Annotated in this window: 759 protein-coding genes, 2 tRNA genes, 3 rRNA genes, 10 pseudogenes and 1 riboswitch (2 of these 775 only partly in view); of the genes and pseudogenes, 321 read left to right on the top strand and 453 right to left on the bottom strand. The window is 71.0% G+C overall.

From position 1 onward, the window contains the following. Positions 1 to 791 carry the 5' portion of a LysR family transcriptional regulator gene (locus ACSHXN_RS08850; RefSeq protein ID WP_438302888.1) on the bottom strand. It extends 61 nt beyond the left edge of the window, so 791 of the gene's 852 nt are visible here — the first part of the coding sequence; the start codon lies at positions 789 to 791; its stop codon lies beyond the left edge, outside the window. A gap of 124 nt (positions 792 to 915) precedes the next feature. On the opposite strand from ACSHXN_RS08850, the gene ACSHXN_RS08855 reads away from it, so the two are divergent. Together ACSHXN_RS08855 and ACSHXN_RS08860 are read left to right on the top strand one after the other, a co-directional pair. Then, positions 916 to 1,947, top strand: coding sequence for a nitronate monooxygenase (locus ACSHXN_RS08855; RefSeq protein ID WP_355134070.1), 1,032 nt, complete (start codon positions 916 to 918; stop codon positions 1,945 to 1,947). Between the two features lie 161 nt (positions 1,948 to 2,108). Next, positions 2,109 to 3,524 (top strand): purine-cytosine permease family protein, encoded by a 1,416-nt coding sequence (locus tag ACSHXN_RS08860; protein WP_438302889.1) that lies wholly within the window; start codon positions 2,109 to 2,111, stop codon positions 3,522 to 3,524. A gap of 15 nt (positions 3,525 to 3,539) precedes the next feature. Here ACSHXN_RS08860 and ACSHXN_RS08865 read toward each other — a convergent pair whose 3' ends face one another. From ACSHXN_RS08865 to ACSHXN_RS08915, 11 genes are all read right to left on the bottom strand, one after another. Next, a complete protein-coding gene (locus ACSHXN_RS08865; protein ID WP_355134074.1) occupies positions 3,540 to 4,703 on the bottom strand; it encodes an LLM class flavin-dependent oxidoreductase in 1,164 nt (387 codons plus the stop codon). A gap of 87 nt (positions 4,704 to 4,790) precedes the next feature. After that, positions 4,791 to 5,348 (bottom strand): NADPH-dependent FMN reductase, encoded by a 558-nt coding sequence (gene ssuE, locus ACSHXN_RS08870; RefSeq protein WP_355134076.1) that lies wholly within the window; start codon positions 5,346 to 5,348, stop codon positions 4,791 to 4,793. Between the two features lie 11 nt (positions 5,349 to 5,359). Then, complete coding sequence (locus ACSHXN_RS08875) at positions 5,360 to 5,515, bottom strand: hypothetical protein (RefSeq protein ID WP_355134078.1); 156 nt, start codon at positions 5,513 to 5,515, stop codon at positions 5,360 to 5,362. After that, complete coding sequence (locus ACSHXN_RS08880) at positions 5,512 to 6,888, bottom strand: NtaA/DmoA family FMN-dependent monooxygenase (protein ID WP_355134080.1); 1,377 nt, start codon at positions 6,886 to 6,888, stop codon at positions 5,512 to 5,514. The genes ACSHXN_RS08875 and ACSHXN_RS08880 overlap by 4 nt, the downstream gene beginning before the upstream one ends. 20 nt (positions 6,889 to 6,908) lie before the next feature. Further along, entirely contained in the window at positions 6,909 to 8,126 is a 1,218-nt protein-coding gene (locus tag ACSHXN_RS08885) for an LLM class flavin-dependent oxidoreductase (protein WP_356112124.1), read from the bottom strand. Positions 8,127 to 8,203: 77 nt separating this feature from the next. Continuing rightward, complete coding sequence (locus ACSHXN_RS08890; RefSeq protein ID WP_355134084.1) at positions 8,204 to 9,187, bottom strand: ABC transporter substrate-binding protein; 984 nt, start codon at positions 9,185 to 9,187, stop codon at positions 8,204 to 8,206. A 40-nt stretch (positions 9,188 to 9,227) separates the two neighbouring features. Beyond that, positions 9,228 to 9,992, bottom strand: coding sequence for an amino acid ABC transporter ATP-binding protein (locus tag ACSHXN_RS08895; protein ID WP_438302890.1), 765 nt, complete (start codon positions 9,990 to 9,992; stop codon positions 9,228 to 9,230). Continuing rightward, a complete protein-coding gene (locus tag ACSHXN_RS08900; RefSeq protein ID WP_438302891.1) occupies positions 9,989 to 10,996 on the bottom strand; it encodes an amino acid ABC transporter permease in 1,008 nt (335 codons plus the stop codon). Before ACSHXN_RS08900 ends, ACSHXN_RS08895 begins: the two co-directional genes overlap by 4 nt. Positions 10,997 to 11,012: 16 nt before the next feature. Continuing rightward, on the bottom strand, positions 11,013 to 11,960 hold the full coding sequence (locus ACSHXN_RS08905; protein ID WP_356112118.1) for an ABC transporter substrate-binding protein: 948 nt from the start codon (positions 11,958 to 11,960) through the stop codon (positions 11,013 to 11,015). Beyond that, a complete protein-coding gene (locus ACSHXN_RS08910; protein WP_355134092.1) occupies positions 11,957 to 12,478 on the bottom strand; it encodes a GNAT family N-acetyltransferase in 522 nt (173 codons plus the stop codon). Before ACSHXN_RS08910 ends, ACSHXN_RS08905 begins: the two co-directional genes overlap by 4 nt. After that, on the bottom strand, positions 12,475 to 13,602 hold the full coding sequence (locus tag ACSHXN_RS08915) for an LLM class flavin-dependent oxidoreductase (protein ID WP_383355449.1): 1,128 nt from the start codon (positions 13,600 to 13,602) through the stop codon (positions 12,475 to 12,477). Before ACSHXN_RS08915 ends, ACSHXN_RS08910 begins: the two co-directional genes overlap by 4 nt. A gap of 582 nt (positions 13,603 to 14,184) precedes the next feature. Here ACSHXN_RS08915 and ACSHXN_RS08920 point away from each other — a divergent pair. The 7 genes and pseudogenes from ACSHXN_RS08920 to ACSHXN_RS08950 all read left to right on the top strand — a co-directional run. Beyond that, positions 14,185 to 15,186 (top strand): amino acid ABC transporter permease, encoded by a 1,002-nt coding sequence (locus tag ACSHXN_RS08920; RefSeq protein ID WP_438302892.1) that lies wholly within the window; start codon positions 14,185 to 14,187, stop codon positions 15,184 to 15,186. Beyond that, positions 15,183 to 17,237, top strand: coding sequence for an FAD/NAD(P)-binding protein (locus ACSHXN_RS08925; protein ID WP_438302893.1), 2,055 nt, complete (start codon positions 15,183 to 15,185; stop codon positions 17,235 to 17,237). The genes ACSHXN_RS08920 and ACSHXN_RS08925 overlap by 4 nt, the downstream gene beginning before the upstream one ends. A gap of 130 nt (positions 17,238 to 17,367) precedes the next feature. Further along, positions 17,368 to 18,597, top strand: a complete 1,230-nt coding sequence (locus ACSHXN_RS08930; protein ID WP_356292485.1) for an acyl-CoA dehydrogenase family protein — start codon at positions 17,368 to 17,370, stop codon at positions 18,595 to 18,597. Between the two features lie 111 nt (positions 18,598 to 18,708). Beyond that, positions 18,709 to 19,167 (top strand): RrF2 family transcriptional regulator, encoded by a 459-nt coding sequence (locus ACSHXN_RS08935; RefSeq protein ID WP_059130296.1) that lies wholly within the window; start codon positions 18,709 to 18,711, stop codon positions 19,165 to 19,167. A gap of 146 nt (positions 19,168 to 19,313) precedes the next feature. Beyond that, positions 19,314 to 19,415: a putative leader peptide gene (locus tag ACSHXN_RS08940; RefSeq protein ID WP_355134102.1), complete on the top strand. Its 102-nt coding sequence runs from the start codon at positions 19,314 to 19,316 to the stop codon at positions 19,413 to 19,415. Positions 19,416 to 19,725: 310 nt separating this feature from the next. Then, positions 19,726 to 20,832 (top strand): aliphatic sulfonate ABC transporter substrate-binding protein, encoded by a 1,107-nt coding sequence (locus tag ACSHXN_RS08945; RefSeq protein ID WP_356114778.1) that lies wholly within the window; start codon positions 19,726 to 19,728, stop codon positions 20,830 to 20,832. A gap of 145 nt (positions 20,833 to 20,977) precedes the next feature. After that, positions 20,978 to 21,241: pseudogene (locus ACSHXN_RS08950) on the top strand (TetR/AcrR family transcriptional regulator); the annotation flags it as partial. Positions 21,242 to 21,377: 136 nt separating this feature from the next. Here ACSHXN_RS08950 and ACSHXN_RS08955 read toward each other — a convergent pair. After that, entirely contained in the window at positions 21,378 to 21,953 is a 576-nt protein-coding gene (locus ACSHXN_RS08955; protein ID WP_355134146.1) for a CGNR zinc finger domain-containing protein, read from the bottom strand. Positions 21,954 to 22,248: 295 nt separating this feature from the next. On the opposite strand from ACSHXN_RS08955, the gene ACSHXN_RS08960 reads away from it, so the two are divergent. The 3 genes from ACSHXN_RS08960 (at position 22,249) to ACSHXN_RS08970 (ending at position 24,339) form a co-directional block, all read left to right on the top strand. Continuing rightward, positions 22,249 to 22,668, top strand: coding sequence for an Ohr family peroxiredoxin (locus ACSHXN_RS08960; protein WP_355134106.1), 420 nt, complete (start codon positions 22,249 to 22,251; stop codon positions 22,666 to 22,668). A gap of 347 nt (positions 22,669 to 23,015) precedes the next feature. Next, positions 23,016 to 23,690, top strand: coding sequence for a molybdopterin-dependent oxidoreductase (locus ACSHXN_RS08965; protein ID WP_438306442.1), 675 nt, complete (start codon positions 23,016 to 23,018; stop codon positions 23,688 to 23,690). Continuing rightward, positions 23,632 to 24,339 (top strand): cytochrome b/b6 domain-containing protein, encoded by a 708-nt coding sequence (locus ACSHXN_RS08970; RefSeq protein ID WP_356292482.1) that lies wholly within the window; start codon positions 23,632 to 23,634, stop codon positions 24,337 to 24,339. Before ACSHXN_RS08965 ends, ACSHXN_RS08970 begins: the two co-directional genes overlap by 59 nt. A 121-nt stretch (positions 24,340 to 24,460) precedes the next feature. Here ACSHXN_RS08970 and ACSHXN_RS08975 read toward each other — a convergent pair whose 3' ends face one another. From ACSHXN_RS08975 to ACSHXN_RS08990, 4 genes are all read right to left on the bottom strand, one after another. Then, the gene (locus ACSHXN_RS08975; protein WP_355134110.1) at positions 24,461 to 24,859 is read right to left on the bottom strand and encodes a 6-pyruvoyl trahydropterin synthase family protein; all 399 of its coding nucleotides are present in this window, start codon (positions 24,857 to 24,859) and stop codon (positions 24,461 to 24,463) included. A gap of 178 nt (positions 24,860 to 25,037) precedes the next feature. Next, positions 25,038 to 26,027: a cytochrome d ubiquinol oxidase subunit II gene (locus tag ACSHXN_RS08980; protein ID WP_355134112.1), complete on the bottom strand. Its 990-nt coding sequence runs from the start codon at positions 26,025 to 26,027 to the stop codon at positions 25,038 to 25,040. After that, positions 26,024 to 27,439 (bottom strand): cytochrome ubiquinol oxidase subunit I, encoded by a 1,416-nt coding sequence (locus ACSHXN_RS08985; RefSeq protein WP_438302894.1) that lies wholly within the window; start codon positions 27,437 to 27,439, stop codon positions 26,024 to 26,026. The genes ACSHXN_RS08980 and ACSHXN_RS08985 overlap by 4 nt, the downstream gene beginning before the upstream one ends. A gap of 371 nt (positions 27,440 to 27,810) precedes the next feature. Then, positions 27,811 to 28,725, bottom strand: coding sequence for an isocitrate lyase/PEP mutase family protein (locus tag ACSHXN_RS08990; protein WP_356292478.1), 915 nt, complete (start codon positions 28,723 to 28,725; stop codon positions 27,811 to 27,813). A 221-nt stretch (positions 28,726 to 28,946) separates the two neighbouring features. Between ACSHXN_RS08990 and ACSHXN_RS08995 the strand changes: the two genes are divergently transcribed. The 4 genes and pseudogenes from ACSHXN_RS08995 to ACSHXN_RS09010 all read left to right on the top strand — a co-directional run bounded on the left by ACSHXN_RS08995 (position 28,947) and on the right by ACSHXN_RS09010 (position 34,856). Next, a complete protein-coding gene (locus tag ACSHXN_RS08995) occupies positions 28,947 to 29,831 on the top strand; it encodes an endonuclease/exonuclease/phosphatase family protein (RefSeq protein ID WP_355134118.1) in 885 nt (294 codons plus the stop codon). Between the two features lie 103 nt (positions 29,832 to 29,934). Continuing rightward, positions 29,935 to 30,351 (top strand): annotated as a pseudogene (locus tag ACSHXN_RS09000) (TetR/AcrR family transcriptional regulator); the annotation flags it as partial. 590 nt (positions 30,352 to 30,941) lie between these two features. After that, a complete protein-coding gene (locus ACSHXN_RS09005; protein ID WP_383355426.1) occupies positions 30,942 to 32,726 on the top strand; it encodes an L-lactate permease in 1,785 nt (594 codons plus the stop codon). Positions 32,727 to 33,314: 588 nt separating this feature from the next. Then, entirely contained in the window at positions 33,315 to 34,856 is a 1,542-nt protein-coding gene (locus tag ACSHXN_RS09010) for an MFS transporter (RefSeq protein WP_438302895.1), read from the top strand. A 116-nt stretch (positions 34,857 to 34,972) separates the two neighbouring features. Here the strand turns inward: ACSHXN_RS09010 and ACSHXN_RS09015 are convergent, their stop codons facing one another. The 4 genes from ACSHXN_RS09015 to ACSHXN_RS09030 all read right to left on the bottom strand — a co-directional run bounded on the left by ACSHXN_RS09015 (position 34,973) and on the right by ACSHXN_RS09030 (position 39,673). Then, positions 34,973 to 35,671, bottom strand: coding sequence for a TNT domain-containing protein (locus ACSHXN_RS09015; RefSeq protein WP_355134126.1), 699 nt, complete (start codon positions 35,669 to 35,671; stop codon positions 34,973 to 34,975). A 558-nt stretch (positions 35,672 to 36,229) separates the two neighbouring features. Next, positions 36,230 to 37,348 (bottom strand): NADH:flavin oxidoreductase, encoded by a 1,119-nt coding sequence (locus tag ACSHXN_RS09020; RefSeq protein ID WP_355134128.1) that lies wholly within the window; start codon positions 37,346 to 37,348, stop codon positions 36,230 to 36,232. A 105-nt stretch (positions 37,349 to 37,453) separates the two neighbouring features. After that, positions 37,454 to 39,034 carry an MDR family MFS transporter gene (locus tag ACSHXN_RS09025; RefSeq protein WP_438302896.1) on the bottom strand — a complete coding sequence of 527 codons (1,581 nt, stop codon included), beginning with the start codon at positions 39,032 to 39,034 and terminating at the stop codon, positions 37,454 to 37,456. 30 nt (positions 39,035 to 39,064) lie between these two features. Then, on the bottom strand, positions 39,065 to 39,673 hold the full coding sequence (locus ACSHXN_RS09030) for an NADPH-dependent FMN reductase (protein WP_438302897.1): 609 nt from the start codon (positions 39,671 to 39,673) through the stop codon (positions 39,065 to 39,067). A 109-nt stretch (positions 39,674 to 39,782) separates the two neighbouring features. On the opposite strand from ACSHXN_RS09030, the gene ACSHXN_RS09035 reads away from it, so the two are divergent. The 3 genes and pseudogenes from ACSHXN_RS09035 (at position 39,783) to ACSHXN_RS09045 (ending at position 42,509) form a co-directional block, all read left to right on the top strand. Continuing rightward, a complete protein-coding gene (locus tag ACSHXN_RS09035; protein WP_355134134.1) occupies positions 39,783 to 40,520 on the top strand; it encodes a TetR/AcrR family transcriptional regulator in 738 nt (245 codons plus the stop codon). Positions 40,521 to 40,629: 109 nt separating this feature from the next. Continuing rightward, positions 40,630 to 41,510: pseudogene (locus ACSHXN_RS09040) on the top strand (winged helix-turn-helix domain-containing protein). 102 nt (positions 41,511 to 41,612) lie between these two features. Then, on the top strand, positions 41,613 to 42,509 hold the full coding sequence (locus ACSHXN_RS09045; protein ID WP_438302898.1) for a transposase: 897 nt from the start codon (positions 41,613 to 41,615) through the stop codon (positions 42,507 to 42,509). Here the strand turns inward: ACSHXN_RS09045 and ACSHXN_RS09050 are convergent. The 8 genes from ACSHXN_RS09050 to ACSHXN_RS09085 all read right to left on the bottom strand — a co-directional run bounded on the left by ACSHXN_RS09050 (position 42,458) and on the right by ACSHXN_RS09085 (position 52,435). Continuing rightward, complete coding sequence (locus ACSHXN_RS09050; protein ID WP_355138581.1) at positions 42,458 to 44,464, bottom strand: NACHT domain-containing protein; 2,007 nt, start codon at positions 44,462 to 44,464, stop codon at positions 42,458 to 42,460. The two genes, ACSHXN_RS09045 and ACSHXN_RS09050, sit on opposite strands and share 52 nt — an antisense overlap. Before the next feature lie 83 nt (positions 44,465 to 44,547). Then, a complete protein-coding gene (locus ACSHXN_RS09055) occupies positions 44,548 to 44,979 on the bottom strand; it encodes a hypothetical protein (RefSeq protein WP_355138579.1) in 432 nt (143 codons plus the stop codon). A 449-nt stretch (positions 44,980 to 45,428) separates the two neighbouring features. Continuing rightward, positions 45,429 to 46,994, bottom strand: coding sequence for a DUF7405 family protein (locus ACSHXN_RS09060; protein WP_438302899.1), 1,566 nt, complete (start codon positions 46,992 to 46,994; stop codon positions 45,429 to 45,431). Between the two features lie 446 nt (positions 46,995 to 47,440). Then, positions 47,441 to 47,581, bottom strand: coding sequence for a hypothetical protein (locus ACSHXN_RS09065; protein WP_355138575.1), 141 nt, complete (start codon positions 47,579 to 47,581; stop codon positions 47,441 to 47,443). A 176-nt stretch (positions 47,582 to 47,757) separates the two neighbouring features. Continuing rightward, entirely contained in the window at positions 47,758 to 48,810 is a 1,053-nt protein-coding gene (locus ACSHXN_RS09070; protein WP_438302900.1) for an NAD-dependent epimerase/dehydratase family protein, read from the bottom strand. A gap of 340 nt (positions 48,811 to 49,150) precedes the next feature. Further along, positions 49,151 to 50,737 carry a Na+/H+ antiporter gene (locus ACSHXN_RS09075; protein WP_355138571.1) on the bottom strand — a complete coding sequence of 529 codons (1,587 nt, stop codon included), beginning with the start codon at positions 50,735 to 50,737 and terminating at the stop codon, positions 49,151 to 49,153. Between the two features lie 289 nt (positions 50,738 to 51,026). Then, a complete protein-coding gene (locus ACSHXN_RS09080; RefSeq protein ID WP_383355391.1) occupies positions 51,027 to 52,214 on the bottom strand; it encodes a cysteine desulfurase family protein in 1,188 nt (395 codons plus the stop codon). After that, complete coding sequence (locus tag ACSHXN_RS09085; RefSeq protein ID WP_356109521.1) at positions 52,211 to 52,435, bottom strand: hypothetical protein; 225 nt, start codon at positions 52,433 to 52,435, stop codon at positions 52,211 to 52,213. Before ACSHXN_RS09085 ends, ACSHXN_RS09080 begins: the two co-directional genes overlap by 4 nt. Positions 52,436 to 52,731: 296 nt before the next feature. Here ACSHXN_RS09085 and ACSHXN_RS09090 point away from each other — a divergent pair, with 296 nt between their 5' ends. After that, a complete protein-coding gene (locus tag ACSHXN_RS09090) occupies positions 52,732 to 54,507 on the top strand; it encodes a SpoIIE family protein phosphatase (RefSeq protein ID WP_355138565.1) in 1,776 nt (591 codons plus the stop codon). A 523-nt stretch (positions 54,508 to 55,030) separates the two neighbouring features. On the opposite strand, the gene ACSHXN_RS09095 is transcribed toward ACSHXN_RS09090, so the two are convergent. From ACSHXN_RS09095 to ACSHXN_RS09120, 6 genes are all read right to left on the bottom strand, one after another. Beyond that, a complete protein-coding gene (locus ACSHXN_RS09095; protein ID WP_355138563.1) occupies positions 55,031 to 55,381 on the bottom strand; it encodes a helix-turn-helix domain-containing protein in 351 nt (116 codons plus the stop codon). A gap of 894 nt (positions 55,382 to 56,275) precedes the next feature. Continuing rightward, entirely contained in the window at positions 56,276 to 56,416 is a 141-nt protein-coding gene (locus tag ACSHXN_RS09100; protein WP_438302901.1) for an SCO5918 family protein, read from the bottom strand. 23 nt (positions 56,417 to 56,439) lie between these two features. Next, complete coding sequence (locus tag ACSHXN_RS09105) at positions 56,440 to 56,847, bottom strand: CBS domain-containing protein (protein ID WP_438302902.1); 408 nt, start codon at positions 56,845 to 56,847, stop codon at positions 56,440 to 56,442. Between the two features lie 45 nt (positions 56,848 to 56,892). Then, positions 56,893 to 58,377: a DEAD/DEAH box helicase gene (locus tag ACSHXN_RS09110; protein ID WP_438302903.1), complete on the bottom strand. Its 1,485-nt coding sequence runs from the start codon at positions 58,375 to 58,377 to the stop codon at positions 56,893 to 56,895. Positions 58,378 to 58,610: 233 nt separating this feature from the next. Then, on the bottom strand, positions 58,611 to 58,814 hold the full coding sequence (locus tag ACSHXN_RS09115) for a cold-shock protein (RefSeq protein WP_030939356.1): 204 nt from the start codon (positions 58,812 to 58,814) through the stop codon (positions 58,611 to 58,613). A gap of 1,053 nt (positions 58,815 to 59,867) precedes the next feature. Continuing rightward, complete coding sequence (locus ACSHXN_RS09120) at positions 59,868 to 60,737, bottom strand: UbiA family prenyltransferase (RefSeq protein WP_438302904.1); 870 nt, start codon at positions 60,735 to 60,737, stop codon at positions 59,868 to 59,870. Between the two features lie 149 nt (positions 60,738 to 60,886). On the opposite strand from ACSHXN_RS09120, the gene ACSHXN_RS09125 reads away from it, so the two are divergent. From ACSHXN_RS09125 to ACSHXN_RS09140, 4 genes are all read left to right on the top strand, one after another. Beyond that, positions 60,887 to 61,945 (top strand): type III polyketide synthase, encoded by a 1,059-nt coding sequence (locus ACSHXN_RS09125; protein ID WP_355138553.1) that lies wholly within the window; start codon positions 60,887 to 60,889, stop codon positions 61,943 to 61,945. 28 nt (positions 61,946 to 61,973) lie between these two features. Then, positions 61,974 to 62,504, top strand: a complete 531-nt coding sequence (locus ACSHXN_RS09130; RefSeq protein ID WP_355138551.1) for an isoprenylcysteine carboxyl methyltransferase family protein — start codon at positions 61,974 to 61,976, stop codon at positions 62,502 to 62,504. Further along, a complete protein-coding gene (locus ACSHXN_RS09135) occupies positions 62,501 to 63,514 on the top strand; it encodes an NAD(P)/FAD-dependent oxidoreductase (RefSeq protein WP_438302905.1) in 1,014 nt (337 codons plus the stop codon). The genes ACSHXN_RS09130 and ACSHXN_RS09135 overlap by 4 nt, the downstream gene beginning before the upstream one ends. 272 nt (positions 63,515 to 63,786) lie before the next feature. After that, positions 63,787 to 64,029, top strand: coding sequence for a DUF5302 domain-containing protein (locus tag ACSHXN_RS09140; RefSeq protein WP_355138547.1), 243 nt, complete (start codon positions 63,787 to 63,789; stop codon positions 64,027 to 64,029). Between the two features lie 190 nt (positions 64,030 to 64,219). On the opposite strand, the gene ACSHXN_RS09145 is transcribed toward ACSHXN_RS09140, so the two are convergent. Together ACSHXN_RS09145 and ACSHXN_RS09150 are read right to left on the bottom strand one after the other, a co-directional pair. Further along, complete coding sequence (locus ACSHXN_RS09145; RefSeq protein WP_438302906.1) at positions 64,220 to 65,260, bottom strand: serine hydrolase domain-containing protein; 1,041 nt, start codon at positions 65,258 to 65,260, stop codon at positions 64,220 to 64,222. Beyond that, positions 65,257 to 66,093, bottom strand: coding sequence for an IclR family transcriptional regulator (locus ACSHXN_RS09150; RefSeq protein WP_355138543.1), 837 nt, complete (start codon positions 66,091 to 66,093; stop codon positions 65,257 to 65,259). The genes ACSHXN_RS09145 and ACSHXN_RS09150 overlap by 4 nt, the downstream gene beginning before the upstream one ends. A 54-nt stretch (positions 66,094 to 66,147) precedes the next feature. On the opposite strand from ACSHXN_RS09150, the gene ACSHXN_RS09155 reads away from it, so the two are divergent. From ACSHXN_RS09155 to ACSHXN_RS09175, 5 genes are read left to right on the top strand one after another with little or no spacing between them, the layout of a single operon-like run. After that, entirely contained in the window at positions 66,148 to 67,722 is a 1,575-nt protein-coding gene (locus ACSHXN_RS09155; protein ID WP_356109495.1) for an ABC transporter substrate-binding protein, read from the top strand. Continuing rightward, entirely contained in the window at positions 67,719 to 68,711 is a 993-nt protein-coding gene (locus ACSHXN_RS09160) for an ABC transporter permease (protein ID WP_438302907.1), read from the top strand. Before ACSHXN_RS09155 ends, ACSHXN_RS09160 begins: the two co-directional genes overlap by 4 nt. Beyond that, a complete protein-coding gene (locus ACSHXN_RS09165) occupies positions 68,708 to 69,622 on the top strand; it encodes an ABC transporter permease (RefSeq protein WP_355138537.1) in 915 nt (304 codons plus the stop codon). Before ACSHXN_RS09160 ends, ACSHXN_RS09165 begins: the two co-directional genes overlap by 4 nt. Further along, on the top strand, positions 69,619 to 70,464 hold the full coding sequence (locus ACSHXN_RS09170; RefSeq protein WP_438302908.1) for an ATP-binding cassette domain-containing protein: 846 nt from the start codon (positions 69,619 to 69,621) through the stop codon (positions 70,462 to 70,464). Before ACSHXN_RS09165 ends, ACSHXN_RS09170 begins: the two co-directional genes overlap by 4 nt. Next, on the top strand, positions 70,461 to 71,330 hold the full coding sequence (locus ACSHXN_RS09175; protein ID WP_438302909.1) for an ATP-binding cassette domain-containing protein: 870 nt from the start codon (positions 70,461 to 70,463) through the stop codon (positions 71,328 to 71,330). Before ACSHXN_RS09170 ends, ACSHXN_RS09175 begins: the two co-directional genes overlap by 4 nt. Positions 71,331 to 71,341: 11 nt before the next feature. Here ACSHXN_RS09175 and ACSHXN_RS09180 read toward each other — a convergent pair whose 3' ends face one another. After that, positions 71,342 to 72,301 (bottom strand): ROK family protein, encoded by a 960-nt coding sequence (locus tag ACSHXN_RS09180; protein WP_403843023.1) that lies wholly within the window; start codon positions 72,299 to 72,301, stop codon positions 71,342 to 71,344. A gap of 41 nt (positions 72,302 to 72,342) precedes the next feature. On the opposite strand from ACSHXN_RS09180, the gene ACSHXN_RS09185 reads away from it, so the two are divergent. The 8 genes from ACSHXN_RS09185 (at position 72,343) to ACSHXN_RS09220 (ending at position 78,991) form a co-directional block, all read left to right on the top strand. Continuing rightward, positions 72,343 to 73,107 (top strand): creatininase family protein, encoded by a 765-nt coding sequence (locus tag ACSHXN_RS09185; protein WP_355138531.1) that lies wholly within the window; start codon positions 72,343 to 72,345, stop codon positions 73,105 to 73,107. A gap of 71 nt (positions 73,108 to 73,178) precedes the next feature. Continuing rightward, entirely contained in the window at positions 73,179 to 74,306 is a 1,128-nt protein-coding gene (locus ACSHXN_RS09190; protein WP_355138529.1) for a mandelate racemase/muconate lactonizing enzyme family protein, read from the top strand. Beyond that, positions 74,303 to 74,725, top strand: a complete 423-nt coding sequence (locus ACSHXN_RS09195; protein WP_438302910.1) for a RidA family protein — start codon at positions 74,303 to 74,305, stop codon at positions 74,723 to 74,725. The genes ACSHXN_RS09190 and ACSHXN_RS09195 overlap by 4 nt, the downstream gene beginning before the upstream one ends. Before the next feature lie 489 nt (positions 74,726 to 75,214). Continuing rightward, the gene (locus tag ACSHXN_RS09200; protein ID WP_438302911.1) at positions 75,215 to 75,487 is read left to right on the top strand and encodes a hypothetical protein; all 273 of its coding nucleotides are present in this window, start codon (positions 75,215 to 75,217) and stop codon (positions 75,485 to 75,487) included. A 144-nt stretch (positions 75,488 to 75,631) separates the two neighbouring features. After that, positions 75,632 to 75,904 carry a MarR family transcriptional regulator gene (locus ACSHXN_RS09205; RefSeq protein WP_438302912.1) on the top strand — a complete coding sequence of 91 codons (273 nt, stop codon included), beginning with the start codon at positions 75,632 to 75,634 and terminating at the stop codon, positions 75,902 to 75,904. 290 nt (positions 75,905 to 76,194) lie between these two features. Further along, entirely contained in the window at positions 76,195 to 76,761 is a 567-nt protein-coding gene (locus tag ACSHXN_RS09210; RefSeq protein ID WP_438302913.1) for an RNA polymerase sigma factor, read from the top strand. After that, positions 76,758 to 77,978: a CU044_5270 family protein gene (locus tag ACSHXN_RS09215; RefSeq protein ID WP_438302914.1), complete on the top strand. Its 1,221-nt coding sequence runs from the start codon at positions 76,758 to 76,760 to the stop codon at positions 77,976 to 77,978. The genes ACSHXN_RS09210 and ACSHXN_RS09215 overlap by 4 nt, the downstream gene beginning before the upstream one ends. 212 nt (positions 77,979 to 78,190) lie before the next feature. Further along, entirely contained in the window at positions 78,191 to 78,991 is an 801-nt protein-coding gene (locus ACSHXN_RS09220; RefSeq protein WP_355138517.1) for a L,D-transpeptidase family protein, read from the top strand. 305 nt (positions 78,992 to 79,296) lie between these two features. Here ACSHXN_RS09220 and ACSHXN_RS09225 read toward each other — a convergent pair whose 3' ends face one another. Genes ACSHXN_RS09225 through ACSHXN_RS09250 form a run of 6 tightly spaced genes read right to left on the bottom strand, consistent with a single transcriptional unit; the run spans position 79,297 to position 85,001 of the window. Then, positions 79,297 to 80,049 (bottom strand): ABC transporter ATP-binding protein, encoded by a 753-nt coding sequence (locus ACSHXN_RS09225; RefSeq protein ID WP_383355611.1) that lies wholly within the window; start codon positions 80,047 to 80,049, stop codon positions 79,297 to 79,299. A gap of 8 nt (positions 80,050 to 80,057) precedes the next feature. After that, positions 80,058 to 80,858, bottom strand: coding sequence for an ABC transporter ATP-binding protein (locus ACSHXN_RS09230; protein WP_355138513.1), 801 nt, complete (start codon positions 80,856 to 80,858; stop codon positions 80,058 to 80,060). Further along, positions 80,855 to 81,733: an ABC transporter permease gene (locus ACSHXN_RS09235; RefSeq protein WP_355138511.1), complete on the bottom strand. Its 879-nt coding sequence runs from the start codon at positions 81,731 to 81,733 to the stop codon at positions 80,855 to 80,857. The genes ACSHXN_RS09230 and ACSHXN_RS09235 overlap by 4 nt, the downstream gene beginning before the upstream one ends. Next, positions 81,730 to 82,695 carry an ABC transporter permease gene (locus tag ACSHXN_RS09240; protein WP_356109477.1) on the bottom strand — a complete coding sequence of 322 codons (966 nt, stop codon included), beginning with the start codon at positions 82,693 to 82,695 and terminating at the stop codon, positions 81,730 to 81,732. Before ACSHXN_RS09240 ends, ACSHXN_RS09235 begins: the two co-directional genes overlap by 4 nt. Then, positions 82,695 to 84,215 carry an ABC transporter substrate-binding protein gene (locus tag ACSHXN_RS09245; RefSeq protein WP_438302915.1) on the bottom strand — a complete coding sequence of 507 codons (1,521 nt, stop codon included), beginning with the start codon at positions 84,213 to 84,215 and terminating at the stop codon, positions 82,695 to 82,697. Before ACSHXN_RS09245 ends, ACSHXN_RS09240 begins: the two co-directional genes overlap by 1 nt. 45 nt (positions 84,216 to 84,260) lie before the next feature. Further along, on the bottom strand, positions 84,261 to 85,001 hold the full coding sequence (locus ACSHXN_RS09250; RefSeq protein WP_355796186.1) for a DUF1684 domain-containing protein: 741 nt from the start codon (positions 84,999 to 85,001) through the stop codon (positions 84,261 to 84,263). Positions 85,002 to 85,643: 642 nt separating this feature from the next. Between ACSHXN_RS09250 and ACSHXN_RS09255 the strand changes: the two genes are divergently transcribed. The 3 genes from ACSHXN_RS09255 to ACSHXN_RS09265 all read left to right on the top strand — a co-directional run bounded on the left by ACSHXN_RS09255 (position 85,644) and on the right by ACSHXN_RS09265 (position 89,076). Beyond that, on the top strand, positions 85,644 to 86,597 hold the full coding sequence (locus tag ACSHXN_RS09255) for a hypothetical protein (RefSeq protein ID WP_438302916.1): 954 nt from the start codon (positions 85,644 to 85,646) through the stop codon (positions 86,595 to 86,597). A 334-nt stretch (positions 86,598 to 86,931) separates the two neighbouring features. After that, positions 86,932 to 87,654, top strand: coding sequence for an FAD binding domain-containing protein (locus ACSHXN_RS09260; RefSeq protein ID WP_438306443.1), 723 nt, complete (start codon positions 86,932 to 86,934; stop codon positions 87,652 to 87,654). 381 nt (positions 87,655 to 88,035) lie between these two features. Further along, on the top strand, positions 88,036 to 89,076 hold the full coding sequence (locus ACSHXN_RS09265) for a helix-turn-helix domain-containing protein (protein WP_355138501.1): 1,041 nt from the start codon (positions 88,036 to 88,038) through the stop codon (positions 89,074 to 89,076). A gap of 103 nt (positions 89,077 to 89,179) precedes the next feature. Here the strand turns inward: ACSHXN_RS09265 and ACSHXN_RS09270 are convergent, their stop codons facing one another. Further along, positions 89,180 to 93,472, bottom strand: a complete 4,293-nt coding sequence (locus ACSHXN_RS09270) for a carboxypeptidase regulatory-like domain-containing protein (RefSeq protein ID WP_438302917.1) — start codon at positions 93,470 to 93,472, stop codon at positions 89,180 to 89,182. A gap of 491 nt (positions 93,473 to 93,963) precedes the next feature. Here ACSHXN_RS09270 and ACSHXN_RS09275 point away from each other — a divergent pair, with 491 nt between their 5' ends. Next, the gene (locus ACSHXN_RS09275; RefSeq protein WP_438302918.1) at positions 93,964 to 98,034 is read left to right on the top strand and encodes a carboxypeptidase regulatory-like domain-containing protein; all 4,071 of its coding nucleotides are present in this window, start codon (positions 93,964 to 93,966) and stop codon (positions 98,032 to 98,034) included. 124 nt (positions 98,035 to 98,158) lie between these two features. Here ACSHXN_RS09275 and ACSHXN_RS09280 read toward each other — a convergent pair whose 3' ends face one another. Continuing rightward, positions 98,159 to 101,758, bottom strand: a complete 3,600-nt coding sequence (locus tag ACSHXN_RS09280; RefSeq protein WP_438302919.1) for a S8 family serine peptidase — start codon at positions 101,756 to 101,758, stop codon at positions 98,159 to 98,161. Positions 101,759 to 102,486: 728 nt separating this feature from the next. Next, positions 102,487 to 106,281 (bottom strand): S8 family peptidase, encoded by a 3,795-nt coding sequence (locus tag ACSHXN_RS09285; RefSeq protein ID WP_438302920.1) that lies wholly within the window; start codon positions 106,279 to 106,281, stop codon positions 102,487 to 102,489. A gap of 615 nt (positions 106,282 to 106,896) precedes the next feature. Between ACSHXN_RS09285 and ACSHXN_RS09290 the strand changes: the two genes are divergently transcribed. Beyond that, positions 106,897 to 110,175, top strand: coding sequence for a GH92 family glycosyl hydrolase (locus ACSHXN_RS09290; protein WP_438302921.1), 3,279 nt, complete (start codon positions 106,897 to 106,899; stop codon positions 110,173 to 110,175). A 263-nt stretch (positions 110,176 to 110,438) separates the two neighbouring features. Here ACSHXN_RS09290 and ACSHXN_RS09295 read toward each other — a convergent pair whose 3' ends face one another. Continuing rightward, positions 110,439 to 111,944 (bottom strand): alkaline phosphatase family protein, encoded by a 1,506-nt coding sequence (locus tag ACSHXN_RS09295; protein ID WP_438302922.1) that lies wholly within the window; start codon positions 111,942 to 111,944, stop codon positions 110,439 to 110,441. A 426-nt stretch (positions 111,945 to 112,370) separates the two neighbouring features. On the opposite strand from ACSHXN_RS09295, the gene ACSHXN_RS09300 reads away from it, so the two are divergent. The 4 genes from ACSHXN_RS09300 to ACSHXN_RS09315 all read left to right on the top strand — a co-directional run bounded on the left by ACSHXN_RS09300 (position 112,371) and on the right by ACSHXN_RS09315 (position 121,913). Beyond that, entirely contained in the window at positions 112,371 to 113,339 is a 969-nt protein-coding gene (locus ACSHXN_RS09300) for a winged helix-turn-helix transcriptional regulator (RefSeq protein WP_438302923.1), read from the top strand. Between the two features lie 582 nt (positions 113,340 to 113,921). Further along, positions 113,922 to 117,626, top strand: a complete 3,705-nt coding sequence (locus ACSHXN_RS09305) for a S8 family serine peptidase (protein ID WP_438302924.1) — start codon at positions 113,922 to 113,924, stop codon at positions 117,624 to 117,626. A 203-nt stretch (positions 117,627 to 117,829) separates the two neighbouring features. Then, positions 117,830 to 118,969 carry a winged helix DNA-binding domain-containing protein gene (locus ACSHXN_RS09310; protein ID WP_438302925.1) on the top strand — a complete coding sequence of 380 codons (1,140 nt, stop codon included), beginning with the start codon at positions 117,830 to 117,832 and terminating at the stop codon, positions 118,967 to 118,969. Between the two features lie 520 nt (positions 118,970 to 119,489). Continuing rightward, entirely contained in the window at positions 119,490 to 121,913 is a 2,424-nt protein-coding gene (locus ACSHXN_RS09315; protein ID WP_383355310.1) for an endonuclease/exonuclease/phosphatase family protein, read from the top strand. Positions 121,914 to 122,182: 269 nt separating this feature from the next. On the opposite strand, the gene ACSHXN_RS09320 is transcribed toward ACSHXN_RS09315, so the two are convergent. From ACSHXN_RS09320 to ACSHXN_RS09335, 4 genes are all read right to left on the bottom strand, one after another. Then, positions 122,183 to 127,720, bottom strand: a complete 5,538-nt coding sequence (locus ACSHXN_RS09320) for a GH92 family glycosyl hydrolase (RefSeq protein ID WP_438302926.1) — start codon at positions 127,718 to 127,720, stop codon at positions 122,183 to 122,185. A gap of 815 nt (positions 127,721 to 128,535) precedes the next feature. Continuing rightward, a complete protein-coding gene (locus ACSHXN_RS09325) occupies positions 128,536 to 128,910 on the bottom strand; it encodes a peptidoglycan-binding domain-containing protein (protein ID WP_356109442.1) in 375 nt (124 codons plus the stop codon). A gap of 179 nt (positions 128,911 to 129,089) precedes the next feature. Next, complete coding sequence (locus ACSHXN_RS09330; protein ID WP_355128423.1) at positions 129,090 to 129,521, bottom strand: peptidoglycan-binding domain-containing protein; 432 nt, start codon at positions 129,519 to 129,521, stop codon at positions 129,090 to 129,092. Between the two features lie 485 nt (positions 129,522 to 130,006). Then, the gene (locus ACSHXN_RS09335) at positions 130,007 to 130,369 is read right to left on the bottom strand and encodes a peptidoglycan-binding domain-containing protein (protein WP_438302927.1); all 363 of its coding nucleotides are present in this window, start codon (positions 130,367 to 130,369) and stop codon (positions 130,007 to 130,009) included. 341 nt (positions 130,370 to 130,710) lie between these two features. On the opposite strand from ACSHXN_RS09335, the gene ACSHXN_RS09340 reads away from it, so the two are divergent. Together ACSHXN_RS09340 and ACSHXN_RS09345 are read left to right on the top strand one after the other, a co-directional pair. Continuing rightward, positions 130,711 to 131,424: a peptidoglycan-binding protein gene (locus ACSHXN_RS09340; RefSeq protein WP_355128419.1), complete on the top strand. Its 714-nt coding sequence runs from the start codon at positions 130,711 to 130,713 to the stop codon at positions 131,422 to 131,424. Then, entirely contained in the window at positions 131,421 to 132,281 is an 861-nt protein-coding gene (locus ACSHXN_RS09345) for a helix-turn-helix domain-containing protein (RefSeq protein ID WP_355128417.1), read from the top strand. The genes ACSHXN_RS09340 and ACSHXN_RS09345 overlap by 4 nt, the downstream gene beginning before the upstream one ends. A 345-nt stretch (positions 132,282 to 132,626) precedes the next feature. On the opposite strand, the gene ACSHXN_RS09350 is transcribed toward ACSHXN_RS09345, so the two are convergent. The 5 genes and pseudogenes from ACSHXN_RS09350 to ACSHXN_RS09370 form a co-directional block, all read right to left on the bottom strand. After that, positions 132,627 to 133,436, bottom strand: a complete 810-nt coding sequence (locus tag ACSHXN_RS09350; protein ID WP_438302928.1) for a DUF427 domain-containing protein — start codon at positions 133,434 to 133,436, stop codon at positions 132,627 to 132,629. A gap of 544 nt (positions 133,437 to 133,980) precedes the next feature. Then, positions 133,981 to 136,062, bottom strand: a complete 2,082-nt coding sequence (locus tag ACSHXN_RS09355; RefSeq protein WP_355128401.1) for an NPCBM/NEW2 domain-containing protein — start codon at positions 136,060 to 136,062, stop codon at positions 133,981 to 133,983. Between the two features lie 699 nt (positions 136,063 to 136,761). After that, positions 136,762 to 137,490: a flavodoxin family protein gene (locus ACSHXN_RS09360; protein ID WP_355128399.1), complete on the bottom strand. Its 729-nt coding sequence runs from the start codon at positions 137,488 to 137,490 to the stop codon at positions 136,762 to 136,764. 120 nt (positions 137,491 to 137,610) lie between these two features. Beyond that, the gene (locus ACSHXN_RS09365; RefSeq protein WP_438302929.1) at positions 137,611 to 138,270 is read right to left on the bottom strand and encodes an RraA family protein; all 660 of its coding nucleotides are present in this window, start codon (positions 138,268 to 138,270) and stop codon (positions 137,611 to 137,613) included. Between the two features lie 204 nt (positions 138,271 to 138,474). Continuing rightward, positions 138,475 to 138,676, bottom strand: a pseudogene (locus ACSHXN_RS09370) (ISAzo13 family transposase); the annotation flags it as partial. Positions 138,677 to 138,805: 129 nt separating this feature from the next. On the opposite strand from ACSHXN_RS09370, the gene ACSHXN_RS09375 reads away from it, so the two are divergent. The 6 genes from ACSHXN_RS09375 to ACSHXN_RS09400 all read left to right on the top strand — a co-directional run bounded on the left by ACSHXN_RS09375 (position 138,806) and on the right by ACSHXN_RS09400 (position 148,002). Further along, positions 138,806 to 140,212, top strand: a complete 1,407-nt coding sequence (locus tag ACSHXN_RS09375; RefSeq protein WP_383352865.1) for an amidase — start codon at positions 138,806 to 138,808, stop codon at positions 140,210 to 140,212. A 366-nt stretch (positions 140,213 to 140,578) separates the two neighbouring features. After that, positions 140,579 to 141,271, top strand: a complete 693-nt coding sequence (locus ACSHXN_RS09380) for a TMEM175 family protein (RefSeq protein ID WP_438302930.1) — start codon at positions 140,579 to 140,581, stop codon at positions 141,269 to 141,271. Positions 141,272 to 143,204: 1,933 nt separating this feature from the next. Then, positions 143,205 to 145,082, top strand: a complete 1,878-nt coding sequence (locus ACSHXN_RS09385; protein WP_438302931.1) for a CocE/NonD family hydrolase — start codon at positions 143,205 to 143,207, stop codon at positions 145,080 to 145,082. 507 nt (positions 145,083 to 145,589) lie between these two features. Further along, entirely contained in the window at positions 145,590 to 145,931 is a 342-nt protein-coding gene (locus tag ACSHXN_RS09390; RefSeq protein WP_355128390.1) for a hypothetical protein, read from the top strand. Positions 145,932 to 146,304: 373 nt separating this feature from the next. Next, positions 146,305 to 147,555 (top strand): MFS transporter, encoded by a 1,251-nt coding sequence (locus ACSHXN_RS09395; protein ID WP_438302932.1) that lies wholly within the window; start codon positions 146,305 to 146,307, stop codon positions 147,553 to 147,555. A gap of 213 nt (positions 147,556 to 147,768) precedes the next feature. After that, complete coding sequence (locus tag ACSHXN_RS09400) at positions 147,769 to 148,002, top strand: integrase (RefSeq protein ID WP_355128386.1); 234 nt, start codon at positions 147,769 to 147,771, stop codon at positions 148,000 to 148,002. A 392-nt stretch (positions 148,003 to 148,394) separates the two neighbouring features. On the opposite strand, the gene ACSHXN_RS09405 is transcribed toward ACSHXN_RS09400, so the two are convergent. Together ACSHXN_RS09405 and ACSHXN_RS09410 are read right to left on the bottom strand one after the other, a co-directional pair. Then, positions 148,395 to 148,479 (bottom strand) — tRNA-Leu (locus ACSHXN_RS09405). A 100-nt stretch (positions 148,480 to 148,579) separates the two neighbouring features. Next, positions 148,580 to 149,026: a MarR family winged helix-turn-helix transcriptional regulator gene (locus ACSHXN_RS09410; protein WP_438302933.1), complete on the bottom strand. Its 447-nt coding sequence runs from the start codon at positions 149,024 to 149,026 to the stop codon at positions 148,580 to 148,582. A 61-nt stretch (positions 149,027 to 149,087) separates the two neighbouring features. Here ACSHXN_RS09410 and ACSHXN_RS09415 point away from each other — a divergent pair, with 61 nt between their 5' ends. Beyond that, on the top strand, positions 149,088 to 150,026 hold the full coding sequence (locus ACSHXN_RS09415) for an LLM class flavin-dependent oxidoreductase (protein WP_438302935.1): 939 nt from the start codon (positions 149,088 to 149,090) through the stop codon (positions 150,024 to 150,026). Here ACSHXN_RS09415 and ACSHXN_RS09420 read toward each other — a convergent pair. From ACSHXN_RS09420 to sucC, 3 genes are all read right to left on the bottom strand, one after another. Beyond that, positions 150,016 to 151,557, bottom strand: coding sequence for an aldehyde dehydrogenase family protein (locus ACSHXN_RS09420; RefSeq protein WP_355128380.1), 1,542 nt, complete (start codon positions 151,555 to 151,557; stop codon positions 150,016 to 150,018). The genes ACSHXN_RS09415 and ACSHXN_RS09420 overlap by 11 nt on opposite strands. 146 nt (positions 151,558 to 151,703) lie before the next feature. Next, the gene (sucD, locus tag ACSHXN_RS09425; protein WP_220291526.1) at positions 151,704 to 152,636 is read right to left on the bottom strand and encodes a succinate--CoA ligase subunit alpha; all 933 of its coding nucleotides are present in this window, start codon (positions 152,634 to 152,636) and stop codon (positions 151,704 to 151,706) included. A gap of 11 nt (positions 152,637 to 152,647) precedes the next feature. Next, positions 152,648 to 153,778 (bottom strand): ADP-forming succinate--CoA ligase subunit beta, encoded by a 1,131-nt coding sequence (gene sucC, locus ACSHXN_RS09430; protein WP_355796279.1) that lies wholly within the window; start codon positions 153,776 to 153,778, stop codon positions 152,648 to 152,650. A 188-nt stretch (positions 153,779 to 153,966) separates the two neighbouring features. Between sucC and ACSHXN_RS09435 the strand changes: the two genes are divergently transcribed. The 5 genes from ACSHXN_RS09435 to ACSHXN_RS09455 all read left to right on the top strand — a co-directional run bounded on the left by ACSHXN_RS09435 (position 153,967) and on the right by ACSHXN_RS09455 (position 162,005). Further along, entirely contained in the window at positions 153,967 to 155,652 is a 1,686-nt protein-coding gene (locus ACSHXN_RS09435; RefSeq protein WP_438302937.1) for a thiamine pyrophosphate-binding protein, read from the top strand. Between the two features lie 12 nt (positions 155,653 to 155,664). Then, on the top strand, positions 155,665 to 156,894 hold the full coding sequence (gene frc / locus ACSHXN_RS09440; protein WP_355128374.1) for a formyl-CoA transferase: 1,230 nt from the start codon (positions 155,665 to 155,667) through the stop codon (positions 156,892 to 156,894). Between the two features lie 4 nt (positions 156,895 to 156,898). Next, positions 156,899 to 159,088: an acetate--CoA ligase family protein gene (locus ACSHXN_RS09445; RefSeq protein WP_438306444.1), complete on the top strand. Its 2,190-nt coding sequence runs from the start codon at positions 156,899 to 156,901 to the stop codon at positions 159,086 to 159,088. Between the two features lie 120 nt (positions 159,089 to 159,208). Next, the gene (locus tag ACSHXN_RS09450) at positions 159,209 to 160,597 is read left to right on the top strand and encodes an OFA family MFS transporter (RefSeq protein ID WP_438302938.1); all 1,389 of its coding nucleotides are present in this window, start codon (positions 159,209 to 159,211) and stop codon (positions 160,595 to 160,597) included. Position 160,598: 1 nt separating this feature from the next. After that, positions 160,599 to 162,005, top strand: coding sequence for an OFA family MFS transporter (locus ACSHXN_RS09455; protein WP_355128368.1), 1,407 nt, complete (start codon positions 160,599 to 160,601; stop codon positions 162,003 to 162,005). 81 nt (positions 162,006 to 162,086) lie between these two features. Here the strand turns inward: ACSHXN_RS09455 and ACSHXN_RS09460 are convergent, their stop codons facing one another. The 20 genes from ACSHXN_RS09460 to ACSHXN_RS09555 all read right to left on the bottom strand — a co-directional run bounded on the left by ACSHXN_RS09460 (position 162,087) and on the right by ACSHXN_RS09555 (position 185,701). Continuing rightward, positions 162,087 to 163,247 carry a sugar phosphate isomerase/epimerase family protein gene (locus ACSHXN_RS09460; protein ID WP_355796288.1) on the bottom strand — a complete coding sequence of 387 codons (1,161 nt, stop codon included), beginning with the start codon at positions 163,245 to 163,247 and terminating at the stop codon, positions 162,087 to 162,089. An 11-nt stretch (positions 163,248 to 163,258) separates the two neighbouring features. Further along, a complete protein-coding gene (locus ACSHXN_RS09465) occupies positions 163,259 to 164,713 on the bottom strand; it encodes a nucleotide pyrophosphatase/phosphodiesterase family protein (RefSeq protein ID WP_355128364.1) in 1,455 nt (484 codons plus the stop codon). Further along, positions 164,710 to 165,879 carry a metabolite traffic protein EboE gene (gene eboE, locus ACSHXN_RS09470; RefSeq protein WP_355128362.1) on the bottom strand — a complete coding sequence of 390 codons (1,170 nt, stop codon included), beginning with the start codon at positions 165,877 to 165,879 and terminating at the stop codon, positions 164,710 to 164,712. The genes ACSHXN_RS09465 and eboE overlap by 4 nt, the downstream gene beginning before the upstream one ends. Before the next feature lie 3 nt (positions 165,880 to 165,882). Further along, positions 165,883 to 166,731 carry a TatD family hydrolase gene (locus ACSHXN_RS09475; protein ID WP_438302939.1) on the bottom strand — a complete coding sequence of 283 codons (849 nt, stop codon included), beginning with the start codon at positions 166,729 to 166,731 and terminating at the stop codon, positions 165,883 to 165,885. Next, on the bottom strand, positions 166,731 to 167,429 hold the full coding sequence (locus tag ACSHXN_RS09480) for an EboA domain-containing protein (RefSeq protein WP_355128359.1): 699 nt from the start codon (positions 167,427 to 167,429) through the stop codon (positions 166,731 to 166,733). Before ACSHXN_RS09480 ends, ACSHXN_RS09475 begins: the two co-directional genes overlap by 1 nt. Then, positions 167,426 to 168,355, bottom strand: a complete 930-nt coding sequence (locus tag ACSHXN_RS09485) for a sugar phosphate isomerase/epimerase family protein (protein WP_355128357.1) — start codon at positions 168,353 to 168,355, stop codon at positions 167,426 to 167,428. The genes ACSHXN_RS09480 and ACSHXN_RS09485 overlap by 4 nt, the downstream gene beginning before the upstream one ends. Then, the gene (locus ACSHXN_RS09490) at positions 168,352 to 169,305 is read right to left on the bottom strand and encodes an SCO3242 family prenyltransferase (RefSeq protein ID WP_355128355.1); all 954 of its coding nucleotides are present in this window, start codon (positions 169,303 to 169,305) and stop codon (positions 168,352 to 168,354) included. The genes ACSHXN_RS09485 and ACSHXN_RS09490 overlap by 4 nt, the downstream gene beginning before the upstream one ends. Continuing rightward, positions 169,302 to 170,450, bottom strand: coding sequence for an inositol-3-phosphate synthase (locus ACSHXN_RS09495; protein ID WP_355128353.1), 1,149 nt, complete (start codon positions 170,448 to 170,450; stop codon positions 169,302 to 169,304). Before ACSHXN_RS09495 ends, ACSHXN_RS09490 begins: the two co-directional genes overlap by 4 nt. A gap of 83 nt (positions 170,451 to 170,533) precedes the next feature. Next, a complete protein-coding gene (locus ACSHXN_RS09500; protein WP_355128351.1) occupies positions 170,534 to 171,868 on the bottom strand; it encodes a ThuA domain-containing protein in 1,335 nt (444 codons plus the stop codon). An 11-nt stretch (positions 171,869 to 171,879) separates the two neighbouring features. Further along, positions 171,880 to 174,387, bottom strand: coding sequence for a PQQ-dependent sugar dehydrogenase (locus ACSHXN_RS09505; protein ID WP_438302940.1), 2,508 nt, complete (start codon positions 174,385 to 174,387; stop codon positions 171,880 to 171,882). Between the two features lie 91 nt (positions 174,388 to 174,478). Beyond that, positions 174,479 to 175,477, bottom strand: a complete 999-nt coding sequence (locus tag ACSHXN_RS09510) for a sugar phosphate isomerase/epimerase family protein (RefSeq protein ID WP_355128347.1) — start codon at positions 175,475 to 175,477, stop codon at positions 174,479 to 174,481. A gap of 13 nt (positions 175,478 to 175,490) precedes the next feature. Beyond that, on the bottom strand, positions 175,491 to 176,699 hold the full coding sequence (locus ACSHXN_RS09515) for a Gfo/Idh/MocA family protein (protein ID WP_355128345.1): 1,209 nt from the start codon (positions 176,697 to 176,699) through the stop codon (positions 175,491 to 175,493). Positions 176,700 to 176,757: 58 nt separating this feature from the next. Next, complete coding sequence (locus tag ACSHXN_RS09520; protein ID WP_355128343.1) at positions 176,758 to 177,798, bottom strand: substrate-binding domain-containing protein; 1,041 nt, start codon at positions 177,796 to 177,798, stop codon at positions 176,758 to 176,760. A 17-nt stretch (positions 177,799 to 177,815) separates the two neighbouring features. After that, positions 177,816 to 178,835, bottom strand: a complete 1,020-nt coding sequence (locus ACSHXN_RS09525; RefSeq protein ID WP_355128341.1) for an ABC transporter permease — start codon at positions 178,833 to 178,835, stop codon at positions 177,816 to 177,818. After that, positions 178,832 to 180,349 (bottom strand): sugar ABC transporter ATP-binding protein, encoded by a 1,518-nt coding sequence (locus tag ACSHXN_RS09530; RefSeq protein ID WP_355128339.1) that lies wholly within the window; start codon positions 180,347 to 180,349, stop codon positions 178,832 to 178,834. The genes ACSHXN_RS09525 and ACSHXN_RS09530 overlap by 4 nt, the downstream gene beginning before the upstream one ends. A gap of 120 nt (positions 180,350 to 180,469) precedes the next feature. Next, a complete protein-coding gene (locus ACSHXN_RS09535) occupies positions 180,470 to 181,651 on the bottom strand; it encodes an ROK family transcriptional regulator (protein ID WP_355128337.1) in 1,182 nt (393 codons plus the stop codon). Between the two features lie 705 nt (positions 181,652 to 182,356). Beyond that, positions 182,357 to 183,031, bottom strand: coding sequence for a GntR family transcriptional regulator (locus ACSHXN_RS09540; RefSeq protein WP_355128335.1), 675 nt, complete (start codon positions 183,029 to 183,031; stop codon positions 182,357 to 182,359). Positions 183,032 to 183,159: 128 nt separating this feature from the next. Continuing rightward, positions 183,160 to 184,107 (bottom strand): beta-ketoacyl-ACP synthase III, encoded by a 948-nt coding sequence (locus ACSHXN_RS09545; RefSeq protein ID WP_355796307.1) that lies wholly within the window; start codon positions 184,105 to 184,107, stop codon positions 183,160 to 183,162. 165 nt (positions 184,108 to 184,272) lie between these two features. After that, positions 184,273 to 184,401, bottom strand: coding sequence for an MFS transporter small subunit (locus ACSHXN_RS09550; RefSeq protein WP_345545421.1), 129 nt, complete (start codon positions 184,399 to 184,401; stop codon positions 184,273 to 184,275). Continuing rightward, complete coding sequence (locus ACSHXN_RS09555; protein ID WP_355128331.1) at positions 184,376 to 185,701, bottom strand: OFA family MFS transporter; 1,326 nt, start codon at positions 185,699 to 185,701, stop codon at positions 184,376 to 184,378. Before ACSHXN_RS09555 ends, ACSHXN_RS09550 begins: the two co-directional genes overlap by 26 nt. A gap of 222 nt (positions 185,702 to 185,923) precedes the next feature. Here ACSHXN_RS09555 and ACSHXN_RS09560 point away from each other — a divergent pair, with 222 nt between their 5' ends. From ACSHXN_RS09560 to fdhD, 3 genes and pseudogenes are all read left to right on the top strand, one after another. Beyond that, a complete protein-coding gene (locus ACSHXN_RS09560; RefSeq protein WP_355128329.1) occupies positions 185,924 to 186,895 on the top strand; it encodes a 2-dehydropantoate 2-reductase in 972 nt (323 codons plus the stop codon). 118 nt (positions 186,896 to 187,013) lie between these two features. Continuing rightward, positions 187,014 to 187,187 (top strand): annotated as a pseudogene (locus ACSHXN_RS09565) (2Fe-2S iron-sulfur cluster-binding protein); the annotation flags it as partial. A gap of 7 nt (positions 187,188 to 187,194) precedes the next feature. Next, positions 187,195 to 188,043, top strand: coding sequence for a formate dehydrogenase accessory sulfurtransferase FdhD (fdhD, locus tag ACSHXN_RS09570; RefSeq protein WP_355128325.1), 849 nt, complete (start codon positions 187,195 to 187,197; stop codon positions 188,041 to 188,043). Positions 188,044 to 188,058: 15 nt separating this feature from the next. On the opposite strand, the gene ACSHXN_RS09575 is transcribed toward fdhD, so the two are convergent. Further along, entirely contained in the window at positions 188,059 to 188,874 is an 816-nt protein-coding gene (locus tag ACSHXN_RS09575) for a LysR family transcriptional regulator (RefSeq protein ID WP_438302941.1), read from the bottom strand. A gap of 141 nt (positions 188,875 to 189,015) precedes the next feature. On the opposite strand from ACSHXN_RS09575, the gene ACSHXN_RS09580 reads away from it, so the two are divergent. Further along, the gene (locus ACSHXN_RS09580) at positions 189,016 to 189,735 is read left to right on the top strand and encodes an SDR family oxidoreductase (RefSeq protein WP_355128323.1); all 720 of its coding nucleotides are present in this window, start codon (positions 189,016 to 189,018) and stop codon (positions 189,733 to 189,735) included. Between the two features lie 3 nt (positions 189,736 to 189,738). Here the strand turns inward: ACSHXN_RS09580 and ACSHXN_RS09585 are convergent, their stop codons facing one another. After that, positions 189,739 to 190,266 carry an isochorismatase family protein gene (locus ACSHXN_RS09585; protein ID WP_356109371.1) on the bottom strand — a complete coding sequence of 176 codons (528 nt, stop codon included), beginning with the start codon at positions 190,264 to 190,266 and terminating at the stop codon, positions 189,739 to 189,741. A gap of 1,246 nt (positions 190,267 to 191,512) precedes the next feature. Beyond that, positions 191,513 to 192,526 carry a bile acid:sodium symporter family protein gene (locus ACSHXN_RS09590; RefSeq protein WP_355128465.1) on the bottom strand — a complete coding sequence of 338 codons (1,014 nt, stop codon included), beginning with the start codon at positions 192,524 to 192,526 and terminating at the stop codon, positions 191,513 to 191,515. Between the two features lie 159 nt (positions 192,527 to 192,685). Between ACSHXN_RS09590 and ACSHXN_RS09595 the strand changes: the two genes are divergently transcribed. Then, positions 192,686 to 193,549 (top strand): LysR substrate-binding domain-containing protein, encoded by an 864-nt coding sequence (locus ACSHXN_RS09595; RefSeq protein WP_355128321.1) that lies wholly within the window; start codon positions 192,686 to 192,688, stop codon positions 193,547 to 193,549. Positions 193,550 to 193,645: 96 nt separating this feature from the next. Then, positions 193,646 to 194,254: a flavin reductase family protein gene (locus ACSHXN_RS09600; protein WP_356292605.1), complete on the top strand. Its 609-nt coding sequence runs from the start codon at positions 193,646 to 193,648 to the stop codon at positions 194,252 to 194,254. A gap of 21 nt (positions 194,255 to 194,275) precedes the next feature. On the opposite strand, the gene ACSHXN_RS09605 is transcribed toward ACSHXN_RS09600, so the two are convergent. Continuing rightward, on the bottom strand, positions 194,276 to 195,412 hold the full coding sequence (locus tag ACSHXN_RS09605) for an ABC transporter permease (RefSeq protein ID WP_355128319.1): 1,137 nt from the start codon (positions 195,410 to 195,412) through the stop codon (positions 194,276 to 194,278). A 297-nt stretch (positions 195,413 to 195,709) separates the two neighbouring features. On the opposite strand from ACSHXN_RS09605, the gene ACSHXN_RS09610 reads away from it, so the two are divergent. Beyond that, entirely contained in the window at positions 195,710 to 196,264 is a 555-nt protein-coding gene (locus tag ACSHXN_RS09610) for a TetR/AcrR family transcriptional regulator (RefSeq protein ID WP_355128317.1), read from the top strand. Positions 196,265 to 196,330: 66 nt separating this feature from the next. On the opposite strand, the gene ACSHXN_RS09615 is transcribed toward ACSHXN_RS09610, so the two are convergent. Then, on the bottom strand, positions 196,331 to 197,311 hold the full coding sequence (locus ACSHXN_RS09615) for an Lrp/AsnC family transcriptional regulator (RefSeq protein WP_355128315.1): 981 nt from the start codon (positions 197,309 to 197,311) through the stop codon (positions 196,331 to 196,333). Positions 197,312 to 197,421: 110 nt separating this feature from the next. Between ACSHXN_RS09615 and ACSHXN_RS09620 the strand changes: the two genes are divergently transcribed. The 4 genes from ACSHXN_RS09620 (at position 197,422) to ACSHXN_RS09635 (ending at position 203,560) form a co-directional block, all read left to right on the top strand. Beyond that, positions 197,422 to 198,906 (top strand): MFS transporter, encoded by a 1,485-nt coding sequence (locus ACSHXN_RS09620; RefSeq protein WP_356109366.1) that lies wholly within the window; start codon positions 197,422 to 197,424, stop codon positions 198,904 to 198,906. 278 nt (positions 198,907 to 199,184) lie between these two features. After that, the gene (locus tag ACSHXN_RS09625) at positions 199,185 to 201,011 is read left to right on the top strand and encodes an AMP-dependent synthetase/ligase (protein WP_356109363.1); all 1,827 of its coding nucleotides are present in this window, start codon (positions 199,185 to 199,187) and stop codon (positions 201,009 to 201,011) included. 742 nt (positions 201,012 to 201,753) lie between these two features. Further along, complete coding sequence (locus tag ACSHXN_RS09630; protein ID WP_355128309.1) at positions 201,754 to 202,590, top strand: aldo/keto reductase; 837 nt, start codon at positions 201,754 to 201,756, stop codon at positions 202,588 to 202,590. 274 nt (positions 202,591 to 202,864) lie between these two features. Then, positions 202,865 to 203,560 (top strand): glycoside hydrolase family 75 protein, encoded by a 696-nt coding sequence (locus tag ACSHXN_RS09635; protein WP_355128307.1) that lies wholly within the window; start codon positions 202,865 to 202,867, stop codon positions 203,558 to 203,560. 425 nt (positions 203,561 to 203,985) lie between these two features. Here the strand turns inward: ACSHXN_RS09635 and ACSHXN_RS09640 are convergent, their stop codons facing one another. Beyond that, complete coding sequence (locus ACSHXN_RS09640) at positions 203,986 to 204,861, bottom strand: class I SAM-dependent methyltransferase (protein WP_355128305.1); 876 nt, start codon at positions 204,859 to 204,861, stop codon at positions 203,986 to 203,988. A gap of 205 nt (positions 204,862 to 205,066) precedes the next feature. Here ACSHXN_RS09640 and ACSHXN_RS09645 point away from each other — a divergent pair, with 205 nt between their 5' ends. The 3 genes from ACSHXN_RS09645 (at position 205,067) to ACSHXN_RS09655 (ending at position 210,710) form a co-directional block, all read left to right on the top strand. After that, complete coding sequence (locus ACSHXN_RS09645; protein WP_355128303.1) at positions 205,067 to 205,861, top strand: phytanoyl-CoA dioxygenase family protein; 795 nt, start codon at positions 205,067 to 205,069, stop codon at positions 205,859 to 205,861. Between the two features lie 597 nt (positions 205,862 to 206,458). After that, entirely contained in the window at positions 206,459 to 209,125 is a 2,667-nt protein-coding gene (locus tag ACSHXN_RS09650) for a SpoIIE family protein phosphatase (RefSeq protein ID WP_438302942.1), read from the top strand. Positions 209,126 to 209,576: 451 nt separating this feature from the next. Next, positions 209,577 to 210,710: an ABC transporter substrate-binding protein gene (locus ACSHXN_RS09655; RefSeq protein ID WP_438302943.1), complete on the top strand. Its 1,134-nt coding sequence runs from the start codon at positions 209,577 to 209,579 to the stop codon at positions 210,708 to 210,710. Positions 210,711 to 210,743: 33 nt separating this feature from the next. Here the strand turns inward: ACSHXN_RS09655 and ACSHXN_RS09660 are convergent, their stop codons facing one another. The 3 genes from ACSHXN_RS09660 to ACSHXN_RS09670 all read right to left on the bottom strand — a co-directional run bounded on the left by ACSHXN_RS09660 (position 210,744) and on the right by ACSHXN_RS09670 (position 212,966). Further along, positions 210,744 to 211,484 carry a class I SAM-dependent methyltransferase gene (locus ACSHXN_RS09660; protein WP_383352905.1) on the bottom strand — a complete coding sequence of 247 codons (741 nt, stop codon included), beginning with the start codon at positions 211,482 to 211,484 and terminating at the stop codon, positions 210,744 to 210,746. A 12-nt stretch (positions 211,485 to 211,496) separates the two neighbouring features. Further along, positions 211,497 to 211,802 (bottom strand): 4a-hydroxytetrahydrobiopterin dehydratase, encoded by a 306-nt coding sequence (locus ACSHXN_RS09665; protein ID WP_355128297.1) that lies wholly within the window; start codon positions 211,800 to 211,802, stop codon positions 211,497 to 211,499. Positions 211,803 to 211,901: 99 nt separating this feature from the next. Beyond that, positions 211,902 to 212,966, bottom strand: coding sequence for an ADP-ribosylglycohydrolase family protein (locus ACSHXN_RS09670; RefSeq protein WP_355128295.1), 1,065 nt, complete (start codon positions 212,964 to 212,966; stop codon positions 211,902 to 211,904). Positions 212,967 to 212,993: 27 nt separating this feature from the next. Here ACSHXN_RS09670 and ACSHXN_RS09675 point away from each other — a divergent pair, with 27 nt between their 5' ends. The 3 genes from ACSHXN_RS09675 to ACSHXN_RS09685 all read left to right on the top strand — a co-directional run bounded on the left by ACSHXN_RS09675 (position 212,994) and on the right by ACSHXN_RS09685 (position 215,622). After that, on the top strand, positions 212,994 to 213,821 hold the full coding sequence (locus tag ACSHXN_RS09675) for a helix-turn-helix domain-containing protein (protein WP_355128293.1): 828 nt from the start codon (positions 212,994 to 212,996) through the stop codon (positions 213,819 to 213,821). Positions 213,822 to 213,913: 92 nt separating this feature from the next. Continuing rightward, the gene (locus ACSHXN_RS09680; protein ID WP_355128291.1) at positions 213,914 to 214,777 is read left to right on the top strand and encodes a helix-turn-helix domain-containing protein; all 864 of its coding nucleotides are present in this window, start codon (positions 213,914 to 213,916) and stop codon (positions 214,775 to 214,777) included. 41 nt (positions 214,778 to 214,818) lie between these two features. Continuing rightward, positions 214,819 to 215,622: an SAM-dependent methyltransferase gene (locus tag ACSHXN_RS09685; protein ID WP_356109347.1), complete on the top strand. Its 804-nt coding sequence runs from the start codon at positions 214,819 to 214,821 to the stop codon at positions 215,620 to 215,622. A gap of 38 nt (positions 215,623 to 215,660) precedes the next feature. Here ACSHXN_RS09685 and dnaK read toward each other — a convergent pair whose 3' ends face one another. The 6 genes from dnaK to ACSHXN_RS09715 all read right to left on the bottom strand — a co-directional run bounded on the left by dnaK (position 215,661) and on the right by ACSHXN_RS09715 (position 223,877). Then, positions 215,661 to 217,529, bottom strand: coding sequence for a molecular chaperone DnaK (gene dnaK / locus ACSHXN_RS09690; RefSeq protein ID WP_438302944.1), 1,869 nt, complete (start codon positions 217,527 to 217,529; stop codon positions 215,661 to 215,663). A 170-nt stretch (positions 217,530 to 217,699) separates the two neighbouring features. Then, entirely contained in the window at positions 217,700 to 218,125 is a 426-nt protein-coding gene (locus ACSHXN_RS09695; RefSeq protein WP_355128285.1) for an OsmC family protein, read from the bottom strand. Positions 218,126 to 218,239: 114 nt separating this feature from the next. Then, positions 218,240 to 220,033, bottom strand: a complete 1,794-nt coding sequence (locus ACSHXN_RS09700; protein ID WP_356292580.1) for a vWA domain-containing protein — start codon at positions 220,031 to 220,033, stop codon at positions 218,240 to 218,242. Then, positions 220,030 to 221,091, bottom strand: a complete 1,062-nt coding sequence (locus ACSHXN_RS09705) for an ATP-binding protein (RefSeq protein ID WP_356109340.1) — start codon at positions 221,089 to 221,091, stop codon at positions 220,030 to 220,032. The genes ACSHXN_RS09700 and ACSHXN_RS09705 overlap by 4 nt, the downstream gene beginning before the upstream one ends. A 134-nt stretch (positions 221,092 to 221,225) precedes the next feature. Further along, entirely contained in the window at positions 221,226 to 223,307 is a 2,082-nt protein-coding gene (locus ACSHXN_RS09710; protein WP_356109338.1) for an alkaline phosphatase family protein, read from the bottom strand. Positions 223,308 to 223,424: 117 nt separating this feature from the next. Beyond that, on the bottom strand, positions 223,425 to 223,877 hold the full coding sequence (locus ACSHXN_RS09715) for a hypothetical protein (RefSeq protein ID WP_355128278.1): 453 nt from the start codon (positions 223,875 to 223,877) through the stop codon (positions 223,425 to 223,427). An 84-nt stretch (positions 223,878 to 223,961) separates the two neighbouring features. On the opposite strand from ACSHXN_RS09715, the gene ACSHXN_RS09720 reads away from it, so the two are divergent. Next, positions 223,962 to 224,735 carry an MBL fold metallo-hydrolase gene (locus tag ACSHXN_RS09720; protein ID WP_355796351.1) on the top strand — a complete coding sequence of 258 codons (774 nt, stop codon included), beginning with the start codon at positions 223,962 to 223,964 and terminating at the stop codon, positions 224,733 to 224,735. After that, on the top strand, positions 224,735 to 225,358 hold the full coding sequence (locus tag ACSHXN_RS09725) for a DedA family protein (protein ID WP_355128274.1): 624 nt from the start codon (positions 224,735 to 224,737) through the stop codon (positions 225,356 to 225,358). Before ACSHXN_RS09720 ends, ACSHXN_RS09725 begins: the two co-directional genes overlap by 1 nt. Positions 225,359 to 225,371: 13 nt before the next feature. Here ACSHXN_RS09725 and ACSHXN_RS09730 read toward each other — a convergent pair whose 3' ends face one another. The 6 genes from ACSHXN_RS09730 to ACSHXN_RS09755 all read right to left on the bottom strand — a co-directional run bounded on the left by ACSHXN_RS09730 (position 225,372) and on the right by ACSHXN_RS09755 (position 233,278). Further along, on the bottom strand, positions 225,372 to 226,451 hold the full coding sequence (locus ACSHXN_RS09730) for an MBL fold metallo-hydrolase (RefSeq protein ID WP_438302945.1): 1,080 nt from the start codon (positions 226,449 to 226,451) through the stop codon (positions 225,372 to 225,374). Then, complete coding sequence (locus tag ACSHXN_RS09735) at positions 226,448 to 227,695, bottom strand: aminotransferase class I/II-fold pyridoxal phosphate-dependent enzyme (RefSeq protein ID WP_355128460.1); 1,248 nt, start codon at positions 227,693 to 227,695, stop codon at positions 226,448 to 226,450. The genes ACSHXN_RS09730 and ACSHXN_RS09735 overlap by 4 nt, the downstream gene beginning before the upstream one ends. A 190-nt stretch (positions 227,696 to 227,885) precedes the next feature. Beyond that, a complete protein-coding gene (locus ACSHXN_RS09740; protein ID WP_438302946.1) occupies positions 227,886 to 228,575 on the bottom strand; it encodes a hypothetical protein in 690 nt (229 codons plus the stop codon). A gap of 292 nt (positions 228,576 to 228,867) precedes the next feature. Continuing rightward, complete coding sequence (locus tag ACSHXN_RS09745; RefSeq protein ID WP_355128269.1) at positions 228,868 to 229,662, bottom strand: RNA polymerase sigma factor SigF; 795 nt, start codon at positions 229,660 to 229,662, stop codon at positions 228,868 to 228,870. A gap of 271 nt (positions 229,663 to 229,933) precedes the next feature. Beyond that, positions 229,934 to 232,183: a SpoIIE family protein phosphatase gene (locus ACSHXN_RS09750; protein ID WP_438302947.1), complete on the bottom strand. Its 2,250-nt coding sequence runs from the start codon at positions 232,181 to 232,183 to the stop codon at positions 229,934 to 229,936. A 255-nt stretch (positions 232,184 to 232,438) separates the two neighbouring features. Then, on the bottom strand, positions 232,439 to 233,278 hold the full coding sequence (locus ACSHXN_RS09755) for an oxidoreductase (protein ID WP_355128265.1): 840 nt from the start codon (positions 233,276 to 233,278) through the stop codon (positions 232,439 to 232,441). Positions 233,279 to 233,456: 178 nt separating this feature from the next. On the opposite strand from ACSHXN_RS09755, the gene ACSHXN_RS09760 reads away from it, so the two are divergent. From ACSHXN_RS09760 to ACSHXN_RS09770, 3 genes are all read left to right on the top strand, one after another. After that, positions 233,457 to 234,404 (top strand): helix-turn-helix transcriptional regulator, encoded by a 948-nt coding sequence (locus ACSHXN_RS09760; RefSeq protein ID WP_355128263.1) that lies wholly within the window; start codon positions 233,457 to 233,459, stop codon positions 234,402 to 234,404. 130 nt (positions 234,405 to 234,534) lie between these two features. After that, on the top strand, positions 234,535 to 234,909 hold the full coding sequence (locus tag ACSHXN_RS09765) for a DUF2795 domain-containing protein (RefSeq protein ID WP_355128261.1): 375 nt from the start codon (positions 234,535 to 234,537) through the stop codon (positions 234,907 to 234,909). Between the two features lie 142 nt (positions 234,910 to 235,051). Further along, positions 235,052 to 235,582 carry a type 1 glutamine amidotransferase domain-containing protein gene (locus tag ACSHXN_RS09770; RefSeq protein WP_438302948.1) on the top strand — a complete coding sequence of 177 codons (531 nt, stop codon included), beginning with the start codon at positions 235,052 to 235,054 and terminating at the stop codon, positions 235,580 to 235,582. Between the two features lie 182 nt (positions 235,583 to 235,764). Here ACSHXN_RS09770 and ACSHXN_RS09775 read toward each other — a convergent pair whose 3' ends face one another. Beyond that, on the bottom strand, positions 235,765 to 236,121 hold the full coding sequence (locus tag ACSHXN_RS09775; protein ID WP_355128458.1) for a DUF6158 family protein: 357 nt from the start codon (positions 236,119 to 236,121) through the stop codon (positions 235,765 to 235,767). Positions 236,122 to 236,134: 13 nt separating this feature from the next. On the opposite strand from ACSHXN_RS09775, the gene ACSHXN_RS09780 reads away from it, so the two are divergent. Further along, positions 236,135 to 237,241: a baeRF2 domain-containing protein gene (locus ACSHXN_RS09780; RefSeq protein ID WP_355128257.1), complete on the top strand. Its 1,107-nt coding sequence runs from the start codon at positions 236,135 to 236,137 to the stop codon at positions 237,239 to 237,241. Between the two features lie 22 nt (positions 237,242 to 237,263). Here the strand turns inward: ACSHXN_RS09780 and ACSHXN_RS09785 are convergent, their stop codons facing one another. Next, positions 237,264 to 238,883, bottom strand: a complete 1,620-nt coding sequence (locus ACSHXN_RS09785) for an ABC-F family ATP-binding cassette domain-containing protein (protein ID WP_355128255.1) — start codon at positions 238,881 to 238,883, stop codon at positions 237,264 to 237,266. 98 nt (positions 238,884 to 238,981) lie between these two features. Here ACSHXN_RS09785 and ACSHXN_RS09790 point away from each other — a divergent pair, with 98 nt between their 5' ends. The 3 genes from ACSHXN_RS09790 (at position 238,982) to ACSHXN_RS09800 (ending at position 241,628) form a co-directional block, all read left to right on the top strand. After that, the gene (locus ACSHXN_RS09790; protein WP_356109329.1) at positions 238,982 to 240,505 is read left to right on the top strand and encodes a bifunctional phosphatase PAP2/diacylglycerol kinase family protein; all 1,524 of its coding nucleotides are present in this window, start codon (positions 238,982 to 238,984) and stop codon (positions 240,503 to 240,505) included. Between the two features lie 96 nt (positions 240,506 to 240,601). Continuing rightward, positions 240,602 to 241,417: a class I SAM-dependent methyltransferase gene (locus tag ACSHXN_RS09795; RefSeq protein WP_355796366.1), complete on the top strand. Its 816-nt coding sequence runs from the start codon at positions 240,602 to 240,604 to the stop codon at positions 241,415 to 241,417. A 40-nt stretch (positions 241,418 to 241,457) separates the two neighbouring features. Next, positions 241,458 to 241,628, top strand: coding sequence for a hypothetical protein (locus ACSHXN_RS09800; RefSeq protein ID WP_059129383.1), 171 nt, complete (start codon positions 241,458 to 241,460; stop codon positions 241,626 to 241,628). A gap of 151 nt (positions 241,629 to 241,779) precedes the next feature. Here ACSHXN_RS09800 and ACSHXN_RS09805 read toward each other — a convergent pair whose 3' ends face one another. Continuing rightward, positions 241,780 to 242,688: a helix-turn-helix domain-containing protein gene (locus ACSHXN_RS09805; RefSeq protein ID WP_438302949.1), complete on the bottom strand. Its 909-nt coding sequence runs from the start codon at positions 242,686 to 242,688 to the stop codon at positions 241,780 to 241,782. A 7-nt stretch (positions 242,689 to 242,695) separates the two neighbouring features. Between ACSHXN_RS09805 and ACSHXN_RS09810 the strand changes: the two genes are divergently transcribed. Then, complete coding sequence (locus ACSHXN_RS09810) at positions 242,696 to 243,166, top strand: DUF2000 domain-containing protein (RefSeq protein ID WP_355128457.1); 471 nt, start codon at positions 242,696 to 242,698, stop codon at positions 243,164 to 243,166. On the opposite strand, the gene ACSHXN_RS09815 is transcribed toward ACSHXN_RS09810, so the two are convergent. The 14 genes from ACSHXN_RS09815 to ACSHXN_RS09880 form a co-directional block, all read right to left on the bottom strand. Next, entirely contained in the window at positions 243,163 to 243,462 is a 300-nt protein-coding gene (locus ACSHXN_RS09815) for a gas vesicle protein K (protein WP_355128247.1), read from the bottom strand. The two genes, ACSHXN_RS09810 and ACSHXN_RS09815, sit on opposite strands and share 4 nt — an antisense overlap. Then, the gene (locus ACSHXN_RS09820; protein ID WP_059129387.1) at positions 243,459 to 243,653 is read right to left on the bottom strand and encodes a gas vesicle protein; all 195 of its coding nucleotides are present in this window, start codon (positions 243,651 to 243,653) and stop codon (positions 243,459 to 243,461) included. Before ACSHXN_RS09820 ends, ACSHXN_RS09815 begins: the two co-directional genes overlap by 4 nt. After that, a complete protein-coding gene (locus tag ACSHXN_RS09825; RefSeq protein WP_355128245.1) occupies positions 243,650 to 244,423 on the bottom strand; it encodes a GvpL/GvpF family gas vesicle protein in 774 nt (257 codons plus the stop codon). The genes ACSHXN_RS09820 and ACSHXN_RS09825 overlap by 4 nt, the downstream gene beginning before the upstream one ends. Then, complete coding sequence (locus ACSHXN_RS09830) at positions 244,420 to 244,794, bottom strand: gas vesicle protein (protein ID WP_355128243.1); 375 nt, start codon at positions 244,792 to 244,794, stop codon at positions 244,420 to 244,422. The genes ACSHXN_RS09825 and ACSHXN_RS09830 overlap by 4 nt, the downstream gene beginning before the upstream one ends. Continuing rightward, positions 244,791 to 245,912, bottom strand: a complete 1,122-nt coding sequence (locus tag ACSHXN_RS09835) for an SRPBCC family protein (protein ID WP_355128241.1) — start codon at positions 245,910 to 245,912, stop codon at positions 244,791 to 244,793. Before ACSHXN_RS09835 ends, ACSHXN_RS09830 begins: the two co-directional genes overlap by 4 nt. Positions 245,913 to 245,914: 2 nt before the next feature. Continuing rightward, positions 245,915 to 246,532 carry a DNA primase gene (locus ACSHXN_RS09840; protein ID WP_355128455.1) on the bottom strand — a complete coding sequence of 206 codons (618 nt, stop codon included), beginning with the start codon at positions 246,530 to 246,532 and terminating at the stop codon, positions 245,915 to 245,917. Further along, entirely contained in the window at positions 246,532 to 246,792 is a 261-nt protein-coding gene (locus ACSHXN_RS09845) for a gas vesicle protein GvpG (protein ID WP_331264482.1), read from the bottom strand. The genes ACSHXN_RS09840 and ACSHXN_RS09845 overlap by 1 nt, the downstream gene beginning before the upstream one ends. 3 nt (positions 246,793 to 246,795) lie before the next feature. Continuing rightward, positions 246,796 to 247,566, bottom strand: a complete 771-nt coding sequence (locus ACSHXN_RS09850; protein WP_383352935.1) for a GvpL/GvpF family gas vesicle protein — start codon at positions 247,564 to 247,566, stop codon at positions 246,796 to 246,798. Then, positions 247,563 to 247,985: a gas vesicle structural protein GvpA gene (locus ACSHXN_RS09855; protein WP_355128237.1), complete on the bottom strand. Its 423-nt coding sequence runs from the start codon at positions 247,983 to 247,985 to the stop codon at positions 247,563 to 247,565. The genes ACSHXN_RS09850 and ACSHXN_RS09855 overlap by 4 nt, the downstream gene beginning before the upstream one ends. Before the next feature lie 55 nt (positions 247,986 to 248,040). After that, positions 248,041 to 248,388 carry a gas vesicle protein gene (locus tag ACSHXN_RS09860; RefSeq protein ID WP_356109319.1) on the bottom strand — a complete coding sequence of 116 codons (348 nt, stop codon included), beginning with the start codon at positions 248,386 to 248,388 and terminating at the stop codon, positions 248,041 to 248,043. A 156-nt stretch (positions 248,389 to 248,544) separates the two neighbouring features. Next, complete coding sequence (gene ligD, locus ACSHXN_RS09865) at positions 248,545 to 249,456, bottom strand: non-homologous end-joining DNA ligase (RefSeq protein ID WP_438302950.1); 912 nt, start codon at positions 249,454 to 249,456, stop codon at positions 248,545 to 248,547. A gap of 15 nt (positions 249,457 to 249,471) precedes the next feature. Beyond that, complete coding sequence (locus ACSHXN_RS09870; RefSeq protein WP_355128231.1) at positions 249,472 to 251,319, bottom strand: transketolase; 1,848 nt, start codon at positions 251,317 to 251,319, stop codon at positions 249,472 to 249,474. Beyond that, positions 251,316 to 252,656: an NAD(P)/FAD-dependent oxidoreductase gene (locus ACSHXN_RS09875; RefSeq protein WP_355128229.1), complete on the bottom strand. Its 1,341-nt coding sequence runs from the start codon at positions 252,654 to 252,656 to the stop codon at positions 251,316 to 251,318. Before ACSHXN_RS09875 ends, ACSHXN_RS09870 begins: the two co-directional genes overlap by 4 nt. Before the next feature lie 491 nt (positions 252,657 to 253,147). After that, positions 253,148 to 253,639, bottom strand: a complete 492-nt coding sequence (locus tag ACSHXN_RS09880) for a phage holin family protein (RefSeq protein WP_355128227.1) — start codon at positions 253,637 to 253,639, stop codon at positions 253,148 to 253,150. A gap of 136 nt (positions 253,640 to 253,775) precedes the next feature. On the opposite strand from ACSHXN_RS09880, the gene ACSHXN_RS09885 reads away from it, so the two are divergent. Beyond that, entirely contained in the window at positions 253,776 to 254,129 is a 354-nt protein-coding gene (locus ACSHXN_RS09885; protein WP_355128225.1) for a VOC family protein, read from the top strand. Between the two features lie 19 nt (positions 254,130 to 254,148). Here ACSHXN_RS09885 and ACSHXN_RS09890 read toward each other — a convergent pair whose 3' ends face one another. From ACSHXN_RS09890 to ACSHXN_RS09940, 11 genes are all read right to left on the bottom strand, one after another. Continuing rightward, positions 254,149 to 256,128: a DUF5107 domain-containing protein gene (locus ACSHXN_RS09890; protein WP_355128223.1), complete on the bottom strand. Its 1,980-nt coding sequence runs from the start codon at positions 256,126 to 256,128 to the stop codon at positions 254,149 to 254,151. 90 nt (positions 256,129 to 256,218) lie between these two features. Then, complete coding sequence (locus tag ACSHXN_RS09895) at positions 256,219 to 256,788, bottom strand: GNAT family N-acetyltransferase (RefSeq protein WP_355796382.1); 570 nt, start codon at positions 256,786 to 256,788, stop codon at positions 256,219 to 256,221. Positions 256,789 to 256,964: 176 nt separating this feature from the next. Next, on the bottom strand, positions 256,965 to 257,888 hold the full coding sequence (locus tag ACSHXN_RS09900) for a S66 peptidase family protein (RefSeq protein ID WP_438302951.1): 924 nt from the start codon (positions 257,886 to 257,888) through the stop codon (positions 256,965 to 256,967). Continuing rightward, a complete protein-coding gene (locus ACSHXN_RS09905; protein WP_438306445.1) occupies positions 257,885 to 259,882 on the bottom strand; it encodes a prolyl oligopeptidase family serine peptidase in 1,998 nt (665 codons plus the stop codon). Before ACSHXN_RS09905 ends, ACSHXN_RS09900 begins: the two co-directional genes overlap by 4 nt. A gap of 44 nt (positions 259,883 to 259,926) precedes the next feature. Then, entirely contained in the window at positions 259,927 to 261,231 is a 1,305-nt protein-coding gene (locus tag ACSHXN_RS09910) for a M20/M25/M40 family metallo-hydrolase (protein WP_355796384.1), read from the bottom strand. Next, positions 261,224 to 262,057 carry a M55 family metallopeptidase gene (locus ACSHXN_RS09915; protein WP_356109304.1) on the bottom strand — a complete coding sequence of 278 codons (834 nt, stop codon included), beginning with the start codon at positions 262,055 to 262,057 and terminating at the stop codon, positions 261,224 to 261,226. Before ACSHXN_RS09915 ends, ACSHXN_RS09910 begins: the two co-directional genes overlap by 8 nt. Positions 262,058 to 262,192: 135 nt before the next feature. Next, positions 262,193 to 263,212 (bottom strand): Gfo/Idh/MocA family protein, encoded by a 1,020-nt coding sequence (locus ACSHXN_RS09920; RefSeq protein ID WP_438302952.1) that lies wholly within the window; start codon positions 263,210 to 263,212, stop codon positions 262,193 to 262,195. Positions 263,213 to 263,239: 27 nt separating this feature from the next. After that, positions 263,240 to 264,142, bottom strand: coding sequence for a sugar phosphate isomerase/epimerase family protein (locus tag ACSHXN_RS09925; RefSeq protein WP_355128211.1), 903 nt, complete (start codon positions 264,140 to 264,142; stop codon positions 263,240 to 263,242). A 1-nt stretch (position 264,143) separates the two neighbouring features. Beyond that, entirely contained in the window at positions 264,144 to 265,046 is a 903-nt protein-coding gene (locus ACSHXN_RS09930) for an ATP-binding cassette domain-containing protein (RefSeq protein WP_355128209.1), read from the bottom strand. A gap of 5 nt (positions 265,047 to 265,051) precedes the next feature. Continuing rightward, positions 265,052 to 266,128 carry an ABC transporter permease gene (locus ACSHXN_RS09935; protein WP_355128207.1) on the bottom strand — a complete coding sequence of 359 codons (1,077 nt, stop codon included), beginning with the start codon at positions 266,126 to 266,128 and terminating at the stop codon, positions 265,052 to 265,054. Further along, on the bottom strand, positions 266,128 to 267,150 hold the full coding sequence (locus ACSHXN_RS09940) for a sugar ABC transporter substrate-binding protein (RefSeq protein ID WP_355128205.1): 1,023 nt from the start codon (positions 267,148 to 267,150) through the stop codon (positions 266,128 to 266,130). Before ACSHXN_RS09940 ends, ACSHXN_RS09935 begins: the two co-directional genes overlap by 1 nt. Before the next feature lie 319 nt (positions 267,151 to 267,469). On the opposite strand from ACSHXN_RS09940, the gene iolC reads away from it, so the two are divergent. The 6 genes from iolC (at position 267,470) to ACSHXN_RS09970 (ending at position 274,592) form a co-directional block, all read left to right on the top strand. Further along, the gene (gene iolC / locus ACSHXN_RS09945) at positions 267,470 to 268,426 is read left to right on the top strand and encodes a 5-dehydro-2-deoxygluconokinase (RefSeq protein WP_355128204.1); all 957 of its coding nucleotides are present in this window, start codon (positions 267,470 to 267,472) and stop codon (positions 268,424 to 268,426) included. A gap of 61 nt (positions 268,427 to 268,487) precedes the next feature. Continuing rightward, positions 268,488 to 269,366 carry a Cgl0159 family (beta/alpha)8-fold protein gene (locus ACSHXN_RS09950; protein WP_355128202.1) on the top strand — a complete coding sequence of 293 codons (879 nt, stop codon included), beginning with the start codon at positions 268,488 to 268,490 and terminating at the stop codon, positions 269,364 to 269,366. Between the two features lie 22 nt (positions 269,367 to 269,388). Next, positions 269,389 to 270,270: a 5-deoxy-glucuronate isomerase gene (gene iolB / locus ACSHXN_RS09955; protein ID WP_355128200.1), complete on the top strand. Its 882-nt coding sequence runs from the start codon at positions 269,389 to 269,391 to the stop codon at positions 270,268 to 270,270. 37 nt (positions 270,271 to 270,307) lie between these two features. Continuing rightward, on the top strand, positions 270,308 to 272,191 hold the full coding sequence (iolD, locus tag ACSHXN_RS09960; RefSeq protein ID WP_355128198.1) for a 3D-(3,5/4)-trihydroxycyclohexane-1,2-dione acylhydrolase (decyclizing): 1,884 nt from the start codon (positions 270,308 to 270,310) through the stop codon (positions 272,189 to 272,191). Positions 272,192 to 272,218: 27 nt separating this feature from the next. Further along, on the top strand, positions 272,219 to 273,712 hold the full coding sequence (locus tag ACSHXN_RS09965) for a CoA-acylating methylmalonate-semialdehyde dehydrogenase (protein ID WP_355128196.1): 1,494 nt from the start codon (positions 272,219 to 272,221) through the stop codon (positions 273,710 to 273,712). Positions 273,713 to 273,791: 79 nt separating this feature from the next. Further along, positions 273,792 to 274,592: a GntR family transcriptional regulator gene (locus ACSHXN_RS09970; protein WP_355128194.1), complete on the top strand. Its 801-nt coding sequence runs from the start codon at positions 273,792 to 273,794 to the stop codon at positions 274,590 to 274,592. Between the two features lie 102 nt (positions 274,593 to 274,694). Here the strand turns inward: ACSHXN_RS09970 and ACSHXN_RS09975 are convergent, their stop codons facing one another. Continuing rightward, positions 274,695 to 275,852, bottom strand: a complete 1,158-nt coding sequence (locus ACSHXN_RS09975) for a Gfo/Idh/MocA family protein (RefSeq protein ID WP_355128192.1) — start codon at positions 275,850 to 275,852, stop codon at positions 274,695 to 274,697. 110 nt (positions 275,853 to 275,962) lie between these two features. On the opposite strand from ACSHXN_RS09975, the gene ACSHXN_RS09980 reads away from it, so the two are divergent. Beyond that, a complete protein-coding gene (locus tag ACSHXN_RS09980) occupies positions 275,963 to 276,970 on the top strand; it encodes a LacI family DNA-binding transcriptional regulator (RefSeq protein ID WP_355796397.1) in 1,008 nt (335 codons plus the stop codon). Between the two features lie 69 nt (positions 276,971 to 277,039). On the opposite strand, the gene ACSHXN_RS09985 is transcribed toward ACSHXN_RS09980, so the two are convergent. The 4 genes from ACSHXN_RS09985 to ACSHXN_RS10000 all read right to left on the bottom strand — a co-directional run bounded on the left by ACSHXN_RS09985 (position 277,040) and on the right by ACSHXN_RS10000 (position 281,684). Then, positions 277,040 to 277,276, bottom strand: coding sequence for a hypothetical protein (locus ACSHXN_RS09985; RefSeq protein ID WP_383352950.1), 237 nt, complete (start codon positions 277,274 to 277,276; stop codon positions 277,040 to 277,042). 242 nt (positions 277,277 to 277,518) lie between these two features. Further along, a complete protein-coding gene (locus ACSHXN_RS09990; RefSeq protein WP_438302953.1) occupies positions 277,519 to 279,921 on the bottom strand; it encodes an MFS transporter in 2,403 nt (800 codons plus the stop codon). A 301-nt stretch (positions 279,922 to 280,222) separates the two neighbouring features. Continuing rightward, positions 280,223 to 280,666, bottom strand: coding sequence for an SRPBCC family protein (locus tag ACSHXN_RS09995; RefSeq protein WP_059129417.1), 444 nt, complete (start codon positions 280,664 to 280,666; stop codon positions 280,223 to 280,225). A gap of 112 nt (positions 280,667 to 280,778) precedes the next feature. Continuing rightward, positions 280,779 to 281,684: an alpha/beta hydrolase gene (locus tag ACSHXN_RS10000; protein WP_355128188.1), complete on the bottom strand. Its 906-nt coding sequence runs from the start codon at positions 281,682 to 281,684 to the stop codon at positions 280,779 to 280,781. Positions 281,685 to 281,894: 210 nt separating this feature from the next. Between ACSHXN_RS10000 and ACSHXN_RS10005 the strand changes: the two genes are divergently transcribed. From ACSHXN_RS10005 to ACSHXN_RS10020, 4 genes are all read left to right on the top strand, one after another. After that, the gene (locus ACSHXN_RS10005; RefSeq protein WP_355128186.1) at positions 281,895 to 282,944 is read left to right on the top strand and encodes an Rv2578c family radical SAM protein; all 1,050 of its coding nucleotides are present in this window, start codon (positions 281,895 to 281,897) and stop codon (positions 282,942 to 282,944) included. Positions 282,945 to 283,160: 216 nt separating this feature from the next. Continuing rightward, complete coding sequence (locus ACSHXN_RS10010; protein ID WP_355128184.1) at positions 283,161 to 284,729, top strand: alpha/beta hydrolase; 1,569 nt, start codon at positions 283,161 to 283,163, stop codon at positions 284,727 to 284,729. Between the two features lie 56 nt (positions 284,730 to 284,785). Further along, entirely contained in the window at positions 284,786 to 285,181 is a 396-nt protein-coding gene (locus ACSHXN_RS10015; RefSeq protein ID WP_383352959.1) for a RidA family protein, read from the top strand. A gap of 43 nt (positions 285,182 to 285,224) precedes the next feature. Then, positions 285,225 to 285,752: an N-acetyltransferase family protein gene (locus ACSHXN_RS10020; RefSeq protein ID WP_438302954.1), complete on the top strand. Its 528-nt coding sequence runs from the start codon at positions 285,225 to 285,227 to the stop codon at positions 285,750 to 285,752. Between the two features lie 4 nt (positions 285,753 to 285,756). Here ACSHXN_RS10020 and ACSHXN_RS10025 read toward each other — a convergent pair whose 3' ends face one another. Next, positions 285,757 to 286,332, bottom strand: a complete 576-nt coding sequence (locus ACSHXN_RS10025; RefSeq protein WP_355128179.1) for an adenylosuccinate lyase — start codon at positions 286,330 to 286,332, stop codon at positions 285,757 to 285,759. Positions 286,333 to 286,722: 390 nt separating this feature from the next. Between ACSHXN_RS10025 and ACSHXN_RS10030 the strand changes: the two genes are divergently transcribed. From ACSHXN_RS10030 to pssA, 9 genes are all read left to right on the top strand, one after another. Continuing rightward, positions 286,723 to 288,528, top strand: a complete 1,806-nt coding sequence (locus ACSHXN_RS10030) for a 3-hydroxyacyl-CoA dehydrogenase family protein (RefSeq protein ID WP_438302955.1) — start codon at positions 286,723 to 286,725, stop codon at positions 288,526 to 288,528. Between the two features lie 118 nt (positions 288,529 to 288,646). Beyond that, positions 288,647 to 289,477: a TetR family transcriptional regulator gene (locus ACSHXN_RS10035; protein ID WP_355128175.1), complete on the top strand. Its 831-nt coding sequence runs from the start codon at positions 288,647 to 288,649 to the stop codon at positions 289,475 to 289,477. Between the two features lie 417 nt (positions 289,478 to 289,894). After that, on the top strand, positions 289,895 to 291,232 hold the full coding sequence (gene ccrA, locus ACSHXN_RS10040) for a crotonyl-CoA carboxylase/reductase (RefSeq protein WP_355128173.1): 1,338 nt from the start codon (positions 289,895 to 289,897) through the stop codon (positions 291,230 to 291,232). A gap of 18 nt (positions 291,233 to 291,250) precedes the next feature. Beyond that, on the top strand, positions 291,251 to 293,299 hold the full coding sequence (locus ACSHXN_RS10045; RefSeq protein ID WP_355128171.1) for a protein meaA: 2,049 nt from the start codon (positions 291,251 to 291,253) through the stop codon (positions 293,297 to 293,299). Continuing rightward, the gene (locus ACSHXN_RS10050; RefSeq protein WP_059129427.1) at positions 293,296 to 294,315 is read left to right on the top strand and encodes an HpcH/HpaI aldolase/citrate lyase family protein; all 1,020 of its coding nucleotides are present in this window, start codon (positions 293,296 to 293,298) and stop codon (positions 294,313 to 294,315) included. Before ACSHXN_RS10045 ends, ACSHXN_RS10050 begins: the two co-directional genes overlap by 4 nt. A gap of 5 nt (positions 294,316 to 294,320) precedes the next feature. Then, entirely contained in the window at positions 294,321 to 294,833 is a 513-nt protein-coding gene (locus ACSHXN_RS10055; protein ID WP_355128169.1) for a MaoC family dehydratase, read from the top strand. Continuing rightward, complete coding sequence (locus ACSHXN_RS10060; RefSeq protein ID WP_355128167.1) at positions 294,833 to 296,038, top strand: acyl-CoA dehydrogenase family protein; 1,206 nt, start codon at positions 294,833 to 294,835, stop codon at positions 296,036 to 296,038. The genes ACSHXN_RS10055 and ACSHXN_RS10060 overlap by 1 nt, the downstream gene beginning before the upstream one ends. A gap of 170 nt (positions 296,039 to 296,208) precedes the next feature. Further along, positions 296,209 to 296,856: a phosphatidylserine decarboxylase gene (locus ACSHXN_RS10065; protein ID WP_355128449.1), complete on the top strand. Its 648-nt coding sequence runs from the start codon at positions 296,209 to 296,211 to the stop codon at positions 296,854 to 296,856. 22 nt (positions 296,857 to 296,878) lie between these two features. Then, positions 296,879 to 297,697, top strand: coding sequence for a CDP-diacylglycerol--serine O-phosphatidyltransferase (gene pssA / locus ACSHXN_RS10070; protein WP_355128447.1), 819 nt, complete (start codon positions 296,879 to 296,881; stop codon positions 297,695 to 297,697). 1,026 nt (positions 297,698 to 298,723) lie between these two features. Here pssA and ACSHXN_RS10075 read toward each other — a convergent pair. The 6 genes from ACSHXN_RS10075 to ACSHXN_RS10100 form a co-directional block, all read right to left on the bottom strand. Next, positions 298,724 to 299,884 (bottom strand): glycerate kinase, encoded by a 1,161-nt coding sequence (locus tag ACSHXN_RS10075; protein ID WP_438302956.1) that lies wholly within the window; start codon positions 299,882 to 299,884, stop codon positions 298,724 to 298,726. A gap of 531 nt (positions 299,885 to 300,415) precedes the next feature. Further along, complete coding sequence (locus ACSHXN_RS10080; protein ID WP_355128163.1) at positions 300,416 to 301,681, bottom strand: ABC transporter substrate-binding protein; 1,266 nt, start codon at positions 301,679 to 301,681, stop codon at positions 300,416 to 300,418. Beyond that, positions 301,681 to 302,895: a branched-chain amino acid ABC transporter permease gene (locus ACSHXN_RS10085; protein WP_355128161.1), complete on the bottom strand. Its 1,215-nt coding sequence runs from the start codon at positions 302,893 to 302,895 to the stop codon at positions 301,681 to 301,683. The genes ACSHXN_RS10080 and ACSHXN_RS10085 overlap by 1 nt, the downstream gene beginning before the upstream one ends. Beyond that, positions 302,888 to 303,778 carry a branched-chain amino acid ABC transporter permease gene (locus tag ACSHXN_RS10090; RefSeq protein WP_355128159.1) on the bottom strand — a complete coding sequence of 297 codons (891 nt, stop codon included), beginning with the start codon at positions 303,776 to 303,778 and terminating at the stop codon, positions 302,888 to 302,890. Before ACSHXN_RS10090 ends, ACSHXN_RS10085 begins: the two co-directional genes overlap by 8 nt. Further along, positions 303,775 to 304,560: an ABC transporter ATP-binding protein gene (locus tag ACSHXN_RS10095; protein ID WP_355128157.1), complete on the bottom strand. Its 786-nt coding sequence runs from the start codon at positions 304,558 to 304,560 to the stop codon at positions 303,775 to 303,777. Before ACSHXN_RS10095 ends, ACSHXN_RS10090 begins: the two co-directional genes overlap by 4 nt. After that, positions 304,557 to 305,366, bottom strand: coding sequence for an ABC transporter ATP-binding protein (locus ACSHXN_RS10100; protein WP_438302957.1), 810 nt, complete (start codon positions 305,364 to 305,366; stop codon positions 304,557 to 304,559). Before ACSHXN_RS10100 ends, ACSHXN_RS10095 begins: the two co-directional genes overlap by 4 nt. A 180-nt stretch (positions 305,367 to 305,546) precedes the next feature. Here ACSHXN_RS10100 and ACSHXN_RS10105 point away from each other — a divergent pair, with 180 nt between their 5' ends. From ACSHXN_RS10105 to ACSHXN_RS10115, 3 genes are all read left to right on the top strand, one after another. Then, complete coding sequence (locus ACSHXN_RS10105) at positions 305,547 to 306,743, top strand: PucR family transcriptional regulator (RefSeq protein WP_355128153.1); 1,197 nt, start codon at positions 305,547 to 305,549, stop codon at positions 306,741 to 306,743. Between the two features lie 484 nt (positions 306,744 to 307,227). Beyond that, on the top strand, positions 307,228 to 308,304 hold the full coding sequence (locus ACSHXN_RS10110) for an ADP-ribosylglycohydrolase family protein (RefSeq protein ID WP_438302958.1): 1,077 nt from the start codon (positions 307,228 to 307,230) through the stop codon (positions 308,302 to 308,304). Between the two features lie 57 nt (positions 308,305 to 308,361). After that, positions 308,362 to 308,853, top strand: coding sequence for an NUDIX hydrolase (locus ACSHXN_RS10115; RefSeq protein ID WP_356296880.1), 492 nt, complete (start codon positions 308,362 to 308,364; stop codon positions 308,851 to 308,853). Between the two features lie 250 nt (positions 308,854 to 309,103). On the opposite strand, the gene ACSHXN_RS10120 is transcribed toward ACSHXN_RS10115, so the two are convergent. Beyond that, positions 309,104 to 310,585: a multicopper oxidase family protein gene (locus ACSHXN_RS10120; RefSeq protein WP_355128147.1), complete on the bottom strand. Its 1,482-nt coding sequence runs from the start codon at positions 310,583 to 310,585 to the stop codon at positions 309,104 to 309,106. A gap of 278 nt (positions 310,586 to 310,863) precedes the next feature. On the opposite strand from ACSHXN_RS10120, the gene ACSHXN_RS10125 reads away from it, so the two are divergent. Then, a complete protein-coding gene (locus ACSHXN_RS10125; protein ID WP_355128145.1) occupies positions 310,864 to 311,181 on the top strand; it encodes a PadR family transcriptional regulator in 318 nt (105 codons plus the stop codon). A gap of 104 nt (positions 311,182 to 311,285) precedes the next feature. Here ACSHXN_RS10125 and ACSHXN_RS10130 read toward each other — a convergent pair whose 3' ends face one another. Both ACSHXN_RS10130 and ACSHXN_RS10135 read right to left on the bottom strand, forming a co-directional pair. Then, positions 311,286 to 312,563 (bottom strand): APC family permease, encoded by a 1,278-nt coding sequence (locus ACSHXN_RS10130; RefSeq protein WP_355128143.1) that lies wholly within the window; start codon positions 312,561 to 312,563, stop codon positions 311,286 to 311,288. A gap of 267 nt (positions 312,564 to 312,830) precedes the next feature. Next, a complete protein-coding gene (locus ACSHXN_RS10135) occupies positions 312,831 to 314,114 on the bottom strand; it encodes an FAD-dependent oxidoreductase (protein ID WP_355128141.1) in 1,284 nt (427 codons plus the stop codon). Positions 314,115 to 314,655: 541 nt separating this feature from the next. Between ACSHXN_RS10135 and ACSHXN_RS10140 the strand changes: the two genes are divergently transcribed. Further along, the gene (locus ACSHXN_RS10140) at positions 314,656 to 315,396 is read left to right on the top strand and encodes an SIR2 family NAD-dependent protein deacylase (protein ID WP_355128139.1); all 741 of its coding nucleotides are present in this window, start codon (positions 314,656 to 314,658) and stop codon (positions 315,394 to 315,396) included. Positions 315,397 to 315,499: 103 nt separating this feature from the next. On the opposite strand, the gene ACSHXN_RS10145 is transcribed toward ACSHXN_RS10140, so the two are convergent. Then, positions 315,500 to 316,456 (bottom strand): AraC family transcriptional regulator, encoded by a 957-nt coding sequence (locus ACSHXN_RS10145; protein ID WP_355128137.1) that lies wholly within the window; start codon positions 316,454 to 316,456, stop codon positions 315,500 to 315,502. Positions 316,457 to 316,572: 116 nt separating this feature from the next. On the opposite strand from ACSHXN_RS10145, the gene ACSHXN_RS10150 reads away from it, so the two are divergent. Continuing rightward, positions 316,573 to 317,535, top strand: coding sequence for an SDR family NAD(P)-dependent oxidoreductase (locus ACSHXN_RS10150; RefSeq protein WP_438302959.1), 963 nt, complete (start codon positions 316,573 to 316,575; stop codon positions 317,533 to 317,535). A gap of 68 nt (positions 317,536 to 317,603) precedes the next feature. Here the strand turns inward: ACSHXN_RS10150 and ACSHXN_RS10155 are convergent, their stop codons facing one another. The 6 genes from ACSHXN_RS10155 to ACSHXN_RS10180 form a co-directional block, all read right to left on the bottom strand. Continuing rightward, the gene (locus ACSHXN_RS10155; protein ID WP_355128133.1) at positions 317,604 to 318,086 is read right to left on the bottom strand and encodes a methylated-DNA--[protein]-cysteine S-methyltransferase; all 483 of its coding nucleotides are present in this window, start codon (positions 318,084 to 318,086) and stop codon (positions 317,604 to 317,606) included. 9 nt (positions 318,087 to 318,095) lie between these two features. Further along, on the bottom strand, positions 318,096 to 319,574 hold the full coding sequence (locus ACSHXN_RS10160) for an AlkA N-terminal domain-containing protein (protein WP_438302960.1): 1,479 nt from the start codon (positions 319,572 to 319,574) through the stop codon (positions 318,096 to 318,098). Positions 319,575 to 319,740: 166 nt separating this feature from the next. Further along, a complete protein-coding gene (locus ACSHXN_RS10165) occupies positions 319,741 to 320,250 on the bottom strand; it encodes an O-acetyl-ADP-ribose deacetylase (protein ID WP_355128129.1) in 510 nt (169 codons plus the stop codon). Continuing rightward, a complete protein-coding gene (locus ACSHXN_RS10170) occupies positions 320,247 to 321,656 on the bottom strand; it encodes a phytoene desaturase family protein (protein ID WP_355128127.1) in 1,410 nt (469 codons plus the stop codon). The genes ACSHXN_RS10165 and ACSHXN_RS10170 overlap by 4 nt, the downstream gene beginning before the upstream one ends. 136 nt (positions 321,657 to 321,792) lie before the next feature. Next, on the bottom strand, positions 321,793 to 322,638 hold the full coding sequence (locus tag ACSHXN_RS10175) for an inositol monophosphatase family protein (protein ID WP_355798073.1): 846 nt from the start codon (positions 322,636 to 322,638) through the stop codon (positions 321,793 to 321,795). Positions 322,639 to 322,755: 117 nt separating this feature from the next. Next, complete coding sequence (locus ACSHXN_RS10180) at positions 322,756 to 324,585, bottom strand: gamma-glutamyltransferase family protein (protein WP_356112037.1); 1,830 nt, start codon at positions 324,583 to 324,585, stop codon at positions 322,756 to 322,758. A 239-nt stretch (positions 324,586 to 324,824) separates the two neighbouring features. On the opposite strand from ACSHXN_RS10180, the gene ACSHXN_RS10185 reads away from it, so the two are divergent. Then, entirely contained in the window at positions 324,825 to 325,100 is a 276-nt protein-coding gene (locus ACSHXN_RS10185; RefSeq protein ID WP_383352991.1) for a DUF6480 family protein, read from the top strand. Positions 325,101 to 325,143: 43 nt separating this feature from the next. Here the strand turns inward: ACSHXN_RS10185 and ACSHXN_RS10190 are convergent, their stop codons facing one another. Next, positions 325,144 to 325,806: a response regulator transcription factor gene (locus ACSHXN_RS10190; protein ID WP_355128121.1), complete on the bottom strand. Its 663-nt coding sequence runs from the start codon at positions 325,804 to 325,806 to the stop codon at positions 325,144 to 325,146. Continuing rightward, positions 325,803 to 326,906 carry a sensor histidine kinase gene (locus ACSHXN_RS10195; protein ID WP_355128119.1) on the bottom strand — a complete coding sequence of 368 codons (1,104 nt, stop codon included), beginning with the start codon at positions 326,904 to 326,906 and terminating at the stop codon, positions 325,803 to 325,805. The genes ACSHXN_RS10190 and ACSHXN_RS10195 overlap by 4 nt, the downstream gene beginning before the upstream one ends. Positions 326,907 to 327,072: 166 nt before the next feature. On the opposite strand from ACSHXN_RS10195, the gene ACSHXN_RS10200 reads away from it, so the two are divergent. Both ACSHXN_RS10200 and ACSHXN_RS10205 read left to right on the top strand, forming a co-directional pair. Beyond that, positions 327,073 to 328,101, top strand: a complete 1,029-nt coding sequence (locus ACSHXN_RS10200; RefSeq protein WP_355128117.1) for a carboxymuconolactone decarboxylase family protein — start codon at positions 327,073 to 327,075, stop codon at positions 328,099 to 328,101. Between the two features lie 169 nt (positions 328,102 to 328,270). After that, positions 328,271 to 328,969 carry a hypothetical protein gene (locus tag ACSHXN_RS10205; protein ID WP_355128115.1) on the top strand — a complete coding sequence of 233 codons (699 nt, stop codon included), beginning with the start codon at positions 328,271 to 328,273 and terminating at the stop codon, positions 328,967 to 328,969. A gap of 24 nt (positions 328,970 to 328,993) precedes the next feature. Here ACSHXN_RS10205 and ACSHXN_RS10210 read toward each other — a convergent pair whose 3' ends face one another. The 9 genes from ACSHXN_RS10210 to ACSHXN_RS10250 form a co-directional block, all read right to left on the bottom strand. Next, positions 328,994 to 330,520, bottom strand: a complete 1,527-nt coding sequence (locus ACSHXN_RS10210; protein ID WP_356112041.1) for an NCS1 family nucleobase:cation symporter-1 — start codon at positions 330,518 to 330,520, stop codon at positions 328,994 to 328,996. Positions 330,521 to 330,682: 162 nt separating this feature from the next. Further along, positions 330,683 to 331,702, bottom strand: coding sequence for a TIGR03842 family LLM class F420-dependent oxidoreductase (locus tag ACSHXN_RS10215; protein ID WP_356112043.1), 1,020 nt, complete (start codon positions 331,700 to 331,702; stop codon positions 330,683 to 330,685). A gap of 11 nt (positions 331,703 to 331,713) precedes the next feature. Continuing rightward, positions 331,714 to 333,117, bottom strand: coding sequence for a dihydropyrimidinase (gene hydA, locus ACSHXN_RS10220; protein ID WP_355128109.1), 1,404 nt, complete (start codon positions 333,115 to 333,117; stop codon positions 331,714 to 331,716). A gap of 143 nt (positions 333,118 to 333,260) precedes the next feature. Beyond that, positions 333,261 to 334,103 carry a nitrilase-related carbon-nitrogen hydrolase gene (locus tag ACSHXN_RS10225; RefSeq protein WP_355798083.1) on the bottom strand — a complete coding sequence of 281 codons (843 nt, stop codon included), beginning with the start codon at positions 334,101 to 334,103 and terminating at the stop codon, positions 333,261 to 333,263. A gap of 148 nt (positions 334,104 to 334,251) precedes the next feature. Beyond that, the gene (locus tag ACSHXN_RS10230; protein ID WP_355128105.1) at positions 334,252 to 335,811 is read right to left on the bottom strand and encodes a PucR family transcriptional regulator; all 1,560 of its coding nucleotides are present in this window, start codon (positions 335,809 to 335,811) and stop codon (positions 334,252 to 334,254) included. A 67-nt stretch (positions 335,812 to 335,878) separates the two neighbouring features. Then, positions 335,879 to 337,162 carry an aspartate aminotransferase family protein gene (locus ACSHXN_RS10235; RefSeq protein ID WP_355128103.1) on the bottom strand — a complete coding sequence of 428 codons (1,284 nt, stop codon included), beginning with the start codon at positions 337,160 to 337,162 and terminating at the stop codon, positions 335,879 to 335,881. Continuing rightward, positions 337,159 to 338,001: a nitrilase-related carbon-nitrogen hydrolase gene (locus ACSHXN_RS10240; RefSeq protein WP_355128101.1), complete on the bottom strand. Its 843-nt coding sequence runs from the start codon at positions 337,999 to 338,001 to the stop codon at positions 337,159 to 337,161. The genes ACSHXN_RS10235 and ACSHXN_RS10240 overlap by 4 nt, the downstream gene beginning before the upstream one ends. 184 nt (positions 338,002 to 338,185) lie before the next feature. Further along, positions 338,186 to 339,724, bottom strand: a complete 1,539-nt coding sequence (locus ACSHXN_RS10245; RefSeq protein ID WP_438302961.1) for a hypothetical protein — start codon at positions 339,722 to 339,724, stop codon at positions 338,186 to 338,188. A 204-nt stretch (positions 339,725 to 339,928) separates the two neighbouring features. Continuing rightward, complete coding sequence (locus ACSHXN_RS10250) at positions 339,929 to 340,183, bottom strand: helix-turn-helix domain-containing protein (RefSeq protein ID WP_355128097.1); 255 nt, start codon at positions 340,181 to 340,183, stop codon at positions 339,929 to 339,931. A gap of 73 nt (positions 340,184 to 340,256) precedes the next feature. On the opposite strand from ACSHXN_RS10250, the gene map reads away from it, so the two are divergent. Both map and ACSHXN_RS10260 read left to right on the top strand, forming a co-directional pair. Then, on the top strand, positions 340,257 to 341,045 hold the full coding sequence (gene map / locus ACSHXN_RS10255) for a type I methionyl aminopeptidase (protein WP_438302962.1): 789 nt from the start codon (positions 340,257 to 340,259) through the stop codon (positions 341,043 to 341,045). A 261-nt stretch (positions 341,046 to 341,306) separates the two neighbouring features. Then, positions 341,307 to 343,985 (top strand): ATP-dependent Clp protease ATP-binding subunit, encoded by a 2,679-nt coding sequence (locus ACSHXN_RS10260; protein ID WP_438302963.1) that lies wholly within the window; start codon positions 341,307 to 341,309, stop codon positions 343,983 to 343,985. An 18-nt stretch (positions 343,986 to 344,003) separates the two neighbouring features. Here ACSHXN_RS10260 and ggt read toward each other — a convergent pair whose 3' ends face one another. Continuing rightward, a complete protein-coding gene (gene ggt, locus ACSHXN_RS10265; protein WP_361244415.1) occupies positions 344,004 to 345,803 on the bottom strand; it encodes a gamma-glutamyltransferase in 1,800 nt (599 codons plus the stop codon). A 401-nt stretch (positions 345,804 to 346,204) separates the two neighbouring features. Here ggt and ACSHXN_RS10270 point away from each other — a divergent pair, with 401 nt between their 5' ends. Further along, on the top strand, positions 346,205 to 346,444 hold the full coding sequence (locus tag ACSHXN_RS10270) for a hypothetical protein (RefSeq protein WP_355128089.1): 240 nt from the start codon (positions 346,205 to 346,207) through the stop codon (positions 346,442 to 346,444). Positions 346,445 to 346,622: 178 nt separating this feature from the next. Here the strand turns inward: ACSHXN_RS10270 and ACSHXN_RS10275 are convergent, their stop codons facing one another. From ACSHXN_RS10275 to ACSHXN_RS10290, 4 genes are all read right to left on the bottom strand, one after another. After that, positions 346,623 to 347,513 carry a hypothetical protein gene (locus tag ACSHXN_RS10275; RefSeq protein ID WP_438302964.1) on the bottom strand — a complete coding sequence of 297 codons (891 nt, stop codon included), beginning with the start codon at positions 347,511 to 347,513 and terminating at the stop codon, positions 346,623 to 346,625. 192 nt (positions 347,514 to 347,705) lie between these two features. Then, complete coding sequence (locus ACSHXN_RS10280) at positions 347,706 to 348,509, bottom strand: HEAT repeat domain-containing protein (protein ID WP_355128086.1); 804 nt, start codon at positions 348,507 to 348,509, stop codon at positions 347,706 to 347,708. Between the two features lie 643 nt (positions 348,510 to 349,152). Beyond that, positions 349,153 to 350,103, bottom strand: coding sequence for a hypothetical protein (locus ACSHXN_RS10285; protein WP_355128084.1), 951 nt, complete (start codon positions 350,101 to 350,103; stop codon positions 349,153 to 349,155). A gap of 1,527 nt (positions 350,104 to 351,630) precedes the next feature. Further along, positions 351,631 to 352,692: an AraC family transcriptional regulator gene (locus tag ACSHXN_RS10290; protein WP_438302965.1), complete on the bottom strand. Its 1,062-nt coding sequence runs from the start codon at positions 352,690 to 352,692 to the stop codon at positions 351,631 to 351,633. 840 nt (positions 352,693 to 353,532) lie between these two features. Here ACSHXN_RS10290 and ACSHXN_RS10295 point away from each other — a divergent pair. Then, entirely contained in the window at positions 353,533 to 354,051 is a 519-nt protein-coding gene (locus ACSHXN_RS10295; RefSeq protein ID WP_438302966.1) for a helix-turn-helix domain-containing protein, read from the top strand. A gap of 470 nt (positions 354,052 to 354,521) precedes the next feature. Next, positions 354,522 to 355,310 carry a GNAT family N-acetyltransferase gene (locus ACSHXN_RS10300; protein ID WP_438302967.1) on the top strand — a complete coding sequence of 263 codons (789 nt, stop codon included), beginning with the start codon at positions 354,522 to 354,524 and terminating at the stop codon, positions 355,308 to 355,310. A 107-nt stretch (positions 355,311 to 355,417) separates the two neighbouring features. On the opposite strand, the gene ACSHXN_RS10305 is transcribed toward ACSHXN_RS10300, so the two are convergent. The 3 genes and pseudogenes from ACSHXN_RS10305 to ACSHXN_RS10315 all read right to left on the bottom strand — a co-directional run bounded on the left by ACSHXN_RS10305 (position 355,418) and on the right by ACSHXN_RS10315 (position 358,385). After that, the gene (locus ACSHXN_RS10305; RefSeq protein WP_438302968.1) at positions 355,418 to 355,957 is read right to left on the bottom strand and encodes a hypothetical protein; all 540 of its coding nucleotides are present in this window, start codon (positions 355,955 to 355,957) and stop codon (positions 355,418 to 355,420) included. Between the two features lie 273 nt (positions 355,958 to 356,230). Continuing rightward, positions 356,231 to 357,676, bottom strand: coding sequence for a ketol-acid reductoisomerase (locus tag ACSHXN_RS10310; protein ID WP_356112107.1), 1,446 nt, complete (start codon positions 357,674 to 357,676; stop codon positions 356,231 to 356,233). Then, positions 357,565 to 358,385 (bottom strand): annotated as a pseudogene (locus ACSHXN_RS10315) (MEKHLA domain-containing protein). The gene ACSHXN_RS10310 and the pseudogene ACSHXN_RS10315 overlap by 112 nt, the downstream one beginning before the upstream one ends. Positions 358,386 to 358,857: 472 nt before the next feature. On the opposite strand from ACSHXN_RS10315, the gene ACSHXN_RS10320 reads away from it, so the two are divergent. The 4 genes from ACSHXN_RS10320 to ACSHXN_RS10335 all read left to right on the top strand — a co-directional run bounded on the left by ACSHXN_RS10320 (position 358,858) and on the right by ACSHXN_RS10335 (position 363,323). Further along, the gene (locus ACSHXN_RS10320; protein WP_356112064.1) at positions 358,858 to 359,373 is read left to right on the top strand and encodes a cupin domain-containing protein; all 516 of its coding nucleotides are present in this window, start codon (positions 358,858 to 358,860) and stop codon (positions 359,371 to 359,373) included. 253 nt (positions 359,374 to 359,626) lie between these two features. Further along, on the top strand, positions 359,627 to 360,460 hold the full coding sequence (locus tag ACSHXN_RS10325) for a GNAT family N-acetyltransferase (protein ID WP_438302969.1): 834 nt from the start codon (positions 359,627 to 359,629) through the stop codon (positions 360,458 to 360,460). Positions 360,461 to 360,837: 377 nt separating this feature from the next. Further along, positions 360,838 to 361,593, top strand: coding sequence for a hypothetical protein (locus ACSHXN_RS10330; protein WP_355128070.1), 756 nt, complete (start codon positions 360,838 to 360,840; stop codon positions 361,591 to 361,593). Between the two features lie 116 nt (positions 361,594 to 361,709). Further along, entirely contained in the window at positions 361,710 to 363,323 is a 1,614-nt protein-coding gene (locus ACSHXN_RS10335; protein WP_438302970.1) for an alpha/beta fold hydrolase, read from the top strand. A gap of 51 nt (positions 363,324 to 363,374) precedes the next feature. Here the strand turns inward: ACSHXN_RS10335 and ACSHXN_RS10340 are convergent, their stop codons facing one another. From ACSHXN_RS10340 to pcaDC, 8 genes are all read right to left on the bottom strand, one after another. Further along, a complete protein-coding gene (locus ACSHXN_RS10340; protein WP_355128066.1) occupies positions 363,375 to 364,265 on the bottom strand; it encodes an amino acid ABC transporter permease in 891 nt (296 codons plus the stop codon). Further along, a complete protein-coding gene (locus ACSHXN_RS10345) occupies positions 364,262 to 364,906 on the bottom strand; it encodes an amino acid ABC transporter permease (protein WP_355128064.1) in 645 nt (214 codons plus the stop codon). Before ACSHXN_RS10345 ends, ACSHXN_RS10340 begins: the two co-directional genes overlap by 4 nt. Before the next feature lie 11 nt (positions 364,907 to 364,917). After that, positions 364,918 to 365,787 (bottom strand): glutamate ABC transporter substrate-binding protein, encoded by an 870-nt coding sequence (locus tag ACSHXN_RS10350; RefSeq protein ID WP_383353243.1) that lies wholly within the window; start codon positions 365,785 to 365,787, stop codon positions 364,918 to 364,920. A gap of 58 nt (positions 365,788 to 365,845) precedes the next feature. Further along, complete coding sequence (locus ACSHXN_RS10355; RefSeq protein ID WP_355128062.1) at positions 365,846 to 366,589, bottom strand: amino acid ABC transporter ATP-binding protein; 744 nt, start codon at positions 366,587 to 366,589, stop codon at positions 365,846 to 365,848. Between the two features lie 128 nt (positions 366,590 to 366,717). Beyond that, positions 366,718 to 367,158, bottom strand: a complete 441-nt coding sequence (locus tag ACSHXN_RS10360; RefSeq protein ID WP_438302971.1) for a DUF6278 family protein — start codon at positions 367,156 to 367,158, stop codon at positions 366,718 to 366,720. A 57-nt stretch (positions 367,159 to 367,215) separates the two neighbouring features. Beyond that, positions 367,216 to 367,995: an exodeoxyribonuclease III gene (locus ACSHXN_RS10365; protein ID WP_355128058.1), complete on the bottom strand. Its 780-nt coding sequence runs from the start codon at positions 367,993 to 367,995 to the stop codon at positions 367,216 to 367,218. Between the two features lie 83 nt (positions 367,996 to 368,078). Further along, a complete protein-coding gene (locus ACSHXN_RS10370) occupies positions 368,079 to 368,714 on the bottom strand; it encodes an MBL fold metallo-hydrolase (RefSeq protein ID WP_355128056.1) in 636 nt (211 codons plus the stop codon). A 69-nt stretch (positions 368,715 to 368,783) separates the two neighbouring features. Further along, entirely contained in the window at positions 368,784 to 370,082 is a 1,299-nt protein-coding gene (pcaDC, locus tag ACSHXN_RS10375; protein ID WP_355128054.1) for a bifunctional 3-oxoadipate enol-lactonase/4-carboxymuconolactone decarboxylase PcaDC, read from the bottom strand. Between the two features lie 364 nt (positions 370,083 to 370,446). On the opposite strand from pcaDC, the gene ACSHXN_RS10380 reads away from it, so the two are divergent. Together ACSHXN_RS10380 and ACSHXN_RS10385 are read left to right on the top strand one after the other, a co-directional pair. Beyond that, positions 370,447 to 370,584, top strand: coding sequence for a hypothetical protein (locus ACSHXN_RS10380; RefSeq protein WP_438302972.1), 138 nt, complete (start codon positions 370,447 to 370,449; stop codon positions 370,582 to 370,584). A 200-nt stretch (positions 370,585 to 370,784) separates the two neighbouring features. Beyond that, positions 370,785 to 370,997: a DUF4287 domain-containing protein gene (locus tag ACSHXN_RS10385; RefSeq protein ID WP_438302973.1), complete on the top strand. Its 213-nt coding sequence runs from the start codon at positions 370,785 to 370,787 to the stop codon at positions 370,995 to 370,997. A gap of 78 nt (positions 370,998 to 371,075) precedes the next feature. Here the strand turns inward: ACSHXN_RS10385 and ACSHXN_RS10390 are convergent, their stop codons facing one another. Continuing rightward, positions 371,076 to 371,573 carry a hypothetical protein gene (locus tag ACSHXN_RS10390; RefSeq protein WP_438302974.1) on the bottom strand — a complete coding sequence of 166 codons (498 nt, stop codon included), beginning with the start codon at positions 371,571 to 371,573 and terminating at the stop codon, positions 371,076 to 371,078. A gap of 147 nt (positions 371,574 to 371,720) precedes the next feature. Between ACSHXN_RS10390 and ACSHXN_RS10395 the strand changes: the two genes are divergently transcribed. Together ACSHXN_RS10395 and ACSHXN_RS10400 are read left to right on the top strand one after the other, a co-directional pair. Then, positions 371,721 to 372,407, top strand: a complete 687-nt coding sequence (locus ACSHXN_RS10395) for a response regulator transcription factor (RefSeq protein ID WP_355128049.1) — start codon at positions 371,721 to 371,723, stop codon at positions 372,405 to 372,407. 625 nt (positions 372,408 to 373,032) lie between these two features. Continuing rightward, a pseudogene (locus ACSHXN_RS10400) lies at positions 373,033 to 374,169 on the top strand (sensor histidine kinase); the annotation flags it as partial. Positions 374,170 to 374,272: 103 nt separating this feature from the next. Here ACSHXN_RS10400 and ACSHXN_RS10405 read toward each other — a convergent pair. The 9 genes from ACSHXN_RS10405 to ACSHXN_RS10445 form a co-directional block, all read right to left on the bottom strand. Further along, on the bottom strand, positions 374,273 to 375,259 hold the full coding sequence (locus ACSHXN_RS10405; protein ID WP_438302975.1) for an LLM class flavin-dependent oxidoreductase: 987 nt from the start codon (positions 375,257 to 375,259) through the stop codon (positions 374,273 to 374,275). Positions 375,260 to 375,341: 82 nt separating this feature from the next. Then, a complete protein-coding gene (locus ACSHXN_RS10410; protein WP_438306446.1) occupies positions 375,342 to 377,105 on the bottom strand; it encodes an SWIM zinc finger family protein in 1,764 nt (587 codons plus the stop codon). A gap of 299 nt (positions 377,106 to 377,404) precedes the next feature. After that, the gene (locus tag ACSHXN_RS10415; RefSeq protein ID WP_438302976.1) at positions 377,405 to 380,209 is read right to left on the bottom strand and encodes a DEAD/DEAH box helicase; all 2,805 of its coding nucleotides are present in this window, start codon (positions 380,207 to 380,209) and stop codon (positions 377,405 to 377,407) included. Positions 380,210 to 380,312: 103 nt separating this feature from the next. Continuing rightward, entirely contained in the window at positions 380,313 to 380,900 is a 588-nt protein-coding gene (locus ACSHXN_RS10420) for a sugar kinase (protein WP_355128041.1), read from the bottom strand. Then, positions 380,897 to 382,042, bottom strand: coding sequence for an ROK family glucokinase (locus tag ACSHXN_RS10425; RefSeq protein WP_355128039.1), 1,146 nt, complete (start codon positions 382,040 to 382,042; stop codon positions 380,897 to 380,899). The genes ACSHXN_RS10420 and ACSHXN_RS10425 overlap by 4 nt, the downstream gene beginning before the upstream one ends. A gap of 142 nt (positions 382,043 to 382,184) precedes the next feature. Continuing rightward, positions 382,185 to 383,009: an ATP-binding cassette domain-containing protein gene (locus tag ACSHXN_RS10430; RefSeq protein ID WP_355128037.1), complete on the bottom strand. Its 825-nt coding sequence runs from the start codon at positions 383,007 to 383,009 to the stop codon at positions 382,185 to 382,187. Further along, positions 383,006 to 384,073 (bottom strand): ABC transporter permease, encoded by a 1,068-nt coding sequence (locus tag ACSHXN_RS10435; RefSeq protein ID WP_355128035.1) that lies wholly within the window; start codon positions 384,071 to 384,073, stop codon positions 383,006 to 383,008. The genes ACSHXN_RS10430 and ACSHXN_RS10435 overlap by 4 nt, the downstream gene beginning before the upstream one ends. Next, on the bottom strand, positions 384,070 to 385,074 hold the full coding sequence (locus tag ACSHXN_RS10440) for a sugar ABC transporter substrate-binding protein (protein ID WP_438302977.1): 1,005 nt from the start codon (positions 385,072 to 385,074) through the stop codon (positions 384,070 to 384,072). The genes ACSHXN_RS10435 and ACSHXN_RS10440 overlap by 4 nt, the downstream gene beginning before the upstream one ends. A 123-nt stretch (positions 385,075 to 385,197) precedes the next feature. Then, positions 385,198 to 385,947, bottom strand: coding sequence for a GntR family transcriptional regulator (locus ACSHXN_RS10445; protein ID WP_355128437.1), 750 nt, complete (start codon positions 385,945 to 385,947; stop codon positions 385,198 to 385,200). Positions 385,948 to 386,063: 116 nt separating this feature from the next. On the opposite strand from ACSHXN_RS10445, the gene ACSHXN_RS10450 reads away from it, so the two are divergent. Then, a complete protein-coding gene (locus ACSHXN_RS10450; RefSeq protein WP_355128031.1) occupies positions 386,064 to 387,074 on the top strand; it encodes a Gfo/Idh/MocA family protein in 1,011 nt (336 codons plus the stop codon). An 80-nt stretch (positions 387,075 to 387,154) separates the two neighbouring features. Here the strand turns inward: ACSHXN_RS10450 and ACSHXN_RS10455 are convergent, their stop codons facing one another. Both ACSHXN_RS10455 and ACSHXN_RS10460 read right to left on the bottom strand, forming a co-directional pair. Next, on the bottom strand, positions 387,155 to 388,333 hold the full coding sequence (locus tag ACSHXN_RS10455) for a cytochrome P450 family protein (protein ID WP_438302978.1): 1,179 nt from the start codon (positions 388,331 to 388,333) through the stop codon (positions 387,155 to 387,157). Between the two features lie 74 nt (positions 388,334 to 388,407). Next, entirely contained in the window at positions 388,408 to 389,079 is a 672-nt protein-coding gene (locus ACSHXN_RS10460) for a response regulator transcription factor (RefSeq protein WP_355128027.1), read from the bottom strand. Between the two features lie 168 nt (positions 389,080 to 389,247). Between ACSHXN_RS10460 and ACSHXN_RS10465 the strand changes: the two genes are divergently transcribed. Further along, positions 389,248 to 389,679 (top strand): N-acetyltransferase family protein, encoded by a 432-nt coding sequence (locus tag ACSHXN_RS10465; protein WP_438302979.1) that lies wholly within the window; start codon positions 389,248 to 389,250, stop codon positions 389,677 to 389,679. A 28-nt stretch (positions 389,680 to 389,707) separates the two neighbouring features. Here the strand turns inward: ACSHXN_RS10465 and ACSHXN_RS10470 are convergent, their stop codons facing one another. The 6 genes from ACSHXN_RS10470 to allB form a co-directional block, all read right to left on the bottom strand. Then, a complete protein-coding gene (locus ACSHXN_RS10470) occupies positions 389,708 to 390,961 on the bottom strand; it encodes a sensor histidine kinase (protein WP_355128435.1) in 1,254 nt (417 codons plus the stop codon). Positions 390,962 to 391,743: 782 nt separating this feature from the next. Further along, positions 391,744 to 392,139 (bottom strand): ribonuclease domain-containing protein, encoded by a 396-nt coding sequence (locus ACSHXN_RS10475; RefSeq protein ID WP_355128023.1) that lies wholly within the window; start codon positions 392,137 to 392,139, stop codon positions 391,744 to 391,746. A gap of 86 nt (positions 392,140 to 392,225) precedes the next feature. Beyond that, positions 392,226 to 393,119, bottom strand: coding sequence for a dihydrofolate reductase family protein (locus tag ACSHXN_RS10480; protein ID WP_438302980.1), 894 nt, complete (start codon positions 393,117 to 393,119; stop codon positions 392,226 to 392,228). A 79-nt stretch (positions 393,120 to 393,198) separates the two neighbouring features. Beyond that, positions 393,199 to 394,011 carry an AIM24 family protein gene (locus ACSHXN_RS10485; RefSeq protein WP_355128021.1) on the bottom strand — a complete coding sequence of 271 codons (813 nt, stop codon included), beginning with the start codon at positions 394,009 to 394,011 and terminating at the stop codon, positions 393,199 to 393,201. Positions 394,012 to 394,379: 368 nt separating this feature from the next. Continuing rightward, positions 394,380 to 395,519, bottom strand: coding sequence for an allantoicase (gene alc / locus ACSHXN_RS10490; protein WP_383353250.1), 1,140 nt, complete (start codon positions 395,517 to 395,519; stop codon positions 394,380 to 394,382). 40 nt (positions 395,520 to 395,559) lie between these two features. After that, the gene (gene allB, locus ACSHXN_RS10495; RefSeq protein ID WP_438302981.1) at positions 395,560 to 396,900 is read right to left on the bottom strand and encodes an allantoinase AllB; all 1,341 of its coding nucleotides are present in this window, start codon (positions 396,898 to 396,900) and stop codon (positions 395,560 to 395,562) included. A 268-nt stretch (positions 396,901 to 397,168) separates the two neighbouring features. Here allB and ACSHXN_RS10500 point away from each other — a divergent pair, with 268 nt between their 5' ends. After that, the gene (locus ACSHXN_RS10500) at positions 397,169 to 397,966 is read left to right on the top strand and encodes an IclR family transcriptional regulator (protein ID WP_355128016.1); all 798 of its coding nucleotides are present in this window, start codon (positions 397,169 to 397,171) and stop codon (positions 397,964 to 397,966) included. Positions 397,967 to 398,042: 76 nt separating this feature from the next. Here the strand turns inward: ACSHXN_RS10500 and ACSHXN_RS10505 are convergent, their stop codons facing one another. Next, a complete protein-coding gene (locus ACSHXN_RS10505) occupies positions 398,043 to 398,357 on the bottom strand; it encodes a DUF5955 family protein (RefSeq protein WP_356292698.1) in 315 nt (104 codons plus the stop codon). Between the two features lie 184 nt (positions 398,358 to 398,541). Between ACSHXN_RS10505 and ACSHXN_RS10510 the strand changes: the two genes are divergently transcribed. Both ACSHXN_RS10510 and aceB read left to right on the top strand, forming a co-directional pair. Continuing rightward, positions 398,542 to 399,141, top strand: coding sequence for a nucleotidyltransferase family protein (locus ACSHXN_RS10510; protein WP_355798139.1), 600 nt, complete (start codon positions 398,542 to 398,544; stop codon positions 399,139 to 399,141). 202 nt (positions 399,142 to 399,343) lie between these two features. Beyond that, positions 399,344 to 400,963, top strand: coding sequence for a malate synthase A (gene aceB / locus ACSHXN_RS10515; protein ID WP_355798140.1), 1,620 nt, complete (start codon positions 399,344 to 399,346; stop codon positions 400,961 to 400,963). A 1-nt stretch (position 400,964) separates the two neighbouring features. Here aceB and ACSHXN_RS10520 read toward each other — a convergent pair whose 3' ends face one another. The 3 genes from ACSHXN_RS10520 to ACSHXN_RS10530 all read right to left on the bottom strand — a co-directional run bounded on the left by ACSHXN_RS10520 (position 400,965) and on the right by ACSHXN_RS10530 (position 404,076). Further along, positions 400,965 to 401,282, bottom strand: a complete 318-nt coding sequence (locus tag ACSHXN_RS10520) for a SelT/SelW/SelH family protein (protein WP_383353040.1) — start codon at positions 401,280 to 401,282, stop codon at positions 400,965 to 400,967. After that, a complete protein-coding gene (locus ACSHXN_RS10525; RefSeq protein ID WP_355128006.1) occupies positions 401,279 to 402,193 on the bottom strand; it encodes a HipA family kinase in 915 nt (304 codons plus the stop codon). Before ACSHXN_RS10525 ends, ACSHXN_RS10520 begins: the two co-directional genes overlap by 4 nt. Before the next feature lie 383 nt (positions 402,194 to 402,576). Continuing rightward, the gene (locus ACSHXN_RS10530) at positions 402,577 to 404,076 is read right to left on the bottom strand and encodes an IucA/IucC family protein (RefSeq protein ID WP_438302982.1); all 1,500 of its coding nucleotides are present in this window, start codon (positions 404,074 to 404,076) and stop codon (positions 402,577 to 402,579) included. Positions 404,077 to 404,163: 87 nt separating this feature from the next. Here ACSHXN_RS10530 and ACSHXN_RS10535 point away from each other — a divergent pair, with 87 nt between their 5' ends. From ACSHXN_RS10535 to ACSHXN_RS10545, 3 genes are all read left to right on the top strand, one after another. Then, the gene (locus tag ACSHXN_RS10535) at positions 404,164 to 405,672 is read left to right on the top strand and encodes an IucA/IucC family protein (RefSeq protein WP_355128002.1); all 1,509 of its coding nucleotides are present in this window, start codon (positions 404,164 to 404,166) and stop codon (positions 405,670 to 405,672) included. Between the two features lie 185 nt (positions 405,673 to 405,857). After that, a complete protein-coding gene (locus tag ACSHXN_RS10540) occupies positions 405,858 to 407,123 on the top strand; it encodes a VWA domain-containing protein (RefSeq protein WP_355128000.1) in 1,266 nt (421 codons plus the stop codon). Continuing rightward, complete coding sequence (locus tag ACSHXN_RS10545; RefSeq protein ID WP_438302983.1) at positions 407,123 to 407,935, top strand: hypothetical protein; 813 nt, start codon at positions 407,123 to 407,125, stop codon at positions 407,933 to 407,935. The genes ACSHXN_RS10540 and ACSHXN_RS10545 overlap by 1 nt, the downstream gene beginning before the upstream one ends. A 96-nt stretch (positions 407,936 to 408,031) precedes the next feature. Here ACSHXN_RS10545 and ACSHXN_RS10550 read toward each other — a convergent pair whose 3' ends face one another. Next, on the bottom strand, positions 408,032 to 408,661 hold the full coding sequence (locus tag ACSHXN_RS10550) for a winged helix-turn-helix transcriptional regulator (protein ID WP_356112089.1): 630 nt from the start codon (positions 408,659 to 408,661) through the stop codon (positions 408,032 to 408,034). 87 nt (positions 408,662 to 408,748) lie between these two features. On the opposite strand from ACSHXN_RS10550, the gene ACSHXN_RS10555 reads away from it, so the two are divergent. From ACSHXN_RS10555 to ACSHXN_RS10570, 4 genes are all read left to right on the top strand, one after another. Next, a complete protein-coding gene (locus tag ACSHXN_RS10555) occupies positions 408,749 to 409,957 on the top strand; it encodes a pyridoxal phosphate-dependent aminotransferase (RefSeq protein WP_355127994.1) in 1,209 nt (402 codons plus the stop codon). Between the two features lie 85 nt (positions 409,958 to 410,042). Further along, positions 410,043 to 410,693, top strand: coding sequence for a histidine phosphatase family protein (locus ACSHXN_RS10560; RefSeq protein ID WP_355127992.1), 651 nt, complete (start codon positions 410,043 to 410,045; stop codon positions 410,691 to 410,693). Positions 410,694 to 410,750: 57 nt separating this feature from the next. After that, the gene (locus tag ACSHXN_RS10565; protein WP_355127990.1) at positions 410,751 to 411,380 is read left to right on the top strand and encodes a hypothetical protein; all 630 of its coding nucleotides are present in this window, start codon (positions 410,751 to 410,753) and stop codon (positions 411,378 to 411,380) included. 118 nt (positions 411,381 to 411,498) lie between these two features. Then, complete coding sequence (locus tag ACSHXN_RS10570) at positions 411,499 to 411,933, top strand: acyl-CoA thioesterase (RefSeq protein WP_355127988.1); 435 nt, start codon at positions 411,499 to 411,501, stop codon at positions 411,931 to 411,933. Positions 411,934 to 411,943: 10 nt separating this feature from the next. Here the strand turns inward: ACSHXN_RS10570 and ACSHXN_RS10575 are convergent, their stop codons facing one another. Next, positions 411,944 to 412,345, bottom strand: a complete 402-nt coding sequence (locus tag ACSHXN_RS10575; protein ID WP_383351852.1) for a winged helix-turn-helix transcriptional regulator — start codon at positions 412,343 to 412,345, stop codon at positions 411,944 to 411,946. A gap of 101 nt (positions 412,346 to 412,446) precedes the next feature. Here ACSHXN_RS10575 and ACSHXN_RS10580 point away from each other — a divergent pair, with 101 nt between their 5' ends. Further along, positions 412,447 to 413,877, top strand: a complete 1,431-nt coding sequence (locus ACSHXN_RS10580) for an MFS transporter (RefSeq protein WP_356292709.1) — start codon at positions 412,447 to 412,449, stop codon at positions 413,875 to 413,877. 133 nt (positions 413,878 to 414,010) lie between these two features. Further along, a complete protein-coding gene (locus tag ACSHXN_RS10585) occupies positions 414,011 to 414,604 on the top strand; it encodes a 3'-5' exonuclease (RefSeq protein ID WP_438302984.1) in 594 nt (197 codons plus the stop codon). 74 nt (positions 414,605 to 414,678) lie between these two features. Here the strand turns inward: ACSHXN_RS10585 and ACSHXN_RS10590 are convergent. From ACSHXN_RS10590 to ACSHXN_RS10620, 7 genes and pseudogenes are all read right to left on the bottom strand, one after another. Further along, positions 414,679 to 414,957 (bottom strand): annotated as a pseudogene (locus ACSHXN_RS10590) (hypothetical protein); the annotation flags it as partial. A 99-nt stretch (positions 414,958 to 415,056) separates the two neighbouring features. After that, a complete protein-coding gene (locus tag ACSHXN_RS10595; protein WP_438302985.1) occupies positions 415,057 to 416,436 on the bottom strand; it encodes an 8-oxoguanine deaminase in 1,380 nt (459 codons plus the stop codon). A gap of 124 nt (positions 416,437 to 416,560) precedes the next feature. Further along, complete coding sequence (pucL, locus tag ACSHXN_RS10600) at positions 416,561 to 417,481, bottom strand: factor-independent urate hydroxylase (protein ID WP_438302986.1); 921 nt, start codon at positions 417,479 to 417,481, stop codon at positions 416,561 to 416,563. Between the two features lie 8 nt (positions 417,482 to 417,489). Further along, on the bottom strand, positions 417,490 to 417,888 hold the full coding sequence (gene uraH, locus ACSHXN_RS10605; protein ID WP_438302987.1) for a hydroxyisourate hydrolase: 399 nt from the start codon (positions 417,886 to 417,888) through the stop codon (positions 417,490 to 417,492). Positions 417,889 to 417,900: 12 nt separating this feature from the next. Then, entirely contained in the window at positions 417,901 to 418,410 is a 510-nt protein-coding gene (gene uraD, locus ACSHXN_RS10610) for a 2-oxo-4-hydroxy-4-carboxy-5-ureidoimidazoline decarboxylase (RefSeq protein ID WP_355127974.1), read from the bottom strand. Between the two features lie 174 nt (positions 418,411 to 418,584). Then, the gene (locus ACSHXN_RS10615; RefSeq protein WP_355798158.1) at positions 418,585 to 418,953 is read right to left on the bottom strand and encodes a helix-turn-helix domain-containing protein; all 369 of its coding nucleotides are present in this window, start codon (positions 418,951 to 418,953) and stop codon (positions 418,585 to 418,587) included. Then, positions 418,950 to 419,198, bottom strand: coding sequence for a hypothetical protein (locus ACSHXN_RS10620; protein WP_355798306.1), 249 nt, complete (start codon positions 419,196 to 419,198; stop codon positions 418,950 to 418,952). Before ACSHXN_RS10620 ends, ACSHXN_RS10615 begins: the two co-directional genes overlap by 4 nt. Before the next feature lie 264 nt (positions 419,199 to 419,462). Here ACSHXN_RS10620 and ACSHXN_RS10625 point away from each other — a divergent pair, with 264 nt between their 5' ends. From ACSHXN_RS10625 to ACSHXN_RS10640, 4 genes are all read left to right on the top strand, one after another. Then, a complete protein-coding gene (locus ACSHXN_RS10625) occupies positions 419,463 to 420,302 on the top strand; it encodes a TIM barrel protein (protein ID WP_356112099.1) in 840 nt (279 codons plus the stop codon). A gap of 43 nt (positions 420,303 to 420,345) precedes the next feature. Then, positions 420,346 to 421,239 carry a 2-hydroxy-3-oxopropionate reductase gene (locus tag ACSHXN_RS10630; protein ID WP_355798160.1) on the top strand — a complete coding sequence of 298 codons (894 nt, stop codon included), beginning with the start codon at positions 420,346 to 420,348 and terminating at the stop codon, positions 421,237 to 421,239. Between the two features lie 405 nt (positions 421,240 to 421,644). Further along, positions 421,645 to 421,881, top strand: coding sequence for a hypothetical protein (locus ACSHXN_RS10635; RefSeq protein WP_345545625.1), 237 nt, complete (start codon positions 421,645 to 421,647; stop codon positions 421,879 to 421,881). A gap of 97 nt (positions 421,882 to 421,978) precedes the next feature. Further along, the gene (locus tag ACSHXN_RS10640; RefSeq protein ID WP_356112110.1) at positions 421,979 to 422,617 is read left to right on the top strand and encodes a TIGR04222 domain-containing membrane protein; all 639 of its coding nucleotides are present in this window, start codon (positions 421,979 to 421,981) and stop codon (positions 422,615 to 422,617) included. A 123-nt stretch (positions 422,618 to 422,740) separates the two neighbouring features. Here the strand turns inward: ACSHXN_RS10640 and gcl are convergent, their stop codons facing one another. Then, positions 422,741 to 424,525 (bottom strand): glyoxylate carboligase, encoded by a 1,785-nt coding sequence (gcl, locus tag ACSHXN_RS10645; RefSeq protein WP_355127966.1) that lies wholly within the window; start codon positions 424,523 to 424,525, stop codon positions 422,741 to 422,743. 229 nt (positions 424,526 to 424,754) lie between these two features. Here gcl and ACSHXN_RS10650 point away from each other — a divergent pair, with 229 nt between their 5' ends. Beyond that, a complete protein-coding gene (locus ACSHXN_RS10650; protein WP_438302988.1) occupies positions 424,755 to 425,513 on the top strand; it encodes a hypothetical protein in 759 nt (252 codons plus the stop codon). 10 nt (positions 425,514 to 425,523) lie between these two features. Here the strand turns inward: ACSHXN_RS10650 and ACSHXN_RS10655 are convergent, their stop codons facing one another. Together ACSHXN_RS10655 and ACSHXN_RS10660 are read right to left on the bottom strand one after the other, a co-directional pair. After that, positions 425,524 to 427,134 (bottom strand): AMP-binding protein, encoded by a 1,611-nt coding sequence (locus ACSHXN_RS10655; protein ID WP_438302989.1) that lies wholly within the window; start codon positions 427,132 to 427,134, stop codon positions 425,524 to 425,526. Beyond that, positions 427,131 to 428,810, bottom strand: coding sequence for an AMP-binding protein (locus ACSHXN_RS10660; RefSeq protein ID WP_356292713.1), 1,680 nt, complete (start codon positions 428,808 to 428,810; stop codon positions 427,131 to 427,133). The genes ACSHXN_RS10655 and ACSHXN_RS10660 overlap by 4 nt, the downstream gene beginning before the upstream one ends. A gap of 101 nt (positions 428,811 to 428,911) precedes the next feature. Here ACSHXN_RS10660 and ACSHXN_RS10665 point away from each other — a divergent pair, with 101 nt between their 5' ends. From ACSHXN_RS10665 to ACSHXN_RS10675, 3 genes are all read left to right on the top strand, one after another. After that, positions 428,912 to 429,748 (top strand): helix-turn-helix transcriptional regulator, encoded by an 837-nt coding sequence (locus ACSHXN_RS10665; protein WP_355127958.1) that lies wholly within the window; start codon positions 428,912 to 428,914, stop codon positions 429,746 to 429,748. A 229-nt stretch (positions 429,749 to 429,977) separates the two neighbouring features. Beyond that, positions 429,978 to 432,788 (top strand): ATP-binding protein, encoded by a 2,811-nt coding sequence (locus ACSHXN_RS10670; RefSeq protein WP_438302990.1) that lies wholly within the window; start codon positions 429,978 to 429,980, stop codon positions 432,786 to 432,788. Positions 432,789 to 432,972: 184 nt separating this feature from the next. Beyond that, on the top strand, positions 432,973 to 433,302 hold the full coding sequence (locus ACSHXN_RS10675; RefSeq protein WP_438302991.1) for a hypothetical protein: 330 nt from the start codon (positions 432,973 to 432,975) through the stop codon (positions 433,300 to 433,302). A gap of 101 nt (positions 433,303 to 433,403) precedes the next feature. Here ACSHXN_RS10675 and ACSHXN_RS10680 read toward each other — a convergent pair whose 3' ends face one another. Together ACSHXN_RS10680 and ACSHXN_RS10685 are read right to left on the bottom strand one after the other, a co-directional pair. Beyond that, complete coding sequence (locus tag ACSHXN_RS10680) at positions 433,404 to 434,537, bottom strand: winged helix DNA-binding domain-containing protein (RefSeq protein WP_355136002.1); 1,134 nt, start codon at positions 434,535 to 434,537, stop codon at positions 433,404 to 433,406. Between the two features lie 72 nt (positions 434,538 to 434,609). Continuing rightward, positions 434,610 to 435,166 (bottom strand): annotated as a pseudogene (locus tag ACSHXN_RS10685) (hypothetical protein). 83 nt (positions 435,167 to 435,249) lie between these two features. Between ACSHXN_RS10685 and ACSHXN_RS10690 the strand changes: the two are divergent. The 6 genes from ACSHXN_RS10690 (at position 435,250) to ACSHXN_RS10715 (ending at position 443,181) form a co-directional block, all read left to right on the top strand. Further along, the gene (locus ACSHXN_RS10690; RefSeq protein WP_356110585.1) at positions 435,250 to 435,771 is read left to right on the top strand and encodes a hypothetical protein; all 522 of its coding nucleotides are present in this window, start codon (positions 435,250 to 435,252) and stop codon (positions 435,769 to 435,771) included. A 197-nt stretch (positions 435,772 to 435,968) separates the two neighbouring features. Then, complete coding sequence (locus ACSHXN_RS10695) at positions 435,969 to 437,129, top strand: magnesium and cobalt transport protein CorA (RefSeq protein ID WP_356110584.1); 1,161 nt, start codon at positions 435,969 to 435,971, stop codon at positions 437,127 to 437,129. Between the two features lie 235 nt (positions 437,130 to 437,364). Next, positions 437,365 to 439,230 (top strand): M1 family aminopeptidase, encoded by a 1,866-nt coding sequence (locus ACSHXN_RS10700; protein WP_438302992.1) that lies wholly within the window; start codon positions 437,365 to 437,367, stop codon positions 439,228 to 439,230. A gap of 271 nt (positions 439,231 to 439,501) precedes the next feature. Further along, entirely contained in the window at positions 439,502 to 439,939 is a 438-nt protein-coding gene (locus ACSHXN_RS10705) for a Fur family transcriptional regulator (RefSeq protein WP_355135992.1), read from the top strand. Between the two features lie 33 nt (positions 439,940 to 439,972). Then, positions 439,973 to 442,195 (top strand): catalase/peroxidase HPI, encoded by a 2,223-nt coding sequence (gene katG, locus ACSHXN_RS10710; protein WP_355135990.1) that lies wholly within the window; start codon positions 439,973 to 439,975, stop codon positions 442,193 to 442,195. A gap of 209 nt (positions 442,196 to 442,404) precedes the next feature. After that, positions 442,405 to 443,181 carry a polysaccharide deacetylase family protein gene (locus tag ACSHXN_RS10715; RefSeq protein ID WP_438302993.1) on the top strand — a complete coding sequence of 259 codons (777 nt, stop codon included), beginning with the start codon at positions 442,405 to 442,407 and terminating at the stop codon, positions 443,179 to 443,181. 25 nt (positions 443,182 to 443,206) lie between these two features. Here ACSHXN_RS10715 and ACSHXN_RS10720 read toward each other — a convergent pair whose 3' ends face one another. After that, complete coding sequence (locus ACSHXN_RS10720; protein WP_438302994.1) at positions 443,207 to 444,214, bottom strand: DUF2278 family protein; 1,008 nt, start codon at positions 444,212 to 444,214, stop codon at positions 443,207 to 443,209. Between the two features lie 158 nt (positions 444,215 to 444,372). On the opposite strand from ACSHXN_RS10720, the gene ACSHXN_RS10725 reads away from it, so the two are divergent. Together ACSHXN_RS10725 and ACSHXN_RS10730 are read left to right on the top strand one after the other, a co-directional pair. Continuing rightward, positions 444,373 to 444,840, top strand: a complete 468-nt coding sequence (locus tag ACSHXN_RS10725) for an SRPBCC family protein (protein WP_438302995.1) — start codon at positions 444,373 to 444,375, stop codon at positions 444,838 to 444,840. Further along, positions 444,837 to 445,487: a class I SAM-dependent methyltransferase gene (locus tag ACSHXN_RS10730; RefSeq protein ID WP_355135984.1), complete on the top strand. Its 651-nt coding sequence runs from the start codon at positions 444,837 to 444,839 to the stop codon at positions 445,485 to 445,487. Before ACSHXN_RS10725 ends, ACSHXN_RS10730 begins: the two co-directional genes overlap by 4 nt. 7 nt (positions 445,488 to 445,494) lie before the next feature. Here ACSHXN_RS10730 and ACSHXN_RS10735 read toward each other — a convergent pair whose 3' ends face one another. The 5 genes from ACSHXN_RS10735 to ACSHXN_RS10755 all read right to left on the bottom strand — a co-directional run bounded on the left by ACSHXN_RS10735 (position 445,495) and on the right by ACSHXN_RS10755 (position 452,160). Further along, complete coding sequence (locus ACSHXN_RS10735; RefSeq protein ID WP_356110577.1) at positions 445,495 to 446,646, bottom strand: XdhC family protein; 1,152 nt, start codon at positions 446,644 to 446,646, stop codon at positions 445,495 to 445,497. 46 nt (positions 446,647 to 446,692) lie between these two features. Further along, positions 446,693 to 448,150, bottom strand: a complete 1,458-nt coding sequence (locus tag ACSHXN_RS10740) for an NCS2 family permease (protein WP_355135980.1) — start codon at positions 448,148 to 448,150, stop codon at positions 446,693 to 446,695. A 157-nt stretch (positions 448,151 to 448,307) separates the two neighbouring features. Beyond that, positions 448,308 to 450,686 carry a xanthine dehydrogenase family protein molybdopterin-binding subunit gene (locus ACSHXN_RS10745; protein ID WP_355135978.1) on the bottom strand — a complete coding sequence of 793 codons (2,379 nt, stop codon included), beginning with the start codon at positions 450,684 to 450,686 and terminating at the stop codon, positions 448,308 to 448,310. 2 nt (positions 450,687 to 450,688) lie between these two features. Then, positions 450,689 to 451,261: a (2Fe-2S)-binding protein gene (locus tag ACSHXN_RS10750; protein WP_438302996.1), complete on the bottom strand. Its 573-nt coding sequence runs from the start codon at positions 451,259 to 451,261 to the stop codon at positions 450,689 to 450,691. Further along, a complete protein-coding gene (locus ACSHXN_RS10755) occupies positions 451,261 to 452,160 on the bottom strand; it encodes an FAD binding domain-containing protein (RefSeq protein WP_355135974.1) in 900 nt (299 codons plus the stop codon). The genes ACSHXN_RS10750 and ACSHXN_RS10755 overlap by 1 nt, the downstream gene beginning before the upstream one ends. Before the next feature lie 331 nt (positions 452,161 to 452,491). Between ACSHXN_RS10755 and ACSHXN_RS10760 the strand changes: the two genes are divergently transcribed. Next, the gene (locus ACSHXN_RS10760; RefSeq protein ID WP_438302997.1) at positions 452,492 to 454,213 is read left to right on the top strand and encodes a PucR family transcriptional regulator; all 1,722 of its coding nucleotides are present in this window, start codon (positions 452,492 to 452,494) and stop codon (positions 454,211 to 454,213) included. Between the two features lie 152 nt (positions 454,214 to 454,365). Further along, positions 454,366 to 455,160: a hypothetical protein gene (locus ACSHXN_RS10765; RefSeq protein WP_355135970.1), complete on the top strand. Its 795-nt coding sequence runs from the start codon at positions 454,366 to 454,368 to the stop codon at positions 455,158 to 455,160. A 25-nt stretch (positions 455,161 to 455,185) separates the two neighbouring features. On the opposite strand, the gene ACSHXN_RS10770 is transcribed toward ACSHXN_RS10765, so the two are convergent. Continuing rightward, entirely contained in the window at positions 455,186 to 456,079 is an 894-nt protein-coding gene (locus tag ACSHXN_RS10770; RefSeq protein WP_438302998.1) for a GntR family transcriptional regulator, read from the bottom strand. A 164-nt stretch (positions 456,080 to 456,243) separates the two neighbouring features. On the opposite strand from ACSHXN_RS10770, the gene ACSHXN_RS10775 reads away from it, so the two are divergent. Together ACSHXN_RS10775 and ACSHXN_RS10780 are read left to right on the top strand one after the other, a co-directional pair. After that, entirely contained in the window at positions 456,244 to 457,086 is an 843-nt protein-coding gene (locus ACSHXN_RS10775) for a (2Fe-2S)-binding protein (RefSeq protein WP_355135968.1), read from the top strand. A 312-nt stretch (positions 457,087 to 457,398) separates the two neighbouring features. Then, a complete protein-coding gene (locus ACSHXN_RS10780) occupies positions 457,399 to 458,436 on the top strand; it encodes a DUF2637 domain-containing protein (protein ID WP_355135966.1) in 1,038 nt (345 codons plus the stop codon). Between the two features lie 58 nt (positions 458,437 to 458,494). On the opposite strand, the gene ACSHXN_RS10785 is transcribed toward ACSHXN_RS10780, so the two are convergent. Continuing rightward, positions 458,495 to 458,881 carry an ATP-binding protein gene (locus tag ACSHXN_RS10785; RefSeq protein ID WP_359450459.1) on the bottom strand — a complete coding sequence of 129 codons (387 nt, stop codon included), beginning with the start codon at positions 458,879 to 458,881 and terminating at the stop codon, positions 458,495 to 458,497. A 613-nt stretch (positions 458,882 to 459,494) separates the two neighbouring features. Here ACSHXN_RS10785 and ACSHXN_RS10790 point away from each other — a divergent pair. Next, positions 459,495 to 460,277: a hypothetical protein gene (locus ACSHXN_RS10790; RefSeq protein ID WP_355135962.1), complete on the top strand. Its 783-nt coding sequence runs from the start codon at positions 459,495 to 459,497 to the stop codon at positions 460,275 to 460,277. 100 nt (positions 460,278 to 460,377) lie between these two features. Here the strand turns inward: ACSHXN_RS10790 and ACSHXN_RS10795 are convergent, their stop codons facing one another. Both ACSHXN_RS10795 and ACSHXN_RS10800 read right to left on the bottom strand, forming a co-directional pair. Beyond that, positions 460,378 to 462,120 (bottom strand): pyruvate dehydrogenase, encoded by a 1,743-nt coding sequence (locus ACSHXN_RS10795; RefSeq protein WP_355135960.1) that lies wholly within the window; start codon positions 462,118 to 462,120, stop codon positions 460,378 to 460,380. Positions 462,121 to 462,174: 54 nt separating this feature from the next. Continuing rightward, positions 462,175 to 463,752 (bottom strand): protein phosphatase 2C domain-containing protein, encoded by a 1,578-nt coding sequence (locus ACSHXN_RS10800; protein ID WP_438302999.1) that lies wholly within the window; start codon positions 463,750 to 463,752, stop codon positions 462,175 to 462,177. A gap of 417 nt (positions 463,753 to 464,169) precedes the next feature. Between ACSHXN_RS10800 and ACSHXN_RS10805 the strand changes: the two genes are divergently transcribed. Then, the gene (locus ACSHXN_RS10805; RefSeq protein WP_355135956.1) at positions 464,170 to 465,150 is read left to right on the top strand and encodes a helix-turn-helix domain-containing protein; all 981 of its coding nucleotides are present in this window, start codon (positions 464,170 to 464,172) and stop codon (positions 465,148 to 465,150) included. A gap of 476 nt (positions 465,151 to 465,626) precedes the next feature. Here the strand turns inward: ACSHXN_RS10805 and ACSHXN_RS10810 are convergent, their stop codons facing one another. The 6 genes from ACSHXN_RS10810 to ACSHXN_RS10835 form a co-directional block, all read right to left on the bottom strand. After that, on the bottom strand, positions 465,627 to 466,859 hold the full coding sequence (locus tag ACSHXN_RS10810; protein ID WP_355135954.1) for an SGNH/GDSL hydrolase family protein: 1,233 nt from the start codon (positions 466,857 to 466,859) through the stop codon (positions 465,627 to 465,629). A gap of 281 nt (positions 466,860 to 467,140) precedes the next feature. Continuing rightward, entirely contained in the window at positions 467,141 to 467,644 is a 504-nt protein-coding gene (locus ACSHXN_RS10815) for a methylated-DNA--[protein]-cysteine S-methyltransferase (RefSeq protein WP_438303000.1), read from the bottom strand. Beyond that, positions 467,641 to 469,071, bottom strand: a complete 1,431-nt coding sequence (locus ACSHXN_RS10820) for a DNA-3-methyladenine glycosylase 2 family protein (RefSeq protein WP_438306447.1) — start codon at positions 469,069 to 469,071, stop codon at positions 467,641 to 467,643. Before ACSHXN_RS10820 ends, ACSHXN_RS10815 begins: the two co-directional genes overlap by 4 nt. Before the next feature lie 96 nt (positions 469,072 to 469,167). Further along, positions 469,168 to 470,277: a ribosome small subunit-dependent GTPase A gene (gene rsgA / locus ACSHXN_RS10825; RefSeq protein WP_355135948.1), complete on the bottom strand. Its 1,110-nt coding sequence runs from the start codon at positions 470,275 to 470,277 to the stop codon at positions 469,168 to 469,170. Positions 470,278 to 470,601: 324 nt separating this feature from the next. Further along, the gene (locus tag ACSHXN_RS10830; RefSeq protein ID WP_438303001.1) at positions 470,602 to 472,095 is read right to left on the bottom strand and encodes a cellulose binding domain-containing protein; all 1,494 of its coding nucleotides are present in this window, start codon (positions 472,093 to 472,095) and stop codon (positions 470,602 to 470,604) included. A 216-nt stretch (positions 472,096 to 472,311) separates the two neighbouring features. Further along, positions 472,312 to 473,643, bottom strand: coding sequence for a radical SAM protein (locus ACSHXN_RS10835; protein WP_355135946.1), 1,332 nt, complete (start codon positions 473,641 to 473,643; stop codon positions 472,312 to 472,314). Between the two features lie 365 nt (positions 473,644 to 474,008). Here ACSHXN_RS10835 and ACSHXN_RS10840 point away from each other — a divergent pair, with 365 nt between their 5' ends. From ACSHXN_RS10840 to ACSHXN_RS10865, 6 genes are all read left to right on the top strand, one after another. Continuing rightward, positions 474,009 to 475,256, top strand: a complete 1,248-nt coding sequence (locus ACSHXN_RS10840; RefSeq protein ID WP_438303002.1) for an FAD-binding protein — start codon at positions 474,009 to 474,011, stop codon at positions 475,254 to 475,256. 159 nt (positions 475,257 to 475,415) lie between these two features. Further along, positions 475,416 to 476,675, top strand: a complete 1,260-nt coding sequence (locus tag ACSHXN_RS10845; RefSeq protein ID WP_355135944.1) for an ROK family transcriptional regulator — start codon at positions 475,416 to 475,418, stop codon at positions 476,673 to 476,675. 214 nt (positions 476,676 to 476,889) lie between these two features. After that, complete coding sequence (locus ACSHXN_RS10850; protein ID WP_355135943.1) at positions 476,890 to 479,751, top strand: glycoside hydrolase family 2 TIM barrel-domain containing protein; 2,862 nt, start codon at positions 476,890 to 476,892, stop codon at positions 479,749 to 479,751. A 170-nt stretch (positions 479,752 to 479,921) separates the two neighbouring features. Beyond that, positions 479,922 to 480,953 (top strand): ABC transporter ATP-binding protein, encoded by a 1,032-nt coding sequence (locus tag ACSHXN_RS10855; RefSeq protein WP_355135942.1) that lies wholly within the window; start codon positions 479,922 to 479,924, stop codon positions 480,951 to 480,953. Position 480,954: 1 nt separating this feature from the next. Continuing rightward, the gene (locus tag ACSHXN_RS10860) at positions 480,955 to 481,758 is read left to right on the top strand and encodes an ABC transporter permease (protein WP_355135940.1); all 804 of its coding nucleotides are present in this window, start codon (positions 480,955 to 480,957) and stop codon (positions 481,756 to 481,758) included. A 7-nt stretch (positions 481,759 to 481,765) separates the two neighbouring features. Continuing rightward, positions 481,766 to 482,566, top strand: a complete 801-nt coding sequence (locus ACSHXN_RS10865) for an ABC transporter permease (RefSeq protein WP_355136010.1) — start codon at positions 481,766 to 481,768, stop codon at positions 482,564 to 482,566. Between the two features lie 18 nt (positions 482,567 to 482,584). On the opposite strand, the gene ACSHXN_RS10870 is transcribed toward ACSHXN_RS10865, so the two are convergent. Then, complete coding sequence (locus tag ACSHXN_RS10870; RefSeq protein WP_438303003.1) at positions 482,585 to 483,817, bottom strand: MFS transporter; 1,233 nt, start codon at positions 483,815 to 483,817, stop codon at positions 482,585 to 482,587. Between the two features lie 62 nt (positions 483,818 to 483,879). Beyond that, on the bottom strand, positions 483,880 to 484,425 hold the full coding sequence (locus tag ACSHXN_RS10875) for an ATP-binding protein (protein ID WP_438303004.1): 546 nt from the start codon (positions 484,423 to 484,425) through the stop codon (positions 483,880 to 483,882). 153 nt (positions 484,426 to 484,578) lie between these two features. Between ACSHXN_RS10875 and ACSHXN_RS10880 the strand changes: the two genes are divergently transcribed. From ACSHXN_RS10880 to ACSHXN_RS10890, 3 genes are read left to right on the top strand one after another with little or no spacing between them, the layout of a single operon-like run. Further along, positions 484,579 to 485,415 (top strand): helix-turn-helix domain-containing protein, encoded by an 837-nt coding sequence (locus ACSHXN_RS10880; protein ID WP_356110550.1) that lies wholly within the window; start codon positions 484,579 to 484,581, stop codon positions 485,413 to 485,415. Further along, positions 485,412 to 485,627 (top strand): DUF397 domain-containing protein, encoded by a 216-nt coding sequence (locus ACSHXN_RS10885; RefSeq protein ID WP_359450417.1) that lies wholly within the window; start codon positions 485,412 to 485,414, stop codon positions 485,625 to 485,627. The genes ACSHXN_RS10880 and ACSHXN_RS10885 overlap by 4 nt, the downstream gene beginning before the upstream one ends. A 41-nt stretch (positions 485,628 to 485,668) precedes the next feature. Further along, complete coding sequence (locus ACSHXN_RS10890) at positions 485,669 to 486,256, top strand: TetR/AcrR family transcriptional regulator (protein ID WP_355798223.1); 588 nt, start codon at positions 485,669 to 485,671, stop codon at positions 486,254 to 486,256. A 33-nt stretch (positions 486,257 to 486,289) separates the two neighbouring features. Here ACSHXN_RS10890 and ACSHXN_RS10895 read toward each other — a convergent pair whose 3' ends face one another. Next, on the bottom strand, positions 486,290 to 487,099 hold the full coding sequence (locus tag ACSHXN_RS10895; protein WP_438303005.1) for an isocitrate lyase/PEP mutase family protein: 810 nt from the start codon (positions 487,097 to 487,099) through the stop codon (positions 486,290 to 486,292). A gap of 375 nt (positions 487,100 to 487,474) precedes the next feature. Between ACSHXN_RS10895 and mmuM the strand changes: the two genes are divergently transcribed. Then, complete coding sequence (gene mmuM, locus ACSHXN_RS10900) at positions 487,475 to 488,413, top strand: homocysteine S-methyltransferase (RefSeq protein WP_438303006.1); 939 nt, start codon at positions 487,475 to 487,477, stop codon at positions 488,411 to 488,413. 30 nt (positions 488,414 to 488,443) lie between these two features. Here the strand turns inward: mmuM and ACSHXN_RS10905 are convergent, their stop codons facing one another. From ACSHXN_RS10905 to ACSHXN_RS10915, 3 genes are all read right to left on the bottom strand, one after another. Further along, positions 488,444 to 490,069: a carboxylesterase/lipase family protein gene (locus tag ACSHXN_RS10905; RefSeq protein WP_438303007.1), complete on the bottom strand. Its 1,626-nt coding sequence runs from the start codon at positions 490,067 to 490,069 to the stop codon at positions 488,444 to 488,446. 195 nt (positions 490,070 to 490,264) lie between these two features. After that, on the bottom strand, positions 490,265 to 490,921 hold the full coding sequence (locus ACSHXN_RS10910) for a ThuA domain-containing protein (RefSeq protein WP_355135922.1): 657 nt from the start codon (positions 490,919 to 490,921) through the stop codon (positions 490,265 to 490,267). Positions 490,922 to 490,987: 66 nt separating this feature from the next. After that, positions 490,988 to 491,947 carry an amidohydrolase family protein gene (locus ACSHXN_RS10915; RefSeq protein WP_438303008.1) on the bottom strand — a complete coding sequence of 320 codons (960 nt, stop codon included), beginning with the start codon at positions 491,945 to 491,947 and terminating at the stop codon, positions 490,988 to 490,990. Between the two features lie 195 nt (positions 491,948 to 492,142). Here ACSHXN_RS10915 and ACSHXN_RS10920 point away from each other — a divergent pair, with 195 nt between their 5' ends. Beyond that, positions 492,143 to 492,322 carry a hypothetical protein gene (locus ACSHXN_RS10920; protein WP_355135918.1) on the top strand — a complete coding sequence of 60 codons (180 nt, stop codon included), beginning with the start codon at positions 492,143 to 492,145 and terminating at the stop codon, positions 492,320 to 492,322. 172 nt (positions 492,323 to 492,494) lie between these two features. On the opposite strand, the gene ACSHXN_RS10925 is transcribed toward ACSHXN_RS10920, so the two are convergent. Then, positions 492,495 to 493,664 (bottom strand): YihY/virulence factor BrkB family protein, encoded by a 1,170-nt coding sequence (locus ACSHXN_RS10925; protein ID WP_355135916.1) that lies wholly within the window; start codon positions 493,662 to 493,664, stop codon positions 492,495 to 492,497. Positions 493,665 to 493,786: 122 nt separating this feature from the next. Here ACSHXN_RS10925 and ACSHXN_RS10930 point away from each other — a divergent pair, with 122 nt between their 5' ends. The 15 genes from ACSHXN_RS10930 (at position 493,787) to ACSHXN_RS11000 (ending at position 508,925) form a co-directional block, all read left to right on the top strand. Further along, a complete protein-coding gene (locus ACSHXN_RS10930; protein ID WP_438303009.1) occupies positions 493,787 to 495,421 on the top strand; it encodes an acyl-CoA dehydrogenase family protein in 1,635 nt (544 codons plus the stop codon). Positions 495,422 to 495,815: 394 nt separating this feature from the next. Further along, on the top strand, positions 495,816 to 497,177 hold the full coding sequence (locus ACSHXN_RS10935) for a GAF domain-containing protein (RefSeq protein WP_438303010.1): 1,362 nt from the start codon (positions 495,816 to 495,818) through the stop codon (positions 497,175 to 497,177). Positions 497,178 to 497,327: 150 nt separating this feature from the next. Then, complete coding sequence (locus ACSHXN_RS10940) at positions 497,328 to 498,716, top strand: hypothetical protein (RefSeq protein ID WP_355135910.1); 1,389 nt, start codon at positions 497,328 to 497,330, stop codon at positions 498,714 to 498,716. A 69-nt stretch (positions 498,717 to 498,785) separates the two neighbouring features. Then, positions 498,786 to 499,358, top strand: coding sequence for a GNAT family N-acetyltransferase (locus tag ACSHXN_RS10945; protein WP_355135908.1), 573 nt, complete (start codon positions 498,786 to 498,788; stop codon positions 499,356 to 499,358). A 126-nt stretch (positions 499,359 to 499,484) separates the two neighbouring features. Continuing rightward, entirely contained in the window at positions 499,485 to 499,568 is an 84-nt protein-coding gene (locus tag ACSHXN_RS10950; protein WP_309486338.1) for a putative leader peptide, read from the top strand. 125 nt (positions 499,569 to 499,693) lie between these two features. Continuing rightward, on the top strand, positions 499,694 to 501,385 hold the full coding sequence (locus ACSHXN_RS10955) for a nitrite/sulfite reductase (protein ID WP_355135906.1): 1,692 nt from the start codon (positions 499,694 to 499,696) through the stop codon (positions 501,383 to 501,385). After that, positions 501,382 to 501,561, top strand: coding sequence for a hypothetical protein (locus ACSHXN_RS10960; protein WP_059129589.1), 180 nt, complete (start codon positions 501,382 to 501,384; stop codon positions 501,559 to 501,561). The genes ACSHXN_RS10955 and ACSHXN_RS10960 overlap by 4 nt, the downstream gene beginning before the upstream one ends. Further along, positions 501,558 to 502,268, top strand: coding sequence for a phosphoadenylyl-sulfate reductase (locus tag ACSHXN_RS10965; RefSeq protein ID WP_355798244.1), 711 nt, complete (start codon positions 501,558 to 501,560; stop codon positions 502,266 to 502,268). The genes ACSHXN_RS10960 and ACSHXN_RS10965 overlap by 4 nt, the downstream gene beginning before the upstream one ends. Before the next feature lie 2 nt (positions 502,269 to 502,270). Continuing rightward, on the top strand, positions 502,271 to 502,831 hold the full coding sequence (cysC, locus tag ACSHXN_RS10970; RefSeq protein WP_355135901.1) for an adenylyl-sulfate kinase: 561 nt from the start codon (positions 502,271 to 502,273) through the stop codon (positions 502,829 to 502,831). Further along, positions 502,828 to 503,763, top strand: a complete 936-nt coding sequence (cysD, locus tag ACSHXN_RS10975; protein WP_355135899.1) for a sulfate adenylyltransferase subunit CysD — start codon at positions 502,828 to 502,830, stop codon at positions 503,761 to 503,763. The genes cysC and cysD overlap by 4 nt, the downstream gene beginning before the upstream one ends. 1 nt (position 503,764) lies before the next feature. Beyond that, positions 503,765 to 505,093 (top strand): sulfate adenylyltransferase subunit 1, encoded by a 1,329-nt coding sequence (locus ACSHXN_RS10980; RefSeq protein WP_355135897.1) that lies wholly within the window; start codon positions 503,765 to 503,767, stop codon positions 505,091 to 505,093. 217 nt (positions 505,094 to 505,310) lie between these two features. Further along, positions 505,311 to 506,459: an aliphatic sulfonate ABC transporter substrate-binding protein gene (locus ACSHXN_RS10985; protein ID WP_438303011.1), complete on the top strand. Its 1,149-nt coding sequence runs from the start codon at positions 505,311 to 505,313 to the stop codon at positions 506,457 to 506,459. 36 nt (positions 506,460 to 506,495) lie between these two features. After that, positions 506,496 to 507,284: an ABC transporter ATP-binding protein gene (locus ACSHXN_RS10990; protein WP_355135895.1), complete on the top strand. Its 789-nt coding sequence runs from the start codon at positions 506,496 to 506,498 to the stop codon at positions 507,282 to 507,284. Then, complete coding sequence (locus tag ACSHXN_RS10995; RefSeq protein ID WP_355135893.1) at positions 507,271 to 508,182, top strand: ABC transporter permease; 912 nt, start codon at positions 507,271 to 507,273, stop codon at positions 508,180 to 508,182. The genes ACSHXN_RS10990 and ACSHXN_RS10995 overlap by 14 nt, the downstream gene beginning before the upstream one ends. A gap of 5 nt (positions 508,183 to 508,187) precedes the next feature. After that, entirely contained in the window at positions 508,188 to 508,925 is a 738-nt protein-coding gene (locus ACSHXN_RS11000; protein ID WP_355135891.1) for a sirohydrochlorin chelatase, read from the top strand. Positions 508,926 to 508,982: 57 nt separating this feature from the next. On the opposite strand, the gene ACSHXN_RS11005 is transcribed toward ACSHXN_RS11000, so the two are convergent. The 4 genes from ACSHXN_RS11005 to ACSHXN_RS11020 all read right to left on the bottom strand — a co-directional run bounded on the left by ACSHXN_RS11005 (position 508,983) and on the right by ACSHXN_RS11020 (position 512,004). After that, entirely contained in the window at positions 508,983 to 509,600 is a 618-nt protein-coding gene (locus tag ACSHXN_RS11005) for a mycothiol-dependent nitroreductase Rv2466c family protein (protein ID WP_355135889.1), read from the bottom strand. Between the two features lie 55 nt (positions 509,601 to 509,655). Continuing rightward, positions 509,656 to 510,264, bottom strand: a complete 609-nt coding sequence (locus tag ACSHXN_RS11010) for a TIGR03086 family metal-binding protein (protein WP_438303012.1) — start codon at positions 510,262 to 510,264, stop codon at positions 509,656 to 509,658. Between the two features lie 9 nt (positions 510,265 to 510,273). Next, a complete protein-coding gene (locus tag ACSHXN_RS11015; protein WP_355135885.1) occupies positions 510,274 to 511,335 on the bottom strand; it encodes a ketopantoate reductase family protein in 1,062 nt (353 codons plus the stop codon). A 114-nt stretch (positions 511,336 to 511,449) separates the two neighbouring features. Next, positions 511,450 to 512,004, bottom strand: coding sequence for a DUF1697 domain-containing protein (locus ACSHXN_RS11020; protein ID WP_356110528.1), 555 nt, complete (start codon positions 512,002 to 512,004; stop codon positions 511,450 to 511,452). 253 nt (positions 512,005 to 512,257) lie between these two features. Here ACSHXN_RS11020 and ACSHXN_RS11025 point away from each other — a divergent pair, with 253 nt between their 5' ends. Together ACSHXN_RS11025 and ACSHXN_RS11030 are read left to right on the top strand one after the other, a co-directional pair. Further along, positions 512,258 to 514,534, top strand: coding sequence for an MMPL family transporter (locus tag ACSHXN_RS11025; protein WP_438303013.1), 2,277 nt, complete (start codon positions 512,258 to 512,260; stop codon positions 514,532 to 514,534). A 223-nt stretch (positions 514,535 to 514,757) separates the two neighbouring features. Then, positions 514,758 to 515,621, top strand: a complete 864-nt coding sequence (locus ACSHXN_RS11030; RefSeq protein WP_355135879.1) for a phosphotransferase enzyme family protein — start codon at positions 514,758 to 514,760, stop codon at positions 515,619 to 515,621. Between the two features lie 14 nt (positions 515,622 to 515,635). Here ACSHXN_RS11030 and ACSHXN_RS11035 read toward each other — a convergent pair whose 3' ends face one another. The 4 genes from ACSHXN_RS11035 to ACSHXN_RS11050 all read right to left on the bottom strand — a co-directional run bounded on the left by ACSHXN_RS11035 (position 515,636) and on the right by ACSHXN_RS11050 (position 520,033). Then, positions 515,636 to 516,358: a 3'-5' exonuclease gene (locus ACSHXN_RS11035; RefSeq protein ID WP_355135877.1), complete on the bottom strand. Its 723-nt coding sequence runs from the start codon at positions 516,356 to 516,358 to the stop codon at positions 515,636 to 515,638. 94 nt (positions 516,359 to 516,452) lie between these two features. Then, positions 516,453 to 517,691 carry an SAV2148 family HEPN domain-containing protein gene (locus ACSHXN_RS11040; protein WP_355135875.1) on the bottom strand — a complete coding sequence of 413 codons (1,239 nt, stop codon included), beginning with the start codon at positions 517,689 to 517,691 and terminating at the stop codon, positions 516,453 to 516,455. A gap of 115 nt (positions 517,692 to 517,806) precedes the next feature. After that, positions 517,807 to 519,123, bottom strand: a complete 1,317-nt coding sequence (locus ACSHXN_RS11045; protein ID WP_356292750.1) for a copper amine oxidase — start codon at positions 519,121 to 519,123, stop codon at positions 517,807 to 517,809. A gap of 106 nt (positions 519,124 to 519,229) precedes the next feature. After that, complete coding sequence (locus ACSHXN_RS11050; protein ID WP_355135871.1) at positions 519,230 to 520,033, bottom strand: Tat pathway signal sequence domain protein; 804 nt, start codon at positions 520,031 to 520,033, stop codon at positions 519,230 to 519,232. Between the two features lie 206 nt (positions 520,034 to 520,239). Between ACSHXN_RS11050 and glgX the strand changes: the two genes are divergently transcribed. Both glgX and treY read left to right on the top strand, forming a co-directional pair. Continuing rightward, positions 520,240 to 522,348 carry a glycogen debranching protein GlgX gene (gene glgX / locus ACSHXN_RS11055; protein ID WP_356110518.1) on the top strand — a complete coding sequence of 703 codons (2,109 nt, stop codon included), beginning with the start codon at positions 520,240 to 520,242 and terminating at the stop codon, positions 522,346 to 522,348. A gap of 341 nt (positions 522,349 to 522,689) precedes the next feature. After that, positions 522,690 to 525,041, top strand: a complete 2,352-nt coding sequence (gene treY / locus ACSHXN_RS11060) for a malto-oligosyltrehalose synthase (RefSeq protein ID WP_438303014.1) — start codon at positions 522,690 to 522,692, stop codon at positions 525,039 to 525,041. A 148-nt stretch (positions 525,042 to 525,189) separates the two neighbouring features. Here the strand turns inward: treY and ACSHXN_RS11065 are convergent, their stop codons facing one another. The 3 genes from ACSHXN_RS11065 to ACSHXN_RS11075 form a co-directional block, all read right to left on the bottom strand. After that, positions 525,190 to 525,627, bottom strand: coding sequence for an SSI family serine proteinase inhibitor (locus ACSHXN_RS11065; RefSeq protein WP_355135865.1), 438 nt, complete (start codon positions 525,625 to 525,627; stop codon positions 525,190 to 525,192). Continuing rightward, positions 525,624 to 526,949, bottom strand: a complete 1,326-nt coding sequence (locus tag ACSHXN_RS11070) for a M14 family zinc carboxypeptidase (RefSeq protein ID WP_356110514.1) — start codon at positions 526,947 to 526,949, stop codon at positions 525,624 to 525,626. Before ACSHXN_RS11070 ends, ACSHXN_RS11065 begins: the two co-directional genes overlap by 4 nt. A 307-nt stretch (positions 526,950 to 527,256) precedes the next feature. Next, the gene (locus tag ACSHXN_RS11075; protein WP_355135861.1) at positions 527,257 to 527,808 is read right to left on the bottom strand and encodes a DUF1707 and FHA domain-containing protein; all 552 of its coding nucleotides are present in this window, start codon (positions 527,806 to 527,808) and stop codon (positions 527,257 to 527,259) included. Positions 527,809 to 527,978: 170 nt separating this feature from the next. Here ACSHXN_RS11075 and treZ point away from each other — a divergent pair, with 170 nt between their 5' ends. Continuing rightward, the gene (gene treZ / locus ACSHXN_RS11080) at positions 527,979 to 529,724 is read left to right on the top strand and encodes a malto-oligosyltrehalose trehalohydrolase (RefSeq protein WP_438303015.1); all 1,746 of its coding nucleotides are present in this window, start codon (positions 527,979 to 527,981) and stop codon (positions 529,722 to 529,724) included. Positions 529,725 to 529,769: 45 nt separating this feature from the next. On the opposite strand, the gene ACSHXN_RS11085 is transcribed toward treZ, so the two are convergent. From ACSHXN_RS11085 to ACSHXN_RS11100, 4 genes are all read right to left on the bottom strand, one after another. Then, positions 529,770 to 530,687 carry an aminoglycoside phosphotransferase family protein gene (locus ACSHXN_RS11085; RefSeq protein WP_438303016.1) on the bottom strand — a complete coding sequence of 306 codons (918 nt, stop codon included), beginning with the start codon at positions 530,685 to 530,687 and terminating at the stop codon, positions 529,770 to 529,772. A gap of 102 nt (positions 530,688 to 530,789) precedes the next feature. Beyond that, positions 530,790 to 531,935: a M24 family metallopeptidase gene (locus ACSHXN_RS11090; RefSeq protein ID WP_438303017.1), complete on the bottom strand. Its 1,146-nt coding sequence runs from the start codon at positions 531,933 to 531,935 to the stop codon at positions 530,790 to 530,792. A gap of 33 nt (positions 531,936 to 531,968) precedes the next feature. Continuing rightward, positions 531,969 to 532,814, bottom strand: a complete 846-nt coding sequence (locus ACSHXN_RS11095; protein WP_438303018.1) for a GMC family oxidoreductase N-terminal domain-containing protein — start codon at positions 532,812 to 532,814, stop codon at positions 531,969 to 531,971. Between the two features lie 171 nt (positions 532,815 to 532,985). Continuing rightward, positions 532,986 to 533,366 (bottom strand): winged helix-turn-helix transcriptional regulator, encoded by a 381-nt coding sequence (locus tag ACSHXN_RS11100; protein ID WP_355135853.1) that lies wholly within the window; start codon positions 533,364 to 533,366, stop codon positions 532,986 to 532,988. Between the two features lie 92 nt (positions 533,367 to 533,458). Between ACSHXN_RS11100 and ACSHXN_RS11105 the strand changes: the two genes are divergently transcribed. Further along, positions 533,459 to 533,860 carry a RidA family protein gene (locus ACSHXN_RS11105; protein ID WP_355135851.1) on the top strand — a complete coding sequence of 134 codons (402 nt, stop codon included), beginning with the start codon at positions 533,459 to 533,461 and terminating at the stop codon, positions 533,858 to 533,860. A 311-nt stretch (positions 533,861 to 534,171) separates the two neighbouring features. Here ACSHXN_RS11105 and ACSHXN_RS11110 read toward each other — a convergent pair whose 3' ends face one another. Next, a complete protein-coding gene (locus ACSHXN_RS11110) occupies positions 534,172 to 534,336 on the bottom strand; it encodes a hypothetical protein (protein ID WP_355135849.1) in 165 nt (54 codons plus the stop codon). Between the two features lie 583 nt (positions 534,337 to 534,919). On the opposite strand from ACSHXN_RS11110, the gene ACSHXN_RS11115 reads away from it, so the two are divergent. The 5 genes from ACSHXN_RS11115 (at position 534,920) to ACSHXN_RS11135 (ending at position 540,014) form a co-directional block, all read left to right on the top strand. After that, positions 534,920 to 535,297 carry a hypothetical protein gene (locus tag ACSHXN_RS11115; protein WP_356110508.1) on the top strand — a complete coding sequence of 126 codons (378 nt, stop codon included), beginning with the start codon at positions 534,920 to 534,922 and terminating at the stop codon, positions 535,295 to 535,297. 71 nt (positions 535,298 to 535,368) lie between these two features. Then, positions 535,369 to 535,998: a SigE family RNA polymerase sigma factor gene (locus tag ACSHXN_RS11120; RefSeq protein WP_355135845.1), complete on the top strand. Its 630-nt coding sequence runs from the start codon at positions 535,369 to 535,371 to the stop codon at positions 535,996 to 535,998. Then, the gene (locus tag ACSHXN_RS11125; RefSeq protein ID WP_355135843.1) at positions 535,995 to 536,309 is read left to right on the top strand and encodes a hypothetical protein; all 315 of its coding nucleotides are present in this window, start codon (positions 535,995 to 535,997) and stop codon (positions 536,307 to 536,309) included. Before ACSHXN_RS11120 ends, ACSHXN_RS11125 begins: the two co-directional genes overlap by 4 nt. A 190-nt stretch (positions 536,310 to 536,499) precedes the next feature. Beyond that, complete coding sequence (locus ACSHXN_RS11130; protein WP_356292756.1) at positions 536,500 to 539,097, top strand: LuxR C-terminal-related transcriptional regulator; 2,598 nt, start codon at positions 536,500 to 536,502, stop codon at positions 539,095 to 539,097. A 182-nt stretch (positions 539,098 to 539,279) separates the two neighbouring features. After that, entirely contained in the window at positions 539,280 to 540,014 is a 735-nt protein-coding gene (locus tag ACSHXN_RS11135) for an alpha/beta fold hydrolase (RefSeq protein ID WP_383352007.1), read from the top strand. A gap of 1,492 nt (positions 540,015 to 541,506) precedes the next feature. Here ACSHXN_RS11135 and ACSHXN_RS11140 read toward each other — a convergent pair. Continuing rightward, positions 541,507 to 542,463 carry an SDR family NAD(P)-dependent oxidoreductase gene (locus ACSHXN_RS11140; RefSeq protein ID WP_356292760.1) on the bottom strand — a complete coding sequence of 319 codons (957 nt, stop codon included), beginning with the start codon at positions 542,461 to 542,463 and terminating at the stop codon, positions 541,507 to 541,509. 138 nt (positions 542,464 to 542,601) lie between these two features. Here ACSHXN_RS11140 and ACSHXN_RS11145 point away from each other — a divergent pair, with 138 nt between their 5' ends. Continuing rightward, a complete protein-coding gene (locus ACSHXN_RS11145; protein ID WP_356292762.1) occupies positions 542,602 to 543,366 on the top strand; it encodes a helix-turn-helix domain-containing protein in 765 nt (254 codons plus the stop codon). A gap of 567 nt (positions 543,367 to 543,933) precedes the next feature. On the opposite strand, the gene ACSHXN_RS11150 is transcribed toward ACSHXN_RS11145, so the two are convergent. Beyond that, positions 543,934 to 545,013 (bottom strand): hypothetical protein, encoded by a 1,080-nt coding sequence (locus tag ACSHXN_RS11150; protein ID WP_356110495.1) that lies wholly within the window; start codon positions 545,011 to 545,013, stop codon positions 543,934 to 543,936. Between the two features lie 410 nt (positions 545,014 to 545,423). Beyond that, positions 545,424 to 547,622, bottom strand: coding sequence for a germacradienol/geosmin synthase Cyc2 (cyc2, locus tag ACSHXN_RS11155; RefSeq protein ID WP_355135821.1), 2,199 nt, complete (start codon positions 547,620 to 547,622; stop codon positions 545,424 to 545,426). A gap of 195 nt (positions 547,623 to 547,817) precedes the next feature. Between cyc2 and ACSHXN_RS11160 the strand changes: the two genes are divergently transcribed. Together ACSHXN_RS11160 and ACSHXN_RS11165 are read left to right on the top strand one after the other, a co-directional pair. Next, the gene (locus ACSHXN_RS11160; protein WP_356292766.1) at positions 547,818 to 548,639 is read left to right on the top strand and encodes an alpha/beta fold hydrolase; all 822 of its coding nucleotides are present in this window, start codon (positions 547,818 to 547,820) and stop codon (positions 548,637 to 548,639) included. Further along, positions 548,636 to 549,904 (top strand): cytochrome P450, encoded by a 1,269-nt coding sequence (locus tag ACSHXN_RS11165; RefSeq protein ID WP_356292768.1) that lies wholly within the window; start codon positions 548,636 to 548,638, stop codon positions 549,902 to 549,904. Before ACSHXN_RS11160 ends, ACSHXN_RS11165 begins: the two co-directional genes overlap by 4 nt. A 3-nt stretch (positions 549,905 to 549,907) precedes the next feature. On the opposite strand, the gene ACSHXN_RS11170 is transcribed toward ACSHXN_RS11165, so the two are convergent. Beyond that, positions 549,908 to 551,056, bottom strand: a complete 1,149-nt coding sequence (locus ACSHXN_RS11170; RefSeq protein WP_356110483.1) for a damage-control phosphatase ARMT1 family protein — start codon at positions 551,054 to 551,056, stop codon at positions 549,908 to 549,910. Next, complete coding sequence (locus ACSHXN_RS11175) at positions 551,049 to 551,624, bottom strand: hypothetical protein (RefSeq protein WP_438303019.1); 576 nt, start codon at positions 551,622 to 551,624, stop codon at positions 551,049 to 551,051. The genes ACSHXN_RS11170 and ACSHXN_RS11175 overlap by 8 nt, the downstream gene beginning before the upstream one ends. Positions 551,625 to 551,744: 120 nt before the next feature. On the opposite strand from ACSHXN_RS11175, the gene ACSHXN_RS11180 reads away from it, so the two are divergent. Continuing rightward, positions 551,745 to 552,668 carry a lytic polysaccharide monooxygenase gene (locus ACSHXN_RS11180; protein ID WP_356110479.1) on the top strand — a complete coding sequence of 308 codons (924 nt, stop codon included), beginning with the start codon at positions 551,745 to 551,747 and terminating at the stop codon, positions 552,666 to 552,668. 55 nt (positions 552,669 to 552,723) lie between these two features. Here ACSHXN_RS11180 and ACSHXN_RS11185 read toward each other — a convergent pair whose 3' ends face one another. Beyond that, positions 552,724 to 553,389, bottom strand: coding sequence for a Tat pathway signal sequence domain protein (locus ACSHXN_RS11185; protein ID WP_438303020.1), 666 nt, complete (start codon positions 553,387 to 553,389; stop codon positions 552,724 to 552,726). A gap of 627 nt (positions 553,390 to 554,016) precedes the next feature. On the opposite strand from ACSHXN_RS11185, the gene ACSHXN_RS11190 reads away from it, so the two are divergent. Both ACSHXN_RS11190 and ACSHXN_RS11195 read left to right on the top strand, forming a co-directional pair. Further along, complete coding sequence (locus ACSHXN_RS11190) at positions 554,017 to 554,694, top strand: DUF6230 family protein (RefSeq protein WP_356110475.1); 678 nt, start codon at positions 554,017 to 554,019, stop codon at positions 554,692 to 554,694. Beyond that, positions 554,694 to 555,113, top strand: coding sequence for a DUF6114 domain-containing protein (locus ACSHXN_RS11195; protein ID WP_356110473.1), 420 nt, complete (start codon positions 554,694 to 554,696; stop codon positions 555,111 to 555,113). Before ACSHXN_RS11190 ends, ACSHXN_RS11195 begins: the two co-directional genes overlap by 1 nt. 453 nt (positions 555,114 to 555,566) lie before the next feature. Here ACSHXN_RS11195 and ACSHXN_RS11200 read toward each other — a convergent pair whose 3' ends face one another. The 3 genes from ACSHXN_RS11200 to ACSHXN_RS11210 all read right to left on the bottom strand — a co-directional run bounded on the left by ACSHXN_RS11200 (position 555,567) and on the right by ACSHXN_RS11210 (position 557,494). Continuing rightward, a complete protein-coding gene (locus tag ACSHXN_RS11200; RefSeq protein ID WP_356110591.1) occupies positions 555,567 to 556,367 on the bottom strand; it encodes a VOC family protein in 801 nt (266 codons plus the stop codon). A 160-nt stretch (positions 556,368 to 556,527) separates the two neighbouring features. Next, on the bottom strand, positions 556,528 to 556,995 hold the full coding sequence (locus ACSHXN_RS11205) for a hypothetical protein (protein WP_438303021.1): 468 nt from the start codon (positions 556,993 to 556,995) through the stop codon (positions 556,528 to 556,530). After that, positions 556,973 to 557,494, bottom strand: coding sequence for an ATP-binding protein (locus tag ACSHXN_RS11210; RefSeq protein ID WP_438306448.1), 522 nt, complete (start codon positions 557,492 to 557,494; stop codon positions 556,973 to 556,975). The genes ACSHXN_RS11205 and ACSHXN_RS11210 overlap by 23 nt, the downstream gene beginning before the upstream one ends. A 319-nt stretch (positions 557,495 to 557,813) precedes the next feature. Between ACSHXN_RS11210 and ACSHXN_RS11215 the strand changes: the two genes are divergently transcribed. The 3 genes from ACSHXN_RS11215 (at position 557,814) to ACSHXN_RS11225 (ending at position 559,846) form a co-directional block, all read left to right on the top strand. Then, entirely contained in the window at positions 557,814 to 558,689 is an 876-nt protein-coding gene (locus tag ACSHXN_RS11215) for a helix-turn-helix domain-containing protein (RefSeq protein ID WP_355135799.1), read from the top strand. Between the two features lie 2 nt (positions 558,690 to 558,691). After that, positions 558,692 to 558,928: a DUF397 domain-containing protein gene (locus tag ACSHXN_RS11220; protein ID WP_331264711.1), complete on the top strand. Its 237-nt coding sequence runs from the start codon at positions 558,692 to 558,694 to the stop codon at positions 558,926 to 558,928. Between the two features lie 102 nt (positions 558,929 to 559,030). Next, the gene (locus tag ACSHXN_RS11225) at positions 559,031 to 559,846 is read left to right on the top strand and encodes an SAM-dependent methyltransferase (RefSeq protein ID WP_438303022.1); all 816 of its coding nucleotides are present in this window, start codon (positions 559,031 to 559,033) and stop codon (positions 559,844 to 559,846) included. Positions 559,847 to 560,001: 155 nt separating this feature from the next. Here the strand turns inward: ACSHXN_RS11225 and ACSHXN_RS11230 are convergent, their stop codons facing one another. Next, a complete protein-coding gene (locus ACSHXN_RS11230; protein WP_355140773.1) occupies positions 560,002 to 560,964 on the bottom strand; it encodes an ABC transporter substrate-binding protein in 963 nt (320 codons plus the stop codon). A 422-nt stretch (positions 560,965 to 561,386) separates the two neighbouring features. On the opposite strand from ACSHXN_RS11230, the gene ACSHXN_RS11235 reads away from it, so the two are divergent. From ACSHXN_RS11235 to ACSHXN_RS11250, 4 genes are read left to right on the top strand one after another with little or no spacing between them, the layout of a single operon-like run. After that, complete coding sequence (locus tag ACSHXN_RS11235; protein WP_438303023.1) at positions 561,387 to 563,945, top strand: ATP-binding protein; 2,559 nt, start codon at positions 561,387 to 561,389, stop codon at positions 563,943 to 563,945. Next, positions 563,942 to 564,418 (top strand): roadblock/LC7 domain-containing protein, encoded by a 477-nt coding sequence (locus tag ACSHXN_RS11240; protein ID WP_355140771.1) that lies wholly within the window; start codon positions 563,942 to 563,944, stop codon positions 564,416 to 564,418. The genes ACSHXN_RS11235 and ACSHXN_RS11240 overlap by 4 nt, the downstream gene beginning before the upstream one ends. A gap of 36 nt (positions 564,419 to 564,454) precedes the next feature. Next, entirely contained in the window at positions 564,455 to 564,892 is a 438-nt protein-coding gene (locus ACSHXN_RS11245; RefSeq protein WP_355140770.1) for a DUF742 domain-containing protein, read from the top strand. After that, the gene (locus ACSHXN_RS11250; RefSeq protein ID WP_383352029.1) at positions 564,879 to 565,514 is read left to right on the top strand and encodes a GTP-binding protein; all 636 of its coding nucleotides are present in this window, start codon (positions 564,879 to 564,881) and stop codon (positions 565,512 to 565,514) included. Before ACSHXN_RS11245 ends, ACSHXN_RS11250 begins: the two co-directional genes overlap by 14 nt. 57 nt (positions 565,515 to 565,571) lie before the next feature. On the opposite strand, the gene ACSHXN_RS11255 is transcribed toward ACSHXN_RS11250, so the two are convergent. From ACSHXN_RS11255 to ACSHXN_RS11310, 12 genes are all read right to left on the bottom strand, one after another. Further along, positions 565,572 to 566,240, bottom strand: a complete 669-nt coding sequence (locus ACSHXN_RS11255; RefSeq protein WP_355140768.1) for an ABC transporter permease — start codon at positions 566,238 to 566,240, stop codon at positions 565,572 to 565,574. Beyond that, positions 566,237 to 566,950, bottom strand: coding sequence for an ABC transporter permease (locus ACSHXN_RS11260; RefSeq protein ID WP_355140767.1), 714 nt, complete (start codon positions 566,948 to 566,950; stop codon positions 566,237 to 566,239). Before ACSHXN_RS11260 ends, ACSHXN_RS11255 begins: the two co-directional genes overlap by 4 nt. After that, the gene (locus ACSHXN_RS11265) at positions 566,947 to 568,077 is read right to left on the bottom strand and encodes an ABC transporter ATP-binding protein (RefSeq protein WP_355140766.1); all 1,131 of its coding nucleotides are present in this window, start codon (positions 568,075 to 568,077) and stop codon (positions 566,947 to 566,949) included. The genes ACSHXN_RS11260 and ACSHXN_RS11265 overlap by 4 nt, the downstream gene beginning before the upstream one ends. Positions 568,078 to 568,438: 361 nt before the next feature. Then, positions 568,439 to 569,077 (bottom strand): GTP-binding protein, encoded by a 639-nt coding sequence (locus ACSHXN_RS11270; protein WP_355140765.1) that lies wholly within the window; start codon positions 569,075 to 569,077, stop codon positions 568,439 to 568,441. Continuing rightward, positions 569,064 to 569,420: a DUF742 domain-containing protein gene (locus ACSHXN_RS11275; RefSeq protein WP_355140764.1), complete on the bottom strand. Its 357-nt coding sequence runs from the start codon at positions 569,418 to 569,420 to the stop codon at positions 569,064 to 569,066. Before ACSHXN_RS11275 ends, ACSHXN_RS11270 begins: the two co-directional genes overlap by 14 nt. Further along, positions 569,417 to 569,848, bottom strand: coding sequence for a roadblock/LC7 domain-containing protein (locus ACSHXN_RS11280; RefSeq protein WP_220291890.1), 432 nt, complete (start codon positions 569,846 to 569,848; stop codon positions 569,417 to 569,419). Before ACSHXN_RS11280 ends, ACSHXN_RS11275 begins: the two co-directional genes overlap by 4 nt. Before the next feature lie 11 nt (positions 569,849 to 569,859). Then, entirely contained in the window at positions 569,860 to 572,193 is a 2,334-nt protein-coding gene (locus tag ACSHXN_RS11285; RefSeq protein ID WP_438303024.1) for a nitrate- and nitrite sensing domain-containing protein, read from the bottom strand. A 163-nt stretch (positions 572,194 to 572,356) separates the two neighbouring features. Next, positions 572,357 to 573,367, bottom strand: a complete 1,011-nt coding sequence (locus ACSHXN_RS11290; RefSeq protein WP_356110466.1) for a substrate-binding domain-containing protein — start codon at positions 573,365 to 573,367, stop codon at positions 572,357 to 572,359. Positions 573,368 to 573,593: 226 nt separating this feature from the next. Then, entirely contained in the window at positions 573,594 to 574,001 is a 408-nt protein-coding gene (gene msrB, locus ACSHXN_RS11295; protein ID WP_355140761.1) for a peptide-methionine (R)-S-oxide reductase MsrB, read from the bottom strand. Between the two features lie 24 nt (positions 574,002 to 574,025). Continuing rightward, on the bottom strand, positions 574,026 to 575,417 hold the full coding sequence (gene murC, locus ACSHXN_RS11300) for a UDP-N-acetylmuramate--L-alanine ligase (RefSeq protein WP_355140760.1): 1,392 nt from the start codon (positions 575,415 to 575,417) through the stop codon (positions 574,026 to 574,028). An 82-nt stretch (positions 575,418 to 575,499) separates the two neighbouring features. Further along, the gene (locus ACSHXN_RS11305) at positions 575,500 to 575,976 is read right to left on the bottom strand and encodes an indole-3-glycerol phosphate synthase (protein ID WP_355800601.1); all 477 of its coding nucleotides are present in this window, start codon (positions 575,974 to 575,976) and stop codon (positions 575,500 to 575,502) included. Positions 575,977 to 576,208: 232 nt separating this feature from the next. Further along, positions 576,209 to 577,027 carry a pyrimidine reductase family protein gene (locus ACSHXN_RS11310; RefSeq protein ID WP_355140758.1) on the bottom strand — a complete coding sequence of 273 codons (819 nt, stop codon included), beginning with the start codon at positions 577,025 to 577,027 and terminating at the stop codon, positions 576,209 to 576,211. 36 nt (positions 577,028 to 577,063) lie between these two features. Here ACSHXN_RS11310 and zapE point away from each other — a divergent pair, with 36 nt between their 5' ends. From zapE to ACSHXN_RS11355, 9 genes are all read left to right on the top strand, one after another. Then, the gene (gene zapE, locus ACSHXN_RS11315; RefSeq protein ID WP_355140757.1) at positions 577,064 to 578,161 is read left to right on the top strand and encodes a cell division protein ZapE; all 1,098 of its coding nucleotides are present in this window, start codon (positions 577,064 to 577,066) and stop codon (positions 578,159 to 578,161) included. 165 nt (positions 578,162 to 578,326) lie between these two features. Continuing rightward, positions 578,327 to 578,716, top strand: coding sequence for a hypothetical protein (locus ACSHXN_RS11320; protein ID WP_355140756.1), 390 nt, complete (start codon positions 578,327 to 578,329; stop codon positions 578,714 to 578,716). A gap of 148 nt (positions 578,717 to 578,864) precedes the next feature. Further along, positions 578,865 to 579,446, top strand: coding sequence for a carbonic anhydrase (locus tag ACSHXN_RS11325; protein WP_355140755.1), 582 nt, complete (start codon positions 578,865 to 578,867; stop codon positions 579,444 to 579,446). An 8-nt stretch (positions 579,447 to 579,454) separates the two neighbouring features. After that, a complete protein-coding gene (locus tag ACSHXN_RS11330) occupies positions 579,455 to 580,921 on the top strand; it encodes a SulP family inorganic anion transporter (protein ID WP_355140754.1) in 1,467 nt (488 codons plus the stop codon). A 132-nt stretch (positions 580,922 to 581,053) separates the two neighbouring features. Further along, positions 581,054 to 582,064 (top strand): slipin family protein, encoded by a 1,011-nt coding sequence (locus tag ACSHXN_RS11335; protein WP_355140753.1) that lies wholly within the window; start codon positions 581,054 to 581,056, stop codon positions 582,062 to 582,064. 97 nt (positions 582,065 to 582,161) lie between these two features. After that, a complete protein-coding gene (gene thrS, locus ACSHXN_RS11340; protein WP_438303025.1) occupies positions 582,162 to 583,508 on the top strand; it encodes a threonine--tRNA ligase in 1,347 nt (448 codons plus the stop codon). Positions 583,509 to 584,259: 751 nt separating this feature from the next. Then, complete coding sequence (locus ACSHXN_RS11345) at positions 584,260 to 585,111, top strand: polysaccharide deacetylase family protein (protein ID WP_438303026.1); 852 nt, start codon at positions 584,260 to 584,262, stop codon at positions 585,109 to 585,111. 46 nt (positions 585,112 to 585,157) lie between these two features. Further along, positions 585,158 to 585,334, top strand: coding sequence for a hypothetical protein (locus ACSHXN_RS11350; protein WP_355140750.1), 177 nt, complete (start codon positions 585,158 to 585,160; stop codon positions 585,332 to 585,334). A 73-nt stretch (positions 585,335 to 585,407) separates the two neighbouring features. After that, positions 585,408 to 586,175, top strand: coding sequence for an aminoacyl-tRNA hydrolase (locus tag ACSHXN_RS11355; RefSeq protein WP_355140749.1), 768 nt, complete (start codon positions 585,408 to 585,410; stop codon positions 586,173 to 586,175). Positions 586,176 to 586,319: 144 nt separating this feature from the next. On the opposite strand, the gene ACSHXN_RS11360 is transcribed toward ACSHXN_RS11355, so the two are convergent. Continuing rightward, complete coding sequence (locus tag ACSHXN_RS11360) at positions 586,320 to 587,252, bottom strand: glycoside hydrolase family 16 protein (protein ID WP_438303027.1); 933 nt, start codon at positions 587,250 to 587,252, stop codon at positions 586,320 to 586,322. 430 nt (positions 587,253 to 587,682) lie between these two features. Here ACSHXN_RS11360 and ACSHXN_RS11365 point away from each other — a divergent pair, with 430 nt between their 5' ends. After that, the gene (locus tag ACSHXN_RS11365) at positions 587,683 to 589,059 is read left to right on the top strand and encodes a DUF692 domain-containing protein (protein WP_438303028.1); all 1,377 of its coding nucleotides are present in this window, start codon (positions 587,683 to 587,685) and stop codon (positions 589,057 to 589,059) included. 272 nt (positions 589,060 to 589,331) lie between these two features. Continuing rightward, positions 589,332 to 590,087, top strand: a complete 756-nt coding sequence (locus ACSHXN_RS11370) for a DUF4142 domain-containing protein (RefSeq protein ID WP_438303029.1) — start codon at positions 589,332 to 589,334, stop codon at positions 590,085 to 590,087. Between the two features lie 31 nt (positions 590,088 to 590,118). Here ACSHXN_RS11370 and hemQ read toward each other — a convergent pair whose 3' ends face one another. Together hemQ and hemG are read right to left on the bottom strand one after the other, a co-directional pair. Next, on the bottom strand, positions 590,119 to 590,850 hold the full coding sequence (gene hemQ / locus ACSHXN_RS11375; protein WP_355140745.1) for a hydrogen peroxide-dependent heme synthase: 732 nt from the start codon (positions 590,848 to 590,850) through the stop codon (positions 590,119 to 590,121). 4 nt (positions 590,851 to 590,854) lie between these two features. After that, positions 590,855 to 592,312 carry a protoporphyrinogen oxidase gene (gene hemG, locus ACSHXN_RS11380; protein ID WP_355140744.1) on the bottom strand — a complete coding sequence of 486 codons (1,458 nt, stop codon included), beginning with the start codon at positions 592,310 to 592,312 and terminating at the stop codon, positions 590,855 to 590,857. Positions 592,313 to 592,497: 185 nt separating this feature from the next. Here hemG and ACSHXN_RS11385 point away from each other — a divergent pair, with 185 nt between their 5' ends. Then, the gene (locus ACSHXN_RS11385) at positions 592,498 to 593,517 is read left to right on the top strand and encodes a DUF4349 domain-containing protein (RefSeq protein ID WP_438303030.1); all 1,020 of its coding nucleotides are present in this window, start codon (positions 592,498 to 592,500) and stop codon (positions 593,515 to 593,517) included. A 27-nt stretch (positions 593,518 to 593,544) separates the two neighbouring features. Beyond that, positions 593,545 to 594,945 carry an FAD-dependent oxidoreductase gene (locus tag ACSHXN_RS11390; RefSeq protein WP_355140742.1) on the top strand — a complete coding sequence of 467 codons (1,401 nt, stop codon included), beginning with the start codon at positions 593,545 to 593,547 and terminating at the stop codon, positions 594,943 to 594,945. A gap of 86 nt (positions 594,946 to 595,031) precedes the next feature. Here ACSHXN_RS11390 and ACSHXN_RS11395 read toward each other — a convergent pair whose 3' ends face one another. Continuing rightward, positions 595,032 to 595,367 (bottom strand): hypothetical protein, encoded by a 336-nt coding sequence (locus tag ACSHXN_RS11395; RefSeq protein ID WP_355140741.1) that lies wholly within the window; start codon positions 595,365 to 595,367, stop codon positions 595,032 to 595,034. A 125-nt stretch (positions 595,368 to 595,492) separates the two neighbouring features. Between ACSHXN_RS11395 and ACSHXN_RS11400 the strand changes: the two genes are divergently transcribed. Continuing rightward, positions 595,493 to 596,311 (top strand): rhomboid family intramembrane serine protease, encoded by an 819-nt coding sequence (locus ACSHXN_RS11400; RefSeq protein ID WP_355140740.1) that lies wholly within the window; start codon positions 595,493 to 595,495, stop codon positions 596,309 to 596,311. Between the two features lie 225 nt (positions 596,312 to 596,536). Here the strand turns inward: ACSHXN_RS11400 and hemE are convergent, their stop codons facing one another. After that, complete coding sequence (hemE, locus tag ACSHXN_RS11405) at positions 596,537 to 597,604, bottom strand: uroporphyrinogen decarboxylase (RefSeq protein ID WP_355140739.1); 1,068 nt, start codon at positions 597,602 to 597,604, stop codon at positions 596,537 to 596,539. A 178-nt stretch (positions 597,605 to 597,782) separates the two neighbouring features. Between hemE and ACSHXN_RS11410 the strand changes: the two genes are divergently transcribed. From ACSHXN_RS11410 to ACSHXN_RS11440, 7 genes are all read left to right on the top strand, one after another. Further along, a complete protein-coding gene (locus tag ACSHXN_RS11410; RefSeq protein WP_355140738.1) occupies positions 597,783 to 598,451 on the top strand; it encodes a DUF3000 domain-containing protein in 669 nt (222 codons plus the stop codon). A gap of 347 nt (positions 598,452 to 598,798) precedes the next feature. Further along, complete coding sequence (locus ACSHXN_RS11415) at positions 598,799 to 599,461, top strand: response regulator transcription factor (RefSeq protein WP_003993737.1); 663 nt, start codon at positions 598,799 to 598,801, stop codon at positions 599,459 to 599,461. 206 nt (positions 599,462 to 599,667) lie between these two features. After that, entirely contained in the window at positions 599,668 to 600,942 is a 1,275-nt protein-coding gene (locus tag ACSHXN_RS11420) for a ribonuclease D (RefSeq protein WP_355129390.1), read from the top strand. Between the two features lie 347 nt (positions 600,943 to 601,289). Further along, positions 601,290 to 602,507, top strand: coding sequence for a thiolase family protein (locus ACSHXN_RS11425; protein ID WP_355129391.1), 1,218 nt, complete (start codon positions 601,290 to 601,292; stop codon positions 602,505 to 602,507). Further along, positions 602,504 to 604,633, top strand: coding sequence for a 3-hydroxyacyl-CoA dehydrogenase NAD-binding domain-containing protein (locus tag ACSHXN_RS11430; protein WP_355129392.1), 2,130 nt, complete (start codon positions 602,504 to 602,506; stop codon positions 604,631 to 604,633). The genes ACSHXN_RS11425 and ACSHXN_RS11430 overlap by 4 nt, the downstream gene beginning before the upstream one ends. Positions 604,634 to 604,944: 311 nt before the next feature. After that, positions 604,945 to 605,328 carry an NTP pyrophosphohydrolase gene (locus ACSHXN_RS11435; protein ID WP_355129394.1) on the top strand — a complete coding sequence of 128 codons (384 nt, stop codon included), beginning with the start codon at positions 604,945 to 604,947 and terminating at the stop codon, positions 605,326 to 605,328. 277 nt (positions 605,329 to 605,605) lie between these two features. Beyond that, positions 605,606 to 607,111 (top strand): cryptochrome/photolyase family protein, encoded by a 1,506-nt coding sequence (locus tag ACSHXN_RS11440; RefSeq protein WP_438303031.1) that lies wholly within the window; start codon positions 605,606 to 605,608, stop codon positions 607,109 to 607,111. A gap of 60 nt (positions 607,112 to 607,171) precedes the next feature. Here the strand turns inward: ACSHXN_RS11440 and ACSHXN_RS11445 are convergent, their stop codons facing one another. The 10 genes from ACSHXN_RS11445 to ACSHXN_RS11490 all read right to left on the bottom strand — a co-directional run bounded on the left by ACSHXN_RS11445 (position 607,172) and on the right by ACSHXN_RS11490 (position 619,566). Then, on the bottom strand, positions 607,172 to 608,680 hold the full coding sequence (locus ACSHXN_RS11445; RefSeq protein ID WP_355129398.1) for an amino acid permease: 1,509 nt from the start codon (positions 608,678 to 608,680) through the stop codon (positions 607,172 to 607,174). Positions 608,681 to 608,825: 145 nt separating this feature from the next. Further along, on the bottom strand, positions 608,826 to 610,763 hold the full coding sequence (gene dxs / locus ACSHXN_RS11450; protein WP_355129400.1) for a 1-deoxy-D-xylulose-5-phosphate synthase: 1,938 nt from the start codon (positions 610,761 to 610,763) through the stop codon (positions 608,826 to 608,828). Between the two features lie 178 nt (positions 610,764 to 610,941). Further along, positions 610,942 to 612,234, bottom strand: a complete 1,293-nt coding sequence (locus ACSHXN_RS11455) for a sugar ABC transporter permease (RefSeq protein WP_355129402.1) — start codon at positions 612,232 to 612,234, stop codon at positions 610,942 to 610,944. Beyond that, positions 612,231 to 613,022, bottom strand: a complete 792-nt coding sequence (locus tag ACSHXN_RS11460) for an ATP-binding cassette domain-containing protein (RefSeq protein ID WP_355129404.1) — start codon at positions 613,020 to 613,022, stop codon at positions 612,231 to 612,233. The genes ACSHXN_RS11455 and ACSHXN_RS11460 overlap by 4 nt, the downstream gene beginning before the upstream one ends. A 181-nt stretch (positions 613,023 to 613,203) precedes the next feature. After that, positions 613,204 to 614,304 (bottom strand): sugar ABC transporter substrate-binding protein, encoded by a 1,101-nt coding sequence (locus ACSHXN_RS11465; protein ID WP_355129746.1) that lies wholly within the window; start codon positions 614,302 to 614,304, stop codon positions 613,204 to 613,206. Between the two features lie 133 nt (positions 614,305 to 614,437). Continuing rightward, complete coding sequence (locus tag ACSHXN_RS11470; RefSeq protein WP_355129406.1) at positions 614,438 to 615,637, bottom strand: ROK family transcriptional regulator; 1,200 nt, start codon at positions 615,635 to 615,637, stop codon at positions 614,438 to 614,440. A gap of 223 nt (positions 615,638 to 615,860) precedes the next feature. Continuing rightward, positions 615,861 to 616,784, bottom strand: coding sequence for a carbohydrate ABC transporter permease (locus ACSHXN_RS11475; protein WP_355129408.1), 924 nt, complete (start codon positions 616,782 to 616,784; stop codon positions 615,861 to 615,863). A gap of 4 nt (positions 616,785 to 616,788) precedes the next feature. Then, a complete protein-coding gene (locus tag ACSHXN_RS11480) occupies positions 616,789 to 617,715 on the bottom strand; it encodes a carbohydrate ABC transporter permease (protein WP_355129410.1) in 927 nt (308 codons plus the stop codon). 49 nt (positions 617,716 to 617,764) lie between these two features. Beyond that, positions 617,765 to 619,216, bottom strand: coding sequence for an N-acetylglucosamine/diacetylchitobiose ABC transporter substrate-binding protein (gene ngcE, locus ACSHXN_RS11485; RefSeq protein ID WP_355129412.1), 1,452 nt, complete (start codon positions 619,214 to 619,216; stop codon positions 617,765 to 617,767). A 26-nt stretch (positions 619,217 to 619,242) separates the two neighbouring features. Then, the gene (locus ACSHXN_RS11490; protein ID WP_147318040.1) at positions 619,243 to 619,566 is read right to left on the bottom strand and encodes a hypothetical protein; all 324 of its coding nucleotides are present in this window, start codon (positions 619,564 to 619,566) and stop codon (positions 619,243 to 619,245) included. Positions 619,567 to 619,670: 104 nt separating this feature from the next. Between ACSHXN_RS11490 and ACSHXN_RS11495 the strand changes: the two genes are divergently transcribed. After that, positions 619,671 to 623,474: a GH92 family glycosyl hydrolase gene (locus tag ACSHXN_RS11495; protein WP_438303032.1), complete on the top strand. Its 3,804-nt coding sequence runs from the start codon at positions 619,671 to 619,673 to the stop codon at positions 623,472 to 623,474. A gap of 702 nt (positions 623,475 to 624,176) precedes the next feature. Next, complete coding sequence (locus ACSHXN_RS11500; RefSeq protein WP_355129417.1) at positions 624,177 to 624,527, top strand: hypothetical protein; 351 nt, start codon at positions 624,177 to 624,179, stop codon at positions 624,525 to 624,527. 129 nt (positions 624,528 to 624,656) lie between these two features. Here the strand turns inward: ACSHXN_RS11500 and acnA are convergent, their stop codons facing one another. After that, positions 624,657 to 627,371, bottom strand: coding sequence for an aconitate hydratase AcnA (gene acnA, locus ACSHXN_RS11505; RefSeq protein WP_355800641.1), 2,715 nt, complete (start codon positions 627,369 to 627,371; stop codon positions 624,657 to 624,659). 419 nt (positions 627,372 to 627,790) lie between these two features. Here acnA and ACSHXN_RS11510 point away from each other — a divergent pair, with 419 nt between their 5' ends. Next, positions 627,791 to 627,988 (top strand): DUF4236 domain-containing protein, encoded by a 198-nt coding sequence (locus ACSHXN_RS11510; RefSeq protein ID WP_355129421.1) that lies wholly within the window; start codon positions 627,791 to 627,793, stop codon positions 627,986 to 627,988. Positions 627,989 to 628,052: 64 nt separating this feature from the next. Continuing rightward, on the top strand, positions 628,053 to 629,582 hold the full coding sequence (locus ACSHXN_RS11515; RefSeq protein WP_355800644.1) for a helix-turn-helix domain-containing protein: 1,530 nt from the start codon (positions 628,053 to 628,055) through the stop codon (positions 629,580 to 629,582). A gap of 8 nt (positions 629,583 to 629,590) precedes the next feature. Here ACSHXN_RS11515 and ACSHXN_RS11520 read toward each other — a convergent pair whose 3' ends face one another. Then, the gene (locus ACSHXN_RS11520; RefSeq protein ID WP_356110441.1) at positions 629,591 to 630,013 is read right to left on the bottom strand and encodes a DUF6299 family protein; all 423 of its coding nucleotides are present in this window, start codon (positions 630,011 to 630,013) and stop codon (positions 629,591 to 629,593) included. A 228-nt stretch (positions 630,014 to 630,241) separates the two neighbouring features. Between ACSHXN_RS11520 and ACSHXN_RS11525 the strand changes: the two genes are divergently transcribed. Then, positions 630,242 to 630,436 (top strand): DUF5999 family protein, encoded by a 195-nt coding sequence (locus ACSHXN_RS11525; protein ID WP_220291928.1) that lies wholly within the window; start codon positions 630,242 to 630,244, stop codon positions 630,434 to 630,436. A gap of 45 nt (positions 630,437 to 630,481) precedes the next feature. Here the strand turns inward: ACSHXN_RS11525 and ACSHXN_RS11530 are convergent, their stop codons facing one another. Beyond that, the gene (locus tag ACSHXN_RS11530; RefSeq protein ID WP_356292128.1) at positions 630,482 to 630,904 is read right to left on the bottom strand and encodes a RidA family protein; all 423 of its coding nucleotides are present in this window, start codon (positions 630,902 to 630,904) and stop codon (positions 630,482 to 630,484) included. Next, positions 630,901 to 632,028: an acyl-CoA dehydrogenase family protein gene (locus ACSHXN_RS11535; protein WP_356113610.1), complete on the bottom strand. Its 1,128-nt coding sequence runs from the start codon at positions 632,026 to 632,028 to the stop codon at positions 630,901 to 630,903. The genes ACSHXN_RS11530 and ACSHXN_RS11535 overlap by 4 nt, the downstream gene beginning before the upstream one ends. Positions 632,029 to 632,226: 198 nt before the next feature. On the opposite strand from ACSHXN_RS11535, the gene ACSHXN_RS11540 reads away from it, so the two are divergent. Next, positions 632,227 to 633,885 carry an AMP-binding protein gene (locus ACSHXN_RS11540; RefSeq protein WP_438306449.1) on the top strand — a complete coding sequence of 553 codons (1,659 nt, stop codon included), beginning with the start codon at positions 632,227 to 632,229 and terminating at the stop codon, positions 633,883 to 633,885. Between the two features lie 15 nt (positions 633,886 to 633,900). Beyond that, on the top strand, positions 633,901 to 634,713 hold the full coding sequence (locus tag ACSHXN_RS11545) for a PaaX family transcriptional regulator (protein ID WP_355129434.1): 813 nt from the start codon (positions 633,901 to 633,903) through the stop codon (positions 634,711 to 634,713). Positions 634,714 to 634,777: 64 nt separating this feature from the next. On the opposite strand, the gene ACSHXN_RS11550 is transcribed toward ACSHXN_RS11545, so the two are convergent. Continuing rightward, positions 634,778 to 637,159 carry a bifunctional salicylyl-CoA 5-hydroxylase/oxidoreductase gene (locus ACSHXN_RS11550; protein ID WP_438303033.1) on the bottom strand — a complete coding sequence of 794 codons (2,382 nt, stop codon included), beginning with the start codon at positions 637,157 to 637,159 and terminating at the stop codon, positions 634,778 to 634,780. A 2-nt stretch (positions 637,160 to 637,161) separates the two neighbouring features. Next, positions 637,162 to 637,989 carry an enoyl-CoA hydratase family protein gene (locus tag ACSHXN_RS11555; protein WP_355129438.1) on the bottom strand — a complete coding sequence of 276 codons (828 nt, stop codon included), beginning with the start codon at positions 637,987 to 637,989 and terminating at the stop codon, positions 637,162 to 637,164. Between the two features lie 352 nt (positions 637,990 to 638,341). On the opposite strand from ACSHXN_RS11555, the gene ACSHXN_RS11560 reads away from it, so the two are divergent. Further along, complete coding sequence (locus ACSHXN_RS11560; protein WP_345545839.1) at positions 638,342 to 638,791, top strand: ATP-binding protein; 450 nt, start codon at positions 638,342 to 638,344, stop codon at positions 638,789 to 638,791. Here the strand turns inward: ACSHXN_RS11560 and ACSHXN_RS11565 are convergent. From ACSHXN_RS11565 to ACSHXN_RS11575, 3 genes are all read right to left on the bottom strand, one after another. Next, positions 638,751 to 640,193 carry an amino acid permease gene (locus ACSHXN_RS11565; protein ID WP_438303034.1) on the bottom strand — a complete coding sequence of 481 codons (1,443 nt, stop codon included), beginning with the start codon at positions 640,191 to 640,193 and terminating at the stop codon, positions 638,751 to 638,753. The genes ACSHXN_RS11560 and ACSHXN_RS11565 overlap by 41 nt on opposite strands. 200 nt (positions 640,194 to 640,393) lie before the next feature. Continuing rightward, positions 640,394 to 641,401, bottom strand: coding sequence for an ornithine carbamoyltransferase (gene argF / locus ACSHXN_RS11570; protein WP_355129442.1), 1,008 nt, complete (start codon positions 641,399 to 641,401; stop codon positions 640,394 to 640,396). 106 nt (positions 641,402 to 641,507) lie between these two features. Next, the gene (locus ACSHXN_RS11575; protein WP_355129444.1) at positions 641,508 to 642,737 is read right to left on the bottom strand and encodes an arginine deiminase; all 1,230 of its coding nucleotides are present in this window, start codon (positions 642,735 to 642,737) and stop codon (positions 641,508 to 641,510) included. A 162-nt stretch (positions 642,738 to 642,899) separates the two neighbouring features. Between ACSHXN_RS11575 and ACSHXN_RS11580 the strand changes: the two genes are divergently transcribed. Both ACSHXN_RS11580 and ACSHXN_RS11585 read left to right on the top strand, forming a co-directional pair. After that, on the top strand, positions 642,900 to 644,003 hold the full coding sequence (locus ACSHXN_RS11580) for an SPFH domain-containing protein (RefSeq protein WP_438303035.1): 1,104 nt from the start codon (positions 642,900 to 642,902) through the stop codon (positions 644,001 to 644,003). After that, a complete protein-coding gene (locus ACSHXN_RS11585; RefSeq protein WP_438303036.1) occupies positions 644,000 to 644,899 on the top strand; it encodes a hypothetical protein in 900 nt (299 codons plus the stop codon). Before ACSHXN_RS11580 ends, ACSHXN_RS11585 begins: the two co-directional genes overlap by 4 nt. 12 nt (positions 644,900 to 644,911) lie before the next feature. Here the strand turns inward: ACSHXN_RS11585 and ACSHXN_RS11590 are convergent, their stop codons facing one another. The 7 genes from ACSHXN_RS11590 to ACSHXN_RS11620 all read right to left on the bottom strand — a co-directional run bounded on the left by ACSHXN_RS11590 (position 644,912) and on the right by ACSHXN_RS11620 (position 653,052). Then, entirely contained in the window at positions 644,912 to 647,449 is a 2,538-nt protein-coding gene (locus tag ACSHXN_RS11590; RefSeq protein ID WP_438303037.1) for a polynucleotide kinase-phosphatase, read from the bottom strand. Then, positions 647,446 to 649,020, bottom strand: a complete 1,575-nt coding sequence (locus ACSHXN_RS11595) for a 3' terminal RNA ribose 2'-O-methyltransferase Hen1 (RefSeq protein ID WP_438303038.1) — start codon at positions 649,018 to 649,020, stop codon at positions 647,446 to 647,448. The genes ACSHXN_RS11590 and ACSHXN_RS11595 overlap by 4 nt, the downstream gene beginning before the upstream one ends. Positions 649,021 to 649,151: 131 nt before the next feature. Then, positions 649,152 to 650,075: an LLM class F420-dependent oxidoreductase gene (locus tag ACSHXN_RS11600; protein WP_355129453.1), complete on the bottom strand. Its 924-nt coding sequence runs from the start codon at positions 650,073 to 650,075 to the stop codon at positions 649,152 to 649,154. A gap of 285 nt (positions 650,076 to 650,360) precedes the next feature. Continuing rightward, positions 650,361 to 650,837, bottom strand: a complete 477-nt coding sequence (locus ACSHXN_RS11605) for a DUF6099 family protein (protein ID WP_355129455.1) — start codon at positions 650,835 to 650,837, stop codon at positions 650,361 to 650,363. Positions 650,838 to 651,006: 169 nt separating this feature from the next. Beyond that, entirely contained in the window at positions 651,007 to 651,360 is a 354-nt protein-coding gene (locus tag ACSHXN_RS11610; protein WP_355129457.1) for a nucleotide pyrophosphohydrolase, read from the bottom strand. Beyond that, complete coding sequence (locus ACSHXN_RS11615) at positions 651,357 to 652,526, bottom strand: AAA family ATPase (protein ID WP_355129459.1); 1,170 nt, start codon at positions 652,524 to 652,526, stop codon at positions 651,357 to 651,359. Before ACSHXN_RS11615 ends, ACSHXN_RS11610 begins: the two co-directional genes overlap by 4 nt. Positions 652,527 to 652,632: 106 nt before the next feature. Beyond that, positions 652,633 to 653,052, bottom strand: a complete 420-nt coding sequence (locus ACSHXN_RS11620; protein ID WP_355129461.1) for a cell division protein SepF — start codon at positions 653,050 to 653,052, stop codon at positions 652,633 to 652,635. Positions 653,053 to 653,390: 338 nt separating this feature from the next. Between ACSHXN_RS11620 and ACSHXN_RS11625 the strand changes: the two genes are divergently transcribed. Next, positions 653,391 to 655,058, top strand: a complete 1,668-nt coding sequence (locus tag ACSHXN_RS11625) for a hypothetical protein (RefSeq protein WP_438303039.1) — start codon at positions 653,391 to 653,393, stop codon at positions 655,056 to 655,058. A 142-nt stretch (positions 655,059 to 655,200) separates the two neighbouring features. Here ACSHXN_RS11625 and ACSHXN_RS11630 read toward each other — a convergent pair whose 3' ends face one another. Continuing rightward, entirely contained in the window at positions 655,201 to 655,956 is a 756-nt protein-coding gene (locus tag ACSHXN_RS11630; RefSeq protein WP_355129748.1) for a YcnI family copper-binding membrane protein, read from the bottom strand. Between the two features lie 741 nt (positions 655,957 to 656,697). Between ACSHXN_RS11630 and ACSHXN_RS11635 the strand changes: the two genes are divergently transcribed. Then, positions 656,698 to 657,096: a TOBE domain-containing protein gene (locus ACSHXN_RS11635; protein WP_355129465.1), complete on the top strand. Its 399-nt coding sequence runs from the start codon at positions 656,698 to 656,700 to the stop codon at positions 657,094 to 657,096. A gap of 27 nt (positions 657,097 to 657,123) precedes the next feature. Here ACSHXN_RS11635 and ACSHXN_RS11640 read toward each other — a convergent pair whose 3' ends face one another. Further along, positions 657,124 to 657,606 carry a molybdopterin-dependent oxidoreductase gene (locus ACSHXN_RS11640; protein WP_355129467.1) on the bottom strand — a complete coding sequence of 161 codons (483 nt, stop codon included), beginning with the start codon at positions 657,604 to 657,606 and terminating at the stop codon, positions 657,124 to 657,126. A gap of 188 nt (positions 657,607 to 657,794) precedes the next feature. Here ACSHXN_RS11640 and modA point away from each other — a divergent pair, with 188 nt between their 5' ends. From modA to ACSHXN_RS11665, 5 genes are all read left to right on the top strand, one after another. After that, positions 657,795 to 658,631, top strand: coding sequence for a molybdate ABC transporter substrate-binding protein (gene modA / locus ACSHXN_RS11645; protein ID WP_356113631.1), 837 nt, complete (start codon positions 657,795 to 657,797; stop codon positions 658,629 to 658,631). Beyond that, positions 658,628 to 659,479 (top strand): molybdate ABC transporter permease subunit, encoded by an 852-nt coding sequence (modB, locus tag ACSHXN_RS11650; RefSeq protein WP_355800673.1) that lies wholly within the window; start codon positions 658,628 to 658,630, stop codon positions 659,477 to 659,479. The genes modA and modB overlap by 4 nt, the downstream gene beginning before the upstream one ends. Continuing rightward, positions 659,476 to 660,567, top strand: a complete 1,092-nt coding sequence (locus ACSHXN_RS11655; RefSeq protein WP_356292144.1) for an ABC transporter ATP-binding protein — start codon at positions 659,476 to 659,478, stop codon at positions 660,565 to 660,567. The genes modB and ACSHXN_RS11655 overlap by 4 nt, the downstream gene beginning before the upstream one ends. 92 nt (positions 660,568 to 660,659) lie before the next feature. Continuing rightward, a complete protein-coding gene (locus ACSHXN_RS11660; protein ID WP_438303040.1) occupies positions 660,660 to 661,079 on the top strand; it encodes a TOBE domain-containing protein in 420 nt (139 codons plus the stop codon). Positions 661,080 to 661,247: 168 nt separating this feature from the next. Beyond that, positions 661,248 to 661,913, top strand: a complete 666-nt coding sequence (locus ACSHXN_RS11665) for a DedA family protein (RefSeq protein ID WP_355129477.1) — start codon at positions 661,248 to 661,250, stop codon at positions 661,911 to 661,913. A gap of 4 nt (positions 661,914 to 661,917) precedes the next feature. Here the strand turns inward: ACSHXN_RS11665 and ACSHXN_RS11670 are convergent, their stop codons facing one another. Together ACSHXN_RS11670 and ACSHXN_RS11675 are read right to left on the bottom strand one after the other, a co-directional pair. Further along, positions 661,918 to 662,907, bottom strand: a complete 990-nt coding sequence (locus ACSHXN_RS11670; RefSeq protein WP_356113636.1) for a lysylphosphatidylglycerol synthase transmembrane domain-containing protein — start codon at positions 662,905 to 662,907, stop codon at positions 661,918 to 661,920. Continuing rightward, entirely contained in the window at positions 662,904 to 664,415 is a 1,512-nt protein-coding gene (locus ACSHXN_RS11675) for a hypothetical protein (protein WP_438303041.1), read from the bottom strand. The genes ACSHXN_RS11670 and ACSHXN_RS11675 overlap by 4 nt, the downstream gene beginning before the upstream one ends. A gap of 251 nt (positions 664,416 to 664,666) precedes the next feature. Here ACSHXN_RS11675 and ACSHXN_RS11680 point away from each other — a divergent pair, with 251 nt between their 5' ends. From ACSHXN_RS11680 to ACSHXN_RS11690, 3 genes are all read left to right on the top strand, one after another. Beyond that, the gene (locus ACSHXN_RS11680) at positions 664,667 to 665,068 is read left to right on the top strand and encodes a BlaI/MecI/CopY family transcriptional regulator (RefSeq protein WP_355129483.1); all 402 of its coding nucleotides are present in this window, start codon (positions 664,667 to 664,669) and stop codon (positions 665,066 to 665,068) included. Beyond that, positions 665,065 to 665,967 (top strand): M48 family metalloprotease, encoded by a 903-nt coding sequence (locus tag ACSHXN_RS11685; protein ID WP_355129485.1) that lies wholly within the window; start codon positions 665,065 to 665,067, stop codon positions 665,965 to 665,967. The genes ACSHXN_RS11680 and ACSHXN_RS11685 overlap by 4 nt, the downstream gene beginning before the upstream one ends. A 420-nt stretch (positions 665,968 to 666,387) precedes the next feature. Continuing rightward, complete coding sequence (locus tag ACSHXN_RS11690) at positions 666,388 to 667,278, top strand: aminoglycoside phosphotransferase family protein (RefSeq protein ID WP_438303042.1); 891 nt, start codon at positions 666,388 to 666,390, stop codon at positions 667,276 to 667,278. A 290-nt stretch (positions 667,279 to 667,568) separates the two neighbouring features. On the opposite strand, the gene ACSHXN_RS11695 is transcribed toward ACSHXN_RS11690, so the two are convergent. Together ACSHXN_RS11695 and ACSHXN_RS11700 are read right to left on the bottom strand one after the other, a co-directional pair. Next, positions 667,569 to 669,074, bottom strand: coding sequence for a glycoside hydrolase family 71 protein (locus ACSHXN_RS11695; RefSeq protein WP_438303043.1), 1,506 nt, complete (start codon positions 669,072 to 669,074; stop codon positions 667,569 to 667,571). Positions 669,075 to 669,186: 112 nt separating this feature from the next. Continuing rightward, positions 669,187 to 670,149: an LCP family protein gene (locus tag ACSHXN_RS11700; protein ID WP_355129491.1), complete on the bottom strand. Its 963-nt coding sequence runs from the start codon at positions 670,147 to 670,149 to the stop codon at positions 669,187 to 669,189. A 640-nt stretch (positions 670,150 to 670,789) separates the two neighbouring features. Between ACSHXN_RS11700 and ACSHXN_RS11705 the strand changes: the two genes are divergently transcribed. Continuing rightward, a complete protein-coding gene (locus ACSHXN_RS11705) occupies positions 670,790 to 672,121 on the top strand; it encodes an exopolysaccharide biosynthesis polyprenyl glycosylphosphotransferase (RefSeq protein ID WP_355129493.1) in 1,332 nt (443 codons plus the stop codon). A 71-nt stretch (positions 672,122 to 672,192) separates the two neighbouring features. Here the strand turns inward: ACSHXN_RS11705 and ACSHXN_RS11710 are convergent, their stop codons facing one another. After that, positions 672,193 to 673,137, bottom strand: coding sequence for a GDP-L-fucose synthase family protein (locus ACSHXN_RS11710; protein WP_355129495.1), 945 nt, complete (start codon positions 673,135 to 673,137; stop codon positions 672,193 to 672,195). Between the two features lie 152 nt (positions 673,138 to 673,289). On the opposite strand from ACSHXN_RS11710, the gene gmd reads away from it, so the two are divergent. The 3 genes from gmd to ACSHXN_RS11725 all read left to right on the top strand — a co-directional run bounded on the left by gmd (position 673,290) and on the right by ACSHXN_RS11725 (position 678,087). Beyond that, the gene (gene gmd / locus ACSHXN_RS11715) at positions 673,290 to 674,303 is read left to right on the top strand and encodes a GDP-mannose 4,6-dehydratase (RefSeq protein ID WP_355129497.1); all 1,014 of its coding nucleotides are present in this window, start codon (positions 673,290 to 673,292) and stop codon (positions 674,301 to 674,303) included. Positions 674,304 to 674,540: 237 nt separating this feature from the next. Then, positions 674,541 to 677,264, top strand: a complete 2,724-nt coding sequence (locus tag ACSHXN_RS11720) for a CBM96 family carbohydrate-binding protein (RefSeq protein ID WP_438303044.1) — start codon at positions 674,541 to 674,543, stop codon at positions 677,262 to 677,264. A 127-nt stretch (positions 677,265 to 677,391) separates the two neighbouring features. After that, positions 677,392 to 678,087: a hypothetical protein gene (locus tag ACSHXN_RS11725; protein WP_438303045.1), complete on the top strand. Its 696-nt coding sequence runs from the start codon at positions 677,392 to 677,394 to the stop codon at positions 678,085 to 678,087. Here ACSHXN_RS11725 and ACSHXN_RS11730 read toward each other — a convergent pair. Both ACSHXN_RS11730 and ACSHXN_RS11735 read right to left on the bottom strand, forming a co-directional pair. Then, positions 678,066 to 679,193: a glycosyltransferase gene (locus ACSHXN_RS11730; protein ID WP_355129503.1), complete on the bottom strand. Its 1,128-nt coding sequence runs from the start codon at positions 679,191 to 679,193 to the stop codon at positions 678,066 to 678,068. The two genes, ACSHXN_RS11725 and ACSHXN_RS11730, sit on opposite strands and share 22 nt — an antisense overlap. Continuing rightward, complete coding sequence (locus ACSHXN_RS11735; RefSeq protein ID WP_331264794.1) at positions 679,190 to 679,729, bottom strand: WcaF family extracellular polysaccharide biosynthesis acetyltransferase; 540 nt, start codon at positions 679,727 to 679,729, stop codon at positions 679,190 to 679,192. Before ACSHXN_RS11735 ends, ACSHXN_RS11730 begins: the two co-directional genes overlap by 4 nt. A gap of 123 nt (positions 679,730 to 679,852) precedes the next feature. On the opposite strand from ACSHXN_RS11735, the gene ACSHXN_RS11740 reads away from it, so the two are divergent. Next, a complete protein-coding gene (locus tag ACSHXN_RS11740; protein WP_355129505.1) occupies positions 679,853 to 681,361 on the top strand; it encodes a hypothetical protein in 1,509 nt (502 codons plus the stop codon). Between the two features lie 17 nt (positions 681,362 to 681,378). Here ACSHXN_RS11740 and ACSHXN_RS11745 read toward each other — a convergent pair whose 3' ends face one another. The 3 genes from ACSHXN_RS11745 to ACSHXN_RS11755 are packed head-to-tail and all read right to left on the bottom strand — an operon-like array spanning position 681,379 to position 685,573. Further along, entirely contained in the window at positions 681,379 to 682,683 is a 1,305-nt protein-coding gene (locus ACSHXN_RS11745; protein WP_383352140.1) for a hypothetical protein, read from the bottom strand. Then, entirely contained in the window at positions 682,680 to 684,371 is a 1,692-nt protein-coding gene (locus ACSHXN_RS11750) for a lipopolysaccharide biosynthesis protein (RefSeq protein ID WP_438303046.1), read from the bottom strand. The genes ACSHXN_RS11745 and ACSHXN_RS11750 overlap by 4 nt, the downstream gene beginning before the upstream one ends. Further along, the gene (locus tag ACSHXN_RS11755) at positions 684,368 to 685,573 is read right to left on the bottom strand and encodes a glycosyltransferase family 4 protein (RefSeq protein ID WP_356113677.1); all 1,206 of its coding nucleotides are present in this window, start codon (positions 685,571 to 685,573) and stop codon (positions 684,368 to 684,370) included. The genes ACSHXN_RS11750 and ACSHXN_RS11755 overlap by 4 nt, the downstream gene beginning before the upstream one ends. Before the next feature lie 368 nt (positions 685,574 to 685,941). Between ACSHXN_RS11755 and ACSHXN_RS11760 the strand changes: the two genes are divergently transcribed. After that, positions 685,942 to 686,421 (top strand): adenylyltransferase/cytidyltransferase family protein, encoded by a 480-nt coding sequence (locus tag ACSHXN_RS11760; RefSeq protein ID WP_220291963.1) that lies wholly within the window; start codon positions 685,942 to 685,944, stop codon positions 686,419 to 686,421. Here the strand turns inward: ACSHXN_RS11760 and ACSHXN_RS11765 are convergent. From ACSHXN_RS11765 to ACSHXN_RS11790, 6 genes are all read right to left on the bottom strand, one after another. Then, positions 686,381 to 687,103: a CDP-alcohol phosphatidyltransferase family protein gene (locus ACSHXN_RS11765; protein ID WP_356113652.1), complete on the bottom strand. Its 723-nt coding sequence runs from the start codon at positions 687,101 to 687,103 to the stop codon at positions 686,381 to 686,383. The two genes, ACSHXN_RS11760 and ACSHXN_RS11765, sit on opposite strands and share 41 nt — an antisense overlap. 406 nt (positions 687,104 to 687,509) lie before the next feature. After that, positions 687,510 to 688,472, bottom strand: a complete 963-nt coding sequence (locus tag ACSHXN_RS11770) for a helix-turn-helix domain-containing protein (RefSeq protein WP_438303047.1) — start codon at positions 688,470 to 688,472, stop codon at positions 687,510 to 687,512. 626 nt (positions 688,473 to 689,098) lie between these two features. Further along, positions 689,099 to 689,941 (bottom strand): alpha/beta hydrolase, encoded by an 843-nt coding sequence (locus tag ACSHXN_RS11775; protein ID WP_356113656.1) that lies wholly within the window; start codon positions 689,939 to 689,941, stop codon positions 689,099 to 689,101. Positions 689,942 to 690,332: 391 nt separating this feature from the next. After that, entirely contained in the window at positions 690,333 to 691,430 is a 1,098-nt protein-coding gene (locus tag ACSHXN_RS11780; RefSeq protein ID WP_438303049.1) for a helix-turn-helix domain-containing protein, read from the bottom strand. Positions 691,431 to 691,585: 155 nt separating this feature from the next. Then, positions 691,586 to 692,914 (bottom strand): class I SAM-dependent RNA methyltransferase, encoded by a 1,329-nt coding sequence (locus ACSHXN_RS11785; protein ID WP_383352151.1) that lies wholly within the window; start codon positions 692,912 to 692,914, stop codon positions 691,586 to 691,588. 115 nt (positions 692,915 to 693,029) lie between these two features. After that, entirely contained in the window at positions 693,030 to 695,081 is a 2,052-nt protein-coding gene (locus ACSHXN_RS11790; RefSeq protein WP_355129521.1) for an APC family permease, read from the bottom strand. A gap of 245 nt (positions 695,082 to 695,326) precedes the next feature. Here ACSHXN_RS11790 and ACSHXN_RS11795 point away from each other — a divergent pair, with 245 nt between their 5' ends. Together ACSHXN_RS11795 and ACSHXN_RS11800 are read left to right on the top strand one after the other, a co-directional pair. Further along, on the top strand, positions 695,327 to 695,998 hold the full coding sequence (locus tag ACSHXN_RS11795; protein WP_059132262.1) for a potassium channel family protein: 672 nt from the start codon (positions 695,327 to 695,329) through the stop codon (positions 695,996 to 695,998). Next, entirely contained in the window at positions 695,998 to 696,675 is a 678-nt protein-coding gene (locus ACSHXN_RS11800) for a potassium channel family protein (protein ID WP_059132151.1), read from the top strand. The genes ACSHXN_RS11795 and ACSHXN_RS11800 overlap by 1 nt, the downstream gene beginning before the upstream one ends. 101 nt (positions 696,676 to 696,776) lie before the next feature. On the opposite strand, the gene ACSHXN_RS11805 is transcribed toward ACSHXN_RS11800, so the two are convergent. From ACSHXN_RS11805 to ACSHXN_RS11840, 8 genes are all read right to left on the bottom strand, one after another. Further along, a complete protein-coding gene (locus ACSHXN_RS11805; protein WP_438303050.1) occupies positions 696,777 to 697,502 on the bottom strand; it encodes a DUF3159 domain-containing protein in 726 nt (241 codons plus the stop codon). A gap of 3 nt (positions 697,503 to 697,505) precedes the next feature. After that, entirely contained in the window at positions 697,506 to 697,904 is a 399-nt protein-coding gene (locus ACSHXN_RS11810; RefSeq protein WP_079050807.1) for an OB-fold nucleic acid binding domain-containing protein, read from the bottom strand. A gap of 60 nt (positions 697,905 to 697,964) precedes the next feature. Then, the gene (locus tag ACSHXN_RS11815; RefSeq protein ID WP_355129526.1) at positions 697,965 to 698,648 is read right to left on the bottom strand and encodes a response regulator; all 684 of its coding nucleotides are present in this window, start codon (positions 698,646 to 698,648) and stop codon (positions 697,965 to 697,967) included. Further along, complete coding sequence (locus tag ACSHXN_RS11820) at positions 698,645 to 701,188, bottom strand: ATP-binding protein (protein WP_355129528.1); 2,544 nt, start codon at positions 701,186 to 701,188, stop codon at positions 698,645 to 698,647. The genes ACSHXN_RS11815 and ACSHXN_RS11820 overlap by 4 nt, the downstream gene beginning before the upstream one ends. Before the next feature lie 197 nt (positions 701,189 to 701,385). Further along, a complete protein-coding gene (locus ACSHXN_RS11825; RefSeq protein ID WP_355129530.1) occupies positions 701,386 to 702,597 on the bottom strand; it encodes an alginate lyase family protein in 1,212 nt (403 codons plus the stop codon). A gap of 171 nt (positions 702,598 to 702,768) precedes the next feature. Continuing rightward, positions 702,769 to 703,536 carry a DUF3710 domain-containing protein gene (locus ACSHXN_RS11830; protein ID WP_355129533.1) on the bottom strand — a complete coding sequence of 256 codons (768 nt, stop codon included), beginning with the start codon at positions 703,534 to 703,536 and terminating at the stop codon, positions 702,769 to 702,771. Between the two features lies 1 nt (position 703,537). After that, a complete protein-coding gene (gene dut / locus ACSHXN_RS11835) occupies positions 703,538 to 704,062 on the bottom strand; it encodes a dUTP diphosphatase (protein WP_059132144.1) in 525 nt (174 codons plus the stop codon). Beyond that, positions 704,059 to 704,643 (bottom strand): PaaI family thioesterase, encoded by a 585-nt coding sequence (locus ACSHXN_RS11840; RefSeq protein ID WP_438303053.1) that lies wholly within the window; start codon positions 704,641 to 704,643, stop codon positions 704,059 to 704,061. The genes dut and ACSHXN_RS11840 overlap by 4 nt, the downstream gene beginning before the upstream one ends. Before the next feature lie 58 nt (positions 704,644 to 704,701). On the opposite strand from ACSHXN_RS11840, the gene ACSHXN_RS11845 reads away from it, so the two are divergent. Beyond that, on the top strand, positions 704,702 to 705,163 hold the full coding sequence (locus ACSHXN_RS11845) for a DUF3093 domain-containing protein (protein ID WP_355129537.1): 462 nt from the start codon (positions 704,702 to 704,704) through the stop codon (positions 705,161 to 705,163). A 39-nt stretch (positions 705,164 to 705,202) separates the two neighbouring features. Here ACSHXN_RS11845 and ACSHXN_RS11850 read toward each other — a convergent pair whose 3' ends face one another. From ACSHXN_RS11850 to ACSHXN_RS11865, 4 genes are all read right to left on the bottom strand, one after another. Next, positions 705,203 to 706,093 (bottom strand): hypothetical protein, encoded by an 891-nt coding sequence (locus ACSHXN_RS11850; protein ID WP_356113665.1) that lies wholly within the window; start codon positions 706,091 to 706,093, stop codon positions 705,203 to 705,205. Positions 706,094 to 706,106: 13 nt separating this feature from the next. Continuing rightward, entirely contained in the window at positions 706,107 to 706,403 is a 297-nt protein-coding gene (locus ACSHXN_RS11855) for a DUF4193 domain-containing protein (RefSeq protein WP_003993510.1), read from the bottom strand. Positions 706,404 to 706,795: 392 nt separating this feature from the next. Next, positions 706,796 to 708,028 carry a sensor histidine kinase gene (locus tag ACSHXN_RS11860; RefSeq protein ID WP_355129752.1) on the bottom strand — a complete coding sequence of 411 codons (1,233 nt, stop codon included), beginning with the start codon at positions 708,026 to 708,028 and terminating at the stop codon, positions 706,796 to 706,798. A 5-nt stretch (positions 708,029 to 708,033) separates the two neighbouring features. Beyond that, complete coding sequence (locus ACSHXN_RS11865; RefSeq protein WP_059132141.1) at positions 708,034 to 708,687, bottom strand: response regulator transcription factor; 654 nt, start codon at positions 708,685 to 708,687, stop codon at positions 708,034 to 708,036. A 413-nt stretch (positions 708,688 to 709,100) separates the two neighbouring features. Between ACSHXN_RS11865 and ACSHXN_RS11870 the strand changes: the two genes are divergently transcribed. Beyond that, entirely contained in the window at positions 709,101 to 709,274 is a 174-nt protein-coding gene (locus tag ACSHXN_RS11870) for a hypothetical protein (RefSeq protein ID WP_181923169.1), read from the top strand. A gap of 336 nt (positions 709,275 to 709,610) precedes the next feature. Here ACSHXN_RS11870 and ACSHXN_RS11875 read toward each other — a convergent pair whose 3' ends face one another. After that, the gene (locus tag ACSHXN_RS11875) at positions 709,611 to 710,429 is read right to left on the bottom strand and encodes an inositol monophosphatase family protein (protein ID WP_361150089.1); all 819 of its coding nucleotides are present in this window, start codon (positions 710,427 to 710,429) and stop codon (positions 709,611 to 709,613) included. Positions 710,430 to 710,437: 8 nt separating this feature from the next. Next, on the bottom strand, positions 710,438 to 711,565 hold the full coding sequence (locus ACSHXN_RS11880) for a ferrochelatase (protein WP_355129544.1): 1,128 nt from the start codon (positions 711,563 to 711,565) through the stop codon (positions 710,438 to 710,440). Positions 711,566 to 711,744: 179 nt separating this feature from the next. On the opposite strand from ACSHXN_RS11880, the gene ACSHXN_RS11885 reads away from it, so the two are divergent. The 3 genes from ACSHXN_RS11885 (at position 711,745) to sepH (ending at position 715,840) form a co-directional block, all read left to right on the top strand. Next, complete coding sequence (locus ACSHXN_RS11885; protein WP_359461735.1) at positions 711,745 to 712,983, top strand: MFS transporter; 1,239 nt, start codon at positions 711,745 to 711,747, stop codon at positions 712,981 to 712,983. After that, a complete protein-coding gene (locus ACSHXN_RS11890) occupies positions 712,943 to 714,262 on the top strand; it encodes a D-arabinono-1,4-lactone oxidase (protein ID WP_438303057.1) in 1,320 nt (439 codons plus the stop codon). Before ACSHXN_RS11885 ends, ACSHXN_RS11890 begins: the two co-directional genes overlap by 41 nt. Before the next feature lie 540 nt (positions 714,263 to 714,802). Beyond that, the gene (gene sepH, locus ACSHXN_RS11895; protein ID WP_355129549.1) at positions 714,803 to 715,840 is read left to right on the top strand and encodes a septation protein SepH; all 1,038 of its coding nucleotides are present in this window, start codon (positions 714,803 to 714,805) and stop codon (positions 715,838 to 715,840) included. A gap of 57 nt (positions 715,841 to 715,897) precedes the next feature. On the opposite strand, the gene ACSHXN_RS11900 is transcribed toward sepH, so the two are convergent. Continuing rightward, positions 715,898 to 716,749 carry a sulfurtransferase gene (locus tag ACSHXN_RS11900; RefSeq protein ID WP_355129551.1) on the bottom strand — a complete coding sequence of 284 codons (852 nt, stop codon included), beginning with the start codon at positions 716,747 to 716,749 and terminating at the stop codon, positions 715,898 to 715,900. Positions 716,750 to 717,072: 323 nt separating this feature from the next. Here ACSHXN_RS11900 and ACSHXN_RS11905 point away from each other — a divergent pair, with 323 nt between their 5' ends. Next, on the top strand, positions 717,073 to 717,876 hold the full coding sequence (locus ACSHXN_RS11905; protein WP_355129553.1) for a VOC family protein: 804 nt from the start codon (positions 717,073 to 717,075) through the stop codon (positions 717,874 to 717,876). 24 nt (positions 717,877 to 717,900) lie between these two features. Here the strand turns inward: ACSHXN_RS11905 and ACSHXN_RS11910 are convergent, their stop codons facing one another. From ACSHXN_RS11910 to ACSHXN_RS11925, 4 genes are all read right to left on the bottom strand, one after another. Beyond that, entirely contained in the window at positions 717,901 to 718,551 is a 651-nt protein-coding gene (locus ACSHXN_RS11910) for a thymidine kinase (RefSeq protein WP_355129555.1), read from the bottom strand. 75 nt (positions 718,552 to 718,626) lie between these two features. Further along, the gene (locus ACSHXN_RS11915) at positions 718,627 to 719,817 is read right to left on the bottom strand and encodes an alkaline phosphatase family protein (RefSeq protein WP_356113673.1); all 1,191 of its coding nucleotides are present in this window, start codon (positions 719,815 to 719,817) and stop codon (positions 718,627 to 718,629) included. Further along, positions 719,817 to 720,404 carry a DUF5998 family protein gene (locus tag ACSHXN_RS11920; protein WP_355129559.1) on the bottom strand — a complete coding sequence of 196 codons (588 nt, stop codon included), beginning with the start codon at positions 720,402 to 720,404 and terminating at the stop codon, positions 719,817 to 719,819. Before ACSHXN_RS11920 ends, ACSHXN_RS11915 begins: the two co-directional genes overlap by 1 nt. Positions 720,405 to 720,454: 50 nt before the next feature. After that, positions 720,455 to 723,259 (bottom strand): bifunctional acetate--CoA ligase family protein/GNAT family N-acetyltransferase, encoded by a 2,805-nt coding sequence (locus ACSHXN_RS11925; RefSeq protein ID WP_355129561.1) that lies wholly within the window; start codon positions 723,257 to 723,259, stop codon positions 720,455 to 720,457. A 156-nt stretch (positions 723,260 to 723,415) separates the two neighbouring features. On the opposite strand from ACSHXN_RS11925, the gene ACSHXN_RS11930 reads away from it, so the two are divergent. Beyond that, positions 723,416 to 723,697, top strand: coding sequence for an HPr family phosphocarrier protein (locus ACSHXN_RS11930; RefSeq protein ID WP_438303061.1), 282 nt, complete (start codon positions 723,416 to 723,418; stop codon positions 723,695 to 723,697). A gap of 239 nt (positions 723,698 to 723,936) precedes the next feature. On the opposite strand, the gene ACSHXN_RS11935 is transcribed toward ACSHXN_RS11930, so the two are convergent. The 4 genes from ACSHXN_RS11935 to ACSHXN_RS11950 form a co-directional block, all read right to left on the bottom strand. Beyond that, the gene (locus ACSHXN_RS11935; protein WP_438303062.1) at positions 723,937 to 724,623 is read right to left on the bottom strand and encodes a GntR family transcriptional regulator; all 687 of its coding nucleotides are present in this window, start codon (positions 724,621 to 724,623) and stop codon (positions 723,937 to 723,939) included. A gap of 201 nt (positions 724,624 to 724,824) precedes the next feature. After that, complete coding sequence (locus ACSHXN_RS11940) at positions 724,825 to 725,577, bottom strand: M23 family metallopeptidase (protein WP_355129566.1); 753 nt, start codon at positions 725,575 to 725,577, stop codon at positions 724,825 to 724,827. 13 nt (positions 725,578 to 725,590) lie between these two features. Next, positions 725,591 to 725,802, bottom strand: a riboswitch (cyclic di-AMP (ydaO/yuaA leader). A gap of 268 nt (positions 725,803 to 726,070) precedes the next feature. Continuing rightward, positions 726,071 to 727,459: a M16 family metallopeptidase gene (locus tag ACSHXN_RS11945; protein WP_438303064.1), complete on the bottom strand. Its 1,389-nt coding sequence runs from the start codon at positions 727,457 to 727,459 to the stop codon at positions 726,071 to 726,073. Continuing rightward, on the bottom strand, positions 727,456 to 728,808 hold the full coding sequence (locus tag ACSHXN_RS11950) for a M16 family metallopeptidase (RefSeq protein ID WP_355129570.1): 1,353 nt from the start codon (positions 728,806 to 728,808) through the stop codon (positions 727,456 to 727,458). Before ACSHXN_RS11950 ends, ACSHXN_RS11945 begins: the two co-directional genes overlap by 4 nt. A 334-nt stretch (positions 728,809 to 729,142) precedes the next feature. Between ACSHXN_RS11950 and ACSHXN_RS11955 the strand changes: the two genes are divergently transcribed. Then, positions 729,143 to 731,599, top strand: a complete 2,457-nt coding sequence (locus ACSHXN_RS11955) for a DNA gyrase/topoisomerase IV subunit A (protein ID WP_355129572.1) — start codon at positions 729,143 to 729,145, stop codon at positions 731,597 to 731,599. Between the two features lies 1 nt (position 731,600). Here the strand turns inward: ACSHXN_RS11955 and ACSHXN_RS11960 are convergent, their stop codons facing one another. Next, entirely contained in the window at positions 731,601 to 732,689 is a 1,089-nt protein-coding gene (locus ACSHXN_RS11960; protein ID WP_438303067.1) for a CobW family GTP-binding protein, read from the bottom strand. A gap of 367 nt (positions 732,690 to 733,056) precedes the next feature. Between ACSHXN_RS11960 and ACSHXN_RS11965 the strand changes: the two genes are divergently transcribed. Both ACSHXN_RS11965 and ACSHXN_RS11970 read left to right on the top strand, forming a co-directional pair. Then, positions 733,057 to 733,581: a DUF6082 family protein gene (locus ACSHXN_RS11965; RefSeq protein ID WP_355129576.1), complete on the top strand. Its 525-nt coding sequence runs from the start codon at positions 733,057 to 733,059 to the stop codon at positions 733,579 to 733,581. A gap of 128 nt (positions 733,582 to 733,709) precedes the next feature. Beyond that, positions 733,710 to 733,946, top strand: coding sequence for a hypothetical protein (locus ACSHXN_RS11970; protein ID WP_355129578.1), 237 nt, complete (start codon positions 733,710 to 733,712; stop codon positions 733,944 to 733,946). Positions 733,947 to 734,202: 256 nt separating this feature from the next. On the opposite strand, the gene ACSHXN_RS11975 is transcribed toward ACSHXN_RS11970, so the two are convergent. Further along, on the bottom strand, positions 734,203 to 735,369 hold the full coding sequence (locus ACSHXN_RS11975) for a citrate synthase/methylcitrate synthase (RefSeq protein ID WP_356112610.1): 1,167 nt from the start codon (positions 735,367 to 735,369) through the stop codon (positions 734,203 to 734,205). A 96-nt stretch (positions 735,370 to 735,465) separates the two neighbouring features. On the opposite strand from ACSHXN_RS11975, the gene ACSHXN_RS11980 reads away from it, so the two are divergent. The 4 genes from ACSHXN_RS11980 (at position 735,466) to ACSHXN_RS11995 (ending at position 740,378) form a co-directional block, all read left to right on the top strand. Then, complete coding sequence (locus ACSHXN_RS11980) at positions 735,466 to 736,722, top strand: citrate synthase (RefSeq protein WP_438303069.1); 1,257 nt, start codon at positions 735,466 to 735,468, stop codon at positions 736,720 to 736,722. A 173-nt stretch (positions 736,723 to 736,895) separates the two neighbouring features. Further along, on the top strand, positions 736,896 to 737,846 hold the full coding sequence (locus ACSHXN_RS11985) for a sucrase ferredoxin (RefSeq protein WP_438303070.1): 951 nt from the start codon (positions 736,896 to 736,898) through the stop codon (positions 737,844 to 737,846). Between the two features lie 112 nt (positions 737,847 to 737,958). Further along, positions 737,959 to 739,692, top strand: coding sequence for a sensor histidine kinase (locus ACSHXN_RS11990; protein ID WP_355129586.1), 1,734 nt, complete (start codon positions 737,959 to 737,961; stop codon positions 739,690 to 739,692). Then, complete coding sequence (locus tag ACSHXN_RS11995; RefSeq protein ID WP_355129588.1) at positions 739,689 to 740,378, top strand: response regulator; 690 nt, start codon at positions 739,689 to 739,691, stop codon at positions 740,376 to 740,378. Before ACSHXN_RS11990 ends, ACSHXN_RS11995 begins: the two co-directional genes overlap by 4 nt. A 16-nt stretch (positions 740,379 to 740,394) precedes the next feature. Here the strand turns inward: ACSHXN_RS11995 and ACSHXN_RS12000 are convergent, their stop codons facing one another. From ACSHXN_RS12000 to ACSHXN_RS12010, 3 genes are all read right to left on the bottom strand, one after another. Further along, entirely contained in the window at positions 740,395 to 741,456 is a 1,062-nt protein-coding gene (locus ACSHXN_RS12000; RefSeq protein ID WP_356292170.1) for an ABC transporter substrate-binding protein, read from the bottom strand. An 88-nt stretch (positions 741,457 to 741,544) separates the two neighbouring features. Next, positions 741,545 to 742,411, bottom strand: coding sequence for an ABC transporter permease (locus tag ACSHXN_RS12005; protein ID WP_355129592.1), 867 nt, complete (start codon positions 742,409 to 742,411; stop codon positions 741,545 to 741,547). Then, positions 742,401 to 743,216, bottom strand: coding sequence for an ABC transporter ATP-binding protein (locus tag ACSHXN_RS12010; protein WP_355129594.1), 816 nt, complete (start codon positions 743,214 to 743,216; stop codon positions 742,401 to 742,403). Before ACSHXN_RS12010 ends, ACSHXN_RS12005 begins: the two co-directional genes overlap by 11 nt. A gap of 160 nt (positions 743,217 to 743,376) precedes the next feature. Between ACSHXN_RS12010 and ACSHXN_RS12015 the strand changes: the two genes are divergently transcribed. Next, a complete protein-coding gene (locus ACSHXN_RS12015; protein ID WP_355129596.1) occupies positions 743,377 to 744,069 on the top strand; it encodes a response regulator in 693 nt (230 codons plus the stop codon). A 51-nt stretch (positions 744,070 to 744,120) separates the two neighbouring features. On the opposite strand, the gene ACSHXN_RS12020 is transcribed toward ACSHXN_RS12015, so the two are convergent. The 6 genes from ACSHXN_RS12020 to ACSHXN_RS12045 all read right to left on the bottom strand — a co-directional run bounded on the left by ACSHXN_RS12020 (position 744,121) and on the right by ACSHXN_RS12045 (position 751,481). Then, a complete protein-coding gene (locus ACSHXN_RS12020) occupies positions 744,121 to 745,713 on the bottom strand; it encodes a solute symporter family protein (RefSeq protein WP_356112622.1) in 1,593 nt (530 codons plus the stop codon). Next, positions 745,710 to 746,270, bottom strand: coding sequence for a DUF485 domain-containing protein (locus tag ACSHXN_RS12025; protein WP_356292172.1), 561 nt, complete (start codon positions 746,268 to 746,270; stop codon positions 745,710 to 745,712). Before ACSHXN_RS12025 ends, ACSHXN_RS12020 begins: the two co-directional genes overlap by 4 nt. Before the next feature lie 69 nt (positions 746,271 to 746,339). Continuing rightward, the gene (locus tag ACSHXN_RS12030; RefSeq protein ID WP_355129602.1) at positions 746,340 to 747,023 is read right to left on the bottom strand and encodes a response regulator transcription factor; all 684 of its coding nucleotides are present in this window, start codon (positions 747,021 to 747,023) and stop codon (positions 746,340 to 746,342) included. Next, positions 747,020 to 748,171, bottom strand: a complete 1,152-nt coding sequence (locus ACSHXN_RS12035) for a sensor histidine kinase (RefSeq protein WP_355129604.1) — start codon at positions 748,169 to 748,171, stop codon at positions 747,020 to 747,022. The genes ACSHXN_RS12030 and ACSHXN_RS12035 overlap by 4 nt, the downstream gene beginning before the upstream one ends. Then, positions 748,168 to 748,692, bottom strand: coding sequence for a DUF1453 domain-containing protein (locus ACSHXN_RS12040; RefSeq protein WP_356112627.1), 525 nt, complete (start codon positions 748,690 to 748,692; stop codon positions 748,168 to 748,170). Before ACSHXN_RS12040 ends, ACSHXN_RS12035 begins: the two co-directional genes overlap by 4 nt. 665 nt (positions 748,693 to 749,357) lie before the next feature. Beyond that, the gene (locus ACSHXN_RS12045) at positions 749,358 to 751,481 is read right to left on the bottom strand and encodes a DNA gyrase/topoisomerase IV subunit B (protein WP_355129608.1); all 2,124 of its coding nucleotides are present in this window, start codon (positions 751,479 to 751,481) and stop codon (positions 749,358 to 749,360) included. Between the two features lie 440 nt (positions 751,482 to 751,921). Here ACSHXN_RS12045 and ACSHXN_RS12050 point away from each other — a divergent pair, with 440 nt between their 5' ends. Then, positions 751,922 to 752,152 (top strand): DUF7455 domain-containing protein, encoded by a 231-nt coding sequence (locus ACSHXN_RS12050; RefSeq protein WP_059132108.1) that lies wholly within the window; start codon positions 751,922 to 751,924, stop codon positions 752,150 to 752,152. 210 nt (positions 752,153 to 752,362) lie between these two features. Here ACSHXN_RS12050 and ACSHXN_RS12055 read toward each other — a convergent pair whose 3' ends face one another. The 7 genes and pseudogenes from ACSHXN_RS12055 to ACSHXN_RS12085 form a co-directional block, all read right to left on the bottom strand. After that, positions 752,363 to 753,181 (bottom strand): S1 family peptidase, encoded by an 819-nt coding sequence (locus tag ACSHXN_RS12055; protein ID WP_356112629.1) that lies wholly within the window; start codon positions 753,179 to 753,181, stop codon positions 752,363 to 752,365. Between the two features lie 121 nt (positions 753,182 to 753,302). Then, on the bottom strand, positions 753,303 to 754,841 hold the full coding sequence (locus ACSHXN_RS12060; protein WP_383352219.1) for an RNA polymerase sigma factor: 1,539 nt from the start codon (positions 754,839 to 754,841) through the stop codon (positions 753,303 to 753,305). A gap of 557 nt (positions 754,842 to 755,398) precedes the next feature. Beyond that, entirely contained in the window at positions 755,399 to 756,286 is an 888-nt protein-coding gene (locus tag ACSHXN_RS12065; RefSeq protein ID WP_355129614.1) for a FadR/GntR family transcriptional regulator, read from the bottom strand. A gap of 162 nt (positions 756,287 to 756,448) precedes the next feature. After that, a complete protein-coding gene (locus ACSHXN_RS12070) occupies positions 756,449 to 758,194 on the bottom strand; it encodes an ABC transporter ATP-binding protein (protein ID WP_438303074.1) in 1,746 nt (581 codons plus the stop codon). 122 nt (positions 758,195 to 758,316) lie between these two features. Further along, positions 758,317 to 759,075: an NUDIX hydrolase gene (locus tag ACSHXN_RS12075; protein WP_355129618.1), complete on the bottom strand. Its 759-nt coding sequence runs from the start codon at positions 759,073 to 759,075 to the stop codon at positions 758,317 to 758,319. Positions 759,076 to 759,206: 131 nt separating this feature from the next. Further along, a complete protein-coding gene (locus ACSHXN_RS12080) occupies positions 759,207 to 761,123 on the bottom strand; it encodes a glycogen debranching N-terminal domain-containing protein (RefSeq protein ID WP_438306450.1) in 1,917 nt (638 codons plus the stop codon). Between the two features lie 1,451 nt (positions 761,124 to 762,574). Next, positions 762,575 to 763,921: pseudogene (locus ACSHXN_RS12085) on the bottom strand (DUF4192 domain-containing protein); the annotation flags it as partial. Positions 763,922 to 764,055: 134 nt separating this feature from the next. Between ACSHXN_RS12085 and ACSHXN_RS12090 the strand changes: the two are divergent. Both ACSHXN_RS12090 and ACSHXN_RS12095 read left to right on the top strand, forming a co-directional pair. Beyond that, positions 764,056 to 766,311, top strand: a complete 2,256-nt coding sequence (locus tag ACSHXN_RS12090; protein ID WP_355129622.1) for a RecQ family ATP-dependent DNA helicase — start codon at positions 764,056 to 764,058, stop codon at positions 766,309 to 766,311. Positions 766,312 to 766,565: 254 nt separating this feature from the next. Next, positions 766,566 to 767,201: a hypothetical protein gene (locus ACSHXN_RS12095; RefSeq protein WP_355129624.1), complete on the top strand. Its 636-nt coding sequence runs from the start codon at positions 766,566 to 766,568 to the stop codon at positions 767,199 to 767,201. Positions 767,202 to 767,599: 398 nt separating this feature from the next. Here ACSHXN_RS12095 and ACSHXN_RS12100 read toward each other — a convergent pair whose 3' ends face one another. The 3 genes from ACSHXN_RS12100 to ACSHXN_RS12110 form a co-directional block, all read right to left on the bottom strand. Then, on the bottom strand, positions 767,600 to 768,202 hold the full coding sequence (locus tag ACSHXN_RS12100) for a hypothetical protein (RefSeq protein WP_355129626.1): 603 nt from the start codon (positions 768,200 to 768,202) through the stop codon (positions 767,600 to 767,602). Between the two features lie 69 nt (positions 768,203 to 768,271). Then, positions 768,272 to 768,973, bottom strand: a complete 702-nt coding sequence (locus ACSHXN_RS12105) for a ribonuclease HII (RefSeq protein ID WP_355129628.1) — start codon at positions 768,971 to 768,973, stop codon at positions 768,272 to 768,274. A 128-nt stretch (positions 768,974 to 769,101) separates the two neighbouring features. Beyond that, complete coding sequence (locus tag ACSHXN_RS12110; protein WP_355129630.1) at positions 769,102 to 769,725, bottom strand: TetR/AcrR family transcriptional regulator; 624 nt, start codon at positions 769,723 to 769,725, stop codon at positions 769,102 to 769,104. Between the two features lie 175 nt (positions 769,726 to 769,900). On the opposite strand from ACSHXN_RS12110, the gene ACSHXN_RS12115 reads away from it, so the two are divergent. Then, positions 769,901 to 771,448 (top strand): MFS transporter, encoded by a 1,548-nt coding sequence (locus tag ACSHXN_RS12115; protein ID WP_355129632.1) that lies wholly within the window; start codon positions 769,901 to 769,903, stop codon positions 771,446 to 771,448. A 251-nt stretch (positions 771,449 to 771,699) separates the two neighbouring features. Here the strand turns inward: ACSHXN_RS12115 and ACSHXN_RS12120 are convergent, their stop codons facing one another. The 3 genes from ACSHXN_RS12120 to ACSHXN_RS12130 all read right to left on the bottom strand — a co-directional run bounded on the left by ACSHXN_RS12120 (position 771,700) and on the right by ACSHXN_RS12130 (position 774,023). Next, entirely contained in the window at positions 771,700 to 772,605 is a 906-nt protein-coding gene (locus ACSHXN_RS12120; RefSeq protein ID WP_355129634.1) for an ADP-ribosylglycohydrolase family protein, read from the bottom strand. Positions 772,606 to 772,617: 12 nt separating this feature from the next. After that, positions 772,618 to 773,277 (bottom strand): histidine phosphatase family protein, encoded by a 660-nt coding sequence (locus tag ACSHXN_RS12125; protein ID WP_355129636.1) that lies wholly within the window; start codon positions 773,275 to 773,277, stop codon positions 772,618 to 772,620. A 140-nt stretch (positions 773,278 to 773,417) separates the two neighbouring features. Continuing rightward, a complete protein-coding gene (locus ACSHXN_RS12130; RefSeq protein WP_355129638.1) occupies positions 773,418 to 774,023 on the bottom strand; it encodes a YdbC family protein in 606 nt (201 codons plus the stop codon). Between the two features lie 153 nt (positions 774,024 to 774,176). Between ACSHXN_RS12130 and ACSHXN_RS12135 the strand changes: the two genes are divergently transcribed. Continuing rightward, positions 774,177 to 774,710 (top strand): TerD family protein, encoded by a 534-nt coding sequence (locus ACSHXN_RS12135; RefSeq protein WP_355801789.1) that lies wholly within the window; start codon positions 774,177 to 774,179, stop codon positions 774,708 to 774,710. Between the two features lie 282 nt (positions 774,711 to 774,992). Next, positions 774,993 to 775,931, top strand: coding sequence for a GNAT family N-acetyltransferase (locus tag ACSHXN_RS12140; protein ID WP_438303075.1), 939 nt, complete (start codon positions 774,993 to 774,995; stop codon positions 775,929 to 775,931). 335 nt (positions 775,932 to 776,266) lie between these two features. On the opposite strand, the gene ACSHXN_RS12145 is transcribed toward ACSHXN_RS12140, so the two are convergent. Together ACSHXN_RS12145 and nrdR are read right to left on the bottom strand one after the other, a co-directional pair. After that, the gene (locus tag ACSHXN_RS12145) at positions 776,267 to 779,152 is read right to left on the bottom strand and encodes a vitamin B12-dependent ribonucleotide reductase (RefSeq protein ID WP_355129644.1); all 2,886 of its coding nucleotides are present in this window, start codon (positions 779,150 to 779,152) and stop codon (positions 776,267 to 776,269) included. Between the two features lie 150 nt (positions 779,153 to 779,302). Continuing rightward, a complete protein-coding gene (gene nrdR, locus ACSHXN_RS12150) occupies positions 779,303 to 779,866 on the bottom strand; it encodes a transcriptional regulator NrdR (protein ID WP_438303077.1) in 564 nt (187 codons plus the stop codon). A 556-nt stretch (positions 779,867 to 780,422) separates the two neighbouring features. On the opposite strand from nrdR, the gene lexA reads away from it, so the two are divergent. Further along, on the top strand, positions 780,423 to 781,202 hold the full coding sequence (lexA, locus tag ACSHXN_RS12155) for a transcriptional repressor LexA (protein WP_355129648.1): 780 nt from the start codon (positions 780,423 to 780,425) through the stop codon (positions 781,200 to 781,202). Between the two features lie 184 nt (positions 781,203 to 781,386). Here the strand turns inward: lexA and ACSHXN_RS12160 are convergent, their stop codons facing one another. The 4 genes from ACSHXN_RS12160 to ACSHXN_RS12175 form a co-directional block, all read right to left on the bottom strand. Then, positions 781,387 to 783,360 (bottom strand): ATP-dependent DNA helicase, encoded by a 1,974-nt coding sequence (locus ACSHXN_RS12160; protein ID WP_355129650.1) that lies wholly within the window; start codon positions 783,358 to 783,360, stop codon positions 781,387 to 781,389. Between the two features lie 235 nt (positions 783,361 to 783,595). After that, positions 783,596 to 784,537 carry a GNAT family N-acetyltransferase gene (locus ACSHXN_RS12165; protein WP_356292186.1) on the bottom strand — a complete coding sequence of 314 codons (942 nt, stop codon included), beginning with the start codon at positions 784,535 to 784,537 and terminating at the stop codon, positions 783,596 to 783,598. 36 nt (positions 784,538 to 784,573) lie between these two features. Beyond that, positions 784,574 to 786,520 (bottom strand): IucA/IucC family protein, encoded by a 1,947-nt coding sequence (locus tag ACSHXN_RS12170; RefSeq protein ID WP_438303080.1) that lies wholly within the window; start codon positions 786,518 to 786,520, stop codon positions 784,574 to 784,576. A 156-nt stretch (positions 786,521 to 786,676) separates the two neighbouring features. Next, entirely contained in the window at positions 786,677 to 788,086 is a 1,410-nt protein-coding gene (locus tag ACSHXN_RS12175) for a diaminobutyrate--2-oxoglutarate transaminase family protein (RefSeq protein WP_438306451.1), read from the bottom strand. Between the two features lie 819 nt (positions 788,087 to 788,905). Here ACSHXN_RS12175 and ACSHXN_RS12180 point away from each other — a divergent pair. Next, entirely contained in the window at positions 788,906 to 790,501 is a 1,596-nt protein-coding gene (locus ACSHXN_RS12180) for a hypothetical protein (RefSeq protein WP_438303081.1), read from the top strand. A 215-nt stretch (positions 790,502 to 790,716) separates the two neighbouring features. Here ACSHXN_RS12180 and ACSHXN_RS12185 read toward each other — a convergent pair whose 3' ends face one another. Together ACSHXN_RS12185 and ACSHXN_RS12190 are read right to left on the bottom strand one after the other, a co-directional pair. Beyond that, positions 790,717 to 791,991, bottom strand: a complete 1,275-nt coding sequence (locus ACSHXN_RS12185; protein WP_438303083.1) for an IPT/TIG domain-containing protein — start codon at positions 791,989 to 791,991, stop codon at positions 790,717 to 790,719. 142 nt (positions 791,992 to 792,133) lie between these two features. Further along, entirely contained in the window at positions 792,134 to 792,880 is a 747-nt protein-coding gene (locus ACSHXN_RS12190) for an IPT/TIG domain-containing protein (RefSeq protein ID WP_355129660.1), read from the bottom strand. Between the two features lie 1,338 nt (positions 792,881 to 794,218). Between ACSHXN_RS12190 and ACSHXN_RS12195 the strand changes: the two genes are divergently transcribed. Then, positions 794,219 to 795,451 carry a trypsin-like serine peptidase gene (locus tag ACSHXN_RS12195; protein ID WP_438303085.1) on the top strand — a complete coding sequence of 411 codons (1,233 nt, stop codon included), beginning with the start codon at positions 794,219 to 794,221 and terminating at the stop codon, positions 795,449 to 795,451. Positions 795,452 to 795,567: 116 nt separating this feature from the next. Here ACSHXN_RS12195 and hflX read toward each other — a convergent pair whose 3' ends face one another. The 6 genes from hflX to miaA form a co-directional block, all read right to left on the bottom strand. Next, the gene (gene hflX, locus ACSHXN_RS12200; protein ID WP_355801808.1) at positions 795,568 to 797,058 is read right to left on the bottom strand and encodes a GTPase HflX; all 1,491 of its coding nucleotides are present in this window, start codon (positions 797,056 to 797,058) and stop codon (positions 795,568 to 795,570) included. 180 nt (positions 797,059 to 797,238) lie between these two features. Continuing rightward, a complete protein-coding gene (locus ACSHXN_RS12205; protein ID WP_383352260.1) occupies positions 797,239 to 798,732 on the bottom strand; it encodes a M1 family metallopeptidase in 1,494 nt (497 codons plus the stop codon). 108 nt (positions 798,733 to 798,840) lie between these two features. After that, entirely contained in the window at positions 798,841 to 801,024 is a 2,184-nt protein-coding gene (locus ACSHXN_RS12210; RefSeq protein WP_355129668.1) for a RelA/SpoT family protein, read from the bottom strand. 430 nt (positions 801,025 to 801,454) lie between these two features. Next, complete coding sequence (gene dapF, locus ACSHXN_RS12215) at positions 801,455 to 802,348, bottom strand: diaminopimelate epimerase (RefSeq protein ID WP_356292192.1); 894 nt, start codon at positions 802,346 to 802,348, stop codon at positions 801,455 to 801,457. 91 nt (positions 802,349 to 802,439) lie between these two features. Continuing rightward, on the bottom strand, positions 802,440 to 802,928 hold the full coding sequence (locus ACSHXN_RS12220; RefSeq protein ID WP_355129756.1) for a hypothetical protein: 489 nt from the start codon (positions 802,926 to 802,928) through the stop codon (positions 802,440 to 802,442). A gap of 108 nt (positions 802,929 to 803,036) precedes the next feature. After that, positions 803,037 to 803,975 carry a tRNA (adenosine(37)-N6)-dimethylallyltransferase MiaA gene (miaA, locus tag ACSHXN_RS12225; protein ID WP_355129672.1) on the bottom strand — a complete coding sequence of 313 codons (939 nt, stop codon included), beginning with the start codon at positions 803,973 to 803,975 and terminating at the stop codon, positions 803,037 to 803,039. Between the two features lie 243 nt (positions 803,976 to 804,218). Between miaA and ACSHXN_RS12230 the strand changes: the two genes are divergently transcribed. Together ACSHXN_RS12230 and ACSHXN_RS12235 are read left to right on the top strand one after the other, a co-directional pair. Continuing rightward, positions 804,219 to 804,413, top strand: coding sequence for a gliding motility protein (locus tag ACSHXN_RS12230; protein ID WP_355129674.1), 195 nt, complete (start codon positions 804,219 to 804,221; stop codon positions 804,411 to 804,413). 25 nt (positions 804,414 to 804,438) lie between these two features. Next, positions 804,439 to 804,687 (top strand): antitoxin, encoded by a 249-nt coding sequence (locus tag ACSHXN_RS12235; protein WP_059132078.1) that lies wholly within the window; start codon positions 804,439 to 804,441, stop codon positions 804,685 to 804,687. 99 nt (positions 804,688 to 804,786) lie between these two features. On the opposite strand, the gene ACSHXN_RS12240 is transcribed toward ACSHXN_RS12235, so the two are convergent. Both ACSHXN_RS12240 and miaB read right to left on the bottom strand, forming a co-directional pair. Beyond that, on the bottom strand, positions 804,787 to 805,497 hold the full coding sequence (locus ACSHXN_RS12240) for a class III extradiol dioxygenase subunit B-like domain-containing protein (RefSeq protein WP_438303088.1): 711 nt from the start codon (positions 805,495 to 805,497) through the stop codon (positions 804,787 to 804,789). A 137-nt stretch (positions 805,498 to 805,634) separates the two neighbouring features. Beyond that, positions 805,635 to 807,158 carry a tRNA (N6-isopentenyl adenosine(37)-C2)-methylthiotransferase MiaB gene (gene miaB / locus ACSHXN_RS12245; protein WP_438303089.1) on the bottom strand — a complete coding sequence of 508 codons (1,524 nt, stop codon included), beginning with the start codon at positions 807,156 to 807,158 and terminating at the stop codon, positions 805,635 to 805,637. Positions 807,159 to 807,367: 209 nt separating this feature from the next. Between miaB and ACSHXN_RS12250 the strand changes: the two genes are divergently transcribed. After that, positions 807,368 to 808,276 carry a LysR family transcriptional regulator gene (locus ACSHXN_RS12250; protein WP_355129680.1) on the top strand — a complete coding sequence of 303 codons (909 nt, stop codon included), beginning with the start codon at positions 807,368 to 807,370 and terminating at the stop codon, positions 808,274 to 808,276. An 80-nt stretch (positions 808,277 to 808,356) separates the two neighbouring features. Next, on the top strand, positions 808,357 to 808,587 hold the full coding sequence (locus tag ACSHXN_RS12255) for a hypothetical protein (protein ID WP_355129682.1): 231 nt from the start codon (positions 808,357 to 808,359) through the stop codon (positions 808,585 to 808,587). A gap of 192 nt (positions 808,588 to 808,779) precedes the next feature. Here ACSHXN_RS12255 and ACSHXN_RS12260 read toward each other — a convergent pair whose 3' ends face one another. Next, a complete protein-coding gene (locus ACSHXN_RS12260) occupies positions 808,780 to 809,184 on the bottom strand; it encodes a MazG nucleotide pyrophosphohydrolase domain-containing protein (RefSeq protein WP_355129684.1) in 405 nt (134 codons plus the stop codon). A 93-nt stretch (positions 809,185 to 809,277) separates the two neighbouring features. Here ACSHXN_RS12260 and ACSHXN_RS12265 point away from each other — a divergent pair, with 93 nt between their 5' ends. Beyond that, positions 809,278 to 810,276, top strand: coding sequence for a TAXI family TRAP transporter solute-binding subunit (locus ACSHXN_RS12265; protein ID WP_438303092.1), 999 nt, complete (start codon positions 809,278 to 809,280; stop codon positions 810,274 to 810,276). A 15-nt stretch (positions 810,277 to 810,291) separates the two neighbouring features. Here ACSHXN_RS12265 and ACSHXN_RS12270 read toward each other — a convergent pair whose 3' ends face one another. Beyond that, positions 810,292 to 811,722, bottom strand: coding sequence for a HAMP domain-containing sensor histidine kinase (locus ACSHXN_RS12270; protein ID WP_355129688.1), 1,431 nt, complete (start codon positions 811,720 to 811,722; stop codon positions 810,292 to 810,294). A gap of 12 nt (positions 811,723 to 811,734) precedes the next feature. Further along, positions 811,735 to 812,421 (bottom strand): response regulator transcription factor, encoded by a 687-nt coding sequence (locus ACSHXN_RS12275; RefSeq protein WP_059132071.1) that lies wholly within the window; start codon positions 812,419 to 812,421, stop codon positions 811,735 to 811,737. Positions 812,422 to 812,759: 338 nt separating this feature from the next. Here ACSHXN_RS12275 and ACSHXN_RS12280 point away from each other — a divergent pair, with 338 nt between their 5' ends. From ACSHXN_RS12280 to ACSHXN_RS12315, 8 genes are all read left to right on the top strand, one after another. After that, positions 812,760 to 813,536, top strand: coding sequence for an amino acid ABC transporter ATP-binding protein (locus tag ACSHXN_RS12280; protein WP_355129690.1), 777 nt, complete (start codon positions 812,760 to 812,762; stop codon positions 813,534 to 813,536). A gap of 100 nt (positions 813,537 to 813,636) precedes the next feature. Next, positions 813,637 to 814,470, top strand: a complete 834-nt coding sequence (locus ACSHXN_RS12285) for a glutamate ABC transporter substrate-binding protein (RefSeq protein ID WP_355129692.1) — start codon at positions 813,637 to 813,639, stop codon at positions 814,468 to 814,470. Positions 814,471 to 814,545: 75 nt separating this feature from the next. Then, positions 814,546 to 815,211 (top strand): amino acid ABC transporter permease, encoded by a 666-nt coding sequence (locus tag ACSHXN_RS12290; protein ID WP_059132068.1) that lies wholly within the window; start codon positions 814,546 to 814,548, stop codon positions 815,209 to 815,211. After that, a complete protein-coding gene (locus ACSHXN_RS12295; protein ID WP_355129694.1) occupies positions 815,208 to 816,092 on the top strand; it encodes an amino acid ABC transporter permease in 885 nt (294 codons plus the stop codon). The genes ACSHXN_RS12290 and ACSHXN_RS12295 overlap by 4 nt, the downstream gene beginning before the upstream one ends. A gap of 175 nt (positions 816,093 to 816,267) precedes the next feature. Then, the gene (locus tag ACSHXN_RS12300) at positions 816,268 to 817,956 is read left to right on the top strand and encodes an FAD-dependent monooxygenase (protein ID WP_356292200.1); all 1,689 of its coding nucleotides are present in this window, start codon (positions 816,268 to 816,270) and stop codon (positions 817,954 to 817,956) included. A 147-nt stretch (positions 817,957 to 818,103) separates the two neighbouring features. After that, positions 818,104 to 818,175 (top strand): putative leader peptide, encoded by a 72-nt coding sequence (locus tag ACSHXN_RS12305; RefSeq protein ID WP_311710492.1) that lies wholly within the window; start codon positions 818,104 to 818,106, stop codon positions 818,173 to 818,175. A 38-nt stretch (positions 818,176 to 818,213) separates the two neighbouring features. After that, on the top strand, positions 818,214 to 818,783 hold the full coding sequence (locus tag ACSHXN_RS12310) for a cysteine dioxygenase (RefSeq protein WP_355129698.1): 570 nt from the start codon (positions 818,214 to 818,216) through the stop codon (positions 818,781 to 818,783). Next, entirely contained in the window at positions 818,780 to 819,181 is a 402-nt protein-coding gene (locus tag ACSHXN_RS12315; RefSeq protein ID WP_438303096.1) for a rhodanese-like domain-containing protein, read from the top strand. Before ACSHXN_RS12310 ends, ACSHXN_RS12315 begins: the two co-directional genes overlap by 4 nt. A 117-nt stretch (positions 819,182 to 819,298) precedes the next feature. Here the strand turns inward: ACSHXN_RS12315 and recX are convergent, their stop codons facing one another. Both recX and recA read right to left on the bottom strand, forming a co-directional pair. Further along, positions 819,299 to 820,075 (bottom strand): recombination regulator RecX, encoded by a 777-nt coding sequence (gene recX, locus ACSHXN_RS12320; protein WP_438303097.1) that lies wholly within the window; start codon positions 820,073 to 820,075, stop codon positions 819,299 to 819,301. A gap of 3 nt (positions 820,076 to 820,078) precedes the next feature. Continuing rightward, positions 820,079 to 821,206 (bottom strand): recombinase RecA, encoded by a 1,128-nt coding sequence (recA, locus tag ACSHXN_RS12325; protein WP_355129704.1) that lies wholly within the window; start codon positions 821,204 to 821,206, stop codon positions 820,079 to 820,081. Positions 821,207 to 821,530: 324 nt separating this feature from the next. On the opposite strand from recA, the gene ACSHXN_RS12330 reads away from it, so the two are divergent. Both ACSHXN_RS12330 and ACSHXN_RS12335 read left to right on the top strand, forming a co-directional pair. After that, the gene (locus tag ACSHXN_RS12330; RefSeq protein WP_355129706.1) at positions 821,531 to 821,920 is read left to right on the top strand and encodes a hypothetical protein; all 390 of its coding nucleotides are present in this window, start codon (positions 821,531 to 821,533) and stop codon (positions 821,918 to 821,920) included. 35 nt (positions 821,921 to 821,955) lie between these two features. Continuing rightward, the gene (locus ACSHXN_RS12335; RefSeq protein WP_438306452.1) at positions 821,956 to 822,711 is read left to right on the top strand and encodes a hypothetical protein; all 756 of its coding nucleotides are present in this window, start codon (positions 821,956 to 821,958) and stop codon (positions 822,709 to 822,711) included. A gap of 27 nt (positions 822,712 to 822,738) precedes the next feature. Here the strand turns inward: ACSHXN_RS12335 and ACSHXN_RS12340 are convergent, their stop codons facing one another. Continuing rightward, the gene (locus ACSHXN_RS12340; RefSeq protein ID WP_355129708.1) at positions 822,739 to 823,953 is read right to left on the bottom strand and encodes an AI-2E family transporter; all 1,215 of its coding nucleotides are present in this window, start codon (positions 823,951 to 823,953) and stop codon (positions 822,739 to 822,741) included. Between the two features lie 60 nt (positions 823,954 to 824,013). Beyond that, positions 824,014 to 824,208 carry a DUF3046 domain-containing protein gene (locus tag ACSHXN_RS12345; protein ID WP_355129710.1) on the bottom strand — a complete coding sequence of 65 codons (195 nt, stop codon included), beginning with the start codon at positions 824,206 to 824,208 and terminating at the stop codon, positions 824,014 to 824,016. A gap of 80 nt (positions 824,209 to 824,288) precedes the next feature. On the opposite strand from ACSHXN_RS12345, the gene ACSHXN_RS12350 reads away from it, so the two are divergent. Continuing rightward, positions 824,289 to 825,233, top strand: a complete 945-nt coding sequence (locus tag ACSHXN_RS12350) for a hypothetical protein (protein WP_355129712.1) — start codon at positions 824,289 to 824,291, stop codon at positions 825,231 to 825,233. 72 nt (positions 825,234 to 825,305) lie between these two features. On the opposite strand, the gene ACSHXN_RS12355 is transcribed toward ACSHXN_RS12350, so the two are convergent. From ACSHXN_RS12355 to ACSHXN_RS12365, 3 genes are read right to left on the bottom strand one after another with little or no spacing between them, the layout of a single operon-like run. Next, the gene (locus ACSHXN_RS12355) at positions 825,306 to 825,614 is read right to left on the bottom strand and encodes an AzlD domain-containing protein (protein WP_355129714.1); all 309 of its coding nucleotides are present in this window, start codon (positions 825,612 to 825,614) and stop codon (positions 825,306 to 825,308) included. Further along, entirely contained in the window at positions 825,611 to 826,381 is a 771-nt protein-coding gene (locus ACSHXN_RS12360; protein ID WP_438303101.1) for an AzlC family ABC transporter permease, read from the bottom strand. Before ACSHXN_RS12360 ends, ACSHXN_RS12355 begins: the two co-directional genes overlap by 4 nt. Then, entirely contained in the window at positions 826,282 to 827,274 is a 993-nt protein-coding gene (locus ACSHXN_RS12365) for an AraC family transcriptional regulator (RefSeq protein WP_438303102.1), read from the bottom strand. Before ACSHXN_RS12365 ends, ACSHXN_RS12360 begins: the two co-directional genes overlap by 100 nt. A gap of 109 nt (positions 827,275 to 827,383) precedes the next feature. Here ACSHXN_RS12365 and ACSHXN_RS12370 point away from each other — a divergent pair, with 109 nt between their 5' ends. The 3 genes from ACSHXN_RS12370 (at position 827,384) to ACSHXN_RS12380 (ending at position 834,066) form a co-directional block, all read left to right on the top strand. After that, entirely contained in the window at positions 827,384 to 832,336 is a 4,953-nt protein-coding gene (locus tag ACSHXN_RS12370; protein WP_356296872.1) for an ATP-dependent helicase, read from the top strand. An 86-nt stretch (positions 832,337 to 832,422) separates the two neighbouring features. Further along, the gene (locus tag ACSHXN_RS12375; RefSeq protein WP_355129722.1) at positions 832,423 to 833,271 is read left to right on the top strand and encodes a DNA-formamidopyrimidine glycosylase family protein; all 849 of its coding nucleotides are present in this window, start codon (positions 832,423 to 832,425) and stop codon (positions 833,269 to 833,271) included. Positions 833,272 to 833,304: 33 nt separating this feature from the next. Then, positions 833,305 to 834,066, top strand: a complete 762-nt coding sequence (locus ACSHXN_RS12380; RefSeq protein WP_355129724.1) for an SDR family NAD(P)-dependent oxidoreductase — start codon at positions 833,305 to 833,307, stop codon at positions 834,064 to 834,066. 107 nt (positions 834,067 to 834,173) lie between these two features. On the opposite strand, the gene ACSHXN_RS12385 is transcribed toward ACSHXN_RS12380, so the two are convergent. The 10 genes from ACSHXN_RS12385 to ACSHXN_RS12430 all read right to left on the bottom strand — a co-directional run bounded on the left by ACSHXN_RS12385 (position 834,174) and on the right by ACSHXN_RS12430 (position 849,252). After that, complete coding sequence (locus tag ACSHXN_RS12385) at positions 834,174 to 834,437, bottom strand: hypothetical protein (RefSeq protein ID WP_355129726.1); 264 nt, start codon at positions 834,435 to 834,437, stop codon at positions 834,174 to 834,176. A gap of 190 nt (positions 834,438 to 834,627) precedes the next feature. Then, the gene (locus ACSHXN_RS12390; protein WP_355129727.1) at positions 834,628 to 835,098 is read right to left on the bottom strand and encodes a Dps family protein; all 471 of its coding nucleotides are present in this window, start codon (positions 835,096 to 835,098) and stop codon (positions 834,628 to 834,630) included. Positions 835,099 to 835,372: 274 nt separating this feature from the next. Further along, positions 835,373 to 835,750, bottom strand: coding sequence for a helix-turn-helix domain-containing protein (locus ACSHXN_RS12395; protein ID WP_355129729.1), 378 nt, complete (start codon positions 835,748 to 835,750; stop codon positions 835,373 to 835,375). A gap of 109 nt (positions 835,751 to 835,859) precedes the next feature. Beyond that, positions 835,860 to 836,405 carry a CinA family protein gene (locus ACSHXN_RS12400; protein WP_355129731.1) on the bottom strand — a complete coding sequence of 182 codons (546 nt, stop codon included), beginning with the start codon at positions 836,403 to 836,405 and terminating at the stop codon, positions 835,860 to 835,862. Beyond that, entirely contained in the window at positions 836,402 to 837,202 is an 801-nt protein-coding gene (pgsA, locus tag ACSHXN_RS12405; RefSeq protein ID WP_355801857.1) for a CDP-diacylglycerol--glycerol-3-phosphate 3-phosphatidyltransferase, read from the bottom strand. The genes ACSHXN_RS12400 and pgsA overlap by 4 nt, the downstream gene beginning before the upstream one ends. Continuing rightward, complete coding sequence (rimO, locus tag ACSHXN_RS12410; protein WP_355129735.1) at positions 837,199 to 838,668, bottom strand: 30S ribosomal protein S12 methylthiotransferase RimO; 1,470 nt, start codon at positions 838,666 to 838,668, stop codon at positions 837,199 to 837,201. The genes pgsA and rimO overlap by 4 nt, the downstream gene beginning before the upstream one ends. Before the next feature lie 125 nt (positions 838,669 to 838,793). Then, complete coding sequence (locus tag ACSHXN_RS12415) at positions 838,794 to 839,663, bottom strand: helix-turn-helix domain-containing protein (protein WP_355129737.1); 870 nt, start codon at positions 839,661 to 839,663, stop codon at positions 838,794 to 838,796. A 292-nt stretch (positions 839,664 to 839,955) separates the two neighbouring features. Beyond that, entirely contained in the window at positions 839,956 to 842,655 is a 2,700-nt protein-coding gene (locus ACSHXN_RS12420) for a DNA translocase FtsK (RefSeq protein ID WP_355129739.1), read from the bottom strand. Positions 842,656 to 842,825: 170 nt separating this feature from the next. After that, the gene (locus tag ACSHXN_RS12425; protein ID WP_355129740.1) at positions 842,826 to 843,509 is read right to left on the bottom strand and encodes a response regulator; all 684 of its coding nucleotides are present in this window, start codon (positions 843,507 to 843,509) and stop codon (positions 842,826 to 842,828) included. A gap of 277 nt (positions 843,510 to 843,786) precedes the next feature. Beyond that, a complete protein-coding gene (locus ACSHXN_RS12430) occupies positions 843,787 to 849,252 on the bottom strand; it encodes a HAMP domain-containing protein (RefSeq protein WP_355129742.1) in 5,466 nt (1,821 codons plus the stop codon). 375 nt (positions 849,253 to 849,627) lie between these two features. Here ACSHXN_RS12430 and ACSHXN_RS12435 point away from each other — a divergent pair, with 375 nt between their 5' ends. Further along, the gene (locus ACSHXN_RS12435) at positions 849,628 to 852,375 is read left to right on the top strand and encodes a SpoIIE family protein phosphatase (protein WP_355129744.1); all 2,748 of its coding nucleotides are present in this window, start codon (positions 849,628 to 849,630) and stop codon (positions 852,373 to 852,375) included. A 56-nt stretch (positions 852,376 to 852,431) separates the two neighbouring features. Here ACSHXN_RS12435 and ACSHXN_RS12440 read toward each other — a convergent pair. The 8 genes from ACSHXN_RS12440 to thyX all read right to left on the bottom strand — a co-directional run bounded on the left by ACSHXN_RS12440 (position 852,432) and on the right by thyX (position 862,666). Next, positions 852,432 to 852,507 (bottom strand) — tRNA-Thr (locus ACSHXN_RS12440). Between the two features lie 84 nt (positions 852,508 to 852,591). Beyond that, a complete protein-coding gene (locus tag ACSHXN_RS12445) occupies positions 852,592 to 853,254 on the bottom strand; it encodes a DegT/DnrJ/EryC1/StrS family aminotransferase (protein ID WP_355129760.1) in 663 nt (220 codons plus the stop codon). A 112-nt stretch (positions 853,255 to 853,366) separates the two neighbouring features. Beyond that, a 5S ribosomal RNA gene (gene rrf / locus ACSHXN_RS12450) occupies positions 853,367 to 853,483 on the bottom strand. Between the two features lie 89 nt (positions 853,484 to 853,572). Then, positions 853,573 to 856,675 (bottom strand): 23S ribosomal RNA (locus ACSHXN_RS12455). A 309-nt stretch (positions 856,676 to 856,984) separates the two neighbouring features. Beyond that, a 16S ribosomal RNA gene (locus tag ACSHXN_RS12460) occupies positions 856,985 to 858,508 on the bottom strand. Together the 16S, 23S and 5S rRNA genes form the textbook arrangement of a ribosomal RNA operon. 494 nt (positions 858,509 to 859,002) lie before the next feature. Beyond that, positions 859,003 to 860,688 (bottom strand): ribonuclease J, encoded by a 1,686-nt coding sequence (locus ACSHXN_RS12465; RefSeq protein WP_355142161.1) that lies wholly within the window; start codon positions 860,686 to 860,688, stop codon positions 859,003 to 859,005. A 127-nt stretch (positions 860,689 to 860,815) separates the two neighbouring features. Next, entirely contained in the window at positions 860,816 to 861,715 is a 900-nt protein-coding gene (dapA, locus tag ACSHXN_RS12470; RefSeq protein ID WP_356114821.1) for a 4-hydroxy-tetrahydrodipicolinate synthase, read from the bottom strand. 210 nt (positions 861,716 to 861,925) lie between these two features. Beyond that, positions 861,926 to 862,666 carry an FAD-dependent thymidylate synthase gene (thyX, locus tag ACSHXN_RS12475; protein ID WP_355142157.1) on the bottom strand — a complete coding sequence of 247 codons (741 nt, stop codon included), beginning with the start codon at positions 862,664 to 862,666 and terminating at the stop codon, positions 861,926 to 861,928. A 243-nt stretch (positions 862,667 to 862,909) separates the two neighbouring features. Here thyX and ACSHXN_RS12480 point away from each other — a divergent pair, with 243 nt between their 5' ends. Further along, complete coding sequence (locus tag ACSHXN_RS12480; protein ID WP_355142155.1) at positions 862,910 to 863,146, top strand: hypothetical protein; 237 nt, start codon at positions 862,910 to 862,912, stop codon at positions 863,144 to 863,146. A gap of 115 nt (positions 863,147 to 863,261) precedes the next feature. After that, positions 863,262 to 863,816, top strand: coding sequence for a hypothetical protein (locus ACSHXN_RS12485; protein ID WP_355142153.1), 555 nt, complete (start codon positions 863,262 to 863,264; stop codon positions 863,814 to 863,816). A gap of 114 nt (positions 863,817 to 863,930) precedes the next feature. On the opposite strand, the gene ACSHXN_RS12490 is transcribed toward ACSHXN_RS12485, so the two are convergent. From ACSHXN_RS12490 to rpsO, 5 genes are all read right to left on the bottom strand, one after another. After that, positions 863,931 to 864,383, bottom strand: coding sequence for a tetratricopeptide repeat protein (locus ACSHXN_RS12490; RefSeq protein ID WP_356114822.1), 453 nt, complete (start codon positions 864,381 to 864,383; stop codon positions 863,931 to 863,933). Positions 864,384 to 864,395: 12 nt separating this feature from the next. Continuing rightward, on the bottom strand, positions 864,396 to 865,148 hold the full coding sequence (gene dapB / locus ACSHXN_RS12495; RefSeq protein WP_355142150.1) for a 4-hydroxy-tetrahydrodipicolinate reductase: 753 nt from the start codon (positions 865,146 to 865,148) through the stop codon (positions 864,396 to 864,398). A gap of 52 nt (positions 865,149 to 865,200) precedes the next feature. Continuing rightward, the gene (locus ACSHXN_RS12500) at positions 865,201 to 866,580 is read right to left on the bottom strand and encodes a M16 family metallopeptidase (RefSeq protein WP_355806057.1); all 1,380 of its coding nucleotides are present in this window, start codon (positions 866,578 to 866,580) and stop codon (positions 865,201 to 865,203) included. Then, positions 866,577 to 868,796, bottom strand: a complete 2,220-nt coding sequence (locus tag ACSHXN_RS12505) for a polyribonucleotide nucleotidyltransferase (RefSeq protein ID WP_355806054.1) — start codon at positions 868,794 to 868,796, stop codon at positions 866,577 to 866,579. The genes ACSHXN_RS12500 and ACSHXN_RS12505 overlap by 4 nt, the downstream gene beginning before the upstream one ends. A 323-nt stretch (positions 868,797 to 869,119) precedes the next feature. After that, positions 869,120 to 869,407: a 30S ribosomal protein S15 gene (rpsO, locus tag ACSHXN_RS12510; protein ID WP_059126890.1), complete on the bottom strand. Its 288-nt coding sequence runs from the start codon at positions 869,405 to 869,407 to the stop codon at positions 869,120 to 869,122. A gap of 290 nt (positions 869,408 to 869,697) precedes the next feature. On the opposite strand from rpsO, the gene ACSHXN_RS12515 reads away from it, so the two are divergent. Both ACSHXN_RS12515 and ACSHXN_RS12520 read left to right on the top strand, forming a co-directional pair. Continuing rightward, positions 869,698 to 869,994, top strand: a complete 297-nt coding sequence (locus tag ACSHXN_RS12515; RefSeq protein WP_355142144.1) for a DUF397 domain-containing protein — start codon at positions 869,698 to 869,700, stop codon at positions 869,992 to 869,994. A gap of 1,296 nt (positions 869,995 to 871,290) precedes the next feature. Continuing rightward, the gene (locus ACSHXN_RS12520; RefSeq protein ID WP_438303108.1) at positions 871,291 to 874,203 is read left to right on the top strand and encodes an SCO5717 family growth-regulating ATPase; all 2,913 of its coding nucleotides are present in this window, start codon (positions 871,291 to 871,293) and stop codon (positions 874,201 to 874,203) included. A 137-nt stretch (positions 874,204 to 874,340) separates the two neighbouring features. Here the strand turns inward: ACSHXN_RS12520 and ACSHXN_RS12525 are convergent, their stop codons facing one another. From ACSHXN_RS12525 to rimP, 9 genes are all read right to left on the bottom strand, one after another. After that, the gene (locus ACSHXN_RS12525; RefSeq protein WP_355141905.1) at positions 874,341 to 875,294 is read right to left on the bottom strand and encodes a bifunctional riboflavin kinase/FAD synthetase; all 954 of its coding nucleotides are present in this window, start codon (positions 875,292 to 875,294) and stop codon (positions 874,341 to 874,343) included. Between the two features lie 136 nt (positions 875,295 to 875,430). Beyond that, positions 875,431 to 879,198 carry a trypsin-like peptidase domain-containing protein gene (locus tag ACSHXN_RS12530; RefSeq protein ID WP_438303110.1) on the bottom strand — a complete coding sequence of 1,256 codons (3,768 nt, stop codon included), beginning with the start codon at positions 879,196 to 879,198 and terminating at the stop codon, positions 875,431 to 875,433. A gap of 224 nt (positions 879,199 to 879,422) precedes the next feature. Continuing rightward, on the bottom strand, positions 879,423 to 880,328 hold the full coding sequence (gene truB, locus ACSHXN_RS12535; RefSeq protein WP_355141909.1) for a tRNA pseudouridine(55) synthase TruB: 906 nt from the start codon (positions 880,326 to 880,328) through the stop codon (positions 879,423 to 879,425). After that, complete coding sequence (gene rbfA, locus ACSHXN_RS12540; RefSeq protein WP_355141911.1) at positions 880,325 to 880,777, bottom strand: 30S ribosome-binding factor RbfA; 453 nt, start codon at positions 880,775 to 880,777, stop codon at positions 880,325 to 880,327. Before rbfA ends, truB begins: the two co-directional genes overlap by 4 nt. Positions 880,778 to 880,815: 38 nt before the next feature. Further along, positions 880,816 to 881,109 carry a DUF503 domain-containing protein gene (locus ACSHXN_RS12545; protein ID WP_059133441.1) on the bottom strand — a complete coding sequence of 98 codons (294 nt, stop codon included), beginning with the start codon at positions 881,107 to 881,109 and terminating at the stop codon, positions 880,816 to 880,818. Positions 881,110 to 881,372: 263 nt separating this feature from the next. Then, a complete protein-coding gene (infB, locus tag ACSHXN_RS12550; RefSeq protein ID WP_355141913.1) occupies positions 881,373 to 884,483 on the bottom strand; it encodes a translation initiation factor IF-2 in 3,111 nt (1,036 codons plus the stop codon). Between the two features lie 167 nt (positions 884,484 to 884,650). Continuing rightward, positions 884,651 to 884,932 (bottom strand): YlxR family protein, encoded by a 282-nt coding sequence (locus ACSHXN_RS12555; protein WP_355141915.1) that lies wholly within the window; start codon positions 884,930 to 884,932, stop codon positions 884,651 to 884,653. A gap of 127 nt (positions 884,933 to 885,059) precedes the next feature. Next, positions 885,060 to 886,055, bottom strand: coding sequence for a transcription termination factor NusA (gene nusA / locus ACSHXN_RS12560; RefSeq protein WP_355141917.1), 996 nt, complete (start codon positions 886,053 to 886,055; stop codon positions 885,060 to 885,062). 2 nt (positions 886,056 to 886,057) lie between these two features. Next, the gene (rimP, locus tag ACSHXN_RS12565; RefSeq protein ID WP_355141919.1) at positions 886,058 to 886,567 is read right to left on the bottom strand and encodes a ribosome maturation factor RimP; all 510 of its coding nucleotides are present in this window, start codon (positions 886,565 to 886,567) and stop codon (positions 886,058 to 886,060) included. Positions 886,568 to 886,782: 215 nt separating this feature from the next. On the opposite strand from rimP, the gene ACSHXN_RS12570 reads away from it, so the two are divergent. The 3 genes from ACSHXN_RS12570 to ACSHXN_RS12580 are packed head-to-tail and all read left to right on the top strand — an operon-like array spanning position 886,783 to position 888,769. Then, entirely contained in the window at positions 886,783 to 887,325 is a 543-nt protein-coding gene (locus tag ACSHXN_RS12570) for a hypothetical protein (RefSeq protein ID WP_355141921.1), read from the top strand. Then, positions 887,322 to 887,810: a ferritin-like domain-containing protein gene (locus ACSHXN_RS12575; protein ID WP_438303113.1), complete on the top strand. Its 489-nt coding sequence runs from the start codon at positions 887,322 to 887,324 to the stop codon at positions 887,808 to 887,810. Before ACSHXN_RS12570 ends, ACSHXN_RS12575 begins: the two co-directional genes overlap by 4 nt. A 56-nt stretch (positions 887,811 to 887,866) precedes the next feature. Further along, positions 887,867 to 888,769: an aminoglycoside phosphotransferase family protein gene (locus ACSHXN_RS12580; RefSeq protein WP_438303115.1), complete on the top strand. Its 903-nt coding sequence runs from the start codon at positions 887,867 to 887,869 to the stop codon at positions 888,767 to 888,769. A 147-nt stretch (positions 888,770 to 888,916) separates the two neighbouring features. Here ACSHXN_RS12580 and ACSHXN_RS12585 read toward each other — a convergent pair whose 3' ends face one another. The 8 genes from ACSHXN_RS12585 to ACSHXN_RS12620 all read right to left on the bottom strand — a co-directional run bounded on the left by ACSHXN_RS12585 (position 888,917) and on the right by ACSHXN_RS12620 (position 899,203). Beyond that, positions 888,917 to 890,617 (bottom strand): proline--tRNA ligase, encoded by a 1,701-nt coding sequence (locus ACSHXN_RS12585; protein ID WP_356114951.1) that lies wholly within the window; start codon positions 890,615 to 890,617, stop codon positions 888,917 to 888,919. Between the two features lie 70 nt (positions 890,618 to 890,687). Continuing rightward, positions 890,688 to 891,260 (bottom strand): GNAT family N-acetyltransferase, encoded by a 573-nt coding sequence (locus tag ACSHXN_RS12590; protein WP_355141927.1) that lies wholly within the window; start codon positions 891,258 to 891,260, stop codon positions 890,688 to 890,690. A gap of 132 nt (positions 891,261 to 891,392) precedes the next feature. Beyond that, positions 891,393 to 892,241, bottom strand: a complete 849-nt coding sequence (locus ACSHXN_RS12595) for a GNAT family N-acetyltransferase (RefSeq protein WP_355141928.1) — start codon at positions 892,239 to 892,241, stop codon at positions 891,393 to 891,395. A 403-nt stretch (positions 892,242 to 892,644) separates the two neighbouring features. Then, positions 892,645 to 892,944: a hypothetical protein gene (locus ACSHXN_RS12600; protein WP_355141929.1), complete on the bottom strand. Its 300-nt coding sequence runs from the start codon at positions 892,942 to 892,944 to the stop codon at positions 892,645 to 892,647. Positions 892,945 to 893,051: 107 nt separating this feature from the next. Continuing rightward, on the bottom strand, positions 893,052 to 894,209 hold the full coding sequence (gene ispG / locus ACSHXN_RS12605; RefSeq protein WP_438303118.1) for a flavodoxin-dependent (E)-4-hydroxy-3-methylbut-2-enyl-diphosphate synthase: 1,158 nt from the start codon (positions 894,207 to 894,209) through the stop codon (positions 893,052 to 893,054). A 168-nt stretch (positions 894,210 to 894,377) separates the two neighbouring features. Continuing rightward, positions 894,378 to 895,682, bottom strand: coding sequence for a M50 family metallopeptidase (locus ACSHXN_RS12610; RefSeq protein ID WP_355142494.1), 1,305 nt, complete (start codon positions 895,680 to 895,682; stop codon positions 894,378 to 894,380). Continuing rightward, positions 895,679 to 896,935, bottom strand: coding sequence for a 1-deoxy-D-xylulose-5-phosphate reductoisomerase (gene dxr / locus ACSHXN_RS12615; RefSeq protein ID WP_355142496.1), 1,257 nt, complete (start codon positions 896,933 to 896,935; stop codon positions 895,679 to 895,681). The genes ACSHXN_RS12610 and dxr overlap by 4 nt, the downstream gene beginning before the upstream one ends. Positions 896,936 to 897,262: 327 nt before the next feature. Further along, positions 897,263 to 899,203, bottom strand: a complete 1,941-nt coding sequence (locus tag ACSHXN_RS12620) for an acyl-CoA dehydrogenase family protein (protein WP_438303119.1) — start codon at positions 899,201 to 899,203, stop codon at positions 897,263 to 897,265. Positions 899,204 to 899,741: 538 nt separating this feature from the next. Between ACSHXN_RS12620 and ACSHXN_RS12625 the strand changes: the two genes are divergently transcribed. Further along, positions 899,742 to 900,755 carry a LacI family DNA-binding transcriptional regulator gene (locus tag ACSHXN_RS12625; RefSeq protein ID WP_355140775.1) on the top strand — a complete coding sequence of 338 codons (1,014 nt, stop codon included), beginning with the start codon at positions 899,742 to 899,744 and terminating at the stop codon, positions 900,753 to 900,755. A gap of 53 nt (positions 900,756 to 900,808) precedes the next feature. On the opposite strand, the gene ACSHXN_RS12630 is transcribed toward ACSHXN_RS12625, so the two are convergent. Both ACSHXN_RS12630 and ACSHXN_RS12635 read right to left on the bottom strand, forming a co-directional pair. Next, entirely contained in the window at positions 900,809 to 901,570 is a 762-nt protein-coding gene (locus ACSHXN_RS12630) for an acyl-CoA thioesterase (protein WP_438306453.1), read from the bottom strand. 212 nt (positions 901,571 to 901,782) lie between these two features. Beyond that, on the bottom strand, positions 901,783 to 902,577 hold the full coding sequence (locus ACSHXN_RS12635) for an IclR family transcriptional regulator (protein ID WP_355140776.1): 795 nt from the start codon (positions 902,575 to 902,577) through the stop codon (positions 901,783 to 901,785). 392 nt (positions 902,578 to 902,969) lie between these two features. Here ACSHXN_RS12635 and ACSHXN_RS12640 point away from each other — a divergent pair, with 392 nt between their 5' ends. Both ACSHXN_RS12640 and ACSHXN_RS12645 read left to right on the top strand, forming a co-directional pair. After that, on the top strand, positions 902,970 to 903,374 hold the full coding sequence (locus ACSHXN_RS12640; protein ID WP_355140777.1) for an STAS domain-containing protein: 405 nt from the start codon (positions 902,970 to 902,972) through the stop codon (positions 903,372 to 903,374). Positions 903,375 to 903,605: 231 nt separating this feature from the next. Further along, positions 903,606 to 904,964, top strand: a complete 1,359-nt coding sequence (locus tag ACSHXN_RS12645; RefSeq protein ID WP_438303120.1) for an NAD(P)/FAD-dependent oxidoreductase — start codon at positions 903,606 to 903,608, stop codon at positions 904,962 to 904,964. 194 nt (positions 904,965 to 905,158) lie between these two features. Here ACSHXN_RS12645 and ACSHXN_RS12650 read toward each other — a convergent pair whose 3' ends face one another. The 4 genes from ACSHXN_RS12650 to ACSHXN_RS12665 form a co-directional block, all read right to left on the bottom strand. Further along, on the bottom strand, positions 905,159 to 905,950 hold the full coding sequence (locus ACSHXN_RS12650) for an ABC transporter permease (RefSeq protein WP_355140779.1): 792 nt from the start codon (positions 905,948 to 905,950) through the stop codon (positions 905,159 to 905,161). Next, on the bottom strand, positions 905,947 to 906,909 hold the full coding sequence (locus tag ACSHXN_RS12655) for an ATP-binding cassette domain-containing protein (protein WP_383359006.1): 963 nt from the start codon (positions 906,907 to 906,909) through the stop codon (positions 905,947 to 905,949). The genes ACSHXN_RS12650 and ACSHXN_RS12655 overlap by 4 nt, the downstream gene beginning before the upstream one ends. A gap of 13 nt (positions 906,910 to 906,922) precedes the next feature. Next, entirely contained in the window at positions 906,923 to 907,591 is a 669-nt protein-coding gene (locus tag ACSHXN_RS12660) for a DUF4097 family beta strand repeat-containing protein (RefSeq protein WP_355140781.1), read from the bottom strand. 381 nt (positions 907,592 to 907,972) lie between these two features. Beyond that, positions 907,973 to 910,867, bottom strand: a complete 2,895-nt coding sequence (locus ACSHXN_RS12665; RefSeq protein WP_438303121.1) for an AfsR/SARP family transcriptional regulator — start codon at positions 910,865 to 910,867, stop codon at positions 907,973 to 907,975. Between the two features lie 127 nt (positions 910,868 to 910,994). On the opposite strand from ACSHXN_RS12665, the gene ACSHXN_RS12670 reads away from it, so the two are divergent. Further along, on the top strand, positions 910,995 to 912,539 hold the full coding sequence (locus ACSHXN_RS12670) for an AMP-binding protein (protein ID WP_355140783.1): 1,545 nt from the start codon (positions 910,995 to 910,997) through the stop codon (positions 912,537 to 912,539). A 378-nt stretch (positions 912,540 to 912,917) separates the two neighbouring features. Here the strand turns inward: ACSHXN_RS12670 and ACSHXN_RS12675 are convergent, their stop codons facing one another. After that, positions 912,918 to 913,700, bottom strand: a complete 783-nt coding sequence (locus ACSHXN_RS12675; RefSeq protein WP_438303122.1) for a GNAT family N-acetyltransferase — start codon at positions 913,698 to 913,700, stop codon at positions 912,918 to 912,920. A gap of 472 nt (positions 913,701 to 914,172) precedes the next feature. Between ACSHXN_RS12675 and ACSHXN_RS12680 the strand changes: the two genes are divergently transcribed. Further along, positions 914,173 to 914,892 carry an AfsR/SARP family transcriptional regulator gene (locus ACSHXN_RS12680; protein ID WP_438306454.1) on the top strand — a complete coding sequence of 240 codons (720 nt, stop codon included), beginning with the start codon at positions 914,173 to 914,175 and terminating at the stop codon, positions 914,890 to 914,892. Between the two features lie 137 nt (positions 914,893 to 915,029). On the opposite strand, the gene ACSHXN_RS12685 is transcribed toward ACSHXN_RS12680, so the two are convergent. The 7 genes from ACSHXN_RS12685 to ACSHXN_RS12715 all read right to left on the bottom strand — a co-directional run. Then, a complete protein-coding gene (locus ACSHXN_RS12685) occupies positions 915,030 to 915,734 on the bottom strand; it encodes an LPXTG cell wall anchor domain-containing protein (RefSeq protein ID WP_355140786.1) in 705 nt (234 codons plus the stop codon). Between the two features lie 670 nt (positions 915,735 to 916,404). Further along, entirely contained in the window at positions 916,405 to 917,292 is an 888-nt protein-coding gene (locus ACSHXN_RS12690) for a DUF1963 domain-containing protein (RefSeq protein WP_438303123.1), read from the bottom strand. Between the two features lie 668 nt (positions 917,293 to 917,960). Continuing rightward, positions 917,961 to 919,772 (bottom strand): acyl-CoA dehydrogenase family protein, encoded by a 1,812-nt coding sequence (locus tag ACSHXN_RS12695; protein ID WP_355140788.1) that lies wholly within the window; start codon positions 919,770 to 919,772, stop codon positions 917,961 to 917,963. Between the two features lie 478 nt (positions 919,773 to 920,250). After that, positions 920,251 to 921,603 (bottom strand): cytochrome P450, encoded by a 1,353-nt coding sequence (locus ACSHXN_RS12700; protein ID WP_355140789.1) that lies wholly within the window; start codon positions 921,601 to 921,603, stop codon positions 920,251 to 920,253. Positions 921,604 to 921,675: 72 nt separating this feature from the next. Beyond that, a complete protein-coding gene (locus ACSHXN_RS12705; RefSeq protein ID WP_355804545.1) occupies positions 921,676 to 922,263 on the bottom strand; it encodes a GTP-binding protein in 588 nt (195 codons plus the stop codon). Then, positions 922,238 to 922,612, bottom strand: coding sequence for a DUF742 domain-containing protein (locus tag ACSHXN_RS12710; protein ID WP_355140791.1), 375 nt, complete (start codon positions 922,610 to 922,612; stop codon positions 922,238 to 922,240). The genes ACSHXN_RS12705 and ACSHXN_RS12710 overlap by 26 nt, the downstream gene beginning before the upstream one ends. After that, positions 922,609 to 922,746, bottom strand: partial view of a roadblock/LC7 domain-containing protein gene (locus ACSHXN_RS12715; RefSeq protein WP_355140792.1) — the 3' portion only. Its footprint extends 264 nt past the window's final position; the window shows 138 of its 402 coding nt (coding positions 265-402); the start codon falls outside the window, past its right edge — the gene reads right to left on this strand; it ends in the stop codon at positions 922,609 to 922,611. Before ACSHXN_RS12715 ends, ACSHXN_RS12710 begins: the two co-directional genes overlap by 4 nt.

Here is a 922,746-nt window from a genome sequence, read left to right on the forward strand (position 1 = left end):
TGGGGGAGGTAGACAAGGCTGACCGGGCTGGGGGGTGCGCCGGTCAGCGGGATGTACCGGATCGCGGAGTGGCCGATACGGCGCCGAGCGATCTCGGGGATGACACCGATCCCCCGGTCGGCGGCCACCGACTCGAGCCATTCGTCGAAGTTCGTCGTCTCGACGATCTGCTCGGGGCCCTGTCCGGCGGGCCATGACCAGGGACCCGTGGTGCCGCTGACGGTGTTGACGACCAGGGGCCGGCGCGGGACGTCCGCCCAGTCCAGGTGGTCGGACCGGGCCAGGTCGCAGTTCTGGGAGCAGACGGCGATGCGGGGTTCGTCGTACAGGTGCACCGCGCGGGCCGAGCGCGGGGCGGTGAATTCACCGCGGACCAGGGCGATGTCGATCGTGCCCTGCTGCAGGCCCCGGATCGGATCGTCGCGGCGGACCAGGGCGACGGATGCGCCGGTCGTCCGCGTGAACTGGTTCACGGCGTCCTGCGCCCAGGGGTCGGGCAGCAGCCAGCTGAAGCCGAGCCTGATCGTGATCTCCCTCCGCGCGGCGGCGAGGGCCTGGTCCAGTGCCGCCAGCACGTGCTCGACACGGGTCAGGAACTCCCTGCCGGTCCCGGTCAGCTCGACGTGCCGTGAGGAGCGGTCGAGGAGCCGGACGCTCAGGGCGGACTCCAGTTGTGTGACGGTGCGGCTCAGGGCCGGCTGAGTGATCAGCAGTTCCTCGGCGGCGCGGGTGAAGGACCGGTGGTGTGCCACGGCGGCGAACGCGCGCAGATGGCGAAGTTCGACGTCCATGGGCGGGCCGTCCCTTCCGGCGCATCCATGCCTGAGGCTTATAAAGCCAGCTTAACCGGCATTTCACGGCACTTCGCGGGCTGTCTAGCGTGGAGCGCGGCCCCACGACGAAAGAGAAGCCTCCATGAGCCGACTCCTGTCTCATCTCGGACCGGGTCTTCCGATTCTCGCCGCACCCATGTCCGGGGGGCCGAGCACACCCGCGCTCGTGACCGCCGCCGCGCGCGCGGGCGGCCTCGGCTTCCTCGCCGCCGGCTACAAGACTCCGAAGACGCTGGCCGAGCAGGTCCGGACCGTGCGTGCGGACGGCGTGCCGTTCGGCGTCAACGTCTTCGTCCCCAACCCGGTCTCCGTCTCCACCGAGGACTACCGCGACTACGTCCGGGCGATCCGGCCCGAGGCCGCCCTGTACGGGCTTCGCCTGCCCGACGGCGAGCCGGTCGAGGACGACGACCACTGGAGGGACAAGATCGACCTGTTGCTGGCCGACCCCGTCCCCGTGGTGTCCTTCACCTTCGGGCTTCCCGGTCGGTCGGTCGTCGCCGAGCTGCGCAGGGCCGGGACCGTCGTCGTGCAGACGGTCACTTCGGCGGACGAGGCCCGCGGCGCCGCCGGCATCGGGGTGGACGCGGTCGTCGTCCAGGCCTCGGCAGCCGGCGGCCACTCCGCCACCTTCACGCCCGCACATCTGTCAGTGGCCGTCCCGCTGCCGGAACTGATCACCCGGGTCCGGGGCGCCGTCCCCTTGCCCGTCATCGCGGCGGGCGGACTCGGCGGCCCGGCCGGCGTGGCCGGCGTCCTGGCCGCCGGAGCGGAAGCCGCGATGATCGGCACCGCCCTGCTGCGCACCGAGGAGAGCGGGGCGTCCGCGCCGCACAAGGCCGCTCTGGCCGATCCCGCCTTCGACACGACCGTGATCACCCGCGCCTTCACCGGGCGGCCCGCACGCGCACTGCGCAACCACTTCGTCGAGCGCTACGACCATGTCGCCCCCGTCGGCTACCCGGCCCTGCACCACCTCACCGGCCCGCTGCGGAAGGCGGCCACCGCGGCCGGGGACACCCGGCTGATGCATCTGTGGGCGGGCACGGGCCACCGTCACGCCAGGACCGAACCCGCCGCCCGCACCTTCGCCCGGCTGGCCGGCGGCCTCTGACCTTCGAGGGACTCGGACACCACAGCGCGGGATCTTTGTTCGGGCTGGTGACGTGCACCCTCTTGACAATCTATTCAGTCACCAAGAACTCTGCATGATGTTATACATGCCCGGCACACCGAGGTCCGTCGTGGAAGACGGCCGAGGAGGGAGAGCGGATCATGGCAGAGGCTCTGGTCGAGCGGCGCTCCATCGACGTCGTACCGGACGAGGAACGACACGGCACCGCCTTCTCCCAGTTCACACTCTGGCTCGGCGCCAACCTCCAGATCACCGCCGTGGTGACCGGCGCACTGGCCGTCGTCTTCGGCGGGGACGTCGTCTGGTCGCTGGTCGGCCTGGTGGTGGGCAATGTGCTGGGCGGCGCCGTGATGGCGCTGCACTCCGCGCAGGGCCCCAAGCTCGGCCTTCCGCAGATGATCCAGTCGCGCGCCCAGTTCGGCGTGCGCGGCGCAGTGGTCCCGCTGCTGCTGGTGATCCTGATGTACGTCGGGTTCTTCGCGAGCGGCACGGTGCTGGCGGGCCAGGCGGTCGGCGAGCTGACCCACACCGGCCACACCAGCGGCATCGTGATCTTCGCGGTGGTCACGGCGGTCATGGCGGTGGTCGGTTACCGCGTCATCCACGCCCTCGGCCGGCTCGCGAGCGTCATCTGCGCGCTCGCCTTCGTCTACCTGGGCATACGCCTGCTCGACCAGGCAGACCTCTCGGCGCTGATGAAGGACGCGCACTTCTCGCTGCCGATGTTCCTGCTCGCGATGTCGCTGTCGGCGTCCTGGCAACTCGCGTTCGGGCCCTACGTCGCGGACTACTCGCGCTATCTGCCGCGCACCACCTCCGGCCGGGCCACCTTCTGGTGGACCCTGTCGGGCTCGGCCATCGGCTCGCAGTGGTCGATGACGTTCGGTGTGCTGGTGGCGGCGACGGCCGGTGACAGGTTCCTCGCGAACCAGGTCGGCTATGTCGTCGGCCTCGGCGGCGCGGGCCTGATCGCGTCGTTCCTCTACTTCGTGATCGCGCTCGGCAAGCTGACCATCAACGTGCTCAACACCTACGGCGGCTTCATGTCGATGGTCACGAGCGTCAGCGGGTTCCGCGGCAGGCGCCTGCTCTCCCGGCGCGGCCGGGTCGCCTACATCGCAGTGATCATGATTGCGGGCACGGCGGTCGCGCTCCTCGGCAAGGACAGCTTCCTGGCCTCGTTCAAGGACTTCCTGCTCTTCCTGCTGACCTTCTTCACTCCGTGGTCGGCCATCAACCTGGTCGACTACTACCTGATCGCGAAGGAGCGCTACGACATCCCGGCGCTCTTCGACCCCAAGGGCCGTTACGGCGCCTGGCGGTGGGACGCGCTCGTGGTCTACGCGGTGGGTCTGCTCGCCCAGCTGCCGTTCCTCTCCACGGCGTTCTACACCGGTCCCCTGGTCGATCCGCTGGGCGGCGCGGACGTCTCCTGGATCGTCGGCCTCGTGGTACCCGCGCTGCTGTACTGGCTGCTGGCCCGGCGGAACCCGGCGCTGCCCGGCGGGAACGAGTCCGGCGCGAAGGCGGGGGCCGCCTCCGAGGCCGTCCGGTAAGGACGACCGCCGCGGTCAACGGCTGGCCCCGGCGCCGGCGAAGGGTTCGCCGGCGCCGGTCCGGGGGCCCTCGGCGGGGTGGAGGGGGTGGCTCCACACGCCCTGCGCCCGAAGCCGCGGCAGGACGCCTTCGCCGAACCAGTACGCCTCCTCCAGATGCGGGTAGCCGGAGAGGACGAACTCCTCGATGCCGACGCGGTGGTACTCGGCGATCCGCTCGACGATCTCGTCGTGACTGCCCACCAGCGCCGTACCCGCCCCGCCCCGCACCAGCCCGATCCCCGCCCACAGGTTGGGGTGGATCTCCAGGTCGTCCCGACTGCCTCCGTGCAGTGCCAGCATGCGCCGCTGCCCCTCGGACTCGCTGCGGGCGAGACCGGCCTGCACGGCCCGTACGGTCTGCGCGTCGAAGCCGTCGAGCAGCCGCCTGGCCTCGCCCCACGCCTGCTCCGCGGTGTCACGGGTGATGACGTGCAGCCGGATGCCGAAACGGATGCGGCGCCCCTCCTCCGCCGCCAGGGCCTTGATCCGGGCGACCTTCTCGGCGACGGCGGCGGGCGGCTCGCCCCAGGTGAGATAGACGTCCGCGTGGCGCGCGGCGATCTCCCCCGCGACGGGAGAGGAGCCCCCGAAGTACACCTCGGGCACCGGGTCGGGTAGCCGGGTGAGCTTCGCGTCCTCGACCCGCAGGTGTTCACCACGCAGGTCCACGGTCTCGCCCCGCCACAACCCCCGTACGACGTCGAGGAATTCGCCGGTACGGCGATAGCGGGCGTCCTTGTCGAGGAAGTCGCCGTAAGCGCGCTGCTCGTGGCTCTCGCCCCCGGTGACGACGTTGAGCAGGAGCCGTCCCCCGGACTGCCGCTGGAAGGTGGACGCCATCTGCGCGGCCAGAGTGGGCGAGACGAACCCCGGCCGGAAGGCGACCAGGAACTTCAGGCGCTCGGTGTGCCGGCTGACCATGGCCGTCGTCAGCCAGGCGTCCTCGCACCAGGCGCCGGTCGGGGTGAGCGCGCCGACGAAGCCCAGGTCCTCGGCGGCGCGGGCGATCTGGCTGAGATATCCGACCGTCGGCGGCCGGTCGCGTCCGAAGGCGGTGGCCGGGGTGCCGTGGCCGCCCCCGACGACATGGCGGCTGTCACCGTTGGTCGGCAGGAACCAATGGAAGGTGAGGGGCACTTGGGGACTCCGATCAGGATCGTGCTCGTGGCCGGCGGCCCGAGCGGAGCGTAGAGGTGGGCGGGACGCGGCCACGGGCCGCGCCGCTCATCCGGCCGCCGTCAGTACCGTCCTGCGGCCGCCCAGCGCGGCGGAGAACTGATCCGTGACCTGCACCAGAGGTCCCGCCGAGCCCGGTGCGAGGGTGACCGTGCCGTCGTCGGACACGGTGATGTCCTTGTCCAGCGTGAACCAGCCGGGAACGATGTGCGTGGCGCCCATGGAACTGAGCACGGGACGCAGGGCGTAGTCGATGGCCAGGACGTGGGCGACGGATCCGCCGGTGGCCAGTGGCAGCACGGTCTTGCCCGCCAGCGCGTACTGCGGGAGCAGGTCGAGCAGCGACTTCAGCAGCCCGGAATAGGCGGCCTTGTAGACGGGCGTGCCGATGACGATGCCCTCGGCCCGTTCGAACAGGGCGACGGCCTCGACGATCGCGGGGTGCCGGAAGTCGGCGCCGAGCAGTGCCTCGGCAGGCAGGGTGCGGACGTTCAGGGTGGTCACCTCGTGCCCCTGTGCGATCAGGCGCTTGTCCAGGTGGCGCAGGAGCCGTGCGGTGCGGGAGGCGGCGGAGGGACTTCCGGAGACGGAGAGGACGGTGGCCATGCGGCGACCTTTCAGGAGTACCGGGTGGACTGGGGCGGTTCGCCGCCGAGGACGCCGCGGCCGACCGCACGAGGCGTGTGCGCGAGCGTGCCGACGATCCGGCCGGTGGCCGCCGGGGCGGCGCCGAGAGCGATGTCACGGGCGCCGCCCCGCGCTGAGGGCTTCACGACGCGGCCCGCCGTTCGCCCGGCAGGTCGTCGGGGTGGGCGAGGCCGAGCTGGTGCCGCAGCGTCGGGCCCTCGTACTCCGTGCGGAAGACGCCACGTTCCTGGAGGAGGGGGACGACCTTGTCGGCGAACTCGTCGAGACCGCCCGGTGTGATGTGCGGGACCAGGATGAATCCGTCCGCGGCGTCGGCCTGCACGAAGTCGTTGATGGTCCTGGCGACGGTGGCCGGGGAGCCCACGAAGTTCTGCCGGTTGCCGGTGTTGACGACCAGGTCGCGGATGGACCAGTTGTTGGCGGCGGCCAGCTCCCGCCACTCCCGCGCCGTGGCCAGCGGGTCCCGGTACATGCGTACCTGGGCGCGGCCCTCGGCGATGTGGGTGTCGCCGACATGGGGGTCGATGTCGGGAAGCGGCCCTTCGGGGTCGTACGACGACAGGTCCCGGTTCCAGACGAACTCGAGATGCTTGATGGCGGTGGCGCCGCTGACCTGCCGGCGGCGCACTTCGTGTGCCCGCTCCGACGCCTCCGCGTCGGTGTCGCCCAGCACGAAGGTGGCGGCGGGCAGGATCAGCAGCTGGTCGGGGCGCCGACCGTATGCGGCGAGGCGGTTCTTCACGTCCGTGAAGAAGGCCTGCCCCGCTTCCAGGGTGGCGTACCGGCTGAAGATCGCGTCGGCGCCGGCCGCGGCGAACTCGCGTCCCTCGTCGGAGTCGCCCGCCTGGAAGACGACCGGGCGGCCCTGCGGGGAGCGCGGGACGTTGAACCGGCCGTGGATGTCGAAGTGCCGACCCGAGTGGACGAAGGCGCCGGCCTTGGCGTCCCGCAGGAAGGTTCCGCTCGCCCGGTCCGCGACGATCTCGTCCCCGCGCCAGGAATCGAAGAGTTCGTTCGCGGTGGCCAGGAACTCCTCGGCGCGCGAGTAGCGCTCCTCCTGCGGAAGGAAGCCGCCCCGGCGGAAGTTCTCGCCGGTGAAGGCGTCCCAGGACGTGACGACGTTCCATGCGGAGCGACCGCCGGACAGGTGGTCGAGGCTGGCGAACTGCCGGGCCACCTCGTAGGGCTCGTTGAAGGTGGAGTTGATGGTGCCGGTCAGTCCGAGGTGCTCGGTGACGGCGGCGAGCGCGGCGAGGACGGTGAAGGTGTCGGGCCGGCCGACGACGTCCAAGTCGTAGATCCGACCGCCCTGTTCGCGGAGTCTGAGACCTTCCGCGAGGAAGAGGAAGTCGAACTTGGCACGTTCGGCGGTCTGCGCGAAGTGGACGAAGGAACGGAAGTCGATGTGGCTGCCGGCCTCGGGGTCGCTCCACACCGTGGTGTTGTTGACTCCGGGGAAATGGGCGGCCAGATGGATCTGCTTGGGCGGTTTGCTCATGGTCCTGCGGTTCCTCCGGCTCAGGCGTCGGCGGTGGTGTAGCGGCCCGCGGGGCGGGCGAGGCCCAGCAGTCCGCGCAGGGTGTCGGCCTCGTAGGCGCGGCGGAAGGCCCCCCGGCGCTGGAGTTCGGGGACCAGGCCCCGGGTGATCGCCGGAAGGTCGTGGCCCAGGACGCCGGGACGCAGCCGGTAACCGGTGAGCCCCGCCGACCGCCACTCCTGGAGGAGATCGGCGAGCTGGGCGGGTGTGCCCGTGAAGACGCGGGCGTCACTGGTGTACGGCTCGCCCGCGAGCCCGTCGAGGCGCTCGCGCCGGGCCGCCGCGGCCGCGGGGTCGTCGTCGAGGAAGACCACCAGGTCGGCGAAGACGTGCAGGGGCGTCCCGGGACGGCCGGCCGCCGCCTGCTCGGCGCGGACTTCGGCGACGATGGCCCGGACCTGCTCGATGTCGTGCGGGGTGACATGGCCGATGTCGGCCTGGCGGCCCACGAGCCGGTAGGGCACCGTCCAGTGGGCGAGGGCGCTGACGACGGGCTGGCCCTGCGGTGGGCGCGGTGTGATGGACGGTCCCCTGACGCTGAAGTGGCGGCCCTCGAAGTCGATGTGGTGGAGCTTGTCGCGGTCGACGAAGCGGCCGGTGGCGGCGTCGCGGATCTCCGCGTCGTCCTCCCAGCTGTCCCAGAGCCGGCGCACCACCTCCACGTAGTCGGCGGCTTCGTCGAAGAGGTCGCCGATCACCTCCCGCGCGGCCGGGCTCTCGTAGCCGTCGATGCGGGGGATCGTGCGGCGGCCGAAGTGCGCCGCCTCGTTGGGACGGGCCGTGATCTGCACACGCAGGCCCGCACGGCCGGTGCTCACATGGTCGAGGGTGGCGATCGCCTTGGCGATGTGGAACGGCTCCGTGTGGGTGGCGACCACGGTCGGGACCAGGCCGATGTGCCGGGTGAGGGGCGCGACACGGGAAGCGATGAGGACGGCGTCCAGGCGGCCGCGGACCTGGTCCGTGCGTTCGTCGGGGTCGAGGAAGTGGGCCGACTGGAGGCCGAGGCCGTCCTCGAAGGTCACGAAGTCGAGCAGACCGCGCTCGGCCTCGGCGACCAGATCGGCCCAGTATCCGGCGGAGTACAGACTCCGGGGTTCGGCCACCGGCTCCCGCCAGGAGGCGGGGTGCCACCCGGTGCCGTCCAGGGCGACGGCGAGGTGCAGTGCTGTGGAAGCTGAGGAGGTCTTTGTGGACACGAGCGGATGCCTTTCCGGAAGGGGTCTGCGCGCGCGGAGAGGTGTGCCGGCCGGACCACCACCGCGCCCCGACGCGGCTACTTGTTGGACTTGGGCAGTCCGGGCGGGTTGATCTCGGACTTCGACACGGCCTCCTCCGACAGGCCCCAGCGCTCGAGCACCTTCGCGTACGTGCCGTTGCGGATGACCTCGTTGAGGGCGTCGGCCAGCGGTTCGACCAGGCCGCTGTCCTTCTTGGTGGTGGCCGCTATGAGGCCCTGGAGGCTTGCGCCCGCGCCGGAGTAGGTGCCGACGACCTCGGTTCGGCCCGTGGTGGCCGCGTGGTAGGCGGCGGTCGGGTTGGGGCCCAGGTAGAGGTCGATGCGGCCGGATCGCAGAGCGAGGTAGGTGTCGCTGTCGTTCTGGTAGTACTTGATGTCCACCGGCTTGCGGCCGGCCTTCTCGTTCTCCTTGCTCCACTCGATGAGCAGCTTCTCCTGGTTGGTGCCGCTGCTCACGGCGACCGTCCTGCCCGCCACGTCCGCGGGGCCCCGGACCTTCAGGCCGCTGCCCTTCTTCGCCTCGAAGCCGAGATTGTCCTCGCGGTAGGTGGCGAAGTCGTACTTCTCCTTGCGTTCCTCGGTGTCGGTGATGTTGCTGAAGCCGGCGTCGTACTTGCCGCTGTCGAGGCCGACGAAGACGTTCTCCCAGGAGACGGTCGTGAGGTGCGGCTCGAGACCGAGGACGTCCGCGACCAGGTGGGCGATGTCGGGCTCGACCCCGATGACGGTCCTGTTGTCGGTCGCGTGGAAGCTCAGCGGTGCGGCCGAGCCGGACGACACGACGATCTCCAGGGTGCCTCTCTTCCTGATCCTCTCCGGGACCTCCGCGGCTATGGCGGCGACCTTGCCCGTGGTGACGCGGTTCTGGTCGGGACTGAGGTTGATCTTCGTCGTGCTGCCCTTCGTGGCCGCGACCTCGGTCGTGCCGCCGTCGGAGGGGTTGGCGCAGGCGGCCAGGACGAGGGCCGAGGAGAGCGTCAGCGCGGCGGCGACGGTGTGGCGGGCGAGGGTCGCGGACATGGTCGTACTCCTTGCGTGGGCGGGCGGCGGTGAGGGGACGTCAGAGGACCTTGGAGAGGAAGGCGCGGGTGCGTTCGTGGCGGGGATCGTCCAGGACCGCCGTGGGCGGCCCCTGTTCCACGACCACACCGCCGTCCATGAAGACCACGGTGTCGGCGACCTCACGGGCGAAGCCGATCTCATGGGTGACGACGATCATGGTGGTTCCGGTGCGGGCCAAATCCCTGATCACGTCGAGGACCTCACCGACCAGCTCCGGGTCGAGCGCCGAGGTGGGCTCGTCGAAGAGCAGCACCTTCGGCCCGAGGGCGAGGGCGCGGGCGATGGCCACGCGCTGCTGCTGGCCGCCGGAGAGCCGGCGGGGGTAGGCGTCGGCCTTGTCGGCGAGACCCACCCGGTCGAGGAGCCGGCGGGCCGTCTCCTCGGCCTCCCTCCGCGGCCGGCGCAGTGCGGAGACGGGGGCCTCGACGAGGTTGTCCAGGACGGTCAGATGCGGGAACAGGTTGAAGGTCTGGAAGACGAACCCGATGCCGGTGCGCTGCTTCAGAACGTCCTTCTCCTTGAGCTCGTGCAGCTTGCCGCCGGAGCGGCGGTAGCCGATGAGCTCGCCGTCGATGCTGATCCAGCCCTGGTTGACCTTCTCCAGGTGGTTGATCGTGCGCAGCAGCGTGGACTTGCCGGAGCCCGACGGGCCGAGGATCACGGTGACCTCGCCGGCGCGGACCTGAAGGTCCACCCCGCGCAGCACTTCCAGTGCGCCGAAGCTCTTGTGGACGCCGTGGACGTCCACCATCACCTCGCTCATCGGCTCTCTCCCAGGGGGTTCAGGGGTACGACGGGCTGGTCGCGCCGGGCTGCCGCCGCGCGCAGATCACGCACGAAGCGACGGACACGCTGGAGCGGAGTGGGCGGCGGGGTGCGGTCGGCGCCCCGTGCGTAGCGACGCTCCACGTAGTACTGGGCGACCGACAGCAGCGAGGTCAGGACGACGTACCAGGCGGTGGCGACCAGCAGCAGCGGGATCACCCGGCCGTTGCGGCCGTAGACGACCTGCACCTGGTAGAACAGCTCGCCGATGGCCATCACATAGACCACGGACGTGCCCTTGAGCAGGCCGATGATCTCGTTGCCCGCCGTGGGCAGGATCGCGCGCATGGCCTGCGGCAGGACGATACGGCGGATCTGCCGCAGTCGCGGGATGCCCAGTGCGGCGGCGGCCTCCGACTGCCCGTGGTCGACCGAGATGACGCCACCGCGGACGATCTCGGCGGCATAGGCGGCCTGGTGCAGGGTCAGGCCGATGACGGCGGCGCCGATGGTGCCGATCACGCTGTCGCTGTCGACGGACCAGAACACCGGGCCGAAGGGGATGCCGACGCCCAGCTTCTCGTACAGGGCGCTCAGGTTGAACCAGAAGACCAGCTGCACGATCATCGGGATCGACCGGAAGATCCAGATGTATGTCCAGGCCACGGTCTGCAGTACCGGGCTGCGCGAGAGCCGCATGAAGGCCAGCACGGTGCCGAGGAGGAAGCCGAGCACGGTGGCGTAGGCGGTGAGCTGCAGGGTCACCCACACCGCCTGGACGATCGTCTCGGACAGGACGTAGTCACGGAAGACGCTCCACTCCCACACGGGGTTGGTGGCCAGGCCGTGCACGAACTGGGCGACGAGCACCAGCACCACGACGGCCGCCGTCCAGCGGGCGTAGTGGCGGGCGGGGACGACCCTGAGCGCTTCCGGGGCGGGCGGGACGTCGGGGGCGGCGCCCCGGGAGATCGCGCCGGGTGGCACGGTGCGGGTGGGCATGGTGGGGTCCCTGCTCCTAGGTGTGCTCGGGCGGGCTGATGCGGGACGTGTCGATCGCGGAGCCGGTGGTGCCCCACTTCCTGAGGATCCGGGCGTATGTGCCGTCCTTGATCAGCTGATTGACGGCGGCCTGGAACGGCTCGGTGAGAGTGGAGCCCTTCTTGAAGGCGAAACCGACGTCGAGGCGGTGGTACTCACCGAGGAACGTGGTGTGGGCGGCGGGCTGCGCTGCCTGATGGCGCAGCCCGTTGATGGTCGACATGATCACGTCGATACGGCCCTGCTGGAGGGCGGTGAAGGTCGCCCCGTTCTCCGAGTAGACCTTCACGTCGTACGGCTTCTTGCCGGCCTTCGTGCACACCCCCTTCTGCGCGTCGAGCGTCGCCTCGAAGGTGGTACCGGCGCCGATGCCCACGGTCCGTCCGCACAACTGGGTCAGGTCGCCGATCCGTTTGCCGAACGACGTGTCGCCCTGCTTCACCGCGAAGCCCTGGCCGTCGTCGATATAGGTGACGAAGTCGATGGTCTTCAGGCGCTCGGTGGTGACGCCGAAATTGCCGGTGCCGACGTCGTACTTGCCGCTGCGCAGGGCCGGCAGGATCGTCTCGAAGGAGGCGTCCTGCCGTTCCAGCCTGACTCCGAGGACCTTCGCCACGGCGTCGGCGATGTCGATGTCCTGTCCCTCGGGCGTGTGGGAGCCGTCCGGGTAGTACGCCGAGGGCGGCGCGCCGACGGAGCTGCCGATCCGCAGCGTGCCCGACGAGCGGACGGATGCCGGAAGCAGGGCGGCGATGGCGTCCACCGTGCGGACGGCGGCGACCGGGTCGTCCGCGGGCGCCCGCCGAGCCGACACCGCCTCGTCGTCGGGGTCGCCCGAGCCGCACGCGGTCAGGGCCAGCACAGGCAGGAGCGCGGCGGTGGCCGCGAGTGGGCGCAGACGTTCTCCGATGCGGTGGAGCTTCACTGGACGGTGGCCCTTCCGGTGGCGGGGAGGCGTTTCTCGAAGGGGAGCGGGCCGATGGTTTCCGGGTCGGCCTCGATGTCGAACAGCGGTGTGTAGCCGGTGGCCAGGTACAGTCCGCGGGCCTCCGGCTGGCGCGGCCCGGTGGTCAGCCGGATCCGCCGGTAGCCGCGGACGCCCGCCTCGTGTTCGAGCTCGGCGACGACGCGCCGGGCGAGCCCGCGTCGGCGATGGGCCGAGTGTGTCCAGATCCGCTTCAGCTCGGCCGTGACCGCGTCGTACCGCCGGAAGGCGCCGCCCGCGACGGGCGCGCCCCGCTCCAGGAACAGCAGCAGGACACCGCCGTGCGGTGCGGTGAACTCCTCGTCGGGGTAGCGGGCCAGTTCGGCGTGTGCGTCCTTGCCGTACCGGGTGGAGTACTCCTCGCCGAGTTCGTGCAGCAGGGGTCTCACGCGTGGGTCGGAGACCGGGACATGCACCACCGTCGGCCCGGGGACGGGCTTCGGTGCGGCGGAGGTCATTCGGCCACCGCCGCGTAGGTCCGGGGAGCATGCGCCGCCCGCTCCGAGTCGCGCTTGGCGACCTCCTCGCGGACGATCGGGATCACGTGTCGCCCGAAGTCGACGGCGTCGCCGAGCAGGTCGTAGCCGCGGGCGGAGAGGATGTCGACGCCGATGTCGTAGTAGTCCAGCAGGGCCCGGGCGACTGTCTCCGGTGTGCCGACCAGGGCGTTGGAGTTCCCCGCGCCACCGGTCGCGGCGGCGGTCGGGGTCCACAGGGCGCGGTCGTAGCGCTCCCCCGCCTCGGCGATGGCGATCAGCCGCCGCGAGCCGGTGTTCTCCGGGGTGTCCCCGCGGTGGTGCCGGACAAGGCCCGCTTCGCGCTGCTGCCGGATGGCACCGACCGTGCGGTGGGCCTTGTCCCAGGCCTGTTCCTCGGTCGGCGCGATGATCGGGCGGAAGGCGACCTGGATGCGCGGCACGTCGGTACGGCCCGCCGCCCTCGCGGCGGCCTTCACCGCCTCGATCTGCTCGGCGGTCCGCTCCAAGGGCTCCCCCCACAGGCAGTAGATGTCCGCCTCGGCGCCCCCGGCGGCGTACGCGGCGGGCGAGGAACCCCCGAACGACACGTTCGGGCGGGGCTGTTGGACCGGGAAGACGTCACTGACGAAGTCGTGGAAGCGGTAGTGCCCGCCCTCGTGGTCGAAGGGCTCGTGGGTGGTCCAGATCTTCTTGACGACGCGGATGTATTCGCGGGTGCGGGCGTAGCGCTCGTCCTTGGTCAGGGTGTCGCCCTCGCGGCCCTGCTCGTGGTCGTTGCCGCCGGTGATGAAGTGCACGGTCAGCCGGCCCTCGCTGATCTGGTCGAGGGTGGCGAAGGTCTTGGCGGCGAAGGTGGGGTACGAGACGTTGGGGCGGTGGGCGAGCAGGATCTGGAGCCGGTCCGTCCGGCTCGCGATGTACGCGGCCGCCGGGGCGGGGTCCGGGGATCCGGAGCCGTAGGCGAACAGCACCCGGTCCCAGCCATGGTCCTCGTGCGCCCGGGCGAGCCGGAGCGTGTAGTCCTTGTCGAATGCGGGGCCGGAGCGCGGGGTGGTTTCGGAGCCGTTGTTGGTGGCGGCGATGCCGAGGAACTCCACGGGCATGACAGAAGCCTTTCGGGAGGCCGTCCGTGCGCGGGCATGGCTGAACTGCCCTGCGCACGGGCATGACTGACTAGCCGTCAGACGAATGGACGGAGCGATGCGGGCGTGACGACGCCGGGCGTCGGGAGATACGGGGGTGCGGCAGCGCGCGCAGGGGGGATCTCGGCCCGCGACGGGGTCACCGAGGGAGGGAAGGGCCGGTCAGGCGGCCCGCTGCCGAGTCAGACGCAACACGCCGCGGACCACACACGACCGAAGTCGATGTGATCGCGCGAGACCAAGCGCAGCTGGGCATTCATGCGATTCATTGAGCAGTACGCCGGGCTTTTCGTCAACCGGTGACCGCATGCCGGACCGCTTGTGGCCGTACCGCGCACGGTTGACACAACCGTGCGGCCCACACATACGATCGACGGCGGAGAGGCTCCGCCGTGCGCGGTGTCTGTCCGGCCGCGTTGAGGGACGCGGCGAGCGTGACGACATCCCGTCCCGGCGGCCCCGTGGCGGCGCGGCACCCTGCGCCCGCGAGGGACCCCGGCTGGTCACCTACGCCTGCGATTCCCCTCCCCGGAGAGCCTCCCCATGGTCACGCCTTCCGATGTCATACCCGCCCCCGCGCACGAACGCGATGAGCGCGGCGCCCCCGAAGGACCGCCGCAGATCGTGCCGCGCCGGCACCCCGGCCGCCTGCTGACCGGTGCCGCCGCGCTGGCGGTTCTCGCGCTGGTCCTCCATTCCGTGGTCCGCAACGCCGCCTTCCAGTGGGACGTCGTGGGCCGATACCTCACCACCGGCGCGGTGCTCGACGGGCTGCTGCTCACCCTGTGGCTCACGGGAGCGGTGATGGTGCTGGGATTCCTGCTGGGCACCTTTCTGGCGGTGCTCCGCCTTTCGGCCAATCCGGTTCTGCGCACGCTCAGTTGGGGCTACGTGTGGATCTTCCGGTCCACTCCGCTGCTGGTGCAGCTGCTGTTCTGGTTCAACATCGGCGCCCTGTATCCGACCCTCGGCATCGGCATCCCCTTCGGCCCCCAGTTCGTCACCGTCAAGACGGTGAACCTGCTCGGCCCCACCCTCACCGCCGTCGTCGGACTGACTCTGCACGAGACCGCGTACGCCGCCGAGGTGGTGCGCGGCGGCATCCTGTCCGTGGATGCCGGGCAGAACGAGGCGGCCCAGGCACTGGGCCTCGGCAGATGGCGCACATTGCGCCGGATCGTCGTACCGCAGGCCATGCGCTCCATCGTGCCCACGGCCGGCAACATGCTGATCGGCACGCTCAAGGGCACCAGCATCGTCAGCGTGCTGGCGGTGCACGACCTGCTGTTCTCGGTGCAGCTGATCTACAACCGGACCTACCAGGTCATCCCGCTCCTGCTGGTCGCAACCCTCTGGTATGTCGCGGTGACCTCCGTGCTCGGCATCGGCCAGTACTACGTCGAGCGGTACTACGCCCGGGGCTCCGCGCGCAGCCTTCCGCCCACCCCGCTCGGGCGGCTGCGCGCCCGACTCGCCGCGCTGCGGGGCCGGCTGCGCCGGGCGGCCGCGGCCGACTCCCGTCCCGCCCTCGGCGGTGGCCGGTGAGCGCCGGTTCCGTATCGACCCTGGTCGTCGTCGGCGCGGGACCGCGCGCCACCGGGCTGCTGGAGCGCATCGCCGCCAACTCACCCGAACTGTGGTCAGGCGAGCGGGAGTTGCGCATCCATCTGGTGGACCCGCACCCACCCGGGCCGGGGCGGATCTGGCGGCACGCGCAGTCGCCGCTGCTGCGCATGAACTCCATGGCCGAGGACGTCACGATGTTCACCGACGAGACGTCCACCATCGACGGACCGGTCCGCCCGGGACCCTCCCTGGCCGAGTGGGCCGCTCAGTTCCGCCCCGGCGGACCGCGGTTCGCACCGTACGCCGAACCGGCCGACCCGGAGGTACTGCCCGAACTGCGCACACTGACCGGGACCGACTTCCCGACCCGGCGGGCCCAGAGCGTCTACCTGGACTGGGTGTTCCGCCGGGCGGTGGCCGAACTGCCGTCGACGGTCACCGTCGAATGGCACCGCACGACCGCGACGGCCGTGACCGGGCCGCCCGACGGCCCGCAGCAGGTGCACCTCGCCGACCGTGCCGCTCCGCTCGCCGCCGACCTGGTGGTCCTCGCCCAGGGGCACCTCGGCTCCGCCCCCGCCGCCGAGCACCGCACCCGTGCCGCCTTCGCCCGTCGTCACGGACGCTTCCATCTGCCGCCGGAGTTCTCCGCCGACGCCGATCTCACGGGACTGCGGCCCGGCGAGCACGTCGTCCTGCGCGGATTCGGGCTGGCCTGCGTCGACCTGGTGACGCTGCTCACCGAAGGACGGGGCGGCGCCTACCGCGACGAACCCGACGGCACCCTCAGCTACCTTCCCTCCGGCCGTGAGCCCGTGCTGCACATCGGTTCACGGCGCGGGGTGCCCTACCACGCAAAGACCGGCTACCGGCTCCAGGGACCCCGCCCTCCGCTGCCCCGCCACTTCGGCCCCGAGGCGGTCGACGCGCTGCTCGCCGAGGGACGCCCGCTGGATCTGCGCCACGACGTATGGCCCTTGATGGCCAAGGAGATCGGATTCGGGCACTACCACGAGTTGTTCCACGCCCACCCGGAGCGCACGGCCGTGCCGTGGCCGGAGTTCGCCGCCGCCTACGACCGCCTCGACTGGTACTCGGACGCGATGGCGTATCTGGTCGCCGGGGCCGTGCCCGGCCGGGCGGACCGCCTGGACTTCGAAGCCCTCGACCGCCCCTTGCAGGACCTGGTCTTCGCCTCGCCCGACGACTTCGAGGAGCATCTGCGTGACCGCATCGCCCGGGACGTGGCCCGCCGTGAGGATCCCGGGTACAGCGCCGACCTGGGCGCGTTCCTCGCCCTGCTCTCCGTGTACGGCCAGTTGCCGCGGCTGATCGCGGGGGGACGGCTGTCGGCCCGCTCCCTCGCCGAAGGCCTCGACGGCTGGTGGCACGGCTTCTTCAGCTTCCTCGCCTCGGGTCCACCCGGGTTCCGGCTGCGCCAGTTGCTCGCCCTGTCGCATGCCGGGCTCGTCCGCTTCCTCGGTGCCGACCTCCGCATCGGCACGGACGAGGCCACCGGGACCTTCACCGCGACGAGCCCCACCGTGCCCGGTCGCACGGTCCGTGCCACGGCCCTGATCGAGGCGTATCTGCCCGGCCCGAACCTCGACCGCACCGAGGACCCGCTGCTCCGGCGGCTGCACCGCACAGGCGCGCTCGCCGAGGAGGTCATCGCCGACGCCGAACACACCCACCGCTCCGGCCGGCTCACCGTCGTCCCCGCCGACGGCCACGTCGTCGATCCCGGTCTCGGCGGCCCGCACCCCCGCCGTATCGCCCTCGGCGCCCCGACCGACAGCCGCGCCGTAGCCGCCTTCGCCCGCCCCCGCACCAACGCCCCCGCCTTCCGCCAGAACGACGCGGTGGCCCGGGCGCTGCTGCGCGCCCTCGACACCGGTACACGCCCCGGCCCGCCCGCTGACGGCCCAGAAGGGCTCGACACCGATGTGAGCGTCGGAGCCGGTGTGCACCCGGGTGAAGTCCGGAACGCTTTCCCCAGTTTTCCTATCGATTTACTAGGAAAGCATTGACGAGGCCGAACGCGGATGCGCAGGATGATGTACACGGCCCGTACGCGGCAACGACTCGTTCGTCGTCGGCATGTCGACCTCGGTCACGCCATCAGTGCCGTCTGCTGCTGAAGTTGAGGAGACCACCTCCATGGGCGTTGCCCTTGCGTCGTCCGGCCTCACCTCGGAGCCCGACCGAACCGCGCCGCCCCCCGCACACTGGCTGCGCGTGGCCCGCGAGACCGCCGACGACCTCGCCACGGACGCGGTGGCCCGGGAGCAGGCCGGCAAGGCCCCGTTCGACGAGGTGTCCCGGCTGCGCGACGCGGGACTGCTCTCGCTGCTCGTCCCCGCCGAGTCGGGGGGAGGCGGTGGGGACTGGCCGACCGCCTATGCCGTGGTCCGGGAGATCGCCGCGGCCGACGGCGCGATCGGCCGGCTCCTCGGCTCGCACTACCACCTGTCGTCGAGTCCCCGGTTCTTCGGCGAACCCGCTCTCGCCGCACGGGTGCAGCGCCGGACCGCGGCGGAGCAGTGGTGCTGGGGAGGCGGTTTCGCCCGCCAGGAGCCGGCCCTGAGGCTGACCGAGACGGCCGACGGGCATGTGCTCGACGGCCGCCAGAGCTATCTCACCGGGGTCCTGGTCGCCGACCGTATCGCAGTACGGGCCGCGCGGGCCGACACCGGTGAGCCGGTCGCCCTCGTCGTCGATCCCGCCCGGAGCGGGGTGGGGATCGACAGCGACATCGACACCTTCGGACAGCGGCTCGCGGCCGGTGGCAGCGTCGAGTTCGACGCAGTCCCGGTGGCCGGCGACGACATACTCGGCTCCCTGCCCTCGGACGAGGACGTCCTCGCACCCTCCGCCGCGCTGGCGTCGCCGATCGGGCGCCTCTTCTCCGTCCAGCTCTGTCTCGGCGCGGCCGAGGGTGTGCTCGCCGAGGTCCGCGAGTACAGCAGGGCGGGCCACTCGCCCTGGCACCCCGCCTGGCCGGCCGGTTCCCCCGAGGAGTCGCAGGTACTGACCGCCTACGGCGAACTCGGCGTCCTCACCCGCTCCGCGTCGGCGCTCGCCGATCAGGCGCGGGAGGCCGTGTGCGGCGGACTGGCACGCGGCGAGGACCTCGGCTACGACGAGTACGCGGAGATCTCCGTCCTCGTGGCCATGGCCGAAGCCGCCGCGTCCACGGCCGCCCAGGAAGCCACCACCCGCGCGCTCGACGTCATCGGCGCCCGCTCCGCGTCCTCCCATCTGGGTTTGGACCGCTTCTGGCGCAATGCGCGCACCCACACCCTGTACGAACCCGTCGCCCACCGACTCCGCGACGTCGGGGACTACTTCCTCAACGGTGCACACCCTCCCTTCTCCCTCCCCCTCTGACCGCCCGGGCCGCGCTCCTGTGCCCGACCCGACCGCGCCGCAAAGACCCGCGCCCCTGTCCGGACCCGCCCGGGACGGACGAGGACGGGAGCTCTGCGGAATAATGAGCGCATGCGGATCTCAGCCAGGGCGGACTATGCGGTACGTGCCGCACTGCAGCTCGCCGCGTCCCGGGACGACGAGCCACTGAAGGCCGAGGCCATCGCCGACGCCCAGGACATTCCGCACAAATTCCTCGAGAGCATCCTGAACGACATGCGCCGGGGCGGTCTTGTGCTCAGCCAGCGCGGCGGCAAGGGCGGCTATCGGCTGGCCAGGCCCGCCGAGGCCATCAGCATCGCCGATGTCATACGCGTCGTGGACGGACCGCTGGTCTCGGTGCGCGGGGTCCGGCCCCCGGAGCTGTCCTACACCGGACCCGCCCAGTCGCTGCTCCCGCTGTGGATCGCGCTGCGGACCAATGTGCGCGAGATCCTCGAGGGCGTGTCGCTCGCGGATGTGGCATCGGCCCAACTGCCCGCCGGGGTGTCCGCACTGACCGACGCCCCGGGCGCCTGGGTGAACCCCTGACCCCACGCCCTGCGACCGCACCGATCTCGAAGAGCGAGATCTCTTCATCCAGCATGTGAACACCCCCTTGGGATGGGCGCCGACTTCTGCCACGATCCCCATCAACCCGGTAGGAAAACTAGGGATCCGTGGGGAGGAGGGCGGCCATGAGAACACTCAGCCGGGCAGGCCGGTTGCTGCCCCTTCTGACCTCGCGTCGCCACATCGACCTCGGCCGTACGTCCAGCGCCATCTGTCGACCCGTCTGAGACCGTCCGCAGAAGCGGCAGGCACCACGCCGGACATGGCCGCGGCCCCGCCGCTCCACGTCGGCGGACGGGGCGCCCTTCGACCGACGGCGTCACCCGCGCGTTCCCCTGACCTCGCGCCTTCGGGTCCCGCACGGCGGCCGTGAAGTCGCACCATCTCCTGCGGCACCCGCCGCCGCCCGCTTCACCGCCCCATACGGCGTTCCACCCGCCGAGGGCGGGTGAGCGTAGCGCCGGTGTGTGCCCAGGGGCTGCGCATCGCGCGGTTCCGTTTCTTCCCCGATCACCCATTCCCCGAGAGGACACCTCCGTGTCTGCCGCAAGACCGCTCACCACCCTGCGCACGATCGCCGTCATAGCGGCGCTCCCTCTCCTGCTGACCGCCTGCGGCTACGGTTCCGAGTCCACGGACGACGGCAAGCAGACCAAGGTCGCGGCGGACGGCAAGAAGCTCTCCACCGACGAAGTGAGGATCGGGTACTTCCCCAACCTCACCCACGCCACGGCGCTGGTCGGCGTCCAGGAGGGCCTGTTCCAGAAGGAGCTCGGCGGCACCACGATCAAGGCGTCGACCTTCAACGCCGGACCCTCCGAGATCGAGGCCCTCAACTCCGGCTCCATCGACATCGGCTGGATCGGCCCCTCCCCCGCCATCAACGGCTACACCAAGTCGAACGGCAAGAGCCTCCGCATCATCAGCGGCTCCGCGTCGGGCGGTGTGAAGCTCGTGGTCGACCCGAAGAAGATCACGTCCCTGAAGGACGTCAAGGGCAAGAAGATCGCGACGCCTCAGCTCGGCAACACGCAGGACGTCGCCTTCCTCAACTGGATCGCGGACCAGGGCTGGAAGGTCGACGCCGAGAGCGGAAAGGGCGACGTCTCGGTGCTCCGGATGGACAACAAGGTCACCCCGGACGCCTTCAAGTCCGGCTCGATCGACGGCGCCTGGGTGCCGGAGCCGACCGCGTCCAAACTGGTCGCCGAGGGCGGCAGGGTACTGCTCGACGAATCGGATCTCTGGCCCGGCAAGAAGTTCGTCATCACGAACATCATCGTGTCGCAGAAGTTCCTGAAGGAGCACCCGGACGTCGTCGAGGCCGTACTGCGCGGCTCGGTGAAGACCAACGCATGGATCAACGCGAACCCCGACAAGGCGAAGGCCTCCGCCAACGCCGCGCTGAAGGAACTGTCCGGCAAGGCGCTGCCCGCCGACGTCCTCGACCCGGCCTGGAAGTCCATCACGTTCCTGGACGACCCGCTGGCCGCGACGCTCGACAGCGAGGCGGATCACGCGGTGAAGGCCGGTCTGCTGGAGAAGCCCGACCTCAAGGGCATCTACGACCTCGCACCGCTCAACAAGGTCCTCAAGGCGGACGGCAGGAACGAGGTCGAGGACGCGGGTCTCGGAGCCGAGTGACGACGCGTCGGATTCGTCGCCCTTCGGGGAGTCGCCGGCTGCAACACGGCGGCTCCACCCGGACCGTCAACGGGCCTGGGCCCGCCGTCCGCCGGCTCGACCGGCGTGGACGGCGGGCCCAGGCCCGACCGCACCGCCCGCACGCATCACCCGGATCTGCGTACGGCGCAGACAGGACCCCGCGGGCACCGACACGTTCGTCGCACTCCCGCGCGGCGCCACGGACGACGAGCACACCACCGGAGCGCTGTATGTGACCGTGCGGGAGCGGACCCACGAGATCCACGCCCGGTTGCCGGCCGAGCACACGCCGGAACGCCGGCTGCTGTTCCTCGCCGCGCTGCTCGTCGAGGTCACCTTCAGCCGCCACACGGTCCGGGCCGGCGCCCTGGCGGAGGTGAGCGCGGAACGCCTCACCGAGGATCTGCCACACCGCCGCCGTGCACGCGCTCCGCTGCGAAGCGACCGAAAGCGGACACCCCGGCCGGGCCGGGTGGACGGAGAAGCCGGCGACACACACCGGCGAGGGCACCGCGGGCGGAGCCCTATCGGTTCGCCGGCGCGGTCGAGGCCGCGCGCGGCCTGCCCGCCCGCCTGCGGGCACGGTAGGCGGCGGCCTTCACCCTGTTTCCGCAGGGATCCATGGCGCACCACTCCCGGAAGCCTCCACGCGACCGGTCGAGGAAGACCTGGGTGCATTCGGGCCTGCTGCACTCCTTGAGCAGCGCCGCCTCCGGACCGCCGAGCACCTCCACCGCCTGCCGGGCGACGGACGACAGGGCCTGCTGCGCCGTCGCCTCGATCCTGCGCCCCGCAGGCGTGAGCTGCGGAATCGCGGACGGAGTGCGCGCCCTGTCGTTGACCAGCGCGAGCGCCTCGGCGTCGTAGTCGTCGCCGGCCAGCCTGGCGACGATGAGCAGGTAGATCGCCTCGCGCAGAGCGATCGCGTCCTCCACGTCGGACGGTCCGCAGTGCGTGTCTCCGTCGACCATGCCGGACTCACGGAACCAGGCGTCGAGGCTCTCCGGGGAGGTGAGCACCTCGACGGGTACCGCGTTGCGCCGCGCGCGCAGGGTCCCGAGGAAGTCCAGCACGGGGGCGCCGCACTTGAAGACATGCATCATGTCACCAGTCTGACCGGTGATGAACGAAAGAACAAGGGGCGACCCTCGAGCACCTCAGGGCAAGCCGACCCCCGGCCCTCATCCACCGGACGAGTGATCACACCCTCGACCGCCACCTCACCGCCTCCGATCGGGCGCCGCGCGCCCCGGTCGACAACCCGGGCACCCATCCTCAGCCACTCCGCCCGTCACCTGTTTGACAGGTGACAACGAAACTGCCAAAGTCATCACCTGTCAGAGAGGTGATGCCTCTTGATCGACTCCCTCCCAGGCGAATCCGAAAGGCACGATCATGGCTGAAACGAACTACACCGCCGTCGTCACCGCGACGGGTGAGGGGCGCAACGGCGGCCGTGCCGCATCCAGCGACGGGCTCCTCGACGTCACCCTCGCCATTCCGAAGGAGTTCGGCGGCAACGGCGCAGCCACCAACCCCGAGCAGCTCCTCGCCGCCGGCTGGGCCTCCTGCTTCCTGGGCGCAGTCAAGATCACCGCCGCGCAGAAGAAAGTCACTCTGCAGGACCTGGCGGTCGTCGCCGAGGTCACGCTGCACCACGACGCGGGCGACTACCACCTCAGTGCCGTCCTGCACCTCGAGCTCAGCGGAGTGGACCAGAGCACCGCGGACGAGCTCGGCGCCGGCGCCCACCGGATCTGCCCCTACTCCAAGGCGCTCGACATCCCCGTGACCATCGAGGCCACGGTCGCCTGAGACCGCCGGCGCCGCGGCGACACCGTCCCCGGGCACCGCGGAGATCCCCGTACCGCCCGACCGTCCCCGCCCCAGGTCACCGACGCGGCCGATCCCCCGGCGCGGGGAAGGGCCGAGCGGCCGGCGGGCAGCGCCCGCCCCTTCGAGACGAGCGTGCACATACAGAGGAGAGATTCCGTGAGTCAGGCAGTCGAGCACCACAACGCCGCGGTGAGCGCGGCACCGCTGACGGTGGGACCCGGTCACGCGGGCCGGACCACCGGATTCCCCCCGCACCCCGAGGTCCGGTGACCATGGGCCTCCGAAAGAACCGGCCGGCCGAGGGAGCGCCCGTGGCGCGGCGGACGATGCTCACCATGCTCGGCGCCGGGGCCGTCGGCCTCGCCACCGCGCCCTGGCTGCAGGACGGCTGGGAGAAGGCGCTCGGCGCCGCGTCGCAGAAGGACCCCACGGGACTCACCGGAGTGCTCCCCAACCCGGGGGGATTCCGCTACTACAGCGTGGTGGGCTCGGTACCGCGCAAGGACGAGACCGACTACGCACTGCGGATCGACGGACTGGTCGACCGACCGGCGACCTACACGCTCGAGGATCTGCGCGCACTGCGGCAGACCCGGATCGTCCACGACGTGCTGTGCACCGACGGCTGGCGGGTCGAGAACACCCCGTTCGAAGGTGTGAGGCTCTCCGAACTGCTCGAGGACGCCGGGGTACGTCCCGAGGGCCGCGCCCTGCGCTTCACCTGCTTCGACGGCGTCTACACCGAGAGCCTCACCCTCGCCCAGGCGCGCCGCTCCGACATGCTCGTGGCCCTCAGGATGCAGGACAGGCCCATCCCCCACGAGCACGGCGGTCCGGTCCGGCTCTACGCGGCTCCCATGTACTTCTACAAGTCGGCCAAGTGGCTGTCCGGCATCTCGGTGACCGACAAGGTCGTCCCCGGCTACTGGGAGGAGTACGGCTATGACATCGACGGATGGCTCGACGGCGAGGACCGCGACGGCGACGGCTCCGCGGCCTGACCGTTCGGGCCGGATCCGCCGGTTCAGCCGGGCCGAGCGCCTGGTGCACCGGGCCACCGGCTGGCTGATGCTGCTCTGCGTGGGGACGGCGGCCTGCCTCTATCTGGCGCCGCTGGCCCAACTGGTGGGCCGCCGCCACCTGCTCGTCACGGTCCACGAGTGGTCAGGCGTCCTGCTCCCCCTGCCCTTCCTCCTCGGCCTCGCCTCCCCCGCCTTCCGCGCGGATCTCCGCCGGCTGAACCGCTTCGCCGCGTACGACCGGGAATGGCTGCGGGCCGCCCGCAGGCGCCTGACCGAGCCCCGGGCGCGACCCGCCGGCAAGTTCAACGCGGGGCAGAAGGTCTATGCGGGCTGGATCGCGGGAGCGGTTCTGGTCATGATGGCCACCGGGCTCCTGATGTGGTTCACCGGAGTGCTGCCGACGGTCTCCCGCACCAGTGCCATCTTCGTCCACGACGTCCTGGCCTGGGGGATCGCCGCGGTGCTGATCGGGCACATGAGAAGGGCGTATCGCGACCCCGAGGCACGGCTCGGAATGCGCACGGGATACGTCGGGCGCGACTGGGCCAGGACCTGGCACCGCCACTGGACGCCGCAGGACCCGCCGGCCGCACGGGGCTCGGACTCGGGCGACGGGCGGGAAGGCTGAGCCCGCACCGGCCCCGTCGGCAGACCGGCCCACCCGGTCTGCCGCCGAAGCCGGTTCACCTGCCCTGTCGGGCAGCGGGGTCAGGACGTCTCACGACCACGCCCGGGCCACTGCCGCCGGATCACAGCGCACGCTCGTAACCCGCCCAGGCGACATGCGACTCGTGCAGGGTCACGGCGAGGGTGGCGATGCCCTTGGCGCCCTCCCCGAGTGCCCCCTTGTGGATGCGCTCCGCGAGCCGGTCCGCGATCACCTTGGCCAGGAACTCCGTCGAGGTGTTGATCCCGGCGAAGTCCGGCTCGTCGTCGAGATTGCGGTAGTTCAGCTCGCCCGCGACCGCGCCCAGTTCCTTCGTGGCCAGCCCGATGTCGACGACGATGTTGTCGTCGTCCAGCTCCTCCCGCTTGAAGGTCGCGTCGACGAGGAACGTGGCGCCGTGCAACCGCTGCGCGGGCCCGAACACCTCGCCGCGGAAGCTGTGGGCGATCATGATGTGATCACGAACGGTGATGCTGAACAACGGACGGTCCTCCGGGTGGTACGTCTGATCTCCTGTTGCTGCCTGCCAGGGGACACTTGTAACACGGCCCCGGCGCCCGTGCTTCGGCCGTCCCGCTCTTCTCCCGTGCAGATCGGACGGACGTCTCGCGCGCGGATCGGTCGGAGCGGGTGTGGACGGCGTACCGCACCCGGTTCGGTCAGCCGAGTTTGCGTTGCAGCTGAAGGGTGTAGAGCAGGACGAGCGACGGCGCGATCAGGGCGGCCGCGACGCAGGAGACCACGAGCAGCACCCACAGGGTGGCCGACGGCGCGGCCGCCTGCTGGATGGTCAGATGGGTGCCCAGGAGATACGGATACTGGGCGACTCCCCATCCGGCGACGACGGTGGCGATCGCGAGGGCTGCCAGGGCACGTACCACCGGCGGACGGCCGCGGCGCAGCAGGACGAGCGCGGCGAGACCGCACAGGCCCGAGACGGCCAGGAGCGGCGCGCCCACCGTCCTCAACTGGTGGAACAGACGTGGGGAGTCCGAGTACAGGACGTACACGCCGACCAGGGCCACCACTCCCCCGCCGACGCCCGCCGCGAAGGCTCTGAGACGGCATGCGTGCTCCAGGGAGGAGTCCGCTCGACGTTGGGCCTGCCCGGTCAGGAACACGGCGGCGAGGTAGGCGCAGACGGTGATCGCGAGGATTCCGCCCAGGATGGAGGTCGGGTTGAGCCAGCTGGACAGCGCGTCACCGTGCCCCGCCGACGGCACGCGTCCCGAGGCGATCCCGCCCGCGATGGTGCCGAAGAAGAACGGGGTGAGCACCGACGAACAGGCGAACGCGACACCGCTGATGCGCTGTGCCTGACGTTCGGTCAGTGCATGGCGGAAGGCGAAGCCGGCTCCTCTGGCGACGATCCCCAGCGCCGCAAGGCCCAGTGGGATGTACAAGGTCGTGGTGATGGCGGTGAAGGCCCGGGGAAAGCCGGTCCAGATCGTGACGAGACAGAAGACCAGCCATGTGTGGTTGGCCTCCCACACGGGACTGAGGGAGAGGTTGATCAGCTCGCGGACCCGGTGCCCCCGCGTCTCGCCCCCGGCCGTCAGATCCCAGAAACCGGCTCCGTAGTCGGCTCCGCCGAAGAGGGCGTAGGCGATGACACCGACGAACAGGATCACGGCGATCACAGTGCTCATGCGTCATCAGCTCCGGAGGTGCGCCCGTTCATCGCCGCTGCCGGCCGGGGGCCGTACGGGACCGCCACGGCATCGGTTCCTTCCTCCGCCCACCGGCGGCGCATGGTCCGGAGCACGAACAGGGCACCGGCACCGACGCAGAAATAGATCGCGAGGACCGTGGCGAACAGCGGCCACAGATTGCCCTGAGTGGCGACCGCGTCCCGCGTGAGCAGAAGCCCGACGACGGTCCAGGGCTGCCGGCCGACCTCGGTCACCACCCAGCCGCTCTCCAGCGACAGGAGCGAGACCAGACCGGCCACGGCCGAACTGCGCAGGAACCAGCGGTTCATCGGCACCTCGCGCCGCCGCCACCACAGCCAGGCGAACCACAGGGCCAGCAGGAGCAGGAGAGAAGCGGTGCCCACCATCACGTCGAAGGCGAGATGCACCACGCTGACCACCGCGTCGTCGGGGCGTACGTCCGGCGGGATCGCGTCGAACCCCTTGATCGTGGTCGAGGGGCGGAAACCGGCGAGGATCGAGGCGACGCCGGGGAGCGGAATGCCGTAGCGCACCTCGCCGTCGATATAGACGCCGCCGAGGATCTCCGGGATGTGGGTGCCGGTGGTCGGCACCATCTCGATGGCGGCGAACTTGGCCGGTTCCCTGTCGAAGACCTGGCGCGCGATGGTGTCCCCGACGAGGAACTGCAGTGGCATGGCGATCGCGGCGACCGTGAACGGGACGAGGAACCCGAGCCGGTGGTAATGGTCCCGACGCCCCTTGAGCAGGTCCCATGCGTACACCCCGGCGACCATGAACCCCGCGACGATGTACGCCGCGAGGAGCATGTGCACCATCTCCCACCAGAAAGCCCCGTTGAAGAAGACCTTGGACGGGATCACGTCCACCACGCGCCCGTTCTTCACCAGGATCCCGGCCGGCTGGTTCATCCAGCTGTTGGCAGCGATGACGGAGGCCGTGCCGCCCACACCCGACAGGGTGACCACCACGCCGGTGAAGAAGTGGGGCCATGGTGGCAGCCTCTTCCAGCCGTAGATGTAGATGGCCATGAAGATGGCTTCGAGGAAGAAGAAAAGCCCTTCGATGGCGAACGGAAAACCGAACGCCGAACCGTACTTGCCCATGAGCCCGGGCCAGAGAAGGCCCAACTCGAAAGTCAGCACCGTACCGGACACGGCCCCGACCGCGAACAGCACGGCGGCCACTTTGGACCATCGCTGCGCCAGGAGGAGCGCTTGCTGATCGCCACGGCGCAGCCCACGGTACTGGCAGATCAGCATCATGAAGGTGAATGCGACGCCGAAGGGCACCAGAATGATGTGGAAGCCCAAGGTGAAGGCCATCTGCTCACGCGCGGGGAGGAGTTGTGGCGGGTCGACGGCTTCCAACAGGGCAGACAGCGTCATGAATTCTCTCTCCGGCTCGGACGGCGGCGGACCATGCGCAGGTCACACCGAAAGGCGGCTGATGATGCCGGAATCCCTGTGCAGGGGAACCCCGCCGGGCGGCGAAAATCCCGGCGCCGACCGGCCGAGAGGTCGCAAGCGTCGGTGCGCTACTCATATGTCAGGCGCAGGCCCGTCATATCGCCCGGCCGGTGGCCGCGTCGCCCCGCCCTTTCCGCTGTGTGTTCAACGGACCGTCCCTTGTCCCATTGACCGCGAAAATGCCGCGCCTTTCGTGGTCGATGATAGACAGCCACTCGGCGGCTCACCGCAAAGGCATGAACGAAACACCGTCGTGTACGAACTCCACTCGATGCGTGTCGTACGGACGGTCAGTCCGTCGCGGACCCGGCCGCGGTGGACCCCGTGTACTCCTCCGACCAGTCCAGCCAGCCGTCGAGGCCGACGATGCCGAACAGTTCCGCGGGACCGTGGACGTCCGTCGGCGGCAGTCCGCTTTCGGCGAGCGTCGACAGGGCGGCGTCGACAGCGGCTGCGGCGGCAGCGGCGGACAGCAGAGGGTAGATCGCGAGACGGAAGCCCAGCCGGCCGAGATCCGCGGCCGGGAGGACCGGAGTCCTGGACCGTGCGATCACGTTGGCCACCAGCGGTGCCCGCACCTTCTGCGCCACCTCTTCGAGCTCGCCCCTGCTCCTGGGCGCCTCAAGGAAGATCATGTCGGCGCCGGCATCCACGTAGGCGTTCGCCCGGTCGATGGCGTCCCGCAACCCGAGCGGCGCACGGGCATCGGTCCGGGCGATGATGATCATCTCGTCGTCCCCACGGGCGGCGACCGCCGCCCGCACCTTCGACGCCGCTTCCTCGACGGGCACGACCGCCTTGCCGTCCAGATGGCCGCACCTCTTGGGGAAGACCTGGTCCTCGATGTGGACGGCAGCGACTCCGAGGCGCCGGTATGTCTCGACGGTCCGCCGCACGTTCAGTTCGTTGCCGTATCCGGTGTCGATGTCCACGATCAACGGCAGCGACGTCGCCGCCCGCAGCCTCGCGACGTGCGCCGCCATCTCGCTCGCCGTCATCAGGCCCAGGTCCGGCTCCCCCAGCAGGGACACGGACGCCGACGCCCCGCTCACATAGGCGGCCCGGAAGCCGCGCCGCTCGACGAGGGCGGCGGTCAGTCCGTCGTAGATTCCGGGGGCGGTCACCAGATCGCCCGCCGCCAACAACTCGCGCAGGCGGCGTGCGCCAGATTGCGGGCCGCGCTCGGGTACCGGGGAACTGATCATGTCGCTCACCCCTGGATCGGTGGGAGTCACCTTCCAATGTAGGACTGGATGGTGGGCGCACGGCGCACCACCGTCACCCCTACTCGCAATGATCGCCGGGCCCGGCGGGTGGGTACGGATGGTGCGAGCGTGCAGGAGACGCGTCTCGAGCGGTCGCCGGCCGTGCCGCCGGTGCCACGCCCGCAGCACATCGTCAGTCCGTCGAGCATCTGGAGCATCGGGTGAAACGCAGGAATCGCATCGCCGCCTGCCGCACGCTGGCCGCCGGAGTCCTCGCCTTCGTGGCGTTCAGTGCGACATCGCCCGGCGTGGCCACGGCCCGCCAGCCGGCCGCCGACGGACCGGCGGCCCGGAGTGTGCCGTTGCGGGTGGCCACGTACAACATCCACGCGGGGGCCGGCGAGGACAACGTCTTCGACCTCGACCGCACCGCCGATGCCGTCCGGGCCCTGCATGCCGATGTGATCGGCCTCCAGGAGGTCGACGTGCACTGGGACACCCGGAGCAACTTCACCGACGAGGCGCGCGAGCTGGCCGAACGGCTGCACATGCGTGTCTTCTTCGCCCCGATCTACGACCTGCCGCCCGCACCGGAGCACACGGAACGGCGTCGGTACGGCGTCGCGATCCTGAGCCGCCACCCGATCGTGCGCGCGGAGAACCACGAGATCACACGCCTGTCCACGCAGGAGACCAACCCGGTGCCGGCCCCCGCCCCCGGCTTCGCGGAGGTGACTGTCCGGGTCCGCGGAACCGCCGTGCACATCTACTCGACGCACCTGGACTACCGCGCCGACCCGGCGGTCCGGCGGATCCAGGTCGACGACATGCTGGGCATCCTCGCCGCGGACTCCGGGCCGAAGGTCCTCGTCGGTGACTTCAACGCCGAGCCCGGCGCCCCCGAACTGGCGAAGCTGTGGGGACCGCTCGCCGACGCCGCCCCGCAGGGCGGCAAGACCTATCCGGCGGTCGCCCCGGTCAAGCGCATCGACGTCGTGGCGGTCTCCCCCGAGGTCACCGTCACCGGCGCCCGCGAGGAGGAGACCGCGGCCTCGGACCACCGGCCGGTCGTCGCCGACCTGCTGCTCCACCGGCGCGGCTTCTGATCCTGGCCGCACGGACGAGACGGTGAATTCCGGCGGGGACGGGGCGGTCGGCCATGCGTACGCACCACGCGCGTCCGGTGGCCGTGTGCCGGGACGCTCCCACCGGGCCGCACAACTCGAGTCCCGGGCGAGTGCACTGCGGGAGTCCGCCGGCACCGGGGCGGTCGCCGACAACCTCACCGGCGCGCTGACCACGTTGTTCGGACCGATCCCGATGGCGATCATCCCGCTCGTCACCTTCCGGGACCGGCTGCGCGCGCGGCTGCGGCACGCCGCACCCGGCGGCGGCATCGCGATCCTCGCCCAGGCCACGACCGCCGTCTCCGCCTACCTGGGGGACGAGCGCGATCTGGGCCGCATCGCAGCGGACGCCGACATCGGCTCACTCACCCTTTCCCTCGTCGGCGGCGGGCATCTGCTGTTCACGGACCGCGAACCCGGCCCACCGGACACCGCGGCCGTCAACAGGTTCGTGACGTCCGTCGTCGCCGACGCCGTACACCGGCGACCCGCGCGGTAACGCCTGCGGCCTCCTCCTCTTCCGGGCGACGGCCCCGGGCGACGGACGTCTGCCCGCACACCCCTCGTTCCGGCGGGAGTGCGCCTGTACGCAGGTCACGTGTGACCCTTGACACAGCTCCGGCACCACTGCATTCTTCCACCATTCGGTTGGTGTCTACCGAGTAGTGGAATCGACCTCGTCGCCAACTCGGAGTACCCGCATGGGACACCGCATCAGATCCCGCGTCTGCGCGGGAGTGAGCGCCGGAACGTGCCACCTGTTGCGTCACGGGCCCGCCCGCGGTCCCGGTGAACGCAGGACCAAGGCGGTGCCGGCCCCCTGCTCCCGGGTCACGTCCGAGGCTGACCGCCGTCCCCGGGTACTGGATACAGGTCGCGACCACGTCCGCCCGCATGTGCGAAGCAAGCCCCTCGCCCCCACCGTGCAGGTGCTCGATGCCGCCGTCCGCGGCGTCCCCGCACGACAGTTGCCCGAGCGCGCGCCCCGCGTTCCCGGCGCCGTCGTCACGTACGCCATCCCCCCGACCACCACGGTGCCGATCCGTGGCGCGGCCCCCTCATCTCCGGCGTCGTAGAAAAGGGTGCTCCATGTTCCTCGCCAACTATCAGCAGGACTACAGTCCGGTGGGCGATTCGCTCGGACTGTCGTCCATCGTCGCGATCCTTCCGCTGCTGGTCCTCTTCGTCCTGCTCGGCGTGGTGCGGATGAAGGCGTGGCTCGCCTCGTTGATCTCGCTCGTCGTCGCCGTGGTGCTCGCGGTCGCCGTGTACTCGATGCCGGTCGCCGACGCGCTCAACAGCGGTCTGCTGGGTGCCGCGTTCGGCTTCTTCCCCATCATGTGGATCGTCATCAACGCGATCTGGATCTACAACCTGACCGTGGAGACCGGTCACTTCGACGTACTGCGCCGGTCGTTCGCGTCCATCAGCGACGACCAGCGGGTGCAGGCGATCATCATCGCCTTCTCCTTCGGCGCCCTCATGGAGGCGCTGGCCGGTTTCGGCACCCCCGTCGCGATCAGTGCGGTCATGCTGATCGCCCTGGGCTTCAAGCCGCTCAAGGCGGCCACCGTCGCCCTGGTCGCCAACACCGCGCCCGTGGCGTTCGGCGCGATCGCCGTACCGATCACCACACTGGCGGGCGTCACCGGCCTGCCCGTGGACGACCTCGGCGCGATGGTCGGCCGGCAGACCCCGATCCTGGCCCTGTTCGTGCCGCTGGCGCTGGTGTTCATCGTGGACGGCCGCAGGGGGCTGCGGCAGACCTGGCCGCCGGCGGTGGTCTGCGGTGTGTCCTTCGCGGTGTTCCAGTACCTGTCCTCGAACTTCTGGTCCGTGCCGCTCGCCGACATCGTCGCCGCGCTCGCCTCCGCGCTGGCGGTCCTGGTGTTCACCCGTCTGTGGCATGCCGAGGAGACGTACCAGGAGAGCGACGAGGACGAGGGACTCGACGGTTCCGACGGCGGCTCCCGCAGGCCGCGAACCCCCGGGGGCGAACCGGCCACGGGCCGCGACGAGTCCGCGGACAGCCAGGTGTTGACCCGGGCCCGCGCGGACGCCGACCGCGACTTCCACGACTCGCCGCTGGACGTCTTCAAGGCGTACGCGCCCTACCTGGCCATCATCGTGGTGTTCGTACTGGCCACCCGGGTTCCGGCGATCACCGGAAAGCCTCCGACCGGGGTCGGCGCGACCGGTACCGGCCTGGAGTCGGTGACACACATCGTCAACTGGCCGGGGCTGCACATCCTCAAGGCGAACGGCGACCCGGTCGCCACCACCTTCAAACTCAACTACCTTTCGGCAGCCGGGAGTCTGCTGCTGATAGCGGGTCTGATCAGCATGGTGCTGATCCAGGTCGGGCCGCGCCGCGCCCTGCGTGCCTACGGACGCACCCTGGACCAGCTGAAGTTCGCGGTGCTCACCGTCATGCTGGTGCTGGGACTCGGCTACATCATGAACGAGTCCGGTCAGACCACCACGCTGGGTCTGTGGGTGGCCGGGGCCGGCGGCGCCTTCGCCTTCCTCTCCCCGATCCTCGGCTGGCTGGGCGTTGCCGTCACCGGATCCGACACCTCGTCCAACTCGCTGTTCGGTGCCCTCCAGATCACCGCCGCCCACCAGGCCGGCCTGTCGCCGACCCTCATGGCCGCGGCCAACTCCTCGGGTGGCGTGCTCGGCAAGATGATCTCGCCGCAGAACCTCGCCATCGCCGCGGCCGCGGTCGGCTTCGAGGGCCGCGAAGGAATCCTCTTCCGCCGGGTCATCGTGTGGAGCGTGGTCTTCATGCTCTTCATGTGCGTGCTGGTCTATCTGCAGAGCACCCCGGTGCTCGACTGGATGGTCGTGGACACACCGGCGACCGCCCCCTGACGAAGGCGTCGGTCCGGGGCCCTGTGCGTACGGAAACGCCCGTCCGGGCCGGCACGGGGCTGTGGTGAGGTCATGGTGTGCGGCCGACCGGTCGTCCCGCCGACGGTGGAAGCTCACCTCGGCGGGACGGGGGACCACCCGGAGTGCCGGAACCCTTCCGTCCCGGCGGATCACGAGCCGGGCGAGGCTCGGCGGGCAGGGGGGGCGGGGCCACGGCGGGGTTGGTGACCTCCGACTCCCGGATGATGCTGTCCGGGCCGGCCGCCACATGGCGCAGGTGCTGACGGACCCCGGCATCCCGGTTCCGGCACATGGCCACGAAGGGATGGACTGTCCTCCGCGCCGGCCGAGCCCGCCGGGCAGTCCGGTGTCCGCCGGCCACAACTCCCCGATCTCCCGGGGCAGGTCCCCCGCGCGGCACCCTGCCTGCTCTCCTCCTCACATGCTCGGCACCGCTCGAGTCGGCGACCGGCCTCATGCGGCGCCCCGGCCGTCGGGTCGAGCGCGAGATGGTTGGATGGGGCGGTGAGCGCGATCCGGCTTCGCCCCCGTGTCAGCGGGGGGCCTCTGGGAGATCCGACCTACCGCATGCTCTGGGCCGCCCAGTTGGGCTCGGCCGTCGGCGGCTGGATGCAGGCGGTGGGAGCACAGTGGATGCTGGTGCACCGTCCGGGCGCGGCCACCTGGGTCTCGCTTGTGCAGGCGGCGAGCCTGCTGCCGGTGATGTTCGTGTCGCTCCCCGCGGGTGTGCTCGCCGACGTCCTGGATCGGCGGCGGCTGCTCATCGGCGTCCAGAGCGCGACGACGGTTCTCGCCGCGCTGCTGACGGTGCTGACCGCCACCGGACGGACCACGCCCGCCGTCCTCATCGCCTTCACCTTCCTGCTCGGCTGCGGGCAGGCCGTCGGCAACCCCGCGTGGCAGGCGATCCAGCCCGAACTCGTCCCCAGGGAGCAGATCCCGGCCGCGGCCGCTCTGGGGAGCCTCAGCGTCAACGTGGCACGCGCGGTCGGCCCGGCCCTCGCGGGCCTGCTGCTCACGTTCACCTCCATCTGGGTGCTGTTCGCCATCAACGCGGTCTCGTTCACCGCCGTGATCCTGGCGCTGTTGCGCTGGCGCCGAAGCGGGGAGGAGCACGCCGCGCCGGAGGCGGTCGTCGCCGCGCTGCACGCAGGGGGCCGCTATGTGCGCCACGCCCCGGGCGTGCGCCGGATCCTGTGGCGGGCCGCCCTGTTCGTCCTGCCCGCCAGCGCCCTGTGGGCCCTGCTGCCCGTGATCGCCAGCGGGCACCTGAAGCAGGGTTCCGGCGGCTACGGCCTGCTGCTCGCCGCGCTCGGGGCGGGCGCGGTGGCCGGGGCGCTGGGCATGGGCCGGCTGCGCAGGAAGCTGACGTCCAATCAACTTCTGGTGGGCTCAGGCCTGCTCTACGGCGCCGGCGCTCTGGTCACGGCCCGCTCCACCAGCCTGCTCGTCGTCACCGCGGTGTCCGTCGCGACGGGGCTGGGGTGGCTGGTCACCCTGTCGACGCTCAACACCTCCATGCAGCTGACGCTCCCCGCCTGGGTCCGGGCCCGCGCACTCGCGGTCTACCTGATCGTCTTCCTCGGCGGCCAGGGCGTCGGCTCGCTGCTCTGGGGGTTCGTCGCGCGTCCGCTGGGCGCCCAAGGGGCGCTGGTGCTCGCCGGCTTGCTGCTGGTGGCCGGTGCGGCGAGCCTCCCGCTGCTCCCGCTGCTGCCCGACACCGGCACGCTCGACCGGACCGTCTCCGCCCACTGGCCGGAGCCCGCCCTGGTCTTCGACACCGTCGGCGACACGGGCCCCGTGCTGGTGGAGGTCGGCTACGAAGTGCGCCCCGAGGATCTGGCCGAGTTCCTCACGGCGGCCCGGCGGCTGTCCCGCTCCCGCCGCCGTACCGGTGCGACCCGCTGGCGGCTGTACCAGGACGCGGCGGACCCGGCGAAGGTGTACGAGGTCTTCGAAGTGCCCACTTGGGACGAGCACCTGAGGCAGCATCATGAACGGACCACCGGCTTCGACCAGGAGGTCCTGGAGCGGGTGCGGGCCCTGTCGCGCACCGAGCCGCAACTGCGGCATCTGCTCCCTGCCGGGTCGGCGACGGCCGGCCGCTGACCCGGCGCGGGGACGGCGGTTGCCCGGTGGGCGCACGCGCGGGCCGGGGGCGCGGCCGGACGCGTCGATCCGGGCCGGGGCGCGAGTGGCGCGCCCCGGGCACCGGTCGGGAGGTTCTATCCCCTGGAGGTGATCTCTTCCAGGTTCTGCGTGGCGACCAGGCTGGGGATGGTGGCGCTGGTCACGTACTGCTCGCCGAGCCCCGGCTGGCCGAACCAGGGCCTGATGGGACCGGCCTGGACGGTGAACGCCTTGGTGACCCGGTAGAGGTGGTAGTTGTACGCGGGAGCGGACGGGTCGTACTCGTCGAGGTTGGTCGGCGGGAGCGCGCGCTTCGTGTAGGGCGTGCCCGCGGGCGCCAGGAAGTTGCCGGTACCCCTGCCGAAGAGGTCGACCAGCTGCCCCACCTTGAGGGTCCTCGTCGACTGGACCGGACGACCGTTGCGGAGCACGAACCCGTTGTTGTCCGGGTACCACCAACCGGACTGGTTCTGCTGGTTCGTCTGCCAGTAGCAGCCCAGGAACCAGTACTGCGATGTGCTGTCCTGCGGCTGGTAGCCCCGAAGCATCCTCCCGATCGGCCCGGTCCGGGGCAGATGGCTGGGCCCGAGCCGCCAGTCGTTGTGGTAGTAGTTCTGCAGCCCCGTCGGCGGAGCGATGGTCGTACTGGCCGAGCGATGGGTGACCGGGCAGTCGCGGGCGGCCCGTTGGGCACGGACTTCGTCGGCCTGGACGGTGGCCGGGGCGGCTCCGACCAGAAAAAGTGCTGACGCAAGTGCGCTCAGTGCGAGACGCCGCAGTCGCAGTACGCGCATTCGAGTCCCTTCTCTTGCGGTGCCGGCCGGCACCGGATACGCGGGCATGGCGGTCGACCGCGAGGAGGGCTACGACGAACGGATCCCTGCCGCGCGGCAGGGGGCAGTCAATGCGCGGCGAACGAAGGCGAGGCCGAGATCGCACCGGCGGGCCCCCTGAACGGCGCAAGGAAAGACCTCGAACAGCCGAGCAGCGAACTCACCGTGGGCCGAACCGGGATCGGCCTGCTTCTGCTGCTCGGCGGACGTCATGGTGGGCCCGCCGCATCGCTGCCCGTACCGGCGAAGGTGTCCGCCCCCGCGAAAACGTGCGGACCCCGACCCTGAGGCCGAGGTCCTGGCGGTGCCGGATGTGTGACCGTCTGCCGTGAGGCCGGCGTGACCGGTCCCGGGCACTGCGGTCCCGACCGCTGGGGGGGCCGCAGCACACAGCAACGCCCGGGTCGCGCCGGCGGCCACGGGACCGCGCCGTGCTCGGGGCGCGCGCCCCGTCGCTCCGGCGCCGTCTCCGGAGCGACGGGAATCAGGAGCCCGCTGCCGGGTGTGCGGCCGCAGGGGTCAATGGAGGCCGCCGACGAGTCCCACGTGGAAGGGGTTCAGTTCCTCGGTACGTCCGGCGAGGACCTTCGTCAGCCACTCCGGGTCGCCGAGGAGGGCACGGCCGACGGCGACGAGGTCGAACTCCTCGCGCTCCATGCGGTCGAGCAGTTCCACGATGTCGGTGACGCCGGCCTGCTCCCCCTGGAAGACCTGGAGGAACTCATTGCTCAGACCCACCGAGCCCACGCTGATGGCGGGCTTCCCCGACACCTTCTTCGCCCAGCCGGCGAGGTTGAGGTCGGATCCCTCGAACTCGGGGAGGTGGAAGCGCCGGGTGGAGCAGTGGAAGATGTCGGTGCCCGCCTCGGCCAGCAGGGCGAGGACGGTCTCCAGTTCGTGCGGGGTCTCGGCGATCCTGGCCGGGTAGTGGTTCACCTTCCACTGCGAGAATCGGAACGAGATCGGGAAGTCCGCCGACACGGCCGCCCGGCAGGCGGCCACGATCTCGGCGGCGAACCGGGTCCGGCGGGCGACATCACCGCCGTAGCCGTCGGTGCGCCGGTTGGTGTGGGCCCACAGGAACTGGTCGACCAGATAACCGTGACCGCCGTGGATCTCCACGCCGTCGAAGCCGAGGACCTCGGCCGCGGCCGCGGCCGTCGCATAGGCGGCGACCACGTTGTCGATGTCGGACCGGGTCATCGTGCGACCCGAGCGCGTGCCGTCCAGGGCGATACCTGAGGGCCCGATCGCCAAAGCCCCCGGCACGGGCGGGTTGCCCGCGGTGCGGTCCATGCCGACGTGCCACAGCTGCGGCATGATCCGGCCGCCCTCCCGGTGGACGGCCTCGGCCACCGCGGACCAGCCGGCCAGCGCCTCGTCGCCGTGGAAGTGCGGCACCCGGGCGCTGGTGCCCGCCGAGTCATGTCCGATGTAGGTGCCCTCGGTGAGGATCAGTCCGACGCCGCCGGCGGCCCGCCGGGCGTAGTACCGCGCCACGTCTTCGCCCGGCACTCCACCGGGGGAGAACTCGCGCGTCATCGGAGCCATCACGACACGGTTGGGCAGGGTGAGACCGCCCAGGGAGAAGGGACGGACCAGGACGTCCCTGGCACGCTCGACCGGATTCGCGGGCATCAGTCTTCGCCTTCGATCGGGAGCCGACCGCACGGCGACGCGGGATGACACCGTACGGTCGGCGGCTTGGACGGGAGATGGTGCGTGGGTGCGGCCGGGCCGCACTCAGTCCACGTGCGGAGTGCGGACGGAGTCCTTGTCCGGTGCGCTTCCCGGGGTCGCGGTCGCAGCGGCCGCCGGCTCGGGTTCCGGGGTCGCGCGGATGAACCACGCCGTGCCGAAAGCGATCAACGACAGGACGGCCGCGCCGACCACGACACCGTGGAGCCCGCTGCTGACCGCGTCCTGCACCGTGTGGCGCACGCGGGCGGACATGTCCCTCAGCAGGGCCGGAGTCAGTTCGCCGCCGGCGGTCAGCCGCTTCTCCGCGCCGGAGCCGAGCTGCTCGGCCAGGACGTCCGCCATGCGGCTGCTGTGGACGGCGCCGAGGACGGCGACACCGAGAGACCCGCCGATGGTGCGCACCAGGGTGACGGTGCCGGTGGCGGCGCCCATGTCGCGCGGGGCGGCGCTGTTCATGGTGGTGAGCAGGGTGCTCTGCATCAGGATGCCGACGCCCACCCCGACGACCAGGGTCAGCGCCGAGGCCGCGACGAGCGGGGTGTCCGCGCCGAGCAGGAGCAGCAGCATCGCACCGGCCACGGTGACGGTGCCGCCGGTGAGCGGGACGATGCGGTCCAGTCCCCCGCGGTCCATGAGCCGTCCGGTGGTGAGCTGGGCGGTGAGCATGCCGAGCATCAGCGGCAGGATCAGCATGCCGCTGACCGTGGGCGAGGCGCCCTGGACGAACTGCATGTACTGCGGGAGGTAGTTGATGACGGAGACGAGGACGGCGCCGACGAGCAGGCTGAGGACCTGGGCGAGGGTGAACTCCCTGCTGGTGAACAGCCGGGGCGGCGTGATCGGTTCGGTGGCGCGCAGTTCGACGCGGACGAACCAGGCGAGGCTGAGCACGACCACGACGGCGAGCGCGGCGATCTGCCAGGACGACCAGGCGTAGGTGGTTCCGGCCCAGCTCGCGAGCAGGGTGAGCGCCAGGATGCCGCTGGTGAGCAGGGCCGCGCCGAGGTAGTCCACACGCCCCGTGACCCGCCGGGCGGGCAGCCGTACGCCCTTGCTGACGGCCGGCAGCGCGACGATGCCGAGGGGCACGTTGACGTAGAACGTCCAGCGCCAGTCCAGGTAGTCGGTGATGAATCCGCCGAGCAGCGGTCCGCCGACGAAGGCGACCGGCAGCATGACCCCCACCATCGACTGGACACGGCCGCGTTCCTGCGGCGGTACCAGCACACCGATCACCGACAGCGCCCCGACCATCAGCCCGCCCGCGCCCAGTCCCTGGACGGCCCGGAAGGCGATGAGCTGGCCCATGCTCCGGGCCATGCCGCACAGCACCGTGCCGATCAGAAACAGCATCACGGACTTGGTGTAGGCGCCCTTGCGGCCGTAAAGATCGCCGAGCTTGCCCCAGATGGGCGTGGAGGCGGCCATGGTCAGCAGATACGCCGTCACCGACCAGGAGAAATGGTCGAGTCCGCCGAGGTCGCCCACGATCGTGGGGAGCGCGGTGCTGACGATCTGCCCGTCGAGGGTCGCCAGGAAGATGCCGAGCATCAGCCCGAAGACGCCCAGCCGGGGCAGGGCGGGCGAGTCGGCTGCGGAAGTGGGTGTCGCGGGGTCGTTCATGGCCTCCCCCGAAGCTGAAGTGGCGATCCGTCAGATAGCGTAGGAGCGGGCGTTCCTGGCCTCGCGCAGGCCGTGCGCCCACCAGGTGAGCTGGTCGAGCATGGCCTTGGCGGCGACCTCGCAGCCGGGGTCGGTCGGCCTGCCGTCGGCGCCGAATATCTCGCCGTAGTTGTGGAAGCTGACGGTGTTGCGGATGGTCACCGCGTGCAGTTCCGCGAGGACGACCCGGAGATGCTCGACCGCGCGCAGGCCACCCGCGAGGCCGCCGTAGGACACAAAACCGACCGGCTTGGCGTGCCACTGCTCGTTGTGCCAGTCGAGGGCGTTCTTCAGCGCAGCCGGGAAGCTGTGGTTGTACTCCGGGGTGACGATCACAAAGGCGTCGGCCTCGGCCAGTCGCGGCGTCACCGCACCGAGTCGGGCCACCACCTCTTCGGAGGGGGCCTGACCGAAGGCCGGGAAGACGGTGGGCAGCGGGGTCTCGACGAGGTCGACCACGTCGGCCGTCATGTCCTCGCGCTCGCCGATGCGCCCGGTGATCCAGTCGGCGACGACCGGGCCGAACCGCCCGTCCCGCGTACTGCCGATGATCACCGCGGTCCGCAGGGGGTTCCGGTCGCGTCGGCCATGGGAAAGCACCTCCAGTTGCGTACGCCGTATCCTCGACGTACAACGTACACATCAGAGTGTACGTTGTCTACTGCTGATACGCTGTACACAGCACTGTTCGGCGGAAGGAACCCATGCGATGGCCTCCCAGGAGAGACAGGCAGAGACCGAGGACAGGGACCACGTCTCCGTGTGGGAACGCCTCGAACGCCCCACGCCGGCCCCGCGCACCACCCTCACCCCCCAGCGGATCGCCAGAACCGCGGTCGGCATCGCCGACGCCGAGGGCCTCGACGCGGTCACCATGCGGCGGCTCGCCACCGAGCTCGGCGTCGCCCCCATGGCCGCGTACCGCTACGTCACGGGCAAGGACGAACTCCTCGAGCTGATGGTCGACTTCGTCTACGGCGAGCTGGACCTGCCGGACGGCACCGACGGCTGGCGCACGACCATGCGCTCGCTCGCCCTGCGCATCAGAGAGGTCCTGCTGCGGCACTCATGGGTGACCCGCGCGACCTGGTGTGCGCCCACCCCGCACCAGTTGGCCGTGCCGGAGGCCGCGCTCGCCGCGCTCGACGGCCTCGGACTCGACGCGGACACCGCGATGGCGGTCTACAGCACCGTCACCGCGTATGTGCACGGCGCCGTCGACTCGGAGATCGGACTGACCCAACTGCTGCGGGTGCGGGGCTGGTCAAGCCGTGAGGAGGCCCGGACCGGACTTGCCTCGCAGATGACCTGGCTCATGAGCACCGGCCGCTTCCCGATGTACGCACGCTACATCGGCGAGGCCGAGCGCAAGGACGATCTGCAATGGCAGTTCGAGACGGGTCTGGACTGCGTCCTGGACGGCATCGCGGCACGTCTTGCGGTCTGAGACACATCCCGAACAGGTCGCGCAGAAAAACAGAAGGCTCGGCACGGAGGAATTGCATGGAGCGAGCTTCACTTGTCCGCGCCGCAATCCCCTCCTCTCCAACAACCGCATCCCGTGCCGAGCCGCCGCCCACCCCGGCACCGCCCACGTCGCCGGATATCTGAACCGGGCGGGCTTCGACGTCGACGTGGCCGGCGACGGTCCCGCCGCCGTGGCCCATACCCGGGTCCGGCCGCCCGATCTGGTGGTGCTGGACCTGATGCTGCCCGGCATGGACGGCCTGGAGGTCTGCCGCCGCATCCGCGGCGACGGACCGCTCCCGGTGATCATGCTGACGGCGCGCGGTGACGAGGAGGACCGCATCCTCGGCCTGGAGGTCGGAGCGGACGACTACGTCACCAAACCCTTCAGCCCCCGTGAACTCGTCCTCAGGGTGCAGTCGGTACTGCGTCGCACCGGAGCACTGGCCGCAGCCCCCGCCTCAGGGGCCGCGCCCGGCTGCGCACCGGACCGCTCGAGCTGGACCCCGACGCCCGCCGAGCCACCCGCCGCGGCACCGAACTCCCCTTGACCATCCGGGAGTTCGACCTGCTGGAATACTTCCTGCGCAACCCCGGGCAGGCGACGAGCCGCGAGGAGCTGATGCGGCGGGTGTGGGGCTGGGAGTTCGGCGACCTGTCGACCGTCACCGTCCACGTCCGACGCCTGCGCGAGAAGATCGAGGACGACCCCGCGCGCCCCCGGCTGATCAGCACCGTGTGGGGCGTGGGCTACCGCTTCGACGCTCCCCGGGCGGACGACGGAGGCGAGGGCCTGCCCCGTGTCTTCGACACCGGCTGGCGCGGCACCGGCGCACGCGCCCCACCGGCCGGAGCGGGGCTCGGACTGGCCATCGTGCGGGGGATCGTGGAGGCCCACCAGGGGCGGGCGGCGGTGTGCAACGTCCCCGGCGGCTGCCGCTTCGAGGTCCGCCTGCCCGCCGCCGTCTGAGAGGGCGATATGTGACGTGCTGCCGTGTTTGTCGCCACTGGAACGTGTGGCACAGGCGCATCGGGACTGATCGGGGAGTCATGTCGTGCTGGAGTGTTCATCGTGAGCGACCGCCACCTCTACAAGAGCGACTTGTCCGACGAGCGGTGGGCCCTGATCGAGCCCGTCATCGCCTCATGGAAGACTCAGCATCCCTCCGTCAGCGGCCACCAGGGCGCCTACGAGATGCGGGAGATCGTCAACGCTTTGTTCTACCAGTCCCGTACCGGCTGCCAGTGGGGGTACCTCTCGCACGGCCTGCCCCCGGTCGACGCGGTGAAGTACTACTTCTACAAGTGGCGCGACGACGGCACCGACCAGACCATCCACGACCTGCCGCGCTGGCAGGTCCGCGAGAGCCGCGGGCGCAAGGCCGACCCGAGCCTGTGCCCGCCGACACCACCGGAAGGGACGCGGCAAAAAGTCCCCGGCCGCAAGCGCGGCCTGGCAGTTGATGTTCTCGGCCTGGTGATCGCAGTGGTGGTGCTGGCCGCGTCCATCGCGGAACTCGCCGCGCAGCTAGAGGAGTTCGACCGGGTCGCCGAGGAGGTCCGCATCACCCGCAAGATCCTGCTGGCGCTGCCTGATCCGTCCCCGCCGACGCCGCCGGCCGCGAAGCTGCCGGACCATCCGGCCTACCGGCAGATCATGGCGGTGTTCGCTGCAGCCGACGCTCCGCTGCGGGCACGGGCGGTCTGCGAGGCGATGGATCTGGAGATCGCGCCCAGCAACGTCAACAACGTCCGGCTGAAGTTCACACGGGGTCGTGATCGAGCCCGGGCAGGGAGTGTTCACCCCGCCACGGCCATAGGCACCCGGAGAGGCCACCACCAGCCCGACAGCCCCAGCTGCAAGCGCGAAAAGGCGGCACGTCACTTAGGCCCTCTGAAGCCCTGGTCGACCAGCGCTCAGCGGTGGGTGGCGAGATGTTTCTGCAACTGGGCGTGGCGGAACTGGTAGACGCCGCCCACCCGCCTCAGCACCCCTCTGTGCTCGTGCGCGTCCACCAGGAAACCCACGAAGCGCCAGGGCAGTCGCCCGGCGAGACACAACCAGCCCTTGGTGACGGCGTACATCCCCCAGGCGCTCTCGCTGAATCCCACGCCCGCGAACAGCACGGCGAAGCACAGCCCGACACCCAGGACGGCGGTGGAACCGACCGTCAGGCCGGCGAGCCCGAAGGAGAGCAGCCAACCGAGTCCCATCGTCGCGGACATCGCCCAGAAGACCCGGCGGTCGCGGGCCAGGAACGCCCGCGGCGCAGCAGCGGTGGTCAGATCGGCTGGAACCCCGGCAACGGCCCCAGACCCCCAGGCGTACCAGACGGCCACCGTCGCCACCGCGCTCACCGCCGCGCAGCCCACCAGCACCCCGGTGAGGCCCGCCGTCGCGAACCCGACCCCCACCCCGGTCGCCGTCAGGGCGATCCCGCCGACCGTGAGAGCGGCCGGCCACCGCAGGCGACCCAGCGGGGGACGTACCGTCGCGCTGGAACGAACGTCCGCGGCGGCCGCTCCACCCGCGGTGGCCCCGAAGAACAGACCTAGTGCGGCGCTGACCGCCACACTGATCCAACTGCCGGTGCAGAGTCCCATCGCCACCGCGAAGACCACGCCCAGTGTCCCGGCGAACACCGCGACGAAGAGCCGCCCCGGGGCCGCGCGACGCAGCTGCCACCAGGCGAGGTCGGTGCTGCCGTCCACGTTCTGTTCGAGGTGCTTCGCCAGCTCCGTCAGGTACCGTCTCGCCTCGTCCGCCGTCCAGCGGCTGCGTCGTGCCCGATCGGGGTGCGGCCGGTAGGCGACGTGGACCATTGCGTCCAGCAGGTGGGCCGTCACCGCCTCCGGCGTGGGAAAGCGGCGTTCGTCGCACAGTTCGGCGGGGTCCGGCAGCGCTCCCAGGCCCTCGCCCGGGCGGGGGTTATAGATGTCGCTCGCCATGGCGACTGCCAGCGGCGTATGCAGCGCCCGCCCGACGGGCGAGGCGTCGCCGAGCCGGGCCAGCACCGGCGCCCACCGGTCGGCCGCCGCCGACGGGCTGCCCGCCTCACGTTCCAGATACCGCCTGACCGCTTCGGGGCTGGGATCGCCCAGCGTGACACCGGCCGCGGCACGGAGCTTGACCGACAAGGCTCCCGTCGGGTGGACGGCGCCGCGGTAGTCGTCCGTCCGAGCCGCCACCACCAACCGGTCCCCGCTGTGCAGACCTTCGTTGAGGCGGTCGAGTGCCCGGCCGCGCACCGACTGCGGGATCTCGTCGAGCCCGTCGAGTACCGGCATCACCAGGTGGCGGGCCAGCAGCGCCTGTCCCAGGCTCATGTCGGCGCCCGCTCCCGGCACTCGGGCCGACAGACCCGGGTGGCTGATGGCGAGTTGCCCCAGGAACCACGTGCGGAGGTCCTCTGCGGCCGGGTTCCAAGAAGCCAGGGAGAGCAGCGCGGGCACCGGGCCGCGTCCGGTGGCACGACGGCGAGCGAGGAGGTCGAGCGTCAGCCGTACCAGCAGGACCGTCTTGCCGGAGCCGGCCCCGCCGAGCACCACCAGCCGTCCGCTCGGCACGCGGTCGAGGAGCTGTAGCATTCCGCCCTCCGTGGCGGCGAGGTCCTCAGGGCCGTCGGCCCACTCCTCGGCCCCGGACCCCACCCCGGCGGGTCCGTCGCCGGACGCGGAGACCGCGTACGTCCAGTCCTCGAAGAGCGAGGCGTCCGGCGCCACCCACGGCACCGGCAAGGTGTTTTGGTCGTTGACCCTGCGGAGCTGTGCCTCGGCCTCCCACTGCGCCCCGATCGCCAGCGCGAGTTGGTCGGCGACCTCCAGCAGCTCGTCGGGGGCGCCGTAGTGGTGCTGGTTGATCGTCACATGGAGGGGGCTGTTGTCGCCCGTCGTCACACCGCCGATGTGACCCCCGGCAGCCACCGACCGATTTCCGAAGGCCACCGCCCTGGGCGAGGAGCCGCGTCCGCCGGGTGGGCCAGTTCCCCTCCCGCCCCGCCTGAAGGTCATGACTGCCCTTCGTCGCCGGTGACCGCTTCACCGATGCTGCCGCCCGCCGCGATCCCCCGCTCGCCCGAGGCGCGCACCGAGGAGGCGGGGCCAGTCGGGGGTCGGTCGAAGGGCGGTGCAGCGGGGGCGGATGCAGTAGTCCGGCTGAGGCCGTCACCGGTCACGGCACGGCCGATGTGCCCTCCCGCAGCGATCGAGCGCGACCCCCGCGTTTCCACCATCGCGCCCGGTGCCTGGTCACCGGAGGGACGGAACAGTGCATACACGGACACCACGAATCCGCCCAGGCCGAGCAGGACCCCGATGATGCTCTCTGCCTGATTGGCGCTGTCCAGGTCTCCGAGGACGACCAGCAGGATCAGCCAGACGGCCGCCAGGCCGCAGACCAACGCCACCGCACCGACCACGACCCTTGCGCGTCTCGTCATGGTCCCATCATGCACCGACCGGCTTCCCTCGGACGGCTCACATCGTCATGTGCTTTGGTCCACAGGTTAGTTGACGTCCGCAAGACGCATTCGGTGGCGATGGCGCCTGCCTCCCGCGCAACTGGAGGAGTTCCACCGCGCCGCCGAGGAGATCCGCATCACCCACAAGACGCTGCTGGAGCTGCCGAGCCGGTCCCGCCCGCGCCGTAACTGCCGGCCCGTCCGGCCTACCAGCAGATCATGGCGGTGTTCACCACGGCCGACGGCCCGCTGCGGACACGGCAGGTGTGCGAAGCCATGAACCTGCTCTGATCGCGCCCACCACCGTCAACAACACCCGCCTGAAGCTCAAGCGGCTCGTCGAGCGCGGGATCCTGGCCGATACCGAGGGCAGGGCCACGACCTCCGCCGCAGGACCCGGCGGCTGGAGGAGGCGGCGCGCGTTCGCGTCAGACGAGGAACTCCGCGAGCGGGAGAGAGCGATGACGACGTGGTGGAACCAGATAGTTCTGCCGGTGAGTCGTGGTCAGGACCGAGTTGATGCCGGCGTGCGGGCTACGCGGTGCGACGGGGAGTGTCATATCGGGAAAGTAGCCGTCCATCGAGAGCCGAACGAGATTGAAGATTGAAATCGTCGGCTGGAACGAAATGAAGTGCAATCCGGCCGCCAGCTCCTTGCTGTAGTGGTCTGCCGTCGGATCGGATGTGTAGTGGAATGGATTGTCCAGCGTGTCGAAATCGCCGCGCACGGGGATGGTCGTCCCCGCGGGATAGGCCTTCCCGTAGTTGCTGGTCGTCGGCGACGTGGTGCTGTCCACCTGCGACATGCTCCCCGTATGCCCGTAGGCGTGGTACCGCTGGACCCCTTGCGCCACTTCGGCCTCACTTTGACCTGGCGGCTGGAGGGCCAGCGTACCGGGCGCGGGCGCGGGCGAGAGACCGGGCTGGAGCATCGCCTGGACGCGATCCGCGTACTGCGGAAAGTTCCGTTCGTACCAGGTCACCAGATCTTGGAACAGGTGCGAGAGATGCATGGTGGTCCCCTGTTTGAAGTAGCCGTTGGGCCACTGATCGGTGAGGCCGGGCAGGGTCTCCAGACTGGGGATGTTGCCGGGTCCCATATTCGAGTCCAGGGTCGTGGCGAAGCCGAGGAAGCCCTGCGCCTGTCGAGGAATCGACTGTGCACCGGGGATACCGGCTGCCAGCGCCAGCTTGCTCGGCAGGCCCTGTTGCCCGTAGAAACCGCCCCCGGAGAAGCCCTGGCGGATACTGGTCACCTTGAACAGGCTGCCCGCCTGGTTGCTCCCCGGCCCGAAGAGGGCGTTCTGGGCTTCCTTGATATTGGCGAGCGAGTCGCTGCGGAGCAGCACGACCACGTCATTCTGTTCCAAGCGGACCGGCCCGAAGCCAGGCGGGGGCTGGTCGCTGGGGAACGTCCTGGCCTCCTGCAGCGCATATACGGTATGGCCTTCCGCCTTGGAGGCCGTCAAATCGACCGGCAGATACGCCGGGTAACGTGTTCCCGCCCTGAAGAATCCCGATGCCTTTCCCAGAGTCGGGATGTAGTTGCGGAAGTAGGGAAGGCCCCAGGCCACCGTGGTGGCCACACCCGTCGGAGTGGGCGGAAATCGGCGCTCCAGGCCGAGGAGGGCGGACTCGAGGTGGTGCTGTGCCTCCTGCAACGCCTTGGCATTCGCCGGCACATTCAGCCTTGCGGTAATGACATGATCGTGCATGGCCGGCACCCGGACCGCAATTGTGCCATCACCACTCTTCACGCCCGAGCCATCGACCATGACGACCTGTTCGTTCTGCAGGACATATTGTTCCTGGACGGGCGGGCTGTCGGCCACTGCAGCCCGTTCCGGTGGTTTCGCCATACCGTCGATCAACTCATAGATGCCGGCGGATGCCAGAGCAGTACCGAAGGTGCCCGCTGTCCCTTGAAGAAGGCGTCGCCTGCTCAAGTTCCCGCGTGGTCGTCCCGCACGCGCATTCTCGTTGCCGTCTGCCATGAAGATTCCGCCACTGTGGAGTAGTGTCCGCCATCACCCGGCATCGAGCGTATGACCTGCTCGAATGACCGTGATTGACCCTGCCACTCATGCACAACGGAAGGGTCGGGGTTTGGAATAGAAGGTGATGACTCCGTCACCCGATCACCTGGCCGGCGCTCTTCCCCGACTCTGTTTGCGATGCGGGGGTTCGCGGTACCGAAACAACCTTGCGCGCATGCGACCGGACAGCAGATGACGGTGTGTCCTGCCGGTCAATTGCCATCACCTTCACTGTCACGATATAACCGCACGGCCTGGGTCGTTGAATGCAACACGCGGCCTCCGGCCATTGAGGGCGGCCTTCATGAGCGAGTGCACCCCGAAGAAGCTTGCGGGTCACTCACATGTGATGTGCGCGGAGGACTGCGGCCGGGCAAAAGCGCCCGACCGCGGACGTGTTGGCGTCAGGCTCTCGCTTCGGCGAGCCGCTTGCGAAGTGCGGAGATCGAGGCGACGGCCTGGGGCTGCCCCTCGCCGTCCTGCGACGGCAGCACTTCGTCGTCGGCGAGGAACTCGGCCGACCGTGCCTCGACCTCCTGACGCACGACCTCGATGCTGGGCCTCGTACTCCGAGCGTGATCTCCGTCCAGCCCTCAGGGGGCCTGGACAGCCGGCCGCTCCACGCGGGAAGGGCCTCGCCGGCTGCCCTCGCACGCCGGCGATCCGAGCGCCGCCGGTGCGGACGACGCACAGGGGATTCCGCGGCACGTCGAAGGATTCCTCAGCCGGCGCGCAGTGGGGCCGTGGCGAACTCCGCCATTCCCTCCCGGAAGGCGACCCGCGGCTTCCAGGCGAGTTCCTCGCGCAACCGGCGCGAGGAGGCGGTGATGTGGCGGACGTCGCCGAGCCGGTACTCCCCCGTCACGACCGGTGGCCGCCCGCCGTGCGCCTCGGCCAGCGCGGCGGCCATCTCGCCCACCGTGTGCGGTTCGCCGCTGCCGACGTTGTACGCCCGCGCGCTTCCTTCCGGGAGGCCGGACAGGCCGTCCAGGGCGGCGAGGTTGGCCTCGGCGACGTCCCGCACATGCACGAAGTCCCGCCGCTGGCCGCCGTCCTCGAACACGCGTGGCGCCTCACCGCGCTCCAGTGCGGACCGGAACAGCGAGGCGACACCCGCGTAAGGGGTGTCCCGCGGCATCCCGGGGCCGTACACGTTGTGGTACCGCAGTGCGATCGTCCGCCCGCCGACCGCACGCGCCCACGCGGAGGAGAGGTGCTCCTGCGCGAGCTTGGTCGTGGCGTAGACGTTGCGCGGATCAAGCGGGGCGTCCTCGCCCACCAGCCCCGGGACCAACGACTCACCGCAACTCGGACACGGCGGCTCGAAGTACCCGGCCTCCAGATCGGCCACCCGGCGCGGCCCCGGCCCCACGACACCGTGCCTGGGGCACTCGTAGCGTCCCTCTCCGTAGACCACCATCGAACTCGCCAGCACCAGGCGCCGCACCCCGGCCTCGGCCATGCCGGCCAGCAGTACCGCGGTGCCCAGGTCGTTGCATCCCACATAGGCGGGGGCGTCGGCAAAGTCCCTGCCCAGTCCGACCATCGCCGCCTGGTGGCAGACGGCGTCCACTCCCCGCAGAGCCTCGGCCACGACCGCCGCGTCGCGGACGTCGGCACGCCTGAAGTCCGCCCGGTCGGGGATCGGTGGGGCCGTGCGGTGCGCGGTGGGCAACAAGGCGTCGAGCACGCGCACCTCGTGCCCGGCGCCGGTGAGGGCGGCGACGACATGCGAGCCGATGAAGCCCGCGCCTCCGGTGACCAGGATCAACATGCCACCGACGGTACGGTCGCAGGCCCGCACCGCGAGCGCACGGCGCGGGCGCGTCAGAGGTTCGTAAGACCTGCGGGCGCGTCCCGGGTCGGGGCCGCGACCGTCAGCAGACCGAAACGACCATGGGCGTCGTGTCACTGATCGGCGGGTCACGTCCCTGATGTGGGCACCCGAGACCGACAACGTGCGGCTGACGCAGTCCGGCCACCGGCAGGCGGACGGCTGGGGCTGGTGGGTGAAGGGCGCGCTGGTTCCCCAGCGGCAGGGCTGACCACGGCTCTCGCCGTGCTGCGGGTCCGCGGCAGGGCGAGGGCCCGGGTATGCACAGTCGGGTCCGGGGTCAGCCGTCGGCACGCAGGCTGCTCTCCTCGAGGTCGAGTTCGCGCTGGATCCGCCGGCGGGTGGCGTTGCTGATCTTGTTCGCTTCGTAGAGGCGCTGGAGTTCGGCGGCCTCGATGGCGATGAGTGTCCGGCGGATCTCGCGGTAGGCGTCGGCCGGACGGGCGTCCGGGTCGGTGTGGTGGGCGTCCTCGGCCTGGCGGATACGCGCTTCCAGATGGCGACGCGCCTGTTTCAGGGCGGACTCGGAGGCGGCGCCCAGATCGGCGAGTCGATCCAGGTCGCCCAGCTGTCTGAGCTCTTCGAGAGCGGCCTTCGCGATGTGCCGACGCGTCCGGGCCTCCTCCCGGGCGGTGTGCTCCGGCTCCAGGGCGATGCCGGAACGCCGGACCACGGGGGCGAGGGTGAACCCCTGGAAGACCACGGTGACCGCGATGGTCCCGGTGGTGAGGGTGAGGATGAGCGCCCGGTGCGGCAGGGGCGCTCCCGTGTGGGTGGTCAGGGGAATGGCCAGCGCCGCGGCCAGCGGCATGACGCCCCGCGTACCCGCCCAGGACAGGACGGCCGGAACGCGCCAGGAGGGCCGACCGTCCCCCTCCTGTTTCCGGTACCGGATCAGGGCGGACAGCGGGAAGAGCCACAGCAGGCGGATCGCCAGCACCGTCAGGGCGAGCACCGGCACCCACAGCGGCCAGCCCCGCTCGTCGTGCGCGAGCTGACGGACGGCGGAGGGAAGTTCGAGGCCGATGAGCGCGAAGACGACGCTCTCCAGCAGGAACGTCACCGTGTCGTAGACGGCGTGGACCTGGAGGCGGATGGGGGCGTTGCTGAACCTGCGACCGGTGCTGCCGAGAACGACCCCGGCGACGATGACGGCGGTCACGCCGGAGGCGTGCGACTGCTCCGCGACGACGTACGAGGCGTACGGGGTGACCAGCGCGATGACGGTCTCCAGCACGGGGTCCTCGGTCCGCTTGCGGATGAGCGTCACCACCCCGGCGACCGCCGCTCCGACGAGGGCCCCTCCGCCCGCAAGGATCAGGAACTGCTCGACGGTCCCGGACACGGTGACCGCGCTGCCGGACACCACGGTGGCCACGGCGACCTTGTACAGGACCAGGGACGTGGCGTCGTTGAACAGGCTCTCCGCCTGCACCATGGCCTGCACGCGCGGGGGGAGGGAAAGGCGCCGGCCGAGCGCGGTGACGGCGACGGGGTCGGTGCTGGCGAGGACCGAGCCGAGGATGAACGCGGTCGCGGTGGTGAGCGGGGTGATCGCCCGCGCGACGTATCCGACGGCGACGGCCGAGGCGACGACCAGGCCGAAGACCAAGCCGGTCACGGGCCGCCAGACGGTGCGCAGATCGCGGACGGAGATGTCGCCGGCCGCGGCGAAGAGCAGGGGCGGCAGCACCAGCACGTTGATCACGTGCGGCGGCAGGCGGACTTCGGGAACCCAGGGCAGCAGCCCGACGAGCAGTCCGGCGACCACGAGAAGCGAGGGGGCGGGCAGGCTCCAGCGCCGGGCACCGGTCGCCACGGCCGTGGCCAGAACCACGAGCAGCAGAATGACGATCAGGCCGGTCATGGCGCGTCCCCGGTGCGTTCGGCTGGCTTCCTACCCTCTGACCAGGTGCTTTATCAAAGTAGTCGACCGTGGGCGATGACGCAGCCGACGTGGGGCGGCGACCGCCCGGAACTCGGCGGATGCTACCCCGGCGTCCGTGTCCATGGTGCGGGCCCGCAGGGGACTCGGTCGCGGCGATGCGGTGGGGCGGAGCGTCTCGGCCGGGCGTCCGGCGTCGGGTGCCGAGGCAGCCGCTGCCGGTCGGGCGGGGAGGGCCTGCGGGCCGGCCCGCTCGGTGGCGACGGCGTGCTCAACGGCTGCTCCCGGCGACTGCCGGGACGGCGCGGACGAGTACGCGGGCCGCGGTCGCGACGTCCTGCGCCGTGCTCCAGCGGCCCAGCGTCAGCCGCAGCGCCCCGAGGGCCCGGTCGGGGTCCTGACCCATGGCGGTCAGAACGGGCGAGGGGGTGTGGGTGCCGCTGTGGCAGGCGGAGCCCGTGGCGGCGGCGATGTCGGAGGCCGCTCGAAGAACCTCGTGTCCGCGCGTGCCGTCGATGCCGACGTTGAGCGTGTTCGGCAGTCGCCGCAGGTCCGGGCCGTTGAGGTGCACGCGGCCGGGCAGGGCGTGGGCGAGGCGGGCGTGCAGTTCGTCGCGGAGCGCCCGGATCCGGGACGGGGCCCCGTCGGAGAGTTCGTCGGCGGCGAGTCGAGCCGCCGCGCCGAGGGCGACGGCGAGGGCGGTGTTCTCGGTGCCGGCGCGCAGTCCGTGCTCCTGGCCTCCGCCGTAGACGACCGGCTCCAGCCGTACGCCGGCACGCACCCAGAGGGCGGCGATTCCCTTGGGCGCGTACATCTTGTGGCCGACGACGGTGAGCAGGTCCACGCCGAGGCCGGTGACGTCGAGCGGGATCTTTCCTGCGGCCTGGGCGGCGTCGCAGTGGAACAGGGCGCCGTGGGCGTGGGTGCGGGCGGCGAGTTCGGGGATCGGCTGGAGGGCGCCGGTTTCGTTGTTGGCGGCCATCACCGACACCAGCACGGTGTCCGGCCTCAGGGCTTCGCTCAGGGCACCGGGGTCGACGAGGCCTTCGCCGTCGACGGGCAGCACGGTGACCCGGGCGCCGTACAGCCGCTCCAGGGCCCGGCACGAGGCGAGGACCGCGGGATGTTCGGTGGCCTGGGTGACGAGGTGCGGGCGGCGGCTCCCGGAGGCGAGGACGGCGCCGCGCAGTGCGAGCAGGTCCGCCTCGGACCCGGACGCGGTGAAGACGATCCCGTCCGGGCGGGCGCCGATCAGCGCGGCCACCTGGGCGCGGGCCTGCGCCAGGGCACTGCGGGGCTGCGCGCTGTAGGGGTGGCCGCTGGACGGGTTGCCGAAGAAGCGGGTCAGGTGCGGCAGCATCGCCTCGGCGACACGCGGGTCGACGGGCGTGGTCGCGTTGTAGTCGAGATAGACGGGGCCGCCGGCCAGACCGGGATGCGGCGCGGGAAGGTGGGTCATGCGGTCCCTCCCGTGGTCACCGGCACTTCGGCTGGCCGCCGTTCGAGCATGTGGTGCGGCCTGCGGCAACGGCGGGCTCTCTCGGCGCCCTCCGGCAGCAGGAAGAAGAGCTGGGCGACCTCCTCGCCCGTGAGCCGGTGGTCTATGCGTACACCCTCGCTGCGGGTGGCGACGCACCCGGCCTGCTCGAGGGTCTGTGGGCACGCAGGGATGTTGGGCATTCTTCACTCTCCGGTATAAAGAGTGATGAATGGCGAATACACACCGATAGGCACACGGAAAGTCGACACCGGAACCGATCACACCGGCCCGTTCGGCCCTGACGTGGACCGGCGGGTGATGGGTCACTACGACGGAGTGCACCCGTGCGTGGGACACCAGGGCGAACGGCTGTACCGGCCGACGGGCGACGATCGCGCAGCGAATCGTCCGGTGGGCCATGCGGCCGGTCCTTTCCCGGGGCCATAGGGCACCGGTGCTTCCGTGGCCAGCTGGGGCCGAGGCCCCTACGGGTGCCTTGTTCCGTGAGGTGAAGGGCGGCGCGGTGGAAGGCATGAGGCTCGGCGGTGAGCGCGCGTGGCGGCTGTCAGGGGCGGAGCCCGGTCTGTGGCAGCAGGTCTTTGAGCAGTTGGGCATGGCCGTGGCCGTCGCGGACCCGGAGGGGCGGATCGTCGCGGTCAACCCGGCTGCCGAGCGACTGCTGGGGCGCGCGGCAGCCGCGATGTACGGGCAGGACCTGCATGACCTGTGCCATCGGGATCCGGTAGGCGCCCGGATCCCGCGAGAGCGCTGCCCGCTGCGACGGGCACTGGTGGAGGGGCGTTCGGCACGCGGCGACGACGACAGTTGCCTGCGCGGTGACGGACGGCTGGTCTCGGTCTCCTGGTCGGCGTCGCCCTTGACGCAGGGCGGCACTGTGAAGGGCGTGGTAGTACTGATCGCCGAAACCGTCCCACACCGCGGCAGACTGTGGGAACGCGCAGAGCGTGCGGAACAGGCGGAACGCGCCGCCCATACGACTGCTCTGGAGAGTCTCACTGCACGGTTGACACTCGTCACGGAGATTACCGACGTACTGGGTCAGACCCTGGAGGTCGACGAGGCCCTCGCCCGATTGGGCCGACTTCTGGTGCCCCGCCTGGCCGACTGGGCTGCGGTGGACCTCCGGGTCGGCTCCCGTCAGGTGCACCGGGTGGCGGTGACCGGCCCCGAGGGCCGTGACGCCCGACAGGAGGACTGGCGCGGTCCCGTTCCACCCGGCACGGGGACGACCGGCTCACCACTGGTTCAGGTGCTGAACGGAGGCGATCCCGTCCTGCAGGACCGGGCGGACGTGGAGGCGCCGCCCGACTCCCCCCTGGCCACCGTCCAGGGCGCCTTTCTCAGGGCTACCGGCGCGACATCCGCCCTCGTGGTGCCGTTGGGTGCCGGACGCCACATCACCGGTGCCCTGACGTTGGTGCGCACCGACCCAGCACATCCCTTCGACACCGGCGATGTGGACGTGGTGAGCGACATCGGCCGCCGGGTCGGCCTGGTCATCGACAACGCCCGCCGGTACGGCCGTCAGCGCGCGGTCGCCGAGGCCATGCAACGCAACCTCCTCCCCCCGCTGCCCCGGCACGGCCGGATCCAGCTGGCCGCCCGGTACCAGCCCGCTCCGGCCGGCTCGCAGGTCGGTGGCGACTGGTACGACGCATTCACGTTGAGGGACGGCACGCTCGCCCTGGTTGTCGGCGACGTCGTGGGCCACGATCTGACCGCCGCGGCGGGGATGGCGCAGTTGCACGGCATCCTGCGCTCCCTCGCCTGGGACCACACCGGACCGCCCGGCGCCGTCGTGGACCGCCTCGACGAGGCCATGCCCGCCATCACCATCGTGTCGATGGCCACCCTCGTCCTCGCCCGGTTGGAAGGCCCGCCCGCGGGACCCTGGACCCTGCACTGGACCAGTGCCGGGCACCCGCCGCCTCTACTGCTTACCCCCGACGGGAACGCGCGGTACCTCGAAAACGGGCAGGGACTGCTCCTCGGAGCGCGCCTGGGGGCCATGGATCCTCGGCCGAGCGCCGTCCAGAAGCTACCGCCCGGGGCCACACTCCTGCTCTACACCGACGGCCTGATCGAGGTCCCCGGCAGCGATCTCGACACCGGCTTGGGCCGGCTCCGTGGCCATGCGCTCTCCCTCGCCCACGAACCGCTGGACACTCTGTGCGACGAACTGCCGGCCCGGATGTCTCCCGGCGGCACCGATGACATCGCCCTGCTTGCCCTGCGCCTGCCCGTGCCGTGAGCGGAGACCGTGGAGTGACGATGCCGGTGGTGCTCACGTTCCCGGAACCAGCTCCAGAACACGGAACGGGCGCGGTGGCACGAGGGCGTCGTCTCCGGCGTGCCGCCACCGCCAGGACCCCAACGTCTGACGTCGTCCCGGCTTTCGGTACAAGTCCGACGTCTGGTCTGCCCGGTGCTGGATCACCCGAGACGGATCATCCGCAAGCACGTCCACTGAGTGCTGGAGCGATACCAGCGCCGCACGACCCAGCAGGACCGGCCGACTCGGCTCCGTGGCCAGGAGTGAGCGGGGCCGCGCGGGGCCCCTCCCTTCTCCTGCCCCACCGTCGCGAACTCCCGTTCGCCCGCCTGCGGATGCTGATGAGGATGTGCGGCGAAGACCGTCCGCAGCAAGGTGGCCACCCTCGGCTGAGCCGTTGACCGTAGCCGCCGCTACGAGCACGCCGAGTGCACTGCGTAAGAAGAATTCATCTCCAGGTCCGCGAAAGACGGTTTCCTTTCCCCTGTCCGCGCTCAAGCGATCAGCCCGAACCGGGATCGGGACTTTCGGACGCTTCGTTCGCGGCACGGCGGTACTCGGCGTTGATGCGCTGAGCCTCCTCAAGCTGGTCCTCAAGGATGATGATGCGGCACGCAGCCTCGATCGGGGTTCCTCTGTCGACGAGCTCGCGGGCGCGGGCGGCGATCCGCAGTTGGTAGCGGGAGTACCGGCGATGTCCGCCTTCCGAGCGCAGCGGAGTGATCAGACGAGCCTCACCGATGGCTCGGAGGAATGTAGGGGTGGTGCCGAGCATTTCGGCGGCCCGGCCCATGGTGTAGGCGGGGTAGTCGTCGTCGTCCAGACGATCGCCGAGTGGAGTATCTGCTGCCATGTCACCTCGTTATGCAACGCATCGAGGGGCCCTGGTGCCATACGGCACCAGGGCCCCGAAGGAAATGAAACACCATCTGTCGGCCCAATGCTCTGCCGACCTTCTGTTTCCGCTGCCCGGCCGGGCAAGGGCGGGTCTGCGGGGATCGCGGCTGCGTGACCGAGGACCACCATCCATTCCGGGGCCTTTCGGTACCTGGACCGAGAGCTTCCCGGGCCGTGCGATGCTGGTGGCGTCTGCTCCTTCGCCCTTCCTCTGAACCAACCACTTCGTGAATGGGTACTGCGGTACTGCTGTTGACAGCCCCGCGACCTGCGGGCTGCCCCATGCGGCTCAGCCCCGCCACCGTTCCGCGAAAACATTGGCTTCGCAGCTCCAGAGGGGCACCGTCCTGCGAACTTCAGGTAGTGCTACCCGCCAGTTCGTGTCTGCCGGATCTCGCCTGAGCGCGTCAACGGCAAAACATTAACCACGCCGCGAGCTAATGTCTACTGCGACAAGAGCAGATTTTGTTATGTGGTCGTCACAACCATCCTGCGGCTTGCGATAACGGCTGGAGTAAGTCGCCGTGGGTGGTGAGGGCGTGGACCGGTCCCTCACGCTTGGCCGGGGCAGTCGCCTCTTGTCGCTCCGGCAGACGCCTCATGCCGGAGGCAGGGCCGAACAGGCCGATGCGCAGGTGAGGGTACGTGTGGCGGCGGTCCTGAGGGATCGGGTCCGCCTGAGGGCCCTGCCGACGCGCGTCGGCAGGGCTCTCACCGGGTCGCCTGTGAGGGTGTTCCGCCTGTCCTCACACATCCGGGGATGCGGTGCCGGCGAGCAGCAACGACCCGGTCTGGAGCGGGCCCGGGATACCCACCGGGCGCACTCTCGGGGCAGGTGAAGCCGAAGCGGTCAGGCCCGGATGCCTTTGCCGCTGGTGAAGTCGCCGCGGCCCTGTCGGGTGATCACCTGGCCTACTTGCCTGGCCGGGTAGCGGCGGCGGGCGATGGCCGCGGACTCACCCGTGACGAGCTCGGGCGTAATGCCACTCACCGAGGCCAGCACCCCGTTCTTGGTCAGCTCGAACGGGGGCCGAGCGATGAGACAGCGCATGATGCCTCGCAGAGAGGAAGGAGAACGGGCTGATGGGCTGAGGAGGATCGACCGGCGGGGGTGAGGACGGCGCCCGGCCGAGCGACGGGCGAGGTGAACGGTCCGCCGAGGATGTCCCTCAGACGGATCCGGTCCGTATAGGCCGGGCTGTCGCGGAGAACAGCGAGTCGGGCCAGGGTGATCAGCCCCGTGCTCTGGTCGTCCCCGTCGCACAGGACGAGGTGATCGACACGGGCACCGGCCATGAGGGACAGAGCCACCTCGACCGTCATGTCGTCACGGACCCTGGGTCCGGACGCGTCCCTCTCGTCGACCACGGCCCTGGGGAAGCGATCCGCTACCTGGTGGTACTGCGGCTGAGCCGTCGCCATAGGTGCCTCCTACCGGAAAAGGATGGGCTGGTGATCAAGGCGGCTCTAGGCGGCCGAGCCGAAGCTGGTTCGCCGCTGTGTCCCGCGGCGCGCCGCTTCGCCCACGGTCCGGCCCTGTCCGGCGTGACGCCGACGGCTCCGGGGCGAGGAAGACCTGCCGCGGGAACGTTCCACGGCCGGCGCGGTGATGACGACCGGGATGCCGGAAGGGGCCTGGGCACCTGTGATGCGGCTCAGCTCCGCCTCGCCCGAACGTACCTGGGCAATACGGGGGGTGATGCCTGCTGAAGCCATCAGCCGGCTCATACCGCGCCGCTGATCAGGCGTCACCAGAGTGACGACGCTGCCGGACTCGCCGGCGCGGGCCGTACGACCGCCTCGGTGCAGATAGTCCTTGTGGTCGCTGGGCGGATCCACATTGACGACCAGGTCGAGGTTGTCGACGTGGATCCCGCGCGCCGCGACGTTGGTCGCCACCAGTACCGTCACATGACCGCTCTTGAACTGGGCCAGGGTCCGCGTGCGCTGCGGCTGGGACTTGCCACCGTGCAGGGCAACGGCGCGAACACCGCTGTTCAGCAGGTGCTCGGTCAGTCGGTCGACCGCGTGCTTGGTGTCGAGGAACATGATCACTCGACCGTCTCGCGCCGCGATCTCGATGGTCGTCCGATGCTTGTCAGCGTCGTGCACATGAAGCACGTGGTGCTCCATCGTGGTGACCGCGCCCGCCGACGGGTCGACGGAATGGACCACCGGGTCTGTCAGGTAGAGGCGGACCAGCACGTCTACATTGCGGTCCAGGGTGGCCGAGAAGAGCATCCGCTGCCCACCGGGACGCACCTGGTCGAGCAGGTCGGTGACCTGGGGCATGAAGCCCATGTCGGCCATCTGGTCGGCCTCGTCGAGCACCGTGATGCCGACATCGTCCAGCCGGCAGTCGCCCCGGTCGATGAGATCCTTGAGCCGCCCGGGCGTCGCGACGACCACCTCGGCCCCGGCGCGCAGCGCACCGGCCTGCCTGCCGACGGACATCCCGCCGACGACGGTGGCCAGCCGCAGGCTCACGGAGCGGGCATACGGAGTCAGCGCGTCGGTGACCTGCTGGGCGAGCTCGCGGGTGGGAACGAGGACGAGGGCGAGCGGCTGCCGTGGCTCGGCACGCCGCCCCGCTGTGCGGGCCAGCACGGCGAGGCCGAAGGCCAGGGTCTTGCCCGAGCCCGTGCGGCCACGGCCGAGTACATCACGACCGGCCAGGGAGTTCGGCAGGGTCGCCGCCTGGATCGGGAACGGTACGGTCACGCCTTCGTGGCCGAGCGCGGCCAACAGCCGTGCAGGCATGGCGAGATCGGCGAACGACCCGACGGCGGGCAACGCGGGCGTGATCGTCTTCGGCGGCGCGAACTCGCCCTGTACGGCCCGTCCGGCCCGTCGATTGCCGTAGCCTTCGGAACGGCGGGGACCACGGGAGCGGTCGGTGCCGGAGCCTCCTTCGAAGCGGTCATATGTGCGGGGTGTGCGCGCGCGCTTCATGCGGGACCTTCCTTGATGAGGCACGTAGCAAGGAATTCCCGCAGCAGGTGAGCAGCGCAGAGAATTTCGAGACGAGCTCAAAACGATCGGGGGCGATTCGGGGCGTTGGGGAATGTTTCACCGGCCGGTGATGTGGCGGAGCCTTCCCGTCGCACGCCCTGAAATGCAGCGAGCTGGGGCCCGCACCCCCAGAGGTGCGGGCCCCAGCTGCGAAGTATGCGTCAGCGCCAGTGTCAGGCGGGCACGATGTTCTCGGCCGTCGGGCCCTTCTGGCCCTGCGCGATGTCGAACGACACCTTCTGGCCCTCCTGCAGTTCACGGAAGCCCTGGGCGGCGATGTTCGAGTAGTGGGCGAAGACGTCAGGGCCGCCGCCGTCCTGCTCGATGAAGCCGAAGCCCTTTTCCGCGTTGAACCACTTCACGGTGCCAGTGGCCATGTCATTTCTCCTTCGGAGGCGGTGCCAGGAACTCGCCCTGTGCGAAATTCCGTGTCGCCGTGATGATCACCCCGTCGGAAATTAATCTTCTGGCAACCACACCTGCAACTGAGATCGACAGTAGCACGGCAGTGACCGGCGCTGCCCGGTCGATAATTCCACTACGGTCGACGATTGAGGAATACTCGCCGTGTCCCGCACCTATTTCTCATGTCACCGGCACAGATATCGCCCTCCCTGGGCAGAGCCCCTGCCGATCTCTTCGGCCCGCAGCCCTGATGACCTCCGTCGACTGGAGAGTGCCGCTGCCACCGTCATCAACGGATGGCACAACGGTGAACGCGCTGAGACTCCAACGATGAAGGTGACATCCCCAGCGAAGAGCCAACGGCCAGTGGTCCCCGGGCAGTCGGACACAACCGCCCGCACCCGCGCAGCACCTCGGCCGCCCCCCGTTGTCCTTTCAGGTGACACGCCGTCGCTGTGGGGGCCTGGCGGCTCCCCCGACGCCCGGCCGAGCGGCCCCCTCCCGAACTTGGAGTCCGAGATCGCAGGCAGGTGGGTGACCGGCGCTCCTCCTCCAGCCTCTCTCTTCTCCTCGTTCACGGGTAATCTCGACCCTCCGAGAGCTTTTCGTGCAGCGTGACCAGGCGGTGCCGTTCCCGGCGAGTGACGAAACGGGCAATCGTCCCACGGCTCCCGGGGCGGGACCGCACGATGGAACCCGGCAGAAGGTCGACCGAAGACTTGTCACCGCCCCACACGCACCGCACGTCTGTCTCCGGCCACGCCCTCCCCCGACGTCAGCCACGGCCCGCTGCACGGAGCCAGGGTGGCCGCGCCGCTGCGACTCGATGCCGAACTCCCTGCACTTGCAGATGTGGTCGATGCGAGGCGAGGACGTGCCACTCAGGCCGCCGAAAGCCGCAGCATGAACCGCGACGTGGGCACGCCCAGAAACAGCATTTCTGGCCGACGGCGACCATGGCAGGAAACAAGAACTCCGCCTCTGGCCGCAGCGTTCGAAGCGAGTTCGTCGGCGAGGCAGACCGGTCATGCGATCCCGGTGCCGCGGACCAGTAGTAGCGCCACGTCCACCACCGCCACGGCAACCGCTGCCGCGAATGCCGCTCGCTCGCGGCGGCGTCCCATCACTGTCCCGGCCACCGCGGACAGGCCCGCTACCCCGAGCGCCGCCACTCCCCACGTACCGGCTGATCCGGCGGGCGCCAGCGCCAGGACGGCGGACGCGGCCGCCAGCGGAACCGGCAGCAGCAGCCGCACCCCGTCGGGGCCCAACCGGTGCGGAAATCCCCGTACACCCGTCGCCAGATCCTCGTGGATGTCCGGCAGCACATCGCCCAGATGGGCACCGACCCCCAGGAGCGCCCCGGCCGTGACGACCCACCAGGCAGGCCAGGGCCGCCCCGGCAGCCCCAACGCCACGAACGCCGGAAGCGAGGCGAAACCCACCGCGTACGGCACCCAGGACCACGCCGTCGCCTTGAGCCGCAGGTCGTACGCCCAGGCCGCCGCCACTCCCACGAGATGAACGGCACCCGCCCACAGGCCGCAGGCGAACGACAACGGCACGCACAGCGCCAGCGCGGCGTAGGCGGCCACCCACACCTCGGTCACACTCACCGCGCCGTCGACGACAGGTTTGCCACGGCGGGCCGTGGCGATGTCCCGGCGCGCGTCGAACGCGTCGTTGCACCAGCCGACGGACAGTTGCCCGGTCAGGACGGCGGCGGCGGTCAGGACACTGCGCGTGGCGCCCTGGCCGGCGGTCACGGCCAGGGCAGCGGTCAACGCGGTGACCGCCATGACGGGCCCGGGGTGGCACGCCCCCGCCAGGCCGCCTGCCCGACCGGCCCACACCGCGGCCGCGCCGCCGTCCGTCGACCGCTCAGGAGTGCTCACCGGGCCGATCGTAGGCGTCCCGGCGCCCGACCGGCTCAAGCACGCGCCCCGGGGCGAGCGGCCGGACGGGCGATCCATGGTGCCGGGGCCCGAGTCCGGGGAAAAGGTGCAGAGCAACTCACCCCAGTCGACAGCCGCACAGGAACCACATGACGCGGATCGCCGCCGTTCACGGTGCCCTCGCACCCCACCGTCACAGCCAGTCCGAGATCACCGACATGGTCGCCCGCACCTGCCTGCCCGAGAACGGCGACCGCCGGGTCCTGGACCGGCTGCACCGCAGCACGAGGGTCGGCTCGCGCCACATGACGCTGCCGCTGGAACGGTACGGGACGCTGGACGGATTCGGCGCCGCCAACGACGTCTTCATCACCGCGGCCACCGACCTGGGGGCCAAGGCGGTGCGAGCCGTACTGCGCACGGCCGGTCTCGCCACGGCCGATGTCGACCTGCTGATCTTCACTTCCGTCACCGGCATCGCCACCCCCTCGATCGACGCACGGCTGGTGGGCCGCCTCGGACTGCGGCCCGACGTCCACAGACTGCCGCTCTTCGGCCTGGGCTGCGCCGGTGGCGCCGCCGGCCTGGCCCGTATGCACGACTACCTGCTGGGCCGTCCCGGCCATGTGGCGGTACTGCTGTCGGTCGAACTGTGCTCGCTCACCTTCCAGCGCGACGACGCCTCCATGGCCAATCTGGTCGCCACCGGGCTGTTCGGCGACGGCGCCGCCGCCGTCATCGCCTACGGCGCGGACCATCCGGACGCGACCCTCGGTCCGACGATCGTCGACACCCGCAGCCACCTGTATCCGGACACCGGGCAGATCATGGGGTGGGACATCAAGAGCTCCGGTTTCCAGGTCGTCCTCGATCCGCAACTTCCCGACCTGGTACGCCGCTACCTCGCAGATGACGTCGAGGGATTCCTCGGCGACCACGGCCTGAAGCCCAAGGACGTCACTGCCTGGGTGTGCCACCCCGGCGGCCCCAGGGTCCTCGGGGCCGTCTCCGAGGCCCTCGACCTGAGCGCCGACGCCCTCGATGTGACATGGCGTCACCTGGCCGACGTGGGCAACCTGTCCTCGTCGTCGGTGCTCCACGTGCTGAGCGACACCCTGGCCGAGCGCCGCCCGCCGCCGGGCACCCCGGGCCTGCTGCTGGCGATGGGCCCCGGCTTCGCCTGCGAACTCGTGCTGCTGCGCTGGTAGTTCCGAACCGACGAAGGACACAGGACCCATGATCTGGTACGGACTGCTGGTGGCCGCCGTCGCCGGCGAGCGGGTGGCCGAACTCGTCGTCGCCCGCCGCAACCGACGGTGGAGCACGGCCCGCGGCGCGATCGTGGCCGGGCAGGGCCACTACGCTGCGATGGTCGCCCTCCATACCGGCCTGCTTGTCGCCTGTCCTGCCGAGGCATGGCTGATGGAACGGCCCTTCGTGCCCGCCCTGGCCTGGCCGATGCTGGCCGTGCTGGCGGGCGCCCAGGCACTACGGTGGTGGTGCATCCGCACTCTGGGGCCCCGTTGGAACACAAGGGTGATGGTCGTGCCCGGCCTGCCGCTGGTGACGAGCGGCCCCTATCGGTGGCGGTGGCTGCGCCACCCGAACTATGCGGCCGTCGTCGCCGAGGGCCTGGCCCTGCCGCTGGTGCACACCGCCTGGGTCACCGCAGCCCTTTTCACCTCACTCGACGCCGCCCTGCTCACCGTGCGTATCCGCTGCGAGAACCGGGCGCTCGCCGCCACGACCAGGCCGGCGCCGGCATGATCGACGTCCTGGTGGCCGGCGGCGGACCCGCCGGGCTGGCCGCCGCCATCCACGCCGCGCTCGCCGGCCTGGAGGCGGTCGTCATCGAACCCAGGACCGCGCCCGTGGACAAGGCCTGCGGGGAGGGAATCATGCCCGGTGGTGTCGCCGCGCTGCGGACGCTGGGCGTCGAGGTCACCGGCCGTGAACTGCGCGGCATCCGTTACATGGAGGGCGGCACGTGCGCCGAGGCGTCCTTCCGTGGGCGAAGCGGGCTGGGAATCCGCCGTACGGCGCTGCACTCCGCGCTGCACCGGCGGGCGCTCGGCCTCGGCGTGCGCATGCTGCCGGGCAAGGTCGTCGAGGTACACCAGAACGCGGACACGGTGACCGCCGCCGGAACCACGGCTCGCTGGCTGATCGCCGCCGACGGACTGCACTCCCCGGTACGCCGCAGCCTGGGACTGGAACTGCCGGCCCGCCCCCACGGCCGCTACGGACTGCGGCGGCACTATCGCGTCGAGCCGTGGACGAACTTCGTGGAGGTGCATTGGGCCAGGCACGGCGAGGCCTATGTGACGCCGGTCGACGACGACCTGGTGGGCGTCGCGGTCCTCAGCCGTACCCGCCTCGGCTACGACGGGCACCTGGCGGGCTTCCCTGCCCTCACCGCGTCGCTGTGCGGCCCGGCCGCGACGGAGGTTCGCGGCGCCGGACCGTTGCGGCAACGGGTGCGACGCAGAACCGCCGGTCGTGTACTGCTCGTCGGCGACGCCGCCGGCTACCTCGATGCCCTCACCGGTGAGGGCGTCGCCCTCGCACTGGCGACGGCCGGGGCCGCCGTCCACTGCCTGGCCGCCGGGCGACCGCTCGACTACGAGCGTGCCTGGGCCCGGTTGACCCGGCGCCACCGGATGCTGACCGGTGCTCTGCTGGCCGCGAGCCGCCGTCCCGGCACCGGCCGCCTGATCGTGCCCGCGGCGTCGTGGATGCCTCCGGTGTTCTCGGCCGCGGTCCACGCGGTGCAGTAGTGGCCCGGCCGAGTACCGCATCTTCCGTGTGCAGGGCACGCGACCGGCGTCCCCGACCCCGCGCGAAGTTCGACACGCCCTCGGCCGAGTGACGGCCGCCGGCATCGTCGCTCGGTCAGACGGAGTCCGGACGGCACCCGCTCGGTAGGACACCCCGGGCGGGACAAGCGGCTGAGCCCGTCACCGGCAACGACGACGCCCGGCGCGGGCACCCACGCGCCGAACGGCATGACAAGCTGTGCTTACCATCTGCCCGAACCCAGGAGGTCACCATGACTGCAGAGTCTCCACGTCAGGAAGGTTCGGAGCCGGCCGACACCGAAGGCCCCGACCTGGATGCCGAAGGTCAGGACCGGCATGAACTGAAGGACAAGTTCCGCGAGGCCCTGGCACGTAAACGCGGCATGCAGGCCAAGGCCGCGGCGCTCGCAGCGAACACCAACGCGTCGAAGGTCCGCGGCGCGCACGGCCCGGCCGCGAGCCAGCGCTCGTTCCGGCGAAAGAGCGGGGGCTGACCTCACATCTGTCCGGGATCCTGCCGGGAGGGGGAGGCAACCGTCTCCTTCGGTACCTCCCCGCGTCAGCGGGGAGGTACGCCCGGGCAGTCGCGCGGTCCTGGTCGGCCACCCGGCCGTCCGCGCCCGATGGACCGGCTTTCCCCGATCCCGTGCGGACCCCGACCCGGCCTCGTGACGGTCGTGGCCTTCAGCCGGCCCGAGAGGGCAACGTCGCGGCGGCGGTGTGGAACGCACGCCGTACGGCGGTGATTCCGTCTCCGTCCCTGCTCGGGTGCACACGGTTGGTCAGGAGCAGGGCATAACGCTGCGCGGCGGGGTCGACCCAGAGGCTGGTACCGGTGAATCCCGTGTGGCCGTACGAGTCGGGGCCGAACGCGGTTCCGACGGGCGAGCCGATCGGATCCTGGCCCTGCCACGCGAGCGTACGCCGCAGCGCGAGGCCGTTCGTCTGCGCGGCGGTCATCAGGGCGAGCGTCTCCGGGCGCAGCAGCCCCCCGCCGCCACCGGCGAGTGCGGCGCCGAGCCGTTCCATGTCCTCCAGCGGTGCGAAAAGGCCCGCGTGACCGCCGACGCCCCCGAGCACGGCCGCGTTCTCGTCATGGACCTCCCCGACGACAAGGCGGCCGCGCCAGGGGCAGTCCTCGGTGGCCACTGCCCGCGCGCGACGCCCGGCGTCGGGGCGGAAAACCGTGTGCTTCATGCCGAGTGGCGCGGTCACCACCTGTTCCACCAGCACATCCAGTGGTTGCCCGGTCGCGGCCTCCGCGATCGAACCGAGGATGATGAAGCCCTGCGAGGAGTACTGGACGCGGGTGCCCGGCTCCGCCGTCAAGGGAAGCAGCCGTACGGCCTCGAGCAGGGAGGCGCGAGTGGGGTGGTCGCGGTAGAGCGGAACCTGCCCGGGAATGCCCGAGGTGTGGGTCAGTAGTTGACGTATCGTCAGGTCCGCTTTGTCGCCGTCGCGATATTCCGGCAGATGCGCGCCCACGGTGTCGTCGAGCGTCAGTGTGCCGCGCTCGACGAGCGCCATGACCGCGAGGCCGACGATCGGCTTTGTCACCGAGGCGAGATCCCACAGCTCTCCGCCGTCCAGCGCCTGCCCTCCCCAGCTGCGCGTGCCCGTCCAGCCCCGGTCCAGCGGCCCGTCCGCACCGCCGACGGACCAGGCCGCGCCCGAGTAGACATGCTGTTCGCGTCCGGTGGCGAGCAGTTCGGCCAGTGCGCTCATCCCCGCTCACCCCGGGAGGTCGTGTCCACCACGCCCAGCATCGGCGTGCGCGCACCGAGGCCGGCGGAAACCGTGCGGGCGGCGGCACGCACCATCGGCCCGAACACCTCCACGTTCTCAGGGGTCATGGTGAACGTCAGGCCCGAGATGCCGATCGCGCCCACGACCCGGCCGTCCCCGTTGAGGACGGGTGCCGCCACCGACCGCACGTCCGGCTCGTCGTACTCGTCCTCGACGGCGTAGCCGTGCCGGGCCGCGTCCGCGAGGAGTTCATGAAGCGCGGCGGGATCGGTGAGTGTGTGCGGGGTCCGGGCTTCGAGCGGCGCCGCCTGGAGAACAGCATCGGTTTCGTGGCCGGAGAGGGCGGAGAGCATGGCGAGCCCCACGCCGCAGGCGTACAGCGGGGTACGCCGGCCGGGCCGAGCGCTCATCCGGTACTCACGTGCCGGCTCCGACTGCTCCAGGTACACCGCCTCGGACGCGTGCCGTACGGCATACAGCGCCACGTGCCCGGTGCGCCGGCGCAGGTCGGCGAGGACGGGCCTGGCGAGCTCGAGGGCGCGGCCGTCGTTGAGGGCGGCCGCGGCAAGACCCAGCAGCCGGGGACCCGAGCGGTAGCTGCCCCCTTCCGCGGGTTCGGCGAAGCCGTGGTCCGCCATCGTCCGCAGCAGCCGGTGGACCGTCGGTTTGGTGAGCCCGGTGCGCCGTGCGATCTCGCCCAGCCGGTGGGGACCACCGGGCTCGACGAGCGCTTCGAGCACCTCCATCGCCTTGTCGACAGGACCCTTCACCGGTTCGGGTTCGACCGATCGACTGTTGACCGCCTTCGCCATGTCGCTTAGTTTAGCGCAACCGCATTCCATCTGACGGAACGGATGTGTTGTTCAATGGAACGAATACGTCAGAGGCGCATCGTGGACCGCGGCCATCTGCCCCGACGCGACGTCCTGCGGACGGGTGGTCTGCTGATCGGGGCTCTTGGTGCAGCGACGTCTCTGAGCGGGTGCGGCACCCCCGCGGCAGCCCGCGCCGGGAACGTCCTGCGGGTCTCCCAACCGGGGGACCCCAAGACGCTGGACCCGCAGAAGCAGGGCGACATGGTGTCGATGAACGTCCTCATCAACATGTTCGACACGCTCACCACCCGCGGCCGGGACAACCGGTTGCACCCGAGGCTCGCCCTGTCCTGGTCGGCCACGGACGCGCACACCTGGCGGTTCAGGATCCGGCCCGGGGTGACCTTCCACAACGGTGAGCCGTGCGAGGCGCAGGCCGTCGCGTTCAGCATCAGGAGACTGCTCGCCCCCGCGACGAAGTCACCGATCGTCGAACTCCGTTACGTCAAGGACGTCACCGTCGTCGACCGGCTCACCGTGGACCTCCACACCACGGTGCACGACCCGATCCTGCCCGCCAAGCTGTCACTGTTCGGTGGAGTGGTCGTGCCGCCCCGCTATCTGTCCGAGGTGGGTGACGCCGGATTCGCCGAACATCCCATCGGCACCGGGCCCTTCACCTTCGTCAGCTGGCAGCGGGACCACGAGCTGCGCATGCGGGCCTACACCGACCACTGGGAGGGCCGCCCGGGCATCGACGGCCTGGTCTTCACGCCGGCCCCCAACGCCTCGTCCTCCCTGGCCGCGCTCCAGAGCGGCGGCGTCGATCTCGTCGCCGGACTCACCCCGGACGCCGCTCAGCAGCTCGACGGCTACTCCGGTGTCACCCTGGACGGCTTCACGGGGATCCGCACCTCCTATCTGTCCTTGAACACCCTGGAAAAGGGCCCGCTCCAGGACCGTCGTGTGCGCCAGGCGCTCAACCACGCCGTCGACGTGCCCCTGCTGATCAAGGCGGTGCTCGACGGCAAGGCCACCGAGACACCCGCCCTCGTCCCGCGCGGCGCCTTCGGTTTCGACCCCTCGGTCAAGCCGTTCACCCGCTCCGTGGGCACCGCGCGCGCGTTGCTCGCCGACGCCGGCTACCCGCACGGCTTCTCCACGACGCTCACCGCGTCCAACGTCGACTCCAACGTCGCGGAGGCCCTTTCGGGACTCCTCGCCCGGGCGGGCGTGCACGCGCGGGTCGACCTCCTCGACCCCGGGACGTACGCCGCGCGGCTCACCTCCGACAACCGGGGAGCGCTGGGTCCGATCTATCTGGCGGCCAGCACCGTGTGGACGCTGGACGGCGAGAGCATCGTCCAGTCGAACGTGCGCCACGACCGGCGGCAGAGCCGCTGGCACTCGAAGGAGGCCGACCGCCTCATCGACGTCGAAGAGCTCTCCCAGGACCCCGCGGAACGCAAAAAGGCCTTCTCCGACCTGCAACGCCTGATGCGCGAGGAAGCGCCCTTCGTCTTCCTCTACCAGATGGACAACATCTTCGCCCGCAACGACCGGCCCCGCTGGAAGCCGGGATCCGCCGGCGTCCTCGCCATGGAGAGTGCGGAGGTCTCCCGATGAGCGACATCACCCTCGAGCCGCCGCCCGGTGCGACGGCCGGCCGACGGCACGACCACCACGCGACACGGCTGCTGTGGTTCGTTCTGAAGCGCCTCGGCACCGCCGTGTTCGTCCTGCTGTGCACGGCGACGGTGGCCTTCTTCCTGGTGCGGCTCTCCGGCGATCCCGTCAAGCTTCTGCTGCCGCCGGATGCCACAGCCGCACAGGAGAGTGCGCTCCGCTCCTCCCTCGGCCTCGACCGCCCGCTGTTCACGCAGTACGCCGACTTCATCGGAGGGCTGCCCCGCCTCGACTTCGGCAATTCCCTCGTCTACAACCAGCCCGTCAGCCGGATCCTCGCCGACCGGCTGCCCGCCACGGTCGAACTCGCCGCCGCCGCACTGGTCGTGACCCTCGTCGTCGCGATCCCGGCGGGCATCTTCGCCGCGATGCGCCGTGGGCGAGGCTCCGACCACGCCGTGATGACCGGGGTCCTGCTCGGCCAGTCCACACCGCCGTTCTGGGTCGGCATCCTGCTCGTCCTCGTCTTCGCCGTAGGACTGCACGCGCTGCCCGCCTCCGGGTACGGGACCTTCGCCCATCTGGTCCTGCCGGCCGTCACACTCGCCGTCTACTCCGTCGCCGTCGTCGCGCGTCTGCTGCGCTCCTCGTTGATCGACGTCCTGTCCTCCGACCACATCCGCAGTGCCCGGGCCAAGGGCTTCGGTCCGCTGAAGGTGGTGCTCACCCACGGGCTGCGCAACGCCTCACTGCCGGTGGTGACCGTCGTCGGTCTCGAAGTGGGCAGTCTGCTCGGCGGTGCGATCCTCACCGAACGCGTCTTCTCCTGGCCGGGAGTCGGACAGCTGACCATCGAGGCGATCTCCAATCGCGACTTCCCCCTCGTCCAGGCCACCGTTCTGTTCTTCGCCACCACCTTCGTCGTGGTGAACCTGCTCGTCGACCTCTCCTACAGCTTCCTCGACCCGAGGGTGAGGACGTCACGATGACCGTCATGGCACCGGCTGCGGCCGACCACGTCCCCGCCGGGGCATCCCCCGTCGGCTCCGGGTCCGTCGTACTGCGGGCACTGCTGCGCAACAGGCTCGCCGTACTGGCGCTCGCCGTACTCGCACTCCTGCTGGCAGCGGCCCTGTTCGCCCCCCTCATCGCACCCTACGACCCGAACGCACAGGATCTCCTGCTGCGGCTGCGGCCACCCGTCTGGCAGGACGGCGGCAGCGGGGCCCACCCGCTCGGCACCGACCAGCTCGGCCGCGACATGCTCTCCCGCGTCATCTACGGCGCACGTGTCTCGCTGCTCGTCGGTGCCGGCGCCGCCCTGCTCGCCGGCGCCGTCGGCACCGTCGTGGGGCTGGTCTCCGGCTACTTCGGCGGCTGGGCCGACCGGGTCCTCATGCGGCTCGCCGACATCCAACTCGCCTTCCCCGCACTGCTCCTGGCCCTGGCCATCGTCGGTTTCCTCGGCTCCGGCCTGTGGTACGTGATCCTCGTCCTCGGCTTCACCGGCTGGGTCTCCTACGCCCGCGTGGTGCGATCCGAGGTGATGTCGTTGCGCTCGCGCGACTTCATCACCGAGGCCCGGGCGATCGGCGTCACCGACACCGCCATCATGCGCCGCCATCTGCTGCCCAATGTGATGGCCCCGCTCGCCACCATCGCGACCCTGCACGTCGCCGCGGCCATCGTCGCCGAGGCGTCGCTGAGCTATCTGGGCCTCGGCGTACCCAAGGAGACGGTCACCTGGGGCTCCATGCTCGCCGACGGCCAGCTCTATCTGGGGACCTCCTGGTGGGTCGCCGTCTTCCCCGGCATCGCGCTGATGCTCACCTCCCTCGCCATCAACATCACCGGCGACGCCCTGCGGGACGTCGCGGACCCGAAGGCCTACCGACGATGACCATGGACCGACAGACACGCGACCAGTCCCCGCGGCCGGCGGACGCCGAGCCGCTGCTGCAGATCAAGCACCTCAGTGTCGACTTCAGGCTCGCGACCACCGTCGTGCACGCCGTCCAGGACGTCTCCCTCGCCGTACACGCCGGCGAAACGCTCGCCGTGGTGGGCGAGTCGGGCAGCGGGAAGAGCGCCACCGCACTCTCCGTGCTGGGCCTGAACCCGACCCCTCCCTGCGTCTACACGGGCGGCGAGATCCTCTTCGACGGACACGATCTGCTCACGTTGTCCGAGAGGGAGCTCGGCAGGATCAGAGGGCGCGACATCGCCATGGTCTTCCAGGACCCGATGACGAGTCTCGACCCCCTCCAGCACGTCGGCACACAGGTGGCGGAGGTCCTCAGGCACCACACCGGCATGTCCCGCGCCGAGGCCAGGGAGGCGGCGCTCGCCGCGCTGGACGAGGTCGGCATCCCCGATCCGGCCCTGCGCTACCGCCAGTACCCGCATGAACTCTCCGGCGGCCTGCGCCAGCGCGTGATGATCGCGACGGCGCTGGTGGGCCGGCCGCGGGTACTGATCGCCGACGAACCGACCACCGCCCTGGACGTCACCGTGCAGCGCCAGATCCTCGACCTCCTCGTCACCCTCCAGCACAAGCACGACATGGCGGTCGTGCTGATCACCCACGACCTCGCGGTGGTGGCGGAGACCGCCGACCGCGTCGCGGTCATGAACAAGGGCGAGGTCGTCGAGAGCGGCAACGTCCTGGAGGTGTTCGACCGTCCGGCCGACGAGTACACCCGCAGGCTGCTGGCCGTCACCCCGCGATTGGAGGCGGCATGAGCCCCGAAACCCGAACGCCGGTGGCTGCCGGCCGGCCACTGCTCGAACTCAGCGGACTGCGCAAGGAGTTCAGTGGAAGGAACGTGAACGTGGCCGTCGACGACGTGTCACTCGAGGTCCGGGAGGGCGAAACACTGGCCCTGGTCGGCGAGTCCGGCTGCGGCAAGACCACGCTGACCCGGCTGCTGCTCAAGCTCCTCGAACCCACGGCGGGAAGTGTGCGCTTCGACGGGCAGGACCTCGCCACCGTCTCAGCCACCGAACTGCGCGCCGTGCGCCGCCAGATGCAGGTCGTGCTCCAGGATCCGTACTCGAGCATGAACCCGCGCATGCGTATCACGGACATCGTCGCCGAGCCGCTGATCACCCATGACCCGGCGGTACGCGGGCGGCGCGGCAGGGCACATGCCAGGGAGCGGGTCGGAGAGCTGCTGGAGGCCGTCGGGCTGAATGCCGGCATCCAGGACCGCTACCCGCACGAGTTCTCGGGCGGTCAGCGCCAGCGCGTCTCGATCGCGCGCGCACTCGCGCTCCGGCCCCGCCTCCTGGTGCTCGACGAGCCCACCAGCGCACTGGACGTGTCCGTGCAGGCCACCGTCCTGGAGCTGCTGGCAGAACTCCAACGGCGGCTGGGTCTGACCTATGTCTTCGTCTCGCACAACCTCGCCGTCGTACGGCAGGTGGCCGACCGGGTCGCGGTGATGCGCCGTGGCCGCCTGGTCGAGGTGGGCGAGGCGGCGCAGGTGTTCCACCGCCCTCAGCACCCCTACACGCGGCAACTGCTCGACGCGGTACCGGTCCTCGACCCGCGCAGAGGCCGCCGCGCAGCGGAACGGGCGCCCGGCACCGGTGGAGGGAGCCGATGACCACCCGCCCCCTACAGGTTGGAGAGTACGAGCCCCGCGCCACCGAGCAGTGCCACATCGTCCACGGCGGCCTCGCTCACCAGCACGCGCGGCTGTTCCGCGCCCGCGAAGGCGACGGCGTCACGCAGCCGCTGCTCCACCACCGTACGAAAGCCCTCACCGCCCTCGCGTGCCTCACCGTGCAGGATGAAGAGGCCGGGTGCGAAGAGTTGCTGCACGTTCACCAGGCCCAGGGCGAGGTTCTGCGCGTACTCCTCCACGATCCGTCCCGCCGGCTCGTCGCCGCGGCTCACCAGCGACGCGAGCGACGTCTCGGCCCCGAGGCCCGCCGTGTGTGCCCGGGCCCGCAGCCAGCCCGTGGTGGCGACGGTCTTCCAGCAGCCGCGGTTGCCGCAGGTGCACCGCTCACCGCTGGCCGACACCGTCATGTGCGCACCGCTGCGGCCGCCGGGTGGCGCCAGCACCTCGCCGTCGTAGAGGACCCCCACCCCGAGGACCTCACCCGTGGAGACGGAGGCGAAGGTGCGCCGCCCGCGCCCCGCGCCGAACCATCGGTCCCCGAGCACCTGGAGCCGTGCCCGGTGCTCCACCCGCACGCTCGTGCCGGTCAGCTCGCCCAGCCGCTCCGTCACCGGGTATCCGTGCAGACCGGGTACGTCGTTCACCTCCAGGATCAGGCCCGTGAGCGGGTCCACGAGCCCGGCGGCCGCCACCCCGATCCCGGTCAGTTCGTGTGCGGCGAAGATCGCGGCGGTTTCGGTCAGCGCCGTGTCGATGTCGGCCGGCGTCGCGGAGGCGGCGTCGTACGAGGTCTCGATGCGTTCCAGGATCCGACCCGCCATGGACAGCACGGCCGCCCTGACCCGACCGGGTACCAGCTCGACGGCGCCCAGCCGCTGCGATGCGGCAGGTGCGGTCGGTTGCGCCACGGCCTCGGGGACCAGTCGCAACGGAGAACGTTTGTGGACCATGCGCCGACTCTGCCACGGTCCCGTTTCACAGAGGTAGCACCGTGAGCCAATCGAAACTGAGCGAACTGACCTGGCGCGAGGTGCGCCGGACAGGCGAGGACGGCATCGCCCTGCTGCCCATCGGGTCGCAGGAACAGCATGCCGCGCACCTTCCCATGGGCACCGACACACTGCTGGTCGAGGAGGTCGTCGACCGGGCCCTGGACCTGCTCGCCCAGGAGGCACACCGTCCGAAGGTGGTGCTGCTGCCCGCCCTGCCCTTCGGGCACAGCCCCCATCACCTGTTCGCCGCCGCAGTCTCGCTCTCCGCCGACACCCTGGGCGCCGTCCTGGACGACCTTCTGGACTCGCTCGTGACCAGCGGATACCGCCGCATCCTGGTCGTCAACGGTCACGGCGGCAACGACGAGATCATGCGCCTGGCGGTGAAGCGGTTCGCCCTCCGCTCCGAGGCCACCGTCGCCGCCTGCTCCTACTGGACGCTCACCGCGGCCGAGCGCGAGGTGGGCCGCCCCGATGTCACCCCGGGGCACGCAGGCTGGTTCGAGACATCACTGATGCTGGCGGCCCGTCCCGACCTGGTGCGCACACCCGTGCCCGCCCGCACGCCCGTCGAACCGCCACCCCTGTTCGACAACCCGCCCTACCCGGGCCTCACCGTGGAACGCCGCGGGGAGTGGGCCCGGGTCGGCGGCTCGACGGACGACCCTTCCACCGCCGACGCCGTGTCGGGCGGTCGGCTGCTGGACGACCGGGCGCGCGGGCTGGCCCGGGCGATCGCGGCCTTCGACGCGGCGACGCAGTGAATCCGGCGACAACCGCACCCCTGGACGCCGCCGCGTCACGAGCCGGCCGTCCCCATGATGCAAGGAGAGAAATGAAGGTCACCGACGTCGATGTGTGGGTCGTCAATCTCCCACTGGTCAACCCCTTCACCAGTTCGTTCGAGACCAAGACGGGAGAAACCCGCACCGTCGTGCGCATCCGCACCGACGAGGGCGTCGAGGGCTGGGGCGAGACGATGTGGGGCAGGCCGGTGGCAGCGATCATCCGGTCGATGGCCACCGACCTGATCGGCACCAGCCCGTTCGCGCTGGAAGGCTTCCACCGCAAGCAGCACATGGTGCCCTTCTTCTACGGCTACCTCGGCTACGCCGCGATCGCGGCGATCGACGTCGCCTGCTGGGATGCGATGGGCAAGGCCACCCAGCAGTCGGTCACCGATCTGCTGGGGGGTGCCGTACGCGACGAGGTACCGATCACCGCGCTCGTCACCAGGGCGGACGCGCCCGGTTCGAAACCGTCGGCGCTGCCCGCGGCCCTGGCGGAACACGCCCGGCGCGTCGTGACGGAGGGCGGCTTCGAGGCCGTCAAGCTCAAGGGCACGAAGGACGCGGCCGGAGATGTCGCCATCCTGCGTGCGCTGCGCGAAGCGCTGCCCGACGTGAATCTGCGGGTCGATCCGAACGCCGCCTGGTCCGTCCCCGATTCGATACGCGCCGGGATCGCCCTCGAGGAACTGGACCTCGAGTACCTGGAGGACCCGTGTGTCGGCATCGAGGGCATGAGCCAGGTGAAGGCGAAGGTACGCATCCCGCTGTGCACCAACATGTGCGTCGTCCGCTTCGAGGACTTCGCACCGGCCATGCGGCTCAACGCGGTGGACGTGATCCACGGTGACGTCTACAAGTGGGGCGGTATCGCGGCCACGAAGGCGCTCGCCGCACACTGCGAGACCTTCGGCCTCGGTATGAACCTGCACAGCGGGGGCGAACTCGGCATAGCGACGGCAGCGCATCTCGCCGTCGTCTCCAGCACGCCGGTGCTCTCACGCGCGATCGACAGCATGTACTACCTGCACGCGGACGACATCATCGAACCGCTGCACCTCGAGAACGGCCGACTGCGTGTGCCGACGGGACCCGGTCTGGGTGTGAGCGTGGACGAGGACAAGCTCCGTCACTACGCCGCGGTCAACGAGCGGGAAGGCGACCTGACGGGATGAGCGGAGCCACGGAACTGGAGACCGGACCTGTGGGAGCCGCGGGAAGGGAAGCCGTACGCACGGACAACGCCCCCCGCCCGGCCGGGGCCTACTCCCAGGGCGTGGTGGCGGGCGGGTTCCTGTACACGGCCGGGTTCGGCCCACAGGATCCGCGGACCGGCGAGATTGCGGAAGGTGTCGGGGAGCAGACCGCACAGGTGCTGCGCACCATCTCCTCCGTACTCGCCGAACGCGGCCTGACACTGCGGGACGTGGTCAAGGTGACGGCGCATCTGGAGCACCTGAAGCGGGACTTCGCCGAGTTCGACCGGGCCTACGGCGCGTTCTTCAGCGAGCCCTTCCCGGTGCGGACCACGGTCGGCTCCGACCTGATGAACATCCTTGTCGAGATCGACGTTGTGGCCGTGGTCGGCCCGTGATCGATCCGTGACCGACCACCCACGACGTAGGGGTGCCGGGCGGCATGACGTGCATGCCAGGTCGTGCCCTGCCCGGCACCGGTTCGCCACCCCCGGCACACCCGCCGGGGTTCGGCGCCGGTCGGAACAAGGTACGGTCACTTGCTGGTGGGGCTCATGAGGCGACAAGGTGAAGTGCGCGAAGTACTGTGCCGGCACAGGGTGGAGCGCGGTAGAGCACGGCACGGCGACGCTCCCCGCCTCCGAATCCGGCTGCACGTACTGGGAGCAATCGTGATCTCGTCGAGCCCGCGGGCCCGCCCGGCTCGCTGCGCGGTGGTGGTGGGCGCGCTCCTGCTCACATCATGCACGTACGGCACCGGCGGCGACGCGGCCGCCGAACACTCGTCATCGCCTTCGCCGAGCCTCACCCGGAAGGCAACCGGCCCGTCCGGGAAGACGCTCGCCGAACAAGCGCGAGCAGCCCTTGACACCGTCCACAGCGGGACGATGGTCGAAGGCGGCGCGGAAGATGTCACCGACGGCATCCACACCGAGCCGAGCCTGAGCAAGGGCAGGACCTACAGGCTGAGCCTGGTGTGCTTCGGCATCGGCAGCGCCCGGCTGGTGTTCACACCGGCGGCCGCCGGCACCGAGGCCGAGGTGCCCTGCGACCGGTCGATGGTGCTGCAACGGATCACCGCGGTTGGGCCGCTTCGCATCGACGTCGAGGGCGAAAAGGGTGCCACAGGTGTGATCGGCTGGCAGATCGACGCCGTCTGACACCGGAGCACTTCGAGCATCCTCCGGCAAGACCGTGACGACGACGCCGAGTGTGTCTTCCCGGCAACTGCGGCGAGGGCCGCCTCCGAGAGACGTCAAAGCGGTGCCTCGAAGTACGCGGGCAGCACGCGGACGGTATTGGTCGTGGCCAGCGACATCGCGGCGCATCCCGACAGCGCGGTGGGAGAGATCGCCGCTCGCACCCGCCTCCCGCAGGGTCAGGTCTTCACGGCCGTGGCCCGATTGAGGGAGGCCGGATCGGTGCAGACCGTGCCGGCTCCCGCCGATCGGTGCCGCATGCTCGTGCGCCAGGCCGTCGAGACCTCCGAACGGGTCGCGCCGGTCCGGGCGACCGACATCACCGCAGCCCTGGCCTCGGCCCTCGGCACCGACGACCCGGCTCGTCTGCGGGGGTGACCGCGGCGCTTGAGATGCTCGCCGCCGCGCTCACCCCGACACCCCCTCGCCCCTGACCTGCCCGTCCGATGGAGTGCATGCGCCCTGGTCGTCGTCCGACCTGCGGCTCGGCACGGGTGCGGCCGTCGGGGCCCCCGTTCGGGAACGCCGCGAATGCCGTCGCGCAGAACACGGCGGCCCGCTCCCGTACGTGATGCGCGCCACATCCGCGGGATTTTCCGGTGCGGGATGTAAGAACCCGGCCGCTGCGCTCATTGCTTGGTGAGAGAGCCGAAATGAGGGGACGGCGCGTGACACATGCCCAACGCTTCCGGGACGTCTACGAGGAGTGCTATCCGCGTGTCCTCGCCTACGCCACCAGCCTGGTCGGGCGGCAGACAGGCGAGGACATCACCAGCGAGACGTTCACCGTCGCCTGGCAGCGGGTGGACAGCATTCCCCGGCCGGCACTGCCGTGGCTCCTGGGTGTGGCCCGCAACCTGGTGCGCGAACTGCGCCGCAGGGACGCCCACCAGTACCTCCTTGCCGCCGAGGAAGCGCAGCGCATCAGCAGCGGCGCCCGGACCGATGTCGGTGACATCGCGGCGGAGGTCACCGATCGGCACAACGCGCTGCACGCGCTCGCGAGCCTGCCGGAGGCCGACCGGGAACTGCTGACGCTGATCGCCTGGCACGGTCTCAGTGCCAGAGAGGCCGCGCAGGTCCTGGGCTGCACCACCGCGACACTGGCCGTCCGGTTGTACCGGGCCCGCCGCCGGTTGGAGAAGGCCCTGGAAGCGGCACCGGCGTCCAGGGCGGCGTCCACACCTCCCGTAGAGGCACCGCACCCCACCCGTCACGAAGGAGCACCCGCGTGAAGAACACCCGCAAGCGGCCCGACGTCATGAAGGTGCTCGCGGACGCACGGCCCGACGAACTGGATCCGTCCCTGCTGGTGGACCCGACGAGGCAGCGGGAGGACCTCGCACGCATCGTCGGCGAAGCGCCGGACGGCGGGGGGACACGCTTCCTCGCCCCCCGCCGCAGAAGCGGGTTCCGGCCGCTGGGAGCGGTGGCCCTCGCAGCCGTGGCGGCGTCCGCGGTGGCCGTGAGCACGCTCGATCCGCGGGAGCCTGCCGATCGGCCGGCCGCACAGCCGCGGTCCTCCGCCGCAACGGAACGGCCGGGCGCCGGTGAGGACGTCCATGTCGACGGCCACCTCGAACTGCTCAGCGCGGCCGAGCAGGCCGAGAACTCGGTCGACCGGGGAACGTACTGGCAGACGACCACGCGCTCGGAGAACGTGGACGTCGCCGATGAGAAGGGGCGGCTCTTCGCCGTGCGCAGTGCGTCCACCGCCGAGTGGTCGGTGGGCGTACGCCCCGGAACCGGGAGTTTCATGGTCTCCGGACTGGATTCCCTGACCGAGCCCCGGACCGCGGCGGACAAGGCGCGCTGGCGCGCGGCGGGCTCGCCCGGCACGGTGCGGGTCGAGGTCGCCAACAAGACCGGGACCGGCACGATCGGCTTCCCGATGGGCACCGGGCGGCCGATGGTCATGAAGACGAACGTCGACGACAAGATCTACGCCGTCGGCCCGCGCAACGTCTCCTACCAGGACCTGCGCGAACTTCCCTCCAACGATGGGCAGTTGCGCCGATACCTGGAGCGGGCGTACGCGGCGGACAACGGCGCCGAGTCCGGCAGCTCGGGCCGCAGCGCATGGATGCTGCGCCAGGCGGCCGACCTCGTCACGATGCCCGTGAAGCCGGGCGTCCGGGCGGCCGCGTACCGGGTGATGGCGGATCTGCCCGGAGTCCGGGTGATCGGGCGTGTCACCGATCCTCTGGGTCGCGAGGGCGTCGGCGTCGAGTTTCCCCTCACATACCCGACCCCGCTCGGGACGACGCGGGAGCGGCTGGTCGTGGACCCGTCCACCGGCGCGATGCTCAGCGATCAGACCGTCCTGGTCGAGGCCTCGGCCAGGGCCCAGGGCGCGGGTCTCGACGCGGGCACGACGGTGAACTACGAGGCGACCACCCGGATGAGCTGGGGCGAGCACCAGATCACGGTGCCGAAGAACGCTCGCAGCTGAGTCGAGAGCCCGGCTTCGTGGGGTGGCGGGTGGTCCAGGGGCGGGCTTCGTCGAAGCCCGCCCGTAGCACCGGCAGTCCGGTGAGCCCGGCACGCGCACCCCGTCCCCGGCCGGGGTCCTTCGCACCGGACGCCCTCGGCCGGGTCGTCGAGAGCGCCTCCGCTCAAGGGCCGCCCTCTCACGTTCCCGTCCTCTTCAGAAAGCCCGCACCGATGCGCCTCCACAGGCCCTACATATCCGCAGCCGCGGCAGTCATCGTCTCCTCGCTGGGAATCGTCGCCGCCTCCCAGCACATCCCCGAGGGGAACCACACCCCGGCCCCCGGGACGGCCCCGGTCGTCCAGGACGCCGTCGCTCCGGCGGCCGCGCGGTCCGCGGCCGCCCCCGGCGCACCACGGACGACTTCTTCGCCGCGGCCCGACATCCTCACCCGGATCCCTGGGTTGGGTCCCAGGACGCTGTCGCGGATCCCGGCAGGCACCCGCCAGGTCGTCCTGGTGACAGGCGCCGCACGGAACTCGGCGTCCTCGAAGGTCGTGCTCTACGAACGCGTCGACGGCGGCTGGCGCCCCGGGGCGGTATGGGCGGCGCACAACGGCTACAAGGGCTGGACCGACGAGCACTACGCGGGCGACCTGCGCAGCCCCATAGGGGTGTTCGGCCTCACCGACGCCGGCGGACTGCTGGCGGACCCCGGCACCAGGCTGCCGTACCACCGCTCCGGTGCCTTCTCCGTCAGCGGGCCCGGTATCGAGGGCGAACCGCTCACCGGTTCCTTCGACTATGTGATCGCCATCAACTACAACCGGCAGCCCGGCACATCACCGATGGACGGCACCAAGCCGCTGGGCGAGAACCGGGGCGGGGGCATCTGGATCCACGTCGACCACGGCGGCCCCACGCACGCTTGTGTCAGCCTCTCCAAGCCGCACATGAAAGAATTGCTGCAAGCCCTCGACCCCGGTGACCATCCCGTCGTCGTCATGGGCGATGCCGCCTCCCTGGCTCGATGACCGTTCCGCCGTCAACACCGGTCACCGAGGGCGCTGGCGCACCGATCAGCGGGGACACGTCCCTGATGCAGGCCCTCGAACTCACTCTGCTCGCACGGCCCTCAGCGGCTTCGGCGCCCAACAGCCGCTTTGCGAGGGGGCCTCGGCCAGGAGGCGCCGGTGCCAACCGGGCCGGTGCGGTGGCGGGTCCGCGGCGGCCCACCGCGGCAGCCGTGCCGCCGTCATCGCGGGTGCGGGTCGGGGCCGACGAGGCGCCGCACCAGGCGGCGACCGGCGCGAAGAAGGCCCGGCACGCCGGCCCGCGGTCAGGCGGGCAGTCGCGGCACGCTGTCGATCAGGCGGCGGGTGTAGGGGTGCGCCGGGCGGCCCAGCACCTGGGCGGTGTCGCCCTGCTCCACCACGTGGCCGTGCTCCAGTACGGCGGTCCGCTCGCACAGGGACGCCACGACCGACAGGTCGTGGGACACCATCACAAGTGTCAGCCCCTGTTCCTGCTTGAGTTCCGCGAGCAGGTCGACGACCTTGACCCGGGTGGTGACGTCGAGTGCGCTGACGGGCTCATCGGCCAGCAGCACGCGTGGACGGCACACCGTGGCGCGGGCGATGGCGATCCGCTGACGCTGCCCTCCGGAGAACTCGTGCGGGTAGCGGTCCATCGCGTCGGCCGGGAGGCCGACCCGTTCCAGGGCCGCCGCCACCTTCGGCACGGCGGAGGACCGTGTGTCGATACCGAGGGAGCGCAACGGCTCCGCCACGACGGCACCCACGCGACGACGCGGGTCGAGCGAGGAGTACGGGTCCTGGAACACGCACTGCACGCTGCGCCGGAACCGGCGCATCTGCTCCCGGTCGCGCAGGGACAGGTCGGCACCGTCGAAGCGGACAGTCCCGGCGGTGGGCCGGGCCAGCCCGAGCAGCAGACGCAGGAGCGTCGTCTTGCCCGCCCCCGACTCGCCGACGAGGGCAAGGCTGCGCCCCGCTTCGACGGCCAGCGAGATGTCCTGCACCGCGTCGGCCGCGCTCCCCCGGTGGCGCAGCGCCACGTCTGTCAGTTCCAGTACGGTCGTCACCGCGGGCTCCTCAGATCCAGAGCGGCCTCCAGCGTCCGGGCGCTGGCCACGAGCGATGTGGTGTACTCCGCGCGCGGAGAGCGCACGAGGTCGTGGACGGTTCCCGTCTCGACCGCCCGGCCGTCCTTCATCACCAGAGCCCGGTCGGTCACCCGGGCCACGACGGCCAGGTCGTGGCTGACGAAGATCACCGCCATTCCCCGGTCCCGGACAAGGGTGTCGAGGAGATCCAGCATCTCCGCCTGCACCGACACGTCCAGCGCGGTGGTCGGCTCGTCCGCGATCAGAAGTCCTGGGTCGCAGGCCAAGGCCATCGCCAGGGCGACGCGCTGCCTCTGTCCGCCCGAGATCTCGTGCGGAAAGGCGCGGGCGACACGTTCGGGTTCCGGCAGCCGTACCTGTGCCAGCATGTCGCGGACGGCGTCGCGCAGCGCGGCGCCCCTGAGGCCCCTGCGTCTGGCGAGGGGCTCGGCGATCTGCCGGCCCACGCGCATCAACGGGTCGAGCGCGGTGAGAGGCTCCTGGAACACGACGGCGGCGTCCCGGCCGCGCACCGAAGTGAGCGCCCGTTCGGTCGCGCCGACGATCTGGGTGCCGGCGAGTTCGACGCTGCCGGTGGCGGTCATGCCACGGGGCAGCAGGCCGAGGACCGCCAGCGTGGTGAGCGACTTGCCGGACCCCGACTCGCCGATGAGGCCGAGCCGTTCACCACCGGCCACGCTGAAGGACAGGTCGTCGACCACCGCTCTGCCCTCGGCGGTCCGGACGGTCAGTCCGCGTACGTCCAGGAAGGTCATGAGCGCCTCCGACCGGTCGCCGGATCGAGGGTTTCCCGCAGGCCGTCGGCGATGAGATTGACGCCGACCACGAGCAGGACGAGCAGGATGCCGGGGGCGAGGGCGCCGGCGGGGGCGGTGGTGAAGGTGGCCTGGGCCTCCTGGAGCATGCGACCCCATGAGGCGTTGGGTGGTGGGGCGCCCAGCCCCAGGTACGACAGGCCCGCCTCGGCCAGCACGGCGAGCCCGAACTGCAGGGCCAGGTTGACCACGAGGGTGGGCCAGATGTTGGGCAGGACGTGTCCGAGCACGATGCGCGACCAGGACGTGCCGGAGGTGCGAGCGGCAGTGATGTAGTCCTGCGTCAGGACGCGCTTGACCAGGATGCGTGCGAGTCGGGCGACGACGGCGCTCTGCGCCAGACCGATGGCGAGGACGGCGGATCCCAGGGTCGCCGAACGCGCGGCGACGATGAGCATCGCGAGCAGCAGCGTCGGGAACGCGATCAGGATGTCGAGGAACGCGGAGAGCGTGTCGTCGAGCCAGCCCTGCGCGAACGCGGCGAGCACGCCGAGCACGATGCCGATGGTGGCGGCGATGAGCACGGACCCCAGCCCCGCCTCGACGGCGATCCGGGAGCCGGTCATCACCTGGGTGAACAGGTCACGGCCGAGTTTGTCGGTACCCAGCAGATGTCCCCCGCCCGGTCCCGTCAGCCGTCCGCCGGAGGTGTCGTCGGCGGGGTAGGGCAGCCAGAACAGGGAGACCACGGCGAGCAGCGCGATGAGGCCGGCGAGGACGGAGCCGACGACCAGCGTGGCGGAGACGCGGGAGCGGCGCCCGCCCTGTGGCGTCCCCGCGGGCCGCGCCGCTTCGAGTGTGTCGGCCGGAATCACCGGGCACCTCCCGAGAGCCGTCCCCGCAGCCGCGGGTCGATGATCCGCTGGAGCAGGTCCGCGGCGAAGCCGATGAGCAGCACGCCGAGGGTGGAGACGAACAGCACGCCCTGGATGACCGGGTAGTCGTGCTGGGCGATGCCGGTGGCGAGCATCGAACCGAGACCCGGCAGGGCGTATACCGACTCCACGACGACCGCGCCGAGCAGGGTCGAGGCGAGCTCGATACCGAGGACGGAGATCACCGGCACGGAGGCGTTGCGCAGACCGTGCCGCCACATCGCGCGTCCGAACGACGATCCCAGGGCGCGGGCGGTGCGCAGATAGTCGCTGTCCACAACGTCGAGGGTCGCTGAGCGGACGTAGCGGATCAGGGACGCGCTCATCACCAGGGCGATGGTGACGACCGGGAGAACGAGGGAGCGGATCGCGTCCGCGGGCTCGGACCAGCCGTCCTGCGGGAATCCGCCCGCCGGAAGCCAGCCCGCGTTCAGCGCGAACACGGCGATGAGGATCATGCCGAGCCAGAACACCGGGACGGCGATGCCCAACTGCGACACACCGCTGAGCAGGGCGCCGTACCAGGTGTGGCGCTTGTGCGCGGCGACGAATCCGGCGGGCACGGCGATGAGGACGGCGAGCACGAAGGCGGCGAGGGTGAGCGGGACGGTGATGTTCAGCCGGGAGGCGACCTCGGGTCCGACCGGCAGCGAGCTGACGAAGGAGGTGCCGAGGTCACCGCTCGCCAGCTGCCCGAGCCAGTGGGTGAACTGCTCGGGCAGCGGCTTGTCGGAGCCGATGGCGTGTCGTGCCGCGGCGATCTGTTCGGGGCTCGCGCCCACCGCCGTGAGGGCGTTGGCAGGGTCACCGGGCAGCATGCGCAGCAGCACGAACAGCACCACGCTCGCGAGAGCCAGCGACACCACCAGGAAGACGAGGCGGCGCAGAAGGTAACGCGCCATCAGCCCTTCTTCTCGATGTCGTAGGCGTAGAACTGGGAGTTGAGGCCGTTGAGGGGGTAGCCCGACAGCTTGCTGCTCGCGACCACGATCTGCGGGTACAGGTACAGCCAGTCGCTGGCCGCCTCCTCGGCGGTCTTCTCGTTGACCTTCTTCAGCAGCGCGGTCTGCTCGGCCGTGCTGGACGCCTCCTCGGCCTGCTGCACCCACTGGGTGACCTGCTTGTTGTCGTAGCCCCAGTAGAAGTCGGGGTTCCCGTACCAGACGAGGTCGCGATCGTTGACGTGCTCCTGGAGCGTGGCGTTGAAGTCGTGGTTCTTGTAGACCTTCGTGTACCACTCGTCGGGCGTGATCGTGTTGATCGTGACGGTGATGCCGACCTTGGCAAGCTGGGACTTGATGAAGGTGGCGGCGGTGGGGTGCGGGTCGTAGTTCGGGGTGTCCAGCGTGAAGGCGAAGCCCTTGGCGTACCCGGCCTCGGCGAGCAACTGCTTCGCACGCGCCGGGTCGTAGGCGTTGACCTTGGTGAGGTCCTCGTACCACGGGTCGGTGGGCGGCACCATCGAGCCGATGAGCTTGCCGTAGCCGCCCCAGACCGATTCCAGCAGCTTCTTGTCGTCGATGGCGGCGGACACGGCCTGGCGCACCTTGACGTCCGTGAAGGGCTTGGCCTTGTCGTTGAAGGCCAGCAGCAGCTTGGTGGTGGAGTTGCCGTCGTTGACCCTGTAGTTCTGGTTGCTCTTGAACTGGTCCAGGGCATCGGGCGACTGCTCGCTGGTGACCACGTCGACGGCGTTGGTCAGCAGCGCGTTGTTGAGGGCCGTGGCGTCCTTGTAGTAGTGGAAGACGACCTCTTTGCTCTTTGCGGCGTCGCCCCAGTAGCTGGCGAACCGGTCCAGGCTGAGCGCGGAACCACGGGTCCACTTGTCCAGCTTGTAGGGGCCGGTGCCGTCCTCGGTCGTCTTCAGGTTCTTGGCCTGGGAGTCGATGATCCAGACGTAGGAGAGGTTGTAGACGAAGGAGATCGACTTCTGCGACAGCGTGACCTTCACGGTCCGGGCGTCGGGGGTGGTGATGTCCTTGATGACCTCGAGGTTGCTCTTGCGTGCCGACTGGGAGTCGTCCGCGATGACCTTCTGCAAGCTGTACTTGACGTCCTGGCTGGTGAGCTCCTTGCCGCTGTGGAACTTCACGCCGTCGCGCAGGGTGAAGGTGTAGGTGAGACCGTCGCCGCTGACCTTGTAGTCCTCGGCGAGCAGCTTCTCCACTTTGCCGTCGTCGGTGAGCCTGAACAGCCCTTCGTAGACGTTGCCGTTGAGCGCCTCGGTCACGCCCTGGCCACCACCGGCGGTGTTGTCGAGGTTCTGCGGCTCGTACAGCGAGCCGATGCTGACGGTGGCGTTCTTGTCGTAGGTGCCGGACCCGGCGCTGCCACCCGCGCCGGAGCCACCGCAGGCGGTCACGGTCAGGGCGAGGGCGGCCGCGGTCGCGGTGCCGTACAGGGAGGTCTTCTTCAGGCTCATGGTGAAGGGCGCTTTCGTGCTGCGGTACGGGGAGGCGGTCGACGGTCAGTGCTGCGCGGGGAAGCCGCCGCGGAAGACGGGAAGCTTCTCGCCGGCCTCGATGGGCAGGTGGAAGCGGTTCTGCCGCGGCGGCATCGGACAGTTGTACTGATCGGAGAAACCGCAGGGCGGCACGAAGGCGCGGTTGAAATCGAGCAGGACGCGGTGCTCGTCCCGCGTGCGCTGCACGAAGAGGAAGCGCCCGGCCCCGTAGGTGCTGACGCCGTTGGTGGGATCACCGAAGACGAGCAGGAGGGTGCCGTCGTCGTCGAAGGCGCTGAGGGTGTAGTCGCGGCCGTCGACGGCGAGGGTGATGTCGCCGGGGACGACGAGTTCCCGGGTGCCGCCGTTGTCCCGCAGGTGCTCGAAGGCGACCCGGCGAGCACCGGGCACGGGGGTGTAGGTCGCCTCGATCACCCAGGCCGGGTCGTGAGGGAAGGCGTCGACCCGGTCGAAGTGGTGGATGGCGGGTGACTCGGCGTCCCACAGACGCAGGCCGTGCTCGGGCTCGCCGGTGACGAGGTCGGTCCGCTGGAGTGTGGTGACCGTCACAGTGTTCGGCCGGCCGGCGCGACCCTCCTCCACGTCGGGGCGTTCACCGGCGGGGAGCCAGCGGGTCTCGACCAGGGCGAGATTCCCGGTCGGCGACGTGAGCGAGCGATGGCGCTCGGCACGCCATGCGTGCCACTGGCCGACGGAGCCGCCGACGGGGCCGTCGCTGGTGAGGTGGGACACGGTCGGACTCATTCGCTTGAAGGGATCGGCGGCCGCACGCCGCGAACGTCACGCAACGCGAAAGAGTGGCCAAAGCATGTTCTTTATCTTCCATAAGCGAATCTAATGTCAAACGGGTGTACACATCGTGAGACGGTTTATGGACGGCCTTCCACAGGGAGAGGACCGAGGGCGACCGGGGACGGCGCCCGCGCCAGGCGCCGGGATGCACGCCGCTCCCGCATCCGGCCGGGCGACCGGCCCGTGCGCGGTCCACCCGGACGACCGCCTCATGTCGCGTGACATCCATCACGCGACCGGTCCCCTCGCCGGGCCCGCCCCGTCACCACGCGGATCCGCGATCCCCGCCCAGGACAGTTCGCGCAGCGCATCGCCGGCGTCGATGCCGGAGGTGCAGCCGCGGCGCTGCCCTCCATGCGGGCGATCGGCTCCGACTCAGGAGCGAACCCACCGGGGCGGCGCATCAAAAACCCTTGGCAACCAGCCGTGCCAGTGCTCACGAAAAGATGCACAAAGAATTCGCCGGACGTACAACCATCGTTCCACCGACGCGGTCTGAGCCCATGTCACACGCCGACCCTCCGGTCGGCATTCCCTTTCTGTGCGCCGGAACCCGGGTTGTCCGGGTCCCGGCGCTTCTCCAACGGAGAACGCATGCGTATTCGCGCTACGGCGGCCGTCGCCGTCGTCTGCGGCGTCGCCGCACTGACCGGCGCCGCCATGCCGGCTGCCCAGGCCGCCAGCACCCCGGGTGCCACGCGCCCCTGGCAGCTCGCCGGCCACATCACCCCGGCAACGGGGAAGTCCGCCTTCACGGCGGCCGCCGCCACGGCCAAGGCGCCGTATCCGCTGGCGGTGACCTTCTCCAACGTGAAGGTCGCCGGCGGCAAGCCGGCCGTGTCCGTGGGCACCAGCGCCATCGTGCACGTCCCCTACAGCTTCACCCTCACCGCGACGAACGTCGACATCTCCGCTTCGGACTTCGTCGTCGGCCTCGACCTGTACCACGGCTCCGTCACCGCACCGTCGGCCGACCTTTACGGTGACCAGTCGGCCACGTGCACCGTGACCTCCTCCATGTCCTCGTCCGAGAAGGTCGTCACGGTGGAGACCTGCAAGGGGACCGTCGACATCTACCCGAAGTACGATCTGGCCAACTCCGACGCCGGAACGAGCTGGCACTCGGTGGCCTGGGCCGTCGCCTACAACGGCCAGAACCCCAGCAAGCCCACCGACATCAGCAAGATCGGCGCCGCAAGCCTGACCGGGCAGCGCTCCCCCGCCGTCCAGCGCCTGTCCAGGCTCACGGTGAACGCCGCGCCGGAGCCGGTCAAGAAGGGCAGGACGCTCACCATCACGGGCTCCCTCACTCGCGCGAACTGGGAGGCCCACAAGTACGCCGGGTACACGGGCCAGAAGGTCAAGCTGCAGTTCCGCAAGAAGGGGAGCAGCACCTACACGACCCTCAAGACCGTCACCACCGACAGCCACGGCAACCTCAGGACGACCTACAAGGCGACGACGGACGGCTACTGGCGCTACTCCTTCGCGGGTACGTCGACCACCCCGGCCGTCTCGGCTGCCGGCGACTACGTAGACGTCAAGTGATTCCTGGATGAGCTGGGTCCTGCGCCGCGGCCGTTCCGTTCTCACGGACCCGCGGCGCAGGGCGTTCCGCCCGGCGAAGCCGTTGGCAAGGAGGATGCACCCCCGGCCCCGGCCTGAGCGGTGGGACGTGCGGACGGTCGACGTAACGCCTCCGCCCGGCGCACGCCTGCGAGATCCCCCGCCCGCCGGCGATCGACGGAGTCCTCGACGGCGCGCGAAGTGCCTGATTGCCCCTGTACACGCTCCCGCATCCGGCTGAAGAATGCCCACTGTCGGCGATCACGCGATGAACGTGGTCCCCCAACCGGCCACCCTCCAGGAAAGGGCGACTGCCGTGCTGTTGCACCTGCCTACGTCCTTGCCCGAAGCGCAAGAGTGCATAGCCCAGGGAGCGGTGCCCGTCGGTGGGGCGACACTCGTATGGGCCACCTGGCAGCGGGACGGCTTTCCCCGACAAGCCATGTCGCTGCGCAATCTGCCGGAGGCCAACGCGATCGAAGCCACCGCGCTGGGTTCGGCCGTGGTGCTGCACCGGATCGACGAGCGGGTGCCGGAGGTACTGCGGCAGGCGGCCGCAAGCGTCGGCACCGGAGCCGTGCGCCGCACGGCCACCGTCGGCGGCAACATCGTCGGCAGCACACTGCGCTGCCTCCTGCCCGCCGCGCTCGTCCTGGACGCCCGGGCCGTCACACTGGGTGCCGACACGGTCCATGAGACGGACCTGGACGAGGTCATGGCCAAGCGTCTCCTGCTCCTCGGTCTGAAGTGGCGTACGCCGATCGCCAGTTCCTTCCACAAGCAGGCCGGTGAAGCGGGTGGGCCACCGCCGCTGGTCGTCGCGACCGCTGTGCACGCCGACCGTGCGGGCGGAGAACTCCTCCGTGTCGCCGTCCGCGACGGCTACGAGGTGTTCAGCGGGAGCACCGCGCACACGGCCGACGCCGAACACGCTCTGCACACCCTTGAGGGCGCGGACATGGGTGCGTTGCGATCACCGGTCCGGGAGGCGGTCGGCCGACAGGTCACCGACCTCCTGGCGCGCACCGACAACCGCTGAGACCGCCGGCAAGGGCGGGAGGAGTTCGTCCCGCGCCTCGCGACGGGAGCAACAACGCCCCCGGCCACACGGTCAGTTCGCCCCACCCGGCCGCCGAAGGGCCCACCATCCACCAGCGGGCCCAGTGGGCCGCCGACACCGACAACTCCCGCCGTGCTCAACGCACAGGGCCGCCCGGCGCCCATCGCTGCAAGGTCATGATGTCTTCGCCGCTCGGCAGTGGTCGGAGGTGCTTCGGCCTCATCCGCCCCTTATCCGCCCACTTCACCCCAGCGGATAAGCCGGGCTGCCGGAACATCGGATGTTCCAACAATGTGACCAATGATCGTCAGTGGTTCAATCACCCAGGTGCCGCGGGCTACTTTGTCGTCGGAGGTGACCATGCTGGAAGTTCTCGGGCTGGACCAGCCTGCCGAGGCACTGTATTTCATCCTGGTCGACAACCCGCCGCTGTCCGTCGAGGAGTTGTGCCGCCGAACCGGTATCGAACCCGATGTGGCCGACGCCGCCCTGGTGCGGCTGGAGGACGGCGGCCTGATATCCCGGCTGCCGGGCAGCCCGCCCTCATACACGGCGCTGCCCCCCGAACACGCCCTGGAAGTCCTCCTGCTGGCTCGCGAGCGGGACATCCACCGGGTACGCGCGCTGAGCGAACGGCTCACCGAGCGGCACCACGAGGCCCGCCGCAGCCGCGACTCGACCGCGCTGATCGAGGTCGTCACCGGCCGCGACGGTGTCGCCCGCTGCGGACAGCAGTTGTTCAACCGTGCCGAGCGGGAGATCCGCGGCATCGACGCCCCTCCCTACGCCCAGGCCAGCGACGGCGAACGCGTCAACTCCGCCACCGCCATCGCCGGACGCAATGTGCGCAGCCGCTTCATCCATGCCCGTGACACCCTCAGCATGCCCGGTTCCGTGGCACGGGTGGAGGTCGACATCGCGGCGGGCGAGGAGGTGCGGTTCCTGCCCGAGGCCCCGATGAAGCTGATCATCGCCGACGACCAGGCGGCCCTGATCCCGCTGCTGGCCACCCCGCAGATCCTGGACGCGTGCATTCTGGTCCATCCCTCGGCGCTGCTGGACGCGCTGTCCACCCTCTTCGAGTCGCTGTGGGAGCAGGCCCAGCCCTACATGCCCGGCGAGACCGCGTCCATCGGCCCGGACGAGTTCATCAACGACGAGGAGCGGCGGATCATCTCGCTGCTTGCCATGGGAATGTCGGACGAGGCGATCGCCCGCCAACTGGGGATCGGCTACCGCACGGTGCAGCGTCGGGTACAGGCGCTGCTCGGCCGGCTGGGAGCGGCGAGCCGGTTCCAGGCGGGGGTGCTCGCCGCCAGCCGCGGCTGGTGGCGGCCTGAACCCGAAGGACGGTCCGCCGACCTGGCGGTGAGCGGCGAACCCGGACTCGCCGGCCCGTGAACCCCGGTGCGCGGGACGGCCGCGGCCCGGCGGTGCGGAACGCACGCACCGGGCCGCGGGCCGATCGTGGCGGCCGGCCGGGTACACCCCGGCCGGCCCCGTCTCACCTCTCCTGCAGACGGAAGTCCGCCGTGACCGCACCCTCCTTCACCAGCCGGACCGATCTGGTCGCGGGCCGGTAGCCGTCGGCCGACACGATCACGCCCACCGGACCGCCCTTGGCCGGCAGCCACACGGAGTACGTTCCGTCCAGACCCGTGGCCACGGTCAGACCGCCGTTCGGAGCGTCGATGTCGACCGTGGCCCCGGCCAGTGGCGCCGCGGTGCCGTCGGCCTTCGTGCCCGTCACGGTCCCGGTCAGCCGGCCCCAGCCGGCGGGCGGCACCACCGTCATGGTGACCGGCAGCGACACCGCGCCGTACGGGGTGTCGCTGTCCACGACGAGCGCAGCCCGGTGATCACCGCCGTCGGCGGCGGTCATCGCCCCGGCGTCCAGGGTCAGCCGCACCTTCGTCGACCCGTGCGCCTTGACCGTCAGCTTCCCCGCGGACTCCGCGAGCCACGGCACATCGCCGTGCGCCCGGTCCCAGCCCGGCAGTTCGTGCACGGCCGACTGCGGCACGCTGTAGGCGTTCATGCCGCCGACAGCGAACCAGCCGGGTGCCGACTGCGCGCCCAGCACCGGCTCGGCCAGGTTGGGCAGCGCCGACCAGGTGTCCGTGGCCGGGTCGTAGGCGTGCGCCTCGTTGGTCAGCGCGCCTGCGCTCACCTGGAAGCCCCCGGCGACCAGCAGTTCACCGTCGGCGGCCGTCCCGGTGGCGCCCCAGAGGTCGGCCGGAGCGTCGGCCACCCGGTGCCAGGTTCCGGCCGCCGGGTCCAGCGCATACGTGTGGTCGGTGTCCTGCGGGGCACGGCCGTCGGGCTCATAGGCGCCGCCCGCGCAGTAGACCACGCCGTCCGCGGCGCCGCACACCGGGTACGAGATCGGCTCCGGGTAGGACGCCCCGGCCGACCAGGAGTCGGTCGCCGGGTCGTAGACCTGGACGTCGTTGACGCCGCAGTTGATCCGGTCGCAGCCGCCGATCACATACAGCCGGTCGCCGAGCACCACCGAACCGGCGGCGCCGTACGCCTTGGGCGCGTCGGCGATCTGCGACCACGAGTCGGTGGCCGGATCGTAGACCTCGCCGCCCGCGATGGGCGCGCCCGAGGCGTCGCGGCCGCCGGTGACGTACAGCTTGCCGCGGATGAAGCCGTACGCCGCTCCGAGCCGCTTGGTGGCCGGTGCGGCGAGCGTGCGCCAGCTCGCGGTGCCCGGATCGTAGGCGTGGAAGTCACCGCTCCACTGGCCGCCCGGTGCCTCCCCGAGGCCGGCGTACAAGGTGCCGCCGTCGACCGCGGTGATTCCTCCGAAGGCACCGGTCGGCAGATCGGTCAGCGCGGACCACGCCTGCCCGGCCGGGGAGCCGGGGTCGGAGGCCTCGGCGGCCGCGGTGCGCAGCACGGAGTTCGGGGTGAGCGCGGCCTTCGTGTGCCGGGCCGGGGCGCCGGCCGGCGTCGCCGGGGTCCCGCCGAGACGCTGCTCGCCGAGCGAGACGGTGGCGGGAGAACCGCCGGTGTTGCGGACCGTCACCGTGACCGTCCTGCTGTCCCCCCACGGCACGGCGGCCGCCACCGCCGAGGTGTCGTAGCGCAGCTGGGCAGGGTGCAGTGCGAAGTCCGCCGCGGTGACGGAGTCCGGGCGCACCCTGACCGTTTCGGTCACGGGCGGGTAACCGAAGCCGGGCAGGCCCGCGGTGAATTTCTGGCTGCCCGTACGGGAGGAGAACAGCCAGTACAGGCCCTCGCTCTGCGCCGGATCGCCGGGCGAGGCCACCATGCGGCCGCTGTCGGCGGGCACCGCCGCGCCGGCGACGGTCGCGCCGAGGACGCCGTGGCCGGTGTTGGCGTCGTCGATCCGTCCGACCAGCAGACCGCCGGGCCGGGTGACCAGGGTCGGGGTGCCCACGGTCACGTCGTCGATCTGCCAGATGCCGGTCAGGGAGCCCGTGAAATGGAACCTGATGCGCACGGACTTCTTGCCCGCGTACTCGGTCAGGGGCACCGTCTCGTGGGCGGGTCCGGGGACGATGTCGGTGTGGTGCCACAGCGTGGTCCAGGTCGCGCCGCCGTCGGTGCTCGCGTCCACATCGGCGGTCAGGTCGCCCAGTCGGTACAGCGAGGGCAATGCCGTGTCGAACTGCAGCTCGGGGGCCCGCTCGGCACTGAAGTCGTAGCTGGGGCTGAGGAGTTCGGTGTCGGCGGGGGCCCAGCCCAGGGCGAAGTCGTCCACCTCGGCGAACCGGCCGGTGCCACCGGTCTGGTTGCCCCGGTTGAGCGGGTCGTCGAACTGCCAGCCGCCCGCCGCGGTGTTGTTGCGGACCGTCCATCCGTCGGGTGAGGACGTGGTCGGGAAGGACTGCGACTCACCGCCGTGGTACGTCATCGCGTAGCCCGGCGGAAGGGCTCCCGTGGTGTTCAGCGGGAGCGTGAGATCGGCGGTCCGTGCGGCGGAGCCCACCGTGACGGTGGTGTCGGCGGGCCGGTAGCCGGGATAGAGCGCCGTGGCGTGCAGCGTGTAGGTGCGGTTGTCGGGCACCCGCACCGAGTACCGGCCGCTCGCCGGGTCGGTGAAGAACGCGCCGGGCACACCGTCGATCGTGAGCCGGGCGTAGACGCCCCAGCCGTGCTGCCCGCCGTCCCGGACGGTTCCGGACAGGGTCTGCGAGGGCACCGCGGTCAGCGCCGCGCTCTCGGTCAGCGTGTCGCCGTCGTCGACGCGCACCGTGCCGAGGTCGGCGTCCTTGTAGCCGAACGCGCTGACCGTCAGCGGGTACGAACCGGCGGGCACGTCCAGCCGGTACCCGCCCTCGTCGTCGGTGGTCGCCCGGTGGTCGCCGAGTGCGACCGTGGCACCGGCGACCGGTCGGCCGGTGCCCGCGTCGGTGACCGAGCCGGAGACGGTGCCGTGCGGACCCGGGCGGAAGGCGGTGGTGCCGTCCGGCGTGCCCAGCCCGCTCGGTCCGTCGTAGCCGGGCTGCGCGGCGCAGGTGAAGGCGGGGGTGCAGTCGGGTGTCGTGCCGTGACCGCACACCGAGCTGTCCGCACAACTGGCGTCGTCGCCCCGGGTCACGTCGTGGAGAGCGCCGGGCGCCTGGTACGGGTAGGCGGCCGGGTAGGTGCCGGAGACGGGGGTGCCGGCCTGCGCGTACACGCCGGCGATGATCGGTGCGGAGGCGCTGGTGCCGCCGTAGACGTTCCAGCCGCCGTCGGAGAAGGAGTTGTAGACCGCCACACCGGTGGCCGGGTCCGCGACGGCGCTGACGTCAGCGACCGAGCGGCCCGCGCAGTCGACGGCCGACTGGAAGGCGGGCTTGGGCTCGACCTCCGAGCAGCCGGAGCCGGGGGCACCCCAGTGCTGCTGGCCGTCGCCGTCGACGGTGGTGGCGTTCCACACCGACTCGCCCCAGCCGCGCGCGCTGCCGTCGCGCACCAGCGAGGTACCGCCCACCGCGGTCACGTACGGCGAGGAGGCCGGGTAGCTGACGCCGTAGCCGCCATCACCCGAGCTGAAGACGACGGCGACTCCCGGGTGGTTGAAATACGCCTCGTCGTAGGCGAGTTGAGCGCTGTCGTCGCTGTAGCCGCCCCAGGAGTTGGAGACGTAGCGCGCACCCAGGGACACGGCGGTGTTCTCGGCCGTGCCCAGGTCGTCGGAGGACGCACTGTCGGCCTCGACGAGCAGGATGTGCGCCTGCGGGGCGATCGCGGAGACCATGTCGAGGTCGAGGGAGATCTCCCCGGCCCAGCCGTCGTCGGCGGCCGGGAAGGCGGTGCCGCCGTGCTCGTCCACCTTGCGGAAGCAGCCGTTGTCGGAGGTGCAGGCGGGCAGCCCGTACTGCCGGCGGTAGACGGCGAGGTCGGTCTCGGCGTCCGGGTCGTCGTAGGCGTCGACGACGGCGATCGTCGCTCCGGCGCCGCCGTCGGCCGGCAGCCCGTAGGCCTCCCGCAGGTCGGCCGGGGAGTAGCCGTCGGGCGCCGCCTGGCCGGCCGTGTCGCGGCGCAGGCCGAGCGTGGCGCGGATGTCGGTGCGGCGCAGGGCGAAACACGTGAAGGAGCCGGGTTTGGGTGTGCCGCAGGCGGGCTCGGCGGAGACGGCGGTTGCCGCCGAGGAGGACGCGGCAAGGGCCTGTTGGGGCAGCAGTGCCACCAGGACGGCGAGGACGGCGGCGGCCACCGCGGCCACGGCGGAGCCGCGGCGTGACGGTCTGCGCCGCCCTGGCCCGGCGAGCGATCTGTGCAGCAAGGAGAACTCCCAGAAGGTGATGAGGGCGGGCGGCCCGGCATCGTTCGGCACTCGGACGTTCGGTGGCGACCGCGTGGTCACCGGGTGTGCGGAGGAGGTGTGTTGACCAGCACAAAAGTCCAACCGGGCCCCTCGGCCGGTCAATGCGGGAACTTGGCGGTTTGGCGCCGTGTCGTGTTCACGCCCTCGACACATATCGGTGAACGGGGGCCCGTTATGGCGGCCTTGCGTCCGCTCAGCGAACACCTGGAGTCCTGCATTCCGGGTGAAACGCCTATGAATCACGCGCCGGAGGTGAAGGAGCGGTGCCTCTGCGCTGACGGTCAGTCACGCCGGTCACGGAGGGCTACTGATTGACACACGAAGTAGCGGTCTCGCTAATTGGCCCCCGGTGAATGCTCATTCACCGTCGCCCGAGAACTGTGTACGGGTCGACCCCTGCAAGCACGCATGGGAGTCACACGTTGCGCACATTACCGAGAGCCAGAACCCCGATCAGACGAACGATATCCACCGGCCTGGCCGTCCTGGGTGCCGCCGCCATGGCGGTGCTCGGCCTGCAGGCCCCGGCGTCGGCCGCCGGATCCGCGGCCGTCTCCGTCTCCAGCTCCTCGGCCAAGGACGCACACCCGCTCTTCGAGCCGGCATGCGCCGTTCCGAAGCACGGCCACTTCTCCTGCTTCGCCCTGCGCCGCACCGACGTGAAGTCGGTCAAGGGCGTGATGCGGGCCGACGACACCCCGAACGGCTACGGTGCCGCCGATCTGCAGAGCGCGTACAACCTGCCCACAGACGGTGGCGCCGGGCAGACCGTCGCCATCGTGGACGCCTTCGACGACCCCAACGCCGAGGCGGACCTGGCCGTCTACCGCGAGCAGTACGGACTGCCGGCCTGCACCACGGCCAACGGCTGCTTCAGCAAGGTCGATCAGCGCGGCGGGTCCGACTACCCCACCCCCGATGCGGGCTGGGCCGGTGAGATCTCGCTCGACCTCGACATGGTCTCCGCGGTCGCGCCCAACGCGCACATCCTGCTGGTCGAGGCCGACGACAACAGCTTCGAGAACCTGTCCTCGGCCGTCGACGAGGCGGTCGCACTCGGTGCGAAGTTCGTCTCCAACTCGTACGGCTCCGACTATCGCGGCGGGGGCGGTGAGGACCCGTCCGAGACCACGACCCTGGACGCCCACTACAACCACCCGGGTGTCGCGATCACCGCGTCCACGGGCGACTACGCCTACGGCGTCGGCTACCCGGCGGCCTCGCAGTACGTGACCTCGGTCGGCGGCACCACGCTGACCCGCGCCGCGTCCACGTCGCGCGGCTGGACCGAGTCCGCCTGGAACCTCGCCGGCTCCGGCTGCTCGCTGTACGAGCCCAAGCCCGCGTTCCAGCACGACACCGGCTGCGCCAACCGTGCACTCGCCGATGTCTCCGCGGTCGCGGAGGACGTGGCGGTCTACCAGACCTACGGCAACAGCGGCTGGGCGGTGTACGGCGGTACCAGCGTCTCCTCGCCCATCATCGCGTCGGTGTACGCCGACGCCGGTACACCGGTCGCCGGCACCTACCCGAACTCCTACCCCTACGCGACGGGTACCGGGATCAACGACATCACCACCGGCAGCAACGGCAGTTGCTCCCCGTCGTACCTGTGCAACGGCACCGCCGGCTACGACGGTCCGACCGGCCTCGGCACCCCCGCCGGTCTGTCCGCCTTCCGCAGCGGCCCGCACGGCGTGATCTCCGGCAGCGTGACCGACAGCGCCACCGGCAAGCCGGTCGGCGGAGCCACCGTCAGCGCGGGCACCAACGTCGCCCACACCGACGCCTCCGGCGCCTACTCCCTCACGGTGCCCACCGGCACCTACGACGTCACCGTCGAAGCCTTCGGCTACGCCGACGGCTCGGCCGACAAGGTCGTGGTCGACGACGGTGCCACATTGACCAAGAGCTTCTCCCTCACCCCCGTACCGAGCCACACCGTCGCCGGCAAGGTCGTCGACGGCTCCGGCCACGGCTGGCCGCTCTACGCCAAGATCACCGCGGACGGGGTCCCGGGATCGGTGTGGACCGACCCGGCCACCGGCGCCTACAGCCTCGACCTGCCCGAGGGGCACACCTACACCCTGCACGTCGCGACGAGCACCACCGGCTACCGGGCCGTCACCAAGAAGGTCGACGTCGGCGACTCCGACGAGACCGTGCAGTTCTCGGTCCCCGTCGACTCATGGGCGACCAGCACGCCCGGATACCAGGTCCACGAGACCGGCAGCACCGAGCCCTTCGACGCCACCGACGCGCCACCGGAAGGCTGGCACGTGGTCAACGCCGACGGAACGACCGGCGGCTGGGAGTTCGACGACCCCGGCAACCGGGGCAACGGCACCGGCGGTGAGGGCGCGTTCGCGGTCGTCGACAGCGACCACTTCGGCGGCGCGGCCACCCAGGACACCTCGCTGCTGACCCCGGTCTACGACTTCAGCGGCAAGGACAACCCGGAACTGGCGTTCAACACCCAGTACCAGCAGTTCACCAACCAGACCGCGGAGGTCGAGGCGACCGCCGACGGCGGCGCGACCTGGACCAAGGTCTGGTCCGCGGGAGCGTCCATCATGCCCGGCCAGCGGATCACCGTCCCCCTCGACGGCTTCGCCGGCAAGTCCGAGGTGCAGTTGCGCTTCCACTTCACCTCGCACTTCGGCTGGTGGTGGTCCGTCGACGACGTCTTCGTCGGTGACCGCTTGGTCACGCCCACCCCGGGCGCCCTGGTCGTCGGCAACGTGACCGACGCCAACACCGATTCGGGCGTGGTCGGGGCCACGGTCACCAGCCAGGACAAGCCCGCCGAGCAGGCAACCACGGCTGCCACTCCCGACGACCCGAACCTCGCCGACGGCTTCTACTCGCTGTTCTCCACCACCTTCGGCAGCCACGCCTTCACCGCCGCCAAGTCCAAGTACACCTCGCTGACCAAGACGGTGAAGGTCGGCGCCGACAGCACGGTCTCGGCCAACTACAAGCTCAAGGCCGGGAAGATCACCGTCACTCCCGGTTCCGTCGCCGCCACCGTCGCCTGGGGCGGATCCAAGACGCAGAACCTGACCGTGAAGAACACCGGCGGCGCACCCGCCACGGTCAAGCTCGGCGAGCAGTCCGGCGGCTTCACCCAGCAGGGCAAGGGCGCCGCGCTGCAGACCGTCAAGGGTGACTACAACGCACTGTCCAGCAAGGCCCATGGCGGGGGCAGCACGGCCAAGCCGTCCGCCGCTCCGGCCGACGGCCCGTGGCAGGCGGCCCCGGACTTCCCGGGGGCCATCATGGACAACGCTGTCAGCACCCAGGACGGCAAGGTCTACTCCGCCTTCGGGTTCACCGGATCGGCCGACAGCAAGGACATGTACGTCCTCGATCCGGTCGCCGGCAGCTGGACCAAGCTGGCGAGCGCGTCCGACACCCGTGAGGATCCCGCCCACGGCTTCATCAACGGCAAGTTCTACGCCGCCGGTGGCTGGGGCCCGTCCGGCGCACCGGACGCGAAGCTGGAGATCTACGACCCGAGTGCGGACAGCTGGACCACCGGCGCATCCGCGCCCAAGCCGTACGCCGGCTCCGGCACCGCCGTCCTGGACGACAAGCTCTACATGATCGGTGGATGCGGCGCCACGACCTGTGGCACCACGGACGCCAGCGTCTACGACCCCGAGTCCGACAGCTGGTCCATGATCGCCGCCTATCCCGAGCCGATCTCGTGGGAGGCGTGCGGCGCCGTCGACGGCCTCCTGTACTGCGCCGGCGGCCTGGGATCGAACAACAGCGACGTGGCCCACACCTACGTCTACGACCCGGGGGCGGACAGCTGGTCGCAGCTCGCGGACATGCCGGCCACGCAGTGGGGTTCGGCCTACACCGCGGCCAACGGCCGGCTGCTGCTGGCCGGGGGTGTCAGCAACAACGCCCTGACCAACCGCAGCCAGGCCTTCGACCCGCAGGCCGGCACCTGGAGCGCGCTTCCCAACCCCAACGTCGCCACCTACCGCGGCGGCGGCGCTCCCGGCTTCTACAAGGTCGGCGGCGGCAACGCCCCCAGCACCCCGACCGCCACGGTCGAGCTGCTGCCCGGCTACGACCAGACGGGGTCGGGCGATGTCACCTGGCTGAACGAGAGCACGCAGCAGCTCACCCTGCAGCCCGGGGCGAGCACGACCGTCACCGTCTCCCTGGACGCCTCGGTTCCCGAGGTGACCCAGCCCGGTGACTACACCGCCGACCTGACCGTGGGCACCGACACGCCGTACTCGGTACCGCGCGTCCCGGTCGGCCTGCACGTCAACCCGCCCAAGACCTGGGGCAAGATCACCGGTACCGTCCTCGGGGCCACGGCCGCCGGCGGCACCGCGCCGCTGGCCGGGGCGACCGTGCAGATCGACAGCTGGGCCTCGACGTACACGCTCACCACGGCGTCCGACGGCACGTACGCCCTGTGGCTCGACGTCCGCAACAACCCCCTCACCGTCATCGTCGCCAAGGACGGCTACCAGCCGACCGTGACGACGGTGAAGCTCACGAAGGGAGCGACGGTCACCAGCAACTTCACCCTGAAGCGCAAGTAGCGGGAAAGGCGCCGGGAGTTCACCGCCGGCGGCACGCGGAGCAGTGCCGCCGGCGGGCACCCGCTGCGAACCGCGCACAAGGGATGGGCCGGTCCTCGTGGACCGGCCCATCCGTGTCACAGGGTCATTCGAGGCCGAAGGCCCGGGTGACGGTCTGTGTGACCCCACCTCCGTTGCGCTGCTCGGCGGTGACCCGGACGGACACGTAATCGGCCCGGGAGGGTGCGTTCAGATGCGCCTGCCAGGAGCCCTGCTTCTCCTTCAGGCTCTGCCGCCGCCACGTTGCCCCGTCGTCGTAGGAGACGTCGAGCTCGAGCGAGGTGACCGCGTCCTCGGGGGCGCCACCGCCGACGACGACGGGCTCGACGGAGAAGGCCGAGGTGCGCTTCGCCCGTCCTGCGAGGTCCAGATCGGCTCCGTAGTCGAGTTGGACCAGCGGGATGGCCTGGTCGTCGGCGTGGCCGGAGACGAAACGCCACTCGGTGTGCGTGGTGGTGGAGTAGGGGGTGAGGTCGGCATTGCCCTTGGTGTCGGCGACGAGCCGGTAGGCGAGTCGCTGCGGTGCCAGGCCGCCCACTCCGAAATCGGGCCGTGGCCCGTTCTGCATCAGCAGGCTGTCCCCCTGGTACAGCGCGAAGCTCCGCTGCATCATGCCGGTGTCGCCGCTGTGGGCGGACCCCCCGTCACCGAATCCCGCGATCATTCCGCCCATGGCGTCGCCGACGCGGTGCGGGACCTCGAAGCTGACCATCCTCGGCCGTGTGAGGGGGCCGAACCAGCGTTCGCTGTGCACGCTGCGCGGCCGGTAGCTCGCGATGTCGGTGAACGTCGACCAGCCGTCGATGCTCGCGTACTGCTGCCACTTGACGCCGTTGCCTGCGGAGACCCAGTCGGTACGGTGGCCCGCTGCGACCGGCTCCCTCGGGAACGGCGGGACGCGTGTCATCCCGAACCCGGCATAGGGATAGGCGGCCGGCCAGTATTCGTACGACGGGCTGTCCTCCCGGCTTTCCATGACCTGCTTGCCGGCGGGCGGGGCGAAGTCGTTCTCGATGCGAGCGAGGCTGCCGGGGTCGGTTGCCGCGGAGGGGTCGTCCGGCACCCCGCCCCGGTGGTAGTCGGCCAGGTCGTACAGGTACTTCGGCGCGGGATGGGCTTCGACTGCCAGCCTTGTCCCGCTCCTGCCCGCGGCCTTGATCGTGGTGATCAGGTCTTCGCCGTCGTCCACGGTGAGCGAGGCGACCGGGATCCGCCCGGTCGTCCTGCCGTCCGGGTCGCCGTACCAGTCACTCTTGCGGCCGTCGCCGTCGTTGACCACCAGGAGCATCGCCGCCCCCGCGGTGCGCGCCGCGGCCGCCTGGTCCGTCGGGGCGACGGCGGCGCTGCTGCGGACGACCACGGCCTTGCCGCGGGCGGACACTCCGGCGTAGTCGGCGGGCGTGCCGCTTCCGGCGAAGACGGCGTCCACATGCGCGGTGCCGTTCCGGAACTGCGGGGATCCCGGCTGCACCAGGAGCGTGTCGTCGAGGCTGCGTCCGCGGTAGGCGATCCTCAACGGAGTCTGCTCGGCCCGGATCCGGGTGGTGAAGACGAAGCTGCCCTTGCGCACTTTGCCCTTGGTCGGCAGGGCCCACAGGCTGTCGTAGGCGGCGGAGGGCATCAGGACCTCGTGCAGTGCCTGCGCGTCGCCGGGCGTCGGCTCGCTCGAGGTGAAGGAGCGGAACAGGTCGATCCTGCTGGTGGTGACGGACGTGGGCTCGGGCGTCTCCACCTTGACCTGGCGTATGCGCGACGCGTCGAGTTCCACGTCCCGATCGGACTTCAGGTCGAGTTCGGGCACGGTCAGTACCGCGTATCCGAGGGAGTGCGGGCCGTGGCGGCCTTCCACGTCCAGCGTGGAGACGACCGTGTAGGAGCCGGGAGCCCAGCGGCTGGTGAGCGTGCCGTCCGGGACCCACATGACGGTGGTCCTCCCGTCGGCACCGGTGATCTCGACCTCGCCGCTGACGGGCTTGCCGGCCCGGTCCTTCAGATGGACGGTCAGGGCGTGCTTCTCGTACTCGACGGAAAGCCCCACGGCCGTGTGCACGGCACCGGCCGGGAAGCGTGCGGTGACCTGGGCGGCGTACTGGCCCGGCGCGAGCCCCCTCGGGTCCGCCACCACGCCGACCGTCGAGGTCCCGCGCGCGGGTACCGTGACGTGGTCGGCGGCCAGTGCGAACGTTCCCGCGGGCGAGTCGCCACGGTCCACCGCGAGTTGCACCGTGACGGGCCGGTCGGTGGTGTTGGTGTAGGTGATCCGCCGCTCGACCGGCTTCGGCTTGCGGTCCGGCGACCAGGGGACGAGTCCGGCATCCACCGATCCACTCGCGACGACCTGGTCCTGCCGGTACGCGGTGCCCACGTCCACCCGGCCGGTGCCCGCCTGATACGGGCTGTAGGCGGGCGTCGGCGCACTGGTGCTCATCAGAGCGTCCTTGAGCTGTTGCCCGGTCCACTGCGGGTGCTTCTGGGCCAGCAGAGCGGCTGCCCCCGCGACATGAGGCGCCGCCATGGAAGTACCGCTGTCCGAGCGGTAGTAGCCTTCGCCGCCGTCGTTCATGTACTGGGACCGCGCCGCCGACACGTCCACGCCGGGTGCGGTCAGGTCCGGTTTGAGGGCGTCGTCGTTCATGCGCGGCCCGGCGCTGGAGAAGTCGGCGAGGTGGTCCGCCCCGTCCACCGCGCCGACGGTGAGGGCGGCGTCCGCGGTCCCCGGCGCGCTCACGTTGTAGGGGCTGTTCCCGGCGTTGCCCGCGGCGATGACGAAGAGCGCACCCGTCTCGGCACTCAGCTGGTTGACCGCCTGGCTCAGCGGATCGTCCTGGGTGTGCCACGCCGGTGTGCCGAGGCTCATGTTGATCACCTTGGCGTGTTCGGTCCGCGCCGCCCACTCCATGCCCGCGATGATCCCCGATATCGGACCCGATCCGCTGTTGCCCAGGACCTTGCCCACCAGCAGATCGGCGCCGGGGGCGACTCCCCGCTCCTTGCCGCCGGACGCGGCACCCGTCCCGGCGACGGTCGAAGCCGTGTGCGTTCCGTGGCCGTTCCTGTCCACGACGTCCTCGCCCTGGACGAAACTCCGGGACGCCACGATGCGGCCGGCGAGGTCCGGATGGGTGGCGTCCACGCCGGAGTCCAGTACCGCGACCCGTACGCCCGTACCCGTGCCCCCCGCCGACCAGGCCGAGGGAGCGCCGATCTGCGCCGTCGTGTCGGCGAGTGCCGCCTCGGCCTTGCCGTCGAGCCAGATCTTGTCGATACCGGCGGCGAAGGACGGCGCGGCCCCGTCGTCCGGGGCCGCACCGGCGCGTGCCGTCGACCGCTGTGCGTCCTGCCTCCGGGTGTCGGTGAGGGTCGACCAGAGGGCGGCGGCCTTCGACCTGCGGGCGCGAACGGCCTCGCCACGAACGGACGGAAGGGCCCGCGAGGTCTCCACCCCCGGCAGTGCGCTGTCGGACGGCGAGCCGGACGAGCCCTTCGCGAGGCCGGAAGTGAGGGCGGAGGAACCTTCGGAGCGGGTGACGATCAAGGGGAGCGCACCGGCGTGCGCGTCGTCGTATCCCTGGGCCACCAGTTGGGTGACGTCGAAGAGTTGCTTGTCGAGGCGTCCCGTGGCGAGGTACGCCATGGCCTCGTCGGGATACACGAAGGTGTCACCGTCTTCGACAGCGACACGCACCGAGCCCGTGGCTCCCGGCGGGCGCTCGACTGCGTCCACCGAGAGGCCCGTCCGGCCGGGCCCCTGAGTCGCCGTCACCTCGTCCCCGGTGATCAACGTGACCTTGACCGGTGCGGGCCGAGGCTCGCTGTGTCCGGCCGAAGTGGTGGCGGGATGCGGTGGGCCGACGGCCCCGTGGGCCGTCGCCGGAGTTATCAGAGCGGCGACAAGGGCCGCCGCAACGGACGCCGCGGATCTTCGCGCAAAAGGGAGTCCCACAATGCCTCCAGAGTCGATGATCGACCGAATCCGACCACCCGTGAAGGCCCGATGTAAAGTACTTGAATTCCCAACCGCCCGAGGGTAAGGCGCATCTCGGACCGGCCTTCACCAGCAGACCGGCGTTGCGGCCTTCGGCACCAACTGCCCGTGTATGACGGGCGGTTGGGATCGTCATCATCAGGACCGCAGCGGGCGCGTCACCATCGAGTGCACCCATTGACCATCAGGTGAATCGCGACGCTTTTACGTGTACGAAACGGCGGGGTGACCTCGATTCGTCATGGGCTTTCGGGCACGGAGATGTGACAGGGGAAACAGCACGTATTCCGGTACAACGGCCTCAGGGTGCATCACAGTTGCCTCTCCCCCGCGGTGACGCCGTCCGCAGCGCGGCGGGTGCCGGGCCAAGTGGCCCGGCACCCGCCGCGGTTCAGGCAGGGGCGGCCGCTGTCACCGTCCCGGGCGGATCAGGATGTACCGCGCTGGAGGTACGCGCGCACCACGGTCTGCCGGACGCTGTTGCCGGCGGCGTCCGTCGCCGTGACCCGCAGCGTCACGTACGCGTCGCCGTGCCGCAGCGACGGCCGCTCCACCGTGGCGGTGAATCGTCCGCCGCCCTTCCCGGTGGTGCGGGCGGTGGTCCAGTTCCCTCCGTCGTCGTAGGACGTCTCGACCTTCAGCTTCACACCGTGCGGCGCCGCCATGCCGTCCTGCATGCGGACGGTCAGCCCGACGGTGTGCCTGCGGGCGGGTCCGACGGCGTTCTGCGCGTCGACCGGTGCGGCGTAGTCGACCTGGAGCAGCGGCAGCTTCTCCGGGTCGCCCGTGGTGCCCGAGCGGAACGTCCACGAGGTGCTGGTCTCGGTCCCGAAGCGCCAGTCGTCCGAGACTCGGGCGGTGGTCAGGTCCAGGCGGTACTCGGCGTCGCCCGACGGCACCTCGACATTGCCCCACGCTCCGGCATCGGAGGCCGTGATCTGCTTCCCGTCGCGGTACAGCACCGCGCGGGCGGTGTCGTCCTGGGCGACTTCCCTGGCACCGACGCCGATGCCGCCGAAGCCACCGCTCTCCGCGAACGCCCAGTGGCCGGTGCCGTCGCTGAACTCGGGGACGTACAGCGACAAGGTGTCGCCGTTGCGTACCGAGGCCCAGGGCGCGCCCCGGGGGATCGACGGGCGGACGGGCCCCCCGAACCACCGCTCGGTGGCCTGTTGGCCGGGCCGGTAGGTGTGGGGGGCATCCCGCATGCCTGCCAGCAGCGGGAAGTCGGGGATGTCGACGACATTGTGGTGCACCGTGTGGTACCAGAGCGTGTCGCCGCCGGTGACGTACTCGGTCCGCTCCTGCCCGGTGGGCACGTCACGGGTGTACTGGTTCCAGGCGGTGTCCTGGTAGGGCCGCCAGCCGAAACGCTGCTCGCTGGCCCAGGAACTGGCTCCGGTACGGGTGTAGGTGGCCCGGACGACGGCGCTCTCGCGTTCGGAGACCGTGTGGACCAGCTGCTGGGGGATCCGGCCCTTCGCCACCTGCATGACGTCGTAGAGGTACGGGCTGTGGACCGTGCCGGAGAAGTCCACCGTGGTGGCGCGCTGCGCCGCACGCTTCAGCAGCGTCGAGCCCTCCACCGCTCCGGCGCGCATGGTGGGCACCGCCATGCGCTCACCGCTCGGGGACCAGCGCGTCCATGGGTAGAAGCCGTCTTCCATGACAAGCATCAGTGCCTTGGCCCCGGCGTCCCGGGCAGCCTGGGCAAGAGCCCGGTCATCGGTGAAGTGCCAGCGGACGACGGCCAGTTTGCCCCGCACACCGGCCTTCTTCAGCTCGGCCGCGGTGCCGGTGCCGGCGTCGACGGCGGTCAGCTTCGCCCCCTTGTCGTCGAAAGCGGGGGACGCGGGCACGTAGTACGGGGTGAACGCCAGCGACGTGCCGGGGACCTCGGCCCGCAGCTGCGGTGCGGTCATCTGCCAGCGGGAGGCGAACTCGAAGGTGCCGTCGGTGACGGGCGCCGTCGGGCTGACGTAGATCCGCTTGGCGACGTCGAAGAACATCACACCCTGGGTCAGACCGTGGCCCTCGATGTTCCGGTACGTCTGGTAGCTGAGGATGCCGCGCTGCTCGGCGGGGCGTGGCGTACGGATCTGCACGGGGGTGGTGTCGGCCGCGTTCAGGGTCACCGTCGCATCCTTGGTGATCTTGACCTCGGGGTTGACGACCTCGCGCAGTTCCTGGCCGTCGGCCGCGTTGTCCAGCGTGCCGAAGCTGACCTGGTACGTGCCCTCCTCGACCTCGGCGACGGCGGGCTCCAGGCTGGTGTAGTCGACGAACCCGTCCTGGCCCCAGATCGTCGGGGTCGCGCCCTCGATGACCTTGCCGTCACGGTCGCGGGCGACCACGGTCAGCCTGTGCTTCGGGGCGTGGACGTTGAGGCTGACGGTGGTGTGGGCGAGAACGGTGCCGTCGGCTGCGGTGGCGGTGACGTACCCGTAGTAGTCACCGCGGGTGGCGTGGGCTGCGTCGGTGTTCAGCGGGACGTCGGCGCCGGCGCCGGGGGCGAGAGTCACGGTCCCCGAACCGAGGGTGACCACCCCGGCCGGCAGGGCGCGCCCTTCGCCGGTGGCCAGACCGACCGCCAGCCTCAGCTCGACCGGCTTGTCACCGGTGTTGGCGTAGTGGACGGTGGCCGCCTGCTGCCGCCCGGCCGCCCCGGCGATCTGCACCGCGGGGAGCGCCAGAGTGCCGGTCGCGGTGACCGGGCCGGTGGCCGTGGCCAGGTCGATGCGGCCACCGCCCTGGTCGGTCACCTTGGTGCCCGACACCGTGTGCGAGGTGCTGATCAGCGCGTCCTTGATCTGCTGGGCGCCCCAGCCCGGGTGCTCCTGCGCCAGCAGTGCGGCGGCGCCCGCGACGTGCGGCGTGGCCATGGACGTACCGGAGGCGGAGGTGTAGTCGGCGTCGATCGGGTCGCCCATGGTCGTGCCCGCGGCGCGCGCGGCGACGATGCCCACACCCGGTGCGGTCACATCGGGCTTGACGGCCCGGTCGCCCTGGCGCGGGCCGCGGCTGGAGAAGGGAGCGAGGGAGTCGTCCCGGTCGACGGCGCCGACGGTGAGGGCGGCGTCGGCGGCTCCCGGCGAGCCGATCGTGTACTGGCCCTGCTCGCCCGCGTTGCCCGCGGCGATGACGAACAGTGTGTCGGTGGCGGCGGTCAAGGTGTTGACGGCCTGGCTCATGGGGTCGGTGCCGTCGGTCGGTTCGTCCGAGCCGAGGCTCATGTTCACGACCTTGACGCGTTGCCCTGCCGCCCACTCCATGCCGTCGATGACCTGGGACTCCGAGCCGAAGCCGTCGTCGCCCAGTACCTTGCCGACCAGCAGGTCCGCCTTGGGCGCGACCCCGCGGCGGGTACCCGAGGACGCGGCGCCGGTGCCGCCCACGATCGAGGCGACATGGGTGCCGTGACCGAAGTGGTCCACCGTGTTGCCGCTGTCGGAGAAGTCCTTCGCTTCCGCGATCCGCCCGGACAGGTCGGGGTGCTTCGGGTCGACTCCGGTGTCCAGCACGGCCACCTTGACGCCCTGGCCCTCGTAGCCCGCCTTCCACGCGACGGGCGCGTTGATCTGCGCGGTACTGCGGTCGAGCACCGCCCTGACCTTGCCGTCCAGCGCGATGCGCGGCGTGGCCGCGGCGCGGGCGGAGTCCGAACCCCCGCCGGACCCGAGCGTCTTCCAGAAGGTGCCGAGATCGCCGCCGGAGACCCTCAGGGAGCGGGCGTCGATGCTGCTCAGCGTGCGGGAGGGCACCGAGGACTCGTTGAGCGCCGCCAGACGGCCGGCCGTGGCCTCGGCCGTCCTCGCCGCCTGTGCGGAGACCCTGGCCCGGTCACGGGACGGACCGGAGAAGACGATCAGCGGCAGCGCGTCGCTGTGGGCCTCGTCGTAGCCCTGGGCGATCAGAGCCGTCACATCGAAGAGCCGGCGGTCCAGCGTTCCGGCCGCAACGAGGGGTTCGGCGTCGGACGGCAGCACGGTCAGTGCCTTGTCGTCCGACTCCAGCGTGCGGAAGACGATGCGTTCACGGCCCGGTCCGGGCTGGACCGACGCGGTGCGCCGCCCTCCCGGCAGCGTCGTCACGGTCACCCGGTCACCGGTGACCAGTTGCACGGTCGCGGACGCCGCACCCCGCTCCGCGGTGGGACGTTCGGCGCTTCCGAAGGTCGCCGTCCGGTTCACGGCGGCGGCCGGCACGACGCCGGCGGCCACCATCAATCCTGTTGATATCGCCGCCGTCAGGCGGGGCCAACGCATCACAAGTACACCCTTCGTACAGCCGGTGAGCACGCGCTGTACGAAAGGAATCAGCTGATGCACCGGAGTGTCATCGGCATCACGAGTCACATCGGCGACATGTCACAACGGCGACAGGCCTCGTCGGCGCGTCGACGAGGCGTGGCAGCGGCACGGCGCCCGGCGAACTCACCCAGCCTCCCTCCCCCATGAGGGCGACCTGCCGCAAGTCGCGACGACCGCCCCCGCGCCCCCGCCCGGCGGCCCTCCCCCGGCTCCACCCGCGACGTTCTTCGAAGGCGGCACACCGGTCCCCACCAGCGCCGATGCGATCTTCGACAACGGCAGGGCTGAACACCGGATTTCGGCACCCTTGACACCGCCCGAATACGGGGGGAGCATCCTCGCGTTCATTGACAACGTTGTCGGCAGCAGTACGGAACGGAGAGCGGACGCGCGTGCTCCTGGCGCGTCCTGACCCTCCATCAGATATGAAGGGCAGAAGCGGTGTCAGGCTCATTGGTTCGTCAGACTCATGTGGAGGGCCGGGCTCGTCATAGACGACGAGCCCTCGGATCCGTCGCGGCGGCCACCATGGCGGCCCTGGCGGTGGCCTTGACCGTGACGCCCGCCTCGGCGACGCCGGGCCGGGACGAGGTCAAGGATCCCGTCTCCTACGTCAACCCCCTGATCGGCTCGTCCAACGCGGGCAACACCTATCCCGGTGCCGTTCAGCCGTTCGGCATGCTGGCCTGGAGCCCGCAGAACTCCCGCGGCAGTCAGACCTCCACACCCGCTCCGGGCGGTTACCAGTACAACGCCACGAAGATCCGGGGCTTCAGCCTCACGCATCTCAACGGCGTCGGATGCTCCGGAGCCAACGGCGACATCCCGATCATGCCGTACGTGGGCGATGTCGACTCCTCGCCCACGGCCGACACCAGCGACTCCAAGTACGCCAGCACCTTTTCCCATGCCAATGAGACCTCATCGGCCGGCTACTACAAGGTGGGCCTGGACAGCGGCGCTTCCGCCGAACTGACGGCCACCGCCCGTACCGGCTCGGGCCGGTTCGGCTTCCCGTCCGACAAGCCCGCCAGCATGCTGTTCCGCACATCCAACTCCGAGAGCGGCAGCACCGCCGCCGATGTGCAGGTGAACGCCGCTACCAGGACCGTCACCGGTTCGGTCAGCGCGGGCAACTTCTGCGGCCCGCAGAGCGCGAACAACCGCAAGGACCTCTACACGCTGTACTTCACGGCGCACTTCGACAAGCCGTTCGCCAAGGTCGGCACCTGGACCGACGGAACCGTGCAGGCGGGTTCCACCTCCGCCCAGGGCGGTACGGGCTTCAACTCGTCCGGCAACCCGGTGGCCGGCAAGGGCTCGGGCGCGTACGTCACGTTCGCGGGCGGCACCACCGAGGTCCAGGCGAAGGTGGCCATCTCCTACGTCAGCCCGCAGAACGCGGAGGCCAACCTCCGTGCCGAGAACCCGCCCGCCAAGTCCTTCGGCTCCGTCAAGTCCCAGGCCGCCGCGGCCTGGAGGCAGGAGCTGAGCAAGATCGAGGTGGGCGGCGGCAGCGACGCCCAGCGCTCCACCTTCTACACCGCGCTCTACCACTCGATGCTGGAGCCGACCCTGACCAGCGACGTCGACGGCCGCTACCTGGGCGCCGACCGCGAGCCGCACAAGCTGGCCAAGGGCCAGAAGGCGCAGTACGGCACGTTCTCCGGCTGGGACCAGTACCGCGCCCAGGTGCAGCTGATGACTCTGCTGAACCCGAAGGCCGGCAGCGACTACGCACAGTCCCTGTTCAACTACGCGAACCAGCGTGACGGCGAGTGGGACCGCTGGCTCCTTGAGAACGGCAAGACGAGCGTCATGTCCGGCGACCCGTCGGACGCCGCACTCGCCGGGATCTACGCCTTCGGCGGTCACGACTTCGACGTCAAGGGCGCCTTGAAGTCACTGGTGACCGCGGCGACCGTGCCGACGGCGAACGACTCCGACAGTGCGGGCTGCAACGTCGAGTGTGTGGGCCAGCGGCCGGCCCTGGACAAGTACCTGGACCTTGGTTACGTCCCGGCCGACGGCTGCCACTGCTGGGGCGGCGCCGCCGAGACGCTGGAGGACGCGGCGGCCGACTTCGGCATCTCCTCGCTGGCCGGCCAGATCGGCGACCACGCCAACGAGAAGACGTTCCTCGCCCGCTCCGGCAACTGGACCAACGTCTTCGACCCGAACGCCACACCGCAGGGCGGCTACATCCGCGACCGCAAGTCCGACGGCACCTGGGCGGGCACGTTCACCCCGGGCACCGGCAGCGGATTCGTCGAGGGAACCAGCGCCCGCTACACCTGGATGGTGTACTCCGACGTGGCCGGACTCGCCAGTGCCATGGGCGGCGACGACGCGGCCGTGACCCGGCTCGACTCCTTCTTCCGCACCCCCGACGGCGCCTTCGACTTCTCGGCCAAGGACGGCACGCGCTACGACCCGACCAACGAGCCCGACATCAACGCGCCGTACCTGTACAACTACCTCGGCGCGCCGTACAAGACGCAGGAGACGGTCCGCGCGGAGATGGACCAGCTGTGGACCGACACCCCCGGCGGTATCCCCGGTAACGACGACGCCGGGACGATGTCGTCCTGGTACGTCTTCTCGGCGCTCGGCATGTACCCGCAGGTGCCCAGCCGTGCGGACATGGTGCTCTCGGCACCGCTGTTCCCGCACGCCGTGATCCACACCGGGAACCACAGGACCATCACGGTCAACGCGCCCGCCGCGTCGGCGGACAACATCTACATCCAGAGCCTGAAGACCAACGGCAAGAAGTCCGACAAGCCGTGGGTCCCCGCCTCCTTCGTCACCCACGGCGGCACCCTGGACTACACGCTCGGCTCCAAGCCCAACACCTCGTGGGGCAGTGCCAAGGCCGATGTTCCGCCGTCCTTCCCGGGCGGCGGAGTGAAGTTCTTCACCGGTGTCACCCCGGCGAAGCTCAAGGCCGAGCCCGGCGGTGAGGCCGTCGAGACGACCGTCAAGGTGCAGGCGCTCCAGGACCAGGAGACCAAGGTCCACTGGACGGCCGCCCCTCCTGCCGGCATCACGGTGACACCGTCCCAGGGTGACTTCACGGTGCCGGGCGGTGGCTCCGCCGACGCGAAGATCTCCGTCTCCGCGGCGGCCGGGACCGAGCAGGGCTTCTACACCATCCCGGTGACGCTGACGTCGTCGTCCGGTACGGCGCTGCCGAAGACGTCCGCCTCGGTGACCGTCGCCAAGAAGAACAGCATGCTGTGGAACGTCAACAGCAACGGCATCTCGGCGGACGACGCCAACCCGCAGGCCAACTTCGACGGTGAGGGCTGGAGTTACTCCGCCGCTGCGCTCGCCGCCGCCGGGGTGAAGCCGGGAAGCACGGTCTCCTCCAACGGGTTCGACTTCACCTGGCCCTCGGCGGCCGCCGGTGAACCCGACAACATCGAGGTCGTCGGGGGCGGTCAGGTGCTCGCCGTACCGGCGGCCGACGGCGCCACGAAGCTGAGTCTGCTGGGCAGTGCGGCGGAAGGTGCGGCGAGCGGCACGGCGACGCTCACGTACACCGACGGCACCACCCAGCAGGCCGAGATCGGCTTCAGCGACTGGACGCTCGGCGGCGGTTCGCAGACGCCGTCGTTCGGCAACACGATCGCCATCCACACCACGTACCGTGACGTGCAGGGCGGCGGCAAGGACCCGGTGGGTACGGAGGTCTTCACCACCGCGCCCATCGCGCTGCAGGCGGGCAAGCAGCTCGCGAGTGTGACCCTGCCCGCCACGACGAACGGGGGCATCATCCACATCTTCGCGGCGGCGACCGCCTGACGACGGATCCGGCCGGTTGCGGCCATGGCGAGGCCTGTTCAGCCCTGTGAGGGGCTGAACAGGCCTTCGTCGTCCCGCCCACCACGGCCACAGGACACCTGAGTCCGAGAGGAGGCGCGTCAGGGCCATCGGTTGTGCCGCTGACATGGGACGACGCCGAGGACTGCCGGTCCGGCGGCCCGCCGGATCACCTTCGGCGCCATCACCTCGGTCGCGCTGCGGCACGAATCCCGAACGGCCGCCGGTCTCGCCCCGGTGGCGTGTCAGGTCCGGGGCCGGTGGCCGCGCTCCTGGCGAGGCGGGGTCTGCTGCGCCGGCACGCTGGGCAGGGGCAGATTCGCCGCCTCGTACTGGGCGAGGTTGTACCGGGCGCCGGTCTGCGGCAGTTCGGGCGCGTGACGGCGCGGTGCGTTCATCCGCAGCGCGGAGGTCAGGTCACCCGTGACGCGGCGGCGCCACTCGCTGATGTTCGGCTCGGCGACCCCGGTCAGCCGCTCGAGGAACTGGAGGACGGAGGTGTGGTCGAAGGTCTCCGAGGCCACCCATCCGCCCACGGTCCAGGGCGAGATGATGATGCAGGGCACCCGGAAACCGAGCCCCACCGGGAGGTTTCCGCCGGGGACACCGGTCGGCGAGGTCCTGCTGACGAACTCGCCCGCGGTACCGGCCGGCGGGGTCGGCGGCACCACGTGGTCGAACAGTCCGTCGTTCTCGTCGTAGTTGAGGATGAAGACGGTCTTGGCCCAGGTCTCCGGGTTGGCGGCGATCGCATCGATCTTGCCGGCCAGCCAGTTGGCGCCCGCCGCGGGCGTACGGGCCGGGTGCTCGTCGTACAGCGACGGCGGCAGCAGCCAGCGCACCTTGGGCAGCGTGCCGTTCATCGCGTCGTACTCGAACTGGCCGAAGGCGCTCTCGGCGATCGCCTTGTCGTAGAGCGGGTCGCCGGCCTTCGCCGCCTGGTACTGCTTCATGTTGGCGATCGGCGCCAGACCCGTGGGGCCGCCGCCCGGGCCCTTGGCGGGCTCGTGGTAGATCCTCCAGCTCACCCCGGCCGCCTCCAGGCGCTCCGGGTAGGTGGTCCACGAGTACGTACCCTTGGGCGCGTTGTTGTCCAGCGCGGGCCCGCCGGCCAGACCGTCGGGGTCGACGGTGCCGGTCATGTGCATGTACCGGTTCGGGTGCGTCGGGCCCATCACCGAGCAGTGGTACGCGTCGCAGAGGGTGAACGCGTCGGCCAGCGCGTAGTGGAACGGGATGTCGTCACGGGTCAGGTAGCCCATGGTGTACGGGCCCTTGGCGTTGCCGTCCGCGTCGCGGTGGGCCGGCAGCCAGTTGTCCATCCGCCCGCCGTTCCAGGCGTTGTGCTGGGCCTGCCAGGCGTGGCTCAGCGACGGCACGGCCATCGCGGCAGTGGTCCTGGAGTCCATGTGGTAGGGCAACAGGTAGCCGTCCGGGTTCAGGGGGTCGGGCTGGTAGTGGACCGGCCGCCCGTTGGGCAGCCGGACAGCGTGCGGGTCCTCGAAACCGCGGACGCCGGACAGGGTGCCGAAGTAGTGGTCGAAGCTGCGGTTCTCCTGCATCAGGATCACCACGTGCTCGATGTCGGACAGTCGCCCGCCGGACGTGGGCTCGGCGGCCGCCGCCCTGCTGAGGTTGGGCGGCAGAATCGACGCGGCAGCGGCCATGCCGCCGACTGCCGCCGCTGCGCCGAGCAGTCGTCTCCGGGTGGGGCCTTCCTGCTGGGTGTCGTCGTGCGAGACGTCGGACATCCGTGTTCCTTTCGCGAGCACGCCTGCCGGGGCGTACGGGAAGGGGCACAGAAAGGCTGGTCACCATCGGGCACGCGGCAGTGACGAATACGTGGCCAGTACAAGAAGAAGTCCGAGGGCGGCGCCGCCCAAGTGAGCGCGAGGCGAACTGCGGCCCTCGGCACGGCATCGACCTTCACCGATTTCCATCCAACTGTCATCGGAACAGCATGAGTTGGGTGATGCGGCACATGGCCGACCGGATGGACACCGCGCACGGACCCGGCACGGCGCCCCACCGGCCGGCGCAGCAGCGGCGCGAGAGCGACCGAGGTGCGTCGAATCCGGCACACGAGCGGTCGGTCTCTTGTCTGATAGCGTCGGACGGCGCTTCGCGCCATTGCCGGGCCGGCCTCCCGCCGGGCGGTGACGACACAAGGAGGCGCGGTGCTCGGTGCCCTCGGGATCAGCGAGTTCGATGAGCGGGTGTACCGCGCGCTTCTGGCGAAACCCGACCGGACGGCGCGGGAGATCGCCGAGGACCTTGACGCCACCCCCAGCCGGATACGGCACGCGGTGGCCCGGTTGCTGGACATGGGTGTGCTGCGCACGGAAGGACACGGCCAGTACCGACCGGTCAGCCCGCGGACCGCACTGAGCGCACTGCTCGCCAAGTACAGAGCCGATTCCGAGGCGGCGTTCGCCGCGGTGGCGGATGTGGTCGACGACCTGGCGAGCGAATACCGTGCCAGCCGGCTGCAGGAGCATCCGAACGAGCTGGTGGAGGTGATCACCGGTGAGACGGCGATCGGCCTGCGCGTCGCCGAGCTCACCCAATCGATCCGCAGCCACTTCTGGGTGTTGGACCGGCCACCGTATCTGGGCCCGTACAGCACCGAGTTGGAGGAGGCGTTCACCAAGGAGCTGCTCGACCGCGGCGTCGACATACGGTCGGTGTACAGCCCGGAGGCGCTGGAGAACCATGGCCGATTCGAACTGATCACCCGCCTCGCCCAACTCGGCGAGCAGGCCCGGCTCCTGCCGACCGTGCCGTTCAGGCTGCGGATCATGGACCGTCGTGTCGCGCTGGTCGCACTGATCGGAGGGCGGTACGACAGAATCGCCGTCGTCCATCAGTCGGGTCTGCTCGACGCGCTCCTCGAGCTGTTCGACGTCTACTGGCAACGGGCGCAACCCATCGTCTCGACCGCTCCGGAGACCCCCGACCAGCCGAGCACGGACGATCTCCTGCTGCTGAGAATGCTGCAGGCCGGCTACAAGGACCAGGCGATCGCCCGGCAACTGGGCACGAGCGCACGCACCGTGACCCGCCGGATCGCCGCGATCGCCGCCCGCCTCGGCCTGGAGACCCGCTTCCAGATGGGCGCCGAAGCAGCCAAGCGGGGCTGGATCTGAGCTCGGCGAGCGACCGGGTGCCACCACCTGCTGCGATGCGCGCCGAGTGGGCGCCGCGCCATCCGCCTCGCAGCGGTACGGCGGCACGGACCTGATCTCTCTCGCATCGGCTTCGGCGCACGCGTCGAGGAACTCGCGGTTCAACGGGCCGGAACGCGGATCAAGGTCATGCGGGGCGGTGTCCTCGCCGACCAGGCGGACGGCAGGACGTCGGACCGACGGAACACGGCGGCGGGTGCGGGCCGTTGCGGGGCACGAGGCCCTGTTCTCGAGTCGAGCCACCTGTCCGGGGGTCCGAACGGGCCTGCTCCCGGGGGCGATCAGACCCGCCTGCCGTTGGCGCGATTCGCCAGCTGGCGGTATCGGACACGAATCTGATCTATACATCCGCCGTTCACGAGCCTTAACTCTGATCGTCCACGCCGAGTTGCCGCGATCCGCACCCCCACCATCGGCCCGCAGCGTCGGCCGTTCCCCCCTCCCCCGCCGATCCGTCACTTCAGCCATGAATCGCTTGCGGGCCGAGACGGCCCTACGGAACAGTCAGGGAATCCCTTGAGATCATCACCGAGACGCTGGAGCGTGTTCGCCGTCGCCGGCGCCGCCCTCCTGTCATTGGCCCAGCCCGCCGCCGGGTCCGCCGCCCACGCCGCCGCCGACTCGGCCGCGCCGGCCGCGCAGCGCAACGTACCCCCGGGCGTCCACACGGTCACCCTGATCACGGGTGATGTCGTGGTCACACGGCAGTCCGGTACCGCCGGCGGAACCGTCGATGTGCGTGGTGCGGCCGGGGCGCCGGCCCAGGCGCGCATCATGGAGTCGAACGGCGACCTGTACGTGTATCCCGAGTCCGTTCTCCCCTACGTGGCGGCGGGCGTGCTGGACAAGCGCCTGTTCGACATCAGCCGGCTCGTCGCGGACGGCTACGACGACGCACATCGCGACCGGCTGCCGCTGATCGTCTCCTACGACGGCAAGGCAGCATCGGGGCTGCGTTCCACGGCCCCCGAGGGCGCCACCCGTGTCAGGTCCCTCGGCAGTGTCCAGGGTGCCGCCATGTCCGAGGACCGGGACCGGTCGGCGGACTTCTGGCGTTCCGTCACCTCCGCGCCGCCGTCGGCCAAGAGGACCACCGCAGCCGCAGCCACGTCCGGCAGGCCGGCCTTCGGTGGAGGTATCGCCCACATCTGGCTCGACGGAGTCGTGAAGGCGGATCTCTCCGAGTCCACCTCCCAGATCGGCGCACCGCAGGCGTGGGAGGCCGGCGACACCGGGAAGGGCGTGGACGTCGCCGTCCTGGACACCGGCGTCGACGCCGAGCACCCCGACCTGGCAGGCCGGATAGCGGCCGCGCAGAGCTTCGTTCCGGACGAGGACGTGACGGACCGCCATGGTCACGGAACTCATGTCGCGTCCACCATCGCCGGCACGGGGGCCGCGTCGGACGGCAAGGAGAAGGGCGTTGCGCCCGGTGCGGACCTGCACATCGGCAAGGTGCTCTCCGACGACGGCTCCGGCCAGGACTCCTGGGTGCTGGCCGGCATGGAGTGGGCCGCGGTGGACCAGCACGCGGACATCGTCAACATGAGCCTGGGCTCAACCGGCCCGTCCGACGGCACGGATCCCCTCAGTACGGCGGTCGACCGCCTGAGCGCCCAGACCGGGACCCTGTTCGTGGTCGCCGCGGGCAACGCGGGCTCGGACTACAGCGTCGGCTCCCCCGGCGCGGCCGACGCAGCCCTGACCGTGGGGGCCGTGGACTCCTCGGACGACGTCGCCTGGTTCTCCAGCCAGGGTCCCCGCGTCGGCGACGGCGGGCTCAAGCCGGAGATCACCGCCCCCGGTGTCGACGTGCTTGCGGCACGGTCCCAATACGCGCCGACCGGCGAGGGCAACTACCTGACGCTCAGCGGGACCTCCCAGGCCACGCCGCACGTCGCGGGCGCCGCGGCGCTGCTCGCGGCGGCGCATCCCGGTCTGACCGGCTCCCAGTTGAAGGACCTCCTGGTGAGCAGCTCGAAGCGGACGCCGGCGTACGACGCCTTCCAGGCGGGCAGCGGCCGGGTGGACGTCCCGTCGGCGCTGAGCGCCGACGTGTTCGCCTCGGCGACCGCCTTCGCCGGCCAGGCGGCGACGGGCGCGTCCGACGCCGTGAAGCGTCCGGTCACATACACCAACATGGGTGGCTCGCCGGTCACCCTCGACCTGTCCGTGCAGGCCCCGAACGCCCCTGCGGGAATGTTCCGGTTGTCCGCCTCCCAGGTCGTCGTTCCGGCCCACGGTACCGCCGAGGTCACGGCTGTCATCGACGGCTCCAAGGCAACGGCGAACGGTCGCTGGACCGGCCAGATCGTCGCGGCCGACACCGCGGGGAAGGCCGTCACCCACACGGCCGTGTCGTTGGGCGACATCGCCCACAAGCTGACCCTCGTCCTCAAGGACGCACACGGCAACCCGATGTCCGGTGTCGTCGAGTTGCTGCGGTCCGGTCACTTCGAGCCCGAGTTCTGGCTCGTCGACGAGACCGGCACGGCGCAGATGTTCCTCCCCAACGACGTCTACTCCGTGCTGGAGTTCAAGGACGTACAGGGTGTCCACGGCCCGCACTCGATGGGGATGGCGCTGCTCGGTGACCCCGAGGTCGTGATGGACCACGACACCACGGTCACCTTGGACGCCTCGAAGATCGAGCGGGTGGAGATGACCACACCGCAGCGGACCGAGACGACCTACCAGCGCCTCGAGTACAACCGCTCGATGGGCGGTGGCACCTGGCGTGACTACATGGAGACCCAGACCAGCTACGACAGCCTGTGGGCCCAGCCCGTCACGCACAAGGTGACCCACGGCGACTTCTACCTCGGTGCCCGCTGGCGCAAGGAGCAGCCGGCGCTCGCCATCGCCACCAGGACCACCGAGTTCACCGACGCCCTCCGGCAGCAGGACGTCACCGCGCTGGCCCAGGGGCACTACAAGCTCCCGCTCGTGGCCGCCGGCGACGGAACGAGCGCGGACTACGCCGGCCTGGACGCGCGGGGCAAGGCGGTGGTCGTCCGGCGCAACGACACGATCGGCGACGCCGACCAGGCCGCCGCGGCGACAGCGGCGGGCGCCAAACTCCTGCTGGTCGTGAACAACGAACCCGGTCGCCGGGTCCGCAGCTACAGCAGCGAACCGTGGAACGGGACCCTCGCCGGGATCGACGTCGCGTTGCTGAGCACGGACGAGGGCGAGAAGCTCCTCGCCCAGGCCGCCGCTCCCAAGGCGGTGCTCTCGGTGGACTCGCAGCCGGTCAGCCCCTACGTCTACGACCTGATGTGGACGTGGCACAACCAGATCCCGGACCACTTGGTCGTCCAGGGCGGCCCGAAGAACCTCGCGCGGGTGAACGTCGACTTCGACAGCCCCGACAGCACCCGGCGCGGTGGTGAGTTCCGCTTCGACTGGCCGGTCTACTCGGACTGGGGCATCGGCACGATGATGAGTGAGCCGGTGAACTCGCAGCGGGTCGACTGGGTCTCCACCGGGCCCGGGTACTCCTGGGGCCAGGAGGCGTACGTCGAAGGTCTGCTCTACGAGATCGAGCCGCGTACCACCTACCGGGCGGGCAGCACGCAGTCCCAGCACTGGTTCAAGCCCATCGAGCGCCCGTACCTGAACAACAACTACAAGCCGCCGACCCGCACGGGAAGCAGGCTGACCTTGGACGTCCCCGGCTGGGGCGGCTCGGACCACGTCGGCATGTCGATGGACTACGAGCGCATGCCGCACACGCTCACGCTCTACCAGGGTGACACCAAGCTGGCCCAGAACTCCGGAAACACCATGGTGCAGGCCGACGCACCCGGCGCCGGCAAGCTGCCGTACCGTCTCGTCCTGGACACCAGCCGGGACGGCTCGGTGAGCCCGTACTCCTCCACCACGCACACCGAGTGGGACTTCGCCTCCCGGGCTCCGGCGGGAGACGAGCAGTCGGTCCTGCCGCTCCTGCAGATCGACTACGGCGTCGACACCAACGCGGCGGGCCAGGCCCCGAGGAACGCGACGCTGGCGGCGTCCGTCGCCCACCTCGCCCACGCCACGGGCGCCGGCACCCTGTCGAAGCTCACTCTGGAGGTGTCCTACGACGACGGACGCACCTGGCGCACGATCACGGGCGGAAAGGACGGCCGGTTCGGACTGTCCGCCCCGAAGCAGGCCCGGTTCGTCTCGCTGCGGGCTCACGCCCATGACAGTGCCGGCAACGCGGTCGCACAGACCGTGATCCGGGCCTTCGGTCTCCGCTGATCCTGCGGGGCACACCGCTCTGTGACGGTGTGCCCCGCCGGAACCGGCCTGCGCTGCGGCCGTCGAGCAGCGGCTCGCGACCCTCTGGAGGCCATGCCCGGGAAGCAGCCCCGCCTCACCTCGAGAACGGGCAGGTGCCGTCAACTCAGCTGACTGTCCCGCCGATTGCTCCATGCCGGCGCTCAGGGTGGCATGATCCGGCCATGAGCCTCACCGTGCGGCAGCTCACCCTGGCCACCTTGGACCGCCAGCTCCTGCTCGAGCGCTGCCGTCTCGATGTGGCGGAGGCCGTTCGCCGGGTCTGCGCTCTGCAGGCACAGACACCGGCGTCGCCGTACCTGGCGCTGTGGAACCGTGTGCAGGACTTCGCGCCCGAGGATCTCGACGCGGCGTTCACGCACGGTCGGATCGTGAAGGCGACCCTCATGCGGATCACGCTGCACGTCGTCCACGCCGAGGACTACGAGCCCTACCGCGCCGCCATGCTGAGCACTCTGCGGGCGGCGCGGCTGTACGACCGCCGCTTCGCCGCAACAGGGCTGACCGCCCACGACGCCGACGCACTGCTGCCGGAGCTCGCAGGCTTCCTGGAGCGGCCCCGCACCGGCGCCCAGGTGGAGGACGGGGTCATGGGGAGGCACGGCGAGCACGCACACCGCGTGTGGTGGGCGTTGCGCACGTTCGCGCCGTTGCATCACGCACCGACCGGCGGCCCGTGGTCGTTCACACAGCCGAACACCTACCGCGTCTCATCGGCGGCCCCCGCGGCCGCGCCACAGGAGGCCGACGCCGGGGTCCAGCGCCTGCTGCTCGCCTACCTGCGCGCGTTCGGGCCCGCGTCGGCCCAGGACTTCGCCCGGTTCACCCTGCTGACCCGCCCCGTGATCAGCAGAGCCCTGCACGAGCTGGGCGACCAGGTGGAACGAGTGCCGGGTCCGGGCCGCGCCGCCCTGTTCGACCTGGCCGACGCCACCGTGCCCGCTGATGACACCCCGGCGCCACCGAGGTTGCTGCCGATGTGGGACAGCACGCTGCTGGCTCACGCCGTCCCCGGGCGGGTCATGCCCCCGGAGTACCGTCCCCTGGTCGTCCGGCGCAACGGCGACGTGCTGCCCTGCCTGCTCGTCGACGGGCAGGTCGTCGGAGTGTGGCGCGCAGCCGACGGCGGAGTGGAACTGACCGCCTTCCGCAAGCTCGGCAAGGCCGCGTGGCAAGGTCTGACCGAGGAGGCGGAGAGGCTGTCGCTGTTGCTCGCCGGCCGCGAGCCGTCCGTCTACCAGCGCTATGGACACTGGTGGGACAAGGGGTTCCCCGATGTGGAGCGGACGATCGTCAAGGGCTGACCGGCCCGGCGGGCACGGGTTGTTCGGTGGCGCCGAGGGCGGCGGGACGGCCGGTCCGACCGTCCCGGGCGAGGCCACCCTCTGTTGTGCGGTGCTGCTGTGGACGCCGAAGGGGTCGGCACCGATCGGGAGTCCGGCTTCGGGTGAGGACGCTCCTCGGCCGATGTGCCGTGGTACCGCGGAGAGTTGGGCAAGAGGGCCGTCCGCCGGTCGCGGTCGGCGCGCATGTCGCCGGGTATGGCGCCCCGATGTCGGGGCAGGCCCGCCCCCGGCGGCACCCACCGTCGACCGCACCTCACCGGGCGACATCAGGAATCCGGCGAGGCGGCAAGGCTTCACCGGAGCATCGGGGGTCCGCACTGTCGGCGAACGGTCGGGAAACGTTTGCCGCACGCCAGGCCGGGCGCCTTGTACGACATGGATCTACGCGCGTATCTTCACGCCGGATCAAGAAAAAACGCACACCCCCCACATCTCAGCCGCGCCATCGACGTCCACTCCAGTCAGAAAGAGACACCACGTGTCCTCACGTATACCCCCGGCCCTGCGCGGCCGAGGTGCCAAGGCCCTCCTCGTGGCGCTTCCCGTCGGTCTCACCGGATCGCTCATCGCGCTTCCCTTCACCGCACAGGCAGCACCTTCGTCGAACGCCGCCATCTCCGAGGTGTACGGCGGCGGCGGCAACTCCGGCGCCTCCTATACCAATGACTTCATCGAGTTGGGCAACGCGGCCACCGCGCCCTTCGACCTGAGCGGTTGGTCCGTGCAGTACCTGCCCGGCTCGCCGTCCGCCACCAGCAAGTGGCAGGTCACCCCGCTCGACGGCGCGATTCCCGCGGCCGGCACCTACCTGGTCCAGGAGGCCAAGGGCTCGGCAGGCGACACTCCCCTGCCTTCACCCGACGCCACGGGCACCATCTCCATGTCGGCAACCAGCGGCACCGTGGCACTGGTTCACTCGACGACCGCCCTCACCTGCCTGACCGCCGCCGACTGCGCGGCGGACGGCACCATCAAGGACCTCGTCGGTTTCGGTACCGCCGTGGTCCGGGAGGGCTCCCCCGCCACCGGGGCCGGCAACACCACCTCCGTCTCACGCAACGCCACGTACACCGACACCGACGACAACTCGGTGGACCTGACCGGTTCCGCTCCGAACCCCCGCAGCAGCACGGGTGGTGGCGCCGGCGACCCCTCGCCCACCCCTACACCGTCGACCACCCCCACCCCGGGCGACCTCCGCATCCACGACATCCAGGGCACCAGCCGGATCTCCCCGCAGAACGGCAGGACCGTCACCAACGTGCCCGGCGTGGTGACCGGTGTGCGGAGCACCGGCTCGAAGGGCTACTGGATCCAGGACCCCGAGCCCGACGGGAACGCGGCCACCAGCGAGGGCATCTTCGTCTACACGGGCTCCGCCACTCCCCTGGTCAAGATCGGCGACTCGGTACTCGTCTCGGGCAAGGTGAGCGAGTACTACCCCGGTGGCAAGAGCAGCGGCACGCAGTCCGTCACCGAACTGACCGGACCGACGACCGACACTCTCTCCTCCGGCAACGCCCTGCCGGATGCCCAGGTCATCGACTCGGCCACCCTGCCCGACGCCTATGCGCCGCAGGCGCAGGGCGCCAGCATCGAGTCCCTGGAGCTGAATCCCGGCACCTACGCGCTGGACTGGCTGGAAGCCCACGAAGGCATGCGTGTGCAGATCGGCGACTCCCGTGTGGTGGGCGCGACCAACGCCTACGACGAGACGTGGATCACCACCAAGCCCGACCAGAACCCCACTCCCCGGGGCGGCACCGTCGTCAACGGCTACGACGACCCCAACTCCGGGCGTCTGCTGGTCACCTCGCTGACCGGTGACCAGCTCAAGGCCGATGTGGGCGACACGCTGTCCGGCACCACCGTGGGCCCCGTGGACTACGCCGACTTCGGCGGCTACAACATCCAGGCCACCGCTCTCGGAACGGTCGCGCCGGGCGGTCTGAAGCCGGACGTGGCGAAGAAGGGCAAGTCCAACGAGCTCTCCGTGGCCACGTACAACGTCGAGAACCTCGACCCGACCGACCCGCAGAGCAAGTTCGACCGGCTGGCCGAGGGGATCGTCACGAACCTGGCGGCCCCGGACATCGTGAGCCTGGAGGAGATCCAGGACAACAACGGCCCCAAGGACGACGGAACGGTCGCTGCCGACAAGACCGTCACCCAGTTCATCGACGCCATCAAGGCGGCCGGCGGCCCGTCCTACGACTGGCGCGCCATCGATCCGGTGAACGACTCGGACGGCGGCGAGCCGGGTGGCAACATCCGCAACGTCTTCCTCTTCAACCCGAAGCGTGTCACCTTCGTGGACCGGCCGGGCGGTGACTCCACCACGTCCGTCGCGGCGGTCGCCGACGGCAAGAAGGGTGTGCGGCTCTCGGTGTCCCCGGGCCGGATCGACCCCTCCTCGGACGCCTGGACGAGCAGCCGCAAGCCGTTGGTCGGTGAGTTCCGGTTCCGCGGCAAGCAGGTCTTCGTCGTCGGCAACCACTTCAACTCCAAGGGCGGTGACCAGCCGGTGCACGGCGCCTTCCAGCCGCCGACGCTCGGCTCCGAGACGCAGCGCCTGGCCCAGGCGAAGGAGGTCAACACCTTCGTCTCCGGCGTCCTGGCCAAGGACCGCAAGGCCCAGGTCGTCGTCCTCGGTGACCTGAACGACTATCAGTTCTCGAAGCCGCTGGCCGCCCTGACCTCGGGCGGTGTCCTCACGGACCTCATCAACACCCTGCCGGTGAACGAGCGGTACAGCTACGTGTACGACGGCAACTCCCAGACGCTGGACCACATCCTGGTCTCACCGGCCATCAAGAAGTTCCAGTACCAGGTCGTCCACATCAACGCCGAGTTCTCCGACCAGACAAGCGACCACGACCCGCAGGTGGTCCGCTTCAAGTAGACGGTTGCCCTACGGGCCGACCGCCGTCCCGATACTCGTGTGGCGTGCACGCAACCGCGTGCACGCCACACCTCGCTTCGGGGCTCACCTTCATGGACGGTCCCGACGCGGATCCGGACCCCCGAAACGAAGAGATCAGTGCCCGGCACCGCCGGCTGCTTCGCCGGAATCGGAGCAACGTGCCGACCGGGTCGCCCCCATCACGAGGCCGCCGGTGGGCGGAGCCGTGTTCACGGCTCCGCCCACCGGCGGCTTTGAACTGCCTCGGCTCAGTTCCGGCTGACCGTGAAGGGCACCCGGACGCGGTTCACCGATTCGGCCCCGGCCAGCTTGATGCTGGTCGGACCCGGCTTCGCCGCCCCCGGCACACTGATGGTCGCGCCCGAGACGACGCCGTCACCGTTCGCGTGCACCGTGACGGATGCGAGGCCGTCACCGAAGGTGATCCGCACGGCTTCGTTCGGTGCGAACCCGGAACCATTGACGGTGATCGCGGTTGCGCGCGGCCCCGAAGTCGCCGACAGCAACACCTCCGGTCGGTATGCGGGTGCCGCCGACTCCTCGGTCACCTTGACCGTCGCCGTCGCCGGTGTCCGCGAGGACTTGCCGGCGGCGGTGACGGAGTACCGACCGGGCTGCGCCTCGTCGGACGCCGAGATCGACGCGTGTACCGCCCCCGTCGTGGAGGCCGCGACCGTCAGGGTGCGCGCCGGGCTGGTGCCCAGCTTGACGGTCACCTGCTCGCCGGCGGCGAACCCGCTGCCGTTGACGGTGATCCGGTCACCGGCGGCACTGCCGGACACCGACGCCGAGATCGACGGCTGCACCGTCGCCTTGCCCACGGTCACGGTGAACGTCTCGGTGCTGCTGGACAGGCTGTCCCAGCTGGTGACGTGCACCGTGTACGTGCCCTCCTGCACGTATGTGTGCTGTCCGCTGATCGCGCCGGACGAGTCGACCGTCGCGTCGGCCGGAACCGTGCCGTCACCCCACTGGACGCGGGCCTGGTAGCCCGTCGAGTCGGTGACGCCACCGGTCACCGAACCGAGGTCCGCCGAGAACACCTTCCCCGGCGTGGCCGTCTGGTCCTTGGGGGCGGTGGTCGTGAGCGCAACGTCCGGCGTGCCGTCGTGGGCGACGGCGAACACGTGGATCCTGCCCGCCGAGCCCGGGTCGCCGGTCTGCGTCGGCAGGGTCACCGAGACCAGCGTCTTGCCCTCGGGGATCTGGTACGGCTCGGTGGCGAACAGGAACGGCTGTGCGCCGTCCCGGCTGGTGCCGAGCAGTCGGTACGCGGCCTTGGCGACGACGATGTTGCCGTAGGACGGTGTGCCGTCGGGGTTGCCGCCCAGCGTCCAGTCGCTCATCCGGATCGGGATGTCGGCGGTGCTGCCGTCGCTGAACGTCGCCGTACCGGTGGTGCTCTGGTTGCCCTGCGTTCCGGCGCCGATGAACGAGATGCTCTTCACGTCGTCCGGCAGGTCGAGCGCGATCCTGCTGCCGTTGCCGGTGGCGTTGTCCGGCTGACCCGCCGAAGCCACGGGCAGCGTGAAGTGCAGCGCCGTTCCGGGTACCTCGTGGTCCTTGCCCTGGGTCACACCGGCCGCCGCAAGAGCGGAACGTGAGTACGCCCACGACTTGCTGTCGCAGTTCGCCGCGACGACACCCTCGTCCCCGATGCACACGGAGTCGAATGCCGCGGTCAGGCCGTCACTCGGCGCGTAGGCCACGTCCACTCCGACCGTCGCCGCACTCTGCACGTTGCCGTCGGTCACCGTGACCTTGGCCTGGTGGTAACCGGGCTCGGCGTAGGTGTGCGAGCCGCTGACGCTGTACACGCCCCGCGAGCTCAGGGCCGTGGTGCCCGTGGTGACCGGCGAGCCGTCACCCCAGTCCACCGTGGCCTGGTAGCCGCTCGCAGTGCCACCGGTCACGGTGGCCAGCGGTGCGGAGACCGCCACACCGGACGTCGCGTGCAACTCGCTGCTCGCGGCGGTGACCGTGAGGTCTCCGCCACCGATCTGGACGTCGCCGCCCGCGAGCAACTCGACCTCGGCGAGGTTCGTCTGCGCGGCACCGACCGTCTTGGTCACGACCAGACGGAACCGCGCGAACTTACCCGGATCGTCCATCTTGAACGGCCGGCTCTGGTTGCGCGACGGGAAGACCTCGCCCTTGCGGGAGTCGACGGTGGTCCAGGTGATCCCGTCGTTGGAGCCCTGCAGCTTCCAGTCCGCCGGGTCGCCCGCACTCGCCCCGGAGGTGAGGGTGTAGTACGTCGGCAGCTGCTTGCCGCCGCGGAAGGCCCAGTTGATCTGCGGCGTGCCGGTGGTGAAGGTCATCTGCGTGGTCGACGAGTCGTCGAACAGCTTCGACGCGTCCTGCCCGTCACTCGCGGTCGCGGTACCGAGACCGGGGCCCGTGGTGTCCTGCAGAGGCTTGGGCACGTCGTTGCCCTTGGTCAGGGACGGCGGCGCGTCGTTCTTGCCGGTGCCCCAGGACGACGGGTGCGAGCCCATCTGGAAGTCGATCCGGCCGCCGTGGGCGAACACGGACGAGTCGATGGACACCGCGTGCTGCGTCTTCCCGTTGACCTTCACGCCCTGCACGTAGACGTTCTTCGTGCTGTTGTCGGGCGCGTTGACGACGATGTCGCCGCTCTTCCGGTGAACCGTCATCTGGGTGAACTGCGGTGAGCCGATCGCCCAGTTGGAGGAGCCGGCCTGCAGCGGGTAGATGCCCAGCGAGCTGAGGATGTACCACGACGACATCTCGCCGTTGTCCTCGTCACCCGGGTAGCCCTGGCCGATCTCGTCGCCGACGTAGAGGCGCTGCAGGATCTCCCGCACGATCGCCTGGGTCTTCGACGGAGCCCCGGCGTAGTCGTACATGTACGGGATGTGGTGCGACGGCTGGTTGCTCATGCCGAGTTGGCCCATGCGCACCGCTTGCGCCTCGAGCATCTCGTGGATCGTGCCGCCGTAGCCACCGGGGTGGTCGGCCTTCTCCGGGGTGGAGAAGAACTGGTCGAGCTTCTGCGCCAGCCCCTTCTGCCCGCCGTACAGGTTGGCCAGGCCCTGGCCGTCCTGCTGTGCGGTGAACGCGAAGTTCCACCCGTCCGTCTCGGTGTAGGCGCCACCCCAGTCCAGCGGGTTGCCGGCAAGGAACTTGCCGTTGGCGTCGCGACCCTCGAAGAACTTCGTGTCCGTGTCGAAGAGGTTCACGTAGTTGCGGGCGCGCTCGAGGAAGTACTGCGACTCCTCCTTGAGCCGCTTGCGCTCCGACTTCGGTGTGGCCGGGTCCTTGGCCAGGGCCGCACCCATGTTCCCGATGCCGTAGTCGTTGATGAAGCCTTCCAGCGCCCACGACACCGACTCGCCGGTGGAGGTCGGCGTGTAGCCGAGGAACAGCGACTTCTCGATGCCCTTGCGGCCGACCTCGCTGCGCCCGGACGCAACGGTCGCGTCCTTGACCGCCGCGTCGTAGGCGGCGAGCGGGTCGGGCACCTTGACGCCGTTGAGATACGCCTCGGCCAGCGCGACGTTCGCGCTGGTGCCGGTCATCAGGTCGGCGTAGCCGGGTGACGACCAGCGGGCTATCCAGCCGCCGTCGCGGTACTGCTGAACGAACCCGTCAGAGATCTTGGCTGCGATGTCCGGGTACAGCAGCGAGTAGGCGGGCCACACGGTGCGGTAGGTGTCCCAGAATCCGTTGTTGACGTAGATCTGCCCGTCGACGATCTTCGCACCGGTCTGCGTGGCGGTCGACGTGCCGGTCGGCGCCGACACCGGGCTGGCGTACTGCCAGTGCGGTGCGGCGGCGGTGCCGGTGTTCTCCGACTGCGAGTTCGGGTACAGGTTCAGCCGGTAGAGGTTCGAGTACAACGTGACCTTCTGGGTCTCGTTCGCGCCCTTGACCTCGACCCGGCCGAGCCGGTCGTTCCATGCCGCCGTGGCGGCGTCGTGGATGCGGTCGAAGCTCTTGCCGGTGACCTCCAGGTCGAGGTTCCGGTGAGCCTGGTCGACCGAGATGAACGACGTCGCGATACGCATCGTCACCTGCGAGTTCGCCGAGGTGTCGAAGGTGGCGGACGTCGCGGAGGACGCCGTCGGCGCCCGGTCGAAGGTGCCGGACACGAACATCCGGCTGCGACCGGCGGACAGACCGCTGCCGTTGTCGACCCAGCCGGTGAACGTGCCGTCCGTACCGATGGTGAACGTGCCGTTGTAGAAGACGAGGCTTCCCGTGGCCTTTCCGGACGGGAAGGTGAACTGCATGATCCCACCGTGGTCGGTGGGCGACATCTGCGCGGTCAGGCCGTTCTGCGTGGTGACCCGGTAGAAGTCCGGCCGCGCGGTCTCGTCCTGGTGGCTGAAGGCCAGCGCGCGTGTGCCGGGCGCTCCGGTGAGCGAGCCGCCGTCAGGCACCGGCATGACCGACATCTGGTTGCGGTCCCCCATCCACGGGCTGGGCTCGTGCGAGATCGCGAGTCCCTGCAGCATCGGCAGATTGGCCGCGTTGTTGCCCTGCTGGTAGTCGTACTCCCAGGAGTTGGACGTGGCGTTGGTGACCGGGGTGAAGAAGTTGAAGCCGTTCGGCACAGCCGAGATCGGCAGGTTGTTGCCCCGCGAGAACGAGCCCGATGCGTTGGACCCGCGCCGGGTGTCGACGTAGTTCGTCGCGCTGGAGCCGTCGATCGGCGTAGGCGCGCCCGTCACGGCGATGTCGTCGAGCCAGCCCTGGAAACGCGTCGAGGCGGTCGCGTCGGGATCGTCGTAGGCGAGCAGGATGCGGTCGATCGTCTTGCCGTTCGCGACCGCCCCGATGTCGGACTGGACCGCGTTCCACTGGTCGGCGTAGAGCACCTTCGACGCGCCCTGCCCGGCGGCCGTCAGCGCGTAGCCGTGCTGGTCGACGGGCGAACGTCCGCTCAGGTAGCTGCCGTCGGTGAAGTGCAGGTCGACGGCGGCGTAGGTGGACGGGTATTGAGCGTCCTTGCCGGTGAACTCGGGGAAGATCTTGTACGACAGCCGGGTCTTCGGGCCGACCGGGATGTTGACGTCGAAGAGCTTGTCGGTCGCGGACGAGCGACCGTCGGTCTGGGCGCCGCCCGAGTACCGCAGCGAAGCCGTTCCGGTGAATCCGGCCCCCGACTTCATGTTGTAGCCACTGACCGGACCGGCGCCGACGACGCCGACCATCGGGGTGGCCGGCGGTATCACGTTCGAGCCGTCGCTGATGTTCCAGTCGGCGAGCTGGATGATCGAGTCACCGGAGTTCGCGGTGACGTTCAGCCGGTAGTAGCTGTAGGCGGTCGTGTTGGTGAAGCTGTAGGTGTTGGTGGCGAACCGCCCGCTGAAGCTCACCCCCGTGCGCCTGTCCAGGTCGGTCCATGTGCTGCCGTCGTCCGACCCCTGCACGGTGAAGTCCTTGGGGTCGCGGCCCGGCGCGTCGTTCGCCGAGGTCAGCGAGTACTTCACCACCGCCGCGGGCTTGGACAGCCGGTAGGCCGCCCAGCCGGTCTTGTCGAACGCCAGCCACTTGGTCGACGGATTGCCGTCCTTGAGGTTGGTGACGACTTCGCCCGGCGGGTTCTCGGCGCTCGCGGTCACCGCGCTGACCTGGTCGAGCAGGCTGCCGGGCAGTCCCGAGGGGCTCGATCCGCTCAGGTTCGTCTGGATCGGCTTGCCGTTCGCGCCGATCTCGACGGTGCTCGTCGCGGGTTGCGGGTCGGCCGACTCGAACGAGGAGCTGAAGGTGCCGGCCGCCGGCGCCGCGGCGATCGCCGCGGGTGCGAGGGTGAGCACCCCCACAGGAAGCGACAGCGCTATCGCTGCACTGACCCATCTTCGAAGGGGCAAAAGGCGGGAGAAAGATGAATATGGTATCAAGGTAGGCCTTTTGACTGATAGAGGTTGGGAGCGTCGAGCTTCAGGGGTGAAGGACCTGGCTACTGCGGTCGATCGATCGCAGTCGAGCCTGAGTGCGCCTGCAGGACGTTCGGACCGGACGTGCCGAATCCCGGCCCTGGATCGGCGCTCAAGCTGTTCCGCGCCGACGGCGGGTCAGCACGGATCGGCGCCGCAACGGGCGCCGTTGGGCAGCGAGAACCGCCGCGACCGCTGCCGCGCGTGGGGACATCGGTCTTGGACCATGCGGAAGCTCCATGAGGGGATGGCTGGCTCGCGGACGGGCACACCCAGCTGAAGATCGCGACTAGCCTGTGCGTCTCAGACAACGTTGTCAATACTGATGGCGCAACCTGTTCCGTTCGAATTCATCACCACAGTCGGCGCCGTGACGACCCGGAGCCGCTGCGGCCGATCGACGTGCTGCGTCTTTCCGGGGTGTGTCGCTGGGAATGCCCGGCCGGTCCAGGTCGACCGCCTCATGCGCGTCGGCGGCCCGCCCTGCGAGTGGCCCGGGCATCACGGTCGACCTTCGAACACGCGACGAGGACCGCGACCGTAAGGTCGAGGCCCTCGCTTCGTAGCGTGAGAGCACGTGTCCGAGCGGCGTGTTGAGCCCCGCCGAGACACTCGTGGTCGTGCGAGAACATCTCCGCCACAAGGGCACCGCGCCGTGCCCACCCGGAAGGGCCGGCTGGGCGCGGGATCACGGTTCAGTCGGTACTGGGGACGTAGAGGTAGCAGCCCGCACCGACGTAGCCCAGCATCTGATCCCCGGTCTGCGGGCCGACGACGCCGTCCACGCTCAGGTGCGGGGAATAGCCGGCGTGGTTCCACCACTGCTGGAAGCTCTTGATGCCGGAGTAGGTCTGGGGACCGAAGGCACCGTCGACGGTCACATGGGCGGGAGCGGGCGAGTTGTTGACGGCCTCTTGCACGCACCTCACTCCGTTGCTGGTGTTCGCGTAGCCGTAACCGATCCAGCCGGCGGTGGTCGACGCGTCGGCGGTGCCGACGAGTCCTGCCACGGCGCACACCAGGGCCGCTCCTGTTACGGCCGTGCGGCGAGCAGCTCGCATGATCGACATCTTCTCTCCTCTTCTCCCCTGTGCCACGGCGCACTTCGAACTCTGAATCCGCGGACGTGGCGGTTCTCGTCGGCAACCGGCGTGGGCAACAGGCCCCGCCGGGCCCGTATGACGAATGACGGTGGAGCCGGCGGGGACCGGAGACGGCCGAGTCACCGCACCGGTCCCCGGGCCCCTGCTCAGCCGGCGGCGAGGTAGCGCAGTCCGGGCCAGGACTGCGGCCCCGGCAAGCCGTCGACCGTGACGCCTCCCATGGTCTGCTGGGCCAGTGTCATCGCTGCCTGGGAATGCGCGCCGAAGATCCCGTCCACCGAGTAGCGGTAGTACCCGATCCACTTCAGCAGGCACTGCGCCTCGATGCCCGCATTCGTGACAGAGGAAGCCGACGGAACGACCGTGTTGCCGCTGTAGTAGCCGGCGTACTCATGACCTCCGGAGGCCGAGTAGTGACAGGTGTAGGTCTGCGCCGACTGGGTTCCGGCCTCCGCGGCGGGGGCCATGGCCAGCCCTCCCCCGAGCACTGCTGCCGTCACGAATGCCGCCGAGAGACGTTTGTTGATACGCATGGTGAGTTCTTCCTCCAGATGACGTGCGGCGAGTCCGAATGACACATGCCGCACTGTGTTTGCGGGACACGACCGTCCGGAAAATAGGCACGCGCGGCCAGCCGCCGGCACCTCCGGCGCATGTACCTGGCCGCGGTGGATCGTCGAAGCGGGAATGAGTTCTGCCTGCCGCACCGGGAGCGCCGTCCCTCGGCGGGGTGTCGTCGGTGCGCCCGTCGCCTCAAGAACGAGCAGGGCACTCGACTTGCACGGCCCGAGTCTCCGGGGTCACCGAGTACTGCTTCTTCCTGCCCGGGACGAAGGCTTTGCGGCACGGACGACCCGCTCGTGGGCGGCGAACTGCGCGGCCCCGTGCGGGTACCGGGCGAGGGCCGCCGATGGCCGGTGACGGGCCGAAGCATTCTCGCCACTGTCGCCGAACGCTGCGGCGGCGAATCCGGGCTTCCCCTCCTCCTGTCCACCCCGGGTGACAGGCCCACCGCGGACACCGGCGAACGCGCCGCAGCGACGGCTGCACCACGGCGGCCCCGTCAGGGAATTGGCAGGCAACGCCAGGTCATGGGGCCGACGATGCCGTCGCGCTCCGCGGATGAGAATCCGCAACGCGCCTGCACCCGCTTCACGGCAGCGGTGGTAGCCGGCCCGTAGACACCGTCGAGTGCGCTGGGACCCTCGCCGTAGTGGTCGGTGAGACACCGGATCTCCTTGACCCTGTCCCCCGTTGCACCGGGGCGCACGGTGACGTTCCAGGCCCAGGAGCAGCCGGCCGTGAGGCCGATGCAGTGGGTGGTCTCCTTGGTCCGCACCAAGCAGCGGCCGGCCGGATGCACAACAGAAGTCGTGACCTTGGGGACGACCGAGGCGTCGGCCGCCGAGGCGGACGTGGTCGACACCGCGAGGCCGCAGGCGACAGGACCAGACCCTTGCGACGGTTCATGGAAGGTGCTCCTTCCTCGTTGTGGCGAGGGCGGCGCGGGGTGGACCGCGCCGCCCGGCTTGCACACCGAGACTGCGGGGCAACCGGTGCCGGCTGCCAGGAACGACGCGGGATTGAGGGCTTCGCGGGACGTCCCGCCCGCTGACCTGCCGGGACAGTGCTCCCTTTGAAGCACGGCCGGGATGCGATGGCAGGGCGGGAAGCAGCCGGGCTGGCCGAAAGGCCGCCTACGGTGGAGTCCCCTGGACGACATGATTGTGACGACTGATCAGATCGGCAAGTGGTATGGGGTGGAACATGCCGCGTTGGAAAGAATTACCCGATTCACTTGATGAGCGGGCGCGAAACCTGGTCGTTCAGCTGCGCCGGCTGAAGGACCACAGTGGGATGAGTCTGTCGTCGCTGCAGTCGAAGACGGGCTACTCCCGCTCCTCCTGGGAGCGTTATCTCAATGGGCGGGCCCTGCCACCGCGGCAGGCGGTGGAAGAGCTGGCGCGGGTCGGCGGTGCCGATCCGACACGGCTTCTGGTGCTTCATGAGGTGGCCGAGGAGGCGTGGCGGCAGGAACCCGGCACATCGAGGAGACCGGATCCGCCCCCGTCGCGGGGTGCACGGCGCACGGCAGTGATCGGTGTCCTTGTGGCTGTGGTTCTCGGCGGGCTGATCGCCGGGCTCCTGGTCGTCGCACCCTGGAGGAACGAGGACTCGGCCCCTCCGTCCCACGCGGCCTTCGCCTACCGGGCGGGGAAGACCTATCCCTGTGAGGTCGAGCAGAAGGCGGGACGGTGGTACGCGGGCTACAGCACCACCAGCACGGCACTGCTCGCCGAGCCGGGGTGGGATGTCGTGGAGGCTCAGTGTCTGTTGCGCCGTCTGGGCTTCGACCCGGGCGTTGTGGACGGTGTCTACGGGCCGAACACCACGCGGGCGGTCAAGCGCCTGCAGGACAGGGCCGGCCTGCCTCCTGACGGCCTCGTGGGCCCGCACACCTGGCAGGTACTGCGGAAATGACGGATACGGAAGCGTCCGCGGCCGGACCCGTGTGCGGGCGGCTGGCCGGCGAACTGCGCGATCTCAGGACCCGGACGGGCTTGAGCATGGTTGCCCTGGCGGAGCGCACCGCGTACAGCAAGTCCTCCTGGGAGCGCTACCTCAACGGCAAGCAGCTCGCCCCGCGCCAAGCCGTCGAGGCGCTGTGCACTGTGGCACATGAACCCGCCGGGCGTCTGGTGGCGCTGTGGGAACTGGCCGACCTGGAGTGGAGCGGACGCGCCCACACGACGGCAGCCCCGGTGGCCCGAACGGACACAACTCCGTCGTACGACGACCGGCCGGGCGACCACGGACCCTCCACAGGCCACGCCACACCCGGCCCGGTACACGGACGGGGCGGACGGCGGCACCGGGGGATCCTCGCCGTCCTCTGCGCGGTCGGGCTCACGGCCGCGACAGGAGTGACCGCCTGGCTTCATACGGCCATCGACAACCCCACGAATACCGCGCCCTACGCTGCGCCCGCTCCCGGATGCCACGCCCGGACCTGTACAGGTCACCAGCCGACGGCGATGGGCTGCGCCATGCCCGATCAGGAAGAAGTACTCGGCGAGCAGAGACTTTCCACCGGAACACCGCTGGAAATCGTCTACAGCGAGCAGTGCCGCGCCGCGTGGGCGCTGGTGGGCACCGCGCGGATCGGAGACGTACTCACCGTGTCCACCCCGGGTGGCGCACCGGAGCACGCCACGGTCGCGGACAAGTACGACACGGAGGACCCGCTTGTCACACCCATGATCGACGGCACCGCCCGCACCGGACTCCGGGCATGCTTCGAACCGGCAGACGGGCACAGGAAGTGCTTCCACACCTGAGCGAGGTCGCGAAGCGTGATCGGGGCCGGTTCCACGGCCGTCGCGGGGCGGCGGTGACGACGCGGATCCAGCCTGCCGCCAGATCCGTCGTCACCCCGTGGCGGGTGACCGCCCCTGCCGCAGCACTGACCGGACGGCGGCGGGGCCCGTGCTGCCCACCGGTCGGCTCGGCTCTCCCCGCACGCGCCGGTGTCCCGCAGCGGATCCTCACACGCGAGACGCAGGAACGACTGCCGGCGTCGGGGCATCGCCGACCGGTACCGCGCGACCGGCGATTCGACGCCCTGCGCCGCGGCCGGGCAACCGCGGGCCCGCAGGCTCCGTCCGTCGGCGCCGACGAGCAGCTCAGGATCCCGCCCGCCGCTGCTTGTCCCACTCCGCTCGCGAAAGGGCGGTGGGCCGCGGGAGCAGGACGCCGTCCACGTACAGGTCGACGTGCTCGTTGTAGAAGGCGACCATCCCCGCGATGGCGGCGCACGACACCGTCGGGAAGTCGTACGCCCAGGCGAGATCCTCGTGGGTGGCGGCCCCGCTCACGAACGACCAGTACCCGCTGGTCCTCCCCTTGTACGGGCACCCCGTCACGCTTTCCGAGGAACGCAGCAGGGTCCAGTCGACGAAGGCGCGCTCCACGTAGTAGCGGGTCGGCAGTCCGGTTTCGAAGAGCTTCACCGAGGACGGCGCGTCCGCCAGGACGGTGCCGTCCACCTCGACGCGCACGGTGCCGGAGGAGCGCAGCGCGTCCACCCGGGTGTACGGGCTCCTCGGGTGCACGAAGACCTGCTCTTCCTCCTCGTACCACGCGTCGATCGCGTCCCACCGGAAGCGGGCGGTGCCGATGAGTGCCGTCGGGGCTCCCTCGTCCCACACCCACGCCGCGCCCTCGCGGACCTCGGAACCGACCCGCAGCGAGTGCCGCCGCGCGGGGCCGGGGCCCAGCCGCCCGGCGCGGCCGTCGTCGGTCAGGACGCCCTCGGCCAGATCCCGCAGCGGAATGCTGTACTGCGGATAGCCGGGCCACTCCCACACATACAGCGCACGGTGGGTGTCGCACACCCACCGGCCGCCGACCTGCGCCCGGATACGCCGCGGCACCGGCTCGACATGCCCGACCGGGACGATGAGACCCGGATAGTCCACGCTCTCGTCCATCATCGGCGATCACCTCGGTCCGCCCTGCCGCTTCCGTACGCCCAGTCTCTCCGGCGGATGTGGGAACCGGCCACTCCAGCGGTCTTCCGCAGCCCTTCGGCTGCCGTCCCCACCGAAGAACTCGGAGTGATCCACATCTTCCACGGCCAAGGGAGTCCTTCAGAGCGCGGTGCCAGGTGGGGTGACCGTCTCGTTGCGGCGGCCGGCAACCCGGCCGACTCGACAGCATCAACCTGCTGCCGTCCCGACCGGTACGGCTGCCGCTCGCCGTATCGACCCGGTCGGCGCCTGCTGATGCGGCGAACAGCGCTCGTCCGGCGCCCACTGCACCGTCGTCAGCCGACCTGTGCCTGCGCCTGTGCTGTGCAACGGCCCGCCGCGCACGACGCCGAACGCGTTGTGCTGCGGCTCGCCTGACGCGTCCGCTCCCCGTCGAGGCCGGCCCGGCAGCACGACGCCGTGGCGCGCAACCGCGCCACGGCGTCTCAATGTCCTGGCGAACCGGCCGCACCCCGGTGAGGTCTCACCCAGGTGCGGCCGAGCCGGATCAGCAGGTGGCGTTCAGACCGGCCCAGTCGGCGCGGTCGTTGTAGCCGCCGTCGCCGGCGTCACCGACCACGAGGTCGAGCACCCGGACGCCGGTCAGGTCGATGTCGGCCTGACGGATGTCGTCGCGGGTCAGCACGCCGCTGTCGAACAGCACCTTGCCGTCACCGATCACCTGGAAGGTCGACGTGCCGCCCTCCGGGCCGACGTTGCGTACCGCGTCGTCGATGCCGACGGTGGTGGTCAGCCGGCTGCACCGGTCGCCGAGGTAGTAGCGGATCGTGGAGGGCGAGGCGACCCCGATGCCGGTCGGGTGGACCTGGCCGAGCATGCTGATCGGCGACCCGCCACCGACGCTCTGGTCGACGGTCGGGCTCATCCACCCGCTGGTGGCGCTGATCCACTGGTGGTGCGACAGTGCGACGTCGCCGTCCGGCGCCGCCGGTGCGACAACTATCGGCGTGGACGCCTCCTGCCGCAGCCGTCCCTTGCCGATCACCTCGTACGACGTGGTGGCGGTCAGTGCGGCGTCGCCCGGCGCGGCGGTGGCCGGCAGGGTCACGGTGAAGGCGAAGGTCGCGGAGTGGCCGGAGTCCAGCAGCTTCGGCGCCGTGCCGAGCGGACGGGCCGTCCAACCGGTGGGCACGGCCAGCTCGACCCGCGGTGCGAAGACCGGCTGCGCACCGTCGTTGCGGACGGTGACCTCGACCCGGGCCTGGTCGCCGCCGGCGACGAGCGGGGCGGTACCGGCGGGCACCGCGTCGTCACCGACCTGCGTCACCTGCGGCAGACCGGCCACGACGTGCGGAACACCGGGCTTGCCCGTGGCCGGGCTGACCCGGAACAGGGCCGCGCCGTGGGCCGGGACGGCGGCACTGATGGTGCCGGCGCTCTCGGTGACCCGGTCGGTCCAGGCGTTCTTCAGGGTGAACCGATCCCCGGACAGACCCACGGACGAGGCCTTCGTGGTCAGGGTCGCCGGGCTGTCGCCCCGGTTCAGCAGCACCACGGCACGGTCACCGTTCGCGAGCCGCTTCACCCAGGTCTCCGTCGTGCCGGCGGCCCCGACGCGGACGGCCTGGACACCGGCGGAGTCCTGGTTGATCGCGATCACATCGCGGTCCTCGAGAATGCCGAGCGAGGTCTTGCTGAGCTTGCGGACGTCGCTGCCGATCATCAGCGGTGCGGCCGCGACCGACCAGAGCGTCATCTGGGTGCGGAACTCCTCGTCCGTCATCCCCAGTTCAGGACCGAGGTAGTCCGGGTCGTTGAAGTGCCCCGGCCCGGCGGCCTCGGGGTGCCGCGCGTTCGCGTCGTAGTTCCGCAGCACGTCCTTGTACTTGATCTCGCCGACGAAACCCACATCCGTGTACGTCCGCCAGGACTGCGCGATCGACGGCGCATAGGTCCAGGAGTACGTCGACTGCTGCTCCTCCGGGTAGTTGCCCCAGTCCGGGGAGGTCACCGGGTTGCAGAGGTTGAAGATCATGGGGCGCTTGCTGGCGTTGTTCCGCAAGGCCTGCGCGAACTCGGTGTAGACGGTCTTCGGGTCGAGGTTCGCCGCGATCCCGCAGAGGTAGTCCGCCTTGACCGCGTCGAACTTCCAGGCGGCGAACTGGTCCGCGTCGCGCTGGTAGTAGCCGTGGCTGCCGAGTCCGCACTTGCCCGGGATGTAGGGGCCGGCGTCGGTGTAGATGCCGGCCTTGAGGCCCTTGGAGTGGATGTAGTCGACGAGCGGCTTCAGCCCGTTCGGGAACTGGTCGGGGTTCGGCACCAGGTCGCCGGCCGCGCTGCGCGGGGTCGGCGCCGCCCAGTTGCCGTCGATCCAGACGTACTGGTAACCGGCGTCGCGCAGACCGCTGCTGACCAGGAAGTCGGCCACTGACTTGATCTCGGCCTCGGTCGGATCACCACCCAGCGCGTAGTAGGTGTTCCAGCCCATGTACGGCGTCGGGCTCAGCACCTGCTGAGATGCCGGCGCCGGAACGGCGGCAGTGCCGGCCGCCGGGCCTGCGTGGGCGGGTGCCGACACGGCCAGCAAGCCGGTCAGGAGGGCGAGGAGGACGGTGAGATGTCGTTTCACATCGGATCCTTCGATCAGGCGTGCCGACCCGTCCTGGTCGTGAGTCTGAGCTGCCGCCCCCTCGTGGAGGGTGCGGCGGTGGGACGTCGGACCAGTCAATGCCCGCGCGCCTGCGGAATGTTTCCAGGATCTTGCAGCGGTTACAGACGCGTGTCAACAATAATTCCTAAATTACGAGTACTAGCAAGGCAGTGCTAGATGTTCCCAACTGCCGTTCAAACGCAAGCGTGTGATTTCACATCAGAGTTTGACACTTGAGACGATATGCGAGGTTCGTTCCCCACTTGGAAGCGTTCGCGTCAGGTCGCGGGCTCGCACCGTCAAAGCAAGACTGATCAGCGCCTCGAAGGTCCCCCGCTCGGGGAGAAGCCTCGTCGCTCCCCAGCTCCGAGACCGGCTGGAAGTACTGGGAAGCCCCGTCATGACCTCATCGAGCCAGGGGCGGTGCTCACCGGATGCGCGGGGGACGCCGGTCGGAGGCGGCGCGGACGGGGGCGATGGCGGGCATCTCGGCGAAGACCTCCCCACCTCGCGCGAGGCTGAGCGAGGGCCGCCCCTGCTGTTATCGGCCCCTTCGGCGCGCTCGGCCGAAGTCGGACGCCGGCGCCGCATCAACCCCGATTCGGCGACCAGACGGCACGAACGCGCCTCAACCGGATCCGGACGCGTGGCATGAGCGGAACGCTCTCATGCCCCCGCTCAGCGGTGCTCGGGATTGGACTGCCCCGAACCGCATCCGGCATCCCAGAGGGAGCGTTGATTTCCGTGGGCGGGGATACCTCCCGCCTCCTTCAGCAGCTTGGCAACGTGCATGAGGTTCCAGGTCATGAACGCGGTGTTGCGGTTGGTGAAGTCGTTCTCGGGCCCGCCGGACCCCGGGTCCGCGTAGGACGGGCCGGGCCCCACTTCTCCGATCCAACCGGCGTCCGCCTGCGGCGGAATGGTGTAGCCGAGATGCTGCAGGCTGTAGAGCAGATTGCTCGCACAGTGCTTGAGGCCGTCCTCGTTCCCGGTGATCAGGCACCCCGCGACGCGGCCGTAGTAGGCGTACTGACCCCGCTCGTTGAGCAGGGACGAGCAGGCATAGAGCCTCTCCACAACCCGCTTGGTCACGCTGGCGTTGTCGCCCAGCCAGATCGGACCGCACAGCACCAGGATGTCGGCGTCCAGTACTCGTTGATAGAGGACGGGCCACTCGTCACTGGGCGCTCCGTGTTCCGTCATGTCGGGCCAGACGCCCGTCGCGATGTCGCGGTCCACCGCTCGAACAACCTCCACCTCGACACCCTGGCGCTCCATCAGGGTGCTGCTCATGAGGAGCAGTTCTTCGGTGTTGCTGCGTTGCGGGGACGGTTTGAGTGTGCAGTTGACGAAGAGCGCACGCAGTCCGTCGAAGTGGATGTCCTGGTCACGCGCTTCTGCGTTCACGACGTGCCTTCCGGGAAGGGACAACGAGTCGGCTCTGTTTCCTGGCGCCGGTCTGCCTGCCCATGAGGGCGCGGCCGGCCCGCGGACGTGCTCCTGGGACGCCGACGGCGAGACCCGAAGTCACCGGACGTCCGCCCTTCCTGACTCGGGGGTCCCCGCGGTCCATCGAGTCGCCAAATCGGCCTCTTCCCCCATCGTCCGCTCGGCGTCCTCGAGCACGTCGAGTACCTGGTCCCGCGGAATGACCACCGCGTTCGATCCCTTCGCGAACACGTAGTCACCCAGCATGACCCCGACCCTGCCCAGTACCACGGGGCGATTGGCCTCGAAAGCCGTGACCGTGGCCCCTCCCCACGCGACGGCCTCGCCCCGGCAGTACACCGCCAGTTCAGTGTCGGCCAACTCGTCGAAATCGCGGATCCGTCCGTCGGCGAGAAGACCTGATACCCCTGCGTGTCTCAACAGTGAGAGCTTGGTTCCGCCGGCCATCGAGGTGTCTGGATACCCATTGCTCGCCATGACAAGAACACGGCCTTCGCCCCCTTCCCGGACCGCCTCGCTGAAGAGGGCAGGGAAATTGAACGTCTCCGAGGGCAGCGCGGCCTCGCAGGCGGGAAAGAACGAGATCGTCACCGCAGGGCCGAAGAGCAACCGGTCGGGCGCGGGACTGGCGAGATCGACCAGGTGACTGCGATGCCGGTGCACCCGACCCAGGGCGTCCACGACGTCGGCCGTCCCCACGCGCTGCGCGAGGTCTCTCAGGCGGTCGCCGGTTTCCATGCCCAGGCCTCCTCGGTCGCCCAAAGCACTTTTTGAGATAATTGAGTTTTTGCACCGCGCCGTACTTCATGAAACGAGGCATCGACCGCGAGCATCTCTTTGCCCGAAGGGAATGCGACACCACGATACTGACTTCGGCTCCTCAAGGCGTGCAGATCTTTGGCTCGTCTTTTGGTTCTTGGTTCAAGTGGGGTCGGGAGAGGGTGGGAGGCTTTCCGGATTCGCGCGGTTTGTGGTCATGGCGGTGACGCCGAAGAGTTGGCCGAGGAGGTCCATGGTCGCGAGTTTGCGCGGCTGCCGACCGCTCGTGACCGCGACGTGTGCGGAGCACTCGGACGCGTTGACCCTCCGGCGCAGCAGTCAGCTCGTCGATGAGCTCGCCGAGCTGTCGGCGGGTCATGGCGGTCGTGCCGAACTCGTCCCGGGGCCTTGAGCGGGCCGTGGGCTCCGACACCCCGGCGGCGCGTCGCACCGTCCGAAGCAGCGAACGACCGGATAGTACGGCGGCATATACAGATCTGAGAGGAACTCCCTCATGGCCTCCGACCTCATCCACTCTGACGCGACCGAACTCGCCGAGCTGATCCGCACGAGGAAGGTCTCCTCCGTCGAGGTGGTTCAGGCGCACCTCGACCGCGTCGAGGCCACCGACCCTCAGGTGAACGCGATCGTGACGCTCGCCGACGGCGCGCTCGACGCTGCGAGGGCGGCGGACGAGCAACTCGCGGCGGGTGGGCAGGTGGGACCGCTCCACGGTGTGCCCTTCACCGTCAAGGACGGCTTCGACACAGCCGGAGTGCTCACCCAGCGCGGGTCGCCGATCTTCGCGGGGCGTGTCCCGGACACGGACGCCACCGGCGTGGCGCGGTTGAAGCGGGCCGGCGCGATCCTTCTGGCGAAGACCAATCTCCCGGAGTTCTCGTACTGGGTCGAGTCCGACAACCTCTTGACGGGCCGGACGAACAATCCCTGGGACCTCAACCGCTCGTCCGGAGGTTCAAGCGGTGGGGAGTCCGCGGCCATCGCCGCTGGGATGTCGCCGCTCGGTCTCGGAAGCGACTTGTCCATCTCGGTGCGTGGGCCGTCGTCGGACACCGGTATCGCAGCCCTCAAGCCGACGCACGGGCGCATCCCGCTGACGGGGTTCTGGCCGCGGGAGCCCCGCCGCGACTGGCACGCCGGTCCCATGGCCCGGACCGTCCGTGACCTCGCACTGGCGTATCCACTACTGGCCGGCCCCGACGGAGCCGACGGCTTCTCCGTGCTCCCGCCCGAGTTCGACGCCGGCCTGGGCGCCTCACCGGACCGGCCCGTCCGCGTCGGTTGGCTGGTCGACTCGGGACTCGGTCCGGTCGACGCAGAGGTCGTGGCGACTGTGCAGAAGGCCGCGGACGCCCTGGAGGGGGCGGGTGTCGGGGTCGAGGCCGTGAACATCCCGGCTCTCGAGCGGGACAACCCCCTCGAACTCTTCGCCCGGCAGCACGTCATGGAGATGAAGCCGGCCGTCCGCGAGACCACCGCGGGTCACGAGGACCAGATGTTCACGTACTCCAAGGCTCTGCTCGCCGCACCCGACACGTCAGTGGAGGACTACGTCCTGGCCGAGCAGGGCGTCGAGCGGCTCCGGGACGGTTTCGCGGAGTACTTCCAGCGGTACGACGCGCTGCTGCTTCCCGTGACGACGATCCCCGCGCACGCGCACGGGCTCGGACGGTTCACCCTCGACGGCCGGACGGTGGGCGCCTTCCACGTGAGCTCGACGACCGTACCCTTCAGCCTCACGGGCCTCCCGGCCCTGTCCATGCGGTTCGGCACGAGCAGCGACGGCCTGCCGATCGGCGTGCAACTGGTCGCCACCTGGTACGCCGAGTCGACGATCCTGCACATCGCTTCCCTGCTGGAGACACTCAGCCCGGTCCGCGGCCGGCACCCCGCCTTCTGACGGCCGGGATGGACTCCAACGCCAGAGATCCAGTTGAAATGCACTTCAAAGGCCAGAAGCCCGTCAAGGTCCCGCGAACCATGCCGGTGGCAACGTGTCGAGCGGGCTGGTGGACAGTCGGAACGGGAGTGACGCAGTGCGTGGAACACCTACGCAACCTATAAAACATGAGATGAGGGCAGGGAGTTGTTCCCTCACATGGGGCGCTGTCCTCCCATGCCGGGCGTCGGCGCTGTCCTCCCGTGCTGTCCTGCGATGTGGGTGCCACGTCGGCGACGGTTCGACGGCCCCCGAGGTCCTCACCGACAGGATCCGGTGGTATGTCTTGCGTCCTCCGTCCCCGAACGAATTCCTGGTGCCGTCGACATGTTCAACCTGCCCCCCATCGGCTTCCGCCGCCGCGACGTCCTCGTGGGACCCGAACGACTGGCGATGCTCGGCGACGCCGTGTTCGCCATCGCCATCACCCTGCTCGCACTTGAGATCACCGTCCCGGAAGGTCTGCCCGAGTCGGAAGTCGCCGACGCCGTCCGGGAATCGGTGCCCGCCATCGGCGCCTATCTGCTCAGCTTCGCCGTCATCGGAGCACTCTGGCTGGCCCAGCACGCCCTGTTCCGCCTGATCTCGACGGTCGACCGCTGGTTGCTGTACTTGTACTTCGCCCTCCTTGCCGTCGTGGCCGCGTTGCCCTACCCGACCCGGCTGATCAGCGAGTACGGCGGGACCACCACGGCAACCGTCGTGTACGCGGCGGCGATCACCCTGACCATCACTCTCCTGTGCGCGATGCACCTACGGCTCCTGGCCGCCCCCGCCCTGGCCGCTTCGCATGCAACGCCCGCGCAACTCAGGGAGGCGGTCCGCCGTGCCGCCCTGCTGATTCTGGTTTTCGCCACTTCGATCCCGGTGGCGTTCTTCTCGCCGGACCTCGCCAAGTATTGGTGGTTGCTGGCGATCCCGACCCGACTGCTGTTCCGTGCGCCGCCCGCAACCGCACCGGCACCGGCACCGGCACCGGCCGCAGGGAGCCTGCCCCAGGAGGAGGAGTCGCCGTCCTGACGCTGGGCACCACGCTTGCGCCGTCGGGGGCCGACCGCCTCGACGGCACGTGGAACGAGGCGAGTTGCGACACTCACGAAGCCTGTCCTGCGCGACGCTGCGTTTCGCGACAGTGAACCATTGTCAACTTGCAATGTGAGCCGGTCAGTTGGTTCGAGGCAGGGAATCGCTTTCGTTGTGCTGTCAGCTCCCCGACCACGGCCAAACCGCCTTCTGACCTGCTGCATTCGAAGGCCCACCAGCGGCCGGGGTCAGGAGATGGCGCAACAGCTTCCGCGCAAGCCGACCCATGAGTTGGCGCCACAGATCCCAGCGGCCTTCGCCAGAATGGCCATCCGAGCCGCCGAACCGGACCAGCGGCCTCTTTCCTTCGGGTGCGCCAGATAATGCGGGCGTGGCACCACCTCACAGCACTCAAGCATGACCACGTTGAAGCATGCAGCCGCCCCGGCGAGCACGCCTCCGCCCGCTTTGTCCGTCCAGGACACGTAACTCCTTCACCGCCCTGGTGAACGGAACTGACCTCGCCCGTGGCCTTTCCGGCCCCCGGCACGACCGGCTCAATTCGCATAGCGCCAGCCGTCGCAGCGGATAGAGACAACCCGGGGAGTTCGTAGGCGTGGATCCGCCGTCATCGCCCCCAACAACCTCACGCCGTGGCCGGGTTCATGGCCGCCTCCGACCAAACGGCTCGCTCCACGTGGGCTGCGCACCCGGCAATGCGCCGCTGAAGAACGGACGCTCGCGCAGAGGGCTGCGCAACAGACTCAGCGTCTGCGCAATCGGCCGTGTGCAGGCGATTGCGCACGCGGCGAGCGAATCTCGGCCTGGGCTGCGCACCCCAGAGATCGTGCGCAATCACCTCCACGACGGTCGCGGGGCAGTGCGCAGAGCCCACGTCCTGCACCGCTCTCCGGGGACGGCTACCGTACTCGTCCACGTGCCGCGCCCCTCCGGCCGTCGTGACGATCAGTCCCTTACGTCGCTGGTCGGGGCCAGATGGTCGGGCCGACCAGAGACCCAACCATCCATCACCTATCCGCCCGATGATCTCACCCGGACCGCGGCTCGGGCCGGCGCCCACGCCCCAGGTCGGGAGTCTTGCGCAGTCTGATGGCGCGCGGCAGTGCGCAGCCAAATGCGCTGTTTCGGAGATCCGGCCGCGCAGTCCGGGATGCCAAGGGGCGCATGGCTGGCGTCTGCCGCTGGCCCCAGGCCATCTGCGCAACGGCGGGCGAACCGCGCCGCCAGGTGTGCAACAGACCCTTGGGGGGATCTCCGGGGTCCGCTGCCGACCATGCGAGCACGACCACGGTGACGGTGGGGGCACAGAGGCCGTGGTCGGCCCGACCACGGATCTGGCCTCGCATGGACGCCGACCCACTCAACACAGGCGGCCATCCAGCATGCCGCGCGACGCATTCGGATCCTGGGCTGAGGTGTACTGAGGCGCTTTCGTCGCGCTTGCCCAATGTATGGACGCTCCCGGGTGGCCAGCGTCTTGCTGCCGAGTCCGGCTGGGCGTGACCCCGCCACGGCCTGGTGGTTCCCATAACCCAGGCTGCCGGAAGTCAACGCCGGGGACGCCTCCCTTCCGCATTCTGCGGCCACGCGGGTCGGCGAAGAGCCCGCCGACCTGGCGAACCAGCCCCATCCGCTGGGATGCAGCAGACGTTTCCACCTTCGCCTCCTACAACTTCCCCTACCAGAAACGGACTTGTTGGCATCACATCAGTAACGGGACGGATACACAGCACCGTTGACGCGTTTCAGTGCTGACCTTAGGCTCGCTCGCCATCGGTTCCGGCCAGAGTTCGCACCCATGGTCCCGTTCCTGACATGTGTGCGACCGTCGTCGCTGCGATGGCGGGCAGGGCACTGCCGCTTGACCGGAAACGCCGTTCCGCTCCGTACCGACGACTCGGGAGAGCATGTGAACAGACGTCGCGCGCCCGGCTGGGCCGCCTTGGCACTCGTCACCACTCTGGCCCTGACCGGAGCACTCGCCGGCCCCGCCGACGCGTCACCGGCCGCCGCTTCCGCTCAGACCCCGACCACGGTGGTCGCCACCGCGACCGACGGCGTCACGCACGAGCAGAACGACCGTGTCCCCAAGGGCTCGGTCTGGACCCAGCACTACTTCCCGTCCTCGGACGGCTCCGGTACCGAACTGCACGGCGACCTGCTGATGCCCGAAGGCGTGCATGCCGGGCAGAAGGTGCCGGTCATCCTCTCCGTCGGCCCGTACTTCGGGCACATGGGCCAGACGAACCCCGAGGGCTGGACCCACACCGGTCCCTCGAATCGCTTCCAGGACTTCATCGAGGGCAGCGACCTCTTCGCCCACGGCTACGCGTTCCTCATGGTCGACCTGCGCGGCTTCGGCGGCTCGACCGGCTGCCTCGACTGGGGCGGTCCCGGTGAGCAGGCAGATGTGAAGGCCGCGATCAACTGGGCCGCGAGCCGGCCGTGGTCGACCGGCGCGGTGGGCATGTACGGCAAGTCCTACGACGCAGTCACCGGCCTCATCGGCAACGACCTGAAGCAATCCGCGCTGAAGGCCGTTGTCGCCGGGGAGCCCCTCTGGGACATGTACCAGTACATCTACTCAAACGGCGTCCCTCGCCCGAATGTGACCGGAACCGCGAATGCCTACAACGGCATTGCCACGATGGCCCCTCTGTCGGATGACGACGGGCACTACCAGGCCAACGCCCGATACGAGGACGACCACCCTGGGTGCCTGACCGAGAACTCGGCCGGCTACCGAATATCCGACCAGAACGACCCGTTCTGGACCTCCCGTGACCTGGCCGAGATGGCTCAGGGCACCGACACGCCGCTCTTCGTCACCCAGGGCTTCATCGAGAACAACACCAAGCCCGAGGAGATGCAGGAGTACCTCACCAACCACACCGGCCCGGAGCGCGGTTGGGTCGGCCAATGGGACCATGTACGTGGTGGCGACCGGGTGGGCGACGGTCGCCTGGCCATGGGTCGCGAGGGCTGGTATGACGAGGCGCTGTCCTTCTACGACCAGTACCTCAAGGGAGTTCAGCCCTCGGTCGACTACCCGGCGTACTCCATCGAGGATTCCACCGGTCACTGGCGAGCCCAGGACACCTGGCCGGTGGTGGAGCGGGACGTCACCCTCCCGCTGGGGAGGGGCAGTTACCTTGACGACGGTGGTGCCTCCGCCCGTGCCAACCTGGCCGCAGCCGGCACCCCGGCGCCCAAGGCGGCGCAGCCGTCGGGCAACTGGGACATGGAGAACGCCCCGGCGACCCAGCAACCGGCGCCCAAGGGTCTGGCCAAGGGGATCGCGAAGAGGCAGCAGGCCGGTGAGGTCGGCTCCAGCTTCTTCGTCTGGTCGCAGCCGCTCGCCCAGGACGTACGACTGACCGCCACGCCGAACATCTCGCTGACCGCGAAGGGCGAGGGCAACATCATGCTCAAGCTCTACGACGTCGGCCCGGACGGCAAGGCCGTGATGTTCGACGAGCAGGTCTCCCTGCTGAAGGCGGGCCGGATGAGCGTCGACCTCAAGGCGACCGACTGGACGCTGGCGGCCGGGCATGTCCTCGCCGTAGAGATCGGCTCGATCCAGACCGGGTCGTGGCGTGACACCCCATCGGGTCTGACCGTCAAGGTCTCGGGCACCGTCCTGAGGCTGTCCCTGGACGACCCGTCCGATGACGTAGCCACCCAGGGGGACCGCTCACCCTACCTGGACACCTACCTGCGCCAGTACACGGTGGACCTGCCGGCCGGTCCGGCTTCCTTCACCGTGACACTCGGCGGCCACATCTGATCCCACGCCCACAGGTCGGCGCCGGCCGGCACGGCTCCCGGCTCCGCTCCGGAACGCCGTCCGGCACCGGCCCAGGCACCGTGTGGGGTGCCATAACTCTCGCACCTGCTTCGACCTGGGACTTCGAGGCCGGCCTCCGATCATGGCATGCTCGCGCGCCGTGATGCTCCGCATGGTCTACCTCGCCTTTGCCCGCCTCCTCGGGCTGCTCCTCCTGTTCTCCCGTTCCCAACGAGCCGAGGCGTCGAGCTGCTGGCGCTGCACCCGAAGTCGGCGTGCTGAGCCGCCGGCTCGGCACCCGGCCACGGCTGTCCTGGCCGGACCAGCCATACTCGCCGCCCTCGCCTGGCACCTCCCCGCCTCGCTGCGCCACACCAGGCCGGTCACCCCCGGCACCCTGCTCTCCTGCCACCGCCGCCTCGTCTGCTGGAAACGGAGAGAGAAACCGGCGACCACCGGCCGCCCACCGCTCCCCGAGCAGCTCTGCGCCTGCCGAGAATGTCATCCATGCAGCTCAAGGGCTTGTTCGGTGCTGCGGCAGGATCAGCACTCGCGTTGCTTCGTCTCGCCTACCCGACCATCACCAACGCGTTCGCCGCGCTGCGGCTGCTACCGATGAGCGACCGCGACAAGGACACCGAGATTCTGGCCCTACGCCACCAGCTCACTGGGCTCGAGCGGCAACTCGGTGCGGAAAGGATCAAGCTCACTCCCGCGGACCGGGCCCTCCTCGCTGCCCTCCTGGTCCGCCTCCGGCGTGGCCAGTTGCGGCGCCTGCGGCTGCTGGTGCATCCCGAGACCATTCTGCGATGGCACCGCGATCTGATCAGGCGGCGTCACGGCAGGTGAGTCGGCCCAACGGCCCAGCCGCGCCCCAACCGAGCGTTCCATACGGCGACTCACCCTGCAGATGGCGCGCGAGAACAGCACCTGGGGTTACCGGCGCATCCACGGCGAACTCGCCACCCCCGGAATCCGGATCGCCCCCTCCACCAGCATCAACACGCCGCTTGACCAGCGCGGACGTAATTCTCGGCACGCACAGTCTCCCGTTGCGACATACGTCACCCTGTGCGCCGCCCCACCCAGGAATGCGGAGCCCTCCGGCTGTGCTGTGTTCAGGGGGGTCGGCAGGCCGACCCTCCTTCTCTTGTGCCCGGGCGACGAGGCCCGGCGCGCAAACCCGATACACCCACCCCTCCCGGGAAGGTTCCCCTGCGCCATGCCCCTGGCTCTGCTGGCCCTGGCTCTCGTCGCGTTCGGCATCGGGACGACCGAGTTCGTCACCATGGGGCTGCTGCCCCAGATCGCTGACGGTGTCGGCGTGTCCGTACCGCACGCGGGCAACCTCGTCTCCGCCTACGCGCTCGGTGTCGTCGTCGGCGCACCCCTGCTGACCGGCATCGGCGCCCGCATACCGCACAAGAGACTGCTGCTGCTCCTGTCCGGACTGTTCGTCATCGGCAACACCGCCTCCGCACTCGCCCCCAGTTTTGGTCTGCTCTTCGCGGCGCGCGTCCTCTCGGGCCTGCCACATGGCGCCCTGTTCGGCGTCGGCGCCGTCGTCGCCACCCGGCTGGTCGCGCCCGACCGGGCGGCCCGTGCCGTCTCGACCATGTTCCTCGGGCTGACAGTGGCCAATATCGTCGGTGTTCCCGCCGGTACCGCCCTCGGCCAGCAACTCGGCTGGCGGTACGCGTACATAGCGGTCGCCGTCATCGGCGTCCTGGCGTTCGTCGCCCTGTCCTGCCTGGTCCCGCACCAACCGCGCGGCCCGCAGTCCGGCATCAAGCACGAACTGCGCGCCATGGGCAACAGGCAGGTGGCGCTCGGCTTGGCCACAGCGGTCATCGGGTTCGGCGGATTCTTCGCCGTCTACAGCTACCTCGTGCCGATGCTGACCCACCTCACGGGGATCTCCGACTCCTCCACCACCCTGGTTCTGGCCCTGTTCGGCGTCGGCATGACGCTCGGCACCCTCGTAGCGGGCCCGCTCACCGACCGGGCGCTACGCCCGACGCTCTATGTCGGGCTGACCCTGCTCGCCGTAGCGCTGGGGGCCTTCTACTTCGCCGTTCACAGCACGGTGCCCGCGCTCGTGACCCTCACGCTCATCGCCGCGCTGAGCGCGCTGATCACCACGCCCGTGCAGATGCTGCTGATGGCCAAGGCGGACAAAGCGCCGACGATGGCGGCGGCCTCGAACCACTCCGCGTTCAACCTGGCCAACGCGGGTGGCGCCTGGCTGGGCGGCCTGGTCATCTCGGCCGGCTGGGGCTGGGCCTCGCCCACGCTGGTCGGCGCGGCCCTGGCCCTGGCCGGCCTCGGCCTCGCCATCACTGGCGGCATCATGGACCGGGGACCTCGCCGCTCCGAGGTCGTCATCTCGTCCCCGCGCGACCCCGAACACCAAGAGGCCCGAACCAGAAGGGCTGCACCGGCCTCGACTCAGGGGGACTCGGCCACCTTCTGACCAGTTGGTCAGCCACTCCCGCGCAGCGGGGGAACCTCACCCACCCACGCGCTGCGACGCCAACCAGGCCCCGGTCTACACCCTGCGCCCTGCGCCCACAGCAGGCCCAACACCCCGTGGGGCCACTGCCACTGGACCTCTGGGGTTCGCAAAGTCATCACTGCAGGAGAGCCTGCGTGCCGAGCCCTCGGCCGTGGCCGAGACGGTGCACGGGTGATCACCTCGCTGCTGTACCGGGCCACCCGTGCGCTGCTGTCCGTGCCAGCGGCACTGCGACGGCAACTCACCAGTCCGATCCGCTACGAGCCCGCCGACCGGTTCTGGCCGGCCGCGCTGTCGTCGCTGATACCCCGCCGCCGCTGGAGCAGCCTCTTCCCGGTCACGCCGGGGACGCTACTGGCCTGGCACCGAAGACTGATCGCCAGAAAGTGGGACTACTCCGGCTGACGCCGACACTGCGGGGTGCCGAGGCCAAGCCCGGCAGGCAGTCAAGGAATGCGAGCGGCGCCTCGCCCCGCTACCAGGCCGCCCTGGAAGCCGGAGCGGACCCAGCCGTCGTCACCCAGTGGATCAACGAAGCACAACGAGACAAGGAAGCGGCGCAGAGGGAGCTCGACACGCAGCCCCCCATCACCCGGAAGACGGAACCACCGCTCGCCAACGACGAGATCCGGTCCCATGACCGAGAGACTTGGAGACATCGCACAACGCATCCACGTTGCCGACGCAGAGAAGAAAGGCCCACTCTACGAAGCCCTGGACATCACCATCGGCCGGAAACATACAGAGAGGACCGCGACCGTAAGGTCGAGGCCCTCGCTTCGTTGCAATGAGATAAGTGTCCGAGGGGGGACTTGAACCCCCACGCCCGATAAAGGGCACTAGCACCTCAAGCTAGCGCGTCTGCCATTCCGCCACCCGGACCAGGTGTCCGCCGCCTTGCCAGGGGTCTTCCCCGCGGCGACACGGACAACAATACCAAGGTTTCGGAGCGCCCCTCACCTGCATTTCCGTGCCGTCCGGGTCAGCCGTCGGCACCCTCCGCCATCAGCTGCCGCAGGGCGTGAACGAGGGTGTCGGCGGTCTCCTCGTCCAGTGGAGCGAGGAAGTGCCGCTCCACCGTCCGGCGGGCCTCCTCCCCCCGGCGCAGGCACTCCGCGCCCTCCGCGGTCAGCTCGACGATGTTCTTGCGCCGGTCGTGCTCACTGCGCCTGCGCCGCACCAGACCGCGCTCCTCCAAGGTGTCGATCAGCACGACCATGGTGGTGCGGTCCACCCCGAGGCGCGCGGCGACCTCGATCTGGGAAAGCGGCTCCGCGCCAGCGAGCACCACCAGGACCGCCAGCTCATGGCCGTCGATCCCGAAGGGGGCGAGCGCCTCGGCCACGGCACGGGCCAGCCGCAGCTGGGCGTGCTTGAGCAGATAGCCGAGCCGGGACTCCAGGGGCGTGGGATAACGCTCGTCAGTCATGGCCGGAACTGTATCCATTCCTGATGGTCAGTTGTCCTGATGATTCGCTACGCTGACGGTCATGACGACTGTGCGTTTCGGCATCAAGACCGCACCCATGCATGTCTCCTACAACGACATCCGCCGCGTCTGGCGGGAGGCCGACGCCGTTCCCGAGATCGAGGACGCCTGGCTCTGGGACCATCTGCTGCCCCTCGCCGGACCGAAGGGCGGACAGGCGCACGAGAGCTGGACCCTGCTCGCCGCCCTGGCCGCACAGACCGAGCGGCTACGGCTCGGTGTGCTGGTCACGAGCAATCGGATCCGTCCGCCCGCGGTCCTCGGCAAGATGGCCTCGACCGTGGACGTGATCTCCGGCGGGCGGCTGGTGCTGGGCATCGGCGCCGGCGGCACGCACCAGCCCGCGGGGGCGGGGGGAATCCCCGGCGACAACCCGGCGGTCGCCGAGTACGAGGCGTACGGGCTCACCCTGGTCCCGCCGGCGGAGGGAATCGCCCGGCTCGACGAGACCGTGCGGATCCTGAAGCGGATGTGGGCCGAGGACGTCTTCGACTTCTCCGGGCGCCACTACCGTCTGAAGGGCACCCGGTGCGAGCCCAAGCCCGTGCAGCGCCCCGGGCCGCCGCTGCTGATCGGCGGCTGGGGCACCCGCCTGCTGCGGGTCGTCGCCGAACATGCCGACATGTGGAACGTCCCCGGCCCGCCGCACAACGACATCGAATTCGTCGCGCAGCGCGGACGGGTGCTGGACGCCCACTGCGCCGACCTCGGACGGGACCCGCGCGAGATCACTCGCTCGGTGCAGGTCCTCGTCTCGTACGACGACCCGGCCGCGACGCGCGCCGCTGTCGACGCGCTCGTCGCGGCCGGGATGAATCACATCGTCCTGAACCTGCCGCGGCCCTATCCGAAGGGAGTGGCCCGCTGGCTGGCCGACGAGATCATCGCCGGGCGGCGGACGCAAGGAACGCCCGCCGCCCGACAGGGGCTCACGGCATGAGCTGGTACTCCGGGAAGTTCCCGGGCAGCTTCTCCCCCGCCGGGCCCTGCGTCACCGCGCGCACCAGCAGTTCACCGCCGACGAAGGCGCCGCGCCAGGAGGCGCCGAAGCCGCCGAAGAGCTCGTCGCGGTCACCTCGGGAGCGGGGCTTGCCATGGCCGACCTTGAAGGCGCGGATCTGCGGTGCCAGACGGTCGAACGTCTCCCGGTCGTCCGTGGAGAGCGTGGCGACCAGAGCGCCGTTCGAGGCGTTCATCGCCGCCAGCAGTTCCGCCTCCGTGTCGACCAGGACGATCGTGTCGACCGGGCCGAACGGCTCCGCGTGGTGCAGGGGGGAGGACGGGGGCGGGTTCAGCAGAGTGACCGGGTGGACGTAGGCCGAGGTGTCCTGGCCGGGCAGGAAGCACGCGTCCTCGGCCCGCCCCCGGTGCAGGGGAACCGCGCCGCGGTCGATCGCCTCCGCCACCTGGTCGTTCAGCTCCTTGGCCTTGGCCGCGTTGATCAACGGTCCGAAGTCGAGGCCGGGGAAGGGATCGTCCCGCTGCGCCACCGCCAGGGGGTGACCCACCCTGAGGGTGCGGACGGCCGGCAGGTACGCCGCGAGGAACTCGTCGAACAGTTCGCGCTGGACGACGAAGCGGGGGTATGCCGTGCAGCGCTGCTTGCCGTAGTCGAAGAGTTTGGGGATGACCGCCGTGAGCGACTCCCAGTCCGAGTAGTTCCAGAGGCCCCAGGTGTTGAGGCCCTCCTGTTCGAGGATGTGCCGCTTGCCGAGGTCGGCGACCGCCGTGGCCACCGCGGCGCCCGTGTCGCGGCCGCCGACGAAGGACACGCAGCCGATCTCCGGCGCCCGCACCAGCGCTTCGGACAGCTCGCCGCCGCTGCCGCTGACGAGGGTGACGGGGATGCCCTCGCGTGCGGCCAGTGCGCAGGCAAGGGTCAGGCAGGCGACGCCGCCGTCGGTCGGGGTCTTGGCGATGACGGCGTTGCCCGCCAGGGCCTGGACCAGCATCGCGTGGACCAGGACGCTCATCGGGTAGTTCCAGCTCGCGATGTTCGAGACCGGGCCGTCCAGCGGGACCCGGTCGCCGATCATCGGTTCGATTCCGTCGACGTACCAGCGCACGCCGTCGATGGCCCGGTCCACGTCGGCCTGGGCCAGCCGCCAGGGCTTGCCGATCTCCCAGACGAGGAGAAGGGCGAGCAGCTCGCGGTGCTCGGTGAGCGCGTCGAGGGTCGCGGCGACCCGGGCCCGGCGCTCGGCCGGTGGCACATGGCGCCAGGCGCGGTGCTGGTCGAGCGCGGACTGCACGGCGCGGCGGGCGGTCGCCCGGTCCAGCCGGGGCGGGCCCGCGATGGGGCTGCCGTCGACGGGACTGGTGGCGGGCAGGGCCCGGCCGTCCGCCTGCCAGGAGGAGTCCCAGAGATTGAGGACGCGGTCGTCCCGGAAGGCCTCGGGGGCGACGGCGAGGCAGCGCTGCCAGGCGTCGGCCCAGGACGAACCGGACTTGAGGGTGAGGGTGGGTGCCATCGGGTTGCTCCGCTCTCGGTGCACAGTCGGGGGCGGGGGATGCATGGCTCGTCCGCGCACATGATCGACGGTGATCACACAGCCCGTACGCGAACGTCGTACCGGGACGCTAGCCAGGTGCCGGAACACCCGTAAGTCACGTCACGTCAACTATGAGTGACGTCACGTCCCTCTTCCAGCAGTGCGAGTACCAGGTGCGCCGTCTCGGTCGGGGTACCGCCCACTTTCACTCCTACCCCTTCCAGCGCTTCCTTCTTCGCCTGCGCGGTGCCCGAGGAGCCGGAGACGATGGCACCGGCGTGCCCCATCGTCTTGCCCTCGGGCGCGGTGAACCCCGCGATGTAGCCGACCACGGGCTTGGTGACGTGGTCGCGGATGTACGCGGCGGCCCGTTCCTCGGCGTCGCCGCCGATCTCGCCGATCATCACGATCAGATCGGTGTCGGGGTCCGCCTCGAAGGCGGCGAGGCAGTCGATGTGGGTGGTGCCGACGACGGGGTCACCGCCGATGCCGACACAGGTGGAGAAGCCGATGTCGCGCAGCTCGTACATCAGCTGGTACGTCAGCGTGCCGGATTTCGACACCAGTCCGATGCGGCCGGGTTTGGTGATGTCGGCCGGGATGATGCCGGCATTTGACTGACCGGGGGTGATCAGGCCGGGGCAGTTGGGGCCGATGATCCGGGTGCCCTTCGACGCGGCGTACGCGGTGAAGGCGACCGAGTCGTGGACCGGGATGCCCTCGGTGATCACGACCGCGAGGCCGATGCCGGCGTCGGCGGCCTCCATGACCGCGGCCTTCGCGAAGGCGGGGGGCACGAAGACGACGGTCACGTCCGCGCCGGTCGCCTCCATGCCCTCGCGCACCGAGCCGAACACGGGGACCGTGCTGGGTGCACCCGCGAGGCCGTTCAGACGCTCGGGGACGTCGAAGTCCACGGTCCTGCCCGCCTTGCGCGGGTTGACTCCGCCGACGACCTCCGTGCCTGCCGCGAGCATGCGCCGGGTGTGCTTCATGCCCTCGCCGCCGGTCATGCCCTGGACGAGGACCTTGCTCTCCTTGGTGAGGTAGATGGCCATGGCGGGCTCCTTCAGTCGGCTTCGGCGAGTTCGGCGGCCCGGCGTGCGGCGCCGTCCATGGTGCTGACCTGCTGGACGTACGGGTGCGCGCGCTCCTCGAGCAGCGCCCGGCCCCGGGGGGCGTTGTTGCCGTCGAGGCGGACGACCAGCGGCTTGGTCAGCTGCACCGCGTCCAGCGCCTGCACGATGCCGTCGGCCACCGCGTCGCAGGCGGTGATACCTCCGAAGACGTTCACGAAGACGGACTTCACGGACGGGTCGGAGAGGATGACGGACAACCCGTCGGCCATGATCTGGGCGGAGGCACCGCCGCCGATGTCGAGGAAGTTCGCAGGACGCGCACCGCAGCCCGCGACCACGTCGAGCGTCGACATGACGAGTCCCGCCCCGTTGCCGATGATGCCCACCTCGCCGTCCAGCCGGACGTAGTTGAGGCCCTTTGCGGCGGCCTCCGCCTCCAGCGGGTCCTCGTGCTCCGCGTCCTCCGCGCCCCATCGCGCCTGCCGGAACCGGGCGTTGTCGTCGAGCGTGACCTTGCCGTCGAGCGCGAGGATGCGCCCCTGTTCGGTGCGCACCAGCGGATTGACCTCGACGAGCACGGCGTCCTCGCGGACGAGGACCTCCCAGAGCCGTACGAGCACGTCCACGGTCTGCGGCGGCAGACCCGCCGCCTCGGCGATCTCGCCGGCCTTGGACGAGGTGACGCCCTCGGCCGGGTCGATGGGCACGCGCGCCACCGCCTCGGGCCGGACGGCGGCGACCTCCTCGATCTCCGTGCCGCCCTCGGCAGAGGCGATCGCCAGGAAGCGTCCGGCGGCCCGGTCGAGGACGTAACTCACGTAGAACTCGCGCTCGATGTCGACCGGCTCGGCCACCATCACCTTGCCGACCGTGTGCCCCTTGATGTCCATGCCGAGGATCCGGCGTGCGGTGAGCTCGGCGTCGGCCGGGTCCGCGGCGAGCCTGACGCCGCCCGCCTTGCCGCGGCCGCCCGTCTTCACCTGTGCCTTGACGACGACCCTGCCGCCCAGCCTGCGGGCGATCTCGCGTGCCTCCTTGGGCGAGTCCGTGACCTCGGCCCTCGGCACCACGATGCCGTACTCCTCGAAGAGGGCCCTTGCCTGGTGTTCGTACAGGTCCATATCGGCTCCTGTCTGCGAAGTCTTCGCGACGCCATCGCGAGTCCGAACTGACGATGACTGAAAAGTGCCGCACGCCCCCTGGACACCGCCCATCGGATGCGGGATAACAAGCTTCATACAGTATTCGTCGACTGTATGCAATGTACCGCCCCGCTCGTTCCGACCCTCCGAAGGGAGAGGGCTTCGCCATGTCCGACGGCATCAACCGGCAGCTCGTCCCCGGTGGGCGTGTGATCGCCAGGGCGCTCGAGGCGCAGGGTGTCGAGGTCGTCCACACCTCGCGCGGCAGCCGCATCGGCGGCCTCCACGAGGGCTGCGCGGACGAGGGCATCGAGGTCGTGCACCTGCACAACGAGCAGGCCGCAACCCATGCGGCCGACGCGCATGCGCGCATCACCGGCACCCCCGGCTGCGCCGTCGTCACCGCGGGACCCGGTACGGCCGCCGCTCTGCCCGGTGTGGCCACCGCCTCGCGTGCACAGTCACCGCTGCTGCTGATCGGCGTCCAGAGCGCACTCACCGGGGACAGCAGGGGAACGCGGCAGGATCTGACGCGCATCGGCATGCCGGCGCCCTTCACCAAGTACGCGGCGAACGTGGTGGACACGGCGCATGCGGCGCAGGAGGTGTCGACGGCGCTGCGCGCGTGTCACCACGGCGAGCCCGGCCCCTCCTATGTGGAGATACCGCTCCAGGTCCTCGACGCCGGGGCCCCGTCGGCGACACCGCACCCGCAGGACGAGCACCACGGTGTCCCGACGCGCCCGGCCGCCGACCCCGGGGCCGTCCAGCGACTCGCCGACCTGCTCGTGCACGCCGAGAGGCCGGCGATCCTGCTGGGCCGTCAGGTGTGGACGACACGGGCCACCGATGCCGCGGTCACGCTCGTCCGCTCGCTGAACGTCCCCGCCTACACCGACGGAGCGGCCCGCGGCACCCTGCCGCCGGACGATCCGCACCACTTCCGGTTGTCCCGGCTCTACGCCTTCGCCAACGCCGACGTCATCGTCGTCGTGGGGGACGCACCCCTCGGCGCCCTGCGGGGACGAGGAGAGCGGCCGGCCCCGCAGGCGACCGTCGTGCGGATCGGACGCGGCCCCCGGATCGCCGACGCGCACGAGGACGTCGGCCACACGATCGACGGCGACGCGGGCGCGGTCCTTGCGTCCGTGGCCGAGGCCGCCGCGGCGCGTACCGGCGACGGCGCGTACCGGCGCAAGGGGTGGCTCGACGAACTGCGCGCCGCGGAACGAACCGCGTACGAGAGGCGGTTGCCGCAGTTGCGGTCGGACGCCCGGCCCATCCACCCGTACCGGCTGCTGCACGAGCTGGACGGCTTCCTCACCGAGGACACCCTCTGCATCACCGACGGCGGGGGCGTGGCCCTCTGCTCCGAGCAGATCGTCCAGCCCCGATCACCCGGCCACTGGCTGGACCCGGGCCCGCTGGGCACGCCCGGCGTAGGAATTCCCTTCGTCCTCGCGGCCAAGCGGGCTCGGCCCGACAAGGAGGTCGTCGCCCTCTTCGGCGCCGGCGACCTGTCCGTCACCGGCTGGGACTTCGAGACCCTCGTCCGCCTCGACCTCCCCTTCATCGGCATCGTCGCCGGCAACTCCCCGGCGGGCCCGCCCCACCGGGCCGACCGGGCCGAACGCGACGGGCGGCCCGCCGGGGCGGGCGACCCGTTCACCGGCCTCCCCTACGACACCTTCGCGCGGATGCTGGGCGGCTACGGCGAAGCGGTCCTCGACCCCGCCGACATCGGACCCGCCCTGCGGCGCGCCCGCGAATCCGGGAAGCCCTCGTTGCTCGACGTGCGGGTCGACCCGCACGCGTACACCCCCGGAACCCCGAACCAGACCGTGGACAAGTGAGGAGCGCTTGACATGACAAAGGCTCTCGACGGCATCCGTGTCCTGGACATGACCCACGTTCAGTCCGGGCCCTCCGCGACCCAGTTGCTCGCCTGGCTCGGCGCCGACGTCGTCAAGCTGGAGGCGCCCACGGGTGACATCACCCGCAAGCAGCTGCGCGACCTGCCGGACGTCGACTCCCTGTACTTCACGATGCTCAACTGCAACAAGCGGAGCATCACCCTCAACACCAAGACCGAGCGGGGCAAGCAGCTCCTCACCGAGCTGATCCGGCGCTCCGACGTCATGGTCGAGAACTTCGGACCGGGTGCGGTCGACCGCATGGGCTTCTCCTGGGACCGCATCCGGGAGATCAACCCGCGCATCGTCTACGCCTCCATCAAGGGCTTCGGCGAGGGCCCGTACACCAACTTCAAGGCCTACGAGGTCGTCGCACAGGCCATGGGCGGCTCGATGGCCACCACGGGGTTCGAGGACGGGCCACCGCTCGCGACGGGGGCCCAGATCGGGGACTCCGGTACGGGCGTGCACGCCGTTGCGGGGATTCTCGCCGCTCTGCTCCAGCGGGAGCACACCGGCCGTGGGCAGCGGGTCAACGTGGCCATGCAGCACGCCGTGCTCAATCTGTGCCGGGTGAAGCTGCGGGATCAGCAGCGTCTGGCGCACGGACCGCTCGCCGAGTATCCCAACGAGGACTTCGGCGACGAGGTGCCGCGCTCGGGCAACGCGTCCGGGGGCGGTCAGCCCGGCTGGGCGGTCAAGTGCGCGCCGGGCGGTCCGAACGACTACGTGTACGTCATCGTCCAGCCCGTGGGCTGGCAGCCGCTCAGCCGGCTCATCGGGCGCCCGGAACTGGCGGACGACCCCGAGTGGGCGACGCCGGAGGCAAGGCTCCCCAAGCTCGGCAAGATGTTCCAGCTGATCGAGGAGTGGTCCTCGACGCTGCCCAAGTGGGAGGTGCTGGAGCGGCTCAACACCCACAACATCCCGTGCGGACCCATCCTGTCGACCAAGGAGATCATCGAGGACGCGTCGCTGGTCGCCAACGAGATGGTCGTGACCGTGCCGCACCCGGAGCGGGGCGAGTTCAAGACCGTGGGCAGCCCGCTCAAGCTCTCCGACTCCCCCGTCGAGGTGACCGGTTCACCCCTGCTCGGCGAGCACAACGAAGAGATCTATATCGGCGAACTGGGCTTGGGGGACGAGGAGTTGCGTCTGCTGAAGTCGAACGGAGTGATCTGACGTGATCGCCGACGACCGGGTGCTGAGGGTGCGATCGCTCCTCGACACCGTGCGGGCACAGGGACGGACCGCGCTCACCGCGCCGGAGGGCAAGGTGATCGCGGACGCCTACGGGATCGCCGTACCGGGTGAGGAACTCGCCACGGACGTCGAGGAGGCGGTGGCGCACGCGGCACGGTTCGGCGGGCCCGTCGTCATGAAGATCGTCTCGCCCGACATCCTGCACAAGACCGACGCCGGCGGGGTCAGGGTCGGGGTCGAGGGCGCCGCGGACGTGCGCGCCGCCTTCCACGAGATCGTCGCCAACGCCAAGGCCTACGCCGCCGATGCCCGTATCGAGGGCGTACAGGTGCAGGAACTGCTGCCGCAGGGCCAGGAGGTCATCGTCGGCGCGGTGACCGACCCCACCTTCGGCAAGGTCGTGGCCTTCGGCCTCGGCGGCGTGCTCGTCGAGGTGCTGCGGGACGTCACCTTCCGGCTCGCTCCGCTCGACGCCGACGAGGCGCTGTCCATGCTGGACTCGATCCGCTCGGCGGAGATCCTGCGCGGGGTGCGCGGCCTGCCGGCCGTGGACCGGTGGGCGATCGCGGAGCAGATCCGCCGGGTCTCCCGACTCGTCGCGGACTTCCCCGAGATCGCCGAGGTGGACCTCAACCCGGTGATCGCCACTCCCGAGGGCGCGATGGCGGCCGACATCCGCGTGATCCTCTCCGCCGCACCGGCCGAGGAACGCCGCCGCTACACACGCGCCGAGATCCTCACGTCCATGCGCCGGTTGATGCAGCCGTCCTCCGTGGCCGTGATCGGCGCCTCCAACGAGCCGGGCAAGATCGGCAATTCGGTCATGCGCAATCTCATCGACGGCGGCTTCTCCGGGGAGATCCATCCGGTGAACCCCAAGGCCGATGACATTCTCGGCCGCAAGGCGTACAAGAGTGTCACGGACGTTCCCGGTGAGGTGGATGTGGCGGTCTTCACCATCCCCGCCCAGCGCGTGGCCGCCGCGCTGGAAGAGGTGGGACGCAAGAGGATCCCCAACGCCGTTCTCATTCCCTCCGGGTTCGCGGAGACCGGTGAGCACGAACTGCAGGCCGAAATCGTGGCGATCGCCGAACGGCACGGCACCCGGCTGCTCGGGCCGAACATCTACGGCTACTACTCGACCTGGAACGACCTGTGCGCCACGTTCTGCACGCCCTACGACGTCAAGGGCGGGGTGGCGCTGACCTCGCAGTCCGGTGGCATCGGGATGGCCGTCCTCGGCTTCGCCCGCACCACCAAGACAGGTGTGTCGGCGATCGTGGGACTCGGCAACAAGTCGGACCTGGACGAGGACGACCTGCTGACGTGGTTCGGCGAGGACCCGCACACCGAGTGCATCGCGATGCACCTGGAGGACCTCAAGGACGGGCGCGCCTTCGTGGAGGCCGCACGCGCGACCGTGCCGAAGAAGCCGGTCGTGGTGCTGAAGGCGGGCCGCACGGCCGCGGGCGCGAGGGCCGCGGGCTCGCACACCGGAGCGCTCGCGGGCGACGACGCCGTGTACGACGACATCCTCCGCCAGGCCGGCGTCATCAGGGCGCCCGGGCTGAACGACATGCTGGAGTACGCGCGCGCGTTGCCGGTGCTGCCGACTCCGAAGGGCGACAACGTCGTGATCATCACCGGTGCCGGCGGCAGCGGTGTCCTGCTCTCGGACGCCGTCACCGACAACGGCCTGTCCCTGATGGAGATCCCGCCCGACCTCGACACCGCCTTCCGGAGGTTCATCCCGCCCTTCGGAGCCGCCGGCAACCCGGTGGACATCACCGGTGGCGAGCCGCCGTCGACGTACGAGGCCACGATCCGGCTGGGCCTGGAGGACCCGCGCATCCACGCGCTCGTCCTCGGCTACTGGCACACCATCGTGACCCCGCCCATGGTGTTCGCCGAACTCACGGCACGCGTGGTGGCCGAGTTCCGGGAGCGGGGCGTCGAGAAGCCGGTGGTCGCGTCGCTCGCGGGTGACGTCGAGGTCGAGGAGGCCTGCCAGTACCTCTACGAGCGAGGGGTCGTGGCCTACCCCTACACGACCGAGAAGCCGGTGGCCGTCCTCGGCGCCAAGTACCGCTGGGCGCGTGCCGCGGAGCGGCTGAGGGCCGCGGGCTCTTCCGCCGTGGCGGAAGACGGGCGGGCGTTGGGGGGCGGGTCATGACGTGACAGATGCGGGGACGGCCGACGGTGCGCGTCGGCCGTGCCCCGGGCCCGTGCGCGCACGAAAGGCATTTGGACAGGGGGCGCTGGCCAGATCTTTCGACGCAAGGGGTACTGAACAATGGCAACCACCGATTATTCGGCGTCCGTCCCCTACAGGGAGGTGGCGGACCGCAACGGTCGCGTGTACCGGGTCGGCGAGTCGGACATCGACATCATGGGCCGACCACGGAAGTGGATGGTCATCCTGCCCTGGGTGGGCATGATGGGCATCAGTTCCGCCGAGTACGCGTTCACATCGGCCGAGGACACGCTCCACGAGGCTCATCTGTGGAGCAGTGGACACATCTTCTGGCTCATGGGCGTCTGGGTGTTCTTCCAGGCGGCCGTGGCCTTCCCCGCCGGTCAGCTGCGGGAGAGCGGCAAGCTGCCCGCCCGCACGGCCATGCTGATCGGCGCGGTCGGCACGATGCTGGGCTACGTCTCGCTGGCCTATGCACCGAATGTGATCGTCGCCTACCTCGGCTTCGGTATGTGCAGCGGCATCGGCGCCGGTCTCGTCTACGCGACCTGCGTGAACATGGTCGGCAAGTGGTATCCGGAGCGCAAGGGCGGCAAGACGGGCTTCGTCAACGGCGGATTCGCCTACGGGTCCGTGCCGTTCGTGTTCCTGTTCACGTCGTACATGAACCTGAGCAACTACCAGACGGTGCTCGCCTCGGTGGGTGTCGGATTGTGCCTCGTGGTGGCCTCCGCGGGCTGGTTCTTCAAGGACCCGCCGAAGAACTGGTGGCCCGCGACCGTGGACCCGCTGAAGGCGACCGACGACCCGCGCATCCGCCGCGCCCTGGAGAAGAACCCGCCGGCGATCAAGCAGTACACGCCGCGGGAGGCCGCACGCACCCCGGTGCTGTGGATGATGTGGTTCTGCCTGCTGTGCACGGCCGGCATCAACATCTTCGGCATCGCCTTCCAGGTCCCGTTCGGCAAGGACATGGGCTTCGCGGGCGGCATCGTGGCCACTGCGATGTCCCTGAAGGCCATCGTCAACGGCACCGGACGCGGTGTCATCGGCTGGATCTCGGACCGCTACGGGCGCCGCAACACACTGATCATCGTGTGCATCGTGCTCGGCACCGCACAGTTCGGCGTGCTGGTCTCCGGCCAGATGGGCAGCATGCCGTTCTTCCTGTTCTGCTCGATGGTCTCCGGCTTCGGCGGCGGAGCGATCTTCCCGCTCTTCGCGGCCATGACCGCGGACTACTTCGGTGAGAACAACAACGCCAGCAACTACGGCATGGTCTACAGCTCCAAGCTGATCTCGGGCCTCGTCGGCTCCGGCATGGGCTCGGTCGTCGTCGGCGCGTGGGACTACCACGGCGCCTTCGTCCTGGCCGGCTGCATCGGCCTTGCCTCCGCGGTTCTGGCGCTCTTCCTCAAGGCCCCGGGCAGGCCCAACGCCCGGCGCATCGTCCCCAATTCGCAGCCGCTCGGCGAGGAGATGGCCTGACATGACGGCAGACCCCATAGCGACCAACAGCTCGTCGGCCGGATCCGACGCCGCGAACCGTCCCTACCGTGAGGTGACCGACACCCACGGCCGTGTCTATCGCATCGGCGAGACCGACCGCGACATCCTCGGCCACTCCCGCAAGATCATGGTGTACCTGCCGTGGATCGCCATGATGGCCATCAGTGTCTTCGAGTACGCGTACGGCTCCGCGGAGGACACCCTGTCCCACGCGCACGGCTGGACGCAGAGCAACACGTTCTGGATCCTCAGCGTCTGGGTCTTCTTCCAGGCGGGCATCGCCTTCCCGGCCGGCTGGATGCGTGAGAAGGGCATCCTGACCGCCCGCAGGGCGATGTTCATCGGCTCGGCCATGTGCCTCGTCGGCTTCCTGGCCCTGTCGCACCTGAGCAATGTGCTGCTGGCGATCCTGGGCTTCGGTGTGATCGGCGGCATCGGCGCCGGACTCGTCTACGCGACCTGCATCAACATGGTCGGCAAGTGGTTCCCCGAACGGCGCGGTGCGCGGACCGGGTTCGTCAACGGCGGCTTCGCCTACGGATCGCTGCCCTTCATCTTCATCTTCAACTACGCCTTCGACACGGCGAACTACCACCGGGTGCTGGACCTCATCGGCCTCTACATCCTGGTCGTCGTCTTCGCGAGCGCCTTCTTCTTCAAGGACCCGCCGAAGAACTGGTGGCCCGCGGACATCGACCCGCTGACGTACTCCAGCAACCAGAAGAACGGGGCCGGCCTGGCCAAGAACCCCCCGGCGGTGAAGCAGTACTCGCCGAAGGAGGCCATCAGGACGGGCATGCTGCCGCTGATGTGGATATCCATCGTGATGACCGCCGGTGTGTCGATCTTCGGTATCTCCTTCCAGGTCGACTTCGCCAAGGAAGTGGGCTTCGGTCCGCTGGTCGCCGCCTCGTCGATGGGTGTCATGGCGGTCATCAACGGCATCGGCCGTGGTGTCGTCGGCTGGATGTCGGACCGGTGGGGACGCAAGTCGACGCTGGTGTTCGTCATCCTGGTGCTGGGGCTCTCCCAGTTCGGCGTGATCTGGGCGGGCGACGTCAAGAGCGAGGCGCTGTTCCTGTTCTTCGCCTTCCTCTCGGGCTTCGGCGGCGGCGCCTTCTATCCGCTGTTCGCGGCCCTCACCCCGGACTACTTCGGTGAGAACTACAACGCCACCAACTACGGCCTGGTCTACAGCGGCAAGCTGATCAGCGGCCTGTTCGGCGGTGGCCTCGGCTCGATGGTGGTCGCGGCCTGGGGCTACAACGGCGCCTATGCGCTGGCGGGCGGTGTGTCGATGGTGGCGGCGGCCATCGCACTGCTGCTGCGGCAGCCCGGCAGGGACCGGAAGGTGACCGTGGCCCCGCAGGCGCAGCCCGCGGGCTGACGGTTCCCGGCACGTGAGGAGGCCCCTCCCCCGGTTCGGGGAGGGGCCTCCTGGTGCGTCCGGGGTCCGTCGCAGCCGGCGCTACTTCCGGCGCAGGGCGGCCAGGTTGTCGTAGCCGATCCGCGCGTGCTCGAGCGACTGGCCCGGGTCGGTGGAACTGGGCGCGTTGTCCTGCTCCACCATCGGGTTGTGGTAGTTGCGCTCACCGACCCGCGAGAAGAACGTCGTGTAGTCGATGACACCGGTGCCGAACGGGACCATGTCGTAGCCCTGCCCGTTGGTGGTGTTGACGACGCCGTCCTTCGCGTGGAACAGCGGGTAGCGCTTGTTGTGACGGGCGACCAGGCCGGCCGGGTCGAAGACCTTCTCCTGCGTGGAGCCGTCGTGGGCGGTGTAGGTGTGGAACTTGTACTGGGCCACGTGCGCCCAGTAGATGTCCATCTCCAGCCAGATCAGCTTCGGGTCGGTGATGGACAGGAAGTACTCCAGCTTGCGGATGCCGGAGCTGCGGGTCGGGCGGCCCTGTGCGTCGAGCGGCCCGCCGTCGAGCAGGAAACCGTACGCCGCGTCGTGGTTGTGGGTGTAGAGCTTGAGCCCGGCCCTGCGGGCGATCTCGCCGAGCTCGTGCCACTTGTCGGCGGCGACGTCCCAGTCCGCCCGGTAGGAGCTGCCGGTGGGGTCGCCGCCGGTGCCCATGTGGTCCATGCCGAGGATGTTCGCGATCTCGAGGTGCTTCTTGAAGGTGTCCAGGTCCTCCTTGGTCAGCGGCCAGGAGCTCGGGATGAAGCCGTGGTTGCCCTGCGCCCGCAGCCCGTACTCGTTCAGCCAGCGGCGCAGCAGCCGGGCGCCCTCGACGGACTCCAGGTTCGCCCCGCCGGGCGCGTTGGCGTGCTGTCCGTAGCCGGCGAACTCGACCTGCTTGTAGCCGAAGCGGGCGAGCTGCTTGAACACCTCGCGGAACCCGGAGGGCAGGGTGGTGGAGAGCGGGTCGCGTCCGGTGGCGTCGCGGACCGTGTAGAGGATGATGCCGCGCTTGTCGGCGGGCACGAGCGCATGGCCTCTGCCGCCCTTCCCGGCCGGTGCCGTCGGCGCGGCCAGCGCGGGCCCCGCGCCGAAGGCCGGGGCGGCGATCGCGCCCGCCGCGACGGCGGTGCAGGTGCTCAGGAAGCGGCGGCGGCCGATGCCCAGGCTGCGGCGCAGCGACTCGTCGGTGTCGTGGGCTGTTTCGTGGATGTCCTTCACGGGTGCCTCTCTCAGGGCTGGTGGTCCGGTTGGTCGGCGCTCGCGGCCCGCGGGCTCTCGTGCGGTGACGGGGCGAGCCCCGCCAGGGCGAGCAGGAGTGACTTCACGTCCGTGGCCGCGACGCGGTCACCGACGGCGCGGGGGGTGGAGCAGAGGATGAGCGGACCGTCGTCGTCGCTCAGGGGAAGTCGGCCGTGGCTGCCGCGGATGGGCGCGGGGTCGAGGGGCACGACCGCCATGCGGTAGCGCATGCCGAGTTTCTTGCGGGCCAGGGCGGTCGCCGCCTTGACCTTGACATAGGGGTCGAGCGGATCCATGAACAGCTCGACCGGGTCGTAGCCGGGTTTGCGGTGGATCTCGACGAGTCGCGCGAAGTCGGGGGCGCGGGCGTCGTCGAGCCAGTAGTAGTACGTGAACCAGGCGTCCGGCTCCGCGACGGCGACGAGTTCGCCGGAGCGGGGATGGTCGAGATGATGGGCCTTCTTGCCCTCGTCGTCGAGGAGCCGCTCGATGCCGGGCAGGTCGGCGAGCGCGGCCCGGGTCGCCTCCAGGTCCTCCGGGCGGCGTACGTAGACATGGGCGATCTGGTGGTCGGCGACCGCGAACGCGCGGGAGGCCATCGGGTCGAGGTACTCCATGCCGTCCTGCGTGTGCACCTCGAGCAGTCCGGCGCGGCGCAGGACCCGGTTGATGTCGATCGGCCGGTCCACGGGGGTGATGCCGTACTCGGACAGGGCGACGACGGTACGCCCCTCGGCGCGGGCCTCGTCCAGGAGCGGCGCCACGGCTGCGTCCAGGTCGGCCGCGGCCTGCCACGAGCGGGGGTCGTCGGGGCCGAACCGCTGGAGGTCGTAGTCGAGGTGCGGCAGGTAGCACAGGGCCAGGTCGGGGCGGCGGGTGCGGAGGATGTGCCGGGTCGCGTCGATGATCCAGCGGCTGGAGACCAGGTCGGCACCGGGACCCCAGAAGTGGAAGAGGGGGAACGTGCCCAGTTCGCCGGTGAGTTCGTCGTGCAGAGCCGGCGGCCTGGTGTAGCAGTCGGGTTCCTTGCGGCCGTCGGAGTAGTAGACCGGGCGGGGGGTGACGGTGATGTCGGTGTCCGCGCCCATGGCGTACCACCAGCAGATGTTGGCGACCGTGTAGCCGGGGTGCACCCGACGGGCGGCGTCCCACAACTTGTCGCCGGAGACGAGCCCGTTGTGCTGGCGCCACAGGAGCACGTCGCCGAGCTCGCGGAAGTACCAGCCGTTGCCGACGATGCCGTGCTCGGAGGGCATGGCACCGGTGAGGAAGGTGGACTGAGCGGCGCAGGTGACGGCGGGCAGAACGGTGCCGAGCGGGGCGCGCGAGCCGGACCTGCCGAGCGCCTTGAGGTGCGGCATGTGGTCGAGGAGGCGGGGGGTGAGGCCCACGACGTCCAGAACCAGGAGCGGGGTGGGGTCCTTGTCGGTCCGACGGGTGCTCATGGCAGCTCCTTCAGGCCGAGGTCGGTCAACAGGTCCCGGGCGAGCATGAGTTCGGCGGCGATGCCGTCGATGAGCCGGGCCCGGGCCCGGGGGCGCAGCTCGGGCGGGAGGGCCTGCCAGGTGTAGGTCTCGACCTCGAGGTGACGGGTGAGGGGGTGCGGGCCCCCGACGAGCCGGGTCAGTGCCGCCTGCAGCACGGGGAGCGTGGAGGTGAGCGGGGCGGCGGGGGCCGCGTGCAGCGGGACGTGGAAGTGGGCGCGCCAGGGGGAGCCGTCGGGCAGGGCGTCGCCCCGCAGCGCGTCGCCGAGGTCGTCGGTGCCCTGCAGACCGGAGTCGGTCACGGTACGCGTCTGGTGCAGGAAACGCGGCTCGTCGAATGCGGCGAGGGCCTCACGGACCTCGGGGAGGTGGGGGTGTTCGGCGTGCAGGGCCGCCGACAGCTGGGTCTTGACCACCGGGACGCCGGCCCGCCGGAGCGCCTCGAGGGCCGGGAGCGGATCTTCGAAGGAGGTGGCGAGGTGGCACGTGTCGACACAGACGCCGATGCGTTCGTGCGCGATCGAGGTCAGCGGGGTGATGGCGTCCGCGGTGGTCTCGACGGTGCACCCGGGTTCCGGCTCCAGCCCGATGCGGATGGATCGTCCGGTCAACTCGGCCAGGGCGTCGAGGCGTTCGCCGAGAGTCCGCAACGCGGTGCGGGCCGTCTGCGCCCGCCGCTCGTCCGCGGCGGTGCGCCAGAACAGGGGCAGCGTGGAGATGCTGCCCTCGCTGACGTCGTCGGGGAGCAGCCCGGCGAGGAGGCGGGCGAGGGCGGTGGTGTGGTCGAGGCGTTCGGGGTCGGCCCAGTCCGGCCTGTAGACGCGGTACTTGACCTCCTCGGCGCCGAAGCCCTCGTACGGGAATCCGTTGAGGGTGACGACCTCCAGGCCCCGCTGGTCGAGTTCGGTGCGCAGTCGGCGCAGCGCGGACGGATCGGTGACCAGGGCCCGGGCGGCGTCCTTGGCGAGCCACAGGCCGATGCCCAGGCGGTCCCGGCCGAGGCGGCGGCGCACCGCCTCGCAGTGGTCGCGCAGTTGGAGGAGGACCCCGTCGAGCGTCTCGGCCGGGTGGACGTTGGTGCAGTAGGCGAGGTGGACCGTGGAGCCGTCCGGGTGGCGGAAGCGCATGCCTCACTCCCCGCCGCGCAGGATGGAGTTGCCCTCGTGGGTCGCCGCCGTGCCGGCGGGGGCGAGGTCGAGCCGGCCGCTGATCCCGTAGAACGCGACGGGGTTGCGCCACAGCACCCGGTCGACCTCGTCCTCGGTGAAGCCGTCCCCGAGCATCGCGTCGGCGACCTTGCGGGTCTTGAGCGGGTCGCTCCTGCCCCAGTCCGCCGCGGAGTTCACCAGGACCCGCTCGGGCCCGTACTCCCGCAGGATCGCCACCATCCGCCCCTCGTCCATCTTGGTCTCGGGGTAGACGGAGAACCCCAGCCAGCAGCCGCTGTCCTTGGCCTCCTTGACGGTGGTCTCGTTGAGGTGGTCGACCAGCACGTGGTCCGGGGGCAGTGCGGACTCCCGGACGACGTCGAGGGTGCGGCGCAGGCCGGCGAGCTTGTCGCGGTGCGGGGTGTGGACGAGCGCGGGCAGTGTGTGATCGGCGGCGAGCTGGAGCTGGGCGGCGAGCGCGGTGTCCTCGGCGGGGGTCATGGAGTCGTAGCCGATCTCGCCGACGGCCACGACCCCGTCCTTGACGAGGTACCGGGGCAGTTCGTCGAGGACCGGTACACAGCGCGGGTCGCCCGCCTCCTTCGGATTGAGGGCGAGGGTGCAGTGGTGGGCGATGCCGTGCTGGGCGGCGCGGAAGGGTTCCCAGCCCAGGAGGGAGTCGAAGTAGTCGAGGAAGGTGGCGGGAGAGGTGCGGGGCTGGCCGAGCCAGAAGGACGGCTCGACCACGGCGCGGACGCCCGCGGCGTACATGGCCTCGTAGTCGTCCGTGGTCCGCGACGTCATATGGATATGGGGGTCGAAGATGCGCATCAGGACTCCTTGCCGTGGGGGGCGTCCGAGGAAGGCGGAGTGGGCGCGGACTCGGTCAGGGCGAGGACGCGGTGCAGGTCCTCCGGCACGGGGCGGCCCGCGGCGGTCCGTTCGGCGGCGTAGTCGCGCAGCATGCGGGCGAGTTCGGCGTCTCCCCGGGCGCGCCGCGCCAGGTCCGTCACACCGGTGACGGACACGCCGGTGAACAGGCACTTCAGGACGGCGTGCCGCCAGAGGTGGGCGGCGAGATGCCGGGCCGCGTACGGGCCGACGGCGGCGGCCACCAGCCGGGTGTCGTTGGTGCGCAGCGCGTCCTCGACGAGGGGAAGGGCGTCCGGGCCCGGCACGAGATGGGCCAGGGCGTGCAGGACGGCGCGTCGCTCGTCGGCGGTGCCCTGCCGGTAGACCCGGGTGAGTGCCGTGGTGTCGGCGCGGGCCGCGTGGAGGATGAGGACACGGGCCGCGTCGGCGTGTACGGGACCGCAGCGGCGTCCGGCCTCCGCGAGACGCAACTCCCAGACGGAGATGGGGCCATGGGCGCCGGGATGGGCGGCGGCCTCGTCGAGTGACCGGTCGAGCCAGGCGCGGGCGGATGCGTCGAGGTGGGCGCCGAGGCGGGCGTGCAGCTCGTCCGGTGGGGTGCGGGCGAGCGAGGCACCGGCCGCGGGGCCTCCCGGGGCGGCGTGGGGGTGGGTCATGCAGGGCTCCCATCGGGGGTGGCGGAGGGCGCGCCGTGGGTGGGGGTGGCGACCGGCGTGTGGGTGGTGGCGGTCGCCGCCGCTGTGCGGAGGAACGGGAGGGAGAGCTGGGCGTGGTGGGGCCCGGCATGGGAGTGGCGGGGCAGTTCGACGACGGTCAGCCCCCGGTAGGCGGCGTCCGACAGGGCCGCGAGGACCGGCGGGAAGTCGATGTCGCCCTCTCCGAAGGGGAGGTGCTCGTGCACGCCCCGGCGCATGTCCTCGATCTGGACGTGCCGCAGCCAGGGGGCGGCCGCACGTACGCAGTCCGCGGGAGGAAGGGGCTCCAGGCACTGGCAGTGTCCGATGTCGAGGGTGAGGCCGAGGTGTTCGGGGTCCGCGAGGGCCTCCCGCAGCCGGTGGAAGTCGGCGAGGGTGGCGAGTAGATGACCCGGTTCGGGCTCGACGGCGAGAGGGACGCCCGCGGTGGCTGCGGCCTCCAGGACGGGGGTGAGCCCCTCGGCCAGCCGCTTCCACGCCGTGTCCTCGTCGCATCCCTCCGGGACGGTGCCGCTGAAGCAGTGCACCGCATGGGCGCCGAGTTCGGCGGCGATCCGCACGGCCCGTGACAGCAGGTCGGCACGGCGGGCCCGGTCCTCCGGGGCGGCGTCCAGGAGGGAGGGACCGTGTTTGCGGCGCGGGTCGAGCACATAGCGGGCGCCGGTCTCGACGGTGACCTCCAGGCCGAGCGTCTCCAGGCGCCGGGCGAGCCTGCGCGTGCGGGAGGCCAGGTCGGGAGCCAGCGGGTCGAGGTGCATATGGTCGAGGGTCAGTCCGACGCCGTCGTAGCCGAGGTCGGCGAGCAGCGCGAGGGCGTCGTCGAGACGGAGGTCGGCGAGGCCGTTGGTGCCGTAACCGAAGCGGAGCGCGCCAGGTCCGGGAGTCATGTCACGCTCACCTTCCTCGCGAACTTCGCGGCAAGAGGCGCCAGGGCCGCGGTGAGCAGCGCGCTGACCGGGGCCCCGGAGCGGGCCGCGAGCGCCGCCTGGAGCGGGATCGTGGCGCGGATGCCGGCTCCCACGGCGCGCTGGGTGAGCGGGGGTGACGGATTCAGGGTGGCGTGGAGGTAGGGCCGGGCCGCGGTGGCGGCATAGGCGGCGGCGAGCGCCGCGCCGAGGGTGCCCGTGGGCGGTGCCGGTGTCCCCGCGGCGGCCCCGGCTCCCCGGCGTGGCAGCAGCCGGGTCAGCACCCCGGTCGTGACCAGTGCGGCCAGACCGGACAGGGGTGAACCGCCCCGGGTCTCGTGGCGGGACACGGCGGTGACGGCGAGCGTGTGGCTGCCGAGGAGAGCGGCCGGGGCGAGGGCCGGCCTGATGTGGCCCCCGGTGGCCGCCGCCCCCAGGAGCACGTCGAGGCCCCGTGCCGCCGCCATCGCCGGCGGGCCGCCCGGTGTGCGCTTCAGGCCCAGGTCGTACGCCCACACGGTGGCCGCGAGGGGGACCGCGACCCGGAGTGCGGGACGGCCGGCGCAGCGGGCCAGGGCGAGGCCGGCCGCGGTGAGGGCGCAGGCGGCGGTGAGGGCGGCCGCGGGGGCGACACGTCCGGAGGGCAGGGGGCGGTGAGGGCGCTCCAGGGCGTCCTCGTCGCGGTCGGCCCAGTCGTTGAGGGCCATGCCCGCCTCGTACAGGCACAGGGAGGAGCCGATGGCCAGGACGGTGCGGCGGCCCGGGGTCGCCGGGACCGCGGCCGCACCGGCGAGTGCGTCACCGGGCACGGTGAACAGGGCGGGCACACGCAGCAGTTCGGCCCAGGCACCGAGTCCGGTCCGGCCACCGGCGCCGGCCCGTCGTGCACCGGGTGCGTCGGCCGGGTCCGTGGCCGAGTCGCCGTGGCTCATCGCGGTCCCTCCGGGCCCTCTTCGGTGCCCGTCTCCCGCAACCGGTCCGCGAAGCCGGCCAGCGCCGCGTACTGCTCCCCGAGCGCCGAGGGTCCCCGACCCACCGGATCCTTGAAGTAGAAGCCGAGCTCTTCCAGGGGGCCCGACAGACCGGCCTCGTGGGCGCGCAGCGCGAGCCGGGCCAGGTCGAGCACCAGCGGCGCGGCCAGTGCCGAGTCGCAGCCCTGCCAGATGGTCTGGAGCACCATGCGCGTGCCGAGGAAGCCGTCGAAGGCGACGTGGTCCCAGGCGGTCTTCCAGTCGCCGAGGGCGGGGACGTCGTCGATGTGCACCTCGCCCTCGACGGATGTGCCGAGGGTGTCGGTGAGGACCCTCTCCTTGCCGGCGTTCTTGGCGGCGGCCGCATCCGGGTCGGCCAGCGAGGCGCCGTCGCCGCCGCCCAGCAGGTTGGTCCCGGACCAGGCCCGCACCGCGAGGGCCCGCTGCGCGAACATCGGGCCCAGCACCGAACGCAACAGTGTCTGCCCGGTCTTGCCGTCGCGGCCCGCGTACGGCAGTCCGCTCGCGGCCGCGGTGCCCGCCAGGGCCGGATGGTGCAGGCCGGTCGAGGGGGTGAAGTTCACGTACGGGCAGCCCGCCCGGAGCGCGGCCGCCGCATACAGCGAGCTCGGTGGCAGCGCATCACCGGTGACCGACGGCTCGGTGGAGGCCACGTTCACCACCACCGCGCGTTCGAGGCCGCGCCGTTGCACGAAGTCGTCGATGTCCGCGGCGAAGGCGGCGATCAGCTCCTCCTCGCTCCGTGTGTCCGCCGGGCCGGGGCCGCCCGGCCTGATCTCACGGTCGGCGGCGGCGAGTTCGGCCATGACGGCCGGGGGCAGGCCGGGCGGCAGCACCCCGCCGGCCGCCAGTGCCTCCGCGCGTTTGGGCAGGGGGCAGTCCACCGTGTCGTGGCCGCCGAAGACCAGTTCCGACAGCGCCGGAAGCCCCGAGGCGGCGAACACGGACGTCTCGGTGACCATGCCGGTGGGTGGGTGCAGACCCGCGCTGACGGCGGCGCACCCGGCGACGACGGTCGTGGCGACGGAGCCGCGGGCGCCGATCAGCCACACACCGGCACGGGCTCGGGAAGGGGACGCGGACATGGGCAGCCTCCTTGCGTTGCGAACCTCGGCAGGTCGGGAGGAAGACGGCGGGCGGGAGTCCGGCGTCTCCCGCCCGCCGCCGCTCATTTGCCCTTGGCGGGCAGTTCCTTGATGCGGATGTCCCGGAAGGACACCTCGTCGCCGGATCCGTGGTTCTGGATGCCGACGTGTCCGTCGCGCAGGCTCCGCGCCGGATCGGTGTTGGTGAAATCGTTGATCTTGACGCCGTTGAGCCACACGCGGAGGTGCTCGCCCTCCACGCGGATCTCGTACGTGTTCCACTCCCCCGGCGGATTCAGCGCTCGGTCGCGCTTCTTCAGATCGGCGGAGCGGAAGCCGTAGACGGACCCGGTGGTCTTCTCGGGCACGTCGGTGGCGTCGATCTGGATCTCGTAGCCGTTGTCCACGGCCGACCACGGGTCGTCCGAGGGCGGGAAGCCCACGAACACCCCGGAGTTGTCGTCACCGGCCGCCTTCCAGTCGAGCTTCAGCGAGTACCTGGAGAAGGCCGACGCGGCGTACCAGAGCATGCCCAGACCGCCCGTCGACGTCAGGGTGCCGTCGTCGTCGAGGGTGAAGGAGCCCGGGCCCGCCTGCTTCCAGCCGGACAGCGATCCGGCCGTACCGTCGAAGAGCGGCCGGTAGCCGTTCTCCGGGCGGCAGTCCGCCTGGGCGTCGCCGATCGCCCAGGTGATCCCGCCCCGCAGGTGCCGGAGGAAGGCGGGGTCGGTGTAGGACTCCTTCGTGTGGCCGCCTCCGGTGTAGAAGGCGCGGCCGCCCTGGTAGTTCTGGCACCAGGCGATCGGATGGTCGCCGTTCATGGTGCCGCCGGTGTACGACGACTCGTCGAGCGAGGCGAGGACGTGCGCCCTCTCCCGCGGATTGGAGCGGTAGTTGTACCACTCGTCGGTCCGCTCCCAGGTCCGCGCCAGCTCCGAGGTCGCCGGGTGGGCGCGGTCCTCCACGTCCACCTCCGCCTGCTGGATCGCCGGGTGCGACTGGAAGTAGGCGCCGGCGAGGCCGCCGTAGAACTCCCAGTCGTACTCGGTGTCGGCGGCCGCATGGATACCGACGTATGCGCCGCCGTGCCGGATGTAGCCCTCGAAGGCGCTCTGCTGCGTGGAGTCGAGCACGTCTCCCGTCGTCGACAGGAACACCACCGCGTCATAGCGCTTGAGGTTCTTCGAGGTGAAGGCGCCCGCGTCCTCCGTCGCGTCGACGGCGAAGCCGCTCGTCTCGCCGAGTTGCCGCACCGCCGCGACGCCGTCCGGGATGGAGTCGTGCCGGAAGCCGGCCGTCTTGGAGAAGACCAGGACGCGCTTGCCGTCGGCGGAGTGCGAGGCGGCGGGCCCCGAGACACAGCCGAGCAGCAGGGCCGCTCCCACAACCGCGGTCGTCAGTCTGCCGGTCGCGTGCATGGCTCCCCTCCTCAGCTCGTCGTGAACGTGAAGTCGTCGACGTCGTACAGGGCGCCGGACCCGGTGCTCCCCTTGAAGACCAGATAGAGCGTGGTCGTTCCCTTCGGGGCGCGGGACAGGTTCGCGCTGACGTCCTGGAAGTTCTCCCAGCCGCCGGTCACCGGCACGGTCGCCTTGCCCAGCAGGGTCCCCTTCGCCGAGCCCGCGCGGACCTCGAGGGTGCCGCCCGCGCCGCCGGAGGAGATGCGCGCCGTGATCTTCTTGGCGTTGCTCAGGACATACGGCGTGAAGGAGATCCAGTCGCCGTTGTCGACGTCGCCGACCGTCCGGCCGCCGTGCGCGGTGTCCTTCGTGATCACCGAGACGCCGGAGGAGGTGCCGAAGTGCTCGGCCTGCCGGTGCCGCGGCTGGGCGACGCTCTGGTCGTGCGAGGTGAGCGGGGCCTGTCCGCCGCCTCCACCGTCCGTGTACTGCGCGTCGAAGACGCCGAAGATGTTCTCGTCCTCGTCGTGCCCGCCGTCTGCGGTGGTCTGGATGGTGCCGGAGCAGCCGTTGGCCGAGGTGATCGGGTGGCCGTGGGTGTCATGGCCGAGGACGAAGTTGACCGTGACCTTCGAGCAGTCGATGCTCTTCCCGTCCTCCGGGTCGGTGACCTTCACCTTGAACGGAACGGCGTCGCCGAAGCTGAACAGCTGGCCGTCCTGCGGGAGTTCGAGCGTCACCTTCGGTGCCGTGTTGCCGACGACGATCTGCACGCTCGCGCCGCCGGTACGGCCGTCGCCGTCCTTGGCGGTGACGGTCGCCGTGTAGGTCCCGTTCTTCCGGTACGTGTGGGACGGGTTGGCGGCGGTCGACGTGCCTCCGTCGCCGAAGTCCCAGCTGTAGGTGAGCGCGTCCCCGTCCTGGTCGCTGCTCCCCGCGGAGGAGAACGCCACCTTCAGGGGTGCCTGACCCGAGGTCTTGCTCGCCGCCGCCTGCGCCACCGGCGAATGGCCGTCGGTCGCGTTCTCGATGCGGTACAGACCCGAGTTGTCGTCGCCGCCGAACCAGGCGGTGCCGTAGTCGAGGACGTAGAGCGCGCCGTCGGGCCCGAAGGCCATGTCCATCACCTGGGTGCCGGTCCAGGGGAAGGGGTTGATCGACTGCACGTTCCCGTCCGTGTCGCTGACGATCCGCTTGATCCAGCGTCGGCCGAACTCACCCGCGAAGAAGTTGCCGTCGTAGGCCTCGGGGAACTTCACCGGCGAGTCGAGCGCGGGGTCGTAGTGGTAGACCGGGCCGCCCATCGGGGACTCCGAGCCGTCGCCGAACTCGGGCACGGACGCGCCGTCGTAGGGAATCCAGGCGGACTGGGCGGGGGGCAGGTCCGTCAGACCCGTGTTGTGGGGCGAGTTGTTCTTCGGCGCGTTGCAGTCGAAGCTCGCGCCGGACGCCCCGGTGGCGAAGTCGTAGTCGACGTAGGCATCGTTGTCGCCGGTGCAGTACGGCCAGCCGAAGTTGCCGGGGCCGGTGACCCGGGCGAACTCGACCTGCCCGCCGGGGCCGCGCTTGGGGTCGGCGGCACCCGCGTCGGGACCGTAGTCGCCGACGTAGGCGATGCCGGTCTCCTTGTCCACGCTGAAGCGGAACGGGTTGCGGAAGCCCATCGCGTAGATCTCGGGGCGCGTCTTGTCCGTGCCGGGCGGGAAGAGGTTGCCGTCCGGGATGGAGTACGAGCCGTCGTCGTTCACCTTGATACGCAGGATCTTTCCGCGCAGGTCGTTGGTGTTGCCGGCCGAACGCTGGGCGTCGAAGGCCGGGTTGCGGTCCGAGCGCTCGTCGATCGGGTTGTAGCCGTCCGACTGGAAGGGGTTGGTGTCGTCGCCCGTCGACAGGTACAGGTTTCCGGCCGCGTCGAAGTCGATGTCACCGCCGACGTGGCAGCAGATGCCTCGGGACGTCTTGACCTCGAGGATGTTCTTCTCACTGGCCGAGTCGAGCGTGCCGTCCGCCTTGAGCACGAAGCGGGACAGCCGGTTCACACCGTCGAAGGGCGCGAAGTCGGCCGCGGTGCCGTTCTCGGGGGCGTCGCCCGCGGGTGTGCTCAACGGGGGTGCGTAGTAGAGGTAGATGAAGCGGTTGTCGGTGAAGTGCGGGTCGACACCGACGCCTTGCAGTCCCTCCTCGTCGTGCGAGTACACGTCGAGCTTGCCGGCGAGCCGGGTGTTGCCCGCCGCGTCGGTCAGGCGGAGCTCACCGTCGCGCGAGGTGTGCAGGACGGAGCGGTCCGGGAGGACGGCGAGCGACATGGGCTCGCCGACCTCCGCCTCGCCCTTGGCGAGGGTGACCTGCTGGAAGTCCTCGGCGGCGACGGCACCCCGGTCGGTGACGGCTGCGCCGGCCTGGGGTGCGGCGAGGGTGAGGGACGCGCCTGCCAGCAGTGCGCCGCCGAGGAGGGCGACTGCCTTGCGCAGGGACGGGCGGCGTCGTCTGTGGGTCTCGATTCTGTCGGTGCCGATGATGCGGTCGTTCCCGTGCACGAGTGCCTCCAGAAAGGGGCCGGTTGTACGGGGCGGGTGCTGACGCCGGGATGCGCCGTCATCCCGGAGATGCGGAAAAGCGGTAAAGGGGTCAGTTGCCGAACGCCGCGTCGAAGGATGCCGACGGCGGCTCGAAGTCGTACGCCTTCAGGCGCGAAAGGGCTTCGGGGGCGCCCTGGAGCCGGTCCATGCCGGCGTCCTCCCACTCGACGGACACGGGGCCCCGGTAGTCGATGGAGCGCAGCATCCGGAAGACGTCCTCCCACGGGACGTCGCCGTGCCCGGCGGACACGAAGTCCCAGCCGCGGCGCGGGTCTCCCCACGGCAGATGGGAGCCGAGGCGCCCGTTGCGGCCGTCGAGGCGCTTGCGGGCCTCCTTGCAGTCGACGTGGTAGATCCGGTCACGGAAGTCCCACAGGAAGCCGACCGGGTCCAGGTCCTGCCAGACGAAGTGCGAGGGGTCGAAGTTCAGCCCGAACGCGGGCCGGTGGTCGACGGCCTCGAGCGCCCGCTGCGTCGTCCAGTAGTCGTAGGCGATCTCGCTGGGGTGGACCTCGTGCGCGAACCGCACGCCCTCGGCGTCGAAGACGTCGAGGATCGGGTTCCAGCGCTCGGCGAAGTCCTCGTAACCACGCGCGATCATCGACTCGGGGGCGGGCGGGAACATGGCGACCAGGTGCCAGATCGCGGAGCCGGTGAAGCCGATGACGGTGTCGACGCCGAAGGCCGCGGCGGCACGGGCGGTGTCGGCGATCTCGGCGGCGGCCCGCCGCCGTACGCCTTCCCCGTCGCCGTCGCCCCAGATCCGCGCCGGAAGGATGGCCTGGTGGCGCTCGTCGATGATGGCGTCGCAGACGGCCTGGCCGACCAGGTGGTTGGAGACCGCCCAGCACTTGAGGCCGTACTTGTCGAGCAGTTCGTGGCGCGAGGCGAGGTACGACGGGTCCGCGAGCGCCTTGTCGACCTCGAAGTGGTCGCCCCAGCAGGCGAGTTCGAGCCCGTCGTAGCCGAAGTCGCGGGCCAGGCGGCAGACCTCCTCCAGCGGAAGGTCCGCCCACTGGCCGGTGAAGAGCGTGAACGTGCGCGGCATGACCAAGGCCTCCTCAGAGCGCCGTCGGGGTGTACACGGAGTTCTTCTGTGCGCTCTCCTCCACCGCCGCGAGGACCCGCTGCACCTGGAGTCCGTCGGCGAAGGAGGGCTCGGGGGTACGGCCCGCGGCGATCGCGTGCACCAGGTCGCGGGCCTGGTGGACGAAGCTGTGCTCGTAGCCGAGGCCGTGGCCCGGGGGCCACCAGGCGTCCAGGTAGGGGTGGTCGGGTTCGGTGACGAGGATGCGGCGGAAGCCGGCGTGCGTGCCCGGCTCGGTGCCGTCGTGGTACGACAGTTCGTTGAGGCGCTCCAGGTCGAAGGCCAACGAACCGCGCTCTCCGTTGAGTTCGATACGCAGGGCGTTCTTGCGCCCGGTGGCGTAGCGGGTGGCCTCGAAGGAGGCGAGGGCACCGGAGGTGAAGCGTCCGGTGAACAGGGCCGCGTCGTCCACCGTGACGGCTCCTGTGCCGCCGGCCGAGACGGCGGACAGTCCGCTCGTGGGCCCCTCGGGCAGCGGCCGCTCCCGGACGAAGGTCTCGGTGAGCGCCGACACCCCGGCCAGCCGCTCCCCCGCCAGGTACTGGGCGAGGTCGACGATGTGGGCGCCCAGGTCGCCGAGGGCGCCCGAGCCGGCGTGCTCCTTGGTCAGCCGCCAGGTCAGCGGGAACCGGGGGTCGACCAGCCAGTCCTGAAGGTAGGTCACGCGTACGTGCCGCAGCGTGCCGAGCCTGCCCTCGGCGACCATGCTCCGCGCGAGGGCGGCGGCGGGCAGGCGCCGGTAGTTGAAGCCGACCATCGCCAACCGGCCGTTCGCCCGGGCGGCTTCGGCCGCCGCCACCATCGCTTCGGCCTCCTCGACCGTGTTGGCGAGGGGCTTCTCGCACAGCACGTGCTTTCCGGCGGCCAGCGCGGCGAGCGCGATCTCCGCGTGGCTGTCGCCGGGAGTGCAGATGTCGACGAGGTCGACGTCGTCCCGGGCGACGAGGTCGCGCCAGTCGGTCTCGGCGGCGGCCCAGCCGTGCCGGTCGGCCGCCGCTCGCACGGCGGCACCGTCGCGGCCGCAGATCGCCGCCAGGACCGGCCGCAGCGGCAGGTCGAAGACGCGCCCCACGGTGCGCCAGCCTTGGGAATGGGCGGCGCCCATGAAGGCGTAACCGACCATGCCGACGCGAAGTGGCGGCTTCTCTTCCTCTGTCCCGTCCGGCTGCTGCGGCTGTCCCATAGGGATGTCCTCCTCGTCCTCGTGGTGAAAGAGCCGTGGGGGGTGCGGGCGGAACCCGTCAGCGGAAGCCGGTGGGCATGTACTGGTCGACGTTGTCCTTGTCGACGACGGCCGAGTACAGCGTGATCGACGCCGGGATCTCGTACTCGGCGAGGCCCCCGACGCCCTTGCCCTGGCCGAGGGCGCGCGCGAGGTCGATCGCGGAGGCGGCCATGGTCGGCGGGTAGAGGACGGTCGCCTTGAGGACGCCGTTGTCCTGCTTGATGGCCTGGAACGCGGACAGCGCCCCGGCCCCGCCGACCATCAGGAAGTCGTCGCGGCCGGCCTGCTCGATGGCCCGCAGCGCACCCACGCCCTGATCGTCGTCGTGGTTCCACAGCGCGTCGAACTTGGGCTGAGCCTGGAGGAGTTGAGCCATCTTCGCCTGACCCGACTCCACCGTGAACTCGGCGGCCTGGCGGGCCACCTTCTTGATGTTCGGGTAGTTCTTCAGGGCGTCGTCGAAGCCCTGGGTGCGCTGCTTGGTGAGCTCGAGGTTGTCGATGCCGGCCAGTTCGATGACCCGGGCGTCGGACTTCCCCTTGAGCTTCTCGCCGATGTAGTGGCCGGCGTTGAGGCCCATGCCGTAGTTGTCGCCGCCGATCCAGCAGCGGTAGGCCTGCGGGGTGTTGAAGATGCGGTCGAGGTTGACGACCGGGATTCCGGCCCGCATCGCCTTCAGCCCGACCTGGGTGAGCGCCTTGCCGTCGGCGGGCAGGACGACCAGGACGTCGACCTTCTTGTTGATGAGGGTCTCGATCTGGCCGATCTGCGCCGCGGTGTCGTTGGAGCCCTCGGTGATCTCCAGCGTGACGTCCGAGTACTTCTTGGCACGGTTCTTGGCGTTGTCGTTGATGGCGTTGAGCCAGCCGTGGTCGGCCTGCGGGCCGGCGAACCCGATGGTGACGTGCTTGCCGGGCTTGTCGTCGGCGGCCGGCTGGTCGCTCCCGGCGGGCTTCTCGGACTTGGTCTCGTTGCTTGTGCAACCTGCGAGCAGGGCACCGGCGGACACGGCGGCGCTCCCGAAGAGCAGCCCTCTGCGACTGGTGAGCTGTGACATGGCGGTGAACCCTTTCCTCAGGTCGTGCTTGCGGTACGGCGTTGGACCAGCACGGCGGCGACGATGATCGCGCCCTTGGCGATCTGCTGAACGTCGCTCTGCAGGTTGTTCAGGGCGAAGATGTTGGTGATCGTGGTGAAGATCAGGACACCCAGGACGGAGCCGACGATGGTGCCGCGGCCCCCGCTGAGCAGCGTGCCGCCGATGATCGCGGCCGCGATGGCGTCCAGTTCGTACAGATTGCCGTTGGTGTTCTGGCCCGAGCCCGACAGAATGATCAGGAGGAAAGCCGCGATGCCGCAGCACAGCCCGGACAGCAGGTAGAGATACAGCCGCTGGCGCCGTACGTCGATGCCGGCGAGCCGGGCCGCCTCCGCGTTGCCGCCGACGGCGACCGTGCGGCGCCCGAAGGTGGTGCGGTTCAGCACCAGCCAGCCGATGACCGTCACCAGGGCGAAGACCAGCACGAGCGGCGGGATGCCGAGCACGTAGGAGTCGCGTTCGCCGAGCTTGAGTATCCCGTCGACGGTGACGATCTGCGTCCGCCCGTCGGTGATCTGCAGCGCCAGACCGCGCGCGGAGGCCAGCATGGCGAGTGTGGCGATGAACGGGACCATGCCGCCGTAGGCGATGAGCAGGCCGTTGACCAGCCCGCAGCCCACCCCGACGAGCATCGCCGTGAAGAGGATGCCGGCGAATCCGTATTCCTGTGTCGCGACCGTGGTCGCCCACACGGAGGCGAGGGCGACGATGGCGCCCACCGACAGGTCGATCCCGCCCGAGGTGATGACGAAGGTCATCCCGACGGTGACGACCCCGATCACCGAGGCCTGGGTGAGGACGAGTTGGAGGTTGCGGGTGTCGAGGAACTCGTCGGGTTTGGTGATGCCGCCGATGAGGACCAGCGCGGCGAGCACCCCCAGAAGGGACAGGGTACGGACGTCCGCGCGGCCGGCGAGGACGCGCCAGGCGGGCGGTTGGCCGATCGACGGCACCTTGCCGGTGCTGCCGCGCGGCGGGGACACGGGCTGCGTCATGACGCCGGGCTCCCTTCCATGACGAGGTCGAGGACGCGGTGCTCGTCGAGTTCGCGGGCGGGCGCCGTGTGCACGACGCGGCCCTCGCGCAGTACCAGGACACGGTCGGCCAGGCCGAGCACCTCGGGCACCTCGCTGGAGACCAGCAGCACCGCGAGGCCCTCGTCGGCGAGCCGGCGCACCACCGCGTAGAGCTCGGCGCGGGCGCCGACGTCGACGCCGCGCGTCGGTTCGTCGAGCAGCAGCACGCGGCAGCCGCGCAGCAGCCAGCGGGCCAGGACGGCCTTCTGCTGGTTGCCGCCGGAGAGCGTGCGGACGGGTACGGCGGGGTTGTCGGGGCGCAGGGACAGCTCCCGGGTCGACGCGCGCGCGGCGCCGAGTTCGGCGCGACGGTCGATCCAGCCTCCGCGCGAGAAGCGCGACAGGGAGGAGACCGAGACGTTGCGGGTGACGGACTCCAGCATGAGCAGTGCCTGCGCCTTGCGTTCCTCGGGGGCCAGTCCGAGTCCCGCGCGCACCGCCGCGCGGACGCTTCCGGGGCGCAGCGGGCGCCCGTCGACGAGAACCTGGCCGGTGGTGGGCCTGCGGGCGCCGTAGATCGTCTCGAGGACCTCGGAGCGGCCCGATCCGACGAGACCGGCGAGGCCGACGATCTCACCGGGGCGGATCTCCAGGTCGAGCGGCGCGAACTCGCCGTCCCGCGCCAGCCCCCGCACCTGAAGGACGGGCTCGCCGGTGGGGACCGCGGAGGGTCGCTCGGGAAAGACGTACTCGACGTTGCGTCCCGTCATCAGCGCCACGACCTCCCGGGTCGGCGTCGACTTGGCGGGCAGCCCGCCCGCCACCGCCCGACCGTCCTTGAGGACGGTCACCCGGTCGCCGATGCGGCGGATCTCCTCGAGCCGGTGCGAGATGTAGACGACCGCGACGTCGTCGGCGGTCAGGTCGCCCACGATGCGGAACAGGTTGTCGACCTCGTCCGGGTCGAGCGCGGCGGACGGCTCGTCCATCACGATGAGCCGTACGTCGTGGGAGAGCGCCCGTGCCATGGACACGATCTGCTGCTGAGCGGCCGACAACTCCCCGACCAGGCGCGCCGGGTCGATCTCCGGGTGGCCGAGCCGGCGCAGCAGCGCGGCCGTCGACGCCCGCGCCGCCTTGCCCCGTACGACAAAGCCGGCGGTGGTGGGTTCGTGGCCGAGGTGGACGTTCTCGGCCACCGACAGGTGCTCCACCAGATCGAGTTCCTGGTAGATGGTGGCGATGCCCAGTCGCATGGCGGCGATCGGCGAGCGAAGCGTGACGGGTTCGCCGCGCCAGTGGATCGCGCCGGTGTCGGGCTGGTGCGCACCGGCCAGGACCTTGATGAGGGTGGACTTGCCGGCCCCGTTCTGGCCGAGCAGGCAGTGCACTTCACCGGCCCGTACGTCGAGGTCGACGCCGTCGAGGGCCCGGACTCCGGGGAACGACTTGGTGATGCCGGACATGCTGAGCAGCGGTGTTTCTGGTGCCATGTGGGTTCCCCTCGGCGGGCGTGCGAGCCGGTTTCAGGGCGGAACGCGTGCCGGGCAGGCGTTGTCAGGGCAGGGCAGAGCAGGGCGCTGTACTGGTGGATCTCTTGCCGGACGAGCCGATTAGGCGGGCGAGAACAGGTGGTCGCTGATGAGACGGGCCGCGCCGATGACACCGGCGTTCTGGCCCAGTTCACCGAGGACGATGGGCAGGTTGCCGGTCGCGAGAGGCAGCGACTGGCGGTAGACCTGGGTGCGGATCGCGGCGAGCAGGGTGTGGCCGAGACCGGTCACACCGCCGCCGATCACCACGAGTCCGGGGTTGAAGAAGCTGACCAGGCCGGCGATGACCTGGCCGGTGCGGGTACCGCCCTCCCTGATGAGGTCGAGCGAGGTGGCATCGCCCGCCGCGGCCGCGGCGGCGACGTCGACGGCGGTGAGCGCGCCGTTCGTCTCCAGCCGGGAGGCGAGTTCCGCCGACAGTCCTTGCTGGGCCGCCTCCAGCGCGTCGCGGGCCAGTGCCGCGCCGCTGAAGTGGGCCTCGAGGCAGCCCCGGTTGCCGCAGGCGCAGGGGCGTCCGTCGGGCACGGCCTGGATGTGCCCGATGTCGCCCGCGCTGCCCGTCGTACCGCGGTGGACCTCACCGCCGACGACGATGCCGCATCCGATGCCGGTACCGATCTTGATGCAGAGGAAGTCGCCCACGGAGCGTGCGACGCCCGCGTGCTGCTCCCCCATGGCCATCAGGTTCACGTCGTTGTCGACCATGACGGGACAGCCGAGCTCCTGGCTGAGCGCCTCCCGCACCGGGAAGCCGTCCCAGCCCGGCATGATCGGCGGTGCCACCGGCACACCCTCCGGGAAACGGACCGGGCCGGGGACGCCGATACCGGCGCCGTCGAAGCCCTCGGCCAGTCCCGTCGCCCGCAACTTCGCCGCCATGGACAGGACTTGCTCGAAGACCGCGACCGGGCCCTCGCGTACGTCCATGGGGTGGTTGAGGTGCCCCAGCACTTCCAGTTCGGCGTTGGTGACCGCGACGTCGACCGAGGTCGCGCCGATGTCGACGCCGAGGAAGCGCAGGTTCGGGGCGAGCCGGATGTTGTGCGAGCGGCGACCGCCGCGCGAGGCGGCGAGCCCGTCCGCGACCACCAGTCCCGTCTCCAGGAGCCGGTCCACCTCCACGGCCAGCTTGGACCGCGAGAGGTCGACCTGATCGCCCAGCTGCGCCCGGGAGTTGGGTCCTCCGTCGCGCAACAGCTTGAGCAGCCGGGCCTGGTGCGCGTTCGCCGGTCGTGCAGTCATGCGTCTCACGCGCCCCTCCCCGCCTCAAATCGGCTACCAGTGCCGGGCTTTCGAGTGGAACGTAGCAGCGACTGCCGGGAGTGGGAAGAAGTCGCGCAGGGATTCCCGCAATCTTTCTCCACTCACAGGACAAAGACGGGTCCGAGACGGCGCGGAACGGGACGCCGTCTCTCGGCACCGGGGATGCGGTGACGGGTCCGGCGGGGCCGCCGACTGGGGACACGAACGCGGGAAGGCGGGGCGGGCTGCCCGGACGGAGGCATACATGTTCGCCTCAGCGGCCGCCCGGACCGTAGGCGTCACAACCAGGACCGGCTACGGCCTCGAGCCCGGCCGGCGGGGCACTGAGCACCGTGCACGACAGTGCCGACAGCCGCTCCGAAAGGGCCCGCAAGCCACAGCGCGGCCCGTCGCGCGCTGCACCGGAACAGGACCGGCTACCGCCCAGCACCCGACCTGGGCTCCGACGGCCCCACACGACCGCAGGCCCCGCACGACAGTCCCGACAGCCGCTCCGGAAGGGCCCGCAAGCCGTAGCGCGGCCCGTCGCACGCTGCACCGGAACAGGACCGGCTACCGCCTCGTACCCGGCCCGAGCAGTGAAGGCCGTGCACGGCAGCGGTGCCGCGCACGACAATGCGGACGGCCGCTCCGGAGGGGCACCGTACGCCCCGGAAGCGGCCGCCGGTCAGGCGTTGTCAGGCGTTACTTGGCCCGTGCGTGATACGACCGCCGGGTGTGCTCGGTGTGCTCGCGCATGAGCTGGGTGGCGCGTTGTTCGTCGCGGTCCGCGATCGCCGCGATCAGTTCGCGGTGCTCGACCCAGGACTGCCTGCCGCGCTGGCGGGCGACCGGCGTGTAGTACCAGCGCACCCGGCGGTCGACCTGGCCGGCGAGCTCGGCGAGCACCGCGTTGCCCGCCAGTTCCATCACCTTCGCGTGGAAACGGGCGTTCAGCGCGACCGCGCCGTCGACGTCGTCGTTCGCCACGGCGCCCTCGCCCTGCGCGCACAGCTCCTCCAGGGCCGCGATGCCGGCACTGCCCGCGTTGGCGGCGGCGAGCCGGGCCGCCTCGGCCTCCAGGAGCGTGCGTACCGTCAGGAGCTGGTCGGCCTCCTCCTCCGTCGGCTCGTGCACGAATGCACCCTGGGCGGGCCGCAGATCGACCCATCCCTCGGTGTTCAGCCGCTGCAACGCCTCGCGCACCGGTTGCCGGGAGACCCCGAGGTGCCCGGCGAGCTCGCTCTCCACCAGGTGCTGGCCCGGCTGCAGGGCGCGGGTGGTGATCAGTTCGAGCAGCGCCTCGTAGACCCGGTCGCGCAGCGGACCGGGCCGCTCGAGTTTGGGCACCGCTCCCTGCGGCAGTCCTGTCGACAACATCGCGGTCCCCCTCCAGGGCAACGGCGGCGCGGTGGCCGTGAGGCCAGTGTCTTTCGTCTACAGTCTACGGGGCACCATGGCCAGGGGCGCGGCGAGTTGGGCTTGTCACACCCGACCGGCACAGCCGGTCACGGGCAGCGGACGACCTGTCCGGCGTAGGAGAGGTTTCCGCCGAAGCCGAACAGCAGCACCCGGTCGCCTCTCGAGATCTCCCCGCGCTCCACCAGCTTGGACAATGCGAGCGGGATGCTCGCCGCCGAGGTGTTCCCCGACTCCGCGACATCGCGGGCGACGACCGCGTTCACGGCGCCGAGCTTCTCGGCGAGCGGCTCGATGATGCGCAGGTTCGCCTGGTGCAGCACGACCGCGGCGAGCTCCTCCGGCGCGGTCCCGGCCCGCTCGCACACCCGCCGGGCGATGGGCGGGAGCCGGGTGGTCGCCCAGCGGTACACGCTCTGCCCCTCCTGGGCGAACCTCGGCGGTGTGCCCTCGATGCGCACGGCATGGCCCATCTCGGGCACCGAGCCCCACAGCACGGGCCCGATCCCGGGCTCGTCACCCGGAGGGCACCCCTCGACGACGGCCGCCCCGGCCCCGTCCCCGACCAGCACGCAGGTCGCACGGTCGGTCCAGTCCGTCACGTCGGACATCTTGTCGGCGCCGACGACGAGCGCCCGAGTGGCGGCGCCCGCGCGCAGGGCGTGGTCCGCGGTGGCCAGGGCGTGGGTGAATCCCGCGCAGACGACGTTGATGTCCATCGCCGCCGGGGACGGGATGCCGAGCCGGGCGGCGACACGGGCGGCCGTGTTCGGCGAGCGGTCGATGGCCGTGGAGGTGGCGACCACGACGAGGTCGATGTCGGCGGGCCCACGGCCGGCCGCGGCGAGGGCCTTGGCGGCGGCGTGTGCGGCCAGTTCGTCGACGGGCTCGTCGGCCCCGGCGATATGGCGCGTCCGGATGCCCACCCGGCTCGTGATCCACTCGTCGCTCGTGTCGACCATGCCCGCCAGGTCCTCGTTGGTGAGGACCCGGGCGGGCTGGTAGTGGCCGACGGCGGCGATGCGCGAGCCGTTCATGGGCGGATCCCCCTCATTGCCTCGGGTAGCGGGATCCACAGTCTGATCAGTGACTCACCGGTACGACGGCACGTGAACCGACAGGAATGGGACGCCCCCGTTGTCGGCTTCCCGCAGACCCCCGGACGCCCGGGGCTCTGCCGTACGGCCACAGCCTCGCCCGTCTCACCCGGTGAAGAGCTGCTTGGCCTTCAGGACGAGCTCGTAGAGGCCGTAGCACAGGGGTGCTCCCACCCACACCCAGGAGAGGGCGATCAGTGCGCGGCGGTCACGCGGGCTGCTCTCGCCGGCCATCGGCGACCTCCTGCGGTGCGGGGATGTGGTGACGGGGGTGGACCGGCCGCACGAACTCGTTGGCGACGAACCCGATGACGAGCAGCCCGATCATGATCATGAATGAGAGGCCGTAGAGGGACGAACCGTGCTTGCCGGCGTCCTTCTGGTGGTCGGCGATCCAGTTCACGATCAGCGGACCGAGCACGCCCGCCGTGGACCAGGCGGTGAGCAGGCGGCCGTGGATCGCGCCGACCTGGTACGTCCCGAACAGGTCCTTCAGATAGGCGGGGATCGTCGCGAAGCCGCCGCCGTAGAAGGAGAGGATCACGAGCGCGCAGAGGATGAACAGCGGTTTCGACGAGTCGCCGAACGATGCGATCAGCAGGTACATGACCGCACCGACGCCCAGGTAGACGCGGTAGATGTTCTTGCGTCCGATCAGGTCCGAGGTCGAGGACCAGCCGATACGGCCCGCCATGTTGGCCGCGGACAGCAGGGCCACGAAGCCGGCGGCCGCGGAGACCGACACCGGCGTGGAGGTGTCCGCGAAGAAGTCCGTGATCATCGGGGCGGCCTTCTCGAGGATCCCGATGCCGGCGGTCACGTTCATGCAGAGCACGATCCACAGGCACCAGAACTGCGGGGTGCGCACGGCACTCGCCGCCGAGACCTGGACCCCCTCGAAGGCGCTCGGCCCGTCCTCCACGGGCTTCTCGGTGCGCGGCACCCGCACCAGCAGGACACCCAGCGCCATGAAGACGGCGTAGGCCAGTCCGTGCACGAGGAAGGCGAGCGCGATGCCCGAGTGGTCGGAGCCGAAGGACTCCAGCATCTGCGCCGACCACGGCGAGGCGATCAGCGCGCCGCCGCCGAACCCCATGATGGCGATGCCGGTGGCCATGCCGGGGCGGTCCGGGAACCACTTGATGAGCGTGGAGACGGGGGAGATGTAGCCGATGCCGAGGCCGATACCGCCGACGAAGCCGTAGCCGAGGACGATCAGCCAGTACTGCTCGGTCTGCGCACCCAGTGCCGCGATCAGGAAACCGGAGGAGAAGCAGATCAGGGCGACGGTCATGGCCCAGCGCGGTCCGTTGCGCTCCACGAGCGTGCCGCCGAACGCGGCCGAGAGACCGAGCATCACGATGGCCAGCTGGAACGGCAGCGCACTCTGGGTGCCGCTGAGGTCGAGTGCGGACTCCAGCGACGGCTTGAACACGCTCCAGGCGTAGGCCTGTCCGATGGAGAGGTGGACCGAGAGAGCGGCGGGCGGAACCAGCCAACGGCTCCATCCCGGGGGAGCAACAGGAGGACTCATGATCCCGGACGGTACGAACCCCGCGGGTTGTTGAAAACGGTCTCGTCGACCGTATGCGGTGAGCGGTATCCAGGCTGCGCCGAACGGTCGTCCGAGTACGCCTCGGACGCTGCGCGCACCCTTGCCGCGCCCCATCTCCATACTGTAGACAATATTTCGTCGACATGATTCGACACGTCGCGTCACCTCCGCGGTACTCCCTCGACCGAACGGAGTGTTCCTGTGAAAGTCGCAGTCCTCGGCGCCGGAGCCATCGGCGCCTATGTCGGTGCCGCGCTCCACCGTGCGGGCGCCGATGTGCATCTCATCGCCCGTGGACCGAATCTGGCGGCCATGAGGCGGGACGGAGTGCGGGTGATCAGCCCACGTGGCGACTTCACCGCGCACGCCCACGCCACCGACGACCCGGCCGAGGTCGGCCCCGTCGACTATGTGTTCCTGGGTCTGAAGGCCAACTCGTACGCGGCGTGCGGGCCGCTGATCGAGCCGCTCCTGCACGACACCACGGCGGTCGTGGCCGCCCAGAACGGCGTCCCCTGGTGGTACTTCCACCGGCACGGCGGCCCCTACGAGGGCCATCGCATCGAGAGTGTGGACCCCGGCGGCGCGGTCAGTGCGGTGCTCGCGCCCGAACGGGCTATCGGATGCGTCGTCTACGCGGCCACCGAACTGGAGGCCCCGGGAGTCGTCCGCCACCTCGAAGGAACCCGGTTCTCCATCGGGGAACCCGACCGCAGCGTGTCGGACCGCTGTCAGGCACTCAGCGAGGCCATGCAGTCGGGCGGGCTCAAGTGCCCCGTCGAGCCGGATCTGCGCAACGACATCTGGCTCAAGCTGCTGGGCAACATCTCCTTCAACCCCATCAGCGCGCTGGCCCGTGCGACCATGCGGCAGATGTGCCTGCACGGCGGCACCCGCAAGGTCATCGAGACCATGATGGAGGAGACGCTCGCGGTCGCCGAGGCCCTCGGATGCACCGTCGGCGTCTCCATCGAGCGGCGGCTCGCGGGCGCGGAGCGCGTCGGTGACCACCGCACCTCCACCCTGCAGGACCTGGAGCGCGGCAAACCGCTCGAACTCGACGTCCTGCTGGCGGCCGTCGTCGAACTGGCGGAGATCACCAAGGTCGAGGTGCCGACCCTGCGCACCGTCCACGCCATCTCCGACCTGCTCGCGCTCAGGAGCGCCGCGTGAGACGACGCGGTGCGGGGGCCCGGCCCGGGCCCCCGCACCGGTCCGCGCCATGTCCCGGGCCCCGCCGGCCTCGTCCGGCGGGCGCGGTTCGGTGCGCGGTCCCGGGACGGCCCGGTGCGAACGGGTGCCATCACGGTGTACGACCATCCGCGGGGCGGGCTGCCGCCGCGCCACGCGGGTACAGGACAATGAGAGCGTCGAGGTCACCTCAGGGCACGACCACCCGGTGACCGAAGGCGACCTCGGCATCAAGGGCCGTTTCGGCCGCCAGCACGTACAGAACCGGGGCTGATCAGGACATGGGACGAGTCACGGAACGACGCAAGGTGATCCGCATCCGGGACGGCGCGGTCTCGGCCCGGCCCGACACGCTCGTCGCCGAGGAACCACTCGAGATCAGGCTCAACGGCAAACCCCTCGCGATCACCATGCGCACCCCCGGCGACGACTTCGCACTGGCCGCGGGATTCCTGGTCAGCGAGGGTGTGCTGGCCGAACGCAGCGATCTGCAGAACATCGTGTACTGCGCGGGGGCCACGGTCGACGGCTCCAACACCTACAACGTGGTGGACGTGCGGACCGCGCCCGGCGTGGTGATCCCCGACATCACCCTGGAGCGCAACGTCTACACCACCTCGTCCTGCGGCCTGTGCGGCAAGGCGAGCCTGGACGCGGTGCGGACGACGGCGCGCTGGCCCATCACCGACACTCCCCCGGTCCGGCTGGACCCCGCGCTGCTCGCGAGCCTCCCCGACCGGCTCAGGGCGGCCCAGCGGGTCTTCGACCGGACCGGGGGCCTGCACGCCGCGGCCCTGTTCACCGAGGACGGCGAACTGCTCGACGTCCGTGAGGACGTGGGCCGGCACAACGCGGTCGACAAACTGGTGGGCCGCGCCGTGCAGAACGGCGACCTGCCCCTCTCGCGGGCCGTGCTGCTGGTCTCGGGCCGGGCCTCCTTCGAGCTGGCCCAGAAGGCCGTGATGGCGGGCATCCCGGTGCTGGCCGCGGTCTCGGCCCCGTCGTCGCTGGCCGTGGACCTGGCCGCCGAGACCGGTCTGACCCTGGTCGGCTTCCTGCGGGGCAGTTCCATGAACGTGTACGCGGGCGAGGACCGCATCGCGCTGCAGACCGCGGCCGCACGGGGCTGACCCCGTGCTTCCGGCTCAGCGGCGTTCCTGAGCGATCCGGGCGAAGTCGGCGATCAGGGGTGAGCGGCGGCCCGCCTCCCAGGCGAGGAACACCTGGTCGGGCTCCGCGTCCCGGACGGGTACGTAGGCGATGTCCGGGCGGGAGTACTGCTCGGCCACCGACTCGGGCACGAGGGTGATGCCCGCGCCCGCCGCCACACTCTCGAATTTCTCCTCGACGGTGCGGATCGGCAGATCGCCCGGCCGGGGATCGGAGTAGCGCAGCCACGGCTCGCCCTCCAGGTCGGCGAGGGCGAGCTCCTGTTTGCCGGCGAGCCTGTGGTCGGTGGGCAGCATCGCCACGCGCGCCTCACCGAACAGCGCGACGAGCGTCAGGCCCTGCTCGCGGATCGGCCTCCGGACATAGGCGAGGTCCACGGTTCCGTCCAGGATCGACTGTTCCTGGTCGTCCCATTCGACGCGGCGTGCCTTGACCTCGACGTCCGGATGGACCGCCCCGAAGGCGCGCAGGGCGCCGGTGACGACCACACCCGCCCGGAAACCGACGACGAGGCGGCGCGACCCGTGTGCGGCGCCGAGCACGCGGCGCCGGGTCGCGGCCGCGTTGGCCAGCAGCTGCCGGGCGTCGTCGAGGAGTTGCCGTCCGGCCGCCGTCAACCTCACGCCGTGGCTGTCCCGTTCGAAGAGACGGACGTCCAAGTCCTTCTCCAGCGCCCGGATCTGACGGCTCAGCACCGGCTGCGCGATGTGCAGGGACTCGGCGGCACGCCCGAAGTGCAGCTGTTCCGCGACCGCCGTGAAGTAGCGGACCTTCCGCAGGTCCAGATCCATGGCCGCCCCTTCCGTCGTGCCGGTGGCGATGCCTTCAGGGTATCGCCACCGCGAAAAGAGGTCTTGGACGGCGGAACGGCCGGGGCCCCAGGCTGGATGGCGTCGGACAAACGTGGGGTCGAGCAGGGAAAGGACATCGACATGAGCCTGCAAGGACAGCGGATCGTCGTGATCGGCGGTACGTCGGGCATCGGTCTCGCCGTCGCGGAGGCCGCCGGGCGGGAGGGCGCGGAGATCGTGGTCGCCTCGCGCCGGCAGCAGAGCGTGGACGCGGCGCTGGAGCGGCTGCCGCAGGGCGCCCAGGGCCATGTGCTCGACGCGACGGACGAGGCTGCGGTGGGCGTCTTCTTCCAACGGGTCGGCGCCTTCGACCACCTGGTCTACACGGCCGGTGAGTCACTGCTGATGGAGAGCTTTCTGGAGTCGGACCTGGACCGGGCCCGGCGCTTCCTGGACACCCGGCTGTGGGGTGCCTTCACGGCCGTCAAACAGGGCGCCCCCTTCCTGCGCAAGGGCGGTTCCGTGGTGCTCACCACCGGGACGGCGGGTCGCCGGCCGATGCCCGGCACGACCGTGGCGGCGAGCCTGTGCGGGGCGATGGAGTCGCTGACCCGGGCGCTGGCCCTGGAACTCGCCCCCCTCCGCGTCAACGTGGTCTCCCCCGGCGTGGTGCGCACGGATCTGTGGCGCGATCTGCCGGAGGAGGACCGGGAGGGGCTGTACGAGTCCTCCGCCGGTTCGCTGCCCGTCGGGCGGGTGGGCGAGCCCGCCGACATCGCCGAGGCGTACCTCTACCTGATGCGCGGCGGCTACAGCAGCGGGTCGGTGGTGGTCGTGGACGGCGGCGGGGTACTGGTCTGAGGGTCAGGCGGTGGCCACGCGCACGTGGGAAGCGGTCGCGACCGACCCCAGCCGCGGGAAGTCGAACCTGACCGACGCCTCGTGCTCGGCGGCGGTGAACGCCGTCATGGCGTCCTCGACGAAGACGAGTTCGTAGCCGAGGTCGGCCGCCGCGCGGGCGGTGGACTCCACGCCCAGGTTGGTGGCGATGCCGCCGAAGACCAGGGTGCGGATGCCGCGCTCCCGCAGGCGCTCGTCCAGGCCGGTGCCCTGGAAGCCGCCGATCGTCCGCTTCACGACCTCCAGGTCGCCGTCCCGGAGCAGGCCGGGCACCAGGCCGCTGCCGGGCGGCTGTTCGGCCACGCCGGAACGCTCGACACGAATGAGGACGACGGGAGCGCCCGCAGACCGGAACACGCCGGCCAGTTCCTCCGCCGTGGCGAGGACTTCCGTGCCCTTGCGGGGCTCCAGCGGCAGGGCGACGATGCGCTCCATCAGGTCGACGAGCACGAGGGCGGTGCGCGCTGGGTCGAGCGCGAGGGGTGCGTTCATGACGGAACGTTATCCCCCGTCAGCCGTCCGTACCGGAAATCCCGATCAACATATCCGTGAACCGGTCGCGTTCAGTGATCGACGACGCGCCGAACGGCTCCGCCGGGGAAGGCGGGCCACGTTCCCGGCGAGGGGCGGCGCGCGCGGCTCGCACGGTTCGGAAGTGGACGCCCGGCGCCACCCTCGACGCCGGATCGGCTCGGAACGCCGACGCCGCCGGGCGCACCGACGACGGCTCCCTCCGGGTGAAGCTGCCCGCGGGCGGGCGACAGGGCCGTGGTCGGCGCGTCCGCGGCACGTACGGACCGACGCACGGCGGGGGCACTCTGACCGCAGGCATCCTCAGCCGGCTCCGCTCCACGGCATGCCCCGGGGCCAGGTGCCGGACAGAAGGCCTGCCCGCCGGGTACTACGCACGCCTCGACCGGACGAACCTCACCGGAAACGCCCGCCCACACCGACCACAGTGCGCGACACCCGTACGCTCGCCGCCGAAACACGACACGCCCGGGGGCTGCGGCGGCATCTCGCCCCGGGGCGAGGTGCCGGACGGGAGGCCTGCCCACCGGGTACTACGCACGCCTCAACCGGACGAACCTCACCGGAAACGCCCACCCACACCGACCACGACGCGCGACACCGACCCATACGCTCGCCACCGGAACACAACACACCGAAGGGCCGCGGCGGCATCTCACCCCGAGGCGAGGTGCCGGACGGGAGGCCTGCCCGCCGGGTACTACGCACGCCTCGACCGGACGAACCTCACCGGAAACGCCCACCCACACCGACCACGACGCGCGACACCGACCCATACGCTCGCCACCGGAACACAACACACCGAAGGGCCGCGGCGGCATCTCACCCCGAGGGCGAGGATCCGGACAGAAGGCCTGCCCACCGGGTACTACGCACGCCTCAACCGGACGAACCTCACCGGAAACGCCCACCCACACCGACCACGACGCGCGACACCGACCCGTACGCTCGCCGCCGAAACACGACACGCCGGGGGCTGCGGCGGGCGACCGATGCCAGGCGGAAGGCGTACCGGCCAGGCGCAACGGGCGCGTCGGCACCGGCGGACCTCGGCGAAAACCCGCCCTCCGTACCCGCGCGACACCAACCCGTGCGGTCCCCACAGGACCACGGCACGCCCCCGAGGCTGCGGTCCACCGCCCCCCGGGGCGCGGAGTACGCCCACAACTCGCGGGCGTACCCGGCCGGGCCCCGGCATCGGGGGACCTCAGCGAGAGCGCGCCCCCGTACCGACGGCCGTGCGTGACGCCGTGGGCGGCGCGACGCCGACCGGTGCGTTCCGGGGGTCGCGGGAGCGGCGCTTGGCGATCACCGCGCACACCATGAGCTGCATCTGGTGGAAGAGCATCAGCGGGAGGACGGCCAGTGAGGCGTGGGCGCCGAAGAGGACGCTGGCCATCGGCAGCCCGGAGGCCAGGGACTTCTTGGACCCGGCGAACTGGATCGCGATCCGGTCCTCCCGGGCGAAGCCGAGTGCCCTGCCGCCGTACCAGGTCAGGAGCAGCATCACGCCGAGCAGCGCCGCCTCGACGACGAGAAGTCCGCCCAGCCTGAGCGGGCTCACCTGGTGCCAGATTCCCTGGACCATGCCCTCGCTGAAGGCGGTGTAGACGACCAGCAGGATCGAGCCGCGGTCGACGAGCCCGAGCACCTTCTTGTGCCGGGTGATGAACCCGCCGATCCACGGCCGCAGCACCTGCCCGGCGGCGAAGGGCACCAGCAGTTGCAGGACGATCTTGATCAGGGAGTCCGCCGAGAAACCACCACCGCTGCCGCCGAGCAGCGCGGCGGCGAGCAGCGGGGTGATCACGATACCGGCGAGCGAGGAGAAGGAGCCCGCGCAGATCGCGGCGGGCACGTTTCCGCGCGCGATCGAGGTGAAGGCGATCGAGGACTGGATGGTGGACGGGACGAGGGTGAGGAAGAGCAGGCCGGTGAAGAGGCTGTGGGTCAGCAGCACGGGCACCAGACCACGCGCCGCCAGGCCGAGCAGCGGGAACACCACGAACGTACTGGCAAGCACGGTGACGTGCAGTCGCCAGTGCTTGAACCCCGCGATCGCCTCACGGGTGGAGAGCCGGGCGCCGTACAGGAAGAAGAGCAGGGCGATCGCGGCCGTGGAGGCGCCGGACGCCACATCGGCGGCCGTGTCCCGGGCCGGGAAGAGAGCCGCCAGCCCCACCGTCCCCAGCAGCAGGACGATGAACGGATCGACGGGCATCCACGACGGCCACTGCAGGCGTTTCACTGTGCTCCATTGCTTCGCTGTGCGTTCCGTGCCGAACACGGTCGTGCCCTCCCCATCGTCCTCTTCCGGCAGCCGATCGGGAATCCGGTATACCGTTCTGACTGTTATTGCGTTCCGCGATAACGTGGGGAGATGTACGACCCTTCCCAGCTGCGCACGTTTCTGGCGGTGGCCCAGACACTGAGCTTCACCCAGGCCGCGCGGCGGCTCGGGCTGCGCCAGTCGACGGTCAGCCAGCACGTACGACGGCTGGAGGACACAGCCGGACGGCAATTGTTCTCCCGGGACACGCACTCCGTGGAACTGACGGAGGACGGCGAGGCGATGCTCGGTTTCGCACGGCGGATCCTGGAGGTCCACGAGCAGGCGACGGCGTTCTTCACCGGGACCCGGCTGCGCGGCCGGTTGCGGTTCGGCGCGTCGGAGGACTTCGTGCTGACCCGGCTGCCGGAGATCCTGGAGGCCTTCCGGCACGACCATCCCGAGGTCGACCTCGAACTGACGGTCGAGCTGTCCGGCACACTGCACGAGCGCCTCGCGGCGGGCCGTCTCGATCTGGTGCTCGCCAAGCGGCGACCCGAGGACCGGCGCGGCGAACTGGTCTGGCACGACAGGCTGGTGTGGATCGGCGCGGAGCGTCTGCGCCTGGACCCCGACCGGCCGGTTCCGCTGATCGTCTATCCACCGCCCGGCATCACCCGCGCCCGCGCCCTGGAGGCCCTCGAGAATCAGGGCCGGGCCTGGCGCATCGCGTGCACCAGCGGCAGCCTCAACGGTCTGATCGCGGCGGCCCGCGCCGGCCTCGGCGTGATGGCGCACTCCCGGGGACTGGTGCCGCCCGGCCTCGTGCGCGTCCCCGAGCGCGCCGGACTGCCGGAGCTCGGCGAGATCGACTTCGTCCTGGCGCACGGCCCCCGCCAGGGCCCGGCCCGCACCGCCGCCCAGGCTCTGGCGGGGGCGATCCTGGCGGCCGGGGACCGGCTCCATCGGCGCTGAAGAGGACCGGCACGGACCAAGGCCGTCACACAGCCGCGCACCCCGCGGGCCGCGTCTTGACCGTCACGGAACGTGTCCGGATCCATACTGGTCGCCATGCGCGTCGAGTTCGACCCCGAGGAGATGAGCTCCAGCTCCTTCTACAGGTTCCTGACCTCGGTCGTCGTGCCCCGGCCGATCGCCTGGGTGTCCACGGTCACCGCGGACGGAGGCACCGAGAACCTCGCCCCGCACTCCTTCTTCAGCATCGCCAGCACCGATCCGCCGATCGTGCAGTTCACCTCGATCGGCCGCAAGGACTCCCTGCGCAATGTCGAGGACACCGGTGAGTTCGTCGTCAACTTCTCCCCCGCCCCGCTGATGGCGATGATCAACGACACCGCCGTCGACCAGCCCCGCACGGTCAGCGAGTTCGAGACCGCCGGCGTCGCGCGCGAGGACAGCCGGCGTGTGCGTCCACCGAGGGTCGCCGCCTCGCCCGTGGTCCTGGAATGCCGGTCGCACACCACTCTGCGCATGGGCAACTCCACGTTGGTCTTCGGACGTGTGATCCAAGCCGCCGCCGACGAGGGCTGCCTCGTCGACGGCCGCCCCGACAGCCGGTCGCTGCAGCCGCTGACCAAGCTCGGCGGCGACGAATGGGGCACGCTGGGCGAGATCCTGCACCTGCGCCGCATCCCCTACGAGGAGCCCGACGCACACTGAGCGCGGTCCGCGCCGGGGGGATCAGGCGTGCGCCGGCGGCTTCCCGCGGTGCGCGACATGCACGATGCCCGGCGAGGCGGCGATCCGGTCGAGTCCGAAGACGGCTCCGACGCACAGCACGACCCAGCAGGACAGGATGACCACCGCGCTGCCGACACCGTCGTCGTGGAAGTACGCAAGCCCGTTGATGGCCCGCACTCCGACGCCCGCGGGCATCACCGAGGCCAGCGGCTGGAGCCAGCCCGGCAGGAAGGACGGCGGCAGGACCCCACCACTCGTGGCATTGCCCATCACCAGCATGAAGATCGAGCCCAGCGGGACACCGACGGGGCCGAAGACGCGGATGAGCAGGACCGTTCCGGCCGCCACCGCTCCCGCCACGAGTGTGACGACCCCCACGAGGGAGAGGAAGGAGCCCGGAATCGCATCGAAGATCGTCCCCGCGATGAGCGTCGTGGCGAGGCCTCCCACCACCGCGAAGATCCCGAGGCTGACCACGCGTTGCCTGAACGACAGCCTCGGCGCGAGTTGGTACGTCATCTGGCCGAACAGGAATCCGGCGAGGACGAGCCCGAAGGAGGCGTAGAAGACGGACAGGCCGCGGCTGTCCCCCTTCGAGAGCGGAAGGATGTCCCGCACCTGGATCGTGCCGGTGCCCCCCTGGGCGTCGCGGCCGAGCGGGGTGACCATCGCCGTGACCGCGAGGCCGTTGGCACCCGCGTAGAGCAGGCGCGGGGAGCCGGTGGTGTCCACGTAGGCCGCGTACACACGGCGGTGCTCCACCGCCGACCTGGCGGTGTCCGCGTCCTGATAGCGCTCGATCTGGAAGGCGTCGGGCGCCATTCGCTGCAGCTTCACGTCGAAGAGTGCCGCCGCCCGGTCCGAGGCGGCGACCGCGATCGGCAGGCGATGGGCCCTGGGGGTGTGGAAGGCGGCGAGAAAGACCGAAACGAACACCAGGCCGATGGTCAGCACGGTGACGACCGGCATCAGCACCGCCTTGGTGCCGGTGAGACCGCGCGGCACGGGCGCCGCGTCGGACTGCGGATGCGCTCGATGCCGCGGCCGGGCTCCGCGCTGGTCCGGATCCGTGGACGCCCAGGAAGGCGGGACGACATCGGGGCCCGTCGTCGCGGACGTGAATCCCTCTTGATGCACGGGCACATCTCCTGATGGGTCGCCAAGTCAGCACTTGCTGACATAGCAATGTAGAGAATCCCGCCGCCCCACCGATCCCCCATACATACGAGGCCGGTTAGTAGGTGGCGAGACGGCGACGGCCGCGCTTCGACCGTTCCGCCGGGTGGACGCTGAGGAAAGGGGAGCGCCACCTTCTACTACCTCACCTCGTAGCCGCGTGTGCCGGCGTGACGCGACTCACTCCCCCGCGCCACCGACCGGCCCGTCATGGCAGAGTCGCGGGCGGGGACCGCACGAGGAGGGACCGTTCCTTCGATGACCACCGGAAAGCCCGCACACCGCAGGGACTCCGCACGCAGCAAGGAGCGGCTGCTTCAGGCCGCGCGCGAGTTGCTGGCGGAGCGCGGATTCGAACGCACCACGGTGCGGGACATCGGCGAACGCGCCGGAGTGGACCAGGCGTTGATCGCCCGGTACTTCGGGAGCAAGGCCCAGCTCTTCATTGCCGTCCTGCGCGCCGAGGACGGCGACGGCACGCTGCCGTCCCTGGCCGATCCCGAGCGGGTGCTCGACCTGTTCGAACGAGTCGGGCGGCTCGGTCCGGGCCCCGTGTTCCAGGTCGCCGTCCAGCCGACCCGGGATCCGGCCGTGCAGAAGGCCGCGCACGAAGCGCTGGAGGCCAGGATGATCGCCCCTTTGCAGGAACACTTCACGGCGCGGGGTCTGGACCGGCCGCGGTTGCGTGCCGAGGTGGCGGCGGCCGCGTTCATCGGGGTGATCATGGGTCGTGGCGCCGGGGCGTTCGAGGAACTGGCGGCGGCGGACGCGACGGAACTGCTGCCGTTCGTTCGGGCGCTGCTGAGCCTGTGAGGGAGGGCACCGGCCGCCGCCGACCCGCACGCAGGGCGGTTGCCCGCGGGGCCGGACGGCCACCGGTCAACGCGGCGGACGCTGGTAGGTGAGCTGTTTGACCCGGCGCAGGAAGGGCGTCGTCTCCACGTGCTGGACGCCCTCGAGCCGGCCGAGGGGCCCGCTCAGATAGGCGTACAGCTCCTGGGTGCTCCTGACCACCGCCGTCGCGACGATGTTCGACGGTCCGGCCGTGGCGGAGGCATGGGCGATCTCGGGGTGCGTGGCGAGGGCCTCGCCGACGGAGTGCAGCGCGGCGGGAGCGGCGGTGATCCAGAGGACGGCGGCGACGGAGTGGCCGAACAGGTCCGCGTTGTACTCCGTGTCGATGTACACCGCACCGGAGGCGAGGAGCGCGTTCAGCCGGCGTTTGACCACGGACTCGGAGCGGCCGGTGGCGCGCTGGAGTTCGGGGTGGGTGGCGCGCCCGTCCCGCTCGAGCACGGCCAGCAGGGGTTCGTCCTCCGGTTCGATGCAGACCGGGCCCGGTCCCGGGGGCGGACCGGGCCGGAGAGCGGCGATCTGATCGTCCGTGAGCACGCCGAACTTGCGGATCCAGCCGTTCACCCCGCCGTAGTACCGGTGGAGCAGCTGATGGGCGCGGATCTCCACCACACTCGGGGTGCGCGGCAGCTTGGCGAGCAGCAGATCGTCGTGGTCACCACGGGTACGCGGCCGGGTCAGGCACAGGACCTCCGTACCGCCCGAGGCGAGCCCGATCCAGTAGGTGTCGGGGCGTTTGGCGAGGGCGTCCGCGATGGTCAGCGCGGTGTCCGGGGCGCAGCGCACACGCAGCATCCACTGGTCCTGACCGAGGCGGTGGGCGTCCCGCAGCGCGACGACGCGAAGCCCTCCCTCGGCGCACAGTCGGCGATACCGGCGTGCCACGGTCTGGTCGGAGACGTCGAGCACCGCCGCGATCCGGCTGAACGAGGCCCGTCCGTCGATCTCCAGCGCCGACAGCAGTTGCAGGTCGAGCTTGTCGAGGGTGGGGGATTCCCTCTCCATCGAACCTTCCTTCGTCGAATTCCGACGCCCAGCGTTGCCTTGCGCTGCGATCGGCCGCTTGCCGCTCATCGTAGGGAGTCACACGCATCCATCGCAGAGGGAGTTGAGACATGCGCACATCGGGGCCGCTCACGGCGGTGTGCCTGAGCACATTCATGTTGCTGTTGGACGCGACGATCGTGGTCGTCGCACTGCCGGACATGGCGCGGTCGTTGCACGCCTCCCTGAGCGATCTGCAATGGGTCGTCGACGGGTACGCACTCGCACTGGCGGCACTGCTGCTCGGGATCGGGGCCGCGGCCGACATCCTCGGACGGCGCAGGGTGCACATCGCGGGTGTGGCGTTGTTCGCCACGGCATCGCTGATGTGCGCACTCGCCTCCGGGCCGGGCACGCTGGTGGCGGCCCGGGCGCTGCAGGGGGTGGGCGGGGCAGCGATGTACGCGACAACTCTTCCGCTGCTCGGTTCGGTGTACCGGGGACGGCAGCGGTCGGCCGCGCTCGGCATCTGGGGCGCCGTCAGCGGCTCGGCCGCGGCGGTGGGACCGGTGCTCGGCGGCGCGCTCACCGAGGGGCCCGGATGGCGGTGGATCTTCTTCGTGAACCTGCCGGTCAGCGTGGCCGCGGTGGCGCTCATGCTGCGGGCGGTTCCGGAGTCGCGGGGCCCGAGCGGCATGCGGATCGACTGGGCGGGCACGCTCGCCTTCGCGGGGTTCGCGGGCTGCACCACCTACGGCGTGGTGCGCGCGGGCGTGGACGGCTGGTCCTCCGCCACGACGCTCGGCTCGTTCGCGCTCGCGACACTGTCCCTGGCGCTGTTCGTGATGGTGGAGTGCCGGGTGGCCCATCCCCTGCTCGATCTGTCGCTGCTGCGCAAGCCGGCGTTCGTGGGGGTGATGACGGGTGCGCTGGCCTTCAGCGGCGTGGCGTTCGGGATGACTCCGTACTTCTCGATCTGGACGCAGACGCTGCTCGGCATGAGTCCGGTGCACGGGGGGATGACGCTGCTGCCGCTGACGTTCGCGTCCATGACGGTCGCCATCCTGGTCGGCAGGCTGCTGCACGGGGTGCCGGCCCGGCTGACCATCGGCGGCGGCATCCTCCTGATCGGTGCGGGCACCCTCTGCCAGGCCGTACTGGACGCCGGCAGCAACTGGACCACGCTGGTGCCCGGGCTCGTCCTGGTGGGCGTCGGCACCGGCCTCGTGTCGCCCACCGTGGCCGGAGCCGCGCTCGCCTCCGTGCCACCGGAGCGCGCGGGCATGGCGGGCGGAGCGGTGAATACGTTCCGTCAGTTGGGGTATGCCCTCGGCGTCGCCGCCTTCGGCACCGTACTGACGTCCCACATGCAGACCACCGTGTCGCACGACTCGGCGCACGCCCTGGCGGGCGGCGGGGCCACGGCCCTGCGCGGTGTGTTCTCCGAGCACACGCTGCGCTCGGTGTTCGCCTCGGGGCTCAACGCGGCTCTGGTGGTGGCGGGTCTGACGGGGATCGTGGCGGGTGCTCTGGTGCTGATCCTGGTGCGGCAGCCGCGGTCCGCGGCCGTGCAACCGGCGCCCGAGGTACTGGAGGTGACGGCGACGCGGAGCTGAACGGTGCGGGCGGTGGTCTCGAGAACCGGCCACCGCCCGGTGATACTCGCGAGTAGGGTGCGGGGAGCGGTAAATGCGTCGCACAGATTCCGTGGAGATTAAGGGTCAGGAACCTACGGAGCCGTAGGGAAATCCGCCCGACGCCACCCCATGTGCGGTCATTTTCCTTGACTGACCTGTGCGTTTGCGGCCATTGCCCCGGAAAGCACCCCCCTCCCGCCCGGCCGTGCGTTGGGGTAGCTTTCACGGCGCTGTGCGGAGCGCCACAAGGAGTGGGATTGCGCGAGTTCACCAACCCTCCGTTGGCATCGGCGCCGCCGGTGGGCGGTCTGGCCGATGTCATCTTCGAGTATGCCCAGGAAGATCCGCTCCGTGTCGCCCTCGGCCGCAAGGACGAGGCAGACCGGTGGCGTGATGTGACCGCCGCGGAGTTCCGCGACGAGGTCCTCGCGCTCGCCAAGGGCCTGCTGGCCCAGGGCGTCCGGTTCGGCGACCGCGTCGCCATCATGTGCCGTACGCGCTACGAGTGGACGCTCTTCGACTTCGCCCTCTGGACGATCGGCGCCCAGGTGGTGCCCATCTACCCCACCTCGTCGGCCGAGCAGGTCTTCTGGATGCTGCACGACGCTCAGGTGTCGGCCGCCATGGTGGAGCACGAGGACCACGCGATGACGATCGCCACGGTCATCGACCGGCTGCCCCAGCTGCACCGGCTGTGGCAGCTCGACGTGGGTGCGGTGCAGGAGCTGTACGACGCGGGGGCGCACATCGAGGACGAGGTGGTGCACCGGCACCGGCAGGCGGTCACCCCCGACTCGACGGCGACGGTCATCTACACCTCCGGAACCACCGGCCGCCCCAAGGGCTGTGTCATCTCGCACGGCAACTTCATGTTCGAGGGCGACACGGTCATCGAACGCTGGGAGCCGGTCTTCCACTCCAAGAGGGGCGACGAGGCTTCCACCCTGCTGTTCCTGCCACTGGCACACGTCTTCGGGCGGATGGTCGAGGTCGCGTGCATCCGCGGCCGGGTCAAGATCGGCCACCAGCCCCAGCTGAACGCGGCCGCGCTGCTGCCCGACCTGGCCGCGTTCAAGCCCACGTTCTTCCTGGCCGTGCCCTACATCTTCGAGAAGGTCTTCAACGCGGCCCGCCGCAAGGCCGAGAAGGAGGGCCGCTCCGGCCCCTTCGAGAAGGCGGTCGAGGTCGCCGTCAAGTACGCGGACGCCATGGAGTCGAAGGCGTGGGGCACCGGCCCCGGCCCGTCGGCGAGCCTGCGGATGCAGCACGGCTTCTTCGACAAGGTCGTCTACGCCAAGATCCGCGCGGCGATGGGCGGCCGGGTGCGGCACGCGATGTCGGGCGGCTCGGGCATGGACCGCAGACTCGGGCTGTTCTTCGCCGGCGCCGGTGTGCACATATACGAGGGGTACGGGCTGACGGAGTCGACCGCGGCGGCGACCGCGAACCCGCCCGAGCGCACCCGGTACGGCACGGTGGGCCAGGCCATCCCGGGTACGACCGTGCACATCGCGGACGACGGCGAGGTCTGGCTGCACGGCGACCATGTCTTCCAGGGCTACCTCAACAACCCCAAGGCCACCGACGAGTCCCTGCACGACGGCTGGCTCGCCACGGGCGACCTCGGCTCCCTCGACGAGGACGGCTTCCTCACCATCACGGGGCGCAAGAAGGAGATCCTCGTGACCTCCGGCGGCAAGAGCGTCTCGCCCGGGGTGCTCGAGGAGCGTGTACGCGACCATCCGCTGGTCGCGCAGTGCATCGTCGTCGGCAACGACCGGCCCTACGTCGCAGCCCTCGTCACCCTCGACTCGGAGGCCGTGGAGCACTGGCTGCAGATGCGCGGCAAGCCGAACATGCCCCCGGCCGAACTGGTTCGCGATCCGGATCTGGAGACCGAGGTGCGACGCGCGGTGGTGGCGGCGAACACCCTGGTCTCGCAGGCGGAATCGATCCGCACGTTCCGCATCCTCGCGCACCAGTTCACCGAGGAGCACGGACTGCTCACGCCGTCGCTGAAGCTCAAGCGCAAGGCGATCGAGACCGCGTACTCGAACGAGGTGGAGGCGCTCTACCGGGCCTGAGCCGGTCGCCGGTGCCTACCGCCGGTTGCCGATTTGCCGTACCGAAGTCTCCCGGGACCGTCCGAGGTGACGCTGCCGCTCCGGACGGGGCACTCGATTGACCGGTGCGCCCGGCCGCGGCCGGGCGCGCCGGCGGTGCAACGCACCCGGCGTCACATCGAGACGCGCACTCGAACACGGCGGACGCGCGCTCCACCGGGCCCGGGCCCGACACAGCTCACACGAGCGTCCGTCGCCGTACCGAAGGTCTCGCCGGAGGCGTCCGAGGCGCCACCGTCGCCGCCGGTCCGCACTCGGCGCCTGAACGGCCCCGCGCGCGCCCGGCAGGGGCGGGCCGGCGGTACAGCTCACCGGGCATCACATCGGCTCTTCGGCGACCGCACGAATCCGTCCGGTGGACCCGGCGGCTCCCGGAGGGCCGCTCGCGGTCGTCGCGGACCGGAGCCTCGGTCAGGGTGCATACCTGCTTTCCGTGGCGGGGTGAACGGGCCGGGGGAACGACCCGGACAGGCGGTCGTGTTCACGTGCGCGCACCGGGTTCATCAACACGTTCGGTCTCGCGGTACAGGGGCGCGGGACGGCAGGCCCGGTTCATGCTCCGGACCGGCGGAGTCGGAGCCATTTCCGGCCAATCCGCGACCGTCACCGATGTTCCCCGAGGACACGCCCGGCCAGGAATGCAGGTCGGGCCGTGATCGTCGACCATGGGAGCACCACCCCACGACTGAAGGATCGAGAGCTCGTGAGCAGCAAGGTCCCTCCAATCATCCTGAACAACGGCGTCGCGATGCCCCAGCTGGGCTTCGGCGTCTGGCAGGTGCCGGACGACGAGGCGCAGAGCGCCGTCGCCACCGCCCTGGAGGCCGGGTACCGCAGCATCGACACGGCGGCGATCTACGGTAACGAGGAAGGCGTCGGCAGGGCGGTCGCCGCCTCCGGCATCCCGCGCAAGGACCTCTTCGTCACCACCAAGCTCTGGAACGCCGACCACGGGTACGACCCCGCGCTGCGCGCGCTCGACGTGTCGCTGGAGAAGCTCGGCCTGGAGTACGTGGACCTCTATCTGATCCACTGGCCGTTGCCGTCCCGGGGCAAATTCGTCGAGACGTACCAGGCCATGGAGAAGATCAACGCCGAAGGCCGCGCCAAGGCGATCGGTGTGTCCAACTTCCTTCCGGAGCACCTTCGCACGCTGATCGCCCATACCTCCCTCATCCCGGCGGTCAACCAGATCGAGCTGCATCCGCACATGCAGCAGCACGCGGCGCGCGAGTACCACGCGCAGCAGGGCATCACCACGGAAGCGTGGTCCCCGCTCGGCCAGGGCAGAGGCCTCCTCGAGATCCCGGCGATCATCGCCATCGCCCAGAAGCACAACCGCACCCCGGCCCAGATCGTGCTGCGCTGGCACATCCAGCTGGGCAACGTCGTGATCCCGAAGTCCGTGACGCCGGCCCGGATCAGGGAGAACATCGAGGTCTTCGACTTCTCGCTGGACACCGAGGACATGGCGGCGATCAGCGCGCTCAACGAAGACCGCCGCCTCGGCCCCGACCCCGCCACGTTCGGCGTGGGCTGACGCCTCCGCGAACCCGTTCGCGAACCCGACGGGGTCCGGCACCACGGTGTCCCGACCGGCCCGCGGGTGGCCTGCGCCATGGGCCCGGCCGAGGCGGAGCCCAGAACACCGATGGTCAGCGGGCTGCGCGCCGGCCGTGATCCGGCCCTTCCCGAGCCGGATCGGCCGAAGCCGAAATCCCCTTTGCCTCAAGGGGGTTGACGCGGTCATGCAAGTCGGTCCACCTTGTACGGCACCCGGTAAGGAAAGTTTCCTAACAGAAGGGTCCCCCACAGTGCGCACTCGAACACTGACCCTCGCCGCGGCCTCCGGCGCCGCACTTCTCGCCACCGCGGTGCTCCCCACGAACGCATCGGGAGCGGCCGCCCCCAAGTCCCCTCAGGAGGGCACCGTCAGCGCGTCCGCCCTGCTGGCCAAGGTGACGTCCTGTTCGCAGATATCGAACGGCAAGTACAGGACCGACGACGAGACCTCGGCCACCATCCCCGTGTGCGGCAAGAACGGCGCGGTGTTCTGGAAGGCCGACATGGACATCGACTGCGACGGCCAGGTCACGGCCAACTGCAACGGCGACACCGACCCCTGGTTCCAGGACGACACCGCCTTCCACCAGTCCGACGGCAGGCCCCTGCGCGCCGACTCGCTGCCGTACGTCGTCGTGCCGAGCGCCAGCAGCATCTGGAAGTACTCCAGCGCCGGCATCAAGGGCGGCGGCGTGGTGGCCGTCATCTACAACAACAAGGTCGAGTACGCGGTCGTCGGCGACACCGGCCCCACGCAGATCATCGGTGAGGCCTCGTACGCCACCGCGAACGCTCTCGGCATCGACCCGGACCCGGAGACCGGCGGTGCGGACTCGGGCGTGACGTACATCCTGTTCAAGAACTCGCAGGTGTCGCCGATCGAGAGTCACAGCGCCGCCGTCTCCCTCGGCCAATCGCTGGCCCAGCAGTTCATCCAGAGCAACTGAAACGAGGCCCGGCTGCCCGGTCCCGCGGTACCGGGCAGCCTGCGCCCCTCGGTCGGGCTGCCCGATCGGACGGACGGCCACGGGACCGCCCACCGGCAGGACCCGGCCCCGGGTCCTGCAGGGCGTCGATCGAGGCCCTGACGAGCGGCGCGGGAGCGAGCACATCGGTCGGCACCGACTCGCTCCACCGGACCGGATCGCCCTCGGCGGCCGTGTCGTGGGGGGCGAACCCTGCGCCGGCGACCACCGTGTCGAGCCGCCCGAACTCCTTCAGGGTGGTCTCGGTGACGGCCCGTACCCCGTCGTGGCCGACGGCGCGCCCCGCGACCGTCACCGGGCCGTCGGGGTGATGGCCCCCGTATCTCGGTGAAGCCGGGGGGAGTTCACCGGATCGAGCGCTCTCCGAGTCAGGGGACCGACCGGCCTCAGGAGGTCCGTACGGCCGTGTACACCGTGTGCGCCTTCAGCACGAACACATCACTCCTGTGGTGCACGCTCGCCTCGTCCCGCGGGTCGAGCAGCCGGTCGAGCGCGGCACGGTCCTCACGGTCGAGGTCCTCCTCCAGGGCCTCGCGGAGCCGGCTCAGGGATGCGACGACGTAGGCCCGTGCCCGGTCGGAGACCGGTGCGGGCAGGTCCAGCAGGAAGCTCCGGGTACCGGTGTGCTTCAGGCCCGCGGCGGACAGCAGCGCCGGCCAGTCCTCGGTCTCGGTGACCGCGCCGGGCAGCGAGGCCCGCATCCGCGCGAACCACTCGGCCTCCACCGCGTCGATCCGCGCCTGCAACCCCGGACGACCGATGCCGATGTCCCGCGGCAGGAACCGGGCCGGCAGCCCGCCCTCCAGCAGGGCGAGCGTGCCGCCGGGCGCCAGCCGCGCGGCGAACGCGGCCAGCGCGGCCCGCTGGTCACCGAGGTGGTGCAGACTGTTGCTCGCCCACAACAGGTCGGCCGGATAGGGCAAGTCGTCCAGAACTTCGGGGAGTTCACCCGCGACCGTGCCGAAACGGTCGGCGAGTCCCAGTCGTTCCGCCCGGGCACGCGCCCGCTCCAGCAGCGGCTCGGAGCCGTCCACCGCGACGATCCGCGCGCTCGGAAACGCCTCGGCGAACAGACAGGAGACGACACCCGGCCCACTGCCCGAGTCGACGATCAGGCCCGGTCCCGGCACCTCCTGCGCGAGCCAGGCCATGGCCCTCTCGTACAGCGGCGTGAACAACTCGGCCTGCGCCTCGAGCAGGGGAGCCATCACGGCCCAGTCGATGTCCGTGTGGTCGTCGTGATCGTGGTGGTGGTGTGCCATGGTCGTGAGCCTCTCGTCCGGAGGTTCCCAGACTGGGCCCGCGCACCGGGCACGGCCAGTTCTGTTGCCGGTCCGGCAAACGCACCTCCGGAAACGGCACGGAGTGCGAGGGGACCATCCGCTCCGGCCTCGCCGTGAACGGCATGCGCCCGGTCCCGGAAAAACGGGATGCGCCCGGTCCCGGCCGTCTCCCACGATGTACCTCATGGACGACGAGTCGGTGGAACGCTTCCTGCGGGACGGGTTCGTGAAGATCGAGGGTGCCTTTCCGCCGCGCGTCGCCGAGGGATGTGCGCGGCTGCTGTGGAAGGAGACCGGGTACGACCCCGGCGATCCCGGCACCTGGCAGGACCCGGTGCACTGGGTGTCCGCCATGGCGCAGGGCCCGTTCGCCGCCGCGGCCAACTCCCCCGCGCTGCACGAGGCCTTCGACCTGCTGTGCGGCGAGCACCGCTGGCAACCGCGGTACGCGCTCGGCAGCTTTCCGCTGCGCTTCCCGCACGAGGAGGAGCCGGACGACGCGGGCTGGCACATCGAGGGCAGCTACCTGCCGGAGGGCGCCACGCTGTGGCACACGAACCTGTGGTCGAAGGACCGCGCGCTGCTCATGCTCTTCCTGTTCTCCGAGGTCGGTGAGGAGGATGCCCCGACGCGTATCCGCGTGGGCTCGCATCTCGACGTACCGCCGGTCCTGGAGCCGTACGGCGAACGCGGCGCCTCCTTCCTGGAGCTCGGGCCGAAGGTCGACGCGGCCTCCGCCCACCGCCCGGTCGACCACGCCACCGGGCGCCCCGGGGACGTCTACCTGTGCCACCCGTTCCTCGTCCACGCCGCCCAGCCCCACCACGGCACACGCCCTCGCTTCATGGCGCAGCCTGCGCTGTGCGCGGCGGTGCCGTGCGAGCTGGAGCGGCAGGACGGTGACTACTCGGCCGTGGAGTTCGCCATCCGCGAGGGTCTGGCCCGTGGCGGCGGGCCCCGGCCCGCCGACGTCACCTGACGACGAGGGCGGACCGGGACGGCACCGGCCGCTCGGAGCCCCGGGAGGTGCTCGAGGCGGTGCGCGGTCCTCGGCCGTACCGCCGGAAGCCGCGTGCCCGTCCGGACCGGAGAGGGCGGCACCGGTCCCGGGTTCCCCTTCCGCCCGGTGGACCATGGCCGGACGCGGCGGCGCCGGAGGGGACGGCCCGGCGGCCGCTCCACCATGTCGGGCCGCAGCCCGTCACCTCGTCGCACACCGGTCGGCTCAGCGGCCCGGCCCGGGTGCGGCGGGTCGCCCGGTCCGCCGGGGCCCGTCCCGGCGGACCGGGCGGACGTGCCGTACGCCGTGCCGGAGGCCGTCCGAGGACCGCTCGCCACCACGCCGTGCGAGCCGATCCGTGACGCCCACAGCCCGTGGTCATCGGGCAAGAAGCGATACAAAAGGGGTATGCGCGGAGTTTCGGGTCACGATGGTCATGGGGCGTCGGACACGCCCCGGGTCCATCGGACCGGTGAGCCTCCCCGCCCCGTCGAAGGGCACCAGGGGCAGGACCTCGGTCGGCCCTCTGGCGGGCGGCGACGGTGGCGACCGCGGCGCCTGCACCCGGTACCGAACATGCGCAGCCTGGCGGGCCAGGTATTCCTTCTGCAGTTGCTGGTCGTGGCACTGCTCGTCGCCGCCGCGCTGGTGGCCCTCGTGGTCCAGGCCCGGCGCGACAGCATGGCCGACGCCGAGCACCGTACGCTCGCGACCGCGCAGACCTTCGCGCACGCGCCCGGGATCGTGGAGGCCCTGAAGAGTCCCGACCCGACCGCGGTGCTGCAACCGGACGCCGAGGCGGCCCGGAAGGCCGCCGGCGTCGACGCCATCATCGTGTACACGCTGGACGGGGTCACCCTCACCCACAGCGATCCGAGCCAGATCGGTAAGCATGTCATCGGCCCCTACGGGCAGGCGGCCGACGGCAGGGCGTTCACCAGCACCTTTCACGGCTCCCTGGGGCTTTCCGTGGTCTCGGCGGTGCCCGTGAGGGCGCCCGACGGCTCCGTCGTCGCGGTCGTCGCCGTGCCCGTCACGGTCGAGAAGGTCCGGCACAGCATGAACCAGCAGCTGCCCTACCTGTTCGGGGGCGCCGCCGGGGCCCTCGTCATCGCCGCGGGCGGCGCGGCACTGGTGAGCAGGCGACTGCGGCGGCAGACCCATGGCCTGGGCCCGGCCGAGATGACCCGGATGTACGAACACCACGACGCGGTACTGCACGCCGTCCGGGAAGGGGTTCTGATCCTCGACTGCGACGGGCGGCTGGTGCTGGCCAACGACGAGGCACGCCGGCTGCTGGACCTCCCGGCGAACGCCGAACAGCGTCATGTCGACGGACTCGGTCTTGAGCCGGACATCGTCGCGCTGCTCGTCTCCGACCGCTCGGCCACCGACGAGGTGTACCTGGCGGGCGACCGGCTCCTGGCGATCAACAAACGGCCCACCGCACCCCATGGAACCGCCGGATGCGTGGTGACCTTGCGGGACACCACCGAGCTGCGCGCCCTCTCCGGCAGGGCGGAGGGCGCGCGGGAACGCCTGCGGCTGCTCTACGACGCCGGCATCAGGGTCGGCACCACGCTGGATGTGACACGCACGGCCGAGGAGCTGGCGGAGGTGGCGGTGCCGCGCTTCGCCGACGTCACCACCGTCGAGCTGCTGGACCCCGTCCTGCACGGCGAGGAGTCCTCCGACGAGACCACGCAGTTGCGGCGGATCGCGGTCGCGGGCCTGGACAAGTCCCACCTGCTGCATCCCGTCGGCGAGCTGATCCCCGTCGGCGACGCCCATCCCATCGCCACCGCGATGGCCACCAACCGGACGGTCCTGGTCAAGGATCTGCGCACGCTGAAGGACTGGCGCGCCCAGGAACCCGAACGCACCCGGCGGATCGTCGACCACGGCATCCACTCCCTGCTCGTGGTCCCGCTGCGGGCCCGCGGGGTCGTACTGGGCATGGCGATGTTCTGGCGGACCGGCGCCTCCCCGCCCTTCGACGACGAGGACGTGTCCTTCGCCGAGGAACTCGGCACCCGGGCCGCGGTCTGCATCGACAACGCCCGCCGCTACACCCGGGAACACGCCATGGCGGTGACCCTGCAGCACAGCCTGCTGCCGCAGGGACTGCCCGAGCAGTCCGCCCTCGAGGTGGCCTCCCGCTATCTCCCCGCCCAGGCCGGGGTGGGCGGGGACTGGTTCGACGTCATCCCGCTGTCCGGCACCCGGGTGGCGCTGGTGGTCGGCGATGTCGTCGGTCACGGTCTGCATGCCGCGGCGACCATGGGCCGGCTGCGCACCGCCGTGCACAACTTCTCCGGACTGGACATGCCCCCGGAGGAGCTGCTGGGCCGGCTGGACGAGCTGGTGGCCCAGATCGACGCGGACGAAGGGCACGAGCAGGTGATCACCGGCGCGACCTGTCAGTACGCCGTCTACGACCCCACCTCCGGTCATCTGGTCATCGCCACCGCCGGCCATCCCGGACCGGCCCTCGTCCATCCCGACGGGACCGTGGACTTCCCCCCGGTGCCCGTCTCCACGCCACTCGGGCTGGGCGCGGGACTGCCCTTCGAGTGCACCGACCTGACCCTGCCCGAGGGATCGCGGCTGGTGCTCTACACCGACGGCCTCGTCGTGGACGCGGACCGCGATCTGGACGCCGGTCTGGCGGCCCTGCGCGCCGCTCTGACCGGCCCCGATCGCACCCCGGAGGCCACCTGTGAGGCGGTGATGGACGCCATGCTGCCCGCCCGGCCCAAGGACGACATCGCCCTGCTCGTGGCCCGCGTCCGCAGGCTCGACCCCGCCCGGATCGCCGAGTGGCAGGTGCCCTGCGACGCGGCGGCCGTGTCCGCGGTGCGCAGCGCCTGCACCGACCGGCTGGCGCAGTGGGGCCTGGAGGGGATCTCCTTCACCGCCGAGCTCGTGCTCAGCGAGCTGATCACCAACGCCATCCGCTACGGCGGCGACCCCATCACCGTCCGCCTGATCCACGACCGCACCCTGATCCACGAAGTCTGCGACGGCAGCAGCACCTCGCCGCGCCTGCGCCGGGCGAACGTCACCGACGAGGGCGGCCGCGGACTCTTCCTGGTCGCCCAGCTGACCGAACGATGGGGCACCCGCTACACCCCCACCGGAAAGGTCATCTGGGCCGAGCAGTCGCTGCGCGGCGGCGCCTCGCCCGGGGCGGAGGACCTCGGCGAGATGCTGCTCGAGCAGTGGGACGACACGGTCCTGTGAGAGGTCGCGCGGGCCCCCGGCCGCCGTGGACGACACGCCGCACACAACGGCCGGACGGGGCGGGCGGACCGCCGGTCCGCCGGGGAAACGCGCTGATCGCAGGCCTTCGCGCAGCCGTCGCACCACGGAGGCGCCAGGTACGCTGACCTCGATGACCATGTCGTCGCAGTGGACCCGAGGAGGCCGGCAGACCAGGGGGCCGGGAAGCACCGCGAAGAACCCGCCGCTCCGCCCCCGCGCGAGACCTCGGCGGCCCGGACGGAACGTGTGGCCCGGGGCGTGAAGCCGTGCCGACCCCGACCGCTTCCCGGACTCCGCGAGCGCGCCGGGGTGCTGCGCGCAGACACACGGCGGCCCGTACACCGACGGCACCGGCGGTTCGCTCCGGCGGCCCGATGACAGACGTTCTCCGTGACCACCCTCCTCGCACATCGCACCCTCTGGAGCCGTCGTGACCGCACCCCGGGCCCGAGCAGCGGCCGCGCTCTGCTGTCTCGTCCTCCTGGCGCCGGGGGCCTGCGAGAGCGGTGCGCCCGAGCGGCCCAGGCACCCCTCCGTGGCCACCTCAGCCACGGACGCGGGCGGTATGGGCGCACTGATCACCTCGGCGAAGAAGGAGGGCGCGCTCCGGGCGATCGCAATTCCGCGCGACTGGGCCAACTACGGCGGTCTGATCGACGGCTTCGAGAAGAAGTACGGGATCAGGGTCACGGTCGACCGTCCCGACGCCCACAGCGAGGACGAGATCGACACCCTGGTCAGGAGCGGGAAGGAGCGGACGGCACCGGACGTGATCGACCTGGGCGACACATTCGCGCGGTCGGCGGCCAGCCGGAACCTGCTCGCGCCGTACAAGGTCGCCGCATGGGACTCCATCCCGGCCACCCAGAAGGACCCGGGGGCCCACTGGTACAACAACTACGGCGGCTATATCTCGATCGGATGCGACGCCAACCGCGTCAAGCCCTGTCCCGGGACCTTCGCCGAACTGCTCAAACCCGGTTACCAGGGCAGGGTGGCCCTGGAGGGCGACCCCACCCGGGCCAACTCCGCCTTCTCCGCCGTCTTCGCCGCCGCGCTGGCGAACGACGGGTCGTTCGACAACATCCGGCCCGGTCTGGACTTCTTCGCCGAGCTGAGGAAGAGCGGCAACTTCAACCCTCTCGAGTCGACCTCCGGGGCCGTCAAGACCGGGCGGACACCCATCAGCATCAACTGGGACTACCTCAACCTCGGCTATGCCGAAGGGCTTCGCGCCAAGGGGGTGGACTGGAACGTGGCGATCCCCCTGGACGGCAACTTCGCCCAGTACTACGCACAGGCGATCAACAAGAACGCCCCGCACCCCGCCGCCGCCCGCCTGTGGGAGGAGTACCTCTTCAGCACCGAGGGCCAGAACCTGCGGCTCGCCGGCTACGCCCGCCCCGTGCTCATGGACACCATGAAGCAGGACGGCACGCTCGACGAGGCCGCCGCCGCCCGGCTGCCGACCGTCGAGGGAACGCCGCAGTTCCCGACGGACGCACAACTGGAGAAGGCGCGGCGGACGGTCGACCGGGACTGGCCGAAGACCGTCTCCGGATGACCTGCCCCGGCGCCGGTACGTGGCCGGTACCCCTCACCCCTTGCGGAACGCCCGCAGCGTGAACACCGGGTCCGGGCGTGGGCGGTCCTGGTCCGGCAGTGCCGCGAGGCGCGCGGCGATCCGGTCGCCCGTCGGATCGCCGGGTCCCGTCGTCGTGAACCAGCCGCGGCGCAGGTCCTCCATCGTCCTGCGCGGGCTGCGTCCCTGCCCGACCCCGGGGAAGCGGGCCTGCCCGGCCGGGACCAGGCCGCACGCGGCCGCGTACTCCGTGACGGTCTCCGCGGCGTCCAGCGCCGGGCGGCGCGGGCGCACGGCCAGGGCGGTGTCGATGTCGCTGCCCACGTCGTGGGCTGCTGCCTTGTCGACGGTGGTGATGTACACACCGCCCGGCCGCAGGGCCCGGGCGCACTCGGTGACCACGGCCCGCGCGTCCTCGGGACCCTGGAGGAGGTGCAGCAGCCAGATGGTCGTGACCGCCTCGAACGCCTGGTCCTGGACGGGCAGCCGGCGGCAGTCGGCTCGGACGACGGCGCCGGGCAGCCGTGCGACGGCCAGCCGGGCCATCGCATGGGTCAGATCGGCGCCGGTCACCCGCAGTCCTGGCCGACCGGCCGCGAGCCGCCGGGTCACGATCCCGGTGCCGCAGGCCACGTCCAGCAGCCGGCCGGCGTCCTCCGGTACCAGCCCGAGCACGGCCTCGGCGGCGGCCCCGGCCCGGGGTTCGCCGCCGCGCGTGGCGTCGTAGGCGTCGGCCTCGGCCTCGTAGTCGAGCATGGTGACCTCCGCTCAGTGGGCGCCGTGCCCGGGGGCCAGTTCCTCGATCCGCCGGGCCAGCCGGAAGTCGAGTTCGGTGATCGCGCCGCCCACACTGTGGGTGTTCACCGTGACGACGACGGTGTTGTAGCCGAGGGTGAGATCGGAGTGGTGGTCGAGTTCCTCCTGCACCTGGGCGATGTGCACGACCATGGCGGTCGCCGCGAAGTGCGAGCCGAGCCGGTAGGAGCGGGCGATCCGGTCGCCGTCCTGCGACCAGCCCGGCAGCTCCGCCAGCCGGTCCTCGATCTCCTTCTGCGACAGCGGTTCGACGGCCATCACCGGCTCCTTCCGTGGGACGCGGGATCGCCTCACCCTGACACATCCCCCCTGTACGACGTCGTACGCGTGTACGACGCCGTACGCGCGGTCGGACGTTCAGCGCCGTACGCACTCCGCGGCGAAGTCGTCCGCGCAGACCGCGATCTCGGCACGTCCCTCGACCGGCTCCAGCCACTCCTGCGGCAGCCGATGGTCACCGTGGTGAGCACCCAGGAGGTTGCCGCAGATGGCGCCCGTGGAGTCGCTGTCACCTGAGTGGTTGACGGACAGCAGGAGCGCGTGTCGTATCTCCGGCTGCACGAGCGCGCAGTACACGGCAATGGCCAACGCCTGCTCGGCGATCCAGCCCGCACCGAGCGTCTCGACCTTCTCGGGGGTCGGGGACCCTTCGGCGGCCAGGTCGAGGGCCTCGCGCAGGGCGGCCGTGGTCTCCTCGTGGCCGGGGTACCGGGCGAGCAGGCGCAGGGCGCGCAGCACGGCGCCCTCCAGGGAGTCTCCCTCGACGAGGTGGGCGACGATCGCGGCGAAGGCACCCGCGGAGTAGTAGCCCGTGGGATGGCCATGGGTGGTCTGGGCGGAGCGCGCGGCCATGGCGAACGCGGTGTCGCCGGGCACCCGGCCCAGTCCGAAGGGCGCCGAGCGCATGACCGCGCCGCAGCCCTTGGAGTCGGAGTTGACCGGGCCGGGGCGGCCCAGTTCGGCCGTCGGATCGGGGACGAAGTCCAGGGCCAGGCCGGAGAGGCAGGCGTTGCCGGGGGCACGGCGGGCGTACAGCCAGGGCTGTGCGGCAAGGCCCGTCGCCCCTTCGGGCGGGGCCGGCAGGCGCTGGGTGTCGAACCAGCGCCCGTACGCCTCGCGCACCAGCCGGGACCAGCCGCCGCCGATGCCCTTGTGCCGTTCGCGCTCGTGTGCCTGCCGGAGGCCCTCCAGCGTGAACAGGGTCATCTGCGTGTCGTCGGTGACACGGCCCACCACGCCCCCACCGCCGGGGACGAGACCCGTGACGCCCCGCTCGCCGTGCAGGGCGCGGATGCGGTCCAGGGAGGCGAACTCGATCGGATACCCGAGGGCGTCGCCCATCGCGCCCGCGAGCAGACAGCCGCGCACCCGTGCGCGGTAGATCGCGGTGGCCTCCCAGGACGGGCCGAGCCTGTCGTACATGCACCACTCCTCGATTACCGTCGTCTCATGACCATTCTCGCGTCCGGCACCGCCGCCCCCTCGACGGCCCCTTCCGAACCGGGCGTCGGAGCACTGCTGCGCGGCTGGCGGGAACAACGTCACATCACCCAGCTGGAGTTGGCGCTGCGGGCCGGTTCTTCGGCCCGGCACATCAGCTTCGTGGAGACGGGCCGCTCGCGGCCCAGCGAGGAAATGGTCCTGCGGCTCGCCGCGCATCTGGACGTACCGGTACGCGAGCGCAACGCGCTGCTGCTGGCCGCGGGTTACGCACCGCACTACCCGGAGACACCGCTGGACGACCCCTCGATGGGGGCGCTGCGCGAGGGCGTGGAACGGCTGATCCACGCCTACGAGCCCTACCCCGCGCTGGTGGTGGACGCGCGGTACGACGTGGTGGCGGCGAACCGGGGCATCACGATGCTCCTCGAGGGCGTCCCGGAGCGGTTGCTCGCCCCGCCCCTGAACGCGATGCGCCTCACGCTGCACCCCGAGGGGCTCGCTCCGCGCATCCGCAACCTGCGCGAGTGGCGGGACCATCTGCTGGCGCAGATGGAGCGTCAGATCGCCCTGCGGCGCTCGGAGGTGCTGCGAGCGCTGTACGACGAGGTGGCGTCCTATCCGGTCCCCGACCGGATCGAATCCGAACCGGCCGAACCCGTACCGCACTTCGCGCTCCCGATGCGGATCGAACACGACGGCAGGGTGCTGTCCTTCATCTCGTCGATCTCCACCTTCAACACCCCGATGGACGTCACGGTGGCGGAACTGGCCGTCGAGACGTTTCTGCCCGCAGACCCGGCGACGGCGAAGTACCTTCATACGACGGAGAACTGAGTCGACGTCATCGTTTTCCGGTCGCCCAGATGAGACGTACGTCCGAACGTGCCACACTGCTCGCGTACATGGACGCGTAGGGGAGGCGTGGCGTGAGCGAGCGGCGGGCTGCGCCCACCGTGGGGCAGGTGGTCCTCGGACGGCGGCTGCAGGAGCTCCGGGAGGCCGCCGGGCTGAAGCGCGAGGAGGCGGCGCGGATACTGCGCGTAGCACCGGCGACCGTGCGTCGCATGGAGGCCGCCGAGGTCGCCCTGAAGATCCCTTACCTACAGGTGCTGCTGTCCACGTACGGCGTGCCCGATCCGGAGGTCACCGCCTTCGTCCGGCTTGCCGAGGAGGCCAACCTGCCCGGCTGGTGGCAGCGTTACCACGACGTGCTGCCCGACTGGTTCAGCCTGCACGTCAGCCTGGAGGGCGCCGCCCGTATCGTCCGCTCCTACGAGCCGCACTTCGTGCCCGGGCTGCTGCAGACCGAGGACTACGCCCGTGCCGTACTGGAGGCCGGGACCGTGGGACAGGTCCGTCCCCAGGACATCGAGCGGCATGTGGCGCTGCGCATGGCCCGGCAGACGCTGCTCACCGGCGAGAACCCGCCGCACTTCTGGGTGATCATGGACGAGACCGTGCTGCGGCGCCCGGTGAGCGCCGACCCCAAGGTGATGCGCGAGCAACTCGACAGGCTGATCGAGGCCACCGGGAATCCACGGATCACCCTGCAGGTCGCCGAGTTCGCCGCCGGTCCGCACCCGGGGGCCTGCACTCCGTTCGTCCTTTTCCGTTTCGGGGAGCCGGAGCTGCCCGACATGGTCTACAGCGAGTACCTGACCGGCGCGCTCTATCTCGACTCGCGCCCCGAGGTGTCGATGCACCTGGAGGTGCTGGACCACATGTCCGCGAAGGCGGCCTCCGTCCAGCGGACGAAAAGGCTCTTCCAGGAGTACCGCGACACCTTCTGACCCGGCCGCTTCCCTGCCCCCGGCTTCTCAGGAGCACGCGTATGACGTCAGGACACGAAGCAGCACCGGGCCGGATCGACACCGGCCGGCCCCATCCCGCGCGCGTGTACGACTGGTGGCTGGGCGGCAAGGACAACTATCCGGTCGACGAGGAACTGGGCCGGAGGATCCTCTCCGCCGACCCGACCGTACGGCGCGGGGCGCGCGCCAACCGCCGGTTCATGGAGCGCGCCACGCGGACGCTCGCGCGGGCGGGGGTGCGCCAGTTCCTCGACATCGGCACGGGCATTCCCACCGAGCCCAATCTCCACCAGGTGGCGCAGGAGGTCGCCCGCGACGCCCGGGTGGTGTACGCCGACCACGACCCGATCGTGCTGCGGCACGCCCAGGCGCTGCTGCACGGCTCTGCGGAGGGCACGACGGACTACGTGCACGCGGACGTCCGCGATCCCGGCACCGTCCTCGGCCGCGCGGCCGAGTCCCTGGACTTCGAAAGGCCGGTCGCCCTGTCGCTGATCGCACTGACGCACTATCTCGGCGACGACGTGCACGACCTGCTGAAGCGCTACGTCGAGGCACTCGCCCCGGGCAGCCACCTGGTCGTCTCCCAGGTCACACCGGACCTGAACCCCGAGGCCGTCGAGCGGGCCGCCGGACTGTTCCGGCACAGCGGCACCCCCTTCTTCCCGCGCCCGCTGGCCGAGTTCTCGCGCTTCTTCGACGGACTGGACCTGCTGGGACCCGGGGTGATCCCCGTCTCCGGGTGGCGGCCGGAGCCGGACGACGTGGCGGCCCAGGCGGAGGGCATCGTGCCGGTGTACGCGGGGGTCGCGCGCAGGTCCTGAGCCCGTCCCGGGCGCCACACCCCGTGACCTCATCCGCCTCAGGCCGCTCCGCCCTTCGGGTTCCCGCCGTCGTCGACGATCTCGGCGTCCACCACCGACTCGTCGTCGGAGGGGCTCCGTTCGTCGCCGGTACCGCCGGATCCGGACGGCCCGGCCTGGGCGCTGGCGTACATCGCCTGCCCCATCCGCTGGCTCACCGCGGCCAGATTCTCGATCCCGGCGCGCAGCGCCGCCGTGTCGGCCTCGTCCTTCAGCAGATCCTTCAGCCCGGCCGCCGCGGCCGTCACCTCGTCCCTGGCGTCCGCCGGAACGCCTTCCTCGTTGTCCCGCAGGAACTTCTCGGTCCGGTACACGAGTTGCTCGGCCTGGTTGCGCGTCTCCGCGGTCTCCCGGAGCCTGCGGTCCTCCTCCGCGTACTGCTCCGCGTCCCGCATCATCCGCTCGATCTCGTCCTTGGGGAGTGCGGAGCCACCGGTCACCGTCATCTTCTGCTCCCGGCCCGTCGCCAGGTCCTTGGCAAAGACGTGCATGATCCCGTCGGCGTCGATGTCGAAGGCCACCTCGATCTGCGGTACTCCGCGCGGTGCGGGCGGCAGTCCGGTCAGGTCGAAGACCCCGAGCTTCTTGTTGTGGGCGGCCATCTCGCGCTCGCCCTGGTAGACCTGGACACCGACCGACGGCTGGTTGTCCTCGGCGGTGGTGAAGATCTCCGAACGCCGTGTGGGAATGGTCGTGTTGCGTTCGATCAGCTTGGTCATGATGCCGCCCTTGGTCTCGATGCCGAGGGACAGCGGGGTGACGTCGAGCAGCAGGACGTCCTTGACGTCGCCGCGGATGACACCGGCCTGCAGGGTCGCGCCCACGGCCACGACCTCGTCGGGGTTGACACCCTTGTGCGGCTCCTTGCCGGTGAGATCCTTCACCAGGTCGGTGACGGCGGGCATGCGGGTGGAGCCGCCGACCAGGATGACGTGGTCGATCGCGGACAGCTGCACACCGGCGTCCTCGACCGCCTGGTGGAACGGCGTCCGGCAGCGGTCCAGCAGATCGGCGGTGAGTTCCTGGAAGCGGGCGCGGGTCAGTTTCTCCTCGAGATGCAGCGGCCCCTCGGCGGAAGCGGTGATGTAGGGCAGGTTGACGGTCGTCTCGGTGGCACCGGACAGCTCGATCTTGGCCTTCTCGGCGCCCTCCCGCAGCCGTTGCAGCGCCATCTTGTCGGCGCCGAGGTCGATGCCGTACTGCCCCTTGAACCGTTTGACCAGATGGTCGACGATCCGCTGGTCCCAGTCGTCGCCGCCGAGGCGGGTGTCGCCGTTGGTGGCCTTCACCTCGATGACTCCGTCGCCGATCTCCAGGAGGGAGACGTCGAACGTGCCGCCGCCGAGGTCGAAGACGAGGACCGTCTGCTCCTCCGCGCGGTCGAGACCGTACGCGAGGGCCGCGGCCGTCGGCTCGTTGACGATCCGCAGGACCTTCAGCCCCGCGATCCCACCGGCCTCCTTGGTGGCCTGTCGCTGGGCGTCGTCGAAGTAGGCGGGCACGGTGATCACGGCATCGGTGACCTCCTCGCCCAGATACGCCTCGGCGTCCCGCTTCAGCTTCTGCAGGACCCGGGCGGACAGTTCCTGGGCCCGGTAACGGGTGCCGTCCACGGCGCCGTTGTCCGGGAAGCGCCATCGTGCGTCACCCATGTGCCGTTTCACCGAGCGCGCGGTGCGCTCGACGTTCGTCACGGCCTGCCGTTTGGCGACCTCGCCGACGAGCACCTCGCCGTTCTTGGCGAAGGCCACCACCGACGGAGTGGTGCGCGCGCCTTCGGCGTTGGCGACGACGGTGGGCTCACCACCTTCCAGGACGGCCACCACCGAGTTCGTCGTTCCGAGGTCGATCCCCACCGCACGTGCCATCGCTGTCCCCTTCCGCCAGGGCGGTCCCCGCCCTCCATCGGAAAACTTGAGTGGCCCCTTGTCAATGCCGTCGGGCCGCGGCTGACGCCTTCGGCCCCCTGGCCCATACCCCGGAAACGGCGGTGCCGCGCCCCCTTCCCGGCGGGCGCGGCACCTCGTATGTGTGTACGTCAGGCGAGCTTGGCGTCCAGGGTGATCGTCGTACCGGCCAGCGCCTGGCTGACCGGGCAGTTCTTCTTGGCGTCCTCGGCGGCGGCGACGAACGCGTCGTTGTCGATGCCGGGGACCGTGCCCTCGACGGTGAGGTGGATGCCCGTGATGCCCTCACCCGGCTGGAAGGTGACGTCGGCCTTCGTCTCGAGCTTGGTGGGCGGGGTGCCGGCGCCGGCCAGGCCGTGCGACAGCGCCATGGAGAAGCAGCTGGAGTGGGCGGCGGCGATCAGCTCCTCCGGGCTGGTCTTGCCGTTCGCCTTCTCGGCGCGCGACGGCCACGACACCGGCTGCTGGCCGATGCCGGAGGAGTCGAAGGTCACGACGCCGTTGCCCTCGAGCAGATTGCCTTCCCAGACGGTGTGTGCGGTGCGCGTGGTTGCCACGGTTCTTCCTTTCGCGTGGGGGCCCGTTGCCGGGTTCCGTAGACACCATCCGATCACATCGGCGCACGGCGCATGCACCGGACATGGCGGTGAAGCCGTCCCCGGGCCCCGGGTTCACCGCACCCGGAACACCGGCCCCTGCGGTGTGAACGGCAGCCGTGCGCCCTGGGGTGTCAGATAGGCGTGCTCCCGCCGTACCCGCAGCACGTCGCACCAGCCGTCCGTGATCACCAGGACCGGGGCACCGGGCGGGAAGTCCCGTGCCCGGTGCAGCAGATCGATCCCCGGCTGCAGGACCGTACCGCCGCGGCCGTGCACCCGTACCCGGCCCGCGATGTCGGTGACCGGCAGATAGCCGGCGTCGTGCGGCGCGGCGTCGCAGAAGACGACCCGGGCCGCGGGTACGTCGCGGGACTCGGCGTACGAGGCGATCGCCCCGAGCGCCTTGCCGAGCAGGACGCGGTCCATGGAGCCCGAGGTGTCGAGGACGACGCCGAAGGTGCAGCGGGCCACCTCCTCGGGCGGGAAGCAGCGCCCGGCGCGCGGGATGCCGGGCGTGGAGCTCTGGCGGCGCGAGGGGCGCGCATAGGACCGTACGGGTTCGGGGCGGGGAACGAACTCGTCGAACCAGCGGGCGAGTCGGGCGTCCCACGGCAGTGGCGGATGGCTGAGCGCGCGGATCTCCTCGACCAGAGCGCCGGGCAGGAAACCGCGCTCCTGCTGCTGGTGCAGGTCCAGGCCGTGCGCCAGGCCCCGGCGGTAGAACTCGTCGAGGTCGACGTAGTCGCCGGGCGGTCGCAGCGGCGCGCCGAGCACGTCGCCGACACCCCTGCCGCGCAGCGTGGCCAGCCGCCGCATCCTGCGCAGATCGCCGGCGATGCGGTCGTAGACCTGCTCCGCGGACAGGCCCGCGAGGTCCGCGTCGTACAGCAGCCCCTCGGGCATCGTGCCGAGCTGCATCTCGCGCAGCCAGCCGTTGATGACGTAGTCGCAGGCGATGTTGAACAGGTAGGGGTCGCGGGTGCCGCAGCGGTCGCCGTGGCGCAGGGCGGCGTGCAGCATCTCGTGGGCCAGGACGAAGCGCCACTCCTCGTCCTCGAACTGCCGCAGCGGATTGATGTAGATCTCACCCGCCTCGGCGTTCACCGCGGCCACGGAGATGCCGTGTGCGTGAGCGAGTTCGGCGTCGGCGACCAGCTTGATCCCGGCCGCCACGCCACCGAGCAGCGGGTAGGAGGAGATGAACCAGCTCAGCGCGCGCTCCCAGGGGCGCCGCCGGGCCGCCTCGCCGTCCAGGGAGTCCCGGCGGCCGCCCGCCATGTCCAACGCCGCGGACACGGTCCGGGTCAGGGCGGTGGCGAAGGCGAGCTGCCAGTCGGGGACCTGCCCCCACCGGCCCTTCCCGTCCACGAGCAGCTGGTCGGGCTCGCCGCCCGCCGTACCGCAGCGCTCGTACACGGCGGGCAGGCCGTCCCGGCGCCAGCGCACGGCGAGCTGCTCCTCGTCGCCGTCGGGGCAGGAGGCCGGCAGGTCCTCGGGGGACCTGCCGACGGGGAAGCCGAGCAGGAACCGGTTGACGACCACGCAGCGCGCGGCGATGTCGTGGCGGTCGGGCTGGACACGCGTGCCCTTGACCGCGGGGACGTGCCCGAAACCGAGATGCAGCACCGCGTGCGCCAGCGCCCAGGCCCAGTCGGCCGGGTCGGCGAGCCGGTCCGGATGGGCGTGCAGCACACCGTCGGAGTCGACGCGGACCAGCCCGTCGCGCGGGGCGGTGGCGCAGTTCTCCGCGCGGCAGACGCTGAACTCGACGGCGGCCAGCGCCGGGTTGGCCCGCATCAGCCGCAGGCCCTCGGCGAAGGCCTCGGCCGCGAAGTCCCGTTTCTTCCTGGGGCGGGTGCGGCTCATCGCCGCGCCTCCACCAGCCGCGGCATGTCCCGGGCCGCCTCCACCAGGAACCAGGACGGCAGGACGGGGTTGCCGTCGGCGTCGGAGGCGATCACGCTCTGGGCGATCTCGACGGAGATCTCCGCGAGCTGCACGAGCAGGGACTTGGCGCGGTACGCGGTCTGCCGTCCGTTCGCCGACATGTGCTCCTTGCTCGCGGGCAGCTCCTTGACGAGCCGGCCCCGGAAGGACTCGGCCAGGTAGTACAGCAGGTCCCGGTCCTGTATGCGGTTCGGCCAGTGCGCGTCGCCCTTGATGATGGCCTCGATGCCGTACCGGCTGCGCACGATCTTGACGTATCCGCAGAAGGCGGTGGCGTGTGCCGGGGTCAGGGTGCCGTGGGCGAGCACCTTCAGCGTCTCCTCGTCGAGGTCGCGGCCGAAGGAGTGCAGCGCGTCGGAGAGCATGTGCCAGGAACGGGGGGTGGAGAACGGCTCCTCGGTCTTCGGCGGCTTGGACCACAGGTGGTCGGGCCGATCGGTGAGGTGGTCGAGGATCCACGGGTGGATGGCGTTCGCCGCCGCCCAGACGAGCCAGTCCTTCGCGGAGGCCTCCAGGTGGACGTGGGCGAGCCGGTTGACCAGCGCCGAGGCGATCGGCCGGGCGAGGGCGTTGTCGGTGGAGCGGTTGCCCGCGCCGATGACGATGGAGCCCTTCGGCAGCTCGTAGGTGCCGATGCGGCGGTCCAGGATCAGCGAGTAGAAGGCCTTCTGCACGTCCGGGGTCGCCGCGTTGAGCTCGTCCAGGAACAGGCAGTACGGCTCGTCGCGGGCGATGGCCTCCGGCGGGCAGAACACCGATCGTCCGTCCCGGATCTGCGGCACGCCGATCAGGTCCTCGGGGGCGAGCTGGGTGCCCAGCAGACTCACGCACTCCAGCCCCAGCGACTCGGCGAACGCGCGCACCAGGGAGGACTTCCCGATACCGGGGGCACCCCAGATGAACACGGGCCGCACGGTGGCGAGACCGAGCAGCAGTTCCGGTATACGGGCGGGGGTGACGGCGACGGCTGCCTGCACGCAGCGGCTCTCCTCTTCGGGCCTGAACGGGTGCCGCTCTCGCGGCCGTGGTTGCTCGCCGTCGAGGTTCTCAACGACCGGCAGTGGCCGTCATGTCATTTTCGTGCGCGCGCGGTCGCCGGTTTCCTCCCGGCTCAGGCGGCCCGTTCGTCCTCGGCCGCGGACAGCGGCACCTGGGGCCCGTCGCACTCGCGCAGCCAGCGGCGGAAGAGCCCGTGGAGCCGCTCGGCTCCGGCGAGTTCGGCGGCCGCCTCGGCGGGGGCCGACAGCGCCACCGGGGACAGCAGGAAGGGGCGCGTCTGGGCACCGCCGAGCCCGCCGTGCGAGCCGATCTGCTCCTCGAACGCGAGGACCTCGCCCTCGTCCGGGTCGTACCAGGAGTTGACCATGATGTCGGCGGTGTGCGGGAAGGAGTGCGTACGGCGTATGGCGTCGGCGGCGCCGGGGCCGAAGCCGGTGAGCGGACCGGTCTCGTCGGCGAGCAGGTCGACCGGGACCTCGGCGCCGTGCGCGGCGAGCACCACCCCGCCGTGCTTCTCGCTCCGTACGAGGAGGAAACCGATGCCGGGATGGTGGGCGAGCGTGGACAGCAGCGCGGGGTGGCGGCGGTCGATCTCCTCCTTGGTCATCCGGTGCGGCACGTCAGGGAAGGAGACGAGTCCGAGGTTGCCGGAGGCGAGCACGATGGGCTCGTTGCGGCGGCCGGCGGGCCGCTGCTGCGCACCGCCCTCCTCCACCGGCCGGCGCAGCGCGGCCCGGACCGCCGCACGCGCCTCGGTCCCGCTGTGGGTGCGCTCCACCCTGCGCGGTACCGGCAGTCCGCAGCCGGCCCGCACCAGATTGGCGAGGCTCAGGCCGTAGCGGGTCCGGAAGGTCTCGCCGGGGCTCTGGCCGTGGTCGGAGAGCACCACGATCCGGTACGGGCGCGGGGCGTGTTCGGCGACCTGCGCGAGCAGCGCCAGCGACCGGTCCAGCCGCCCCAGGACCTGCTCGGCGTCCCGGCTGTGCGGACCGGAGTGGTGGGCCACCTCGTCGTAGGCCACCAGGTCCGCGTAGATGGCGTTGCGCCCGGCGAGCATGTCGCCGATGACGGCGGCGACGACAACGTCTCGCTCGACGACGGTGGCGAAGGCGCGCACGAAGGGGTAGAGGCCACCCCGCTTGACACGCGGTCGCTGCCGGGTGACACGGGCCCGGACGGACTGGCATGTCTCACGGCCGACCTCCGCCAGGAAGGACAGCGCGGTGCGGACGGCGTTGGCCGGATCGCTGAAGTAGGCGAAGTACCCGGCGCGGGAGCGGTTCTCCCGCCCTCGCCTGACGGCGATGGACAGCACGAGGGCGACCTCGTCGGCGCCACCGCTGAAGAGATTGCCGCGGCTCGCGCCGTCGACGGTGAGGAGCCCGCCGTCACCGGTCCGTTCGATGGCCCGGCGCTGGAGTTCGGCGGCGCTCGACGGCCGGTTGCACACCACGACCTCGCGGTGTTCCTTCTCGTACCACCGGAAGGCCGGCACATCGTGGTTGCTGCCGTGCAGGATGCCGAGCTGGCTGGCGCCGGTCTGGCTGGACCAGTCGGTGCGCCATGCGCTGAGCCGGTGGGTGGGTCCGCGGCCGTCGCGAGGACCGAGCCAGGAGGCGACGGTCGGCATGAGCCCCCTGTCGACGGCCGCCCGGAGCACGTCGTGCCCGACCCCGTCGAGCTGGACGAACAGTGCCGCCGGGCTGCCGGGCCCGGCCCGCCCGTCGCCCCGCCTGCGCCGCCGGGCCGCCAGCCGGTACAGCCGCCTGCGGTACGCGTCGTCGTCCCGTACGGCGAGGGCACCGCCCGTCGCCGAGGCGACCGCGGACATCATGGCGGCGACCACGACGGCCGTCTCGGGGGCCGCCTCGCCCCGGCCGGAGGGGTTCAGGCGCAGGGCGAGCAGCAGCAGGGAGCCGTTGAGGAAGAAGACCAGCAGCCCCAGGACGAGGGCCGGCACGAGCAGCAGCAACCGGACGAGCAGGGGCCACACGAGAGACGAGAGCAGACCGAAGACACCGGCGCCGGCCGCCGCCGTGAGGGCGACGCGGGTGACGCTGTCACCGGCCGCGGACTCCAGCCGGAAGTCAGGGAGGACACCGGCGAGAACAAGCAGCGTCACGGTGGACGCGGCCCACACGGCGACGCTCCGCCCCGCACCGCTGATCAGTCTCCGCCAGCGCTCCTGCCCCACGCCCCGCTCACCTCACGTCCCGGCCGCCGCGATCCCCTGGGGACGACCCGCCCCACCTTGCCACATCGTCCGGGACCACCCGAAACACACCGAGCGCGGGCGGCCACGCCCTGGTGGTCAACGACCGTCGTACCCCGCGGTCGGCATCGACAGCCGGCGGTGGACGCGCGCCTTCATCTGGGCGTCGTACGACGGTTCCGCGCAGCCCACCGTCTCGACGCGCACGCCCCGCCGCGCGCACTCCGCGGCGAACTCGTCCACGGAGGACAGGGCCCGCTCCAGGACCCGCCGGCTCGGGGCCACGAACAGATCGACGAGGCCCGCCTCCACGTCCGACCACAGCGCGCTGTGGTCGGGGCGCAGGCTCCGCACGAGCAGCTCCCGCGTCACCACGTACCCGCGCTCCGCCGCCCAGCGCGCACACATCGCGTGCTGGCTGCGGGAGTCGACGAGGAAGGGGTCCGCGTCCAGCTCCTCCAGCGGCATCAGACTGGCGATGGCCGCCACCCGTACCGCGCCGGACCGGCCACAGCCGTCGGGCGGGCCGGAGGTACCGTACGCATCTCCCATGGGGTCCCCCTCACCTCAGGGTTTCGCCGCCGACCCTACTCCTGCCCGTAGGCTCGAGGGGAGTCGCACGAAGGAGGCAATGGAGTGCCGGTGGAGATCACGTGGTGGGGTCACGCCACCTGCACGGTCGAGGACGCCGGTACGCGGGTCCTGACCGATCCGCTGTTCGCGCGCCGTCTCGCACATCTGCGCAGGCGCCGCGGGGCACCGCCGCCGCCCGAGGCCTCCGTCGCGGACGTCGTACTGGTCTCGCATCTGCACGCCGACCATCTGCACGTGCCCTCGCTGGCCCGCCTGGCCCCGGGTACCCGCCTGTTGGTGCCGCGCGGTGCCCTGGCCCAGGTGCCGGGGCTGCGCCGGCTGGGCCGCCTGCGGCTCACCGAGGTCGCGCCCGGGGACGTCGTACGCGTCGACGACCTGGTCGTCCGGGTGGTGCCGGCCCGTCACGACGGACGCCGGCTGCCCGTCGGGCCGCACCGGTCCCCCGCTCTCGGTTTTGTGCTCGAGGGGGGTGCACGGACGTACTTCGCCGGGGACACCGGCCTGTTCGAGTCGATGGCCGAGGAGGTCGGACCGGTCGACGTGGCGATCCTGCCGGTCGGCGGCTGGGGGCCCTACCTCGGTCCCGGGCATCTCGACGCGGGGCGTGCGGCGGAGGCCCTGACCCGGCTGATGCCGCGCAGCGCGGTGCCGGTGCACTACGGCACGTACTGGCCGATCGGGATGGACGCCGTGCGCCCCCATGAGTTCCACACTCCGGGCGAGGAGTTCGTTCGTCTGGCCGCGCACCGTGCGCCGGAGGTGTCGGTGCACCTCCTGGCCCACGGGGAGAGTGTCCGGCCGGAGGTCGCCCGGTGATGTTCCTCGGCACCGCCGGTACCGGCGTGCCCCCGGAGTCGACGCAGCAGGCGCTCGGATATCCGTCGCTGTTCCTGCTGGTGCTGATCGGTGCGCTGGTTCCGGTGGTGCCGACGGGCGCACTGGTGAGTTCGGCGGCGGTCGTGGCCTTCCACCAGACCTCACCCTTCTCGCTCGCCCTGGTGTTCGTCGTCTCGGCGTTCGCGGCCTTCCTCGGGGATGTCGCGCTGTACTGGCTGGGACGCCGCGGAATGCGGTCGAAGAACGGTTCCCGCTGGCTGGAGACGATCCGCGACCGCGCCCCCGAGGAGCGGCTGGCCCAGGCCCAGCAGAAGCTGAGCGACCACGGCATCGCGGTGCTGACCCTCTCCCGGCTCGTCCCCGCGGGTCGCATACCGGTCATGCTCGCCTGCCTGCTGGCCCGGATGCCGCTGCGGGACTTCGCCCGCGGCGACGCCCCGGCCTGCCTCGCCTGGGCCGCGACCTACCAGTTGATCGGGATCCTCGGCGGCTCCCTGTTCCCCGAGCCGTGGGAGGGTGTGGCGGCGGCGGTCGTACTGACGCTGGCCGTCAGCGCCGCGCCCGGTATATGGCGCCGGATACGCAGGACCGCCGCCTCGTGAGCGCCGGTCGCCGTCAGTCCAGCACCCGTGACGCCCCCACCGGCAGATCCCACAGGTCCTCCCGGGCCAGGCCCGCTTTCTCCCAGGCCACCCGCACCCGCGTCAGGGGTTCCATCACCGGCTCCGCCGACAGTACGAACGTGCCCCAGTGCATGGGCGCCATCCGCCGTGCGCCGAGCTCCCGGGTGGCGCGCACCGCGTCCTCCGGGTCGCAGTGCACGTCGCTGAGCCACCACCGCGGGTCGTAGGCGCCGATCGGCATCAGGGCCAGGTCGATTCCGGGATAGCGGCGCCCGATCCGCTCGAACCAGTGGCCGTGTCCCGTGTCGCCCGCGAAGTACACGCGCAGTCCGTCGGGTGCGGTCATGATCCAGCCGCCCCACAGCGAACGGCAGGTGTCGGTGAGGGTGCGCTTGGACCAGTGGTGGGCGGGGACGAAGTCGAAGCGCACGCCGCCCAGTTCGGCGCCCTCCCACCAGTCCAGCTCGGTGACGCAGGTGAACCGGCGGCGCCGGAACCACAGGGCGAGGCCTGCCGGCGCGAACACCGGTGTGTCGAGCGGAAGTCGGCGCAGAGTCGGTAGGTCCAGATGGTCGTAGTGGTTGTGGCTGATGACGACCGCGTCGATGTGCGGCAGGGCGCTCCAGGCGATGCCGACGGGTGTGATCCGGGCCGGGGTGCCGAGGATTCGGCGGGACCAGACCGGGTCGGTCAGCACGGCCAGCCCACCGATCCGCACCACCCAACTGGCGTGCCCCGCCCAGGAGACGGCGACCGTGCCGGCGCCGACCCGGGGCAGCGGGGCCGGTTCGTACGGCAGCAGGGGGATGTCCCGTAGACCGTCGGGGCCGGGCCGTACCGCGCCCTCACGGGCGAAGCGGGCGAAGGCCTTGAGCCCCGGCAGCGGTGCGGTCAGCCGGTCCACGAAGGAACGCGGCCAGATACGGCGTTCACCGAGGGACCTCGGTTCGGAGATCGGCGGAAACGGGGTCCGCGGACCGGGGTCCGGACTCAGCAGGGAGGTGGACACGGGCTCACCGGCGTCCAGTCGGGTCGAGACGGTGCTCGTGGTCGGCTCGGACTGCTGCGTCATCGAGGGGGCTCCCATCGCTGAGCGTCGTCGCGTAGATCGTCGAAGACCGATCCCAGGAGGTTCAACGCGTGTTGCACGTGCGGCAGTTCCAGCGGCGTGGGCGAGACGAGGCTCTGGTGCCGTTCCTCGGCGGTGGCCCCGAGGAACGGCCAGGTGGACAGACGGACGCGCAATGCGGCCAGTTCGTCCCCGAAGCGGTGACCGCCGGGCGCGGGCATGCCGAGCCGGGCGGTGAGGTGGTCCTCCAACTCCTGTGAGTCGCCGACGTCCCGGGCGTCGAGCGCGGAGCGCAAGGGCCCGAGGTCCGCGTAGAGATGGCGGCCCGCCTGCGGGGGCCGGGCGAGGGCGCCCGCCGCGACGAGGGACCGGTGCGCGGCGGCGGCCACCTGCGCGTGCAGCGCGATGCCGGTGGCGAGGCGCTCGGTGACGTCGGCGGGTTCGTCGAGGGCGTAGGCGGCCGCGGCTGCGACCGGATCGGCGACGCGGGCGCCGAGAGCGGTGAGCACATCGAGGACGCGGGCGCGCAGCCCGGCGCCGTCGGCCGTGGCCGGGAAGCGGGCGACGGCCGCGGGCCAGCCGGCCGGAAGAAACGGACCGGCGAGGTCGGTGACGACGGTGATCCGGTCCGGGAGCATCTCGGCGGGGCTGAGCAGCACGGTCTCGTGCGGCCGGTGCACACAGTCGCGCCAGGTCTCGTCGCTCACCAGATGGAGTCCTTCGCCGGCGGCGGCCTCGACGGTCTCGTGCACCACCTCGGGCGGGGCCACGGTCGCGGTCGGGTCGTCGGCGACCGCGAGCACGAGCAGGCGCGGGTCGCCGCCCTCCGCACGGATCCTGCGGACGGTCTCCAGAAGTGCGTACGGGTCCGGGACCCCACCGCACTCCACGGGCGTCGGCACATGGAACACGGACCGTCCGAGCGCCCGTATCTGGGGCGCCCACCAGGCGGGACACGGCCGCGGTACCAGCACGTCGCCGCCGAGCGCGGCGGTCACCGCCGCGAACAGGGTGGGGGCGCCGGGGGCCGCGGCCACGGTGTCGGGCTCGGCGGGCAGTCCACGCCGGGCGAAGTAGCCGCAGGCGGCGTCGAGGAGGGCGTCGGTACGCCCGGAGGGGAGGGCGCCGTCGTGGTCGGCGGCGTCGGCGAGCGCGGCGGACAGACCGGGCAGCAGGGGCAGCCCTTGACCGGGAAGGGGCGGACCGTAACGGACGGGACCGTGCCCTTCCGGATCCGTGCGCCGCATGTGTGCCTCCACGCCGTGCCTGGTGCGGTGGCCGGTCCCCCGGGGCTCCGGCTCGCTCAGGGCCGTCGACCGTGACCGTGGTCCGTCCTCGAACTCCTGTTCCTTCTCGGTGCCGGGGATGCCCTCGAGGTCTGAGTACCCAGGGATCCGGAAGGTCATGGCCGTGCCTCCGAGGCGCACGGGACACGGGTCAGCGGTCGACGCCCGGGCCGTGGCGGCACAGCCGGTGCGCCGCGGCGCCGAGCGCTGCCGCGAGGAGCGGGCCGCCCGCGACCGGTGTCGGGACGGAGGCGCGACCCGTACCGGCCTGCGCCCCGTGCTGGACCCCGGGGGGCTGCTGTGCCTGCCCGCGATCGTCGTCACCCTCCTGGCCCTGGCCCTGGCCCTGGAACCGGCCCTGCCCCGGACGCCGACCCCGATCCTGCCCTTCCGGGCCGTCCCGGGTCGCGGTGAAGGAGACGTTCCACGGCTTCTCACGGCCGCTGGACGGCAACGGACCGCTGCCGTCGACACCCCACTCCGCAGCGGGTCCCACCGCCTCGGCGGGTCCGCCGGCGGTGCCGCCGGCCGGGCTCCGGGCCGTCCCGCTGTGCCCGGCGGCGCTCGGGCTCCTGGTCTGCATGCGGCCTCCGTCGCCGCAGTCGTGGCCGCCGACCCCGTTCAGCCGGACCCTGCCCTCGTCGACGGCGCAGGAGGTGGCGTCGATGCATGCGGGCAGGGCGCCGCCGACGGCATCGCAGGACACCGGGACGGTGACCGGTCCGCCGGCGACCGTCCGCGGCGTGATGCGCGCGGCGGGGTCGGCGAACGCGGGTGCGGCGACGGCGCCCGGAGCGGCACCGGCCACGGCGGTGGACAGGACACGGGCACTGCGGCGCATGCGGCGGGCTCCTTCGGACGGGTTCCTCCGGGCACGGCGATCGTGCCCTCGGAAGCCCATGACAGCCCGCCCGGCCGAGGCCCGCGCGCGGCCGGACCCCATTCGCGCTACCGGGGCAGCCGGGCGGGTGACGGAGGAGGCCGCAGGGCGTCCGGCCCGGTGCCCCTCGACGTCGAGGGGCACCGGGCCGGATCAACGGCCCGAAAGGCCACCGGGCCCCCTCAGCGGCGGCACGAGCGCGAAGGCGACGTGATGTCCCGTCACCTTCGCGCTCGCCCCCGGTCCGCGGAGCTCAGGCGGCGTCCCTCATGACCTGCTCCCGGAGCTGGTTGCAGCAGCGGCTGATCAGCCGGGACACGTGCATCTGGGAGATGCCGAGGCGCTCGGCGATGACGCTCTGGGTCATGTCGTCGAAGAACCGCATGTAGAGGATGGCGCGTTCGCGTTCGGGCAGGGCCTGCAGCCGCGGCTTGACGGCCTCGCGGTCGACGACGGTGTCCAGCGCGGGGTCGGGCGAGCCGAGGGAGTCGCCGAGCGAGTAGCCGTCCTCGCTGCCCGGCAGTTCGGCGTCCAAGGAGAGCGCCGTGAAACTCTCCAGGGCCTCCAGTCCGACCAGCACGTCCTCCTCGTTCATGTTCGCGTGCTCGGCGATCTCGGCGACGGTGGGCCTGCGGCCGGAGATGGTCTGTGACAGGTCCTGGTTCGCGAACCTCACCCGATTGCGCAGGTCCTGAACCCGGCGCGGCACGTGCAGGGTCCACATGTGGTCGCGGAAATGACGCTTGATCTCGCCGGTCACGGTGGGCACGGCATAGCTCTCGAAGGCATGGCCGCGCTCGGGGTCGTAGCGGTCGACGGCCTTGACCAGGCCGAGCGCCGCGACCTGGCGCAGGTCCTCGTAGCTCTCGCCGCGGCTGCGGAAGCGTCCCGCGAGCCGTTCGGCCATGGGGAGCCAGGCCTCGACGATCTGGTCCCGGAGCGCGTCGCGCTCCGGGCCCGGGGAGAGCGTGGCGAGCCTGCGGAAGGCCTCAGCGGTGTCCGGGGCGTCGTCATGGGGGTGGTTCTTCACGCTCGCTCGGTTCGGCATGGTGGGTCGCAACTCCCTTTACTGGTGCCTGGGGTGGACAGTCACCGTGGGAGGAGCACCCGGGCCGGACGGGCACACCCGTGGCGGGTCTCGATCACTCCCACGGACGTGCCTCCTGTCCGAAGCACTGAACTCCGCCTGCCCTGCCCCCTGGACGGCAAACACCCGAATGCGGGAGGGGACGACGGAGCTCGGCGAAGGGCACGAGGAGGCGGCGCCCGACGTCCCCGTGCGCGCGGCGGGCGCCTCGTCGAGCTCCGGGCATCACCGCTCAGGTCGCTCCGACGGTCTGCTGCGCCCAGACCGTCTTCTCCTCCGCGTAGTAGCGGGTCCCCCAGTTGTCGGCGAGGTTGGCGATGATGAACAGCCCCCGGCCGTTCTCGTCGATCGTGCGGGCGTGCTTGAGGTGCGGGGCGCTGGACGCGGTGTCGCTGACCTCGCAGGTCAGCTGACGGTCCAGAATGAGGCGCAGCCGGATGGGCGGAGCGCCGTAGCGGATCGCGTTGCCGACGAGTTCGCTGGCGATGAGCTCGGTGGTGAAGGCGGTCTCTTCGTCGATCTTCCAGGTCTCCAACTGGCGGCGGACGGCCGCGCGTGCCAGCGGTGCCGCTCTGGGTTCGGCCGGCAGGGGGCAGCTGAGCACCTGGTCGGCGGGCAGTGCCTCGATGCGCGCCAGCAGGACCATCTTCTCCTTGTCGTTCGCGTCCCGGAGCGCATAGGCGAGGGCGTCGCACAGGTCGCCCAAGGGCCGGCGCGCGCCCGTCTCGAGGAGTGGGCCCAGGGACACGGGAAGGTCCTCGTTGGTCATCGCGATGGTGCTGCCCGGGGGGAGGGAGACCGCGGTGGCCGGGAACGGCGCGCTGCCCTTGCCGGCGAGCACGGGGCCCGCCGGTACGCACATGAGGGCCGCGCTGCCGTCGGGGAGCACAGCGAAGGGCTTCGGGTGCCCTGCACACACAATGGCGCACGTCTGTTCGACCGAGTCATAGACCACGATCAGGCAGCCCGCGGTGAGCGGCACACGGTGCAGGGGGTCGCCGCTGGGCAGTGCCTCCCGCTCCTCGGCCAGACGGGCGGCGGTGTCGCTCAGCCGTGCCATCAGTTCGTCCGGTTCGAGGTCCAGGGCGGCCAGGGAGTGAAGAGCGGTCCTCAGCTGCCCCATGGTGGTCGCGGTGTCCATTCCCCGCCCGGCCACATCGCCGAGGATGAGCGCCGTCCGCGCCCCCGCGAGCTCGATCACGTCGAACCAGGCGCCCCCGCCCCCCGGTCCGGGAATGTGCAGGTGGGAGATCGCCACCGTGGACGGTGTCGCCGGCTGCTGCGGGAGCAGTCTGCGCTTGACGGTGGCGGCGATGGTCCGCTCCCGGGTGTAGCGGCGGGCGTTCTCGATGCACAGCGCGGCATGCGCACAGATGTCGGATGCCAGTGCGACGTCCGCTTCGTCGAACGGGTCCTCGTCCCGGTAGCGGTAGAAGCTCACCACCCCGAGCGCCTCGCCCCGCACGCACAGCGGAGCCACGATCAGGGAGTGGGCGCAGGAACGCTGGATGGACTCCGCTCGGGACGGGTCCGCCTCGAGCCATATGCTGTCCGGCTCCACGGGCACGAGTCGCGGCCGCAGATCGGTCAGGACCCGCGAGAACGGAGTGCCGTACGGCAGCTTCCGCACCTCGCCCACCGGATACGCCGACCGCAGCCCCCGGAAGGCGGCCCGGCGCAGGGGTATGTCCCGGTCGACCGGGGCCAGCGGCGGCTCCTCGCCGCGCACCACGTCCTCGATCACCTCGACCACCACGATGCCGGAGAACGCCGGTACGACAGCGCCGGCCAGTTCCTCGCAGACGGCCACGACCTCCAACCGCTCCCCCACACATCCGCGCACATGCTCCAGCGTTTCCAGGCGCCGCAGGGCCCGCTCACGTTCGGTGACGTCCACGGTGGAGACGATCAGCCCCAGAACCTCTCCGCACTCGCTCTCCAGCCGGGCGTAGGACACCGAGTAGACCCGTGGCCTGCGGCCGACGGCCCCCACCAGGGAGCGCACCAGCCGATCGAGCGCCGGCCTGCCGCTCGCCAGGACCTCGCGGGCCGTCTCCTCCTCCTTCTCGGGGTCCATGAGCCGGAACGCCTCACTGAACACCCGGCCCACCAGTGATTCGACCGGGACACCACGCAGTCCACGCGTCGCCGTGTTGACGCGCACGATCCGCAGCCGGTCGTCCAGGACATGCAGGCCCACGGGCGACTGGGTGAACATCGCCCGCAGGATCGCCAGATCCTCCCTGGACACGGCGTCCGCGGCCGCGCGAACCTCCCACACCACCGAGGAACCGGCCTGCACCGACCTGACCAGCATCGAGTCGGCGCCCCCGCGGCCCGCCCGGTGCCGTTCGCCCTCGACGGCGGCCTCGGCCAGGAGGGCACCCACGGAACGGCCGGCCACCTCCGCCGCGTCCCAGCCGAACAGCTCACAGGCCAGCGGGGAGCACTCGATCACCCGCCCGGCGTCATCGATTCGCATGAGCATGTCACTGCATCCCATGGCACCACACACCTCCGTCCCACCGGCACGTGGACCGCAGGGCCGCTCAGCCGCGAACGGCCGTCGAACGACGCAACGCACCCACCTCCCCATAGTGGGATCCGCACGCGGGACACCGCCAGCAGAAGCGGCCCGCCGGTGTCCGGACCCCGTGGTCCGGACACCGGCGGGCCGAGGGCGTCCGCACGGCTCCCGCCCCGCCTCGGCGGCGGCGAGGGCCCCGGCTTCGTCCGGTCAGGCCGCCGACTGCTCGTCGATGGACAGGGCGACGTCCCGCCAGGCGGCCAGCACGTCCCCCGTCGTGGCCAGCTTGGCCTCGACGTCGTGCACGGTGACGGCGCCGAGAGGGAGGCGGATCGGCAGCGACGGGCCCCGAACCGCGGTGATCACCGCCCGGGCGGCCTTGACCGGGTCGCCCGCCTGGGCGTGGTTGGTGTCGTCGGCCCAGGCCCGCGAGGCACCGGAACTCGCCGCGTAGTCGCCGATGACACCGGCGGCGCGATGCAGCGACGAGCCGTCCAGGAAGTCCGTACGCAGCGGTCCGGGCTCGACGGCACTGACCTTGATGCCCAGCGGAGCGAGTTCCAGAGCCATCGCCTCGGTGAGGCCTTCGACCGCGAACTTGGTGGCGCAGTACAGACCCCAGCCGGCCCAGCCCACGAAGCCTCCGACGGAGCTGATGTTCAGGACCGTTCCGCTGCGGCCGGCCCGCATGACCGGCAGCACGGCGCGGGTGACGGTCAGCAGGCCGAAGACATTGGTGTCGAAGACACTGCGCGCCTCGGCGTCGGAGGTCTCCTCCACGGCACCGACCAGCCCCCGTCCGGCATTGTTGACCAGCACATCGATCCGGTCGAAGCGGTGCAGCGCGGCGGCGACCGCCGCGTCGGCCTGCTCGGGGTCGTTCACGTCGAGGGGCACGGCCAGCAACCGCTCAGGGTGCCCCGGCAGGGCGTCGGTCACGGCCTGCGGGTTGCGGGCGGCGGCCACGACGTTGTCACCGTCCGCCAGGACCTGGCGGGCGATCTCCAGTCCGAAACCGCGGGAGGCACCGGTGATGAACCACGTACGCATGAGAGAGACTCCATGAGGGGGGAGAGGATCCGGTCGCTGCCACGACCGGAGCGGACCCTCTCCATACGACCGGAGACCGAGGCGGTGTCCCAGCGGTTGTCGGGCTCCGGTGTTCCTGGTTCCGGCAGACCCCCCTTCGGCCTGGCAGGCCGATCACCGGCTGCCGATACTTGAGGACATGGCCGAGCACACCGAGTTGCGCGAGTTCCTCAGGTCCCGCAGAGCTCGCCTGACACCTGCCGACGTAGGGCTTCCCTGGCACACGGACGGGCGCCGGGTCGCCGGGCTGCGCAGGGAGGAGATCGCCGTACTGGCCGGGGTGAGCGTGGACTACTACACGCGCCTCGAACAGGGGCGGGCCCGTAACGTCTCCGACCAGGTCCTCACGGCGGTGGCCGCCGCGCTCCGGCTCGACGGGCTGGAGCGGCAGCATCTGTTCGACCTGGTCAGGGCCGACGCGGGCCGCCCCGACCGGACCGCCGCCACGCTGCCCGCGCGGGCACCCAGGGCCCGTTCCGGGCTGCACGAGCTACTGCGGTCCCTGGATCCGACACCCGCCGTGCTGCACGGGCCGCGCCTGGAGGTCGTCGGCATCAACAGAATGGGCAAGGTCCTCCTCGACGACTTCGACGCCATGCCGGCGGCCGAGCGCAACATGGCCCGCTGGATGTTCCTCGACCCCAGGGCCCGGGAGGTCTACCCCGACTGGGGGGAGATCGCCGAGCAGACCGTGGCCATCCTCCGCGTGGCCGCGGGCCGCAGCACCTCGGACCCGGCCCTGGCCTCCCTGGTCGGAGAACTGAGCACCCGATCGGAGGAGTTCGCCCGGTACTGGGCCAACTACCGGGTCTTCCGGCACACGCACGGCACGAAGCGTTTCCGCCATCCTGCCGTCGGAGACATGACGCTCAGGTACGAGACGCTGCACACCCCGACCGAGGCGGATCTGTACCTGACCCTCTACCTCGCGGCCGCGGGTTCACCGTCCGAGGAGAAGCTCCACATCCTCTCCAGCTGGGCGGCGGCGCCTGCGACCCGGAGCGCCACCGCAGGCAAGGACACCCCGGCGGGGGACGCGGCGTCCCGTGGTCCCTCGTTCCGTCCCGGCCCGCCCGAGGCGCACTGATCACCTCTTCGTCGGCAACCGCTGACCGTGCCTCCCTTCCCACCACCCGGTTCGGCCATCCGGCTTTCCTCCGTGTCGATCGCGGCCCACCGGGTACGCGAGGGTCCACCCCGAAGATCTGGAGGGAGTCATGCAGCGAGGCAGTGACCGCCTGAGCGTCCACCGTGACGACGAGATGAAGCACGAATTGCAGGGCCTGCTGCGGTCCGGTCACCCGACCAGGACCGAGGAGTGGTACGACCCCGAACCGGTCGCCGACGACGACCCGGCGGTCTGGCGCGGGGCGGTGGTGCCCGGCGACTCCAGGACGGCCCTGGAGGCGGCCCGTCTGGAGCTGGCCCGGTATCTCGGACGCAGCAACTTCCCGGCGACGCCGAGCCATCTGGCCCGCGTCCTGCGGAGCAAGAACGCGCCCGGCCCCCTGCTCGAGGCGGTGGAGCGGCTGCCCCGCCCGGCCCGCTACGCCAACGCCGAGGCGCTCGCCGAAGCCGTCGTGCGCAGGTAGCCGGCCGTGCGGAAGGCATGGACGTCCGGCCCAGGGGTGCTGCGGGCGTCGCTGCGCCGCAGCAGCACCCCTGCCGGCCGGCAGGGGGCCCGCGCGACGGGGCCACCGGCACGGGCAAGCAGAGAAAGGACAAGTGACCGTCATGCGTATCGCGTTCCTGACCGCGCCCGAAGGCGTCGAGCAGGTGGAACTCACCGATCCCTGGCAGGCCCTGACCGAGGCCGGCCACGAACCGGTTCTGGTGTCGACGAAGACGGGCCACATCCAGGCGTTCGACCACCTGGACAAGGCGGACACGTTCCCGGTGGACGCGGTGGTCGGCCAGGCGCAGGCCGAATCCTTCGACGGGCTGGTGCTGCCCGGAGGCGTGGCCAACCCCGACTTCCTGCGGACGGACGAACGGGCCGTTGCGTTCGTGCGCTCCTTCTTCGCCCGGGGGCGTCCGGTGGCGGCGATCTGCCACGCGCCGTGGACGCTGGTCGAGGCCGACGTCGTACGGGGCCGCACCCTGACGTCGTGGCCCAGCCTGCGCACCGACATCACCAACGCGGGCGGCACCTGGGTGGACGAGCAGGTGAGGGTCGACCAGGGCGTCAACAAGCTGATCACCAGCCGCAAGCCGGCCGATCTCAAGGCGTTCGACGAGGCGATACTCACCGAGTTCGCCGCGTAGCGGGGCTCCACCGCCGTAAACCGGTTTCCCCGGACGTCGGCATCCCGGCGCCGACGGTGCGGACGACGGCCGCCTGGTCGGCGCGGATGTCTCCGATCAGGGGATGCGGCCGATGCACGCTCCCCCGGCAGGCACAGTACCCGTCGGCCCCGCCGCTCCCAGGACCGCGGCATGCGCCCGGGTCAGCGGGCGGGATTCACCCGTTCGGGTTCCGCGCTTCCGAGCTCCGTCAGGCTCGTCCCCCGGTCGCGTTCCCGGGCGCCGTCGCGCGTCCGGCTCGCGGCGATCACCCGGCGGGGATGGCGGAGCAGGTACTCGCCCTCCAGTTGCGCCATGCGGTCGTTGTGGGCCCGCAGCGCGTCGTTCGATCCGTACAGCAGCGTGTCGTGCCGTGTGCGGTGGATCGTCTCCAGCTCCTTCATGAGCTGCTGGTCGGTCAGCCGGCCCGGGTCGACTCCGGTCATGGTGGTACCCCGCTCGTCGTGTTCCTCGGTGCGGTCCGGGTACCCGCCCGGACGAAGCACTACCCCGAGCGGCATCCGGGAGGGAGCCATGGATCTCGCCTTTCTCCATCCACTGTACGAACATCCCGGACCCTGGGCCTCCGTGTATGTGGACACCTCCCGGCACACCGAGTCCACCCCCCAGGAGCGCACCCTGACCGCTCAGGCACTCGCCCGCGACCTGGACTGGCAGGGCGCGGACGAGCCGACGTGCCGGGCGGTGCGGACCGCCGTCGAGGAACTGGCCCACTCCCCCGAGCCGCACGGCAGAGCGCTGTTCGCGCGGGCGGGCGAGGTCGTCCTGGATCCGCCGCTGGCCGCCGTCCCGGGCGAGTCCTCCGCGTCCTGGGCCGCTCTGCCGCACACGGCTCCACTGCTCGACCTGGCCAACGAGGAGCCGGTGTGCGTGGTGGCGTACATCGAACGCAAGGGCGCCGAATTCGAGCTGCGCGGGGCACTGGGCAGCAGGGACGCCGGGAGGGTGACCGGTCAGGACCGGCCGCCGCACCGGACGACCACCGGGGACTGGTCCGTGCGCCACTTCCAGCTGCGGGTGGAGAACATCTGGGAGCACAACGCGGCCGAGATTGCGGACGCGCTCGCCGTCTGCCAGGAGGAGACGGGCGCCGACCTGGTGATCCTGGTCGGCGAGCGGCGTGAGCGGCACTCCGTGCACGAGCGGCTGCCGAACCGGCTCCGCGGCCGGGTCGCACAGGCGCCGCACGGGCCGGGCAGCCGGCTGCTGGACGAGGACGTGGAACGGATCCGCGCCCAGCATGTGCGGGCCCGGGCGGCCGAGGAGCTGGAGCGCTTCCTCGCGGCCCGCGCACCGGACACAACGGGTCGGCCGCGGACGGCCGAGGGCGTGCCGGCGGTGGTCGAGGCGGCGCGCGAGCACCGTATCGACGAACTTCTGATCCATCCGTCCGGCTCCGACACACATCGGGAGGTGTGGATCGGAGAGGACCCCGACCAGGTCGCGGTGCGCCGCGGGGACCTCACGGCGCTCGGCGAGCGGCACCTCGAACAGGCGCGGGCGGACGACGCGCTGCTGCGCGCCGTCGTGGAGACGGGAGCCGCGGCGATCTCGGTGCCGGCGGTACGGCCGGGCGAGGCGCCGGTGGGCGGTGTGGGGGCGCTGCTGCGCCGGCCTTAGCGCGCAGGCCTTCCGGCACCCCTCACCGCGCCCGCTCCACCCTTCGCTCGTCCCAGACCGGTTCCGGCGTCTCGCGGATCCGGCCGTCGCTGCCGAAGACCAGGTAGCGATCGAAGGAGCGGGCGAACCAGCGGTCGTGGGTGACGGCGAGGACCGTGCCGTCGAAGGCCTCAAGACCCGTCTGGAGCGCCTCGGCGGACTCCAGGTCCAGGTTGTCCGTCGGCTCGTCGAGCAGCAGGGCCGTGGCGCCCTCCAGCTCCAGCAGAAGGATCTGGAAGCGGGCCTGCTGCCCTCCGGACAGCCGCTCGAAGTTCTGCTCGGCCTGCCCGGTCAGCTCGTAGCGCCGCAGCCGGGACATGGCAGCGCCGCGGTCCTGGGAGTGCTCGAGCCACAGGATGTCCAGGAGGGTACGGCCCTCGAGCTCGGGGTGGGCGTGGGTCTGGGCGAAGTGCCCCGGCACGACACGTGCGCCGAGCCGCCACTCCCCGGTGTGCGCCACGTCGCCGCCCGCCAGCAGCCGCAGGAAGTGCGACTTGCCCGAGCCGTTGGATCCGAGGACCGCGACGCGCTCGCCGTAGAAGACCTCCAGGTCGAAGGGCTTCATCAGGCCCGTGAGCTCCAGTCCCGCGCAGGTGACGGCGCGGACGCCGGTGCGGCCGCCCTTGAGCCGCATCCTGATGTCCTGCTCGCGCGGCGGCTCGGGCGGCGGCCCGGCCTCCTCGAACTTTCGCAGCCGGGTCTGCGCGGCCTGGTAGCGGGACGCCATCTCGTGGCTGACGCTCGCGGCCTGGCGCAGATTGAGCACGAGCTTCTTGAGCTGCGCATGCTTCTCGTCCCAGCGCCTGCGCAGTTCCTCGAAACGGGCGAACCGCTCCCGCCGGGCCTCGTCGTAGGTGGCGAAACCACCGCCGTGCACCCAGGCGTCGGCCCCGGTGGGGCTCGGCTCCAGCGACACGATCCGCTGTGCGGCGCGGGCCAGCAGCTCCCGGTCGTGGGAGACGAACAACACGGTCTTGCGGGTCTCCTCCAGCCGCTCCTCGAGCCAGCGCTTACCGGGCACGTCGAGGTAGTTGTCGGGCTCGTCCAGGAGCAGGACCTCGTCGGTTCCGCGCAGCAGCGCCTCGAGGACGAGCCGCTTCTGCTCACCGCCGGAGAGGGTGCGGACCTGGCGCCACTGGGCCTTCTCGTACGGGACACCGAGGGCCGCCGTCGTGCACATGTCCCAGAGCGTCTCGGCCTCGTAGCCGCGGACCTCGGCCCAGTCGGACAGGGCCTGCGCGTACCGGAGCTGGGCGGCCTCGTCGTCGACCGTCATCACGGCGAGCTCGGCGGCGTCCACGGCGCGGGCGGCCTCGCGGATACGTGGCGGGGCGACCGAGGCGAGCAGGTCCCGCACGGTCGTCTCGTCCCGTACGGACCCCACGAACTGCCGCATGACCCCGAGCCCGCCACTGGTGGTGACACCGCCGCCGTGCGGTTTCAGCTCGCCCGAGAGCAGCCGCAGCAAGGTGGTCTTCCCGGCGCCGTTGGGCCCGACGAGCGCGACGACCGCCCCGTCGCCGACCCGGAAGGACACGTCGCCGAGCAACGCCCTCCCGTCCGGGAGGTAGTACTCGAGGTGTGCGGCTTCCAGGTGTCCCATGGGGCGCATTGTGTGCGGGCGCGGGGGCGCCGGGCAATCGTTTATCGCTCCGGCGGCGGCCCGGGCAGGGTTCTTCCTTCTCGGGGTATCCGCGTTCCATGACCCCAGATGTCGACCTCACCATGCGTCCGCCGGGCCCGCATCCGTTCCGCGATCGCCTGCTCGCCTCCGACTGCCGCCTGTTCGAGGCCGTCGCCTCGCGGCACTGGCCGGGCGCCGACCATGTGCTCCCGCGGCTCAGCCGGGCCGCCAACCACGGTGTCCTGTGGTTCGCCACGGCCGCCGCCATCGCCGCCGCCCGCACCCCGCGCGCCCGCCGGGCCGCCGCTCGCGGCGTCGCCTCGCTGACCCTCGCGTCCGCCGCCATCAACACCCTGGGCAAACGCACGGTGCGCCGCCCCCGGCCGGTCCTCGACCCGGTCCCCGCAGCCCGCCGGCTCAAGCGCCAGCCGATCACCACGTCGTTCCCGTCGGGGCACTCCGCCTCGGCCGCCGCCTTCGCCGCGGGTGTGGCGCTGGAGTCGAGCGGCTGGGGCGCGGCGGTCGTCCCGCTCGCGGCCGCCGTCGCGGTCTCCCGCGTGTACACCGGCGTCCACTTCCCGAGCGACGTCCTGGCGGGCGCGGCCCTGGGTGTGGGCGCCGCCCTGGCCGTACGCGGCCTGGTCCCGACCCGCTACCCGGCGCCGGCGCCCGGCCGCCCGCACGCGGACGCACCCGCGCTGCCGGACGGGACCGGTCTCGTGGTGGTGGCGAACAGGGCCTCGGGGACCTCCGACCGGATACACGCCCTGCAGGACGCCCTTCCGGGTGCCGAGATCGTGGAAAGCGATCCGGCCGACGTGGAAACCGAGTTGGAGAAGGCGGCCGCCCGCGCCCGGGTCCTCGGCGTCTGCGGCGGCGACGGCACGGTCAACGCGGCCGCCAAGGTGGCCATGCGGCACACCCTGCCGCTCGCCGTGGTCCCGGGCGGCACCCTCAACCACTTCGCCCTGGACGTCGGTGTCGAGGACGTACGCGACGTGGTGCACGCCGTTCAGCAGGGCGACGCGGTCCGCGTCGACGTGGGGCGCTTCGTCTCGGGCGGGAAGCGCGGCTGCTTCCTCAACACCTTCAGTCTGGGCGTGTACCCGGAGCTGGTGCGCGAGCGGGAGCGCTGGTCACCGCGGATCGGCGGCTGGCCGGCCGGGGTCCTCGCCGCCCTGCGCGTCCTGGGCGCCGACCGCCGTCCCCTGCGCGTGGACCTGGGTGGCCGCACCCGCCCGCTGTGGCTGCTCTTCGCGGGGAACGGCACGTACCACCGGATGGGCCTCGCCCCCGCTCGCCGCCACGATCTGGCGGACGGCAAGCTCGACGTGCGGGTCGTGCACGGCGGCCGCCGCCCGGCCGCGCGGCTGCTGGCCGCCGCCTTCGCGGGTCCCCTGTCCCGCTCTCCGGCCCATGCGGCCGTGCGGGTGCGGCGTCTGCGCCTGGACGGGGTGGCCCCGGGTACTCCGCTCGCCTACGACGGGGAGGTCACCGAGGTCGACGGCGATGTGACGCTCGAGAAGCTTCCCGAGGCGCTGACCGTCTATCGGCCTCTGCCGCCCGGCCGGCCGGCTCCCCGGTACCGGCTGTCCATATGACAAGACGCGGGTCTCATTATTCGGCATGAGCGCCTACCGTGATGCGTATCGCCCGGCGGTCCGGCCGCCGGTCCGTACGACGGGAAGAGGAAGGTCATGTCGAAGGAGACGGCCGTCTACACGCACGGCCACCATGAGTCCGTGCTGCGCTCGCACACCTGGCGGACCGCCGCCAACTCCGCGGCCTACCTCCTCGGCTCGCTCAAACCGCACATGAGGATCCTGGACATCGGCTGCGGCCCGGGCACCATCACCGCCGACCTGGCGGAACTGGTCCCCGACGGCCATGTCACCGGCGTGGACCGGGCGGCGGGCGTCCTGGAGCAGGCCCGGGCCACGGCTGCCGCGCGCGGCCTGGGCAACGTCGACTTCGCGGTCGCCGACGTGCACGCACTGGAGTACGCGGACGACACGTTCTGCGTGGTGCACGCCCATCAGGTGCTCCAGCACGTGGGCGACCCGGTGCAGGCACTGCGCGAGATGCTCCGGGTGACGAAGCCGGGCGGTTACCTCGCCGTCCGCGACGCCGACTACTCGGCGATGACCTGGTATCCGGCATCCGACGGCCTGGACGACTGGCTGGACCTCTACAAGCGGGTCGCACGCGCCAACGGCGGCGAACCCGACGCCGGACGGCGCCTGAAGTCGTGGGCACTGAGCGCGGGCATCCGCGACATCACCACCACGTCCGGCACCTGGACCTTCGCCACCGAGGAGGAGCGGGCCTGGTGGAGCGGGCTGTGGGCGGACCGCACCCTCGCCTCGGCCTACGCGGACCGCGCCGCCGAAGGGGGCCATGCGACACCTGGGCGCCTGCGCGCGGTTTCGGAGGCCTGGCGGGAATGGGGGCGGCACGAGGACGGCTGGTTCGCGGTACTTCACGGAGAAATTCTCTGCCGAAAGCAAGTCTGATCGGCGCGGTTCGGGAAACACGGTGAGCAGGAGGTAAAAAATGGTTCCCATTCTGCTGGTTCTGCTTCTCGCCCTGATTCTCTTCGGCGTTGGATTCGCGGTGAAGGTGCTGTGGTGGATCGCCCTCGCGGTCCTTGTGATCTGGCTCCTCGGGTTCCTCGTGCGCGGGACGACCGCGGCCGGCGGACGGGGCCGTTGGTACCGATGGTGACCCTGACGCGCGTCCGGTGATCCGTCCGTCACCGGCATTCCGAAAAGCGTCGGCCCGAGCCGGCCCGCGGATACTGTCCGCGGGCCGGCTCGGTCGTTCCGGAGAATTCCCACGCCCGTTCCACGCCGTAAGGAATGGAATCCGAACGCGTTCAGGAATTCAGCGATCCGATACACCCGATATCCCCGGCCTCATTTCCCGTTCCGTCCCACTTCGTCCCGGTACGGAGATACCGGCCCGGAGTCGTGCCCAGAATCCGCTTGAAGTGCCGGGTGAAGTGGGACTGGTCGTAGAAGCCCACGGCGGTCGCCACCTCGGCCGGCGGTCGCCCGTCGAGCAGCAGGCGGCGGGCGAGATCGACCCGGCGGGACGTCACGTACCGGTGGGGCGCGATACCGAACGCTGCGCCGAAGGCACGTACGAGATGTGCGGGGTGGGCGTGGAGCACGCTCGCTGCCTCGTCCAGCGTGATCCCTTCGCGGAGCCGCTCGTCGAGGAGGTCGCGCAGGTCCCGGGCCACACCACGGTCGCTCACCACGGGGTCGGCGGGGCGGCCGGGCGACAGATGTGCGCGCAGGCGCCGGCTGATCAGGGCCAGACGGCTCTCCGCCTCCAGTTCGTCCCCCCGGTGGGCGAGGGCCGCGTGGAGTTGTCCGATGCGTCGGCGCAGGAGGGGATCCGCGAGGTCGGGGCCGTCGACCGCCGGGCCGATGAAGCTCTCGTCGAGCTGCGTCATGTCGAGGTACAGGACACGCTTGCGGAAGCCGAGCGCGGTGGCGGGGGAGCCGTTGTGCGGCACCTGGGGCGGCAGCAGGCTGACGGTGTCGTGCGGGGTGCCCCGCTCGTGGTGGTCCAGGTCGTAGCGGACCGCGCCGTCGTCGACGATCAGGAGCGTCCAGGCGTCATGGACGTGCATGGGATAGGCATGCTCGACGAAATGGGCGTGGAAGACCTCGACGACGCCCGGGACCGGCGGGCGCCAAGCAGAGATCTCCTGCCGGGATACCACGCAAGAAACGTACAAGACGCCGAGGGCGCCGACATCGCAGTCTCGCTCCATGAGAACGATGGATCAGACGGCGGCCGGGGGCGGGGCCCGGACCGATGAGGCGACCGAGAAGACACCCGTCCGCTTCGACACGAAGATCGCCGTACTGCTGCGGGACGACCTGGAGCCCTGGCAGCGGCTCAATGTGACCGCCTTCGTGGTGAGCGGGCTCGGCACGGCGGCGCCCGAGGTGATCGGCGAGCCGTACGCCGACGCCGACGGCACCGCGTATCTGCCGATGTTCCGCCAGCCCGTGCTGGTCTTCGAGGGGACGAAGGAGACGCTGTCGCTCGCGCACGGTCGTGCCCTGTCCCGTTCTCTGGAGACAGCCGTCTTCACCTCGGATCTGTTCGGTACGGGCAACGACCGGGACAACCGTGCGGCGGTGCGGGCCGTCCGCAGGGACCAGCTCGATCTGGTGGGCATGGCTGTGTACGGACCGCGCAACGCGGTCGACAAGATCCTCAAGGGCGCGCGCATGCACCCCTAGTCACGCGGCAGCAGGGGGCCGAGCGGCCCGAGGTCCAGATTCAGGTCCTCGGGCCGCAGCCCGTAGCGGTCCCGCAGTTCGGCCATGCGGTCCTCCAGGAGCATCAGCGTCAGCCCGATCCGCTCCTCCTGCTCCTCGGTCAGCTCTCCGGTGTCGAACCGGCGCACCGCCTGGCGCTCCATCAGCTGGCGGAGCAGTTCGACAACCGTCAGCACCAGCTTGACCAGGTCCCGTTCCACGGTGTCGGGCTCCAGGTCCAGCCGGTTGCGTGGCTTGCGGGGCGTCCTGTCGGTCATGGCGCTTCGGCCTCCGGCCAGGGCGAGGGGACTTGGGCGTTCACCGAGCTGATCAGGGCGTTCAGATCGATGCGGACGAGATCGACGTCCGCGATACGCAAAGTGATGTCACCGGTGATGACGACCCCGCCCGCGAGCAACCGGTCGAGCAGGTCGACCAGGGCGATCTCGCGGTGTTCGACGGCGATCATGCCACTCCCTGCGTCAGTCCGGTGAAGGAGTAGGCCGCCCAGGGACCGGTGAGTTCCACCCGGACCCCCGGGGTGTCGTCCTCGGCACGGTCCACCAGCTCAACGAACTCCTCGGAACGTGATCGCGGCACGAGATAGGAGGCGTTGAGCACATTGCGTCCGGAGGCCCCCGAGAGCGTCGCGTTCTGCGGGGCGTGCAACCGGGTGTCCTCCGCGTACCCGGAGAGCGCCTCGTGCAGCCGGGCCGCGAATTCCTCGGCCTTCTGCCCCCGCTCCTCGTGTGCGGCGGTACGCATACGACGCTGCCGCAGATAGTCTCGTCCGGAGGCCGGCCTCGCCGCAGGGCGTTCCTCCACGGCCTCCTTCTCCTCCTCCTGCTCGACGTACACCTTCACGCCCCACTCCACCCGGCCTTCGAGCCGGTCCAAGGCGCGCCGGAAATCCTCCTCGCGCTCCTCGAGCATCACGCGGACGCCGCTGTCGTCACGGAACACCGTGCCGAGCCGCAGGGGCAGTGGGGTGGTGACGCCCGTGAGCGCGTCGACTACGTTCTGGTGGGCGCGGGCCGTGGCGGTGAGCCACTCCAGGTCCTCCAGATGCTCCTTGAGCGGCTCCTCCGCGAAGTCCTCCTCGGGGACGAGACTGAGAACCGCGATGAGGCCGTGGTGCTCCAACTGCCGTGCGGGAATGCCGGCCACCCCCGTCAGCTGGGCCTGCAGGGGCGCGCTGAGGGGGCGGCAGACGGCATAGACGTACCGCAGCGCCGTCACGGTGACTCCTTCTTCCTGCGTCGCGGTGCCTGTCGCGGGGCGGCTTCGAGCTCCGCCGCCTCCCGGTCGGCCTCGATGCGTTCGAGACGGGCCCGCAACTCGGTGTTCTCCCGCGTGAGTTCGTCGCGCCGGGCCCGGGAGGACAGGGCGGGGTCGGACTCCCACCAGTCGATGCCCATCTCCTTCGCCTTGTCGACGGAGGCGACGATCAACCGGAGCTTGACGGTGAGGAGTTCGATGTCGAGCAGGTTGATCCGGATGTCTCCGGCGATCACTATGCCCTTGTCGAGGACCCGTTCAAGGATGTCGGCGAGGTTGGCGCCGCTGCTGGGCCCCCCGTAGGGATCGGGAAGCCGGCGGGGCGTCGTCATCGCCTGCTCCCGGCGGCCGACGGCTCGGCCTCACGTTCGTCCCCCTCTTCCTCGTACTCCTCCTCCGGCTCCTCCTCGCCCTCGTACTCCTCCTCCGGCTCCTCCTCGTCCTCGTACTCCTCCTCGGCCTCCTCGTCGTACTCGCCCTCGGGCTCCTCCTCGGCGCCTTCCTCGTCCTCGTAGTCCTCGTACTCGTCCTCGGCGCCCTCTTCCTCGGCGCCCTCGCCCTCCGCGCCCTCTTCCTTCTCGCGCTCCTCCTCGGCGACCGCGTCCTCATGGGTGCGGACGACCTCACCGTCGCGGATCTCGCCGCGCCAGCCGTCCTCCGCCTCTCCCTTGAGGGTGATGAAGCGCGCGAAGTGCTTGAAGTCGAGACGCGCCCGGCGGCCCTGGGCCCGCCAGATGTTGCCGGTCTTCTCGAAGAACCCACTGGGGTAGTACTCCATCACCAGCAGCAGTCGCGTGAGGTTGTCGCCGAGGGAGTGGAAGGTGATGACGCCCTTGGTGGAGCCCTTGGCACCCTCCGAACTCCACTGGATGCGGTAGTCGGGCACCTGCTCGATCGTGTGCGCCTTCCAGCTGCGGCTCGACCAGAGGACCTTGGCCTGCCAGTCGGAGGTGGTGTCGTCGGCGCGGTTGGCGCTCTTGACGCCCTTGGCGAAGGTGCTGAAGTCCTGGTACTGGGTCCACTGGTCGTACGCGGTCCGCACGGGTACGCCGACGTCGATGGACTCGATGATCACCGTGGGCTTGTTGCCCCCGCCGCGCTTGCGCTTGCTCTTGCCTCCGGTGAGGCTCTTGAAGGCCTCGCCCAGCTTCTCCTTCGCCTGTCCGGCGCCCGTCTCCAGGACGGCGCGCAGCGGGCCCTTGCCCTCGGCGAGCTTGCGCCCGCCTTCCAGGGCGAGCTTGGCGAAGCCGGGGCTGTTGCCCTCGGCGATGTCGTTCAGCTTGACGGTCGTCGAACCCAGTTTGCGGCCCACGCCCACGAGCATCCGCTCGGCCTGCGCGGCCAGATAGCTCTGCATCTCCTGCTTGAGGCGGTCGAACGCCTCGCTCTGGGCGACCTTGGACAGTCCGCCGTTCGCCCTGTCCGCCGCGGAACCCGCTGTGTCGGACATCGTCATCGCCTCCCTTCACCACGCGACCCGCGAGTGGCGCTCCGCGCGCCGCCCTTCGCCGCCGCGGTCTTCTTCGCGGGGGCCTTCTTGCCAGGGGCCTTCTTGGCGGCCGCCTTGGAACCCGGCGCCTGCTTGGCGGGCGCCTTCTTCGCAGGCCTCTGCCTGTCGGCGGCCTTCTTCTCCGGCTCGGCGCGTGACGGGGCGTCCCTTTCCGCGCGCTCCCCGGACTCCCCTGACTCGTCCTCCGCCCGGTCCTTCTCGTCCTCGTCCCCGAGGCCGGGCAGGTCGGGCTTCTCCGGCACCACTCCGGACAGTTCGTCCCGCACCTGCGAGGTGCGGTCGTGCAACCGGTCGGCGATGCCCTCCATCTGCCGTTCCACGAGTGCGCCGGAGGCGGCCTTGCCCACCCCGCGCAGATCCTGGCGCAGCTGGTCGCCGATCTCCTTGAACTGCGGATTGTTGAGCAGCTGCTGATTGAGCAGATCGGCGACCGCCCGGGGGCTCAGCTGCATACGTTTTCCGGCGACCAGTGAGGCCACGGCGAATGCCAGTTTCATCTTCTTGGTACGCCCGAGGACGTATCCCGCCCCTATGGCGAGGCCCAGTGCGGTTCGATTCATCATGTCGTCCCGTCGCCAGTTCCCGATGTACGACCCATACCGACCTCCAGCCGGTCGAGGAGTGCGTCCTCCTCGCGGTCGAACTCCTCCTCTGTGATCTCGCCCTCCTCGAGCCGACGCTCGAGAAGGGCGAGTTCGGCCCGGACCGTCGCCGGGTCGTAGTACTGTCGCTCGGCCTCGGCGATCACCTGTCTGATCACCCAGAGGCTGCCGCGCGCCGGTGCGAACGGCAGCAGCAGGGCCTCGGTGAGCAGTCCCATGACTCACTCCTCGCGCGTGGCCGTGCTCGTCGTGCTCGCCGCGGGCTCGGCAGGGCCCGGCTCGACGAAGCTGTACGGCGGCAACGGCCCGTTGACCCGCAGCTCGAGATGCGGGTGGCTCTTGCGGATCTCCTCCACGGCGCCCACGAACTCCTCGGCCGAGTCCCTGGACACCAGCAAGGAGAGATTGGCCAGCCAACCAGTGGACTCGGGACCCGCACTGACGGCCTCGGCCGTCGACTCCAGCAGGTTCCTCAGCTCCGCGGCGTCCTCCTCCTCGAGGTTCTGCACCGCTCCGGCGGCCATCTCACCGAGCCGCAGCCGGTCGTCGTAGCTGCTGCCGCCCGGCTGCCGTCCGGCTTCGATCAAGGCGCGCAGCTCCGGGTTCCCGGCCACCACCCGCTGGAGCACCGCCTCCTGGTCGTGGCTGGCCTTGACGTTGTACTCGACCCTGCCGGCCAGGGCGGTCAGCCGCTCCCGGTAGTGCTCGGCGCGCTCGGCGAGCACCTCGGTGACGGCGCTGTCGTCCGGGGCGACGCTGCCGAAGCGCATGGGCAGCACCGAACCGCCGCCGCCCGACTCGCTGAGAACGCTCTGGTGGGCGAGCAGATCCCTGCGCTTGGGCCGTAGTCCTTCCGGGCAGTCACTGACGATCGCCGCCAGCTCGCCTTCCCTCAGGATCCGGATCGGGCACGGCGGGTCGCCCACGCCGCCCATGTCTTCGGGGAGCGAGGGGTGCGAACTCGCGGCGATGCCGTAGACGTATGTGCTCACTCCTGCTCCTCCCTCTTCCGGGCGGACGTGCTCCTGCGCGGCCGCGGCCTGTCCTCGCCCTGGCCCTCTTCACGGGCCTGCTTGAAGGCGCCGGAGATCGTTTCCGCGGCTCCTGACAGGGCGCCCTTCGACTTGCCCCGCGCGCCCGACTCGGTGATCTCGCCGACCAGGTCCGGGAGTCCGGGGGCCTTGCGCGGACCCGCCTCGAGGTCGAGCCGGTTGCAGGCTTCGGCGAAGCGCAGATAGGTGTCGACGCTCGCGACCACGACCCGCACGTCGATCTTCAGAATCTCGATGCCGACGAGGGAGACGCGGACGAACGCGTCGATGACGAGTCCTCGGTCGAGGACGAGCTCCAGGACGTCGTACAGCCCACTGGAGCCGCCACCTCCGCCGGTCTGTGCCGGGACAACCGTCATACCAACCGATCCTCCTTGTCCGTGTGGTGTTCGGGAATGCGGGCCGGACGGCGGTCTACTGCTGACCGCCCGGCCGATGTGCGTCGGCCCTGCCCCGTTCGTAACGGCGAACGCGCCGATAGCCGGCGAGCTCACCCTCGGCGGTGAGCTCCACCTCGTAGCTCGCGAGCAGACTCATCGTGTCGGGGACCCGGGCGAGTTCCAGGACCTCTATGTGCAGCTGCCAGCCGCCCTCCGTACGCTCGAAGGACGACACGGATTCGGGGGTCATGCCGGTCAGCTCCGCGAACTCGTCGCGGCCCTGGCGCAGCACCTCCATCGGCTTCAGCCGGCCCTTTCCCGCGCCGTCCCCGGACTTCTTGGGCGAATCCTGTGAATTCGATGCACTTGATGTATTTGACATGGCGACCTCGTAAGCCGAGTGCCCACTGTGTTCTCCACAAACATGCGGAGCCGCTATTCGGACGGGAGAATGCGACCTCGCCCGTGACCGCCCTCAGGGGCGCCGAGGGCGGTCACACGCACTCACCCACAGTGATGTCTCGAATCCGCCGTGTCGTCAGCGCAGCGCCGCCAGTCGCCTGCGCGCGGGTTCCGGGGCACGGGGCCTCAGCCCCGCCCAGGGCTCGGTACGCGCCTGGTCCAACGCGTCGGCGACGGTCCAACGACGGGCGTGCAGCTCCGGATCGTCCAACTGGCCCCAGGACAAGGGTGTGGCGACGGGAGCGCCCGGCAGGGCCCGCACGCTGTAGGGGGCGACGGCGGTCTGTGCGTAGGCGTTGCGCTGCACGTCGAGGTAGAGCCGGTCCCCGCGGTCCTTCTTGCGGGCGGCGGTGGTCAGCAGCTCGGGGTGTGCCTCGGCGAGGGTCTCGGCGATGTCCGCTGCGAACTCCCGTATGTCGTCCACGTCGTGGTGACCGCTGATCGGGACGACGACATGCAGCCCGCGTGATCCTGTGGTCATCAGACCCGACGGCAGCCGGAGTTCCCCGAGGAGTTCACCCACCAGCCGTGCGGCACAGCGCACTTGATCAAAATCGTCGTCCGCGGGATCGAGGTCGAAGACGATCCGGTCGGGCCGGCGCGGCCGGTCGGCGCGGGAGAGCCATCGGTGCAGGGTCATACACGCCTGGTCGGCGAGGTACACAAGGGTGGCCGAGTCGTCGCAGACCGTGTGGCAGACGGTGCCGCCCTCCTTGTCCACCTCCACGCGGTGGATCCAGTCCGGGTAGTGCTCCGGGGTGTTCTTCTGCATGAACCGGGGGCCCGCGAGACCGTCCGGATGCCGCTCCAGCATCAAGGGCCGGCCCCGCAGCCGGGGCAGCATGAAACGGGCCACCGAGCGGTAATAGGCGACGAGGTCGGCCTTCGTGTACTCCTTGGCGTCACCGTCGCCCGGGAACAGCACCTTGTCCGGCCGGTGGACCTCCACCGTACGGCGGCCCACGCGCATGGTCCGCGCGCTGGTCATCGTGCTCCTATCCGGTCACCGCACGACGGCTTCCTCCACCAGCAGCCGGGCCGCGGCCGCGATCGACTCGGCGTCGATGCCGGCGGCGTGCAACTGCTCGGCGGGGGTCGCCGAGCCCGGCATCGTACGGACGGCGAGCCGCACCAGACGGGGCACGGGGCGCCCGTCCGTGAAGGCGTCCAGGACCGCGTCGCCGAGGCCGCCCTCCTCGCGGTGGTCCTCGACGGTGAGCAGGCAGCCGGTGCGCTCTGCGGCCTCGCGCAGGGTGGCGCGGTCGACGGGCTTGACCGAGTACAGGTCGATCACCCGCACTCCGATGCCCTGCTCGGCGAGGGCGTCGGCCGCCTTCAGCGCCTCGTGGAGGGTGACACCGGCCGCCACGAGGGTCAGCCGGTCCTCCGCCGAGGCGCGCAACACCTTGCTGCCGCCGATCGGGAACTCCTCGGTGGGGCCGTAGATGACCGGCGTCTTGCCACGCGACGTGCGCAGATACCGGACGCCCTCCAGACCGGCCGTCGCGGCGACCAGCCGCGCGGTCTGGTTGGCGTCGCACGGGTACAGCACGGTCGAGTCGTACACCGAACGCATCATGGCGAGATCCTCGAGGCCCATCTGGGAGGGACCGTCCTCGCCGATCGAACAGCCCGCGTGCGAACCGACGAGGTTGATGCCGGCGCCGCTGATCGAGGCCATGCGGATGAAGTCGTGGGCACGGGTGAAAAAGGCGGCGAACGTCGAGGCGTAGGGCACCCAGCCGCGCGCTGCCATGCCCACCGCGACCCCGACCATCAGCTGTTCGGCGATGTAGCACTCGAAATACCGCTCGGGATGCTCCTTGTGGAAGAACTCGGCGCGCGTGGAGTCGCCGACCTCGCCGTCGATGGCGACGACGTCGCCGCGGGCATGACCGAGCGCGGCGAGCGCCTGGCCGTAGGCGTCGCGGGTGGGTACCGCGTCGCCGATGTCGTAGCGCGGCAGGTCGAGATGCCCGCCCTGCACGGCGTGCAGCATCCTGGCCGCGGGCGGCGACTGCACCTCGACACGCAGGTCCCGTACGCCGCCGAGCTCGGTGATCGCCTCGTCGGCGTCCGGCAGGGGCTTGCCGTGCATACCCTCCCGGTCCTGGACGGCGGCGACGCCCTTGCCCTTGAGGGTGCGGGCGAGGACCACGGTGGGCTGTCCCGTGGTGGACTCGGCCTCGGCGAAGGCGCGCTCCACGGCGTCGACGTCGTGCCCGTCGACCTCCACGGTGTGCCAGCCGAAGGCCTTGAACCGGCGCGCGTAGGCGTCCAGGTCGTGGCCGTGGCGGGTGGGTCCGCGCTGGCCCAGCCGGTTGATGTCGGCGATCACGATCAGGTTGTCCAGATGCTCGTACCCGGCGTGCTCCGCGGCCTCCCAGATGGAGCCCTCGGCCAGTTCGCTGTCACCGCACAGCACCCAGACCCGGTACCCGGTGTGGTCGAGCCGCTTGCCGGCCAGGGCGATGCCGACTCCGACGGGCAGCCCCTGGCCGAGCGAGCCGGTCGCCGTCTCCACCCATGGCAGCCGGCGGGGGGTGGGGTGCCCCTCCAGACGGCTGCCGAGTTTGCGGAAGGTCAGCAGTTCGGTCTCGTTGATGGCTCCCGCCGCCTTGTACGCGGCGTACAGGAGCGGGGAGGCGTGCCCCTTGGAGAGGACGAACCGATCGTTGGCGGGGTGGGCGGGGCGCTCGAAGTCGTAGCGCAGGTGGTTCGCCAGCAGTACGGCCATCAGGTCCGCGGCGGACATCGACGAGGTGGGGTGTCCGGATTCGGCCGCGGCGGCGGCGCGGACGCTGTCGACACGCAACTGCTGGGCCAGTTCGTGGAGCTGACGGGTGTTCATGAGTTCTCCTTCGTCCCGTGGGGAAGGTCGGGGCCTCCGGGAACACGGGCAAGTTCGGGCGAGGACGACTCCAGTGGCACGGACCAGGAGCGGACCAGCCCCAACTGGACCCCCTGGCGGGGCAGTAGCGCTTCCAGGAGCCAGTCGGCGGCGACCCGGACCCGGTTTCCGGGCATGGCGGCGAGGTGGTATCCGCGGGCGACGGCCCCGGCGAGCAGTCCGGACATCGGGATGCCCAGGGGGTTGGCGGCCGCCTGCACCCCGCCGAGGTCCACGACGAAGCCCAGGTCCCGGTGGCGGTACACCCGCCGGGAACCGATCCCGAGGGACGCGGCGACGTTGTGGGCGCAGACCTTGCCCTGCCGCCAGGCGTGCTGCGCGGTCATCGGGGTGTACTGGCCCGGCTTCTCCAGGTCGGGCACGGCGGCGGCGTCCCCGCAGGCGAACACCTCGGGATGACCCGGTACCTGGAGATACGGATCGACGAGCAGCCGTCCGCGCTCCAGAGGGCGGTCGATGCTCTCGACGAGTGGATCGGGGCGTACGCCGACGCACCACACCAGCGTGCGGGTCGCGACGAACTCCCCGTCGGTCAGCAGGACTCCGTCGTGCGTCGCCTCCTTCACGGAGGTGCCCATCCGCACGTCGACGCCGCGCCGACGCAGCACACCGTCCGCGGTGCGGGAGAGCCGTTCGTCCAGCTCCGGCAGTACACGCGGCGCGACGTCCAGCAGCAGCCAGCGCGGCCTCATGCCGTGGCGCAGCGGTTGCTCGCGCACGAGCGCGTCGGTGAGCAGCCGGCCCTGCGCGGCGACCTCGGTCCCGGTGTAGCCGGCGCCGACCACCACGAAGGTGCAGCGGGCGGAGCAGCTCTCGGGATCCTCCGCCGCCGCGGCCAGTTCGATCTGGCGGGTCACATGGTCCCGCAGATACAGCGCTTCGGGCAGTCCGCGGAAGCCGTGCGCATGCTCGGAGACGCCCGGGATGGGCAGCAGCTTGTTGACGCTGCCGACGGCCAGCACCAGCCGGTCGTAGCCGAGTGTGCCGACCTGGCCCTCGGGGCCGGTGTAGTGCACGGTGCGCGCGTCGAGATCGATGCCGTCGGCCTCTCCCAGCACCAGCCGCACACGCCGCAGGGTGCCCGAGAGGGAGACCGCGACGCGCCGGGGTTCCAGGATGCCCGCGGCGACCTGGGGCAGCAGCGGGAGATACAGAAAGTAGTCGGTCGGGTTGAGCAGGGTGATGTCGGCCTTGTCCCGGGTCAGCCGCGCCAGGGTGCGGGCCGTCCGGTAGCCGGCGAATCCGGCACCGACGACAAGGATGCGGGGTCGACTCACGATTCGCCTCCGGCGTGGTCGGGCGTACATCGTCTGCGTATGGCTGGCGGGCGCACGGATGCCGCCCTTGCGAGACCTTCCGCGTCCCCCTGGTCCGGGCGCCCAAACGCCGTGGAACGGGCGATTCGCACCCGTCGCCGTCATGGTCCGGCCCGGGTACCGGCGCGATGCCCGCGCGAAGGACCCGGGACGGGGTTCGGCTGTCTTCCGTGGGGCTGCTTCCTCGCGGGTGCGCCATCCGGTCCCGTGGATCGGTTGACCGGCGAGGGCGGCCCGGCCGGGCCGGTTCCGGCCTCCGCGGACCCCGGCGACCGGAGCGCCGGGGCACCCGGTCCGGGGTCAGAGCCCCCTCGCGCCCCGGGTGACCGGGACCGCCCCGCAGGCGCCCCGGTCGCCGGCGGCGGGGGGCGGCGTGGTCCGGGCCGCCCGTCGGCCGGTCATGGGCGCCCCGCGATGACCGGCAGGGCGTCCGACCGGGCTGCGGCCGTCGTTCACCGGGCCCGGTGGTGCGGCGCCTCGGGATCCGGTCCGGGGCCTCCGGTTCCCGGCTCGGAGGCACCCACGCCCGGAACGCCGGGCGCGGTGGGCGGGGCCGGCGGGTAGGGCATCCCGTGCCCGCTCGGCGGCGCCGAGGGCGCCGGACCGCCGATGCCCGCGCCGTCGCCCGGCGAGGCCATCGCGCCATGGCCGCTGCCGGAACGGGCCACCTCACGCAGCAGACAGGCCGCGACACCCAGCACCGCCGCCATGATCAGCGCTGCGGCCCAGCCCGGCAGACCCAGCGCGAGCACCAGGCCGAGGGCGAGTGCCAGCGCGGCACCCGCGTACAGGCCGACGGCGCCGGAGGCGGCGTACAGCGCGGCCGTACGGCGCTGCTTGCGCGTCTGCTCGCGCAGTTCGTCGCGTACGGCCTCACGGGCCACCTGCGCCAGCTCGTCGACCAGGTCCTTGTCCAGATGTTCCAGATGATCCAATCGGTTCATGGCCGCCGGGTACCCGGACCCGGCACCGGGTAACGCCGCGCACCCGCCCTCGCACCATCCGTGCCCGGCGACCGGGAAGCCCGCGATCCGTCCGAAACGATCTCCTCCGTGCCCGGCCCCAACTAGGCTCGTGCACATGGAGATTCTGGGAGCCACGCTGCGGATCTGCGTCGACGACCTGGAGGCTTCGGTCCCGTTCTACGAGAGACTGGCGGGCGGTCCCGCCCTCCGTTTCGAGCGTGGCGGAGTCTCGGTGGCGGCGGTCGGCTGCTTCCTGCTGATGAGCGGACCCGAGTCCGAGCTCGAGATCCTGCGCAAGGTCTCGGCGACGATCGCGGTGGAGGACGTCGACGAGGCGCACCGGGTCCTGACCGGCTCGGGCGCCCGCGTCCTGGCGGGGCCGGTGGCCACACCCGTCGGCCGCAACCTGATCGCCGTGCACCCGGACGGTTCGGTGTACGAGTACGCGGACCGCCGGCCGGCCGACTGACGGCCGGCGGCGCCACACGTCACCGCGGGCCTGCGGCTCCGGGGTCGCCGGGACGCATCCGGAAGTCGTACCGGGCGGGCAGCGGCTCGTCGGTGAGCTCGGCCCACAGCTCACCGATGGTCTCGGCGCCCTCCCGGAGGTCCTCGACCTCGAACCCGGCGTCGAAGACGGACCGGGCGCCCGCCCGGTCGCCCTCCGCGAGCAGCAGCCGGGCCCCGATCAGCCGGAACCGCCCGCGTTCACGCGTCGTGGGATGCAGGCGGTTCCACACCGCGCGCGCGTCGGCCACGCGGTGCACGGCCAGCAGTGTCTCCAGCGCCTCACGGCCGAGCGCCGCCGTGGCGGCCGTCCAGCTCTCACCGTGGTCGCGGCGCTCCCGGCACAGGTCGTCGAAGGCTTCGGCATACCGGTCGGCCGCGCGTTCCGGATTCCCGGCCTCCTGGTCGGCGACGGCCAGGCAGCGCAGCAACGGCCACAGGGACGGTGCGAGTTCAAGGGCACGTTCCCAACTGCGCACCGCCTGGGCCCGGTCACCCGCATGCCACTGGGCCACACCGAGGTGATACTCCGTCAGCGGCCGGGCCGGCGCGGTCTCCAGCATGTCCCGCCAGTGCGGTGCCACCAGTGTCTCCCCGGGCGGCGCCACCCGCCGCGGCTCGGGAAGGGACCCGGTGAGCAGCAACTCCCGCCACGGCGCCTGCGCTTCGCCGAGCGTCGTCTCCTCGAACGGCGTGCCCGGCAGTTTGCCGCCGGACCGCAGCAGTTCGAGCGCACCCCAGCCGGAGCCGACAGCGAGCGACTCGCCGGGGTCCGCGTCCGCGTACGGCCGCCACGCCTCGTACGCGGCGTCGACCACCGGACGCGGCAGGGCCGCGTCGAGCCGGGCCTCGGCTCCGCGCACCACGGTGGCCCACTCCCCCTCCCGCTCCGCCTCGAGCGGTCCGTACGCCTCCAGCCACGACACCTCGCTCTCGGGCTCCAGCCGTACATGCTCCAACTGGGTGCGGGCGAGCCCGGCCTGGATCTCGCAGTAGCCGCCGGTGCCCGGTTCGGTGAGCCACGTCTGCCAGCGGCGCCCACCGGCGCCCGTGCCCCACACGAAGAGCTTTCTGCCGCGCAGCAGATCGGTCGACGTCTGCACCAGTCCGCGCCCGTCCTCGTCGAGCGCGGCGATCCAGCGGCGCCGCCCGTCGGGCACCTCGTAGAAGTAGTCGGCGGGATGGGTGCCGTTCACGGGATAGGTGCGGTCGGCACCGTCGTACGTCGGCACCGGCACCCGGTGCAGCCGGCGTTCGTAGCCGAAGCGATAGGCCTCCTCGGCGGGCGCGAGCACCCGGCACTCCTCGGGCACGGCGATGTTGGACCACCAGTAGGTCGGTGCCGGCCTCTCGTGCGGATTGCGGATCCGGACGCCGACGTACAGGAAGTCGGAGCCCTCCGGCAGCCAGAGGTCCACCTGGAACGGCAGGTCGCGCAGGCGCTCCCACTCCCACAGGCGCAGCATCTCCCCGCCGTCGGGCGCGGTGACACGGGCCGCGTGCAGAGGAGAGCAGGAAAGGGTGGTGTGGCCCGTGGCACCGATGTTCCACTCGACGCCACCGGAGAACCAGGCACCGTTGAGCGCGAAGCAGGCGGGCTGGAACACCGGGTTGCGGTAGAGGAGCTCACGACCCGTCGGCTTGTGGAACAGCGAGGCGATCCGGCCGCCGAGACCGGGCAGTACGGTGGCGCGCAGCCGGTCGTTCTCGATCACGACGGTGTCGATGTCCCCGGGTGCGCGCGATCTGCCGTAACCGTCCCTCACACGCACGGGCAGCAGACTGTGCAGCGGCTCCCAGCCGATCTGCCGGGCCATGTCGCGCGGCAGGTCCTCCCTGTCGCGGTCCTCGATGCGGTGCACCTCGTCGAGCGGCCGCAGCGGGGGCAGTGGGTTGTCCGGTCCCAGTACCGCGGCGGGCAGCGTCATAACGTCCCGTCGTATCGTCGTCACGATCTCCATGGAACCCGCCCTCCGGCGAGCCGGCCAGAGGCCCTGCCGGTCAGGATTCCGCAAAGGCGGACACAACGGCGCCCGCAGGGCGCGGGGAAGTCATCCGGCGTCGCGCGCCGAACGCCGGGAAGCGACCGTCTCGGCCGTGATCGCCCAGCGTTCGTGGTCCCGCCACGCCCCGTCGATGTAGAGCATGTCGGGTGAGAAGCCCTCGAGGCGGAACCCGCTGCGCCGGGCCAGGGCGATCGAGGCGGCGTTGCCGGGCTGGACGTTGATCTCGAGTCGATGCAGCCCCATGGCTCCCAAGGCGTGGCCCACCACGAGATCCAGGGCCTCCGTCATCAGCCCCCGTCCGGCGGCGTGCGCGAAGGCGCCGTACCCGAGGGCCCCGCTCAGGAAGCCGCCTTCGACGATGTTGTTGATGTTGATGAACCCGGCGAGGCTCCCGTTGTCCTTCTCGCAGACCAGGAACCCCGCCCTCGTCGGGTCCTCGATCAGCCTCCCCGCGTACGCGGCGTACGCCTGAGCGCTGGTCGGCAGGAACAGCCACGGATGGTGGTGGTCCTTGCTCTCCCGGGCCCGGGCGGTGAACTCGGCAGCGTCCTCCTGGGCGAAGTGGCGTATGCCCACGCGGGGACCTTCGGCAAGGTATGCAGGGGTGTCAGGCACCTCGACACCCTACGCGAAGCGGGGTCGGCCGCGGCGGGCCCCGGTACACGGCACGGCAGGCCCGGCCCGGCCCCGGCGAAGACCTTCGAGGCCGTACGACCGGGGCCGACGGCGGCGCCCGGCCGGTGGGTCCGGACGGGTGACCGCTGCGGGGGCGCGCTTCGGTCGCGCCCTTGCTACACCAGGGCCGGCACGTCCAGGGTCAGCGTCCCCGCCTCCGCGTCCAGCTCGGCGCCGACGCCGAACGGAATCGTCAGCGCTCCCTCGCCATGACCGAATCCGAACTCCTCCACGACCGGCACCCCGAGTCCGCCGAGCCGATCCACCAGTACCGCGCGCAGCAGTTCGTACGGCCCGCAGCGCTCCCACGACCCGAGTGCGATCCCGGCGACCCCGTCCAGCCAGCCGGAGCGCAGCAACTGGGTGAGGATCCGGTCGATCCGGTACGCCTCCTCACCCACGTCCTCGATCAGCAGCAGCCCGCCCCGGGCCCCGGACCGGGCGTCGGGGGTTCCCAGTTCGGAGGCGAGCATGCTCAGACAGCCGCCCAGGGTGACGCCGCGGGCGCGGCCGGGCACAAGCGCGGAGCCCGGCGACACGATGGTCCGCACGCTTTCCGGCTCGAACAGCGTCGCGCGCAGGTGGTCCTGCGCCCGTGTGTTCTTGATGAAGTCGACGGCGGACGCCATCGGCCCGTGCAGGGTCACCAGGCCGAGCCGGGTCGCGCACGCCTCGTGCAGCGCGGTGATGTCGCTGAAGCCGACCAGCACCTTGGGGCCGGCGGCCCGCAGCGCGTCCCAGTCGAGCAGCTCGACCATGCGCTGCGCCCCGTACCCGCCGCGGGCGCACAGCACCGCGGACACGTCCGGATCGCACCATGCGGCCTGGAAGTCGGCGGCCCGGCCGGCGTCCGTGCCCGCGAGATAGGGGAAGTCGGGGTGCCGGTCGAGGACGTGCGGTGCCACGACGGGGTCCAGTTCCCAGGCGCGCAGGATGTCCAGCCCGGCGGCGAGCCGCTCCTCGCGCACGGGCCCGCTCGGTGCGACGACGGCCACGCGGGCACCGGGGGCGAGTCTGGGCGGCCGTACGAGGGGGGTCACGTGGTGAGCTCCAGATGGGGAATGCCGGGTGGGTTCAGCCCGAAGACCTGTGCGTACAGCGACAGCTCGGCCTCCAGGGCGCGCACCATGGTCTCGGCTCGCCGGAAGCCGTGCCCCTCGCCCTCGAAGGCGATGTAGGCGTGCGGGACGGAACGCCCCGCGAGCCGGTCCAGGAACCGCTCGCACTGCACGGGCGGGCAGATGGCGTCGTCCAGCCCCTGAAGCAGCAGGAACGGAGCGGTGATCCCGTCGGCGTGCTCGAGCGGCGACCGTTCGGCGTAGCGGGCGGGTACCTCCTCGTACGGCCCGACGAGCGAGTCCAGATACCGCGACTCGAAGTCGTGGGTCCCCCCGCTGCCCCAGTTCACCAGGTCGAGGACGGGGTAGATGATCGTGCCGCAGGCGTAGACGTCCGTCGTCGTCAGCGACACGGCCGTGGTCCAGCCGCCCGCGCTGCCACCGCGCACGGCGAGCCGGTCACGGTCCGCGGTGCCCTCGTCGGCGAGGGCGAGCGCGACGGCCGCGCAGTCCTCGACGTCGACGACGCCCCACTGTTCGCGCAGGCGGTTGCGGTACTCCCGGCCGTATCCGGTGGAGCCGCCGTAGTTGACCTCGGCGACGCCGATGCCGCGCGAGGTGAAGTAGGCGATCTCCAGATCGAGGACGAGTGACGCGCGACCGGTCGGACCGCCGTGTGCCCACACCACGTACGGCGGCAGTTCGTCGGCGGGCGCGATGTGGCCGGGGTGGTGGGGCGGATAGATGTGGGCGTGGATCTCGCGGCCGCCGGGGCCGGTGAAGGTGCGGATCTGCGGTTCCGGGTAGTGGGCGGGATCCACCGGGTCCTCGTGGGCCGCGCCGATGACCCGGGGAGGACCGGCGGGGGTGCCGGGACGCGCGTCCGTCCGGTCCTGCGGGAGCAGGTCCAGCTCGACGACCTCGGGGAAGCTGCGCGGACCGGCACCGACGGCGACGACGCGGCTGCCGTGCACGGCGAGCGTGGCGGCGAACTCGGTCCACGGCCCGGCCGCGTCGACCACCTCGCCGCTCTCCGGGTCGAGGATGCCCAGCCGGCCGGCACCGCGGCCGTGCACGACGGCGATCTGCCCGTTCTCCAGCGGGGCGAACCAGCGTTGCCCGACCTTCCACAACGGGCCGGCGAACTCCTCCTCGCGGGGGCACAGCGGCTCGCCGTCGCGGTACAGATTCCACCAGCCGGTGCGGTCACTCGCGTACAGCAGGGAGCCGTCGGGCGCCCACTCGACCTGGGCGATCGACTCCTCGGGACCGCCGGCGACGGTGTGCGGCTTGTGCAGGGTCCCGTCGCCGGCCACCTCGGCGACGATCAGCTCGGTGCCGTCCCACGGCATGCGCGGATGGTCCCAGGCCAGCCAGGCCGCGCGCCGGCCGTCCGGCGAGAGCCGGGGCCCGGTGACAAAACGGTGGTGCGCGTCGGTGAGTTCACGCACGGCGTCCCGGTCCTGTGCCGCCGAACCGTCCAGCGGCACCGCGACGGCCACCCGCCGCACGTCCGTCGGCCCGTCGCCGGTGAACTCCTCGAGGACGCACCAGACTTCAGCGCGTTCCGGATGCAGCTGCGGGTCGACCCAGCGCAGTCCGCCGCCCACCGGTGACAGGGGGCTGAGCGGGCGCGGCCCGGCACCGTCTGCCGCGGGCTCGTACGCGTACAGCCGCTGGTCCGCGAAGTTCACGAACACCACCAGTGGCCCGCCGGGACCCGATGCCCCGGCCCAGGGCCGGCCGCCGTACTCCATGACCCGGCTGCGCACGTTCCACGGAGGGGGGAGCACCGACTCCTGCGTGCCGTCCGCCGTGCAGCGCACGAGCGTGCGGCGTCCGCCCTCGGCCGGGCGCGGCTCGGTCCACCACGCCTCCTCGCCCACGAAGTCCACCGCCTCGGGCTGTCCGTCGTGCGCGGCGGCGAGCGCCGCGTCGATGGCCGAGGGCCAGGCCCCGTACGGCAGTGTCCGCATCATCGTCTCCCCCACTTCGCTCATCGTCTTCTCCCCCACGTCCCTCACGCGGTGCGCAGAAAGCGGTCCAGGACCCGGACGCCGAACCGCAGCGCCTCGACCGGCACACGCTCGTCGACTCCGTGGAACAGCGCCTGGTAGTCGAAGCCCTCGGGAAGCTTCAGCGGCGCGAACCCGTAGCCGGTGATGCCGAGGCGCGAGAACTGCTTGGCGTCCGTGCCGCCGGACATGCAGTACGGCACCACGTGCCCCTCGGGCGCGAACTCCTCCACCGCGGCACGCATCCGGGCGTACGTCGGTGAGTCCACCGGTGCCTGGAGGGCCACCTCGCGATGGTGGAACTCCCAGTCCACGTCGGGGCCGGTGAGCTCGTCGAGGGTCGTGCGGAACTCGTCCTCGCCACCCGGGAGATAGCGTCCGTCGACGTAGGCGACGGCCTCTCCGGGGATCACATTGACCTTGTATCCGGCGTCGAGCATGGTCGGGTTGGCGCTGTTGCGGACCGTCGGCGCCACGAGGGCGGCGGCCGGCCCGAGCTTGTCCAGCAGGCCGTCCACATCGTCCAGGTCGGCGTCGAGGCCGTACAGGGCGGCGAGTTCGACGAGCGCCGCGCGCGCCGTCGGCGTCAGCCTGAGGGGCCACTCGTGCGCGCCGATGCGGGCGACGGCCGCGGAGAGCCGGGTGACCGCGTTGGCACGGTTGATCTTGGAGCCGTGACCGGCGCGGCCGCGGGCGGTGAGCTTGAGCCAACCGGTGCCCCGCTCGCCCGCGGCGATCGGGTAGATCTGCCGTCCACCGCCGTCGTGGAAGGTGAACGCCCCCGACTCGCTGATGCCCTCGGTGCATCCTTGGAAGAGGTCGGCGTGCCGGTCCGCGAGGAAGCCTGAGCCGTCCTGCGCGCTCGCCTCCTCGTCGGCGGTGAAGGCGATGACGAGGTCGCGGCGCGGCCGTACGCCCGAACGCGCCCAGGAGCGCACGACCGCCAGGATCATCGCGTCCATGTTCTTCATGTCGACCGCGCCCCGGCCCCACACGACGCCGTCGCGGACCTCGCCGGAGAACGGGTGCACGCTCCAGTCGGCGGCCTCCGCCGGCACCACGTCGAGATGGCCGTGGACGAGCAGGGCGTCCGCGGAGGGGTCGGTGCCCTCGATACGGGCGACGACGTTCGTCCGGCCCTCGGTGCGCTCCAGCAGGGTGGGTTCCAGGCCCGCCCCGGCCAGTGCCGCCGCCGCGTACTCGGCGGCGGGCCGCTCCCGGCAGTCGCCGCCACCGCGGTTCGTGGTGTCGATGCGGATGAGGTCGGACGTGAAGCGCACGACCTCCTCGAGTGCCTGCTCGTCAGCCATACTGCTCCTCCACCGCGGCCGAGACGATCGTGGTGACCGCCTTGAAGGTCCGGATCCCCTCGTACATGGTCTCGCTCGTGTACGCCACCTTCCGCTCGCCGACGCGGTCCACGCCCGGCACGACGGTGGCTGCCATCGACAGATGCTCCGCGTCGAACTCCAGCGTCACGGTGAACGGCCCGCCGCGCACCGGCTCGTGACGCACCGCCAGCGCGGACGCCTCCTTGGCGGCCGCACGGATGTCGGCGGCGGTCCTGGCCGGGGTGCGGCACACGGCCGCGTACCGCGAGACATGGTCCTTCACGGCGACCTTGAGCGCCTCCGGCGCATATCCGAGTGCGTCCTCGCAGGCCACGTCGTCGCCGGTGACGAGGACGACGGGCACGCCGTACTCGGCGACCACGTGTGCGTTCAGCAGGCCCTCGCTGGCGCGGACGCCGTTCAGCCAGACCCCGGTGATCGAGTTCGCGAGGTAGGTGTGTGCCAGGACGCCCTCCGCGCCGGCGCCCGCGTGGTAGCCGATGAACGCCACGCCGTCCACGTCCCCGTGCTGCACGCCCTCCACCATGGACAGGGACTTGTGCCGACCGGTGAGCATCTGCGCCCGCTCGTCCAGCCGCTCGAGAAGCAGATTGCGCATGCTCCAGTGGGCCTCGTTGATCAGCACCTCGTCGGCGCCGCCGTCGAGAAAGCCGAGCACGGCGGCGTTCACGTCCGAGGTGAACATCGACCGGCACCGCTCCCACTGCGGGGTCCCCGGCAGCACGTCGGCCGGCCAGGTCACACCGGTGGCGCCCTCCATGTCGGCGCTGATGAGGATCTTCATGTCCGGCAACTTACGCGCTCGTGACGATGCGTGCCCAGCCCTGTGGAAAAGTGTCCCGCCACGGCCGCCCGTCTGCCCCGACGCCTCGGGAACGTCGTGCGCGGCCGGTCCGCGACCGGCCGCGCGACGCACGTGTCAGCGGTACAGCGCGGGACGCCCGATCAGTTCGACCTCCGTGCGGCGCCCCTCCGTCTGGGCGCGCACCCCCGCCTCGCAGACCGCTGCCGCGGCGTAACCGTCCCAGACGCTCGGCCCGGTCACCTCGCCCCGCCGGGTGGCGTCGACCCACGCCTGCACCTCGCGGTCGTACGCCTCCTCGAAGCGCTCCACGAAGTCCTGGGCGATGGTCCCGCCCCAGCGTCCCGCCGCGTTGGTGACCATGGCGTGCCCGTCGCCGATCCGGGCGGTGCCGCGCTCGCAGACCGCCTCGGCCTGCACCTGGTAGCCGAAGCCGCAGTTGACGAAGATCTCCACGTCGACGAGGGCGCCGCCGTCGGTCTCCAGGACGATGAGCTGCGGGTCGGCGAGGCCCTCAGGGGCGACGGCCGAGGGCGTCGGGCGCAGCACCGTCACCGCCGTGATCTCCTGGCCGAGCAGCCAGCGCGTGACGTCCATCTCGTGCACGACCGAGTCGTTGATGAGCATCGCGTCGGTGAAGCCGGGCGGGCTCGACGCGTTGCGGTGCCGGTTGTGCAGCATCATCGGGCGGCCCAGCTGTCCGCTGTCCAGCAGGGCCTTGAGCTTCACGTACTCGGCGTCGTAGCGCCGCATGAAGCCGACCTGGACCCGCCGGTGGCCCAGCCGCTGCTCGGCCTCGAGGACTCTGAGCGCGGAGGCCGCGTCGGGGGTGAGCGGCTTCTCGCACAGGACGGGCAGGTCGCGTTCGAAGGCGGCGAGCAGCGCCGACTCGTGCGCGGGGCCGGGCGAGGCGATGAGGACCGCGTCGACGTCGGGGGCGGCCATCGCCGCGGCCGGTTCGGTGTACGCGGTGCAGTCCTCGACGCCTGCCGCGACGTTCTTGGCGCGTTCCGCGTCCACGTCCACGACGGCGGCCACCCGGGCCCCGCTGATCACCTCGCTGATGCGGCGCACATGGTCGGCGCCCATCCGCCCGGTACCGATGACGGCGACTCCGAGCGTTCCACGCTGGGTCATGGTGGTCGTTCGTCCCTTCGGTGGTGATCAGGCGCCGCAGGAGCGGAGGAACGCCCGGGTGCGTACGGCGATGGGCAGCGGCTTGTCCGGCGCGCAGGGGTACATGTCCTGCTCGACGATGGCGAAGAGGTCGACGCCGAGGCCCTGGGCGGCGGCGAGGACCGGCTCGAGCGCCGGAACGCCCGCGGGGGGCTCGCACATCACTCCGCGCTGGACGGCGGGGCCGAAGGGCACCCCGTTCGACACGACGTCGGCGAGGATCTCCGGGTCCACCTGCTTGAGGTGCAGATAGCCGATGCGCTCGCCGTAGGTCTCGATGAGCTTGACGCTGTCACCGCCGCAGTAGGCGTAGTGCCCGGTGTCCAGGCAGAGGTTGACGAGGTCGGAGTCGGTCGAGTCGAGGAAGCGCTCGACGTGGGCCTCGGTGTCGATGTGGGTGTCGGCGTGCGGGTGCACGACGATGTCCAGGCCGAAGGTCTCCTTGACCTCGTGACCGAGCCGTTCCATGCCCTTGGTGAGGTGTGCCCACTGCTCGGTGGTGAGCTCCGACGGCTCGATGATCTCGGCGGTCTTGTCGTCCCGCCAGAAGGAGGGGATGACCACGAGGTGCTTCGCGCCCATCGCCTGGGTGAGCGCGGCGACCTGGCCGACGTGCTCCCAGGTGGACTCCCACACGGACGGTCCGCGGTGCAGGGAGGTGAAGACCGTGCCGGCCGACACCTTCAGGTTCCGCTTGGCCACCTCGTCCGTCAGACGGGCCGGGTCGGTCGGCAGGTAGCCGTACGGGCCGAGCTCGATCCAGGAGTAGCCGGCGTCGGCGACCTCGTCCAGGAAGCGTTCCCAGGGCACCTGCTGCGGGTCGTCGGGGAACCAGACACCCCAGGAGTCGGGTGCCGAGCCGACCCGGATGCGGTCCAGGGCTTGCGTCATGTCAGGAATTCCCTTCGGAAGATGCCGCCATGGGTGCCTGGAGGTCCTTCGCTTCGGGGAGCTCCTCGACGTCGACGCCGCGGACCTGCGCCAACTCGTGCTTGAGGGCGGCGAGTTCGGCGCCGCCCGCCATGTGGTTGGTCAGCTCCTCGAGACTGACCTCGCTGCGGTCGGCGCTGAGTTCCAGGGTGCCGAGGCGCAGGACGTTGAAGTGGTCGCCGACCATGTAGGCGTGGTGGGGGTTGTGGGTGATGAAGATGACGCCGAGGCCGCGGTCGCGGGCGGCGGCGATGTACTTGAGGACGACACCGGACTGCTTGACCCCGAGCGCGGCCGTGGGCTCGTCGAGGATGAGGACGCGAGCGCCGAAGTAGACGGCGCGGGCGATGGCGACGCACTGGCGCTGGCCGCCCGACAGCGTCCCGATGGGCTGCTCGAGGTCGTCCAGCACGATGCCCATGTTCCGCAGCTCCTCGTCCGCGGTCTTCTTCATCCGGGCGATGTCCAGACGACGGACGGGCCAGGGGCCCTTCGTCATCTCGGAGCCGAGGAAGAAGTTGCGCCAGACCGGCATCAGCGGCACGGTGGCCAGGTCCTGGTAGACGGTGGCGATGCCCCGGTCCAGGGCCTCGCGCGGGGTGCCGAAACGCACGGCCTCGCCGTCGACCAGGAACTCGCCCTCGGTGTGCTGGTGCAGCCCGGAAATGATCTTGATCAGGGTGGACTTGCCGGCGCCGTTGTCGCCGAGGACGCAGGTGACCTTGCCGGGGTGGACGGCGAGGTCGACTCCGTGCAGGGCGCGGATGTTGCCGTACGACTTTCCCGTGCCGCGCAGTTCGACGACGGGAGTCCCGTCGGCGGGGGCGGCCTGGTCGTTGTTCTTGCCGGTGTCGGCGGTCGTCATGGGGGTCACCTCCGGGTCGCAGACTTCTGGACCCACAGATTGATGAGCGTGGCGCCGAGGAGCATCACGCCGAGGAAGGCCTTGAACCAGTCGGGGTTCCAGCCGGCGTAGACGATGCCCTGGCTCACCATGCCGAACATGAAGGCGCCGAACACCGGGCCGATCGCGGAGCCGTAGCCACCGGTCAGCAGACAGCCGCCGATCACCGCGGCGGCGATGTAGATCAGCTCCTGGCCGACGCCCTCGCCCGACTGCACGGTGTTGAAGGAGAACAGCTGGTGCATGCCCACGAACCAGGCGCCGAAGCCGACCAGCATGAACAGCGAGATCTTGGTGAACTTCACGGGCACGCCGACGGCCCGCGCACTGTCCTTGTTGCCGCCCACGGCGAAGATCCAGTTGCCGTACTTGGTGCGCAGCAGCACCCAGGTCGCCAGCGCCGCGAAGAACAGCCACCACAGGACGGTGACCTTGAACTGGACGCCGCCGACGGTGAACGACGACGAGAAGACCGCCTTGGCCTGGTCGAAGCCTTCCATGTCGCTGATGTCGTCGGTCGCCACGTTGCCCGTGATCAGCTTGGTGACCGCGAGGTTGATGCCCTGCAGACCCAGGAAGGTGCCGAGGGTGACCAGGAAGCTGGGCAGCCCGGTGCGCACCATCATCCACCCGTTGAACGCTCCGACGGCGAGCGAGACGACGAGCGCGACGATCACGCCCACCCAGACGTTCATGGTGAGTTGGAAGCTGACCATGCTGGCGGTCAGCGCGGAGGTGATCACCGCGACACCGGCCGACAGGTCGAACTCGCCGCCGATCATCAGCAGGGCCACGGGCAGCGCCATGATCCCGATGGTGGACGACTGGTAGAGGACGGTGGCCATGGCGCTGCCCGAGCGGAACGTGGGTGCCATGGCGAAGAAGAAGACGAACACCGCGACGGCGCCGAGGAAGACGCCGACCTCGGGCCGGGCCAGCAGCCGCAACACGAGGGAGCGCTGCGCGGTCCGGCCGTCACGCTCCTCGGGGCCGGAGGCCGGCGGTGAGGTCACCGCCGGCGCAGCCTGTTGGGACATGGTCATCACCTGGTGCCCTTCGCGGCGAAGGTGGCGATGGTGTCGACGTTCGACTTGTCGACGAAGGCCGGGCCGGTCAGCACCGGCTGCTCACCGCCGCCGCTGTAGTTGCCGTTGTTCTTGTACAGCCACAGCGAGTCGACCGCGAGGTAACCCTGGAGGTAGGGCTGCTGGTCGACGGCGAACTGGATGTCGCCCTTCTTGATGGCGCTGGTCAGGTCCTTGTTGAGGTCGAACGTGGCGACCTTCGCCTTGCTGCCCGCGTCGGACAGCGACTGCACCGCCGTCAGCGCGAACGGCGCGCCGAGCGTGACGACGTAGTCGACCGAGCTGTCCTGCTTGAGCTTCGCGGTGATCGTCGACTTCACCGACGGCATGTCGGTGCCGTTGACGTAGAGGATCTGGGTCTTGCCGCTGAACGTCTTCTTCACACCGTCGCAGCGCTGGGAGAGCCCGATGTTGCCCTGCTCCTGGATCACGCAGACGGTGCTCTTCGCGCCGACCTCGTTCAGCTTCTTGCCGAGCGCCTCGCCCGCCACGCTCTCGTCCTGCCCGAAGAACTCCATCAGGCCGAGCTTCTGCCAGTCGCTCACACCCGAGTTGAGGCCCACCACCGGGATGCCGGCGGACTTGGCCTTGCTCACGACGTCCTTCATCGCGTCCGGCTTGGCCAGGGTGATCGCGATGCCGTCGACCTTCTGGTCGACCGCGTTCTGGACCAGGTTGGCCTGGTTGCCGGCGTTCGGGTCGGCGGAGTAGACGAGTTTGATGTTGTCCTTGGCCGCGGCCGCCTCGGCGCCCTTGCGGACGATGTCCCAGAAGGTGTCGCCCGGCGCCTGGTGGGTGACCAGTGCGACCGTCATACGGGGTGTGTCCGCCTTGCCCGCGGCGGCGCCGGAGCTGCTTTCCTCCGCCTTCTTTCCACCCGAGCTGCTGGAGCAGCCGGCGACGAGCAGCGCCGACGCCGCCGCTATCGCGACGAGCGGGGCGACCCTGAGGGAACGGCGGGGGTGAAACGTGCGATCCATCTTTCCTGCACCTCACTGTGCGACCGGGGGGAAAGGGGACGGGAAGGGACGACGCCGGACGGGATGTCCCGCCCGGGTCCGGACGGGATGTCCGGGTAGGTACCGGGTGAACCGGCGGATTCGCTGGGACGGGATACAAACCCCTGCGGCACCCGCCTGTCAATACTTTGTTAAGACATCATTTCAGAAGCAGGTCCGAATGTAAGAACAAAGTCTTGACAGGGGCAACCCGTGCGGCCTACACCTGTGAGGCATCCGGGCCCCGATGTCCCGCCTTGCGGACATCCGACCCCGCATCCCCGCACGAGGAGCGACGCTCATGCCTGAGCCTGCCGAACATTTCGATCTCATCACCATGGGGCGCATAGGTGTGGATCTCTACCCGCTGCAGACCGGTGTGCCGCTCCCCGAGGTCGAATCCTTCGGAAAGTTCCTCGGCGGCTCCGCGGCCAACGTGGCGGTGGCGGCCGCGCGACTCGGCCGTAGCACGGCGGTGATCACCCGGACCGGCGACGACCCCTTCGGGACCTATCTGCACCAGCAGCTCAAGGAGTTCGGCGTCGACGACCGGTTCGTCACCCCCGTGGCCGCTCTTCCGACCCCGATCACGTTCTGCGAGATCTTCCCGCCGGACGACTTCCCCCTGTACTTCTACCGCCGCCCCAAGGCACCCGACCTCGAGATCCACGCCGACGAACTGGACTTCGGCGCCATCCGTTCGGCCCGCATCTTCTGGATGACCGGCACCGGTCTGAGCGAGGAGCCTAGCCGCTCGGCCACGCTCGCCGCCCTCGCGGCCCGGGACAAGGCCGGCACCACGGTCTTCGACCTCGACTGGCGCCCCATGTTCTGGAGCGACCCCGCCTCGGCGCGGCCCTACTACGCCGAGGCGCTGCGCCACGCCACCGTGGCCGTCGGCAACCTCGACGAGTGCGAGATCGCCACCGGAGTACGCGAACCGCAGGCCTGCGCCCGGGCGCTGCTGGACGCCGGCGTGGAACTGGCGGTCGTCAAGCAGGGACCCAAGGGTGTGCTCGCCGTGCACCGCGACGGCACGACGGCCGAGGTACCGCCCGTACCGGTGGAGGTGGTCAACGGACTCGGCGCCGGAGACGCGTTCGGCGGCTCGCTCTGCCACGGACTGCTCTCCGGCTGGCCGTTGGAGAAGACCGTGCGCCACGCGAACGCGGCCGGGGCGCTGGTCGCCTCCCGTCTTGCCTGCTCCTCCGCGATGCCGACCGAACCGGAGGTCGCCGGCCTCCTCGCACGCGACTGACCGTCCCGCCGAGGCCTCTCGCACGCGGCCGACCGCCGCCACCCCCTGAACGGAGCCTGTCTTGACCATCAGCATCCCCGACCTCGCCACGGTGCGCGCCCGTCACCCGGAGGCCATCGCCGAGGCCGCGGCACGCCGGGTGCGCCGACCGCTGATCGGCGACAGCGGCCGGATCATGATCGTGGCCGCCGACCATCCGGCCCGCGGGGCTCTCGGCGTCGGCGAGCACCGGTCGGCCATGGCCAACCGGGCCGATCTGCTGGAACGCCTGTGCGTCGCTCTGGCCCGGCCCGGCGTGGACGGGGTGCTGGCCACCGCGGACATCCTGGAGGACCTCCTGCTCCTCGGCGTTCTGGACGACAAGGTGGTCATGGGCTCCATGAACCGCGGCGGACTCGCCGGCGCCGCCTTCGAGATGGACGACCGCTTCACCGGCCACCGTCCCGAGGACATCGAGCGGCTGCGCTTCGACGCCGGGAAACTGCTGCTGCGCATCGACTACGAGGACCCCGGCTCCCTGCGCACCCTGGAGTCCGCCGCCCGCGCCGTCGACGACATGGCCGCGCGGAGGCTGCCGCTGTTCGTCGAACCGTTCCTGTCCCGCAGGGTCGACGGCAGGGTGCGCAACGACCTGAGCGCCGAGGCCGTGGCCCGCTCCATAGCCATCGCCTCGGGGCTCGGCGGCACCTCCGCCTACACCTGGCTCAAGCTGCCCGTCACCGACGACCCCGACGAGACCGCCGAGGCCCTGGAGACGTCCACCCTGCCCGCCGTGCTGCTCGGCGGCGAGGTCGGCAGGGACCAGGAGGGTGCGTACGAGAGGTGGCGCAAGGCGCTGCGCCTGCCCACCGTGCAGGGCATGGTCGTCGGCCGGTCCCTGCTCTATCCCGCCGAGGGCAGTGTGGAGACCGCGGTCGACACCGCGGTCGGCCTGCTGTGACACCGCAACGACGAAGGGCATCATGACCACCACGCACCACCTTCCCGCGGGCAGGGCCGCCTCCGGCGACCACACCGTCGACGTCTCCCCCGAATCCGCCGGATGGGGCTACTCCAGCCTGCGGGTGCTCGAACTGCCGCCGGAGGGCCGGCATGCCTTCGACACCGGCGACAGCGAGTGGCTCGTGCTCCCCCTGTCGGGCTCCTGCACCGTGGCCGTCGGTGACGACACCTTCCGGCTGCACGGGCGCACGAGCGTGTTCAGCGGTGTCAGCGACTTCGCCTATGTGCCGCGCGACGCACAGGTGTCGATCACGACCCACCAGGGCGGCCGCTTCGCGCTCACCGGCGCCCGCTGCGAGCGCCGGCTGCCCGCACGCTACGGCCCCGCCTCCTCCGTCCCGGTCGAACTGCGCGGCACCGGCAACTGCTCCCGCCAGGTCAACAACTTCGGTGCCGCCGGGGTGTTCGAGTGCGACCGGCTGATCGCCGTCGAGGTGATCACGCCGGGCGGCAACTGGTCCTCCTTCCCGCCGCACAAGCACGACGAGCGCCGGCCCGGCGAGGAGTCCGAGCTGGAGGAGATCTACTACTTCGAGTTCGCCGCCCACGACGGCACGCCCGGACTCGGCTACCAGCGGGTCTCCCCCTCCGGGCACGCCGGGGGGACGGACGTGCTGGCGGAGGTGCGCGACGGTGACGTCGTCCTCATCCCGGACGGCTGGCACGGCCCGTCGATGGCCGTGCCCGGCCACGACATGTACTACCTGAACGTCATGGCCGGACCCGACCCCGACCGCGCCTGGCTGATCTGCGACCACCCCGACCACGCATGGATCCGGGACACCTGGCCCGAGCAGCCCGTCGACCCCCGCCTCCCGCTCTACGCCGCTCCCGCCCAGTGAAGTCCTTCGCGTACGAAGCCGTCCGAATGAGGTCCCGATGAGCCACCCGAACCAGTCAGTGCGCCGCCTGACGGTCGCCCAGGCACTGGTGCAGTTCCTGTCCGCGCAGTACAGCGAGCGCGACGGCGTACGGCACCGGCTGATCGCCGGCACGTGGGGCATCTTCGGCCACGGCAACGTCGCCGGGATCGGCCAGGCGCTGCTCGAGGCCGGCGAGGAGGCCATGCCCTTCCACCAGGGCCGCAACGAACAGGCGATGGTGCACGCCGCCGTCGGCTACGCCCGCCAGCGGGGCCGGCTCTCCACGCAGGCCGTCACCACCTCCATCGGCCCCGGCGCCACCAACCTGGTCACCGGTGCCGCGCTCGCCACCATCAACCGCCTCCCGGTCCTGCTGCTGCCCGGCGACTACTTCGCCGCGCGTCCGGCCGACCCGCTGCTCCAGCAGCTGGAACACCCCGTCGAGGCCGACGTGTCCGTCAACGACACGCTGCGTCCCGTCTCCCGCTGGTTCGACCGGATCACGCGCCCCGAGATGCTGATCCCGTCCGCGCTGAACGCCATGCGGGTGCTGACCGACCCGGCCGAGACCGGCGCGGTCACCCTCGCCCTGCCGCAGGACGTGCAGGCGGAGGCGTACGACTGGCCGGAGGATTTCTTCGCCGAGCGCGTCTGGCACGTGCGCCGTCCCGCACCCGACCGCACGGAGCTGGCGGAGGCGATCCGCGCGATCCGCGCGGCCGCACGGCCGTTGATCGTGGCAGGCGGCGGCGTCCACCACAGCGAGGCCGAGGAGGCGCTGAAGTCACTGGTGGACGCCACCGGCATCCCGGTCGCCTCCACCCAGGCGGGCAAGGGCTCGCTGCGCCACGACCACCCGGCCGACCTCGGCGGCATCGGTCACACCGGCACCGCCGTCTGCGACGACCTGGCGCGCACCGCCGACCTGGTCATCGGAGTCGGCACCCGCTACAGCGACTTCACCACCGCGTCCCGCACGCTGTTCCAGAACCCCGGCGTCCGGTTCCTCAACCTCAACATCACCGCCTTCGACGCCCACAAGCTCGCCGGCAACACCCTGGTGGCCGACGCACGAGCGGGTCTGGAGGCACTGTCCGAGGGCCTTGCCGGCCATCACGTGAGCGACGCGTACGTGGCCGAGTACCGTGCGGGCAAGGAGCGCTGGGAAGAGGTCGTGGCGGCCGCCTTCCGCGCGGACGACGACAACGCCGTACCGACCCAGACCCAGGTCCTCGGCGCCCTGGACTCGGTCGTGGGCGACGACGACGTGGTGATCAACGCGGCCGGCTCGCTCCCCGGCGACCTGCACAAGCTGTGGCGGGCCCGCTCGCCCCGCCAGTACCACCTCGAGTACGGCTACTCCTGCATGGGCTACGAGATCCCGGCCGGGATCGGTGTCCAGCAGGCCGCTCCGGGTACGCCGGTGTGGTCGCTGGTCGGCGACGGCACCTATCTGATGATGCCGACCGAGATCGTCACCGCCGTACAGGAGGGCCTGCCGGTCAATCTGGTCCTCATCCAGAACCACGGCTACGCCTCCATCGGGGGCCTGTCCGAGGAGACGGGCGGCGAACGCTTCGGAACCGCCTATCGCCACCGCGCCGCCGACGGGACCTTCACCGGGGCCCCGCTGCCGGTGGACCTCGCCGCCAACGCCGGAAGCCTCGGCATGGACGTGCTGCGCGCCAAGACCGTGCGGGAACTGCGTGACGCGCTGGCCGCGGCGCGCGCATCCGACCGGCCCACCTGTGTCTACGTCGAGACCGACCCGGCGCCCACCGCCCCCGGTGCCGAGGCCTGGTGGGACGTGCCCGTCGCCGAGGTCGCCTCCCGGCCGGCCGCCCTGGCCGCCCGCGAGCGGTACGACCGGCACACCGCCGACCGCCGGCACCACCTCTGACCCCCGCTCACGAAAGGCCCCCGCACCATGAAGACCATCAGCCACTGGATCGGCGGCAAGCCCGTCGAGGGCACCTCGGACCGCTTCGGTCCCGTCTACAACCCGGCCACCGGCGCCCAGGAGAAGCAGATCGCCTTCGCCACCGCGGACGAGGTCGACGCCGCCGTCGCCGCCGCGAGGGCGGCCTTCGAGAGCTGGGGGCAGTCCTCGCTCGCGAAGCGCACGGCGATCCTGTTCAAGTTCCGCGAACTGCTGGACGCGCACCGCGACGAGATCGCCGAGCTGATCACCGCCGAGCACGGCAAGGTGCACTCGGACGCTCTCGGCGAGGTCGCGCGAGGCCTGGAGATCGTAGAACTGGCCTGCGGCATCTCCGAGAAGCTGAAGGGCGAGCTGTCCACCCAGGTCTCCACCCGTGTGGACGTCGCCTCGATCCGCCAGCCGCTCGGTGTGGTCGCGGGCATCACACCGTTCAACTTCCCGGCCATGGTGCCGATGTGGATGTTCCCGCTGGCCATCGCGACGGGCAACGCCTTTGTGCTCAAGCCGAGCGAGAAGGACCCGTCCGCCTCCCTCCGGCTCGCCGAGCTGCTGGCCGAGGCGGGCCTGCCGGACGGCGTCTTCAACATCGTGCAGGGTGACAAGGTGGCCGTCGACCGGCTCCTCGAGCACCCGGACGTGGCCGCGGTCTCCTTCGTCGGCTCCACCCCGATCGCCAAGTACATCCAGCTCAAGGCGGTCGAGCACGACAAGCGCGTGCAGGCCCTCGGCGGTGCCAAGAACCACATGCTGGTCCTGCCGGACGCCGACCTGGACTTCGCGGCCGACCAGGCCATCAACGCCGCCTACGGTTCGGCCGGCGAGCGCTGCATGGCCGTCTCGGTCGTGGTGGCGGTCGGGGACACCGGCGACGAGCTGGTCGGCAGGATCGCCGAGCGGGCGAAGAGCCTGCGCATCGGCCCCGGGGACGACCCCGCGTCGGAGATGGGCCCTCTGATCACACGTGAGCACCGCGACAAGGTGGCCTCGTACGTGGCGAGCGCGGCGGAGCAGGGGGCCGAGGTCGTGGTCGACGGCACGGGCTACTCGGTGGAGGGCCACGAGGACGGCTTCTTCATCGGCGTCTCGCTGCTGGACAGGGTGCCGGTGACCGCGGACGCGTACCGGGACGAGATCTTCGGCCCGGTGCTGTGCGTGGTGCGCGCCGAGACCTACGACGACGCCGTGGAGCTGATCAACGCCTCCCGCTGGGGCAACGGCACCGCGATCTTCACCAGGGACGGCGGCGCCGCGCGCCGCTTCCAGCTGGAGGTCCAGGCGGGCATGGTCGGCGTCAATGTGCCGATCCCGGTGCCCGTCGGATACCACTCCTTCGGCGGCTGGAAGAACTCGCTCTTCGGCGATCTGCACGTCTACGGCAACGACGGCATCGCCTTCTACACCCAGGGCAAGGTGATCACCACACGGTGGCCCGACCCGGCCGACGGCGGTATCAACCTCGGCTTCCCGAGCAACTCCTGAGGAACGCGGTGGCCGGTGCGGGAAGGGCTGTGCGCCCTGCCGCACCGGCCACCTCCGGATCTATTGTCAGGACAATGTGATGACAAGGGTTCCTGTCAACCAGTCCCCCGCCTATCCTCTCCCCGTGAGCACTTCCAGCCCCGCGACCCTCGACTTCACCCTCGACCGCAGCAGTCCGGTCCCGCTCTACTACCAGCTGGCCCAGCAGCTCGAGGCGGCGATCGAGCACGGCGCGCTGGGCCCGGGCAGCCTGCTGGGCAACGAGATCGAGCTCGCCGGGCGACTGGGACTCTCCCGCCCCACGGTCCGCCAGGCCATCCAGTCGCTGGTGGACAAGGGACTGCTGGTCCGCCGCCGGGGCGTGGGCACCCAGGTCGTGCACAGCCAGGTCAAGCGCCCGCTGGAACTCAGCAGCCTCTACGACGACCTCGAGTCCGCCGGGCAGAAGCCCGCGACACAGGTGGTGCGCAACGAGGTGGTGCAGGCGTCGGCGGAGGTCGCCGCCGCCCTGGGGATCGCCGAGGGCGACGAGGTGCGCCATATCGAGCGGCTTCGGCTGGCCCACGGCCAGCCGATGGCCTATCTGTCCAACTACGTGCCGGTGGCCCTGCTGGACCTCGACACGGAGAGGCTGGAGGCGACGGGCCTCTACCGCATGATGCGCGGCGCCGGTATCACCCTGCACAGCGCCCGGCAGTCCGTCGGCGCCCGCTGCGCCACCCCCGAGGAGGCCGAGCGACTGGGCGAACCGGAGGGCGCCGCCCTGCTGACCATGCAGCGCACGGCGTACGACGACACGGGCCGGGCTGTCGAGTACGGCACCCACATCTACCGCGCCTCGCGCTACGCATTCGACTTCCAGCTCCTCGTGCGGCCCTGACGGCGCGCGCCGGGCGGGAAGAGACGCCCGGCGCCCGGCTCGTCCCGCGCCCGGCGGATCGTCATCCCGCCGGGCCGGCCTCCGGGGCGGGCACACACCCGCTCACACCACCGGCCGCACCCACCCGCGCCGCTCGGCCGAAGCGCTCATGGCGTCCAGCGCCGCGGCGCTGGACACGGCGTCCTCGAGGGTCGGACCGTACGCGGTGCCTTCCTCGATCGACCGCAGGAAGTGGTACGCCTCGATGACCTTCAGGTCGTCGTAGCCCATCGCATTCGCGGCACCGGGCTGGAAAGCGGCGTACTCACCGTGGCCGGGCCCGACGTGGACGGTGCTGACGGGCTGGTCCTGGTAGGTGGCGCCGCGGCTGATGCGGAGTTCGCCCATGCGCCGGAAGTCCCAGAACACCGCGCCGCGGGTGCCGTGGACCTCGAAGCCGTAGTTGTTCTGCTCGCCGACCGAGACCCGGCAGGCCTCCAGGACACCGCGGGCGCCGGAGGCGAAGCGCAGCAGGCAGTTGACGTAGTCCTCGTTCTCCACCGGTCCGGGGATCCCGCCGGTGGCACGGGTGTGGCCCGCGGTGGCGCTCGTGGGCCGGGCGCGTTCGGGAATGAAGACGGCGGTGTCCGCGGCCAGCGACTCGATGTCGCCGACCAGGAACCGGGCCAGGTCCACGCCGTGCGAGGCGAGGTCGCCGAGGACCCCGCCACCGCCGCGCTCACGCTCGTAACGCCAGGTCAGGGCGCCCTCGGGGTGCGCGGCGTAGTCACTGAGGAGACGGATGCGCACATGGGTCACGGTGCCGATGTCACCGGAGGCGATCAGCTCGCGGGCGGCGGCGACGGCCGGCGCACTGCGGTAGTTGAAGCCCACCGCGCCCTGGACACCGGCCTTCGCCACGGCGCCCGCGACGGCGCGGGCGTCCTCGGCGGAGAGGCCGACGGGCTTCTCGATCCAGATGTGCTTGCCCGCCTCGGCCATGGCGACGCCGATCTCGCGGTGCAGGAAGTTCGGCGCGGCGATGCTCACCGCATGCACCCGCGGGTCGGCGGCGATCTCGCGCCAGTCCCGGACGGCCGTCGCGAAGCCGTAGCGGCCCGCGGCCTCCTCGGCGCGGCCGGGCACGTCGTCGGCGACGGCGACCAGTTCGGGACGCAGGGACAGCTGCGGGAAGTGGTGCGGCACACGGACGTAGGCCTGGGTGTGCACCCGTCCCATCCAGCCGAATCCCACAACGGCGACGCCGAGTGTACTCACCATGACTGCCCTTCTTTGGACCGGTCCAGGAACCTACACCCTCACACTGGTGGCCGTCTCTGCACTTGTCAACGCCTTTGACAAGCACAGGAGCCATATGGAACGGTCCAGACATGAGACCGCCGACCATCCGCGATGTGGCCGAACGGGCCGGGGTGTCCAAGTCGCTGGTCTCCCTGGTGCTGCGCGGCTCCGACCAGGTACGTCCGGAGAAGCGGCGGGCCGTGCTGGCCGCCGTCCAGGAACTGGGCTACCGTCCCAACGCCGCCGCGCGCAGCCTCAGTGAGCGGCGCACCCGTACGGTCGGCGTCCTGCTGAACGACATGCGCAACCCCTGGTTCGTGGAACTGCTCGACGGCCTCAACTCCCTGCTGCACGACTCCGGTCTGCACACTCTGCTGGCCGACGGACATCTCAACCGGCGTCTCGGCGAGGACCTCACCCGCACCTTCACCGACCTGCGGGTCGACGGACTGATCGCCGTCGGCACACTCCCGCCCTCCGAGGCACTGCGCACGGCGGCGGCCCGCATCCCCACCGTCGTCGCGGGCGCCCGCGAGCCGGAACTGCCGTCGGTCGACATCGTCGCGGGCGACGACGAGCAGGGCGCCCGCCTCGCCACCGAGCACCTGATCGGCCTCGGTCACCGCCGGATCGCGCACATCGCCGGGCAGGGGGTGGTCGGCGCACTGCGGCGGCGCGGCTTCGACGGTGTCATGCGCGAACACGGTCTCGCGGACACGGCCGTGGTCGAGCAGGGTGATCCGACGGAGGAGGGCGGCTACCGGGCCGCGGTGCGCCTCCTGAGCGCCCGTGAACGCCCCACCGCCGTCCTCGCGTTCAACGACATAGCGTGTGTCGGCGCCCTGTCCGCGGCCGAGGAGCTCGGATTCCGCGTCCCGCGCGACCTCTCCCTCGTCGGGTACGACAACACGTATCTCTCCCGCCTGCGCCATCTGTGGCTCACCACGGTGGACAACGGCAGCCACGACGTCGGGCGCCGCGCCGCCCGGTGCCTGCTCGACCGCATCACCGATCCCACCCGCCCGGCCGAACTCGTGCTCAGGCCCCCCTCCCTGGAGGTCAGGGGCACGACGGCGGCACCGGGGACGGGAGCCTGACGCAGCCCGCGGGCGACGATGCCCCTCCGCCCCGTCGCGGACGCCGCGTCCGGTCGGCTGCTCCCCGGCTCAGGGCTCCCGCCCCGCGGCGATCCACTTCGACGGCGGTTCGATGCGTGCGCCGTCCGCCGAGTGCTCCGTGGTGACCAGCGGAAGGTCACCGCTCGCCAGAACCCCGAGACCGGCCGAGCGCGGACACTCCGGCACCGCCGCATCGGCCACCTCTCCGGGGGCGATGCCGTGCCGGAAGACGGGGGCGGGCTCGGCGGGCGGCCCGCCGGCGCTCCGGGCCAGACCCTTGAGCAAGACGACGGGCGGGATCGGTCTACCGCGCCCGGAGCCGGGCGACAAGCATGCGGCGCCTTCCTCCACCGTGCCTTCGAGCCGCCGGCGCGCTCGGGTCCCGCCGGCACCGCGCACCTTCGGGCGCCCCCCGACGGCTCAGCGGCGAGGCAGCGTCAGTTCGAACCACACCGGCTTGCCCGCGCCGGCGGGGACACCGGGCGGCGGGACCGGCCGCCGTCGGCCGGTCCCGCCGCCCGCTCCCCTCAGTCCTCGTGGCCCAGCTGAAGGTCCCGCTCGGTGCGGCCGCCCCCGGCGACCTGCAGCACCGTGGCCACCGGCGGGTATCCCGCGGCGATCACCGTGTACTCCCCTGACGACAGATCGACAAAACGGAACGTTCCGTCGGCTCCGGTCGTCATCGTGTCGACGACGTTGCCCGCCGCGTCCAGCAGGGTCACCCGGGCGTCCTCGACCGGCCGCCCGTCCCCCGCCCGCACCGTGCCGCGCAGCACGGCGCCGCCCGCGAGTTCGACGTCCTGCCGGGTCTCGCGCGAGGCCTGCACGGTGACGGGCAGCGCGGCCGGGCGGAACGCGGGCGCGCTGGCGGCGAGGGTGTACTCGCCGGCCACCAGCTCGCTGATGACGTACCCGCCCTCACGCCCGCTGCGGGTGCTCGCGACCACCTCTCCGTGCACGTTGGTGAGCGTGACCGCGGCGTCGCGCACGGGCGTGCCGTCGGCCGTGAGCACACTGCCCGCGAGCCGTCCCGCACCACCGAGCACGACATCCAGTTCGACCGGGCGCTCCCCGACGGTCACGGAGACCGCCTGCGGCTGGTGGCCGCCCGCGGCGGCGATCAGGACGTACGAGCCGGCTCCGGGCGTGGACAGCGCGTACCGGCCGTCCTCGCCGCTCGCGCCGCGTCCGATCTGCACTCCCGCGACATCGATGAGGGTGAGCGCGGCGCGCGGCACGACGGTGCCGTCGGGGTGCTGGACGGTGCCGCACACGGGCACTCCGGCGGCGTACGGCGAACGTGCCTGCGGGACCTGGGCCGCGGGCTGCTGGTCGACGGGGGCGTTGTGGGACACCAGTGGTTTCTCCTTGAGGAAGAAGGCGATGAGCAGGCCGAGGACGATCACCGGCACGAGGTAGAGGAAGATCCTCGGCATGGCGTCGGCGTAGGCGGCGATGTACGCGTCGCGCACCGCCGGCGGGAGTGCGTGGACGAGCTGCGGGGTGATGGAGTCAGGATCGGGCAGCCCCGTCCCGGCCCGCGGTGTGAGGCGGTCCGCCAGCGCGTCGGAGAGCCGGCCCGCGAAGAGGGTGCCGAAGACGGCGGCACCGACGCTGCCGCCGATCTGCCGGAAGTAGTTGTTGGCGCTGGTCGCTGTGCCGAGGTCGGCGGGGCGCACGGAGTTCTGCACGGCCAGGATCAGCACCGGCATCACCATGCCGATGCCGGTGCCGAGGACGGCCATCCAGATGCTGTACTGCCAGCGTGGTGTGCCGATCTCCAGCAGGGACAGCAGCCACATGCCGACGGCGGCCAGGGCGCTGCCGAGGAGCGGGAAGACCTTGTAGCGGCCGGTGCGGCTGATGAGTTGTCCGCAGACGATCGAGGCCCCGACGATCCCGGCCATCATCGGCAGCATCAGCAGCCCGGACTCGGTGGCGCTCGCCCCGTCGACCATCTGCAGGAAGGTGGGCAGATAACTGGCCGCGCCGAACAGCGCGACGCCGACGACCAGCCCCACCAGGGCGGTGATGTTGAAGACGGAGTCCCGGAACAGCCGCAGCGGGATGAGGGGTTCGACGGCGAACCTCTCGGTGATCAGGAAGAGCACGCTCGCGAGGGCCGCACCGGCGCCCAGGCCCAGGATGACCCGGGACCCCCAGGCGTACTCGGTCCCGCCCCAGCTGCTCAACAGCACCAGACAGGTCGAGGCGGCGGCCAGCAGCAGTGTGCCGATGACGTCGAGACGGGCCTTCGTGGTGGGCTTCGGCAGTCTCAGCACGACGGCGACCACGGCCAGGGTGACAAGGCCGAAGGGCACGTTGACGTAGAAGCACCAGCGCCAGGAGAGGTGGTCGGTGAAGTACCCGCCGAGGAGGGGCCCGGCCACGGACGCGAGACCGAAGGCCGCGCCGATGATGCCCATGAAGCGGCCGCGTTCGCGGGGCGGCACGATGTCGGCCATGATCGCCTGCACGCCGATCATCAGTCCGCCCGCGCCGACGCCCTGGACGGCGCGGAAGGCGATCAGCTGGTCCATGCTCTGCGCCCGCCCCGCGAGTGCCGAGCCGACGACGAAGACGCCGATCGCGAACTGGAAGACCCCCTTGCGGCCGAAGAGGTCGCCGCACTTGCCGTAGACCGGCAGCCCCACCGTGGAGGTCAGCAGGTACGCGGTGATCGCCCAGGACATCCGGTCGAGGCCGTGCAGCTCACCGACGATCTTCGGGAGCGCGGTGGCCACGATCATCTGGTCGAGGGCGGCCAGCAGCAGTGCGAGCATGAGCCCGACGAAGACCAGCCGCACCCGGCGAGGGCCGAGCGCCTCCGCGGGTCCCACGGGTGCCTCGACCGGAGCACGGGGCGCGTCCGGGACCACGGGCCGTACGACCCGTTCGCTGTCCACGTGCACCGCAGTCGTCCCGCCCACCTAACCGCTCCCCTCGTCGCGCCTGCGCCGCCCATTTCTCGCATTGCGCAACAACTGCGATCAAGCGCGACGAGTCACTCGCGAGGTGCGTCGGAAACGGGTATCCGCCGGTCGGAAGCCCTACGGCGTACAACCGCATCCCACGGAAAACCACCCGAAACGGTGAGCGCGGACGTCAGCCCGACGACCACGGAAACGCGCTCCGGAGGCTCGGAACGCGAGTTCCGCGCCCCGGAGCGCGCCGGGAGTCCTGACGGCGCTCACGGCTCCGTGCCGTGAGCGGCCGGCGCCCTCCCCGGTGTCACTTCTCCACTTCGGTGGCGAGCCTGGCGAGCACCGCGTCGTAGATCCGGCCGAGGCCCTTGGGCGCGAAGGTCTTCTCGAAGAAGCCGCCGATGCCGCCCGCCCCCTTCCAGGTGCTGGTCGCGACGACACGGGACCGGCCCTCGCCGGCCGGGGTGACCCGCCAGGTGGTGACCATGGAGGAGTTGCGGTCCTTCTCGACGAGTTCACCTTCGGTCGGCTCGGTCACCTCCAGAAGGCAGTCACGGACGCGCTTGCTGGTGGCCTGGAGCTTCCAGTGCACGAGGGTGCCCTCGCCGTCGCCGCCCTCGCGCACCTCGTACTCACTGAACTGCTCGGGCAGCAGCTTCGAACGGGTGCCGCTGTAGTCGGCGAGTGCGTCGAACACCGTCTCGGCGTCCGCCGCGATGATCCGCTCCGTCGTGGCCTCTACCTGCGCCATGACTGTCCTCTTCCTGTACGTGTGATGGGGGGCGTGCGCCATCCCATCACACCCGGCACACGGCTTCTGACGGGACATCCGCTCCGGGCGGCGCGTTCCCGGCCGGCACCGCTCACGGCCTGGGAGAAGCCGCCTGCAGGGCGAGCCGTTCCTCGAAGAAGGCGAGGGCGCGCAGGTGGTAGGCACGCGCCGTCCGGCCCAGGCTGATGTTGTGGCCCGCGTCCGGTTGACGGTCGACACGGACGACGGGGGCCGCCACCAGGCGTGCGGTCAGATCGGCGACGTCACTCTCGCCGTGCAGCCACCACGCCTCGTGCTCGGCGAAGGTCAGCCGGACCGGTACCCGCACCCGCGGCGCGAGTTCGTCGAACGTCCCCGGCCAGCGGGCGACTTCAGCCGCCTCACGATCCGGCATGGGTACCACGATCGAGCCGATCGAACGGAAGGTGTCCGGCGGATACAGCCGCAGCGGCCCCCAGTTGCGCCGCCGGTCGGCGCCGGTCGGCATCCGCAGCAGTCCGGCCGCCCCCGGGTCGTAGCGGTGTCCGCAGCCCGACACGTCCAGGGCGAGCAGACCGGCCCCGCGCGCGGCCGTCACCAGGGCCAGCTTGCCCCCGTAGGAGTGCGCCAGCAGGAAGAAGCCGGCTCCCGTGGCGTGCTGCTCGGCGAACCGCTGCATGGCGGAATCCAGCACGTCGGCCTGCTCCGCGAGGGTCTGTCCGCCGGGCAGCTGCCCGGCGGACAGTCCGTAGCCGGGGCGGTCCACGGCGAGCACCGTGAAGCCCAGGCACGCCCCCAGCGTGAGCAGGGACAGGTCGGGATGGGCCTGGCCGTCGAAGTACCCGGCCGACATGCCGCCGCCGTGCAGGGCGACGACGGTGGCCCGCGGCCGCCCGTCCGGCGGCTCGGCGAGCAGACAGGACAGGTCCACGCCCCCGGCCCGAAGGGTCAGGCGGCGCACGCCCGTGGACAGAGGCTGCGGCGGTTTCGGTTGCTCCACCGCATTGCTGGGTCGCATACGTCCTTTATGTCCCAATGCTCGACGTGACGACGCCGGACGCGCCGACCCACGGCCCCCCGAGCACACCTCTCGGACCACGGACCGGACGGACGAGGAGGCGCAGGTCGGGCGCGACGCTCCATGAAATCGAACGAGTAACCGAATCCACATCGCGATCAAGGGAACAGGTGTTCTATTCTGGGTCCAGTGCTACCGAGGAGGCGCCCCATGCGCTGGGACCATCTGGCCGAGAACCCCGCCGCGGCCCGCAACGCCGCACTGTTCGACGCGGACGCGGTGACGACCCGCACCTTCGACACGCCGGAGTTCCGCGGCATCACCTTCCACGAGGTCAGAGCCCGCTCGATCGTGAACCGGGTACCGGGCGCCTCCCGCATGCCGTTCGAATGGACGGTCAACCCCTATCGGGGGTGCACGCATGCGTGCGTGTACTGCTTCGCACGCAAGACGCACAGCTACCTGGACCTCGACACCGGGCTCGGCTTCGACTCCCAGATCGTGGTGAAGGTCAACGCACCGGAGTTGCTGCGTTCCCACCTCGGCTCCCGGCGCTGGCGGGGAGAGCACATCGCGATGGGCACCAACGTCGACTGCTACCAGCGGGCCGAGGGCCGCTACCGGCTGATGCCCGGCATCATCTCGGCCCTGCGCGACCACGCGAATCCGTTCTCGATCCTCACCAAGGGCACGCTGATCCTGCGCGACCTCGACCTGCTGAAGCAGGCCTCACAGGTCACGGACGTCGGCATCTCCGTCTCCGTCGGCTTCGTCGACCACGAGTTGTGGCGCACCGTCGAACCGGGCACCCCGGCACCGGAGCGCCGGCTGGACGTCGTGCGCGCCCTGGCCGATCAGGGCATCGGCTGCGGTGTCCTGATGGCCCCCGTGATTCCGTTCCTCGGCGACCAGCCGGCCCAACTGCGCGCCACGGTACGGGCGATCGCCGCCGCCGGCGCGACCTCGGTGACCCCGCTGGTGCTGCATCTGCGCCCGGGAGCACGCGAGTGGTTCATGGCCTGGCTGGAACAACACCACCCCTACCTCGTGCGCCGCTACGAACGGCTGTACGCGGAGGGCGCGTACGCGCCGAAGTGGTATCAGCGCCGGATCACCGGTCAGGTGCACGAACTGGCACAGGAGTACGGCATCGGACCGACGCGGCCCGGGATGCCGCGCAGGACCAGCAGGCCCGAGCCCGAACCTCTCGCGCCGGAACCGGTGGTGCAGACGGGGCCCACCCAGTTGTCGCTCATCTGACCTCCGGCCCGCCCGTCCGCGGCGGACGTCCGGGGGTATCCGGACGGTCGTGCAGCGACACGGCTTCTGACGATCTTTCAGAGGCATGCGAGCGCATCACGCGGCCCAATCGGGTCAAGTCTTGCCCGATCATGTTCTTTCAGTCGGGCAAACCGGGACGATGCGGCAGGGACCAGGCATTCATGGTCCTATCCCCTCCGTCCTGGGAGGCCTGACATGAGACAACGCGCAGCCGTGCTGTGCGGCGCCGCCGTCGTGGTGGCCGGGATGCTCACCGCCGTCCCGGCCGACGCCAGCGCATCGCACACCGCTCAAGGGGCGCAACCCACCTGGAAGAAGTGCGGCACCACCAAGTACCCGACGCTCCAGTGCGCGTCCGTGACGGTGCCGCTCGACTACGCGAACCCGCGTGGACAGCAGATCACGCTGGCGCTGTCCCGAGTCCCCCACACCGCGCACACCTATCAGGGGCCGCTGCTGGTCAACCCCGGCGGGCCCGGCGGCAGCGGTCTGACGCTCGCCGGGTACATCGCGTCCGCGCTGCCCAAGGCGGTGGCGTCGCAGTACGACGTGATCGGCTTCGATCCGCGGGGCGTGGGCCAGAGCAAACCCGCTCTGAACTGCAAGCCCGGGTACTTCGACCCCGTCCGCCCGGACACGGTGCCCCGCCTGCCGTCCCTGGAGAGGGCCAACCTCTCCCGCGTCGCCTCGTTCGCCAAGGCGTGCGCGGCCAAGTACGCGGGCGTGCTGCCGTTCATCAACACGGTCAGCGCCGTGCGCGACATGGACGCGATCCGTCAGGCGCTCGGCGCCCAGAAGCTCAACTACTACAGCTACTCGTACGGCACCTACCTGGGCGCCGTCTACGCGAAGCTCTTCCCGCAGCGGGTGCGCCGCCTGGTGCTCGACTCCATGGTCGACCCCACGGGTGTCTGGTACGAGGACAACATCCAGCAGGACTACGCCTTCAACGACCGGCACCGGGCGTTCCTCGCCTGGGTCGCCGAGCACGACGCGACGTACCGGCTCGGCACCGACCCGGCCCTGGTCGAGGCCAAGTGGTACGCGATGCGATCGGCGCTGGCCAGGCGGCCGGCCCAGAAGACGGTGGGCGCCTCCGAGCTGGAGGACACCTACATCCCCGGCGGCTACTACAACGGCCGCTGGCCCCGGCTCGCGGAGGCGTTCGCCGCGTACACGAACGCCGGGAACTCCGGCCCTCTCGTGGCGGCGTACAAGGCGCTCGGCGCGGTCGACGCCTCGGGCGACAACGGCTACAGCATCTACGCCGCGGTGCAGTGCCGTGACGCCTCCTGGCCGCGCGACTGGGCACAGTGGCGCAAGGACAACTGGGCGGCGTACGCGAAGGCGCCGTTCATGGTCTGGAGCAACGCCTGGTACAACGCACCGTGCGCCTTCTGGCCCACGTCCTCCCTGCGGCCGGTCGACGTGTCGAACGACGCACTGCCCCCGGCCCTGCTGTTCCAGGCGACCGACGACGCCGCCACCCCGTACCAGGGCGGCGTGACGGTCCATCACCTGCTGCGCGGCTCCAGCCTGGTGGTGGAGGAGGGCGGAGGCAATCACGGCATCTCGCTGAGCGGCAACGCCTGCCTGGACAAGTACCTGGTGGCATATCTGGACAAGGGCACCGTGCCGCACGGCACCGGCGACATCGACGCGGTGTGCCCGAAACTGCCCGACCCCACACCGGCGAAGACGAAGTCGGCGTCGGCCGAGGACCGCGGCGCGACGTTGCACGGCCTGCTCGGCCCCCGCGGCTGAGCGACCCCGCCGGGCCCGTCGGGGGCGCGGTCACACCCGTGGTACACCATGGACCCATGAGTGAGCCGACCAGGATCCCCGCCCCCGACGGGGTCGCCCCCGCCACCGCCTACACCCATGTCGTCATGGGTACGGGCCGCTTCGTCGCGGTCTCCGGCCAGCTGGCGCTGGACGAGGACGGACGTCTCGTCGGCGCGGGCGACCCTGCGGCACAGGCCCGGCAGGTCTTCGAGAATCTCCGCCGCTGTCTGGCCGCCGCAGGGGCCACCTTCGAGCACGTCGTCAAACTGACCTTCTTCGTCACGGACATGGCGCACATGCCGGCGATCCGCGCGGCCCGTGCCGAGCACATACCGGACGACCGGCTGCCGGCCGCGTCGGCGGTGCAGGTGGCGGCGCTCGTGCGCCCGGAGTTCCTCATGGAGATCGAGGCGTACGCGGTCGTCGGCTGATAATCCGGGAGCCGTCCCACCGACTCCTGCCTAAGGTTCCGCCATGGACCACCGATCACCCCACATACGCCCGATGGCCCTGGCCGACTGCGGCCGTGTCGCGGAGATCCGCATCCGGGGCTGGCAGAGCGCCTACCGCGGTCTCATGCCGCAGCCCTATCTCGACGCACTCAGCGTCGCCGAGGACACCGAGCGGCGTCGCGCCCACTTCCTCGGCGGTCACGGCCGCGTGGTGAACCTGGTGGCCGAGCGGGACGGCGAGATCGTCGGCTGGGCGGCACACGGCCCGTACCGCGACGGCGAAGTGCGCACCTCCGACTCCGAGTTGTACGCGATCTACCTCGATCCCGCGCACCTCGGCAGCGGGATCGGACGGGCGCTGCTGGAGACGGCGGTGCAGCAGCGCGCACCCATGCACGCGCGTATGTTCCTCTGGGTCCTGGAGGAGAACGTCCGCGCCCGGCGGTTCTACGAGCGTGCGGGGTTCCGCGCCGACGGCGCCGAGGAGCCCTTCGACGTGGACGGGGTCGCCGTGCCCGAGGTGCGGTACGTGAAGGACCTGACCGCCTGAGGGCTCAACGGGGCCCGGGCAGCCGCGCCAGCGCATGTACCGCCGCCTCCGCGAGCGCCGGGTGGGCGAGAGCCTCGTTGAGCACGGGCCTGGCGTGTTCGTCGCCGAGCGCCCCGAGCCCCTCCACGCAGGCGAGCGCCACTCTGCGGTACGGATCGTGCGGCCGCAGTCTGCGCGCCAGGGTGGTGATCAGCGCGGGTACGGCCTCGGGGGCGCGCAGCTCGACGAGCAGTCGGACGGGGTGGAGGGCGTAGGCGACACGGAGTTCGTTCGTGGCGAGGGCGGCCGCGGCCCGGGCGGTGCGCGGATCGCCGAGCCGGGCCAGGCCGTGCGCGGCGGACGCACAGCGCTGCGGATCACGGTGGTTGAGCAGCAGCACAAGCGCCTCGAACGCCCGCCGGTCCCCCGCCGTCCCCAGCCGGAAGGCCGCCGCCTCCCGCGCCCACAGGGGCCGGCCGGGCTCCGCCAGCACACGGGCCAGCTCGTCGAGGTCGTCCGTCGTCAGCAGCCGCTCGCACTCCGGGGAGCCTCCGGACTCGTCCCGTAAACGCTCCGTGAGCAATCGCAACGCTTCGTTCATGGCGCCGAGACTAAGGGCCCGTGCGGAGCCCGGGGACCTACATCACAAACCTGGGGACTGGCGCGCTCGTTACCGGCCGGTTAAGCTCAATCGAGCGAGTTACCCACTCGCACTGACTTGCGGCGGCCTGGTGACGCAGCCGTCGCAAGGGGCTCCCACCCCGTAAGGCAGTGGGGCGCCGGTCGGTTCGGTACATCGCGTACCTCAGTACGACCCGGCTCCGGGACAGGGCCGGTCGGATCACCGTTCGGCGGACGTAGGCACGTCCGCGGACGGCACCGGGCATGTGCGCTCGTCAGCCCGGCAGACACCCGCAACCTCCGCGCCGTGTGCGCCCGTCGGCGCATCCCGGCCCGCCCCTCAGTCGTCACCTCATTTCTGGAGTCCGCGATGGCCGCTCCCCTCTCCGACACCACTCTGTCCCCGCTCAAGACCATTGCCGTCGTCGGCCTCGGCACGATGGGCACCGGCATCGCCGAGGTGCTGGCCCGGGCCGGCCGCGAGGTCGTCGGCATCGACATCGACGAAGCCGCGGCCACCAAGGCCGTCGCCGCCCTGGACGCCGCGACCACCCGCGCCGTGGACCGGGGGCGCCTGACCGAGCAGGACCGCGACGACACCCTGGCCCGCTTCCGCACCTTCACCGATCTGCGGGCCGCGGCGGACGCCGATCTCGTCATCGAGGTGGTGCCGGAGTCGTACGACATCAAGCAGCAGGTCCTCCGGGCCCTCGACGGCATAGTCCGCCCGGACACCGTCCTCGCCACCGGCACCAACGCCCTGTCCGTCACCCGGCTCGCGGCCGACTCGGCCCGTCCCGAACGGGTCCTCGGACTGCACTTCTTCAACCCGGCGCCGGCCATGAAGCTGGTCGAGGTGGTCTCGTCCGTGCTGACCGCCCCCGCGGCCGTCGCCGCCGTCACCAACCTCGCCCTCGACCTCGGCAAGGAGCCCGTCGCGGTGGGCGACCGCCCCGGCTTCGTCGCCGACGGGCTGCTGTTCGGCTACCTCAACCAGGCCGCCGCGATGTACGAGGCGAAGTACGCCTCGCGCGAGGACATCGACGCCGCGATGAGGCTGGGCTGCGGGCTGCCCATGGGCCCGCTCGCCCTGCTGGACCTGATCGGCGTCGACACCGCCCGCACGGTCCTGGAAGCCATGTACGCCGCCTCCCACGACCGGCTGCACGCGCCCGCACCGATCCTCAAGCAGCTCAGCGAGGCGGGCCTGACCGGCCGCAAGTCGGGACGCGGCTTCTACACCTACGACGCGCCGGGCAGCCCGGTCGTCGTGCGCGACGCGCTGACGCCGCTGGAGGACGCCGGCCTGGTCCCCGGCCGGCCCGTCCGCTCGGTCGGCGTCGCCGGATCGGGCACCATGGCCTCCGGTATCACCGAGGTCTTCGCCAAGGCCGGGTACGAGGTCGTCATCGCCGCCCGCACCGAGGAGAAGGCACAGGGTGCCAAGGCCCGGATCGGCACGTCGCTCGCGCGCTCGGTCGACAAGGGCCGGATGACGACGGAGGCGGCCGCCCAGGCGCTGGACCGGATCCGCCCGACGGGCTCCTACGACGACTTCGCCGACGTCGACCTGGCGCTGGAGGCCGTGGCCGAGGACCTGGAGGTCAAGCAGCAGCTGTTCGCCGTGTTCGACAAGGTCTGCAAGCCCGGCGCCGTCCTCGCCACCACCACCTCCTCGCTGCCTGTCGTCGCCTGCGCCCGGGCCACCACGCGCCCCCAGGACGTGATCGGCATGCACTTCTTCAACCCGGCACCGGCCATGAAGCTGGTCGAGGTCGTGCGCACGGTGCTGACCGGCGACGATGTGCACGCGACGGTCCGTGAGCTGTGCGCGTCGGTGAGGAAGCACCCCGTCGACTGCGGCGACCGCGCCGGGTTCATCGTGAACGCCCTGCTGTTCCCGTACCTCAACAACGCGGTCAAGATGGTGCAGGAGCACTACGCGTCCCTCGACGACATCGACGCGGCCATGAAGCTGGGCGGCGGCTATCCGATGGGGCCGTTCGAACTGCTCGACGTCGTCGGCCTGGACGTCTCCCTGGCCATCGAGAAGGTGCTGCACCGGGAGTTCCGCGACCCGGGCCTGGCCCCCGCACCGCTCCTGGAACACCTGGTGGCCGCGGGCTGCCTCGGCCGCAAGACCGGCCGCGGCTTCCGCGAATATGCCAAGCGCTGACCGGCGCGGCGACCGGCTCCCCGGCACTGCCGGCTGGGGCGGACTGCTCGATCCGACCGGCGACCCCCCGCCCCCGCGGGGCGGGGGTGATCCGGGACATGCGCATCATCCTGCGGACATGCAGTACGTTCGGGTCATGTCCCAGCCCGCCAAGTCCTCACGTACACCAGCCGCGACCGACCCGCCCGAGAGCGCCGCGGGCAGTCGCGCCGCCGCCCAGCGGCTCAAGATGCGCCGGGAACTGGCGGCCGCGGCGATGGAGCTGTTCGCCTCGAAAGGCTACGAAGCGACCACGGTCGACGAGATCGCGGCGGCCGCCGGGGTCGCCCGGCGCACGTTCTTCCGCCACTTCCGCTCCAAGGAAGAGGCGATCTTCCCGGACCACGACGACACCCTCGTACGGGCCGAGGCGGTGCTCAACGCCGCCCCCGCACACGAGCATCCACTGGACACCGTGTGCCGCGGCATCAAGGAAGTCATGAGGATGTACGCGGCCCAGCCGGAGATCTCGGTCCAGCGCTACAAGCTGACGCGCGAGGTGCCGACGCTGCGCGAGGCGGAGATCGCCTCGGTCGCCCGCTACGAGCGGCTCTTCACCCGCTATCTGCTCGGCCACTTCGACGAGCACGCGCACGACGACGCCGCGAACGACGATCCGCTGCTCGCCGAGGTCGCCGCCTCCGCGGTCGTCACCGCGCACAACCACGTCCTGCGGCGCTGGCTCAGAGCCGGGGGGCAGGGTGACGTCGAGACCCAGCTCGACCACGCCTTCGCGATCGTACGCAGGACCTTCGGCACGGGTATCGGGGCCGGGCGCGGGGCCGCGCCCCGGACCGCGCCGGCCGCCGTGACCACGCAGGGCGAGGTGCTGGTGACGGTCGCCAGGACCGACATGCCTCTGGACGAGGTCATGCGCGCCATCGAGCAGGCGCTCAAGGAGCGCTCCTAGCCGTTCACCCGTTCGGACCCATCATCGCGGGCCGGCGGCGGCACTCAGTGCCGCCGCCGGCCCGCTTCCGTTTGCGGCCGTTCCATCGGCAACTCTGATCGATCATCGCTCATTTGTTACGTAAAGATTTCATCTGAGAGCAATATCTGGCACCCAGTGCCTTGCGGGGTGACACGCCGTGCCATACGTTGTTCCTGTCCGGGCGGCCGGCGTGCAGAGACCATGCGCACGTCGGCTGTCCCCGCAAGCCCTTCTCGGGCGAGCGCGCCCGGACGCCTGCGTCACAGGCAACCTCCCGCGCCACAAAGCGCTGCCAGAGCACCACCGAGCCGAACCGACGGCACCCCTCACACCAGCAGCACACCGACGTGACCCTCAGCGTCTCCCCTCAAGACGCCATTCGCCGGAGGCAACACCGTGAAGGACATCCTGGACGCCATTCAGTCGGGGACGGCCACGTCCGCCGATTTCGCCGCTCTTCCGCTCCCCGAGTCGTACCGCGCGGTCACCGTGCACAAGGACGAGACGGAGATATTCGCCGGGCTCGCCACCCGCGACAAGGACCCCCGCAAGTCCCTGCACGTCGACGACGTGCCGCTGCCCGAACTCGGCCCGGGCGAGGCCCTCGTCGCCGTCATGGCCTCCTCCGTCAACTACAACTCGGTGTGGACCTCGATCTTCGAGCCGCTGTCGACCTTCGGGTTCCTGGAGCGCTACGGCAAGCTCTCCGAGCTCACCAGGCGCCACGACCTGCCGTACCACATCATCGGCTCCGACCTCGCCGGCGTGGTCCTGCGCACCGGCCCCGGCGTCAACGCCTGGCGGCCGGGCGACGAGGTCGTCGCCCACTGCCTCTCGGTGGAACTGGAGTCCTCCGACGGCCACAACGACACGATGCTCGACCCCGAGCAGCGCATCTGGGGCTTCGAGACCAACTTCGGCGGACTGGCGGAGATCGCGCTCGTCAAGTCCAACCAGCTGATGCCCAAGCCGGGCCACCTCAGCTGGGAGGAGGCCGCCGCCCCCGGCCTGGTCAACTCCACCGCCTACCGGCAGCTCGTCTCCCGCAACGGCGCCCAGATGAAGCAGGGCGACAATGTGCTCATCTGGGGCGCGAGCGGCGGACTCGGCTCGTACGCCACCCAGTTCGCGCTCGCCGGCGGCGCCAACCCCATCTGTGTCGTCTCCTCGCCCGCCAAGGCGGAGATCTGCCGGTCGATGGGCGCCGAGGCGATCATCGACCGCACCGCCGAGGACTACAAGTTCTGGAAGGACGAGCACACCCAGGACCCGAAGGAGTGGAAGCGCTTCGGCAAGCGCATCCGCGAACTGACCGACGGCGAGGACGTGGACATCGTCTTCGAGCACCCGGGCCGTGAGACCTTCGGCGCCTCCGTGTACGTCACACGCAAGGGCGGCACCATCGTCACCTGCGCCTCGACCTCCGGCTACAACCACGAGTACGACAACCGCTACCTGTGGATGTCGCTGAAGCGGATCATCGGCTCGCACTTCGCCAACTACCGCGAGGCCTGGGAGGCCAACCGGCTCATCGCGAAGGGCAAGATCCACCCGACGCTGTCGAAGGTCTACCCGCTGGAGGAGACCGGCCAGGCCGCCTACGACGTCCACCGCAACCTCCACCAGGGCAAGGTCGGCGTGCTGTGCCTCGCCCCCCAGGAGGGCCTGGGCGTGCGCGACAAGGAGATGCGCGCCGAGCACGTCGACGCCATCAACCGGTTCCGGAACATCTGAGGACACCGGAGGTCATAGATGACTGAGCGTCAGCCCTCCGGGGACCGGAGGCAGAAGGACCGGCCGTGGCTCATGCGCACGTACGCCGGTCACTCCACGGCCGAGGCGTCCAACGAGCTGTACCGGCGCAACCTCGCCAAGGGCCAGACGGGCCTGTCGGTGGCGTTCGACCTGCCGACGCAGACCGGGTACGACTCCGACCACGTCCTCGCCCGCGGCGAGGTCGGCCGGGTCGGTGTGCCGGTCGCACACCTCGGCGACATGCGCCGGCTGTTCCAGGACATACCCCTGGAGCAGATGAACACCTCGATGACCATCAACGCCACCGCCATGTGGCTGCTGGCGCTCTACCAGGTCGTCGCGGAGGAGCAGGGCGCCGACATCACCGAGCTCCAGGGCACCACCCAGAACGACATCGTCAAGGAGTACCTGTCGCGCGGCACGCACGTCTTCCCGCCGGGACCCTCGCTCCGGCTGACGACGGACATGATCGCGTACACGGTGTCCCACCTCCCCAAGTGGAACCCCATCAACATCTGCAGCTACCACCTGCAGGAGGCCGGCGCCACACCGGTGCAGGAGATCGCGTACGCGATGTCCACGGCGATCGCCGTCCTCGACGCGGTGCGCGCCGGCGGCCAGGTGCCGCAGGAGCGCATGGGCGATGTCGTCGGCCGTATCTCCTTCTTCGTGAACGCGGGCGTCCGCTTCGTCGAGGAGATGTGCAAGATGCGCGCGTTCGGCCGGATCTGGGACCGGATCACCCGCGAGCGGTACGGCATCCAGGACCCCAAGCACCGGCGTTTCCGCTACGGCGTCCAGGTCAACTCCCTCGGGCTGACGGAGGCCCAGCCGGAGAACAACGTCCAGCGCATCGTGCTGGAGATGCTGGCCGTGACCCTCTCCAAGGACGCACGCGCGCGTGCCGTGCAGCTTCCGGCCTGGAACGAGGCGCTGGGCCTGCCCCGGCCCTGGGACCAGCAGTGGTCACTGCGCATCCAGCAGGTGCTCGCGCACGAGAGCGACCTGCTCGAGTACGACGACATCTTCGAGGGCTCGAAGGTCGTCGAGGCCGAGGTGGGCCGGCTGGTCGAGGAGTCGCTCGCCGAGATCGAGCGGATCCAGGAGATGGGCGGCGCCCTGGCGGCCGTCGAGTCCGGCTACCTGAAATCACAGCTCGTCGCGTCCCACGCCGAGCGCCGGGCGCGCATCGAGTCCGGCGAGGAGAAGATCGTCGGCGTCAACATCTTCGAGACGACCGAGCCCAACCCGCTCACCGCCGACCTGGACACCGCGATCCAGACGGTCGACCCCGAGGTCGAGGCGCGCGTCGTCGCCTCGCTCCAGAACTGGCGCGACACCCGCTACCAGCCGCCGTTCAACCACCCGCGCCCCTGCAAGGCGCTGGAGCGGCTGAAGGAGGCCGCCAAGGGCACCGGCAACCTCATGGAGGCCACGCTGGAGTGCGCCCGCGCCGGAGTCACCACCGGCGAGTGGGCCGGGGCCCTGCGCGAGGTGTTCGGTGAGTTCCGCGCCCCCACGGGCGTGTCGTCCGCGCCCGTCGCGGTGACCGCCGAGGAGGGCACGGCGCTGGCCCGGGTGCGCCGCAAGGTGGATCTGACGGCCCGGGACCTCGGCGTCGGCAAGCTCCGCTTCCTCGTCGGCAAGCCGGGCCTGGACGGGCACTCCAACGGCGCCGAGCAGATCGCCGTACGGGCCCGGGACGCCGGCTTCGAGGTGGTCTACCAGGGCATCAGGCTGACGCCCGAACAGATTGTGGACGCTGCCCTCGCGGAGGACGTGCACGCGGTCGGTCTGTCCATCCTGTCCGGTTCGCACGCGCAGCTGGTGCCGGATGTGCTGGAACGGCTGCGCGAGGCCGGCGCCACCGACATCCCGGTGATCGCCGGCGGCATCATTCCGAGCGGCGACGCCGAACAGCTCAGGGCCGCTGGAGTGGCCGCCGTCTTCACCCCGAAGGACTTCGACATCACCGGGATCATCGGCCGTATCGTCGACGAGATCCGCACAGCGAACAAGCTCGACCCTCTGGAGGTCCCCGCATGACCGCCCATCCGTCGCCCGCCGCCACCCTTGCAGCGAGCGGCTCCGCCGCGCCCCTTCCTGCCGTCGACCGCCTTCGCCCGCGGCGCTCCTGCCTCGCGGTCCCCGGGAGCAACCCCCGCTTCCTGGAGAAGGCGCAGGGCCTCCCCGCGGACCAGGTCTTCCTGGACCTGGAGGACGCGTGTGCGCCGCTGGCCAAGCCCGAGGCGCGGCACACCATCGTCAAGTTCCTGAACGAGGGCGACTGGACGGGCAAGACGCGGGTCGTGCGCGTCAACGACTGGACGACCGAGTGGACGTACCGCGACGTCGTGACGGTGGTCGAGGGCGCGGGTCCGAATCTCGACTGCATCATGCTGCCCAAGGTCCAGGACGCCCAGCAGATCGTGGCGCTCGACCTGCTTCTGACCCAGATCGAGAAGACCATGGGCTTCGAGGTCGGCCGTATCGGCATCGAGGCGCAGATCGAGAACGCCCAGGGGCTCAACAACGTCAACGAGATCGCGCAGGCCTCCCCGCGCATCGAGACGATCATCTTCGGCCCGGCCGACTTCATGGCCTCCATCAACATGAAGTCGCTGGTCGTGGGCGAGCAGCCGCCCGGCTACCCGGCGGACGCCTACCACTACATCCTGATGAAGATCCTGATGGCCGCCCGCGCCAACAACCTCCAGGCGATCGACGGGCCCTATCTGCAGATCCGCAATGTCGACGGCTTCCGGGAGGTGGCGGGCCGGGCCGCCGCGCTGGGCTTCGACGGCAAGTGGGTGCTGCACCCGGGTCAGGTGGACGCCGCGAACGAGGTGTTCTCGCCGTCCCAGGAGGACTACGACCACGCGGAGCTGATCCTGGACGCGTACGAGTACTGCACGTCCGAGGCGGGCGGCAAGAAGGGCTCCGCGATGCTCGGCGACGAGATGATCGACGAGGCCAGCCGCAAGATGGCCCTGGTCATCGCGGGCAAGGGCCGGGCCGCCGGCATGCAGCGCACCAGCTCGTTCGAGATCCCGGAGGCCTGAGCGCCATGCAGTTCGGACGCACCTACGAGGAGTTCGAGGTCGGGGCGACGTACAAGCACTGGCCCGGCAAGACGGTCACGGAGTACGACGACCACCTGTTCTGCCTCCTCACCATGAACCACCACCCGCTCCACATGGACGCGAACTATGCGGAGAGCACGACGGACTTCGGCAGGAACGTCGTCGTGGGCAACTACATCTACTCACTGCTCCTCGGCATGTCCGTGCCGGACGTCTCCGGCAAGGCGATCGCCAACCTGGAGATCGAGTCGCTCAAGCACGTGGCGCCGACGTTCCACGGGGACACGATCTACGGCGAGACGACCGTGCTCGACAAGTGGCCCTCGAAGTCGAAGAACGACCGCGGCATCGTCCACGTCGAGACCAAGGGGTACAAGCAGGACGGCACGCTGGTGTGCACCTTCCGTCGCAAGGTGATGGTCCCCACCGAGACGTACATCAAGGAGCGCGGCGGCGAGCAGCCCGGCCGCCCGGAGCTCAGGACCCAGGAGAAGTGATGAGCCGCCTCGCCCAGACCCACGGTCTGACAGACGTGCAGCAGGAGATCCTCTCCACCGTCCGCGACTTCGTGGACAAGGAGATCATCCCGGTCGCGACCGAACTCGAGCACCGCGACGAGTACCCGCAGAGAATCGTCGACGGCCTCAAGGAACTGGGGCTGTTCGGTCTGATGATTCCCGAGGAGTACGGGGGTCTGGGCGAGTCGCTGCTGACCTACGCCCTGTGCGTGGAGGAGATCGCGCGCGGCTGGATGTCGGTGTCAGGCATCATCAACACGCACTTCATCGTGGCGTACATGCTCAAGCAGCACGGCACGCAGGAGCAGAAGGACTACTTCCTGCCGAAGATGGCGCTGGGCGAGATCCGCGGCGCCTTCTCGATGTCGGAGCCGGGCCTCGGCTCCGACGTGTCGGCGATCACGTCGAAGGCGGTCAGGGACGGCGACGAGTACGTCCTGAACGGCCAGAAGATGTGGCTGACGAACGGCGGCACGTCCACGCTCGTCGCGGTGCTCGTCCGCAGCGACGAAGGCCACCCCGAGGGCACGGCGCCCCACAAGTCGATGACGACCTTCCTCGTCGAGAAGGAGCCCGGCTTCGGTGAGGTCCGCCCGGGGCTCACCATCCCTGGGAAGATCGACAAGATGGGTTACAAGGGCGTCGACACCACCGAGCTCATCATGGACGGACTGCGCATTCCGGCCGATCGGGTGCTCGGCGGGGTCACCGGCCGAGGGTTTTACCAAATGATGGACGGAGTCGAGGTGGGCCGTGTAAACGTCGCGGCCCGTGGCTGCGGCGTCGCTCAGCGTGCTTTCGAGCTGGGTGTCTCCTACGCCCAGCAGCGGCACACCTTCGGCAAGCCGATCGCCCAGCATCAGGCCATCCAGTTCAAACTGGCCGAAATGGCCACCAAGGTCGAGGCCGCACACGCCATGATGGTGAACGCGGCACGCAAAAAGGACTCCGGCCAGCGAAACGACCTCGAGGCCGGAATGGCGAAGTACCTCGCCTCCGAGTACTGCAAGGAGGTCGTGGAGGACGCCTTTCGCATCCACGGCGGCTACGGCTTCTCCAAGGAGTACGAGATCGAGCGCCTGTACCGAGAGGCCCCGATGCTGCTGATCGGCGAGGGAACCGCCGAGATCCAGAAAATGATCATCGGTCGCCGACTGCTCGAAGAGTATCGATTCCAAGGCTAGATATCCTGATACGGGGTGTTTTCATCGCGAAGAAGATCACACCCCGTCAACGCTCCGGGGCCGCCGACTCGGCTTCCTGGCTTGCCCAGTTGCGGCCCCCGACCGGTACGATCGCCGGAAAGCCGCCGTCCCCCGTTGAAGCGCGGCATCATCCGCTACGAAGGTCATCCATGCCCCACAGCCAAACCTCTGCACCACGCGGCCGGGTCCGCCTCGCGCGCGGAGCATCGCCGTGGCTACTCCCGACCGTTGCCACCGCAGCCCTCAGCCTCGCCCGCGCGCGCCGCTCCGGCGCCGCCAAGGCCGTGGCGGTGCCCGTCACCGCGCTGGCGGCCGGCATGCTGTGGTTCTTCCGCGACCCCGAGCGCGAGATCGCTCAGGGCCGGGTCATCTCGCCCGCCGACGGTGTGGTGCAGAGCATCATGCCGTGGAAGGACGGACGCACCCGCGTCGCGATCTTCATGAGCCCGCTCAATGTCCATGTGAACCGGGCGCCGCTGTCCGGCACGGTCACGTCGGTCGAGCACATCCCGGGCGGCTTTGTTCCCGCTTTCAACAAGGAGAGCGAGAACAACGAGCGCGTAGTCTGGCATTTCGACACCGAACTCGGCGACATCGAGATGATCCAGATCGCCGGCGCGGTGGCCCGCCGCATCGTCCCCTACATCCCGCAGGGCACGAAGGTCGAGCAGGGTGACCGCATCGGGCTGATCCGCTTCGGCTCGCGTGTCGACCTCTATCTGCCGGAGGGCGTGGAGGTCGCGGTCGAGGTCGGCCAGAAGACCGTGGCTGGGGTGACTCGTCTTGACCGTGATTGATCCCGATACCAAGACCGGCTGGGTGCCTGAGGACGAGGTGGACGACGAGGAGGAGATGCCCCTCTCGCTCCGCCTCTCAATAGCGGACACGCTCACCCTCGGCAACGCCACGTGCGGGTTCATGGCGGTGTACTTCACCACCACGGGCATTCTCATCCCGCACCTGACGGGCAACGACGAGTCGGCGGGCATGGCCCGGCACAGCGCGGCCACGGCCGTGATCCTGATGCTCTGTGCGGCGGTCTTCGACCTGTTCGACGGTCTGGTCGCCAGGAAGCTGCGCTCCTCCCCCATGGGCGCGGAACTGGACAACCTCTCCGACCTGATCAGCTTCGGCCTGGCACCGGCGTACTTCGTCCTGGTCTACGGCATGGTGGCGGACGACGCGCACCAGAGAGTGGCCGCGGTCGGAGGGATCGTGGTGCTGCTGGCGGTCGTGCTCCGCCTCGCGCGCTTCTCGTGCGTGACGCCGACGAACGGCATGTTCCAGGGCATGCCCTCGCCGTTCGGTGCGCTCACGGTCGTCTCGATCGTGCTGCTCGAGCTGCCGTTCTTCGCCACGCTGCTGGCGATCCTGGGCACGGCGTGGCTGATGGTGAGCCGCGTGGAGTACCCGAAGCCGCGGGGCCGTCTGGCGGCGGCCATGCTGGCGTGGATCGTCCTGTCGATGGGTCTCCTCGCGGCCTGGGCCTTCGACGCCCCCAGCGGCCAGCTCCTCCTCCAGACGGGCTGCGCCCTTCAGCTGGTGATGGGTGCCGTGATCCCGCTGTTCGCCACGGCGCGCCGGGTGAACAACTTCCGCGACAACCGCCGCGAGGCGCGCGCCGCGCAGCTGCCGTAGGCATCACACTCGCGTGGGGCCCCGGACCGGATCGGTCCGGGGCCCTTCGCTTGCGCGGAGACGGTCGCCTGGCCCGCGGCGCGGAAGCGCCGGCCTCCCTTTGCCGTGCAAGCGCGGACCCATCGATTGCTGTGGGGAGCCGCGGGCCCTTCCGCTTGTCGAGCGGGTTGCGGTGCAGGGGCACGGCCCCCGCTTACGGTGCCTGGGCACCGACCCTCCGTTTGTGGTGCGGAAGCCCGGGCCCTTCCGCTTGTCGAGCGGGTTGCGGTGCAGGGGCACGGCCCCCGCTTACGGTGCCTGGGCACCGGCCCTCCGATTGTGGTGCGGAAGCCCGGGCCCCTCCGCTTGTCGAGCGCGTTGCGGTGCAGGGGCACGGCCCCCGCTTGCGATGCCTGGGCACCGACCCTCCGATTGTGGTGCGGAAGCCCGGGCCCCTCCGCTTGTCGAGCGGGTTGCGGTGCAGGGGCACGGCCCCCGCTTGCGATGCCTGGGCACCGACCCTCCGATTGTGGTGCGGAAGCCCGGGCCCCTCCGCTTGTCGAGCGAAGGCACGGCCCCCCGCTTACGGTGCAGGGGCACGGCCCCCGCTTGCGATGCCTGGGCGCCGACCCTCCGTTTGTGGTGGGGAAGCGCGGGCCCCTCGGCTTGTGGTGCACAGCGCCGGCCCATCGTTGTGGAGCGGAGGCGCCGGCCCTCCGTCTGGTGGTGCATGGGCGCGGGCCCTTCGGCCGGCGCGGCCCTTGGTTTCGGAGGCACCGCCCCAAGTTTGTGGTGCGGAGGCGCCAGGCCCATCCCTCGCCGTGCGGAGGCCCGGGCCCATCGCTCGTAGTACGGAAGCGCAACCCTCCACTTGTGGTGCGAAGGGCGCCGGCCCACCGCTCGCCCGTGCGGAGGTGCCGCCCCTCACGTGCGCGCCGCGGGCGCTTCGCTCGCGGCGCGCAGGCGCCGCCCCCGCGGCATCGAGGAAGCCGTCCCCGCCCGGCCGAAGAGTCGCGGCCCCGGCGGCCGGGCGGGGACGGACCCGGCTCAGATCAGGAAGTCCCGCGCGATGTTCTGCGCCACCCGCTCCAGGATCGGCCCCGCGTCCGCGATGCACTTCGCGACGTCCGGCTCGAGTTCCGTCAGCGGGTACGCCCTGCGGATCCCCGCGCGGCCCAGGGCCTCCGGCGGCAGGGCCAGCCGGCCGCAGACCGCGACGGCCTCCTTGCCGGCCGCCCGCGCCGCCGCCGCGACCCCCGCCGGAGCCTTGCCGTGCAGCGTCTGCATGTCCAGCGAACCCTCACCGGTGATCACCAGCGAGACCCGCTCCAGAGCCGGCCCGAAGCCCAGGACGTCCAGCATGACCTCGATGCCCGGCCGGAAACGGGCCCCCAGGACGAGGGCGCCGTATCCGATACCGCCCGCCGCACCCGCGCCCCGCGAGGCGGCGTGCTCCGCCGCCCGCGTGCCGATCGACTCCTCCAGCACCTTCGCGTAGTGCGCGAGGGCCGCGTCCAGCGCCGTCACCTCGTCCGGCGAGGCACCCTTCTGAGGCCCGTACACGGCCGGTGCGCCCGTGGGCCCGGTCAGCGGGTTGTCGACGTCGCTCGCGAGCACCAGCTCCACCGAGGGCAGCCGTGGGTCCAGTCCGGACAGGTCGGCACGGGCGAGTTCCGCGAGGCCCCCGCCACCCGGCGGTACCGGATCCCCCGCCTCGTCGAGGAACCGCGCCCCGAGCGCGGACAGCATGCCCGCGCCCCCGTCCGTCGTCGCGCTTCCACCGACCCCGAACACGATCGTCCGCGCCCCCGCGTCCAGCGCGGCGCGCAACAGCTCACCCGATCCGTACGTGGACGCCGTCAGCGGCGCGAGGACTCCGTCCGGCAGCCGCTGGAGCCCGCTCGCCTCCGCCATCTCCACGACCGCGGTGTCGCCGCGCAAGGCGAACGCGGCTGTCACCTCGTGCCCGAGAGGACCCGCGACCCGCACCTCGCGCCGTTCGAAGCCGGCCGCGACGGCCGCGTCGACGGTCCCGTCACCGCCGTCGGCCACGGGCAGCGACTCGACGTCGAGATCCGGCACGACCCGTCGCAACCCCGCCGTCACCCGCTCCGCGACCTGCACGGCTGTGAGCGACCCCTTGAACTTGTCCGCGGCGACAAGAACCCGCCGTACCGCCCGGAGGCCGTTCCCTGCTGCGTCCGCCACCTGCACTCCCCTTGCTCTTGATGCCTTGCGCACGGCAAGGCGGTCGCGCCGCTGCGACCATAACCAAGGGGTGCATCCGCCGTCATGCCCTGTCCGGCCCCCGGAAGGCCGCACACGCACGTCCCGAACCGAGTAGGCCTTCGGCCACGGCCCCGGTGGGCCCCGAGTTCGCCGACCGTTCCTGCGGGCCCGGCCGGATCGCGGACAGCAGACGCGTCAAGCCGGCCGGCGGCAGGGCGACCGCAGGCCTCCGCCCTTGCCGCCGGCCGGCTCCCTGCCGGAACCCGCCACCGGGAACGCACGACTCCCCTCCACGGCCCGAGTGGTGGTGCCTGCGTCGCGGCCTGCCACGGGGCGGTGATCCCGCTGTTCGACACGGCCCGCCGGGTGAACGACTTCCGCGGCGTCGGCGGGAGGTCGGCGCGGCGCGGCCACCGTGGTCCTTGTCGTGGCGACACGGGCGAGGGCCCGAACCGATCCGGACCGGGCCCTCGGGTGCGGTCGGGCCGCCGCGCCCGTTTCCCGGCCTCCTCAGGCCTGAGGTGTGTAGGCCGCGGCTTCCTTCGAGACGGCCGCCTCCTGTACGACCTTCATACCGCCGGTCGCGTTCTTGTCCGGCTGGAGGATCACGCTCTCCCGGGAGGACGGGGCGGCGGGGTCGGTGAAGTTCTGGACGGTGCCGAAGCCGATGTCGAAGGAGTCGATCGTCAGCAGGGCCTTGTCGACCCCTTCCCGGGTGAGGTCCTTGTTCGCGCAGGCCTTCTTCAGTGCCTCGCCGAAGGCCGACGCGGCGGTCCAGCCCGCGACGATGCCGTTGTCGAGGGAGTCCGAGGGATAGGCCGCCTTGTAGTCGGCGACGAGCTTCTTCGCCTCCGGGGTGTCCGCGCCGATCGGCAGCGAGGGCGAGGCGACATAGTAGTTCTTCATCAGGGCAGGACCTGCCTGGGTGGCCAGCAGCTGGGGTGCGAAGGCCGAGTTGTTGCCGATGACCGGCACGTCGAAGCCGCCGGCCGCCGCGACGCCGACCAGCGAGGCGGCCTGGCGCGGGCCGGCGCTGATGACGATCGCCTTGACACCGGCCTGCTTGAGGGCGGCGACCTGGGCCGTCATGTCGTTGTCGGTCGGCTTGATCTTCTGCTCGACGACCGTCAGCCCCGCTTCCTGCGCGATGTGCTTCGAGCCGACGAGGGCGCTCTCGCCGTAGTCGCCCTCGAAGTAGACATGGCCGATCTTGTCTCCCTTCTTCAGACCCTTCTTGTTGATCAGAAAGTCGACGGCGTTGATCGTCTCGATGTCGTAGGTGGATCCGATGACGCGGATGTACGAACTGCCCAGGAGCGCCGACGACCAGGCCTGCGGCAGGACGAGGGCCTTGTCCTGCCCGTCGATGCGATTCTTGACCGCGGCGACGAACGGGGAGCCGATGAACTGGGCGAAGCCCAGCACCTTCGGCTCCAGCTCGGTGTACCCGGCGACGGCCTTCTGCGGGTCGTAGCCGTGGTCGCGGACCGTGAGGGCCACCTTGTAGCCGCAGACCCCGCCGGCCGCGTTCAGCTGCTTCACGTACAACTGCTGGGCCTGGGTGACGCTCTTGCCGAGAGTGGCGTACACGCCGGTCAGGTCGGTGAGCGCGCCCAGTGTGATCGTCTTGCCGGAGATGCCCTCCCCGGTCTTCACACCACCGGCCGCCTTGTCGCCGCCGCCGCCGTCGTCCTTGGCCTTGGAACTGCATCCGGCCAGCACGAGCAGTACCGCGAGGGCACCCGCCGCCGCCCTGGCCCCATACGTCCTGTTCATCATTGCTCCCCTGGATCGGTTCTGACGCGACGCCGAGCGGCCACCCTGGCCAGGCCGCCGGGCAGGAACAGCACCACCAGCACGACGGCGGCGCCGTAGAGGTACCGGGCCGCCTCGCCCGGTGCGATCCCGCCCGTGCCGGGGGCGGAGATGAAAGGCAGCGCATCGCTGTAGCGGGTCAGCAGCTGTGGCAGCAGGGAGACGAACACGGCGCCCGCCACCGCGCCGGAGACCGAGCCGAGACCGCCGATGACGATCATGGCGAGGTAGTCCAGGGACAGCGTGATGCCGAAGTAGTCGGGCACCGTCCGCTGGAAGACCAGCGCGAGCAGAACACCCGCGAGTCCCGCGTACATCGAGGACAGCACGAACACGGCCGCGCGATGCCGGGCCACGGGTACGCCGAGCACGCCCGCGGCGATGCGGTGGTCGCGGATCGCGTTCATGGCCCGGCCCGGGCGTCCGCGCAGCACCCCGCGGGCGAACAGGGCGCCGGCGAGCAGGGCGACCAGGCCCGCGTACCAGAGCTTCTCGGCCGAGCCGAACGGGACGTCCGCGACGACGAGTTCGCGGTCGTCGAAGGTGAGGCCGAACAGGTTCAGCGGCGGGACGTCACGGCCGTTGGCGCCGCCGGTCAGGTCATGGGCGTTGAACATGACGTGCTGGCCGATGAAGACCAGCGCGAGGGTGGCGATGCCCAGGTAGGCGCCGCTGAGCCGGCCCGAGATGGGGCTGAAGAGGCCGCCCGCGACACCCGCGACGAGCACCGCGAGGACGGCCGCGAGCCAGGTCGGCAGGCCGAGCCCGGTCAGTCCGTCGCCGCCGTCCGCCGCGAACACGCAGTAGCCGTAGGCGCCGACGGCGAGGAAGAAGGCGTGCCCCATGGAGAGCTGTCCGGTCGCGCCGGTGAGGAGGTTGATGCCGATCGCGCCGATCGCGGCGGCCATCGCGAACAGACCGGCCTGGAGCCAGAAGCGGTCCAGGTAGAACGGGAAGGCGAGCAGCAGCACGGCGCCGACGGCCCAGACGTAGGTGCGGGGCTCGGCGAGCCGGGTGCGGCGACGGCCGGGAGGGGCGGGCGCGCCGCGCCTCCCGCCGGGTACCCGGGTCCCGGACGGGGGTCGGGGGCCGGAGGGGGCGGGTTCGTCGGACCCGAGCCGCGAGGGGCCGCCCGGCGCTGTCGGCCGCTGCGGCACGGCCGGGTTCTCAGACACGTGCGAGCTCCTTCGTGCCGAACAGCCCCGCGGGGCGGATGAGCAGGATCGCGACCATGACGAGGTAGGGGGCGAGATCGCCGAGCCCGCGGCCGAGGAACGTCAGGTCGCTCTGGTAGCCGGTGGCCAGCGACTCGGTGACGCCGACCAGCAGGCCTCCCACCAGCGCGCCCGTCGTGGAGTCGAGTCCGCCGAGGATCGCGGCCGGGAACGCCTTGAGCGCGGCCAGCGAGGTGGCCCGTTCCAGGCCCGGCGTCGGGAAGACGGTGAGGAACAGCGCGGCCACGGCGGCCAGGCCCCCCGCCACGGCCCAGGCGCTCAGTGAGATGCGCCCGAGCCGTACGCCCATCAGGGCCGCGGTCTCCGAGCTCTCCGCCGCCGCGCGCATCGCCACCCCCCACGACGTGTACCGGAACGCGAGCAGGAAGGCGCCGATGAGGAGCACGGCGGCCACGAAGGCGGCGATCCGCGTGTGCGCGAGGGAGACCGGCCCGAGCTTGAGCACGGCGTCGCCCCACGGATCGCCCAGCGGGATCACGTCCGTGCCGATGCGACGGGTGAGTTCGGTGGTGAGCAGGATGTCGACCCCGATGGTGACGATGGCGAGGACGCTGTGGTCGCTGCCCCGGTACCGCCGCATCACCAGGAACTCCACGGCCGCCCCGACCAGCGCGGCGCCCGCGATCCCGGCGAGCAGCGCGGGCCAGAAACCGATGTCGTCGTGGAGGGCCGCGGTGATGTAGCCACCGGCGAGCAGCAGCGACGCGTGGGCGAAGTTGACGACCTCGGTGGCCCGGAAGATGACCACGAAGCCGAGCGCGATGAGTGCGTAGACGGACCCCAACGAGAGTCCGTTGAGGAGGATTTCGGCGAGGGTGCTCATGAACCGGCTCCCAGGTAGGCGCGGACGACGGCCGGATCGTTCTGTACGTCGGCGGGGACGCCGTCCGCGATCCGGCGCCCGAAGTCCAGTACGGTCACCGCGTCCGCGAGCCGCATCACCACCCCCATGTCGTGTTCCACCAGCACGATCGAGATGCCGAGCCCGTCCCGGACGCCCGCGATCACGGCGGCGGTGCGGCGCCGTTCGTCGGCGGTCATGCCCGCGACCGGCTCGTCGAGCAGCAGCAGACGCGGCTCCATGCACAGGGCGCGGGCGAGCTCGGCGAGTTTCTGCTGCCCGTACGGGAGCGAGCCAACGGGGCGGCCGAGGCAGTCGGCGATACCGACGAACTCGGCGATCTCCCGCACCCGTTCACGGTGCCGCCGCTCCTCGCGGGCCGCGGAGGGCAGGCCGAGTCCCGCGGCCAGGAAGCCCGTCCGGGTCAGCCGGTACCGGCCGATCAGCAGGCAGTCCTCGACCGAGGCGCGCGGTGGCAGCGCGAGGTTCTGGAAGATGCGGGCGACGCCGAGGCCGGCGATGCGGTGCGCGGACATCCCGGTCAGCTCGTGCACGCCGAAGCGCACACTGCCCGCGGTCGCCCGGTAGACCCCGGACAGCACGTTGAAACAGGTGGACTTGCCCGCGCCGTTGGGCCCGATGAGGGCGTGCACGGTGCCGGGGCGGACGGTGAAGCCGACACCGTCCAGCGCGGTGACTCCGGCGAACCGCACGGTCAGGTCGCGCACTTCGAGAGCGTCGTCGCCCGCGGCGAGGCCGTTCACGCGTCTCCTCCCTGCCACCGGGTCAGCGTCCGCCGGACGCCACCCGACTGTTCGGCGTCCGCGACCGCCTCCTCGTCGACCACGCCCAGGTAGCGCCGGCGCACCTCGTCGGAGGCGGCCAGCTCGTCGGCCGGGCCGGACAGGGTGACCTCGCCGACTTCGAGGACGTACGCGCGTGTGGCGAGCCGCAGGGCGAGGGCGGCGTTCTGCTCGACGAGCAGCACCGAGGTGCCCTGCGCGTTGATCTCCCGTACGGTGTCGGCGATCCGCCGGGCCATGAGGGGGGCGAGGCCGAGGGACGGCTCGTCCAGGAGCAGCACCTTCGGGCCCGCCATCAGGGCGCGGGCGACGGCGAGCATCTGCTGTTCGCCGCCGGAGAGCAGGCCGGCCCGCTGCCCGGCGCGCTCGGCGAGCACGGGGAACAGCTCGTGGACGCGCTCCAGGGCCGCGGCCCGGCCCGACCGGGTGCCGCCGAGGGCACCCGCGCGCAGATTGTCGGCGACCGTCATCCGCGCGAACACCCGTCTCCCCTCGGGCACTTGGGACACGCCCGCGGCGACCACCCGGTCCGGGGGCAGCCCGTCGAGGCGGCGGTCGCCGAGGCGCACACCGCCCTCGGTCACCGCGCCGCCGTGGAAGGCAAGCGTCCGGTTGATCGCCCTGAGCAGCGTGGACTTGCCGGCGCCGTTGCCGCCGAGCACCGTCACCACCGCCCCCTCGGGCACCTCCAGGGACACCCGGCGCAGTGCCCGCACAGGTCCGTATCCGACTGACAGGTCGTGGACGACCAGTCCGGATCCGCCCATGAACGACCCCCTGTTCCGACTCGGTGTGGCGCTCACCCCAGCACCGACGGTGGCGCCCGTCCACGGCCCGCGGCGGAATCGCTGCGGGTGCCCAGCGGGTCGGGCCGGGCGTTGTGCGCGTGCACAAGACCGCGTGTCAGGGGCCTGTGCGGGACCCCGCCGCGATGGCATCCTCCGGCCATGGGAGGGCGAAGGCCGCGGACCGGTCATGACTGGAAGCTGCTCGCGGAGTCCTGCAAGGCTCTGCTGGAACGGCTGCCGCTGCTCGTCGACGAGCATCTGCGGCAACTCACCGAGTACTCCTCCGTCTACGGGCAGGTGCTCCCGCAGGACCAGCAGTGGCGGGAGGCGGAGGAGGCGATGCGGATCGGCATCGAGACGCTCTACGCTCCCCGGGACTCGCCGCGCCGCGACCTGGAGCACGCCGAGGACACGGGACGGCGCCGGGCCCGGCAGGGGCTGCCGCTGGACCTGCTGGTACACGCCTACCGGAACGCCGGCTACCTGCTGTGGGACGCGCTCGTCGACGGGGCCGCGGGCCAGGAGCCGGAGCGGCTCGCGGCGCTGATGCGTTCGACGACGATGGTGTGGTCGGCGGTGGACGCGCAGACCCAGACGGCGTCCGAGGCCTACCGTGCCACCGAGGCGGAGCTGCGACGGCGCACCGACGAGCAGTTGCAGGCGCTGCTCGACGCACTGCTGGAGGGGCAGGCCACGCCCGGGCTGGCGGCCCGCGCGGCCGCGGGTCTCGATCTGCCGGAGCACGGGCCGTACGCGGTGGTGGTGCTGCGTGCCGAACGGCGGGAGGCAGCCGAACGGCCGGTGCGCGGTGCCGGGTTCCGGTTCATCTGGCGGATGCGCGCCGACGGTGAGGTGGGGGTCGTTGCGCTCACACCCGATCAGGACCTGGACGGCGTCGCGCGTGTGCTGGACGGGTGGTGCTCGGGTCCGGGCGGCATCAGCCCGGTCGTGCCCGGGCTCGCCGAACTGGGGCGGGCGCGGCGGCTGGCCGAGCTGGCGCTGCGCACCTGCCCGCCGGACGCGACCGCGGTCGTGCGGCTGGACCAGCGGATGCCGACGGCGCTGGTGGTGAGTCAGCCGGAGCTCGCCGACCGGCTGGTGGCGGACGTGTTCGGTGGGCTCCTCGAACTGGAGCCCGCCGACCGTGCCGTGCTCCTGGAGACCCTCGACGTATGGCTGGCCTGCGAGGGCTCGGCCGGCCGGGCCGCGAGCCGGCTGTACTGCCACCGCAACACGGTCTTCAACCGGCTGCGGCGGCTGGAACAGCTCACCTTCCGCTCGCTGGCCCGCCCCCGCGACCTGATCGAGATGACCCTGGCCCTGGACGCGTACCGCTTGTCCGGGGCACGCAGATGATCCGGGGCCCGCAGCGGGCACACGGCTGATCGACCTGCCGTCGACTCGGCGCTCCCGGGCCCCGGGTCGGCAAGTCGGGCCGATCCGCTCCGCGACACGCCCCGGGACCGGGCCGGCGTCCGGGACGCACGGGGCGATGCCCGGCTCGACGCCGGTCGGCGGGTACGACCGGTGCGTTCCGGGCCCCCCGTCGCGGCGGCCGGGCGGTCGGGCGGCCCGCCACGCACCGCGACGGCGTCCCGGCGGCCGCACGCATGGCGGCGGCCACCGGCACCTCGCCGTTCCGGGAGCCCTCGCCAGTGGCCACAAGGCCGCCCGCGGCCGCGCACAGGGAGCACGGCCCCGGTGCCGGACCGGGAACCCGCCGTCATGTCCGGTCCGGCCCCTGAGAACGGGGCGGGAACAACGTACGACCGGGACGGGAAACCGCGGTGCGCAGGGCCGAATGCGGCACATCGCGGCCGAAATCGGGTAGACCGGAGCCATGACCCCTGTGGGCACTGAGCCAGAGCTCGCGGACCGCATCCTCGGGGGCTGGCTCGGCCGGATCGCGGGCAACATGCTCGGCAAGCCGGTCGAGCAGGGCGACCTGTGGACGCGCGAACGTATCGACCGCTATCTGCGGCAGGCCTCCGCCCTGCCGCTGACCGACTACCTGCCGGAACCCGTCACCGAGACGGACGGCTTCGAACTGCGGCCCGAGTGGCGCCAGTGCGTGCGCGGGCGCATCCACGGCAGTTGCCGGGACGACGACGTCGACTACGCGATCCTGGGCCTGGACCTGCTGGAGACGCACGGCTTCGGCTTCAGCACCGAACAGGTCGGCGACCTGTGGCTGCTGCGGCTGCCGTACCTCCAGACGTTCACGGCCGAGCGGGTCGTGTACCGCAACCTCGCCAACGGCCTCAAGCCACCCGTCACAGCCACGTACGACAACCCCTACCAGGAGTGGATCGGCGCCCTGATCCGCGCCGACGTCTACGGCTGGACCTGCCCCGGTCTGCCCCATCGGGCCGCCGCGCTGGCCAGGCGGGATGCAGTCCTGTCCCACACCGGCAACGGGGTGTACGGGGCCATGTGGGCGGCAGCGCTGATCTCCGCGGCGTTCACCGCGCCCACGGTCCGGCAGGCGCTCGACACCGCTCTGACCGTGATCCCCGCGAGCAGCCGCCTCGCCCGGACCGTACGCCGGGTGATCTCACTGCACGAGACCCGGCTGAGCTGGGAGGAGACGCTCGACACGGCCACCGGGGAGACGACGGGGCTCGGCTGGATCCACACCGTCCCCAACGCGGCGGTGCTCACCGCCGGGCTCCTGTACGGCGACGGCGACTTCACCCGCACGATCGCGCTGACGGTCCGCGGCGGACTGGACACCGACTCCAACGGCGCCACCGCGGGCTCGGTCGCCGGCGTCCTCACCGGCGCCCGGGCCATCCCGGCGCAGTGGAAGGACCCTTTGGAGGACACGGTCCGCAGCGCCGTCTTCGGCTTCGACTGCGTCAGCATCGGCGAACTGGCGGACCGGACGCTGCGTCTCGCGCACACCGGGAGCGGGTGATCCGCGGGCCGGATCACCCGACCGCGGCAGGAGGACAGGTGTGGTTACTCTTCCTGGGTGACCACACCGGACTTCGCCACATACATCGCGTCCCTGCCGCGCGTCCTCGCCGGCGCGGCCGCCCTCTTCCGCGACGCGGAGGGGCACGTGCTGCTCGTCGAGCCCAACTACCGCGACGGATGGGCGCTGCCCGGCGGGACGATCGAGTCGGACACGGGCGAGACACCCCGGCAGGGGGCCCGGCGCGAGACCGCGGAGGAGATCGGGCTCGACGTCGAGCTCGGGCGGCTCCTCGCGGTGGACTGGGTGCACGGGACGGCGCGACCGCCGCTGGTGGCGTATCTGTACGACGGCGGGGTTCTCGCGGAGAAGGACTTCAAGGCGATCCGCCTGCAGGAGGAGGAACTGCTGTCCTGGCGCCTGGTCCCGCAGGAGGAGCTCACCGCCTACCTGCCCGGCGAACTGGGCCGCCGCGTCCTGGCCGCCCTCGAGGTGCTGGCGGAGGGCACGGGCACGGCGGAACTGGAGAACGGCCACCGCGTGGGCTGACGGACCGCACCCGACCATCGGTGCGCTACCCCGATGGCAGAAGGGTCGACCTGTCGTCACGCTCACCGGGAGCCGGCCTGAACTCGGTGGTTCACACCGCTCCCCGTCAGAACTTTCTGATTCCACCCCGAAGCCGCCGCTCGTTCCCGCTCGGGGAGTTTCTGACGCGACCGCAGGACGTGGGGCTCCCGGCCCGAGGAAGACCGCCTCGATCGCCCGGTGGTGACCCCGGTAGGCGCCGTGGGGTGGGTCAGGTGCAGCGCAGCAGCACCATGAAGCCGTAGTCCATGTGGAGCTGCTGGTGGCAGTGGAACAGCGACAGCCCTGGTTGGTCGGCAGTGAAGTCGAAGTCGAGGGTCTGATATCCGCCGAGCATGACGACGTCCTTGCGCAGGCCCTGCGTGGGAGTACCGGCGATGTGGGTGACCTCGAAGGTGTGCCGGTGCAGATGGAGGGGGTGGATGTCGTCGGTGGCGTTGTGGAATCGCAGCCGGTAGCGCTTGCCGTGGACGACATCCATCACCGGATCATTGGTACTCATATTGAAAGGCACGCCGTTGAGGCTCCAGATATTGAAGCCCTTGTCGGCGGCGTTCTTCTTCTCCACCAGCAGGTCGATCGTGTGGTCGGGCTGCCGGGAGGGGGCGCCGGGACGGGCGAAGGTGCGGTAGTCCCAGATGAATTTCGGTGGCGCCGTCCATTGCGGAGCTCCGGTGCGCCCGGCGTACTCCACCACGGTGCCCATACCGGCGTTGCGGTCGTCGTCGGACAGGTCTCCGAGCACCCACACACCGGGACGGTTCATCTCCACCACGGCCGAGACGCGTTCGGCCGTGCCGATCCACAGCACCGGCACATCGGCCTGGCGGGGTACCGGGTTGCCGTCGAGCGCGATCACTTTGAAGGTGTGGCCGGGTAGGGCGAGGCTGCGGATCTCGGTGGCGCTGGCGTTGAGGACGTGGAACAGCACACGCTGCCCGGCCTTGACCTTGATCGGCTCGCCGTGACCGAGTTTGCGGCCGTTGATGCTGAAGGCGCGGTAGCCGACTTCGTAGCCGTGCGGCATCCCCCGGGCCAGTGAGTCGGCCATCGCCTTCTCGCCCTGGCTCTTCAGGTCCGGGACGGGGGAGCCGGCGAGGAAGTTCTGGGCCATGTCCCCACCGTGACCGAGGGAGGGTTCGAACTCCTTGAGCGTCAGGAACACTTCCTGGTCGTAGGCGCCTGGCTCCTCCTTCGGCTCGATGTAGACCGGGCCGACCTGACCGGTGTAGGTGCTCCGCGCCAGATCGCCGTGCGCGGCCACATGGGTGTGGTAGAAGCGGAAACCGGTCGGTGCGGGGGTGAAAGACAGACGGCGCGTCCCGTGTGCGGGGATGAAGGGGGTGCCCTCCTCGGAAGCGCCGTCCACGCTCGCCGGGACAAACTGGCCGTGCCAGTGCAACAGCTCGGGGACGGCGGTGTCGTTGTGGACGTCGACGATGACCGGACGGCCTTCTTTGAACCGCAGGAGCGGGCCGGGGAACTGCCCGTTGTACGTGGTGGTGGAGACGATCGTGTCCGGTGCGAGTTCCACGCGGCTCTCGGCGATACGCACCGTGTAATCGGCTTTTCCTTCGGGAGCGGCAGCGCCGGACGGGTCCCCGGAGTCGCACGCGGTCAGTGCTGGGACACCTGTCCCGGCCAGGAGGGACGCGCCACCCAGTTTGAGGGCGTTTCGACGAGAGATGGGCACAGCTCTGCTCCCTTGGGTGCTCCCGGCGGATACGGGTCAGTTATATATGCATGCAAATCAGGCCATGTGTCGCGAATTCGGTACAGCTGAAGAATGTAGCCGGGCCGCACTCCGGGCACCGTGCGGACGCGGCGGCCATGCCACATCTCCCCGCGGTGATGTGGCGCTTCCGCCCTGACGGTGCGTCGGCCGAACCCACCCGGCCCTGCCGGCGGCGCGTAAACTCGGAGGCCGATATCGGCTTCGTCACTGCCAGGTGCGGGGCATGGAGGTGGACGGTGCGTGAATTCCAGCGCGGCGCAGTGCGATTGCACATCCTGCATCACGCTGCCGAAGGAGAGATCCACGGCGCGTGGATGACGGAGGAACTGGCGCACCACGGCTACCGGATCAGCCCCGGCACGTTGTATCCGACGCTGCACCGCCTGGAGGCCGACGGGCTGCTGATCTCCGAACAGCGCATCGTCGACGGCCGCGCCCGACGCGTGTACACCGCCACTGAAGCCGGCCGCCGGGCACTGGCCGAGGACCGCAGGGCACTGGCTGAGCTGGCCCGCGAGGTCCTTGGCGACGACACCCCCCGGAAGACGGACTGACAGCGGCATCGAGCCACGTCCGCCGGCAGCCGCATCACCGTCCTCCGGACGGGCGGACCCGGCCGGCGCCTGCGTGCTGCGCTTCCTCCGTGCGGTGAGCTCCCCTACGAAGTGGGGCGTGCGGTCACCGCGCGGCGCACCGCGTATGCGCAGGCCCCCAGCAGGAGCACCGCCGCTCCCCACACCACGGACGTCACAGGCAGAGTGAAGGCCAGGAGCAGACTTCCGGCCAGACCCAGGGCAGGAATGACGCGCGGCGGACGGTTCTCCTGCGGCGTCAGCGTCCAGGCCGAGGCATTGGCCACGGCGTAGTAGGCCAGCACCCCGAAGGACGAGAAACCGATCGCGCCGCGCACGTCCACCGTCGCCGCCAGCACTGCCACGACCGCGCCGACCAGGAGCTCCGCGCGGTGGGGCACCTTGAAGCGGGGATGGACGACAGCCAGCGCGTGCGGCAGGTGCCGGTCACGGGCCATGGCGAGCGTGGTACGGGAGACACCCAGGATCAAGGCCAGCAGGGAACCGAGCGCGGCGACCGCCGCCCCGACTCGCACGACGGGTGCCAGCCGGGCCACCCCCGCAGCCCGCACCGCGTCGGACAGCGGGGCCGTGGCATCGGCCAGCCCCTGCGGGCCCAGCACCGACAACGCCGAGACAGCCACCACCGTGTAGACGACCAGCGTGATGCCGAGAGCCAGCGGAATGGCCCGGGGGATGGTCCGGGCGGGATCGCGTACTTCCTCACCCAGGGTGGCGATGCGCGCGTATCCGGCGAATGCGAAGAACAGCAGACCACCGGCCTGCAACACCCCGCTGAAGGAGGCATCCGCACCGACGTCCGACCGCGCCGCATCCGCTGCGGAGGAGGTGAGTGCGGCGACGACGACCGCGGCGAGCACGGCGAGCACCACGGCGACGATCACCCGGGTCAGCCATGCCGCCTTCTGCACCCCGGCATAGTTCACCGCGGTCAGCGCCACGACGGCCGCCACCGCCACCGCATGCGCCTGTCCCGGCCAGACGTACACGCCGACGGTCAGCGCCATGGCCGCACAGGATGCGGTCTTGCCCACCACGAAGCCCCAGCCGGCGAGGTAGCCCCAGAACTCACCGAGCCGCTCGCGGCCGTAGACATAGGTACCGCCCGACGCCGGGTAGCGGGCCGCGAGCCGCGCCGAGGACGTCGCATTGCAGTACGCCACCACGGCCGCCGCCGCGAGACCGAGCAGCAGCCCGGAGCCGGCCGCGTGCGCGGCGGGAGCGAGCGCGGCGAAGATCCCCGCCCCGATCATCGAGCCCAGCCCGATCACCACGGCATCCGGCACACCCAGCCGCCGCTCCAGCTCACCCGGGGCGGAGGCCGCCTCCGACGGTCTGCTCATCACGTGCTCCCCAAAGATGATCGTCGCTCCACGCCACGCCATCCTACGGTGCCCGATATCGGAATACGATATGACCGGGCACACGGCCTCGGACAGGGCCGCGCCGCACACGGCGGTGGCCGGGCGGCGGTCGGCGCTGTCGTTCACCACCCGTTCTGCGGAGGCGGACGTCCTCGGCTTCCAGACGGTGGCCCGCACCCGTCGCGGGCCGAGCAACCTGCCTCACCCGCCACCCGGCAGGTCCGCTGCAACGCGACCCGGGTCGCCTCAGCGGATCGCAGCGGCGCGTGCCACATGCCGGGCGATGCGCGTCGCGGCGAATCCGGTTCCCGCCACGAACCGCATCATCGGGCCGAACATCGGGGCCGCGAGTGAACCGGTGAAGTACAGGCCCGGGACCGACGACTCGAACGTATCGGAGAGATCGGGCGCCTTCGAACCGGGCACACAGCCCAGAGCGCTCCGCAGTGCAGGAGACAGGAAAGGCACCGCGTCGATGTCGAGACGGTAGCCGGTGGCCGCGAGCACGTGATCGACGGTAAGCGTCTCGGACCCACCCGGTCCATCGATGCCCAGGCGTACGGTCGACTCGGCTGCCTCGACGTGGATGACGCGACGTGACGTGCGTACCGGCACAATGCCCTCGACACGGTTGCGCAGCCACCATCCACCGGACGGCCCCAGAGCACGGCGGAAGAGCATCATGCGAGCGGCCGCGGGCAGGCGCCGCACTCCTCCCGGCGCCTTGCACACCGCGGCCAGGACCCAGCCCGTCCCGAGGGGCGAGGCCGGCTTGACCACGCGGTGGGTCCAGGGCCGCACCAGGTCCGGCTCCATCCCCCACAGCACACTCGGTTCCCGGACGAGCACCTGCACGTCGGCGCCGGCCTCGTGCAGCAGCGCGGCGCTTTCCAGCGCCGACTGGCCGCCGCCGACAACGGCCACACGCCGACCGGCATACGGCGACAGGTCCGTATGGTGGCTGGTGTGCGACACCAGCGCCCGAACCCCCGGGCCTTCGGGGACGATTCGTCGCAGTTCCTCGGGGATATGGGCGAGACCGCTCAGGCCGGTGGCCACCACGACGGCAGCAGCCGGGAACCTTCGGCCGTCGTCCAACCCGACGAGGAAATGCGGGTCCGACCGCTGGGCCCGGTCCACGGCCACGACACGGGCCGGGTCGACCTCGCCGACGTAGCGCTGCTGAAACCACAGCCCGTACCGGACGAACACGTCGCACGGGATCGGTGTCAGCTCGGTCAACTCCGACTCATCGTGCATGCGGCGGAAGTCCGCGAGCCGCCCGCCCGGCTCCGGCGCGGAAAGATCGGTCGCGGCCGGGGTCGACTTCAAGAACATCCCGGTCGCCATCGCGTGACGCCAACTGCCCATCACTTCACCGAAGATCCGGACCGGCATCCCTGCTTGTCTCAGGTGAGCGGCCACCGACAGTCCGTACGGGCCGGCGCCGACCACCACGACCGGAAGTCCCGCGTGCCCGGTCAACGCCCGCTCACGGGCGTCGCGTTGATCGGGAAGCGACTGCGTCATGCATCCCCCACTGGCCCCACGCCACCTTCCCCGAGGCAGCGCGAACTTCGGGATGGCGCGTCGGCGCAGCGCCGTCGCACCTGTCCCCCCTCCGAGGCTCAGTGTGACTCACCGGTCGGTATCGGGCGACGATATCGGCACACGTTGCCCAAAACCTGGCCGAACCATGAGACGCGGATGGCCTCGCCGGGCTCCGCGGCCTCGACTCGCGATGCAACGCCCCTTCGGATCATCGGGCCGGCTGCACCGGGCAGGTGCAGGTCGTACGTGAGGCACGTTCTCGACCGGCTGCTGGAGTTCGCCCGACACGTCCGCAACTCCTGTGCCCACGGCAACGATCGCGCAGCCGGGCACTCGCTTCCGAAGACGGCCGGCGCCGTGTATCCGCTCGTCCTCGCCCGTGCAGCGCGAGCCGCCGGGGATCCCGGTCGGTCGTGTCCTCGGTGATCCGGCGCCACGGACCGCGACCGTGGCGCGCCCGCGCGATGTTCCCGCCTGATATCCGTTCGCCTCGCGCACGAAGGCGTCCTACTCTCGCCCCATGGACAGGCCCCTCGTAGCCATTCTCAGCGGCGCAGGCATCTCCACCGATTCCGGGATCCCCGATTATCGCGGGCCCAACGGGCTGTGGCGGAAGGATCCCGAGGCCGAGAAGCTCGTGACGTACGAGTACTACATGGGCGATCCCGAGATCCGGCGGCGCTCCTGGCAGATGCGGCGCAAGAACCGGACCCTCAAGGCCGAGCCCAACGCCGCACACCGGGCCGTGGCCGAGCTCGAGCGGTCCGGGGTGCCCGTACGGGTCATCACACAGAACGTGGACGGGCTGCACCAGCTGGCAGGCCTGCCCGCCCGCAAGGTGCTGGAGCTGCACGGCACCGCCCGCAGCTTCGTCTGCACCCACTGTCACGCCCGCGGTCTCATGGAGGACGCCATCGCCCGCGTCGAGGCCGGCGAGGACGACCCGCCCTGCCTGGAATGCGGCGGCATCCTCAAATCCGCCACCGTCATGTTCGGCGAACGACTCGACCCCGTCGTCCTCGGCGAAGCCGTCGCCATCACGAAGGCCTGCCAGGTCTTCATCGCCGTGGGCAGCAGCCTCCAGGTCCAGCCCGCCGCCGCACTCGCGGCGGTCGCCGCCGACCACGGCGCACGCCTGATCATCGTCAACGCCGAACCCACTCCGTACGACGACCGCGCCGACGACGTCATACGCGAGCCCATCGGCACCGCGCTGCCCGCACTGCTGCACGAGCTGAGCGCCACGGGCGGCCGGGGCTGACGGCGGCCCCGAGCCGTGGTGCCCCGAGACCCCGCGGTGAGCCCGGGACGTCGCAGGTCGGCAGGGGCCGGCTTGCTCGGGGCCCGCGCCGGGTCGCCCGGTGTCAGTCCGCTCCGGCACCGCCCACGAGCACGACGCCGGGGTCCGGGTACGCGGACGTCTGCTTGCGGTACGCGCCGGGCGACAGTCCCGTGACCCGCTTGAAGGCCACGCTGAGTGCGCTCTCCGAGCCGTATCCGACCGAGCGGGCGATGAGGGCGACCGTGTCGGTGCTCTCCCGCAGTTGCCGGGAGGCGAGCTCGATCCGCCAGCGGGTCAGATACTCCAGAGGCCCCTGGCCGACCGTCTCCTTGAAGCGCGCCGCCAGCGTGGACCGCGACACCGCGCCCGCCTGCGCCAGTTCGGCCACCGTCCAGGAGCGTGCGGGTGCTTCGTGCATCGACGCCAGGGCCGTGGCCACCACGGGGTCGGCGAGGCCGGACAGCCAGCCCGACACCGCGTGCGGCCGGCGGGCGAGGTGCAGCCGCAGGACGTGGACGAGCATGACGACGGCGAGGTGCTCGGCGACCAGCCTCGAGGCAGGCGGTCTGTGCTGCAGTTCCTGTTCGATGGCGGTCAGCGCCCACTCCACGGCATCCGCCTGCTCGGTTCCCGCGGGCACGTGGACGACCGGGGGCAACCCGTCCAGCAGCAGCTGCTGTGCGCGCTCACCGAAGGAGAAGCGGCCGCCGATCATGTACACCTCGTCAGCGGTACCGACCCGGGCGACACCGTCCGTCGCCCTCTCGAAGACGGGGCCCGCGTCCACCGCGGTGGCCTCGGGATCACTGCGCAGGGTGAAGCGCAGCGGCCGGGTGAGCAGGTAGCAGTCGCCGGCCGCCAGATCGATCGGTTCCGGGAGCCCGTCGACCTCCAGCCGGCAGTGTCCACGTCTGACGGCGTTGAACTTCACGCCGGAGGGTGCGTCGAACCGCAGGGCCCACCGCCCTCCCGCCGCCAGGCCCGTCGACAGATGGCTCTGCGTCTGCAGCAGGCCCAACACGTCCTCCAGTGGATCCATGAGCACCTCCTCTGGACGATGACTGAAGAACCCTGGACGACAGGTTATACATCGTCCAGCGGTGTGGTTCTACGGTGAATGGCGTACGTGACTTCGCATCTCAGGAAAGACTGCCCGTGAACGCCGAATCCCGACTCACCACCCCCTTCCACTCCCACGCCACGGCCACCGAAGTGATCGACGGCGTCGACCTCACGGGACGCCGCGCCGTGGTCACCGGCGGCGCCTCCGGCATCGGTACCGAGACGGTCCGGGCCCTGGCCCTCGCCGGCGCGGAGGTCATCGTCGCCACCCGTCGTCCGGAGACCGCCGAGCCGCTGGTCCGCGAACTCGCCGCCGCCCCCGGTGCCGGCTCGGTGCGCGCCGAGGCGCTCGACCTGTCGGACATCGACTCCGCCCTGGCCTTCGCACAGGCGTGGCGCGGCCCGCTGGACATCCTGGTGGCCAACGCCGGGATCATGGCGCTCCCCACACGGCAGGTCAGCGCGGAGGGCTGGGAGCTGCAGCTCGCGACCAACTTCCTCGGTCACTTCGCCCTGGCCGGCGCCCTCCACCCCGCTCTGCGCGAGTCGGGCTCGGCCCGCGTCGTGGTCGTCAGCTCGGGTGCCCACCTGAACTCGCCCTTCGACTTCGACGACCCGCACTTCGAGCGGCGTCCCTACGACGCCTGGGCGGCCTACGGGCAGTCCAAGACGGCCGATGTGCTCCTCGCCGTGGGGGCCCGCCGGTGGGCCGACGACGGCATCACGGCCAACGCGGTGGCCCCGGGCATCATCCTCACCAACCTCCAGCGCCATCTCGACGACGACGCCATGCGCTCGTTCGGCGTGATGGACGACGCGGGGAACCTGACACCGCTGCCGCACTACAAGGACCCGGCCCAGGGCGCCGCGACCTCCGTGCTGCTGGCCGCATCGCCACTGGTCAAGGGGGTGACCGGCCGCTACTTCGAAGACAACCAGGAGGCATCGGTCCTGTCGGACGGCGCCGACCGGTCCGGGCGGGTGGCCGCTCACGCCCTCGATCCACAGGCGGCGGACCGCCTGTGGGACTACGCCGCCGAGGCCGTACGCCGCTGACGTCGGCCTGCCGGGGGCGGTGCCCGTGAGGCGGAGGTGCGGGGCGTACAGGCCCCGCACCTCCGCGCTCAGAACAGGCCCGCTCCCCGTTCGAAGTCCAGCAGGCGCCGCTTGCGGGCGAGGCCGCCGCCGTAGCCCGTCAGATCACCGTTCGCGCCGACGACCCGATGACACGGCACGATGATGCCGATGGGGTTCTTGCCGTTGGCCAGTCCGACCGCACGTGAGGCACCCGGATTGCCGAGGGCGTCGGCCAGTTCGCCGTACGAGCGGGTCTCCCCGTAGGGGATCTTCCGCAGCTGCTCCCACACACTGCGCTGGAACGGGGTTCCCTGCAGGCGCATCTGGAGGGTGAAGTCCTTCGACTCGCCCGCGAAGTAGGCCCGCAGTTGTGCGGTCGCCTCGCCGAAGGGCGTGTCGTCGCGCTCCCCGAAGGTCTCCTCCGGCGGTCGGTGGCGCTGTCCTTCCATGTACAGACCGCACAGGACGCCGTCGTCGGCGACAAGGGTGAGCGGGCCGTACGGGCTGTCGATGACGCTGTGCTGCTTCATGGAACGTCCTTAGACCGGGAGGAAGTTGATCGGGTGGCTGTCGGTCGCCCAGAGGTACTGGACCGCGTACGCCCGCCACGGCCGCCACCCTGCCGCGCGTGCGGTGAGCGCGGCCGGCGTGGACGGCAGGCCCAGTTCCCGGGCCGCGCGCCGGATGCCGAGATCCGTCGGCAGGAAGGCGTCGGGGTCGCCCAGGGCGCGCATCGCGATCACGTCGACGGTCCAGGGTCCGAAGCCGGGCAGCGTCCCCAGCCGCGCCCGGCTCTCCTCCCAATCGCTCTCCACGCCCAGATGGAGGGTTCCTTCGGCGAGCTGGCGGACGAGGGTGGTGAACGTGGTGCGCCGGGTGCGCGGCATCGCCAGGGACTCGGGATCGAGCGCGGCGAGCGCCTCGGGAGCAGGGAAGAGATGGGTGAGGCCGCCCTCGGCGTCCTCGATCTGCTCGCCGTGCGCGGTGACCAGACGGGCCGCGTGGGTGCGGGCGGCGGCCGTGGAGACCTGCTGGCCGAGGACGGCCCGTACGGCGAACTCGGCCTCGTCGACCGTACGCGGGACCCGGCGGCCGGGGGCCTTGTCGACGAGCGGCGCCAGCACCGGGTCGGCCCGCAGCTGGTCGTCGACCGCGACCGGGTCGGCGTCGAGGTCGAGCATGCGGCGGCAGCGGCTGATGGCGACGGGCAGATCGCGCATGTCGCTGAGGGTCAGACGGCAGGCGATGTGGTCGGTCTTCGGGGTCAGTGCCACGATCCCGTGCCCGTAGGGCAGCCGGAGCGTGCGCCGGTAGGCACCCTCGCGCCACTCCTCCACGCCGGGTACGGAGGTCGCGGCGAGGTGGCCGAAGAGGTTGTCGGGGTTGAGCGGGGCCCGGAACGGCAGGCGCAGGCTCAGGACGCCGGGGGCCACCACCGTCTTCTTCGGCAGGCGGCTGCGCAGTTCGCTCGGGGCGAGCGCGAAGACCTCCCGTACGGTGTCGTTGAAGGTGCGGATCGAGGAGAAGCCCGCCGCGAAGGCGATCTCGGCCATCGGCAGCGCGGTCGTCTCGATGAGGACCCGGGCGGTCTGGGCTCGCTGGGCCCGGGCGAGCGCGAGGGGTCCCGCGCCCAGTTCGGCGACGAGCTGGCGCTCGATCTGGCGGGTGCTGTAGCCGAGGCGGGCCGCGAGGCCGGGCACGCCCTCCCGGTCGACCACGCCGTCGGCGATCAGCCGCATGGCGCGGGCGACCAGGTCGGCGCGCTGGTTCCACGCGGGCGAGCCGGGGCTGGTGTCGGGCCGGCACCGCTTGCAGGCCCGGAATCCGGCCTGCTGACATGCGGCGGCGCTCGGGTAGAAGATCATGTTCTCCGGCTTCGGCGGTACGACCGGACAGCTGGGTCGGCAGTAGATCCTCGTGGTCAGGACGGCGGTGAAGAACCAGCCGTCGAAACGCGCGTCCTTCGACTGGACGGCGCGCACGCAGCGATCCCAGTCGGTGTGCATCCCGTTCCGCATGCCTCCAGCATCGGCCATGGGCCGGAAGCCGGCTGGCGGAAATCCGACATGAAGGTGGACCTACCAGGAATTCTCTTCTGCTCAGCCCTGCGACCTGGGGTTCTGTCCCCGGCACGGCAGCACGGCGACAACCGCGCGGGGGCCCCGGTCCGGTATGCCGACGGGGTCAGCCGGCCTGCGCGGCGAACGCCTCGTAGGCCCGCTCGTCGAACAGGACGAACCTGATCTCCTCGACGGCCGTGTCCGTCGAACGCACCGTCTCCACCGCGATGCGTGCCGCGTCCTCCATCGGCCAGCGGTAGACGCCGGTGGAGACGGCGGGGAACGCGACGGTACGGGCCCCGAGTCCGTCGGCGACCCGCAGCGCTTCCCGGTAGCAGGAGGCGAGCAGCTCGGAGCGGTCCTCCGAGTCGGCGAAGACCGGGCCCACCGTGTGGATCACCCAGCGGGCGTCGAGTTCACCCGCGGTCGTGGCGACCGCCTGGCCGGTGGGCAGGCCCCGGCCGTAGCGGGAGGCACGCAGCGCGCGGCACTCCTCGAGGATCGCGGGGCCGCCCCGGCGATGGATCGCACCGTCCACGCCTCCGCCGCCGAGCAGCGAGGAATTGGCGGCGTTGACGATCGCGTCGACGCTCTGCCGGGTGATGTCGCCCTGGACCAAAGTGATGGTGGTCATGCCTGTCTCAGCCTCCTCCACACGGCTTTCGCCGCGTTGTGGCCCGACATGCCGTGCACACCGGGACCGGGCGGCGTGGCCGACGAGCAGATGAAGACGGCCGGGTGCGGCGTGCTGTACGGGAACAGGGACAGTTTGGGGCGCAGCAGCATCTGCAGCCCGGACACCGCGCCGGAGGCGATGTCGCCGCCGACGTAGTTGGCGTTGCGGGCGGCCAGTTCGGGCGGGCCCGCGGTGGCACGGGCGAGCACCCGATCGCGGAAGCCCGGTGCGAAGCGCTCCAGTTGGCGTTCCAGTGCGTCGGTGAGGTCGCCTCGCCAGCCGTTCGGCACATGGCCGTACGCCCAGAAGACCTGCTTGCCCTCGGGCGCCCTGGTGGGGTCGGCGACGCCGGGCTGCACGGTGATGAGGAACGGTGCGTCGGGGGCCCGGCCCTCGCGGGACGCGGCGCGCAGGGCGGTGCCGATCTCCGCGCGGTCGGCGCCGACTTGAACGGTCCCGGCGACCCGTGCCTCCTTCGCGGTCCACGGCACGGGGCCGTCCAGGGCGTAGTCCACCTTGAACACGGCGGCGCCGTAGCGGTAGCCGTCGTAGTACCTGCCGAGGCCCGCGATCCGGGCCAGCGCGGTGGGCGAGGTGTCGAAGATGTACGCGCGCGCCGGGGGCAGGTCGTCGAGGCGTTTGACCTCGTAGTCGGTGTGGATACTGCCGCCCAGGTCCTCCAGGTAGGCGGCGAGCGCGTCCGAGACGGACTGGGAACCGCCGCGGGCCACCGGCCAGCCGCGGGCGTGCGCCGCGAGGGCGAAGATCAGACCGACGGCGCTCGTGGCCAGGCCGCCGAGCGGGGCGATCACATGGGCGACGAGCCCGGCGAACAGCGCCTTGGCCCGTTCGTCGTGGAAGCGGCGCATCAGCCACGTCGACGGAGGCAGGCCGACGAGCCCGAACCGGGCCAGGGTGAGCGGGTCCCGTGGCAGGGCGGTGAGCGGCAGGGACATGAAGTCCTTGGCCAGGGTGTCCCAGCGACTCAGGAAGGGCTCGACGAGCCGGCGGTACGTCCCCGCGTCGCGCGGCCCGAAGGAGGCGGCCGTCTCGGCCACCGACCTGGACAGCACCGCCGCGGTGCCGTCCAGGAAGGGATGTGCCATCGGAAGCTCGGCGTGCAGCCATTGGAGGCCGTAGCGCTCCAGGGGCAGCGCCCGGAACGCCGGGGAGTTGACACCGAGGGGGTGCGCCGCGGAGCACGGGTCGTGCCGGAAACCGGGGAGCGTGAGCTCTTCCGTGCGGGCGCCCCCGCCGATGGTGTCGCGGGCTTCGAACACGGCGACGGAGAATCCGCGCCGGGCCAGCTCCACGGCGGCCGTCAGTCCGTTGGGCCCCGCCCCCACCACGACCGCATCGAGCATCGACGGCACCTTCGGACTCCTTCGTCAGTCCACGCCCAGTGCCCCTCAGGATATGCCGCGGGACTGACACTCCATCGGGGCGGGGGGCAGCCCTCGACTGAGGCCGCGGTTCCGCTTTCGGCGCGGCACCACGGGGTCAGGCACCGCCGGACAGCAGGCCCAGCACCCGGCGGGCCGTGGCCTCGTCCCTGGCCGCGGTGAAGGGCAGGGCGTTTCCGCCGGTGATGCGGAACGGCTCGCCCGCGAGGGTGAGGTGGGCACCGCCCGCCTCCTCGACCAGCAGCAGGCCGGCCGCGTGATCCCAGGCCGCCTCCCAGGAGAAGGCGGTGGCGTCCAGCAGGCCCTGCGCGATCTGCAGATACTCCAGTCCGGCGGAACCGCACGACCGCGGACGGATCCCCTCGGTCTGCAGGCCGAGAAGTGCGCGCTTCTGGTCGTCCGTCGTGTAGTACGGGTGGGAGGTGGCGACCTCGAGATCGCGGTCCGGCGCCGGGGAGCCGGCGTGCAGGCGCACTCCGTCGAGGAAGGCGCCCTCGCCCCTGACGGCCGTGGCCAGCCGGTCGTGGACCGGTGCGTATGTCCACGAGGCATACAGGACGCCGCGCTGGGCGAGCGCGACCAGCGTGCAGAAGCCGGGGTCGCCGTGGACGAACTGCCGGGTGCCGTCGACGGGGTCGACGATCCAGACGGGGGCGTCGCCGCGCACGGCGTCGTAGGTCGCCGGGTTGGCGTGGACGGCCTCCTCGCCCACCACGACCGAACCGGGCAGCAGCTTGACGAGCGCCTCGGTGAGGTAGGCCTCGGCCTTGCGGTCGGCGTCCGTGACCAGGTCGTGGGGGCCGCTCTTCTCGTCGATCTCGTGGTCGGCGAGCCGGCGGAAGCGCGGCATGATCTCGGTGGCGGCAGCCTGGCGCACGGCCTCCGCCACCTCGGACGTGCGGTGAGCGAGAAACTCGTCGATGGTTTCGATGTCGTCGATCATGTCTCCATGAGAGCATGCATGACTGACAATCCGACCCCACACGGTGCACTCCGGGTGGATTCGGCGTGAATACGGGGCTTCGGGGGCTCTTCCGGCCGAGCCGGGCCGGAGCGGCCGTCACCGTCCGACCGCGTACCCCTGCATCCCGCGCGGATTCGCCGCCGCGGACAGCACGCCCGTCCGCGGGTCCCGGGCGACCGCGCACAGCCGCCCCTCCGACCAGGCCTCGCCGACCGTGACGTCGTGACCGCGCCGGCGCAGTTCCTCGACCACGCGGGGGTCCGTACGGGACTCCACCGTGACGCTGCCAGGGCGCATGCCGCGCGGGAAGAAGGAGCCGGGAAAGCTGTCGTTGTGCCAGTTCGGGGCGTCGATGGCCCCCTGGAGGTCGAGGCCGCCGCGGATCGCGGGCCGCAGGGCCGCCGCCAGGAAGAAGTGCAGCTGCCACTGGTCCTGCTGGTCGCCGCCGGGTGTGCCGAACGCGAGCACCGGTACCCCGTCGCGCAGCGCGATCGAGGGGGTGAGGGTGGTACGGGGGCGCCGGCCCGGGGTGAGGGAGTTCGGCAGCCCTTCGTCGAGCCAGGTCATCTGGAGCCGGGTGCCGAGCGGGAAGCCCAGCTCGGGCACGACCGGGTTGGACTGGAGCCAGCCGCCGCTGGGCGTGGCGGCGACCATGTTGCCCCAGCGGTCGACGACGTCCAGGTGGCACGTGTCGCCGCGGGTGGTTCCGTCGGCGGCGACGTCCGGCTCCCCGGGCACCGGGGAGGTGGGGCTCTTGGCGACCGTCGGCTCACCGACTCCCATGGGGTCGAATCCGGGCTCGTCGGCGGCCACCGCGCGGGCGCGCTCGCTCAGGTGCGGAAGACGCCCGCCGGGCGCGCCGGGGCGCAGCTCGTACGACGCCTTGCCGTCGACGAGGGCGCGCCGCTCGGCGTTGTACGTGTCCGAGAGCAGGTCGTCGAGCGGCACCTCGGCCGCGTCGCCGTACCAGGCCTCGCGGTCGGCCATGGCGAGCTTGCAGCCCTCGATCAGCAGGTGGACGTACTCCGCGGAACCGTAGGCCGGCAGCTCGGGCGGGAGCAGGGCGAGCTGCTGGAGCAGGACCGGGCCCTGACTCCAGGGGCCGGCCTTGCAGACGGTCCAGCCGTTCCAGTCGTAGGATGCCGGGGCCTCGTAGCCGGCGGACCAGCCGGCGAGGTCGTCGGCCGTCAGGGTCCCGCTGTGGCGTTCGCCGCTGGTGTCCATGGTGGGCCGCGCCGACTGCCGCACCAGGGCTTCGGCGATGAACCCCGACCGCCACACCTGTCGTGCCGCCTCGATCTGCGCCTCCCGGTCACCCGCCCCGGACACCTCGGCGAGCAGCCGCTTCCAGGTCGCGGCGAGGGCCGGATTGCACAGCAGCTCACCGGCTGCCGGCGCCTTCCCGTTCGGCAGGTACACCTCGGCCGACGAGGTCCACTCCGTCTCGAACAGCCGGCGTACGCTCTCGACGGTCTCGCCGACCCGCTCCACGGGCGCGTGCCCGTGCTCGGCGTACCCGATGGCGTACTTCAGGATGTCCGCGAGGCTCTTCGTGCCGTGGTCGCGCAGCAGCAGCATCCAGGCGTCGAAGGCGCCCGGGACGGCCGCCGCGAGGGGTCCCGTGCCGGGCACGAGTTCCAGGCCGAGTCCCCGGTAGTGGGCGACGGTGGCTCCCGCGGGGGCGACGCCCTGCCCGCACAGCACCCGTACCTCGCCGCCGGCCGGGGCGAGGAGGATCGGCACCTCACCGGCGGGCCCGTTCAGGTGCGGCTCCACCACATGCAGCACGAACGCACCGGCGACGGCCGCGTCGAAGGCGTTGCCGCCGTCCTCCAGCACGGCCATCGCCGACTGCGAGGCCAGCCAGTGCGTGGAGGACACCATGCCGAAGGTGCCTTGAAGCGTGGGCCGGGTGGTGAACCGCATCTCTCACCTCGCTGAGTGCACGCCTCGGTCGGTCCGATCGGCGTTCGGGAACCGTCCTGGGATCGGCCGGGAGGCCGGGGCCAGGACCTGCGTTCGCTTGATCACCGAGCAGGCTATCGACCGCGGCACGCCCCGTCTGCCCCGCCGTCGGCACGGAACCCGCGCCACCGCACCATCGAACTTTCCTTTTTATAGCGCTATGTCCGCTTGGCCGTCGATGGTGAGGGTATTCGGAGAGCATGAACCAGATGCACGGGACGAGCGGGACGGGCGGCGCCTGGGACCACCGCTACGGGGTGCCCGCCGCCGCGCCGTCATGGAGGCCCAGGGTCGAGCCGGGCGGCGTTCCGCCGGGCGAGACCCCGCCGGGCGAGAGCAGTGTCGAGGAGGCCGTTCCGCAGCAGGAGTACATGAGGAGCCGGGGCTGGGCCGCGGCGCCACTGACCGTGATCATGATCCTCGTGGTCCTGGTGGCCGGATTCTTCCTGGCCTACGCGATCGCGCTGATGGTGTGAGCACCGGTGCCGCCGGCACCGGCGGCCCTGCGCGCGCGGGGCATCACGCCTCGCGCGCCCGGACCAGACCCGACTCGTAGGCGAACACGACGAGCTGGGCGCGGTCGCGCGCACCCAGTTTGGTCATCGCCCGGCTGATGTGCGTCTTGGCCGTGAACGGGCTGATGACCATATGGGCGGCGATCTCCTCGTTGGTCAGGCCGCGCGCCGCCAGCGCCGTCACCTCGCGTTCGCGGCGGGTCAGGCACTCGAGGCCCGGGGCGGTGGAGCGGTCCGGTGGTCGCGAGACGAACTCGCCGATGAGGGTGCGGGTGACCGACGGGGACAACAGGGCGTCACCACGTGCCACCACCTCCAGGGCCCGGAGCAGATCCTCCGGTTCGGTGTCCTTCAGCAGGAAGCCGCTCGCGCCTGCCCGCAGCGCCTCGAAGACGTACTCGTCCAGGCCGTAGTTGGTCAGCATGACCACGCGGACGGAGGCGAGCACGGGATCCGCCGCGATCCGGCGGGTCGCCTCTATGCCCGTCATCACCGGCATCTGCACGTCGATCAGTGCGATGTCGGGTACCTCGGCACGCACCAGCGCGAGGCCCTGCTCGCCGTCGGCCGCCTCGCCGACCACCTCGATCCCCTCCTCGGCGTCCAGCAGCGCCCGGAAACCGGCCCGCATCAGCGCCTGGTCGTCGACGAGCGCCACGGTGATCATCCCGGTCCCCCGCTCGGCAGCCGCGCCAGCACCGAGAAGCCGCCCTGCGCGCGCGGCGCGGCGTGCAGGGTGCCGCCGAAGGCCGTGACGCGTTCCCGCATGCCCGTCAGGCCGGTTCCGGGCACCGGAGGGCGGGCCGGGTCGGCGGTGCCGTCGTCGTCCACCCGTACCGTCAACTCCCGTTCGCCGTAGTCGAGTCGCACGCTCACTCGCGCCGCTCCCGCGTGCCGCACGGCGTTGGTGAGGGCCTCCTGCACGATGCGGTACACGGCGCGGTCCATCGCAGCGCTCAAGGGCCGCTCCTCTCCGGTCACCGTGAGCTCGGCGGCGAGGCCCGCCGCTCGCGCCCGCTCCACGAGCAGGGCGGGCGAGCCGGCCCGTTCGTCGGTACGCAACACCTCAAGGGTGGCCCGCAGTTCGCGCATCGCCTCACCGCTCGCCTCCTGGATGGCCAGCAGAGCGGGCGGCACCTCCTCACCCCGCTTGCGGGCGAGATGGGCCGCGACTCCCGCCTGGAGCTTGACGATCGAGATACTGTGCGTGAGGGAGTCGTGCAACTCCCGGGCGATCCGCAGGCGTTCCTCGCCGGCACGGCGCCGCGCGGCCTCCTCCCGGGTGCGTTCGGCCTCCAGGGCGCGCTGCTCGGTCTGCCGCAGATACGCCTGCCAGTTGCGGTCGGCCAGACCCGTGACGACCGCGCACAGAAACCAGCCCGCGAGCAGCCCGGTCCGCTCCACCACGTCCTGGGCGGCGGGCCCCGTCGCCACGTACGCGGCGAGGAACACACCGCTCGCCACCGCCGCAAGGCCGCGGTGACCGGCACGGGCCGCGGTGTGCACGGCGCCCAGGACGGGCAGGGCGGCGAGCGGCCCCGGGTGGGCGTGCAGCACATAGGCCGACCCGGTCGACGTCGCCACGGCCAGCACCGCGAGCGGCGCCTCGCGGTAGCACGCCAGAGCCGCCGAGCCGAGGACGATCAGGGCGTAGTCGACGGCCGCGGTGTCCGCGCGAAAGGCGGCCGCGGTCACGACGAGAGCGCCGACCACGACCGCCAGGGCCGCGTCGGCGAGGCGCCTGCGTGTCACCGGGTGCCCGCCCATGTCCGCACAGTAGACCGCCCCGACGGCCCGGGCGTCCGCCCTGTGGACGGCTCCGCCGCTACTCCCGGTGCAGTAGTGCCCCGGAGGACCGGGCCGGGCGTCTCACCCGCGGATGCCTTCGGCCGTACGACGACCGCGGGCACCCCGGGAGCGCAGGCTGCTGCCCATGTCCACACCCTTCCGCTACACCCGACCCACGCCGGCCAGGTCGGCCACCGGACGCGTCGCCGAGGTCTACGAGCAGATCTCCCGGGACTTCGGCATCGAACGCCCGCCCACCTTCGTGGTCCTCTCCTCGGCGCCCGAGATCCTCGTCCCGGCCTGGGCGCTGCTGCGCGAGTCGCTGATCGCGGGCGCCGGCAGCCGCACCGGCAAGGAACTGGCCGCCCTCGGAGTCTCGCTCGCCAACAAGTGCCCGTTCTGCGTGGACGCGCACACCATGCTGCTGCACGCCACGGGCGACCACGCGCTCGCCGAGCGACTGGCGCGCGGGGAGCGTCCGAAGGACGAGGAGCACGCGCGCCTGCTCGACTGGGGGCGGGCGACCCGCGTCCCGGGCACCGATCCGATGCCGTACCCGTTCCCCCGGGAACACGCCCCCGCCTATCTGGGCACCGTGCTCGCCTTCCACTTCATCAACCGGATCGTCTCCGCGCTGCTGACCGAACAGCTTCTGCCGTGGAACGCCCAGCGGCTGCGGGCGGTGCGGAGCGTCGCCGGACGCGCGGTCGGCAGGACCGTGCGGAGGCGGGCCGTGCCCGGCGCGGCGCTGTCCCTGCTCGGTGATCCCGGGCCGGCTCCGGCCTGGGCGGCCGATACCTGCGTCGGCCCCGCCTACGCGGCACTGCGCTCGGCCGCCCGGGGGTCGCACCGGGCGGCGGGCGAGGACACCGGCCTCCTCGGCGCCGAGGACCGGGACCTCGTGCGGGAGGCCCTGCGGTCCTGGGACGGATCGCACCCGCCGCTCGCCCTGGACGGGGTGCCGGACCGCCGTGAACGGCCCGCCGCGCGGCTCGCGATCCTGGCGGCCCTCGCCCCGTACCGCATCACGGACGACGACATCGCCGCCTGGCGGCTCCCCGAGCACACCGACCGTTGTCTTGTCCGCGTCGTCGCCTACGGGGCCTTCGCCGCCGTCGACCGGATCGAGAGCGCACTGCCCCTGCCGGCGACGGGAGAAACCGCGCACACATAAAGGGCACACCATGGCAAGGGCCCCAGGAACTCACGGCCCGTCAACAGCCGACGCTGTCACCGCATGAGCACGGAGCGAGTTCGCCCTTCCGCACCACAGTCAGTCATGTGACACTGGCGTCCCGTCCGCAGTGTGGACCCCACTCCGCACCGTCCCCACGAGAGCGCCCGTGCAGTCTCTTCCTCTGCCGCTCGCCCTGACCGCGCGCCTGCTGCCGGTCGCCGTACTCGCCTCGGCGGGTTGGGCCCTGTCGTCCGGGCCCCTGGCCGCCGCCCCGGCCACCGACCAGAAGTCCGCGCAGGGGGGTCAGAGCACGCACAACACCCAGAGCGGCGGGAGCGGCAACGCCTCCGCGCCCGCGACGGAGGCCGCCGCCAAGACCTACACGTCGGCGCCCACGCCGTGCGGCGGTGTGTCCGTCAAGACGATCCAGTCGCTCGTTCCCGGCGCCAAGACGGCCGGGAAGGAGATCCCTTCGACGGACAAGTCCATCAGGCGCACCTGTTCCTGGAACGCGCTCAAGGGCTACGACTACCGCTGGCTCGACGTGTCCTTCGAGATCACGGACTCGCAGGAGCAGGCGAAGAAGTCCTACACCCAGCGCACCACGGAGAAGAGCGGTGGCGGGGCGGTCCCCGGTCTCGGTGACGCCGCCTACTCGGTGGTCAACCTCACCACCGAGGACAAGCAGCAGACCCGCGAGGGTGTGGTGCTGGTCCGTATGGCCAATGCACTGGTGTCCATCACGTACAACGGCAGCGACTTCGAGTCGAAGAAGGCACCCAGCACGGACGAGATCAACAAGGGCGCCATCAAGGCCGCGAAGGACGCGGTGGCCGCGCTTCAGGGCGGTCAGAAGCAGGGCTGACCGCCCTTCGCGCGCCGGCCGGCGTCAGGCCGCGGCCCGCTCCCGGCCACGCAGCAGCATCAGCAGCAGGTACAGCGTCATCGAGGTGCCCAGGCCCACCGCCCAGCCGTAGTCGGCGAGGGGCGACAGGGCCGGGATCGGACGGCCGTCGACCAGCGGATGAAAGTCCGCGCCGCCGATGGCCAGCACACCGCCGACCACGAAGGCGACGACGGCCCGCCAGTTCCAGCCGCCGCTGTACCAGTACCGGCCGCCCCGTCGGTAGAGGTCGGCGAGGTCGAGGGAGCCGCGGCGCAGGATCCAGTAGTCGGCGATGAGGATGCCCGCCACCGTGCCGAGCAGGCCCCCGACGAGACCGAGCCAGGTGAAGATGTAGCCCTGCGGATCGGAGTACAGCTTCCACGGGAAGATCAGCACGGCGAGCACGGAGGTGACGAGGGCACCGGTGCGGAAACTGATCTTCCGGGGGGCGACGTTGGAGAAGTCGAACGCGGGCGAGACGAGGTTCGCCGCGATGTTCACCGAAAGGGTCGCCACCAGCACGGTCACCAGCGCGTAGAGCAGACCGACCACGTTGTCCGTCTTGGCGGCCAACTGCACCGGGTCCCAGACCGGCTGGCCGTACACCGCCTGCGAACCCGAGGTGACCAGCACCGACAGGAACGCGAACAGCGTCATCGTGGTCGGCAGGCCGAGCGCCTGGCCCCAGGTCTGGGCCTTCTGGCTCTTGCCGTAGCGCGTGAAGTCCGGGATGTTCAGCGACAGTGTGGACCAGAAGCCGATCATGCCCATGAGCGAGGGCCAGAACAGTTTCCAGAAGTCGCCGCCCCAGCCGAGCTTGGAGGGCTGGTCGAAGAGCGGGCCGAGGCCGCCCGCCTTGTTGCTCATCCACACCAGCATCACGAAGGCGCCGACGAGCACGAAGGGCGCCGCCCAGTTCTCGAAGCGGCGGATGGTCTCCATGCCCCGGTAGATGATGGCGACCTGGATCACCCAGAAGATCGCGAACGACAGCCACATGGTCCAGGCGTACCCGCCGACCTTCGAGGCGTTCGCCCAGCTGTCGCCGATGAGCTTCCCGGCGAGGAAGTAGATCGCCTCACCGCCGATCCAGGTCTGGATGCCGAACCAGCCGCATGCGACCAACGCCCGTACCACGGCGGGCAGGTTGGCGCCGCGCACGCCGAACGAGGAGCGGGCGAAGACCGGGAACGGGATGCCGTACTTGGGTCCCGCATGACCGGTGAGCAGCATGGGGATCAGCACGATCACATTGGCCAGGGCGATGGTGAACACCGCCTGCTTCCAGTCCATGCCGACGGCGATCAGACCGGAGGCCAGGGTCCAGGACGCCGTGTTGTGGGCCATCCCGACCCACAGCGCGGAGAAGTTGTACGTGTTCCACGTCCGTTTGCCGACGGGGACGGGCAGCAGGTCCTCGTTGGCGTACGGACCGCTCGGCGGCGGGGAGCCCGGAGCGAACTCCACACGCCCGTCGGCGAGGGTGACTTGATCGGACATCGGTGGGGCCGGAGGAGCGGTGTCGGTCATGGGCAGGCCAATCATGAGACGGGACGGGAAAGGCCGTGCGGGCGGCTGCGCCGATGGGGGGTGCGCCCCAAAACCACGGGGAACGGAGCGTCCTGGGCCCCCTTCCCGGGGGAGCGGGAAGGGGGCGAGCGGAGAGGAACGAACGGAAGGGAGCCGGCTCCCTCAGGCGTTGACGGCCGGGATGACCCGGCTGCCGTACGCGTCGATGACGGCTTCCTGGGCGTCGTGCATGTCGTACAGGGCGAACTGGTCGACGCCCAGCTCGCGCAGTGCGGTCAGCTTCTCGACGTGCCGCTCGGCGGGGCCGACGACACAGAACCGGTCGACGATCTCGTCGGGCACGAACTGGGTGTCGGGATTGCCGCTGCGCCCGTGGTGGGCGTAGTCGTAGCCCTCACGGGCCTTGATGTACGCGGTGAGTTCATCGGGTACGGCGCCCGAGTGCTCGCCGTACTTGGCGACGAGATCCGCGACGTGGTTGCCGACCATGCCGCCGAACCAGCGGCACTGCTCACGGGCGTGGGCGAGCGCCGCCGGCGAGTCGTCCTCGGTGACATACGCCGGGGCGGCGACGCAGATCTTGACCTGGGACGGGTCGCGCCCGGCGGCCGCGGCCGCGTCCTTCACCGCCTTGACCATGTACTCGGTCAGGTAGAGGTCCGCGAGCTGGAGGATGAAGCCGTCCGCCTCCTCTCCGGTCATCTTCAGCGCCTTGGGACCGTACGCGGCCATCCAGACCGGGAGTTCGGCGCCCGGCCTGATCCATGGGAACTTGATCACCGTGCCGCCGAGATCGGCCTCTTCGCCACGGCCCAGCGCCCGGATCACCTTCATGGCCTCGCTGATGCGGGCCAGCGTGTTCGGCTTGCGGCCCGCGACCCGCATCGCCGAGTCGCCGCGTCCGATGCCGCAGATCGTGCGGTTGCCGAACATGTCGTTGAGCGTGGCGAACGTGGAGGCGGTGACCTCCCAGGTGCGCGTGCCGGGGTTCGTCACCATCGGCCCGACCGTCAGCTTCCGGGTGTTCGCCAGGATCTGGCTGTAGATCACGAACGGTTCCTGCCACAGCACGGCCGAGTCGAAGGTCCAGCCGTAGCGGAACCCGTTGCGCTCGGCGCGCTTCATGAGGCTGACGACTCTCGAGGCCGGCGGATCGGTCTGCAGGACGAGTCCGAAGTCCATGTGCGCCACTCCTAGTTGAGGTACTGACAGGTGGAGCGGGGGGTGTAGACGCCGTGTCCGGCGCGTCCGGTGAACTCCCGCTCGGTGATGACGGGTTCGCCACGCGAGAGGACGGTCTCGACCCGGCCGGTCGTACGCCTGCCCTCGTACGCCGAGTAGTCGACGTTCATGTGGTGCGTCTCGGCGGACATGACCTGTTCGGCGTGCGGGTCGTAGATGACGACGTCCGCGTCCGCGCCCGGGGCGAGGGTGCCCTTCTTCGGGTACAGGCCGAACATCCGCGCCGGGGTGGCGCAGGCGATCTCGATCCAGCGGCGGCGGGAGATGTGCCCGTCGACGACGGCCTGGTGGAGCAGGTCCATGCGGTTCTCGACGCCCGGCATTCCGTTGGGGATCTTGGAGAAGTCGCCCCGGCCCAGCTCCTTCTGGCCCACGAAGCAGAAGGGGCAGTGATCGGTGGAGACCACCTGGAGGTCGTTCGTGCGCAGCCCCTTCCACAGGGCCGCCTGGTGCTCCTTGGGCCGCAGCGGGGTCGAGCACACGTACTTCGCCCCCTCGAAGTCCGGCTCGGCCAGGTTGTCCGTGGACAGGAAGAGGTACTGGGGGCAGGTCTCGCCGAAGACGTCGAGCCCCTCGTCGCGCGCCCGGATCAGCTCGGCCACGGCCTCCTGCGCCGAGACGTGCACGATGTACAGCGGCGCGCCCGCGACCTGGGCGAGCTTGATGGCGCGATGGGTCGCCTCGGCCTCCAGCAGGGCCTTGCGGACCTCGCCGTGGTAGCGGGGGTCGGTCTCGCCGCGGGCGAGCGCCTGCTCGACCAGCACGTCGATCGCGATGCCGTTCTCGGCGTGCATCATGATCAGGCCGCCGTTCTCGGCGGAGCGCTGCATGGCACGCAGGATCTGCCCGTCGTCGCTGTAGAAGACGCCCGGGTAGGCCATGAACTGCTTGAAGGAGGTGACGCCCTCCTCGACCAGCAGGTCCATCTCCTTGAGCGTCTCCTGGTTCACATCGGAGACGATCATGTGGAACCCGTAGTCGACGGCGCAGTTGCCCTCCGCCTTGGCGTGCCAGGCGTCCAGGCCCTCGCGCAGCGAGTGGCCGACGCTCTGCACGGCGAAGTCGATGATCGTGGTCGTCCCGCCCCAGGCGGCCGCCCGGGTGCCGGTCTCGAAGGTGTCGGAGGCGAAGGTGCCGCCGAACGGCAGCTCCATGTGGGTGTGGGCGTCGACGCCGCCCGGGATCACGTACTTGCCGGTGGCGTCGATGGTCCGCTCGGCCGTGAAGGCCTCGGCGGCCGGGGTGCCGGTCGCGGCGAGGGCGGCGATGCGGCCCTCCTCGATCAGGACGTCGGCGTGGATCTCGTCGGACGCGGTGATGACGAGGCCACCGCGGATGACGGTACGGCTGCTCATGCTCCCTGTGCTCCCTTACCTGCGTGGACGCTCCGCTGGGATGCGGTCGGTTTCTGCGGGTTGTCTGTGGCTGGTCGCGCGCACGCGGCGGAGCCGCATGGTGGTGCTCCGCGCCCCGGGCAGGGGCGCGGGACCTCCCTCCGTCACGGAGCGGTCAGCGGCCCGTACGCCCCCGGCGCCCGGTCCCGGTAGAACTGCCAGCGGTCGCGTACCTCCCGCAGCTTCGCCGGATCGAGGTCGCGCACGACGAGTTCGCTCTCCTTGTCGCTCGCCACCTCGCCGACGAACTGCGCCTCGGGGTCCACGAAGTACGAGGTCCCGTAGAAGTCGTTGTCGCCGAGTTCCTCGACGCCCACGCGGTTGATCGCGCCCACGAAGTACTCGTTGGCAACGGCCGCCGCCGGCTGCTCCAGCTGCCACAGATAGCCGGACAGACCGCGGGAGGTCGCCGACGGGTTGAACACGATCTCGGCACCGGCGAGCCCCAGCGCCCGCCAGCCCTCCGGGAAGTGGCGGTCGTAGCAGATGTACACGCCGATCCTGCCGACCTTGGTGTCGAAGATCGGCCAGCCCGAGTTTCCGGGCCGGAAGTAGAACTTCTCCCAGAAGCCCTTCACCTGCGGGATGTGCGTCTTGCGGTACTTGCCGAGGTACGAGCCGTCGGCGTCGATCACCGCGGCGGTGTTGTAGAGGACCCCGGGCTGCTCCTCCTCGTACATGGGCAGGACCAGCACGATGCCCAGCTCCTTCGCCAGCGCCTGGAAGCGCCTGACGATCGGGCCGTCCGGAATCCGCTCGGCGTACGCGTAGAACGCCGGGTCCTGGACCTGGCAGAAGTACGGCCCGTAGAACAGCTCCTGGAAACACAGCACCTGAGCACCCTGCGCCGCCGCATCGCGCGCCGCCTGCTCGTGGACCTGGATCATCGATTCCTTGTCGCCCGTCCAGGCGGTCTGGAAGAGGGCGGCACGGATCACTCTGCTCATCGGGACCTCCGGTCGCTCGGTGTGCGGCGAGCCTAGGAAGTCCGGGGAGCCGGTTTGAGTTGCACCGTGTCACGTCTGCGGACGCCGGGCGTTCCACGGTGTCACCCCGGTCCGCGCACACGGGTTTCCCGCACTTCTCCACGGCGTTTCACCTCTGTTGGGCGTCGTGCGCGAGCAGCGCGATGTGCACGGACGCCGCCTGTTCGAAGTCGTCCAGGTCGACTCCGAGACACGCCTGGATGGCTTCCAGCCTGCGATAGAGAGCCGGTCGGCTGACGTGGTGGAGCTGGGCGGTACGGGACTTGTTGCGGCCGGTGGCGAGATACGTCCGCAGCACGGGCAGCAGTTCCTGTTCGGCTTCACGTCCGCGCAGCAGCCCGTCCAGTTCCCGCTCGGCGAAGGACTGGACATGGGGGTCGTCGCGCAGCAGCCGGACCAGACCGCGCAGATGGACGTCCCTGAGTCGCACCACGGGCGGCAGGTCGAGTGCGGCGGAGTGGTCCGCGACCGCGTCGGCGACGTGCCGGGCCTCGCGCAGCCCTTCGGGCACCTCCTCCCAGGCGGCGCGCGCGTCGGCCGCGGCGACGACCGTCCCGCCCGCCTGGTGCTCCGTCCGCAGCCGGGCGGCGAAGTGCGCGGTCAGCGCCTCGGCGTCCTGGTCGCGGGCGAGACTCAGCAGCACGGCGGCGGCCCCGTCGGCCAGTTCCGCGACGAGTCCGGGCAGCCCCAGCAGCCGCAGGACGCGGTCGAGGTGGACCGGGTCGCCGTCGCGGACGACAAGGGGGACGAAGGTGCGGCGGTTGACCGGCAGTCCGGCCGCGCGGGCTCGCGGCAGAAGCTGGCGGGCCGGTACGGCCCCGGAGACGAGGTCCGTCAGCAGACCCCGTGCGGACTGCTCCTCCCAGGAGTGCGCGGAGCCGTGGAGCATCCGGTGCAGGACCAGGGCCTCGGCCCCGCGCTCGGCGAGGAGGCGTCCGATCGGGTTGTCGCCGCGGTAGCCGCACAGCACGATGCGTCCCCAGCGCTCGCCGCGACCGCTCAGCTCGGCGCGGACCCAGCCGTCGCCCTCGCTGCCGCCGGCCTGCCGCGCGATGCGTTCCCAGTCGCGCAGCACGTCGTCGACGGCGGACCGCTCCCCCGCCGTGGCGAGCACCCGGTGGGCGAGGTTGGTGAGGATCACGGGGCAGCCGGCGTGCACCGCGATCTCGTCGAGCAGCCCCTGGAGCGGGGCGCAAGCGGTGATCAGGCCGGTCAGGGCCGTGCGTACGGACTCCGACAGGCTCACCGCCGCGAACTTCCGCCGCACCAGCCGGGACTGGACCTCCTCGGTCAGTTCGGCGAAGGGGAAGGGGCGGTGCAGGACCACCATGGGCAGCCCGCAGCGCTCGGCGGCCCGGCGCATCACGTCCGGGGGAACGGGGAAGGCGCGGCCGAGTCCGAGGACCACGGCCGCGGCCTCCGCACGGTGCAGGGACCGGATGTACTCGGTCTGCTTGTGCTCGTCACCGGCGAGCAGCACCCCGGTGGTGAGGACCATCTCCCCACCGCTGAGCATCACCCCGACATCGGGTGCCTCCGCGACGTGCACCCAGCGCACCGGCCGGTCGAGGTGTCCGGCGCCGGCCACCACCTCGGGCTCTCCGGCGAGCACCCGGTCCAGCGTGAGGACCTGGCGTACCGACAGGGCGGGTTCCAGGGCGGTGGCCATGGCTGTCTTCCCTTGCTCTGGATCTACCGAAGGCACCTCGGGACGGCGCTGTCGAGGAGACGGGTCGTCACTGGACGCTCCTGAGGGCGCGTTCGAGGATCGCGGCGCCCTCCTCGGCCTCCGCGACGGTGAGCGTGAGCGGCGGGGCGATACGCAGCACACTGGTGTTGTGCCCACCGCCCTTGCCGATCAGCAGGCCCTCCGCGCGGGCCGCCTCGAGCACGGCCGCCGCCGCGTCCGGGTGGGCCTCGTCGGTGCCGGGGCGCACCAGTTCCACGCCGATCATCAGACCGCGGCCCCGCACCTCCCGTACGACGGGCAGCTGTGCGGCGACGGCCCGCAGCCGCTCGATGAGCAGTCCGCCGACACGCCGGGCGTTGCCCTGAAGGTCGTGCTCGAGCAGGTACGAGAGATTGGCGAGCCCCGCCGCCATGGTGATCTGGGTGCCGCCGAACGTCGAGATGGAGTTGGCGTCCAGGCAGTTCATGATGTCGGCCCGGGCGACGACACCGCCGATGGACATGCCGTTGCCGATGCCCTTGGCGAAGGTGAGGATGTCCGGCGGCCCGCTGCGGCCATGTGCCTGCCAGCCCCAGAAGTTGTCGCCGGTGCGGCCCCAGCCGGTCTGCACCTCGTCCGCGATCCACAGGATGCCGTGCTCGTCGAGGACCTCGCGGAAGGCCGCGTAGAGCCCGTCGGGCGGTGAGGTGAAGCCGCCGACGCCCTGGATCGGTTCGGCGATCAGCGCCGCGGGCAACCGCGTGTGCCCGAGCAGGTCCTTCAGGTCCGCGACACAGGCCGCGATGAAGTCGGCGTCGCTCAGGTGGGCGAACGGACCGCGGGTGCGGACGCCTCCGTGGACGTACAGGGTCTGCAGCGGTGACAGCGAGGTGGGCGACCAGCCGCGGTTGCCGGTGATGCCGACCGCGCTGAAGGAGCGGCCGTGGTAGCTGTTGCGCATGGCCAGGATCTGGTTGCTGCCCCGGTAGGTGGTCGCCAGCAGCAGCGCGGTGTCGTTGGCCTCGGTGCCGGACGTGGTGAAGAAGACACGCGCGTCCGGGATGCCCGACAACTGGGCGATGCGCTCGGCGAGTTCTACCATCGGCCGGTTGAGGTAGAGGGTCGAGGAGTGCAGGATCCGCCCGGCCTGCTCGGTCACCGCCTTGGTGACCTCGGGCAGGGCGTGCGCGGTCATCGTGGTGAGGATGCCGCCGAAGAAGTCGAGGTACCTCCTGCCGTCGTCACCCCAGACATGGCGGCCCTCGCCGTGGGTGATCTCCAGCGGGTCCTTGTAGTAGAGGGCGAGCCAGTCGGGCAGGACGGCCTTGTGGCGGGCGTACAGGTCACTCACGGCTTCACCAGTCCTTCGTACGCGTCGGGGCGGCGGTCGCGGTAGAACGCCCACTGCTGCCGCACCTCTTCGATGAGGTCGAAGTCGAGATCCCTCACGACGAGTTCCTCCTCCTTGTCGTCGGCGACCTCCCCCACGAACTGCCCACGGGGATCGACGAAGTAGCTCGTGCCGTAGAAGTCGTTGTCGCCGTACTCCTCCCGGCCCACGCGGTTGATCGCGGCGACGAAGTACTCGTTGGCGACGGCTGCCGCGGGTTGCTCGAGCTGCCAGAGGTAGGCGGACAGACCGCGGGAGGTGGCGGAGGGGTTGTAGACCAACTGCGCGCCGTTCAGACCGAGTTGCCGCCAGCCTTCCGGGAAGTGGCGGTCGTAGCAGATGTACACGCCGACCTTGCCGACCTTGGTGTCGAAGACGGGCCAGCCGAGGTTGCCCGGCTTGAAGTAGTACTTCTCCCAGAAGCCCTTGACCTGGGGGATGTGGTGCTTGCGGTACTTGCCGAGGTAGGTGCCGTCCGCGTCGATCACGGCGGCGGTGTTGTAGTAGAAGCCGGACTGCTCGACCTCGAAGACGGGGACGACGATCACCATGCCGGTCTCCCGCGCCAGCTCCCGCATACGGGTGACCGTGGGGCCGTCGGGCACGGGCTCCGCCCAGCGGTAGTGCTCCGGTTCCTGGACCTGGCAGAAGTAGGGGGCGTTGAAGACTTCCTGGAAGCCGATGATCTCCGCACCCATGCGGGCCGCCTCGCGGGCGTGCTCCACATGTTTGGCGATCATGGATTCGGTGTCACCGGTCCAGGTCGCCTGGACCAGTGCGGCGCGTACGACGTGGGCCATGATGCCGCTCCTTTGCCTGTTGTCCTCGCGGGGACGTCAGAGCCTCTACGCCCGTAGACACAGGTGGTAGAGGGTCGAACGTAAGCCCCTGCGACGGCCTTGCCAAGACCATCGTCGTCAACCCGCTGAGTCGATCACGTTTCGCACTCCTTGCGGGTGAGTGGTCGGATTGTCGGCGGGCCGCTCAGGTGGTGAATCCGGCGACCCTGAGGGCGTGCACGAGATCGCGGTGCAGCGCGTCGGAGACGCCCCGGGCCGCGTCGAGGAGGAGCGGCACGAGCCGCTGCGGGTCGGCCGACGCGCAGCGGACCGCCTCCTCCGGAACACGGATACGTACGTACGCATCCAGAAGGGCGCGGACCTCGCGGTGCCGGCCGTCGGCGCCCAGTGCGAGGAGGGCCTCGCCGATCTCGGCCGGGGGGCGTACGACCCCTTGGCGCAGCACCTGTTCGGCGTCCGCGGTGCGGCCCGCGACGGTGAGTGCGTCGGCCACGGCGACCAGGTCGGCGGCCGGCAGTGAGGCGGCCTCCCACAGCAGGGTGGTCCAGTCGGCGTCGAGGCCCGCGCGGTGCAGCGCGGCGGCGAGGTCCGGGTAGCGGGCGACGGGCCAGTGGGCGGCCTCGACGAGCAGGGCGTGCGCCTCTCCGGTGCGGCCCTCGGCGCGCAACCGCGCGAGCGCCGCGACGGTCTCCTCGATGATCCGCCGGTCGGACTCGCCGGCGGGCTCCCGGGGCGGCTCGCCCACCCCCGCGGACTCGACGTCGGCGGCCCCGGCTCCGGCGAAGCGGGCGCCTCGGGGGCCGCGACGGCTCGTGGGGGGCGTGGGCGCGGCGGGCGCGGCGCCCCCGGATGCCTCCTGGACACCCAGCACCCCGGCGAAACGGGCACTGCCACGCGGGCGGCGCCCGGCCCACCGCCCACCGGCGGCCTCGGGGGCGCGGGCGGGCTCCTCGAGGTCATGGGTGCGTTCCCCGGCGGATTCCGCCGACGGCCGAAGGACGCCGTGCGGAGCGCTCGGGCCGCCGTCACCACCGCCGTCCGGCCCGGCGGGACCGCCGCCCTCCCTCCCCTCGGGGTCGCCGCCCGCCGGCCCCGGTGCGGTCCGGCCGGCCGGTCCGCGGGAACCGAGGCCGGGCCCTTCGTCCCGGCGAGCGACCGTTGCCCGCGCCTGCGGCTCCCGCTGGGCGTCCCCCGCGGGTTCCGCACGGAAGTCCGGTCCACCCCGCTCCCGGGGACCCGGGACGCGTGCGTCGAGGGCTTCCATGCGCCGGCGGAGCTCCGCGCACCGGGCCGTGGCACGTTCGTGGTCGTCCTCGGCCCAGGCGAGATCGAGGCGGAGCGACTCGGCCTCCTCCCGGGTGCCGGCCGACTCCAGCAGACGTCGCAGCTCCGCCTGGCGCCCGGCCGCGTAACGCTGCTCGCGCAGCCGCCCGTCGAGCCGGGCGGTGAGTTCGTCCCGGCCGCCGGGCCGGGCGTCGAACGCGGCGAGCGAGGCGCCGTGCAGAGCCTGCGCCCGCTTCGCCTCCAGTGCGGCGGCCCGGGTTCCCCAGACCCCGGCGAGGTCGTGCAGCAGCGACTCCACGACGTCCCACGGCGGCACATCCCGGCCCTCCAGACAGGACCGCATCCCCTGGGGATCACGCCGCCAGAACACTCCGCACCAGCCGCCGCCCTGATCGAGCCTGGATACGAGCTCCTGTAGGTAGTCCGCGAACTCCCTCACTCGAACAGGGAGTTGATCCACCGCCATCGTCCAGCTCCCGCCCGAGTGGAGTACCCCGATGCGGTAGGCAACACCAGTAGTGTTACGGCCGCGCTACAGAGAGTTTTCCGGACCGGCTCGGACCCCTCCGGGAGCGCGTCCCCCGGCTGTGCACACCCGCGCCGACCGGCGCCCGGCCGCCCGCCCGAGGGCCGCCTCTCCCGCTCAGGCCGCTGCGATCAGCGCGCACTGCCCGACGATGTCGTCCAGCGACAGCCCGAGCACCCGGGCGAGAGCGGCGACGGTGAAGAACGCCGGGGTCGGCGCACGTCCCGTCTCGATCTTGCGCAGGGTCTCGGCGGAGATACCGGCACCCGCGGCCACCTCCGCCATACTGCGGGACCCGCGGGCCTCGCGCAGCAACAGCCCGAGCCGCTCGCCGCGTTCGTGCTCTTCAGGGGTCAACGGGTTGCGCACCATGCGCCCATTCTAATACCGGTGCCCCACCGTGCGACCGGTATAGTAATTGGGATCCTGCGGTATAGTAATTGGCATGGTGGAACTCAAGACAGACCCGTCGATCGACGCCATGCACGCAGCCGGGCAGGTCGTCGGCCGGGCCCTCACGGCGGTACGGAACGCCGCCGGCGTCGGCGTCTCCCTGCTGGAACTGGACGAGGTGGCCCACGGGGTGCTGCGCGAGGCGGGTGCGAGCTCGCCGTTCCTCGGCTACCGGCCCTCCTTCGCGCCCACCCCCTTCCCCGCGGTCATCTGCGCCTCCGTGAACGACGCGATCGTGCACGGGATCCCGGACGGCTACCGGCTGCGTGACGGCGACCTGGTGTCCGTCGACTGCGGTGCCGAACTGGACGGCTGGGCCGGCGACTCGGCGATCAGCTTCGTCGTGGGCAGGCCCCGGCCCGAGGACCTGCGGCTGGTCGAGACCGCGGAGCGGGCACTCGCGGCCGGCATCGGGGCGGCCGTCGTCGGCAACCGCATCGGGGACATCGCACACGCGATCGGCTCGGTGTGCCGGTCGGCCGGGTACGGCATCATGGACGATTTCGGCGGGCACGGTGTGGGACGCAGGATGCACGAGGATCCCCCGGTCCCGAACGAGGGCCGCCCCGGCCGCGGGCTCCGGCTGCGCCACGGCATGGTCCTGGCCATCGAGCCCATGCTCATCGGCGGCGGCACGGACACCTACCACGCGGCCCCCGACGGCTGGACCCTCCGCACGAACGACGGCTCCCGCGCGGCCCACACCGAACACACGGTGGCGATCACGGACGCGGGACCGCGCATCCTGACAGCCCGCGAGGAACACGCCCCGGGCGGGTGAGGCCCGGGGCGGGGTACCGCCCGCGGGCCGTGCCGTCCCGCCGCGTGACGCGACCGGCCCCGACGGCCCACGGCTCCGCCCCGCGGCCGGTGCCCGGACCGCACGTCCTGCTGGACATGCCGCCCGGGAGCGTTCGTGTCATCGTGGTACGTGCGCCGGGGGCGCCCACAGGTGTAACCGGGCCCCGCCCGGGCACCCGGCACCGGCACGTCGATCAACGAGCGTGTCCCGGGCCCCGCCGGGACGCCGGAACGGATGGCCATGACCAGCGGGTTCAACGGTCCGCAGGGCTACGGCTCGGACCCCTTCGCAGAGTTCTTCTCACGAATCTTCGGCGGACAGCGTCCCGGTCCCCGGCAGATCGACCTCGGCCGGCTGCTGAGCGAGCCGGCCCGGCAGCTGGTGGTCGGGGCGGCGCAGTACGCCGCCCAGCACGGCAGTCGCGACCTCGACACCCAGCACCTGTTGCGCGCCGCGCTCTCCGCCGAACCGACCAGGAGTCTGCTCACCCGCGCCGGAGCGGATCCCGACTCGCTGGCGACGGAGATCGACCAGCGCTCCGGTCCGGCCCAGGGCCCGGGCGACGTGCCTCCGCCCACCTCTCTGTCGCTGACGCCCGCCGTCAAACGCGCCCTGCTGGACGCCCACGAACTGGCCCGGGCGAGCGGCACCGGTTACATCGGCCCCGAGCACGTGCTCAGCGCCCTGGCGGCCAACCCGGACTCGGCCGCCGGGCACATCCTCCACTCCGCGCACTTCGCGCCGCCCGGCCCGGCCCCCGAGACCGGGGAAACCGCGCAGGCGCGCCCGGAGCGGCCGCGCCCCAGCCCCACTCCCACCCTGGACAAGTACAGCCGCGACCTCACCGCCCTCGCCCATCAGGGGCGGATCGACCCGGTGATCGGACGGGACGACGAGATCGAGCAGACCATCGAGGTGCTGTCCCGGCGCGGCAAGAACAACCCGGTCCTCATCGGTGACGCGGGTGTGGGCAAGACCGCCATCGTGGAGGGACTCGCCCAGCACATCACCGACGGCGACGTACCCGACATCCTGTGCGGCCGGCGGGTCGTCGCCCTGGACCTGACCGGCGTCGTCGCCGGCACCCGCTACCGCGGTGACTTCGAGGAACGGCTGAACAACATCGTCGGCGAGATCCGGTCGCACTCCGACGAACTGATCGTCTTCATCGACGAGTTGCAGACCGTCGTCGGCGCCGGGGGCGGCGGCGCGGAAGGCGCGTCCATGGACGCGGGCAACATCCTCAAGCCCGCCCTGGCCCGCGGTGAACTGCACGTCGTGGGCGCCACCACACTGGAGGAGTACCGCCGCATCGAGAAGGACGCGGCGCTGGCCCGCCGCTTCCAGCCGATCCTGGTGCCCGAGCCGTCCGTCACCGACGCCATCGAGATCCTGCGGGGGCTGCGCGACCGCTACGAGGCCCATCACCAGGTCCGGTACACCGACGAGGCGCTGGTGGCGGCCGTGGAGCTGTCCGACCGCTATCTCACCGACCGCCATCTGCCGGACAAGGCGATCGACCTGATCGACCAGGCGGGCGCCCGGGTGCGGCTGCGTGCGCGTACGAAGGGCACGGACGTGCGGACCATGGAGCGCGAGGTCGAGCAGCTGACCCGGGACAAGAACCAGGCGGTGGCCGACGAGCAGTACGAGCAGGCCACACAGCTGCGCGACCGCATCACCGGACTCAAGGAGCGGATCGGGCAGGCCTCCGGCGACACCGAGGCCGACGAGGGGCAGCATCTGGAGGTGACCGCCGAGGCCATCGCCGAGGTCGTCTCGCGGCTCACCGGTGTCCCGGTCAGCCGGCTCACGGAGGAGGAGAAGGAACGGCTGCTCGGGCTGGAGCAGCACCTGCACCAACGGGTCATCGGGCAGGACGAGGCGGTCGGCGCGGTCTCCGACGCGGTGCTGCGCTCGCGCGCCGGTCTGTCCAGCGCCGAGCGGCCGATCGGCAGCTTCCTCTTCCTCGGCCCGACCGGCGTCGGCAAGACCGAGCTGGCCCGCGCGCTCGCCGAGGTGCTCTTCGGCAGCGACGAGCGCATGGTGCGGCTGGACATGAGCGAGTACCAGGAACGGCACACCGTGAGCCGTCTGGTGGGCGCCCCGCCCGGGTACGTGGGCCACGAGGAAGCGGGCCAGCTCACCGAGGTCGTACGGCGCCACCCGTACTCCCTGCTGCTGCTGGACGAGGTGGAGAAGGCCCACCCGGACGTCTTCAACATCCTGTTGCAGGTCCTCGACGACGGCAGGCTCACCGACGCCCAGGGCCGCACGGTGGACTTCACCAACACCGTCATCGTGATGACCAGCAACCTCGGTTCCGAGGCGATCACCCGCCGCGGCGCGGGCATCGGGTTCGGGCCGGGCGGCGTCGATGCGGACGAGGAGGCGCGCCGTGAGCAGATCCTGCGGCCGCTGCGGGAGCACTTCAGGCCGGAGTTCCTCAACCGCATCGACGAGATCGTGATCTTCCGGCAGCTGACCGCCGAGCAACTGCGGCGCATCACCGATCTGATGCTCGACAAGACACGGCGCATGCTTCAGGCCCAGGACATCGACGTCTCCTTCACCGACGGGGCCGTCGACTGGCTGGCGCAGCGCGGCTTCCAGCCGGAGTACGGCGCCCGGCCGCTGCGCCGCACCATCCAGCGGGAGGTCGACAACCAGCTGTCCCGGTTGCTGCTGGACGGCCGGATCGAGCGGGGCGGCGCGGTCGTGGTGGACACCGAGGAGGGACGGCTCGCCTTCCGGGCGGAGCCGCCCACCCGCCGGGAGCCGGCCGTCGCTCCCGTGGAACGCGGTGCACAGGACGGCCCCGGGGAGCCCGGTGGGGACGCCGGCGGTATGACCCCTCCGACGGTGCAGGGCGGTGAGACGGCCCGCCCCGAAGGGAACGGGACCGGCCGTCCCGAGTGAGAGCCGCGCGACGGCCGGTTACGGCGCCGGGGACACGACCATGGCCGACCCTCCGCCGCGCCGCACCTTCTCGGCGGCTGCCAGCCACTTTCCGCCCGGCAGCCGCTGCACCCCGGTCGTGGCACCGATCTCCGGGTTCAGCGTGAAGGAGTGCCCGATCGCCTCCAGCTGCGCCCGCAGCTCGCTGTTGTAGAGGGCGGGTTCGAGTTCCGTCTTCGCGGCGTTGCGCTGGCTGGCACGTGGCGCGGCGATGGCGTCCACCAGCGGCAGGTGCCGGTCGAGGAACCCGGTCAGGGTCTGGAGGACCGTCGTGATGATCGTCGCGCCGCCGGGCGAGCCGAGCGCCACGACCGGCTTGCCGGCCTTGTCGAGCACGATGGTCGGCGAGATCGAGGAGCGCGGCCGCTTGCCGGGGCCCGGCAGGTTCGGGTCGTGGACGGCCGGGTTGGCGGGCGTGAAGGAGAAGTCGGTCAGCTCGTTGTTGAGCAGGAAGCCCCGGCCCGGGACGGTGATGCCGCTGCCGCCGGTCTGCTCGATGGTGAGCGTGTAGGAGACGACGTTGCCCCACTTGTCGGCGACGGTCAGATGCGTGGTGTTCTCCCCCTCGTACGTCGTCGGGGCCGCCTTGCCCGCGGTGCCGCAGGCCGCCGGGTGGCGCGGGTCGCCGGGTGCGAGCGGGCTGGTGAGCACCGCGTCGTCCTTGATCAGGCACGCCCGTGAATCGGCGTACTTCTGCGACAGCAGCCCGTCCGTCGGCACGTTCTCGAAGGCGGGGTCGCCGACCCAGCGCCCGCGGTCGGCGAAGGCGATACGGCTCGCCTCGATGAAGTGGTGCAGGTACTGCACCTGGCTCGCCTTCGACAGGTCCGTCCGCTCGAGGATGTTCAGGGCCTCGCCCACCGTCGTGCCGCCGGAGGAGGACGGCGCTATGGAGTAGACGCCGAGACCGCGGTACGAGGTCTTCGTGGGTGCCTGGAGCTTGGCCCGGTAGGCCGCGAGGTCCCGTGCGGACAGCGCGCCCGGGCGGGCGTTCCAGCCGGAGGCGGGGTCCACCGGGGGCTTGTTCACGGTGGCGACGATGTCCTCGCCGAGGTCGCCGTGGTAGATCGCGCCTATGCCCTTGCGGCCCAGTTCCTCGTAGGTGCGCGCGAGCTCGGGGTTCTTGAAGGAGGAGCCGACGACGGGAAGCTGCCCGCCCGGCAGGAACAACTTGGCCGTGTCCGGGAAGTACCGGAAACGGGTCTCGTTGGACGCGGTCTGCGAGCGGAAGGTGTCGTCGACCGTGAACCCCCGGCGTGCGATCCGCTCGGCCGGCTCGAGGACCCTGCCGAGACGCTCGGTGCCCCATTCGTCCAGGGCCTTCTGCCAGGTGGCGGGCGTGCCGGGAGTACCGACGCTCAGGCCGCTGCTGACGGCGTCGGCGAAGGCTAGCGCCTTGCCGTTCTCCACGAAGAGCTGGGAGTTGGCGCTCAGCGGGGCCGTCTCGCGGCCGTCGATGGTGTGCACCGACCTGGTCCTGGCGTCGTAGTAGACGAAGTAGCCGCCTCCGCCGATGCCCGCCGAGTACGGCTCGGTGACGCCGAGTGCGGCCGCGGTGGCCACGGCCGCGTCGACCGCGTTGCCGCCCTTCCTGAGGACCTCGACACCGGCGGCGGTGGCGTCCGCGTCGACGCTCGCGACGGCGCCGCCGTAGCCCACGGCCACGGGCACCTTTCCGGGGGCCGGGCGGGCGGTTCCCGGCGGCGCCGCCGCTCCCACCGACACCACAGCGGCCGAGACCGCCAACACCGCCAGTTTCCGTGCGACAGGGCGACGCATTCGCACCTCCAGTGGACGACCGTCCACGCAGCGTAACCGTATTGCCATGGTCCCGTCAGTCCCATCGAACACCGCTTGCCGCGGGCCCGCCACCATGCGTACCCGTGAACGACGCGGTGCGCGGTCCGGCCAACACCGTCCGGACGGCGCGTGATCGGCGCGAACGGCGAGGTGGGAACGAGGATGCGCGAGGCCTCGCGGCTGCGGCCGCTGGGGTGAACGGCCCGCCGTGGAGCGCGGTCGAGAGCGGCGGACGTCTTGGTCGCGGTCCGGTACGTACTCCGCTCCCGGGTCTGTGACGAGCCGTTGGCGGTCTGTTCAACTCGCGGCGGTACCAAGGCCGTAGACCTTCGGACGCGGGGCCGGCCCGCGTCTTGGGGCTCGATCTCACGGGGGATGGCATGAGGGCGAATCGCAGGACCGCACTCGCCGGGGCGGCGGTCGTGGGCATGCTGGTACTTGCCGGCTGCGCCGACCGCAGCGAGGTCGTCACCTGGACCGACGAGCACGGCAGGGTCTGCACGGGCGTCGCCGTGGTCGACTCGGACGACGGCGACCGCGAGGTCACCAGCATCGACTGCGACTATCCCCCCGAGGGCCGGACTCCGGGTCCCACGACATGGAAACCGCTGCCGGGCTGAACCGCGGGGCACGTTCTTCCTCGCGAAGGGCCGCTCGCGGGACCGCCGCCGAGCGCGGCGGTCCCGCGCCCCAGAACCCTGATGTCTGCGGCCTGTTGACGTCCGCGTCCTTCAGCGGGTGACTCCGTCCGACGTGGACCCGGGACCGTTCGCCGGGCCACGGGCTGCGGCCGGTCGCTCAGCAGTCGTAGCGGTGAACCGTGGGCCAGGTCGGGCAGGTGCGGCAGACGAGGACATAAACGCCTCCGCAGTCACCCATGATCATCCCGTGGCTGTTGTCCTCCAACTCCGGGTTGTCCGAGACTTCCCAGCCACAGCCGGGACGGGTGCGCTCCTCGACCGGGAGCCAGCGGCCGCACGATTCGCTCGCCGAGATCGTCAGCAGATGTTCCATCCGGGAGCCGCAGGTGCAGTGGGGCCAGTTCGGCGACTGCGTCCAGCCGGGGTATCCGCCGATCTTGCTCTGCTGGGTGGTGAAGGCGTCGTAGTAGGAGATGCCACAGGACTCCTGCACCTGCTCGCTCCACTCGCCCACGCGCTCGGTCAACTCCGCGGGCATGTCCTGGTTCGGATACTCCACGGTCTCGGTGGGGTGCACCACACAGATGCGTGGGATCCACTCGTCGTCGAACTCGTAGGGGCGTGGGGGCTTGAACAGCGGTGGCCGCTCCGCCAGGTCGGCGGACGAGCGCCAACGGAGCACGGGCACCGGCGAATACTGGTCGTGTTCGGAGTGGACCAGGGGGCACCACAGCACTTGGAGCATGTCCGTACCGGTTGGGAACACCAGGGCCGGGACATCACGCGCGAGGAGCTGCAGCACGGGCACCATGGCGACCGGGTCCGGACCGGCGACCGCGCAGCCGCGGGCAGGGTTGAAGTGGTCGGGCGCGGCACACGTCGGCCAGAGCTCGTCGGCGGGCCAAAGAAGCGGTCCACCCAGCGAGCTTTCATCCCGTGCGGGGTTGCCGACACGCGGATACAGCACGGTGGTGGCCCGCGCGAGCGGCACGAGTTCCGGAAACTCTTCCGCGATATCGAGCGGTGCCGGCGGAATGGTGAAACTCATGATCGCCTCCAGACCGGCGGAGCATAACGCGGCCGACCGACACCGTCGGAGGCGACCTGATCGGTCGGGTTCAGGCCTGGTGGCCTCTGCCGGAGCCCTGCAAGCGGGGCGTGGTGGCAGACGCATTCACGTGGCCCGGCTGGGTCGCCTCAAGGGTGCGCCCACGCGGTCACGGTTCCCAGGGGTCGGCGATCACGGCGACTCACGGACGGCCTCCACCGCGTCCCGGACGTCCGGGTGCGGGTCGTGGGCGAGTTCGTCCAGCAGCTCAGCCACCCCTGGGGTGGACCAGTGGGCGACCGCCCACACGAGTTCCTCCCGTACGCCGGGGTCGGGGTGGGCGGCAAGGCGGGACAGTCGGGCAAGCGGGCCCCGTCGACGCATGCCGAACCAATGCAGCGCCTCCCGCAGCACGGCTGGGTCTCCGGGGTCGCCGGCCGCCGCGACCCTGGCGAGCAGTACGGCGGCCGGTGGCGGCGGTCCGTCCGACGGATGCGGCGACCGTTCACGCAGGCGCCGCGCCCCGTACCCTCCCCTCACCCGGCATCCGAAGCAGGTGCAGGGGCGGACGCCGTGCGCATCCGGCCGGTACCGCCAGCCCACGACCTGTGGCGCGGTGCGGACCCGGTGCACTTCCGACGGCCGGATCGCCCGAGGTACAAACACCTCCCACCCGCGCGGGTCGTCCAGTGCGACGATCCGCCGCACCGCCTCGGCCGCGGGGACGGCGGACCGGGCCTCCCGTGTCCGGTCCGCGTAGTGCCGGACCAGTACGTGCTGCTCGTCGTCCAGCCGTATGTGGACGGCCGCAAGTCCTCCGCGGGTGCCGAAACGGGCCAGTTCGCGCAGCCATTGATGGGTGAGCGGGTACGACGGCAGCACCGGAAAGCAGTACACCCCTCGCGCCCCGACTTCTCCCCGGCCGGCTGCCCGGATACCCGACCGCCGGATGCGCGGTACGTTCGCCGCCGAAGTCAAGTGCACGAACATCGCCATGACCGGGCATGTTAACCGCCCTGTTCCACTGGATCCTCAGGGTGAGACAGGAAGAGCCCGACATCCTCGGGGACCCCGAGTCGCACGCCGTTGCGCCGCCCTGTACGTCCAGGCCGGCGATCCGCTGACGTCGCCGCATCCGCCGCGGCCCGTCACCGGCAAGGACACCGGTCAGCGCCCATGCCTCCATCGCCTCGACCGGCGCGCGGGCCCTCGCACGGATCGACGGCCGCGGCGTACCCGCTGCGGCCGACCACCGTCGCCCGGACGGTTCGTCCCGTCCAGGAGGAGTCGGCCGTGATCGTCAGGCGACAGGGTCGGCGCCTTGCGCTCTGTTTGCGCCCGAATCTCGTAGTGCGCCTGGTGAGCGGTCGCACGGAAGGCCTCCTCGTACGAGGCCAGGGCAGCGCTTGCGGCTCCGCCCGCCAGGCCGCGGCGGCGAATACGCGCTGCCAGCCGCACGAACAGGCCGAGGACGACGGCGAGAGCGCCCAGCAGGATCAAGATCGGCAGCAACGCGTGCACACAACCGAGCGTAGAGGTCCTGCGGACGCAGGTGCACCCGGGACAGGGCGTCCCGGGTGCACTGATGGACCGTCGGCGCGCTTCGGCCGCGACGGCGGCCCGTGAGGGGGTGGGGAGTTCAGCCGATGCAGCCGGGTACGGCGCCCGTCGGGGCGCAGTCGTTCGGCACGTTGCCGGCGACCCGTGTGCGGTTCACCGTCACCGCGCCCCCGCCGACATTGATGCCGCCGCCGGCGGTCCCCGCGGAGTTGTTGCGCACCTGCGAGTCGTTCAGCGTCGCCGTGGCGCGTGCGCCGACACTGACACCGCCGCCGGCGCCCGCCGCCCTGTTGTCACGCACCAGCGTGCCGTTCAGGGTCAGTCTGCCGTCGGCACCTGTGTCGCGGATACCGCCCCCACTGCCGACAGGCGCCGTGTTGTCACTGATCACGGAGAAGTCCACCCTCGCCGTGGCGTCGTTGAAGATGCCTCCGCCGTTGACGGTGGCGGCGGTGTTGTGGTGCACCGTCGATCGGACGACCGTCAGCCTGCCGCTCGGCCCGACGTTGTCGAGCCCGCCGCCGAGTGTCCGAGCGGTGTTGTGGTGCACCGAGGTGAGTTCCACGGTCAGCGTGCCCTGGTTGCGGATGCCGCCCCCGGTGCTGTTGGAGGCGTTCCCGGTCACCGTGGAATGGGACACCGTCAGCGTGCCGTCGGTGTTGAGGATGCCTCCGCCCCTGCTCCCCTGTCCCCCGGTGACGGTCAGGCGGGTCAGCCGCACGTGCGCGCCTCCGCCGATCGTCACCGTGGTGCCTGTGTGATTGCCGTCGAGTACCGCCTGCCCCCGGCCGACGACGGTCAGCGACTTGCCGATGGTGAAGGGGCCGACGCACCGCCCTCGCACGCTGAGCGTCGCCCCCGGGGCGGCAGCGGCGATCGCGGTCCGCAGGGCCGAAGGGGTGCTGCGGCAGTCCACCGGGGTGTATGCCTCCGCCGCTGTGGCATTCACTCCCGCCAACGTGACGGCTCCCACCGTCGCCGGCACCGTGGTCCACCGCAGCCACGCGGCCCGGTCCGCTCGCCTGAACATCGCACTCCTCCTGTCACAGCGCAGGGCGTGTTCGACGGCCCGGCACCACTGTCGTCGTCAAGAGCCACGTGAGCGCCCGTGATCGGCAGAAGGGATCCCCGACCGGCTGACAGTCCCCCGGTGCCGGTCCACAGATTCCCCCGTACGGCCGCGGACAATGACCGCTACGGCCCACGGCCACAGGAGTCGCCTTCCGGCACGCACTGGGGTGACCCCGCGCCGCGCATCCCGCCAGGGACACCGGCCATGGGCCGACCGAGCAGGCCAACACGTCGTGACAGCAGCGGAACTGACGGCGTGACCGCCGGCTTGTACACCGAGGCGTGCTCGTGCGTGCGCGGTGCTCCGTACCGACAAGGCGGCGTCGGTCTCGCATGCACGTCCCACCGCTCTGCCGGTCCTTCCCCTCGGCCTCGTCGTCATGGTGAGCGCTTGAGGCGGCCTCGACTGACTACGGAACGCGTGCGGTGAGAAATCGTCAGATATATGGGCGTTACACGCGATCACGGTACGAGCAGGCAAGTTCGGTGGTCTGATCGCGGCCGGTTCCGCCGTCGCGCCTCGCACGCATCGCACGTGGCAGCCCTCCGCACTCCCCTCCAGCACTGATGGGATGGTGGTGTGCGCCCCGCGCCTACGAGGCGCACACCGCGCGCTTCCGCTTCCCGCTCCTCGACGACGGAGCTTTCCACGCGAGAGGGCGGGTCGGGCCGACGAACGGTGGGCCCCCGTAGAAGGCACGGCCGATGCCGTATGCCTCTGGCTGCATCATCGGCGACAGAGCCCCGCTGAGCCCGGCCGCGCTCGGAGGGGCCTTCGTGCGCAGTCTCTTCAACCCTGGCGTCCGGCCCTCACCGATCGGCACTGCGGCTCCCACCGCGTCGTTGACGCGAAACGACGGATGTTCTGGGCCGTTGATCCGCGTGTGAGTCAACTGGTCTCGGCCATAAGCCAGTTGCTGCCAACGGCGCAGGAGGCCCTTCGGCTGCGGGCGGTGGCAGCGCTGCTCGGACCGTCGTTCCAGCGCCCGGACAACCGAGCCACCAAACAGGACGCGGAAGCCGTCCACCTCCGCCGGGAGGAGACCCGGCCGGCGATCCGCACGAAGGCGGAGGCGGAGACCGGCCGGGTGCGCTTCGCCGACCAGGTCGGCGTCCGCTCCGACCAGGTAACCGGCCGCACCCGGGCGCCAGGGAGTGCGCTTCAGTCGTCCGCCACACGAATAACCGGCTCCCGATCAACGCCATGTCTGCGATCCGCACCAAGGGCCGGACGCGCTTCAGGGTCTTCACCGAGACCTGGTCCATGACCACACCCAACCGACCCCCGAAACACGCAGGTTCTTCCACCAGCACCAGCCGCACATCGTCAGCGGCTGCTTCGACCGCCCGAACGTCCCGTCAATCCTCGGACAGAACCACAGGGTTTCTGATCAGACTTGGCTGCCAACCCGTTCACCTCATGCAAGCGAAACACGTTCGACGGCCTCCGGAATCCCCGGACCATTGAAGGGGTGAGTTCTGCCCGTCAAGGCCGTTCACCCTGCTGGAATCTCCGCAGGTATGCAGCAGGGGAGGCTCCATAGGATGACTTGAACTGTCTGATGAAATGGCTCGCGTCTGAAAAGTGCCAGCGCGCTGCGATCTCCGAGACGCTGATCGCTGAACCTGTCCTCAGCAGCTCGTCGTGGGCTCCTTGCAAGCGCCGGCGGCGAACCAGCGCCATCACGGAGTCATCAGTTTCCGCAAAAGATCGGTGAAGCGTCCTGAGAGAGACACCCAAAGTCTGGGCGATCATGGACGGTGACAGATCGGCGATGATGATATTCTTTTCTATGAAACTTTTGGCGGCCTCGGCTGTCACATTGGAAAAGGCAGCCATATCATCGGCTCGCCCGGACAGCATTCTCGCCAGGATCGCTGCGCATGCGTCAGCCGCCATACCCTGGGCAGTTGTCGAGCGATCCAAGTCCTGGCCGCTCTGTTGGATCACCTCCAGGATGTTCAGCAGGAACTGAACTTCGGGCGTTCCGACGTCCGCAACAAAGGGCCTGTTCAACGCCCGGCCTGATCGGAGATGCGCCAATAGTGACTTACGAGGAATCGTGACGACACGCAGCCGCGCCTCCGGCCCGCAGGAAAATTCCCAGGGGACACTGGTGTCTCGGATGCAGAGCCGGCCAGGCTCGACTCTGCTCGTTCCCTTTTTTCCGGTGAATTCCAGCCACCCGGAGGAAACAAAGTCCACCACAATCGGATCTTGCTCGTCCTGCTTTCCGGAAATCCCCGTCAGGGAATCACAATAGACCTTCGCAGACATCAGCTCGTCGAATGACTGCCCAGTGGCTGCGAACCTGAATCCGTTGCCGGCGGCGAGGTGAGGGATGGAGACCTTCGTCAGATGCGCAAACGGGCCGTCCTCCCATTCTCGAAAGATGTTCTTTTCGTGTTGAATCTGACTAGCCGTCAGGTTCATGGTCGTCCTGAAGCCGGCTCCCTGTCCGGAACTCGACAGGCTATCTCGCACCCTCATTGCTTTTTGATCACTCATCTCTGCTTCGCTCATCGTTGTCGCAATGGGCGATTTCATTCAATGTCCTGAATCACCAGCAAAACCCTCTGTTGGACACACGCCGACGGTCGCCGTCGCCGCCGGAGGCCACGGCCGCGGGCCGTGGCCGCGCTGCTCGGCGGTCGGGCTCGCGAGGAAGTCACGACGGCGTTCCGGTTCTCGCCCAAGGCAGTGGACAACCGATGAGCGAAGTGGCCGGCAGGCGGGAGGCTCGTGGCCCAGCCGCGCGGGCGCCGGGTCGGCGAACACCAGGTCGTCGATCCGGTCGAGCAGCAGGCGATCCGGCAGGGCGTACTGGATCACCACCCCAGTGACCACGGGCTGGCCGGTAGCTGCGGACGACGCCCTCTTCACCGACCTGTCGGCATCCGCTCCGACCAGGCCACCGGGCGCACCCGGGGCGGCAAAGGGTGGACACCGGGCGGCCGACGCCCGGAACCGTCGACGCGATGTCCGCGATCAGAACCAAGGGCCGGACGCAGCTCCTCCCCTGGTCCCCTCGCATGTTCACCTCCCGGCTCCAGCAGCACGGCCTCCCCCGGCGCGACCGCCCGACCATCGGCTCCCCAGCCACTCACTCACATCTCCTTCGACTCCATCCAGCGGCAGGCTCGCCGAAGGGAGCCCGCCTGCGCTTCGACGACGACCACACGCGAATACGACCGCATCCGTACGCCTCTGCTCGCGAGCGCGGAGTGCCACCCTGAGAGGACTTCCGTCCCCCGCACAAGCGTCGTTGCTGTTTCTGGGAACAGAAGTGAGCGACTACCCTGATGAGGCGTGGAAGGTTCTGAAACGATCAGCCGGGCACTGGCTGAGATAGGCCCACAGCTGAGGCGGCACCGTGTGCGTTGTGGAGTGACACTCACTGCGCTCGCCAAGGCGACCGGCATCTCCAAGAGCACCTTGTCCCGGCTGGAGTCCGGTCAGCGACGCCCCAGCCTGGAACTCATGTTGCCGATCATCCAGGCCCTGCGTATCAGCCTCAATGACGTAGTCCAGGTAGAACCGCACGAAGGCCAGTTCAACCCGCTGGCACCGCATCCATGGAACGGCATGGTGCGTCTTTCACTCACACAGGAGATCGGCCCCATCCAGCCTTGGAAGCTGGTCATCCCGCCGCGCCGGACCCAACCGGACCCGCAGGCCCACGAAGGACACATGTGGATGTATGTCCTGTCCGGACGCCTGTTCCTCGTGCTCGGAGAGGAAGAGCTGCACCTCAAGGTCGGAGAATCAGCGGAATTCAGCACCCGCGTACCACACTGGTTCGGCAACACCGGGCAGGAACCGGCCGAGGTCCTCTGTCTCTACGGCCGGCAGGGAGAACAGGTACGACCCCGCGTGGTGCCATCAGCCCCGAGCATCGGAGCCTAGCCAAGACCTCGACGGTCACGGCCTCGTTTACAACTCCTCCCAGGGTTATCCCGCACCTGCGGACGCCATGACCGCCGCGAACGGCTGGGCGCCACAGCACGCGTCTCGGCGAGAGCCACGGGCGGCGCGGTCAAGGCGAGGTACCGGCCGACTTCGTCGACCAGTACGCGGGACAGACCGGCGACTCGTACAGGGAGCAACTCGAAGCGGTCGGATCTTGCTTTACCCATTCCAGCCCGCTCTCTCAGACGTACGACGGCACCTAGGGCGTCCGGTGCGCCGAGCCAGCCCCCCGCGAGTTGCATCGTAAATCGGCGTGGAATCTGCGTGCCCGTCTCTTTGCAGATTCCGGCTTGCATCGCCAGGAGACTTGAGCGCGTGACCTTTCCTATCCGTCAGCGGGTTACAAAGAATCATCCATGCCGAGCCCGCCGAGGAATTCGGATCGTAAGATGATGTAGCATGAACGTGTGAAAGTTGAACCCGTGAATATGAGGCTGCACGGCATCCTTGCAAATTGTCGACACTTCTGGCTCGGCTACGGTCAGGCGACCGATGATCTGACGGATGTGCGGGGACTCACCATGTATCGCAGTGGGGTAGCGAGCGCCATGTACAACGGCGTTCTGCGTATATCGCCCGGAACCGATATCGAGGTCGCTTACGACGAGGCAACCAGGAAATTGGCTGCGGTTCCGTCCGTGTGGTGGGTCGGACCGGACTCCGACACCGGCACCGCCGAGTACCTTTGCTCCAAGGGCTTGTCCTCGTTCGCAGCCATGACCGTTATGGAGATCGATCTCGCATCGATGGGTCCAGCAGATATCCCGACCGGGATTTCGGTGCACCGGGTCGAGGGACTCAGGGACATCGCAGCCTGGGTGCGTGCCTACACGCCAAGTTTCGACCTGTCACCCGATGTCGCCGACGCCGTCATCGACCGTTACCGCGTTCGTCCCGAGGCGCCCGGCGTCCTCGAACGCTTCGAAGCCCGCGACGGCGACCGCATCGTCGGAACCTCCGTACTGCTGGACCGGGACGGTGTGGCTGGAGTTTATGTGGTGACCACGGCGGAGGAATATCGGGAAAGGGGCCTGGGGACGGCCCTGACCACGGAGGCCCTGACGAGGGCGCGGGAGAAGGGATTGCGAGTCGGCACCCTTCAGACCAGCACCGCCAGGTCGATGTACGAACGCATGGGGTTTCAAGCAGTAGCGGAATACCGAGTGTTCACCGGCTTGGGGGCTGCCGGAAGGTGACCGCCCGGCTGTTCCCCGGATGACCGCAGGCCCGCGTGCCGACCGCGTCCTGTCGCCCTCTGCAACGAGGTACGGAGCGGCACACAAGGGTCGGCGGTCGCCTGCGTTCAGACGATGTCGATCACCCGGAGCTCCTCCGTGGAGTGCGCCTTCGCATCCACATCGATGTCGAAGATGAGATCTCCGCGCGTACGAGGAACGACCGTCACAGTGGCTCCCGGCCGGATCGGAGGGTGTCTCGTGGTGACAACGTGACCAGAGGTGCCGGAATCCGACTCCACGGTCACCTCATCGTCTCCGATGTTCTCCAGAGTGATGGCAGTTGTGGCCGGACAGCGTCCCACCTCGGTTTCCGTGCAGTTGAGGCGCAGGTCGCCGAATCCTGCGTTTCCGCACGACTCGATCGTCGGTATGTCGAACTCCACCCGGCAGACCTGGCCGACCGCCAATACCTGCGGCTCCTGCGCCGTAGCGACATCGCTGTGACGAATCGCTGAGGGACCGACGGCTACAAGGACACCTGCGAGCAGCCCGCCGATTCCGGCACCGGAAACCACCACGAGGCTGAGGGTCCGGAATCTTACCCACAGCTCGGTTATTTTCCGCAGTTCCCGGACTCGTTCGGGTGCGAGAGGTCCGGTGTTCATGCCGTTCGTCCTGCAGCGGTCGCACACCTCGAAGAGGCAAGGGGTGTCGCGAGAATAAGATCGAAAGACCGCGCCGGCTTTCGTTCTGCTGCCTTGAATCCACGGGCCAGGAATTCTGTCATCGCTTTCTCCTTTGATATGTCTCAACAGTGAGCCCGGGTGACAGGTTGACGGCCAGTCGACATGCGAACGTCCTCCTCCGGCTGTTCGGAGGAGGACGTCCTGACACATGCCTTGTTCACTCACAGGGACAGCCGGACAGAACGGCGTCCACTACTCGACGAAGATGTCGACCGACGGGCGCATCTCGGAGCAGATGCGAAGGACGTCGTGAATGACGTGCTTCTCGAACGAGTCGAAGGGAGCCGGCTCGACCCTGTCCCCGTCGACAGCCGGATACGCCACCTGAGTCAGCAGGTAGTCGAACCGCGGCGCCCACTTGCGGGCTCCCAGGCGCGCGGTCGTGGAGCAGTTGTCCACCATGTGAGCCACACCGCGGGCGTGCATGTACGGGTTGAGCGAGTCGACTGCCTCGATGACGGACTCATTGGCGATCTCGGAGTAGGGGTGGCCCTGTTCCAGGAGGAGATCCACCTGCGCCATCATGATGCCGCAGAAGACGCCGGCCGTGAACGCGTTGAGGGGGACGTCATCGCGGTCCGCGCGCTCCGCTCGGACCTTCTGCCCGGTGACCCACATGTCCGCCTGGTCGATCACCCCCATCGGGAAGCGCGACATCCGCTGTCCGGCGAGGATGACGCTGCGGATCTCGTTACCCGACTTGACCTCGTCGTAGATCTCCGCGGTCAACTCGAGTCCGACCGGGTACGCCGCTGCGTAGGCGTTCGCGAAGACACCCTTGTCGCTGTCGGCCAGCTCGTCGTAGACCCCGGTGAGGCCCCTTGCCGAGATGATGCGGGAGATCGGCCCGGTGACGCATTCCACCGAGTTGAGGAACGCCGCGCGCGCGGTCATCCCGTGATCACGATATCGGCGGTACAGGCTTTCGACGATGCCGTGCACTCCCGCCAGAAGCATCGATCGCTCCCCCGTGAGGTCGGACAGGTACTCGGACTCCAGCGTCGTCTGGAACGTGAAGGGCGCGCCCAGCGCGACCGACCAGCCCAGCGCGCGGTTCACGGCGCGGCCGCTCACGTCCTGGTGCACCGCGAAACTCGCGTTGATGCCGGCGCCGTTCACCGTGGCTCCCTGCACGTACAGTGCGCGGACCGACGGCCCCATTCCCTTGGGGCACACGGCGATGACGTCGATACCGGACGGGAACTCCTTCCCGGCACCGGACAGATGACCCAGCAGGAAACCGTGGGACAGCCCCAAGGTCGCACCCGGGCGCAACGTCTTGAACACCTGCGGGAAGAGTTCGGCCTGTGCGGCGTCCGAGATGAGCAGCAGCACGACGTCCGATTCCGAGATGACCTGGAACATCTCGCCGAGAGTGCCGTCATCCTCGGTGAATCCCGCGGCCCGGGCCGCCGGCGCGGACGACGAGGACTCACGCAGGCCCACCACGACCTTGACCGCACCCTGCAGGGAGTCTCGGAGGTTCTGTGCCTGTGCCGGCCCTTGGGACCCCCAGCCGATGACCGCTATCTGATTGACACCCTCGAAGGCGGCGGGCAGCCGGTCGAAAAGGTGCCGCCCGCCCCGCACGATCGCCTCGCGGCGACCGCCCAGAGTGACGTATTCCTTGTCGAAAATCGTCGTCTCGAAGTCGAGCGACGTGGGTTCCATGATGAATCTTTCCTCACTTTCCGAAAACCGGCGGGCCCAGATTGAAACCGGATATTCGGCCTGATCAGCTGAAATATGGACTCGTCTGGCGAATGAGAGCCGCCTGTCCGTGGGATCACGTCGTCGTCGACGATATTCCAAACAGTGACATCCTCGATCCAGAAGAGTCGCCCTCGGAGAGTTCTTCGGACGCCCCCGTATCCGGCCCGGTAGCCGTTCTTCAGGACATCCTCCACAACGTTTCGCGGGCCTCCCGATTCATTTCGGGCACCGACAGTCTCGAATGCATTCCGACGATCTCGTTCCAGCTGCTTTCGAAAAACGATTGAGCGGCCTGATTTGCGTGGACGAATCGAGGTTCCGGCGACGCGTCCTGGGCGAGGAGTCCGAACGGCGCGTTTCGGTGGAGCCAGTCCATCATATGTGCGATGGTCCCATGCCCCTCCGGCACTATGGATTCACCCGTCGGCCTGAGATGGCTGCCCGCGAGCAATGAGAGGAATCGGCTGCCGTGTGAGCCGAGCAGAGACGCCACGACAACCCCCGAAGCGGAAAACGGCACATCATCGGGGAGATACGGCCTCCGCTCCTCATCAGTCGAAGAGTACTGCATTCGGATAGTTCTCGCCGAAACGAAAACCAGGTCGAACGCTAGCCTGCCCTGTCTCCACATCATTGAACGCGTGTGCCAGACTCCGCGGCACACCGGTGCTGTTCAGCCACGGCTGCCTTCACTACCGCCGACCGCGGTCGGTCCGACACGATCCACACAGCGGCCAAGTCCTGGGCGAGGCGGAGTCTTCGGCTTCTCATGGACGCGATCAGCGTCATGAACAAAGGCTCACTCAACCTCTGCACAACCTAATTGCAACGTCCATCATGACATCACTAGCCCCGCAGGCTCCCCCAGCCCCCCGAGCCGGGATGGAGCAGGTCGGCCGGCGTCCGGCATTCGGCACCTGCGCGCCATTTTTCAAGGCGAAGATATGGCACAAAAATCCTATTCGCGGACGGGTGCTGCGGGGAACACTGTGCAGAAGCATCGATCGGTCTGTGGACGACGGTGGGAAAGAATGTCGGTCCGTCCACGCCCTTGAGAAACACATCCTTTCGGCTCGCTGCCGGAGGACCCGTACAAAGGACACACCGTGGGGAACTGGGGAACAGATGGTTGGGCGGTCGCGCCGGGTGGAGGCGTGCGCGTGGATCCGGGGGGCAAGCACTGGCTCGAGGTGATGATCCAGGGCAAGGACGTCGACGGCGCACTGGGCGCGTTCGTCTTCAATCATGACGTGATCACTGACAACCCTCCGCACGCCCACCACGACTTCATGAAAATCATCTACGTGCTTGAAGGTCATTACGACTTCCGCGTCGGGGATGCGACCTTCTGCGGAGGACCGGGCACCATGGTCGTGGTACCCAAGGGGAGTCAGCACACCTTCACCACCTCCACTGGTGGGCGGGCGCTGTTCGTCTGTTCGCCGGCGGGTAACGAGGCGCTCTTCCTCGACATGAACCTGCTCGGCCCGCACCCCACCGAGAAACAGTTGGCTGACCTCAACGCCCGGTTCCACACGACAGGACTGGAGGGCGAAGAGACATCCTGGCGCCAGATGCACGGCGAAGACCAGCCGACGGTGACGGTCAGCGCGGTGCGCTGAGACGGTTCCACACCGGAGGCCCGTCGGGCACCAATTCCCGGCAGTCCGCACACGCGGGCCGGCGAACAGAACCACATTGCTGGAAAAAATCAAAGGCGATAGGCCGCGCGGCCTTCGCTCTCGGACAGTGAAGGACGTCTGGCTGAACCCCGGCCGCGGGCCCGGCATCCCAGCAACTTCACCGACGTGTTGCGTCGGACTTCGCTTCCGGTCACCTCAAGAAGGGTCTTCTTACATTATGCTCGACATTACCGTGGCATTGCTCGAAAAAGCAGAGGCCGAGGAAATGTACGAATTCGAGGAGGGGGTTTCCGAGCCCGACCGGTCCACGTACGGGTTGGATTCCATGCGGTTGGGCGGCGGAGTCGTCCTGGCCATGCGGGACGACCCCAGCGACTACTGGAGCAAGGCCCTCGGCTTCGGTTTCGACGAGCCAGTCACGCTCTCGCTGATGGAGCAGGTCATCGCTTTCTACCGGGAGCGGAACATCCGGACGGCCACCATTCAACTGGCGCCGTCAACCGTCCCGGAGGACTGGCCGGCCATCTGCGAGAAGCTCGGTATCGAGCGCGGAGAAATCATCCGCAAGCTGGCTACTGACATTGACACCGCCGTAAAAGCGAGTTCAGGTGTCACGCTCGACGACGGTCTGACCGTCGGCCCGGTCGCACTCGACGAGGCAGCCGAGTGGGCCGCAGTGGTACCACCGGCGATGGGGATGCCGGCCCAGGGCATGGAGAAGATGGCGGCCGCCTCGGTCGGCCTCCCCGGCTGGCACCCCTTCGCCGTCCGCGAAGCCGGCGCCATCGTCGCCACTGCGACTCTGCGCACACGGCAGAAGGTGGGCAGCCTGTTCGCCGGATGCACCCTGCCTGCGGCCCGCGGGCGGGGTGCGCAGTCGGCGCTGATCGCCGCCCGTATCCGCGCGGCCCGGGACGCAGGGTGCCGCTTGCTCGTGGTGGAGACCTTCGACGAGCCTGCGGGTACGCACAACTCCTCGTACCACAACCTGGTCCGCGCGGGATTCACACTGCGCTACTCCCGCCAGAACTGGGTTTGGCGCAATCCTGAAACGCTCTCCGCCTAGGAGGCGCGCCGCCGCCTCCGCCCCGGTGTCGTGATCGGCACCGGGGCTCCGGAACTCACGGGCTCGGGAGCGCTCCCCAACTATGTTGCGGGGCGGTCAGGTTGACGTCGGTGCGGTGCAGTACCGCGGCACATCCTCGCGCGGTCGGCAGGGCACACCAACCCGCGGACGAAGGATCACTTCTACGTCGAGCCGGACGTCGAGGATCTGCGCGATGCGGCGAGGGCCTCGGCGGCCTGCCGAACGGTCGGTTGTGGGAGATGGTGAGACGTGTGGGTGTTGCACGGAATTTCGGCACCGGCTGGGGGCCTGCCCGGCAGAGCTCTGACCTGCGAAAAGCACCTGATCGTCGTCCGGACCCGCTAGCATGCGCGGCCATGAACGACGACGTGCGCAACATCGTCCTCGGGGTGGTCGCGGCCGGTATCAGCGCCGCCCTCGGCTGGCTGGCCCGTACCTATATATGGAGGCGGAAACTCCGCCGGAAGCAGGCGTTCTTCGGGCTCCCCGACAATTCGGAGTCGCTCCTCGTGGTCAACCGGGAGGCGGGCGGCGCCGAGTTGACGGTCATGCGCCATGACGTGTTCGCCCTGCTGGAGCTTTCCGCGCTCATCAAGGACTGCGGCGCCAACGCCCAGGTGGTCGCACATGACGCGGCCCAGCAGGGTTTCGGTGAGCGCACCGAGTTCTGTGTCGGCGGACCTTCGTCGAACCGCCGCATGGCGGCGCACCTCAACTCCCTCCTGCCCGGCATCCAGGTCAACACCGACCCCGAACCGGGCCCGGAACGCGGTGCGTTCCGGATCGGCGGGGAGAAGTACCGACTGGAGTCCGGCAAGGCGGAGTACGTCGTCCTCGCGCGGCTCACGGCGGATCTGGGCCGCGGATCGAGACCCGTCTTCCTCTTCTGCGGCCAGCGCGCGATCACCAACCAGGCGGCGACCCGCTACCTCGCGCGCCATCACGAGCGCTTGGCGCGCAAGTACGGCTCGGGCTCCTTCGTGCTGGTGCTGAAGGTCGTCAACTCCCAGGCGTACGGGCCGGATGTGGTCGAGCTGGTGGGCGACGTCACGCGGGTCGCGCAGGCTCCCGCACCCGTGCCCGCCGCTCCTACATCCCATCGCGCCTCCTAGGTTCCTCCAGGCGTCAACAATCGTTACTCGGGCGTAACTTACCGACGGGTTACCTCTGGTAAACGACCACGGTTACCGTCGGGTCACTTTGCACTGACACGAGTGAGGAGTGACCCATGACGCACGGGGGCGGGAAGCGCCGTCGAGCAGACCGGCGGGAGACGGGCGGGTCCGCCCGCAAGGCCCTGCGCACGACCACCGTGTGTGCAGCCTCGGCGACGCTGATCGCCGGCAGCGTCCTCGGGCTCGCTCCCACCGCACAGGCAGACGGCGGCGTCCGGTTCGTCGACATCACCGGCGACGTCGGCACGGTGCTCAAGGCGAACGTCGTCACGCCCTCAGAGGCCGACGGCACACGGCGCTATCCGCTCGTCGTGCTCCCCACGAGCTGGGGCCTGCCGCAGGTCGAGTATCTGGCCCAGGCCCGGAAGCTCGCCGACTCCGGCTATGTCGTGGTCACCTACAACGTGCGCGGCTTCTGGCAGTCCGGCGGACGGATAGAGGTGGCCGGCCCACCCGACACAGCCGACGCCTCCAAGGTCATCGACTGGGCCCTCGCCAACACCCCGGCGGACGCGGGGCACATCGGCATGGCGGGCGTCTCCTACGGCGCCGGCATCAGTCTGCTGGCGGCGGCTCACGACAGCCGCATCAAGGCGGTCGCCTCCCTCAGCGGCTGGTCCGATCTGATCGGCTCGATCTACTCCGGCCGCACCCAGCACCTCCAGGCGGCCGCCCTGCTGGACGGCGCGGCAACACTCACCGGCCGTGAAAGCCCCGAGGTGAGGCAGGTGTTCAACGATTTCTACGCCTCCGACCTCTCCAAGGAACAGGAGTTGATCGCCTGGGGTGAGAAGCGCTCACCCGCGGCCTACGTCGACCGGATCAATCGCAACGGCGCGACCGTCATGCTCGCCAACGCCTGGGGCGACACGATCTTCCCGGCGAACGGATACGCCGACTTCTACGAGAAGCTGACGGGCCCGAAGAGGCTGGAGCTGCGCCCGGGCGACCATGCCACGGCCGAACTGACCGGCCTGTTCGGACTGCCCAACGACGTGTGGACGGACACCCGGCGGTGGCTCGACCACTACCTCAAGGGCGTGGACAACGGCATCGACCGCGAGCAGCCGGTACAGCTCAAGTCCCGCTCCACGGGCGGTTACGAGGGCTACCCGGACTGGAAGTCGGTGGCCGCGACCAGCAGGAAGATCGACCTCGCCGGGACGCACAGGATCCACGCGAACGTCGACTCCGGCGCGGACGGCGGGATCATCTTCCTCTCCAGCATGCTCGACCAGGTGGCCCAGGCACCCCCCGCCGCATGGATCCCGCTCCTCCCGCGGCGCTGGGCCGCGGTGTGGCAGTCGGAGAAGTACGCGAGCGCCCAGCGGGTCCGTGGCACCGTGAAGATGCACACCACGGTCACCGGCACCAAGGCGAGCGGCACCCTCGTCGCCTATCTCTACGACGTGGGTCCGCTCGGCCTCGGCAAGCTGGTCAGCAACGCGCCGTACACCTGGTACGGGCGGACGCCCGGCCGGCCGTTCGCCGTCGACCTGGATCTGTTCTCCACGGCCTACGACGTCCCGGCCGGACACCGGCTCGCCCTGGTCGTCGACACGGTCGACCCGCTCTATATCGAGCACAACCCGTCCGGCGCGCAGCTGACCTTCTCCTCGCCTGCGGACGATCCTTCCTATGTGTCCGTTCCGCTGCGCGAGCAGTGATCTCCGGCTGCCGCCGGCCGGGCCTGGCCCTGTGGCTGCTGCCCTCCTCCCCTACGGTCCCGGGGCCGTGGGGGGAACCCCACCCGGCAGCAGCGTCCCCGCCCCGGCCGTCTCGATGTCCACGGCCTCGGTCTTGGGACTGCGCCGCTCCCACCCGGACACCCACTGCGCGACCCGGGAGAGCAGCATGCACATCCCGATGTAGATCGGTGAGATCACCATCACCACGGGGATGAACGGCAAATCGTAGTCGAGGTTCGACGCGATGAGCTTGCCGGCGTGAAGGAATTCCTCATAGGTGATCAGGAAGCCCAGGGACGTGTCCTTCAGCGCCACCACCAACTGGCTGATGATGGCGGGCAGCATGGCCCGTACGGCCTGTGGCACCAGGACGTACGCCATGACCTGTGTCTTGCGCATGCCCAGCGCGTACGCGGCCTCCTTCTGGCCCCGGTCCACGGAGTTGATGCCCGAACGGAAGACCTCGGCGAGCACCGAGCCGTTGTAGAGGGTCAGCCCCGCGACCAGGGCGGGCAGGGCCTGCACCTTCAACGCCACGAAGATGAAGAAGATCATCACCAGCAGCGGCATGGCCCGGAAGAACTCGACGACGAGTGTGGACATCCAGCGCACCGGGCCGTGTTCGGAGAGCCGTCCGACGGCGAGGAGCCCGCCCAGGGCCAGGGAGAGCACGGCCGCGATCAAGAAGGCCTTGAGCGTGTTGCCGAGGCCGCGCAGCAGTAGTTCCTGGATTCCCTTGTACTCGAAGGGCATCCACTTCGTGTACGTGAACTGACCGGTGACGAAGAGGAGATGGACGATCCAGCCGAGCAGGGCGAGGAGGACCACCGTGGCGAGGACACCGAAGAGGCGGTGCCGTCTGCGGGCTCTCGGTCCCGGAATGTCGTAGAGGGCGGTGGCCGCGGCGGCTTTGACGGTCATCGGGCGATTCCCCAGCGGCGCTCCAGGATGTTGAAGACCGCGCTGATGGCACCCGTGACGACCAGATAGCCGACGGCGATCCAGAGGAACGTCCAGACGATGTTGTAGCCGAGCTCGCTCAGCGTCCGGTAGGTGCCGAGCAGTTCGGTGACGCTGAACGCGCCGGCGATCGCCGAGTTCTTGGCGAGCGCGATCAGGATCGAGCCGATCGGCGGGATGACCGTCCGGAAGGCCTGCGGCAGAACGACGTGCGACAGCGTCTGCCCGAAGGACATGCCGAGGCTGCGCGCCGCCTCTCCCTGGCCCGTGGGAACGGTGTTGATGCCCGACCGCAGTGCCTCGCAGACGAACGCCGAGGTGTAGCAGCCGAGCGCCAGGACGGCGAACACCATGAAGGGCAGCACGAGCCCGAAGCGCGGCAGGCCGAGCAGCACCGCGAAGAACAGCAGAGTGAGCGGCGTGTTGCGCAGGACCGTCACCCACGCGGTGCCGAACACCCTGAGGGAGCGCACGGGAGCGACCCGGAAGGAGGCCATCGCAAAGCCGAGTGCGAGGGCCAGCAGGGAGGAGTAGACGGTGAGTTCGACGGTACCGAGGAAACCCTCGGCGAAGACGGAGATGTTGTCGGTCAGTACGTTCACGCGGGCCTCGCTCAGGTCGCGGGGTAGCGGTCGATGGCCGGCGGGGTGGGCGCGGGCACCCCGGACAGGCCGAGGGTCGCCTCGAACGCCTTCTTCCAGTCGCCGTCCTTCATGCGGGCCTCCAGTGCGTCGTCGAGTGCGAATCTGAGGGCGTTGTCCTTGCGGGGGACCCCGATGCCGTAGGGCTCCTCGGAGAAGGGCCTGCCGACGACCCGGAGTTCGTCCGGGGCCTTCGCCGCGAAGCCGATGAGAATGGCGTCGTCGGTGGTCACGGCGGCGACCTGATAGGTGAGCAGATTGTCGACGCAGACGGAGTAGGTGTCGTACGCGACGAGGACCGCCTTCGGGTAGTCGTTCTTCATGCGCTGGTACGGGGTCGAACCGGCGACCGAGCACACGCGCTTGCCGTCGAGGTCCTGCGGGCCGTGGATGCCGCGCTCGTCCCGGCGGACCAGCAGGTCCTGGCCGGCCATGAAGTAAGGGCCGGCGAATCCCACGAGCTTCTTGCGCAGGGCGTTGATGGTGTAGGTGCCGACGTAGTAGTCGATCTGCCCGTTCTGCAGGGAGGTTTCGCGGTTGGCGGAGGCGATGGTCCGGAAACGGATCGTCTCCGGCGCCAGGCCGAGCGAGGCCGACATCATCCTCGCGATCTCGATGTCGAAGCCGGAGAAGGTGCCGGTGGCGGGGTCCCGCTCGCCGAGGTAGGGCTGGTCCTCCTTGGCGCCGACGACGAAGTAGCCGCGCTTCTTCGCCCGATTCCAGGTGGGCGACTCGGGGAGCCGGAACCCCCGGGCCACTTGGTAGTGCGGCAGCCTGTCGGTGGCGGGCCCCTTGGTGGGGGGACTGCCCTCCTTGCCGCAGGCTGCGACCGTCAGCGCCATCAGCAGCGCCAGTGCGGCCCACACACGTCGGGTACGGATCACGGTCGGACTCCCCCGGTCAGTGCTTGAGGATCTTGGACAGGAAGTCCTTGGCGCGGTCGCTGCGCGGGTTGGTGAAGAACTCCTCGGGAGTGCGGTCCTCGACCAGGCGGCCGTCGGCCATGAAGACGACGCGATGGGCGGAGGCCCGCGCGAAGCCCATCTCGTGGGTGACCACGACCATGGTCATGCCGTCGAGGGCGAGCCGGCGCATCACCTCCAGGACCTCGTTGATCATTTCGGGGTCGAGTGCGGAGGTCGGCTCGTCGAACAGGAGCGCCTTGGGGTCCATGGCCAGAGCCCGGGCGATCGCGACCCGCTGCTGCTGACCGCCGGAGAGCTGGGCGGGGTACTTCGACGCGTGTGAGGCGAGGCCGACACGGTCGAGGAGTTCTATCGAGCGTGTGTCGGCCTGGTCCCTCCTGCGTCCGCGGACCTTCACCGGGGCGAGTGAGACGTTCTGCAGCACGGTCTTGTGGGCGAAGAGGTTGAAGGACTGGAACACCATGCCCACTTCGGCGCGGAGGCGGGCGAGGGCCCTGCCCTCCTCGGGGAGGGGCCGGCCGTCGAGCCTGATGGTGCCGGACTGGACGGTCTCGAGCCGGTTGATCGTCCTGCAGAGCGTGGACTTGCCGGACCCCGAGGGCCCGACGACCACGACCACCTCACCCTTGCCGACCGTGAGATCGATGTTCTGCAGGACGTGCAGGTCGCCGTACCACTTGTTCACGCCGTGAAGCTCGATCAGCGGATCGACCGCCATGCCCTGCCCGCCCTAGTCGCTCAGCCGTGTCGCAGGTCCCGCAAGCTATCCAGACGCGGACGCGCTCGACACCCGACACGCACCGTTCGGGCATTAGCCGTATTTACAGGGTGCCGATCGGGGTGGGGCTACGCCTCGGCCGCCTCTGCGTACACATACGAGAGTTCCGGAGCGCCCGTGGAGGCCCAGGTCAGGCCGTCGGCCACCACATCGAGCTCTCGCCCGGAGGACAGCCGTACGACGGGACGGCCGTACGGCCGGATCTCCCACGCGGCACCGGGGACCGTGCGCACGATGACCGTGCCCAGGTAGAGTCCCGCGTCGTTCCCGAGCCGGGGCAGGGTCTCCTCGTCGTCACGCCAGCGCGGGACGACCTGGTCGAGCGCCTCCAGGGACGCCGCGGAGTCGTCGAGTTCGACACCGGCGTCCTCGGCCTGGGAGCGCAGCAACTCGCACTCGGAGAGAAGCTGGGCGACGGAGCTCTTGTCGATGTCGCCCCCGGAGAACACCGCGACGCCACGGGCGGGGTCGCGCTTCTTGCGCCAGGTGCCCAGGAAGGGGATGTTCATGGGCCCAGCGTGTCACCGGTACGAGGGGTCGCACCAGAGTGACACCGGGGGGACTCCCTAGACCTCCAGGTCCACCACGACCGGCGCGTGGTCCGACGCGCCCTTGCCCTTGCGCTCCTCACGGTCCACGTACGCGTCCTTGACCGCCGCCGCGAACGAGGTGTTGCCGTAGACCAGGTCGATGCGCATGCCCCGGTTCTTCGGGAAGCAGAGCTGGCGGTAGTCCCAGTAGGTGTACGGGTGGTCGTACTTCAGCGGGCGCGGGACGACGTCCGTGAGACCGGTCTCCCGCAGCTCGGCCAGGGCGGCGCGCTCGGCCGGGGTGACATGGGTCGCGCCCTCGAAGGCCGCCACGTCGTAGACGTCGTCGTCCGTCGGGGCCACGTTGTAGTCGCCCAGCACGGCGAACGGCCGGCTGCCCCCGGCGTCGCCCGCCACGGCCGCCTTCAGGGCCTCGAACCACTGGATCTTGTAGGCGTAGTGGGGGTGGCCCACCTCGCGGCCGTTCGGCACGTACACCGACCAGACGCGGACCGGGCCGCAGGTCGCGGATACGGCGCGGGGCTCCTCGACGCCCTCGTAGCCCGGGTCTCCGGGCAGGCCCTTGACCACGTCCTCGATGCCGACGCGGGAGAGCACCGCGACGCCGTTCCACCGGCCGGTGGCGTGCACAGCCGCCTCGTAGCCCAGCTCGCGCAGCGGCTCGTACGGGAACTGCTGGTCGGCGACCTTGGCTTCCTGGAGACACAGCACGTCCGTGCCGCTGCTCTCCAGCCAGGCCAGAAGCCTCGGGAGGCGGGCGGTGATCGAGTTCACGTTCCAGGTGGCGATGCGCATGTCCCACAACCTACCCGGCGGGTACGACAACGGTCCCCCGCGTCCTCACGGAGCCCGCTCCGGCCTCCCGGCCGCCGCGGCGCTCAGACCTCCGCCGACGCCCCCGGCGTCAGCCGCAAGTGCTCGGCGCCGCCCAGCGCACCGACCTGGGTGTCGTAGATCGGTCGGGCCAGGTCCGTCAGCAGGGCGTCGTGGACGTCGTAGGCACGCTGCGGTCCGACCTCGCGGACGTAGTCGATGACCTCGGAGATCTTGTTCCAGGGGGCCATCACGGGGAGCATCAGCGTCTCCACCGCCTGGTCGGGGACGGTGAGCGCGTCGCCCGGGTGGAAGACCTTCCCGCCGTCGATCAGGAAACCGACGTTGGTGATGCGCGGGATGTCCGGGTGGATCACGGCGTGCAGCTCGCCGTGCACCTGGACGTCGAAACCCGCGGCGGTGAAGGTGTCGCCGTGGCCGACCGTGTGCACACGGCCCGGGAAGGCCGCCGAGATCTGCTCCGCGACGGACGCGAGCGTCCAGATCTCGGCGCCGGGGTTGGCCTCCATCCCGGCCCTCAGCCGGTCCTCGCTGAAGTGGTCCAGGTGCTCGTGCGTGACGAGGAGGGCGTCGGCACCGACGGCCGCGTCCTCCTCGCTGAAGCCTCCGGGGTCGATGACGAGCGTGCGCCCGTCCTTCTCGAGCCGGATGCAGGCGTGCGACTTCTTCGTGAGCTTCATGATTCCATCCTGCCCCGGCCCGCTCCGCCGGGTCCCGCCGAGCATGTGCTCCCACCACCCGGCAGACCGTCACTCCAGAGGGGTCGTCTCCTCCCGGATGACCCGCTGGGCCACCTTGAACGCGCTGTTCGCGGCCGGTACGCCGCAGTAGACCGCCGCCTGGAGCAGCACTTCCTTGATCTCTTCCGGAGTGAGTCCGTTGCGCAGGGCCGCCCGGGTGTGGAAGGCGAGTTCGTCCAGATGGCCGCCCGCGACGAGCGCGGTGAGGGTGACACAGCTGCGCGAGCGCCGGTCCAGACCCGGCCGGTCCCAGATCTCGCCCCACGCGTACCGGGTGATGAACTCCTGGAAGTCCCCGGAGAAGTCGTCCGCCGAGGCGAGCGCCCGGTCCACGTGTGCGTCACCGAGCACCTCGCGGCGGATCTTGATCCCCGTGTCGTACGTGTCCGCCCTGCCCGACGGCTCCGGCGGCCGGACGGCCGGGGCGATCTCGGCCACGGGCGCCGTCGGCACGGGGCCGGACAGCACCGGCTTCACGGGAGGCGCCGCGATGGCCGCCATCTGGCCGGTCGCGGCGTCGTACCCGGGGTGCCACGCGGTCGCGAAGTGGTGGGCGAGCAGATCCGTGACCGCCGCGGGTTGCTCGACGGGCACCAGGTGGGAGGCACCGGGGACGACCGCGAGGCGTGCGTCCGGTATCCCGGCGACGATGGTGCGTGCCTGGGCCGGCCCGGTCACCTGGTCGTCCGCGCCGACCAGGACCAGGGTCGGCACCCCGATACGGCCCAGTTCCGCCCGTACGTCGAAGGCGGCGAGCGCTTCGCAGGCCGCGATGTAGCAGCCGGGGTCGGTGGTGCGCACCATCTGCACCGCCCATTCGGTGATCGCGGGCTGGGCCGCGGCGAACCCTCCCGTGAACCAGCGCTCGGGGGCGGTCCGGGCGATCGGGTCGAGGCCGTTCGTCCGGACGATCACGCCGCGCTGACGGAACTCGTCGGCGGTGCCGAAGCGGGGCGAGGCGGCGATCAGGGCGAGCGAGGCGAGGCGCTCGGGGTGACGCAGTGCGAGCTCCACCCCGATGGCGCCGCCGAGCGCACAGCCCGCGTAGCCGAAACGCTGCACACCGAGCGCGTCCAGGGTGGCGAGCAGGCGGACGGTGAGATCGCCGACGGAGCCCGCCGGGTACGCGGGCGCTCCGCCGTGCCCGGGCAGGTCGAACCGGAAGACCCTCCACTGCTCGGCGAGCTCGGGGACCTGGCGGTCCCACATGTGCCATGTTGTGCCGAGAGACGGCCCCAGGATCAGGACTGGAGCGTCTTCTGGCCCGTCAAAGCGGTATTGCAGGGGTGTGGGGGGTGTCTGACTCACGCCGCTCACGCTCTCATATCTCACAACTTCTCACGACCGCCCGGTATGTACGCCCGGGGACCCATGCAGACCCTCCCAAGTTGTGACGGCCGTGCGAAGATTCTCCACATCCGGCTTAACCTGACGGTTCTCCATGGTCTTCACCTCGAAGCGCCCGGCCCGCCCGGCGCGATGCGGCCCGTGGTCCGGGACGCGCGGGCATCGTACAGAGACCCTCCGCGGAGCCCGGGCTTCGCCATGTGGGGTTGCGCCTCCTTGCCTTGCCGCGGACACGGATCGTCCGGCCGCCCTTGTCCACGGCCACGTACCCGGAAGATGTCGCGACATCCTGCGGCACAAGCCTGGGCCCACACGGATCGGCACCATGCAGCAGCGGTTCTCCACCCGGGTGCCGGACATGAACCCGGCAGCGGCACAGGCCGTGTTGGCGGCGGCGAGGGCGTACATGATCGGGGCAGGGCTGGTGCTCTTGACGCCGGGCCGCCGGCCACAGGCGAAGTGAGGCCGGTCGCGCCGGATGAGCCCGTGGCGCTTTCGAGCGCACCCGGGGGCGGGTGTGTGACGCAGCGCACCTTTGCCGACCGATGATCCACGCTCCGCCCGTCAGTCGGATGAGCGACAACACCGCTACGCGGCCCGATGGACGTGCGGCGCGACCGGCAGTCCGGAACAACCAGCACCTACAGATGGGGTATTGCCGACATGACCGACACCGTCAAAGGCCCTGCCAGCTACTTTCCTTCCATCGAGAAGAAGTACGGCCGCCCGATTTCGGAGTGGAAAGAGCTCATCCGGACCTCGCCCCTGTCGAAGCACTTGGAACTCGTGAACTGGCTCAAGGCGGAGCATGGCCTCGGGCACGGCCACGCCAACGCCCTCGTCGCGCACGCCCTCGCGGAGAGCCGCGACCAGTAACGGGGTATCGCCGGGCCCCAGCCATTGTGGTCGGGGCCCTGTCGATCTGCCGGTCTGCCGCCTGCGCGGCCGCCGCCGTCAGTGGTCGTCGCGGCCGCCGTGCGAGCCGCCGCCGCGGTGGTCGTCCCCACCGCCGTGCGAGCCTCGCCCGCGGTGGTGGTCGTCCCCGGCGGGGTCGTCCGCACCGCCGCTCCTGACACCACCGCGGTCGTCGCCCGCCGGGTCGTCGGCGTGGTGCCGGGCCTCGGGGCTCCGGTCGCCGGAGCGGCCGTGATGCGCGGTCGGGTGGTCGTCCGCGTGCGGCCTGTCCTCCACGGCGGCGCCCGGCACGCCCTGGGTCGCCGGTGCGGTGCGGGAACCGTCGTCCGTGCCCGAGTGGCGGCCGTGGTCGTCCGCACCCCGGTCGTCCGTGCCGTGCCGCTGGTGGTGTGCCGACGGGGCGGCCGGACCGGGAGCGGGCCGCCCCGTCGGGGAGGTGACGGCCGTGGCGGTGACGGCGCCTGCGCCGATCACGGCCGCAGCGACGAACACGGCTGCGACGGTGCGACGGCGGCCCGTGAAACGGGAGTTGGTCATGGCATGTCCCTTCCTTCGCCCCGCGGTCGGTCCGCGGGGTCCGTCCGGCGTGTTCGACCGGACGGCAACCACCGTGCGCCGCGCACCCTGAAGCCAGGCTGAAGCAACCTGAACCCGTCTTCAGGAAGGTTCTGCCACCCTGGCGGCATGCGCCTGCTGATAGTCGAGGACGAGCGACGTCTCGCCACTGCCCTCGCGCGCGGACTGGCCGCCGAGGGCTTCGCCGTGGATGTGGCCCATGACGGCGTCGACGGGCTGCACTTGGCCCGTGAGCAGGAGTACGACCTGATCGTGCTCGACATCATGCTGCCCGGACTGAACGGCTACCGGGTCTGCGCCTCGCTCCGGGAAGACGGCGACGACACGCCCATCCTGATGCTGACCGCCAAGGACGGCGAGTACGACGAGGCGGAGGGTCTGGACACCGGCGCCGACGACTACCTGACGAAACCGTTCTCCTACGTCGTCCTCCAGGCCCGTATCCGCGCCCTGCTGCGCCGCCGTGCCCGCACCGGCTCACCCGTCCTGCGCGTCGGCAGCCTGAGCCTCGATCCCGGAGCCCGGCGCGTGACCCGCGACGGGGAGGAAGTCGTCCTCACCACCAAGGAGTTCGCGGTACTGGAGCAGCTCGCACGGCATGCCGGCGAGGTGGTGTCGAAAGCCGAAATCCTCGCGCACGTCTGGGACTTCGCCTACGACGGCGACCCGAACATCGTCGAGGTCTATGTGAGCGCGCTCCGCCGCAAGATCGACGTGCCCTTCGGGCGCCGCTCCATCAAGACCGTGCGCGGCGCGGGATACCGGCTGGAGGCCGACGGGGGTCGCGATGCCTAGGCCGCCGGCGTCGGTCCGGGCGCGCGCGGCGCTGGCGGCCACTGTGGTGGTCTGCCTCGCGCTGGTCGCCGCGGGCTTCGGCGTGGTCACGGTGCTGCGGCACAACCTCACCGGACGGGCCGGCCTGGAGGCCGAGGTCACCGCCCGTACGGTGGCCGGTTCCCAGGACGCGCTGAACGGCCGGTTCGACCGGCTCGACCTGCCCGAGGACGGGCGCGTGGTACAGGTCGTCGACTCGGCCGGGCGGGTACTGGGCGCCGGTGCCGCACTCGCGGGCCGTGCCCCTGTCGCCGACTACGCCCCGCCCGCGGACAGCACCGTCGCACCCGTGTCCACGGCGTCCTCGGCCCCCACGGCAGCCGAGTCCACCGTGCCGTCTCCCTCGAGAACGGGCGCCGCGTCCGTACCGTCTTCCCCATCGGCGTCCGGGACGGCGGACGCGGCCGGTACGGCCGCGCACGCGAGCAGCCGTACGGGCGTCCCGGGTGGTGTGCTCGCCGCGGTCCACGTCCCGGTGCGCACCGGGATCGCTCGCACCGCGGTCCCCGTGGACGACCACGGGCGAGGCCGCGGCTCCGACGACCGCGGCGGCAGCGGCGGGGGCGACGGGAAGAGCGGGGAACCGACCGGCGACGACCACGGCGGCGGGGACGACCACTCCGGGAACGGCGGCGGCGAGGACAGCGGAAAGGGAGCGACCAGCAGTCCCCCGCGCGGAAAGGTCGGCACCGACGTGCAGCGGCGCACGATCCGGGCCACCGTGGCCGGCGCGACCCACGACTACAGCTTCGCCGCCGTGCAGGGCACCACCTACGACGGCCGCACCTACACCGTCTACGCGGGGATCTCCCTGGAGGAGGAGCAGGCCACCCTGGACCAGGTCACGAAGTCGCTGCTGACCGGCCTGCCGTTCCTGCTCGCCGTCGTGGCGGCCGTGACATGGCTGGTCACCCGGCGCGCGCTGAGGCCGGTGGAGGGCATCCGTGCCGAGATGGCGGAGATCACCGGAAGCGGCGACCTGTCCCGCAGGGTCCCGGAGCCCCGGTCGGGGGACGAGATCGCCCGGCTGGCCCGCACCACCAACCAGACACTGGCCGCCCTGGAGGGTTCGATCGAGCGGCAGCACCGTTTCATCGCCGACGCCTCCCACGAACTGCGCAGTCCCATCGCCAACTTGCGCACCCAGCTGGAGGTCGCCGAGGCGCATCCGGAGCTGCTGGACACCCACGGGCTCGTCCAGGACGTCGTACGCCTCCAGCATCTCGCGATCGACCTGCTGCTCCTCGCCCGGCTGGACGCCGGGGAGAGTCCGGCGGACGCGCGGGTCGATCTCGCGGACCTGGTCCTGGAGGAAGTGGCCGCACGGGCCGCGACGGACCGGTTCGCCCCCGCCGTGGCGCTGGGGGGCGAGTCGCTCGTGGTGACCGGCAGCAGGACGCAGCTGACCCGGGTCCTTGCCAACCTCCTGGACAACGCCCAACGACACGCGGCGGGCGCGGTGGAGGCGAGCGTGGCCGTCGAGGGCGACGACGTCGTCCTCACCGTCGGCGACGACGGTCCGGGGGTCGCCCCCGAGGACCGGGAGCGGATCTTCGAGCGGTTCGTCCGCCTGGACGAGGCCCGAAGCCGCGACGCGGGCGGTGCCGGTCTCGGCCTGGCCATCGCGCGGGACGTGGTGCTGCGGCACGGCGGCTCCCTCACCGTCGGGGGCGACCCGGGCGGGGGAGCGGTCTTCCGCGCCCGGCTTCCGCGCGCGAAGTGACGAGCAAGATGCATGTCCCCGCGGGGTCTTCGGTGCCGTAGGGCATGCGCGCGGTCGGCGGCACGGTGGGCAGCGCTGTGCTCGTGCCGCCCCGGTGCCCTCGTCACGGGGCCGCGCGCAACCCGACGTGCTGCTCGACGAGTTCGTACGACCTCAGGCGGTCGGCCGCCGAGTACACGGGGGTCGTCAGCATGAGTTCGTCCGCGGCGGTCGCGTCCGCGAGGGCCGCCAGCTGCCGTACGACGGTCTCCGGGGAGCCGTGCGCCTGGCCGGCGTTGAAGGCCGCAAGCGCCCGCGTCTCCTCCGCGGTGAACACGTGGTCGGCCGCCTCTTCGGGTGTGGGGACGGGCATGTCGCCCCGTCCGGCGAGGAGTCCGGCCTTGATGACGGCCATCGGGCCCGCCAGCCGGGCCGCCTCCTCCTGCGTCTCGGCGCATATCGTCTCCACGCAGACCAGCACACGGGGACGTTCGCACCAGCGGGACGGGGAGAAGTGCTCACGGTAGTGACGGAGTGCGGTGAGGGTGTTCTCGGGGCGGATGTGATGGGCGACGGCGATCGGCAGTCCGAGTTCCGCCGCGAGGCCGGCCCCCGCCGTGCTCGAGGCCAGCAGCCACGGCTCCGGAAGCGGGCCGAGATCCATCTCCTCCACCAGAAGACGCAGGATCGCTGACACGTCGGTTCGGTACTCGTCGTCCGACGCCGGGCCCGCTCCACGCCGCAGGGCGCGTGCCGTCTGCTCGTCGAACGTGCCCGGGCCGCGGCCGATGCCCAGGTCGATCCGGTCCGGGTGCAGTGCCGCCAGCGTGCCGAACTGCTCCGCCAGCATGATCGGCGCGTGGTTCGGGGCGAGGACGCCACCGGACCCGAGGCGGATGGACGATGTCGACGCGGCGGCGTGGGCGGTCAGAACGACCGGCGGGAACGCCCCGATCGCCGGGGAGTGGTGGTGCTCGGCGTACCAGAGCCGCCGGTACCCGAGGTCCTCGATGCGCCGGGCGAACCCGGCGGTGCCGTGCAGCGTGTCCACGGCTCGGGCGCCGCTCTGGACCAGGGCGACTTCGAGCGCACCGAGCGGAGTTGTGAGCATTCCGCGATCCTACTCAGGCCGTTTCCGGGGGCCGACGGGTTTCGGACGCGCGGCGGGACCGACGGGCGTCGTCCTTCGCGGCCTACCCCGCGCCCAGCCCGGTCAGGGCACCGACCGGGTCCGGATCCGGGGTGCCGCGAGGCCACCAGTCCTCGCGGCCCGGTTCCGACTCGTAGACGTACCAGAGCCCGTCCTGGCCGAGCCGGAGCTGAACATGGCCGTCCGGGTGCGTGAGGCGGTTGCGCCACGGGCGGAACGCCGGGAGGTCCGCGGCCAGCAGCAGGGGGCGGGCACGGTCGAAGCGGCCCGCCGGCGGGTCCCAGGGCTCCTCCAGTACGTCGAGTGCCGCCTGTCCGCCCTGCCGCCATGCGGCGACCGCCCGCGCCAGATCGGCCGGGGTACGTCCGGTGGCGGCGGCCAGGGAGGCGTACAGCGCCCGGGTGCCCGCGGTGAGCCCCGAACCCGGTCGGGCGGAGGCGAGCCGTACGGCGTCCTGCCACAGTGTCAGCTCCGCGACCGGGTCGTGTCCCGTGGTCAGCAGGGCGTGTGCGCGGGCGGCCGCGTCCGTGGCCAGCTGGTCCAGCGCGAACGGGTCCGGGCCGCCCGGTGCCCCGGGGTAGACCGGCGGCTGCTCCGGGTGGGCGGCCGGCGGCAGCGGCAACGGGAGCGGCGGCCGTGCGTTCCTGGCAAGGGCGTCCCGGGCGCGTACGCCGGGCAGGGAGGCGGGTTCCCGGTCGTGGGCGGCCCGGGCCGCGCGCGCCGCGCTGCGCCGGGACAGCGCGTCGAGCAGCCGCCGTTCGCCCCGGCCGCGCAGCAGAAGCAGCACGAAGGGGTCCCGGTCGAGCAGCCGCGCGGTCTGGTAGCAGACGGCGGCCGCGTGCTTGCAGGGACGGCCGGAGTCGGGGCAGCTGCAGTGCGGTTCGAGGTCGCCGGGCACGGGCAGCAGCCGGACCCCGCAGTCCGCGAGGGACTGCGGCACCTGTTTGTCCAGCAGTGCGGCGATGTGCCCGGGACGCTCGGCGGCCACGTCCAGGAAGCGGTCCCACTCGTCGTCGGAGAACGTCCGCAGCCGTACCTGTACGCGGTACGGGCGTGGACGACTGCCCTGGACGTAGGCCAGCACGAGACCGGGGGTGACGGTGATGGCGTCCACGTTCCCCCGGCCGGCGTACGTCCTGCCCCGCGCCAGCCTGGCCGCGTCGAGGGCCCCTTCCTCCAGCGCGGTGACCCAGGCGTTGCCCCACCAGGTCTCGGCGAACCGGTCGGCTGCTCGCGCCGGTCGCGCGGGAAGCGCCGCGAACGTGCGCCGCAGCTCCCCGTCGCGATCGGGGGCCGCCATGGAACGCGGGTAGCGGGCAGCCGCGGGAGGCGGGCCGCCGCGTTCCCGGGGTGGATCCGGCCGTTCCCACCGGTGTCGCGAGGAGGTCTCCGGGGCCTCCTGCCGCGAGTGCGCGGGCGACTCCCCGGGCTCACCGCCGGCGTCGGCCGCGGCGGCCGTGGCGGTCGTGGCTCCCCGCGGCGCGGTGGCGGCCGGCGGCAACACGAAGGCGCCGGCGAGGAGTTCCCGCACGTCCTGGGCCCGTGCGTCCATGTCGCGGCTGCCTTCGGCAGGCGTACGGGTCCGCTTCCCCCGCCGCTCGCGGGTGCCGGCCGTGGCGGACCGGTCGGGGGGCCGGACCCCCCGGGTACGCGGCACGGCAGGCTGCCGCTCCGCCTCGGTCCGCGCGGCGCGCAACGCCTCCCGCGCCACGTCGCCGGGACGCTCGGCCGGTTCGGGTTCCCGGGGCGTGGCGGCCTCGCCCGCCGCGACGGCCGGGCTGCCTTCGACCGGCACCGGCGGTGACACGGCGTCCTCTTCTGTTTCCCGGCCGGTGCGGCGTTCCGCGGTCGCCCGGCGCAGCGCCGCGCGCGCCGCATCGCCGGGTCGGGCCTCCGGTCGCGTGCCTTCCTGCGGCACCGAGGGCTCCGGGTTCGCGGCGGGTGGCTGCGCCTGCGGCACCGAGGGCTCCGCGCCCCCGCTCCGCTCCCGCGCGGCCCACAGCGCACGGCGCACCGCGTCGGCGGGACGCGGACTGCCGCCCCGGACCGCCCCGGTGCCCTCACTCGGCTCGTCGCCCGCCGCAAGCCGTTCCTCACCCGCCCCGCTCACGCCGAACCCCTCAGCGAGACCAGATCGGACAGCTCCCGGTCGGTCAGCTCGGTCAGGGCCGACTCGCCGGAGCCCAGGATCGCGTCGGCCAGCGCACGCTTGGCCTCCAGCATCTCGGCGATGCGGTCCTCGACGGTGCCTTCGGTGATCAGCCGGTGGACCTGGACCGGCTGGGTCTGGCCGATGCGGTACGCCCGGTCCGTGGCCTGCTCCTCCACGGCCGGATTCCACCAGCGGTCCACATGGACGACATGGCCCGCGCGGGTGAGGTTCAGGCCCGTGCCCGCCGCCTTGAGGGACAGGACGAGGACGGGTGTCGCACCGCTCTGGAACCGGTCGACCATCCGCTCCCGTTCGGGTACCGGCGTACCCCCGTGCAGCAGATCGACGGGCACCGCGCGGGCGGTCAGATGCGCGGTGATCAGGCGGGCCATGCCGACGTACTGCGTGAAGACGAGCGCCGAGCCGTCCTCCGCCAGGAGCGTGTCCAACAGCTCGTCCAGCAGGGCGAGTTTGCCGGATCGCGTGGCGAGGCCCACGGCCGCCCGCGGGTCCTCCTTCAGATACAGGGCGGGATGGTCGCAGATCTGCTTGAGCGAACCGAGGAGTTTGAGGACGAGGCCGCGCCGGGCGATGCCCTCCGCCGTCTCGATCGCGAGCATCGACTCCCGCACCACGGCCTCGTACAGCGCGGCCTGCTCGCGGGTGAGCGGCACCGGATGGTCCGTCTCCGTCTTGGGCGGCAGTTCGGGGACGATGCCCGGGTCCGACTTCTTGCGGCGCAGCAGGAACGGACGGACCAGCCGCGCCAGACGCTCCACCGCCTGCGCGTCCTCGCCGTTCTCCACCGCGCGTGCGTGCCGGGCGCGGAAGGACTTCAGCGGGCCGAGCAGTCCCGGTGTCGTCCAGTCCAGGAGCGCCCACAGCTCCGAGAGGTTGTTCTCCACGGGGGTGCCGGTGAGGGCCACGCGGGCGGGCGAGGGGATGGTGCGCAGCGCCTTCGCCGTCGCCGAGTAGGGGTTCTTGACGTGCTGCGCCTCGTCCGCGACGACCAGTCCCCAGCTCTGTCCGGCCAGTCGTGGCGCGGCCGTCCGCATCGTCCCGTACGTGGTGAGCACGAAGCCGCCGTCCAGACCGTCCAGACTCCGCTCGGCGCCGTGGAAGCGGCGGACCGGGACGCCGGGTGCGAACCGGCCGATCTCCCGCTGCCAGTTGCCGAGCAGCGAGGCCGGGCAGACCACCAGGGTCGGTTCACGGCGCGCCCGGCGCAGATGGAGCGCGATGACGGTGACGGTCTTGCCCAGGCCCATGTCGTCGGCGAGACAGCCGCCGAGGCCGAGCGAGGTCATCAGGTCCAGCCAGGAAAGTCCCCGCAGTTGGTAGTCCCGCAGGCGGGCGGTGAGCCCCGGGGGCGGCTCCACGGGGACGATGCCCGCCGTCAGCCGGTCCCGCAGCTCGGCCAGTGCCCCGGCCGGCACCGCCTCCACCGTCTCGCCGTCGACCTCGGCGCTGCCGGTGAGCGCCACGGACAGCGCGTCGACCGGATCGAGCAGGCCGAGCTCGCGCTTGCGGGCCTTGCGGACGAGCGCCGGGTCCACGAGCACCCACCGGTCGCGCAACCGGACGACCGGGCGGTGGGCCTCCGCCAGTGTGTCCATCTCGGCCTCGGTGAGGCCATCGCCGCCGAGCGCCAGCTGCCAGCGGAACTGGAGGAGGTCCTCGCCCTCGAAGAAGCCCGTGCCGTCGGTGGCCGAGCCCGGCGCGGGTCGTACGACCGCCGCCGCGGTCAGGTCCTGTGCCAGGTCGCGGGGCCAGTGCACGGCGACTCCCGCCGCGCCCAGCCGGGTGGCGGCGACACCCAGAAGATCGGTCAGCTCGTCCTCGGAGAGGGCCAGCACGTCCGGCGCCTCCTGGTCGGAAAGCCGGTCCAGCGGTGGCCAGACGCGGGCCGCCCGGCGGACGGCGAGGGCGGCGTCCACCCGCGCGCGGGGGCCGAAGGCGGCGTCGGCCTCACCGGCCCACAGCGCCGCCGCGTCGACGACGAGGGTCGGGTCGGCGAGGCTGTGCACCTGCACCACCGCCGCCCCGGCACGGCGGGCTCCCTCGCCGTCGTCGAAGAGGTCGTGCGCGGCCAGGTCGAGGCGCAGCGAGATCCGCACTCCGGCGTCCATGCCGGCCGCGACCTCCGCGGCCCAGTCCTGCGCCAGCGGCAGACGCTGCGGCTCGCGCGCCGCGAACGGGCCGCCCACGGTGTGGGCGGCGGCCAAGGTGCGCGGCAGGGTGTCCGCGACCGCGTCCAGGAAGGATCTGACGAGGGCCTCCGGCTCGGGCAGCAGGAGCGGGCCCCTGCCCGGGAGCGGGACGGCGTGTCCTTCGTACGGCAGGGCGGCGGCGACGGCTCTGAGGTGGGTGATGTCGTCCGGCTCCAGTGGTCCGGCCCGCCAGGCGTCGTACCCCTCGGGGGACAGCCCCGGCAGCAGCCTGCCGCGCGCGACGAGCCGTAGGGCGTGCAGCGCGGCCGCGCCCCAGCACGCGGTGGCCGGGTGGGCGGCGGGATCGCGGCGGGCCCGGGTGAGCAGGGGCAGTGCCTCGGCGATCGGCACGGACACGGCGGGCACCGTGGCCCTGCGCGCCCCGGACCCGTGCCGGCGGACGACCGTCAGCTCCTCCGTGGCGTCCGCGGGCGGGGAGTCGCCCTCCGGGTCCCAGAAGACGACCCGGCCCCGGCGGGGCAGCGGCGCGGGCACGAAGACGGCGGCCAGCCGCACGGGCACTGCGCCCTGCGCCGTCTGCTCGGCCATACGTCCGGTCACCTCCCGCCATCCACGTCGAGTCGTCTTCGACTCTACGGGCGGGGTCCGACAATCGGCTCCGGCGGCCACCGGACCGCCGGGGGCGGGACCGTCAGGGGATCGTGCGCGACACCACGTAGACCGTGGGCTGCAGGGGGTGCTCCTTGTTCACCACGATGTCCAGGGTGGGAGCCGGGTTCTTCTGCCTGTGGACGAGGCCGTACCAGGAGCCCGGTGCCGTGAAGGACCAGCCGACGATGTTCTGGTCGCGCTCGTTGATGGCGACGTCGTCCTTCTTCAGGGCGGCCTGGGACGTCTTGAGGTGGCCGAGGAACCGGGTCAGACCGGCGTCGTCCGTGTCGAACTGCACGTACAGCCGGCTGGTCTTCCAGTTGTTCGTCTCGTAGTACGCGACGTTCGTTGCGCCCTTCGGGATCGTCACCTGGTACAGGCGGCGCTGCACGCGTGAGGGCCACCCGGCGGTGAGTCCGGTCGCCGAGTACTTCGCCTCCTTGTCCTTGCCGCTGTTGCGGCTCTGGTTCGCGGAGATCACCAGGTAGCCGGCCGGCACGCCGATGAGCAGCACGATGATCAGCAGCGTCAGCGCCCGGCGGCGGAACTTGTGCCACCCGCCCTCCGGAGGCCGCGAGGGCTCGTCCGGCGGCGAGGACTGGCGCGGTATCGACACGGCGGCCGTCACAGCGTCCCCTTGGCGCTGCGGCGGGCCTCCGCGAACCGCTCGTAGCGCTCGTACCGCTCCACCCGGCGTCGGTTGGCGCGCCGGAACCGGCGGGCGACGAGCCGGGCCAGGTCCGCTGCTCCGACCATGCCGGCCTCGGGACCGAGCTGGGCGCGCGTGATGCGGGCCTCGGGGCGGTAGCCGCGGCCCGTCAGGTGACGTCTGAAGGCGTCCCGGGCGGGGCCGATCAGCAGGTCGTCGGCCGCGCTGACCCCGCCGCCGATCACGAAGCAGGAGGGGTCCAGGGCCGCCGCGAGGTTGGCGATCCCGACGCCGAGCCACTGGCCGATGTCCTGGAGCAGCTCGATGCACATCGCGTCGCCCTCACGGGCCAGGTCGGTGATCATCGGGCCGCTGATGTCGGAGATGTTGCCCTTGACGTGCTCGATGATCCCGTACGCGACCGGGGAGTCGGCTGCGGCGAGCTCCCTGGCTTCGCGGACCAGGGCGTTGCCGGAGCTGTACTGCTCCCAGCAGCCCCGGTTCCCGCACGGGCAGCGGTGGCCGCCCGGCACGACCTGCATATGGCCGAACTCGCCGGCCACTCCGAACTTGCCGCGCTTGACCTGGCCGTCCTCCAGGATGGCACCGCCGATGCCGGTGCCGAGGGTGATCATGACGAGATGGTCCTCGCCACGGCCGGCGCCGAAGCGCCACTCGGCCCAGGCGGCGGAGTTGGCGTCGTTGTCGACCAGGACGGGGACGGCGAGCCGCCCGGCGAGGCGGTCGCGCAGCGGTTCGTTGCGCCAGGACAGGTGCGGCGCGAACAGCACGCGATTGCGCTCCGCGTCCACCCAGCCGGCCGCTCCGATGCCGACGGCGTGCACGTCGTGCCGGTCGGAGAGGTCCAGGACCAGCTCGACGATGGTGTCCTCGACGACCTTCGGGCTCTTGGACTTGTCCGGCGTCTCGGTGCGGAGCTTCTCCAGGATGTTGCCGTCGGCGTCGACGACGCCCGCCATCACCTTCGTGCCGCCGATGTCGATGCCGACCGTGGGGACGCGGGGAGCGGTCAGGTGGGAACGGCGCTCACGCGTGCCGACGGTCCGCAGGACGGTGGCCCGGGCGGAGCCGCGGTGGGTGAAGTCGCGGTAGGTGCTCATCGCGCCCGATTCTGCCTTACGCCCCCACGGGCTTGCATCGCGGAGCCCCCGCACCCGGCACCGGGCGGTGGCGACGCGGCCCCGCGCCGCACCCGCGCGTCCGTCGCGGCCGGACCCGTGGATGCGGCGGCACGGCACGGCGTCACTGCCCCGCGTCCCGACGGGCGCCACCGTGCGGTGCGCGCTCGAGTTCGTGGCGCAGATCATCCAGTTCGTTGCCGCCCGCCATCTGGCGCGCGAGCTCCTCCAGGGTGATCTCCTCGCGGGTGTGGCTGCCCACCATGGTGCCGCGCTTGAGCAGCACGAAACGGTCGCCCACGAGATACGCGTGGTGGGGGTTGTGGGTGATGAACACAACGCCCAGGCCCTCGTCCCGTGCGGCGGCCACGTATTTCAGGACCATGCCGGACTGCTTCACTCCGAGGGCCGCCGTGGGCTCGTCGAGGACCAGCACCTTGGCTCCGAAATACACCGCCCGTGCGATGGCCACGCACTGGCGTTCGCCACCCGACAGGGTGCCGATGGGCTGGTCGACGTCGCGCAGGTCGATACCCATGCGCAGCAGCTGCTCACGCGTCGTGCGCCGCATGAGGTCGACGTCCAGGCGCTTGAAGGGGCCGACGCCCCTGCGCGGCTCGGAGCCGAGGAAGAAGTTGCGCCACACCGGCATGAGCGGGACCACCGCCAGGTCCTGGTAGACGGTGGCGATGCCCCGGTCCAGGGCCTCGCGCGGGGAGGACAGGCCGCTCTCCTCCCCCTCGATGCGGAAGGTTCCGGCGTCGTGCCGGTGGAGCCCTGCGACGATCTTGATGAGGGTCGACTTGCCCGCGCCGTTGTCGCCGAGGACGCAGGTGATCTCGCCTGCGTGGACCTCCAGGGACACCCCGTCGAGGGCCCGGACGTTGCCGTAGTGCTTGCCGACGTCCTCGAGGTGGACGAGCGCGGTGCGCTCCGTGACGTCCGTCATGTCGTGGCCTCCGCGCGCTTGCGGACCCAGGCGTTGAGCAGGGTCGCGAGAAGCAGCATCGCTCCGAGGAAGAACTTGAACCAGTCGGGGTTCCACTGGGCGAAGACGATGCCCTTGCTGGTCATGCCGAAGATCAGGGCGCCGACCGCCGAGCCGACGGCGGATCCGTAGCCGCCGGTGATCAGGCAGCCGCCGATGACGGCCGCGATGATGTAGATCAGCTCGTTGCCGACACCCTCACCCGACTGCACGACGTCGTACGAGAAGAGCAGGTGCTGGCCGGAGATCCAGGCCCCGAGGGCGACGCCCATGTACAGGCCGGTCTTGGTCCTGCCGACCGGGACGCCGACCGCGCGGGCCGCGTCCTTGTTGCCGCCGACCGCGAAGATCCAGTTGCCCGCGCGGGTGCGCAGCAGCACCCAGGAGGCCAGGGCGACCAGGGCGATCCACCACAGGATGGTGATCTTGAAGGCGACACCGCCGATCGTGACCGTGGACGCGAACACCGCCCTCGCCGAGGAGAAGCCGTCCATGTCCGAGACGGACTTGGTGGAGACCGTCTCGCTGAACAGCTTGGTGCACCCGAGGTTCAGGCCGGCCAGCATCAGGAACGTGCCCAGCGTGACGATGAAGCTCGGCAGTTTCGTGCGGGTCAGCACAAGCCCGTTGAAGGCGCCGATCGCCAGCGTGAACAGCAGGGACACGCCGACGCCGACCCAGACGTTCGCGGTCATCCGGTAGCTGAAGATCGACGAGGCCAGCGCGGACGTCGTCACGAGGACTCCGGCGGAGAGGTCGAACTCCCCGCCGATCATCAGCAGCGCCACCGGGACGGCCATGATGCCGATCGTCGAGGCCGCGTACAGGACGGTGCTGAGGCTCGAGGCCCGCAGAAAGGTTTCTGCGGCGAGTGAGAAGAACACGAAGACGGCGAGCGCCCCCACCACCGAGCCCAGTTCTGGCCGGCCGAGGAGCCTCTTCAGCGGTGAGGTCCCGAGGAGCCGCTCGTCGGACGCCGGCTCCTGGTGCGTGTCCGGCGCGGACGCCGGTGCCGTGACGGTCATCGCGTGCCCCGCTTCGTGTACTGCTCGAGGGCCGAGGCCTGGTCCCCGGTGATGATCTGCGGCCCGGTCAGCACGGGCTTGCCGCCGCCGAGAGCGTTGGCGTTGTACTTGTAGAGCCAGAGCTGGTCGACCGCCTCGTAGCCCTGGAGGTAGGGCTGCTGGTCGACGGCGAAGCCGAGGGTGCCGTCCTTCAGCTCGCCCGCCACCTTGGCGTTCAGGTCGAAGGTGTCGATCTCCGCCCGGCTTCCGGCATCGGCCTTGGCCTTGGCCGCCGTGTCGGCGTAGGGAGCGCCGAGCGTGACGACCGCGTCCACGGACTTGTCCGACTGGAGCCTCGCCTCGACGGCGGACTGCACGTCCGGCATGTTGGTGCCGTTGACGTAGAGGTTCTCCACGGTGCCGTGGAAGGTCTTGCGCACACCCGCGCAGCGCTGCTCGTGGCCGACGTTGCCCTGCTCGTGCAGCACGCACAGGGCCTTGGTCCTGCCCCGCTTGTTGAGCTCGTCGCCGACGGCCTCGCCCGCGATCGTCTCGTCCTGGCCTATGTGGACGAGCGCTCCGAAGGCCTTGGACTCCGCGGAGCCGGAGTTCACCGTGACGACCGGGATGCCGGCCTTCTCGGCGCGGGCGACGGCGGCCTTCATCGCGTCGGGCTTCGCCAGCGTGACGATGATGCCGTCGGCCTTCTGGTCGATCGCGGCATCCACGAGCTGGGCCTGCTGCTGGGCGTTGGCGTCGTGCGAGTACAGAAAGTCGATGTTGTCCTTGACGGCGGCCTGCCGGGCGCCGCTCTGCACGATGTCCCAGAAGGTGTCACCATCACCCGAATGAGTGATCATCGCGAAGGTCCAGCGAGGAGTGTCCACTGCGGCCCGGCCCTGCGCGGTGGCGGCCCTGCGGGCGTCCTCGGCGCGCTGCCCTCCATGGCTGCTGCATCCCGCGAGGGATAGGCCGAGCGCCCCTGTCAGCGCGATGGTTGCCCAGGTCCGAGTCCGTGCCACGAGGCCGTGCCCTTCTTGCGTAGTGTCGCTTGGAACTACCAAGTATCACGGACGGCGTATCGACGTCGCAGGTCAGGGCCCTGATGAGGTAATGACGACACGGTGACGTACGCCACCGTCGGGTCAGGAGCGCACGAGGAGCTGGAACTCGAACGAGTAGCGCGAGGCCCGGTAGACATGGGTGCCGAACTCGACCGCACGCCCGGTGTCGTCGAACGTGGTGCGCTGCATGGTGAGCAGCGGGGCGCCCTCCGGCTCGCCGAGCCGCTCGCCCTCGGCCTCGGTGGCGACGCGGGCGCCGATGGACTGCCTGGCGCTGTGCAGTGTGATGCCCGCGGAGCGCATGAGCCGGTACAGGCCGGTGGACTCCAGTTGCCCGGTCTCGAGACCGAGCAGGTCCTTCGGCAGGAAGTTGCACAGGTGGGCCATCGGCTCGCCGTGCGCGAGCCGCAGCCGCTCGATCCGGTGGACCTCCATGCCCTCGGGCACCCCGAGCGCGGCGGCGACCTCGGCGGAGGCGGACGCCAGGGTGTTGACGAGGACCCGGGTCGCGGGGCGCTGCCCCGCCGCCTCCAGGTCGTCGTACAGGCTGCTCAGCTCCAGCGGGCGCTTGACCTGGCTGTGCACGACCTGCGTGCCGACACCGCGGCGGCGCACGAGCAGGCCCTTGTCGACGAGCGACTGGATGGCCTGGCGGACGGTGGGCCGGGAGAGGCCCAGCCGTGCGGCGAGTTCGATCTCGTTGCCCAGCAGGCTGCCCGGAGTGAGCTTCCCGTGCTCGATCGCGGCCTCCAGTTGCTGGGAGAGCTGGAAGTACAGCGGCACCGGACTGTTCCGGTCGACGCTGAGCTGGAGCGAGGCGGTCGGATCCACATCTGGTTTCGGCACGGCCCGAGCGTAGCTCCGGTGCCAGTTGACGGGAAGTTGTGTAGTCAGATTGTCCGGACAAAGCATTGACACGGTGGGGGACCCGCCTCCACGTTGTTCCCATGCGCATCGGACTCATCGGAGCGGGCCGCATCGGCACCTTCCACGCGACCACGCTCAGCCGCCACCGCGACGTCGGTTCGCTCATCGTCACCGACGTGGACCGGGACCGGGCCCATGCGCTCGCGGACCGCCTCGGGGAGACCGCGGCGCCCGGGGTGAACGAGATCTTCGTCTGGGGTGTGGACGCCGTCGTCATCACGGCGGCGACCGCGGCGCACGGCGAACTGATCGGTCGGGCGGCGCGGTCCGGCCTCCCCGTGTTCTGCGAGAAGCCCATCGCCGTCGACCTGCCGGGGACGCTGGAGGCCCTGGCCGAGGTCGACGCCGCCGGAACGGTCCTGCAGATGGGCTTCCAGCGCCGCTTCGACGAGGGCTACGCGACCGCGCGCGAGGTCGTTCGCTCCGGCAGCCTCGGACGGCTGCACACGGTCCGGGCGATGACGGCCGACCAGGCGCCGCCGTCCGCCTTATACCTCCCGGTCTCCGGCGGCATCTACCGCGACTGCCTCGTCCACGACTTCGACATGACGCGCTGGGTGACGGGCCGCGAGGTCGTCGAGGTCTACGCGACGGGGACCGACGCGGGCGGGCCGATGTACCGCGAGGCGGACGACGTCGACACGGCCGCGGCCGTGCTCACCCTGGAGGACGGCACCCTGGCCACGGCGACGGCGACCCGCACCAACGGCGCCGGCTACGACGTCCGCATGGAGTTGGCGGGCGAGTTGGACACGGTCGCGGTCGGACTGGACGACCGGACCCCGATCACGTCGACCGAGCCGGAGGGACCACCGCCCGCGGTCAAACCGTGGACCGGCTTCCTGGAGCGCTTCGCGCCCGCGTACGAGGCCGAGCTGGCCGCGTTCGTGCAGGTGGTGCGCGGTGAGCGGGCCAACCCGTGCGACGGCCGCGAGGCGCTCCAGGCCCTGCGCATCGCGGAGGCCTGCGAGCTCTCCCGTCACGAGCGCCGCCCGGTGAGCCTCGCCGAGATCGCGGGCGCCCACGAGTGACGGGCCGGACATGACCGCCGGACCGCCGCGCCCTCCCGCCGGTACGGCCCGGCCCGGCCTCCGCGCGTCCCGCCCGTCCGCTACCAGCGCACCGGCAGGCTCCGCACCCCCCGCATGAGCATCCCCGGCAGCCACGGACCGGGCGGACCGTCCAGGGCCAGATCCGGACAGCGCTCGAGCAGGGTGCCCAGCGCGACACGCGCCTCGAGACGGGCCAGGGGCGCCCCCAGGCAGTAGTGGATGCCGTGCCCGAAGGCGAGGTGGCCCTGCGGGGCCCGGTGGATGTCGAAGCGGTCGGGATCGGGGAAGCGCACCGCGTCACGGCCCGCGGCGTCGAGTCCGATGATGACCGTGTCGCCCTCGCCGATGGCCGTGCCGGCGATGTCCATCGGCTCCGCGGCGTAGCGGTACGTCGCCGTCTCCACCGGTCCCTCGAAGCGCAGCAACTCCTCGACGGCACCGTCGAGAAGGGTCATGTCGACGCGCAGGGCGGCCAGTTGGTCCGGGTGCGTGAGCAGGGTGTGCACACCGTTCGTGATCAGGTTGACCGTGGTCTCGTGGCCCGCGATCAGCAGGATGAAGGCCATCGCGCGCAGTTCGCTGCCGGAGAGCCGGTCGCCGTCCTCGGCCCGGGTGCGCAGAAGGTCGCTGAGCAGGTCGTCGGCGGGAGCCGCGCACCGCTTGTCCTCGATCAGCTCGTCCAGGTACGAGGCCAGCCGCCGCACGGCGGCGAGTTCGGCCTCCCAACTGGTCGGGGTCACGATCTCGTTCGACAGGGCGCGGAAGGTCACCCGGTCGATGTCCGGGACGCCGAGCAGTTCGCAGATGACGGTGATGGGGAGCGGGTAGGCGAGGGCCTCGACCAGGTCGGCCCGGCCCTTCGGCAGCATCTGCGCGAGCAGTTCGTCGGTGATCTGCTGGACGCGCGGGCGCAGTGCCTCCACGCGGCGCACGGTGAAGGACCGGGCGACGAGGGACCGCAGCCGGGTGTGCTCCGGCGGGTCGACGATCAGCACATGCCGGCCCATCAGCCCGTCCTCGCGGCTGACCAGCCCTCTCTTGGTGCTGTCCTTGGACAGTCTCGGATCGGTCAGCGCCGCCCGTGCCTCGTCGTGTCCCACGATCAGCCAGCCCTCGTACGCCTCGGGCGGCGGCGTCCGCACCCGGTGCACCGGCCCGCGCGCCCGCAGCTCGGCGTAGACCGGATACGGATCCCGCGTGAAGCCGGGCCCGTAGGCCCCCAGATCGATCACGGTCATGCCCGCTCTCCCCGCCCGTTCGTCGGCAACCGGTCCGTCAACGCGCTCCCCGGGAGAACGGACGGTGCGCGCGATCAGTGCCCGGGTTCGTCCAGCAGTCCCGCGTCGTACGCCAGCAGGGCGATCTGCACGCGGTTGTTGAGCCCCAGTTTGGCGAGGACGCGGGAGACGTGTGTCTTGACCGTTGCGACGCTCATGAACAGCTGGGCGGCGATCTCGGCGTTCGACGCGCCGCGGCCGACCGCGACCGCGACCTCCCGTTCGCGCTCCCCGAGCGCCGCGATCCGCTCGCGGGCCGTATGACGCCGGGTGCCGGTCCCGGTCCCCGCGGCGTGCGCCATCAGCTGACGGGTGACCGCGGGCGACAGGACCGGGTCGCCTGCCGCGACCCGCCGCACCGCCTCCAGTATCTCGGCGGGCGGGGTGTCCTTGAGGACGAACCCGGCCGCGCCGGCACGCAGCGCACGCAGCACCTGCTCGTCGGCATGGAAGGTGGTGAGGACCACGACCTGAGGCGCGTCCGGGCGGCTGCGCAGCAGCTCGGTCGCGGCGAGTCCGTCGACGGTCGGCATCCGGATGTCCATGAGGACGACGTCGGGCCGGGTGCGCTCGACGAGTTGCCCGACCTCACCGCCGTCGGCGGCCTCGCCGACGATCTCGATGTCGTCGGCACCGCCCATCATGAAGGACAGGCCGGCCCGCACGAGGGGGTCGTCGTCGACGAGGAGCAGTCGGATCGCGGTCATGCTCCCTACCGTATGCACCGGCCGCCTCGTTCATGACGGGGATGGGCGCCCCGGCGGCCCGGCGGGCGGCGACGGGCACCGCGCGGGGGTCGGGGGCCGGCCCGAACCGCCGTGTGACGCCGTGGATTTCGGTTGACTCGGGCCGAGTGCAGCCGGTTTTCTGCTGCGATGCCGACCCTTCGCTTCGAACAACCGGACGACGACAACAAACTCGAGGACTGGCGGTACGTCCACAACGAGATCATCCCCGCCGACCCGCTCTCCCTGGACGACGTCCGCGGGCGCGTGGCGCGCCATCACCTGGAGGTCGCGTATCTGGGCGAGGTCCTCGTGGGCTGCTCGACCGTGCGACCACCGCAGGACGGCACGGCCACGGTCATCGTCCGGGTCCTGCCCGGCCACCGCGGGCAGGGGTTCGGCGGCCGGCTCTACGACCGCGGCGCCGAGCTGGCACGACGGCTGGGCGCCGAGGTGATCGAGACGATCGTGCTCGGCACCAACGCGGACGGACTGCGGTTCGCCCACCGGCGCGGCTTCGTCGAGGTGGACCGCTATGCGGCCGGCGTCGACGAGGTGTGGCACACGCTCCGGCTGCCCTGAGCCGCGCCGAGCGGCCCGGCCGCCGTGCTCACACCGGCCAGGGCAGCCACGCGTGGACCCGGAAGCCGCCGTCGGTCCCGGTGCCGTGCTCCAGCCGTCCGCCGGCCAGCGTGGCGCGTTCGGCCAGGCCGATCAGGCCCTGGCCGGAGCCGGGGACGTGCGGGACCGGGCCGGCCGGCTCCGGGTTGCGCACCGTCACGGTGAGGCCGTCTCCGGGGGTGCCCGCGACCGTCACCGTGACCTCGGCGCCGGGGGCGTGTTTGCGCGCGTTGGTCAGGCCCTCCTGGGCGATGCGGTAGGCGGTGCGGCCCACCGAGGCGGGCACGGCGGGCGCGTCGGAGACCCGATGGTCGAGGACGACCTTCATGCCGGCCTCGCGGGACTCGGCGACCAGGGCGTCGAGCGCGGCAAGCGTCGGCTGCGGGCGTCCGGCGTCGTCGGAGTCGCCGGCCCGCAGCACGCCGATGATCTCCCGCAGGTCCTGCAGCGCGTCGTGCGCGCTCTCCCGGATCACGCCGGCCGCCCGGGCGATCTCCTCCTGGGGCGCGTCCGGGCGGAACTCCAGCGCGCCCGCGTGCACGCTCAGCAACGTCAGCCGGTGCGCCAGGACGTCGTGCATCTCGCGCGCGATCGCCTCCCGGGCCAGCCGCTGGGCCTGCTCGGCCCGCAGAGCCGCCTCCGTCTCGGCCCGCCGGGCACGGTCCCGCAGGCTCAGCATGAGCTGCCGCTTGGACCGCACGAACAGGCCCCAGCCGACGACCCCGGTCGTGATCAGTGTGGCGACGGCGACCGTGACCAGGTAGGGAATGTCATGGTCCGGGCGTATCCAGTAGAACAACGGGATGATCGCGAGCTGGGCGGCACCGATCCAGGCGGAGTACTTGAAGGGCCGGTGCACGGCGACGGTGAACAGGGCGATCATGCTCGCGCCGCCCGCGCTGTCGGAGAGCAGACCCAGTGGAAGCATCCCCACAGCGAGCCCGAGCGGCCATCGGCGGCGCAGCCAGAGGGCCAGGCAGGCCAGGGCGCCGAGACCCACGTCGATCGCCACGACCTGGTGCGAGGTGTGGGGGTTCTGCTCCACCGAGACCCCGGCGGCGAAGGCGAGGAGCACCGCGAGGAAGAAGCACCCGAGGTCGACGGCCCAGTCCCGTACGGTACGGCGGGGGCGGCCCCGCCGGCCGCCGGCCTCGGGATCCAGTTCCGCTATCACGGCGGAGGGCAGGAACCAGCGGTGCCGGGGCAGCCCGTTCGCGGTCGTCCCCTCCAGGGGCACGGGCACGGGCAGCACGGTGGGGGCCGCGGGCGTCTCCCGCCGCCGCAGTTGCCGCGCCCAGTCGGTCAGCAGGGGGCCGAGGCCCTCCCTGACACCCTCCACCGCCGCCGCGAGGCGGGGCGCCGCAGGCCCCGGGCGTCGTGCCGACTCGTCTCCGTTCACGGTCGACAAATCTATGGGGGGACGGCCGGGGACACCTCCCCCGCGCCCCGATCCGAGACCAAAGTCGCAGTGCCGCAGACTTTCGTCCCTCCTCTGCCGGTCCTCGGGGTACTTCCGGCCGATGCCGTGCGCCGCGGGGAGGACGGGGCACCGGAGGGATCCGACCCGGCACGGGGCCGACCCGAGAGGGGACCGGCGCCGGACGAGGGACCGGGCGGAGATGGAGCGGGCGCCGGAGGGGTCCGACCCGGGGCGCCCGACGACGGGCCCGGGCGGAGACACCGCCGACCCGAGACAGGCCAGGCGCCCGGCCACGGGCCCTTGCGGAGACGGGGCCGACCGGAGAGAGGGGACGGGCGCCTGAAGGGTCCGACCCGGCACGGGGCCGACCGGAGACGGGCCGGGCGGCCGACGACACACCCGAGCCGGTATGCGGGGCGGGCGCCGAAGCGTGGATCCGACCGGACACGGGACGGGCGGCGCACCCCATAACGCAGCGGCGACGCATACCACCCCGCAGCCGATGCGAGCGCTGCGGGGCGGGATGTGCGGGGCGCACGACCGTTCCGGTGCCGGGTCGCGCCGGACCGGCTCGGGCCGCACGGCCGCCGATCGTCCGGCGGTCGTCAGCAGCCGAAGTCGATCAGATCGAACGTCTCGTAGTGGTCCGAGGTGTAGTAGTCCTCCTCGTACTGCCTGCCGGTGACGATGCGGCGGGCTCCACGGGTGGAGGATCCGGGGGTCTTGACCGTGTATTCGTGGTAGTACCCGCTCGACTGCGCGGGCAGGACGCCTTCACGGTTCTGGAAGACGACCCCGTCCTGCGGGTACGGGAAGGGGCCGCCGGAGTCGATCAGGTCCAGGGTGTCGTGTGCCTGGGAGGGCAGGGAGCCGTAGCAGATGCTCCCGACGGACGCGGCGGCGGCGTCTGCGGTCGTGGCGGTGACGGTGGCGCCCATGAGGAGAGCGGACGCGAGAGCGGCCGCGGCGCCGATTCGTGTTGCGCGTGGGGGGAATCGCATGCCCGTCATGATGACGCGCGTAGACCGTGGCATGTCAATGACAACTCCACAGAGTTTCACGAGAAGTCCCATGAATTTTCAGGGAGTTAACCTCGGTCACGGCGGGGCGTGCGCCCGGTGTTGCCTGACGGGGCCAGGCCCGCCCGGTGCGGCGAGCGAGGTCCGGGCTCGCGTGCTCCGACCGGATGCGCGCCAACGCCCGTGGCGCCCTCGGCATCGCGGCGGCGGCGGGCGGACCGGTGCCCCGCAGCGCCCTCCCCCACGGGCCGCCACAGCGCGGCCCGGACCGCCGCGCGGGCGGAACGATCGCCGTACGGGTGCGGACGATCTCGGCCTGTGCGTTCTGCGGAGGCTCGTACGACCCGTATTGCGGACGGCCCTCGAGCGCGTAGGTGAGGATGGCGACAGCCGCGCCCGTGGTGCGCGCACCGGTGTGGCGGAACGCGGCGGGGACGGCACCCTCGGCGAGGAAGCGGCACCCTCGGCGAGGAAGCGGCGCCCGGCGCCGGGCACGACCGGGAACACCACCGGGTGCAGGGGTCGACGGGGTCGAGCGCGAGCAGGGAGCGGACCAGGGCACCGCTGCCGTGCACCTGGAGCTCACCCTCGGTCCGCTCCCCGACGGCGGTCACCTCCTCGGCGAGATCCCCGCCGAGCACGGTGGTGCCGGCCCGGGAAGGGACGGCGAGGGTCCGCGACACCACGTACTTGGACAGGGACGTGAGCCGCGAGGCGACGGGATCGGCCGGGTCGGTCACCCGGGGCCGGTGCGCGGCGGAGATGTCGTACGTACGGCGTCCGAGGAGGAACGCGCCGGAGCGGTCGAGGACCTCGGCCAGGAACGCGCCGAAGTCGCCGTCCCCGTAGGGAACGCTCCGGCCGCCCTGCTCGAATCCGCCCTCGCGGTCCTCCCGCGGGCCGCCGGGCGCCCGTGACACGCCGTCCAGGGTGATGAACGCGGTGACGACGAGCCTGCCCATGCCGGGCCCTGCTTTCTCGTGTCCGGGTGGGGTCCGTTGCCATCAGCTCAGACCGCCGCGGCACCCGGAACCCATCGCCTCACCCGGCGTGCGTCGAGAACAGTCCTCCGGTCGGCCCCTGCTTGTCCCCGCCCTGCGCCTTCTTGAGGGCGTTGGCGAGGCTCTCGATGGTGAGGGACTGCAGGATCACGCGGCCGTTGCCCTCCAGGGTGGCCAGGGACAGGCCCTCGCCACCGAAGACCATGTTCATGATCCCCTGACGGTTGAGGCCGCCGACGCGCTGGACGCCGTACTGGATACCCTCCTCGAAGGCGACGACGCACCCGGTGTCGACCTCGATCCGGCCGCCGAAGTCGGCGGGGTCGAGGTCGATGAAGTTGCCCGCACCGGCGATGATCACCGTCCCGTGCCCGGTGAACTTCTCCAGAACGAAACCCTCACCGCCGCTCATGCCGGTCCGGCCGCCCTTGAAGGCGATCCCGAAGTCCACGGTCGACTCCGCGGCCACGAAGGCGTCCTTCTCCGCGAACCAGGCCCGTGTCCCGTCGAGCTCCAGCGCACGCATCTCGCCGGGCAGCACGCCCGCGAAACCTACGGTGCCCTCACCGCCCTGCGAGGTGAAGTACTGGAACGCCAGCGACTCGCCCGCGAGCACACGCTGGCCGACCTGCGCGGCCGTCCCCATGGCCTGGCGCAGGAAACCACCCATGCCGCCGGCTCCGCCGCCCTGCTGCTGTCCGCCGTTCGACGGGCCGGACAGGCGGGTCTCCATGGTGACGTTCGTGGTCTTGAAGAGGAACTTGCCCGCCTCGCAGTACACGGTCTGGCCCGGGTGCAGGTTGACGACCGCCATCTGCATGGCGTTGCCGACGATTTCTTGCTGAAGAGTCACGCGGAGAAGAACGCAACGGGCGGGTCGGAGAGTTCCACGACGTGACGAGTTCCACTGCGCACCGCCGAGCCGCCCCGCCGATGCCGGTGCCCGTTCACCGCGGGCCGCATGCCGGGTCCGCGGCCTGGACGGATCCCGCCGCGTGACGGGGCCCGCGAACCGTCCCGGTCCGGTCGGCGACGGCGGCCTCCGCACCGGTACCGCGACGACGCGGGCGTCACCGCCACCGCGGTGCCCGCCGCAGGACACCGGCGAGGACCCACGCCCCGACCGCACGGCACGCACCCCGGATCGGATCGCCCGCTCGCGTCCGCGCGGGCGCCGATGCCGACCGCCCCGCTCGGCACAGGGCGAGGAGAGGCGCGGCGTCAGCCGCCCAGCTCCTGATGGCGCGCCGCCAGCCGTGCCGCCCCCTCCTCGGTCAGGGAGCCGAAGAGACGCAGCCGTGAGATGCCGCCGTCCGGGAAGATGTCCACGCGCGCGTGCGTGCCGACGGCGGCGGCCGGCAGGACGAAGCGGTGGTTCGTGTCGGGCTGGAGGCGGGTGCGCGGCAGGATCTCGCGCCACCGGCCGTCCTCGCCGTCCCTGACCGAGACCGACGCCCAGCCCGCGGCGTTGCCCTTCAGATACGCCGTGTCGATCTCGACCGCGCGGATCCGGGACTGCGCCGCCAGCCGGTAGCGGATCCAGTCGTTGCCCCGGTCGCGGCGGCGCCGTGTCTCCCAGCCGTCGTCCATCTTGCGGGAGCGGCCCGGCCGAATGGTGTTGGACGCGGGCGAGTAGAACAGGTCGGACGCGTCCTCCACGCCGCCCCCGTTCTCCAGCGCCACGACGTCGAAGGTGCCGAGCACGCCGAGCCACGCCGGGTCCGGCACCACGTCGCCGTACACCCGCAGCCGGGCGATGCCGCCGTCGGGGTGCTGATTGACGCGCAGGTGCGTGAAGCGCTGTTCGACGGTGACCTCGAAGCCGTTGGCCGCGTGGCCGCCGACCGGGGTGCGCGCGACCAGCGTTGTCCACTTCACGTCGTCGCCGAGCAGTTCCTCCGGGGACGGGGAGCCGGGCACGCACGTGCCCTCGACGGACACCGCCTGCGGGTAGTTGCCCCGGAAGTGGGCCGTGTCGATCACGATGCCGCGCACGACGCCGGGGGCGCCGAGGCGTACCAGCGCCCAGTCGTGGTCCTGCTCCGCGGGCCACGGACGCCCGGCCGAGGTGCCGCGGCGCCGCCGCGTCTCCCAGCCGTCCATCACCTTGCCCTTGTGCCCGAAGTGCCCGGGGTCGAACTCGGCCCGCTCCGGCACCAGGAGGTTCTCGCGCTGGGCGAAGAACTCGTCGTTGGCGGCGACGACACCGGCACCGAGCCGCCGGTCGGCGAGGTCGGCGTGGCGGGTGAAGGGATAGTCGGCGGTGCGGTAGTCCGCGTAGGGGTCACCGCCTGCGTACGGGTCGGCGTCTCCGGTGAAGCGGGCCTGCTGGGGTCGATGCTGCGCCGTCACGGTGATCAGGTCTCCTTTCGGGAGTCGGCCGCTGCGGGCGGGGCGCGGGTCAGTCGTCCCTGCCGAGCAGTCGGCCCTTCGGCTCGGTGAACTCGCCTTCCTTCACGATCCGTTCGCCCCGCAGCCAGGTGGACCTGACGACGCCGTGCAGGGTCCTGCCCGCGTACGCCGTCACCCGGTTGCGGTGCTGGAGGGCCGCCGGATCCACGGTGAAGGTCTCGTCGGGGGCGAACACCACGAGATCGGCGTCCCGGCCGGCCTCGATGGCCCCCTTGCGCGTGTCGAGCCCCACCAGTCGTGCCGTGTGCGCGGACATCCAGCGGACCACGTCCTCCAGGCCGTGTCCGCGCCGGCGCGCCCCGGTCCACACCGCGGACAGGCTCAGCTGCAGTCCGGAGATGCCTCCCCAGGAGGTGGCGAAGTCGCCGGTCTTCAGGTCGGCCGTCGACGGGGAGTGGTCGGTGACCACGCAGTCGATCGTGCCGTCCGCCAGCGCCTGCCACAGCAGGTCCTGGTTGGCCGCCTCACGGATGGGCGGGCAGCATTTGAACTCGGCTGCCCCGTCCGGGACTTCCTCGGCCGTGAGGGTCAGATAGTGCGGGCAGGTCTCCGCCGTGATCCGTACGCCCGCGGCCCGGGCCTCGGCGATCAGCGGCAGCGCGTCACCGGAGGACAGGTGGAGCACATGCACCCGCGCGTCCAGGTGTCTCGCCTGCGCGATCAGATGCGCGACGGCCGTGTCCTCGGCGGCGCGCGGCCGGGAGGCCAGGAAGTCGGCATACCTGGGACCGCCCTGCTGCGGGGCGGCGGCGAGGTGGTGCGGGTCCTCGGCGTGCACGACGAGCAGTCCGCCGAATCCGGCGATCTCGGCCATGGAGCGGCCCAGTCGCTCCTGGTCGAGGTGGGGGAACTCGTCCACGCCCGACGGAGCCAGAAAGGCCTTGAAGCCGAAGACTCCGGCGTCGTGCAGCGGCCGCAGGTCCTTGACGTTGTCCGGCAGGGCGCCACCCCAGAAGCCGACGTCGACATGCGCCCTGCCGGCCGCGACCCGCTGTTTGACACGCAGGTGGCCCACCGTGGTGGTCGGCGGGATCGAGTTGAGCGGCATGTCGATCAGGGTGGTGATCCCGCCGGCCGCCGCCGCGCGGGTGGCCGTCCAGAAGCCCTCCCACTCCGTGCGGCCCGGGTCGTTGACGTGCACATGGGTGTCGACCAGGCCGGGCAGCAGGACGTCGTCGCCGACGTCCTCCACAAGGGCCCCGGCCGGAACCTCCGCGTCGTACGGCAGTACCGCCGTGATCGTCCCCCCGGCGACCGCGACCGCCGCGGCGCGCGTCCCCTCGGGTGTGATGACACGCCTCGAGCGCAGCACCAGTTCAGCGTCGGACACCCCGGCCCCTCTCTGCCGCCGTCCTGCTTCCGGGAAAGGGATTCACATCCATGGAATTTCAACGTTCTGTTGAAGGAGTCTTCACTGCCACCCCTATGCCGTCAAGGGCACACTTCCTCCCCTCACCGTCCGGGCGCCCGCTCTGGACTTTTCCGCTTGACGGAATTAGAATTCCACGGAGCAGGTCTTCAGGTCGCACCACGACCAGGAGCCGACCGCCTGCCGGGTAGGCTTTGGCCTTTCCTGCCGGCCCCGAAAGGAATGCGCCGTGTCGACGTCCAGCGCCAGCGACGCCCCCGCCAAGTCCGCCGCGGGGGGCGTCCAGTCCCTCGAGCGCGCCTTCGACCTGCTGGAGCGGATGGCCGACGCGGGCGGCGAGGTCGGCCTGAGCGAACTGTCCGCGAGCAGCGGACTCCCGCTGCCCACGATCCACCGCCTCATGCGCACGCTGGTGGCCTGCGGCTATGTACGCCAGCAGCCCAACCGCCGCTATGCACTCGGCCCCCGGCTGATCCGACTCGGCGAATCGGCGTCCCGGCTGCTCGGCACCTGGGCCCGCCCCTATCTCGCGCGACTGGTCGAGGAGACCGGCGAGACCGCCAACATGGCGCTGCTCGACGGGGACGAGATCGTCTACGTGGCCCAGGTCCCCTCGAAGCACTCGATGCGCATGTTCACCGAGGTGGGCCGGCGGGTGCTGCCGCACTCCACGGGCGTGGGCAAGGCACTGCTCGCGACCACCTCGGACGACGAGGTGCGCGCCCTGCTGTCCCGTACCGGCATGCCCGCCGCGACCGAGAAGACGATCACCAGCCCCGAGGCGTTCCTGACCGCGCTGCAGGAGGTGCGCGCCCACGGGTACGCCGTCGACGACAACGAGCAGGAACTAGGGGTCCGCTGCCTCGCCGTGTCCGTGCCCGATTCACCGACGGCCGCGGCGATCTCCATCTCCGGACCGGCGGGCCGTGTCACCGATGCGGCGACCGAGAAGATCGTGCCGGTGCTTCAGCAGGTGGCCGCGGAACTGTCGCAGGCGCTGGCGACGTCGGGCACCCCGACGGCCTGACCCCCGCTGCGCGCACGGTGTCCGGCCGTGCGGCCGGAGGCCGCCGCCGCGGCCTCCCGGGCAAGGGCGGTGCGCGTCAGTCCCGCCGCGACTCCCCGAACAGTTCCACCGCGCTGCGCACATCCGACAGACCCCGGGCCAGCGCGCTGACCGAGCCGATCGCGCCGGCGATCAGGAGCAGGGAGCGGTGCAGCCGGGGGATCTCCGGGACACCGCTGAGGGCCATCGCGGCCAACGCGCCGAGTTCGTCCTCGGCTATGGCACGGTCGGGGAACTCGGAAGGAAGGGTCGCGAGTTCCCGGCGCAGCCGGGACACGGCGGTCCGCAGTTCCGCCACCCTCGGGTCCTCTTCGCTGCCGGTCACCGACCTCTGCCCCAAGCTCCGCAACACAGCTCTCCCCCTCGCACCCCGTCGCACGCACGTCTCGGCACACCGCCCGCCGCTCCCGCGGCGCTGGTCGGGCGCCGGGGACGCGGGTCAGTAAACGCCACCCGGTGGTCCGGGCGCCACCGTGCGGACCGAAATTCAGTCCCTGGAACGGCGCGACGGGCACCGGGTCAGGTATGCAGGACGTATGACACCGAAAGAGGACCGGATCGCCGGACTGCTCCTCGCGGCCGGCGGCGGGCGGCGGCTCGGCGGACGGCCCAAGGCGCTGCTGGAACACCGGGGGCAGACCCTCGTGGAGCACGCGGTGGCGAGCCTGCGCACGGCCGGGTGCGACCGGGTCCATGTGGTGCTGGGAGCGTCCGCCGCGGCCGTACGGGAGCGGGCGGATCTGTCCGGCTGCGTGCTGGTGGACAACCCGGACTGGACGGGCGGCATGGGCTCCTCCCTGCGGGCCGGCCTCGGCTCCCTCGCCGGGACGGACGCTTCGGCTGCTCTCGTCCTGCTCGTCGACCAGCCCGGTATCGGCCCCGAGGCGGTCGCCCGGGTGCTCGCCGCCTACGAGAACGAGGCGTCACTGGTCTCCGCCGCGTACGACGGGGTACGCGGACATCCGGTGCTGTTCGGTGCCGGCCACTGGGCGGGCGTCGCGGCGGCGGCGACGGGCGATCGCGGGGCGCGCGCCTACCTCAAGGTCCACGAGGACGCGATCGCGCTGGTGGAGTGCGGTGATGTGGCGCGGCCCTACGACATCGACACACAGGCCGACTTGGCCCGTCTCGAGTGAGGAGGGTGGCACCGGGCGCCGACCTCCCTCGAGGCGAAGAGTCTCGACGTCAACAGATCATTGAACTTCCACCATGAGGAAACTAGTATCCACAGGTCAGAAGCACAGGACCGCTCACGGGACGCCGTCAGCCGCATCCGGGCTCCCTGGCACCCGGTGCCGCGGCGTCCTCACATCCGCTCGCTGAAGGAAGTGACCGCTCATGTCCGCACCAGCGCCGTCGCCGATCATGGTCGACGCCGAGCCCCTGCCCCGGCAGGACGAGGTCCTTACGGATGCGGCCCTCGACTTCGTGGCCGAACTGCACCGCCGGTTCACGCCCCGGCGCGACGAGCTGCTCGCCCGCCGTACTGAGCGCCGCGCCGAGATCGCCCGTACCTCGACGCTCGACTTCCTCCCCGCAACCGCCGCGATCCGCGCGGACGACTCATGGAAGGTGGCGCCCGCGCCGCAGGCCCTGAACGACCGCCGTGTCGAGATCACCGGCCCCACCGACCGCAAGATGACCATCAACGCCCTCAACTCCGGCGCCCGGGTGTGGCTCGCGGACTTCGAGGACGCCTCGGCCCCCACCTGGGAAAACGTCGTCGTCGGCCAGCTCAACCTGATCGACGCGTACACCCGGAGCATCGATTTCACCGATCCGGCCTCCGGCAAGTCCTACGCCCTGCGCCCGAACGAGGAACTGGCGACGGTCGTCGTGCGCCCCCGCGGCTGGCATCTGAACGAGCGTCATCTCCTCGTCGACGGACAGCAGGTGCCGGGCGCCTTCGTCGACTTCGGCCTGTACTTCTTCCACAACGCCCGCCGCCTGCTCGACCTCGGCAAGGGTCCCTACTTCTACCTCCCCAAGACGGAGTCCCACCTGGAGGCCCGCCTCTGGAACGACGTCTTCGTCTTCGCCCAGGACCACCTCGGCGTCCCACAGGGCACCGTCCGCGCCACGGTCCTGATCGAGACGATCACCGCGGCGTACGAGATGGAGGAGATCCTCTACGAACTCCGCGACCACGCCTCGGGGTTGAACGCGGGCCGCTGGGACTACCTGTTCTCCATCGTCAAGAACTTCCGCGACGGCGGCCCGAAGTTCGTCCTGCCCGACCGCAACGCCGTCACGATGACGGCCCCGTTCATGCGCGCGTACACCGAACTCCTCGTCCGCACCTGCCACAAGCGCGGTGCGCACGCGATCGGCGGCATGGCGGCGTTCATTCCGTCACGGCGCGACGAGGAGGTCAACCGGGTCGCCTTCGAGAAGGTCAAGGCCGACAAGGACCGCGAGGCGGACGACGGCTTCGACGGCTCCTGGGTCGCCCACCCCGACCTGGTGCCCATCGCCATGCAGTCCTTCGACCGGGTCCTCGGCGACAAGCCCCACCAGAAGGACCGGCTGCGCGAGGACGTGGACGTCAAGGCGGCCGATCTGATCGCCGTGGACTCCCTGGACGCGAAGCCGACGTACCCGGGACTGGTCAACGCCGTCCAGGTCGGCATCCGCTACATCGAGGCCTGGTTGCGCGGCCTCGGTGCGGTCGCCATCTTCAATCTGATGGAGGACGCGGCCACCGCGGAGATCTCCCGCTCGCAGATCTGGCAGTGGATCAACGCGGGCGTCGAGTTCGAGAACGGCGAGAAGGCGACCCCGGAGCTTGCCCGCAGGGTCGCGGCCGAGGAACTGACGAACATCCGGGCCGAGCTCGGCGAGGACGCCTTCGCGGCCGGTCACTGGCAGCAGGCCCACGACCTGCTGCTGAAGGTCGCTCTGGACGAGGACTACGCGGATTTCCTCACCCTGCCCGCCTACGAGCAGCTGGGCGGCTGACCTACTCGGCCGGCTTCTCCGAGTGGCCCAGGGGCTTGCCCGGGGCCACTCGGTCGCGGACGAGCCGCTTCACCGCCGTGGGCTCGGGGAAACCCTGCTCACGGCGGTCCCAGACGACCTCGTCGTCCACCCTGACGACGAAGACACCTCCCGTGCCCGGTGTGAGCGCGAGCTCCGTCAGTTCGGCCTCGAACGTCGTCAGCAGTTCCTGCGCCAGCCAGGCCGCGCGGGGCAGCCAACGGCACTGGGTGCAGTACTCGATCCGGACGTGGTGCGCCTCCCGCGAGGGGGCACCGGTCGTCCCGGGGGTGTCCGTCATCCGAGGTGCACCGACCAATCCTGTCGCGCCGCCGGTTTGCCGTGCAGGTCCGGGACCCGCTTGAGCCAGGCCGGACGGCCTTCCTGTGTCCGCTCCGCGCGCCGGGCCTCCTCGGCGGCGAGCTCCTCCCGGGTGGGGAAGTCGGTGGGCAGCCAGGCCCCGGACGCCTTGACCCGGGCCGTGAGGTAGTCGACGTAGGCGTCCCTGACCTCCCCGGGCGTCGCGAAGCCCGGCTCACCGGCCAGCCACGCGTCCGGTACCTCCTCGGCGACCTCGCGCAGCAGCGCCTCGGTCACCCTGGGCGCGAGCTCGGCCTCGGCGGCCCGCGTGTCGGGGCTGAAGTGGCCCAGGGCGTGGTGCCGGAAGTCGTACGCCCTGTCCGGTGCGGAGGCGTCCCACCGGTGGTGGAAGACCAGGGCCGCACCGTGGTCGATCAGCCACAGCTTCGGCGGAGCGATGCCGAACGTCGGCCAGACCATGAGGTTGGAGCTGTGGACCGTGCGGTCGACGTTCACGGTCAGCGCGTCGAGCCAGATGATCCTGCCGGCCTCCAGCGGGTCGACCGTGCAGGCGCGGGCGACCTCGGGGGTGAAGTCCCGGGCGCCCGGCAGAAAGTCCATGCCGAGGTTGACGCCGGGGCTGGCGTTCAGCAGGTCGCGCACCTCCTGGTGCGGTTCGTGCGCGGCGATCGCCGGGTCGAAGTGGGCGAGGACCAGCTCGGGCACGCGCAGTCCGAGCCGGCGCGCCAGTTCCCCGACGATCACCTCGGCGACCAGTGCCTTGACGCCCTGGGCGGAGCCGGTGAACTTCACGACGTACGTCCCGAGGTCGTCGGCCTCGACGACACCCGGCACGGAACCACCGGAGCGCAGGGGCTCGACATAGCGAACGGCGGTGACCTCTCTCAGCATGTCCTCAGGCCACCCACCTCTTCACCCGTGCCCTCCACGCCCGACCTCGAAGGCGTATCGCAGCGGAGCTCGCCGTCCTGTTCGCGGCCTCCGGCATGAAGTGACCATAGTAACCGGGGGGTGACCGGAGCGCGGAGTGCCCGAGCGACGGGGCACCACTGGATCCACGGCTCCGCGTCGCCCGTCGGGGGACGTCCTCGCCGGCTCGGTGTGCGGTTCGCCTCCGCCGCCGTGCCGGGACGCGACGGGCCTCGTCGACACGGTCGGGTCGGCGCCGCGCGGGCAGTCCGGCTGACCCGTCGCACCCCACCGCCCCCGCACGGCCCGGACTCCGGGCACCCCGGCTCCTTGCCCGTGTGCGCCATGGACCCGGTGGGGACCTTTCACCGGCAGGCCAGCGGGTTGGGCAGGGGCAGATAGCGCGCGTCCGCGCCGTCCGCGCCCGTCCAGCGCAGCAGGAGATTCGTCTTGCCGGGGAGGGTGGGCGAGGCCAACAGGCCCGGGATCTCGGGCACCGGATGGCGGGCCAGTTCGGCGCGGGCGGCGGGCCAGGGGTTCCAGCCGGGACCACGCTCCGCCAGTACGGCGGCCACTTCGGTGAGGTTGTTGACGACCAGGCAGTAGACGAGCCGCTCCCAGCCCGCCGCACGGGACACCTCCGCGAGGAGTTTCACGCCCTCCGCGTCCCGGAACAGCGCCTGGACGGGCAGGCCCGCGGAGTCCACGGCGATCACCGTGTTCTGCAGATGGGCCTCGAGGACGACGCCGTGCCGCTCGAACGCCTCCAGAGCCGGCGGGACGACCTGGCGAAGATAGGCCGTCCACCAGGCCGCAGGGTCGGTGACCGCGTCGAGCGGACTGCCCTCGAAGCCCTCCACGAGGGCCGCGGCGAGGAGGGGGGTGGCGCCGGGCAGCAGATGTGGGCGCAGGCCGTCGCGGACCAGTACGGCCAGCTCCTCGAATGCGAAGGCGGCCGTACGGTAGCCGCGGTCGCTGAGCCAGGCGGCCGGGCCGGGACCCGGGGCGAACGCGGAGGCGGCGGCCTCGTCGGTGCGGCGCAGCCGGAGCAGGTCGTGGCGCCACAGCCGGCGGATGTCGTTGGTGATCCGCACGTCCAGGCTGAACTTGAGGAAGAGGTCGTCGTCCGGGGCGTAGACGGTGCGGATCGCCGCCGTGGGGGCGACGGGACGCGGGGTCCGGCCGAGCCGGACGAGGCGGCCGTCGTCGAACGCCTCCCGGATCTCCGGGCGGGCGGCCACCAGAGCGAGCTGCCAGGGATGCGCGGGCAGCAGCCGGTAGCCCGGCGGGGCGGAGCCGAGCGCGTCCAGCGCCGTCGTGTCGCCCTCCTCGGCCACCGCGTCCTCCCGCACGCCCAGAAGGGCGAGCGGGAAACGGGCGTACGCTTCCGGCGCGTACGGCAGCCAGTTCGCGACGGGGCCGCCACCGCGCGCCTTCGGGGCGGGATGGTGGGGGTGACCGGTGATCAGCGACTGCTCGGAGCGCACATACGGGTCCTCGGGTGCCGTCGCCCGGGCTCGGGCGGTCAGGATCGCGGCCACCGCGTCCCGGCTGTCGATCATCTCCACGGGGAGTTCCGGGCTGTCGAGGCCGGTGGCGCGGCGCAGCTCGTCGGCGGTGAGTTTGACCAGCTCGGCGTGGGTGAGCGGCTGCCAGGAGCCGCCGGCGTACACCTCCGGATCCCGCGGCCGGCGTACACCGCGTACCCGAAGCAGCCGGCCGCCGGCCCGCAGCCGGTGGACGCCCTGTTCACCGGTGGGTTCCGCCGCCTCGCGGATCAGGCAGTTCAGCAGCGGCGCCGCCGCGTAGGCGTCGGCGCGCTCGGGGACCTCGTCCCTGGGGTGCATGCGGTCCACGTGATCCATTCGTTCCGTACGGTGCACTGACGATCAGTATGTCGGTGGTGGTCCCCCTCCAGGATCCGCCACCCCCGTCCCTCGAGGAGTCCGACCGTGCCCCCTTCCCCCTCCACCGAGACCGAGTTCGCCCGCGAGCTCGGTCTCGTACGGCCCGGCCTTTCGGCGCCCTACGCGGCCGCGCTCCCCGGCGCCCGCGCCGCCGTCCTGTCGCGCCTGTGGCGGGCGCTGGCCCATGAGCCGCTGCCGTGGATCGCGCGCCGGGAGCCGACGGCCGGCGGACTCGTGCTCCACCTGACCGACGGACGCAGGCTGCACGGGCCGCCCGCCGACCCGTATGCGACCGATGCGTATGTGACCGAGGTGCTCCTGGAGGCGCGGGCGTACGACCGTCCGGGCACGCTGGTCACGGCGCTCGGTGTCCCGCACGGTGACCTGTTCGCCGCCGAACTCGACCACAGCACGGCGTCGTTGGCGCTGTCCCGGGCCGACCAGCCGCAGGACCTGCCGGAACCTGCGAGCGCTTGGGAATGGGAGCAGCGGGTGGTCGACGGACACCCGTTCCATCCGAACTGCCGGTCCCGGCCGGGCTTCTCGGTGGCCGAGCAGCTCGCCTACGGACCCGAGCACCGGCCGCTGGTACGCCTCGGCCTGGTCGCCCTCGACGACGGCGGCATCCTACGGGGCGAGTGGCCGAAGTGGCTGCGGGACGGCGAGCGCCCCCTGGTCCCGGTCCATCCCTGGCAGACGGCTCACGTACTCGGGATGCCTGCGAAGGAGGGACCGGACGCACACCCGCTGATGTCGCTGCGGACCCTGGCCCTGCCCGACGGCGGCCCGCATGTGAAGACGGCGCTCAGCGCGCGGCTGACGTCCTCGGTGCGGGACATCTCGGTGCAGTCCGTGGAGACGTCGCTCACCGTCTCCGACTTCGTGGCGTCGATCGCCGCGCGCACCGACGGCCTGCTGCACGTCACCCGCACGCTCGGGGCGGTCAGCGCGCACTCCCCCGATCTCGCGGCGGTGATGCGCGAGTCGCCCGAGACCCTGGCCGACACCGCGGCCGGTGAGCGGGTGGTGCCCGTCGCCGCTCTGCCGCTCACCGGCCTGCCCTCGTCCACCGCCTGGTTCGCGGCGTTCACCCGGCTCGCCCTCACCGTGGGGCTGCGGCTGCTCGACCTGGGTGTCGCCCTGGAGGCGCACGGCCAGAACCTGCTGGTCGTGCTCTCGCCCACGGGCGCACCGCGACGGCTGGTCTATCGCGATCTCGCCGACATCCGGGTGAGCCCGGCCCGGCTGGCCCGGCACGGCGTCAAGTCCCCGGATCTGGCGGGCCGGATGGTCACGGACGACGAGACAACCTTGCGCCGCAAGCTGTTCGGCTCCCTGGTGGCGGGCGCGCTGGCCTCGACCGCGGGATCGGCGGCGGCACTGCGGGAAGCACTGGGGCCGGCCGTGCGGGATCTGCCGCGCACAGCCGATCTGTCGGCACTGTCCGCAAAGCCCCTGCCCACCAAGGCCCTGACCCTGATGCGGTTGTCCCCGCGGCGGTCCGGGGATCTGTGGACGCTGCTGCCGAACCCGCTGACCGGGGCGGGCCCGTGACGGCGCGGAGCGGCCGGACTCCCGTCCGCCGCCCCGCACGCGGACCCGGCGGCGTCCAATGCGGCACCGGCGTCCGAAGCGTCACCATGCCTCCACCTGCCCGTACGGCACGGTTGTTCGACTGGACCACCAGGATTCCACGGCTCGTTTTGAAGCACGCACCGTCTGATCAATAAGATCCGCCGATGATCACAAGAAAACGGCTGGCGACGGGTGTCTGTACCCTGCTCGCCGCCCTGGCGGCCGGGATGGCCGTCCCGGCCGGCGCCGTCGCCGACGAGACGACAGCCCAGGACGCGCCCAAGGTCGATCTCGTCCTCGACGTCAGTGGTTCCATGCGGGCGCGGGACATCGACGGCGGCTCACGGATGGCCGCGGCGAAGCAGGCCTTCAACGAGGTGCTCGACGCGACTCCGGAGGAGGTGCAGCTGGGCATCCGGACGCTGGGCGCCAACTACCCGGGCAACGACCAGAAGACCGGCTGCAAGGACACCGCACAGCTCTACCCGGTGGGGCCGCTGGACCGGACCGAGGCCAAGACGGCCGTGGCCACGCTCCAGCCCACCGGCTGGACCCCGATCGGCCCGGCACTGCTGAAGGCCGCGGACGACCTCGACGGCGGCAACGGCTCGCGGCGCATCGTCCTCATCAGCGACGGTGAGGACACCTGCGCCCCGCTCGACCCCTGTGAAGTGGCCCGTGAGATCGCGGCCAAGGGAATCGGGCTGACCATCGACACGCTGGGCCTCGTGCCGAACGCCAAGCTCAGCAAGCAGCTCAGCTGCATCGCCGAGGCCACCGGCGGCACCTACACCTCGGTGCAGCACAAGGAGCAGCTCTCCGACAAGGTCAACCAGCTGGTGGACCGCACGGCGGACAAGGTGGTCACGCCGGTGGCCGTGGACGGCACCGAGCAGTGCACGTCGGCGCCCACACTGAAGTCCGGCCTGTACACGGACCGCGAGGAGTTCGGCCGGCACCGCTTCTACCGCGTGGCCGTGGCGCCCGGTCAGGAGCTGCGCGCCTCCGTGAGCGTCGCCGACGACCGGCAGGTGAACCCCGACTACGGGGTGACACTGCGGGCGATCACCGTGCACGGGCGTGAGATCGTGCGCGGCGAGGCGACGGGGTCCGGCCGTACGGACGTCGTGTCGACGGGTCTTCGCTATCCGAAGGCGAAGAGCGACGAGGAGGACGCCCCCGCAGAGACGGTGTGTCTGCAGGTGGCCAACTCCTTCTCGCCCGCGGCCGGGGTGAAGACGACGCCCGGGTTCCCGCTGGAGTTGACCGTCGACGTGGTCGACGGTCCCGACCAGGCGGGCGACGTCGCCTCCTTCGGCCTCGGCCGCGGCTGGTGGCTGCTCGGCGCCCTCGTCCTGACCGGCTTCCTCGCGGGTGTCCTGTGGGGTTGGATTTCGCGCTGGCGGTTCGCGGTCTGGAGGACCAACTGATGCGTGTTGCAAAGATACTGACCGCGGCGGCCCTGGTACTGGGCGGCTCCGTCACTCCGGCAGCCGCCGACTCCTCGCCCTCCGCGAGCCCGTCCGGCGACAGCGCCGCGCCCACCTCCGCGGGCACGTCGTTCCGTACGGCGACGGAGATCGAGCAGGGACAGCAGGCCACGGCGAGCGCCTCCACCGGTGACTACCTGTACTGGTCGTTCCCCGCGGACGCCGGGCAGCGTCCCACGGTGAAGGCGACGGTGAAGCTGTCCTCGGCGTCCGGGAGCGGGTCGCAGACCTGGCAGCTGGACGTCTACGACGGGCTGCGGCGCCGGCAGGCGTGCCAGTACGGCGCGCAGACGCGCACCGCGGCCCAGGGTGCGTCCTCCATGGACCTGGCCTGCACGCTGCGCACGGTCCGCGCCTGGTCCGAGCCGTGGGCCGACGACCCGCTGCCGGGCACGTACTACGTCCGGCTGACGGCCGTGGGCCTCGGTGCCGCGGACCTCGGCCTGCCGGTGCACACCGAACTCCGGGTCGAGTCCAAGGAGATCGGCGGCTCGGCGGCGGTGGACGGATCGCTTGCGCAGCCGCTGGTACCCGGGATCGCGACCACCCCGCAGGAGGAGGCGTCCTCGTCCGAGTCGGACGCGGCCGTGCTGTCCTCGCTCAAGCCCGACGACGGCTGGGCGTCCGGCTGGTGGTCCGACCGCTGGGTGTGGACCGCGATCGGCGGCATCCTCGCGGCGCTCGCGGGCATCGGGGGCTATGCGCTGACGCGCGGTTCGGGACGGCCGTCCCGGGTGCCGCAGGGCTACTGACACACCGTTGTCGAAGGCCCGCCGTGTCTCCGGCACGGCGGGCCTTCGCGTCGCCGCCCGCGCCGGTTGCGAGCGCGGGAGCGCCGGGGGCGTGGCTCACTCCCCACGCAGCGACTTGGCGAGCCTGCCCTCGCCCGAGACCTCCACGCGTCCCGCCCGCACGGCCTGATGCAGCGTCAGGACGCCTTGGCTCAGCGCCGTGCACGTGTCGCCGTCGAGCGCCAGCCGGGCGTCGGGCTCACCGGGGGCGGCGCCGTCGCCGTAGACCTGGCCGTCCGCTGCACCGCCCAGCCACAGATGGAACTCCCCCTCGTCCAAACGGACTTCGACCAGGCCCTCCCCGTCCAGCGAGCGCAGCAGCGGCAGCGCGAACCAGTGCGCGCGCACCGCGTCCGTCGGCCTGCGCTCCGCCAGTGCGGGCGCGCCCCAGTCGCCGAGCGCCTGGAGCACCGGGAGCAGACCTCTTCCGTGGGCGGTGAGTTCGTACACGAACGCGACTCCGGGCGGCGGCAGCCGCCGCCGTGTGGTCAGCCCGTCGCGCTCCATGTCCTTCAGCCGTGACGCCAGGACGTCGGTGCTCACACCCGGCAGGTCCGCGTGCAGATCGGTGTAGCGGCGCGGTCCCGCGAGCAGCTCACGGACGATCAGGAGAGTCCAGCGGTCGCCGACGGCGTCGAGGGCCCGGGCCGTGGAGCAGTACTGGTCGTAGCTTCGGCGAGGTGACATGCGACGCAGTCTAGACACCTTGTTGGACTTACCAAGCTGCCACTTGGTAAAACCAAGCAACACCAGTCGGCGGAGGGGAAGCGGCACATGGAGTTCCGGCAGTCGAGCAAGCTCAGCGAGGTCTGTTACGAGATCCGCGGCCCGGTGATCGAGCACGCGAACGCGCTGGAGGAGGCGGGCCACAGCGTGCTGCGCCTGAACACCGGCAACCCCGCCCTCTTCGGCTTCGAGGCGCCGGAGGAGATCCTCCAGGACATGATCCGGATGCTGCCGCAGGCGCACGGCTACACGGACTCGCGCGGCGTCCTCTCCGCCCGCCGCGCCGTGGCCCAGCGCTACCAGGAGCGGGGCCTGGAGGTGGACGTCGACGACGTGTTCCTCGGAAACGGCGTCTCGGAGCTGGTCTCGATGGCCGTGCAGGCGCTGCTGGAGGACGGCGACGAGATCCTCATCCCGGCACCGGACTTCCCCCTGTGGACGGCCGTGACGACCCTGGCGGGCGGCAAGGCGGTCCACTACCTGTGCGACGAACAGGCCGACTGGTACCCCGACCTGGACGACATGGCGGCCAAGATCACCGACCGCACCCGGGCCGTCGTCATCATCAACCCCAACAACCCCACGGGCGCGGTCTACCCGAAGGAGGTCATCGAGGGCATCCTCGACCTCGCACGCCGGCACGGCCTGATGGTCCTCGCCGACGAGATCTACGACCAGATCCTGTACGACGGCGCCGTGCACCACTCGGCGGCCGCGCTCGCCCCCGACCTGGTGGTCCTCACCTTCTGCGGGCTGTCGAAGACGTACCGGGTGGCGGGCTTCCGCTCCGGATGGCTGGTGGTGACCGGTCCGAAGCAGCACGCGCGCAACTACCTCGAGGGCCTGACCATGCTGGCCTCCATGCGGCTGTGCGCCAACGCCCCGGCCCAGTACGCGATCCAGGCCGCGCTCGGCGGACGGCAGTCCATCCACGAGCTGACCGCACCGGGCGGCCGCCTGCACGAGCAGCGCGACCGCGCCTGGGAGAAGCTCAACGAGATCCCCGGCGTCTCCTGTGTGAAGCCGAAGGGCGCGCTGTACGCCTTTCCGCGCCTCGATCCGAAGGTCCATCCGATCCACGACGACGAGAAGTTCGTCCTGGACCTGCTGCTGCGGGAGAAGATCCAGGTGGTCCAGGGCACCGGCTTCAACTGGCCCGCTCCCGACCACTTCCGCATCCTCACGCTTCCGTACGCGGACGACCTGGAGGCGGCGATCGGGCGCATCGGCCGGTTCCTCGGCGGATACCGCCAGTAGGGGGCGGCCGTCTGGCTCAATCCGCCCTGCCGGCGCCGCATGCCTGTGGCACGGTGCCGTTAGACGGAAACAGGAAGGGCACGGCGTGGGCGACCTCATTCTCGTCCGGCACGGGGAGACCGAGTGGTCGCTGTCCGGGCGGCACACCGGGCGTACCGACGTGCCGCTCACCGACAACGGCCGGGAGCAGGCGCGTCGGCTGGCGCCGCTGATCGCTCGGCACCACATCGCGGCGGCGTTCGTCAGCCCGATGCAGCGGGCCCTCGAGACGGCCCGGCTGGCCGGTATCGGCGGCGCGCGCGTCGACGCGGACCTGTCCGAATGGGACTACGGCGGGTACGAGGGGGTCACCACCGTCGAGATCCACCGGACGCGGCCGGACTGGTTCCTGTTCACCGACGGGGTCGAACCCGGACCGCCCGAGCATCCCGGGGAGAGCGCGGACGAGGTCGGGACGCGTGCGGACCGCATGCTCGCCAAGATCGACGCGGCGCTGGGCGACGCCGAGGGCAGCGTGGTCGTGGTCTCCCACGGCCATTTCCTGCGAGTGCTGACCGCGCGGCGCCTCGGCCTGTCCGCCTCGGCCGGCGCGCTGTTCCTGCTCTCCACCGGAACGATGAGCCGGCTGGGCCTTGAGCACCGCCGCCATGTCGTGGCCGGCTGGAATGTCAGACCCGACGCGTACTGTTCCCATGGGTCCCTCTCCGCGGGAGAGGCGGGACTCCCGGAGAACTGACCCGGAGCCCGGGCGCCGGCCCCCGGCCCGGTCCGCCCGCGCGGGAAGGAGGACGCCGTGACCCGGCCGCCGACCGCCGCGCAGCGGCGTGTCATCGACACCGCCGACCCCGTGACCGGGCGCCTGAGGGGCACGGACGCCCAGCTCTCCGCCCTGGTGAAGCGGGGCCTCGCCTTCCGGCATCCGCGTCCGCCGCACGACCACTTCCTGACCCCCGCGGGCCATCGGATCCGGGAGGCGCCGCCCGTCGAGGAACCGGCGGATTCGGCCGCGCCCCCGGGGGACACGGGTGTGTTCGCCGCGCGCGTGGGCGGCGAGGATGCCGCGGACGCGACCCCCGCGCGGCGGCGGGAGGTGCACAGCGCCTGGCAGGGGCTCATGGAACTGCGCCGGATGACGAATCCGGGCGACGCCACGGACCGCCCGTGCGCGTGGGAGCGCGCCAATCTGGTGCGGTCCGCCGCGCTCGCGCTGGAGGCGGCGGGACATCGTCCCGCGCCGGGCGACGGCGCGGGCTATCACGTACGGGCGACGGCGCAGCCGGAGGCGATCGCCGTCCATCACGAGGACCTCGCGGCGCTGCGCGCCTGCGCGGCCACACTGGAGGAGGCGGGCTGGCAGGTGAGCGAGCACTCCGAGCCGAGGACCCGGGCGCGGTACCTCCTGGCGTCGCCGCGTCGCAGATGAGCCGCCCGCGGTGCGAACAGCCCACCGCCGGAGGGTGGTTGGCATCGGCCGGATGATCGGCGCGCTGAGCCCTGACGTAGATTTCCTACGTCTGATGCCGTCACCTTGGAGGAAGCTCATGGCCGACACCGCCGCAGTCCCGTTCTCCGTCGGGGTCACCGTCCGCGGGTACGAGACCGACGCTCTGGGCCACCTCAACCAGAGTGTCTATCTGCAGTACGCCGAGCACGCGCGCTGGAGCATTCTCCAGGCCGCCGGGGTGGCTCCGTCCGAGCTGCTCGCCAGGGGCATCGGACCGGTCGTCCTCGAAACGAAGATCCGCTATCTGCGCGAACTGCGCGCAGGCGACGAGGTCGAGGTGACGTGCGCCTTCGAGTGGGGCGAGGGCAAGACCTTCCGGGTGGCGCAGACGATCCGCAAGGCGGACGGCACGGTCTCCGCGGAGATCGCGTCGGTGGGCGGGCTGATGGATCTCAAGGAGCGCCGGCTGGTGGCCGACCCGCAGGGGTACTTCCGGTCACTGGCACTCGAGCCGAAGGTGTTCGGCCTGTGAGGTCCCCGGCCTACGCACCGAGCTGCTCCGGGCGGTGCTCCACGTCGTAGGCGGCACGCGCCTCGGCGATGTGGACGCGGTTGCGCTCGGCCCAGTCGGTGAGCCGTTGCAGGGTCTCGTGCAGTTCCTGGGCCATGGGCGTGAGTGCGTACTCCACCTTCGGCGGTACCGTCGCATGGACGGTACGGGTGACGAGTCCGTCGCGTTCCAGGTTGCGCAGCGTCAGCGTGAGCATGCGACGGCTGATGCCCTCGATGCCGCGCTCCAGCTCCGTGAAGCGGATGGGCCCGTGCGCGGCGGCCACCAGGATCTGCACGCTCCATTTGCCGGCGACCCTGTCAAGAACCTCGCGGACCGGGCACGCGTGCGCGTTCACGACCTGCGCGGTAACACCGGTGTTCCTCTGGGACATTGAAGTGCCTCCTTACGCCGCCCACCATGGTCACTGACGATTGGCCCCGTTACAAGTCGTGCACCTTTGGTGCCCATGGAGATGACGGAGGCCACGAGGTCATGTCGACCACGACCGGGGCATCGGCGCGCACGGCGTCGCCGCACCGCACGTACTCCCGCTGGGCGTCCCTCGCCGTTCTGTGCGCGGGAACGCTGATGACGATCCTGGACGGCAACATCGTCACGGTGGCGATGCCGGCCGTCCAGAGCGACCTCGGGTTCAGCGGACCGGGACTCGCCTGGGTCGTCAACGCGTATCTGATCCCCTTCGGAGGGCTGCTCCTGCTGGCGGGACGGCTCGGGGACCTGGTGGGCCGCAAACGGATGTTCGTGGCGGGGCTCGCCGTGTTCACCGCGGCCTCCGTACTGTGCGGTGTGGCCACCGGGCAGGGCGTGCTGATCGCGGCACGGGCCGTACAGGGCGTGGGCGGCGCCATGGCGTCGGCCGTGGTGCTCGGCATGCTGGTCGCGCTGTTTCCCGAGCCGCGGGAACAGGCCCGCGCCATCGCCGTGTTCAGCGCCGTCGGCGCGGCGGGCGGCGCACTCGGCACCTTCCTCGGCGGGGCACTGACGCAGCTTCTGGGCTGGCACTGGATCTTCCTGATCAATCTGCCCATCGGGGTGGCCGCCCTGATCGCCGCGGTCCGGGTGCTGGAACCGGAGGACGGTGCCGGGCTCGGCAGAGGGGCCGACTACCCGGGGGCCGCCCTCGTCACCGGCGCGCTGATGCTCACGGTGTACGTCATCGTCGGCGCGGGTGACCGCGGACTCACCGCCACGCTGCTGTCCGGCGTACTCGCCGCCGCCCTCTTCGCGGCCTTCGCCCTCCGCCAGGCGCGGACCGCACAACCGCTGCTGCCGCTGCGTCTGTTCCGCTCCCGTCCGGTGACCGGCGCGAACGCCGTGCAGATCCTGATGATCGGGACGATGTACGGCTTCCAGTTCATCGGCGCGCTGTATCTGCAACGGGTCCTCGGATACAGCGGGTTGGCGACCGGCACGGCCTTCCTGCCGGCACCTGTCGCGATCGGGGTGCTGATGCTCGGCCTGTCCGCGCGGACCATCGGCCGGTTCGGCGCGTACCGGGTCCTGATCGCCGGACTGGTGCTGATCACCGCGGGAATGGCGCTGCTGAGCCGCGTGCCGGCCGACGGCTCCTACCTCCCCGACGTCCTGCCGCCGATGCTCCTGCTGGCCACCGGCTTCGCGGCCGCGATGCCCGCGCTGACCGGGCTCGCCATGTCGGGGGCGCGGGAGGAGGACGCCGGTCTGGCCTCCGGACTGTTCAACACCACCCAGGTGGTGGGCGGTTCACTGGGCCTCGCGGCCCTGTCGACCCTCGCGGCGAGCCGCACCCAAGGGCTGCTCCGGCAGGGTGCGGGGCTGGTGCCGGCCACCGCGGACGGCTATCGGCTCGCGTTCCTGGTGGCGACGGGAATCGCGCTGGCGGCACTCGTACTGGCGGCGGGAGTGCTGCGGAAACGGGCGTGACCGGCGGCGGGGCGGCGGGGCGACGAGCCGCGCTGCCGCCCGGGCGGAGCTCGCAGTGGCCGGGTCCGGCCCGGCACCGCGCGAGGCGGATATGGGGTGCGGGCGCCGTCCCGGGGTGCGATGCTGCACGTCCATGGCACCCCGAACGATCAAGCCGAGTCTGTACATCTCCGTGGACATCGAGGCGGACGGCCCGATTCCGGGCCCGTACTCCATGGTGAGCCTGGGCGCGGCGGTGGCCGGGGTCCAGGACGCCGAGGGCTTCACCGCGGCCGATCCGCAGCGGCAGACCTTCTACCGCGAACTGCGGCCCATCAGCGAGGAGTTCGATCCGCGGGCGCTGGCGGTGAGCGGGCTCGACCGGGAGCGGCTGAAGACCGAGGGAAGCGAACCCCGGGTCGCGCTGGCGGAGTTCGGTGACTGGGTGCGTCAAGTGAGCACCGGTGGGCAGCCCGTGATGTGCGGCTATCCGGCCTCGTACGACTGGACGTTCCTGTACTGGTATCTGATCCGCTTCACGGGTGCGAGCCCGTTCGGCCACTCCGGCTGCCTGGACATGAAGACCCTCTACGCGACGAAGGCGGGGCTCCCCCTGCGCGCGGTCGCCAAGCGCACGATGCCGCGCCATCTGCTCTCCAAGCGCCCTCACTCGCACCACGCCCTCGACGACGCGGTGGAGCAGGCCGAACTCCTCGCCAACCTCATGGCATGGCCGGGTCCCGCGTAGGCACCGACTCTCACCGGCTCAGCGCGCCGCCGCGATCTCCTCGCCCGCTTCCATGGCACGGGGCGCGCCCTCGGACCCGCGGTGAACAGACAGGCGCCGGTGAGAAAGGTCAGGTCGGTGCCGGTCAGGCCTGCGGCCGCACCGACGATCACAGGTGGGGCGACGACCCCGGCGTACAGGGCGGCCCCATGGTGCAGGCCACTGGCCGCCGTCTTGAGGGCCGGGAGTTTCTCGTCGACCGGGTGGGCGGCCACGGTGGCGCCTCCGGTCGGTGGCACGTCGGCTCCGACGTGGGGAGAGGGTGGTGCATGTGGTCGGGTGGGTTCGGGGAGGGAAGTCCGTCTCCGGGGCACGCACGTCCCTGCGTGCCCCGGAGACGGGTGCCGTGGATCCCGCTCGGGTCCACGGCCGCCGGCCGGGAGCCGTCCCTCCCCGCCGGAGTCCTCGGCTGCTCAGTCGCGCCCGGCGATCCGCGCCAGGCGCCGGGCCTCGTCCCGTGTGGAGCGGGCGACGGCTTCCTCGTCGACGTGCAGCAGTCGGCCGTTCTCGACGACCGGTTCGCCGTTCACCAGCGAGAGCGTGACCGGGGCCGCCGCACCGAGGACCAGCGCGGTCACCGGGTCGGCGATCGAGGCGTGGGCCAGGGTGTCGAGCTTCCAGAGCACGAGGTCGGCGAGCTTGCCCGGCTCCAGGGAACCGATCTCCGCGGAGCGGCCCAGGACCTGAGCGCCCCCGTAGGTGCCCAGGCGCAGTGCCTGACGGGCGTTCAGGGCGGCCTCCCGATGGGCGCCCAGCCGGTTGATCAGCACCGCGTTGCGCAGTTCGGTGTGGAGTTCGCCGGACTCGTTGGAGGCCGTGCCGTCGACGCCGAGCCCGACCGGTACGCCGGCGGCGAGCATGTCGGGGACGCGGGCGATGCCCGCCGCCAGACGGGCGTTGGACGAGGGGCAGTGCGCAACCCCCGTCCGTGTGCGGGCGAAGGCCGCGATGTCGGAGTCGTTCATGTGGACGCAGTGCGCCATCCACACGTCCTCGCCCAGCCAGCCGGTGGACTCGAAGTAGTCCGTCGGGCCCATGCCGAACAGCTCGTGGCAGAACTTCTCCTCCTCCACCGTCTCGGACCCGTGGGTGTGCAGCCGCACGCCCTTGCGCCGTGCCAGCTCCGCCCCTTGGCGCAGCAGTTCGGTGCTGACGGAGAACGGGGAGCACGGCGCGACCGCGACCTGGACCATGGCGTCGAACGAGACGTCGTGGTGTTCGTCGACGGTCGCCTCGGTCGCGGCCAGCGCACCTTCCAGGGTCTCGACCGCGAAGTCGGGCGGCAGGCCGTCGTCCTTCTCGCTGCGGTCCATCGAGCCACGGGCCAGGGTGAACCGGACGCCCGCCTCACGGGCGGCGCGGATGACCGCGCCGGACAGGTCCCCGGAACCCTTGGGGTGGACGTAGTGATGGTCCATGGCGGTGGTCACGCCGCCGCGGGCCATCATGGCCAGTGAACCCTGGGCGGCCGCGTAGACCATGGGCTCGTCGATGCGCGCCCAGATCGGGTACAGCGCGACGAGCCAGTCGAACAGGTTGTGGTCGGTCGCCAGGCCCCGGGTGATCCACTGGTAGAAGTGGTGGTGGGTGTTGACCAGGCCGGGGGTGACCAGGTGGCCGGAGGCGTCGACGCGCCGCACGACGTTCTCCAGGTTCTCCGGCGCCCTGCCCGCGCCGACCGCCTCGATCCGGTTCCCGGCGACGACGACATGGCCCGAGGCGTACTCGGTGTCGTCGGCGTCCACGGTCGCGATCGCACAGTTCTCGATGACGATGCGCCGGTCTGCTGCCACGGTTCGTCCTTTTCGCTCTGTGGAGAGGGCACGGCAGGACCCAGGGAGTTTGAGTGCCGCGGCCCGGGGGCCTCGGGTGCCGAAGGAGGAGGGTGCCCCCGGCGGACCGGGGGCGCCCGGTGCGTCAGAGGCCGGTGAGGTCCACCGGGATCCCCGCCTCGCACCCGTCCCGCAGGACGGTGGCCTCGATCAGGCCGTAGGGGCGGTCGGCCGCGAGGTACACCTCGTTGTCGTTCTTCAGTCCGAACGGCTCCAGGTCCACCAGGAAGTGGTGCTTGTTCGGGAGGGAGAAGCGGACCTCGTCGATCTCGTCGCGGTGCTCGATGATGCGTGCCCCCATCTCGTACAGCGTCTGCTGCAGCGACAGGGAGTAGGTGTCGGCGAAGGCCTGGAGCAGGTGGCTTCTGGTCTGCTCGTAGGAGTTCTCCCAGTCGGGCATCTCCCGTGCGTCCTCGGTCCAGTTGAACCGCCAGCGGCCGGAGACCTCGGTGGCCAGGATGCGGTCGTAGGCCTCGGGGAGCGTCGTGTACTTGTCCTTGACGTAGCCCCAGAACTCGGAGTCGGTCGAGTTCATCACGACGAGGTCCTTCAGACCCGAGACGACCTCCCATGTCCCACCGTCGTACGTGATCTGCGCCAGCCGGGTCTCCCGGCCCTCGCGGACGAAGGAGTGGGCGCCTTCACCGGGGGTCTCGATCCGCTGCCAGGCGTACTCCTCGATGCGGATGCGTGCCCGCCGGATGGGCTGCTGCGAGCTCACGAAGTGCCGGGCCAGATGGATGCCGAACTGCTCGGCGGACTCGATGCCGTGCTCCTTGGCGAACGCGTACACCGTGTTCTTGGTGGTGTCGGTCGGCAGGACGTGGGCGTTCGAGCCGGAGTAGTGGACCTCCTCCATGTCGCCGGAGAGCGACACCGAGACGTTGAGGTCCTTGACGTGGTGGGTGGCGCCGTCCCTCGTGATCTTGACGACGCGGTTCTCCGCCTTGCCGTACTGGTTCTGCCCCAGGACCGCCGGGCGGGCCGGGTGGGAATGGACTGCCATGGTGTCTGCTAGCTCCCTCGGTATACGGAGTAGCCGAACGGGTTGAGCAGCAGCGGTACGTGGTAGTGCTCGCCCGGTACGACCGTGAACGTGATCGCCACCTCCGGGAAGAACACTCCTGCCGCACCACTGTCCCGATTCGCGGGGGCGTCCTGCTGCGCATCGGCTTGCTTCTTCTCGAAGTACGCCTCGACGGCGAAGTCGAGCCGTACGTGGGTCGTTCCCTCCGGCGGGGCCGGGAGGTCCTTGCACCGGCCGGCCGCGTCGGTCGTGCCGCCACCGAGCGCCCGCCAGTCCGCGCCACGGCCCGATCGGGCAAAGAGGCGGACGGCGACTCCCCCGGCGGGGCGGCCGGCGCTGGTGTCCAGGATGTGCGTGGACACGGAGGCGGTGGTCTCGGTGCTCATGCGGTTTCCTCTTCAGGCGGTGTCGAGCAGTCGGGCGAGCCGAACACGGTTGATCATGCCCAGTTCGGTGCGGACGACCTCCCGCTCCCGCTCCGGCGCGTTGCCGATCCGCTCCCTGGCCGCGTCACGCATCTCCTCCCCGGTCTTCCCGGTCGCGCAGATCAGGAAGACATGGCCGAACTTCTCCTGGTACGCCAGATTGAGTTCGAGCATCTCCGCCTTGAGTTCCTCGGCGGCGCCGGCCATGCCGCGCTGCTCGCGGGCCGAGGCGGGGTCCCCGGCCCGGGGGCGGCCGATCGGGGGGTGCCCCGCCATGGCCTCGTCCAGGTCTTCCGCGGTCAGTCCGGCCACGGCGGCGTCGTTCGCGGCGTAGAGGTCCTCGACTGCGCCGTAGGGGCGCGCGGCGAGCAGCCGCCCGGCCCATGCCGTGGAGGCGCACACCTCCAGGAGCACGGCCAGGGCCGTCTGCTCCGCCAGGGAGTTGAACCGGGTGAGACCCGGCGGCGTGGATGTCGACGTCACGGGAGCCTCCGTGGCCTGGGGGCGGAACGGCTTGCGAACAGCTAACGCCCACCCGCGACGCAACGTCAACACTTTGTTGAAAATTCGGGGTGACGGGGGCCGGAACACGGAAACCGCCGCCCGGGCACCGGGCGGCGGCTCGCAGCAGACGCGGGGAAGGGACTCCGGGCCCGATCAGGTCCCCTTCTCGCGGTTGAGATAGTTGTAGACGGTGAAGCGGCTCACGCCGAGTGCGCCTGCGACGGTCTCCACGCCATGGCGCACGGAGAAGGCACCGCGCGCCTCCAGTATCCGGACGACCTCCTGCTTGGCCTTGCGGTCCAGCTCGGCCAGCGGCCTGCCGCGCCGGCGCTCCATCGCGGCCAGGATGTGATCGAGCGAGTCGGCGAGTTGGGGCAGTCGCACGGCGACGACGTCCGCGCCCTCCCAGACGAGTACGACATCGTCGGGGCCGGCCTGGTCCGGGGGCAGCATCTCACCGCCCATGGCGTCGACGAGGGGCTTCACGGCCGCGATGAACGGCTCGTCGCCCAGGCCGGTCACTCCGCCTCCCCGATCACGTTGACCTGCAGGGAGATCCGGGTGGCACCGGCCTCCAGGGACGTGCGCAGCACCGCGCCGACGGCATCGAGCACCGCATCGGCGCCCCCCTCCGCGGTGTTGCCGAACGGGCCCACGTCCACGGCGTCCAGTTCGGCCGAACCGAGGACCTCCCGGGCGACCAGCGCGTGCGCCGGCGCCTCGTCGAGATCGAAGGGCTCGGTCGTGAACTCCACCCTCAATCGCACCTGCGCCCCCATGGCATCTCCTCCGACCCGCGCGTACCCGCCGGGTCCACCGCCGGGGTCGGACCGCCCCAGCCACCTGCAGAGACCTTAACGGACCACTCCGGGAGCCCCACCCCGAGAAGAGGGCGGGAGCAGCACCCGGTTCGCACCCGCCGGGGACGGGCTCGGTTTTCGGTGCGCGCCCTTGACAGCCTCCACCCCCGGCGGCAGGCTTTCCATCAAGCAGAAAGTTAGTTCCGTGATACGGAAAAGGAGCGGAACCCGATGGGATTCGCCGACCAGCGCTTCAACGTCAACCTGTCGATCCTCTTCACGGAGCTGCCCCTCCTGGAACGTCCCGCGGCCGCCGCGGCGGCGGGCTTCACCGCGGTCGAACTGTGGTGGCCCTGGGCCGACTCCCCCACCCCGGAGCGGTCCCGGCTGGACGCCCTGAGACAGGCGATCGAGGACGCGGGAGTCCGGCTCACCGGACTGAACTTCTACGCGGGACAGCTTCCGGGCCCCGACCGCGGGGCACTGTCGGTCCCGGGCGAGGAGTCGGAAAGGTTCCGCGCCAACGTCGACGTCGCCGCGGACTTCGCGCAGTCGCTCGGCTGCAAGGCGCTGAACGCCCTGTACGGCAACCGCGTCGACGGTGTGGACCCCGCAGCACAGGACGCGCTCGCCCTGGAGAACCTGGTGCTCGCGGCGCGGGCCGCGGAGCGCATCGGGGCCGTGTTGCTGGTCGAGGCCCTCAACAGGCCGGAGTCGCCGCTGTACCCGTTGGTGAGCGCCCCCTCCGCGGTGGAGGTCGCGGACGCGGTCGACGCCGCGACCGGCCTCGGCAACGCGAGGTTCCTGATGGACCTCTACCACCTGTCGATGAACGGCGAGGACCTGCCGTCGGTGATCGAGCGGTACGCCCCGAGGACCGGCCACGTCCAGATCGCCGACAACCCCGGCCGCGGCGCACCGGGCACGGGGTCCCTCCCCCTCGAGGACCTCCTCGACCGACTGACCGAGGCGGGCTACGACGGCTGGGTCGGCCTGGAGTACAAGCCGGGGGACGCACCGAGCGCCGAGGCCTTCGGCTGGCTGCCCGCCCACGCACGCGCCGCCCGCTGAGCGGCAACCCACCGACGTATCGCAGCAGTCAGAGAGGCACCCCATGACCACCACGCTTCCCAAGATCGCCTGGATAGGCCTCGGCATCATGGGCTCCCCCATGTCGGAGAACCTGATCAAGGCGGGATACGACGTCACCGGCTACACCCTCGAGCAGGAGAAGCTGGAGCGGCTGAGCGCCGCGGGCGGCACCGCGGCCGGTTCCGTCGCCGAGGCCGTCCGGGGCGCCGATGTCGTGATCACGATGGTGCCCGCGTCCCCGCAGGTCGAGGCCGTCGCATACGGTCCGGACGGCATCCTGGAGAACGCCCGGCCCGGCACCCTCCTGATCGACATGTCCTCGATCACCCCGCGGACGTCCGTCGATCTCGCGGCGGCCGCCGGGAAGAAGGGCATCCGGGTGCTCGACGCCCCGGTCTCCGGCGGTGAGGCCGGCGCGGTCGAGGCCGTGCTGTCGATCATGGTCGGCGGTGAGCAGGCCGACTTCGACGCGGCGCGGCCGGTCTTCGAGGTACTCGGCAGGACCGTCGTCCTGTGCGGTCCGCACGGATCGGGCCAGACGGTGAAGGCCGCCAACCAGCTGATCGTCGCGGTGAACATCCAGGCGTGCGCGGAGGCCGTGGTGTTCCTGGAGAGGTCGGGCGTGGACCTGGGGGCGGCCCTCGACGTCCTGGGCGGCGGACTCGCCGGCTCCACGGTGCTGGCCCGCAAGAAGGACAACTTCCTGACCCGCGACTTCAAGCCGGGGTTCCGCATCGACCTGCACCACAAGGACATGGGCATCGTCACGGACGCGGCCCGCACCGTGGGGGCCGCCATCCCGGTGGGTGCCGTCGTCGCCCAACTGGTCGCCAGTCTGCGGGCGCAGGGTGACGGTGGACTGGACCACTCGGCCCTGCTGCGCGGTGTGGAACGCCTCTCCGGCGAGCAGGTCTGACACCTCCGAGACTCCGGGCCGCGGCGGCGCCGACAACTGTCCTGTCGCGCCCAAGGCGCCGCCACGGCCCGGAAACCACCTTCGACGAGCCCCAGACCGCGTCCGGACCCTGACGGAAGGTCGGGAAGCGGACGCATGGCCCGCCGCCGGCGGACGACCCGGATGAGGGGTGGTCGCCCGACCCGGCGGCCGGTCGGGGGGAGGGGCGCGGCGGCGAGCGAGCCAGTGCGGTGGTGAAGGCCCGGGGCCCGCTTCTCGACCCGAGAGAGGCTCGCCCCGGACCGTCGCACCCGTCGCGGTCCCCCCTCGAGTACGCATCGGGAGCGCCGGACACGGAACGACGCCTGTCCGGCGCTCTCGGTGTGCCCGGGTGCGGATCGGCCCCGACGGCAGGAGTCTGAAGACATGCAGAACCCAACGGAGCATCCGCACATCGTGGTGCACTCCCCGGCCCTGGACGGCTCGCGCCGGGTCACCGAGGGCCCGGTGACCCTCGGGATCGCCAGTCACCTGGACGACGTCGTCGAGATCCTGCGCCTGGCCGACCTGGACCGGATCGAGGTCGAGGAGAGCGACCTCATCGAGTGGCAGGGCGGCGGCCCCGACGACTGGCCGGGCCTGTCCGAGCACGACACCGAATGAGCCCGCCTACGCCCCCGGGCGTACACCGGGTACGCAACCCTCAAATCAACCTCTGAACACCGCCCGGGAGGCTTCGACTCCCCCTTGGCCGGGGCAGATTCCCGGCACGCGGGACCCGCCGGCACGGGGGCGGCGGGCCCCGCCCCGTTCGGAGGATTCCATGGGCGACACCGAGACGAATCGGCCGGAGCCGCACGAGATCGCGTTTCTGCGGGGCGGTCCGCGCGCCGCCGTCACGGTCGCCGTGCTCGACCTGCATCTGCGAGGCGCCGTCGAGGCGGGCCGAGCGGGCACGATGCGGACGGCACGGGCGCTCGCCGCCGCGGGCCGGCCCGTGCCCGTGCTCACCAAGGCGGTGCATTCCGCGCTCTACCGGCCCGCGGGCCTGCGGCAGTTGATGGACCGGCGGGGCGTGCGCGAGGCGCTGACCGAACTGCGCCGGGAACTCGTGGCGGCCGGACTGCTGCGCGGCTTCCTGCCCGGCCCCACGGTGTCCGGGCGGCGTGAGCGCGGGCGCCTTCGGGACCGCGCCCCGCTCCCCGCGTCCAGGACGGGCCTGTCCGACGACGAACTGCTGCTCGCCGTCGCGCTGTACGGCGACCGGGCGCTGACCGCGCTCGTACCGCGCTTCGCCGGCGAGGCGGGGCTCGTCGGGCGGAGCGGGACCACGGAGCCGGAGTTGCGGCAGTCCTGGGGCGGGAGCGACGGCTCGGGTCTCTCCTGCGGCACGACGTGACGTCGCCATGGGCCTTCGGGGCCGCGGTCCGTGCCGCAGGACGAGGTCCCGGTGCGCGTCGTACGTCCCATGGGGGGACGTGAGGGGCCCCGCCGATTGCGGCGGGGCCCCTCACGGTGTGTGTCAGACCTTCAGCGTCCTGATGGACGTGGGTGCGTGCCCGGGCTCGGTGGCGATCTCCTCGAACTCGACCACCTGGGAGATGTCGTTGGTGGTCGACATCGAGATGTTCGTGACGCGCTCCAGGATCGCCTCGACGACGACCGGGACCCGGTACTCGGCGGCCAGCTTCTTGGCCTGCTCGAAGGCGGCGCCCAGTTCGTTCGGGTCGGTCACCCGGATCGCCTTGCAGCCCAGGCCCTCGGCGACCTTCACATGGTCGACGCCGTAGAGGCCGAGCTCGGGCGAGTTGATGTTCTCGAACTCCAGGTTGACCTGGAAGTCGATCTCGAACGCCCGCTGTGCCTGGCGGATCAGGCCGAGATAGGAGTTGTTCACCAGGACGTGGATGTACGGGATCCGGTGCTGTGCCCCGACGGCCAGCTCCTCGATCAGGAACTGGAAGTCGTAGTCACCGGACAGGGCGACCACGAGCGCCTCCGGATCGGCCTTGGCGACGCCGAGCGCGGCCGGGATGGTCCAGCCGAGCGGTCCGGCCTGGCCGCAGTTGATCCAGTGGCGCGGCTTGAAGACGTGCAGCATCTGGGCGCCGGCGATCTGTGAGAGGCCGATGGTGGAGACGTAACGCGTCTCGGGTCCGAAGGCCTTGTTCATCTCCTCGTAGACGCGCTGCGGTTTGATCGGGATGTCGTCGAAGTGTGTGCGGCGCTGGAGGCGGGCCCTCTTCTCCTGGGCGGCGGCGGCCCATGCGGAGCGGTCGGGCAGCCGGCCCGCCGCCTTCAGCTCGCGTGCCGCCGCGACGAACAGCTCGAGGGCCGCCCCGGCGTCGGAGGCGATGCCGTAGTCCGGGGCGAAGATCTTGCCGATCTGCGTGGGCTCGATGTCCACGTGGACGAACGTGCGTCCCGCGGTGTAGACGTCGAGCCGGCCGGTGTGGCGGTTGGCCCAGCGGTTGCCGATACCGAGGACGAAGTCGGACTCCAGGAACGTCGCGTTGCCGTGCCGGTGCGAGGTCTGCAGGCCCACCATTCCGGCGTTCAGCTCGTGGTCGTCGGGGAGCACGCCCCAGCCCATCAGCGTGGGAACGACCGGAGTACCCGTCAGTTCCGCGAACTCCACGAGGAGTTCGGCGGCGTCGGCGTTGATGACGCCGCCGCCGGCCACGATGAGCGGACGTTCGCAGGCGTTGAGGAGTCCGATCGCCTTGTCGATCTGGGCGCGGGTGGCCGCGGGTTTGTACACCGGCAGCGGCTCGTACGTCTCCGGGTCGAACTCGATCTCGGTGAGCTGGACGTCGACCGGCAGGTCGACGAGCACCGGACCGGGACGGCCGGAGCGCATCAGATGGAAGGCCTGCTGGAAGACGCCCGGGACCTGTGCCGCCTCCAGGACGGTGACGGCCATCTTGGTGACCGGCCTCGCGATCGACGCGATGTCGACGGCCTGGAAGTCCTCTTTGTGGATGACCGCGGTCGGCGCCTGGCCGGTGATGCACAGGATCGGGATCGAGTCGCCGATGGCGGAGTACAGCCCGGTGATCATGTCGGTTCCGGCCGGGCCCGACGTGCCGATGCAGACCCCGATGTTGCCCGGGCGCGTACGGGTGTAGCCCTCCGCCATGTGGGAGGCGCCCTCGACATGGCGGGCGAGGGTGTGGTGAATCCCGCCGGCGGTCTTCAGGGCCGCGTAGAAGGGGTTGATCGCCGCGCCCGGGACCCCGAACGCGTCGCTGACGCCTTCGCGCTTGAGGATCTCGACTGCCGCGCGGGCAGCGGTCATACGAGCCATTGAGTACTCCTGCCTCGGCTGTCGGACTCGCGCTCCCGTCGCGCCCCGCGGTGAGCACTTTCGTATTGTGGAATTTACTTTCTACTATCTGGAATCAATCTAGGTGGGTGGGCCGGAGGCGTCAAGGGCGGCTGACGCCTCGACTCCCGGTTGACGAAGCGAAGGACAAGCAGGGGATCTCGGGAGCACCATGGGAGCGCCGTCCCGAACCGACGCCTTGGAGTGGGCCATGCCCGAGACCGTGCCGGTGCGCTGCCCGGCCTGTGGGCGCGAGCACCTCTACACCGCGCCGGCCTATCCGTGTTCGTGCGGCACCCCCGTCACCCCGCCGCTGGACCGCCTCGCGTCGCCACGCGTCGTCACCCGCCCCACCTGGGACGACGCATGGGTCACCGTCCGCTGCGGGTCCTGCGGCCGGGCGGGCGAGTGGCCGCAGCCCGAGCTGGGTTGCTCGTGCGGAACGATGCTCCGGTTCCCCCTGCGCCGCGAACCGCGACCGGCACCCTCCGCGTCGACGGGCCCGGAGGCCGCCGGCACGGGCACGGGGACTGTGCACGGACGTGGTCCGGCGTCCCCGTTGCGCGGCGGGAGCGGCGAACCGCCCCGGGGCGTCTTCCGGCCCGTCGCCATCCGCACCGCCCGGGACGCCGTCACCGCGGCCGCGCTGTATCTGCGCTGGCTCGGCTACCGCCACGTCCGGCGTGCGGACCAGCGGCAGCCGAACGGGATCGGGCTGGCGGCGCGCGGCATACTCGCCCAGGTGGACCCGACGCTGCGCCCGGCCGCGCTGCGGGACGTGGAGTGCCTCTGGCTGACCGCCATGTCCGCGTCCGCGCGCTGCGTCTACTTCTCACTCGCGGGCTACGACGACGCCGCGCGCTCCATGGCCGACCGTCTCGACGTCCCGCTCTTCGTCCTCGACCTCACCGGCACGCCGCAGCCGGTGAACAGCCCGGCCGACGAACTGGCCGCCGGCCGGGCCCGGTGACGCGCCGCCCCTATGTCGGTTCCGCGTAGGCCTCGCGCAGCTCGATCTTGCGCACCTTCCCCGAGACGGTCATCGGGAAGGAGCCGAGGATCTGCAGCCTGCTCGGAATCTTGTAGTGGGCGAGCCGTCCCTCACAGAAGGCCCGCACCTCCTGAAGCGTCGGCGGATCGGCCGGATCGCGCGGGATGACGCAGGCGAGGACCTCCTCGCCGTACCGCTCGTGGGGAACCCCGACCACCTGAACGTCGGCGATCTTCGGATGCGTGTACAGGAACTCCTCGATCTCGCGCGGATAGACGTTCTCGCCGCCGCGGATGATCATGTCCTTGATACGGCCGACGATCTCGACGTAGCCGTCCTCCCGCATCATCGCGAGGTCGCCCGTGTGCATCCAGCGGCCCGGGTCGACGGCCTCGGCGGTCTTGTCGGGTTCGTTCCAGTAGCCGAGCATCACGCTGTAACCGCGGGTGCACAGTTCACCGGCCGTGCCGCGCGGCACGGTCACGCCCGCGGGGTCGACGACCTTGACCTCGATGTGCGGCAGCACCCGGCCGACGGTCCCGGTCCGGTGCTCCAGGTCGTCGTCCATCCGTGTCTGCAGCGACACCGGCGAGGTCTCCGTCATGCCGTAGCAGATGGAGACCTGCTCCATGTGCATCTCGGCGACCACCCGCTTCATCACCTCGACCGGGCAGGGCGAGCCCGCCATGATGCCCGTGCGAAGGGAGGAGAGGTCGTACGTCGCGAAGCCGGGCAGGTTCAGCTCCGCGATGAACATGGTCGGCACGCCGTAGAGCGAGGTGCAGCGCTCCTGCTCAACGGCCCGCAGCGTCGCCTCGGGGTCGAAGGACGCGGCCGGGATGACCATGCAGGCGCCGTGCGAGGTCGCCGCGAGGTTGCCCATCACCATGCCGAAGCAGTGGTAGAAGGGCACGGGGATGCAGATCCGGTCCTGCTCGGTGTAGGCGATCAACTCGCCGACGAAGTAGCCGTTGTTGAGGATGTTGTGGTGGGAGAGGGTGGCTCCCTTCGGGAAGCCGGTCGTCCCCGAGGTGTACTGGATGTTGATGGGGTCGTCGCAGGACAGCTCGCTCCTGCGGACGCGGTACTCCTCGCGCAGGTCGGGCGTTCCGCGCCCGAGCAGCGCGTCCCAGCTCGGATCGGCTATGTGGACGACCTCGCGCAACTGCGGGCATCTGCCCCGCACCTGCTCGACCATCGCCCGGTAGTCGCTCGTCCTGTGGCTGACGGAGGCGAAGAGCACCGAGATCCCGGACTGGTTGAGAACGTACTCGATCTCGTGGGTGCGATAGGCCGGATTGATGTTGACCATGATCGCGCCGATGCGTGCGGTGGCGTACTGGACCAGCACCCACTCCGCGCAGTTGACGGCCCAGATGCCCACCCGGTCGCCCTTGGCGACCCCGCTCCCCAGCAGCGCGCACGCCAGCCGGTCCACGTCCTCCGCGAACCGCGCGTAGGTCCAGCGCCGCCCGGACGCGACGTCGACGAGTGCCTCCCGCTCCGGCCAGGCTGCCACGGCCCGGTCCAGGTTGTCCCCGATCGTGTCCCCCAGCAGGGACGTCCCGCTCGTCCCGTGCGTGTACGACGGTTCGGTCACCGGAAGTCCTCCTCGCGGTACTCGTCTGCGGAGCCGGCGGCCGTGGCCTCGCGCAGCTCGATCCGGCGGATCTTGCCGGACACGGTCTTGGGCAGCTCGCCGAACTCCAGCCGGCGAATGCGCTTGTAGGGGGCCAGCACCAGGCGGGAGTGCTCGAAGAGGACCTTCGCGGTGTCCGGCCCGGGCTCCCAGCCGGCGGCGAGCACGATGTACGCCTTCGGCACCGCGAGGCGCACCTCGTCCGGCGCGGGCACCACGGCCGCCTCCGCCACCGCCTCGTGTTCGAGGAGCGCGCTCTCCAGCTCGAAGGGGGAGATCTTGTAGTCGGACGCCTTGAACACGTCGTCGGCGCGCCCGACGTAGGTGATGTATCCGTCCTCGTCGCGTGAGCCGATGTCCCCGGTGCGGTAGTAGCCGCCGGACATCGACTCCGCCGTGCGCTCGGCGTCCGCGTGGTAGCCGGTCATCAGGCCGACCGGCCGCTCGGACAGGTCCAGGGCGATCTCGCCCTCCGCCACGCCGGGCGCCCCGCTCACGGGGTCGAGCAGTTCGACGCGGAACCCCGGGCTGGGACGGCCCATGGACCCCGTCTTCAGCGGCTGACCGGGACTGTTGGAGACCTGTACGGCCGTCTCCGTCTGCCCGAAACCGTCCCGGACGGTCACACCCCAGGACTGCCGCACCTGCTCGATCACCTCGGGGTTGAGCGGTTCGCCGGCGGCGACCGCCTCGCGCGGCGCGGTGCGCAGTTGGCCGAGGTCGGCCTGGATGAGCATGCGCCACACCGTCGGCGGGGCGCAGAAGGTGGTCACCCCCGCGCGGTCCATCTCGGCCATCAGCCGGGTCGCGTCGAAGCGTGTGTAGTTGTAGAGGAAGACGGTCGCCTCCGCGTTCCACGGGGCGAAGAGGTTGGACCAGGCGTGCTTGGCCCAGCCGGGCGAGGAGATGTTGAGATGCACGTCCCCGGGCTTCAGCCCGATCCAGTACATGGTCGCCAGGTGACCGATCGGATACGAGACATGGGTGTGCTCGACCAGCTTGGGCCGGGCGGTGGTGCCCGAGGTGAAGTACAGCATCAGGGGGTCGTCGGCGTGGGTCGGCCCGTCCGGCCGGAAGTCCGCGTCCGAGGCGTACGCGTCCTCGTACGCCCGCCAGCCCTCGGGCGCGCCACCGACCGCGATCCTGCTGTAGTCGCCGGGCACCTCGTCGAACTTGCCGGTGTCTCCGGCGCGGACGACGACATGCCGCACCCGGCCGCGCTCGACGCGGTCGCGCAGGTCGGCGGGGCCGAGCAGCGGAGTGGCCGGGATGACCACCGCGCGCAGTTTCATCGCGGCCAGCGCGGTCTCCCACAGCTCGCCCTGGTTGCCCAGCATGACGAGGACCCGGTCCTCGGCGCGCACACCCCACTCCCGCAGCCGGTTGGCCACGCGGTTCGAGCGCTCGGCCATCTCCGCGAAGGACAGCCGGGTGACGGTGCCGTCCTCCTCCACGATGTGCAGCGCCGTACGGTCGTTGCCGTCCGCGATGACGTCGAACCAGTCGAGCGCCCAGTTGAAGTACGCCGGGCGCGGCCAGCGGAAACCCGCGTACGCCGCCTCGTAGTCCTCGCGATGCTCCAGCAGGAAGTCCCGCGCGGCCCGGAAGGTCTCCGTCGCGTCCGTGTTCGCCGTCATGTGTCCTCCTCATTGCCGGACAGCCACCTGACATCGTGTAATCCGTGATGCAGGTCTCACCACCCCCGAACGGGGGTACGCCACGATGAAAGGGCGAGCACGTGGCAGCAGACGCAGCCGAGGCGGTGGAGGTGCGCGGCGCCCTGGTGCGGCTGCGGCGCGCCACGGGGCTGCCGGTCGCCTTCGGGGGCCTCGTGGAGTCCGGACGGCCGCAGATCCGCATCAGCGAACTCAGCGGCAACACGACGACGGCGCTCAGCTCGCTGGCCGTCGTCTCCGGCAACGGTCTGGGCGGCAAGGTGGCGGCGCTGGCCCGGCCGTGTGCGGTGACCGACTATTCGGCCTCCCGGCGGATCAGCCACGAGTACGACGCGGCGGTGGCGACGGAGGGCCTGAAGTCCGTGCTGGCGGTGCCGGTCGTGGTGCGGCGCCGGGTGCGCGCAGTACTCTACGGCGCCCTGCGGTCCGCGCAGCCCCTGGGCGACCGCGCGCTGAGCGCGGCCGTGGACGCGGCGCGGGACGTGGAGCAGGCGCTGGTCGCACGGGACGAGGCGCGCGCCCTGCTGACCGCGGTCCGGGAGCCCGCGGGGCCCTCGGGCGCGGCCTGGGAGCAGGTCCGGGAGGCACATGGCGCGCTGCGCGCACTGGCCCAGCGGATCGAGGACCCGGCGTTGCGGGCCGAGGTCCTCGAGGTCTGCGGGCGCCTCGCGGGTGCGGTCTCCCCGGAGTCCCCCGCCGTATCCGTGGGTATCTCCCCTCGGGAGGTGGACGTCCTGTCCTGCGTGGCGGTGGGCTCCACCAACGCGGTGGCGGCGGAGCGGCTGGGGCTGCGTCCGGAGACCGTGAAGAGCTATCTACGGTCGGCGATGCGGAAGTTGGGGGCGCACACACGATGGGAAGCGGTGGTCGCGGCGCGGCGGGCGGGGATACTGCCGTAGGCCCCGTGCCGGTCTCCGCTCCCCGGCCACGGCGGACGGCGAGCGGATCACCACCCACCCGCCCGTCCGCTTTGCGCTCCCGCGGATCGCCGGCACCCCATTCATTCGGCAGTCCTCATGAATTCCCCTGCGCCACGCATCTGTTGTTTTCCTCACCACGGCTGTCCGTCCAGAATTCAATGGCAGGTTGCCTAATATTGGCCAGGACACGACACACCTGAGGGGAGCGGTGACCGTGCGACGGGACTTCAAGGAGCCTGGCAGACCCCGCCCCGACCTGGTCATCGGCCGGGAGGAGCTGTTCGCCGGCGCACGGGGGCAACTCGCCGCCGGAGGAAGTGTGCTGGTCCACGGACTGGCAGGAATTGGAAAGTCGACGGTGCTGCGCTCGCTGGCCGCCGAATACGGCGAAGAGGTGCGGACCGTCCTGCGGTGCTCGGCGACCGAGTCCGAATCGCATCTGCCCTTCCTGGCCCTCGCCGATCTGCTCGGCCTCGTGGTGGACGAGGTCGCCCACCGGCTGCCCGCCCCGCAGCGCACCGCACTGGAGTCGGCGCTCACCGGCCGCGGCGAATCCACCCTGCAACGGGACGGACTCGCACTGCGCCTCGCGGTGCTGTCCACCCTGCGTGCCCTCGCCGCCCGCGGCCCCGTACTGATCGTCGCCGACGACCTCCAGTGGCTCGACCCGGCCAGCGCGGAACTGCTCGGCTTCGCCGCCCGGCGGCTCGGCGGCACGCCCGTTCAGATGCTGTGCGCGGTGCGCACCCACACCGAGCCGCAGGGCCAGGAGCAGGACCGCTATCTGAGCGCGTCCCCGCCGGACACACTCGCCGTCAGGATCAACCCGCTCTCCCGCGCCCATGTCGCCGACCTCCTCGACCACCGCGGCTACACCGGCCTGCCCCGCTCGACCGTGCGCGACATCCACCGCACCAGCGGCGGCAATCCGCTGTTCGCGCTGGAACTCGGCCGTGCCCTCTTCGAGAGCACGACGCCGCCGAGCCCCGGTGAACCGCTGCCCGTGCCGACCTCGTTGCGGGCCCTGGTGCTCAACCGGCTGGAGGCGCTGTCCGCGGAGGCGCGCCGCACCCTGCTGGTGGCGAGCGCGGGTGCCCGGCCCACACTGGCCCTGCTGCGCGCGGCGGGCCGGACGAACGCGGAGGCGGACACCGCGCAGGCCGCGGCCCTCGGGCTGCTGGTGACCGAGCAGGACGCGCCCGGCGTGCGGTTCGCGCACCCGCTGATATCGGCCGCACTGTACGCGCAGGCCGACGCCCAGGAGCGGCGGGCTGCGCACGCCGCGCTGTCCACGGCTGCCTCCGATCCGATCGAACGGGCCCGCCATCTCGCGCTCGCGAGCACGGGTACGGACCCCCGGGTGGCCGCGCGTCTCGGTGAGGCCGCGGCCGCCGCCCGGGACCGCGGCGCGCCGTCGGTGGCGGCGGAACTCGGGCTGCTCGCCGCCCGGCACACCCCGGACGACGCCGCACCGGGCCCGGACGAGCGCCGGTTGCAGGCGGCCGCGGACGCGCTGACCGCCGGGGAGACCGACTTCGCCCGCGACATCGCCCACGACGTGCTCGCCCAGGCGACGGAGCCGGCGGACCGGGTGCGGGCCTGGATGGTCGTCATCGACGCCGCCGGGCACGCCATGGCCGAGGTGGACGCGGTCTTCCCGCAGGCGCTGGCGGACGCCGGGGACGACCCGCGGCTGCTGACCCTCGTGCACTACCAGCTCGCCTGGCGGGCACTGCTCGTGGAGGGTGACTTCGAGCGCGCGCGGGAGGAAGGCGCGCGCGCCGCGGACCTGGCGGCCCGGGCGGGCGACCGGCGCAACGAACTGCTGGCACTGGCCTTCCAGGCCCAGGCGGAGACGCTGATGGGACATCCGGACGCGCCCCTCACCATCAAACGGGCGCTGAAGGAGCCGCAGGATCCGCGAGTGGCGGCCGACCACAACGGCGCCGGCTCGGTACGGTTCCGCTGGCTGATCATGAGCGACCAGCTGGCCGAGGCCCGCAAGACGGTCGGCGCGCTGCTGCGCGAGGCTCGCCGTCGCGGGATGGTCGAGGCCGAGGTGCACTTCCTGCGCGGTCTCGCCGAGACCGAACTGCGGGCGGGCCACTGCGGACGGGCACTGGACCTGGCCCGCGAGAGCCTGCGGCTGGCACGGGACACCGGGATCGGGGAGGCCGCCAGCGCGATGCTCACCTCGCTCGCCGAGGCCGCCGGGGGTGAGGTGGACCGGGCCATGGCGCTGGCGCGTGAGGCGGTGGCACGCGCCGAGAAGAACGGTGACGTGATCTATCTTTCGCGGGCGCTGGCCGCTCTTGGGCACGCCCAGCTGGTGGCCGGGGACGCGCCGGGTGCGGTCCACTCCCTGCGCAGGGCCAGGGAGTTGGAGGAGGGCCTCGGAGTCACCGATCCGGCCCGGGGGCGCTGGCACGGCGACCTGGCGGAGGCGCTGGTGCGTATCGGGGAACCGGCCGAGGCGCAGGGCGTCGTCGACGCCACCCGTGCCCGGGCGCTGAACCTGGGACGGGAGAGCGTGCTCGCGGTACTGGACCGGGCGGAGGCGCTGACGCGCGCGGCCCGTGGCGAGACGGACGCCGCGGCCCGGCAACTGGCCCAGTGCCGGGCGCGACTGGCCAGGCTCGGTTACGGCCTGGAGGAGGCGCGGGCGGCGTACGCGCTCGCCGGTCTGCGCGGGCGGCAGCCGGCACCGGCCGCCTACGACGAGGCGGCCCGGCTCTTCCGCCGCTGCCGCGCCATGCCATGGCTGCGTCAGGTGGAGACGGCGGTGGCGGCGGTGGCGGCCCGGGCGCCCCGGGCCGGGATCTCCCTGGACGCCCTCGCCGCGACGGAGCGTCAGGTGGCCGCGCTGGTCATGGAGGGAGCGACCAACCGGGAGATAGCCGCGCGTCTGTTCATCAGCGTCAAGACGGTGGAGGCGACGCTCACACGGGTCTACCGCAAGCTGGGGATACGGTCCCGGGTGGACATCGTGCGGCTGGCGGCGGGACGGCCTCCGGGCTGAACGCCCGTCGCCGGCAGCTCCGTTGCTCGATCTACGCGCGCGGACCGAGGGTTTTCCCTCCCCGGCTCCCCTAGGGCGTTCCCTCATTGGGGCGGACTTCGGCGCCTTCTAGCGTAAGGGACGTGCCGTTCGCCCGGGCAACACGGCCGAGCGACCCCCCACCGGCAACCCCGTGAGGAGACTCGTGTTCGGGATCGACCGCGCCAGACGAACCGCCGCTGCCGCCCCGGCGGACACCGCGGCCGTGCGCATCGCCTCCGACTCCTGCTGCGCGGCCTCCCACGGCTCCGGCTTCCTCGTGTACGACATGGTGCTCGCCGGCTCCTCCTGCGGCGACGTGGACACCTGCCAGGGCGACAGCGACGGTCTCCCGTTCACCGGGGGCGTCCTGGCAGGCAGCATTTCCCTGGCAGCGGCTGGGCCGAGGCGGACGACCCGGGCGTCCGCACCCGGGTCGCCCTCTCGGGCCAGGCGACCGCGCAGGTCGGGCCGCAGCCGCCCCGAAGACTCCTGAGTACCCCTCAGGTTGATACCAGGGGGCGTTGCGGGCCTCCACGAGCGGCCCGCAACGCCCCCTCTCCAACCGGTCCGCGCTCCGGGACGGATGAGGCGGTCTCACCGCCGGACGACGGTCCCGAACCGGATGTCGTACGGCTCGCCCGGATGCAGCACGGCGAGCATCCGCTCACCTTCGCGCATCAGGTCCTCCCGCTGGGCACGGGTGAGGCCCCCGAAGGGCTCGATGACGAGCGTGCCCTCCTCCGGTTTCCACACACCCGCCAGGAAACCGTCGACGAGGAACGTGCGGTGCGCCTGGTTGCCGGTCCAGCTGCGGCCCTTGAGGTCCGGCGGCACGACACGGGTGCGGTCGGCGTGGGAGAGCAGCAGGTTGTCGAACTCGGGCAGGAAACGGGGCGGGGCGGGCGTGTCCGGATCGGGCCGCGGTGCGTCGGGGAGGTCGAAGAGCTCCACGCCGCTCGCGTCCCGGAAGGTGACGAGCCGGGGGCGGAGCCGTTCGAAGACGTCACGCAGACCGGTGAGACCGGCCCAGGTCTGCATGTCCTTCACCGAGGCGGGCCCGAACGCCGCGAGATAGCGCAGGGCGACGGCGTCCGGGGCGGGGGCCGGCCCGGCGGGGCGCCCGAGCCAGTGCTCGGCGGTGGTGAGCGCGACCCGGCCGCTGCGGCCCCACAGTCCACGCGGGGTGACCTGGACCAGCGGCAGCCGGCACCGCGCCGCGAGCGCGAGGGCCTGGGGGTCGGCGTGCGGCCATTCGGCGGCCAGGTCCTCACGCAACTGCTTCATGGTGCGCGGCTCGGCCTCCACGAGGTCCCGGGCGAGGACGGCGAGCCGGTCCAGGTCGACTCCGGCGAGGCCGTTGCGGAAGAGGCCGAGTTCACGGTCCCGCGCCGGCTGTACCAGCGGCCGCAGGCCGATGCAGTCGTCGGCGGTGTGGGCGTGGATGGTGGAGCGCATGGTGACGATGCGGACGACCTCGCGGTCGTCGACGAGCCGCGAGAGGTGCTCGGGGGCGAAGCCCTCCAGGCGGGCGGCGAGCGCGTAGTACGGGGGCTTGACGTTCTGCGCCTGAAGCCCGAGGAGGTGCCCGACGGCGGCCTGCGCGGACAGCGGCGAACGGTGCAGCAGGAGTTGACGGTCGAGAGTGGCGCGGTTGAGGGCGCGCGGACCGAGAACGGGCACCGAGGCCGTCCGGGCCGTCTTGCGTGTCGCGGAACTCGTCTTCGTCATGCCCCGCACGCTATCGACGCTTGCGGACAGCCACTGTCCGCGACTCCCACCGGATTCTCGCGCCCGGCCCGCTCACGGCCCCCGGCCGTCCGAACGGGACCCGCTCCAGCCTGTGGTGGCGAGAACATCCCGGGCGATGTCCACCACGGACCGGCCGTCCGTCACCACGCGGGGCACCTCGGCAGGCACCCGCTCGTCCAGGAGACGTGCCTTGCGGCGGCTGCCCTGCAGTTCCTTCGCCAGTTCGAACCGAGCTCCCGGCCCTCCAGTCGCGCGCGAGCCGTGGTGTCGGAGCCGGTGAGCAGCACCCGTACGATCCTCGCCCCGGTCCCCATGGAGCGCTCGAACATCCCCGTCGCCTCGGGCAATACGCATGAGGTGTTCGTACAGATCAGGCGGCGGTAACCGCGTTGCGCGAAGTTCGCCCACACGGCCCTCAGATTGCTTTCGGTGACCTCGGAGCGATCCGGGTCCCCCTCCGGCGCCGGGTGCACCTGCCCCATGAAGTCACCGTCGATGACCGCATGGGCAACGGCCGCGGCGCGCAGCAGCGCCGAAACCTCCCACCCCACCGTCGTCTTGCCGACCCCGGCCCGCCCGCCGATGAGCAGCACCTCGGAACGATCCATGGACGGAAGTGTGCCGGTGGGCGGCCACCCGCGTCACCCGACGGACCTCGGTCGGCCCTCGGACGTGCTCTAAGTTGGCCCATGTGAGCGTTCCGCGGCGGAGCTATCGGTATGTGGGACCGGTCGACCTGAGGACCGGGCTCCAACCCGGCGGCACCGGCCGGCGGATCGGCTCGGCGGCCGACTTCGACGCGTGGGTCGCGGAGCGATCGGCGGCCGATCCGGCCGAGCCGTTCACCTTCGTGGTGGGCACCGACGGGGTGCTGCGGCTGGCACCACGGCGGAGCGAGCATGTGGCGTGTGCAGGCGGCGGGCCCGTGCTGAGTGCCGGCGAGATCGCCTTCGGCCGCGACGCGGGCCGCTGGGTGGTCGACCACGTCAGCAACCATTCGACCGGGTACTGCCCGGACACCGGTTCCTGGCCGGCGGTCGCCCGAGCCCTGGATCAGGTGGGCCTCGAGCACCCGTCCGGCTTCACCCACGAGGTGGTGTTCCGGCGCTGTCCCGGCTGCCGGGAGCACAACATCGTGCGCGAGGACCATTTCGTCTGCGTCTTCTGCGACACCGCCCTGCCGGAGGTGTGGAACGTGGACCCCTCCGCATGACAACAGTGCACCGAATCCAGGTGTGCTCAGGCGTTCTCGGGACAGACGTGGACCGGTGACCGCGACGTGGGATCCGTACGCCCGCCGGGCGTCCGACACGGCCTCCGGCCCGGTTCTCCACGGAGATGGGCCCCTGTCCCCCGTATATCCTGCTCCGTGATCACACAGACGTACGTTCGACACGGGAGGCTGCCGCGATGTCCGAGCGTCGTGCCCGTCCGGCCCCGAAGAACGGCAGGAAGTCCGTCTGGCGCCGCGCCCTGACCCAGGCGGCGGCCCCGCCCGCGGGTTCCGTGCCCCCCGCCTCGGCGCCGGCCCCCGAGGAACCGGCGGACACGGGCAGCATCGTGCAGGCGGCCCTGTACCGGGACGGCGTCCGCATCTCCTCACCCGCCACCCTCGCCGACACCTTCCGCGAACTGCTGGACGAGCGGGACGGCATGGCGTGGATCGGTCTCGCCCGCCCCACCGAGTCCGAACTGCTCTCCCTGGCCGACGAGTTCGACCTGCACCCGCTCGCGGTGGAGGACGCGATGGAGGCGCACCAGCGGCCGAAGCTGGAGCGGTACGGCGAGACGCTCTTCGTCGTACTGCGCGCCGCCCGCTATCTGGACGCCCCGGAGGAGGTCGACTTCGGCGAGCTCCACGTGTTCGTCGGCCCGGACTTCGTCGTCACGGTACGGCACGGCGCGGCGCCGGACCTGTCGGCCGTCCGCAAGCGCATGGAGGAGTCGCCGGAACTCCTCGGGCTGGGACCGGAGGCGGTGCTCTACGCGATCCTCGACGCGGTGGTCGACGGATACGCCCCCGTGGTGGAGGGCGTTCAGATCGACATCGACGAGATCGAGACCGAGGTCTTCCGCGGTGACCCGGAGGTTTCCCGCCGCATCTACGAACTCTCCCGGGAGATGGTGGAGTTCCAGCGCGCCACGCGCCCTCTGGTGGGCATGCTGCACGCCCTGATGGCCGGCTTCGCGAAGTACGGCACGGACGAGGAACTCCAGCGCTATCTGCGGGACGTGGCCGACCACGTCACGCACACCAGCGAGCGCGTCGACGGATTCCGCCAGGCGCTGGCCGACATCCTGACGGTGAACGCCACGCTCGTCACCCAGCAGCAGAACGCGGAGATGCGGGCACTGGCGGAGGCGGGCTTCGAGCAGAACGAGGAGATCAAGAAGATCTCCAGCTGGGCCGCGATCCTCTTCGCCCCCACCCTCGTCGGCACGATCTACGGCATGAACTTCTCCCATATGCCTGAACTGCATTGGGGGTTCGGATACCCCTTCGCGATCGGCTTGATGGCGATCGTCTGCACCACCCTGTACGTGATCTTCAAACGACGGGACTGGCTCTAGACCGCGGCAGGCGTGCCCCCGGGCGCCCGAAGGTCCCGAGTGGTGGCATGTTCTTGTCAAACCTGTCACGCTTTCGGCAGCCGCCGGCCTGCCCGCAGGGCGGACACGGCGGACGTCTCTCCCCAGCGATCACGCAGACCCGGTACGCGCAGACCCGCGGCCGACCTCCGGCGCACCCCGCCGGCCGTCGGCCACCGAGCAGGCCGGAACCCCGGCCGCCGCAAAGGAGTTTCGTGTGAGACCAACCCCCCACAAGGCCCTCGCCGCAAGCGCGCTCGCCGCCGCCACGATGGCCGCACTGTCGCTCCCCGTCACCTCGGCGTCCGCGGCATCCGCGGCATCCGCGGCGGCGCCCGCCGCCTGCTCCCCGGCCCAGGTGGTCGCCGACAGCGGCTTCGAGAGCGGCACATCGCCCTGGACCCAGTCCCCGACCACGGTGATCACCAACCGTGCCGGTCAGAGCGCCCACGGTGGAACCGGCTTCGCCTGGCTGGACGGTACCGGCCGGACCCGGACCGACAGCCTCTCCCAGTCCGTCGCGATCCCGGCCGGATGCGGCAGCGCCCGCCTCACGTTCTGGCTGCACATCGACACCGCCGAGACGACGTCGTCCGTCGCCTACGACAAGCTGACGGCGAAGATCGGCAGCACAACACTGGCGACGTACTCGAACCTCGACAGGAACACCGGGTACGTGCAGAAGTCGTTCGACGTCTCGGCGTTCGCCGGCCAGACCGTGTCCGTCGCCTTCACCGGCTCCGAGGACTCCAGCCTCCAGACGAGCTTCGTCCTCGACGACGTCGCCCTCGACACCTCGGACGGCGGTACGACCCCGCCGGCTGACTCCCCGCGCACCCCCGCCGCCCCCTCGTACACCGTCAGTCTGAGCAGCGACTCGAGCGGCACCGTCTGGACCGGCCACGAGAGCGCGACCTTCACCAACGCCTCCTCCGCCGCGCTCACCGAGGTGTATCTGAGGCTCTGGGACAACTACCACGGCACCTGCTCCGCCCCGCCGATCACCGTCCGCAACGTCACGGGCGGCACCGCGGGCCCCCTGTCGGTCGGCTGCACCGCCCTGCGGGTCGACCTGCCTGCGCCGCTGGGCCAGGGGCAGAGCGCCACGATCGGCTTCGACCTGGGCATCACCGTCCCCAGCGGCGCCGACCGGTTCGGCCACGACGGGGCGTTCAGCTTCGTCGGCAACGCCCTGCCCGTCCTCGCGGTCAAGGACGGCACGGGGTGGCACCTGGACCCGTACACGAACAACGGCGAGTCGTTCTACTCTCTGGCCGCGGACTTCAAGGTGACCCTGGACCACCCGAGCAGCCTGCTGGTTCCCGCCACCGGCACATCGACCGGCACCCCGGGCACCGGCGGCCGAACGATCACCACCGCCACCGCCTCGAAGGTCCGTGACTTCGCCTGGGCCGCCGGCCCCTTCACCAAGATCTCCGGCTCCTCGAGCGCCGGCGTCCCGGTCAACGTCTACTCCGTCTCCGGGATCAGCTCCTCCAGCGCGCAGTCGATGCTCACCACCGCGAAGTCCGCCGTGGACGCGCACGCCGCACGCTTCGGCGCCTACCCGTACGGCGAGTTGGACGCGGTGATCGACAACAACTTCTGGTTCGGGGGCATGGAGTACCCGGGCTTCGTCCTCGATCTGGTCAGCACCACGGCGCTCACCCATGAGATCGGCCATCAGTGGTGGTACGGGATCGTGGGCGACGACGAGTACAACAGCCCCTGGCTCGACGAGGCGTTCACCGACTACGCCACCGACCTGGCGCTGAACAAGACGGGCGCCAACTGCTGGAACAGCGTCTCCTGGGCCTCGTCGGGGGAGAAGATCACCAACTCGATGGCCTACTGGGACGCCCACTCCTCCCGGTACTCGACCGTCGTCTACGGCTACGGCAAGTGCGCGCTGCACGATCTGCGGCGCGTCCTCGGCGACACCGCCATGGCCAAGCTGCTGAAGGACTACGCCACCGCTCACTGGTACGGCGTCTCGACCACGGCCGAGTTCAAGGCGGCCGCCCAGGCCGCCACGACCACGGACCTGACCTCGTTCTGGACCACGCACCGCATCGAGGGCTGACGCACCACCGGTGCGTCGCGGTGACCGCCCCCCGGCGCCACCGCGGCGCACCGGTGACACGGACGAAGACCGCCGGCGAACGCCGGAAGAGCCCCGGGCCCCTCACCCGGCCGGCCCGTACCGGGCCCCGCTCGACGCGGCCGCGAGCCCGCAGATCACCACAAAATCCCGACGAGTGAACGACGCATGACAAAAGCCGCCGGCCCTGCCACCAAACTTGGGTCATTCGTTTTCTTGAATCCCTCGTGTTTGGAGCGGTAGGTTCAGCGCCGTGACCGCATCCCAGACCCCGAACACCGCCGAGGAGCTCCGCGGTGCCGGCCTGCGGGTGACGGCCGCCCGCGTCGCACTGCTCGAGACCGTCCGGGAGGGTGACCACCTCGGCGTCGAGGCGATCGCCTCCGCAGTCCGCGATCGCGTGGGCCACATCTCCGTCCAAGCCGTGTACGAGGCCCTCCACGCACTCACCGGGGTGGGGCTCATACGCCGCATCGAACCGGCCGGCAGTCCGGCCCGGTTCGAGGGACGCGTCGGGGACAACCACCACCACATCGTGTGCCGCTCGTGCGGTGCCGTCGCCGACGTCGCCTGTGCGGTCGGTGAGGCCCCTTGCCTGACCGCGTCCGACGACCACGGCTTCTCGGTCGACGAGGCCGAGGTCATCTACTGGGGCCTGTGCCCCGACTGTTCCATCGCCCGCAGTTCGTGAGCACCGTGATCCACCGAGTCCGGAAGGATTCCCATGTCCGAGAACCATGAGGCAATCGTCACCGATCCCAAGACCGAGGGCGCCGGCGGCTGCCCGGTCGCGCACGGGCGCGCCGCGCACCCGACGCAGGGTGGCGGAAACCGCCAGTGGTGGCCGGAGCGGCTCAATCTGAAGATCCTTGCCAAGAACCCCGCCGTGGCCAACCCCCTCGGCGAGGACTTCGACTACGCCGAGGCGTTCAAGAGCCTCGACCTCGCGGCCGTGAAGCAGGACATCGCCGAGGTGCTGACCACATCGCAGGACTGGTGGCCCGCCGACTTCGGCCACTACGGCCCCTTCATGATCCGCATGGCGTGGCACAGCGCCGGCACGTACCGCATCAGCGACGGCCGCGGCGGCGCGGGCGCCGGTCAGCAGCGGTTCGCGCCGCTCAACAGCTGGCCCGACAACGGCAACCTCGACAAGGCCCGCCGCCTGCTGTGGCCGGTGAAGAAGAAGTACGGCAAGAGCCTGTCCTGGGCCGACCTCATGATCCTCACCGGCAACGTGGCGCTGGAGTCGATGGGCTTCGAGACCTTCGGCTTCGGCGGCGGCCGTGCGGACGTCTGGGAGTCGGAGGAGGACGTCTACTGGGGTCCCGAGACCACCTGGCTCGGCGACGAGCGCTACACCGGCGACCGTGAGCTGGAGAACCCCCTCGGCGCCGTCCAGATGGGCCTCATCTACGTCAACCCGGAGGGCCCGAACGGCAACCCGGACCCGATCGCCGCGGCGCGCGACATCCGCGAGACGTTCCGCCGGATGGCGATGAACGACGAGGAGACGGTCGCCCTGATCGCGGGCGGCCACTCCTTCGGCAAGACGCACGGCGCCGGCCCGGCGGACCACGTCGGCCCCGACCCCGAGGCCGCCTCCATGGAGGAGCAGGGCCTGGGCTGGCGGAACACCTTCGGCACCGGCAAGGGCGCGGACGCCATCACGTCCGGCCTCGAGGTCACCTGGACCACCACGCCGACCCGGTGGAGCAACGACTTCTTCGAGAACCTCTTCGGCTACGAGTGGGAGCTGACCGAGTCCCCGGCCGGCGCCAAGCAGTGGAAGCCGAAGGACGGCGCGGGCGAGGGCACGGTGCCCGCCGCCCACGACCCGTCGAAGAAGATCGCCCCGGCGATGCTGACCACCGACCTGTCGCTGCGCTTCGACCCGATCTACGAGCAGATCTCCCGCCGCTTCTACGAGAACCCGGCGGAGTTCGCGGACGCGTTCGCCCGGGCCTGGTACAAGCTCACCCACCGCGACATGGGCCCGAAGTCGCAGTACCTCGGCCCGGAGGTCCCGGAGGAGACCCTGCTGTGGCAGGACCCGCTGCCCGAGGCCGAGGGCGAGGCCATCGACGCCGGGGACGTCGCGGTCCTCAAGGCCAAGCTGCTCGACTCGGGTCTGACCGTCTCGCAGCTCGTGGCCACCGCATGGGCGTCGGCCTCGACGTTCCGCGGCAGCGACAAGCGCGGCGGCGCCAACGGCGCGCGCATCCGGCTCGAGCCGCAGCGCGGCTGGGAGGCCAACGGCCCCGACCAGCTCGCCTCGGTCCTGCGTGTCCTCGAGGGCGTCCAGGAGGAGTTCAACTCCGGTGCCAAGAAGGTCTCCCTGGCCGACCTGATCGTGCTCGGCGGCTCCGCGGCCGTGGAGAAGGCCGCCAAGGACGCCGGCTACGACATCGAGGTGCGCTTCACCCCTGGCCGTGTCGACGCGACCGACGAGCACACGGACGTGGAGTCCTTCGTGGCGCTCGAGCCCACCTCCGACGGGTTCCGCAACTACCTCGGCAAGGGCAACCGCCTGCCGGCCGAGTACCTGCTGCTCGACCGTGCGAACCTGCTGACCCTGAGCGCCCCGGAGATGACGGTCCTCGTCGGCGGTCTGCGCGTCCTCGGCGCGAACCACCAGCAGTCCTCGCTCGGTGTGCTCACCGAGACCCCCGGTGTCCTGACGAACGACTTCTTCGTCAACCTGCTCGACCTGGGCACGACGTGGAAGTCGACGTCCGAGGACCAGACCACGTTCGAGGGACGCGACGCGGCCACGGGCGAGGTCAAGTGGACCGGCACCCGTGCCGACCTGGTCTTCGGATCGAACTCCGAGCTGCGCGCGCTGGCGGAGGTCTACGCGAGCGACGACGCCCGCGAGAAGTTCGCGAAGGACTTCGTCGCCGCCTGGACCAAGGTGATGGACCTGGACCGGTTCGACCTGGTCTGATCTGATCCGACGTCCCGTCCGGCCGGTCCACGCCGGCCGGACGGGCCCCGGCTCGCCCCACGGTCCCGGCAGGGTCTCCTGCCGGGACCGTCGCCGTGTGCGGGGAACGTGGCCCGCGGCCGGTCCTTCCCCACCGGGCAGTCGTCCGGATCCGGCGCAGACCCGGGCGACTATACATGTCGTGTATACTCTGCATGTATAGTCGCCGCATGCTCTCACCAGGGAAGATGAACAGACGTGCGGGCCGGTTGTCCGCTGTGGCCGCCCTCTTCGTGATGGTTGTCACGCTTTCGGGATGCAGCACGCTGCGCACCACGGCGCCGTCGGCCGTCCGGGCACACATCGGGGCGGGCGCGCCCGCCCGGTTCGGCACCGTCGACTGCCGCGAGGCCAAGTGCATCGCACTGACCTTCGACGCGGGGCCGAGCGAGAACTCGGCGCGGCTGCTCGACATCCTCAAGGAGAAGAAGGTCCCGGCGACCTTCTTCCTGCTCGGCAAGGGGCACATCGAGAAGTACCCGGACCTGGTCCGGCGGATGGCCGCGGAGGGCCATGAGGTCGCCAGCCACACCTGGGACCACAAGATACTGACCAAGATCCCGCCGCAGCTGATACGCGAGGAACTGCGCAGGCCGAGCGACGCGATAGAGGAGCTCACCGGCCACCGGCCCACGCTGATGCGCCCGCCCCAGGGGCGTACGAACGACACCGTGAACCGCATCAGCCGTGAGCAGGGGCTCGCCGAGGTGCTGTGGAGCGTGACCGCCAAGGACTATCTGACCGACGACTCCGACCTGATCCGCAAGCGGGTCCTGGACCAGGCGGGACGGGACGGGATCATCCTGCTCCACGACATCTACCCGGGCACCGTGCCCGCCGTGCCCGGGATCATCGACGCGCTCAAGGAACGCGGGTACGTCTTCGTGACGGTGCCCCAGCTGCTCGCCCCCGGGAAGGCGGAGCCGGGCACCGTGTACCGGCCCTGACCTCCCGATGCGCGCACCGGGCGCCTCAGAACACGACCGACCAGCCCTCCCGCGCCGCCTGCTCCGCGGTGTAGGAGACGCCGTGCACCTTCAGGCCGCCGGCGTCCAGCAGAGTGATCTCGCCACCGCGGTTGCCGAGTCGGGCGCCGTCCGTCACGGGCAAAGCCAGGCAGGCGCCGGCCCCCAGAGTGCCCGGAGGGATCGTGCAGGCATGGCCGAGACGGTCCACCAGGCGCCAGCCCGCCAGGTCGACGGGGTCCGGCGAGACGTTGATGAGGGTCACGGTCTCCGCCTCCGCCCCCTGGCCCCGTGGGTTGACCAGGGCGGCCACGATCCGCACGGCGCCGCCACCCGGTGCGGGGAGTGTCCCGTCCGGGACCAGGGCATGCCCGGTGACGTCGTCGGTGTGCCACGTCTGGCTCTGGAAGGCGAGGAAGACCGCCACACACCGGGACTGCGCGGGGAAGTGCAGCAGGAGGCCGCCGTCCTGCCAGACGCCGTCGTCCTTGGCGAACCGCGCGCTGTTGCCCTGGTTCATATGGATGTCGTGGACGCCGTTCCCGGGCAGGAAGCCGAAGACCTTGTCGCGGACGTTCTTCTCGGGGCCCCAGCGCTCGCCGAAGACGTACAGCCGGGCGGAGGCGTCGTCCACCGCGCGGCGCACATAGTGGTCGAGGAGGTCCGCGAGGTCGTTGTCCGGGCCGGACACATCCGGCGGGAGCAGGCGCATGCGCGCCGGGTCGAAGAGGTTGCCGCGGACGAAGTCGAGGTTGGGACCGCCCGGGCCGGACGGCAGGGTGTTCCAGCCGCCGGTGAGTCCCTCCAGCCGGGCGGTGACCGGATGGCGGAAGTCCTCGCTGACGAGGTAGCGCAGATCCGAGGGCTTCTCCTGGGACCGCACGTTGACGGACGCGCGGTAGTGGGTGCCCTGGCCGTCCGTCAGATGGATCTGGTAGTGCGGCGTGTCGACCGCGCCCTCGCGGCGGGTGTCCACGGCGCGCCCGATCAGTACGCCGTAGGTCTTCAGCGGCATGGTGATCAACTCCCCCTGCGGGCAGGCGCGTTGCCCACCCGATGCGGCGCATGCTAGCGACGGCACGCCCCCTGTCACCCCTCCTGCCGTGAATTCACGCGCTGTCCATCTGTGCGTGCCTGACGGAGGAAACGCGGGGCCCCGCCTACGATCCCCCGGTGGTCCTCATCCTCGTCGAACGCGTCACCCGGCTCACCGTCGACCAGGCCTGGCGCCGTCTCACGGACTGGCCGCGCCACGGGACCGTGGTGCCGCTGACCCGGGTCTCGGTGCTCACCCCGCCGCCCACGGCCGAGGGCACGGTCTTCGTGGCCCGCACCGGTCTCGGTCCCCTCACCTTCGACGATCCGATGCGGGTGGCCCGGTGGCAGCCGCCGACACTGTGCCGCCTGGTCAAGCAAGGAAGGCTCGTCACCGGCTGGGCGGAGATCGAGGTGCACCCCTTGGGCACGGAGGGCTCGCGGGTGGTATGGCGGGAGGACCTGGCCGTCCGCCTGTTGCCCGCGCTCTTCGACGGGCTGCTCGGGTGGGCGGGACGAAGGATGTTCGGACGTGCGGTGGACGGGTTGCTCGCCCGGGATCCGGGCCCCGGTGTCGGTGGCGACCTCTACAGTCCACCAGCATGACGGAGACCGTGCACCATCTGACGACCCGGGCCTCGTACGACAGGGTGGCCGAGGACTACGACAGGTTGCTCCGGGACGAGCTGGCGAGCATGCCCTTCGACCGCGCCATGTTGGGGGTGTTCGCGGAGCGGGTGCTGGACGGCGGAGGCGGGCTCGTCGGAGACCTCGGATGCGGTCCCGGGCGGATCACGACCTATCTGGAGAAGCTGGGGCTCGACGCCTTCGGGATCGATCTGTCACCGCGGATGGTGGCCGTCGCCCGGCAGGCCTACCCCGCCCTCCGCTTCGAGGTCGGGTCGATGACCGGCCTCGACCTGAGGGACGGCGTACTGGCCGGTGCTCTCGCCTGGTACTCCACCGTGCACACCCCGCCCGAGGAACTGCCCGTGATCTTCGCGGAGTTCCATCGGGTGCTCGCTCCCGGCGGCCATCTCCTCATGGCCTTCAAGGTCGGCGACGAGTGTGTGCACCTCGACCACGCCTACGGGCACGAGCTCGCCCTGGACGTCTACCGCCGTCCGCCGGAGCGGATCTCCGAGCTGCTGGGGCGGGCCGGTTTCGAGGAGGTCGCCCGGCTCGTGCGGGCGGCCGACGGCCTTCGGGAGAGCACCCCGCAGGCCTACCTCCTCGCCCGCAGACCCCTCTGAGCCCCCATCAGGCCAGTGACACGATCCGCCCCGGGGAGACGGGCGTCGTGTCGCGGTGGATCGGGGTGTGGGCGCCGGTGAGGGAGACGCCGCTGCCGCCGTGCCGGGCCGCGACGATCTCCGCGGCGATGGACAGGGCGGTCTCCTCCGGTGTGCGGGCGCCGAGGTCGAGTCCGATCGGTGAGCGCAGGCGGGCCAGCTCCAGGTCGGTGACACCGACGTCGCGCAGGCGCGCGGTGCGGTCCCGATGGGTACGGCGCGAGCCCATCGCGCCGACGTAGGCGACCGGGAGGCCGAGCGCCAGCCGCAGCAACGGCACGTCGAACTTGGCGTCGTGCGTCAGCACGCACAGGACGGTGCGGCCGTCGACGCGCGTGCGCTCCAGATACCGGTGCGGCCACTCGACGACGATCTCGTCGGCCTCGGGGAAGCGGGTCCGGGTGGCGAAGACGGGGCGCGCGTCGCACACCGTGACGCGGTAGCCCAGGAACACGCCGACACGGACGAGCGCGGAGGCGAAGTCGACCGCGCCGAACACGATCATCCGCGGCGGGGGAACGGAGGACTCCACCAGGACCGTGAGCGGTGCACCGCAGCGCGAGCCCTGTTCCCCGATCTCCAGGGTGCCGGTCCGGCCCACCTCCAGGAACGCGCCCGCCTCGGCCGCCACCGTGCGGTCCAGTTCCGGACGGACGCCGAATCCTCCCTCGTACCCGCCGCCCGGGCCTACCAGCAGTGCCCGGCCGAGCAGGTCCGCCGGACCGCGCACGATCCGTGCGACCGCCGCGGCCTCGCCGCGGGCGGCGGCGGCCAGCGCGGCGGCGAGCACCGGGCGGGCGGCATCGGCCGCCCGCACCGGCGTGACGAGGATGTCGATGACCCCGCCACAGGTCAGACCGACGGCGAAGGCGTCCTCGTCGCTGTACCCGAAACGCTCCAGGACCACCTCGCCGTCCTCCAGCGCCTGCAGGCACAGGTCGTAGACCGCACCCTCCACACAGCCGCCGGAGACCGAGCCGATCGCCGTGCCGCCGACGTCCACCGCGAGGGCGGCGCCGGGCCCGCGAGGACCGCTGCCGCCGACCGCCACCACCGTGGCGACGGCGAAGTCGCGCCCCTGCTCGACCCACCGGTGCAGTTCTTCGGCGATGTCCAGCATCTCTCGGTCTCCTTGACGATGTGAGCGGAAGGGCGGTCGGGGGTGTCTAGTGGACGCCGAGCCAGCTCTCGATCGGGTCGAGGGCGAAGTAGATCAGGAAGACGGCCGTCAGCCCCCACATGAAGGCGCCGATCTCCCGCGCCCTGCCCTGCGCGACCTTGATGGCGGCGTACGAGACGACACCCGCGGCGACGCCCGTGGTGATCGTGTAGGTGAACGGCATCAGGACCACGGTCAGGAAGACCGGGATAGCGGTGGCGCGGTCGGACCAGTCCACATGACGGGCGTTCATCAGCATCATGGCCCCGATGACCACCAGGGCCGCCGAGGCCACCTCCTGGGGGACGATCGCGGTCAGCGGGGTGAAGAACAGACAGGCCGCGAAGAACAGCCCGGTGACGACGGAGGCGAGTCCCGTGCGGGCACCCTCGCCGACGCCCGTGGCCGACTCGATGAACACCGTCTGCCCGGAGCCGCCCGCCACACCGCCGATCGCGCCGCCGGCGCCGTCGATGAACAGCGCCTTGGACAGACCCGGCATCCGGCCCTTGTCGTCGGCGAGTCCGGCCTCCGTGCCGACACCGATGATGGTGGCCATCGCGTCGAAGAAACCGGCGAGGACCAGCGTGAAGACGATGAGGCCGACGGTCATCGCGCCGATGTCGCCCCAGCCGCCGAAGTCGACGTGTCCGAAGAGCGAGAAGTCCGGCATCGACATCGCGCTGCCGTGCAGTTCGGGTGCGCCGTTCGCCCAGGAGCCGGCCTCGACGACACCCAGTGCGTTGAGTGCCGCGGCGACGACCGTACCGCTGACGATGCCGATGAGGATGGCGCCGGGCACATGGCGGGCCTGGAGCATGAAGATCAGCAACAGGGTTCCGGCGAAGAGCAGGACGGGCCATCCGGTCAGCTGTCCGGCGGGCCCGAGAGTGACCGGGGTGGCCTTGCCCTGGTGCACGAAGCCGGACTTGTAGAAGCCGATGAGGGCGATGAACAGGCCGATGCCCATGGTGATGCCGTGCTTGAGCGCCAGTGGGATCGCGTTCATGACCATCTCACGCAGGCCGGTGACGACCAGAAGCATGATGACCACGCCGTACACCACGCACATGCCCATCGCCTGAGGCCATGTCATCTGCGGGGCGACCTGCGAGGACAGGACACCGGAGACCGAGAGTCCGGCGGCGAGGGCGAGCGGCGCCTTGCCGGCGAAACCCATCAGAAGTGTGGTGAAGGCGGCGGCGAACGCGGTCGCGGTGATCAGTGCCTGCCGGCCGAGTGTGTCCCCCGCCGCGTCCTTGCCGGACAGGATCAGGGGGTTGAGCAACAGGATGTACGCCATCGCCATGAAGGTGGTGACGCCGCCGCGCACTTCGCGCGCGAGGGTGGAGCCACGCCGGGATATGTGGAAGTAGCGGTCGAGCCAGGACCGGCCGGCCGGGACGCGGCTTCCCGCGCCGGCGTCCTCGGCCGTGGTCCTGCAATCCACGGACTGCTGGGTCATGCTGCCGTCTCCCGAGTTCATAGGGGCACCCGTGCAACCGCCGTGACGGCCACGGGATCAGGGGATCTGCACGACCCGGGGGACGGCCCGAGACGGACATCGGGCCTCCGGGGGACACGGTCCCCCGGAGGAGTTCACCTGCCCGACTGCCGGAGGTTCACGTGCCCGTGAGGTGTTCGGGCCGTACCGGTGTCCGGTTCAGCTCCAGGCCCGTGGCGTCGCGAATGGCCGCCAGGACCGCGGGAGTCGAGGACAGGGTGGGTGCCTCGCCGACACCGCGCAGCCCGTAGGGGGCGTTGGTGTCGGCGAGTTCGAGCACGTCGACCGGGATGGTCGGCGTGTCGAGGATGGTGGGGATCAGATAGTCGGTGAAGGAGGGGTTCTTCACCTTCGCGGTCCTGGGGTCGACGACGATCTCCTCCATGACCGCGATGCCCAGGCCCTGGGTCGTACCGCCCTGGATCTGGCCGGCGACGGACTGCGGGTTGAGGGCCTTGCCGACGTCCTGGGCGCAGGCCAGTTCGACGACCTTGACCAGCCCCAGTTCGGTGTCGACCTCCACCACGGCGCGGTGCGCGGCGAAGGAGTACTGGACATGGCCGTTGCCCTGCCCGGTGCGCAGGTCGAAGGGCTCGGTGGGACGGTGCCGCCACTCGCGCTCCAGCTCGACGGCCTCGTCGCCGAGTACGTCCACCAGGTCGGCGAGCACCTCGCCGGCTTCGGTGACGACCTTCCCGCTCTCCAGCAGCAGTTCGGCGGTGGCCCAGGCCGGGTGGTACGCACCGAACTTGCGGCGGCCCTTGTCGAGAACCTCCTCACGGACCAGCTCGCAGGCGTGCTTCACGGCGCCACCGGTGACATACGTCTGGCGGGAGGCGGACGTCGAACCGGCCGATCCGACCTGCGTGTCGGCCGGCTGGATGGTCACCCGGCCGACCCCCAGTTCGGTGCGGGCGATCTGCGCGTGCACGGTGACACCGCCCTGGCCGACCTCCGCCATCGCGGTGTGCACGGTGGCGACGGGCTCGCCCGCGATCACCTCCATGCGCACCTTGGCGGTGGAGTAGTCGTCGAAGCCCTCGGAGAAACCGACGTTCTTGATGCCGACCGCGTAGCCGACTCCGCGGACGACGCCTTCGCCGTGCGTGGTGTTGGACAGACCACCGGGCAGCTGCCGTACGTCCGGGCCCTCCGAGCTCTCCCACTGGCGCTCCGGCGGCATCGGCATCGCCTTGACACGGCGCAGGAGTTCGGCGACCGGGGCCGGGGAGTCGACCGGTTGTCCGGTCGGCATGAGGGTGCCCTGCTCCATGGCGTTGTGCTGCCTGAACTCGACCGGGTCCATGCCGAGTTCCTTCGCCACCTTGTCCATCTGCGCCTCGTAGGCGAAACACGCCTGGACCGCGCCGAAACCGCGCATGGCGCCGCAGGGCGGGTTGTTGGTGTAGAGGGCGACGGCCTCGATGTCGACGTCGTCCACGGCATACGGGCCGACGCCCAGCGAGGAGGCGTTGCCGACGACCGCCGGGGACGCGGAGGCGTAGGCGCCGCCGTCGAGCACGATCCGGCACTTGACGTGCGTCAGCTTCCCCTCGCGGGTGGCGCCGTGCTCGTAGTACAGCTTCGCGGGATGGCGGTGGACATGGCCGAAGAACGACTCGAACCGGTTGTAGACGATCTTGACCGGCTTGCCGGTGCGCAGTGCGAGCAGACAGGCGTGGATCTGCATCGACAGGTCCTCACGGCCCCCGAAGGCACCGCCGACACCGGACAGCGTCATCCGCACCTTCTCCGGCGGCAGACCGAGGACCGGTGCGATCTGGCGCAGGTCGGAGTGGAGCCACTGGGTGGCGACGTACAGGTCGACGCCGCCGTCCTCCGCCGGGACAGCGAGTCCCGACTCGGGGCCCAGGAAGGCCTGGTCCTGCATGCCGAAGTGGTACTCGCCCTCGACGATCACGTCGGCCCGCCCGCGGGCCCCGGCCACGTCGCCGCGGACGATCGGCTGGCGGTGGACGATGTTGGGGTGCGGCACATGGCCGATGTGGTGGTCGGTGCGGTTCTCGTGGACGAGGGGCGCGTCCGGGGCCGTCGCGGACGCCTCGTCGGTGATGACCGGCAGCTCGCGGTACTCCACCCGGATCCTGGCGGCGGCGCGGCGCGCGGTCTCCGGGTGGTCGGCTGCGACGATCGCGACCGGCTCGCCGTGGTGGCGGACCTTGCCGTGGGCCAGGACGGGGGTGTCCTGGATCTCCAGCCCGTAGTTCTTCACCTCGGTCGGCAGGTCGTCGTAGGTCATGACGGCGTACACGCCGGGGGTGGCGAGAGCCTCGCCCGTGTCGATCGAGACGATCTCGGCGTGTGCGACCGTGGAGCGCAGGATCTGCCCCCACAGCATGTCCTCGTGCCACATGTCGGAGGAGTACGCGAACTCCCCGGTGACCTTGAGGATGCCGTCGGGACGAAGCGTGGACTCGCCGATGCCGCCCTTCGTCCGGGAGCCCTGCGTGATCTTTGTGGGAACGCCGTTGGGCATGCTCAGACCCCCTCGGACTGCCGGGCGGCCGCCAGACGGACGGCGTCCATGATCTTCTCGTAGCCGGTGCAGCGGCACAGATTGCCCGACAGCGCCTCACGGATGTCCGCGTCGCTCGGGTTGGGGTTGTGCTCCAGCATCTCGTCGGCCGCCACGAGCAGTCCCGGGGTGCAGAAGCCGCACTGGACGGCGCCGGCGTCGATGAACGCCTGCTGGATCGGGGAGAGTTCCATGCCCACACCGGTCTGCGGGTCGGCGCCCTCTGCCTGCCAGTGCTTCGCCTCGTCCAGCGAGGTACCGACCGCGTCCGATCCGCGGGCCCGCTGCCTCGCGTGGTCCGCGAGCCCTTCGACGGTGACGACCTCGCGGCCCTCGACCTGCCCTGCGGCGACCAGGCACGAGCACACCGGCAGTCCGTCCAGGCGCACCGTGCAGGAACCGCACTCGCCCTGCTCGCAGGCGTTCTTGGAGCCCGGAAGCCCGAGGCGCTCGCGCAGCACGTAGAGCAGCGACTCGCCCTCCCAGACGTCGTCCGCTTCCTGCGGGCGTCCGTTGACGGTGAAGTTGACCCGCATTACGCGACTCCCCCCTTTCGGAAAGCGGCGCCTTCGGTGCCGCGGTAGGACTCCCAGGTCCATGTCAGGGTGCGGCGCGCCATGACACCCACCGCGTGCCGGCGGTAGCTCGCGGTGCCCCGGACGTCGTCGATCGGGTTGCAGGAGGCGGAGCACAGGTCCGCGAACCGCTTGGCGACCGACGGAGTGATGATCTTGCCGTTGTCCCAGAAGCCGCCGTCCTCGAGCGCCGCGTTCAGGAAGTCCTCCGCGGCCTTCGCCCGGATGGGCGTCGGTGCGGCGGAGCCGATGCCGGTGCGCACGGTGCGGGTCGCGGGGTGCAGGGCGAGCCCGAAGGCGCACACCGCGATGACCATGGCGTTGCGGGTGCCGACCTTCGAGTACTGCTGCGGGCCGTCGGCCTTCTTGACGTGGACCGCTCGGATCAGTTCGTCGGGCGCCAGGGCATTGCGCTTCACACCGGTGTAGAACGCGTCGATCGGAATGCGGCGGCAGCCGCGCACCGACTCGGCCTCGACCTCGGCGCCCGCCGCGAGGAGCGCGGGGTGGGCGTCACCTGCGGGGGAGGCGGTGCCCAGATTGCCGCCGACTCCGCCCCGGTTGCGGATCTGTGGGGAGGCCACCGTGTGGGAGGCGAGGGCCAGGCCCGGCAGCTCCGCCCGCAGCTGCTCCATGATCCTGGTGTACGGCACCGAGGCCCCGAGCCGCACGCTGTCCTCGCCGACCTCCCACTCGTACAGTTCGCCGATCCGGTTGAGGTCCATCAGGTACTCGGGCCTGCGGTGGTCGAAGTTGATCTCGACCATCACATCGGTGCCGCCCGCGATGGGCACGGCGGTGGGGTGCTCCGCCTTGGCGGCGAGCGCCTCCTCCCAGCTTGCGGGGCGAAGGAAGTCCATGACCGGCTCTCTTCTTCGTCTCGTGGGTCGTACGGATCGAGCCGGGATCGGTGCGGCGGGCCCGGCTCGTCTGCTGCTGTCAACCCGGAATGAGGCCAGTACACCGCCCATGGTGCGTCGGAGTCAGTCACCGAAACCATGAAGGAGTTGGCTGGCCAGGGAACCCATCTTGTAGATTCATATGAACGGAGGCCATCAGTAACCTCTCCGGTTTCCCCCGGCAACACCGCGCACAGCCGGAGGGAACCGCGAGACCGGCTTCCGTGCCCCCGGGGCCGGCGCCCCGACCGATCGAACGTGGATTTCCGGACAAGAACGGCGGCGACGAGACATGCGGCTGCGCGCACTGCTGAACACCGACGCGCTGGGGCTGCGGCTGCTGGGCGGCGAGGACGAGCTGGAGCGCACCGTGCGTGGTGTGATGACCACGGATCTCAAGGACCCGAGCCGCTATCTCTCCGGTGGCGAGCTGGTCCTCACGGGTCTGGCATGGCGGCACGACGCCGCCGACTCCGAGCCGTTCGTCCGCATCCTCGCAGGTGCGGGCGTCGCCGGCCTCGCCGCCGGCGAGGCCGAGCTGGGCGACATCCCCGAAGACCTGGTCGTGGCCTGCGTACGGCACCGGCTGCCGCTGTTCGCCGTCCACGAGTCGGTTGCGTTCGCCACCATCACCGAGCACGTCGTGCGCCAGGTGTCCGGTGAGCGGGCCGGGGACCTGGCGGCCGTGGTGGACCGGCACCGGCGGATGATGACCTCGGGTCCTGCGGGCGGCGGCCCGGACGTCGTCCTGGACCTGCTCGGCTCCGACCTGGACCTGCGCGCCTGGGTGCTCTCCCCCACCGGCCGCCCGATCGCCGGCCCGACCCCGGGGCTCGCGGCGGACGTCCGCGCCCGGCTGGCCGCGGAGCATCTGGCGGCGGTGCGCACCGGCCGCCGCGGACCGCACCGGGTGACGGTCGGCGCGGCGACGTATTCGCTCTTCCCCGTCCGCAACTGGGGCCACCGCCCCGCGGTGGCCGAAACCGAACGCACCGGCGAGGCGGCACGGGACGTACGCGAGACGGTGCTGTCCGACTGGCTGCTCGCCGTCGAGGCGGACGCCGCCGACTGGCCCGAGGAACGGCTCGACCTGCTCCAGGGTGTCACCCAGCTGATCGCGGTCGAACGGGACCGGCGGGACGCGGCACGCACGGTGCGGCGGCGGCTCGCCCAGGAGGTCCTCGAGCTGGTGCAGACGGGGGCCGCGCCCGCCGAGATCGCGGCCCGGCTCCGGGTCGCCGCACCCGTGCTCCTGCCCGGCCTCGGAACGGCCCCGCACTGGCAGGTGGTCGTCGCCCGGGTCGAGTGGGACGAGGGGGACGTCGAGAGCGGCCCGGTCGCACAGGCGCTGCTCGAGGAGATCCTGGTCGACCTCCCCTCGGGCCTTTCGGGCCAGGAGTACCTCCAGACGAACGCTCCCGAGCAGGCCGACCGGATCGCGGTGGCCCACACGGGTGACGAGGCCATCGCGCTCGTCCCCCTGCCGGCGGTCTCCTCGGAGCGCGAAGGCGCCGAGCCGGGCATCCTCGCCGACGCCCTCCTGGAAGCCGTACGGGACCCGCTGTCCGCCGGCCTCGACGGCGACGGCCGGCTCACGCTCGGCGTCAGCGCGACCGTGCATTCCGCCGAGGGGCTGCGCGGCGCCCTGGAGGAGGCGAGGCACGCCCGCCGGGTCGCCGCGGCCCGGACGGGCCGGGTCAGCGCCGCCGGGCACCAGGAGCTGGCGTCGCACGTGCTCCTGCTGCCGTTCGTCCCGGACGACGTGCGCCGCGCCTTCACGGCTCGCCTTCTGGACCCGCTGCGCGACTACGACCGCCGGCACCGCGCCGAGCTGATCCCCACCCTGGAGGCGTTCCTGGAGTGCGACGGCTCCTGGACCCGCTGTGCGACCCGGCTGCACCTGCACGTCAACACGCTGCGCTATCGGGTCGGGCGTATCGAGCAGTTGACGAGTCGTGACCTCTCGCGCCTCGAGGACAAGCTCGATTTCTTCCTGGCATTGCGCATGAGTTGAGGTCATCGCGGCGGTCCGGAAGGCGGTCCCGAGCGACGCCGTGTCCCACGACTTTGTGAAATCCTTCACCCGCCCCCTTGGCCCGGTGCCGCGATTGGTGCTGGAATGCCGCCACCACTCAACAGCTCGATGGCGCGCTCGGGGAGGGCAACGTGGCGCATACCGCCATGTCTGGTACCGGAACGACCGCAGGTGACGATCCACTCCAGACCGCGGTATGGCGGCTGCGCTCACGCGCCTGCTGGTCCGACGCGGCAGCCCTTCTGCAGGCGCAGACGGCACAGGCCTCGCTCCAGCGGGCCTCGTTGCTCGTCGAACGGTGCCTGTACACGGAGCAGGGCTGGGAGGACGCCGAGGACGCGCTGCGCACGGCCGAGGCGCAGGCCCACAGCGACGAGGAACGGGGCGCCGCGGCGTGCGAGCGCGGCCAACTGGCCTACGCGGCCACGCTGCACGGCGTCCGGGACCGGGCGGACGAGGCACGCGCCGCTCTCGGCCGGGCGGCCGCGCTGATCCCGCCGGGCGCCCAGGGCCGGGCGCTGCTGGACTTCCGGCGCGGCCTCATCGCCGAGAACCTCGCCCATGCCCCACAGGCGGCGCAGGCCGCCTACCGCCGCGCGCATGCGAGCGCCTCGGCGTACGGCGACCCGCTGCTGCTCTCCTTCACCTGGCGCCATCTGGCGGGACTCGCGCTGCGCGAGGGCGAGGTGGCCGAGGCCCGGCACGGCTTCGCCGAATCGCTGCGGATCCGCGAGGAGCTGGGCTACCTGGTGGGCACGGCGCCGGCACTGGCCTCGCTCGCGGACACCGAGAGCGAGCCGGAGGCCTCCCGGCTGCGGGCCGAGGCGGGCCGGCTGTTCCGGCTGCTGGGTGGCGTACCGACCTGGCTCGCGCGGCAGCTGGCGTCGGTGAAGCCGGGATCCGGACCGGACGTCGACCAGCTGTAGTGCCCTGTGAGCGGCGCCGTACGGATCAGGACGTTCCGGTGAAGTGCCCCCGCACCAGGGACTGCACCACCGTCAGGTCCTGTGCGATCAGCGCGTCCAGCAGCGTCGAGTGCTCGGCCGCGTCGGCGATCAGGTCGGCACGGCCGCGCGCGGCGGATCCGCCGAGGAGCGGCCACTGCGCGCGGCGGTGCAGGTCCTCCGCGATCCGCAGCAGCTGTTCGTTGCCGGCGAGGGCGAGCACCGCGCGGTGGAAGACACGGTCCGACTCGGCGTACGTCGCCCGGCACCCGGACGACGCGGCCCGTACGCTCGCCTCCGCCAGCGGGCGCAGCTCCGCCCAGCGTTCCCCGGGCACCGTGCGGGCGAGCCGCAGCACGACCGGAACCTCGATCAGCGTCCGGATCTCGGCGAGCTCGGCGAGCTCACGGGCGCCGCGCACGACGACACGGAAACCGCGGTTGGGCACGACCTCGACGGCGCCCTCCAGCGCGAGTTGCTGCATCGCCTCGCGCACCGGGGTGGCGGACACCCCGAAGCGCTCGCCGAGCACGGGCGCCGAGTAGACCTCTCCGGGTGTCAGCTCCCCCGCCACCAGCGCGGTGCGCAGGGCGTCGAGGATCTGCCGGCGCACCGAGGCCCGCTGCACGACATGCCGCCCGCTCCCGGACAGCGCCTCGCGGAGCGCTTCCCCGCCCGCTCGGGACCCCTCGCCGCCGTGCGGGCCGTCGGCCACGCGCGGCCTCGGGATCGGCACCTCACTGTGAGTGTGCTCACCCCGGGCCCGGTCGGCGCTCTCGCACCGCTCACGCACCTCGTCCACGGACCGGATCCGCGAAGGCACCGGAGCGGCCTGGGCACGGACGTCCGCGGTCCCCGTCTCGGCCGAGCCCTCCGCACGGCGGGAACGGGCCTGCTCCACGGCTCCTCCTCCGGTTCTGGTGGTGCTGGACGGGCGCGGAGGAGTCCTCGGGACCGCTCACCGCTCGTAAAGCACCTTAGGCACCTTACGCTCCGGTTCAAGTCCCGGCGGTCTCCGCTAAGGTGAGCCTTACCTATCAATGCGTCCGGAACGGCGGTGCCCGCATGCCCCTCTCCGCCACGCTCCCGTCCGTCGTCACGGCGGCGTACACCCGGCTCGCCGAGGTGCTCCCGATGCTGACCGTGACGGAGCTGGGACGCGAGGAGCCGGCTCCGGAGGGCGACGGCTGGGCCGCGGTCGCCGGGCTCGCGGCGGGCGGTGCCGTGCTGGACGCGTTCCTGGCCTGGGACGAGGACCAAGTGGTGCGCGACTACGGTCAGCGGGCCCGCCCCGATGTCGTCGCGAGCTTCGGACTGCACCGGTACGCCTGGCCGGCCTGCCTGCTGATCACCGTCCCCTGGTTCCTCCAGCGGCGTGTGCCGCGCTTCCCCGTGGCTCACGTCGCGTTCCAGCGCACCCTGGGACGCATGGCGGTGCGCACCGGCGCTTTCGCCTGCCTTCCCGACGATCCCGCCGCGGAGCTGCCCGGCGCCCGGGTGGTGGCGGACGAGGAGGCGCTGCGGGCCGAGGTCCGGGAGGCCGTGGCCGAGCACCTGGGCCCGGTGCTGGCCGGATTCGGGCCGCGCATGCGACGGCGGGGGCGTGCGCTGTGGGGCACGGCCACGGACGAGGTCGTCGACGGGCTCTTGTACGTGGCCCAGCTGCTCGGCGAGGAGCAGCGGGCGCGGCGCGAACTGGAGTTGCTCATGCCGGGCGGCACGATGCCCTACGCGGGCTCGGCCGGGTTCCGCGAACTGACGGGCCCGAACGGCGAGTCGCTGCCCACCCGGGACCGGGTGAGCTGCTGCATGTTCTACACACTGCGCCCCGAGGACACCTGCGACACCTGCCCGCGCGTGTGCGACGCCGAGCGTGTGGTCAAACTGACTGCCGCCGCTGCGGACTGACGCCCACTCAGGGGAGGTGGCGACGGGCTGCGGGACCCGTGCCGTAAGATCCACACCGAATGGGACCCACCCGGATCACGGTTGTTTCACAACTTCCTCACGCGTCGCGGGAACTTTCCGTGGATCCATCCGTCCGGGTAGTCTTATTCGAACTCAACTCCCGCCCCTCAAGCGGCAGTTCGAGCAGAACGCCGCCCCGGGCATCCCCCTTGCACCTCCTTGGCGGCCTCTTGCCCCGAAACCCCCTGAGGGCCGACGGGATTGGGCCACCATGGCGGGCGACACGCCCTATCCCAATGCAAGGGACCCCTGATGAGACTGACCGACATATCGCTGAACTGGCTGCTTCCGGGCGCCGTACTGCTCCTGGGCGTGCTGGCGGCGGTTGCGGTACTCGCGCGCGGCAAGCGGTCCAAGGAGAGCACGAGTTCGGACGACTCGTGGGAGCGCAACGAGGAGCGCCGCAGGCGTAAGGAGACCATGTACGCCACGGCCTCCTACGTCCTCCTCTTCTGCTGTGCGGCGGTCGCCGCGGCGCTTTCCTTCCACGGCCTGGTCGGCTTCGGCCAGCAGAACCTCGGCCTGACCGACGGCTGGGAGTATCTGGTTCCGTTCGGCCTGGACGGCGCCGCCATGTTCTGCTCGGTGCTGGCGGTGCGCGAGGCCAGCCACGGCGACGCGGCGCTCGGTTCCCGAATCCTGGTGTGGACGTTCGCGGGTGCCTCCGCCTGGTTCAACTGGGTGCACGCGCCCCGGGGCATCGACCACGCGGGTGCCCCGCAGTTCTTCGCCGGCATGTCGCTGTCGGCGGCGGTGCTCTTCGACCGCGCACTGAAGCAGACCCGCCGCGCCGCCCTGCGCGAGCAGGGACTGGTGCCGCGTCCGCTGCCGCAGATCCGCATCGTCCGCTGGATGCGGGCGCCGATCGAGACGTACAAGGCCTGGTCGCTGATGCTTCTGGAGGGTGTGCGCAGCCTGGACGAGGCCGTCGAGGAGGTCCGCGAGGACCGGCGCGAGAAGGAGCAGAACAAGGAGCGGCGCCGCGAACAGCAGCGGGTCGAGCGCGCGCAGCTCAAGGCGCTCAGCCGCGGCCACCACGCACTGACGGGCGGCAACGGCGGACGCAAGGTCGAGATGCAGACCGTCGAGCGGGCGACCGCACCGGTCACATCGGAGCCTGCCATATCCGGTGAACTGCCCTCCCGCGTCCGCCCCTCGCTCGAGCCCGTCCGGAACCCCTCCGCTGACCCGATCACGGTCGACCTCACCGCCGAGGACGACACCATGGCCCTGCCCCGACTCGACTCCCTGGAGCGCAAGCTCAAGGACCTCGAGCAGCAGTTCGGCTAAGTCCGGGCGTATCACTGGAAGGGGGGCGCGGCACGCTGCCGCGCCCCCCTTCAGTGCGTCAGGCCGCTTCGCCGTCCAGTTCGAACCACACCGACTTGCCCACTCCGTGCGCCCGCACTCCCCACGCGTCCGAGAGGGACTGCACAAGGATCAGACCCCGGCCGTGCGTGCCGTCGCCGTCGTCCGGCCGTCGCGGCTTCGGCCTGCGCCCCGCGAAGTCCCTGACCTCCACGCGGAGTCGGCGCGGAGAAACGGTCGCCGTCAGGACCGCGTCGCGGTCGGTGTGAATCAGCGCGTTGGTCACCAGCTCGCTGGTCAGCAGTTCGGCCGTCTCGGATCGTCCCGGCCTCCCCCAGTGCACCAGCATCTCCCGCAGCGCCCTGCGCGCCTCGGGCACCGCCCGTAGGTCGGCCCGTTCCAGGTGGCGTCTGAGCTGTGGACTCATCGATCGGTCCGTCGTCGTGTCGGTCGCTTGCTCAACCTGCTTCACCGACGACGACCCGATCACCACGGGACCGCCGTCTCGCGCTCGCCTGTCCATGACCCCCGCCCGTACGTGCATGTCGAATCCCCCGCTCGAACACGTCCACGGGGATCCATGCCCCACCGACGGGTCGGCAGTCATGTCGAATCGTCAACTACCGCACACACCGGGTCATATGAGCCCTGCGCGAGTGCGCCCCGAGCGCCGTTGAGCCGGCTCCCGCTCCCACCGCACGGACCTGGTCCCGCCGCACGACACGCCCGGCTCTCAGGAACACACGGCCGTGCGCCCGGTCGCCGCCGGGCGCAGTCGGGGCCACGGGACCACTGCCGCCGGACCCTGCCGCCGACTCCGGGCCGCCGATACGGCCGTACGCCGCCTGCGGTCGCTCCCGGCCGGGTCGACATGTAGACAGAGCACGCGGACCGGGGTGACAGGGCGTCAGCGCCCGACTTACTCCAATCGTGTTGTTCTTAATATTGTCGGCATGTCCGACATGACGGATAACGAGATCGTTAGTACGTTCAATCTCGCATCGGCGCGCAGCCGAAGTCTCAGAGACAGGAGAAGTAACATGGCAACGCGTTCCACCGCTGTAACGGCCGCAGCCGCGGCCGCCGCGGCCCTGGTGGCCACGGGTATCACGTACGCCTCCGCGGCGTCCGAGCCGCAGGCGGCCCCGATCGCCCAGCGTGCCGCCGCCGCCCCGGCCGCCGCTCCGGCAGCAGTGCCGGACGGCAGCAACGGCAACGGCAACGGCAACAACAACGGCAACAACAACAACAACGACAACAACCAGTACGGCAACGGCGGCGGGGGCGGCGGCGGCGGCGGCAAGAGCTACCGCAAGGTCACCCGGTGCGAGGAGGACGAGGGCTTCGGCAACTTCGACGACTTCGGCGACGGTGATGGCGGCGGCGGCCGCCGCTGCGGTCGTGGCGACGACGATGGTCGCCGGTTCGGCCGGATCTCCGTCAACGAGCGCGAGTTCGCCGGAGTGCCCGACGGCTGCATCACCGTGGTCAGTGGCCTCGGCGCCAAGACCATCAACGTCCGCAACGAGAGCAGGAACGTCGTCGAGGTCTTCAACGGCGCTACCTGCGACAACGGTGCTCCTCTCGCCACCGTCGGCCCCCACAGCTCTTCGAACGGGCTGTTCCCCCGCCACTTCAAGGGCGGTGTGAAGGTCAAGCACGGCGTGGTGGCCAGCTTCCGTGTGATCAAGCGCCACGTCGAGCGCTTCGTGGAGGAGAAGGAAGAGCACAGCGGTGGCGGCGGTGGCGGCGGCAACAGCTACGGGAAGGGAGACGAAGGCAACGACAACGGAAACTACGGAGGTAACAACGGGGGCAGGTGATCCTGAGGATCAAAGGTCCCTCTGAAGGTAGAGAACGAGAACCCCGGCCCGCCGGAATCGGGCCGGGGTTCCGGTCTTTTGAGCGGCGCTGTCCGGGCCGCTACGGCCTGGGCACGTTGCGCAGGTTGGAGCGTGCCATCTGGAGCATGCGGCCGACTCCCCCGTCCAGCACGACCTTCGAGGCGGAGAGCGCGAAGCCCGTCACCATCTCCCTGCTGATCCTGGGTGGGATCGACAGTGCGTTCGGGTCGGTGACGATGTCGACCAGGGCGGGTCCCTTGTGCCGGAAGGCGTCCTTGAGCGCGCCGGGAAGCTGCTTGGGCTTTTCGACCCGTATGCCGTACGCCCCGCACGCACGGGCCACCGCGGCGAAGTCGGGATTCTGGTTGGTGGTGCCGTACGAGGGCAGTCCCGCCACCATCATCTCCAGCTCCACCATGCCCAGCGAGGAGTTGTTGAACAGGACGACCTTCACCGGAAGGTCGAGCTGCACCAGGGTGAGGAAATCCCCCATCAACATGGAGAACCCGCCGTCGCCCGAGATCGACACGACCTGGCGGTTCCGGTCGGTGAACTGCGCGCCGATCGCCATCGGCAGCGCGTTCGCCATCGAACCGTGGGAGAACGAGCCGATGATCCGCCGGCGACCGTTGGGGGATATGTAACGGGCCGCCCAGACATTGCACATCCCCGTGTCGACGGTGAAGACCGCCTCGGGATCGGCCAGCTCGTCGAGCACCGACGCCACGTACTCGGGGTGGATCGGGACGTGCTTGTCCACCTTGCGGGTGTACGCCTTGACCACGCCCTCGAGCGCGTCCGCGTGCTTCTTCAGCATCTTGTCGAGGAAGCGCCGGTTCTGCTTGGGCCGAAGCCGCGGTGTCAGACACCGCAGGGTCTCCTTGACATCGCCCCACACCGCGAGGTCCAGCTTGGAGCGGCGGCCCAGGTTCTCCGGGCGCACGTCGACCTGGGCGATCGTCACATCGTCCGGCAGGAAGGCGTTGTAGGGGAAGTCGGTGCCCAGGAGGATCAGCAGATCGCACTCGTGGGTGGCCTCGTACGCGGCGCCGTAGCCCAGAAGGCCGCTCATGCCTACGTCGTACGGGTTGTCGTACTGGATCCATTCCTTGCCCCGCAGGGCGTGGCCCACCGGGGACTTGATCTTCCCGGCGAGCTCCATGACCTCGGCGTGGGCGCCCGCGGTGCCGCTGCCGCAGAAGAGGGTGACCCGCTCCGCCTCGTCGATCATCGCCACGAGCTTGTCGATCTCGGCGTCACTCGGGCGGACCGCGGGCCGGGCGGTGACGAGGGCGGTCTGGACGGGCTTGTCGGGGGCGGGCTGGTCGGCGATGTCGCCGGGAAGCGCGACGACGCTCACACCGCTGCGGCCGACCGCGTTCTGGATGGCCGTCTGGAGCAGCCGTGGCATCTGTTTCGGGTTGGATATCAGCTCGCAGTAGTGCGAGCACTCCTGGAACAACCGGTCCGGGTGGGTCTCCTGGAAGTAGCCGAGACCTATCTCGCTGGACGGTATGTGCGAGGCGAGCGCGAGCACGGGGGCCATGGAGCGATGGGCGTCGTAGAGGCCGTTGACGAGGTGGAGGTTGCCGGGGCCGCAGGAACCTGCGCAGGCCGCCAACCTCCCGGTTATCTGGGCCTCGGCGCCCGCCGCGAAGGCTGCGGTCTCTTCGTGCCGCACATGCACCCAGTCGAGGGCTGCATTGCGGCGGACGGCGTCCACGATCGGGTTGAGGCTGTCTCCGACCACTCCGTACAGACGTTTGACGCCTGCCCGGGCGAGTATGTCGACGAACTGGTCCGCGACGTTCTGCCTGGCCATGGAACCACGCACCCTTTCGGTTGCCTAGGGTCCATCAATCCACAGGGACGTCCATCACGCCTCCCAAACGGCCGCCGCCGTACGGTCGTCGGCATAGCCCTTGACCCTGATCAGGGTGTCGGCGAGGAAGGCGGCGAGACCCGGCGGCTCCCCGGTCGACCAGCGCTCGGTGAGGAGCTCGGCCAGCTGGGGCTCGCCGCGCAGGGGATCGGCGAGACCACCCGTGCACAGCAGCAAAATGTCACCCGGCCGGGCGATCGACGCGCGGAACCGGAAGGGGTCGCGGGGTGGTTCCGGAGCCGGTTCGTACGGGCTCGGCGGCGTCGTGATCCCCAGATCCATGGTGAGCCGGTCGCCCTCGGGGGTCTCGGACGGCAGTGAGCCGAACCCGACCACCGCCTCGCCCGCCGCCTCGGCGGCACGCGGCTCGATGTCCTGCCATTCACCGTCCCGCAGCCGGAACAGGCCGCCCGCGCCGACGCCGAAGAAGACTCGCGTACGGCAGTCGGGGTCGGCCGGCAGCAGCAGACAGCGCAGGGTGGCGGTGTAGTCGTCGGGGTCGACGCCCAGCTCGGCGGCGCCGGCCCGGAGTCTGCCGAGGCTGCGGTCGGTGAGCCGCTGCAGTCCCGATTTCAGTTCGCCGCGGCGTGCGGCCCGGATGTCCTCGCCCAGGCGGAGGTAACTGCGCCCGACGGCACTGCCGATCAAATGGCACACCTCGATGGCGGCCCGGTGCGCCCCCGGGGCGGCCCGCGCGCCGGTCGCCATGGCGACGAGGACGAGCGCCTGGTCGCCGGTGCCGAAACGCGCGGTCAGCAGGGCGTCCCGACGCGGCTCGCCGCGAAAGCGCGCGGAGTCCCCGCGCGCCGAGACGGCACGCAGGGCACACGCCCCGTACCGCGCCCCGTCCAGCACCGTGTCAGCGACCAGGTCGCCGAGGTCGTCCGGGTCGGCGAGCGGAAGCGCGGTGGGCTCGGCGTCGTAGGTGGGCGGCCCGGAGCCGACGTAGTCGACCGCGGGCGAGGTGCGGGCCCGGGCGACCGGGAATGCGGCACCGGCCGTCCCGGGCGAGAGCGGGGCCGGGTGCGCCCCGGCGGACGCGGCGGCCTCGAACGGGGGGACCAGGGGCGGCGTCTCGGTCGGCCTGGCGGGCCCATCGGTGGGCGGACGGAAGCCGGGGACCGCCGTGGGCTCCGCCGGGGCGACGGCGTCCGGCGGCGGGGGCGGAAAGCCCGGTGGCCTGGGCCCGGACGGGAAGGTCACAGGGCCCGTCGGGCGGGTGGAAGGAGGGTCCCACGGCGCCGGACCGCGGGCCGGAGCCCCGGAACCGCGCTCGTCCCGCCGCATCGGAGGGGAGCCGGCGGGCCAGGTGGCGTCCGCTCCCGGCGCGAAGGCGCCGGGCTCCGGTCCCGTCGGGCGCTGCTCCGGCACGACCGGCGCGGTCGTGGGTGGGAGCGGCGCCCCTGTTCCGCGCTCTCCGCTCCCCTCCCCCACCGTTCCCGCGGCGGAGGCGAAGCGGTCGTCGAGACTGTCGGCCGCAACGGCCGGTCCCGTGTCCCCGGTGGAGTCGTCGTACAACTGCCCCCACCAGTCGTCCTCATGACCGGTGGGCCTCTCCCCCTGCTGGCTCATGCTCCCGATTGTCCACCGCACGGGGCCCAGGAAAACGGGGCATCCGGAAATTCCGGCCACACGACCGCTCCCCGGGTCCACGCGAAGGACGACGCCTCGAACGACGGTACGAACCGGCCATCGAGGGGCGGGCCGCCGGACGATCCCACCCCCCACAGGGGGATCGTCCGGCGGCACCGCGGTGACAGGGCCCGGCACGCCTCCGGCACCCCGTCACGACCTTGGGCCCGCCGTCCGCTTCGGCGCAGGCCGAGCGGCCCGCGGACGGCATCGCGGGGGGAAGCCACGACTGCGGGTGGCGTCACCTTGGCAGAGAGACCGGGGGTACGGCGATGATGTTCCGAGGCGGGTTTGTGCCGTGGCTGTTTTCCGCCACCGCACACAGCGCGGGACTGCTCTTCGGGAGGACGACGGTTGATGCTGGCTGCGATAGGTCTGGACGAGACGCACGAGTCGGCGTACCGGGCGCTGGTGTCCGTGGGCGCCGCCGACGTGCCCGATCTCGCCCGGCGGCTGTCGCTCGGCGAGCACGACACCGAGCACGCCCTGCGCCGGCTGGAACGGCACGGACTCGCGGCCCAGTCGACGGCCCGGCCCGGCCGGTGGGTCGCGGCGCCACCGGGGGTCGCGCTCGGCGCACTGCTGACCCAGCAGCGGCACGAGTTGGACAAGGCGGAGCTGGCGGCCGCGCTGCTCGCCGAGGAGTACCGCGCGGCGGCGGCCGAGCCCGCAGTGCACGACCTCGTGGAGGTGGTGAGCGGCGCGGCCGGGGTCGGACAGCGGTTCCTCCAGCTCCAACTCGGTGCGGCCGAGGAGGTCTGCGCGCTGGTCACCGGAAATCCGGTCGCCGTGTCGGGGATGGAGAACGACGCGGAGGAGCAGGCCGCGGGCCGTGGGGTGCGCTACCGGGTGGTGGTCGAGCGTGCGGTGCTCGACCGGCCCGACGGCATCACCGAGCTCACGGCCGCCCTCGGCCGCGACGAACAGGTGCGTGTCGTCGACACGGTGCCGACCAAGCTGGTGGTAGCCGACCGCTCGCTGGCGATGGTGCCGCTCACCTCGCGGGGCACCGAACCGGCGGCCCTGGTGGTGCATGCGAGCGGACTGCTCGAGCTGCTGGCGGCCCTGTTCGAGTCGGTGTGGCGGGAGGCGCTTCCGCTGCGGCTCGGGGTGACCGGCGTCGTCGAGCAGGGGCCCGACGGCCCTGACAGCACCGACCTGGAGGTCCTGTCCCTGCTCCTCGCCGGACTGACGGACGCGAGCGTCGCCAAGCAGCTCGACCTGGGCCTGCGGACGGTGCAGCGCCGGGTGAAACGGCTGATGGAGCTGACCGGTGTGACGACCCGGCTCCAGCTGGGCTGGCACGCGTACGAGCGGGGCTGGGTGGCGCGGCACTGACCGGGGTCGTCCGCGTGTTCGTCGCGCTGCCCGCCGCGTGCGCGCATCCGACGGTGCACGCCGTCCGCAGCCGGGGGCCTTCGTGCTCCCCGGCGTCCGCGGCGGCGGGCCGGCGCGCCGGGTTGCGGCCCGTCGGCGAGGCGGGCGCCACCGTGCGTCGAACGGCACCCCGTCCCGTGCGCGACCGAGTGCACGGCGGCCACGGGCGAAGGCCGCGCCGCAAGACCGTCGACGACGGCACCGTTCGCACAGCGCCACGCAACGGCGAGCCGGCGCGCCAGGTTGCGGCCCGTCGGCGAGGCGGGCGCCACCGTGCGTCGAACGGCACCCCGTCCCGTGCGCGACCAAGTGCACGGCGCCACGGGCGAAGGCCGCGCCGCAAGACCGTCGACGACGGCGAAGGGCGACCGCCAGGGCCCTATGGTCGCGCCGAAGGGCCGGGCCCTCCCTTGCGGCCCCGTCCGCCTGACGGAACGTCAGCGCAGCAGGGACGTCAGGTCGATCGCGGCGGCGAGCGCCCCCATGCCCGCGTCGTTGAAGTGCAGGTGGTCGCCGGGGTCGTAGGCCGGTCTGATCCGTTCGGGGCGGCCCGGGTCGCGGACGGCGGCGTCGAAGTCCGCGACGCCGTCGAAGAGGCCGCTCCGGATGCGGGTGTTGATCTCGCGCCGCAGTTCCTCACGGGCCGGCGACCAGCTCGGATGGCCTGCGAACGGGGTGAGAGTGGCGCCGATGACACGGATGCCTTGGGCGTGCGCTCGGGCCACGATCCGGCGGTAGGCGCTCGCATAGGCACCCGGATCGGTCTGGGGCGGCTTGCCCTTGAGGTCGTTGACGCCCTCCAGGACGATCAGCGTGCGGACCGCGGCACGGCTGACGACATCCGCGTCCAGGCGTGCGAGGGCGCTCGGTCCGGCACCGTCGAGAAGGAGGCGGTTGCCGGCGATGCCCGCGTTCAGGACGCCGGGCCTGCGGCTCGCGGGCAGGGTGCGCAGGCGCTCCGACAGCAGGTCGGGCCAGCGGTGGTTGGCGCCGTGCGAGGATCCGGTGCCGTCGGTGAGGGAGTCCCCGAAGGCCACCAGGCTTGTGGCACCGGCCGGGCGCAGGACGTCGACTCCGGTCACGTAGTACCAGCTGGAGACGGTGGAGGTGTACGCGGCGCCGCCGGTGTCGGCGGCCCGGTTGCCCTCCTTGGCCACGTAGTTGGTCTGCAGGGCGGTGTGGTGGTAGGTCGCCGGTCCCGAGTCGGCGGGCGTGTGCACGGTGACGAGGAGGTCGGAGTCCGCCGGGACACCGAGGGGCACGAGGTCGGTGACGCGGTCCTGGCCCGCGGGGACGGTCACGGAGGTGGCGCCGTCGAAGGTGGCGGCGCGCAGGGATCCCGGTACGGCGTCGGCCCCCGTGGGTCCGCCGGGCAGCCGCAACGCGACGGTGACGGTGTCGAGTCGGAGCGGGGCGCTGCCGAGGCGGTTGGACAGCCGGACGCGGGTGGCGGTGCCACCGACGCTGATGTGCACGACGTTGCGGATCGACGCGCCGGGCAGGGCGGACGTGGTCCCCGAAGGGGCCGCCTCCCAGGTACCGGCCCACTGCGGTGCGGGCTCGGCCCGATCGGCCGTACCCGGAAGGGTGGCCCCGGTCGAGACCAGGGTGAGGGCCAGAACGGCCAGGCAGCGGGACAGGGTTACCGTCGAACGGGCCAGGTTGATCATATGGACGCGCCCTCTCCTCACCGGCGGTCCCGGGGACACGGAACCGGGAAGCCTTCGATGACTTCCCAGGACACACCGAGGAGCTAACGCATCGTCACACCTTCGGGTCTACGGCGATCGGCCCCCGCACGGGGACCGCCCCGCGGTGACCCGCCGCGGCGGTCGCACTCCCCGAGGCCGACGGCACCACCGGGAAGCGGCGGAACCGGCGGAAGAGTCCCGGAGCGGGGCAGGTCGTGGACGGCCGCGGCGGAACGACGGCCGGGTACGGAGGAATTGCTCTAGGCCTGCCGGCCCACGCCCTCCAGGGACAGCAGCCGCGTCTTGCGGTCGAGGCCGCCCGCATAGCCGGTGAGGGAGCCGTCCGCGCCGATCACGCGGTGGCAGGGCCGGACGATGAGCAGGGGGTTGGCGCCGATCGCCCCGCCGATGGCGCGGACGGCGGCCCGTGACGCGCCGATCCGGGCGGCGATCGCACCGTAGGTCGTGGTCGTTCCGTACGGCACGGAGTCGAGCGCCGCCCACACCCGCTCACGGAACGCGGTGCCGTCCGTGCGCAACTCCAGCCTGAACTCGTCGAGTTCGCCCGCGAAGTAGGCGGCGAGCTGCTGCTCGGCCGCGCGGAAGAGACCGGGCTCGTACCGCCATTCCGGCCGGAGGGTGCGGCCGCCCTTCTGGCCGGGCACGGAGAGGGAGGTCAGGGCGCCCGTCGCATCGGCGGTGAGCAGGAGCTCGCCGACCGGGCTGCCGAGCGTGGTGTAGTGGACGACGTCGCGCCAGTTCATGATCGGTGGTCTTCCTGTTCGCCCGGAACCGGCTCGCCTGCCGTCCGGAGGTGCTGAAGGGCGTACGAGCGCCACGGGCGCCAGGCGTCGGGGACATCCTGGTCGGGCGGCGCCACGTCGGGGTCGCCCAGGGCGCGGGTGCGGATGACGGCGGCGACGCGCGGATCCATGCCCGGCAGCGCGAGCAGGGCGTCGTACGCGTCGTCGCGGTCGGCACCGGCGTCGAGGCGGAGCGTGCCGTCGGCGAGGGCGGTGGCCAGGGCCCCGGGCGTCCCGTGGGGCTCGGCCTCGACGAGCACGGCCGGTTCGGGGAAGACATGGGTGAGCGTGCCGTACGGGGAGTCGAGGACCTTCCCGTAGCGGTGGACCAGTTCCTCGGCCCGGCCCCGCCCCACGAGAGCGCGCACGGCGAACTCCTCCGGATCGGGCGCGCCCGGCGAGCGCAGGCCCGGACGTGCGGCGACCAGTGGGGCGAGCCGGGGATCGGCGGCAAGACGCTCGTCGACGGCGTACGGGTCCGCATCGAGGTCGAACAGCCGTCGCAGCCGCTGGACGGCGCTCGGGAGGTCGCGGGGGTCGGTGAGATGGAGCCGGGCATCCAGCCAGCCGCCCCCGTGCCCCCGCGTGGGCGGCCTCGAGGCGGCGCGACCGGCGCGTTCGTCGACGGCCACGACGGCCGTGCCGTACGGCAGCCGGAGCGTGCGGCGGTAGGTACGGCGGCCGCGCGCGCCCTCCACCTCCTCCACGCCCCGGATCGCCTCGCGGGCGAGCTGGTCGAAGACGGCGGTGGACTCGTAGGGGCCGCGATGGGCGAGCCGCAGCGGGATCCCCGCGGAGGGCGCGGCCGCACGACGGGCGGCCGGTACGCCGCGTGGCGCGCCCGCGCGCAGCTCGCTCGGGGTCGCCGCGTACACCGCCCTGATCGTGTCGTTGAACTGGCGCACGCTGGCGAATCCGGCCGCGAAGGCGATCTCCGTGACCGGCAGCGTGGTGGTCTGCAGAAGGACGCGGGCGGTGTGGGCGCGCTGGGCCCGGGCGAGCGCGACGGGTCCGGCGCCGACCTCGGCGGTCAGCTGGCGCTGCACCTGGCGGGCGCTGTAGCCGAGCCGCAGGGCGAGTCCGCCCACGCCTTCGCGGTCGACGACGCCGTCCTTGATCATGCGCATGGCGCGCCCCACGACGTCCGCCCGTACGTTCCACTCCGCGGAGCCGGGCGCCGCGTCCGGACGGCAGCGCCGGCAGGCCCGGAACCCGGCACTCTGCGCGGCGGCGGCCGTCGGATAGAAACGCACGTTCCGGCGCCTGGGCGTCACGGCGGGGCAGCTGGGCCGGCAGTAGATGCCGGTGGTCTCGACGGCGAAGAAGAACGCGCCGTCGAACCGCGCGTCCCGGCTGCGCACCGCCTCGTACCTGGTGTCCTCGTCGATCACGCCTTCCAGTCTCCACCACCGGGCGGGGCGGGTCCGGCGGGAATCGGACACCACGATGCCGCCCCCGCACCGGCGAGGGCGGCATCCACGGCCCTACCGCAGCCGCCCCCGCTTCGCCTCCATCGCCGCCTTCCCCTGGGCGCCCTTGCGCTTCCACTCCCGGCGCAGCTCCGCCCGCACCCGGGCGTCCGTCTTGGCGACGATCCACTGGTTCTCGCGCAGCAGCTTGCGGTAGCTCTCCAGCCGCCGCTCGGACAGTTCCCCGTCCTCCACCGCGGCCCGCACCGCGCACCCCGGTTCGGCGTCGTGCGCGCAGTCCTGGAAACGGCACTCCGCGGCCAGGTCCTCGATCTCGGAGAACACCTGGCCCACGCCGGTCTCGGCGTCCCACAGCCCCACCCCGCGCAGTCCCGGAGTGTCGATGAGGACTCCGCCGCCCGGCAGGGCGAGCAGATTGCGGGTGGTCGTGGTGTGCCGGCCCTTGCCGTCCATGTCCCGGGTGGCCTGCACCTCCATGACCTCCTCCCCCAGCAACGCGTTGGCCAGCGTGGACTTCCCCGCACCGGACTGGCCGAGCAGCACGGACGTGCCGCCGGAGAGGGTCGCGGCGAGGACGTCCAGCCCCTCGCCCCGCTGTGAACTGACGGCGAGCACCTGCACCCCGGGGGCCGTGGTCTCCACGTCCTGGACGAGGTGCGAGAGTGTCGTCACGTCCGGCACCAGATCGGCCTTGGTCAGCACCACGACCGGCTGGGCACCGGACTCCCAGGCAAGCGCGAGGAAACGCTCGACCCGGCCGAGGTCCAGTTCGAGGGCGAGCGAGACGGCGACGACGGCGTGGTCGACGTTGGCCGCGAGGATCTGCCCCTCGGACCGCTTGGACGAGGTGGAGCGCACGAAGGCGGTGCGGCGCGGCAGATACGCCCGCACATAGCGGGGGTTGCCCGCTGGTTCGACGGCGACCCAGTCGCCGGTGCACACGACCCGCAGGGGGTCGTGCGGGGTGACGAAGGCGGTGTCGGCGCGCAGCACGCCGTCGGCGGTGACCACGTCGCACTGACCGCGGTCGACCCGGACGACCCGGCCGGCGACCAGTCCTTCCGCGCCGTACGGTGCGAACGCCTGCGCCCACGCGTCGTCCCAGCCGTGGGCGGCGAGAGCGGGGAACGCGGAGGACGGGGTGAAAGCAGAGCTGGAAGTCAAGGGAGACCCTTCACAAGGGTGGTCCCGGCGGGCGCGCGGACGCGCGCTTCAATCAGGGTGTCAGCCGGGGACCACGGAGGTGGACTTGATGATCGTCTGAACGCGGGCAGCGCTCGTCGCAAGGACAGTCATCGGTCAACACCTCCCGTTCTGCACTCGTCCGGCAGCGGCGGCCCGACGGCCGCCGCTCGAAAACACGCTCACCTTAGAAGGTGCCGCTCCCGGGTGCCAGCGAATTTCCGCCCGGGCGGTCACCGTGTCGCGACCGCCTCGTCGGCGGGTGCGTGTGCGCGGGACGGCAGGGCGCCCGCCGCTGCGGCGGGGTCAGCCCGCCGTCGAGCAGCGATGCCCGTTCACCGTGAAGCGGCTCGGCACCGCGTTGCCGTCGTGCCACGACGACAGGAAGCCGAACGCGAACGTGCCGTTCGCGGCGACCTCCTTGTTGTATGCGGCGGCCTTCGCCGTGACCTGCGAGCCGCCCTGTGCGAACGTCCCGTCCCACATCTGTGTGATGCGCTGGCCGTTCTCGAACGTCCAGCCGACGCTCCAGTCGTCCAGCGCCCCGGCCGAGGTGACCGTGACCGTGGCCTGGAAGCCGTTCGACCACTCACTGTCCACGTGGTAGCGGACGCGGCACGGCGCCGGGCTCACCCTGTCCGGTTCGGACGCGCCGGGCGGGTCGGCGACCGGGCTCGTGGACTTTCCCTGCGGTTCCGTGTCGGAGTCCGGACTCTTCGTGCCGGCGGCCGAGCGGGACGGGCGTGCGGTCGGGGAGGCGCCGACCGTGGCGTCACCCGTGACCGGGCCGAGGGACGGCACCGCCGGACCCGGGCCGGCGGCCCGCCGGCTGTCGCCCGTGTCGCTGCCCGCGGTCGTCGGGGCGTCCGAGTCCCCCAGTTGCATGAGCGAGACCGTCAGGGCCAGGCCCGACACGATCACCGCGGCCGAAAGGATCCCGGCGCGGCCGATCCGGGGCCGTACCTCGGTGCCGGCCGCGACGCCGCGGTCCGTGCCCGCGTCCGCGCGTCCCCCGCTGAGCCCGGCCTGCGCCGCCCGGCGCCGCCGTTCCAGATAGGCGAGCCCGCCCCAGCCGATCACACCGCTCGCCAGCGCCGCGGCCGTCTCCCCGCCGTGCAGCCGCAGGCACGCCGCGGCCTCCGCGCACTCCACGCAGGTGGCCAGGTGCCGAGAGAGGTCCTCGGGCGTCTCGGCGCCCGAGGAGCGGGTGACCGCGTCGAGGAGCCGCGCATAGCTGCGGCAGTCGGCGTCCATGGGCGTGTCGAGGTGGTTGCGCCGGCAACGGTCCCGGAACAGCCCCCGGACCTCGGTGAGTTCGACGGAAGCGGCCACCGGGTCCAGACCGAGCCGGCGTGCCGCGTCGGGCAGGGGCAGCGCCTCGACCTCCACCAGCCACAGCAGCGCGGCGTCCGCCTCGTGCATGTCCCTGAGCGCCCGCAGCGCCAACGGCCGCTGGAGCGGCAGCCCGGTGTACCGCGCGGCCCTGCCGGAGTGGAGCCACAGCCGCAGATCGGGGTCGAGCCGATGCCCCGTGCCCTGTGCCTCCCATGCCGCGGCGGTGGTACGCACGGCGGTGAGCAGCAGCGGAATCCCGGGCAGCCGGGGAGTGCGGCGCCCGCCCCTCGCCGGGGGCCCGTCGGCGCGGGTCTCCTGCACTCCGCGGGAGAACGCCTCCGTGGCCAGTTGTCTGCCCGCGGCCGAGCCGGACGTGCACAGGTCCGCGTACGACAGCACCGCGTCCCAGCTTTCCGAGAACAGCGCGGCCTCGGTGGCGTCCTGAGGGGTCGGCAGGTCGGGCATGGCGTGCTCCTGCTTCCGCTGCTTCCACAAGCAAATCCAACTCACCTGATCTACAAGGGAGTTGAGATCGCATCACGGCAGGCCCAGAGCCTTTCACGGTTCTCACACAACTGACAAGCGGCGTATTCGATTGCCGCCGGGCGGTGCGTGCGCGCTGTGGAGTTGTACGGATCGCGACCCCGCGACGACTCGGCGTGCGGGGCCACGATCGCATCGTCACGCGTGGGACGGCTCCTCTGCCCCCTCCTGCGCCGGAAGGCTGTCCATGAAGGAGCTGACGGAGAACACCGCGCGGCCGGGTCCGGGCGGGCCGTAGCCGGGAGGCGAGGCGAGTCCGAACTCGTCCATGGTGGCGCGGTAGGCCTCCAGCAGGCGGATGTGGTACTCGAGCGGCGCTCCCTGCGGATTGGCCTTGCCGAGCGGTGTCGTCGGCTCCGGGCACCAGGTGGTGAAGCGGGGGGTGATGCCGTGCGACATGAAGAAGCGCAGACCCTCCGTGGTCGAGGCGATCGCCTCGTCGACCGTGCCGAAGCCGAACGGCTCGGCCATCTCGACACCCGCCACGAAGTTGGGGATCACGTTGCGGGCGCCGAAGACGTCCGCCGAGTCGAGAATGCGCCGGTGCCACTCGTCACGGCCGACGTACCGCTCCTTGCCCGGGCAGTACAGCTCGAACAGGCGCCGGTCCCACACCTCGAAGTTGGGGTGGTAGATCTGCACGCCGTAGTCCTTGAACCGCTGCACATCGGCCTTCGGCAGCGCCTGCGCCACGACCTTGCCGATCCAGCGGCCCGGGAAGCGCTCCTCGATGGCCTTGGCGTAGTGCCCGTAGAAGTCCGCCTCGTCACGGCCGGCGACCGTCTTGGTGATCGCGCCGCCGGTCAGCGTGTAGGCGGTGGAGGCCTTCTGGGTGTCGTACCGGTCGATGATCTCCAGCGCCTCGAGCACCTCCTCGACGTCCTTGACGCCGGTGTAGGGCCGCCCGGCCGCCTTGTGCTGGCGCCAGTTGTGGTTGATGTCGCAGTACTGGCACTCCTCCTTGGCGCCGAAGTACTGGCACACACGGAACACGGTGAGGTAGATCAGGTAGCCCCACTGGATCGTCGGGGCCACCTCCATCACGGACTTCCCGTTGGAGAGGGTGTGCCGGTAGTACTCCGGCATCGGCGGCACTCCGACGTCCGCGATCCGCTGCCCGTCGAGGTAGAGGCCGAGCTGCCCTTCCTCGTCGGCGGCCACGCGGTACGGCGAGGCCGGATTGACCCTGACCGAGACGACGGTGCGCCGCAGGTCGTACGGGCCGCCGGTGAGGATGATCTCCTCGGGCGGACGCCGCAGCGCGGCCTCACCGAGCTCGGGCAGGGTCCCGTGGTCGAAGGAGAAGATGAAGTAGGACTTCGGTTTGACCTCGCCGCCCTCGTTGTCGGACAGAGCGGACGCGTCGAAGGCCACACCTCCGCGGAGCAGATCTTCTTTGAAGACGGCTTCCCGTGGAACGTGCGGGAATCGCTCCATCAGATCCTCGACCAGTGCGGTGCGGCTGCCCATCCCGTGTCTCCTCCCGGCTCAGGCGTTCGACTCCTCACGGTATGCCCCCGCCGGACCGCCGACCGTGCCGGGTCCCCAGGCATGACCCGATGGGCTGATTGCTCCTTTTGGCAGTGAATATACGAATCGAGGCGGTACATTCCATACCTCCGACCGGGAGCTCTTCGGAGCCCCGAACCGTCGGGCCCCAAGGGCTCCGGTGCCGGCGGAGCGGAGGATGCCGATATCGCGGAACCGCGGCCCGGATGCCTGCCGGATCACTTTCGGACCCGGCTCGATACGACGGAATTCGCAGCACAGGGCGGGTGCGAGGTAGGTTCCAGGTGGGTTCGTGGCTCTCGGGGCCACGGGGAGGGACGAGGGTTATGACCGGGACCGTGACCAACTGGGCGGGCAACATCACCTACGCCGCCAAGGAGCTGCACCGCCCGCGCTCGATCGACGCGCTCCGTTCTCTCGTTGCGGACGGCACGCAGGTGCGGGTGCTGGGCAGCGGGCACTCCTTCAACGAGATCGCCGAGCCCGGCGCCGACGGCGTCCTGCTCTCGCTGGCCGCGCTGCCGGCCGAGGTCGACGTCGACACGGCGGCCCGCACCGTACGTGTCGGCGGGGGCGTCCGCTACGCCGAACTCGCCCGCGTGGTGCACGAACACGGGCTCGCGCTGCACAACATGGCCTCTCTGCCGCACATCTCGGTGGCGGGCTCGGTGGCGACCGGCACGCACGGCTCGGGCGTCACCAACGGTGCGCTCGCCTCCGCCGTACGCGAGGTGGAACTGGTCACGGCGGACGGGTCGAGCGTACGGATCGGCCGGGGCGACAGCCGTTTCGACGGCGCCGTGACCTCGCTCGGCGCGCTCGGCGTGGTCACCGCGCTCACCCTCGACCTGGAGCCGGAATACGAGGTCGAGCAGTACGTGTTCACGGAGCTTCCCCTGGAGGGGCTGGACTTCGACACCGTGGCGGCGGCCGCGTACAGCGTGAGCCTGTTCACCGACTGGCGGGCGCCCGGCTTCAGGCAGGTGTGGCTGAAGCGGCGGACCGACCGGCCGATGCCCGACTTCCCGTGGGCCGCGCCCGCCACCGAGGCGCTGCACCCGGTGCCCGGCATGCCCGCGGTCAACTGCACCGAGCAGTTCGGCGTCGCCGGGCCGTGGCACGAACGGCTCCCCCACTTCCGCGCCGATTTCACGCCGAGCAGCGGAGCCGAACTGCAGTCCGAGTACCTGCTGCCGCGCCCGCACGCCCTGGACGCGCTGCACGCTCTGGACGGGATCCGCACGGTGGTGGCGCCCGTGCTGCAGACCTGCGAGATCCGCACGGTCGCCGCTGACGCGCAGTGGCTGAGCCCCGCCTACGGGCGGGACACCGTCGCCGTGCACTTCACCTGGGTCGAGGACACCGCCGCCGTGCTGCCGGTGGTGCGGCGGGTGGAGGAGGCGCTCGAGGCGTTCGACGCGCGCCCGCACTGGGGCAAGGTGTTCACCGTGCCCGCTCCGGCGCTCCGGGGGCGCTACCCGCGCATCGGCGACTTCACGGCGCTGGCCATGGAGCTGGACCCGGCGGGCACCTTCCGCAACGCCTTCGTCCGTGACGCCCTGGGGCTGCGCTGAGGACGCCCGCGGTGAGCGGCCGAGGTGAACCCGGGGCGGTCGGGGGCGACTTCGTACACCCCCTTTCCCAACCCCTTGTAGAAAGCCCTGCCCGGACATAGGCTCGCGCCGCGCCGCGGCACCGGAACCCGGCATGGCGCGAGGGGGGACCGAGGGGACGTGTCCGCCAAGCCCACGTCACGCGACATCCGCACCGCGAACCGGTACGAGGTGCTGCGCCAGATCATCGCCCGCTCCCCCACCTCCCGGCAGGAGCTGGCGACCGCCACCGGACTCAGCCTGGCCACGGTCGCCACCCTCGTCGGCGAACTGCTCGACCTCGGCATGCTGACCGAGGTCGGCTTCGAGGACTCGGCGGGCGGCAGGCCACGCGGACTGATCGCCGCGAACCCCTCGGGCGGCGCACTGATCGGCGTCGACATCGCGGAGACCTACGTCCGCGTCGAGCTGTTCGATCTGGCGCTCGGCATGCTGGCCCGCGCCGGCGAGGAGATGGAACCCGGCGGCAAGCGCCCGGAACAGGTAGCCGCCCATGTGGCCGCGGCCGTCGGCACGGTGGTCTCCCGGGCCGGCGTGGGAAGCGACCGGGTCCTCGGTGTGGGCGTCAGCGTGCCGGGCCAGGTCGACCGCGACCGGGGCGTCTGCGTCTACGCCGCCAACTGGGACTGGCACGAGGTACCGCTGCTCGCACTGCTCTCCCGGCACCTCGCCCACCCTCTGTACCTGGACAACCCGCTGCGCGCGTGCACGATCGCCGAGCTGTGGTTCGGGGCGGCCCGCGGACGCGGGGACGCCGTGGTCGTCAATCTGGGCACGGGCGTCGGAGCCGGGCTCGCGCTGGGCGGCGGACTGCACCGGGGCGTCAGCAACAGCGCCGGTGAGTGGGGCCATACGACACTGGTCCTGGACGGGCGTCCGTGCCACTGCGGCAGCCACGGCTGCGTCGAGACCTACGTCGGGGCTCCCGGCATCATGACGAACCTGCGGGAACTCAGCCCGCACAGCCCGCTGCTGCACCCCGAGGACCAGACCGCCACGATCGACGCGCTCGCCCGCGGCGTCGCCGCCGGGGACCCGGTCGCGCTCGAGGTCCTGAGGACCACGGCCCGCTACCTCGGCGCGGGAATCGCCGACCTGGTCAATCTCCTCAACCCCGAGGTCGTCGTGCTCAGCAGCTGGGTCGCGGCCGCACTCGGCGCGCCCCTGCTGGACGAGGTGCGCGCGGCCGTCGGCCGGCATGCGCTGAGCCGGCCCCTCGCCGTCACCGAGATCGTCCTGTCCCCCGTCCCCACCGACCCGGTGTGCCTCGGAGCCGCGACCTTCGCCCTGGAAGGGGCGCTCGGATCACCGCGCAGCCGGCACGTCCGGCCCGTCGGACGAACCACCACGCCGAGGAGCCGCACCGCACCGTCCTCATGACGACGGAAGGGACGCACCGTTGAGACCCGCAGGCACGAACCCCCGCAGAGACCTCACGACGGCCGCCACCGCACGACCGTCACCGGGGCTCCGCAGCCCACGCCGCCCGCCGACGCCGCGCCTTCGGACCCGCGGCCCCCACCACCGGCCGGGACTCCGATGCCCGGACGTCCAGGCCGAACCGACCGGCACCACGAGCTGAAGGAGGAGACCGATGTCCATCCGCACCACGACAGCCGTCGACTACGTCGAGGACGTCTCGCCGGGCACCGGTGCCCTGCCACCGCGCGCCTGGTACGCGTCCTCGGACGCCGCGTCCCTCTCCCTGAACGGAAGTTGGCGCTTCCGGCTGTCGCCGACCGCGGACGCGGAGGACGACTCGTTCGCCGAGCCCGGGTTCGACGCGCGGCACTGGGCGGAGATCGCGGTCCCCGGCCACTGGGCTCTCCAGGGCCATGGCTCCCCGATCTACACCAACCACCTGTACCCCTTCCCGGTCGACCCGCCGCGGGTACCGACCGAGAACCCGACCGGTGACCATCTGCACGTCTTCGACCTGCCCGCCGACTGGCCCGCGGACGGCGGGGCGGTGCTGCGCTTCGACGGTGTCGAGTCCTGCGCCCGCGTCTGGCTGAACGGGACGGACCTCGGCGAGTTCAAGGGCTCCCGGCTGCCGCACGAGTTCGCCGTCGGGCATCTGCTCCAGCCGGGCGGCAACGTGCTCGCGGTCCGGGTGCACCAGTGGTCCGCGGGCTCCTACCTCGAGGACCAGGACCAGTGGTGGCTGCCCGGCGTCTTCCGGGACGTCACACTGCTGCACCGACCCGCGGGCTGCGCCCTCGACTTCTTCGTGCACGCCTCCTACGACCACACGACGGGCGAGGGCACGCTGAAGATCGAGTCGGACGTGGACGGCCGGGTCACGGTGCCGGCCCTCGACATCGATGTCGCGACCGGCGAGTCCGTGACCGTCCCCGTGGAGCCGTGGACCGCGGAGACCCCGAGGCTGTACGACGGCGTGCTGGCGACCGAGGGCGAACGGGTACCGCTGCGCATCGGTTTCCGCACGGTCGTCCTCGAGGACGGCCTGATCAAGGTCAACGGAACTCCCCTGCTCTTCAAGGGCGTCAACCGGCACGAGTGGCATCCGGAGAAGGGGCGCGCCCTCGACCCGGAGACCATGCGCGAGGACGTGCTCCTGATGAAGCGGCACAACATCAACGCCGTGCGCACCTCGCACTATCCGCCGCATCCCGCTTTCCTGGAGCTGTGCGACACCTACGGGCTCTGGGTGATCGACGAGTGCGATCTGGAGACCCACGGCTTCGTGGAGCAGTCCTGGCGGGACAACCCGGTCGACGACGACCGCTGGACCCCGGCGCTGCTCGACCGGGCCGCCCGCATGGTCGAGCGCGACAAGAACCATCCCTCGGTCGTCATCTGGTCCCTGGGCAACGAGGCCGGGACCGGACGCGGTCTGACGGCGATGGCCGAGTGGATCCACCACCGGGACGCCTCGCGGCTGGTGCACTACGAGGGCGACGTCGACTGCCGCGACACCGACATGTACTCGCGGATGTACGCCTTCCACGAGGAGGTCGAGAGGATCGGCCGGGGGCTGGACGGCGGCACCGAAAGACGCCGCGAACTGCCCTTCGTCCTGTGCGAGTTCGGGCACGCCATGGGCAACGGCCCCGGTGGCATCGCCGACTACCAGCGGCTCTTCGAGACGTACGACAGGCTCCAGGGCGGCTTCATCTGGGAGTGGATCGACCACGGCATCAAGGACGAGCGGTACGGCTTCGCCTACGGCGGTGACTTCGGCGAGGAGTTGCACGACGGCAACTTCGTCTGCGACGGGCTGCTCTTCCCCGACCGGAAGCCGTCACCGGGGCTGATCGAGTACAAGAAGGTGATCGAGCCGGTCCGGTTCGAGGGCGACGCGGCGGACGGAACCGTGCGGGTCCGCAACGCGTACGACTTCGCGGACCTGTCCCTGCTCGACTTCGTCTGGTCCTTCCAGGTCGACGGCGTGGACGTCGAGTCGGGGAGGCTGCCGGTGCCCCCGCTCGGACCGGGCGAGTCCGCCGATGTGAAGCTGCCGCAGCCGCCCGACGCAGGGGGTGGCGAGACTCGGTGGACGGTACGGGCGCTGCTGGCGTCCGACACCGCGTGGGCACCGGAGGGCCACCAGGTGGCATGGGGTCAGTTCCCCGTCTCCGCACGGCCGCCGGTCCGCATGGTGCCGAGCGCGACCCCGCGCTCCGGCGACGGCCGGATCACCCTCGGACCGGCCTCGTTCGACGCCCGCACCGGGGCGCTCACGTCCATCGGGGCGGTCGATGTGACGGGCCTGCGCCTGGACGTGTGGCGGGCGACCACGGACAACGACGACGGCGCGCCCTGGCAGTCCGACGTCCGGCACGGACCGGCCTGGCGCAGGCTCGGTCTGCATCGGATGCGGCACCGGCTGGACGCGGTGGAGCCGAGCGGCGACGCGCTGACGGTACGGACCCGGGTGGCGCCCGCCGCCCGGGAGGTGGGCCTCGCCACGGTCTACCGCTGGACGTCCGACGGCGACCGGCTGCGGCTGACCGTGTCCGTGGCTCCGGAGGGCGACTGGACGGTGCCGCTGCCACGGCTCGGAGTGCGGTTCGGGCTGTCCGGCGCCGCGGACCGTGTGCGGTGGTTCGGCGGCGGACCCGGCGAGGCCTACCCGGACACCCGCGCGGCCTCCGAACTGCGCCGTTGGGAGTCCACGGTCGACGGGTTGCAGACCCCGTACGTCCGCCCCCAGGAGAACGGCGCCCGCGCCGACGTCCGCTGGGCGGAGCTGGGCGGCCTCAGGATCGAGGGCGAGACGGAGTTCTGGTTCAGCGCACGGCGCTGGACGAACGAGCGACTCGATGCCGCCCGTCATCTCACCGACCTCGTGCCCGGCGACACGGTCTGGGTCAACCTCGACCACGGGCAGCACGGCATCGGCTCGCAGTCGTGCGGCCCGGGCCCGTTGCCGCAGTACTTCCTCAGGGCCGAGCCGGCGGAGTTCTCCTTCGTGTTCTCCGCGGTCGGCTGACCGACAGGGTCCTGACGCCGTTCGCGGCCGTCCGGCGGAAGAGCACCGGGCCCGTCCCGGGGAGGTCTTCGGCCGGCCGCGGTCGCGTCCGGACCGCAATCCGCTCATCCGACGGACCAGGAGGTCCGCAGCATGCACCCATCACCCGCTGTCCCCCGGAGGTTCGTCGAGTGACCCGCAGTGGCGCGAGGCAGGCCGCGCACCACATCGAGGTCCGCGGCCTGTCGCGGACGTTCCGTACCACCGTGCGCCGCCCCGGGTTCGGGGGCGCGCTCCGGTCTCTGGTCAACCCCGAACGAGTGGCCAAGCACGCCGTCTCGGGCATCACCTTCGACGTCGCCCCGGGTGAGCTCCTCGCCCTGCTCGGACCGAACGGCGCCGGGAAGTCGACCACCATCAAGATGCTCACCGGGATCCTCACCCCCACCTCCGGCGTGGCCCGGGTCGCGGGCGTGGTGCCGTACGAGGACCGGCAGCGCAACGCCCGCAACATCGGGGCGGTGTTCGGCCAGCGCACCCAGCTGTGGTGGGATCTGCCGGTACGCGAGTCGTTCGCGATCCTGCGCGACATCTACGAGGTGCCGGGCGCCGAACACGCCGCGCGACTGAAGGAGTTCGACGACCTGCTGGAACTCTCCTCGTTCTGGGACACCCGGGTCCGCCATCTCTCACTCGGCCAGCGGGTGCGCTGCGACCTGGCCGCGGCGCTGCTCCACGACCCGCCGGTGGTCTTCCTCGACGAGCCGACGATCGGCATGGACGTGGTCGTCAAGGAACAGGTGCGCGAGTTCCTGCGGCACCAGGTGGAGGAGCGCGGCCGGACGGTGCTGCTGACGACGCACGACATGACCGAGGTCGAGCGGCTCGCCGAGCGCGTGGTCCTGATCAACCACGGACGGCTGGTCCTGGACGGCACCCTGGACGAGATCCGCCGCACGTTCGGCTCGACGTGGCAGGTGCGGGTGACACTGGCCGATCCGCACACCGAGGTCGCACCCCTGCCGGGCATCGCGCTGCTGCGGCGGGAGGGGCCCCAGGCAGTCTTCGGCCCCGAGGGTCCCGGGGCCCCGACCGTCCACCAGGCCCTGAAGCAGGTCGTGGAGCGGTACGAACTGACGGATCTCGCGATCGACGAGGCCGACCTGGAGGACGTGATGCGCGCGGCGTACGTCCAGGCCGGCCCCGGGGCGGACGAGGTCTGAGATGGCAGTCCTGCACGCCTGGCGCGCCGCCCGCGTCACCCCGCTCGGCGAACTGCACAGCCCTCCCCGTGTCACCGCGGCCCTGCTGCGGCTGACCGTACAGATCGTGCTGGTCGCGTCGCTGTGGCGCGGCCTGTACGCGGCGACCGGCACGACCGGCGGACTCGGCCGCGACCAGGCGGTCACCTACGCGGTGCTCGCCGTGCTCGCCTCCCGGCTGCGCGAACTGGACCAGTACACGGGCCGGGACACCGTCATGCAGCACATGCACTACGGCACGATCGTCTACTGGTATCTGCGGCCGCTGCCGCCCCAGCGCTACTACGCCCTGCGTTCCCTCGGCGAGCGGCTCTACGGTCTGGCCTGGGCGCTGGCCGGATACGCCGTCTGCCTCCCGGCCGGTGTGGTGGAGCCGCCCGGATCGGCCGCGGTGGCTGGGGTGTTCGCGCTCAGTCTGCTGCTCGGCCAGTGGGTCCTGCACTACGTCATGCTCGTCATCGACCAGTTGTGCTTCTGGACCCTGCGCAACGGCGCCGCCCTGCTGATCCTCGTCTTCGCGCAGAACCTGCTGTCCGGGGTGTACGCGCCCCTGTGGTTCTTCCCGCACTGGTTCGTCACGATGAGCGCTTTCCTGCCGTTCCAGGCGACGTTGAGCGTCCCGCTCTCCCTGTACGTGGGAAGGATCCCGCTGTCCGAGGCCGGCCTCCAACTGGCCGTGCAGGCGGCGTGGGTGGTGGCTCTGGCCCTGTTCACCCGGATGCTGTGGCGGCGGGCCGCGCGGCGTGTGATCTCGCAGGGGGGCTGAGATGTCGATGAACGCCCTGCGTATCGTCTGGCGGATCACACGGCTCAACTTCCGTGCCCAGCTGGAGTACCGCGCCGAGTTCCTGATGATGATCGCGATCGGTGCGGTCTGGCAGGTCTCGGTGATCGTCTTCGCGACGGTGCTGCTGACCCGGTTCACCGGGATGGGCGGCTGGGACAGCTCGGACGTACTCCTCATCCCCGCCACCAGAATGATGGCGCACGGACTGTTCGTGCTCCTCCTCGGCCGGGTGCACGGCCTCGGCCGGCACATCCAGGAGGGGAAGATCGACGCCTATCTGCTCCGTCCCCTCCCGGTCCACCGCCAGGTCCAGCTCGATTCCTTCCCCACCAACGCGATCGGTGATCTGACGGTCGCGGCGGGCCTGCTGGCGGGCGCCCTCGGCCGCAGCCACCTGGACTGGACGGCGGGCAGGATCACGTACCTGATCGCCGCGATCCTCGGCGGCATGTTCCTGGAGGCGGCGCTGTTCACGGCGGTCGCCAGTGCCTCCCTGCGCTTCCCGGCGGCGGACTACTGGGGCAACTGGCTGGAGGAACTGCTCGGCACCTTCGGCAGTTACCCGCTGAACGTGCTGCCGAAGGCGGTGGGCGGTCTGCTGACGTACGGGCTTCCGCTGGCGTTCGTCGCGTACTTCCCCGCGGCAGTGCTGACGGGTCACGGCCACGGCACCGGTGCCCCGTACTGGCTGGCGGCGGCATCGCCGCTGGTGGGGTTGCTCGCATACCTGGGGGCGCGGCTGCTGTGGCGGTGGAGCCTTCGCCACTACACGGGGGTGAACGGCTGACGGCTGCGCGGGACGGTCTCAGGCGGCCTCGGTGGCCGTCTCCGGCCGGCGCGACCGTACCGGTGTGGGAAGTGCCAGTGCCGCCACGCCCACACAGCAGGCCCCGGCCACGGCGCCCACCGCCGCCGTGCCGTGGTGCTGGGCCGCCCAGGTGACCACGGCGGCACCGATCGGCGCCGCCGAGTAGTGGATCGTCCAGAACGCGGAGGTGACCCGGCCGAGCAGATGCTCGGGGGTCACCTGCTGCCGCAGGGACATGGAGCAGGTCCCCGCGACGCCGACACCGCCGAGGAAGGCCGCCGTCAGGACGGCGACGGCGGGTACGTCGCGGGCCCAGCCGATGCCGGCCAGCGCACAGCCGCAGACGGCGACCGCGCCGATCCAGGTGGGGCCGAAACCGAGCCTGCGCCTGATCCGGGCCACCAGCAGCGCCCCGGTGATCGAGCCGAGCGCGCCCACGGCGAGCACGGTGCCCACCGCGCCGTCGCCCTGGCCGAGGTCGTGCTTGAGGTGGTAGATGAGCAGATCGTTCAGGCCCAGCTCCAGGAAGCTGAAGAGGGCCAGCAGCACGGTCAGCGCCCGCAGTACGGGGTGGCGCCGCAGGAAGGACGCCCCGGCGAGCAGGTCCCGCCACAGCCCCTGGGGGGCCGGTGCCGGCGCGGGCGGGACGGTCCGCCCGAACCGTACGAAGGCCAGGCAGAGTGCCGACACCCCGAAGCTCGCCGCGTTCACCGCGACGGCCGCTGCCGGGCCCGCCCACGCGGCCACGATGCCCGCGCCCAGCGGACCGGCCACGCCCGCCGCCGCGGCGGTGGCGTTCAGCCTGCCGTTGGCGGCGGTGATCGCGTCGGCGTCGACCAGACCGCGCACGACGGTGACGTAGGCGACCGAGAACACCATGCCGACGGCCTCGCACAGCGGCAGCACCGCGTACAGCAGCCAGACCCTCGGCCCGGCGAACCACACGAGGGGGACCACCGTGTACAGCAGCATGCGGACCACATCGCAGGCGATCAGCAGCTTCCTGCGGTCCACCCGGTCGACCACCACTCCGGCGAAGACCCCGGCCAGCACGGACGCCGCACCGCCGACCGCCGTCAGCAGACCCATCCGCGCCACGGACCCGGTCGCCTCCAGCACGAGCAGCGGCAGGGCGATGAGGGCGAAGGAGTCCCCGAGGACCGAGAGGGTCTGCGCGGCCCAGAAGATCCCGAAGTCCCGGTCCGCCCTTCGCGGTCGCGTCTTCCCCACCGGCTGTTCCCCCGCATCCCCGTGTCACCGTGCCGCCCGGAGCTCCCGGGGCGGATGGACGATCAAGACGTACCACGGTCGGGGTCCCGTGTCTGCCGACGGTTCTCGCCACGATCCGCCTCCGCCACGACCGTCCGCCCCTCCCGGCGTCGCGCCCGGGTGGCGGGACCGCCGGGCTGCCACACCCGCACCTCGGCCCAGACCACCTTGTACGCGCAGCCCGGCCGGGGCTCGACGCCCCATCGCTCCGCGACCGCGGAGACGAGCAGCAGCCCGTGTCCTGCTTCACTGCCGCCCCGCTCCGGCAGCACCGGCAGCCGCTCCGTGCGCCCGTCGGCCACCTCGACGCGCACGACTCCGTCGTGCAGCACCAGCCGCACCCGGAAGTCGCGCCCGGGCACCCGTCCATGCCGCACGGCGTTGGCGGCGAGCTCGGCGACGACCAGTTCCACGTTCTCCCCCGCATCCCCGTCGTACGGGAACCCCCACACGTCCATGCGGTGGGCGACCAGTCTCCGGGCGAGCCGGGCGCCACGCGGCGTGCAGCTGAACAGCTGGGTGAACGTACGTACTGTGACCGGCTCATGGAGCCGCGGTTCGGCGTGCATGGCTCAACGCTCCCCGAGGTCAGGGGCGTCTAACCAGGTACGGCACTCGTACGGGACGCACCGTACGGGTTCAGGACGTGGACAGTGTGGGTAACGGTGCGTGACCATGGGGGACTTGGCGGGGTTGGCACCAGTGCACTCGGGGGTTCCGGCATGACCGACAGGACCATCGGCACCACGAACGAGCCGGAGCCGTCCGACAGTCTGAAAGGCTTCGGGGAGGTCCACAAGGCGTTCCGCAAACGCGCGGGACTCACCCAGGAGGAGTACGCGCCGCTGGTGCGGTACCAGCCGTCGACCGTCGCGTCGATCGAGCAGGGGCGACGCTTCCCGCCACGCGTGTTCGTCGAACGGGCCGAACACGTCCTGGACGCGTTCGGTGCGCTCAAGGGGGCGTACAAGCACGTGGGGCGGGAGAGGGGACTGGCGTCCTGGTTCCGGCAGTGGGCGGAACTGGAGGAACAGGCGATCAGCCTCTACACGTTCGAGAACCGGTTGGTGCCGGGGTTGTTGCAGACGGAGGCGTATGCGCGCACCCTCTTCGACGAACAGGTGCCTGTGCTCAGCGATGTGCAGATCGAGGCTCAACTCGCGGCCCGCCAGGCACGCCAGTGTCTGCTCGCCGAACGTCGGAACACCGCGTTCAGCTTCATCGTGGAGGAGTACGTCGTCCAACGGGAGACGGGCGGGAGGGCGGCAACGCGTGAACTGCTGGATCACCTGCTGGAATTGACGAAATCCCGCAACGTGGAACTGCAGTTGCTGCCCATGTCACTCGGCGCCCATGCCGGGCTGGCCGGTCCCATCCAGTTGCTGGAGACCCCGGAGAACGAATGGTTCGGCTACTGCGAGGGACAGCGGAGCGGCCAGTTCCTCGCGGACCCGAAATCGATCAGTGTTCTTCACATGCGCTATGCGAAACTGCGCTCACAGGCCCTTTCCCCAGGCGACTCTCGGAGTCTGCTGGAACGGATGCGAGGAGCGCTATGAGCACCACCGAGCCGGCGTGGTTCAAGAGCAGCTACAGCAGTAGCGGTGACGGCGACTGCGTCGAGGTGTCCCTCTGCCCCACCACCGTCCACGTCCGTGACTCCAAGAACACCCGCGGCCCCCGGCTCACCCTCTCCGCCGGGGCCTGGTCGGAGTTCCTCGGGTTCGCCGCACGGGGCGGGGCCGCCGCCGACGTGCGCTACGTGTACTAGCCTCTTTCCGAGGAGCTCCAGGTTCACGGGAAGGGTGGTCCATGGCCCGTGCCGGTCTGAGCGCGGAACGTCTGGTCGCGGCGGCCGCCGAACTCGCGGACGAGGTCGGCTACGACAACGTCACCATGTCCGCGCTGGCGCGGCGTTTCGGGGTCAAGGACGCGAGCCTGTACTCGCACATCAGGAACATGCAGGATCTGCGCATCAGGCTCGCCCTGTTCGCCGGTGGAGAGATGATCGACCACATCGCCGTCGCGGTCGCCGGGAGAGCGGGCCGGGACGCGCTGACGGCCTTCGCCGACGCCTACCGCGCCTACGCGCGCCGGCACCCCGGCCGGTACGCGGCCACGCAGATCCGCATCGACCCGTCGCTGGTCCCGGACTCCCCCGCCATGCGCCGCACCGCCGAGATCACCTACGGCATGCTGCGCGCCTACGGACTGGACGAGCCCGACCTCACCGACGCCGTACGCCTGTTGCGCAGCACGTTCCACGGCTTCTGCATGCTCGAGGCCACCGGCGGCTTCGGCGCACCCCGTGACGTGGAGACGTCCTGGGCCAAGGCGGTCGACGCCCTGCACGGCGCGCTGGAGCACTGGCCCCGCGAGAAGGAACAGCAGGACGGCTGATCCGTGCCCCGCCGACGAGGGGCCGCCGCTCCCTCAGGCCCCCGCGTCCGGATGTGTACGGACCAGTGCCTGCACGTCGTCGTACGACGGAGCGGATCCGCCGGGCCGGTGCCCCGAGCGGACGGCCTCGGCAGCCGCCAGCGCCGCGCCGAGGGCCTGGCGGTAGAGCAGGGAGCCCAGGCTGACGCGGCGCACGCCCAGCCCGGCCAGCCGCTCGAGGCTCGGTCCGGTGGGCGAGTACAGGATGTTGAGCGGGACGTCCGAGCGGCGGACGAGGTCGGCGATGCGCTCCGGATCGGTGAGGCCCGGTACGAACACACCGTCCGCACCCGCCTGTCGGTACGCGTCGAGGCGGCGCAGGGTGTCCCCGGGGTCCCCGTCGCCCAGCCAGTACGTGTCCGTGCGGGCGTTGACGAAGAGGTCCGGCACGGCGGACTTGACGGCGGCGATCTTCGCGCGGTGCAGGCCGACGGGGCCGAGTCCGTCCTCCAGGTTCACACCTACCGCTCCGGCCGCACGCAACGCATGGGCCAGCTGCGCCACCTGCTGCGGATCGTCGCTGAAGCCTCCCTCCGCGTCGACGGAGAGGAGGTAGCGTTCGCCGCCCAGGCGACGGGTGAGGTCCAGGCTCGCCTCGCGGGTCGCCGCGGCCCCGTCGGGAAGTCCGGCGGCAGCGGCCACTCCGAGACTCGTGGTGCCGATCGCCCCGAACCCCGCCGCGGCGAGGGCCGCCGCACTGGCGTGGTCCCAGGCGTTGGGCAGCAGCAGGGGCTCGCCCGCGCGGTGCAGATCCGCGAAGGCGGTGACGGCTTCGGCAGGCACGTGCGGTGCGGAGTGGGTCATACGGCAGAACGTAACGGGCCGCCGCTTCGGTGCCCGCCGAAGTGTCGCGACGGCCGCCGCGGACGGCGTGGGCCTGGGGCGCCCCGGTTCCGGTCGGGACGCCCCAGGGACTGTGGGCGGAGGCCGCGATCCCCGCGCGGGAGGGCCGTCCTGACGTGAAAGACCCTCCGGTATCAGATCTTGCGGCACCAGCGCGTCGCGCACCAGACCCATGTACACCGTCGCGCCGTTGACGTGGGTATGCGTGGTGTCCCACTTCCCGTCACGGAGGTGCTTCGCGGCCTTCGGGCCGACCGGCCGGGAGCATGTGCGAGGGCAGCCGGGTGCCCGTACGACGGTGCGCGCCGGCCTTGGCCCGTCGGCTAGCGTCAGGACATGACCAGCAGCACCCGCCCTCCTCTCGCCGAAGCCCTGGCCTCCGGAACGCTCGTCCTGGACGGCGGTATGTCCAACCAGCTCGAGTCGGCCGGACACGATCTGAGCGACGCGCTGTGGTCGGCGCGGCTGCTCGCGGAGCTGCCGGAAGCCGTCACAAAGGCGCACCTCACGTACTTCCAGGCGGGTGCGGACGTGGCGATCACGGCCAGCTACCAGGCGACGTTCGAGGGATTCGCGGCGCGCGGCGTCGGCCGCGAGCGGGCCGCGGGGCTGCTCGCACTGAGCGTGGATCTGGCCCGCGAGGCGGCGGAGCGGGCGCGGGCCGGGGGAGCCGGGCGACCGTTGTGGGTGGCGGCTTCGGTCGGCCCGTACGGCGCGATGCTTGCCGACGGCTCCGAGTACCGGGGCCGCTACGGCCTCACGGTCGCCGAGCTGGAGGCCTTCCACCGCCCTCGCCTGGAGGCGCTGGCGGCGGCCGGCCCCGATGTGCTGGCCCTGGAGACCGTCCCCGACGCGGACGAGGCGGCGGCCCTGCTGCGGGCGGTGCGCGGTCTCGGCGTGCCCGCCTGGCTGTCGTACACCGTCTCCGGCGACCGTACGCGCGCCGGACAGCCGCTGGAGGACGCCTTCGCACTCGCCGACGACGCTGACGAGGTGATCGCGGTGGGCGTCAACTGCTGCGCGCCCGAGGACGTGGAGGCCGCGATCGAGACGGCCGCGCGCGTGACGGGCAAACCGGTGGTGGTCTACCCCAACAGCGGCGAGACCTGGGACGCGCGGGCCCGCGCGTGGGACGGCCGCACGACGTTCACCACGAGCCGGGTGACGACCTGGCGCGCCGCCGGGGCCCGGTTGATCGGCGGATGCTGCCGGGTGGGTCCCGCGGCGATCGCCTCCGTCGCGCGGACGCTGAGAGCGGACCCTGCGTCCGGCTGAGCGCGCCGGGCGGGCCGGTCGCCCCGCGGTTCACTCGATGTCGCTGCGGCGCACACCCCCGGGTCTGCGCAGCCGCCGTACCGCGGCCAGCGGTACGGCACCCCGCAGCCGCGACCCGTTCCCCGCGCCGGGGGCGGGAGCGGTCTGCGGCTCGGTGGCAGCGGTCTCCCACAGGTCCATCTCGGCGTCGCGGTGGCCGTGCACAAGGGGGTCGCCGTCGCCACCGAAGATCCGCACCGGGTGGGTGGCGTCCCAGGCGGGCCAGCCCGGCTCGCCGTCCGTCGCGAAGCGCACCCACGCCCTGTGCATCTCATGGGCGAGTTCACGGGGCGCGTCGGGGCCCGCCAGTTTCTCCGCCTCGGGAACTCCCGCACTGTCGAAGACGAAGCCCAGTTCGAGGGCGTGACAGGCGCCGAGCCCCGGGAGGTTCGACCGCCAAGCGAACTCGTAGACATGGGAGGCGGCGTGACCGTCGCCCACCCGGGACTCGGCCAGACGGTGCAGGGGGCGTCGGAGCAGATAGTCCGTCACCATCTGGCCCACCAGGTCGGAGACGGGGTCGTCCGGCCGGGCGTTGCGGTAGCCGCGGGGGACGTCGGGGCCGCAGTGGCAGCGGGCCATCGCACCGGCCATGGCGACCGCGCCCAGCCGGTCGATGCGCTCGACCAGCCCGGTCGGCGCGAGCCACAGCCGGTGCTCCTCGCTGGTCCAGCCCAGAAGCAGCGGAATGTCCCCGGCGACACCCTCGAGCAGCGCCTCCAGCGGGTCACGGGGCACCAGGTCACCGTCGACGACGATCCCGAAGGCGGGCCCCCCGAGGATCGGGCTGGCCCGACGGCCCACCTCCGCCTGGACGTCGGCCAGCAGGGTGCGGTCGACCTGGGCGAAGGCGGCCGCCGTCGCGGGCACCTTCAGCCTTGTGGCCATGCGCCGTACCAGGCGCCGCACTCTGTCCCGGTCCGTGGACTCCGGCGGCCCGCTCTGCAGCACCGCCCGCTGGAACAGCCCCCGGGCGCGCGGACTTGCCAGGAGGGCGCCGATGCTGATGGCGCCCGCGGACTCGCCGAAGACGGTCACCCGGTCCGGGTCGCCGCCGAACGCGGAGACCGCCTCGTGCACCCACTCCAGCGCGGCCAGCTGGTCGCGCAGCCCGGCATTGGGCGGCGCGTCCGGGAAGAGGCCGTAACCCTCCACGCCCAGCCGGTAGTTGAAGGAAACGAGGACGACTCCGTCGCGGGCGAAGGCGCCGCCGTCGTAGACGGGGACGGCGGAGGAGCCGCGGGTCAGGGCGCCGCCGTGGATCCAGACCATCACCGGGAGCCGGGCGCCCGGGTCGGGCTCCGGGGTCCACACGTTGAGGTTGAGGCAGTCGTCCCCGGCGACCACCGGGTCGGACAGATAGCGCGCGAAGGCCTCCGAGTACGGCGGCTTCGGTGGCGTCGGCCCGAACACGCCGACGTCCCGGACACCGTCCCACGGCTCGGGCGGGACGGGCGGGCGGAAGCGGTGGGGGCCGAAGGGCGGGGCGGCGAAGGGGATTCCCCGGAAGACGGCGATCCCTTGCTCGTACCGGCCCCGCACCGCTCCGTAGGGGGTGCGGACCACGGGATCCGCCGGGCTCTCCGCGTTCACGGCCACCTCGTCCGCACGCTCCATACGGCTCTCCTCCCATGCCGGGACTGCCCGGTTCACCGCATCACATCACTTTCCCCGGCCCCCGGACCGCCCAACGCCCGGGCGCCCGCGTGTCCCGGCCTTACGGCCCGTGAGCAGCGGCGTCCGGGACGAGCCCTCCCTCACGACGGCCGGAGATGTCGGGTACCGGGCCCGCGACACGCGCGGTGCGACCACCTACTCCACCCGGGCCGCCCAGCGGATGCCGCCGAGGAGATGGGCCCGGAAGTCGGGGTCCGCGTAGGCCTCGGACGCGTGCCCGAGTGCCGTGTAGAACACGCGTCCGCCACCGTGTTCGTGACACCACACCAGAGGGTGGTCGCCGCCCATCCCGCCGCCCTCGTAGGAGGATTCGTCCGCGGCGGCGAGCACACGCACCGAACCACGGGGGCTCGCCCGGAAGTCGTACCACTCGTCCGTGAACTCCCACACGGCGGGCAGGTGCCGGGTCGCCGGATGGCCACGGTCCTCGACGACGGCCTTCCCCGGCTGGTACGCGGGGTGCCGCGCGAACCGGGCACCCAGCATCCCGCCGTAGTAGGGCCAGTCGTACTCGGTGCAGGCCGCCGCGTGCACGCCGGCGAAACCGCCGCCGTCACGCAGCCGGGCCTCGAGCCGGATGCGGCCCCGGGGGGTCAGCACCTCGCCGCTGGTGGACAGGAAGACGACCACCGCATAGGCATCCAGGGGCGACTCGAAGGCGCCGGGATCCTCGGTGGCGTCGACCTCGAACCCATGGGCCTGTCCGAGGCCGCGTACGGCGGCGACGGCGTCGGGGATGGAGTCGTGCCGGTAGTCGGTGGTGCGGGTGTACACCAGAACGCGGAAGGTCACCGGCCGAGCGTAGCCCTGCGGTGGTGACCGGCCGGAGTGTGCGCCGGACCCGGCGGGAGCGGCCGGTCAGGACCCCGAGAGACCGAGCAGGTCCGCCGCGTTGGTGTCGAGGATCGCCGTGGCGGCCTCCTCGGTGAGCCCCGAGCCGGCGATGTGGTCGACGGCCCTCAGGAACACCTCCCCGTCCTCGTACGGGAAGTCCGTGCCGAGTACCAGCCGGTCCGCCCCGAAGGACGCCACCGCGGCGACCAGCGCCGGCGTGTGCGCGTAGCTGACCGTGTCGTACCAGAGGCGGCGGGCGGCAACCGAGGGCGGCTCGGCCGTCCCGGGGGACTCGAAGACCACGTGATCGTCGAGGCGGCGCAGCAGCAGGGGCAGCGCGCCACCCAGGTGCGAGGCCAGGACCCGCATCCGCGGACAGCGCGCGGGAACGCCCGCGAGGATCAGATGCATGACGGCCACCGTGTCCTCGACCGGAGCCCCGACCATCCACGTCATCCCGTACCCGGTGATCAGCGGGCTGGCCGCGCCCTCGCCCGCCGGGTGGATGTACAGGACGGCCCCGCGCCGGTCCAGCTCCTCGTAGACGGGGTGGAAGAGCGGATCGGCGAGCGTGCGGCCCAGTACGGTCGTGGTGACTGCCACACCGACGGCACCGAGCTCGTCGAAGGCACGGGCGAGCTCGTGCAGCGCCGCGTCGACGTGCGGCAGGGGCAGCGCGGCGAAGGCCCGGAAGCGTTCCGGGAAGCGGGCCACCAGCTCCGCGTAGGTGTCGTTCGCCGCCCTGGCCGACTCCACGGCATCGGGCTCCGCCGCCAGGTGCGGGGACAGCGGCGTCGCGGAGAGCACCTGAAGGTCGACTCCCGCCCGGTCCATCAGCGCGAAACGGTGGTCCAGATCGGCCTCGGTCGCCTCGGCGCCGATTCCGCGCCGGACGCCCGTGTCGGTCCTCCCCAGCCGTTCGAGGCGGTCGAGGTACTCCGTGGTCCACAGATGGGCGTGCACGTCGATACGCAACGGTGTCACTCTTCCAGGGAACGTCCCCGGCGCGGCACGGGCCAGTCGGCGGCCCGGGCGCCACGACGTGGGGGCCGCGGCCTGTGCGCAGTTGCGATCGCTCCCCCGGGCCGCCGGTGCCGGGAAGACATACTCCATTCGGCCGCATCCAGGTGACGGCCGGGCGCGTCGGCGCGTTGAGGTTGTATGAGCAGGAGTCGCAGGTTGCGAGAACTGTCAGGGGCGGTGGCGTTCGACCAGCTGAGGGCCGAGCTGGCGCGTGCCGCCGGGCTGGTCGCCGGGGACAAGCCGCCGCGGCGCAAGGTGGCCGAGGAGGCGCTTCGCCCACCGGGCGCGGATCCCGACGACGGCCACGGTGAGGCGTCGCGGCTCGGCCCGGGCTGAGGTTCCCCGCCTCCCGTCGGACCGGCGGAGGAGGCGGTCACCGGCGTCCGCGCGCGGCGCGCCGGCCGTCAGGTGCGGGCTCCGGCCGCCCCGTGACGGCGATGAGGGCGCACAGGTCCCGGCGGGCGGTCACCGAGACCGCGGTGCCCGGCGGGAACGGCGCGGCCGTCTCTCACTCGCCCCGGTCCTCCCCCTTGTGCGGCGACGGGTGCCGGCCGCCGTGCGGCGACGGGTGCGGGCCGCGGGCCTGCGTCCGCAGGCGGGACGTGACGTCTTCCGGGGGCAGGAAGCGCGACCAGCGCTCCGGGAACTCCGACGGCATGTCGGGGTCATCGGGGTCCTCGGCGCGGGCGGTCGCCCGGGCCACGTATTCCGCGGCCTGCTCCTGACGCAGCCGTTCGTTCGCCGCTCGGGCGGCCGACGTGGCCGCGGCGGGCCACACCCGGTCGATCGCCGCGTTGACGGCCGCGCCCACCAGCACCGCGAAGGCGGACACGCCGATCCACAGCAGCACGGCCACGGGCGCGGCCAGCGAACCGTAGATCGTCGGTCCTTCGATGGTGTTGGTCAGGTAGATGCGCAGCAGAAAGGACCCGAGCACCCACATCGCCAGGGCCACCAGGGCCCCGGGCACGTCCTCCACCCAGGGGGACCGGACGGGCACGGACACGTGGTACAGCGTCGTCAGGAACACGACCGACAGGACGATGACCACCGGCCAGTACAGGACCTGCACCACCGTCGTCGACCAGGGAACGACGTTCACCACCGCGTCGGGCCCCGCCACCATCAGGGGCAGGGCGACCGAGCCGATCAGCAGGGCGACGATGAAGAGCACGAAGGCGAGCAGCCGGGTCTTGACGATGCCCCGGGTGCCGTCGAGCCCGTACATCACCGTGATCGTGTCGATGAAGACGTTCACCGCGCGGGATCCCGACCACAGGGCGAACAGGAAGCCGATGGAGATGACGTCGGGACGGCCGCCCTTCATCACGTCGTGCAGGATCGGCTGGGCGATCTGCGTGACGCCCTTGTCGGACAGGACGGTGCGCGACGCCTCCAGCAGGTTGTTCTCCAGGCTCCGGATGGTGTCGGCGCCGGTCCAGGCGTCGACGTAGCCCAGCAGCCCGATGAGGCTCAGCAGCAGCGGCGGCACGGACAGCAGCGTGAAGAACGCCGCCTCGGCCGCGAGCCCGAGGATCCGGTACTCCATGCAGGAGTTGACCGTGTCCTTGAGCAACAGCCAGGCCGTCCTGCGCTTGGAGACGTTCCGGTAGAGGGCACGCGCCCGGTGGAGACGTCCGGGAGGTCGCTCGGGGTTCTCTCTTGCTGCTGACTGCACGCCTCAACGGTATCCGTCGCCGGTGCCCCCACTCATCTCCTGGTGGGGCGGGCCCCGCGGCATGTGACGCACTCCCCGGCGCGACGGGTGACCGGGAGCGTACCGAAGGGTAGGTTCGGCTCATGGCAGCGACCACGCACACCGTGACCAACCAGGCTCCGCCGCTGGTCGGATACGACGTCTTCACCGCCGACCGTGCCCTCGTGGCGGCCGTCGAGCGGCATCTCGACCCCGCGCTCCTCGACGAGGCCCGCGACGATCTCTCGGGACTCGGGCGGAGCGCCGGCTCCGCCCAGGTGCAGGAGTGGGGGGCGCAGGCCAACGAGAACCCACCGAGGCTGCGGACCCACGACCGCTACGGGAACCGGATCGACGAGGTCGAGTTCCATCCCTCCTGGCACCGGCTGCTCGGCAAGGGCGTCGCCGCGGGCCTGACCGCGGCGTGGTCACGGCCGGGCGGGCATGTGCGCAGGGCCGCCGCGTTCGTGCTCTGGACGCAGGCCGAGGCGGGCAACGGCTGTCCGCTGTCGATGACGCACGCCGCCGTCCCCGCCCTGCGCACGGACCCCGCGCTGGCCGCCGAGTGGGAGCCGCGGCTGACCTCCACGGTCTACGACCGGGAGCTGCGCCCCGCCGCGGAGAAGGCCGGCGTCATCTTCGGCATGGGGATGACGGAGAAGCAGGGCGGCAGCGACGTACGCGCCAACACGACCGCGGCGCGGCCGCTCGCCGAGGACGGGACCTACGAGCTGACCGGTCACAAGTGGTTCTGCTCGGCGCCCATGTCGGACGCGTTCCTGGTGCTGGCCCAGGCGCCGGGCGGGCTCACCTGCTTCCTCCTGCCGCGCGTGCTGGAGGACGGCAGCCGCAACGTCTTCCGGATCCAGCGGCTCAAGGACAAGCTCGGCAACCGGTCCAACGCCTCCAGCGAGGTCGAGTTCGACGCCACCTGGGCGCGCCGGGTCGGTGACGAGGGCCGCGGGGTGCGCACCATCATCGAGATGGTGGCGGCGACCCGCCTCGACTGCGTCCTCGGCTCCGCCGCGCTGATGCGGCAGGCGGTGGCGCAGGCGATCCACCACTGCACCTACCGGGAGGCCTTCGGCGGCAAGCTCGTCGACAAACCCCTGATGCGCAATGTGCTCGCCGACCTGGCTCTGGAGTCGGAGGCCGCGACGACGCTCGCGCTGCGGCTCGCGGCGGCGTACGACGAGGGGGGCGAGCAGGAGCGCGCCTTCCTCCGGCTCGCGGTGCCGGCGGCGAAGTACTGGGTGACCAAGCGGTGCACGCCGTTGGTGGCGGAGGCGTCGGAGTGCCTCGGCGGCAACGGGTACGTCGAGGAGTCGGGCATGCCCCGGCTGCTGCGCGAGTCTCCGCTGAACTCCGTCTGGGAGGGCGCGGGCAACGTCCAGGCGCTCGACGTGCTGCGCGCGCTCCAGCGCGAGCCTCAGGCGCTCGACGCCTTCCTCCGGGAGGTGGGCCGGGCGCGCGGCGCGGACCACCGACTGGACGCCGCGACCAAGAACCTGCTCAGCGAACTGGCCGACCTGGAGAACGTCGAGGTGCGGGCACGCCGCGTGGTCGAGCGGATCGCGCTGGTGCTCCAGGGGTCGCTCCTCGTGCGCTACGCGCCGCCGGAGGTGGCCGACGCCTTCTGCGCCTCGCGGCTCGGCGGGGACTGGGGCTCGGCCTTCGGCACTCTGCCGCACGGACTGGATCTGGCCACCGTGGTGCAGCGGGCGAGGCCCATCGCCTGACGTCTTCCGGCCATGTCCCGCAAGGCTGCCGCGGCTGCTCCGGGTCCGTACGTCACGGGCTCCCCCCAGCCCGTGACGTCTCGCGCGTCCCCCCGGTCGCGCATCGCGGGGGTGGTGCTGCGCCGACACGGCACCACCCCCGCTTGTTCTGGCCCCCCTCAAGGAGCACGGACGCCGCCGGAGCGGCGTTGCACAAGTTTCAATGACCCATGGGCCGTCCGCCAGGGTTGCAAGAGGTTGCAACTTGCTGCTCACTGTTGCCGGAGTGCGCCCCTCCGTGACGGGCAGACGGCAAAATGAGAACAACCGTCAACACCGGTCCGGAGTCTGCGTGTCCGGAAAGGGCTGACGGCACCGAGCCAGATCGGACGACCACGCCTTGGGGGCGGTTCCAGTGGCGCACTCGGACGGCAACGACGTCGCACGGCTCGCCGCTCGGGACGCCGCGCAGGCGGCCCGCGTGCTCAACGACGTACGCAACGCGACGCTCTCGGGACAGCGCGCACCGGTCCCGCCGCGCCCGGTGATCGAGGCGTCGTGGGGGCGGATGCTGCGCAGCGGCGTCGACCCGGAGCACGACGTCCGGGCCGATCCGCTGGGACGCGACGAGATCGAGCGGCGCCGTCAGGACTCGCGCCTGCGGCACGTGCTGCCGGTGCTGCGCGAGGGCCTGTTGTCGGTCGCGGACGTCGCGCAGCACATCATGGTCGTCGCGGACGGCGACGGGCGGGTCCTGTGGCGGGAGGGCTCCTCGCCGGTGTTGCGCAAGGCGGACGGTACGGGCTTCGAGCCCGGCGCGGACTGGGGGGAGGGAGCCGTCGGCACCAACGGCGTGGGCACCGCGGCGGTGACCCGGCGTCCCGTACAGGTCTTCGCTTCCGAGCACTTCGTGCGGGCCCTGGCCCCCTGGACGTGCACGGGCGCACCGATCACGGACCCGCGCGACGGCCGGCTGATCGGGGTCGTGGACATCAGCGGCCCGCTGGAGACGATGCACCCGGCGACGCTCGCCTGGGTGGACGCGGTGGCCAAGCTTGCGGAGGCACGGCTGCGGGAGCTGCATCTGAACTCCCTGGAGCGGCTGCGCGCGGTGGCCGCGCCGGTGCTGGCCAAGCTCGGCGGCCAGGCGCTCGCCGTCGACACGGACGGCTGGACGGCCGCGGTGACCGGGATGCCGTACACCGGACGCATCGCCCTTCCCGCATCGCTCCCGCCCGGCCGTACGCTGCTGCCCGCGCTCGGGCCCTGCACGGTGGAGCCGCTGCCGGGCGGCTGGCTGATCCGGATCGCGGACGTGCCCGCGCCGGCGCGCACCGCACGGGTCGTCGTGGACGTCTCGCAACCGCGCCGCTGGTCGGTGACGGTGTCGGGCGACGCGAGCTCCTGGACCCACGAACTCAGTGCCCGGCACGCGGAGTTGCTCTACCTGCTGGCCCTGCACCGCACCGGCCGCACAGCCGCGGAGCTGGCCGCCGACATGTTCGGGGACCCGGCCCGCACGGTCACGGTCCGCGCGGAGATGTCGCGGGTGAGGAGGTACCTGGGAGCGTTCCTGGAACACCGGCCGTATCGTTTCTGCGATGCGGCGGAGGTGGAGTTGCTGCCCCCGGCCGACCCCTTGGACCTGCTGCCGCACTCGGTGGCGCCCGCGGTGGTACGTACGCGGGGAGGCGGCGCCCCCGGCGGCGAACCGCCCCCCGATCCGCCGGGCGGCTCCCGGCTCGCACTCCCGCTCGTACCCCGCCCCGGCGTTTAGCCCCGTCGGTGGGGATTACCCTGCATTTCCCGGGTCTTCGACCGCCCGCGCATCCCTCTGCCGTAGCATCCCCTGCACAGGCCACCCCACCCGCTCCTCATGTCAATGTCCGGACCACGAGGCGCAGTTGGCCTACGCCGGGAGGTTTGTATGACACAGCGTGGCAGGCATCGCCGCAAACGCCGAGGTCGCGCCCTGCGGGCCACCCTGGCCGGAGCCGCTCTGGCGCTGACCGCCGCGGCCACGCTGATCAGCACCTCCCAGGCCGCGGGCGGGGACAGCCCGGGCGGCCTGACCCCCGTCACCGCCGCGACCGAGACGGCGAAGCTGCGGCTGCACGAGGAACTCACCGGCCGCACCACGCTCGACAGGCTGAGCCGTGCGACGGGCGGCGGCGTCGGTGTGCACGACGTCCTCGCCTCCGCCGACCGCACCATGCGCGACCAGAACGCGTGCGATGCCGCCGAGACCTCCGCGCTGCCGGTGAAACCGGCCGCCACCCGCGCGTACTGCTGGGCCGGCGACGACGCCACGGCCGGGGACTGGGTACCCCGGTCCGTCACCACCTCCGGGGACGCCCAGGACGACGGCCGCTGGGGCGCCGACCGCGTCATCCTGTCGGGCTGGACGCATGACGGCGGCGGCTCGATCGAGCGCGCCGGGGACCGGGGCCTGGCCCGGATCGCCTTCATCGACGCGAACGACCCGGCCCGACTCGCCTACCGATGGGTGCTGCTCGTCACCCCGCGCTCCGACGGCAAGGACTTCTCCGCCGTCCGCACCGGGCTGTCCGGCATGGTCTGGTACCAGGACAAGCTCTACGTCACCGACCGCGGCTCCCTGCTGGTCTTCGATCTGCACCGCATCCTCAAGGCGAATGTCGACGGGCCCGCGATCGGCCGGGTCCACGGCGGCTACGCCGCGCACGGCTACCGGTACGTGCTGCCCAGTGTGGGCTCCTACCGTCTGACCGGCGGCCCCTGCTCGAGGGCCGACGACCGCGGGGTCCCCTGCTTCTCCGCCCTCTCGCTCGATCGCACCTCGGTCCCGGACAGCCTGGTGGCGGCCGAGCGCTTCCGCCGGGGGAGCACCGACTCCCCCGCGCGTGTGTGGCGCTACCCGTTCAGCACCGCGCCCGGGCACACCGGCCTGCTCGCCGCGGACGGGCTTCACGACGTCCGGGCGAGCGAGGCGTACCGCACGGACGCGGCCGGTGTGCAGGGCGTTCTCTCGCACCGGCACGGCGGGGCGGCGCGGGCCGACTGGTACGTCGACCGCGCACCCTCCGTCGGCGGCCGGCACGGCACGCTCTGGCGGCAGGACCTCTCCGGCGCCGGGGCCGCCACATGCTCGGCCGACGAGAGCCGCGCCTGCTGGGGCCGCCATACCGCGTCCCTGTCCTACTGGCCGGAGACCGGCGAGGTGTGGACGCTGACGGCAGGCGCCACGAGCGGCGGCGACGGACCGGTGCCCGGGCCGGCCGGGGGCCGGGTGCTGTACGCGGTACCGCTGGCCTCCGTGGACGACGCGCTGAAGTAGCACGTGGGGCGCCGACCGGGGACCGGAACCCTTTTGTCGTACCGCTCGCCGCCATGATTCCCTGGCGGCATGAGCACCCTCACCGTGACCACCTGGTCCCTGGAGCAGACGTCCCCGGCGGACATGCGGCCCGCGACGGCTCCCGAGGGCGATGTCCGCATCGTCCGCGCGGAGGTGCCGTCGCCGGAGTTCAGCCGCTTTCTGTACGCGTCGGTCGGTGGGGACATCCGCTGGATCGACCGGCTCGGCTGGACGTACGCGCGGTGGCGGGACCACCTGACACGTCCGGGTGTGGAGACCTGGGTCGCCCACGACCGCGGAACGCCCGCCGGGTACGTGGAGCTGGAGGCGCAGGACGAGGGTGTCGTGGAGATCGTCTACTTCGGGCTCCTCCCGGCCTTCCGGGGCCGGCGGATCGGCGGGCACCTGCTGTCCCACGGCGCCGCCCGCGCCTGGGACCTCGCGGACCGGTGGCCTGGGCTGTCGCCGACGAAGCGGGTGTGGCTGCACACCTGCAGCAAGGACGGCGAGCACGCGATGGACAATTACCTGCGCCGGGGCTTCACGCTCTTCGACACCAAGGTCGAGGAAGAGCCCGAGACTTCCACGCCGGGACCCTGGTCCGGGGCGTACCCCGCCTGACCTGCGTCGACACCTCACACCCCGACGATGTGACCGAACGCACCCTTGTCTCGCTCTTCGAGACAAGGGTGTCCGCATGACAGACAATGCTGGACTGCGTCCAGAACGCCGTGACACGCTTCCGTCATGTCTGGAACTGGAATCGCCTTGGTGAGTCGACGGCACGTCGATCTCGGCCGCATGTCCAGCGCCATCTGTCCGGCGAGCTGACAGCCTCCAGCCACTACCGGATCTTCTTTCTTCTCCCTCCTCGCGCAACGACGCGCGCGCTTGTCGCGTACCCCTATGCGCAGGTCAGAGCCGCTCCTCCGTCTGTCCCGAAGGACGTACCCACCATGGCTGCCACCCCGCAGAATCCCGCCACGCCCCGTCGCAAGGTGAGTCGTCACCGTGGCGAGGGCCAGTGGGCCGTGGGTCACTTCACCCCGCTCAACGGCAACGAGCAGTTCAAGAAGGACGATGACGGTCTCAATGTACGGACACGTATTGAGACGATCTACTCCAAGCGGGGCTTCGACTCCATCGACCCCAACGACCTGCGCGGCCGAATGCGCTGGTGGGGCCTGTACACCCAGCGCAAGCCGGGGATCGACGGCGGCAAGACCGCCGTCCTCGAGCCGGAGGAGCTGGACGACACCTACTTCATGCTGCGCGTGCGCATCGACGGCGGCCGCCTGACCACGCGCCAGCTGCGGACCATCGGCGAGGTCTCGCAGGAGTTCGCGCGCGGCACGGCCGACATCACCGACCGGCAGAACGTCCAGTACCACTGGATCCGGATCGAGGACGTGCCCGAGATCTGGAACCGCCTGGAGGCCGTCGGGCTGTCGACGACCGAGGCCTGCGGCGACACCCCCCGCGTCATCCTCGGTTCGCCCGTCGCCGGCATCGCCGAGGACGAGATCATCGACGGCACCCCGGCCGTCGAGGAGATCCACCGCAGGGTCATCGGCAACCCGGCGTTCTCCAATCTGCCGCGCAAGTTCAAGACCGCGATCTCGGGGTCGCCGCTGCTCGACGTGGCGCACGAGATCAACGACGTCGCCTTCGTCGGCGTCGTCCACCCGGAGCACGGCCCCGGCTTCGACCTGTGGGTCGGCGGCGGTCTGTCCACCAACCCGAAGATCGGGCAGCGCCTCGGCGCCTGGGTCCCGCTGGACGAGGTTCCGGACGTCTACGAGGGCGTCATCTCGATCTTCCGTGACTACGGCTACCGGCGGCTGCGCACCCGCGCCCGGCTGAAGTTCCTCGTCGCCGACTGGGGCGCGGAGAAGTTCCGCGAGGTGCTGGAGGAGGAGTACCTCCGGCGGAAGCTGATCGACGGGCCGGCACCCGTCCAGCCCGTGGAGCGCTGGCGCGACCACGTCGGGGTGCACCGGCAGCAGGACGGCCGCTTCTACGTCGGCTTCGCCCCGCGGGTCGGCCGCGTCGACGGCGCCACCCTGACGAAGATCGCGGAACTCGCCGAGGCGCACGGGTCCGGCAGGGTCCGCACCACCGTCGAGCAGAAGATGATCGTGCTGGACGTCGAGGAGAACCGGATCGACTCGCTCGTCGAGGGTCTGGAGGCGCTCGACCTCACCGTGCATCCCTCTCCCTTCCGGCGCGGCACCATGGCCTGCACCGGCATCGAGTACTGCAAGCTCGCCATCGTCGAGACCAAGGCGCGCGGCTCCGCGCTGATCGACGAACTGGAGCGCCGCATCCCGGACTTCGACGAGCCGATCACCATCAACATCAACGGCTGCCCGAACGCCTGCGCCCGCATCCAGGTGGCGGACATCGGCCTCAAGGGCCAGTTGGTCCTGAACGACAAGGGCGAGCAGGTCGAGGGCTTCCAGGTGCACTTGGGCGGCGCACTCGGCCTGGAGGCCGGGTTCGGCCGCAAGGTGCGCGGTCTGAAGGTCACCTCGGACGAGCTTCCGGACTACGTCGAGCGCGTCCTGAAGCGGTTCCAGGCGGAGCGCGAGGAGGGCGAGCGGTTCGCGACCTGGGCGGCCCGCGCCTCGGAGGAGGCTCTGTCGTGAGCGAACGAGCTGCTCCCTTCTACTGCCCCTACTGCGGGGACGAGGACCTGCGGCCCAGTGAGCAGGGCCATGGCGCGTGGGAGTGCGGGGCGTGCAATCGCGCCTTCCAGCTGAAGTTTCTGGGACTTCTGGCCCGGGGGCTCGTGCAGACCGATCGGGGAGGGGACGGGACATGACGACAACGCGGGAAGAGCGGAGCACCGACGAACTCGAGGCGCTCGCCGAGCAGGCGGGCCGCGATCTGGAGGACGCCTCGGCGCTGGAGATCCTCCGGTGGGCGGCCGACACCTTCGGCGCCCGCTTCTGCGTGACCTCTTCGATGGAGGACGCGGTGGTCGCCCACCTCGCCTCGCGCGCCATGCCCGGTGTCGACGTCGTGTTCCTCGACACCGGCTACCACTTCCCTGAGACCATCGGCACCCGTGACGCGGTCGAGGCGGTGATGGACGTCAACGTCATCACCCTCACTCCGCGCCGAACGGTCGCCGAGCAGGACGCCGAGTACGGCCCGAAACTGCACGACCGCGACCCCGACCTGTGCTGCAGGCTGCGCAAGGTGCAGCCGCTGGAGGAGGGGCTGACGGGCTACGACGCCTGGGCGACCGGCCTGCGCCGCGACGAGTCCCCGACCCGGGCGAACACGCCGGTCGTCGGCTGGGACGCCAAGCGGCGGAAGGTCAAGATCTCGCCGATCGCCCGCTGGACCCAGGACGACGTGGACGCCTATGTCGCCGAGCACGGGGTCCTGACCAACCCGCTGCTGACGGACGGCTACGCCTCCGTGGGCTGCGCTCCCTGCACCCGCCGGGTCCTCGCGGGCGAGGACGCGCGGGCCGGGCGCTGGGCGGGCCGGTCCAAGACCGAGTGCGGGCTGCACGGCTGACCATGACGGACATTCAGGAGACATACGTGACGACCGGGGCCACCGTCTGGCTCACGGGTCTGCCGAGCGCCGGCAAGACCACCATCGCCCACGAGCTGGCCGGCCGGCTGCGCGCCGAGGGCCACCGGGTCGAGGTCCTCGACGGCGACGAGATCCGCGAGTTCATCTCGGCGGGCCTGGGCTTCAGCCGTGCGGACCGGCACACGAACGTGCAGCGCATCGGCTTCCTCGCCGAACTGCTCGCCCGCAACGGCGTCAAGACGCTGGTTCCGGTGATCGCGCCCTACGCGGACAGCCGCGAGGCCGTGCGCAAGCGGCACCAGGACAGCGGGGCGCCGTACATCGAGGTGCACGTGGCGACTCCGGTCGAGGTGTGCGCCGTACGCGATGTGAAGGGCCTGTACGCGAAGCAGGCCGCCGGCGAACTCCGGGGCCTGACGGGGGTCGACGACCCGTACGAGGAGCCGGATACGCCCGATCTGCGGATCGAGTCCCAGAACCAGACCGTGCAGGAGTCGGCGGCGGCGGTGTACACGCTGCTCAGCGAAAGGGGACTGGCATGACCACGGTCGCCAAGGCGGAGGAGGGCACGGACAGCCCGTACGCCCTGAGCCACCTGGACGCGCTGGAGTCGGAGGCGGTGCACATCTTCCGCGAGGTGGCGGGAGAGTTCGAACGGCCGGTGATCCTGTTCTCCGGCGGCAAGGACTCCATCGTCATGCTGCACCTGGCGGTGAAGGCGTTCGCCCCCGCGGCGGTCCCGTTCACGCTGCTGCACGTGGACACCGGGCACAACTTCCCCGAGGTCCTCGAGTACCGCGACCGCACGGTGGCCCGGCACGGCCTGCGGCTGCACGTCGCCTCCGTGCAGGACTACATCGACCGCGGTCTCCTCAAGGAGCGTCCGGACGGCACCCGCAACCCGCTCCAGACACTGCCGCTGACCGAGAAGATCCAGAAGGAACGGTTCGACGCGGTCTTCGGCGGCGGACGGCGCGACGAGGAGAAGGCCCGCGCCAAGGAGCGGGTGTTCTCGCTGCGCGACGAGTTCTCCCAGTGGGACCCGCGCCGCCAGCGGCCGGAGCTGTGGAACCTGTACAACGGGCGGCACGCGCCGGGCGAGCACGTCCGGGTGTTCCCGCTGTCCAACTGGACCGAGCTCGACGTCTGGCAGTACATCGCCCGCGAGGGCATCGAACTGCCGCAGATCTACTTCGCCCACGAGCGCGAGGTGTTCCGGCGGGCCGGCATGTGGCTGACGGCGGGCGAGTGGGGCGGGCCCAAGGACGGCGAGACCGTCGAGAAGCGCCTCATCCGGTACCGGACCGTGGGTGACATGTCCTGCACGGGTGCCGTCGACTCCGACGCCACCACGCTGGACGCCGTCATCGCCGAGATCGCCGCGTCCCGGCTGACCGAGCGCGGCGCCACGCGCGCCGACGACAAGCTCTCCGAGGCCGCGATGGAAGACCGCAAGCGCGAGGGGTACTTCTAACATGAGCACGACGACCGAGGAGCTCTCGGCCACCACCCTGCTGCGGTTCGCCACCGCCGGATCCGTCGACGACGGCAAGTCCACGCTCGTCGGCCGGCTGCTGCACGACTCCAAGTCGGTCCTCGCCGACCAGCTCGAGGCCGTGGAGCACGCCTCGCGCAACCGCGGCCAGGACACCCCGGACCTCGCGCTGCTGACGGACGGCCTGCGGGCCGAGCGCGAGCAGGGGATCACGATCGACGTGGCGTACCGTTACTTCGCCACGCCCCGGCGCCGGTTCATTCTCGCCGACACCCCCGGCCATGTGCAGTACACCCGCAATATGGTGACGGGGGCCTCCACCGCCGAGCTGACGGTGATCCTCGTCGACGCCCGCAACGGAGTCGTCGAGCAGACCCGTCGGCACGCCGCCATCGCCGCGCTTCTCCGGGTCCCCCATGTGGCACTCGCGGTCAACAAGATGGACCTGGTGGACTACCGGGAGTCCGTGTTCGCCGCGATCGCCGAGGAGTTCACGGCCTACGCGTCCGAGCTGGGCGTCCCCGAGGTCACCGCGATCCCGATCTCCGCGCTGGCCGGGGACAATGTGGTGGAGCCGTCCTCGAACATGGACTGGTACGGCGGCCCCACCGTCCTGGAGCACCTGGAGACGGTCCCCGTCAGCCACGATCTGAGCCACTGCCACGCCCGGCTCCCGGTGCAGTACGTGATCCGGCCGCAGACCGCCGAGCACCCCGACTACCGGGGCTACGCCGGGCAGATCGCCGCCGGTTCGTTCCGCGTCGGAGAGGCCGTCACCGTGCTGCCCGCGGGCCGTACCTCCCGGATCTCCGGCATCGATCTGCTGGGCCGGCCGGTCGGCGTCGCCTGGACCACCCAGTCGGTGACGCTCCTGCTGGAGGACGACATCGACATCTCGCGCGGCGACCTGATCGTGCCGAGCGAGGACGCGCCCGCGACCACGCAGGACATCGAGGCCACGGTCTGCCACGTCGCCGACGAGGCGCTGACCGTCGGCCACCGGGTACTGATCAAGCACGGCACCCGCACGGTCAAGGCGATCGTCAAGGACATCCCGTCCCGGCTCACGCTCGACGACCTGTCCCTGCACCCGCACCCGGGACAGCTCGTCGCCAACGACATCGGCCGTGTGAAGATCCGCACCGCGGAACCGCTGCCGGTCGACGTGTACGCGGACTCCCGCCGCACCGGCTCCTTCATCCTGATCGACCCGGCCGACGGCACCACGCTCACCGCGGGCATGGTCGGCGAGTCGTTCGCCGCGCCCGAGCCGGTGCAGGACGGGGCCGACGACGGGTGGGACTTCTGACCATGTCCAGTACCTGCTTCTACTCGACGTTCGCGAAGGAGGGCGGCCGCGTCGGCAGCGGCGCCCTCGGCAGCGGACAGGGCGGAGTGGCGCGATGTGCGTCCTGACGCGCACCGGGAGGGCGTTGCCGCCCCGGAAGCGACGAAGACCCCCTGCCGAACGCCCGGCCGCGGCCTGACGAACCGTGACCGCCGGGCCGACGAGAGGACAACCTCCCGTGCCTGCCATCCGCCCCCTCGCTCGGCTCCGCCGCAACGGGGGTGCCACCCTCCCCCTCCTGCGCGGCGGTCTGACCGCTCTCGCGGTTCTGCCGCTCCTCGCGCTGACCGCCTGCGGTTACGGGTCCGAGGCCGTGAGCGGCTCCTCCGGGCAGCAGGTCGCCGCCGGTGCCGGGAAGGTCGACGGCCTCGACTCCGTGAAGATCGGGTACTTCGGCAACCTGACCCATGCGACGGCGCTCGTCGGCGCCCGGAAGGGTTTCTTCCAGAAGTCGCTCGGGGCGACGCGGGCCGAGTACCAGACCTTCGACGCCGGTCCTTCCGAGATCGAGGCCCTCAACTCGGGCTCGATCGACATCGGCTGGATCGGGCCCTCCCCCGCGGTCAACGGTTACACCCGGTCCGGCGGCAGGAGTCTGCGCATCATCGGCGGGTCGGCGTCCGGCGGGGTGAAGCTGGTGGTCGACCCGAAGAAGATCACGTCCCTGAAGGACGTCAAGGGCAAGAAGATCGCGACGCCTCAGCTCGGCAACACGCAGGACGTCGCCCTCCTGAACTGGATCGCGGACCAGGGCTGGAAGGTCGACGCCGAGAGCGGAAAGGGCGACGTCTCGGTGCTCCGGATGGACAACAAGGTCACCCCGGACGCCTTCGAGTCCGGCTCGATCGACGGCGCCTGGGTGCCGGAGCCGACCGCGTCCAAACTGGTCGCCGAGGGCGGCAGGGTACTGCTCGACGAATCGGATCTCTGGCCCGGCAAGAAGTTCGTCATCACGAACATCGTCGTGTCGCAGACGTTCCTGAAGGAGCACCCGAACGCCGTCGAGGCGGTACTGAGGGCCTCCGTCGAGACCAACAAGTGGATCAACGCCCATCCGGACGAGGCGAAGGCCGCGGCGAAAAGGCAGCTCGAGGCCGACTCCGGCAAGGCCCTGCCCGCCGACGTCCTGGACCCGGCCTGGAAGTCCATCCGGATCACGGACGATCCGCTGGCCGCCACCCTGGACACCGAGGCGCGGCACGCGGTCGAGGCCGGCCTGCTGAAGGAGCCGAAGCTGAAGGGCATCCACGACCTGACGCTGCTGAACAAGGTGCTCGAGTCCGAGGGCGAGAGCACGGTCGACGACGCCGGTCTCGGCGTCGAGTAAGCCCAGATCCCGATGAGTCCCCAGGAGGTGACGACCATGGCAACCGCCCTCGCCAAGGCCGCCGAAGGCGCCGCGTCGACGGAGCACGCAGCCCGCATCGAGCATGTCTCCAAGTCCTTCGCCGGGCCGGCCGGGCAGCAGCTCGTCCTCGACGACATCACCCTGGACGTGGCACCGGGAGAGTTCGTCACTCTGCTCGGTGCCTCGGGCTGCGGCAAGTCGACACTGCTCAACCTGGTGGCGGGGCTGGACAAGCCCACCGCCGGGAGCATCACGACCGACGGGCGCCCCGCCCTGATGTTCCAGGAGCACGCCCTGTTCCCGTGGCTCACCGCGGGCAAGAACATCGAACTCGCGTTGAAGCTCAGGGGGGTCCCCAAGAGCGAGCGGCGCGGCAGGACCGAGGAGCTGCTCGAACTCGTCCGCCTCCAGGGTTCGTACGGCAAGCGGGTGCACGAGCTGTCCGGCGGCATGCGCCAGCGGGTCGCCATGGCCCGTGCGCTGGCGCAGGACAGCCAGCTGCTGCTGATGGACGAGCCGTTCGCGGCACTCGACGCCATCACACGCGACGTGCTGCACGACGAGCTGACGCGCATCTGGGCGGAGACCGGACTGTCCGTGCTGTTCGTCACGCACAACGTGCGCGAGGCGGTACGGCTGGCGCAGCGCGTCGTCCTGCTCTCCTCCCGGCCCGGCCGGGTGGCACGCGAGTGGCGGGTGGAGATACCGCAGCCGCGCCGCATCGAGGACGCTCCCGTGGCGGAGTTGTCCCTCGAGATCACCGAAGTACTGCGTGGGGAGATCCGCCGTCATGGCCAGCACTGAGACCACCGGCACGACGGCGAAGACCGCCGCCGGGGACAGCCCGGGACTGAGCGGTCTGGAGGCCGGGCTGGACGCCCTGGAGTCCTCGGCCACGGGTCGCGCCACGTTCCGGCAGACCTTCGTCGGCAAGATCCTGCCGCCCGTCCTGGCCGTCGTCGTCGTCCTGGTGATCTGGCAGGCGCTGATCACCTTCAAGGTCGTCGACGACCCGACCAAGCTGCCTTCCCCCGGTGACGTGTGGGGCGAGGTCGAGGACGCCTGGCTCCAGGGCAAGCTGCTCGGCTATATCTGGACCAGCGTCTCGCGCGGTCTGCTGGGCTTCCTGCTGGCCCTCGCGATCGGCACCCCGCTGGGCCTTCTGGTGGCCCGCGTCAAGTTCGTCCGCGCGGCGATCGGACCGATCCTGTCCGGACTCCAGTCGCTGCCGTCGGTGGCCTGGGTGCCGCCGGCCGTGATCTGGCTCGGCTTGAACAACTCGATGATGTACGCGGTGATCCTGCTCGGCGCCGTCCCGTCGATCGCCAACGGCCTGGTCTCCGGCATCGATCAGGTGCCGCCGCTGTTCCTGCGGGCGGGCCGCACCATGGGGGCGACGGGCCTGAAGGGCACCTGGCACATCGTCATGCCGGCCGCCCTCCCCGGCTATCTGGCCGGACTGAAGCAGGGCTGGGCCTTCTCCTGGCGCTCGCTGATGGCGGCGGAGATCATCGCCTCCTCCCCCGACCTGGGCATCGGCCTCGGCGCGCTGCTGGAGAACGGCCGCAACGCCAGCTCCATGGCCATGGTGTTCGAGGCCGTCCTCCTGATCCTGTTCGTCGGTATCGCCATCGACCTGCTGATCTTCAGTCCGCTGGAGCGGTGGGTTCTGCGCAGCCGCGGCCTGTTCGTCAAGGGCTGATCCCCATGCACAAGCCGGTTCTCCTCGTCATCGCCCACGGCAGCCGCGATCCGCGGCACGCCGCGACCGTGCACGCCCTCGTGCGGCGGGTACGGTCGCTGCGGCCCGGGCTGCGCGTGGAGACCGGCTTCCTGGACTTCAACGTCCCGTCCGTGCAGGGGGTGCTCGAGTCCCTCGCGGCCGAGGGCGTCAGGGACGTGGTGGCGCTGCCCCTCCTGCTGACCCGGGCCTTCCACGCGAAGGCCGACATCCCGGCGGTCCTGAGCCAGGCACCGCCCCGGCTGCGGATCCGGCAGGCGAACGTGCTGGGACCCTCACCCCTGCTGCTGCGCGCCCTCGAACGGCGTCTGCGGGAAGCGGGGCTGCGGCCCGCCGACCGGCCCTGCACCGGAGTCGTGCTGGCGTCGGCGGGATCCACCGACCCGGAGGCGATCGCAGTGATCGCAGAAATCGCGCGGGAGTGGCGGCACACCGGTTGGTGCGCCGTGCGGCCTGCGTTCGCCTCCGCATCCCTTCCGCGCACCGAGGACGCGGTGCGCGAACTGCGGGCGTCGGGCTGTGCGCGGGTGGCCGTGGCCCCGTACGTCCTCGCCCCCGGGTTCCTGCCGGACCGCATCGCCCGCGGCGCCGCCGGGGCGGACGTCCTGGCCGCGGTACTCGGCCCGGCACGGGAGGTGGCCAGGGTGGTGCTGGAACGGTACGACGAGGCACGGCTGCCGATGGTGACGGCCCTCGGAGCCTGAGCCCGGGCGTGCCGGGCGGCCGTGCCGCAGGTCGCCCCCGGCCGTGCGCTCGTCGGCTCAGCCGAAGCGCAGTCCCCCGGTCCTGGTGCGTTTGAGCTCGAAGAAGTCGGGGTGCGCCGCCAGGACCCGGAAGCTGTCGAAGAGTTCGGCCGCTCGCGCGCCTCGCGGAACGGCGCGCAGGACCGGTCCGAACCACACCGCACCGTCGACATGAAGGGTGGGCGTCCCCACGTAACCGCCCGAGTCGGGCTCGGCTCCGGCGTCATGGCTGCGGCGCACGGCCTCGTCGTATGCCGGGTCGTGCGCGGCCGCGGCGAGGTCGGCCGCGAGCCCGAGTTCGGCGAGGGACTCGGTCACCACCGCGTCGAAGTCCTCCGCCCCGCGCTCGTGGATCCGGGTGCCGAAGGCCGTGTACAGGTCCCTCAGCACCTTCTCGCCGTACCGTTCGGACGCGGCCACGGCCACGCGCACCGGGCCGATCGACTTGTCGACCAGCTCCCGGTACCAGGCCGGGAGTTCATTGCCGAGGTTGTGCAGGTGGAGGCTCATCGCATGGAAGCGGAGGTCGAGCGGCCGCTCGCGCTCGACCTCCAGCAGCCAGCGGGAGGTGATCCAGGCGAAGGGGCAGGCGGAGTCGAACCAGAAGTCGACACGAGGAGCCGAGTCGTTTGTCATGCCGTCGAGACTAGGCTCCAAGTGGTACAGAATCTCGATCCAATTCGGCGATTTCTCAGTGGTCCACTTTGCCCATGGGCCGCTGCCGCGGATCCCGTCCGCTCGCCGCCAGCGCACGCTCGAACACGGGAGCGTCGTCGGCGACGGCGACCGGGTCCGCGAAGCCGTCGTACCGGCGGTAGAGGCCGCCGTGCGTCTCGACCACGTCCAGCACCAGCCGGCCCGCGCCCTCCGAGACCCGGTACTCCTGGCCGGTGGCCATCGCGACGTCCCAGCCGTGGACCGCCATCTCCTTGACGACCATCGCCGCCAGCCCGGCCGCCTCCATCCTCGCCATGCCGAGGTCGATCTCGCCCTCCCACACGGCGGGGTCGTCCCAGGCGGCGACGGCGCGGTCGAGCTGGGCGGCGTACGCCTGCGCCCAGCCCGGATCCGCGGTGAAGTCGCGTGCGGTCAGCTCCTCGGAGAGCGGGGTGCGCAGGGCGCGGTGCTCCAGACCGTGGGAGGTGTAGAGAACCCAGTGGTTCACCAGGGCACGGACGTCCCAGGCGGGGCAGTGGGTGGGCTCGGGCAGCTGCGCCGCCCGGACTCCGCGGGCCACACGGGCGGCCTCGGCCGCGCATTCGACCATGTAGGGGTGCACGTTCTTGTACGGATCGCTCATGCCTCCACGCTAGGAACGCGCCGCATGATCCTCTTGAACAAACGCGACAGCCTCGTCCCCGGCCGCCGCCACCGCCTCGTCCGCACGGCGTACCAGCTCCGCCACCGGTAGCGACCCGGCCGGCCGCCGTTCACGCGCGAACGTGGTGGCGAGCCGTTGCAACAGCTCGTTCAGCGGGGTCGGCACGCCGTGCAGCCGGCCCAGCAGGACGATCTCGCCGTTGAGATGGTCGGCCTCGATCGTGCCCGTGCCACGGGTGAGGGACTGCCAGGAGGAGCCGCCGCCCCGCGCGGTCCCCTCCAGCGGCTGCAGCCGCACCTTGTCATCACGCGCCTGCTGTTGTTCCCGCATGCTCGCGTACGGGATCCCGGCCGCCCCGAGCACCGACTCGCCCTCCGCGCGGACCCGTTCGTACAGCCGCCGCGCCTCCTGCCCGTCGATCGGACCGCTCACGGCCTCGACGGCGTTGGCGAGGTTGCCCAGCAGCTTGGCGTACTGCCAACGCGTCACGTCCGCCGCCAACGGGGCCTCGAAGCGGGCGCTCTCCAGATCGGCCGCGATCCGGCGGGCGGTGTCGTCGATGCCGTGGGGGTGGCGTCCCAGGTGCAGGATGCCGGTGAGCGGGGCGCCGGCCGCGGAGACGACCCCCGGTTCCACGAAGGTCGACGGCAACCAGACGCAGACGCCGTACACATGGCGGAAGCGGCGCAGGGCGATCCGCTGGCTCTCGACGCCGTTCTGCGCGCAGACCACCGGCAGCCGTTCGGCCGCCGTCCCGCCGCCCGCCACGGGTGCCGCGCCCCAGGTGTCCAGCGCGGCCTCGCTGTCCTGCGTCTTGACGGCCAGCACCAGTACGTCGTCCGTGCGCAACTCGCCGAGTGCGTCCGGACCTTCGACGGCGGGGAGCCGGAGGACACGTTCGCCGTCCGGGGCGCGGAAGCGCAGCCCGTCCGCCACGATCGCCGCGTGGTGTGCACCCCGGGCGACCAGGACCACCTGGTGCCCGGCCTCCGCGAGCCGCGCCCCGATCGTTCCGCCGACCGCCCCGGCTCCGATGATGATGTAGCGCATGCCGACGAGCCTCGCACAGGCCGGGACGGCCCCGCTCTCGGGGGGCCCGGGCGGTCTGCGGCGGCTTCAGGGCCCGGGGGCGCCCGGTGTCACGGCCTCTCGTCGGGGGCCGGATCACCCCTGGACGGCGGTGAGGTCGACGAGCTTGACGACCGTGTTCCAGTTCCGTGTGGTGGCGATCAGCCCTTTGCTCAGCCGGGGCTTGGCGAGATGTCCGGCGAGCCTGGAGCGGCCGAGTCCGTCCGGCGCGTACAGGTACAGAGCCCGGTCGCCGAGCCGGAACTCCTCGGGGTGGTAGGCAGCGGGGTCGATCTCCGCGAAGCGCGCCGCCTCCACCGGCTCCGAGAAGTACGTGACGTGCAACTGCTTGGCCTCCAACTCCGCGGCCGGGAACGGACAGGCCTCCATGACCGCCTTCAGATAGGCATGGTCGCGCACGATGACGTCCACGGAGAATCCGAAGCGCTTCCCGATCGCCTCCGCGAGTTCGGCCGCGAGGGATTCCTCGTCACCGAGGTCGGCGGCGAAGACCGCCTGACCGCTCTGGAGATGGGTACGGACGCCGTCATGGCCGAGCCCCTCCATGACGGTGCGCAGCTCGGCCATCGGCAGCTTCTTGCTGCCGCCCACGTTGATCCCGCGCAGCAGCGCCGCGTACATCGTCGTCATCGCACCACCATAGGCCGGGCGCCCGCGACCGCGCGGGGGTCCCGCGACCCCGATCCCCACCCCCGAGAACCCCGACTGCGTGTAAGGGGTCGCGGTCCTCCCTGGTGGTGAGCCGGGGGCGTCCGAGCGGATGAGCCGGACCGGTCCCGGTTCGTCGAGGAGCACGACGAGTCCTTCTTATGCCGCGCCTACCTTCGAAACGAACGGTGACGGCAGCGGGCCGTCACCCGCACCGAGGGGGGACGGGCCCGTCATGGGGAACGGAGTTACGCGGGTACGGGGCATCGCCGCCCGGGCCGGCGGCTGGAGCGCCCGGCACCGATGGGCTGCCGTCGGCATCTGGCTGCTGTTCGTCGTCCTGGCCATGACCATCGGCTCGGCGGCCGGCCGTGTGGACGTCAGGGACAGCGACGAGCTCACGGGCGAGACGCACACCGCCGCCAGGATCATCGAGGACGCCGGCATCAAGGAGCCGGCGGGCGAGTCCGTCCTGATCCAGGCCAAGGGCGGCGGTATCACGGCCACCGACCCTCGGTTCCGCGCCACCGTCACCGCGGTCGTGCGGGCCGTCGAGAAGACCGGCCGGGTGACGGACGTGATGTCGCCCTACGACTCGAAGTCCATCTCGAAGGACGGCCGCAGCGCGCTCGTGCGGTTCGACATGCGCGGTGACGCCGACACCGCGGGCGACCGGGTCGAGCCGGTGCTCGAGGCCGTCGCGGGGGTTCAGAAGGACCACACGGAGCTGCGGGTCGAGGAGATCGGCGGCGCCAGCATGCAGAAGACGTTCTCCGACGCCTTCGGCGACGACTTCGCGCAGGCGGAGTACTCCGCCGTGCCGGTGGCACTCGGCATCCTGCTGATCGCCTTCGGCGCCGTCGTCGCGGCGCTGCTGCCGGTGGCGCTGGCGATCACCGCGATCGTCGCGACGATGGGCCTGATGGGCATCGTCAGCCATCTGCAGCCGATGAACGACACCGCCAACTCCGTGATGCTGCTGGTGGGTCTGGCCGTCGGTGTCGACTACTGCCTGTTCTACCTGCGGCGTGAGCGCGAGGAGCGGGCGGCCGGCCGCGATCCTGCCACCGCCCTCCAGATCGCCGCCGCAACCAGCGGACGCGCCATCATCGTCTCCGGCGTCACGGTGTGCGTCGCCATGGCGGGCATGCTGTTCACCGGCATCGCCACGTTCGAGGCCATGGGGCTGGCCTCGCTGATGGTCGTGGCGGTCGCCATGGTCGGTTCGGTGACGGTGCTGCCCGCGCTGCTGTCCCTCCTCGGTCACCGGGTCGAGAAGGGCCGTATCCCGTTCCTGCACCCCGAGAAGCGCCGTGCGCGCAACGCCCGGCGCGGCCGGTCCGCGGAGGAGGGCAGCCGGCTGTGGGCGGCCGTGCTCAAGGTCGTGCTCGCCAGGCCCGCCGTCTCCCTGGTCGTCGCGGCCGGAGCGCTGCTGGCGATCATGGCTCCCGCCCTCGGCATGAAGACCCAGAACCTGACGCTCGACCAGGAGTTCGGCGACCGGCTGCCCATCGTCGCCACCTACAACCGGGTCAACGAGGCGTTCCCCGGCGGTTCCGAACCCGCCGAGGTCGTCGTCAAGGCGAACGACATCAACGCCGCCGAGGTGCGGTCCGCGCTGGCCGCCTTCCGAGCGGAGGCGATCAGTTCGGGGGCGTCCCGAGGCCCGATCGACATCAAGCTGCACGGTGCGCAGAACGTGGCCCTGATCTCCGTCCCGCTGGTCGGCGGATCCGATCTGGACAAGGCCGGCAGGAGCCTGGACCTGTTGCGCGACCGGGTACGTCCGGACACGCTCGGCAGGGTCGAGGGGGTGCAGGCGCCGATCACCGGTCAGGTCGCCGGCTCCGCGGACTTCAACGACCAGCTCGTCGGCTCGGTGGTTCCGGTCTTCGCGTTCGTCGTGGTCTTCGCCTTCCTGTTGATACTCGTGTCGTTCCGCTCCCTGACGATCGCGATCACGTCGATCGCGCTCAACCTGCTGTCCGTCGGCGCGGCCTACGGCATCCTGGTCGCCGTCTTCCAGCACGGCTGGGGGGCGTCGCTGGTGGGCGCCGAGGGAGTGGGCGCCATCATCACCTGGCTGCCGCTGTTCCTGTTCGTCATCCTGTTCGGGCTGTCGATGGACTACCACGTGTTCGTGGTCTCCCGGATCCGTGAGGCGCGCCTGCGGGGCCGGACGACCAAGGAGGCGATCACGCACGGTGTGGTGACCACGGCGGGGGTCGTGACCAGTGCCGCCGTCATCATGGTCGCCGTCTTCGCGATCTTCGGCACGCTGTCCATGCAGTCCATGAAGCAGATGGGCGTGGGCCTGGCCGCCGCCGTGCTCATCGACGCGACGGTCATCCGGGGCGTGCTCCTCCCCTCGGTGATGGCGCTGCTCGGCGAGCGCAACTGGTATCTGCCGAAGTGGCTGCACCGGCTGCCGGACCTCAGCCACGACGAGTCGTCCCCGGCGGTGTCCCCGCCCCCGCCGCCGGCCGTGGAGGGCGAGAAGGTCGGGGTCTGATGGTCCCCGGGTGACGCTGTACGTGGCCGGGGTGGGTCGGGGCACCCCGGCCGCACCGCCGTGCGGGAACCAGGGGCCCGCCGTCTTCGTGTCCGGCGCGGCCACCGGTGCCACCGCCCGCCCGGGCACACGGTCCGACCAGTGCGAATGCGACACTTGCCGACGGGTGGCGGGCGTCCGGCGCCATCGGTGGTCGGCACGACGACGGGACACGGAGGCGGCGATGGACGAGGCAAGGGCGCGCGGGGTACTGGCCGCGGCAGCCGTACTGCCGGACCGGGCGGCGGACGCGCGGCTCCTCGCCCTGGGAGAGAACGCGGTGTTCGCGGTGGGCGAGCTCGTGGTCAAGGTGGGCCGCGACGCCGAACTCCTCGACCGCGCACGACGGGAACTGGACATCGCCCTCTGGCTCGCCGCGGAGGGTGTCCCCGCGGTGCGTGCCGCCGAACCCGAGGCACTGCTGGTGGACGGCCACCCGGTGACGGTGTGGCACCGGCTGCCCGATCCCGTACGTCCGGCCGAGGCACGGGATCTGGCCGAACTGCTGCGGATCGTGCACGCGCTCCCCACCCCCTCCTTCCCGCTGCCGCAGCGAGAGCTGCTGGGCGGTGTGGAGCGCTGGCTGCGGCTGGCCGGCGACGCCGTCGACCCGGCGGACGCGGCGTATCTGCGTGAGCGCCGGGACGGCTTCGCGGCGGCCGCCGCCGCGCTGACGCCGCATCTGGTGCCCGGGCCGATCCACGGCGACGCGCTGCCCCGCAATGTGCACATCGGACCGGACGGTCCGGTCCTGGTCGATCTGGAGACCTTCTCGGCCGACCTGCGCGAGCACGACCTGGTGGTCATGGCTCTCTCCCGTGACCGCTACGGGCTCCCGGCCGAGGCCTACGACTCCTTCACGAAGACGTACGGCTGGGATGTGCGCGCGTGGGCGGGATGCTCCGTGCTCCGCGGCGCACGCGAAACCGCCAGTTGCGCCTGGGTCGCCCAGCACGCGCCGAGCAACCCCGCGGCGCTCGCCGAGTTCCGGAGGAGGGTGGCCTCACTGCGGAACGGGGACGAGACGGTCCGCTGGCACGCCTTCTGAGGCCGGCCTCCGGATCAGGCCCGCTGCCCCGCCGCCTCCCGCAGCGGCCAGGTGCCGTCCACCACCGCCTCCGTGTCGCCCTTGCCACGCAGAAAGTCCTGGAAGTCCGCCGCCCAGGCCGCGTACCACTCGATCTGCCGGCGGTGCAGCTCCGCCGGCCCGAACGCCGCGATCTTCGGGTGGCGGCCTGCTATCGCCCCCGCGAGCCGGGCGGCGGCCAGAGCGTCCGCCGCGGCGTCGTGCGCCGCGTCCAGCGCGACGCCGTACTCCGTGCAGACCGCTTCGAGGTTGCGCTTGCCGCGGCGATAGCGGTCGGCCCACCGGTCGATGGTGTAGGGATCGATCACAGGGCCCGGTTCCGCGCCGCCCAGACGGTCGCGCAGGGACGGCAGCCCGTGCCGCCGCAACTCGGCGGAGAGCAGGGTCAGGTCGAAGGCCGCGTTGTAGGCGACGACCGGGACGCCCGTCTTCCAGTAGGTCACCAGAACGTCCGCGATCGCGTCGGCGACCCGGTCCGCCGGTCGGCCCTCGGCCGCCGCACGCTCCGTGCTGATCCCGTGCACCGCGACCGCGTCCGCCGGGATCTCCACGCCGGGGTCCGCCAGCCAGTCCCGGCGTCCCAGCGGCTGCCCGTCCCGGACCTCGATCACCGCGCCCGTGACGATGCGCGCCTCGTACGGGTCGGTGCCGGTGGTCTCCAGGTCGAAGCCGATCAGCAGCTCTCGGTGCCAGGCCATGGCGGCCCCCCTTCTCGGTGGTGCTTTCCCCCAGTGGTCTCCACCCTCCCACGCGCCACTGACAATCCGAGGACCGCCTTCCGCATGGGACCGTTCACGACACGGGGCGCGAATCCGCCCAAGCCACCTCGAACTCCTCGCGGTAGGTCGGGAACAGGCCGCCCTCCTCCGCCTGGTCCGACCTGACGACCCGGTTGCCGTTGCGCAGCACGAGCACGGGAGCCTCCATACCGCGGGTGCGCCGCAGATAGGACTGGACGACCGCGATCCCGTCCGCGCCGTCCCCGTCCACCAGGTAGGCCGTGAAGCGGGGGGTCTCGTCGAAGACCTGGATCTCGAAGGCGTCCGGGTCGCGCAGCTTCGAGCGCACCCGGCGCATGTGCAGGATGTTCATCTCGACGGCGCGGCTCAGCTCACCCTTTCTGATGCCCAGCTCCCGCTCACGCCGCTTGACGGCGCTGGATGCGGGGTTGAGGAAGAGCAGCCGCGCACGGCAGCCGGACTCGGCGAGCCGCACCAGCCGGCGGCCGGAGAAGTTCTGCACCAGCAGATTGAGGCCGATACCGATGGCGTCCAGGCGGCGGGCGCCGCCGAAGATGTCCTCGGCGGGGAACTGACGCAGCAGCCGCACCCGGTCCGGGTGGACGGCCACCAGGTCCGCGTACCGGTCGCCCACCAGGTCCTCGACCGCGTCGACGGGCAGGCGCCGCGCCGAGGGCACGTCGCCGCCCGCGCCGAGGATCTCGAGCAGCCGTGCCGAGGCACGCTCGGCCTGCGCGAGCACCGCCTCCGACAGGGCCCGGTTGCGGGAGACCACGTTCCGGGTCACTTCCAGCTCGTCCAGCGCGAGTTCGACGTCCCGGCGCTCGTCTATGTACGGCTCGAAGCACGGCCAGTGCTGCACCATCAGCTCACGCAGCTGAGGCAGCGTCAGAAAGCTGAGCACGTTGTCGTCGGCGGGGTCGAGCAGATAACCCTTGCGGCGGCTGACCTCGCGCACCGCGACGGCCCGCTGCACCCACTCCTGGCCGGCCGGCCCGGCCGCGGCGACCACCCAGTCGTCCCCGTGGACGGGTTCGTAGATGGGGCGGAGAACAGCGGCCACGACCGCGCGCAGCCGCTGTTCCACCAGGTTCAGCCAGATGTAGGCCCGCCCCGCACGCTGGGCGCGGGTGCGTACCTCGCGCCACGCGTCGGCATTCCAGTCCAGTTCCGGTCCGATGGATCCCATTTCCATGGGCCGTGCCAGGGACACCGCCCCGGGCGGGACATCCGCGGAGTTCCCCTCGTGACCCTCGTCACCAGGGGGAAGCTCCAGCCCTCCCGAGCCCACCCGCGCACCGCCTTCCGCTCCCCCGAGCCTCCCCAGGGGCCAGGCCCCAGCCAACGATCAAGGAAGAGTACTCCGGGAGCGCTGCGCGGTGCAGCCGGATGCACAGGGTCGTTTCTCAACTACCGCTTTCCACACGTCCGTTCTGATCCGCCAGGGCGGCCGGCGTGAGCGGGTTCATAGCCGTGACGTCGCGCGGAGCGATGGAGAAGCCCTGCCAGTGGACGGGCATGGGCTGCTGGTCCTCGTCGCGCGCTATGTGGTGGAAGCCGATGTTCACCCACACCACGGGGTGAGTGAGCGTCTGCCCGTTGACCCACCGGTCGACGGACGTGCCGGCTCCGGTCCCGCAGTTGCCGAGATTGTCGCTGGCGAACCGTTCGCACGCCTTGTACTCGGTGAAGTAGATGTCGTGCTTGGTGAAGCCGTGGCCCGGATACCTGGTGCTGGGCCCCGGGACGATCTCGTACGAGCGCGGGTGGCCGTCCTTGTTCCTGCCCGTGGCGCTGACGACCCGCCACCAGCGCATGTTCTTCGCGTCCCCCGCCAGTTCCCTGGTGACCTTCGTGCGGGTGGTCCTGTTGCTCGGCGCCTGGGCTCCCCGCGCCGGCGGACTGACCACGGAGTCGTACTGCTCCACCTTGCCCTTCGACGAGCCGTCGAGACCGAAGTCGAGCCGCCAGAAGACGTTGTGACTGTGGCTCGTGGCGTACGCCCGGGCGCCTTTGCCGATCGGCCAGCCGCGGCCGTCGCCCGCGTCGTAGTCGAAGGGCGAGAGACTGCCCGTGGCGCCGACGTTCATGTTCACCGTGCCGTCGTCCTGGAAGCGCCACTCGGTGATGTACTCGTACCAGCCGACCTTGTTGACGGTGTAGACCAGCAGATCCCTGCCCTGGGCCTGGTAGACCTTGTTCCCCGTGTCGCTCTGCATGCGGTAGGCGTGGCCGCGCGAACGGGTCGTGGTGCACAGGCCGTCGACGTTTGGGTGCTGCGGGTCCCAGGCGTTCGGCACCTTGACGGTCCTGATCGTGCCGCCTGGGCACTCGCCCGGCGCCATGGCGGACAGACCCTGCGCGAAGCCGGCGCCCGTCAGATCGCTGTACTCGACCGAGCCGTCGTCGTAGGGGACGTCGATCTGGGCCAGCCGCGCGCTGTTGAGGACCTTGATCGGGCGGCTCTCACCCGGGGGCCGGTAGGACACGTGTTCAAGAACGAGACCGGCGTTGCCGTCGTAGCGCCAGCACATCCGCCAGATGGTGCCGGTGGAGAGCTTCTGCTCGATCCGGTACGCGGCGCTGCACTCGGCGGCGGCCGGGGCCGGGGCCCTGTGCTCCGCGTGGGCCGGTGCGGCCGAGCTGCCGCCGAGGGCCAGTCCGGCCGCCGCGAGGCCGGTCAGAGCCTGCCTGCGGGCATGACTGATTCTGTTCGCACGCATGACGAAGTGACTCCTCTTGCACAGATGGGAAAGGACGAGACGAAAGGGCGGGGCACCGCGCCGCAGAAGAGGGGAGATGTTTCCCGGGCGGGCGACGGCGTACGGCTCAGCCGAGCGTGCCGACCTTGCGGGCGCTCAGGTCGACCACGAAGGAACGGCTGTCGATCCACGCGCCGTTCGGGATCTTCGGGAGGAGCCGCACGCAGCGGTGCTCGCCGCACCTGCCGAGGACCGCGGGCTGGGCGCCCGGCGTCGCCCGGTAGACGATGCCGGTGAGCATCAGCTGGCCGGGCGAGGTGAGGTCCTTGCCGGTGGCGTCCTTGAAGTCGGCCCTCAGGCCCGCGCCGAGCGGGTCCGCGATCAGCAGTGCGGCCGCCTCGGCGTTCTCCTCACGGCCGAGGGGCGGCTGCACACCGTGCTGGATCCCCGTCCTCTCGACCGTGCCGGTGTCCAGATCGACGGTCGTCGTGACGAGGGCGTCGTCCCCGTAGTCGTAGAGCACCACGTCGGCGCGCCGGGGCGGGTCCCGGTCGTCAGGACGGTCCGCGTCCGGTTCGGCGAGGTCGACACCGAGCCGCTGCGGTCCCTTACCGCCCGCCACGTTCTCACCGGCGACGGCCTGCGGCCGGCCGAGTGCGATGCGCTCGGCCCGTTCGGCCTCGTCGTCCGTCAGCGGGTCGCTCCCGGTGCCCTTGCTCCCTTCCGCGGGTGCCTGCCGGACGACGCCGGGCGCCGGCGCGCCACCCGGCCCGTCGACCGCCCGGGCGGACCGTCCGCCGTCCTTGCCGCCCGACTCCTCCGCCGACACCGAGCCCGGCAGCGTGATGCCGACCATCACGGCGGTCCCTGCCACCGCGACGGCCGTACCCGCCACCACCTTGCCCAGATGCCTGCGCACTGTCCTGCGCACATTTCCCCCTACTCCCCCTGATTCCCCGGGAGCGGATCAGGCCTTACCGGTTCGGCACGCCTCGGATGCGCAAGTGGGTGCGCATACCGGGTATGCACTGGTCGGCCGTTAAGAGGTACGGAAGTCATAGGAGGTTCCACCACTTTCGGGCAGACTCGGCGACATGGCGCCCCACTGGGGCCAGGACAACTGGGAGAGTCGTATCCATGCAGGTCTGGCCTGGAGAGGCGTATCCGCTCGGCGCCACGTATGACGGCGCCGGAACCAACTTCGCGGTCTATTCGGAGGCCGCCGACCGGATCGAGCTGTGTCTGCTGCACGACGACGGCTCGGAGACGGCGGTGGAACTGCGGGAGACCGACGCGTTCGTACGGCACGCGTATCTGCCGGGTGTGATGCCCGGGCAGCGGTACGGCTTCCGGGTGCACGGCCCGTACGCACCCGAACGCGGGCTGCGCTGCAACTCGGCGAAGCTGCTGCTCGACCCGTACGCACGCGCCATCAGCGGCGCGGTGAGGTGGGGCGAGGAGGTCTACGGCTACCCCTTCGGGTCGCCGGACAAGCGCAACGACCTGGACTCCGCGCCGCACACCATGACGTCCGTCGTGATCAACCCCTACTTCGACTGGGGCGACGACCGTCCGCCGCGCACCGAGTACCACCGCACGGTGATCTACGAGGCCCATGTGAAGGGCCTGACGATGTCCCATCCCGCGCTGCCCGACGAACTGCGCGGCACGTATGCGGCGCTCGCCCACCCGGCGATCCTCGAGCATCTGACGGAACTGGGCGTCACCGCACTCGAGCTGATGCCCGTACACCAGTTCGTCAACGACCACCGTCTGGTCGACATGGGCCTGAACAACTACTGGGGCTACAACACGATCGGCTTCTTCGCCCCGCACAACACGTACGCCTCCTGGGGCGACCGGGGCCAGCAGGTCCTGGAGTTCAAGTCGGCGGTCCGGGCCCTGCACGAGGCCGGCATCGAGGTCATCCTGGACGTCGTCTACAACCACACCGCGGAGGGCAACCACCTCGGCCCGACACTCTCGTTCAGGGGCCTGGACAACTCGTCGTACTACCGGCTGACCGACGACCCGCGGTACTACATGGACACCACGGGGACCGGCAACTCACTGCTGATGCGTTCTCCCCACGTACTTCAGCTGATCATGGACTCGCTGCGCTACTGGGTCACCGACATGCACGTGGACGGCTTCCGCTTCGACCTGGCGGCGACGCTGGCGCGTCAGTTCCACGAGGTGGACCGGCTGTCGTCGTTCTTCGACCTGGTGCAGCAGGACCCGGTGGTCTCCCAGGTCAAGCTGATCGCCGAGCCGTGGGACGTGGGCGAGGGCGGCTACCAGGTGGGCAACTTCCCGCCGCTGTGGACCGAGTGGAACGGAAAGTACCGCGACACCGTCCGGGACCTGTGGCGGGGCGAGCCGCGCACCCTCGCCGAGTTCGCGTCCCGGCTGACCGGCTCCTCGGACCTCTACCAGGACGACGGCCGCCGCCCGCTCGCCTCCATCAACTTCGTCACCTGCCACGACGGCTTCACGCTGCACGACCTCGTCTCGTACAACGACAAGCACAACGAGGACAACGGCGAGGACAACCGGGACGGGGAGAGCTACAACCGGTCCTGGAACAGCGGGGCCGAGGGGGACACCGACGACCGGGCGGTGCTGGACCTGAGGACGCGGCAGATGCGGAACTTCATCGCCACGCTCATGCTCTCCCAGGGTGTTCCGATGCTCAGCCACGGCGACGAGTTCGCCCGGAGCCAGCGGGGCAACAACAACGCCTACTGCCAGGACAACGAGCTGTCCTGGGTGCAGTGGCCGGAGGACGGCGGCGATCTGCTGGAGTTCACACGTGCCATGGTGTGGCTGCGCCGCGACCACCCGGTCTTCCGCAGGCGCCGCTTCTTCCACGGACGCCCGGTGCAGGGCACGCACGACGAGCTGTCCGACATCGCCTGGTTCACCCCGCAGGGCGAGGAGATGACGCAGCGCGACTGGACGTCGTCGCAGGCGGGCGCACTGACGGTGTTCCTCAACGGCAACGCGATCTCCGAGCCCGGTCCGCGCGGGGAACGGATCGCCGACGACTCGTTCCTGCTGATGTTCAACGCCTCGCCCAAACCGCTCGAATTCGTGGTTCCGGTCGACCACGGGCGCCAGTGGCAGGTGGTCGTCGACACCTCGGTCCCGGATGGGGTGACGGCGGGCACCGGCGCGAAGCTCGAGGCCGGCGGACGGCTGACGCTGATCGACCGGAGCCTGACGGTGCTTCAACGGCCCGCCTAGGGCATCGGCAACCTCGTCCACCCGGGTGGACGAGGTTGCCGGCCGCCGAAGTCCGACGGGACCGACCGTCACGAGCGCCACGCGGCCGATGCCGGATCGACCGCCTCGGGCGCCAGACGGCGCGGCCGCGCGGTACGCGGCGACGGCGCCGGCCGGGGTCCTCGACGAACGGCTGCGACCGGCGCGTTCGGTCGCCGCCGTGTCCCACGGGTGACCCGCCCGCAGGCGGCCGTCGCCCTCGACCGGGCCCGGCACTTCACGACCGGCCGCGGGCAGGGCGGAACGCAGTCGGACGGCGCGTCCGTGACAGGAAAGGCGGCAGGGCGGGTACGTAGGTTCCCATGACACCTGAGCGTTCCGCCCCGGCGGTGCCCACGGCCACCTACCGGCTCCAGCTCCAGCCGGAGTTCCCGTTCGGCGCGGCAAAGGCGGCCGTGCCGTACCTGGCCGCACTCGGCGTCTCGCACCTGCATCTGTCACCCGTGCTCGAGGCCGTCCCCGGCTCGACGCACGGCTACGACGTCGTCGACCACACGCGTGTACGGGGCGAACTGGGCGGCGAGGCGGGGCTGCGCTCCCTGGCGGCCACCGCGCGGGAGCACGGACTCGGCCTGGTCGTGGACATCGTCCCCAACCACATGGCCGCCGCACCGCGGCACAACCACGCCCTGTGGGAGGTGCTGCGGGAGGGCCCCGAGTCGCCGTACGCGCGCTGGTTCGACATCGACTGGAGTGCGCAGGGCGGGCAGCTGCTGCTGCCGGTGCTGGCGCACCGGCTCGGCGAGGAACTCGGGCATCTGAAGGTGGACGGCGACGTCCTGCGCTACCACGACCATGTCTTCCCGGTGCGCGAGGGCACCGGATCGCTGCCGCTGCCGCAGTTGCTCGACGCCCAGTGGTACCGCCCCGTGTGGTGGCGGCTCGCCCGTACCGAGCTGAACTACCGGCGGTTCTTCAGCATTTCCGAGCTCATCGGGGTGCGGGTGGAGGACCCGGAGGTCTTCGCGGCGACCCACGGCACGCTGCTGCGGCTGCTGGGCGAAGGGGTGATCGACGGCCTGCGCGTGGACCACCCGGACGGTCTTGCCGACCCGGACGCCTATCTGAGCCGCCTGCACAAGGCCACCGGCGGCCGCTGGACGGTGGTCGAGAAGATCCTCGCGGCCGACGAGCACCTGCCCGCCGCCTGGCCGGTCGCGGGCACCACGGGATACGACGCGCTGCGGCACGTGGACGGGCTGTTCACGGATCCCACCGGCGCCGACGAACTGCTCGGCCACTACCGGCGCGCGGCGGGACCGCCGGACGACCGGGGCGGCCGCTGGGCACCGACCCTGCGGCGGGCCGCGTACGAGGTGGTCACGCACGAACTGGCCACCGAGGTGGACCGCCTCACCCGCGTGGCGGGCCGGCTGTGCGCCGAGTCGCCCGACCCCGCACTGCGCGACCACGCCCCCTGGACACTGGGCACCGCACTGCGCGAACTCCTCGTCCGCCTGCACGTGTACCGCCCGTACACCTCCGCCGGCTCCGCCGCGGTCGTCACCGAGGAGGCCGCGGCCGAGGCCCGTGCCGCCTTCACGGTGCCGGAGGAGGCGCATGCCGTGGACGTCGTACGGGACCTGCTGCTGGGGCACTGGGGTGACGGGCCGCTGCACACCGAGTTCCGGTTCCGGTTCGCGCAGACCTCGTCGGCGCTGCGGGCCAAGTCCGCCGAGGACACGGCGTTCTACCGGTACGTCCCGCTGCTGTCGGCGAACGAGGTGGGCGGCGAACCAGGTGCCCCTGCGGTCCCGCCGGAGGACTTCCACGCCTACTGTGCGCGGGTGCAGCGCGACTGGCCCGTCACCGGCACCGTGCTGTCGACCCACGACACCAAGCGCAGCGCGGACGTACGGGCGGCGATCTCGGTGCTCACCCAGTGCCCGGGGCGCTGGGCGGACGTGCTGGCCGAGGTGACCGGCGCGAGCGGCGGCGCCCCAGACCCGCACCTGGTCTGGGCCGCCTGGCAGACGTACTTCGGTCTGGGGCAGGCGGCCGAGGACCGACTGACGGGAGCGCTGCTCAAGCACGTGCGGGAGGCCGGACTGCACACCACCTGGACCGAACAGGACCCCGGGTACGAGGCGGCGGTGGAGGCCTTCGTCGCGGGTGGGGCCCGCGGCGCCACGGGACGGCTCGTCCAGCACTTCCGGGACGCGACGGCCCCGCACATCCGGGCAAATGTCCTCGGGGCCGCCCTGGTCCATCTGACGATGCCGGGTGTGCCGGACCTCTACCAGGGCACGGAGGGCGAGTACCGGGCCCTGGTCGACCCGGACAACCGGACGCCGTTCACGCCGCAGGGGGGATCCTCGGACAAGGCGGAGCTCACGAGGGCCGCACTGGGGCTGCGCCGGCGGCGTCCGGAGGTCTTCGGCGCGTCGGCGGCCTACGCGCCGCTCGTGGCCGGCGGACCCGGCGCCGGGCACTGTGTGGCCTTCGTACGCTCGGGAGCGGTCCTCACGGCCGTCACCCGGCTGTCGCTGCGGCTGGCGGAGGCGGGCGGCTGGCGCGACACCACGCTCGCTCTGCCGCCGGGCCGTTGGGCCGATGTCCTCGCCCCGGAGCGGGAGTTCGAGGGACAGGTACGGGTGGCGGACCTCTTCGGGCGGCTGCCGGTGGCGCTGCTCGAGCACGCCGGCGGGCGGTGAGGGACGCCGGCGGTACGCACCTTCGTGCACCGGCCAGGCAGCTCCGGCCGTCATCGGCGCCCCGTCGTGGCGAAGACCCCTGCGCGTGCAGGTGCCTGCCCGGCGCGCAGGGCACAGGGCAGGGGGCACCCGCGCGCGGGGCGGGGGTTCAGTGCGGCAGACCCGGAACCGACGAGTCCTGGTCCACGAGCGCGAACACCTGCCCGGTGCGCGCCTCGAGGTCGCAGGTGTTGGCGAAGGTGTGGCTGTAGTCGATCTGACGGCCGTTCCACTCCCCGCGCGCGGACACCTTCACAGGGGCGTAGATCATCGGGCAGAAGACGTCGCCGGGCGGAATGCGGTCGACGTCGCCCTGCACCGCGGCGAGTTGCGAGCACGCCATGGCAGCCCTCGCATGGCCCTTGGGCGGGTCGCACGTCAGAAGCGTGCCGCGGATGTCCCGGGAACCGACGTCTCCGTCGGTGACGGTCAGGTAGAGCCAGTTGGCGGCAGGGGACGGCAGGGGAAGAGCCGGGGCCGGGGTCGCGGTGAGCAGGGCGGCAGCGGCGATCAGGGTGCCGCTCAGGGCCAGGGTCGTCTTCTTCATTCCGTATGCATCGGCACCGCGGCCCCCGGACCCCAGCCCGACTCACCCGAATGGGAACGCACGGGCGCGTACCGGCCGGCCAGTTCGAACGCGGCCAGCACCACGCGCGCCTGGTACTCGGCCTGGCGGGCGACCGGGATCCAGCGCGCGCCGTACCCCTCGCTGTAGTCGGCGCACCACATGTCGATCAGCCCGTCCAGCTCCGGCAGCACGTCGGCCGCCTCGCGCCCCGCGGCCCTGGCGAGCTGGTGCAGCAGCCCGGCGGTGCGCAGCGCGACACGGCGGCCGGAGATGCCGAGGGCGGTCAGACGGGCGGAGTCGAGCGGCGGCAGCCGGCGCTCCCCTGCGGGGTGGGTGTCGGGATCCCAGGAGTCGGCGAGACCGGGGCCGACCAGTAAATAGTCGTCCACCGGTGCCAGCAGCCGGGCGGCGTCCGGAACATGCGTCAGATGAGGGCGGATACGGGCCAGGAAGCCCTCCATGAGACGTGTGTCGTCCCGCAGTGTCCGGCTCACGGTCCGCAGCACGGCGGAGGCGTCGGCGGGCGGTGAACCGTCCTCCACGGCCGCCACCCCCCACATGGGCGCCTCCACGACCGCCGTGACGGTGCCGTAGCGGTGGGGGTGGAACCACGTCGACTCCACGGCCGCCTCCGTGATCGCGGCGGCGAGGTCGCCGCGGCGGGGCGGCGGGATGCGGTAGACGGCGGGCCCGAGGACCGGCCAGTACAGCGTGTCGTACGGGCCGAGTTCGCGGGGGATGCCGAGCCGGGCCGCGGTCTGGGCGAGCCGCTGCGCCATGCCGGGCAGATCGTGGGTCAGTTCGACGAAGCCACCGCCGACGTCGACCCCGTGCAGGGAGCACTGGAAGAACGGCCGCAGCTCGTCCTGGAGGTCGAGCAGGGCGCGGGTCTCGGGCAGGGCGGCGCGCTCCGCGCCGTCGGGCAGCCACTCGGGCTGCTCGAGGAACCCGGGGCGGAAGAAGTGCCGGAAGTACCGGCCCAGGGTGTACGGGCCGGACAGCCAGCCCTCGTTGCGCCGGGCGCCGTCGGGGTCGAGGCACAGCAGCAGGTTCCACGTCGTGTCGGACCCCGCGCCGAGCCGGGGATCGGCCAGCGCCCGTTCGGCCAGGCGCAGGACGGTGGCGCCGCCGACGGGTTCGTTGGCGTGCGGGCCGGCCACGACGAGCGCGTGGCGGCTGCCGTGCCCCACGGAGAGCAGCCACAGGGGTGTGCCGCCCCGGGACGTGCCCACGCGGCGCAGCCGGGCGTCGCGCGGACGGCGGGCGACGAGCGCGGCCGCACGGGCGCCCAGCTCGTCCACGGTCGGATAGCGGAGGAGGGGCGGCAGGGCACACCTCCACTATGTGGTGCCGTCGGTTCACCTGGTGTACATGGTGTACGCACAGTCAGTCACGGCTCGGGAGGTACGTCAACACCATCGGCGGCAGCGGCGGACGGCCCGGAGGCGGGCACGGCGGTCGGTCCGCGGACCGCGCTCCGGCGCGGTGGGCCGCACGCGGGGGCCCGCTCCGGCGCGGTGCGGAAACGGAGCGTTCCCCACCGGGCGTGGCGACCGGTCGCGCCCGAGGACTGCGGTCCCGGCCGGGGCCCGGGACGGCGACGGCCGGCTACTCCGCCGAAAGCCGGAAGGCCATCGTCCCGAAGCCGACCTGGTCACCGTCGCGCACCACCGCGGCACCGATCACCCGGCGGCCGTTGACCGTGGTGCCGTTGGTGGAGCCGAGGTCGCGCAGCACCCACAGCCCTCCCTGGTGCCTGAGTTCGGCGTGCACCCGCGAGACCGTCTCGTGGCTGAGCCGCAGACCGTTCGCCGGGTCCCGCCCGATCCGCAGCGGATAGGGGGCTCCCGGGCTCGGCAGCAGCAGCTTGGGCAGCCGTTCCGCCTGCCAGGCGCGCCGCAGCCGCACGCCGAACCCCGAGATCGCCTCGACGGTCCCGAACACCAGTCGCGACCAGCGCTTCTCGGCCGGCAGGTCGGCGACGAGCGCGGCCAGCTCGTGCGGCTGACGGGCCACCAGGGCCAGCTCCATGCGCCGGATGAACGTGTCGTGGGACAGACGTCCCAGCGCGACGCCGTCGCGGAGCGCCTTCAGCGCCCGGTCGCGGTCGGCGTCCGAGAGCCGCGCGGGATACGTGTGGAACTCGAAGGACGACGTCACGCTCGTGATTGTCGGGCAGTCGGGCCGGGGTGTCCAGAAAACGCAAATACGACCGCGTCAACACCGGAGGTGTCCCATGTGCCGAAAGGGTGGATCCGCAGGCGAATTGATCTCGATTGACGCACCATGGACGGGCTACGTCACGATGAGCAGACGAGGGGGAACCGTCCGTGCAGTTCGAGGTGTGGGCACCACAGGCCGGTCGGGTGACGCTGCACTGCGGGGGCGCCACGAGCGCACTGGTGCGCGATCCGCTGCGCGCGGGATGGTGGACCGGCGAGGCGGAGGCCGACGACGGCACGCGGTACGGATTCGCCGTGGACGACGGCCCCGTGCTGCCCGACCCACGGTCGTGCCGCCAGCCGGACGGACCGGACGGGCCGAGCGCCGTGGTCGACCACGAGCGCTACGCATGGCGGACGCAGTGGCCGGGACGCGGGCTCACGGACGCGGTGCTGTACGAGCTGCACGTGGGCACGTACACCCGTGAGGGCACGCTGGACGCGGCGGCCGAGCGGCTCGGACACCTCGCCGAACTGGGTGTCACGCACGTCGAGTTGATGCCGTTGTGCCCGTTCCCCGGGCGACACGGCTGGGGGTACGAGGGCGTGTCGCTCTGGGCGGTGCACGAGCCGTACGGCGGGCCGGAGGCGCTGAAACGGTTCGTCGACCGGGCGCACGCGCTCGGGCTCGGCGTCGTGCTGGACGTGGTCCACAACCACCTCGGCCCCTCCGGCAACCACCTGCCCGCGTTCGGCCCGTACTTCACCGAGACGCACCACACCCCCTGGGGCGCCGCCGTGAACCTGGACGCGCCGGGTTCGGACGAGGTGCGCGCGTATCTCATCGGCAGCGCGCTGGCGTGGCTGCGGAACTACCGGATCGACGGACTGCGGCTCGACGCGGTGCACGCGCTGCGCGACACGCGCGCGATCCACTTCCTGGAGGAACTGTCGTCGGCGGTGGACGCGCTGGCCGCCGACGTGGGCCGGCCGCTCTTCCTGATCGCCGAGTCCGACCTCGGCGACCCGCGGGTCGTCACCCCCCGCGCCGAGCACGGCCTCGGGCTGCACGCCCAGTGGAACGACGACTTCCACCACGCGCTGCACACCGCGCTGACCGGTGAATCGCAGGGCTACTACGAGGACTTCGCGCGCGCCCCCCTGACGGCCCTGGCCAAAACGCTGGCGGGCGGCTTCTTCCACGACGGGACCTACTCGACGTTCCGCGGCCGGCGGCACGGCCGCCCGCTGGACCGCACCCGGATCTCCGCGCACCGCCTGCTCGGTTATGCCCAGACCCACGACCAGGTGGGCAATCGTGCGCTGGGCGACCGCCTGTCGGCGTCCCTCTCCCCCGGCCTCCTGGCGTGCGCGGCGACGCTCGTGCTCACCGCCCCGTTCACTCCGATGCTGTTCATGGGCGAGGAGTGGGCCGCGGGCACACCCTGGCAGTTCTTCACCGATCACACCGATCCCGGACTCGCCGACGCCGTACGCCGGGGCAGACGCCGGGAGTTCGCCGCGCACGGCTGGGCGGAGGAGGACGTGCCCGACCCTCAGGACCCGGCGACCCGCGACCGTTCCTGCCTCGACTGGTCCGAGCCGCACCGCGAGCCCCACGCACGGGTGCTGTCCTGGTACCGCGAGCTGATCGCCCTGCGCCGCGACCAGCCCGATCTCGCCGACCCCGATCTCGAGGACGTCAAGGTCGCCCACGACGAGGACGCCCGCTGGCTCGCCTACCGCCGCGGCGACGTCCGGGTGGCGGTCAACTTCGGCAAGGAACCGGCCCGTATCCCGCTCGGCGTCACCTCCACGCGTGTACTGGCCGCATGGGAGCCCGTGCCGCCGCCCGACGCGGTCGGTGTGCTGAGCCTGCCGGGCGAGTCGTGTGTGGTTCTGATGCAGGAGTGATGCGGGTGCCGCCGGGCCCGGGTGCCATCGCATCCGGGCCTGCCGCTACGGCGTCTCCTCGCCCGGCAGTTCCGTCACCCGCTCCAGCATGATCGATTCCCAGGCGTGCAGGACCCTGCCGCGCAGGACCGGCAGCGGGGTGCCGTCCCGGCCGTCGAGCGCGCCGGCGAGGCGTACGAGTGTGTCGCAGCGGGCGAGCCACAGGCCGCGCAGACAGGGACGGGCACCGTAGCCGGCGAGGGTCGCGGCGCGGACCGCGGCGGGGGCTCCCACGGCGGCGGAGAGGGATGCGATGTCCTCGGCCGGGTCGCCGACGATCGCGTCGGTCCAGCCGAGGACGCCCCGCACCCGCCCGTCGCCGCTCACCACGAGGTGCGCCCGCCCCAGGTTGTGGTGCACCAGCACCGCCGCGCCGGACTGCACGCCCAGTTGGCGGGCGGCGGGCGCGGCGAGCTGGGCCAGCCTGCCGGGGTCGAACTCGTCCGCCTCCGCGAGCCGTCCCGCGGCGCCGGCGGCGGCCGCGCGCAGCGTCTCCAGGGACCGTGGCGCGACACGCGGGACACCGAGCGTCTCGGCCTGGCGGACCGGTACGTCACGCAGTCCGGTGAGCAGTGCCGCGAGGTCCGCCTCGCCGACCGCCGAGACGCCGGGCTCCTCGCCGGTGGTGCCGGGCAGGCGCGTGTCGAGGGTGTAGGAGAGTCCGTCGGCCCACTCGCCGCGGACCACGCTCGTCGGCACCGCGAGCGCCACGTGCGCGCGTACGAGGGAGCGCAGCCGCAGTTCGCGGAGCTGACGCAGGGAGGCCTCCCGATCGGGGGCCAGCCGCAGCACATGGCGCGTGCCGACCCACCATGTGGTCCCGCCCTCCTCGACGGGAGTCACGGCCGGCCCGTCGCCCTCGGGAAGCAGGGAACGGACCAGTCGGCGTACGGTCTCCGCCGTCGGTGTCGGTGCCTGGGTCATGATCGCGCCGTTGTCGTCTCGGATGCGTGCTGGGGGCTCCTGGGTGCCGGGTCGGCCGGGCGGCGCCGCCGCGCGGTCCCACCGCGGCCGGCCTGCGCCGTCTCAGTCGACTATCGCCATCTCGCGGGACGTCTCGTTCAGGCGCCGCCCGCCGTCCTCGGTGACCGCCACGATGTCCTCGATACGGACGCCGAAGCGATCGGGCAGATAGACGCCGGGCTCCACGGAGAAGCACGTCCCGGGGACGAGGGGCTGTTCCTCGCCTTCGATCATGTAGGGCGGTTCATGGGTGGTGACACCGATGCCGTGCCCCGTGCGGTGGATGAAGTACGCGCCGTACCCGGCGTCGTCGATGACCGCGCGGGCCGCACGGTCCACGTCCTGACACGCCGCGCCCGGCCCGACCGCCCGGAACCCGGCCTCCTGTGCGGCGCGCACGAGGTCGTGCACCTCGCGCTCCTCGTCGGTCGGCTCACCGACGTGGACGGTGCGGGAGGTGTCGGAGCCGTAGCCGTGCTTGAGACCGCCGAAGTCCAGGACGACCATGTCGCCTCGCTGGATGACACGCTCGCCGGCCTCGTGATGCGGATTGGCGCCGTTGGGGCCCGAGGCCACGATGGTGAAGTCCACCTGCGTGTGCCCGAACCGCCGCAGCAGAACGGCGAGATCCGCGGCGACCTCGCGCTCCCGGCGGCCGCCGAAGGTGACCTTCAGGATCTCCTCGTACGCCGCGTCCGCCGCCGTGCCCGCGGCCGCAAGCCGGTCCAGCTCCGCCGCGTCCTTGACGGCCCGCAGCATCGGAAGGGCGCGGGTGAGGGCGACGTGTCCGACGTCCGGGAGCCGCTCGCGCAGACCGAGCAGATGCAGGGCCCAGGCATTGTCGCTGATGCCGTACCGCCCCCGGGCCCCGAGCAGCCCGGCGGCCGCGTCGTAGGGGTCCTTGCCGTCGGTCCAGTCGCGCAGTGTCAGTGCGGGCGCGCCGGTCGCCTCCGCCGCGTCGGGCGCCTCCAGGGTGGGCACGACGAGGACGGGATCGTGTCCGGCCCGCAGCACCAGCAGGGTGAGGCGTTCGGTCTCCACCGGGCGGTATCCGGTGAGCCACACCAGATCGGGTCCGGGCGCGATCAGCAGCCCGGCGAGTCCCGCCGCGTCGGCGGCCTCGGCGGCGCGCCGCATCCGCGCCGCGTAGTCCTCCGCGGTGAAGGGCGCGGGGCCGGCCGTGTCGGGCGGCGCGGGCGTGCCGGTCATCCATACCTCCGCAGGTCCGGATCCTTCCAGGGGTTACGGGCAGCATCCTGCCCCTCCGCCGGGACGGATGCGAGCCGATTGCGGCCACGGCGTCCGCCGGGCGCCATGACCGGGTCCTGCCCCTGCCCACCGGGTCGCGCCGCGGCGCTCCGCATTTGCGCCGGCAGTCGCTCCGCCGGGGACCCCTCCGCTCCGCCGGGGACCCCTCCGCTCCGCGCGGGGTCTCCGGCGCACACCGGTTCCGTACGGTGGACCGCACGCGGGGCCGTCAGCTGCACGGCGACCGCACCCGGTACACCGACGGCCGCCGAGCGCGGCCCCAGGGCCGGTCCAGGGCCGAAGGCGGCGCGGGCGCGCGAGTCGCCGCCCTCGTGGCGCGGAACCGGGCGGAACCCTGATCCGCAACTGCGGCGTGCCGACCGTGCCCGCCGCGAGCACGACCTCGCCCTCGCCCTCGCACGCGGCCGTGTGCCGCTGTCCGCCGGCGCTGTACACCACGCCCGTGGCACGCCCGCCGTCCATCACGAGACGCTCCGCCAGGGCTCCGGTGACCACGGTGAGATTGGGCCGGTCGAGCACCGGCCTGAGGTAGGCGTCGGCGGCGCTCTGGCGCCTGCCGTCCAAGATGTTCTGATCGACCCACCCGTATCCCTCCTCCAGCCCGCTGGAGAAGTGAGGCCGGTCTCCCGATCGACGACGACCAAGTACCGCCAGGTAGGCATCATCTGATGCCTGCCTGGCCCGTCGACTGCTCGCGGCAGCGGGACCCCGGGCAAAAGTCCCTCGTTGCCGAGCGACATCAAGCGGGCGGCAGGACAGGCCGCCGTAGACAGCGCTGCGCCTCCGACGGTGCTCCGGCGCCAGCACCAGGCCGACCATCGCCCGCACAGCTCGAACAGCGCGTCCGCTCCGTGACGCGCAGCGATGCCTCAAGGGAATCGTCTGCCGCCAAATCTTCTGGGCCCTTGAGCGCGCGGACCAGAACCCGCACGAGTACGTCGAGGAACTCGCTCAAGCGGCCTGCCACGACACCACAGACTCGGGGTTTCGTCAGGCGCCGGCATCGAAACGAGCTCGTGAGCTGTGAATGTAGCTGTAGTTCTGCTGGGTCCAGCCGCATATCGCGTCGCACGCGGCGAGCAGGCCAAGGCCCGGCTCGGTGAGGTTGTACTCCACCCGCGGCGGCACGGTGGGATGCACCTTCCGGTGGACCAGGCCATCGCGTTCCAGCGTGCGCAGGTTCTGGGTGAGCATCTTGTGGCTGACGCCCTCCACCTCGTTGCGCAGTTCGCTGAAGCGCATAGTTCGCTTGCCGAGTACGTCGATGATCAGGAGCGCCCACTTGTTGGCGACGTCCGAGAAGATCTCTCGCGCGAGGGAGTCTGCGCGCCGCAGATCGGCGTCCTTGGGTACAGGGGGTGTGGTTACCATCAGGTTCCTCAGTCTCGAAAAAGTGCGTTCTTGCAGGTCAGGGCTCACTCTCTTATGGTTCCTGAGAAACCGCAAGAGAGAAAGGCAAGACCATGAGCACCCTTGACGTCTTCAACCACAACATCCCCGTGGAGAGCAGTTTCGGCTACTCGCAGGCGATCAAGTCCGACGACTTGGTGCACGTCTCGGGGCAGCTCTCCTTCAGCGAAGACGGCAAGTTCCTCCACGCGGACGACACCGTCGCCCAGCTCAAGCAGACCTATGCCTGGATGGACAAGGTCCTGGCCCACTACGGCGCCACCCGGAACCAGATCGTCTCGCAGACTCTGTACGTGGTGAACCTGCGGGAGAACTTCGAGGCGACGGCGCAGGCCAACGTGAACTACTTCGGCGACCACCGCCCCGTCAGCACGATCCTGGGCGTCCCCGACCTGGGCTTCCCCGACCAGGTCATCGAAATCGCCTTCATCATCGACATGAAGCTGCCCGCCTGAAGCCCTGATGCGGCCGGATGTGCCTGCCGTGCTCATCCACGATGAGGAGGGACGGACAGGCCGGGCACGAGATGAGGCCGAAGCTGCCGAGCCTGCTCCGCCCCGTCACCCACAGCGGCCTCCAGACCCCAGGAGCGGGCCTCGGGATGGTCAGCCAGCACGTGGCGCAAGCCACGATTTCCGGCTCGGCGTCCACGCCGGTCACGGTCGCGATGCTCGGGGAGCCGACCGTATCCGGCGCGCATCATCCCGTCGCCGGCTCGCCGCTGCCGCGGCTCACCCCGCCGTGTACTCGTGCGCCGGGCCTCCCGTCACTGCATTGGGTGGTCGAGCGGGTCGTCGGCGTCCGGTAGCCCTGCGCCCTCAAGGAATACGACGAGGTCGTAGTCGCAGTGGGTCAGGCCCAGGATCTTGCCGCGCGCGGTGACGTGGCGGCCGCCGCTGCCTGAGGGCGGATGCACGACGGTGCGGGCCATGGCGGTTGGGATTCCAGTCGGTGACCACACCGTTTCAGCTGTCAAAGCCTTATCTCCCTTGCTTGCGCGGCCCAACGCTCATATCAGATGCGGCGCTCACCCCTCCACGTCGCCGTGCGCCCTCCAGCAAATCGACCAGGCCACCGCATACCCGTGGTGCTCAGACGCCGCGTCCCCGCGCCCCCCGAATCCACTGACAGCGGGGAAACACCACTGGGAGAGCCTCTGTGAGCTTCAGAACGACCGGCAGCGCGCCGAATGGGCTCCGCGTACCTACCCACTCCTCCTGACCACCCGACAGCAGCGTGTAGATGTGCTGTTCGGGGCGCGGGCGGCGGAGCGGGGCGAGGGCGCCACAGGTGGTGGTGAAGCGGCTGCGCAGAGTGCGGGCGGCCCCGATGTCTATGTGCAGGCGCTCATCGGCCGGCCCCCGCGGAAGCTTCGGCATTTTTTCGTGGGTCGCGACAACCTCGGGTGGGGCCGCACGTCTGGTGGGGTGAAAGGCGGTTACCGGGACACGATCTCCGGTCCCGGTGCTGCCCGATGGTCCGTGTTGTCTCTGAACTCTTTGGAGTCATTTCTTATGCGACACATTCGTTCCACGAAGGCGAACCGTTCCCTGCGGTCCTGGGTGCTGGGGTCGGTTGCCGGTCTCGCCCTCGTGGCGGGCGGCGGCATCGCCGCTCAGGCGGCCACCGCTGTCCATGCCACCCCCGCCAAGCCGGGCACGTCGGCAACGGCCCCCAAGCCCGTCCCGTCCACCCCGAGCAAGCAGACCTCCGGCGACACCGACCCGACTCCTGTCCCCGGTGACGAGAACGGCAAGCCCTACCCGAAGCCCGTCCCCTCCACCGCGGGAAAGCAGGCCACTGCGGTGAAGCAGGCTTCCGGCGACACCGACCCGGTTCCCGTGCCGGGTGACGAGAACGGCAAGCCCTACCCGGGCCACGCCAGCCGCTGAACCGCCGAGTAAAGGCGTGGCGGGGCCGGTCCAGAGCCGGCCCCGCCGTACCCCAGATGTGAACGAGGACAATGCAGCTCACGCTTACCCTGCCCTGGTGGGCCTGGCTCATGCGCCGCGCCCGGACCACGCCTTCTCCGGCGCCGGACGCGCCGCTTCGCGGCCGACGGTTCCGGTACCTGCGTTCGACGGCCGACCGGGACGACGAGGAGGGCTCTCCTACACTCGCCGATCTGTACCGGACCAGGCGGCTCGACATGGTCAGGCTGGCAACCTTCCTGGTGGACGACCTGCACTCCGCCGAGGACGTTGTCCAGGATGCCTTCGCCGCTGTCTGCCGCCGGCACGGCGAACGGCTCGACGACCTCCAGGACGCGCATGCCTACCTCTACACCGCGGTGGTCAACGCCGCCCGCTCGGTGCTGCGCCGGCGGCGCACCGCGCGCGCATACACCTCGCCGTACCAGGGCCCAGGAGCGCCGGTCGACGAACGGCTACTGCTCGTTGAGGAACACCGGCAGGTCTTCGACGCGCTGGCCCAACTCACCGTCCGTCAACGCGAGGTACTGGTCCTGCGCTACTGGTCCGAGCTGACAGAGGCGCAGATCGCTGAGGCCCTCGGCATCTCCCGTGGCACCGTCAAGTCGACCGCGAGCCGCGCGCTCGCCACTCTGGAAAGGCTCTTGGAGGCGTACCGATGAGTAATCAGGCGCCGCTCGAGGAGCGGCTGCGCGCCGCTCTGGAAGCGCGCGGGCAGCTCATTAGCGCCCACGACCTGTCACCGAGCCGGCCGCCTTCGGGAAGAGTCTGGGGCACACGCCGGATGAGGCGGGTGCTGTCCATGGCCGGCGCCGCCATAGCGGCGGCCGCAGCCGCCATCGTCATCGTGCTGTCCTTCAACACCTCGGACCACTCTCGCCCGGCACCACCCGCACGACAGTCCGATCCGTCCGTCACCCCCAGCGCCAACACACCGCCCACCGAGCCCTCCGCCATCCCGTCCCTACCCTAGAGGTCGCGAAGCGCCGTAACGAGGCCGGCCGTGAGGTGCAGTCGAGCAGGCCGGCCTGACCCGAAAGACAGGCCCTGGGTAGACGACGGTTCTGTGTGTCTCCCCGGGGCAGAATGGAACAATCGGCCCTGTGAGGTCTAGCAAGACAGGTGCCGCATCCACGCGAGTGGCGGGTATCGGTGCGGGAGGGGTGGTTGCTCGCCCGGCGCTGTTCGGGCGGCTGGACGGGGCGGCCCGGGTGACGGCGGTGTCGGCGTCGGCGGGGAGCGGCAAAACGATGCTGCTGCGATCGTGGCTGTCCGAGGCGGGCCTGACCGAATACGCGGCGTGGGTGCCGGTGGGGCGGGATGAGCGGGATCCGCAGCGCTTCTGGCTTGGCGTCGTGGATGCGCTGCGCCGGACTACAGCGGGCTCGGCGCTGGTCGGGAGCCTCACGGCGGCTCCGGACCTGGACGGGTGGACGATTGTGGAGCGGCTGCTCGCAGACCTGGCCCCGCTGCGGGACCGGAACTACCTGGTGATCGACGACGTGCACGAGCTGGACCCGGAGACGCTGCAACAACTGCAACTGCTCATCATGCGGGCGTCGCCTCAGCTGCGTTTCGTGTTGGCCACGCGGCACGACGTGGGCCTGGGCCTGCACCAACTGCGGCTGGAAGGCGAGCTCGCCGAGATCCGCGATCCGGATCTGCGGTTCACCCTGGCCGAAACTGAGGAGTTGTTGAGAGCGGCGGGCCTGGCGCTGCCCGGGCCTGCGATTGCAGTGCTGCACGAGCGGACCGAGGGCTGGGCAGCGGGGCTGCGGCTGGCCGCGCTATCGCTGGCGGGGCACGCGGACCCGGACCACCGGCTGGTGGCCGAGTTCTCCGGCAGTGAGCGGACGGTGGCCGAGTACCTGTTGGCCGAGGTGCTGGATCGGCAGAGCGAGCAGGTGCGGGGGCTGCTGCTGCGCACCAGCATCCTGGAGCGGGTCAACGGCGAGCTCGCGAACCTGCTGACCGGGGGCGAGGACGGAGAGCGGGTGCTGCAGGACCTGGAGGCCGCGAACGCGTTCGTGGTCTCGCTGGACACCTCGCGGACCTGGTTCCGCTATCACCAGCTGTTCGCGGACCTGCTGCGGCTACAACTGCGGCGCACCCACCCCGGCGAGGTCGCCGCACTGCACCGGGCCGCCGCCGACTGGCTGGCGGGCCAGGGCATGGCGGTGGAGGCGATTCGGCACGCCCAGGCCGCGCGGGACTGGGGGCTGGCTGCCAGGCTGTTCGCCGACCAGTGGCCCGGCCTGTACCTGGACGGGAAGACCGCCGTCATCCACGGGCTTCTCGCCGGATTCCCCACCGAGTCCCGCACGACGAACGCGGAGCTGGCGGCGGTGTCCGCGGCCGACGAGCTGGCCGGCGGGTCGCCGGCGGCGGCGGAACGGTACCTGTGCCTGGCGGAGCGGGCACTGGCGTCGGAGAGTCGGCTGGGGCAGGCGCAGTTGCTGGTGGGGATCGTCCGGCTGCTGATCGCCCGCTGGCACGGGAGCCTGGCGGCGGTGACCGAGCAGGCGCAGCGGCTGCAGGACGCGGCGGAGGCGGCCGAGACGACGCAGCCCGGCCTGGGCGAGGAATTGCGCGCGCTGGCGCTGATCAGCCTGGGCAGCACCGAGTTCTGGATGGCCAGGTTCCGGGAGGCCGTGCGGCACCTGGAGCAGGGCGTCGTGCTCGCGCGCCGGATCGGGCGTCCTTACCTGGAGTTCACCGGCCTTGTCCACCAGGCCGCTCTCGAGTTCTTCCGATCGCTCCCGTCGGCACTGGAGCACAGCAGGCGGGCGGCCGAGCTGGCCGAACGGCACGGCTGGACCGAGGGGCCGGCCTTCGGCCTGGCGAGCATGAACGTCGCGACCATCCTGGCCTGGCAGGGGCGGCCGGAGGAGGGCGAACCTTGGATGCAGCAGGCCGAGCGCACCCTCCGGGCGGAGACCGAGCCCACGGATGTACTGGCGATCCGCTCCCTGCGCGGAGTGCTGGCGCTGGCGCGCGGCCGGGACGCCGACGCGCTGGCCGCCTTCCAAGCCGCCGACCAGGTGGCCGAGCGCCTGACCGAACCGAACCTCATGGTCCACGGGAACCGGTCCTTCCTCGTGCAGACCCTTGTCCGCCTCGGTGAGACCGACCGCGCCGAGCAGGTCCTGGCCGGCCTCTCCGACCAGGACCGCGATGGCGGGCAGATGCGTCTGGGCCTGGCAACCCTGCGGCTCGCCCAAGACGATCCGCAGGCGGCGGTCGCCGCGCTCGCGCCGGTGCTCGACGGCTCCGCGCAGCTGCCCTGGCCGGGCTGGCTGGCTCAGGCGTTCCTGCTGGAGGCGATCGCCCGTGCTGCGCTCGGTGATCCCCGCGCCGCCGGAGCCCTGGAGCGCGCGCTGGACCTGGCCGAACCCGACGGAGTGCTGCTGTGGTTCCTGCTGCACCCGGTGCCGGAGCTGCTGGAGGGCCTTCCCGCGCACCGCACCGCCCACGCCGCCCTGATCGCCGAGATCCTCGGCCTGCTCGCCGGTCACCAGCCCGCGCCGTCGACCACCGGACCGCAGCCGCTCGCAGAACCGCTGAGCCGAAGCGAGTTGCGGGTACTGCGCTACCTGCCGACCAACCTGACCACGCCGGACATCGCCGACCAGCTGAATGTCTCGCCCAACACCGTCAAAGTGCACGTGCGCCACTTGTACGCCAAGCTCGGAGCCCACCGCCGCGCCGAGGCCGTCGCCCGAGCCCGCGAACTGGGCCTGCTTGCGCCCGGCACCCGCTGAGCGATTCTCGAGGACATACCCGCCGGCGCGCTGTCACCCGGATCGGGTGACGCTCGATAACCCGACCGGACCGTAATTTGCGGTGAGGCGAGCGCACCATCCCCATCGACACCGGAGCGCCTCGGGCAGCGCACGCCGTTCCCCTGCCTGGGGCGCCCGTCGTAAGAGATAGAGAGTCTGAATTGACTGCCAGCAAGCCCACGCAAACCTTCGTCCTCGTTCCCGGCGCATGGCTGGGGGCCTGGAGCTGGTACCCGGTGGCTCGCCAACTCACCGAGCGCGGCTACCCGACTCTGGCGCTGAGCATGCCCGGACTGGCCTACGACGGCTCGCCGGCCGGGCTCCGGCTGGCCGACGCGGTCGACCACGTGGTGAGCGAAGTCGAGAGCCGCGATCTCACCGAGATTGTCCTGGTCGGCCACAGCTGGGGCGGATACCCGGTCACCGGCGCGGCCCACCGGCTCGCGGGCCGCGTCGCAAAGGTGATCTACTTCGCCGCGGTGGTCCCCGAGCAGGACACGCCGATGATCGATGAGAACGAGCAGTACGCCGCGATGATTCGGCAAGCTATCGCAGCGACTCCCGACGGCACCGTCCCCGTCACCCTCGACGCGGTCCAGGGCGTGCTCATGCCCCAAGACCCCACGCCGCTCCAGAAGCTTGTCAGCCACCTGCTGCTGCCGCAGCCGGGCGGTTATATGACGGACAGCCTCGACGTGCCCCCGGTCACGAAGATCGGGCTGGACGCGGCTTATGTGCAGTGCGCCGACGACATTGCCCTGGCCCGGCCCGGCGCCGAGTTCGCGGCTCGGCTCGGCGTCGAGCCCGCGGTCATCCCGGGCAATCACATGACGCTGCTGACTGATCCGGCCATCGTGGCCGACGCCCTCATCAGCGCTCTGGAATCCCGCCCGTGAGCAGTTCCGGCTGAACGAACATGAGGAACGCGCGGGCCACGGACGGAACCCGCGCACCCGCCGGCCCTCTTCCCGCGCGGCCGCGAACGGCCTGGACCCTCTCCCCGGGCGGCGGGCCGTCAACGAAGCCCGGAACGGCTCCGGAGGACCCACAGGGCCTCCGGAGCACCGGGCCGTACCGAGACCTGCAGTGAAGAGTGTCCCGAACCGCATCCCACAGCGCCGCACGCACGTCCCTCGTCAGCGCCCTCATCCTGGCCGCCTGCTGCCTGGCCCCCAGCACCCACGCCGCGGTGCCCGCCGACGGCACGCCGAGCACCGCCGTCCCGCCCGGGGCCGCAACCGTCACGCCGAGTACAACCTGGGAGACACCGCGTTCACCGACCCGCAGACTGGCACCGTCAGCGAGGTACGGGCGGTGGTCCACTACCCAGAGCACATGGCCGGGCAACTGCCGCTCGTAGTGCAGGCGCACGGGTCCTGGCTGGCCTGTACCGATCCCACCGCCCAGGCCTGGGCCTGCGACAAGGGCACCCCGGAGCCGAGCTACCGCGGCTACGACTACCTGGGCGAGCAGCTGGCCAAGCGGGGATTCATCACCGTCTCGCTGAGCGCCGACGGGATCAACATGGTCTCGTTCGACTACGGCGACCGGGCTCTGACTCGTCAACGAGCATCTGCGGCTGTGGCAGCAACTCGCCTCCGGCAAAGGCCCGCTGGCGCGGAGGCTGCCCGCGCTCAGCCGCCATGTCGACATGTACCGGGTCGGCACGATGGGTCACTCGCGTGGCGGCAAAGGCGTGATGTGGGAGGCGTCCGACAAGCACAGCTCCGAGGTACCCGACGGGGTGCGGATCGCGGCGGTGCTCGCGCTCGTCCCGGTGAAGTTCGACGACCCCGAGGGCGACCACAGCGACACCCTCGTCACCCATGCCGCGTGCGACGCGATATGCGGCTGGACCCAGCAGAACTACAACTACATCCAATGGCGCGGGTGGAACCGCCCAGATCGCTGCAGTGGATCCGGACACTCTGTGCCTACTCGTACCGTGAGCAGCGCTGACCGACACCGCCTTGCTCATCCTCGGTGCGGAGACTCGGCATACATCCGAGCCAGAGCCGTGCGCGGCCGGGTGGTCAGCGACAGCTTGTCCCGACCACCCACGAGATTCCCGCCTGCAGTCCTCGTGAAGGCCACAGGGGACGAGGCTCTCGCCCGTCCCGTATTCGACTGCGACGCCGGGCGAGACCGTCATGCGCCACATGCCTCAACGAGCCACGACAGCACCTACTGTATACGGCGGAAAGAGACCATTCGTCACGACGCACGTGACCGCCCCGCACGGCGCCTGGCACCAGCTAGCGCACTACGGCGACCTGGCCGGATCTGCGCGGCAGCAGTCCCCAACCCGTACGAGGGAGCCGACTCGGCGCCCGTGCCTGGCTCTGTTTCACTGGCCGGCGGCCCTCTCAAGGCCGCGGGAGGACGCTGTCAGATCTCGATGCGAGGCTGACCGTTCGAGGCGGTCAAGCCACCGTCGACCGGTATTTGCACCCCCGTCACATACCGCGCGTCGGGGCCGGCCAGGAAAGCAATGACTGCCGCGACCTCGTCGGGTTCAGCGGCCCGGCCGAAGGGGATTCGCTCCGCGAAGGACTTCACCAGAGGCATCTCGGGCGTAGCACCGGCGGTGATCCCGGTGTTGAGCGTGAACCCGGGGTGAACAGCATTGATGCGGACCTCGGGGGCGTGGTCCAGCGCCATGGCGCGGGTGAGGTTGACTACCGCACCCTTGGCCGCGTTGTAGGCGGCCATGCCGTAGTCGCCGCCGAGCCCGCTGGACGCGCCGATGTTGACGATGGAACCTCGTGCAGTACGCAGATGCGGCATCGCCGCCCGGCTGGTGTGGTACACCGCGTCGAGGTTGATCGCCATCGTCGCGCGCCACCGATCTGGCTTGAGATCTTCGACCGTTCCCATGGTCGGTGTGCCAGCGTTGTTGACCAGTACGTCGATGCGCCCCAGATCGGCGATGACAGACGAGATCAGTGCATCGACTTCGTCCGGCACGGTGAGATCGGCAGTACGGGCCAGCACGCGGGCGCCGGCCGGCGCGGCCGCGGCAGTATTCTCCAGTTTTTCGCGCGTCCGGCCGACAAGCACGACGGTCGCTCCGTCCCGGGAGAACCGATGCGCTGTGGCGGCGCCGATGCCCCCACCCGCACCGGTGATCACAACAACCTGGTCAGAGAAGACACTCACTTCTTTATCCACCCATAAGCTGACGTAGCCGCACGGGTCCGTCCGGCGTGCCCACAGTAGAAACGGCGTTGCCCTATACGCTCGAACGGCAGTGCCACAGGGATAGAACATCAGCGTCACGATGAAAGCGGGAAAACTATGCACGCGGCCAACAAGACGTTCGCCGCGGATGTCACCTCCCAGCACGCCCCGGCTCATTCCTTCAGCCTCTTCCGGAAGCGCTGGATGGACCAGGTTGCGGAGGCGTATCCCGCACCCGTGTTCACCCCAGGCAGTTCGGGTGACTTCCGGATCCGCGTCCGTGCGGTGAAGGCCGGCGACTCCGTGATCGCCGACGTGCGTAGCGAATCGCTCGTCGGCACCAACCAGGCTCTCACCACAGACCGCGACGGCCAGGTGCTCATGCATGTGGTGCGGCGCAACACCTGGCGGTTCGCCCGACGGGGCGCTTCCGAACTGGCAGTTCCGCCACACCACTTCATGCTTCAACGCAGCGGCCCGCCCACCTCGGAGATCGCGAAAGACACCGCGGCGACGGTACTGATCCTGCCTCCGTCTGATCTCGGACCCCAGATCAAGGACAGGCTGGTCATCGGGTCGGCGGCATCGGCTGAGATGCGGCTCCTTCTCGCCCACGTGCACCTTCTCGGCGAGTCCGTCGGAGAACTCTCACCCCCCGGCGTTCAGGCTGCCCACCAAGCGCTGGTCGCACTGCTCAAGGGTGTACTGGACCGCCGGACCGATACCGCCGAGCCCCTACTCAGCCCGGCCCTGACCCAGGCAGCGAAATTACTTGCGGATTCCCGGCTCACCGAGCCCGACCTGTCACCATCAATGCTGGCCCGTGAACTCCATGTATCCGTAAGGACATTGCACCGCGCCTTCGCCTCCGAAGAGCAAACCGCCGCCCAGTACATCCGCCAGCGCCGACTCGAACGGGCCCGGCTGGACCTGCTGGCGTCTGCAGGACGGCCGAACGTCACAGAAGTCGCCGCCCACTGGTGCTTCGCCGACGCCAGCCACTTCACCCGGGCCTTCAAGAGCCAGTACGGCCAGACGCCCACCGAGTTCGCACGCGCTCAGTCGTAAACAGCATCCGCATCGAGAACCCGAGACACAACCTGAGCAACGGTGCTACGACCTGTCCGTAGGCACTCGACCATGTCGTCCGTCGACCTCCATGCCGAAGTTGGACCCTCGGTGCGCACTGTCACCGGCATAGGACCAGGTATCGGTTGCGGCCTGGCAAGGCGGCGAGCACGGACTGGGTGGCGGCCACGGACGAGCTGCGCGAGCTGGCCGCCCTTCGGGTCGCGTTCCGTCTGCCCGACCACGACGTCGCCATGCTGGTGCGGGAGCTGGCGTGCACCGCCCTTCCGGCAGGCCGCCGCAGCCACGCACCGCAACGTCGGCGCCGTCCGGGCAGTCCTCGTCAAACTCCTCGCCCGCGATATCGAGCTGTCCGCCGAGCGGGCCCGGCCGGTCGTCTTCCACGCCGACCTCGACCAGGTGCACGCCGGCGACACCGCGGCGTTCGGCGGACCGCGCCTGGCGCGCGCCGTGCTGGACGTGGCCTCAGCGGACGCGGACGCCGGAACCCCATGCCTGCATCAACGGCCTGGAGGCGCCGCAGTGACGTCACCCGGGCTCGACAGCTCATTGGATCAGGTCGGTGTGCGGATGCTCGGGAGAGGCCGGGCAGACGTAGATCTGCATGTTGTCGGTGCTGCCGACTTCGACCTTGGTCGGCTGCGAGGGGCGCTGGCCACAGCAATGACCGGTGGCGTTGGCGGCGGCCTGTTCTTCGTAGGGTGCCCAGCTGTGTCCCTCGCCGCCGTCCCATTCGTAGGAGGCGATGGTCAGCAGCGGGACCATCTGCACATCACAGACAGTGCAGTATCGGGGGTTGGGGTCGGTGCGGCCCCACGGAGGCCAGCCGCCAACCTTCCATCCGGGCGCGTCTGCCAGATGGACGTCATAGAAGTCCCGCGGACAGTCCGCGTGCTCGGAGCTGTCCACGTCGGCGCCTGCTGCCTGCCATCTGCTCCAGTCCTCCACCGTCAGCAGCGTCTGCGGGCTCAGGTCGAGGCTGTTGGGGTACTCGGTGATCGCTTCCGGTGCCAGCACGCACGGCTCCGGCAGATAGCCGTCATCGTTCACCTCGTACGGTTCGGGCGGGGTGGCGAGGATGTCGCCTACCTCGGCGGCGGACCGCCAGAACAGTGCGGTCGCCGGCTTGTGATGCGGATCGTGGTCGTAGGGGCACCACAGGACCTGGAGCAGATCGGCCTGTCCGGGCGGCTGCAGCAGGGGTATGTCGCGCAGATACAGCTGGGCCACGGGCATCATGGGGACCGGGCAGTCCGCGGGCGGAGGGCCGGCGGCGAGTCGCTCCGCGAGCCTCGCGGCGTTCCGTTCCCTGATCGCCTCCTCCTCGGGCGTCATCCCGCCACGGCCATTGTGATCGCGGTGCTGCCGGGCCTGAATGCGTCTCATGAGCCGCACGTCGGCCGGCGACTGTCGGAACCCGCTGTCCACGTGCAGGTGCGAGGCTTCGCAGTGCGGCCACGGCTCCTCCGCCGGCCACAGCAACGGCCCCCCGACCGAGCTCTCCCCGACCGAAGGCGACCCCGGGCGGGGGTGCAGCCGAATCGCCGGACGCACCAACGGCGCCAGCTCGGGAAAGACCGCGGCCACGTCCACGGGCCGCAGCGGAGTAGTACGTACGAGAACCATGCCGGTGATCCTGTCACCACCCACTGACAACCCTGGCCACCTCAACCAGCCTCGGTGGCATCGGTGTTCAGCCGGTCAAGCCCGACACATGCAGCCTCGGCCACAGAGACAGCAAACCTGCCCATGTGACAACCAGCGTGCTTCGGCCCAGCCATCACTCGATCAGCGGCCACTCTGAAAAAGCTCAGTGTGCCGGGCCCCCGGCCTGCCGTGTACGGCAGACCGGGGGCCCGGCCGGCGGACGCCGCCTCAGCCCAGCCACCAGCCCAGCATGGCCAGGCCCGGCACGGCGATCGCGAAGCGCGCGAAGACGGCGGTGGGTGCTATCAGTTCGCCCGGCCTGCTGCCGTTCGCTTCCCAGTTCAGGATGCGGCGTGCCAGCTCGCGGTGCAGCGCGGCCCGCGGTGCGGTCAGCGTGTCACCGGCACCGCCCGGAAGCCGACCGAGGACGCCAGGTCCGGCACGAAGCCGTGGACCCGCCGGGCGAGGTCGTCCGCACCGTAGCGGTGGCAGCCGCGGTGCCAGTTCAGGATGCCGGACATGTAGTTCTGCAGTTCCACCACATAGCCCTGCAGGGTCGCGCACGCCTGTTCGGGAAGCTCGAAGTCCTCACACAGAACGGGCAGTTCATGATCGGCCACATGCTGGAACTGGTGCATGCGCTGGGTCATCAGGTCGTTCACGACGCGCAGCGCGGTCGGGTAGTCGCAACCGAAGAAGTTCTGTACGACCAGCAGGGCGTTGTGGATCTCGCCCTCGTACTGGATCTCCTTCTGGTACGAGAAGACGTCGTTGATCAGCATCGCGTAGTCGATGGCCGCGTTCTCCAGGGACCGGACCGTGCCGCTGCGGTACACCGCCGGCGGGACGTCGGGGTTGTGCCCCAGGCGGCAGAGGTTCTTGGTGAGGTCGGCGCCGAAGGTGGCGCGGCGCATCTCCAGATAGTCGACCGGGTCCGGGATGCGGTTCTGGAGCTGGTTGGACAGCTCCCACAGCCAGCTCTCGGTCATGGTGTCGACGGCGGCACGCAGGGTGCTCCGCTGTTCGGGGGTCATCTGCGCGGTGGTGCGGGTCCACAGGTCGAGCAGACCGCGTTCCATGCCGTTGGCCGGGAGGGGAGGTTCCTCGCCGTCGACGGGCATGCACGAGGACAGCCGCTCGGTGCACAGCCGGGCCGCCGCGAGATCACGGCGGTGCCCGAAGACGAGCGGGTAGTAGTCGTCGCCGTACGTGCCCCAGGCGAGCCACCGGGAGCTGAGGTCCAGCGCCTCGGGGGTGGCGTCCGGGTCCAGGCCCGCCGCGCACAGCGGCAGGTCGTACGCCGCCAGCTTGTCCTCGTCCCAGACCCCTTCCTGGAGCATGCCCATCCGGTGCATCCACGGAGTCAGACGGCTGCGGGCACCGTCCAGATGGGGGCTGAGTCCCACGTCGTACGGCATGTGGAAGTCGGGGATCAGTGACGGTCCCACCTGCTGGAAGGGCACATGGGTGTAGGCGCGCAGTCGCTGTGCGAGGGGTGCGGAGGATCCCCCCTCGGCACCGGCCTCGGCCAGCAGACCGCTCACATCGGCGGCGGAGGTGCCGATGCCGGAGAGCCCGAGGGACCGCCCCGTGGTGCGGGCTCCCTTGTTCATGTAGCGGCTGGACCTCAAGTGCCATTCGTGGCCCCCGGACTGCCAGTCCTGAAGGCCCCGTGTGTAGGCCGCGACGGCGGCGACCCCGTCGGGAGCGAGGCCCTTCTCCAGGGCGAGGGCGGGCACTTCGGTGAGCGCGGTGTGCTCGAACTGGTGAAGCCGTGAGGTGAGGATGTCGTTGACGGTGTCCGCGGCCTGCTGCGTGGTGCAGCCGAAGAAGGTCTCCAGGACGAGGACCCCGTTGCTCAGTTCGCCCTCCTCCTCGACCTCCCGCTGGTACGAGAAGAGGTCGTTGCGCAGGTGCACCCCGTCGGAGAACGTCTCCATGAGTACCCGCAGCGGCCGTGCGGCGGCCACGGATGCGGGCACCTCGGCGGTCGCGAACTCCACGAGGCCCGCGGACCAGGGGGCGCCGCCCACCTTGCGGCGCATCTCGATGTACTCGACGGGGTTGGCGATCCGGCCTTCGTTGATGTTGGACAGTTCCCACATCGACTCGTTGAGCAGATGCTCCGTGGCGACCGCGAAGCGCCTGCGCCAGTCCAGGGACATGGCGGGCACGGTGCGCTTCCACAGGTCGGCGAGCCCGGCCTCCACCGGATTCTCGGGCTCCGGTACGGGTGTTGCCAGGTCCGGCGGCATGAACAGGGGCAGCCGGTCCAGATGGGCCCGGCCCCCCTCACGGTCCTGGGTGCGTTTGAAGGCCTCCAGGAAGTGGTCGTCGAAGAAGAACACCCACACGTACCAGTCGGTGACCAGTGAGAGGGCCGGCCCGTCGCAGTCGGGGTGCGTGTACGCGCACAGGAGCCCGTAGTCGTGTGCGTCGAGGTCGGACTGTTCCCAGATGCCGGATCCCTCCAGCATGCCCATCGTGCGGGCCCATCGGGTGGAGTGGGCCCGCGCCTCGTCGACATGCGGGTTCAGCCGTGCGGGGTACGGCATGTAGAAGCGGGGGAGCTCGAACGGCTGCGTCATGGCGGTGGCCCTACCCGTGGCCCCGCGACGACATCCGCCGGGCGGAACACGCTCACACCAACGCGTGAATCAGGGGCGTAGGGGTGGAACAGGCACGTTCATCGGGCTCGCGCCGTCCGGGGACGGTGCGCACCAGAACCCCGGCGCCCCGCACGCCCCCTTGCCGACCCACCTGCCCCGGGTCACCGTGGTCGCATGACCTCCTTCGTGCTGCCTCATGAAGTGCACGGCGACGGCCCCCACAAGGTGTTCGCGGTGCACGGCTGGTTCACCGACCGTGCCGCGTACGCTGCGGTGCTGCCCGATCTCGACCGGGCCGCGTTCACCTACGCCCTGGTGGATCTGCGCGGATACGGGGCCGCGAAGGACGCATCCGGCGCCTTCGGCACCGCAGAGGCCGCCGCCGACCTCGTCGCCCTCGCGGACCTGCTCGGCTGGGACAGGTTCTCGGTGATCGGGCATTCGATGGGCGGCGCGGTGGCGCAGCGGCTCCTGGCGCGGGCCCCCGAGCGGCTGCGCCGGATCGTCGGGATCTCGCCCGTGCCCGCCGGCGGGCTGCAGATGCCCGCCGACCAGTGGGAGTTGTTCGCGGACGCCGCGCACAAGCCGCAGAACCGGCGCATCATCATCGACGTCACCACCGGCGGCCGGGCGCCCGCGGCCTGGCTGGACCGGATGGTCGCGCGCTCGCTGGCGCACAGCGACGCCAAGGCGTTCCGGACCTGGCTCGACTCCTGGGCCGGGGAGGACTTCCACACCGAGGTCGCCGGCTCGCCGGTGCCCGCGCTGGCCGTCGCGGGCGCCCTCGACCCCGCGCTGACCGCCGGGCTCCTGCGGGAGACCTGGATGCGCTGGTATCCGCACGGCTCGCTCCTCGAACTGCCCTCGGCCGGGCACTACGCGATGGACGAGGCCCCGCTGGACCTCATCCGGGCCGTGGAGGACTTCCTGCGCGCGGACGGGAACCCGGCGGCCGCCGAGCGGGAGCAGGCCGCCGCGGAAGGCTCCGGCGGGTGAGCGTCCTCGGGAGCGCCCCACCCGTACCCGACGTCTTCGATCCCCGCAGGTACGCCCTCGGCGTCCCGCACGCGGAATACCGGACCCTGCGCGACCATCACCCGGTCGCCTGGCAGGAGGAGCCCGAGGTGCTCGGCTGGCCGGCCGGGCCCGGGTTCTGGGCGGTGACCCGGCACGCGGACGTCACGCATGTCCTCAAGGACGCCGCGACGTACTCCTCCAGCCTCGGCGCCACCCAGATCCGCGACCCCGACCCCGGCGACCTGCCGTTCATCCGGCGCATGATGCTCAATCAGGACCCGCCCGGCCACGGCCGGCTGAGACGGCAGGTGAGCCGGGCGTTCACCCCCCGCCGGGTCGAACGCTTCGCGGCGGTCGCCCGCAGCCGGGCCCGCGCCCTGCTGGCCGGCGCGCTCGACCTGGCGCGCGAGGGCGACGGCGTCTGCGACGTGGTCGCCGCCGTCACCGACGACTACGCCGTGCTCAACCTCGCCGACCTGCTCGGTGTGCCCGAGTCGGACCGCGGCCTGCTCCTGCACTGGACGCAGCGAGTGATCGGCTACCAGGACCCGGACGAGGCGGGCGAGGCCGTGCTGGACGCGGACGGCCGGCCCGTCAACCCGCGGTCCCCCGCGGCGCTGCGCGACATGTTCGGCTACGCGCAGCGGCTCGCCGCGTACAAACGGGACCGTCCTGCCGACGACATCATGACCACGCTCGCCACCGACCCCGAACTCACGGGGCCCGAGCTGGAGATGTTCTTCTTCCTGCTGACCGTCGCGGGCAACGACACCGTGCGCGGCGCGGCACCCGGCGGTCTCCTCGCACTGGCCGAGCACCCGGTGGCGTACCGGGAACTGCGGGCCGGAACGCACCGACTGCCCTTGGCGGTCGACGAGTTGCTGCGCTGGCATCCGCCGGTCCTCAGCTTCCGGCGGACCGCCGCCCGGGACACCGAGCTGGCCGGCCGGCATATCCGGGCGGGTGACAAGGTGGTCGTCTTCCACGCGTCCGCCAACCGGGACGAACGCGTCTTCGCCGCACCGGACCGCCTGGAGCTGTCCCGGACACCCAATCCTCACGTCTCCTTCGGGGGCGGACCGCATGTCTGCCTCGGTGCGCACTTCGCCCGGCTGCAGCTGAACGTCCTCTACGAGGAGGCGCTACGGGTCCTGCCCGCCGCTCCCCGCCTCGCCGCACCGCCCACGCGACTGGTCTCGAACTTCATCAACGGCATCAAGTCTCTTCCGCTGAGGCTTGCTTGACCCTCACGGCCGCACCTGGATCAGCGCGTGCGCGCCACTGGTGCGCCATCGCTGCTCCTCGGCGGCGACCAGGGCCGCCTCCGTGTCCGGCTCCAGTCCCACGATCACATCGGACTTCAGGGTGCGCAGCGCGGCGACCGGCCCGGGGAAGCCGGCCGTCACGTCCTCGAACGGTGTCGTCGACGGATACAGCCGATCGCCCACCAGACGGCGGTAGTTGAGGTCGCCCTTGAAGATCGTCAGGTCGGCCGCGGCGAACTCCGCGCGCAGGTCGTCCGGCATGTCCGCGTACGGCAGCGGGGCGCAGGAGAAGGGATGGGTCCGCACCTCCAGCCGGCCCTCGGTCATCGCCGTCCACAGGCGCTCCCCGGCCCCGGCCGCCGCACCCTTGGCGCCGGCCAGCCGGCGTACCGCGTCGACGACGTCCGCCGTCGTGGCGTCGGAGATGTAGTACGGGTGGGCCTTCACGTGCAGCAACGCCCGCCGCGCCCGTCCGTGGCGGAGCAGGTGGTCGAGGAGCAGGAGATCCGGGATCAGCTCACGGCCGGCGTTGTCCGCGACCAGGCAGAGCGTGTCGACGGGCAGCAGGGACCAGAGCACCTCGCTGTCGTCCGCGACGAGCCGGGTGACGGCTGCCGGCGCGCCGGGCGCGGAGAGGCGGAAGCCGAGATCGGCGCGGTTGCCCCAGAGCGAGCCGTGGAGCAGCGCCTGCGCCTGCTCGTCGAGGGGCTGCTCCCCGAGCCGGTCCAGCGCCGCCAGCTCCTCGTCCGTCTCCGGGGCGTCGAGCTCGGCGAGCTTGAAGGGCCGGAACGGGTCGATACCCTGCCAGCCTCCTGGCCCGAAGTAGCCGACGGCCTGGAGGAGCCGGCGGTAGAAGTAGCTCTCGGACCAGAGGAAGGGCACCTCGAACCAGGACCGTCCGAGGTACTCCCCCGAACCCCAGCGGGCCCACTGCTCGTCGTCCTCGGTACCGAGCGGTTCGATGAGGCCCTCGGTCGCGTCGGTCAGGAGTTCGTCGAGCGCGCGCCGCTGCACCGGGCCGTACGGGAAGGCGTCCTGCACCGCACGGATGAGCGCGGGATGCCGTGCGGAGAGCACGCCGTGCGGGAACGAGCCGGGCTCGTCGGCGAGGATCACGGGGGCGTCAGGCATGGTCTCGCTCTCCTCCAGGGCCGGTCAGGATCCCGGGAGGCAGGTCCACGTCCTTGAACCGCTCCTCGAGCTGCTTTCCGTAGCCGGCCTCGGTCCACACGAACTTCTTGAACTGCTCCGGCGTCAGCAGACCCTGCCACGGACCGCCGTCCGGGCAGAACACCGACTCGCACGCGGGGCAGTTGTACGCCGATCGCCACAAGGCGTCGGCACGGGGCTCCCCCGCCGCCACGAGAGCCCGATCGCGGCCCTCCCCGCGCACCACGACGACGGTGCCGACGAACAGGAGGACGGCCAGCAGCGAACCGCCGATCGTGTACAGCGGCTTGTCGTTGTCGATTCCGCTGTACGCGAGGGCGACACCGACGGCGACCATCACCATGCCCTCGACGAAGTGCAGACATCCGTCGAACCGCGAGGAGACACCCGGAGTACGGGCCAGCCGGTCGGCCAGGCCCGCACGCATGCAGGCCTGATCGTCGCAGACCTCCGGGACGGCTCGCGCCCCGACCGAGCCGCAGCCCGGACATATCACCTCAACCGCCTTGGGGGCCTTCTCCGTTGCCATGGGCCTACGCTAACGGGCGGTCGCCGGGCGTCGTCCCGGGCGCCTCACTGAACGCCGGTCGCCCTGTCCCCGTACTCCTCGATACGCACCCGCCGCACCTGATGTGCCTGGAGACACCGGATGACCGCACACCGCACCGTCGCCGTGGCCGCCGTCGCCGCGGCGGCTACGCTGCTGCCGGCGACGCCCGCGCTCGCCCATGGAGCCCCCACCGATCCGGTCAGCCGGGTTTTCGCCTGCTCGCCGGAGGGCGGCGCCCGCGCGACCGCCGCGTGCCGAGCGGCGATCGCGGCGAACGGCGCCCCGTTCACCGCCTGGGACAACCTGCGGGTGGCCGACGTGAACGGCAGGGACCGGCAGCTCATCCCCGACGGCCGGCTGTGCAGTGGGGGACTGCCCGCCTACAAGGGACTCGACCTGGCGCGCCCGGACTGGCCGTCGACCCGGCTCACCCCCGGGAGCTCACTGACGATGGCGTACAGCTCGACGATCCCGCACACGGGCACGTTCAAGTTGTTCCTGACGAAGCAGGGTTACGACCCGAGCAAGCCGCTGACCTGGTCCGACCTCCCGCAGACGCCTTTCGCCCAGGTGACCGACCCACCGCTGACCGGCGGCGCGTACCGGATCGGGGCGAAGCTGCCCGCGGACCGGTCGGGCCGCCATGTGCTCTTCACGATCTGGCAGAACTCCAGCACGACGGACACCTACTACTCCTGCTCGGACGTGGTGTTCCCGGCGTCCAGGTCCTCCGGCGGCGGAGGCACCCGGGCCGGCTCCCCGAGTGCCTCCGCCGCATCGAGCACGGCCGGGAGGAAGAAGGCGCCGCACTCGCCCACCCCCACCCCGTCGCCGAGCCGGCCCGCACCGAGTGCCTCCCCGACGCCTGCCGAGCCGGTGACCTCGGTGCCCGGCACCCCCGCGGCGGCCACCGCACCCCGTTCCGGCGGCGGCCCGTCGCTGTCGCTGCTGGCGGGCGGCGCCGGAGCGTTCCTGGTGGTCGCCGGGGGCACCGCCGTGGCCCTGCGGCGCAGGCGCGGCTGAGACGGCCGTCGCCGGCGCCGCCGGGTTCGGGGACGGCCGTGCGGTGCGGTCCGTGTCAGTTGACGAAGACCGCCGGGCTGTCCGTCCGGCCGCTGTCGGTGACGGGGGCGTACTTCGCCGTGAAGTAGCCGTTGGCGAAGCACAGCGACGAGCCGGAGGTCTTGCTGAACCGCTGGCCGGTGAAGGTGATGCTGTTGTCGGTGTTGCTCGCCGTGCCGGTCAGGCCCTGGGCCTGGTAGACACAGGTGATGCTGCCCAGCAGGGTGCGCAGCTTGACGGTGGTCTGGATGGTGGAGCCGGCCGCCGGAGCGACGTCGATCGTGCCGTCGGAGGCCACCGTGGTGGTGTAGCGCAGGTTGTCGACGGTGATGCCGGTGACGCCCAGGACGCCGGTGACGTTGCTGGTGCAGCTGCCGCTGTCGAAGGTGTGCCCGGTGAGCGACTCGGTGGCGGTGCCGGGTGCTGCCGGGTTGTCGGTGACGGCGGCGGTGAACGTCGACGAGGCGCAGGAGACTCCGCTGGTGCCCGTGGCGCTTGAGTAGAGCGTGGCCGCGGTGCCGCTCGCGAGTGACGCGTTGAGGATGTCACCGACGGCGACGGCGTCTCCGCCCGCTCCTCCGGTGGTGAGCACGGTGCCGTCCGCCGAGGCGGGGGACGCCGCGGCCAGGGCGAGAGCGGCGGCGGCGACGGTGACGGCGAGCAGGGGTCGGGGCGTGCGCATGGGGGTGCCTCTTCTCCGAAGTGGGGGGTGGTGAGGGTGCTGGGGTGCCGACGCCTGCCATGACGCCTTCCGGGGGCGTGACGACGGCAGCGGCATCCGGGCCACCGGGCGGGTCCGCGGACGGGTGCAGGACGGACTCGCCGGTGTTGCGGGGAGTTCCGGATCGCGGTCGGATGTGAAGGATCCGTGCATCACACCGCGCCTGCAGAGATGTCACCGACGCCCCGGAAGGGCGGGGACCGGGAGAGTGACGTGCGCGGTGCGACGGATCCGGCGCCACGGATCCGTTGGGGAAACAGTGGACGTTGTAGACCTGATGGTTCGTCAACGTCAAGACGTCGTGGGGAAGTTGATGCTCGCCGGGTGAGGCGTCGCAGGTCGGCGGGCACCGTCGGGCGGGACCGGCCGGAACCCTGGAGCACACGCGCCGCACAACCGACACCCTTTTCCCACAACTCTCTTGACCCTTGAATGTAACCACCGGTAACTTCCTCGTCGGTAACTGCCGCGTGGAGCAGGCCCTTGCCCTTGCCGGGAGGCGTGAGGGGCGGGCGCGGCAGCCGCTGTCCGCGCCAGGACAACGTGTCAGCGAAGCCCTCATCACATTGACTGTGCCCAGGAGCAGACATGGCCTCGTCCTCGGACGCCACGGCGTCCCCCGGTCCCACCCCTGAACCCCCGAGGAGCGGTTCCACCACCGACGGGTCGCCCGCCCGACGCGGACGGGTCCGCCTGCGCCGCGCCGCCGTGATGGCGGTGCCGGCCACCGCGATCGCCGCCGTCCTCGCGATCATGACCGCCCAGGGTGCGCTGGGTGTGCAGTTCGCCATCTCCGGCATGCCCTTCACGGTCACCGCCGACGACCTGAGCGGCACCGGATTCGAGCAGTTCGGCAATCTCGACACCATGGCGGACGGCAGCCCGAACGCCGGTGACACCGGCGGGCAGGTGCTGGTCGTCACGTCCGCGATCAAGGACGCGACCCTCGTCAAGCTGTGCCAGAGCGTCGACCTCGGCGGCACCAACCTGAAGATCACCGCGGGTGGCGGCAAGGACAAGGTCATCGCCAGTGATCTGACCACCGACTCCACGGACCTGTCCGGTGACGCCGAATTCAACGGCATCGAGATCGGCAACGACGCCAGTACGCTGACCAAGGCCGGGGTGCAGGGCAACAAGGGCGTCTTCAGCCAGCAGGCGGACACCGTGCACATCGCCCGACTGCGGCAGACCAACTACGCCACCACAGCAGGCGTCTTCAAGCTGCCCGGGCTCAAGCTCGGCTTCAGCGACACGGGTTGCTGATGGCCGGCCGCACGAGGACCGCGTTCCGGCGATGGCGGTCCGACCGCCCCTTCTGGGGCGGGCTGCTGCTGGCGCTGGGCGGGGCGGAGATCCTTTTGACCGAGAAGGCGTCGCTCAAGGTGGTCATGCACATCGGCATGCAGGGTCTGGCGGGATATCTGCTGCCCGCCGTGATGCTGATGTGCGGGCTGCTGATCCTCCTCAGCCCGGCCCAGCGGATGTTCTACTCCGTACTCGGCATCCTGCTCTCCCTGGGGACCTGGCTCACGTCCAACCTGGGCGGTTTCCTGGTCGGCCTGCTGCTGGGGGCCGCCGGGAGCTGTCTGACCTTCGGTTGGCTGCCGGACCAGGAGCCGCGCCGTGGTGTCCTGCGCCGCCGTCGCCCGCGCTCCCCCACCATGGACTCGGCCACGTCCTGACACCCCCGCGCCCCTCGGCGGGCGGGCTCCGGCCGCCCCACCCCCCACACCCCCTCCGGGCCACACGGCAGGGGGGCTCCTGCCGGACCCGCCCGCCGAGGCCCACGACCGTTCCTGCGCATGCAACCACGGACCCGTGCCGGGTCCCTGCGCAGCACACAGGAGACCCGCGCCGTGGTCAGGCGGAACCCGCGGCACGCGACGGACCCGAGCCGCTCCCCTGCGCAGCACACAAGGGACCCACGCCCGGACCCGGCGGAACGCGACAGGCCCGTGGCGCATCGTGCGGGACACCACGAACCCACGCCGCGCCCGCACGGAACCCAACGGACCCCTGCCCTCACCGCACCCGCCGCAACAGACCCGCACCTCACCCTGGCTGCACGCGACAAACCCACCGCATCTGCGCGGCACGCAACGAGCCCCGCCGGGCCGGCGACGCCGGTCTTCGGCTCAGGGTTCCCGCTTGGCGGAGACGGTGAAGCGCGCGCCGTCCGGGTCGGCCAGCAGCGCCTCCTCGGCGTCCGGCTCCCGCTGCAGGACGGCACCGCCCTCGGCCCGGGCGGCCCGGACGCACGCGTCGACGTCGGGGACCACGAAGTGGACCTGCCAGTGCGGGCGGATGGTGGGGTCGGGTGCCGACTCGAGCGCCCCGGAGTGGATGCGCGCCACCACCACCCCGTCGCTGCTCAGGACGACCTCGTCACCGTCGTAGTGCACCTCGCAGCAGCCCGTGCGCGCGGAGGCCCACTCGAGGACCTCGCCGTAGAAGATCGCGGAGTCGAAGGCGTTGCGTGTGTGCAGCCGTATGAAGGTCGGGGCCGCCCTGCGCCACTCCTCGAATCCCGTCACGAGCGGGCCCTCCCACACACCGAAGGTCGCCCCGTCCCGGTCCGCGAGCAGGGCCGCCCGGCCGGGCGGGAGCGCAAGCGGGCCGACGGCCGTCGTACCGCCCCGCTCCCGGCATCTGGCGGCGGCCACGTCGGCGCTGGACACCGAGAAGTACGGGGTCCAGGCGACGGCCATCTGCCACATCGAGGCGACGGCGGCGATCCCGGCGACGGGCACCCCGTCGGCCAGCGCCACCCGGAACCGGTCCCCCAGGCTGTTGGGCCGCCACTGCCAGCCGAACACCGCCCGGTAGAAGTTCTCCGCGGTCTCGAGATCGCGGGTGCTCAGGCTCACCCAGCACGGTGCCCCGAAAACCGAGTCGCTGGACACTCCCCCCTCGCCGCGTGCCTCGTTCTTGACCATGACCACACCGCCCGGTTCCCGGGGGGAGATGCCGGGCACCTCCCCCTCGTCCGCTCAGGGCCTCCGGGTACCCCGATCGCGCCCTAGCAAGGATGCGCCACGGGACGCCGGGCGTCATCCGGAGAAGGACCGGCACGGGCGCCCGAGCCCCGGAACCGGCTCAGGCGCCGGCGCCCGGTGACCAGTGCGGGGCGCTGCCCGCCAGGCGGCAGGCGAGGAAGTACAACGGGATGGGCGGCGTGTACGGAGAGTCACCGGCCGGGCGGTGGATCAGCGCCGGACGGTCCGGGCGGGGGCCGCTCCAGGAGGGGTCGGCGAGGCACGAGCCCGCCTCCGGGACCGCCGTCCCCAGATACGCGCCGATCGCGTAGCTCGTCGTCGCCGGCCAGGTGACGCCGATGTCGGAGCCCGCCGGGACGATCCACCACCAGCGCAGGTCGTCGGCGAAGACACAGCCGACGCGGGGCAGCGACGCCATGACCCGTTCGCCGTGCTCCCGAGGGAGGCCCACGGCGTCGTACCCGAGGGCGGCGGTCAGCTCGTGCGGGAGGGCCAGGCGCAGGGCGGGTCGGGGCAGGACGGAGGCGGACGGGTGCGGGAGCGGTTCAGAGGCGCGCAGTCGTTCCATGCTGTGGGGATCCTTCGGCCGGGTGGGGGGCGGGCCTGGGGTACGCGGTGCTGGGCGAGCCGGTCACGGTGGCTCGGTCGGGTTCCGGAGTCAGTGCGGCCCAGACGACGCGACCTGAGCCGTCCGGCGCGTCCCGTACGCCCCAGTCGCTGCTCAGTCCGTCGACCAGGACCAGCCCGCGGCCGCTCTGGTCGTCCGGGCCGGGGCGGCACCGGGCCGGCCGGGTCTCGTCGTGGTTCTCGTCCTGGACCTCGATGTGCAGCCGTCCGCCGTGCGTGCGCACCCGGCAGACGATCCGTTCGCTCGCGGTGTGCATGACCGCATTGGTGACGAGTTCGGAGACGACGATGACAGCGTTGTCAACGGTCGCCTCGCCCACGCCCCAGCGCACGAGCAGTTCACGCACGTTCCTACGGACCAGACCCACCGCGGCAGGAACGGCGGGAAAGCCGAAGACATCGGATCTGTGGTGTGAGGCATCTCCGGGGAGGCGGCCCAGAGGCTGGGGGAGGGAGGGCGGAACCATCGCCGTTCGCCTTTCGTCTGCCGGGGCACCCTGGCCGGTGCCCACCGCCGGACGCCGTGGTGCGCGCTCCGTGCACCACGCTCGGGGTCCACCGAGTCGCAGCCCCGTCTCCCCCAACTGAGCTGCTCAGCACCTTCGTTCATCGGCTACCGACGGTATGACCACTGTCGCACCTGCCAACAACGCCTCGCAACCTGCAAGTTGAAAATTGCAATTCGAGAGGTGCATGCTGCTCCGGTCGGCGGAAGATCGTGACAGACTGCGACCGTGCATCCCGGGTGAGGGGGTAGGCGTGACCGCTGAGACCGACTGGGGCGGTGCCCCTTCCGTGCTGCGCATGATCCTCGGCCGCCAGTTGGAGGAGCTGCGTTCGCGCGCCGGGCTGACGTACGAGCAGGCCGGTGAGGCGATCGGCGTCAGCCATTCCACGATTCGCCGCATGGAGGCGGCCAAGGTGGCCCGGCTGCGGCTCGCGGACGCCGAGAAGCTGCTGCAGACGTACGGCGTCACGGACCAGCAGGAGATCGACACCTTCCTGAAGTCGGTCCGCGAGGCCAACAAGCGCGGCTGGTGGCACACCTACCGTGACGTCCTGCCGGACTGGTTCGCGGCGTACCTGAGTCTGGAGCAGGCGGCACTGCAGATCCGCGCGTACGAGGCCGAGTTCGTGCCCGGGCTGCTGCAGACCGAGGACTACGCACGCGCGTTGCTGAGTGCCGGCAATCCGCACTCCCCCGGCGAGGCCACCGATCGGCGGGTGGCGCTGCGCATGCGGAGACAGGAACTGCTGTCGCGGCCCTCGCCGCCACACGTGTGGATCGTCATGGACGAGACGGTGCTGCGCTGGCCGGTGGGCGGCCCCCGGGTGATGCGCGCCCAGATCGACCATCTGATCGCGATGAACGGCCTCCCCCATGTCACCTTGCAGGTCATGCCGTTCGGCAACGGCCCGCACCCGGCGATGCGCGCCGGTGCGTTCCATCTCTTCCGGTTCAGGGCACCCGAGCTGCCGGACATCGTGTATCTGAGCGGCCTCGTCGGTGCCGTCTACCTCGACAAGACGGAGGACGTCGTGGTCTACCGCGAGGCACTGGACCGGTTGGGCGCGCAGTCCGCGCCCGCAAGGAAGACCGAGGCCGTCCTCGGCGCGATTCGCAAGGAGTTGTGAGAGTGCCCCACCCCGTACACAGCTGCGTGCCGTCCCACTCCCTGGGCCTGCGCGGCTGGTCCAAGCCCTGGAGCGACGACGCGGGCGGCGCCTGTGTGGAGGCGAAGAAACTGCCCGACGGCAGCGTGGCGCTTCGGCAGTCCACCGACCCCGACGGTCCGGCGCTGGTCCTGACGGCGAGGGAGATCGCCGGATTCCTCGCGAGTGTGAAGGCGGGCGAGGCCGACTTCCTTCTGTGACGCAGCGCTTTTTGTCCCTGCGATATCCCTGTGCTTTCCCCGATCGACCGCTCGTTTCCCCACCCACCCCCACCGACGACACCTCTGGAAGAGGAGACGGCTTTGCCCGACAACGGATGGCCGGCCGACCGTATCGACACCGAGAGCGCGCACTCCGCTCGCATCTACGACTACATCCTGGGCGGAAAGGACTACTACCCGGCCGACAAGGAGGCGGGCGACGCCATGTCCCGGGAGTGGCCGGCCCTCCCGATCCATATGCGCGCCAACCGCGGCTGGATGAACCGCGCGGCGCGCTGGCTCGCCGAGGAGGCGGGGATACGCCAGTTCCTGGACATCGGCACCGGCATACCCACCTCCCCCAACCTCCATGAGATCGCCCAGTCGGTCGCCCCCGAGTCACGGGTGGTGTACGTCGACAACGACCCGATCGTGCTCACCCTCTCCCAGGGTCTGCTGGCCAGCACGTCCGAGGGGAAGACGTCGTACATCGAGGCGGACTTCCGTGATCCGGAGGCCATCCTCGGTGCCCAGGAGTTCCGCGAGACGCTCGATCTCGACCGGCCCGTCGCCCTCACGGTCATCGCCATCGTCCACTTCATGCTGGACGCGGACGACGCGGTCGGCATCGTGCGCCGCCTGCTCGAGCCGCTGCCGTCCGGAAGCTATCTGGCCATGTCCATCGGGACGGCCGAGTTCGCGCCCGAGGAAGTGGGGCGCGTGGCGCGCGAGTACGCGGCGCGCAACATGCCGATGCGGTTGCGGACGATCGACGAGGCGCACGAGTTCTTCGACGGGCTGGACCTGGTCGAGCCCGGAGTGGTCCAGGTGCACAAGTGGCGTCCGGACGGCACCGGGGAGCAGGGGATCCGGGACGAGGACATCGCCATGTACGGGGCCATCGCCCGCAAACCGTGACTCCCGGGTTCTCGCCGTGAGGGGTGCCGTGCACCGGGTCGGCTCCTCTCCCGGCCGGGCGCACCACCCGGCAAAGCCGCACGATGCCCGGTACACCCGCGAACGGCCGCGCTCCTTGAAGGAGCGCGGCCGTTCGCGGGTGTACGGCTCGGACGTCAGCCGAGGCCGACCGACGTCAGCCAGGCCTTGGCGACGTCGAGCGGGTCCTTGTTCTCGAGCTGCACCTGGGTGTCCAGGTCCAGCAGGGCCGCGGTGTCCAGCTTGGCGGAGACGGCGTTGAGCGCGTCGACACCCTTCTGGGAGAGCCCCGACTTGTAGACGAGCGGCTGCACGTTCTCGAACCCGAAGAGGTTCTCCGGGTCCTGGAGGACGACGAACTTCTCCTTGGAGATGGTCGGGTCCGTGGTGAAGACGTCCGCGGCCTGCACGGTGTTCTTCTTCAGCGCCGCCTGGGTGAGCGGACCGCCCGCGTCGAGCGCCTTGAAGGACTTGAACTGCAGACCGTAGACCTTCTCAAGTCCCTCCAGGCCCTGCTGCCGGGTCTGGAACTCCGGGGAGCCCCCGATCACCAGGTCCTTGGCGATGGGCTTGAGGTCCGCGATGGTGGACTTGTCGGTGAGGTTGTACTTCTTCGCCGTGGCCGCGTTGACGGTGACCGAGTCCTTGTCCTGCGCGGGCGCCGGGTCGAGGAGCGTCAGCTTCGCGTCGAGCTTGGCCTCGATGGCGGCCGTCGTGGCGGCGGCCGTCTTCGGGGCGGCGTCCTTGTCGAGGTAGGCCAGCAGCGCGCCGTTGTACTCCGGAAGGACCGTGATGGAGCCGTTCTTCAGCAGGCCGTAGGTGGTCTCGCGGCTGCCGATGTTGGGCTTGTACGTGACCTTGACGCCCTTGGCCTTGAGGGCCTCGCCGTAGATGTCGGCGATCAGGATGCTCTCGGCGAAGTTGTTGGAGCCGACCACCACGGTGCCGTTGCCGGCCTTGTCTCCGGAGAGCGGGTTGTCGGACTTGCTGTCGGAGGACGAGGAACACCCCGCGAGCAGTGCCGCCGTGGCGGCGAGCGCGACGGCGGCCGCGCCGGGGAGTCTCCTGCTGGACGTGCTGGTGTTCGCGGTAGAAGTCACGATTCCCGTTCCGGACTCGGGGATGGGGGCGGGCGTGGCGGAGCTGTGCGGGGGTTCGCCACCACACTCCACTGATCCAATCCAGCCACTTCAAGCCCAGTCAAGAGAATTCTGGTCACCGATTGGCCTCGATGCGCAATTCGTTGCGAACGCCCGGTTGTGAAGAGAGGGCGGATCCTCGGAGGCGGAACGGCGTGCTCGATGTAATGGATTCTTGACTTGGGACGATCGGATTCGGGGCCCGAAGAGACGGTAGTCTCCCGGAAGTTGACAACAAGCAGCAGTGCGGGCCGACAACGGCGTTCCGGACCGCCTTGTACCGTTCTGCCCCGGCCTCGGCCGGTTCCGCTTGTGACCCCGGTCGTTCGATTGTGGTTCCGCGAGATCCTCGCGCGCCCGAAGACGCCTTCGAAGGAGGCTTGGTGTCCACGAACGAGGTGGACGCGTCGGTCCGGCCGGCGCCGTCACCGCCGCGGGGTGGCATGCGCGGCTTCGCCGAGCGGTGGCCGTTCCGTCGCAAGCTCAACGTCCTCGTCGGGGTACCGCTCGCCGTGGTCGCCGTGCTCCTCGCGTACCTCATCACCGACCTCGTGCGCCAGTCGGACAGAGCGGAGTCCGCGGCCCGGCTCGTCCGCGACAGCACCCAGGTGGCCCGCCTCGTCGGCCGGGTGCAGGCCGAACACCAGCAGGCCATTCTGCTGTCCGTACGGTACGAGGCGTCCGAGGACGGCACCAGGCCCTCGCTGTCCGCCTACCGTGCGGCGCAGGACGCGGTCGACGACCAGGTCGCCGAGGTGCGCTCCGCCTTCGGCGACCGGCTGCCGGACACGGAGGAGCAGGCGCTGATGGAGGTCGAGGGCCTCGCCGGTCTGCGCGACACCATCGAGCAGGGGTACCTGCCCGCCGACAACATCGACCCCGCCTACACCAATGCCTCCAAGGGCCTGATCGACGGCCTGGGGCTCGAGCGCAACGCGGATCTGGCCGCGACCTTCACGGGCAATCTGCTCGACTCGCTGCTGCGCGCCGACGCCGCGCACGGCGCGTTCGAGACCGGTGTCTTCTCCGCGACGACCGGTGACACCAACGCGCTCATCGAGTTCACGGGCGCGGTCGGCTCGCACGAGCTGTTCACGTACCAGGCCGACCGCTTCGGCCGGTTCGCCTCCGCCGAGCAGGCCGACGAGCTCGCCGGGATCGAGCACAACACCGCGCAGTGGGAGATCGCCCAGGCGTACGCCGCGCTCCAGGTCGATCCCAGCGGGCTGCAGATGAACACCCCGGCCGACATCCGCCGTACGTTCACGGACGCCCTGAACGGCTACCCCGCCTACCCGAAGCAGGCCGAGAACCGGCTCCGGATCACCACGTCGCTCATCGACCAGATCGCCGACCGGGCCGACGCCGCCTCCGAGACGGCCCAGTGGCGGGCCGCGCTGCTGCTGAACCTCGCACTGATCAGCTTCGTCTGCTGGATCGCCTTCTCCGTGCTGGTGCGCCGCTCGGTGGTCCGCCCGGTGCTGGCCCTCACCGGCGCCGCCCAGCAGGTGGCCAAGGCCGCCGGGCGCGAGCTGTCCCGGGTGGCCGACGACGCCGAGGACGACGGCGCGCCGCGGCTGCGCGAGATATCCGTCACCGCGCGCGACGAGATCGGCGAACTCGCCGAGGCCTTCAACCATGTGCAGACCACGGCGGCCGCGCTGCTGGAGCGTCAGGTGCTCAGCCGCCGCAACGTCGCCGAGATGTTCGGCAACGTCGGTCGCCGGGTGAGCAACCTGACCACACGCCAACTGGTGCTGATCGACGCGGTGGAGCGGGGCGAGACCGACCCGGCGCTCCTCGAACGCCTCTACTCCATCGACCACATCGCCGTGCGCCTGCGGCGCAACGCGGACAGCCTGATGCTGCTCGCCGGCATCCGCGAGACCGTCCTGGAATCCGGTCCCACCGCGCTCACCAACGTGGTCCGGGCCGCTCTCGGCCAGATCGAGGGTTTCCAGCGGGTCCGGCTGCTCGCCGAGACCGAGATCATGGTCGCGCCCGACATCATCGGCGACCTGACCCTGATGGTCGCCGAACTCCTAGAGAACGCCGTCTCGTTCTCGCCCGCGGGCAGCCCCGTCGAGGTGACGGTGCGCGTGGGCGGCGAGGGAGCCGTGATCGAGGTCGCCGACCACGGCCTCGGCATGAGCGCCGAGCGGCTGGCGGAGGAGAACGCCCGGCTGATCCGCCGCGAGCGGCTGGACGTCGTACCGACCAAGGTGCTCGGTCTGTTCGTGGTCGGCACGCTGGCCCGGCGCTGGGAGATCACGGTCGTGCTCGCCCGTACACCCGGCGGCGGTGTCACGGCGACGGTCGAACTGCCCTCGTCGCTGCTGCTGACGATGAGCCCGGTGCTCGTCCCGGAGCCGGTCCCGGCCGCCGCGGACATCCCGGGCACGATCGGGCAGGAGTCCGCCGCCCCCTCCGGGCCGGTGCCGGCGGCGGTCGCCGCCGCCGAGGCCGCAGCTCACGCCGTGCCCGCCCCCGCCGCGGGTGAGTCGACCTCGCCCGGGCGCGACGCCTCCGAGACCAGGACCGGCTCACTGCCCCGGCGCGTTCCGCGCCGTGAGGCGGACCGGGTCGAGGAGAGTGCCTCCGGAGATCTCCACGACCGGGCCGAGGAGGTCCCGTTCGTCCCCCGTCCTCGCCGGCAGGAGTCGGCTGCCGGCGTCCGCGCCGGCGACACGGCGCCCGGCGCGGACGCTCCCGGCGGGGTCAGGCCACTGCGCCGCCGGGTGAGGGGTGCGACCCTGCGCACCGCCGAGGCCGGACGGCAGACAGGATCCCCGGCCCCCCGGCCCGCCGACGCGGAAGAGGTCCGCTCCGCGCTCGAGGAGTTCGAGGCCGCGGTGGAACGCGCCCACCGCGACAGCACCGCACGAACCGCCCCCCACGACACGCTCGACCAGAACCACCTCCCGAAAGGAGCGGAGCAGTGAGTACGTCGACAGGTGACACCCCGGCCACCGGCACCACACCGGCCGACCTGCAGGCCGCCGCAGCCGACTTCACCTGGCTGCTCAACCGTTTCGCCACCGAGACAGCGGGTGTCGTCGACGCCATCGCCGTCTCCTCCGACGGACTGCTCATCGCCGTCTCCGAACTGCGCGAGCACGCCGACTCGGAGCGGCTGGCCGCGATCGTCTCCGGCATCACCAGCCTTGCCGCCGGCGCGTCGGGCAACTACGGGCTGGGCGGCCTCAACAAGGTCATCATCGATCTGGAGGGCGGTCATGTCCTCGTCTCCGCCATCGGCAGCGGTGCCGTGCTCGGCGTGGTCACCGACAAGGAGGCCAAACTGGGCAACGTCGCCTACGAAATGACCCTGTTCGCCAACCGGGCCGGCGCCGCCCTCAGCCCTCAGCTCGTGCTGGAGCTGAAGAACAGCGTCGGCGCCGCCTCGGCGGGGTGACCGGCCACCGACCGGTCGAGGAAGGAAGTAGCACCCATGGCGGACGGCCGCACTGCGCGCGGTGCCGACGGCGACGGCCTCCCGGTGGAGCCGTTCGGACCCGTCGCCGCCGTACGGCCGTTCCTCGTCACCGCCGGCCGGGTGGCGCCCACGGCGTCCGGCCGGCCGGTGCCCGTCGAGACCCAGGTGGTGGCGACCGCCGAGGGGCTCGAGGCACTCGACCGGCTCTCGTTCGAGCAGCACGACATCGTCGCCGCATGCAGGCAGCCGCAGTCCATCGCGGAGATCGCGGCCCGGCTGCGGCTGCACCTGAACGTGGTCCGGGTACTCGCCGAGGACCTGCGCGCCGCCGGGCAGTTGACGGTGCACGTGCCACACATCGACATCACGCGCGACGCGTCCGTCCTGCGAAGGGTTATCGATGGCCTCCGCGCCGTCCCCGACTCCCGGGGGGTACTCCGTGACACCGACTGAACCGGCCGCTCGGCCCCGCGCCCACGGCTCCGCCCCGGCCGGCGGGACCCCGGGCGCGGCGCACACCGCCGTACGACCGCCGCTGCCGGTCAAGATGGTGATCGCCGGCGGCTTCGGCGTGGGCAAGACCACCGCCGTCGGCTCGATCTCCGAGATCGAGCCGCTCACCACCGAGGCGGCCATCACCGAGGTCGCGGCCGGGGTGGACGACCTCACCCACACGCCGCGCAAGACGACGACCACGGTCGCGATGGACTTCGGCTGCATCACCATCGACCCCACCCTGAAGCTGTACCTGTTCGGAACACCCGGGCAGGACCGTTTCGGCTTCATGTGGGACGACATCGTGGAGGGTGCGGTCGGCGGGCTCGTCATCGTCGACACACGGCGGCTCGACGACTGCTACGCGGCCGTGGACTACTTCGAGCACAAGGACATCCCGTTCGCGGTCGCCCTCAACGCCTTCGACGGCAAGGTGGAGTACGACGTGAACGAGGTCCGCTGGGCGCTGGACGTCTCCGAACACGTCCCGGTCGTCGTCTTCGACGCCCGGGAGCGCGGCTCGGTGCGGGACGCGCTGCTCGTGGTGCTGGAGCAGGCGCTGGCGCGCAGCGAGGGATGAGACGGCCGCACACGCACGACGCGGGGCCCGGGTCCGACTCGGGCCCCGCGTCGTGCGTCAGGCGCTTCGGCGCACCCCGGGAGAGACCGTGAACCGCGCGACCGCCCAGAACAGCGCGAGCGTCACGAGCGCCATCACGGCGACCAGGGTGGCGCCGCCCACCACCTTCTCGTAGTTCCTCTGGTAGAGACCGTCGATGATGTACCGGCCGAGGCCGCCGAGACTGACGTAGGCGGCGATGGTGGCGGTCGAGACGATCTGGATGGCGGCCGAGCGCAGCCCGCTGAGGATCAGCGGCAGCGCGACCGGGAGCTCCACCCGGAAGAGGATCCGTGACTCCTGCATGCCCATGCCCCGCGCGGCGTCCACCGGGGACGGGTCGACGGAGCGGACTGCCTCGTAGGTGGTGACCAGGATCGGCGGGATGGCGAGCACGACCAGCGGGATCATCACCGGCACCATGCCGAACCCGAGCAGGATGAACAGCAGCACCAGCAGACCGAAACTGGGCAGCGCCCGCCCGGCGGTGGCGATCAATGCCAGGACGTTGCCGCCGCGTCCGTAGTGGCCGGTGACCAGGCCGACCGGCAGGCCGATCGCGGCCGCGATGGCCAGCGCTTCCAGGGTGAACTGGATGTGCTCCCACACACGGACGGGTATGCCGTCGTATCCGTGCCAGTGGGCGCCGTCGCTGAAGAAGGCGTGGACGAAGTTGAGCACGTTCACCGGGCGTCCTCCAGGGCGGGCACGGTCGCGTCGGGACCGGCGGCCGCCGGCTTGCGCCTCCTGCTGCGTGTGCCGCTCGGCATCCAGGGGGTCAGCAGCAGACGTACGAGGACCAGCGCGGCATCGGCCAGGACCGCCAGGACCGCCGTGGTGATCACGGAGTTCCAGGCGAGTTCGGGCCGGTGGTAGATGTTCGCGTCGTTGAGGAGGTTCCCCAGCGCGCCCTGGTTGCCGATCAGCATGCCGACGCTGACCAGGCTGATGCTGGACACGGTGGCCACACGCAGCCCGGCGATGATCGCGGGGACGGCGATCGGCAGCTGCACCTGGAGGTAGCGGCGCACGGGCCCGAAGCCCATGGCCGTCGCCGCGGCCAGCGTCTCCTGCGGGACCGATCGGACGCCGTCCACGATCGCCGGGACGAGCACCACCAGGCTGTACACGGCCAGCGGGATCATCACGGTGAGCTCGGTCTGGCCGGTGTAGTCGATGAGGACCACGAAGAAGGCCAGCGACGGAATGGCGTACAGCACGGTCGTCACACCCAGCACCGGCGGGTACAGCCAGCGGAACCTCACACACAGCTGGGCGATCGGCAGGGAGACGAGCAGGCCGGCCAGGACCGGCAGCAGGGCCTCCCGCAGATGCAGGCCCACCAGGCCGAGCCAACTGTGCTGGAGGTCGCTCGGGATGTCGAAGAACCCGCTCATCCGGCGACCTTCTCGTCCCGCTCCTGCGCCGCGTGGGCGTTGCGGATCGCCTCACCGATCGTCTGCTGCGACACGACCCCGACGACCCGGCCGTCGCCGTCCACCGCCACGGCCCAGCCGGTGGGCGAGAGCACCGCGCAGTCGAGCGCGGCCCGCAGCGAGTCCTTGCCGTGCACGAACGGCCGCCCGTACGACAGCAGTCGGCCCGCCTCGATCCGCCCGGCGGCCAGATCCCCGGGCTCGCTCCAGCCGAGCGGCCTGCCCTCGAGGTCGGTGACCAGCAGGTACGGGACGTCCGTCCCCCCGCGGGAGGCGATCTGCTCGGCGGAGGAGTCGACGGCGACGATCGGGGTCTTCTTCAGCTCGAGGGTCTCGGAGGTGAAGAAGGACAGCCGCCGGATGCCGCGGTCCGTGCCGAGGAAGTCCTCCACGAACGAGTCGGCCGGGGACGAGAGCAGCTCGGCAGGCGGCGCGAACTGGGCGAGCCTGCCCCCGGTCCGCATGACGGCGACCATCGTCCCGAGCCGGATCGCCTCGTCGATGTCGTGGGTGACGAAGACGATGGTCTTGCCCAACTCCTCCTGGATACGCAGCAGTTCTTCCTGAAGACCCTTGCGCACGATCGGGTCGACGGCGGAGAACGGCTCGTCCATGAGCAGCACCGGCGGGTCTGCGGCGAGCGCCCGCGCCACGCCGACGCGCTGCTGCTGGCCACCGGAGAGCTGGTACGGGTAGCGCTTGGCGAAGGAGGGGTCCAGGCCGACCCGTTCCATCAGCTCCCGGGCCCGCGCCCGGGCCTTGTCCTTGCTCCAGCCGAGCAGCCGGGGCACGGTCGCGATGTTGTCGACGATGGTGCGGTGCTGGAAGAGGCCGGCGTTCTGGATGACGTAACCCATCGACCTGCGCAGCGAGTTCACCGGCTGGCGGCTGATGTCGACTCCGTCGAGGGTGATCGTGCCCTCGCTCGGCTCGATCATCCGGTTGATCATGCGCAGGGTCGTCGTCTTGCCGCAGCCCGAGGGGCCGACGAGGACGGTGATCGAGCGGTCCGGTATGTCCAACGACAACCGGTCGACCGCCACCGTGCCGTCCGGGTACCGCTTGGTGACTGAATCTATCCGTATCAAAGCGCCGAATACCCTTCGGGTGTGGCAGAAAAGCGACGATGTCCCGGCCGATGTCGCGAGGGCCGTTGCCGGGAGAGTGTAGACGCCGAGTATTGCGGCGCCGTGGCGGGTGACGTGCCCGAAGCCGGTGGGACCTGTGGTGCGGGACCGTGCGACACGCCGGTCCGGGCCCCGTGGACGCGGCCGACCGGGCCGTCCGGACCGCACCGGGCGCGTTCGCCGTGTCGCCCCGCCGTTGCCGTCGGCGGCCCGGCGAACAGGGCGGGGTTCCACCACGTCCCGGCCTTCGGGAAGTTCGCGAACCTCCTTGCACCACGGCTGGATCACGACCCTCGTGTCCGCCGCGCAAGCCCCGCACAGGTCACCCGGAGGAGCGGGGGCCCCGGCCGTCATCGGCGGTCCGGGGGCCGGGTCGGCCCGACCGGTCGGCCGAGGCGATCAACTGGTCGATCAGGGCCAGCAGAACGTCCCTGCACGACCCCCGCTCCCGCGCGTCGCACAGCAGCACCTGGGCGTGCTCCGGCAGGGCCAGCGCGTCCCGGATCGTCTCGGGCGCGTAGGGATGGCGCCCGTGGAAGCCGTTGACACCGACGACGAAGGGAATGCCCCGGCGCTCGAAGAAGTCGATGGCGGCGAAACTCGACTCCGGGCGGCGGACGTCGATGAGGACCACGGCGCCCAGCGCACCGATGGCCAGGTCGTTCCACATGAACCAGAACCGCTGCTGACCGGGCGTGCCGAAGAGGTACAGCACGAGCTCCCGGCCGATCGTGATCCGGCCGAAGTCGAGGGCCACGGTGGTGGCCCTCTTCTCCTCGACGCCTGCGAGCTCGTCGACGTCCAGTCCGGCGACGGTGAGCGCCTCCTCGGTGGACAGCGGGGTGATCTCGCTGACCGACCCGACCATGGTGGTCTTGCCGACGCCGAATCCCCCGGCGATCAGGATCTTGACCGTGTCGGGCGCGGACGGCGGCCGGACAGCGGTGTCAGAGTCGGCCAAGGCCGTCCCTCACTTTCTGCAGCATCTCCAGGTCCGGGGTGCGGGAGACGGGATGCGGCGGGCGGACGGTGATCCGCCCCGCCTCCAGCAGATCGCAGAGCAGGATCACGACCACGCTCACCGGGAGGTCGAGAAGGGCGGCGAGCTCCGCCACCGCGATCGGCTCGGCGCACCGCTTCAGGATCCGCGTGTGCTCGGGCTGCGGCCGGGTGCCCCACTCGGGCGGCGGGTCCACCGCCGTCACGGTCGAGATGAGGGTGAAGTCGGCGCGGGTGGGCCGGGTCCGTCCGCCGGTCAGCGTGAACGGCCGCACGAGCCGGCCCGCCGCATCGCCTCCGTTCACCTCTCGCCGCTGCCGGAGCCGGCGCCGTCCCCGCGTGGTGCCGCGCTCAAGTGCTCGCCGATCTTTTTCACCAGCATGTTCATCTGGTACGCCACCACACCGACGTCGGCGCCCGGCCCGGTGAGGACGACGAGATGGGCGCCGGGCCCGGCCGAGGTGAGGATGAGATAGCTGCGGGCCAGCTCGATGAGCGCCTGCCGCACCGGGCCGCCCCCGAAGTCCAGGCTGACCCCCTTGCTGAGGCTCATCAGACCGGACGCGGTCGCCGCCAGCCGTTCGGCGTCGTCGCGCGGGAAGCCCGTGGACTTGCTGACGACCAGTCCGTCCTCGGAGAGCACCACGGCGTGGTTGACGTCGGCGACCCGGTCCACGAGTCCGGTCAGCAACTGGTCGAGCTGTGTGTGCGTGGCGGGGATGGGGCGTGTCATGTCGGTGTCCTTCACGAGCGGTCGGCGGGCGGGGTCGAAGAGACGGGTGGGCCTGCGGCACGGGCGTGTCCACCGGGACCGAACCGGGCGACGGCCTCCTCCTGGTCCGGCTCCTTCCGGTCGTCCGGCTCCCACGGGGCGTCGTCGCGCGCCAGGCTCGTGCCACGCTGGAAACCGGCGAGGGAGGAGGCGGCGCGGTCGGCGGTGAACTCGTCCCGGCCGGCGTCCTCCTCGGCGGGCCCGGCGTCCTCCCGCAGCTCGGCGGCCAGACTCGTCTGCGGCACCCGGCGCGGCAGCGGCGCGGTCTCTCCCGGGGCCGCGGCCTCGGTCGAGGGCGCGGCGGAGGGCCCGGCGCCGAGGGGCCCCGGCCCCCGCCCGGCCTCCGCGGGCGGCATCTTCCGGGGAAACGGGCTCCGACGCACCACGATGTCGTCCGGGACGAGGACTATCGCCGTGGTCCCCCCGTACGGCGAGGGACGCAGCGTCACCCCGATGCCGTGCCGGGTGGCGAGCCGGGCGACCACGAACATGCCGAGCCGCAGATCGTCGGCGAGCGCCACCACGTCGAACTGCGGGGGCGCCGCCAGTTGCGCGTTGAGCTGGGCGTAGTCGTCCTCCGACATGCCGAGGCCGCGGTCCTCGATCTCGATGGCGAGCCCTTTGGCCACCACTGCCGCCCGCACCCCGACGGGGCTGGGCGCGGGCGAGTACACGGTCGCGTTGTCGATCAGCTCGGCCAGCAGATGGATCACGTCGGCCACCGCGGGCGGGGAGAGGTACACGTCCTCGTCGGTGTGCACCTCGACCCGCTGGTACTCGGCGACCTCGCCGACAGCACTGCGCAGGATGTCGACCAGCGAGACCGGTTCGCTCCAGTGGCGCCGGGGCCGCTCACCGCTGATGATGACGAGGTTCTCCTCGTAGCGGCGCAACTGGCTGGCGGTGGAGTCGAGTTCGTACAGCCCTTGGAGGACGTCCGGGTCCTGGTGGCGGCGCTCCAGCGCGTCGAGCTTGCTGAGCTGGAGGTTGACCAGGTTCTGGCTCTGCCGGGCGATACCGAGGATGACCTTCTGGAAACCGCGGCGGGTGTCGGCGAGTTCGACCGCTGTGTGCACGGCCGTGCGCTGCGCGGTGTTGAACGCCTGGGCGACCTGGCCGAGTTCGTCGTCGCCGTAGTCCAGCGGCGGGGTCGCGGACTCCACATCGACCTTCTCCCCCCGGTCCAGCCGGGCGACCACGTCGGGCAGCCGGTCCTGGGCCAGGCCGAGCGTGGCGGCCCTCAGGCCCCCGAGCCGCCGGAACAGGGACCGGGTGATCCGCCAGGACATGCCGACGCACAGCAGCAGTGCGGCCAGGCCGGCGGCGCTGAGGAACCCCGCCTTGATCAGCAGCCCGTCGGACCTCTCCGCACTGCGGTCGAGCAGGAGCGCCGTCTGCTGCCGGATCAGCGTCGCGTACTGGTCGGAGAGCCTGGCCATCGCCGTGCTCCACCGCTTCCGTGCGTCCGGCAACGCCATCCCGTGCGAGCCGTCGGTCGTCACGCGTGCCGCGAGCACCTGGTCCTCGACGGTCTGCAGGGCGTGCCACTGCGCCGACTGCAGGATCCTTTCGGTCTGGGTCTTCGTGCTGCCCTCGAGCGAGGGCACGATCTGGTCCTCGACCAGCCAGCGGCGGGCGTGGACCAGTTGCGCGAACCGGTTCCAGGTCGCGTCGTCCAGGTGCCCGGACGGCCAGGCCAGGGTGAGCTGTGCGTCCTCCTGGGAGACCAGCTCGGCGGCGTGCTCCAGCGCGACGAGCGGTCCGGCCTGCGAGGTGAGGTCGCCGTCGTCGACCTGGGAGAGCTCCTGGAAGGCGTGCACCTGGTCGTCGATGATCGCGGTGTACTGGTCCACCGCCTGTCCGGCGGTGATGTCGGTCGGGTGGTCCACCTGGTCCCGGTAGTACTCCAGGCTGCCCACCGACGCGACGACCGAGTACATGCGGTCTCTGATGCGGGCGGGCGCCCTCTTGATCACATCGGCCTGGTCCACCAGCTGCGCCACCGCCGAGTCCGTCTTCGCCCGCTGCGCGTCGAGGGCGGCCCGGGAGCCGTGCGGCGCGGCCAGCCACGCCGCCGACAGGCTGCGTTCCTGCTGCAGCGCGAGGGCCGCCTCGGTGCCCATGGCACCGGTCGACCTGCTCAGCTCCGTCTGCGAGCGCAACGTCAGCCCCTCCGACAGCATCTGAGTCGTCGTCACGGCCCAGATGACGGCGAGCGTGACGCCGGGCACCAGAGCCAGCAGGATCAGGGAGAGGCGTATGGAGGTGAGACGGCGCCGGAGAGCTGTCGGAGTCCGTCGAGACATCGTCGTCCTAGAGCGAACCGGGGAACGGGGGGTGGGGGACGAACGCGGGGTGACTGCGTGTCCGATGTGGCACAGGGGGGTGCGCAGGATGCTATCCGCACATCTGACCCAACGCACCGAGAGCCGCGGAATCGACGTGAGATCAACCCCGCGGCGGGTCCGCTCAGCGCGTGCCGCCGGCCGCGAGCCTCGCCACCGATGCGACGTTCGCCTTGGTCACGAACGCCGGCCCGGTGAGCACCGGCGCGACGCCGCCTCCGCTGACGTTGCCGTTGGACCTGTAGAGCCAGAGCGCGTCGATGGCCAGATAGCCCTGCAGATAGGGCTGTTGGTCGACCGCGAACTGCACGGCGCCGTCCTGCACGGCCTTGACCAGGTCCTTGTTGAGGTCGAAGGTGGCGACACGGGCCCTGCTGTCCGCCTGCCGCACGGACCGGACGGCGGCGAGGGCGAACTGCGCGCCCAGCGTGACCACTTCGTCGATGCTCGGGTCCTGCCGCAACCGGGCCGAGACCGACTCGGTCAGGGCGTTCGTGTCGGTGCCGTCCACATAGAGCATGTCGGTGTCACCGCCGAACGCCTTCTTCACCCCGGCACAGCGCGCCTCCAGGGCCACGTTGCCCCGCTCATGGATGACGCACAGGGCGTGGTGGGCACCGAGACCGTCCAGCTTGTCACCCACGGCCCGGCCCGCGAGGCTCTCGTCCTGGCCGAAGTACTCAAGGACGCCGTCGGAACGCCAGGCGTCGATACCGGAGTTGAGGCCGACGACCGGAATCCCGGCGGCCCTGGCCTCGCCGATCGGGCCCTTCATCGCGTCCGGTTTGGCGAGCGTCAGCGCGATGCCGTCGGCCCGGTCCCGGACCGCGTCCCGCACCAGTTCCGCCTGACCCGCCGCATCGGGGTCGTTCGCGTACGTCAGGTCGGCGCCGTCCTTCGCCGCTGCCGCCTGGGCGCCCTTCTTCACCAGCTCCCAGAACGCGTCCCCCTCGGCTCCGTGGGTGACCAGGGTGAGCCTGAGCCCCGTGGCACCGGGCACCTTCGGGTCCGAGCCGGACGGGGAGCCGCCGGAGCCGGTGCAACCGGCCATGAGCAGGCAGACGGCGACGGCGCAGGCAACGGCCGTCGCCCACGCGGACCCACGAGGGGGGTGCGGTGTGGGAGGAGTCTTCATGGGGGTGCGGCACCTCGCTGTGCAGCCGAGCAGGGGGAAGGCTGGGCCGGAGCAAATCGCGGGTGACCGCCGGTGGTCAAGTCGGCTACCCCTTGCAGCGGTTGTTGCCGCCGCATTGTGACGTGGCCGGTGGACCGGCCGTCCACCGCGGCGGCCCCGCGCCGCGTGCCCTGTCCATGCGAAGGCCCCCTCGACTCCGGGGAGCCGAGGGGGCCTTCGGGCGTGCTCAGCCCTCGTCGGGCGTCAGCCGCATCGAGATGCTGTTGATGCAGTACCGCTGATCGGTCGGCGTGGCATAGCCCTCGCCCTCGAAGACGTGCCCCAGATGCGATCCGCAGCGGGCGCAGCGCACCTCGGTGCGCACCATTCCGTGCGAGCGGTCCTCCAGCAGTTCCACCGCCTCGGTGTCCTTCGGGTCGTAGAAGGACGGCCATCCGCAGTGGGACTCGAACTTCGTGTCCGAGGTGAACAGTTCCGCGCCGCAGGCCCGACAGGAGTAGACGCCCTTGGTCTTGGTGTCGGTGTACTCACCCACGAAAGCGGGTTCCGTGCCGGCCTGGCGCAGTACCGCGTACTCCGCCGGGGTCAGCTCCGCCCGCCACTGCTCGTCCGGCTTGTCGACGTCGTACGACATATAGGCCAACCCCTTACTTCTGTGTCACTTCTGTGCGAGACGTTCCAGGATCCGCGGGCCGAGGTCGGTGACGTCGCCCGCTCCCATGGTGAGAACGAGATCGCCCTGCTTCGCCATTCCCGCCACGACGGCGGGGGCCTGCGCCGTGTCGTGGACGGCCTGCACGTCCGCGCCCGCCGTCCGCGCCGCGTCGATGATCAACTCGCTCGTCACGCCGGGGATCGGGTCCTCACGGGCCGGGTAGATGTCCAGGACCACCGAGGCGTCCGCCAGGGCGAGCGCCTCGCCCATCTCCTTGCCCAGCTCCTGGGTGCGGGAGAACAGGTGGGGCTGGAAGACCACCAGGATGCGGGCGTCGCCGGCCGCCGCCCGCATGGCCTCCAGGTCCGCCGTCATCTCCGTCGGGTGGTGCGCGTACGAGTCGATCACCTGGACACCGGACTCCTCGCCCTTGAGCTGGAGACGGCGCTTCACGCCCGTGTAGGCCCCGAGGGCCGACGCCAGCTCGGCCGCCGGGACACCCAGTGCCACGCCCGCGGCCAGCGCCGCCACGGCGTTGTGCGCGTAGTGGCGGCCGGGGACGGAGACCGTGAAGGTCAGCTCGGAGCCGCCGAGGTCCACCGTCACCTCGCTCTTCAGGCCCTGCGGGACCACGGAGAGGATGCGGACGTCGGCGTCCTGCGACTCCCCGTACGTCACCGTCCGCACCGATCCCGCCAGCCGCCGCGTCAGCTCGCGTGCGCCCTCGTGGTCCGCCGCCACCACCAGCGTCCCGCCGGGTACGATCCGGCCCGCGAAGGTCTGGAACGACTCGTAGATCTCCTCCATGGACGCGTAGTTCGCGTGGTGGTCGAGTTCGACGTTCAGGACGATCGCGACCTCGGGCGCGTACTTGTGGAAGCTGCGGTCGCTCTCGTCGGCCTCGGCGACGAAGATCTCGCCCTCGCCGTGCAGCGCGTTGGAGCCGGGGGCGTCCAGGTCGCCGCCGATCGCATAGGACGGCGAAAGGCCCAGCTCGGTCAGGGACACCGCCAGCATCGACGTCGTCGTCGTCTTGCCGTGGGTGCCGGCGACCGCGATCGGGCGCAGGCCGTCCATCAGGCGTGCCAGGGCGTCCGAGCGGTGCACCACGGGGATGTCCAGCTCCGCCGCCCGCACCAGCTCCGGGTTGTCGGCCCGGATGGCGGAGGAGACGACGACGCAGCCGGCGTCCTCGGCGAGGTGCTCGGCCGCGTGACCGATGTGCACCGTCACGCCCAGCGCGCGCAGGGCTTCGGCGGTGGGCGAGTCCTTGGCGTCACTGCCCGCCACCACGGCGCCACGCTGGGCGAGGATCTTCGCGATGCCCGACATTCCGGCGCCGCCGATGCCGATGAAGTGCGGTCGGTCCATGGCGGTGGGGAGGCCGGGTGCCATGCGTGTCTCCTGAGTGCTGGTACGGCGTGCGTTCAGCGGCCCAGCCTATTGCGTGCCGTCCGGGTCGACGCACACCGACCGGTCACTGCGCCTTGCTGTGCGAGAACAGCTTCAGCACCGGCACACCCACCTTGTGCCGGGCTCTCGACGCCCAGTCGCGGTGGAAGAACTCCTCCACGTAGTGGGGGTCGGTCAGCACGATCACCTCGTCCGCGCCGACCTCCCCGACGAGCGCCTTGAGCGCGTCCAGCGGATGGTCCTCGATGAGCCTGCCCTCGGCCTCGCTGCCCGAGGCGTGCAGAGCGGCCAGGGAGACGTCCAGCGCCTGCCGCCCCAGGGCCGCGGCGCTCCTGCCCTCGGGGGTGTCCCGTTCGTGCGCCGCCTCGTCCAGTTCGCCCAGGGCGATGTCGTCGATGGCGCGCAGCAGGCGGTCCGCCTGGTCGCCGCGGGGCTGCAGCAGGACGTGGAAGGAGACCGACTCGTCACCGTGCAGGGTGGTGACGAACTCCACGTCGGCGGATGTGAGGGCCTTCTCGATCATCAGTACGCTCGTGAACACGACGGGCGCCCCTTCTTCTCTTCGAGTCCTTGAGGACCCCGGCGGGCCTCTGCTGCGCGGGCCTTTCGAGGTCTTGCGGAAACCATCCTGCCCCGTGATCGGACGGGCACCACGAGATTCGGTGTGCCCATCGGGAAATCAATGGAACTGAATATTCCATAACATGCCGGAAGATCCACGAAAAACCGGCACATAGGGGTCCGATTCCCCAGAGATCAGGACGCCGCCTCGGCTAGGCGCGACGGTAGCGGCCGAACAGGAAGCCTTCCTCCTCCAGCAGCGACACGAGCGTGAACCGCCGGGGCACCGCGACCGAGGGACCTCCGGCGATCCGCTGCGCGTCGCCCGCCGTGAGCATCGGCGAGACGGTCAGACAGAGCTCGTCCAGGACCCCCGACGCCACCAGCTGCCCCAGCAGGCGCGGGCCGCCCTCGGTGAGCAGCCGGCTCATGCCGAGATCCGCGAGGGTGCGCACGGCACGGACCGGGTCCACCCCCATGCCGTCCCCGGCGATCACCACCCGGGCGCCCGCCCGCTCGGCGGCGGCCACCCGGTCCGGCGCCGCCGCTGCGCCGGTCAGCACCAGCGTGGGCACCAGGGGCGAGCTGAACAGCGGCTCCGAGAAGTCCAGCTCGAGGCTGGCGCTCACGACGGCGATCGCGGGCGCGGGGCCCTGCCCGGCGGCCTTCCGCAGCGCCGCGAAGGCCTCCCGTTCACGCGCCGGACGGTATCCCTCCTGCCGTACCGTCTGCGCGCCCACGACCACCACGTCGGCAAGTCCCCGCAGTGTGCCGAAGATCCGCATGTCGGTGGCGTTCGAGATGGGCTGGGAGCGGCCGTCGTGCTGGGCGGCCCCGTCGAGGGTGGAGACCATGTTGGCCCGCAGCCACGGCTCCCGGCCGCCCGTACCGGTCTCGGGGTAGGCGTACGCCCCGGCCAGCTCCTCCGGCGTCCACTCGCGGTCGCCGGGCGGGACCGCGGGGCCGGCGTCCGAAGCCGGGCCACCCGGTCGGGCCGCTGTCTCGTCGGTCACAGGGAACAGGCGTCGCATCCGTGCAGTGTGGCACGGCCCTTAAGCTGGTGAACCGTGTCGTCTTCCACCGCCGCCTCCGGGATCGAGCCGATAGCCGCAACGGCCCCGCTCTCCCTGTCCTCCCGCGAGCCGCACGTCCCCGCCGACCGGCTCGTCGCCGAAATGGTGCCGCCGCCGCGCTTCGACTCGGTCCGCTTCGCGACGTACATCCCGGACCCGAACCAGCCCAGCCAGAGCGAGGCCGTCCGTGTCCTCGACGACTTCGCCGGGGGGCTCGGCGGCGCGCACGCGGTGACCGCCCGGCGCTCGTTCTTCGGCTTCGGAAAGGCGAAGGCGAAGGCGCCCGCCGGCCCCCGCGGCGTCTACCTCGACGGCGGGTACGGCGTCGGCAAGACCCACCTGCTCGCCTCCCTGTGGCACGCGACACCGGCCGCCCCCGCGCTCAAGGCCTTCGGCACCTTCGTGGAGCTCACGAACCTGGTCGGCGCGCTGGGCTTCCAGCAGACGGTCCGCACGCTCTCCGGCCATCGCCTGCTGTGCATCGACGAGTTCGAGCTCGACGACCCGGGCGACACCGTCCTCGTCTCCACCCTGCTCGGCAAGCTCGTCGACGCGGGCGTCGCCCTCGCGGCCACCTCCAACACCCTGCCGGGCAAGCTCGGCGAGGGCCGCTTCGCCGCCGCGGACTTCCTGCGCGAGATCCAGGGCCTGTCCGCGCGCTTCCGCACGCTGCGCATCGACGGCGAGGACTACCGCCACCGCGGACTGCCCGAGGCACCGGCGCCGTACAGCGACGAGCAGGTCACGAAGGCGGCGTACGCCACCCCCGGCGCCTCGCTCGACGACTTCCCGCACCTGCTGGAGCACCTCGCGCGTGTGCACCCGAGCCGCTACGGCGCACTGACCGACGGCATCAGGGCGGTCTGCCTGACCGAGGTCGAGCCGGTGCCGGACCAGTCCACCGCGCTGCGGCTCGTGGTCCTCGCCGACCGCCTCTACGACCGCGAGGTGCCGGTGCTGGCCGCCGGCGTGCCGTTCGACAAGCTGTTCAGCGACGAGATGCTGAACGGCGGCTACCGCAAGAAGTACTTCCGCGCGATCTCCCGCCTCACGGCGCTCGCCCGGGACGCGAAGGGCTTCGTCGAGGCGTAACAGAACCAAACGGATGTGCGCCACCGGCGCGTTCCGGCCATCCTCACCTCGATTTTTGGGCTCTCCTTTACCTGAAGCGCGAAGTTGACCCTGCAAACGCGCAAGCCGGGTTACCGTGTTCGCCGAGGCACCTACGACGGACGCTCATGGCGGGGAGGGGAGGTCATGGGACGAGGCACGGCGGTCCGGTTCGCGCCGGCGATTCTCTCCGCCGTCCTGCTGGCCCTGTATCTCCTTGCGCCCTCCGCGTCCCTCGCCTCGGTGCACCAGCCCCGTGCGACCGCCGCCGGAACCCCGGAAGCGGTCATGAGCAAGCGCACCGACGAGGCCGTCACCCGCGGTGGTCTCGGACACTCCAAGGGCCTCACAGGTCCGCTGCGCACCCGCGACCGCCACCGCGCATCCGCGGACGCGGCTCCGGAGCCCCCCGCGCCCACGCGGCAGGCGGGCGACACCACGGCCGTGCGGCCGCCGACCCCGCACCGCGCCGCACCGGGCATATCAAGACCGTCAATCGCTCATTCTCCCGCGGCACTTCAGGTGTTCCGCCGCTGAGCTGCTCCCCGGGTACGGACTGACCCGACCCTCCCCTCACCACGCCACGTTGGCCGAGCGCGTCGACGTGGGGTCATGTCGCCGTACCCGCATCTGCCACGTTCTCGTACGCCGACGCGCCACCGAGGCGCGCCAGGAGGAACTGACAATGCAGCCCCTCATCGATCACGCTCGTGCGCACGGACAGCGCCCGGAGGACTTCGCCCCGCTGGCCGACGGCCAGTCTCCCGAGGTCCTGTTCATCACCTGCTCGGACTCCCGGGTGGTCCCGGCGCTGATCACCGGAGCCCGGCCCGGTGAGCTCTTCGAACTGCGCACCGCCGGCAACATCGTGCCCCCGTACGTCTCCGACCGCCCCACCGGCGAAGCGGCCACCATCGAGTACGCCGTCGAGGTGCTCGGCGTCGGTGACGTCGTCGTCTGCGGCCACTCCCACTGCGGGGCCGTCGGCGCGCTGGTGCGCGGCGACGACCTCACCGCCGTGCCGGCCGTGCGCGACTGGCTGGCGCACGCCGCACCCGAGCCACAGGCGTCCGACGCCGACGACCCGACGGTCGCCGAGGCCGTCCAGAACCATGTGCTCGCGCAGTTGCTGCGCCTGCGGTCCTACCCGTGCGTCGAACAACGTCTGGCCACGGGCCGGCTGCGTCTGCACGGCTGGTACTACGAGGTGCACACCGGTGCGGTTCGCGCACACCGCACCGCCACCGACGCGTTCGAAGCGCTGTGAGCGGGCCGATGACCGCACTGCGCGGATTACCGCACCTCAAAGAGGACTTCGTCGCCTCCCTCGTCGTCTTCCTCGTCGCGCTGCCCCTGTGCGTGGGCGTGGCCGTCGCCTCCGGCGTACCCGCCGAACTCGGCCTGGTCACCGGCATCGTGGGCGGCATCGTCACCGGGTTGATGCGCGGCAGCAGCCTCCAGGTCTCCGGGCCGGCGGCGGGGCTGACCGTGCTCGTCTTCGAGGCGGTGCGGGAGTTCGGGCTTCCGGTGCTGGGCGCGATCGTGCTCGTCACCGGTGTGCTCCAGCTCCTCATGGGCGCCCTGCGGCTGGGGCGCTGGTTCCGGGCGATCTCCGTCTCCGTGGTGGAAGGCATGCTGGCCGGCATCGGTCTGGTGCTGGTCGCCGGGCAGCTGTACTCGGTGGCCGGGCGACAGGCCCCCGCGTCCGGCCTGGAGAAGCTGGCCGGACTGCCCGGAGCACTGGCCGGCGCCGTCGCGAGCGCCGAGGCGCTCCCCCCGCTCGTCCTCGGTGCGGGCACCATCGCCGTCCTCGTGCTGTGGCCGCACCTGCCCCGCGTGGTGCGGGCGGTGCCCGGGCCCCTCGCGGCGGTGGGGCTCGCCACCCTTGCCACCGCCGTCCTCGACCTGCGGGTGGCCACGGTCGAGGTCCGGGGACTGCTGGACTCCGTCCACCCGCCGTCCCTGGACGCCCTCGGTGAACAGGCGAGCGCCGGCCTGCTCGGCACGATCGTCGCGTTCACCCTGATCGCCTCGGCCGAGTCGATGTTCAGCGCCGCCGCCGTGGACCGGCTGCACAACGGTCCACGCACCGAGTACAACAGGGAACTGATCGCCCAGGGCGCCGGCAACACGGTCTGCGGGCTGCTCGGCGCGCTGCCCATGACCGCGGTGATCGTGCGCAGCGCGGCCAACGTCCAGGCGGGTGCCAGGACCAAGGTCTCCCGGGTGCTGCACGGCGTGTGGCTGCTGCTGTTCGCGGCGCTGCTGCCGTCCGTGCTGGCGCACATACCGATCCCCGCACTGGCCGGGATCCTCGTGTACTCAGGCGCCAGGCTCGTCCCCGTGCGGCAGCTCGTCACCCTGTGGCGGGAGCACCGGGGCGAGGCGTTCATCCTCGTGGTCACCGCGCTGTCGATCGTCGCGGTCAGCATGTTCGAAGGAGTGCTCATCGGCCTCGCGCTCGCCGTGGTGAAGACCGCCTGGGAGGCCTCGCACATCAGGCTGGAGGTCGTCGACAAGGGCGCGGGCCCGGTCCAGGCGCACCTGTCGGGCAACGCGACCTTCCTGCGGCTGCCGAAGATCCTCGACAGCCTGGAGGCGCTTCCCCAGGACCGTCCCGTCGAGCTGGACCTCTCGGGACTGCACCACCTCGACCACGCCTGCCGTACGGCCCTGGAGAACTGGGCGGAGCGGCACAGCGCGGCCGGGACGGAACCGGTGCGGATGACGTCCGGCCGCTGACGGCGCACAGCCGCTCCGCCCCCGCGGGGCGAGGGCGCGCCGGTATCGCACCGGCGGCCCTCGCCTCGCGGGCTTCGGCGGAATTATGGTGGCAAGTACAGACATACCTGGCCTCTCGACGAGGAGGTCGTCATGATCCAGGAGCTGGTGGGTGCCTTGGTGGCGGCGGGCGCCGTCGGGCTCGTGGGCCTCGCCGCCGCGGCGCGGGTCATCAAGCAGTACGAGCGTGGCGTGGTCTTCCGGTTCGGACGGCTCCTCGGGTCCCCCAGGACACCGGGCTTCACCGTGATCGTTCCGGGGGTCGACCGGATGCACAAGGTGAACATGCAGATCGTCACACTGCCCATTCCCGCGCAGGAAGGCATCACGCGGGACAACGTGACCGTGCGGGTGGACGCCGTCGTCTACTTCAAGGTGGTCGACGCGGCGAACGCGCTCATCCAGGTCGAAGACTACCGGTTCGCGGTCTCGCAGATGGCGCAGACCTCGCTGCGCTCGATCATCGGCAAGAGCGATCTGGACGACCTGCTCTCCAACCGCGAGAAGCTCAACCAGGGGCTCGAGCTGATGATCGACAGTCCGGCCATCGGCTGGGGTGTGCAGATCGACCGGGTCGAGATCAAGGACGTGTCCCTGCCCGACACCATGAAGCGTTCGATGGCCCGCCAGGCGGAGGCCGACCGTGAGCGCCGCGCACGCATCATCAACGCGGACGCGGAGCTGCAGGCCTCCAAGAAGCTGGCCGAGGCCGCCGGGGTGATGTCCGAACAGCCCGCCGCGCTCCAGCTGCGGCTGCTGCAGACAGTGGTCGCGGTCGCGGCCGAGAAGAACTCCACCCTTGTGCTGCCGTTCCCGGTCGAACTGCTGCGCTTCCTCGAACGGGCGGCGCCCCCGGACGGAGCGCAGGGGCCCGCCGAAGGCCGGTCCTCGTCGGCACCGACTGCCGAGGAGGCGGGGGCTCCCACGCCCTCGACGGCACCGAAGCCCCTGGAGGAAGCCGCGTCCTCGTCCGGTGGCGGGGCCACGTCGGCGGCCGGTCTTCCCGTCGAACAGCTACCGGCACCCGAGGCGGCCCCGGTGCCCGAGCCGACCGTGGTGCGGCCCGGCCCCACATCCGACGGCTCCCCGTCGACCCACCCGTAGATCCGGACCGGCCCCGTCGGGAAACCGCGCGGCGGCCGGGGAATGGAGAGGCGCCCTTGTCCGCCGCCTGCTAGGTTCTGCGACATGCAGCGCGCCCATGTGTCCACGACGACGCCGGAGAGTGTCCCGGCGCGCTGACCGACGACCGAAGGTCGAAGCCCCGGGGCGAGTGCCCCGGGGCTTCGCCGTGCGTGGTCCCCCTCGCCCCCACCGAGAGGAGACCACGATGCACGACCACCGCCGCCTCGGCCGTGAACTCGGCCTGTTCGACACCGACCCGCTGGTGGGCGCGGGCCTGCCGTACTGGCTGCCCGACGGCGCCGTCGTACGGCACACCCTCGAGGAGTACGTGCGCGACCTGGAACGCCGTGCGGGCTATCGGCACGTGTACTCGCCGGTCCTCGGCAAGCGGGAGCTGTACGAGATCTCCGGGCACTGGGCGCACTACAGCGACGACATGTTCCCGCCCATGGATCTGGGCGGAGAGCAGGTCGTACTGCGGCCGAGCCTGTGTCCCCACCACGCTCTGATCTACCGCTCCCGCCCGCACAGCTATCGGGAACTTCCCCTGCGGATCGCGGAGCTGGGCGGCATGTACCGCTCCGAGCTGTCCGGGGTGCTCGGCGGACTGACCCGCGTACGGGCCATCCAGCTGAACGACGCGCATGTCTTCTGCACCCTGGACCAGGCGGTCGAGGAAGCGGAAGCGGCGCTGCGCATGATCGGCGAGGCCCATGCGGCGCTCGGTATCCGCCCCGTCCGCCACCGGCTGTCGCTGCCGGGCCCTGGCGGCAAATACGTCGCCGATCCGGACCTGTGGCGCCGGGCCTCGGCGATGCTGCGCGAGGTCCTGGACCGCGCCGGTGTCGCCTACGAGGCGGTGGAGGGCGAGGCCGCGTTCTACGGCCCCAAGATCGACGTCCAGATCGCCGATCCGGCGGGTCGCGAGTCCACCCTGTCCACCGTGCAGATCGACCTCCATCAGCCGGAGCGCTTCGATCTGCGCTACACCGGCCCCGACGGTTCCCGTCACCGCCCGGTGATGGTCCACCGCAGCGTCATCGGCAGCCTGGAACGTGCCGTCGCCCATCTCCTCGAGGCGCACGGTGGCGCCTTCCCCGCCTGGCTCGCCCCGACCCAGATCGTGGTCCTGCCCGTCTCCGACACCGAGTCCGAGCATGCCGCACGGCTGGTGGAGCGGTGTCTGGAGCAAGGGCTGCGGGCGCGGTCGGCCACCCCCGAGGAGGGCACCCTCGGCGCGCGCATCCGGGCGGCACGCCTGGTGCCCTACCAGGCGGTGATCGGCGCCCGGGAGGCCGCGGTCGATCACGTCTCGCTGCGCCTGCGGGACGGCCGGCGCCTGGAGCCGCAGCCCGCCGAGGAGGTGCTGCACCGTGTCGGTGGGCTCGTCACCCACCGAAGCACCGGCCTCTGGAACGAGTGACAGAGACGGGCTGCGAACGCGGGGGTGGTGCCCATGGAGCGCTCCGTGGACACCACTCCTTCGTCGTGGCCCGCGGCCACCCCCGACAACGGCAACCACCCGCCGCGAGCACCGACCGCACGTCGACATGGGCGCCACCTCACCGCCGACACCGACCGTCCGCCGACATCGACGGCCACTCGCCGCCGACACCGACGTCACGACGGGAACACCGACCCCCGGTCGAACGGGACCCGACCGCTCCCCGACAACGGCAACCACACACCGGGAACGCCAACCGCACGTCGGCAACACCGCCGAACCGCCGCATACATCGACCGTCCGCCGACAAGACGGCCACTCGCCGCCGACACCGACGTCACGACGGGAGGACCGGCCACCCGTCGACCACACCGGGCACCCCCACGACGGGACCAGCGCCCCGAAACCCCGGACAACCACGTCCGCCCGACCACAACACCGGCCGGGCACCGGGAAGAGCGAGCGCGGTACGGCTTGACCGGCGGGCCGCCGTGCATGCCGACGACCGTCGGGATCAGCGGCCCTCGTCCGGCGATTCGACAGGTGCGCCGGGCTCGCCGACCGTCCGCCGCGGACACCCGGCCGTCGACGTGGAGCGACCCGAACCGGACCGCGTGCTCGGCCGGTGGGAGGTGGCGGCGGCAGCCGGGCGGGTGGATTCGTTTCCGTCGCAGCCCGGCGCATACGCGAGGTGAGCTTTTCCGATGATTCGACCCTCTACGTTCGTACGGTGATCCTTCTCGTCCGACGCATCGCCGCTGTGTGCGTCATCGGTGCGGCACTGGCCGCCTGCGGAGCCCCCGGCACGTCTCTGCGCCCCGCGCCGCACTCGGCGCCGCTCCCGGCACCGCCCACGTCGGCCGCGCCCCCGACCACGGCCGCCCCCGGGCCCGCGGGGCAGACGCCGGTCTTCACGAGGGCCACCACACAGGAGAAGGTCGTCGCCCTCACCTTCGACGCGGACCAGGACGTGGATGCGGGACCACGGGCCGCGGCAGCCGGCGCACGCATCGACTTTCCGCAGCTGGCCGAGGCGCTGCGGAACCTGAAGGTGCCGGCGACCGTGTTCATGAGCGGCCGGTGGGCCGACGGGAACCGCCGGGAGGCGCGGGCGATCGGCCGGGACCCGCTCTTCGAGGTCGCCGGCCACTCCTACGGCAACTCCTCCGTCACCGGCGGCTGCCGGGGGCTGCCCGCCCTGCCGGCGAACATGATGCGCTCGGACGTGGAGCGCGCCTTCACGGCGATCCGCACCGCGGGCGTGCCCCGTCCGATGCCGTACATCCGCTTCCCCGGCGGCTGTCACGACACCCGGGCGCTGCGCACCATCGGTTCGCTCGGTGTCACCGCGGTCCAGTGGGACGTGATCGGCGGCGACGCACCCGCGACGGACACCGCCACGACCGTGCGGCAGGTGCTGGACGGGGTCCGGCCGGGCTCCGTCGTCGCCCTGCACCGCACGGGCGGCTCGGCCCCGCAGAGCGGGCAGGTGGTCAGGGCGGTGGTGCCCGAGCTGCGTGGACGCGGCTACCGTTTCGTCAAGGTCTCCGAGTTGATCGGCATGTCCGGCGGCCGGCCGTAGCGGCCCGTGCCGTGATGGGGCCCGCGCCCCGGCTTAGGCTTGCCGTATGAGCGACTACTGCGACACGGAGGCGCCCTCACCGGTGCCCGGGGCGGCCGGACCGCCGTTCGCCGACTGCGTGCTGTGCCGGGAGCCCACGGAGTACCCGGAGTCGCACAAGGGGATCACGCTCTGCCCGGTCTGCGAGTGGCAGGAGGCACAGCGCACGGCCTGCTCGGGATGACCGCGCGGGGCGCCTCGGTGGTCACCGCTCTCCTCCGGAACGACCCGGTCTTCCGCCTGGCAGACTTGACGCCGTGAGCAGTGACCAGACCCCCTCGGCGTCGCCCGACTCCCCGCACGACGACCGGACCGGCCGCGCCGGCCAAAACAGCCCCTTCCGCTCCGAGCGCACCACGCGCGACGAGGCCCCACAGTTCGTGCTGCCGCTCGTCGTACGCGTCGAGCGTGCCGCTCCCCCGGCGCGTACGGACGCGCTGGAGACCGCGGCGCGGGCCGTGCTCGTGATCCTCGGCGACGAACGGTCGCTGGGCGAGGGCGTATGGGCCGGGGCGATCCGGGACTGGCAGGACGCGCGGATCCGCAAGGTGGTGCGGAGGGCGCGCGGCGCGGAGTGGCGCCGGGCCGAGGCGCTGCCGGGCATCACGGTCACGGGCAAGTCGGCCGAGGTCCGTGTCTTCCCGCCCGTCCCGCTGGACGGCTGGCCCAAGGATCTCGCCCGGCTCCAGGTCTCCGGCACGGATCTCGACGACCCGGAGCCGCCGGTCGAGGCCGAGGCCACGGCTCCCGTGCTGTGGCTCAATCCCGGCCTGGAGATGTCGGCGGGCAAGGCGATGGCCCAGGCCGGACACGGGGCCCAGCTCGCCTGGTGGGCGCTGCCCGACGAGGAGCGCGCGGCGTGGCGGGACGCGGGCTTCCCGCTGGCCGTCCGTACCGCGGACCCGTCCCACTGGGCCGAACTCACCGCATCCGGCCTGCCGTTGGTGAAGGACGCCGGCTTCACGGAGATCGCCCCGGGCAGCTGCACGGTGGTGGCGGACCATCCGGCACTGCACCACGGCTGACCGGCCGGGAAACCCGGTCCGGTCGGCGGACGCCGGGACTTCACCCGGGGACGGTGACCGGGCCGGAGGCCCCCGGCCGACGGCGCGGACCGCCACCGGTCTCCCGGTGCATGGAGGAGTGGTCCGGGGACCCTGCGTCGGCCGTCAGCCCGCTCTGCCCCCGGTGTACGTGTAGGCGGTCACCCATGTGATGTCCATCTGCGCCCATGAACCCGGCGCGGCGTACGCCCCGTACAGGGCGCTCTCGTTCTGAAGGATCCAGCTCAGCGGCCGCGCGGCGACGCCCCGGCTGTCGCTGAGGAGGAGCCGGCCGTCCAGGTAGTAGCGGGCGAGCCCGGGTGTCCACTCCAGGCCGACCGTGTGCCACTCGGTGAAGGGCCTGCCGGTGTCGGCCCCGCCCTGGGGGCGTCCGTCGCACGGGTGGTGGAAGAAGTGGACGGTGTCGACCCACGACTGCTCGTACATGTCCATCTCGCAGCCGCCTCCGTAGAGAAGCCAGGCGCTCTTGTATCCCGGCGCGGCCCTCACGACCCGCACCCGGGCGGTGTACTTCCCGTACGTCTGCCGCATCACCCTGCGCGGTACGACGGCCGCGACATGGAGGTCGCCCCCGGACACCGGACGGTACATGCGGATGTGCATACGGCCGTCGCCGTCCGCGGCGGGGCCGACCCACACGGTGTCGTCGGCCCGGTACTCGCCCCCGAGCACGCGGTCGTTGCCGTTGGAGTGGTTGCGCGGATGGGCGGTGTCGTACCAGCCGCGGGGGTAGGCCCACCAGTCGGCGCGGTAGGAGCCGGTGAGGCCGCCGCAGTGGGCGTTGCGGGTGTCGGCGTCGTGGTCGCAGTCGCTGAAGGAGCCGAGCGGCACCACGTCACCGTCGAAGTCCTCGGCGAACACCTGGTGGAAGGGGCCGCAGTCGCCGCGTGGCATGACGTCGGCGGTGGTGTGGCAGGCGTCCTCGGACGGCGGCACCGCGGTCGCCTGCGGCACGGTGAGCGCCGCCTCCAGTACGGCCGTCACGAGAGATGCGGCACCGCGCAGGCGGTACCGGCCGCGGCGGCGGGGTCGGCTCATCCTCTGCTCCTCACTCCCGGCCGCGACCGGCGCGGCGCCGGCCTCTGCCCGTGGACCGGACAGGGCCACGTACGGCCTCCACCAAGGTCTTCCTGGCAGCCGGGCCCGGCTGCTCGGCCGTTCGGGTCGAACCGTGCGGCGGTACGGCGCCCTCCCCCTGCCGACGGCCACCGGCCGGACCGGGCACCGCCGACACCCACCGCCGGACCCCGGACCGGTACTGCCGCGTCGGCCCCGCGGGAGCCGATCCGGGTTGAGGGCGAACCTCAAATGTTGCTCTGAACGTCCTCCGGCAGGGGTTCGGCTCCGCGGGCCGGGGTCATGACTCCGTCACACCGGCAGCGGTGGTGCGTCGACGGGGGCGCGCGGCACGGCCGTTCGGCCGTGCCCGCAGGGCGGCGGCCGGTGGACCAGGGTGGAGGAGCGGACCATGCGGCGACTGGGAACGGGCATCGGATGGCGGCCGGAGATCGCCGATGCCGTGGAGCGCATGCCGGGCATCGACTGGGTCGAGACCGTGGCCGAGAACGTGTGCCCCGGACATCTGCCCGAGTCGCTGCTGCGCCTGCGGAGGCGAGGCGTCACCGTCGTCCCGCACGGTGTCTCCCTCGGCCTCGGTGGCGCGGAACGCCCCGACGGGGCCCGGCTGGCCGACCTCGCCGAGAGGGCCGCGGCGCTGGAGGCGCCGCTGGTCACGGAGCACATCGCGTTCGTCAGGGCGGGCGGGCCGCTGACCGCCTCCCCGATGCTGGAGGCGGGCCATCTGCTCCCGGTCCCGCGCACGCGCGACGCGCTGGACGTCCTCTGCGAGAACATCCGCATCGCTCAGGACGCCCTGCCCGTGCCGCTCGCCGTGGAGAACATCGCGGCGCTGATCTCCTGGCCCGACGAGGAGATGACCGAGGGCCAGTTCCTCTACGAACTGGTCGACCGCACCGGGGTGGGGCTGCTGATCGATGTCGCGAACCTCCACACCAACCACGTCAACCGGGGCGAGGACCCGGCCAGGGCGCTGGACGAGCTGCCCGTCGAGGCCATCGCGTACGTCCATGTGGCGGGCGGCTACGAACGCGACGGCGTCTGGCACGACAGCCATGCCCACCCGGTGCCGCCGCCGGTCCTCGACATCCTGGCCGACCTGGCGTCCCGCGCCACCCCGCCCGGCGTCCTGCTCGAGCGCGACGAGAACTTCCCCGAACCGGCCGAGCTGGAGAGGGAACTGACCGAGATCCGGCGGACGGTGCGGACGGCGGAACAGTCACCCGCGGCCTCGTGGACACACCCCGCCGGCCTGTGCCCGACGAGCGGCTCCGCCACCACGGCCACGGCCGCTCCGCCCGAGGACGCGGCGGCCTCACCGGCAGCGCGGGGCTCCGGCGACGGTGACACCACCGCGGAACGTGGCCGGCTCGCGCTCGCTCAGGCCGCGCTGCTCTCCGCGCTCGTCGCCGGCACGCCCGTGCCCGAGGGGTTCGACCGGGTGCGGCTCGGGGTGCAGGCCCGTGCCCTTGCCGGCAAGCGGGCCGGCGTCGTGGCGAAGGTCGCGCCCGAACTGCCCGAGATCCTCGGCGAGGAATTCCGGCCCGCCTTCCTGGCCTACGCCCATCACCGTCCGATGACGGGCGGATACCGGCGCGACGCCCTCGACTTCGCCGAGCATCTGCTGCGCGCCGGCCGGCCGGCGGACACCGGGACCGGGCGCCGGCTGCGCGCCTGGTGGCTGGAGCGCTCGGGGCCCACGCCCCCGTCCCGGCGCCCCACCGCCCGGCTGGCCCGGGCCACACGCCGGGTGCTGCTGCGGCACTGAGCGAGCCCGCACTCCCCGCACCTTGGGTGGGGCACGGGAGGCCGTCGCGGGCGAATGTGCCGCGGATAACACAGCGGGCGCGCAGCGGGGACGAAGGGGCTGGTTCGCCCCTGTTTCACCGGAGAAGGACACCTGCGGACATGCCGCATTCGGTCCTTGTCGCCCGCTTTCCAAGCGAATGCCCGCGTACGGCAGTTGGCGGATACGGCGCAGTAATATGCCCATCCGCACCCGAAGCGCACTAGCGTGCGGTGCCGCAAGCAGGAGGCACCATGCGATCCAGACCCGTCCGAGGCCGCGGAATCTTCAGCGGCACGGGGCTCCTCATCACCTTGCTCGCGGGAACCCTCGCCGCACTGATCTTCCCGGTCTGGTCCTACGCGGACCGCTCCGGCACCGGGCTGGACACCCTCAACGCCCAGACCGTGCCCACCGCCTACGGCCCCCTGTCCGCGCTGGACCGGGACTTCGTCGGCAGGGTCCGGCTGGCCGGGCTGTGGGAGCTGCCGGCCGGACAGCAGGCCGAACAGAAGGGCACCACCCAGGCCGTGCGCACCGCGGGCGAGCACCTGGTCACCGGCCACACCTTTCTGGACTCCCGCGTCCGCGACGTCGCCGGGCGCCTCGGCCTCGCCCTGCCCAACCAGCCGAACGCGCAGCAACGCCAGTGGCTCGCCATCCTCGACGCGGCCCGGGGCCAGGAGTACGACCGCGACTTCGCCAACCTCCTGCGCCGGGCCCACGGCAAGGTCTTCGCCGTCGTCGCTCAGGTGCGGGCCACCACCCGCAACTCACTCGTGCGCGCTCTCGCCGACGACGCGAACACCACCGTCCTCGACCACATCAAGGTCCTCGAGGCCACGGGTTACGTCGACTTCGACGCGCTCGCCGAGGACGCGGCCACCGGGAGCCCGGCCCCGCTCACCCCGTCCCCCGCTCCCCCGGGGCCCACGGACGATCCCGGCACTCCGGTCCCGGTGACGCCGACGTACACACTGCCGCCGGCGGCGTCCAGCCCCCCGCCGTGACGGGGGCGCCGGACGCCCGGCCTCCGATCGATCAGGCGAGACCCTCGACCAGTTCGGCGACCGACTTGCGCCGGCCGGTGAAGAACGGCACCTCCTCGCGCACGTGCATCCGGGCCTCCGAGCCGCGCAGATGACGCATGAGGTCGACGATGCGGTACAGCTCATCGGCCTCGAAGGCGAGGACCCACTCGTAGTCGCCGAGGGAGAACGAGGCGACCGTGTTGGCCCGCACGTCCGGGTAGCCGCGGGCCATCTTGCCGTGGTCCGCGAGCATGCGGCGGCGGTCCTCGTCCGGCAGCAGGTACCAGTCGTAGGAACGCACGAACGGGTAGACGCTGACGTAGTTGCGCGGGGTCTCGTCCGCGAGGAACGCCGGGATGTGCGAGCGGTTGAACTCGGCGGGACGGTGCAGCGCCATGTTCGACCAGACCGGCTCCAGCGCGCGGCCCCACCGCGTGCGGCGGAAGAGGTTGTACGCCTCCTGCAGTTGGTCGCTGGTCTCCGCGTGCCACCAGATCATGAGGTCGGCGTCGGCGCGCAGGCCCGACAGGTCGTACGTGCCCCGGACGGTCACGTCCTTCGCGGCCAGCTGGTCGAACAGCTCCTGGACCTCGTCGGCGTACCCGGCGCGGTCCTCGGGAAGCATGTCCTTCAGCTTGAAGACGGACCACAGCGTGTAGCGGATGACCTCGTTGAGGTCCTTGGCCAGTTTGCCCTTGTTCGGGATCCGGCCGGCCTCGGTGGTGGGTGCGTCGTCACTCATGTTCCTATTCTCCCGCTCCGCCGTGCAGACTCTGCACCGGGTTGGCGGTGAGCTCCTCGACACCGCGCAGATCGCCGCCGAGCTGATCGACGGCGGCGTACGCGCTCGCGATGCACGCCGGGATGCCGACCCCGTCGTAGGCCGCGCCGCACACCGCCAGTCCCGGCAGCTTCGCCACGTGCTCGCGGATGCGGGCCACGCGCGCGTGGTGGCCCACGGGGTACTGCGGCAGGCCGTCGGTCCAGCGGGTGACACGGCTCTCCAGCACAGGGGCGTCCACCCCGGTCGCCTCGCGCAGGTCGTGCCGCGAGAGGGCCACGAGATCGGCGTCCTCGCGCTGGAGGATCTCCGTCTCGGCGTAGCGGCCGACGGACGTCCTCAGCACGACGACGTCCGGGTCCTCGTCCCCGATCCAGCCCCACTTCTGGGAGGCGAAGGTCGACGCCTTGATCGTCCGCCCGTCGACCGGCGGCACCAGGAAGCCGCTGCCCTCGGGAAGGGTGATGTCGGCACGGCGGTAGGCGAGGGTGACGAGCGCCATGGAGGCGTACTCGACGACGTCCAGTTCGGCGGCGGCCTTGGCGCTGACACCGCGCAGCAGCCGCGCGGCCTGACGGGCGGGTGCCGCCACGACCACCGCGTCCGCCTCGACGGTGCCGCCGTCGAGGCGGACCTGCCATCCTGCGGGAGTGCGGATCAGGCCGTCCGCCGCGGTCCCCGGACGGATCTCGCCGCCCCGGGCCCGCACCGACTCGGCCACTGCGAGCGGGAGACGGCCGACGCCCCCCTCGATGCCCATGAACACCGGGCCCGTCTGCGCGGCCGCGGCCCCCTTCGCCTGGATGTCGCGTACCGCTTCCGTCAGCGAGGCGTGGTCCCTGGCGGCCTGGAAGAGCTGCGGAACGGCCGAACGCATGGAGATGCGGTACGCGTCGCCCGCGTACACCCCGCCGAGCAGCGGTTCCACCAGGCGGTCGACGACCTCGCGGCCGAGCCGGGCCGCCACGTACTCCCCCACCGCCACGTCGTCGCCGACCTCCGTGCGCGGCAGTTCGGCGTCCTGTTCGATGCGGCGCAGTCCTTCGTCCGACAGCACTCCGGACAGTGCGGAGGCGGCACCGGGGACGCCCATGACATGCCCCTTCGGCATCGGCCGCAGGGCGCCGCGCGTCCAGATCGAGGCGGTCGAGGTGGCCGGTGGCCGAAGCCTCTCCGCGAGGCCCGCCTCACGGGCCAGAGACACCGCCTCGGGACGCCGCGCCAGCATGGACTCGGCGCCGAGGTCGACCCGCACCCCCGCGATCTCGCCCGGCAGCAGTTTGCCGCCGACCCGGTCCGCCGCCTCCAGGACCGTCACCCGCATCCCCCGGTCCAGCAGCCGGTGGGCGGCGGCCAGCCCCGCGATCCCGCCTCCGATGACGACGACGTGTCCCGCGTCCGGGCGGGTGTGCGTTGCGCTCATGCCCCCAGCCTCTCAAACGGTTCCCGGAGGCCGGGGAGCGGTGTGTGCCGCTGCCGAACGGCCTGGCGCGGGTGTCCCCGCCGAGTCCCGACCGTGACCGCATCGGGACCGGATCCGGCCAACGTTCGGTACGGGCCCCGCGTCGAAGAGGCATCCGTCGTCACAACCCCCGGGGGTAGGACCACATGCGCACTCCACGCTCCGTACGGCCGGTCCGGGTACTGGCCACGACGTTGCTCGCCGCCGCACTCGCGCTCACGGGCTGCAGCGCCGGCGGCGATTCGGGCGCCGACAGCAGTGCCGGCGACGCCAAGTCCGGTGCGGTGGCCGCCCAGCAGGAGGGCGCCGCCGACAGCGCCGCGGGCGCCGGCGCGAAGGACGGCGGCAACGCCGCGGGCGGTGCCGCGAAGGACCCCGGCAGCACGCCCCGACTCTCCACGGGCGACATCATCCGCACCGCCTCCCTCACCGTGCAGGTGAAGGACGTCCCCGACGCGCTCGACCGGGCCCGGACGACCGTCGAGAACGCGGGCGGGTTCGTCGGCAACGAGAGCACCAGCCGCGACGCCCGGGGCCACGAGCGCACTCGGCTCGTCCTGCGGGTGCCCACCGGGAAGTACGACGAGGTCCTCTCCTCGCTCCAGGGCGCGGGCAAGCTGCTCGACCGCACCGCCAGGGCCGAGGACGTCACCGACCAGGTCGTCGACGTGGAGAGCCGCATCAGGTCGCAGCGGGTCAGCGTGGCGCGGGTGCGGGAACTGATGGACCGGGCGACCAGGCTCAGCGACGTGGTCGCGCTGGAAGGGGAACTGAGCTCGCGCGAGGCCGACCTCGAGGCGCTGCTGGCCCGGCAGGCCTCCCTCAAGGACCGCACCAGCCTGGCCACCATCACCCTCTCGCTGTCCGAGACACCGGTGCCGAAGGCGGCGAAGGACGACCGGCCCGGGTTCGTGGACGCCCTGGCGGGCGGATGGCACGTGTTCGTCACGCTGCTGCGCTGGATCGCCCTGGCGATCGGGGCGGCCCTCCCCTTCGCGGTGTGCGTCGTGTTGCTCGCACTGGTGTGGCAGCGTCTGGTACGCCCTCGGCTGCCCCGCCGTCCGGCACCCGCGCCCGCCGCACCGCCGGTGGGCGCGTTCCCCGCGGCCCGTACGGCGCCCGAGCCCGCCCCGGGGCAGGACAGCAGCACGGGCGAACAGGACTGAAATTCCCCGCGCACGTAGCGTGTTCGTATGACCATGAGCCCTACGAACCGTTCCCCCGAGCGCCTGGTCGTGATCGGCGGCGACGCGGCGGGCATGTCCGCCGCGTCGCAGGCGCGCCGTCTCAAGAGGCCCGACGAGCTGGAGATCGTGGCGTTCGAGCGCGGTCACTTCTCCTCGTTCTCGGCGTGCGGCATCCCGTACTGGGTGGGCGGTGACGTCGCCACACGGGACGAGCTGATCGCCCGTACACCCGAGGAGCACGCGGCGCGGGGCATCGACCTGCGGATGCGGACGGAGGTCACGGAGATCGACGTGGCGGGCGGGCGCGTCCGCACACGGGCCGTCGACTCCGGGGCCGAGGCCTGGACGTCGTACGACAAGCTCGTGATCGCGACCGGGGCCCGGCCCGTCCGCCCCGATCTGCCCGGCATCGACGCGCCCGGTGTGCACGGCGTGCAGACCCTGGACGACGGGCAGGCGCTGCTGGACTCGCTGGCCGCCACCCGGGGGCGCAGTGCGGTGGTCATCGGCGCCGGCTACATCGGTGTGGAGATGGCCGAGGCGCTGGTCAACCGCGGCTACGAGGTCACCGTGGTCAACCGCGGCAAGGAACCCATGGCCACCCTCGACCCGGACATGGGCCGCCTCGTGCACGAGGCCATGGAGGGCCTCGGCATCAGGATGGTCGACGACGCCGAGGTCACCAAGATCCTCACCGGCGACGACGGACGGGTCCGGGCCGTGGGCACTGAAGCCGCCGAGTACCCGGCGGACGTGGTGGTCCTGGGCATCGGGGTACGCCCCGAGACCGCGCTCGCGAGGGCCGCCGGGCTGCCGCTCGGCGAGCACGGCGGGCTGCTCACCGACCTCTCGATGCGGGTGCGCGGGCACGAGAACATCTGGGCCGGCGGCGACTGCGTCGAGGTCATGGACCTGGTCTCCGGACGGGAGCGGCACATCGCCCTGGGGACGCACGCCAACAAGCACGGCCAGGTCATCGGCACCAACGTGGGCGGCGGCTACGCCACCTTTCCGGGCGTCGTCGGCACGGCCGTGAGCAAGGTCTGCGATCTGGAGATCGCCCGCACCGGTCTGCGCGAGAAGGACGCGCGGCGGGCCGGCCTGCAGTACGTGACCGTCACCATCGAGTCGACCAGCCGCGCGGGCTACTACCCGAACGCCGCGTCGATGACGGTGAAGATGCTCGCCGAACGCCGCACGGGCCGGCTGCTCGGCGTCCAGATCGTCGGCCGTGAGGGGGCCGCCAAGCGGGTCGACATCGCGGCGGTCGCGCTGACCGCCCGTATGACGGTCGAGGAGATGACGGCCCTGGACCTGGGATACGCACCGCCGTTCTCACCGGTGTGGGACCCGGTCCTGGTGGCGGCCAGGAAGGCGACTGCGGCAGTGCGCACGGACGGCGGCTGACGTCCCGGGCACGGATCACGGCCCGGCCGCGAAGACCCGCAGGGCCCGCCCGCATGGCGGTCCCCGCGGGTCACGCCGCCGGGGGCCTACGCCGTCTCGTGCTGACCGTTGATCCTCTCGATGGCCTGCCGGGCCTGCTCGGCGGGCGGACGGGGCGGCAGCGACGACACGGAGGCGCTGGAGGGGACGGCGGCCGACGGCGGCTGCACTCCCCCCGGCTTCGCGTGCGCGGCCGCCCTGGTGGAACGCAGCCGCTGACTGACGGCCTCGTCGAGGGTCACGGGGCGCTGCATCTGGGCGGCGAGCCGGCCCGCCTCCTGGCCGAGCCGGGCGATGTCCTCCCACGGCAGATGGATGACCAGGGCCAGTTCGGCCTCGCCGTCGGGCAGAGCGTGAATCGGAGGAGTAACTCGGTCGTTCATCGCCTGTTCCTCACGTTGTCCCCGCGACACGCCTTCCCCGCACCGCGGCCGGTTGAGGAGACATACGCACAGGCGGACGGCCGCGTTCACTGATTCGCCCGGCCCATCCCGGGCAGTACTTCCTTGTGGTCATCCCCGTCCATGACGTAAACCCTGCGCGCCGTACGCCCTATGTGACGTACGCACTGATCGCGGCCAACGTCGTCGTCTTCCTGTTCACCCCCGGGATAGCGGGCTCGGTGGCGGGACAGAGCGATCTGGCGCAGCTCTGCCATCTCCAGGCGTTCCTCGATCACTACGCCGCGGTGCCACGGGAGCTGATCCACGATCAGCTGCCTCGGCTGGTGCCCACCGGCGCGGTCGGCGTGGGCCCGCACGGCCCGGGCTGTGTGGTGGCCACTCCGGACTACCGGAAGTCACCACCGGCGTCCGTCTTCACGGCGATGTTCCTGCACGGCAGCTGGCTGCACCTGCTGGGCAACATGCTGTTCCTGCTGATCTTCGGCAACAACATCGAGGACCGGCTGGGCCACGTCCGCTTCACACTGTTCTACCTCGTGTGCGGCTACGCGGCCGCCTACGGTTTCGCCGTGGCGAACTCCGACTCGGGCGACCCGCTGATCGGTGCTTCCGGGGCGATCGCCGGAGTGCTCGGCGCCTATCTGGTCCTGTATCCGAGAGCCCGTGTCTGGGTCCTCGTACCGTTCCTGATCTTCCTGCCGCTGCGGCTGCCCGCCTGGATCGTGCTGGGCTTCTGGTTCGTCCTCCAGGCGGTGTACTCCTCCGGCCAGGGCGTCTCCAGCGCGGGCAGCGTGGCGTACATGGCACACGTGGCCGGCTTCCTGGTCGGCATGGTCATCGCCTGGCCCCTGCGCGCGGGCACCCCGCAACCGCCCCAGCCACAGGGCCTGCTGTTCGGCAGACGGGCACGGCCGGGTTGGTGAGGCCGGCGGGGCCCACCCGGCGCCGAGCGGGGAACCGGCCCGGGTCCGCACCGAACTGACAGCGACTCGGATCGCCGGACCGGACCGTCGTCCGTGCCGTCGTCCGGGCCCGACGACCGTTCGGGCACCCCGTCACGGGGGACGCAGGGGCCCGCCGGGCGCGGCCGCGCCGCCGGGTCCGCGCGGGGACGCGTGAACCCGGGAGGCCGCAGGCTGGGGGGACGGTCAGCGGGCCGTCTGCGTGTGGACGTACTCCACGAGCCGGGTCAGGCAGTCGGGGTCGGTGGTCGGCATGACCCCGTGGCCGAGGTTGAAGACATGGCCCTCGAGCCCCGCGGCGGCCTCGAGCACCTCGCGGGTCTTGGCCTCGACCGCCTCCCTCGGTGCGAAGAGGATCGCCGGGTCGAGATTGCCCTGGAGGGCCTTCCCCGGGCCGACGCGGCGGGCCGCCTCGTCGAGCGGGACACGCCAGTCGACGCCGACGACGTCCGCTCCCGCCTCGCCCATCAAACCGAGCAGTTCGCCGGTGCCGACACCGAAGTGGATGCGCGGGACGCCGTAGCCCTCGACGGCCCGGAAGACCTTGGCGGACGCGGGCAGCGCCGAGCGGCGGTAGTCGGCGGGGGAGAGGGCGCCCGCCCAGGAGTCGAAGAGCTGGACGGCGGAGGCGCCCGCCTCGATCTGGACCTTGAGGAAGGCGATCGTGATGTCCGCGAGCCGGTCCATCAGGTCGGCCCACAGCTGCGGGTCGCCGTACATGAGCGCCTTGGTGTTCTCGTACGTGCGGGACGGGCCGCCCTCGATGAGGTAGCTCGCGAGGGTGAAGGGGGCGCCCGCGAAACCGATCAGCGGGGTCCCGCCCAGCTCGGCGGTGAGCAGCCCGACGGCCTCCGTGACGTAGGGGACGTCCTCGGGGGTGAGGTTCCGCAGCCGTGCGAGATCGGCCCGGGAGCGGATCGGGTGCTCGACGACCGGACCGACACCCGGCTTGATGTCGAGCTCGACGCCGATGGCCTTGAGGGGGACGACGATGTCGCTGTAGTAGACGGCCGCGTCCACGCCGTGCCGGCGGACCGGCTGCAAGGTGATCTCGGTGACCAGCTCGGGCATCATGCACGAGTCGAGCATCGGGACACCCTCGCGCACCTTGCGGTACTCGGGCAGGGAGCGCCCGGCCTGCCGCATGAACCACACCGGCGTGTGGGAAACGGGCTCGCGCCTGCACGCCTTGAGGAACGCGGAATCGTACGTGGCTGTCGGCTGGCCCGTCACGGGGCGGTCGTTGGCACTCACGTCAAGAAGTCTCGCACGTCCCGCGGAGCACCCGGCCCGGGGGCGAGGGTGCTGCGGGCAGCACCCGGACGGGGTACCGCGCCCCCACCGAAACGACATCTCGCCGTTCCCGGCCAACCACCGGCGGGACGGGTGTCTCTCCCTGCGAAGGCGCTGTCCTCCCCTTACTCTTCCCCGCATGGCTGCGGCTCAGGAACCACTGACGGACGGCACTGGCGGAATGGACGACGCGGACGAGGGGGACGGCAATGCGATGGAGGCGGCTCCGCTGCCCTTCCGCGCCGCGGTCGACGCGCTCAAGGCCGCTCGGCTGCGGCCGGAGATCGAGATCGAACCGACGCGACCTCCGCAGCGGCTCGCCCCGCACACCTACGCCCTGGAGGCCGCGGTCGTCCAGGAGGGCGAGGACCTGGCCGACGGACGTCTCGTCCTGCTGTACGACCCGGCGGGGCACGAGGCCTGGCAGGGCTCCTTCCGCCTGGTGACACTGGTGCGCGCCGAGCTCGAGCCCGAGATGGCGGCCGACCCGCTGCTGCCCGAGGTGTGCTGGTCCTGGCTGACGGACGCGCTGCAGACCCGCGGACTGGCCTACGGGGAGCCGAGCGGCACCGTCACACGCGCCGGCTCGCACTACTTCGGCGGGCTGGCCGCTCGTCCCGCCGCCTCCCAGATCGAGATCCGCGCCTCCTGGACCCCCCGCGAGGGTCTGGGCGGCGTCCCGGACACGGCCGCCCATCTGGCCTCCTGGTGCGATCTGCTCGCGCAGATCGCGGGCCTGCCCCCGGCGGGCCCGGGAGACTCCTCGGTGGTGACCCTGCCGCAGCGCCGAGGACCCGACTCGCGCTGACGGCCCGCGCTCACCGGCCGTGTCACGACGAGGGCCGTGCCCCACACGAACGTGGGGCACGGCCCTCGTCGTGGCGGGAGCCCGCCACGACACACCTCGACGGATGACTCTTGTCATCTCTTTGTCGATACGGCCACTTTCGGCCGCTTTTGGACAACGGAGCGAACCGATTCGATCTTCGGTTGATCGCGCGCGCGTCCGAATTGCACCGATTGTTACTCACCAAATCGTGATCATTCTCTAAAGGAGCACGAGTTTGGTGCCGAAGACGACTGTGACCTTGAAAGCACGGTTCGTCTCGGCTCCATCCCCAGAGCCGGCCCCGTCCCGCACCCCCAGGAGGCCTGGTGTCCGTTCTCCTCGAGCAGCCCGCAAGCCTGGTCGCCTACCGCCCGAACAAGCCGACCGCCATGGTCGTCGTGGCCGACCCGCGCGTCCGTTCCACCGTCACCCGCCACCTCTGGGCCCTCGGGGTGCGCGACGTCATCGAGGCGTCGTCCATCGCGGAGGCGCGCCCCCGTATCGGCAATCCGCGCGACATCTGCGTCGCCGACGTGCACCTCCCCGACGGCTCCGGCCTCACTCTCCTGTCGGAGACCCGTGCCGCGGGCTGGCCCAACGGCCTCGCCCTGTCCGCCGCCGACGACATCGGCGCGGTCCGCAACGCCCTGGCGGGCGGAGTCAAGGGCTATGTCGTCACCGGGACGCGCACCAACGTCGGGCTCCCCACCCGGCCCGGTGCCGCCCCCATCGGCGCCGCCGCGGCGCGCCTGCACCGCCGCCCCCCGGGTGCTCCGAGCCACCCGGGCGGCTACCGCGAACTCTCCGGTCGCGAGGTGGAGGTGCTGCGTCTGGTCGCCGAGGGCCAGTCCAACAAGGCGATCGGCGTCTCGATGGGGCTCTCCGCCCTGACCGTCAAGAGCCATCTCGCCCGGATCGCCCGCAAACTCGGCACCGGCGACCGCGCCGGAATGGTGGCGGTCGCCCTGCGCACCGGCATCATCCACTGACCGTCCGGCCACCCGTCCCATCGAGCCGCCGCACGCCCCGGTCCGAAGCGAACAGCGCAACGGCGGGATCCGCTGCCCCACGTCAATCGAGAAGGTCGGTGTCCTTCACCTGCACGTGTGACACATGACTGGTTTACGACCCCCCATCGCCCGTCGACGGAACGTTCCGTCGACGGGCGTACTCCATCCACGGATACCCTTGACAGGTGACCGACGCCCAGGAGACCGCAGCAGACAGCCCACTGCGAACCACCGGAGGCGCCCCTCCGGACGATGTCGAAGCGGCGCCGATCCCCTTGCTGGAGCCACGGGACGGCATCCCGCCCGTGATCGCCGACGAGGCCTCGCTGGCCAAGGTGGTGGCCGCCTTCGCCGCGGGCTCAGGACCCGTCGCGGTCGACGCGGAACGCGCCTCCGGCTACCGCTACGGCCAGCGCGCCTATCTGGTCCAGCTGCGCCGCGAGGGCGCGGGCACCGCGCTGATCGACCCCGTCGCCTGCCCCGATCTGTCGGCGCTGGGCGACGCGCTGTCCGGCGTCGAGTGGGTACTGCACGCCGCCACCCAGGACCTGCCGTGTCTGCGCGAGATAGGCATGGCCCCCACGCTCCTGTTCGACACCGAGTTGGCCGGACGTCTCGCCGGGTTTCCCCGGGTCGGGCTCGGCGCCATGGTGGAGACGGTCCTCGCCTTCGTGCTCGAGAAGGGGCATTCGGCGGTCGACTGGTCGACGCGGCCGCTGCCCGACCCCTGGCTGCGCTACGCCGCCCTCGACGTCGAACTGCTCGTCGATCTGCGGGACGCCCTGGAGAAGGAGCTGGACCGGCAGGGCAAGCTCGAGTGGGCCCGGCAGGAGTTCGACGCGATCGCCTCGGCGCCGCCCGCGGAGCCCCGCAAGGACCCCTGGCGGCGTACGTCGGGCATGCACAAGGTGCGCCGCCGCCGGCAGATGGCGGTCGTCCGCGAACTGTGGCAGACCCGGGACCGGATCGCGCAGCGCCGGGACGTCTCCCCCGGCAAGGTGCTCTCGGACGCGGCGATCGTCGAGGCCGCGCTGGCCATGCCGCCGAACGCGCACGCCCTGGCCGCCCTCGGCGGATTCGGGCACCGCATGGCACGGCGTCAGCTGGAGCAGTGGCAGACCGCGGTCGATCGCGCCAAGGGGCTGCCCGAGGCCGAGCTGCCGCAGCCGGGCCAGCCGGTGACCGGTCCGCCGCCGCCGCGCGCGTGGGCCGACAAGGACCCGGTGGCCGCGGCCCGGCTGACCGCGGCGCGGGCGGCGGTCTCGGCCCTCGCCGAGCAGCTGAACATGCCTCAGGAGAATCTGGTCTCCCCCGACACCGTGCGGCGGGTGTGCTGGGAACCGCCTCCGTCGGCCGACGCCGCATCCATCGCGGCCGCGCTGGCCGGACACGGCGCGCGGCCGTGGCAGGTGGAGCAGGTGACCCCGGTGCTGGTGGCGGCGCTGTCCGCGAAGCCCTGAGCGCCGGACCGGAGAGACAGGGCCGCCCTCGGGCGGCCCTTCTCCGTGCCACGGCCGGTTCGCGGCCCGCTCGCGCTTGTGCGCGCGTCCGACCAGGGCCGCGACGACGGCCCGCAGCGCCTGCTCGGGAGGCCCGCTCGGTCCCGGAGCCGGGACGACTGCGTCGAGATCGCGCCAAGATCGGCGCGCCGCCGGGTGAGGAGCCCTGGAAGGACTCACCCGATGGTGTGACCTTCGCCGCTTGGACCTGCGGGGCTGGGCAGCTTGGTTACCCATAAGTAGCATGGGGCTGAGCGCGCGCTCAGCGCGTCGCAGCAGTGCCATCCCGCACCTGGAGGAGAGCCATCGTGCCTCGTACCGTCAGGGACGTCGTCTTCGTCGACGGCGTCCGTACCCCGTTCGGCAAGGCGGGCCCGAAGGGCATCTACCACGAGACCCGCGCCGACGATCTCGTCGTGAAGGCGATCCGGGAGCTGCTGCGCCGCAACCCGGGTCTCGACCCGAAGAAGATCGACGAGGTCGCCATCGCCGCGACCACGCAGATCGGTGACCAGGGCCTGACGCTCGGCCGCACGGCCGGCATCCTGGCCGGTCTCCCCCAGTCCGTCCCCGGCTACTCCATCGACCGCATGTGCGCGGGCGCGCTGACGGCCGTGACGACGACGGCCGGATCGATCGCCTTCGGCGCCTACGACGCCGTCATCGCCGGCGGTGTCGAGCACATGGGCCGCCACCCGATGGGCGAGGGCGTGGACCCGAACCCGCGCTTCGTGAGCGAGAAGCTGGTCGACGAGTCCGCCCTGTTCATGGGCATGACCGCGGAGAACCTGCACGACCGCTACCCGCACATCACCAAGCTGCGCGCCGACGAGTACGCGGTGCGCTCGCAGGAGCGGGCCGCCAAGGCGTACGCCAACGGCAGGATCCAGCAGGACCTGGTGCCGATCTCCGTGCGCCGCACGAACCCCGAGAGCGGGGAGACCGGCTGGGGTCTGGTCACGGCGGACGAACCGATGCGCCCGGGCACCACCCTGGAGAACCTGGCGGGCCTCAAGACGCCGTTCCGCGTGCACGGCCGGGTCACCGCGGGCAACGCGGCCGGTCTGAACGACGGCGCCACCGCCTCGATCATCGCGTCCGAGGACTTCGCCCGCGAGAACGACCTGCCGGTCAGGATGCGCCTGGTCTCCTACGCCTTCGCGGGCGTGGAGCCCGAGGTCATGGGCTACGGCCCGATCCCGGCCACGGAGAAGGCGCTCGCCAAGGCGGGCCTGTCCATCTCCGACATCGGCCTGTTCGAGATCAACGAGGCCTTCGCCGTCCAGGTCCTGGCCTTCCTCGACCACTACGGCGTCGCGGACGACGACGAGCGCGTCAACCAGTACGGCGGTGCCATCGCCTTCGGCCACCCGCTCGCCTCCTCCGGCGTCCGTCTGATGACGCAGCTGGCCCGGCAGTTCGAGGAGCAGCCGCAGGTCCGCTACGGCCTGACCACCATGTGCGTCGGCTTCGGCATGGGCGCGACCGTCATCTGGGAGAACCCGCACTTCGAGGGGGACAAGTGAGCACCACCGCCGAACTGTTGAAGGGCGCGGCCGAGCTGTTCCCGGACGAGGTCGTCACCCAGGCGCACGTACGCCACTTCGACCTGCCCGGGGGCGCGGGCCGTTTCGCCCTGATCACCCTGGACAACGGCTTGGACCACACCAAGCCGACCACCTTCGGACCGCAGTCGCTCGCGAACCTCGACACCGCGATCGACCAGGTCGAGAAGGAGGCCGCGGACGGCGAGATCGTCGGTGCCGGCATCACGGGCAAGCCGTTCATCTTCGCGGTCGGCGCCGACCTCAAGGGCGTCGAGCTGCTGAAGAGGCACGAGGACGCGCTGGCCATCGGCAAGGGCGGCCACGAGGTGTTCAAGCGCCTGTCGAAGCTCGCCGTCCCGACCTTCGCCTACTACAACGGCGCGGCGATGGGCGGCGGCGTCGAGGTCGGCCTGCACTGCACCTACCGCACGGTGTCCGCGGCCCTCCCGGCGTTCTCCCTCCCCGAGGTGTTCCTGGGCCTGGTCCCCGGCTGGGGCGGCTGCACCCTGCTGCCGAACCTGATCGGCGCGGACAAGGCCGTCTCGGTGATCATCGAGAACTCGCTCAACCAGAACAAGCAGCTCAAGGGCGCACAGGTCTATGAGCTCGGCATCGCCGACGCCCTCTTCGAGGGCGCGGACTTCCTCGAGCAGTCGCTGATCTGGACCGCGGCCGTCCTCAAGGGCGAGATCCGGATCGAGCGCCCGGAGATCGACCGCGGCGAGGCCTGGGACCAGGCCGTCGCCAAGGGCCGCTTCGTCGCCGACGGCAAGGTGCACGGCGCGGCCCCGGCCGCGTACCGCGCGCTGGACATCATCGCCGCGGCCAAGAACGGCGACCTGCAGCAGGGCTACGACGCCGAGGACCAGGCCCTCGCCGACCTGATCATGGGCGGCGAACTGCGCGCGGGCATCTACGCCTTCAACCTCGTCCAGAAGCGCGGCAAGCGCCCGGCCGGCGCCCCGGACAAGAACCTGGCCCGCCCGGTCACCAAGGTCGGCGTCGTCGGCGCCGGTCTGATGGCCTCGCAGCTGGCCCTGCTGTTCCTGCGCCGCCTGGAGGTCCCGGTCGTCCTCACGGACATCGACCAGGAGCGCGTCGACAAGGGCGTGGGCTACGTCCACGCCGAGATCGACAAGCTGCTCGGCAAGGGCCGGATCCACCAGGACAAGGCCAACCGTCTCAAGGCCCTTGTCTCCGGTGTCCTGGACAAGGCCGAGGGCTTCGCGGACGCGGACTTCGTCATCGAGGCCGTGTTCGAGGAGATGTCGGTCAAGCAGAAGGTGTTCGCCGAGGTCGAGGCGGTCGCCCCGGCCCATGCGATCCTCGCCACCAACACCTCCTCCCTGTCGGTGTCGGAGATGGCCTCGAAGCTGCAGCATCCCGAGCGGGTCGTCGGTTTCCACTTCTTCAACCCGGTCGCGATCCTGCCGCTCCTCGAGATCGTGCGCGGCGAGCAGACGGACGACGCCTCGCTGGCGACCGCCTTCGCGGTGGCCAAGAAGCTGAAGAAGACGGCGGTTCTGGTCAAGGACGCCCCGGCGTTCGTCGTCAACCGCATCCTCACCCGCTTCATGGGCGAGATCCAGAACGTCATCGACGAGGGCACCCCGGTCGAGGTGGCCGAGAAGGCGGTGGAGCCCCTCGGCCTGCCGATGTCCCCGCTGGTCCTTCTCGAGCTCGTCGGTCCGGCCATCGGCCTGCACGTCTCGGAGACCCTCAACCGGGCCTTCCCGGACCGCTTCAAGGTCTCCCCGAACCTCAAGGCGGTCGTCGAGGCCGGCAAGCGCGGCTTCTACGTCTACGACAGCGGCAAGCCGGAGCTGGACCCGGAGGTCGCCGCGCTCCTCGAGCAGGGCGACACGGTCCTGACGGAGGAGCAGGTCCGTGCCCGCGTCCTGGACGCCGTGGCGCAGGAGATCGGCCTGATGCTCGACGAGAACGTCGTCGCCGAGGCGCAGGACATCGACCTGTGCCTGATCACGGGCGCCGGCTGGCCCTTCCACCTGGGCGGCCTCACCCCGTACCTGGACCGCGAGGGCGTCTCCGAGCGGGTGAACGGCAAGCGTTTCCTGACCGCGGGCGTCGCCTCGGTCCCGGCGTGACGGGCAGCCGGGCGACCACCGTCGTAGGGATGTGACGAGGGCCTCCGCCCGCCGGGCGGAGGCCCTCTCGCATGCACCGGGCGACGTCCCGCCGAACCGCGCCTCCGCCGCCGGGACGTCGCCCGGTGCTCCGCGCCCGCGACGGCCGCGCGGAAGGGCGTCACAGAACCGCTCAGGCCCTCTGACACACCGTCCGGGCCCACCTGGCCGTCCTCGCGGCGGGTGACGACCTCGTTCGCCCCGGCACCCCGCGCGAGCGGCAGCCGCCCAAGCGGCGCGTCCGGCACGGTGTGCGTGCGACCCTGGGCCCCATGGAGAACCTCCCGCTCGTGGTCGTCGACGCCGCCAATGTTGTCGGGTCCGTTCCCGACGGCTGGTGGCGGGACCGGCGGGGCGCCGCGGAGCGGCTGCGCGACGGGATCGTGCGCTACGCCGACGAGGGCCTCCCGGGCCGTTCCGGACCCGTGGAGATGGTGCTCGTGGTCGAGGGTGCGGCCCGCGGGGTGGATTCCGTGCCCGGGGTACGGGTGGAGTCGGCGCCCCGCAGCGGTGACGACCGCATCGTCGAACTGGTGGGCGAGGCAGGGGACCGTGCCGTCCTGGTCGTCACGGCGGACCGTGAACTGCGCCGCCGCGTGACGGAGCTGGGCGCCGAGGTCACCGGCCCGCGCACGGTGCGCGGCAGGGAACCGTGAGCGGACCGCGGCCAGGGCCTCCCCCGCACTGCGCACACCCTTGAGGGCCACCGGTCCGGCCGACAGCCTCCGGGTCCGCAACCCCGGCGGGAAGTGAAAACAGGTACTTTATGGGCAAAAGTGACGTCAGGTGTCTTACTGGCACGGCATGCTGCTCCGTGGAGCCGACATGGCGTCGGCGACCCCCGCACGAACACCGCCCGTACGGCCCGGGGTGCGGCACCGGCTTCCCCGTCCTGACGCCCACCGCCGCGAGGACGGAAGGCGACGCGCTCGTATGGCCACTGCCCACTGGCTCTTCGGCGACCAGCTCGGACCCCACTTCCTCGCCCCCGGCGCCGAAGGGCCCGACCGTGACGCGCCGGTGGTAATGATCGAGGCCCGTTCCGTCTTCCGCCGGCGGCGATTCCACCGCGCGAAAGCCCATCTGATCCTGTCCGCGATGCGGCACCGGGCCGCCGAACTCGGCGACCGGGTGCGGTACATCCGCTGCGACACCTACCGGGAAGGGCTGCTCCGGGCCGTCGGCGACGGCCCCGTGACGGTGCACCACCCCACCTCGCACGCCGCCCTGCGTCTGGTCCGGTCCCTCGACACCGTCACCGTCCTGCCCGCCCGCGGTTTCCTCGTGCCGCACGCGGACTTCCGCGCCTGGGCCGACGGTCATGACGGCCGGAGCCCGCGTCAGGAGGACTTCTACCGCTGGGTGAGGCGCGGACACCACCTGTTGATGGACGGTGACACCCCCGCGGGCGGACGCTGGAATCACGACCACGACAACCGCGAGCCCCCGCCAAAGGGCGCGCGGACCCTCGGCGCACCGGCGCCCTACCGGCCTCGGGAGAACACCGTCGACGAGGAGGTGCGGCACGACCTGGACCGCTGGGAGCGCGACGGCGCGGTGGCCTTCGTCGGGCGGGACGGCCCACGACGGTTCCCGGCCGCCCGGCGTGAGGCGCTGGCCGCGCTGCGCCGGTTCCTCCAGCACCGGCTGGCCGGCTTCGGGCCTCACGAGGACGCGATGCTGGACGCCGATCCCGTGATGAGCCACAGCCTGCTGTCGTCGTCGCTCAACCTCGGCCTTCTGCACCCCGCCGAGTGCATCGGGGGCGCGCAGGACGCCTGGAGGTCCGGGCGGGCGCCGATCAACAGTGTGGAGGGGTTCGTCCGGCAGATCGCCGGGTGGCGCGAGTACGTCTGGCAGCTCTACTGGTACTTCGGCGACGACTACCGTCACAGCAACGCCCTGCACCACCACGCACCACTGCCCGACTGGTTCCTCGAACTGGACGCCGATGCCGTGACCGCACGATGTCTGGCCACGACGCTGGCCCAGGTGCGCGACACGGGTTGGACGCACCACATCCCCCGGCTGATGCTGCTCGGAAGCCACGCCCTCCAGCGCGGTCTCGACCCGCGGGCCGTGACGGACTGGTTCCACCGCTGCTTCGTCGACGGCTACGACTGGGTGATGCTGCCCAACGTCATCGGGATGTCCCAGTACGCCGACGGCGGGCGGATGACCACCAAGCCCTACACCTCCGCAGGCGCCTATGTGAACCGCATGAGCGACCTGTGCGGCGGTTGCGCCTACCGGCCGACGGAGCGTGTGGGTGAGCGGGCCTGTCCTTACACGGCCGGGTACTGGGCCTTCCTGCACCGGCACCGGTCCCGGCTGGCGGGCAACCGGCGGATGGCACAGGCGCTCCGGGGCCTGGACCGCCTCGGCGATCTCGACGAACTGCTGCGCCAGGAACGGGATCGCGGCCAGGACCCTCCCTGACGGAACCCCGCGGTCGGCCGTCCGGGCCCGCACCCGTCCATGCGTCCCGCCCGCCCGTCGTCACACGGCGCCCTCACCGCGGGCCGGCTGCTTCTCCCGCCGGCCGGCGAGACGGCTGTGCGAACGGCCGTAGAGGAAGTAGATGAGGAAGCCGACGACCAGCCAGACGGCGAACCGCAGCCAGGTCTCCGCGGGCAGGTTCAGCATCAGCCACAGCGAGGCGCACACCGACAGGATCGGCACCACGGGGACGAACGGGGTGCGGAAGGCCCGGGGCAGGTCGGGGCGGGTCCGGCGCAGGACGATCACGCCGACGGCCACCACGATGAAGGCGAAGAGCGTGCCGATGTTCACCAGTTCGGCGAGCTCGCTGAGGCTGGTGAAGCCCGCGACGACGGCGATGACCACACCGAGCAGGACCGTCGGCCGGTGCGGGGTCTTGAACCGGGGGTGGACGTGCGAGAAGAAGCGGGGCAGCAGCCCGTCCCGGCTCATCGCGAAGAAGACCCGGGTCTGCCCGAGCAGCAGGATCATGCAGACGGTGGTCAGGCCGACGGCGGCGCCGAAGCTGATCACACCTGCGAACCAGGGATGCCCGATGGCCTTGAAGGCGTCGGCGAGCGGGGCGTCCACGGACAGCCTGCTGTAGTGCTCCATTCCGGTGACGACGATGGACACCCCCACGTACAGCACCGTGCAGATCAGAAGGGAGCCGAGGATGCCGCGCGGCATGTCGCGCTGCGGGTTCTTCGTCTCCTCGGCCGTCGTCGCCACGATGTCGAAGCCGATGAAGGCGAAGAAGACCACGGACGCGGCGGTGAAGATGCCCATCACACCGAAGTTGGAGGGCGCCCAGCCGAACATCAGCTGGATCAGCGGGGCGTGCAGGGAGCCGGCCGCCTCCACCGGCTGCGCCTTCGGGACGAACGGCTTGTAGTTGGCGCCGGTGACGAAGAAGGCACCCGCCACGATCACGATCAGCACCACGGCGACCTTGATGGCGACGACGAGCTGGGTCACCCGGGCCGAGAGCTTCACGCCGACGACGAGGACGGCGGTGAGCACCAGGATCAGCGCGGCGGCGAGGATGTCGAAGCCGAAGCCGTGCGCCCCGTCGCGGCCGCCGAGATGGTCGGGCAGGTGCCAGCCCGCGTTGTCCAGCAGGGAGCGGATGTATCCGGACCAGCCGACGGCGACCACCGCCGTGCCCAGCGTGAACTCCAGGACCAGGTCCCAGCCGATGATCCAGGCCGGCAGTTCGCCGAGTGTGGCGTACGAGAACGTGTACGCGGAACCCGCGACCGGGACCGTCGAGGCGAACTCCGCGTAGCAGAGCGCGGCGAGCGCGCAGACCACACCGGCGACGACGAAGGCCAGGGAGACGGCCGGCCCCGCGTTCTCCTTGGCGACCTTTCCGGTCAGCACGAAGATGCCGGTGCCGATGACGACACCGACCCCGAACACGGTCAGATCCAGGGCGGAGAGGGTCTTCTTGAGCGCGTGATCGGGTTGCTCCGTGTCCCGGATCGACTGCTCGACGTCCTTCGTCCGGAAGAGGGTGCGGCTCACGGCTTACCTCCCGCGCTGGGCGTCCTCGACATGATCGAGAGGGGGCGTAAGTGCGTATGCCCCGGCCTGCGGGAGTTCACGCTGACGGGCCGGCTTCGCCACCGTAAAGGATCCGAAGCCGGCCCGGGCGGACCATGCGGTCGTGTCAGTCGCGTGCCGTCTCGACCGGGTTCACGGCCTGCGCGGCATCCGGGCGGTCGAAGCGCCCGCCGTCGAGTTTGGCGACGACCCCGGTGACCTGACGGGCGATGTCCGGGGCGGTCAGGCCGATCTCCGCCAGGACCTCCTTGCGGGAGGCGTGGTCGAGGAAGCGTGGCGGGATGCCGAAGTCGCGCAGCGGCACATCGACTCCGCCGTCGCGCAGGGCCTGCGCGATCGCCGAACCGACACCGCCGACGCGCGAGTTGTCCTCGACGGTGACGACCACGCGGTGCCGCTCGGCGAGCGGGACCAGCGCCTCGTCGACGGGCTTGACCCAGCGCGGGTCGACGACCGTGGTGGAGATGCCCTGCTTGTCGAGGAGGTCCGCGATCTCCAGGCACATGGGCGCGAGCGCACCGACGGAGACCAGCAGCACGTCCGGCACGGGCACGTCGGCCTTGCGCAGGACGTCCATGCCGCCGACCGTGCCGACCGCCGGGACGGCCGGTCCGACGACGCCCTTGGAGTAGCGCAGCACGGTGGGCGCGTCGTCGACGTCGACGGCCTCACGCAGCTGGGCGCGCAGCTGCTCGGCGTCGCGCGGCGCGGCGATCCTCAGGCCCGGGACGACCTGGAGCATCGACATGTCCCACATGCCGTTGTGCGAGGCGCCGTCGTCGCCGGTGACACCGGCGCGGTCCAGCACGAACGTCACACCGCACTTGTGCAGGGCGACGTCCATGAGGACCTGGTCGAAGGCGCGGTTGAGGAAGGTCGCGTACACGGCGAAGACCGGGTGCAGTCCACCGGTGGCGAGGCCGGCGGCGGAGACCGCGCCGTGCTGCTCGGCGATACCGACGTCGTAGATCCGGTTCGGGAAGGCGTCCGCGAACTTCTTCAGACCCACGGGATGGAGCATCGCCGCCGTGATGGCGACGATGTCGTCGCGCTCGCGGCCGAGCCTGACCATCTCGTCGCCGAAGACGGAGGTCCAGCTGGCGGCCGCCGCCTTGATGGGCAGACCGGTGTCGGGGTGGATGGGTCCGATGCCGTGGAAACGGTCGGCCTCGTCCTGCTCGGCGGGCTTGTAGCCGCGGCCCTTCTCGGTGAGGCAGTGCACGATGACCGGGCCGCCGAACCGCTTGGCGCGGGCCAGGGCGGACTCCAGCGCCTCGATGTTGTGGCCGTCGATCGGACCGACGTACTTCAGGCCCAGGTCCTCGAACATGCCCTGCGGGGCGATGAAGTCCTTCAGGCCCTTCTTGGCCCCGTGCAGCGTCTCGTAGAGGGGCTTGCCGACGACGGGTGTGCGCTCCAGCACCTCCCGGGTGCGGGCGAGGAACTTCTCGTAGCCGTCGGTGATGCGCAGGGTGGCCAGGTGGTTGGCGAGACCGCCGATCGTCGGCGAGTACGAGCGCTCGTTGTCGTTCACGACGATGACCAGCGGGCGGTCCTTGGCGTCGGCGATGTTGTTGAGCGCCTCCCAGGCCATGCCGCCGGTGAGGGCACCGTCGCCGATGACGGCGACGACGTGGCTGTCGCGCTGGAGCAGCTCGTCGGCCTTGGCGAGGCCGTCGGCCCAGCCGAGGACCGTCGAGGCGTGCGAGTTCTCGATGACGTCGTGGTCGGACTCGGCGCGCGAGGGGTAGCCGGACAGGCCGCCCTTGGCGCGCAGCTTGGAGAAGTCCTGACGGCCGGTGAGCAGCTTGTGGACGTAACCCTGGTGGCCGGTGTCGAAGAGGACCCTGTCCTTGGGTGAGTCGAAGACGCGGTGCAGCGCGATGGTGAGCTCGACCACGCCGAGGTTGGGGCCGAGGTGGCCGCCGGTCTTGGAGACGGCGTCGACGAGGAAGGTCCGGATCTCCTCTGCAAGCTGGTCCAGCTCTTCCAGGCTGAGCCGGTCCAGATCGCGCGGTCCCCTGATGCGGGTCAGCAGCGGCACCCGTGCCTCCTTGCAGTAGAGCTGTGACGAGCGAGCTTTCGCCGGGCCCGTCGAGTCTAATCTTCCGCCTGTGCGGATCACCGGCGGCCCCGGCCTTCCTTGCCACACATTCGGCCGCACACGACTGTGCCCGGCACCGTGGTCGGTGCCGGGCACGGTTCGCGACGGAGCCGGGGCGTCAGGCGCGGCCGGCCGTCTTCTGCGTCTTGCGCGTGACGGCGTCGATGACGACGGTCGCCAGCAGCACACCACCGGTGATCATGTACTGGACCGGCGAGGCGATGCCCTCGAGGGCGAGGCCGTACTGGATCGACACGATGACCAGCACACCGAGGAGCGCGTTCCATGTGCGTCCACGGCCACCGAACAGCGAGGTACCACCGATCACCGCCGCGGCGATCGCGTTCATCAGCAGGTCACCGGCACCGGCGCCCTGGTTGGCGGAGGCGATCTTCGAGGCGATGAACAGACCGCCGATCGCGGCGAAGGTGCCCGAGATGGCGAAGACCGAGATCCGGACCATCTCCACGTTGATACCGGCACGCCGGGAGGCCTCGACGCTGCCACCGAGGGCGAAGATCATCCGGCCGTACCGGGTACGGCGCAGGACGAAGTCCGTGATCAGCAGCACGGCGATGAAGATCACGACCGCCAGCGGCAGGCCCTTGTACTGGTTGTAGACGGCGGCCACGGCGAACGAGAGGACCGCCAGCAGCACCGTGCGCAGGATGATCTCGCTCAGCGGGCGGGACGGCACGCCGGCGGCCTCACGGCGGCGGTTGCCGAAGAACGAGCTGAGGAAGTAGAGCACCGTCACCGCGAGGGCGAGCCCGTAGGAGGCGGCCACGTCGGTGAAGTAGTAGCTGGTCAGCTTGGCGACAAGGCCCTCGCTGTCCAGGTTGATGGTGCCGCTGTCGCCCAGGATCTGGAGCATGAAGCCGTTCCAGAAGAGCAGACCGGCCAGCGTGACGGCGAACGCGGGCACGCCGATCTTCGCGAAGACGAAGCCGTGGATGGCACCGGCGACCGTGCCCGTCAGGATGGCCAGAATCAAGGCCAGCCACGCCGACATGCCGTGGGTGACCGTCAGCACCGCGAAGGCGGCACCGGCCACACCACTCACCGAGCCGACCGACAGGTCGATCTCGCCGAGCAGCAGCACGAAGACGATACCGACGGCGATCATGCCCGTGCCGACCATGGCGACGGAGATGTCGGAGAGGTTGCCCGCGGTCAGGAAGTTGGAGTTCAGGCTCTGGAAGATGATCCAGATGATCGCCAGACCGATGACGACCGGGATCGCGCCCAGGTCACCCGCCTTGATCTTGCGCTTGAACTCGGTGATGTAGCCCTTGAATCCCTGTTCGCGCACCAGCAGTCGGGGGTCGACGGCGGTGACGGCCTGGGGGGCCGCGTCCGGGTTCTCCACGACGTGGTCCTCGGGAGACGCGGAAGTCTTGTCGATGCTCACTTCTTGATCTCCCCAGTGGTGCGCGCCGCACGACGGGTCACGGCGTTGTCCGTGGCACCGGTGATGGCGGAGATGATCTCTTCCTGCGAGGTCGTCTTGACCTCGAAGACGCCGTTGTTGCGCCCCAGACGCAGCACCGCCACCTTGTCGGCGACAGCCTTCACGTCGGCCATGTTGTGGCTGATGAGGATCACGGCGAGACCGCGCTCACGCAGTCGCTCGACCAGGTCGAGGACCTGGGCGGTCTGCTCGACGCCGAGGGCGGCGGTGGGCTCGTCGAGGATGACGAGCTTCGGCTCACCGAGCATCGAACGGGCGATGGCCACGGTCTGCCGCTGGCCGCCGGAGAGCGAGGCGATCGGGATACGGACGCTGGGGATACGGATCGACAGCGTGGTCAGCAGCTCGCGCGAGCGGCGTTCCATCTCGACCTCGTCCAGGATGCCGTACCGGCGGACCTCCCGGCCCAGGTACAGGTTCCCGACGACGTCGATGTTGTCGGCGAGCGCCAGGTCCTGGTACACCGTCGCGATGCCCAGGTTCTGGGCATCGTGCGGCTTGTTGATCGTGACGGACTTGCCTTCCCACTCGATGACACCTTCATCGATGGGGTGCACGCCGGCGATCGTCTTGACCAGCGTGGACTTTCCGGCGCCGTTGTCGCCCACCAGGGCGACCACCTCACCGGAGTGGACCTCAAGCTCTACGTCGGTGAGCGCCTGAACGGCACCGAACCGCTTGGAGATCCCGCGCAACGCCAGCACGGGCGTAGCGGACACGTGAACCATCTCCTTCGCCGCCTGACCCGGCGGGAGGTTGTGCAGAAGTTTGTGGGGAATGTTCCGTCCGGCGCCCCGCAACAAGCTTGCGGGGCTGGTGAATGCGGGGCGCCGGAGGAGCTTCAGTGCGCCGGTCCCGGACGGAGGCTCCAACGCGGATCCCCGTGCGGGACATGAGGCATACGGCCGGTTACTTCAGGCCGAGGGTGTCGCAGGCCGCCTTGTACTGCGCGGTGCAGATGTCCGCGGCAGTCCACAGGCCGTCCTTGATGACGGTGTCCTTGATGTTGTCCTTCGTCAGCGCGACGACCGGGACGATGACCGAGGGCACCTGCTTCTCCGTCGGGCTGTCGACCTTGTCCTTCGCGACCGAGTCGACAGACTTGCCCTGGGCGAGAAGGACGGCCATCTGGGCGGCGACGTCCGCCTCCTGCGGGTACGGCTTGTAGACGCTCATGTACTGCTCACCGGTGACGATGCGCTGCACACCCGCGAGTTCCGCGTCCTGGCCGGTGACCGGGGCCTTGATACCGGCGGCCTTCAGGGCGGTGATGATACCGCCGGCCATGCCGTCGTTGGCGGAGTAGACGCCGATGATGTTCTTCTTGCCGAGGGCGGAGATGGCCGCCTCCATGTTGGCGTTGGCGTTCTCCGGCTTCCAGTCCTTGGTGTCGTACTCCTTGCCGATGTTCACCTTGCCGTCGAGGACGCCGTGGGCGCCCTTCTTGAACAGCGCGGCGTTCGGGTCGGTGATGGAGCCGTTCATCATGACGATCTTGCCGGACTTGGCCTTGGAGCCGAGTGCCGTGAGGAGGGCCTCACCCTGGGTCTTGCCGACCGTCTCGTTGTCGAACGAGGTGTAGCCGCTGATCGGGCCCTGGGCCAGGCGGTCGTAGGCCACGACCGGGATGCCGGCGTCCTTGGCCTTCTGGACCGAGTTCTTGATGGCCGCAGCGTCCACCGCGTCCACGATCAGCACGTCGACCTTGTTGGTGATCATCGTGTCCACCTGCTGGTTCTGCACGGTGGCGTCCTGCTTGGCGTTGGCGTAGACGATCTCGCCCTTGCCGTTCGTGAGCTCCTTGACCTTCTTCTCGATCAAGGGGCGGTCGAGCTTCTCGTAACGGGCGGTCTGGTTCTCGGGGAGAAGCAGACCCACCTTGATGGCGTCGCCCTTGTTGGCACTCGGGGCCGACGAAGAGGAGTCGCCACCCGACTCCTTGGCGCTGCCACATGCGGCCAGCGCAACGGTCATGGCACCAGCAGCAACGGCGAAGGCCGCACGACGCATACGCGTGTTCACTTCAGAAACCTCCCTGACGAGGCCGCGTCGTTGCGGCCGAGGTGGCTGGAAGTCAACTCGGCCACACGTGCGACGTCAAGAAGTAAATCCTTAACGAGATGGCAACGGTGCCATCCGTTCTCTAAGTGAAGGCAGGGGCGACCGCGGAAAGCGACCCGTCCAAAAGGGTCGAATCGCCCATCTCACTGAGGGCGAGAGCGAGCGCCCCGAGCACCTCGGCACGGCCTCCGAGGGCACCCGGCAACACCGAGAGCTGGCGTGCGGCGCTGGGGATCGCGTACCGCCCGACCGACTCCCTGATGGGCCCGAGAACCAGCTCACCGGCCTCGGCGAGATCCCCGCCCAGCACCACCCGGCTCGGGTTCAGCAGATTGCAGAGATTGGCGACCCCGCTGCCGATGTGACGGCCGACGTCGGCGATCACCCGGCGGCAGCCCGGATCGCCGTCGCGCGCCAGCCTGACCACGCCCTCCATGGTCAGATCGGTTCCGTGGCTCGGCTGGAGCAGGGGCAGCACATAACGCGCCGAAGCGAACGTCTCCAGGCACCCCCGGTTGCCGCAGCGGCAGACCGGCCCGGATTCGTCGAGGGTGATGTGGCCGATCTCACCAGCCGTGCCACCGGGTCCGCGGTAGATCGTGCCGTCGATCACAAGACCGGCGCCGACACCGCTCGCGACCTTGATGTAGGCCAGGTCCTTGACCCCTCTGCCGCTGCCCCAGACCAGCTCTCCGAGGGCGCCCAGGTTGGCGTCGTTGTCCACGTGCACCGGCACGCCGAGCCGCCCCCGCAGCTCCTCGGCGGGCTTGGCACCGGTCCAGCCCGGCAGGATGGCGGTGGAGCCGAGCGTGCCCGACTCCACGTCGATGGGGCCCGGCACGCCGAGGCCCACGCCCGCGATCTTGGCCCGGTCCACCCCGGTCGCCTCGATCAGCCTGCTGACCAGCCGTTCCGCCCGGTCGAAGCCCTGGTCGGCGGAGGCGTCCACATCAAGCGGCTCGGCCTCCTCGGCGAGCACCTGGTGCGCGAGGTTTCCGATCGCGACGCGCAAATGCGTGTGCCCGAAGTCGACGCCGATGACGATGCCGGCGTCACCGCTGAGGGAGACGCTGCGGGCCCTGCGGCCACCCGACGACGTCGGCGTGACCTCGACGGTTCCGCCGTCCTTGAGTTCCCGAACGATGTTGGAGACCGTTGCCGCGGACAGACCCGTCGTCCTCGCGATCTCCGCCTGCGTAAGGGATCCTGCCAGCCGCACGGCGCGCACGACCCGCTCCAGGTTGGCCCGGTGCAGCGACGACTGCGACCCTGGAGTCTCCACGACGACCTCCTGAGCACGGGGCCGCCTCGATGAGGCCCCGCCTATGTCCAACTAGTGAACTCTAAGCTGAGCCGTTCGGGTTGCCTCCCGTCAAGAGGTTGAACTACATCCGGGTCTGTGGACGCGCACGGATCCGATCCTCAAACACGCGTGCGGATCTTCGGAGCACGCATGCCGACGCCGCCCCGGGTGGGGGCGGCGTCGGCGGGGCGAAGGCCCCGGATTACTTCAGGGCGCCGGCCGTGAGACCCTGCACCACCTGCCGCTGGAAGATGATGTAGGCCGCGAGCACGGGCAGCATGGCCATGACCAGACCGGCGAAGAGACCGGACCAGTCGCCCTTGTAACCCTGACTGACGGCCAGCTGCACGAGCCCCTGGGTGAGCACGTGCTTGTCCGGGTCGGTGTTGAGCACCGTCGGCAGCATGTACTGGTTCCACTGCCCCAGGAAGTTGAAGATCCCCACACTGATCAGACCGGGCTTGGCCATCGGCAGCATGATCTGGAAAAAGGTCCGGCTGTGCGAGGCACCGTCGACGAACGCGGCTTCCGCGACCGAGGTCGGCAGGGTCCGGAAGAACGCGGTCAGGAAGAACACCGTGAACGGCAGGGAGTAGGCGATGTAGACCAGGATGAGCCCGTGAATCGTGTTCAGCAGTCCCATGTTGTTCACGACGTAGAACAGCGGGACCAGGGCCAGCATGATCGGGAAACTCATACCGCCGATGAACAGGAAGTAGATGAAGCGGTTTCCCGGAAAATCGAATCTGGCCAGCACATATGCCGCCATCGAACCGAGCACCAGGGTGCCGATGAGCGAACCTCCCACCACAAGGACGGTGTTGAGGAAGTAGTCGCTCATGTTGGCATCGGTCCAGGCCCGGGCCCAGTTGTCGAAATGCAGTTTGTCCGGCAGTGCCCAGGGCGAGCCGAAAATGGAGCTGTCGTCCTTGAAGGACGTCATCACCGCCCACAGCAGCGGCATGACCACCATGACGGCCCAGAGGACGAGGATCCCGTGCGAGAAGGCATTGAGGACGGTTCCCTCCTTCTTCTCCTCGGGCGCCTTCCCGGGCGAAGTGCCGATCTCGGCGACGGGAAGACCGGACTCGGCCGGCACGGGGGCGGAGGTGTCAGTCGTCTTCATGTGATCAGAACTCCAGCCGCTCGCGTCGGCCCAGCCGCATCACGACGGCCGCGAAGGCGAGCGTGACGACGAGCAGGGCGACGCCGATGGTCGTGGCGTATGCGGCCTGACCGTCCCGGAAGGCCTTCTGGTAGACGTACAGGACCATGACCGTCGTCGAGTAGTCGGGACCGCCCGGTCCCGTGGTCATGATCTGTACGACCGCGAACGACTCGGCGCCGAGGGCGAGGATGCCCATGTAGACCCAGCCGGACTGCACGGTGTCCCAGAGCAGCGGCAGGGTGATCCGGAAGAACGTGGTGATCCGGTCGGCGCCGTCCAGCAGCGCGGCCTCGTACAGATCCGTCGGTATCGACGCCATACCCGCGGAGAACAGCACCACGAAGAAGCCGACCGTCGACCAGACGAGCACCGCCATGACGCACCACAGGGCGAGACTCGGGTCGCCCAGCCACAGCGGTTGCAGGCTGTCGAGTCCGATCCCGCGCAGCAGCGAGTTGATCGCGCCGCTGTCCGGGTTGTACGCGAAGGCGAACAGCAAGGACACGATCGCGATCGACAGCACCTGCGGGAAGAAGTAGACGATCTTGTAGAACGACGAGCCGCGGACACCGGAGATCACCGGGCCGCCCCTGCGGCGCCGCCCGCCCACATTGATCATGAAGGCGAAGAACAGCGCCAGGCTGAGCGTCACCAGCGGCAGCACCAGGGCGAACAGCAGGCTGTGCTGCAACGACTTCCAGAAGATCTCGTCATGGAGCATCCTCTTGTAGTTGTCGAAGCCCACCATCTTGAATTCGGGGCTCAGGCCGGTCCAGTCCGTGAACGAGTAGTAGATGGACTGGATGAACGGCCAGACGACGAAAAGCGCGTACAGCCCCAGGGGAACCGCCAGGAACCCCACGATGAACCGGTACTTGCCGTGCTGCATTGCTAGCGACCCCGTTCTCTGGGCGGGTGTTGCCGCTGGTGACGGACCCTCACTGGTGCTTGTAGTGCTTGATCGACGAATCCTTCGCCGCCTCGTCGGCGAAACCCTGGATCTTCTGGATGGCCTCGGCGGGGGTGAGACGGCCGGCCATCATCTCGCCCAGGCCGGACACGCCGATCTTCTCCTTCTGCAACTGCACGTACCAGTCCTGGAGACGCGGGTTCACGACGTTGTCACCGGCCTTCTCCAGCGCCGCGACACCGGACTTCAGGCCCGGGGTGAGGGTGATGCCGTCCGTGCCGCCGTTGTACGCGGTCAGGGACTTCACCTTGGCGGTGAAGTTCTTCGACGAGGCCTCGCTGAGCATGATGCGCAGCTGCTCCATGCCGCCCGCGGCGTTCTTCGCCTTGGCCGGGACGATGAAGGGCTCGCCGCCGGAGGCCCAGATGGTGCCGAACGGCATCTTGTCGGAGCTGTCGAGGCCGGTGGGGGCGGAGACCGCGAGGTCGAAGTCGCTGGGGATGACGTTCGCGGACTCGTTCTCGACCCAGGAGCCGTTCGGGATGAACAGCGCCTTGCCCTTGGCCCAGGCGGTCTGCGACTGGATGTGGTCGAGGCCGGGCGTCCCCTTGAGGACGTAACCCTTCTTGTAGAGCTCGTAGTAGGCCTCGAAGCAGGCCTTGACCGCCGGGTGCTTCCAGGCGTTGGGCTCCAGGTTGTCGATGGCGTCCAGGACCTCGCGGCCACCGACCTTGCCGATCATCGGGTACAGCGAGAAGGGGAGGTAGTACGGGTACTTGCCCGCGTACGTCCAGCCCGCCATGCCCTTCTTCTTGGCCTTCTCGCAGACCCTGAGCATCGCGTCCCAGGTCTCCGGGTACTGCTCGTCGAGCGAGTCGAGGGCCTTCTGCGAGTACCAGACGCCGTACACCGTGTAGGCGTAGTACAGGATCCAGACCGGCTGGCCGTCGAACTGGCCCATTTCCACGATGCCCGGACGCAGGGTGTCGCGGACCTTCTTGGCGGGGTCGTCGTACGACGGAGCGTCCAGCAGCGGGGTCAGGTCGGCGAGCTGGCTCTTGCCGACGAGGACGCCCATGTCCATCTGCTCGGCGCCGGAGTTGTCGATGAGGTCCGGCGGCGTGCCCTGGTTGAAGCGGGGCTGCAGGGTGGACTGGATCTTCTGGGTGGCGGAGAACTTGACCTTGGCCTTCGGGAAGTCCTTCTCGTAGACCTTGACCGCGTCCTCGGCGTACTCCTTGCCGAAGCCGCCGTCGAACAACACGAATTCCATCTGCGCCGTGTCATTGACGGCGAGCGGGTTCTTCGCGGTCTTCTTGCCCGATTTGGCCTTCCCCTGATCGTCGCCGCCGCCACTGGCGCAGGCGGAAAGGAAGCTCATCGCGGGGACGGAGATCAGACCGAGTGCGGCGGACCGCTTGATCAGATCACGGCGTCCGACGCCTGCGGTGGTGGAGTTCTCGCCGGAAGTGGATCCCATGCTCAAGTCCTCGCCTTCTCCAGGACTCAGGCGGTGAACCGGATCCTTGCCGGCACCGCGGTGATGGTGAAGCTGGGGTCGTGCACGAGGGATTCAGTGGGGCGCACGGCAGTTGTTGATTCCCGAAACAGTTCGCCGCCTCCCATTCCCCCGGTCGTGCCTGCCCACAGCCGTCGGACCGCAGAAGACGGCTGCTCCGGACGCCGACAGGTATAGTCCACTTCCCGCCAACTGGGCAAGATCGAATGCAAGGTTGACTCTTTGCTTTTCCGAGTTGAGACCTCTCGGAAATACGGGATGCCCGTGCGCTTCCAGAACGGCATATCCGCCGCATTGAGCCCGAATGCCACACGCAACACCTTGACATCACTGGCTACTTGGCCACCTACTGGTTCCTCGCGCAGCGGAGTTGACAACGTTGTCCATTTTCACAGCGCAGGGAGGGTGCTCGCGTATGCAGCACAGACCTCGGCACAGATGGGCCCCCACGGCGGTCGTCGCAACGGCCGCTCTGGCGTTGCTCGTAGGGGCGCAGGGCGCCTCGGTGGCCCTGCCCGCCCGAGCGGGGAGCGCCGACCGGGAGTTCGCCTCGTCGTTCGAAACGGACGATCCGGCGCCGACCTGGCTCAACACCGTCGACACGGCGGCGGACGGTTCGAAACGGGCGTCCGGCGTGGACGGTGCGTACGCGACGGGTATTCCGGGCAATGTGACGGACGAGGTCACCGATGTCCGGGCCAGCGCCGAGAACTCGGGCTCCGGTGAGGTCAAGGAGAACCTGATCGACGGCGAACCGAGCACCAAATGGCTCACGTTCGCGCCGACGGGCTGGGTGGAGTTCGACTTCGACGCCCCGGTCAAGGTGGTGACGTACGCGCTCACGTCGGCCAACGACGCCGCGGAACGGGACCCGGCGGACTGGACCCTTCAGGGCTCCACGGACGGCAAGGACTGGAAGACCCTGGACACCCGGACCGGTGCGTCCTTCGACGAGCGGTTCAGGACGATGTCGTTCGATCTCGCCGCACCGGCCGAGTACCAGCACTTCCGGCTCGACTTCACCAAGAACCACGGGGCCGACATCCTCCAGCTCGCCGATGTGCAGTTCTCCACGGGCGACACGACCGATCCCACGCCCAAGGACATGCGCACGCTGGTGGACCGCGGCCCGATCGGCTCCCCCACCGCCAAGGCGGGCATGGGCTTCACGGGCAGGCGTGCGCTGCGCTACGCGGGGACGCACACGGCGGACGGCCGTGGGTACTCGTACAACAAGGTCTTCGACGTGAACGTGGCCGTCCAGCGGGACACCCGGTTGTCGTACCGCATCTTCCCGTCGATGGCGGACGGGGACCGGGACTACGACGCCACGAACGTCTCCGTCGACCTCGCCTTCACCGACGGGACCTATCTGAGCGGCCTCGGCGCGCTCGACCAGCACGGCTTCCCTCTCACCCCCCAGGGGCAGGGCGCGGCCAAGGTCCTGTACGTGAACCAGTGGAACGACGTGGTCGCCCGGATCGGCTCGGTCGCGGCCGGCAGGACCGTGGACCGGATCCTGGTCGCGTACGACTCGCCCAAGGGACCGGCGAAGTTCCGGGGCTGGCTGGACGACGTGTCGCTGAAGACGGCCCCACCGGACAAGCCCAGGGCGCATCTGTCCGACTACGCGCTGACGACCCGCGGCACCAATTCCAGCGGCGGCTTCTCCCGTGGCAACAACTTTCCCGCCACGGCGGTGCCGCACGGCTTCAATTTCTGGACGCCAGTGACCAATGCGGGCTCGCTGAGCTGGCTGTACGACTACGCCCGCGCCAACAACGACGACAATCTGCCCACCGTCGAGGCGTTCAGCGCGAGCCATGAGCCCAGCCCATGGATGGGTGACCGGCAGACGTTCCAGATGATGCCGTCGGCCGCGTCCGGCACGCCGGACACCGGCCGGGAGGCACGGGCGCTGGCGTTCCGGCACGAGAAGGAGACCGCACGCCCCTACTACTACGGGGTGACCTTCGAGAACGGCCTGAAGGCGGAGATGACGCCGACGGACCACGCGGCCGTGCTGCGGTTCACCTACCCGGGTGACGACGCGAGCGTGATCTTCGACAACGTGACCGAGCAGGCGGGGCTGACCCTGGACAAGGACAAGGGGATCGTCACCGGCTTCTCGGACGTGAAGTCCGGGTTGTCGACGGGTGCCACACGGCTGTTCGTATACGGCGTGTTCGACGCGCCGGTGACGGACGGTGCGTCCTCGGGAGTGAAGGGGTATCTGCGCTTCAAGCCGGGCTCCGACCACACGGTGACCCTCCGTCTCGCCACCTCGCTCATCAGCGTGGACCAGGCCGAGGACAACCTGAGCCAGGAGGTCCCCGACGGTTCCTCGTTCGAGGACGTGAAGGCACGCGCCCAGAAGGCCTGGGACAAGCTGCTCGGCACGGTCGAGGTCGAGGGGGCCACGACCGACCAGCTGACGACGCTGTACTCCTCGATGTACCGGCTGTACCTATACCCCAACTCCGGCTTCGAGAAGGTGGGTTCGACCAACCGGTACGCGTCCCCCTTCTCCCCGATGACGGGTCAGGACACCCCCACCCACACCGGGGCGAAGATCGTCGACGGCAAGGTGTACGTCAACAACGGATTCTGGGACACCTACCGGACGACCTGGCCGGCGTACTCGTTCTTCACCCCCGAGCAGGCCGGCGAGCTGGTCGACGGTTTTGTCCAGCAGTACAAGGACGGCGGCTGGACCTCCCGGTGGTCCTCCCCCGGCTACGCGGACCTGATGACGGGCACCTCCTCGGACGTGGCGTTCGCGGACGCCTATGTGAAGGGCGTGAAGTTCGACGCGGAGGCCGCCTATGACGCGGCGGTGAAGAACGCCACGGTCACGCCTCCGTCGTCCGGGGTGGGCCGCAAGGGCATGGCGACCTCGCCGTTCCTCGGCTACACGAGCACCGACACCGGTGAGGGCCTGTCGTGGGCGATGGAGGGCTACGTCAACGACTACGGGATCGCGAAGATGGGCCGGGCGCTCTACGAGAAGACCCACAAGAAGCGCTACAAGGAGGAGTCGGCGTACTTCCTCAACCGCGCACAGAACTACGTCGACCTCTTCGACACGAAGGCCGGCTTCTTCCAGGGCCGTGACGCACAGGGCAACTGGCGGGTGGACTCCGCGACGTACGACCCGCGGGTGTGGGGCTACGACTACACCGAGACCAACGGCTGGGGCTACGCCTTCACGGCGCCGCAGGACAGCCGGGGCCTGGCGAACCTGTACGGCGGCCGTGCCGGGCTGACGGACAAGCTCGACGAGTACTTCGCGACGCCCGAGACGGCGTCACCGGAGTTCGTGGGCTCCTACGGCGGTGTCATCCACGAGATGACGGAGGCGCGCGACGTCCGGATGGGCATGTACGGGCACTCCAACCAGGTCGCCCACCACGTGATCTACATGTACGACGCGGCGGGCGAACCGTGGAAGGCGCAGGCGAAGGCCCGCGAGGTCCTCTCCCGCCTGTACACCGGCAGCGAGATCGGCCAGGGGTACCACGGCGACGAGGACAACGGCGAGCAGTCGGCCTGGTACGTGTTCTCCGCGCTGGGCTTCTACCCGCTGGTGATGGGCAGCGGTGAGTACGCCATCGGGTCGCCGTTGTTCACCAAGGCGACGGTGCACCTGGAGAACGGCAAGAACCTGGTGATCAGGGCGCCCGGGAACAGCAGCCGCAATGTCTACGTCCAGGGCCTGAAGGTGAACGGCAAGGCGTGGACGTCGACGTCGCTGCCGCACACCCTGCTGGCCGAGGGCGGGGTGCTGGACTTCGACATGGGTGCCCGGCCGTCCTCCTGGGGCACCGGGAAGAAGGCGGCGCCGGTGTCGATCGCCCAGGACGACAAGGTCCCCTCCCCGCGTGCGGACGTGATCAAGGGTGACGGGGCGCTCTTCGACAACACCTCGGCGACGGAGGACGCCGTGACGAGCGTGGACCTTCCCGTCGCGGCGTCCGCCAAGGCGGTGCAGTACACCCTGACGTCCCCGGCGGACCATACGAAGGCGCCCACGGGCTGGACCCTTCAGGCGTCCAGGAACGGCGCGCAGTGGACGACGCTGGACCGGCGCTCGGGCGAATCCTTCGCGTGGGACCGGCAGACGAGGGCGTTCTCGATCCCGGACACCGGCTCCTACCCGCACTACCGCCTGGTCCTGAGCGGCCGGGCGACCCTGGCGGAGGTGGAGTTGCTGGCCTGACGGCCTGACCCGCCGCACACGGGACGGGGCGGGCGCGGAGTTCCCTCCGCGCCCGCCCTTTTGTGCCCGGCCTGTGCGTGCACGGGGTCGCAACGGGTCCTGTCGGCGCCGCCGAACGTGCGGCAACGCGCGCCCCCATACCGCGGACGACCTCGTGCCGGCGTCGGGGCCCGATCGGCGGCGGGGCCGGAAGGCGGCGCGGGTGGTGCCATCGAATCAGCCTTGCGGGTGAACAGCCTTGACATCGTTGTCCATTGAAGCGGTACAGTCATGTACAGACCAGTCGGACAACGTTGTCGCCATCTTGGCGCACACCAGCCACGCATCACCTGGTCCGGCTCCCTCCCCCGGGCCGGCCCGGCTCGCGGACCGGGTGGCTCACACACCGGCCACCCGGTCCGCCCGGAGTGCCCCACCGCGCCCGCCGTGCGGGCGTCCCCGACGTGTTGTCGTCGAAGCCCCGGGCCCCCTCGTGTCACTGCCTCGTGCGGGACCCGGCCGCGGTCACGCCATTCCTCCTCGCCCCGCGCCCGGACGGCGGCGCGACGGCAACCCGCGTCCGGTCCGAGGCCGCCCGACGTCACTCGTGGGAGCGGTGTTCGCCGCTCCAGGGGGCGCGCGGGGCAACCGGAGTGCTCCCCTGGTCATCTACCTGTACGAGCGCGGTGAACTGGGAGAGGGCAGGCTGTGCACGGTTCCGCTATGGACGGTGACCGCAGAGCGGGCACCGCCGTTTCCTGGTGGGCGGCCGCGGTGGCGAACCTCCTGATCGGACTTGCCGCCATCCTCCCGGGCGTGTGCCTGCGGTGGCTGCTGACCAGATACGCGCTGATCTCCTGCACCGGCGGGTTCGGCTGCGCCAAGGGTTCACCGGACCAGGAGGTCGGGATGACGCTGGGCGCGGTGCTCGGCGGCGCCTTCGTCCTCGGCATGATCCTGGTGGTGGACGTCCTGATGCCGTGGCAGGAGGGCAGACCGCTCAACCTGTGGCTCGGCATGTCGACCCTGGTCCCCGCGCCGTTCGCGATCGCCCAGGCCGCGGGGTGGATCTAGGGCCGGGGGGACTCGACCGGGACCGCGCCGGGCGCGCGGTGCCCGCACAGGGCCCCGCATTTCCCCCGGAACGGCGCAGGGCCGCAACCCCGTTGCCGGAGTTGCGGCCCGATGACCTTGCCGGTCCGCCTACTTGCGGATCAGGTTGCGCAGCACGTACTGCATGATGCCGCCGTTGCGGTAGTAGTCGGCCTCACCGGGGGTGTCGATGCGGACGACCGCGTCGAACTCGACACCGGTGTCGGTGGTGACCTTGACCGTGCGCGGCGTGGTGCCGTCGTTCAGCTCGGTGACACCCGCGATGGAGAAGGTCTCCTCGCCGGTCAGACCGAGGGACTCGGCGTTCTGGCCCTCCGGGAACTGGAGCGGCAGGACGCCCATGCCGATGAGGTTCGAGCGGTGGATGCGCTCGTAGGACTCGGCGACGACGGCCTTCACACCGAGCAGCGCGGTGCCCTTGGCTGCCCAGTCGCGGGACGAGCCGGAGCCGTACTCCTTGCCGGCCAGGACGACCAGCGGGATGCCCTGCTCGATGTAGTTGCGGGAGGCGTCGTAGATGAAGGAGACCGGCGCGTCCGCCTGGGTGAAGTCGCGGGTGTAGCCGCCCTCGGTGCCCGGCGCGATCTGGTTGCGCAGGCGGATGTTGGCGAACGTGCCGCGGATCATGACCTCGTGGTTGCCGCGGCGCGAGCCGTAGCTGTTGAAGTCACGGCGCTCCACACCGTGCCCGGTGAGGTACTTGCCCGCCGGGGTGTCGGCCTTGATGGCACCGGCCGGGGAGATGTGGTCGGTGGTGACCGAGTCGCCCAGCTTGGCGAGCACACGGGCACCGGCGATGTCGGTGACCGGGACCGGCTCCATCTCCATGCCCTCGAAGTACGGGGGCTTGCGGACGTAGGTCGACTCGGCGTCCCACTCGAAGGTGTTGCCGGTCGGGATCGGCAGGGACTGCCACTGGGCGTCGCCCGCGAAGACGTCCTGGTAGGACTTGTTGAACATGTCCTCACCGATGGCGTTCGCCACGACGTCGTTCACCTCGGCCTCGGACGGCCAGATGTCCGCGAGGTGGACCGGGTTGCCGTCCTGGTCGGTGCCGAGGGCGTCCTTGGTGATGTCCACCTTCATGGAGCCCGCGAGGGCGTACGCGACGACCAGCGGCGGGGACGCCAGGTAGTTCATCTTGACGTCGGGGTTGATCCGGCCCTCGAAGTTGCGGTTGCCGGACAGCACCGAGGTGACCGCGAGGTCGTGGTCGTTGACGGCCTTGGAGACCTCGTCCGGCAGCGGGCCGGAGTTGCCGATGCAGGTGGTGCAGCCGTAACCGACCAGGTTGAAGCCCACCTTGTCGAGGTACGGGGTCAGACCCGCCTTGTCGAAGTAGTCGGTGACGACCTTCGAGCCCGGGGCGAGGGTGGTCTTGACCCACGGCTTGCGGGTCAGGCCCTTCTCGACCGCCTTCTTCGCCACCAGGGCGGCGGCGACCATGACGTACGGGTTCGAGGTGTTGGTGCAGGAGGTGATGGCCGCGACCGTCACCGCACCGTGGTCGAGGGTGTAGGTCGTGCCGTCGGGGGCGGTGACCTGGACCGGGTTGGTCGGGACGCCGTTGGAGGAGGCCGGGGCGTCGGAGGCCGGGAAGGACTCCTTGCCCGCCTCGTCGGCGGTGTCGACGTAGTTGCGGACGTCGACCTTGAACTGCTCGGCGGCACCTGCCAGGACGATACGGTCCTGCGGGCGCTTCGGGCCGGCGATGGAGGGAACGACGGTGGACAGGTCCAGCTCGAGCTTCTCGGAGAAGTCCGGCTCGGCCTTCGGGTCCAGCCAGAGGCCCTGCTCCTTGGCGTAGGCCTCGACGAGCGCGACCTGCTGGTCGGAACGGCCGGTCAGGCGCAGGTAGTTCAGGGTCTCGTCGTCGATCGGGAAGATCGCGGCGGTGGAGCCGAACTCCGGCGACATGTTGCCGATGGTGGCGCGGTTGGCGAGGGAGGTGGCGGCGACACCCTGGCCGTAGAACTCGACGAACTTGCCGACGACACCGTGCTTGCGCAGCATCTCGGTGATCGTGAGCACGAGGTCGGTGGCGGTGGTGCCGGGCTTCAGCTCACCGGTGAGCTTGAAGCCCACGACGCGCGGGATGAGCATGGAGACCGGCTGGCCGAGCATCGCGGCCTCGGCCTCGATGCCGCCGACGCCCCAGCCGAGGACACCGAGGCCGTTGACCATGGTCGTGTGCGAGTCGGTGCCGACGAGGGTGTCGGGGTACGCCTGGCCACCCCGGACCATGACCGTGCGGGCCAGGTGCTCGATGTTCACCTGGTGGACGATGCCGGTGCCCGGCGGGACGACCTTGAACTCGTCGAAGGCGGTCTGGCCCCAGCGCAGGAACTGGTAGCGCTCCTTGTTGCGGCCGTACTCCAGCTCGACGTTCTGCTGGAAGGCGTCGTTCGTGCCGAACTTGTCGGCGATGACGGAGTGGTCGATGACCAGCTCGGCCGGGGCCAGCGGGTTGATCTTCGCCGGGTCGCCGCCGAGCTCCTTGACGGCCTCACGCATGGTGGCGAGGTCGACGACACACGGCACGCCGGTGAAGTCCTGCATGATCACGCGGGCCGGCGTGAACTGGATCTCCTGCGACGGCTGGGCCTGGGAGTCCCAGTTGCCGAGGGCGCGAATGTGGTCGGCGGTGATGTTCGCGCCGTCCTCGGTGCGGAGCAGGTTCTCCAGCAGGACCTTGAGGCTGTACGGCAGGCGGGCCGCGCCCTCCACCTTGTCCAGCCGGAAGATCTCGTACGACTCGTCGCCCACCTGCAGCGTGCTGCGGGCGTCGAAGCTGTTCGCCGACACGACAGTCTCCTTCATTGATGTGCGCGTACCACCGCATCCTGCCGCCACGACGGCCTGGCCGATCCGCTAAGGTAAGGCTAAGTTAGGTAACCCTTACCAAGCCCGGGGCTGCGGTGCGCCTCGGCAGATATCTCGATGTCGAGATAACTCTAGTACATGGGGGCGGGATGGTCATGCCCGGCCCGGCCCGATCGCCCTCCGCGCCCTGCCACGCACCGCCACGGCCGCACTCCGGGCGCCCCGGCGGCGGCGACCTCCCGGACGGCGCGGCGGCGGCGCCGGTCCGGCACACCCCCTTCCGAGCCCGCACGCCGCCCGCCGGACACCTCGGGCACACCGCCCGGGCGCGCCGCCGGGGTGCCATCAATGCGCGGAGCCGGGGTATGCGAGGTGAACCGGCAATCGAAGGGAGACGTCGCATGCCTCTCACGTTCCGCAAGAGTTTCCGGATCCTGCCCGGGGTGCGTCTGAACATCAACAAGCGCTCGTGGTCGATCACCACGGGCGGGAAGCACGGCCCGCGCCATACGCGCAGCAGTTCGGGACGACGTACGACATCCATGGATCTTCCCGGTCCTTTCGGATGGCGTCGCACCCGTTCCACCAGGGGTCACTGACGGTCACTCACCCGAACAGACCCCCCAAGAGGCGCAATCTCATATGTGAGATAACCTCGGCCTCATGTCAGACGACTACCTCGTACGCATCGGCAAGCTCATCCGTGACGCCCGGCAGCACCGTGGCTGGACTCAGACACAGCTCGCCGAGGCGCTAGGCACCAGCCAGAGTGCTGTCAACCGCATCGAGCGAGGCAATCAGAACCTCAGCCTTGAGATGATCGCCCGAATCGGTGAAGCCCTGGACAGCGAGATCGTGTCGCTCGGCTACGCGGGCCCCATGCATCTGCGGGTGGTCGGCGGTCGCCGGCTCTCGGGCGCCATCGACGTGAAGACGAGCAAGAACGCCTGCGTGGCCCTGCTGTGCGCCTCACTGCTCAACAAGGGGCGCACGGTGCTGCGCCGGGTCGCCCGGATCGAGGAGGTGTACCGCCTCCTCGAGGTCCTCGCGTCGATCGGGGTGCGCACCCGCTGGATCAACGACGGCGTCGACCTGGAGATCGTGCCCCCCGCCGACCTCGAGATGGACTCGATCGACGCCGCGGCCGCCCGCCGTACGCGCTCCATCATCATGTTCCTCGGTCCGCTGCTGCACCGCATGGACCGCTTCAGGCTGCCGTACGCGGGCGGCTGCGACCTGGGCACACGCACCGTCGAGCCGCACATGATCGCTCTGCGCCGGTTCGGTCTCGACGTCACCGCCACCGAGGGGCACTACCACGCGGTGGTGGACCGGTCCGTCTCGCCCGACCGGGCGATCGTGCTGACCGAGCGCGGGGACACCGTGACCGAGAACGCCCTGCTCGCCGCCGCCCGCCACAACGGGGTCACGGTCATCCGCAACGCGTCCTCGAACTACATGGTCCAGGACCTCTGCTTCTTCCTCGAGGCCCTCGGCGTCGAGGTCGAGGGCATCGGCACCACCACACTCACGGTGCACGGTGTGCCGAACATCGACGTCGACGTCGACTACTCCCCCTCCGAGGACCCGGTCGAGGCGATGAGCCTGCTGGCGGCCGCCGTCGTGACCGAGTCGGAGCTGACGGTGCGCCGGGTCCCGATCGAGTTCCTCGAGATCGAGCTCGCGGTGCTCGAGGAGATGGGCCTCGACCACGACCGCACACCCGAGTACGTCGCCGACAACGGCCGTACCCGGCTGGTGGACCTGACCGTACGGCCCTCCAAGCTGGAGGCGCCGATCGACAAGATCCACCCCATGCCGTTCCCCGGCCTCAACATCGACAACGTCCCGTTCTTCGCGGCCATCGCCGCCGCCGCGCAGGGCAAGACGCTGATCCACGACTGGGTGTACGACAACCGGGCGATCTATCTGACCGACCTCAACCGCCTCGGCGGGCGCCTGCAGCTCCTGGACCCCCACCGGGTGCTGGTCGAGGGCCCGACCCGCTGGCGGGCCGCCGAGATGATGTGCCCGCCCGCACTGCGGCCCGCCGTGGTCGTGCTGCTGGCGATGATGGCGGCCGAGGGCACGTCCGTGCTGCGCAACGTGTACGTGATCAACCGCGGCTACGAGGATCTGGCCGAGCGGCTCAACTCGGTCGGCGCGCAGATCGAGACGTTCCGGAACATCTGAACAGGCCCCTAGTCCTCGACCAGCCTGACCTCCCGCTGCCGCACCACGTGGAACGTGGGCAGCGGGAGGCCGGTCGCGCCCAGCTCCATCAGGGTGGCCCCCGCGAGCGCCCGGCCCGGGTGGTAGGCACCCCGGCGGGTCTCGGAGTTGGTCCAGCGGTGCTCGGACCCGTCGCACACCGCGAGGGTGCCTCCGACTCCGTGGCTGACGCGGGAGTCGCCCTGGGAGACGGAGGAGGAGACGAAGACCGGGCCACCGCCACCGTGACAGCGGTAGGTGCCGGACAGGGTGAGCGTGCCGTCGGCCGTGAGGCGGCCGATACGGTGGATCGTCAACTCCTCGTGCCGACCGGCCTGGGCACCGGCGGCGGGGGCGGCGGACAGGAGCAGGGCAGCACCGAAGACCACACCGACGACCTGGCGCACGGACATGGAACACCTCCTGGAACGGGGGGTTCCACAGGTACCGGGAGGCCCTGTCGGGGTGCGTGATCTTCACCCCTTCGTGGCGAGTCCGCCCCGACCGTCCGCGATGTGTCCGAGAGTTGTCCGCATGGTGTCACGCTTGTCGGCCGATGCTTCCGGTGGCTTCACAGGCGGGGCATGGTCTAGGACGAGGGGGCGACAACCGGCCGCCCGAACCTCACCCGGAGGTGCGCCATGTGTTCCCACCAGCCTTCGTGCCCGGCGTCCGACACCATCGCACCACACGTCGTCGCCGCCCGTCCGGAGCAGGGCTGGACCCTGCTGTGCAACGGCGTGATCGTCTTCGACGACAGCGGGGAACTGCTCCCGGACGGCAGCGTGGTCGCCCCGCGCCGCGTGCCGATGGGACCGCTGGCCATGGCGGCCTGACGCGGTCCCGCTCCTCGCGGCGATCACTTCCCACGGTCGCCGCGGCTAGGGGAGGACGGCGAAGCCGTCCAGCTCCACCAGGGCCTCCTCGTCCCACAGACGGGTGGTCCCCACGACGGCCATCGCCGGGTAGTCGCGGCCCGCCAGCCTGCGCCAGATGCCGCCCAGCTCACGGACGCGGGCCCGGTAGTCCGCCACGTCGGTGGCGTAGACGGTGACGCGGGCCAGGTCGGCGGGTGTGCCACCGGCGGCCCGCAGCGCGGTGAGCAGATTCGCGAGCGCCCGCTCGAACTGCTCGGGAAGCGAGGCGCCGGCCACCTTCCCGTCCGTGTCGAGGGCGGTCTGGCCCGCCAGGAACACCACCCGGGAGCCGGTGGCGACGACGGCGTGGGAGAAGCCAGAGGGCGGGGACAGCTCGGGCGGATTGAGCCGCGACAGATCGGGCGGGACGCTGTGCTCGGTGGTCACGGGGCCTCCACGGTGGTGTACAACTCCTTGGCGATGATGCCGCGCTGCACCTCGCTCGCGCCTTCGTAGATCCTCGGAGCGCGCACCTCCCGGTAGAGGTGTTCGAGAAGGTGGCCGCGGCGCAGGGCGCGCGCCCCGTGCAACTGGACGGCCGCGTCGACGACGTACTGCGCGGTCTCGGTGGCGAGCAGTTTGGCCATGGCGGCCCGGCGCGGGACGTCGGGAGCGCCCTCGTCGTACGCCGCCGCCGCCGCGTAGACCATGAGCCGGGCCGCCTCGGTGCGCAGGGCCATCTCGGCGACCTGATGGGAGACGGCCTGGAGGTCCTTCAACTTGCCGCCGAAGGCGTCCCGCCCGGCCGTGTGGGCGAGCGTGGCGTCCAGGGCCGCCTGGGCCATGCCGACCGCGAAGGCGCCGACACTGGGCCGGAACAGGTTGAGGGTGCCCATGGCGACCCGGAAACCGCGGTCGGGTTCGCCGATGACGTCGTCCGCGGTGACGGGCACGGAGTCGAAGCCGAGAGTGCCGATGGGGTGCGGCGAGAGCATGTCGAGCGGGCTGCCGGTCAGTCCGGGACGGTCCGCGGGTACGAGGAAGGCCGTCACTCCACGGGCGCCGGAGCCGGGCGTGGTGCGCGCGAAGACGGTGTAGAAGTCGGCCTCTGGGGCGTTGGAGATCCAGCACTTCTCGCCGGTGAGCCGCCAGCCGTCCGCGGGGTCGGGCTCGGCGGTCAGGGACAGGGCGGCCGCGTCCGAGCCGGCGTCGGGCTCGGTCAGGGCGAAGGCGGCGACGGTGGTGCCGGACCGGACGCCGGGAAGCCAGCGGTCGCGCTGGGCCCCTGTGCCGTAGGCGTGCACCGGATGGGCGCCGAGTCCCTGCAGGGCGAGCGCCGTCTCGGCCTCCGTGCAGGCGTATGCGAGGGACTCCCGCATCAGGCACAGGTCGAGCGCTCCGGAGCTGAACAGGCGGTCCAGCAGCCCGAGTCGGCCGAGTTCGACGACGAGCGCACGGTTGACGTGACCGGGCTCGCCCTTCTCCGCCAGTGGGCGAAGCCGCCGCTCCGCCCAGCCGCGCAGTTCCGCGCGCCAGGCGGTCTGTGCCGGATCGAGTGAGAATGCGGTCATTGCCGGTCCCCTCTCCCTGACGGCGTACCGGGTCGGGCGGGCCGCCCGTCCCGACCGTATCGCGGACCGTTGACTGTCGTCACCAACACGATACGCTCGATGCGCGAGCCCACCACGACAAGGGGGCGAACCGCCTTGGACCACAGGGACGCCACGAGCGCCACGGCCACCGGGACCGGTACCGACCGGGAGGGCGCCTTGACCCGCACGAGCCCCACCCGCACCGCCCACCGCGACACCTTCGCCCGCGACCACCTGCCGCCGCGGGAAGAGTGGCCCGAACTCCGCTTCGACCTGCCGGAGCTGCACTACCCCGAACGACTCAACGCCGCCGCGGAACTGCTCGCCGGCCCCGCCCCCGGTCGCCCCGCCTTCCACACGGCGGACGGCGAGGTGTGGACGTACGGCGAGCTCCGCACCCGCGTGGACCGGATCGCGCACGTGCTCACCTCCCGGCTCGGGGTCGTCCCCGGCAACCGCGTCCTGCTGCGTGGGCCCACCTCCCCGTGGCTGGCCGCCTGCTGGCTGGCGGTGCTCGAGGCGGGTGCGGTCGCCGTCACCGTGCTCGCCCAGCAGCGTCCGCACGAGCTGCGCACGATGTGCGAGATCGCCCGGGTCGGGCACGCCCTGTGCGACGCGCGCTCGCTCGACGACCTGGTGAACGCCGGCGTCCCCGGGCTGGACATCACGGCCTACGGGGGCGGCTCCCCCGACGACCTGCTGCGCCTTCCCGCCTCCGAGGAGCCGTTCACACCCGTGGACACGGCGGCCGACGACGTGGCGCTGATCGCCTTCACCTCGGGCACCACGGGCCGCCCGAAGGGCTGCATGCACTTCCACCGCGATGTGCTCGCCGTCGCGGACACCTTCTCGCGGCACATCCTGCGGCCGCACCCCGACGACGTCTTCGCGGGCAGCCCCCCGCTCGGCTTCACCTTCGGGCTCGGCGGGCTCGTCGTCTTCCCGCTGCGGGCCGGGGCGAGCGCCCTGCTGCTCGAGCAGGCGGGTCCCAGGCAGTTGCTGCCCGCGATCGCCGAACACCGCGTGTCCGTGCTGTTCACCGCGCCGACCGCCTACCGCGCGATGCTCGACGAGCTGGACGGGTACGACGTCACCTCACTGCGGCGGTGCGTGTCGGCGGGCGAGAACCTGCCCGCGGCCACCTGGCGCGCCTGGTTCGAGCGCACCGGACTGCGTGTCATCAACGGCATCGGCGCCACCGAACTGCTGCACATCTTCATCTCCGCCGCGGACGACCGGATCCGCCCGGGAACCACCGGAGTGCCGGTACCGGGCTGGCAGGCGCGGATACAGGACGCGAGCGGCGTTCCCGTGCCCGACGGCAAGCCGGGACTGCTCGCCGTCCGCGGCCCCGTGGGCTGCCGCTATCTCGCCGATCCGCGGCAGCGGAGCTACGTGCGGGACGGCTGGAACATCACCGGCGACACCTACGTCCGCGACCCCGACGGCTACTTCCGCTATGTGGCCCGGGCCGACGACATGATCATTTCGGCCGGGTACAACATCGCCGGGCCCGAGGTCGAAGACGCCCTGCTGCGCCATCCCGACGTGGTCGAGACGGCGGTGGTGGGCCGGCCCGACGAGGACCGCGGGCAGGTCGTGGTCGCGTACACGGTGCTCAGGGCGGGGGCGCCCCGCGACCCTGAGGAGCTCCGCACGTTCCTCAAGTCCGAACTGGCGCCGTACAAGTGCCCCCGCGAGTTCGTCTTCCTGGACGCGCTGCCGCGTACCGCGACGGGCAAGCTCCAGCGCTTCCGGCTGCGCACACACCTCGCCGCGGGCGCGGACGTCGCCGCCGGTGCCGTCTCCCCGCCCCCGGAAGGTGATCATGAGTGACGCGAACGCCCTAGAGTGATCAACGTGTCCGATCAGCACGCTCCCCGGTCCCTCATCGTCACGTTCTACGGCGCCTACGGCCGCTTCTGCCCCGGCCCGGTGCCGGTGGCGGAACTGATCAGGCTGCTCGCCGCGGTCGACGTGGACGCCCCTTCCGTACGCTCGTCGGTCTCTCGGCTCAAGCGCCGCGGTCTGCTCCTGCCGGCCCGTACGCCGGCGGGCGCGGCCGGGTACGCCCTGTCCCCGGAGGCTCGGCAGCTGCTCGACGACGGCGACCGGCGGGTGTACGCGACGACCCCGCCCAAGGACGAGGGCTGGGTGCTCGCGGTGTTCTCGGTGCCCGAGTCGGAGCGGCAGAAGCGGCATCTGCTGCGCTCGCGCCTCGCCGGCCTCGGCTTCGGCACTGCCGCTCCCGGAGTGTGGATCGCCCCGGCACGCCTGTACGAGGAGACCCGGCACACACTGGAACGGCTCCGCCTCGACCCCTACGTGGATTTCTTCCGCGGCGAGCACCTGGGCTTCGCCGCGACCGCGGAGTCGGTGGCGCGCTGGTGGGACCTTGCCTCGATCGCCAAGCAGCACGAGACGTTCCTCGACCACCACGCGCCCGTGCTGCACGGCTGGGAGGCCCGTGCGGACACCCCGCACCAGGAGGCCTACCGCGACTATCTGCTCGCCCTGGACTCCTGGCGCCATCTGCCCTACGCCGACCCGGGGCTGCCCGCCGAGCTGCTGCCGGCCGACTGGCCGGGCGCGCGCTCGGCCGCGGTCTTCCGGGCGCTGCACGAGCGGCTCCGGGACGCCGGAGCGGTCTTCGCGGGGGTGTGACCGCGTTCACCCGGCAGGATCCACACGGTCGCTCGCGCTCGCTGCCCGACGGCCACGGCGGTGGTCAACCGCCCAGCGTGAGCCGTGGCCTGGGTGCGTCCGTGCGTCCCGTCTGGGGGCGGCGGCCGCCCGCCCTGTAGGGCGCCGGCCAGGTCACGCCCGGCCCGCTGTACTCCTGCTCGGCCGCCGCGTGCAGCGTCCAGTGCGGGTCGTACAGATGCGGCCGGGCCAGGGCGCACAGATCCGCGCGTCCGGCCAGGATCAGCGAGTTGACGTCGTCCCAGGACGAGATCGCGCCCACCGCGATCACGGGGATGCCGATCTCCTGGCGGATCCGGTCGGCGTACGGCGTCTGGTACGAACGCCCGAACGCCGGCCGTTCCTCGTCCACCACCTGCCCGGTCGACACGTCGATCGCGTCGGCGCCGTGCGCGGCGAAGGCACGAGCGATCTCGACGGACTCCTCGGCCGTGGTGCCGCCCTCGGCCCAGTCCGTGGCGGAGATCCTCACGGTCATCGGCCGCTCCTCCGGCCAGACCGACCGCACGGCGTCGAACACCTCCAGCGGGAAGCGGAGCCGCTCGGCCAGCGTGCCTCCGTAGGCGTCGGTCCGGTGGTTGGTGAGCGGAGACAGGAAGCCGGACAGCAGGTAGCCGTGGGCGCAGTGGAGTTCCAGCAGGTCGAACGAGCTGCGGGCGGCCCGCCAGGCGGCGGCAACGAACTGCTCGCGGATGTCGGTCAGCTGGGCACGGGACAACTCGCGGGGCGTCTGGCTCCCGGGCTTGTAGCGGATCGGGGAGGCGGCCACGAGCGGCCAGTTGCCCGCCTCCAGGGGCTCGTCCATGCCCTCCCACATCAGCTTGGTGGAACCCTTGCGGCCGCTGTGGCCGAGCTGCACACCGATCGCGGTCCCCGGTGCCTGGTCGTGCACGAAGTCGGTGATCCGCCGCCACGCCTCGCCCTGGCGCCCGGTGTAGAGCCCGGCGCAGCCGGGAGTGATCCGCCCCTCGGCGCTCACGCACACCATCTCGGTCATGACCAGGCCGGCTCCGCCCAGAGCCCGTGCGCCCAGATGGACCAGATGGAAGTCGCCCGGCACACCGTCCTCGGCCGAGTACATGTCCATCGGAGAGACCACGACCCGGTTGCGCAGGGTCAGCCCGCGCAGCCGCAAGGGGGTGAACATCGGGGGCGTGCCCGGCGGGCAGCCGAAGTCCCGCTCCACCGCCTCGGTGAAGTCCGCGTCGCGCAGCCGGAGATTGTCGTGGGTGACCCGGCGGCTGCGGGTGAGCAGGTTGAAGGCGAACTGCCGCCCGGGCTGGCCGAGATAGAGCCCGAGGTTCTCGAACCACTCCAGGCTGGCCCGTGCCGCGCGCTGGGTGGAGGCGACGACGGGGCGCCGCTCCTGCTCGTAGGCGACCAGGGCCTCCCGCAGCGAGGTGCGCTCCTCCAGGCAGGCGACCAGGGCGAGTGCGTCCTCGACGGCCAGCTTCGTGCCGGAGCCGATCGAGAAGTGGGCGGTGTGCGCGGCGTCACCGATGAGGACGAGGTTGCCGTGCGACCAGCGCTCGTTGACGACCGTGCGGAAGGTGGTCCACGTGGAGCGGTTGGAGCGCAGGGGCATGCCCTGGAGCGCATCCGCGAAGATCTTGGCGCAGCGCTCGATGGTCTCGGCCGTGTCCAGCTCCCCGAACCCCGCCGCCCGCCAGACCTCCTCGCGCATCTCCACGATCACCGTGGAGGCGTCGGCCGAGAAGGGATAGCCGTGCAACTGCATCACGCCGTGCTCGGTCTCGGCGATCTCGAAGCGGAAGGCGTCGAAGGCGAAGTCCGCCGCGAGCCAGATGTAGCGGCAGCGGTGCTCCTCGACGGAGGGCCGGAACACCTCGGTGTACGCCTCGCGTGTACCGCTGCGCACCCCGTCGGCGGCGATCACCAGGTCGTACGACTCCGAGAGCCGGCCGGGATGCGGGGCCTCGGTACCGAAACGCAGAGTGACGCCGAGGGAGCGGCACCGCTCGTGCAGGATCTGCAGCAGCCGACGCCTGCCGAGGGCGGCGAACCCATGGCCTCCGGAGGTGTGGCGGACGCCGCGGTGGACGATGTCGATGTCGTCCCAGCGTACGAACTCGTCCTTCAGTGCCGCGTAGACGACGGGGTCGGCGTGCTCGATGCCGCCGAGGGTCTCGTCGGACAGGACGACACCGAAGCCGAAGGTGTCGTCGGGGGCGTTGCGCTCCCAGACGGTGACCTCCCGGGCCGGGTCCAGACGCTTGAGGAGGGCGGCCGCGTACAACCCGCCGGGACCTCCGCCGATGACGGCGACGCGCAGCGCCTGCCGGCCGGCCGAGGCCGCCGGGCCGCCCGTCGCCGCTCGCCTCGTGGCGCCGGACCTGCTCACCGAGCCGGGATCCGCCGTCGGTCCCGCCGCGTGTCCCGCCGTCATGGCTACCTCCCCCGCCATTTCGGCGGCCGCTTCTCCGTGAAGGCCGCGTGGAACTCGGCGTAGTCCTCGCCGTTCATCAGCAGCGCCTGCGTCGAGGCGTCCAGTTCGACGGACGCGGCGAGCGGCATGTCCAGCTCGGCCGTCAGCAGCGCCTTGGTCTGGGCGTGGGCGAGCGCCGGGCCGTCGGCGAGTCTGCGGGCCAGTGCCTGGGCGGCCTCGTCGGCGCGACCCTCGTCGGTCAGCTCGCTGATCAGCCCGATCCGCTCCGCCTCGGGGGCCCGCACCGACTCGCCCAGCATCAGCAGGCGGGTCGCATGGCCGAGCCCGACGACCCTCGGCAGCAGATAGGCGGCGCCCATGTCACCGCCGGACAGCCCGACGCGGGTGAAGAGGAACGCGAAGCGGGCGGACGGGTCCGCCACCCGGAAGTCCGCGGCCAGCGCGAGGACCGCCCCGGCGCCCGCGGCCACCCCGTGCACCGCCGCGATCACCGGGAAGGGGCATTCCCGGACGGCCCGAACGACCTGCCCCGTCATGCGGTTGAAGTCGAGGAGCTGGGCGGTGTCCATGGACAGGGTGGCGCCGATGATCTCGTCGACATCGCCGCCCGAGCAGAAGCCGCGGCCCTCGCCCGCCAGTACCAGGGCCCGCACGGCTCTCTCCCGGGACAGCTCGGCGAGCAGGTCGCGCAGGTCGGCGTAGGCGCCGAAGGTGAGCGCGTTGAGTTTGTCGGGCCGGGCGAGGGTGACGGTGACCACCCCGTCGGCGTGGGCGCAACGGAGGTGGCGCCAGTCGGAGGTGCGGGCGGCGGAACCGGTGAACGGACTCATGGCGTGCGGCCTCCTCGGGCGGGGCGGCTGACTGCACTGATGGCCTGTGACGAAGTTATCACTTGTTCGTGACTGTCGTCACGAGCACGCGATACAACCGTCCTCGCCCGACGCCCCGGACGGCACGGCGACGGTGGGGCGAACACCGCGCGGGGTGTGACAGCCGCCCGCCTCTCGTCACACGTCCTCGACAGAGCGGTAACGACGGGCCCGCACCTGCCGTACGGCGCCCTCGCCCTGGGTACGCAGCACCATGCCGAGGCCGACGCAGTCTTCGGGCGAAACCCGCCGACCGCCCCGTATGGGGCGCGCCGTACCATGCCTCTTGATTGAAAGCAGGACGACCTGCGCCATGAACGGACCCGCCGTGTACGAACCTCCCGCTCCCGCCTCCTGGCGTGTCGCGCTGCCGCACACCGCCGCAGCCGTGCCCGTCGCCCGTGCCCTGGTGCGCACGGCCCTGGCGGAGCTGCCCGCCACGGCGGACAGCGACACCGCGGAACTGCTCACCGCGGAGCTGGTGGCGAACGCCCTGGAGCATGCCGCGGGCGACGGGCCGATCGAGCTGGTCGTCGAGCTGCTGCCGAACGGCTGCAAGGTCGAGGTGCACGACCCGGACCCGGCCCCGCCCGGCGATCTGACCCGTCCGGCCGTCGAGCCCTGCGACCCCTGGCAGGAGCACGGGCGCGGACTGCTGCTGATCCGCAGCCTCAGCTCGTCCTGCGGTCACCGCCCCACCGAGTCCGGCAAGGCGGTGTGGTTCAGACTGCCTGTCGTTCCACGGCAGTGGCGTCCGGCGTGACGGCTCCGGTCGCCAGCCTGGAGTGCCGGCGCCCGTAGAGCGCGTACACCAGGCACCCGGCCGCCAGGAACGCCGCGAACTGCACCCACGTCGTCCAGCCCGTCTCGTACATCAGATAGCCGCAGAAGCCGACCCCGAGCAGCGGTACCACGGGGTAGAGCGGTACGCGGAAGCTGCGGGCGAGGCCCGGTTCGCGGCGGCGCAGGGCGATCACCACGACATTGACGACGGCCATCGTGGCGAGGGTGCCGATGGTGCACAGGTTGACGACCGCGTCCAGCGAGGAGAAGGCCGCCGGGACCGCGAAGACCACCGCCACGACGAGGGTGCCGGAAACCGGCGTCGAGGTCTTCGGCGAGACGCGCTCGAAAACACGCGGGACGAGCCCGTCGCGGGACATCGACAGCAGGATGCGGGTCTGCCCGTACATCACGGCGAGCACGACCGAGGCGATGGCGACGACCGCGCCGAAGGCGACGACGCCGCCCCCGAGGGTCGAGCCGGTGACCTGGTTGACGACGTACGACAGCGCCGCCGGCCGGCCGCCCACCTCGGGGCCGCCGATGGCGCCGATCGCGGCGAGCGCGACCGCGCAGTACAGCAGTGTCACCAGGCCGAGGCAGACGAGGATCGCCACGGGGATGTTCCGGCGGGGGTTCTTGGCCTCCTCGCCCGCGGTGGTGATCGCGTCGAACCCGATGTACGAGAAGAACGCGGCGGTCGTGCCGGCGCCGATGCCGCCGAGCCCGGCCGGGGCGAACGGGGTCAGGTTGCCGTGCCGGAAGGCGGTGAACCCGACCGCGCAGAAGGCGACCAGGATCGCGAGCTTGAGCACGGCCATGGCGGCGGTGGCCCGGGCGCTCTCACGGACACCGCGCACGAGCAGTACGGCGGCCAGGGCGATGACGATCACGGCGGGGAGATTGACCACGCCGCCGTCGCCGGGACCGGCGGAGAGCGCCGGGGGCAGCTGCCATCCGACGAGACTGTGCAGCAGCTCGTTGACGTACTGGCTCCAGCCGACCGCGACGGCCGAGACGGACACGCCGTACTCCAGCAGCAGGCACCAGCCGACGAGGAAGGCCGTGCCCTCGCCGAGGCCCGCATAGGCGAAGGAGTACGACGATCCGGAGACCGGGATCGCACCGCCCAGCTCGGCGAACGCGAACGCGGTGAAGACGCAGGTGAGGGCGGCGAGCACGAACGAGACGACGACGGCCGGGCCCGCCTGGGCGACGGAGTCGGACAGGCCGACGAAGATGCCGGTGCCGACGATCTCGCTGACGAGCTGGAACAGGCCCATGTGGCGTTTGAGGCCATGACCGGAGAGGTCGGCTCCGGACTCGGCGACGAGCAGCTCGGGGGACTTGAGGCGGAACGGGTTGGCAGGGCTGCCGGGCATACGGGTGGTGCTCTTTCGGTGGTGCGGATGCGACGGTGGGGGTGCCCCCGCTCACGGCGGTCCACCGCTCGAACGAGGCCGAACGGGATGCCGAGCGTGCGGGGAAGGTCGCGCGACGGCCACGGAAGGGGTGGTTCCGGCCGCCGAGGAGGATCGTACGAGAAGGTCCCCGGCACCCGCTGTGGCAGCGGGCACGCAGGTCAGGCGAGGGTGGCCACCAGGACGGCCTTGATCGTGTGCATCCGGTTCTCCGCCTCGTCGAAGACCACCGAGTGCTCGGACTCGAAGACCTCGTCGGTGACCTCGAGCTCGGTGAGCCCGTGGCGCTCGTGGATCTCGCGGCCCACATCGGTGCCGAGGTCGTGGAACGCCGGCAGGCAGTGCAGGAACTTCACGTTCTCGTTGCCCGTGGCGCGCAGCACGTCCATGGTCACGGCGTACGGACCGAGCAGCGCTATGCGCTCGTCCCAGACCTCCTTCGGCTCACCCATCGACACCCAGACGTCGGTGGCGACGAAGTCGGCCCCCCGCACGCCCTCCTTCACGTCGTCGGTGAGCGTGATGCGGGCTCCGGAGGAGGCGGCGAGCCGCTGCGCCACCTCCACGATCGTGTCGTCGGGCCACAGCAGCCTGGGCGCGACGATACGGACGTCCATCCCGAGCAGGGCGCCGGTGACGAGGTAGGAGTTGCCCATGTTGTAGCGGGCGTCGCCCAGGTAGGCGAAGGCGATCCCGTCCAGCGGCTTGTCGCAGTGCTCGGTCATGGTGAGCACGTCGGCGAGCATCTGGGTCGGGTGCCACTCGTCGGTCAGGCCGTTGTAGACCGGGACCCCGGCGTACGCGGCCAGTTCCTCGACCACGCCCTGGCGGTGCCCGCGGTACTGAATGGCGTCGAACATCCGGCCGAGCACCCGGGCGGTGTCCTTCACGGACTCCTTGTGCCCGATCTGCGAGCCGGACGGGTCCAGATACGTGGTGTGCGCGCCCTGGTCGGCGGCCGCGACCTCGAAGGCGCACCGGGTGCGCGTCGAGGTCTTCTCGAAGACCAGGGCGATGTTCCTGCCCGCCAGCCGCCGCGTCTCGGCCCCCGCCTTCTTGGCCGCCTTGAGCTCGGCCGCCAGCTCGACCAGGGTGCGGAACTCCTGCGCGGTGAAGTCCAGCTCCTTGAGGAAGTGGCGGCCGGTGAGGGCGCTCGGGACTGTCGCCATGGGGCGCTCCAGGGGTGGTCGGGGCAGAAGGATCAGGGGGGTGAATGGAAGTCTATACGACGATTCACATTTCTATACGAGACCGGCCTCCGGGCGCGGCCTCCGCTCAGCGAGTCACCGCGTCCCTCTCGACCGGACAGCTCATGCAGCGGGGCCCGCCCCTTCCCCGCCCCAGCTCGCTCCCGGGAATCTCGATCACTTCGATCCCCTGCTTCCGCAGATGGGTGTTGGTCGTCACATTCCTCTCGTACGCCACCACCACGCCGGGCTCGACCGCCAGCACGTTGCATCCGTCGTCCCACTGCTCCCGCTCGGCCGAGTGGACGTCCTGCGTGGGGGTGAGCACCCGGATCTCGCTCAGGCCCAGCGCCGCGGCGATGGCCCGGTGCATGTGCTCCGGCGGATGATCGGTGACCTTCAGCTCCCTGTCGCCCGCGCCGGGCTCGATGGTGTACGAGCGAAGCATGCCGAGCCCCGCGTACTGGGTGAAGGTGTCGCCGTCGACCATCGTCATCACCGTGTCCAGGTGCATGAGCGCCCGCCGCTTGGGCATGTCGAGCGCGACGATGGTCTGCGCCGAGCCCGCGGCGAAGAGCTTGTGCGCGAGCATCTCGACGGCCTGCGGGGTGGTCCGCTCGCTCATGCCGATGAGCACGGCACCGCTGCCGATGACCAGCACGTCACCGCCCTCGATGGTGGACGGGTAGTCGGCCTGCCCCTCGGACCAGAGGTGGAAGGTCTCGTTGCGGAACAGCGGATGGTGCCGGTAGATCGCCTCGAAGTGCACGGTCTCGCGCTGCCGCGCGGGCCAGCGCATCGCGTTGATCGACACGCCGTCGTATATCCACGCGGAGGTGTCCCGGGTGAACAGGTGGTTGGGCAGGGGGCGCAGGAGGAAGTCGTCGAGTTCCATCACATGGAACCGCACGGAGGTCGGCTCCGGGTGGACGTCGAGGAACTCCCGCTTGGTCATGCCGCCCACGAGTGCCTCGGCGAGTTCGGCGGAGGGCAGTGTCTCGAAGGCGGCACGAAGGTGGTCGGTGGCGAGCGGTCCGTACTCCTTCTCGTCGAAGACCCGGTCCAGCACGAGGGTCCTGGCCGCCGGGACCTGGAGGACCTCGGTGAGCAGATCACCGAAGAGATGGACGACGACCCCGCGGTCGCGCAGCACGTCGGCGAACCCGTCGTGCTCGGCACGCGCCCGACGCACCCACAGCACGTCGTCGAAGAGCAACGCGTCCTTGTTGCTGGGGGTGAGCCTTTTGAGCTCGAGATCGGGCCGGTGCAGGATGACGCGGCGCAGCCGCCCGGCCTCGGAGTCGACATGGAATCCCATGACTCCATCCTGACCATTCACATGCCGCTTCACCCGTCCTTCACGGCGAGCCGGACCGTTTCCTTTCGTCGTCTTGACGATAATGGCGCGGCCCATTATCGTCGTCATGACGAAAAAGGGGACGGGGGCTCTCGCGCTCCCGGTACGAGGGGGCAAGGACTCATGGCCGACATCACACGGCGCTTCGGCTGGCGTCATCTGCGCGGTGCACCGACCGCGCACATCCGGCACCACCGGGCCGGGCACCTGGTACACGACGGACCGGGGCTCAGCTTCTGGTACCGCTCGCTGACCGCCGCGCTGTCCGAGATCCCCGTGGACGACCGCGAGCTCGCGATGACGTTCCACGCCCGCACCTCCGACTTCCAGGACGTCTCCGTGCAGGCGACGGTCACGTACCGGATCAGCGACCCGGGCATCGCGGCGGCCCGGCTGGACTTCTCCATCGATCCGGACACGGGGGTCTGGCGGGGTGCGCCGCTGGAGCATCTCTCGACCCTGCTGACCGAGACGGCCCAGCAGCACGCGCTGGACGTCCTCGCCCGTACACCGCTGTCGGAGGCCCTGGCCGACGGGGTCGCGGCGGTACGCGAGCGGGTGGCGGCCGGTCTCGGGGCCGAGCCGCGGCTCCCGGCGACCGGCATCGAAGTGGTCGCGGTACGGGTCATGGCACTGCGCCCGGAGCCCGAGGTCGAGCGGGCACTGCGCACTCCGGCACGCGAGCAGATCCAGCAGGAGGCGGACCGGGCGACCTACGAACGCCGGGCCGTGGCCGTGGAGCGGGAGCGCGCCATCGCCGAGAACGAGCTGGCCAGCAAGATCGAACTCGCCCGCCGCGAGGAGCAGCTGGTCGAGCAGCGCGGCACCAACGCACGGCGTGAGGCGGAGGAGCAGGCGGCGGCGGACGCGGTGCGGGCCGAGGCGGAGGCCGCGCGGACGGTGCGGCTGGCCGAGGCCGAGGCCGCGCGTGCGGTCCGGCTCGCCGACGCCGAGGCCACCCGTTCCGTACGGCTGGCCGAGGCCGAGGCCCGGCGGACCGTGGCGCTCGGCGAGGCGGAGGCATGCGCCGCACGGGAGGTCGGTGAGGCACGGGCCGAGGCGCAGGCGGCGTGGCTGCGGGTGCACGCGGACGCCGACATCGCGACGCTGCACGCCCTCACCGCGACGCGTCTTGCCGAGAACCTGCCGCGCATCGACAGCGTGACCGTCTCGCCCGATGTGCTGACCGGACTGCTCGCACGGCTCGGGAACGGGGAGCGGGCGTGACTCTCGCCCCGCGGGCGGTGATCGTCCATCGCACCTCGGAGTACGAGGAGCTGGTGGCCCGTCACGGCACGCACGGACAGGCCGCCTTCTTCCTCTCCTCGCGGGGCCGGAGCCTCGACGAGATCGCGGAACGGCACCACCGCACCCGGCACGCGCTGGCGGAGGTGACCGCCGCGATTCCGCTGACCTGGCGTCAGACCCGGGTGGAGCGGGCCGATCTGGACCGGTTCCTGTTCGCCCCGGAGGACGTCGTGGTCGTGGTCGGGCAGGACGGGCTCGTCGCCAATGTCGCCAAGTACCTGACGGGGCAGCCGGTGGTGGGCATCAACACCGACCCCGGGCGCAATCCCGGAGTGCTGGTGCGCCATCCGTCCCGGCACGCCGCGACGCTGATCCCGGCGGTGGCGGCCGGCGGCGCGGGCGTGGAGGAGCTGACCATGGTGGAGGCCGTCACGGACGACGCCCAGCGGCTGGTGGCCCTCAACGAGATCTACCTCGGCGCGGCCGGTCACCAGACCGTCCGCTACCGCCTGGGCCTCGACGGCGACGGGGGTGCCGTCGAGGCCCAGGCCTCGTCGGGGGTGCTGGTGGGCACGGGGACCGGGGCGACGGGCTGGCTGCGGTCGGTGTGGCAGGAGCGCGGCGGCCGGCTGCCGCTCCCCGCGCCCACCGAGGACCGGCTGCTCTGGTTCGTGCGCGAGGCCTGGCCCTCCCCCGCCACCGGGACGTCCCTGGTGGCGGGGGAACTGCAGGCGGCGCTCCGGCTCCATGTCACCGTCGAGTCGGAGCGCCTGATCGCCTTCGGCGACGGGATGGAGTCCGACTCCCTGGAGCTGACCTGGGGGCAGTCGGTCCGGGTGGGGGTGTGTGCGGAACGGTTGCGGCTGGTGGGCTGACGCCGGCCCCCGTCACAACCGGGGATCCACCGGCTCCGACTCCAGGGCGAGCACCCCGAACACCGCCTCGTGCACCCGCCACAGCGGTTCGCCCTCCGCGAGCCGGTCGAGGGCCTCCAGGCCCAGCGCGTACTCGCGGATCGCCAGCGACCGCTTGTGGTTCAGGAACCGCTGCCGCAGACGCGCGAGGTTCTCGGGTCGGGTGTACTCCGGGCCGTAGATGATCCTGAGGTACTCACGGCCGCGGCACTTGATGCCGGGCTGGACCAGACGGCCCGCGGTGCTGTGCACCACCGCGTCCACCGGCTTGACGACCATGCCCTCACCGCCGCGCCCGGTCATCTCCAGCCACCAGTCGACACCCGCCTGCACCGACTCGGGGTCGCCCGGGTCGACGAACAGGCGCCGTGTCGTCTGCAGCAGTCCGCTCCCGTCGTGTTCGACGAGCCGGTCGAGCAGCGCGAGCTGGCGGTCGTGCGGTACGTCGGCCAGGCTCCGGCCCTGCACCGCCAGGATCTGGAAGGGCGCCAGCCGCACCCCGGCCAGCCCGTCCGTCGTCCAGCAGTACCGCCGGTAGGCCTCCGTGAACGCCGCCGCGTCCGCCGCCCGTTCCCGCTGACGTGACAGCAGCTCGGTCACGTCGACACCTCGCGCCGCGGCGCCCTCGAGCGCGGACAGCGCCCCCGGGAACGCGGCCCCGGCCGCCGCGCCGACCGCGGCGTACTGGCTGCGCAGCAGCCCGGACGCCTTCAGCGACCACGGCATCAGCTCCGCGTCCAGCAGCATCCAGTCCGTCTCGAGCTCCCGCCACAGATCCGCATCGTCGATCGCCGACCGCAGCCGGCCGAGGACCTCCTCGGTCACCGCCTCGTCGCCGAAGAACGGACGGCCGGTGCGGGTGTACAGGGAGCCCGTCGGGCCCACGACCCCGAAACGCCTGAGCGCGGTCTCCGCGTCCCGGCACACCAGGACCACCGCCCGCGAGCCCATGTGCTTCTCCTCGCACACGACCCGGGCGACCCCGTCCTCCCGGTACTGCGCGAAGGCCTCGACGGGGTGCTCGAGGTAGCCCTCGACGTGCGAGGTCGCGGTCGGCGCCATGGTCGGCGGCAGGTACGGCAGCAGGCGCGGGTCCACCGCGAATCGGCTCATGACCTCCAGCGCCGCCGCCGCGTTCTCCTCGCGGACCGAGACCCGGCCGGCGTGCCGCGTCTCGACCACCCTGCGGCCGTGCACGTCCGCCAGGTCCAGCGGACGGCCCTCGTGACCGCCGGGCGCCTCGGCGGCCAGCGGCCGGGCCGGCTCGTACCAGACCTGCTCGGCCGGCACGTCGACCAGTTCCCGCTCCGGCCAGCGCAGCGCCGTCAGACTGCCCCCGAAGACGGCACCGGTGTCCAGGCAGATGGTGTTGTTCAGCCAGGTGGCCTGCGGGACCGGCGTGTGGCCGTACACCACCGCCGCCCGGCCGCGGTACTCCTCCGCCCACGGGTAGCGCACGGGCAGGCCGAACTCGTCGGTCTCCCCCGTCGTGTCACCGTACAGCGCGTGCGAGCGCACCCGGCCCGAGGTGCGGCCGTGGTACCTCTCGGGCAGGCCCGCGTGGCAGACGACGAGCCGGCCGCCGTCGAGGACGTAGTGGCTGACCAGACCGTCGATGAACTCCCGTACCTGCTGCGTGAACTCCTCGCTCTCGCCCTCCATCTGCTCGATGGTCTCGGCGAGTCCGTGGGTGTGCCGGACGTTGCGGCCGCGCAGAAACCGGCCGTACTTGTTCTCGTGGTTGCCCGGCACGCACAGGGCGTTCCCCGACGCGACCATGGACATCACCCGGCGCAGCACGCCCGGGCTGTCCGGGCCGCGGTCCACCAGGTCGCCGAGGAACACGGCCGTGCGGCCCTGCGGGTGCGCGCCGTCGACATAGCCCAGCTTGCCCAGCAGCGCCTCCAGTTCGGACGAGCAGCCGTGGACGTCACCGATGATGTCGAAGGGGCCGGTGAGATGCGTCAGGTCGTTGAAGCGCTTCTCGGTGACGACCGTCGCGTTCTCGGCCTCCTCCACACCGCGCAGGACGTGCACCTTGCGGAAGCCCTCCCGCTCCAGATGCCGGAGCGAGCGGCGCAGTTCACGTGTGTGGCGCTGGATCACCCGGCGCGGCATGTCGGCCCGGTCGGCGCGGGCCGCGTTGCGCTCGGCGCACACCTCCTCCGGCACGTCGAGCACGATCGCGATCGGCAGCACGTCGTACCGCTTGGCCAGGTCGATCAGCTGGCGGCGGGAGTCCTGCTGCACGCTGGTCGCGTCGACCACGGTACGGCGGCCGGCCGCCAGGCGCTTGCCGGCGATGTAGTGCAGGACGTCGAAGGCGTCCCGGGTGGCGCTCTGGTCGTTCTCGTCGTCGGAGACGAGGCCCCGGCAGAAGTCCGAGGAGATGATCTCCGTCGGCTTGAAGTGCCTGCGGGCGAAGGTGGACTTGCCCGAGCCCGAGGCACCGACGAGGACCACGAGGGAGAGGTCGGTGACGGGCAGGGTGCGCCCCTTGTTCTCGGTCATGCGGCCTTCTCCTCCTTCGTGCTGTCGTGGGCGGTGAGCGTGAACACGGCCATCTGGGTCGGCGGCCCCACCTCGGGATCGTCGGGACCCACGGCAGTGAACTCCACGGTGTAGCCGTGGTGTTCGGCCACCCGGCCGGCCCAGGTGCGGAACTCCTCACGGGTCCACTCGAAGCGGTGGTCGCCGTGCCGGGTGTGCCCGGCCGGGAGGGTCTCCCAGCGGACGTTGTACTCGACGTTCGGCGTGGTCACGAGGACCGTCCTCGGACGGGCCGAGCCGAACACCGCGTACTCCAGGGCGGGCAGCCGCGGCAGGTCGACATGCTCGACGACCTCGCTGAGCACGGCGGCGTCGTATCCCTTGAGCCGGTTGTCGGTGTACGCGAGCGACCCCTGGAACAGCCTCACCCGGGAGGCCTGGCGCTCCCCCATGCGGTCCAGCTTCAGCCGCCGGGACGCGATGGTCAGCGCCCGCACGGACACGTCCACGCCGACGATCTCCGTGAACCGCGGGTCCTTGAGCAGCGCCTGGACGAGCTGGCCCTGGCCGCAGCCGAGGTCCAGGACGCGGACTGCACCCGACTCCTTGAGCGCCGCGACAAGGGCGTCCCGGCGCTGCACGGCGAGCGGCGCCGGCCGGTCCTCGGCCGCACCCTCCCCGGCAGCGGTCCCGCCGCTCCCGGTCGCGGTCTCCCCGGTCGTGCTCTCGCCGTTCCCGGTCGCGTCCGTCCCGGTCTCCTCCTGGACCCCGTTGTCGACGTCCTCGACCGCGTTGTCGAGGTCCTCGACCGCGCTGTCGTCCGCTTCGGCCAGCCGCACCAGTTCCAGCCGCTCCATCGCCTGCCGGGTCAGCGACCAGCGGCGCGCGAGATAGCGACTGGTGATCAGCTTCTGCTCCGGATGGGTCGGCAGCCAGCCCTCACCCGCTCGCAGCAACTTGTCGACCTCGTCGGCGGAGACCCAGTAGTGCTTGGCGTCGTCGAGGACGGGCAGCAGGACGTACAGGTGGCGCAGGGCCTCGGCCAGAGTCAGCCGGTCCGACTCCAGGACGAGGCCGACATAGCGTGAGTCGCCCCACTCCGGGAACTCGCCGTCCAGCGCGACCGGTTCGGCGGCGACCGTCCAGCCGAGCGGCTCGAACAGCCCGCGCACCAGGTCCGGGCCGCCCCGGGCGGGCAGCGCGGGTATCTCGACCCGCAGCGGCAGCGGCTGCCGCACGCGCTCGGGCCTGGCATTGCACACGCCCCGGATCGCACTGGAGAACACCCGGCTCAGCGCCACGGCGAGCAGGGACGAGGCCGCGTACGGGCGGTCGTTCACGTACTGCGCGAGCGCGGCGTCGGGAGCGCCTCCGCGGCCCTTGCCCTTTCCCCTGCGGACCAGTGCCGAGGTATCGACCTCCAGCAGCATGGCCATCGTGCAGCGCTCGGCGTCCGCCCGGGGGTAGACGATGTGCGCCGTGCCGTAGGAGGTCGAGAACGCCTGTGCGTTGTCGGGGTGCTTGTGCAACAGGAAGCCCAGGTCGGTGGCCGGGGTCTTCTCGTCGCCGGTAGTGGAGATCGTCAGGAACACGCGTACGAGTATCGTCGCGCGGACTCCGCCGGGGCCACGGAGTTTCCGCCGGGACGGCTCTCCGCGTCCACGGCCGTCCCCACGGGCGCTCCGGGCCGGACCGCGTGCGGCCCGGAGCGCGGACCGACCGGTCAGGCCAGCTGCGACTGCACGCGGGAGGAGATGAGCTCCAGGTGGTCCAGGTCGTCGAGGTCGAGGATCTGGAGGTAGAGACGGCTGGCGCCGATCTCCGCGTACCGGCCGATCTTGTCGACGACCTCGTCCGGGGTACCGGCCAGGCCGTTGATCTTCAGCTCGTCGGCCTCGCGCCCGATCGCGGCGGCGCGGCGGGCCACCTCCTGGTCGTCCTTGCCGACACAGGCCACCAGTGCGTTCGAGTACGTCAGGCTGTCGGCGGCCCGGCCGGCCTCCGCGGCCGCGGCACGGACCCGGCCGAACTGGCGCTCGCTGTCCTCGAGGGAGGCGAACGGGATGTTGAACTCGTCGGCGTACTGTGCGGCCAGCCGCGGCGTACGGGTCGCACCGTGGCCGCCGATGAGCACCGGGACCTTCGCCTGGGCGGGCTTGGGCAGGGCGGGTGAGTCGGTGAGGTCGTAGTACGTCCCGTGGAAGCCGAAGGTCTTGCCGGCCTCGGTCTGCCACAGCCCGGTGACGATCGCCAGCTGCTCCTCGAGGCGGGCGAACTTCTCCTTCGGGAACGGAATGCCGTACGCCCGGTGCTCCTCCTCGAACCAGCCGGCCCCGAGGCCCAGCTCGACCCGGCCGCCGGACATCTGGTCGACCTGGGCGACCTGCAGGGCCAGGACACCGGGCAGACGGAAGGTGGCGGCGGTCATCAGCGTGCCGAGACGGATGCGCTTGGTCTCGCGGGCGAGTCCGGCAAGGGTGATCCAGGCGTCGGTGGGGCCGGGCAGGCCGTCCACGTTCCCCATCTTCAGATAGTGGTCGGAACGGAAGAAGGCGTCGAAGCCCAGGTCTTCGGTGGCCTTGGCGACGGTGAGGAGGGTGTCGTAGGTCGCGCCCTGCTGGGGCTCGGTGAAGATGCGAAGATCCATACCTCCATCCTGCACGTTCCGGCACCCGTCGATCCCACCGGTCCCATCCGTCCCGCCTGCCCCCGGCCGAGCGAACGCCGGTCAATCGGATGATCGGGTGAAAGACCGCTTCGCCGGCCCTTCCTCGCACCGGCCGTCGCCGCTGCGGCGCCGCACCCGTCGGTACCCTCCGCCCCCGGCCGTGCCTGACGCCCTCGCCGCGTCCGCCCCCCGGGGAGGTGCCGAGGCCGGGCGAGCCGTCGCGTCCCGAGCAGACCCACGGGACGGAGCTCGTGGACGAGCGGCTCAGCCCGGCGCCTTGTGTCGTTCCCGTATCTCGCCGTCCCTTGCCGCCAGCCGCCGCAGCATCTCCCTGACTCTGTCCCTCGACTCGTCCGCCGCGTCGATGGCCTCCATGCACTGCCAGTAGATGCCCTCGTCGTCCGCCGCGCTCGCGACGGCGACCAGGGCCATGCCCAGTTCCACCAGGAGGGTTGCGAGGTCGAGAAGGGCACCGCGCGCGTCGCCCAGATCGGTGAGCTGGGCGGCCCGCAGATCCGCCACTTCGATGGACGGTGTGTCGAGGACGCCGCAGCCCCTGCCTGCGAGTTCCGTCAACCCCAGGGCCTCCCCGCGCAGTTCGGGCGGTCCCGAGACAGCCAGCCGGCTGCCGATCGCCTGCGCCAGGGCGTACGCCTGCCACGCCTCCGTCATGATCCTCGACCCGTCCCCGCTCCCCGCCAGGGCACGTCTGCTCGTCACGATGAGCCGCACCGCTTCCATGCGCTGCCCCCGCTCTGTCCTGACGCACTCCCGCACGTCTGCCCGAACTCCGCTCTTCACTACCCAGCGTGAAGGCACAACGGACGAAAAGCCAGAGGTAGTCCGAAATCTGTGGACACCCGGAGAGAAGTGGACAACTCAATAACTCCGGAGAGTGACTGGAAGAGAGTCACTCCGCTCCGGGCGCCGGGAACCTGCCCTCATTGCGGTCGATCTTGGCGTCCAGCGCCGCCAACACGTCGATGCCCAGCACCTCGCACAGCTGGAGCAGATACGCGAGCACGTCCGCCACCTCGTCCGTCACCCGGTGGGCCGTACCGGGATCGTCCATCACGCGCGCCGACTCCTCAGGCGTCAACCACTGGAAGATCTCGACCAGTTCGGACGCCTCCACGCTGAGCGCGGCGACCAGATTCTTCGGTGTGTGGTACGGCTGCCAGTTGCGCCTCGCGGCGAAGTCCGCAAGCCGCCGCTGCAACCGCGCGACGTCCAGGTCCTCGCGCCGTCCGGATTCTTCAGTCACGGGCTCAGGTCTACCACCGTCACGCCGTCCACCTCCGCGGCCCGGGACACGTCACTCACCGCACCCACCAACCGGACATGCCCCCGCTCGCTCATCCGGACCGCCAATCGGAGCAGTTCCCGCGCCTGCCGCCGGTCCATGCCGCGGTCGAAACCGTCCGCCAGAACGGTGAGCGTCTGCAGCGCCGCCGGCACCTCGCCCACCGGGTCGACCTCGAGGACGCCCGGGCCGGTGAGCAGGACGAGGGCCAGCGCCAGATAGCGCAGCTCGCCGTCGCCCAGCAGATTCAGTGGTGTACGCACTCCGTTGCCCCGGTCGACCAACGCACGCACCGTGCCGTCCCGGAGCGGCTCCGCCAGCAGATCCAGGGCACGGCCCGTGCACCCGGCGGCGACCGCCGCCGTCAGCAGCGCGTGCCGCCGGCCGCACTCCGCGCGGGTACGCAGCAGTACCTCCGCGAGGTTGCCGCAGCCCGGCAGCAGCCGGCCCGCGCCCGGTCGAACGGGGGCGCGCATCCGGCGGGGACTCGGGTCGCAGGCGAAGACGGAGCGCAGCGCGACCACCATCTGCTCTGCCGCGGCGAGCACCCGGCGCTGTCCGTCCGTCCTGCCGGCCACACGCAGCGGCAGCAAGGCGGTGCCGAGGCGGTCGTCGGGCAACGGGCCCCGGGTCACCGGGGAGGAACCGGCGGTGTGCCAGGCCGCCTGTACCGCGCGCCTGGCGGGGTCGCGCAGCGCCGTCTCCAGCAGGACGAGGTCGCCGGACGTCAACCGTTCACCGACGATGCGCAGTTCCGGCTCGGCCTGGACGGCCACGTCCAGCCGTACCGGCCCCTGCGGACCGTCGGCCGTGCAGCCGATGCGGAACCCGCGCCGCCGCTGGGCGTCGGGCCGCGCCCCCTCCGGGACACAGGACGGCGCATCCGGGAACGCCTCCTGGAGTTCCGCCCCGCCCCCGAGTCGCGCCAGCGCAGCGTACGCCTGGAGCGCCCGCGACTTTCCGGAGCCGCTCGGGCCGGTGAAGAGCGTCAGGGGCCCGAGCGTGAACCGGGCCCGCCGGTGCCCCGCGAACGCGGACAGCCGCAGCTCCGTCACGTTCGGCCGGTCCGGGCGCGGCTCGGTCCCGGCGATCGGGCGGGGCAGGGACACCGCGGGAGGCACCGTCATGTCCGGGACCGTAGGCGCAGGAGGAACGGGCGAACCGTTTTGCCCGCGTGACCTTCCCACGATCGGGCGATGGGGCCGGCACACATGCCGCGTACGCGGGCGGTCCTCAGCCGCCGGAAGCCCTCGCGCCCTCCATGAGCTCGCGCACCTCGGTACCCAACGGGGTGAGCAGGAAGACATTGCGGTCGACCCGGTGCATCCCGCTGGAGAGGCCGAAGACGACGCCCGTGCTGAAGTCGAGCACCCGCTTGGCCACCTCGGTCTCCGCACTCGTCAGGTCGAGCAGGACGGGCACCCCCGCCATCAGCGTCTCGGCCACCTCGCGTGCGTCCGCGAACACGTTGACCCTCAGGACCACAAAACGCCGTCGCGCCTCGGTCCGGGCCTCGGGTATCGAGCGGTGGCCCACGGCGGACGGCCAGGCGTCCCGGCCGCGCAACGGAACGACCTGAGCGAGCCCCTCCCACTGTTCGTCGGTGACGTCGTAGCCGTTCACCGGCCCTCCCCCTGATGGCTCCCACTCCATGTCTGCACCGGTCAATTCTTACGCATGGTCACTCGTCCGGCCGAACAGCGACACGGACCGCTACGCGACCGGCGGCCGTGTCACCGTTCCCGCGCGCGGCCCGGACGGGAATGCGGCGGTGCCCGTCCGGCGGGCGACCGAACGGGTGGACGAGGTCCCCCATCAGGGCGAACGCGGCCGGCGTCGGGCGGACCCGACCCGTACGGCCTCTTCTTACTGCCCTCACACCGGAATCTTCACCACCACGGACGCGGCACTCAACCTGTCCCCATACGTTCCGTGGCGTGCAGTTGGCAGAAGTGAGGCCGTCGACAAGCGGCCGATTGACGCGACCGGCCATGACGCCGGTCGAACCGGACCCGGCCCCCGCCCAGTGGCATCGCGCGCTGACGCTGCTCGCGGACATCAGCCTGTTCATCGGCACGCGCGGGGTGTGGTCCTCCGCCGCCAGTCACCATCTGATGATCGCGGGCGTCATCTCCGTCTGTTACGCCTCGATCCTGGTCACGGGTGTCCTGACGCTGGTGGTGCGGGGCAGCCGTGCGCTGGCGCGCCTCGATCTGGCCGTCCTGCTGACGGCGGTCACCCTCGCCTACTGCGCGGTGTCCGTGGCGCACGGTTTCAGTGACGAGTCGATACTCACCACACAGGCCGCCCGCGAACTGCTCGCCGGCGCCCCGGTGTACGGGCAGCCGTGGCCGTGGCTGTTCGGGCACGGGGTCGCCTACACGGCCACGGTGAGCGGCGGATACGACTTCACCTACGGCTACCCGCCGCTGACCGCGCTGCTGACCGCGCCCCTGCTGTGGATCGGCCACGGCGCGCTGCCGGAGACCCTGGTCACCACCACCGCGATCGTGCTGGGCACGGTTGTCATGTGGAAAATGCTGCCGGCGCCGTGGCGTTCGGCGGCCACCATGGTGTGCCTCGGCTTCGGCATGATCCCGGTGTACGCCCGGCTCGGCTATCCGGCGGTCGTCGCGCTGGCCTTCCTCGTCCCGGTGGTGGTCCGCTGGACGCGCATGGGCGCAGGCGGCGCGGCCGACTGGGCGCGGGCGGCGTGCCTGGGTGCGGCCTGTGCGGCCCAGCAGTTGCCCTGGTTCGTCACACCGTTCCTGCTCGCCGGGGTCTACGCGCTGCGGCGCGGTGAGCTGGGGGCCCGCGGAGCCGCTCTGGCCGTGGGGCGCATCGTGGCCACGGCCGCCGGTACCTGGCTGCTGATCAACGCGTACTTCATCGTGAGCGAGCCGCGCGCCTGGATCCGGGGCGTCGCGCTGCCGCTCACCCAGGGCGCCATCATCCACGGCCAGGGCCTGGTCGGTGTCTCCCTGTACTTCACGAACGGCAGCGACCGCCTGAGCTGGTACTCGCACGCCAGCATGCTGCTGGCGGCGGGCCTGCTGGCGGTGTTCGTCCTGTTCGTGCGCCGGCTGGGCCCGGCGGCGACGGTGCTGCCCTGGTGCGCCTTCTTCCTGGCGACCCGCTCGCAGGACGGCTACTACCTGCTGATGACACCGCTGTGGCTGGCGGCGGCCGTCACCGTGCCGCAGAGCGCCTTCACCACCGCCTGGCAGCCGCGGCTGCTGGACGGGCGGCGGGCCGCCCGCACGGTGATGGCCGCGGGCCTGCTCGCCCCCTCCTTGGTGGCGGTGCTCCTGGCGGCGACCGGCAGACCTCCGCTGCATCTGCAGGCCGCCGCCGCCTCCCGGACGGCACGGGCGGTCAGGACACTCACGGTCCATGTGGACAACACCGGCGACGCGGCGCTCCGGCCGCACTTCATGGTGACGACGGGACAAGGGATGAGCCGGTACTGGAAGGTCCTCGACGGCCCTTCCTCCGTAGCCGGTCATTCGACGGGCACGTACCGGATCCAGGCGCCGGGCGGCGGCTTCTCCGTGCCCGGAAGGGGTACCCGCATCCGGCTGCGCGCCTTCACGGCTTCGCCGATGACGCTCTCGAGCCAGGACATCCGTCTGGAGCGCAGGCCCGCACCGGCGAAGTGACCGGACGTCACCCCGGCGGGTGAGGGCCGGGCCGCGGCTGTCACGGCGCCCGCGGGACGGCCGACCGGCCCGTACCGCGTCCGGGGAACGGCCGGTCCCCCGTCCCGCCGGCGGTGGTCGCCGCCGGCGGGACGGGGTCCGGTCACTCCGAGGAGGGAGTGCGGGTACGACCGCGGGCGATCGCGAAGCCCGCGGCGGCCAGGCCCAGGACCCCGACGACCAGCCCGGCGACGCCGAGCCCCCGGGCGGTGGAGTCGCCGGTGGCGGTGGCTTTCGCCGTGGAGCCGCCCGGCTTCTCGTCCGTCGCGGTGGTGGTGGAGGAGACCGCGGTCGAACCGCCGCCCTCCGCCGTGCCCTTGGCGGTCAGCCGGAGGACCGGCGCCGGGTTCTCCGGCTCGTCCGCGCCCTTCTGGGCCTCCTCGATCCAGCGGACGACGTTTCCGTCGGAGTAGGTCTGCAACGTCTTGAAGGTCAACTGGTCGGTGTCCTCCGGCAGCTGACCGAAGGCGACGTCGAAGTCCTGGTACTGGCCGTGCCGGATACGCCCGCCCGACCAGGTGATCTCGGAGACGGCGTCGGTGATGGTGCCGTCGTCCGTCTTGACCGGCGTCTTGAGCTTGGTGGTGGTCACCTGGGCGGTCCAGCCGTCCCTGGGCGCGACCAGCACGCCCACGACCGGGTGGTCGGTGGGCAGGAAGACCTGCACCTTGGTGGTCGCCGCCGTGTCCTCCTCGTTGGGGACCCGGAAGGTCAGCACACCGTCGGTGGCGCCCTTGGCGTAGCTCTCGGGATGGACGGTGACGTGCGCGAAGGCCGCGCCCGCCGCGGTGAGGACGCCGGCGGCGGTCAGAGCGGCGACGGTGCCGGCGCGGCGCAGGGTGGTACGCATCGGGGACATGAGTGGGGAAGCTCCGTACTTGTGCTCGGTTCGGGGGGTCGGATCGTGTACGGGGTCCCCGGGGGGTGGGCCGCGCCGGGACAGGGCGTGGCGGAGCAGTGCCTGCCGGAGGGGCCGGCGGTAGGTGTACGGGAGGGGCGTCCCGCCATAGGCGGGAAGCGGCGCCGTACGCCACCAGGCGGCGAGGCCCGGCACGAAGGCGACCGCCTTGCGCAGCAGCGACCACAGGGCGGCCTCGCCGCGCCGAAGGCACCAGGAGGCGGTCAGTGCGGCGGCCAGATGCGCGCCGACGGCGTGGGGCGTCATGGCGTGCGGCTGGGCGGCCATGTGCATGCCGTGCGTCATGCCTGCCATGTGCATCGGTGCGGCCGGCGGGGCCGCCGCGTCGAAGGCGAGATGGAGCCCGCCCTGCACGAACAGCATCGAGGTGCCGATGCCGAGGAGGGAACGTTCACGCCCGGCGAGGGCCACGCTCAGGGCGAACACCGGAAGGACACCGGCCGCCTCCACCCGTACCGGTGGCACGCCGCCGGTGGCCAGTGCGTGCCCCCCGGCGGCGAGCAGCACGCACACCACGGCGAACACCGCCGCGCGCAGGCTCCGCACCGTCCAGGAGACACCCATGGCGTGCGATCCTGCCATGCGGTCCCGGGGGCCACGGTGGTTTCCGCGGATACGGCGTGTGGGAGTCCCTCGCAGGCGCGTACGGCCGGAGCGCCTCGAGCGCCTATCGTGACGGACATGCAGTCCTACACCATCGGTCAGGCCGCCCGCCTGCTGGGCGTGAGCTCGGACACCGCCCGGCGCTGGGCCGACGCGGGCCGGGTGGCGACCCGGCGCGACGAGCACGGGCGCCGGGTCGTCGACGGCAGGGATCTGGCCGCGTTCTCGGTGGAATTGGCGCGCGGCGGCGCCGGCGAGGACGACGCCCTCGCGTACACCTCGGCCCGCAACGCCTTCCCCGGCATCGTCACCGCCGTGAAGCTCGGTGACGTGGCGGCGCAGGTGGAGATCCAGGCGGGACCGCACCGCCTGGTGTCGCTGCTGACCCGGGAGGCCGTGGAGGAACTGGGCCTCGAGGTCGGCATGGAGGCCACGGCCCGCGTGAAGTCGACGAACGTCCATATCGACCGGACCTGAGCGCCCGGCGGCCCACCGAAGGGCCGCTCACGTCCACGGGCCGTAACGGCCGTCCACCCGTATCGCGTTGACTCCGCTGACGTACCGCGCCCCGCAACGGTCCTGCGGCAGCACCAGCTGCGGTCCGCACCGGTCCAGCGAAGTGTCGTCGATGCCGGCCGCGAGCAGCACGGGCGCACGGCCGAAGTCCGGGTCGATCTCGGCCCAGGACAGCAGCGCGTGGTGGCCGTCCGCGCCCGTGACGGCGATCAGGAAGCGCAGCCGGTCCTTGCGCCGGCCGGGGTCGAACAGCGGGCCCGCGGCGCAGAGCACGTCGTGCAGCAGCGGGCCCTCGAACCGGTGGTGCTGTACGCCGCTGGTGGCGCACTCGAAACTGACCCGCACCTGCTGCTGGGGCCATGCCAGCAGGTCGGGCACGGTCAGCCGGGCGGGACGCTCGAGGTCTCCGGTCAGCGCGAGTACGGCCGGCGCAGCCGCGTCGGCGACCCGTTCCGTCAGGGGCCGGCCCACAGGACACCACCTCCCGCAGGACAGTACCCGGGCGGCCACCCCGTACAAACGCACATGCCGCCCTCTTCGTCGGATCTCCCAGCTCATGCGATGCCACAGGGGACTTCCGGATGGCACCTGCGTCAGTATGATCGGCGTAACGGAGGGGCCCGGCGGGCCCCTCATGGCCGACCAGAGGGAGTGGACCCGTGAAGACCCGTTCCGCGCGCCGGACCCGCCGGATGGTGCAGGTGGCCGGTGCGGGGGCCGCCGCGCTGCTGGCCCTGAGCGCCTGCTCCTCCTCGTCCGACTCGAGTTCCTCCCCCAAGTCCGACTCCTCGTCGTCAGCGTCGTCCTCCGCCCAGAAGCTGTCCGGCACGGTCACCGTCTTCGCCGCGGCCTCGCTCAAGGAGAGCTTCACGACCCTTGGCCAGGAGTTCGAGGAGCAGCACCCCGGCACGAAGGTGGCCTTCAACTTCGGCGGCAGTGACACGCTCGCCGCGAGCATCACCAGCGGCGCCCCCGCCGACGTCTTCGCCGCGGCCAGCCCCAAGACCATGGCCATCGTCACGGACAAGCAGGACGCGGCCGGCACACCGGCCACCTTCGTGCGCAACCAGCTGGAGATCGCCACCCTGCCCGGCAACCCGGACAAGGTCGCCTCCCTGAAGGACCTCACCAAGTCCGGCCTCAAGGTCGTACTGTGCGACAAGACGGTGCCGTGCGGCGCCGCCGCGCAGAAGGCGCTCGAGGCGAGCAACCTGAAGCTCACACCGGTGTCGTACGAACAGGACGTCAAGAGCGCCCTGACGAAGGTGGAACTGAAGGAGGCCGACGCCGCGGTCGTCTACAAGACCGATGTGAAGGCGGCGGGTGACAAGGTGGAGGGCGTGGAGTTCCCCGAGTCGGCCCAGGCCGTCAACGACTACCCGATCGTCCTGCTCAAGGACGCGCCCAACGCCGAGGCGGCCACGGCGTTCATCGCGCTGGTCCGGTCCGCCGAGGGCGGCAAGGTCCTGACCGAGGCGGGATTCCTCCAGCCGTGACCCGTGCCGGCACGTCCGGGGCCGCGGCCGACACCCTCACGGGTGGGCCGCGGCCGGGGCGTGTCCGGCGCCCGGGGGTGCCGCTGCCGCTGATGCTCCCGGCGCTGGTCGGACTGGCGTTTCTGCTGCTGCCGCTGGTGGCGCTGCTGGTCCGGGCCCCGTGGCGCACCCTCCCCGACCAACTGACCAGCACCGCGGTGTGGCAGGCGCTGCAGCTTTCCTTGGTGAGCGCGACCGCCGCCACGGCGGTGAGCCTCGTGCTGGGCGTGCCGCTGGCCTGGCTGCTGGCCCGCACGGAGTTTCCGGGCCGGGGCCTCGTACGCGCCCTGGTGACCCTGCCGCTCGTGCTGCCACCGGTCGTGGGCGGTGTGGCGCTGCTGCTGGCGCTCGGGCGCAACGGGATCGTGGGGCGCTGGCTGGACGCATGGTTCGGGGTCACGCTGCCCTTCACCACGGCCGGGGTCGTGGTGGCCGAGGCGTTCGTGGCGATGCCGTTCCTCGTCATCAGTGTCGAGGGCACGCTCCGGGCCGCCGATCCGCGCTACGAGGAGGCCGCCACCACGCTCGGCGCCTCCCGCTTCACCGCCTTCCGCCGGGTCACGCTGCCGCTGATAGCGCCGGGTGTCGCGGCCGGTTCGGTCCTCGCGTGGGCGCGGGCGCTGGGCGAGTTCGGGGCGACGATCACCTTCGCGGGCAACTTCCCCGGCCGCACCCAGACGATGCCGCTCGCCGTCTATCTGGCCCTGCAGAACGATCCTGCGGCGGCGATCGCCCTCAGCCTGGTCCTGCTGGCCGTGTCGATCGCGGTCCTCGCGGGCCTGCGGGACCGTTGGATGACGGCGTCATGATCCACACCCACCAGACCACCACCGGCAGCACCCCCACGGGGGTCGGCGGCGAGGGACTCGACGCGCGGCTCGTCGTCGAGCGCGGCACCTTCCGGCTCGACGTGGCCCTGACCGTCGCACCCGGGGAGGTCGTCGCACTGCTCGGGCCCAACGGCGCCGGAAAGACCACCGCCCTGCGCGCGCTGGCCGGACTCGTCCCCGTCTCCGGCGGTCGTCTGCGCCTCGACGGCGCCGCGCTGGACCGTACCCCGCCCGAGTCGCGGCCCGTGGGTGTGGTCTTCCAGGACTATCTGCTGTTTCCGCATCTGACCGCGCTGGACAACGTGGCCTTCGGCCCGCGGTGCCATGGCGCCTCCAAGGCCGAGGCGCGCGAGATCGCCGCGGGGTGGCTGGACCGCATGGGACTGGCCGGCCACGCCGGCGCCAAGCCGCGCCGGCTGTCCGGCGGCCAGGCCCAGCGGGTGGCGCTCGCCCGGGCGCTGGCGACCCGGCCGCGGCTGCTGCTCCTGGACGAGCCGCTTGCCGCGCTCGACGCCCGCACCCGGCTCGAGGTCCGGGCGGAACTGCGGCGCCATCTGGCCGAGTTCGAGGCGGTGGCCGTGCTGGTCACCCACGATCCGCTGGACGCGATGGTCCTCGCCGACCGGCTGGTGGTGGTGGAGAGCGGCCGGGTCGTCCAGGAGGGCACACCTTCGGAGATCGCCCGCCGGCCGCGCACGGACTACATCGCGCGGCTCGTGGGGCTCAATCTGTACCGTGGGACGGCCGGCGGGCACACCGTGCGGCTGGAGGCCGGACCCGCGATCACCACGACGGAGGAGCTGTCCGGCCCCGTCTTCGTGGCGTTTCCGCCCGGCGCGGTCACGCTGTTCCGGGACCGGCCCAGCGGTGCCAGCGCGCGCAATGTGTGGCGGTGCGAGGTGGCGGGCCTGGAGACGCACGGCGACCAGATCCGTGCCGACCTCACCGGTGAGCTGGCCCTGGCCGCGGATCTGACGGCCGTCGCGGCGGCCGAGCTCGGCCTCCAGCCGGGCGCCACGGTCTGGGCGACCGTCAAGGCGACGCAGACGCACGCGTATCCGGCCTGACACGCCGCGCGGCCGCGGACGAGAATCCGGCCGCCGCGGGCCCAGCATAGGAACGGACACGATCATCTCCCCACGTTCCGCGAGGCGCGCCCATGAACCTGAGCATCCGCAACCAGCTTCCCGGCACCGCGACCGCCGTCCTCCCGGGCGGGGTGATGGCGGTCGTCAAGGTCAAACTGGCGGGAGGCCAGGACATCACCGCCGCCATCACCGCGGAGGCGGTCGACGAACTGGATCTCGCACCGGGCGCCGCCGTGTACGTCCTGATCAAGTCCACGGAGGTCGCGCTCGCCTCGGCCGGGATGCGGGGCGTCTCCATCCGCAACCAGCTGCCCGGAACCGTCGACCGCGTCACCCCGGACGGGGCCGTCGCGTCGATCAGGGTCACGATCGTGGGGGCCGTGCTGACCTCGGTCATCACGAGGAGCGCCCTGGAGGACCTCGGGCTGGCGCCGGGCGCCCCGGTCGTCGCCCTGATCAAGTCCACGGAGATCTCCCTCGCCGCCGCCTGAACCGGCCACCGCGGCCGTGCAGCCGACACGGCACGTCCGTGCGGAACGCCGAGCGGGCGGCCACTCGTCACCCGATTTTCGTCTACAGTTCAGTAGACGGTCTGTACGATGGTGCGCCGTCGGGCGGCACCGTGTCACGCCCGGCCCCGTACGAAAGGGCTTGCGCCGATGGCCACCTCCTTGACCCTGGGCTCACAGCTCGCGGTGAACCTGCTGGACGCCCAGTCCCTGCTCGCGGCCTTCGGCGTGCTGGGCGTGGGTGTGGTGATGTTCGCCGAGACGGGCCTGCTCATCGGCTTCTTCCTGCCGGGCGACTCCCTGCTGTTCACCGCCGGGCTGCTGTGCACCGGCTCGGGCCAGCACGGGGTGAAGCTGTCGCTGTTCCCGCTGCTGGTGGCGGCGGCCGTGGGTGCGCTCGCCGGCTCCCAGTGCGGCTATCTGCTCGGGCGCAAAGCGGGCGGCGCGCTGCTCGCCCGCAGCCGCTCGGTCCGCCTCAAGGAGGGCGCGGAGCGCGCCGAGGAACTCCTCGACCGGTACGGCCACGCGAAGGCCATCGTCCTGGCGCGCTTCGTCCCCGTGGTGCGCACCGTGCTCAACCCGATGGCCGGCGCCCTGCAGGTGCCCGTGCGGACCTTCACGCTCTGGCAGATGACCGGCGGCCTCGTCTGGAGCCTCGGCCTCACCCTGGCCGGGTACGCCCTCGGTTCCTCGGTGCCGAACGTGGACAAGTACCTGCTGCCGATCATCGCCGTGATCGTGGTGGTCTCGGTGCTCCCGCTCGCCCTGGAACTGCTGCGCTCCCGCCGGGCCGCGAAGGACGGCGTCAGCGGATGACGGGTCACAGCTCCTTGCGCCGCACGAGCAGGCCGAGCACCGCAAGACCGGGGATCAGCGGCAGCCACACCGTCAGCAGCCGGTAGCCGAGGACCACCGAGGCCGCCGCACTCCCGGGGGCGCCGGCCAGCGCGAGCGCGAAGGCGAGCGCCGCGTCCAGGGAGCCGAGACCGCCGGGAGTGGGCAGCAGGACGGCGGCGCTGCTCGCCACGAGATACGCCAGCGCCACCCGGCCGGACGGCAACGGCAGACCGAGCGACCGGGTCACCGCGATCACCACCAGGGAGTGCAGCGCGGCGAACCCCATCGACGCGCCCCACAGGGCGGCGGCACGGCTCGGGAGCCGGTGCACGGCCCGCACGTCCGCGAGCACCGTCCGCACCGCCCGGCGCAGCGGACGGCACAACACCACCGCGAGCCCTCCGCCCACCACGAGCGCGGCACCCAGCGCGACCGCGGAGGCGTGCGGGAGGCTCAGCAGACCGGGGCCGGCGAGTGCGAGGAGGGCGATCAGTGCGCCACGGGTCACGGCTCCGGCGGTGGCCTTCACCGCGAGCGCGGTCGCCGACCGGGTCATCGACAGTCCGCGGCGGTTCAGGAAGCGGAGGTTGACCGCGCCCGCCCCTAGGCCCGCGGGAAGCAGATGATTGGCGGCCGAGGCGGCGAACTGCGCGGCCGCCAGCCGTCCGAAGGGCAGCCGCTCGGCCACGGCGCCCTGCTGGGCGAGCGCCGAGCAGGGCCAGGTCGACACGGTCGCGATCGCCGCCAGGAGCAGCCAGCCCGGGTCGGCGTCCTCGAGCCGGGCGACGCCCGCCTCGATCACCGGCCAGTGGTGCCGGGCCAGCAGCGCCGCGCAGCCGAGCACGACGAGGGTGACGGCGAGGTGCCAGGGGGCGCGGCCCCGCAGGGCCCTCGCCCGACCGGCCGGCGCGGCCCGCTCGGCCGGCGTCCGCCTGGTCCCCTGAGCCACCTGGGTGGCGGTCGGAGGCGTCATCCGCGTCCGTTCCCGGTCGCCGCCGGAGCGAGGTAGATCCGCAGGCCCTCGAAGGCGTGCGGACTCCAGCCGCGCGCGTACGACGGCGGACGGCCGGTCGGCGTGCCCAGGTGGGCCGCGGGCACGGTCCGGGCGGTGCGCGCGATGTCTTCGGCGGTCGAGTTCTTGTTGCTCCCGCCGGTCGCGGCGGAGGAGCAGCCGGTGTAGAAGGCGATCGGCACGGCCTCGTTCCCGGTCAGCAGACAGGGCGGCCGGACGCCGAGCCGGTGCAGTTCGGCCGCGGTGCGGGACCAGCCCCGGCGGTCCGCTTCGGTGCGCTCCACGGTGCTGTGCAGCACCGCGTACTGCACGGCCAGGTGCCCGGCGAGACCGATCGCCACGAGCGAGGCGGTGATCGGCCGCCATCGTCCGTCCGGGGCGGTCACCAGATGCACGAGCGCGTCGGCGACGGGGATCGCGAGCAGGGCGTAGGTGGGCAGCAGGAAGCGCGGCGCCGCGTACCCGATCAGGAAGAGGTACGGGAAGGCCGCCGTCGCCGCGCAGGCCAGCGGCAGCAGGGTGCGGCTCGGGGACGCGGGACGCCGGGCCCGGAACGCGACGGCCACCGCGAGCAGGACGAGCAGCGGCAGCACGAACCACCATGCGACGACCACCGGGTTCGGCATCGAGCCGGTGCACGGACGGCAGAGGGTGCGCCCGCCGAGGCTGCGCAACTGGTCGCCGACGGCGATGTTCCAGCCCAGTCCGCCCTGCAACCGGGAACCGTCGGACAGGCGTTGCAGGAGCCCTCCGTAGCGGCCGAACGCCTCGGCGATCCACTGGGCCGCGCCGACCGCCAGCCCGCCCACCAGTGCCAGCAGCAGCGGCAGATTCCGCCACCGGGGCAGGAAGACCAGCAGGAACACGAGCGGGGCCGCGGTCCACGCGGCGTCGGTGGGCCGCATCCACGTCATCAGCGCCGCGCTCGCGGCGACTCCCCACAGGGCCGGCCGGTCGGCGCTGTCCGCGTGGGCGCGCAGGAAGAAGCCGGTGACGGCCAGCGCGCCCATCGCCACCCAGTAGTTGGGCATGACCTGCGGGCCGTAGAAGAGGGTCACCCACAGGCTCGCGAACAGCGCCCCGCCCAGGGCGAGGACACGGGCCGGGAAGACGCCCCGCCAGGCGCGCAGGGCGATGAACAGTGCGGCGCCCGACAGCACCGCCAGATAGACCCTCAGCAGCGCCGTGGACGAGGACCACGAGGTCACGGGGGCGACCAGGAGCGATACGCCGCGGGCGCGGGGGGCACTGAAGTACGCGGCGGGAGCGTGGGCGCTGATCTGGCTGGCGTACACCGTCTCGTCCCAGCCGAGGCCCATGCGGGGCCCGACGAGCAGGAGCTGGGCCAGTGTGAAGGCGCCCGCCACGACTGCTGTCAGACCCTGGCCGCGGTCCTGCCACGATGTGCCGGCCACCGACGGCCCCGCGAGCCTGCGGACCCCTGCGAGCGTGGTGTTCGAGTTGGCCATACCCATCCCTCACCCCCTACAACCTGTAGGGGCATCACACCCTACAAGCCGTAGGGTCGACGATGGAAATCGGGAAAGAAAACAGGTAAAACACGGACAAGCTAACGCGAGGCACCTGAGGGTGCAGCATGAGACCCGCGGCAACCCGGAGCCCCGAGGCCGTCGTTGCGCCGATCGCGTGAACCGGGACGGCGGGCAACCGCCCCCGACCCCCGGCATCGCGTGCCCCTACGCGCTGTAAGGTTGCAGGCATGGCTGGCACGGGCCCGCGGGGCAGGATGGAACGACGCAGCGCCGGTGAGCTGGAGAGCGAGGTGCTCGCCACGCTGTGGGCCACCGAGCAGGCGCTCACACCCGCCGAGATCCAGGCCGAGATCGACGGCGGCCTCGCCTACAACACCGTGCACACCATCCTGAAGCGCCTCTACGACAAGGGGCTCGTCCTGCGCGATGTGGACGGGCGGCGCGGGGCGTACCGTCCCTCGAAGAACGCGGCCGAGCTGACCGCCGAGGCCATGCACGAGGCACTCGACCGGGGCCCCGACCCGATCGCCACCCTCCAGCAGTTCGTCTCGGGGCTCAGCCCCGAGGAGGAGCGGGCCCTGCGCGGCTTCCTCGACGGCTCCCCGCACTCCGACGGAGTGGGCGCATGAGGATCGACGTCTACACCCCGATCCTCCTCTCGCTGCTGCTCGCCGCGGTGAGCCCGCTGGTGGGCAGGAGGGTGGCGCCCGCGCTCGCGGCCCGGGTGCTGGCCGCGTCCGCCGTTCTCACCGCGGCGGCCACCACCTGGTCGCTCCTCCTGCTCGCGGTGACCCTGATCGGCCAGGCACCGCCGGTCGTCGCGGACGCCCGGGCGGACGGCCACCCGCTGCCCGACCCGGTCCCCGACACGATCGCCGTGGCCGCGACCCTGGCCCTGCTGCTGGTCGGCGTGCGCGTCCATCGGGCGGTCCGCGCCGAGTTCGGCACGCGCCGGGCCCTGCGGACCCTGTGCGCGGGCCATCCACCGGACACGGAACTGGTCGTCGCCGCCTCCCCCGTGCCCCAGGCGTTCGCCATCCCCGGCAGCGGCGGCGCCCCGGGCCGGATCCTGGTCACCTCGGCCCTGCTCGGCGCGCTGGAACCCGCGGAGCGCCGGGTGCTGCTGGCCCACGAGCGCGCCCATCTCACCCACCGGCACGCGTCGCTCGCGACCGCCGTGGCGCTGGCCACCGCGGCGAACCCGTTCCTCGCGCCCGTCCGCGCCACGGTCACGTTCCTGATGGAGCGCTGGGCGGACGAGCAGGCGGCCGACGCGGTCGGCGACCGTTCCACCACGGCTCGCGCCCTGGCGCGGGCGGCGCTCACCACCCGGCGCCGCCCCCCGTCGTGCGCGCTCGGCTTCACCGACCACGCGGTCACCCGCCGCATCGCTGCCCTCCAGACCGGCCCGCCCCCGCACCTGTGGCCGCTCGCCGCGTCGACGCTCGCCCTCGGCGCACTGCCCGCCCTGGGCGCCGCGGACGCGACGGGGGATCTGCTGCAGCTGCTGGAGCACGTGCTGACCTGACCCGGGGCGTGTTCCGGGCAGCGAAACCGGGGCGCCGAGGTGACCTGACACCCCGTCAAGCGGGCTGCGGGCAATCCTCCGGTCGGGGCACCCTTCACCACACGGGGGAATCGAACGGCGCCGTCGTCGCCGTTCCCCCCGTCCAGCGGGCCAAGAACGGGCCGACTCGAACTTACGTATGGAAATTCGCCCCCGACCCCCCGTTACGCGTCCATGATCGAGCCGGTTGTTCGGTCGCTTGTCCGCATCGCCCCGAGCCTCCGGAGGAATCATGAACCCCGTCCCCGCCCCTGCCGCCGGTCGTCGCCTGTTCGAGAGCCGCTCGGCAAACCCCTCGACCGCGCGATGCGGAGTTGACGCGCGGCGGGTCGCCGGTGCCGGCCGCCCGTCCTCCTCACGACCGACACCGAGGTGGGGCGCATGACCTCCGGCACACCGGTTCCGCCCGCCCTGGCCGCCTGGGCCGAGAACATCGTCGGTCCCGTCCGCACCGTGCGGGACGTGTCGCACCCCCGCCCCGAGTCCCAGGTCTGGGAACTGACCTCCGCCACCGGCCGGACCATTCTCAAGGTGGCCCCGACACCCGTCTTCTACACCCGCGAGACCCGCGCCTACCGCGAGGCGGCGCCCGCCCTGGAGCGGGGCACCGTGCCGCACCTGGTGGAGACCGACGCCCGGCACAGGGCGCTGCTCATGACCGCGGTCCCCGGCCGGCCGGTGCGATCCGCGGCGCTCTCCCCCGCCCTGGGTCGCGTCCTGCACCGCAAGGCGGGCGCGTGGCTGCGCCGGTTCCACGGCGACGCCCGCGATCTCACGTCCCAGGACCTCGCCGAGGCGGCCGCCGAGATGGAACGCGCCGTCGAGGCCGCCGAGAAGCACCTGGAAGTGTGCGGAGACCTCATCGGCGCACACGAGCGTGAGCTGGTCCGTCGGCACGCCGCGGGGCTGGCGCTGCTCGGCCCGCTGCCCGTGGGATACATCCACGGCGACTTCCAGGAGCGCAACTGGCTCCACGACTCGGCAAGCGGGTCACTCGCGGTGGTCGATCTCGAACGGGCCCGGCCGCACGCCGCGGTGCTCGACGTGGTCCGGCTGGCCTGCGGACCCTGGGTTCGGCGGCCCGAGTTGAGGACCGCCTTCTTCGAGGGCTTCGGACGCGAGCTGACCTCCGCGGAGCGGACCGCCCTGCGCTGCCTGTCCGCCCTGGACGCCGCGAGCGCCATCGCCCGGGGAGTGCCCCACGAGGACAAGGACGTCGTCGACCGCGGCCGCGAGACCCTGACCCGGCTGGTGCGGGGGGACCACGGATGACGGGCCGGCCGGCGGTCACCCGGCCGGCCGCCGGAACCTCGGGCGCGCCGAGGACGGCGGATCCGCACCGAGGGAGCACCGCTCGGAATCGCCCGGTCACCCGACCACCGGCCGCGGTGCCCCGCCCCACGACGATCCGACCGGAGCGGGCCCCCGCGGGCCGCACCGGCAACCGGCGCCGCGCGCAGGGCGGTTGCCGGTCCCTCACACCGACGGACGCGCCTGCGTACCGGCTCGTCCGCATCGAGCGGAGCGGGACGCCCGGCCCCGCCGGAGAACCTTCGGGGAGTTCACCGACCGCTGGAGACGGCGTAGTACTGAAGATCCTGCACGGTGACCGTGCGCCGCACCGGATAGCGGGTGGCGACCGCGGCGACGGTGTGCCCCGCACGGCGGACCACCACCTCGCTGCGGCCGGGGGACAGCGGCAGGTCCTGGGCGTATGCGCCGGCTGGTGCGCGGTAGCTGTGGGGCACGGTGCCCACGCGCGCGGAGACCGTGGCGGGCGCGGTGAGGAAGCTGAGCACCTCCACCCGGTCGCGCGGGGGCGCGGTGCCCGGTCGCGGGCGCATCAGCCGGGGCTGGAGCAAGGCTCCGCCCCCATCCGCGAACTGGACGCGCGAGGTGACGTACACGGTGTCGCGGACGATGCGCGGCCAGGCCCCGGTCTTGAAGCGGGTGAGGTAGTACGAGGAGATGTCCAGGTAGGCGTGGCCGTTGTGCAGCGAGGGCGCGAACTGGCTGCCCTCCGAGTAGTCGTTCCAGGTGGTGAGTTGCACCCAGTCCGCGCCGTCGGAGATCGCGTGGTTCCAGGTCGACCGCAGGGTGGCGGTGTTGCCCGCCTCGTCGTAGATCCCCTGGTTGGGCCGGGCGTCCTGTACGGACACGGCCTGCATCCACTTCTTTCCCAGGGAGTGGGCGAGTCGGACGTCGCCGGGAACGTTGTCCTGGCGGGTGTAGCTCCGGTTGCCCCAGGACGAGAAGGCGTGGCTGATCGGCGCGAACCTCTCGGCGTTGGCGCGGAAGTCCAGGAAGACCGGCACGAGCGCGGTGCCGATCCCGTGGTCACGCAGCCGGGCGATGACCTGCCCCCACCAGGCGGGATCCTGGGCCTCGGCCTTGAACGGGGAGACCACGAGGCGTCCGTCGGCCAGCCGGTACGCGGACGGGGACACGGCGAGCCGGGCCAACTGATCGGCGAGCGTGCGCGGATCGGTGTGCAGGGACGTCATGTCGGGCATCAGCACGATCCGGAAGTGCGGGTCGACACGCTGCGCCGCGCGCAGCAGCCTGTCCACGCGCTGCCGGTTGGTGCCGTCGAGGGAGAGGATGTCGACGGTGAATCCGTCGAGCCCGGCGTCCCGGGCGGTCCTCACCTCCCGTTCCAGATCGGCGAGTTGCCAGTCCCCCCTGGACGGCGGCACGGGCTGGGGCCGGTCGCGCAGCAGCCCGCCGTAGGCCGCGTGCTTGCCCTGCTCGCCCTGCGGCGTGAGGTAGTTGCGGGCGTAGTAGTCGTCCTCGGCGGGCCGGTTGTCGAGGGAGAGCGGGTACGGCGGGAAGTAGTGCGCGAAGACCTGATGCGGACTGTCGCGCAGCACGTCGGCGGCCGGCAGGTCGAAGGGCAGCGCCGCGCTCGCCCGCGCCGCGCGGGGCGCGGCGTCCCCGCGGTCGCCGGCCAGTCCGACACCGGCGATCAGTCCGATCAGCAGCAGGCCGAACACGGCACCCACTGCGGTGCGCCACCGGACCGAGGACCTTCGGTGCCGGTGCGTCGGACGAGCGGGGTGGTCCGTCATGGGTGTCCTCCGCGGATGCCGGGGGTCGCCGGTGCGAACTCTAGTGCACTAGTGGCCCGTTGTCCGGCAAACCGCCATCAGCCGGGCAACTCCGGCGACCGTCGACGTGCCGTCAGGGGGTCGTGGCCCCGAGCCGGTCGGCGTCGTGCGACTGCAGGTAGATGTCGACGGCGTCCTCGCGCATGGCCCGCCACAGATCGGCACCGGCGCCGGGGTCCAGCAGGACCACGGACTGCCCGGAGATCATGTCGGTTCCCTTGGCGGGCGCGTTCATGAAGACCATGTTCCCCGGGCGGACCTTCTTGTTGTCCCACAGCAGGGCGCGCAGGTCGCCGTCGCCGAGCCGGTCGTCGACGCTCACGGCGGCGGTGAGATCGTCCAGCACCTCGGCGCCCTTGACGGGGTTGGAGAAGGTCGAGGGCCGCATCACCTTCGCCAGCAGCGTGCGCAGGAAGTACTGCTGACGGTGCGTTCGGTCGAAGTCGCCGCGGGCGAGGTGATAGCGCTCACGCACATAGGCCAGGGCCTGCGTGCCGTTCATGTGGCGGGCGGCACCGTCCACGACGAGGTCCACTCCGCCCACGGAGTCGGTGAGCTTCTTGAACCCGTCCCAGTCGATGACGGCGAGATGGTCGACGCGCACCTTCGTCAGCCGCTGCACGGTGTCGATGAGCAGCGGCGGTCCTCCCCAGGAGAAGGCGGCGTTGAGCTTGGCCTTGCCGTGCCCGGGGACGTCCACCCATGCGTCGCGGGGCAGCGAGACGACATAGGCGCCCGAGTGGTCCGCCGGGAGATGGACCAGCATCATCGTGTCGCTGCGCTGGGCCCCGTACTTCCACTCGGGGGCCTTGGCGTCACGGCCCGTGGTCGGCAGCTCGGAGCGGCTGTCGACGCCGACGAGGAGGAAGGTCTGGCCGCCGCGGGAGGGCGCCGGCTGAGCCGCCGCGGGGACCTGCGTCGGGAAGACGCCGGAGAGACGGTCGACCTTGCCGGTGTAGTGCTCCACCGCCCACCAGGTGACCCCGCCCACCATGAGCAGACCCACAGCGAGCAGCACGAACGCTCCGAGGAGCACCCGACGCGCACGGCTCCTGCGTCGCGGGGATCGCTTCGGTTCGGTTCCGGAGGTGTCAACCCCCTTTTGTGCAGGAACTGTCGAGGAGTCGTGAACGCCGTCGACCGGTTCCGGGGCCGAAGGGCCGGCTCTGCCCGCCCCTTCCTCCCGTTCCGCCGCGTCGTCCCGACCGGTCGCTTCGGCCTCGGCCGTGTTCTTGTCCCCCACCACACAACCCCCCACATCAACGCGGTACGGCCCCTTCCGCACCGGGCGCACACTGTAGCCAGCACGTTCGGCGTCCGTGACACATTCCGTCCGTCCATCGCCGCGGCCGGACCAAACTCCGAACCCTGCGCGGGATTTGGTACGGATCGGCACTTCTCAGCGACGTTCACGTAAACGCTCCCATGCGAGCACAAGTTTGCCGTACTGTTCACCATCGTGCCTCATGTTCGACGAATAGATGTTCGCGACATGAAGCCGCTCGTGCCGCGAAACGTGCCTGGGGGGGTACATGTGGGATGTTCAGGCCGCTGAATCCGACAGATCGCGCAAGGCGCGCTCGCGGGCGCGCTCCTCGCTGTGGATGGGACGCAAGTCCCCTTGGTACCTTCCGGTTTGCCTGATCACCGACTTCGTCGGTGCCGGGGTGCCGGTCATGCTGGTCCTTTCCGCCACTCGTCAGCCGTGGGCGGTACCGAGCGGTGTCGTCGCGGGACTCGCCTGGGCGGCGGTCCAGCTCTTCCGCTCGCGTTACGCGGCACGCGCCATCGGTGAGAGCCGGGGCACGCTGCCCGTGCTCCACGACTGGTTCATCCTGCTGGGCGTGCTCGCCGTGGGACACGCCGCAGCCGGGACACGACTGCGCGCGCCGCTCTGCCTTGCGGCGCTGCTGCCGGCCCTGCCGCTGACCTTGGCGTGCCGCAAGGCGGTGCACCGTCATCTCGCCGCGGTGCGCCGCCGGGCACAAGCGGTGATCAAGGTCCTGGTGGTGGGTGAGCCCACCGCGGTGGACGGCGTCACCGCGCATCTCGCCGCGCGCACCGACCACCCGTACGTGGCCGTGGGCGCCGTCCCCGTGGGACGGGGCCCGTTCGCGTCAGGTGTCCGGAGCGGGGAACGGCTCGCCGCCACCGCCCCTGAGTCCCCGACGGAGGACGCCAGCCTGGTGGTGAGCGCGGTGCATCGGCACCGCGCCGACCTGGCGCTGGTCGTGCCGGGCACCGCACTGTCGGGGGAACGGCTGCGCCGCCTCTCCTGGGGCCTGCACGACGCCGGTGTGGAACTGTTCGTCGCGCCCGGCCTGGTGGAGGTGTCCGTCAAGCGTCTGGAAACCGGTTCCGCCGGAGGGCTGTCGCTGCTGCGCGTGGCCCCACCGGTGCGGGAGGGCGTGCAACCTCTGCTCAAGGAGGTCCTGGACCGCAGCGCCGCCCTGCTGGGCCTGCTGGTGCTGGCGCCGGTGCTGCTGGTGGTGGCGGCCGCGGTGAAACTCTCCTCGCGGGGACCCGTTCTCTATCTCCACGAGCGCATCGGCCGGGCCGGACGCCCCTTCGTGATGTGGAAGTTCCGCACGATGCGCGTGGGCGCCGACCGCCAGAAGGCCGACCTGGCCCATGAGAACGAGAACGACGGCCTGATGTTCAAGATGCGCCGCGATCCCCGGGTCACCCGGGTCGGCCGCTGGCTGCGCCGCACGTCGCTCGACGAACTGCCCCAGCTGGTGAACGTCCTCAAGGGTGACATGTCCCTGGTGGGCCCGCGTCCGCCGCTCGCGGAAGAGGTGGCGCACTACACCTCCGTCGAATGGCGGCGGCTGACCGTACGGCCCGGCATGACCGGGCTGTGGCAGATCAGCGGACGCTCCGAGCTGTCCTGGGACGAGACCGTCCAGCTCGATCTCAGCTACGTCGACAACTGGTCGTTCACCAGCGATGTCGATGTCGTGGCCCGTACGTTCCGCGCCGTCGTCGACGGCCGCGGGGCGTACTGAGAGCGCCGCCCGTGACCGCACAGTGCCTCGGCGTGCGCCGCACGCCGAGGCCCGTACCCGACCGGGGCCCGTCAGCCGTCGAGCCCACCACGCCAGTGGGCGTAGGTGGCGGCGATGCCGTCGCGCAGCGGGACGGCCGGCTTCCAGCCGAGTTGCGCGAGCCGGGAGATGTCGAGCAGCTTGCGCGGAGTGCCGTCGGGCCGTGTCGTGTCCCAGGAGATACGGCCGGCGAACCCGGTGACCTCCGCGACCGTCCCGGCGAGCTCGCGGATGGTGAGATCGCTGCCGCAGCCGACGTTGACGGGCTCGTCGCCGTCGTACGAGCGCAGCAGTACGGCGCAGGCGGCGGCGAGATCGTCCACGTGCAGGAACTCACGGCGCGGGGTGCCGCTGCCCCACAGGACGACCTCCTCCCGGCCCTCTGCCACCGCCTCGTGGAAGCGGCGGATCAGGGCGGGCAGCACGTGCGACGTCTCCAGGTCGAAGTTGTCACCGGGGCCGTAGAGATTGGTCGGCATGGCGCTGATGAAGGAAGCGCCGTACTGCCGCCGGTAGGACTGCACCTGGACGATTCCCGCGATCTTCGCGAGGGCGTAGGCCTCGTTGGTGGGCTCCAGCGGACCGGTCAGCAGTGCGTCCTCGGTGATCGGCTGGGCGGCGTGCTTGGGGTAGATGCACGACGATCCCAGGAAGAGCAGGCGGCCCACCCCGGCGGCGTGGGCCCCGGCTATCACGCTGAGCTGGATCTGGAGGTTCTCCTCCAGGAACTGCACCGGCTGAGTGCTGTTGGCCATGATCCCGCCGACCTTCGCGGCGGCGAGCACCACCGCGTCGGGACGCAGGGCGGCCAGTTCGGCCGCCGTACGCGCGGCGTCACGCAAGTCCAGTTCGGCGCGGGTACGGGTGAGCACCTCGTGCCCGTCGGCGGCGAGCCGGCGGGCCACGGCGGAGCCCACCAGGCCACGGTGGCCGGCGACGAAGACACGGGCACGTTCGGGCAGCAGCGATGCGGTCATGGGCCGGATCATGCCAGGCGCCGTGCGATCGGACTGCCCGGACCGTCGACTCTGCCGAAATTTCCCGTAGTTCACGACATACAACCCGCGCTCGGCGGGCGTACGGGCCGGATCCGTCCCGGAGACGGGTCCGGCGGGGAGGGGAACACCGCATGACCAAGACCGCACTGATCACCGGCGTGACCGGGCAGGACGGCTCGTACCTGGCGGAGTTGCTGCTGTCGAAGGGGTACCGGGTGCACGGCCTGCTGCGGCGGTCGTCCAGCTTCAACACCGAGCGGATCGACCACATCTACCAGGGGCCCCAGGAGGCCGAACGCGACTTCGTACTTCATCACGCCGACCTCTCCGACGGAGTGGCGCTGGTGAACCTGCTGCGCGACATCCAGCCGGACGAGGTGTACAACCTGGGCGCCCAGTCCCATGTACGGGTCTCCTTCGACGCGCCGCTCTACACCGGCGACGTGACCGGCCTGAGCACACTGCGGCTGCTGGAGGCCGTCCGGGCGAGCGGCGTGGAGACCCGGGTCTACCAGGCGTCCTCCTCGGAGATGTTCGGTTCCACGCCTCCCCCGCAGAACGAGGACACCCCCTTCCACCCGCGCAGCCCCTACGGCGCCGCGAAGGTCTTCGCGTACTGGACCACCGTCAACTACCGCGAGGCGTACGGGATGTTCGCGGTCAACGGCATCCTCTTCAACCACGAGTCCCCGCGCCGCGGCGAGACCTTCGTGACCCGCAAGATCACCCGAGCCGTCGCTCGGATCAAGGCCGGCCTCCAGGACCGCCTCTACCTCGGCAATCTGGACGCGGTCCGCGACTGGGGGTACGCGCCGGACTACGTCGAGGCGATGTGGCGGATGCTCCAGCACGACGAGCCGACGGACTACGTGGTCGCCACCGGAGTCCCGGCCACCGTGCGGCAGTTCGTGGAGACCGCGTTCACCCACGCCGGCCTCGACTGGAGCGAGCACGTGCGCTACGACCCCAAGTACGAGCGGCCGAGCGAGGTCGACGCACTGATCGGGGACGCGTCCAAGGCCCGCGAGACGCTGGGCTGGCGGCCCACCGTCCTGGTCGAGGAGCTCGCGCGGATCATGGTCGACGCCGATGTGCGGCAGGTGGAGGACCAGCTCACGGGTGCCGTGGTGCGCATAGACCGCTGAATCCGGGCACGGCCGTGACGGCCCGCACCCGCCCGGCACCGACGTCCGGGACGCACGGGGCCGGGGTGAACACGTTGAAATTTCCTACTAGATGAGTCAAGTGCGTTCCATTGCGTGTCATGTACTCGTATGGTTCGCCAACAAACACGTTCGAGCGGCCTGTTCGGATCCGGGGGACACCGACACAGGCTCGATAAGGCAGAGGGCCCACGACCGGGCCCGGAAGCCGGGGGGTACATGCAAAGATCCAGAGGGCTCAGTGCCGCCCTCGTCCTGTCCACCGCGGCGGGTCTGGGCCTGGTGGCCCTGCCGCAACCGGCCGCCGCGCTCACCCCGCCCGTCGCCTTCACCGCCGACGACCTGCCGACCTGGCAGACCAACGGCATCGTGTGGGCTCTGGCGGAGGCGCACGGCACGGTCTTCGCGGGCGGCACCTTCTCGCAGGTCCGCCCGCCGGAGGGAGAAAGCGGCGACGCGCAGACCGCGGTGAACTTCGTCGCGCTGGACGCGGCGACCGGCGATCCCACGTCCTGCAAGCTGTCCTTCACCATCGGAAGCGGCACCGCGACCGTTCGGGCGCTCGCCGTCTCACCGGACAAGAAGACGCTGTACGCGGGCGGTTACTTCGGCGCGGTCAACGGCACCCAGGTCAGCAGCCTCGCCGCCATCGACATCGCCACCTGCACGCCCAAGGCGAACTTCCACCCGAGCGTCTCCGCCACCGTGCGGGCGCTCGCGGTCACGGACGACACCGTCTATCTGGGCGGGGACTTCACGTCCGTCGGCGGCAGCGCGCACGCGCGGTACGCCGCGGTCGACGCCACCAGTGGCGCGGTCGAGCCGTTCCAGGCCGACGTCGACGAGCCCGGCCGGGCCGTCGCGGTCACCCCGGACGGCAAGGACGTGATCCTCGGCGGCGACTTCTTCACCGTCAACGGCGTGAACTCGCACGCCCTCGCCGTCGTCGACGCGGCCACGGGCGCCAATGTCCGCACCTACCCGGGGTTCATCGAGACCAACTCCGTGGTCAAGGCGCTCGACACGGACGCCACGGGCTTCTACACCGGCAACGAGGGCACCGGCGGCGGTGTCTTCGACGGCCGCATCGCGCTCGACCTGTCCACGCTCGACCAGCGCTGGCGCGACACCTGCCTGGGCGCCACCCAGGCCGTCAAGTCGTACCAGGACGTGCTGTACAGCTCCTCGCACGCCCACGACTGCTCCAGCGTCGGGGAGTTCCCCGACGGGCGACGCCATCACCTGCTCGCGGAGCCGACCACCGGCACGAACAAGCTGGGCTGGTTCCCGGACACCAACGACGGTCTGGGCGAGGGCATCGGCCCGCGCGCCATGGTGGTCTCCGAGACGTCCGACAACAAGTACATGTGGGTCGGCGGCGAGTTCACCACGGTCAACGGGTCGGCGGCTCAGGGCCTGACACGCTTCGCGGCCTCCCCGGACACCGGCGCGCCGACGGTGCCGTCGGTCAGCGCCGAGTCCGTGAAGCCGACCGAGACGCACCTCCGGTGGCGCGCGAGCCTCGACACGGACGACACCAAGCTGACGTACAAGGTGTACCGCAACGGCGGTTCCACGCCCGTGTACACCGTCGACGGCGACTCCGTGGAGTGGTCGCGGCCGCAGCTGTCGTTCACCGACAAGAACGTCACCGCCGGCTCCACCTACACCTACCGGGTGACGGCCACCGACGGCGCGGGCAACGCCTCCGCGCTGTCCGCCGCCGCCACGGTGACGGTGCCGACCTCCGCCCAGAAGTACGCGGCGCAGGTGCTCGACGACGGTGCGAACCTGTACTGGCGCTACGACGAGTCCGCCACACCGTTCGTCGGTGACACCTCGCCCGGCGACCAGAGCGGCATCCACCTCAACGGGCCCTCGCTGCGCCAGACCCCGGCCGCCGTGACCGGTCCGTCCACCGCCATCGGCTTCAACGGCACCGACCAGATCGTCTACGGCGACAAGCGCACCACGGTACCGAGTCAGTACTCGATCGAGACCTGGTTCAGGACGACCACCACCCGGGGCGGCAAGCTCGTCGGATTCGGCGACAACACCACACGGGCGAGCGGCCAGTACGACAAGCACGTCTACATGCGCAACGACGGCCGGCTGGTCTTCGGCGTGTGGACGGGCAGCGCCCGCACCATCACCTCGCCCGCCGCCTACAACGACGGCACCTGGCACCACGTCGTCGCCACCCAGGGAGCCTCCGGGATGGCGCTCTACGTGGACGGCGGCCGGGTCGGCACGCTCGCCGAGACCAACAGCCAGCCCTACAGCGGGTACTGGCACGTCGGCGGCGACAACCTCAACGGCTGGCCCAACCAGCCCTCCAGCAGCTACTTCGCCGGGCAGGTCGACGAGACCGCGATCTACCCGTCGGTGCTGAGCGCGGCCCAGGTGCAGAGCCACTACACCCTGGCCTCGGCCCCGGCCGACAGCGTGCAGACCGTCCGGGCGTCGGACGACACCTACGTCAACGCCGGTGCCGCCGACACCAATTACGGCACCTCCACCTCGCTGGCGGTGCGCGGCAGCGCGGCGTACGAGACGTATCTGCGCTTCGACCTGCCCTCGGCCCCGGCCGGGACGGTGCTCAAGAGCGCGCGGCTCGCGGTCAAGACCACCACGCTGAGCAGCGCGGGCAGCACGGACGACATCTCCGTGCGGCCGGTCACGGGCAGTTGGACGGAGGCCGGAACCACCTTCACCTCCAAGCCCGCCGTGTCCTCGACCGTGGTCGGCACGCTGAGCGGAGCCACGGACCTCTCGACGCTCTACTCGGCGACGCTCGACACCGCGGCGCTCACCCCGGCTCTGGGCGGCGCCTACGACCTGGCGCTCACCAGCACCGGGACGGACGCGCTGTGGCTGTGGTCCAGTGAGGCGCCGGCCGCGGAGAACACCCCGCAGCTGGTGCTCACCTTCGGGGCGCCCTGACCCTCGAGGGCGTCCCGGCGTGCGGGGCACCGGACCATGCTCCGGTGCCCCGCACGCCCCGCTCGGGCCCGCACTCTGTGCGGGCCCGCCACCATACCCAGGCCCGCTGGGGCCCGCAGGAGCCACCATGCACACTCGCACTCTCCGGCCTCTCCGGCGCGGTGCCACAGCCGGCGCCGTCGCTCTCACCGCGCTCCTCGCGCTCGCCGGCTGCAGCTCGGGGGGCGGCACCCAGGCGAGGCCGAAAGCCACGCGGCACATCTCCGACGAGCAGGCCGCCGCCGTGCCCGACGACCAGGCGAGCCCCGATCCCCGCAGCGCCCCGACGCCCTCCAAGGGCCCGGTGCTGCCCGACGCGAAGCTCACCCCCGTGACCGGTTCCTTCACCGCGAAGGAGAGGAAGTACCTGCACGGCCGGGTACCGGCGAACATGGACCCGGCCGCCGTGCTCGAGGTCGGCCAGGAGGCCTGCCAGCGCATCGAACGCACCGCCGCCCACGACAAGGACGCCGCGGTCGGCGCGCTCATCGCCGGGGACGTACCGTCGGCCGACGACGCGATCGACGAGCTGTGCCCGAAGCAGAAGCCCCTGCTCGACACCGCCGCGACCGGTTTCGCCGACGGCACGCGCAAGACTCCGCGGCCCGGCACCTACCGGGCGCTCACCACTTCCAAGGGCTGCACCTGGAAGGCCCTGGGAGCCGGCGACAAGGTCCTGGCCTCCGGGCCAGGACCGGGGGGCGCGACGAAGGTGACCGCGAAGATCCCGGCCGGGACGCGCACGTTCGTCTCGTCGGGCTGCTACGCCTGGCTTCCCGCGTAGGCACGCTCGTACACGTCGAGCAATGTGCCGAGGACCACGTCCATGGAGAACGCGTCGGCGGTGAGCTTGCGGGCCGCCGCCGACGCGGACGCGCGCAACGGTGGCTCCAGCAGGTCGAGCACCGCCGGGGCGATACCGTCGGAGCCGGTCACCACCCGCCCGGCACCGGCCCGGTCCACGTCGCGGGCCAGGCCGTTGGAGTCGGTCACGACGACCGGGGTGCCCGCGGCCATGGCCTCGAGGACCGACATCGGGAACGGCTCGTCCACCGACGGCAGCACGTAGACGTGCGCCCGGCGCAACTCCTCGAGCATGCGGGCCCCGGTGAGCGGTCCCGGGCAGCTCACCCTCCCCGCAAGCCCCAGCTCGTCGATCCGCCGCCGTACGGCGGCGAGTTCGCCCTCGTCCGGGCCGGCCACGACGAACGTCGCCGCCGGATGCCGGGCCAGGATCGCGGGTGCCGCGTCGACCAGGTCGACGGGGCGCTTGCGGGCCTGAAGCCGGGCCGCGTACAGGATGCGCGGCGGCCCCTGGGGGGCCGGGGCCTCGGGCTGTGCGGGAACGCCGTTGACCAGACGGACGGCGTGGGCGAGTCCCGCCGCGCCCACCACGGCCTCGAGATCCCGGAGTTCGTGCGCGGTGAGATGCAGCACGGCGGTGGCGCCGCGCAGCACCCGGCGCACCGCGACCGCGTCGAGCAGCCGGGCCGACAGCCGCTCGCTCGGGTCGACCATGCCGTGCGTCTGCAGCACGAGGGGCCGCCCGGCGCGCAGCGCGGCGAGCGCGACCGGGAGCGTCACCAGGTCGCGTGCGAGGTGCACATGGACCACGTCGGCGTCGCGCACCAGCCGGTGGGCGCCGGCGAGGAGCGACGGGGAGGTCAGTCCGCTGAAGCCCAACGGCAGGACCCTGCGGGCCTGATGGAGCCGGGCGGGTACGCCCTCCACCTCCTGGGGCAGCGGCCGCAAAAAGCCGTCGGCCAGGGCGGTGATGCGGGCGTCGTGTCCGCGTTCACGCAGGCCCTGGCAGAGGTTGAGGGCGACCCGGACCGGTCCGCCGAAGGCGTGGGTCGTGCTGTGCAGGGTGACCGCGTGCAGCACTCTCACGCCGGCTCCTCGACGGGACGGCGCCGGTTGTCGGCGGTGTGCAGGGTCAGTTCCGGCAGATCCTGGTGGAGGACCGCGCCGGCGCCGACCACGGCGCACCGGCCGACCTTCACTCCGGCGAGGACGGTGGCGCGGGCGGCGATCCAGGCGCCGTCGTCCACGGTGATCGGCGCGTTGCGGTACCGGAAGTCGGCGGCGCGATGGTCGTGGCTGCCGGTGCACAGCAGGGCTTCCTGCGACACGCACACATGGGCGCCGAGGGTGACCGGCTCCAGGTTGAGGATCCAGGCCCCCTCGCCGATCCAGGCGTGGTCCCCGACCGTCAGCTTCCACGGCCACAGCACCCGCACCCGGTGCCGGACGAGCACCCCCGTACCGATGTCGGCGCCGAAGGCGCGCAGCAGCGCCACCCTGACGCGGGCAGGCGTGAACCACGCCATGAAGACCGTGTTCATCACCGCGAACCAGAGCGCCTGGACGAGTCTGCCGCGCCCCTTGTCGTATCCGGCCAGTGTGAAGGCCGGGAGATCACGCATCGATCCATCCCCCCAACGGCGCCTCCCCTGACGCCCCTTCGTCACACTCTAGTAGCTGACCGTTCACCGCAGGCGGAGCGTCGGTAGACTGCGGCGGGGATCTTTTCCGGGGGCGGGGGCGCCATGACGCAGCAGACGGACCGGGGTGCGACGACGGCGCCCGAGACACCGCGGACGGGTTGGCCGGAGCGCACCGCGCTGCCGCCCTTCTCACCGCGCACGCTGCTCTCGCGCGCGCTGTCCGTGCCGCTCGTGCTCGGCTTCTCGGTGTTCCTTCCGCTGCTGGTGCTGGTCCAGCCCGGCACGGGTCTGCGCGACGCGGCGCTGTGGGTGCAGTTGGCGCTGACGATGTACGCGGGCATCCGGCTGTCCGCGATGATCCTCACCAGCCGCCGCAAGCTGCTCGCCGGTTCGTTCTGGCTGTTCGTCTACATGGCGATGGGGGTGGCCCCGCTCGCCCAGGCCGTGCTCGGCCGCACACCGACCCCGGTGGTGGGGGCGCGCACCGATCTGACCGAAGCGGTCTCGCTCGTCCTGATCGGCTGTGTCGCCTTCGACATCGGCTCGCTGCTGGCCCGTCAGCGGCCGGGCCGGGAGCGGAACGACACCGTTCGCCCGGCGCTGGTGCACCGTCGCCGCCTGTACCTGCTGACGCTCGTCGCCTTCGTCGGTTCGGCGCTCCTCGTGGTCAAGCTGGGCGGCCCGGCGGTCTTCTTCACCAGCCGCCAGGAGGTCATCAGCAGCGTCGAGGAGGCGGGGCTCTCGCAGGCCGACTCGCAGGCGGGCCAGGCGATCGTACGGGGCTTCGGCACCGTTCCCGCCCTCATCGCCTGGCTGGTCTACACCAGGTGGCTGGTGACCTCGCGCAGGGCCCGCCGCTCCGCAGTGATCATCGCCGTGTGGCTGGCGCTCGCCGCGCTGAACGCTCTGGTCAACAACCCGATATCCAACCCGCGGTTCTGGTTCCTCACCGTCCTGTTCTCACTGCTGTTCACCGTGTTCCCGGTGAGCGCCGCGTTGTACCGGATCGCACTGAGCCTCGGGGTGGTGGTGGCGCTCGTCGTGTTCCCGTTCGCGGACCGGTTCCGCTACGACGACGCCAACTACCGTCCGATCCAGACCACTTCGCCTCTGGAGCCGCTGGCTCTCAAGGACTACGACCAGGTCGGCATGTTCGCCAACACCGTCACCTATGTGCGGTCGGGGCCGGGCCACACCTACGGTCGCCAGCTGGCGGGGGCGGTGCTGTTCGCCGTTCCCCGGTCGGTGTGGCCGGGCAAGCCGATGGACACCGGTGTGGTGATCGGCCAGTGGATGGGGGCCACCAACACCAATCTCTCGTCCCCGGTGTGGGCCGAGCTGTGGATCGACTTCGGCCCGGTCGGTATGACGGCCGGATTCGTCGCCCTCGGGTATGCGGCGGCGCGGGTCGACCGCCGCTATGCGCGCCGTGCGGTACGCCGGGCCCCGCCGGGCAGTCTGATCGCGCTGACCGTGCCCCTGGTCGCCGGGTACTCCTTCATCCTGCTGCGGGGGCCCCTGTTGCAGGCGTCGGGGCGGGTGGCGATCGCGGCGTGCTGTATCGCGCTGATCACCACGTTCCGGCAGGACCGGGCGGCCGGGCTGCGCTGAGCGGGGCCGATCGGCTCTCAGCCCGTGGGGACCGCCGGGACCGGCGCCGCCGCGGGCTGCTCCTCCCCACGCAGACGGGCGACGCGCGTCCAGGCCGCCACCGCCTTCAGCGCGGAACCCGCGGCAAGTCCCCAGGCGGCGCCCAGCGCCGATCCGGTCAGCGCGTATCCGCCGAGCATGAGGACGACCGAGAGCAGCGAGAACACCACCTGCACCGACAGCGTGGCGCGCGGGCTGAGCACCCGAAGGGTCACGAGGGCGCAGGTGCCCAGTCCCATCACCGCGTACTGGGCACCCGACGCGGGCAGCAGAGCGGAGGCCGACTGCCAGGTGGCGCCGAGGAGTTGGCGTCCCATGCCGTCGGGCAGGGCGTACAGCACCAGTCCCCAGGCGAGGCCGACGGCGCAGAGCACCGCGCCGAGCCCGGCAGCGGCGCGGGCGGTGGCCCGGCGGCCGCCGAGCCGGCCCAGCAGCGGCGGCCCGAACGCGTTGACCGAGTTGAACAGGACGTTGAGCGGGCCGAAGAGCGTGGTGGCGCCGCGCAGGGCTCCGACCGCCAGCGGGGCGGCGAACAGCCCGAGGCCCAGCACGGCGAGCTGGCTGGAGGCGTTGCCGACGGCGAACTCCACCACGAAGCGCTGTCCCAGATGGCCCCGGCGCACATAGGGCAACAGGTCGGCCCGGGTGCCGCGCACATGGGGCCACAGCAGGAACAGGCCGAGCAGCAGCGCCGGCACGGCGGACAGTCCCCACACGGCCACGAGCAGCCCCGGGGAGGTGTGCCGGGGCTGGAGCAGCAACGCGGGCACCACACACACCAGACGCAGGCTGTCCGCGGCCAGCGCCAGGCCGGGGCGCCGCAGGGTGGAGAACGCGTAGCGCAGCCCGTCCTGCACCAGCACCAGCGGCAGGACGAGACCCAGCGCGAGGAAGGCCCCGCCGGGCCCGGCCCAGCCGCCGCTGAGGGCGGTGGATCCCGCGCCGACGGCGGCGAGCAGGACGCCGACGGCGGTGGCGCCGAGCGCGGTGAACAGGATCGCGGACCGGCAGGCGGCGCCCGTCCTCGCGGTACCGCCGCGGACGAGGACGACCGCCTGGCCCACGTACGCCATGTTGAGGCCGAGCAGCACCGTGAAGGTCAGGTAGACCATCGAGAAGGTGGCGAACCCGTGCGCGGTGGAGACACGGGCGGCGATGACCAGCACGGCGATGTTGGTGAGGCTGGACGCCGCCTGGTCGAGCACCGAGGCGAACGCGGCCGTCGAACGCCGCGGTTCCCGCGACGGGCCCGGGGCCGGCGGCTTCTCCTCCGCGGGTGTCACCGGTCGCCCGAGCGGACGGTGCGCAGAGCGATCGTGTCGCTGCCGTCACCGTCGATGTGCCGCTCGGTGTCGAGGCGGGTGCCGGGCCGGGCCGCCGGCCGGACCGCCGGGCTCTTGGCGGCACGGCGCCGGGAGTCGCGGCGGGCGGTCGCCTCGCCCCGGTGCGACTCGGTGTGCGTCACCGCGCCGAGCACGGTCCCGCCGGCACCGACGATCAGCTCACGGATGCGGACGAGGTCGGCGCGGTGCACGGTGCGCGGGTCGCAGACGATGAGCACCCCGTCCACGCGGTCGACGAGCGCGAGCGCGTCGGCGTAGGCGAGGACGGGCGGGGCGACGACCACGACGGTGGCATCGGGGTCGTCGGCCTCGGCGATCAGCCGGGTCGTCCGCGCCGAGGTCAGCGCGCGAGGGACGTTGCGCACCCGTTCGCCGGGGACGAGGCCGAAGGCCCCGGACTCCCCCGCGTCGACCAGGAGTTTCCCGGGACCGGGCCACTCGCCGTCGGCGGGCTCGGCGGTGCTGCTCCAGCGGGGCCGGGAGGCGGCGGAGACGTCGAGGCGTTCGGAGAGGGACGGAGTGCGCAGGTCGGCCTCCACGAGCAGCACGTTCTTGCCGGTCTCCGCGAAGGACGCGGCGAGGTTGGCCGCGACCGCCACGCTGGACTCCATGGAGCCGCGGGGGGCGACGACGAGCAGCCGGCGCCGGTCGGCGAACCTCTCGTCGTAGGCGAGCCGGAAGGCGATCGAGCGGTACTCCTCGGCCGCGCGGGAGTCGGTGCGGCCGACCACCAGGGCACCGGCCGAGCCGCGCGGCAGCGCGCCGAGGACGGGACCGTGCACCGCGCGGGCCACGTCACCGGCCGAGCGCGGTGCGGGGTCGAAGATCAGGCGCACCCAGGCGCCGAGCAGGCCGAGACCGACGCCGACGAGGCCGCCGAGGCCGAGCGAGAGCGGCAGGCCGGGGCCGTCGGACGAGGTGGGCGCGGTGGCGTTGCGGATCACGTTGCCGGGCGTCATGTCGAGCATCTGCAGGCCGGTGATCTTGTTGCGCAGGTCGGTGATGCGGCTGAGCAGGCTGGCCTGTACGGCATAGGCGGAGTCCGCGGCGGAGCCGTCGGGCAACTGCTTGAGGCGCTTGGAGAGTTCGTCGTTCTGCTTGGCGACGGGATTGAGCTGGTTCTGCAGGCTCTTGAGCATGGACCCCTGGACGGACTCCCACTGCTCCTTGCGCAGGTCGATGTAGGACTGGGTGAGGGCGTTGGCGCGGCGCGCCGCCTCCTTCGGGTCGGAACCGGTGTACGAGAAGTGCAGCACGAGGGTCTGCGGCGGGTTGGTGACCTGAAGTCCGTGCTGGAGCCGGTCGACCTCGTCCGCGCCGAGGCCGAGCCGCTTCGCGGCCTCCTCGGCGACCTTGCGGCTGAGCGCCGTCTGCCGCTCGGACCCCATGTTCAGCGCCTTGTCGCTGGAGAGGGTCGGCGCAAAGGGGTCGCTGGTGGGAGCGCGCAGCACGATGTCGGTGGTGGCGGCGTAGCTGTCGGCACCGGTGATGCCGAGCCAGGCACCGGCCAGCAGCCCGACACCGACGCCGCCGCCGATCAGCCAGCGGTAGCGCAGCAGTTGACGGAACTGTTCACGCAACTGCTCCGGCTCGTCCTCGCCCCGGAGGGGAACGTGTGTGTCGCTCACCGGGCAAGACCCCCCAACGCCTCGTCGATCAACGCGTCGATCCGCGCAAGACCCGCCTCCCGTGACAGATGGGCAGCCACATGGCGCGGTCCCGCCGCGCCCAACTCGTCTGCCGTCACCGGATCTTCGGCGAGTCTACGCACCGCTGACAGGAACTGATCGGGATTCTCCGGTTCCACCAGCAATCCGGCTCCGGAGCGCAGTACCTCGCGCGCCGTTCCGCCCTCGGCGGCGACGGAGGCGATCACCGGGCGGCCCGCCGCGAAATAGGAGGTGAGCTTGGAGGGGACGCTCATGTCGAGGACCGAGGCACGCTGGGTCACGGCGAGCACATCGGCCGCTGCCAGCACGTCGGGGAAGTCGGCGTCGTCCACCGGAGGCAGGAACTCCAGGTTGGGCAGCCCCTCGGCGCGGCGGACGAGGTGCTCGCGCTGGTTGCCGTCGCCCATCAGCACGACGCGGGTCGCGGGATCCCGGCGGGCCGCCTCCACCAGCACGTCGAGTCCCTGCTTGAGGCCCATGTTTCCGGAGTGCAGGACCACGGTCTGCTCCGGCTGCCAGCCGAGGCGCTCCCGGGTCTGCGCGCGAAGTGCCGAGGGGGCCTGTATGTGCGACCAGTTGGGGACCAGGCGGATGCGTCCGGGGTCCACGCCCATGGCCCGCACCCGTTCGACGAACGTCTCATGGATGACGCCGACGAGGGTGGCGCGGCGCAGCACCCAGGACTCCGCGCGCTCGGCAAGGTCCGCGGCGCGGCCGCCCCCCTGGATGCCGGACTGCGCGGCGGCGGCACCCATGAGGTCCTGCACGACCGGCACGTACGGGGCACGGTGCCGGGCGGCGATACGGGCGCCGAGCACTCCACCGGCGAGACTGGGCAGTTGGGCGAGCACGGCGTCGAGCCGACCGGTGCGGGGCGGTGCGACAAGACCGTGGGCGAGTATCGATCCCTCGAACAGGGCTCTGCGCAGGGCGCTTTGGCGCGGTGGCACGGTGTGCCGACGACGGTGCACGGTGACCCCCGCGCGCTGCTCGGTGGCCCGCCACACCCCGCGGTAGGCGGGGTCCAGGCGCCAGGACGGGTAGTGGGGGAGCCCGGCGAGGACATGGGTGTCGTGCCCGCGGCCCGCCCAGTGCTCGGCGATGCCGGTGGCGTAGGGGCCGATACCGGTGTGCTCGGGCGCGTAGTTGGTGGACACCAGGAGCAACCGGCGCGCGGACGGGGCGGACCCGCCCGACTCGCCGGCGACGGCGGCGACGTCCGGCTCGGTGGTGCGCTGCCGCGGCACGGAGCCGGGTGGGTGCGCGGCCACGCTCCCGTCCCGTTCACGACGCTCGTTGTGGGCCTGTGTCACCAGACGAAACCTTTCCCCCCGGCCGCCTCGGCGGCCTCCCCTGTGCGTCCACGCCTTACCAGGACCCCCCGGTCCCACGCCCTGACAGAAGTGAACCAGGACGCACCCTAATTGTTCACCCTTCCTGCACCGAGCATGAACGCTATCGTCAAAGTCTGTGCATCCCCCGCAAAGGGGTGCGCACTGGGGGACACCATCGAACGAGGGGGGCATCTGTGCCATCGAGCAAGCCGTATCGCGTGGGCTACGCGCCGGGCGCCTACGATCTGTTCCACATCGGGCACTTGAACATCCTGCGCCACGCACGCGCCCAGTGCGACTACCTGGTGGCAGGCGTGGTCTCGGACGAAATGGCCGAACGGGCCAAGGGCAGACGGCCGATGATCCCGCTGGTCGAGCGGCTGGAGATCGTCCGCAGCATCCGGTACGTGGACGCCGCGTTCGTCGAGACCGTGCCGGACAAGCTGGAGACGTGGAAGCAGGTCCGCTTCGACGTGCTGTTCAAGGGCGACGACTGGCGGGACACGCCGAAGGGGGAACGGCTGGAGCGGGACTTCGCCACGGTGGGCGTGGACGTCGTCTACTTCCCGTACACCGTGCACACGTCGAGCACCCAGTTGCGACGTGCCATCGACGCCCTCGACGGGACGCGGTTCACCGACGAACTGCGGACAGTTCCCGGAACCACTTGGTGAGGAAGGCGACGAGGAAGAGCGCGGCGGCGACGGCGAGGACGGTGTAGGTCCAGCGGAAGGCGCCGCCGCCACCGAGCAGCAGGAACACCAGGCAGAACACCCCGTGGTCGACCGGCAGCAGGGCCACCGCGCGTGCCGTGGAGGGCTCGGCGCGGTCGCCCGGGGCCGCCTTGGGCTTGAGCTGCTCGGTGAGCAACCCGCCGAAGAACGTGACGACGGCGGCGAGTTGGAAGCCGAGCGGCACCAGCAGCCAGCCGTCGGCCCCGGTCCCGAAGTGACCGGGGTGCCGATAGAAGGAGATCAGCACGGCGGTGTGCAACGCGGTGATCTTGGCGCAGTCGACCACATGGTCGAGCCACTCACCCACCGCGCTGCCGCCGCCGCGCAGCCGGGCGAGCTGCCCGTCGGCGGAGTCGAAGGCGAACCCCACCGCGAGCCCGATCCACACCACGAGGCCGACGGCCCAGGTGGGTTCGGCGAGCGCCGCAACCAGGACGGCCGCGAAGCTGAACACCGCGCTGATCGCGGTGACATGATTGGGCGTCAGTCCGAGCCGGTAGGCCCCGGCGGCCAGATACCGGCCCGCGGGCCGGTTCACGAACCGCGAATACAGCGACACACCCTTCGCGCTCTTCTGCGCGGACTTCAGCCGTACCAGCGCCGACGTCGTCGTAGTGCTCATCGATCCCCCCGGATCTCATGACCTCACCGGTCACTCCCCTGATCCACATCATCACAGGTGACCGTGTGCGATGGCGAGTGATCGGAAAACTGACCGGAAACCAGGGGTGTCGACGCGGCGGCGTACAGGGAGTCGGTGCGGCGGGCCCGGCCCGGCGCCGGTGTCCCGTCCGCTCCGGCGGGACCGGCGGCGTCCGGGAACGCGAAGGCCGGACCGCTCCTCCCGGCAACCGAACGGCCGTGCAGTCCGGTGACTTTCACGACCGGGGCCTACGGGCGGCCGGTCATCTGCGGGAACCCGTAACGCGGTTCGACGTCGTGCACGTCGAACCCGATCGGCTCCCGGCGCCCGGCGGTCCCGCACCACGACGAGTTCGCGGACGACGGCCGCCGGTGGACGCCGGCTGTCAGGACGGATGCCTCGACTCGCGCCACGCCTGCGGCGACATCCCGTAGGCCGCCTTGAACGCACGGCTGAAGTGCGACGGGGACTTGAAGCCCCACCGGCGAGCCAGTGCGGCGATCGTCTCCGTGGTCGGCGGCACCCGTGAGAGTTCACGGCGGCAGGCGTCGAGCCGTTCGGCGCGTACCCAGTCACCGAACCCGATGCCGTTGCGCGCCAGGATCGCGTAGAGGTGGCGGACCGAAATGTGGTGCGCACGGGCGACGCTCGCCGGCGACAGGTCCGGGTCCGCCACATGCTCCCGCATGTGCTCGAGGATGCGTACCGCGAGTGTCTCGTGCAGGGCCCCGGCCATGAGCCGCGGCCGGTCCGACTGGGCCGCCAGCACCGCCCGGATCAGTTCCATGCTCGGTGCGGCGAGCAGATGCGCGGCGGCGGCGTCGAGCTGCCCGCTGCTCTCGGCGAGTCGGGCCAGATAGCCCGCCGTCACCCCGCTGACCATGCCCTCGGGTCCCAGTCTGCGTGCGACCGCCTGGCCGATGACCTTGTCCGGCAGGGCGATGTCCCGCACCGGGACACGGAAGAAGTGCATGTCCACACCGCGGTCGAACAGCAGCGTGTACGGCCGTCTTGTGTCGTAGAGGGCGATGTCGCCCGGCCGCAGCACGGCGCTGCGCCCGTCCTGGACGACGGTGCTCTCCCCGGACACCTGGAGGCTGATGAAGACCACGGGCTCGTCGTCCGCCCTGGCCAGCTTCACGGTGCGGTGCACGGTCGCCGGATTCGCCCGCACGGAACTCACCTGGAGGGCACCGATGTCCGTGATCGTCACGTCCGCGTACACGCACTCGGGATCGCGCGGCAACACGAGTTCGACCGGTACGACCTGTCGCCGGATGGTCTGGCGCAGTGCCTCGGCGCGGTCCTCCAGCGGGACGGTCTCCGTCCTCCAGGTCGTGGTGGTCATGGTCGTCCTTCCCACGGTGACACGGGAGGAGATTAGTCGTCGGCCCGGCGCGGAGAGGGCTGTGGAACGGGCCGCATCCCGAGAGAGCACACAAGGGCCAGAACTGCGCACGTACGGATCAGAATTCGGCCCCCGCGGGGCGGGCCGGGGAACTCTTCCGGGCCGCCTTCGCGATGCCGGACACCACGACCCGGCGTCTCCCGCGCCCGGCCGGTCTCGCCCACGGCGCACGGCGGTGCCACCGCCACCGGCGCGGACCGGTGAGGTTCTGGTGCACGCGCTGCGCACCTTCCCCGCCCCGAGCGGTGCAGGCGGCGGACGGGAGTTGTGTGCCGCGGGTCCGCCGCCGGCGAGGTCACCGGCGGCGGACCCGCGCCCGCTCACCACACCTGCGGCAGCGGATCGGCCGGCTCAGGGCGTCCGGTCCGACGGACGCCCAGGTCGGCGAACGGCCGAGGCGGCCCCTCTTACGGTCGCCGATCCGCCCGTGAAGGACCTCCTCGTTGCTCGGGATCACATCCAGGACGGCCCCCGGCCGGGCCCTCCGCACGGCGGAACACGCGCGTGCCGGGGGCGGGCAAGGGCCCGGTCCCCGGTACCCGGGCCCGGCGGAGGGCCCGGCCGGCTCACTTGGTGAAGCGCGACACGAAGGCGAGCGCCGTATCGGCCACTTCACGCCACCCGTTGTCGATGGTCAGGGCGTGACCCCGCCCGGGCATCTCGTGGATCTCGGTCACCGCGTGCTCGTTGCGTTCCTGCTTCTTGTACGAGGCGTTGGCGATGGCCCAGGGGACCGTGTGGTCCTTCTCGCCGGAGACGATCAGCAGCGGACCGCGCTCCGGTGACAGGGTGTCCACCTTGACCTCGCTCCAGGGATTGATGTTGGCGACCGCCGCCTGGAACAGGGGCTCGCCCGGCGCCGGCACGGCGAACCGCTCGTACAGCTCCCTGGCCTCCTCCTCGCTCACCGCGTTGGCGAAGGCGTAGCGGAACTGCTCGTAGGTCAGCGGCACGGCCCGGTGGTAGTTCGCGGGGTTGCCCAGCACCGCGCTCGCCGCGCGCAGCGACGAGAACGGCAGTGGCAGGACGCCTTGGAAGGGGGCGGGGTCGATGGCCACGGACACCGCGGCCAGTCCGCGGCCGGCGATCATCTGCGTGATCAGCCCGCCGAAGGAGTGGCCTATCACAACGGGCTTGCGTTCGAGCCGTCCGATGATGTCCGCGAAGTGGTCGGCCACCTGCCCGACACTCTTGCCCGCGAACACCTCGGGCCGGGCATGCGCCTCGGCGACGGTGTCCGGGTCGTCCGGCCAGCCCGGGGTGAGCGAGGCGTAACCCGCCTCGTCGAAGACCGTGGTCCACCGGTCCCAACTGCTGGGGAGCAGCCAGAGTCCGTGCACGAAGACGACGGGGGTGCGGCCGCCGGCGTTGATGCGCGCGATGCGTTCGAGTTCTTCCGCGGTTGTCATGGGAGAGTCCTTGTCTCAGGAGGTGTCGGGGCGGATGCGCCGCTCAGCGGGCCCACGGTCGGGGTGCGGACGCCATGAGGTCCGGCCCGGTTCTCCGTCCGCTGCGGGATCGCGGCCACCGGGACGACCGGCCCGGGACGAGGCCGCCTCGCGTACCCCATCGGCCCCTCCCCCTCGCGTCCGTCGACGGCGTCGGCCCACCGGCACCATCCTGGGTCGCGTCGCCCGGGACGGGCCGTGCGCCGGTGGGTTCCTGCATGCTGGGACAAGGATTCGACACCGCAGGTCAAGAGCCCGGATGCGGCGGGCCGGAGCGCGGGCCCCGCGGGGACGCCCGGCGGTCGCCGCGGCACGCGGCCCGTCTCCCGTGAGGGCCCCGCCGTGCCGGTGCCTAACCGATGCCCGGCTCGCCCGGCAGGGGGTCACCGTCCGGCGTCGGAACGGCGCCCCGATCGTCCGCCGAGGACACGGCGGGTGCGGGTACCCGGGGGCGGGCCGTCCCGTAACGCAGGAGCGAGGCCTTCGCCGCCGCCTCGGTCTCCGCGTGCCGCCGCCATTCGCGCGGGGTGAGCCCGTAGGCCGCCCGGAAACGGCGGGTGAAGTGGCTTGCGCTGCCGAAGCCGCACCGGGCCGCCACCGCGGCCACGGTGAGGCCGCGGTACGCCGGGGAGGCCAGCAGGGCGCGGGCCCTCTCCAGCCGCTCCTCGATCAGCCACTGCTCGAGGCTGATGCCCGCCCGGCCGAGCACGGCGTACAGATGGCGCCGCGATATCGCGTGCTCCACGGCGACACGCTCGGGGGTGAGGTCGGGCTCGGTCGAGTGCCTGCGCAGATAGGCCAGGATGCGAGTGAGGAGGGTGTCGTCCAAGGCGGCTCCGACCGGCGGATCACCCGGGTCGTGGGCGGCGGAGACGAGCAGCGCCCGGACGAGGCCGACGGTCGCGTCCGACAGCGCCGAGGCGCCGGGATCGGCCTCCATCAGGGCCGGATCGCGCCACAGCCCGCGCAGATGCCCGAGCACCAGGTCGTACATCGGGCTCGCCCGCAGCCGGAATCCCGCCTCCACCACCGACTCGACCGGGAGTCCCAGCCGTTCGGCGTCGATCAGCAGGGCCTGTGACGCTCCGGACCCCGACCAGCCGTAGGTCCGGGCGCAGACCTCGTGCTGAACGGAGATGTCGTCCGGACCGAGCAACTGCTGCCGTCCGCCGAGCTCCACACGCCCGGTGCCGCCCGTCTGCAACGAGACGGACACCACGGGCCGTTCCCGCAGTCTGCGCAGGTGCTTCTCCGTGCGCCGCACCTGGAACCCGGTGCTGTGCACCTCGACGAGGTCGACCGCTCCCACGCGCCACATGTCGAACCGTGCACGGAGTTCCGCGTCCGGGTCCTCGTGCTCGACGTCGTTGGGTACGGAGAGGTCCAGCGCGTACTGGAAGGCGTCAGCGCGTTCGTGGCGTGCCACGGTGGCGAGATCCAGCAGCAGCACGACTGCCCCCTGTCCGAAACCAGAGGGCAAGTTTCGCACGGTCCGGGCATCTTGTCGGTCGATCGGACGACGGGACCGGGGGCCGTCTCGTCCGGCATCGCGCCATCGCCCGTCACGCGTCCGACGGCCATCACGCGGACGGGCAGGACCGCAGGTCAGACACCCTTCCCGGCCGGCTCCAGAATCGCCACGCACTCCACATGATGTGTCATCGGAAACAGATCGAACGCCCTCAGCGTCCGCACCCGGTATCCGCCCTCGCGGAAGTACGCCAGGTCGCGGGCCAGCGCGGCCGGATCGCAGGCCACGTAGGCGATGCGGCGGGCGCCCAGGCCCGAGAGGTGTTCCACCGTGCCGCGGCCCGCGCCCGTGCGCGGCGGGTCCAGGACGATCAGGTCGACCTCGGTGATCCCGGTGCGCGGCAGGACCGATTCGACCTTGCCCTGCTCGATGCGGACGCGCGGGAAGTCGGCGAGATTGTGGCGGGCGTCCTCCACGGCACGCTTGCCGGATTCGATACCCAGCACCGCGCCCTTCTCCCCGATCCGGTCGGCGAGCGCGCCCGCGAACAGGCCCACGCCGCAGTACAGGTCGAGCGCCATCTCGCCCTTGCGCGGCAGCAGCCCCTGCATCACCGCCGTCACCAGTGTGTCCGCGGCCTTCGGGTGGACCTGCCAGAACCCGCCGCCGCCCACGCGGTGCGTGCGGCCGTCGGCGCGTTCCCGGACGAAGGGACGGCCGTGGACGCGGTGCACCCCGCCGGACTTCTCGTCGACCCGCAGCACCGATACCGGCCGGTCCAGTTCCACGAGCGGCAGCCGTGCGCCCGGCTTCGGGGTCAGGATCACCTGGCGGTCCTGGGAGCCGGTCGCGGCGATCGCCTCGACGGAGTCCATGCCCGTCCAGTCCCGCTTCTCCACACCGAGCTCACTGACGCCCGGAGCGGCGATCATGCAGTGGTCGATCGGCTCCACCTCGTGCGAGCGGTGCCGGCGCAGGCCCGCCCGGCCCGAGGCGTCCACCGCGTACTGCACCCGGGTCCGCCATGCCGGCACCTCGCCCGCGGGCAGCTTGTCGCCCTCGGCGGGCACCACCGTGCCGTCCCAGCCTGCCTCCTCGGGGGTGAGGTCCGCGAGCCGCCGCAACTGCTCGGCGATCACCTCGCCCTTCAGACGGCGCTGTGCGCCAGGCTTGGCGTGCTGCCAGTCGCAGCCCCCGCACCGGCCGGGTCCGGAGTAGGGGCAGGGCGCGTCGACGCGGTCCTTCGACGCCTCGAGCACCCGCACCGCGTCCGCACGCAGGAAGCGGGCGCCCTCCTCGCCCTCGGTGACCCGGGCCACGACCCGCTCACCGGGCAGCGCGTGCCGGACGAAGAGGACCTGGCCCTCGTCCGTGCGGGCGATGCAGTGACCGCCGTGGGCGACGGGGCCGATCTCGACCTCGTACTCCTCCCCCACCAGCGATTTCTTCGGTTCTGCCTGCATGGCGGGTCGACTCCAGATACGAGAGGGGGAACGGCTACGAGTCCGGCGCGGCCGGACAACAGCCCACCAGTCTACGTGGGTGTCGTCCGGCCGCTCACCACAGCACGGAAGGGCCTCAGCCCTGGGAGGCCGAGGACTCCCGGGCCCGCTCGTGCGCGGGACCCCGGCGCACGGCGCCCGGCGCGCTCCATTCCTGGCGCCTGCGGGCCCGGAGCTTGGCGGCCTCCGAGGACTGCAGCTGGTAGGGCACCGAGGTCACCATGACACCGGGCGAGAACAGCAGCCGGCCCTTCAGCCTGAGCGCGCTCTGGTTGTGCAGCAGATGCTCGTACCAGCGGCCCACCACATACTCCGGGATGATCACGGACACGGCGTCGCGCGGGGACTCGCGGCGCAGGTTCTTCACGTACTCGATCACCGGGCGGGTGATCTCGCGGTACGGGGAGTCGAGGATCTTCAGCGGTACGTCGATGCCGCGCCGCTCCCACTCGTCCTTCAGCGCCTTCGTCTCCGCCGGGTCGACGTTCACGCTGAGCGCCTCCAGGCTGTCGGAGCGCATCAGCTTGGCGTAGGCGAGGGCACGCAGCGTGGGGCGGTGGATCTTGGAGATGAGCACCACCGAGTGGACCCGCGAGGGGCGGACGCTGTCGTCGCTCGGCTCCTCGGGGGCGGTGAGCTCCTCGGCCACACGGTCGTAGTGCTTACGGATGGCGGTCATCGTCGCGTAGAAGATGCACATGCCCAGCAGGGCGACCCAGGCGCCGTGCGTGAACTTCGTGACCAGGACGACGACCAGGACCAGGCCGGTGAAGAAGGCGCCGAAGGCGTTGATGGCCCGCGAGCGGACCATGTGCCGGCGCTTGGCCTGGTCGGTCTCGACGGCCAGGTGCCGGTTCCAGTGCTTGACCATGCCGGTCTGGCTGAGCGTGAACGACACGAACACACCGACGATGTACAGCTGGATGAGCCGGGTCGAGTCGGCGCCGTAGATGAAGATCAGCAGGGCCGCCGCGCCCGCGAGCAGCACGATGCCGTTGGAGAAGGCGAGGCGGTCACCACGGGTGTGCAGCTGGCGCGGCAGGTAGCGGTCCTGGGCGAGGATCGAGCCGAGCAGCGGGAATCCGTTGTAGGCGGTGTTGGCGGCGAGGAACAGCACCAGCGCGGTGGCCGCCGCCAGCACGACGAACAGGAAGCTGCCCTTGCCGAAGACGGCCTCGGCGACCTGTGAGATCACCGGGTTCTGGACGTAGCCGGAGCCCACCGCGGTGCCGTTGTGGAGCAGATCGGTGGCCGGCCTCTCGGCCATCCGGACCTTGGTGGCCATGGCGAGGGCGATGATGCCGCAGAACATGGTGACCGCGAGCAGGCCCATCATGGCGAGGGTGGTCGCCGCGTTCCTCGACTTGGGCCTGCGGAAGGCCGGGACGCCGTTGGAGATCGCCTCGACGCCGGTGAGCGCGGCACAGCCGGAGGAGAAGGCGCGCAGCAGCAGGAAGACCAGGGCGAAACCGGCTATTCCCTGGTGCTCGGCCTTGATGTGGAACGCCGCCGTGGGCGCCCGCATCGTGTCGCCGAGCACCAGACCCCGGAACGCGCCCCAGACGATCATGACGAAGACGCCCGCGACGAAGACGTACGTCGGGATGGCGAAGAGCTTGCCCGACTCCTTGACCCCGCGCAGGTTCATCAACGTGAGCAACACCACGACGGCAACCGCGCAGAGGACCTTGTGTTCGACCACGAACGGGATCGCCGAGCCCAGGTTCTCGATGCCCGAGGCGATGGAGACGGCGACCGTGAGGACGTAGTCGACGAGCAGGGCGCTGGCGACGGTGAGACCGGCTTTGGGCCCGAGGTTGGTCGTCGCCACCTCGTAGTCGCCGCCGCCGCTCGGGTAGGCGTGGACGTTCTGCCGGTAGGAGGCGACCACCGTGAACATCAGCACCACGACCGCGACCGCGATCCAGGGGCTGAAGTGGTAGGCCGACACGCCCGCGATGGACAGGACCAGCAGCACCTCGCCCGGCGCGTAGGCCACGGAGGAGAGCGGGTCGGACGCGAAGACGGGGAGGGCGATGCGCTTCGGCAGGAGCGTCTCCCCGAGCCGGTCACTGCGCAGGGCGCGCCCGATGAGGATGCGTTTGGGCACGTCGGTCAGTTTGGACACAAGAGAGGATCGTAAAGGCTCGAACCTGACGCGCTCCACCCCCGACATGGATCGGCCTCTCGAGTGGAGCCGGAGTCGGGTCCCGTCCCAAGATCGACATCGGCGGCCGCCGACACACGAAGGGCCCGGCACGCCTGCACAGGGGTGCCCCCCGCGGACCGTGCGTGTGTAGCTTGGGCGGCGGTCTGAGACCCTGTCCTTGGCGTTTCGGCTGAGCCATGACCATTGACATCGGAAGGACGGTCGTGCACATCGTCATCATGGGCTGCGGAAGAGTGGGTTCCGCTCTCGCCCAGACCCTGGAGCAACAGGGGCACACGGTCGCTGTGATCGACCAGGACCCCACCGCCTTCCGACGACTCGGCTCCGGGTTCGGCGGCCGTCGTGTCACCGGAGTGGGCTTCGACCAGGACACCCTGCGCGAGGCGGGCATCGAGGAGGCCGGCGCCTTCGCCGCCGTGTCCAGCGGTGACAACTCGAACATCATCGCGGCCCGCGTCGCCCGCGAGATGTTCGGCATCGAGAACGTCGCGGCCCGTATCTACGACCCTCGCCGTGCCGAGGTCTACCAGCGGCTCGGCATCCCGACCGTCGCCACGGTCCGCTGGACGGCCGACCAGATGCTGCGCCGGCTGCTGCCGTCGGGCGCCGAGCCGCTGTGGCGCGACCCCACCGGGGGCGTCCAGCTCGCCGAGGTGCACGCCTCACCGAAGTGGGTGGGTCACAAGATCAGCCGGCTGCAGGAGGAGACGGGCGTCCGGGTGGCGTTCCTGACCAGGCTCGGCGAGGCGATGCTGCCCACCTCGCAGACGGTGCTGCAGGAGGGCGACCTGGTGCACGTGATGATGCGGACGGACGACGTCGAGAAGGTCGAGACGGCGTTCGCCGAGGGGCCTGAAGGAGAGGGCGGTCACTGATGAGGGTCGCCATTGCCGGTGCCGGCGCCGTGGGCCGCTCGATCGCGGGCGAGCTCCTGGAGAACGGGCACGAGGTACTTCTGATCGACAAGGCGCCGACCGCGATCTCCGTCGAGCGCGTGCCCCAGGCGGAGTGGCTCCTGGCCGACGCCTGCGAGATCACGTCCCTGGACGAGGCGGCGCTCCAGCGCTGCAACGTGGTGATCGCCGCGACGGGCGACGACAAGGTGAACCTGGTCGTGTCGCTGCTGGCGAAGACCGAGTACGGCGTTCCGCGCGTCGTCGCCCGGGTGAACAACCCCAAGAACGAGTGGCTCTTCAACGAGGCCTGGGGGGTGGACGTCGCCGTCTCCACCCCGCGTCTGATGTCGGCCCTGGTCGAGGAGGCGGTGAGCGTCGGCGACCTGGTCCGGCTGCTCCGCTTCAGCCACGGTGACGCGAACCTGGTCGAGCTGACCCTGCCCCCGGAGTCGGCCCTGGCCGGCACCCAGGTGGGTGACGTGCAGTGGCCGGAGGACACGTCCCTGGTGACGATCATCCGTGGCACCCGGGTGCTGACCCCGAGCCAGGAGGACTCCCTGGAAGCGGGTGACGAGCTGCTGTTCGTGGCGGCCCAGGCCCGTGAGGAGCAGCTGGAGGAGCTGCTGTCGGTGCGCAAGGAGGACGCGGCCGGCTAGTCGTGGCACACGACAGGGGCGCCCCGGATGCTTCCGGGGCGCCCCTGTCGTTGCGTCTCGTTCCGCCGCGGGGGGGGCTTTCCGCCCGGCCGCGAGCGGGACTAGGACTCGCGGCGGTGCTTGCCCGCCGTCTCGCGCTCCTTCGCGGCGGCCTCCTCGGCGTCCATCTCCGCGAAGACGTCGATGGGCGCGGGCGCCTTCGCCAGGAAGACCCACGTCAGCCAGACGGCCAGCAGGAACGGCGGGATCTTCAGGGCGATCAGCACCCAGCCGAGCTGCGCGGTGTCGGCCCACCAGTAGAGCGGGAAGAGGATCGCGCACTTGGCGAGCAGGATCAGTCCCCAGGCCCAACTGGCCTTCGCGTACGCCTTCTTGCGGCCCGGGTTGCGGGTGCGCCAGGAGAGGTTCTCCTTGAAGACCGGGCCGAGGATCAGGCCGATCAGCGGGACTCCGGCGAGCGTGGTGATGATGTACGCCAGTGCCAGGCCCAGCGTGTAGAGCATGCCGGGCAGGTAGAAATCCTTCGCGTTGCCGGTCATCATCGCGAAGACCACACCGAAGGCCACCCCGAACACACCGCTGAAGGCGTGCTTGACGGTGTCCCTCATCGCGAGGCGCACCACGACCAGCACCAAGGACACCGCGAGCGCCGCGAGCGCCGAGAGGTGCAGGTCCTTGTTGATCGTGAAGATGGTGACGAAGAACAGGCCGGGCACCACGGTCTCGACCATGCCGCGGACCCCGCCGAACGCCTCGAAGAGCGCGGCCTCCGTCACCGCCCGCGAATCCTGCTGGGCGTCTTCGGTCGGCTTCTCGAGTGACGTCACCGGCTACTCCCGTCCGAGAGGTCTGAGTTCGTACTTCGGATTGAACAGCACTCTGCGGCCCCGGCTCATGGAGATCCGGCCCGACGCGATCAGCTTGCGTCCCGGTTCGATGCCGACGATGGAGCGCCTGCCGAGCCACACCACGTCCAGGGCGGCCGAACCGTCGAACAGCTCGGCCTCCAGCGCCGGGACACCGGCGCGCGGACGCAACGTGACCGTGCGCAAGGTACCAGTAACCGTGACGATCTGCCGGTCGTGGCAGTCGCCGATCCGGGTACAGCCTGCGGTCTCGGAGTCCTCCCGCAGCTCCTCGGACTCCAGGTCCTCCTGCGACGAGGAGAGCCGGTCGAGCATGCGCCGGAGGCGGCCGACCGGCCTTTCGGAGCGAGAAACAGCACTCATATCGCAAGCGTACCGGGGTGCGCCGAGGCCGACGTACTCACGGCACCGCCCGCCGCCGGCTCACCTCTCGAACCGGTACCCCATCCCCGGCTCCGTGATGAAGTGCTTCGGATGCGACGGGTCCAGCTCCAGCTTCCGCCGCAGCTGGGCCATGTACACCCGCAGGTAGTTCGTCTCCGTCCCGTACGACGGCCCCCACACCTCCTGCAGGAGCTGCTTCTGGCTGACCAGACGGCCCGTGTTGCGCACGAGTACCTCGAGCAGATGCCACTCCGTGGGGGTGAGGCGTACGTCCCTGCCCGCCCGGTTGACCTTCTTCGCGGCCAGGTCGACGGTGAAGCCCTCGGTCTCCACGATCACGTCGTCCTCGCCGCCCCCGTTCGGCTCGGCCCTGCGGACGGCGGCGCGCAGCCGGGCCAGCAGCTCGTCCATGCCGAAGGGCTTGGTGACGTAGTCGTCCGCTCCCGCGTCCAGCGCCTCCACCTTCTCGTCCGACGAGTGACGGGCGGAGAGCACCAGGATCGGCACCCGGGTCCAGCCGCGCAGACCCTTGATCACCTCGACGCCGTCCATGTCGGGCAGACCGAGGTCCAGGACCACGACGTCGGGGTGACGGGCGGCCGCGAGCTGGAGCGCGGTCGTGCCGTCGGGAGCCGCGTCGACCTCGTACTTGCGCGCCTTCAGATTGATCACGAGGGCGCGCACGATCTGCGGCTCGTCGTCGACCACGAGCACCCGGGTCATGTGGTTTGCCTTTCTGCTTCGGCCAGTCGTGCGGGGCCGTGGAAGCTTTCCACGGCCCGGAGAGTGAGGACCATCGTGAGCCCGCCGCCGGGGGTGTCCTCGGCGTTCAGAGTGCCACCCATGGCCTCGGCGAAGCCGCGCGCGACGGCGAGGCCGAGACCGACACCGGCGCCGCGCGGGGCGTCGCCGTAGCGCTGGAAGGGCTCGAAGATCCGGTCCTTCGCCTCGTCGGGCACTCCCGGGCCGCGGTCGACGATGCGGACCTCCACACGGTCGGCGAGGGCGCTCGCGGCGACCAGCACCGGCGTGGTGAGCGGGCTGTACTTCACGGCGTTCTCGACGAGGTTGGCGACCGTGCGCTCCAGCAGCCCGGCGTCCACATCGACCATCGGCAGGGTCTCCGGGATGTCCAGCTCCACGCTGTCCTCGGGCACGCCGCCGAGCGCCATGGGCACCACCTCGTCCAGGTCGACCGTCCGGATCAGCGGCGTGACGGTCCCGGTCTGCAGACGCGACATGTCCAGCAGATTGCCCACCAGGTGGTCCAGCCGGTCGGCACCCTCCTCGATCGAGGCCAGCAGCTCGGCGCGGTCCTCCTCGGACCACTCGACGTCCTCGGAGCGCAGGGAGGTCACCGATGCCTTGATGCCGGCCAGCGGGGTGCGCAGATCGTGGCTGACGGCCGCCAGCAGCGCGGTGCGGATGCGGTTGCCCTCGGCCAGGGCCCGGGCCTGCTCGGCCTCCTGCTGCAGACGCCGGCGGTCCAGTGCCACGACGGTCTGCGCGGCGAAGGCGGCCAGCACCCGGCGGTCGGAGGCGGGCAGAACCCGCCCGGACAGCGCCAGCGCGATGTGGTCACCGATCGGCACCTCCACGTCGGCGTCCTCGGGGCGCTCGGCCGCCGCGCCCGGGCCCACGCTGCCCGCGCAGGTCCAGGGATCGACCTCGCTCGTCCGTTCCAGCAGCGCCGCGGCGTCCATGCCGAACGTCTCACGCACACGTTCGAGGAGCTCGTCCACGCTGGTCTCGCCGCGCAGCACGCTGCCCGAGAGGAAGGAGAGGATCTCCGACTCGGCGCGCAGGCGGGCGGCCTGATGCGTACGCCGGGCCGCGAGGTCCACCACCGAGGCCACCGACACCGCGACCGCGACGAAGATCACGATCGCGACGATGTTCCTCGGGTCGGCGACGGTCAGCCGGTGCAGCGGGGGCGTGTAGTAGTAGTTCAGCAGCAGGGAGCCGAAGGCGGCGGAGGCCAGGGCCGGAAGGAGCCCGCCGAGCAGGGCCGCGGCCACGGTCAGCGCCAGGAACAGCAGCATGTCGTTGGCGAGGCCGAGATCGACGGTGTTCAGCAGCAGCGCCAGGACGATCGGGCCGAGGATGCCGACCAGCCAGCCCGCCACGATGCGCGAGCGGCCGAGGCGGGCGCCCCGGGCGACCGGGAGCCCGCGGCCCTTGGCGACCTCCTCGTGCGTGACGATGTGCACGTCGAGGTCGGGGCCGGACTCGCGGGCGACCGTCGTACCGACACCGGGTCCGAAGATGTACTGCCAGGTCTTGCGGCGCGAGGAGCCGAGCACGATCTGGGTCGCGTTCACGCCGCGGGCGAAGTCCAGCAGCGCCGCGGGTATGTCCTCGCCCACCACGTGGTGGAAGGTGCCGCCCAGGTCCTCGACGAGGGTGCGCTGGACGGCGAGCTCCTTCGGCGAGGCCGAGGTGAGCCCGTCGGTGCGGGAGATGTAGACGGCCAGCACCTCGCCGCCGGCGCCCTTCTCCGCGAGCCGCGCGGCCCGGCGGATCAGGGTGCGCCCCTCGGGGCCGCCCGTCAGGCCCACGACGATGCGCTCGCGCGAACCCCAGATCTTCGACACCCGGTGTTCGCTGCGGTACGCGGTCAGGTACTCGTCGACCCGGTCCGCCACCCACAGCAGGGCCAGCTCCCGCAGAGCGGTCAGGTTTCCGGGCCGGAAGTAGTTGGACAGGGCGGCGTCCACCTTGTCCGACTTGTAGATGTTGCCGTGCGCCATCCGTCTGCGCAGCGCCTGGGGCGACATGTCCACCAGCTCGATCTGGTCGGCGCGGCGCACCACCTCGTCGGGGACGGTCTCGCGCTGGCGTATGCCCGTGATGGCCTCGACGACGTCGCCGAGGGACTCCAGGTGCTGGATGTTGACGGTCGAGACGACGTCGATCCCCGCGGCCAGCAGCTCCTCGACGTCCTGCCAGCGCTTGGCGTTGCGGGAGCCGGGCACATTGGTGTGGGCGAGTTCGTCCACGAGGGCGACGGCCGGGGCGCGGCGCAGGACCGCGTCCACGTCCATCTCGGTGAAGACCGAGCCGCGATGCAGGAGCTCCTTGCGCGGGATCTGCTCCAGGCCGTGCAGCATCACCTCGGTGCGCGGGCGGGCGTGGTGCTCGACGAAGGCCACGACACAGTCGGTACCGCGTTCGACGCGCCGGTGTGCCTCGGACAGCATCGCGTAGGTCTTGCCCACGCCCGGTGCCGCACCGAGGTAGATCCGAAGTTTGCCGCGTCCCATGGCCCCATTGTCTTCCCGTCGCAGCTACGCACGCTGCGTACGCTGCGTCGACCTTACGGCCAATAATTACGGCAAAAGGGGCACGATGCGCCCGGCAGGGCCTCTTTGACGCAACCCTGATACGCCCACGCGGGGCTCCCGTTCGGGGTACGGCGGCCGGGTCCGGAAACAGCGAGGGCGCGGCCGCCGTACGCAGGTCAGCTGGGGTTGTCCCCGTGCGTCAGGGTCTCCCAGGCGACGAAGAGGTTGTTGCTGCCCGCCGGGCGGTTCCGCTCGGTCAGTGCCTGGGTGTTCGTCATCGCGATGCCCAGGCGGTTGTGCAGGGCGTTGTATCCCACCTCGGTGACCGGGCCGAGGCCGAGGGTGAGCGAGCCGCCGCACAGCCAATCGGGTACGGCCGTGCCGAGCTGGTACTTGGACTGGAACCCGAGGGCCTGCCGCAGCCGCTCTCCGACGTCGGTGCCGTACAGGTCCTGTCCCTGGATGCGGCTGGTCTCGGCCACGTGCGAGATGGCGGAGATGCCGTACCCGGTGTGGGTGAGGTCACGGCAGGTCTCCTGGGTGAGCCCGGTGACGAAGGTCGACTGCCCCTGCCAGTAGTTGACGATCTTGTCCCTGGTGTCGAGGTTCTGGCTGGGCACGGTCTTGGGCAGATCGCCGTCGGAGGCGAGGTAGACGTACGCGGCCGTCCGGGTGCGGAACCTCGCCATCGCCTTGTCGTAGGACGTCCTGTCCTCCAGGAAGACCGATATGCCGACCGCGGCCTCCATCATGGACAGCTCCCAGTTCCCGTTGGAGTTGGAGCCGCCGATCACCTTCGGCAGGTAGACGTCGCGGAGCATGGTGGCGAAGCGTCCGGAGTTCGCCCAGGTACCGGTGTAGGTGTACTTGATGATCTCCGCGGCCTTGGGCCACGAGGAGCCCGCCCAGCCGGTCTGCAGGGGCGCGTTGCTGTTGGTGTGCTCCTTGATGACGGCCGACCAGGCGTCCATCAGCTGGATGGACTTCTTCGCGTACCGGTCGTCGCGCGTGATGTACCAGGCGAGGGCGTCGGTGTACGCGGCGATCGCGTCCTCACGCTCGTCGGTGCAGCCGTAGTTCGGATTCGAGTACGAGCCGCACTCGACGGTGGCGCGGGGCTTGGGGGTGCGGTTCAGGTCCGCGTACTTGCTCGCCGTCATCTGGTCGAAGGCGCCCTTCCAGGGCTGGGCGCCGGCGTCGACCTTGCTGCGGGCGAAGTCCAGCTGGGCCCTGGAGACGGTGACTCCGGGATGGGCGAAGGTCGTGGGGGCGGCCTCCGCGCGGTGGGCCTGGGGCTGGAGGAGAAGTCCGGTCACCAGTGCGGCGACCAGTGTGACGAACAGTAAGGCCCGTGATCTGCGGCGATGACGTGGGGGTGCAGCAGCCATGCGACAGCCATCCGTTCTCGTATGTGAACAATGAGCGCCTCTTTGAACGCTCGCGATGGCCGCAGACCATAGGTACAGACCAACCGTGCGTCAAGGGTCCGCGCACCCGGCACACATAAAGGCCGCGCCCCTGCTGGGGCACGGCCTTTGTCGGTTGTGTCGGAGAGCCGGTCAGCGGACCTCGGTGATCTCGGGTCCCCGCTGCAACTGGCCCATACCACCGGAGAAGCGGGATCCCGCCTCCTCCGTCTGCACGCCCTCGGGCACCATCTGCGCGTCGTTGGGCAGCTTGAGGACGATCGGATCGCGCGGCGCCATCGGGCCTTCACCACGGAGCACGACGGTGTCCCGGAAGATCTGCTCGAGCAGCCCCGCCGCCTGCGGCTGAACGGCACCCTGGCCGGAGATCACACCGCGCAGGAACCAGCGGGGGCCGTCCACACCGACGAACCGCACGACCTGGAATCCACCCGTGCCGTCCGGCAGCTGCACCGGCACCTGCGCCCGCAGCTCCCAGCCCAGCGAACCCTCGACCTCGTCGACGATGCCGCCCTGCTGGGTGATGCCGCTGGCGATCTCCTCGCGGACCTCGCCCCAGATGCCCTCGCGCTTGGGCGCGGCGAAGGCCTGCAACTGGATGGCGCTGTCCCTGAGCACGACGGTCGCGGCGACGATCGCGTCGCCCGCGACCTCGACCCGCAGCTCCATGCCCTCGACCCCGGGCACGAACAGCCCGCCCAGGTCCACCCGGCCCTCGCCGGGCTCACGGACCTCGGACCTGTCCCAGGGGCCGTCGGGCCGGGGCTCCGGCTCGAGCCGCACGCGCTCTCGCTCGACCTCTACGTCTACGTCCGCCTCAGTGTCGACACCGTCGACGACCTGCTCGGCCTCGCCGGCCGCGTCCTCGGCGGCACCCTTCTTGTTGCGACGTCCGAACACGTCACTGTCCTTCCCGGTCGGATACGACCGAAGCGTATCGATTCCCACCCGTTGTGCCGCCCACGGCGGCATGACCGCCGGTGGACCCGAAGCCCCCCTCGGCACGCGCCGAGTCGGGAAGCTCCGCGACCTCCTGGAAACGGACCCTCTCCACCTGTTGGACGACCAGCTGGGCAATCCGGTCGAAGCGCTCGAACCGCACGGACTCGCGCGGATCGAGATTCACCACGATCACCTTGATCTCTCCACGGTACCCGGCATCAACCGTCCCTGGGGCATTCACCAGGGCGACACCGCAGCGGGCTGCGAGACCGGAACGTGGGTGCACGAAGGCCGCGTACCCCTCCGGGAGCGCGACAGACACGCCCGTGGGGAGCACGGCCCGCTCCCCGGGCTTCAGCTCGCGGCTCTCGGTGGTGCGCAGATCGGCTCCCGCATCCCCGGGATGCGCATACGCCGGGAGCGGTACGTCGGGGTCGACGCGCCGGATGAGCACGGCGAGTTCGCGGCGGGGCTCACTGCTCACGGATTCACCTCGAAGGCTCGCGCGCGCCGGACCTGGTCCGGGTCGTCCATGGCCGCCCGGATCTCCTGCGGGCGGCCGTTGTCGACGAAATGGTCGACCTTCACCTCGATGAACACGGCGCCGGCACGGACGGCGACGGGCCCCTCGGGCCCTCCTATCCGACCGGTCGCCCTCGAGTAGATCTTCCGCCCGGCCACCGCCGTCACCGCGGCCTCCAGATGCAGCACGGTGCCCACCGGCACGGGCCGCACGAAGTCGGTCTCCAGCCGGCCGGTCACCGCGATCGTGCGCAGCAGCCAGTTCAGCGAGCCGAGGGTCTCGTCGAGGGCGGTCGCGAGCACCCCGCCGTGGGCGAGTCCGGGCGCACCCTGGTGGGCGGACCGCACGGTGAACTCGGCGGTGAGCGAGACGCCCTCACCGGCCCGCGCCTCCAGATGCAGGCCGTGGGGCTGGGCTCCTCCGCATCCGAAGCACTGGTCGTAGTGCGCGCCGAGCAGTTCCCCGGGGGCGGGGGCGTCGGGGTGCCGTATGGGCGCCACGGCATCGGCCGGCGGTGCCAGAGCTTCGGAAGTACCACTCACAGGCGCAGACCTTACCCGCGCGTGAATGCGTTCCCGACACCGTGCCAAGCTTGCTTCCATGCAGCTTTCCGCGTCGCCGTACGAAGAACGCCTCACCGCGCCCCGGTCCTGGTGGCTGATGTGCCTCCTGGTCGGCTTCGCCCTGGCCCTCGTCCTGGTGCCGTTCGGCACGCTCCCGCTGCTCGGCGGGCTGGTCGGCGGCACGGCGGCCTCGGCGGTCGTGGCGAGCTCGTACGGCTCCGTGCGTATCCGGGTGGTGGGCGACTCGCTGATCGCCGGCGAGGCGAAGATCCCGCTGTCGGCGCTCGGCGACTCCGAGGTCCTGGACGCGGAGGAGGCCCGCGCGTGGCGCACGTACAAGGCGAACACACGTGCCTTCATGCTGCTGCGCGCTTACATTCCGAGGGCCCTGAAGGTCCAGGTCGTGGACCCGGAGGACCCGACGCCGTACCTGTACCTGTCGTCCAGGGAGCCGGAGAGGCTGGCGGCGGCGATCGAGGCGGCGCGGGCGCAGGTGTAGCGGCGGCGCGACCCGGTCCGCCGGGCGCGGAAGGGGACGTCAGTCCTCGATCTGCAGGGGGTGCTTCGGCTTCTCCAGCGGCGGCAGCTCCGGCAGTGCCTCCCAGGGCACCTGCGCCTTGCGCAGATCCCTCCGGATCCGCTCCGCCAGCCGCTTGGTGTCCCGCCGGTTCATGACCGCGCCCACCGCGGCACCCACCATGAAGGGCATCAGGTTCGGCAGGTCCCGGACCATCCGCTTCATGATCTGCTGCCGCAGCTCCCGCTTCATCCGCCCGCCGAGGGCGGCGTCCACGGTCGACGGCTTGGTCACTTCGATGCCGCGCTCCCCCGACCAGGACCTCAGATACGTGGTGCTGCGCTGGCTGATGTTCCCGGGCGGCCGCACCCCGTACACCTCGTGCAGTTCGGCGATCAGTTTCAGTTCGATCGCCGCGACGCCGGTGATCTCCGTGGCCAGCTCGGTCGGCATGGCGGGCGGTACGGGCAGCATCGCGGCCGCCCCGATCCCGGCCCCGACCGTGGCCGTCGCCCGGGCGGCGCCCGAGACGAGCTTGTCGGCGAGCTCCTCGGGCCCGAGGCCGGGGAATTGCCCGCGCAGGGTCTTGAGGTCCCGTACGGGGATTCGCGGGCCGATCTCGATGATCCGGTCTGCGAGGTACCCCAGTCCCGCCTTGGCCTGGCTGCCGCCCTTGCGGACGCCTTCCAGGATTCCGTCCCGGACGGCGGTCGCCCGCCGCCGTGCGACGGGTGCCGGGGGTCGGGCCGGCACCTCGGGCACAGCCGCATGGTTCACCGGCTCGAGCGAGGCTGCTTCCGGATCGGAAGCGCCCCGCTCGTCGTCACGCACGCCATTGGAGCCTTCAAGAGGCTCCGGGTCCGCTCCCCTGTGCAGGAAGCGGCGCTTCCGGGGAGGGGTCGAGCCAGTCACGGCCGACCCCGCCTCAGTCGCAGTCGCGACAGATCGGCTGACCGTTCTTCTCCCGGGCCAGCTGGCTGCGGTGGTGGACCAGGAAGCAGCTCATGCAGGTGAACTCGTCCTGCTGCTTCGGCAGTACACGGACGGCCAACTCCTCGTTCGAGAGGTCGGCGCCCGGGAGTTCCAGGCCTTCGGCGGCCTCGAACTCGTCGACGTCCACCGCGGAGGCGGACTTGTCGTTCCTCCTGGCCTTCAGCTCCTCAAGGCTGTCGGAATCGACATCGTCGTCGGTCTTGCGTGGGGTGTCGTAATCGGTTGCCATTTCGCTCTCCCCCTCTGGGTGTCTGCGGGTGTCTCCAGCGCACGTAACGCGTGAGAGGCCGGACTTGTGCCCGCCTCGAGGCGGAGATTTTGCCTCACATCAAGGTCTGTTACTCAATCGACACCCAACCGAACTCCTCAAGAGTGATCGGCTTGGATGGCGAACGGGACCGTACACGGTCCGCATGCCGCACTTCAAAGGCATCTCCCCGTGTACTTCCCGTGATCAAGCCCCGGGAAAACCCGGATTTTCCGGCTTTATACGCCTCCACGGGATCACGGAGAGTAGATGGCCGGAAAGGCGCCGTTGTGATCGATCACACATGGCCGGCCCACATACTGGTCTTGAAAATTCCGCGCAAAGCGAACATGCGGACAGCGGGCCGACGCGCCTCAGACGGGCAGGACGACGCGCATCACGAGGCCACCTCCCTCGCGGGGCTGCGCGGTGATGTGACCGCCGTGGGCGCGCGCCACGGACCGCGCGATGGACAGGCCCAGGCCCACCCCCTTGTCGCTGCCCGTCCGCTCCGTACGCAGCCGTGTGAAGGGCTCGAAGAGGTTGTCGATCTCGTAGGCCGGGACCACCGGTCCGGTGTTGGCGACCACCAGGACCGCCTGACCGTGCTGGAGCTGGGTCGTCACATCGACCCAGCCGTCCTTCGGGATGTTGTACCGCACCGCGTTCTGCACGAGGTTCAGCGCGATCCGCTCCAGCAGGACCCCGTTGCCCTGGACGACCGCCGGGGCGCGGTCGCCGCGGAGCTCGACACCCTTGGCCTCCGCCTCGGCATGCACCTGGTCCACGGCCTGCGCGGCCACCTCCGCGAGGTCGACGGGCTTGCGCTCGACGATCTGGTTGTCGCTGCGGGCGAGCAGCAGCAGCCCCTCCACGAGCTGCTCGCTGCGCTCGTTGGTCGCCAGCAGGGTCCTGCCGAGCTGCTGGAGCTCCACGGGGGCCCCCGGATCGGACAGGTGCACCTCCAGGAGGGTGCGGTTGATCGCGAGCGGCGTGCGCAGCTCGTGCGAGGCGTTGCCGACGAACCGCTGCTGGGCCGTGAACGCCCGCTGCAGCCGCTCGAGCATGTCGTCGAAGGTGTCGGCGAGCTCCTTGAGCTCGTCGTCCGGGCCGTCCAGCTCGATCCGGCGGGACAGGTCGGAGCCGGCGACCGCGCGGGCGGTCCGGGTGATCCGGCCGAGCGGCGACAGGACGCGGCCCGCCATCGCGTACCCGAAGGCGAAGGCGATCACGGCGAGGCCGAGCAGGGCCAGCAGCGAGCGGCTGAGCAGGTTGTCCAGGGCGTGCTGGCGCTGCTCGTTCACGCAGGCGTTCATCGCGTTGTTGAGCTCGTTCGCCGTCGGGGACGACGGGAAGTTGCAGGTGTCGCTGGCGACCTGGCCCGAAAGGATCTTGAACGGCAGGTCGCTGCCCACATTGAGTGCGTGCGCGGCGAACAGATAGATGATCGACAGCAGCAGGATGCCGGCGATCAGGAACATGCCGCCGTAGAGCAGGGTGAGCCTTATGCGGATGGTCGGGCGCAGCCAGGGGAACGGGGGTTCCGGCCTGCGGGGGTCCCAGGTGGGCCTGGGCGGCGCCGTAGGCGGTGCTGGTGTGGTGGCCACGGTCATCAGATCCGGTATCCCGAGCCGGGCACGGTGACGATGACGGCCGGCTCACCGAGCTTGCGGCGCAGGGTCATGACCGTCACACGCACGACGTTGGTGAAGGGGTCGGTGTTCTCGTCCCAGGCCTTCTCCAGCAGCTGCTCGGCCGAGACGACGGCGCCCTCGCTGCGCATCAGGACCTCCAGGACCGCGAACTCCTTGGGCGCCAGCTGGACCTCCTTGCCGTCGCGGAACACCTCGCGGCGGTTGGGGTCGAGCTTGATCCCGGCACGCTCCAGGACGGGCGGCAGCGGCACGCTCGTACGCCTGCCGAGGGCGCGCACGCGCGCGATGAGCTCGCTGAACGCGAACGGCTTCGGCAGGTAGTCGTCGGCGCCGATCTCCAGGCCCTCCACACGGTCGCTGACGTCACCCGAGGCGGTGAGCATCAGCACCCGGGTCGGCATGCCCAGTTCGACGATCTTGCGGCACACGTCGTCGCCGTGCACGACCGGCAGGTCCCGGTCGAGGACGACGACGTCGTAGTCGTTGACGCCGATGCGCTCCAGGGCTGCCGCGCCGTCGTACACGACGTCGACGGCCATGGCCTCCCGGCGCAGTCCGGTGGCCACCGCATCGGCGAGCAGCTGCTCGTCCTCGACGACGAGTACGCGCACGTCGCTTGTCCTTCCTGTGTCCACCCGCGTAGCCCTGCTGCGGGCAGCCCACGGACGGGTCTGTCATGGATGAGGGCTCCATCCTGCCCTTTTCGGCCGTAAACCGGCTGTAAGACGGCCGGGAGGACTCGGGAAGCCCGTCCGAGGGGTCCGGGAATGAGAAATTTTCTCGGAGGGTTGAGGTTTCCGCGGAAGGGAGCGGGGGGAGGACGGCTTTACACCCCGCGATCACGCTCTGCATGTGGCACACCACCATGTGGTCGGCTGCTCGACTTCCCGTAGAGCGGGCGTGGGTGTCCGGCACCGTCGCCGCCCAGCCAGGGCAGCGCTGGGCACCCAGAAGACGTGATCGCCCCTTCCGAAGGGCACACCCCCGTGCCACACACCCACGACCCACGACGAGGGGGCGCAGCATGGACGCATTCACCGCAGGACTTCTGCAGCGCATACGGGCTACCGAGTCCGACCTGACGCGGGCCCGCGAAACCGGCGACGACTTCCTCGCGGAGGTCGAGCAGTCGGAGCTCGACGACCTGCACCGCCTTGCCGCCGAGCACGGTGTGGAAGTCGGCGCGACACGCGTCTGATCAGCTCGCGCGGAGCGGGCCCCGGGCAGATCCAGGCCGGGGCCCGCTCCGTGTCCTGCGCCGGGGGTGAGCACGCCCGGCCGTACCCTCGCCCGGGCCCTGGAAGCCTGCTCCGCCGCTCCCGGACGGCGGACGCGGCTCATCCGTGCGGCCGAGCCCTTCGGGCCGTTCCGGGCCGCGCTCAGCCGATCGGCCACCGCCCCGCCGTCCCGCCGCCGCGGGCGGTCCACGTCGGTGCGCCGGCGCCGCGTACCCCGTACGGCCCAGACCGCCGCGGCCGATCGGGTGGCGCCGCGGAGTTTTTCCGCGGCCCGTCCCGATCGGCGCGTCGCGGCGTCAGTCGTGCCAGGCCCCCAGCTCGTCCAGCCTGGCCTGGAGCTGTGCGAAGAGGCCCGGAGTCGCCGCGACCGTGAGCGCCGGGGAAAGCGGCTCCCCGGGGCGCCCGCCGGTCACTGCGCCCGCCTCACGGGCGATCAGGTCGCCCGCCGCGTAGTCCCAGGGGTTCAGCCCCCGCTCGTAGTACGCGTCCAGACGGCCTGCCGCCACATCGCACAGGTCGATCGCCGCGGAGCCGCCCCGGCGGATGTCCCGCACCTCGGGGATCAGCCGCCGGGCCACCTCGGCCTGCTGGGCCTTGCGCTCGGCGAGATACCCGAAGCCGGTGCTGACCAGGGCGAGACCCAGCTCCGACGCGGGGCGCACACGCGCGGGGCGGTCGTTCACGAACGCGCCCTCTCCCAGGACCGCCCGGAAGATCTCCCCCCGCATCGGTGCGTGGACCACCCCGACAAGCGTCTCCCCGTCCTGGCGGGCCGCGATGGAGATGGCCCAACTGGGCAGCCCGTACAGATAGTTGACCGTGCCGTCGATGGGGTCGATCACCCATTCGACACCACTGCTGCCCTCGACGCTGGCCCCCTCCTCGCCGAGCAGGCCGTCGTCCGGCCGGCGGTCGGAGATCAGCCCGGTGATCAGCTTCTCGGCGGCGATGTCCATCTCGGTGACCACGTCGATGGCGCTGGACTTGGTGGCGGCCACGCCCAGGTCCTCGGGCCGCGCGTCGCGCAGGAAGGAGCCCGCCCGGGCGGCGGCCTCCAGCGCGATCTCCAGAAGTTCGTTCCTCAGCCGGTCGGACGACCGGGGCTGCTCGGTCACGGTGCTCCTCACACGTACGGACTGTCGGCGCCCGCGGCGGCGGGACGCGGGGCACGGGCGGGGCAGCACCCCACCGGACAGACGTTGTGGCTCGGGCCGAGCGCGCCGAGCGCGCAGGGCGTCACCTGCCGCCCGCGCTCGGTCGCGGCCCGCTCGACGATCAGGTCACGGACGGCGGCGGCGAAGCGCGGGTCGGCACCGACGGTGGCCGAGCGGCGCACCGGCAGTCCCAGTTCCTCCGCCTTGGCCGTCGCCTCCGTGTCGAGGTCGTACAGCACCTCCATGTGGTCCGAGACGAACCCGATGGGCGCCATCACGACCGCCGGGACACCGGCACCGTGCAGCTCCTCCAGATGGTCGCAGATGTCCGGCTCCAGCCACGGGATGTGCGGGGCACCCGAGCGCGACTGGTAGACGAGCCGCCAGGGACGCTCGACGCCGGTCCGCTCGCGCACGGCGTCCGCGATCAGCCGTGCCACGTCCAGGTGCTGCCGTACGTACGCGCCGCCTTCTCCGTGGCCCTCGGCGGGGCCTGAGGTGTCCGCCGCGGAGTCCGGGATGGAGTGCGTGCTGAAGGCGATGTGCGCGCCGGCCCTGACGTCCTCGGGGAGGTCGGCCAGGGACTTCAGGACGCCCTCGATCATCGGCTCGACGAAACCGGGGTGGTTGAAGTAGTGCCGCAGTTTGTCGATCCTCGGCAGCGGGCGGCCCTCCTCCTCCAGGGTGGCCAGCGCGCCCGCGAGGTCCTCGCGGTACTGGCGGCAGCCCGAGTAGGAGGCGTAGGCGCTGGTGGCGACGACCAGGATGCGGCGGTGCCCGTCCGCGACCATCTCGCGCAGGGTGTCCGTCACATAGGGCGCCCAGTTGCGGTTGCCCCAGTAGACCGGCAGACCCAGACCGTGCTCGGCGAAGTCCTTGCGCAGGGCGTCGAGGAGGGTGCGGTTCTGGCCGTTGATGGGGCTGACCCCGCCGAACAGGAAGTAGTGCTGCCCCACCTCCTTCAGGCGCTCCCTGGGGATGCCCCGGCCCCTGGTCACGTTCTCCAGGAACGGAACCACGTCGTCCGGCCCTTCCGGGCCTCCGAACGAGAGGAGCAAGAGGGCGTCGTACGGGCTGGCATCCAGTGCATCGGGCATGTCTACGATCCTGCCACCCGCCTCGGACGACACCCCCGCCGCCCGGCCGCGTGCCCTCGGACCCGACCCGAGCCTGCCCGAACACTGGTGCGAGCCCTCTGCCCGGCATACGTTAGGGTTTCCTGACTCGTAAGGCACATGCTCGCATTTCACGCCTTACCGGACGCTTCGGAGACCCCGTGCCCAGCCCCTACCGCGCCCTGTTCGCCGCCCCCGGCTCCAAGGGCTTCTCCGCCGCCGGCTTCCTGGGCCGGATGCCGCTGTCGATGATGGGCATCGGCCTGGTGACGATGATCTCGCAGCTCACCGGGCGCTACGGGCTCGCGGGCGCCCTCTCCGCCACCCTCGCCCTGTCCGCGGCCGCGATCGGACCGCAGATCTCGCGCCTGGTGGACCGGCACGGGCAGCGCCGGGTGCTGCGCCCGGCGACGCTCGTCGCGCTGCTCGCGGCGGCCGGTCTGCTGCTGACCGCGCACTTCACCTGGCCGGACTGGGTGCTGTTCGTGTGCGCCGCCGGCATCGGCGCGGTGCCGAGCCTCGGCGCCATGATCAGGGCCCGCTGGGCGGCCGTGTACGGGGGCACCCCGCAGTTGCACACCGCCTACTCCTTCGAGTCGGTGGTCGACGAGGTCTGCTTCATCTTCGGGCCCATCATCTCGATCGGGCTGTCCACGGCCTGGTTCCCGGAGGCAGGCCCCCTGCTCGCCGCCTGCTTCCTGGCGGCCGGCGTCTTCTGGCTGACCGCCCAGCGCTCCACCGAACCCGCACCGCACCCCCGGGAGCGGAACAGCGGCGGGACGGCGCTGCGTTCCCCCGGCCTCCAGGTTCTGGTGGCCACGTTCACGGCGACCGGAGCGATCTTCGGCGCGGTCGACGTGGTCACCGTCGCCTTCGCCGACGAACTGGGCCACAAGGCGGCCGCGAGCGTCGTCCTGGCGCTGTACGCGGCGGGTTCCTGCGCCGCCGGCCTGGTCTTCGGACTGCTGCGCTTCACCGGTGCGCCGGAACGCAGATGGCTACTGGGCATATGCGCCATGGCCGTGAGTATGATCCCCCTCCAACTGGTCGGAAACTTGCCGTCTCTGGCCGTGGCGCTGTTCGTTGCGGGCCTGTCCATCGCACCCACGATGATCACGACGATGGCCCTCATCGAGCGGCACGTACCACGCGCGCACCTGACCGAGGGGATGACCTGGGTGTCCACCGGGCTCGCGGTCGGCGTGGCGATCGGCTCGTCCGTGGCCGGCAAGGTGATCGATGCCGCCGGCGCGGAGGCCGGGTACGAGGTTCCGGCGCTGTCCGGGGCCGTCGCGGTCGCGGTCGGTTTCCTCGGGTACCGCCGGCTGGGCAGGCCGGCTCCGCAGCGGGGAGGGTCCCATGAGCACCACAGTGAGCGGGAAGAGCGGCACGTGGCGTAACTGGGCGGGGAACGTCACCGCCCACCCCGTACGAGAGGTCGCCCCCGCCTCGGTGGAGGAGCTCTCCGCCGCGGTGCGCAAGGCGGCCGAGGACGGTTTGCGGGTGAAGGCGGTCGGCACCGGGCACTCCTTCACGGCGACCGCGGCGACCGACGGCGTACTGATCCGCCCTCAACTGCTGACGGGCATCCGCCGCATCGACCGCGAGGAGGGCACCGTCACCGTCGAGGCGGGCACCCCGCTCAAGAGGCTCAACGTCGCCCTCGCGCGTGAGGGGCTGTCCCTGACGAACATGGGCGACATCATGGAGCAGACCGTCTCCGGCGCCACCAGCACCGGTACGCACGGCACCGGTCGGGACTCGGCCTCCATCGCCGCCCAGATCAGGGGACTCGAACTGGTCACAGCGGACGGCTCGGTGCTGACCTGCTCCGAGAAGGAGAACGCGGACGTCTTCGCGGCCGCACGCGTCGGCCTCGGCGCCCTGGGGGTCATCACGGCGATCACCTTCGCGGTGGAACCGCTCTTCCTGCTCACCGCCCGCGAGGAGCCGATGCCCCTGGACAGGGTCCTTGCCGAGTTCGACGAACTGTGGACCGAGAACGAGCACTTCGAGTTCTACTGGTTCCCGCACACGGGCAGCACCAACACCAAGCGCAACAACCGAAGCGCCGGGCCCCCGAAGCCGGTCGGGCAGCTGAGCGGCTGGTTCGAGGACGAGTTCCTCTCCAACGGCGTCTTCCAGGTGGCCAATTGGGTCGGCCGTGCCGTGCCCGCCGCCGTCCCGGCCATCGCCGGCGTCTCCAGTCGCGCCCTGTCGGCCCGTACGTACACCGACATCGCCTACCGGGTCTTCACGTCGCCGCGCCGGGTGCGGTTCGTGGAGATGGAGTACGCCGTCCCCCGGGAAGCCCTGCCGCAGACGCTGCGTGAACTGAAGACCATGGTCGACCGCTCAACCCTTCGGGTGAGCTTCCCGGTCGAGGTCCGCACCGCACCGGCGGACGACATCACGCTCTCCACCGCGTCCGGTCGGGACAGCGCGTACATCGCCGTACACATGTTCCGCGGTACGCCGTATCGGTCCTACTTCACCGCCGCCGAGCAGATATTCACGGCCCACGGCGGCCGCCCGCACTGGGGCAAGGTGCACACCCGGGACGCGGACTACTTCGCGGAGGTCTATCCGCGCTTCGGGGAGTTCACCGCTCTGCGGGACCGCCTCGACCCGGACCGCCGTTTCGGGAACGACTACCTGCGCCGGACGCTCGGGGCCTAGCAGGACCGGGGGCGGCCGTCCGAGGACCGCTCATATCCGGCCGCTTCCTTCACCTTCCGCCCCCGCCCCCTTCTGCGCCCGTATCCGCACCCGTTTCCGTCGCCCGACCGCATGAAATGAGGGACGCGCGTCCGAAACAATTCGCTCCGATTCTGGCAATTGGGTGAGGTGCGCCACGTTTGATGTGCACGAAAACGGCACAACGGGCGACCAACTCGCACCCCTTGCCAGAAGTTGGGCGGCGTGCCGATCCACTTACGTGGCCCGAATGGAGTACTGTTGCGAGCCCTGGGTCCGGTCTCCCGCCAGGGTGTCCAGGGCCTTGCTGGACCGTTTGGAGGGGGCTAGTTGCACAGGGTGACGGAGTTGGTCACTTAGCGTTGCGGATAGGTAACCGTGCCATAACGGCGATCCAGGGCAGGTGCCCGACACGCCGGGCAACTCGGCAAGGTTGTGGCAGGCTGCACCCGGGCAGGCCACACTCGACTAGCGGAAGCAGCGACGCACGTGACGTCGGCAGGCACCACCCGGGAGGTCCCCATGCCCGAACTGCGTGTCGTGGCCGTCTCCAATGACGGCACACGGCTGGTGCTGAAGGCTGCGGACAGCACGGAGTACACGCTTCCGATCGACGAACGGCTCCGCGCCGCCGTGCGCGGCGACCGTCCCCGCCTCGGCCAGATCGAGATCGAGGTGGAGAGCCATCTCCGCCCCCGAGACATCCAGGCGCGTATACGTGCCGGCGCGTCCGCCGAAGAGGTGGCGCAGCTCGCCGGAATCCCCGTCGACCGTGTCCGCCGCTTCGAGGGACCCGTCCTCGCCGAGCGCGCCTTCATGGCCGAGCGGGCCCGCAAGACGCCCGTGCGCCGGCCCGGAGAGAACGCCGGTCCCCAACTCGGCGAGGCGGTCCAGGAGCGGTTGCTGCTCCGCGGTGCACAGAAGGACACCGTTCAGTGGGACTCCTGGCGCCGCGACGACGGCACCTGGGAGGTCCTCCTCGTCTACCTCGTGGCGGGCGAGACGCACTCCGCCAGCTGGACGTACGACCCGCCCCGGCGGCTCGTCCAGGCCGTCGACGACGAGGCACGTTCGCTGATCGGCGAGTCCGACGACCTCGCGGCGTCCGAGCCGAGTCATCCCTTCGTGCCGAGGATCGCGCGTCTGCCGCGCGAGGGCCGGATGGACCGCGCCCTCGAGCGCCAGGCGGAGCGCCCCGTGCTTCCGGCGCAGTCCTCGGAGCCCGCGGAGGAGACCACCGGGGAGCGGGACTCGCTCACCAGCCTCCTCGAAGCGGTGCCCAGCTTCCGTGGGGACCTGGTGGTGCCCGAGCGCCCGGCGGACCCGCCGGAGGAACCCGTCCAGGAGCCCGCGGCGGAGGAGCCGCCCGCTCCCGCGGCCTCGGCCGGTTCGGCGTACGCGGACGTCCTCATGCCGCGCACGGTCGGCAGCCACCGCGACCGTCTGGTCGGCGCGACGGACCGGCAGGCGGAGGCGGACGGTGTCCGCCCGGGCCGCAGGGCCGCGGTCCCGAGCTGGGACGAGATCGTGTTCGGAACACGGCGCAAGAAGCAGGAGTAGCAGAGAGACGGACGAGGGGCGGGGAACACGCGAGGGCGTGTTCCCCGCCCCTCGTGTTCACTGGGGGTCGGCGCCCACCGCGACCGGACGGCTGTCGTCCGCCGACCACTCCGACCACGACCCCGCATAGAGCGCGGCCCCGAATCCCGCGATCGTGAGCGCCAGCACCTCGTGTGCGGCGGAGACACCCGATCCGCAGTAGACACCGACCTCGGTGCCCTCCTTGACGCCCAGTGACTCGAAGCGCCGGGCGAGCTCGACGGCGGGCAGGAAGTGGCCGCTCCCGGTCACGTTCTCCGTCGTCGGCGCCGACACAGCGCCGGGGATGTGGCCGCCCACCCGGTCGATCGGCTCCACCTCGCCCCGGTAGCGTTCGCCGGCCCGGGCATCCAGGAGCAGCCCGGTGCGGGCCACGGCCGCGGCGCCGTCGGCGTCCAGCAGCGGCAGCCCGCCCGGTACGGGCCGGAAGTCGCCGGGGACCGGCTCCTCGGCGCCGGTGGCCAGCGGCCCCTCCCAGGCGGCCAGTCCGCCGTCGAGCACGCGGACGTCCGGGTGCCCTGTCCAGCGCAGCATCCACCATGCGCGGGCGGCGGACCATCCCTGACCGCCGTCGTACACCACGACCGGCGCGTCCGAGACCACGCCCGCGGCCCGCATCGCCGCGCCGAAATGCTCCAGGGTGGGCAGCGGATGCCGACCGGCGGGCCCGGGCGGGCCCGCGAGATCGGCGTCCAGATCCACGAACACGGCGCCCGGAATGTGCCCCGACGCATGGGCGGCACGCCCGTCGAAGGGAGGAGCGCCGGCCGCTGCCGCAGCGCTCAGCTGCCAGCGGACGTCCAGGAGCGTCGGCGGCCGGGACGCCGCCAAGTCGCTCGCGAGTTCGGATGCGGAGATGATGGCCTTCATGACCCCCATCCTCGCGCACGGGGTGGCCGAGTCGCCGATGTCCGGCTACCCTGCTCCGCCGGACAGGTCCGTTCACCCGGTGTACGGGAGCGGGTACATGCTGTACAGCTGATGGTCAACACACGGCAATCGCGCCGAAACGGACGAGAAACCTTTCTCCGGGCATTCTCCGACCGTACGGCGCCGCGACACGAGCGGCCGGAGAGCGGGGTGCGACCGACCGTGTGGGCATCGGCAGGGAGCGTGCCGATGCGGATACGCGGCGGGGCAGTGCGCAGGCGGAGGCCGAACGGCCGCCACAAGGGGCCGAGGAGAGAGTGACCATGACCGAGGCACGGGGGTCGGCGGGCCTGACCGGCACGACGCACGAGAGGCACGCACCCGGCACGCCGTGCTGGGTGAGTCTGATGGTGCACGGGATGACCGCGACCCAGGAGTTCTACCACGCGCTGTTCGGCTGGGAGTTCCAGCCCGGGCCACAGCCCCTGGGGCCCTACGTCCGGGCGCTGCTCAACGGCTACGAGGTGGCCGGCATCGGCCAGCTGCCCCTGGACCGGCATCTGCCGATCGCCTGGACCCCGTATCTCGGGTCGGACGACGTGGACGCGACGGCCGAGCAGGTGCGCAGCTGCGGGGGCACCGTGGGTGTCGGCCCGCTGGACGCGGCCGAGGCCGGCCGGCTGGCGATCGCCTGCGACCCGATGGGCGCGGTCTTCGGCATCTGGCAGGCGGCCGACCACCTCGGCACGGGTCTGACGGGCGTCCCCGGCACCCCGGTCTGGAACGAGCTGATCACCTACGACACGGCGAGCGTCGCCACGTTCTACCGGACGGTCTTCGGTTATGCCGAGGAACCGGTCGTCTCGCCCGACTTCGACTACGTCACCCTCCACACCGAGGGCCGTCCCGTCGCCGGCATCCATGGCGTCGGGCATGATCTGCCCCGGGACCGGGGAGCGCACTGGATGACGTATTTCCAGGTCAGCGACGCGGACAAGACCGCCGACCGGGTCGTCGAGCTGGGCGGCCATGTCGTGCGGGCACAGTGCAACACGGCCCTGGGCCGCATGATCACGGTGGCGGACCCCGAGGGCGCGACCTTCTCCGTGGTCAGCCCGCTCGGCTGACCCACCGGCCGAACCGGTGAGGCGTCAGGTGGACGCCACGGGCAGGACGTCCGGGGACAGCGCCGCCGCACGGGCGGAGGCGGCCGTCATTCGACGGCGGTGGTGACGACGGCACAGCACCTCGTAGCCGATCTCGTCCGCGGAACGGTTCACATCCCCCACGACCACCTGCGCGCCCTCGACCACCATCTCCCCGCCGACCGTACGGGCGTTGTGGGTGGCCCGGGCGCCGCACCAGCACAGGGCCTCCACCTGGAGGACCTCGACCCGGTCCGCCAGCTCCACAAGACGCTGCGACCCGGGGAAGAGCTTGCTGCGGAAGTCGGTCGTGATACCGAAGGCGTAGACGTCGAGCCCCAGATCGTCGACCACACGGGCGAGTTGGTCGATCTGCACCGGCGCGAGGAACTGCGCCTCGTCCGCGATCACATAGTCGGCGCGCCCGCCCTGCGAGAGATGGTCCACGACATACACGTACAGATCCTGTCCGTCCGCCACCTCGACCGCGTCCCTGACCAGGCCGAGCCGTGAGGAGAGCTTTCCCTCGCCCGCCCGGTCGTCCCGCGTGAAGATGATGCCCTGCAGCCCGCGCGTCGAGCGGTTGTGCTCGATCTGGAGAGCCAGCGTCGACTTCCCGCAGTCCATCGTTCCGGAGAAGAACACCAGCTCGGGCATGAGGGGATGAGGACCTTTCGGGTCAGGACGTGCGGATCTCGGGGAGCGTACCGGGCGCCGGGACGTGCACCGCGCTCAGGTACGTACTTGGAGCAAGGGCACCAGCTGTTCCACGGGTGTCATCGAGCCGTGGTTGCCGACCATCGCCGACTCCTTCGGCTCCCGCTCGGACGCGATGATGAGGACATCGTCGTGCGCCGCCGCGACCACGTCGCCGATGCGCCGGTACACCCGTTCGTCGACGTGCGGACCGAACCAGCCCGCCGCGATCGCCTCGTCCCGCGAGGCCACCCAGAACTGCTCGCCGAGCACCTCGCGCCAGCAGGTCACCACGTCGTTCTCGGCGCCCGGCACGGCGTACACATGGCGGGCACGGCCCTCGCCGCCCAGCAGGGCGACTCCGGCCCGCAGTTCCCAGTCCTCGTCGAAGTCGATGCGGTGCCGCTCGTCGAAGGGGATGTCGAGCATGCCGTGGTCGGCGGTGATGTACAGAGCGGTGCGCGGGGGCAGCTGCTCGGCGAGCCGCTGGACCAGCCGGTCGACATACATGAGCTGGCCCCGCCAGGCGTCCGAGTCGACGCCGAAGCGGTGTCCGGCGCCGTCGAGCTCCGCGTAGTACGTGTAGACCAACGCCCGGTTGCCCGCCGCGAGTTGCTCGGCCGCGAGGTCCATGCGGTCCTCGCCCGTCAGCCGCCCGAGGAACGTTCCACCGCTGAGCGCGACCTTGGTCAGCGGGGTGTTCTCGAAGGCCGGGGAGGAGACCTGGGCGGTGTGCACGCCCGCCTCGTGGGCCAGCTGGAAGACGGTGGGGTAGGGCTGCCAGAGGCGCGGCGAGGTCCAGGGCTGCCAGCGCAGCTGGTTCATCAGCTCCCCGGTGTCCGGGTTGCGCGCCGTGTAGCCGGGCAGACCGTGCGCGCCGGGCGGCAGCCCCGTTCCGACCGAGGCGAGCGAGGTCGCGGTGGTCGCCGGGTAGCCCGCCGTGATCGGCCGGCCGGTGCCGCCCCGCGAGGACGCCAGGAGCGAGGTGAGGAAAGGCGCGTCCTCGGGGTGCGCCCGCAGCTGCTCCCACCCGAGGCCGTCGACCAGGAACACGCAGTTGCGGTCGGCCGCGGTCAGCTCCGGTATGGCGGCGGCCTGACCCGGGACCCCCATACCCGCGGCCAAGGTGGGCAGGAGGTCGGCCAGTGAGCCGGTGCCGTACTCGGGGAGCGGCGCGGATCCGGCGGCGAGCGGCTCCGGATGGTCGTCCCAGGTGGTCAGTGCCATCAGCCGGCGAGGTCCGCGGTCGCCTCGGAGAGGGACTGCGCGAAGGCGAGCGCCTGGCGCACCGTCTCCGGGCCGTCCCCGGTCTCGCTGACGCGCAGGCTGAGGTCGTCGGCGGTCGAGCTGCCGGTGTAGCCGTGGTCCGCCTCGCAGTTGGGGTCGCCGCAGGCCGCGGGTTCCAGGTCGATGCGGGAGACGGCGCCCCATCCGATCGTCAGGACGACCTCACGCGGAAGCGTGCCGGGCGCGTACGACTCCGGGTTGGCGACCACGCGGCTGACGACGACCGACGAGATCCGGCCGAGCTTCACCGATTCCGTGGACGTCGTCGCGTACGGCGTCGGGGAGGTGTCGTCGGCGGCCTGCTCATCGGTGTGGCTGACGATGAAGCGGTTGCCGGTGAGGACCAGCACGGTCACATGGCGGCGCACCTCGTTCGCGTCGAACGTGGTCTCCTGATGGACCAGGTACGACCGGATGGGCTCGCCGCCCACGGCCGCTTCCACCGCCTCGGCCACGAGAGCCGGGTAGTAGCCGCTGCGCTCGATCGCCGCCCGCAGCCCCTGGGTCGTCGTACTGGTCTTGGCCATGACGTCCATCCTACGGGGGCGCACTGACTGCGAGGCACGCTTGTCGCCGCTCAGTACACCGGCAGCGTCCTCGGGCCGAGGTCGTCGCGGGCGGGCGGCGGCGCGAGCCGCACGGTGGCACCGAGCACGCTCAGACCGTGCGGGGCGACCACGACCGGTTCCAGGGTGACGGCGACGACCTCCGGATGGTCGTCGACCAGCCTCGACACGCGCAGCATCAGCTCCTCGAGGGCGGGCGTGTCCACGGGGGCGGAACCGCGCCAGCCGAACAGGAGGGGGGCCGTCCGGATCGACCGCACCTGGGAGGCGGCGTCGCGGTCCGTGACCGGGATCAGCCGGTGCGCGGTGTCGCCGAGGAGCTGCGAGGCGGCCCCGGCGAGTCCGAACGAGAGCACGGCACCGGCCGCCGGGTCGATGACGGCCTGTACGAAGGTGTCGACGCCGCGTGGCGCCATGCCCTGGACCACCGGCCTCAGCTCCTGCGGCCGGCCGAACAGCTCGGTCAACTCGGTGTAGGCCCGCCGCAGTTGCTCCTCGTCGGCGAGGTCGAGACGAACACCGCCCAGATCGGCGCGGTGTCGCAGATGCGGGGCGGTGGCCTTGAGGGCCACCGGGTAGCCGATCTCGCCGGCGGCCGCCACGGCGGCCTCGGGCGTGGCCGCGGGCAGCGCCCTGCGCACATGTACGCCGTACCGCGTGAGCAGGTCGCAGGTCTCGTCGGTGCCGAGCGTCAGTCCCTCCCCGCGGGCGAGCAGCCCGTGGATCAGCTCGGCGGCGCCCTTCTCGTCCACGTCGTCGTACTCGGGCACCTTGCCCGGGTCGGTGGCCTCGCGCCGCCACCGGGCGTACTTGACGGCCTCGGCGAGAGCCCGGACGGCACGCTCGGCGGCGGGATAGGCGGGAATGAGGCGGGCCTCCTCCGGAGCCTGCGCCGCGGCGCGGGGCGGATCCGCCGGAGGCGGGAGGTCGCCGCGCTGCGCCTGGGGTGACGTGCTCGTCGCCGCGGACAGCGCCTCCGCCATCCCGCCCAGCTCCACGTGCACCACGAGCACCGGCTTGGCGGGGGCCGCGGCCGCCGCGGAACGCAGCGCCTGGGCCAGGGCTGCGTCGTCGGGCGAGGACTCGCCGACCGCCGGGATCACGGTCACCACGACGGCGTCGCAGGCGTCGTCGGCCAGTGCCGCGGCCAGCGCCCGGTGGAAGTCCTCGGCCGAGGCGGCCGTCGTCAGGTCGAGCGGTGGCAAGGGGCGCAGCCCCTCGGCCAGACAGGCGTCGTAGGTCAGCAGTCCCAGCGACTCGGAGTTGCCGACGATCGCCACCCGCGGCCCACCGGGCAGCGGCTGCCTGGCCAGCAAAAGCCCCGCGTCCACCAGTTCCGTGATGGTGTCCACCCGGATGACGCCGGCCTGCCGCAGCAGCGCGGACACCGTGGCGTGCGGCAGGCGCGTGGCCCGTACGGCGTGCCCCTGGGGAGCGCCGCCGTGCCGCGCGCCCTGCACCACGACCAGTGGCTTGGCCGCGGCCGTGCGGCGCGCCAGCCGGTTGAACTTGCGCGGGTTGCCGATGGTCTCCAGGTACATCAGGGCGACGTCGGTGTCCGGGTCCTCGTACCAGTACTGGAGGACGTCGTTGCCGGACACGTCAGCACGGTTCCCGGAGGAGACGAAGGTCGACACCCCGGTGACCCCCGTGACGCCTCCGCCGCGCCGGTGCAGCCGTGAGAGCAGGGCGATCCCGATGGCGCCGGACTGCGCGAACAGGCCTATGCGCCCCGGACGCGGCATCTCGGGTGCGAGGGAGGCGTTCAGCCGGACCCCGGGTGCGGTGTTGATGATCCCGAAGGTGTTCGGCCCGATGATCCGCATGCCGTACGAGCGCGCCTGCCGCACCAGCTCCCGCTGCCGCTCGCGCCCGTCGGGGCCGCTCTCGGCGTAACCCGCGGAGATGACCACGAGCCCCTGGACCCCGTGCTCACCGCACTCGGCGACGACCTCGGGGACATGTTCGGCGGGGACCGCGACGACGGCGAGGTCGACCGGCTGGGCGATGTCCCGTACGGAGCGGTGGGCGGGCACCCCGTCGAGTTCCTTTTGGTCCTCGGGCAGCGCCTTGTTCACCGCGTACAGGCGGCCGGTGAACCCGCCGTCCCGGAGGTTGTCCAGGACGCCGCGGCCCACTCCCCCGGGCGCACGGCCGGTGCCGATCACGGCGACCGAGCCGGGCGCGAGGAGCCGCTGCACGGAGCGGGCCTCGGCCCGCTGCTCCCGGGCACGCTGCACCGCGAGCGACCGGTCGGTGGGCTCCAGGTCGAATTCCAGGCGTACGACGCCGTCCTCGAAGCTGCGCTTCTGCCGGTACCCGGCGTCCGTGAACACCTTGATCATCTTGTTGTTGGCCGGCAGTACCTCGGCGGCGAACCTGCGGATGCCGCGCTCCCGGGCCACCGCGGCGATGTGCTCCAGGAGGGCCGACGCCACGCCGCGCCCCTGGTGGGCGTCCTGCACCAGAAAGGCGACCTCGGCCTCGTCCGCGGGTGAGGACGCGGGCATCCCGCCGACGCCAATGCGGTCATACCGTACAGTTGCAATGAATTCGCCGCCGATCGTCGCGGCGAGTCCCACCCGGTCCACGAAGTCGTGGTGCGTGAAGCGGTGGACGTCCTTGGCGGACAGACGCGGATACGGCGCGAAGAAGCGGTAGTACTTCGACTCGTCCGAGACCTGCTCGTAGAAGCTCACGAGGCGCTCGGCGTCATCGACGGTGATGGGCCTGATGCGCGCGGTGCCGCCGTCGCGCAGCACCACGTCGGCCTCCCAGTGGGCGGGGTAGTCGTGCCGATCCGACGCGGTCTGCATGCGCCCCAGACTAAGGCTCGCATCGGACAGGGGCGCGAGGCAGGCTGAGGGGAACCGAGCCGGGCCCGGCGGGATGGACCGCCGCCCCTTCCTGGGCGCGCTTCACCTGTGGAACACTGGTCTAGACAACCTGAAACACCTGAAGGGCAGCATCACATGGCTGAGCGCCGCGTCAACGTCGGCTGGGCCGAGGGTCTCCACGCCCGCCCCGCCTCCATCTTCGTCCGGGCAGCCACGGCCTCCGGGATCCCCGTGACCATCGCCAAGGCGGGCAGCGACCCGGTCAACGCCAGGTCCATGCTGGCCGTCCTCGGCCTCGGCGCCCAGGGCGGCGAGGAGATCGTCCTCGCCTCCGACGCGGAAGGCGCCGACGCCGCACTGAACCGCCTGGCCAAGCTGGTCGCGGAGGGTCTCGAGGAGCTTCCCGAGACCGTCTGACCCTTCGGGTACCACCACGCGGCGGAGCCGCTTCCGCCATGCGGGCGGACGCGGCTCCGCGCTTTTCCGGCCGTCGAGGGCGACCCGCTCCGCGTCCGCGCGGGAATTCCGGAACCCATGGAAAAGAGCTCGGCACGGCACACGAAAATCGTACGCACCGGTTTTCCTGCGCACGCGGGAACAAGGGCAGCGGAAATTAAGTCCCGCCCCGATATCCCTCTTTGTATACGGTGCCCGTGTTAATGCCGTAGCCCTGACATGTTTACGGCATGTTGCGAGGTCCTCACACCGCCCGCGGACCCGGGAAGGCGCAGCCGGTGCGCGGCGGTCACACGCTCGGTGTGCACGGCCATGGCGGCCCGCGCCCGCTCGCCGTCCCCGCGTGCGACGGCGTCCACGATGCCGCCGTGCTCCGCCCAGGACTCCACGGGGCTGAGCGGCGCCTCGACCGTGTACATCCAGGCGATCTTGTGCCGCAACTGGGCGAGCGTGGACGTCAGCGCGGGGCTCCCGCAGGCCTGTGCGAGCGTCTCGTGGAACCAGCCGCCCAGGGAGCGCAGATCCTCGCTGCCGCCCGTCCTGGCCCGATCCTGGCCCAGCCTGACCAGACCGCGCAGCACCTTGAGATGGGCTTCGGTGCGCCGCTGGGCGGCGCGCGCGGCGCCGAGCGGCTCGAGCAGCATCCGCATGTCCAGCAGATCCGCGCCCTCCTGCTCGGTGGGCTCCGCCACGCACGCGCCCGCGTGTCTGCGGGTGACGACGAAGCCCTCGGCCTCCAGTGTCCGCAGCGCCTCCCGCACGGGGACGCGGGAGACTCCGTACCGGCGCGCGAGAAGCTCCTCGGTGAGCCGGCTGCCGCGCTCGTGGACACCGGAGACGATGTCGTCACGGATCGCCGTGCATACCGAGTGCGCCGGAATACGCATGTCCGACCTCCGCCTTAATCACCGCGAAACGTCGTCGGCTGACGTGTGTTCAACCGACTCTATTGCAGTGCTTCGCCATTTCCGACGGCGGGCCGGAATCCATGGATATTTTTTGGACAGACGGCCGTTCGAAACGGGGGCGGCCCCGGCTCGGGAGCCGGGGCCGCCCCCGTTTCGAATGCGCCTCTCGGAGGTGGATCGTCAGACGTTCACGCCGTGAGCGCGCAGATACGCGACGGGGTCCATGTCCGAGCCGTACTCCGGGGACGTGCGGGCCTCGAAGTGGAGATGCGGCCCGGTGACGTTGCCGGTGGCCCCGGAGAGGGCTATCTGCTGGCCGGGAGTGACCCGCTGACCCGCGGAGACCCCGATGGACGACAGGTGGCCGTACTGCGTGTAGGTGCCGTCGTTCATCCTGATGACGATCTGGTTGCCGTACGCACCGCCCCAGCCCGTCTCGACGACCGTGCCGGAGCCGACCGCGTGCACGGGCGTGCCACTGGCGGCATGGAAGTCGATGCCGGTGTGCGAACCGCTGGACCACAGGGAGCCGCCGGTCTTGTACCCGGTGGAGACGTAGGAGTGGAAGATCGGCGCCACGAAGGCGTTCAGGCGACGGCGCTCGGCCTCACGGGCGGCGCGCACCTTGGCCGCACGCTCCTGTGCCGCCTTCTGCGCGGCACGCTTGCGGGCGGCCTCCTCGGCCTTCTTCAGCTCGGCGGCCTGCCTCTGGGCGGCGGCCTGGGCGTCGATCTTCGCGGCGACCTCGTCGCCCATGCTGACGGCCCGGATCAGTCCGGTCTGCTCGACAGGGGTGCCGGCGGCGAACGCCGGAGCTGCCAGGGCACCGATGACGCCGGTGGTGGTGAGCGCGGCGACGCCCACGGCGTTCGTGGTCGTGCGCTTCACGCGGCTCGGACGGCGGTGTTTCCCGGTGGCGCAGGTGAACGCCATGTGTGTGGCTGGTCCTTTCCTTCCCTCTCGCCTACCGGGTTAGCTGACGGGTTCGGAGCAGGAAGGTCTCCTACGGGCTTCACGCCCGATTCACCCCAGGGATCGGGCCCGCTGGCGGCCGCAGGGACGGCGGCAGCGGGCCCCTCCGGCCACGAAGGCGGCGCAGGAGGGTGGGTCCCCGGCTCCCCTGGCTCGCGCCGTACGGGGACTCGGCGATGGCTGTCCGGTGCCGCGGATGCGGCGCGGTGCCTGACGGACAGCCCGGATGACGCTAAGAGGGCCCTGTTTCGATCGCCAAACCGATCAGAGGGTTTGTAGCGCATCCCACAGGGCAGAGCCACCGTCTCTATGGCAATACGGACAAAGTCCAAGAGGCAGGGCCCCGGTGACCGACATCACCGGGGCCCGCACCGAAGCCGCGCCCGATGGGCACGGCCGCTTCGACGGCTTCCCGCGCGCACGGACTTCGGTCCTGCGGACGCGGGGCGTCGGTCTACTCGGCCGCCACCACGCTCACTTCGCCGATCCCGAGCGCCTTGACGGGTTCCTCGATCTGCGCGGCGTCGCCCACCAGGACGGTCACCAGCCGGTTCACCGGGAAGGCGTTCACGACGGCGGCCGTGGCCTCCACCGTGCCCGTCCCGGCGAGCGCCTGATACAGCGTCGCCTGGTAGTCGTCCGGAAGGTGCTGCTCGACCTGGTCGGCGAGCGAGCTCGCGACGGCGGCCGCGGTCTCGAACTTGAGCGGTGCCACTCCCACCAGGTTCTGCACGGCGACATCGCGCTCCGCGTCGGTCAGACCCTCTGCGGCGAGCGTGCGGAGCACCTTCCAGAGGTCGTCGAGCGCCGGTCCCGTGTTCGGCGTGTCGACGGAGCCGCTGATGGCGAGCATCGCCGCACCCGTGCCGTCCGGCGCGGACCGCAGCACCTGGCCGAACGCGCGCACTCCGTAGGTGTAGCCCTTCTCCTCGCGCAGGACCCGGTCCAGGCGGGAGGTCAGGGTGCCGCCGAGGCAGTACGTGCCGAGCACCTGGGCGGGCCACACCCGGTCGTGGCGGTCGGCGCCGATGCGGCCGATCAGCAGCTGCGTCTGAACGGCTCCGGGGCGGTCCACGATGATCACGCGGCCGGTGTCGTCGGCCGTCACCGGGGGGACGGGGCGGGGTGCGCCCGGCGAGCCCGTCCAGGCGCCGAGCGTCTCGCCGAGGAGCTCGTCGAGGTCGATGCCGGTCAGATCGCCGACCACGACGGCGGTGGCCGTCGCCGGGCGCACATGGCGCTCGTAGAAGGCGCGGACCGCGGCGGAGTCGATGTCCTCGACCGTCGCCTCGGTGCCCTGGCGCGGACGCGACATGCGCGAGGAGGCCGGGAACAGCTCCTTGGAGAGCTCCTTGGCGGCGCGGCGGGCCGGGTTGGCCATCTCGTGCGGGATCTCGTCGAGGCGGTTGCGCACCAGGCGCTCCACCTCGCCGTCCGCGAACGCCGACGCCCTCAGTGCGTCGGCGAGCAGTCCGAGCGCCTTGGCCAGGCGGGAGACCGGCACCTCGAGGGAGAGCCGGACGCCGGGGTGGTCGGCGTGCGAGTCGAGGGTGGCGCCGCAGCGCTCCAGCTCGGCGGCGAACCCCTCGGCGGAGTGCTTGTCGGTGCCCTCGGAGAAGGCGCGCGCCATGATCGTGGCGACGCCGTCGAGACCGGCGGGCTCGGCGTCCAGCGGCGCGTCGAGGAGTACCTCGACGGCGACCACCTGCTGGCCGGGACGGTGGCAGCGCAGCACGGTCAGGCCGTTGTCGAGCGTCGCACGCTCGGGCGCCGGGAACGCCCAGGGCTTGGCCTCGCCGGCCTGGGGCTGCGGGTGGAACTCCATGGTCGCAAGCTCGGTCACTTCGCCGACTCCTCGTTCTCGTCGGTGGTCGCGGCGGTCTCCGGGGCCTCGGCCGGCTCGTACACGAGCACCGCGCGGTTGTCGGGGCGCAGGCGGGCCTTGGCGACCTCCTGCACCTCCTCGGGCGTGATCTCGAGCACACGCCGGACGGCGGTCAGGGCGAGCTGCGGGTCACCGAACAGGACGGCGTACCGGCACAGTTCGTCGGCGCGGCCCGCGACCGTGCCGAGCCGGTCCAGCCACTCGCGCTCCAACTGGGCCTGGGCGCGCTCCATTTCCTCCGCCGTGGGGCCCTCCTCGGCGAACCGGGCGAGCTCCTCGTCGATCGCGGCCTCGATGACCGGCACCTCGACGTCGCCCGAGGTCTTCACGTCCAGCCAGCCCAGGGACGGCGCCCCGGCCAGCCGCAGCAGGCCGAACCCGGCAGCGACGGCGGTGCGGTCGCGCCGTACCAGCCGGTTGTAGAGGCGGGAGGACTCGCCGCCGCCGAGGACGGTGAGGGCCAGGTCCGCCGCGTCGCTGGTCCGCGTGCCGTCCTCCGGCAGCCGGTAGGCGGCCATCAGGGCGCGCGCCGGAACCTCCTCCTCGATCACCTCGCGCAGCTCCCGGCCCATGACGTCGGGCAGCGACCCGTCGCGCGGCTCGGGCTTGCCGTCGTGGGACGAGATGGACCCGAAGTACTTCTCGATCCAGGCGAGCGTCTGCTTGGGGTCGATGTCGCCGACGACGGACAGGACCGCGTTGTTGGGCGCGTAGTACGTGCGGAAGAAGGCGCGCGCGTCCTCCAGCGTGGCCGCGTCCAGATCCGCCATCGACCCGATGGGCGTGTGGTGGTAGGGGTGGCCCTCCGGGTAGGCGAGCGCCGTCAGCCGTTCGAAGGCGGTGCCGTAGGGGACGTTGTCGTAGCGCTGGCGGCGCTCGTTCTTCACGACGTCCCGCTGGTTCTCCATGGACTCGTCGTCGAGCGCGGCGAGCAGCGAGCCCATGCGGTCGGCCTCGAGCCAGAGGGCGAGCTCCAGCTGATGGGCCGGCATGGTCTCGAAGTAGTTCGTGCGCTCGAAGCTGGTGGTGCCGTTCAGCGACCCGCCGGCGCCCTGCACCAGCTCGAAGTGGCCGTTCCCCTTGACCTGGGCGGAGCCCTGGAACATCAGGTGCTCGAAGAGGTGGGCGAGACCGGTCCGGCCCGCGACCTCGTGGCGCGAGCCGACGTCGTACCAGAGGCACACCGCCGCGACCGGGGTCAGATGGTCCTCGGAGAGCACCACGCGCAGCCCGTTGGCCAGGCGGTGCTCGGTCGCTGTCAGGCCCCCGGAGCCTGCCTCGGCTGTGGCCGTGTGACCCATGGGCATGTACGTCCCTTCGCTCGCGGAAGCTGTCGCGGAAAACCGCCGTTTCCTGCCGGTGCTGTCACTGTATGCAAGCGCGCACGCAAGTGGACAAGTTCCCGGGCGGCGTACGCCCAGAGCGAGACCGTGATTACGGGAGGTGGACGACTGAACGCGCGGTTGACACGCTCGGCACCGGCACCGTGCGACCCCCGCGACGGCGTCGCCGTGACCTCCTTCGCCAGCGCCGGAAAGGCCTTGGGGACGGGTACTGGTCGGCGTTGTCACCGCGGCAGTCCACAATGGTCCGCGTCAGACACGTCCATGCCCAGCACAGACTGTGAAGGAGCCGGCAGCAATGGCCCGCCGCAGCACGAAGACCCCGCCGCCCGACGACGCGTACGAGGAGAAGATCCTCGACATCGACGTCGTGGACGAAATGCAGGGCTCCTTCCTGGAGTACGCGTACTCGGTCATCTACTCCCGGGCCCTGCCGGACGCGCGCGACGGCCTCAAGCCGGTGCACCGCCGGATCGTCTACCAGATGAACGAGATGGGCGTTCGCCCCGACCGCGGCTATGTGAAGTGCGCCCGTGTCGTCGGCGAGGTCATGGGTAAGCTGCACCCGCACGGCGACGCGTCGATCTACGACGCCCTGGTGCGCATGGCCCAGCCCTTCTCGATGCGCGTGCCCCTGGTCGACGGCCACGGCAACTTCGGCTCGCTCGGGAACGACGACCCGCCGGCGGCCATGCGGTACACCGAATGCCGCATGGCCGAGGCGACGGGCCTGATGACCGAGTCGATCGACGAGGACACGGTCGACTTCGTCCCCAACTACGACGGCCAGGAGCGGGAGCCCGAGGCCCTGCCGGCCGCCTTCCCGAACCTCCTGGTGAACGGCGCGTCGGGCATCGCGGTCGGTATGGCCACGAACATGCCGCCGCACAACCTCGGCGAGGTCATCGCGGCCGCCCGCCATCTGATCCGCCACCCGAACGCGGATCTCGACACCCTGATGAAGTACGTCCCCGGACCCGACCTGCCCACCGGCGGCCGGATCGTCGGCCTCGCCGGCGTCCGGGACGCCTACGAGACGGGCCGGGGCACCTTCAAGATCCGCGCCACGGTGTCGGTGGAGACCGTGACGGCCCGCCGCAAGGGCCTGGTCGTCACCGAGCTGCCCTTCACGGTCGGCCCGGAGAAGGTGATCGCCAAGATCAAGGACCTGGTCGGCTCGAAGAAGCTCCAGGGCATCGCCGACGTCAAGGACCTCACCGACCGTGAGCACGGCCTGCGCCTGGTGATCGAGATCAAGAACGGCTTCGTGCCGGAGGCGGTCCTGGAGCAGCTCTACAAGCTGACGCCGATGGAGGAGTCCTTCGGCATCAACAACGTCGCACTGGTCGACGGCCAGCCGCTCACCCTGGGCCTCAAGGAGCTGCTCGAGGTCTACCTCGACCACCGCTTCGACGTCGTCCGCCGGCGCTCGGAGTTCCGCCGCAGCAAGAGGCGCGACCGGCTCCACCTCGTCGAGGGTCTGCTCACGGCGCTGGTGGACATCGACGAGGTCATCCGCCTGATCCGGTCCAGCGACAACTCGGCGCAGGCCAAGGAGCGCCTGATGCGGCGCTTCTCGCTGAGCGAGGTCCAGACGCAGTACATCCTGGACACCCCGCTGCGCCGCCTCACCAAGTACGACCGCATCGAGCTGGAGGCGGAGAAGGACCGGCTCAACGCCGAGATCGCGGAGCTGACGCGGATCCTGGACTCGGACGCCGAGCTGCGCAAGCTGGTCTCCGCCGAACTGGCCACGGTGGCCAAGAAGTTCGGCACCGAGCGGCGCACGGTGCTGCTGGAGTCCTCCGGCACCCCGGCGCCCACGGTTCCGCTCCAGGTCGAGGATGCCCCGTGCCGGGTGCTGATGTCGTCGACGGGCCTGCTGGCCCGCACGGCGGACGGCGACCCGTTCGCGGAGGACACCGAGGACAAGCGCGCGAAGCACGACGTGATCGTCTCCGCCGTCCCGGCGACGGCCCGCGGGGAGGTCGGCGTGGTGACGTCCGGCGGGCGGCTGCTGCGGCTGAATGTGATCGACCTTCCGCAGCTGCCGGAGACGGCGGCGCGGCCGAGCCTGTCCGGAGGCGCTCCCGTCTCGGAGTTCGTCTCCCTGGAGGCGAACGAGACGGCGGTCTGCCTGACGACGCTGGACGAGTCCTCCCAGGGTCTCGCCATCGGCACGGCACAGGGAGTCGTCAAGCGTGTGGTCCCCGACTACCCGTCCAACAAGGAGGAGTTGGAGGTCATCACGCTCAAGGAGGGCGACCGCATCGTCGGCGCGGTCGAACTGCGCACGGGCGAGGAGGACCTGGTCTTCATCACGGACGACGCCCAGTTGCTGCGTTTCCCCGCCTCCCAGGTACGCGCCCAGGGCCGGCCTGCCGGCGGCATGGCGGGCATCAAGCTGACGGACGGCGCCAAGGTGATCTCCTTCACTGCCGTGGACCCGGCGGTGGACGCGGTCGTCTTCACGGTCGCCGGTTCGCGCGGGACGCTGGACGACTCGGTCCAGACCACCGCCAAGATGACGGCGTTCGATCAGTACCCGCGCAAGGGCCGCGCCACGGGCGGTGTGCGCTGCCAGCGGTTCCTGAAGGGCGAGGACTGCCTGTCCTTCGCCTGGGCCGGCCCGACGCCGGCCCGGGCCGCGCAGAAGAACGGCACACCGGCCGAGCTGCCGGAGCTCGACCCGCGACGCGACGGCTCGGGCGTGTCCCTGGCGAAGACGGTCGCGGCGGTGGCGGGACCGATGTGATTCAGTCCTCGAGGTCACCGGGGCTCGCGAGAGCCTCGGTCTCCTCGTCCCGGACGTAGCGGAGGACGCCCCACATGCCGTGCTCGTCGGTGTGTGGGGCGTCGTCCGTGCACCCCTGGAGCTCCTTGCGCAGAGCCGTGGTGTTGATGCCGGACCCGATGAGCACGAGCTGGGTGAGCCGCTCGGCACCGGCCTCCCACGCCTCCGGACGGAACCGCAGGAACCGCCCCACGGCATGCACCGCGTACCGGTTGCGCGGGTCGGCGGCGCCGAAGTCGACGTATCCCTTGATCCGGTAGAGGCCTTCCGGCCTGCTGTCGAGGAACTCCAGCAGCCGCCGCGGCTCCATGGGCACGTCGGAGCGGAAGGAGAGGCTGTCGTATCCGGCGTGCAGATGGGCGTGGTGAGCGCTCGCCTCACCGTGCTCGTGGTCGTGCCGGTGGAGGTCGTCGAACGACAGCTGCCCGATCCGCTCCTCGGCCGGCCGGCAGTCGAAGAGGAGCTCCGGGTCGATGCGCCCGTACGCGGCCGGGACGACGGCGGCGCGGTCGGTGAGGGACCGCACGGTCCCCAGGACCTGATCGCTGTCCTCGGCGCGATCCGTCTTGTTGACGACGACAAGATCGGCGAGGGCGAGATGGCGGTCCAGCTCGGGATGCCTCTCGCGGGTGGCGGCGAACTCCACCGCGTCGACGACCTCCACGAGCCCGCCGTAGACCACCCGTGGATGCTCGCTGGCCAGCACCATGCGGACCAGCTCCTGCGGTTCGGCGAGACCGCTCGCCTCGATCACGATGACGTCGATGCCGGCGGAGGTCCGGGCCAGACGGTCGAGGTAGACGTCGAGTTCACTGGCGTCCACGGCGCAGCAGAGGCAGCCGTTGCCGAGGGAGACCGTGGAGTCGCCGAGCGCCCCCGCGACGGCCATGGCGTCGATCTCGATGTCCCCGAAGTCATTGACGACGGCGCCGATCCGGCTGCCTCCGCTGTGATGGAGGAGGTGGTTGAGCAGCGTGGTCTTGCCCGAACCCAGGAATCCGGCGAGGACCACGACCGGGATCTGCTGCGGACTCGGCGGCCGGCTCAACATACACCCCTTCTTCCACCCGTACGTGCGCCGGATCGCGTGCCGGCGGTGCACGAGGACGGCTCATGGACCGGCTCGCACCGGAAGGGGGGCCGCACTCGTACGTGGACTGAATGCCGAATCAGGATACGAGCGAGGGGAAACCCTGCGAAGTGAACGATTGTTAGCGGCGCTCGCGGGGCACACGTTTGGCATGGCGCCGGGAAACGCGACCCGCACTTCCCTCTGTGCGCCTCCTCTCCGCCTCCCCGCCGATCAGAGCCGCTCGGCACCCTGGGAGACGGCAAGCGCGCCGCCCATCGCTCGCCGGTCCCCTCCAGCAGACCCGCATCCGACGACCGGCGGACGGTCGCCTGATTCGGGGGTTGACATGACCACACAGAGGCACGGGACATGGGGGCCTGCCGCCGCCACCGCGGCAGGACTCGCGTTCGGGGCGGCGGCTCTCGCGTTCCTCAGCCGACAGCAGCGCAGGTCCGTCGAGCTGCAATTGCAGGTCGAGCAGCAACGTATGCACTTCCATCTGCTGAGCAAGGCCATCGACGATCCCGAGCTGGCGGCCGTCATGAGCACGGTCGACCTGAGCGGCCGACCGGCCACGGAGCAGCCCGGACTGCGGCGGCAGTATCTCTTCGCGAACGCGCTCTACTCCCACGCCCTGAAGAGCTACCTCGCCGGCTATGTCAACTGGCAGGAGCTGCACGGACACCTTCGAGTGCTCTGCCAGAACCCCATGATCCGGGACTACTGGGAAGCCACGCGACACCACCGCGACAGCCTCGACCACGCTTCGACCGAGGCTCGTGTGGGCCGGATGATGGACGGCATCGTGCAGGACCTCGAGGACGCCGACACGGACGAGTGGTGGGTGGTGGGCGAACCGCCCGCGGAGTAGCCCATTCGGAGTCAACACACGCCGGAATGAGTCCAGTTGGGCTAGTGGGGTGTTAACGCATCGGGAGCATCAAAAGGCTAACCTGACCACACCAGTACCACCTACTGCTCTGAGGACCGGGATCACCTTTGAAGATTGTGCGCCGGATCGGTGCATCTCCCCGTGAACGCGGCAGCGTGACAGGCGAGACCTGCCCCGACATCTTCGAACTGAGTGACGGCAACTTCGCCGTCATCGGGACCGAAGCCACCGCCAGGCTGGACAGCGAGCTGCCCGCCGACGCCGCACGGGCCGACTACGAACGCATCGTGATCATCAGCCGGGAGACCTTGGTCCGCGCCAAGGCCGAGATCCCGGACGCCTGAGCCTCCACCCCTTCAGCTCCACACTCGCATCGCCCCGCCGCACGCCATCTGCGCGCCCAGGGGCCGCACCCGGCCGAGCAGCACAACACCCGGTCCTCGCTTGGCGGCACGCGTCGTCAGGCCCGGCGCCAGATCGGCTCCGGGCCTCGCGCACAACCCGCGGCCCTGGCTCTCGAAAGGGCCCCGGTAGACCTCGACCGCGGCGCTCCCCCCACCCTCTCAGGTATGAGACCCTCCTCGGCGGTCGCCGCAGGCGTCACGCCACCGCCGGCACGGCGACCGGTGGTACCGGACCCACATACCGGGCCGCCGGGCGGATGATTTTCGGGTCCTGTGCCTGTTCCAGGATGTTGGCGCTCCAGCCGACCACTCGGGCCGTCGCGAACGTCGGTGTGAACATCTCGCGCGGGACACCGCAGAGTTCCATGACGACCCCGGCGTAGAACTCCACGTTCGTGTGCAGTTCGCGGCCGGGCTTCAGTTCGGCCAGGATCGCCTCCACATGGCGCTCGACCTCGATCGCGAAGTCCACCAGGCCGCCGCCGAACCGCTCCGCGACACCCCGCAGCATCCTCGAGCGCGGGTCCTCCGTGCGGTAGACCGGGTGCCCGAAGCCCATGATGCGCTCGCCGGCGAGGACGCGCGCACGGATCCAGGTGTCGATGCGGTCGGGGGTGCCGATCGCGTCGAGGGTGTCGAGGGCCCGGCTCGGCGCTCCGCCGTGAAGCGGTCCGGACAGCGCGCCGACGGCGCCGACCAGGGCCGCCGAGACATCCGCACCCGTCGAGGTGATCACCCTCGCGGTGAATGTTGATGCATTGAATCCATGGTCAATGGTTGAGATCAAGTACTGCTCGATCGCACGCGCATGCGCCTCGTCGGGCTCCGAACCCGTGAGCATGTAGAGGTAGTTGGCCGCGTACGGCAGGTCCTCCCGCGGTTCGACCGGCTGCAGCCCCCGGCCCAGCCGGTACAGCGCCGTCAGCAGCGTGGGCACGACTGCAGCCGCCGCCAGCGTGTCCTCGCGGCGCCTGTCCGCATCGATGTCGTACACCGGCCGGAACCCCTTCGAGGCGCCGAACAGGGAGAGCGCCGTGCGCAGACCCGACAGCGGGCCGGACCGGCCGCTCGCGGCCGCCACCGCGGGAAGCGCGGCCCGGACGTCGTCGGGAAGGCGGCGCAGACCCGCGGTCCTGGCGGCGAACGCCGACCGCTGCGCCGGGTCCGGCAGCACGCCGTGGACCATCAGGTGCCAGACGTCCTCGAAGCCACGGGTCAGCGCCAGTTCGACGGCCGAGTACTCCCGGTAGTGGTAGAAGCCCTCGAGCCCCCGGACGTCACCCAGTTCGGTGTCGGTGACCACGACGCCCGCGAGCCCGCGCGGCACGTCGACGGGGGTGGACGCGGCACTGCTGATCGACATGTCTCCTCCTTGGAATTGACTCGACTGTCCATGCTTGACTCAATCCCTGTCAATATTGATTGAATCAATATGAGATCCATGGGTACGGTGGCAGCCATGAGGGATCAGGACACGGCTCGCGGGCACGACGGAACTCGGATCACCACCAGGGAGGCGGCCGAACTGCTCGGGGTGAAACCGGAGACCGTGTACGCCTATGTGAGCCGTGGCCAGCTCAGCAGCAGGCGGGAGCCCGGCGGCCGGGGCAGCACCTTCGACGCCGAGGAGGTCGCGGCGCTCGCCCGGCGCAACAGGCGGGAGCCGGCCGGAGGTTCACCCGCCGCCGGCGATCTCTCGGTCCGCACGTCCATCACCCTCATCGAGAAGGACCGGTACTTCTACCGTGGCGTCGACGCCACCGAGCTGGCCGACCGGCACTCCTACGAGGAGATCGCCGAGTGGCTGTGGACCGGGCGGCTGCGGCCCGGAATCATCTTCACCGCCCCGGAGGCCGCCGTCACCGTCGCCCGCCGCGCGGTGGCCGCGCTGCCCGAGCACACCGGCCCCACCGACCGGCTGCGGGTGGCGGCGATCGCGGCGGCCACCGCGGACCCGCTGCGCTTCGATCTGTCGCCGCAGGCCGTCCTCGGCGCCGCCCGCACCCTCATCCCCACCCTGGTCGCGGCCCTCCCCCCGCTGCGGCCCGACCACCGCGACGAGGGCCCGCTGGCGCGGCGCCTGTGGGGACGGCTCACCGGACGCGACCCCGACGAGACGTCAGTGCGCGCGCTGGACACTGCACTCGGGCTTCTCGTCGACCACGACCTGGCCGCCTCCACCCTCGCGGTCCGCGTCGCCGCGTCCGCCCGCGCACACGCGTACGCGGCCGTCTCCGCGGGCCTCGGCGTCCTGGAGGGCCCCCTGCACGGTGCGGCCGGCGGCCTGGCGCACCGCATGCTCCTCGACGTCCTGGACCGGGGCACCGCGGCACCCGTGGTCGCCGACGAGCTCCGCGCGGGGCGCCGGATCCCCGGCCTCGGGCACCGGCTGTATCCGGGCGAGGACCCGCGCGCGCGTGCCCTGTTCGCCGTCCTGGAGGAGCTGCCTGCCGCGGGACCGGCCCTGGCCGCCGCACGGGACATCGTCGCCACCACGGCCCGCCACGCGCCTCTGCACGCCAATGTCGACCTGGCCCTGGCCGTCCTCACGGTCGCCTCCGGCATGGACGCCACGGCGGGAGAGACCGTCTTCGCCGTCGCCCGCACGGCGGGCTGGATCGCCCACACCCTGGAGGAGTACGAGGAACGACCGCTGCGCATGCGCCCGAGCGGCCGCTATGCGGGAGCGCGACCGCCACAGCCGCTCCCCCGCTGAACGGGGCGCGCCACGACCGCCGCCGCGCACCGAGTGAGCCGGTGCGCGGTGGCGTCCGGCACGCTCCCCTGCGTGCTTCGCGCGCCTACTGCGCACCCCCGGTGCGCCTCGAATGCGCCCCTGTTCGCGGGGCTGGAAGTCACCGCCGCCGAAGTCAGGTTAGGCTCACCTCTGTGAGTACGTGCACGACCGCATCACGGGACCTCGACGAGCCTCTCGCAGGGACCGCGGCGACCGCGAGGACATGGCTGCTGCTGGAGCAGCCCGGCCCCTGGGGTCCCGAAGCGCTCACATCGAGCCACCTGGATCCTGAGCTCGGCCGCGCCCTCGAGGCGGCCGCGGAGGGCACAGGCGTGCGGATCGCACTCATCCGCCGCCCCGGCCGGCACGCCGACTGCGGCACGCCCGCCGCACGGCAGATCTATGCGGCCCACACCGTTCCGGGCACCATGTGGCTGCGCACCGCCACCACCTCCGAGCCGGAGCGGCTGCTCGACCTGGACCTCGCCGCACTGGGCCGCGGGGACTCCGGCACCTTCGACTCGGTCTTCCGGGCCGAACCCCACACAGGCGACCCGCTCGCGTTCGTCTGCACCAACGGCAAGCGGGACCGCTGCTGCGCCCTCCTCGGCCGCCCGCTGGCGACCGAGCTGACCACCTCCGGAGTCGAGGGGGTCTGGGAGGTCACTCATCTGGGTGGCCATCGCTTCTCCCCCACCCTGCTCGTACTTCCGTTCGGATACGCGTACGGACGCGCCCAGGCCCCGCACGTCAAGGAGATCCTCCAAGGGGTGCGCGACGGACGGGTCGTGGTGGAGGGATGCCGCGGCAGCTCCGCCTGGGAACGACCCGCACAGGCGGCGGAGCTCGCCGTGCGCACGGCGGCCCACGAGTACGCGGCGGACGCGTTGACCGTCGTCCGCACAGACGGGACCGCGCCACGCTGGGAGGTCACCGTCGCCCACACCGACGGCCGGCTGTGGCGCGTCCTGGCCGCGCAGGGGGCGTCCCTGCCACCACGCCCCGACAGCTGCGGCAGCCCGCTCGGTTCACCGGCCCGGATGGACGTCGTGTCGGTGCGCGAGTTGCTCACCACGGTGGCCGGCGACCCCGCGCACTGCTGAACTCCCGGGCGCCACGGAGAGGGACGGCCCTCACCGCCCCCGCGCACGCCCCTCGGGAGATGCGTGCCACATCTGCGGAGGCAATGCGCCCGCGCACCCGTACCGTCTACGCATGACCCCCTCTCGCCCTGCACGACGACTGCGCCTCGGACTGCCGCGGCGTATGTTCTCGCAGCTCCTGCTGACGCAGGTGGCGATCGCCGCGGGCGTCGCCGTGCTCGCCACCGGACTCTTCCTGGCCCCGCTCGGCCAGTTGCTGGACGACCAGGCGATGCACCAGGCCCTCGCGATCGCGCAGACCACCGCGGTCCAGCCGCAGATCGCCCGTGACCTGCAGTCGACGCTGCCGTCCCCGACCGGGCCCGTGCAGGCGGAGGCGGAGCACATCCGCAGGGCGAGCAAGGCCGAGTACGTCGTGGTGATGAACATGAGGGGGGTGCGCTGGTCGCACCCGGACATCACGCAGATCGGCCGGGTCGTGTCCACCGACCCGAGACAGGCCTTGGCCGGTGAGGAGGTCATGCAGATCGACAGCGGCACCCTCGGTCGCTCGGCCCGCGGCAAGGTGCCGCTGCGCGACGCACAGGGCAGGATCATCGGCGCGGTCTCCGTGGGCATCGAGTACAACAGCGTGCGGGCCAGGCTGCTCCACGCGATCCCCGGGCTGTTCGCCTACGCGGGCGCGGCCCTGGCCATCGGTGCCCTCGCCGCCTATCTGATCGCGCGCAGGGTCCAGCGGCAGACCCGCGACCTCGCCTTCTCCGACATCTCGGCGCTGCTCGCGGAGCGCGAGGCGATGCTGCACGGCATCAGGGAGGGCGTGGTCGCCCTGGACCGGGCCGGCCGGGTACGGCTCGTGAACGACGAGGCCCAGCGCCTGCTGGGCATCGGTGACGAGGTCGTCGGGCAGTCCCTCGACGAGGCGCTCGGCGAGGGCCGTACGACGGACGTCCTGGCCGGTCGCGTCGCCGGCACCGATCTGCTCACCGTGCGCGGTCACCGCGTCCTCGTCGCCAACCGCATGCCCACCGACGACGGGGGCGCCGTCGCCACCCTGCGCGACCGCACCGAGCTGGAACAGCTGGGCCGGGAGCTGGACTCCACCCGCGGTCTGATCGACGCACTGCGGGCGCAGGACCACGAGCACGCCAATCGGATGCACACGCTCCTGGGGCTGCTCGAACTGGAGATGTACGACGACGCCGTGGAGTTCGTCGACGAGGTGGTGGGCGACCACAGGACCACCGCGGAACAGGTCACCGAGAAGATCCACGATCCGCTGCTCGCCGCCTTGCTGGTGGGCAAGGCCACGGTCGCCGCCGAGCGCGGCGTGGCCCTGTGGATCGCGGACCGGACGCTGCTGCCGGACCGGCTGATCGACCCGAGAGGACTGGTCACGATCGTCGGCAACCTGGTCGACAACGCTCTTGACGCCGTGGCGGGCACCCGGCACGCACGCGTGGAGGTCGAACTGCGCGCAGAGGAGCGCACGGCGGTCCTCCGGGTCCGGGACACGGGACCCGGAATCCCCGCCGAACGACGGGAGTTGATCTTCACGGACGGATGGTCCACGAAGCAGCCGCCGTCCCACGGCAAGCGCGGCATCGGCCTCTCCCTGGTGCGCCGTCTCGCCGAACGCCATGGAGGCAGCGCCCGTGTGAGTGAGGCCCACGGCGGGGGCGCGGAGTTCACCGTCGTGCTGCCCGACGCCCTCGAAGCACCCGGCCGGGCGCCGGAGCCGCCCTGCGAAGACCCCCGGGACCGCGTCCCCGCCCAGGGAGCGCCGGCACAAGAGAACCTGGTCCCGGGGACGCCCGGTCACTTCCCCGGAGAGGAGTCACGATGACCCGGCCCATCGAGGTACTGGTCGTGGACGACGACGCCCGGGTCGCCCGGGTCAACGCCGCCTACGTCGACAAGGTGCCCGGCTTCCGTGTGACGGGCCGGGCGCACGATGCGGCGGGCGCCCTGCACCTGTTGGGGACTCCGCCGCGCCCCGACCTGATGCTGCTGGACCACTACCTGCCGGACGCCACGGGGCTCGATGTCGTCCGGGAGATGCGGCGACGCGGTCACGAGACGGACGTGATCATGGTGACGGCGGCCCGGGACGTCCGGACGGTGCAGGCGGCGATGCGACAGGGCGCACTCCAGTACCTGGTCAAGCCGTTCGCCTTCGCGGGGCTGCGCACCAGGCTGGAGGCGTACGCCGAACTGCGCCGCACGCTCGACGGCGGCGGTCGGGCGGAACAGGCCGAGGTCGACCGGATCTTCGGCGCCATGTCGGCCGGTACGGAACCGGGGCTGCCCAGGGGGCACTCCCCCACCACCGCGGATCTCGTGGGGCGGGCCCTGGTGAACGCCGGAGGGCCGCTGTCCGCCCAGGAGATCGCCGAGCGGACCGGGCTGAGCCGCCAGACCGCCCAGCGCTATCTGAAACTGCTGGAGCGCACGGGAAGGGCCACGTTGACCCTCAAATACGGCGACGCGGGCCGCCCGGAGCATCGCTACGTCTGGGCGGCCCGCGCCTGAGGCACGGCCGGTCGGCTCAGCCTGCGGCCTTCTCCACGAACTCCGTGGTGTACGTCTTGTCGAGATCGATGGTGGCGTTCTTGATGTTGGGGTTGAACGCCTTGAGGACCTTCTCGACCGTCTCGGGTCCGTTCTCCGGCATCACACCGTCCTTGGTGAACATCGGGAGCGTGCTCTTGATGGCGTCCGCGTAGAGCGTCTTGTCACCCTGGGAGTAGTCGGCCGGCATCTTCGCGGCGATCTCGTCGGCGGAGTGCGTGGACATCCACTTCAGGGTCTTGACGAAGGCGTTGACCAGCTTCTGGACGGTGGCCTTGTGGCCGTCGACCCACTCCGTCTGCATGTAGAGACTGGACGACGGGTACGGCCCGCCCAGCGCCTCCTGCGACCCCTGTGGGGTCCGCATGTCGACGAGCACCTTGCCGAGCTTCTTCTGGAGCACGGTGGCGACGGTCGGATCGGTGGTCATTCCGGCGTCGATGGAGCCCTTCTGGAGGGCGGAGACGAACGTGGGGCCGGCACCGACGGCGACCGGGCTGAACTCGCTGGTCTGCACACCGTTCTTGACCGCGAGGTACTTGGTGAGGAAGTCCGTCGAAGAGCCGAGGCCGGTGACTCCGAGCTTCTTGCCCTTGAAGTCCTTGGGCGACGTGATGTCCTTCGAGGCCTGGGCGGAAACGATCTCGACCTCTCCGGGCGCGTGCGAGAACTGCACCACGGACTCGACGTGCTTGCCCTTGGTCTGCAGATCGAGGGTGTGGTCGTAGAAGCCGACGGCACCCTGGACCTGCCCGGAGACCAGCGCGGTCTCGGCCTGCACGCCGGCGGGCTCGCTCAGCAGTTCCACGTCGAGGCCCTCGGCGTCGAAGTAGCCGAGCCGCTGGGTGAGCATCGCGGGCATGTAGATGACCTTGTCCAGGCCACCGACCATGATCTTGACCTTCTCGCCCTTTCCGTCGCCCTTGCCACCGGATCCGGACGCTGCGGTGGACGCCGCGTCATTGGCGCAGGCGGTGAGCGAGGTGGCGGCGAGCAGACCGGCCGCGGCGAGGCAGGCGATTCTGGCGGACTTGCGCATGACGGTTCACGTCCTTGTGAGATGGCGGTGCGGGAAGAGGAGGTGCGTGGGGGCGGCGGCCGCCCTCGACGACGGCCCGAGGAGCCGGTCAGTGCCCGGAATCCGACGCCTTCCAGCGGAAGATCCGGCGCTCGGCGAAGGTGAGCAGCCCTTCGGCCACCAGCGCGACGACCGCGAGGATGACCATCGCGGCGTACACACCGGCCGCGTTGAAGGTGCCCTGGGACTGTGCGACGAGCAGGCCGACACCCTTGGTGGCGCCGATGTACTCGCCGACGATGGCGCCGATCAGCGCGAAGCCGAAGCTGACATGGAGACTGGTGAAGATCCATGAGGTGGCCGACGGGATGACGACCTGAAGCGTCACCCGCCGGTCGCTGGCGCCCAGGATGCGGGCGTTGGAGACCAGGTTGCGGTCGACCTCGCGGGCGCCCTGGAAGGCGTTGAAGAAGACCGGGAAGAAGACCAGGACGACAGCCGAGGCGATCTTGGAGGACGGGCCGAGCCCGAACCAGATGACGAAGATCGGGGCAAGGACGATCCTGGGTATGGAGTTGAGCACCTTGATGTATGGACCAAGGACATCGGCGAGGAAGGCGACCCTCCCCAGCGCGATACCGAAGACCACACCGGCCGCCACGCCGATGACCCAGCCGAGCAGCGCCTCCTGGAGCGTGACCCAGATCTGCTCGCCGAGCGAACCGAGCGCGGTGCCGTGGGTGATCCAGGTGTAGATCTGGTCCCATACCTTCGAAGGCATCGAGAAGTTGAACGGATCGATGACCTTGGCCCGGGACAGCGCCTCCCAGAGCCCGAGCACGGCCACCAGCAGCAGCACACGGGCGACCAGGACGACGGCCTTGCGCCTGCGGGCGGCACGCGCCCGCGACTCGGCACGGCCGGGCTGCTTGGAGGTGTCCACCGGAGCCGACGCGGAGATGACCTCAGGCGACATGGGCGGCGCCCCTTTCGCGGGTGATGCGGACCTCTTCGCCGAGGGACTCCCAGATCTCTCGGTAGATCTCGATGAACCGCGGTTCCAGGCGCACCGATTCGACCTTGCGCGGCCGCGGCAGGTCGATGTCGAAGATGTGCTTCACGGTCGCGGGTCCGGCGGTCATCACGACGACCTTGTCGGCCAGCGCGATCGACTCCTCCAGGTCATGGGTGACGAAGACGACCGAGGCGCCCGTGCCCGCCCACAGCTCCAGCAGCTCGTCCGACATCAGCGCCCTGGTCTGCACGTCGAGCGCCGAGAACGGCTCGTCCATCAGCAGGATCTCGGGGTCGTTGACAAAAGTGGCGGCGAGAGCGACACGCTTGCGCTGGCCACCGGAGAGCTGGTGCGGGTAGCGGTCCTCGAAGGCCGCGAGCCCGACCCGGGCCAGCCACTCGCGGGCCTTCTGCTTCGCCTCCGCCTTGGGCACACCACGAAAGCGCGGGCCCGCCATGACGTTGGACAGGACCGTGCGCCAGGGAAACGTGGCGTCCTGCTGGAAGACGAAGCCGACCTTGTCCCCGACTCCCGCGACCGGCGCGCCGGCCACCAGCACCTCGCCCTCGGTGGGCTCCTCCAGCCCGCTGACCAGTGTCAGGGTCGTCGACTTGCCGCACCCGGTGGGTCCGACGACGGCGACGAACTCACCGCGGCCGACGGTCAGATCAAGTCCCCTGACGGCCGTGTGCAGACCCCCTGACGGGGTCCGGAAGATCTTGCTCGCGCCCCGTAGCTCGATGGCGGGGCCGGTGTCTGCGCTCATGGCCGGGACCGTAGATGCGGTGCGGGCCGCGACAGCAGTCTTCTGGGCGCAAGACCTACTTCTGCTTGCAAGAGTCTGTTGTGCTCATTTTGCTCGCGCTACAACTGCGGAGCCGAAACACGGGCTTAACGCTCGCCTGGCCTTGAGGGAGAGAGGCCCGATGATAAACGTCCTGATCGTGGACGACGACTTCCGTGTCGCCGAGATCAACGCCAAGTACGTCGGAAAGGTTCCCGGCTTCCGGGTCGCCGCCCGCGCGCACAGCGCTGCCCAGGCGCTGGCCGCGGTGGAGCGCGCCACGATCGACCTGGTCCTGCTCGACCACTATCTGCCCGATCGGACGGGGCTCGAACTGGTCCACCGCATGCGCGAGCAAGGCCATGGCACCGACGTCATCATGATCACGGCGGCCGGCGACGTGGCCACGGTGCAGGCCGCGATGCGTCTGGGCGCCCTGCACTATCTGGTGAAGCCGTTCACTTTCGCGGCCCTGCGCACACGCCTGGACTCGTATGCCGCCCTGCGCCGGACGGTCGACCGCGTCGGCGGCCGGGGGGTGGCCGGCCAGGAACAGGTCGACCGCATCTTCGGCGCCCTGCGCACCACGCCCGTGTCCTCCTCGCCCGGGCTGCCCAGCGGTCACTCCGAACCGACCACGGACCTCATATGCGATGTACTGCACAGGTCCGGCCGGCCGCTCTCGGCCCATGAGGTGGCCGCGAGGACGGGGCTGAGCCGTTCCACCGCCCAGCGCTATCTGCGCCGCCTCGAGCAGGTGGGCCGGCTGCGGCTCTCCCTGAAGTACGGCGACACGGGGCGACCCGAACACCGGTACGCGTGGGTGGCGCCGTAGCAGGGGGTGCGCGGGCCGTACGACCCGCGCACCGCAGCGTGGTACCGGGGGTCAGACCGCGCCCGCACCCGTCAGCGACCGCACCTCGGTCTCCGCGTGCTTGGCCTCGTCCGGCTGTTCCCCCGAGGTGACAGTGCCGAGCCAGCCCGCGACGAAGCCGAGCGGGATGGAGACGATGCCGGGGTTCTGCAGCGGGAAGTACTGGAAGTCGACGGCGGGGAACAGCGATTCGGGGCTGCCCGAGACGACCGGCGACAGCAGTACGAGCACCAGGGCGGGCACCAGGCCCCCGTAGACCGCCCACACGGCGCCGCGTGTCGTGAAGCCGCGCCAGAAGAGCGAGTAGATCAGCGCGGGAAGGTTCGCGGAGGCGGAGACGGCGAAGGCGAGCCCCACCAGGAAGGCCACGTTGAGATCGCGGGCCAGCAGCCCGAGCGCGATCGCCACCACGCCGATTCCTGCGGCCGCGACCCGCGCCACGGTCACCTCGCTGCGCGCCCCGGTCCGGCGGCGTCTCAGCGATGCGTACAGGTCGTGCGCGACGGCGGCCGATGAGGCCAGCGTGATGCCCGCGACCACCGCGAGGATCGTGGCGAAGGCGATCGCGGCGACCATCGCGAACAGGACCGTCCCGCCGGCGGATTCCGCTCCGCCGCCCAGCTTCAGGGCCAGCAGCGGTACCGCGGTGTTGCCGGCCGTGTTCGACTCCCGCACGGCGTCCGGTCCGACGACGGCCGCCGCGCCGAAGCCCAGCACGATCGTCATCAGATAGAAGCCGCCGATGAGCCCGACCGACCAGACGACCGAGCGACGGGCGGCCCGCGCCGTCGGCACGGTGTAGAAGCGGGAGAGGATGTGGGGCAGCCCGGCCGTGCCCAGTACCAGCGCCAGCCCCAGACTGATGAAGTCGATGCGCGCGGTCCAGTTCCCGCCGTACTTCAGCCCTGGCGCGAGAAACGCCTCGCCGTGCCCGCTGCGCTCCGCCGCGGTCCGCAGCAAGGAGTCGACGTCTCCGTGGAAGCGCATCAGGACGAGGACGGTCAGCGCCACCGTGCCGCCGAGCAGCAGCACGGCCTTGACGATCTGGATCCAGGTCGTGGCCCGCATCCCGCCCAGGGACACATAGATCACCATCAGCGCGCCGACGACGATCACGGTCCAGGAGCGCGCCGCGGCGCTCGTCCCGCCGAACAGCAGCGCTACGAGACTGCCCGCGCCCACCATCTGCGCCACGAGGTAGAGCACGGACACGGTCACCGAGGACGTCCCCACCGCGACCCGGACCGGCCGCTCCCTCATCCGGGCCGCGACGACGTCCGCGAGCGTGAACCGTCCGCAGTTGCGAACGAGTTCGGCGACGAAGAAGAGCACCACGAGCCAGGCGACGAGGAAACCCACGACGTAGAGCAGCCCGTCGTAACCGAAGAGCGCGATCAGTCCGGTGACCCCGAGGAAGGATGCCGCCGACATGTAGTCGCCCGCGATGGCAAAACCATTCTCCATCGGCGAGAACAGTCGCCCGCCCGCGTAGAACTCCTCGGCCGAACCGTGCCGGTTGCGACTCACCCATGTGGTGATCGCCAGCGTGATCGCGACGAACACGCCGAACAGCACCAGCGCCAGTGCCTGATGGTGCTCGCTCACCGCTCGCCGCCTTTGAGTCCCCGCGTCAACTCCTGTGTGTCCCAGCGCAGATCGAGCGCCGCCCGGTCCCGGCGCAACCGGGCGTGCCACGCGTACGCCCAGGTGAGCAGGAAGGTCGTCAGGAACTGTGCGAGCCCCGCCACCATCGCCACGTTCACCGCGCCGGCCACCGGCCGCGCCATCAGCCCCGGCGCGGTCTGCGCGGTCACCACATAGCCCAGGTACCAGGCCAGGAACGCGACAAGACCCGGGACCACGAATCTCCGGTACCGGCTGCGCACCTCCTGGAAGGCCGCACTGCGCTGCACTTCCAGGTACACCTCCCCCGCACGGGAGGCGCCCTCCTCGCGTCGCGCGGGCGGCACCACGGGGGCGGGAGCGCCTGTCCCGTCCAGTTCGCCCCAACCGGAGGCGAGCGCGTCGTACCAGGGGTCGACGTGCCTGACGTGTCCGGCCGCCCCCATGGACGTGGGGGCTGCGTCACGGCCTTCGTGCCTCTCGACCGGACTCTCGGGACCGCCCCCGTCTCCGCCGGGACGGCCATTGCTTGACTTCATGCCCAAGGATGGACAGATCGGGAAGTTCCCCGGCTCTCCTTCGCCATGCTCTTCACCCCATCAGGTGACTCAGCGCGAGGGCGGCCTGACCAGACCGTTTGCATACGCGTAACGGACCGCCCCGGCACGGTCCTTGAGCCCGGTCTTGGCGAAGAGATTGTTGATGTGGGTCTTCACCGTGGCCGTGGAGACATGGAGCCTGCGGGCGATCTCCTGATTGGTCAGTCCCTCGGCGATCAGCACGAGCACCTCCGTCTCCCGTGCGGTGAGCCCGTCCGGTGGCTCCACGGGCGCGGCCGTCCGCCGCTCGGGCTCCGACAGCCGCTCCAGCAGCCGTCGCTGGATGCTCGGGGAGAGCCCCGCGTCCCCGGAGAGCACGCTCCGCACGGCCCGTACGATCTCGTCGCCGCCCGCGTCCTTGGTGAGGTACCCGCGCGCCCCCGCCTTCAGCGCCGGGAACAGCGACTCGTCGTCCGCGTAGGTGGTGAGCACGACGACCTGGGTGCCCGGGTGCTCGCTGCGGATGCGCCGCGTCGCCTCGACGCCGTCGCAGCGCGGCATTCGCAGGTCCATCAGCACCACGTCCGGTGCCAGCTCGGCGACGAGCTTCACCGCCTCCTCCCCGTCCCCGGCCGCGCCGACGACCTCGACGCCGGGAAGCAGACCCAGCAGCATCACGATGCCCTCGCGCACCACCGTCTGGTCGTCCGCCACCACGACCCGCGCCGGCTTGCCGCCCTCCTCCTGCGTCATACCGGCACCTTCAACGTCACCACGAATCCCTCCTCGCCGGGCCCGGCCTCCAGCGAACCGCCCAGCAGTTCGGCACGCTCCCGCATGCCCAGCAGACCGTACCCGGCCCCCGTCCCGGTCAGTTCGCCCGGCGAACCCCCCGAGTCCCGCACGTCCAGCATCACTTGGTGCTCGGCGTACTCCAGCCGAATGTGCACCTTGGCGCCGGGGGCGTGCTTGCGGACGTTCGTCATGGCCTCCTGCGCGACCCTGCGGACCGCCTGCGAGGCCTCGGCGGGCAACGGTGTGCGCTCACCCGATACGGTGACGTCCGCGCGGTCCGCCGTGGCGACGAGCTCACTCAGGAAGTCCTCGAGCGGGGACATCTCGCCACGCAGCGCGGAGAGCGCCTGCCGGGTCTCGGCGAGTCCTTCCCGGGCCATTCCCCGCGCCGCCACGACCCGCTCCAGTATTTTGTCCCGCTCGGCTCCCGACTCGATCAGCAGCCGGGCCGCCTCCAGATGCACAAGCTGCGCGGAGAGGCTGTGCGCCAGTACGTCGTGGATGTCCCGTGCGATCCGGGTCCGCTCCGCAAGGGCCGCCGACTCGGCCTCGGCCACCCGCGCGGCCCGTTCCTGGGCGAGCAGCCGCAGGGCCCCGCCCCGCGCTTCCGCGTCCAGGCGCAGTACGTAGCCCGCGAGGGCGATTCCGACCGTGGTGGCCACCGTGGTCAGCCAGGCGTCGTTGTTGACCGCGGCGTACGCACCGAGCCCGACGCCTGCGGCGGGTACGGCGACGGCGAGGGGCAGCCGTTCCATGGCGACGACGGCGCACGCGCACCAGAGCACGAGTGCCGGGATGCGCAGGCCCGAGAGGTGCCCCACGAGGGCCAGTCCGAGGAGCCCCGTGAGCAGAGCGGCCGAGGGCAGGAGGCGATGGTGCAGCGTGGTCCGGAAGAAGGCCCAGCCCGCCACCCCGCACACCAGCACCCCGGCCGCGGCCGCGGCCGCGCCCCACATGGCCAGTCGGCCGCCGGTGAAGGTGGTCCACAGGAGCATTCCGGCGGCGAAGAGCCGTCCGCACCAGCCGAGGGCGCGCCGGGCACCGGACACTCCCCTGCGGGAGAGTGCCTCACGCGAGGGCCAGCGCGTCCACACGTTGTCCGTCACACACGCTCCTTCGGTGCGGGCCGGCGCATGCCGTCACCGTACGCCGTGGCCGGCCCGTCGGCGGAGACGAGGGACCGCACCCGCCGGACCAGGAACCCCGAGCGCACCAGCAGCGTGCCCGCCAGGGCGAGCAGGAGGGCGGAGCTGTCCTGGTGGACGCCCAGCGCTGCGCCGACCGCGAAGAGCCCGACCCGCAGGGCGATACCGCCGATCCAGACGCTGATGCTCGCCTTGGTGCTCTTGCTCCACGCGGCGCCGTCCGCCTCCAGCCATATCCGGGTGGTCCAGGCCCAGCCGGCCCCGGTGGCGAGGCCGATCAGCAACTCGGTACCCAGCAGGAGGGCGGACACCGTGGGGTGATGGGGATCGAGCAGGCCGGGCCGGCGCAGCGCGAGAACGGTGAGGACCACGGGGACCAGCCACCAGCGCCGGTCGGCGTCGATCCGGCGTGCCCGGAACTGCCGCACGATCACCAGGGCGACCACGGCCACGATCACCAACGCATTGACCAGCCCGGACATCACTGCCTCCGTGAGCGGATGGAAAGGACGCCGACGGCGGGTGCCGTCGACACCCAGGACGCTACGGAAATCGGCAGGTCAGCAGATCGGCGTCGGGGTGGATCGTGGGTGGAGTCGGCAACGCCCGCTCCCTCCACCCTGGGGTGGAGGCCGGCCCCGTACGCCGCTCGTCGCCGCGGCGCACACCCCACCCTCGCGGCACCGGCAGCACGCGCCCGCCGAGTGCCACCGGAGCCGGTTCCCGCCTGCCGACGGCCTCCATCGGCGAAACCGCCGGCAATGTCGCGCACCCGCACACTCGCCGTCGACGATGTCGGGGTCCGGAAGCCTCGAGAGCGCCTGCCCGTGAAAGCCGCGTGATGCGGACGTGGGAGGCGGCGGGCCATCACGCACCGGCCGCTCGAAGGTCCGCGGGCCACCCCGAGGCCCTCGCCCCGCCGCGGCAGGCCGGGCGCCGTCCGGCCCGCCGGCCACGCCGATCGCCGGGCGAGCCGCCCGGAAGCCGCGCTGCTCACGACCTGAACCCGTCCCCGGCCGCCCGCCCGACCGGTACTCGATGCCGGTCTCCCGTTCGATCGACACCCGGTCCCCGGCCGGGCGCCGGAGCCCGGCCGGGGATCACCGCCGTGCGCCCCGGCCCTGTCGGCCGGGGCCGTACGCGACGGCTAGGCGTCGATGCGCGACCGGTCGAGCGTCGCGGCCGAGCTGGAGATGAACTCCTTGCGCGGTGCCACGTCGTTGCCCATCAGCAGGTCGAACACCTGCTCGGCGGACTCCAGGTCGGAGAGGTTGATGCGGCGCAGGGTGCGGTGACGCGGGTCCATCGTGGTCTCGGCGAGCTGGTCGGCGTCCATCTCGCCCAGACCCTTGTAGCGCTGGATGGAGTCCTTGTACCGGATGCCCTTGCTCTGGAATTCCAGCAGCTTGTCGCGCAGCTCGCGGTCGGAGTACGTGTAGACGTACTTGTCCTGGCCCTTCTTCGGCTGGACGATCTCGATGCGGTGCAGCGGGGGCACCGCGGCGAACACCCGGCCCGCCTCGACCATGGGCCGCATGTAGCGGTGGAACAGCGTCAGCAGCAGGGTGCGGATGTGGGAGCCGTCCACATCGGCGTCGGTCATCATGATGATCTTGCCGTAGCGTGCCGCGTCGATATCGAACGTGCGGCCCGATCCGGCCCCTATCACCTGGATGATCGCACCGCACTCGGCGTTCTTGAGCATGTCCGTCACGGACGACTTCTGAACGTTCAGGATCTTGCCCCGGATGGGCAGGAGCGCCTGGAACTCGGAGTTCCGCGCGAGCTTGGCCGTACCCAGCGCGGAGTCGCCCTCGACGATGAACAGCTCGCTGCGGTCCACGTCGTCACTGCGGCAGTCGGCGAGCTTCGCGGGCAGCGAGGAGGACTCCAGGGCCGTCTTGCGGCGCTGTGCGTCCTTGTGCTGACGGGCGGCGATGCGCGTACGGGCCGCGGCCACGGCCTTCTCCAGGACGACGCGGGCCTGCTGGGCGGCGTCGCGCTTGGTGGAGGTCAGGAACGCCTTGAGCTCCGCGGAGACCACGTTCGTCACGATCCGGCGGGCCGCCGACGTGCCGAGGACCTCCTTGGTCTGGCCCTCGAACTGCGGTTCGGCCAGGCGCACGGTCACGACCGCGGTGAGCCCTTCCAGGGCGTCGTCCTTGACGATGTCGTCCTCGGCGACGCGCAGCAGCTTCTTGGCCCGCAGCACGTCGTTCATCGTCTTGGTCACCGCCTGCTCGAAGCCGGCGACATGGGTGCCGCCCTTGGGGGTGGCGATGATGTTGACGAAGGACCTCAGCGTCGTGTCGTACCCGGTGCCCCAGCGCAGCGCCACGTCGACACCCAGCTCCCGGGTGACCTCGGTGGGCGTCATCTGGCCGTGGTCGTCAAGGACCGGGACCGTTTCCTTGAAGGTGCCCTGCCCGGAGAAGCGAAGGATGTCGCACACCGGCTTGTCGCTCGCCAGGTACTCGCAGAACTCGCTGATGCCGCCGTCGAAGCGGAACGACTCCTCGCCCTTGCTTCCGCCCTCGCCCAGCCCGAACTCGTCGCGGACGACGATGGTCAGGCCGGGCACCAGGAAGGCCGTCTGGCGGGCACGCTGGTGCAGCGTCTCCAGGGAGAGCTTGGCGTCCTTGAGGAAGATCTGGCGGTCCGCCCAGTAGCGCACGCGCGTGCCGGTGCGGGTCTTGGGGATCTTCTTGGCCTTGAGCAGTCCGCTCTTGGACTCGAACTTCGCGGTCGGGCCGTCACCGGCGAACGCCCCCGGCACACCGCGCCGGAAGCTGATCGCGTGCGTGTGGCCGTCGCGGTCGACCTCGACGTCCAGACGGGCGGAGAGGGCGTTCACCACGGATGCGCCGACACCGTGGAGGCCGCCGGAAGCCGCGTAGGAGCCGCCGCCGAACTTGCCGCCCGCGTGCAGCTTGGTCATCACGACCTCGACGCCGGACAGACGGGTCTTGGGCTCCACGTCGACCGGGATGCCGCGGCCGTTGTCCCTGACCTCCACCGAGCCGTCGTCGTGGAGGATCACATCGATGTGGTCGCAGTACCCGCCCAGGGCCTCGTCGACGGAGTTGTCGATGATCTCCCAGAGGCAGTGGCTCAGACCCCGGCTGTCGGTCGAGCCGATGTACATGCCAGGACGCTTCCGCACGGCCTCGAGGCCTTCGAGGACGAGGAGGTGCCGCGCGGTGTAGTTGGAGCCGTCGCGGTCTGCTCCTGTCAGCAGCGCTGTGGACGGCACGGACGTATCGGCGGTCACGCGGTTCGCTCCTCGCTGAATTTCGGATGGGGCCCTTTGGATAACGGGCCGGCTTGGGTCACCGGACCGAGGGTACAGAGGCCTGGTAGAGCCGTTGTACCGCCACCCTCGTCGAGAACCCAGACTAGTCCAGAGTCGCACGGGCGTTCGACACCTGGGTGGGGTGAAGTACATATCACGTTCCCTTCGAGGCATGAACCATTTAGCCTCGGGGCACGTCCTCATCCACAACCGGCAACGCCGCCGGGAGGACGCGACCACCGATAGACAGCGCGAACCCGTACGACATACAGACGTAATACGGCACATTCGCCGCCAACCGGCAGCAGCCAGCCGCCACGGAAAGAATCTTTCGAGGATAAGCCGCGAGCGGGAACGTTTTCGGCCTGGTTGGATGTTGACCCTGGTACGACAGCTCGTCGAGCTAGAGAAGAGGCGACGTGACTACTGTTCTGACCCCCGCGAGCCCGCTGACGGCCGCTGACCGCTGCGACCGTTGCGGCGCCCAGGCGTACGTACGCGTCGTCCTCCTGAGCGGCGGAGAACTGCTCTTCTGCGCCCACCACGGTCGCAAGTTCGAGCCGGAGCTCAAGAAGATCGCCGCTGAGATACAGGACGAGACGGAGCGACTGACCTCCGTTCCGGCTAGCACCTCGGAAGACGAACGCTGACACCTAGCGCGTACCGACGAGCCGACACCGGCGCCCAGGCCGGTGAAACGGGCGGCCACTCCGATCACACGGAGTGGCCGCCCGTATTCGTAGGGCGCTTCGGAAGAGCGCCGTACGGCACTCAAGGAGCCCCCCGCCCCGTCGCGCAGCCGCACTCCGCCGCGCGTCGCCCGCCGACGTGCGCGACGGAGCTCCGGACGCACGCCACCGTCATCGGCCGCCGCTCAGCGCTTTGACGGCCTCGGAGACCCGCGTGTAGACCCCGGGGCTGCCGGGCTGCCCGCAGCCGCTTCCCCAGGACACCAGACCGATCAGACGCCCCATGGCGACGAGCGGCCCGCCGCTGTCCCCCTGGCAGGCGTCGCGACCACCCTGGGGCAGGCCGGCGCACACCATGGAAGCAGGCTGGTACTTGCCGTCCAGACCGCCGGGGTAGGCCTGCCCGCAGGCATTGTCCGGCAGGACCTGAAGGTTCGCGCCCCGCAGACTGCGCTCGTAGTCGGCGGCTCCGGTGGTGTCGCCCCAGCCGTACACCGTCGCCTGCGTCCCCGGCTGATAGGCCGGATCACCGGCCGCCGCCATGCCGATGACCGAGGTGGCCGGCAGGGGGGAGGCAAGGGTGAGCACGGCGAAGTCACCGGCGTTCGTGAGGCGGTTGTACGTCGGATTGACCCACGTGGCGGCCACCGGGATCTCCTTGCCCTGGGCGGACATCAGGTCCGTACGACCCGTGATGACCCTCAGGTCCGGCACCTGCCCCGGTGGTGCGCCCAGGACGGCCGTGCTCATGCAGTGGGCGGCGGTCAGGACCTTGGAACGGTCCACCACCACTCCCCCGCAGAACTGCCCCGCACGGGTACCACCGAACCGGTCACGGCTGGAGAGTGCGACGGTCCACGGGCTCTGAGAGATGTCGACCGGGAAGCCTCCGATGACGACGTTGTCCGCCGTCGCCGAAACCGGGGACACCAGCGGTATCAGGGCTGCTGCGACCCCTACGGCCAGGGTTCGGGCAAGGTGGCGGCGCATGGGCACTCCTCACTGTCGGATGGTCGTAGAACACCCACAGTGATCCAGTCGGCTACGGCGCGCACACGCAGAGGGGCCGGTTCCCACGGGAACCGGCCCCTCCGGGGACTACAGGTGAGGATCAGTCGAGGTAGTCGCGCAGAACCTGCGAGCGCGACGGGTGACGCAGCTTCGACATCGTCTTGGACTCGATCTGGCGGATCCGCTCACGGGTGACGCCGTAGACCTTGCCGATCTCGTCGAGCGTCTTCGGCTGACCGTCGGTGAGGCCGAAGCGCATGGAGACCACGCCCGCCTCACGCTCCGACAGGGTGTCGAGGACCGAGTGCAGCTGCTCCTGGAGGAGCGTGAAGCTGACCGCGTCCGCGGGAACGACGGCCTCGGAGTCCTCGATGAGGTCACCGAACTCGCTGTCGCCGTCCTCACCGAGCGGGGTGTGCAGGGAGATGGGCTCGCGGCCGTACTTCTGGACCTCGATGACCTTCTCCGGGGTCATGTCGAGCTCCTTGGCCAGCTCCTCCGGGGTGGGCTCGCGACCCAGGTCCTGGAGCATCTGGCGCTGGACACGGGCCAGCTTGTTGATGACCTCGACCATGTGCACCGGGATACGGATGGTGCGGGCCTGGTCGGCCATGGCGCGGGTGATCGCCTGCCGGATCCACCAGGTGGCGTACGTGGAGAACTTGTAGCCCTTGGTGTAGTCGAACTTCTCGACCGCGCGGATCAGACCGAGGTTGCCTTCCTGGATGAGGTCCAGGAAGAGCATCCCGCGGCCCGTGTAGCGCTTGGCCAGGGAGACCACCAGACGGAGGTTCGCCTCGAGGAGGTGGTTCTTGGCACGCCGGCCGTCCTCGGCGATGATCTCCAGCTCACGCTTGAGCTTGGGGGCCAGCTTGTCCGCGTTGGCCAGCTTGTCCTCGGCGAACAGCCCGGCCTCGATGCGCTTGGCGAGCTCGACCTCCTGCTCGGCGTTGAGCAGCGGGACCTTGCCGATCTGCTTCAGGTAGTCCTTGACCGGGTCGGCGGTCGCACCGGCCGCGGCGACCTGCTGCGCGGGGGCGTCGTCCTCGTCCTCGTCGGACAGCACGAAACCGGCGCTCTCGGTGCCCTCGGGTTCGTCGCCCGTCTTGCCGGGGGTCTCCTCGAGGACGGCCTCGTCCTCGATCAGCTCGACGTCGTCCTTCTTGTCGGTCGCCGTCGCCTTCTTGGCGGCCGTCGTCTTCTTGGCGACGGTCTTCTTGGCGACGGCCTTCTTGGCGGGCGTCGCCTTCTTGGCAGCGGCCTTCTTGACGGGCGCGTCCTCAGCCGGGTCGTCGGAGACCGGCACGGCCGGAGCGGTGGCCTTCTTCGCGGTCGCCGTCTTCGCCGCAACGGTCTTGGTGGCCGTGCGCTTGGCCGGACTCTTCGCTGCGACGCTCTTACGGGTGCGCTTGGGCTCTGCGGCACTGACCATCAGCGTCACACCCTCTTCCTCGAGGATCTGGTTGAGGCTGCGCAGTACGTTCTTCCACTGAGTGGCCGGAATCTGGTCAGCTTCGAAGGCCCGACGCACATCGTCGCCGGCGATCTGCCCCTCAGCCTTTCCCCGCTCAATGAGAGCCATGACAGAGACGGACTCGGCGATCTCCGGCGGGAGCGTACGGGATGTGCTGGCCGACACGAACAACCTCTCGGAACGTTGGAAAACGGCTTCCGGCCCCGTCCACCAGGACAGGAGCCGACCGCCGGCTTGGGGATGGGCCGACGGCGCGGGCAAGGGCCGGGGAGATGCACAGCGCCGCGAACGGCGTCCGTATTCCCTCCTCGGCTGTCACCTCTTAGGTCATCGCATAGTGCCCCGAAGCGTTACGCCCAATCCGCGTGGCCCGGATCACACCCCGTAACCGCTCAAAAACGTCCAGATACGGGCAGAAATATTCAGCTGATGTCGTCCCGGAGGCCTGCCGCCGGCGGCAGGGCGCCGTATCGCCCCGCAGCCCCCGATCGACGCAGGGGGTCCGTGGCGGCATCGACACCCGCAACCGGATCCGGATCGTCCGTGGCACGGCCGCCCTCCGGAACCGGCGACGCCGTCCGTCCCCGTCGGACTCCGCCGGGTCCCTGGAGGATCCGACGGAGTCCGACGGCGGGTGGACGGCGCTGCGCGGTTGTGGACCGCACGGCCCGGTGCTGTACGACGGGCACCCACGCCCGGTCGCACCGCCCGCGCGGTTGCGGTCAGTGCTCCCGCGGCGCGGGCACCACGCGCTCCACCTCGGGGTGGACCGTGAGCAATTGACGCATCGCGCTCTCGGCGGCCGCCCCGTCGCTCGCCGCGAGCGCGTCGACGATGCGGGCGTGCTGGGTCAGGGCGGCGTCGTTCGGGCGCTCGCACCCGGTCACCGGTCCGCCGGAGACCTGGAGAGCGGCCGAGACGATCCCCGAGAGGTGCTCCAGCATGCGGTTGCCGGCGACCTGGATCAGCAGCGAGTGGAACTCGGCGTCGGCACGCGAGAAGGTCAGGGAGTCGCCCTGACCCATGGCGTGCCCCATGATCTCGACCATGTCGCCGAGCCGCTGCTGAACCTCCTCACGCCCGTGACCTGCTGCGAGGCGTGCGGCGAGCGGCTCGATGGTCCACCTGAGCTCGCTGAGTTCACGGCGCTGGTCGTCGCGCTGGGGCCCGAAGGCCCGCCACTCGATGATGTCCGGGTCGAGGAGGTTCCAGTCGCTCACGGGACGTACGCGAGTGCCGACGTTCGGCCGGGCGCTGACCAGGCCTTTCGCTTCGAGGACGCGCAGCGACTCACGGACGACGGTGCGCGACACCTCGAATCGCTGACCGATCTCCTCCGGCACCAGTGGGCGGTCGGCGCCCAGGTCGCCGGAGACGATCATCTGGCCCAGTTGCTGGACGAGTTGGCCGTGGAGTCCACGTCCACGGCTGCCCGCGGCGCGTCGGCCGACGCGACCCAGTTCCGGGTCCGCGCCCTCCCAGGAGGGTGAGCCGACACGGTCGGCGGCGGGCGCCTCGGCGTAGGGGTAGCGGTCGAGTTCGCCCGGTCCGGCCAGGCCGGAGTCTGTGGAGCGGGCGGCGGTCATCATGGTGTGCGCAAGGGTACTCACGGATCCTTTGTCGGCGCCCTCTCCAACTGCCTTGAGGTCTTTGGTGAAAAGCACACGAAAGGGTGATCGCTCACGGCGTCGCAATTGACGCCTTATCGGAAAGAAATGGGCACTTTCCGGGGAGTTGCGTGCACGGCGAGCAGGGATGGGCACAGACGGTTGTCATCGGGCCCTGCCGCGCAGCACTGTGAGCAGATACGCGCAGAGCAGCGCGACGAGGGACAAGGCCAGTGCGCCGCCGACGGGTTGAGCGATCACATGTACCGCGGCGGCCAGATATCGCTCGCCGCCCCAGGGCCACTGCAGCGGCGAGAGTCCCCTCATCCGTGCGGCAAGACCCGCCGCGGTCCCCACGGACGGCCTCTCCAGCACCAGCTGCAGAACGGGTACGACCAGGACGGGCACCGCGAGCACCGCGGCGAGTCCCGCCGTCGTGGACCGGAAGATCCCGGCGGCCAGCACACCGGCCCAGGCGCATCCCACGACGAGCCCGCACCAACTCACGAGGAGGGAGAACCAGTCAGCCGGGACCCGTGCTACCTCTCCCCCGAAGACGACGGCGAGGACCTCGAAGTCGACGGCGATCGTGAGGCAGGCCAGGGCCAGTGCGATGGCCCCGGTGACGAGGAGCTTCGCGGCCAGCAACCCCAGGCGCCGTGGAACGGTCCCGCGGTGCGCGGCGAGGACGGGGTGGCGGAACTCGTCGCCGAAAGCGAGCGCACCGAGCAGGCCCGCGCCGAGCGCCGCGGGGGGCAGCGGAAGATCCTTCGGCCAGGCCGCCGCCACCAGGTGCCCCGGGGTGCGTCCGATGCGGGCGAGGATCACGGAGACGAGAACGGAGACGACGAGCGCGGCGGCGGTGACGAGATGGGCCGTGGCGACACCGGCGGCGCGGTGCAGTTCGTAGCGCAGCGGACGAAGGGGGTCGGGAGTGACACGGACGCCGACGGGCGGCGGCAACGCGGGGAGATCACCCGGCTCCTGCGTCTTGGCCGACGTCGGCGCCGCCGCTGTCGCCTCCGCTGCGGCAAGAGGTCCCATGTCACCGGTCTCGTCGGCGAGTTGGTGCACGAGGATGCCGTGCCGGAATGCCGCCTCCCCGACATCGGCGCACGTACTGCCGTACACCGACAGCCGGTTGCCGTCCTCGTGGACGACCTCCACCGAACGCCGGGCCGACCTCGCCTCCTTGGTGAGGAGCGCCCCAAGTCGCGCCGCGTACGGGCTGCGTACGGCCACGCGCGGGCGCAGGCGGGTCCGGCCGAAATCGGCGGCCTCCTGGTCGGCGACGAGCCGGCCCCGGTCGAGCGTGACGACGCGGTCGGCGGTACCGGCCGCCTCCTTGGGGTCGTCCGTGGCGAAAAGGACCGTGCCGCCCTGGGCGGCATGTGCACGCAGAACGCCGTGCAGCCAGCGCCCCTCACGAGCGGAGAGACCGTGGACGGGACGGTCGACGACGAGGGTGTGCGGGTCGCCGAGCAGGGCGCAGGCGAGTCCGAGGCGGCGATCCATGCCGCGCGAGAGCATCCCCAGCCGCTCGTGCCCCAGTCCGGCGAGTCCGACCCGCTCGAGGACCTCGTCCGCGCGACGGACGGGCACGCCCGCCGCGCAGCACAGCCTGCGCAGTTGTCCACGGACCGTACGCGCGGGATGGCCGGGGACATCTCCGAGGAGCACGCCCACCTCACGCTGCGGATGGGCGATGCGGTGCAGCGGACGTCCCCGGAAGTAGGTGATGCCGCGGCCCGGTTGGAGTTCGAGCATCAGCCTGAGCGCCGTCGTCTTGCCTGCACCGGGGGCTCCGAGGAGCGCGGTGACGTGGCCCGCGTGCGCCTCGAAGGACACGTCGTCGACGGCGGGCGGAAGGTCCCTGCGGGGATTGCTGGTCAGTCCGATCGCCTGGATCACCTGATGCAAGATAGCGCGGTATGTCCGCTTTTTCGGTCACCGTGGCGGCGGTACCGCGCCGACTTCCCCAGCGGACATGCGCCCGCGGCGGCCCCGCCGTGCGAACGACGCCCCCGCGGTGGTCAGACCTCGGGACGCAGCATCGGCGGGTTCAGCAGCGTGGCCCCGCCCGCACGGAAGAGCTGTGCCGGACGCCCGCCCTGTCTGGTCGTCGTGCCTCCCGTGGGAACGAGGAACCCCGGAGTGCCGGTCACCTTGCGGTGGAAGTTGCGCGGGTCGAGGGCCACACCCCACACGGCCTCGTACACCCGGCGCAGCTCGCCCACGGTGAACTCGGCCGGGCAGAAGGCGGTGGCCAGCGAGGAGTACTCGATCTTGGAACGGGCACGCTCTACACCGTCCGCCAGAATCTGCGCATGATCGAAGGCGAGCGGTGCCGCCTGCTCCCCGTCCCTGCCGTAGCCGCCCCGCTGCAGCAACTCCTCCACGGGGGCCCAGCGTGCGCTGTTGGCATCCCCGCCGGGCCGCGGCGCGGGCAGGTCGGGAGCGAGCGCGAGGTGCGCCACGCTCACCACCCTCATCCGCGGGTCACGCTTCGGGTCGCCGTACGTCGCCAGTTGTTCCAGGTGAGCGCCGTTGTCCTGGACGGGTGCGTTGGGATCATGGGCGCACAGCCCGGTCTCCTCGGTCAGCTCACGTGCGGCAGCCTGCGCCAGGTCCTCGTCCGCCCGAACGAAGCCCCCGGGGAGCGCCCATCGGCCCTGGAACGGCGGTTCGCCCCTGCGGACCGCCAGCGCGCACAGAGCATGACGGCGCACGGTCAGCACGACCAGGTCCACGGTGACGGCGAAGGGCGGAAAGGCTGACGGGTCGTAGGGCATGCGGCGATCATAGTCGTCTGCTTGACGATAAACACTCCCTTCGGCAACCGCTTCCACAGCTGATCCAGTTCTGTCGTCGACCCTCCTCGTCGAGGGGCGCCGTCCGCCCTTCTGCGGCACGTCACCCGAGGTCACACACCCAGCTGCAGTCCGTCGGCGGCTTCCTCCACCGTGGCGAGGCCGAGCCGGCCCACACGCACGGAGAGGGGCGCACCGGCAAGTCTCAGTCCCGTCAGAACGATCTCGCCCAGCGGTGCGCTGCGGACCGGACACAGGGTCACCGTCCCGCCCGGTACATCGGGGCGGATACCGGCGAGCGTGCTCAGCAGCAGAACTCCGGCCGCGGCCGCCGTGGCGGCGGGGCGGCAGGCCGCCGGATGCGGCACGGGTCTGGCCCCCTCCACACGCGGCTCGCCACCGAACATCTCGGGCAGCCGGTACCCGAACGCCTCCGCCGCGGCGAGCATCCCGCCCAGCAGCGCGCCCGCCTCCTTCTCATGGCCGACGGCGGCCAGTCCCGCCACGGCGACCGCCGTCTCCTGCACCCGCACCGTGCCACCGCGGTGTCCGAACGGGTTGTACGCCCCTTCCGTCGCACCGAGGCCACGCAGTCCCCATCCGGAGTCCATGTCGGGACCGCCGAGCAGCCGTGCCAGTTGCTCCGTGCGCACCTTGTCGAGCAGACCCGGTGCCAGGGCACCCGAGCCGAGCAGTCCGGTGTCCAGGAGATGCGCGGCGCCGGCCCCGAGATGCGGAACCAGGCGCCCGTCCCGGGTGCGGGCTGCGGCAGGTCTCCCGCCCGAGCGGTCCTCGATCCAGAAGTCCGCACCGAACGCTCCGCGCAGATCCTCGGCCCAGTCGCGCAGTTCCGGTCCGCCCGGCCGCCCCCACGCGTGCAGGAGATCGGCTCCGACCATGGCCGCGCGGTACGCGTGCGCCTGGGTCTCACAGCGCAGCGGCCCGTCCGGCTGGGGATCGGCGAGGTAGACACCGTCGCCGACCGTGACACGCAGCCACCGCAGGCAGTTCTCGGCCGCGGGCAGCAGTTCCTCGGTCTCCCTCTCCGGAAGCCCCCAGCGCCAGGCCTCCGCGAGGAGGACGGGGAACAGCAGGGTGGCTTCCGTGCCCGTGCAGCCCGGCGGTACGTGTGTGCCCGCGTCGCGGCGAGGGCCGGGGATCATGCCCGCGCGCAGGCCCGGACCGGCGAGTTGGGTGCGGGCCAGGATCCGCAGGGTGCCCGCGGCGAGCCGGGTGCCCAGCGGCAGCGTCATTCGCGCCGCCGCCAGGCAGTCGGCGGGTGCCGGTCCGCAACGCCAGGGGGCTCCCGCCGCAAGGTGCACGTCGGACGTGCGGGCGGGGTCGCGCAGGACCAGCGCCTGGAGGTCCTCGATGCTGGTCCTCAGCAGCGGCTGGGCCCTCAGATCGTCGCCGGTGGCCCGGGCCTGGGCGAAGGGGCTGGTCGTCCCGTGTCCCGCCGCCCGGACCGGCGCTGCGTCGTCCGGCTTCAGTCGCACCTCCACACTCCGTGTCCCGCCGGGCGGCAGCTCCATCTGCCAGCGCAGGAGCCCGGCGGAGGCGAGAACATCAGCGGGCGGCGGGGCGGCGGTGACCGCGCAGTCGCCCTTGGCGCTGGACCAGCGCAGCCCGGAGCCGTGGACGGTGGCGGAGATCTCGGGCCCGGAATCTCCCGCGGCGACGGCCGCCAACTCCGTGAGGTCGGTGGCCAGGGACACCTCCAGCGGCAGACGCAGCGGGCGCGTGGCCGCGCTGTGCAGGATGATCCGCTCCGTACCGTCCGCGAACCTCAGTCGCTCCACGACGACGTCCGGGTCCGGACCCACGTCCGCAGCCGCGTGAACGGTACCCACGAAACGCGCGCAATCGGCCGCGATCATGCGAGCCTGCACGGCCAGGGGCTCCCGGCCCGCCACTCGCACCTGGCAGCGGGAGAGCACGCGGCGACCCCCGCGATAGAACCCCTCCAGTCCTCGCCCCGTCAGCTGCCCCTGATCTGTGGAGATCACCAGTCCGGGAAGAGCGACACAGATCAGGGCGGTGTGTGCGGGTGGCAGGTCGGCGACATGGCGGGGCGCTTGCGACGCGGCCGTTCGCGTCCGGCCCCCGCGCGAGGCGGGCGCTGTGCCCCCGGCGCTGCGGGGTGGGACTACCGGCACACCTCTGGGGGGTTGTGACGTCGAGGTGTCATGGCGGGTGGGTCTGTCGCCGTCGTGGGCGAAATGCGGTGTGGGCAGAGGCATGAGAGGGCTTCCTCTGCGCTCGGCGCGCCTTGGGAGGCGGCGAGCGCCGGGTGGGGGCTCGGGAGGGTGGTGCGTGATGCGGCGGGGCGGCCCGAGCACGGGTTCCGCCACACAGGTGAACAGGAGGGGCTTCCTCCGGGTCACGCCTGTGAACGGGAAGCCGACCGAACGGCGGTAGATCCGGGGGCGCAAGCCACTCACTTGGCTTCACCCCTCACACACCTGCGCCCATTGCGGTGGATCGCCGACCGGCCGCCGGGGCTGCCCGCTGCCCGGCGGGGCTCGTCAGTACCGGGCGGTATGTCGGCCGTTGCCTCGGCCGGGTGCCGGCGACGGTCACCGGCTGCCCCGCCGGAACGACTCCTGGACCGGCTGCCGCGGCTCAGCCGACGTACCCGGCGAGACCCGCTGCCAGCGGTCATGGCACGGGGTGGCCGTGCGGCGGCTGCTGCGGCCCGCGACGGACCGGGGTGTGCGGTCACCGGTTCGGTCGGGGCAGAGGCGTCATCAGCCGTCGGCCCGACCCGTTCGGCATCTGCCGGGCGGCTGTCCGCCGACGGATTCGGGCCCGCCGGAGTGTCGAGCGGATGGTCGGGCGGCGGTTCCTCACCAGAGGATGCTGCGGTGTCGAGGGCGGGCGAAGGTCCGGTGGACGACGGCGCCGGACGGCTGTCGGCCACGGACGTCTTGTCAGTGACAGCCGACGGGACGTCGTCGGGCGGGGGTGCCTGGCGAACGGGAACCGTCTGGCCACCGACGGCAGCGGGCCTCGCAGCAGTGGAGGCCACCGGACCACCGTCGGCCGAGGGCCCGTCTGCAGTGGGAGCGGCCGCCGGAACACCTGCGGCCGAGGGCCCGTCTGCGGTGGGAGCCGCCGTCGGAACATCTGCGTCCGTGGAGTTCGCCGCTGCCACCGGACCACCGGTGGCCCCGGACCTCCCTGCGGCAGGAGCTGGCGGGCCACCAACAGCCGCACACCCCTGAACGGCAGGAGCCACGGGCCCACACGCAGCCGCGGACCCCGCAACGGAAGGAACCATCGGGCCACCAGAAGTCGCGGAACCCTCAGCGATGGGAGCCGTCAAGCCGCCGCCCGACAGCGCGTTTCCACCACCGAATGAATCGACCGGGCAGCTTTCGGGCAGCGGCTCGTCGTCCGAAAGGGTCGTCAGCCATGCGTCGGACGGTTCGTCGACGGGACAGCCGTCATCGCCGACGGGCACGGGCCACTCCTCGGACGAGTCGCCCGCAGTCTCGGCCTGTGCGGCGAGACAACGGTCGCCGCCGGTTCCTGCCCGTGAAGCGGCCGGATCGTCCGTCGCCGCGACGTCACCGTCCGGTTCCACAGCGTCCGTGCTCACCTCGCTTCCGTGGCCCACCGGCTCCGCCCGTAGGCACCGGCGGACCGCCTCCGGGTCAAGGCCGTCGTTGCACGCCTGGTGCAGGAGGCGGGCGAAGAGGTACTCCGGGTCCGCGCCGAGGGCCATGGCCAGGGCTTCACGGGCCTCGAGCTCGTCGCCGGTCGACCAGGCGACCCATCCCGCGAGTGTCAGCGGTGCGGCGGCATGCTCGCCGTATCCGCCGACGCAACGACGGGCCAGCGCACGCCACAGACGCAGGGCCACGGCGGCCTCCGGCCCCTCCATCCAGGCCGCGGCGCGGTCACGAGTGGTGCGGTCCTGCAACCCGAGGATCATGGCCGCGGCCTCGTCGTGTTCGAGCAGTTCGTCGTCGCGGCGGTCCACCTCCTGTGTGGCCGCGACGGGCGTGGTCTCGGCGAGGCGGGCCATGACCCGCTCGGCGAGCGCGAGTGTTTCGGCGGCGACGTCGTCGCGTGTGCCGTCCCTCAGAATCCTGGGGACGAGTGCCGAGCTCGCGGCGTCCAGCGCAGCCTCCTGAGCGACGGCGTCGGACGTCTCCAGAGGACTGAGCCGCACCCTGAACTCCTTGAGGGTGCCGCGCACGTGAAGACCGGCATAGGCGGCCGCGGCCGCCAGCACCGAGGTGCCGGGAAGGCCCATCGTCCGCCCCTCGGCAGGACAGCAGACGGAGCTCGCGCAGCAGTACGACCAGAAGCGACCGCCGGAGATGCACAAGGCCTCCACCACGGGAACGTCGAGGCTGCCGCAGGCCGTGCGCAGCGACTGGGCGAGCGGCCTCAGCCGCTCCATCACGTCACGGCCCGTCTCCCCGCCGGCGGGTTCCTGGACGACGTAGGCGATCATGGCCTCCGGCCCGGCCCCTCTGCGCCGGCTGCCGTCCACCAGGCCGTACGCCAGTTGCTGGGCAGCGGACGGCCAGTCGTCGGGGAGGACGGGGATACCGAGCCGCGCCCGCCCGCCGAACCTTCCCCGCCCCTCACGATCGTGCAGCGCGACCAGCACGACGCTGTCCTCGGGCCGGTACCCCAGGAGATACGGCAGGGCGTCGGCCAGTTCGGCCGGGGAACGCAGCGTGACCTGGGTCTCGCTGCACGGGCCCGCCAAGGGTCCGTGTCCTTCGCGTACTGAGGGCTCGCCGCCGGTGTGTGCGGATGCGCCCATGTCACCGGTGCCGGAGGAACCGGCCACTTCGTCGTGGTTCGTCATGCCGCGACGATCTCGCGGATCCTCACATTCCGTTTCGGCCTGTGGATAACCATGGCCATGAGCACGCCAGGTTTTGTCCACAAGCCACCGGGCTCGTTCGCGCGATGTCGGACCGATCAGGTTGCATGGATGCCATGACCGACGAACACCCGCTCCGCACGACGCACGGAACCACGTCCACGCCGACGGGCACCCCGGACTCGGGCTCCGCCCCACTGGACCCGCCCCGCACCGGGGCCGGGGGCGAGCTGAGGGCCGCCGCCGACGCGGTGCTCGCCCGGCTCGTCGGCGCCCCGGCCGGCGAGGCCCGGCTGCGCGAGGATCAGTGGAGCGCCATCGAGGCCCTCGTGGCGCACGGGCGCAGAGCCCTGGTCGTCCAGCGCACCGGCTGGGGCAAGTCCGCGGTCTACTTCGTCGCGACCGCGCTCCTGCGCGAGCGCGGCGCGGGCCCCACGGTCATCGTCTCGCCCCTCCTCGCCCTCATGCGCAACCAGGTCGAGGCCGCGGCACGGGCCGGAATCCACGCCCGCACCATCAACTCGTCGAACTCGGAGGAGTGGGAGACCATCCAGGCCGAGGTGACCGCGGGCGAGGTGGACGTCCTGCTGGTGAGTCCGGAGCGGCTCAACAACCCGGACTTCAGGGACCGGGTGCTCCCCGAGCTGGCGGCCGCGACCGGCCTGCTGGTGGTCGACGAGGCGCACTGCATCTCCGACTGGGGCCACGACTTCCGTCCCGACTACCGCCGGCTGCGCACGATGCTCGCGGATCTGCCGCCCGGCGTGCCGGTGCTGGCGACGACCGCGACGGCCAACGCCCGGGTGACGGCGGACGTGGCGGAACAGCTCGGTACCGGAGCCGGTACGGACGCGCTGGTGCTGCGCGGCCCGCTGGACCGGGAGAGTCTGAGCCTCGGCGTGCTGCGGCTTCCGGACGCCGCCCACCGTATGGCCTGGCTCGCCGACCACCTCGACGAGCTTCCGGGTTCCGGCATCATCTACACGCTCACCGTGGCGGCGGCCGAGGAGGTCACCGCGTTCCTGAGGCAGTGCGGGCACACCGTGGCCTCGTACACCGGCAAGACGGAGAACGCCGAACGGCAGCAGGCGGAGGAGGACCTGCTGGCCAACCGGGTCAAGGCGCTGGTCGCCACGTCCGCCCTCGGGATGGGCTTCGACAAGCCCGACCTAGGCTTCGTGGTGCACCTCGGCTCACCCTCGTCCCCGATCGCCTACTACCAGCAGGTGGGGCGGGCGGGACGCGGTGTCGAGCACGCCGAGGTGCTTCTGCTGCCGGGCAAGGAGGACGAGGCGATCTGGCAGTACTTCGCCTCGATCGCGTTTCCTCCGGAGGAGCAGGTGCGACGCACTCTGGACGCCCTTGCCCGGGCGGACCGGCCCTTGTCGCTGCCCGCCCTCGAGCCGCTGGTCGAGCTGCGGCGGTCCAGGCTCGAGACGATGCTCAAGGTCCTGGACGTGGACGGTGCGGTGCGCCGTGTGCAGGGCGGCTGGATCGCGACGGGCGTCCCGTGGACGTACGACACCGAGCGCTACGCCTGGGTGGCCAAGCAACGCGGCACCGAGCAGCAGGCGATGCGCGACTACGTGAGCACGACGGGTTGCCGCATGGAGTTCCTGCGGCGTCAGCTGGACGACGAGGGCGCCGCGCCGTGCAGACGCTGCGACTCCTGCGCGGGACCCCGGTTCACGGACGCGGTCTCCCCGGCCGCGCTGGATGCGGCGCTCGGTGAACTCGGCCGCGCGGGTGTCGAGGTCGAACCCCGGAAGATGTGGCCCACGGGTCTGCCGGCGGTCGGTGTGGAGCTGAAGGGGCGCATCCCGGCCGGGGAGCAGGCCGCGCCGGGGCGAGCGCTGGGGCGGCTGTCCGACATCGGCTGGGGCAACCGGCTGCGGCCGATACTGGCAGCTCAGGCCCAGGACGGGCCCGTCCCGGACGATGTCGCGAAGGCCGTGGTCGGCGTGCTGGCGGACTGGGCCAAGGGACCCGGCGGCTGGGCCTCGGGACGACCCGACGCACAGCCGCGCCCGGTCGGCGTCGTCACCATGGCCTCACGCACACGTCCGCAGCTGATCCACTCCTTGGGGGCGCGCATCGCCGAGGTCGGGCGGCTGCCGCTGCTCGGTTCCGTTGAGTACGCCGGCGACGTCCCCCGTGTGCCCCGGAGCAACAGCGCACAGCGGCTCAAGGCGCTCGACGGTGCGCTGACCGTGCTCCCCGAGCTCGCCTCGGCGCTGCGGGAGGCGGGCGGTCCCGTGCTGCTGGTGGACGACATGACGGAGACCGGCTGGACCTTGGCCGTGGCCGCACGCATGCTGCGCCGGACCGGAGCGGAGGGGGTGTTCCCGCTGGTACTCGCCGTGCAGGCGTGACCCGCCCCTTCCCTGGGCACACATCCGCCAGAGACCGGGAGCACATCCGGAAGAAATGCAGCAGGGGATATAGGCCACAGATCGCCAGGAACCGGCCGGTGGAGTCAATTGCTCGTTGCCGCATTCCAGTTCGACGGCAAGAATTGAGGTCCGCTCCCCGCACGGTTCGTCCGTGATCCGGCAGGACCCCGTTGGGATGCGCCCCCCGAGTCCGACCCCGCCCGCAGTGTGGGCGCGTAGCCGAAGGGAGGATCGTGACCTTCGGATTCGCTTCGTCCCCGATGGCATCCATGTCGGCGTCCGCCCAGCTGTCCGCCGCTTCCGCCAATCCCCTGGCCCGGGTGCTCGAGCCCGCCGAGTGGGCAGCCGCAGGGATTCCGCTGCTGCGCAACCCCCGTGAAGTCGTCGTCGGGCTCCATGCTCTGCATCGGCCGCGGCCCTCCACGGTCGTGGTGGCGGTCCTGGATCCGGACGAACAACTGCGGGCGAGCGCCTCGTTCACGCGCCGCCAGGCCCCTGCGGACGGCTGGACGTTCCGCAACGCGCTTCTCGCCCAGCTGCGCCGGGTGATTCCGCATGACCTGCGGCGCCGCACTCCGGTGCGGACGGCCGTGCTGCTCCACTGCCGCGACGGGGACGCGCGGTGGACGGAGGAGGACGGGGCGTGGATGTGGGGGCTGCGGGACGCATGCACGCTGCACGGACTGCGTTGCGGTTCGTACATCACGCTGACCCGTGACGGCTGGCAGGTTCTCGGCGAGGGGCGCGGCGGACGCCGCCCGGACTCGCAGTCCGCTCCGGAGAGCACCGATCCGACGGGAGCACCGCCTGCGCGCCCGCGCACCGGGGGCGTCGCCTCCGAGGTGATGCACCGGGCCGCCGCCCGCTGACGGCGGCGCAACCGCCCACGGAAGCTAGGTCGGCCCGCAGGGGCCGGGTCACATTCCGACGACGGCCGGCCGAGCGGACCGTGGCGCACCCCGAAAGACGCGACGCAGAAGGTGCAGGCGGTACGTGGGCAGCCGCAGTCGCGTCGCGTCGGCCCGGGACATGGATATGCCACAGCCGGGTATGCCACAGCGAGCCGCCGGGCCGGCGATCAGCGACGGTGTCCCGGCAGTCCGCGAGGGACCGGGCGCCCCGGCGAAGGCGCATGTCGGATCGACCACCGTACACAGGCCGTCGATCCGGCACTCCCGCCGACACCCGAAGCCAGAACCGGGTGACCCGGCTCCGGTCTCCGCGCGAACGGGCGGGACCTGAGCGATCCGGACAGGGCCCGGACCGCTCAGACGCCCACGCCGAGCACCGAGTCGATCTGCTTCGGGTCGCCGCAGACGATCAGCAGGGCACCGGCCCGGCCGAGTGCCAGCGGAAGCACGGTGGCGACGGACTCGTCGGCGCCACCGTTGACGGCGACCACGACCACCGGGCGGGCGGCGGCGCGGGAGACCACGGAGGCGTCGGCGTAGAAGACGTCGTCACCGGCGTCGTGCTGCGCCCAGTACGCGGTCTCACCGAAGGACATTTCGTGCGCGGCCCACGGATGCGGTTCGCCGGTGGTGACCACCAGCACGTCGCCGGGAACACGACCCGAGTCGAGCAGCAGGTCGACGGCTTCTTCGGCGGCGTCCAGCGCGCCCTCGACCGAGGCCGGGATGAGCTGGATCTGTGGGTTGTCGGAGGGGGCTGGCTGTTCGGACTTGGCCGGTTCGCGCGGGGTGCGCTGGGCCGGCATGGGCCTCGGCCCCGGACGACCGGGACGCGGGGGGGCCACGGGACGGGGCCCGGGTACGGGACGAGGGGTCGACGCGGTCCGGCCTCCGGCCGGCGTGGCGCGGGGACCCTGGGCACTCTCGTGAATCTGAGGCTCCTCGGGAATGAGAGGCATGGGCTGATATCTATCAAACGCCGGTGCGGCCGGCGTCGGCGGGTGGCACATGAGTGCGATCGGAACCGGTCAGAAATCGAAGCCGAGCTGGCCCTCGATTTCCGGTGCGCTTCCGTCCACCCAGCTGCGGACCTTCTTGAGATGCCGCCACTGAGGCAACGCATCAAGATACGCCCACGACAAGCGGTGGTACGGGGTGGGGCCCCGCTCCGCGAGTGCGGCCCTGTGCACCGGGGACGGATACCCGGCGTTGGCCGCAAACCCGAAGTCTGCATGGTCGATACCCAGTTCGGCCATCATTTTGTCGCGGTGAACCTTGGCGATCACCGAGGCCGCCGCGACGGCCACGCACGACTGGTCGCCCTTGATCACCGTACGGACGTTCCAGGGCATCCCGAGATAGTCGTGCTTCCCGTCGAGGATGATCGCTTCGGGGCGGACCGGGAGCGCTTCGAGGGCGCGAACGGCGGCGAGCCGGAGTGCAGCGGTCATCCCGAGGTCGTCGATCTCCTCGGGGGAGGCGTGACCGAGGGTGTAAGCCGTCACCCACTGCTCCAGCACCACGGCGAGTGCGGTGCGCCGCTTCACGGTGAGCAGTTTGGAGTCGGTGAGGCCCTCGGGGGGCCGGCGTAGGCCCGTGACCGCCGCGCAGACGGTGACGGGGCCGGCCCAGGCACCGCGTCCCACCTCGTCTACACCGGCGATGACCTTCGCTCCGGTCGTTGCGCGAAGGGAGCGCTCGACGGTGTGAGTAGGTGGTTCGTACGGCATGGCGCCCTTAGCCTACGCCGCCGGGATCCCCGTGCGACACCCCGGTTTCCCCCGGCGGCGGCGCACCTCTCGGCGGCCCGTTCGCAAGCACGCCCACCGCCGCGATCCGGCGGCTCGGAAGGCCGGGATCAGCCCTGCTCGGGACGGAGCAGCGGAAGCATCAACTGGTCGATCATCTCCTCGATGTCCTGCTCGACCCATTCACTTCCGCACATCTTTGCTCGGTACATCATCATCGCCGGAATGGCATCGAAGACATAGCCGTTCGCAGCGGCGGGGCGTACCTCACCTCGCTCGATTCCACGGTTGACGACCTCGCGCAACAGCTTGAGGGTTGGCTCCACAACACCGTCGTAGATCACACCATGGAAGCGCTCGGCCTGCAGATTGTCGCATTCGTGAATGACCGATCGAAGCGCGAAACCCGGTCGCGAGTACATCGCCTCGCGGGCCAGCCGGCAGAGCGCGAGGAGGTCCTCGCGGACATTCCCGTGGTCGGGCGCCTCGTCGAGGCGGGGCAGCCCGGCCTGGAGCGCGTCGGCGACGAGATCCTCCTTGGACGGCCAGCGGCGGTAGACCGCCGCCTTGCCGGTCTGGGCGCCTGCGGCGACGCCCTCCATCGTGAGGCCGTTCCAGCCGACCGTACTGAGTTGCTCCAGGGCGGCTTCGAGGATCGCGCGCTCGAGCACAGCACCACGTCGACGAAGGGAGGCCGGCTGAGCGGAGGCGGCCGTCCAGGACGAAGTACCCATCTGAGTGTCTCCGTTGAGCATGAGGAAGCGGGGATTTCGGGGAAGGGGCGAGCGGTCGGGGGCGATCACACGGCATCGAACTCAGTGAACGCTTGCGTTCACTGATGGGGACTCACTACCGTTTGACGCAACAGTGAACGCGGTCGTTCACTAACGACTTCGTGGGGGATCCATCGTGACAACCTCTCCTTTGCTCCAGAAACAGAAGCCGGGAGTCGCCCGCCGGGCGGCTCATCCCGGCATCGCGCTCACGGTCATCGCGGCCTGCCAACTCATGGTGGTACTCGACGCGACGATTGTGAACATCGCGCTCCCGCACATTCAAGACGCGCTCCAGTTCAGCACAACCGATCTGACATGGGTGGTCAGCGCGTACACGCTCACCTTCGGCGGACTGCTGCTGCTCGGCGGCCGGGCCGGAGACATACTCGGCCGACGCCGGGTGTTCATGGCAGGCATCCTGCTGTTCACCTTCGCCTCGCTGCTCGGTGGACTCGCCCAGGAGCCCTGGCAGTTGCTCGCCGCGCGTGCCTTGCAGGGCATGGGCGGCGCCATCGCGTCACCCACCTCGCTGGCGCTCATCACCACCACTTTCCCGGAAGGCCCGGAGCGGAACCGGGCCTTCGCCGTCTTCGCGGCGGTCTCGGCCGGCGGCGGCGCGATAGGCCTGCTGACCGGCGGCATGCTCACGGAGTGGCTCGACTGGCGCTGGGTCCTCTTCGTGAACGTACCCATCGGCGTACTGATAGCCGTGCTCGCACCGAGGTTCATCAACGAATCAGAACGCCATCCCGGACGGTTCGACATAGCCGGAGCGCTCACCTCGACCGTGGGCATGGCGTCCCTGGTCTACGGCTTCATCCGTGCTGCGGAGGACGGCTGGCGGGACAGCCTCACCATCGGCTCCTTCACGGCGGCGGTGGTGTTGCTGGTGGCCTTCGGATTCATCGAGACACGGGCCAAGGAGCCGATCACCCCGCTGCGGATGTTCACCGACCGGAATCGCTCGGGCACGTATGTGATCATGCTGAGCCTGGCGGCGGCGATGTTCGGCATGTTCTTCTACATCGTGCTCTTCGTGCAGAACGTGCTGGGGTACTCGCCGATCTCGGCCGGTGTGGCGTTCCTTCCGGTGACGGTGGCCATCGCGATCGGTGCCGGGCTGTCGCAGAGGTTCCTGCCGGTGCTCGGCCCGAAGCCGTTCATGCTGGTGGGCGCGACGCTCGTCGCGCTCGGGCTCGGGTGGCTGACGTTCATCAGCCCCGACAGCTCGTACCTGTCCGGCGTGCTCGGTCCGATGCTGCTGTTCGGCTTCGGCATGGGCCTGAACTTCGTGACGCTGACGCTCACCGCGGTCTCGGGCGTCGCCCCGCACGAGGCGGGCGCGGCCTCCGGTCTCCTGAACGCCATGCAGCAGGTGGGTGGTTCGCTCGGACTCTCCATCCTCACCACGATCTTCGGCACCGCGAGCCGGAACGAGGCGGAGAAGCAGGTACCGAACCTCATGGCGAGCGGCACGGCCGAACAGAAGGCGGAGTTCGCCAGGACACACCAGCTGCCGGCGCCCTGGGGGCACGAGGTGCTCGCCCATGGCATCTCGACGGCCTTCATCCCGGCCGTGGCGATGGCGGTACTGGCACTGGTCACGGCGACGGTGGTCATCCGCGTACGCAAGAGCGACCTGGAGGCCCTGGCCGGCACGGCGGGACCCGCAGGCGGCTGAGCGGGCCCGGCTCCCGCCGTCCGGCCCACGAACCGGACGGCAGGGGCCCACCCGCGACGGCCGCAGGGTTCCTGGGGAACGACAGCAGGAATGTCCTCCGGCCGTACCCACCGTCGTAGTGCCTTCCTGTGGAGGCGGTCCTGGCCCATGGTGGCGGGGCCGCCTCACCTGCGCGCATCGGTTCCGGTCATCCCCGGAGACGGCCTTCCGCCTGCGAGTGCCGCGGTGCTCCGGGGGGTGATCCCGATCGTCTACGACGCCGGAGACGCCCAGTCCGGCAGCCGCTCCGCACGCTCCAGCCACTCCCCCGGCGGCGTCCCCGCCTTCCCGGCGGCGAGCACCCCGCCGACGATCGAGCAGGTCGTGTCGACGTCCCCGCCCACCTGCGCGGTCGTCCAGAAGGCCTGTTCGTAGTCGCCGAGGGCGCGGGCGGCCGACCAGAGCGCGAAGGGCACTGTGTCATGCGCCGTCGTACGCCTCCCGCAGCCGAGAACCGCGGCGACGGTCGTGGCGTCGCTGTAGTCCAGCATGTCCCGCGCCCGGCGCAGCCCGGCCCCGACGGCGCTCTTCGGCACGAGCGCGATGACACCGTCGAGCAGGGCCCCGGGGGTCGGCGGCCCGGCCGGATCGGCGGCGAGGGCGGCCGCGGCGGCCACGGCCATGGCCCCGACCACGGCCTCACGGTGCTGGTGGGTGGGGTAGGCGGAGATCTCCGCCTGGTGCGTGGCCTGCTCGGGGTCGTCGGCGTACCAGGCGCCCAGCGGGGCGATCCGCATCGCCGCGCCGTTGCCCCACGACCCGCGGCCGTCGAACAGTGCCGAGGACAGCTCGCGCCAGTCGCCGCCCTCCCGTACGAGCCTGAGGAGGCGGTTGACGGCAGGCCCGTAACCGCGGTCGAAGTCGTGGTGCTCCGCGAAGGAGCGCGCCAGTGCGTCCTGGTCGATACGGCGGTGCGCGGCCAGAACGGACACGATGGAGCAGGCCATCTCGGTGTCGTCCGTCCACTGCCAGGGACCCGGAGGCAGCTCACGGCGCTTGAGCAGGGGATAGTTCGCGGGGACGAAGAACTGAGAGCCCAGTGCGTCCCCCACCGCCAGTCCGCGCAGACTGGCCAGGGCGCGTTCCAGCCGCCCGGGGAAAGAGGAGTCAGCGGTCATCGCACTGCCACTCTATCCGGTGACCCAGTAGGGCTGCGGCTCCCGCCAGCGCTCGAACGGGCGATCGAGTCGATACTTGCCGTCCTCGCCCAGCAGGAGCATGCGCGTCTCGCCGTTCCCCGGATTCGAGAGGGCCTCGAATTCGGCGACCGTCCAGTGGAACCAGCGCATACAGAACAGCCTCATGGCCAGGCCGTGGGTCACCAGGAGCACGTTCGGCGGATGATCGGGGTCCTCGAAGCTGCGGAACAGGCTTTCGAGGAAACCGCCCACCCGGTCGTACACGTCGGCACCGGACTCGCCCTGCGCGAAGCGGTAGAAGAAGTGCCCGTAGGCGTCCCGGTACGCCTTCTGGACCATGACGTCGTTGCGGTCCTGCCAGTTGCCCCAGTCCTGCTCACGCAGCCGGGGCTCCTCGCGGACCCGGACACGATCGGGGTCCAGGCGGAAGGCGTGGAGCGTCTCATGGGTACGGCGATAGGGGGAGACGTACACGCTGACGTGCTCCCCGCCGAAGAGGTCCCGCAGCCGTTTGCCCGTCGCCTCCGCCTGCCGCCACCCCTTCTCGGTGAGCTGCAGTGCGTGGTCGGGTTCACGCTCGTAGACGGTGTCATCGGCATTGCCCACCGACTCTCCGTGCCGGACAAGGACGATGCGCCGTGGTCGTGCCATGCCAAAACCCTAGATCGGGTCACACGCGATGGGGCACCCGAGCGGCCTTGATACGGGTCACATTCGAACGACGCCCGTCCGATCAGTCCGGTTCTCCCACGCAGGTGCGGGCCGACCCGGTGGCCGTCCGTGCCGCCGGATCACACGGTCCACGACGGTTCCAGGTCCACGATGTCCCCCGTGAGGGCCGCGACGTCGGCCTCGGTCTGCGCCCTCAGCGCCAGGCGCTCGATACGTTCCTCACGGTACTTGCCGTGTTCCGCCGCCGACTGCCACATCGACAGGATCAGGAACTCATGACCCGGCGCCTCGCCGAACAGTCCGCGGGTCATGCCCGGCGAACCCGCCATCGCCGGATTCCAGACCTTCTCCTGCATCAGTGCGAAGTGCTCGGCACGCTCCTCGTGCACCTTGCAGTGCGCGACCCGCACCAGGTCCGCGTCCGTGAAGCGGGGCTCGAAGCCGGTCTTCACGTCGAAGCGGTGGTCGAAGAGGCGGACCTGCTGGTCCTTGAACGTCCCCGACTGCGCCGCCGCCAGTCGGTCGTGGGAGCGCGCCATGAAAGAGTCGTAGAAGGCACGGCTCTCCCAGAACGCGAAGACGTGCGCCACACCGGGTCTCCCCCGGCTCCAGCCCCCGCCCTGCCCGCGGAATCCCGGCTCCCCCGGCAGTCCCGCCCACTTTCGCTGCCCCCGCTCGAAACCGCGGCGGTCCACCACAGTGCAGCGAATCCACTTGACCAGCACCGCGCCATCGTAAGGCCCCGATGCGTGGCGCCGGTCACGCTCCGGCGGAGTGCACCCGGGCGAGCGCCGCGGTGCACAAGGCACAATGGACAACTGACCCACTCTGCACAGGAGTTCGTTCGGAGGGTCGTGACAACGGGGAGGGGATGTGTGATGAGCGATCTCAACAAGGGCATCCGCAAGGTCGAGTTGGCGCTGAAGTGGGACCCGAGCCCGCCCGGACAGCCGCCGACGGATCTCGACATCGTCGCCGCGACCTATCTCGCGTCGGATCCGTACGGGGACCCGGCCTATGTCGTGCACTTCGACAGCCGCTCCCCCGACGGAACGATCTACCTCAACCGCGACAGCCTGGACGGCAAGGGCTTCGGCTGGGACGAGGTCATGACGCTGGAGCTCCACCGCCTCGACGGCCGGTACGCGCGCGTGGTGGCCGGGGTCGTCATCCAGCAGCGCACCGGCCACAGGACGTTCGTCGGCGTCCTGAACCCGGCGCTGCGGCTGCGTGAGGGGTACACCGTCCTTGCCGAGGACGATTTCGGCGGGGTCCTGGGCGCGACGGCGGCGACGGTCGCCGAGTTCGTGCGCGACGCCTCCGGCGAGTGGATGTTCCGCCCGGGCATCCACGGCTACGACACGGACCCGCTGAGCTTCACCCGAGTGATGGGCAGCCCGCACGACTCCTGACACCACCCTCAGAAGAGGCGGCCGACGGCACCGGGCGGCACGGCGGACAGCGGTGCCGCCCGTCATGACCGGGTACTGGCGCATGTCACCGGTCCCGGGCGTGTGACGACATCCCGGGCTCGCTCGTCCGTCCACGCCTGCCGAGGACGGGTGGGCCGGTTTCCGGCATCCTGCGCGGCCCCGATGAGGGCCCCCGACGGAACGCGGCCCTGGTGCCGTCGGGGGCGGCAGGCAAGGACAAATACGTTGCTCCGCCGTTCCCCCCTCATGATCATGGGCCGAATGCGAATCTTTGCCGCCACCGCGGACCCCACCGCCCTCGACCGGGCCCTCGCCTATCCGGCTGACGGTCCGGTCGCCGCTCTGACCGCCGAGAGGATCCGCGAGGAGCTCGACGCCAACCGGTTCCGCCCGGAATGGATCTGGCTCGCCGAGGACGAGAACGGGCACATACTCGCCCGCGCGCTGTGGTGGGGGCGTGCCGACAGCGAGCGGCCCATAGCCCTCGACTGCCTCCAGGTGCACTCCACGGTCGCCGATCCCGGCGCCCTCGCCACCAGGCTCCTCGACGCCGGACACACCACCCTCGGCACGCGCCCGCTGTACAACGTCTCCCTCCCGGCGGACTGGCGCGCCCGACCGGAACTCGCGGTGGCGGTCGCCTGGCGTCGCGCATCGGCCGCCCGCGCCGGACTGGGCCGGGAGATCGAGCGCCTGCGCTACGAGTGGACTCCGGTGGCAGGGCTGCCTGAGGCCCGTGGTCGGCTGACGTTTCGCGAGGGCAGCGACGAGGAGTTCCTCGAGGCCTTCACCCGGGTGTCCTCCGGCAGCCTGGACCAGGCCACCCAGGACGAGCTGCGCACGAAGGACGCCAGGCAGCTGGCCGAGGAGGACATGCGGTTCTACCTCGACTGCCCCGGCGAGCGCTCCTGGTGGCGGCTCGCGGAGCTGCCCGACGGCACGCTCGCCGGTCTGGCCGTGCCGTCGGCGACCCCGTACCACCGCAACGTCGGCTATCTCGGAGTCGTACCCGAGCAACGTGGGCAGGGCCTGATCGACGAGATCCTCGCCGAGATCACTCGCTTCCACGCGACCGAAGGCGCCGAGCGCATCACCGCGACGACGGACACCACGAACGTTCCGATGGCCGCCGCGTTCGAGCGCGCGGGCTACGAGGTGACGGAGATCCGCATGGTCCTGGAGGCTTCGGAGGCCGCATGACCCGCCGTACCCGCCTGGCCCGCCGAGGGCAGCGGCGCCGGCGGCCGAGCGATCGAGCGTCCCGCCCGTGCAGGGCCATGGGTTCGCTTCTCTGCGGCAGCGATCGCGGCTGAAGGTCCCACGTGCCTTCCCGCCTACGGGGCCTGGCGAGCCGGCGGGTCGTGGCCAACGGAGAAGGGACGGCAGCTCCCGGCTGCCGCCCCTCCTGACGTCGGTGCTCCGCGGACGGACACGCCGAGGGGGACCGGCCGTCGGCCGGTCCCCCTCGGGAAACGCGGGTCAGCTACCTTCGCGGCTCGCGTCGGATCCGGGATCCGACGCGACACCGCTCATGCTCAACTGCAGCCGCTCGTCGAGCCGCAGCCCTCGCAGATGTAGCAGGAACCGGCGCGCTGCATCTTGGTGCCGCAGGAGAAGCACAGCGGGGCGTCCGCCTGGATACCCAGTTGCATCTCCACCAGCTCGGCGCTGGTGTGCGCCTGCTTCGGGGCCGGCTGGGCCGTCGCGGCCTCGGCGCGCGGGGTGGCCACGGCCTTCAGCTCCTGGGCGCGCGGCGCCGACTGGGCCAGGCCCTCGACGTCGACCTCGTCCTCGGTGGGCTCGTACGAGCCGGTCTCCAGGTGGCGCTGACGCTCCTCGGCGGAGTGGATGCCGAGCGCCGAACGCGTCTCGAAGGGCAGGAAGTCCAGCGCCAGACGGCGGAAGATGTAGTCGACGATCGACTGCGCCATCCGCACGTCCGGGTCGTCCGTCATACCGGCCGGCTCGAAGCGCATGTTGGTGAACTTGGAGACGTACGTCTCCAGCGGCACGCCGTACTGCAGACCCACCGAGACGGCGATGGAGAAGGCGTCCATCATGCCCGCGAGGGTCGAGCCCTGCTTGGACATCTTGAGGAAGACCTCGCCGAGACCGTCGTCCGGGTAGGAGTTGGCGGTCATGTACCCCTCGGCACCGCCGACGGTGAAGGAGGTGGTGATGCCGGGACGACCCTTCGGGAGGCGCTTGCGGACCGGGCGGTACTCGACCACCTTCTCGACCTTGGGCTCCGTGGCGCGCTCCTCGGCCTTCGCCGGCGCGGTCTCCTTCTTCTTGGCGGAGAGCGGCTGGCCGACCTTGCAGTTGTCGCGGTAGATCGCCAGCGCCTTGATGCCCAGCTTCCAGGCCTCGAAGTAGATCTCCTCGACCTCCTCGACGGTCGCCGTCTCCGGCATGTTGACCGTCTTGGAGATGGCGCCGGAGATCCACGGCTGGATCGCGGCCATCATGCGGACGTGGCCCATCGGGGAGATGGAGCGCTCGCCCATCGCGCAGTCGAAGACCTCGTAGTGCTCGTGCTTGAGGCCCGGCGCGTCGATCACATTGCCGTGCTCGGCGATGTGGGCGACGATCGCCTCGATCTGCTCCTCCTGGTAGCCGAGGCGGCGCAGCGCCTGCGGCACGGTGCCGTTGACGATCTGCATCGAGCCGCCGCCGACCAGCTTCTTGAACTTGACCAGCGCCAGGTCAGGCTCGACACCGGTGGTGTCGCAGGACATCGCCAGACCGATGGTGCCGGTCGGGGCGAGGACGGACGCCTGGGAGTTGCGGAAGCCGTTCTTCCCACCGAGGCGGAGCACGTCCTGCCAGGCCTCCGTGGCGGCGGCCCACACCGGGGTGTCCAGGTCGTCCATGCGGACGGCGGTGGCGTTGGCGTCGGAGTGCTGCTGCATGACGCGCAGGTGCGGCTGCTCGTTGCGGGCGTAGCCGTCGTACGGGCCGACCACCGCGGCGAGCTCGGACGAGCGCTTGTACGCCGTGCCGGTCATCAGGGAGGTGATGGCACCGGCCAGGGCGCGGCCGCCGTCGGAGTCGTACGCGTGGCCGGTCGCCATGAGGAGGGCGCCGAGGTTGGCGTAACCGATGCCGAGCTGGCGGAAGGCGCGGGTGTTCTCGCCGATCTTCTCGGTCGGGAAGTCCGCGAAGCAGATCGAGATGTCCATCGCGGTGATGACCAGCTCGACGACCTTGGCGAAGCGCTCGACCTCGAAGGACTGGTGGCCCTTGCCGTCGTCCTTCAGGAACTTCATCAGGTTCAGCGAGGCGAGGTTGCAGGACGTGTTGTCCAGGTGCATGTACTCGCTGCACGGGTTCGAGCCGTTGATACGGCCGGACTCCGGGCACGTGTGCCAGTGATTGATCGTGTCGTCGTACTGGATGCCCGGGTCGGCGCAGGCCCAGGCGGCCTCGGCCATCTTGCGGAAGAGCGACTTCGCCTCGACCTCCTCGATGACCTCACCGGTCATACGGGCGCGCAGGCCGAACTTGCCGCCGTTCTCGACGGCCTTCATGAAGGTGTCGTTGACGCGGACCGAGTTGTTGGCGTTCTGGTACTGGACGGAGGTGATGTCGTCACCGCCGAGGTCCATGTCGAAGCCCGCGTCACGGAGGGCGCGGATCTTCTCCTCCTCCTTGACCTTGGTCTCGATGAAGTCCTCGACGTCCGGGTGGTCGACGTCCAGGATGACCATCTTGGCGGCGCGGCGAGTGGCACCGCCCGACTTGATCGTTCCTGCGGAGGCGTCGGCGCCGCGCATGAAGGAGACGGGACCGGAGGCGTTGCCGCCGGAGGAGAGCAGCTCCTTGGAGGAGCGGATCCGGGAGAGGTTCAGGCCGGCACCGGAGCCGCCCTTGAAGATCATGCCCTCTTCCTTGTACCAGTCGAGGATCGACTCCATGGAGTCGTCGACGGACAGGATGAAGCAGGCGGAGACCTGCTGGGGCTGCGGGGTGCCCACGTTGAACCAGACGGGGCTGTTGAAGCTGAAGATCTGGTGCAGGAGGGCGTAGGCCAGCTCGTGCTCGAAGATCTCCGCGTCGGCGGGCGAGGAGAAGTACTTGTAGTCCTCGCCGGCCTTCCGGTACGTCTTCACGATGCGGTCGATCAGCTGCTTGAGGCTGGTCTCGCGCTGCGGGGTGCCGACGGCACCGCGGAAGTACTTGCTGGTGACGATGTTGACCGCGTTCACCGACCAAAATTCGGGGAACTCGACGCCACGCTGCTCGAAGTTGACCGAGCCGTCGCGCCAGTTGGTCATGACGACGTCACGGCGCGCCCACTCGACTTCGTCGTACGGGTGCACGCCGGGAGTCGTGTGAATGCGCTCGATACGCAGTCCCTTGGTGGCCTTGGCGCCCTTCGCTCGGGAACCTCGTGCCGGACCGCTCGCCGTCTCTGTCATGCCGCCTCCCTGTATCAGGCAAAAACGCCCTGACGTGCCCTTTTCTTCCCAAGGCACGGTGTTGTGTCTGCTTGTCACGCACGCCGCGAGACGGCGCGCGTGACGGGTCTGTGTGCACCGCCGACGGAGCCCTGCCCGTCGGCCCTCCCGTCAGTCGGCGGCGTTGACGGGCACGGGGGCGTCTGCCGCCGCTCCGGACCCGTGGTCGGTTCCCTGGCGCTCCGCGACAGCGTTCCCGTGGTCGTCGTCGTCCACGGCGGGGCGCCCGCGCTGCTGCTCCCTGAGTTCCGCGATGGCGGCCTCGAAGTCCTCCAGCGAGTCGAACGCCCGGTACACGGACGCGAACCGCAGAAAGGCGACGAGGTCCAGCTCCTGCAAGGGGCCGAGTATGGCCAGACCCACGTCATGGGTGGTCAGCTCGGCACTCCCGGTGGCCCGCACCGCTTCTTCGACCCGCTGGCCGAGCTGGGCGAGTGCGTCCTCTGTGACAGGCCGCCCCTGGCATGCCTTGCGCACGCCGTTGATGACCTTGGTGCGACTGAAGGGCTCGGTGACCCCGGACCGCTTGACCACCATGAGCGAGCACGTCTCCACCGTCGTGAAACGGCGGGAGCAGTCGGGACACTGGCGGCGCCTGCGGATGGACGTCCCGTCGTCGGTCGTACGGCTGTCGACGACACGGCTGTCCGGGTGCCTGCAGAAGGGGCAGTACATGGCTCCCACCCTCCTTTTCAGCACGACTGATAAGACCTCGTGGGCCTCACAGGCCCCTCGAAGCAGCCCCAAGCATAGGCGATCTCCCGAGCCAGGAAGACCCGGGGGACCACAACCTATGGGCCACTGCTGCAATCCAACCACTACATCTAGCGATCGGCTCACACATTCGGCCGCGACACGCAGACAGCGGGCAGATTGGCACATGCCGCGCGGCCATACCCGATCGGACCATGGGTGGATACGGTGGACGCCGCATGGAGAAGGGGGGTCGGTGCCCGGCCCGCGGGGCCTCGGGTGGCAGACTGGGCGCCGATCACGGCGGCCCACAAGGCCATCGCCCCGGCGGTGAAGGGTACAGCAATGAGCGCTTTTGCCCTCGTCCGCTCCTGGTTGCGGCCGAGTGGGGAGACCCCCGCCGATCACGGTCGGCCATACACCTGCACGCTGGACCGCGTCAGATAATTCGCGGTTTTTCACTCGAACGTGTGTTTGGCGCAACCTTTCGAAAGCAACTACCGTTGTGCTGCACGGGAGACCATCGAGAGGGGCCGACGTGACCACCACCGCAGACAGTGCCACCATCACTGCCCAGGACCGCTCCCAGGGCCGACTCGAGCCGGTGCATGCCATGAACGAAGCCACGAATCACGAGGGGCCCAAGCGGTCCCTGCCCGGCCGACCTCCAGGCATCCGGGCGGACAGCTCCGGTCTGACCGACCGGCAGCGCCGGGTGATCGAGGTCATCCGGGACTCCGTGCAGCGGCGTGGCTACCCGCCGTCGATGCGGGAGATCGGCCAGGCCGTGGGCCTCTCCAGCACGTCCTCGGTGGCACACCAGCTGATGGCACTGGAGCGCAAGGGCTTCCTGCGCCGCGACCCGCACCGGCCGCGCGCGTACGAGGTCCGCGGATCGGACCAGTCGTCCTCCGTGCAGCCCACGGACACCACGGGCAAGCCGGCCGCGTCGTACGTCCCGCTCGTCGGCCGTATCGCCGCCGGTGGCCCCATCCTCGCCGAGGAGTCGGTTGAGGATGTCTTCCCGCTCCCGAGGCAGCTCGTCGGCGACGGTGAGCTCTTCGTTCTGAAGGTCGTCGGCGACTCCATGATCGAGGCCGCGATCTGCGACGGCGACTGGGTCACGGTCCGCCGTCAGCCCGTCGCCGAGAACGGCGACATCGTGGCCGCCATGCTCGACGGCGAGGCCACCGTCAAGCGCTTCAAGCGCGAGGACGGCCACGTCTGGCTGCTGCCGCACAACGCGGCCTACCAGCCCATTCCCGGCGACGAGGCGACGATCCTCGGCAAGGTGGTGGCGGTGCTGCGGCGGGTGTGACCCGCACGGAGGGCGGCCTGACGACGCTCCCCCTGATCCGGGCCCCGGGACCCCTGCGCCGGTTCCGGGGTCCCGCGCTGTCCGGGCCCCCTCGGACGCTCTGTCGCACCCCGTCAGTACGCTGTTCGGCGGCCCCTGGGCCGCCGAACAGCGTACTGACCTGGCCGAACCCGGCTCCAGCGGGTCATGACTCCTGTGCCTTGGCCGCTGCGTCGATCGCCGCGAGGGACTTGCGCACCTGGTTACGGTCCGTCGTGTACCAGAAGCCGGGCAGTGACGCCTTGAGATAGCTTCCGTAGCGTGCCGTGGCCAGCCGCTGGTCCAGCACGGCGACCACCCCGCGGTCTTCCGTCGCCCGCACCAGACGGCCGGCGCCCTGTGCCATCAGCAGCGCCGCGTGCGTGGCGGCCACGGCCATGAAGCCGTTGCCCCCCGCTTCCTCGACGGCCTTCTGACGGGCGCTCATCAGCGGATCGTCGGGGCGCGGGAACGGGATCTTGTCCATGACGACCAGCTGGCAGCTCGGACCGGGGACGTCGACACCCTGCCAGAGCGACAGCGTGCCGAAAAGGCACGCCTGCGGGTCGGCCGCGAAGTTCTTGATCAGCTCGCCGAGCGTTTCCTCGCCCTGGAGGAAGATCGGGAACTCGGGGATACGGGTGCGCAGTTCCTCGGCGGCGAGTTGGGCGGCGCGCATCGACGCGAAAAGGCCCAGCGTGCGGCCGCCGGCCGCCTGGATCAGCTCCGTCAGCTCGTCATGCATGTCCGCTCGGTCGCCGTCGCGGGCCGGCCGCGACAGATGCTTCGCGACGTACAGGATGCCCTGCTTCGGATAGTCGAAGGGGGAGCCGACGTCGGCGCCCTTCCACTTCGGCAGGTCGTCTCCCTCGGTGCCCTCGGGGGCGAGGCCAAGGGACGCCCCGACGCCGTTGAAGTCGCCGCCCAGCTTCAGTGTGGCGGACGTGAGGACCACCGAGCGGTCCGCGAACAGCTTCTCCCGCAGGAGGCCGGAGACGGACAGCGGGGCGACCCGCAGGGACGCACCGAAGCGGTCGTGCCGTTCGTACCAGACGACGTCCCACTCCGAGCCGTGGGTGATCCGCTCCGCCACGTCGTGCACGCTCTCCACGGAGGCGAGTGCCTGCTTGCGGACGGCGTCCTCGTCCTGGACGGACTTGTCGCGGGTGGTCCCGAGCGCGGAGATCACCGTGCGGGCGGCGTCACGCAGCGCCATGAGGGCGTACCCGAGGTCCTCCGGGACCTCCTCGAGGCGCCCGGGCAGGGCGAGCTCCATCAGCCGTTCGAAGCCCTCGGCTGCGGTCTGGAGCTGGTCGGCCGCCTTCTCGTTGACCAGTTTGGCGGCGCGGCGCACCGCGCGGTTGACCTGGCCGGGGGTGAGTTCGCCGGTGGCCACTCCTGTCACCCGGGAGACCAGTTCATGGGCCTCGTCGACGATGAGCACCTCGTGCTGGGGCAGGACGGGGGCGCCCTCGATGGCGTCGATCGCGAGGAGCGCGTGGTTGGTGACGACGACTTCGGCGAGCTTGGCACGTTCGCGGGCCATTTCCGCGAAGCATTCGGCGCCATAGGCGCACTTCGATGCGCCCAGGCACTCCCGGGACGACACCGAAACCTGGGCCCAGGCCCGGTCCGACACGCCCGGGGTGAGGTCGTCCCGGTCGCCGCTCTCCGTGTCCTCGGACCAGTCCCGCAGCCGCAGCAGATCCTGCCCCAGCTTGCTGGTGGGCGCGGCGGCCTCGAACTGGTCGAACAGGCCGTCCTCCTCGTCCTGTGGCACTCCCTCGTGCAGGCGGTGCAGGCACAGGTAGTTCGAGCGGCCCTTGAGCATCGCGAACTCGGGGCGGCGGCGCAGCAGCGGGTGCAGCGCCTCGACCGTGCGCGGCAGGTCGCGCTCGACGAGCTGGCGCTGCAGCGCCAGGGTGGCGGTCGCCACGACGACGGGCTCCCCGTGGGCGAGCGCGGGCACCAGATAGCCCAGAGACTTACCGGTGCCGGTGCCGGCCTGGACCAGCAGATGGGAACCGTCGTCGATCGCCTCCGCGACGGCTTGGGCCATGGTCGCCTGGCCGGGGCGCTCCGTGCCGCCGACGGCTGAGACGGCTGCATGCAGGAGTTCGGGGAGTGAGGGCTTCGTCATAGCGCGACCACCCTACGGCTCGCCGCTGACAAACAAGCACGAGTCCCCGCAGCCCACGGAGGGCTCGCCCCTGGCATCGCGGATCGGGACGGCCCTCGGGTCGGCGGGCGATGCGGCACAGGACTTCTTGGTGGGACGTGGCCGCGCGCGACCGGGAACCGAGACGGAGAGCCGGAACCGGGGCCGAGGGCCGGAACGGGAACGAGGGCCGGGAACCGAGGCGGGAAACCCCTCGTTACGGAGAGTGATGATGCTGGAGCGCATGGCGAAGGACCCGGTCCCTCATCATCAGGGCGGCCCTCTTCTCGGGGAGGTCGACCTCTGCGGAGAACCGGAAGCCGGCGTTGAGGAAGGAGGCGACGGAGGGGATGTTGCGGAGGTCGGGTTCGGCGACGACACGTGAGCACGAGGGACGCCGGTCGAGGACGAGGTCGGCGACCGCGCGCAGAAGGGCGGACCCGAGACCGCGCCCGCGGTCGGCGACGCCCCCGATGAGGAGATGGATCCCGGTGTCGTGGGGACGGGCCGGGTAGTGGCGGGCCAGGGGGTCGAGGTCCGCGCGGTAGATCTCCCAGTAGCTCATGGGGGTGCCGTCCAGCATGCCGAGGCACGGGACGCTGCGCCCGTCACCGGCGAGTTGGGCCCGCAGGTGCCGCTCGGTGATCGAGACGTCTCCCGCCAGGTCCCAGAACACCGCCACCGCGGGGTCGTTCATCCAGCGTGCGACGAGTGGGAGGTCCCGGCCCGGATCCACCGGGACGAGGTGGAAGCGGCCGACGGGGGTGGGGGTCGCGCCCCAGTCGGCCACGCGGTCCAGAAGGTCGTCGCCCTGTGGGATGCCCGGTCGAGCGACAGGTCCGGCGATCGCGTCGGCCGGGTTGCCAGGAGGGTCGGCCGGCCCCTCAGGGGCGTCAGCCCGGCTGTCGGAAGTGCAGGTCGGGGCCGTGAGCGCGTGGACCGCGGTGGGAGCCCCCGCTCTGCTCCGGCTCGGCCCGCGGTCCACGCCGAGGGCCATGAACTGGTCGGGCAGCCGGAGGTCGAGGGTGTCCTCGCAGTCCGAGCCGGGGTTCGGGCGCAGACGCCCGTCGGCACCGGATCCGGCGGCCGAGCGGGTGGCGGGCCCCGCGCTGGGGGCGGAGGCGGTGCCGGCGCCGCTGTTCGCGTCGATCGGGGACACGGCGACGCTCCTCTCAAGAGTGGGGACGGATGACGTTCAGGGATGAAGGGGGTTGGTGACGGTGACATAGACGGACTGGGTGTCCACCGGGCCGACGAGTTCGTCCAGGCCGTGCAGCCGGGTCAGCAGATTGGCCTTGCAGCGCAGGACGGGTGACTCGAGCAGGCGGGCCGGCAGGGAGGTGCGCAGCCGTCCGGGGCCGCAGGCGGCGGAGGCGAGGAAGCGACGGAAGGCCGCCAGCAACAGCCGTTCGTCGGCGAGGCCCTGGGAGCCGAACGCGCCGATCAGACCGAGGACGTTGTTGATGCCCAGGTAGTAGGCGAAGCGTTCGTCGGCCACCTCGTCGGAGACGAAGGTGTCGCTGTGCTCACCGATGCCGGGCAGCCGTGCGTCGAGTTCGGCGCGGCGGGACTCGCGGAAGTAGTAGCCCTGGTTGTCGCGGTAGCGGCCGCCCACGGGCCACCCTTCGGGGTCCAGGAGGACGACGGTGTTCTGCTGGTGCGCCTCCACGGCGATGCCGGCCTGCCCGTCCAGCCAGAGCACCGGGCGCACCACCTGTTCCAGGTAGCGCAGGAACCATTCGGTGGCGACGGCGCCGCGTGAGCGGCCGGTGCGTGCGGCGAGACGGATCACCGTCTCGGCGAGCCTGGAGGCCGGGCCGGGTCGCTGCTGTCCGGTGGGCAGGGCGCGGGCCCTGGGCGAGACGAGGCCGGCGAGGCAGCAGGCGTCGTCCGTCGGGCCGAACGGATTGTGCCGGATGACCACGTCCAATCCGGCCACGGGCATGCCGTCCGGGTCGTCGACGGCCAGCCAGGCCGGGTCGCGGACGATGTCGAAGCCGGGGTGCACGGAGCGCCATTCCCTGCCGAGGCCGCCGCGCAGCAGTCGGTGCACCTCGGCGCCCCGGTGGAGTTCCTTGCGGAGGTTCTCGCGGCGGGAGTTGGTGATGCGCAGGCCCAGCGACAGTTTCAGCATCGCCGGGACGCCCGAGCGATGGACGGTGCGGACGGAGGAGGTGGGGCACCAGGGCTCTCCGTGTGCGCCGAGATCGCGGATCAGTCCGGCCTCCAGCAGGGCGGCTGCCTGTGGACGGTGCCGGATCTCCCGCGCCTGCCAGGGATGGAGGGGCAGTGCGGTGAAGTTCTCGGGCAGCGGGAGGTCCGACGCCGCGAGCCGCAGGGCGAGCAGGCCGGCGGGCACGGTCCGGCCGCCCTCCGTCCACGCCGAGTCGGCCGCGAGTACGGAGGGTGCGACCGCCAGCCAGTGCAGTGGGAAGCGGCCCCTGAGTTCCGGCGAGTAGAGCCGGGCCTCGGTGTCGGAGAGTCCCTCGCGGCTCTTGGCCGTCGGGTGCATCGGGTGCCCGAGCAGTAGCGCCTGCTCGGCGGAGAGGAAGAGGTCCGACTCGTCCGCGCTGCGCTCGCGCCGCTCGGCGATGAAGGTCGTGGTGCGGCGGACGGAGTCGGCCACGCGGGCCACCAGGTCGGCGACGTGGTCGTGCGGGAAGCCGGATGCCGTGGGCGATGCGGAGGCCGGGGCGGCTGCCTGCCGGGCGGCACCGGCCTCCCGGGCCAGCAGGGTCGCCACCGTCACGGCGTCGGCGGGCGGGGCCGAGTCGGACGTCCCGGCGAGCCGTGGCAGGCCGAACCGGTGCCAGCCCGTCATGGACCAGTACCGGACAGGGACGAGGAGCGCCGTCGCACCGGCGGGGAGCGGGATCCGCAGTACACCGTCGGCCGGAGCGGCGAGATCGTGCTCGCGGACCCAGCAGCGCAGCAGGTTCTCCACGGTCGCGGCCTGGGCCGCCAGGTGCGGATCGGGATCCTCCAGCAGGTCGGCGCCGCGCACCACCTCTGACTCCGGTGGGGCTGCTGCCTCCTGCCGGGGGACCGTGGGGGGCCTCGGCGCGAGCGCGGTGGCCTGTGTGCCGCCGGTCTCCTGCTCAGGGGTCCGGGAGCCGCCGTCGGGGGTGGGGGTGGCGTTCAAGGTCGTTCCTCATGAGGTCTCCGGCTCGTGCGGTGACGGGCCGTGCAGTACGGATGTGGGGGCGGTCGTGCGTCCAGGGCCCGGTCCTTCTCGTGCGGCATCGGACGCGAGGCGGACCGGGCTGCGCAGCCCGGTCCGGGGAGCGCGGCACGGGTCTCAGGACTTGACGGTCTCCCGCGCCACCGCGGCCACCGCGTCCGCCAGCCGGTCCAGGACCGCGCTCGTCTGCTCGTCGGTGATCGTCAGCGGCGGCAGCAGCCGGACCACACTGGCGTGCCGCCCGCCCAGTTCCACGATCAGGCCGCGCCGCAGGCACTCCCTCTGGACGGCGGCCGCACGTGCGGGCGCGGCGGGGAGCGGCCCTGCCCGTCGGGCGTCGGCCGTGGGCGGGTCCTGGGCCATCGGGCCGGGCGTGGCCTCGGCGTCGACGATCTCCATACCGATCATCAGCCCGCGGCCGCGGACCTCCCCGATGAAGGGGAACTCGTCCGCCAGGGGGCCGAGTCGGGCCAGCATGCGGGTGCCGAGTGCTTCGGCGCGCCCGGCGAGGCCGTTCTCACGGACGTAGGCGAGGGTGGCCGCTCCGGCGGCCATGGCGAGTTGGTTGCCGCGGAACGTGCCGGCGTGGGCGCCTGGTTGCCAGACGTCGAGGTCGTCGCGGTAGACCACGACGGCGAGCGGAAGGCTGCCGCCGATCGCCTTGGAGAGGACCATGACGTCGGGCACCACACCGCTGTGTTCGACGGCCCAGAAGCGCCCCGTGCGACCCACGCCCGTCTGTACCTCGTCCGCGATCAGCGGGATGGACCGGTCCTCGGTGATCCGGCGCATGCGGCGCATCCAGGCATCCGGCGCGGGGATGACCCCGCCCTCGCCCTGGACCGGTTCCAGGATCATCCCGGCGGGCAGTGTCACGCCCGACTTGGCATCGTCGAGGAGTGACTCGGTCCAGCGGGCGCCCAGTTCGGCGCCGGGCTCGCCGCCGATCCCGAACGGGCAGCGGTAGTCCTGCGGGTACGGCAGCCGGGCCACCCGGACGTCGGCGGCGCCTCCGGACACCTCCAGAGCCCCGGCGGTCATCCCGTGGTAGGCGCCGGTGAAGGCCAGAATCCCGCTGCGGCCGGTCGCGGCACGCACCAGCTTGAGGGCGGCCTCCACGGCGTCCGTCCCCGCCGGACCGCAGAACTGCACACGCGCGCGGTCCGCCAACCCGGACGGCAGGGTCCGGAACAGCTCGGTGGTGAAGGCGTCCTTGACAGGGGTGGCCAGGTCCAGGACGTGCAACGGGGCACCCGAGTCGAGAACCTTGCGGATCGCCTCGAGGACCACCGGGTGGTTGTGGCCGAGGGCCAGTGTGCCCGCCCCGGAGAGGCAGTCGAGATAACGGCGGCCGTCCGCGCCCTCGATGGTGAGCCCGCGTGCCCGCACGGGCACGATCGGGAGGGCCCGCGCATAGGTGCGTGCCGCGGACTCGCGCGCCGACTGACGACGCAGAATGCTCTCGTGCGCCGTGCGCACTCCCCCCGTCTCGTGTGCCGCGCGCTCCCCGTCCGTTGCCGCGTACACCTCCGGCTCGCCCTCCACCGGCACCACCGCAGTCTCCGTCACGGTCACGACGTCAGTTCCTCCCGCTGTCCAGAGGGGATGGGGCGAGAGTTGACCACGGACAGCAGATCACCCCGTACATACCAACGACGTCAACGCCCTGTGGAAGCGGGTGAGAGCAAGATCGTTGCCGGTCGTTCCGCCATAGCCGGTGCCCGGCGGGCGCCGGCACACCCGATCGCCCGGACCCGGGGGCGGGCGCTGCGTCCGCCCTGCGACAACGGCCCCTCAGTGGGGGGCCGGACAACATCGCTGCCCGGTCGGCCGTGCTCAACGCCCCTGTCACTGAGCTCACTTCGCGGTCCGCGTCCCGGCCCGGCCTTGCCGAACTCGGCTTTGCGCCGTTCGACTTCCGGCTCAAGGAACGACCACGGGGCTCCGTTGCGACAGCGGGTCCTGGTCGACCCTCTGCCGGAACAGAGCCCCGCTCGCCTGTCCGCCCATTCCCGAACCGCCGGACGGACGGCTCCTGATCACGGGCTGGACGACGCTGCGCTACGACGGCACGCAGTAGACCCGAACGAAGTTGTCGTACGTCTCGGTGGTGGAAGTGTTGTGGAATTCGACGGTCCAGCTGTTGTCGACCGTGCTGTTGTTGCTCATGCTCGCGTAGTTCTTCGTGGCGAAGATGTCGGGGCTCAGGGCTCCGACACCGGCAATGAAGCCACCGGAAATCGCCTTCTGTCCCGGATCGCAGACAGCGACCAGATTCCCCGTCTGCCCCGGACCGAGCTCCCCCTCCGCATCGAAGGTATTGATCTGCTGGACGCCGGAGGGGCCTTGGGGTCCGGTTGCACCCTGAACGCCCGTGGCGCCGATCTCACCCTGCGGACCCGCAACACCCTGCGTACCCGCGGCACCGGTCTCGCCCTGCGGCCCAGCAGCGCCCTGAGCACCGGTCCCGCCCTGCGCACCGGTTGCACCCTGAACGCCCGTCGCACCGGTCTCGCCCTGCGGACCCGCAACACCCTGCGTACCCGCGGCACCGGTCTCGCCCTGCGGCCCGGCAGCACCCTGAGTACCAGTGGCGCCTTGAGCGCCCGGCACGCCGGGCTCGCCCTGAGTGCCGGGGGCTCCGGTATCGCCTTGCGGACCAGCAGCACCTTGAGCGCCGGTCGCCCCGGTCTCACCCTGAGCACCGGCGGCACCCTGGGTACCGGTCCCGCCCTGCGGACCCGCAGCGCCCTGAACACCGGCCGCCCCGGTCTCACCTTGAGCACCCGTCGCGCCCTGAGCACCCGTCGAGCCGGGCTCACCCTGCGCACCGGTCGCCCCTTGAGAACCGGTGGCTCCCTGAGTGCCCGGGGCACCGGTCTCGCCCTGCGCACCAGCCGCACCCTGAGCACCAGTTGTCCCGGTCTCACCCTGCGGGCCCGCCGTACCTTGAGCTCCGGTCGCCCCGGACTCGCCTTGAGCACCCGCGGCACCCTGAGCACCGGTCCCGCCCTGCGGACCAGCCGCACCCTGCGCACCGGTCCCGCCCTGGGCTCCGGTCGCCCCGGTCTCACCCTGGGCCCCCGTCGCCCCGATCCCGCCCTGCGGGCCCACCGCACCCTGCGCACCGGTCCCGCCCTGCGGACCCGCAGCACCCTGAACACCGGCCGCCCCGGTCTCACCCTGAGCACCAGTTGCCCCGGTCCCGCCCTGAGCTCCGGTCGCCCCGGTCTCACCCTGGGCCCCCGTCGCCCCGATCCCACCCTGCGGGCCCACCGCACCCTGCGCACCAGTGCCGCCCTGAGCTCCGGTCGCCCCGGTCTCACCCTGGGCCCCCGTCGCCCCGATCCCACCCTGCGGGCCCACCGCGCCCTGCGCACCCGTCGCCCCCGTGCCGCCCTGCGGACCGGTACCGCCCGTCTGTCCCTGAGGGCCGGTCGCCCCGGTGGCCCCTTGAGTGCCGGTCGCCCCTGTCCCGCCCTGTGTACCCTGCGTGCCCTGAGCTCCAGTCGCTCCCGGGGTGCCTTGCGCTCCCGGAGCACCCTGCGGGCCCTGAGGACCCGGCTCGCCGCACAGCGGCACTGGGCTCGAGACCTTCACGTAGCGGGCAGCCACCCAACCCGTGCGGTTCGCAAGCCGGTACCACGTCGAGTCGCCGTCGACGCTCTCCCCGAACGCCCTGCACCGGATACCGATCCGGGCGTCCTTCGGGTACTTGCCCAGCTCGGCGGAGTTGGCCGTCGGCAGGGCGCGGATGCTCAAGCCGGACCTGGCCTCGACGATCCCGCGAACCGGCTCCGAAGGCCCGTTCCCTCCCGCGCGGAAGGCGACAGCCCCGGTCCGCACGGCACCCGTCACCCCCTGGACTGCCGTCGCAGCCCCCGCCAACTCACACGTCAGGCCGAGACTCACCGCCCCCAGAACCAGCGATGTACCGACTGACCTACGCATCACGAACCACCACGCCTTCCGCTGGGCGTCTGCGATCAAGGGGGACGTGAAGAGAAAAGCGCATATGCCAGGGAGATTGTTGTTATGACACGACCAAAACCTGATCATCCCTCTCATGGCAGGCCCGTTCGGCAGGGGCCGGAGCACCGAGGTCACACGAGTGGCGGCCCGTACCACCACCGACCCGATCGCCGTCCGACGGGGTGTCAAATACCGGGGCCCGCAACCCGGGTATAGGTCAGCCCGTTGCTGACGCCGGCGGTCGTGACCACCGTGACGGACACCGGCCCGGCGGGGCCCGCCGGGGCGACGGCCGTGACCTCGGTGGGGGACAGCACGGTGAACGACGCCGCAGCGCCGCCGAACCGGACGTCGGTGGTGGTCGTCAGGCTCGTCCCGGTCAGCGTGACCGTGTTGCCGGCGTAGGTGGGCCCCAGGCCCGGGGTCAGGGTGCTCAGCGTGGGGGTGTCGTAGTAGTCGTAGGTGAGCGGGTTGCCGGTGCCGCCGGGGGTGGTCACCGTGATCGCCGCGGTACCGGCCGCATGGGCCGGAGTCACCGCGGTCATCGCAGTGGAGGAGGCGACCGTGAACGACGTCGCCGCGATCCCGTCGAAATCCACGGCCGTGGCACCGGACAGGCTGGTGCCCATGATCGTCACCACGGTCCCTCCCGCGGTGGTTCCGGACGTCGGCGTGACGGAGACGAGTGACGGCACCGCGGCATAGTAGAAGTACATGCTGGGGTTCTCGGGGTTGCTGATGCCGCCCGGGGTGGTCACCGTGACCGCCGCGGCTCCGGCCGCATGGACGGGGGTCACCGCGGAGATTTGGGTGGCGGAGACGACGGTGAACGTCGGCGCCGCGATCCCGTCGAAACGTACCGCCGTCGCACCCGACAGGTTCGTACCCGTCAGGGTCACCACGGTTCCCCCCGAGGCCGGGCCTTGAGCGGGCGTCAGGCCGGTGACCGAGGGCGCCACGACGTAGGAGAAGGTCAGGGAGTTGCTGGTGCCGCCCGCGGTGGTCACCGTGACCGCCGCGGCTCCGGCCGCATGCGCGGGGGCGACCGCGGAGATCTGGGTGGCGGAGACGACGGTGAACGACAGCGCCGCGATCGCGTCGAAACGTACCGCCGTCGCACTCGACAGGTTCGCTCCCGTGAGCGTCACCACGATGCCTCCCGAGACGGGGCCCTGATCGGGCGACAGGCTCGACAGCGAGGGGGCGGCGACATAGGTGTAGGTGACGGTCTGGGCGCTGGTGCCCTCGCTGGTGGTGACGGTGACGTTGACCGCCCCGGCGCCGGCCGGGACCACCGCGAGGATCTTTGTGCTGCCGAGGATGGTGAACGAGATGGCGGCGATGCCGCCGAACCTGACGGCAGTCGCCCCGCTGAAGCCGGTACCGGTCAGGGTGACGGTGTTCCCACCGGACATCGGCCCCTGGGTGGGACTGATCGAGGAGACGACGGGGGCAGCCATGAGTGCACTCCTTCACGCGTCACTGCGGGGGTCGGATCCGCAAACAGACCTGTTCGGGCAAGGACGGTGGATGTGAGGGCCCGCCCGAGCGGCGCGGGACCGCCGCTCGGACGGGTGTCGAACCCTGTGCGGAGCCGGCGGACTAGATGCCGGGACCGGCGACGTACGTGAAGCCGCCGGCCGCGGTGGCGGATCCGGCAGGGTTGGTGACCACGACGTCGGCGGCACCGGCCGTGCCGGGCGGGGTGACCGCCGAGAGCGTGGTGGAGTTGACGACGGAGAACGGCCCGGCGACGCCGTCGAAGGTGACCGACTCCGTGCTGGTGAAGTTGGTGCCCACGATGGTCAGCGCCGTGCCACCCGAGGTCGGTCCCGTGGTCGGGGTGATCGTGGTGATCGTGGGGTCGTCGATGTAGGTGTAGGACAGGCCGTTGTTGGTGCCGCCCGCAGTCGTCACGCTCACCGACACCGGCCCGGCCGCCGCGCCCGCCGGCACCGCCACGGTGATGGCCGTGTCGGAGACCACCGTCGGGGTGGCGGTGTTCCCACCGAAGGACACGCTTGTCGCGGTCGACAGGCCCGTGCCGTTGACGGTGATCGTGTTGCCGCCGGCCAGGGGCCCCGCGCTCTCGCTCAGGGAGGACTTGAACGGGGCGCCGACATAGAAGAACGGCACCGGGTTACTGGTCCCGCCCGGGGTCGTGACGGTCACCCCGACCGATCCGGTCCCGGACGGGGAGACCGCGGTGACCTGGGTCGGCGAGACGTTGGTGACGGCCGTGGCCGGCTTGGCGCCGAATGTCACCGCGCTGGTGTTGGAGAGGTTGGTACCCGTGATGGTCACCAGCGTGCCGCCGCCGGTGGAACCCTGGTTCGGAGAGATAGGCATGGGGACACTCCTTCTTCCTGCTGCGCTGGGATGGTGTGGGCAACCGGCGGAGCGGTCCTGGACCGGCGCCGATGGCGGGAGTCGTCAGCCTCTGCCGGGCTCTCCGAGGCGGAGCGCAGCACGGCGCGGGGGCTGCCGGGCGCGGGGCGAACGAGGGGACAGTCACCCCGGCACCTACGGCTTTGTGCGCAACAGCCCGTTCCCTGCCTGTGGGCATGGAGAAAACCGGCAAGCGCTGCCTGTCTGAACGTTCCCCCGGCACGGGGATGGGCAGCCCGCCGGTTTCACATTTCCAGTGACGCATGCATCCGATCGAGTTACAAGAGACCGTCGACTCCATCACCCGAATGGAGCAATTCGAGCCCAGCTCCCCTACTTGCGGAATGGAAATCAAGTCCCTTTGCAGCAGGGCGATTTGAGGTCGGACTGCCCTATCGCCACAACAACGAGGAGCATCTCGGCCCCACCCGTCGGTATGGACGCGCCGTTTCCGCGGACTTCGCCACGCGAACCCCCACCCGCCCTGCCGCCACCACCGGGGACGCGGAGTGCGCCCGTCGCGCTCGGCGGTGGCACACGCATCGAACGGAACACCCCCGCACCGGGCGGCAGGACATTGCCGGAAATCCCCCTATCACTTCTGAATCACCGTGCCGATTCCTCCGATTCATCAGGGCGCGAATCGGTTGCGGAACCCGGGCGACATGAGGCAAGGGGGCCGGTTCAACCGCGCGAAAAACAAGTGAAACGAATCTGCTCACCTGTTCGAGTGATGTACCAGGAAACTACTTGCTGACACGCTGTCAGAAAAGGTTGGATGGGAATATCCAACCGGTGGGCCGCCCATCCTCTCCGGGGGGCGTGGTAGTCGGCCGGTGTTGCCCCTCCTGGGTAGTGCAGGGCGTCGGACTGCCGCGATGGGCACCCCCGTTGGGGAAATTGGATCCGATCAGCCGGTGCCGCCCAGGTACCGGCTGATGCGGTGGCCCGCATGTGTCCACGCGCGGACGGCCCCCACCCACCGGGCGGTCCCGCGCCGCCCGCGCGCCTTCCCGGTGTCGGCGCAGCCGCCCATCGCCGGACTTCGTCGTGCCGCGCCACATCGGCGCGGACGGCCCGCCCCTCCGGCTCAACAACCGTTCCCCGCAAGCGAATCCCGATGATCCACGGCTGGGCGCCTTGTAGCCGAACCGTTGCCGATCCGTGGGAAGCCCCCCACAGCACACGCATAGTGTGTGGTGCTGTTCAGTGGAAGCACATGCCCGTCGAAGACGTCCCGCCCTCCACGGCGGGGCACCGTCCTCGTCACACAGGTTCATTCCAGGGGGAGTTCAGACCATGCGATCCATACGCCCGCTCTTCGCAGAACGCCGAGGAAGGAGCGCGCGCCGCACGGTCTTCCCCACGCTGGCAGCGGTCGGCCTCGCCACGGCACTGGCGCTGACCGCGACGGCGTGCGACTCGGGCGGGGACAGCACGGCGGACGCCAAGGCGAGCGCGTCCGCGACCGCGTCCTCCGCGAGCGACGGCAAGATCAAGATCCCGGACGACATCAAGCAGAAGCTGCGGGAACACGGGATCGACATCGACAAGTGGAAGAACGGCGCCTGGAAGAACTGGAACAAGGACGACTGGCTGCGCGAGGCCGACGACTTCATCAACCCGATCATCAAGGGCCTGTGGAACCCGGACCGGATGCGTGAGGCCGACGACCCCGACAGGGGTGTCGACGACAACGACCTCTCGGGCGACCAGGGGGTCACGGACCCGGTACCGGCCCCGGTGAGGGCGCAGGCGGTGGCGCCCGCGTATCACGACAACGCCCCCACGGCGGGCAAGGTGTTCTTCGACTCCCCCGAGGGCACGATGGTCTGCTCTGCGACCGTCGTCCAGGATCCGGCCCACCCGGGCAAGTCCAACCTCGTGTGGACCGCGGGCCACTGCGTGCACGCCGGCAGGAAGGGCGGCTGGTACCGCAACATCGCGTTCGTGCCCGCGTACAACAACTCCGGGAAGACGGAGGCCGAGCTGGGCAACGCGAAGCGGGAGGAGATCGCCCCGTACGGAGTCTGGTGGGGTGACTGGGCTCAGACCTCGGAGCAGTGGATCGAGCAGGGCGGCGAGACCGGCGGCCAGGGAGCGTCGTACGACTACGCCGTGATCCATGTGACGCCCGAGCAGGGCAGCGGAGGCAAGTCACTGGAGGAGACGGTCGGTTCGGCCCTCCCGGTCGCCTTCAACGCACCGGCCGTTCCCAAGGTGGACAGCATCACCGCGACCGGCTACCCGGCGGCGGCCCCGTTCGACGGCCAGAAGCTGTACCGGTGCCAGGACAAGCCCGGCCGGCTCTCGATCGAGAAGGCGGACCCCACGATGTACCGCATCGGCTGCACCATGACCGGCGGTGCGTCCGGCGGCGGCTGGGTGGAGAACGGCCCGGACGGCAACCCGGTGCTGGTGTCCAACACCTCGATCGGCCCGGTGACCTCCGGCTGGCTGGCCGGACCCCGGCTCGGCGACGTGGCCAAGGGGGTCTACGAGTCGGTCAGCAAGAAGTTCGCGAACCAGTGAGGCTCCGCCCCTGACGGCTCCCGACGGCAGGCGGTCATGGACACGGGAAGGCCCGCTCCCTTGCACAGGGAGCGGGCCTTTCGCATGTGAGGGGTGGCCCCTCGGCCGGCTCTGGGTCAGAACGCGGGAGCCGGAGCGTACGGCGCCAGCTCGGCCGCCAGCTCCTCGTGCACCCGGGCCTTGAGCAGCGTGCCCTCCGGGGTGTGCTCCTCGGAGATCACGTCGCCCTCGGAATGGGCGCGTGCCACCAGACGACCGTGCGTGTACGGCACGAGCGCCTCGATCTCGACCGACGGCCTGGGCAGCTCGTTGTCGAGCAGGGCCAGCAGCTCCTGGATGCCCCTGCCGGTGCGGGCCGAGACCGCGATCGCGCGCTTCTCCGTCCGCAGCAGCCGCTGGAGGACCAGCGGGTCGGCCGCGTCCGCCTTGTTGATCACGACGATCTCGGGCACATCGGTGGCACCGACGTCCCTGATCACCTCGCGTACGGCGGCCAGCTGCTCCTCGGGCACCGGGTGCGAGCCGTCCACCACGTGCAGGATCAGGTCGGAGTCGCCGACCTCCTCCATGGTGGAGCGGAACGCCTCGACCAGGTGGTGGGGCAGATGCCGCACGAAACCGACGGTGTCGGCCAGGGTGTACAGCCGCCCGCTCGGGGTCTCGGCCCGGCGCACGGTGGGGTCGAGGGTCGCGAACAGCGCGTTCTCGACCAGGACGCCCGCGCCGGTGAGCCGGTTGAGCAGGGAGGACTTGCCCGCGTTGGTGTAGCCCGCGATAGCCACCGACGGCACCTTGTGGCGCCGGCGCTCCTGGCGCTTGATCTCGCGGCCGGTCTTCATGTCCGCGATCTCCCGGCGCATCTTCGCCATCTTCTCGCGGATCCGCCGCCGGTCCGTCTCGATCTTGGTCTCACCGGGACCACGGGTCGCCAGACCGCCGCTGCCGCCGCCCATCTGCCGGGACAGCGACTGACCCCAGCCTCGGAGCCTCGGCAGCATGTACTGCATCTGCGCGAGTGCGACCTGCGCCTTGCCCTCTCGGGACTTGGCGTGCTGGGCGAAGATGTCCAGGATCAGGGCCGTGCGGTCGATGACCTTGACCTTGACGACGTCCTCGAGATGGATCAGCTGGCCGGGGCTGAGCTCACCGTCGCAGATGACGGTGTCCGCACCCGTTTCGATGACGATGTCCCGCAGCTCCAGGGCCTTGCCGGAGCCGATGTAGGTGGCCGCGTCGGGCTTGTCGCGGCGCTGGATCACGCCGTCGAGCACCATCGCTCCCGCCGTCTCGGCGAGGGCGGCCAGCTCGGCGAGCGAGTTCTCCGCGTCCTGCACGGTCCCCGAGGTCCACACCCCGACGAGCACGACGCGCTCCAGGCGCAGCTGTCGGTACTCGACCTCGGTGACGTCCTCGAGCTCGGTGGAGAGTCCGGCGACACGGCGTAGCGCCGCACGCTCGGAGCGGTCGAACTGGTCGCCGTCCCGCTCTCCGTCGATCTCGTGGCTCCAGGCGACGTCCTCTTCCATCAGGGCATCGGCCCGAAGACCCTCGGGATAGGCGTGCGCAACGCGCTTGGTGTCCTGAGAAGAGGAAGAAGAGGAGGTCATTGGGTCCTTACGTCGTTGGGGATAACGTTCGCGGTGTGGTGTGCGCCAGTCTCGGCCACACCTCACGGCACCAGGGTCAACGCTCGAGCGGTCCGGGACATTCCCGGCCGCCCGCCGCCCCGAGGGCCGCGCCGCCGACCCGACGATGGTCGCACGGCGCGGCTCGCCGCGTCACCCGACTTATCGCGTGGTCTTGGAGGCCCGCACGGGGTCGCTCTTCCAGTCCGGGTGCCCCGGCATGGGCGGGGTCCTCTCGCCGTGCAGCCAGGCCGCGAAGAACGAGGTCAGATCGCGTCCGGCGATGACGGAGGCCAGGTGCTCGAAATCGGCCGTGTCGGCCGTGCCGTCCCTGTGCACGGCCACCCAGGCCCGCTCCAGGCGCTCGAAGGCGCGGTTCCCGATCTCCTGGCGCAGCGCGTACAGGACGAGCGCGGAGCCGTCGTAGACGTTCGGCCGGAAGAGGCTGATCTTCTGGCCGGGCTTCGCCGGCCTGGGGTCGGCGGGCGGGCCGCCGGTCGCCCGCCACTGGTCGGAGCGGGCGTACGCCGCCTTCATACGGGTCTGAAGGGGCCGATGCGCGGTCTCGTCCGCATACAGGGCCTCGTACCAGGTGGCATGCCCCTCGTTCAGCCACAGGTCGGACCAGCCGCGCGGGCTGACGCTGTCGCCGAACCACTGATGGGACAGTTCGTGCACCATGATCGACTCGACGTACCAGGCGGGATAGGCCGGCTCGGTGAACACCCCCTTCTCGAAGAGGGAGAGCGTCTGCGTCTCCAGCTCGAAGCCGGTCCGCGCCTGGGCGATGAGCAGCCCGTACGTCTCGAAGGGGTAGCGGCCGACCTTCTTCTCCATCCAGGCGATCTGGTCGGAGGTCTTCTTCAGCCACGGTTCGAGGACCGCCGCGTCCTTGGCGGGTACGACGTCGCGCAGGGGCAGTCCGTGCGGTCCCCGGCGGTGCAGGACGGTGCTGCGGCCGATGGAGACCTGGGCGAGCTCGGTCGCCATGGGGTGCCGGGTGCGGTAGTTCCAGGTGATGGACCCGCCGGTCCGCTCGGCTCCCCGGGCCACACCGTTCGCGACGGCCGTGTAGGTGTCGGGCGCGGTCACATGGAAGGTGAACATCGCCTTGTCGGAGGGGTGATCGTTGCACGGGAAGACCAGATGGGCGGCGTCTGCCTGGTTGGCCATCACCAGTCCGTCCTCGGTCCGTACCCAGCCTCCGTCCTGGCCCTTCGTGGACACGGGGTCGCTGGTGTGCCGCACGGTGATCCGCAGTGTGCCGCCCCTGGGCAGCGGTACGGCCGGAGTGATCACCAGGTCCTCCCCCGCGCTGGTGAAGGACGCGGGCAGGCCATTGACGTCGACGGACTGGACGGTGCCGTGCGCGAAGTCGAGGTTGACGCTGTCCAGACGCTGGGTGGCCCGCGCCTTGATCCTGGTGACGGCGGTGAGGGGCTTGCTGTTGCTGCCGGGATAGGTGAAGGAGAGGTCGTACGACTTCACGTCGTAGCCCGGGTTGCCGAGTGTCGGGAAGAGGGGGTCGCCGATGCCCAGCGGCGTCGCGGGCGAGGGCGCGCTCGCGGCGATCAGGCAGCCGGAGACGGCGCAGGCGACCAGGGCTGCTGTGGTACGGCGGGCACGGGGGATCGCGGAACGGAGGCTGTGCGGCATGGACCACCGCTACCAGCGCGCGACCGTCGCGCGGTGATGACGCGCGACAGTCGCACCCGAACGGGTTCAGCGTCGGCGTTCCACCCTCAACTCACTTGTCATACAACGTTACTGGGCGGCCGCGGGGTGCTGCGCCCTGCCGACGTCATAAACACCGGCCACGTTCCGCATCGCCCGCATCAGGGCCGGCAGGTGCGCGGCGTCCGGAAGCTGGAGCGTGTACGTGTGGCGCACCCGCTGCTGGCTCGGCGGCTCGACGGTCGCCGAGACGATCCCGACGCCTAGCAGGGCGATCGCCTCGGTGAGGTCCGCGAGGAGGTGGGGGCGGACGAAGGACTCGGCGACGAGCGTGACGCGGCACTCGGTCGTCTCGCCCCAGTGCACGCCGACCTCCGCACGGCCCGCGCTCTTCATGCGCGCCACTCCCGTGCATCCGACGCGGTGGACGGTCACCACACCCCCGCGCACGGCGAAGCCCGTGACCTCGTCCGGAGGCACGGGCGTACAGCAGCCCGCCAGGCGTACGGCGGCTCCGGGCAGATCGACGACGGCGTTGGCCTCCGGTACACCGGAGGCGTCCGGGGTGGGGTGGGCGGGGAGCGCGGGCGGACGGGAGGCAGGGCCGAGGGCCGCGCCGCCGTCCGCCGACGGCTCCGCGCGGTACCGCACATCGCCCGGGTCCAGCCCGTCCTCGGTCGGGCCCTCCGGCCCCTGACGGGCCGACAGCCGGCGCTGGATGGCGATGCGTGCGGACGGTGTGCGGGCGTGCTCCAGCCACTCCCGGGACGGCTCCGAGGCCGGGTCCTGTCCCATGAGGAGTTGCACGGTGTCGCCGTCCCTGAGCACCGTGCTCAGGGTCGCCAGACGGCCGTTGACGCGGGCCCCGATACAGGCGTGGGCGTCCTCGCCGTACTGCGCGTACGCGGCGTCCACGCAGCTGGCGCCCTCCGGGAGCCCCAGCGCGCCCCCGTCCGGCCGGAACACGGTGATCTCCCGGTCCTGAGCGAGGTCCTCGCGCAGCGTCGACCAGAAGGTGTCGGTGTCCGGGGCCGCCTCCTGCCACACCAGAAGCCGGGACAGCCAGCCCGGGCGGGTGGGGTCGGCCCGCTCGCCGTCGGCCGGGTCGTCGGAGGCGGGGGCGTAGGGATTGCCGAGCGCGACCACGCCCGCCTCGGCCACCTTGTGCATCTGGTGCGTGCGGATGAGGACTTCGGCGACCTCGCCGTCCTCGCGCGCGATCGCGGTGTGCAGCGACTGGTACAGGTTGAACTTGGGAACCGCGATGAAGTCCTTGAACTCCGAGACCACCGGCGTCATACAGGTGTGCAGTTCGCCGAGGACCCCGTAGCAGTCGGCGTCCTCGTTCACGAGGACGAGCAGGCGTCCGAAGTCCGCGCCGCGCAGCCGGCCGCGCTTGCGCGAGATGCGATGGACCGAGACGAAGTGCCGTGGTCTGATCAGGACTTCGGCCTGGATCCCGGCCTCGCGCAGGACGGCCCGCGCCTGCTCCGCCATCTCGGCGAGCGGGTCGTCGCCGTGCGCGGCGTTCTCGACGATCAGTTCCCTGGTGTGCTCGTACTCCTCGGGGTGCAGCACCGCGAAGACGAGGTCCTCGAGTTCGCTCTTGAGCGCCTGGACACCGAGGCGTTCGGCGAGCGGGATGAGCACGTCCCGGGTGACCTTGGCGATGCGTTCCTGCTTCTCGCGGCGCATCACGCCCAGGGTGCGCATGTTGTGCAGCCGGTCGGCGAGTTTGATCGACATCACCCGGACGTCGCTTCCGGTGGCCACGAGCATCTTGCGGAAGGTCTCGGGCTCGGCGGCCGCCCCGTAGTCGACCTTCTCCAGTTTGGTGACGCCGTCGACGAGATAGCGCACCTCCTCGCCGAACTCCTCGCGCACCTGATCGAGAGTGACATCCGTGTCCTCGACGGTGTCGTGCAGCAGGGAGGCGGTCAACGTGGTCGTCTCGGCGCCCAGTTCGGCGAGGATGAGGGTCACGGCGAGGGGGTGCGTGATGTACGGCTCGCCGCTCTTGCGCATCTGCCCACGGTGTGAGGACTCCGCCAACAGATAGGCGCGGCGCAGCGGTTCGAGGTCGGCGTCGGGGTAATGGGCACGATGCGCCTCGGCGACGTGGCCGATGGCGTCGGGCAGCCGGTCGCGGGTGGCCGGGCCCAGCAGGGCCGCCCGCCCCAGACGGCGCAGATCGATCCGGGGGCGGCTCTTCCTGCGGTGCGTCCCCGGTGTGGCGGGGGCGGGCGTGGCAGGGTTCGTGGCCTCCGCACTCATTGGGCACCTCCGGCTGCGTCGACCGGCGGACGGGTGCCCCATGGCGTACGCGGCGCAGGGGATGGTGACGATCCCCCGTCCGGGCCGGTGCTTGATGCTACCGAGCCCATCACGCGCGCCCGACCGGCTCTCGTCGAGCGTGAAACGGATCACCCATTCGAGCGAAGGTTCCGCACGTTTACGGTTTTTCGCCAGGGGCAACGAGGTGGACCGTCGATTCTCTCGTCCCCCACGCCCCGGAACTTCGGATCACAGCGTCCGGGTCTCTCCGGTCTGCGATACGGAGTCGTCCGATCAAGCGAACGGCCGCGCATTCCAGCCACTTGGCGCCATGGCGTGTCTTCGCGCGTGTGCCACATCGTGCTTCACAGCGCCGCCCGTTCACCCCTCGGGGACACGCCGGCCGGCAGAAGCCCGTGGGCCTCCCGCGTCAGCGGGTCACGGCGGCGAGCCACGCGGCGTCGATCTCGCCCTCGGCGACGATCACCGCGGGCCCGGTCATCTCGATCCCGCCGTCCGGGTGCTCGGTGATCACCAGGGTGCCACCCGGGACGTCCACGGTGTACGTCGCCGGGACACCCGTGACGGTCGGGTCGGCACCGTCACGGCGTGCGGTGGCGACGGCCACCGCGCACGCACCCGTGCCGCACGAGCGGGTCTCGCCGGAACCGCGCTCGTGGACACGCATCGCGACGTGCCGGGGCGCCCGGTCGACCACGAATTCCACGTTCACCCCGTCCGGGTAGGCCGACGCCGGGCGGAAGGGGGGCGCGTCGTACAGGGTGCCGGCGTCCGCGAGGTCGTCGACGAAGGCGACCGCGTGGGGGTTGCCCATGTTCACGTTGCGGGCCGGCCAGGTGCGCTCGCCGACGCTCACCTCGACGTCTCCCCCGGGCAGGACCGCCCTCCCCATGCCGACGGTGATGTCCCCCTCGGCCGAGTCGCCGCCGGTCCCGCTCTTCGCGATGTGCACGGTCTTCACGCCCCCGCGTGTCGCGACGGCGAGGTCCCCCTCTGCCACGTACCCGCCGCGCTGGAGGTAGCGTGCGAAGACCCGTACGCCGTTGCCGCACATCTCCGCGACCGAGCCGTCCGCGTTGCGGTAGTCCATGAACCACTCCGCCTCGGCCGCCATCGCACGGGCCTCGGGGTGCGCCGCGGACCGTACGACGTGCAGCAGACCGTCGCCACCGATGCCCGCGCGGCGGTCGCACAGGGCGGCGACGGCGGCCGGGGGCAGCTCGATGACGTTCTCGGGGTCGGGGACGATCACGAAGTCGTTCTCCGTGCCGTGACCCTTGAGGAAGGCGATCCGCGTGCTCATTCCTCGATCGTACGGGGTTGCCCCGACACCCCGCGGTGGGCGGTCCCGGCCACCGGACCGCGCCGACCGGACCGCGCCGCGGACCGCGGCGTCAGCGCAGTCTGGCCACGCGCCACACGGCCAGCACCACGACCGCGGCGACGACCACCGCGTAGACGAGGGCCACCCGCCAGTCGGCGCTCCGCCGTGAGCCGCTCGGTGACAGACCGGGCCAGGCGTATCCGACGCGGCGCGCGGCCATCATGCCCCAGCCGGCCGCGCACGAGCAGATCAGCAGTCCGAGCATGGCGACCACGGCACCGCCGTCGCCGAACTCGAAGGCCAGGGGGAAGGCGAACATCAGGGAGCCGAGCGCGGCCAGCCCCACGATGGGGGCGAGCTGCCAGATCCGCAGCCGGCGCTGCGGCCGCAGTTCGACCTCCACCTCGGGACCCGCGGCCAGCTCGTCCTCGCCCGGTCCGTCGTCGGTCACACCGCCCGGCGGCTCCTGATCGGGACCGTCGGAACTGAGCCCCTGCTCCCCGCCCTCGGCGCTGTCGTACTCCGCGCCTTGTGCGGTGTCGCGAGGGCCGGCCTCCATCGCCACGCGCCCTCCCAACTCGGACTCCACTTGGTCGATCGAAGCTCGATGATGGCATGCCGCCGGAGGCCCGTATGACGGCCCGAGCGTCCCGATGCCATCACGTGATCAGGCTGTAACCGGTCGTTCGACCAACGCCAGCGCGAGGTGCGGAAGTTCCGTACGGTCCGCGGCGGCACCACTGAGCCAGTGCACACGCGGGTCCCGGCGGAACCAGGAATCCTGACGGCGCGCGAAGCGCTTGGTCGCGCGCACGGTCTCGGCGCGCGCCTCTTCCAGCGTGCACTCCCCGGCAAGCGCCGCGAGCACCTGCTGATATCCGAGCGCGCGTGATGCCGTACGGCCCTCTCGCAGCCCCTGCTGCTCCAGGGCGCGCACCTCGTCGACGAGTCCCGCCTCCCACATCCGGTCGACCCGGAGCGCGATGCGCTCGTCGAGCTCGGGACGCGCCACGTCGACCCCGATCTGGACCGTGTCGTAGACCGAGTCGTGACCCGGGAGGTTGGCGGTGAAGGGCCGCCCGGTGATCTCGATGACCTCGAGGGCACGGACGATCCGGCGGCCGTTGCTCGGCAGGATCGCGTGCGCGGCCTCCGGGTCGGCGGCCGCCAGACGCGCGTGCAGCGCCCCCGGACCACGCACCGTGAGCTCCTCCTCGAGACGGGCGCGCACCTCCGGGTCGGTCCCCGGGAACTCGAGATTGTCGACCGCACCGCGCACATACAGTCCGGATCCGCCCACGAGGACGGGCCAGCGGCCCTCGGCCAGCAGCGCGTCGATCCGGTCGCGGGCGAGGCGCTGGTACTCGGCCACGGACGCGGTCACCGTCACGTCCCAGATGTCCAGCAGGTGGTGCGGCACACCGCCGCGCTCCTCGGGCGTCAGCTTGGCGGTGCCGATGTCCATCCCCCGGTAGAGCTGCATGGAGTCGGCGTTGACGACCTCGCCACCGAGGCGCTGCGCCAGGAACACGCCCAGATCGGACTTTCCGGCCGCGGTCGGTCCGACGACGGCGATGACCCGCGGTGCGGGGGGTGCACTACTCACCGCAACAGTCTCCCAAACCCGCGAACCCTGCTTCGAACGAGTTACGTGACGCCCCCGAGGCGACTTCGTTGCCCGTTGCGAGGTCCGGCCGCCGGCGCGAGGACGAACGACCCGGGTGACGCAATCGGACGCCCCGAGCTGCACGGTATTTCGCCCGCACGAGTAATGTATGGAGTTGATATGGGCGTTTTTGGACGGCTTTTCCGGAGGCCGAGGACGACGGAGGAGGACCGGTCCGCCGCGGTGGAGGCCACACGGCCGACGGCCCCGGCCGGGGCGGAGGCGCCCGGCGAGGCGGACGCGACCGCGTCCACAGCCGGGTCGGAGGGCGCGGTGGAGGTGTCCACCCGGGCCGCCGACCAGGCCGTCGGGATCCCGAAGCAGCAGTCCGCCGAGAAGGCCGTCGACAGCGAGGCCGACGAGGGCGCCCCCGGATAACTGCCCCCGCAAGGGAAGGTGGATCATGCGTCTCGTGGACAATCTGAAAGCCAAGGTCTCGGAGTTCGCGCAGCAGCACGAGGGCAAGGTCGATCGCGGCCTCGAAAAGGCCGCAAAGGTGATCGACGAGAGGACCAAGGGCAAGTACAGCGACAAGATCCACACCGGCACGGACAAGGCCAAGGACGCCATGGAGCGCATTGCGCACCGGGAGACCGGCCCGGCGGGCGGCGACGGGACGCCACCGGACGCACCGCCGCCCACGGCTTCCTGAGCAGGCCCCGGACATCGGGGGCGCCTCGGCGGACGGCCGCGGGGCGAACCGCCTCACGGCCGTCCCCCTGCGGGGACGTCGGCCGCTCCGGGGCTTGCGCTACGACCAGGCCGCCACGAAGTAGCCCACCCCGTACGGCGCGTCGTCGTACAGGAGCGCGCCGGAGAGATCCGCGCCCACGGCCGCACCCGCGAGGATCTGCCAGGGGGCCCGGCCGCACGCCTTCAGCTCCCGGGCCGGCTCCACGTCCAGCGCCCGCAGGGCTGCCACGTCCGCGTCCCCGAGGGCGTGTGCGACCTGTGCGTCGAAACCCGCCGCGCGCTCGTCCAGGTAGCCCGGCGCCTTGAGGGTGCGGCACGCGCTGCCGTCGCCCATGACCAGCAGGGCCACCCGCCCGTCCCGTCCGGCGAGCTCGGCTCCCACCTCGGCGCACCGCCGCGGGGGGAGGGATTCCGCGACGCTCGCCCCTTCGACGGGTGAGTCCGCCCAGCCCGTGCGCCGCAGCAGCCAGGCCGCGACGGCGAGCGGGGTCGGGAGCCGGGCCCCGGACGCCGCCGGGTCCGTGCCGCCCGCACCCAGCCGTACGTCGACGTCGACGCCGAACCCGCTGAAGGAGCCCGGGGTGCCCTCCGGGTAGGTGCCCGTGTCGCCGGGGCCGACGACCACCAGCCGGTCGGGGCGGGCCGCCGCGAGCACACCCAGCGCGTCCACGCACGCGGCGCGGGCGCCGTCGAGTTCGGGCGCCGCCCCCGCGGCGACCTCGGGCACGAGCAGCGGCGGACACGGGCACACGGCGGCGGCGACAAGCATGATCCGCAGCGTAACCCCGCCGCAGCGGGACGCGTCACTCCCCCGCGTGCACCGCGGAACGGCGGCACGCCCGCTGACGCCGGGCGCGGCGGCGCGGGGCCGACAGACCCCGCGCACGTCGGTGGCGGACGGGCCGGTCAGTCGCAGCCGCAGCCGGCGGCCACGGGCAGGGGCGCGGGAACGCCGATCTGCGGCAGTCCCAGCATCACACCGGCCGGCTTGGCGGCCTCCCCGGCGTTCCGCCTCGCCCACGCGTCACCCGCGGGCGTACGGCGCACTCCCAGGACCGGGCCCTCGGCGAGCAGATGGTGCGGGGCGGCGTACGTGATCTCCACCGTCACCACGTCACCGGGGCGCACCTCCTCGTCCGGCTTGGTGAAGTGCACCAGGCGGTTGTCGGGGGCGCGCCCGGACAGCCGGTGGGTCGCGCCGTCCTTGCGGCCCTCGCCCTCGGCGACCATCAGCTCGAGGGTGCGGCCGACCTGCTTCTTGTTCTCGTCCCAGGAGATCTCCTCCTGGAGGGCCACGAGCCGCTCGTAGCGCGCCTGGACGACCTCCTTGGGGATCTGGTCGTCCATCGTGGCGGCGGGCGTGCCGGGCCGCTTGGAGTACTGGAAGGTGAAGGCCTGAGCGAACCGCGCCTCGCGCACCACGTGCAGCGTCTGCTCGAAGTCCTCCTCGGTCTCGCCGGGGAAGCCCACGATGATGTCGGTGGTGATCGCGGCGTGCGGGATGGCGTCCCGCACCTTCTCGATGATCCCCAGGTAGCGCTCCTGACGGTACGAGCGGCGCATCGCCTTCAGGACCGTGTCCGACCCGGACTGCAGCGGCATGTGCAGTTGGGGCATCACGTTCGGCGTCTCCGCCATGGCCGCGATGACGTCGTCGGTGAAGTCGCGCGGGTGCGGCGAGGTGAACCGGACCCGCTCCAGCCCCTCGATCCGCCCGCAGGCGCGCAGCAGCTTGCTGAAGGCCTCGCGGTCGCCGATGTCGGAGCCGTACGCGTTCACGTTCTGCCCGAGCAGCGTGATCTCGGAGACGCCCTCGGCGACCAGTGCCTCGACCTCCGCGAGGATGTCGCCGGGCCGGCGGTCCTTCTCCTTGCCGCGCAGGGCCGGGACGATGCAGAAGGTGCAGGTGTTGTTGCAGCCGACGGAGATCGACACCCATGCCGCGTACGCGCTCTCGCGGCGCGTGGGCAGCGTCGAGGGGAAGGCCTCCAGCGACTCGGCGATCTCGACCTGCGCCTCCTCCTGCACACGGGCGCGTTCGAGCAGGACGGGCAGCTTGCCGATGTTGTGCGTACCGAAGACGACGTCCACCCAGGGCGCCTTCTTCACGATGGTGTCGCGGTCCTTCTGCGCGAGGCAGCCGCCGACGGCGATCTGCATGCCGGGCCGCTGGGCCTTCTTCGGCGCGAGGCGGCCGAGGTTGCCGTAGAGCCGGTTGTCGGCGTTCTCGCGGACGGCACAGGTGTTGAAGACGACGACATCTGCGTCGCCGTCGGACCCCTCCGGCGCGCGCACATAGCCGGCCTCTTCGAGCAGCCCGGACAATCGCTCGGAATCGTGGACGTTCATCTGGCACCCGTAGGTTCGGATCTCGTACGTCATAGTGCTGGGAACGTCCACTGCCGGGCTCCGGTCGCTGCTGCTGGTCATGGCTCAAGAGTAGGTGGTTGCCGCAGTGCGCCCACCCCGGTCGACGGGTGCTCCCCCGCCCGGCCTCCGGCCCCTGCACCGGGGCGGGGTCCCGCCGGGCGCTGACGCCCGCGCCGAGGGGCAGCGAGCATCAAGCGCAGGCGATCTCCCCCGGTGCTCCCATCAGGGACACAGATGCACGGACGGGGTGGTCCGGCCATAATCGGCCCATGGAGCTGCGACAGCTGGAGTACTTCGTCGCCGTCGCGGAGGAGCTGAGCTTCACGCGCGCGGCGGAGCGGCTGCACGTGGTCCAGTCGGCCGTCTCGGCGGCGATCCGCTCACTGGAGCGGGAGCTCGGTCCGACCCTGTTCGAACGGTCCTCCCAGCGCGTCACCCTCACCTCGGCGGGTACCGCCCTGCTGCCCGAGGCCCGGAACACCCTGGACGCCGCCCGGGCAGCACGCGAGGCGGCGCAGCTGAGCGAGGGGCGGCTGCAGGGCACCTTGCACATCGGGACGTTCACCTCACTCGTCCGTCCCGACCTCCCACAACTGCTGGGACGCTTCCACCGGTTGCACCCGGCGGTGACACTGAGGCTCGCGGTGTCCCCCCGCGGATCGGCCGGACTCGTGGAGCGGCTGCTCTCGGGCAGCCTGGACCTGGCCTTCGTCTCCCTGCCCGGCGATCCCCCGGCCGGACTGCGGGTGCGCGAGATCTACACCGCGCCGATGGCGCTCCTCGTTCCGGCCGACCACCCGCTGGCCCGGTCGGACGGGCCGCGTGAGCTGACGGAACTGGTCGAGGAGCCGTTCGTCGACACCCCACCCGGTTACGGCAACCGCGAGGTGACGGATCGCGCCTTCGCCCGCGCCGGGCTGCATCGGCAGGTGGTGCTGGAGGCGACCGACGTCGGCACCGTCGCCTCCTACGTGCGGGCCGGACTGGGCGTCGCCTTCCTGCACGACAGCACGTCCGGGGTGGACAGCAGGGGGCTCGCCGTCCTGCCCCTGGCGGACCCCTCCCTGCGGTGGACGCTTTCGGTCGCGGTCTCCGCGACCCGCCGCGCGAGCGCGCCGCTGCGGGCGTTGCTGGAGGTGCTCGACACCTCCGCGCCGACGGATCCGCCGCAGTCGTAGACCGTGCGGCGCCTCGCGACGGGCAACCACGTGGCAGAACTCACAACACTGCGGACTTTGCGCAACTTTAAAGTACAGCCATGGATCTTCACATCGCGACGAAGTGGGAGACTGCGGTCCTCGCGGGAGGGCCCGCCGACGGCCTGCACATGCAGGTCGCAGGCCGTCCCTCGGTGTTGCAGGTGACCTACCCCTGCCGGGTCGAGGCCCCGGAGGACGGTGTCCGGGTGGAGGCCGTGTACCTCTACCGACGCCATCCCGGCGTACACGACGAACCGTTGGCCTACGGCTACGACTGCGCGAGCCCCTGACCGACGGCTCCCATCCGGCGGACGGCGGCTCGGCAACGGCCGCCTCCGCCGGCACCCCGGCGGACGGCTCCTGGAAACCACCGCCACCGTGCTCCTCCTCCCACCGGTTCATGCGGTGGGAGCCGTGACGGTCCAGGTGGCCTTCGAAGACGGGCCCGCGGGTCGGAACCCGCCGCGCGGGCCCGCCCGCCCCTACGACTCCGGGGCTGTCCAGCCCTGCTCGCGCAGGATCGCGGTGACGTCCGGGGCGCGGTAGTGGTCGCCCTTGAGGACCTTGCCGTCGGCCCGGCGGGAGACCGCGCCGTCCGGGCCGATCTTGGTCATGTTGGCGCGGTGGATCTCGGCGATCACCGCGTCGAGGTCGATGCCGTGCACGAGTGCCGTGCCGTAGGCCACGTACACCAGGTCGGCCAGCTCGTGCGCGAGCCGGTCGAGCGGGCCGGTGACGGCCACCTCCGCGACCTCCTCGGCCTCCTCGGCGAGCAGCTCTCCACGGTGCGCGGCCAGATCCGGGGAGACCTCCGTCGGCACGGTGCGGACATCCAGGCCGAAGGCCAGGTGGAACTCACGGACGAGGGAGGCGGGGGAAGGGCGCATCCGGTGACCCTACCGGCCGCCCGCGCCGGCCCGCCTGCAAGGCCGCGGCCCCCGCCCTGGTCAGAGGGCCCGCGGCCTGGCAGGATCGCGCGCATGTTGCAGGCACTCCCCCGGATCGGCCGACGCCGCGCGCTGCTGGGCTCGGCGGCCGCGCTCACGGTCTTCGGGCTGCTGCTGTGGTGGCTGCTGCCGCTCGGCGAGGAGGCCCCGAGCGCCACGGTCACCTTCAGTACGGGCACCCCGACCGGCGTCTACCAGAAGTACGGCATCCTGCTGCAGCGCGCGATCGCCAAGGACATGCCGAAACTGGACGTCCGGCTGCGGGACAGCGACGGGTCGCAGGAGAACGTGCGACGGGTGGCGACGGGAGAGGCGGACTTCACGATCGCGGCGGCCGACGCGGTGGAGTCCTACAAGCTGGAGAAGAAGCCCGGGGCCGGCCGGCTGCGCGGCTGCGCCCGGCTCTACGACGACTACGTCCACCTCGTGGTGCCGCGCTCGTCCCCCGTGCGGTCCGTGGCGGACCTGAAGGGCCGCAAGGTCGCCGTGGGACCGACCGGTTCGGGCGTGCGGCTGATCGCGGACAACGTGCTCGAGGCGGCCGGGCTCGACCCGGAGAAGGACATCGAGCCCTTGTCCGACGGCATCGGGACCATGCCCCGGCTGCTGCAGCGGCACAAGATCGACGCGTTCTTCTGGTCCGGCGGGCTCCCCACCGGCGCGGTCACCGAACTCTCGCAGAACACCGCGATCCGACTGGTGCCGATCGGCGCTGATCTGGTCGCGAAGCTCCACGCACAGGGCGGGGCGTCACGCTACTACCGGGCCGCGGTGATGCCCGCCGACGCCTACCCGGACTCCGAACAGGGGTCCTCCGTGCAGACCGTGGCCGTCGCCAACCTGCTGATGACCCGCCAGGACATGGACGCGGACCTGACGGAGAAGCTCACTCGCACGGTGATCGACAGCCGGGACCGGATCGGCGCGCAGGTGCACGCGGCCCAGCTGGTCGACCTGCGCACGGCCATCTACACGGACCCCCTGGATCTGCACGAGGGTGCGCGCCGGTACTACCGGTCGATCAAGCCGTAGAGCCTGTCGTCCGGATCATGCCCGCGTCGCGCGGCCGTCCGGCGTCCCCGCCCGCGGCACTTCGACCGTCACCTTCAGTCCGTGCGGCTCGTGATGCCCGTACGAGATCGACCCGCCGCCCGCCTCGAGCAGCGCCCGCGAGATCGACAGGCCGAGGCCGGAACCCTTGATGTTCTGGTGGGCCGGGCTGCGCCAGAAGCGGTCGCCGACGCGGGCGAGTTCCTCGTCACCGAGTCCCGGGCCCCCGTCCGTGACCACGACCATCGCGCTCTCGCCGCCGGCCGCGACCGTCACGCCGACACGCTCCCCCTCGGGCGTGAACTTCACCGCGTTGTCGATGACGGCGTCCAGGGCGCTGGACAGCGTGACGGGGTCGGCCCAGGCGGTGGTGGGCGGGCAGTTCCCGACGAGCCGCACCCCCTTGGCCTCCGCGGCCGGGCCCCAGGCCGCGACCCGCTCGGCGGCCAGCGCACCGATGTCGGTGAGCCGGAGATCGGCCTCGGCGTGCTCGGCGAGCGCCAGGTCGAGCAGATCGTCCAGGACTTCGGCGAGCCGTTTGCCCTCGGTGCGGACCGAGGCGATCTCCTCGTTGCCCTCGGGCAGTTCGAGAGCGAGCAACTCGATGCGCAGCAGCAGCGCGGAGAGCGGGTTGCGCAACTGGTGTGAGGCGTCGGCGACGAAGGCGCGCTGCTGCTCCAGGACCTCCTCGACGTTGTCCGCCATTTCGTTGAACGACCTGGCCAGGCGCCTGAGTTCCGGTGGTCCGCCCGCCGCGGCGACACGGGACTTCAGGCGACCGGTCGCGATGTCGTGGGTGGTCGCGTCCAGGACGCGCACCGGTCTGAGGACCCAGCCGGTCAGGCGCAGCGCCGCGCCCACGGCGAGCAGCATCGCGGCCACCTCTCCCGCGCCGACGAGGAGCCAGCCGTGCAGCGTCTTCGACCGCATCTGCCCGGTGGGCGAGTCGGTGACCACGACCGCGACGACGTCGCCGTCGCGGATGACCGGGGAGGCGACCACGAGCCGGGAGCGCTGCCAGGGCCACACCTGCTCGGGGTCGTGGCTGCGGCGCCCGAGGAGCGCCTCGTTGAAGGCGTCGCGGCCCTCCCCCCGTTGCGGCAGATACCAGTTCCCCGGCGCGTTGGCCATGGGTACGTCGTCGCGGTAGAAGACACCGGCCCGAATGCCGTACACGCTGTAGTACTTGGCGAGTTCCTTGCGCAGCGTCTCGCCGCGCTCGTCCGTGTCGTCCACCCGGGAGCCGGTCGGCCCCGGCCTGTCGGTGACGTACTGGGCGAGGCCCGCGAAGCGAGCGGTGTCGTCGATGCGATCGACGACGACCCGTTGCTGCTGGGCGGCCGCGAGACTCACCGCGAGGGGCACGCCCAGTGCGAGCAGCACGGCGGCCATCAGGACGATGAGCAGCGGGAGCAGTCGTGCGCCCACCCGCCCCCCCCGCTAGGCCGCCGGGGCGACGAGCCGGTACCCGACGCCGCGCACGGTCTCGATCAGCGCGGGCATGCGCAACTTGGATCGCAGGGAGGCGACATGCACCTCGAGGGTGCGCCCGGTCCCCTCCCAGCTGGTCTGCCACACCTCGCTGATGATCTGCTCGCGGCGGAAGACCACACCCGGGCGCTGGGCGAGCAGGGCCAGCAGGTCGAACTCCTTGCGGGTCAGCTGTATCACCGCACCGTCCACACTGACGCGGCGCGTGGGGAGTTCGATGTGCACGGAGCCGAGGCGCAGCGCGGTCTCGGTGGCGCCCGTGTCGTCCAGCAGGGGGGTGCGCCGGCTGACGGCATGGATACGTGCGAGCAGTTCCCCGGTGTCGTACGGCTTGACCACGTAGTCGTCGGCGCCCAGGTTGAGGCCGTGGATCCGGGAGCGCACGTCCGAGCGCGCGGTCACCATGATCACCGGGGTGCTGGTGCGCTTGCGGATCTTCGCGCAGACCTCGTAGCCGTCCTGGTCCGGCAGGCCGAGGTCGAGCAGGACGACACCGAAGCCGGCGCCCTCGGGCACCAGTGCCTGGAGCGCCTCCTCGCCGCTGCGGGCGTGTGTGACGTCGAATCCGTGCCGGGCCAGCACCGCGGACAGGGCGGCCGCGACGTGGTTGTCGTCCTCGACAAGAAGCAGTCTCATGCCCGGCCCCCTCCGGTTGCTCGGCCCTACGGTTCCGCTCCCGGCCCGTACGTGTACGTGCTCACGTCTTGTACCGGAAAGCGTCGATCACGCGAACGCGGTCACCCGCGCGCGTGCACCATGGCAGTCACCCCGATGAACAAGGACGGCGTCAAGAGGCTTCGGGTTGCGGAGGGCTTCCGTTATCCAGCCGGTACGCGCTCCTCGCACGCGTACTACGGATCGTGCCCGGCCGCTACCGGATTGTGATGCTCAGATCTCCCTCAGATGTAATGACGCTGGTCGTACGGCCTTACTACTCTCCTCCGAAACCGAGCGAGGACGGAGCCAGTGAGCACATGACCGAAGTATCGGTGGCCAAGGACTCGGTGGCCGCGACCGACGATCTGGTCGTCCTGAGCAGCGTGAACAAGCACTTCGGCGCGTTGCACGTGCTCCAGGACATCGACCTGACCATCGCCCGTGGCGAGGTCGTCGTGGTCATCGGCCCCTCGGGGTCGGGGAAGTCCACTCTGTGCCGCACCATCAACCGCCTGGAGGCGATCGACTCCGGCACCATCCTGATCGACGGAAAGCCGCTGCCCGACGAGGGCCGCGAGCTGGCCCGGCTGCGCGCCGACGTCGGCATGGTGTTCCAGTCCTTCAACCTCTTCGCGCACAAGACGGTGCTCGAGAACGTGATGCTGGGCCAGGTCAAGGTCCGCCGGACGGACAAGCGCAAGGCCGAGGAGAAGGCGCGCGGCCTGCTCGACCGCGTGGGGGTCGGCACCCAGGCGGACAAGTACCCCGCACAGCTCTCCGGCGGCCAGCAGCAGCGTGTCGCGATCGCCCGCGCGCTGGCGATGGACCCGAAGGTCATGCTCTTCGACGAGCCGACCTCCGCCCTGGACCCCGAGATGATCAACGAGGTGCTGGAAGTCATGCAGCAGCTCGCCCGGGACGGCATGACCATGGTCGTCGTCACGCACGAGATGGGCTTCGCCCGTTCCGCCGCCAACCGCGTGGTCTTCATGGCCGACGGCCGCATCGTCGAAGAGGCCACGCCGGACCAGTTCTTCAGCAACCCGCGCAGTGACCGGGCGAAGGACTTCCTGTCGAAGATCCTGCACCACTGACGGCCCACCCCCTCTCCACGGCGGCCGGGGCGTCCGCCACCGGTGGCCCTCCTCACGGGCCCCGGGCCCGCATCTCTTCACCACGCAAAGGATGTTCACCATGAAGCTCCGCAAGGTCACCGCCGCCTCGGCCGCCGTGCTCGCGCTCGCCGTCGCGGCGACCGCCTGTGGCTCGGGCGACAAGGACGACAGCGGCTCGGGCGGCGGCAAGAAGGTCACCGTCGGCATCAAGTTCGACCAGCCCGGTATCGGCCAGAAGACGCCGCAGGGTTACTCCGGTTTCGACGTCGACGTCGCCAAGTACGTGGCGAAGAAGCTCGGTTACAACGAGGACCAGATCGAGTGGAAGGAGTCCAAGAGCGCCGACCGCGAGACCATGCTGCAGCGCGGTGACGTGGACTTCATCGCCGCCTCGTACTCGATCACCCCGGAGCGCCAGCAGAAGGTCGACTTCGCCGGCCCCTACCTGCTCGCCCACCAGGACGTTCTGATCCGTGCCGACGACAGCGCGATCAAGGCGCCGGCGGACCTCAACAGCAAGAAGCTGTGCTCGGTGACCGGTTCGACCTCGGCCCAGAACGTCAAGGACAAGCTGGCGCCCAAGGCCGACCTGCAGCAGTACCCGACGTACTCGGCCTGCCTCACCGGTCTGCAGAACAAGGCCATCGACGCGCTGACCACGGACGACTCGATCCTGGCCGGCTACGCCTCCCAGGCCCAGTTCAAGGGCAAGTTCAAGCTCGGCGGCTTCAAGATGACCAACGAGAACTACGGCATCGGCGTCAAGAAGGGCAGCGACCTCAAGGACAAGATCAACAAGGCCCTCGAGGACATGGTCTCCGACGGTTCCTGGGACAAGGCCGTGCAGGCCAACTTCGGTCCCGCGAACTACAAGAACGAGCCCGCCCCGAAGATCGGCGACATCAAGAGCTGAGTCATCGCCCGGCCGGTGCGCCGCCCACGGGGGGCGGCGCACCGGGGCAACCCACACGCGGAAGCGCGGGAGATCGTGTTCGACTTTCTTGAAGGTTACGACCTGCTGGGGGCCTTCTGGGTGACGGTACAGCTCACCCTGCTCTCGGCCGTCGGCTCCCTGATATGGGGAACGCTGCTGGCCGCCATGCGCGTCGGTCCGGTGCCCCTGATGCGCGGATTCGGTACCGCGTACGTCAACATCGTGCGCAACATCCCGCTCACGGTGATCATTCTGTTCACCTCGCTCGGCCTCAACCAGACCCTCGGCATCAGCCTCGGTGCGCACAACTTCGACACCATCAACTTCCGGCTCGCCGTGCTCGGTCTGATCGCCTACACCTCGGCCTTCGTCTGCGAGGCGATCCGGGCCGGCATCAACACCGTGCCGGTCGGCCAGGCCGAGGCGGCCCGGGCCATCGGACTGAGCTTCACGCAGGTCCTGACACTGATCGTGCTGCCCCAGGCGTTCCGCTCGGTCGTCGGCCCGCTGACCAACGTGCTGATCGCCCTCACCAAGAACACCACGGTCGCCGCCGCGATCGGCGTGGCCGAGGCCGCCCTGTTGATGAAGAAGATGCTCGAGAACGAGGCCCAGCTGCTGTTGATCTCGGCGGTGTTCGCGTTCGGCTTCGTGTGCCTGACACTGCCGACCGGACTGATCCTCGGCTGGGTGGGCAAGAAGGTGGCGGTGAAGCGATGAGTTCCGTGCTGTACGACGCCCAGGGCCCCAGGGCCAAGCGGCGCAACATCCTCTACACGATCGTGTTTCTGCTCGTCCTCGCGGCGGTCGGCTGGTGGGTGTTCAAGAGCCTCGACGACAAGGGGCAGTTGGACTGGGAGAAGTGGAAGCCGTTCTTCGCCGGCACGGAGGCGTGGACCACGTACATCCTGCCCGGCCTGAAGAACACCCTGATCGCCGCGGCGCTGGCGATGATCATCGCGCTCCCGCTGGGCGCCGTCTTCGGCATCGCGCGACTGTCCGACCATGCCTGGATCCGGGTTCCGGCCGCCGTGGTGGTCGAGTTCTTCCGGGCCATCCCCGTGCTGATCCTGATGATCTTCGGTGTGGCACTGTTCTTCAAGTACACCAGCGTCAGTTCGGACGACCGCCCGCTCTATGCCGTCGTCACCGGCCTGGTGCTCTACAACGCCTCCGTGCTCGCGGAGATCGTCCGGGCCGGCATCCTCGCCCTGCCCAAGGGCCAGACGGAGGCCGCGCACGCCATCGGTCTGCGCAAGACCCAGACCATGACGTCCATCCTGCTGCCGCAGGCGGTCACCGCGATGCTGCCCGCCATCGTCAGTCAGCTCGTTGTGATCGTGAAGGACACCGCACTCGGCGGAGCCGTCCTCACCTTCTCCGAACTGCTGGCCTCGGCCAACACGATGAGCTCGTACTACGGCGCGAACACCATCGCCAGCTTCACGGTCGTCGCACTGATCTTCGTGTTGATCAACTTCAGCCTCACGACCTTCGCGGGCTGGCTGGAGCGCCGGCTGCGGCGCGGCAAGAAGTCCACCGGCGCGGTGCTGCCGCCTGCGGCGGTGGCGGGCGCCGAGTCGACGGGTGTGGCGGCCTGACAGGCTGTCAACCCGAGGGAAGGACACCGGAGCAGCGGCCCGGCCGCCGCTGCCTCGGTAGCTTGACGCAAGCACCGGCAATAGGTTGCATACGTTCTGTGATCGTGCACCCTGCTCCAACCTCCTGTTCACAGGCGTCCCACGGGACACCGCCACGAACAGGGGGCGCCACGCCGTGGACCCGGTGATCATCGTCGGCGCGGGGCCTGTGGGGCTTTCGCTCGCCCTTGCGCTGGCACGCCAGGAGGTGCCGTCCGTGGTCCTCGACGAGGGGCCCGGCAAGGACGAGCAGCGACCCGCGCGCACGGTCGTACTGCCCGAGGACACCGCCGCACTGATGGAACGGCTGACCGGGTTACCGCTCGGCGAGTACGGACTGCGCTGGACCGGATGGCGGTCGATGCGGCGCAAGCAGGTGATCCGTGAGGTCGCCTTCGAACCGCCCGGTGCCGAGCAGGACCGCCCGGGCGGCTACGGCTCCACGCTCGAACGGGCCCTCGACGACCGCACGGGGGCGGCCGAGGAGCCCCGGGCCGTCGAGGGTCCCGCCCCGTTGCACATCGCCCAGCACGTGCTCACCGGTGCCCTGCGCGAGGCCATCGCGGGCGAACGACTGGTCAAGGTCGCGGTGGAGAGCCGGCTTGACCTGCTGGAGCAGGAACCCTCAGGCGTGACGGCGCACACCCGAGGACCCAACGCCATATGGTGGCGCGGCAGCCATCTGGTCGGCTGCGACGGGCCGCGCTCGACCGTGCGCAAGCTCCTGGACATCCGCTTCCCGGGCCGAACGGCCGTGGAGCGCCACGCTGTCGCGGCACTGCGCACCGAACTGCCGTGGACCGGCGAGGCGTTACTGCACCGGATGCCGCCCTGGCGGACGTCGGGTCCTTCGGGCGGCGAGGTCACCGCACGCCCCCTGCCGGACGGCGTATGGCGCCTGGACTGGCTGCTGCCGGGCAAGGACCTGGTCACGCCCGAACTGCTGGTCGCCCGCATCCGGGAGACCCTGGCCGGCTGGAACGGGGGCACCACCCCCGCGTACGACCTGCTGGACACGGGGGTGCACACCGTCCACCACCGGCTCGCCCGCCGCTGGCGCTCCGGCCGGGTCTTCCTCGCCGGGGACTCCGCGCATCTGCTCGGCGCGCTCGGCACCCAGGGTCTGGACGAGGGCCTGCGGGACATCGACAACCTCGCCTGGAAGCTGGCGCTGGCCTGGCATCACGGACCGCACGAGGCCCTGCTCGACAGCTACCAGTCGGAGCGCCGGACCGCGGTCGCCGCCCGGCTGCGCGCCGCGGACCAGGCGCTGCCCCTGCTGCGCGGCGGCGGAGGGCTGCGCTCGTACGTGCCCGGCTCCGCCCGTGGGCAGGAGGCGCTGCTCGCGGACGGCCACCTCGGGCGCGGCCCGCTCGGGGCTCCCGGAACCTACGGCGCCTCGACGCTCGCGCCCGCCCCGACCGAGGCGGCGGTGCCGGTGGGCACCGAGCCCGGGGCGCCGGTCGTGGATGTGCGGGTCACCGCGGAGGACGGCTCGTTCGTACGGCTGCGGGACCGGCTGGGGCGTGGATCGCTGCTGGTGGTGCTGGTCGCTCCGGGCACGGGTGTGTGGGAGCGCAAGCACTGGGTGTCGGCCGGGATCATGCCCCGGCTGGCCGCCGCGGTGACGGCCCTGCCGCACCCCGCGGAACTGCTGGTCGCCGAGAGCTACCCGGGCGCCGCCGCCCACACGGTCCTCCTGATCCGCCCGGACGGCCATCTGGTCACGGCACTGGGCGGAGTGCGCCCGGCGGATCTGTACCAGGCGGCGGAGGCGACGCTGGGCGGTCGGGCAGCGGCGAAGGCGGCCGCGAGCGCGGGGTAACGGTGCGGCGGCGGGGCCTGCGATGACATGGGGTCAGGCGCAGGACCCGCCGCGTCGAACACCTGATGGCCATGGCGTCCACATGGTGACTGTCGGTTGACCGCACCGCACCGCCATGGTGTACTCCGGATCGTGAGCGACACCTGTGTGCACCTGTGGCGGAGGGTCCATATGGACCTTGTCCGCTATGCGGGCTGCGTGTGTCGCCCGTCCTGCTGATCTCGCTTCTTTCACCTGCGCGCGCCGTGCTCTGACGGATGCGCGCCTCGCGCGAACTCTCAGGACGGTACCCGTTGTCTGCATCCCCCACTGCTTCCGTTTCCGCCCCGCCGCAGGCACCCACCCAGGCCGATCTGCTCGCCTTCGTACGCCGAACGGCCGCCGACGCGGAGCTGATCGACTCCCTCCCGCTGGACCCCGAAGGGCGTACCTGGCTGCGCCTGGAGGGTCCCGGCGGCAGCGAGGCCTGGCTGATCGGCTGGCCGCCCGGCACCGGTACCGGCTGGCACGACCACGCCGACTCGTGCGGCGCCTTCGTCACCGCGTCGGGCGAACTCAAGGAGAACTCACTCGCGGCCCGGCTGCCCTCCGACGGCTGGAAGACCCTGGAACTGACCGAGGGGGTCGACCGGGAGCGGCGGCTGCCCGCCGGCACCGGACGTTCCTTCGGTCAGCACCATGTGCACGAGGTGCTCAACGAGTCCACCGACCGGCACGCGGTCTCGGTGCACGCCTACTACCCGCCCCTGCCGCAAATCCGCCGCTACAGCCGTACCGGCCAGGTGCTGCGGCTGGAGCAGGTCGAGCGACCGGAGGACTGGAGTTGAGCTCGGCATCCGAACGGCCCCTGGGCATCGACGAACTCCTGGAACGGGTCCGCGTGGACCTCGACAGGGTGGAGGCGGCGGACGCCTTCGAGGCCGCGCAGGCCGGTGAAGCCCTGCTCGTGGACATCCGGTACGCGGCGCTGCGCGACCGGGACGGGCTGATCCCCAGCGCTCTCGTCGTCGAACGCAACGAACTGGAATGGCGCCTCGACCCCCAGGGCAGCCACCGCGCCCCCGAGGCGACGAGCCACGACCTGCGCGTCGTCGTCATCTGCAACGAGGGCTACGCCTCCAGCCTGGCCGCCGTGTCCCTGCGCCAACTCGGCCTGCGGCGTGCCACGGACCTGGTGGGCGGCTTCCAGGCCTGGAGGGACGCCGGCCTGCCGGTCACGACGTAGCCACGTATCCGGGGCGGACCGGCCGCCGAGTTCTCCGCGGGCACTACCGAGCCGTGTCCGATGCCCGTCGCCACTGTGCTTCGGGCAGCCGGGAACCGGGGCGCCGAGCGGCGGGGTTCAGTGCCCCTCGTCCTCCAGGCCGTCTGTCTCCTCCCCCTCGGCCTCCAGTGCCTGGCGGACCACCCGCAGAGCCATACCCTCGGAGTAGCCCTTGCGGGCGAGCATGCCCGCAAGGCGGCGCAGGCGCTTGTCGCGGTCCAAGCCCCGTGTCGCGCGCAGCTTGCGCGCGACGAGTTCACGCGCGGTGGCCTCCTCCTGTTCGGAGTCGAGCTGCCCCACCGCTTCGTCGATGAGCGAGGTGTCCACGCCCTTCGTGCGCAGCTCCTGCGCGAGCGCCCGGCGGGCCAGTCCCCGTCCGTGGTGCCGGGACTCCACCCAGGCGTCCGCGAAGGCGCCGTCGTCGATCAGGCCCACTTCCACGAACCGTGACAGCACTTGGTCCGCCACGTCCTCGGGGATCTCCCGCTTGCGCAGGGCGTCCGCGAGTTGCTTCCGCGTGCGTGGGGTCCCGGTGAGCAGGCGCAGACAGATCGCCCGCGCCCGCTCGACCGGGTCCCCCGGGGGCTCCCCCTCCTCGGCCCTCGACGAGTGGAAGGAACCTCCGTCCTGTGGGCCCTCGGCCGGATCCCCGAATCCGCGCCGCCGCCCTCGCCCTCGTCGCCCGCGTGCCCGCCCGCCCCCGTACGGAGCGCCCTCGTCATGGGCGTCCGCCTCGCCGCGCACACCGTCCGGCCCCGCGTCACCGCCCCCGGCCGACCCCCCGTCGCCCCGGTTCCCCCTGCCCTGCGGGGCGACGGGGTGTGCGTACTCGGCCCAGTCGGTTCGTCGTGTCATGGGCTAGCTCTTGGCCGCCGGGGCCTTGGCCTTGGCACCCTTGGCCGCCGGGGCGGGCACCGACTTGGCGGCGTCCTCGCCCGCGGGTGCGGCACCCGCCGCGTCCACGGCCGGCTCGGCGGAGGGCTCCTCGGGACGGACGCCGACGCCCAGCTTCTCCTTGATCTTCTTCTCGATCTCGTTGGCCAGGTCGGGGTTGTCGCGCAGGAAGTTGCGCGCGTTCTCCTTGCCCTGGCCGAGCTGGTCGCCCTCGTACGTGTACCAGGCGCCGGCCTTGCGGACGAAGCCGTGCTCGACGCCCATGTCGATCAGGCCGCCCTCGCGGCTGATGCCCTGCCCGTAGAGGATGTCGAACTCGGCCTGCTTGAAGGGCGGGGCGACCTTGTTCTTCACGACCTTGCAGCGCGTGCGGTTGCCGACCGCCTCCGTGCCGTCCTTCAGGGTCTCGATGCGGCGGATGTCGATACGCACCGAGGCGTAGAACTTCAGCGCGCGGCCACCCGTCGTGGTCTCGGGGGAGCCGAACATCACGCCGATCTTCTCGCGCAGCTGGTTGATGAAGATCGCCGTGGTCTTGGACTGGTTGAGCGCGCTGGTGATCTTCCGCAGGGCCTGGCTCATCAGACGGGCCTGCAGACCCACGTGGCTGTCGCCCATCTCGCCCTCGATCTCCGCCCGCGGGACGAGCGCGGCGACGGAGTCGATGACGATGAGGTCGAGCGCACCGGAGCGGACGAGCATGTCCACGATCTCCAGCGCCTGTTCGCCGTTGTCCGGCTGGGAGAGGATCAGGTTGTCGATGTCGACGCCCAGCTTGCGCGCGTACTCGGGGTCGAGGGCGTGCTCGGCGTCCACGAAGGCGACCTGTCCGCCGGCCTTCTGAGCGTTCGCCACCGCGTGCAGGGTCAGGGTCGTCTTACCGGAGGACTCCGGTCCGTAGATCTCCACCACACGGCCACGCGGCAGCCCACCGACACCGAGGGCCACGTCGAGTGCGGTCGACCCGGTCGGGATGACCTCGATGGGCTCCCTCGACCGCTCGCCCATGCGCATGACCGCGCCCTTGCCGAATTGCCGTTCAATCTGTGCGAGCGCGGCCTCGAGAGCCTTCTCGCGGTCGGTTCCTGCCATGGGTTCCACCCGGTTTGCTTGAGTCGATCGCTTCACGTCAAAGACGCTAACGCCTGCCACTGACAATGCGCCCCGACGCCCGTCCGGCCTGTGGATAACTCGGGCACTTCTCCGTGAATCCATGCCGGAATCCCCGTCGAGAACCCCGCCGGAGCCTCCATAAGAATGGATGTTCGAATTTCGTGTCAAGCGCACAACCCGGCACCACCGAGACTACGTTCGGGGTCCGACGGCGACCCGGGTTCCGCGGTACTCCCCACGGCGTACGGCGGGTGCCTCCGGCCGGCGGACGACCGGCCGGGCCGCCCTCGCCAGGCTTGGCGCATGGAGAACGACAGGATTCCCCCGCACGGCCGCGGGAGCGCCCGTCCCGCCGCCGCGACCGCGGCACCGACCGCCCCGCCCCCGCCCGCCGCGTCGGCTCGGGGCCGGGGCGCCGGCGGCACCGGCCGTCCGATCGTGCCCGCCGGCCTTGCCATCCCGCTCGTGGCGGCCGGCCCGCCCGCCCGGGTCGCGAGCCGTCCGACGGCCGGACCCGCCCCCACCGCCGGTCCGCGCGTCGAGGTGGGCGCGGCCGGGGCCCGGGACACCGGCGGCCGTCTCCCCTCGGAAGCCGGCCTGCCCGTCGTCTCCACCGTCGCGGAGCGCATCGCCCGCCCCGGCCCCGCCCTCGCCGGGGGCGCGGCACTCCTCGCGAAGGGGGCCCGGGTCTGATGGCGGCATCCCTCGCACCGGAGTGGCGCTCGCTCATGCCGTACGGGGTGTCCGGCACGAGCCGGGCCGAGCGTCTGTGCGTCGCGACCGGCGTCCTCCTGTGCCTGTCCGGCCCGGTGCATCTGGTGGTGTTCCTCGTCGACGGCGGCCCCTGGTACGGACCCGTCTCCTGGCGCAAGCCCGTCACGTTCGGACTGTCCTTCGGTCTGACGCTGATCGCGGTCACCTGGGTGACGTCGTACCTGCGCATCGGCGCGCGGCGGCGCGCCGCCCTGCTGCTGGTGTTCGCCGCCGACTGCGTCGTGGAGGTCGCCGGGATCACCCTCCAGGCGTGGCGCCGCGTGCCGTCCCACCTCAACACCGGGACACCCTTCGACACCGCGGTCGCGATGACGCTCGCGGTCGGCGGCGGCGTCCTGGTCGTCGTCCTCTCGGCGTTCGCCGCCGCGGCGTTCCTGCGCCGTCCCGGCGGCCCCCCGGGCATGGCGCTCGCACTGCGCTCCGGGTTCGCGATCCTGATGGTCGCACTGCTCTCCGGCGCAGCGATGATCGCGCGCGGCGTGGCGCTGTCCCGCACCGGACATCAGCAGGCGGCATACGACTCCACGGCGCCGCTCAAGCCGCTGCACGGGGTGAGTCTGCACGCCGTGCTGGTGCTGCCCGCCCTGGTGCTGCTGCTCTCGCGCACCTCCTGGAGCGAGGTCACCAGGCAGCGGTTCCTGTACGCGGCGGTCGGTGCCTATACAGCCGCCGTGCTCGTGGCGGGGGTCCGGGCGGGGCTCACCTGGTGATCCCCGCCGGGCGACGACCTCGCGCCGTCAGCCGCGCAGCAGCTGCCTCACCCGCGCGGTGAGACCGGTCGAGGCCCGTGGCGTCCGGTGTCCCTGGACCCGGGGATCGTCCGTGACGGTGTACCGCTTCACGTACGCACCGAGGAACGCCTGCAGCGTGGCGACCGCGGGGATGGAGATCAGGGCGCCGACGGCACCGAGGAGGGCGGTGCCCGCGATGACCGACCCGAAGGCGACCGCGGGATGGATGTCCACGGACCTGGCGGTCAGCTTGGGCTGCAGCATGTAGTTCTCGAACTGCTGGTAGACCACCACGAAGATCAGCACCCACAGCGCGTACCAGGGATCCACGGTGAAGGCGATCAGCATCGGCAGGGCCCCGGCGAGATACGTGCCGATGGTGGGGATGAACTGCGAGACCAGGCCGACCCAGACGGCGAGCACGGGCGCGTACGGGATCCCCAGCGCCTCCAGTAGGACGTAGTGCGCGATTCCCGAGATCAGCGCCATCAGGCCGCGTGAGTAGAGGTAGCCGCCCGTCTTGTCGACGGCGATCTCCCACGCACGCAGCACCTCGGCCTGCCGGGCGGGCGGCAGCACGGAGCACAGGGCGCGCCGCAGCCGCGGTCCGTCGGCGGCGAAGTAGAACGAGAACAGTGTGATCGTCAGCAGCTGGAAGAGACCGCCCAGCACCTGCGCGGAGACGTCCAGGACACCGGTTGCGCTGTTCTGGACGTACTTCCTGAGCCAGTCGGAGTGGACCAGGCTGTCCTGCACGTCCACACGTCGGAGGTCGCTGTGGAAGGTGGAGTTGATCCAGTTGATGACCGAGTCGAGGTAGCCCGGGAAGCCCTCGACCATCTTGATGATCTGGCCCGCGAGAATCGAACCGAGCAGGGTGACGAACCCGGCCACCGCGATCGCCAGCGCGAGGAAAACGAGGAAGGTGGCCAGCCCCCGGCGCATGCCGTGCGCGGCCATCCAGCTCACCGCGGGCTCTATGGCGAGCGCCAGGAAGAAGGCGATCAGAATGTTGATCAGCAGGCCGGTGACCTGGTGGAACGCCCAGCTGCCGAGCTGGAACGCGGCGATGAGGGCGAGCGCCAGCACCATGGCGCGCGGCAGCCAGCGCGGCATGCGGCCGCTCGGCGCGGCTCCGTCCCCCGCCGGGGGGCGGGGCGGAGTCGTGCCGAGCGGTGAATCCTGCTGAGGGACCTGCGCGGTCTCGTCTGTGGGTGGCACGGGGCAAGTCTCGCCCACTCCGCCGTCGAACGGGGAATCGCTACGGATCGTCGTGCCCTTTCAGCGCTTCTCGTGGGGAATTTCCGCAGCCGCGCACACCGCGCGCCACACGTCCCTGGCCTCCCACCCGGCGTCCAGTGCCTGATGCACCGTGCGCCCCCCGAGCTCCGACATGACGTGATCGCGCGCGAAGGTGTCGGCGTACGTCTCACCGAAGTGATCCGCCATCCGCTGCCAGAAGACCGTCAACCGCATGCACTCAGTATCCAGCCCCTGAGAGTGGGCCCGGCCGGTGACCGCCTGCCGGGGCCGCTTTGCGCCCTACGGTCTGAGCCATGGCCGTAACCGGAGCATCCCCACTCCCCACGACGCCCTCGGCGCGCTCACCGCTGTCCCGCGCCGAGCACTTCGTCTGGCTCACCGCTCGCGTACTGGAGCAGCGGCGCTTCGAGTACCACTTCCTGGGCGGCGGCGCCGACCCGGTGGAGACCGCGCTGACCGCCTACCGCAACGAGGACGAGGGCTACGGTCACGGCCTCGAACCCGATCTGCGCGGACCGGTCAGCCAGCCCCTGCACACCGCGCACGCGCTGCGCGTCCTCGACTCGATCGGGCGCTGCGGCGGGCAGCGTGCGGAGCGGGTGTGCCGCTATCTGACCACGGTGGCGACCCCGGACGGCGCCCTGCCGGCGATCCACCCCGGCCAACGGGGCTATCCGGCGGCGCCCTTCCTGCCGATCGTCGACGATCCGGCGAGCGACCTCCTGGCCACCGCTCCCGTGGTGGGCCTGCTGCACCGCAACGAGGTGTGGCATGCGTGGCTGTTCCGGGCCACCGACTTCTGCTGGCAGGCGGTCGAGTCCCTGGAGAAGTCCCATCCCTACGAGATCGAGGCGGCCGTGGCCTTCCTGGACTCGGCGCCCGACCGCCTGCGCGCGCAGGCGGCGGCCGACCGGCTGGGCCGCCTGGTGCGGGCGCAGCGGCTCGCGGTGCTGGACCCGGCCCGCCTCGACGCCTACCCGGTCGCGTCCGGGTACGCGCCGGGCGAGCACCACTTCCCCCACGACTTCGCGCGCACCCCCGACTCCCTGGCGCGGGCCTGGTTCACCGACGAGGAGATGGCCCGCGCGCTCGACCTCCTCGCCGCCGAGCAGCAGGCGGACGGCGGCTGGCCGATCCGGTGGCGCGCCTGGGCCCCGGGTACCGCTCTGGAGTGCCGCCCCATGGTGACCGTCGAGGCCCTGCGCACCCTGCGGGCGTACGGGCGGCCCATCGACTGACGGCGCGCGGCCTTGGCACGCGCGCCCCCTTGAGGTCCCGTACTCCAGGTGCGTGCCGCCCCGGCCGCCCGTTCAGCCCGCCATCGCCCGCACTCCCGCCGTCACCACGACGGCCGCGGCGACGACGAGCAGGAAGGGGGCGCGCAGCAGCAGGGCCACGGCGGCGGCTGCAAGCCCCGCGGCCCGGGCGTCCAGCACCAGGGAACGGCCGTCGGCGAAGGTCTGCTGGGCCGTGAGGGCGGCCAGCAGGGCCACGGGCAGCAGCGCCGCCAGCCGCCGCACGAGCGGCTTCTCCAGGAAGCCCGCCGGCACGAGAAGGCCGGTGAGCTTGACGGCGTAGCAGCCGACCGCGGTGACACCGATCGCGATCCAGACGTTCAACGGTCCTCCCCCTGTCCGTGCGGTGTGTCGTCGGCGGCCCGGGTCGCGGGTCCCGCCCCGCGGCGGCGCCCCTCCGCCCAGAGGACGGCCGGGGTCGCCAGCGCCGCCACCAGGACCGGCACACCGGCGGGCAGCACCGGCAGCAGACCGAGCCCCAGGACCACGGCGGCACCGGCCACGGCACGCTCGGTGGTGGTCTTCAGCATCGGCGCGAGCAGCGCCAGGAACACGGCGGGCCCGGCGGCGTCCAGACCCCATGCGTCGGTGTCCCCGATGGCACGTGCGCCGACGGCCCCCAGGAGCGTGGTCAGGTTCCAGAGCACGTAGAGGGTGAGCCCGGTGACGGTGAAACCGATCCGCACGCTCCGCCGCGTCGGCTGGGCGAGGGCCACGGCGGTGGTCTCGTCGATGACCCATTGGGCGGCCAGCGGGCGCACGGCGCGCGGCAGGGCCAGCAACTGCGACAGACGCAGCCCGTAGAACGCGTTCCGCACCCCCAGGAAGAAGGCGCCCGCGGCCGCCGTGAACGGGTTGCCGCCGGCCGCGAGGGCACCCACCAGGGCGAACTGCGAGGCGCCGGTGAACACCAGGAGGCTGAGCGCACAGGTCTGCAGCAGCGAGAGGCCGCTGCCGGCCGAGGTCACTCCGAAGGCGAAGCCGGACAGTCCTACGGCGACCCCGACTCCGAGGGCGTCACGGACGACGGCGGCGTCCGGTTTTCCACCTTCTTGGCTGTGTATGTCCGCGCGTGCGGTTTGTTCTGCCACACCGCGGACGGTACGGCCGGTCCGAGCAGGACGTCTTGTACGTTCTTGCGCCCCGGGGGCCGTTGGCCGTCGCGCCTGCGCTCGCGCTGGTACGACCCTGGCGGCACCCCCACGATCCGGGTGAAGTGGCGGTTGAGGTGCGGCTGGTCGGTGAATCCGACGGCGACGGCCGCTGCGGCGGGGGCGACGCCGGAGTCCAGAAGGCGGCGGGCCCGGCGGACCCGGGCGTCGGTCAGCCAGGTGTGCGGCGGCATGCCGTAGGTGTCGCGGAAGGCGCGCAACAGCGCGAAGGGGCTGGTGCCGAGGTCGGCCGCCAGCCGCTCCAGGGTCGGGGGCTCGGTCATCCGCTCCTCGAGCACCGCACGCGCGCGTGCCGCCGCCCGGGCACCCGCACCGCGCGGGGTCCGCTGCGGCATCGACCCGCCGTTGAGGCGCAGCAGCCGGGTCACGGCGACCCGCAGCAGTGTGTCGGCGGCGAGCGCGTTGCCCTCGTCGGCGGCCCTGAGCACCTCGTGGACCAGACCGACCGCGTAGGGGTCCTCGAGCACAGGACTGGCGAAACCGGGGGTTCCGCGGATGACCGTGGTCTCTGCGGCGATCTCCGCCACCAGCCCCGGCAAGGGGTAGACGGCCCCGTACCGCCAGCCCTCGGGGCCGCCGGCCCGGCCCGTGTGCGCGGTGTCGGGGTTGACGAGTGCGAGGGCACCCGGGCCCGCGTACTGGTCGGAGCCGCCGTGGTGGAAGACCTCGACTCCGTCGGCGATGGCCGCGATCACGAAGTGCTCGTGGGTGTGCCGTACGAAGCTCTTGCGGATGTAGCGGGCTCGCAGCAGGTCGACACCGGGCAGCTCGTCGTACTGCCAGTGCCGCGCCCTCTCTCCGGAACCCGCCATGGCCCCATTCTGCGGCACGCCCGCTGCGGACCGGACCGGAACGCACTCCTCCAGCCCGACGTTTGCGCAGGTCGGAGTAGTTGTCAGCGGACGGGTGCAGGATGGACGCATGCCCAGTCCCGCGCATCCGGCCCTCGACGGCTTCTCCCCCGCGACCCGCGCCTGGTTCACGGGGGCGTTCTCCGCGCCCACCGCGGCCCAGGCCGGGGCGTGGCGCGCCATCGGCGAGGGTTCGGACGTGCTGGTGGTCGCCCCGACCGGCTCCGGCAAGACGCTGGCCGCGTTCCTCGCCGCGCTCGACCAGCTGGCGTCCACGCCGCCGCCCGCCGACCCCAGGAAGCGCTGCCGCGTGCTGTACGTGTCCCCGCTGAAGGCCCTCGCGGTCGACGTGGAGCGGAATCTGCGCAGTCCGCTCACGGGGATCCGCCAGGAGTCGGTGCGGCTCGGCCTGCCCGAGCCGGAGGTGAAGGTGGGGATCCGCTCGGGCGACACCCCGGCCGCCGACCGCCGGGCGCTGGCCACACGCCCGCCGGACATCCTGATCACCACCCCCGAGTCGCTCTTCCTGATGCTGACGTCCGCCGCACGCGACGCGCTGACCGGCGTGGAGACGGTGATTCTGGACGAGGTGCACGCCGTGGCGGGCACCAAGCGCGGTGCGCATCTGGCGCTCTCGCTGGAGCGGCTCGACGAGCTGCTGCCCCGGCCCGCCCGCCGCATCGGCCTGTCCGCCACCGTGCGCCCGGTGGACGAGGTGGCCCGTTTCCTCTCCCCCCGCCGCAGAGTGGAGATCGTCCAGCCCGCGTCCGGCAAGGAGTTCGACCTGTCGGTCGTCGTTCCCGTCGAGGACCTGGGCGAGCTGGGCGGCTCCCCCGTCAGCGACGGCGGCGAGGGCAAGGAGCGCCCCTCCATCTGGCCGCACGTCGAGGAACGGATCGCGGACCTCGTCCAGGCCCATCGCTCCACGATCGTGTTCGCCAACTCCCGCCGTCTCGCCGAGCGGCTGTGCAACAGGCTCAACGAGATCGCGTACGAGAGGGCGACCGGGGAGACGCTGGAGGAGCACCACGCGCCCGCGCAGCTGATGGGCGGCTCGGGTGCGGCCCAGGGCGCGCCCCCGGTGCTCGCGCGCGCCCACCACGGCTCGGTCTCCAAGGAGCAGCGGGCCCTCGTCGAGGAGGACCTGAAGGCGGGCCGGCTGCCCGCCGTCGTCGCCACCTCCAGCCTCGAGCTGGGCATCGACATGGGTGCGGTGGATCTGGTCGTCCAGGTCGAGTCACCGCCGTCGGTGGCCTCCGGTCTGCAGCGCGTGGGCCGCGCGGGACACCAGGTCGGCGCCGTGTCCACCGGCGTGGTCTTCCCCAAGTACCGCGGCGACCTCGTCCAGGCCGCCGTGGTGACCGAGCGGATGCGGTCCGGCTCCATCGAGTCGCTGAGGGTCCCGGCGAACCCGCTGGACGTGCTCGCGCAGCAGCTCGTCGCCATGACCTCCCTCGACACCTGGCAGTTCGACGACCTCCTTGCGACGGTCCGGCGGGCGGCCCCCTTCGCCTCGCTGCCCGAGTCGGCGTTCACGGCGGTGCTGGACATGCTCGCGGGCCGCTATCCCTCCGACGCCTTCGCGGAGCTGCGGCCGCGGGTGGTGTGGGACCGGGTCGCCGGCACGATCACCGGCCGCCCCGGCGCCCAGCGCCTCGCCGTCACCTCGGGCGGCACGATCCCGGACCGCGGCCTCTTCGGGGTCTTCCTGGCCGGGGCCGACCCGAAGAAGGGCGGCGGACGGGTCGGCGAGCTGGACGAGGAGATGGTGTACGAGTCCCGGGTCGGGGACGTGTTCACGCTGGGCACCAGCTCCTGGCGGATCGAGGACATCACCCGCGACCGGGTCCTCGTCTCCCCCGCTCCCGGTGTCCCCGGCCGGCTGCCGTTCTGGAAGGGCGACCAGCTCGGCCGGCCGCTGGAGCTGGGCCGAGCGGTGGGCGCGTTTCTGCGCGAGGTGGGCTCGCTGCCGAAGGAGGACGCGCGGCTGCGGCTGGTGTCCGCGGGCCTCGACGCCTGGGCCGCGGACAATGTGCTGGGCTACCTGGACGAGCAGCGCGAGGCCTGCGGCCACATCCCGGACGACCGCACGATCGTCGTCGAGCGGTTCCGTGACGAGCTGGGCGACTGGCGGGTCGTGGTGCACTCGCCGTTCGGCGCCCAGGTCCACGCGCCCTGGGCGCTCGCGCTGGGTGCCCGGCTCTCCGAGCGCTACGGCATGGACGCCCAGGTCATGCACGCCGACGACGGCATCGTGCTGCGTCTGCCGGACGCCGATCTGATGGGCCTGGACCTGCTCGACCAGCAGCCGATGAAGGCCGGCACGGAGTACGACGCCGAGCAGGCCCCCGTCGGGGCGGCGGACGTGGCCTTCGACAAGGGCGAGGTCGACCAGGTCGTCACCGACCAGGTGGGCGGCTCGGCGCTGTTCGCCTCCCGGTTCCGGGAGTGCGCGGCCCGCGCGCTGCTGCTGCCCCGCCGCAACCCGGGCCGGCGCACGCCGCTGTGGCAGCAGCGCCAGCGCGCGGCCCAACTGCTTCAGGTGGCGAGCGAGTTCGGTTCGTTCCCGATCGTCCTGGAAGCGGTCCGCGAATGCCTCCAGGACGTCTTCGACGTGCCGGGGCTGGTCGAGCTGATGGGCGACATCGAGTCCCGCAAGGTGCGGCTCGTCGAGGTCACCACCCCCGAACCGTCCCCGTTCGCCCGCTCACTGCTGTTCGGATACGTCGCACAGTTCCTCTACGAGGGGGACTCCCCGCTCGCCGAGCGCCGGGCCGCCGCGCTGTCGCTGGACTCCCGGCTGCTGGCCGAGCTGCTGGGCCAGGCGGAGCTGCGCGAGCTGCTCGACGCGGAGGTGCTGACCGAGCTGGAGCGCGAGCTGCAGTGGCTCACCGAGGACCGGCGCGTCAAGGACGTCGAGTCGGTGGCGGACGTGCTGCGGCTGCTGGGCCCGCTCACCGGGGCGGAGCTGGTGGAGCGCGGCGCCGACGCGCACTGGGCCGAGGATCTGGCCGCCGCCCGCCGTGCCATCAGGGTCCGGATCGCCGGCGCCGATCACTGGGCGGCCGTCGAGGACGCGGGCAGGTTGCGCGACGCTCTGGGCACGGCGCTGCCGGTGGGAGTCCCGGAAGCCTTCACGGAGCCGGTCAAGGATCCCCTCGGTGACCTCCTCGCGCGCTATGCCCGCACCCACGGGCCCTTCACCTCGGCCACGGCTGCCACGCGGTTCGGCCTCGGGGTGGCCGTGACCGAGGGCGCACTGCAGCGGCTGGCGGCGTCCGGGCGGATCGTCCAGGGAGAGTTCCACCCGGCGGGGATCGGCCAGGAGTGGTGCGACGCGACGGTGCTGCGCAGACTGCGGCGCCGCTCCCTGGCTGCGTTGCGGCACGAGTTGGAGCCCGTGTCCCCGGCCGCGCTCGCGCAGTTCCTGCCGCAGTGGCAGCACATGGGCAGCGGACACGGGCTGCGCGGCGTCGACGGACTGGTGCGCGCGATCGAACAGGTGCAGGGCGCATCCGTTCCCGCGTCCGCCCTGGAGAAGATCGTCCTGCCGTCCCGGGTCGCGAACTACACGCCCGCGATGCTGGACGAGCTCACGGCCGCCGGCGAGGTGGTGTGGGCAGGCGCGGGCGCACTGCCCGGCAAGGACGGCTGGGTCTCGCTGTATCTGGCGGATGCCGCGCCCCTGCTGCTGCCGCCCCCGCACCCTCTGGAGCTGACGGCGCTCCACCAGTCGGTCCTCGATGCCCTCTCCGGCGGTTACGGCCTGTTCTTCCGTCAGATCGCCGACCAGGTCCGCGCCACGACGCACCCGGACGCCACGGATCCTCAACTGGCCGACGTGATCTGGGACCTGGCCTGGTCGGGACGGCTCACGAACGACACGCTCGCGCCGATGCGCTCGTTGCTCGGCTCGGGCCGCACCGCGGGCTCCACGGCCCACCGCGCCAAGCGCACGGTGCCACGCGGACGGTACGGCTCGCTGACGGCCGCCGCCCGACCCCAGTCCCGCACCGGCCCTCCGACCGTGGCGGGCCGCTGGTCGCTACTGCCCGCCCGCGAGGCGGACGCCACCGTCCGTGCCCACGCCCTGGCCCGGACGTTGCTGGACCGGCACGGCGTGGTGACCCGCGGCGCGGTGGCGGCGGAGGGCGTGGAGGGCGGCTTCTCGGCCGTGTACCGCGTCCTGTCCGCCTTCGAGGAGAGCGGTCAGGCCCGGCGCGGTTATGTGGTCGAGGGGCTCGGTGCGGCGCAGTTCGCGATGGACGGCGCGGTGGACCGGCTGCGCGCCGTGGCGAACGCACGCGAGCGGGGTGAGCCGTTGCCCGGCGCTCCCGGGGCGTCCCCCGCCGTGGACGGCTTCGCCGACGGCTTCCCCGGGACGACCGCGCATCCGTACGGCTTCGATCCCGCCGGTGCTCCGGATCCCGACGGCCCCGGCACGGACGGCCTGGACGACCCGTTCGGCGATGTCTTCGACCCGGACGCGATCGGCCGGGACCCGTTGTCCGCCCCGGGCTTCGGCGGCCCCCGCTCGGGCTCCGGGCCCTCGGCCGCGGGCCCCGGCCCTCACGCTCCCTACGCGCCCTACGGGCCGGGTCTTCCGCCGCAGCGCGGCCGCCCCACGGCCCGGGCCCGGACCGTGGTCCTGGCGGCCGCCGACCCGGCGAACGCCTACGGAGCGGCACTGTCGTGGCCGGAGCCACCGGACGGCGCGGGACACAAGCCGGGGCGCAAGGCGGGTTCCCTGGTGGTGCTCGTCGACGGTGAGCTGGCGCTGTACATGGAGCGGGGCGGCAAGACCCTCCTGGTGTGGCCGTCCGAGCCGGAGGCCAAGGCGACGGAGGACCCCCGCGTGCGCGCCGCCGCCGAGGCCCTGGGCGCGGCAGCGAAGGCGGGCTCGCTCGGCACGGTCACGGTGGAACGCGTCAACGGTGCCGCCGCCCTTTCGTCCCCGTTCGGTGTGGTGCTGGAGGGAGTCGGCTTCATCGCGACGCCGAGAGGACTGCGGATCCGGGCGTGAGGCGTCGGCGCGGAGGCCGCGGCAGAGCGACGGGGGACCGCCCGGGCACCCTCCGCCCCATGTCCCCGGCGTGTCACCCTTGACCCATGCCCGAAGGCGACACCGTCCACCAAGCCGCGAAGCGTCTGCACGGTGCGCTCGCGGGAAAGGTGCTGACCCGTTCCGACCTCCGCGTGCCCAGATACGCCACCGCCGACCTGACCGGCCGTACCGTCCTGGACGTCACCGCACGCGGCAAGCACCTCCTGACCCGGGTCGAGGGCGGCCTCACACTGCACTCGCATCTGAGGATGGACGGCACGTGGAAGGTGTACGCACCCGGGCAGCGCTGGAGCGGCGGCCCCGCCCATCAGATCCGGGCGATCCTCGGCACCGGCGACCGCACGGCCGTCGGCTACCGGCTGCCCGTCCTCGAACTGCTGCGCACCGCGGACGAGCACCGCGCGGTGGGCCATCTGGGTCCCGATCTCCTCGGCCCCGACTGGGACCCCGAGAGGGCGCTGGAGAACCTGCTGGGCGACCCCGCTCGCCCGCTCGGTGAGGCCCTGCTCGACCAGCGCAACCTGGCCGGGATCGGCAATGTCTACAAGAGCGAGCTGTGCTTCCTGCTCCGGGTGACCCCGTGGCTCGCCGTCGGTGATCTCCCGGCCGAGTACGCGTCCCGCCTCCCCGATCTCGCCAAGCGGCTTCTGGAGGCCAACCGCGACCGCCCCGCACGCAACACCACGGGGCGGCGCGAGCAGAACCTCTTCGTGTACGGCCGCGCCCCCCGCCCCTGCGCCCGCTGCGGCACTCCGGTCCGGGTGGCCGACCAGGGCGACGGCTCCCGCGACCGTCCCACCTACTGGTGTCCGGTCTGCCAGCGCGGCCCGGCTCCGTCCCTGTCGCACGGACCTGCCGGCCGTCACAGCACCCCGCCCCACACAACTAATTGACGACCCGTCAGAAATGCTCGTACCGTCGCTGTCATGCCCGTCACGGCGTACGACCTCAGCGAACGCACCGCATTCGTCACCGGCGCCGCCGGCGGCATCGGCCGCGCCTCGGCCGTGCTGCTGGCGGAGGCGGGCGCCACCGTGCACTGTGCGGACCGGGACGCACCGGGCCTGCACGAGACCGCGACCCTGATCAAGGACCGAGGGGGCGCGGCGCACACCCACCACCTCGACGTGACCGACCGTGCGCACCTGAGGCGCGCGGTCGCATCCTGCGAGCGCCTCGACACCATGGCGGCCGTCGCCGGCATCATGCACAGCAGTCCCGTGCTGGAGACGCGGGACGAGGACCTCGACCGGGTCCTGGCCGTCAACTTCAAGGGAGTGCTGCACGCCTGCCAGGAGGCCGCACTCCGCATGATCGCGGACGGCACCCGCGGCAGCATCGTCACGATGGCATCGAGCGCCGTCGACACCGGCGGTCCCGGGCTGCTCTGCTACGGCGTGGCGAAGGCCGCCGTGGTGCAGATGACCAAGACGCTCGCGGCCGAGGTCGGGCGGCACGGCATCCGGGTCAACGCGGTGGCGCCCGGGTGGATCCGTACGCCGATGACCGCCCGTCACAGGGACGGACGGGCGCAGACGGAGGCGTTCATGACGCGCCTGTCGCCCCTCGGCCGGGTCGGGGAACCGGAGGACGTCGCCCACGCGGTCCTGTATCTGGCCTCCGACGCCGCATCGTTCACCACGGGCCAGATCCTAAGACCGAACGGCGGCGTCGCGATGCCCTGGTGACCCCCGCGTGGGCGGTGCGGCGCGGCCGGGTCGGCAGCCGACCCCTCCGGGGGTCCCCTGAACACCCCCGGGCACGATCCCACCGGTCCCGTCCGCGCCCCACCCTCTCAGCGGGACTGCGCACCCCTCCCGCGCCCCCGTGCGGTACGCCACCGACGCCAGGACCGTGCCCACTGGTCCGACCCGGCCGCCCCCTCGGCCCGGGACTTCGGCACACAGTGCACCGGCAGCAGGCTCAGTCCCCATCCCCCGGTCGCGACCGCCCCCTCCAGCACCCCCGCATCGGGTGCCAGCACGAGTCGGAGCACTCCCCACCACCACAGCGCGCCCAACGCCAGCGCAGCCCCCCAGCGCGCCGTGGGCCTCGCCATGGCCGTCACCTCCAACCCGAGGAACCAGACCTTAGACCGGCCTGTCTCGGCTGAGGAGGGCGCACCAGCGGCACACAGGCGCACCGGCACCAGCGCATGCCCCCGGCGTCTTCCGCACGGGGCGCACCCCGCGCACGCTCTCCCCCACCACCGGCCCCACCGGTGTGCGGAGCACCACGGTGCCCCGCGTTCACCCGTTCTCCGCCTGGAACATCCAGTGGTGCTTCTCGAGGTCCGCGGTGATCCCCAGGAGTATGTCCTGGCTCACCGGGTCCGCCTCGGCGGTGGCGACCACCCGCTCGCGCATGGCTCCGATCACCGCCCCGAGGGCGGCCACCAGCGTGCCCACCGCGTCCGTGTCCTTGACCCAGCCCTGGGGCACAGAGCCGATGCCACTTCCCTGGGCGACCGTCGGGGCCCGCCCGTCGGGCGGGACCCCCAGGGCCGAGGACCGTTCCGCGACCGTGTCGGAGTGCCGGCGTGCGCTGTCCACGACCTCGTCGAGTTGCAGGTGGATGGAGCGGAAGCGCGGTCCGATCACGTTCCAGTGCACCTGCTTCGCCACGAGGGAGAGGTCGACCAGGTCGACCAGGGCTCCCTGCAGCGCCTCCGAGACGATTTTGAGGTCCGTGTCGGACAGCGGGCTCTTCACGACGTACATCGGCATCCTCCGCATGCGTTCGTGTGACCCCGAGCCCCCGCCCTTCCACCATGGCCGCACCGTCCGGGCGCGGCAAACGGGGCCGGATGGCGCAGGGCCCTCACACGGGCGGCCGATGCACGGAACCGTCACGCGCGCCCCTCGCCGGAGGAACGCGCCGGGCGACGGCGCCCGAACGCGCGAGAGCCCCGGCCCGGCTTCTCCGGTCGCCCGGAGAAGCCCTGACCAGGGCTCTTTCACACGTTGCCGCCTCACCCACCCACGCGAGTGAGTATCAGGCGGCGACCACGTCCACTGCCTCGGCAGGTGCCTTGATCGTGACCCGTTCCGGTGGGACACCGGTGACGGACACCGAGTTGAGCATGGGACGACGTACCGGTGCGGGCACCGGTTCGGGTGCCGCTGCCGACTGTGCCAGCTCGGCGAGCGCGAGCTCGTCGCTCACTTCCCGCATGAGCTCGGACATCCGTACGTCCAGCGCGTCGCAGATCGCGGAGAGCAGCTCGGAGGACGCCTCCTTCTGCCCCCGCTCCACCTCGGAGAGATAGCCGAGCGAAACTCGGGCGGACGAGGAGACTTCGCGCAGAGTACGGCCCTGGCGCTGGCGCTGCCGACGCAGCACGTCACCCAGCAGGCGACGGAGCAGAATCATCGGTGGCTCCCTCCTCGGACCGCGAAACCGCATCCTTCACGCCCCACCGTACCGCCTCGCGCCGCGGCCGTGCGGGGAGCGCTGTTGTGTTCACTCAGGGCTGCAAACATCAAGTCCCCCCGTTCTGTTCCGTATCCTGTGCCCGCTCATTCCCAGTCTGTTCGCCCGCAAGCTCCCTGAGGAGCAGTGCGAGCACGCTCCGTACACTCTCCATACGGATTTCCGCACGGTCGCCGTTCAACCGCAGCGAGACCACTTTGCCGCCACCGAGTTCGTCGGAAACCTCTTCGAGAGGCCCGTGCACCGCCACGAAGACCGTGCCGACCGGCTGCCCGTCCTGGGGGTCGGGCCCGGCCACACCGGTCGTCGCAATCCCCCAGTCGGCACCGAGCACCTTGCGCACACCGGCCGCCATCTGCGCCGCGACCTGCGGATCCACCGCACCGCGTGCCTCCAGAAGGGTGGCGTCGACCCCGAGGACGTCCCGCTTCAGATCCGTGGCATAGGCGGTCACGGAACCCCGGAGGGCGCGGGAGGCCCCGGCCACCGCCGTGATCTCCGCGGCCACCAGGCCACCGGTCAGCGACTCGGCGACGGCGAGCGTCTCGCCTCTCACTGTCAGTAGTCGCACGATCTCGGCGGCCGGGTGGTTCACCCCTGGGCCTCCTCGGGCGCCGCCCGTCGCTCGGCGATCCCGCGCCTGCGCAGGACGATGGCCTGTCTCACATAGTCGAGTCCGGTGACGACGGTCAGGACGACCGCGGCGGCCATCACCCAGTACCGCAGCGTGGCGAGCCACCCTGTGAGCGCCAGCACATACATGCCGACGGCCACTCCCTGCGTGAGCGTCTTCAGCTTGCCGCCGCGGCTCGCGGGGATGACTCCGTAGCGGATCACGAGGAAGCGGAGCAGTGTGATGCCGAGCTCACGCCCCAGGATCACCACCGTCACCCACCACGGCAGGTCCCCGAGCCCGGACAGGCAGATCAGCGCCGCACCCATGATCGCCTTGTCGGCGATCGGGTCGGCGATCTTCCCGAAGTCCGTGACGAGGTTGTACGTGCGGGCCAGATGCCCGTCGAAGAGGTCGGTGATCATGGCGATCGCGAAGGCCGCCCAGGCGAGCGAGCGCCAGGCCGGGTCGTAACCGCCGTCCGCCAGCATCAGCGCGACGAAACCCGGCACGAGGAGCAGCCGGAGCATCGTCAGCAGATTGGCGACGTTCCAGACGCTGGCCTGGTTGACCGCCGCGGCCGTCAGCTTGCCGCCCCGCGCCTGGCGTGCGCCCTCCTGGTCGCCGGAGGTGTCCGCGTCGGTCCTGGGCGCCTGGTGGCCGGACGCGCCTTTGGCCGCCCTTGCGCCGGTCAGGCCGGGCGGTCCCGAGCCTCCCGGCCCGGATGCTCCACGCGCGGCAGAGGAGCCGCCCGCCGCGGATGCCGGGATCCCCGTCATCTGCCCGCCTCCTCAGGACCGAGCGAACCCGCGAGCGGCTCGGCCACCAGATCGACACCCTCCGTACCGACCACCTTCGCCTCGACCATACGGCCGACCCGGAGGCCCTCGCGCCCGGTGAACAGCACCTGGCCGTCCGTCTCGGGCGCCTGGTGCGCGGCGCGGCCGTAGGCGCCGTCCTCGTCGTCCACGGACTCGACAAGCACGTGCACGGTCTCACCGACGCGCTCCTCGGCGCGCTGGGACACCAGTTCCTCGGCCAGCCGGGAGATGTGGGCCAGCCGCTCGGCCACGACGTCCTCGTCGAGCTTGTTGTCGTAGGTCGCGGCCTCGGTGCCCTCCTCGTCGGAGTAGCCGAAGACGCCGATGGCGTCCAGCCGGGCACCGCTCAGGAAGCGCTCGAGTTCGGCGAAGTCGGCCTCGGACTCACCGGGGAAGCCCACGATGAAGTTGGACCGCACGCCCGCCTCGGGGGCCTTGCTCCTGATGGTGTGCAGCAGCTCGAGGAAGCGGTCGGTGTCGCCGAAGCGGCGCATGGCGCGCAGTACGTCGGGCGCCGAGTGCTGGAAGGACAGGTCGAAGTAGGGCGCGACCTTCGGGGTCGAGGTCAGCACATCGATGAGGCCGGGCCGCATCTCCGCCGGCTGGAGGTAGCTGACGCGGACACGCTCGATGCCGTCCACGTCCGCGAGCTCGGGCAGCAGGGACTCCAGGAGACGGATGTCACCCAGGTCCTTGCCGTAGGAGGTGTTGTTCTCGGAGACCAGCATGATCTCCTTCACGCCCTGCTCGGCCAGCCAGCGCGTTTCGTTCAGCACGTCACTCGGGCGGCGTGAGATGAAGGAGCCGCGGAAGGACGGGATGGCGCAGAAGGAGCAGCGCCGGTCGCAGCCGGAGGCGAGCTTCACCGAGGCGACCGGGGAGCCGTCCAGACGGCGGCGCAGGGGCGCACGGGGGCCCGAGGCCGGGGCGAGGCCTTCGGGGAGGTCCACGGGCCCGTGACCGGGCAGCGCGACCGCCGCGGCGGAATCCTGGCGCTCGGCCGGGCTGATCGGCAGCAGCTTGCGCCGGTCGCGGGGGGTGTGGGACGCGTGGATGCCGCCGTTCAGGATGGTCTGGAGGCGGTCGGAGATGTCCGCGTAGTCGTCGAAGCCGAGGACGCCGTCGGCCTCCGGGAGGGCCTCGGCGAGTTCCTTGCCGTACCGCTCGGCCATGCAGCCGACCGCCACGACGGCCTGCGTTCTCCCATGGCCCTTGAGGTCGTTGGCCTCCAGCAGGGCGTCCACGGAGTCCTTCTTCGCGGCTTCGACGAAGCCGCAGGTGTTCACGACCGCGACGTCGGCGGCCCCGGCGTCCTCCACGAGCTGCCAGCCGTCCGCCTCCAAACGGCCTGCGAGCTCCTCCGAGTCCACCTCGTTACGGGCGCAGCCAAGGGTGACAAGTGCGACGGTACGGCGTTCAGGCATGGGCTCAAGACTACTTCGTCCCGCTGACGGCCCACGTCGACGGGGTTGGCCGATCTTGGCCAACCCCGTGTGTTCCTGTCCGTTCGGTACCGCTCGGGCACCTCACAGGTGCCCGAGCGGGTCCGTCAGCCCGAGACGGGGTCGCCCTGCGTATAGGTCAGACGCTCGACCTGACCGGGCTCGAAGTCGTCCTGGATCTTCTTGCCGTTGACGTACAGCTCTATGGCCCCCGCGTCGCCGAGGACCAGGTCGATCTTCTCCTTGTCCTGGAAGGTCTGCGAGTCGCCCTTCTCCAGCAGCCCGTCGAACATCGTCCGGCCGTTGTGGTCCTTGGCGGAGATCCAGCTGCGACCGTCGGTGGCGCTCACCTGGACGGTCACCTTGTCGCGCGGTGCGGCCGCGATGGCACTGTCGGACGGTTCGGGCTTCTGCTCGGCCGGCTTGCTGGTCTTGGCCGTGGGCGAGGCGGACTTGCTGGTCGACGGCTTGGAGCCCTCGGCGACCTGCGTCTTGCCGCCGTCCCCGCCGTCGGAGCCCTTGACCACGGTGAAACCGACGAAGCCGATCACGGCGACGATCGCCGCGACCATGGCAGCGGTCCAGTTGGGCCCGCGCCGCTCGGGGCGGATGCGCTCCGCCTCGAAGAGCGGGGTGGCCGGGGTGGGAGTGCGACGTTCACCGTGCTCGGCGGCGAACTGCTCCAGCAGCGGTGCCGGGTCGAGATGCACCGCCTGCGCGAGCGTGCGAATGTGCCCCCTGGCGTACACCGCGCCGCCGCAGGGGGCGAAGTTGTCCTGTTCGATCGCCTGCACGATGGGGGCACGGACACGGGTGGCATTGCTGATGTCGTCGACGGTCAGCCCGGCCGCGATACGCGCCTGCTGCAGGGCTCGGCCGATCGAGATGTGCTCCGACGCCGTGGCGTCGTCGCGATCGATTTCGAACGGACGCTCGTCCTCGGGGGAGTTGCCGTCAGGGGAGTTGCCGATGGACACGGGGGCGCCTTTCGAGCGTTGAGCCACCTGTGCTGGAAGTTCAGTCTAGGGGGGTAACGAAAGGGTGGGGCAACCGGGCGGTATGACTTTGTACGCCATCAGAATGGCCGGTCATCCTGATGGTGGGACATGTACCTGTCCCCTCCCTCAACTTGACGTACGCGGGCGGGAAACGGTTGCTCACGGATCACTTACGAGTCGGTCACGGTCGGGCTTCCGGGCGCGTCGCCCGGCGCGGGCGGACGCACCCGATCGGCCCACTCGTACCGCCGACCGGAACCGCACACATCCCTCAGGAAGGAGACTCCCCACGGATCAGGGCGAGCACTCCGTCCAGTTCGTCAGGTTTCACAAGAACGTCACGCGCCTTGGAACCCTCGCTGGGACCGACGATGTTCCGCGACTCCATGAGGTCCATCAGCCGCCCCGCCTTGGCGAAGCCCACGCGCAGCTTGCGCTGGAGCATCGAGGTCGAGCCGAACTGGGTGGAGACGACCAGTTCCGCCGCCTGGCACAGCAGGTCGAGGTCGTCGCCGATGTCCTCGTCGATCTCCTTCTTCTGCTTCGTGCCGACCGTGACGTCCTCCCGGAAGACGGGCGCCATCTGGTCCTTGCAGTGCTGGACGACCGCCGCTACCTCGTCCTCGGTCACGAACGCGCCCTGCATACGGGTCGGCTTGTTCGCCCCCATCGGCAGGAAGAGACCGTCGCCCTTGCCGATCAGCTTCTCGGCGCCGGGCTGGTCGAGGATGACCCGCGAGTCGGCGAGGGAGGAGGTGGCGAAGGCGAGCCGGGAGGGCACGTTCGCCTTGATCAGACCGGTCACGACGTCCACGGACGGCCGCTGGGTGGCGAGCACGAGGTGGATGCCGGCCGCCCGGGCGAGCTGGGTGATCCGCACGATCGCGTCCTCGACGTCGCGCGGCGCGACCATCATCAGGTCGGCCAGCTCGTCGACGATGACCAGCAGATACGGATAGGGCTGAAGTTCGCGTTCACTGCCCTCGGGCGCCTTGACCTTGCCGTCCCGGATGGCCGCGTTGAAGTCGTCGATGTGCCGGAAGCCGAACGCCGCGAGGTCGTCGTAGCGCAGGTCCATCTCGCGCACCACCCACTGGAGCGCCTCCGCGGCCCGCTTGGGGTTGGTGATGATCGGTGTGATCAGGTGCGGAATGCCCTCGTAGGCGGTCAGCTCGACCCGCTTGGGGTCGACCAGGACCATGCGTACGTCCTCCGGGGTGGCCCGCATCATGATCGAGGTGATCAGGCAGTTGATGCAGGAGGACTTGCCGGAACCGGTGGCACCGGCGACCAGCACGTGCGGCATCTTCGCGATGTTGGCCATCACGTAGCCGCCCTCGACGTCCTTGCCGAGCGCGACCAGCATCGGGTGGTCGTCCTCGGCGGCCGCCGCGAGGCGCAGCACATCGCCGAGATTGACCATCTCGCGGTCGGTGTTGGGGATCTCGATGCCCACCGCGGACTTGCCGGGGATCGGGCTGATGATCCGCACATCGGGGCTGGCGACGGCGTACGCGATGTTCTTGGCGAGCGCGGTGATCCGCTCGACCTTCACGGCGGGGCCCAGTTCGACCTCGTAGCGGGTGACCGTCGGGCCGCGGGTGAAGCCGGTGACGGCCGCGTCGACCTTGAACTCGGTGAAGACGTTCGTCAGCGAGGCGACGACGGCGTCGTTGGCGGCGCTGCGCGCCTTGCCGGGGCCGCCGCGCTCCAGGAGGTCCAGGGACGGCAGGGCGTAGGTGATGTCGCCGGAGAGCTGGAGCTGCTCGGCCCGCGGCGGGAGCCCGCGCGAATCCTCCGGCGCGGCCTTGGTCAGGTCCGGTACGGAGTCGGTCGGGAGCTTCTCCTGCTGGGGGCGCGCGGCGGGCACCGGCGTCGGCGTCGCCTCCGCCCGGTCGCCCACGCTCACGCCCTGGGTGAGGTCGGCGACGATCGGGGACGGCGGCATGCCGTGCAGGACGGCGCCGTCCAGGGCCGCGGCGGCCGCGGCGGCGACGTCGACGGCGTCCATCTCCCGGCCCATGGCCGGCTGCACCGAGGGGCGGCGGGGGCGGTTGCGGCGCTTGGAGAGCGCCTCCTGCTCGGCCCCGTCCGGGTCGTACGCCTCGGGGGCGGCGGATCCGTTGCGCCGTGAGCGCGGCAGCGCCTCGCGCCACTGTTCGTCGTAGCGCCGGTCGTCGTCTGCGACAGCGTCGTCCTGCGGGTCGTGCAGGATCCCGAGCTTCACGCCGAGCAGCCGCAGCCGCTGGGGGATGGCGGTCACCGGCGTGGCGGTGACGACGAGCAGACCGAAGAACGTGAGCAGGACGAGGATCGGTACGGCGAGGGCGTCCCCCATGGCGTACGACAGCGGGGTGGCCGCCCCCCAGCCGATGAGCCCGCCGGCGTCCCTTATCGCCTGCATGCCGTCGCTGCGCGCGGGCGCGCCGCACGCGATGTGCACCTGGCCGAGCACACCGATGACGAGGGCGGACAGGCCGATGACGATACGTCCGTTGGCCTCCGGACGTTCCGGATGCAGGATCAGCCGTACGGCCATACCGCCGAGCAGCAGCGGCACGAGCAGGTCGAGGCGGCCGAACGCGCCGGTCACCAGGATCTCCACGAGGTCGCCGACGGGACCGCGCAGGCTGGCCCAGGTCCCCGCGGCGACGACCATCGACAGGGCGAACAGCAGCAGCGCGAGGCCGTCCTTGCGGTGCGCAGGGTCGAGCCCCTTCGCGCCCCGCCCTATGCCGCGGAACGTGGCTCCCACGGCATGCGCGAGCCCCAGCCAGAGAGCGCGTACGAGTCGGTAGACCCCCGCGGTCGGGTTCGGCGCGGGCGCCGGGGCCGGCTTCTTGGCCGGTGCCTTGCGGGCGGGCGCCTTCTTCGCGACGGCCTTCTTCGCGGGGGCCTGCTTCGCCGGAGCCTTCCTCGGAGCGGCCGCCTTCTTGGCGGGCGACTTCTTGGCTGCGGGACGTGGGGCCATGAGTGTGAGGTTACCGGTGGAGGCGACAGGGGACACGCGTGCCCACTGCTTCACCCGTTCGTGTCGCTACGTGTGAGGCGTGAAACTGACGCGGGCTCAAAGGGCCGTCAAACACGGTCATCCGGGCCGCTCCGCGGGGAAAGCCCCGACCCGCGGAGCGGACCGGCTTGTCAGCTCTGGGACGGCACCGACGGCGCACCGCTGCCCGTGCCCGGCTCGAGGGCGTCCAGCGCCCTGCGAAGACCGGTGAGTTTGCGTTCGAGATGGGCTGCGGTCGCCACCGCCGCCGCGTCCGCCGCGTCGTCGTCGAGCTGCTTGGACAGCGCCTCGGCCTGCTCCTCGACCGCCGCGAGCCGTGCGGAGAGCTCGGCGAGGAGTCCGGCGGGCTCCTTGCTCTCGCCGACCGCGGACTTGCCGCCGCCCTCCAGCTGGAGGCGCAGCAGGGCCGCCTGCTCGCGCAGTTGGCAGTTCTTCATGTAGAGCTCGACGAACACCGAGACCTTGGCCCGCAGCACCCACGGATCGAACGGCTTGGAGATGTAGTCCACCGCTCCCGCCGCATACCCGCGGAAGGTGTGGTGCGGGCCGTGGTTGATGGCCGTCAGGAAGATGATCGGGATATCCCTGGTGCGCTCCCGGCGCTTGATGTGCGCTGCGGTCTCGAAACCGTCCATACCCGGCATCTGGACGTCCAGCAGAATGACCGCGAAGTCGTCCGTCAGCAGTGCCTTGAGCGCTTCCTCCCCGGACGATGCCCTGACCAGCGTCTGATCGAGCGCGGAGAGAATGGCCTCCAGCGCCAGCAGATTCTCCGGCCGGTCATCGACCAGGAGGATCTTGGCCTTCTGCACCATGGCCCGCCCTCCTCGCCCCGGCTTGGGGCCTCCCCTGTCCTCAGGACTCGGGGTGACGCCACCCGGCACCACCCCAGGGGACGACTCCCTTGCGCCGCCCGTCCTTGTGCCGGTCATCGTAGCCGCACCCCGCCCGTCGCCACACCCTGTCACCGCGATGTCACTGTGCACGTAGCAGAAACGCAGCAGGAGATCAGAAGGTTCCCCGTACACCGCACTTCTACACGGCGGCGGCCACACTCAGTCAGCAACTCCGTGTGAACTTTGCGGATCGCCTTCACTGGTCACGCATCCACTGTTCCATCACGGCCAGCAGGTGATCGGGGTCGACCGGCTTGGTCACGTAGTCAGAGGCGCCCGACTCGATGGCCTTCTCCCGGTCGCCCTTCATCGCCTTCGCCGTCAGCGCGACGATCGGCAGGCCCGCGAACTGCGGCATCCGCCGGATCGCCGTCGTCGTGGCGTAGCCGTCCATCTCGGGCATCATGATGTCCATCAGGACGACTGCTACGTCGTCGTGCTGCTCCAGGACCTCGATGCCCTCCCGGCCGTTCTCGGCGTACAGCACCGACAGGCCGTGCTGTTCCAGGACGCTGGTGAGGGCGAAGACGTTGCGGATGTCGTCGTCGACGATCAGCACCTTCTCGCTGTCGAACCGCACGGTCTGCCGCGGCACGACAGATTCCTGCTGGTCCCCGGCCCACTGCTCCTGCCCGGCGCTCGAACGCTGCGGGGCCGCGGAGACCGCCCTGCGCCGGCGCCGGAAGAGCGCCGCAGGGCCGTTCTGGGTCTCCCGGTACGACTTCACCTCGGCCGGGGTCTCGATCCCCGCCGCACCCGGCTCCGCCTCCGAGGCCAGCAGCTCGTCGGCCGCCATGGCGGGCGCGAGCTGCGCGTAGCCGTGCGGGGGCAGTTCGCTCGGGTGAAGCGGCAGGTACAGAGTGAACGTGGAGCCGCGTCCGGGTTCGCTCTGCGCGTGGATCTCCCCGCCGAGCAGCCGCGCGATCTCCCGGGAAATGGACAACCCGAGGCCCGTACCGCCGTACTTGCGGCTGGTGGTGCCGTCCGCCTGCTTGAACGCCTCGAAGATCACGCGCATCTTGCTGGCCGCGATCCCGATGCCGGTGTCGGCCACGGAGAACGCGATCAGATCCGCGCCCGCGTCCCGCAGCGAACCGGCCTCCAGGAGCTGCTCCCGGATGGCCACCGGGACGTCGTTGCCCGCAGGGCGGATCACCAGCTCCACGGCGCCGGTGTCGGTGAACTTCACCGCGTTGGAGAGCAGGTTGCGCAGCACCTGCAGGAGGCGCTGTTCGTCGGTGTGCAGCGTGGCCGGCAGTTCGGGCGAGACCCGTACGGAGAAGTCCAGGCCCTTCTCCGCGGTCAGCGGCCGGAAGGTGGCCTCCACGTAGTCGACGAGCTGGACGAGCGCGATACGCGTCGGGGAGACGTCCATCTTGCCCGCCTCGACCTTCGACAGGTCGAGGATGTCGTTGATGAGCTGGAGCAGGTCGGAACCGGCGCCGTGAATGGTCTCGGCGAACTCGACCTGCTTGGGCGAGAGGTTGCCCTCGGCGTTGTCGGCGAGCAACTTGGCCAGGATCAGCAGGGAGTTGAGCGGCGTTCGCAGCTCGTGCGACATGTTGGCCAGGAACTCGCTCTTGTAGCGCATGGAGACCGCGAGCTGCTCGGCGCGCTCCTCCAGGACCTGCCGCGCCTCCTCGATCTCGGTGTTCTTGACCTCGATGTCGCGGTTCTGCTGGGCCAGCAGCTCCGCCTTCTCCTCCAGTTCGGCGTTGGACGACTGCAGGGCCTTCTGCCGGTTCTCCAACTCGGCCGACCGCTCCCGCAGTTGCTCGGTCAACTCCTGCGACTGCTTGAGCAGCACCTCGGTCTTGGTGTTGACGGAGATGGTGTTGACGCTCGTCGCGATCATCTCGGCGATCTGGTTCAGGAAGTCCTTCTGGATCTGCGTGAACGGGGTGAAGGAGGCCAGCTCGATCACACCCAGCACCTTGCCCTCGAAGAGCACCGGAAGGACGATCACCTGCGCGGGCGGTGCCTCACCGAGCCCGGAGGAGATCTTCAGATAGCCGCTCGGCGCGTTCTCCACGAGGATCGTGCGCTTCTCCTTGGCCGCGGTCCCGATGAGCGCCTCGCCCGGCCGGAACGACGTCGGCATGGAGCCCATGGAGTAGCCGTAGGACCCCTGCATGCGCAGCTCGTACGCCTCGTCCGCCTCGGCGGCCAGGTCCTTGCCGTCGACCAGCGGCATCGCGAGGAAGAACGCGCCGTGCTGGGCGGACACCACCGGCGTCAGCTCGCTCATGATCAGCGACGCCACGTCCTCCAGGTCGCGGCGCCCCTGCATCAGGGCGGAGATCCGTGCCAGGTTGCCCTTCAGCCAGTCCTGCTCCTTGTTGGCGATCGTGGTGTCGCGCAGGTTGGCGATCATCTTGTTGATGTAGTCCTGAAGCTCCTGGATCTCGCCGGAGGCGTCCACGTCGATCTTCAGGTTGAGGTCGCCGCGGGTCACCGCGGTCGCCACGCGTGCGATGGCGCGCACCTGCCGGGTCAGGTTCCCGGCCATCTCGTTCACCGACTCGGTCAGGTCGCGCCAGGTGCCGTCGACGTCCCGGACGCGCGCCTGACCGCCGAGCTGTCCTTCCGTGCCCACCTCGCGGGCGACCCGGGTGACCTCCTCGGCGAAGGAGGAGAGCTGGTCGACCATGGTGTTGATGGTGGTCTTCAGCTCGAGGATCTCACCGCGGGCGTCGATGTCGATCTTCTTGGTCAGATCGCCCTTGGCGATGGCCGTGGTGACCATCGCGATGTTGCGCACCTGACCGGTGAGGTTGGACGCCATCTGGTTCACGGACTCGGTGAGGTCCTTCCACGTGCCGGCCACACCCGGGACGTGGGCCTGGCCGCCGAGGATGCCGTCCGTGCCCACCTCACGGGCCACCTTGGTGACCTGGTCGGCGAACGAACTCAGCGTCTTCACCATCGTGTTGAAGGTGTCGGCGAGCTGCGCGACCTCGCCACGCGCCTCGATCGTCACCGTCCGTGTCAGGTCGCCGTTGGCGACGGCCGCCGCGACCTGGGAGATGTTGCGCACCTGAGTGGTCAGGTTGTTGGCCATCAGATTGACGTTGTCGTTGAGGTCCTTCCAGATGCCCGTGACACCGGGGACGTGGGCCTGGCCGCCGAGGATGCCCTCGGTGCCCACCTCGCGGGCCACCCGCGTCACCTGCTCGGCGAAGGACGACAGCTGGTCCACCATCGTGTTGACGGTGGTGACGAGCTCGAGGATCTCGCCCTTGGCGTCGACGGTGATCTTCTTGGACAGGTCGCCCTTGGCGACCGCGGTCGTGACCTCGGCGATGTTGCGCACCTGGATGGTGAGGTTGTTCGCCATGAAGTTCACGGACTGGGTGAGGTCCTTCCAGGTGCCGGAGACCCCTTGGACCTCCGCCTGGCCGCCGAGGATGCCCTCGGTGCCCACCTCGCGGGCCACCCGCGTCACCTGCTCGGCGAAGTTGGACAGCTGGTCCACCATCGTGTTGAGGGTGTTCTTCAGCTCCAGGATCTCGCCGCGGGCGTCCACGTCGATCTTCTGCGACAGGTCACCGCGGGCCACCGCCGTCGCGACCTGCGCGATGTTGCGCACCTGAGTGGTGAGGTTGCCGGCCATGCCGTTCACGGAGTCGGTCAGGTCGCGCCACACGCCTGCCACACCCGGCACCTGCGCCTGACCGCCCAGCCGGCCCTCGGTGCCCACCTCACGGGCCACCCGCGTCACCTGCTCGGCGAAGGCGGAGAGCTGGTCCACCAGGTTGTTGATGGTGTTCTTCAGCTCCAGGATCTCGCCCCGGGCGTCCACGTCGATCTTCTGCGACAGGTCACCGCGGGCCACGGCCGTCGTCACCTGGGCGATCTGCCTCACCTGGGACGTGAGGTTGCCGGCCATGAAGTTGACGGAGTCGGTGAGCTCCTTCCAGGTGCCGCTGACGCCGGGCACCACGGCCTGGCCGCCCAGGCGGCCCTCCGTGCCCACGTCCCGCGCCATGCGTGTGACCTGGTCGGCGAAGGCGGACAGCTGGTCCACCATCGTGTTCACGGTGTTCTTCAGCTGGAGCATCTCGCCGGAGACGTCCACGGTGACCTTCTGCGACAGATCGCCGTTCGCCACCGCCGTCGTCACCTGGGCGATGTTGCGCACCTGGCCGGTGAGGTTGCGGAAAGCGGTGTTGACGGAGTCCGTGAGGTCCTTCCAGGTGCCCGCGGCACCCGTGACCTGGGCCTGGCCGCCCAGCTCACCTTCGTCGCCGATCTCCCGCGCCACGCGCGTGACCTCGGAACCGAAGGCCGACAGCTGGTCCACCATCCCGTTGACGGTGTTCTTCAGCTCCAGCATCTCGCCGGCGACGTCGACGGTGACCTTCTGCGACAGGTCACCACTGGCCACGGCCGTCGTCACGGCGGCGATGTCCCGCACCTGGGTGGTCAGGTTCCGGAAGACCGTGTTCACCGAATCGGTGAGGTCCTTCCACGTTCCCGCCGCACCCGGCACGTTCGCCTGCCCGCCGAGCTGGCCCTCGGCGCCGACCTCGTTGGCGACACGGGTGACCTCGTCCGCGAACGTCCGCAGCGTCTCGGTCATCTGGTTGATCGTCTCGGCGAGCTGCGCGACCTCGCCGCGCGCCGACACCGTCACCTTCTGCGACAGGTCGCCGTTGGCGACCGCGGTGGTCACCTGGGCGATCCCGCGCACCTGGGCGGTCAGGTTGCCGGCCATCAGGTTCACCGAATCGGTGAGGTCCTTCCACACGCCGGCCACACCGGGCACCTGTGCCTGGCCGCCCAGCTCACCCTCCGTGCCCACCTCGCGGGCCACCCGGGTCACCTCGGAGGAGAAGGAGGAGAGCTGGTCCACCATCGTGTTGACGGTTTCCTTCAGCTCCAGCATCTCGCCGGCCACGTGAACCGTGACCTTCCGGGACAGATCACCCTTGGCGACCGCCGTGGTCACCAGCGCGATGTCCCGCACCTGGGCGGTCAGCCGGTACGCCATCGTATTGACCGAATCCGTGAGATCCTTCCACGAACCGGACATACCGCGCACCCGGGCCTGCCCACCCAGCTTGCCCTCGGTACCGACCTCACTGGCCACTCGTGTGACCTCGTCGGTGAACGTCGACAGCTGGTCGACCAGATTGTTGACCGTACGGCCGACCTTCAGGAACTCACCGCGCAACGGGTGCCCGGTCCCCTCCGGACCCGGCGCCCGCAACTCCATCCGCGGCGACAGATCACCCTCGGCGACCGCGGACAGCACCCGGCTGACCTCGGAGACCGGGCGCGCGAGATCGTCGACGAGGGCGTTCGAGGCGTCGATGGCGGCCGCCCAGGAGCCTTCGCAGGCCCCCGTCTCCAGCCGCTCCGTGAGCTTTCCCTCACGCCCGACCATGCGCCGCACCCGCGACAGCTCACCGGTCAGATGCAGATTCCGGTCGGCGACCTCGTTGAAGACGGCCGCGATCTCGGCCATCACCCCGTCGCCGGTGACCGTCAGCCGCTTGCGGAAATTGCCGTCCCTCATGGACACCAGAGCCGCCAGCAGCCGGTTCAGGGCCGCCGTGTCCACCGAGGTGGTTCCATTGCGTTCTTTGCGCTGGTTGCTCAGGGACTGTCCGCCTTTTGCGCGCGTCTTCGTGCTCCGCGTCGCTGCGCCAGACTCCACTGTGTCCCTCCCGCAGGGGTCGACCATCACTGCTGTGCTCAGGTGTACTGCTCGCCGTACCGGTTACCGGTGCCTGGTGCCGCCCTGTGTACCAGGCACACGCGCGTGCTCCTGCCCGGCGTGGCAGAAGACACTCTGTCTGCTCGGACCATCTCCAGAAGCTTGCCCAGTGTTTCACCATGCCTGAACCAGGCCATAACAGTTCGGCAGCTTCGCACACGCTCCGCACACCCTCCGGAAGTAAACACAGCCAACCGGCATCCGCATGGACGGCGAAGGTAAGTAACCTTGCATCCGGCTGTCCAGCCGCACCGGTGCGACCGGCCTGGGCGGCGGCACGAGCACGAGCGGGCAGGCATCGGAGGGGCGCCTCACATGACCACCGGACTGCATCCCGGGGGACCACCCCAGGATCCCCGGCACGCGGGGAACCAGCAACTGCCTCGGCAGGAGCGGGTCGGCCCGGTAGCCCCGCACGTCGAGAACCGGACGAGGAGCTCTGTGATCACCGCGCGCGCGGCCGCCACCTTCGAACCCGTCGGACGGTCGGTCGCGACCGCCCGCTCCTTCGTACGCGACACCCTGCAGGGCTGGGGCTTCGCCGACATCGTCGACGACGCCGTCGTCCTGACCAGCGAGTTGGTCACGAACGCCGTCGTGCACGCGGGCACCGCCGCGGACGTCCTGTGCCTGCGCAGCGACGACGGAGTACGCATCGAGGTAGCCGACCGCTATCCGGAGCGCGAGGTCCCGCTCCAGTCGGCCGCCGTCAACATGGGCCACCCCGATCGCGAGGGCGGCCGCGGCCTCCAGCTCTGCGCCGCCCTGGCCGGACGCTGGGGCGTGGAGTACACCCCCACGCACAAGCAGGTCTGGTTCCAACTCGACCTCCCCGAGCGGCCGGTGGGCACCCGTGCGGCGGGACCCACCCTGCCCGCCGATCTTCTCCCGCTCGCCGACGCCCGGGTCCGCGTCGCCGTCGTCCAGATCGACCGCGGCGGCTCCATCACCGCCTGGAACGAGGACGCGGAGGAGCTCTTCGGTTACGCCGCCGAGCAGGTCACCGGAAAGCCGCTCACCGACCTCGCTGCCTGGCCGCACACCCCCGGCACCGGCACCGGCGTCGCCGAGGCCCTCCAGCTCTCGCGCTGGGAGGGCAGCTACGGAATCCGCGGCGCCGACGGCCGTGTCACCCCCGTCTACGCCTCGCATCTGCGTGTACGCGACACCGCAGGCGACCCCTCCACGGTCTGTCTGCTCGTCCGCGACCATGAGCGCGCGGTCCTCCAGACCCCTGTGCGCGGAGCGGCGCCCGACGCCGCCACCGTCCAGGACGGCCAGACCACGGATCCCTTCGAGGTCTTCATCGGCTCCCCCGCCCCGGACGACCTCGACGGCCTGCTGCAGCGCACGGTGGAACGCGCCCGCGACATGCTCGACGGCGACGCGGCCTTCCTGCTCCTCGCCACCGACGACGAGACGGAGCTCGAGGTACGCGCCTCCACGGGCCTGCCGTCCGCCCGTCAGCGCTTCGCCCGTGTCCCGGTCGAGGCGGGCCCCGGCCGCTACGGCTCGGCCCGCATGCCGGCCGTCCACGACGACCTGACGGCCGTCCCCGGCGCCGTGCCCCTGCTGTCCGGCACGGGCATGCGCTCGGTGGTGACGGTCCCGCTGAAGGTGGAGGGCAGGCTCACCGGCTCCCTCGGTGTGGCGGCCGAGGCGGCCTTGCGCTACTCCAACGAAGAGGCCCTGCGGCTCCAGTTCGCGGCCGACCGGATCGCCCTCGCCGTGGAGTCGGCCCGGCTCGGCGAGCTCGAGCGTCTGCGCCGCGGCTCGCTCAGCTTCCTGGTCGAGGCCTCGGATCTCCTCGCCGGCACCCTGGACCGCGACCAGACACTGGCGCTCATGGCGCAGATGACCATCCCGACCCTGGCCACCTGGTGTGCTGTGTACACGATCGCCGACCAGGCCTCGGAGCCCTATCTGTCCTACGTCCTGCACGAGGACGAGGAGCGCATCGACGGCGTCAAGGCGCTCCTGTCGAAGATCGCGCCGCCGGAGCCGATCCCCACGCCGGGCGCGAGGATCTGGACGGCCCCCGGGGAGGCGGCGCACCAGGCGGCGCTGCGCACCTCCATGCGGAGCCTGGGCCTCGGCGAAGCCCCCGCCCTCAGCTCCGGCATCGGCACGACGCTGGCAACCGCTTCGGCGGTCGGCGGCGAGACGGTCGTACTTCCCCTCGTGGCCCGCAACCGCGTCATCGGCATGCTGACCCTGGGCAAACCGACGGACGAGCACTTCCGCCAGGAAATCCTTGAACTGGCCGAGGACTTGAGCCGACGGGCCGCCCTAGCGCTGGACAACGCGCGGCTGTACTCGGAGCGCACGGCCATCAGCCAGTCCCTCCAGCGCAGCCTGCTCCCGCCCGAGCTTCCTCATGTCGACGGCGTCGAGGTGGAGGTCATCTACCGCGCCGCCGGCGAGGGCAACGAGGTCGGCGGCGACTTCTACGACCTGTTCCCGATCCGCGACGGCGCCTACGGCTTCGCCATCGGCGACGTCTGCGGTACGGGTCCGGAGGCGGCGGCCGTCACGGGCCTGGCCCGCCACGCGCTCCGCCTGCTCGCCAGGGAGGGCTTCGGCGGTCCCGCGGTACTGGAGCGCCTGAACTCGGCGATCCTCGACGAGGGCGCCCGCAGTCGCTTCCTGACGCTCCTCTACGGCGAGTTGTGGCCGCAGGAGGACGGCAGCGCACTGCTGAAGGTGGTCTGCGCCGGTCATCCCCTCCCGCTGCGCCTGCGCCAGGACGGGTCGGTGGAACCGGCGGCTGAGCCCCAGCCGCTCCTCGGCGTCATGGAAGACCTGGACCTGTACGAGCAGACCGTCACGCTCGACCCGGGCGACGTCCTGCTCTGCGTGACGGACGGTGTCACCGAACGCCGCGAGGGCACCCGCATGTTGGGCGACGACGGCCTCGCGGACGTCCTGACCACCTGCACGGGCCTCACGGCGGGCGCGGTGGCGGCTCGGATCATGCGCGCGGTGGAGCGCTTCGCGTCCGATGCCCCGTCCGACGACATGGCGATCCTCGCGATGCGCGTCCCGGGCCTTCCGAAGGACTGAGCAAGACCCGGCCGGAAAACGAAGAAGGCCTCGCCCTCATGGGCGAGGCCTTCTGATGGAGCCCCCAAACGGAATCGAACCGTTGACCTTCTCCTTACCATGGAGACGCTCTGCCGACTGAGCTATGGGGGCCGGTTACCTTTTTGAGGTTTCCCTCGCGGCAACGGGATAGATCATACCCCGAACTGGAGTCTGCTCCCAACCATGAGCAGCGGCTCAGAAGGCCGGCTGGAGCAATCCACCGAGGGCATTGCACGCGGACACGATCCGGTTCATCTCACGCTTCGTCAAGGAGGCTTCCACCGGCAGCGAAAGCGTTTCGTCCGAGGCGAGTTCGGTCTCGGGCAGGCACACGTCGCGACGGAACCCCGGCATCCGGTGGACCGGCGTCTTCACCGGCACCCGGCACTCGACGCCCCTGGCTCGAAGGGCCTGTGCGAAAGCGTCCCGGTCCGGCCGTCCATTGCCCGGAACCCGCACCACGTACTGCTGGTAGGTGTGCCCGCCGCCACTGTCGGGGGTACGCAGGCCCCGCAGCCGCCGGTCGAGGTAGGCGGCCCGCTCACGACGCTGCGCGACCTCGGCATAGGGGGTCTCCGACTCACCCTGCTCCAGCACCAGGAGCCCGTGACGCTGCCCGATCTCGTGCAGGCCGGCAACGTCGGCCATGTGCCCGAAGCGATGGACGACGACGATCGCGGCGGTCTGCGTGCCGACCACGGCCTCGACGGCTCTGGGGGCGAGGCAGTACGTCACCGGGTCGATGTCCGCGAAGACCGGCGTCGCGCCGGCCAGGGTCACGGCCTCGGCGACCTCGATGTTCCCGAAGGACGGCACGATGACCTCGTCACCGTGTCCAACTCCCGCGGCCCTGAGCATTCCTGCGGTACCCATGCTCCGGATGGTGGTGCGGCAAAGTGAACGAAAAGTGACGCCCAACGCAAAAAAGCTGGTCCCCGAACCGAAGTTCGGGGACCAGCTCTGAAGATTTGTTCGGCGGTGTCCTACTCTCCCACAGGGTCCCCCCTGCAGTACCATCGGCGCTGAAAGGCTTAGCTTCCGGGTTCGGAATGTAACCGGGCGTTTCCCTCACGCTATGACCACCGAAACACTACGAAACAGAACGCCACACCACCCGAAAAAATCCGGGCGGGGCTGTTCGTGGTTTCAGAACCAACACAGTGGACGCGAGCCTCTATGGACAAGCCCTCGGCCTATTAGTACCGGTCACCTCCACACGTTACCGTGCTTCCAGATCCGGCCTATCAACCCAGTCGTCTACTGGGAGCCTTACCCCATCAAGTGGGTGGGAGTCCTCATCTCGAAGCAGGCTTCCCGCTTAGATGCTTTCAGCGGTTATCCCTCCCGAACGTAGCCAACCAGCCATGCCCTTGGCAGAACAACTGGCACACCAGAGGTTCGTCCGTCCCGGTCCTCTCGTACTAGGGACAGCCCTTCTCAAGACTCCTACGCGCACAGCGGATAGGGACCGAACTGTCTCACGACGTTCTAAACCCAGCTCGCGTACCGCTTTAATGGGCGAACAGCCCAACCCTTGGGACCGACTCCAGCCCCAGGATGCGACGAGCCGACATCGAGGTGCCAAACCATCCCGTCGATATGGACTCTTGGGGAAGATCAGCCTGTTATCCCCGGGGTACCTTTTATCCGTTGAGCGACGGCGCTTCCACAAGCCACCGCCGGATCACTAGTCCCGACTTTCGTCCCTGCTCGACCCGTCGGTCTCACAGTCAAGCTCCCTTGTGCACTTACACTCAACACCTGATTGCCAACCAGGCTGAGGGAACCTTTGGGCGCCTCCGTTACCCTTTAGGAGGCAACCGCCCCAGTTAAACTACCCATCAGACACTGTCCCCGATCCGGATCACGGACCCGGGTTAGACATCCAGCACGACCAGACTGGTATTTCAACGACGACTCCACCTGAACTGGCGTCCAAGCTTCAAAGTCTCCCAGCTATCCTACACAAGCCGAACCGAACACCAATATCAAACTGTAGTAAAGGTCCCGGGGTCTTTCCGTCCTGCTGCGCGAAACGAGCATCTTTACTCGTAGTGCAATTTCACCGGGCCTATGGTTGAGACAGTCGAGAAGTCGTTACGCCATTCGTGCAGGTCGGAACTTACCCGACAAGGAATTTCGCTACCTTAGGATGGTTATAGTTACCACCGCCGTTTACTGGCGCTTAAGTTCTCAGCTTCGCCCACCCGAAAGTGAGCTAACCGGTCCCCTTAACGTTCCAGCACCGGGCAGGCGTCAGTCCGTATACATCGCCTTACGGCTTCGCACGGACCTGTGTTTTTAGTAAACAGTCGCTTCTCGCTGGTCTCTGCGGCCACCCCCAGCTCGAGCAGCAAATGCTCTCACCAAGCGTGGCCCCCCTTCTCCCGAAGTTACGGGGGCATTTTGCCGAGTTCCTTAACCATAGTTCACCCGAACGCCTCGGTATTCTCTACCAGACCACCTGAGTCGGTTTAGGGTACGGGCCGCCATGAAACTCGCTAGAGGCTTTTCTCGACAGCATAGGATCATCCACTTCACCACAATCGGCTCGGCATCAGGTCTCAGACTATTGCCAGGCGGATTTACCTACCTGACGTCCTACACCCTTACCCCGGGACAACCACCGCCCGGGATGGACTACCTTCCTGCGTCACCCCATCACTCACCTACTACCACCTTGGGCCGGCGGCTCCACCACTCCCCTTTGCCCGAAGGCTCCGGGGCGGCTTCACGGCCTTAGCATTAATGGGCTCGATGTTTGACGCTTCACAGCGGGTACCGGAATATCAACCGGTTATCCATCGACTACGCCTGTCGGCCTCGCCTTAGGTCCCGACTTACCCTGGGCAGATCAGCTTGACCCAGGAACCCTTAGTCAATCGGCGCACACGTTTCCCACGTGTGAATCGCTACTCATGCCTGCATTCTCACTCGTCAACCGTCCACAACTACCTTCCGGTGCTGCTTCACCCGGCAGACGACGCTCCCCTACCCATCACAACACCCGTTAGGGCTATATGCTGCAATGACACGACTTCGGCGGTACGCTTGAGCCCCGCTACATTGTCGGCGCGGAATCACTAGACCAGTGAGCTATTACGCACTCTTTCAAGGGTGGCTGCTTCTAAGCCAACCTCCTGGTTGTCTGTGCGACTCCACATCCTTTCCCACTTAGCGTACGCTTAGGGGCCTTAGTCGATGCTCTGGGCTGTTTCCCTCTCGACCATGGAGCTTATCCCCCACAGTCTCACTGCCGCGCTCTCACTTACCGGCATTCGGAGTTTGGCTAAGGTCAGTAACCCGGTAGGGCCCATCGCCTATCCAGTGCTCTACCTCCGGCAAGAAACACACGACGCTGCACCTAAATGCATTTCGGGGAGAACCAGCTATCACGGAGTTTGATTGGCCTTTCACCCCTAACCACAGGTCATCCCCCAGGTTTTCAACCCTGGTGGGTTCGGTCCTCCACGAAGTCTTACCTCCGCTTCAACCTGCCCATGGCTAGATCACTCCGCTTCGGGTCTTGAGCGTGCTACTCATACGCCCTATTCGGACTCGCTTTCGCTACGGCTACCCCACACGGGTTAACCTCGCAACACACCGCAAACTCGCAGGCTCATTCTTCAAAAGGCACGCAGTCACACCAAAGTGCTCCCACGGCTTGTAGGCACACGGTTTCAGGTACTATTTCACTCCCCTCCCGGGGTACTTTTCACCATTCCCTCACGGTACTATCCGCTATCGGTCACCAGGGAATATTTAGGCTTAGCGGGTGGTCCCGCCAGATTCACACGGGATTTCTCGGGCCCCGTGCTACTTGGGTATCTTCCAAACGAGCCGCTGACGTTTCGACTACGGGGGTCTTACCCTCTACGCCGGACCTTTCGCATGTCCTTCGTCTACATCAACGGTTTCTGACTCGCCCCACGGCCGGCAGACCGCAGAAGAAAGAACCCACAACCCCGCACACGCAACCCCTGCCGGGTCTCACACGTATACGGTTTGGCCTCATCCGGTTTCGCTCGCCACTACTCCCGGAATCACGGTTGTTTTCTCTTCCTGAGGGTACTGAGATGTTTCACTTCCCCTCGTTCCCTCCACACTGCCTATGAGTTCAGCAGCGGGTGACAGCCCATGACGACTGCCGGGTTTCCCCATTCGGAAACCCCCGGATCAAAGCCTGGTTGACGACTCCCCGGGGACTATCGCGGCCTCCCACGTCCTTCATCGGTTCCTGGTGCCAAGGCATCCACCGTGCGCCCTTAAAAACTTGGCCACAGATGCTCGCGTCCACTGTGCAGTTCTCAAACAACGACCAACCACCCATCACCCCGGACCAAAATCCGAGTTCACTGGGGTCGGCGCCGAAGGACGAGCAACGCTCGCACCCTCAGACACCCAACAGCGTGCCCGACCCGAACCCGTCCGAAGATCATGCGTTCCACGCTCCACAGAGCAGTACTAGCAGCCTCCGACCCGAGACCCAGACCGAATAGTCAACGTTCCACCCATGAGCAACCAGCATCGAACGTTCGCCGATGTACTGGCCTCTGACCAACCGAAGTCGGTGAGAAGTGCTCCTTAGAAAGGAGGTGATCCAGCCGCACCTTCCGGTACGGCTACCTTGTTACGACTTCGTCCCAATCGCCAGTCCCACCTTCGACAGCTCCCTCCCCGAGGGGTTGGGCCACCGGCTTCGGGTGTTACCGACTTTCGTGACGTGACGGGCGGTGTGTACAAGGCCCGGGAACGTATTCACCGCAGCAATGCTGATCTGCGATTACTAGCGACTCCGACTTCATGGGGTCGAGTTGCAGACCCCAATCCGAACTGAGACCGGCTTTTTGAGATTCGCTCCACCTCACGGTATCGCAGCTCATTGTACCGGCCATTGTAGCACGTGTGCAGCCCAAGACATAAGGGGCATGATGACTTGACGTCGTCCCCACCTTCCTCCGAGTTGACCCCGGCGGTCTCCCGTGAGTCCCCAGCACCACAAGGGCCTGCTGGCAACACGGGACAAGGGTTGCGCTCGTTGCGGGACTTAACCCAACATCTCACGACACGAGCTGACGACAGCCATGCACCACCTGTACACCGACCACAAGGGGGCACCCATCTCTGGATGTTTCCGGTGTATGTCAAGCCTTGGTAAGGTTCTTCGCGTTGCGTCGAATTAAGCCACATGCTCCGCCGCTTGTGCGGGCCCCCGTCAATTCCTTTGAGTTTTAGCCTTGCGGCCGTACTCCCCAGGCGGGGCACTTAATGCGTTAGCTGCGGCACCGACGACGTGGAATGTCGCCAACACCTAGTGCCCACCGTTTACGGCGTGGACTACCAGGGTATCTAATCCTGTTCGCTCCCCACGCTTTCGCTCCTCAGCGTCAGTAATGGCCCAGAGATCCGCCTTCGCCACCGGTGTTCCTCCTGATATCTGCGCATTTCACCGCTACACCAGGAATTCCGATCTCCCCTACCACACTCTAGCCTGCCCGTATCGACTGCAGACCCGGAGTTAAGCCCCGGGCTTTCACAATCGACGCGACAAGCCGCCTACGAGCTCTTTACGCCCAATAATTCCGGACAACGCTTGCGCCCTACGTATTACCGCGGCTGCTGGCACGTAGTTAGCCGGCGCTTCTTCTGCAGGTACCGTCACTCTCGCTTCTTCCCTGCTGAAAGAGGTTTACAACCCGAAGGCCGTCATCCCTCACGCGGCGTCGCTGCATCAGGCTTGCGCCCATTGTGCAATATTCCCCACTGCTGCCTCCCGTAGGAGTCTGGGCCGTGTCTCAGTCCCAGTGTGGCCGGTCGCCCTCTCAGGCCGGCTACCCGTCGTCGCCTTGGTGAGCCGTTACCTCACCAACAAGCTGATAGGCCGCGGGCTCATCCTGCACCGCCGGAGCTTTCCAACCTCCCAGATGCCCAGGAGGCTCGTATCCGGTATTAGACCCCGTTTCCAGGGCTTGTCCCAGAGTGCAGGGCAGATTGCCCACGTGTTACTCACCCGTTCGCCACTAATCCACCCCGAAGGGCTTCATCGTTCGACTTGCATGTGTTAAGCACGCCGCCAGCGTTCGTCCTGAGCCAGGATCAAACTCTCCGTGAATGTTTACCGGATATCCGGTCGAACACCACGAGAGCGGGACCAGGAGGAGGAATAATCCCCCCGGTCCACAGCGTCCTCGCTGTGTTATTTCAAAGGAACCTCGCCCCAGCAGACGCTGGAGACGGGGTATCAACATATCTGGCGTTGACTTTTGGCACGCTGTTGAGTTCTCAAGGAACGGACGCTTCCTTCGTACTCACCCTCTCGGGCTTTCCTCCGGGCGCTTCCCTTCGTGTTTCCGACTCTATCAGACCATTTCGCGATCCGATTTCCTCGGTGCTTTCCAGGTTTACGCTCTCGCGTTTCCCTTTCCGGCGGTTCCGACTTTATCAGAGGTTCTGAGTCGGGATTTCCACCCCCACCGGGTCGTCCCGGACGCTCGGTTGCGTCGGGTTCCCCTGCGGGCGGAGCCGTAAACGTACTGGAGCGGGGCGCCTCGATGCAAATCGAGGCGCCCCGCTCCGGCTGCACATGGGTGAGGTCTTGACGGAGCGTCAGACCTCGACGACCACAGGCAGGATCATCGGCCTGCGCCGATAGGTGTCCGAGACCCACTTGCCCAGGGTCCGCCGGACCAGTTGCTGCAGCTGGTGCGGCTCGACGATCCCGTCCTGGGCCGAGCGCTCCAGTGTCTCGGTGATCTTCGGGATGATCACGTCGAAGGCCGCGTCCTCGATGCCCGAGCCGCGTGCCTGGACATAGGGACCACCGGTGATCTTGCCCGTCGAGGAGTCCACGACCACGAAGACCGAGATGATGCCCTCGTCACCGAGGATCTTCCGGTCCTTCAGCGCCGGCTCGCCGACGTCACCGACCGAGAGGCCGTCGACGTACACGTATCCGGCCTGGACCTTGCCGGAGATTCTCGCCTTGCCCTCGATCAGGTCGACGGCGATGCCGTCCTCGGCGATGACGATCCGGTCGTGCGGCACGCCCGTCAGTGCGCCCAGTTCGGCGTTCGCCCGCAGATGACGCCACTCGCCGTGGACCGGCATCAGGTTCTTGGGGCGGCAGATGTTGTAGAAGTACAGCAGCTCGCCCGCGGACGCGTGGCCGGAGACGTGCACCTTGGCGTTGCCCTTGTGCACGACGTTGGCGCCCCAGCGGGTCAGGCCGTTGATCACGCGGTAGACCGCGTTCTCGTTCCCGGGGATCAGCGACGACGCGAGGATCACCGTGTCGCCGTCGACGATGCGGATCTGATGGTCCCGGTTGGCCATCCGCGACAGGGCCGCCATCGGCTCGCCCTGCGAACCCGTGCAGACCAGCACGACCTGTTCGTCCGGCAGATCGTCCAGGGTCTTCACGTCGACGACCAGGCCCGGTGGCACCTTCAGGTAGCCCAGGTCCCGAGCGATACCCATGTTGCGGACCATGGAGCGGCCCACGAAGGCGACCCGGCGGCCGTACTCGTGTGCCGCGTCCAGGATCTGCTGGATGCGATGGACGTGGCTGGCGAAGCTCGCCACGATGATCCGCTTACGGGCACCGGCGAAGACCTGGCGCAGAACGTTGGAGATGTCGCGCTCGTGCGGGGTGAACCCCGGGACCTCCGCGTTGGTGGAGTCGGCGAGCAGGAGGTCGATGCCTTCCTCGCTCAGCCGCGCGAACGCGTGGAGGTCGGTCAGACGGTTGTCCAGCGGCAGCTGGTCCATCTTGAAGTCGCCCGTGTGGACCACCATTCCGGCGGGCGTACGGATGGCGACCGCCAGCGCGTCCGGGATGGAGTGGTTGACCGCGACGAACTCGCAGTCGAAGGGGCCGACACGCTCGCGCCGGCCCTCGGCGACCTCGAGCGTGTAGGGACGGATGCGGTGCTCCTGGAGCTTGGCCTCGATGAGGGCGAGCGTCAGCTTGGAGCCGATCAGCGGGATGTCGGGCTTCTCGCGCAGCAGGAACGGGACACCGCCGATGTGGTCCTCGTGGCCGTGCGTGAGGACGATGCCCTCGACCTGGTCGAGGCGGTCCCTGATGGACGAGAAGTCCGGCAGGATCAGGTCGATTCCGGGCTGCTCCTCCTCCGGGAAGAGCACTCCGCAGTCGACGATCAGCAGACGGCCGCCGTACTCGAAGACCGTCATGTTTCGGCCGATCTCACCGAGTCCGCCGAGCGGGGTGACCCGCAGGCCACCTTCGGGCAGCGGCGGGGGCGGGCCGAGTTCAGGATGCGGATGACTCAAAAGACTCTCCTGACCACGCGCGCCACGTACCTGTAGGGCACGCGGCGCGCATGACGTTCGTGCAAAAGCAGTTGTGGATGTGGGGTGCAGGCACCTGTGTCCTGCCTATTCAGTTGTGAAGTCTTTGTCAGAGCTCTACCCCGCCGGCGGCAAGATCGATCTTGAGCTGGGCGGTCTCCTCGGACGAAAGCTCGACCATGGGCAGACGCAGCGGGCCGGCGGGCAGGCCCCGGAGGGCGAGCGCGGCCTTGGTCGTCATGACGCCCTGGGTGCGGAACATGCCGGTGAAGACGGGAAGCAGCTTCTGGTGGATCTCCAGTGCCTTCTGGACGTCGCCGCCCACGTAGGCCTCGACCATGGCACGCAGCTCCGGCGTGACGACGTGGCCCACCACCGAGACGAAGCCCACCGCGCCCACGGACAGCAGGGGCAGGTTGAGCATGTCGTCGCCCGAGTACCAGGCGAGGCCGGACCGGGCGATGGCCCAGCTGGCGCGGCCGAGATCGCCCTTGGCGTCCTTGTTGGCCACGATCCGCGGGTGCTCGGCCAGCCGGACGAGGGTCTCGGTGTTGATCGGGACTCCGCTGCGGCCCGGGATGTCGTAGAGCATGACCGGCAGGTCGGTCGCGTCGGCGACGGCCTTGAAGTGCCGGTACAGGCCGTCCTGCGGGGGCTTGTTGTAGTACGGCGTGACGGTCAGCAGACCGTGCGCGCCGACCGCCTGTGCCGCGCGGGCCAGCTCGATGCTGTGGTGGGTGTCGTTCGTGCCGACGCCGGCCACGACGTGGGCGCGGTCGCCGACCGCCTCCAGCACGGCCCGTACGAGGTCCGTTTTCTCCGCATCGCTCGTGGTGGGCGACTCACCGGTGGTGCCGTTGATGATCAGGCCGTCGTTGCCTGCGTCCACCAGGTGGGTGGCGAGCCGCTGTGCGCCGTCGAGGTCGAGTGCGCCGTCCGCCGTGAAGGGCGTGACCATGGCGGTGAGGATCCGCCCGAAGGGGATCTGCGGAGTGGAGGTCGGAGCCATGGGTAACACGCTACTCGCTGCCTCGGGCGCGGTCTGCCCTAGGGGGTCGGGAAAAGTCCTGACAAAGATGGAGCCCGGCACTGCCTGCTCGGGGGTTCAAGCAGTGCCGGGTCCGTTTGATCAGGCTAGATGAACTTCTCGAAATGCCGCAATACGGACACCTCGCTCGGCTGACCGCACATCTGTACCCGACCGGGAAAAAGATGCGTGTTACGGCGCCATACGCCCGTTGGCGTTGAACGCGGCGTGGGTGAGGGGCATGAGCCCGGCCCACGCCGCCTCCATCTTCTCGCCGACCATCTCGATCTCCCGCTGCGGGAAGGACGGCACCTTGGCGAGCTCGTGCTGGGTGCGCAGGCCGAGGAAGTGCATGAGCGAGCGGGCGTTGCACGTCGCGTACATCGAGGAGAAAAGTCCGACCGGCAGGACCGAGCGGGCGACCTCGCGCGCGACGCCCGCGGCCAGCATCTCCTGATACGCCTCGTACGCGTGCACGTACGTCTCCTCCATGACACGGCCCACCAGCTCCTGCTGGCCGGCGGTGCCCTCCACGAACCGGTACTTCCCGGGGCGGCCCTCCTGGACCAGCTTGCGGGACTCGGCGGGGACGTAGAACACCGGCTGGAGCTCGCGGTAGCGCCCGCTCTCCTCGTTGTACGACCAGCCCACGCGGTGCCGCATGAACTCGCGGAAGACGAAGATCGGGGCATTGATGAAGAAGGTCATCGAGTTGTGCTCGAACGGGCTGCCGTGGCGGTCCCGCATCAGGTAGTTGATCAGTCCCTTGGAACGCTCCGGGTCCTTCTTCAGCTCGTCGAGGGACTGCTCGCCCGCGGTGGAGACTCGGGCGGCCCACAGCACGTCGGAGTCGGCCGCGCTGTGCTTGACCAGCTCGACGGTGACGTCGCTGCGGAAGCTGGGCTTGAGGTCGTCGGCTGGGATGTCGGTCACGGTGTGGAGGGTCCTTCCCATCACGGGCTCGGGCGGCGCCCACTCTACGACCCGGCACCGACAGCGGGACCTTCGGTACCGGTCCGCGACATTCACCCGCGAACTTCGGCGAAATCAGCGAAACAGGGCACCATTCGCGCCATTCGCGCGTCTGTGTTGGTGACGACGATCCGTTCGTGTCGCCCTGAGTTCACCCACCCCGGCCCCAGGACCTCTTCGAGCCCGAAAAGGAGAAGCGCCCCCATGTTCCGTCGGCGCGAGTCCGTACCCTTCGCCTTCCTCGCCGAAGCCGACTCCTTCCGGAGCAACATCGCTCCCCCGCCCCGCCAGCGCGCCACGCGCGGGCAGATGGCCGGGCGCTGGCTGATGGGGCTCACCATCGTCGCGGGTCTGGTGGGCGCCCTGGTGATAGGCATGCCCGCCCTGCAGCAGCAGTCGCCCGCGCCCACGCAGCACTCCGAGGCGTCCGACGGGCGCTGACCCCCTCGCCCGGCCGGCGCGGAGGCGCCCTCCTCGGAACCCCGAGGGTGGTGGGAGGGCAGCCGGCTCGATAGCCTCACCGGGCACAGCCCCATGGACCGAGCGAGGATCAGCCGTGCCCCTGCCCTTTCTGACGGCCGACCGTACTTACGATCAAGCGGCGGACGATCTTCCGCTGCCCTACGACGACCGTGACCGCTGGCGACGCCCCTACCGTCCCGGCCCGTGGCGGGTGGGCGCGGCCGCTCTTCTGCTGCTGCTCGCCTCGTACGTGCTCTTCGCGGGTGTCGTCATCGGGCTCACCGGCACGCCGTCGAGCGCCGGTACGGCGCTCGTGATCGGGGTGCTCATCATCGCCGCGGCCCTGCGACTGCTGCGGGTCGGCGTATGGGTGAGTGCCCGCGGACTGCGCCGGGTGGCCTTCTTCCGCACCCGCACCGTCGCCTGGGAGCAGATCGGCTCCGTACGGACGGTGCAGCAGCCGGTGCGCTGGCTCGGACTGCCGCGCACGGTGCAGGGACAGGCGCTGGTCCTCTCGCCCAAGGGCCGCGCGTCCGAGGACCTGCCGCTGATGACCACGCACGGCGCGGACTTCCTGGCGCGTTCCCAGGCGTTCGACCGCGCGGCGGACACGGTGGAGGCCTGGGCCGGCGAGTATCGCGAAGGCTGACACACGACGACGGAGGGGCCGGTCTCGCACAGCGCGAGACCGGCCCCTCCGTCGTGCAGGTCGGGAGTCCTCTGCCCCGCGCAGGCCCCCGAAGGGCGCGTCAGGGGCCTGAGGTCAGGTCCCGACCGTTCTGCCTTCGTGCAAGGAGATCGCCCGCTGCATCGCCTTGCGGGCGCGGGGGGTGTCACGGGCGTCGTGATAGGCGACCGCCAGCCGGAACCAGCTGCGCCAGTCGTCGGGGGCCGCCTCCGTCTCCGCCTTTCGCCTGGCGAAGACCTCGTCGGCCGAGTCACGGTCGATCCGCCCGCTCGGCGTGCGCCTCAGCTCGTCGACCGGCAGACCTCCCTCGGCGTCCAGCTGGGCGGCGAGCCGGTTGGCCTTGTGTACGAACTGCGTGTTCTTCCACAGGAACCAGACCCCGATGACCGGCAGGATCAGCACCGCCACACCGAAGGCGACGGTGACCGGGGTGCCGTTCTGGATCAGGAGCAGACCGCGGCTGCCGACCAGGACGAAGTAGACGACCAGGACGGCGGCCGTGACGGTATAGGTGATCTTCGCGCGCATGGACGGCTGCTTCTACTTCAGGTCGAGGAAGTGCTCCAGGCCGAAGGTCAGGCCCGGAGCGGTCACGACGCGGCGGACGCCGAGCAGGATGCCCGGCATGAAGCTGCTGTGGTGCAGCGAGTCATGGCGGATGGTGAGGGTCTCGCCCTCGCCGCCGAGCAGCACCTCCTGATGGGCGAGCAGTCCGCGCAGCCGGACCGCGTGCACCGGGACACCCTCGACGTCGGCTCCCCGCGCGCCGTCCAGAGCCGTCACCGTGGCGTCGGGCTGCGAGAGGCTGCCCGCCTTCCGGCGTGCGGCGGCGATGAGCTGGGCGGTGCGCGTGGCGGTGCCGCTCGGGGCGTCCACCTTGTTCGGGTGGTGCAGCTCGACCACCTCGACGGACTCGAAGTACGGGGCGGCCACCTCGGCGAACTTCATGGTCAGCACCGCGCCGATGGAGAAGTTCGGGGCGATGAGGACCCCCGTCTCCGGGGACTGGGCGAGCCAGCCCTTCAGCTGTGCGAGGCGCTCGTCGGTCCAGCCGGTGGTGCCGACCACTCCGTGGATGCCGTGCCGTACGCAGAAGTCGAGGTTGCCCATCACCGAGGCCGGGGTGGTCAGCTCCACCGCGACCTGGGCGCCGGCGACGACGAGGCTCTCCAGCTTGTCGCCGCTGCCGAGGGCGGCGACGAGTTCCATGTCCTCGGCGGCTTCGACGGCCCGTACCGCCTCCGAACCGATCCGGCCCCTGGCACCGAGGACCGCCACGCGCAGCTTGCTCATGTTCCTGATTCCTTGGTCGAACGTGTCGAGGACGGTCGGATGCGTCGAGAAGCTACGCGACCGCTTCGTGCAGGCGCGACGCCTGCTTGTCCTTGAGCGGACCGATGACCGACAGCGAGGGCCGCTGCCCCAGGATCTCCCGGGCCACCGACCGGACGTCGTCCGGGGTGACCGCGGCTATCCGGGCCAGCATGTCGTCCACCGACATCTGGTCGCCCCAGCACAGCTCGCTCTTGCCGATACGGTTCATCAGCGCGCCCGTGTCCTCGAGCCCGAGGACCGTGGAACCCCGCAGCTGGCCGATGGCGCGCTCGATCTCGTCGTCGGACAGGCCCTGCTCGGCGACGTGGTCCAGCTCGTCGCGGCAGATCTTCAGCACGTCGTGCACCTGGCTCGGCCGGCAGCCCGCGTACACGCCGAACAGGCCGCAGTCGGCGAAACCCGAGGTGTACGAGTAGACGCTGTAGGCGAGGCCGCGCTTCTCCCGGACCTCCTGGAACAGCCGCGAGGACATACCGCCGCCCAGAGCGGTGTTCAGCACGCCGAGAGCCCAGCGGCGGTCGTCGGTGCGGGCCAGCCCGGGCATGCCGAGAACGATGTGCGCCTGTTCGGTCTTGCGGCCCAGCAGCTCGACACGGCCGGTCGTACGGATGGCGCGGCGGCCGTCGCGCGGGGCGAGCGGTACGGCGTCCGTGCCCGTGAGGGCGCCGGCCTTCTCGAAGGCGGCACGCACCTGACGGACGACCTTGTTGTGGTCGATGTTGCCGGCGCAGGCGACGACGAGGTGCGTGGGGTCGTAGTGCTTCTTGTAGAAGCGGCGGATGCGGTCGGCGGTCAGGGCGTTGACGGTGTCCACCGTGCCGAGGACCGGTCGGCCGAGCGCGTTGTCGCCGAACATCGTGTGCGCGAACAGGTCGTGCACACAGTCGCCGGGGTCGTCCTCGGTCATCGCGATCTCCTCGAGGATCGCGCCCCGCTCGATGTTGACGTCCTCTTCGAGGATCCGAGAGCCGGTGAGCATGTCGCACACGACGTCGATGGCGAGCGGCAGATCGGTGTCGAGCACGCGTGCGTAGTAGCACGTGTACTCCTTCGCCGTGAACGCGTTCATCTCACCGCCGACCGCGTCGATCGCCGAGGAGATGTCGAGGGCACTCCTGCGCTGCGTGCCCTTGAAGAGCAGGTGTTCCAGGTAGTGCGTGGCGCCGTTCAGGGACGGCGTCTCGTCGCGCGAACCGACGTGCGCCCAGATGCCGAAGGTGGCGGAGCGCACCGAGGGCAGCGTCTCGGTGACGACACGCAGACCACCAGGGAGAGTGGTCTTGCGGACGGTACCGATGCCGTTCACACCCTTGATCAGAGTTTGGGTACGGGCAACGGCCCGCGCCTCCGAGGAGGAGCGGGCCGTCACCTTGAAGCCACGGGACGTCACTTGTCGGTGTCGTCCTTCGCCTCGTCGGCCTCGCCTTCGCCCTCGATCACCGGGATGAGGGAGAGCTTGCCGCGGGAGTCGATCTCGGCGATCTCGACCTGGACCTTGTGGCCCACGCCGAGGACGTCCTCGACGTTCTCCACGCGCTTGCCACCCGCGAGCTTGCGGATCTGCGAGATGTGGAGCAGGCCGTCCTTGCCCGGGAGCAGGGAGACGAACGCACCGAAGGTGGTCGTCTTCACGACCGTGCCCAGGTAGCGCTCGCCGACCTCCGGCATGGTCGGGTTGGCGATGCCGTTGATCGTGGCGCGGGCGGCCTCGGCGGAGGGGCCGTCGGCGGCACCGATGTAGATCGTGCCGTCGTCCTCGATCGTGATCTCGGCGCCGGTGTCCTCCTGGATCTGGTTGATCATCTTGCCCTTGGGGCCGATGACCTCACCGATCTTGTCGACCGGGATCTTGACGGTGATGATCCGCGGGGCGTTCGGGGACATCTCGTCGGGCCGGTCGATGGCCTCCATCATCACGTCGAGGATGTGGAGACGGGCGTCACGGGCCTGCTTCAGGGCCGCGGCCAGGACGGAGGCCGGGATGCCGTCCAGCTTGGTGTCGAGCTGGAGTGCGGTCACGAACTCCTTGGTGCCGGCCACCTTGAAGTCCATGTCGCCGAAGGCGTCCTCGGCACCGAGAATGTCGGTCAGCGTCACGTAGTGCGTCTCGCCGTCGATCTCCTGGGAGATCAGACCCATGGCGATACCGGCGACCGGGGCCTTCAGCGGCACACCCGCGTTCAGCAGCGACATGGTGGAGGCGCAGACCGAGCCCATGGACGTCGAGCCGTTGGAACCGAGGGCCTCGGAGACCTGGCGGATCGCGTAGGGGAAATCCTCGCGCGCGGGCAGCACCGGGACCAGGGCGCGCTCGGCGAGGGCGCCGTGGCCGATCTCGCGGCGCTTCGGGGAGCCCACGCGACCGGTCTCACCGGTGGAGTACGGCGGGAAGTTGTAGTTGTGCATGTAGCGCTTGCGGGTCACCGGCGAGAGGGTGTCCAGCTGCTGCTCCATGCGCAGCATGTTGAGGGTGGTGACGCCCAGGATCTGGGTCTCGCCACGCTCGAACAGGGCCGAACCGTGCACCCGCGGGATGGCCTCGACCTCGGCGGCGAGGGTGCGGATGTCCGTCACGCCACGGCCGTCGATGCGCTTCTTCTCCTTGATGACACGCTCACGGACCAGGGCCTTGGTCAGCGAACGGTACGCGGCGGAGATCTCCTTCTCGCGGCCCTCGAACTCCGGCAGGAGCTTCTCGGCGGCGAGCTGCTTGACGCGGTCCAGCTCGGACTCGCGCTCCTGCTTGCCGGCGATGGTGAGCGCCTGGGCCAGCTCGGGGCGGACGGCGGCGGTCAGCGCCTCGAAGACGTCGTTCTCGTAGTCGAGGAAGATCGGGAACTCGGCGGTCGGCTTGGCGGCCTTGGCGGCGAGGTCCGACTGCGCCTTGCACAGCACCTTGATGAAGGGCTTCGCGGCCTCGAGACCGGCGGCGACGACCTCCTCGGTCGGCGCCTCGGCACCACCCGCGACCAGCTGGATGGTCTTGTCGGTGGCCTCGGCCTCGACCATCATGATCGCGACGTCGCCGTCCTCCAGGGCGCGGCCGGCGACCACCATGTCGAAGACGGCGTCCTCGAGCTCGGTGTGCGTCGGGAAGGCGACCCACTGGCCGTTGATCAGCGCGACGCGGACGCCGCCGATCGGACCGGAGAAGGGCAGACCGGCCAGCTGCGTGGAGGCGGACGCGGCGTTGATCGCCACGACGTCGTACAGGTGGTCGGGGTTGAGCGCCATGATCGTGGCGACGACCTGGATCTCGTTGCGCAGGCCCTTCTTGAAGGAGGGGCGCAGCGGGCGGTCGATCAGTCGGCAGGTGAGGATGGCGTCCTCGGACGGACGGCCCTCACGGCGGAAGAAGGAACCGGGGATCTTCCCGGCCGCGTACATCCGCTCCTCGACGTCCACCGTCAGGGGGAAGAAGTCGAGCTGGTCCTTGGGGTTCTTGGACGCGGTGGTGGCCGACAGCACCATGGTGTCGTCGTCCAGGTACGCGACGGCGGAGCCGGCGGCCTGCTTGGCCAGGCGGCCCGTCTCGAAGCGGATCGTGCGGGTGCCGAAGGAGCCGTTGTCGATGACGGCCTCGGCGTAGTGGGTCTCGTTCTCCACTAGCGTTTTCTCCTCGTCTTCGTCCCGGGCTGCCCGTGTGACAGGGGGACGGTGGCGGAGAAGCGCTCCTTCTGGTGCGGGCCGGTCTTCGATCGAAGCACCCGGGTTTCCTTCCCCCGGGGGCCACTACCGAGGACCGGCGGCGGCGAGGTGCGCTTCCCCTCGTTCGGTGTGCGGGGCGGTGCCCGGTCCGTCCGGGCGTTCCTCGCACTGCTTCGTACATATGGCGTTGTGCTACCACACTACAAAGCGTGGGTGACAGTCCGCATGTACAGCAAAGGGAGCGGCCCCCTTCGTACGGGAACCGCCCCCTTCACGGCGTCTTACCTGGCGCCCGCCGCACCGCGGCGGATGCCGAGGCGGTCGACCAGCACACGGAAGCGCTGGATGTCCTTCTTGGCCAGGTACTGCAGCAGGCGGCGACGCTGACCGACCAGGATCAGCAGACCACGGCGGGAGTGGTGGTCGTGCTTGTGGGTCTTGAGGTGCTCGGTCAGGTCGGAGATGCGGCGGGACAGCAGCGCGACCTGGACCTCGGGGGAGCCGGTGTCACCCTCCTTGGTACCGAATTCGGCGGCAATCTGCTTCTTCGTTGCGGCGTCGAGCGACACGCGTACTCCTCGTAGTCTTCATGAGTGCCGCCGAGTGCCCCTGGTCTGCATCTCAGGGGAGCTTCTGTGACTCGGGCGGCGGGGATCCGCTGAGCGCGTCCTCCGGATCCCTGGAGACCCGCGAGGGGTCCTGGGCAGGGTCAGTGGGCGCGTACACGAACGGCCGTCACACAGCGTACCAGCCGACGACGACGCCCTTGACCGCGGTCCCGTGAACAGCCCGCGGGCCGGTGGGTGGCCACTAGGGTGAGCCCCGGATCATCCGCACGTCGGGAAGGGGTCGCTTCGCCATGGCGGAAGAGTCGGACGAGGACGTCAAGGCGCGCAAGGACCGGGAGCGGGACGAGCTGTACGCCCTCGACATCTCGGACGTCGAGTGGCAGAGCGCACCGGGCACGGAGGCGCACGAGGAGCGGGTCGAGATCGCCTACCTTCCCGGCGGAGCGGTGGCCATGCGGTCCTCGCTCGACCCCGACACGGTACTGCGGTACACGGAGGCGGAGTGGCGGGCCTTTGTGCTGGGGGCCCGGGACGGGGAGTTCGATCTCGCCGAGGGGTCGCGGACCGAGGGCGTCGCCTCCGAGTGAGCCCGGTGCGGTACGGCGCCCTCCGGGTCCGCGGCCGGGGACCGGCCGCGGACCCGGCTCCGGCGGTCGCCCGAGGAGTCCGCCCGCCGACCGGAGGCCCGGCCGGCACCGTGGACACGGAAATCGCCCATCGGTTCCCCGGCGTGGACCGGGGCACCGTGCATACGCCGAACACCGCAGGGGGCGACGGCGCCGGCGTCAGCAGGGCCACGTTCGGCGATCGCCGATACACGCTCCCGGAAACGATCTTCAGGAGGCGCCCCCGGAACGGGCGGACACCACGCCGGGGGTGAACCAGAGTGATGGCGGTGGCCGTCCAAGGACCGCCGCGGGTCGGACACCGCGGAAGTCGAGGGCTGTCGTCGAGCCCTGGAAGGCCTCGCGCCGGCACCCCTGCGGTGAGATGAGCGCGGACCCGGGACCCACCGGTTCGGCGATCGCCGCAACAGCGGCGTGGCGGCATCCGCGCGGCACGCGAGCCGCGGACCGCGAACGGGATGGAGAGGAGGCGCCGATCCGGCCGTGCGGCAGCACTTGACGCTCATACGGAGGACGACGTCCGCCCCGTCAGCCGTGCGCGCAGGGCGGACGCGTCCCGCGGGTGGGCGGGGCCAGGACGGGACCTCCCTGGCCGCCGTTGTGCACATCGAGGCCGACGCCTCGGCGTTGCGGGCCGAGCGGCCCCGGCAGTCGCTGCCCGCGCGTCTCGTGCGCGCCACAACCGAAGCCGGGCGGGTGGGACGGGATCGTGCCGAAGTCCGCTCCCTGGTCGTGCCGCACACCGCCCTCCCCCGCGCGCCACGGGCCGCAGCGGTCCGTCGTCGTCAGCAACTACGCACCGCTGCGGGCCGGGAGCAAAGCCCCGGTCGAAGTCACCCGGCCGACGGACTCCGAGACCGGATTGTTGGGTACACCACGGAGGATGGACCGCGTGACGGCCGTCCACGGCAGGTCGTGAACAACAGCGGTCCGCCATAAGCTGGTTGTGACCGGTTCGCCCCCCGCTTCGGTCCGGTTTGCCTGTCCGCGGCGTTCGCTTTGTGAACGGTCCTCACCTGCCCGTGCGTCACTTGCGAGCACGGTGTGACAACTCGGCCGCGCGCCGAGCCACGGGCGGGCCTGCCCCGGGAACGCTCGTGGTGATTAGGCTGGGAGTGGGCGCCGCACCGGAACCAGTGAGGCCGTCGACGCCCGGGGGACGTGCCGGGCGGAATCGGACGACGTCGGACGACTATGTACAACAAGAGCGGTCGCCCCAGCACGGCATGAGGGTGCTCGACCACACCAGGAGGAACTGTGAGCAGCGATCGGAACGGGATCCGCGGGGGCTGGGCTTCACCCGACGATGACCAGTCCGACGCCGAGTCCGCCCTCGACATGACGGGCGAGTTCACCATCGACTACGCGGCGCCCGCCTGGTACACGCAGAACGCGTCGGGCGGGTCGGCGGACCCGTCGTCGCAGCCGGCCGCGGAGCCTTCGGTTCCCGCTGCTGCCGTTCCGCCCGCGCCTCCGGTTCCCCCCGCTGACGGGGGCGCACCCGCGGGGCCCGCGTCCACGGCGCCGGCCGAGGTGCCGAACGCCGGGTCCGACGAGGGTTTCCCCGTGTGGACGCCACCGGTCGATGCGCCGGCGGCCCCGTCCCCGGCCGGGGACGCGCAGAACGCCGCCACGATGCGATTCTCCGCGGCCGCGCTCAAGCACGAGTTCGAGCAGGCGTCCGCCGCGAACCACGCGGCCGGGAACGACGCGGCGGGCCCGGACGACACGTCACAGGACGGTGAAGACGCCCGCGACGCCGGAGACTTCGAGCTGTCCGCGCCCTCGCCGCGCACCGGCGCCCAGGCCTCGGGCGACGACGCGGAGACCGCCGACACCGGTGCCGCCGGTGCCGCCGGTGCCGCCGCTCAGCAGGCTTCCGTCGCCGAGGACGCGGGCGACTCCGGATCCGGCCCGGACGGGACGGACGAGAACACGGCCGAGCCGTCCGGCGATTCCGCGTCCCCTGAAGTACCGGCGACGGAACCGGCGTCGGAGACCGCACCCCAGACCCCCGACACGACGGTCACCGTCGGCGACAGCGACTCCGCGGACGCCCAGGGCCGGAGCGACGCCGACGGGGCCGGGACGGCACCGGCCGCCCCCGCCGAGGGCGGGACGGCGCAGGGCGTCCGGCCGGACGCCGCCGGGAACGCGCAGTCGCCGCAGGGCTGGACACCGCCGCCGGCACCGCAGAACTCGGTCCCGCCCTTGCCGCCCGCCTACCAGCCGGCCGCGCCCGGCCCGGCGGCTCAGTGGCCCCCCACGCCCCAGCCGGCGCCCGCCGCACAGGGTCAGGCACCCGCACAGCCGACCGTCCCGCCTCAGCAGCAGCCGTCCCAGCCGCAGCCACCGCAGCCCGCGCCCGCCGCCTGGCAGCAGGCCCAGCCCGGGGCGCCCGTCCCCGGCCCGCAGGCCGGCTACGGCTTCCCGCAGCCCGGCGTCCCCACTCCCCCGGCGGCCGACGCCCCGCACCCGCAGGCCGGCTACGGTTTCCCGCAGCCGGGCGTCCCCGTACCACCGCAGAGCGGCTACGGCTTCCCCCGGTCGAACCCCCAGGCCCCGCAGGCACAGGCACCCGACGCCCAGGCCCCGCAGGCACAGCCCCCGGCCGCGGCCCCGTACCCGAACGCCTCCGTGCCGAACCAGCCGGCCCCCCAGCCCCCGGCCGCTCAGCCCGGCTATGGCTTCCCCCCGCAGTCCGACCCGAACTCGGCTGCGCAGCCCGGCGGTTACGGCTTCCCGCAGCCGCCCGCGCAGCCGCAGCCCGCGGTGGACCCGCGCGTCGGTGCCGCCTGGCCGCAGCCCGTCCAGCACGACCAGCGGCAGCCGACCAACCCCGGTGTGGCACCGCTCGGTTACACCGCCGCGGTGGAGCTGTCCTCCGACCGGCTGCTCAACAACAAGAGGCAGAAGGCGAAGAGCAGCCGTCCGGCGGGCGGCGGTGGCCGGTTCAAGCTCGGCGGCAAGAAGGAGGAGGCCGAGCGGCAGCGCAAGCTCGAACTGATCCGCACGCCGGTCCTGTCGTGCTACCGGATCGCCGTCATCAGCCTCAAGGGCGGTGTCGGCAAGACCACCACGACCACGGCGCTGGGCTCCACGCTCGCCACCGAGCGGCGGGACAAGATCCTGGCGATCGACGCCAACCCGGACGCGGGCACCCTCGGGCGCCGGGTGCGCCGCGAGACCGGGGCCACCATCCGCGACCTGGTCCAGGCGATCCCGTACCTGAACTCCTACATGGACATCCGGCGGTTCACCTCGCAGGCGCCCTCCGGTCTGGAGATCATCGCCAACGACGTCGACCCCGCCGTCTCCACGACGTTCAACGACGAGGACTACCGGCGCGCGATCGACGTGCTCGGCAAGCAGTACCCGATCATCCTGACCGACTCCGGGACGGGTCTGCTGTACAGCGCGATGCGCGGGGTCCTGGACCTCGCCGACCAGCTCATCATCATCTCGACGCCCTCGGTCGACGGCGCGAGCAGCGCCAGCACCACGCTGGACTGGCTGTCGGCCCACGGATACGCGGACCTGGTCGCGCGGTCGATCACCGTCATCTCCGGAGTCCGCGAGACCGGCAAGATGATCAAGGTGGAGGACATCGTCGCGCACTTCGAGACGCGCTGCCGCGGCGTCGTCGTCGTGCCGTTCGACGAGCACCTGGCGGCGGGTGCCGAGGTCGACCTGGACATGATGCGGCCGAAGGTGCGGGAGGCGTACTTCACGCTCGCCGCGATGGTCGCCGAGGACATCGCACGCCACCAGCAGTCGCACGGCCTGTGGACGTCGGACGGCAACCCGCCCCCGGTCGCGGCGCCGCCGATGCCCGGCCAGTACCCCGCCCAGATCCCCGCCCAGCAGGTCCCGGGGCAGCCCATGCCCGGGCAGCAGGTCCCGGGCCGGCCGTACATCCCGGGCCAGCAGGTCCCGGGGCAGTCCGCGCCCGGCCATGCCCCGATGCCGCCGCAGGCGCCCCACGGCTACGCACAGCCTCCGTACCCGCAGCCCGGCGCCCAGCAGGGTCCGCCGCACCAGCCGAGCGGATCGCCCCCGGCATCACCGCAGCCGGAGCAGCCGCATCCTCCGGCCCACCAGCCCTACCCGCCCCAGCAGCCCTATCCGCCGCAGCCGGGGCAGACACCGCCTGCGCCGCCCGAGCAGTAGTCGGAACGGCCCCGGCGACGCGGCCCACGGCGACAAGAGCGGGGCGGCCCGCGCCATCAGGCGCGGGCCGCCCCGCTCTTGTACGTGCTCTTCTCCACGAGGGACAGCCGGGGAACTCGGACCCGGCGGCCCCGGGCTCAGTCGGTGCCGTCCGCCGCGATCAGGTCGCGACAGCGCTTCACGTCCTGCGCCATCTGCTCCAGCAGCGCGTCCAGCGACTCGAACCGGGCCTGGCCGCGGACGAACGCCAGGAAGTCGACGGCGACATGCAGCCCGTACAGTTCGAGGCCCACCCGGTCGATGGCATAGGCCTCGACGGTCCGCTCGGTGCCGTCGAACTGAGGGTTCGTACCGACGGAGATCGCCGCCGGCATGGCCTCGCCCTGGACGTGCAGCCAGCCTGCGTACACGCCGTCGGCGGGGATCGCGGTGTGCGGGAGCGTCTCCACGTTGGCGGTCGGGAAGCCGAGCTCGCGGCCCCGCTGGGCGCCGCGCACCACCACGCCCTCGACCCGGTGCGGACGGCCGAGGATCTCGCGCGCCCCCTCGACGTCGCCGTCGGCGATCAGCCGCCGGGTCAGCGTGGAGGAGAAGGGCTCGCCGCCGCCCGCGTCTCCGCTCACATAGAGGTCGACGACCTCGACGTCGAAGTCGTAGGTCTTGCCCTGCTCGGCCAGGAACTGCACGTTTCCGGCGGCCTTGTGGCCGAAGCGGAAGTTCGGGCCCTCGACCACGGCCTTGGCGTGCAGCTTGTCCACCAGGACCTTGACCACGAAGTCGGCGGGCGAGAGCCGTGAGAACTCGGTGGTGAAGGGCAGGATGAGGACCGCGTCGACTCCCAGCTCCGCCATCAGCTCGGCGCGACGGTGGTGCGGGGCGAGCAGCGGAGGGTGGCTGCCGGGGCGCACGACCTCGCTCGGGTGCGGGTCGAAGGTCACGACCACCGAGGGGACGCCCAGCTCACGGGCACGATCCACGGCATGCCTGATGATCAGCTGGTGTCCGCGGTGGACTCCGTCGTAGGACCCGATGGTGACGACGCTGCGCCCCCAGTCCTGGGGGATGTCCTCCAAGCCACGCCAGCGCTGCACTGTGACCGCTCCTCGTCGAACCCATGTCCGTGTCTGCCTCGTACGCAGGTCTAAGGGTGCCATGCCGGATGGTCCCGGCCCGCATCGGCATGGGTGCTGTGACGGGCGGCACGTCGGGCGCCGCGGGTCTGCCGGGTCAGGCCGGGATCCGCAGGCCGCCCAGGTTCTCGATCATCCGGCGGGCGCTCGGGCCGACCAGGACGGCCCATTCCCCCGGCGCCTCGGTCAGCCAGCGGGCCAGGAGCCGGGCGAATCCGGGTACGTGCCGGGCGAGGTCGAACAGTCCGCGGTCGAAATGTGCGGCGCCCTCACCGGTGCGCGCCAGCAGCAGGCCGACCCGGTGGATCACATGGCGGGCGTGCTCCTCACCGCCCCGGTGCAGACCGTCGGCGGCGGCACGCAGCAGGCGCTCGAGGACCATGGGGTCCCGCTCCTGGGCGAGCAGCAGATCCAGCAGTTCCCACCGCAGCGGGCGCGACTCCGCGCTGCCGGGGGCGGCCAGCGCGGCGGCGAGCGCCGCGCGCAGCTCCGCCGGTCCACCGTCGAGCAGTCCGGTGACCAGCGGCAGCAGCACGGCGCGGTGGGCGCGCCCGTGCTCCAGGTATCTGCCCACATGGACGGCGATCTGCTCCCCGAGGCCCGTCGGCGGTCCGGCGTCGTGGGAAGGGACATTCGGCTCCGGGTGGAGCACCATGAGGTCGCGCAGAAGACGGGCGACCCGCCGGGCCAGGGCGGGCGTCGCGGCGTCCACGAGCGTGCTCAGGGTGTCGTCCGCGTCGGGTCCGCACTGGCGCAGCCGCGGGCGGAACGCGTCGAGCACCGGTTCCGGATGGGTGGCGAGCGCGGGGACCAGGGCGCCGACGGGCAGCTGCGGATCCCCGGCGGCGAACCGCGTCAGGGCCTGGGGGAGATAGCGGTCACGGGTCAGCGGATCGTGGACGAGGAGGGCGAGGGCGCCGCCGTGCGCGGTGCAGTCGGCGGGGCGGGCGAGCATGGCGAGGGCCGCATGGCGCAGCAGTTCCCGATCCGCCTCGATGCGGACGTGCGGGGCGGCGCGCAGCCCGTGGGCCACGGCCGCCGTCCGTCGCGCGGGCCGTTCGTCGTGCGCCCAGCGGTCCACGGCCCGACACACCGCGGACGGTTCCTCCTCGGCGAGCACGGCGAGCAGTTCTTCGCCGCGCCGGTGCGCGCTGTCCAGCAGCGCCTCGGTCAGGTGGTCGAGCTCCCGGTGCCGATGCGTGTACAGCAGTGCCTGTGCGGCGGTGGCCACCGTCGCATGCGGAGTGGCGGGCAGCGGGCGCTCGTCGTCGAACCAGCGGGTGAGCTCGCGTTGCACGGCGACGGCGTCGGCGGCGAGAAGCCGTGCCACGGCGTCCAGGTACCGGGGGACGCCCGGTGAAGCGGGGACAGGACCCGCGTCGTGTTCCGGGCCGATCCCGCCGGCCGTACGGGGCGCCTCGTCCGCCGCGACCAGCCTTCTGAGCAGGTCGAGCCGTTCCGCACCGGACACCGGGAGCGCCTCCCAGAACCACGGGCCGAGCTCGCCCGGCACGCCCAGTCCCCGGGCCCGGCGGCGAACCACGTGCTCGGCGAGGAGGCGCAGCGCGTGCAGATACGGCGTCGCGTCGGCCAGCCGCAGCACGGTCCCGGTGATCAGGTGGGTGGCCCACCAGACGGCGTCGTGCTGCGGGTCCTGGCGGGACGGCGGCAGGGTGTCCAGAGAGTGCACCAGTTCCTCGAGCCGCAGGGCGAGCTCGGCGTGTCCCTTGTGGCCGGGCAGCAGGAGCAGGGCCTGGACGACCGGGCCGATGCGATGGCGTGGAACCGGCAGGGTGCGGGAGGGGACGGTGCGCAGTACGGCACGGTCGCGGCGGCGGACGGCCGCCGATGCCGCCAGGGCCGACACCGGACGCTCCACCGCGCCCCGCACCCGGGCGTGCACCAGGGTGTGCAGGGCGGTGTCCAGGTCGAGGTGCATGCCCTGGAGCCGGTCGGCGAGGTCCTCGCGGGCGAAGCGGTATCCGCCGGGCACGGGCACGAACAGCCGTTCGGCGAGGACGGCGCAGTGCCAGCCCTCGATGCGGCCGAGCCACGGCGCCGGCGCGGGCCCACCGGGAAAGACGGCCTGGAAGGTCGCATGGTCCAGTGCGCCCTGCCCGGGGCCGAGGCAGTGGCGGGCGGCCTCGTGGACCTGTCCCGAGACCTTGGCCGCGAGACGGCGCACGGCGGTGCCGCGCAGCCCGTTCCAGGCGGCGAGCCGTCGCGCGATACGCAGGCACATCAGGTCCAGATGCGCGGAGAGGACATCGTCCCGGTTGATACGGGCTCGGCGTGCGGTGCTGCCACCGGGGCCGTCGACGGGCCCGGGAAGGGCCGCGCGCACCTCCGCGAAGAGGCGCAGCGTGAGGGGGTGCCGGGCGGCCGTGTCGTCGAGCAGACCGTCGGGGATGCCGTGGCGCGCGCGGGCCCGGTGGGCCTCCTCGGGGGTGAGGGTGGCGAGCCGGGCGCAGGGTGGCAGAGGGGCCGGGGACCGTGGCGCGACGCTCGGGCCCTCCCCGGTTCGCGTCGGTGTGCAAGCGGGAAGGAGGGCCGGGAGGTTCTCGGGCGGCTCGGGCGCCGGAGCGCACCTCCGGTGCAGCATCTCCCCCGGGAACTGTGCGCCCGCCGACTCCCAGTACTCCTCGCGGCAGGCCACCACGAGCCGTGATCCGGTCTCGCGCAGCCAGGCGGCCGTGGCCGCCGTCCACTCGGGGAGCCGAGGGGCGAGGGCGAGCGGCATCCACTCGGGGTCGTCCAGGAGCAGCAGCAGCGGACGTCCGGCGTTCCGCGCGACCCGGGCCAGGCTCTCGGGGCCGAGGTCGCACGGCCGGCCCGCGCGGGCGTCGGCCCCGTGGACGGTCCCGGCCCCGGGCGCCTCCATGATCCGGTACGCCCGCTCGAGCGCCCGTCTCGCCGCGTCGGCCAGAGAGGTGTCCGGGCCCTCGAGGTCCACCCCGCGCAGCCACAGCACGGGGGCCGGTCGGGGTCCGCATGTGCGCCGTGCGGCGAGAGAGGCGAGTTCCGTCGTACGACCGCTGCCTGGCGGCCCGACCAGTCCGAGGACGGCCGCCGAGCCCTTCTCGAAGGCCGCGAACTCCCTGAGGGCGGCGGCCCGTCGGACGGGCTCGGGGCCGAAGTGCGCATCGTACGGACCCGTCGTCGCCGGGGTCGCCGCTCCGGTGAGGGCGAGGACGCCCGCCAGGTTCAGGTCCGGCCCGTAGGCGGCCACGGTCTCCGCGTTGCGGGCCAGCACGGCCTCCAGCCGCTGTCCGAGCCCGCGCAGGGGGACCGCGAACCCTGTCGTGCGGTGTTCCGTGTGCAGTGCGGTGCCGAGCACGGCCAGCACGGCGCCGGTCCTGGCGTCGAGCACCGGGCCGCCGGCGGCACCGCCGGCCGTGCGCAACGCCTCGGTACCGGCGGTGCCGATCGCCAACTCCAGCGCGGCATCGAGGTGATGGGGCCGGTCCTGCGCGCGGTAGGTGACGGGCGTCGTACCGAGGACGCGTGCCTCGCGCCAGCCGCCTGCGGCGATCCGGACGTACGTACCCGCCTCGATACGGTCCCGCGCCGTGACGGGAAGCGGAGCGAGACCGAGCCCCTCGGTGCGGACGAGGGCGAGTCCGGCGTGGGGCAACGGCGTCACCGCCTCGGCGCCGACCACGCAGACCCGTTCGTCCGGACCCTGGAGCAGCAGCCCGTCGACGCCGTCGACGGCCTCGTGACCGGTGACGACCGTGCCGTCGTGGTCGACGGCGAACCCGGTGCCGCGCGGGCGTCCCGCCCGGTCATACAGGCGCACGAGCCCGGGCCCCGCGCCCGGCTCGTCCCGTCCGCCGTCCACTGTCAGAGAGCCTCGCCCCGCCATCCCCGAACCTCCCCGCCGTACCTGGATCCGACGGTAGGCCGACGATGATCAGCGGGACAGAGCGGACGGCGAACGCGCCCCCTTCCGCACCCTCGGTTCACTCCGAGCGCCTGCTCGATGGGGTGAATGACCGCAGAGGGATGGATACACCTCTGTGAGGGGGAACCGAGGGGGACCGTGGAGCGGCGGCCCGAACCCCGTGTTCGCCGCTCCACGGGCGGGGTTCAGCCGAAGACGGCCAGGCTCTTCGCCTTGCCCTTGAACTCCTCCACCAGCGCGACGAACACACCCTCGGGGTCGAAGACCGCCACGGGACCGGCGCCCGCGTACTCGTCGGGCATCTCCAGGCGCACCCCGTTCCTGAGCAGCCGGGTGCGGTGGGCGTCCACGTCCCAGCGCGGGAACGCGGCCGCGGCCGCCTCGGCGATCGGCATCACGGTCAGCTCCTGCTGGAGCTGTTCCAGGGTGCGGGCGGCGTCCAGCTTGTAGGGACCGACGCGGGTGCGCCGCAGCGCCGTGAGATGGCCGCCGACCCCGAGGTCGGCGCCCAGATCGCGGGCGAGGGCCCGGATGTAGGTGCCGGACGAGCAGACGACGGAGACCACCAGGTCGAGCACCGGGGTGCCGTCCTCGGCGACGGCCTCCCGGACGTCGTACAGCGAGAAGGAGGAGACGGTGACCGGCCGCGCCGGGATGTCGAAGTCCTCGCCCTCACGCGCCCGCTTGTAGGAGCGCACTCCGTCGATCTTGATGGCGCTGACCTTGGACGGCACCTGCATGATGTCGCCGGTCAGCTTGGCGATCCCGGCCTCGACGGCGTCGCGGGTGATCGCGGAGGCGTCGGTGGAGGAGGTGATCTCCCCCTCGGCGTCGTCCGTGACGGTGTTCTGGCCGAGCCGGACCGTCCCCAGGTACTCCTTCTCGGTCAGGGCGAGATGGCCGAGGAGCTTGGTGGCCTTCTCCACACCGAGGACGAGCACTCCGGTCGCCATCGGGTCGAGGGTCCCGGCGTGGCCGACACGCCGTGTCCTGGCGATGCCGCGCATCTTGGCGACGACGTCGTGCGAAGTGAAGCCCGACGGCTTGTCGACGATGACAAGGCCGTCGGGCGTGTTGTGCTGCTGGGTCATTCGGCGGTGTCGTCCGTCTCGTCGTCGGCGCCGGGCTTCCGGTACGGGTCGGCTTCACCGGCGTACGCGGCGCCCGTCGCCGTCTCGCGCACCTTGGCGTCGGAGGCCCGCGCCTTGTCGAGCAGGTCCTCGATGTTCTTCGCGGTGTCCGGGAGGGCGTCCGCGACGAAGCTGAGGGTCGGCGTGAACTTCACGCCCGCGGCCCGTCCGACCTCGGAGCGCAGGATGCCCTTGGCGCTCTCCAGACCGGCGGCGGCCGCCTGCCGCTCCTCCTCGTCCCCGTACACCGTGTAGAAGACGGTCGCCTCCCGCAGATCGCCCGTCACCCGGGTGTCCGTGATGGTGACGTGCGTGCCGAGCCGCGGGTCCTTGATCCCACGCTGCAGCTTCTGGGCCACCACCTCTCGGATGAGGTCCGCCAGCCTCTTCGCCCGCGCGTTGTCGGCCACTGGTCCGTCTCCCGTTCTTTCCTGTCTTTGTTCTCGGTTCAGTCGTCGTCGCCGTGGATACGCCGTCTCACGGACAGCAACTCCACCTCGGGGCGCCCGGCGACCAGCCGCTCGCACCGGTCCAGCACGTCGGTCAGATGCCCCGCGTCGCCGGAGACCACCGCGAGCCCGATGAGTGCCCGCCGATGAAGGTTCATATGGTCCACCTCGGCCGCGCTCACCACGAACTTCCGCTGGAGCTCGGCGACGATCGGACGGACGACGGAGCGTTTCTCCTTCAGCGACCGTACGTCGCCGAGGAGGAGGTCGAAGGACAGAGTCCCCACGTACATGTGCGTCCGGATGACCCGCCGGTACGGGATCGATGGCCCCGCCATCGGTATGGGCAGGGACACGAAAACCGTACAACGAACACCGGAGCGGCTCGACGGAGTTTTCGCCGGACAGCGCCCGGCCCGCCCGGCCGCGACCCGGCCCGTCCTCGCTCCAGGACGGACCGCCGGGGTCCGGGCGGTTGTGCGGGGAGCGACAGGCCCCCCACACGGCGCGCCGACCGACGGAACACGTCCCGTCGGCCGGCGCGAACCGGAGGCTGTTACACCCGCGGCTTCTCCCGCATCTCGTACGTCGCGATGGTGTCGTCGACCTTGATGTCGTTGAAGTTTCCGAGGTTGATACCGCCCTCGAAGCCTTCGCGGATCTCGGTGACGTCGTCCTTGAAGCGACGCAGACCTTCGATGGTGAGGTTCTCCGCGACCACCTTGCCGTCGCGGACGAGGCGGGCCTTGGTGTTCCGCTTGACCTCGCCGGAGCGGATGAGAACACCCGCGATGTTGCCCAGCTTGGACGACTTGAAGACCTCGCGGATCTCCGCCGTACCGAGCTCGACCTCCTCGAACTCCGGCTTCAGCATGCCCTTCAGGGCCGCCTCGATCTCTTCGATCGCCTGGTAGATGACCGAGTAGTACCGGACGTCCACACCCTCGCGCTCGGCCATCTGCGCCGCGCGGCCTGCCGCGCGGACGTTGAAGCCGATCACGATGGCGTCGGAGCCCATCGCCAGGTCGACGTCCGACTCCGTGACCGCACCGACACCGCGGTGCAGGACGCGGATGTCGACCTCTTCGCCGACGTCCAGCTGGAGCAGGGAGGACTCGAGTGCCTCGACGGAACCGGAAGCGTCACCCTTGATGATCAGGTTCAGCTGCTGGACCTCGCCGGCCTTCAGCACCTTGTCCAGGTCCTCGAGCGACACACGGCGCGTGCGCTTGGCGAACGCCGCGTTCCGCTCGCGGGCGGCACGCTTCTCCGCGATCTGGCGGGCCGTACGGTCCTCCTCGACCACGATGAAGTTGTCGCCGGCACCCGGGACGTTGGTCAGACCCAGGACCTGCACCGGCGTCGACGGGCCGGCCTCGGCCACGTTGTTGCCGTTGTCGTCGAGCATCGCCCGGACGCGGCCGTACGCGTCGCCGACCACCATCGTGTCGCCGACCCGCAGCGTGCCTCGCTGGACGAGAACCGTCGCCACGGCACCGCGGCCGCGGTCGAGACGGGACTCGATCGAGATGCCCTGCGCGTCCTGGTTCGGGTTGGCCCGAAGGTCCAGCGCCGCGTCGGCGGTCAGCACGACCGCCTCCAGGAGGCTGTCGATGTGCAGACCCTGCTTGGCGGAGATGTCGACGAACATCGTGTCGCCGCCGTACTCCTCGGCCACGAGGCCGTACTCGGTCAGCTGACCGCGCACCTTGGTCGGGTCCGCGCCCTCGACGTCGATCTTGTTGACCGCGACCACGATCGGCACCTCGGCCGCCTTGGCGTGGTTCAGGGCCTCGACCGTCTGCGGCATCACACCGTCGTTGGCCGCGACCACGAGGATCGCGATGTCGGTCGACTTCGCACCACGGGCACGCATGGCGGTGAACGCCTCGTGACCCGGGGTGTCGATGAAGGTGATGGCCCGGTCCTCGCCGTTGACCTCGGTCGCGACCTGGTAGGCACCGATGTGCTGGGTGATGCCACCGGCCTCGCCCGCGATGACGTTCGTCTTGCGGATGGCGTCGAGCAGACGGGTCTTACCGTGGTCGACGTGACCCATGACGGTGACGACCGGCGGGCGGACCACCAGGTCCTCCTCGTCGCCCTCGTCCTCGCCGAACTCCAGGTCGAAGGACTCGAGCAGCTCGCGGTCCTCCTCCTCGGGGCTGACGATCTGAACCGTGTAGTTCATCTCGCCGGCGAGGAGGTGCAGCGTCTCGTCGGAGACGGACTGCGTGGCCGTGACCATCTCGCCCAGGTTCATCATGACCGCGACGAGGGACGCCGGGTTGGCGTTGATCTTCTCCGCGAAGTCGGTGAGCGACGCACCGCGCGACAGGCGAATGCTCTCGCCGTTGCCGCGAGGCAGCATCACACCGCCGACCGACGGGGCCTGCATGGCCTCGTACTCCTGACGGCGCTGCCGCTTCGACTTGCGGCCACGACGCGCCGGACCGCCGGGACGGCCGAACGCACCCTGCGTGCCACCACGGCCGCCGGGACCACCGGGACGACCGCCGAAGCCGGGACGGCCACCGCCGCCACCGCCGAAGCCGCCACCGCCGCCACCGGGACCGCCGCCACCGGGACGACCGGCGAAACCGCCGCCACCGCCACCGGGACGACCGGCACCGCCGCCACCGCCGCCGGGACGACCGGCGAAACCGCCACCGGCACCGCCGGGACGGCCGCCGCCGGGACGACCGGCACCGGCCGGGCCACGGCCGCCGGGGCCGGGACGCGGACCGGCAGCGGGACGCTGCGGCATCATGCCGGGGTTCGGACGCGGTCCGGCGGGGCCGCCGCCGGGACGCGGACCGCCACCCTGCGGGCGGGGCATGCCGCCCGGGGTCGGACGGGAACCGCCCGGAGCCTGGGGACGCGGACCACCGCTCGCACCCTGCGGACGGGGACCGCCCTGGCCCGCACCCTGCGGACGCGGGGCACCGGGGGCACCGGGACCGCCGGGACGCGGGGCACCGCCCGGCCTGGGCGCCTGCGGGCGCGCCATGCCGGTGGAGCCACCGGATGTGAAGGGGTTGTTACCGGGACGGGGACCGGCCTGACGCCCACCGGGACGTGCGCCGGGAGCGCCCGGACGCGGGCCACCGGAACGAGCGGGCCGGTCTCCCTGGCCCTGGCCCTGGCCGGGCGCGGCCGGACGGGCGCCGGGCTTCGGGCCGCCGGGACCGGGACGGGCACCCGAACGCGGGGCCGAGGCGGCAGGAGCCGCCGGCGGCGCCGTGAACTCGGGCGCACCCGGGGCCGGAGCTGCCGGGGAAGCCGGGGCAGCCGAAGCTGCCGGAGCCGCCGCGGCGGGCCTCGGCGCGGGCTTCGGAGCCGGGGTGGGGCGCGGACCCGGGGCCGGGGCCGCGGGCCGCTCGGCGGCCGGGGGCTTGGGTGCCGCCGGACGCGGGGCAGCCGGACGTGCGGCCTGCGCCGGGGAGGGCGCGCCCGGCTTGCCCGGTGCGGCCTTGCGCGCGGCGGCGGGCTTCCCGCCACCGCCGTTGCCCTGCTGCAGGGCGTCGGTCAGCTTGCGTACTACGGGCGCTTCGATCGTGGAAGACGCCGAACGGACGAATTCACCGAGTTCCTGGAGCTTGGCCATGACGACCTTGCTCTCCACACCGAACTCCTTGGCGAGTTCGTAGACCCGGACCTTAGCCACTTCGCTCCTTTGAGGTCCGGGTTGCGGCCGGACCGTCGCTAGTTCATGGGCGTACTCATCGCGTACTCATCGAGTGCTCATCGCAATCTCGACCTGCTTTCGACTCGCGAGGTACCAGGCCGCACGGAGGTTTCCGCACGGCATGTCTTTCGGTGCTGTCTGCCTGCTCAGCAACTTTCTGCCTGCTCCACGTATTGGCGCAACGCCTTTGTGTCGAGCGGGCCCGGGACGCGCAGCGCCCGTGGAAACGCCCGACGGCGGACCGCCAGGTCGAGACAGGCCGACACGGGGTGCATATACGCACCCCGGCCGGGCAGCGTACCGCGAGGATCGGGGACGCAATCACCCTCGACCACCACGGTGCGCAACAGTTCGATCTTGGCCGCTCGCTCCCGGCACCCCACACAGGTGCGCTCAGGGCATGCGCGGGCATGCGTCCGGCCAGACACGGATAAGTCTACCTCCCCGCGGCGACCTCACCCCTTTGGGGCAAGAATCGAACACTTGCCGCGCATAAAACTGTCGTGATCTCGGCGACCCACGGCCTGGACGCGTCCCCTGCCGAGGTCGGATGGCTCAGTCGTGCCGCTCGTCCGGCTGCTCGGTGTCGGGGCGGATGTCGATCCGCCAGCCGGTGAGCCGGGCCGCAAGCCGGGCGTTCTGCCCTTCCTTGCCGATCGCCAGCGACAGCTGGTAGTCGGGGACCGTCACACGTGCCGAACGGGCCGCGAGGTCGACCACCTCGACCTTGGAGACACGGGCCGGCGAGAGGGCGTTCGCCACCATCTCGGCAGGGTCGTCCGACCAGTCGACGATGTCGATCTTCTCGCCGTTCAGCTCGCCCATGACGTTGCGCACCCGGCCGCCCATCGGTCCGATGCAGGCGCCCTTGGCGTTCAGGCCCGATCGGGTGGACCTCACGGCGATCTTCGTACGGTGGCCGGCCTCACGGGCGATCGCGGCGATCTCGACGGAACCGTCGGCGATCTCCGGAACCTCCAGCGCGAACAGCTTTTTCACCAGATTGGGGTGGGTCCGGGAGAGGGTCACGGACGGACCGCGCACACCCTTCGCCACCCGGACGACATAGGAACGGATCCGCTTCCCGTGTTCGTACGTCTCGCCCGGCGCCTGCTCCTGCACCGGCAGGATGGCCTCCAGCTTGCCGATGTCGACGAGCACGTTCTTCGGGTCGCGGCCCTGCTGGACCACGCCGGTGACGATGTCGCCCTCACGGCCCGCGTACTCACCGAGCGTCGCATCGTCCTCGGCGTCGCGCAGGCGCTGCAGAATGACCTGCTTGGCCGTGGTGGCGGCGATGCGGCCGAACCCCGACGGGGTGTCGTCGAACTCGCGCGCCTCCTGCCCCTCGTCCAGGTCCTCGGGGTCCTCCTTCGCCCACACGGTCACATGGCCGGTCTCCCGGTTGAGCTCCACGCGCGCGTGACGGCGGCTTCCCTCGGTGCGGTGGTAGGCGATGAGGAGGGCCGCCTCGATCGCCTCGACCAGCAGGTCGAAGGAGATCTCCTTCTCCCGAACCAAGCCCCTCAGGGCACTCATGTCGATGTCCACGGCTACGCCTCCTCCTCTTCCTTCATGTCCTTCTTGTCCTTGCGGGCGAACTCGACCTGGACGCGCGCCCTGGTGATCTCCGGGAACGCGAGCCTGCGGCTCGTGGCCTTGCGGCCCTTCACACCCGGCACTTCGAGGTCGAGGCCCTCGTCGTCGACCTCCAGGATTCTGGCGATCAGCTCGCCGCCCTCGGCCAGCTGGAACTTCACCATCCGGTCGATGGCCCGTACGTAGTGCCGGTGTTCCTTCAGGAGGCGCTCCGCGCCCGGCGTTCCGACCTCGAGGTCGTAGGTGCCCTCACCCATCGCGTCCGTCTCGTCGAGCTTCGCCGAGAGCGCACGGCTCACATCGGCGACCCGGTCCAGATCGGCACCGGTGTCGGAGTCGACGACGACCCGCAGTACACGCTTGCGCCCGACGGAGTCCACGGCGATCTCTTCGAGATCGAGTCCCTGGGAGTTGACGAGCGGTTCGAGCAGTTCTCGCAGCCTCTCGCTCTGGGTCGTGCTCATCCGGGTGACTCCTCGGCCGCGTGTGCTGTTGTGGGATGGTCGCGTGTCAGGTCAAAGGGTATCCGGTCCCGGGCGGTGTTGCCGTCCACCTGGGCCGACCGCCGGCTCGGGCGCGATCGGCCGAGCCGGTGGCGAATGCCGGGGCGGGGCACCGGTACGGTGATCACGGGCGAGTCGCCCATCCCTTCGTCTCCGGCCATTCGAGGACGTCTGCCGTGCCGTTCCCCCCGCACCCGCGCACCGCCCTGCGCAGACGGAGCCTGCTCGCCTCGGCAGCGGGCGCCGCGCTGCTCGCGGGCTGTTCCGGCACCCCCGACTCCGCCACCGCGGGCGGCAGTCTCTCGGCCGCCGACCGGGCCCGCGCACGTGCGGCCGGCGACAGCGAGGCGCTGGCCGACCGGTACGCGGCCGTGCTCGGGGCCCATCCGGCGCTCGCGACGCAACTGCGGCCGCTGCGCGTGGAGGTCGTCCGGCACGCACAGGCGTTCCGCGACGGTGCCGTCGCCTCGGCGTCCCCGTCCGTGTCGTCCTCGGCATCGGCCTCCTCATCGGCCTCGGCGCCCACCGCCCCCAGTGCCTCCCCCGTGCCCGGTGACCCCAAGTCGGCGCTCAAGGAGCTGGCCTCCGCCGAGCGCACCCTGGCCGACCGGCGCGCCAGGGCGCTGCTGGACGTCCCCGGCGAGCTCGCACGGCTGATGGCCTCGGTGGCCGCGGCCGGCGCCGCGCACGCGTACCTGCTGACGGAAGGCGCGAAGTGAGCACGACCACCGGCACCCCGGGACCCGGGACCGCCGAGCTCACGGCGCTGCAGGCGGCACTGCGCGCCGAGCACGCCGCGGTCTACGGCTACGGCGTCGTCGGAGGGCGGATCGAGCAGGCCAGGCGCGAGGATGCACGGGCGGCCTACGACGCCCATCGCGCCCGACGCGACGAACTGGCCCGGGCCGTGCGGGACCTGGGCGGCACGCCGGACCCCGCCGCGGCCGGGTACGCACTGCCCTTCCCGGTCACGGACTCCGCCGCCGCCGTGCGGCTCGCCGCCGAGCTGGAGGAGCGGCTGGCCGGGGTGTACTCCGACCTCGTGCGGGCGGCGACGGGCTCGAGGCGCGGCTCCGCCGCCGGTGCGCTGCGCGAGGCGGCGGTGCGTGCGGTGCGCTGGAGCGGCGAGAGCGTAGCCTTCCCTGGTCTCGCCGAGCGGGCCGCGGCCACCCCGTCCGCGTCGGCGACGACACCGCGGACGTGAGGAGTACGCGCACACCGCACGCGTGCGAAGCCGACCTGGAAGGGAACAACTCGCGCATGGCTTTCGAACCGCCGCAACGCCTTCTTCGGGCGCTCGGCGAGACGCAGCGGGACGGAGGCGCCGAGTGGCTCGACAAGCTTCCGGGGCTCGCCCGACAGGCCGTCGATCTACGCGAGTTGACCGTGGAGCGGGTACAGGCGCCGGGCGGCCGCAGCAGCCTGGTCGTACTGGTGCGGCAGCCCGGCGGAACACCCGCGGTGCTGAAGCTGGCGCCGCCGCGGGCACGCCCCGAGAGCGAGTGCGCCGCGCTGGCCCGGTGGGACGGGTTCGGAGCGGTACGGCTCCTGGACGCCGACCCCGAACACGGCGTGCTGCTGCTGGAGCGGCTGCACCCCGAGATGTCCGTGCGCTCACTGCCGGAGGCGAAGGCACTGCTGGAGGCGGCCGGCACGCTGCGGCGACTGTGGGTGGAGCCCTCCCCCGGTCACTCCTTCGAGACGGTGGCCGGGCGGACGGGACGGCAGGCCGAGGCGATGCGGGCTGGCGCCGGGGCCGACCCCGATGTGGCGCCCCTGGTGGACGCGGCGCTGGCGGCCCGTGAGGAGCTGCTCGCCGATCCGCCCGAGGAGCGGCTGCTGCACGGCACCTTCCGGCAGAGCAAGGTGCTCGCCGCGGAGCGGATGCCGTGGCTGGCCGTGGGCCCGGACCCGTTGGTCGGAGAGTGTGCCTTCGACCTGGCGCGGCTGGTGCGCGACCGGGTGGAGGACCTCATCGCCTCGCCCTCCGGCGCGTCGATCACGCGGCGCCGGGTGAAACGGCTCGCGGAGTCGCTCGACCTCGACCAGGAGCGGCTGCGCGGCTGGACGCTGTTCAGGGCGGTCGAGTCCGGGGTGCGGGCCCAGCGGGTCGGCCGGCCGCAGGATGCGGAACTGCTGCTGGAGTTCGCGGGCTGGCTGTGACGGGCCCGTCGGGCCGGCGGACGGCCGAAGGCCGCCGGCCCGTGGCCGGCGGCCTCTGCCGCGATGTGCTGCCGACCCGGCGGACGGGACGGCACGACCTGTGACGGGCCGCCCGCAGCGGCGGCCCCGTCGACGGGCGTCGGCCGGTCAGGCCGTGAGGCGGGCGATCGCCTCGTCCACCGTCAGCTCCTCGCGCTCGCCCGTCCTGCGGTCCTTCAGCTCCAGGACGCCCTCGGCGGAGCGGCGGCCCGCCACCAGGATCTGCGGCACTCCGATCAGCTCGGCGTCCGTGAACTTCACGCCCGGGGAGACACCGGCCCGGTCGTCGACGAGCACACGCACGCCGGCCGCGGCCAGCCGCTGGGACACGTCGAGGGCCAGCTCGGTCTGCAGGGCCTTGCCGGCCGCCACCACGTGCACATCGGCCGGGGCGACCTCCTTGGGCCAGCACAGGCCCTGCTGGTCGGCGGTCTGCTCGGCGAGTGCGGCCACCGCGCGGGACACGCCGACGCCGTAGGAGCCCATGGTCACCCGGACCGGCTTGCCGTTCTGGCCGAGGACGTCGAGCTTGAGGGCGTCGGCGTACTTGCGGCCCAGCTGGAAGATGTGGCCGATCTCGATGGCGCGGTCCAGCTTGAGGCCGGTGCCGCAGCGCGGGCAGGGGTCGCCCTCCTGCACCACGACGACGTCGACGTACGCCTCGACCTCGAAGTCGCGGCCGGCGACCACGTTCTTCGCGTGCATGCCCTCCTTGTTGGCACCGGTGATCCAGGAGGTGCCGGGGGCCACACGCGGGTCGGCGATGTACGTGACCTTCTCCAGGCCCTGCGGGCCGACATAACCGCGCACCAGGTCGGGGCGTCCGACGAAGTCATCGGCGGTGACCAGCTCGACCGCGGCGGGGGCGAAGTGCGCCTCGACCTTGCCCATGTCGACCTCGCGGTCGCCGGGGACACCAACGGCAACGATCTCGCCGTCGACCTTGACGAGAAGGTTCTTCAGGGTGGCGGACGCCGGGACGCCGAGGGAGGCGGCGAGTGTCTCGATGGTCGGGGTGTCGGGGGTGGGGATCTCCTCGAGCGCGGGCGTCCCGGAGGGGTCCTCCGGCGTCAGCGGGTAGGAGATCGCCTCGGTGTTCGCGGCGAAGTCGCAGTTCGGGCAGTCGGCGAAGGTGTCCTCGCCCGCCTCGGCCGGGGCGAGGAACTCCTCGGACTTGGAACCGCCCATCGCGCCGGCGGTGGCGGCGCAGATCCGGTAGTCCAGACCGAGGCGCTCGAAGATCCGCTGGTAGGCCTGGCGGTGCAGGGCGTACGACTGGGCGAGGCCCTCGTCCTCGAGGTCGAAGGAGTAGGAGTCCTTCATCAGGAACTCGCGGCCGCGCAGGATGCCTGCCCGGGGCCGGGCCTCGTCCCGGAACTTGGTCTGGATCTGGTAGAGGATCACCGGCAGGTCCTTGTACGAGGACGCCTGGTCCTTCACGAGCAGCGTGAAGATCTCCTCATGGGTCGGGCCGAGGAGGTAGTCACCGCCCTTGCGGTCATTGAGGCGGAACAGCTCCGCGCCGTACTCGTCCCACCGGCCGGTCGCCTCGTAGGGTTCCCGGGGCAGCAGGGCGGGTAGCAGCACCTCCTGGGCGCCGATCGCGTCCATCTCCTCGCGGACGATCCGCTCCACGTTGGCGAGGACCTTCTTGCCGAGCGGCAGCCAGGTCCAGATCCCGGCAGCGGTACGGCGGACGTAGCCCGCGCGGACCAGCAGCTTGTGGCTGAGGACCTCGGCGTCCGCCGGGTCGTCGCGCAGCGTCTTCGCCAACAACTGGGACATGCGCTGGACCGGTGCGTTCGCCATGATCTCTCGACTCCTGCTGCGTAAGGGTGATGGCTAGGAGGTTAGCCGGGCAGCCGGTGCGGGCGGAAATTCATCGGCGTGCGCGCAGCGGCAGCGGTGCGCCCATCACGGCGTACGGCTTGGGGGCGCTGGGGAAGGCCACCCGCCGCGCGAGGTCCTCGTAACCCAGGGAGCGGTACAGGCCGCGGGCCGGGCTGTCGATGTCGATCGCGGAGAGGATGGAGCGCGGCTGCGTCGCGCCCGCGGTGATGGTGGTGATCAGGGCTCGCCCGATGCCGCGGTTCTGGTAGCGCGGATGGACGTGCAGTTCGGTGATCACGAAGGAGTCGTCGAGCCATGCGTCGTGGCCCTGGGCCCGCAGATACGGTTCGACGACCGTGGACCACCAGTGCGTACGGTCGTTGGGCATGCCGTAGACGAATCCGACGAGGCGCCCGTCGGCGAGGGTGGCTCCGAACGCACGGGCCCCCGGATAGACCATGTGCCGCAGCACGATCTGGCGGCGCACGGCGATCTCGTCGGCCCCGAGCCCGAATGCGAGGGCCTGCACGGCGAGCGCCTCGTCGACGCGGGCGGACAGGTCCAGGGGGCCGATCACGACCTCGTCGGGCTCGCGGTGACCGCGACCGGGAAAGCGCAGCATGCCGGGGAGCCTACCGGGGCGCTTCACGGGTCGGCGCCGGGGACGAGGGTCGCCGTCGCCCCGGGGACCTGCTGCGGTGCCCGTGCCACCGGACCGCGGTGTCCCACTGCCCCGGGCCCGCGCCGCGGTTCCTCAGAACAGCACGCTCATGAACGCGCCGACCTCCTGGAAGCCCACCCTGAGATAGGTCCGCCGCGCCGCGGTGTTGAAGTCGTTGACGTACAGGCTCACCATCGGGGCCACATCCGCCAGCGCGTACCGCAGGACCGCCGCCATGCCGGGGGCCGCGAGACCCTGCCCGCGGTACTCGGGCGCGACCCAGACTCCCTGGATCTGGCAGGCCTGCGGGGTGGCCGCGCCGATCTCCGCCTTGAAGACGACGTTGCCGCTGTCGTCGAGTCGGGCGAACGAGCGGCCGGATCCCACGAGTTCGGCGACGCGGGCCTGGTAGAGCAGTCCGCCGTCGCCGGCCAGCGGTGAGACGCCGACCTCCTCGGTGAACATCGCCACGCAGGCGGGCATGATCGTCTCCATCTCGTCCTTGCGGATGCGGCGGACGTAGGGATCCGGAGCGATGTCGGCGGGCATGCGGTCGGTGACCATGAGGGGTTGGTGGGCACGGATCTCGCGGGCCGGGCCCCAGCCGGGCTCGAGCAGCCGCCACAGCCGGGCGGTGGGTTCGGCGGGACCGACGATGGACGAGCAGCGGCGGCCCGCGCGCCGGGCGCGATCGGCGAAGGCCCGTACCGCGCGGGGGCCGGCGCAGATCGGGACGAGGTTGGCGCCCGCGTAGCACAGCGACGTCAGCATGCCGTCCTCGTACCAGCCCCACATCTCGCCGCCGAGGCGCCAGGGGTCGAGGCCCGCGACCTGGACGCGGGACGCCACGAAGGCGTTCGTGACCGGCTCGCGGTCGAGAACGGCGAGCGCGGCGTCCAGGTCACTCGGTTCGAGCACCCTGGTGGTGGTCTGCGTCAACACGTGCGGGAGCCTCACCCTGGGGTCTGCTGATCTCCGCACTGTACCTGGCGAGCTGACCCCGCGCCGCCCGGTGTCCCGGCCCGTGGGCGGCACGCAGGGGCCACCGGGTCGGCCGCGGCCCACGGGGTGGCCGTACCCGACCTGGAGCTCCTCGATTCCCGACCGCTGGGGGAAGGCCGGAACGGCGACCGCGGACCGGATCGTCGCGGCGTCGGGCCTCGGGTACCCACCGGGTGCGCAGACGGTCGCCGAGGGCGACCGAGCCGATCCCTCCGGTGCCGTCCGGCTCACGGGACTTCACCTCACGCCACGTGTGCTTGCAGTGACCGACGGAGACGATGAACTCCTTGATCCGCGCGGAGTCCTCCTTCCGCCCGGACGTCTCCCGCTCGTACACGGGGGATCACTCGCGCCGGCCGGTGCCGAGGAAGGAGGCCCTGCGCACCCGGCCCAGGTCGAGGGCGCAACGCGTGGGCAGGACGCCCTTGTTGTCGCCGCGGGCGGTGAAGTCGCCGTCCGTGACGCCGGGTTCACTCGCCTTGACGGTGCGCGCGGCGAGGACGTCCTGGTTGCCGTTGTCACGGATGCGGACCTCGTCGCCCGTGCCGGGCTGCGCGGTGATGTGCACGCAAGCGGTGCCGCGGTGCATCCGCGCGAGGGTGGTGCGGCCGTACCCGTCGTCGCTCCGGGCGCCGCGTCGCATGCCGCCGCACCGGAAGCGGGAGCTGTCGAGGGAACACGGACGCCCCGTCACAGACCTCTGTGACGGGGCGTGGACGACGTGCGGAAGGGACGTGCGGCAGGAGGGGGTCAGCCGGCCACGGCGACCGACGGCTCGCCGGATGCGACGCCGTCCTTCTCCATCTGCTCGGCGAGCTTCATGGCCTCCTCGATCAGGGTCTCCACGATCTTCGACTCGGGCACCGTCTTGATGACCTCACCCTTCACAAAGATCTGACCCTTGCCGTTGCCGGACGCGACACCCAGATCCGCCTCACGCGCCTCACCCGGACCGTTGACCACACAGCCCATCACCGCGACCCGCAGCGGAACCTCCATCCCCTCCAGCCCCGCCGTGACCTCCTCGGCCAACTTGTACACATCCACCTGAGCACGACCGCACGACGGACACGACACGATCTCCAGACCACGCTCCCGAAGACCCAACGACTCCAGAATCTGCGCGCCCACCTTCACCTCCTCCACCGGAGGAGCCGACAACGACACACGAATCGTGTCACCGATGCCCTGCGACAACAGCGCACCGAACGCCACCGCGGACTTCACCGTGCCCTGGAACGCCGGACCCGCCTCCGTCACACCCAGATGCAACGGATACTCACACTGCGCCGCAAGCTGCCGATACGCCTCGACCATCACAACCGGATCGTTGTGCTTCACCGAGATCTTGATATCCCGGAAATCATGCTCCTCGAACAACGACGCCTCCCACAGCGCCGACTCCACCAGCGCCTCCGGCGTCGCCCGGCCGTACTTCTGCAGCAACCGCCGGTCCAACGACCCCGCGTTCACCCCGATCCGAATCGGCGTCCCATGATCCTTGGCCGCCTTCGCGATCTCCCGCACCTTGTCGTCGAACTGCTTGATATTGCCCGGATTCACCCGCACCGCAGCACAACCCGCCTCGATCGCCGCGAACACATACTTCGGCTGGAAGTGAATGTCCGCAATCACCGGGATCTGCGACTTCCGCGCAATCGTCGCCAACGCATCCGCATCATCCTGCGTCGGACACGCCACCCGCACGATCTGGCAACCCGACGCCGTCAACTCCGCGATCTGCTGCAACGTCGCACCGATGTCCGACGTACGCGTCGTCGTCATCGACTGCACCGACACCGGAGCGTCTCCGCCCACTGCCACGGATCCGACCTGGATCTGCCGGCTCTTCCGACGCTCGGCGAGCTTGAGCGGAACGGACGGCATGCCGAGTGAAATCGCAGTCATCTGCTGTGCAACCCCAAGTTATGGATCAAGGTCCAGCCCCGGAACGACGGGCTCCAGGCTTTGAGCCTACGGCACGGGTACGGACCCCAGCACATCACGGTGCGTAAACCCACCCAATGGGCGGCGGCCGGGGAAAAAGCCTCCCCGGCCGCCACCAACTCCGCGTGACTAGGAGATTTTCACCGGGTTAACCACGTCCGCGATCAGCACCAGCAGGGTGAAGCAGACAAAGATCCCGGCCACCACATAGGCAACCGGCATCAGCTTCGCCACATCGAACGGACCCGGGTCGGGGCGGCGCAGCACCCTGGCCACGGCACGCCGCAGCGACTCCCACAGGGCGCCCGCGATGTGCCCGCCGTCGAGCGGCAGCAGCGGAAGCATGTTGAACAGGAACAGGGACAGATTGAAGCCCGCGACCAGCAGCAGCATCATGGCGATCTGCTGGGACGGCGGGATGTCCAGGGTGAACACCTCGCCGCCCACACGGGCCGCGCCGACCACGCCCATCGGGGAGTCCGGCTCGCGCGGGGCGTTGCCGAAGGCCGCGTCCCACAGGGCGGGAATCTTGCCCGGCAGCGACAGCAGCGACTCGACGCCGTTCTCCATCATGTCGCCCATGCGCTGCACGGACTGGCCGAAGGACTGCTGGACGATGCCGCTGGCGGGGGTGAAGCCGAGGAAGCCGGCGTACACGTACTTGCCCTCGACATAACCGCCGTTGCCGTCCGTCTTGCTCACCTGGTTCTTGATCAGGTGAGCCTGGAGGTCGACGGTCCGCCCGTTGCGCTCGACGGTGATCGTGACGTCCTTGCCCGGGTTGGCACGGATGTCGGACTGGAGGACGGACCAGTCCTCCACCGGCTTCCCGCCGAACGAGACGATCTTGTCGCCCGCCCGGAGCCCCGCGGCCTGTGCGGGCGCGGCCGGGTCGCCCTTCGCGCACTTGGTGCGGTTCTCGCTCTGCTGGATGACGCAGTCGGAGACCTTGGAGACCGTGGTGGTCTGGGTCTGGACGCCGAACGTCATCATCACGCCGAGGAAGACCGCCACAGCGAGGATCAGGTTCATGAAGGGGCCCGCGAACATGACGATGACCCGCTTCCACGGCTTGCGCGTGTAGAAGAGGCGGTCCTCGTCACCGGGCTGCAGCTCCTCGAAGGACTGCGCCCGTGCGTCCTCGATCATCCCCCGCCACGGCGAGGTGGAACGGGCCTCGATCCGGCCGTCCGGCCCCGGCGGGAACATCCCGATCATGCGGATGTAGCCGCCGAGCGGGACCGCCTTGATGCCGTACTCGGTCTCGCCCTTCTTGCGCGACCAGACCGTCGGGCCGAACCCGACCATGTACTGCGGCACGCGAATGCCGAAGAGCTTGGCCGTCGACAGATGCCCCAGCTCGTGCCAGGCGATCGAGACCAGAAGTCCGACTGCGAAGACGACTATGCCGAGGATCATCATCAAGGTCGTCATGCACGAGCCTCCGCGCTTGCCGTCTGGGCCGTCAGTTCCCTGGCCCGGGCACGCGCCCAGGCCTCCGCTTCGAGGACGTCCGCGACGGTCAGGGAAGTTCCCGAGCGAGGGGTGCCATGCTCCTCCACCACCCGGATGACCGTCTCCATGATCCCGAGATACGGCAGAGCGCCGTTCAGGAACGCGTCGACACACTCCTCATTGGCGGCATTGAACACCGCCGGGGCCGTGCCCGCGAGCTGTCCCACATGCCGGGCGAGTCCCACCGAGGGGAACGCCTCGTTGTCCAGCGGGAAGAACTCCCAGGTCGAGGCCTTGCTCCAGTCGAAAGCGGGCGCCGCGTCGGGCACCCGTTCGGGCCAGCCGATACCGATGGCGATCGGCCCCCTCATGTCGGGGGGCGTCGCCTGCGCCACAGTCGATCCGTCCGTGAACTCCACCATCGAGTGGACATACGACTGCGGGTGCACGACGACCTCAATGCGATCGAAGGGAATGTCGTACAGCAGATGGGCCTCGATCACCTCGAGGCCCTTGTTGACCAGGGTCGCGGAATTGATGGTGATGACCGGGCCCATCGCCCAGGTGGGGTGGGCGAGCGCGTCCTCGGGCGTCACGTCGGCCAGCTGGTCCCGCGTCCGGCCGCGGAAGGGCCCTCCGGAGGCGGTGACGACGAGTCTGCGCACGTCGGCGCGGGTTCCGGAGGCGAGGGCCTGGAAGAGGGCGGCGTGCTCGGAATCGACCGGGATGATCTGACCGGGCTTGGCCAGCGCCTTCACCAGCGGGCCGCCGACGATGAGCGACTCCTTGTTGGCGAGCGCGAGCGTGCGGCCCGCCTCCAGGGCGGCGAGGGTGGGCGCGAGGCCGATCGAACCGGTGATGCCGTTCAGCACGGTGTGGCAGTCCGAGGCGGCGAGCGCGGTGGCCGCGTCGGGTCCGGCGAGGATCTCGGGGAGGGGCTCTCCTGACCCGTACTGCGCCGCGAGCGCCTCGCGCAGCGCCGGCACGACGTCCTCGCGCGCCACCGCGACCGTACGCACCCGCAGGCGGCGGGCCTGCTCGGCGAGCAGTCCGACCCGGCCGCCGTTGGCGGAGAGCCCGGTGACCTTGAACCGGTCGGGGTTGCGCAGCACGAGGTCGACGGCCTGGGTGCCGATCGAGCCGGTGGAGCCGAGGATCACGACGTCCCGCACTCCGTCCACGGGATCGAAGACGAGATGGGGGTCGGCAAGAGGGGCTGGACTGTCGCTCATTCCTCCATTGTGGCCGTAGCACGGCGCCCGGGGGGACAGGGTGCCCCACTCCTCACCGAAGGGTTCCCCGGCGGACCGGTCCGGACGTGCCGGTGCCGCCCCCGGACAGCATGGAGGTGCCGTCATGTCCGGGAATCCGATCCGCCCGGCCGCGGGGCGGCTCCGCGGACGCGGAGAGGGCGCCGCCGACGCGGAACGGCACCGCCCGGCGGGCGCGGCGGCCGACCTGCCGGCCGCCGCGCCCGCCGGGCTCCGGGACCTCGCCGCGCCGTACTCCGGCGCCGGGGCCGTCGCATCGGTGTCCGCCGGGCACGCGGTGGCCGGCCGTCAGCGAATCGGACGGTGCACGTTCTCCCGGCTGCTGGCGCCCGGAGTCGTGTCCGCGATCCACGGGCCGTCCCCGGACGGGTCGACAATCCCGTCCTCCAGCCATTCGTAGGTACCGGTCAGGACTCCCTTGACCACCTTGCGGTCGAGATCGTCCGTGTTGCTCCACAGCCGGCCGAACAACTCCTCGACGCGGATCCGGGACTGCCGGCAGAAGGAGTCGGCGAGCTGGTAGGCCTCCCGTCCGTGCTGCCCGGACCTGCGCAGATGCTCGGCTCGCACACAGGCCGCGCTCATCGCGAACAGCTCGGCGCCGATGTCCACGATCCGGCCGAGGAAGCCCTGCTTGGTCTCCATGCGGCCCTGCCAGCGGGACATCGCGTAGAAGGTGGAACGGGCGAGCTTGCGGGCGCTGCGTTCGACGTAGCGCAGATGATGGGAGAGGTCGACCTCCTGGCGGAACTCCCCGTACGTGCCCGGGACCTGTCCCTGTCCGGCGACCAGCTTCGGCAGCCACTTGGCGTAGAAGACGCCGGCGTTCGCGCCCGCCTTCGCCTTGTCGGCCAGGGACTTGTCGGGGTCGATCAGGTCGCCGGCCACCGACAGATGGGCGTCCACGGCCTCACGGGCGATCAGCAGGTGCATGATCTCCGTGGAGCCCTCGAAGATGCGGTTGATGCGCAGATCACGCAGCAGTTGTTCGGCGGGCACCGCCCGCTCGCCCCGCGCCTTGAGGGACTCGGCGGTCTCGAAGCCGCGGCCGCCGCGGATCTGGACCAGTTCGTCGGCCATCAGCCAGGCCATCTCCGAACCGTAGAGCTTGGCGAGGGCGGCCTCGATGCGGATGTCGTTGCGGTCCTCGTCGGCCATCTGCGAGGAAAGGTCCACGACCGCCTCGATGGCGAAGGTCGTCGCCGCGATGAAGGAGATCTTCGAACCGACCGCCTCGTGCAGTGCGACCGGCTTGCCCCACTGCTCGCGGGCTCCCGCCCACTCGCGGGCGATCTTCAGACACCATTTGCCGGCACCCACGCACATCGCGGGCAGCGAGAGCCGGCCGGTGTTCAGCGTGGTCAGCGCGATCTTCAGACCCGCGCCCTCGGGGCCGATGCGGTTGGCCGCGGGGACACGGACGCGGTGGAAGCGGGTGACGCCGTTCTCGAGGCCGCGCAGGCCCATGAAGGCGTTGCGGTTCTCGACCGTGATGCCCTCCGACGCCGCCTCGACGACGAACGCCGTGATGCCGCCGCCGTGGCCGTCGGACTTGGGGACGCGCGCCATGACGACGAGCAGGTCGGCGACCACGCCGTTGGTGGTCCACAGCTTCACGCCGTCGATCACGTAGTCGTCCCCGTCCGGGACGGCCGTGGTGGCGAGGCGGGCGGGGTCGGAGCCCACGTCAGGCTCGGTGAGGAGGAACGCGGAGATGTCGGTGCGGGCGCAGCGGGGCAGGAAGGTGTCCTTCTGCTCCTGCGTGCCGAAGATTTTCAGGGGCTGCGGTACGCCGATCGACTGATGCGCGGACAGCAGCGCCCCGACGGCGGGACTCGCGGAGCCGGCCAGAGAGAGCGCCTTGTTGTAGTACACCTGGGTGAGGCCGAGACCGCCGTACTTGGTGTCGATCTTCATGCCGAAGGCGCCGAGTTCCTTGAGCCCGTTGATCGTCTCGTCCGGGATCCGGGCCTCGCGCTCGATGCGCGCGGAGTCGATCTGCGTCTCGCAGAAGTCGCGCAGCTTGGCGAGGAACTCCTCACCGCGCTGCACGTGCTCGTCGGCGGGCAGCGGATGGGGGTGGATGAGGTCGAGCCGGAAGCGGCCGAGAAACAGCTCCTTGGCGAAGCTGGGCTTGCGCCAGTCCTGCTCGCGCGCGGCCTCGGCGACCTGACGCGCCTCACGCTCGGTGACAGTGGGCTTGGGAGTGGGGGCTGTTGGTGCGGACATGAGGCTCACCTCGCCGCGAATAGGGATCATTGTGGACATACGCCGATCAAGCTCCCGTACAGCGGTCAAGAGTGCCGTACGGCGACCCTGCGGGCGTACGTTACTGATCGGTGCTACTGGATCGTTCGTACCCGATTCGGGGCGAGGTCACCAGTCTTCGTGCAACCGACTACCCGGGATTGCGCGTCAACCGATCTCCGCCGACCGCGCCTTGCTGTCAAGCCGGCCCCTGTGGCACGACGACCTCCGCTTCGGCCCTGCCGGTACCGTGGCGGCCGCCCGCGGGCCGGGGTCCACGTAGTACGTTCCGAGCATCTCGGCGGCGCCTTCCCGACGACCGCCAAGAAGCCGCTCGCATACGTCCGTTCGGTGGTCACCGGACGCCCGGGCGATGCTCGCCGCTCGCGGGACAATCGAGTCGAAGCGCTTCGACAAACTATGGACACCACCCCCATGTGAAGCTACTGTCGAGCAACCCTCACACCTCCGTTCCGCACATGCGCCGCGTCGAAGCGCTTCAGTCCCCTTGGAGAGCTGGATGGTCACCCTCGCCGAGGTCGCCCAGCACGCCGGAGTGTCGGCGAGCACGGTGAGCTACGTCCTCAGCGGCAAGCGGACCATCTCCGCGGCCACCCGGCAGCGGGTCGAGCAGAGCATCCGGGAACTCGGTTACCACCCCAACGCCGGGGCCCGGGCCCTCGCCAGCAGCAGGTCGAACATCATCGCGCTGATGGTCCCGCTGCGTACGGACATGTACGTGCCGGTGATGATGGAGATCGCCATCGCCGTGGCGACCACGGCGCGCATGCACGGGTACGACGTCCTGCTGCTCACCGGCGAGGAGGGCCCCGACGCGGTGCGCAGGGTCACCGGCAGCGGTCTGGCCGACGCGATGATCCTGATGGACGTGGAACTCGACGACGAGCGGCTGCCGCTCCTGCGCGGAACGGACCAGCCGTCGGTGCTCATCGGGCTGCCCACCAGCACCTCGGGGCTGACCTGTGTCGACCTGGACTTCGCGGCCACGGGCGCGCTGTGCGCCGAGCACCTGGCGATGCTGGGACACCGCGACATCGCCGTCATCGGCGAGGCACCGGCCGTCTACGAGCGGCACACGGGCTTCGCGGAGCGCACGCTCGACGGTCTGAGGTCCCGCTCCCGCGAGCTGGGGCTGCGGGTGCTGCATCGCCCCTGCGAGGGCGGGTACGACGCGATGGCCCTGACACTCGCCCGGATCTTCGACGAACGGCCCGCCACCACGGGGTTCGTGGTGCAGAACGAGTCCGCGGTCGAGCCCCTGCTCGCACTGCTGCGCCAGCAGGGCCGGGCCGTGCCCGAGGACGTCTCCGTGCTCGCCGTGTGCCCGGACCAGGTCGCCGTGCAGGCGTCGGTCCGGCTGACGTCGGTCGCCATCCCCGCACAGGAGATGGGCAGGCGAGCCGTCGAACTCCTCGTGGCGAAGCTGGACGGCCGCGGCACGGAGGAAGTGGTGCTGCTCGCCCCCGAGTTGACGGTCAGGGCGAGCACGGGCCCCGCGCCGGCCGCGCCCTGAGGGCTCCCCTCCGGCCGGCCGCACCCGCCCGAAACACCGACCGCCGGGGCCGGTCAGTCGCCGTGCGCGGCCCGGGAGCCGTCGCGCAGGGCGCGTGCCTGGCGTGCCAGGGCGAGGAGTTGACCGGTGGTGGACCAGAGGGCACTGTCCTCGACGGCCCGCCCGCTGCCGGCGTACTCGGTGCGGATCCGGACCAGGGCCCAGCCCTCGACCGGCGCCGCGTCCAGGGCGTCGGTGAAGTGAACGGTCAGTTCCGCGGTCGGCACCGGGCGAGGGACGGTCCACAGGGCGAACAAGCCGGGCGGCAGCGCATCGGCGAGGACGACCGGTGTGCCCGCGTCCAACGGCCTGCGGTCGGTGAAGCGCAGCCAGGCGAGGAGTTCGGCCCGTGGGCCCCCGCCGAGCGGCCGGGCGTCGTTCGCCGGTCGGATCTCCAGATGGGCGGCGAAGGCCGCCAGGTCGCACGGGAGGGTCAGCGGTGGACATGCGTCGGGGGCCGGCACGGGCGGCGCGGACAGATCGGAGTGGGCCGGACCTGGGCCTCCCCACCCGAACACGGCCGAGCCCGCCAGCACCGGGGCGCCGCCCTGTATCGCGGTGAGGGTGGACATCGATGTGCGACGGCCCTCGCGCAGGGTTCGGGCCGTGAGGCGGAGCGGGCGATCGTCCACGGGGGCCAGGAAGTGCGCACCCAGGGTACGGACGGGAGCCGCTTCGCCGGTCCGCCGGTCCAGCTCCTCGCGCATGGCGTCGAGGGCGAGGGCGGCCACGTACCCGCCTTGGGCACCGTCCCAGGACCGCCACGAGGGGGCGATGCGGACCGTTCCGCGCTCGGGGGTCCAGGGTGTTCACGGTGTCCGGGGCTCCATCAGACACGCTGCCCCCTCACTGAGTGAGTTTGCATTCCAAACCCACGAGAGGCGGCATGCCGGGACATTCCAACCGCTGTCGGCTCGATGTCGAACAACAGGCCGGTGCGTCGTCGGCTCCGCGGTTCGACGGGCGGGTGCGTCGCCGGCTCCATCGCTCACCCGGACGGGACACACGCCACCACCGGTGCGCGCCACCCCGCGGGCCGCTCCAACGCCCGCAAGCGCTGGGTGACCTGTGCGGCGGCTCCCCGCACCGCGACCACGAGCTGGGATTCGCGCCGGGTGAAACGGCGCAGGGGGGCGCTGATGCTGAGTGAGGCGACGACCTCCCCTTGGGGACCTCGTACGCCCGCCGCGACACATCCGACGTCCTGGACGGTCTCGCCGTGGTCGAAGGACAGTCCGGTGCGTCGGATGTCCCCCAACCTCCGCACCAGGGCGTCGATGTCGACCGGCACGCGCGTGACCGGTTCGCGCAGAGGCCGCGCACGCAGTTGCCGTTCCGTCGCCGCGGCCGGCCGGTCGGCGAGCAGCAGCCTGCCGGACGCGAAGCCATGGGCCTCGTAACGGGCCCCCACGCGCGGCCCCAGCACCGACAAGGGGTCGTCGCCCACGACCTTGTCGATGAACAGCACGCACCCACGCAGGAAGACGCCCAGACAGACGGTCTCCCCGAGTCGGCGGACGAAATCGTCCATGACGGGGTGCGCCGCGGGAATCAGGGCCGAGGACGAGCGGTGCACCTCTCCGAGCTCGAATGCACGCCACCCCAGTTCGTACCGGCCGCGACGCCGAACCTGCAGCAGTCCGATCTCCGTGAGTCCGGTCAGCAGCGAGTGAGCGGTGGACCGCGGAATACCCAGAGAGACAGCCACTTCGCTCACTCCCCACACCGGCGCGCCGACGGTGAAGAGATCCAGCAATTGACCGGCTTTCGTGAGCGTCGACATCACCGCACTCCTTCGTGTCAGGCAGCGATGGCCGGCCGACGCGCCGCATCGCGGTCGGCGAAACGGTGCGCAGCTTTCTCCCTCTGAGCATCTCACGCGCCCGCCGAGCAGCCGGAATGCCGCAGGGCCGCACTCCGGGGTCCGGATTCCGCATATCCGGATCCGCCAGGTGATCTCGCACGGGTCGTTCGGAAATACGGACGTGGGTCCACACGAGCGGGCCACCCGGCCGAGAGTTCATTCATCGCCTCGGAAAAGGGACCGACGCCATGGCGTCTCCCTCCCTGTTCGCCCGGGACCGGTCCGTCCGGGGTGACCGAATTCCTCTACCGGCCCCTGCCCCCGGACAGCGGCCCGGCACACGGCGTGGCCGGGCACGAAAGGTGAACACGATGGAGCGTCTGACGGTTTCCACCCGTCGCACGGACGACTGCCCGGTCGTCGAGATCACGGGTGAGCTGGACATCGCGACCGCCGGCCTGCTGGACGGCCACCTCCATGACGTCATCACGAGCCATGGTCCCGCCAGGATCGTCCTGGACCTGTCCGGGCTCACCTTCTGCGACGCCAGTGGCCTGCGGGTGCTGGTGCGCGCCCACCACGCCGCACGTCGGTGCCACGGCCGGCTGCACCTGGTGTGCCCGCGCGGGTTGACCAGGTATCTCCTGCGGATCACCCGTCTGTCCGAGACGATCCCTGCCCACCGGACCCTCTCGGACGCCCTCGCACCGGCGGGCGGCGCCGGACCGGGCCGACCCGATGGAAGAGGACCGGCCGGGGCCCGGCATCGCGCATGAGCGACGGGTCCCGTGCGGTCGGTGATCGGCCGGCCCGGCGAGGCCGACGGCCGTAAGTCCTCTGCCGGATCCGCCACGGCCCTCGGGACCGCGAGGAGTGCTCCTGTGCCGCGACGGGAGCGGCACTTCTTGGGCACTTGTCCTCCTTACGGTCGTGCCGTACGGGCCGCCAGGCACCGTACGGATGGTGTCCGGTCCGGCATCAGCCACGTACAGCGAAAGACAGACACAATGAGTAGCCCATCCGTCACCGTCCGCGGGAATTCTCGGCACGCGGTCGTCATCGGCGGGAGCATCGCAGGACTCCTTGCCGCACGTGTCCTCCACGACAGGTTCGACAAGATCACGATCGTTGACCGTGACACCCTGCCCGACGCAGCGGCGCCGCGACGGGGCGTGCCGCAGAGCCGGCAGCTGCACGGCCTGCTGGCGAGTGGTACGGCGGCATTGGAGGAGCTCCTTCCGGGAATCACGGAAGAACTGGTCGATGAGGGCGCACCGCGGGGCGACCTGCAGAAGGACGCTCTCTGGTATCTCGACGGGCATCTCATGCGTCAAGCCGAGTCCGGACTCATCGGTATAGCACCGACGCGTCCCTTGCTCGAGCACGTGATCCGCCGACGCGTCGCAGCGTCTCTTCCCGGCGTCACCGTCATGGACGCCTGTGAAGTGACAGGTCTTGTCATGGACCGGAGGGGCGATCGGGTGGCCGGTGTCCGCCTCTGTCGACCCGGCGTGAACGCACAGGAGTACGAGATGTCCGCCGATCTCGTCGTCGACGCGTCGGGACGTGGATCGCGGGCCGGTGTTTGGCTGTCGGAACTCGGCTTCCGCACGGCGCCGGAATCCATGATCCGGGTGGACATGGTCTATGTGCACCGGCACTTTCGCAGTGAACCGGGCCTGTTGGACGGAAAGCTGGCGGTGAGTTTCACCGCCTCCCCCGGTCAGCCCCGATCGGCGAATGTCCTGCGCCAGGAAGGTGGGCGCTTCTCCCTGGCGCTGACAGGCATGTTGGGCGAGGAGCCTCCGACGGATCCCGACGGGATGCTCGCGTTCGCCGAGTCCCTGGGTGCTCCCCAGATCGTCGAACTCATGAAGACCGCGGAGCCGTTGAGCGAGCCGGCGAAGATGCGCTATCCCCGGAGCGTTCGACGGCACTACGAGAAGGTGGGCCGACACCCGGAGGGGCTGGTCGTCCTCGGTGACGCACTGTGCAGTTTCAATCCTGTCTACGGGCAGGGCATGAGCGTGGCAGCGATGGAGGCCGTCCTGCTGGGCGCTCTGCTGCGCGATGGGGTCGAGAACCTCCCTCGGCGTTTCTACCGGTCGGCCGCAAAGCTCCTCGACACGCCTTGGGCGCTTTCGGCGGGTGGCGACCTGCGCTTCCCCGAAGTGGAAGGCAAGCGGACGCCCATGGACAAACTCATGAACCGGTACCTCGACCGCTACCGACGAGCCGCCACCGTCGACGCCGGACTCGGGCGGACTCTGCTCGGTGTGATCAACCTGCTCGAGCCCCCCACACGCCTGCTTTCACCGTCGGTCGTCCTGCGCACTCTGCGTACGAAGCCTGCCTCCGCCCGGTAGAGCGTGGAACCGACCCTCCTGTACGTCATGCGCATCGCGTCCGATCACCCCCGGCCGGACAGCAGTTCACCGCCTTCGACGGGAATCACACCGGTGGACGTACACGAACGGGGCGGCGCACTCCGACGGGTTGTCGGGGTGCGCCGCCCTCGGGCTGGACGGGGCGCGGGAGGTGACCCGCGTTGTCACGGCGGTTACTTCGGGTCGTCGTCGAACTTCGAGGTCGACCAGAAATAGCCGAGCACCGCGAGGCCCAGGCACCAGACGACGGCGAGCCATCCGTTGTTGCCGATGCCGCTGCCGAGCAGCAGGCCGCGCAGGGTCTCGATGGCGGGCGTGAACGGCTGGTACTCGGCGATCGGCTGGAACCAGCCCGGCATCGCGTCGATGGGGACGAACGCACTGGACAGCAACGGCAGCAGAATCAGAGGCATCGCGTTGTTGCCGGCGGCCTCGGCGTTCGGGCTGACCAGACCCATGCCGACCGCGATCCAGGTGAGCGCCGTGGCGAAGAGCACCAGCAGTCCGAACGCCGCGAGCCACTCCAGGACGGTGGCGTCGGTGGAGCGGAAGCCGATCGCCACGGCGAGTGCACCGACGAGGACCACGCTGATGATCGACTGGAGCACACTGCCGATGACGTGTCCGACGATCACGGAACCGCGGTGGATCGCCATCGTGCGGAAGCGGGCGATGATGCCCTCGGTCATGTCGTTGGAGACGGAGACCGCGGTCCCGACCACGGTGCTGCCGACGGTCATCAGCAGCAGGCCCGGGACGATGTAGGCGATGTACTCGGTGCGGTCGGGACCGCCGCCGCCGATCCCGGCACTCATCGTGTCGCCGAAGATGTAGACGAAGAGCAGCAGCAGCATGACCGGCGTGAGCAGCAGGTTCAGGGTGAGCGACGGGTAGCGCCGGGCATGCAGCAGGTTGCGCCGCAGCATCGTGGAGCAGTCGCGTACGGCGAGGGAGAGGGAGCTCATCGGACGGCCTCCTTGGGCTGGTCGGGGACGCCGGTGCCGCCGGTCAGGGCGAAGAAGACGTCGTCGAGGTCGGGTGTGTGCACGGTGAGTTCGTCGGCCTCGATGCCGGCGGAGTCCAGCCGGTCGAGGATGGAACGCAGCTCACTCTGGCTTCCTCCGCTGGGGAGTTGCAGTGCGAGCGCCTCGTCGTCCCGGGAGGCCTCACGCAGTGCGGTGGCGGCGCTCCGGTAGGCGGCCGGATCGGTGAAGCGGAGCCGGACGTGACCGCCGGGGACGAGCCGCTTCAGCTCCTCGGCGGTGCCCTCGGCGGCGATCTTGCCGTTGTTGAGCACGGCGATGCGGTCTGCCAACTCGTCGGCCTCCTCGAGGTACTGGGTGGTGAGGAAGACGGTGACGCCGTCGGAGACGAGTTCGCGGACGATCTGCCACATGTTGTGGCGTGAGCGCGGGTCGAGGCCGGTGGTCGGCTCGTCGAGGAAGATGATCCGCGGGTTGCCGACCAGGGTCATGGCGATGTCGAGGCGGCGCTTCATGCCGCCGGAGTAGGTGGAAGCAGGTTTCTTCGCGGCCTCGGTGAGGTCGAAGCGCTCCAGCAGCCGGGCGGTGACCTGCCGCCCCTCACGCTTGGAGAGGTGGTGCAGATCCGCCATGAGGAGCATGTTCTCCTCGCCGGTGATCAGGCTGTCGACGGCGGAGAACTGCCCGGTGACACCGATCGCGGCGCGTACGGCCTGCGGTTCGGTGGCCAGGTCGTGACCGGCGACGCGGATCCGGCCGCCGGCGGGGGCGGGGGAGATGAGGGTGGACAGGATCTTCACGGCCGTGGTCTTGCCCGCGCCGTTCGGGCCGAGCAAGCAGAAGATCGTTCCTTCCGGGACGGCGAGGTCGACGCCGTCGAGGACGGTCTTGTCCCCGTAGGACTTGCGCAGCCCCTCGGCGGCGATGGCCAGTTCGGTCATGGTGGGTGCTCCTTCAGAGGCTGCGGGCGGTGATGTCGCCGTAGGCGGTGGTCGCGTGGATGGTCAGGCCTGCGGTGCCCTCGGTGTTCTTGAGCGCGTTGTGGATCCGGCCGTGGCCGGTGCCGGCGTCCAGGGAGGCGGAGACTCCGTGAGCGGCACCCACCGACACCTCGCCGTACTCGGTGCGCAGCGTGACCGTGCCGCGCACGGCCTCGGTGATGTGGATGTCGCCCTTCTGCGTGCTAATCTCCGCGGCGCCGCCGAGCCGGCCGACCGCGACGTCTCCGGCGAGGACGGTGAGACGGACGCTCGCGGCCTCGTCGAGCTTGACCGCACCTTGCGCGCCCTCGAAGGCGACGTCACCGAGCCGCCCGACGCCCCGGAACTCGGCGCCGGCCGCCTTCGCCTCGACGTGGGAGCCGGCGGGCAGTTGGACGGTGACCTCGATGGATCCGGAGTCGCCGAGGATCCGGCTCTTCGCCGTCGATGCCTCGATCCGCAGGACGCCGTCGGCGTATTCGACCGTGGTCTGCTCCGCCGCCTTCACATCGCGGCCCTTCGAGGCGTCCACGGGCAGGACCTCGACCACGGTGTCGGCCCGGTCGGCGGCGATGAGCTGGATGCGTCCCGCAGGGATGTCGAGGACGGCCGAGACCGGGGCGGGGGTGTCGAACCTCTGCATCGTGCGCTCCTTCTTCTGCGTCGTGCGCTCCTCAGAGCGTCTTTCCTGATGACGGAAACGCTACGTTGCATTCAAGGATCCGGCAATAAACTTGTTGCGCCAAAACCCCATCGCTGCAGGCAGATTGACAAGAATCGTTGCACTGGTTGGAAATCTAATGCAACGCACTCAACCGCAGTCGTTGCAATGAATGGAGGTGAACGCTATGCCGGAGGCCCACGGGCCGTGCGGGGGACCGCGGTACCGGGAGAGCGGCTGACCCCGCAGGAAGGCCGGCAGTTCGCGCGAGGAGTGGCCGATGATCCCGCCTGCGCCGCGGAGCAGGACCGAGCGATGCGAAAGAGCCCTCGAAACGGCGCGCCGAGCGAGCCGGTCAGCGCGTCATTGCCGTAGCTCGCGATCGAGTCGGCCATGCGGCGGCATGACACCGTGCAAGGACAGCAACGCGTGCGCCTGCGCCGTTTCCGCTGTCTCGGTGTGCGGACCAGGAGCCGATGAGTCGCGCCGATTCAGCTTGGTGCGGAGCGCGTTGGCCCACGGCGGATCCAATTCGATCATGATGGCCAGGGATGCCTGCCAGCTCCTGCGAGCGGCCTCCGCGTCGCCCGCGACGGAATGGACGTCTCCGAGGCGGCTCAATGCGCAGCCCTCGTTGTAGAGCACGCGGCACGAACGGAACAATTCAATGGATCTCTGTTCGTAGCCCACGGCCAGGCCGTACTGGCCCAGGTGCGCATGGGCGAAGGCCAACGTGTCCAGGGTCCGGGCCACGTTCATCGGCTCTGTGCTCTCGTCGAAGCACTCGAGTGCCGACTGCGCGTGGAGTACGGCCTCCTCGCTCCTGTCCAGCAGCACCAAGAACCAGGCGATGGCGTAGAGGCACCGTCCCGCCATGATCGTCTCGCCGTGGGAGCGATAGAGGACAAGGGCCTGCTCCGCCTGGTCGACCGCCTCCTGCGGGCGGCCGCCCTTGGCCATCACCCAGGCGAGCGTGCGGTGCGCATGGGCCAGGTCAAGAGGGAGGTCGAGCTCGGCGTAGAGGTCCCGTGCGCGCTCCAGGTGGCGTTGCGCCTCCTCGTACCCGTGGAGGAGCGAGGTGACACGGCCCAGACGTCGATGCGCGTGCGCATGCGCACGGTGGTCCGCCAGTCTCTGTGCCGAGTCGAACGCCATCCGTTGCACTGACGCCCACTCGTGGAACAGGCCCGACAGCTCGTAGAAGCCGCCCAGTGCGTAGCCCAGCCGCCAAGCGTGTTCGTGCAGGCCCGCCTCGGCGGCTCGCCGGATCGCCTCGGTGAGGACGCCCCGCTCGGAGGAAAACCACCCCAGAGCGCTTTCGGCGTGCGGGAAGACGGTCGACTCGGACGTGGCCTCGGGGTCGACGACGGCAGCGGCAGCCCGTGCGAGGTGCAGGTAGTGATCCAGGACGCGTCTGAGGACCGCCTGTTGTTCCTGTTCGGACGTCTCGGCCTCCACCAATTCGAGGGCGTAGGCCTGGAGGAGGTCGTGGAGGGCGAACCGACCCGGCACATGTTCGATCACCAGGTGCGTCTGGCTGAGTTCGGCCAACGATCGGCCGGTGGCGGTGACCGTCCTGTCGGCCAGGGCCGCGGCAGCCGGCGCGGTGATGTCCGGACCGGGCCGCAGGGCGAGCAGCCGGAAGAGCCGCGCGGCAGCGGGTGACAGCTTCTGACAGGACCACGAGAAGACGTTGCGCATGTCGAGCGCCGAATCGGGTCCCACGAATCCGCTCAACGGGCCGGTCTCCCGCATGTGCTGGGCGACAGCCGCCATCGTGAAGCCGCGATGGGTGGCCAGCCGCGCGGCGACAATGGCCAGAGCCAACGGCAACCGGCCGCAGAGGGCGGTGATTTCACGCACCGCCTCCGGCTCGGCGGCCGTTCGGGCGGAGCCGACTCGATCGGCCAGCAGCGCCCGTGCTTCCGCCTCGTCCAGGACGCCCAGGTCCACGGGGCGGGCACCGTCGTTCGCCACCAGTCCCAGGAGCTTGTTGCGGCTGGTGACCAGGACGAGGCTGTCCGACGTGCCGGGGAGCAGCGGTCTGACCTGGTCGGAGTCCAGCGCGTTGTCCAGGACGACGAGCACACGCCGGCCGGCCAGAACACTGCGGTAGAGCGCGGTCTGGCCGTCCGGGTCCCGGGGCATGTGCTGCGGCATGACACCCAGTCCGCACAGGAAGCCCCGAAGGACGTCCTGCGGACTCAGCGGCGGCCGGGAGGGATCAAAGCCGCGCAGGTCGGCGTAGAGCTGCCCGTCCGGAAACCGGTCGGACAGCCGGTGCGCCAGATGGAGGGCAAGAGCGGTCTTGCCCACTCCGGCCATGCCACCGATCGCGCCGATGACCAACGTTCGGCCGGCACCGGGCACGGCGGCGGCGCCGTCCACCTCCGCGACCAACCGGGCGACTTCCGCCCGCCTGCCGGTGAACGGCTCGGGGGCCGGCGGCAACTGGGCCGGCGGTACGGAAACGGATGCGGGGGGCATGTGCAGCGGCAGGCCGGACAGCACCCTCCGATGGGCTTCCTTGACTTCTGCGCCGGGGTCGATGCCCAACTCGTCCGCGAGGACGGAACGCACCGACCGGTAGTTGTCCAGGGCCTCCGACTGCCGTCCCGCGGCGGCGAGACACAAGATGAGCCGGGCCTGCAGAGGTTCGTCCAGCGGATCCGACCGTACGGCGACCTGCAGTGGAGCAACGACCGCCTCGGGTGCGCCGGTCTGCAGGGCCGCGTCGGCGGCCTCTGCCAGTGCGGCGGCGTACTCGCGCTGCAACCCGGTGAACATCGGATGCTGGGCCGCTTGCGGGGTGATTCCTCGGACGACGGGAGCGGTCCACAGGGACAGTGCCTGCACCCACAGGTCGAGCGGCCCGGGAGAGGCGGTGGTGGCACGGGCCTGGTGCACCAGTGAGCGGAACTCCTGGAGATCCAGACAGCCCGGTTCCGTCCGCAGTCGATACCCTTCGGCGCTGGGCAGCAGCCACTGGCCCGTGGCCCGCCTCTTCAGGCCGGGTTCCAGAAGTCGGCGAAGTTCACCGATGTGTCGGTGAACGACGTTCGCGGCATTCTCCGGGGGCTGTTGCCCCCACAGCACATCGATGAATTCCGCAAGGGTCACCGGCGATCCGCTGCGAACGAGCAGTGCGGCAAGAACGCTACGTCGTTGCGGTGGTCCCAGGACGAGGTTCTCCCCTGCGCGTCGGCCTGCCAGTGAGCCGAGCAACGTCCACCGTACGGGTTTCTGAGGCAAATCCAACGTAAAATCGTCCGAACTTAGACCGTCTTCAACGGTCTATAGTAACGAATGACGAATATGCCGAACGGTCCGGTTATGTTACGGGCGCGTTCTGCAACTCCATCAAGAGAAACCGGCTGCAACGACCATGCGACAGGCCCTCGGACGCGAATCGACTGCCGGTGGGCTCGCGCTGCGAGCACTGCGTCGGTACCCGAATCGCATCGCGTTCGCATGGGACGGCGGTTCGCTGACGTATGCGGCCGCCCTCGATGTGATCGGCAGGATGCAGGCGGTCTTCGCCGGTCACGGTCTCCGGCCCGGACAGTGCATGGCCCTGCTTTCCGGAAACCGTGCGGAAGCCTGGTGCGCAGGGGTCGCCGCACAGGCCTTCGGCCTCACGGTCACCTGGTTGCATCCCTCTGCCCCGGCCGAAGACCACGCTCATCAAGTGCACGACGCCTGTGCGGACGTTCTGCTGGTCGACGTGCGCCGTTTCGCCGAGTGCGGTGGGGCACTGGCGGCACACCCCGGCGGGTTCCAGGCGGTGTTCACCCTGGGCCCTGCCGATTACGGCACCGATCTGATGCGGGAGGCGGAACACGTCGGTTCGTGCGCGGCCCGCGACGTGGCCACCCCGGAGGGGATCGCGTCCTTGTACTACACCGGCGGTACCACCGGCTTCGCCAAGGGGGTGGCGGCCGCACATCCGTGGCTGGCGACACTGACGGCCACTGTGCTCAACGACTTCGAACTGCCTCCATGCCCTCGGTACTTGGCCGTAGGGCCGATCAGCCACGTGACGGGCTCGAAGATCGTGCCGGCCCTCGTGCGCGGTGGCACGGTGCATCTTCTCGACGGCTTCTCTCCCACGGAAGTTCTCGCGGCGATCGAGCGGGAGCACATCAACGTGACCCTTCTGGCGCCGCCGATGATCTATGCGCTGCTCGACGATCCCGCCCTGGGCAATGCCGATCTGGCCTCGTTGGAGCTTCTCCTGTACGGCGCTTCGGCCATCACGCCCGAGCGTCTCGCCGAAGGGCTCGACCGCGTCGGGGGCGTCTTCTCCCAGTTCTACGGCCAGACCGAGTGCTATCCCATTTCGCTGCTCCGCCGTACCGAGCACGACCCGGAAAGACCGGAACTGCTGACGTCCGCCGGAAGGCCCGTCACGGCATCCACCGTCGCCATTCTGGACGACGAGGGCAATGAGGTGAGCACGGGCGACACAGGTGAGATCTGCGTGCGAAGCCCGCTGGCCATGAACGGCTATCACCGCAGGCCCGCACTCACGGAGGAGGTCTTTGCTCACGGGTGGCTCCACACCGGAGACATCGGCAGGGTCGACGATCGCGGATATGTCTTCATCGTCGACCGAAAGAAGGACATGATCATCAGAAACGGTGTCAACGTCTTCTCTCGGGGCGTCGAAATCGCCCTGTCCGAGCACCCGGCCGTCTCGCAGGCAGCGGTCTTCGGTACACCCGACGCCGTCACGGGTGAGGCGGTCAACGCGGCCGTCGTGCTGCACCGGGGGGCGTACGCGGACGCCGATGCCCTGACCCGGTACGTTCGCGAGCGCAGGGGACACCTGCAGGCACCCCAGCGCATCTACTTCGTGGACGAGGTCCCCATGACCAACCTGGGCAAGGCCGACAAGCGGGCACTTCGGGAATCACTCACAGCCCGGTGACGCACACCGTCGTGCGCAGTACGGGCCCGCGCTGCGGGCAACCCCAAGCGGTCGGCCGGTGCCGTGGAAGCACGTATCACGTGCCCCAGCCGCTCTCACCGTCGGACGAGCCGCCGTCTCTTCGGTGCACACCCCATCTGTACATGAGGGCATCCCGCTCGGGCGCGGATCGCCACCGGCGCCAGCAGAACCAGATCGCACAGCCCACTGCGCGAAGTGCGAAAAGTATCGACCGAACAAAAAACTCTGCCATTCATCCTGCCGGGGAATCTGTCGGCTTTCGTTCGAAGCCGACCGGGCGAAAATCGGTCTCGCGGTCGCGGATCGACAAAAGAGCCGGGCCCGTCCCGCCGAGCAGGGCCGGCCCTACCGGAATGATCACGGCACGAAGACCGTCCAGCTTTCCGCAAGTCCGAACCCCATCGCCCGGTACAGCGGAACACCGGGCGGGCTGGCGTGCAGGAAGGCCGTGCGGGCCCCGTTCTTGTACGCATCGCTCAGCACGGCCGCCGTTGCCGCTGTGCCGTAGCCGCGCCGACGGTGCCGGGGCGGAACCGCGATATTGAATACTCCCACCAGATCGTCCACCAGAACTCCGAAGGAAGTCGCCACCGGTACGCCTTCCGCTTCGGTGACATACGCCCGCATCGAGACGTGCTCCATCAGGGAACGGCTCGCGAAGACGGAAAAGATCTCTTCCGGACCCTCGTACCCGGCGGCCATGGTCGTCCGGTACAGCTCGCTCTCGTCGCTCATGACCCTTCGGACGTTCACACCGCCGGCCGGGAATTCGCGCAGGTCACCCTCGCCGAGATCCTTCAGCATGAAGGGCATCTCCATCCGCGTCCGAAGTCCGTGCCCCGACGCCGTGGCCACGATCCGTTCATCGACCTCTTCACCGCGTACCTGCACACTCCACGGCACGGACCGCAGATGCGGTGAGGCGGCGAAAGCTGTGATCTCTTCGGCATCGGCCTCGCGCGCAGTGCTGATGACACCGTTCAGGAATGGCACGGGAGCGGTGGTGACGAGCTCGGAAGTGCCGCTGACACCCCTTCGAACATGTCCGCCCGGTTGCGCCTCTGCGAACAGGAAAAGTGCGTTCATCCACGCCCTGGCGGCCATGTCGATAACGTCAGGAACGTTTTCAGAATTCGTCACACGGGCAGTTTAGCTGCTCAATATCACTCGGCTGCACCGAGGGCCATGACCCTCGGTATCGAGCGGTTTTCCGGAGCGGCGAAATCAACCGTGTGCGTACCCCGGCGGACACCTCATCACCTGCCTCGACGGAAGTACTCGAGCCGCGCCACCGGTCGGGCCCCCGGCGAGCCGGGTGCCCTCGCCGCTCGTCTCCCGGACGCCACCCCTTGGAGAAGCCGAGCGCGGCGCGGCATGGGCCAGTCAACGGGACGTTTGTCAACGAAGCGTTGATGCCACGTTGACGCACGGCCCGGAAATCGCCGCCGCCCATGCGGCACTTGTTGGGCACTTGGCCCGGATAGCCTCGTGTGCCGGAATTCCGACTCGACTACCGGCGCGTTCCCTGGCGGGTCCAGGAGCCGCCGTTTCAAGCCCCACAGAGACACAGATCATGTTGACGAGAGAACTCCGCTTCAGCCTGCTGGGACCCATGCAGGGTTGGCGAGGCGGAACAGAACTGGACCTGGGCTCCCCACAGCAGCAGGCCACGCTCGCCGTGCTCCTCCTCAAGGCGGGCGCACAGACATCCAAAGCGCAACTCATCGACGCGATTTGGGGTTCCAGTCCGCCTCGTGCCGCCGACGGCACGATCCGTACGTACCTGTCGAGACTGCGCCGGGTACTGCGTGGCGGCGAACCGGTCGGCCCGATCAGGACGGTGGCAGGCGGGTACATGATTCCCACAGCGGCCGTCGACCTCGACACCACCCGCTTCGCCGATCTTGTCCACCGGGTGCACAGCCGGAGGCCGGAGGATCCTGCGGACAACGCCGTTTGCCTGAGAGACGCGCTGGCTCTCTGGCGCGGCACCGCGCTGGCCGGTGTGCCGGGACCGTTCGCCGACGCGCAGCGCGATCGGCTGTCCCAACTGCATGTGGCGGCCGGGGAGGAGGTCGTCGCGGCCGATGTCCGCATGGGGCGCTACGCCTCGGCGCTGGCCGATCTGACCTTGCTGATCGCGGCAAACCCTTTGCGTGAACGCCTTCGTGAGCTGCAGATGCTCGCCCTCTATCGCTCCGGTCGGCAGGCGGACGCCCTCGATGCCTACGACCGGGTACGCAGGCATCTCGCTCGGGAACTGGGCATCGATCCCAGCCGTGAGTTGCAGCAGCTTCACCAGCGCATCCTCACGCGTGTTCCCTGTCTTTAGCGCCTGAGCGGGACCCCGACGGGAGCGCCGGCAGGGGTGGCCCCGCAACGCAGGCGCACACGGTGGAACATGGGACACGAAGGGCCCCCGGACTCGCCACTCGGACGAGCCAGGGGGCCCTTCGTGCTGAGCAGACGTCAGCCCTGCGAGGCCCTACGACGCCGCAGCACCATGTAACCGCCCGCGGCCACCAGCGCCGCCGCGACGCCCGACAGCAGGCCCACCGGGGCGCTGCTACCGGTCTCGGCCAGATCACCGCCGCCCTGCGCGGACGGGGAGGCTGCGGCCGAGGGAGCCGCTCCGCCCTCACTGGAGGAGGCATTCGGCGCGGCAGTCGTACCGGCCGAACCCGAAGACGAGGACGACGTCGACGAAGAGGGCGCCGACGAGGACACGGGGGCGGACGGTGCAGCAGCGCCGCCACCGCCCTCGGAGCCCTTGCAGTCGGTCCAGAACACCTTGTGCTTGGCGGCCCCCTTCTCGCCGTCGAAGTTCCAGAACAGCTTGTAGTGCCCGTCGGGCAGCGACAGGTCCGCCGTACGGCCGTGGCCCTGGTGATCCAGGGTGATGGCCCCGGACTTCACGGTCTCGCCCTTGGTGGCGGCGGTCGGCGCCCAGGCTTCGATGTGCCAGTCGACCTTCTGGACCGCGTCGAAACCGAAGGCGTCGAGGTAGAACGTGCAGACGTGCGGCTCGTTGCGGCGCAGCTCTTCGCCCGTCTTGGCGTCGTGGATCTTGACCGTCCCGTTGTCACCGGGAGGAGTGGCGTGCGCGGCCGGCGCGAGGAGCAGCACGGTCGAAACACCGGCGGTCAGCGCGCCGGCGCGGATGAGGTTACGCATGGGGCAGGTCCATCTTCGAGATACGAATGGGAAGATGTGGAGGGGGCGGCTCAGCGTGCAGCCCGACCTGACCGAAGGTCAAGCACGATCGCAAAACGAAATGGACTCGGCCGTCGGCGAGTAGGCCAACGGGCCCGGCAACGGCTCCACCGGCCGAAGCGGTCCTCGAAGTCCCACTGCCACGCGCCGCGCGGCTCAATTGCGCTGAGGCCCGTGACCACTTGGGAACCGTCCGCGTCGTCAACGGCCGGCCCGAGTCCCCTCACCGAGGCGCGACCGCGGCATCAACGCGCGCACAGCCTTCCGCACGCGGTCTGCGTCGGCCTCGCCACCGATGGCACCGATAGGACCGATCGACCTGTCGGTGGGGAACTCTTCCCATCCGGCAGCACTCCACGCCTCTTGGCCTCGGCGACCGCCGCCGTCCACCGGCCGTGGAAGTAGCGCGCATCATCCCGGCAGCATCCGGCACACCGGGGCCCGCGCCCTGCGCCGCAGGGGCGAGCAGTGCCCGGAACCGGACTCGAACCGGATCCGTACAGGCATCTGACCTGCGGCGACGCGAGGACCTCCGCGGATCTCTGCGGATTCCCACGGATCTTCCCCCCGCCCTGCCCCTGCCGTCGAGAACCGGGAACGTCTGCAGCCCGTTGATGAGAGTGCCGGGTGGTCACGAGCAGTCGAACCAGTGCCCGATGGGGCGGTCGGGACAGGTACGGCACTCGAAGACGTAGACGCCTCCGGCGTCGCCGAGGCACAGCCCGGCGGGGTTGTGAACGTCGTCCTTCCAGCGCCGACCGCCCGATGCGTTCTCGTCGGCTCGGTCCTCCTCGGGAAGCCACGTGCGCCAGGACTCACCGTCGAATTCCCAGCTGGACACGGTCAGGAGGTGCTCCATCCGGTTGCCGCAGCCTTCGCAGTCGGGCCACACCGGTTCCTGCGTCCAGCCCGGGTAGCCGCCGAGCTTGATCCCTGGGGCTTCCGCCAGGTGGTACGAGTACCGCAGGCCGGTTTCGGCGAGCAGTTCGTCGAAGCGGCCTTTGAGGGTGCCGTGAACCTCGTCGGGAAGGTCCCGGCTCGGGTACTCGGTCACCTGCTCGGGGTGCACGACACAGCGAGCCGGGTACCAGTCCTCAGGAAGTTCATCGGCCGGCGCCGGAGTGGGCAGCACGTCGCCGACGGCTCCTGAGTCCCGCCAGTGGACCTGGGGCAGGGGGTAGCAGAATTCGCCGTGCCCGTAGGGGCACCACAGGACCTGCAACAGGTCCGTGCCCTCGGGGAAGGGTACGGACGGCGCGTCGGCACGGCGAACCTGCACGACGGGAACCATCGGTACCGAGGACATGGGCTGGTCCGTGCCGTCCGGGTCGTAGTGCTCCTCCCTGCAAACCGGCCAGGGCTCCGCGGCAGGCCAGAGCAAGGGCCCTCCGACGGAACTGTCCTCGCAGGTCGGAGAACCGGGACGGGGGTGCAGGCGGACGGACTCACGGCGGAAGGGCAGCAACTCGGGAAAGAGGCTTTCCACATCGACCGGACGGCTGGGTGTGTGACGCGACATGTGCAGGACTCTAGAACGCGGATACGACAGCCGGCAGTTGGTGAGCCTGACCCCGAGCGCCGACGGCAGGCCTTATCGGCGGTTCCGAAGCAGATCGGTGCCATCCGTACAGGACTCATGGAAGACCAACGCTCCCGCGGGGGCAGTCGATGAGGCTCTTGAACCGGTGCCCGACCGTGCGGATGGGCGGCTGCTCACTGACGGTGGTGACCAGGCCCGCTCCCCATCGGCGCTCAGGCGTTCTTCGGGGGCGGCCAGGAGCTGCCGCACGTGGTCTTCGATGTCGGGCCGCATCTGCTCGGGGGTCCGGCGGTCGAAGAGATTGCCGAGACTGCGGCGCCGGCACGTATGGATGGGGACGTTGAGCCGCGAGGGCGTGGCTCGTCTCCCGGGTGGCGGGGGCGTGCCGGTGTTCGGGATCGGGCCGGCATTCCTGCCGATTGATGTCGGGCACGAGCCAGGTCCTGCCGCACAGGACCTGGCTGCAGGCCTCGAAGCCGACGACGAAGTACCCGCCCCACCCGGAGCGGCGGGTTGCACAGAGCCCGGTGGACGGGGCCAGGCCGCCACTGCCGCTCCTCGACGGGACCGTCGAGCGCCGGGGGCAGCGCGTTGAGAACGGCCTCGAGCTGCCCCAGCACGCCCGCCGGACGGGCAGCCCGCCCGGGCTAGGCGGGTGCCAGCTCGACCGCGGCCGACGAGGCACGCAGCATGGGATGCTCGCCCATGAATCCTTCCAGGACAGCGAAGCCTTCGGTCAACTGCAGGCTGTACGGCACGAGTGCCTCGATCGCCGCTTCTTCCACGTCCGGTAGTTGCTGTACGTGGCTGGCTGTGAGGCGGCCGGCGGCAAGCAAGTCTCCGCTGTGTGCCTTCACCAGACGCAGCGCGAACAGGGTGTGCAGGTGCCCTAGAACGGCCCGGACCTGCGGGTCGGACACCCGGCCCGCGGCGGCGAGGAGGGCCTGTGCAGCACGGCGGTGCACGTGCGCTTCCACCAGGTTCAGCGCGGGCGTGACGGTCCCGTTCCAGCGCGCGAGGGGATCTCCGCGGCGGCCGCCGCGGAGTCGGCTGCGGGCTCGGCTGTGCCAGACCCGTTCGACATCGGCCAGCAGGTCCTGGAGATGGGCGGGGTCGTCCAGAGTGCGGCCGCCCGGCGGCGACTCGGAGAACGGTGTCGGAGTGAATCCGCCCATGAGCATCTCGCCCGCGGCCTTCACCCAGATGACGCGGTTGTCGCCCTCTGCCGTGATCGTCCCCTCGTTCGCGGCCAGTTGGAAGGCGATGCCGTTCGAGAGCAGCAGGCCCTGTGCGCCACACCGTTCCCGGCACTCCGTCATCACCGAACGGGCTTGCCAGGTGATCCACGCCTTGGTCACCGCCGCCAGGCGCTCGGTCTCCTCCTGCTCGGCCCCCACCCCGTCTGTCCACTGCCTCACGACATCGCGGTGCAGCAGCGTCGCGGCATAGGTGGTGGCGACAGCCGCCAGGAGGGGGGCGTGGTGACTGCGGTGCTCGATCAGCGAGACCTTGCGCCCCGTCGTCATCCCTGAGGTGAGCCGCCGATGGGAGTGCCGCATCGCGACGGCCAGGGCGTGCCGGGTCACGCCGAGGCTGTAGGCGGTCATGCAGAGCTTGCCCGCATGGACCCGGCGCACGGACCGAAGGAACCGTTTGCGAGGGTTGCCCAGAGAGCTGGTGAACGTGCCGTCCCGCGACAGGCGGCCGTGCTCGCCCTGCAACAGCGCTTCGAACGGCAACCGCACCTGATGGAAGTACGTGGCGCAGTGGTCGACGGGAGCGCTCGCCGTCTGCGGGAGGGGCCGTACCTCCACGCCCGGACAGTGGCGGCCCGCACTGTCGGTCAGCGGGGTGAGGAAGAGGAATACGCCGTGGTCGACGTCGTCCACCACCAGGCGTGCCGCCACGACGGCGTTCTTGGCGCCACCGGTTGAGGAGGTGTTCGGCATCCATTTGCAGGCGCCGGGCGTCGGCGTGTGCAGGACAAAACCGCTCGTGTCACGATCGAACGTCGCGGTTGTCTCCAGCGACGCGGCGTCGTTGCCGTGGTCCAGTTCGGTGCAGAGGAACGTGCCGATGCGGTCCATGCGGGCGTACGAGGACAGATCCCGTCCATCGGTGTCATGGTCCACCAGGCTGCCGATGTGGAGGTTCCAGTGGATGCTCGCGATCGTTGCCATGCCGGCGTCCACGACGCCGGCCCACTCGTGCATCGCAGTGAGGGATTCTATGTCGGAGGCGAGTCCGATCGGGTCAGCCACAGATTCGTTGACCAGGCGCAGTCGCTCGTACGACAGCGCCGTTCGTTCATGCGGGCTCAGCCCCTCCTGGAAGCTGAACCGCGGATCGCTGAACAGGGACTTCCAGGGCTCGTGGATCTGCTCTGCATGAGGCCCGAAGAGGATACGGGCAAGGTCCGCCGATATACCCCGGTTCCGGGGAAGTTGAGTGGCAGTCACGGCTTGAAAGTAACGGAGTTGAGCGCTCCGCACAGCGTGATGATCAACACGATTGGCTGTTCGAGAAACGTGGAAGATACCCAAAGTCGCCGCGTACTGAGCATCGTCGCCGGGGACGTCGAGTGGACCTTGATCGTGCCTGGCGCCGGCCGTCGACCTCATCGAGCTGATGCCGGGCACGAGCCAGGTCCTGCCGGGCAGGACCTGGCTGCGGGCCTCGTAGCCGGTACGAAGTACCCGCCCCGGGGGGGGCGGGGACGACGTCGGTCATGGCGCACAGTGCTTCCCGGAGCGGGTCGGGTTGTCCTGTGGGGAGCTCATGCGGCGGAGAACCGGGATGACGGCGCGCCACCGATGCCAACCGCTGCGGTCATGTGGAACTCCTCCACGGAGCCGAGCGGCACCCCACCGACGGAACCTGCTCTTCCGCTCCTCTGGCCCTACGCTGCAGGCAGTTGTTCCCGTCGCACGGCGACCTCTACACGCGGAAGATGTCGAGGAAGGTGCTCCAGAATCCCTTTCTCGCCTTCTTGGCCTCGGAGTGCGGCGAGGGCGTCACGGGAGTGTGGGACGGGGCAGTCGTGGTCCGCGGGGTCTCTGCGGGGGTGTGGAGTGCGGCCACCCGGGTTCCGGGGGTCGGTGTGAAGCGGACCGGGAGCGTCGCCAGGGCCCGGTGGAAGGGGCCGGGTCGCCACTGGAGCTCCTCGACCGGGACATCGAGCGCCAGGTCGGGCAGCGCGTTGAGGACGGCCTCGATCGCGGTCAGGGATATCACCGTCGCCGGGGACTTCGCCGGGCAGGCGTGCGGCCCGGCGCCCCAGGCGAGGTGGGCCCCCTTGCTGAGGGACTCGCGGGCAGCGCCGAGTGCGGGGTCGTTGTTGGCGCCCCCGAAACTGATCATGAGAGGCGTGCCGGCCTCCACTCGGACGCCGCCTAGGTCGACGTCACGCAGGGGGTAGTGCGTGGCGTAGTTGGCGATGGGCGAGTTGTTCCACAGGACGTGGTCGATCGCCTCTTCGGGCAGCATGCCCGCACCTCGGCTCGATGAGCCGGACAGCAGCAGGAGCAGGGCGTTGCCGATCAGGTTCCGCTCGGGCTCCACGCCGGCGCCCATCATCATGACGAGCTGATCCTTCAGTTCCTCGTCGGTCAGACCGGCGGGGTGCTGGATGAGCCAGGAGGTGACATCGTCGCCGGGCTCGCGCCGCTTGAGAGCGATCAGCTCCATGAGGCAGGCGGTGATGTTCTCGCTGGCCTTCAGGGCGTCCCTGCCGTCGAACATCGCCGACATGGAGGTGGTGAGGCGATCGCCGATCCCGGCGGGGCAGCCGAAAAGACGGTTGAACAACAGCAGCGGCAGCAGCTTCGCGTAGTCGTTCAGGAGATCGGCACGGCCTCGCTCGCTGAACTGATCGATGAGGAACGCGGCGATGGGCTCGGCGTCCCGGCGAATCCGGCCGATGTTGAGTCGGTCGAGGCTGTCCGTCACGGCCTTGCGCAGCCGGAGATGGACGGCACCGTCGGTGAACATGGCGTTGGGCCGGAACGCCATCATCGGCACCACCGGACTGTCCGGCGCTATGCGGCCCTCCATGAGGGCCTTCCAGTGCCGGGCGTCCTTGCTGAAATCGGTCGTGTTCTGCAGCACGCTGCGCGCCGTCTGGTAATCGACGACAAGAGTGGCATCCACCCCGGGGGCGAGTTCGACCGGAGCCGCCGGCCCCTCGGCGCGCATCTTGTCGTAGGCGGCATGCGGATCGGCGGCGAACTCCGCCGTGTGCATCGGGCACCGCGCGGGGGCGCCCGGCGCGGCTGGTTGCTGACTGTCCATGGGATCGGATCCTTAGTGGGCCCGGCGTCTTTGCGGTCCGGGCGGGTGGGGGAGCTGGGGGCGGCCGGCGGATCAGGCCGTGCGCACAAGGAGATGCTTCACGAGCGTGATCAACGACCTTGCCGACGAGGCGCGGTCGCGAGCATCGCAGTACGAGACAGGGGTGTCGGGCAGCAGGTCGAGGGCCTCACGGATCTCGGCCTCCCCGAACTGCGCATCGGTGAAGGAGTTGACCGCGATGGAGTACTCCAGGCCGTACTTCTCGACCAGCTCGATCACCGGGAAGGAGTCCGCCAGCCGCGCGGGGTCGACCAGGATCAGCGCTCCCAGCGCCCCGCGGGCCATGTCCTCCCACAGCTGGACGAACCGCTGCTGACCGGGCGTCCCGAAGAGGTACAGCACTACTTCGTCGCCCAGAGTGAGCCGCCCGAAGTCCAATGCGACCGTGGTGGTCACCTTGTCCGGTGCACCCGCCAGGTCGTCCACGTGCGTGGAGGCCTGGGTCATCCGCTCCTCGGTGCGCAGCGGGGGGATCTCGGAGAGCGAGCCGATCAAGGTGGTCTTGCCCACGGCGAAGTGCCCCACCACAAGGATCTTTGCGGCTGTCGTCACCGAGCCTGAGACGTAGCTCGGCTCAGGCATAGAGTTTTTGGAGTCCATGCAGCACCTTCTCGATGACGAGTCTCGATTCTGTCTTCGCGGGCGGCGGCGCCGAGCGGCGCAGCAGGTGGCCTTGGTCCGCTAAGTCCGTCAGCAGCAGACGGGCGACACCGACCGGTAGGCCCAGGTGTGCGGCCACTTCCGCTACGGCCAGGTATCCCCCTGAGCACAGCTCCCAGATGGCGCGTACTTCCGGGCTGGCACCCAACGGCAGTTCTCGGTCGGGCGCCAGGGTGACGAGCATGTGCAGTGAGAGGTCGTCGGCGGAGGGCAGGCGCCGGCCGCCCGTGATGACGTAGGAGCGGACGAGTTCGCTGGAGACCGGAGCTTCCTCGCCGGGCGCGCTCATGCCTCAGCACCAGCGCTCTGACGCGGTTGGGTGCTCAGTGCCCGGCCCAGCGCGGCTACCTGCTGCTGCATGCGGATCGACATGACCTCCATGTCGACGTCCAAGGCCGCGGAGACTGCCATGTAGGCTCCGCT

It is taken from the genome of Streptomyces sp. HUAS TT11 (assembly GCF_051553595.1).
Lineage (GTDB): Bacteria > Actinomycetota > Actinomycetes > Streptomycetales > Streptomycetaceae > Streptomyces.

What these genes read in the sequence shown, in the direction of transcription:
- ACSHXN_RS08855 (WP_355134070.1), top strand. Translation starts at nt 916, where the DNA reads ATGAGCCGACTCCTGTCTCATCTCGGACCGGGTCTTCCGATTCTCGCC.
- ACSHXN_RS08860 (WP_438302889.1), top strand. Translation starts at nt 2,109, where the DNA reads ATGGCAGAGGCTCTGGTCGAGCGGCGCTCCATCGACGTCGTACCGGAC.
- ssuE (WP_355134076.1), bottom strand. Translation starts at nt 5,348, where the DNA reads ATGGCCACCGTCCTCTCCGTCTCCGGAAGTCCCTCCGCCGCCTCCCGC.
- ACSHXN_RS08880 (WP_355134080.1), bottom strand. Translation starts at nt 6,888, where the DNA reads ATGAGCAAACCGCCCAAGCAGATCCATCTGGCCGCCCATTTCCCCGGA.
- ACSHXN_RS08890 (WP_355134084.1), bottom strand. Translation starts at nt 9,187, where the DNA reads ATGTCCGCGACCCTCGCCCGCCACACCGTCGCCGCCGCGCTGACGCTC.
- ACSHXN_RS08895 (WP_438302890.1), bottom strand. Translation starts at nt 9,992, where the DNA reads ATGAGCGAGGTGATGGTGGACGTCCACGGCGTCCACAAGAGCTTCGGC.
- ACSHXN_RS08900 (WP_438302891.1), bottom strand. Translation starts at nt 10,996, where the DNA reads ATGCCCACCCGCACCGTGCCACCCGGCGCGATCTCCCGGGGCGCCGCC.
- ACSHXN_RS08910 (WP_355134092.1), bottom strand. Translation starts at nt 12,478, where the DNA reads ATGACCTCCGCCGCACCGAAGCCCGTCCCCGGGCCGACGGTGGTGCAT.
- ACSHXN_RS08915 (WP_383355449.1), bottom strand. Translation starts at nt 13,602, where the DNA reads ATGCCCGTGGAGTTCCTCGGCATCGCCGCCACCAACAACGGCTCCGAA.
- ACSHXN_RS08920 (WP_438302892.1), top strand. Translation starts at nt 14,185, where the DNA reads ATGGTCACGCCTTCCGATGTCATACCCGCCCCCGCGCACGAACGCGAT.
- ACSHXN_RS08930 (WP_356292485.1), top strand. Translation starts at nt 17,368, where the DNA reads ATGGGCGTTGCCCTTGCGTCGTCCGGCCTCACCTCGGAGCCCGACCGA.
- ACSHXN_RS08935 (WP_059130296.1), top strand. Translation starts at nt 18,709, where the DNA reads ATGCGGATCTCAGCCAGGGCGGACTATGCGGTACGTGCCGCACTGCAG.
- ACSHXN_RS08940 (WP_355134102.1), top strand. Translation starts at nt 19,314, where the DNA reads ATGAGAACACTCAGCCGGGCAGGCCGGTTGCTGCCCCTTCTGACCTCG.
- ACSHXN_RS08955 (WP_355134146.1), bottom strand. Translation starts at nt 21,953, where the DNA reads ATGCATGTCTTCAAGTGCGGCGCCCCCGTGCTGGACTTCCTCGGGACC.
- ACSHXN_RS08960 (WP_355134106.1), top strand. Translation starts at nt 22,249, where the DNA reads ATGGCTGAAACGAACTACACCGCCGTCGTCACCGCGACGGGTGAGGGG.
- ACSHXN_RS08965 (WP_438306442.1), top strand. Translation starts at nt 23,016, where the DNA reads ATGCTCACCATGCTCGGCGCCGGGGCCGTCGGCCTCGCCACCGCGCCC.
- ACSHXN_RS08970 (WP_356292482.1), top strand. Translation starts at nt 23,632, where the DNA reads ATGACATCGACGGATGGCTCGACGGCGAGGACCGCGACGGCGACGGCT.
- ACSHXN_RS08980 (WP_355134112.1), bottom strand. Translation starts at nt 26,027, where the DNA reads ATGAGCACTGTGATCGCCGTGATCCTGTTCGTCGGTGTCATCGCCTAC.
- ACSHXN_RS08985 (WP_438302894.1), bottom strand. Translation starts at nt 27,439, where the DNA reads ATGACGCTGTCTGCCCTGTTGGAAGCCGTCGACCCGCCACAACTCCTC.
- ACSHXN_RS08990 (WP_356292478.1), bottom strand. Translation starts at nt 28,725, where the DNA reads ATGATCAGTTCCCCGGTACCCGAGCGCGGCCCGCAATCTGGCGCACGC.
- ACSHXN_RS09005 (WP_383355426.1), top strand. Translation starts at nt 30,942, where the DNA reads ATGTTCCTCGCCAACTATCAGCAGGACTACAGTCCGGTGGGCGATTCG.
- ACSHXN_RS09010 (WP_438302895.1), top strand. Translation starts at nt 33,315, where the DNA reads ATGCTCTGGGCCGCCCAGTTGGGCTCGGCCGTCGGCGGCTGGATGCAG.
- ACSHXN_RS09015 (WP_355134126.1), bottom strand. Translation starts at nt 35,671, where the DNA reads ATGCGCGTACTGCGACTGCGGCGTCTCGCACTGAGCGCACTTGCGTCA.
- ACSHXN_RS09020 (WP_355134128.1), bottom strand. Translation starts at nt 37,348, where the DNA reads ATGCCCGCGAATCCGGTCGAGCGTGCCAGGGACGTCCTGGTCCGTCCC.
- ACSHXN_RS09025 (WP_438302896.1), bottom strand. Translation starts at nt 39,034, where the DNA reads ATGAACGACCCCGCGACACCCACTTCCGCAGCCGACTCGCCCGCCCTG.
- ACSHXN_RS09035 (WP_355134134.1), top strand. Translation starts at nt 39,783, where the DNA reads ATGGCCTCCCAGGAGAGACAGGCAGAGACCGAGGACAGGGACCACGTC.
- ACSHXN_RS09055 (WP_355138579.1), bottom strand. Translation starts at nt 44,979, where the DNA reads ATGACGAGACGCGCAAGGGTCGTGGTCGGTGCGGTGGCGTTGGTCTGC.
- ACSHXN_RS09060 (WP_438302899.1), bottom strand. Translation starts at nt 46,994, where the DNA reads ATGGCAGACGGCAACGAGAATGCGCGTGCGGGACGACCACGCGGGAAC.
- ACSHXN_RS09070 (WP_438302900.1), bottom strand. Translation starts at nt 48,810, where the DNA reads ATGTTGATCCTGGTCACCGGAGGCGCGGGCTTCATCGGCTCGCATGTC.
- ACSHXN_RS09075 (WP_355138571.1), bottom strand. Translation starts at nt 50,737, where the DNA reads ATGACCGGCCTGATCGTCATTCTGCTGCTCGTGGTTCTGGCCACGGCC.
- ACSHXN_RS09080 (WP_383355391.1), bottom strand. Translation starts at nt 52,214, where the DNA reads ATGACCCACCTTCCCGCGCCGCATCCCGGTCTGGCCGGCGGCCCCGTC.
- ACSHXN_RS09085 (WP_356109521.1), bottom strand. Translation starts at nt 52,435, where the DNA reads ATGCCCAACATCCCTGCGTGCCCACAGACCCTCGAGCAGGCCGGGTGC.
- ACSHXN_RS09095 (WP_355138563.1), bottom strand. Translation starts at nt 55,381, where the DNA reads ATGGCAGCAGATACTCCACTCGGCGATCGTCTGGACGACGACGACTAC.
- ACSHXN_RS09105 (WP_438302902.1), bottom strand. Translation starts at nt 56,847, where the DNA reads ATGGCGACGGCTCAGCCGCAGTACCACCAGGTAGCGGATCGCTTCCCC.
- ACSHXN_RS09110 (WP_438302903.1), bottom strand. Translation starts at nt 58,377, where the DNA reads ATGAAGCGCGCGCGCACACCCCGCACATATGACCGCTTCGAAGGAGGC.
- ACSHXN_RS09115 (WP_030939356.1), bottom strand. Translation starts at nt 58,814, where the DNA reads ATGGCCACTGGCACCGTGAAGTGGTTCAACGCGGAAAAGGGCTTCGGC.
- ACSHXN_RS09125 (WP_355138553.1), top strand. Translation starts at nt 60,887, where the DNA reads ATGACGCGGATCGCCGCCGTTCACGGTGCCCTCGCACCCCACCGTCAC.
- ACSHXN_RS09130 (WP_355138551.1), top strand. Translation starts at nt 61,974, where the DNA reads ATGATCTGGTACGGACTGCTGGTGGCCGCCGTCGCCGGCGAGCGGGTG.
- ACSHXN_RS09135 (WP_438302905.1), top strand. Translation starts at nt 62,501, where the DNA reads ATGATCGACGTCCTGGTGGCCGGCGGCGGACCCGCCGGGCTGGCCGCC.
- ACSHXN_RS09140 (WP_355138547.1), top strand. Translation starts at nt 63,787, where the DNA reads ATGACTGCAGAGTCTCCACGTCAGGAAGGTTCGGAGCCGGCCGACACC.
- ACSHXN_RS09145 (WP_438302906.1), bottom strand. Translation starts at nt 65,260, where the DNA reads ATGAGCGCACTGGCCGAACTGCTCGCCACCGGACGCGAACAGCATGTC.
- ACSHXN_RS09150 (WP_355138543.1), bottom strand. Translation starts at nt 66,093, where the DNA reads ATGGCGAAGGCGGTCAACAGTCGATCGGTCGAACCCGAACCGGTGAAG.
- ACSHXN_RS09155 (WP_356109495.1), top strand. Translation starts at nt 66,148, where the DNA reads ATGGAACGAATACGTCAGAGGCGCATCGTGGACCGCGGCCATCTGCCC.
- ACSHXN_RS09160 (WP_438302907.1), top strand. Translation starts at nt 67,719, where the DNA reads ATGAGCGACATCACCCTCGAGCCGCCGCCCGGTGCGACGGCCGGCCGA.
- ACSHXN_RS09165 (WP_355138537.1), top strand. Translation starts at nt 68,708, where the DNA reads ATGACCGTCATGGCACCGGCTGCGGCCGACCACGTCCCCGCCGGGGCA.
- ACSHXN_RS09170 (WP_438302908.1), top strand. Translation starts at nt 69,619, where the DNA reads ATGACCATGGACCGACAGACACGCGACCAGTCCCCGCGGCCGGCGGAC.
- ACSHXN_RS09175 (WP_438302909.1), top strand. Translation starts at nt 70,461, where the DNA reads ATGAGCCCCGAAACCCGAACGCCGGTGGCTGCCGGCCGGCCACTGCTC.
- ACSHXN_RS09180 (WP_403843023.1), bottom strand. Translation starts at nt 72,301, where the DNA reads ATGGTCCACAAACGTTCTCCGTTGCGACTGGTCCCCGAGGCCGTGGCG.
- ACSHXN_RS09190 (WP_355138529.1), top strand. Translation starts at nt 73,179, where the DNA reads ATGAAGGTCACCGACGTCGATGTGTGGGTCGTCAATCTCCCACTGGTC.
- ACSHXN_RS09195 (WP_438302910.1), top strand. Translation starts at nt 74,303, where the DNA reads ATGAGCGGAGCCACGGAACTGGAGACCGGACCTGTGGGAGCCGCGGGA.
- ACSHXN_RS09200 (WP_438302911.1), top strand. Translation starts at nt 75,215, where the DNA reads ATGGTCGAAGGCGGCGCGGAAGATGTCACCGACGGCATCCACACCGAG.
- ACSHXN_RS09220 (WP_355138517.1), top strand. Translation starts at nt 78,191, where the DNA reads ATGCGCCTCCACAGGCCCTACATATCCGCAGCCGCGGCAGTCATCGTC.
- ACSHXN_RS09230 (WP_355138513.1), bottom strand. Translation starts at nt 80,858, where the DNA reads ATGACCTTCCTGGACGTACGCGGACTGACCGTCCGGACCGCCGAGGGC.
- ACSHXN_RS09240 (WP_356109477.1), bottom strand. Translation starts at nt 82,695, where the DNA reads ATGGCGCGTTACCTTCTGCGCCGCCTCGTCTTCCTGGTGGTGTCGCTG.
- ACSHXN_RS09245 (WP_438302915.1), bottom strand. Translation starts at nt 84,215, where the DNA reads ATGAGCCTGAAGAAGACCTCCCTGTACGGCACCGCGACCGCGGCCGCC.
- ACSHXN_RS09250 (WP_355796186.1), bottom strand. Translation starts at nt 85,001, where the DNA reads ATGAGTCCGACCGTGTCCCACCTCACCAGCGACGGCCCCGTCGGCGGC.
- ACSHXN_RS09255 (WP_438302916.1), top strand. Translation starts at nt 85,644, where the DNA reads ATGCGTATTCGCGCTACGGCGGCCGTCGCCGTCGTCTGCGGCGTCGCC.
- ACSHXN_RS09265 (WP_355138501.1), top strand. Translation starts at nt 88,036, where the DNA reads ATGCTGGAAGTTCTCGGGCTGGACCAGCCTGCCGAGGCACTGTATTTC.
- ACSHXN_RS09275 (WP_438302918.1), top strand. Translation starts at nt 93,964, where the DNA reads ATGGCGGTGCTCGGCCTGCAGGCCCCGGCGTCGGCCGCCGGATCCGCG.
- ACSHXN_RS09285 (WP_438302920.1), bottom strand. Translation starts at nt 106,281, where the DNA reads ATGGTGGCCGCCGGCGTCGTGCCGGCCGCCGCCGTGAACCGGACGGCG.
- ACSHXN_RS09290 (WP_438302921.1), top strand. Translation starts at nt 106,897, where the DNA reads ATGGCGGCCCTGGCGGTGGCCTTGACCGTGACGCCCGCCTCGGCGACG.
- ACSHXN_RS09295 (WP_438302922.1), bottom strand. Translation starts at nt 111,944, where the DNA reads ATGTCCGACGTCTCGCACGACGACACCCAGCAGGAAGGCCCCACCCGG.
- ACSHXN_RS09310 (WP_438302925.1), top strand. Translation starts at nt 117,830, where the DNA reads ATGAGCCTCACCGTGCGGCAGCTCACCCTGGCCACCTTGGACCGCCAG.
- ACSHXN_RS09325 (WP_356109442.1), bottom strand. Translation starts at nt 128,910, where the DNA reads ATGTCGATCATGCGAGCTGCTCGCCGCACGGCCGTAACAGGAGCGGCC.
- ACSHXN_RS09340 (WP_355128419.1), top strand. Translation starts at nt 130,711, where the DNA reads ATGCCGCGTTGGAAAGAATTACCCGATTCACTTGATGAGCGGGCGCGA.
- ACSHXN_RS09345 (WP_355128417.1), top strand. Translation starts at nt 131,421, where the DNA reads ATGACGGATACGGAAGCGTCCGCGGCCGGACCCGTGTGCGGGCGGCTG.
- ACSHXN_RS09350 (WP_438302928.1), bottom strand. Translation starts at nt 133,436, where the DNA reads ATGATGGACGAGAGCGTGGACTATCCGGGTCTCATCGTCCCGGTCGGG.
- ACSHXN_RS09365 (WP_438302929.1), bottom strand. Translation starts at nt 138,270, where the DNA reads ATGGAAACCGGCGACCGCCTGAGAGACCTCGCGCAGCGCGTGGGGACG.
- ACSHXN_RS09375 (WP_383352865.1), top strand. Translation starts at nt 138,806, where the DNA reads ATGGCCTCCGACCTCATCCACTCTGACGCGACCGAACTCGCCGAGCTG.
- ACSHXN_RS09380 (WP_438302930.1), top strand. Translation starts at nt 140,579, where the DNA reads ATGTTCAACCTGCCCCCCATCGGCTTCCGCCGCCGCGACGTCCTCGTG.
- ACSHXN_RS09390 (WP_355128390.1), top strand. Translation starts at nt 145,590, where the DNA reads ATGCAGCTCAAGGGCTTGTTCGGTGCTGCGGCAGGATCAGCACTCGCG.
- ACSHXN_RS09395 (WP_438302932.1), top strand. Translation starts at nt 146,305, where the DNA reads ATGCCCCTGGCTCTGCTGGCCCTGGCTCTCGTCGCGTTCGGCATCGGG.
- ACSHXN_RS09410 (WP_438302933.1), bottom strand. Translation starts at nt 149,026, where the DNA reads ATGACTGACGAGCGTTATCCCACGCCCCTGGAGTCCCGGCTCGGCTAT.
- ACSHXN_RS09415 (WP_438302935.1), top strand. Translation starts at nt 149,088, where the DNA reads ATGACGACTGTGCGTTTCGGCATCAAGACCGCACCCATGCATGTCTCC.
- ACSHXN_RS09420 (WP_355128380.1), bottom strand. Translation starts at nt 151,557, where the DNA reads ATGGCACCCACCCTCACCCTCAAGTCCGGTTCGTCCTGGGCCGACGCC.
- sucD (WP_220291526.1), bottom strand. Translation starts at nt 152,636, where the DNA reads ATGGCCATCTACCTCACCAAGGAGAGCAAGGTCCTCGTCCAGGGCATG.
- sucC (WP_355796279.1), bottom strand. Translation starts at nt 153,778, where the DNA reads ATGGACCTGTACGAACACCAGGCAAGGGCCCTCTTCGAGGAGTACGGC.
- ACSHXN_RS09435 (WP_438302937.1), top strand. Translation starts at nt 153,967, where the DNA reads ATGTCCGACGGCATCAACCGGCAGCTCGTCCCCGGTGGGCGTGTGATC.
- frc (WP_355128374.1), top strand. Translation starts at nt 155,665, where the DNA reads ATGACAAAGGCTCTCGACGGCATCCGTGTCCTGGACATGACCCACGTT.
- ACSHXN_RS09450 (WP_438302938.1), top strand. Translation starts at nt 159,209, where the DNA reads ATGGCAACCACCGATTATTCGGCGTCCGTCCCCTACAGGGAGGTGGCG.
- ACSHXN_RS09455 (WP_355128368.1), top strand. Translation starts at nt 160,599, where the DNA reads ATGACGGCAGACCCCATAGCGACCAACAGCTCGTCGGCCGGATCCGAC.
- ACSHXN_RS09465 (WP_355128364.1), bottom strand. Translation starts at nt 164,713, where the DNA reads ATGAGCACCCGTCGGACCGACAAGGACCCCACCCCGCTCCTGGTTCTG.
- eboE (WP_355128362.1), bottom strand. Translation starts at nt 165,879, where the DNA reads ATGCGCTTCCGCCACCCGGACGGCTCCACGGTCCACCTCGCCTACTGC.
- ACSHXN_RS09475 (WP_438302939.1), bottom strand. Translation starts at nt 166,731, where the DNA reads ATGCGCATCTTCGACCCCCATATCCATATGACGTCGCGGACCACGGAC.
- ACSHXN_RS09480 (WP_355128359.1), bottom strand. Translation starts at nt 167,429, where the DNA reads ATGACCCACCCCCACGCCGCCCCGGGAGGCCCCGCGGCCGGTGCCTCG.
- ACSHXN_RS09485 (WP_355128357.1), bottom strand. Translation starts at nt 168,355, where the DNA reads ATGACTCCCGGACCTGGCGCGCTCCGCTTCGGTTACGGCACCAACGGC.
- ACSHXN_RS09490 (WP_355128355.1), bottom strand. Translation starts at nt 169,305, where the DNA reads ATGAGCCACGGCGACTCGGCCACGGACCCGGCCGACGCACCCGGTGCA.
- ACSHXN_RS09495 (WP_355128353.1), bottom strand. Translation starts at nt 170,450, where the DNA reads ATGTCCGCGTCCCCTTCCCGAGCCCGTGCCGGTGTGTGGCTGATCGGC.
- ACSHXN_RS09500 (WP_355128351.1), bottom strand. Translation starts at nt 171,868, where the DNA reads ATGCACGCGACCGGCAGACTGACGACCGCGGTTGTGGGAGCGGCCCTG.
- ACSHXN_RS09510 (WP_355128347.1), bottom strand. Translation starts at nt 175,477, where the DNA reads ATGCCGCGCACGTTCACGCTCTTCACCGGCCAGTGGGCGGACCTTCCG.
- ACSHXN_RS09515 (WP_355128345.1), bottom strand. Translation starts at nt 176,699, where the DNA reads ATGGGACAGCCGCAGCAGCCGGACGGGACAGAGGAAGAGAAGCCGCCA.
- ACSHXN_RS09520 (WP_355128343.1), bottom strand. Translation starts at nt 177,798, where the DNA reads ATGTCACAGCTCACCAGTCGCAGAGGGCTGCTCTTCGGGAGCGCCGCC.
- ACSHXN_RS09525 (WP_355128341.1), bottom strand. Translation starts at nt 178,835, where the DNA reads ATGACGCAGCCCGTGTCCCCGCCGCGCGGCAGCACCGGCAAGGTGCCG.
- ACSHXN_RS09530 (WP_355128339.1), bottom strand. Translation starts at nt 180,349, where the DNA reads ATGGCACCAGAAACACCGCTGCTCAGCATGTCCGGCATCACCAAGTCG.
- ACSHXN_RS09535 (WP_355128337.1), bottom strand. Translation starts at nt 181,651, where the DNA reads ATGACTGCACGACCGGCGAACGCGCACCAGGCCCGGCTGCTCAAGCTG.
- ACSHXN_RS09540 (WP_355128335.1), bottom strand. Translation starts at nt 183,031, where the DNA reads ATGTTGTCGACAGGACTGCCGCAGGGAGCGGTGCCCAAACTCGAGCGG.
- ACSHXN_RS09545 (WP_355796307.1), bottom strand. Translation starts at nt 184,107, where the DNA reads ATGAACGGCTCGCGCATCGCCGCCGTCGGCCACTACCAGCCCGCCCGG.
- ACSHXN_RS09550 (WP_345545421.1), bottom strand. Translation starts at nt 184,401, where the DNA reads ATGGCCGGCGAGAGCAGCCCGCGTGACCGCCGCGCACTGATCGCCCTC.
- ACSHXN_RS09555 (WP_355128331.1), bottom strand. Translation starts at nt 185,701, where the DNA reads ATGAGTCCTCCTGTTGCTCCCCCGGGATGGAGCCGTTGGCTGGTTCCG.
- fdhD (WP_355128325.1), top strand. Translation starts at nt 187,195, where the DNA reads ATGGGACGAGTCACGGAACGACGCAAGGTGATCCGCATCCGGGACGGC.
- ACSHXN_RS09575 (WP_438302941.1), bottom strand. Translation starts at nt 188,874, where the DNA reads ATGGATCTGGACCTGCGGAAGGTCCGCTACTTCACGGCGGTCGCGGAA.
- ACSHXN_RS09580 (WP_355128323.1), top strand. Translation starts at nt 189,016, where the DNA reads ATGAGCCTGCAAGGACAGCGGATCGTCGTGATCGGCGGTACGTCGGGC.
- ACSHXN_RS09585 (WP_356109371.1), bottom strand. Translation starts at nt 190,266, where the DNA reads ATGAACGCACCCCTCGCGCTCGACCCAGCGCGCACCGCCCTCGTGCTC.
- ACSHXN_RS09590 (WP_355128465.1), bottom strand. Translation starts at nt 192,526, where the DNA reads ATGCCCGTCGATCCGTTCATCGTCCTGCTGCTGGGGACGGTGGGGCTG.
- ACSHXN_RS09595 (WP_355128321.1), top strand. Translation starts at nt 192,686, where the DNA reads ATGTACGACCCTTCCCAGCTGCGCACGTTTCTGGCGGTGGCCCAGACA.
- ACSHXN_RS09600 (WP_356292605.1), top strand. Translation starts at nt 193,646, where the DNA reads ATGCGCGTCGAGTTCGACCCCGAGGAGATGAGCTCCAGCTCCTTCTAC.
- ACSHXN_RS09610 (WP_355128317.1), top strand. Translation starts at nt 195,710, where the DNA reads ATGACCACCGGAAAGCCCGCACACCGCAGGGACTCCGCACGCAGCAAG.
- ACSHXN_RS09615 (WP_355128315.1), bottom strand. Translation starts at nt 197,311, where the DNA reads ATGGAGAGGGAATCCCCCACCCTCGACAAGCTCGACCTGCAACTGCTG.
- ACSHXN_RS09620 (WP_356109366.1), top strand. Translation starts at nt 197,422, where the DNA reads ATGCGCACATCGGGGCCGCTCACGGCGGTGTGCCTGAGCACATTCATG.
- ACSHXN_RS09640 (WP_355128305.1), bottom strand. Translation starts at nt 204,861, where the DNA reads ATGGCACACCACCACCACGATCACGACGACCACACGGACATCGACTGG.
- ACSHXN_RS09645 (WP_355128303.1), top strand. Translation starts at nt 205,067, where the DNA reads ATGGACGACGAGTCGGTGGAACGCTTCCTGCGGGACGGGTTCGTGAAG.
- ACSHXN_RS09650 (WP_438302942.1), top strand. Translation starts at nt 206,459, where the DNA reads ATGCGCAGCCTGGCGGGCCAGGTATTCCTTCTGCAGTTGCTGGTCGTG.
- ACSHXN_RS09660 (WP_383352905.1), bottom strand. Translation starts at nt 211,484, where the DNA reads ATGCTCGACTACGAGGCCGAGGCCGACGCCTACGACGCCACGCGCGGC.
- ACSHXN_RS09665 (WP_355128297.1), bottom strand. Translation starts at nt 211,802, where the DNA reads ATGGCCGTCGAACCGCTGTCGCAGAAGGAGATCGAGGACCGGCTGGCG.
- ACSHXN_RS09670 (WP_355128295.1), bottom strand. Translation starts at nt 212,966, where the DNA reads ATGTACGACAGGCTCGGCCCGTCCTGGGAGGCCACCGCGATCTACCGC.
- ACSHXN_RS09675 (WP_355128293.1), top strand. Translation starts at nt 212,994, where the DNA reads ATGACCATTCTCGCGTCCGGCACCGCCGCCCCCTCGACGGCCCCTTCC.
- ACSHXN_RS09685 (WP_356109347.1), top strand. Translation starts at nt 214,819, where the DNA reads ATGACGTCAGGACACGAAGCAGCACCGGGCCGGATCGACACCGGCCGG.
- dnaK (WP_438302944.1), bottom strand. Translation starts at nt 217,529, where the DNA reads ATGGCACGTGCGGTGGGGATCGACCTCGGAACGACGAACTCGGTGGTG.
- ACSHXN_RS09700 (WP_356292580.1), bottom strand. Translation starts at nt 220,033, where the DNA reads ATGAGCCGCACCCGCCCCAGGAAGAAACGGGACTTCGCGGCCGAGGCC.
- ACSHXN_RS09715 (WP_355128278.1), bottom strand. Translation starts at nt 223,877, where the DNA reads ATGGGAGATGCGTACGGTACCTCCGGCCCGCCCGACGGCTGTGGCCGG.
- ACSHXN_RS09725 (WP_355128274.1), top strand. Translation starts at nt 224,735, where the DNA reads ATGTTCCTCGGCACCGCCGGTACCGGCGTGCCCCCGGAGTCGACGCAG.
- ACSHXN_RS09730 (WP_438302945.1), bottom strand. Translation starts at nt 226,451, where the DNA reads ATGACGCAGCAGTCCGAGCCGACCACGAGCACCGTCTCGACCCGACTG.
- ACSHXN_RS09735 (WP_355128460.1), bottom strand. Translation starts at nt 227,695, where the DNA reads ATGCGGCGCACGGATCCGGAAGGGCACGGTCCCGTCCGTTACGGTCCG.
- ACSHXN_RS09740 (WP_438302946.1), bottom strand. Translation starts at nt 228,575, where the DNA reads ATGCGCCGCAGTGCCCGTGTCCTGTCCACCGCCGTGGCCGGTGCCGCT.
- ACSHXN_RS09745 (WP_355128269.1), bottom strand. Translation starts at nt 229,662, where the DNA reads ATGCCGAACCGAGCGAGCGTGAAGAACCACCCCCATGACGACGCCCCG.
- ACSHXN_RS09750 (WP_438302947.1), bottom strand. Translation starts at nt 232,183, where the DNA reads ATGCGAATCGATGACGCCGGGCGGGTGATCGAGTGCTCCCCGCTGGCC.
- ACSHXN_RS09755 (WP_355128265.1), bottom strand. Translation starts at nt 233,278, where the DNA reads ATGCGTACGTGGTTCATCACCGGTGCCTCCCGCGGTTTCGGACTGGAG.
- ACSHXN_RS09760 (WP_355128263.1), top strand. Translation starts at nt 233,457, where the DNA reads ATGGCCGAGCACACCGAGTTGCGCGAGTTCCTCAGGTCCCGCAGAGCT.
- ACSHXN_RS09765 (WP_355128261.1), top strand. Translation starts at nt 234,535, where the DNA reads ATGCAGCGAGGCAGTGACCGCCTGAGCGTCCACCGTGACGACGAGATG.
- ACSHXN_RS09770 (WP_438302948.1), top strand. Translation starts at nt 235,052, where the DNA reads ATGCGTATCGCGTTCCTGACCGCGCCCGAAGGCGTCGAGCAGGTGGAA.
- ACSHXN_RS09775 (WP_355128458.1), bottom strand. Translation starts at nt 236,121, where the DNA reads ATGCCGCTCGGGGTAGTGCTTCGTCCGGGCGGGTACCCGGACCGCACC.
- ACSHXN_RS09780 (WP_355128257.1), top strand. Translation starts at nt 236,135, where the DNA reads ATGGATCTCGCCTTTCTCCATCCACTGTACGAACATCCCGGACCCTGG.
- ACSHXN_RS09785 (WP_355128255.1), bottom strand. Translation starts at nt 238,883, where the DNA reads ATGGGACACCTGGAAGCCGCACACCTCGAGTACTACCTCCCGGACGGG.
- ACSHXN_RS09790 (WP_356109329.1), top strand. Translation starts at nt 238,982, where the DNA reads ATGACCCCAGATGTCGACCTCACCATGCGTCCGCCGGGCCCGCATCCG.
- ACSHXN_RS09795 (WP_355796366.1), top strand. Translation starts at nt 240,602, where the DNA reads ATGTCGAAGGAGACGGCCGTCTACACGCACGGCCACCATGAGTCCGTG.
- ACSHXN_RS09800 (WP_059129383.1), top strand. Translation starts at nt 241,458, where the DNA reads ATGGTTCCCATTCTGCTGGTTCTGCTTCTCGCCCTGATTCTCTTCGGC.
- ACSHXN_RS09805 (WP_438302949.1), bottom strand. Translation starts at nt 242,688, where the DNA reads ATGGAGCGAGACTGCGATGTCGGCGCCCTCGGCGTCTTGTACGTTTCT.
- ACSHXN_RS09810 (WP_355128457.1), top strand. Translation starts at nt 242,696, where the DNA reads ATGGATCAGACGGCGGCCGGGGGCGGGGCCCGGACCGATGAGGCGACC.
- ACSHXN_RS09815 (WP_355128247.1), bottom strand. Translation starts at nt 243,462, where the DNA reads ATGACCGACAGGACGCCCCGCAAGCCACGCAACCGGCTGGACCTGGAG.
- ACSHXN_RS09820 (WP_059129387.1), bottom strand. Translation starts at nt 243,653, where the DNA reads ATGATCGCCGTCGAACACCGCGAGATCGCCCTGGTCGACCTGCTCGAC.
- ACSHXN_RS09830 (WP_355128243.1), bottom strand. Translation starts at nt 244,794, where the DNA reads ATGACGACGCCCCGCCGGCTTCCCGATCCCTACGGGGGGCCCAGCAGC.
- ACSHXN_RS09835 (WP_355128241.1), bottom strand. Translation starts at nt 245,912, where the DNA reads ATGTCCGACACAGCGGGTTCCGCGGCGGACAGGGCGAACGGCGGACTG.
- ACSHXN_RS09840 (WP_355128455.1), bottom strand. Translation starts at nt 246,532, where the DNA reads ATGAATCGAACCGCACTGGGCCTCGCCATAGGGGCGGGATACGTCCTC.
- ACSHXN_RS09845 (WP_331264482.1), bottom strand. Translation starts at nt 246,792, where the DNA reads ATGGGACTGCTCACCGAGGCCCTGCTGCTGCCGTTCGCACCGGCGCGC.
- ACSHXN_RS09855 (WP_355128237.1), bottom strand. Translation starts at nt 247,985, where the DNA reads ATGACGGTTGTCCCGGCACAGACCGGCGGAGGTGGCGGCTCCAGTGGG.
- ACSHXN_RS09860 (WP_356109319.1), bottom strand. Translation starts at nt 248,388, where the DNA reads ATGTCAAATACATCAAGTGCATCGAATTCACAGGATTCGCCCAAGAAG.
- ligD (WP_438302950.1), bottom strand. Translation starts at nt 249,456, where the DNA reads ATGACCAGCGCGCGGACCATGCGCGTGGGCCGCCGTACGGTGGAGGTC.
- ACSHXN_RS09870 (WP_355128231.1), bottom strand. Translation starts at nt 251,319, where the DNA reads ATGAACACCCGTCAGCTCCACGAACTGGCCCAGCAGTTGCGTGTCGAC.
- ACSHXN_RS09880 (WP_355128227.1), bottom strand. Translation starts at nt 253,639, where the DNA reads ATGAACCGATTGGATCATCTGGAACATCTGGACAAGGACCTGGTCGAC.
- ACSHXN_RS09885 (WP_355128225.1), top strand. Translation starts at nt 253,776, where the DNA reads ATGGAGATTCTGGGAGCCACGCTGCGGATCTGCGTCGACGACCTGGAG.
- ACSHXN_RS09890 (WP_355128223.1), bottom strand. Translation starts at nt 256,128, where the DNA reads ATGGAGATCGTGACGACGATACGACGGGACGTTATGACGCTGCCCGCC.
- ACSHXN_RS09905 (WP_438306445.1), bottom strand. Translation starts at nt 259,882, where the DNA reads ATGCGGACACTGCCGTACGGGGCCTGGCCCTCGGCCATCGACGCGGCG.
- ACSHXN_RS09910 (WP_355796384.1), bottom strand. Translation starts at nt 261,231, where the DNA reads ATGGCTGACGAGCAGGCACTCGAGGAGGTCGTGCGCTTCACGTCCGAC.
- ACSHXN_RS09915 (WP_356109304.1), bottom strand. Translation starts at nt 262,057, where the DNA reads ATGAAGATCCTCATCAGCGCCGACATGGAGGGCGCCACCGGTGTGACC.
- ACSHXN_RS09920 (WP_438302952.1), bottom strand. Translation starts at nt 263,212, where the DNA reads ATGACCCAGCGTGGAACGCTCGGAGTCGCCGTCATCGGTACCGGGCGG.
- ACSHXN_RS09925 (WP_355128211.1), bottom strand. Translation starts at nt 264,142, where the DNA reads ATGACGCAAGCCCTGGACCGCATCCGGGTCGGCTCGGCACCCGACTCC.
- ACSHXN_RS09930 (WP_355128209.1), bottom strand. Translation starts at nt 265,046, where the DNA reads ATGACGACCGCCGACACCGGCAAGAACAACGACCAGGCCGCCCCCGCC.
- ACSHXN_RS09935 (WP_355128207.1), bottom strand. Translation starts at nt 266,128, where the DNA reads ATGACCATGTCCCAACAGGCTGCGCCGGCGGTGACCTCACCGCCGGCC.
- ACSHXN_RS09940 (WP_355128205.1), bottom strand. Translation starts at nt 267,150, where the DNA reads ATGGATCGCACGTTTCACCCCCGCCGTTCCCTCAGGGTCGCCCCGCTC.
- iolC (WP_355128204.1), top strand. Translation starts at nt 267,470, where the DNA reads ATGCCTGAGCCTGCCGAACATTTCGATCTCATCACCATGGGGCGCATA.
- iolB (WP_355128200.1), top strand. Translation starts at nt 269,389, where the DNA reads ATGACCACCACGCACCACCTTCCCGCGGGCAGGGCCGCCTCCGGCGAC.
- iolD (WP_355128198.1), top strand. Translation starts at nt 270,308, where the DNA reads ATGAGCCACCCGAACCAGTCAGTGCGCCGCCTGACGGTCGCCCAGGCA.
- ACSHXN_RS09965 (WP_355128196.1), top strand. Translation starts at nt 272,219, where the DNA reads ATGAAGACCATCAGCCACTGGATCGGCGGCAAGCCCGTCGAGGGCACC.
- ACSHXN_RS09970 (WP_355128194.1), top strand. Translation starts at nt 273,792, where the DNA reads ATGACAAGGGTTCCTGTCAACCAGTCCCCCGCCTATCCTCTCCCCGTG.
- ACSHXN_RS09975 (WP_355128192.1), bottom strand. Translation starts at nt 275,852, where the DNA reads ATGGTGAGTACACTCGGCGTCGCCGTTGTGGGATTCGGCTGGATGGGA.
- ACSHXN_RS09980 (WP_355796397.1), top strand. Translation starts at nt 275,963, where the DNA reads ATGAGACCGCCGACCATCCGCGATGTGGCCGAACGGGCCGGGGTGTCC.
- ACSHXN_RS09995 (WP_059129417.1), bottom strand. Translation starts at nt 280,666, where the DNA reads ATGGCGCAGGTAGAGGCCACGACGGAGCGGATCATCGCGGCGGACGCC.
- ACSHXN_RS10000 (WP_355128188.1), bottom strand. Translation starts at nt 281,684, where the DNA reads ATGCGACCCAGCAATGCGGTGGAGCAACCGAAACCGCCGCAGCCTCTG.
- ACSHXN_RS10005 (WP_355128186.1), top strand. Translation starts at nt 281,895, where the DNA reads ATGCGCTGGGACCATCTGGCCGAGAACCCCGCCGCGGCCCGCAACGCC.
- ACSHXN_RS10010 (WP_355128184.1), top strand. Translation starts at nt 283,161, where the DNA reads ATGAGACAACGCGCAGCCGTGCTGTGCGGCGCCGCCGTCGTGGTGGCC.
- ACSHXN_RS10015 (WP_383352959.1), top strand. Translation starts at nt 284,786, where the DNA reads ATGAGTGAGCCGACCAGGATCCCCGCCCCCGACGGGGTCGCCCCCGCC.
- ACSHXN_RS10020 (WP_438302954.1), top strand. Translation starts at nt 285,225, where the DNA reads ATGGACCACCGATCACCCCACATACGCCCGATGGCCCTGGCCGACTGC.
- ACSHXN_RS10025 (WP_355128179.1), bottom strand. Translation starts at nt 286,332, where the DNA reads ATGAACGAAGCGTTGCGATTGCTCACGGAGCGTTTACGGGACGAGTCC.
- ACSHXN_RS10030 (WP_438302955.1), top strand. Translation starts at nt 286,723, where the DNA reads ATGGCCGCTCCCCTCTCCGACACCACTCTGTCCCCGCTCAAGACCATT.
- ACSHXN_RS10035 (WP_355128175.1), top strand. Translation starts at nt 288,647, where the DNA reads ATGCAGTACGTTCGGGTCATGTCCCAGCCCGCCAAGTCCTCACGTACA.
- ACSHXN_RS10045 (WP_355128171.1), top strand. Translation starts at nt 291,251, where the DNA reads ATGACTGAGCGTCAGCCCTCCGGGGACCGGAGGCAGAAGGACCGGCCG.
- ACSHXN_RS10050 (WP_059129427.1), top strand. Translation starts at nt 293,296, where the DNA reads ATGACCGCCCATCCGTCGCCCGCCGCCACCCTTGCAGCGAGCGGCTCC.
- ACSHXN_RS10055 (WP_355128169.1), top strand. Translation starts at nt 294,321, where the DNA reads ATGCAGTTCGGACGCACCTACGAGGAGTTCGAGGTCGGGGCGACGTAC.
- ACSHXN_RS10060 (WP_355128167.1), top strand. Translation starts at nt 294,833, where the DNA reads ATGAGCCGCCTCGCCCAGACCCACGGTCTGACAGACGTGCAGCAGGAG.
- ACSHXN_RS10065 (WP_355128449.1), top strand. Translation starts at nt 296,209, where the DNA reads ATGCCCCACAGCCAAACCTCTGCACCACGCGGCCGGGTCCGCCTCGCG.
- ACSHXN_RS10080 (WP_355128163.1), bottom strand. Translation starts at nt 301,681, where the DNA reads ATGAACAGGACGTATGGGGCCAGGGCGGCGGCGGGTGCCCTCGCGGTA.
- ACSHXN_RS10090 (WP_355128159.1), bottom strand. Translation starts at nt 303,778, where the DNA reads ATGAGCACCCTCGCCGAAATCCTCCTCAACGGACTCTCGTTGGGGTCC.
- ACSHXN_RS10100 (WP_438302957.1), bottom strand. Translation starts at nt 305,366, where the DNA reads ATGGGCGGATCCGGACTGGTCGTCCACGACCTGTCAGTCGGATACGGA.
- ACSHXN_RS10105 (WP_355128153.1), top strand. Translation starts at nt 305,547, where the DNA reads ATGGGAGGGCGAAGGCCGCGGACCGGTCATGACTGGAAGCTGCTCGCG.
- ACSHXN_RS10110 (WP_438302958.1), top strand. Translation starts at nt 307,228, where the DNA reads ATGACCCCTGTGGGCACTGAGCCAGAGCTCGCGGACCGCATCCTCGGG.
- ACSHXN_RS10130 (WP_355128143.1), bottom strand. Translation starts at nt 312,563, where the DNA reads ATGAGCAGACCGTCGGAGGCGGCCTCCGCCCCGGGTGAGCTGGAGCGG.
- ACSHXN_RS10135 (WP_355128141.1), bottom strand. Translation starts at nt 314,114, where the DNA reads ATGACGCAGTCGCTTCCCGATCAACGCGACGCCCGTGAGCGGGCGTTG.
- ACSHXN_RS10140 (WP_355128139.1), top strand. Translation starts at nt 314,656, where the DNA reads ATGGACAGGCCCCTCGTAGCCATTCTCAGCGGCGCAGGCATCTCCACC.
- ACSHXN_RS10145 (WP_355128137.1), bottom strand. Translation starts at nt 316,456, where the DNA reads ATGGATCCACTGGAGGACGTGTTGGGCCTGCTGCAGACGCAGAGCCAT.
- ACSHXN_RS10155 (WP_355128133.1), bottom strand. Translation starts at nt 318,086, where the DNA reads ATGAAGCAGCACAGCGTCATCGACAGCCCGTACGGCCCGCTCACCCTT.
- ACSHXN_RS10160 (WP_438302960.1), bottom strand. Translation starts at nt 319,574, where the DNA reads ATGCGGAACGGGATGCACACCGACTGGGATCGCTGCGTGCGCGCCGTC.
- ACSHXN_RS10165 (WP_355128129.1), bottom strand. Translation starts at nt 320,250, where the DNA reads ATGACCACCATCACTTTGGTCCAGGGCGACATCACCCGGCAGAGCGTC.
- ACSHXN_RS10170 (WP_355128127.1), bottom strand. Translation starts at nt 321,656, where the DNA reads ATGCTCGATGCGGTCGTGGTGGGGGCGGGGCCCAACGGACTGACGGCC.
- ACSHXN_RS10175 (WP_355798073.1), bottom strand. Translation starts at nt 322,638, where the DNA reads ATGATCGACGACATCGAAACCATCGACGAGTTTCTCGCTCACCGCACG.
- ACSHXN_RS10180 (WP_356112037.1), bottom strand. Translation starts at nt 324,585, where the DNA reads ATGCGGTTCACCACCCGGCCCACGCTTCAAGGCACCTTCGGCATGGTG.
- ACSHXN_RS10185 (WP_383352991.1), top strand. Translation starts at nt 324,825, where the DNA reads ATGAACCAGATGCACGGGACGAGCGGGACGGGCGGCGCCTGGGACCAC.
- ACSHXN_RS10190 (WP_355128121.1), bottom strand. Translation starts at nt 325,806, where the DNA reads ATGATCACCGTGGCGCTCGTCGACGACCAGGCGCTGATGCGGGCCGGT.
- ACSHXN_RS10195 (WP_355128119.1), bottom strand. Translation starts at nt 326,906, where the DNA reads ATGGGCGGGCACCCGGTGACACGCAGGCGCCTCGCCGACGCGGCCCTG.
- ACSHXN_RS10200 (WP_355128117.1), top strand. Translation starts at nt 327,073, where the DNA reads ATGTCCACACCCTTCCGCTACACCCGACCCACGCCGGCCAGGTCGGCC.
- ACSHXN_RS10210 (WP_356112041.1), bottom strand. Translation starts at nt 330,520, where the DNA reads ATGACCGACACCGCTCCTCCGGCCCCACCGATGTCCGATCAAGTCACC.
- ACSHXN_RS10215 (WP_356112043.1), bottom strand. Translation starts at nt 331,702, where the DNA reads ATGGACTTCGGACTCGTCCTGCAGACCGATCCGCCGGCCTCGAGAGTC.
- hydA (WP_355128109.1), bottom strand. Translation starts at nt 333,117, where the DNA reads ATGAGCAGCCGTACCGTCATCCGCGGTGGCCTCGTCATCACCGCGTCC.
- ACSHXN_RS10225 (WP_355798083.1), bottom strand. Translation starts at nt 334,103, where the DNA reads ATGAGCAGAGTGATCCGTGCCGCCCTCTTCCAGACCGCCTGGACGGGC.
- ACSHXN_RS10230 (WP_355128105.1), bottom strand. Translation starts at nt 335,811, where the DNA reads ATGGCCACCGCCCTGGAACCCGCCCTGTCGGTACGCCAGGTCCTCACG.
- ACSHXN_RS10240 (WP_355128101.1), bottom strand. Translation starts at nt 338,001, where the DNA reads ATGGCCCACGTCGTACGCGCCGCACTGGTCCAGGCGACCTGGACCGGT.
- ACSHXN_RS10250 (WP_355128097.1), bottom strand. Translation starts at nt 340,183, where the DNA reads ATGGTGCGCAACCCGTTGACCCCTGAAGAGCACGAACGCGGCGAGCGG.
- map (WP_438302962.1), top strand. Translation starts at nt 340,257, where the DNA reads ATGGTGGAACTCAAGACAGACCCGTCGATCGACGCCATGCACGCAGCC.
- ACSHXN_RS10260 (WP_438302963.1), top strand. Translation starts at nt 341,307, where the DNA reads ATGACCAGCGGGTTCAACGGTCCGCAGGGCTACGGCTCGGACCCCTTC.
- ggt (WP_361244415.1), bottom strand. Translation starts at nt 345,803, where the DNA reads ATGCGTCGCCCTGTCGCACGGAAACTGGCGGTGTTGGCGGTCTCGGCC.
- ACSHXN_RS10270 (WP_355128089.1), top strand. Translation starts at nt 346,205, where the DNA reads ATGAGGGCGAATCGCAGGACCGCACTCGCCGGGGCGGCGGTCGTGGGC.
- ACSHXN_RS10275 (WP_438302964.1), bottom strand. Translation starts at nt 347,513, where the DNA reads ATGAGTTTCACCATTCCGCCGGCACCGCTCGATATCGCGGAAGAGTTT.
- ACSHXN_RS10280 (WP_355128086.1), bottom strand. Translation starts at nt 348,509, where the DNA reads ATGGCGATGTTCGTGCACTTGACTTCGGCGGCGAACGTACCGCGCATC.
- ACSHXN_RS10285 (WP_355128084.1), bottom strand. Translation starts at nt 350,103, where the DNA reads ATGTTCAGGCGAGCGGACCGGGCCGCGTGGCTGCGGTGGACCACGGTG.
- ACSHXN_RS10290 (WP_438302965.1), bottom strand. Translation starts at nt 352,692, where the DNA reads ATGAAATCGCCCATTGCGACAACGATGAGCGAAGCAGAGATGAGTGAT.
- ACSHXN_RS10305 (WP_438302968.1), bottom strand. Translation starts at nt 355,957, where the DNA reads ATGAACACCGGACCTCTCGCACCCGAACGAGTCCGGGAACTGCGGAAA.
- ACSHXN_RS10330 (WP_355128070.1), top strand. Translation starts at nt 360,838, where the DNA reads ATGAACGACGACGTGCGCAACATCGTCCTCGGGGTGGTCGCGGCCGGT.
- ACSHXN_RS10335 (WP_438302970.1), top strand. Translation starts at nt 361,710, where the DNA reads ATGACGCACGGGGGCGGGAAGCGCCGTCGAGCAGACCGGCGGGAGACG.
- ACSHXN_RS10340 (WP_355128066.1), bottom strand. Translation starts at nt 364,265, where the DNA reads ATGACCGTCAAAGCCGCCGCGGCCACCGCCCTCTACGACATTCCGGGA.
- ACSHXN_RS10350 (WP_383353243.1), bottom strand. Translation starts at nt 365,787, where the DNA reads ATGGCGCTGACGGTCGCAGCCTGCGGCAAGGAGGGCAGTCCCCCCACC.
- ACSHXN_RS10355 (WP_355128062.1), bottom strand. Translation starts at nt 366,589, where the DNA reads ATGGCGGTCGATCCGCTGATCGAGCTTCACGGCGTGAACAAGTGGTAC.
- ACSHXN_RS10360 (WP_438302971.1), bottom strand. Translation starts at nt 367,158, where the DNA reads ATGAACATCCCCTTCCTGGGCACCTGGCGCAAGAAGCGCGACCCCGCC.
- ACSHXN_RS10365 (WP_355128058.1), bottom strand. Translation starts at nt 367,995, where the DNA reads ATGCGCATCGCCACCTGGAACGTGAACTCGATCACCGCCCGCCTCCCG.
- ACSHXN_RS10370 (WP_355128056.1), bottom strand. Translation starts at nt 368,714, where the DNA reads ATGAAGCTCACGAAGAAGTCGCACGCCTGCATCCGGCTCGAGAAGGAC.
- ACSHXN_RS10380 (WP_438302972.1), top strand. Translation starts at nt 370,447, where the DNA reads ATGCAGCAGCGGTTCTCCACCCGGGTGCCGGACATGAACCCGGCAGCG.
- ACSHXN_RS10385 (WP_438302973.1), top strand. Translation starts at nt 370,785, where the DNA reads ATGACCGACACCGTCAAAGGCCCTGCCAGCTACTTTCCTTCCATCGAG.
- ACSHXN_RS10390 (WP_438302974.1), bottom strand. Translation starts at nt 371,573, where the DNA reads ATGACCAACTCCCGTTTCACGGGCCGCCGTCGCACCGTCGCAGCCGTG.
- ACSHXN_RS10395 (WP_355128049.1), top strand. Translation starts at nt 371,721, where the DNA reads ATGCGCCTGCTGATAGTCGAGGACGAGCGACGTCTCGCCACTGCCCTC.
- ACSHXN_RS10405 (WP_438302975.1), bottom strand. Translation starts at nt 375,259, where the DNA reads ATGCTCACAACTCCGCTCGGTGCGCTCGAAGTCGCCCTGGTCCAGAGC.
- ACSHXN_RS10415 (WP_438302976.1), bottom strand. Translation starts at nt 380,209, where the DNA reads ATGGCCGAGCAGACGGCGCAGGGCGCAGTGCCCGTGCGGCTGGCCGCC.
- ACSHXN_RS10425 (WP_355128039.1), bottom strand. Translation starts at nt 382,042, where the DNA reads ATGAGCACCTACCGCGACTTCACCCACCGCGGCTCCGCCCGGGCCACC.
- ACSHXN_RS10430 (WP_355128037.1), bottom strand. Translation starts at nt 383,009, where the DNA reads ATGACGGACGTCACGGAGCGCACCGCGCTCGTCCACCTCGAGGACGTC.
- ACSHXN_RS10435 (WP_355128035.1), bottom strand. Translation starts at nt 384,073, where the DNA reads ATGACCGTCACGGCACCGGCGTCCGCGCCGGACACGCACCAGGAGCCG.
- ACSHXN_RS10450 (WP_355128031.1), top strand. Translation starts at nt 386,064, where the DNA reads ATGCGCATCGGACTCATCGGAGCGGGCCGCATCGGCACCTTCCACGCG.
- ACSHXN_RS10455 (WP_438302978.1), bottom strand. Translation starts at nt 388,333, where the DNA reads ATGACCGTGATCGATCTGGGGGCCTACGGGCCCGGCTTCACGCGGGAT.
- ACSHXN_RS10460 (WP_355128027.1), bottom strand. Translation starts at nt 389,079, where the DNA reads ATGACCGCGATCCGACTGCTCCTCGTCGACGACGACCCCCTCGTGCGG.
- ACSHXN_RS10465 (WP_438302979.1), top strand. Translation starts at nt 389,248, where the DNA reads ATGCCGACCCTTCGCTTCGAACAACCGGACGACGACAACAAACTCGAG.
- ACSHXN_RS10475 (WP_355128023.1), bottom strand. Translation starts at nt 392,139, where the DNA reads ATGCGATTCCCCCCACGCGCAACACGAATCGGCGCCGCGGCCGCTCTC.
- ACSHXN_RS10480 (WP_438302980.1), bottom strand. Translation starts at nt 393,119, where the DNA reads ATGGGCAGGCTCGTCGTCACCGCGTTCATCACCCTGGACGGCGTGTCA.
- ACSHXN_RS10510 (WP_355798139.1), top strand. Translation starts at nt 398,542, where the DNA reads ATGACACCGAAAGAGGACCGGATCGCCGGACTGCTCCTCGCGGCCGGC.
- aceB (WP_355798140.1), top strand. Translation starts at nt 399,344, where the DNA reads ATGTCCGCACCAGCGCCGTCGCCGATCATGGTCGACGCCGAGCCCCTG.
- ACSHXN_RS10520 (WP_383353040.1), bottom strand. Translation starts at nt 401,282, where the DNA reads ATGACGGACACCCCCGGGACGACCGGTGCCCCCTCGCGGGAGGCGCAC.
- ACSHXN_RS10525 (WP_355128006.1), bottom strand. Translation starts at nt 402,193, where the DNA reads ATGCTGAGAGAGGTCACCGCCGTTCGCTATGTCGAGCCCCTGCGCTCC.
- ACSHXN_RS10530 (WP_438302982.1), bottom strand. Translation starts at nt 404,076, where the DNA reads ATGGATCACGTGGACCGCATGCACCCCAGGGACGAGGTCCCCGAGCGC.
- ACSHXN_RS10540 (WP_355128000.1), top strand. Translation starts at nt 405,858, where the DNA reads ATGATCACAAGAAAACGGCTGGCGACGGGTGTCTGTACCCTGCTCGCC.
- ACSHXN_RS10545 (WP_438302983.1), top strand. Translation starts at nt 407,123, where the DNA reads ATGCGTGTTGCAAAGATACTGACCGCGGCGGCCCTGGTACTGGGCGGC.
- ACSHXN_RS10550 (WP_356112089.1), bottom strand. Translation starts at nt 408,661, where the DNA reads ATGTCACCTCGCCGAAGCTACGACCAGTACTGCTCCACGGCCCGGGCC.
- ACSHXN_RS10555 (WP_355127994.1), top strand. Translation starts at nt 408,749, where the DNA reads ATGGAGTTCCGGCAGTCGAGCAAGCTCAGCGAGGTCTGTTACGAGATC.
- ACSHXN_RS10570 (WP_355127988.1), top strand. Translation starts at nt 411,499, where the DNA reads ATGGCCGACACCGCCGCAGTCCCGTTCTCCGTCGGGGTCACCGTCCGC.
- ACSHXN_RS10575 (WP_383351852.1), bottom strand. Translation starts at nt 412,345, where the DNA reads ATGTCCCAGAGGAACACCGGTGTTACCGCGCAGGTCGTGAACGCGCAC.
- ACSHXN_RS10580 (WP_356292709.1), top strand. Translation starts at nt 412,447, where the DNA reads ATGTCGACCACGACCGGGGCATCGGCGCGCACGGCGTCGCCGCACCGC.
- ACSHXN_RS10585 (WP_438302984.1), top strand. Translation starts at nt 414,011, where the DNA reads ATGGCACCCCGAACGATCAAGCCGAGTCTGTACATCTCCGTGGACATC.
- pucL (WP_438302986.1), bottom strand. Translation starts at nt 417,481, where the DNA reads ATGGCAGTCCATTCCCACCCGGCCCGCCCGGCGGTCCTGGGGCAGAAC.
- uraH (WP_438302987.1), bottom strand. Translation starts at nt 417,888, where the DNA reads ATGAGCACCGAGACCACCGCCTCCGTGTCCACGCACATCCTGGACACC.
- ACSHXN_RS10625 (WP_356112099.1), top strand. Translation starts at nt 419,463, where the DNA reads ATGGGATTCGCCGACCAGCGCTTCAACGTCAACCTGTCGATCCTCTTC.
- ACSHXN_RS10630 (WP_355798160.1), top strand. Translation starts at nt 420,346, where the DNA reads ATGACCACCACGCTTCCCAAGATCGCCTGGATAGGCCTCGGCATCATG.
- ACSHXN_RS10635 (WP_345545625.1), top strand. Translation starts at nt 421,645, where the DNA reads ATGCAGAACCCAACGGAGCATCCGCACATCGTGGTGCACTCCCCGGCC.
- gcl (WP_355127966.1), bottom strand. Translation starts at nt 424,525, where the DNA reads ATGGCTCGTATGACCGCTGCCCGCGCGGCAGTCGAGATCCTCAAGCGC.
- ACSHXN_RS10650 (WP_438302988.1), top strand. Translation starts at nt 424,755, where the DNA reads ATGCCCGAGACCGTGCCGGTGCGCTGCCCGGCCTGTGGGCGCGAGCAC.
- ACSHXN_RS10660 (WP_356292713.1), bottom strand. Translation starts at nt 428,810, where the DNA reads ATGACGGCGAACACGGACGCGACGGAGACCTTCCGGGCCGCGCGGGAC.
- ACSHXN_RS10680 (WP_355136002.1), bottom strand. Translation starts at nt 434,537, where the DNA reads ATGACGAAGACGAGTTCCGCGACACGCAAGACGGCCCGGACGGCCTCG.
- ACSHXN_RS10695 (WP_356110584.1), top strand. Translation starts at nt 435,969, where the DNA reads ATGTCCGAGCGTCGTGCCCGTCCGGCCCCGAAGAACGGCAGGAAGTCC.
- katG (WP_355135990.1), top strand. Translation starts at nt 439,973, where the DNA reads ATGTCCGAGAACCATGAGGCAATCGTCACCGATCCCAAGACCGAGGGC.
- ACSHXN_RS10715 (WP_438302993.1), top strand. Translation starts at nt 442,405, where the DNA reads ATGCTCTCACCAGGGAAGATGAACAGACGTGCGGGCCGGTTGTCCGCT.
- ACSHXN_RS10720 (WP_438302994.1), bottom strand. Translation starts at nt 444,214, where the DNA reads ATGCCGCTGAAGACCTACGGCGTACTGATCGGGCGCGCCGTGGACACC.
- ACSHXN_RS10730 (WP_355135984.1), top strand. Translation starts at nt 444,837, where the DNA reads ATGACGGAGACCGTGCACCATCTGACGACCCGGGCCTCGTACGACAGG.
- ACSHXN_RS10735 (WP_356110577.1), bottom strand. Translation starts at nt 446,646, where the DNA reads ATGCTGGACATCGCCGAAGAACTGCACCGGTGGGTCGAGCAGGGGCGC.
- ACSHXN_RS10740 (WP_355135980.1), bottom strand. Translation starts at nt 448,150, where the DNA reads ATGACCCAGCAGTCCGTGGATTGCAGGACCACGGCCGAGGACGCCGGC.
- ACSHXN_RS10745 (WP_355135978.1), bottom strand. Translation starts at nt 450,686, where the DNA reads ATGCCCAACGGCGTTCCCACAAAGATCACGCAGGGCTCCCGGACGAAG.
- ACSHXN_RS10750 (WP_438302996.1), bottom strand. Translation starts at nt 451,261, where the DNA reads ATGCGGGTCAACTTCACCGTCAACGGACGCCCGCAGGAAGCGGACGAC.
- ACSHXN_RS10755 (WP_355135974.1), bottom strand. Translation starts at nt 452,160, where the DNA reads ATGGACTTCCTTCGCCCCGCAAGCTGGGAGGAGGCGCTCGCCGCCAAG.
- ACSHXN_RS10760 (WP_438302997.1), top strand. Translation starts at nt 452,492, where the DNA reads ATGCGGCTGCGCGCACTGCTGAACACCGACGCGCTGGGGCTGCGGCTG.
- ACSHXN_RS10775 (WP_355135968.1), top strand. Translation starts at nt 456,244, where the DNA reads ATGCCCCTCTCCGCCACGCTCCCGTCCGTCGTCACGGCGGCGTACACC.
- ACSHXN_RS10780 (WP_355135966.1), top strand. Translation starts at nt 457,399, where the DNA reads ATGAGACTGACCGACATATCGCTGAACTGGCTGCTTCCGGGCGCCGTA.
- ACSHXN_RS10785 (WP_359450459.1), bottom strand. Translation starts at nt 458,881, where the DNA reads ATGAGTCCACAGCTCAGACGCCACCTGGAACGGGCCGACCTACGGGCG.
- ACSHXN_RS10790 (WP_355135962.1), top strand. Translation starts at nt 459,495, where the DNA reads ATGGCAACGCGTTCCACCGCTGTAACGGCCGCAGCCGCGGCCGCCGCG.
- ACSHXN_RS10795 (WP_355135960.1), bottom strand. Translation starts at nt 462,120, where the DNA reads ATGGCCAGGCAGAACGTCGCGGACCAGTTCGTCGACATACTCGCCCGG.
- ACSHXN_RS10800 (WP_438302999.1), bottom strand. Translation starts at nt 463,752, where the DNA reads ATGAGCCAGCAGGGGGAGAGGCCCACCGGTCATGAGGACGACTGGTGG.
- ACSHXN_RS10805 (WP_355135956.1), top strand. Translation starts at nt 464,170, where the DNA reads ATGCTGGCTGCGATAGGTCTGGACGAGACGCACGAGTCGGCGTACCGG.
- ACSHXN_RS10810 (WP_355135954.1), bottom strand. Translation starts at nt 466,859, where the DNA reads ATGATCAACCTGGCCCGTTCGACGGTAACCCTGTCCCGCTGCCTGGCC.
- ACSHXN_RS10815 (WP_438303000.1), bottom strand. Translation starts at nt 467,644, where the DNA reads ATGAACTGGCGCGACGTCGTCCACTACACCACGCTCGGCAGCCCGGTC.
- ACSHXN_RS10830 (WP_438303001.1), bottom strand. Translation starts at nt 472,095, where the DNA reads ATGCCCGACCTGCCGACCCCTCAGGACGCCACCGAGGCCGCGCTGTTC.
- ACSHXN_RS10835 (WP_355135946.1), bottom strand. Translation starts at nt 473,643, where the DNA reads ATGGGCAGCCGCACCGCACTGGTCGAGGATCTGATGGAGCGATTCCCG.
- ACSHXN_RS10840 (WP_438303002.1), top strand. Translation starts at nt 474,009, where the DNA reads ATGACCGGGACCGTGACCAACTGGGCGGGCAACATCACCTACGCCGCC.
- ACSHXN_RS10850 (WP_355135943.1), top strand. Translation starts at nt 476,890, where the DNA reads ATGTCCATCCGCACCACGACAGCCGTCGACTACGTCGAGGACGTCTCG.
- ACSHXN_RS10860 (WP_355135940.1), top strand. Translation starts at nt 480,955, where the DNA reads ATGGCAGTCCTGCACGCCTGGCGCGCCGCCCGCGTCACCCCGCTCGGC.
- ACSHXN_RS10865 (WP_355136010.1), top strand. Translation starts at nt 481,766, where the DNA reads ATGAACGCCCTGCGTATCGTCTGGCGGATCACACGGCTCAACTTCCGT.
- ACSHXN_RS10875 (WP_438303004.1), bottom strand. Translation starts at nt 484,425, where the DNA reads ATGCACGCCGAACCGCGGCTCCATGAGCCGGTCACAGTACGTACGTTC.
- ACSHXN_RS10880 (WP_356110550.1), top strand. Translation starts at nt 484,579, where the DNA reads ATGACCGACAGGACCATCGGCACCACGAACGAGCCGGAGCCGTCCGAC.
- ACSHXN_RS10885 (WP_359450417.1), top strand. Translation starts at nt 485,412, where the DNA reads ATGAGCACCACCGAGCCGGCGTGGTTCAAGAGCAGCTACAGCAGTAGC.
- ACSHXN_RS10890 (WP_355798223.1), top strand. Translation starts at nt 485,669, where the DNA reads ATGGCCCGTGCCGGTCTGAGCGCGGAACGTCTGGTCGCGGCGGCCGCC.
- ACSHXN_RS10895 (WP_438303005.1), bottom strand. Translation starts at nt 487,099, where the DNA reads ATGACCCACTCCGCACCGCACGTGCCTGCCGAAGCCGTCACCGCCTTC.
- mmuM (WP_438303006.1), top strand. Translation starts at nt 487,475, where the DNA reads ATGACCAGCAGCACCCGCCCTCCTCTCGCCGAAGCCCTGGCCTCCGGA.
- ACSHXN_RS10905 (WP_438303007.1), bottom strand. Translation starts at nt 490,069, where the DNA reads ATGGAGCGTGCGGACGAGGTGGCCGTGAACGCGGAGAGCCCGGCGGAT.
- ACSHXN_RS10930 (WP_438303009.1), top strand. Translation starts at nt 493,787, where the DNA reads ATGGCAGCGACCACGCACACCGTGACCAACCAGGCTCCGCCGCTGGTC.
- ACSHXN_RS10940 (WP_355135910.1), top strand. Translation starts at nt 497,328, where the DNA reads ATGACACAGCGTGGCAGGCATCGCCGCAAACGCCGAGGTCGCGCCCTG.
- ACSHXN_RS10945 (WP_355135908.1), top strand. Translation starts at nt 498,786, where the DNA reads ATGAGCACCCTCACCGTGACCACCTGGTCCCTGGAGCAGACGTCCCCG.
- ACSHXN_RS10950 (WP_309486338.1), top strand. Translation starts at nt 499,485, where the DNA reads ATGTCTGGAACTGGAATCGCCTTGGTGAGTCGACGGCACGTCGATCTC.
- ACSHXN_RS10955 (WP_355135906.1), top strand. Translation starts at nt 499,694, where the DNA reads ATGGCTGCCACCCCGCAGAATCCCGCCACGCCCCGTCGCAAGGTGAGT.
- ACSHXN_RS10965 (WP_355798244.1), top strand. Translation starts at nt 501,558, where the DNA reads ATGACGACAACGCGGGAAGAGCGGAGCACCGACGAACTCGAGGCGCTC.
- cysC (WP_355135901.1), top strand. Translation starts at nt 502,271, where the DNA reads ATGACGGACATTCAGGAGACATACGTGACGACCGGGGCCACCGTCTGG.
- cysD (WP_355135899.1), top strand. Translation starts at nt 502,828, where the DNA reads ATGACCACGGTCGCCAAGGCGGAGGAGGGCACGGACAGCCCGTACGCC.
- ACSHXN_RS10980 (WP_355135897.1), top strand. Translation starts at nt 503,765, where the DNA reads ATGAGCACGACGACCGAGGAGCTCTCGGCCACCACCCTGCTGCGGTTC.
- ACSHXN_RS10990 (WP_355135895.1), top strand. Translation starts at nt 506,496, where the DNA reads ATGGCAACCGCCCTCGCCAAGGCCGCCGAAGGCGCCGCGTCGACGGAG.
- ACSHXN_RS10995 (WP_355135893.1), top strand. Translation starts at nt 507,271, where the DNA reads ATGGCCAGCACTGAGACCACCGGCACGACGGCGAAGACCGCCGCCGGG.
- ACSHXN_RS11000 (WP_355135891.1), top strand. Translation starts at nt 508,188, where the DNA reads ATGCACAAGCCGGTTCTCCTCGTCATCGCCCACGGCAGCCGCGATCCG.
- ACSHXN_RS11005 (WP_355135889.1), bottom strand. Translation starts at nt 509,600, where the DNA reads ATGACAAACGACTCGGCTCCTCGTGTCGACTTCTGGTTCGACTCCGCC.
- ACSHXN_RS11010 (WP_438303012.1), bottom strand. Translation starts at nt 510,264, where the DNA reads ATGAGCGATCCGTACAAGAACGTGCACCCCTACATGGTCGAATGCGCG.
- ACSHXN_RS11015 (WP_355135885.1), bottom strand. Translation starts at nt 511,335, where the DNA reads ATGCGCTACATCATCATCGGAGCCGGGGCGGTCGGCGGAACGATCGGG.
- ACSHXN_RS11020 (WP_356110528.1), bottom strand. Translation starts at nt 512,004, where the DNA reads ATGACGACGATGTACGCGGCGCTGCTGCGCGGGATCAACGTGGGCGGC.
- ACSHXN_RS11025 (WP_438303013.1), top strand. Translation starts at nt 512,258, where the DNA reads ATGGGGAACGGAGTTACGCGGGTACGGGGCATCGCCGCCCGGGCCGGC.
- ACSHXN_RS11030 (WP_355135879.1), top strand. Translation starts at nt 514,758, where the DNA reads ATGGACGAGGCAAGGGCGCGCGGGGTACTGGCCGCGGCAGCCGTACTG.
- ACSHXN_RS11035 (WP_355135877.1), bottom strand. Translation starts at nt 516,358, where the DNA reads ATGGCCTGGCACCGAGAGCTGCTGATCGGCTTCGACCTGGAGACCACC.
- ACSHXN_RS11045 (WP_356292750.1), bottom strand. Translation starts at nt 519,123, where the DNA reads ATGCGTGCGAACAGAATCAGTCATGCCCGCAGGCAGGCTCTGACCGGC.
- glgX (WP_356110518.1), top strand. Translation starts at nt 520,240, where the DNA reads ATGCAGGTCTGGCCTGGAGAGGCGTATCCGCTCGGCGCCACGTATGAC.
- treY (WP_438303014.1), top strand. Translation starts at nt 522,690, where the DNA reads ATGACACCTGAGCGTTCCGCCCCGGCGGTGCCCACGGCCACCTACCGG.
- ACSHXN_RS11065 (WP_355135865.1), bottom strand. Translation starts at nt 525,627, where the DNA reads ATGAAGAAGACGACCCTGGCCCTGAGCGGCACCCTGATCGCCGCTGCC.
- ACSHXN_RS11085 (WP_438303016.1), bottom strand. Translation starts at nt 530,687, where the DNA reads ATGACCCAGGCACCGACACCGACGGCGGAGACCGTACGCCGACTGGTC.
- ACSHXN_RS11090 (WP_438303017.1), bottom strand. Translation starts at nt 531,935, where the DNA reads ATGACCGGCACGCCCGCGCCGCCCGACACGGCCGGCCCCGCGCCCTTC.
- ACSHXN_RS11095 (WP_438303018.1), bottom strand. Translation starts at nt 532,814, where the DNA reads ATGGTCGGCCTGGTGCTGGCGCCGGAGCACCGTCGGAGGCGCAGCGCT.
- ACSHXN_RS11100 (WP_355135853.1), bottom strand. Translation starts at nt 533,366, where the DNA reads ATGGTAACCACACCCCCTGTACCCAAGGACGCCGATCTGCGGCGCGCA.
- ACSHXN_RS11105 (WP_355135851.1), top strand. Translation starts at nt 533,459, where the DNA reads ATGAGCACCCTTGACGTCTTCAACCACAACATCCCCGTGGAGAGCAGT.
- ACSHXN_RS11110 (WP_355135849.1), bottom strand. Translation starts at nt 534,336, where the DNA reads ATGGCCCGCACCGTCGTGCATCCGCCCTCAGGCAGCGGCGGCCGCCAC.
- ACSHXN_RS11115 (WP_356110508.1), top strand. Translation starts at nt 534,920, where the DNA reads ATGCGACACATTCGTTCCACGAAGGCGAACCGTTCCCTGCGGTCCTGG.
- ACSHXN_RS11120 (WP_355135845.1), top strand. Translation starts at nt 535,369, where the DNA reads ATGCAGCTCACGCTTACCCTGCCCTGGTGGGCCTGGCTCATGCGCCGC.
- ACSHXN_RS11125 (WP_355135843.1), top strand. Translation starts at nt 535,995, where the DNA reads ATGAGTAATCAGGCGCCGCTCGAGGAGCGGCTGCGCGCCGCTCTGGAA.
- ACSHXN_RS11150 (WP_356110495.1), bottom strand. Translation starts at nt 545,013, where the DNA reads ATGGTTCTCGTACGTACTACTCCGCTGCGGCCCGTGGACGTGGCCGCG.
- cyc2 (WP_355135821.1), bottom strand. Translation starts at nt 547,622, where the DNA reads ATGACGCAGCCGTTCGAGCTCCCCCGCTTCTACATGCCGTACCCCGCA.
- ACSHXN_RS11160 (WP_356292766.1), top strand. Translation starts at nt 547,818, where the DNA reads ATGACCTCCTTCGTGCTGCCTCATGAAGTGCACGGCGACGGCCCCCAC.
- ACSHXN_RS11170 (WP_356110483.1), bottom strand. Translation starts at nt 551,056, where the DNA reads ATGCCTGACGCCCCCGTGATCCTCGCCGACGAGCCCGGCTCGTTCCCG.
- ACSHXN_RS11175 (WP_438303019.1), bottom strand. Translation starts at nt 551,624, where the DNA reads ATGGCAACGGAGAAGGCCCCCAAGGCGGTTGAGGTGATATGTCCGGGC.
- ACSHXN_RS11180 (WP_356110479.1), top strand. Translation starts at nt 551,745, where the DNA reads ATGACCGCACACCGCACCGTCGCCGTGGCCGCCGTCGCCGCGGCGGCT.
- ACSHXN_RS11185 (WP_438303020.1), bottom strand. Translation starts at nt 553,389, where the DNA reads ATGCGCACGCCCCGACCCCTGCTCGCCGTCACCGTCGCCGCCGCCGCT.
- ACSHXN_RS11190 (WP_356110475.1), top strand. Translation starts at nt 554,017, where the DNA reads ATGGCCTCGTCCTCGGACGCCACGGCGTCCCCCGGTCCCACCCCTGAA.
- ACSHXN_RS11195 (WP_356110473.1), top strand. Translation starts at nt 554,694, where the DNA reads ATGGCCGGCCGCACGAGGACCGCGTTCCGGCGATGGCGGTCCGACCGC.
- ACSHXN_RS11200 (WP_356110591.1), bottom strand. Translation starts at nt 556,367, where the DNA reads ATGGTCAAGAACGAGGCACGCGGCGAGGGGGGAGTGTCCAGCGACTCG.
- ACSHXN_RS11205 (WP_438303021.1), bottom strand. Translation starts at nt 556,995, where the DNA reads ATGGAACGACTGCGCGCCTCTGAACCGCTCCCGCACCCGTCCGCCTCC.
- ACSHXN_RS11245 (WP_355140770.1), top strand. Translation starts at nt 564,455, where the DNA reads ATGGCGGACGGCCGCACTGCGCGCGGTGCCGACGGCGACGGCCTCCCG.
- ACSHXN_RS11260 (WP_355140767.1), bottom strand. Translation starts at nt 566,950, where the DNA reads ATGAGCGGGTTCTTCGACATCCCGAGCGACCTCCAGCACAGTTGGCTC.
- ACSHXN_RS11280 (WP_220291890.1), bottom strand. Translation starts at nt 569,848, where the DNA reads ATGACACGCCCCATCCCCGCCACGCACACACAGCTCGACCAGTTGCTG.
- ACSHXN_RS11285 (WP_438303024.1), bottom strand. Translation starts at nt 572,193, where the DNA reads ATGTCTCGACGGACTCCGACAGCTCTCCGGCGCCGTCTCACCTCCATA.
- ACSHXN_RS11290 (WP_356110466.1), bottom strand. Translation starts at nt 573,367, where the DNA reads ATGAAGACTCCTCCCACACCGCACCCCCCTCGTGGGTCCGCGTGGGCG.
- msrB (WP_355140761.1), bottom strand. Translation starts at nt 574,001, where the DNA reads ATGTCGTACGACGTCGACAAGCCGGACGAGCAGTGGCGGGCGGAGCTG.
- murC (WP_355140760.1), bottom strand. Translation starts at nt 575,417, where the DNA reads ATGGCACCCGGCCTCCCCACCGCCATGGACCGACCGCACTTCATCGGC.
- ACSHXN_RS11310 (WP_355140758.1), bottom strand. Translation starts at nt 577,027, where the DNA reads ATGCGACGCCTGTTCCCTGTGACCGACGAGACAGCGGCCCGACCGGGT.
- ACSHXN_RS11320 (WP_355140756.1), top strand. Translation starts at nt 578,327, where the DNA reads ATGGGACGAGGCACGGCGGTCCGGTTCGCGCCGGCGATTCTCTCCGCC.
- ACSHXN_RS11325 (WP_355140755.1), top strand. Translation starts at nt 578,865, where the DNA reads ATGCAGCCCCTCATCGATCACGCTCGTGCGCACGGACAGCGCCCGGAG.
- ACSHXN_RS11330 (WP_355140754.1), top strand. Translation starts at nt 579,455, where the DNA reads ATGACCGCACTGCGCGGATTACCGCACCTCAAAGAGGACTTCGTCGCC.
- ACSHXN_RS11335 (WP_355140753.1), top strand. Translation starts at nt 581,054, where the DNA reads ATGATCCAGGAGCTGGTGGGTGCCTTGGTGGCGGCGGGCGCCGTCGGG.
- thrS (WP_438303025.1), top strand. Translation starts at nt 582,162, where the DNA reads ATGTGTCCACGACGACGCCGGAGAGTGTCCCGGCGCGCTGACCGACGA.
- ACSHXN_RS11350 (WP_355140750.1), top strand. Translation starts at nt 585,158, where the DNA reads ATGAGCGACTACTGCGACACGGAGGCGCCCTCACCGGTGCCCGGGGCG.
- ACSHXN_RS11360 (WP_438303027.1), bottom strand. Translation starts at nt 587,252, where the DNA reads ATGAGCCGACCCCGCCGCCGCGGCCGGTACCGCCTGCGCGGTGCCGCA.
- ACSHXN_RS11365 (WP_438303028.1), top strand. Translation starts at nt 587,683, where the DNA reads ATGCGGCGACTGGGAACGGGCATCGGATGGCGGCCGGAGATCGCCGAT.
- ACSHXN_RS11370 (WP_438303029.1), top strand. Translation starts at nt 589,332, where the DNA reads ATGCGATCCAGACCCGTCCGAGGCCGCGGAATCTTCAGCGGCACGGGG.
- hemQ (WP_355140745.1), bottom strand. Translation starts at nt 590,850, where the DNA reads ATGAGTGACGACGCACCCACCACCGAGGCCGGCCGGATCCCGAACAAG.
- hemG (WP_355140744.1), bottom strand. Translation starts at nt 592,312, where the DNA reads ATGAGCGCAACGCACACCCGCCCGGACGCGGGACACGTCGTCGTCATC.
- ACSHXN_RS11385 (WP_438303030.1), top strand. Translation starts at nt 592,498, where the DNA reads ATGCGCACTCCACGCTCCGTACGGCCGGTCCGGGTACTGGCCACGACG.
- ACSHXN_RS11390 (WP_355140742.1), top strand. Translation starts at nt 593,545, where the DNA reads ATGACCATGAGCCCTACGAACCGTTCCCCCGAGCGCCTGGTCGTGATC.
- ACSHXN_RS11395 (WP_355140741.1), bottom strand. Translation starts at nt 595,367, where the DNA reads ATGAACGACCGAGTTACTCCTCCGATTCACGCTCTGCCCGACGGCGAG.
- ACSHXN_RS11410 (WP_355140738.1), top strand. Translation starts at nt 597,783, where the DNA reads ATGGCTGCGGCTCAGGAACCACTGACGGACGGCACTGGCGGAATGGAC.
- ACSHXN_RS11435 (WP_355129394.1), top strand. Translation starts at nt 604,945, where the DNA reads ATGGAGAACCTCCCGCTCGTGGTCGTCGACGCCGCCAATGTTGTCGGG.
- ACSHXN_RS11440 (WP_438303031.1), top strand. Translation starts at nt 605,606, where the DNA reads ATGGCCACTGCCCACTGGCTCTTCGGCGACCAGCTCGGACCCCACTTC.
- ACSHXN_RS11460 (WP_355129404.1), bottom strand. Translation starts at nt 613,022, where the DNA reads ATGGTTCACGTGTCCGCTACGCCCGTGCTGGCGTTGCGCGGGATCTCC.
- ACSHXN_RS11465 (WP_355129746.1), bottom strand. Translation starts at nt 614,304, where the DNA reads ATGCGTCGTGCGGCCTTCGCCGTTGCTGCTGGTGCCATGACCGTTGCG.
- ACSHXN_RS11475 (WP_355129408.1), bottom strand. Translation starts at nt 616,784, where the DNA reads ATGAAGACGACTGACACCTCCGCCCCCGTGCCGGCCGAGTCCGGTCTT.
- ACSHXN_RS11480 (WP_355129410.1), bottom strand. Translation starts at nt 617,715, where the DNA reads ATGCAGCACGGCAAGTACCGGTTCATCGTGGGGTTCCTGGCGGTTCCC.
- ngcE (WP_355129412.1), bottom strand. Translation starts at nt 619,216, where the DNA reads ATGGGATCCACTTCCGGCGAGAACTCCACCACCGCAGGCGTCGGACGC.
- ACSHXN_RS11495 (WP_438303032.1), top strand. Translation starts at nt 619,671, where the DNA reads ATGCAGCACAGACCTCGGCACAGATGGGCCCCCACGGCGGTCGTCGCA.
- ACSHXN_RS11500 (WP_355129417.1), top strand. Translation starts at nt 624,177, where the DNA reads ATGGACGGTGACCGCAGAGCGGGCACCGCCGTTTCCTGGTGGGCGGCC.
- ACSHXN_RS11510 (WP_355129421.1), top strand. Translation starts at nt 627,791, where the DNA reads ATGCCTCTCACGTTCCGCAAGAGTTTCCGGATCCTGCCCGGGGTGCGT.
- ACSHXN_RS11515 (WP_355800644.1), top strand. Translation starts at nt 628,053, where the DNA reads ATGTCAGACGACTACCTCGTACGCATCGGCAAGCTCATCCGTGACGCC.
- ACSHXN_RS11520 (WP_356110441.1), bottom strand. Translation starts at nt 630,013, where the DNA reads ATGTCCGTGCGCCAGGTCGTCGGTGTGGTCTTCGGTGCTGCCCTGCTC.
- ACSHXN_RS11525 (WP_220291928.1), top strand. Translation starts at nt 630,242, where the DNA reads ATGTGTTCCCACCAGCCTTCGTGCCCGGCGTCCGACACCATCGCACCA.
- ACSHXN_RS11535 (WP_356113610.1), bottom strand. Translation starts at nt 632,028, where the DNA reads ATGACCGCATTCTCACTCGATCCGGCACAGACCGCCTGGCGCGCGGAA.
- ACSHXN_RS11550 (WP_438303033.1), bottom strand. Translation starts at nt 637,159, where the DNA reads ATGACGGCGGGACACGCGGCGGGACCGACGGCGGATCCCGGCTCGGTG.
- ACSHXN_RS11555 (WP_355129438.1), bottom strand. Translation starts at nt 637,989, where the DNA reads ATGAGTCCGTTCACCGGTTCCGCCGCCCGCACCTCCGACTGGCGCCAC.
- ACSHXN_RS11560 (WP_345545839.1), top strand. Translation starts at nt 638,342, where the DNA reads ATGAACGGACCCGCCGTGTACGAACCTCCCGCTCCCGCCTCCTGGCGT.
- ACSHXN_RS11565 (WP_438303034.1), bottom strand. Translation starts at nt 640,193, where the DNA reads ATGCCCGGCAGCCCTGCCAACCCGTTCCGCCTCAAGTCCCCCGAGCTG.
- argF (WP_355129442.1), bottom strand. Translation starts at nt 641,401, where the DNA reads ATGGCGACAGTCCCGAGCGCCCTCACCGGCCGCCACTTCCTCAAGGAG.
- ACSHXN_RS11575 (WP_355129444.1), bottom strand. Translation starts at nt 642,737, where the DNA reads ATGGGATTCCATGTCGACTCCGAGGCCGGGCGGCTGCGCCGCGTCATC.
- ACSHXN_RS11580 (WP_438303035.1), top strand. Translation starts at nt 642,900, where the DNA reads ATGGCCGACATCACACGGCGCTTCGGCTGGCGTCATCTGCGCGGTGCA.
- ACSHXN_RS11590 (WP_438303037.1), bottom strand. Translation starts at nt 647,449, where the DNA reads ATGACCGAGAACAAGGGGCGCACCCTGCCCGTCACCGACCTCTCCCTC.
- ACSHXN_RS11600 (WP_355129453.1), bottom strand. Translation starts at nt 650,075, where the DNA reads ATGGATCTTCGCATCTTCACCGAGCCCCAGCAGGGCGCGACCTACGAC.
- ACSHXN_RS11605 (WP_355129455.1), bottom strand. Translation starts at nt 650,837, where the DNA reads ATGGAAGCGGTGCGGCTCATCGTGACGAGCAGACGTGCCCTGGCGGGG.
- ACSHXN_RS11615 (WP_355129459.1), bottom strand. Translation starts at nt 652,526, where the DNA reads ATGACGGTGCCTCCCGCGGTGTCCCTGCCCCGCCCGATCGCCGGGACC.
- ACSHXN_RS11620 (WP_355129461.1), bottom strand. Translation starts at nt 653,052, where the DNA reads ATGGAGTGGGAGCCATCAGGGGGAGGGCCGGTGAACGGCTACGACGTC.
- ACSHXN_RS11625 (WP_438303039.1), top strand. Translation starts at nt 653,391, where the DNA reads ATGACGCCGGTCGAACCGGACCCGGCCCCCGCCCAGTGGCATCGCGCG.
- ACSHXN_RS11630 (WP_355129748.1), bottom strand. Translation starts at nt 655,956, where the DNA reads ATGTCCCCGATGCGTACCACCCTGCGCCGCGCCGGCACCGTCGCCGCT.
- ACSHXN_RS11635 (WP_355129465.1), top strand. Translation starts at nt 656,698, where the DNA reads ATGCAGTCCTACACCATCGGTCAGGCCGCCCGCCTGCTGGGCGTGAGC.
- ACSHXN_RS11655 (WP_356292144.1), top strand. Translation starts at nt 659,476, where the DNA reads ATGATCCACACCCACCAGACCACCACCGGCAGCACCCCCACGGGGGTC.
- ACSHXN_RS11660 (WP_438303040.1), top strand. Translation starts at nt 660,660, where the DNA reads ATGAACCTGAGCATCCGCAACCAGCTTCCCGGCACCGCGACCGCCGTC.
- ACSHXN_RS11665 (WP_355129477.1), top strand. Translation starts at nt 661,248, where the DNA reads ATGGCCACCTCCTTGACCCTGGGCTCACAGCTCGCGGTGAACCTGCTG.
- ACSHXN_RS11670 (WP_356113636.1), bottom strand. Translation starts at nt 662,907, where the DNA reads ATGACGCCTCCGACCGCCACCCAGGTGGCTCAGGGGACCAGGCGGACG.
- ACSHXN_RS11675 (WP_438303041.1), bottom strand. Translation starts at nt 664,415, where the DNA reads ATGGCCAACTCGAACACCACGCTCGCAGGGGTCCGCAGGCTCGCGGGG.
- ACSHXN_RS11680 (WP_355129483.1), top strand. Translation starts at nt 664,667, where the DNA reads ATGGCTGGCACGGGCCCGCGGGGCAGGATGGAACGACGCAGCGCCGGT.
- ACSHXN_RS11685 (WP_355129485.1), top strand. Translation starts at nt 665,065, where the DNA reads ATGAGGATCGACGTCTACACCCCGATCCTCCTCTCGCTGCTGCTCGCC.
- ACSHXN_RS11690 (WP_438303042.1), top strand. Translation starts at nt 666,388, where the DNA reads ATGACCTCCGGCACACCGGTTCCGCCCGCCCTGGCCGCCTGGGCCGAG.
- ACSHXN_RS11695 (WP_438303043.1), bottom strand. Translation starts at nt 669,074, where the DNA reads ATGACGGACCACCCCGCTCGTCCGACGCACCGGCACCGAAGGTCCTCG.
- ACSHXN_RS11705 (WP_355129493.1), top strand. Translation starts at nt 670,790, where the DNA reads ATGCTGGTCCTTTCCGCCACTCGTCAGCCGTGGGCGGTACCGAGCGGT.
- ACSHXN_RS11710 (WP_355129495.1), bottom strand. Translation starts at nt 673,137, where the DNA reads ATGACCGCATCGCTGCTGCCCGAACGTGCCCGTGTCTTCGTCGCCGGC.
- gmd (WP_355129497.1), top strand. Translation starts at nt 673,290, where the DNA reads ATGACCAAGACCGCACTGATCACCGGCGTGACCGGGCAGGACGGCTCG.
- ACSHXN_RS11720 (WP_438303044.1), top strand. Translation starts at nt 674,541, where the DNA reads ATGCAAAGATCCAGAGGGCTCAGTGCCGCCCTCGTCCTGTCCACCGCG.
- ACSHXN_RS11725 (WP_438303045.1), top strand. Translation starts at nt 677,392, where the DNA reads ATGCACACTCGCACTCTCCGGCCTCTCCGGCGCGGTGCCACAGCCGGC.
- ACSHXN_RS11735 (WP_331264794.1), bottom strand. Translation starts at nt 679,729, where the DNA reads ATGCGTGATCTCCCGGCCTTCACACTGGCCGGATACGACAAGGGGCGC.
- ACSHXN_RS11740 (WP_355129505.1), top strand. Translation starts at nt 679,853, where the DNA reads ATGACGCAGCAGACGGACCGGGGTGCGACGACGGCGCCCGAGACACCG.
- ACSHXN_RS11765 (WP_356113652.1), bottom strand. Translation starts at nt 687,103, where the DNA reads ATGAGCACTACGACGACGTCGGCGCTGGTACGGCTGAAGTCCGCGCAG.
- ACSHXN_RS11770 (WP_438303047.1), bottom strand. Translation starts at nt 688,472, where the DNA reads ATGACCACCACGACCTGGAGGACGGAGACCGTCCCGCTGGAGGACCGC.
- ACSHXN_RS11775 (WP_356113656.1), bottom strand. Translation starts at nt 689,941, where the DNA reads ATGACAACCGCGGAAGAACTCGAACGCATCGCGCGCATCAACGCCGGC.
- ACSHXN_RS11785 (WP_383352151.1), bottom strand. Translation starts at nt 692,914, where the DNA reads ATGCAGGCAGAACCGAAGAAATCGCTGGTGGGGGAGGAGTACGAGGTC.
- ACSHXN_RS11800 (WP_059132151.1), top strand. Translation starts at nt 695,998, where the DNA reads ATGAGGGTCGCCATTGCCGGTGCCGGCGCCGTGGGCCGCTCGATCGCG.
- ACSHXN_RS11810 (WP_079050807.1), bottom strand. Translation starts at nt 697,904, where the DNA reads ATGAGTGCTGTTTCTCGCTCCGAAAGGCCGGTCGGCCGCCTCCGGCGC.
- ACSHXN_RS11815 (WP_355129526.1), bottom strand. Translation starts at nt 698,648, where the DNA reads ATGACCCGGGTGCTCGTGGTCGACGACGAGCCGCAGATCGTGCGCGCC.
- ACSHXN_RS11820 (WP_355129528.1), bottom strand. Translation starts at nt 701,188, where the DNA reads ATGGGACGCGGCAAACTTCGGATCTACCTCGGTGCGGCACCGGGCGTG.
- ACSHXN_RS11825 (WP_355129530.1), bottom strand. Translation starts at nt 702,597, where the DNA reads ATGGCTGCTGCACCCCCACGTCATCGCCGCAGATCACGGGCCTTACTG.
- ACSHXN_RS11845 (WP_355129537.1), top strand. Translation starts at nt 704,702, where the DNA reads ATGCAGCTTTCCGCGTCGCCGTACGAAGAACGCCTCACCGCGCCCCGG.
- ACSHXN_RS11855 (WP_003993510.1), bottom strand. Translation starts at nt 706,403, where the DNA reads ATGGCAACCGATTACGACACCCCACGCAAGACCGACGACGATGTCGAT.
- ACSHXN_RS11870 (WP_181923169.1), top strand. Translation starts at nt 709,101, where the DNA reads ATGGACGCATTCACCGCAGGACTTCTGCAGCGCATACGGGCTACCGAG.
- ACSHXN_RS11880 (WP_355129544.1), bottom strand. Translation starts at nt 711,565, where the DNA reads ATGCCCGATGCACTGGATGCCAGCCCGTACGACGCCCTCTTGCTCCTC.
- ACSHXN_RS11890 (WP_438303057.1), top strand. Translation starts at nt 712,943, where the DNA reads ATGAGCACCACAGTGAGCGGGAAGAGCGGCACGTGGCGTAACTGGGCG.
- sepH (WP_355129549.1), top strand. Translation starts at nt 714,803, where the DNA reads ATGCCCGAACTGCGTGTCGTGGCCGTCTCCAATGACGGCACACGGCTG.
- ACSHXN_RS11900 (WP_355129551.1), bottom strand. Translation starts at nt 716,749, where the DNA reads ATGAAGGCCATCATCTCCGCATCCGAACTCGCGAGCGACTTGGCGGCG.
- ACSHXN_RS11905 (WP_355129553.1), top strand. Translation starts at nt 717,073, where the DNA reads ATGACCGAGGCACGGGGGTCGGCGGGCCTGACCGGCACGACGCACGAG.
- ACSHXN_RS11910 (WP_355129555.1), bottom strand. Translation starts at nt 718,551, where the DNA reads ATGCCCGAGCTGGTGTTCTTCTCCGGAACGATGGACTGCGGGAAGTCG.
- ACSHXN_RS11915 (WP_356113673.1), bottom strand. Translation starts at nt 719,817, where the DNA reads ATGGCACTGACCACCTGGGACGACCATCCGGAGCCGCTCGCCGCCGGA.
- ACSHXN_RS11920 (WP_355129559.1), bottom strand. Translation starts at nt 720,404, where the DNA reads ATGGCCAAGACCAGTACGACGACCCAGGGGCTGCGGGCGGCGATCGAG.
- ACSHXN_RS11925 (WP_355129561.1), bottom strand. Translation starts at nt 723,259, where the DNA reads ATGCAGACCGCGTCGGATCGGCACGACTACCCCGCCCACTGGGAGGCC.
- ACSHXN_RS11930 (WP_438303061.1), top strand. Translation starts at nt 723,416, where the DNA reads ATGGCTGAGCGCCGCGTCAACGTCGGCTGGGCCGAGGGTCTCCACGCC.
- ACSHXN_RS11935 (WP_438303062.1), bottom strand. Translation starts at nt 724,623, where the DNA reads ATGCGTATTCCGGCGCACTCGGTATGCACGGCGATCCGTGACGACATC.
- ACSHXN_RS11940 (WP_355129566.1), bottom strand. Translation starts at nt 725,577, where the DNA reads ATGGCGTTCACCTGCGCCACCGGGAAACACCGCCGTCCGAGCCGCGTG.
- ACSHXN_RS11950 (WP_355129570.1), bottom strand. Translation starts at nt 728,808, where the DNA reads ATGCCCATGGGTCACACGGCCACAGCCGAGGCAGGCTCCGGGGGCCTG.
- ACSHXN_RS11955 (WP_355129572.1), top strand. Translation starts at nt 729,143, where the DNA reads ATGGCCCGCCGCAGCACGAAGACCCCGCCGCCCGACGACGCGTACGAG.
- ACSHXN_RS11960 (WP_438303067.1), bottom strand. Translation starts at nt 732,689, where the DNA reads ATGTTGAGCCGGCCGCCGAGTCCGCAGCAGATCCCGGTCGTGGTCCTC.
- ACSHXN_RS11965 (WP_355129576.1), top strand. Translation starts at nt 733,057, where the DNA reads ATGACCACACAGAGGCACGGGACATGGGGGCCTGCCGCCGCCACCGCG.
- ACSHXN_RS11975 (WP_356112610.1), bottom strand. Translation starts at nt 735,369, where the DNA reads ATGTCGATCAGCAGTGCCGCGTCCACCCCCGTCGACGTGCCGCGCGGG.
- ACSHXN_RS11980 (WP_438303069.1), top strand. Translation starts at nt 735,466, where the DNA reads ATGAGGGATCAGGACACGGCTCGCGGGCACGACGGAACTCGGATCACC.
- ACSHXN_RS11990 (WP_355129586.1), top strand. Translation starts at nt 737,959, where the DNA reads ATGACCCCCTCTCGCCCTGCACGACGACTGCGCCTCGGACTGCCGCGG.
- ACSHXN_RS11995 (WP_355129588.1), top strand. Translation starts at nt 739,689, where the DNA reads ATGACCCGGCCCATCGAGGTACTGGTCGTGGACGACGACGCCCGGGTC.
- ACSHXN_RS12000 (WP_356292170.1), bottom strand. Translation starts at nt 741,456, where the DNA reads ATGCGCAAGTCCGCCAGAATCGCCTGCCTCGCCGCGGCCGGTCTGCTC.
- ACSHXN_RS12005 (WP_355129592.1), bottom strand. Translation starts at nt 742,411, where the DNA reads ATGTCGCCTGAGGTCATCTCCGCGTCGGCTCCGGTGGACACCTCCAAG.
- ACSHXN_RS12010 (WP_355129594.1), bottom strand. Translation starts at nt 743,216, where the DNA reads ATGAGCGCAGACACCGGCCCCGCCATCGAGCTACGGGGCGCGAGCAAG.
- ACSHXN_RS12015 (WP_355129596.1), top strand. Translation starts at nt 743,377, where the DNA reads ATGATAAACGTCCTGATCGTGGACGACGACTTCCGTGTCGCCGAGATC.
- ACSHXN_RS12025 (WP_356292172.1), bottom strand. Translation starts at nt 746,270, where the DNA reads ATGAAGTCAAGCAATGGCCGTCCCGGCGGAGACGGGGGCGGTCCCGAG.
- ACSHXN_RS12030 (WP_355129602.1), bottom strand. Translation starts at nt 747,023, where the DNA reads ATGACGCAGGAGGAGGGCGGCAAGCCGGCGCGGGTCGTGGTGGCGGAC.
- ACSHXN_RS12040 (WP_356112627.1), bottom strand. Translation starts at nt 748,692, where the DNA reads ATGTCCGGGCTGGTCAATGCGTTGGTGATCGTGGCCGTGGTCGCCCTG.
- ACSHXN_RS12055 (WP_356112629.1), bottom strand. Translation starts at nt 753,181, where the DNA reads ATGCGCCGCCACCTTGCCCGAACCCTGGCCGTAGGGGTCGCAGCAGCC.
- ACSHXN_RS12075 (WP_355129618.1), bottom strand. Translation starts at nt 759,075, where the DNA reads ATGCCCTACGACCCGTCAGCCTTTCCGCCCTTCGCCGTCACCGTGGAC.
- ACSHXN_RS12090 (WP_355129622.1), top strand. Translation starts at nt 764,056, where the DNA reads ATGACCGACGAACACCCGCTCCGCACGACGCACGGAACCACGTCCACG.
- ACSHXN_RS12100 (WP_355129626.1), bottom strand. Translation starts at nt 768,202, where the DNA reads ATGCCTCTCATTCCCGAGGAGCCTCAGATTCACGAGAGTGCCCAGGGT.
- ACSHXN_RS12105 (WP_355129628.1), bottom strand. Translation starts at nt 768,973, where the DNA reads ATGCCGTACGAACCACCTACTCACACCGTCGAGCGCTCCCTTCGCGCA.
- ACSHXN_RS12110 (WP_355129630.1), bottom strand. Translation starts at nt 769,725, where the DNA reads ATGGGTACTTCGTCCTGGACGGCCGCCTCCGCTCAGCCGGCCTCCCTT.
- ACSHXN_RS12120 (WP_355129634.1), bottom strand. Translation starts at nt 772,605, where the DNA reads ATGACCGCTGACTCCTCTTTCCCCGGGCGGCTGGAACGCGCCCTGGCC.
- ACSHXN_RS12125 (WP_355129636.1), bottom strand. Translation starts at nt 773,277, where the DNA reads ATGGCACGACCACGGCGCATCGTCCTTGTCCGGCACGGAGAGTCGGTG.
- ACSHXN_RS12135 (WP_355801789.1), top strand. Translation starts at nt 774,177, where the DNA reads ATGAGCGATCTCAACAAGGGCATCCGCAAGGTCGAGTTGGCGCTGAAG.
- ACSHXN_RS12140 (WP_438303075.1), top strand. Translation starts at nt 774,993, where the DNA reads ATGCGAATCTTTGCCGCCACCGCGGACCCCACCGCCCTCGACCGGGCC.
- ACSHXN_RS12145 (WP_355129644.1), bottom strand. Translation starts at nt 779,152, where the DNA reads ATGACAGAGACGGCGAGCGGTCCGGCACGAGGTTCCCGAGCGAAGGGC.
- nrdR (WP_438303077.1), bottom strand. Translation starts at nt 779,866, where the DNA reads ATGTACTGCCCCTTCTGCAGGCACCCGGACAGCCGTGTCGTCGACAGC.
- ACSHXN_RS12160 (WP_355129650.1), bottom strand. Translation starts at nt 783,360, where the DNA reads ATGACGAAGCCCTCACTCCCCGAACTCCTGCATGCAGCCGTCTCAGCC.
- ACSHXN_RS12185 (WP_438303083.1), bottom strand. Translation starts at nt 791,991, where the DNA reads ATGGCTGCCCCCGTCGTCTCCTCGATCAGTCCCACCCAGGGGCCGATG.
- ACSHXN_RS12190 (WP_355129660.1), bottom strand. Translation starts at nt 792,880, where the DNA reads ATGCCTATCTCTCCGAACCAGGGTTCCACCGGCGGCGGCACGCTGGTG.
- ACSHXN_RS12195 (WP_438303085.1), top strand. Translation starts at nt 794,219, where the DNA reads ATGCGATCCATACGCCCGCTCTTCGCAGAACGCCGAGGAAGGAGCGCG.
- hflX (WP_355801808.1), bottom strand. Translation starts at nt 797,058, where the DNA reads ATGACCTCCTCTTCTTCCTCTTCTCAGGACACCAAGCGCGTTGCGCAC.
- ACSHXN_RS12205 (WP_383352260.1), bottom strand. Translation starts at nt 798,732, where the DNA reads ATGCCGCACAGCCTCCGTTCCGCGATCCCCCGTGCCCGCCGTACCACA.
- ACSHXN_RS12210 (WP_355129668.1), bottom strand. Translation starts at nt 801,024, where the DNA reads ATGAGTGCGGAGGCCACGAACCCTGCCACGCCCGCCCCCGCCACACCG.
- dapF (WP_356292192.1), bottom strand. Translation starts at nt 802,348, where the DNA reads ATGAGCACGCGGATCGCCTTCCTCAAGGGTCACGGCACGGAGAACGAC.
- ACSHXN_RS12220 (WP_355129756.1), bottom strand. Translation starts at nt 802,928, where the DNA reads ATGGAGGCCGGCCCTCGCGACACCGCACAAGGCGCGGAGTACGACAGC.
- ACSHXN_RS12235 (WP_059132078.1), top strand. Translation starts at nt 804,439, where the DNA reads ATGCGTCTCGTGGACAATCTGAAAGCCAAGGTCTCGGAGTTCGCGCAG.
- ACSHXN_RS12240 (WP_438303088.1), bottom strand. Translation starts at nt 805,497, where the DNA reads ATGCTTGTCGCCGCCGCCGTGTGCCCGTGTCCGCCGCTGCTCGTGCCC.
- miaB (WP_438303089.1), bottom strand. Translation starts at nt 807,158, where the DNA reads ATGACCAGCAGCAGCGACCGGAGCCCGGCAGTGGACGTTCCCAGCACT.
- ACSHXN_RS12250 (WP_355129680.1), top strand. Translation starts at nt 807,368, where the DNA reads ATGGAGCTGCGACAGCTGGAGTACTTCGTCGCCGTCGCGGAGGAGCTG.
- ACSHXN_RS12255 (WP_355129682.1), top strand. Translation starts at nt 808,357, where the DNA reads ATGGATCTTCACATCGCGACGAAGTGGGAGACTGCGGTCCTCGCGGGA.
- ACSHXN_RS12260 (WP_355129684.1), bottom strand. Translation starts at nt 809,184, where the DNA reads ATGCGCCCTTCCCCCGCCTCCCTCGTCCGTGAGTTCCACCTGGCCTTC.
- ACSHXN_RS12265 (WP_438303092.1), top strand. Translation starts at nt 809,278, where the DNA reads ATGTTGCAGGCACTCCCCCGGATCGGCCGACGCCGCGCGCTGCTGGGC.
- ACSHXN_RS12275 (WP_059132071.1), bottom strand. Translation starts at nt 812,421, where the DNA reads ATGAGACTGCTTCTTGTCGAGGACGACAACCACGTCGCGGCCGCCCTG.
- ACSHXN_RS12280 (WP_355129690.1), top strand. Translation starts at nt 812,760, where the DNA reads ATGACCGAAGTATCGGTGGCCAAGGACTCGGTGGCCGCGACCGACGAT.
- ACSHXN_RS12285 (WP_355129692.1), top strand. Translation starts at nt 813,637, where the DNA reads ATGAAGCTCCGCAAGGTCACCGCCGCCTCGGCCGCCGTGCTCGCGCTC.
- ACSHXN_RS12295 (WP_355129694.1), top strand. Translation starts at nt 815,208, where the DNA reads ATGAGTTCCGTGCTGTACGACGCCCAGGGCCCCAGGGCCAAGCGGCGC.
- ACSHXN_RS12310 (WP_355129698.1), top strand. Translation starts at nt 818,214, where the DNA reads ATGCGCGCCTCGCGCGAACTCTCAGGACGGTACCCGTTGTCTGCATCC.
- recX (WP_438303097.1), bottom strand. Translation starts at nt 820,075, where the DNA reads ATGACACGACGAACCGACTGGGCCGAGTACGCACACCCCGTCGCCCCG.
- recA (WP_355129704.1), bottom strand. Translation starts at nt 821,206, where the DNA reads ATGGCAGGAACCGACCGCGAGAAGGCTCTCGAGGCCGCGCTCGCACAG.
- ACSHXN_RS12330 (WP_355129706.1), top strand. Translation starts at nt 821,531, where the DNA reads ATGGAGAACGACAGGATTCCCCCGCACGGCCGCGGGAGCGCCCGTCCC.
- ACSHXN_RS12335 (WP_438306452.1), top strand. Translation starts at nt 821,956, where the DNA reads ATGCCGTACGGGGTGTCCGGCACGAGCCGGGCCGAGCGTCTGTGCGTC.
- ACSHXN_RS12345 (WP_355129710.1), bottom strand. Translation starts at nt 824,208, where the DNA reads ATGCGGTTGACGGTCTTCTGGCAGCGGATGGCGGATCACTTCGGTGAG.
- ACSHXN_RS12350 (WP_355129712.1), top strand. Translation starts at nt 824,289, where the DNA reads ATGGCCGTAACCGGAGCATCCCCACTCCCCACGACGCCCTCGGCGCGC.
- ACSHXN_RS12365 (WP_438303102.1), bottom strand. Translation starts at nt 827,274, where the DNA reads ATGGCGGGTTCCGGAGAGAGGGCGCGGCACTGGCAGTACGACGAGCTG.
- ACSHXN_RS12370 (WP_356296872.1), top strand. Translation starts at nt 827,384, where the DNA reads ATGCCCAGTCCCGCGCATCCGGCCCTCGACGGCTTCTCCCCCGCGACC.
- ACSHXN_RS12375 (WP_355129722.1), top strand. Translation starts at nt 832,423, where the DNA reads ATGCCCGAAGGCGACACCGTCCACCAAGCCGCGAAGCGTCTGCACGGT.
- ACSHXN_RS12380 (WP_355129724.1), top strand. Translation starts at nt 833,305, where the DNA reads ATGCCCGTCACGGCGTACGACCTCAGCGAACGCACCGCATTCGTCACC.
- ACSHXN_RS12385 (WP_355129726.1), bottom strand. Translation starts at nt 834,437, where the DNA reads ATGGCGAGGCCCACGGCGCGCTGGGGGGCTGCGCTGGCGTTGGGCGCG.
- ACSHXN_RS12390 (WP_355129727.1), bottom strand. Translation starts at nt 835,098, where the DNA reads ATGTACGTCGTGAAGAGCCCGCTGTCCGACACGGACCTCAAAATCGTC.
- ACSHXN_RS12395 (WP_355129729.1), bottom strand. Translation starts at nt 835,750, where the DNA reads ATGATTCTGCTCCGTCGCCTGCTGGGTGACGTGCTGCGTCGGCAGCGC.
- pgsA (WP_355801857.1), bottom strand. Translation starts at nt 837,202, where the DNA reads ATGACGGGGATCCCGGCATCCGCGGCGGGCGGCTCCTCTGCCGCGCGT.
- rimO (WP_355129735.1), bottom strand. Translation starts at nt 838,668, where the DNA reads ATGCCTGAACGCCGTACCGTCGCACTTGTCACCCTTGGCTGCGCCCGT.
- ACSHXN_RS12420 (WP_355129739.1), bottom strand. Translation starts at nt 842,655, where the DNA reads ATGGCCCCACGTCCCGCAGCCAAGAAGTCGCCCGCCAAGAAGGCGGCC.
- ACSHXN_RS12425 (WP_355129740.1), bottom strand. Translation starts at nt 843,509, where the DNA reads ATGGTGCAGAAGGCCAAGATCCTCCTGGTCGATGACCGGCCGGAGAAT.
- ACSHXN_RS12435 (WP_355129744.1), top strand. Translation starts at nt 849,628, where the DNA reads ATGACCACCGGACTGCATCCCGGGGGACCACCCCAGGATCCCCGGCAC.
- ACSHXN_RS12445 (WP_355129760.1), bottom strand. Translation starts at nt 853,254, where the DNA reads ATGCTCAGGGCCGCGGGAGTTGGACACGGTGACGAGGTCATCGTGCCG.
- dapA (WP_356114821.1), bottom strand. Translation starts at nt 861,715, where the DNA reads ATGGCTCCGACCTCCACTCCGCAGATCCCCTTCGGGCGGATCCTCACC.
- ACSHXN_RS12480 (WP_355142155.1), top strand. Translation starts at nt 862,910, where the DNA reads ATGTTCCGTCGGCGCGAGTCCGTACCCTTCGCCTTCCTCGCCGAAGCC.
- ACSHXN_RS12490 (WP_356114822.1), bottom strand. Translation starts at nt 864,383, where the DNA reads ATGCGCGCGAAGATCACCTATACCGTCACGGCCGCCGTCCTGGTCGTC.
- dapB (WP_355142150.1), bottom strand. Translation starts at nt 865,148, where the DNA reads ATGAGCAAGCTGCGCGTGGCGGTCCTCGGTGCCAGGGGCCGGATCGGT.
- ACSHXN_RS12515 (WP_355142144.1), top strand. Translation starts at nt 869,698, where the DNA reads ATGGCGGAAGAGTCGGACGAGGACGTCAAGGCGCGCAAGGACCGGGAG.
- ACSHXN_RS12530 (WP_438303110.1), bottom strand. Translation starts at nt 879,198, where the DNA reads ATGGCGGGGCGAGGCTCTCTGACAGTGGACGGCGGACGGGACGAGCCG.
- truB (WP_355141909.1), bottom strand. Translation starts at nt 880,328, where the DNA reads ATGACCCAGCAGCACAACACGCCCGACGGCCTTGTCATCGTCGACAAG.
- ACSHXN_RS12545 (WP_059133441.1), bottom strand. Translation starts at nt 881,109, where the DNA reads ATGTACGTGGGGACTCTGTCCTTCGACCTCCTCCTCGGCGACGTACGG.
- rimP (WP_355141919.1), bottom strand. Translation starts at nt 886,567, where the DNA reads ATGAGCACGACCCAGAGCGAGAGGCTGCGAGAACTGCTCGAACCGCTC.
- ACSHXN_RS12580 (WP_438303115.1), top strand. Translation starts at nt 887,867, where the DNA reads ATGGCTTTCGAACCGCCGCAACGCCTTCTTCGGGCGCTCGGCGAGACG.
- ACSHXN_RS12585 (WP_356114951.1), bottom strand. Translation starts at nt 890,617, where the DNA reads ATGGCGAACGCACCGGTCCAGCGCATGTCCCAGTTGTTGGCGAAGACG.
- ACSHXN_RS12590 (WP_355141927.1), bottom strand. Translation starts at nt 891,260, where the DNA reads ATGCTGCGCTTTCCCGGTCGCGGTCACCGCGAGCCCGACGAGGTCGTG.
- ACSHXN_RS12600 (WP_355141929.1), bottom strand. Translation starts at nt 892,944, where the DNA reads ATGCGACGCGGCGCCCGGAGCGACGACGGGTACGGCCGCACCACCCTC.
- ispG (WP_438303118.1), bottom strand. Translation starts at nt 894,209, where the DNA reads ATGACTGCGATTTCACTCGGCATGCCGTCCGTTCCGCTCAAGCTCGCC.
- ACSHXN_RS12610 (WP_355142494.1), bottom strand. Translation starts at nt 895,682, where the DNA reads ATGACGACCTTGATGATGATCCTCGGCATAGTCGTCTTCGCAGTCGGA.
- dxr (WP_355142496.1), bottom strand. Translation starts at nt 896,935, where the DNA reads ATGAGCGACAGTCCAGCCCCTCTTGCCGACCCCCATCTCGTCTTCGAT.
- ACSHXN_RS12620 (WP_438303119.1), bottom strand. Translation starts at nt 899,203, where the DNA reads ATGTCCGCACCAACAGCCCCCACTCCCAAGCCCACTGTCACCGAGCGT.
- ACSHXN_RS12625 (WP_355140775.1), top strand. Translation starts at nt 899,742, where the DNA reads ATGGTCACCCTCGCCGAGGTCGCCCAGCACGCCGGAGTGTCGGCGAGC.
- ACSHXN_RS12635 (WP_355140776.1), bottom strand. Translation starts at nt 902,577, where the DNA reads ATGTCGACGCTCACGAAAGCCGGTCAATTGCTGGATCTCTTCACCGTC.
- ACSHXN_RS12640 (WP_355140777.1), top strand. Translation starts at nt 902,970, where the DNA reads ATGGAGCGTCTGACGGTTTCCACCCGTCGCACGGACGACTGCCCGGTC.
- ACSHXN_RS12645 (WP_438303120.1), top strand. Translation starts at nt 903,606, where the DNA reads ATGAGTAGCCCATCCGTCACCGTCCGCGGGAATTCTCGGCACGCGGTC.
- ACSHXN_RS12650 (WP_355140779.1), bottom strand. Translation starts at nt 905,950, where the DNA reads ATGAGCTCCCTCTCCCTCGCCGTACGCGACTGCTCCACGATGCTGCGG.
- ACSHXN_RS12655 (WP_383359006.1), bottom strand. Translation starts at nt 906,909, where the DNA reads ATGACCGAACTGGCCATCGCCGCCGAGGGGCTGCGCAAGTCCTACGGG.
- ACSHXN_RS12660 (WP_355140781.1), bottom strand. Translation starts at nt 907,591, where the DNA reads ATGCAGAGGTTCGACACCCCCGCCCCGGTCTCGGCCGTCCTCGACATC.
- ACSHXN_RS12670 (WP_355140783.1), top strand. Translation starts at nt 910,995, where the DNA reads ATGCGACAGGCCCTCGGACGCGAATCGACTGCCGGTGGGCTCGCGCTG.
- ACSHXN_RS12680 (WP_438306454.1), top strand. Translation starts at nt 914,173, where the DNA reads ATGCAGGGTTGGCGAGGCGGAACAGAACTGGACCTGGGCTCCCCACAG.
- ACSHXN_RS12685 (WP_355140786.1), bottom strand. Translation starts at nt 915,734, where the DNA reads ATGCGTAACCTCATCCGCGCCGGCGCGCTGACCGCCGGTGTTTCGACC.
- ACSHXN_RS12690 (WP_438303123.1), bottom strand. Translation starts at nt 917,292, where the DNA reads ATGTCGCGTCACACACCCAGCCGTCCGGTCGATGTGGAAAGCCTCTTT.
- ACSHXN_RS12700 (WP_355140789.1), bottom strand. Translation starts at nt 921,603, where the DNA reads ATGGACAGTCAGCAACCAGCCGCGCCGGGCGCCCCCGCGCGGTGCCCG.
- ACSHXN_RS12705 (WP_355804545.1), bottom strand. Translation starts at nt 922,263, where the DNA reads ATGGACTCCAAAAACTCTATGCCTGAGCCGAGCTACGTCTCAGGCTCG.
- ACSHXN_RS12710 (WP_355140791.1), bottom strand. Translation starts at nt 922,612, where the DNA reads ATGAGCGCGCCCGGCGAGGAAGCTCCGGTCTCCAGCGAACTCGTCCGC.